General features: G+C 72.4%; 810 protein-coding genes, 3 tRNA genes, 11 pseudogenes and 4 riboswitches (1 of these 828 only partly in view). Of the genes and pseudogenes, 311 read left to right on the forward strand and 513 right to left on the reverse strand.

Translation table 11 applies throughout. The features are described 5' to 3' along the window. The 3 genes and pseudogenes from ASC82_RS13495 to ASC82_RS13505 all read left to right on the forward strand — a co-directional run. A pseudogene (locus ASC82_RS13495) lies at positions 1-1,507 on the forward strand (AfsR family transcriptional regulator); the annotation flags it as partial. Between the two features lie 111 nt (positions 1,508-1,618). Beyond that, a complete protein-coding gene (locus ASC82_RS13500) occupies positions 1,619-1,819 on the forward strand; it encodes a hypothetical protein (protein ID WP_056646622.1) in 201 nt (66 codons plus the stop codon). 153 nt (positions 1,820-1,972) lie between these two features. Further along, positions 1,973-3,163, forward strand: a complete 1,191-nt coding sequence (locus ASC82_RS13505; RefSeq protein ID WP_056646624.1) for an acyl-CoA dehydrogenase family protein — start codon at positions 1,973-1,975, stop codon at positions 3,161-3,163. Positions 3,164-3,249: 86 nt separating this feature from the next. Here ASC82_RS13505 and ASC82_RS13510 read toward each other — a convergent pair whose 3' ends face one another. Next, positions 3,250-3,792, reverse strand: a complete 543-nt coding sequence (locus ASC82_RS13510; RefSeq protein WP_056646627.1) for a universal stress protein — start codon at positions 3,790-3,792, stop codon at positions 3,250-3,252. Positions 3,793-4,011: 219 nt separating this feature from the next. On the opposite strand from ASC82_RS13510, the gene ASC82_RS13515 reads away from it, so the two are divergent. The 3 genes from ASC82_RS13515 (at position 4,012) to ASC82_RS13525 (ending at position 6,807) form a co-directional block, all read left to right on the forward strand. After that, positions 4,012-4,917 (forward strand): universal stress protein, encoded by a 906-nt coding sequence (locus ASC82_RS13515; RefSeq protein WP_056646629.1) that lies wholly within the window; start codon positions 4,012-4,014, stop codon positions 4,915-4,917. Then, positions 4,914-5,924 (forward strand): universal stress protein, encoded by a 1,011-nt coding sequence (locus ASC82_RS13520; protein ID WP_079039243.1) that lies wholly within the window; start codon positions 4,914-4,916, stop codon positions 5,922-5,924. The genes ASC82_RS13515 and ASC82_RS13520 overlap by 4 nt, the downstream gene beginning before the upstream one ends. A gap of 292 nt (positions 5,925-6,216) precedes the next feature. Continuing rightward, complete coding sequence (locus tag ASC82_RS13525) at positions 6,217-6,807, forward strand: hypothetical protein (RefSeq protein ID WP_157863464.1); 591 nt, start codon at positions 6,217-6,219, stop codon at positions 6,805-6,807. Between the two features lie 81 nt (positions 6,808-6,888). Here ASC82_RS13525 and ASC82_RS13530 read toward each other — a convergent pair whose 3' ends face one another. The 3 genes from ASC82_RS13530 to ASC82_RS13540 form a co-directional block, all read right to left on the reverse strand. Continuing rightward, on the reverse strand, positions 6,889-7,821 hold the full coding sequence (locus ASC82_RS13530) for a potassium channel family protein (RefSeq protein ID WP_056646635.1): 933 nt from the start codon (positions 7,819-7,821) through the stop codon (positions 6,889-6,891). A gap of 114 nt (positions 7,822-7,935) precedes the next feature. Then, complete coding sequence (locus tag ASC82_RS13535; RefSeq protein ID WP_056646636.1) at positions 7,936-9,264, reverse strand: nicotinate phosphoribosyltransferase; 1,329 nt, start codon at positions 9,262-9,264, stop codon at positions 7,936-7,938. Positions 9,265-9,317: 53 nt separating this feature from the next. Beyond that, positions 9,318-9,971: a CBS domain-containing protein gene (locus ASC82_RS13540; protein ID WP_056646637.1), complete on the reverse strand. Its 654-nt coding sequence runs from the start codon at positions 9,969-9,971 to the stop codon at positions 9,318-9,320. A 191-nt stretch (positions 9,972-10,162) separates the two neighbouring features. Here ASC82_RS13540 and ASC82_RS13545 point away from each other — a divergent pair, with 191 nt between their 5' ends. Beyond that, complete coding sequence (locus ASC82_RS13545; RefSeq protein ID WP_056646638.1) at positions 10,163-11,203, forward strand: zinc-dependent alcohol dehydrogenase family protein; 1,041 nt, start codon at positions 10,163-10,165, stop codon at positions 11,201-11,203. 28 nt (positions 11,204-11,231) lie between these two features. On the opposite strand, the pseudogene ASC82_RS13550 reads toward ASC82_RS13545, so the two are convergent. Then, positions 11,232-11,621 (reverse strand): annotated as a pseudogene (locus ASC82_RS13550) (TetR family transcriptional regulator C-terminal domain-containing protein); the annotation flags it as partial. 269 nt (positions 11,622-11,890) lie between these two features. Between ASC82_RS13550 and ASC82_RS13555 the strand changes: the two are divergent. From ASC82_RS13555 to ASC82_RS13575, 5 genes are all read left to right on the forward strand, one after another. Then, the gene (locus ASC82_RS13555; RefSeq protein ID WP_056646641.1) at positions 11,891-13,234 is read left to right on the forward strand and encodes an ABC transporter substrate-binding protein; all 1,344 of its coding nucleotides are present in this window, start codon (positions 11,891-11,893) and stop codon (positions 13,232-13,234) included. A gap of 90 nt (positions 13,235-13,324) precedes the next feature. Then, the gene (locus tag ASC82_RS13560) at positions 13,325-14,329 is read left to right on the forward strand and encodes a sugar ABC transporter permease (protein ID WP_056646644.1); all 1,005 of its coding nucleotides are present in this window, start codon (positions 13,325-13,327) and stop codon (positions 14,327-14,329) included. Between the two features lie 4 nt (positions 14,330-14,333). Further along, positions 14,334-15,218, forward strand: a complete 885-nt coding sequence (locus ASC82_RS13565; RefSeq protein WP_056646647.1) for a carbohydrate ABC transporter permease — start codon at positions 14,334-14,336, stop codon at positions 15,216-15,218. Between the two features lie 124 nt (positions 15,219-15,342). After that, positions 15,343-16,785, forward strand: a complete 1,443-nt coding sequence (locus ASC82_RS13570; RefSeq protein ID WP_056646651.1) for a GH1 family beta-glucosidase — start codon at positions 15,343-15,345, stop codon at positions 16,783-16,785. A 200-nt stretch (positions 16,786-16,985) separates the two neighbouring features. Continuing rightward, the gene (locus ASC82_RS13575) at positions 16,986-17,879 is read left to right on the forward strand and encodes a glycerophosphodiester phosphodiesterase family protein (protein WP_079039246.1); all 894 of its coding nucleotides are present in this window, start codon (positions 16,986-16,988) and stop codon (positions 17,877-17,879) included. On the opposite strand, the gene ASC82_RS13580 is transcribed toward ASC82_RS13575, so the two are convergent. From ASC82_RS13580 to ASC82_RS13595, 4 genes are read right to left on the reverse strand one after another with little or no spacing between them, the layout of a single operon-like run. Next, on the reverse strand, positions 17,869-18,951 hold the full coding sequence (locus ASC82_RS13580; RefSeq protein WP_056646655.1) for a CU044_5270 family protein: 1,083 nt from the start codon (positions 18,949-18,951) through the stop codon (positions 17,869-17,871). The genes ASC82_RS13575 and ASC82_RS13580 overlap by 11 nt on opposite strands. Further along, on the reverse strand, positions 18,948-19,610 hold the full coding sequence (locus ASC82_RS13585; protein ID WP_056646659.1) for an RNA polymerase sigma factor: 663 nt from the start codon (positions 19,608-19,610) through the stop codon (positions 18,948-18,950). The genes ASC82_RS13580 and ASC82_RS13585 overlap by 4 nt, the downstream gene beginning before the upstream one ends. Positions 19,611-19,655: 45 nt before the next feature. After that, the gene (locus tag ASC82_RS13590; protein ID WP_056646662.1) at positions 19,656-20,174 is read right to left on the reverse strand and encodes an HD domain-containing protein; all 519 of its coding nucleotides are present in this window, start codon (positions 20,172-20,174) and stop codon (positions 19,656-19,658) included. Between the two features lie 7 nt (positions 20,175-20,181). Next, complete coding sequence (locus tag ASC82_RS13595) at positions 20,182-21,123, reverse strand: hypothetical protein (protein WP_056646666.1); 942 nt, start codon at positions 21,121-21,123, stop codon at positions 20,182-20,184. A gap of 127 nt (positions 21,124-21,250) precedes the next feature. On the opposite strand from ASC82_RS13595, the gene ASC82_RS13600 reads away from it, so the two are divergent. Next, positions 21,251-21,916, forward strand: coding sequence for a class I SAM-dependent methyltransferase (locus ASC82_RS13600; protein WP_107105890.1), 666 nt, complete (start codon positions 21,251-21,253; stop codon positions 21,914-21,916). A gap of 38 nt (positions 21,917-21,954) precedes the next feature. Here ASC82_RS13600 and recQ read toward each other — a convergent pair whose 3' ends face one another. The 3 genes from recQ to ASC82_RS13615 form a co-directional block, all read right to left on the reverse strand. After that, a complete protein-coding gene (gene recQ / locus ASC82_RS13605) occupies positions 21,955-23,988 on the reverse strand; it encodes a DNA helicase RecQ (protein WP_056646669.1) in 2,034 nt (677 codons plus the stop codon). A 93-nt stretch (positions 23,989-24,081) separates the two neighbouring features. Then, positions 24,082-24,885 carry a phosphatidate cytidylyltransferase gene (locus tag ASC82_RS13610; protein WP_199862552.1) on the reverse strand — a complete coding sequence of 268 codons (804 nt, stop codon included), beginning with the start codon at positions 24,883-24,885 and terminating at the stop codon, positions 24,082-24,084. Between the two features lie 8 nt (positions 24,886-24,893). Then, on the reverse strand, positions 24,894-26,663 hold the full coding sequence (locus ASC82_RS13615) for a histidinol-phosphate aminotransferase family protein (RefSeq protein WP_056646670.1): 1,770 nt from the start codon (positions 26,661-26,663) through the stop codon (positions 24,894-24,896). Between the two features lie 207 nt (positions 26,664-26,870). On the opposite strand from ASC82_RS13615, the gene ASC82_RS13620 reads away from it, so the two are divergent. Further along, the gene (locus ASC82_RS13620; RefSeq protein ID WP_242427645.1) at positions 26,871-27,965 is read left to right on the forward strand and encodes a TauD/TfdA family dioxygenase; all 1,095 of its coding nucleotides are present in this window, start codon (positions 26,871-26,873) and stop codon (positions 27,963-27,965) included. After that, complete coding sequence (locus ASC82_RS31055; protein WP_056646673.1) at positions 27,962-28,510, forward strand: phosphonate degradation HD-domain oxygenase; 549 nt, start codon at positions 27,962-27,964, stop codon at positions 28,508-28,510. Before ASC82_RS13620 ends, ASC82_RS31055 begins: the two co-directional genes overlap by 4 nt. A gap of 18 nt (positions 28,511-28,528) precedes the next feature. Here the strand turns inward: ASC82_RS31055 and ASC82_RS13630 are convergent, their stop codons facing one another. From ASC82_RS13630 to ASC82_RS13655, 6 genes are all read right to left on the reverse strand, one after another. Continuing rightward, positions 28,529-29,290, reverse strand: coding sequence for a GntR family transcriptional regulator (locus tag ASC82_RS13630; RefSeq protein WP_056646676.1), 762 nt, complete (start codon positions 29,288-29,290; stop codon positions 28,529-28,531). A gap of 25 nt (positions 29,291-29,315) precedes the next feature. After that, the gene (locus ASC82_RS13635) at positions 29,316-29,969 is read right to left on the reverse strand and encodes an HAD family phosphatase (protein ID WP_056646679.1); all 654 of its coding nucleotides are present in this window, start codon (positions 29,967-29,969) and stop codon (positions 29,316-29,318) included. After that, positions 29,966-31,039: an ABC transporter ATP-binding protein gene (locus tag ASC82_RS13640; RefSeq protein WP_056646681.1), complete on the reverse strand. Its 1,074-nt coding sequence runs from the start codon at positions 31,037-31,039 to the stop codon at positions 29,966-29,968. Before ASC82_RS13640 ends, ASC82_RS13635 begins: the two co-directional genes overlap by 4 nt. Next, on the reverse strand, positions 31,036-31,887 hold the full coding sequence (locus tag ASC82_RS13645) for an ABC transporter permease subunit (RefSeq protein ID WP_056646683.1): 852 nt from the start codon (positions 31,885-31,887) through the stop codon (positions 31,036-31,038). Before ASC82_RS13645 ends, ASC82_RS13640 begins: the two co-directional genes overlap by 4 nt. Next, on the reverse strand, positions 31,875-32,762 hold the full coding sequence (locus ASC82_RS13650; RefSeq protein ID WP_056648498.1) for an ABC transporter permease subunit: 888 nt from the start codon (positions 32,760-32,762) through the stop codon (positions 31,875-31,877). The genes ASC82_RS13645 and ASC82_RS13650 overlap by 13 nt, the downstream gene beginning before the upstream one ends. A gap of 124 nt (positions 32,763-32,886) precedes the next feature. Beyond that, on the reverse strand, positions 32,887-34,038 hold the full coding sequence (locus ASC82_RS13655; RefSeq protein ID WP_056646685.1) for an extracellular solute-binding protein: 1,152 nt from the start codon (positions 34,036-34,038) through the stop codon (positions 32,887-32,889). A gap of 228 nt (positions 34,039-34,266) precedes the next feature. On the opposite strand from ASC82_RS13655, the gene ASC82_RS13660 reads away from it, so the two are divergent. Beyond that, on the forward strand, positions 34,267-35,187 hold the full coding sequence (locus ASC82_RS13660; RefSeq protein ID WP_056646687.1) for a zinc-binding dehydrogenase: 921 nt from the start codon (positions 34,267-34,269) through the stop codon (positions 35,185-35,187). Beyond that, positions 35,184-36,176: an alpha/beta hydrolase gene (locus tag ASC82_RS13665; RefSeq protein WP_056646689.1), complete on the forward strand. Its 993-nt coding sequence runs from the start codon at positions 35,184-35,186 to the stop codon at positions 36,174-36,176. The genes ASC82_RS13660 and ASC82_RS13665 overlap by 4 nt, the downstream gene beginning before the upstream one ends. Before the next feature lie 107 nt (positions 36,177-36,283). Here ASC82_RS13665 and ASC82_RS13670 read toward each other — a convergent pair whose 3' ends face one another. The 7 genes from ASC82_RS13670 to ASC82_RS13700 all read right to left on the reverse strand — a co-directional run bounded on the left by ASC82_RS13670 (position 36,284) and on the right by ASC82_RS13700 (position 45,580). Beyond that, on the reverse strand, positions 36,284-36,982 hold the full coding sequence (locus ASC82_RS13670; protein ID WP_056646694.1) for a DsbA family protein: 699 nt from the start codon (positions 36,980-36,982) through the stop codon (positions 36,284-36,286). Beyond that, on the reverse strand, positions 36,979-40,767 hold the full coding sequence (locus ASC82_RS13675; RefSeq protein ID WP_056646696.1) for a multicopper oxidase domain-containing protein: 3,789 nt from the start codon (positions 40,765-40,767) through the stop codon (positions 36,979-36,981). The genes ASC82_RS13670 and ASC82_RS13675 overlap by 4 nt, the downstream gene beginning before the upstream one ends. 103 nt (positions 40,768-40,870) lie before the next feature. Next, positions 40,871-42,175, reverse strand: a complete 1,305-nt coding sequence (locus ASC82_RS13680; RefSeq protein WP_242427646.1) for a methyltransferase domain-containing protein — start codon at positions 42,173-42,175, stop codon at positions 40,871-40,873. After that, on the reverse strand, positions 42,172-43,050 hold the full coding sequence (locus tag ASC82_RS13685) for an iron-containing redox enzyme family protein (RefSeq protein WP_056646699.1): 879 nt from the start codon (positions 43,048-43,050) through the stop codon (positions 42,172-42,174). The genes ASC82_RS13680 and ASC82_RS13685 overlap by 4 nt, the downstream gene beginning before the upstream one ends. Then, positions 43,047-43,844 (reverse strand): dihydrodipicolinate synthase family protein, encoded by a 798-nt coding sequence (locus ASC82_RS13690; protein ID WP_056646702.1) that lies wholly within the window; start codon positions 43,842-43,844, stop codon positions 43,047-43,049. Before ASC82_RS13690 ends, ASC82_RS13685 begins: the two co-directional genes overlap by 4 nt. A gap of 1 nt (position 43,845) precedes the next feature. Beyond that, positions 43,846-44,406 (reverse strand): DUF6190 family protein, encoded by a 561-nt coding sequence (locus tag ASC82_RS13695; RefSeq protein WP_056646705.1) that lies wholly within the window; start codon positions 44,404-44,406, stop codon positions 43,846-43,848. Then, entirely contained in the window at positions 44,396-45,580 is a 1,185-nt protein-coding gene (locus ASC82_RS13700) for a pyridoxal phosphate-dependent aminotransferase (protein WP_056646708.1), read from the reverse strand. The genes ASC82_RS13695 and ASC82_RS13700 overlap by 11 nt, the downstream gene beginning before the upstream one ends. Before the next feature lie 429 nt (positions 45,581-46,009). Between ASC82_RS13700 and ASC82_RS13705 the strand changes: the two genes are divergently transcribed. After that, positions 46,010-46,612: a TetR/AcrR family transcriptional regulator gene (locus ASC82_RS13705; RefSeq protein ID WP_056648502.1), complete on the forward strand. Its 603-nt coding sequence runs from the start codon at positions 46,010-46,012 to the stop codon at positions 46,610-46,612. Between the two features lie 137 nt (positions 46,613-46,749). Here ASC82_RS13705 and ASC82_RS13710 read toward each other — a convergent pair whose 3' ends face one another. Continuing rightward, positions 46,750-47,319, reverse strand: coding sequence for a YceI family protein (locus tag ASC82_RS13710; protein ID WP_056646711.1), 570 nt, complete (start codon positions 47,317-47,319; stop codon positions 46,750-46,752). A 19-nt stretch (positions 47,320-47,338) separates the two neighbouring features. After that, the gene (locus ASC82_RS13715) at positions 47,339-47,668 is read right to left on the reverse strand and encodes a rhodanese-like domain-containing protein (protein ID WP_056646713.1); all 330 of its coding nucleotides are present in this window, start codon (positions 47,666-47,668) and stop codon (positions 47,339-47,341) included. A gap of 87 nt (positions 47,669-47,755) precedes the next feature. Here ASC82_RS13715 and ASC82_RS13720 point away from each other — a divergent pair, with 87 nt between their 5' ends. Beyond that, positions 47,756-48,217 carry a MarR family transcriptional regulator gene (locus ASC82_RS13720; protein ID WP_056646715.1) on the forward strand — a complete coding sequence of 154 codons (462 nt, stop codon included), beginning with the start codon at positions 47,756-47,758 and terminating at the stop codon, positions 48,215-48,217. Positions 48,218-48,525: 308 nt separating this feature from the next. Next, positions 48,526-49,149, forward strand: a complete 624-nt coding sequence (locus ASC82_RS13725; RefSeq protein WP_056646722.1) for a helix-turn-helix transcriptional regulator — start codon at positions 48,526-48,528, stop codon at positions 49,147-49,149. Between the two features lie 91 nt (positions 49,150-49,240). Here ASC82_RS13725 and ASC82_RS30620 read toward each other — a convergent pair. The 10 genes and pseudogenes from ASC82_RS30620 to ASC82_RS13775 form a co-directional block, all read right to left on the reverse strand. Then, a pseudogene (locus tag ASC82_RS30620) lies at positions 49,241-49,771 on the reverse strand (IS630 family transposase); the annotation flags it as partial. Positions 49,772-49,854: 83 nt separating this feature from the next. Next, the gene (locus ASC82_RS13735) at positions 49,855-51,288 is read right to left on the reverse strand and encodes a M48 family metalloprotease (RefSeq protein ID WP_056646725.1); all 1,434 of its coding nucleotides are present in this window, start codon (positions 51,286-51,288) and stop codon (positions 49,855-49,857) included. 583 nt (positions 51,289-51,871) lie between these two features. Further along, positions 51,872-52,429: a Pycsar system effector family protein gene (locus ASC82_RS13740; protein ID WP_242427647.1), complete on the reverse strand. Its 558-nt coding sequence runs from the start codon at positions 52,427-52,429 to the stop codon at positions 51,872-51,874. Beyond that, positions 52,426-53,682 carry a hypothetical protein gene (locus tag ASC82_RS13745; RefSeq protein ID WP_056646727.1) on the reverse strand — a complete coding sequence of 419 codons (1,257 nt, stop codon included), beginning with the start codon at positions 53,680-53,682 and terminating at the stop codon, positions 52,426-52,428. The genes ASC82_RS13740 and ASC82_RS13745 overlap by 4 nt, the downstream gene beginning before the upstream one ends. A 146-nt stretch (positions 53,683-53,828) precedes the next feature. Then, complete coding sequence (locus ASC82_RS13750) at positions 53,829-56,117, reverse strand: hypothetical protein (protein WP_107105892.1); 2,289 nt, start codon at positions 56,115-56,117, stop codon at positions 53,829-53,831. Continuing rightward, a complete protein-coding gene (locus tag ASC82_RS13755) occupies positions 56,114-57,088 on the reverse strand; it encodes a hypothetical protein (protein ID WP_056646731.1) in 975 nt (324 codons plus the stop codon). The genes ASC82_RS13750 and ASC82_RS13755 overlap by 4 nt, the downstream gene beginning before the upstream one ends. 163 nt (positions 57,089-57,251) lie before the next feature. After that, entirely contained in the window at positions 57,252-57,938 is a 687-nt protein-coding gene (locus ASC82_RS13760; RefSeq protein WP_056646734.1) for a Crp/Fnr family transcriptional regulator, read from the reverse strand. 87 nt (positions 57,939-58,025) lie between these two features. Further along, the gene (locus ASC82_RS13765) at positions 58,026-58,802 is read right to left on the reverse strand and encodes a LuxR C-terminal-related transcriptional regulator (RefSeq protein ID WP_056646737.1); all 777 of its coding nucleotides are present in this window, start codon (positions 58,800-58,802) and stop codon (positions 58,026-58,028) included. A 31-nt stretch (positions 58,803-58,833) separates the two neighbouring features. Further along, positions 58,834-60,546 (reverse strand): amidohydrolase, encoded by a 1,713-nt coding sequence (locus ASC82_RS13770; protein ID WP_199862531.1) that lies wholly within the window; start codon positions 60,544-60,546, stop codon positions 58,834-58,836. 257 nt (positions 60,547-60,803) lie between these two features. Beyond that, positions 60,804-61,250 carry an SSI family serine proteinase inhibitor gene (locus tag ASC82_RS13775; protein WP_056646743.1) on the reverse strand — a complete coding sequence of 149 codons (447 nt, stop codon included), beginning with the start codon at positions 61,248-61,250 and terminating at the stop codon, positions 60,804-60,806. 486 nt (positions 61,251-61,736) lie between these two features. Between ASC82_RS13775 and ASC82_RS13780 the strand changes: the two genes are divergently transcribed. The 3 genes from ASC82_RS13780 to ASC82_RS31060 all read left to right on the forward strand — a co-directional run bounded on the left by ASC82_RS13780 (position 61,737) and on the right by ASC82_RS31060 (position 64,562). Then, on the forward strand, positions 61,737-63,539 hold the full coding sequence (locus ASC82_RS13780; protein ID WP_056646747.1) for a hypothetical protein: 1,803 nt from the start codon (positions 61,737-61,739) through the stop codon (positions 63,537-63,539). After that, complete coding sequence (locus ASC82_RS13785; protein ID WP_056646750.1) at positions 63,536-64,366, forward strand: dienelactone hydrolase family protein; 831 nt, start codon at positions 63,536-63,538, stop codon at positions 64,364-64,366. The genes ASC82_RS13780 and ASC82_RS13785 overlap by 4 nt, the downstream gene beginning before the upstream one ends. Positions 64,367-64,451: 85 nt before the next feature. Next, positions 64,452-64,562 (forward strand): fumarylacetoacetate hydrolase family protein, encoded by a 111-nt coding sequence (locus ASC82_RS31060; RefSeq protein WP_242427648.1) that lies wholly within the window; start codon positions 64,452-64,454, stop codon positions 64,560-64,562. 116 nt (positions 64,563-64,678) lie between these two features. Here ASC82_RS31060 and ASC82_RS13790 read toward each other — a convergent pair whose 3' ends face one another. Together ASC82_RS13790 and ASC82_RS13795 are read right to left on the reverse strand one after the other, a co-directional pair. Beyond that, on the reverse strand, positions 64,679-65,086 hold the full coding sequence (locus ASC82_RS13790) for an FKBP-type peptidyl-prolyl cis-trans isomerase (RefSeq protein ID WP_056646754.1): 408 nt from the start codon (positions 65,084-65,086) through the stop codon (positions 64,679-64,681). A gap of 201 nt (positions 65,087-65,287) precedes the next feature. Beyond that, positions 65,288-65,947 (reverse strand): hypothetical protein, encoded by a 660-nt coding sequence (locus tag ASC82_RS13795; protein ID WP_056646757.1) that lies wholly within the window; start codon positions 65,945-65,947, stop codon positions 65,288-65,290. 125 nt (positions 65,948-66,072) lie between these two features. On the opposite strand from ASC82_RS13795, the pseudogene ASC82_RS13800 reads away from it, so the two are divergent. Next, positions 66,073-66,538, forward strand: a pseudogene (locus ASC82_RS13800) (IS5 family transposase); the annotation flags it as partial. On the opposite strand, the gene ASC82_RS13805 reads toward ASC82_RS13800, so the two are convergent. The 4 genes from ASC82_RS13805 to ASC82_RS13820 form a co-directional block, all read right to left on the reverse strand. After that, complete coding sequence (locus ASC82_RS13805; protein ID WP_056646763.1) at positions 66,539-67,264, reverse strand: hypothetical protein; 726 nt, start codon at positions 67,262-67,264, stop codon at positions 66,539-66,541. A 183-nt stretch (positions 67,265-67,447) separates the two neighbouring features. Then, on the reverse strand, positions 67,448-68,707 hold the full coding sequence (locus ASC82_RS13810; protein ID WP_079039251.1) for an acyltransferase: 1,260 nt from the start codon (positions 68,705-68,707) through the stop codon (positions 67,448-67,450). Positions 68,708-68,709: 2 nt separating this feature from the next. Then, positions 68,710-70,785: a glycosyltransferase gene (locus ASC82_RS13815; protein ID WP_079039252.1), complete on the reverse strand. Its 2,076-nt coding sequence runs from the start codon at positions 70,783-70,785 to the stop codon at positions 68,710-68,712. Positions 70,786-71,031: 246 nt separating this feature from the next. Further along, positions 71,032-71,268 carry a hypothetical protein gene (locus ASC82_RS13820; RefSeq protein ID WP_157863465.1) on the reverse strand — a complete coding sequence of 79 codons (237 nt, stop codon included), beginning with the start codon at positions 71,266-71,268 and terminating at the stop codon, positions 71,032-71,034. Between the two features lie 351 nt (positions 71,269-71,619). On the opposite strand from ASC82_RS13820, the gene ASC82_RS13825 reads away from it, so the two are divergent. Next, the gene (locus ASC82_RS13825) at positions 71,620-72,570 is read left to right on the forward strand and encodes a glycoside hydrolase family 16 protein (RefSeq protein ID WP_056646769.1); all 951 of its coding nucleotides are present in this window, start codon (positions 71,620-71,622) and stop codon (positions 72,568-72,570) included. A gap of 236 nt (positions 72,571-72,806) precedes the next feature. Here the strand turns inward: ASC82_RS13825 and ASC82_RS13830 are convergent. Both ASC82_RS13830 and ASC82_RS30370 read right to left on the reverse strand, forming a co-directional pair. After that, positions 72,807-72,883 (reverse strand) — tRNA-Pro (locus ASC82_RS13830). A gap of 53 nt (positions 72,884-72,936) precedes the next feature. Continuing rightward, a complete protein-coding gene (locus ASC82_RS30370) occupies positions 72,937-75,864 on the reverse strand; it encodes an AAA family ATPase (RefSeq protein WP_079039253.1) in 2,928 nt (975 codons plus the stop codon). A 133-nt stretch (positions 75,865-75,997) separates the two neighbouring features. On the opposite strand from ASC82_RS30370, the gene ASC82_RS13840 reads away from it, so the two are divergent. Continuing rightward, positions 75,998-76,501, forward strand: a complete 504-nt coding sequence (locus ASC82_RS13840) for a DUF309 domain-containing protein (protein WP_056646771.1) — start codon at positions 75,998-76,000, stop codon at positions 76,499-76,501. A 6-nt stretch (positions 76,502-76,507) separates the two neighbouring features. Here ASC82_RS13840 and ASC82_RS13845 read toward each other — a convergent pair whose 3' ends face one another. Together ASC82_RS13845 and ASC82_RS13850 are read right to left on the reverse strand one after the other, a co-directional pair. Further along, the gene (locus ASC82_RS13845; RefSeq protein ID WP_056646776.1) at positions 76,508-76,885 is read right to left on the reverse strand and encodes a DUF488 family protein; all 378 of its coding nucleotides are present in this window, start codon (positions 76,883-76,885) and stop codon (positions 76,508-76,510) included. Between the two features lie 29 nt (positions 76,886-76,914). Continuing rightward, positions 76,915-77,517 (reverse strand): TetR/AcrR family transcriptional regulator, encoded by a 603-nt coding sequence (locus ASC82_RS13850; protein WP_056646779.1) that lies wholly within the window; start codon positions 77,515-77,517, stop codon positions 76,915-76,917. A 151-nt stretch (positions 77,518-77,668) separates the two neighbouring features. Here ASC82_RS13850 and ASC82_RS13855 point away from each other — a divergent pair, with 151 nt between their 5' ends. The 7 genes from ASC82_RS13855 (at position 77,669) to ASC82_RS13885 (ending at position 88,507) form a co-directional block, all read left to right on the forward strand. Further along, positions 77,669-78,616 (forward strand): phosphatase PAP2 family protein, encoded by a 948-nt coding sequence (locus ASC82_RS13855; RefSeq protein ID WP_056646783.1) that lies wholly within the window; start codon positions 77,669-77,671, stop codon positions 78,614-78,616. Next, positions 78,613-79,677, forward strand: coding sequence for a DMT family transporter (locus tag ASC82_RS13860; protein WP_056646786.1), 1,065 nt, complete (start codon positions 78,613-78,615; stop codon positions 79,675-79,677). The genes ASC82_RS13855 and ASC82_RS13860 overlap by 4 nt, the downstream gene beginning before the upstream one ends. Before the next feature lie 67 nt (positions 79,678-79,744). Continuing rightward, positions 79,745-80,755 (forward strand): SPFH domain-containing protein, encoded by a 1,011-nt coding sequence (locus ASC82_RS13865; protein WP_024761185.1) that lies wholly within the window; start codon positions 79,745-79,747, stop codon positions 80,753-80,755. Beyond that, positions 80,752-81,657, forward strand: coding sequence for a hypothetical protein (locus ASC82_RS13870; protein WP_056646789.1), 906 nt, complete (start codon positions 80,752-80,754; stop codon positions 81,655-81,657). Before ASC82_RS13865 ends, ASC82_RS13870 begins: the two co-directional genes overlap by 4 nt. Positions 81,658-81,879: 222 nt before the next feature. After that, positions 81,880-82,746, forward strand: coding sequence for a GNAT family N-acetyltransferase (locus ASC82_RS13875; RefSeq protein WP_056646790.1), 867 nt, complete (start codon positions 81,880-81,882; stop codon positions 82,744-82,746). 681 nt (positions 82,747-83,427) lie between these two features. Then, a complete protein-coding gene (locus tag ASC82_RS13880; RefSeq protein WP_056648516.1) occupies positions 83,428-85,122 on the forward strand; it encodes a S8 family serine peptidase in 1,695 nt (564 codons plus the stop codon). A 265-nt stretch (positions 85,123-85,387) separates the two neighbouring features. Continuing rightward, complete coding sequence (locus ASC82_RS13885) at positions 85,388-88,507, forward strand: LuxR family transcriptional regulator (RefSeq protein ID WP_079039254.1); 3,120 nt, start codon at positions 85,388-85,390, stop codon at positions 88,505-88,507. 3 nt (positions 88,508-88,510) lie between these two features. On the opposite strand, the gene ASC82_RS13890 is transcribed toward ASC82_RS13885, so the two are convergent. Further along, entirely contained in the window at positions 88,511-89,317 is an 807-nt protein-coding gene (locus tag ASC82_RS13890; protein ID WP_056646794.1) for a caspase family protein, read from the reverse strand. 115 nt (positions 89,318-89,432) lie between these two features. On the opposite strand from ASC82_RS13890, the gene ASC82_RS13895 reads away from it, so the two are divergent. The 3 genes from ASC82_RS13895 to ASC82_RS13905 all read left to right on the forward strand — a co-directional run bounded on the left by ASC82_RS13895 (position 89,433) and on the right by ASC82_RS13905 (position 96,990). Continuing rightward, positions 89,433-90,332 (forward strand): DNA/RNA non-specific endonuclease, encoded by a 900-nt coding sequence (locus ASC82_RS13895; RefSeq protein WP_056646796.1) that lies wholly within the window; start codon positions 89,433-89,435, stop codon positions 90,330-90,332. Between the two features lie 107 nt (positions 90,333-90,439). Then, positions 90,440-95,902, forward strand: a complete 5,463-nt coding sequence (locus tag ASC82_RS13900; protein WP_056646798.1) for a trypsin-like peptidase domain-containing protein — start codon at positions 90,440-90,442, stop codon at positions 95,900-95,902. A 2-nt stretch (positions 95,903-95,904) separates the two neighbouring features. After that, positions 95,905-96,990, forward strand: a complete 1,086-nt coding sequence (locus tag ASC82_RS13905; RefSeq protein WP_056646801.1) for a serine protease — start codon at positions 95,905-95,907, stop codon at positions 96,988-96,990. Here ASC82_RS13905 and ASC82_RS13910 read toward each other — a convergent pair. Continuing rightward, positions 96,987-97,643: a hypothetical protein gene (locus ASC82_RS13910; RefSeq protein ID WP_056646805.1), complete on the reverse strand. Its 657-nt coding sequence runs from the start codon at positions 97,641-97,643 to the stop codon at positions 96,987-96,989. The genes ASC82_RS13905 and ASC82_RS13910 overlap by 4 nt on opposite strands. 143 nt (positions 97,644-97,786) lie before the next feature. Here ASC82_RS13910 and ASC82_RS13915 point away from each other — a divergent pair, with 143 nt between their 5' ends. Next, positions 97,787-99,046: a serine hydrolase domain-containing protein gene (locus ASC82_RS13915; RefSeq protein ID WP_056646807.1), complete on the forward strand. Its 1,260-nt coding sequence runs from the start codon at positions 97,787-97,789 to the stop codon at positions 99,044-99,046. 72 nt (positions 99,047-99,118) lie between these two features. Here ASC82_RS13915 and ASC82_RS13920 read toward each other — a convergent pair whose 3' ends face one another. Together ASC82_RS13920 and ASC82_RS13925 are read right to left on the reverse strand one after the other, a co-directional pair. Then, on the reverse strand, positions 99,119-99,547 hold the full coding sequence (locus tag ASC82_RS13920; protein WP_056646810.1) for a nucleoside deaminase: 429 nt from the start codon (positions 99,545-99,547) through the stop codon (positions 99,119-99,121). 13 nt (positions 99,548-99,560) lie between these two features. Continuing rightward, entirely contained in the window at positions 99,561-100,409 is an 849-nt protein-coding gene (locus tag ASC82_RS13925) for an LLM class flavin-dependent oxidoreductase (protein WP_056646813.1), read from the reverse strand. Between the two features lie 94 nt (positions 100,410-100,503). On the opposite strand from ASC82_RS13925, the gene ASC82_RS13930 reads away from it, so the two are divergent. From ASC82_RS13930 to metE, 3 genes are all read left to right on the forward strand, one after another. Continuing rightward, positions 100,504-100,974, forward strand: a complete 471-nt coding sequence (locus tag ASC82_RS13930) for an Lrp/AsnC family transcriptional regulator (RefSeq protein ID WP_056646816.1) — start codon at positions 100,504-100,506, stop codon at positions 100,972-100,974. Between the two features lie 242 nt (positions 100,975-101,216). Beyond that, on the forward strand, positions 101,217-102,122 hold the full coding sequence (locus ASC82_RS13935; protein WP_242427649.1) for an esterase-like activity of phytase family protein: 906 nt from the start codon (positions 101,217-101,219) through the stop codon (positions 102,120-102,122). 79 nt (positions 102,123-102,201) lie between these two features. After that, positions 102,202-102,422: riboswitch (cobalamin riboswitch) on the forward strand. Between the two features lie 165 nt (positions 102,423-102,587). Next, the gene (metE, locus tag ASC82_RS13940; protein WP_056646822.1) at positions 102,588-104,906 is read left to right on the forward strand and encodes a 5-methyltetrahydropteroyltriglutamate--homocysteine S-methyltransferase; all 2,319 of its coding nucleotides are present in this window, start codon (positions 102,588-102,590) and stop codon (positions 104,904-104,906) included. A 111-nt stretch (positions 104,907-105,017) separates the two neighbouring features. Here the strand turns inward: metE and ASC82_RS13945 are convergent, their stop codons facing one another. From ASC82_RS13945 to ASC82_RS13985, 9 genes are all read right to left on the reverse strand, one after another. Continuing rightward, positions 105,018-106,181 carry an oxygenase MpaB family protein gene (locus ASC82_RS13945; RefSeq protein ID WP_056646825.1) on the reverse strand — a complete coding sequence of 388 codons (1,164 nt, stop codon included), beginning with the start codon at positions 106,179-106,181 and terminating at the stop codon, positions 105,018-105,020. Positions 106,182-106,211: 30 nt separating this feature from the next. Beyond that, positions 106,212-107,267 (reverse strand): polyprenyl synthetase family protein, encoded by a 1,056-nt coding sequence (locus tag ASC82_RS13950; protein WP_056646828.1) that lies wholly within the window; start codon positions 107,265-107,267, stop codon positions 106,212-106,214. Then, on the reverse strand, positions 107,257-107,535 hold the full coding sequence (locus tag ASC82_RS13955) for a hypothetical protein (protein WP_056646831.1): 279 nt from the start codon (positions 107,533-107,535) through the stop codon (positions 107,257-107,259). Before ASC82_RS13955 ends, ASC82_RS13950 begins: the two co-directional genes overlap by 11 nt. Before the next feature lie 133 nt (positions 107,536-107,668). After that, positions 107,669-108,712: a pyridoxal-phosphate dependent enzyme gene (locus ASC82_RS13960; RefSeq protein ID WP_056646834.1), complete on the reverse strand. Its 1,044-nt coding sequence runs from the start codon at positions 108,710-108,712 to the stop codon at positions 107,669-107,671. After that, the gene (locus ASC82_RS13965; protein ID WP_056646837.1) at positions 108,633-109,676 is read right to left on the reverse strand and encodes a GHMP kinase; all 1,044 of its coding nucleotides are present in this window, start codon (positions 109,674-109,676) and stop codon (positions 108,633-108,635) included. The genes ASC82_RS13960 and ASC82_RS13965 overlap by 80 nt, the downstream gene beginning before the upstream one ends. Then, on the reverse strand, positions 109,673-110,521 hold the full coding sequence (locus ASC82_RS13970; RefSeq protein WP_056646840.1) for a DUF364 domain-containing protein: 849 nt from the start codon (positions 110,519-110,521) through the stop codon (positions 109,673-109,675). Before ASC82_RS13970 ends, ASC82_RS13965 begins: the two co-directional genes overlap by 4 nt. 11 nt (positions 110,522-110,532) lie before the next feature. Beyond that, entirely contained in the window at positions 110,533-111,345 is an 813-nt protein-coding gene (locus tag ASC82_RS13975) for an ABC transporter ATP-binding protein (protein WP_056646843.1), read from the reverse strand. Further along, positions 111,342-112,394 carry an iron chelate uptake ABC transporter family permease subunit gene (locus ASC82_RS13980; protein ID WP_242427650.1) on the reverse strand — a complete coding sequence of 351 codons (1,053 nt, stop codon included), beginning with the start codon at positions 112,392-112,394 and terminating at the stop codon, positions 111,342-111,344. Before ASC82_RS13980 ends, ASC82_RS13975 begins: the two co-directional genes overlap by 4 nt. A 184-nt stretch (positions 112,395-112,578) precedes the next feature. Continuing rightward, positions 112,579-113,613 carry an ABC transporter substrate-binding protein gene (locus tag ASC82_RS13985; protein ID WP_056646847.1) on the reverse strand — a complete coding sequence of 345 codons (1,035 nt, stop codon included), beginning with the start codon at positions 113,611-113,613 and terminating at the stop codon, positions 112,579-112,581. 175 nt (positions 113,614-113,788) lie between these two features. Between ASC82_RS13985 and ASC82_RS13990 the strand changes: the two genes are divergently transcribed. After that, entirely contained in the window at positions 113,789-115,054 is a 1,266-nt protein-coding gene (locus tag ASC82_RS13990; RefSeq protein WP_056646850.1) for an MFS transporter, read from the forward strand. 565 nt (positions 115,055-115,619) lie between these two features. After that, positions 115,620-115,991 carry a hypothetical protein gene (locus ASC82_RS30625; RefSeq protein ID WP_199862533.1) on the forward strand — a complete coding sequence of 124 codons (372 nt, stop codon included), beginning with the start codon at positions 115,620-115,622 and terminating at the stop codon, positions 115,989-115,991. A 90-nt stretch (positions 115,992-116,081) separates the two neighbouring features. Here the strand turns inward: ASC82_RS30625 and ASC82_RS14005 are convergent, their stop codons facing one another. The 6 genes and pseudogenes from ASC82_RS14005 to ASC82_RS14030 all read right to left on the reverse strand — a co-directional run bounded on the left by ASC82_RS14005 (position 116,082) and on the right by ASC82_RS14030 (position 119,427). After that, a complete protein-coding gene (locus tag ASC82_RS14005) occupies positions 116,082-116,873 on the reverse strand; it encodes an ABC transporter permease (RefSeq protein ID WP_056646859.1) in 792 nt (263 codons plus the stop codon). Beyond that, positions 116,870-117,795, reverse strand: a pseudogene (locus ASC82_RS31370) (ATP-binding cassette domain-containing protein). Before ASC82_RS31370 ends, ASC82_RS14005 begins: the two are co-directional and overlap by 4 nt. Positions 117,796-117,915: 120 nt before the next feature. Next, positions 117,916-118,242, reverse strand: coding sequence for a DUF1048 domain-containing protein (locus ASC82_RS14015; RefSeq protein WP_056646862.1), 327 nt, complete (start codon positions 118,240-118,242; stop codon positions 117,916-117,918). 1 nt (position 118,243) lies between these two features. Beyond that, positions 118,244-118,600 carry a DUF1048 domain-containing protein gene (locus tag ASC82_RS14020; RefSeq protein WP_056646865.1) on the reverse strand — a complete coding sequence of 119 codons (357 nt, stop codon included), beginning with the start codon at positions 118,598-118,600 and terminating at the stop codon, positions 118,244-118,246. Further along, positions 118,597-118,923, reverse strand: coding sequence for a PadR family transcriptional regulator (locus ASC82_RS14025; protein ID WP_056646867.1), 327 nt, complete (start codon positions 118,921-118,923; stop codon positions 118,597-118,599). Before ASC82_RS14025 ends, ASC82_RS14020 begins: the two co-directional genes overlap by 4 nt. Before the next feature lie 430 nt (positions 118,924-119,353). After that, a tRNA-Pro gene (locus ASC82_RS14030) sits at positions 119,354-119,427 on the reverse strand. Between the two features lie 578 nt (positions 119,428-120,005). Between ASC82_RS14030 and ASC82_RS14035 the strand changes: the two genes are divergently transcribed. Further along, positions 120,006-121,214, forward strand: a complete 1,209-nt coding sequence (locus ASC82_RS14035; RefSeq protein ID WP_056646870.1) for an acyl-CoA dehydrogenase family protein — start codon at positions 120,006-120,008, stop codon at positions 121,212-121,214. An 80-nt stretch (positions 121,215-121,294) separates the two neighbouring features. On the opposite strand, the gene ASC82_RS14040 is transcribed toward ASC82_RS14035, so the two are convergent. From ASC82_RS14040 to ASC82_RS14060, 5 genes are read right to left on the reverse strand one after another with little or no spacing between them, the layout of a single operon-like run. Beyond that, complete coding sequence (locus tag ASC82_RS14040) at positions 121,295-121,867, reverse strand: GAF domain-containing protein (RefSeq protein WP_056646873.1); 573 nt, start codon at positions 121,865-121,867, stop codon at positions 121,295-121,297. After that, the gene (locus tag ASC82_RS14045) at positions 121,864-122,487 is read right to left on the reverse strand and encodes an ATP/GTP-binding protein (protein ID WP_024757970.1); all 624 of its coding nucleotides are present in this window, start codon (positions 122,485-122,487) and stop codon (positions 121,864-121,866) included. Before ASC82_RS14045 ends, ASC82_RS14040 begins: the two co-directional genes overlap by 4 nt. Beyond that, a complete protein-coding gene (locus tag ASC82_RS14050; protein WP_024757971.1) occupies positions 122,465-122,836 on the reverse strand; it encodes a DUF742 domain-containing protein in 372 nt (123 codons plus the stop codon). Before ASC82_RS14050 ends, ASC82_RS14045 begins: the two co-directional genes overlap by 23 nt. Before the next feature lie 2 nt (positions 122,837-122,838). Further along, positions 122,839-123,273, reverse strand: a complete 435-nt coding sequence (locus ASC82_RS14055) for a roadblock/LC7 domain-containing protein (protein ID WP_024757972.1) — start codon at positions 123,271-123,273, stop codon at positions 122,839-122,841. 7 nt (positions 123,274-123,280) lie between these two features. After that, on the reverse strand, positions 123,281-125,239 hold the full coding sequence (locus ASC82_RS14060) for an ATP-binding protein (protein ID WP_056646877.1): 1,959 nt from the start codon (positions 125,237-125,239) through the stop codon (positions 123,281-123,283). Positions 125,240-126,002: 763 nt separating this feature from the next. On the opposite strand from ASC82_RS14060, the gene ASC82_RS14065 reads away from it, so the two are divergent. Beyond that, the gene (locus ASC82_RS14065; RefSeq protein ID WP_056646881.1) at positions 126,003-126,737 is read left to right on the forward strand and encodes a hypothetical protein; all 735 of its coding nucleotides are present in this window, start codon (positions 126,003-126,005) and stop codon (positions 126,735-126,737) included. A gap of 313 nt (positions 126,738-127,050) precedes the next feature. Here the strand turns inward: ASC82_RS14065 and ASC82_RS14070 are convergent, their stop codons facing one another. From ASC82_RS14070 to ASC82_RS14100, 7 genes are all read right to left on the reverse strand, one after another. Then, positions 127,051-127,323: a GlsB/YeaQ/YmgE family stress response membrane protein gene (locus ASC82_RS14070; protein ID WP_056646883.1), complete on the reverse strand. Its 273-nt coding sequence runs from the start codon at positions 127,321-127,323 to the stop codon at positions 127,051-127,053. 324 nt (positions 127,324-127,647) lie between these two features. After that, complete coding sequence (locus ASC82_RS14075) at positions 127,648-128,499, reverse strand: RNA polymerase sigma factor SigF (protein WP_107105894.1); 852 nt, start codon at positions 128,497-128,499, stop codon at positions 127,648-127,650. A gap of 324 nt (positions 128,500-128,823) precedes the next feature. Further along, complete coding sequence (locus ASC82_RS14080; RefSeq protein WP_056646886.1) at positions 128,824-129,249, reverse strand: SsgA family sporulation/cell division regulator; 426 nt, start codon at positions 129,247-129,249, stop codon at positions 128,824-128,826. Between the two features lie 382 nt (positions 129,250-129,631). Next, complete coding sequence (locus ASC82_RS14085) at positions 129,632-130,117, reverse strand: ATP-binding protein (RefSeq protein WP_056646888.1); 486 nt, start codon at positions 130,115-130,117, stop codon at positions 129,632-129,634. A gap of 94 nt (positions 130,118-130,211) precedes the next feature. Beyond that, a complete protein-coding gene (locus ASC82_RS14090; RefSeq protein ID WP_056646891.1) occupies positions 130,212-130,529 on the reverse strand; it encodes a SpoIIE family protein phosphatase in 318 nt (105 codons plus the stop codon). A gap of 99 nt (positions 130,530-130,628) precedes the next feature. Beyond that, positions 130,629-131,030, reverse strand: a complete 402-nt coding sequence (locus tag ASC82_RS14095) for a hypothetical protein (protein ID WP_056646894.1) — start codon at positions 131,028-131,030, stop codon at positions 130,629-130,631. Positions 131,031-131,242: 212 nt separating this feature from the next. Beyond that, positions 131,243-131,467 (reverse strand): DUF6458 family protein, encoded by a 225-nt coding sequence (locus ASC82_RS14100; protein ID WP_056646897.1) that lies wholly within the window; start codon positions 131,465-131,467, stop codon positions 131,243-131,245. 267 nt (positions 131,468-131,734) lie between these two features. Between ASC82_RS14100 and ASC82_RS14105 the strand changes: the two genes are divergently transcribed. After that, on the forward strand, positions 131,735-132,094 hold the full coding sequence (locus ASC82_RS14105; protein ID WP_056646900.1) for a hypothetical protein: 360 nt from the start codon (positions 131,735-131,737) through the stop codon (positions 132,092-132,094). Between the two features lie 49 nt (positions 132,095-132,143). Further along, positions 132,144-132,290 (forward strand): hypothetical protein, encoded by a 147-nt coding sequence (locus tag ASC82_RS30630; protein WP_199862534.1) that lies wholly within the window; start codon positions 132,144-132,146, stop codon positions 132,288-132,290. Positions 132,291-132,508: 218 nt separating this feature from the next. Here the strand turns inward: ASC82_RS30630 and ASC82_RS31075 are convergent, their stop codons facing one another. The 4 genes from ASC82_RS31075 to ASC82_RS14120 form a co-directional block, all read right to left on the reverse strand. Further along, positions 132,509-132,703: a hypothetical protein gene (locus ASC82_RS31075; protein WP_056646904.1), complete on the reverse strand. Its 195-nt coding sequence runs from the start codon at positions 132,701-132,703 to the stop codon at positions 132,509-132,511. 221 nt (positions 132,704-132,924) lie between these two features. After that, positions 132,925-133,050 (reverse strand): hypothetical protein, encoded by a 126-nt coding sequence (locus tag ASC82_RS31375; RefSeq protein ID WP_277914786.1) that lies wholly within the window; start codon positions 133,048-133,050, stop codon positions 132,925-132,927. Positions 133,051-133,316: 266 nt separating this feature from the next. Continuing rightward, a complete protein-coding gene (locus tag ASC82_RS14115) occupies positions 133,317-134,147 on the reverse strand; it encodes a DUF1206 domain-containing protein (protein ID WP_079039256.1) in 831 nt (276 codons plus the stop codon). Between the two features lie 609 nt (positions 134,148-134,756). Continuing rightward, positions 134,757-135,959, reverse strand: coding sequence for an MBL fold metallo-hydrolase (locus ASC82_RS14120; RefSeq protein WP_056646907.1), 1,203 nt, complete (start codon positions 135,957-135,959; stop codon positions 134,757-134,759). A 140-nt stretch (positions 135,960-136,099) separates the two neighbouring features. On the opposite strand from ASC82_RS14120, the gene ASC82_RS14125 reads away from it, so the two are divergent. Then, a complete protein-coding gene (locus ASC82_RS14125; protein ID WP_199862535.1) occupies positions 136,100-137,293 on the forward strand; it encodes a glutamate dehydrogenase in 1,194 nt (397 codons plus the stop codon). 71 nt (positions 137,294-137,364) lie between these two features. Further along, the gene (locus ASC82_RS14130) at positions 137,365-138,129 is read left to right on the forward strand and encodes a TetR/AcrR family transcriptional regulator (protein WP_079039257.1); all 765 of its coding nucleotides are present in this window, start codon (positions 137,365-137,367) and stop codon (positions 138,127-138,129) included. 24 nt (positions 138,130-138,153) lie between these two features. Here ASC82_RS14130 and ASC82_RS14135 read toward each other — a convergent pair whose 3' ends face one another. The 3 genes from ASC82_RS14135 to ASC82_RS14145 form a co-directional block, all read right to left on the reverse strand. After that, complete coding sequence (locus ASC82_RS14135) at positions 138,154-138,996, reverse strand: SIMPL domain-containing protein (protein WP_242427651.1); 843 nt, start codon at positions 138,994-138,996, stop codon at positions 138,154-138,156. Between the two features lie 141 nt (positions 138,997-139,137). Beyond that, on the reverse strand, positions 139,138-140,196 hold the full coding sequence (locus tag ASC82_RS14140) for a DUF6745 domain-containing protein (RefSeq protein WP_242427652.1): 1,059 nt from the start codon (positions 140,194-140,196) through the stop codon (positions 139,138-139,140). Positions 140,197-140,223: 27 nt separating this feature from the next. Then, a complete protein-coding gene (locus ASC82_RS14145; RefSeq protein WP_056646910.1) occupies positions 140,224-140,550 on the reverse strand; it encodes a hypothetical protein in 327 nt (108 codons plus the stop codon). 187 nt (positions 140,551-140,737) lie between these two features. On the opposite strand from ASC82_RS14145, the gene ASC82_RS14150 reads away from it, so the two are divergent. Genes ASC82_RS14150 through ASC82_RS14170 form a run of 5 tightly spaced genes read left to right on the forward strand, consistent with a single transcriptional unit; the run spans position 140,738 to position 145,956 of the window. Continuing rightward, positions 140,738-141,706 carry an STM4015 family protein gene (locus ASC82_RS14150; RefSeq protein ID WP_056646913.1) on the forward strand — a complete coding sequence of 323 codons (969 nt, stop codon included), beginning with the start codon at positions 140,738-140,740 and terminating at the stop codon, positions 141,704-141,706. Then, on the forward strand, positions 141,703-142,911 hold the full coding sequence (locus tag ASC82_RS14155) for an STM4014 family protein (protein ID WP_056646916.1): 1,209 nt from the start codon (positions 141,703-141,705) through the stop codon (positions 142,909-142,911). The genes ASC82_RS14150 and ASC82_RS14155 overlap by 4 nt, the downstream gene beginning before the upstream one ends. Positions 142,912-142,922: 11 nt before the next feature. Beyond that, positions 142,923-143,744 (forward strand): STM4013/SEN3800 family hydrolase, encoded by an 822-nt coding sequence (locus ASC82_RS14160; protein ID WP_056648531.1) that lies wholly within the window; start codon positions 142,923-142,925, stop codon positions 143,742-143,744. Further along, the gene (locus ASC82_RS14165; RefSeq protein WP_056646919.1) at positions 143,741-145,075 is read left to right on the forward strand and encodes an STM4012 family radical SAM protein; all 1,335 of its coding nucleotides are present in this window, start codon (positions 143,741-143,743) and stop codon (positions 145,073-145,075) included. The genes ASC82_RS14160 and ASC82_RS14165 overlap by 4 nt, the downstream gene beginning before the upstream one ends. 8 nt (positions 145,076-145,083) lie before the next feature. After that, entirely contained in the window at positions 145,084-145,956 is an 873-nt protein-coding gene (locus ASC82_RS14170) for an STM4011 family radical SAM protein (protein ID WP_056646922.1), read from the forward strand. Here the strand turns inward: ASC82_RS14170 and ASC82_RS14175 are convergent. Both ASC82_RS14175 and ASC82_RS14180 read right to left on the reverse strand, forming a co-directional pair. Next, positions 145,943-146,737 (reverse strand): SGNH/GDSL hydrolase family protein, encoded by a 795-nt coding sequence (locus ASC82_RS14175; RefSeq protein WP_056646925.1) that lies wholly within the window; start codon positions 146,735-146,737, stop codon positions 145,943-145,945. The genes ASC82_RS14170 and ASC82_RS14175 overlap by 14 nt on opposite strands. Positions 146,738-146,887: 150 nt before the next feature. Beyond that, the gene (locus tag ASC82_RS14180; RefSeq protein WP_056646929.1) at positions 146,888-147,916 is read right to left on the reverse strand and encodes a peptidoglycan DD-metalloendopeptidase family protein; all 1,029 of its coding nucleotides are present in this window, start codon (positions 147,914-147,916) and stop codon (positions 146,888-146,890) included. Between the two features lie 4 nt (positions 147,917-147,920). Beyond that, positions 147,921-148,076, reverse strand: a riboswitch (cyclic di-AMP (ydaO/yuaA leader). A 393-nt stretch (positions 148,077-148,469) separates the two neighbouring features. Between ASC82_RS14180 and ASC82_RS14185 the strand changes: the two genes are divergently transcribed. Beyond that, positions 148,470-149,291 (forward strand): tyrosine-protein phosphatase, encoded by an 822-nt coding sequence (locus ASC82_RS14185; RefSeq protein WP_056646932.1) that lies wholly within the window; start codon positions 148,470-148,472, stop codon positions 149,289-149,291. Between the two features lie 6 nt (positions 149,292-149,297). On the opposite strand, the gene ASC82_RS30635 is transcribed toward ASC82_RS14185, so the two are convergent. From ASC82_RS30635 to ASC82_RS14270, 18 genes are all read right to left on the reverse strand, one after another. Then, entirely contained in the window at positions 149,298-149,453 is a 156-nt protein-coding gene (locus tag ASC82_RS30635) for a DUF6126 family protein (RefSeq protein WP_015037637.1), read from the reverse strand. Positions 149,454-149,485: 32 nt separating this feature from the next. Next, positions 149,486-150,115: a helix-turn-helix domain-containing protein gene (locus tag ASC82_RS14190; RefSeq protein WP_056646935.1), complete on the reverse strand. Its 630-nt coding sequence runs from the start codon at positions 150,113-150,115 to the stop codon at positions 149,486-149,488. Between the two features lie 97 nt (positions 150,116-150,212). Continuing rightward, entirely contained in the window at positions 150,213-151,598 is a 1,386-nt protein-coding gene (locus ASC82_RS14195; protein ID WP_056646938.1) for an aspartate aminotransferase family protein, read from the reverse strand. A 22-nt stretch (positions 151,599-151,620) separates the two neighbouring features. Further along, positions 151,621-152,643, reverse strand: coding sequence for an adenosyl-hopene transferase HpnH (gene hpnH, locus ASC82_RS14200; protein ID WP_056646942.1), 1,023 nt, complete (start codon positions 152,641-152,643; stop codon positions 151,621-151,623). A gap of 7 nt (positions 152,644-152,650) precedes the next feature. After that, entirely contained in the window at positions 152,651-153,328 is a 678-nt protein-coding gene (locus ASC82_RS14205; protein ID WP_056646946.1) for a 1-hydroxy-2-methyl-2-butenyl 4-diphosphate reductase, read from the reverse strand. Then, the gene (gene shc / locus ASC82_RS14210; RefSeq protein WP_056646949.1) at positions 153,328-155,367 is read right to left on the reverse strand and encodes a squalene--hopene cyclase; all 2,040 of its coding nucleotides are present in this window, start codon (positions 155,365-155,367) and stop codon (positions 153,328-153,330) included. Before shc ends, ASC82_RS14205 begins: the two co-directional genes overlap by 1 nt. A gap of 107 nt (positions 155,368-155,474) precedes the next feature. Then, entirely contained in the window at positions 155,475-156,575 is a 1,101-nt protein-coding gene (locus ASC82_RS14215; RefSeq protein WP_079039259.1) for a polyprenyl synthetase family protein, read from the reverse strand. Then, positions 156,572-157,972, reverse strand: coding sequence for a hydroxysqualene dehydroxylase HpnE (hpnE, locus tag ASC82_RS14220; RefSeq protein WP_056646955.1), 1,401 nt, complete (start codon positions 157,970-157,972; stop codon positions 156,572-156,574). Before hpnE ends, ASC82_RS14215 begins: the two co-directional genes overlap by 4 nt. 100 nt (positions 157,973-158,072) lie before the next feature. After that, positions 158,073-159,011, reverse strand: a complete 939-nt coding sequence (gene hpnD, locus ASC82_RS14225) for a presqualene diphosphate synthase HpnD (protein ID WP_056648533.1) — start codon at positions 159,009-159,011, stop codon at positions 158,073-158,075. A gap of 8 nt (positions 159,012-159,019) precedes the next feature. Then, positions 159,020-159,931, reverse strand: a complete 912-nt coding sequence (gene hpnC, locus ASC82_RS14230) for a squalene synthase HpnC (RefSeq protein WP_056646959.1) — start codon at positions 159,929-159,931, stop codon at positions 159,020-159,022. Between the two features lie 313 nt (positions 159,932-160,244). Then, the gene (locus ASC82_RS14235) at positions 160,245-160,892 is read right to left on the reverse strand and encodes a TetR/AcrR family transcriptional regulator (protein WP_056646962.1); all 648 of its coding nucleotides are present in this window, start codon (positions 160,890-160,892) and stop codon (positions 160,245-160,247) included. Between the two features lie 175 nt (positions 160,893-161,067). Next, a complete protein-coding gene (locus ASC82_RS14240; protein ID WP_056646964.1) occupies positions 161,068-161,853 on the reverse strand; it encodes an ABC transporter ATP-binding protein in 786 nt (261 codons plus the stop codon). Beyond that, positions 161,846-162,775: an ABC transporter permease gene (locus tag ASC82_RS14245; RefSeq protein WP_056646966.1), complete on the reverse strand. Its 930-nt coding sequence runs from the start codon at positions 162,773-162,775 to the stop codon at positions 161,846-161,848. The genes ASC82_RS14240 and ASC82_RS14245 overlap by 8 nt, the downstream gene beginning before the upstream one ends. A gap of 49 nt (positions 162,776-162,824) precedes the next feature. Next, positions 162,825-163,670: a glycosyltransferase gene (locus ASC82_RS14250; RefSeq protein WP_056648535.1), complete on the reverse strand. Its 846-nt coding sequence runs from the start codon at positions 163,668-163,670 to the stop codon at positions 162,825-162,827. A 47-nt stretch (positions 163,671-163,717) separates the two neighbouring features. Continuing rightward, complete coding sequence (locus ASC82_RS14255) at positions 163,718-164,497, reverse strand: CDP-alcohol phosphatidyltransferase family protein (protein WP_079039260.1); 780 nt, start codon at positions 164,495-164,497, stop codon at positions 163,718-163,720. After that, complete coding sequence (locus ASC82_RS14260; RefSeq protein ID WP_056646972.1) at positions 164,475-165,536, reverse strand: iron-containing alcohol dehydrogenase family protein; 1,062 nt, start codon at positions 165,534-165,536, stop codon at positions 164,475-164,477. The genes ASC82_RS14255 and ASC82_RS14260 overlap by 23 nt, the downstream gene beginning before the upstream one ends. Next, positions 165,524-166,261 (reverse strand): phosphocholine cytidylyltransferase family protein, encoded by a 738-nt coding sequence (locus tag ASC82_RS14265; RefSeq protein ID WP_056646974.1) that lies wholly within the window; start codon positions 166,259-166,261, stop codon positions 165,524-165,526. The genes ASC82_RS14260 and ASC82_RS14265 overlap by 13 nt, the downstream gene beginning before the upstream one ends. After that, positions 166,258-168,081 (reverse strand): DUF5941 domain-containing protein, encoded by a 1,824-nt coding sequence (locus tag ASC82_RS14270; protein ID WP_056646976.1) that lies wholly within the window; start codon positions 168,079-168,081, stop codon positions 166,258-166,260. Before ASC82_RS14270 ends, ASC82_RS14265 begins: the two co-directional genes overlap by 4 nt. A gap of 413 nt (positions 168,082-168,494) precedes the next feature. Between ASC82_RS14270 and ASC82_RS14275 the strand changes: the two genes are divergently transcribed. The 3 genes from ASC82_RS14275 to idi all read left to right on the forward strand — a co-directional run bounded on the left by ASC82_RS14275 (position 168,495) and on the right by idi (position 171,670). Then, entirely contained in the window at positions 168,495-169,436 is a 942-nt protein-coding gene (locus ASC82_RS14275) for a cation diffusion facilitator family transporter (protein WP_056646979.1), read from the forward strand. A 199-nt stretch (positions 169,437-169,635) separates the two neighbouring features. Further along, positions 169,636-170,898 carry a bifunctional class I SAM-dependent methyltransferase/N-acetyltransferase gene (locus tag ASC82_RS14280; RefSeq protein WP_056646981.1) on the forward strand — a complete coding sequence of 421 codons (1,263 nt, stop codon included), beginning with the start codon at positions 169,636-169,638 and terminating at the stop codon, positions 170,896-170,898. 238 nt (positions 170,899-171,136) lie between these two features. Further along, positions 171,137-171,670, forward strand: coding sequence for an isopentenyl-diphosphate Delta-isomerase (gene idi, locus ASC82_RS14285; RefSeq protein ID WP_242427684.1), 534 nt, complete (start codon positions 171,137-171,139; stop codon positions 171,668-171,670). Here idi and ASC82_RS14290 read toward each other — a convergent pair. Beyond that, a complete protein-coding gene (locus tag ASC82_RS14290) occupies positions 171,636-172,157 on the reverse strand; it encodes an ATP-binding protein (protein WP_056646987.1) in 522 nt (173 codons plus the stop codon). The genes idi and ASC82_RS14290 overlap by 35 nt on opposite strands. Before the next feature lie 130 nt (positions 172,158-172,287). Then, entirely contained in the window at positions 172,288-172,983 is a 696-nt protein-coding gene (locus ASC82_RS14295) for a DUF308 domain-containing protein (protein ID WP_242427653.1), read from the reverse strand. Positions 172,984-173,049: 66 nt separating this feature from the next. On the opposite strand from ASC82_RS14295, the gene ASC82_RS14300 reads away from it, so the two are divergent. Further along, the gene (locus tag ASC82_RS14300; protein WP_056646990.1) at positions 173,050-173,793 is read left to right on the forward strand and encodes an enoyl-CoA hydratase/isomerase family protein; all 744 of its coding nucleotides are present in this window, start codon (positions 173,050-173,052) and stop codon (positions 173,791-173,793) included. Positions 173,794-173,796: 3 nt separating this feature from the next. Here ASC82_RS14300 and ASC82_RS14305 read toward each other — a convergent pair whose 3' ends face one another. Together ASC82_RS14305 and ASC82_RS14310 are read right to left on the reverse strand one after the other, a co-directional pair. Continuing rightward, entirely contained in the window at positions 173,797-174,441 is a 645-nt protein-coding gene (locus ASC82_RS14305) for a DJ-1/PfpI family protein (protein WP_056646993.1), read from the reverse strand. Between the two features lie 62 nt (positions 174,442-174,503). Then, positions 174,504-175,475 (reverse strand): GlxA family transcriptional regulator, encoded by a 972-nt coding sequence (locus tag ASC82_RS14310; RefSeq protein ID WP_056646994.1) that lies wholly within the window; start codon positions 175,473-175,475, stop codon positions 174,504-174,506. A gap of 128 nt (positions 175,476-175,603) precedes the next feature. Here ASC82_RS14310 and ASC82_RS14315 point away from each other — a divergent pair, with 128 nt between their 5' ends. Then, a complete protein-coding gene (locus tag ASC82_RS14315) occupies positions 175,604-176,470 on the forward strand; it encodes a hypothetical protein (protein WP_056646998.1) in 867 nt (288 codons plus the stop codon). 280 nt (positions 176,471-176,750) lie between these two features. Continuing rightward, positions 176,751-179,195, forward strand: a complete 2,445-nt coding sequence (locus ASC82_RS14320) for a Tex family protein (protein WP_056647000.1) — start codon at positions 176,751-176,753, stop codon at positions 179,193-179,195. A 51-nt stretch (positions 179,196-179,246) separates the two neighbouring features. On the opposite strand, the gene ASC82_RS14325 is transcribed toward ASC82_RS14320, so the two are convergent. The 4 genes from ASC82_RS14325 to ASC82_RS14340 form a co-directional block, all read right to left on the reverse strand. Next, positions 179,247-179,648, reverse strand: a complete 402-nt coding sequence (locus ASC82_RS14325; RefSeq protein WP_056647003.1) for a hypothetical protein — start codon at positions 179,646-179,648, stop codon at positions 179,247-179,249. Next, complete coding sequence (locus tag ASC82_RS14330) at positions 179,645-180,379, reverse strand: 2-phosphosulfolactate phosphatase (protein WP_056647006.1); 735 nt, start codon at positions 180,377-180,379, stop codon at positions 179,645-179,647. Before ASC82_RS14330 ends, ASC82_RS14325 begins: the two co-directional genes overlap by 4 nt. Continuing rightward, positions 180,379-182,016 (reverse strand): ABC-F family ATP-binding cassette domain-containing protein, encoded by a 1,638-nt coding sequence (locus ASC82_RS14335; RefSeq protein ID WP_056647009.1) that lies wholly within the window; start codon positions 182,014-182,016, stop codon positions 180,379-180,381. Before ASC82_RS14335 ends, ASC82_RS14330 begins: the two co-directional genes overlap by 1 nt. A gap of 104 nt (positions 182,017-182,120) precedes the next feature. Continuing rightward, positions 182,121-182,597 carry a hypothetical protein gene (locus ASC82_RS14340; RefSeq protein ID WP_056647012.1) on the reverse strand — a complete coding sequence of 159 codons (477 nt, stop codon included), beginning with the start codon at positions 182,595-182,597 and terminating at the stop codon, positions 182,121-182,123. An 82-nt stretch (positions 182,598-182,679) separates the two neighbouring features. On the opposite strand from ASC82_RS14340, the gene ASC82_RS14345 reads away from it, so the two are divergent. Continuing rightward, a complete protein-coding gene (locus ASC82_RS14345; RefSeq protein ID WP_056647017.1) occupies positions 182,680-183,636 on the forward strand; it encodes an FAD-dependent oxidoreductase in 957 nt (318 codons plus the stop codon). Between the two features lie 102 nt (positions 183,637-183,738). Here the strand turns inward: ASC82_RS14345 and ASC82_RS14350 are convergent, their stop codons facing one another. The 3 genes from ASC82_RS14350 to ASC82_RS14360 form a co-directional block, all read right to left on the reverse strand. Further along, entirely contained in the window at positions 183,739-184,041 is a 303-nt protein-coding gene (locus ASC82_RS14350; protein WP_056647020.1) for a hypothetical protein, read from the reverse strand. Between the two features lie 118 nt (positions 184,042-184,159). Beyond that, the gene (locus tag ASC82_RS14355; protein WP_079039261.1) at positions 184,160-185,467 is read right to left on the reverse strand and encodes a M14 family metallocarboxypeptidase; all 1,308 of its coding nucleotides are present in this window, start codon (positions 185,465-185,467) and stop codon (positions 184,160-184,162) included. Beyond that, on the reverse strand, positions 185,464-187,497 hold the full coding sequence (locus ASC82_RS14360) for a Xaa-Pro dipeptidyl-peptidase (RefSeq protein ID WP_056648541.1): 2,034 nt from the start codon (positions 187,495-187,497) through the stop codon (positions 185,464-185,466). The genes ASC82_RS14355 and ASC82_RS14360 overlap by 4 nt, the downstream gene beginning before the upstream one ends. A gap of 396 nt (positions 187,498-187,893) precedes the next feature. Between ASC82_RS14360 and ASC82_RS14365 the strand changes: the two genes are divergently transcribed. Next, positions 187,894-189,444, forward strand: coding sequence for a M1 family metallopeptidase (locus ASC82_RS14365; protein WP_056647023.1), 1,551 nt, complete (start codon positions 187,894-187,896; stop codon positions 189,442-189,444). A gap of 44 nt (positions 189,445-189,488) precedes the next feature. Here the strand turns inward: ASC82_RS14365 and ASC82_RS14370 are convergent, their stop codons facing one another. Together ASC82_RS14370 and ASC82_RS14375 are read right to left on the reverse strand one after the other, a co-directional pair. Next, a complete protein-coding gene (locus ASC82_RS14370; protein ID WP_056647027.1) occupies positions 189,489-190,352 on the reverse strand; it encodes an oxygenase MpaB family protein in 864 nt (287 codons plus the stop codon). 111 nt (positions 190,353-190,463) lie between these two features. Then, complete coding sequence (locus ASC82_RS14375) at positions 190,464-190,952, reverse strand: ATP synthase F0 subunit B (RefSeq protein WP_024761503.1); 489 nt, start codon at positions 190,950-190,952, stop codon at positions 190,464-190,466. Positions 190,953-191,110: 158 nt separating this feature from the next. On the opposite strand from ASC82_RS14375, the gene sph reads away from it, so the two are divergent. Beyond that, complete coding sequence (gene sph / locus ASC82_RS14380; protein ID WP_056647030.1) at positions 191,111-192,115, forward strand: sphingomyelin phosphodiesterase; 1,005 nt, start codon at positions 191,111-191,113, stop codon at positions 192,113-192,115. Between the two features lie 24 nt (positions 192,116-192,139). On the opposite strand, the gene ASC82_RS14385 is transcribed toward sph, so the two are convergent. Beyond that, positions 192,140-192,643, reverse strand: a complete 504-nt coding sequence (locus ASC82_RS14385) for a hypothetical protein (RefSeq protein ID WP_056647033.1) — start codon at positions 192,641-192,643, stop codon at positions 192,140-192,142. Between the two features lie 290 nt (positions 192,644-192,933). Between ASC82_RS14385 and ASC82_RS14390 the strand changes: the two genes are divergently transcribed. Then, a complete protein-coding gene (locus ASC82_RS14390) occupies positions 192,934-193,662 on the forward strand; it encodes a MerR family transcriptional regulator (protein ID WP_056647036.1) in 729 nt (242 codons plus the stop codon). Here ASC82_RS14390 and ASC82_RS14395 read toward each other — a convergent pair. Genes ASC82_RS14395 through ASC82_RS14410 form a run of 4 tightly spaced genes read right to left on the reverse strand, consistent with a single transcriptional unit; the run spans position 193,649 to position 199,413 of the window. Further along, on the reverse strand, positions 193,649-195,823 hold the full coding sequence (locus tag ASC82_RS14395; protein ID WP_056647039.1) for a 3-hydroxyacyl-CoA dehydrogenase NAD-binding domain-containing protein: 2,175 nt from the start codon (positions 195,821-195,823) through the stop codon (positions 193,649-193,651). The two genes, ASC82_RS14390 and ASC82_RS14395, sit on opposite strands and share 14 nt — an antisense overlap. 44 nt (positions 195,824-195,867) lie before the next feature. Then, positions 195,868-197,082, reverse strand: a complete 1,215-nt coding sequence (locus tag ASC82_RS14400; protein ID WP_056647042.1) for an acetyl-CoA C-acetyltransferase — start codon at positions 197,080-197,082, stop codon at positions 195,868-195,870. 46 nt (positions 197,083-197,128) lie between these two features. Then, positions 197,129-198,271, reverse strand: coding sequence for an acyl-CoA dehydrogenase family protein (locus ASC82_RS14405; RefSeq protein WP_056647044.1), 1,143 nt, complete (start codon positions 198,269-198,271; stop codon positions 197,129-197,131). Further along, positions 198,268-199,413, reverse strand: coding sequence for a CaiB/BaiF CoA-transferase family protein (locus ASC82_RS14410; protein WP_056647047.1), 1,146 nt, complete (start codon positions 199,411-199,413; stop codon positions 198,268-198,270). Before ASC82_RS14410 ends, ASC82_RS14405 begins: the two co-directional genes overlap by 4 nt. Before the next feature lie 181 nt (positions 199,414-199,594). On the opposite strand from ASC82_RS14410, the gene ASC82_RS14415 reads away from it, so the two are divergent. Beyond that, positions 199,595-200,875, forward strand: a complete 1,281-nt coding sequence (locus ASC82_RS14415) for a saccharopine dehydrogenase NADP-binding domain-containing protein (RefSeq protein ID WP_079039263.1) — start codon at positions 199,595-199,597, stop codon at positions 200,873-200,875. Positions 200,876-200,956: 81 nt separating this feature from the next. Here ASC82_RS14415 and ASC82_RS14420 read toward each other — a convergent pair whose 3' ends face one another. The 3 genes from ASC82_RS14420 to ASC82_RS14425 are packed head-to-tail and all read right to left on the reverse strand — an operon-like array spanning position 200,957 to position 202,204. After that, a complete protein-coding gene (locus ASC82_RS14420; RefSeq protein WP_056647053.1) occupies positions 200,957-201,328 on the reverse strand; it encodes a VOC family protein in 372 nt (123 codons plus the stop codon). Continuing rightward, positions 201,325-201,459 carry a hypothetical protein gene (locus ASC82_RS31380; protein WP_277815744.1) on the reverse strand — a complete coding sequence of 45 codons (135 nt, stop codon included), beginning with the start codon at positions 201,457-201,459 and terminating at the stop codon, positions 201,325-201,327. Before ASC82_RS31380 ends, ASC82_RS14420 begins: the two co-directional genes overlap by 4 nt. 49 nt (positions 201,460-201,508) lie before the next feature. Continuing rightward, on the reverse strand, positions 201,509-202,204 hold the full coding sequence (locus tag ASC82_RS14425) for an endonuclease V (protein WP_056647056.1): 696 nt from the start codon (positions 202,202-202,204) through the stop codon (positions 201,509-201,511). 82 nt (positions 202,205-202,286) lie between these two features. Here ASC82_RS14425 and ASC82_RS14430 point away from each other — a divergent pair, with 82 nt between their 5' ends. Further along, on the forward strand, positions 202,287-202,586 hold the full coding sequence (locus tag ASC82_RS14430) for a YciI family protein (protein ID WP_056648543.1): 300 nt from the start codon (positions 202,287-202,289) through the stop codon (positions 202,584-202,586). A gap of 18 nt (positions 202,587-202,604) precedes the next feature. Here ASC82_RS14430 and ASC82_RS14435 read toward each other — a convergent pair whose 3' ends face one another. Further along, a complete protein-coding gene (locus ASC82_RS14435) occupies positions 202,605-203,732 on the reverse strand; it encodes an oxidoreductase (protein ID WP_079039264.1) in 1,128 nt (375 codons plus the stop codon). A gap of 76 nt (positions 203,733-203,808) precedes the next feature. On the opposite strand from ASC82_RS14435, the gene ASC82_RS14440 reads away from it, so the two are divergent. From ASC82_RS14440 to ASC82_RS14450, 3 genes are all read left to right on the forward strand, one after another. After that, complete coding sequence (locus tag ASC82_RS14440) at positions 203,809-204,285, forward strand: (4Fe-4S)-binding protein (protein WP_056647059.1); 477 nt, start codon at positions 203,809-203,811, stop codon at positions 204,283-204,285. Between the two features lie 142 nt (positions 204,286-204,427). Next, entirely contained in the window at positions 204,428-204,844 is a 417-nt protein-coding gene (locus ASC82_RS14445; RefSeq protein ID WP_056647061.1) for an SsgA family sporulation/cell division regulator, read from the forward strand. Positions 204,845-205,150: 306 nt separating this feature from the next. Continuing rightward, positions 205,151-206,791: an ABC-F family ATP-binding cassette domain-containing protein gene (locus tag ASC82_RS14450; RefSeq protein WP_056647062.1), complete on the forward strand. Its 1,641-nt coding sequence runs from the start codon at positions 205,151-205,153 to the stop codon at positions 206,789-206,791. 48 nt (positions 206,792-206,839) lie between these two features. On the opposite strand, the gene ASC82_RS14455 is transcribed toward ASC82_RS14450, so the two are convergent. Beyond that, positions 206,840-207,313, reverse strand: a complete 474-nt coding sequence (locus ASC82_RS14455; protein WP_242427654.1) for an ATP-binding protein — start codon at positions 207,311-207,313, stop codon at positions 206,840-206,842. Between the two features lie 181 nt (positions 207,314-207,494). Here ASC82_RS14455 and ASC82_RS14460 point away from each other — a divergent pair, with 181 nt between their 5' ends. The 3 genes from ASC82_RS14460 (at position 207,495) to ASC82_RS14470 (ending at position 209,805) form a co-directional block, all read left to right on the forward strand. Next, a complete protein-coding gene (locus ASC82_RS14460) occupies positions 207,495-208,346 on the forward strand; it encodes a helix-turn-helix transcriptional regulator (protein ID WP_056647068.1) in 852 nt (283 codons plus the stop codon). 14 nt (positions 208,347-208,360) lie between these two features. Continuing rightward, a complete protein-coding gene (locus ASC82_RS14465; protein WP_242427655.1) occupies positions 208,361-208,624 on the forward strand; it encodes a hypothetical protein in 264 nt (87 codons plus the stop codon). Positions 208,625-208,830: 206 nt separating this feature from the next. Further along, positions 208,831-209,805 carry an acyl-ACP desaturase gene (locus ASC82_RS14470; RefSeq protein WP_056647071.1) on the forward strand — a complete coding sequence of 325 codons (975 nt, stop codon included), beginning with the start codon at positions 208,831-208,833 and terminating at the stop codon, positions 209,803-209,805. A gap of 36 nt (positions 209,806-209,841) precedes the next feature. On the opposite strand, the gene ASC82_RS14475 is transcribed toward ASC82_RS14470, so the two are convergent. The 8 genes from ASC82_RS14475 to ASC82_RS31455 form a co-directional block, all read right to left on the reverse strand. Next, the gene (locus ASC82_RS14475) at positions 209,842-210,099 is read right to left on the reverse strand and encodes a WhiB family transcriptional regulator (protein ID WP_024761524.1); all 258 of its coding nucleotides are present in this window, start codon (positions 210,097-210,099) and stop codon (positions 209,842-209,844) included. Positions 210,100-210,145: 46 nt separating this feature from the next. After that, a complete protein-coding gene (locus tag ASC82_RS14480) occupies positions 210,146-211,228 on the reverse strand; it encodes an LLM class flavin-dependent oxidoreductase (RefSeq protein ID WP_024761525.1) in 1,083 nt (360 codons plus the stop codon). Positions 211,229-211,233: 5 nt separating this feature from the next. Then, positions 211,234-212,097, reverse strand: a complete 864-nt coding sequence (locus ASC82_RS14485) for an ABC transporter substrate-binding protein (RefSeq protein WP_056647074.1) — start codon at positions 212,095-212,097, stop codon at positions 211,234-211,236. After that, positions 212,094-212,840, reverse strand: coding sequence for an ABC transporter ATP-binding protein (locus tag ASC82_RS14490; protein ID WP_056647076.1), 747 nt, complete (start codon positions 212,838-212,840; stop codon positions 212,094-212,096). Before ASC82_RS14490 ends, ASC82_RS14485 begins: the two co-directional genes overlap by 4 nt. Next, positions 212,837-213,766: an ABC transporter permease gene (locus ASC82_RS14495; protein WP_079039265.1), complete on the reverse strand. Its 930-nt coding sequence runs from the start codon at positions 213,764-213,766 to the stop codon at positions 212,837-212,839. The genes ASC82_RS14490 and ASC82_RS14495 overlap by 4 nt, the downstream gene beginning before the upstream one ends. Next, positions 213,763-214,767, reverse strand: coding sequence for an ABC transporter substrate-binding protein (locus tag ASC82_RS14500; RefSeq protein ID WP_056647079.1), 1,005 nt, complete (start codon positions 214,765-214,767; stop codon positions 213,763-213,765). Before ASC82_RS14500 ends, ASC82_RS14495 begins: the two co-directional genes overlap by 4 nt. 72 nt (positions 214,768-214,839) lie before the next feature. Next, on the reverse strand, positions 214,840-215,859 hold the full coding sequence (locus tag ASC82_RS14505; protein WP_056647082.1) for an ABC transporter substrate-binding protein: 1,020 nt from the start codon (positions 215,857-215,859) through the stop codon (positions 214,840-214,842). A 296-nt stretch (positions 215,860-216,155) separates the two neighbouring features. Beyond that, positions 216,156-216,272, reverse strand: a complete 117-nt coding sequence (locus ASC82_RS31455) for a putative leader peptide (RefSeq protein ID WP_312846727.1) — start codon at positions 216,270-216,272, stop codon at positions 216,156-216,158. Positions 216,273-216,471: 199 nt separating this feature from the next. Between ASC82_RS31455 and ASC82_RS14510 the strand changes: the two genes are divergently transcribed. After that, positions 216,472-217,263 (forward strand): IclR family transcriptional regulator, encoded by a 792-nt coding sequence (locus ASC82_RS14510; protein WP_056647085.1) that lies wholly within the window; start codon positions 216,472-216,474, stop codon positions 217,261-217,263. 64 nt (positions 217,264-217,327) lie between these two features. Next, the gene (locus tag ASC82_RS14515; RefSeq protein WP_056647087.1) at positions 217,328-218,023 is read left to right on the forward strand and encodes a TetR/AcrR family transcriptional regulator; all 696 of its coding nucleotides are present in this window, start codon (positions 217,328-217,330) and stop codon (positions 218,021-218,023) included. Between the two features lie 146 nt (positions 218,024-218,169). Here the strand turns inward: ASC82_RS14515 and ASC82_RS14520 are convergent, their stop codons facing one another. After that, a complete protein-coding gene (locus ASC82_RS14520) occupies positions 218,170-219,087 on the reverse strand; it encodes an alpha/beta hydrolase (RefSeq protein WP_056647090.1) in 918 nt (305 codons plus the stop codon). A gap of 115 nt (positions 219,088-219,202) precedes the next feature. Further along, the gene (gene ligD, locus ASC82_RS14525) at positions 219,203-220,234 is read right to left on the reverse strand and encodes a non-homologous end-joining DNA ligase (RefSeq protein ID WP_056647093.1); all 1,032 of its coding nucleotides are present in this window, start codon (positions 220,232-220,234) and stop codon (positions 219,203-219,205) included. A 53-nt stretch (positions 220,235-220,287) separates the two neighbouring features. On the opposite strand from ligD, the gene ASC82_RS14530 reads away from it, so the two are divergent. The 3 genes from ASC82_RS14530 to ASC82_RS14540 all read left to right on the forward strand — a co-directional run bounded on the left by ASC82_RS14530 (position 220,288) and on the right by ASC82_RS14540 (position 224,172). Then, a complete protein-coding gene (locus tag ASC82_RS14530) occupies positions 220,288-221,346 on the forward strand; it encodes an ATP-dependent DNA ligase (RefSeq protein WP_056647096.1) in 1,059 nt (352 codons plus the stop codon). Positions 221,347-221,737: 391 nt separating this feature from the next. Beyond that, a complete protein-coding gene (locus ASC82_RS14535) occupies positions 221,738-221,989 on the forward strand; it encodes a hypothetical protein (protein ID WP_024761539.1) in 252 nt (83 codons plus the stop codon). 80 nt (positions 221,990-222,069) lie between these two features. Then, a complete protein-coding gene (locus ASC82_RS14540; protein ID WP_056647099.1) occupies positions 222,070-224,172 on the forward strand; it encodes an MDR family MFS transporter in 2,103 nt (700 codons plus the stop codon). 123 nt (positions 224,173-224,295) lie between these two features. Here ASC82_RS14540 and ASC82_RS14545 read toward each other — a convergent pair whose 3' ends face one another. Beyond that, positions 224,296-224,742 (reverse strand): YchJ family metal-binding protein, encoded by a 447-nt coding sequence (locus ASC82_RS14545; RefSeq protein ID WP_199862536.1) that lies wholly within the window; start codon positions 224,740-224,742, stop codon positions 224,296-224,298. A gap of 113 nt (positions 224,743-224,855) precedes the next feature. On the opposite strand from ASC82_RS14545, the gene ASC82_RS14550 reads away from it, so the two are divergent. Both ASC82_RS14550 and ASC82_RS14555 read left to right on the forward strand, forming a co-directional pair. Next, complete coding sequence (locus tag ASC82_RS14550; protein WP_056647104.1) at positions 224,856-226,199, forward strand: 6-phospho-beta-glucosidase; 1,344 nt, start codon at positions 224,856-224,858, stop codon at positions 226,197-226,199. 91 nt (positions 226,200-226,290) lie between these two features. Continuing rightward, positions 226,291-228,198 (forward strand): M64 family metallopeptidase, encoded by a 1,908-nt coding sequence (locus ASC82_RS14555; protein ID WP_056647107.1) that lies wholly within the window; start codon positions 226,291-226,293, stop codon positions 228,196-228,198. A 79-nt stretch (positions 228,199-228,277) separates the two neighbouring features. Here ASC82_RS14555 and ASC82_RS14560 read toward each other — a convergent pair whose 3' ends face one another. The 3 genes from ASC82_RS14560 to ASC82_RS14570 all read right to left on the reverse strand — a co-directional run bounded on the left by ASC82_RS14560 (position 228,278) and on the right by ASC82_RS14570 (position 230,267). After that, positions 228,278-229,084: an SAM-dependent methyltransferase gene (locus ASC82_RS14560; protein WP_056647108.1), complete on the reverse strand. Its 807-nt coding sequence runs from the start codon at positions 229,082-229,084 to the stop codon at positions 228,278-228,280. A gap of 73 nt (positions 229,085-229,157) precedes the next feature. Continuing rightward, a complete protein-coding gene (locus tag ASC82_RS14565; protein ID WP_024761545.1) occupies positions 229,158-229,394 on the reverse strand; it encodes a DUF397 domain-containing protein in 237 nt (78 codons plus the stop codon). Beyond that, on the reverse strand, positions 229,395-230,267 hold the full coding sequence (locus tag ASC82_RS14570; protein WP_056647111.1) for a helix-turn-helix transcriptional regulator: 873 nt from the start codon (positions 230,265-230,267) through the stop codon (positions 229,395-229,397). 260 nt (positions 230,268-230,527) lie between these two features. Here ASC82_RS14570 and ASC82_RS14575 point away from each other — a divergent pair, with 260 nt between their 5' ends. Genes ASC82_RS14575 through ASC82_RS14585 form a run of 3 tightly spaced genes read left to right on the forward strand, consistent with a single transcriptional unit; the run spans position 230,528 to position 232,249 of the window. Next, positions 230,528-230,977, forward strand: coding sequence for an ATP-binding protein (locus ASC82_RS14575; RefSeq protein WP_056647113.1), 450 nt, complete (start codon positions 230,528-230,530; stop codon positions 230,975-230,977). A gap of 5 nt (positions 230,978-230,982) precedes the next feature. Beyond that, entirely contained in the window at positions 230,983-231,504 is a 522-nt protein-coding gene (locus ASC82_RS14580) for a hypothetical protein (RefSeq protein ID WP_185909225.1), read from the forward strand. 34 nt (positions 231,505-231,538) lie between these two features. Next, positions 231,539-232,249, forward strand: coding sequence for a class I SAM-dependent methyltransferase (locus tag ASC82_RS14585; RefSeq protein ID WP_056647116.1), 711 nt, complete (start codon positions 231,539-231,541; stop codon positions 232,247-232,249). Here ASC82_RS14585 and ASC82_RS14590 read toward each other — a convergent pair. The 6 genes from ASC82_RS14590 to ASC82_RS14615 all read right to left on the reverse strand — a co-directional run bounded on the left by ASC82_RS14590 (position 232,246) and on the right by ASC82_RS14615 (position 236,355). Beyond that, positions 232,246-232,860, reverse strand: coding sequence for a DUF4352 domain-containing protein (locus ASC82_RS14590; RefSeq protein WP_056647119.1), 615 nt, complete (start codon positions 232,858-232,860; stop codon positions 232,246-232,248). The genes ASC82_RS14585 and ASC82_RS14590 overlap by 4 nt on opposite strands. 212 nt (positions 232,861-233,072) lie before the next feature. After that, the gene (locus tag ASC82_RS14595; protein WP_056647123.1) at positions 233,073-233,429 is read right to left on the reverse strand and encodes a zinc ribbon domain-containing protein YjdM; all 357 of its coding nucleotides are present in this window, start codon (positions 233,427-233,429) and stop codon (positions 233,073-233,075) included. A 103-nt stretch (positions 233,430-233,532) separates the two neighbouring features. Next, a tRNA-Leu gene (locus ASC82_RS14600) sits at positions 233,533-233,617 on the reverse strand. 261 nt (positions 233,618-233,878) lie between these two features. Continuing rightward, complete coding sequence (locus ASC82_RS14605) at positions 233,879-234,562, reverse strand: class F sortase (protein ID WP_056647126.1); 684 nt, start codon at positions 234,560-234,562, stop codon at positions 233,879-233,881. Between the two features lie 97 nt (positions 234,563-234,659). Continuing rightward, positions 234,660-235,220 (reverse strand): hypothetical protein, encoded by a 561-nt coding sequence (locus ASC82_RS14610; protein ID WP_056647130.1) that lies wholly within the window; start codon positions 235,218-235,220, stop codon positions 234,660-234,662. Between the two features lie 178 nt (positions 235,221-235,398). Continuing rightward, entirely contained in the window at positions 235,399-236,355 is a 957-nt protein-coding gene (locus tag ASC82_RS14615; RefSeq protein WP_056647133.1) for a beta-ketoacyl-ACP synthase III, read from the reverse strand. A gap of 236 nt (positions 236,356-236,591) precedes the next feature. Here ASC82_RS14615 and fdhD point away from each other — a divergent pair, with 236 nt between their 5' ends. After that, complete coding sequence (gene fdhD, locus ASC82_RS14620) at positions 236,592-237,419, forward strand: formate dehydrogenase accessory sulfurtransferase FdhD (RefSeq protein WP_056647136.1); 828 nt, start codon at positions 236,592-236,594, stop codon at positions 237,417-237,419. 4 nt (positions 237,420-237,423) lie between these two features. Here the strand turns inward: fdhD and ASC82_RS31080 are convergent. The 4 genes and pseudogenes from ASC82_RS31080 to ASC82_RS14635 all read right to left on the reverse strand — a co-directional run. Next, positions 237,424-237,489, reverse strand: a pseudogene (locus tag ASC82_RS31080) (MerR family transcriptional regulator); the annotation flags it as partial. Positions 237,490-237,634: 145 nt separating this feature from the next. Then, complete coding sequence (locus ASC82_RS14625) at positions 237,635-238,018, reverse strand: hypothetical protein (RefSeq protein ID WP_056647137.1); 384 nt, start codon at positions 238,016-238,018, stop codon at positions 237,635-237,637. Beyond that, the gene (locus ASC82_RS14630) at positions 238,015-238,536 is read right to left on the reverse strand and encodes an isochorismatase family protein (RefSeq protein ID WP_056647139.1); all 522 of its coding nucleotides are present in this window, start codon (positions 238,534-238,536) and stop codon (positions 238,015-238,017) included. The genes ASC82_RS14625 and ASC82_RS14630 overlap by 4 nt, the downstream gene beginning before the upstream one ends. A 25-nt stretch (positions 238,537-238,561) precedes the next feature. Then, positions 238,562-239,623: a bile acid:sodium symporter family protein gene (locus tag ASC82_RS14635; protein WP_056647142.1), complete on the reverse strand. Its 1,062-nt coding sequence runs from the start codon at positions 239,621-239,623 to the stop codon at positions 238,562-238,564. Between the two features lie 123 nt (positions 239,624-239,746). Here ASC82_RS14635 and ASC82_RS14640 point away from each other — a divergent pair, with 123 nt between their 5' ends. The 7 genes from ASC82_RS14640 (at position 239,747) to ASC82_RS14670 (ending at position 249,216) form a co-directional block, all read left to right on the forward strand. Further along, on the forward strand, positions 239,747-240,622 hold the full coding sequence (locus ASC82_RS14640; protein ID WP_056647145.1) for a LysR substrate-binding domain-containing protein: 876 nt from the start codon (positions 239,747-239,749) through the stop codon (positions 240,620-240,622). A 431-nt stretch (positions 240,623-241,053) separates the two neighbouring features. Then, positions 241,054-242,883, forward strand: a complete 1,830-nt coding sequence (locus ASC82_RS14645; RefSeq protein ID WP_056647149.1) for an AMP-dependent synthetase/ligase — start codon at positions 241,054-241,056, stop codon at positions 242,881-242,883. 132 nt (positions 242,884-243,015) lie between these two features. Then, entirely contained in the window at positions 243,016-244,284 is a 1,269-nt protein-coding gene (locus tag ASC82_RS14650; protein WP_056647152.1) for an ABC transporter substrate-binding protein, read from the forward strand. Positions 244,285-244,296: 12 nt separating this feature from the next. Continuing rightward, complete coding sequence (locus tag ASC82_RS14655) at positions 244,297-247,023, forward strand: ATP-binding cassette domain-containing protein (RefSeq protein WP_056647155.1); 2,727 nt, start codon at positions 244,297-244,299, stop codon at positions 247,021-247,023. Beyond that, complete coding sequence (locus tag ASC82_RS14660) at positions 247,020-247,778, forward strand: ABC transporter ATP-binding protein (RefSeq protein WP_056647159.1); 759 nt, start codon at positions 247,020-247,022, stop codon at positions 247,776-247,778. The genes ASC82_RS14655 and ASC82_RS14660 overlap by 4 nt, the downstream gene beginning before the upstream one ends. Positions 247,779-247,878: 100 nt before the next feature. Beyond that, entirely contained in the window at positions 247,879-248,673 is a 795-nt protein-coding gene (locus tag ASC82_RS14665; RefSeq protein WP_056648552.1) for an aldo/keto reductase, read from the forward strand. Positions 248,674-248,748: 75 nt separating this feature from the next. Further along, on the forward strand, positions 248,749-249,216 hold the full coding sequence (locus ASC82_RS14670) for an RICIN domain-containing protein (protein ID WP_079039267.1): 468 nt from the start codon (positions 248,749-248,751) through the stop codon (positions 249,214-249,216). An 18-nt stretch (positions 249,217-249,234) separates the two neighbouring features. Here the strand turns inward: ASC82_RS14670 and ASC82_RS14675 are convergent, their stop codons facing one another. Together ASC82_RS14675 and ASC82_RS14680 are read right to left on the reverse strand one after the other, a co-directional pair. Then, positions 249,235-250,161, reverse strand: coding sequence for a class I SAM-dependent methyltransferase (locus tag ASC82_RS14675; protein WP_056647162.1), 927 nt, complete (start codon positions 250,159-250,161; stop codon positions 249,235-249,237). A gap of 179 nt (positions 250,162-250,340) precedes the next feature. Then, positions 250,341-251,273 (reverse strand): AraC family transcriptional regulator, encoded by a 933-nt coding sequence (locus ASC82_RS14680; RefSeq protein ID WP_056647165.1) that lies wholly within the window; start codon positions 251,271-251,273, stop codon positions 250,341-250,343. Between the two features lie 106 nt (positions 251,274-251,379). Between ASC82_RS14680 and ASC82_RS14685 the strand changes: the two genes are divergently transcribed. Next, positions 251,380-252,243 carry an NmrA family transcriptional regulator gene (locus ASC82_RS14685; RefSeq protein WP_056647168.1) on the forward strand — a complete coding sequence of 288 codons (864 nt, stop codon included), beginning with the start codon at positions 251,380-251,382 and terminating at the stop codon, positions 252,241-252,243. Positions 252,244-252,345: 102 nt separating this feature from the next. On the opposite strand, the gene ASC82_RS14690 is transcribed toward ASC82_RS14685, so the two are convergent. Further along, positions 252,346-253,296, reverse strand: a complete 951-nt coding sequence (locus ASC82_RS14690; RefSeq protein ID WP_056647171.1) for a YafY family protein — start codon at positions 253,294-253,296, stop codon at positions 252,346-252,348. Between the two features lie 50 nt (positions 253,297-253,346). Here ASC82_RS14690 and ASC82_RS14695 point away from each other — a divergent pair, with 50 nt between their 5' ends. Beyond that, a complete protein-coding gene (locus ASC82_RS14695; RefSeq protein WP_242427656.1) occupies positions 253,347-253,907 on the forward strand; it encodes a hypothetical protein in 561 nt (186 codons plus the stop codon). Here the strand turns inward: ASC82_RS14695 and ASC82_RS14700 are convergent. Beyond that, the gene (locus tag ASC82_RS14700; RefSeq protein ID WP_056648555.1) at positions 253,894-254,628 is read right to left on the reverse strand and encodes a class I SAM-dependent methyltransferase; all 735 of its coding nucleotides are present in this window, start codon (positions 254,626-254,628) and stop codon (positions 253,894-253,896) included. The genes ASC82_RS14695 and ASC82_RS14700 overlap by 14 nt on opposite strands. A gap of 51 nt (positions 254,629-254,679) precedes the next feature. Next, on the reverse strand, positions 254,680-254,985 hold the full coding sequence (locus tag ASC82_RS14705; protein WP_056647174.1) for a 4a-hydroxytetrahydrobiopterin dehydratase: 306 nt from the start codon (positions 254,983-254,985) through the stop codon (positions 254,680-254,682). 90 nt (positions 254,986-255,075) lie between these two features. Between ASC82_RS14705 and ASC82_RS14710 the strand changes: the two genes are divergently transcribed. Beyond that, positions 255,076-255,894: a helix-turn-helix transcriptional regulator gene (locus ASC82_RS14710; protein ID WP_024761575.1), complete on the forward strand. Its 819-nt coding sequence runs from the start codon at positions 255,076-255,078 to the stop codon at positions 255,892-255,894. On the opposite strand, the gene ASC82_RS14715 is transcribed toward ASC82_RS14710, so the two are convergent. After that, on the reverse strand, positions 255,884-256,306 hold the full coding sequence (locus ASC82_RS14715; RefSeq protein WP_056647176.1) for a hypothetical protein: 423 nt from the start codon (positions 256,304-256,306) through the stop codon (positions 255,884-255,886). The genes ASC82_RS14710 and ASC82_RS14715 overlap by 11 nt on opposite strands. A 261-nt stretch (positions 256,307-256,567) precedes the next feature. On the opposite strand from ASC82_RS14715, the gene ASC82_RS14720 reads away from it, so the two are divergent. Beyond that, entirely contained in the window at positions 256,568-257,773 is a 1,206-nt protein-coding gene (locus ASC82_RS14720) for a low temperature requirement protein A (protein WP_056647178.1), read from the forward strand. Between the two features lie 128 nt (positions 257,774-257,901). On the opposite strand, the gene ASC82_RS14725 is transcribed toward ASC82_RS14720, so the two are convergent. From ASC82_RS14725 to ASC82_RS14745, 6 genes are all read right to left on the reverse strand, one after another. Beyond that, positions 257,902-259,716, reverse strand: a complete 1,815-nt coding sequence (locus ASC82_RS14725; RefSeq protein ID WP_056647180.1) for an alpha/beta-hydrolase family protein — start codon at positions 259,714-259,716, stop codon at positions 257,902-257,904. A gap of 156 nt (positions 259,717-259,872) precedes the next feature. Continuing rightward, the gene (locus tag ASC82_RS30375) at positions 259,873-260,025 is read right to left on the reverse strand and encodes a hypothetical protein (protein WP_157863466.1); all 153 of its coding nucleotides are present in this window, start codon (positions 260,023-260,025) and stop codon (positions 259,873-259,875) included. A 59-nt stretch (positions 260,026-260,084) separates the two neighbouring features. Continuing rightward, on the reverse strand, positions 260,085-260,459 hold the full coding sequence (locus tag ASC82_RS14730; protein ID WP_242427657.1) for a hypothetical protein: 375 nt from the start codon (positions 260,457-260,459) through the stop codon (positions 260,085-260,087). A 75-nt stretch (positions 260,460-260,534) separates the two neighbouring features. Next, positions 260,535-261,983 carry an amino acid permease gene (locus ASC82_RS14735; protein WP_056647185.1) on the reverse strand — a complete coding sequence of 483 codons (1,449 nt, stop codon included), beginning with the start codon at positions 261,981-261,983 and terminating at the stop codon, positions 260,535-260,537. A 65-nt stretch (positions 261,984-262,048) separates the two neighbouring features. Continuing rightward, on the reverse strand, positions 262,049-264,145 hold the full coding sequence (locus tag ASC82_RS14740) for a phage holin family protein (RefSeq protein WP_056647187.1): 2,097 nt from the start codon (positions 264,143-264,145) through the stop codon (positions 262,049-262,051). 222 nt (positions 264,146-264,367) lie between these two features. After that, positions 264,368-264,772, reverse strand: a complete 405-nt coding sequence (locus tag ASC82_RS14745; RefSeq protein ID WP_056647192.1) for a recombinase family protein — start codon at positions 264,770-264,772, stop codon at positions 264,368-264,370. 150 nt (positions 264,773-264,922) lie between these two features. Here ASC82_RS14745 and ASC82_RS14750 point away from each other — a divergent pair, with 150 nt between their 5' ends. Further along, complete coding sequence (locus ASC82_RS14750; RefSeq protein WP_056647196.1) at positions 264,923-265,702, forward strand: MBL fold metallo-hydrolase; 780 nt, start codon at positions 264,923-264,925, stop codon at positions 265,700-265,702. After that, positions 265,699-266,484 carry a VTT domain-containing protein gene (locus ASC82_RS14755; RefSeq protein WP_056647198.1) on the forward strand — a complete coding sequence of 262 codons (786 nt, stop codon included), beginning with the start codon at positions 265,699-265,701 and terminating at the stop codon, positions 266,482-266,484. Before ASC82_RS14750 ends, ASC82_RS14755 begins: the two co-directional genes overlap by 4 nt. Here the strand turns inward: ASC82_RS14755 and ASC82_RS14760 are convergent. The 3 genes from ASC82_RS14760 to ASC82_RS14770 form a co-directional block, all read right to left on the reverse strand. Then, on the reverse strand, positions 266,464-267,537 hold the full coding sequence (locus ASC82_RS14760; protein WP_056647200.1) for an MBL fold metallo-hydrolase: 1,074 nt from the start codon (positions 267,535-267,537) through the stop codon (positions 266,464-266,466). The two genes, ASC82_RS14755 and ASC82_RS14760, sit on opposite strands and share 21 nt — an antisense overlap. Positions 267,538-267,601: 64 nt before the next feature. Then, entirely contained in the window at positions 267,602-268,837 is a 1,236-nt protein-coding gene (locus ASC82_RS14765) for an aminotransferase class I/II-fold pyridoxal phosphate-dependent enzyme (RefSeq protein ID WP_056647203.1), read from the reverse strand. Between the two features lie 103 nt (positions 268,838-268,940). Next, positions 268,941-270,158, reverse strand: a complete 1,218-nt coding sequence (locus ASC82_RS14770; protein WP_056647206.1) for a sulfite oxidase — start codon at positions 270,156-270,158, stop codon at positions 268,941-268,943. Between the two features lie 192 nt (positions 270,159-270,350). On the opposite strand from ASC82_RS14770, the gene ASC82_RS14775 reads away from it, so the two are divergent. Beyond that, positions 270,351-270,911: a GNAT family N-acetyltransferase gene (locus ASC82_RS14775; protein ID WP_056647210.1), complete on the forward strand. Its 561-nt coding sequence runs from the start codon at positions 270,351-270,353 to the stop codon at positions 270,909-270,911. Between the two features lie 90 nt (positions 270,912-271,001). Next, on the forward strand, positions 271,002-271,838 hold the full coding sequence (locus ASC82_RS14780; protein WP_056648557.1) for a methyltransferase domain-containing protein: 837 nt from the start codon (positions 271,002-271,004) through the stop codon (positions 271,836-271,838). 31 nt (positions 271,839-271,869) lie between these two features. On the opposite strand, the gene ASC82_RS14785 is transcribed toward ASC82_RS14780, so the two are convergent. Then, positions 271,870-273,822 (reverse strand): DUF5107 domain-containing protein, encoded by a 1,953-nt coding sequence (locus ASC82_RS14785; protein ID WP_056647213.1) that lies wholly within the window; start codon positions 273,820-273,822, stop codon positions 271,870-271,872. Between the two features lie 111 nt (positions 273,823-273,933). Between ASC82_RS14785 and ASC82_RS14790 the strand changes: the two genes are divergently transcribed. Beyond that, the gene (locus ASC82_RS14790) at positions 273,934-274,266 is read left to right on the forward strand and encodes a DUF6204 family protein (RefSeq protein WP_056647215.1); all 333 of its coding nucleotides are present in this window, start codon (positions 273,934-273,936) and stop codon (positions 274,264-274,266) included. A gap of 111 nt (positions 274,267-274,377) precedes the next feature. Here the strand turns inward: ASC82_RS14790 and ASC82_RS14795 are convergent, their stop codons facing one another. The 4 genes from ASC82_RS14795 to ASC82_RS14810 form a co-directional block, all read right to left on the reverse strand. After that, complete coding sequence (locus tag ASC82_RS14795) at positions 274,378-275,025, reverse strand: DUF6518 family protein (protein ID WP_107105897.1); 648 nt, start codon at positions 275,023-275,025, stop codon at positions 274,378-274,380. Between the two features lie 160 nt (positions 275,026-275,185). Beyond that, the gene (locus ASC82_RS14800) at positions 275,186-275,767 is read right to left on the reverse strand and encodes a GNAT family protein (RefSeq protein ID WP_056647218.1); all 582 of its coding nucleotides are present in this window, start codon (positions 275,765-275,767) and stop codon (positions 275,186-275,188) included. Between the two features lie 90 nt (positions 275,768-275,857). Then, positions 275,858-276,211 carry a hypothetical protein gene (locus tag ASC82_RS14805; protein ID WP_056647221.1) on the reverse strand — a complete coding sequence of 118 codons (354 nt, stop codon included), beginning with the start codon at positions 276,209-276,211 and terminating at the stop codon, positions 275,858-275,860. Then, a complete protein-coding gene (locus ASC82_RS14810) occupies positions 276,208-276,462 on the reverse strand; it encodes a lipopolysaccharide assembly protein LapA domain-containing protein (protein WP_056647224.1) in 255 nt (84 codons plus the stop codon). The genes ASC82_RS14805 and ASC82_RS14810 overlap by 4 nt, the downstream gene beginning before the upstream one ends. 202 nt (positions 276,463-276,664) lie before the next feature. Here ASC82_RS14810 and ASC82_RS14815 point away from each other — a divergent pair, with 202 nt between their 5' ends. Both ASC82_RS14815 and ASC82_RS14820 read left to right on the forward strand, forming a co-directional pair. Further along, positions 276,665-277,459, forward strand: coding sequence for a GntR family transcriptional regulator (locus ASC82_RS14815; RefSeq protein WP_056647227.1), 795 nt, complete (start codon positions 276,665-276,667; stop codon positions 277,457-277,459). Between the two features lie 226 nt (positions 277,460-277,685). Continuing rightward, complete coding sequence (locus ASC82_RS14820; protein ID WP_056647230.1) at positions 277,686-278,774, forward strand: adenosine deaminase; 1,089 nt, start codon at positions 277,686-277,688, stop codon at positions 278,772-278,774. A gap of 9 nt (positions 278,775-278,783) precedes the next feature. Here the strand turns inward: ASC82_RS14820 and ASC82_RS14825 are convergent, their stop codons facing one another. The 6 genes from ASC82_RS14825 to ASC82_RS14850 form a co-directional block, all read right to left on the reverse strand. Next, a complete protein-coding gene (locus ASC82_RS14825) occupies positions 278,784-280,580 on the reverse strand; it encodes a CocE/NonD family hydrolase (RefSeq protein WP_056647233.1) in 1,797 nt (598 codons plus the stop codon). 161 nt (positions 280,581-280,741) lie between these two features. Continuing rightward, complete coding sequence (locus ASC82_RS14830; RefSeq protein ID WP_056647237.1) at positions 280,742-281,695, reverse strand: LD-carboxypeptidase; 954 nt, start codon at positions 281,693-281,695, stop codon at positions 280,742-280,744. Then, on the reverse strand, positions 281,692-283,707 hold the full coding sequence (locus tag ASC82_RS14835) for a prolyl oligopeptidase family serine peptidase (RefSeq protein WP_056647239.1): 2,016 nt from the start codon (positions 283,705-283,707) through the stop codon (positions 281,692-281,694). The genes ASC82_RS14830 and ASC82_RS14835 overlap by 4 nt, the downstream gene beginning before the upstream one ends. A gap of 22 nt (positions 283,708-283,729) precedes the next feature. After that, a complete protein-coding gene (locus tag ASC82_RS14840) occupies positions 283,730-285,064 on the reverse strand; it encodes a M20/M25/M40 family metallo-hydrolase (protein WP_056647243.1) in 1,335 nt (444 codons plus the stop codon). After that, positions 285,057-285,890 (reverse strand): M55 family metallopeptidase, encoded by an 834-nt coding sequence (locus ASC82_RS14845; RefSeq protein ID WP_056647246.1) that lies wholly within the window; start codon positions 285,888-285,890, stop codon positions 285,057-285,059. Before ASC82_RS14845 ends, ASC82_RS14840 begins: the two co-directional genes overlap by 8 nt. A gap of 107 nt (positions 285,891-285,997) precedes the next feature. Continuing rightward, positions 285,998-287,809, reverse strand: coding sequence for a hypothetical protein (locus tag ASC82_RS14850; protein ID WP_199862537.1), 1,812 nt, complete (start codon positions 287,807-287,809; stop codon positions 285,998-286,000). Between the two features lie 177 nt (positions 287,810-287,986). On the opposite strand from ASC82_RS14850, the gene ASC82_RS14855 reads away from it, so the two are divergent. Then, positions 287,987-289,180, forward strand: a complete 1,194-nt coding sequence (locus tag ASC82_RS14855; RefSeq protein WP_056647249.1) for a hypothetical protein — start codon at positions 287,987-287,989, stop codon at positions 289,178-289,180. Positions 289,181-289,372: 192 nt separating this feature from the next. Here the strand turns inward: ASC82_RS14855 and ASC82_RS30380 are convergent, their stop codons facing one another. Both ASC82_RS30380 and ASC82_RS14860 read right to left on the reverse strand, forming a co-directional pair. Beyond that, the gene (locus ASC82_RS30380; RefSeq protein ID WP_157863467.1) at positions 289,373-289,753 is read right to left on the reverse strand and encodes a hypothetical protein; all 381 of its coding nucleotides are present in this window, start codon (positions 289,751-289,753) and stop codon (positions 289,373-289,375) included. Position 289,754: 1 nt separating this feature from the next. Continuing rightward, the gene (locus ASC82_RS14860; RefSeq protein ID WP_242427685.1) at positions 289,755-297,698 is read right to left on the reverse strand and encodes a polymorphic toxin-type HINT domain-containing protein; all 7,944 of its coding nucleotides are present in this window, start codon (positions 297,696-297,698) and stop codon (positions 289,755-289,757) included. A gap of 647 nt (positions 297,699-298,345) precedes the next feature. Between ASC82_RS14860 and ASC82_RS14865 the strand changes: the two genes are divergently transcribed. After that, the gene (locus tag ASC82_RS14865; RefSeq protein WP_242427658.1) at positions 298,346-301,525 is read left to right on the forward strand and encodes a hypothetical protein; all 3,180 of its coding nucleotides are present in this window, start codon (positions 298,346-298,348) and stop codon (positions 301,523-301,525) included. An 81-nt stretch (positions 301,526-301,606) separates the two neighbouring features. Here the strand turns inward: ASC82_RS14865 and ASC82_RS14870 are convergent, their stop codons facing one another. Both ASC82_RS14870 and ASC82_RS14875 read right to left on the reverse strand, forming a co-directional pair. Beyond that, a complete protein-coding gene (locus ASC82_RS14870; protein ID WP_056647254.1) occupies positions 301,607-304,084 on the reverse strand; it encodes an MFS transporter in 2,478 nt (825 codons plus the stop codon). A 249-nt stretch (positions 304,085-304,333) separates the two neighbouring features. Then, entirely contained in the window at positions 304,334-304,777 is a 444-nt protein-coding gene (locus ASC82_RS14875) for an SRPBCC family protein (RefSeq protein WP_056647257.1), read from the reverse strand. Between the two features lie 159 nt (positions 304,778-304,936). Here ASC82_RS14875 and ASC82_RS14880 point away from each other — a divergent pair, with 159 nt between their 5' ends. The 3 genes from ASC82_RS14880 to ASC82_RS14890 all read left to right on the forward strand — a co-directional run bounded on the left by ASC82_RS14880 (position 304,937) and on the right by ASC82_RS14890 (position 308,262). Beyond that, complete coding sequence (locus ASC82_RS14880; protein WP_056647260.1) at positions 304,937-305,968, forward strand: Rv2578c family radical SAM protein; 1,032 nt, start codon at positions 304,937-304,939, stop codon at positions 305,966-305,968. A gap of 103 nt (positions 305,969-306,071) precedes the next feature. Beyond that, positions 306,072-307,739, forward strand: a complete 1,668-nt coding sequence (locus ASC82_RS14885; protein ID WP_056647263.1) for an alpha/beta hydrolase — start codon at positions 306,072-306,074, stop codon at positions 307,737-307,739. Between the two features lie 79 nt (positions 307,740-307,818). Beyond that, a complete protein-coding gene (locus tag ASC82_RS14890; protein ID WP_056647266.1) occupies positions 307,819-308,262 on the forward strand; it encodes a RidA family protein in 444 nt (147 codons plus the stop codon). A gap of 17 nt (positions 308,263-308,279) precedes the next feature. Here ASC82_RS14890 and ASC82_RS14895 read toward each other — a convergent pair whose 3' ends face one another. Continuing rightward, on the reverse strand, positions 308,280-308,882 hold the full coding sequence (locus ASC82_RS14895) for a HEAT repeat domain-containing protein (protein WP_056647269.1): 603 nt from the start codon (positions 308,880-308,882) through the stop codon (positions 308,280-308,282). A 308-nt stretch (positions 308,883-309,190) separates the two neighbouring features. On the opposite strand from ASC82_RS14895, the gene ASC82_RS14900 reads away from it, so the two are divergent. The 9 genes from ASC82_RS14900 to pssA all read left to right on the forward strand — a co-directional run bounded on the left by ASC82_RS14900 (position 309,191) and on the right by pssA (position 320,107). Next, on the forward strand, positions 309,191-310,972 hold the full coding sequence (locus tag ASC82_RS14900; protein ID WP_056647272.1) for a 3-hydroxyacyl-CoA dehydrogenase: 1,782 nt from the start codon (positions 309,191-309,193) through the stop codon (positions 310,970-310,972). A gap of 115 nt (positions 310,973-311,087) precedes the next feature. Continuing rightward, a complete protein-coding gene (locus ASC82_RS14905) occupies positions 311,088-311,906 on the forward strand; it encodes a TetR family transcriptional regulator (RefSeq protein ID WP_024759164.1) in 819 nt (272 codons plus the stop codon). A gap of 421 nt (positions 311,907-312,327) precedes the next feature. After that, positions 312,328-313,665 (forward strand): crotonyl-CoA carboxylase/reductase, encoded by a 1,338-nt coding sequence (gene ccrA, locus ASC82_RS14910; RefSeq protein ID WP_056647276.1) that lies wholly within the window; start codon positions 312,328-312,330, stop codon positions 313,663-313,665. Between the two features lie 14 nt (positions 313,666-313,679). Continuing rightward, the gene (locus ASC82_RS14915) at positions 313,680-315,716 is read left to right on the forward strand and encodes a protein meaA (RefSeq protein ID WP_079039269.1); all 2,037 of its coding nucleotides are present in this window, start codon (positions 313,680-313,682) and stop codon (positions 315,714-315,716) included. Beyond that, positions 315,713-316,678, forward strand: a complete 966-nt coding sequence (locus tag ASC82_RS14920) for a CoA ester lyase (protein WP_024759161.1) — start codon at positions 315,713-315,715, stop codon at positions 316,676-316,678. The genes ASC82_RS14915 and ASC82_RS14920 overlap by 4 nt, the downstream gene beginning before the upstream one ends. Positions 316,679-316,683: 5 nt before the next feature. Next, positions 316,684-317,208 carry a MaoC family dehydratase gene (locus ASC82_RS14925; RefSeq protein ID WP_024759160.1) on the forward strand — a complete coding sequence of 175 codons (525 nt, stop codon included), beginning with the start codon at positions 316,684-316,686 and terminating at the stop codon, positions 317,206-317,208. A gap of 2 nt (positions 317,209-317,210) precedes the next feature. Continuing rightward, positions 317,211-318,416 carry an acyl-CoA dehydrogenase family protein gene (locus tag ASC82_RS14930; protein ID WP_055640580.1) on the forward strand — a complete coding sequence of 402 codons (1,206 nt, stop codon included), beginning with the start codon at positions 317,211-317,213 and terminating at the stop codon, positions 318,414-318,416. A gap of 169 nt (positions 318,417-318,585) precedes the next feature. Continuing rightward, positions 318,586-319,242 (forward strand): phosphatidylserine decarboxylase, encoded by a 657-nt coding sequence (locus tag ASC82_RS14935; protein WP_056647282.1) that lies wholly within the window; start codon positions 318,586-318,588, stop codon positions 319,240-319,242. Beyond that, on the forward strand, positions 319,235-320,107 hold the full coding sequence (gene pssA / locus ASC82_RS14940; protein WP_079039270.1) for a CDP-diacylglycerol--serine O-phosphatidyltransferase: 873 nt from the start codon (positions 319,235-319,237) through the stop codon (positions 320,105-320,107). Before ASC82_RS14935 ends, pssA begins: the two co-directional genes overlap by 8 nt. Positions 320,108-320,207: 100 nt before the next feature. On the opposite strand, the gene ASC82_RS31460 is transcribed toward pssA, so the two are convergent. After that, on the reverse strand, positions 320,208-321,209 hold the full coding sequence (locus ASC82_RS31460) for a GNAT family N-acetyltransferase (protein WP_079039322.1): 1,002 nt from the start codon (positions 321,207-321,209) through the stop codon (positions 320,208-320,210). 59 nt (positions 321,210-321,268) lie between these two features. Here ASC82_RS31460 and ASC82_RS14950 point away from each other — a divergent pair, with 59 nt between their 5' ends. Next, positions 321,269-322,120, forward strand: coding sequence for an NAD(P)-dependent oxidoreductase (locus tag ASC82_RS14950; protein WP_056647288.1), 852 nt, complete (start codon positions 321,269-321,271; stop codon positions 322,118-322,120). Here ASC82_RS14950 and ASC82_RS14955 read toward each other — a convergent pair. From ASC82_RS14955 to ASC82_RS14975, 5 genes are read right to left on the reverse strand one after another with little or no spacing between them, the layout of a single operon-like run. After that, positions 322,108-323,373, reverse strand: coding sequence for an ABC transporter substrate-binding protein (locus tag ASC82_RS14955; RefSeq protein WP_056647291.1), 1,266 nt, complete (start codon positions 323,371-323,373; stop codon positions 322,108-322,110). The two genes, ASC82_RS14950 and ASC82_RS14955, sit on opposite strands and share 13 nt — an antisense overlap. Further along, positions 323,370-324,452, reverse strand: a complete 1,083-nt coding sequence (locus ASC82_RS14960; RefSeq protein ID WP_242427686.1) for a branched-chain amino acid ABC transporter permease — start codon at positions 324,450-324,452, stop codon at positions 323,370-323,372. The genes ASC82_RS14955 and ASC82_RS14960 overlap by 4 nt, the downstream gene beginning before the upstream one ends. 25 nt (positions 324,453-324,477) lie before the next feature. After that, the gene (locus ASC82_RS14965; RefSeq protein WP_056647298.1) at positions 324,478-325,368 is read right to left on the reverse strand and encodes a branched-chain amino acid ABC transporter permease; all 891 of its coding nucleotides are present in this window, start codon (positions 325,366-325,368) and stop codon (positions 324,478-324,480) included. After that, on the reverse strand, positions 325,365-326,159 hold the full coding sequence (locus tag ASC82_RS14970; protein ID WP_056647301.1) for an ABC transporter ATP-binding protein: 795 nt from the start codon (positions 326,157-326,159) through the stop codon (positions 325,365-325,367). The genes ASC82_RS14965 and ASC82_RS14970 overlap by 4 nt, the downstream gene beginning before the upstream one ends. After that, on the reverse strand, positions 326,156-326,974 hold the full coding sequence (locus ASC82_RS14975; RefSeq protein ID WP_056647304.1) for an ABC transporter ATP-binding protein: 819 nt from the start codon (positions 326,972-326,974) through the stop codon (positions 326,156-326,158). Before ASC82_RS14975 ends, ASC82_RS14970 begins: the two co-directional genes overlap by 4 nt. Positions 326,975-327,169: 195 nt before the next feature. Here ASC82_RS14975 and ASC82_RS14980 point away from each other — a divergent pair, with 195 nt between their 5' ends. Continuing rightward, a complete protein-coding gene (locus ASC82_RS14980) occupies positions 327,170-328,378 on the forward strand; it encodes a helix-turn-helix domain-containing protein (RefSeq protein ID WP_056647306.1) in 1,209 nt (402 codons plus the stop codon). Positions 328,379-328,557: 179 nt separating this feature from the next. Here ASC82_RS14980 and ASC82_RS14985 read toward each other — a convergent pair whose 3' ends face one another. Further along, positions 328,558-329,709: a glycerate kinase gene (locus ASC82_RS14985; protein WP_056647309.1), complete on the reverse strand. Its 1,152-nt coding sequence runs from the start codon at positions 329,707-329,709 to the stop codon at positions 328,558-328,560. Positions 329,710-329,821: 112 nt separating this feature from the next. Between ASC82_RS14985 and ASC82_RS14990 the strand changes: the two genes are divergently transcribed. Genes ASC82_RS14990 through ASC82_RS15000 form a run of 3 tightly spaced genes read left to right on the forward strand, consistent with a single transcriptional unit; the run spans position 329,822 to position 333,081 of the window. Next, on the forward strand, positions 329,822-331,501 hold the full coding sequence (locus tag ASC82_RS14990) for a BCCT family transporter (protein ID WP_056647311.1): 1,680 nt from the start codon (positions 329,822-329,824) through the stop codon (positions 331,499-331,501). A gap of 6 nt (positions 331,502-331,507) precedes the next feature. After that, positions 331,508-332,590, forward strand: a complete 1,083-nt coding sequence (locus ASC82_RS14995) for an ADP-ribosylglycohydrolase family protein (RefSeq protein WP_056647314.1) — start codon at positions 331,508-331,510, stop codon at positions 332,588-332,590. Next, positions 332,587-333,081 (forward strand): NUDIX hydrolase, encoded by a 495-nt coding sequence (locus tag ASC82_RS15000; RefSeq protein WP_056647316.1) that lies wholly within the window; start codon positions 332,587-332,589, stop codon positions 333,079-333,081. The genes ASC82_RS14995 and ASC82_RS15000 overlap by 4 nt, the downstream gene beginning before the upstream one ends. A 16-nt stretch (positions 333,082-333,097) precedes the next feature. On the opposite strand, the gene ASC82_RS15005 is transcribed toward ASC82_RS15000, so the two are convergent. Continuing rightward, positions 333,098-333,301: a type II toxin-antitoxin system VapB family antitoxin gene (locus ASC82_RS15005; RefSeq protein WP_056647319.1), complete on the reverse strand. Its 204-nt coding sequence runs from the start codon at positions 333,299-333,301 to the stop codon at positions 333,098-333,100. Between the two features lie 65 nt (positions 333,302-333,366). Here ASC82_RS15005 and ASC82_RS15010 point away from each other — a divergent pair, with 65 nt between their 5' ends. After that, positions 333,367-334,086, forward strand: coding sequence for a Sir2 family NAD-dependent protein deacetylase (locus tag ASC82_RS15010; protein WP_056647323.1), 720 nt, complete (start codon positions 333,367-333,369; stop codon positions 334,084-334,086). 6 nt (positions 334,087-334,092) lie between these two features. On the opposite strand, the gene ASC82_RS15015 is transcribed toward ASC82_RS15010, so the two are convergent. The 6 genes from ASC82_RS15015 to ASC82_RS15040 form a co-directional block, all read right to left on the reverse strand. Continuing rightward, on the reverse strand, positions 334,093-334,593 hold the full coding sequence (locus ASC82_RS15015; protein WP_056647326.1) for a methylated-DNA--[protein]-cysteine S-methyltransferase: 501 nt from the start codon (positions 334,591-334,593) through the stop codon (positions 334,093-334,095). A 10-nt stretch (positions 334,594-334,603) separates the two neighbouring features. Further along, complete coding sequence (locus tag ASC82_RS15020) at positions 334,604-336,079, reverse strand: DNA-3-methyladenine glycosylase 2 (RefSeq protein ID WP_056647329.1); 1,476 nt, start codon at positions 336,077-336,079, stop codon at positions 334,604-334,606. A 99-nt stretch (positions 336,080-336,178) separates the two neighbouring features. Continuing rightward, positions 336,179-336,949, reverse strand: coding sequence for a metallophosphoesterase (locus tag ASC82_RS15025; RefSeq protein ID WP_056647332.1), 771 nt, complete (start codon positions 336,947-336,949; stop codon positions 336,179-336,181). 112 nt (positions 336,950-337,061) lie between these two features. Beyond that, on the reverse strand, positions 337,062-337,682 hold the full coding sequence (locus ASC82_RS15030) for an L-threonylcarbamoyladenylate synthase (RefSeq protein WP_056647335.1): 621 nt from the start codon (positions 337,680-337,682) through the stop codon (positions 337,062-337,064). A 9-nt stretch (positions 337,683-337,691) separates the two neighbouring features. Beyond that, complete coding sequence (locus ASC82_RS15035) at positions 337,692-339,095, reverse strand: NAD(P)/FAD-dependent oxidoreductase (RefSeq protein ID WP_056648564.1); 1,404 nt, start codon at positions 339,093-339,095, stop codon at positions 337,692-337,694. 81 nt (positions 339,096-339,176) lie between these two features. Next, the gene (locus ASC82_RS15040; RefSeq protein WP_056647339.1) at positions 339,177-340,013 is read right to left on the reverse strand and encodes an inositol monophosphatase family protein; all 837 of its coding nucleotides are present in this window, start codon (positions 340,011-340,013) and stop codon (positions 339,177-339,179) included. A 112-nt stretch (positions 340,014-340,125) separates the two neighbouring features. Here ASC82_RS15040 and ASC82_RS15045 point away from each other — a divergent pair, with 112 nt between their 5' ends. The 3 genes from ASC82_RS15045 (at position 340,126) to ASC82_RS15055 (ending at position 343,121) form a co-directional block, all read left to right on the forward strand. Next, the gene (locus tag ASC82_RS15045) at positions 340,126-341,244 is read left to right on the forward strand and encodes a biotin/lipoate A/B protein ligase family protein (protein WP_056647342.1); all 1,119 of its coding nucleotides are present in this window, start codon (positions 340,126-340,128) and stop codon (positions 341,242-341,244) included. 32 nt (positions 341,245-341,276) lie between these two features. After that, positions 341,277-342,167: a hypothetical protein gene (locus tag ASC82_RS15050; RefSeq protein WP_056647346.1), complete on the forward strand. Its 891-nt coding sequence runs from the start codon at positions 341,277-341,279 to the stop codon at positions 342,165-342,167. A gap of 162 nt (positions 342,168-342,329) precedes the next feature. Continuing rightward, the gene (locus ASC82_RS15055) at positions 342,330-343,121 is read left to right on the forward strand and encodes a serine protease (RefSeq protein WP_079039271.1); all 792 of its coding nucleotides are present in this window, start codon (positions 342,330-342,332) and stop codon (positions 343,119-343,121) included. Here ASC82_RS15055 and ASC82_RS15060 read toward each other — a convergent pair. Then, the gene (locus ASC82_RS15060) at positions 343,075-344,607 is read right to left on the reverse strand and encodes an NCS1 family nucleobase:cation symporter-1 (RefSeq protein ID WP_056647349.1); all 1,533 of its coding nucleotides are present in this window, start codon (positions 344,605-344,607) and stop codon (positions 343,075-343,077) included. The two genes, ASC82_RS15055 and ASC82_RS15060, sit on opposite strands and share 47 nt — an antisense overlap. 291 nt (positions 344,608-344,898) lie before the next feature. On the opposite strand from ASC82_RS15060, the gene ASC82_RS15065 reads away from it, so the two are divergent. Next, a complete protein-coding gene (locus ASC82_RS15065) occupies positions 344,899-345,252 on the forward strand; it encodes a PRC-barrel domain-containing protein (RefSeq protein WP_056647352.1) in 354 nt (117 codons plus the stop codon). Positions 345,253-345,291: 39 nt separating this feature from the next. Here ASC82_RS15065 and ASC82_RS15070 read toward each other — a convergent pair whose 3' ends face one another. Further along, complete coding sequence (locus ASC82_RS15070; protein ID WP_056647355.1) at positions 345,292-345,447, reverse strand: hypothetical protein; 156 nt, start codon at positions 345,445-345,447, stop codon at positions 345,292-345,294. A gap of 127 nt (positions 345,448-345,574) precedes the next feature. Here ASC82_RS15070 and ASC82_RS15075 point away from each other — a divergent pair, with 127 nt between their 5' ends. The 5 genes from ASC82_RS15075 to ASC82_RS15095 all read left to right on the forward strand — a co-directional run bounded on the left by ASC82_RS15075 (position 345,575) and on the right by ASC82_RS15095 (position 348,687). Beyond that, positions 345,575-346,063 carry a DUF1877 family protein gene (locus ASC82_RS15075; RefSeq protein ID WP_056647358.1) on the forward strand — a complete coding sequence of 163 codons (489 nt, stop codon included), beginning with the start codon at positions 345,575-345,577 and terminating at the stop codon, positions 346,061-346,063. A gap of 144 nt (positions 346,064-346,207) precedes the next feature. Further along, on the forward strand, positions 346,208-346,894 hold the full coding sequence (locus ASC82_RS15080; protein WP_242427659.1) for a HemK2/MTQ2 family protein methyltransferase: 687 nt from the start codon (positions 346,208-346,210) through the stop codon (positions 346,892-346,894). 58 nt (positions 346,895-346,952) lie between these two features. Beyond that, complete coding sequence (locus ASC82_RS15085; RefSeq protein ID WP_056647361.1) at positions 346,953-347,153, forward strand: CDGSH iron-sulfur domain-containing protein; 201 nt, start codon at positions 346,953-346,955, stop codon at positions 347,151-347,153. After that, positions 347,150-348,199 (forward strand): iron-containing redox enzyme family protein, encoded by a 1,050-nt coding sequence (locus ASC82_RS15090; protein WP_056647364.1) that lies wholly within the window; start codon positions 347,150-347,152, stop codon positions 348,197-348,199. The genes ASC82_RS15085 and ASC82_RS15090 overlap by 4 nt, the downstream gene beginning before the upstream one ends. 2 nt (positions 348,200-348,201) lie before the next feature. After that, positions 348,202-348,687 (forward strand): flavin reductase family protein, encoded by a 486-nt coding sequence (locus tag ASC82_RS15095; protein ID WP_056647367.1) that lies wholly within the window; start codon positions 348,202-348,204, stop codon positions 348,685-348,687. Between the two features lie 108 nt (positions 348,688-348,795). Here ASC82_RS15095 and ASC82_RS15100 read toward each other — a convergent pair whose 3' ends face one another. The 8 genes from ASC82_RS15100 to ASC82_RS15135 form a co-directional block, all read right to left on the reverse strand. After that, positions 348,796-349,809: a TIGR03842 family LLM class F420-dependent oxidoreductase gene (locus ASC82_RS15100; RefSeq protein ID WP_056647372.1), complete on the reverse strand. Its 1,014-nt coding sequence runs from the start codon at positions 349,807-349,809 to the stop codon at positions 348,796-348,798. Between the two features lie 23 nt (positions 349,810-349,832). Continuing rightward, complete coding sequence (gene hydA / locus ASC82_RS15105) at positions 349,833-351,236, reverse strand: dihydropyrimidinase (RefSeq protein ID WP_056647375.1); 1,404 nt, start codon at positions 351,234-351,236, stop codon at positions 349,833-349,835. 28 nt (positions 351,237-351,264) lie between these two features. After that, positions 351,265-352,545, reverse strand: coding sequence for an aspartate aminotransferase family protein (locus ASC82_RS15110; RefSeq protein WP_056647376.1), 1,281 nt, complete (start codon positions 352,543-352,545; stop codon positions 351,265-351,267). Next, positions 352,542-353,384, reverse strand: coding sequence for a nitrilase-related carbon-nitrogen hydrolase (locus ASC82_RS15115; RefSeq protein ID WP_056647379.1), 843 nt, complete (start codon positions 353,382-353,384; stop codon positions 352,542-352,544). Before ASC82_RS15115 ends, ASC82_RS15110 begins: the two co-directional genes overlap by 4 nt. Before the next feature lie 215 nt (positions 353,385-353,599). Continuing rightward, complete coding sequence (locus ASC82_RS15120) at positions 353,600-354,928, reverse strand: hypothetical protein (protein ID WP_056647381.1); 1,329 nt, start codon at positions 354,926-354,928, stop codon at positions 353,600-353,602. Between the two features lie 106 nt (positions 354,929-355,034). Continuing rightward, positions 355,035-355,430, reverse strand: coding sequence for a PPOX class F420-dependent oxidoreductase (locus ASC82_RS15125; protein ID WP_056647382.1), 396 nt, complete (start codon positions 355,428-355,430; stop codon positions 355,035-355,037). Between the two features lie 20 nt (positions 355,431-355,450). Beyond that, entirely contained in the window at positions 355,451-356,620 is a 1,170-nt protein-coding gene (locus ASC82_RS15130; protein WP_056648570.1) for an alginate lyase family protein, read from the reverse strand. A 92-nt stretch (positions 356,621-356,712) separates the two neighbouring features. Beyond that, on the reverse strand, positions 356,713-357,114 hold the full coding sequence (locus ASC82_RS15135; RefSeq protein ID WP_079039276.1) for a helix-turn-helix domain-containing protein: 402 nt from the start codon (positions 357,112-357,114) through the stop codon (positions 356,713-356,715). 61 nt (positions 357,115-357,175) lie between these two features. On the opposite strand from ASC82_RS15135, the gene ASC82_RS15140 reads away from it, so the two are divergent. Further along, complete coding sequence (locus ASC82_RS15140; RefSeq protein WP_079039277.1) at positions 357,176-357,892, forward strand: NAD(P)H-binding protein; 717 nt, start codon at positions 357,176-357,178, stop codon at positions 357,890-357,892. Positions 357,893-357,904: 12 nt separating this feature from the next. Here ASC82_RS15140 and ASC82_RS15145 read toward each other — a convergent pair whose 3' ends face one another. Then, a complete protein-coding gene (locus ASC82_RS15145; RefSeq protein ID WP_017236823.1) occupies positions 357,905-358,156 on the reverse strand; it encodes a helix-turn-helix transcriptional regulator in 252 nt (83 codons plus the stop codon). 32 nt (positions 358,157-358,188) lie between these two features. Here ASC82_RS15145 and map point away from each other — a divergent pair, with 32 nt between their 5' ends. Next, entirely contained in the window at positions 358,189-358,956 is a 768-nt protein-coding gene (map, locus tag ASC82_RS15150; RefSeq protein ID WP_056647384.1) for a type I methionyl aminopeptidase, read from the forward strand. A 72-nt stretch (positions 358,957-359,028) separates the two neighbouring features. Here the strand turns inward: map and ggt are convergent, their stop codons facing one another. Continuing rightward, on the reverse strand, positions 359,029-360,840 hold the full coding sequence (ggt, locus tag ASC82_RS15155; RefSeq protein ID WP_056647387.1) for a gamma-glutamyltransferase: 1,812 nt from the start codon (positions 360,838-360,840) through the stop codon (positions 359,029-359,031). Between the two features lie 104 nt (positions 360,841-360,944). Between ggt and ASC82_RS15160 the strand changes: the two genes are divergently transcribed. Further along, entirely contained in the window at positions 360,945-361,676 is a 732-nt protein-coding gene (locus ASC82_RS15160) for a hypothetical protein (protein ID WP_056647389.1), read from the forward strand. On the opposite strand, the gene ASC82_RS15165 is transcribed toward ASC82_RS15160, so the two are convergent. Both ASC82_RS15165 and ASC82_RS15170 read right to left on the reverse strand, forming a co-directional pair. Continuing rightward, a complete protein-coding gene (locus ASC82_RS15165) occupies positions 361,627-362,889 on the reverse strand; it encodes a cytochrome P450 (protein ID WP_056647391.1) in 1,263 nt (420 codons plus the stop codon). The two genes, ASC82_RS15160 and ASC82_RS15165, sit on opposite strands and share 50 nt — an antisense overlap. Before the next feature lie 186 nt (positions 362,890-363,075). After that, positions 363,076-364,290: an RNA-guided endonuclease TnpB family protein gene (locus ASC82_RS15170; protein WP_056648576.1), complete on the reverse strand. Its 1,215-nt coding sequence runs from the start codon at positions 364,288-364,290 to the stop codon at positions 363,076-363,078. Between the two features lie 279 nt (positions 364,291-364,569). Between ASC82_RS15170 and ASC82_RS15175 the strand changes: the two genes are divergently transcribed. After that, entirely contained in the window at positions 364,570-366,126 is a 1,557-nt protein-coding gene (locus tag ASC82_RS15175) for a CocE/NonD family hydrolase (protein WP_056647394.1), read from the forward strand. A gap of 38 nt (positions 366,127-366,164) precedes the next feature. Here the strand turns inward: ASC82_RS15175 and ASC82_RS15180 are convergent, their stop codons facing one another. The 8 genes from ASC82_RS15180 to ASC82_RS15215 all read right to left on the reverse strand — a co-directional run bounded on the left by ASC82_RS15180 (position 366,165) and on the right by ASC82_RS15215 (position 372,799). Continuing rightward, positions 366,165-367,022: an amino acid ABC transporter permease gene (locus tag ASC82_RS15180; protein WP_056647396.1), complete on the reverse strand. Its 858-nt coding sequence runs from the start codon at positions 367,020-367,022 to the stop codon at positions 366,165-366,167. After that, entirely contained in the window at positions 367,019-367,663 is a 645-nt protein-coding gene (locus ASC82_RS15185; protein ID WP_056647399.1) for an amino acid ABC transporter permease, read from the reverse strand. Before ASC82_RS15185 ends, ASC82_RS15180 begins: the two co-directional genes overlap by 4 nt. A gap of 18 nt (positions 367,664-367,681) precedes the next feature. Beyond that, the gene (locus tag ASC82_RS15190) at positions 367,682-368,602 is read right to left on the reverse strand and encodes a glutamate ABC transporter substrate-binding protein (RefSeq protein WP_056648577.1); all 921 of its coding nucleotides are present in this window, start codon (positions 368,600-368,602) and stop codon (positions 367,682-367,684) included. A 13-nt stretch (positions 368,603-368,615) separates the two neighbouring features. Then, complete coding sequence (locus ASC82_RS15195; protein ID WP_056647401.1) at positions 368,616-369,362, reverse strand: amino acid ABC transporter ATP-binding protein; 747 nt, start codon at positions 369,360-369,362, stop codon at positions 368,616-368,618. A gap of 161 nt (positions 369,363-369,523) precedes the next feature. Next, on the reverse strand, positions 369,524-369,973 hold the full coding sequence (locus tag ASC82_RS15200; RefSeq protein ID WP_056647404.1) for a DUF6278 family protein: 450 nt from the start codon (positions 369,971-369,973) through the stop codon (positions 369,524-369,526). Positions 369,974-370,078: 105 nt separating this feature from the next. Continuing rightward, positions 370,079-370,858 carry an exodeoxyribonuclease III gene (locus ASC82_RS15205; protein WP_056647406.1) on the reverse strand — a complete coding sequence of 260 codons (780 nt, stop codon included), beginning with the start codon at positions 370,856-370,858 and terminating at the stop codon, positions 370,079-370,081. Between the two features lie 39 nt (positions 370,859-370,897). Beyond that, positions 370,898-371,530 (reverse strand): MBL fold metallo-hydrolase, encoded by a 633-nt coding sequence (locus ASC82_RS15210; protein ID WP_024757766.1) that lies wholly within the window; start codon positions 371,528-371,530, stop codon positions 370,898-370,900. 9 nt (positions 371,531-371,539) lie between these two features. Beyond that, on the reverse strand, positions 371,540-372,799 hold the full coding sequence (locus ASC82_RS15215; RefSeq protein ID WP_056647408.1) for an alpha/beta fold hydrolase: 1,260 nt from the start codon (positions 372,797-372,799) through the stop codon (positions 371,540-371,542). 292 nt (positions 372,800-373,091) lie between these two features. Between ASC82_RS15215 and ASC82_RS15220 the strand changes: the two genes are divergently transcribed. Then, a complete protein-coding gene (locus ASC82_RS15220; RefSeq protein WP_056647410.1) occupies positions 373,092-375,428 on the forward strand; it encodes a M9 family metallopeptidase in 2,337 nt (778 codons plus the stop codon). Positions 375,429-375,513: 85 nt separating this feature from the next. Here the strand turns inward: ASC82_RS15220 and ASC82_RS15225 are convergent, their stop codons facing one another. From ASC82_RS15225 to ASC82_RS15255, 7 genes are all read right to left on the reverse strand, one after another. Further along, a complete protein-coding gene (locus ASC82_RS15225) occupies positions 375,514-376,032 on the reverse strand; it encodes a hypothetical protein (protein WP_056647412.1) in 519 nt (172 codons plus the stop codon). Positions 376,033-376,118: 86 nt separating this feature from the next. Then, positions 376,119-376,706, reverse strand: a complete 588-nt coding sequence (locus ASC82_RS15230; RefSeq protein WP_079039278.1) for a hypothetical protein — start codon at positions 376,704-376,706, stop codon at positions 376,119-376,121. After that, positions 376,703-377,878, reverse strand: coding sequence for an ROK family glucokinase (locus tag ASC82_RS15235; protein ID WP_056647416.1), 1,176 nt, complete (start codon positions 377,876-377,878; stop codon positions 376,703-376,705). The genes ASC82_RS15230 and ASC82_RS15235 overlap by 4 nt, the downstream gene beginning before the upstream one ends. 37 nt (positions 377,879-377,915) lie before the next feature. Beyond that, positions 377,916-378,710, reverse strand: a complete 795-nt coding sequence (locus tag ASC82_RS15240) for an ATP-binding cassette domain-containing protein (protein WP_199862539.1) — start codon at positions 378,708-378,710, stop codon at positions 377,916-377,918. Next, positions 378,707-379,762, reverse strand: coding sequence for an ABC transporter permease (locus tag ASC82_RS15245; RefSeq protein ID WP_056647419.1), 1,056 nt, complete (start codon positions 379,760-379,762; stop codon positions 378,707-378,709). Before ASC82_RS15245 ends, ASC82_RS15240 begins: the two co-directional genes overlap by 4 nt. Next, entirely contained in the window at positions 379,759-380,742 is a 984-nt protein-coding gene (locus ASC82_RS15250) for a sugar ABC transporter substrate-binding protein (RefSeq protein WP_056648581.1), read from the reverse strand. The genes ASC82_RS15245 and ASC82_RS15250 overlap by 4 nt, the downstream gene beginning before the upstream one ends. 122 nt (positions 380,743-380,864) lie before the next feature. Further along, entirely contained in the window at positions 380,865-381,593 is a 729-nt protein-coding gene (locus tag ASC82_RS15255; RefSeq protein WP_056648584.1) for a GntR family transcriptional regulator, read from the reverse strand. A 166-nt stretch (positions 381,594-381,759) separates the two neighbouring features. Between ASC82_RS15255 and ASC82_RS15260 the strand changes: the two genes are divergently transcribed. Then, a complete protein-coding gene (locus tag ASC82_RS15260; RefSeq protein WP_056647422.1) occupies positions 381,760-382,755 on the forward strand; it encodes a Gfo/Idh/MocA family oxidoreductase in 996 nt (331 codons plus the stop codon). Positions 382,756-382,765: 10 nt separating this feature from the next. Here ASC82_RS15260 and ASC82_RS15265 read toward each other — a convergent pair whose 3' ends face one another. From ASC82_RS15265 to ASC82_RS15275, 3 genes are read right to left on the reverse strand one after another with little or no spacing between them, the layout of a single operon-like run. Beyond that, positions 382,766-383,944 (reverse strand): cytochrome P450, encoded by a 1,179-nt coding sequence (locus ASC82_RS15265; RefSeq protein WP_056647425.1) that lies wholly within the window; start codon positions 383,942-383,944, stop codon positions 382,766-382,768. 17 nt (positions 383,945-383,961) lie between these two features. Further along, positions 383,962-384,645, reverse strand: a complete 684-nt coding sequence (locus ASC82_RS15270; RefSeq protein ID WP_056648586.1) for a response regulator transcription factor — start codon at positions 384,643-384,645, stop codon at positions 383,962-383,964. Then, a complete protein-coding gene (locus ASC82_RS15275; RefSeq protein ID WP_056647427.1) occupies positions 384,642-385,868 on the reverse strand; it encodes a histidine kinase in 1,227 nt (408 codons plus the stop codon). The genes ASC82_RS15270 and ASC82_RS15275 overlap by 4 nt, the downstream gene beginning before the upstream one ends. A 146-nt stretch (positions 385,869-386,014) precedes the next feature. Here ASC82_RS15275 and ASC82_RS15280 point away from each other — a divergent pair, with 146 nt between their 5' ends. Beyond that, positions 386,015-386,236: a hypothetical protein gene (locus tag ASC82_RS15280; protein ID WP_056647430.1), complete on the forward strand. Its 222-nt coding sequence runs from the start codon at positions 386,015-386,017 to the stop codon at positions 386,234-386,236. Positions 386,237-386,305: 69 nt separating this feature from the next. Here ASC82_RS15280 and ASC82_RS15285 read toward each other — a convergent pair whose 3' ends face one another. The 3 genes from ASC82_RS15285 to ASC82_RS15295 form a co-directional block, all read right to left on the reverse strand. After that, the gene (locus ASC82_RS15285; RefSeq protein ID WP_056647435.1) at positions 386,306-387,232 is read right to left on the reverse strand and encodes a DMT family transporter; all 927 of its coding nucleotides are present in this window, start codon (positions 387,230-387,232) and stop codon (positions 386,306-386,308) included. 149 nt (positions 387,233-387,381) lie between these two features. Further along, a complete protein-coding gene (locus ASC82_RS15290) occupies positions 387,382-387,774 on the reverse strand; it encodes a hypothetical protein (RefSeq protein WP_056647438.1) in 393 nt (130 codons plus the stop codon). 28 nt (positions 387,775-387,802) lie between these two features. Next, on the reverse strand, positions 387,803-388,411 hold the full coding sequence (locus tag ASC82_RS15295; RefSeq protein ID WP_056647442.1) for a dihydrofolate reductase family protein: 609 nt from the start codon (positions 388,409-388,411) through the stop codon (positions 387,803-387,805). A gap of 168 nt (positions 388,412-388,579) precedes the next feature. Here ASC82_RS15295 and ASC82_RS15300 point away from each other — a divergent pair, with 168 nt between their 5' ends. Then, positions 388,580-389,320, forward strand: a complete 741-nt coding sequence (locus ASC82_RS15300) for an SDR family oxidoreductase (protein ID WP_056647446.1) — start codon at positions 388,580-388,582, stop codon at positions 389,318-389,320. A 185-nt stretch (positions 389,321-389,505) separates the two neighbouring features. Here ASC82_RS15300 and alc read toward each other — a convergent pair whose 3' ends face one another. Next, entirely contained in the window at positions 389,506-390,621 is a 1,116-nt protein-coding gene (alc, locus tag ASC82_RS15305) for an allantoicase (RefSeq protein WP_056647449.1), read from the reverse strand. A 1-nt stretch (position 390,622) separates the two neighbouring features. After that, positions 390,623-391,957: an allantoinase AllB gene (allB, locus tag ASC82_RS15310; RefSeq protein WP_056647452.1), complete on the reverse strand. Its 1,335-nt coding sequence runs from the start codon at positions 391,955-391,957 to the stop codon at positions 390,623-390,625. 334 nt (positions 391,958-392,291) lie between these two features. Between allB and ASC82_RS15315 the strand changes: the two genes are divergently transcribed. After that, a complete protein-coding gene (locus tag ASC82_RS15315) occupies positions 392,292-393,101 on the forward strand; it encodes an IclR family transcriptional regulator (RefSeq protein WP_024758417.1) in 810 nt (269 codons plus the stop codon). A gap of 69 nt (positions 393,102-393,170) precedes the next feature. On the opposite strand, the gene ASC82_RS15320 is transcribed toward ASC82_RS15315, so the two are convergent. Continuing rightward, a complete protein-coding gene (locus ASC82_RS15320) occupies positions 393,171-393,851 on the reverse strand; it encodes an ABC transporter ATP-binding protein (RefSeq protein WP_056647455.1) in 681 nt (226 codons plus the stop codon). Beyond that, on the reverse strand, positions 393,848-394,939 hold the full coding sequence (locus ASC82_RS15325; protein ID WP_056647458.1) for an ABC transporter permease: 1,092 nt from the start codon (positions 394,937-394,939) through the stop codon (positions 393,848-393,850). The genes ASC82_RS15320 and ASC82_RS15325 overlap by 4 nt, the downstream gene beginning before the upstream one ends. Positions 394,940-395,051: 112 nt before the next feature. Between ASC82_RS15325 and ASC82_RS15330 the strand changes: the two genes are divergently transcribed. Both ASC82_RS15330 and ASC82_RS15335 read left to right on the forward strand, forming a co-directional pair. Beyond that, positions 395,052-396,239 (forward strand): sensor histidine kinase, encoded by a 1,188-nt coding sequence (locus ASC82_RS15330; protein WP_056647461.1) that lies wholly within the window; start codon positions 395,052-395,054, stop codon positions 396,237-396,239. Then, a complete protein-coding gene (locus tag ASC82_RS15335) occupies positions 396,236-396,865 on the forward strand; it encodes a response regulator transcription factor (RefSeq protein WP_056647466.1) in 630 nt (209 codons plus the stop codon). The genes ASC82_RS15330 and ASC82_RS15335 overlap by 4 nt, the downstream gene beginning before the upstream one ends. 33 nt (positions 396,866-396,898) lie before the next feature. Here the strand turns inward: ASC82_RS15335 and ASC82_RS15340 are convergent, their stop codons facing one another. Then, positions 396,899-397,231, reverse strand: a complete 333-nt coding sequence (locus ASC82_RS15340) for a DUF5955 family protein (RefSeq protein WP_079039280.1) — start codon at positions 397,229-397,231, stop codon at positions 396,899-396,901. Between the two features lie 226 nt (positions 397,232-397,457). Between ASC82_RS15340 and ASC82_RS15345 the strand changes: the two genes are divergently transcribed. From ASC82_RS15345 to ASC82_RS15355, 3 genes are all read left to right on the forward strand, one after another. Beyond that, entirely contained in the window at positions 397,458-398,072 is a 615-nt protein-coding gene (locus ASC82_RS15345; RefSeq protein ID WP_056647471.1) for a nucleotidyltransferase family protein, read from the forward strand. A 265-nt stretch (positions 398,073-398,337) separates the two neighbouring features. Further along, positions 398,338-399,960 carry a malate synthase A gene (gene aceB / locus ASC82_RS15350; protein WP_056647473.1) on the forward strand — a complete coding sequence of 541 codons (1,623 nt, stop codon included), beginning with the start codon at positions 398,338-398,340 and terminating at the stop codon, positions 399,958-399,960. Positions 399,961-400,284: 324 nt separating this feature from the next. Then, a complete protein-coding gene (locus tag ASC82_RS15355; protein ID WP_056647476.1) occupies positions 400,285-401,430 on the forward strand; it encodes a GDSL-type esterase/lipase family protein in 1,146 nt (381 codons plus the stop codon). 9 nt (positions 401,431-401,439) lie between these two features. Here the strand turns inward: ASC82_RS15355 and ASC82_RS31385 are convergent, their stop codons facing one another. Together ASC82_RS31385 and ASC82_RS15365 are read right to left on the reverse strand one after the other, a co-directional pair. Continuing rightward, positions 401,440-403,248, reverse strand: coding sequence for a hypothetical protein (locus ASC82_RS31385; protein ID WP_056647479.1), 1,809 nt, complete (start codon positions 403,246-403,248; stop codon positions 401,440-401,442). 80 nt (positions 403,249-403,328) lie between these two features. Beyond that, positions 403,329-404,300 carry a fibronectin type III domain-containing protein gene (locus ASC82_RS15365; RefSeq protein WP_056647483.1) on the reverse strand — a complete coding sequence of 324 codons (972 nt, stop codon included), beginning with the start codon at positions 404,298-404,300 and terminating at the stop codon, positions 403,329-403,331. 131 nt (positions 404,301-404,431) lie between these two features. Here ASC82_RS15365 and ASC82_RS15370 point away from each other — a divergent pair, with 131 nt between their 5' ends. Continuing rightward, the gene (locus tag ASC82_RS15370) at positions 404,432-405,034 is read left to right on the forward strand and encodes a hypothetical protein (RefSeq protein WP_056647486.1); all 603 of its coding nucleotides are present in this window, start codon (positions 404,432-404,434) and stop codon (positions 405,032-405,034) included. A 31-nt stretch (positions 405,035-405,065) separates the two neighbouring features. Here ASC82_RS15370 and ASC82_RS15375 read toward each other — a convergent pair whose 3' ends face one another. From ASC82_RS15375 to ASC82_RS15415, 9 genes are all read right to left on the reverse strand, one after another. Next, positions 405,066-405,716, reverse strand: a complete 651-nt coding sequence (locus ASC82_RS15375) for an aspartate/glutamate racemase family protein (RefSeq protein ID WP_242427660.1) — start codon at positions 405,714-405,716, stop codon at positions 405,066-405,068. A gap of 62 nt (positions 405,717-405,778) precedes the next feature. Beyond that, positions 405,779-407,128 (reverse strand): nucleobase:cation symporter-2 family protein, encoded by a 1,350-nt coding sequence (locus ASC82_RS15380; RefSeq protein WP_242427687.1) that lies wholly within the window; start codon positions 407,126-407,128, stop codon positions 405,779-405,781. Positions 407,129-407,528: 400 nt separating this feature from the next. After that, complete coding sequence (locus tag ASC82_RS15385; RefSeq protein WP_056647492.1) at positions 407,529-408,917, reverse strand: 8-oxoguanine deaminase; 1,389 nt, start codon at positions 408,915-408,917, stop codon at positions 407,529-407,531. 48 nt (positions 408,918-408,965) lie between these two features. Then, a complete protein-coding gene (locus tag ASC82_RS15390) occupies positions 408,966-410,372 on the reverse strand; it encodes a nucleobase:cation symporter-2 family protein (protein WP_056647494.1) in 1,407 nt (468 codons plus the stop codon). A gap of 69 nt (positions 410,373-410,441) precedes the next feature. Next, entirely contained in the window at positions 410,442-411,365 is a 924-nt protein-coding gene (pucL, locus tag ASC82_RS15395) for a factor-independent urate hydroxylase (RefSeq protein WP_056647497.1), read from the reverse strand. A gap of 5 nt (positions 411,366-411,370) precedes the next feature. After that, entirely contained in the window at positions 411,371-411,760 is a 390-nt protein-coding gene (uraH, locus tag ASC82_RS15400) for a hydroxyisourate hydrolase (RefSeq protein WP_056647500.1), read from the reverse strand. After that, on the reverse strand, positions 411,757-412,281 hold the full coding sequence (uraD, locus tag ASC82_RS15405) for a 2-oxo-4-hydroxy-4-carboxy-5-ureidoimidazoline decarboxylase (protein ID WP_056647503.1): 525 nt from the start codon (positions 412,279-412,281) through the stop codon (positions 411,757-411,759). Before uraD ends, uraH begins: the two co-directional genes overlap by 4 nt. Positions 412,282-412,436: 155 nt before the next feature. Continuing rightward, positions 412,437-412,775 (reverse strand): helix-turn-helix domain-containing protein, encoded by a 339-nt coding sequence (locus ASC82_RS15410; RefSeq protein ID WP_056648590.1) that lies wholly within the window; start codon positions 412,773-412,775, stop codon positions 412,437-412,439. A 44-nt stretch (positions 412,776-412,819) separates the two neighbouring features. Then, entirely contained in the window at positions 412,820-413,071 is a 252-nt protein-coding gene (locus tag ASC82_RS15415; protein WP_078627122.1) for a hypothetical protein, read from the reverse strand. A 140-nt stretch (positions 413,072-413,211) separates the two neighbouring features. Between ASC82_RS15415 and ASC82_RS15420 the strand changes: the two genes are divergently transcribed. The 4 genes from ASC82_RS15420 (at position 413,212) to ASC82_RS15435 (ending at position 417,820) form a co-directional block, all read left to right on the forward strand. Next, positions 413,212-414,063: a TIM barrel protein gene (locus tag ASC82_RS15420; RefSeq protein ID WP_056647507.1), complete on the forward strand. Its 852-nt coding sequence runs from the start codon at positions 413,212-413,214 to the stop codon at positions 414,061-414,063. Positions 414,064-414,108: 45 nt separating this feature from the next. Beyond that, a complete protein-coding gene (locus ASC82_RS15425; protein ID WP_056647510.1) occupies positions 414,109-414,999 on the forward strand; it encodes a 2-hydroxy-3-oxopropionate reductase in 891 nt (296 codons plus the stop codon). A 193-nt stretch (positions 415,000-415,192) separates the two neighbouring features. Continuing rightward, positions 415,193-416,650: a catalase gene (locus ASC82_RS15430; RefSeq protein ID WP_056647513.1), complete on the forward strand. Its 1,458-nt coding sequence runs from the start codon at positions 415,193-415,195 to the stop codon at positions 416,648-416,650. A 504-nt stretch (positions 416,651-417,154) separates the two neighbouring features. Continuing rightward, positions 417,155-417,820 carry a hypothetical protein gene (locus tag ASC82_RS15435; RefSeq protein WP_056648592.1) on the forward strand — a complete coding sequence of 222 codons (666 nt, stop codon included), beginning with the start codon at positions 417,155-417,157 and terminating at the stop codon, positions 417,818-417,820. On the opposite strand, the gene ASC82_RS15440 is transcribed toward ASC82_RS15435, so the two are convergent. Next, entirely contained in the window at positions 417,756-418,994 is a 1,239-nt protein-coding gene (locus ASC82_RS15440) for an MFS transporter (RefSeq protein WP_056647518.1), read from the reverse strand. The genes ASC82_RS15435 and ASC82_RS15440 overlap by 65 nt on opposite strands. A 73-nt stretch (positions 418,995-419,067) precedes the next feature. On the opposite strand from ASC82_RS15440, the gene ASC82_RS15445 reads away from it, so the two are divergent. Further along, complete coding sequence (locus ASC82_RS15445) at positions 419,068-420,054, forward strand: ArsR family transcriptional regulator (protein ID WP_056647521.1); 987 nt, start codon at positions 419,068-419,070, stop codon at positions 420,052-420,054. An 84-nt stretch (positions 420,055-420,138) separates the two neighbouring features. Here ASC82_RS15445 and gcl read toward each other — a convergent pair whose 3' ends face one another. After that, entirely contained in the window at positions 420,139-421,917 is a 1,779-nt protein-coding gene (gcl, locus tag ASC82_RS15450; RefSeq protein ID WP_056647524.1) for a glyoxylate carboligase, read from the reverse strand. A 204-nt stretch (positions 421,918-422,121) separates the two neighbouring features. Between gcl and ASC82_RS31100 the strand changes: the two are divergent. The 5 genes and pseudogenes from ASC82_RS31100 to ASC82_RS15470 all read left to right on the forward strand — a co-directional run. Further along, positions 422,122-422,427 (forward strand): annotated as a pseudogene (locus ASC82_RS31100) (hypothetical protein); the annotation flags it as partial. Positions 422,428-423,081: 654 nt separating this feature from the next. Further along, positions 423,082-423,573 carry a hypothetical protein gene (locus ASC82_RS15455; protein WP_242427688.1) on the forward strand — a complete coding sequence of 164 codons (492 nt, stop codon included), beginning with the start codon at positions 423,082-423,084 and terminating at the stop codon, positions 423,571-423,573. 144 nt (positions 423,574-423,717) lie between these two features. Continuing rightward, positions 423,718-424,542, forward strand: a complete 825-nt coding sequence (locus ASC82_RS15460) for a TIGR04222 domain-containing membrane protein (RefSeq protein ID WP_056647527.1) — start codon at positions 423,718-423,720, stop codon at positions 424,540-424,542. Between the two features lie 19 nt (positions 424,543-424,561). Next, positions 424,562-425,194: a GNAT family N-acetyltransferase gene (locus ASC82_RS15465; protein WP_242427661.1), complete on the forward strand. Its 633-nt coding sequence runs from the start codon at positions 424,562-424,564 to the stop codon at positions 425,192-425,194. Positions 425,195-425,301: 107 nt separating this feature from the next. After that, positions 425,302-425,592 (forward strand): annotated as a pseudogene (locus ASC82_RS15470) (transposase); the annotation flags it as partial. Between the two features lie 9 nt (positions 425,593-425,601). Here ASC82_RS15470 and ASC82_RS15475 read toward each other — a convergent pair. The 3 genes from ASC82_RS15475 to ASC82_RS15485 form a co-directional block, all read right to left on the reverse strand. Continuing rightward, positions 425,602-426,105: a hypothetical protein gene (locus ASC82_RS15475; protein ID WP_056647531.1), complete on the reverse strand. Its 504-nt coding sequence runs from the start codon at positions 426,103-426,105 to the stop codon at positions 425,602-425,604. A 149-nt stretch (positions 426,106-426,254) separates the two neighbouring features. Continuing rightward, the gene (locus ASC82_RS15480; protein ID WP_056647534.1) at positions 426,255-427,865 is read right to left on the reverse strand and encodes an AMP-binding protein; all 1,611 of its coding nucleotides are present in this window, start codon (positions 427,863-427,865) and stop codon (positions 426,255-426,257) included. Then, positions 427,862-429,547, reverse strand: coding sequence for an AMP-binding protein (locus ASC82_RS15485; RefSeq protein WP_056647538.1), 1,686 nt, complete (start codon positions 429,545-429,547; stop codon positions 427,862-427,864). The genes ASC82_RS15480 and ASC82_RS15485 overlap by 4 nt, the downstream gene beginning before the upstream one ends. Before the next feature lie 117 nt (positions 429,548-429,664). Here ASC82_RS15485 and ASC82_RS15490 point away from each other — a divergent pair, with 117 nt between their 5' ends. Continuing rightward, positions 429,665-430,498 carry a helix-turn-helix transcriptional regulator gene (locus ASC82_RS15490; RefSeq protein ID WP_056647541.1) on the forward strand — a complete coding sequence of 278 codons (834 nt, stop codon included), beginning with the start codon at positions 429,665-429,667 and terminating at the stop codon, positions 430,496-430,498. Between the two features lie 117 nt (positions 430,499-430,615). Here the strand turns inward: ASC82_RS15490 and ASC82_RS15495 are convergent, their stop codons facing one another. Together ASC82_RS15495 and ASC82_RS15500 are read right to left on the reverse strand one after the other, a co-directional pair. Continuing rightward, positions 430,616-431,077 carry an SUKH-3 domain-containing protein gene (locus ASC82_RS15495; protein ID WP_056647543.1) on the reverse strand — a complete coding sequence of 154 codons (462 nt, stop codon included), beginning with the start codon at positions 431,075-431,077 and terminating at the stop codon, positions 430,616-430,618. A gap of 46 nt (positions 431,078-431,123) precedes the next feature. After that, positions 431,124-432,239 carry a winged helix DNA-binding domain-containing protein gene (locus ASC82_RS15500; RefSeq protein WP_056647546.1) on the reverse strand — a complete coding sequence of 372 codons (1,116 nt, stop codon included), beginning with the start codon at positions 432,237-432,239 and terminating at the stop codon, positions 431,124-431,126. A gap of 154 nt (positions 432,240-432,393) precedes the next feature. Here ASC82_RS15500 and ASC82_RS15505 point away from each other — a divergent pair, with 154 nt between their 5' ends. After that, positions 432,394-433,500: a magnesium and cobalt transport protein CorA gene (locus ASC82_RS15505; RefSeq protein WP_056647549.1), complete on the forward strand. Its 1,107-nt coding sequence runs from the start codon at positions 432,394-432,396 to the stop codon at positions 433,498-433,500. A gap of 982 nt (positions 433,501-434,482) precedes the next feature. Here ASC82_RS15505 and ASC82_RS15510 read toward each other — a convergent pair. Further along, positions 434,483-435,358, reverse strand: coding sequence for a sigma-70 family RNA polymerase sigma factor (locus tag ASC82_RS15510; RefSeq protein ID WP_056647552.1), 876 nt, complete (start codon positions 435,356-435,358; stop codon positions 434,483-434,485). 86 nt (positions 435,359-435,444) lie between these two features. Here ASC82_RS15510 and ASC82_RS15515 point away from each other — a divergent pair, with 86 nt between their 5' ends. Together ASC82_RS15515 and ASC82_RS15520 are read left to right on the forward strand one after the other, a co-directional pair. Then, positions 435,445-435,903, forward strand: a complete 459-nt coding sequence (locus ASC82_RS15515; protein WP_056647554.1) for a carboxymuconolactone decarboxylase family protein — start codon at positions 435,445-435,447, stop codon at positions 435,901-435,903. 392 nt (positions 435,904-436,295) lie between these two features. After that, positions 436,296-437,684, forward strand: coding sequence for a hypothetical protein (locus ASC82_RS15520; protein ID WP_056647558.1), 1,389 nt, complete (start codon positions 436,296-436,298; stop codon positions 437,682-437,684). Between the two features lie 69 nt (positions 437,685-437,753). On the opposite strand, the gene ASC82_RS29515 is transcribed toward ASC82_RS15520, so the two are convergent. From ASC82_RS29515 to ASC82_RS15600, 17 genes and pseudogenes are all read right to left on the reverse strand, one after another. Continuing rightward, positions 437,754-437,963 (reverse strand): hypothetical protein, encoded by a 210-nt coding sequence (locus ASC82_RS29515; protein ID WP_242427662.1) that lies wholly within the window; start codon positions 437,961-437,963, stop codon positions 437,754-437,756. 298 nt (positions 437,964-438,261) lie between these two features. Further along, entirely contained in the window at positions 438,262-438,921 is a 660-nt protein-coding gene (locus ASC82_RS15530) for an MSMEG_1061 family FMN-dependent PPOX-type flavoprotein (RefSeq protein ID WP_056647563.1), read from the reverse strand. A gap of 421 nt (positions 438,922-439,342) precedes the next feature. Then, on the reverse strand, positions 439,343-440,515 hold the full coding sequence (locus ASC82_RS15535; RefSeq protein WP_056647566.1) for an agmatine deiminase family protein: 1,173 nt from the start codon (positions 440,513-440,515) through the stop codon (positions 439,343-439,345). 55 nt (positions 440,516-440,570) lie between these two features. Beyond that, a complete protein-coding gene (locus ASC82_RS15540; protein ID WP_056647570.1) occupies positions 440,571-442,022 on the reverse strand; it encodes a cytosine permease in 1,452 nt (483 codons plus the stop codon). Between the two features lie 156 nt (positions 442,023-442,178). Further along, positions 442,179-443,324, reverse strand: a complete 1,146-nt coding sequence (locus ASC82_RS15545; protein WP_056647573.1) for an agmatine deiminase family protein — start codon at positions 443,322-443,324, stop codon at positions 442,179-442,181. 27 nt (positions 443,325-443,351) lie between these two features. Continuing rightward, the gene (locus ASC82_RS15550) at positions 443,352-444,149 is read right to left on the reverse strand and encodes an ATP-binding cassette domain-containing protein (protein ID WP_056647575.1); all 798 of its coding nucleotides are present in this window, start codon (positions 444,147-444,149) and stop codon (positions 443,352-443,354) included. Continuing rightward, a complete protein-coding gene (locus ASC82_RS15555) occupies positions 444,142-445,137 on the reverse strand; it encodes an ABC transporter ATP-binding protein (RefSeq protein ID WP_056647578.1) in 996 nt (331 codons plus the stop codon). The genes ASC82_RS15550 and ASC82_RS15555 overlap by 8 nt, the downstream gene beginning before the upstream one ends. Beyond that, complete coding sequence (locus tag ASC82_RS15560) at positions 445,134-445,988, reverse strand: ABC transporter permease (RefSeq protein ID WP_056647580.1); 855 nt, start codon at positions 445,986-445,988, stop codon at positions 445,134-445,136. The genes ASC82_RS15555 and ASC82_RS15560 overlap by 4 nt, the downstream gene beginning before the upstream one ends. Continuing rightward, complete coding sequence (locus ASC82_RS15565) at positions 445,985-446,944, reverse strand: ABC transporter permease (protein WP_079039325.1); 960 nt, start codon at positions 446,942-446,944, stop codon at positions 445,985-445,987. The genes ASC82_RS15560 and ASC82_RS15565 overlap by 4 nt, the downstream gene beginning before the upstream one ends. Next, a complete protein-coding gene (locus tag ASC82_RS15570; RefSeq protein WP_056647584.1) occupies positions 446,941-448,617 on the reverse strand; it encodes an ABC transporter substrate-binding protein in 1,677 nt (558 codons plus the stop codon). Before ASC82_RS15570 ends, ASC82_RS15565 begins: the two co-directional genes overlap by 4 nt. A gap of 79 nt (positions 448,618-448,696) precedes the next feature. Further along, positions 448,697-449,710 carry an agmatine deiminase family protein gene (locus ASC82_RS15575; RefSeq protein WP_056647586.1) on the reverse strand — a complete coding sequence of 338 codons (1,014 nt, stop codon included), beginning with the start codon at positions 449,708-449,710 and terminating at the stop codon, positions 448,697-448,699. A 253-nt stretch (positions 449,711-449,963) separates the two neighbouring features. Next, positions 449,964-450,876 (reverse strand): urease subunit alpha (locus ASC82_RS31105; RefSeq protein ID WP_242427663.1); only part of this gene is annotated, 913 nt, incomplete at its 5' end. 1 nt (position 450,877) lies between these two features. After that, positions 450,878-451,815, reverse strand: a pseudogene (locus tag ASC82_RS31110) (urease subunit alpha); the annotation flags it as partial. After that, entirely contained in the window at positions 451,812-452,507 is a 696-nt protein-coding gene (gene ureA, locus ASC82_RS15585; RefSeq protein ID WP_056647590.1) for an urease subunit gamma, read from the reverse strand. The gene ureA and the pseudogene ASC82_RS31110, both read right to left, overlap by 4 nt. 169 nt (positions 452,508-452,676) lie before the next feature. Continuing rightward, on the reverse strand, positions 452,677-453,255 hold the full coding sequence (locus ASC82_RS15590) for a TetR/AcrR family transcriptional regulator (RefSeq protein ID WP_056647593.1): 579 nt from the start codon (positions 453,253-453,255) through the stop codon (positions 452,677-452,679). Positions 453,256-453,265: 10 nt separating this feature from the next. Beyond that, positions 453,266-453,895 (reverse strand): hypothetical protein, encoded by a 630-nt coding sequence (locus tag ASC82_RS15595; RefSeq protein WP_056647595.1) that lies wholly within the window; start codon positions 453,893-453,895, stop codon positions 453,266-453,268. Between the two features lie 93 nt (positions 453,896-453,988). Beyond that, on the reverse strand, positions 453,989-455,149 hold the full coding sequence (locus ASC82_RS15600; RefSeq protein WP_056647598.1) for an agmatine deiminase family protein: 1,161 nt from the start codon (positions 455,147-455,149) through the stop codon (positions 453,989-453,991). 111 nt (positions 455,150-455,260) lie between these two features. Between ASC82_RS15600 and ASC82_RS15605 the strand changes: the two genes are divergently transcribed. From ASC82_RS15605 to ASC82_RS15620, 4 genes are all read left to right on the forward strand, one after another. Next, positions 455,261-455,890 carry a TetR/AcrR family transcriptional regulator gene (locus tag ASC82_RS15605; protein WP_277914787.1) on the forward strand — a complete coding sequence of 210 codons (630 nt, stop codon included), beginning with the start codon at positions 455,261-455,263 and terminating at the stop codon, positions 455,888-455,890. Between the two features lie 221 nt (positions 455,891-456,111). Beyond that, positions 456,112-456,852 (forward strand): agmatine deiminase family protein, encoded by a 741-nt coding sequence (locus tag ASC82_RS15610; RefSeq protein ID WP_056647603.1) that lies wholly within the window; start codon positions 456,112-456,114, stop codon positions 456,850-456,852. Between the two features lie 20 nt (positions 456,853-456,872). Beyond that, the gene (locus ASC82_RS15615; RefSeq protein ID WP_056647606.1) at positions 456,873-457,748 is read left to right on the forward strand and encodes a DUF4436 domain-containing protein; all 876 of its coding nucleotides are present in this window, start codon (positions 456,873-456,875) and stop codon (positions 457,746-457,748) included. 41 nt (positions 457,749-457,789) lie between these two features. Next, positions 457,790-458,467 (forward strand): 2-phosphosulfolactate phosphatase, encoded by a 678-nt coding sequence (locus ASC82_RS15620; RefSeq protein ID WP_056647610.1) that lies wholly within the window; start codon positions 457,790-457,792, stop codon positions 458,465-458,467. A 52-nt stretch (positions 458,468-458,519) separates the two neighbouring features. Here the strand turns inward: ASC82_RS15620 and ASC82_RS15625 are convergent, their stop codons facing one another. The 4 genes from ASC82_RS15625 to ASC82_RS31120 all read right to left on the reverse strand — a co-directional run bounded on the left by ASC82_RS15625 (position 458,520) and on the right by ASC82_RS31120 (position 464,870). Beyond that, positions 458,520-459,827 (reverse strand): NAD(P)/FAD-dependent oxidoreductase, encoded by a 1,308-nt coding sequence (locus ASC82_RS15625; protein ID WP_079039281.1) that lies wholly within the window; start codon positions 459,825-459,827, stop codon positions 458,520-458,522. Positions 459,828-459,929: 102 nt separating this feature from the next. Next, positions 459,930-461,363, reverse strand: a complete 1,434-nt coding sequence (locus ASC82_RS31115) for an RICIN domain-containing protein (protein WP_347336082.1) — start codon at positions 461,361-461,363, stop codon at positions 459,930-459,932. Positions 461,364-462,598: 1,235 nt separating this feature from the next. Next, positions 462,599-463,180, reverse strand: coding sequence for a TetR/AcrR family transcriptional regulator (locus ASC82_RS15635; RefSeq protein ID WP_056647612.1), 582 nt, complete (start codon positions 463,178-463,180; stop codon positions 462,599-462,601). Between the two features lie 55 nt (positions 463,181-463,235). Further along, the gene (locus ASC82_RS31120) at positions 463,236-464,870 is read right to left on the reverse strand and encodes a serine/threonine-protein kinase (protein WP_056647614.1); all 1,635 of its coding nucleotides are present in this window, start codon (positions 464,868-464,870) and stop codon (positions 463,236-463,238) included. Between the two features lie 398 nt (positions 464,871-465,268). Between ASC82_RS31120 and ASC82_RS15645 the strand changes: the two genes are divergently transcribed. Then, complete coding sequence (locus ASC82_RS15645; RefSeq protein WP_056647617.1) at positions 465,269-466,432, forward strand: agmatine deiminase family protein; 1,164 nt, start codon at positions 465,269-465,271, stop codon at positions 466,430-466,432. A gap of 31 nt (positions 466,433-466,463) precedes the next feature. Here the strand turns inward: ASC82_RS15645 and ASC82_RS15650 are convergent, their stop codons facing one another. Together ASC82_RS15650 and ASC82_RS15655 are read right to left on the reverse strand one after the other, a co-directional pair. Then, the gene (locus ASC82_RS15650) at positions 466,464-467,699 is read right to left on the reverse strand and encodes a GNAT family N-acetyltransferase (protein ID WP_056647621.1); all 1,236 of its coding nucleotides are present in this window, start codon (positions 467,697-467,699) and stop codon (positions 466,464-466,466) included. 158 nt (positions 467,700-467,857) lie between these two features. Further along, positions 467,858-468,649, reverse strand: a complete 792-nt coding sequence (locus ASC82_RS15655) for a DUF4239 domain-containing protein (protein ID WP_056647626.1) — start codon at positions 468,647-468,649, stop codon at positions 467,858-467,860. Between the two features lie 303 nt (positions 468,650-468,952). On the opposite strand from ASC82_RS15655, the gene ASC82_RS15660 reads away from it, so the two are divergent. Together ASC82_RS15660 and ASC82_RS15665 are read left to right on the forward strand one after the other, a co-directional pair. Beyond that, the gene (locus ASC82_RS15660; protein WP_056647629.1) at positions 468,953-469,372 is read left to right on the forward strand and encodes a TOBE domain-containing protein; all 420 of its coding nucleotides are present in this window, start codon (positions 468,953-468,955) and stop codon (positions 469,370-469,372) included. Between the two features lie 83 nt (positions 469,373-469,455). Beyond that, on the forward strand, positions 469,456-469,851 hold the full coding sequence (locus ASC82_RS15665) for a helix-turn-helix transcriptional regulator (protein ID WP_056647633.1): 396 nt from the start codon (positions 469,456-469,458) through the stop codon (positions 469,849-469,851). A 12-nt stretch (positions 469,852-469,863) separates the two neighbouring features. Here ASC82_RS15665 and ASC82_RS15670 read toward each other — a convergent pair whose 3' ends face one another. Further along, positions 469,864-471,438, reverse strand: coding sequence for a PucR family transcriptional regulator (locus ASC82_RS15670; protein ID WP_056647636.1), 1,575 nt, complete (start codon positions 471,436-471,438; stop codon positions 469,864-469,866). A 228-nt stretch (positions 471,439-471,666) separates the two neighbouring features. Between ASC82_RS15670 and ASC82_RS15675 the strand changes: the two genes are divergently transcribed. The 3 genes from ASC82_RS15675 (at position 471,667) to modA (ending at position 476,628) form a co-directional block, all read left to right on the forward strand. Beyond that, positions 471,667-472,500: an FAD binding domain-containing protein gene (locus ASC82_RS15675; protein ID WP_056647639.1), complete on the forward strand. Its 834-nt coding sequence runs from the start codon at positions 471,667-471,669 to the stop codon at positions 472,498-472,500. Next, positions 472,497-475,295, forward strand: coding sequence for a molybdopterin-dependent oxidoreductase (locus tag ASC82_RS15680; RefSeq protein ID WP_056647643.1), 2,799 nt, complete (start codon positions 472,497-472,499; stop codon positions 475,293-475,295). Before ASC82_RS15675 ends, ASC82_RS15680 begins: the two co-directional genes overlap by 4 nt. 511 nt (positions 475,296-475,806) lie before the next feature. Then, positions 475,807-476,628, forward strand: a complete 822-nt coding sequence (modA, locus tag ASC82_RS15685) for a molybdate ABC transporter substrate-binding protein (protein ID WP_056647645.1) — start codon at positions 475,807-475,809, stop codon at positions 476,626-476,628. 34 nt (positions 476,629-476,662) lie between these two features. Here modA and ASC82_RS15690 read toward each other — a convergent pair whose 3' ends face one another. Beyond that, complete coding sequence (locus ASC82_RS15690) at positions 476,663-478,804, reverse strand: RNA polymerase sigma factor (protein ID WP_056648601.1); 2,142 nt, start codon at positions 478,802-478,804, stop codon at positions 476,663-476,665. Positions 478,805-478,970: 166 nt separating this feature from the next. Further along, positions 478,971-479,294, reverse strand: a complete 324-nt coding sequence (locus ASC82_RS15695) for a YciI family protein (RefSeq protein WP_024760204.1) — start codon at positions 479,292-479,294, stop codon at positions 478,971-478,973. 158 nt (positions 479,295-479,452) lie between these two features. Between ASC82_RS15695 and ASC82_RS15700 the strand changes: the two genes are divergently transcribed. Further along, on the forward strand, positions 479,453-480,118 hold the full coding sequence (locus tag ASC82_RS15700) for a DUF998 domain-containing protein (RefSeq protein WP_056647648.1): 666 nt from the start codon (positions 479,453-479,455) through the stop codon (positions 480,116-480,118). A 147-nt stretch (positions 480,119-480,265) separates the two neighbouring features. Here ASC82_RS15700 and ASC82_RS15705 read toward each other — a convergent pair whose 3' ends face one another. The 7 genes from ASC82_RS15705 to ASC82_RS15730 form a co-directional block, all read right to left on the reverse strand. After that, the gene (locus ASC82_RS15705; RefSeq protein ID WP_056647651.1) at positions 480,266-480,931 is read right to left on the reverse strand and encodes a potassium-transporting ATPase subunit C; all 666 of its coding nucleotides are present in this window, start codon (positions 480,929-480,931) and stop codon (positions 480,266-480,268) included. A gap of 6 nt (positions 480,932-480,937) precedes the next feature. Further along, positions 480,938-483,058, reverse strand: a complete 2,121-nt coding sequence (kdpB, locus tag ASC82_RS15710; RefSeq protein WP_056647654.1) for a potassium-transporting ATPase subunit KdpB — start codon at positions 483,056-483,058, stop codon at positions 480,938-480,940. Then, positions 483,055-484,719 (reverse strand): potassium-transporting ATPase subunit KdpA, encoded by a 1,665-nt coding sequence (gene kdpA / locus ASC82_RS15715; protein WP_056647657.1) that lies wholly within the window; start codon positions 484,717-484,719, stop codon positions 483,055-483,057. Before kdpA ends, kdpB begins: the two co-directional genes overlap by 4 nt. Positions 484,720-484,727: 8 nt before the next feature. Beyond that, complete coding sequence (kdpF, locus tag ASC82_RS15720) at positions 484,728-484,817, reverse strand: K(+)-transporting ATPase subunit F (protein ID WP_056647661.1); 90 nt, start codon at positions 484,815-484,817, stop codon at positions 484,728-484,730. Beyond that, positions 484,814-484,942 carry a hypothetical protein gene (locus ASC82_RS31390; RefSeq protein ID WP_260605295.1) on the reverse strand — a complete coding sequence of 43 codons (129 nt, stop codon included), beginning with the start codon at positions 484,940-484,942 and terminating at the stop codon, positions 484,814-484,816. Before ASC82_RS31390 ends, kdpF begins: the two co-directional genes overlap by 4 nt. Positions 484,943-485,107: 165 nt before the next feature. Further along, positions 485,108-486,550, reverse strand: coding sequence for a diaminopimelate decarboxylase (gene lysA / locus ASC82_RS15725; protein WP_056647664.1), 1,443 nt, complete (start codon positions 486,548-486,550; stop codon positions 485,108-485,110). Positions 486,551-486,564: 14 nt separating this feature from the next. After that, positions 486,565-486,978, reverse strand: coding sequence for an SAV_915 family protein (locus ASC82_RS15730; protein ID WP_242427664.1), 414 nt, complete (start codon positions 486,976-486,978; stop codon positions 486,565-486,567). A 311-nt stretch (positions 486,979-487,289) separates the two neighbouring features. On the opposite strand from ASC82_RS15730, the gene ASC82_RS15735 reads away from it, so the two are divergent. Beyond that, positions 487,290-487,745 carry a TerB family tellurite resistance protein gene (locus ASC82_RS15735; protein ID WP_056647666.1) on the forward strand — a complete coding sequence of 152 codons (456 nt, stop codon included), beginning with the start codon at positions 487,290-487,292 and terminating at the stop codon, positions 487,743-487,745. 20 nt (positions 487,746-487,765) lie between these two features. On the opposite strand, the gene ASC82_RS15740 is transcribed toward ASC82_RS15735, so the two are convergent. The 5 genes from ASC82_RS15740 to ASC82_RS15760 all read right to left on the reverse strand — a co-directional run bounded on the left by ASC82_RS15740 (position 487,766) and on the right by ASC82_RS15760 (position 493,024). Beyond that, positions 487,766-488,722, reverse strand: coding sequence for a M56 family metallopeptidase (locus tag ASC82_RS15740; RefSeq protein ID WP_056647668.1), 957 nt, complete (start codon positions 488,720-488,722; stop codon positions 487,766-487,768). Between the two features lie 4 nt (positions 488,723-488,726). Further along, positions 488,727-489,167: a BlaI/MecI/CopY family transcriptional regulator gene (locus ASC82_RS15745; RefSeq protein ID WP_056647670.1), complete on the reverse strand. Its 441-nt coding sequence runs from the start codon at positions 489,165-489,167 to the stop codon at positions 488,727-488,729. A gap of 104 nt (positions 489,168-489,271) precedes the next feature. Beyond that, a complete protein-coding gene (locus ASC82_RS15750; protein WP_056647673.1) occupies positions 489,272-490,189 on the reverse strand; it encodes a glutaminase in 918 nt (305 codons plus the stop codon). Between the two features lie 43 nt (positions 490,190-490,232). Further along, positions 490,233-491,375, reverse strand: a complete 1,143-nt coding sequence (locus tag ASC82_RS30390; RefSeq protein WP_056647676.1) for a hypothetical protein — start codon at positions 491,373-491,375, stop codon at positions 490,233-490,235. A 125-nt stretch (positions 491,376-491,500) separates the two neighbouring features. Then, complete coding sequence (locus ASC82_RS15760) at positions 491,501-493,024, reverse strand: MFS transporter (protein WP_056647678.1); 1,524 nt, start codon at positions 493,022-493,024, stop codon at positions 491,501-491,503. 137 nt (positions 493,025-493,161) lie between these two features. On the opposite strand from ASC82_RS15760, the gene ASC82_RS15765 reads away from it, so the two are divergent. After that, positions 493,162-493,902: a TetR/AcrR family transcriptional regulator C-terminal domain-containing protein gene (locus ASC82_RS15765; RefSeq protein ID WP_056647681.1), complete on the forward strand. Its 741-nt coding sequence runs from the start codon at positions 493,162-493,164 to the stop codon at positions 493,900-493,902. A gap of 216 nt (positions 493,903-494,118) precedes the next feature. Here the strand turns inward: ASC82_RS15765 and ASC82_RS15770 are convergent, their stop codons facing one another. Then, complete coding sequence (locus ASC82_RS15770) at positions 494,119-494,565, reverse strand: DUF1772 domain-containing protein (protein ID WP_056647684.1); 447 nt, start codon at positions 494,563-494,565, stop codon at positions 494,119-494,121. 91 nt (positions 494,566-494,656) lie between these two features. Between ASC82_RS15770 and ASC82_RS15775 the strand changes: the two genes are divergently transcribed. After that, a complete protein-coding gene (locus ASC82_RS15775; RefSeq protein ID WP_056647687.1) occupies positions 494,657-495,238 on the forward strand; it encodes a TetR/AcrR family transcriptional regulator in 582 nt (193 codons plus the stop codon). Here ASC82_RS15775 and ASC82_RS15780 read toward each other — a convergent pair. From ASC82_RS15780 to ASC82_RS15830, 11 genes are all read right to left on the reverse strand, one after another. Then, on the reverse strand, positions 495,235-496,638 hold the full coding sequence (locus tag ASC82_RS15780) for an MFS transporter (protein ID WP_056647692.1): 1,404 nt from the start codon (positions 496,636-496,638) through the stop codon (positions 495,235-495,237). The two genes, ASC82_RS15775 and ASC82_RS15780, sit on opposite strands and share 4 nt — an antisense overlap. A 100-nt stretch (positions 496,639-496,738) precedes the next feature. After that, the gene (locus tag ASC82_RS15785) at positions 496,739-497,167 is read right to left on the reverse strand and encodes a metalloregulator ArsR/SmtB family transcription factor (RefSeq protein WP_242427665.1); all 429 of its coding nucleotides are present in this window, start codon (positions 497,165-497,167) and stop codon (positions 496,739-496,741) included. Positions 497,168-497,197: 30 nt separating this feature from the next. Next, positions 497,198-498,037 carry an ABC transporter ATP-binding protein gene (locus ASC82_RS15790; RefSeq protein ID WP_056647695.1) on the reverse strand — a complete coding sequence of 280 codons (840 nt, stop codon included), beginning with the start codon at positions 498,035-498,037 and terminating at the stop codon, positions 497,198-497,200. Next, positions 498,034-499,050 (reverse strand): iron chelate uptake ABC transporter family permease subunit, encoded by a 1,017-nt coding sequence (locus ASC82_RS15795; protein WP_242427691.1) that lies wholly within the window; start codon positions 499,048-499,050, stop codon positions 498,034-498,036. The genes ASC82_RS15790 and ASC82_RS15795 overlap by 4 nt, the downstream gene beginning before the upstream one ends. 53 nt (positions 499,051-499,103) lie before the next feature. Beyond that, positions 499,104-500,165 (reverse strand): ABC transporter substrate-binding protein, encoded by a 1,062-nt coding sequence (locus tag ASC82_RS15800; RefSeq protein WP_056647701.1) that lies wholly within the window; start codon positions 500,163-500,165, stop codon positions 499,104-499,106. Positions 500,166-500,252: 87 nt separating this feature from the next. Then, positions 500,253-500,378: riboswitch (cobalamin riboswitch) on the reverse strand. Between the two features lie 96 nt (positions 500,379-500,474). Beyond that, the gene (locus ASC82_RS15805) at positions 500,475-500,681 is read right to left on the reverse strand and encodes a cold shock domain-containing protein (RefSeq protein ID WP_056647704.1); all 207 of its coding nucleotides are present in this window, start codon (positions 500,679-500,681) and stop codon (positions 500,475-500,477) included. Between the two features lie 98 nt (positions 500,682-500,779). Next, the gene (locus ASC82_RS15810; RefSeq protein ID WP_056647707.1) at positions 500,780-502,609 is read right to left on the reverse strand and encodes an APC family permease; all 1,830 of its coding nucleotides are present in this window, start codon (positions 502,607-502,609) and stop codon (positions 500,780-500,782) included. 267 nt (positions 502,610-502,876) lie between these two features. Beyond that, the gene (locus ASC82_RS15815; protein WP_056647710.1) at positions 502,877-503,470 is read right to left on the reverse strand and encodes a TetR family transcriptional regulator; all 594 of its coding nucleotides are present in this window, start codon (positions 503,468-503,470) and stop codon (positions 502,877-502,879) included. Positions 503,471-503,537: 67 nt separating this feature from the next. After that, on the reverse strand, positions 503,538-505,253 hold the full coding sequence (locus tag ASC82_RS15820; RefSeq protein WP_056647713.1) for an amidohydrolase: 1,716 nt from the start codon (positions 505,251-505,253) through the stop codon (positions 503,538-503,540). After that, complete coding sequence (locus ASC82_RS15825; RefSeq protein ID WP_079039282.1) at positions 505,246-506,613, reverse strand: amidohydrolase; 1,368 nt, start codon at positions 506,611-506,613, stop codon at positions 505,246-505,248. The genes ASC82_RS15820 and ASC82_RS15825 overlap by 8 nt, the downstream gene beginning before the upstream one ends. Further along, positions 506,610-507,902, reverse strand: a complete 1,293-nt coding sequence (locus ASC82_RS15830; protein WP_242427666.1) for an MFS transporter — start codon at positions 507,900-507,902, stop codon at positions 506,610-506,612. Before ASC82_RS15830 ends, ASC82_RS15825 begins: the two co-directional genes overlap by 4 nt. Before the next feature lie 116 nt (positions 507,903-508,018). Here ASC82_RS15830 and ASC82_RS15835 point away from each other — a divergent pair, with 116 nt between their 5' ends. Beyond that, positions 508,019-509,059 (forward strand): Lrp/AsnC family transcriptional regulator, encoded by a 1,041-nt coding sequence (locus ASC82_RS15835; protein ID WP_242427667.1) that lies wholly within the window; start codon positions 508,019-508,021, stop codon positions 509,057-509,059. A 209-nt stretch (positions 509,060-509,268) separates the two neighbouring features. Here ASC82_RS15835 and ASC82_RS15840 read toward each other — a convergent pair whose 3' ends face one another. Together ASC82_RS15840 and ASC82_RS15845 are read right to left on the reverse strand one after the other, a co-directional pair. Continuing rightward, a complete protein-coding gene (locus ASC82_RS15840) occupies positions 509,269-510,297 on the reverse strand; it encodes a LysR family transcriptional regulator (RefSeq protein WP_056647720.1) in 1,029 nt (342 codons plus the stop codon). Between the two features lie 150 nt (positions 510,298-510,447). Next, positions 510,448-510,996 (reverse strand): carboxymuconolactone decarboxylase family protein, encoded by a 549-nt coding sequence (locus tag ASC82_RS15845; protein WP_242427668.1) that lies wholly within the window; start codon positions 510,994-510,996, stop codon positions 510,448-510,450. A 176-nt stretch (positions 510,997-511,172) separates the two neighbouring features. Between ASC82_RS15845 and ASC82_RS15850 the strand changes: the two genes are divergently transcribed. Continuing rightward, positions 511,173-511,751 (forward strand): TetR/AcrR family transcriptional regulator, encoded by a 579-nt coding sequence (locus tag ASC82_RS15850; protein WP_056647726.1) that lies wholly within the window; start codon positions 511,173-511,175, stop codon positions 511,749-511,751. A 71-nt stretch (positions 511,752-511,822) separates the two neighbouring features. On the opposite strand, the gene ASC82_RS15855 is transcribed toward ASC82_RS15850, so the two are convergent. The 7 genes from ASC82_RS15855 to ASC82_RS31395 form a co-directional block, all read right to left on the reverse strand. Next, entirely contained in the window at positions 511,823-513,523 is a 1,701-nt protein-coding gene (locus tag ASC82_RS15855; protein WP_056647729.1) for an AMP-binding protein, read from the reverse strand. Positions 513,524-513,564: 41 nt separating this feature from the next. Beyond that, a complete protein-coding gene (locus tag ASC82_RS15860; protein ID WP_056648611.1) occupies positions 513,565-516,837 on the reverse strand; it encodes an FAD/NAD(P)-binding protein in 3,273 nt (1,090 codons plus the stop codon). Further along, positions 516,834-517,307: a cobalamin-dependent protein gene (locus ASC82_RS15865; protein ID WP_024760233.1), complete on the reverse strand. Its 474-nt coding sequence runs from the start codon at positions 517,305-517,307 to the stop codon at positions 516,834-516,836. Before ASC82_RS15865 ends, ASC82_RS15860 begins: the two co-directional genes overlap by 4 nt. 180 nt (positions 517,308-517,487) lie before the next feature. Then, positions 517,488-517,913: a cupin domain-containing protein gene (locus ASC82_RS15870; protein ID WP_024760234.1), complete on the reverse strand. Its 426-nt coding sequence runs from the start codon at positions 517,911-517,913 to the stop codon at positions 517,488-517,490. Continuing rightward, positions 517,906-518,817, reverse strand: a complete 912-nt coding sequence (locus ASC82_RS15875) for a sulfurtransferase (protein WP_056647732.1) — start codon at positions 518,815-518,817, stop codon at positions 517,906-517,908. Before ASC82_RS15875 ends, ASC82_RS15870 begins: the two co-directional genes overlap by 8 nt. A gap of 72 nt (positions 518,818-518,889) precedes the next feature. Continuing rightward, complete coding sequence (locus tag ASC82_RS15880; RefSeq protein ID WP_056647735.1) at positions 518,890-519,429, reverse strand: HPP family protein; 540 nt, start codon at positions 519,427-519,429, stop codon at positions 518,890-518,892. A 70-nt stretch (positions 519,430-519,499) separates the two neighbouring features. Beyond that, the gene (locus ASC82_RS31395) at positions 519,500-521,056 is read right to left on the reverse strand and encodes a vanadium-dependent haloperoxidase (RefSeq protein WP_056647738.1); all 1,557 of its coding nucleotides are present in this window, start codon (positions 521,054-521,056) and stop codon (positions 519,500-519,502) included. A gap of 366 nt (positions 521,057-521,422) precedes the next feature. Between ASC82_RS31395 and ASC82_RS30640 the strand changes: the two genes are divergently transcribed. Both ASC82_RS30640 and ASC82_RS15895 read left to right on the forward strand, forming a co-directional pair. Then, positions 521,423-521,977, forward strand: a complete 555-nt coding sequence (locus ASC82_RS30640; protein ID WP_199862542.1) for a DoxX family protein — start codon at positions 521,423-521,425, stop codon at positions 521,975-521,977. Positions 521,978-522,205: 228 nt separating this feature from the next. Continuing rightward, positions 522,206-522,856, forward strand: a complete 651-nt coding sequence (locus ASC82_RS15895) for a ScbR family autoregulator-binding transcription factor (RefSeq protein ID WP_056647740.1) — start codon at positions 522,206-522,208, stop codon at positions 522,854-522,856. A 42-nt stretch (positions 522,857-522,898) separates the two neighbouring features. Here the strand turns inward: ASC82_RS15895 and ASC82_RS15900 are convergent, their stop codons facing one another. After that, complete coding sequence (locus ASC82_RS15900; protein WP_056647743.1) at positions 522,899-523,867, reverse strand: NAD-dependent epimerase/dehydratase family protein; 969 nt, start codon at positions 523,865-523,867, stop codon at positions 522,899-522,901. A 25-nt stretch (positions 523,868-523,892) separates the two neighbouring features. Continuing rightward, positions 523,893-524,879, reverse strand: a complete 987-nt coding sequence (locus ASC82_RS15905; protein ID WP_056647745.1) for a ScbA/BarX family gamma-butyrolactone biosynthesis protein — start codon at positions 524,877-524,879, stop codon at positions 523,893-523,895. A gap of 131 nt (positions 524,880-525,010) precedes the next feature. On the opposite strand from ASC82_RS15905, the gene ASC82_RS15910 reads away from it, so the two are divergent. From ASC82_RS15910 to ASC82_RS15925, 4 genes are all read left to right on the forward strand, one after another. Continuing rightward, positions 525,011-525,694 carry a ScbR family autoregulator-binding transcription factor gene (locus ASC82_RS15910; RefSeq protein ID WP_056647747.1) on the forward strand — a complete coding sequence of 228 codons (684 nt, stop codon included), beginning with the start codon at positions 525,011-525,013 and terminating at the stop codon, positions 525,692-525,694. Between the two features lie 152 nt (positions 525,695-525,846). Then, a complete protein-coding gene (locus tag ASC82_RS15915; RefSeq protein ID WP_106962390.1) occupies positions 525,847-526,998 on the forward strand; it encodes an acyl-CoA dehydrogenase family protein in 1,152 nt (383 codons plus the stop codon). Positions 526,999-527,027: 29 nt separating this feature from the next. Beyond that, positions 527,028-527,813 (forward strand): electron transfer flavoprotein subunit beta/FixA family protein, encoded by a 786-nt coding sequence (locus tag ASC82_RS15920; protein ID WP_056647750.1) that lies wholly within the window; start codon positions 527,028-527,030, stop codon positions 527,811-527,813. A 39-nt stretch (positions 527,814-527,852) separates the two neighbouring features. Then, positions 527,853-528,809, forward strand: a complete 957-nt coding sequence (locus ASC82_RS15925) for an electron transfer flavoprotein subunit alpha/FixB family protein (protein WP_056647754.1) — start codon at positions 527,853-527,855, stop codon at positions 528,807-528,809. On the opposite strand, the gene ASC82_RS29530 is transcribed toward ASC82_RS15925, so the two are convergent. From ASC82_RS29530 to ASC82_RS15935, 3 genes are all read right to left on the reverse strand, one after another. Beyond that, positions 528,703-529,302, reverse strand: coding sequence for a zinc ribbon domain-containing protein (locus tag ASC82_RS29530; RefSeq protein WP_347336077.1), 600 nt, complete (start codon positions 529,300-529,302; stop codon positions 528,703-528,705). The two genes, ASC82_RS15925 and ASC82_RS29530, sit on opposite strands and share 107 nt — an antisense overlap. A 76-nt stretch (positions 529,303-529,378) precedes the next feature. Continuing rightward, positions 529,379-530,086, reverse strand: a complete 708-nt coding sequence (locus ASC82_RS15930; RefSeq protein WP_037645538.1) for a TetR family transcriptional regulator — start codon at positions 530,084-530,086, stop codon at positions 529,379-529,381. Positions 530,087-530,173: 87 nt separating this feature from the next. Continuing rightward, positions 530,174-530,935: an SDR family NAD(P)-dependent oxidoreductase gene (locus tag ASC82_RS15935; protein ID WP_056647756.1), complete on the reverse strand. Its 762-nt coding sequence runs from the start codon at positions 530,933-530,935 to the stop codon at positions 530,174-530,176. 190 nt (positions 530,936-531,125) lie between these two features. Here ASC82_RS15935 and ASC82_RS15940 point away from each other — a divergent pair, with 190 nt between their 5' ends. Further along, positions 531,126-531,737: a TetR/AcrR family transcriptional regulator gene (locus ASC82_RS15940; RefSeq protein WP_056647759.1), complete on the forward strand. Its 612-nt coding sequence runs from the start codon at positions 531,126-531,128 to the stop codon at positions 531,735-531,737. A gap of 7 nt (positions 531,738-531,744) precedes the next feature. Here the strand turns inward: ASC82_RS15940 and cynS are convergent, their stop codons facing one another. Together cynS and ASC82_RS15950 are read right to left on the reverse strand one after the other, a co-directional pair. Then, entirely contained in the window at positions 531,745-532,215 is a 471-nt protein-coding gene (gene cynS, locus ASC82_RS15945; protein ID WP_056647762.1) for a cyanase, read from the reverse strand. Between the two features lie 83 nt (positions 532,216-532,298). Further along, positions 532,299-532,901, reverse strand: a complete 603-nt coding sequence (locus ASC82_RS15950) for a carbonic anhydrase (RefSeq protein ID WP_056647764.1) — start codon at positions 532,899-532,901, stop codon at positions 532,299-532,301. Positions 532,902-532,994: 93 nt separating this feature from the next. Between ASC82_RS15950 and cynR the strand changes: the two genes are divergently transcribed. The 4 genes and pseudogenes from cynR (at position 532,995) to ASC82_RS31135 (ending at position 536,299) form a co-directional block, all read left to right on the forward strand. Next, positions 532,995-533,903, forward strand: coding sequence for a transcriptional regulator CynR (cynR, locus tag ASC82_RS15955; protein WP_056647768.1), 909 nt, complete (start codon positions 532,995-532,997; stop codon positions 533,901-533,903). 152 nt (positions 533,904-534,055) lie between these two features. Beyond that, positions 534,056-534,586 (forward strand): heme-binding protein, encoded by a 531-nt coding sequence (locus tag ASC82_RS15960; protein WP_056648615.1) that lies wholly within the window; start codon positions 534,056-534,058, stop codon positions 534,584-534,586. Between the two features lie 107 nt (positions 534,587-534,693). After that, positions 534,694-535,360: pseudogene (locus ASC82_RS31130) on the forward strand (stomatin-like protein); the annotation flags it as partial. A 150-nt stretch (positions 535,361-535,510) separates the two neighbouring features. Then, a complete protein-coding gene (locus ASC82_RS31135; RefSeq protein WP_242427693.1) occupies positions 535,511-536,299 on the forward strand; it encodes a serine/threonine-protein kinase in 789 nt (262 codons plus the stop codon). Between the two features lie 27 nt (positions 536,300-536,326). On the opposite strand, the gene ASC82_RS15970 is transcribed toward ASC82_RS31135, so the two are convergent. After that, positions 536,327-537,478: an acyl-CoA dehydrogenase family protein gene (locus ASC82_RS15970; RefSeq protein ID WP_056647771.1), complete on the reverse strand. Its 1,152-nt coding sequence runs from the start codon at positions 537,476-537,478 to the stop codon at positions 536,327-536,329. A 162-nt stretch (positions 537,479-537,640) separates the two neighbouring features. Between ASC82_RS15970 and ASC82_RS15975 the strand changes: the two genes are divergently transcribed. The 4 genes from ASC82_RS15975 to ASC82_RS15990 all read left to right on the forward strand — a co-directional run bounded on the left by ASC82_RS15975 (position 537,641) and on the right by ASC82_RS15990 (position 540,784). Then, on the forward strand, positions 537,641-538,246 hold the full coding sequence (locus tag ASC82_RS15975; protein ID WP_056647773.1) for a TetR family transcriptional regulator: 606 nt from the start codon (positions 537,641-537,643) through the stop codon (positions 538,244-538,246). A gap of 202 nt (positions 538,247-538,448) precedes the next feature. Next, entirely contained in the window at positions 538,449-539,111 is a 663-nt protein-coding gene (locus tag ASC82_RS15980; RefSeq protein ID WP_056648616.1) for a TNT domain-containing protein, read from the forward strand. Further along, positions 539,108-539,368: a hypothetical protein gene (locus tag ASC82_RS15985; RefSeq protein WP_056647776.1), complete on the forward strand. Its 261-nt coding sequence runs from the start codon at positions 539,108-539,110 to the stop codon at positions 539,366-539,368. Before ASC82_RS15980 ends, ASC82_RS15985 begins: the two co-directional genes overlap by 4 nt. A gap of 105 nt (positions 539,369-539,473) precedes the next feature. Continuing rightward, on the forward strand, positions 539,474-540,784 hold the full coding sequence (locus tag ASC82_RS15990; protein WP_056647780.1) for an ROK family transcriptional regulator: 1,311 nt from the start codon (positions 539,474-539,476) through the stop codon (positions 540,782-540,784). 16 nt (positions 540,785-540,800) lie between these two features. Here the strand turns inward: ASC82_RS15990 and ASC82_RS15995 are convergent, their stop codons facing one another. The 5 genes from ASC82_RS15995 to ASC82_RS16015 all read right to left on the reverse strand — a co-directional run bounded on the left by ASC82_RS15995 (position 540,801) and on the right by ASC82_RS16015 (position 547,598). Continuing rightward, complete coding sequence (locus tag ASC82_RS15995; RefSeq protein ID WP_056647784.1) at positions 540,801-541,937, reverse strand: XdhC/CoxI family protein; 1,137 nt, start codon at positions 541,935-541,937, stop codon at positions 540,801-540,803. 41 nt (positions 541,938-541,978) lie between these two features. Next, entirely contained in the window at positions 541,979-543,451 is a 1,473-nt protein-coding gene (locus ASC82_RS16000) for an NCS2 family permease (RefSeq protein WP_056647786.1), read from the reverse strand. 267 nt (positions 543,452-543,718) lie between these two features. Next, the gene (pucD, locus tag ASC82_RS16005) at positions 543,719-546,106 is read right to left on the reverse strand and encodes a xanthine dehydrogenase subunit D (RefSeq protein ID WP_056647789.1); all 2,388 of its coding nucleotides are present in this window, start codon (positions 546,104-546,106) and stop codon (positions 543,719-543,721) included. 2 nt (positions 546,107-546,108) lie between these two features. After that, positions 546,109-546,705: a (2Fe-2S)-binding protein gene (locus ASC82_RS16010; protein WP_056647792.1), complete on the reverse strand. Its 597-nt coding sequence runs from the start codon at positions 546,703-546,705 to the stop codon at positions 546,109-546,111. A gap of 2 nt (positions 546,706-546,707) precedes the next feature. After that, positions 546,708-547,598, reverse strand: a complete 891-nt coding sequence (locus ASC82_RS16015) for a xanthine dehydrogenase family protein subunit M (RefSeq protein ID WP_024760265.1) — start codon at positions 547,596-547,598, stop codon at positions 546,708-546,710. A gap of 307 nt (positions 547,599-547,905) precedes the next feature. On the opposite strand from ASC82_RS16015, the gene ASC82_RS16020 reads away from it, so the two are divergent. Continuing rightward, the gene (locus ASC82_RS16020) at positions 547,906-549,603 is read left to right on the forward strand and encodes a PucR family transcriptional regulator ligand-binding domain-containing protein (protein WP_024760266.1); all 1,698 of its coding nucleotides are present in this window, start codon (positions 547,906-547,908) and stop codon (positions 549,601-549,603) included. A 314-nt stretch (positions 549,604-549,917) separates the two neighbouring features. After that, positions 549,918-550,706, forward strand: coding sequence for a hypothetical protein (locus ASC82_RS16025; RefSeq protein ID WP_056647796.1), 789 nt, complete (start codon positions 549,918-549,920; stop codon positions 550,704-550,706). 91 nt (positions 550,707-550,797) lie between these two features. Here the strand turns inward: ASC82_RS16025 and ASC82_RS16030 are convergent, their stop codons facing one another. After that, complete coding sequence (locus tag ASC82_RS16030) at positions 550,798-552,456, reverse strand: hypothetical protein (RefSeq protein WP_056647799.1); 1,659 nt, start codon at positions 552,454-552,456, stop codon at positions 550,798-550,800. A gap of 65 nt (positions 552,457-552,521) precedes the next feature. Next, entirely contained in the window at positions 552,522-553,394 is an 873-nt protein-coding gene (locus ASC82_RS16035; RefSeq protein ID WP_056647802.1) for a GntR family transcriptional regulator, read from the reverse strand. A gap of 194 nt (positions 553,395-553,588) precedes the next feature. On the opposite strand from ASC82_RS16035, the gene ASC82_RS16040 reads away from it, so the two are divergent. After that, the gene (locus tag ASC82_RS16040) at positions 553,589-554,464 is read left to right on the forward strand and encodes a (2Fe-2S)-binding protein (RefSeq protein WP_056648618.1); all 876 of its coding nucleotides are present in this window, start codon (positions 553,589-553,591) and stop codon (positions 554,462-554,464) included. Between the two features lie 204 nt (positions 554,465-554,668). After that, complete coding sequence (locus ASC82_RS16045) at positions 554,669-555,841, forward strand: DUF2637 domain-containing protein (protein WP_056647805.1); 1,173 nt, start codon at positions 554,669-554,671, stop codon at positions 555,839-555,841. 34 nt (positions 555,842-555,875) lie between these two features. Here the strand turns inward: ASC82_RS16045 and ASC82_RS16050 are convergent, their stop codons facing one another. The 4 genes from ASC82_RS16050 to ASC82_RS16065 form a co-directional block, all read right to left on the reverse strand. Continuing rightward, positions 555,876-556,280 carry an ATP-binding protein gene (locus ASC82_RS16050; RefSeq protein WP_056648620.1) on the reverse strand — a complete coding sequence of 135 codons (405 nt, stop codon included), beginning with the start codon at positions 556,278-556,280 and terminating at the stop codon, positions 555,876-555,878. 97 nt (positions 556,281-556,377) lie between these two features. Further along, positions 556,378-558,120: a pyruvate dehydrogenase gene (locus ASC82_RS16055; RefSeq protein WP_056647808.1), complete on the reverse strand. Its 1,743-nt coding sequence runs from the start codon at positions 558,118-558,120 to the stop codon at positions 556,378-556,380. Positions 558,121-558,161: 41 nt separating this feature from the next. After that, positions 558,162-559,628: a protein phosphatase 2C domain-containing protein gene (locus tag ASC82_RS16060; RefSeq protein ID WP_056647811.1), complete on the reverse strand. Its 1,467-nt coding sequence runs from the start codon at positions 559,626-559,628 to the stop codon at positions 558,162-558,164. A 149-nt stretch (positions 559,629-559,777) separates the two neighbouring features. Beyond that, a complete protein-coding gene (locus ASC82_RS16065) occupies positions 559,778-563,539 on the reverse strand; it encodes a S8 family serine peptidase (protein ID WP_056647814.1) in 3,762 nt (1,253 codons plus the stop codon). A 231-nt stretch (positions 563,540-563,770) separates the two neighbouring features. Between ASC82_RS16065 and ASC82_RS16070 the strand changes: the two genes are divergently transcribed. After that, positions 563,771-564,754 carry a LuxR family transcriptional regulator gene (locus ASC82_RS16070; protein ID WP_056647817.1) on the forward strand — a complete coding sequence of 328 codons (984 nt, stop codon included), beginning with the start codon at positions 563,771-563,773 and terminating at the stop codon, positions 564,752-564,754. Positions 564,755-565,031: 277 nt separating this feature from the next. Beyond that, positions 565,032-565,514, forward strand: coding sequence for a DUF456 domain-containing protein (locus ASC82_RS16075; protein ID WP_056647819.1), 483 nt, complete (start codon positions 565,032-565,034; stop codon positions 565,512-565,514). Between the two features lie 30 nt (positions 565,515-565,544). Here the strand turns inward: ASC82_RS16075 and ASC82_RS16080 are convergent, their stop codons facing one another. From ASC82_RS16080 to ASC82_RS16090, 3 genes are all read right to left on the reverse strand, one after another. After that, positions 565,545-566,888, reverse strand: a complete 1,344-nt coding sequence (locus tag ASC82_RS16080; protein WP_056647822.1) for a DNA-3-methyladenine glycosylase 2 family protein — start codon at positions 566,886-566,888, stop codon at positions 565,545-565,547. 103 nt (positions 566,889-566,991) lie between these two features. Further along, positions 566,992-568,110 carry a ribosome small subunit-dependent GTPase A gene (gene rsgA, locus ASC82_RS16085; RefSeq protein WP_056647825.1) on the reverse strand — a complete coding sequence of 373 codons (1,119 nt, stop codon included), beginning with the start codon at positions 568,108-568,110 and terminating at the stop codon, positions 566,992-566,994. 214 nt (positions 568,111-568,324) lie between these two features. Next, positions 568,325-569,341 carry a hypothetical protein gene (locus tag ASC82_RS16090; RefSeq protein ID WP_056647828.1) on the reverse strand — a complete coding sequence of 339 codons (1,017 nt, stop codon included), beginning with the start codon at positions 569,339-569,341 and terminating at the stop codon, positions 568,325-568,327. A gap of 142 nt (positions 569,342-569,483) precedes the next feature. On the opposite strand from ASC82_RS16090, the gene ASC82_RS16095 reads away from it, so the two are divergent. Then, entirely contained in the window at positions 569,484-569,900 is a 417-nt protein-coding gene (locus tag ASC82_RS16095; protein ID WP_056648622.1) for a VOC family protein, read from the forward strand. On the opposite strand, the gene ASC82_RS16100 is transcribed toward ASC82_RS16095, so the two are convergent. Then, entirely contained in the window at positions 569,816-570,574 is a 759-nt protein-coding gene (locus ASC82_RS16100) for a helix-turn-helix transcriptional regulator (protein ID WP_056647831.1), read from the reverse strand. The genes ASC82_RS16095 and ASC82_RS16100 overlap by 85 nt on opposite strands. A 32-nt stretch (positions 570,575-570,606) precedes the next feature. Beyond that, positions 570,607-571,731, reverse strand: a complete 1,125-nt coding sequence (locus tag ASC82_RS16105) for a YihY/virulence factor BrkB family protein (protein WP_079039285.1) — start codon at positions 571,729-571,731, stop codon at positions 570,607-570,609. Between the two features lie 17 nt (positions 571,732-571,748). On the opposite strand from ASC82_RS16105, the gene ASC82_RS16110 reads away from it, so the two are divergent. The 17 genes from ASC82_RS16110 (at position 571,749) to ASC82_RS16185 (ending at position 588,435) form a co-directional block, all read left to right on the forward strand. Further along, complete coding sequence (locus ASC82_RS16110; RefSeq protein ID WP_056647837.1) at positions 571,749-573,437, forward strand: acyl-CoA dehydrogenase family protein; 1,689 nt, start codon at positions 571,749-571,751, stop codon at positions 573,435-573,437. Between the two features lie 353 nt (positions 573,438-573,790). Continuing rightward, positions 573,791-575,092 carry a helix-turn-helix domain-containing protein gene (locus ASC82_RS16115; RefSeq protein ID WP_056647840.1) on the forward strand — a complete coding sequence of 434 codons (1,302 nt, stop codon included), beginning with the start codon at positions 573,791-573,793 and terminating at the stop codon, positions 575,090-575,092. An 86-nt stretch (positions 575,093-575,178) separates the two neighbouring features. Continuing rightward, the gene (locus tag ASC82_RS16120; RefSeq protein WP_056647843.1) at positions 575,179-576,285 is read left to right on the forward strand and encodes a hypothetical protein; all 1,107 of its coding nucleotides are present in this window, start codon (positions 575,179-575,181) and stop codon (positions 576,283-576,285) included. A 108-nt stretch (positions 576,286-576,393) separates the two neighbouring features. Further along, positions 576,394-576,963: a GNAT family N-acetyltransferase gene (locus tag ASC82_RS16125; RefSeq protein ID WP_056647846.1), complete on the forward strand. Its 570-nt coding sequence runs from the start codon at positions 576,394-576,396 to the stop codon at positions 576,961-576,963. Between the two features lie 144 nt (positions 576,964-577,107). Further along, entirely contained in the window at positions 577,108-577,191 is an 84-nt protein-coding gene (locus ASC82_RS31465; protein WP_312846743.1) for a putative leader peptide, read from the forward strand. Positions 577,192-577,317: 126 nt separating this feature from the next. Continuing rightward, positions 577,318-579,015, forward strand: a complete 1,698-nt coding sequence (locus ASC82_RS16130; protein WP_056647848.1) for a nitrite/sulfite reductase — start codon at positions 577,318-577,320, stop codon at positions 579,013-579,015. Further along, entirely contained in the window at positions 579,012-579,191 is a 180-nt protein-coding gene (locus ASC82_RS16135) for a hypothetical protein (protein WP_024757672.1), read from the forward strand. Before ASC82_RS16130 ends, ASC82_RS16135 begins: the two co-directional genes overlap by 4 nt. Then, entirely contained in the window at positions 579,188-579,904 is a 717-nt protein-coding gene (locus tag ASC82_RS16140) for a phosphoadenylyl-sulfate reductase (RefSeq protein ID WP_056647851.1), read from the forward strand. Before ASC82_RS16135 ends, ASC82_RS16140 begins: the two co-directional genes overlap by 4 nt. Then, positions 579,904-580,482, forward strand: a complete 579-nt coding sequence (gene cysC / locus ASC82_RS16145; protein ID WP_056647853.1) for an adenylyl-sulfate kinase — start codon at positions 579,904-579,906, stop codon at positions 580,480-580,482. The genes ASC82_RS16140 and cysC overlap by 1 nt, the downstream gene beginning before the upstream one ends. Beyond that, on the forward strand, positions 580,479-581,414 hold the full coding sequence (gene cysD, locus ASC82_RS16150; protein WP_056647856.1) for a sulfate adenylyltransferase subunit CysD: 936 nt from the start codon (positions 580,479-580,481) through the stop codon (positions 581,412-581,414). The genes cysC and cysD overlap by 4 nt, the downstream gene beginning before the upstream one ends. A gap of 2 nt (positions 581,415-581,416) precedes the next feature. Continuing rightward, positions 581,417-582,766 (forward strand): GTP-binding protein, encoded by a 1,350-nt coding sequence (locus ASC82_RS16155; RefSeq protein ID WP_056647859.1) that lies wholly within the window; start codon positions 581,417-581,419, stop codon positions 582,764-582,766. Positions 582,767-582,971: 205 nt separating this feature from the next. Next, entirely contained in the window at positions 582,972-584,081 is a 1,110-nt protein-coding gene (locus ASC82_RS16160) for an aliphatic sulfonate ABC transporter substrate-binding protein (protein WP_056647862.1), read from the forward strand. 58 nt (positions 584,082-584,139) lie between these two features. Then, complete coding sequence (locus ASC82_RS16165) at positions 584,140-584,934, forward strand: ABC transporter ATP-binding protein (RefSeq protein WP_056647864.1); 795 nt, start codon at positions 584,140-584,142, stop codon at positions 584,932-584,934. Continuing rightward, positions 584,921-585,814 carry an ABC transporter permease gene (locus ASC82_RS16170; RefSeq protein WP_056647865.1) on the forward strand — a complete coding sequence of 298 codons (894 nt, stop codon included), beginning with the start codon at positions 584,921-584,923 and terminating at the stop codon, positions 585,812-585,814. The genes ASC82_RS16165 and ASC82_RS16170 overlap by 14 nt, the downstream gene beginning before the upstream one ends. A 7-nt stretch (positions 585,815-585,821) precedes the next feature. Continuing rightward, the gene (locus ASC82_RS16175) at positions 585,822-586,565 is read left to right on the forward strand and encodes a sirohydrochlorin chelatase (protein ID WP_056647867.1); all 744 of its coding nucleotides are present in this window, start codon (positions 585,822-585,824) and stop codon (positions 586,563-586,565) included. Between the two features lie 199 nt (positions 586,566-586,764). After that, the gene (locus ASC82_RS16180) at positions 586,765-587,247 is read left to right on the forward strand and encodes a hypothetical protein (protein ID WP_056647869.1); all 483 of its coding nucleotides are present in this window, start codon (positions 586,765-586,767) and stop codon (positions 587,245-587,247) included. Between the two features lie 537 nt (positions 587,248-587,784). Continuing rightward, entirely contained in the window at positions 587,785-588,435 is a 651-nt protein-coding gene (locus tag ASC82_RS16185) for a hypothetical protein (protein WP_157863468.1), read from the forward strand. Between the two features lie 12 nt (positions 588,436-588,447). Here ASC82_RS16185 and ASC82_RS16190 read toward each other — a convergent pair whose 3' ends face one another. The 5 genes from ASC82_RS16190 to ASC82_RS16210 all read right to left on the reverse strand — a co-directional run bounded on the left by ASC82_RS16190 (position 588,448) and on the right by ASC82_RS16210 (position 592,919). Then, a complete protein-coding gene (locus ASC82_RS16190; protein ID WP_056647874.1) occupies positions 588,448-589,074 on the reverse strand; it encodes a DsbA family protein in 627 nt (208 codons plus the stop codon). A gap of 74 nt (positions 589,075-589,148) precedes the next feature. Then, the gene (locus ASC82_RS16195) at positions 589,149-589,703 is read right to left on the reverse strand and encodes a DUF1697 domain-containing protein (RefSeq protein WP_056647877.1); all 555 of its coding nucleotides are present in this window, start codon (positions 589,701-589,703) and stop codon (positions 589,149-589,151) included. Between the two features lie 140 nt (positions 589,704-589,843). After that, entirely contained in the window at positions 589,844-591,139 is a 1,296-nt protein-coding gene (locus tag ASC82_RS16200; RefSeq protein ID WP_056647884.1) for an extracellular solute-binding protein, read from the reverse strand. Continuing rightward, complete coding sequence (locus tag ASC82_RS16205) at positions 591,136-591,978, reverse strand: carbohydrate ABC transporter permease (RefSeq protein ID WP_056647887.1); 843 nt, start codon at positions 591,976-591,978, stop codon at positions 591,136-591,138. Before ASC82_RS16205 ends, ASC82_RS16200 begins: the two co-directional genes overlap by 4 nt. Then, positions 591,975-592,919 (reverse strand): sugar ABC transporter permease, encoded by a 945-nt coding sequence (locus tag ASC82_RS16210; protein ID WP_056647890.1) that lies wholly within the window; start codon positions 592,917-592,919, stop codon positions 591,975-591,977. The genes ASC82_RS16205 and ASC82_RS16210 overlap by 4 nt, the downstream gene beginning before the upstream one ends. Positions 592,920-593,063: 144 nt before the next feature. On the opposite strand from ASC82_RS16210, the gene ASC82_RS16215 reads away from it, so the two are divergent. Together ASC82_RS16215 and ASC82_RS16220 are read left to right on the forward strand one after the other, a co-directional pair. Continuing rightward, positions 593,064-593,921, forward strand: coding sequence for an aminoglycoside phosphotransferase family protein (locus tag ASC82_RS16215; RefSeq protein WP_056647893.1), 858 nt, complete (start codon positions 593,064-593,066; stop codon positions 593,919-593,921). Positions 593,922-593,968: 47 nt separating this feature from the next. After that, the gene (locus ASC82_RS16220) at positions 593,969-594,799 is read left to right on the forward strand and encodes an alpha/beta hydrolase (RefSeq protein WP_056648624.1); all 831 of its coding nucleotides are present in this window, start codon (positions 593,969-593,971) and stop codon (positions 594,797-594,799) included. 59 nt (positions 594,800-594,858) lie between these two features. On the opposite strand, the gene ASC82_RS16225 is transcribed toward ASC82_RS16220, so the two are convergent. The 4 genes from ASC82_RS16225 to ASC82_RS16240 all read right to left on the reverse strand — a co-directional run bounded on the left by ASC82_RS16225 (position 594,859) and on the right by ASC82_RS16240 (position 599,294). After that, complete coding sequence (locus ASC82_RS16225; protein ID WP_056647896.1) at positions 594,859-595,584, reverse strand: 3'-5' exonuclease; 726 nt, start codon at positions 595,582-595,584, stop codon at positions 594,859-594,861. 87 nt (positions 595,585-595,671) lie between these two features. Further along, entirely contained in the window at positions 595,672-596,976 is a 1,305-nt protein-coding gene (locus ASC82_RS16230) for an SAV2148 family HEPN domain-containing protein (RefSeq protein ID WP_056647899.1), read from the reverse strand. Positions 596,977-597,080: 104 nt separating this feature from the next. Further along, positions 597,081-598,403 (reverse strand): copper amine oxidase, encoded by a 1,323-nt coding sequence (locus ASC82_RS16235; protein ID WP_056647902.1) that lies wholly within the window; start codon positions 598,401-598,403, stop codon positions 597,081-597,083. Between the two features lie 57 nt (positions 598,404-598,460). After that, positions 598,461-599,294, reverse strand: a complete 834-nt coding sequence (locus tag ASC82_RS16240) for a hypothetical protein (RefSeq protein ID WP_056647905.1) — start codon at positions 599,292-599,294, stop codon at positions 598,461-598,463. A 189-nt stretch (positions 599,295-599,483) separates the two neighbouring features. Between ASC82_RS16240 and glgX the strand changes: the two genes are divergently transcribed. Further along, positions 599,484-601,604, forward strand: a complete 2,121-nt coding sequence (glgX, locus tag ASC82_RS16245) for a glycogen debranching protein GlgX (RefSeq protein ID WP_056647908.1) — start codon at positions 599,484-599,486, stop codon at positions 601,602-601,604. On the opposite strand, the gene ASC82_RS16250 is transcribed toward glgX, so the two are convergent. Beyond that, a complete protein-coding gene (locus tag ASC82_RS16250; RefSeq protein ID WP_056648626.1) occupies positions 601,573-602,793 on the reverse strand; it encodes an MFS transporter in 1,221 nt (406 codons plus the stop codon). The genes glgX and ASC82_RS16250 overlap by 32 nt on opposite strands. Before the next feature lie 90 nt (positions 602,794-602,883). Between ASC82_RS16250 and treY the strand changes: the two genes are divergently transcribed. After that, positions 602,884-605,223 carry a malto-oligosyltrehalose synthase gene (gene treY / locus ASC82_RS16255; protein WP_056647911.1) on the forward strand — a complete coding sequence of 780 codons (2,340 nt, stop codon included), beginning with the start codon at positions 602,884-602,886 and terminating at the stop codon, positions 605,221-605,223. Here treY and ASC82_RS16260 read toward each other — a convergent pair whose 3' ends face one another. From ASC82_RS16260 to ASC82_RS16270, 3 genes are all read right to left on the reverse strand, one after another. Next, on the reverse strand, positions 605,224-605,709 hold the full coding sequence (locus ASC82_RS16260; protein ID WP_056647914.1) for a hypothetical protein: 486 nt from the start codon (positions 605,707-605,709) through the stop codon (positions 605,224-605,226). A 206-nt stretch (positions 605,710-605,915) separates the two neighbouring features. Continuing rightward, positions 605,916-606,896, reverse strand: a complete 981-nt coding sequence (locus tag ASC82_RS16265; protein WP_242427669.1) for a cytochrome P450 — start codon at positions 606,894-606,896, stop codon at positions 605,916-605,918. Between the two features lie 442 nt (positions 606,897-607,338). Then, positions 607,339-607,887, reverse strand: a complete 549-nt coding sequence (locus ASC82_RS16270; protein ID WP_024755047.1) for a DUF1707 and FHA domain-containing protein — start codon at positions 607,885-607,887, stop codon at positions 607,339-607,341. 133 nt (positions 607,888-608,020) lie between these two features. Between ASC82_RS16270 and ASC82_RS16275 the strand changes: the two genes are divergently transcribed. Further along, entirely contained in the window at positions 608,021-609,019 is a 999-nt protein-coding gene (locus ASC82_RS16275; protein WP_056647918.1) for a GNAT family N-acetyltransferase, read from the forward strand. Positions 609,020-609,080: 61 nt separating this feature from the next. Further along, positions 609,081-610,832: a malto-oligosyltrehalose trehalohydrolase gene (gene treZ / locus ASC82_RS16280; protein WP_056648628.1), complete on the forward strand. Its 1,752-nt coding sequence runs from the start codon at positions 609,081-609,083 to the stop codon at positions 610,830-610,832. A 146-nt stretch (positions 610,833-610,978) separates the two neighbouring features. Here the strand turns inward: treZ and ASC82_RS16285 are convergent, their stop codons facing one another. The 4 genes from ASC82_RS16285 to ASC82_RS16300 form a co-directional block, all read right to left on the reverse strand. Then, the gene (locus ASC82_RS16285; RefSeq protein WP_056648631.1) at positions 610,979-612,127 is read right to left on the reverse strand and encodes an aminopeptidase P family protein; all 1,149 of its coding nucleotides are present in this window, start codon (positions 612,125-612,127) and stop codon (positions 610,979-610,981) included. A 76-nt stretch (positions 612,128-612,203) separates the two neighbouring features. After that, positions 612,204-613,163, reverse strand: a complete 960-nt coding sequence (locus ASC82_RS16290; RefSeq protein ID WP_056647920.1) for a hypothetical protein — start codon at positions 613,161-613,163, stop codon at positions 612,204-612,206. A 49-nt stretch (positions 613,164-613,212) separates the two neighbouring features. Next, a complete protein-coding gene (locus tag ASC82_RS16295) occupies positions 613,213-614,178 on the reverse strand; it encodes a LysR family transcriptional regulator (RefSeq protein ID WP_079039286.1) in 966 nt (321 codons plus the stop codon). 7 nt (positions 614,179-614,185) lie between these two features. Beyond that, the gene (locus ASC82_RS16300; protein ID WP_056647924.1) at positions 614,186-614,710 is read right to left on the reverse strand and encodes a tetratricopeptide repeat protein; all 525 of its coding nucleotides are present in this window, start codon (positions 614,708-614,710) and stop codon (positions 614,186-614,188) included. Positions 614,711-614,806: 96 nt separating this feature from the next. On the opposite strand from ASC82_RS16300, the gene ASC82_RS16305 reads away from it, so the two are divergent. Next, on the forward strand, positions 614,807-615,553 hold the full coding sequence (locus ASC82_RS16305) for a CTP synthase (RefSeq protein WP_056648633.1): 747 nt from the start codon (positions 614,807-614,809) through the stop codon (positions 615,551-615,553). A gap of 70 nt (positions 615,554-615,623) precedes the next feature. On the opposite strand, the gene ASC82_RS16310 is transcribed toward ASC82_RS16305, so the two are convergent. Beyond that, a complete protein-coding gene (locus ASC82_RS16310) occupies positions 615,624-616,172 on the reverse strand; it encodes a YcxB family protein (RefSeq protein WP_056647927.1) in 549 nt (182 codons plus the stop codon). Between the two features lie 22 nt (positions 616,173-616,194). Next, on the reverse strand, positions 616,195-616,833 hold the full coding sequence (locus ASC82_RS16315; RefSeq protein WP_056648634.1) for a nucleoside/nucleotide kinase family protein: 639 nt from the start codon (positions 616,831-616,833) through the stop codon (positions 616,195-616,197). A gap of 158 nt (positions 616,834-616,991) precedes the next feature. Between ASC82_RS16315 and ASC82_RS16320 the strand changes: the two genes are divergently transcribed. Beyond that, positions 616,992-617,414 carry a VOC family protein gene (locus ASC82_RS16320; RefSeq protein WP_056647930.1) on the forward strand — a complete coding sequence of 141 codons (423 nt, stop codon included), beginning with the start codon at positions 616,992-616,994 and terminating at the stop codon, positions 617,412-617,414. 99 nt (positions 617,415-617,513) lie between these two features. Here the strand turns inward: ASC82_RS16320 and ASC82_RS16325 are convergent, their stop codons facing one another. After that, positions 617,514-618,356, reverse strand: coding sequence for an aldo/keto reductase (locus tag ASC82_RS16325; RefSeq protein WP_056647933.1), 843 nt, complete (start codon positions 618,354-618,356; stop codon positions 617,514-617,516). Between the two features lie 348 nt (positions 618,357-618,704). Here ASC82_RS16325 and fusA point away from each other — a divergent pair, with 348 nt between their 5' ends. The 4 genes from fusA to ASC82_RS16345 all read left to right on the forward strand — a co-directional run bounded on the left by fusA (position 618,705) and on the right by ASC82_RS16345 (position 622,714). Continuing rightward, on the forward strand, positions 618,705-620,714 hold the full coding sequence (gene fusA, locus ASC82_RS16330) for an elongation factor G (protein ID WP_056647936.1): 2,010 nt from the start codon (positions 618,705-618,707) through the stop codon (positions 620,712-620,714). 137 nt (positions 620,715-620,851) lie between these two features. Then, positions 620,852-621,325, forward strand: coding sequence for a nuclear transport factor 2 family protein (locus ASC82_RS16335; RefSeq protein ID WP_056647939.1), 474 nt, complete (start codon positions 620,852-620,854; stop codon positions 621,323-621,325). Between the two features lie 76 nt (positions 621,326-621,401). After that, positions 621,402-622,064 (forward strand): hypothetical protein, encoded by a 663-nt coding sequence (locus ASC82_RS16340; RefSeq protein ID WP_347336078.1) that lies wholly within the window; start codon positions 621,402-621,404, stop codon positions 622,062-622,064. Continuing rightward, positions 622,061-622,714 (forward strand): hypothetical protein, encoded by a 654-nt coding sequence (locus ASC82_RS16345; RefSeq protein ID WP_056647946.1) that lies wholly within the window; start codon positions 622,061-622,063, stop codon positions 622,712-622,714. The genes ASC82_RS16340 and ASC82_RS16345 overlap by 4 nt, the downstream gene beginning before the upstream one ends. A 92-nt stretch (positions 622,715-622,806) precedes the next feature. Here the strand turns inward: ASC82_RS16345 and ASC82_RS16350 are convergent, their stop codons facing one another. Continuing rightward, entirely contained in the window at positions 622,807-623,151 is a 345-nt protein-coding gene (locus ASC82_RS16350; protein ID WP_056647949.1) for a helix-turn-helix domain-containing protein, read from the reverse strand. Positions 623,152-623,238: 87 nt separating this feature from the next. Here ASC82_RS16350 and ASC82_RS16355 point away from each other — a divergent pair, with 87 nt between their 5' ends. The 4 genes from ASC82_RS16355 to ASC82_RS16370 all read left to right on the forward strand — a co-directional run bounded on the left by ASC82_RS16355 (position 623,239) and on the right by ASC82_RS16370 (position 626,206). Further along, the gene (locus ASC82_RS16355) at positions 623,239-623,889 is read left to right on the forward strand and encodes an NAD(P)-binding domain-containing protein (protein WP_056647954.1); all 651 of its coding nucleotides are present in this window, start codon (positions 623,239-623,241) and stop codon (positions 623,887-623,889) included. A gap of 51 nt (positions 623,890-623,940) precedes the next feature. Then, entirely contained in the window at positions 623,941-624,585 is a 645-nt protein-coding gene (locus ASC82_RS16360) for a dihydrofolate reductase family protein (protein WP_056647958.1), read from the forward strand. A gap of 138 nt (positions 624,586-624,723) precedes the next feature. Next, positions 624,724-625,266 (forward strand): NUDIX domain-containing protein, encoded by a 543-nt coding sequence (locus ASC82_RS16365; RefSeq protein WP_056647961.1) that lies wholly within the window; start codon positions 624,724-624,726, stop codon positions 625,264-625,266. 154 nt (positions 625,267-625,420) lie between these two features. After that, a complete protein-coding gene (locus ASC82_RS16370) occupies positions 625,421-626,206 on the forward strand; it encodes an SDR family oxidoreductase (protein ID WP_056647963.1) in 786 nt (261 codons plus the stop codon). 77 nt (positions 626,207-626,283) lie between these two features. Here ASC82_RS16370 and ASC82_RS16375 read toward each other — a convergent pair whose 3' ends face one another. The 9 genes and pseudogenes from ASC82_RS16375 to ASC82_RS16410 all read right to left on the reverse strand — a co-directional run bounded on the left by ASC82_RS16375 (position 626,284) and on the right by ASC82_RS16410 (position 633,305). Next, on the reverse strand, positions 626,284-627,192 hold the full coding sequence (locus ASC82_RS16375) for an SUKH-3 domain-containing protein (RefSeq protein WP_056647966.1): 909 nt from the start codon (positions 627,190-627,192) through the stop codon (positions 626,284-626,286). 7 nt (positions 627,193-627,199) lie between these two features. Beyond that, complete coding sequence (locus ASC82_RS30395) at positions 627,200-627,595, reverse strand: YwqJ-related putative deaminase (protein WP_056647968.1); 396 nt, start codon at positions 627,593-627,595, stop codon at positions 627,200-627,202. After that, entirely contained in the window at positions 627,588-628,052 is a 465-nt protein-coding gene (locus ASC82_RS16385; RefSeq protein WP_056647970.1) for an SUKH-3 domain-containing protein, read from the reverse strand. Before ASC82_RS16385 ends, ASC82_RS30395 begins: the two co-directional genes overlap by 8 nt. 18 nt (positions 628,053-628,070) lie before the next feature. Further along, complete coding sequence (locus ASC82_RS31400) at positions 628,071-628,667, reverse strand: YwqJ-related putative deaminase (protein ID WP_277914788.1); 597 nt, start codon at positions 628,665-628,667, stop codon at positions 628,071-628,073. A gap of 147 nt (positions 628,668-628,814) precedes the next feature. Then, positions 628,815-629,855, reverse strand: a pseudogene (locus tag ASC82_RS31405) (type IV secretion protein Rhs); the annotation flags it as partial. 101 nt (positions 629,856-629,956) lie between these two features. After that, positions 629,957-630,364, reverse strand: a complete 408-nt coding sequence (gene msrB, locus ASC82_RS16395; RefSeq protein WP_024755072.1) for a peptide-methionine (R)-S-oxide reductase MsrB — start codon at positions 630,362-630,364, stop codon at positions 629,957-629,959. A gap of 16 nt (positions 630,365-630,380) precedes the next feature. Beyond that, positions 630,381-631,772, reverse strand: a complete 1,392-nt coding sequence (gene murC, locus ASC82_RS16400; RefSeq protein ID WP_056647975.1) for a UDP-N-acetylmuramate--L-alanine ligase — start codon at positions 631,770-631,772, stop codon at positions 630,381-630,383. A 141-nt stretch (positions 631,773-631,913) separates the two neighbouring features. Further along, a complete protein-coding gene (locus tag ASC82_RS16405) occupies positions 631,914-632,387 on the reverse strand; it encodes a hypothetical protein (RefSeq protein WP_056647977.1) in 474 nt (157 codons plus the stop codon). A 105-nt stretch (positions 632,388-632,492) separates the two neighbouring features. Further along, complete coding sequence (locus ASC82_RS16410; RefSeq protein WP_079039289.1) at positions 632,493-633,305, reverse strand: pyrimidine reductase family protein; 813 nt, start codon at positions 633,303-633,305, stop codon at positions 632,493-632,495. A gap of 36 nt (positions 633,306-633,341) precedes the next feature. Between ASC82_RS16410 and zapE the strand changes: the two genes are divergently transcribed. The 5 genes from zapE (at position 633,342) to ASC82_RS16435 (ending at position 638,796) form a co-directional block, all read left to right on the forward strand. Continuing rightward, a complete protein-coding gene (gene zapE, locus ASC82_RS16415) occupies positions 633,342-634,427 on the forward strand; it encodes a cell division protein ZapE (protein ID WP_056647983.1) in 1,086 nt (361 codons plus the stop codon). Between the two features lie 34 nt (positions 634,428-634,461). After that, on the forward strand, positions 634,462-634,887 hold the full coding sequence (locus ASC82_RS16420) for an OsmC family protein (RefSeq protein ID WP_056647986.1): 426 nt from the start codon (positions 634,462-634,464) through the stop codon (positions 634,885-634,887). Between the two features lie 144 nt (positions 634,888-635,031). Continuing rightward, complete coding sequence (locus ASC82_RS16425) at positions 635,032-636,399, forward strand: alkaline phosphatase PhoX (protein WP_107105900.1); 1,368 nt, start codon at positions 635,032-635,034, stop codon at positions 636,397-636,399. A gap of 122 nt (positions 636,400-636,521) precedes the next feature. Then, positions 636,522-637,973, forward strand: coding sequence for a nucleobase:cation symporter-2 family protein (locus ASC82_RS16430; RefSeq protein WP_242427670.1), 1,452 nt, complete (start codon positions 636,522-636,524; stop codon positions 637,971-637,973). Next, positions 637,966-638,796, forward strand: a complete 831-nt coding sequence (locus ASC82_RS16435; protein WP_242427694.1) for a polyphosphate kinase 2 family protein — start codon at positions 637,966-637,968, stop codon at positions 638,794-638,796. The genes ASC82_RS16430 and ASC82_RS16435 overlap by 8 nt, the downstream gene beginning before the upstream one ends. Here the strand turns inward: ASC82_RS16435 and ASC82_RS16440 are convergent. Beyond that, positions 638,782-640,266: a hypothetical protein gene (locus ASC82_RS16440; protein ID WP_056647994.1), complete on the reverse strand. Its 1,485-nt coding sequence runs from the start codon at positions 640,264-640,266 to the stop codon at positions 638,782-638,784. The genes ASC82_RS16435 and ASC82_RS16440 overlap by 15 nt on opposite strands. 114 nt (positions 640,267-640,380) lie before the next feature. On the opposite strand from ASC82_RS16440, the gene ASC82_RS16445 reads away from it, so the two are divergent. Both ASC82_RS16445 and ASC82_RS16450 read left to right on the forward strand, forming a co-directional pair. Beyond that, on the forward strand, positions 640,381-640,578 hold the full coding sequence (locus ASC82_RS16445) for a hypothetical protein (RefSeq protein ID WP_056647998.1): 198 nt from the start codon (positions 640,381-640,383) through the stop codon (positions 640,576-640,578). A 47-nt stretch (positions 640,579-640,625) separates the two neighbouring features. Beyond that, positions 640,626-641,498 (forward strand): polysaccharide deacetylase family protein, encoded by an 873-nt coding sequence (locus tag ASC82_RS16450; RefSeq protein WP_056648003.1) that lies wholly within the window; start codon positions 640,626-640,628, stop codon positions 641,496-641,498. Between the two features lie 58 nt (positions 641,499-641,556). Here the strand turns inward: ASC82_RS16450 and ASC82_RS16455 are convergent, their stop codons facing one another. Genes ASC82_RS16455 through ASC82_RS16470 form a run of 4 tightly spaced genes read right to left on the reverse strand, consistent with a single transcriptional unit; the run spans position 641,557 to position 643,952 of the window. Next, positions 641,557-641,745 carry a hypothetical protein gene (locus ASC82_RS16455; RefSeq protein ID WP_056648641.1) on the reverse strand — a complete coding sequence of 63 codons (189 nt, stop codon included), beginning with the start codon at positions 641,743-641,745 and terminating at the stop codon, positions 641,557-641,559. 29 nt (positions 641,746-641,774) lie between these two features. Then, entirely contained in the window at positions 641,775-642,425 is a 651-nt protein-coding gene (locus tag ASC82_RS30040; RefSeq protein WP_056648006.1) for a hypothetical protein, read from the reverse strand. Next, positions 642,422-643,267 (reverse strand): ATP-binding cassette domain-containing protein, encoded by an 846-nt coding sequence (locus ASC82_RS30045; RefSeq protein WP_056648009.1) that lies wholly within the window; start codon positions 643,265-643,267, stop codon positions 642,422-642,424. Before ASC82_RS30045 ends, ASC82_RS30040 begins: the two co-directional genes overlap by 4 nt. A gap of 7 nt (positions 643,268-643,274) precedes the next feature. Continuing rightward, a complete protein-coding gene (locus ASC82_RS16470; RefSeq protein ID WP_056648012.1) occupies positions 643,275-643,952 on the reverse strand; it encodes an AIM24 family protein in 678 nt (225 codons plus the stop codon). A gap of 171 nt (positions 643,953-644,123) precedes the next feature. On the opposite strand from ASC82_RS16470, the gene ASC82_RS16475 reads away from it, so the two are divergent. Continuing rightward, positions 644,124-644,837: a peptidyl-tRNA hydrolase gene (locus ASC82_RS16475; RefSeq protein ID WP_056648014.1), complete on the forward strand. Its 714-nt coding sequence runs from the start codon at positions 644,124-644,126 to the stop codon at positions 644,835-644,837. 12 nt (positions 644,838-644,849) lie between these two features. Continuing rightward, a complete protein-coding gene (locus ASC82_RS16480) occupies positions 644,850-645,437 on the forward strand; it encodes a hypothetical protein (RefSeq protein WP_056648018.1) in 588 nt (195 codons plus the stop codon). Positions 645,438-645,441: 4 nt separating this feature from the next. Here the strand turns inward: ASC82_RS16480 and ASC82_RS16485 are convergent, their stop codons facing one another. Then, positions 645,442-646,095, reverse strand: coding sequence for an ABATE domain-containing protein (locus tag ASC82_RS16485; RefSeq protein ID WP_056648021.1), 654 nt, complete (start codon positions 646,093-646,095; stop codon positions 645,442-645,444). 85 nt (positions 646,096-646,180) lie between these two features. Between ASC82_RS16485 and ASC82_RS16490 the strand changes: the two genes are divergently transcribed. The 5 genes from ASC82_RS16490 to ASC82_RS16510 all read left to right on the forward strand — a co-directional run bounded on the left by ASC82_RS16490 (position 646,181) and on the right by ASC82_RS16510 (position 652,121). Beyond that, on the forward strand, positions 646,181-646,999 hold the full coding sequence (locus tag ASC82_RS16490) for an MBL fold metallo-hydrolase (RefSeq protein WP_056648024.1): 819 nt from the start codon (positions 646,181-646,183) through the stop codon (positions 646,997-646,999). Between the two features lie 95 nt (positions 647,000-647,094). Further along, complete coding sequence (locus ASC82_RS16495; RefSeq protein ID WP_056648643.1) at positions 647,095-648,534, forward strand: DUF692 domain-containing protein; 1,440 nt, start codon at positions 647,095-647,097, stop codon at positions 648,532-648,534. Beyond that, positions 648,531-649,595, forward strand: coding sequence for a TIGR04222 domain-containing membrane protein (locus tag ASC82_RS16500; protein ID WP_347336079.1), 1,065 nt, complete (start codon positions 648,531-648,533; stop codon positions 649,593-649,595). Before ASC82_RS16495 ends, ASC82_RS16500 begins: the two co-directional genes overlap by 4 nt. A gap of 48 nt (positions 649,596-649,643) precedes the next feature. Then, entirely contained in the window at positions 649,644-650,399 is a 756-nt protein-coding gene (locus tag ASC82_RS16505) for a TIGR04222 domain-containing membrane protein (RefSeq protein ID WP_056648029.1), read from the forward strand. An 87-nt stretch (positions 650,400-650,486) separates the two neighbouring features. After that, on the forward strand, positions 650,487-652,121 hold the full coding sequence (locus tag ASC82_RS16510; protein ID WP_056648032.1) for an alpha/beta hydrolase: 1,635 nt from the start codon (positions 650,487-650,489) through the stop codon (positions 652,119-652,121). Between the two features lie 66 nt (positions 652,122-652,187). On the opposite strand, the gene hemQ is transcribed toward ASC82_RS16510, so the two are convergent. After that, the gene (gene hemQ, locus ASC82_RS16515) at positions 652,188-652,901 is read right to left on the reverse strand and encodes a hydrogen peroxide-dependent heme synthase (protein ID WP_024755095.1); all 714 of its coding nucleotides are present in this window, start codon (positions 652,899-652,901) and stop codon (positions 652,188-652,190) included. A 17-nt stretch (positions 652,902-652,918) separates the two neighbouring features. Further along, positions 652,919-654,394: a protoporphyrinogen oxidase gene (gene hemG / locus ASC82_RS16520; RefSeq protein ID WP_056648035.1), complete on the reverse strand. Its 1,476-nt coding sequence runs from the start codon at positions 654,392-654,394 to the stop codon at positions 652,919-652,921. A gap of 140 nt (positions 654,395-654,534) precedes the next feature. Between hemG and ASC82_RS16525 the strand changes: the two genes are divergently transcribed. Both ASC82_RS16525 and ASC82_RS16530 read left to right on the forward strand, forming a co-directional pair. Continuing rightward, complete coding sequence (locus ASC82_RS16525) at positions 654,535-655,533, forward strand: DUF4349 domain-containing protein (protein WP_056648038.1); 999 nt, start codon at positions 654,535-654,537, stop codon at positions 655,531-655,533. Between the two features lie 161 nt (positions 655,534-655,694). After that, on the forward strand, positions 655,695-657,068 hold the full coding sequence (locus ASC82_RS16530) for an FAD-dependent oxidoreductase (RefSeq protein ID WP_056648041.1): 1,374 nt from the start codon (positions 655,695-655,697) through the stop codon (positions 657,066-657,068). A gap of 55 nt (positions 657,069-657,123) precedes the next feature. Here the strand turns inward: ASC82_RS16530 and hemE are convergent, their stop codons facing one another. Beyond that, positions 657,124-658,191 carry a uroporphyrinogen decarboxylase gene (gene hemE / locus ASC82_RS16535; RefSeq protein WP_242427695.1) on the reverse strand — a complete coding sequence of 356 codons (1,068 nt, stop codon included), beginning with the start codon at positions 658,189-658,191 and terminating at the stop codon, positions 657,124-657,126. Between the two features lie 99 nt (positions 658,192-658,290). Here hemE and ASC82_RS16540 point away from each other — a divergent pair, with 99 nt between their 5' ends. From ASC82_RS16540 to ASC82_RS16550, 3 genes are all read left to right on the forward strand, one after another. Further along, complete coding sequence (locus ASC82_RS16540) at positions 658,291-658,992, forward strand: DUF3000 domain-containing protein (protein ID WP_056648046.1); 702 nt, start codon at positions 658,291-658,293, stop codon at positions 658,990-658,992. Positions 658,993-659,234: 242 nt separating this feature from the next. After that, positions 659,235-659,900, forward strand: a complete 666-nt coding sequence (locus ASC82_RS16545; protein WP_017242457.1) for a response regulator transcription factor — start codon at positions 659,235-659,237, stop codon at positions 659,898-659,900. Positions 659,901-659,981: 81 nt separating this feature from the next. After that, a complete protein-coding gene (locus ASC82_RS16550) occupies positions 659,982-661,265 on the forward strand; it encodes a ribonuclease D (protein WP_056648049.1) in 1,284 nt (427 codons plus the stop codon). Positions 661,266-661,316: 51 nt separating this feature from the next. Here the strand turns inward: ASC82_RS16550 and ASC82_RS16555 are convergent, their stop codons facing one another. Next, positions 661,317-662,444, reverse strand: a complete 1,128-nt coding sequence (locus ASC82_RS16555; RefSeq protein WP_199862544.1) for an alpha/beta fold hydrolase — start codon at positions 662,442-662,444, stop codon at positions 661,317-661,319. A gap of 307 nt (positions 662,445-662,751) precedes the next feature. On the opposite strand from ASC82_RS16555, the gene ASC82_RS16560 reads away from it, so the two are divergent. Continuing rightward, positions 662,752-663,966, forward strand: coding sequence for an acetyl-CoA C-acyltransferase (locus ASC82_RS16560; protein WP_030146836.1), 1,215 nt, complete (start codon positions 662,752-662,754; stop codon positions 663,964-663,966). Then, positions 663,963-666,101: a 3-hydroxyacyl-CoA dehydrogenase NAD-binding domain-containing protein gene (locus ASC82_RS16565; RefSeq protein WP_056648051.1), complete on the forward strand. Its 2,139-nt coding sequence runs from the start codon at positions 663,963-663,965 to the stop codon at positions 666,099-666,101. The genes ASC82_RS16560 and ASC82_RS16565 overlap by 4 nt, the downstream gene beginning before the upstream one ends. A gap of 97 nt (positions 666,102-666,198) precedes the next feature. Here the strand turns inward: ASC82_RS16565 and ASC82_RS16570 are convergent, their stop codons facing one another. The 10 genes from ASC82_RS16570 to ngcE form a co-directional block, all read right to left on the reverse strand. Then, positions 666,199-667,176 (reverse strand): hypothetical protein, encoded by a 978-nt coding sequence (locus ASC82_RS16570; RefSeq protein ID WP_242427671.1) that lies wholly within the window; start codon positions 667,174-667,176, stop codon positions 666,199-666,201. A gap of 201 nt (positions 667,177-667,377) precedes the next feature. After that, positions 667,378-668,892 carry an amino acid permease gene (locus ASC82_RS16575; protein WP_056648057.1) on the reverse strand — a complete coding sequence of 505 codons (1,515 nt, stop codon included), beginning with the start codon at positions 668,890-668,892 and terminating at the stop codon, positions 667,378-667,380. A gap of 120 nt (positions 668,893-669,012) precedes the next feature. Next, positions 669,013-670,932: a 1-deoxy-D-xylulose-5-phosphate synthase gene (gene dxs, locus ASC82_RS16580; protein ID WP_056648061.1), complete on the reverse strand. Its 1,920-nt coding sequence runs from the start codon at positions 670,930-670,932 to the stop codon at positions 669,013-669,015. A gap of 210 nt (positions 670,933-671,142) precedes the next feature. After that, the gene (locus ASC82_RS16585) at positions 671,143-672,405 is read right to left on the reverse strand and encodes a sugar ABC transporter permease (protein ID WP_185909232.1); all 1,263 of its coding nucleotides are present in this window, start codon (positions 672,403-672,405) and stop codon (positions 671,143-671,145) included. A gap of 44 nt (positions 672,406-672,449) precedes the next feature. Continuing rightward, entirely contained in the window at positions 672,450-673,238 is a 789-nt protein-coding gene (locus tag ASC82_RS16590) for an ATP-binding cassette domain-containing protein (RefSeq protein WP_078626871.1), read from the reverse strand. A gap of 320 nt (positions 673,239-673,558) precedes the next feature. Next, positions 673,559-674,623, reverse strand: coding sequence for a substrate-binding domain-containing protein (locus tag ASC82_RS16595; protein ID WP_056648066.1), 1,065 nt, complete (start codon positions 674,621-674,623; stop codon positions 673,559-673,561). 121 nt (positions 674,624-674,744) lie between these two features. Then, complete coding sequence (locus tag ASC82_RS16600) at positions 674,745-675,956, reverse strand: ROK family transcriptional regulator (RefSeq protein WP_024755110.1); 1,212 nt, start codon at positions 675,954-675,956, stop codon at positions 674,745-674,747. A gap of 181 nt (positions 675,957-676,137) precedes the next feature. After that, entirely contained in the window at positions 676,138-677,079 is a 942-nt protein-coding gene (locus ASC82_RS16605; RefSeq protein ID WP_056648070.1) for a carbohydrate ABC transporter permease, read from the reverse strand. Further along, entirely contained in the window at positions 677,079-678,008 is a 930-nt protein-coding gene (locus ASC82_RS16610; protein ID WP_056648072.1) for a sugar ABC transporter permease, read from the reverse strand. Before ASC82_RS16610 ends, ASC82_RS16605 begins: the two co-directional genes overlap by 1 nt. Before the next feature lie 100 nt (positions 678,009-678,108). After that, the gene (gene ngcE / locus ASC82_RS16615) at positions 678,109-679,560 is read right to left on the reverse strand and encodes an N-acetylglucosamine/diacetylchitobiose ABC transporter substrate-binding protein (protein ID WP_056648076.1); all 1,452 of its coding nucleotides are present in this window, start codon (positions 679,558-679,560) and stop codon (positions 678,109-678,111) included. A gap of 537 nt (positions 679,561-680,097) precedes the next feature. On the opposite strand from ngcE, the gene ASC82_RS16620 reads away from it, so the two are divergent. After that, entirely contained in the window at positions 680,098-681,039 is a 942-nt protein-coding gene (locus ASC82_RS16620; RefSeq protein ID WP_242427672.1) for a VCBS repeat-containing protein, read from the forward strand. A 125-nt stretch (positions 681,040-681,164) separates the two neighbouring features. Here the strand turns inward: ASC82_RS16620 and acnA are convergent, their stop codons facing one another. After that, positions 681,165-683,882 (reverse strand): aconitate hydratase AcnA, encoded by a 2,718-nt coding sequence (gene acnA / locus ASC82_RS16625; protein WP_056648079.1) that lies wholly within the window; start codon positions 683,880-683,882, stop codon positions 681,165-681,167. 245 nt (positions 683,883-684,127) lie between these two features. Further along, a complete protein-coding gene (locus ASC82_RS16630; RefSeq protein ID WP_056648083.1) occupies positions 684,128-684,988 on the reverse strand; it encodes a maleylpyruvate isomerase N-terminal domain-containing protein in 861 nt (286 codons plus the stop codon). Positions 684,989-685,171: 183 nt separating this feature from the next. Here ASC82_RS16630 and ASC82_RS16635 point away from each other — a divergent pair, with 183 nt between their 5' ends. Then, a complete protein-coding gene (locus tag ASC82_RS16635) occupies positions 685,172-685,528 on the forward strand; it encodes a VOC family protein (protein ID WP_056648085.1) in 357 nt (118 codons plus the stop codon). A 51-nt stretch (positions 685,529-685,579) separates the two neighbouring features. Further along, the gene (locus tag ASC82_RS16640; protein WP_056648089.1) at positions 685,580-687,109 is read left to right on the forward strand and encodes a UDP-N-acetylglucosamine 1-carboxyvinyltransferase; all 1,530 of its coding nucleotides are present in this window, start codon (positions 685,580-685,582) and stop codon (positions 687,107-687,109) included. An 8-nt stretch (positions 687,110-687,117) separates the two neighbouring features. Here ASC82_RS16640 and ASC82_RS16645 read toward each other — a convergent pair whose 3' ends face one another. From ASC82_RS16645 to ASC82_RS16660, 4 genes are all read right to left on the reverse strand, one after another. Beyond that, positions 687,118-688,476, reverse strand: coding sequence for a hypothetical protein (locus tag ASC82_RS16645; protein ID WP_056648093.1), 1,359 nt, complete (start codon positions 688,474-688,476; stop codon positions 687,118-687,120). A 26-nt stretch (positions 688,477-688,502) separates the two neighbouring features. Beyond that, the gene (locus ASC82_RS16650) at positions 688,503-690,056 is read right to left on the reverse strand and encodes an MFS transporter (RefSeq protein WP_056648096.1); all 1,554 of its coding nucleotides are present in this window, start codon (positions 690,054-690,056) and stop codon (positions 688,503-688,505) included. Between the two features lie 129 nt (positions 690,057-690,185). After that, positions 690,186-690,599 (reverse strand): RidA family protein, encoded by a 414-nt coding sequence (locus ASC82_RS16655; protein WP_056648099.1) that lies wholly within the window; start codon positions 690,597-690,599, stop codon positions 690,186-690,188. Next, positions 690,596-691,759 (reverse strand): acyl-CoA dehydrogenase family protein, encoded by a 1,164-nt coding sequence (locus ASC82_RS16660; protein WP_056648101.1) that lies wholly within the window; start codon positions 691,757-691,759, stop codon positions 690,596-690,598. The genes ASC82_RS16655 and ASC82_RS16660 overlap by 4 nt, the downstream gene beginning before the upstream one ends. Before the next feature lie 354 nt (positions 691,760-692,113). On the opposite strand from ASC82_RS16660, the gene ASC82_RS16665 reads away from it, so the two are divergent. Together ASC82_RS16665 and ASC82_RS16670 are read left to right on the forward strand one after the other, a co-directional pair. Then, positions 692,114-693,736: an AMP-binding protein gene (locus tag ASC82_RS16665; protein ID WP_056648104.1), complete on the forward strand. Its 1,623-nt coding sequence runs from the start codon at positions 692,114-692,116 to the stop codon at positions 693,734-693,736. 42 nt (positions 693,737-693,778) lie between these two features. After that, positions 693,779-694,609, forward strand: a complete 831-nt coding sequence (locus ASC82_RS16670; RefSeq protein ID WP_056648107.1) for a PaaX family transcriptional regulator C-terminal domain-containing protein — start codon at positions 693,779-693,781, stop codon at positions 694,607-694,609. 16 nt (positions 694,610-694,625) lie between these two features. Here ASC82_RS16670 and ASC82_RS16675 read toward each other — a convergent pair whose 3' ends face one another. The 4 genes from ASC82_RS16675 to ASC82_RS16690 all read right to left on the reverse strand — a co-directional run bounded on the left by ASC82_RS16675 (position 694,626) and on the right by ASC82_RS16690 (position 699,480). Then, positions 694,626-695,684 carry a phosphotransferase gene (locus ASC82_RS16675; RefSeq protein ID WP_056648109.1) on the reverse strand — a complete coding sequence of 353 codons (1,059 nt, stop codon included), beginning with the start codon at positions 695,682-695,684 and terminating at the stop codon, positions 694,626-694,628. A 50-nt stretch (positions 695,685-695,734) separates the two neighbouring features. After that, on the reverse strand, positions 695,735-696,223 hold the full coding sequence (locus tag ASC82_RS16680) for an anthrone oxygenase family protein (protein WP_056648112.1): 489 nt from the start codon (positions 696,221-696,223) through the stop codon (positions 695,735-695,737). A gap of 96 nt (positions 696,224-696,319) precedes the next feature. Next, complete coding sequence (locus ASC82_RS16685; RefSeq protein ID WP_056648115.1) at positions 696,320-698,650, reverse strand: bifunctional salicylyl-CoA 5-hydroxylase/oxidoreductase; 2,331 nt, start codon at positions 698,648-698,650, stop codon at positions 696,320-696,322. A gap of 2 nt (positions 698,651-698,652) precedes the next feature. Beyond that, entirely contained in the window at positions 698,653-699,480 is an 828-nt protein-coding gene (locus ASC82_RS16690) for an enoyl-CoA hydratase family protein (protein WP_056648118.1), read from the reverse strand. A 276-nt stretch (positions 699,481-699,756) separates the two neighbouring features. On the opposite strand from ASC82_RS16690, the gene ASC82_RS16695 reads away from it, so the two are divergent. After that, complete coding sequence (locus tag ASC82_RS16695; protein WP_079039294.1) at positions 699,757-700,296, forward strand: ATP-binding protein; 540 nt, start codon at positions 699,757-699,759, stop codon at positions 700,294-700,296. Here ASC82_RS16695 and ASC82_RS16700 read toward each other — a convergent pair. The 17 genes from ASC82_RS16700 to ASC82_RS16780 form a co-directional block, all read right to left on the reverse strand. Continuing rightward, positions 700,250-701,686: an amino acid permease gene (locus tag ASC82_RS16700; RefSeq protein ID WP_199862545.1), complete on the reverse strand. Its 1,437-nt coding sequence runs from the start codon at positions 701,684-701,686 to the stop codon at positions 700,250-700,252. The genes ASC82_RS16695 and ASC82_RS16700 overlap by 47 nt on opposite strands. Positions 701,687-701,848: 162 nt before the next feature. Then, complete coding sequence (gene argF, locus ASC82_RS16705) at positions 701,849-702,871, reverse strand: ornithine carbamoyltransferase (protein WP_056648124.1); 1,023 nt, start codon at positions 702,869-702,871, stop codon at positions 701,849-701,851. 125 nt (positions 702,872-702,996) lie between these two features. Next, on the reverse strand, positions 702,997-704,229 hold the full coding sequence (locus ASC82_RS16710; protein ID WP_056648125.1) for an arginine deiminase: 1,233 nt from the start codon (positions 704,227-704,229) through the stop codon (positions 702,997-702,999). An 85-nt stretch (positions 704,230-704,314) separates the two neighbouring features. Next, the gene (locus ASC82_RS16715) at positions 704,315-706,951 is read right to left on the reverse strand and encodes a hypothetical protein (protein ID WP_056648129.1); all 2,637 of its coding nucleotides are present in this window, start codon (positions 706,949-706,951) and stop codon (positions 704,315-704,317) included. Next, entirely contained in the window at positions 706,948-709,311 is a 2,364-nt protein-coding gene (locus tag ASC82_RS16720; RefSeq protein WP_056648133.1) for a hypothetical protein, read from the reverse strand. Before ASC82_RS16720 ends, ASC82_RS16715 begins: the two co-directional genes overlap by 4 nt. Then, a complete protein-coding gene (locus ASC82_RS16725) occupies positions 709,308-712,046 on the reverse strand; it encodes a hypothetical protein (protein ID WP_056648137.1) in 2,739 nt (912 codons plus the stop codon). The genes ASC82_RS16720 and ASC82_RS16725 overlap by 4 nt, the downstream gene beginning before the upstream one ends. Next, on the reverse strand, positions 712,043-715,546 hold the full coding sequence (locus ASC82_RS16730; RefSeq protein ID WP_079039295.1) for a tubulin-like doman-containing protein: 3,504 nt from the start codon (positions 715,544-715,546) through the stop codon (positions 712,043-712,045). The genes ASC82_RS16725 and ASC82_RS16730 overlap by 4 nt, the downstream gene beginning before the upstream one ends. 22 nt (positions 715,547-715,568) lie before the next feature. Continuing rightward, on the reverse strand, positions 715,569-718,361 hold the full coding sequence (locus ASC82_RS16735) for a vWA domain-containing protein (protein ID WP_242427696.1): 2,793 nt from the start codon (positions 718,359-718,361) through the stop codon (positions 715,569-715,571). A gap of 8 nt (positions 718,362-718,369) precedes the next feature. Continuing rightward, the gene (locus tag ASC82_RS16740; protein WP_242427673.1) at positions 718,370-718,894 is read right to left on the reverse strand and encodes a Pycsar system effector family protein; all 525 of its coding nucleotides are present in this window, start codon (positions 718,892-718,894) and stop codon (positions 718,370-718,372) included. After that, positions 718,891-720,876 (reverse strand): hypothetical protein, encoded by a 1,986-nt coding sequence (locus ASC82_RS16745; RefSeq protein ID WP_056648139.1) that lies wholly within the window; start codon positions 720,874-720,876, stop codon positions 718,891-718,893. The genes ASC82_RS16740 and ASC82_RS16745 overlap by 4 nt, the downstream gene beginning before the upstream one ends. Then, entirely contained in the window at positions 720,873-723,281 is a 2,409-nt protein-coding gene (locus ASC82_RS16750) for a hypothetical protein (RefSeq protein ID WP_242427674.1), read from the reverse strand. The genes ASC82_RS16745 and ASC82_RS16750 overlap by 4 nt, the downstream gene beginning before the upstream one ends. Further along, positions 723,278-724,153, reverse strand: a complete 876-nt coding sequence (locus ASC82_RS16755; RefSeq protein ID WP_242427675.1) for a hypothetical protein — start codon at positions 724,151-724,153, stop codon at positions 723,278-723,280. Before ASC82_RS16755 ends, ASC82_RS16750 begins: the two co-directional genes overlap by 4 nt. 90 nt (positions 724,154-724,243) lie before the next feature. Beyond that, positions 724,244-724,969: a Crp/Fnr family transcriptional regulator gene (locus tag ASC82_RS16760; RefSeq protein ID WP_056648145.1), complete on the reverse strand. Its 726-nt coding sequence runs from the start codon at positions 724,967-724,969 to the stop codon at positions 724,244-724,246. Between the two features lie 500 nt (positions 724,970-725,469). Continuing rightward, positions 725,470-728,022: a polynucleotide kinase-phosphatase gene (locus tag ASC82_RS16765; RefSeq protein WP_056648148.1), complete on the reverse strand. Its 2,553-nt coding sequence runs from the start codon at positions 728,020-728,022 to the stop codon at positions 725,470-725,472. Then, entirely contained in the window at positions 728,019-729,509 is a 1,491-nt protein-coding gene (locus ASC82_RS16770) for a 3' terminal RNA ribose 2'-O-methyltransferase Hen1 (protein WP_056648150.1), read from the reverse strand. Before ASC82_RS16770 ends, ASC82_RS16765 begins: the two co-directional genes overlap by 4 nt. A 72-nt stretch (positions 729,510-729,581) precedes the next feature. Further along, positions 729,582-730,622: a homocysteine S-methyltransferase gene (gene mmuM / locus ASC82_RS16775; RefSeq protein WP_056648153.1), complete on the reverse strand. Its 1,041-nt coding sequence runs from the start codon at positions 730,620-730,622 to the stop codon at positions 729,582-729,584. A 13-nt stretch (positions 730,623-730,635) separates the two neighbouring features. Further along, on the reverse strand, positions 730,636-731,559 hold the full coding sequence (locus ASC82_RS16780) for an LLM class F420-dependent oxidoreductase (RefSeq protein ID WP_056648156.1): 924 nt from the start codon (positions 731,557-731,559) through the stop codon (positions 730,636-730,638). A 248-nt stretch (positions 731,560-731,807) separates the two neighbouring features. Between ASC82_RS16780 and ASC82_RS29550 the strand changes: the two genes are divergently transcribed. Continuing rightward, positions 731,808-732,242, forward strand: coding sequence for a hypothetical protein (locus tag ASC82_RS29550; RefSeq protein ID WP_079039297.1), 435 nt, complete (start codon positions 731,808-731,810; stop codon positions 732,240-732,242). A 47-nt stretch (positions 732,243-732,289) separates the two neighbouring features. On the opposite strand, the gene ASC82_RS16790 is transcribed toward ASC82_RS29550, so the two are convergent. From ASC82_RS16790 to ASC82_RS16845, 12 genes are all read right to left on the reverse strand, one after another. Continuing rightward, positions 732,290-732,775, reverse strand: a complete 486-nt coding sequence (locus ASC82_RS16790) for a DUF6099 family protein (RefSeq protein WP_056648159.1) — start codon at positions 732,773-732,775, stop codon at positions 732,290-732,292. A 126-nt stretch (positions 732,776-732,901) separates the two neighbouring features. Next, positions 732,902-733,312 carry a nucleotide pyrophosphohydrolase gene (locus ASC82_RS16795; RefSeq protein ID WP_056648658.1) on the reverse strand — a complete coding sequence of 137 codons (411 nt, stop codon included), beginning with the start codon at positions 733,310-733,312 and terminating at the stop codon, positions 732,902-732,904. Positions 733,313-733,338: 26 nt separating this feature from the next. Next, complete coding sequence (locus ASC82_RS16800) at positions 733,339-734,535, reverse strand: ATP-binding protein (RefSeq protein ID WP_347336080.1); 1,197 nt, start codon at positions 734,533-734,535, stop codon at positions 733,339-733,341. Positions 734,536-734,806: 271 nt separating this feature from the next. After that, positions 734,807-735,238, reverse strand: a complete 432-nt coding sequence (locus tag ASC82_RS16805) for a cell division protein SepF (protein ID WP_056648162.1) — start codon at positions 735,236-735,238, stop codon at positions 734,807-734,809. An 85-nt stretch (positions 735,239-735,323) separates the two neighbouring features. Continuing rightward, complete coding sequence (locus ASC82_RS16810; RefSeq protein WP_199862546.1) at positions 735,324-736,565, reverse strand: PLP-dependent aminotransferase family protein; 1,242 nt, start codon at positions 736,563-736,565, stop codon at positions 735,324-735,326. 96 nt (positions 736,566-736,661) lie between these two features. Continuing rightward, the gene (locus ASC82_RS16815) at positions 736,662-737,360 is read right to left on the reverse strand and encodes a GntR family transcriptional regulator (RefSeq protein WP_056648164.1); all 699 of its coding nucleotides are present in this window, start codon (positions 737,358-737,360) and stop codon (positions 736,662-736,664) included. Between the two features lie 112 nt (positions 737,361-737,472). Next, a complete protein-coding gene (locus tag ASC82_RS16820; protein WP_056648167.1) occupies positions 737,473-738,477 on the reverse strand; it encodes a proline racemase family protein in 1,005 nt (334 codons plus the stop codon). Between the two features lie 204 nt (positions 738,478-738,681). Next, a complete protein-coding gene (locus ASC82_RS16825; RefSeq protein ID WP_056648170.1) occupies positions 738,682-739,596 on the reverse strand; it encodes a dihydrodipicolinate synthase family protein in 915 nt (304 codons plus the stop codon). 102 nt (positions 739,597-739,698) lie between these two features. Continuing rightward, on the reverse strand, positions 739,699-740,565 hold the full coding sequence (locus ASC82_RS16830) for a metallophosphoesterase (protein WP_056648174.1): 867 nt from the start codon (positions 740,563-740,565) through the stop codon (positions 739,699-739,701). A gap of 45 nt (positions 740,566-740,610) precedes the next feature. Further along, entirely contained in the window at positions 740,611-741,414 is an 804-nt protein-coding gene (locus ASC82_RS16835) for a putative protein N(5)-glutamine methyltransferase (protein ID WP_056648664.1), read from the reverse strand. 302 nt (positions 741,415-741,716) lie between these two features. Further along, positions 741,717-744,473: a P-loop NTPase fold protein gene (locus ASC82_RS16840; protein ID WP_056648178.1), complete on the reverse strand. Its 2,757-nt coding sequence runs from the start codon at positions 744,471-744,473 to the stop codon at positions 741,717-741,719. A gap of 87 nt (positions 744,474-744,560) precedes the next feature. Further along, entirely contained in the window at positions 744,561-746,039 is a 1,479-nt protein-coding gene (locus ASC82_RS16845; RefSeq protein WP_056648181.1) for a hypothetical protein, read from the reverse strand. Between the two features lie 342 nt (positions 746,040-746,381). Between ASC82_RS16845 and ASC82_RS31140 the strand changes: the two genes are divergently transcribed. Together ASC82_RS31140 and ASC82_RS31145 are read left to right on the forward strand one after the other, a co-directional pair. After that, positions 746,382-747,113, forward strand: coding sequence for an FAD-dependent oxidoreductase (locus ASC82_RS31140; RefSeq protein WP_242427676.1), 732 nt, complete (start codon positions 746,382-746,384; stop codon positions 747,111-747,113). Between the two features lie 41 nt (positions 747,114-747,154). Further along, positions 747,155-747,607 carry an FAD-binding oxidoreductase gene (locus ASC82_RS31145; protein ID WP_056648185.1) on the forward strand — a complete coding sequence of 151 codons (453 nt, stop codon included), beginning with the start codon at positions 747,155-747,157 and terminating at the stop codon, positions 747,605-747,607. 17 nt (positions 747,608-747,624) lie between these two features. Here the strand turns inward: ASC82_RS31145 and ASC82_RS16860 are convergent, their stop codons facing one another. Then, positions 747,625-748,953, reverse strand: coding sequence for a TRAM domain-containing protein (locus ASC82_RS16860; RefSeq protein WP_056648189.1), 1,329 nt, complete (start codon positions 748,951-748,953; stop codon positions 747,625-747,627). 117 nt (positions 748,954-749,070) lie between these two features. Then, the gene (locus tag ASC82_RS16865; protein ID WP_056648193.1) at positions 749,071-751,122 is read right to left on the reverse strand and encodes an APC family permease; all 2,052 of its coding nucleotides are present in this window, start codon (positions 751,120-751,122) and stop codon (positions 749,071-749,073) included. A 234-nt stretch (positions 751,123-751,356) separates the two neighbouring features. Here ASC82_RS16865 and ASC82_RS16870 point away from each other — a divergent pair, with 234 nt between their 5' ends. Both ASC82_RS16870 and ASC82_RS16875 read left to right on the forward strand, forming a co-directional pair. Next, entirely contained in the window at positions 751,357-752,025 is a 669-nt protein-coding gene (locus ASC82_RS16870; protein ID WP_024758514.1) for a TrkA family potassium uptake protein, read from the forward strand. Then, a complete protein-coding gene (locus ASC82_RS16875) occupies positions 752,025-752,702 on the forward strand; it encodes a TrkA family potassium uptake protein (RefSeq protein ID WP_056648195.1) in 678 nt (225 codons plus the stop codon). The genes ASC82_RS16870 and ASC82_RS16875 overlap by 1 nt, the downstream gene beginning before the upstream one ends. Before the next feature lie 111 nt (positions 752,703-752,813). On the opposite strand, the gene ASC82_RS16880 is transcribed toward ASC82_RS16875, so the two are convergent. From ASC82_RS16880 to ASC82_RS16915, 8 genes are all read right to left on the reverse strand, one after another. After that, complete coding sequence (locus ASC82_RS16880; RefSeq protein ID WP_056648200.1) at positions 752,814-753,560, reverse strand: DUF3159 domain-containing protein; 747 nt, start codon at positions 753,558-753,560, stop codon at positions 752,814-752,816. 3 nt (positions 753,561-753,563) lie between these two features. After that, positions 753,564-753,962, reverse strand: a complete 399-nt coding sequence (locus ASC82_RS16885) for an OB-fold nucleic acid binding domain-containing protein (RefSeq protein WP_079039299.1) — start codon at positions 753,960-753,962, stop codon at positions 753,564-753,566. Between the two features lie 58 nt (positions 753,963-754,020). Then, positions 754,021-754,707 (reverse strand): response regulator, encoded by a 687-nt coding sequence (locus tag ASC82_RS16890; protein ID WP_024758518.1) that lies wholly within the window; start codon positions 754,705-754,707, stop codon positions 754,021-754,023. A gap of 234 nt (positions 754,708-754,941) precedes the next feature. Then, positions 754,942-757,488, reverse strand: a complete 2,547-nt coding sequence (locus ASC82_RS16895) for a sensor histidine kinase KdpD (RefSeq protein WP_056648205.1) — start codon at positions 757,486-757,488, stop codon at positions 754,942-754,944. 187 nt (positions 757,489-757,675) lie between these two features. Continuing rightward, the gene (locus ASC82_RS16900; protein WP_056648209.1) at positions 757,676-758,428 is read right to left on the reverse strand and encodes an ABC transporter ATP-binding protein; all 753 of its coding nucleotides are present in this window, start codon (positions 758,426-758,428) and stop codon (positions 757,676-757,678) included. Positions 758,429-758,572: 144 nt separating this feature from the next. Then, positions 758,573-759,334, reverse strand: a complete 762-nt coding sequence (locus ASC82_RS16905; RefSeq protein ID WP_056648211.1) for a DUF3710 domain-containing protein — start codon at positions 759,332-759,334, stop codon at positions 758,573-758,575. Between the two features lies 1 nt (position 759,335). Further along, on the reverse strand, positions 759,336-759,848 hold the full coding sequence (gene dut / locus ASC82_RS16910; protein WP_056648215.1) for a dUTP diphosphatase: 513 nt from the start codon (positions 759,846-759,848) through the stop codon (positions 759,336-759,338). Next, a complete protein-coding gene (locus ASC82_RS16915) occupies positions 759,848-760,432 on the reverse strand; it encodes a PaaI family thioesterase (RefSeq protein WP_024758523.1) in 585 nt (194 codons plus the stop codon). Before ASC82_RS16915 ends, dut begins: the two co-directional genes overlap by 1 nt. Positions 760,433-760,490: 58 nt before the next feature. On the opposite strand from ASC82_RS16915, the gene ASC82_RS16920 reads away from it, so the two are divergent. Then, complete coding sequence (locus ASC82_RS16920; protein WP_242427677.1) at positions 760,491-761,060, forward strand: DUF3093 domain-containing protein; 570 nt, start codon at positions 760,491-760,493, stop codon at positions 761,058-761,060. A 70-nt stretch (positions 761,061-761,130) separates the two neighbouring features. Here ASC82_RS16920 and ASC82_RS16925 read toward each other — a convergent pair whose 3' ends face one another. The 4 genes from ASC82_RS16925 to ASC82_RS16940 form a co-directional block, all read right to left on the reverse strand. Continuing rightward, positions 761,131-762,219 carry a hypothetical protein gene (locus ASC82_RS16925; protein WP_056648218.1) on the reverse strand — a complete coding sequence of 363 codons (1,089 nt, stop codon included), beginning with the start codon at positions 762,217-762,219 and terminating at the stop codon, positions 761,131-761,133. A 12-nt stretch (positions 762,220-762,231) separates the two neighbouring features. After that, entirely contained in the window at positions 762,232-762,528 is a 297-nt protein-coding gene (locus ASC82_RS16930; protein WP_003955561.1) for a DUF4193 domain-containing protein, read from the reverse strand. 395 nt (positions 762,529-762,923) lie between these two features. Continuing rightward, positions 762,924-764,162: a HAMP domain-containing sensor histidine kinase gene (locus ASC82_RS16935; protein WP_056648220.1), complete on the reverse strand. Its 1,239-nt coding sequence runs from the start codon at positions 764,160-764,162 to the stop codon at positions 762,924-762,926. Between the two features lie 5 nt (positions 764,163-764,167). Then, the gene (locus tag ASC82_RS16940; protein WP_024758527.1) at positions 764,168-764,821 is read right to left on the reverse strand and encodes a response regulator transcription factor; all 654 of its coding nucleotides are present in this window, start codon (positions 764,819-764,821) and stop codon (positions 764,168-764,170) included. Between the two features lie 384 nt (positions 764,822-765,205). Here ASC82_RS16940 and ASC82_RS30645 point away from each other — a divergent pair, with 384 nt between their 5' ends. Then, positions 765,206-765,382 (forward strand): hypothetical protein, encoded by a 177-nt coding sequence (locus tag ASC82_RS30645; RefSeq protein ID WP_199862547.1) that lies wholly within the window; start codon positions 765,206-765,208, stop codon positions 765,380-765,382. 87 nt (positions 765,383-765,469) lie between these two features. Here the strand turns inward: ASC82_RS30645 and ASC82_RS16945 are convergent, their stop codons facing one another. Together ASC82_RS16945 and ASC82_RS16950 are read right to left on the reverse strand one after the other, a co-directional pair. Continuing rightward, positions 765,470-766,270, reverse strand: coding sequence for an inositol monophosphatase family protein (locus ASC82_RS16945; RefSeq protein WP_056648223.1), 801 nt, complete (start codon positions 766,268-766,270; stop codon positions 765,470-765,472). A 9-nt stretch (positions 766,271-766,279) separates the two neighbouring features. Beyond that, a complete protein-coding gene (locus tag ASC82_RS16950; RefSeq protein WP_056648225.1) occupies positions 766,280-767,407 on the reverse strand; it encodes a ferrochelatase in 1,128 nt (375 codons plus the stop codon). A 207-nt stretch (positions 767,408-767,614) separates the two neighbouring features. On the opposite strand from ASC82_RS16950, the gene ASC82_RS16955 reads away from it, so the two are divergent. Together ASC82_RS16955 and ASC82_RS16960 are read left to right on the forward strand one after the other, a co-directional pair. After that, on the forward strand, positions 767,615-768,880 hold the full coding sequence (locus ASC82_RS16955) for an MFS transporter (RefSeq protein WP_056648227.1): 1,266 nt from the start codon (positions 767,615-767,617) through the stop codon (positions 768,878-768,880). Then, positions 768,819-770,159, forward strand: a complete 1,341-nt coding sequence (locus ASC82_RS16960; protein ID WP_056648232.1) for a D-arabinono-1,4-lactone oxidase — start codon at positions 768,819-768,821, stop codon at positions 770,157-770,159. The genes ASC82_RS16955 and ASC82_RS16960 overlap by 62 nt, the downstream gene beginning before the upstream one ends. A 20-nt stretch (positions 770,160-770,179) precedes the next feature. Here ASC82_RS16960 and ASC82_RS16965 read toward each other — a convergent pair whose 3' ends face one another. Beyond that, positions 770,180-771,199, reverse strand: coding sequence for a hypothetical protein (locus tag ASC82_RS16965; RefSeq protein ID WP_056648236.1), 1,020 nt, complete (start codon positions 771,197-771,199; stop codon positions 770,180-770,182). Between the two features lie 444 nt (positions 771,200-771,643). Here ASC82_RS16965 and sepH point away from each other — a divergent pair, with 444 nt between their 5' ends. Beyond that, entirely contained in the window at positions 771,644-772,705 is a 1,062-nt protein-coding gene (gene sepH / locus ASC82_RS16970; RefSeq protein ID WP_079039301.1) for a septation protein SepH, read from the forward strand. Between the two features lie 86 nt (positions 772,706-772,791). Here sepH and ASC82_RS16975 read toward each other — a convergent pair whose 3' ends face one another. Beyond that, positions 772,792-773,619 (reverse strand): sulfurtransferase, encoded by an 828-nt coding sequence (locus tag ASC82_RS16975; protein WP_056648242.1) that lies wholly within the window; start codon positions 773,617-773,619, stop codon positions 772,792-772,794. Positions 773,620-773,793: 174 nt separating this feature from the next. Here ASC82_RS16975 and ASC82_RS16980 point away from each other — a divergent pair, with 174 nt between their 5' ends. Further along, positions 773,794-774,567, forward strand: a complete 774-nt coding sequence (locus ASC82_RS16980; protein ID WP_079039302.1) for a VOC family protein — start codon at positions 773,794-773,796, stop codon at positions 774,565-774,567. Between the two features lie 14 nt (positions 774,568-774,581). Here ASC82_RS16980 and ASC82_RS16985 read toward each other — a convergent pair whose 3' ends face one another. The 5 genes from ASC82_RS16985 to ASC82_RS17005 all read right to left on the reverse strand — a co-directional run bounded on the left by ASC82_RS16985 (position 774,582) and on the right by ASC82_RS17005 (position 781,596). Next, positions 774,582-776,033, reverse strand: coding sequence for a polysialyltransferase family glycosyltransferase (locus ASC82_RS16985; RefSeq protein ID WP_056648244.1), 1,452 nt, complete (start codon positions 776,031-776,033; stop codon positions 774,582-774,584). Between the two features lie 3 nt (positions 776,034-776,036). Further along, positions 776,037-777,002, reverse strand: coding sequence for a glycosyltransferase family 2 protein (locus tag ASC82_RS16990; RefSeq protein WP_056648249.1), 966 nt, complete (start codon positions 777,000-777,002; stop codon positions 776,037-776,039). A 130-nt stretch (positions 777,003-777,132) separates the two neighbouring features. Further along, complete coding sequence (locus ASC82_RS16995) at positions 777,133-779,793, reverse strand: YfhO family protein (RefSeq protein ID WP_056648252.1); 2,661 nt, start codon at positions 779,791-779,793, stop codon at positions 777,133-777,135. A 156-nt stretch (positions 779,794-779,949) separates the two neighbouring features. Continuing rightward, a complete protein-coding gene (locus ASC82_RS17000; RefSeq protein WP_056648256.1) occupies positions 779,950-780,567 on the reverse strand; it encodes an isochorismatase family protein in 618 nt (205 codons plus the stop codon). 69 nt (positions 780,568-780,636) lie between these two features. Beyond that, the gene (locus ASC82_RS17005) at positions 780,637-781,596 is read right to left on the reverse strand and encodes an MBL fold metallo-hydrolase (protein ID WP_056648261.1); all 960 of its coding nucleotides are present in this window, start codon (positions 781,594-781,596) and stop codon (positions 780,637-780,639) included. A gap of 180 nt (positions 781,597-781,776) precedes the next feature. On the opposite strand from ASC82_RS17005, the gene ASC82_RS17010 reads away from it, so the two are divergent. After that, on the forward strand, positions 781,777-782,466 hold the full coding sequence (locus ASC82_RS17010; RefSeq protein ID WP_056648264.1) for a TetR/AcrR family transcriptional regulator: 690 nt from the start codon (positions 781,777-781,779) through the stop codon (positions 782,464-782,466). Here the strand turns inward: ASC82_RS17010 and ASC82_RS17015 are convergent. Then, on the reverse strand, positions 782,444-783,481 hold the full coding sequence (locus ASC82_RS17015) for a helix-turn-helix domain-containing protein (protein WP_079039303.1): 1,038 nt from the start codon (positions 783,479-783,481) through the stop codon (positions 782,444-782,446). The two genes, ASC82_RS17010 and ASC82_RS17015, sit on opposite strands and share 23 nt — an antisense overlap. A gap of 103 nt (positions 783,482-783,584) precedes the next feature. Between ASC82_RS17015 and ASC82_RS17020 the strand changes: the two genes are divergently transcribed. Then, positions 783,585-784,622 carry a saccharopine dehydrogenase NADP-binding domain-containing protein gene (locus ASC82_RS17020; protein ID WP_056648266.1) on the forward strand — a complete coding sequence of 346 codons (1,038 nt, stop codon included), beginning with the start codon at positions 783,585-783,587 and terminating at the stop codon, positions 784,620-784,622. An 8-nt stretch (positions 784,623-784,630) separates the two neighbouring features. Here ASC82_RS17020 and ASC82_RS17025 read toward each other — a convergent pair whose 3' ends face one another. The 4 genes from ASC82_RS17025 to ASC82_RS17040 are packed head-to-tail and all read right to left on the reverse strand — an operon-like array spanning position 784,631 to position 790,237. Continuing rightward, positions 784,631-785,281 carry a thymidine kinase gene (locus tag ASC82_RS17025; protein ID WP_056648268.1) on the reverse strand — a complete coding sequence of 217 codons (651 nt, stop codon included), beginning with the start codon at positions 785,279-785,281 and terminating at the stop codon, positions 784,631-784,633. 56 nt (positions 785,282-785,337) lie between these two features. After that, positions 785,338-786,543 (reverse strand): nucleotide pyrophosphatase/phosphodiesterase family protein, encoded by a 1,206-nt coding sequence (locus tag ASC82_RS17030; RefSeq protein WP_056648270.1) that lies wholly within the window; start codon positions 786,541-786,543, stop codon positions 785,338-785,340. Further along, the gene (locus tag ASC82_RS17035) at positions 786,543-787,139 is read right to left on the reverse strand and encodes a DUF5998 family protein (protein ID WP_024758334.1); all 597 of its coding nucleotides are present in this window, start codon (positions 787,137-787,139) and stop codon (positions 786,543-786,545) included. Before ASC82_RS17035 ends, ASC82_RS17030 begins: the two co-directional genes overlap by 1 nt. Before the next feature lie 38 nt (positions 787,140-787,177). Then, positions 787,178-790,237: a GNAT family N-acetyltransferase gene (locus ASC82_RS17040; RefSeq protein ID WP_079039304.1), complete on the reverse strand. Its 3,060-nt coding sequence runs from the start codon at positions 790,235-790,237 to the stop codon at positions 787,178-787,180. Between the two features lie 174 nt (positions 790,238-790,411). On the opposite strand from ASC82_RS17040, the gene ASC82_RS17045 reads away from it, so the two are divergent. Further along, positions 790,412-790,693, forward strand: coding sequence for an HPr family phosphocarrier protein (locus tag ASC82_RS17045; protein ID WP_024754966.1), 282 nt, complete (start codon positions 790,412-790,414; stop codon positions 790,691-790,693). Between the two features lie 154 nt (positions 790,694-790,847). On the opposite strand, the gene ASC82_RS17050 is transcribed toward ASC82_RS17045, so the two are convergent. The 4 genes from ASC82_RS17050 to ASC82_RS17065 form a co-directional block, all read right to left on the reverse strand. Beyond that, on the reverse strand, positions 790,848-791,531 hold the full coding sequence (locus ASC82_RS17050) for a GntR family transcriptional regulator (protein WP_056648277.1): 684 nt from the start codon (positions 791,529-791,531) through the stop codon (positions 790,848-790,850). Between the two features lie 194 nt (positions 791,532-791,725). Then, complete coding sequence (locus tag ASC82_RS17055; RefSeq protein WP_056648279.1) at positions 791,726-792,508, reverse strand: M23 family metallopeptidase; 783 nt, start codon at positions 792,506-792,508, stop codon at positions 791,726-791,728. Positions 792,509-792,520: 12 nt separating this feature from the next. Beyond that, positions 792,521-792,684, reverse strand: a riboswitch (cyclic di-AMP (ydaO/yuaA leader). A gap of 201 nt (positions 792,685-792,885) precedes the next feature. Beyond that, the gene (locus ASC82_RS17060; protein ID WP_056648282.1) at positions 792,886-794,253 is read right to left on the reverse strand and encodes a pitrilysin family protein; all 1,368 of its coding nucleotides are present in this window, start codon (positions 794,251-794,253) and stop codon (positions 792,886-792,888) included. 26 nt (positions 794,254-794,279) lie between these two features. Then, positions 794,280-795,632, reverse strand: a complete 1,353-nt coding sequence (locus tag ASC82_RS17065; protein WP_079039306.1) for a pitrilysin family protein — start codon at positions 795,630-795,632, stop codon at positions 794,280-794,282. A 181-nt stretch (positions 795,633-795,813) separates the two neighbouring features. On the opposite strand from ASC82_RS17065, the gene ASC82_RS17070 reads away from it, so the two are divergent. Continuing rightward, positions 795,814-798,273 carry a DNA topoisomerase IV subunit A gene (locus tag ASC82_RS17070; protein WP_056648289.1) on the forward strand — a complete coding sequence of 820 codons (2,460 nt, stop codon included), beginning with the start codon at positions 795,814-795,816 and terminating at the stop codon, positions 798,271-798,273. Positions 798,274-798,384: 111 nt separating this feature from the next. Here ASC82_RS17070 and ASC82_RS17075 read toward each other — a convergent pair whose 3' ends face one another. After that, positions 798,385-799,437 carry a GTP-binding protein gene (locus ASC82_RS17075; RefSeq protein WP_056648292.1) on the reverse strand — a complete coding sequence of 351 codons (1,053 nt, stop codon included), beginning with the start codon at positions 799,435-799,437 and terminating at the stop codon, positions 798,385-798,387. A gap of 234 nt (positions 799,438-799,671) precedes the next feature. Here ASC82_RS17075 and ASC82_RS17080 point away from each other — a divergent pair, with 234 nt between their 5' ends. Continuing rightward, complete coding sequence (locus ASC82_RS17080; RefSeq protein WP_242427678.1) at positions 799,672-801,390, forward strand: sensor histidine kinase; 1,719 nt, start codon at positions 799,672-799,674, stop codon at positions 801,388-801,390. Further along, the gene (locus ASC82_RS17085; protein ID WP_056648295.1) at positions 801,387-802,076 is read left to right on the forward strand and encodes a response regulator; all 690 of its coding nucleotides are present in this window, start codon (positions 801,387-801,389) and stop codon (positions 802,074-802,076) included. Before ASC82_RS17080 ends, ASC82_RS17085 begins: the two co-directional genes overlap by 4 nt. Before the next feature lie 37 nt (positions 802,077-802,113). Here the strand turns inward: ASC82_RS17085 and ASC82_RS17090 are convergent, their stop codons facing one another. From ASC82_RS17090 to ASC82_RS17100, 3 genes are all read right to left on the reverse strand, one after another. Then, on the reverse strand, positions 802,114-803,709 hold the full coding sequence (locus ASC82_RS17090) for a cation acetate symporter (protein WP_056648298.1): 1,596 nt from the start codon (positions 803,707-803,709) through the stop codon (positions 802,114-802,116). After that, positions 803,706-804,062, reverse strand: coding sequence for a DUF485 domain-containing protein (locus tag ASC82_RS17095; RefSeq protein WP_078626857.1), 357 nt, complete (start codon positions 804,060-804,062; stop codon positions 803,706-803,708). The genes ASC82_RS17090 and ASC82_RS17095 overlap by 4 nt, the downstream gene beginning before the upstream one ends. 216 nt (positions 804,063-804,278) lie before the next feature. Next, positions 804,279-806,396: a DNA topoisomerase IV subunit B gene (locus ASC82_RS17100; RefSeq protein ID WP_056648304.1), complete on the reverse strand. Its 2,118-nt coding sequence runs from the start codon at positions 806,394-806,396 to the stop codon at positions 804,279-804,281. A 433-nt stretch (positions 806,397-806,829) separates the two neighbouring features. Between ASC82_RS17100 and ASC82_RS17105 the strand changes: the two genes are divergently transcribed. Next, a complete protein-coding gene (locus ASC82_RS17105; protein ID WP_024754955.1) occupies positions 806,830-807,060 on the forward strand; it encodes a hypothetical protein in 231 nt (76 codons plus the stop codon). A 189-nt stretch (positions 807,061-807,249) separates the two neighbouring features. Here ASC82_RS17105 and ASC82_RS17110 read toward each other — a convergent pair whose 3' ends face one another. From ASC82_RS17110 to ASC82_RS17145, 8 genes are all read right to left on the reverse strand, one after another. Continuing rightward, positions 807,250-808,068: a serine protease gene (locus ASC82_RS17110; RefSeq protein ID WP_056648308.1), complete on the reverse strand. Its 819-nt coding sequence runs from the start codon at positions 808,066-808,068 to the stop codon at positions 807,250-807,252. A 143-nt stretch (positions 808,069-808,211) separates the two neighbouring features. Next, positions 808,212-809,759 (reverse strand): RNA polymerase sigma factor, encoded by a 1,548-nt coding sequence (locus tag ASC82_RS17115; RefSeq protein ID WP_056648669.1) that lies wholly within the window; start codon positions 809,757-809,759, stop codon positions 808,212-808,214. Between the two features lie 377 nt (positions 809,760-810,136). After that, on the reverse strand, positions 810,137-811,024 hold the full coding sequence (locus ASC82_RS17120; RefSeq protein WP_079039308.1) for an FCD domain-containing protein: 888 nt from the start codon (positions 811,022-811,024) through the stop codon (positions 810,137-810,139). A gap of 160 nt (positions 811,025-811,184) precedes the next feature. After that, the gene (locus ASC82_RS17125; protein ID WP_056648314.1) at positions 811,185-812,990 is read right to left on the reverse strand and encodes an ABC transporter ATP-binding protein; all 1,806 of its coding nucleotides are present in this window, start codon (positions 812,988-812,990) and stop codon (positions 811,185-811,187) included. Positions 812,991-813,111: 121 nt separating this feature from the next. Then, complete coding sequence (locus ASC82_RS17130) at positions 813,112-813,852, reverse strand: NUDIX domain-containing protein (RefSeq protein ID WP_056648317.1); 741 nt, start codon at positions 813,850-813,852, stop codon at positions 813,112-813,114. Positions 813,853-813,971: 119 nt separating this feature from the next. Further along, on the reverse strand, positions 813,972-816,047 hold the full coding sequence (locus ASC82_RS17135) for a glycogen debranching N-terminal domain-containing protein (RefSeq protein ID WP_079039309.1): 2,076 nt from the start codon (positions 816,045-816,047) through the stop codon (positions 813,972-813,974). Positions 816,048-816,162: 115 nt separating this feature from the next. Then, the gene (locus ASC82_RS17140) at positions 816,163-817,536 is read right to left on the reverse strand and encodes a DUF4192 domain-containing protein (protein ID WP_056648671.1); all 1,374 of its coding nucleotides are present in this window, start codon (positions 817,534-817,536) and stop codon (positions 816,163-816,165) included. A gap of 165 nt (positions 817,537-817,701) precedes the next feature. Continuing rightward, the gene (locus tag ASC82_RS17145; protein ID WP_056648325.1) at positions 817,702-819,861 is read right to left on the reverse strand and encodes a RecQ family ATP-dependent DNA helicase; all 2,160 of its coding nucleotides are present in this window, start codon (positions 819,859-819,861) and stop codon (positions 817,702-817,704) included. 376 nt (positions 819,862-820,237) lie between these two features. On the opposite strand from ASC82_RS17145, the gene ASC82_RS17150 reads away from it, so the two are divergent. Then, positions 820,238-820,867 carry a hypothetical protein gene (locus ASC82_RS17150; protein WP_056648327.1) on the forward strand — a complete coding sequence of 210 codons (630 nt, stop codon included), beginning with the start codon at positions 820,238-820,240 and terminating at the stop codon, positions 820,865-820,867. Positions 820,868-821,024: 157 nt separating this feature from the next. Here the strand turns inward: ASC82_RS17150 and ASC82_RS17155 are convergent, their stop codons facing one another. From ASC82_RS17155 to ASC82_RS17165, 3 genes are all read right to left on the reverse strand, one after another. Then, on the reverse strand, positions 821,025-821,657 hold the full coding sequence (locus ASC82_RS17155; protein ID WP_056648331.1) for a hypothetical protein: 633 nt from the start codon (positions 821,655-821,657) through the stop codon (positions 821,025-821,027). A 106-nt stretch (positions 821,658-821,763) separates the two neighbouring features. Then, entirely contained in the window at positions 821,764-822,474 is a 711-nt protein-coding gene (locus ASC82_RS17160) for a ribonuclease HII (protein ID WP_056648333.1), read from the reverse strand. A gap of 52 nt (positions 822,475-822,526) precedes the next feature. After that, on the reverse strand, positions 822,527-823,153 hold the full coding sequence (locus ASC82_RS17165) for a TetR/AcrR family transcriptional regulator (RefSeq protein WP_056648336.1): 627 nt from the start codon (positions 823,151-823,153) through the stop codon (positions 822,527-822,529). 192 nt (positions 823,154-823,345) lie between these two features. Here ASC82_RS17165 and ASC82_RS17170 point away from each other — a divergent pair, with 192 nt between their 5' ends. After that, on the forward strand, positions 823,346-824,899 hold the full coding sequence (locus tag ASC82_RS17170) for an MFS transporter (protein WP_056648339.1): 1,554 nt from the start codon (positions 823,346-823,348) through the stop codon (positions 824,897-824,899). A gap of 171 nt (positions 824,900-825,070) precedes the next feature. On the opposite strand, the gene ASC82_RS17175 is transcribed toward ASC82_RS17170, so the two are convergent. The 4 genes from ASC82_RS17175 to ASC82_RS17190 form a co-directional block, all read right to left on the reverse strand. Then, positions 825,071-825,985, reverse strand: coding sequence for an ADP-ribosylglycohydrolase family protein (locus ASC82_RS17175; protein ID WP_056648343.1), 915 nt, complete (start codon positions 825,983-825,985; stop codon positions 825,071-825,073). Between the two features lie 12 nt (positions 825,986-825,997). Then, positions 825,998-826,657, reverse strand: coding sequence for a histidine phosphatase family protein (locus tag ASC82_RS17180; protein ID WP_056648346.1), 660 nt, complete (start codon positions 826,655-826,657; stop codon positions 825,998-826,000). Positions 826,658-826,775: 118 nt separating this feature from the next. Continuing rightward, positions 826,776-827,381 carry a YdbC family protein gene (locus tag ASC82_RS17185; protein WP_024754939.1) on the reverse strand — a complete coding sequence of 202 codons (606 nt, stop codon included), beginning with the start codon at positions 827,379-827,381 and terminating at the stop codon, positions 826,776-826,778. Between the two features lie 42 nt (positions 827,382-827,423). Further along, positions 827,424-828,158 carry an arylamine N-acetyltransferase gene (locus ASC82_RS17190; protein ID WP_347336081.1) on the reverse strand — a complete coding sequence of 245 codons (735 nt, stop codon included), beginning with the start codon at positions 828,156-828,158 and terminating at the stop codon, positions 827,424-827,426. 242 nt (positions 828,159-828,400) lie between these two features. Between ASC82_RS17190 and ASC82_RS17195 the strand changes: the two genes are divergently transcribed. After that, positions 828,401-828,931 (forward strand): TerD family protein, encoded by a 531-nt coding sequence (locus ASC82_RS17195; RefSeq protein WP_056648353.1) that lies wholly within the window; start codon positions 828,401-828,403, stop codon positions 828,929-828,931. A 111-nt stretch (positions 828,932-829,042) separates the two neighbouring features. Here the strand turns inward: ASC82_RS17195 and ASC82_RS17200 are convergent, their stop codons facing one another. After that, the gene (locus ASC82_RS17200) at positions 829,043-831,943 is read right to left on the reverse strand and encodes a vitamin B12-dependent ribonucleotide reductase (RefSeq protein ID WP_056648355.1); all 2,901 of its coding nucleotides are present in this window, start codon (positions 831,941-831,943) and stop codon (positions 829,043-829,045) included. A gap of 172 nt (positions 831,944-832,115) precedes the next feature. Beyond that, positions 832,116-832,625 (reverse strand): transcriptional regulator NrdR, encoded by a 510-nt coding sequence (nrdR, locus tag ASC82_RS17205; RefSeq protein ID WP_024754935.1) that lies wholly within the window; start codon positions 832,623-832,625, stop codon positions 832,116-832,118. Between the two features lie 450 nt (positions 832,626-833,075). On the opposite strand from nrdR, the gene lexA reads away from it, so the two are divergent. Continuing rightward, entirely contained in the window at positions 833,076-833,864 is a 789-nt protein-coding gene (gene lexA, locus ASC82_RS17210; protein WP_024754934.1) for a transcriptional repressor LexA, read from the forward strand. Positions 833,865-833,943: 79 nt separating this feature from the next. On the opposite strand, the gene ASC82_RS17215 is transcribed toward lexA, so the two are convergent. The 5 genes from ASC82_RS17215 to ASC82_RS17235 all read right to left on the reverse strand — a co-directional run bounded on the left by ASC82_RS17215 (position 833,944) and on the right by ASC82_RS17235 (position 841,944). Further along, positions 833,944-835,920, reverse strand: coding sequence for an ATP-dependent DNA helicase (locus ASC82_RS17215; RefSeq protein ID WP_056648358.1), 1,977 nt, complete (start codon positions 835,918-835,920; stop codon positions 833,944-833,946). Between the two features lie 50 nt (positions 835,921-835,970). Further along, positions 835,971-837,728 (reverse strand): IucA/IucC family siderophore biosynthesis protein, encoded by a 1,758-nt coding sequence (locus ASC82_RS17220; protein WP_107105912.1) that lies wholly within the window; start codon positions 837,726-837,728, stop codon positions 835,971-835,973. 133 nt (positions 837,729-837,861) lie between these two features. Beyond that, positions 837,862-838,560, reverse strand: a complete 699-nt coding sequence (locus ASC82_RS17225) for a GNAT family N-acetyltransferase (protein WP_056648363.1) — start codon at positions 838,558-838,560, stop codon at positions 837,862-837,864. A 55-nt stretch (positions 838,561-838,615) separates the two neighbouring features. Beyond that, positions 838,616-840,469: an IucA/IucC family protein gene (locus ASC82_RS17230; RefSeq protein ID WP_056648364.1), complete on the reverse strand. Its 1,854-nt coding sequence runs from the start codon at positions 840,467-840,469 to the stop codon at positions 838,616-838,618. 38 nt (positions 840,470-840,507) lie between these two features. Continuing rightward, positions 840,508-841,944 carry a diaminobutyrate--2-oxoglutarate transaminase family protein gene (locus ASC82_RS17235; protein WP_079039310.1) on the reverse strand — a complete coding sequence of 479 codons (1,437 nt, stop codon included), beginning with the start codon at positions 841,942-841,944 and terminating at the stop codon, positions 840,508-840,510. A 316-nt stretch (positions 841,945-842,260) separates the two neighbouring features. Here ASC82_RS17235 and ASC82_RS17240 point away from each other — a divergent pair, with 316 nt between their 5' ends. Both ASC82_RS17240 and ASC82_RS17245 read left to right on the forward strand, forming a co-directional pair. Then, the gene (locus tag ASC82_RS17240; protein WP_056648370.1) at positions 842,261-843,436 is read left to right on the forward strand and encodes a hypothetical protein; all 1,176 of its coding nucleotides are present in this window, start codon (positions 842,261-842,263) and stop codon (positions 843,434-843,436) included. A 159-nt stretch (positions 843,437-843,595) separates the two neighbouring features. Next, on the forward strand, positions 843,596-844,765 hold the full coding sequence (locus ASC82_RS17245) for a hypothetical protein (RefSeq protein WP_056648372.1): 1,170 nt from the start codon (positions 843,596-843,598) through the stop codon (positions 844,763-844,765). A gap of 102 nt (positions 844,766-844,867) precedes the next feature. Here the strand turns inward: ASC82_RS17245 and hflX are convergent, their stop codons facing one another. From hflX to miaA, 6 genes are all read right to left on the reverse strand, one after another. Further along, positions 844,868-846,361 carry a GTPase HflX gene (gene hflX / locus ASC82_RS17250; protein ID WP_024754926.1) on the reverse strand — a complete coding sequence of 498 codons (1,494 nt, stop codon included), beginning with the start codon at positions 846,359-846,361 and terminating at the stop codon, positions 844,868-844,870. A 140-nt stretch (positions 846,362-846,501) separates the two neighbouring features. Next, positions 846,502-847,992, reverse strand: a complete 1,491-nt coding sequence (locus ASC82_RS17255) for a M1 family metallopeptidase (protein ID WP_056648375.1) — start codon at positions 847,990-847,992, stop codon at positions 846,502-846,504. Between the two features lie 198 nt (positions 847,993-848,190). Continuing rightward, on the reverse strand, positions 848,191-850,407 hold the full coding sequence (locus ASC82_RS17260; protein WP_056648378.1) for an HD domain-containing protein: 2,217 nt from the start codon (positions 850,405-850,407) through the stop codon (positions 848,191-848,193). Positions 850,408-850,598: 191 nt separating this feature from the next. Then, entirely contained in the window at positions 850,599-851,501 is a 903-nt protein-coding gene (gene dapF, locus ASC82_RS17265; RefSeq protein WP_056648381.1) for a diaminopimelate epimerase, read from the reverse strand. Between the two features lie 91 nt (positions 851,502-851,592). Beyond that, positions 851,593-852,069: a hypothetical protein gene (locus ASC82_RS17270; RefSeq protein ID WP_056648384.1), complete on the reverse strand. Its 477-nt coding sequence runs from the start codon at positions 852,067-852,069 to the stop codon at positions 851,593-851,595. A 108-nt stretch (positions 852,070-852,177) separates the two neighbouring features. Beyond that, positions 852,178-853,116 carry a tRNA (adenosine(37)-N6)-dimethylallyltransferase MiaA gene (gene miaA / locus ASC82_RS17275; protein ID WP_024754921.1) on the reverse strand — a complete coding sequence of 313 codons (939 nt, stop codon included), beginning with the start codon at positions 853,114-853,116 and terminating at the stop codon, positions 852,178-852,180. A gap of 178 nt (positions 853,117-853,294) precedes the next feature. On the opposite strand from miaA, the gene ASC82_RS29555 reads away from it, so the two are divergent. Next, on the forward strand, positions 853,295-853,651 hold the full coding sequence (locus tag ASC82_RS29555) for a hypothetical protein (RefSeq protein ID WP_242427679.1): 357 nt from the start codon (positions 853,295-853,297) through the stop codon (positions 853,649-853,651). 69 nt (positions 853,652-853,720) lie between these two features. Then, entirely contained in the window at positions 853,721-853,978 is a 258-nt protein-coding gene (locus tag ASC82_RS17285) for an antitoxin (protein WP_056648388.1), read from the forward strand. A gap of 148 nt (positions 853,979-854,126) precedes the next feature. Here the strand turns inward: ASC82_RS17285 and ASC82_RS17290 are convergent, their stop codons facing one another. Continuing rightward, entirely contained in the window at positions 854,127-854,834 is a 708-nt protein-coding gene (locus ASC82_RS17290; protein WP_056648672.1) for a class III extradiol dioxygenase subunit B-like domain-containing protein, read from the reverse strand. 150 nt (positions 854,835-854,984) lie between these two features. Beyond that, positions 854,985-856,514 carry a tRNA (N6-isopentenyl adenosine(37)-C2)-methylthiotransferase MiaB gene (gene miaB / locus ASC82_RS17295; RefSeq protein ID WP_056648391.1) on the reverse strand — a complete coding sequence of 510 codons (1,530 nt, stop codon included), beginning with the start codon at positions 856,512-856,514 and terminating at the stop codon, positions 854,985-854,987. A gap of 114 nt (positions 856,515-856,628) precedes the next feature. Between miaB and ASC82_RS17300 the strand changes: the two genes are divergently transcribed. The 6 genes from ASC82_RS17300 (at position 856,629) to ASC82_RS17325 (ending at position 861,290) form a co-directional block, all read left to right on the forward strand. After that, positions 856,629-857,414 (forward strand): DeoR/GlpR family DNA-binding transcription regulator, encoded by a 786-nt coding sequence (locus ASC82_RS17300; protein ID WP_056648394.1) that lies wholly within the window; start codon positions 856,629-856,631, stop codon positions 857,412-857,414. 156 nt (positions 857,415-857,570) lie between these two features. Then, positions 857,571-857,939 carry a hypothetical protein gene (locus ASC82_RS17305; RefSeq protein WP_056648675.1) on the forward strand — a complete coding sequence of 123 codons (369 nt, stop codon included), beginning with the start codon at positions 857,571-857,573 and terminating at the stop codon, positions 857,937-857,939. Continuing rightward, positions 857,936-858,595, forward strand: a complete 660-nt coding sequence (locus ASC82_RS17310) for an NUDIX domain-containing protein (RefSeq protein WP_056648397.1) — start codon at positions 857,936-857,938, stop codon at positions 858,593-858,595. Before ASC82_RS17305 ends, ASC82_RS17310 begins: the two co-directional genes overlap by 4 nt. Positions 858,596-858,721: 126 nt before the next feature. Next, positions 858,722-859,399 carry a DedA family protein gene (locus ASC82_RS17315; RefSeq protein ID WP_056648400.1) on the forward strand — a complete coding sequence of 226 codons (678 nt, stop codon included), beginning with the start codon at positions 858,722-858,724 and terminating at the stop codon, positions 859,397-859,399. Positions 859,400-859,503: 104 nt separating this feature from the next. After that, positions 859,504-860,655 (forward strand): histidine kinase, encoded by a 1,152-nt coding sequence (locus tag ASC82_RS17320; protein ID WP_056648402.1) that lies wholly within the window; start codon positions 859,504-859,506, stop codon positions 860,653-860,655. After that, positions 860,655-861,290, forward strand: a complete 636-nt coding sequence (locus tag ASC82_RS17325; protein WP_107105913.1) for a response regulator transcription factor — start codon at positions 860,655-860,657, stop codon at positions 861,288-861,290. Before ASC82_RS17320 ends, ASC82_RS17325 begins: the two co-directional genes overlap by 1 nt. A gap of 12 nt (positions 861,291-861,302) precedes the next feature. On the opposite strand, the gene ASC82_RS17330 is transcribed toward ASC82_RS17325, so the two are convergent. From ASC82_RS17330 to ASC82_RS17360, 7 genes are all read right to left on the reverse strand, one after another. Then, complete coding sequence (locus ASC82_RS17330) at positions 861,303-861,896, reverse strand: LuxR C-terminal-related transcriptional regulator (RefSeq protein WP_079039312.1); 594 nt, start codon at positions 861,894-861,896, stop codon at positions 861,303-861,305. A gap of 3 nt (positions 861,897-861,899) precedes the next feature. Next, positions 861,900-862,829 carry a DMT family transporter gene (locus tag ASC82_RS17335; protein ID WP_056648407.1) on the reverse strand — a complete coding sequence of 310 codons (930 nt, stop codon included), beginning with the start codon at positions 862,827-862,829 and terminating at the stop codon, positions 861,900-861,902. 217 nt (positions 862,830-863,046) lie between these two features. Continuing rightward, positions 863,047-863,979 carry a LysR family transcriptional regulator gene (locus ASC82_RS17340; protein WP_056648409.1) on the reverse strand — a complete coding sequence of 311 codons (933 nt, stop codon included), beginning with the start codon at positions 863,977-863,979 and terminating at the stop codon, positions 863,047-863,049. A 25-nt stretch (positions 863,980-864,004) separates the two neighbouring features. Then, positions 864,005-864,922 carry a TIGR03619 family F420-dependent LLM class oxidoreductase gene (locus ASC82_RS17345; protein ID WP_056648412.1) on the reverse strand — a complete coding sequence of 306 codons (918 nt, stop codon included), beginning with the start codon at positions 864,920-864,922 and terminating at the stop codon, positions 864,005-864,007. Positions 864,923-865,080: 158 nt separating this feature from the next. Continuing rightward, a complete protein-coding gene (locus ASC82_RS17350; protein WP_056648413.1) occupies positions 865,081-866,478 on the reverse strand; it encodes a hypothetical protein in 1,398 nt (465 codons plus the stop codon). A 20-nt stretch (positions 866,479-866,498) separates the two neighbouring features. Then, entirely contained in the window at positions 866,499-867,527 is a 1,029-nt protein-coding gene (locus ASC82_RS17355) for a hypothetical protein (protein ID WP_056648416.1), read from the reverse strand. A 62-nt stretch (positions 867,528-867,589) separates the two neighbouring features. After that, on the reverse strand, positions 867,590-868,084 hold the full coding sequence (locus ASC82_RS17360; RefSeq protein WP_056648418.1) for a hypothetical protein: 495 nt from the start codon (positions 868,082-868,084) through the stop codon (positions 867,590-867,592). 669 nt (positions 868,085-868,753) lie between these two features. Here ASC82_RS17360 and ASC82_RS17365 point away from each other — a divergent pair. From ASC82_RS17365 to ASC82_RS17380, 4 genes are all read left to right on the forward strand, one after another. Then, positions 868,754-870,043, forward strand: coding sequence for an RCC1 domain-containing protein (locus ASC82_RS17365; protein WP_199862549.1), 1,290 nt, complete (start codon positions 868,754-868,756; stop codon positions 870,041-870,043). A gap of 13 nt (positions 870,044-870,056) precedes the next feature. Beyond that, a complete protein-coding gene (locus tag ASC82_RS17370; protein ID WP_056648420.1) occupies positions 870,057-871,223 on the forward strand; it encodes a chromosome condensation regulator RCC1 in 1,167 nt (388 codons plus the stop codon). 19 nt (positions 871,224-871,242) lie between these two features. Next, positions 871,243-872,454 carry a chromosome condensation regulator RCC1 gene (locus ASC82_RS17375; protein WP_056648422.1) on the forward strand — a complete coding sequence of 404 codons (1,212 nt, stop codon included), beginning with the start codon at positions 871,243-871,245 and terminating at the stop codon, positions 872,452-872,454. Between the two features lie 114 nt (positions 872,455-872,568). Further along, positions 872,569-873,567 (forward strand): TAXI family TRAP transporter solute-binding subunit, encoded by a 999-nt coding sequence (locus ASC82_RS17380; protein WP_056648423.1) that lies wholly within the window; start codon positions 872,569-872,571, stop codon positions 873,565-873,567. Between the two features lie 197 nt (positions 873,568-873,764). Here the strand turns inward: ASC82_RS17380 and ASC82_RS17385 are convergent, their stop codons facing one another. Further along, on the reverse strand, positions 873,765-875,198 hold the full coding sequence (locus ASC82_RS17385) for a HAMP domain-containing sensor histidine kinase (protein ID WP_056648426.1): 1,434 nt from the start codon (positions 875,196-875,198) through the stop codon (positions 873,765-873,767). Positions 875,199-875,216: 18 nt separating this feature from the next. Beyond that, complete coding sequence (locus tag ASC82_RS17390; RefSeq protein ID WP_056648680.1) at positions 875,217-875,933, reverse strand: response regulator transcription factor; 717 nt, start codon at positions 875,931-875,933, stop codon at positions 875,217-875,219. Positions 875,934-876,237: 304 nt separating this feature from the next. Between ASC82_RS17390 and ASC82_RS17395 the strand changes: the two genes are divergently transcribed. From ASC82_RS17395 to ASC82_RS17425, 8 genes are all read left to right on the forward strand, one after another. Further along, positions 876,238-877,023: an amino acid ABC transporter ATP-binding protein gene (locus tag ASC82_RS17395; protein WP_056648427.1), complete on the forward strand. Its 786-nt coding sequence runs from the start codon at positions 876,238-876,240 to the stop codon at positions 877,021-877,023. Positions 877,024-877,076: 53 nt separating this feature from the next. Beyond that, positions 877,077-877,898 (forward strand): glutamate ABC transporter substrate-binding protein, encoded by an 822-nt coding sequence (locus ASC82_RS17400; protein ID WP_056648428.1) that lies wholly within the window; start codon positions 877,077-877,079, stop codon positions 877,896-877,898. Between the two features lie 119 nt (positions 877,899-878,017). Next, a complete protein-coding gene (locus tag ASC82_RS17405) occupies positions 878,018-878,692 on the forward strand; it encodes an amino acid ABC transporter permease (RefSeq protein WP_056648430.1) in 675 nt (224 codons plus the stop codon). After that, a complete protein-coding gene (locus tag ASC82_RS17410; RefSeq protein ID WP_056648432.1) occupies positions 878,689-879,579 on the forward strand; it encodes an amino acid ABC transporter permease in 891 nt (296 codons plus the stop codon). The genes ASC82_RS17405 and ASC82_RS17410 overlap by 4 nt, the downstream gene beginning before the upstream one ends. Before the next feature lie 191 nt (positions 879,580-879,770). Next, positions 879,771-881,483 carry an FAD-dependent monooxygenase gene (locus ASC82_RS17415; protein ID WP_056648434.1) on the forward strand — a complete coding sequence of 571 codons (1,713 nt, stop codon included), beginning with the start codon at positions 879,771-879,773 and terminating at the stop codon, positions 881,481-881,483. Positions 881,484-881,531: 48 nt separating this feature from the next. After that, complete coding sequence (locus ASC82_RS31470) at positions 881,532-881,603, forward strand: putative leader peptide (protein ID WP_312846745.1); 72 nt, start codon at positions 881,532-881,534, stop codon at positions 881,601-881,603. Between the two features lie 94 nt (positions 881,604-881,697). Continuing rightward, positions 881,698-882,243: a cysteine dioxygenase gene (locus ASC82_RS17420; protein WP_056648435.1), complete on the forward strand. Its 546-nt coding sequence runs from the start codon at positions 881,698-881,700 to the stop codon at positions 882,241-882,243. Next, a complete protein-coding gene (locus ASC82_RS17425; RefSeq protein ID WP_242427680.1) occupies positions 882,240-882,737 on the forward strand; it encodes a rhodanese-like domain-containing protein in 498 nt (165 codons plus the stop codon). Before ASC82_RS17420 ends, ASC82_RS17425 begins: the two co-directional genes overlap by 4 nt. 42 nt (positions 882,738-882,779) lie before the next feature. On the opposite strand, the gene recX is transcribed toward ASC82_RS17425, so the two are convergent. The 3 genes from recX to ASC82_RS17440 all read right to left on the reverse strand — a co-directional run bounded on the left by recX (position 882,780) and on the right by ASC82_RS17440 (position 885,167). Beyond that, the gene (gene recX, locus ASC82_RS17430) at positions 882,780-883,346 is read right to left on the reverse strand and encodes a recombination regulator RecX (RefSeq protein ID WP_056648438.1); all 567 of its coding nucleotides are present in this window, start codon (positions 883,344-883,346) and stop codon (positions 882,780-882,782) included. A 4-nt stretch (positions 883,347-883,350) separates the two neighbouring features. Continuing rightward, on the reverse strand, positions 883,351-884,487 hold the full coding sequence (recA, locus tag ASC82_RS17435; protein WP_056648440.1) for a recombinase RecA: 1,137 nt from the start codon (positions 884,485-884,487) through the stop codon (positions 883,351-883,353). 227 nt (positions 884,488-884,714) lie between these two features. Next, a complete protein-coding gene (locus ASC82_RS17440) occupies positions 884,715-885,167 on the reverse strand; it encodes a cupin domain-containing protein (protein WP_056648441.1) in 453 nt (150 codons plus the stop codon). Positions 885,168-885,303: 136 nt separating this feature from the next. Between ASC82_RS17440 and ASC82_RS17445 the strand changes: the two genes are divergently transcribed. Both ASC82_RS17445 and ASC82_RS17450 read left to right on the forward strand, forming a co-directional pair. After that, positions 885,304-886,053: a hypothetical protein gene (locus ASC82_RS17445; RefSeq protein ID WP_056648444.1), complete on the forward strand. Its 750-nt coding sequence runs from the start codon at positions 885,304-885,306 to the stop codon at positions 886,051-886,053. Positions 886,054-886,111: 58 nt separating this feature from the next. Then, the gene (locus ASC82_RS17450) at positions 886,112-886,777 is read left to right on the forward strand and encodes a class I SAM-dependent methyltransferase (RefSeq protein WP_056648446.1); all 666 of its coding nucleotides are present in this window, start codon (positions 886,112-886,114) and stop codon (positions 886,775-886,777) included. Here the strand turns inward: ASC82_RS17450 and ASC82_RS17455 are convergent. Beyond that, positions 886,755-887,588: an SGNH/GDSL hydrolase family protein gene (locus tag ASC82_RS17455; RefSeq protein ID WP_056648449.1), complete on the reverse strand. Its 834-nt coding sequence runs from the start codon at positions 887,586-887,588 to the stop codon at positions 886,755-886,757. The two genes, ASC82_RS17450 and ASC82_RS17455, sit on opposite strands and share 23 nt — an antisense overlap. A 138-nt stretch (positions 887,589-887,726) precedes the next feature. Between ASC82_RS17455 and ASC82_RS17460 the strand changes: the two genes are divergently transcribed. From ASC82_RS17460 to ASC82_RS17475, 4 genes are all read left to right on the forward strand, one after another. Then, the gene (locus tag ASC82_RS17460) at positions 887,727-889,094 is read left to right on the forward strand and encodes a sensor histidine kinase (protein WP_056648451.1); all 1,368 of its coding nucleotides are present in this window, start codon (positions 887,727-887,729) and stop codon (positions 889,092-889,094) included. Continuing rightward, complete coding sequence (locus ASC82_RS17465; protein WP_056648453.1) at positions 889,091-889,768, forward strand: response regulator transcription factor; 678 nt, start codon at positions 889,091-889,093, stop codon at positions 889,766-889,768. The genes ASC82_RS17460 and ASC82_RS17465 overlap by 4 nt, the downstream gene beginning before the upstream one ends. Before the next feature lie 166 nt (positions 889,769-889,934). After that, positions 889,935-891,317 (forward strand): cytochrome ubiquinol oxidase subunit I, encoded by a 1,383-nt coding sequence (locus ASC82_RS17470; protein ID WP_079039314.1) that lies wholly within the window; start codon positions 889,935-889,937, stop codon positions 891,315-891,317. A 69-nt stretch (positions 891,318-891,386) separates the two neighbouring features. After that, the gene (locus ASC82_RS17475) at positions 891,387-892,166 is read left to right on the forward strand and encodes a cytochrome d ubiquinol oxidase subunit II (protein WP_056648455.1); all 780 of its coding nucleotides are present in this window, start codon (positions 891,387-891,389) and stop codon (positions 892,164-892,166) included. A gap of 24 nt (positions 892,167-892,190) precedes the next feature. On the opposite strand, the gene ASC82_RS17480 is transcribed toward ASC82_RS17475, so the two are convergent. Together ASC82_RS17480 and ASC82_RS17485 are read right to left on the reverse strand one after the other, a co-directional pair. Continuing rightward, positions 892,191-893,321, reverse strand: coding sequence for an AI-2E family transporter (locus tag ASC82_RS17480; RefSeq protein WP_056648683.1), 1,131 nt, complete (start codon positions 893,319-893,321; stop codon positions 892,191-892,193). Positions 893,322-893,634: 313 nt separating this feature from the next. Then, positions 893,635-893,829 (reverse strand): DUF3046 domain-containing protein, encoded by a 195-nt coding sequence (locus tag ASC82_RS17485; protein ID WP_024759355.1) that lies wholly within the window; start codon positions 893,827-893,829, stop codon positions 893,635-893,637. Positions 893,830-893,908: 79 nt separating this feature from the next. On the opposite strand from ASC82_RS17485, the gene ASC82_RS17490 reads away from it, so the two are divergent. Beyond that, complete coding sequence (locus tag ASC82_RS17490; protein ID WP_056648457.1) at positions 893,909-894,838, forward strand: hypothetical protein; 930 nt, start codon at positions 893,909-893,911, stop codon at positions 894,836-894,838. A 79-nt stretch (positions 894,839-894,917) separates the two neighbouring features. Here the strand turns inward: ASC82_RS17490 and ASC82_RS17495 are convergent, their stop codons facing one another. After that, the gene (locus ASC82_RS17495; RefSeq protein WP_056648459.1) at positions 894,918-896,141 is read right to left on the reverse strand and encodes a helix-turn-helix domain-containing protein; all 1,224 of its coding nucleotides are present in this window, start codon (positions 896,139-896,141) and stop codon (positions 894,918-894,920) included. Positions 896,142-896,293: 152 nt separating this feature from the next. Between ASC82_RS17495 and ASC82_RS17500 the strand changes: the two genes are divergently transcribed. Both ASC82_RS17500 and ASC82_RS17505 read left to right on the forward strand, forming a co-directional pair. Further along, the gene (locus ASC82_RS17500; RefSeq protein ID WP_056648461.1) at positions 896,294-897,658 is read left to right on the forward strand and encodes an alkyl sulfatase dimerization domain-containing protein; all 1,365 of its coding nucleotides are present in this window, start codon (positions 896,294-896,296) and stop codon (positions 897,656-897,658) included. Then, on the forward strand, positions 897,655-899,058 hold the full coding sequence (locus tag ASC82_RS17505) for an MFS transporter (protein WP_157863470.1): 1,404 nt from the start codon (positions 897,655-897,657) through the stop codon (positions 899,056-899,058). Before ASC82_RS17500 ends, ASC82_RS17505 begins: the two co-directional genes overlap by 4 nt. A gap of 24 nt (positions 899,059-899,082) precedes the next feature. Here ASC82_RS17505 and ASC82_RS17510 read toward each other — a convergent pair whose 3' ends face one another. From ASC82_RS17510 to ASC82_RS17520, 3 genes are read right to left on the reverse strand one after another with little or no spacing between them, the layout of a single operon-like run. After that, positions 899,083-899,391 (reverse strand): AzlD domain-containing protein, encoded by a 309-nt coding sequence (locus tag ASC82_RS17510; RefSeq protein WP_056648685.1) that lies wholly within the window; start codon positions 899,389-899,391, stop codon positions 899,083-899,085. A 14-nt stretch (positions 899,392-899,405) separates the two neighbouring features. Further along, entirely contained in the window at positions 899,406-900,149 is a 744-nt protein-coding gene (locus ASC82_RS17515) for an AzlC family ABC transporter permease (protein ID WP_024759509.1), read from the reverse strand. Positions 900,150-900,159: 10 nt separating this feature from the next. Continuing rightward, complete coding sequence (locus ASC82_RS17520) at positions 900,160-901,095, reverse strand: AraC family transcriptional regulator (protein WP_056648465.1); 936 nt, start codon at positions 901,093-901,095, stop codon at positions 900,160-900,162. Between the two features lie 202 nt (positions 901,096-901,297). Between ASC82_RS17520 and ASC82_RS17525 the strand changes: the two genes are divergently transcribed. Further along, on the forward strand, positions 901,298-901,500 hold the start of the coding sequence (locus ASC82_RS17525; protein WP_056648466.1) for a DEAD/DEAH box helicase. 4,447 nt of this gene lie beyond the right edge of the window; 203 of the gene's 4,650 nt are visible here — the first part of the coding sequence; the start codon lies at positions 901,298-901,300; the stop codon falls past the right edge of the window.

The following is a 901,500-nucleotide window of genomic DNA, read 5'->3' on the forward strand; positions in this document are numbered from 1 at the left end:
GGCGGCGACGGAGCGGCGGCATCTCGCGTACTACCGCGAGCTGGCCCGTCGTACCGACCCCGAGCTCCGCGGCTCCGGACAGGTCGCCGCCATCGCCCTCCTGGAGCGCGAACACGGCAACCTCAGGACCGCGCTCCGGACCGCCGTGGCGCTCGGTGACGAGCAGGAGGCGCTCTGCCTCGTCCACTCCCTGAGCTGGTTCTGGCAGCTGCGGAACCACCAGACGGACGCCCGTACGTGGGCGGCGACGGCCGCGCGACTCGGACCCGACCCGTTCCGGGAGCCCGTCCGCCCCGCCGAACCCTTCGAGGGCCGCTGCGTCGACGTCCCGCCGCCGTGGACCGGCGAGCGGCTCCGGGAGGCCCGCCGCGGAGGCCGGCTCTACGCGCTCGCGACCGAGGGCGGCGAGGGCGCCACCGCCCTCGAACGGCCCGAGACCCGCGCCCGGCTCGCCGCCCTCGTCGCCGCGTACCGCCCGGGCCTCCCGCAGACCTGCCGCCAGCCGGGGACGATGTGGTTCTTCGCCCGCCTGATGACGGGCGAGCTCACCGGCCTCGACGAGACCCTGACGCTGACCGTCGAGGCCGGCCGCGAGCACGGGACCGGCTGGGAGCTCGGCTTCGCCCTCCTCATGCGGGCGAAGCTCCTCGGCCACGGCCCGGCGGACGCCGACGAGGCACTCGCCCTCTTCGAGGCCGCCGAGGACGCCTGGGGCATCGCGGAGTCCCTCTCGGCGCGGGGCGAGGCGTACGAGCGCGCCGGCCGGCTCGCCGAGGCCGCCGCCGACTTCGAGCGGGCCACCCACGCCGCCGCCCTCGTGGGCGCCCGCTCCCAGGTGCCGCTCTTCACGGCGCGCCTGGCCGCCGTACGCCTCCGGATCGGCCCGCAGGGGGACGAGGCGGCCGAACGGCTCCTGGCCGAAGCCGCCGACGAGGCCGGCGAGTGGGGGGCCGAGGCCGCAGGCACCGGCCGGCTGCTGCTCGCCCAGCACTACGGCCACACCGGACGCACGGCCCTGGCCCGCGCGCAGCTCACCCGGCTGGAGAGCGAGTTCGGCGAGAACACCCCGACGCTCTTCTGGGGCCTCGTCGGCGGGATGTGGGCCTGGCTCGACTGCCTGGACGGCGCCCACGACCGGGCCCTGGACCGCCTGGCCCGTGCCGTCGCCGACCTGGAGACCCTCGCCCACCTGGTCGCCCCCTACCTCGTCGTCGCCCAGTTCGCGACGGCCGCCTGGGCCCGGGGCGGCCGGGGCGGCCCGGGCGACGCCGAGACCGGCGCCGGGCTCCTCGGCGCGTACGACCATCACATCGGCCCCGTGACCGGCGGCGGCTTCCGTCCCTTCGCCCCGCAGACGGAGGCCGAGATCAGGGCCCGCGCGGAGGAGACGCTCCGCGGGCGCCTCTCCCCGGAGACGTACACCCGCCACTACGAGGAGGGCGCGAAGTTCTCCCTCGCGGCTGCGACGGCCCTCGTCAGGCGGCCGGGGAAAACCAGGGACGCCTGACCGGCTACCCCGCGTGTCGTCACCGGGCCGTCGGGTGGCCGGCGCCCCGGATGCGCTCCGGTCGGCAGGACACGAGAATGGCGAGTGCCGGAAGAACACGTAGGAGGCGGCATGAACGCTGAGCCCGACAAGATGTCCGCGGGGGATTTCCCGACGCCCGACCGGCTGCTCCACGCCGGATCGGAGGGCGAGTTCACGGCGGAGGACCTGGTCCTGGCCTCCGGCCGTGACGTGAATCCGAAGAGCCTCGCCTGGGCCGAACGCCGTATGGCGGAGAAGGGGCGCGCCTCCATGGACGAGCTCCTGCCCTAGGCCCTGTCCGGCGGGCAGGCCTCAGGCTTCCTTCCCGTCCTGTCCTCCCGGCCCCGGATCGGTTCGCCCGAACCGGGGCTTCGGCCTTCCGCATTTGTGAAACACGTTCTACCGTGGCCGCCGTCGCACGAGCGCGCCGTCACGGGAGGACCCATGCACCTCGAGTACACGCCCGCCCAGAACAGCCTGCGCGCCGAGCTGCGTGCGTACTTCTCCGGGCTCGTCCCGGACGACTTCCACACCCGATACGCGGACCCCGCCGCGCAGAAGCGCTTCTACCGGGAGACCGTGCGCAAGCTCGGCGAGGACGGCTGGCTCGGAGTCGGCTGGCCCGTCGAGTACGGCGGCCGGGGACTCTCCCCGATGGAACAGTTCATCTTCTTCGACGAGGCCGCCCAGGCCGGCGTGCCCCTGCCGCTGATGGCCCTGAACACCGTCGGACCGACGATCATGCGCTACGGCACCGACGAGCAGAAGGCGTACTTCCTGCCCCGGATCCTCTCCGGCGAGATCGACTTCGCCATCGGCTACAGCGAGCCCGACGCGGGCACCGACCTCGCCGCCCTGAAGACCCGCGCGGTCCGGGAGGGCGACGAGACGAACGGCCATTACACCGTCAACGGGCAGAAGATCTGGACCACCAACGGCGACACCGCCGACTGGGTCTGGCTCGCCGTCCGCACCGACGTCGACGCCCCGCCCCACAAGGGCATCACCATGCTCCTCGTCCCGACGAGCGACCCCGGCTACTCCTGCACGATCATCAACACCCTCGCCTCGCACGACACGACCGCCAGCTACTACGACGACGTCCGCGTCCCGGCCTCGCGCCGCGTCGGCGAGGAGAACAAGGGCTGGCGCCTCATCACCAACCAGCTCAACCACGAGCGCGTGACGCTCGCGGCGCACGGGACCATGGCGATCCGCGCCCTCCACGACGTCCAGCGCTGGGCCGCCGACACGAAACTCACCGACGGCCGCCGCGTCCTCGACCTCCCGTGGGTCCGCCGCACCCTCGCCCGCACCCACGCCCGGCTCGACGCGATGAAGCTCCTCAACTGGCAGATGGTGAACGCCGTCCAGAACGGCACCCTCACCCCCCAGGACGCCTCCGCCGTCAAGGTCTACGGCTCCGAGGCCCGCCGCGACGCCTACGCGGCCCTCATGGAGGTCGTCGGCTCCGCGGGCGCCCTCAAGGAGGGCTCGGCGGGCGCGGTCCTCCACGGCGAACTGGAACGCGGCTACCGCTCCGCCGTCATCTTCACCTTCGGCGGCGGCAACAACGAGATCCAGCGCGAGATCATCTCCTGGATCGGCCTGGGCATGCCCCGCGTCCGCCGCTGACCCGTTGTGACCTCGGCCGGCGTGTCGCGGCCAGGCGCACACAACTCGGCCTGTCCTGGGAGGATGTGGCTCAATTCGCCGTCCACTCACATCAAAGGGACCATCAAGGGGACGACGGCGACCGGCGCGGGGCTGTGGTGGATGACCGCGTGGGCGACATGGCCCAGATGCGGGCCGAGAGGGACGTTGCGACTCCGGCGTCCCACGATGACAAGCCGCGCGGTCTGTGACGCCTCGACCAGCTGGTACGCGGATGAGCCCACCACCGTTTCGGCCTCCACCTCCACGCCCGCGTACCGCTTCCGCCACGGTTCCAGCAGGCCGTCCAGCCCTCCATGGAGGTCGTCGCCCAGCTCCTTGCCGATCCCCGGGTCCATGACGGCCGCGTAGCCGTACGAGGCGGGAAGCGTCCAACTGTGCAGGAACCGCAGGGGCAGGCCCCTGCGGGCCGCTTCGGCGAAGGAGAACCCGAGCAGGGCTTCGCACGGGGGGCCGATGTGGTCCTTCCGCGCGCGGTCCGCCGCGTCCCGCAACAGGCTCTCGGCCCGCTCGGTCACGTCGCGGACGTACGGCAGGGGCACCTCCGGGGTGTTCGGCCACTCCTCCACGTGCACCAGTCGGAGGGGCACGTGCCCCCTCAGTCGCGTCCGCTCCGTCCGGCCGTGGTCCGGATCGAACCGCGCATTCCGACTTCAGGCTGGTGCCCCGTTGCTCCCGGCAGCAGGGCCGGGCAGGTCTCGATCGGGGCCGAACGGCCCATCCCGAGGAGGCCGCCACGATGCCAGCGTGGGAGGTGTCGCCCTTCGGGACATGCTCCCGAGGCCGGGACGCACGCCGGAGGAGGAGCCATGACCAGCGCGATCCCCGCCCGACCGGAGTTCGGCAACGTCGTCGTGGGAGTGGACGGGTCCCCCTCCGCACGCGAGGCCGTGCTGTGGGCCGCTGACGAGGCGGACCGACGGGGGCGGTCCCTGCATCTCGTGCACGCCGCCGACACCGACCGTCGGGCCATCTTCTCCAATGCGGAGACGATCCAGTCGGTACGCGAAGCGGGGCGCGACCTGCTGACCGAATCCGCGAGCGTGGTCCGTGACCTCTTTCCGGACCTCGCCGTCACGAAGGAGCTGAGCCGTCAGGAGGCGGTCGCCGGTCTCCGGGCGGCCGCCGGGAACCGAGGCACGATCGTGGTGGGCAACCGGGGGCTGGGAGGCTTCTCCGCGCTCATGCTCGGATCCGTCGGCCTGGGCGTGGCGGCCCGCGCCGAAGTGCCCGTGATCGTGGTCCGTGGTGACCGTGACCGGCCGGCGTCGGGCTCGGTGACAGCAGCCGTGCATGGTGCTTCGGATCTGGGCTGGCTGCTCGTCGCGGCCGCCGAGGCGGAGGCCCGCAAGGCGGCGTTGCGGCTGGTGAGTGTCTGGAACGTGCTCACCCATGTCGGCAGCGTCGCGACCATGCTGGACGACCTCGACGAGATCGCGCGGCAGCGCGTGCACGAGATCAAGTCGCTCGCCGACCTCGTGCGGGAGTTCTACCCCACCCTGACCGTCGGCCATCACGTCGAGACGGGCACGAGCACGCCCGGGATCCTGGTGGAGGCGAGTGCCCACACCGATCTGCTGGTGATGGGGAGACAACACCGCGCCCTGGGCGCGGGCCCGTCCCTGGGCCGAGTCGCCCACGTCCTGCTGCACCACGCCCACTGTCCGGTGGAGATCGTCCCCCCTGCCTTCGCCACCAGGGTCGAGGAGACATGAACGAGATACTCCTCGGAGTCGACCCCCGGGAGCAGTCGATCCCCGCTCTCGTCTGGGCCGCTGCCGAGGCCGTGCGAAGAGGACTGGTACTCCGGCTGGTCGTCGCCGTACCGCCTGCCCACGACGCCGTACGGTACGACGCGATCGCCCACCAGAGCGCCCTGCGAACCCGCGCGGAGTCGGCGATCGCCAACGCGGAGGACCTCGTCCGGGAACTGCACCACGGTCTGCGGACCGCGACGGAACGTGTGAACGGTGTGCCGGCGACCGTGCTGTGCGACATGGCGGAGCACGTCGCACTCGTCGTCGTGGGCTCGCGTCGTCTCGGCAGAGTGGCCGAGGTGTTCAGCGAGAGCTCCGTGGTCGCCCCGCTCACGGCACGGGCGGACTGTCCCGTCGTCGTGGTCCGCGCACCCGAGCACACCACGACGCACCCACCGACCGTCGTCGTCGGCGTGGACGGAAGCGAGTCCTCACGGGCCGCGGTCGCCTTCGCCCTCGCGGAGGCGAGCCTCCGCGAGGCACGGCTGCGGGCCGTCTGGGTCTGGCCCCGGTCCGTGCTCGCCCACGACGACGGTGAGGAAGGCCTGGCCGAGCGGCGTCGGCTGCTCGCCGAATCGCTGGCGGGCTGGGCGGAGAGGTATCCGGATGTCGCCGTCTCCCAAGAGGTCCTGCGGGGGCACCCGGTCGAACAACTCGCCCTGACGTCCCAGGAATCCCTCTCTCTGGTGGTCGGTCGCAGAGGCCGTGGCGGCTACTCCGGCATGCGGTTGGGTTCGACGGTCCACGGCCTGCTGCACCGTGCCCTGTGTCCCGTGATCACCGTCCCCCTCCCGCAGGGCGAGCGGCAGACCGGCCACGCGTCATGGGCCGACCGGTCCCGTTCCGGTACGACCGACCGGCCCGGGCCCACTGCCCCGCTCGGCACTGGGGCGCACCCACCTCCACGCGGGACGGTGGGGCGAGAGGACGCCCCCGGTCCGTCGGCCGGTTCCGCGGAGAGGTGAGCATCATGCGGCACCGACGCGGGTCCACGGCGACCGCCCTGGGCCCCGTACAGGAGGAGCAGCACCATGGCCGAAGGCAGGGCGGAACGCAGGCGCAGCCCGTTCTTTCGGTGGCGCCGTGACCGCCGAGACGTCGGACCCGGTCGCCCGGGCCATGGTGAAAAGGGGCAAGGGCGGAGACTTCCGCAATCCGGAACGGATCCGGGCATGGGCCCACCACATCGGAACGGAACTCGGCGCCACCCCCTGAACCGGGCCGGTTGGCGAGGCCACCCTCAACGGGAGGTGCGGCATGCTCCACTACGAGCCGTCGGGGAGCGGGACCACCCCGCCCAGCAGGCCCGGGATGCGCGCCGCCCTGGCCTTCGTGCTGTTGATCGCTGTGATCTGCGGTGCTGTGGCCGCCGGGAGCCTCTGGTCGGCGGGAGCCAAGGCCGACCGTGAACTCGCCGCGCACCGGCATCAGGTGACCGCGACCACCACCGGGCCGGCGAAGGACCCGCCCGTCGCCACCCGGTACGGCACGAAGGCGCAGGCCGTCGCGCCGGCGGTGTGGGAGCAGCCCGAGCACGTCCGCCGGTCCGGGAACATCCACGTCCCGCCCGCGACGCCCCAGGGGCGCACCGTGACGATCTGGGTGGACGACGCAGGGACCCCCGCCCGGCCCCCGGGCAGTGCCGCGGACCGCGCTTTGACCGCCCTGTCGGGCGGTGTGGCGGCGGCAGGCGTCATCGGGGTCACCGGCGCCGGTGTGGTCCTCCTCGTACGACGGCGGACCGAGGGTCACCGGCTCGCGGCCTGGGAACGCGAGTGGGAGCAGGTGGAACCCGTATGGTCCGGCCGGCTCCACCGGGGCAGCGGTGCGGGGAACGACGACGAATGACCGAGCCGGCGGCAGGCGCGCCACCCCGGAGCGGACCGCTTCCCCCCACCGATGCGCTGAGCAGTACACGCAGCTGGCGAGTCAGGATCGCCCGCTGTCCCCGTCCTCTCGCCCGCTGTCCCCGTCCTGGGGAGGGCCGTCCGGTCCCTGGGGTTGGCCGTGGGCGTCGGCGTAGGCCGCGAAGACCCGCTCGGGTCCCTCGCCTGTACGCAGGAAGCGCTCGTCGAGCACGACGGCCAGGTCCTCCAGTGCCCTGCGCAGTACCGAAGCGGAGAGCCGGACGTCCGGATGATGCGCCCCGTCGGCCCGGTCCGCGAGGCCGACCGCGTAGGGGAGCTGCCGGGGCAGGGACGTGTTCTCGTCCCCGTCGTGGAAGTAGTACGACTCGGCGTACTGCAGGAAGTCGACCGTGATGGTGGAGAGGGCCGAGGCGAGCCCGTCGAGGAGCGCCGCGCCCCCGTCGGAGTCGAGTGCCCGGCCGGTGGCCCGGCTGCGGCGCACGTGTGACAGCCGCAGGGCCAGTGCTCTGCGGCGGGCCAGCGCCGGGTAGATGCCGAGGATCCAGGCGACGGTCGCCGACAGCAGGACGAACCCCACGAGGGCCTCCATGGGGGCGAGTACGCGCAGCCATCCGGAGGTCGGCGCGATGTCGCCGAGGCCGAGCGTGGCCAGGGTGACCAGCGAGATGTAGAGGGCGTCGAGCGGGCCCGCGTGTTCGGACGGGACGAGCCCTGCCGCGTACGAGAAATCTTCCGGCATGTGGGGCCAGTAGATGAGCCCCCATCCCACGGCCACGGTCAGCGCCCACATGGCGACGACCGTCACCATGCCGAGCGGGCCCGCGAGACCCGCCGGCCGGCGGCGCTTGCCGAGGCGCGGGGACAGCCACCACAGCGACACCATCACGAGCTTGCTCAGACCTCCGTGACGGGTCGGGTGCCAGAGGGTGTGGAACACGTCCCGGAGGACGAACAGCACCAGGACAGCGCCCGCGGGCGTCGCAAGCCAGGTCATCCCGGCAGCCTTCCCGCGAACGGCGACGGAGTCCCGCCCTCCACCTTCGATCTCAGCCCCCTGGCGGCGCCGGCTCGCCCCTTCGGACGCAGCCTCCGCCGCGCGGCCCCGGTGCTACCGTCGCGACCGCGCCTCGATCCGGTGTCGTACGACGGTCGTCAGAGCCGACAGCCGGGTCGACACGACCGGTACCGGTGGCACAGGGTCCTCGATGCGGCCCGCGGCCTCCGGCAGCGCGGCGACGTCCGCCTCGAAGCGGGCGCGGGCGGCGGCCAGGGTGTCGGGCGGTTCCGTGCGGAGCCCGCCGCGCATCACGGTCCGCAGCAGCGGCTCCGTGCCCTCGGGCGGCTCCTCGTTCGCCAGGCCGATGACGTCGCGGAGGCCGGGGCCGCGGAACACCTGCTTCGGGGCCGGAGCCGTCACCTTCGCCGACGAGAGCTTCATGACGGGCCGGCCGTCGTACTCGACGAGTTTGTAGGCCGCGTCCAGATACGGGGCGTCGGCCGCCGTGCCGACCTTCGTCCCCACGGCGAAGACGTCGATGGGCGCCCCGCCCCGTACGAGCGTGTCGACGGCGTACTCGTCGAGGCCGCCGCTCGCGATGATCTGTACGTCTCCGAGTCCCGCCGCGTCGAGTGCGGTACGGGCGCGCCGGGCGAGCGCTCCGAGGTCGCCGCTGTCGAGGCGGATCCCGCACCCCGGACCGCGCCCCAGGTCGGCGAGGACGCGAGCGGCCGTCGCGACCCCGCCGTCGGTGTCGTACGTGTCGACCAGGAAGGTGAGCGGGCCGGGGTGGGTGCGGGCGAAGGCCCGGAACGCCTCCTCCTCGGAAGGGAAGGCCTCGACGTACGAGTGGGCCATGGTGCCGGAGGCGGGAATGCCGTATCTGGTCGCGGCGGCGACGTTGCTGGTGCCGGCGAAGCCGACCAGCGCGCAGAGCCGCGCCGCCCGCATGCCGGCCTCGGGGCCGTGGGTTCGGCGCAGCGAGAAGTCCACGAGCGGCCGCCCGGCGGCGGCGAGCACGCATCGGGCCGCCTTGGAGGCGACCGCCGTCTGGTGGCAGAGGAGGGACAACAGGTACGTCTCCACGAGCTGGGCCTGCGGGAGGGGCGCGGTGACCTCCAGGAGCGGCTCTCCGGCGAAGACGAGCCGGCCCTCGGGCACGGCACGGACCTGGCCGTCGAAGGTCAGACCGTGCAGCGGTTCGAGGTCCTCGACGGGGCGACGCAGCGCCTCGGCGAACTCCTCGACGTCGGAGCGGCCCACCCGGAAGCGGGAAAGGTGGTCGAGGGCCGGTTCGAGCCCGGCGGCGACCAGGAATCCGCGGCCCGGGGGGAGGTCCCGGACGAAGAGGCTGAAGGTCGCGGGGGCCCGCATGTCCTCCCGCAGGTACGAGAGGGCCATCGTGACCTCGTACAGGTCGGTACTGGTGACCTGGGACATGCTTCGAGCATGCACGGCGGACGCGTGGCCTGCACCGGAAGGGCCGGACATGGCTACGTCCGGCCCTGGGTGGTGAGCTCGCACCGTACGTCCACCACGCCTTCGACGGCGCGGGTCAGGCGGGCTGCGAGCGGGACGAGCGTGCTGTCGTGGACCTCGCCGGACAGCGTCACGACTCCGGCGTCGACTCGCACGTCGACCTGGTGCCGGGAGAGTGGGAAAAGGTGCTCGACGACGTCGTGGCGCACGTCGGCGGCGAGATCCTCGTCCGGGCGGAGGAAGACCTTGAGGAGGTCGGACCGGCTCACGATCCCCTGGATGGTCCCGTTCGTGTCGACGACCGGCAGCCGTTTCACGCGATGTGCGGCCATGAGGCGGGCGGCCTGGGGCAGGGACGCCCCGGGAGCGACGGTGACGGGGGGCGAGGTCATCAGGTCCTGGGCCCGGCGGGAACCGGCCTTGGCCGTGGCGTCGAGTCGTCGCATCTGCTCGACGAGTCCGAGGCGGTGGTCGTGGAACTCCTCCTTGAGGAGCAGGTCCGCCTCGGAGACCACCCCGACGACGCGGCCCTCGCCTTCGACGACGGGGACGGCCGTCACCTTCCACCGCTCCATGGCGGCGACGATCTCCTTGAACTCCGCGCCGGGCAGGACGGCGACGACCTTCTTGGTCATCACGTCGGCGACGGTGAACGGCTGAGGTGTCATCGCTCTCTCCTCACCGGGCCGAACATCTTCAGGACCCGAGCCCCTTCCCACCCTCGCAGCAGGAACGTCCCGGTCATGAGGGCCCGAGCGGGCACTTTCGGGGCCCGACCGGCTCATGTGCCGCCGGACAACCCTGCGGAGCCTGGTGGACGAGGACCAAAGCGACGCACGACAGGAAGTGGGTGGGCGCCATGAAGGCACTCGTCTTCCAGGGGCCGGGTCGGATCGCCTGGCAAGACGTACCCGACCCGGTCATCGAGGACCCCGCCGACGCGATCGTCCGGGTCGACGTCGTCACCATCTGCGGCACGGACCTGCACATCCTGAAGGGGGACGTGCCGGAGGTGACGCCCGGCCGGGTCCTCGGACACGAGGCGGTGGGCACGGTGGTCGAGGCAGGCGGTGACGTGCGCTCGGTCCGGCCGGGTGACCGCGTCCTGGTCTCCTGCATCTCCGCCTGCGGAAGGTGCCGCTTCTGCCGCGAGAGCCGCTACGGGCAGTGCCGTGGCGGAGGTGGCTGGATCCTCGGCCACACCGTCGACGGCACGCAGGCGGAGTACGTCCGGGTGCCCTTCGCCGATCTGTCCGTCCACGCGCTGCCGGATTCGGTCGACAGCGTCGACGCCGTCCTGCTCGCCGACATCTTCCCCACCTCCTACGAGGTCGGGGTGCTGAACGGTGCCGTGCGCCCCGCCGACACGGTCGTCGTCGTGGGCGCGGGCCCCATCGGCCTGGCCGCGATCATCACCGCCGGGTTCTACAGCCCCGGCCGTGTCATCGCCGTCGACCGGGCCGAGTCACGGCTGGTCGCGGCCCGGGCCCTCGGCGCGGACGCCACCGCGAACGCGGCGGAGGAGCCGGAACAGCTCGTCGCGGACCTGACCGACGGCCTCGGGGCCGACGTCGTCATGGAGGCCGTCGGCGTCCCGGAGACGTTCGAGATGTGCACGCGGATGGTCCGGCCGGGCGGACGGGTGGCCAACATCGGTGTCCACGGGAAGCCCGCGGTGCTCCACCTGGAAGACCTGTGGATCAAGGACGTCACGATCACCACCGGACTCGTGGACACCTCTTCCACACCCCTCCTGCTGCGCATGATGTCCGCCGGACGGCTGCCGTCCTCGTCTCTGATCACCCACCGTTACGCCCTGGGGCAGATGGAAGAGGCGTACGACGTCTTCGGGCGGGCGGCGGACACGGGCGCCCTCAAAGTCGCGCTCGGCGGGGCGTAGGACGTGCCGATGACCGGCGGCTCCCCCATTACGGACAGGTTCTGGCGTCCTTCCGTTGTCCGGCGTCCGGGGTGGTGAGGCCGCCGGTAGTGAAGATGCGGTCGAGGTGGTGGTGGAGTACGGCGATGGCCGACTCCGGTGTCCGTTGGGCGACGAGGATGCTGGTGCCCATGGTCGCGGTCATGGCGAGCAGGCTGATGGCCTCGGTGCGTGCGTCGGCGCCGGGATCGGCCAGGCCTGCCGCCTGGGCTCCTTCGATCAGGCCGGTGAGAGCGTTCTCGGCCGCGTCGGGGTTGTCGATGAAGGGCTGGGCGGCGAGTGCTCCGTCGGTCACGGACAGGATCGAGTAGGAGCTGTACAGGAGGTGGAAGGTCCGGCTCTCCTGGTCGGTCGGCAGGGATGCCAGCAGCAGCGCCTCCCTCCCCGCCACGAGCCTGCGTTCAGGAGATGACGGCCACGTACCGCAAGGCCCCGACGAAACCCCCGGAAAACCTTCCGGTAACGAATCCGCGTTCATGTCTTGACACCCGCACCCGCCAGGCAGCAACCTTCCGGCAACGACGTGGGAGCGCTCCCATCGGGGCGCACAGAGCCTGCATCAGGTCCTGGCGGGCAGCCGCCGAGCCGCGATCAGCCGGCCGGACCTCTTGGCGCACAACGAGCACCACCTTGGACGAGGAGAGTGGAATGCGCACTTCCAGCAGCAGACGCGGACGCCGGGCGGCGATCGCGGCGGTCGCCGTCGTCGTGACCGGTACGACCCTGCTCACCGGTTGCGGCAGCGACAGCGACGACAACGGCGGCGACGCCCAGGGCGGCGGCAAGATCACCCTGCGGGTCGGGACCTTCGGTTCCTTCGGCTACGACAACAAGACCGGCGCCAAGCTCTACGCCGAGTACGAGAAGTCCCACCCGAACATCAAGATCGAGGAGACGAACGTCTCCGACGGCCAGAAGTACTGGGACACGCTGAAGCTGCGCCTCGCCCAGAACAACGGTCTCGCCGACATCCAGGCCGTCGAGGTCGGCTACATCGCCGAGGCGACCGGCGAGACCATGGCGGACAAGTGGGTCGACCTCAGCAAGGAGGGGGGCGCGGACATCGGCGCCTTCCTCGACTGGAAGGTCAAGCAGGCGACGACGGCGAGCGGCAGCGTCATCGGCCTCGGCACCGACATCGGCCCCATGGCCATCTGCTACAACAAGGAACTCTTCGCCAAGGCCAAGCTGCCGACCGAGCGCGAGGCCGTCTCCAAGCTGTGGGCCGGCGACTGGGCCAAGTTCATCGAGACCGGCAACACGTACAAGAAGAGCGCGCCCGCCGGCACGTCCTTCCACGACTCGGCGAGCGGCCTCTTCAACGCCGTGGTCTCCAGCGACCCCGTCCAGTACGCCGACACGAGCGGCAAGCTCGACTGGGAGAACAGCCCCGGCGTGAAGAAGGCCTGGAACACCGCCGTGGCGGCGAGCAAGGGCGGACTCACGGCCAAGCTGCGGCAGTTCGACGAGAAGGGCACCTGGAACGCCGCCTTCAAGAACTCCAAGTTCGCCACCGTCGCCTGCCCGAGCTGGATGACCGGCATCATCAAGGACCAGGCTGGACCCGCCAACCAGGGCAAGTGGGACATCGCCGCGCCGCCGGTCGCCGGCAACTGGGGCGGCGCCTTCCTCGCCGTGCCGAAGTCCGGAAAGCACACCAAGGAGGCGGCCGAGCTCGCCGCCTGGCTGACGGCTCCCGCGCAGCACGCCAAGGTCTTCGCGGTGAACGGCAACATCCCCTCGTCCAAGGACACGCTCACCTCCGCGGCCGTCCAGGACGCCAAGCTTCCGTACTTCGGCGACACCCCCGTCGGCAAGATCTTCTCGTCCGCCGCCTCCGGGATCACGCCCGCCGTCATCAGCCGCTGGGACGGCCAGGTGAAGACCTTCCTCACCGACAACGGCATCCTCGACATCGAGCAGCGCGGCACCGACCCGGCCAAGGCCTGGGAGAACGTCAAGAAGCTGGTCGACGACAAGATCGACCAGTAGCGGGGGCGCCTGCCGGTCCGCCGCCGCCTGCGGGCGGCGGACCGGCACCGTCCGCACCACCGCACGCATCGACCCTGGAAGGACGCCCCCGTGGCCACCTCCGTTCGGGCGAAGCCGGACGGCTCCCCGCCGCCCGTCGCACCGCCCTCCTCCCCCGGCCCGCGCCGCCGCCGCTCCGCCCCCGGCGGCTGGCGCAGCACGCTCTACCGCTGGGACATCAAGGCGATCCCGTACGTCTTCATCGCCCCCTTCTTCCTCACCTTCGCCGCCTTCGGCCTCTTCCCGCTGATCTACACGGGCTGGCTCTCGCTCAACCGGGTCGAGCTCGGCGGTGAACCGCAGTGGAAGGGCCTGGAGAACTACACCGACCTCGCCACCAGCGAGTTCTTCTGGAACGCGCTCGTCAACACCTTCACCATCGGGGTCATCTCGACCGTCCCCCAGCTGCTCATGGCCCTGGGCCTGGCGCACCTGCTGAACTACAAGCTCCGCGGCCGCGGCTTCTTCCGGATCGCGATCCTCGCGCCGTACGCCACCTCGATCGCGGCGGCGACGCTGGTCTTCGCCCAGCTGTTCAACACCGACTACGGGATGATCAACACCGTCCTCGACTGGGTCGGCATCGGCCCCGTCCAGTGGGAGTCGTCCAAGTGGCCGGCGCAGATCGCGATCTCCGTGATCGTGACCTGGCGCTGGACCGGCTACAACGCCCTGATCTACCTGGCCGCCATGCAGGCCGTGCCCCAGGACCTGTACGAGGCCGCCTCGCTCGACGGGGCGTCGCGGTGGCGCCAGTTCATCAGCGTCACCATCCCGTCGATCCGGCCGACGATCCTCTTCACCGTCGTCGTCTCCACCATCGGCGCCACCCAGCTCTTCGGCGAGCCGATGCTCTACGGCGGCAGCGTCGGCATCAGCGGCGGCAGCGGCAACCAGTTCCAGACGCTGAGCCTGCTGATGTACGAGAAGGGGTGGGTGAACAACGCCCTGGGCCAGGCCTCCGCCATCGCCTGGATCATGCTGCTGCTCCTCCTGCTCATCGGCGGCGTCCAGGCGCTCGTCTCCCGTCACAACCGCAAGAAGCTGGGAGGCTGACCCCATGGCCCGCACTCTCGACAGGACGCCCCGGTCCGGGCGGCGCTTCCGCCAGTCGGCCGGCCGCCAGCACCACGCGGGGCCCCTGACCTACGTCCTGCTGGCCGTGGCCGCCGTGGTCTCGCTCTTCCCGCTGTACTGGAACCTGGTCGCCGCGTCCCACAGCGGCGAGCGCGTGGTCCAGGCCCCGGCGCCGCTGCTGCCCGGCCCGCGCCTCCTGGACAACCTCAGCTTCGCCTGGAACCAGGTCCACATGGGTGAGGCGCTGATCAACACCACGATCGTCGCCGGCCTGGTGGCCGCGTCCACCGTCGTCTTCTCCACGCTCGCCGGCTTCGCCTTCGCCAAGCTGCCCTTCCGGGGCCGCGGCATGCTGCTCTCGCTCGTGGTCGCCACGATGACGATCCCGCCGCAGCTCAGCGTCATCCCGCTGTACCAGATCATCACCGACCTCGGCTGGTTCGACCAGCTCCAGTCGGTCGTCCTGCCCTCACTGGTCGCCGCCTTCGGCGTGTTCTTCATGCGCCAGTTCCTCGTCGAGGCCCTGCCCATCGAGCTCGTCGAGGCGGCCCGCATGGACGGGGCGCACAGCCTCCGGGTGATCTGGCACGTGGTCTTCCCGGTGGCCCGGCCCGCGATGGCCGTGCTCGGCATGCTCGTCTTCGTCCAGGCGTGGAACGACTTCTTCTGGCCGTTCATCGCGCTCACCCAGGACGGCAACCCCACCCTCCAGGTGGCCCTCGCCGGCCTGGGAGCGGGAAACCACACGGTGGACCACGCCGTCGTCCTGACGGGCGCCCTCATATCCACCGTGCCGCTGCTGCTCGTCTTCGCCTTCCTCGGCAAGCACATCGTGGGCGGCATCACGGCCGGCGCCGTCAAGAGCTGACCGGCCGCGCCGACGCCGTGCCGTACGCCTCCGCGTACCGCACGCGTCACCGCACCCGTACGCCCCGCCCGTACCGCACGCATCGAACGTACCTACCCCGTACCCGCGTTGGGAGCTCTCTCCTATGACCGCGTCCGAAACCCGGCCGCTCACCGCCACCCGCTCGTTCCCGCCCGGCTTCCTCTGGGGCGCCGCCACCGCCGCGTACCAGATCGAGGGCGCGGCGGCGGAGGACGGCCGTACGCCGTCCATCTGGGACACCTTCTCGCACACCCCCGGCAAGGTCTTCGAGGGCCACACCGGTGACGTGGCCGTCGACCACTACCACCGGTTCCGCGAGGACGTCGGCATCATGTCCGAACTGGGCCTGAACGCCTACCGGTTCTCCGTCTCCTGGTCCCGCGTCCAGCCCACCGGCCGGGGCCCGGCCGTCCAGAAGGGTCTGGACTTCTACCGGGCGCTCGTCGACGAGCTGCTCGCCGCCGGGATCGCACCGGCCTTGACGCTCTACCACTGGGACCTGCCCCAGGAGTTGGAGGACGCCGGCGGCTGGCCGGAGCGGTCGACCGCCGAGCGGTTCGCCGAGTACGCCGGGATCCTCGCCGACGCCCTCGGCGACCGCGTCACCCGGTGGACCACGCTCAACGAGCCCTGGTGCAGCGCCTTCCTGGGGTACGGCTCCGGGGTCCACGCCCCGGGCCGCACCGACCCCGTCGACTCCCTGCGCGCCGCCCACCACCTCAACCTCGGGCACGGTCTCGCCGTCCAGGCCCTGCGGTCGGCGCTCCCGGCGGACCGGCAGATCGCGGTCTCCCTCAACCTCCACGAGGTGCGGCCCCTGACCGAGTCGGCCGAGGACCGGGACGCGGCCCGCCGCATCGACGCCGTCGGCAACCGGATCTGGCTGGGTCCGATGCTGGAGGGCGCCTATCCCGAGGACCTGCTCGCCGACACCGCGCACCTCACCGACTGGTCCTTCGTCCGGGACGGCGACGCGGCGGCGGCGCGGCAGCAGTTGGACCTCCTGGCGATCAACTACTACACGCCGACGGTGGTTTCGCACGTCCCGGAGGGTTCGGAGAAGCCGCAGGACGACGGCCACGGCAACAGCGAGCACTCGCCGTGGCCCGGCGCGGACTCCGTCGCCTTCCACCGCGCGCCCGGGGAGCGGACCGCGATGGGCTGGCCGGTCGACGCGAGCGCGCTGTACGACCTGCTGCGCCGGGTCTCCGCCGCGTACCCGGACCTGCCGCTGGTGATCAGCGAGAACGGCGCCGCGTACGAGGACGAGGTCGCCGAGGACGGCTCGGTGCACGACCCGGAGCGCGCCGCCTACGTGCACGCGCACCTGGAGGCCGTGCACCGCGCGCTCGCGGACGGGGTGGACGTGCGCGGCTACTTCCTCTGGTCACTCCTCGACAACTTCGAGTGGGCGTACGGCTACGCGAAGCGGTTCGGGGCGGTGCGGGTGGACTACGACACCCTGGAGCGCACCCCGAAGTCCAGCGCCCGCTGGTACGCGCGGGTCGCGCGGTCGGGCGAGCTGCACGTCCCGTACAGCGACTGAGACGGACCCCTGAACAGGCCGTGCCGGATCACCGGCACGGCCTGTTCCCTGCCCCCGCGTCCCGCTCGTCCCTCACCGTCGGTCGTTCGTCCGGTTTCGCCCGCCCGGTCCCGTGAGTCGCGGGGGCGTCGCCGATTCGTCGGATGCGGTCCGGTGTGTGGTTCACGCAGCGTCACTGTCCGTACCTAAGCTGTACGTTCATGAATGACGGACGAACGACCACTCCTCGGCTCCGGCGCCCCGGACGCGTCACCTACGGCTCGACGGCGGTCGCCGCCGTTCTGGTGCTGGCCGCTCCCTCCACCCTCTTCGCCGAGCCGGCCGGCCACCTCGCGGGGAGGATGGCGGTCCGGGCGGCGCCGACCGTGATCGCCCACCGGGGCGCGTCCTCCGCCGCTCCCGAGAACACCCTGGTCTCCGACGAGGTGGCCCGGCGGGGCGGGGCCAAGTGGATCGAGAACGACGTCCAGCCCAGCAAGGACGGCGTGCCGTACATCCTGCACGACGCGACCGTCGACCGGACGACCGACGGCACGGGCCCGATCCGCTCCCTCACCTCCGACCGGCTCGACGCGCTGGACGCCGGCTCGTGGTTCGCGCCCGCCTACGCCGGGGCCCGCGTCCCGACCCTCGCGGCCCAGCTCGAGGACCTGCGGGAGCGCGGCGGGAACCTGCTCCTGGAGATCAAGGGCCGCCACAGCCACGCCGAGGTGGCCCGGATCCTCCAGGACGTCCGGGAGCAGTCCATGAGCGGCCGGGTCTTCGTCCAGAGCTTCGACATCCCGACGCTCCAGTACACCCGCGAGCTCGCGCCCGAGCTGCCGATCGGGCTGCTGCGCAGCACCCTCGACGCGGACCCGGTCGCCCTCTCCGAGGAGCTGGGCCTCACGGCGTACAACGTCTCGGACACCGCGCTCGCCCGCCGCCCCCAGATCGTCCGCGAACTGCACGCCGCGGGCGTGGCCGTGAACGTCTGGACGGTCGACAGTCCCGTCCGCTGGAAGGCGCTGGACGCCCTCGGAGTGGACGGGATCATCACCAACCGGCCGGCCGAGCTCGCCGGCTGGATCGCGGGAAGGACCCCTACGGGGTGACCTTCATATCGTCGACGAAGGACCTGACCAGGATCGCGTGGGTGTAGATGACGGTCCCCGGCTTGATCAGTCCGCCCTCGCCGGCGTCGCCCTCGACCTGGATGGTGCGCTCCCCCAGGAAGGTGAGGGTCTTGCTGTCGAAGATCCACTCGGTGCGCGAGCCGCTGGACTCGTCGAGCCGCGCGACCGCGACGCCCTTGCGGCCGACGGCGTCGGTGGCGCTGTCCACCATGACGACACCGGGGATCTTCGCGGCGGCCCGGTAGAGGGCGGCGGTGAGGCGGGGGGACGGCCAGCTCTCGCCGAGGAGGTCGCCGATGGTGGTGAAGGCCTGCTGGTCCGGGCCGCTGCCCTGGCCCTCGGTCTCCTTGTAGATCTTCCGCAGCAGTGCGTCGGGGTCGGTGGGGAGCGCGGCGAGGTAGTCGTGCGTGGGCGCGCCGAGGTGCGGCTTCGCGGTGTTGCCGGTCTCGTCGGGTCCGGCCAGCGAGATGCCCTCGGGTCCGGTGTTGCCCGGCTCGATCATCCAGCCCTCACGGCCGTCCGGGGACCGCCAGGACTTCCGGGTGTGCAGGGGCTCGCTGACGAGGCGGCTCTCGTCGCCCTCGGTCCTCACGTGCGTGTTCGCGGACCGGGACTCGATGTAGACGAACTGGTCGGCCCGGGCCTTCGGGGCGTCGACCTCGGCGGCGGCCAGCGAGATGCGGTCCAGGAGCCGGGGGGCTCCCTTCGCGTCGACGGCGCCGATCCGGGTGGTGAGGGCGGGGCCGAAGGCGCGGTCGTCGCCGTTCCCGCCGGTGCCGCCGGGGGTGAGGACGAGGACGCCGACCACGAGCGCGCCGGCGAGCGCGGTCACGGCGGGCAGGAGGACCGCCTTGCGCAGGAAGGGGTTGCGGCTGCCCGGGGCTCGCTGGGCGCGGGCAGCGGCGGCGGTGCGGTCGTCGTGGATCTGGCTCATCAGGCGCTCCTTGTGGAACTGGTGACGGCCCGGAGGAAGCTCGCGCTCCTCGATCGCCGGGAGGTCACCGGCCTCGTGCCGGGGTGCCGTGCGGGGGTCGGTCGGTTCGGGGTTCATCGGATTCCCTCCTGTGCGGGCCGGACCGCGTTCGTGCGATCACCTGTTGTCTGTCGGGGGCGGGGGGCGGGTTCCCGGATTTCGCGAGATTCCCTGATTTCTCGGGCGAGTTCTTCCTCGGCTCCGGTACGGAGCTTGGCGCGGGCGCGCGAGAGCCGGGAGCGGACCGTGCCGACCGGGACGTTCAGGGCGGCGGCCACCTCGGTGTAGGCGAGGCCCTCCCAGAGGCAGAGCACGAGGACCTCGCGTTCGGGGCGGCGGAGCGTGCCGAGGGCCCTGAGCGTGGCCGCGATGCGGCGCCGGTCGTCGAGCCGGCCCGCGACCTCGGAGGCGTGGTCGGGCACGGCGGCCCCGGCGGCGCCCGCCGCGGCGTACGCGGAGGCGGCCGCTCGGTACCGCCGGTTGCCGCGGCAGTGGTTGCGGGCGACGTTGGTGGCGACGCCCAGGAGCCAGGGCCGCAGCGATCCCCCGTCGGGGTCGACCTTCTGCCGCAGCCGCCAGGCCTCCAGGTAGGTCGCGGCCATCACGTCCTCGGCGACCGACCAGTCACCGGTCAGCCGGAAGGCGTGGTTGTAGACGCTCCGGGCGTGGGAGTCGAAGAGTTCGGCGAAGGCCGAGGGGTCCCCGGCCCGGATCCGTGCGCGTGTGTCGGTGTTCACGACTGTCGTCTGTCCGGCTCACGGGGCGGGTTCCCGTGAGCCGGGTCACATCTGAGGGGTGGTCCGGGCGCGCAGTTCCGCCAGGAGGTCGGGGTTGACCACCGTCAGGATCGCGGCGATCCGCTCGGCGTCGGCGCGCGCCCACAGGATGTCCCGCGCGCCGCGGTACTTGGCGGCGAGCCGCTCGCGCCGGGCGGGCGGCAGCTCCGCGGCCCGGTCCGGGCGGCTGTTGTGCGCGTTGTCGGCGATCTTGACGAGGGTGGCGTCGGGGTCCTCGGCGATGAGGCGGAGCTTCGCCTCGTAGGACAGGTCCGGCCGGTTGGTGACGGCTTCGACGACGGCGACGACCCGGTCCGGGACGCCCGCGGCCCTGAGCCGCTCGGCCGTCCACGCGGTGTCCTCGATGACGTCGTGCAGGAGACCGGCCATCACCAGCTCCTCGCCGAAGGGTTCGAGCCCCGCGGCGACGGCCCGGACGTGCTCGACGTACGGGACGCCGATCAGGTCGACCTGCCCGGCGTGCGCCTGCTCGACGAGTGCGTCGACCTCCGCGAGCGTCGTCACCGCCGCCTCACCGCCCGCTCATGAGCAGCTGCGGGAGCTGCATGGTGCGGTTCTGGTTGCCGGGGAGCGCCTGGGGGTTGTTGGCCCACTCCATGGTGACCATGGGGGTTCCGCCGCTGCCCGCGTCGACGGTGGCGCCCTCGAACCGCTTTCCGGAGTCGGAGGCGGTGACGGCGCGCAGCTTGTCGGCCGTGCGCTTGGCGCCCTCGGGAGAGACGGTCAGCGCGCACAGCCGCTCGCGTGACGTGCCGTCGGGCTCGGCGGTGGCCCCGATCGCGTACAGCGTGACGTCCGGCGTCTGGCTCTTGCCGCCCTTGCCGTAGAAGGTCGCGTAGAAGGTGCCGTCGCCGATGCAGCGGGCCACGGCCTGGTAGGCCGGGTCGTCCGCGACCGATCCCTTCGGCGCGGCGAGCGCCGGCGGGGGCGCGTCCGGCGACATGGACAGGGAGCGTACGGACGCCGAGACGGCGACCTTTCCGCCGTTCGGGTTCTTCAGGAGCACTCCGCCGTCGGTCGTGTCCTCGGTGTACCCGAGCTTCTTCATGCCGTCGGTGACGGCGTTCACGTCGAAGCGACCGGTGAGCCGCCAGCGGTCGGAGCCCATCTGGAGCGAGGTGTTCACGTCGTTCTCGTCGAACCCGTGGGTCGCCTTGAGGGGGAGCTTCTCGTACTGCGCCTGCTGGACCTCGGGGATGCCGTACGAGGCGAGGCCGCCGTACAGCTTCTTGTCCTGCTTCACCAGCCGTCGGGTGGCCGCCACGTCGGTGTAGGTGAGGACCGCGCCGGCGTCCGCCTCGGGTGCTGTGCCGAGCGCGGCGGTGAGTCCCGTCCGCGAACCGCCGGCCGAGTCCGCGGAGTCGTCGCCGCACGCGGCGGCTCCGGCGCCGATGACGCCGACGAGCGCCGTCGCGACGCAGCCTCGCAGGACCCTTCGCCCGTTCCCCGTCATTCCCAGCCTCCGATGTCGCCACGAGCGATCCGGGTGGTAGGGATCGCCCGAGAAGGGTAGTGGGTCAGCCGGACGGCCCGTACGGCGGCCGTCCGGCGGGCCCGACGGTGCGAGGAAGGGAAGCGGCGTGCGGGAACAGGGGTCGGAGCGGAAGGCCTTGTCGGCGGCGGAGCTGTTCGACGGCATGGGGATCGAGTACGAGCGGGCCTTCGGGCACCTTCCGGCGCAGCTGGAGGCGATCGAGTGGCTCACCGGCCGGCTGGCCGCGGGGGCCCGGGTCCTCGACGTCGGCAGCGGCACCGGCCGGCCCGTGGCCGACCTGTTGGTGCGGTCGGGGTGCGACGTGACGGGGATCGACGTGTCCCGGACGATGGTCGAGCTGGCCCGCGCCCAGGTGCCGGAGGCGCGGTTCGAGCAGTGCGGCGTCCATGACTTCGAGGCGCCGGAGGGCGGTTTCGACGCGGTGTGCGCGTTCTTCCCGCTCCTCGTCATGAGCCGGGCCGAGGTGTCCGCCGCGCTGCTGCGGATGGCCGGCTGGCTGGCGCCCGGCGGCTACCTCGTGACGGCCACCGTCCCGGCGGACGTCGACGACGTGGAGATCGAGTGGATGGGACGCCGGGTCAGGGTCTCCAGCTTCTCGGCCGAGGAGTACGTGCGTCAGATCCGCGAGGAGTGCGGGCTCGACGTCCTCCACCACGCCGTCTCCGTCTTCCAGCCGGACGACGCTCAGGCGGGCCCTGAGGACCACGTCTTCTGTTACGCCCGCCGGGCGGAGGAACTTCCCGGCGGGTGACCCCGGGCCGTGAGGGGTTCCTCCGGCCCGGGGGTCCGTCACTCGTCCCAGGGCGGCTCGAACTCGTCCATGTCGGCCGGCGGCTCGTCGAATTCGAAGGGCGGCTCGTCCTCGTACCGCGCCCCGCGTCCGGCAGCCGCCCCGCGAGGCGCGGGGGCGGGAGCGGAGGCAGGCGCGGGGGCGGAGGCGGGAGCGGGCGCGGCCGACCCTGCGGCCGGGGCCTCGCACTCCGCCAGCGTCGCGAGGACGCCCTCGGCGTACTTCGTCAGCTTGGCCTCGCCGACGCCGCCGACGGTGCCCAACTCCGCGACCGTGCCGGGGAAGAGCGTCGCGATCTCGCGCAGCGTCGCGTCGTGGAAGACGACGTACGCGGGAACGCCCTGCTCGCGTGCCGTCGCCGCCCGCCAGGCGCGGAGGGCCTCGAAGACCGGCACGGCGGCGGCGGGCAGGTCGACCGGTACGCGGGCGCCCTTCCCCGAGCGCGCCCCGGACTCCTTGCGGGACGCGGCGGCGGGCGCCTTCTCCTTCCGCATCGGGACGCTGCGACGGCCTCCGAGCACCTCGCCGCTGTTCTCCGTCAGGACGAGCGTGCCGTAGTCGCCCTCCACCGTGAGCAGGCCCTGGGCGAGGAGCTGACGGACGACGCCGCGCCACTCCGCCGTCCCGAGGTCCGAGCCGACGCCGAACACGGAGAGGCCGTCGTGGTCGAACTGGATGACCTTGGCCGTCTTCTTGCCCTGGAGGATGTCGATGATCTGGCCGGCCCCGAACTTCTGGCGCCGCTCCTTGGCCAGCCGCCAGACCGTGGACAGCAGCTTCTGCGCCGCGACCGTCCCGTCCCAGGACTCGGCCGGGGTCAGGCAGGTGTCGCAGTTGCCGCACGGCTCGCCCGACTGCCCGAAGTACGCGAGGAGCCGTACGCGGCGGCAGTCGACCGTCTCGCAGAGCGCGAGCATGGCGTCCAGGTGCATGCCCAGGGCGCGGCGGTGCGCCTCGTCGCCCTCGGAGCCGTCGATGAGCTTGCGCTGCTGGACCACGTCCTGGAGGCCGTATGCCAGCCAGGCCGTGGCCGGCTCGCCGTCACGGCCGGCGCGGCCGGTCTCCTGGTAGTAGCCCTCGACCGACTTCGGCAGGTCGAGGTGGGCCACGAAGCGCACGTCCGGCTTGTCGATGCCCATGCCGAAGGCGATCGTCGCCACCACGACGACCCCGTCCTCGCGGAGGAAGCGCGACTGGTTCGCGGCACGCGCGCGGGCGTCCATGCCCGCGTGGTACGGCACGGCGTCGATGCCCTGCTCGACCAGGGCCGCCGCGGTCTTCTCCACCGAGGCGCGCGAAAGGCAGTAGACGACGCCCGCGTCCCCGTCGTGCTCGGTCCTGATCAGGTCGAGGAGCTGCTTGAGCGGGTTGTTCTTCGGGACGATGCGGTACTGGATGTTCGGCCGGTCGAAGCCCGCGACGAAGTGGCGGGCCTCCTCCAGGCCGAGTCGCGCCGCGATCTCGGCGTGGGTGGCCTCGGTGGCCGTCGCGGTCAGCGCGATCCGCGGCACCTTGGGCCAGCGCTCGTGCAGCATCGACAGGGCCAGGTAGTCGGGCCGGAAGTCGTGGCCCCACTGGGCGACGCAGTGCGCCTCGTCGATCGCGAAGAGCGACACCTTGCCCCGGTCGAGCAGCCGCTGCGTGCCCTCGGTCCGCAGCCGCTCGGGGGCCAGGTAGAGCAGGTCCAGCTCGTCCGCGAGGAAGGCCTGCTCGACGGCCTGCCGCTCGTACGGATCCTGCGTCGAGTTCAGGAATCCGGCCCGCACACCGAGGGCTCTGAGCGCGTCCACCTGGTCCTGCATGAGGGCGATGAGCGGTGAGATCACGACGCCCGTACCGTCTCTGACCAGCGCCGGGATCTGGTAGCAGAGCGACTTGCCGCCGCCGGTCGGCATCAGGACGAGCGCGTCGCCGCCGCCGACGACCTGCTCGATGATCTCCTGCTGCTCCCCGCGGAAGGAGCTGTAGCCGAAGACGCGGTGGAGCACCTGCGAGGCGTCGGAGACCTGGGCGGATGCGTCGGAAAGGACCATTCGTGAAGCCTAGCGGCCCCGACCGACACCCCGGTCGCGTCCGCGGCAACCTGTGGACAACCCCCGGCCCGCGCGAGGCGGCGGATCCCTGGCTCAGCCCAGTACCAGCACCACCGCGAGGGCGACGAGCAGGGAGTCGATCCGGTCGAGGAGACCGCCGGAGCCGGGAAGCCACCGGCCGGCGTCCTTCGCCCGGGCGCCCCGCTTGACCATCGACTCCAGCAGGTCGCCGAGCGGGCCGCCGACGGCCACGGCCACCGCCGTCTGCCAGGTCAGGGACGAGAGCACGACGAGCGTGCCGAGCCCGGCCGCCGCCCCGGCCAGCGTGCCGCTCCACCGCTTGGCGGGCGACAGCGGGGAGAGCCGGGGGCCGCCGAACCGGCGGCCCGCCGCGTACGCGACGATGTCGGCGATCGACACGGCCACGAACAGGACGAGGCCGAGGGCGCCCAACGGCACGAGGCCGGCCAGGGCGCCCAGCCACACGAGCCCGAGCAGGCCCGCGCCGAGGCGGCGGAGCCCGTGCTCCGCGTCGCCCGACAGCAGGGGCACGCCGGCGATCACGAGCGCTCCGGCCGCCGCGACCCGGAGCATCTCCCCCGGGGCCAGCCAGGCGGTCAGGACGAGCCCGACGACCGCCGCACCGAGCACCGCCCGGTCCACCGGGCCCAGCCGTAGCAGCCCCCCGAACTCGGCCACCGCGATCACCCCGACCACGGCCGCGAGGACCGCGATCCCCGGCGGACCGAACCAGAACGCGGCCGTGACCAGGGGCACGCCGAGCGCCCAGACGCACCAGCGGACCATCAGCTCACGCCGCCGGGTCGCCGCCACCGCGATCCCTCCGGCCGCCAGGGCCCCGCCGAGGTACGGCACGAGGTCGGGGACGGTCGTCACCGGGAGACTCACAGGGAGATCCGCCCACCCGGAACGCCCGACGCCACCGCCGCCGACTCCGCGTCCAGCGCTTCCAAGGCGCTCCGGCACGCCGCCACGATCCGCGCGTTCTCCGCCGTGTCGCGGACGGCGACGCGGAAGGTCCGCCCCTCGTACGCCGGGGACATCGGCGACAGGTCCCGCAGGTACACGTCGTGGCGGCGGCACTCGCGCACCACCCGGGCCGCGCTCGGCCCGTCCGGCCGCAGGGTCACCGTGAGGAAGTTCGCCACTCCCTCGTCGACCGAGGCGAACCCGTCGAGCTCCGCGAGCCCGGCGGCGAGCTCCCGGCGCAGCATGGCGGTGCGCGCCCAGCGCTCCTCGTAGTACGCGGGGTCGCGCAGTGCCGTCACGGCGGCCAGCTGGGCCGGCAGGCTCACGGGCCACGGCGGCGTCCAGCGGCGGAGCTCTCCGGCCGTCGCCGGGTCGGCGACCAGGTAGGCGGCCCGCATGCCCGACAGCGCGTACATCTTCGACAGCGAGGTGCAGACCACGACCCGGGGGTCGGCCGCGGCGAGCCCGGCCAGGGAGTCCGCGGCGTCGACGTAGCCCAGGTACGCCTCGTCGATCCACCACCGGGTCCGCGCGGGCGAGGCCTCGATCACCGCACGCAGGGCGTCGGCGGGAGCGTGGCGGCCGGTGGGGTTGTTCGGGTTGACCACCACGACGAGGTCGTACTTCCCGCTCCGGGTCGCGGCGGCGAGCCGGGCCGGATCGAGGAGCCAGCCGTCCTCGCGGCTCAGCCGGAGCCGGTCGACCCGGCAGCCGATCACCCGCTCGGTGACGTGGGCGTACTCGCCGTAGCTCGGGTCGAGGAGGAGCACCCGGCTGCCCGGTGTCAGCCACCGGCCGAACGCCCGGAAGATCAGGTCGGACGAGCCCGCCCCGACGACCAGCGACTCCTCCGGCAGCCCGCGGACCGCGGCGATCTCCGCGAGCAGCCCTTCCGCGCCGGTCGGCGGCGAGGTCCGTGCCGCCCACCCCGGGTCCTCCGTCAGGACGGCGCGGACCGCCGGGGACGGCGGGTACCAGGCGTCCAGCACGTCGGCGGCGACCACCTCGTGACGGCGGGTCAGCGTCCGGAAGTCCGTTCCGATCGCCGAGAAGAAGGCGCCGCCGTGCTCGCAGCCGTCAGCGCGCGGTGCGAAGGGCACGTCCAGGCGCCAGTCGAGGGTCGCCCGCAGCCGCTCCAGGGTTCGGCCGTGCCGCTCCCCGACCGTCCTCGTCAGTTCGGCCACGGAGCCGTTCAGCACCTCGAAGGAGACGGCGCCCGAGCGGACCGTGCGCCCCACGGGCCGCAGCCCGGCGGCGAGGTACATGTCGAGCAGTTCCGTGCGGCCCATCGCCACCACCCGGCGGCCGCCGCGCGCCGCGACCCAGCGCAGCGCCGCGTACATGAGGAGGGGCGCGGCGGCGGTGGACCGCCAGCGCGGCTCGACGGTCAGGACGCGGATCTCGAAGGGCGCCTCCTCCGTCAGTTCCGGCAGTTCCTCGCGCGTCAGGTACTTGTCCAGCGAGTAGCGGCCCACCCACGGCGGGGTGAGGCTGACGAAGCCGATCCGCGTCTCTCCGCGCGCGGCCACGAGATACACGTTGTCGCCGTCGAGCCCGTCGCTCAGCCGCCCCGACGGGTCCACCGGGTGCTGGCCCAGCTCCTCCGCGTACACGCGGTGGCGCAGTTCGTGGATCCAGTCGAGATCCCGAGGCGTGGCGGTGCGCAGCTGTACGGCGTGGTCCATGTGTGTTCCCCCTGCGGATGGTTCGGCGTTCGCGCCTCAGCATGGAGGAGCGCTGTCGGCGGCACCTGAGTACGCGTACTCACCCGGGGATGAGGAGAACGCGCGCGCCGGGGCGGCGCCGTCCATCCGGCCGTAACCCCTCGGCCACCCGCGGCTGCGAGGCTCACGCCCGAACGAAAGTTGTCTGTACAACTTGGAGATCCTCTCATGTCACTCGCCTCCGCCTCCCCCCTCTGGCTGCGCGACAACTGCCCCTGCGCGGACTGCCGGGACCCCAGGAACGGCCAGAAACTGTTCCAGATCACCGAACTCCCCGGCGCGCTCGCCGTCGACGCCGTCCGCGACGCCCGCACCCCTGACGGCTCGCCCGCGCGCGAGGTCGTCTGGTCCCCCGACGGGCACCGCTCCGTCTATCCCGAGAGCTGGCTGGGCGACCACCTCCCCGGTGCCTCCGCCGCCCCCGGCGACGGCCGCACGGAGGACGACAAGGAGCTGTGGGCAGCGAGCCGCTTCGACGGCGGGCTGCCCGAGGCCGACTGGAACGCCTACCTCGGCGACCCGGCCGTCCGCGCCGCCGCCCTCGACTCCGTCCTGCGCCTCGGCTTCGTCCTGCTGCGCGGGGTCCCGGTCCGCGACCGTCACGTCCTCGACGTGGCAGGGACGTTCGGATACGTCCGCGAGACCAACTACGGCGAGCTCTTCGACGTGCGGGTCGAGGCCGACCCCAACAACCTCGCCTTCACGGGCGCCCGCATCACCCCGCACACCGACAACCCGTACCGCGACCCCGTCCCCACGCTCCAGTTGCTGCACTGCCTCGTCAACGCCGCCCAGGGCGGCGACTCGGGCCTCGTCGACGGCTTCCACGCCGCGGCCCTGCTGCGCGCCGAGGCACCGGAGGCGTACGAGATCCTCACGCGCGTCCCCGTCCCCTTCGCGTTCGCCGACGAGCGCACCGAACTCCGCGCCCACCGGCCGCTGATCGGCACCGATCCGGACGGACGCATCCGCGAGATCCGCTTCAACAACCGTTCCATCGGCACGCTGCGGCTGCCCGCCGACCGCCTCGACGCCTTCTACGCCGCCTACCGGCGCTTCGGCGAGCTGCTGCTGCGGCCGGAGCTCCAGCTGGACTTCCGGCTCGTGCCCGGCGACTGCCTGATCTTCGACAACACCCGTCTGCTGCACGCCCGGACGGCGTTCGCCGAGTCCGGCGACCGTCACCTCCAGGGTGCCTACGCCGACATCGACGGCCTCGCCTCCACCCTCGCCGTCCTGCGCCGGGAAGGGAGCACCCGGTGAACCCGCTCGACATCCTCGCCGGTCTCTTCGAGGGCGAGGGCAGCGCCGAGTACCTCGGCGAGGCCGTCACGCAGGCGGAGCACATGCTCCAGGCAGGCGCGCTCGCCGAGGCCGCGGGCGCCCCGCCGCACCTGGTCGCCGCCGCGCTCCTCCACGACGTCGGCCACTTCCAGGGCGCGGCCACCGGCCGCGACCTGATGGAGAACGGCACCGACAACCGGCACAGCCACACCGGAGCCGACTGGCTGGGCCGGTGGTTCGGGCCCGACGTCACCGAGCCCGTACGGCTGCACGTCGCCGCCAAGCGCTATCTGTGCGCCGTCGAGCCCGGCTACTTCGCCCTGCTCTCCGAGGCGTCCGTCCACACCCTGGCCGTGCAGGGCGGGCCGATGACCGAGGAGCAGGTGCGCGCCTTCGAGGCGCACCCGGGGGCCGCCGACGCCGTCGCCGTACGCCGCTGGGACGAGCAGGCGAAGGACCCCGACATGGACACCCCCGGCTTCGCCCACTTCCGGCCCCTGCTGGCCGGGCTGCTCACCAAGTGACGGACGGCGGGCGCCGGTTCAGGACCCGAGCCGGCGCCCCAGCGCGCTCGTCGCCGTCGAGCTCTGCATCGTGAAGGCCACCGTCCCGGGCAGGTAGCGGTCCTGGGACCACTCCACCGGGTTCCCGGCGGGGTCGGTGGAGTGGCGCCGCTCCCGCAGCAGCGAATCGCCGATCCGGCAGCCGAGCAGTTCCGCGTCGTCGGCGTCGGCGGGCACGAGGTCGATGGTGTGCCGCGCGTCGGAGAACAGCACGCCGTGCAGCTCCAGTTGCTCCGAGTGCGAGACCATGTCCGGCGGCATCCCGGCGACCAGTTCCCCGATCCGCTCCGGATACGTCGTGCGCTCCACCATCACCGGCGTGCCCGCGAGCGTCCGCAGCCGCCGCACCCGGTAGACGGGCGTGCCTTCCGTGACGCGCAGCTTCTCGGCCTCCTCCGCGTCCGCCGGGACGCGGTCGACGGCCACGATCCGGCCTCCGGGCTCCTCGCCGAGCGAGCGCGCCCAGCGGGTGAAGGAGCGGAGCTCGCCGAAGCTGTGCAGCCGGGGCCCGCCGAGCACCACCCGGCGCGAACCGCGGCGTGAGGTGATGAGTCCGTCGGTCCGCAGCGCGGCGAGCGCCTGGCGGACCGTCCCTCTGGACACGCCGTACCGGCGGGCCAGTTCGTCCTCGGCGGGCAGCTTGGCCCCCGAGCCGTACTCGCCCGCGGAGATGGCGGTCCGCAGATCGGCGGCGACCTTCAGATACAGCGGCGTCCTGGCCCGTCCCTCACTCACACTCACACGCCCACCCTGTCACGGCCCTGGCTCAACGGACCAGGGAGATCAACATCTCGGGGTCCACGTCGGCCAACGAGTCCGCGAGCGTGACGCCTTCGGTCCCGGCGAAGTCCGCGAGCGGTTCCGTCGACGGCACGGCGAGCACCCGGCAGCCGGCGGCGAGCGCGGAGGCGACTCCGGTCGGGCTGTCCTCGACGGCCACGCAGCGGGCCGGTTCGACGCCGAGCGCCACCGCGGCCGCCAGGTACGGGTCGGGCTCCGGCTTCGTGCGTACGGTGTCCTCGGCGCCGAACAGCGCGTCGAAGCGGTGCCCGTCCAGGGTGCCGGCGACCTGCGCGACGACCGCCCGGGGCGAGGCCGACACCAGGGCCGTCGGGACGCGGCGGGCGCGCAGCGCGGCGAGGAGCCGCAGGGCGCCCGGCCGGGGCACGGCGGCCACGTCGAGGCGTGCGGCGAAGTCGGCGCCCAGCTCGGCGGCGAGCTCCGCCGCCGGCGCGTCCAGGTGGGCCCGGAGCAGGGCGGCCGTGTCCTCCACGGAGCGCCCGGTGACCGCGGTGCGGTGTTCGGCGTCCAGGGTGCGGCCCCGGCGCGCGGCGGCGGCCTCGACCACGTCGAGCCAGACGCCCTCGGTGTCGACGAGTGTGCCGTCCATGTCGAAGAGGACGGCCTGGAGCCGGGTCATCGGGCACCGCCCGCTGCGGCGAGGACGACGGGCCGCTGCCGGGGCCGTACGGTGACGGCCGTGCCGGGTGTCAGCGCGGCGGCGGCGTGCGTCGGCACGTCGGCCTTGACGTCCGTGCCGTCCGCGAGGGCGACGCGCACGCGGGTGGTGGGGCCGTGGAACGCGGTGGCGACGATCCGGCCCGTACCGCCGTCCGCCGCCTCGATCTCCAGGGCCTCGGGGCGGACGAGCGCGGTGACCGGGCCGGAGCCCGCGGGGCCCTCGACCGGCAGCCGTACCCCGAGGACGTCGACCGTGCCGTCGCCGTCGGCACGGCCCGGGATCCGGTTCATCGTGCCGATGAACTCGGCGACGAAGTCCGTCGCGGGACGCTCGTACAGCTCGGTCGGCGAGGCGCACTGCTCCAGCCTGCCGCCGTTCATCACGGCGACCCGGTCGGCCATCGACAGCGCCTCTTCCTGGTCGTGGGTGACGAACACGGTGGTGATGCCGAGCTCCAGCTGGAGCCGGCGGATCTCCTCGCGCAGGGTCAGCCGCACGCGCGCGTCGAGCGCCGACAGCGGTTCGTCGAGGAGCAGGAGCCGGGGGCGGAGCGCGAGGGCGCGGGCGAGGGCGACGCGCTGCTGCTGGCCGCCGGAGAGCTGGTGCGGGAAGCGGTCGCCGTGGCCGGCGAGCCCGACGAGTTCGAGGAGTTCGGCGGCGCGCGCCCGTCGTTCGGCGGTGCGGACCTTGCGCATCCGCAGCCCGAAGGCGACGTTGTCGGCGGCGGTCAGGTGCGGGAAGAGGCTGTACGACTGGAACACCATGGCCGTGTCACGGCGTTCGGCGGCGACGGGCACGATGTCCTCGCCGTCGAGCAGGACTTGGCCCTCGTCGGGCTTCTCGAATCCGCCGAGGACGCGTAGCGCGGTCGTCTTGCCGCAGCCGGACGGGCCGAGCAGGGCGAGGAGTTCGCCGGGGGCGACGTCGAGGTCGAGGCCGTCGAGCGCGACGGCGGAGCCGAAGGACCGGCGCAGGCCACGGATGCTGAGGGCGGCGCCGGTGCGTACCGGCTGGTCGAGCACGGTCATCGGGAGGTCTTTCCTTGGGAAGCCGCGGGGACTTCGAACGTACGGGAGGAGCGCGGTGTCCGGCGGCGGTTTCCCACCGTCGTGAGGGCGAGGAGCAGCACCCAGGTCAGCAGCAGGCTGAGCAGCGAGACGGCCACGGAGAGGCGGGCGTCCGAGCCGGAGGCCTGCACCATCCAGACCGCGAAGGGCCGGAATCCGAGGAGCGAGGCGACCGTGAACTCGCCGAGCACCAGCGCGAGCGTCAGGAACGAGGCGTTCAGGAGGGTGCCCCGCAGATTGGGCAGCACGGCCGAGACGAGCGCCCGCGGCCAGGACGCCCCGCAGTCCCGCGCGGCCTCGACCAGGGTGCGCACGTCGACGGAGCGCAGCCCCGCGTCGAGCGCCCGGTAGACGAAGGGCAGCGCCATCACGGCGTAGGCGAGGACGAGGACGAGGGGGAAGTCCGGGTTCTGCACGGCCACGAACGTCTGGTAGAGCGGGGTCGTCGACAGCTTCTCGGGGCCCCAGCGCAGGACGGTGCCGAGCCCGGCGGTCAGCGCGACCGGCGGCACCACCAGCGGCAGGGTGCAGACGACCTCCAGGACCGGGCGCAGCCGGGGCGCGGAGAGCCGGGCCGCGACCGCCGCGGGGACGGTTATCAGAAGGACGAGTGCGACGGTCGCGGCGGCGAGCCCGAGCGAGAGCAGCAGGCTGCCGGTGAAGCCGGGCGCCGTGAAGATCCGGGTGTACGAGGAGAGGGTGACCCCCTGTCCGGGGATGTTCACGGTGAAGACGGTGGAGGCGAGCAGCGGCACCAGGAAGTAGATCCCGGCGAGCAGGAGGACGAGGGGGCGGCCTAGGCGAGCCATCTTGTGCTCCTTCGCTGGAGGGGGAGGTGGACGGCCATCACGAGGGCCGCGACGACGACCATGTCGAGGCTGAGCGCGAGGGCGACGTTCTCCTGGCCGACGAGGACGTTGCCGGAGAGCGCGTCGGCGATCTGGAGCGTCACGAGGGGTACGGAGCTGCCGACCATGGCGGCGGCCGTCGCGTAGGCGGCGAAGGCGCTGCCGAAGAGGAGCACGAACCCGCCGAGGAGGGACGGCAGGAGGACCGGGAGGCCGACGTGGCGCCAGTACTGCCGGGCGGAGGCGCCACAGTCGCGGGCGGCCTCCCGCCACTGGACGCGCAGCCCGTCGAGGGCGGGTGCCACGGTCAGGACCATGAGCGGCACCAGGAAGTACAGGTAGGTGAGGGCGAGGCCCCAGAAGCTGTAGAGCGACCAGCCGTGGTCGCCGAGGCCGAGACTGGTGGTGAGGACGCCGGCGTTGCCGAGGGTCGCGACGAACGCGAAGGCGAGCGGGACGCCGCCGAAGTTGGCGAGCACGCCGGAGGCGGTGAGCACGGCCTCGCGCAGGGCGCGGCCGCGCGAGGAGACGACGGCCTGGGCGAGGAGCAGCCCGAAGAGGGTGCCGCCGGCGGCGGTGAGCGCGGAGAGTTCGATGCTGCCGAGGAGGGCGGTGCGGTAGGCGCCGTCGACCGAGCGGCTGAGGTTGTCGAGGCCGTACGAGCCGTCGGCGAGGGTGAAGGCGCCGTCGGTCATGGCGAGCGCGGGCAGTCCGAAGGCGAGTCCGATGACGAGGAAGAGGGGCAGGGCGGCGAACAGGCCGCCGGGGAGCGGCAGGCGGCGGGCCCGGCGTGCGGGAGCGGTCTTCGCCGGGCGGCCCGTGGTGCCGTCGATCATGGGGGAACCGGCGGTACCGGCGGGCGGGGTGGCCTCGTGGGCGGCACCCGCCGGGGCCGGCCGCGCGTCGTGCGCGCGGACGGCCCCGGACGGGGCTGCGGAGGAGTGCGGAGTCATCGACGGGTCACCCGGAGACGGCCGCGGCCCAGCCCTGCGACAGGGTCTCCTTGGCCTTCGACGTCTGCTGCTCGGTGGGGAACTTCGGCGTGCCGGTGACCTTCGGGAGCGCCGCGGCGGCCGTCTTGTCGAGGGTGCCGTCGGCCTCCATGGCGGGCATGAGGACGGGCCGGGCGTAGCCCTTGAGCCACAGGTTCTGGCCCTCGGCGCTGTAGAGGTACTCCTGCCACAGGCGGGCGGCGGCCGGGTGCGGGGCGTCCTTGTTGACGGCCTGCGAGTAGTACTGGGCGTAGACGCCGTCGGTGGGGACGGCGACCTTCCAGTCGACGCCCTTCGAGGCGAACTGCTCGGCGTAGCCGGCGTTCAGGTAGTCCCAGTCGATGGAGATGGGCGTCTCGCCCTTCTCGACGGTGGCGGGGGTCGACTCGACCGGGTTGTAGTTGCCGTTCTTCTTCAGCTTGCCGAAGAAGTCGATGCCCGGCTTGATGTCGTCGAAGGAGCCGCCGTTGGCGAGGGCCGCCGCGTAGACGCCGCCGAAGGCGGAGCCCGACTTGGTGGGGTTGCCGTTGAGGGCGACCTGGCCCTTGTACGCGGGCTTGAGCAGGTCGGCGAAGGTCTGCGGGCAGACCTTGACGCGCTTGGCGTCGCAGCCGATGGAGACGTAGCCGCCGTAGTCGTTGAACCAGCGGCCCTCCGGGTCGCGCTGCGCCTCGGGGATGCCGGCGAAGGCGGCGACCTTGTACGGGGCGGTGAGGCCCTGTTCGCCGGCCGCCTGGGCGAAGGAGGCGCCGAGGTCGAGGACGTCGGGCGCGCGGTCCTGGCCCTTGCGGGACTTCACCGCGTTGATCTCGTCCTGGCTGGAGCCGTCGGGGTTCTCGACGTTCACCTTGATGCCGTACTTCGCGGTGAAGCCGTCGATGATCGCGCCGTAGTTCGCCCAGTCACGGGGGATGGCGATCGCGTTGAGCGTGCCCTCCTTCTTGGCGGCGGCGACCAGGGCGTCCATGCCGCCGGCGTCGGCGGCGGAGGCCGCGGTGGCGAGGTTCTTCCCGTCGGCGCCGGCGGCGTCCTTCGTGGGGGCGGCGCCACAGGCGGTGAGGGACAGGGCGGTCAGGCCGAGGGCGCCGGCGAGGATCGCGGCGCGGGCAGCGGAGGTCACGCGTACTCCATGGGGGAAGGGGCGAGGCCAAGCTGTATGAACAACTGTTGTCCATACAACTCCTGCATTACGGGGGGCCGCGATGTCCCGCCGGTGAACGCGGGGCGACGCCCGCCCTGCCATTCCCCGGCGGATCGGCGTGCCCGAGCACAGCCGACAACCAAGGGTTGTCGGTCGTGCTCGTTCGTTGTTGGATCACGGGGTGTCCGCCGGGGTTGCATCCTCCCCATGCAGAGACTGATGCCCACGGGAGAGGCGGCGCGCCCGGTCGCCTTCGCCGAGGTCCCCCAGGCCGAGCCCGAACCCCATGAAGCACTGATCAAGGTCGAGGCCTTCGCGCCGAACCGCGGCGAGACGTTTCTCCTCGAAGCGCCCCGGCCGGGGCTGCTGCCCGGCAAGGACGTCGCCGGTCTCGTCGTCCAGGAGGCGGCAGACGGCTCCGGCCCCGGCATCGGCACCCGTGTGGTCGGCCACCCGGCGCAGGGCGGCTGGGCCGAGTACGCCGCCGTGCCCACGCACTCGCTCGCGGTGCTCCCCGACGGCATCGATCTCGTACGGGCCGCTGCCCTGCCGCTGGCCGGGATCACCGCCCTGCGGCTGCTGCGTACGGCCGGCTCCCTGACCGGCCGGCGCGTGCTGCTCACGGGCGCCTCGGGCGGCGTCGGCCACTACGTCACCGAGCTGGCCGTCGGCGCGGGAGCCGACCTGACCGCGGTGACGGCCACGCCGGAGCGCGGCGCGCGGCTCGCGGAGCTGGGCGCGCGGGTGGTCCACGACGTCGCGGCGGCCCAGGGGCCGTTCGACGTCGTCCTGGAGTCCACGGGCGGGCCGGACCTGCCCCTCGCCCTGTCGAAGGTGCGCCCGGGCGGCACGCTCGTCTGGTTCGGCCAGGCGAGCCGCACCCCGGTGACGCTCGACTTCTTCCACCTCCTCGGCGGGCCCGAGCGCGTCACGATCCGGCACTTCCACTACGCCGGCGCCCCGTACGACTCCGACCTGTCGGCGCTGGTGCGCCTCGTGGAACAGGGCCGGCTGCACCCGGAGATCGGCCGCGTCGCCGACTGGGCCGAGACCGCCGACACCCTGGTCGACCTGCGAGAGCGCCGGATCCGCGGCAAGGCCGTCCTGCTCACCGGAGGAACACGATGAACCCCGCCGACTTCGCCGCCGCCCAGTGGACACGCGCCACCGGGGTGGGCATCGACCCGCACGAGTACCAGCGCGTCACCGCCGGCCTCGCCTCCGTCGCCGACTGGGGACCGTCCTTCCTGAGCACCGGACACGGCTACCTCCGGCGCGCGGAGCACGCCGACTCACCCGTCTCGGCGGGTGAACACCTCCTGATGGCGGCCCGCTGGTTCCACCTGGCCACCTTGGCGCCGTGCGCGGAATCGCCCCGGGCCGCCGCCGAGGCGGATGCCGCGCTGGGCCGGGCGCTCACCGTGCTGGAGCCCGGTGCGCGGCGGGTGAGCGGCGAGGGCTTCACCGGCTGGCTGCGCGGCCCCGCGGACGCGCCGGGGACGGTGGTCGTGGTCCCCGGCCTGGACTCGGCCAAGGAGGAGTTCCTCGATCTGGTGTCCGCGCTGCTGGCCAGAGGTCTCGCGGTCTTCGCGATGGACGGCCCGGGACAGGGCGTGCTCGCCGCCACCACCACCTTCGTGCCGGACTACGAGCGGGTCGTGGGCCGGGTCGTCGACGCGCTCGGCGTCGCCCGCGTCGGGCTCGTCGGCCTGAGCCTGGGCGGCTACTTCGCGGCCCGGGCCGCGGCGTTGGAGCCGCGCGTGGCGGCCGCCGCCACCGTCAGCGGCCCCTTCCGCCTCGACTGGGACGAACTCCCCCCGCCCGTACGGGACATCATGGCCGCGCGCGCCGGAGGAGCCGACGCCGCGCACGAGTTCGTACGGCACGTGGACCTGTCCGCCCTGGCGCCCCGCATCGCGGCCCCGCTCCTGGTCGTGGACGGCGGCGGGGACGTCATTCCCGGCGTGACGAACGGCGAACCCCTGGCCCGCCTGGCACCGCACGGCAGCTACCTGTCCGTCCCCCACGGCGACCACCTCCTCGGCAACGCCCGGCCCGACTGGCTGCCCCACCTCGCCGACCACCTCGCGCACACCCTGACGGGAGCACAGGCATGAACCGCTTCACCGCACCCTCCTGATCATCGACGGGACGGGCGGTGCCGGCCGGACACGACAGGGGCGCCGGTGGTCCCCTGGCAGGGGACCACCGGCGCCCACCGGTGCTACAGCAGGCCCGCGGCCTGGGTCAGGAGCTTCTCGTAGACCTCGGGGCGGTCCTCGTCGATGACGGGGAAGCCGACGCCGAAGTCGCCGTTGACCCAGCGCGCCCGGATGCCCGGGTTGGCGCTGTCCGTGCCGTCGTGCAGGAACACGTGCGGGCTGCAGTTGACCCGGCCGTCGCGCGCCGACTCGTACTGCGCCATGACCGCCGGGCGGGCGGTGCCGCCGTCGAAGGCCTCGGCGAGCGCCGCCACGTCCACCGCGCCCGTCTCCCCCGCCACGTCGAGGATCACGTGGCGCTGGGAGATGCACCGGCCCTCGGCCCAGAAGGCGCGGCGCAGCGCCCGGTCGAGCTGTTCACTGGCGTGCCAGCTCTGGGCCTTGGCGGCGTGGACCGCTTCCAGGGCCGGCAGGGTGGTCACCGGGTACGTCCAGTCCGGGCCCTGCCAGAGCCGCCAGCCGGCCTCGGGCTCCAGCGCGCCGAGGACGGAGATCTCCGAGTCCACCCCGGGGCGGGCGTTGACCTCGCGGTTGAACAGCTCCAGCGGGAACGCCCGCAGGTCGAACCAGACGCGCCCTTCGAGACCGAGCCGCCGCCGGGTCTCGTGCAGCCGGTGCACGGCGACGTGTGCGAAGGAGCAGTTCAGGTCGGTGTAGACGGCGATCGTGTCGGGTGCGGCGGGCAGCCTGGGGTCGTTCATGGTGTCTCCTCGACTCGGATCAGTCCCCACCAGCCCTCACTGACACCCCAGTGGAGGTTTCCGGTGCGGTACACATGGTCGCCCGGGTGCTGGGCGCGGAAGCGCACCGTCCGGGTGCTCCCGGAGGCCAGCGCGCCGATCGTCGACACGTACCAGCCGAGACCGGTTTCCGAGGCGTCCCACACCTGGCCGTGCACGGTGAAGCCCTGGTTGCGCATCCGGTGCGAGGCGACGGCCAGGTGGACGGCCACCTGGTCGCCGGCGCGCGCGGTGAGCAGCGGGGTCGGCGGCTCCGGGTCGGACAGCACCGGGTCCAGCGGGTGCAGGGCGGCGCTGCGGTAGTTGTACGCCTTCTGGCCCGCATCGTCGGGGCTGTCCGAGAACAGGTCGGTGACCGGCTGCGTCAGGTCCCCGTCGTGGTAGAGCCGCAGGCCGTCCTGGCTGACCAGGACGAGTTCCCGTACGGGCTCCGCGTCCGGCCTGCGGACCACGGCCCGCTCGCCGGTCCACCGCTCCAGGCCGGTGTCGGGGTCGTACGGGGTGGCGTCGGCCTCCTCCACGACCAGCACGCCGACCAGGCCGCGGCGCGGGTGGGAGATCACGTCCGCGTGGGAGCGCAGCAGCACCACGCCGGGCTCGGCCGCGTACCAGCGGTACGTGCGGGAGGCCCCCGGCTTGACCGTGGTGTCGGCGTTGCGGCCGACGTGGGCGCCGTCGTCGGTGCGCACGTCGAAGTCGAGCAGGGTGGGGTGCAGGGAGACGCGGCCGGATATCGTCCTGGCCCCGGCGTCGGCCTCGTTCATCAGCCGCGGGTCCAGCGGGCTGGCGGGCGGCGGCCCGTACAGCTCGTTGATCAGGGTGACGTCCACCCATTCGCCGGCCCGGCAGCGCAGGACCAGCGGCCCTTCCTCGGGGCCGCCGTCGCCGTCGGCCGTGAAGACGAGGCCGTACGGGTCGGTGCGCAGCGGGCTGTACTCGATGACCTCGGCGCGGGCCCGGACGGTGTGCCGGCGCACCCGGCGGCGTGCCGGGAGCGGCGGGGCGTCGGGGGTCCGGCCGGGCAGCGGCGGCAGGTCGGCCTGCGGACGGCCGTACAGCCGCAGCAGTCCCCAGCAGCCCAGCCACAGGTCGTTGGCGGCGCCGAACGACCACAGGTGGTCGCCGGGACCGAGGGTCGGGGCGAGGGCGAGTTCGGCGACGTTGGAGATGCCCAGGGTCTGCTGGTTGCGCCAGGCCGTGTCCTCGCGGCCGGCCCACTCGCGCCAGCGTGCGCCGGAGAGGGTGAAGCTGTGCTGGAGGTCGTGGGAGCCCTGGAGGACGTGGATCCGCAGGTCCTCGCCGGGGTAGCCGCGGAGCAGCGGGGTCCCGGGGTCGCCGTGGACGGCGCTGGAGAACCAGTGGGCCGGGTCGCCGCCCCGCTCGGACAGCGGCGCGCTGCGGTAGTTGACGCCCATCGAGCCCTGGTCGTCGGGGGCCCCGGGGAACGGCGGCGGGTTGATGGGTCCGCCGTGGTCGCCGTGTCCGTGCTTGACCATGGGGACGAAGTCCCCGATGGCCAGGACGATTTCGCGGTGGGCCTTGCCGTCGGCGGTCTTGATGACGGCCTGGGTGCCGCGCCGCAGTTCCCGCTCGTGGTCGTCGGGCGAGACCCAGACCGCACCCTCGGGCTGTGTCTGGAGCGCGCCGAACAGGCCGTGCCGCTGGCGGTAGTTGGCGAGCAGGTGGTCGTGGAAGAGGACGGTGCCGAAGTCCTCGTCCACGTACCAGCGGTACGTCCAGGAGTTGTACTGCCCGTTCGTCTCGGCGCCCTGGTCGGCGGTGGTGGTCGCCGACAGGTAGTTCCAGCCCACGGCGGAGCCGTCGGAGACGAGCGGGTCGTACTTGACGAGGTGGGTGTGGAGTCCGCACTCGGGCTGGAAGGGCAGCTTCGGGTCGAAGGCGGAGTCCTTCTGGGGGCCGGTCGGCAGGGAGTTGGTCAGGGTGAGTTCGAGCACCTCGCCCTTGTTGGCCCGGATGACCAGCGGCTCAAGGGTCCTTTCACCCTTGGCCAGTTGCCGCTTGAACTCTTCGAGGCCGCCCGCCTCCTCGATCTCCTCGGCGAGGACGTAGAAGTGGGCGTTGTGATCGTGCCAGGTCGCGGCGTGCTCGTCGGTCGGGTCGCCGTAGTAGTGCACGGTGCCGTTGGTGACGACCAGGTCGTAGCGCCGGACCGGCGCCCCGGGCGGGCCCACCTTGGTGAAGGCCTCGCCGGGCTGCGGGTCCTCGACGAACGCGGCGGCCTCCAGCGGGGTGGGCTCGCGGCCCATGCCCGGCGGCTGGAGCGGGGTCCGCGGCGGCCGGGGGTTCTTCTGCGGGAAGCGGGCCGCCTCGGCCAGGAACCCGGGGAAGCCGGGGCGTTCGGGCGTCGGGACCGGCGGGGCCTCGCGGTGCGGCAGGGGGACGAGCCGCTGGATCGGCCGGCCGTCGGGGTAGCCTCCGGTGCCGTTCTGGAGGGTGTCGAAGATCCGGAACATGCCCCACATGCCCATGTGGAAGTGGACGTACATGTGGCAGTGCCAGATGGAGTCGCCGACCGCGCCCTGCGTCGAGCCGAGGCCGCCGATCAGTTCGAGGGTCATGGCCTCCTGCGGGCCGATGCTGACGGAGTCGACGATCGGGGCGTTCTCGTCGTCGGCCCGCAGCCGCCACTGGTGCAGGTGGGTGTGGAAGACATGGGTGTCGCGCATGCCGCCGTGGACGAGCCGGATGACCGTCGGGTCGCCGGAGTAGCCGCGCAGGACGGGCGTGGACGGGTCGCCGAAGAGCCAGGAGCTGTGGTGCACCTCCTCGCCGAGCACCGCGTCCCGCACCGGGTCGATCCGGCCCTCCTCAAGGAGCTGCTGGTAGCGGTGCATCCGCCATTCCATCGGCTCGATGCGGTGGTTGACCGGGAGCATCGCCATGTTGAGCGGTGTCAGGTCGTCGATGGTGTCGGAGGTGCCGGGTCCGGCCGCCGGCGAGCCGGCGGCGGAAGCGGTGGGCCGGTAGATCCCGGCCGCCGCGGCGGTTGCCGCCTGCCCGGCGTCATGGCCTCCGCCGTGCCCGTGGCCGGGCATCGGCGGCGGGACCGCCGGGTTGTCGTTGCTCGGGTACTCCATCATGAAGATCACGAACTCGCGGAAGCTGCGGTCCGCCAGATGGATGTCCGCGTACAGGCCCGTGGCCAGCGGCCCTCCCGTCTCCGGGTCGGTCCAGGTGGCCTCGGGAGCCTCGACGACGACCGCGCCGACCATGCCGTGGCTCTGCGTCCCCTCGCCGCGGGCGTCGGACATGTCCCCGAAGTGGAAGACGCCCTCGTGCTCGCACACCCACTCGTAGACGCGGGTCTCGCCCGGCTGCACGCTGCTGTCCGGGTTGAGGCCCGCCGCGAGCCCGTCCATCGTGCGGACGTCGTACCGGACTCCCTGGAGGGTGATGCCGGCGGGCCGCGCGAGCTCGTTGGTCAGCCGGACCCGCAGCCGCTCGCCGCGCCGGACCCGCAGGACCAGCGGGCGGGCGAGCGGGTTGGGTCCCGGCACCAGCTCCGGGTGCTCCAGATAGCTGGGGAAGGGCACCGGCCAGGTGGCCTCGACCTCCCTGAGCTCCGGCGCGTCCGAAGCCAGTACGTACAGGGCGCCGTTGCGGTCGTGGTCGCCGAACTCGTTGTACGCGATGGGCACATGGAGCGCGACGACGTCGTACGTCCGCACCGGCCTGCCGTCTCCGTGGTGACGCTCGGCGGTTAATGCAGTGCTGCTGCTGTTCATGTTCTGCGGTACTCCCCCGTACTCGAATGCTTCTTCGCGGTGATCGGTCGTGCGGTGAACAGTCTTGCGCTGATCGGTCCCGTGGCGAACGGATTTCCGGCGATCAGCCGGCGGCGGGACCGGTGCTCTGGGCGAACCGGTCCACCACCCGGGAGCCGGAGAGGACCTGCCCCTCCCAGCTGTAGGTCTGGCCGAAGGGATTGCCGTCTCTGCCGCCCCGGCGGCTGAACGTCAGCGCGATCCGGTCGCCGCGCCGCACCCGCACCGGCCGCTCGACCGGCAGGTAGCAGTGCTTCCAGCTGTCGGACGTGGTGCGCCCCTCGATGTCGTCCCCGGAGATGTCGAGGGCGACGGAGTCCGAGAGCTCGGCGACGAAGTAGCCCTTGAACCCGGTGAACACCCCGTCACGCTGCACGGTGTACGCCAGCGGCACGCGGTACGAGGTCTCGGTGCCCGGCTCCGGGGCCGCCCCCGGCGCGTACCGCCGGATCAGCCGGGGCGAGGCGAGGTGACCCGCGAGCGGCAGGACGGTGTCGTAGTACAGCGAGAAGGGGTCCTGCGCGCCCCGGGCGGCGAGCAGGGCCGCGAAGGCCTCGGGGCCGCCCGCGTCCCGCGGCCCCTCGCCGGTCAGCTGCGCGTGGGCGGACTCGGCGGTCACCGGGACCAGGAAGCTGTCGACCAGGCTGGGCAGCATCGCACCGCCGGGCTTCAGGAAGCGCTCCCGGGCGTCGTCGAGGATCGCGGAGAAGTTCTCGTTGTCGGCGAGGTTCCCCATGATCTCGGAGATCACGATGTCCACCCGCTCCGGCAGTTCCAGGTCGAAGGAGAGCCCGGACAGCGGGATGAAGCGGTCGGCGAAGCCCGCCTCGGCGAGCCGCTCGGCCGCCGTGGCGAGCACCGTCTCGTTGAGGTCGATCCCGTAGACCCGGGCCGCCCCGGCCTCCAGGGCCCAGCGGGCCAGGATGCCGGTGCCGGTGCCGAGGTCGAGGACGACGTCCCCGGGGCGTACGGCCTCGGTGATCGCCGTCCGGAAGGCCGTCATCCGGAGGTCGTCCCCGAGCATCAGCTCGTGGAACTCCTCGCCCCATTCGAGCAGTTGCTCGGATGCGGGGAGCCAGACCTGCTCGGCGGCGTAGTAGCCGGGCCAGATGCCCGCCCGGTACACGGTCAGCGGGTCGTCGCCGGGGCCGCGGACGCGGCAGCCGGTCCTCAGGTCGAAGCTGCTGTGGTGGAGCGGACAACTGATGCGCAGGGTGGCGGCGTTCACGAAGCCGTGGGCGAGCCGCCCCTTGCGGTGCGGGCAGGAGGCGTCGACGACGAACTCCTGGCCGGCGGCGCGGACGCGCAGCCGGTCACCGGGAAGCTCCGTGAGGGACGGCAGCTCGGTGGCGGGATCGGGGCCTGTCATGCCGCCGCCCGGGCGCCGAGCTCCCTGGCCCGCGCGACGGCGACGTCGAAGGCGCCGCCGATCAGCCCGGAGAGCAGTCGGGCGCCGGTCCACAGCCGGGCCGGGTCGAGGCCGTGCGCCGCCTCGTACTCCTTGATCGCCAACTGCATCTCCTGCATGTGGAAGGTGTCGATGTGCAGGTGCTCGGTGTAGTAGCGGCCCTGCCGGATGCCGAGCCGCTCGCAGGCGCGGGCCTGGTGGGTGAAGGCGTCCGGGATGGACGCCTCCAGGTACGCGAGGGCGCCGAGGAAGTACTCGACGTGCGGGGCGCGCTGCGTCAGCCAGTAGAAGACGTTGAGGAACTGGAAGGTCTCGTCCCCGGTGGTGTCGAGGAAGCCCTCGGGTTCCTGCGGCAGGCCCAGCTCGGCCAGGAGCAGCCGGTAGAGCTGGGAGTGCGCCTGCTGGAGGTTGCCGCAGCCGAACTCGTCGATCAGGACCCGCATCACGGCCATCTGTGCCTTGATCGGTAGCCGGGGGACGGCCGGGAAGAAGTTCTGCGCCTCGGTGAGCCCGTCGAGCGCGAACTCCCTTACGACGAAGGTGAATTCCTCCCGGGTGGCGTGATCGGCGAGGTACTCGCCGGACGGGCTGCCCGCCCGCTCCTCCGCGAGGAGGCCGTCGAGGAGGCGCTGCCAGGCGGCCCGGTCGGGGACCGGTTCACCACTGGAGTCGAGGGAGTCCACGAGCGGGAGGAGCCAGCCCCGCTCGATCTCCTCGACCCGGGCGAGCAGGCGGGAGTCCAGGAGCGCGCGGTTGTGCCGGAACAGCTCGCGGTGCGGCGACTCGCCGCCGGCGTCCGGGCGCGCGGCCTGGGCGGTGTCCGTTGCCGTGCTCACGAAGACACCTCCCCGGTGTCCACGGTCCTGTCGGTCTCCAGTACGCCGCTGCGGTGCAGCGCCGCCTTGACCCAGCGGTACCAGTCGTCCTTCTCCAGGCCGTAGCGCGCACAGGCGGCGGTGAGGGCGGCTTCCGGATCCGCGAGTCGGCCGGCGAACAGATCGGCGCACAGGGCCGGTTCGACGTTGGCGAGCGCCACGACGTATCCGTCGACGGCTCCGGAGTCGAGCAGCAGGTGTTCGAGGCCGGCGAGGACGCGCGCGCCGGGCCGGGCCTCGACGAGGCGCCGGGTGAAGGCGGCGTCGCCGGAGGAGTCCTTGACGCCCACCACCGAGGGGAGCTCGCAGATCCGCAGCAGCGTGTCGAAGTCGGCGGAGTTTCCGGAGACTTCGGTGCCGTGGTAGACGACCACGGGCAGTCCGCTGTGCTCGGCGAGGTCCGCGAAGTGGCGGTAGATCTCGCCCTGGGTGACCCCCGCGCCGTACGGGCTGGTGGCGACGAGTCCGTGGGCGCCGAGGTCGGCCGCGACCCGGGCCCGTTCGAGTACCTGTTCCGTGGTGGGCCGCAGGACGCCGGCGAGGACGGGCAGTTCGCCCGCGTGCTTCACCGTGGCCCCGAGCATGGCCTCCCACTGGTGGTCCGTGAGCCACCGGCCCTCGCCGGTGCTGAGGTTCGGCAGCAGGGCGTCGACGTGCGGACGGAGGGTGTCGAGCAGTCGGGCGACTCCACTCTCGGAGACCTCGCCGGTCTCGGAGAGGGGCGTCACCAGGGCCGCTATCACTCCCTGGTTCATCTCAGACTCCCTCGATTGAGGCGCCGTGCCCTAAGGGCAGGCGCAGGGCGAGCGATGTGAGGTAGAGCCGCTCCAGCGGCTCGGGGAAGGACGGCTCCGGCTCGCCGGCGGGCCAGGCGGGCACGGCGCGGACGGGAAGCCCCTCGAAGGCGGCCGAGCGGGGGCCGGCGGTGTGCAGCAGCCCCTTGCGGTTGATCACCTGGCCAATCAACATCCGGTCGATGAAGGGAAGTTGCTGCGGTGTGTCCGAGTCGGAGAGGGCCAGCCGGACGTCCGCCCGGTCGTATCCCTCCCGGCTGATGTCCATGACCGTGTGGAGGTGGTCCATGAACGGGTAGTAGAGGTCCTGGAGTTCGCGCGAATAGCCCCAGATCACGTCGTCGCAGCGGCCGACCTGCTCCAGGCTCATCACGACGCGCCCTTCGAGGCGGCGCACGAAGAAGGCCTTGGCGGCGATGCGCAGACCTTCGTCGGCGCTGTGCATGCCGAGGAAGAGCGACGCGTCGATGAAGTCGTCGCGGGCGGCCTCCGCGCCTTCGACTCCGATGTGGTCAGCGGGCATGGCGGTCCAGCACCTCCCGCAGCCGCTTCATGGCGCCGGCGAACATCTGCGGCTCGCGCGCGAGGGCCATCCGGACGAAGGGCTCGCCGCGGCCCGGCTGGCTCCAGTAGAAGAACCGTCCGGGCAGGACGTACACGCCCACCTCCCGCAGTTCCCGCTGGAGTTCCGTCGCGGTCAGGTCCGGGTGCTGGATCCTGGCCCAGGCCACGCTGGTCTTCGCGATCGGCTCCTGGTATTCGAGGATCGTGCCCTGGAGGGCCTCCTTGACGGCCGCCCGGTTCACGTCGAGGACGTCACGGATCGAGGCGAGGCCGTCCGCCTCGGAGTTCTCCACGTACTGGGTCAGCATGTTGAGCACGAACGGCGAGACGTTCAGGAGCACGCTGGTGTGGAGGTTGTACACCTCCTCCTTGATGTCGTCGCTCGCCGTGAGCATGGCCGCCTTCGCGTCCTGCACGGGCCACGTCTTGCCGGTGTCCTCGATGGCCAGATAGCGCACCCCGGACTCCTCCAGCAGTTCGTATACGTCGAACCGCGCGAGCTCGGGGTCGTAGAGGGTGAAGGAGGCGAAGCAGAAGTCGATGATGAGCAGCTTGTTGTGGTCCTTGCAGAACCTCACGACCTCCTCGAAACCCTTGCGCCCGTGCTGCATCAGGCTGAACCCCGTGGGGTTGTTGGGGTCGACGAGGAACAGCGCGTCGGTGCGGACCCGGCGCTTGAGCTCCGCGTAGATCCGGTCGGGGTCGTGCAGCGCCGACTCCTCGACGGGGTACAGCGGTACGCCCATGTTCGACAGGACGTCGTGCAGGTTGTCGAAGCAGGGCTCGACGAGGGTCACGGCCATGCGCTGCTGCTTGAGGTACATCGCCACGACCATCGTGGAGATGGAGGCGGCGTACGACAGCAGGGTCTTCTTCTTCTCCAGCGCGGTGGGCTGGCGGTGGAGGCGGAAGAACGCCTCCATGAACCGCTGCTCGTAGGTGGCCTGGAGCCCCTCCTCCGCCTCGTACCACAGCTCGGGCAGCCGGGCGACGATCTTGTGCTGGGCCGCGGACTGGCGCTGGTGGGTGTGGGCGTCGGCGAGGTTGAACTCGGTGAGCAGGGCCTGGATCTCGTGCTGCGTGAGGTCGAGGAGTTCCTGGCTGCTCAGGGTCGTGCCGGCGTGCGCGGTCATGGTTCCTCCATGCGTACGGCATACGGGTGAGCGCGTGCGGGATTGCCGGCGTGGCGCGGGGCGCCACGGTTGTGCTCGTGCGCCGGGGGGCTGCTGCCGCAAGCCGCGGCCCCAGGGCACACGGAAGACCGTCACGGATGGACGGTGGGGGGACTACCTCTACGGGCAGGGGCCGAGGCGCTCATCGTCGGCTGCGATGCAATATCGGAAACCAGTTCCAGACATGTATCTCCCCCGTAAACGGACTGCGGTCCGATTGGGGGCGACTCTGCCACATGCTGCGGCGGCGGGACAAGCGATCCGGGGCAGGGCGGGTCGCGGCGACTCAGCGGCCATATGGGGGTTCCTGGCCGTAAACTGCGCAGACGCCGCCCGGCCCCCACCGGGACCCCCACGGAGCGTGAACCGAGAGGCCCCCAGGTGCAGCACGTGCCGCCGGACAGCTGTCCCCTCGCCGCCCCCGAGACGGCACCGGAGCGGTCGGACGCCGCGCGCAACCGGCTGCGCATCCTGGCCGCGGCCCAGGCGCTCTTCGACCGCCACGGGGTCGAGAGCGTGTCCATGGACCGCATCGCGGCCGAGGCCGGCGTGGGCAAAGGCACGCTGTTCCGGAGGTTCGGCAGCAAGGCGGGGCTCGCCGCCGCGCTGCTGGACACCCAGGACAGCCGGCTCCAGGAGCGCATCCTCTTCGGCCCGCCGCCGCTGGGCCCGGACGCCCCCGCCGCCGATCGCGTCGTGGCGTTCTTCGACGCGTACCTGGACCTCCTGGACGACAACCTGGAGCTCCTGAGGCTCTCCGAGACGGCCGCGCCCGGCGCCCGCTACCGGATAGGTTCGTACGGCTTCTGGCGCGTTCACCTCACCCTGATGCTGCGCGAGGCTTGTCCGGATCTCGACGCCGACTGCACGGCCCACCTGCTGCTCGCGCCCCTGGACTCCGACCTCCAGCACGCCCTGCGCCAGGGCCAGTTCCGCCCCGAGCGGATCCGGAGCACGCTGCTCACACTGGTGAATCGAGTCATCGGCCACTGACACGGCCGCACTACCGGGCAGGTCAGGGCAAGTCAGGGCAGGCCAGGGGCACTCCGGGGGGAGGCCCGGGTACGTCAGGACATGACGAAGGCACCTCGGTGCGGGGTACCACCGCACCGAGGCCCCTCGTCGAGCGGTCAGCTCTCCCGGATCGCCTCGAAGTCGAGGGACAGCTCGATCTCCTTGGAGACGAGGATGCCGCCGGTCTCCAGGACCATGTTCCAGGTCAGGCCCCAGTCCTCGCGGTTGACCTTGCCGTGGGCGGAGAAGACCGTACGGTCGTTGCCCCACGGGTCGCGCGCGTAGCCGAGGTAGTCCACCGCGAGCGTCACCGGGCGGGTGACGTCCTTGATGGTCAGGTCGCCGACGAGCGTGCCGGCCTTGCCGTCCCACGTCACCGAGGTGGAGACGAAGGTGGCCTTCGGGTACTTCTCCACGTCGAAGAGGTCCGCGGAGCGCAGGTGCTCGTCGCGCGTGGCGTCACCGCTGTCGACGCTGGCGACGTCGATGATCGCGGTGACCTTGCTGTCCTCGGGCCGCTCACCGATGACGAGAGTCGCGTCGACTCCGGTGAAACGCCCGCGGACCTTGGTCAGCATGAAGTGTCGCCCGACGAAGCCGACCTCGGTGTGACCCGGGTCGATCTTCCACGAGCCGGCGGCGGGCAGCTCCACGCCGTCGACGGTACGAGTGGGTGCGGTGGTCATGGGCCGTGCGCTCCTTCGGTCAGGCGACGGACTCGGTCGGCAGGCCGGCCTCGACCCAGTCGTCCTTGCCCTCGTAGTACTCGAACACGTTGGTGTAGCCCAGCTCGACGAGGCGGTCGGCCGCGATGCCCGAGTTGGGGCAGGGGCTGTTGGCGCAGTAGACGGCGATCTCCGCGTCCTTGTTCGGAAGCAGGCTCGGCGCCAGCGCGTCCACCTGGTCGTGCGGCAGGTTGAGCGCTCCCGGCAGGTGCTTGTCGTTGTAGTACTGCGCCGGCAGGGCCTCGAGCACCGTCACCAGGTTCTCGTCGATCTTCTTCTTCAGCTCGTCACGCGAGATCCGCTGAGCCATGGGTGGCCTCCCTCAATCATGAATAGTCCGTGCGTCTGCACACACTCTAATAGTCCGTGCGTGCGCACACAAGCTATACTTCTCGTCATGGTCATGAGAGAAGGTGAGTTCCGGGTCGAGGCATGGCGGGCCCTGCTGCTGGCCCACAACGCCGCGGTGCGCGCCATCGAGAGCGATGTGCAGCGCGACGGGCGCATCCCGCTCACCTGGTACGACGTGCTCCTGGAGCTCCGCGGGGCCGGCGAGCAGGGCCTGCGCATGCAGGAGGTCGCCGAGCGCGTGGTGCTCAGCAGGACCCGGGTGAGCCGGCTCGTCGACGAGATGGCCCGCTCCGGCCTGGTGACCAAGCAGCCCGACTCCACGGACAAGCGCGTGACCTGGGCGGTGATCACCGACGAGGGCCGCTCCGCCCTGCGCGCGACCGCGCCCGCCTACATGCGCGGCATCCGGGAGCACTTCGGCCGGTACCTCACGGACGAGGAGGCCACCGTGATCACGACGGCGCTCCTGCGCGTGGCGCACTCGGGCGACGACATCCAGTTGGGCTGAGGACGGTCGGGCGGACACCCCCGAGGTTTCGTCGGGGAGGCCCAGGAGACCCCTGCGGCCGATCGCGGCCCGGAACCTCATCGCCCTCACCCACCCGAACCGGCCCACCTGGCTGGCGACCGCCTCCTCGCGGCCGACGCCCGCGTCCACCGGTCCTACGCCATCGGCCTCACCTCGGCCGGGCCCAGGCTCCGGCTCCTCGTCCCGGACACGCGCACCCTCCGCAAAGGGGCGTGACCTGGTGCCGCATCAGGCGACGTTCGCCTCGCCATGGGAGACTGCTCCGTCGACTGGGGGAGAGTGTGGCCGTGGAGCCTGCCAACCGCGCGCTGACTGCGGACGTGATCGCGGCACTGCGGTACTGGCCCGGTGTCATATGGGCAGGTCAGAAGAATCCTCCGGACCCGGTGGACATGACCGTCATGCCGCCCTTCCTCAACGACGTGCTGCAGGACCTTCCGTGGTGGAACCGCGACTGGACGGTCGACCGCGTCCAGCCGGGATTCCCCACAGAGACCGGGGAGCACCTCTGTGATCCCGCCGTGAGGTTCACCGAGGTGTCGATCCCGGGAACGGTCGCTTCCGGCAACGGGGAGAGCCTGCCGTTCGTCGCGAAGGTCGGATTCACGGGCGACCGGCTCATCCGCTTCCAAGCCAAGATCGGTGACGTTGTCATCGGCCCGGCCGTTGCCTCTGCCGGGCAGCCGGAGCCGCATCCGTTCGGACGGATGCTCACCGGGTTGATGGACCTGCGCGGGATTCCGGTCAGAGACATGGCCAGGGCCGCCGGGCTGTCGTTGTCCACCATCCACATGCTCCGCCGCGGACTCAATCCGAACTTGTTGCATGCACGCCTGATCGCCGGGATCCTGGACATGTCCGAAGCGGACGTCAGAGTCATCGCCGGACTCGACGACGGCAGTACGCAGTAGGTGACAGGTGGCGGCGCACAATGCGGAGTTGGCGCTGCGCCAAGCGACGTCCGCCCTGGTGGCGACTTCGCGTAGGCGCTCGTCGGCGGCGTGTTCCGACCCGCTGGCAACGCTTCGTCGTCGGGTGCGGCGAGTAGTTGTCACACGGTGATCGCGATGCGGACGTTCCCCGGGTGCAGCGAGCGTAGGCAGCGGCAGAACTCCGGGAACTTCGACCGGTTCTTGCTCTTCTTGATGTGGCCGTAGACCTGGTCCTTGGCGAGGTCGTAGGCGGCGAACAGGTGCCGCACCCCGAGCGATCGTGTGTAGGTGGCCCGCCGCCGGGCTCTGGGTCCGCGGTCGGGGTCCCTACCTCTGCCACCGCGTTCGGCCCACTGCCGGCCGGGCTTCGGGTGACGCGAGTCGAAGCTGTCGGCGTTGAAGTTGTGGATCACGTCGCGGACCCGGTCCGCGCTGGTGAACGTGACCTCGGCGATCTTCGCCGCGGGCATCCGCTGGGCGGACAGCAGCACCATCTGGGATCGCCGCCAGGTCACTAACGACCCGGTGCCCGGCGGACGATCCGTAGCAGTCGCCTGCCCTCGTCGTCATCGATCTCACGGACCTGCACGCGTTGAGCCACTTGATCATTCTGATGGTCCGATGCCGCCCGGCACAGCACCCGGGCGGCACGTCACGACGGGGCGAACCTGGCCTGATGCGGCACTAGGAAGGCGATCGTTGAATCTGCTGGGACATGACGAGCCGCACGTTCTTCAGGCGCGCCTCGGCGTTCGTGTGCGCGGCCCTGGCGACGAGCCGCCCGCTGCCCGCCGCCTTCAAGGACTCGGGGCCCGGCGGTACGGGGTAGGGCCGGCCAGGGTAGGGCTGCTGCACGGGATAGGGCTGACCCACGTACGAATGCCCGGGGTACGGCTGGGGCGGGTGGATCTGCCCTGGGTACGGCTGCCCGGGGTACTGCTGGCCCTGGTACTGCTGGCCCGGGTACTGCTGGGGGAACGGCGGCATGCCGGGCGGCAAATGCGCCGGCCCGTGCTGCGGAGCGCCCGGTACCGCCGCCATCTGCGCCTCTGCCACGAGGACCGTCTCCAGCGCCTCGCCGAACCCGAGCCCCACCGCGTACGCGTCGGCACGGAACTCGGCCCGGCGGTGCAGCCACGCGATGAGCAGGGGACCGGCCGCCACCGGCAGGACGATCCACCACATCCCTTGCACGAAGGTGAACATGACGACGGCCTGGACGATCATCAGCGAGAGACAGCTCCCGCAGGCGATGCCCGCCCAGTGCTTCGTCCGGAAGAGCAGAAAGAGGAGGGCGAGAAGGGCCCGCCCGGCTGCCCGTGCGGGCAGGGCGTACCAGTCGGCCAGCATCGCCGCCCAGGTGTGACCGCCCACGTGGTGGCCGAGCTCGTGCGCGAGCACCGCGGCCAGACGGGAGTTGGGCAGTCGCTCCATCGCGTGCCGGGTGACGGCGACGATGTGGCCGGCGGCGGCCGTCGCGTTCAGCTCGGCGCGCTCCTGGATCCAGAGCTCGTACGTCTCCCGGTCCACGCCCGCGCGCCGCGTCACCTGCTCCCACACCACGTCCAGCCGCTGGGCCTCCTCCGGCGTGGGCCTGCGCATGCCGAACAGGCGCCGGGCGATGGCCGCTTCAACCTTGCGCTGGAAGACCAACGGCCCGGAGAACAGCCAGAGCACCGGGACGATCATCGCGAGGAAGGGGTTGATCATCGCGGAGAGGAAGGTGACGACTCCCAGGCTGATCAGCCCGATGGGCACGGTCACCAAGAGGTGCGACAGCGCGGCGCCGTCGATCCCTCGCTGTACGGACTTCCGCATCCTGCGGCCCTGCTCCAGGGCCAGGTCGTCATGCGCGGCGGCGGCTCCGGCCAGCGGCGCAGGTGGCGCTGCGGGCTGCGACGGCAAGGGCGCGGGCTGCGGTGGCGGGGCCACGGGCTGCGCGGCGACGGGCGCCTGCACCGTTCCGTCCCCGACCCTCGGCGCGGGCACCGCCTCGCCGGGGTGGACGGGCGGGGAGCCGTCATCGCTGTACGCCGGCTGCTTCTCGTCGCGTAAGGCGGTCTGTACGTCACCGGGGTACGAGGGGGCCGCAGCGCCCGGAAGGGCGGACGGGGGCAACGCCGCCTCGCCCGGGTACGCGGGAGGCGCGACGGCGTCACCCGGGTACGCGGGAGGGGGCGTCTCCCCCGGATAGGCGGGCGGACCGGCCTCCAGAGAGGGAGAACCCGTCTCACCCGGGCATGCGGGAGGCGCGAGTTCCCCCGGGTACGCGGGCGGCGCGGCCTCACCCGGATACGAAGGCGCAGGCATCTCCCCCGGATACGCGGGAGGGGTGACCTCACCCGGATACTCCGGGAGCCGCGATTCCTCCGGATACGCGGGCGGCGCCGACACCTCACTCGGGTACGGAGGAGGCGCGCCCTGCTCACCCGGGTACGGAGGGGGCGCATCCTGCTCTCCCGGATAGAGAGGCGACGTTCCCTGCCCTCCCGGATACGGAGGCGGCGCACCCTGCTCTCCCGGATACGGAGGCGGCGCACTCCGCTCCCCCGGATACGGCGGAGGCGGGACGTCCTCGTGGTCGGACATGGCGATGTGTCTCCTGACGGTTATGCGTGACGAATCGTCGACGGCGCGGTCCGCCCGCGCGGCGGCCGGGGCCGTCCCGGCGGAGCCTGCGGACGCCGCGGGCTCCGCCGTATCAGCCGATGAGCAGCGCGCCGGGCAGCAGCACCAGCGCGACCGTGAAGCCGGCGATGCCCACCCGTAGCCACTCGTACTTGATCGAGACGATCCGGCTGTTCTCCACGAGCGAGGCGACGACGGCGGCCCTGGGGGCGCGATCGGTCTCCCGGAGCGCCTCCTCCAGGACCGCCTGGCCGCGGCGGGCCGCGCCGCGGATGTCCGCGAAGTGGGTGAGGGGCTCGCCGGGCTGCCAGCCGGCCGTCCGGTAGCGGGGTACGACGGCCATGAGGAGGGCCGCGAGCGAGACGACGAAGCAGGCGGCCCCGGCCCACCACAGGACCTGGCCCAGCGCCGAGAGGTCGGTGGGGTGCCAGCCGCGCGTGGCGAGCACGCCGACGAGCGCGGCGGCGGCCATGCCCTGGGCGGCCACGAGGATCGAGCCCTTGGTGTCCGCCCGTACCGCCTCCTGGCGCAGTTCGCCCAGGAGCCGCTCGGCCGCGCCCTGCGGCAGGGGCGGTGTCTGCGGCTCCGCCCGTGCCGGTTCCGAACCCGTTGCGGGAGCGGTCGTGCTCATCGCGGCGGCTGCGGAGGCGTCGGGTAGCCGAAGACCGGTCCGTCCTCCGGCATGGGCGGCACCGGGGGCCGAGTCGGCGCGGTCCCGGCTCCGGGCACCCGGTCCTCCACCGGGGCCGGGAACACGGTTCCCTCGACCGCGGTCCCCTCGACCACACCCGAGTCGACGACGCCCGCGTCAACAGGGCCCGCGTCGACGGCGGGCTGCCGCTCCACCGGTCCCTGGGACAGCTTCGCGCCCAACACTTCCTTGATGACGTTGGCCGCGAGCCGCCGCGGCTCGTCCATCTGGTGCTCCTCCAGGCCGCCGGGGCCGCCGCCGAGCGCCTGGATGGCGACCGTCAGCTGGTTCTTCATCGCCAACAGCTGGTCCTGGCGCAGGTTCTCCATCACGAGGCGGGCGTCCTCGGGATGCCGGGCGAGCTGGAAGGCCATGGCCGTCGGGCCGCCGCGCTCCAGGTAGTAGGCGTAGTACTCGATCTTCTTGGCCTCGATCTCCTGGAGCTCCAGCTCCTGTTGGCCCCGCGCGAGCGCGCGCTCGTGGTCGAGCTCCTGCTGCTGGAAGTCGATGCGGTGCTGCTGCCGGCCCTGAACGAGCGCGCGTTCCGCGGCCAGTTCGTCCTCGCGCATGAGCAGGGCGTGCTGCGGTTCGAGCTTCTCGCGCTCGAACGCGATCTCGCGCAGCTCGCGTTCCTGTGCGAGGGCCGCCTCGTCCCGTCGGATCTGCAGTCCGCAGCGGACGTCCAGGCCGGCCCGGGCACCCAGCGGCCCGGCGGCCTCGATGGCCTTGCGCGCGTGGGATTCGGCCGCCGCGCTGTCCTCCATGGCGAAGCCGCGGAGGACGGGCCGGACGGCCTCCTCGACGAGGCGCTGCACCATGGCCGGGACGTTGCGCTCGCCGCTCGCCACGAAGGCGGCCGGGTCGAGGACCTGCCAGGTGCAGCTCAGGGACACCTCGAACAGGAAGGCGTCGCGCCGACTGGGGAGCGCGAGGAGGGTGCCGGCCTCGTGCCACCCCATGTCCACCTCGTACACGCTGGTCCAGCGCCGGGTGGCGAGGTCCGTACGGCTCGGGCGGCGCGGCGGCAGATAGGTGTCGAGGCTCCCCTGGGCCGTGGTGAACACCAAGGCGTGGTCGATGCGCGTGGCGCGCAGCGGCTTGAAGCGGGACAGCTCCTGGATCGTGACCACCGGGTCGACGAGTGCGGTGTGGCGGTTCGCGTCCTGCTGCCACTGGGGCGGCTGGCTCATCATGGTGACTTGGCTCCTTGGGACCGTACTGGCGGCGCGCGTCCGGAGTGCGCGCCGGGAATGAACGTCGGGACTGCGCCCGGGAATTGCGTCGGTGATTGTGTCGGGGATTGCGCCGGTGACGTACGCCGGGGATCGCTCCGGCCGGGCTACGCGAGGACGAGGGCCCGTAGCCGGAGGGCCACGGCGGGCGGGGCGGATTCACCCTCTCCGCGCAGGTTCTCCAGGAGGTAGGCGAGGCGCTTGTGATCCTCGGTGGAGACCGCGAGCAGGGGCAGCAGTTCGGCGAGCGCGCGCTCGGCCCCCCGGTCACTCTCGGCGGAACGGACCCATTGGCGCAGGGTGTTGAGTCCGGACGCCGAGCAGACGGGGTCGTTGAGGACGCCTCGCCACAGCGCGGCGAGGGCGTGCCGCAGCACCGCTCCGTCCGTACCGGGGGTCGAGTCGCCCCGTGCGAACAGGTCGAGCAGCAGGGGGCGGCCGGTGCCTCCGGGACCGTCCGTGGGTCCGCAGGCGTGGACCGTCGCGCGCAGCGCGAAATCCCTGGTGGTGCCGCGCAGCAGGGGCGGAAGAGCGCCCCACAGACCGGCGACGGCGTCCCAGTCGTTACGGGCTGCCGCCTCCTGTCCCGCGGCGAGCAGCAGGGCCGCGGCGGACTGGGCGAGGTCGTCGCGCTCGTCCGTCCAGCCGCGGGCGGGCCCGCCCCGGGACTCCAGACCGCGTACGGCCTCGGTGAGCGCGGCGAGCGCCTCTTGGGGGAAGCGGTCCCCGACGAGGGCGTAGCCGCGGACGGCGGTCCAGCGGAGCCTGTGGTCGGGGGCGACGCACCACTCCGCGAGGATGCGGGAGACGTGGGGGGCGCCCAAGTGGTGTGCGAGGGCGAGGGCATTGGCAGCGGCGAGCCGGGCGCGCAACCGGCGGTCGGCCGCCCAGGAGCGGATGAGGAGCGCCATCGCCGACGGCAGGTCGGCCTCGGCCATGACGGCGGCGGTGGCGGCGGCGCGGGTACGGACGACGGGCCGGGGGTCGTCGGCGAGGCGGCGCAGCCACGCCACGAGCGCGGGCCGCGCGGACGGATGGCCCGTCCAGACCTCGCGCAGCAGGGTGATGGCGGTGAGCTTGTCCCTGAACTGCACCTTCGTCTGGAGGACCGGGCCCCACTCGGTCTCCTCCGGCTCCTGGTAGCGGTCCGCGAGCGCCTGCTCGACGCGTTGGGCGCTGGAGGTGCCGAAGACGGGGATGCGGGCCGGCTCCCCCGGGTTCTCGATGCGCTGGAGGAGGCCGAAGAGGACGTCGCTCAGTTCGGCGGTGAGGGGGTACGGAGCCTCGTCGAAGGTGGCGAGGGCGATGAGGAAGGCCTTGTCGTGCAGGCTGTGGTCCGCGCTGTCGAACCACTCCCTGACCTGGCGTTCGGCGGCATAGTGGCCGAACGCGCCGAGTTCGGCCAGGGACACCGTGCCGCGCGCGTGTGCGGCGACGCGTTCGGCGAAGCGGGCGGTGTCGGCGACCGGCCGGTGATGGGCGAGGACGGCCCGTACCTCTGCGAGGGCGAGGAGTTCGTCGACGGTCCGCCCTGCCAGGTCCTGGTGCCTGAGGTGTCCGGCGAGCAGGGCGGCGGGCTCGGGCGGCTCCCAGGAGACCGGGCCCACGCTGCCGTGGACGACGGGGTGGGGTCCGACGACGAGGACGAGGTGGCTGTCGGCGGCGTGGAGCCGCTCGCTGAGGGCGCGGATGTGGTGTTCGCGCAGGGGGCGTTCGGCGGTGGTGGCGAAGTCGGCGACGAGGTGGCCGCAGCCTTCGCGGAGCTCGCCGGCGAGCCGGCCTGGCGGGAGCGCGGGGTCGAGGGCCCGGTAGGAACGGGAGCCGACGGCACGGAGGAGCATGAGGGCGGCCGCCCTGCGGCCGGTCGTGGCGGGTCCGGAGAGGATGGCCACGCGGTGTTCCCTGAGCCCGGCGAGGGCGAGGGCGAACGGGCTTTCGGATTCCCACTGTTCGTCGGGTAAGCCCGCGTCGCCGCCTTCGGTCCCACCGTCCTTCTCCCCGCGAGGGTGGATGAAGTTCCGGGCGAGCGCCTCGACTTCGGAGCGGGGGATCTCGCCGGAGCGTTCCTCCGTGTCGCCGCCGAGGTGGTACTCCACCTTGCTGCCGCCGAGGATGACGTCTCCGGTGACGTGGCCGCCGCTGACGCCGTGCTGGTCGCCGCCGACGAGCGAGCCGCCGATCCGGGCGGAGTGGCCGAGCATGATGCCGGGGCTGTGCCGGTAGAGGTCGCGGCGGGAGTCCCAGGCGTGCTCCGTCTCGCCGTCGGCGCCCGCCGACTCCTCGGCGCCGGTGGCAGCGTCGCCGGTCGCGTCCTGCGTGTGCGGGTCCGGCAGGGGCCGCTCCTGGTGCGGGCCCTGCCCGTCCGGGCCGGCCAGCGTGTCCTGGGGTGCGTTCACGACGGGCTCCCGTCCGCGGTGCCGTCCTCGGCACGCGTACCGCCGAGCACGACGTCCCCGGTGACCTGGCCGCCGCTCACTCCGTGCTGGTCGCCGCCGACGAGGGAGCCGTGGATCACGGGCCCGCCGTGGAAGTGGAAGACGGCCCCGGCGGGCCGCTCCTGCGGAGCCGCGGCGGGAGCGGGGGCCGCTGCCGGAGCGGGGGCCGCTGCCGGAGCGGAGCCCCCGGCCGGACCGGGGGCTTCAGCCGGAGCGGGGCCACCACCCGGAGCCGGAGCCTCAGCCGGACCGGAAGCCTTCTCCGCGGAGGCCCCGTCGGTCGCATCGGTCGCCGTGGCCACGGCGTCCCGCGCCGCCTCCCCCTCGCCCCCGGAAGCCCCGCCCGGCGCGGCCCCCCGGTGGATCCAAGCGGGCAGCACCCCGTCCTTCACGGTGACGTCCGCCCGCCGGAAGAGTTCCGGCCGTACGCCTCGGTGGCCGTGCCGGACCACGCCCTCGTACACCGGCGCGCTCACCGCGAGGACGCAGTGCTCGGCGCGGCGCTCGGCGAGGGCGGACCGCAGGACGTCGGCGTCGAGCAGCCGGCAGGCCTGATTGAGGTCGTGCCCGACGAGCCCCCCGGTCGTCCCGGCGTGCGGGTCGTGGGCCACCTCGCCGGCGGCGAGGACGATCCGCAGCCGCATCTGGGCGCTGTCCGAGGCGAGCAGGTTGTGCTCGTGGAGGAGTTCGGGGGTGGTGGTGAGCAGCGACCGCAGGAGGACGGTCTTCGCCACGTCCCCGCTGAGCAGCACGATCAGACCGTCGCCGCGGTCCTCGCGGTACTGCTGGGTGGCCTCGACGCCCGCGGCTTCGAGGGTCTGGTCGACGATCTTGTGGAACGTGCGCCGCAGGACGGCCTGCACCACGTCGTCGCGACGACTGAACCGCTCGATGTCGAAGAGCAGGATGGTCCGGTTGACAGGCTCGCGCATGGCCGCCTTCCGCTGGAGACGCTGGTGAAACGGCCCGCTGGGGGCCTTCTGGACATCAAGAAGATGCCAGGGGCGGGGAGTTCGAGGCGACGGAACCTAGCACACTCCGAATGTGACCGTGTGCACAGAACGGGTCCCGCGCCGGCCGGTCCGGCGGTCGCGGTCAAGCGTTTCCGGAGCGGGCCATCTGGCGGAGTACGTCAGGTCGTACGACGACGATCCCGCGCCGTCCCGTCCGTACGATGCCCCGCTCCCGCAGCTGCTTGAGCAGGCGCGCGACCGCCTCGCGCGAGGCGCCGACCGAGCCCGCGAGTTCGCTCTGGCTGAGCCCGGCGGTGAGCTGGACGCCGTCCTCCGACTCCTCGCCGTGGGTCCGGATCAGTTCGAGCAGGAGAAGGGCGAGCCGCTCCTGGACGGCGAGCGAGGCGAACTGCACGCGCCGCCGGTCGCTGTCGCGCGTGCGGTCGGCGGTCAGGGCCAGCAACTTCCGGGCGATGGCCGGGCGTTCGTCGAGGAGGGTGCCGAACCGTTCGGCGTCGACGGCGAGCGCCTCGACGGGTTCGAGCGCGATGACGGTGGCGCCGCGCGGCCGCCCGCTGAGCAGGGCCTGCTCACCGACGATGTCGCCGGGGCCCCGGAGTGCGAGGAGCGCCTCGTACCCGTTGGGCGCGGCCGAGGTCACCTTGGCCCAGCCGGAGAGGATGATCAGGACGTGGGTCGAGGGCTCGTGCTCCCTGAGCAGCACCTGCCGCGCGGGGAAGGCGAGGTGGCCGCCGCTGCTGAAGAGCGCCTGCCGGTCCTCGGTGTCCAAGCGGACCACGAAGGGGACTTGGTCCTCGAACTGCGTCAACTGTTTCTCCCCGACTACCTCTTCGGGCCGCTCACGACCGGGCGATCAGCCGGGAGGTTAGCGCATCCCCCGCTCGCGGGGCTCGCCTCAGGACGAGGGTTCGATTCCCCAGGCGGCGGCCCGGGCGGCGGCCGCCGCGCGGTTGGGGAGATCGAGCTTGGCGAGAATGTGCTCGATGTGCGTACCCACGGTCCGCGGGGTGATGTACAGCCGTTCGGCGATCTCGCGGTTGGTGCGGCCGGCGGTGAGCTCGGCGAGCACCTGGAGCTCCCGCGGCGAGAGCCCGCCCGGCCGCCGCGCGCCCCGCGCGGGGTCGGGAGCGGTGGCCGCTTCCTCGGACGGCGGGCACGCGCGGGGGTCGACGGCCGCGGCCAGGGCCTCGGTGAGCAGGGTGACCACGGCGCGCGCCGGGTCGGCGGTGCGCAGCGGCGCTCGGGTGCTGACGTTCAGCATGCCGACGTACCGGCCGTCGGTGGCGAAGAGGCACTGAGCCACGCCGTCCTCGATGCCGAGGGGGCTCAGCACCTCCTGGAACCCCGGCGACGCCGCGAGGAGCCGCCGGGGGACGTCCGTGAGCCAGAGCCCGCCCCGGTCCGGGCCGCGGAGAACGGGGAACACCGGGTCCTGGTGGAGGCGGGTCTCTATGTAGGCCGTGGCGTCGTCGGGGTAGGTCCCGGCCAGGGTGGTGTGGCAGTGGCGCAGCGGATCCCACCGGGCCAGGGAGGCGTGGTCGTACGCCATCACCTCGGACAGCGCCGCCAGGACCGTGTCGACGCCGGTCGCGCCGGTCGTGGCGCTCCTGGCGGCCTCACGGACGTGCACGGCCGCGTCCAGGATGTCCGCCGTACTCCGCTCCGCTGCCATCCCTCCAGGATGATCACATGCCCGGAATACGTCAATCGCGCAGCGTGTCGTGCACGACACGCCCGTCCATGACGGTGAGGAGGACGGGCATCTCCGGGATGTCGTGGGGGTCGGCGGTGAGCAGGTCGCCGTCGAGCACGCACAGGTCGGCGACCTTGCCCGGCTCCAGGGAGCCCTTCCAGTCGTCGGCGAAGTCCTGCCAGGCCGCGTCGATCGTGTACGTACGGATCGCCTCGGCCAGGCCGATGCGCTGCTCGGGACCGCTGACGCGGCCGGTGGCCTTCGACTCGCGCAGCATCATGGTGGCGACGCCCTGACGCCAGTCCGGGTACGTGACGGGGGCGTCGGACCCGCTCGCGACCCGTACGCCGGCGTCGAGGGCGTCGCGGTAGGGCCAGGCGTAGGCGGCGCGTCCGGTGCCGACGAACTCCTCCTCCATGTCGGCGACGGTCCACTTGATGGTGGGGTTCATGTTGACGCCGAAGTCGTGCGCGGCGAGGAGCTTCATGCTGTGCGCGGTGAGGAAGTCGCCGTGGATGACGTAGTGGCGGGCGTCGGCCCGCGGGTGTTCGGTCACGGCCGCGGCGAAGGCCTCCGCGACGGTGTCGCCGGCCCGGTCGCCGGTGACGTGGACGCCCAGCTGGTAGCCGGCGGCGTGGGCGTGCCGGATCATGGCGCCGATCTCGGCGATCCGGTCGTCGTCCGTCTCGCCGCCGACACAGAGGGAGCCGCAGCCGCCGCCGACGTACGGCTCGTGCATCCAGGCCGTCTTGTTGGGGACGATGCCGTCGCCGAAGATCTTGACGCCGTGGATCGCGAGGAGCCGCGGATCGGCGTCACCGGAGGCACCGGCGTCGGCGAGGTCGGTGAGGGTGCGGGCGAACTCCTCGGCGGTGCTCGCCATTCCGGTGGGCAGGAGGAGGACGCCGACGCGGGCGGTCAGGTCGCCGTCGGCGTGCAGGCGCCGGTAGACGTCGAGGGTCTCCCCGCCGAGCGCGCCCCGCATGATGCCGTCGCCGCCGGGGCCGAGCCCGGGCTCGGTGTAGCTGGTCACGCCGAGCCGGGCGAGTGTGGCGAGGGTCGACCTGATCGCGTCGGTCCGCTCCTGGCGGGCGAGTGCGGGCAGCGCGTTCTGGACGAGGGCCTGGGCGCCCTCGTGGAGCAGCCCGGTCGGCTCCCCGGCCTCGTCCACGACGATGGCCCCGCCGGGCGGAGCGACGGTGTGCCGGTCGATCCCGATGAGCTCCAGCGCCTTGGAGTTGACCCACGTGGCGTGGCCGGAGAAGGAGTAGAGGACGACGGGGTGGTCCGGGCTCACGGCGTCGAGGTCGTGCAGCGAGGGCTGCCGCGACGGATCGGCGACGCACTCGTCGAGGTAGCCGGTGTCCCAGCCGTGCCCCGTGATCCACTGCCCGCCCGGCACCCGCCCGACGGCCTCGCGGACCACGTCGGCCACGTCGGCGAGGGAGGAGACGGCGGGGTGGGCGACATCGAGGGAGAGCGGCGGCGTCGCCATGCCGAAGGCGCATCCGTGCAGATGGGAATCGTTGATCCCGGGAAGCAGCGTCGCCCCCCGCAGGTCGACGACGCGGGTGTCGGGTCCGACGAGCGGCGCCACGTCGTCCCGCCCGCCGACGGCGCTGATGATCCCGCCGGTCACCGCCAGGGCCGAGGCGACGGAGAACTCCGCGTCGACCGTGACCACCCGGCCGCCGAGAAACACCAGGTCCGCATACGTGTCCACAGAAGGTCCTTTCACACACCGGGCGCGCGACGGCACCCGCATTCGATCTCCCGAGGACTATGGCCGCGCCCGCGCACCCGGCACATCGGTCATCCCACCGATACGCGGTCGGTCCGGGGCGGATCCGCGACCGACATAGGCCTGCGCGTCCACGTCGACCCCGATGCCGAACGGCGTGGAGGCACCGGCCCGACCTGAACGCACCAGGAGGGCCGGTGAGTTGGGCCCCGGGGAGTCCCGGGGTTCCGTCAGAAGTATCAGAACGCGAAGACCGCGGCGTCCGCCGTGCGGGCCCGCAGCTCGCACGGGTTGCCGTAGGTCTCCGACCAGGAGACGCGCCGCCCCTGCCAGACGCCGTCACCGGTGATCGTCACCGGGTTCCACTCGCGCGTACAGGGACGGCCGTCCCCTAAGCCCGTCAGGCTCGTGAAGTCACCGTCCGCAGCTGCCAGTTCGGCGCAGGCCTCTTCCGGAGCGGGGTGGCTGCCGGACGGGGCGGGGGCGCAGTTCAGGGTGACCGCGCGGAGGACGGTGCCGGTCGCCGGGTGCGCGCCCTCGCCGACGGTGAGCACGAGCGCCGACGGAGCGTAGAGGCTCGCGGGCGCCGCCTCTGCGGTGCCGGCGCCGGTGAAGGCGGTGCCGACGAGCGCGAGACCGGTCGCGGTGGCGAACGCGGAGGCGCCGAGGGTACGGAAGTAACGCACGGGGGTGTCCCTTCGTGGGGTGACGGGGGTGATGCGAGCCGATCGGCTGCGCACCGGAGTCTCGTCGACGCGGAGCGTGATCGCACACGTGGTCGGCCCTTTCCGGCCGCGACCCCGGACCGGCCCCTACCGACTGGTCGTTCGGCCAGTTGAGAGGCGGTACTCCGGCACTCCACCCCACCTCCCGTGGCATGGTCGCCCGGGAAGGTCCAAGCTCGAACGACCCGCTGACCTGCGCCGCCACGGAAAAGGTTCGCTATTGGACCGCCCGAACGCCCCCGTGATCGTCCGGAACCCAAGGCCCGCGGCGCTCCGTGCGAAGTCCCCCGAAACCGAGACTCCTGATGCTGACGCTGTCCGGGGGACTCGTGCGGGTCAGAAACGGGTTCCCCCTTCCCTGCGTGGTGAACTGGGCCGGACGACGCACAGGTGGATGCTCGCCGATCGTGCGTGCCATGCAGCACCTTTTATCGGAAAGGTCGCAGGATGGAGCCGGTCGAGATTCGCGTGCACGGCGTCGGCGGTCACGAGCCGCTGACCGCCCTGGGGAGCGGAACGCTCGAACACGCCGACCCCATGGAGCGCTGTGGCGGGGTCGATTCCTACATCCCGCCTCCGAGCCCGGATCACCGGCTCCAGTTCGTCAACTGGTGGCGTACATCACGCGGTATCGCCGGCTTCGCCTGGTACCTCGCGACGCCGTTCACCCTCATGAACGTCGTCGGCCACATGACCCCCCGGAAAGTCAGCCGACGGAGGCGTCACTCCGTCATCACACATCTCATGAGCGCGGTCCTCACCATCGTGCTGACGGCCTGGCTCATCACCATTGTCGAAACGGTGCTGGAGTACACGCCTGGGCTGCAGACACGACAAGAGCGCGCGGAAGTCCTCGCCACCTTCGGCCCGGCGGTGGCCCTTGCCGCCGTGATCGTCACCCGGGCACACGTCATGAAGGATCGCCACATCAGCCGACGGCTCGCCTGGAGCCACGCGATCTGCTGCCTCGGTCTGGCGGCCGCCGTGCTGTTCTGGAAGCCCAGCCGCCGGGTCCACTGGAGTCACTGGCCCAACAGCGCCAGCCCCGGCGGCGTCTCGGCACCGGCACCGGAGCCCCGGCTGGACGCGATGATCGCCTTTGTCGTCGTCTCCGTGGTCGTCTTCCTGGTGCTCGCCGCAGTTCAGCGAAATGCCGGGGCCACGGTGGTGGCGCTCTTGACCCTGCTCACGATGCACGCGGTCGGCGCGCTGATCCGGCTGGGCGTCGAGTGGTTGATGAAGTATCTGGACGCTCTCGGCGCCTTCGCCGATCACTCGTCCGGAATCCTTCACGAGAGTCACCTCCTCCGGACCGTCACTCCCCCGGGGAGACAGGTTCTCCTCCTCGACCTGGTTCCGGTGGCAGTGCTGCTCGCCTTCCTGGGATTCGCGCTCGCCTTCACCCTTTCCGCCGTCCGCACGGAGGGGCGCCGTCCCGGTCCCGCTCCGGTGGTGTCCTCCGTCATCCGTCGGTGGATTCTCGTGCACAACACCGTGACATCCCTGCCACAGCGCATCCGAAGCGCTCTCTGGCCGACGGCCGCCGTATACGTCCTGATGCTGGCCGTCCTCCTGACGGTGGCCTTCGGGGGGAACTGGGGCGGGTGGCCTCTCACCGTCACGCTCCTGATCACGCACATCGCCACTGTCGTGGTGCTGGCCTTCATGCTGATGCTGGGCAGAGCGCATCCGGCCCGCAAAGTCTTCGACATGGTCGCCGACGTCGCCGGATTCTGGCCGATCCGCTATCACCCACTGGCGGGTCAGTCCTATCGAGAGGACGTCCTCAAGGGGCTTCGCTGCGAACTCGCCCGCCACTCCTCGGACAGAGTCGTCCTGTTCTCCCACAGCCAGGGATCGGTTCTCGCCGCATGGCTCCTCGCCCACGACCAGTCCGCAGAGGCGCCACAGAACAGTCCGAAGCTGCCCCCGAAGGGGAACTTCCATCTCATCACCTGTGGTTCCCCCCTCAAATCCCTGTACCAGGGATTCTTCCCTCTGTACTTCGACGATGCGTTCTTCCAGGCCGTCCGGGGCCGGGTCGACACGTGGTGCAATGCCTGGCGGCTCACGGACCCCATCGCGACGGACATGCCGTCCTCCGCGGCCCCCGTGGCGGATTACTCCCTCCCGGAACCGGATCAAGCCGACCCACGGGTCCACAGCGACTACTGGATCGAGCCCGACCTCACCGACTGGGTGAATGCTCGGCTCGGCGGACAACCACCCACACCGGAGCACGTGCCATGACCTCGACGGCCCCCACGTCCGACCTCGACGGCTGGATCCCCTCACCCTTCACCGCTGCGGGACTCACCCACACGTGCTACGAGAAGAGCGGTGGGGGGCCCGGCGTGGTACTCCTGCCGGAACTTCCCGGCATCAGTCCGGAAGTGCTGGGACTGGCACAACACCTGGTGGACCGCGGCTTCACCGTGGTGATTCCGTCGCTGTTCGGCGTGCCGGGGAAGGCCGGCACCGTCCTGCGCACGGCTCTCGTCGGCCTCCGGGTGTGCATTTCGAAGGAGTTCCGGGCATTCGCGTGCAACGCCCGCCGACCGGTCGCCGATTACCTCCGGGCCCTGGCGCACGACCTCAACACCCGCACTTCCGGCCCGGGCGTCGGTGTCATCGGTCTCTGTTTCACGGGTGGCTTCGCCCTGGCGGCCGCCGTCGACGACTCGGTCCTCGCCGCGGTGATGAGCCAGCCGTCGGTCCCCGTGGCGCTGGGGGCCTCCCGCCGCGCGGACCCCGGAGTGTCCGAAGAGGAGCTGCAAGCCGTCGCCGACCGGCACCAAGGAACGGAGCACTGTGTTCTGGGCCTGCGCTTCAGCGAGGACCGGATGGCCCCCGAGGAGCGCTTCGCCACCTTGCACGAACGCCTCGGCGATGCATTTCGGCACATCCCGCTCGACTCCGGTCCGAACAACACGGTCGGGTTCGGCGAACACGCCCACGCCGTCCTGACCCATGAACTCCGCGAATCCCCCGGTCACCCCGCCCTCGAAGCCCGCGAGCAGGTCGTGGCCTTCCTGAACTCCCGCCTGGCCGCCGGAACACCGCAGGCCGGGCTGTGACCAGCCCCCGGTGTCAGCACGTACCCGACGGCCTCGGTGAGGGCGGTCGAGCCGGGGACGCTCTCGCCCTCCGCGCGGCGTCGGCGTGTTCTCCGGTCGCCATCTGCGCCACGGCGATGTCGTCGAGGCCGAGGTCGAGCACATCGGCACGCTCCGCAACCGCGTGAGGGCCGCGCCCGAGAGCGCAGACGCGTGACAGCCGGAAGGCGTCCGCCGCCGCCGGGGTTCAGGCCGCCGGGGTTCAGGCCGCCGGGGTTCAGGCCTCCGGGCTGAGGTACCGGGGCGGGCCGTCGAGGAAGCCGGTCCCCCGCATCACTGGGTGTTCTTCCACCCGGCCGTGCTGGAGTACGAGTCGATCAGGTCCACCACGAAGACCAGGGTCGAGCCCGCCGGGATCAACGGCGAGGGCGACTGCTTGCCGTAGCCGAGTCGCGGGGGAACGATGATCTCGCGCCGGCCGCCGACCTTCATCCCCCTCACCCCTCGGTCCCAGCCCTTGATGACCCGGCCGCCGCCCAGGGCGAACTTGAACGGCTCGCCCCGGTCCCAGGAGGCGTCGAACTCCTTCCCGGTCTCGAAGGTCACCCCGACGTAGTGAACCCTGACGACCGTGCCCGGCTTCGCCTCGGGCCCGTCCCCGACCACCAGGTCCCGGACGGTCAGCTCGGTGGGAGCGTCACCCTCCGGAACCTCGACCTCGGGCTTCGTCAGTTCGCTCATGGCAGCCTCATCACTCTCCACCGGAAGCCGCCCACTGCCGCGGTCACAGCGGGTTGCTCCCCCAGTGGTCCTCAAAACCGATCAAGGGGCCGTTTCAGATTACTCCGAAACGGCCCCTGATCTGCGACTTCGAATGTCGGGCGGTCCCCGGGACGCCCGAGCAGCCCTGCGTACGGATCGATGGGGATGGCGGCTTCCTGATCAGTGCTGTTCGGCGAAGTGGGCATGGACGGCGTCGAGCAGCAGCCGCAGTCGCTCGGTCGTCACCGACGGCATGACGGGCGCGAAGGCCGCGTCGAGCTCGGCGGACGAGCGGAACATGTAGAGGACTCGTTGGAGCTGTCCCGCGAGATCGGCGATTCTGCCGTGACAGTCCGGGTGATCCATGGCGACCAGGTCGCGTGCCTCCGCCTCAGGGTCGCTGCCGTACTCACCGGTGGGCAGCTGTGACGCGAACTCGTTGACGACGTCGAAGCGGGCGAGTGCCTCCCACTGCGAGAGCGGGAGTTCGTCATAGCCCGGGCAGTGGCCGAACCAGGGGTCGCGGAGGAGTGCCGCCAGGGTACGCAGGAAGGCGTCGGCGTGTTCGTCGCCGGCCGCCCGGGCAAGCCGATCAAGGAACACGGTCGGCCTCGCCACGAACCGCTCCGTGCCGTATTCGTCCGCCAGAGCCTCCAGGAGTGAGGCCACCGCGTCGAAGGGCATGACCCAGGCGATCGTGTGAGAGTCCTGCATCAGGCGGGCGAAACGTTGGAGTTCGTCCTCCAAGGGGGCAGCCCCCGGGTTCCGCGAGGCCGCGGCGAGGTCGACGAGGCGGGCGAGCACCCCGCCGGTGAGGACGGCGTCGGTCGGTTCGGTCACGTGACGCAGGCTAGGTTCTGTCCGGCGGATCATGTGATCGCCCCATGGACCATTGTGTTGGTCGTGGGGCGGGGTGATCTTGCGAACGACGAGTGGGCGCAACTGGCACCACATCTGCCGAAGACCGTGGCGGCCTCACTTCCAAGATCCACCTTGCCGGGGAAGGCGGCCGCCGTCCCCTGACATGCTGATCACGCCCGGTCAGTGGGGCGACAGCCACAGCTGATCCCGGTCCTTGAACGCATCAGGGTGAAGCGCCCGAGCGGCGGGCATCCGCGCACCCGCCCCGACCACCTCGGCGGCGACAAGGCGTACAGCTCCCGCCGCAATCGCCGCTACCTGCGTAGACGCCAGATCAAGCACACCATCCCGGAGCCGAAGGACCAGCGGGCCAACCGCCGGCGCCGCGGCAGCCGAGGAGGCCGGCCTGCGGGCTTCGATACGGAGATGTACAGGCGCCGGAACGAGGTCGAGCGGACGATCACCCGACTCAAGCACTCCAGGGCCGTCGCGACTGGGTATGACAAGCGTGCCTACGTCTTCCACGGCACCGTCACCGTCGCGTCGATACGCCTCTGGCTCAGACCGTGATCAGCCCGCGTCCGGAGTATCGGCCTGCTTCGCCGGCTCGGCAGTGACCTGCCTCAGCAGCACCGTTGGCGATGGCATGACGGCGTACCAGGTGTTCGCACTCTCCTCGGTGACCGGGGCCCAGGCTGCAACTACGGGGAGTTCACAGTGGTCGCCGGCCTCCAGCGGGGGCAGCGTCCAGGACATGCCGTGGTAGTGCCCATAGTCCACGCCCCACGTGCTGAACGAGTGGTTGTGTACCTCGTCGATCAGCGCAGCCCACCGCCGGGGTACCTCTCCTGCGTCGGCGGCCCCGCAGATCGCCTCCTCGTCACTGCCTCCGACAGTGAGCCGGATCGTCTCGTCCTCCACCGTGATAGCTGCAAGCGCCTGCCCCCCGTCGTACCCTCCGTCTGCACCCTCCGGAAGCCCTGCCGAGAACTGCACTCGCCCGAGCGGCGTGAATGCGTCGATTCGCCAGACTGCCGCACGGCAGTCGATCAGTGGCCCCCAGTTCTCGGGGTCGAGCTCGGGATCGTACGGGGTCAGCAGCAGCTCGACGCGGGCCCCGGGAGTTACCCAGCGGGCGAGCGTGCAGTCGCCCGGAAGTTGGAACAGCTCATCCGGCTGCAGCGGAAGGCTGGTGTTCCCAATCGTCGTAGTGAAGGTCAGCGGGCCGAATGGCGTGTCGATAGCCGGCTGATCGGAGGAACGCAGGCGGGTGCGCGGGAGGGTGGGGAGCAGCACCGCGCCAGCCTACTGCGGTGTGACCCGTCAAGATCCGCCGGACAGAACCTAGGGGGCCTTCGGACAGACGGTGAGGCTTTGACGGATCCCGGTCTGCGCGTACTGCTGGGCGACCCGCGGCACCGGAATCGGTGGCGCGGGTCACTGCCGTCCCTGCACGTCCGCCGTTCCGGGCGGCCCGCGTCAGGCGCCGGCCCGGCGCCTGCCCCGCACGCGGCGCGGGTACGGGAAGAGCCGCGGAGAGCGCTTCGCTGCCAGGTCCTCGACCCAGCCGAAGGTCAGTACCAGCAGTCCGGTCAGGGGGATCGCCACGAGCAGCGGAAACCACTGGCTCATCAGAAGCCACTGAAGGTGCTCGTAGAAGAAGCCGACGGACCAGAGGGGGTCGATCAGCGGGATGGCGGCCACCAACGCGACCTGGTGCCAGAGGTAGACGCTGACCGCTCGTGAGTTGAGCAGGCTGATCAGGCCGTTCCAGCGTTCCAGCCGGCGGGGCCACTGTTCCCAAGAGGGACTGACGTGGAGCAGGATGGCGACGAAGCCGAAGGACCACAGGGCCTGGGCGATCGGCCAGCTCTCGATGTCGGTGGGCACGGTCGGATCGACCGGGCGGGTATGGAGGTACCACCAGCCGGCCACCATGATCAGCGGCGCGACGGACGGCACGACGAACTGCGGGATCTTCTTGAGCAGGCCCTCCTGATGAGCCATGCCGAGGATCCAGCAGGAGCCGAACATGGCGAAGTCGCTGAGGTTCTCCCAGACCCGGCCGTAGAGGAACTCCTGGTCGATGAAGAACGTGTTCATCACGATCGTCACCGCGAGCGGTACGGACAGCGTCACGACCGGCATCCGCCGCAGCGCCCACAGCATCAACGGGGAGAGCAGGACGTACCAGAGGTACGCGCGGAGGTACCAGAGCGGGACGACAATCTGCACCGCCCAGCCCTGCCCCACGAGATGGTCGAAACCGTTCAGCGATTCCGCGTACGGCGGAGTGCTCAGCGGCACGAGCCAGAACAGCAGCTTGCCCCACCACCAGTTGGGATGCCCCTCGGCGTCGGGCCCCCAGCCGTCGATGATCTCGAGGGTGAGGATGACCGCGCCGAACAGCCACATCGGCGGCAGCAGCCGGCGCAGACGGCCCCGGATGACGCCCAGGGCGGGACGGCTGAGCGAGCGTGCCATCAGTACCCCGGCCAGCGCGAACATCACGCCCATCGACGGGAAGACGACGGGCAGCCAGAACCAGCCGAAGTTGTGGTAAATCACCACACGGACCAGTGCCAGCGCGCGCAGCAGATCGAAGTAGCGGTCTCGGCCGCCCTTGCGCGGGGACGGTGCCGACGGCTCCGGCACCGTCTGGGACTCCCGTCGCAGAGTGGCGGGGATCCTCAGCCGGACGGTGTCCTGGGTTCCCCCGAAGTCGAAGGATGCGGTCATGGTCAGGCCTCCACCGGTGCGGCGACCTCGCCGGTGCGCCGGAGCTTCTGCCAGCGCAGTCGGCCACCGGTCAGCGCCGTGATCGTGGACTGCAACAGGACGATGTACATCAGCTGCCGGTAGACCAGTTGCTGGATCGGCAGGCTGATCAGATGCAGGGGCTTCTCGCCGTCGAGCCGGAAGGCGTACCAGGACAGCACGGCCTGGAGCAGGATGAAGCCGCCCCAGCTGGCGAGGGTGATCGGGGCGTCCGCGAACAGCACGCCGTACAGCAGGAACATGTCGACCAGCGGCGCGAGCAGCGGGGCGACAACGCCGAACATCACGACGAGCGGCAGCCCGAGTCGGCCGAAGCGCCCGGCCGGGCCCCGGGAGGTCACGGAGCGGCGGTGCTTCCACATCGCCTGCATGGAGCCGTAGCTCCAGCGGTACCGCTGGGACCAGAGCTGCTGGAGGCTGGCGGGGGCCTCGGTCCAGGCGCGGGCGCGCTCGGCGTAGACGATCCGCCAGCCGTCGCAGAGCACCGCCATGGTGATGTCGGTGTCCTCGGCGAGGGTGTCGTCGCTCATTCCGCCGACCCGCCGCAGGGCCTCCTTGCGGAAGGCGCCGACCGCGCCGGGGATGGTCGGGATGACGTTGAGCATGTCGTACATCCGGCGGTCCAGGTTGTGGCCGAGGACGTACTCGATGTGCTGCCAAGCGCCGATCAGGCTGTCGCGGTTGCCGACCTTGGCGTTGCCCGCGACCGCGCCGATCCCTCTGTCGCCGAAGGGCTGGACGAGCTCGCGCACGGTGGACGGCTCGAAGACGGTGTCGCCGTCCATCATCACGACGATGTCGTGCGACGCGGCGGCTATGCCGGCGTTGAGCGCGCTGGACTTGCCGCCGTTGACCTTGCGGATCAGCCGGACGAACGGCAGGTTCATCTCCTCGACGATGTCCGCGGTGCCGTCCGTGGAGCCGTCGTCGATGACGATCACTTCGATCGGGTGGTCACTGGCGATCAGGGAGTTGAGGGTGTTCGCGATGCACTCGCGCTCGTTGTACGCCGGTACGAGGACGGTGACCGGCTCGGTGACGGGTGGTCCCCACGCGTCCCGCCGCCGGGAGCGCCGGGCGTGGAGCGGCGCGAGGACCAGCATCAGCGCGAACCGGCCGAAGTTGAGGAAGCCGACGACGGCCAGCAGCGCGACCAGCACCGGCAGGGTGAGCACGGCGGCCTCGCTGGCCCAGATGAAGCACTTGCCCGCCCACAGCTGGTAGCCGTGCACCGGCACGGTGGCGTCGGTGGCGCCGAGCGCCTCGGAGACGGTGGCGAATCGATATCCCTCGCCCTTCAGCTTCACGATGATCTGCTCGAGCGCGGCAAGGGTCTCGGAGCGGTCGCCACCCGCGTCGTGCAGCAGGATCAGCTCGCCCGCGCCGGGCTTGCGCGGCATCGCCGCCTTGACGATCGCGTCGACGCCGGGACGCTTCCAGTCGTGGGTGTCGCGGTCGATGAACGCGGTGAGGTAGCCGTGGGAACCCACGTACTTGATCACCGGGTAGTTCCAGTCGTCGAGCGCCGAGGCGTCGGAGGAGTACGGCGGGCGGAACAGCGCGCTGTGGACACCCGCGACGCCGGCCAGCGCCAGCTGTGTCTGCGCCAGCTCCCAGCTGATCCGGGCTTCGGACTGGTACACCAGATCGGGGTGGGTGAAGCTGTGCACACCGATCTCGTGGCCGCCCGCCACGATCTGCCGGATCAGCTCCGGGTGGCGCGTGGTCATCGCGCCGGTCACGAAGAAGTCCGCGCGGACGTCGTGGGCCGCGAGCACGTCCAGGATCTTCGGGGTCCACTCCGGCGAGGGGCCGTCGTCGAAGCTCAGGACGACGGTGCGGTCGGGGATCCGATAACTCACGGGGCGCTCGTTCTTGGACCCGCGCGCGTCGATGACCGGGCCGCCCTTGAGCAGGTTCTCCGGCACGGTCGTCTTGTCGACCGAGGTCGCGACCCGGGTGTCGTGGAACGCCTCGTTGGTGGCGAGGCCGCGCAGGACGAGGAGCGCGAGCAAGCAGGCCAGCAGGGACAGCGGCATGAAGAAGCGCAGCGGCGGCGCAGCCAGTCGGCGCGGCCTCAGCAGGGACTGCCGACGACGCTGATGGCGGGACAAGGGCGCTCCTGGAGATGGGTGGTGCGGACGATCAGGCGCGCTCGGCCCGGCCCGCAGGCGGTGCTCCGGGCGGCACGACGGTCGCGGTATGCCATGGAATGTCGCGATGTTCGACGGATGGCCGAACTTCTTCTGGTGGGGTGTCGCAGACCGCGCCCTCTAGGGCACGCCCTAGGGCCAGAAGGGCGACAAGGGCCCCTTGGCGGGCAGGTAGGAGGGCTTCGGCGGTATCCCCATCGCCGGGGCGTCCGACTGCACGCCGATGAGGCTGCTGCCCATGGCGGCCGCCAGGATCGCGCCGACCACGGAAACCGGCCAGCCGAAGCGCCGCAGCAGACGGCTGCGCAGACCCGACTCGTCGACGAACACCGGTGCCGGAGCGGGCTCCTCCTGACGTGATTCAGCCACGCCGAGCTGCACGGAGTGGATCGGTCCACGCCCGGAGGATGTAGCGACTTGGCGCATGAGTTGTGGCCTTTTTGTGCAGGGTGTGAAAACCGCTGAAGCGTAGAGCGGACCGTAGCGCATGGCCTGAATCGATTGGTGCGTGATGTGCGTATTTGACGTGATCCGATCGAGTGTCGTAACCGGATCGGTATGTCAACGAGCGCCTCCCGACCCTTGGATGACCGGGTCGCGAACACAGGATGGGGTGGCTTGATTCCTTCGCTAGGATGACCGCTCGATTCACGCGATCAGCGATCGATCCGCATGCAACGGGCGTGTCCAGTCACCGCCTCTACGCCCCAAGGAGCCTGTGTGAGCCAGCCCCGCCGCACCTCTCGTCGCCGAGCGTGGACCGCGCTCACGCTGCCCGCCCTCCTGTGCGTACTCGCCGCGTGTTCCACCGACCCCGCGACCGGCGGGGGCGCCGACGCCGCCGGACCCGCGCAGGAGGCCTCGCCCACGCCCACCGGACCGCCGGGAACGCTGTTCGACGACTTCGACTACACCGGCGCCGACGACGCTTCGCTCGCCGCGCACGGCTGGGAGATCCGCACCGGCGGGGGCGGCCCGGGAATCAAGGACACCTGGAGCGCCGACGGCGCCGCCTTCCCCTCCGACCCGGCAGCCAAGGGGGGCAAGGTCCTACGACTGCGCTCCTCCACCGACGGCACCGAGCAGGGCACCACTCAGGTCGAGGTGCAGACCACGAGCCGGAACTTCTTCACGGGAACCTACGCCGCCCGGGTCCACCTCAGCGACAAGCCCACGAGCGGACGCGACGGCGACCACGTCGTCCAGACCTTCTTCCCGATCTCCCCCTCGGACTCCTCGGACAAGTACAGCGAACTCGACTTCGAGTACCTGCCGAACGGCGGCTGGGGTTCGGTGGGTCCGCAGCTCGACAACGTCAGCTGGTACAAGGCCGACCCGCCGGACCGGGTCCACAACACCGTCGAGCGGCGCCTCGGGGGCTGGCACACCATGATGATCACCGCCATGGACGGAAAGGTCACCTACTCCCTGGACGGCAAGGAGCTGTTCACCAGCTCCGGCAAGTACGTCCCGCGCGAGCAGATGGACATCCACTTCAGCAACTGGCTCATCGACCTCCCCTTCACCGGCGGCCCGCGCGTCTGGGACATGAAGGTCGACTGGGTCTACTACAAGGCCGACGAGGCCGTCTCCCAGGCGGACGTCCAGAAGACGGTGGACGGCTTCCACAGCACCGGCACGGGCTACGTCAACACCGTCCCGAAGTCCTGACCCCACCTGCTGCCGCGCACCGAGCCGTCGACGACGTACTCGGCGGAGGCGAGCAGACGGCCGGCCCGTACGGGCCGGCCGGTCGTACGGGCCGGCCGGTCGTACGGGCCGGCCGGTCGTACKGGCCGGCCGGTCGTACTGGCCGGCCGGCGTGGCTGCGGCCATCATGGCCCCGGAACGCACGAAAGGCCGTCCTCTCACGGATGAGAGAACGACCTCCGACCTGCGTTTCCGCATGGTCGGGACGACAGGATTTGAACCTGCGACCCCTTGACCCCCAGTCAAGTGCGCTACCAAGCTGCGCCACGTCCCGATGCTCGTCTTCCGCGGGTTTTCCCCGCGTCGGCGTGCAGGAGAAACACTACCTCACTCCCGGGGGTGGGCTGACGCACGGGCAGTCACCGCTGCTGTGGCGAGTGCGTCTGCGCCGCAGGTGGCGGCCAGGGTGGCCGCTCGGGCGAGGTCGGCGGGGGAGCCGGTGGCGTGGGCGAGGTCGAGGCGGGCGCGGGCCTCCTCGTAGCGGGACGGGGAGGCGGCGAGGTGGCCGACGGCCCGGGTGAGGAGGTCGCGGGCCTCCGCCGGGTCCGCGAAGAGGGCGGCGCAGCGCAGGGCCTCGCCCAGGGCGGTGGGGGTGCCCAGGCGTTCGGCGTGGGCCGCGGCCTCGGCGGCGATCCCGGCCGCGCGGTCCGGGTCCACGGGGGCGAGGGCCCGGGCGAGGTCGAAGGACCAGGGGGCCCAGACGACGTGGTGGCGGGCGCGGCCGGTCAGCGCCTCTGCCGCCCCTTCGAGGGTGCGTACGGCGTCCTCGGCACGGCCTTCGGCGAGCAGCAGCCGGCCGAGGACGCTGGGGCCGTCGGGCAGCACGATCGCGCCGGGCCAGGGCGGGCCGAAGGCGTACCGGTCGGCGACGCTCCGCGCCTCGGCGGTACGGCCCCGGGCGAGGAGGGTGTCGACGAGGAGGCAGGCGGTGTCCCAGTGGACGGGAAGCCCGTCGCCGACCCGGTCGGCGAGGCGCAGCCCCTCCTCCAGGTGGTGCTGGGCGCGCGGCAGGTCACCGCGGCGCCGGTGGACGAGGCCGAGGAGGGCATGGGCGAAGGCGAGGTGGGCGCCGCTCCAGCCGGAGATCTCGAAGGCCCGGACGGCCTCGGTGAAGAGGGCCTCGGCCCGGTCGGGCCGGTCGGCGAAGACGTACGCGATGCCGGTGAGGGCCGGGATCTCGAAGCCCCAGGCCGGGTTCGTCCAGCCGAGGCCGCGGGCCGGTGCGCCGTCGACGAGGGAGCGGTCGCAGAGGCGTACGACCTCGTCGGCGGGTTCGCCGCGGAGCATCGCGTCGAAGGCCCGGACGGCGAGGAGGGCCCGCTCGGAGTTGTCGGCTCCGGTGAAGGCGGCGGTGAGCTCGGCCAGGCGGCGGGAGCGGCCGGGCCCGTCGTCCTCGGTCGCCTGGAAGCCCTCGTACATGAAGTGGGCCGCCTGGAGGCGGCGTCGGCCGGTGCCGGGCGGGGTGCGGGCCGCCTCGGCTGCGACGGCCCGCGCGGCCTCCTGGAGCTGGTTGTTGTGGGCGAGGGCCTGCGCGAGCCGGTAGGTCGCGTCGGTGCGCAGGGTGTCGTCGAGGCCGGGCAGGGCGAGCGCGGACCGCAGGTGCAGGACGGTGGCGGCGGGTGCGGTGAGCAGGGACGCGCAGCCGAGTTCGTACAGGACCCTGGCGTACGTGTCGGGCCCCGGCGGTTCGGCGAGGGCCCGTTCCAGGCAGCGGCGGGCCGCGTCGGGGGCGCCGACGGCCAGGTGCTCGACGGCGGCGGCCCGGAGGCGGCGTACGACGTCCTCGTCGTCGTCCGGGTGCACTTCGAGGAGGTGGCGGGAGGCGGCCGCCGGTCCGTGGCCGGCCTCGGCGAGCGCCCAGGCGGCGCGCCCGTGCAGGGCGGTACGGACGGCCGCCGGCACCGAGCCGTACACGGCGGTCGCGATGAGCGGGTGCGCGAACTCCAGGTGAGGGCTCGCGCCGCCGGTCCGTGGCGGCGGCGTGACGATCCTGGCCCGGCGGAGCTGCTCCGTGTTGTCGGCGAGCTCCGTCGCGTCCATGCCCGTGAGCTTCGCGAGGAGGTCCGGCGTGCTGTCCGCGCCGAGGACCGCGACGGCCCAGGCGAGCCGGGTCGGGCCGCTGCCGAGCGCTTCGAGGCGCATGACGAGGCCGCCGCCGCGGGCGCCCGCGGCGAGGTTCCGGAGGAGGCCGGCCGTGCCCGCGACGGGTTCGAGCGTGCGGTCCCGGACCTTGGCGAGCAGTTCGACCGTCTCGTACGGATTGCCTGCGGTCACCGTCCACAGCTCGCGGCAGAACGGCTCGTCCGCATGGGCTCCGAGCGCTTCGCGGGCGAGCTCGGCGGTTGCCTCGGAGGTGAGGGCGTGCAGCCCGAGCGTCAGGAGGGCTCGGTCGGCCAGTCCGGTGAGGAGGGCCGCGCCGTCGGAGTTGCCGTCACCGTCGGCGTGGCCGGAGCCGTAGCCGTCGGCATGGCCGTCACCATCGGCATGGCCGTCACCGTCGGCGTGGCTGTCGCCGTCGGCGTGGCTGTCGCCGTCGGCGTGGCTGTCGCCGTCGGCATGGCCGACGCCGTCGGCATGGCCGACGCCGTCGTTCTGGCCCGCGGTCCGGTGCCGGGATCCTCCGCCACCCGGCAGCGGGCGGTGGGCCACGACGACGAGGACCGGCAGCCGGCCGTCCTCGCGCGTCCGCGTGAAGGCGTCGAGCCAGGTCAGGGTCTCGGTGTCGGCCCAGTGCGCGTCGTCCACGAGCAGGACCGGAGGCCGGTCGCGCAGGCCGTCCGCGAGGCGGTCGAGGAGCCGGACCAGGCCGTCCCGTACGCCTTGCGGGTCGGCGGGCGCGGCCGACGGCGGGGCGAGCCCGAGCGCGGGGGCGACCAGGTCGAAGTGGTCGCCGAAGAGGTGCCGGACGCCCTCGGGGCCGTAGCCGTCCAGGGCGGGCTGGAGGAGCTGGCGGGTGAGGTGGAAGGGGACGGCGGTGAGGGTCTCGCCGCCGCGCGCGGTCAGGACGGTGCACCGGTCCCGGGCCGCGCGGTGGATCTCGGCCAGGAGCGACGTCTTGCCGACGCCCGGATCGCCCCGGAGGACGAGGACGCCGCCCCGGGCGGGACCGCCGGCCGCGGCCCCTGCGACGAGTGCGTCGACCGCGTGGAAGGCCGCGGCGAGCTCCGGGCCGCGTTCGAGCAGGACGCTCCGCTCCGGGCGGGCAGCGGCCGTGAACGCCCTTTCGGGCAGGGGTTGTTCGGCTTCCGACGGCACCGGCTACTCACTCCCCCACAAGAGCTACGGGCACGACGCGGCCCGCCTGGGCCGCGCGACCCACACGGCCCCCGCGAAACGTCGGGCCGACGAGCCTACCGCCCCTGATCCTCCCGGGGGCGACAATGGACGGGTGAACCGGACGACGAGGGATCGCGACGAGGAGGGCCGGGCGCGGAACGCGCGCCCCCGCGACGGGCTCGGCCGGCCGCTGCCGCACGGGGCGGAGGGAGTGGCCCGGCAGCCCGAGGGCGTCGTGCGCACGCCCGACGAGACCCTGCGCGAGGCGCAGCGGCTCCTGGACGCCGGGATGCCCTTCCACGCCCACGAGGTCTTCGAGGACGCCTGGAAGTCGGGGCCGGAGGCGGAACGCGACCTGTGGCAGGGGCTCGCGCAGCTCGCGGTCGGCCTGACGCACGCCGCACGCGGCAACCGGGAGGGCGGGGCGCGACTGCTGCGCCGGGGCGCCGACCGGCTCACGAGCGCGCGCGAGGGAACGCCGGACCGGAGTGCTTACGGGATCGATGTCGGCGGACTCGTCGCGTGGGCGCGGGAGTTGTCCGACCGGATCGAAGGGACCGGCACGGAGGTCGACGCGGCGGCGGAGGCGCCTCGCCTGCGCAGAACCGGCGCGTGATCCTCTCTACTCCCCTGCCCGTCGGGCGAGTTCGCGTTCGAGCACTGATGTGTGGCTGACCGAGGGGTCCTTGGCCGCCGTGAGGAGGGTGACGGTCTCCCGGGCGGCGAGGTCCCTGAGCCGTTCGAGGGCCGCCGCGGCCTCGGGGGCGGCGAGTTCGGCCTCGTACCGCCGACAGAACTCCGCGTACTCGCCCTCGGGGCCGTGGTACCAGCGGCGCAGCTCGGTGGAGGGCGTCAGGGCCTTCGGCCACTCGTCGATGCGGGCGTCCGTCTTGGCGAGTCCGCGCGGCCAGAGCCGGTCGACGAGGACACGGACGCCGTCGTCGGGCGACGGGGTCTCGTAGATCCGGCGGACACGGACGTCGGGGGTGCTCGCGCGCATGCCTCCAGGGTGCCGGACGGACCGGGTGCTCACCTCTCGGCGCGCAGCGCCGGAAGGAGGACGGCGTCCACGAAGCCGCGCATGGTCGAGGTCTCGGCGAAGCGCTCCTCGAAGATCCGCTCGATGCGGAGCATGCCCATGAAGCAGGGGGCGACGAAGGCGATCGCGGGGTTGTCGGCGGCGACCTCGCCCCGCTCGACGGCGCGCGCCACGACCGCGTCGATGGCCGCGACCTCGGGGGCGATGACGGTCTCGCGGAGGGCGGCGCGCAGGTCGGGGTGCTGGACGTAGGCCTGGGCGACGGCCTCCATGAGCTCGGCGTCGCGCTCGCGGTGGGATGCGGCGACGCGGGCGGCCTCGCGCAGGTCGCCGGCGAGGGTGCCGGTGTCGATGCCGGTGAAGACGGTGCAGCGGCGCTGGGCCAGGGCGGCGGTGACGAGCTGCGGCTTCGTGCCCCACTGGCGGTAGAGGGTGGCCTTGCCGCACTTGGTGCGGGCCGCGACGCCCTCCATGGTCACCGAGTCGTAGCCGCCCTCTCTGAGGAGGCAGATCACCGCGTCGTACAGCTCCGTCTCACGCTCCGGCGTGATCTTGCTGCGACGGGCGGCGGCGGTCGCGGCCTGTGTGGACATCGAATCCTCCCGGACACCTCTGTCTCTGCACATACGAGAGTAGGGGGTGCACAATCGAGACGCAAACGTATCGAGACGCTTGCGTCTCGATCGAATCGGATCTAGGCTCACTCCGTTTGCTGCCGGTTTGACGGATTAGAGGGGCCGCGCGATGGCTGCCGGGATACGCGGGACACGAGGACGACGTCCTCCAGGACCGGGGACGACGGCTACCCCCGGCCCCGGTGAGCCCGAAGGCCGCGAGGAAGCCGAAGACCCGGCCGGAGGTCGGGACGACAGCCGGGCCGGAGGTCGGAACGACGGCCGGGACGACGGCCGGGCCGGGGGTCGCGAGAAGGTCGCGAGACCGCCGCTCCTGCGCGAGTTCGTGCTCGTCACCGCGCTCTTCCTCGTCTACAAGTTCGGTCGGCTCGTCGCCAACGGCCACGAGGCCCGCGCCTTCCGCAACGCCGACCTCGTCTGGGACGCCGAGCGCGCACTCCACCTCCCGGGCGAGGGAACGATCCAGCAGCTGCTGATGCACGGCGAACCCCTCATCCGGGCCGCCAACACCTACTACGCGGCCGTGCACTTCCCGGCCACCATCGCCTTCCTCTGCTGGCTGTACTGGCGCCGCCCCGCCCACTACGTGTGGTCGCGCCGCGTCCTCGCGCTCGTCACCGGCGCCGCGCTCGCGCTGCACCTCCTGATGCCGCTCGCTCCGCCGCGGATGCTCGCCGCCACCGGCCTCGTCGACACGGCACGGGTCTACGGCCCGTCCGTGTACGGCGCCACTCCCGAAGCGGACTCGATGGCGAACCAGTTCGCCGCGATGCCGTCCCTGCACTTCGGCTGGGCCCTGATGGTCGCGATCGGCCTGATCGCCGCGACCCGCTCCCGCTGGCGCGTGCTGTGGCTGCTGCACCCGCTGCTCACCCTGCTCGTGATCGTCGGCACCGCCAACCACTACTGGTTCGACGCGCTGGCCGCCGCCGCGCTCCTCGGCCTCGCGCTGCTCGCCGTCCGGGCCCCGGACCGCAGCGGTACGGCGCCGCCGACCCCGCCGACCGTGCCCCACCAGCGCCGGACGAGCACCCTCCCGGCCGGAGCCCTGCGATGAGCCCCGTCGCCGGCACCGTCCTCGCGGTGCTCCTCTCCCTCGTCTCCGCCGCCGGGTACGCGCTCGCCGCCGTGGCCCAGGCGCGGCTTGCCGCCTCCTCGGCCCCGGCCGGACGCGGAGCGCTCCGCGCGCTCCTGGCCCGCGGGCAGTGGTGGTGGGCGGTCGGTCTGAACGCCGCCGGAGCCCTCGCGCATGTGGCGGCCCTGCACTACGGGCCGCTGACCCTGGTCCAGCCGCTCGGCGCCCTGACGCTCGTGGCGGCGCTGCCGCTCGGCGCGTACTGCGCGCGCCGGCGCGTGACCCGGACCGAGTGGCGCGGAGCGCTGCTGACCCTGGGCGGGCTCGTCGGCCTGGTCGCGATGACCGGTCCCGCCGCGCCCGGCGAGGCCCTCAGCCTGCGCGAGGCCCTGATCGTCGCCGCGGCGACGGCGCTCCTGATCGCCGCACTGGCCTCGGGCCGACTGTCGCACGGACGCGGCACCGAGGGCGGCGGCAAGAGCGGCAAGGGCGGTCGCGGGCTCGGGCACGCGACGGCATCGGGCATCGCGTCCGGCGTCGGCTCCGCCCTGACGCAGACCCTGACGGCCGCGCTCGCGCTCGAACTTCCGGGCAAGGAACCCGTCTGGTGGCAGACCGCGGTGCTCGCGATCCTCATCTCGGGCTTCGCCGTGGGCGGGCTCCTGCTCTCGCAGGCCGCCTACCGGGGCGGGCTCGCGGCGCCGCTGGCCGTCGTCAACCTGTCCAACCCGGCGGCCGCCGCGATCATCGGCGTGGCCCTGCTCGGTGAGACGTTCCGGGCGGGCGCGTGGGGCTGGCCGATCGCGGCCGCCGCGTCGCTGGTCGCGGCGCGGGGCGTGGTGCTCCTGACGAAGGGCGGCGCGCCGGCTCCCGAGGCGGCCCCGGTCCCGTCGACCGTCGTGGCGGAGTCCCGGCCGGTGTCGCCGCCCCGGCCGGCCACCGACCTCACCGCGTTCCCCGTCCCGGCGCCCCTCTCTGCACCCCTTCCCCTCCCGCTCTCCGTCCCGGAGGTGGAGCCGGCTCGCGCGTCGGTCCGCGGCTGACCCTTTCGTCACATTGACGTAAACGCCGGAAACCCCCTATCGTCAGCATGACGACAAGGGGGTTTCCATGGCTGACATCACCCGGCGGTCCGGCTGGCGCCATCTGCGCTCCGCGCCCACCGCCCACATCCGCCACCAGCGCCGCGGACAGCTCGTCCACGACGGCGAAGGGCTGAGCTTCTGGTTCCGGCCGCGTACCGCCGCCCTCTCCGAGGTTCCCGTGAACGACCGGGAGCTGGCGATGGCGTTCCACGCCCGCACGGCCGACTTCCAGGACGTGAGCGTGCAGTCCACCGTCACGTACCGGATCGGCGACCCGGCGGCCGCGGCCACCCGGCTCGACTTCTCGATCGACCCCGACACCGGCGCCTGGCGCGGTACGCCGCTGGAGCAGATCGCCACCCTCCTCACCGAGACCGCCCAGCAGCACGCCCTCGACGTCCTCGCCCGCACCACCCTCGCGGCGGCGCTCGTCGACGGGGTGGCGGCGGTGCGCGACCGGATCTCGGACGGCCTCGCGGCCGAACCGCGCCTGCCGGACACCGGTATCGAACTGGTCGCGGTCCGGGTGGTGGCGATCCGGCCCGAACCGGAGGTCGAGCGCGCCCTGCGCACCCCCGCCCGCGAGCAGATCCAGCAGGAGGCGGACCGCGCCACCTACGAACGCCGGGCCGTGGCGGTCGAACGCGAACGCGCCATCGCCGAGAACGAGCTCGCCAGCAAGATCGAGCTGGCCCGCCAGGAGGAGCGGCTCGTCGAGCAGCGCGGCACCAACGCGCGCCGCGAGGCCGAGGAGAGCGCCGCCGCCGACGCCGTACGCGCCGAGGCCGAGGCCGTACGGAAGGTCAGGCTCGCCCGGGCCGAGGCCGAGGCGGCGCGCGTGGTCGGCGAGGCGCGCGCGGGCGCGCAGTCGGCGTGGCTGCGGGCGCACGGGGAGGCCGAGCCGGCGACGCTGCACGCCCTGGCCGTGACCCGGGCCGCCGAGAACCTGCCCCGCATCGAGCACCTCACGCTCTCCCCCGACGTGCTGACCGGGCTCCTCGCGAAGCTGGGCGGCGAGGGCGGGGCCCGGTCGTGAGCCTCGCGCCGCGCGCGGTCCTCGTGCACCGGACCACGGAGTACGAGGAGCTGCTCGCCCGGCACGGGACCCACGGCCAGGCCGCCTTCTTCCTCTCCGCGCGCGGCCGTTCGATCGAGGCCGTGCGGGAGCGGCACGAGCGCGTCCGGCAGGCGCTCGCCGAGGTGGCGGGCGCGGTCCCGCTGTCCTGGCGGCAGACCCGGGTGGAGCGCGCCGACCTGGACCGGTTCCTCTTCGGACCCGAGGACGTGGTCGTCGTGGTCGGCCAGGACGGGCTCGTCGCCAACGCGGCGAAGTACCTGACGGGGCAGCCGGTGGTCGGGATCGACGCCGACCCCGGGCGCAACGCGGGCGTCCTGGTCAGGCACCGCGCGGCGCAGGCGCGGCGGCTGCTGCCGTACGCGGCGGGGGACGGGGCGGCGGTCGACGAGCTGACGATGGTGGAGGCGGTCACCGACGACGCGCAGCGGCTCCTCGCGCTGAACGAGATCTACGTCGGCCCGCCCGGCCACCAGACCGCGCGATACACGCTGGGGCTCGACGGCGGGGACGTCCCGCCGGAGTCCGAGCCGCAGGCCTCGTCGGGTGTCCTCGTCGGCACCGGCACGGGGGCCACGGGGTGGCTGCGGTCCCTCTGGGAGCAGCGTTCCAGCGCGCTCGTCCTGCCCGCGCCGGCGGACGCCCGGCTCGCCTGGTTCGTCCGCGAGGCCTGGCCGTCGCCGACGACCGGCACCACCCGCGTCGAGGGCCTCCTCGGCGCGGGCCACGGCCTGCGGCTCACCGTCGAGTCGGACCGGCTGGTGGCCTTCGGCGACGGTGTCGAATCGGACGCCCTGCACCTGACGTGGGGCCAGACGATCCGCCTCGCGGCGGCGGAGGCCCGCCTCCGGCTGGTGGGGTGACGGGGCCGGTCGGGTGCTGGTGGCCGCGCCGCCGAGCGGGGGCGCGGGATGCCCCTCCCCGGGCCTCATGACACAGCGGGGATGGGTGGGGACACGCGGCCGGAATCGATCGGCGCGGGATGGAGGAGTCGGACGACGGCACTATGCTCGGCGCGCTCCGCCCGACGCCCGACCGCTCCACCGCTCCACCGCCCGCCCGGCTCCGGCTGTTGAAGGAACCCCATGGCACCCGCCTCCTCCGGTTCGCTGTCCGTCGCCCCCGCCACGCCCGGGGACTGGGCGCTCGTGTCCTCCTGGGCCGCCGAGGAGGGGTGGAATCCCGGACTCTCCGACGTCCCCGCCTTCTTCGCGCAGGATCCGGGCGGCTTCTTCCTCGGGCGCGTCGACGGGGAGCCCGTCTCCGCCATCTCGGTCGTCAACTACAGCGAGACGTACGCCTTCCTCGGCTTCTACCTCGTCCGCCCCGAGTTCCGCGGGCTCGGCCACGGCCTGGCCACCTGGCGGGCGGCGCTCGCCCACGCCGGTGACCGGTCCGTCGGGCTCGACGGGGTGCCGGCGCAGCAGGACAACTACCGGCGCTCCGGCTTCACCACGGCGTACCGCACGGCGCGCTTCGTGGGCGAGGTCCCGGCGCCCGACCGCCCGGTGGCCGGAGTGGTGCCCGGCGCGGTGCTCGACCCGGCCGCCATCGGCGCGTACGACAACGCCTGTCACCATGCTGACCGGCCGCGTTTCCTCGTCAGGTGGATCACCACGCCCGGCCACCGTGTGCTGGTCCGGGTCGTCGACGGTCGTCCGGCCGGGTACGGGGTCGTCCGCCCCGCACAGGACGCGGCGCGCGTCGGGCCGCTGTTCGCCGACACCCCGGCGGACGCGGGTGTCCTGCTCGACGCGCTCGCCGCCGAGGCGCGGGACTTCGGCGCGACCCGGATCGCCGTCGACATGCCGGAGTCGAATCCGGCGGCGGCACGACTGGCGCTCGAGCGGGGACTTGAGCCGACGTTCGAGACGGCCCGGATGTACACGGGGCCGGTCCGGCCGGTGGCGCGGGAGCGGGTCTTCGGCGTCACGACGCTCGAACTCGGCTGACGCCTCCGGGACTCGCGGACAACCGGACTCGCGGACTCCCAACCCGGACCCACGCCCCCAGGAATCCCGGACTCGCGGCCCGGATTCCCGGACTCCCGTCCCTGGACCGGGTGTGGAGGCGGAGTGGAGAAGGCGTGGAGGCGCCGGGATCCGCCGGTGGCTCCGTACCGCCCCGGCACCCACCCCCGCACCCATCCCCACCAGCCGAAACGGCTCCCCACCCGGCACCCTCCCAGGTCGATCCCCCGCTCCCCTCGCGGGACCCCCGCCGCCCGGTGAGGGGTGACAAGGGTTTTCCCCGTATCGGGTTCACTCTCCCGTTCCCTACTGTCCTCCGCACCGGCAGATATCATCCCCCGAGCTGCATCTGACAGGTGCATGCGGAGGGTGGTGACCGCCGGGGACGGCCTTGACCCGGGCCGTCGCGCCGGTGGCGGCGCACGGGCTCCCCAAGCCCAGGGACCGACGGACAGCGACCCCACTTCGCGCCGTGTGTCCCGCGCCGCCGCCACTGCTCCGCAGTTACGTCGTACTCGAAAGGGCCACACCTTGAACGGTTCCAGGCGGAGAGTCATATCCGTGGTCGCGAGCGCCGCGATCCTCGGCGCCGCTGCCACCACCGGGGCGTTCGCCGCCGCCCCGGGCGCTGCCACCCCGAAGCCGGCTCCGGCTTCGCAGACGATGCGGGCGCTCCCCAGCGCCCCCGTCGAGAAGGTCATCGTCACCTACAAGAGCCAGGCCGCCGAGGCCGGTTCCAACACCGCCGCGAAGAGCGACACGGCCGAGAAGGCCGCGAAGACGGGCGAGACGCTCTCCTTCGAGCGCCGCCTCGCCGGCGGTGGCGCCCTGGTCGACCTGGGCGACAGCGCCACCAAGCAGGACCTGACGGAGGTCATGGACGCGTTCCGCGCCGACCCGTCCGTCGCCTCGGTCGAGCCCGACATCCGCGCCTACGCGATGGCGGCCGCGCCGAACGACACCGACTACGCCAAGCAGTGGGACCTCTTCGAGCCCACCGGTGGCATGAACGTTCCTGCGGCCTGGGACAAGACCACGGGCTCCGGCGTCACCGTCGCCGTCATCGACACCGGCTACGCCGCCCACTCGGACCTGGCGACCAACGTCGTCTCGGGTTACGACTTCATCTCCACGTCCGCCGACGCCCGCGACGGCAACGGCCGTGACGCGGACCCGAAGGACGAGGGCGACTGGAACGCCACCGACGGCGAGTGCGGCACCGGCTCCAAGGCGTCCAACTCCTCCTGGCACGGCACCCACGTGGCCGGCACCATCGGCGCCGTCACGAACAACACCAAGGGCATCGCGGGCATCGCGTACAACGCGAAGATCCAGCCCGTGCGCGTGCTCGGCAAGTGCGGCGGCTCGTCCTCGGACATCGCCGACGCCATCACCTGGGCCTCCGGCGGCACCGTGCCGGGCATCCCGGTCAACGCCAACCCGGCCAAGGTCATCAACATGAGCCTGGGCGGCGCCAGCGCCTCCTGCCCGAGCGTCTACCAGACCGCCATCAACGGCGCCGTCTCGCGCGGCACCACCGTCGTCGTCGCCGCGGGCAACAGCAACGCCAACGCCTCCGGATTCACTCCCGCGAACTGCGCCAACGTCATCAACGTGGCGTCGACCAGCCGCGAGGGCAACCGGTCGTACTACTCCAACTTCGGCACCATCGTCGACGTGTCCGCGCCCGGTGGCGAGACCCGCCGCGCCACCGACACGCCCGGCACCGTCACCACCCCCGAGAACGGCATCTACTCCACGCTGAACTCGGGCACGACGACCCAGTCGGCCGAGAACTACAAGCCCTACCAGGGCACCTCGATGGCCGCGCCGCACATCGCCGGCCTCGCCGCGCTGCTCAAGTCGGCCAAGAGCACCCTCACCCCGGCCGAGATCGAGTCCGCGATCAAGGCCAACGCCCGCCCGCTGCCCGGCACCTGCACCGGCGGCTGCGGCACCGGCATCGCGGACTCCGCGAAGACGGTCGACGCGGTCACCACCACCCCGCCGGTCGGCACCGTCTTCACCAACGCGACCGACGTCACGATCTCCGACAACGCCACCGTGTCGTCCTCGATCGCCGTCACCGGCCGCACCGGCAACGCCCCCGCCGCCCTCAAGGTCGGCGTGGACATCAAGCACACCTGGCGCGGGGACCTGGTCGTCGACCTGGTCGCCCCGGACGGCACCGTGCGCAACCTGAAGGCGTCCTCCTCCTCGGACAGCGCCGACAACGTCGTGGCGACCTACACGGTCGACGCGTCGAGCGAGGTCGCGAACGGCACCTGGAAGCTTCAGGTCCGCGATGTGGCCTCGGGTGACACCGGCTACATCGACTCGTGGAACCTCACCTTCTGATGTACCGCTGAACCCCTTCTGAACCACCCCCCACATCAGCATCATTGCTGGTCAGCGACGCGCTCGTGGTCTACACCACGGGCGCGTTCTGGCGTGTTCGGACCGGAGCCGCCGGGGCGGTCCCGTCCGTATGCCGGACAAGGGGCCTGGACTCCACGTGTGGGCTCCGTATTCTCTGCCCACGGGGCTCATGGGCCGAGGGCCCGAGCGCCGGAGGTGGTGGACAGTGACGACAGCACCGCAGCGCCCCCTGCGCCCCGCCGGCATGGGGGGACCGCCGGCACCGGTCGGCCGGGAGGAACTCCTCGCCCGGCTCGAACGCGTCCTGCACGCGCGGGGCCGCGCCCTGCTCACCGGACCCGCGGGCGTCGGTAAGACCGAGCTCGCACTCGCCGAGGCCGCCCGCGCCGAGGCGCGCGGCGAGACGGTCCTATGGCTCGCGACCCTGCCGTCCGACCGCGAGATACCCGGAGCCTCGGCCGCCGCGCTCGTCGCCTCCGTGGCGGCGACCGTGACCTGGCCGGGACTCGGGACGCCCGTGCCCGAGCCGTCCGCCGTGGACCCGCACACCGGCGGACCGTCGTCCACGGGGCCGTCGTCCACGGCCGGAGCGTCGTCCACGGGGATGCTGCCCGCCGCCCGGGCGTCGTCCGAGGGGCCGTCGTCCACGGCCGGGACGGCACCCTCCTGGCTCGCGTCCACCGCACCCGGGCCGTCATCCGCCTCGGGGCCGTCCTCCGGCCTCAGCGGCGCCTCCGGCCCTTCGCCCGCCGCACAGTTCGCCCCCGGTGTACTCGCCTCCGGGGTCTTCGACGAACTGCCCGGCCCCCAGCGCATCGCCGTCGCCATGCTCTGCCGCGAGGCGCCGATCGCGGCCGGCGGCTGGGACCCCATCGCGCTGCGCCTCGGCATCGCCCGGATCCTGCGCGCCCTCGCCTCCCGCGGCCCCGTCCTGCTCGTCGTCGACGGGGTGCAGCACATCGACGCGGACAGCGCGGACCTGCTGCGCTTCGCGCTCCACCTCGCGCCGCCCGCGCTGCGGGTCGTGGCCGTCGAGACACCGGAACCGTACGCCGAGGCCAAGGAGCCGTACGGCGAGAGCCACCGGGCGGCCTTCCGCCCCGAGGACCCGCACGCCACGCACCTCTGGGTGCCGTCGGAGGCGGACGTCCTGCTCGTCCCCCCGCTGCACGCCGACGAGATCGCCGAACTCCTCATCCACCACCGGCTGCCCTCCCGGATGGCCGGCCGCATCCACCGGGCCAGCGGCGGCAACCCCCGGCTGGCGCTCGCCGTGGGGCGTTCGCTCGCCGACGCCCGCACCCCGGTGCACCACGCGGAGGCGCTGACGCTCTCCGGGCGCGCCCGCGACCTCGCCCGCCAGCTCCTGGGTGCCGCACCCCTCCCCGTGCGCGAGACGCTGCTGCTCGCCGCGCTGGCGCTGCGCCCCTCGGCGACCCTGGTGCGCCGGGCCGGGCGGCCCACGGCGGAGGCGGACCTGGCGGCGGCGGAGCGGGCCGACCTGGTGTCGCTCGCCGAGGACGGCTCGGTGACGTTCACCGCCGGACTGCTGCCCTCGACGCTGGTGCACGACGCCTGCTGGGCGGAGCGGAGCGCCGGGCACGCTGCGCTCGCCGAGGTCGTCGACGACCCGGTGGAGGCGGTACGCCACCGGGCGCTCGCCACCGAGCGGCCCGACGAGGAGCTCGCCGCCGAGGTCGCGGCCGCCGCCGACCTGGCCCGGGGACGCGGGAACAACGCGCTCGCCGCCGAACTGGCTCTGCTCGCCGCCGAGTCGACACCCGGCACGCACGGGTCACGGCGGATCGCCCGGCTCGTCGACGCCGCCGAGGAGGCCGCCCGCGCGGCCCGCGCCGACCTCGCCATCCGGGCCGCCACCGACCTCCTCGCCCGGGACGCGGCGCCGGCCGACCGGGTCAGGGCTCGGCTCGCCGTCCTCGACACGGCCGGCCAGGGCCTTACCGGGCTCGACGAGATGTACGTGCACGCCATGGAGGACTCCGAGGGGGACACCGCGCTGCGGGCCGCCGTCCAGCTCCGACTGGCCATCAAGTACGTGCTCGCGGACGGCGATCCGGAGCGCTCGCGGACGGCGGCGGTCGAATCGGCCGCGCTGGCCTCCTCGATGGGCGATCCGCGTACGGCGGCGCAGGCACTGACCGTACGGGCGCGGATGGAGCGGGCGCTCGGGTCGCCCGACGCCGAAGCCGTACTCGCCCAGGCGCGCGGCCTGGAGATGGCCGAGCGTCCGCTCGGAATCCGTAACGCCGCACAGATCCTGACGATCCGTCATGCGCTGTTCGACGACCGTCTGACCGACGCCAGGGACGGGCTGAACGCGCTCCTGCCCCTGGTCCAGCGGCGCGGCTCGGTGGAGGACACAATCGAGCTGTTCTCCACACTCGCCGCGATCGAGTCCCGCATGGGTGCCTGCGCCGCCGCGCTCACCCACGCGGGGCAGTCCCTCGCCCTCACCCTGGAGGCGGGCCTCTCCCCCGGCCCCGCCTGGTACACGCTCGCGCTCGCGGAGACCGCGGGCGGCAGCTTCGCGCGGGCCGCGAGCTACGCCCGCCGCAGCGTCCAGGCCTCGGAGGAGGAGGGCGACCGGGTCTTCCTGTCCCGCAGCCGGTACGCGCTCGGCCGGGTCCAGCTCGTCAACGGGGACGTGGCCGCCGCCCTGGAGACGCTGCGGCGCGTCCAGGCCGACGAGCGGGCCCAGTCGACCGTGGATCCGTCGATGCTGCGCTGGCACGAGGAGCTGGCCGAGGCGCTGCTCGCCAACGACGCCGGCGACGAGGCGCTCGCGCTCCTCGCGGAGGTGCGGCCGGTCGCGGAGCGGCTCGGACGCGACACCGTTCTCCTCGGCTGCGACCGGGTGCACGCCCTCTGCCTGGCGGCGGAGGGGCAAACGGACGCGGCGGCCGAGCTGCTCACGGGCACGGCCGACCGTTTCGGTCGCGCCGGGCTGCCGCTGGAGCGGGGCCGGGCGCTGATCGCGCTTGCCCGGGTGGAGCGGCGCAGGCGGCGCAGGTCGGCGGCGCAGAGCGCCCTGCACGAGGCGGCCTCGGTGTTCGAGCGGGCCGGAGCGGCGCCCTGGCTCGCCCTGGCCGGGGAGACCCCGGCGGGCGCGGTGGGCGAGAGTCCCGGTGGCGGCTCGGGCGGTGAGGAGTCGCTGCCCGCGCTCTCCTCGCTCACGGAGGCGGAGCTGCGGCTCGCCCGGCTGGTGGGCCAGGGGGCCAGCAACCAGGAGGCGGCGGCGAAGCTGTATCTGAGCGTGAAGACGGTCGAGGCGCGGCTGACCAGGATCTACCAGAAGCTCGACGTCCGCTCGCGCGCCCAGCTGGCGACGGCTCTCCGGCCGTGAGGCTCAGACGGTGAAGGGCCGCTGGTTCACGAAGTCCGGTCCCGGCGAGCCGGTCAGGTAGAGGTTCGGGCTCTGGGTCGGCGGCAGCCGGTGCTGGATGGCGCGGTGGAAGTCCCGGTAGCCGCCCTGGAAGGCGCCCGCGTCCCACACCTGGAGCAGGGCCTCGGTGAAGGCTCCGTTGACGTCTCCGTCGGCGGCGGTCTGGTTGTCCTGGCAGGCGGAGACGAGCAGGGCGTCGGGGTCCGTCCCGTCGGCGGTCGCGTCCTCGGCGAGCGAGCGCCGCAGCTCGGTCAGGAAGCTCCGGTCTCGTTCGTACAGCTGCCGCTGCTGCGGTTCGGGCAGGTAGCGGCCCCGGTCGTCGTCCGCACCGCCGGGGATCTCGATGCTGCTGCCGCTGTGGCAGCAGTCGAGGAGGGAGACGATCCGTACGTCGTCGGCGAAGGCGCGGAAGGCCTGCTGCACCTCGTCGTCGAGGAACTGGCGGTCGTAGAGGACCAGGGTCTCGTCGAGGCGGTCCGGTTCGTCGTCCGGTCCGGTCTCGTCGGGGATCTGTCCGCCGTGGCCCGAGTAGGTGAAGAGGAGGATGTCGCCGGGGCCGAGCCGGGTGGCGGCCTTGCCGAGGACGTCCGTGACGTTGGCGACGGTGCCGTCCGGGGTGAGCAGGACGGTGGTCTCGAAGCCCGCGGTGCGGGCGATCAGCTCCATGTCGCGGGCGTCGTTCTCGCAGGCGATCAGGGTGCCGGCCCAGCCCTCGTACCGGGCGGGGTCGACCTCGTTGAGTCCGACGTGCAGGGAGAGTCCGGTGGCCATGGGGTGCCTCCTCGTACGGAGGGGAGGGGATGCCGGGGCGGTGCCGGGGGCGGCTGATCGAGTGGCCTGCGGTCCGGCGCCGAGCGCGACCCTCTCCACGCGGTACTTACATCGTATGAACCCTTCCGATCCCTCGCCCGCCTCCGCGGCGCCCGGCCCCTCCTCCGGGCGCGGCCGCGACGCGCTCGCCGACCGCCAGGGCTACGACGAGGCCTTCCTCGGCCCCGTCGTACCGCTTCCGCTCCCGGCCCGCGAGGCGGTGGCGACCGTGATCCTGCCGTACACGCACTTCACGGTCGTCTTCCGGCCGGACCGGCGGCTCGCCGCCTCGACCGCGGTGTGCATCGCGGGGCGGGAGCTCCTGGAGGACGTACCCCGGGACGACGTCTGGGAGTTCGACCCGCGGCTGCCCGAGGAGCAGCAGGCCGGTGAGGAGATCTACCGGAACAACAGTCTCGACCGGGGTCATCTCGTCCGCCGGCTCGACCCGGTCTGGGGGTCGGCGGCCGTGGCGGCCCAGGCCAATACCGACACCTTCCACTTCACCAACGCGGCGCCGCAGGCGGACGTCTTCAACCAGGGCAAGCAGCTCTGGCAGGGGCTGGAGAACCACCTTCTCGACCACGCCGCCGAGTTCGACCGGAAGCTGACCGTCCTCACGGGCCCCGTGCTCCACGACTCCGACCCGCCGTACCGGGGGATCCAGATGCCGATGCGCTTCTGGAAGGTGGCGGCGTTCCTCCAGGACGGGGCGCTCGCCGCCGCCGCGTACGTCCTCGACCAGAGCCCCGACCTGAGCCGGGACGCCGAGCGGGCGCTCGCGGGGGCGACGACGGGCGCGCCGCCGCCGCTCGGCCCTTTCCGTACGTATCAGGTGCCCGTCTCGGACGTCGCGGAGATCACCGAGCTGGAGTTCGGACCGCTGCCGGACGTGGATGTGCTACCGCCGGCGCGCGGACCGGAGGAGCGCTGGCGGCGCCTCGAGTCGTACGGGGACATCGTGCTGCACCCCTGACGTCGGCTCCTCGTCGCCGCGACGCCGCCGCCGCGACCAGCGATTGCGACCGGTACGGGCCGGTGAAACGATGAGGAGGACCAGCCAGTTCGCCGGACAGGTGTCGCATGCCGCTCACCGAGACGGAGTGGGGGCTCGTCGCCAGTTGGGTACGGGCCCATCTCCTGGACACACCCGAACCACGCGAGAGCCTGCTGCGCGCGGGGCTGCCCGCCGATCTCGTCCAGGACCTGCCGCTCACCCCGGACCCCGACCGCAACGCCCTGCTGGTCGTCGAGGCCGCCCGCCGGGACATCGCCCACCAGCGCCGGCTGCTCGCGGTCCTCGCCGGGCTCGACGCGCTGGCCGCGATCGACGATCCGCACGCCTTCGAGCAGGGCGCGGAGGCCCGGAACCTCCTCACCCGGCTCCGGGACGACGAGCGGCTCGACCGCTCCCCGCAGGACCCCTTCCGCAGCCGGCTCCTCAAGCACGGCACGGAGGCGTTCCTCGACCGGTCCGAGCTGCGGGAGAAGCTCCGGGGCTTCCTGGCCGACCCGGAGCAGACCGTGCTCGTCGTCGACGGCCCGCCGGACAGCGGCCGCTCCTACACGTACGAGCTCATCCGCCACCTCGGCCAGCACTGCGGCTTCCGGCCGGTACGGGTCACCCTGTCCCGCACGTCGACCGCGGCGCGGCTCATGGAGCGGCTCGCCGCCTTCGTCGCGGGACCCGGCGACGCCGACGACGTGGCGTTGAACCCGACACGGTTGAACGATCCACTGCCCTGCTTCGAGGACGCCGCCCACCGGATCGTGGGGCGGGCGACCGCCGCCGAGGACAGCTTCTGGATCGTCCTCGACGACTGCGACCGGCTCGACCCCAACTCGGACGTGTGGGACTGCATCGGCGTCCTCGCCCGTGCGGTGTACGAGCACACCCCGGTACGGAAGGAGACCGTGCCCCGTCTGGTCCTTCTCGGCTACTCGACGGCGATGCGCCAACTCCCGTACGAGATCCGCAAGAACGAATGCCGCGACACCACGCGACTGCTGGACGAGGACGATCTCCGTTCCTTCTTCCGGGAGTTCTTCGGCGAGGTCACCGCCGGGACGCGGGACTCCCACGGGCCCATCGACACCGACGACGAGGCCGTGCGCGACCTCACCGAGACGGCCGTATCCGAGGTCATGCGCGCCGCCGACCGTCCCGGCGCGGAGGACAGTTACATGCGCCGGCTGTGCACGGCGGTGGAGGACGTCGTACGGCTCCACCGCGCGTTCCCGCCGCTGCCTCCCCCGCCGGGGGACGCCGGCCACCTGCTGCGCGACGCCCTGCGCACGAGCCTCGCCGCACCCGCCCCCGCCCTGCCCGACCTGCGCAGGTCCTACCGCGAAGCGGCCTGTCTCCTCCAGGAGTTCGACCCCGCGCTGCTGCGGCTTCCCGGCGAGGAACAGTCCACCGGGCGGGCGGTCCTCGAACTCGTCGACGACTGCACAGCCCTGCCCTCCCCCGAGGCCACGGTCTGGACCCTGAAGCCGGAGATCCGCGAGGCGGCCCTCGCCGGCCTCACGGGCCCCGACGCCGCGCTGCGCGTCCTGCGGGCCAACATCGGCCTGCGCCCCGAGGGCCCCGGCCCCGAACGCACCGCCCTCGCGCTGCTCTTCGGCGCGGACCCCCTCGACCCCACGCTACCCCGTGACGGCATCGACCCCCGGCACGGCGGGGCGGACGCCGACGAGCTCTGCGACACCCTCCAGGCCGTGCTCTGGCTCGGCCGGGTCCCCGGCGTCACCGGACTGCCCGCCGTCGACGACGTCCAGCAACGACTGGAGGAGGCCCGGCTGCTCCAGCCGATGCACCGCCTGCTCCAGGGGACCTTCCACGGCCGCACCGCCGAACTCGACTCCCTGCATGCCTATCTCGCGCTTCCCGAGGAGCCGGCGGAGCCCCCCGTCCTCATCCACGGCGTGGGCGGCATCGGCAAGAGCATGCTGCTGGCCCGCTTCCTCGTCGACGCGCTGACCACGGCCCCCACCCGCATCCCCTTCGCCTACCTCGACTTCGAGCGCCCGACGCTCTCCATCCACGAACCGGCCACCGTCATCGCGGAGATGGCGCGCCAGCTCGGCATCCAGCTTCCCGGATACCGCGCCGCCTTCGACGCCCTCGCCGACGAGTGCGAGCGGACGGCCGCGGTCCAGCGCGGCGAACGCAACGAACTCGAGGAGATCTACCAGCTCTCCACGACACGGGCCACGATCGGCCGCGACTACTCGGCGGACTTCCACGCCCGGGCCAGCGCCCGCGAGCAGGAGCTCGCCCGCCGGATCGCGGCCCTCGTCGCCGAGGCCGTCCGGCCCCCGCCGGGCGAGCAGGCCCCGCCCCTCCTGATCGTCATGGACTCCTTCGAGGAGGCCCAGTACCGGGGTTCGCCGGTGATCGCCCGCATGTGGGCGATCTGGACGGCGCTGCGCGCCGCGTACTCGCGCCTGCGCTTCGTCGTCGCCGGGCGCGCGCCGGTCGACCATCCCGGGCGCGTCCTCACCCCCCGGACGATGGAGCTCACCGAACTGGACCAGCAGGCCTCCGTCGCCCTCCTGATGTCGTCGGGGGTGGGCGACGAGACGGTCGCCGAGAGCCTCGTGGACCGGATCGGCGGCCACCCGCTGAGCCTCAAGCTGGCCGCCCGCACGGCGGTCGCGCTGGGCGGCGACTCCGCCTCTCTCGGCGAGCTGCTGCGCGGACTTCCTTACCGGCGGCGCTACTTCGACCGCCAGATCGACCAGATGCTCATCCAGGGCACGCTGTACGACCGGATCCTCAAGCACATCGTGGAGGACGACGTCCGGGCCCTGGTCCAGGCGGGCCTCGCGCTCCGCTTCATCACCCCCGACCTCGTGATGCACGTGCTGGCCGGTCCTGCGGGGCTCCGGGTCGACACCCCGGCGGAGGCCCGCCGGCTCTACGGGCTGCTCACCTCCCGGGTCGACCTGATGGAGTCGGCGGGACCGGAGGCCATCCGGCACCGGACCGACCTGCGGGCCATCATGCTCCGCCTGTCGGACAGCGCGCGCACCGACCTGATGCGGGCCGTCGACCGGAGCGCCGTCGCGTACTACGCGGCCCGCGAAGGGACGAGGAACCGCGCCGAGGAGATCTACCACCGGCTCCGGCTCGGCGAGAACCCCCGTACGGTGGAGGCGCGTTGGGAGCGTGGCGTCACCGCCTACCTGGGAGGCACGACCCACCGCGAGATGCCGGACCGGTCGGCCGCCTTCCTCCTCGGCCTCATCGGCGGCCACGTCCCCGACCAGATCATGACCGGGGCCGACCAGGAGGACTGGGAGCGGATCGCCGCGCGCGAGGTCGAGGACCTGCTCACCCAGGGCTACGTGGAGGCCGCGGCGCAGCGGCTGTCCGAGCGGCGGCCGTGGACGCCGTGCAGCAGGCTCCACGCGCTGCTCGCGGAGGCCCTCGCCCGCTCGGGGCGGATCGAGGAGGCCCGCGAGGGCGCCGAGCGGGCCGTCGACAGGGCGGCGGGCGCGGGCTGCGGGGAGATCCAGCTCGAACTGCTCCAGCTGTCCGCGCGGCTCGCGCAGGACGCGGGCGACTTCGCCGACGCGGACCGCGACCTCCAGGAGGCCGAGGAGATCGCCGCCGGTCTCGGCCTGCGGTACGAGTCCCTGGGCGTCCTGGTCGCCCGGTCCCGGCTCGCGGCCCTGGCCGACGGAGACGCCGCTCCGGCGGAGGCGCGGCTCGCCCGGACGCTGCGGGGGATGCCCGACGCGGAGCTGGCCCGACAGCCGTCCCTGGCCCGTACGGCGGCCGCGACGGCCTGCCGGGCGGATCCCCAGCTCCTGGAGCACACGCTGCGGCTCGTGGGGCTCCCGGCGGACGAGGACGCGGTCGTGGGCGAGCTCGCCCACTGGATCGACACGACGATGACCGACGAGCCCCGGCTGCACGAGCCGCTGGCCCGCATCCTGGACACGGCGGCCGGCGACGCCCCGAGTACGGATACGAGTACGGGTACGGGTTCGGGCGCGCTCCGCATGGGCCGCGAGCGGATCGAGCTGGCCCTGCGGGAGGCGCGGCGGCGCGGCACGCTGGACAGCGTCGCCCGGCAGGCGCTCACGCTCCGCGACGGCAGCGGGGACCTGCTCCTCGGGGTCGCCTCGGCCATGGACGCGGGCCCCAACCCGTACGACCCGGTCCCGTACGGCCCGGCCCACCCGCCCCCACCCGACCCCGCGGTCCCCGCGGTCCCCGGCCCACCCCCTGACCCCCTCCCTCCCGGCCACTCCCTCCCCGACTCCGCGACGGGCTCGTGGGCGACTCCCCGCATGGCCGCGCGCCTCCGGCGCGGGAGCGTCGGCCTGTGGACGCAGCCGCCGCCCGACGCCGCCGGGGCCGCGCTCCGCAAGGAGCCCTTCCTGCCCCAGGAGGAGCTCGTCCGGGTCCGCAACGCCGCGATGGAGGCGGGCCTCGCCGACCGCGTGCTGCGCCCCGCCCTCCTCAAGGGCATCCCGGCGCACTTCACCGCCACCCTCCAGCCGCTGAGCGACCCCCTGCACCAGGCCCACGCCGACCTGAACGCGATGAACCAGGTCGAGCGCCTCATCGACGGTCTGGTCCCGCTGGAGATCTGGCTGCACAACGCGATCGAGCAGACCCACGAGCAGGGCCCGCGCGCCGTCCTGCAGGGCGCGCTCGACACCGTGGCCCGCGAGATCACCGGGGAGGCGGTCCTCCCGGCCGACATGATGCCCGGGGAGTTCAAGGAGGAGATCGTCCTCCAGGACGACACCGTGCCGTACGAGTTCCTCCAGGGCGGCATCCGGGCCGGCGCGTCCGTCGCCCTGCTGAGGATCCCGCCGTACGAGTCGGGGACGCCGCTCCTCCCGTCGTACCCGCACGGCGGCACGGGCTGGATGGTCGCACCCGGGCTGCTGATCACCAACCACCATGTGGTGATGGCCCGTTCGTGGGAGTCGGGCATCCGGCCGTTCGTGAGCGACGAGGACCTGCGGCTCCAGGCGCTGATGTCCCGCTCCCGCTTCGATTTCGTCGAGAACGCGACGGCCTCGCCCGAGGTGACCGCCGGTGAACTCGCCGCCTGGGACGAGGCGCTCGACTACGCCATCGTGCGGCTCGCCGCCGAGCAGGCGCCGCGGCCGACGCTCAGGGTCGCCACCCGGCCGCTGCTCGTCCGGGAGCGCCAGCGCGTACCGGTCAACATCATCCAGCACCCGGGCGGTCTGCCGAAGCGGGTCGCCCTGCGCAACAACCTGGTCTACCGGGCGGACGAGCGGGACATCCTGTACTTCACCGACACGCGCGGCGGCTCCTCCGGCTCCCCCGTCTGCCTCGACGACTGGACGGTGGTGGGACTGCACCGGGGCACGCAGAAGGTGGACGAGGTCGAATTCCAGGGCGGGAAGACGAAGTTCGTGAACGTCGGCACCCAGATGAGCAGCATCATGGCCCATCTGCGGGAGTCCCGGCCGGAGTTGTACGACGAGATCGTGGCCGGCCAGTCGGGGCGGCCCGCCCCGGTGGCCGGTCGCACGGGCAGCCGAGGTGAGTGACCATGCCGAACGGAGCACGCGGCGGGTCGCCGGTCGCGACCGGCGCCGAGCAGATCTTCGGGGACCTGCGGGCGATCGCCGCCCGGGTCCGGGCCGATCTGGAGGCGGAGATCGCCGAGTCGTCGCTCGAACTGCCCGCCGACGTGGCGCCCGCGGCCGAGATCTCGCGCTTCGCCCGCGACGAGCGGGCGCGTGTCCTGGAGGCCGGGGTCAGCGGCCTGGAGAAGCTGGCGGCCCACCGCGAGGACGAGATCGACGAGGCCGAGTCCTTCGGCGTGGAGGCGATCGTCCTCCTCCAGGGCCGTCCGGCGATCCTGGTCCAGCGCCAGGACTTCGCGCCGCAGCGGGACGAGTGGGCGGTGCTCGACGGGCAACGTGCCGCGATCCGGGAGTCCTTGTCCCGGGTAGGACGGGTCGAGGTCACCGGCCATCCCAGTCTCGACTGGATCGGCACGGCCTTCCTCGTCGGCCCGCGCACGGTGATGACGAACCGTCATGTGGCGGCGGAGTTCAGCCGTTTCGAGGCGGACCGCGACCGCTGGACGTTCGAGTTCGGCATGTCGGCGAGGGTGGATCCGGCGGAGGAGCTGCCCGTGGAAGGCGACCCCGTCGCGGCCGCATCCTCCACCCCGTACGAGATCACGGAGATCATCGGCATCCACCCGGACGTCGACATGGCCCTGTTGCGGATCGAACCCTCGGCGTCCGACGGTCTCCCCACCCCGCTCGCGGTCGCCGCGGACGCCCCGGCGAGCGTGCCGGGCCGCCCGGTGTACGTGGTCGGCTACCCGGCCTGGGACGGACGGCGCAACGAACCGGAGTCGATGCGCCGGATCTTCATGGACGTGTACAACGTGAAGCGCCTCCAGCCGGGCGCGGCCACCGAGTTCACCCCGGGCAGTCTGGTGATGAAGCACGACTGCTCGACGCTGGGCGGCAACAGCGGCTCCCCCGTCCTCGACCTGGCCGACCACCGCGTCCTGGGCCTGCACTTCGGCGGCCGCTACCGCAGCGGGAACCTCGCGGTCCCGCTGTGGGAGCTGGTCGACGACCCCCTGCTCGCCCGGGCGGAGGTCAACTGGGTCTAGAGGTCCAGCGAGATGAACGGGCCACGGGTGGTGCTCCCGTCCGGCAGCAGCCATTCGGCCGTGACCTGGGCGCGCCCGGGGTCGCCGTCGCCTTCCGCGGCCCGCAGCACGCGCCGTACGCGAAGGGTCAGTTCCTCGGGCGCACCGGCCGCCCGCACGACCACGGCGGTGTGGTCGGACCGCTCGGTGACCCGTACGAGCTCGGCGTCGGCCGCACCGGACGCGCTCTCGCCCTCGACGGGGGAGACGGAGACCGTCGGATCGGGCGTGTCGTTCACGGACTGGTCCTGAGCCACCGCGCGCCCGTGCAGCAGGGCGTACAACTGCCCGACGAGAACCGGGTCGTGGGCGCCGTCGTAGATCCAGCGCGTGCCGAGGACGCCGTGCTCGGAGGTGCCGATGAGGGCGTGCTCGGCGCCCTCCAGCGGTGCCCCGCGGTAGGTCATGGGCACCAGGTAGGCCGTCTCCGGACCGTCGGTCACGACCATGAACTCGATCCCCACCTCGCCGGCCGGGTCGTCGAGGCGGAACCCTCCGGCCTTGGCCGGGCTCGGCCCCTCCTCCCGGGCGGTGTACCAGTCACGGGTGGGCAACCACGTGGCGAGGAGCTCCAGTTTGGTGGGCTGCATCGTGGTGCGGTGGATGACGGCCATCGTGCGTCTCTTCCTCTCGACCGGGCGGGTGAAACTCACAGGTCACGGAACCTAACAGACGGTTCCCGGGTCGCCGTGCGGGCCCGTCCCGCCGGATCTAGCCTGGAAGGTGGAGTGTCGTCCCCGGCCGGCAGGAGGCCGCCGTGAGGTACTCATTCAGCCGTCGGCGGCGCGTCCGTGCCGGTATCGCGGCGCTCGGAATCTTCGCGGCCCCGCTGGGCGCCGGCACCGCCGTCGCCACCGAGCCTCCCGGCCCCGCCCTGTTCGCGACGTCCTCCGCGAGCGCGCCCACCCCTGCGCCCTCGGCGGAGACGGACTTCCCTGAGCTCACCCCGGCGGTGGCCGCCGAGCTGGACAGGGCGATCCAGGACGTCATGAAGGAAGCGGGCGTGCCGGGAGTCACCGTCGGTCTGTCGGCACCGGGCAAGGGCCAGTACCTCCGCTCCTTCGGGGAGGCGGACACCGCGATCGGCGCGCCCATGAGCCCCGGCCTGTACATGCGGATCGGCAGCGAGACCAAGACGTTCACGGTCACCGCCTTGCTCGAACTGGTCGACGAGGGCAAGGTCGGCCTGGACGATCCGATCTCCGACTACGTCGCCGGGGTGCCGAACGGCGACAAGATCACCCTCCGCCATCTCGCGGGGATGCGCAGCGGGCTCTTCAACTACACGGGGGACGAGGACTTCTCCAAGGCCCTCACCTCGGACCCCGATCGCTTCTTCACGCCGCAGCAGCTGCTGGACTACTCGTTCAAGCACCCCGTGGCGTTCCAGCCGGGCGCGGAGGTCCAGTACTCCAACACGAACACGGTCCTGCTCGGTCTGGTCGTGGAGAAGGCCGGGGGCATGCCGCTGCACGAGTACATCCAGAAGAACGTCGTGGAGCCCGCGGGCCTGCGGCACACCAGCTTCCCGACGGATGCCGCCTTCCCCAGGCCGCACGCCCACGGCTACACGGAGCAGACCGCGTCGGGCGAGATCGAGGACGCCACCGACTGGAACCCGTCATGGGGCTGGGCGGCCGGCGCGATGATCTCGAACCTCCAGGACATGCGTTCCTGGGCCAAGACCGTCGCCACGGGCACGCTGCTCACCCCCGAGACCCAGGCCGAACGCCTGAAGGTCGACCCGGCCGGCACCACCGGCGACGGATACGGGCTCGGCATCTTCAACGTCCAGGGCTGGATCGGCCACAACGGCTCCCTGCCCGGCTACCAGTCGCTGACGATCTACCTGCCCGAGGCGGAGGCGACCCTCGTCGTCCTGATGAACACCGACGTCGCCAAGGACGGCGTCGCGCCCAGCACCCGCTTCGGGAAGGCCATCACCGGCATCGTGACCCCGGACCACGTCTACGACTTCCCGGCCGAGCCGGCGCAGCCGAGCCCGGACGACAGCTGAGCGGCCGGAGGGTGGTCGGCGGCAGTGCCCACGGTCAGCGGTAGCACCCGCGGTCAGCCGTAGCACTTACGGTCAGCGGTAGTACCCCTCAACGACGGCCCGGACCTCGTCGAGCAGCGCGGGGCCGTCCTGCGGTACGGGCGGCTTCCCGGCGGCGGGCCTGATGTCCAGGAGCTGCTCGCCGGAGAGGGCGAACACCACCCGCCGCAGGCCCGCGAGCCGGATGACGGGCTCGCACATCCCGCACGGTTCGCAGCTGGTGTACATCGTGGTCCCGGCCGCCGTGGCCGCGTCCAGTTCCCGCGCGGCCCACCGGGCCAGCTTCAGTTCCGGGTGGGCGGTGATGTCCCGGTCCGTGAGGGTGGTGTTGTACTCCTCCGCCAGCACCGTCCCGTCCGCCGCCGCGAGCAGCGATCCGAAGGGCGGGTCGCCGCCCTCCTTCGCCTTGGCGGCGAGCGCGATGGCCCGGCGGAGGAGTGCGTGGTCGTCGTGCGTGATCACAGGGAGGCTCCGTTCAGTCGTGCGACAGGGAAAGGTGCGCGGCCACGGCGGCGAGAGCCCGCCAGGCCTTCTCCGGGTGGAGCGTCTCGCTCGGATCCCCGGCGTACGGGTCGAGGACGACGGACTCGGCGCCCAGCAGCCGCAGTTGGTCGAGGTCGTCCAGGATCTGGTCGATCGTGCCCTCCCCCGCGAGCCGGTCCGCTCCGGTGACCGGCGCGGCGGTGATCCGGAGAGCGATCCGGGGAGCGAGGGCCGGTACGGGGAGCCGTTGCTCGTCGGCGGCGGCCTTCAGCCGCTCGGCGCCCTCGCGCAGCCACGGCACCGTGCAGCGGAGCGGATGCCACGCGTCCCCGTGCCGTACGGCACGGCGTACCCCCGCGTCGCTGTTGCCGCCGACCCACACCGGGATCCGCCGGTCCCCGTAGTCCGCGGTGTTCGCCCAGGCCTCCCGGACGCCCCGCAGGTGTTCGTCGGTCAGCCGGCCACGGCGCTCGAAGGGGATGCCGAGGGCGGCGAACTCCTGGCGTGCCCAGCCCACACCCACCCCGAGAACCAGCCGTCCGCCGCTGAGCCGGTCGAGGTTGGCCGCCATGCGGGCGGTGAGCAGCGGGTGTCGGTAGGGCGCGATGAGTACCGTCGTGCCGAGCCGGACCCGGGTGGTGAGGCCGGCCAGCCAGGAGAGGGTGGTGAACGGCTCGTAGAAGGGCGCCGGATAGCGCTCGGCGACGTCGGGGGTGACGGCGATGTGGTCCGAGACCATCAGGAGGTCGTAGCCCAGGCCCTCCACGGTCCGGGCCCAGTCGCGCAGGACTCCGGGGTCGGTGCCGGGCCCGAAATTGAGGATGTTGACTCCGATCTTCACGGGACCGAGGCTAGTCCGGCGTCCGGGGCCCGCTGAAGGGATTCCCGCCCGTTCCGGGGCCCTTCGGCCGTGGATCCGCCGGTAATCTGGCCGGATGACCGAGACTCTCGACGCGACGGACTGGGCGATCCTGACGGAGGTCCAGAAGGACGGCCGGATCGCGTACACGGAGTTGGCGCGGCGGGTGAACCTGAGCGCGTCGGCGACGAAGGAGCGGGTGCGGCGCCTGGAGGCCGCCGAGGTGATCACGGGGTTCCGGGCGGAGGTCGACCTGGAGCGGACCGGCTATCCGGTGCTCGCGGTGGTCCGGCTGAAGTACCCGGGGACGCGGCACGAGCCGCTGCGGCGGCTGCTCGGCGAGCGCCCGGAGTACCTGGAGTGTCTGCGGACGACCGGGGACGACTGCTACGTGCTGAAGGTGGCGGCCACGTCGATGTCCCATCTGGAGGAGCTCGTCGACGCGCTGGCCCAGTTCGGGAGTACGACCACGAACCTCGTCCTGAGCCGGACGCTGCCGTTCCGCGGCCCGCGCGCGCCGCGTACGGACGCCCGCCCGGGTCGTTGAGGGATCGCCCCGGATCGGCGAGGGAGCGCCCCGGGTCCGGTGAGGATCGCCCCAGCTCAGACAGGGGGCGCGCGCACGCCACTCGCGCGCCCTCCATGTCCGACTGCGCGCTCCGGCGAACGGGGCAACGAGCGCTGGGGGCGCCCTGACCAAGATCAATAGCCTGACGTCCGGCGCGTGACCTCGCGTCTGTCGGACAGAGAAGGCAAGCGACTCCCGTGAAACTTCCGATGTTGCAGCGCATGGCCTGGCTCACGGCGGCGACCGCGCTGCTGGCGACCCTCGGCTCCGCCCCCGCCGGGGCCGCCGGAGAGTGGCAGAAGGTCGGCGATGACGCCCGCTCCGGTGTCAGCGGCCTCGCGTTCGAGGGCCGTACCGGCGACGGAACCGGTGTGCACGTCCTCGCCGTGCACGACAACAAGCGGTCCGGACAGCAGCGGCTGTCCCGGGTCACCCACCAGGACGGCGCCGACGACATCGCCCCGATCACCTGGGACGGTCCGGAACCCGTCGACCTGGAGGCCATCGAGAGCATCCCCGGGATGCCCGGCGAGTACCTGGCGGTGACCGGCCGCGGCATCCTCTTCCGTCTGAAGGTCGCCGGCTCGACGGCGACCGTCGTCGACTACACCCCGCTGCCGGCGATCGGCGAGGGCGACGACTTCGAGAGCTTCGCGGTCGTCGCCCAGAACGGGAAGCTCGCCGCCCTGTGGGCCGACCGGGGCGCGGGCCCCGGCCGTCCCGCCACCCTGTACGCCGCGCCCCTGACGTTCGCCGCGTGGGGTCAACCGCTGTTCGGTGCAGTCACGAACCGGACCTACCGGACGACGCAGCCGAACGACGACGGCACCCGGCACATCTCCGACATCACGGTGACCCCCGCAGGACGGCTCGTCGTCGGCTCGGCCGCGGACGCCGGCGACGACGGCCCGTTCGACTCCGCGGTGAGCGACATCGGCCGGGTGACGATCTCGTCGGCGGGCCGGGTACGGGTCACGCTCGCGACCTCCCCGACCGTGCTCGGAACGTACCCGCAGTACAAGGTCGAGGCGGTGGAGTGCCTGCCCGACTCCCCCGACACCCTGCTGGGCACCGACGACGAGAACCTCGGCGGCTCCGTCCGTACCGAGTCCTTCTGCGGCGCCTGAGCACGACACGACATGACGGACTCCGGGGCCCGGTCCGGCCCCGGAGTCCGATTGCGTGCGGAGATCGCGAAGGCCGGGCTACGCTGCGGGTGCAGCTGGTTCGCCCCGTCAGCCGGACGGGATGCGTCGTAAGAGGGAACCCGGTGGGAATCCGGGACTGCCCCGCAGCGGTGAGCGGGAACGACCGCCGTCATCAGCACTGGACCCGGGACGGGTCTGGGAAGCGACGGCCACTAGGTGTCCTCCCCCGTGAGGACGTGCCCGCGAGTCCGAAGACCTGCCCGTTGCCCGCACGCGGACGATTCCGCGCGCGGACATTCCGGTGACCTCGTGGGCGGGTCGGCGTACAGAACGAGACGGACGACCGCGTCGCACAGCGCCGGTCCAGCCGCCCGTTCCGTCACCCCTTCGCGTCCGCGTCCCGTCTCCGGGATCTCAGGGATTCATCTCGCGAAGGAGATCTCCGTGACCACCAAGTCCGCAGCCGCGGCAACGCAGTCCACCCTGTACGGCTACCCCCGCCAGGGCGCCGACCGGGAACTGAAGAAGGCCGTCGAGGGCTACTGGAAGGGCCGCGTCACCGCCGAAGCCCTCCGGACCACCGCCGTCGGCCTGCGCCGCACCACCTGGCGGCAGCAGGCCGCCGCCGGCATCACCGAGGTCCCCACCGGCGACTTCTCGTACTACGACCACGTCCTCGACACCACCGTCATGGTGGGCGCGATCCCCGAGCGCCACCGGGCGGCCGTCGCCGCGGACCCGCTCGACGGGTACTTCGCCATGGCGCGCGGCACCCAGGACGTCGCGCCGCTGGAGATGACCAAGTGGTTCGACACCAACTACCACTATCTCGTACCGGAGTTGGGACCTGACACGGTCTTCGCGGCCGACTCCTCCCAGCAGGTCGCCGCCCTCCGGGAGGCCCTCGCCCTGGGCCTCGACGCCCGGTCCGTCCTGGTCGGACCCGTCACCTACCTGCTGCTCGCCAAGCCGGCGCCGGGCGTGGCCGCCGACTTCGATCCGCTCACCCTCCTCGACCGGCTGCTCCCGGTGTACGCCGAGGTCCTCGCCGACCTGCGGGCTGCGGGCGCCGACTGGGCGCAGCTCGACGAGCCCGCACTCGTCCAGGACCGCACCCCGGCGGAGCTCAACGCCGCCACCCGCGCCTACCGGGACCTCGGCGGACTCACGGACCGGCCGAAACTCCTGGTCGCCTCCTACTTCGACCGGCTCGGCGACGCCCTGCCCGTACTGGCCAAGGCGCCCGTCGAGGGCCTTGCGCTCGACTTCACGGACCGGGCGGCCGCCAACCTCGACGCGCTCGCCGCCGCCGGCGGGCTGCCGGGCAAGCGGCTCGTCGCCGGAGTGGTCAACGGCCGCAACATCTGGGTCAACGACCTCGCGGCGTCGCTCACCACGCTCGGCACCCTCCTCGGCCTCGCCGACCGCGTCGACGTGTCCGCCTCCTGCTCCCTGCTGCACGTCCCGCTCGACGCAGCGGCGGAACGCGAGATCGATCCGCAGATCCTGCGCTGGCTCGCCTTCGCCCGGCAGAAGACCGCCGAGGTCGTCACCCTGGCGAAGGGCCTCTCACAGGGCACAGGTGCCATCACCGCCGAACTCGCCGCCAACCGCGCCGACCTCGCCTCGCGCGCCCGCTCCCCGATCACCCACGACCCGGCCGTCCGGGCCCGCGCCGCCGCCGTCACCGCGTCAGACACCCGCCGCCCCCAGCCGTACGACGAGCGGTCCGCTGCCCAACACGCCGCCCTCCGACTGCCGTTGCTGCCCAGCACGACCATCGGCTCGTTCCCGCAGACCGCGGAGCTGCGGACCGCGCGGGCCGACCTGCGGGCCGGCCGGATCGACACCGCCGGATACGAGGAGCGCATCAGGTCCGAGATCCAGGAAGTCATCGCCTTCCAGGAGAAGACCGGCCTCGACGTCCTCGTCCACGGCGAGCCCGAACGCAACGACATGGTCCAGTACTTCGCCGAACAGCTGACGGGCTACCTCGCCACCCGGCACGGCTGGGTCCAGTCCTACGGAACCCGCTACGTCCGGCCGCCGGTCCTCGCCGGCGACATCTCCCGGCCCGCGCCGATGACGGTCCGCTGGACGGCCTACGCCCGGTCCCTCACCACCAAGCCCGTCAAGGGCATGCTCACCGGACCGGTCACCATGCTCGCCTGGTCCTTCGTCCGCGACGACCAGCCCCTCGCCGACACGGCCCGCCAGGTCGCCCTCGCCCTGCGCGACGAGGTGAACGACCTGGAGGCCGCCGGTACTTCCGTCATCCAGGTCGACGAGCCGGCGCTCCGCGAGACCCTGCCGCTCCGCGCCGCCGACCACGGGGCCTACCTGGACTGGGCGACGGAGGCGTTCCGCCTCACGACCGCGGGGGTGCGCCCGGAGACCCAGATCCACACGCACATGTGCTACGCCGAATTCGGCGACGTCGTCCAGGCCATCGACGACCTCGACGCCGACGTCATCAGCCTGGAGGCCGCCCGGTCCCACATGCAGGTCGCCCGCGAACTCGCCGCCCACGGCTACCCGCGCGAGGCGGGACCCGGGGTCTACGACATCCACTCCCCGCGCGTCCCGAGCGCCCACGAGGCCGCCGAGCTCCTCCGTACGGGCCTCAGGGCCATCCCCGCGGAGCGGCTCTGGGTCAATCCCGACTGCGGTCTGAAGACCCGCGGTTGGCCCGAGACCCGGGCCGCGCTGGAGAACCTGGTCGCGGCGGCCCGTACCGTCCGGGCCGAGCTCACCACCCCGTGACCGCGCCGTAGCGAGGGGGATCCTCGCGCCGCCTCCGCCGCCGTCGCCGTCATCACCGGCGGAGGCGGAGGCGGAGGCGGAAGCGGAGGCGGAGGCGGAAGCGGCCGGAGATCAGGGGGAGACCGTGGCCGCCGGGGGCGTCCAGCGGCGGGTGCGGGACGGTCCGGACGAGACGCCGTAGTCCTTCCTGAGGTGTTCGGGGATGGCGTAGTGCATGACGCGTCCGCGCGTGAGGGAGGACAGTTCGAGGACGGTGGTGAGGTGGCCGAGGCGGTCCAGGGCCCAGGCGCCGAGCGGCGAGTGGTCCTCGATGGTCTCCAGGACGCCGAGGAGGTGGGGGACGGACTTGACGAGGGTGTCCCATCGGGTGCGGGGCACGTCCAGCCAGTCCGCGCAGGTGTCGCCGACGAGGTAGCGGATCAGCGCGGAGACGACCGGGTCGAAGAGGGTGCCGGGCACGACCTCCTCGTAGAGGTCGATCAGCTGCCGGGTCAGATGGACCCCCTCCGGGGACGGACCCATGTGGCGGATCATGTACCGGTCGAGGAAGTCGCGGGCCTCGTCGAGGGACTTGGGGACGGCGTCCTGGTCGACGCCGAGCATCGCGCCGACCACGCGCCAGGCGTAGTAGTACGCCTCCGCCCCCTCCGTGGACATGTGGATGCCGAGGCGGTGCAGGCTGTCGAGGACGAGCATCGAGAAGAACATCTGCCCGCCGATCATGTCCTCCTGACAGATCGGCACCCCCGAGGCCGCGACGTCCCACCGGTCCTCGCGCGTCAGGTGGTGGCGGATGGAGGCGTGCAGCAGACGGACCTTCTGCGCGGCCGGGATGAAGCGGCTCCCGGCCTCGAAGGCGTCGGGCTGCATCAGGTAGACGGTGAACTGGCCCGTCTCCGCCATACGTTTGGACGGGTAGCTCAGACCGTGGGTCGCCGAGAGCAGCCTCGCCACGTTCGGGACGAGGTAGCAGGCAGGCATGGAGGCGAAGGACAAGGCCGTGGAGATGTGCACGTTGTTGTCGATGAAGAACAGCCGGGCCTTCTCCATCTCCCCCCAGTCCACCCAGGCAGGCGGTGCGCTCGTGGCATGCAGGTACTCGCGGGCGACATCCGGCAGCCCGTCCGGCAGAGGGGCGCCGGCGGTGGACACGTACCGCATGAGGGTGTTGAACGTCCCCACCTCGCCGCGCTCGAAGAGGGCGGCGACCGTGGCGTCGGCGAGTTCGTCACCGGTCTTCCGCAGGGCGTCCATCGACGCCTCCGTCCGGGTCATGGCAGGGCTCCTTGTTCTCCTGGCGGTCCGTCAGGAACGGCGGACCGCCGCCGAGTGCGCCAGGGTGGTGAGCGCGGCGGCGGGCCGCGCGGGCAGGTTCAGCTCGTCGAGGGTGCGGAGGGCCTCCCCGACCCGCGCGGTGATCATGGCCTCGACGCGGTCGGGCGCCTTCAGCCGCCGCATCACCGCGCGCACGGCCTCCAGGGCGTCGCCGTCGGGGTCGTCCCGGCCGAGCAGGTCGCGCAGCCGCCCGCGCTCCTCGTCCCCGGCGAGCCGCCAGGTCTCCGCGAGGAGGGCGGTGGGCCGCCGGCCGCGCACGTCGTCGGCGCCGGCCTTGCCGGTGCTCTCCGGGTCCCCGAACAGGCCGAGCAGGTCGTCCCGCAGCTGGAACGCCTCCCCCAGCGGCAGCCCGTACGCGGAGTAGCCCGCGCGCAGCCGGTCACCGGCCCCGGCGAGGACTCCGCCGATCAACAGGGGCTGTTCGACGGTGTACTTGGCGGTCTTGTAGCGGATCACCTTCAGCGAGGCCGTCGTGTCCGGGGCGGCGCCGGTGTGCAGGATCTCCAGGCACTCGCCCGCGATGAGGTCCCGGGCGAGCGCCGCCCAGAGCGGGCGGGCCCGGCCGAGGTAGGCGGCCGGCAGGCCGCTGGTGACGAACAGCTGCCCGGCGAGCGACATGAGCAGGTCCCCGACGAGCATGGCCAGGGAGCGGGCGCCCGCGGCCGGCCGCGGGTGGTGCTCCACCGCGTCGCGCAGGGCGAGGTGCGCGGTGGGCCGGCCGTGCCGCAGCGGGCTGTCGTCGATCAGGTCGTCGTGCACGACAGCGGCCGCGTGCACCAGCTCCATGGAGGCCGCCGCCCGCAGCAGTGCCTCGCTGTCCGGCTGTCCCACCGCGCGCCAGCCCCAGTAACAGAACGCCGCGCGCAGCCGTTTGCCGTCCGCGACCGCCGCCTCCAGCTGCCCGGCCACGGGGTCCAGCGCCGGGTCGACCGCCGACAGCCGGTCGGCCTCCTCGGCGACGTACCGCCGGAGGACGTCGTCGACGCGCGTCTTGAACGCGGCCGGATCCCACCGCTCAGACGTCATCGGAGGCCCGCCGGGCGAGCACGTGCCGGGCGAGCACCTCCAGGTGGGCCGGTGGCGGGGACGCGTACCGGTCGAGGACCAGGCGCCCGCGCGCCTCCAGGTCCCGTTCGGCCTCCGCCGCCACCTCGGCGGCGTCCGATCGCCTCAACAGGCCCCGTACGGCGCCGAATCCCGCGCTCAGCGTGCTCACCGCCAGGTCCGCGAGCCCCGCCGCCAGCAGCACCGCCCGCTCGTCCAGGCCCTCGGCGGATCCCGACTCCCGCGTCATACCGTTCCCCCGCCCGCGGCACGTCCCGGCCGCGCTCTCGCCGTCACTCCTTCCCCCAGCGTCGGGCCGGAGCGGGGACCCGTGACGGGTGAACTCACCAACGAGTGATCAACTCGCTGGTGCGTACGAGTCCTCACACCCGGGCGCGGTTCCAGCGCATCCGGGACCACGGCAGGGTCAGCTGGGTCCGGTCGGTCACGTCGCGCGGGGCGAGGTCCGCGATCGGTGCCGCCTCGCGGTGCCGGGCGTAGACGGTGTCGACGTAGCGGTGGCCGGTGTCGGCGGCGACGAAGAGGACAGTGCGCCCGGGGCTGCGCTCGTGCTCGTGGCGGGCGGCGAGGTAGCCGGCACCGGTCGAGAGTCCCGCGAAGACCGCGTGCCGGCGGAGCAGGTCGACGCTGCCGGCCAGGGCCGCGTCGAAGGAGATCCAGTGCAGGGTGTCGTACAGATCGTGGGAGACGTTCCCGAAGGGGATCGAGCTGCCGATGCCGGCGATGATGATCTCGGGGTCGGAGACGTGCTCGGCGCCGAAGGTGACACTGCCGTAGGGCTGGACGCCGACGAGCTCGACGTCGGCCGACCGGCCGCCGTCGGCCGAGCGGCCGTCGGGGTGGTCGCCCGTACCGCCGTCCGCCGCGCGCAGGTAGCGGGCCAGGGCGCCCGTCGACGCCCCCGAGCCGACCCCGCCGACGACGGTCAGCCCGTCCGCCCCGGTCGCCTCCCGGATCCGGTCGGCGATCGCGCGGTAGCCGAGGTAGTGGATGTCGTCGTGGTACTGCCGCATCCAGTGGTACTCGGGGCGCTCGGCGAGGATCTCGTGGATCCGCTCGACGCGCCGCTTCTGGTCGAGCTTGAGGTCGCTGCACGGCTCCATCTGCTCCAACCTGGCTCCCAGCACGGCGAGTTGCGTGCGGAGCGTGTGGTCCACCGTGGTCGAGCCGACGATGTGACAGCGCATGCCGTATCGGTGACAGGCCAGGGCGAGGGCGTACGCGTAGATGCCGCTGGAGCTGTCGAGGAGGGTGTCCCCGCGCCGTACGACTCCGGTGTCCAGGAGGTGGCGCACCGCCGCGAGGGCCGAGACCACCTTCATCGTCTCAAAGCGCAGGCAGACGAGCCGGTCGTCGAGACGTATCAGGTCCGGCCGGCCGATCGACTCCGCGATGTGCTGGTCCATTCCAGAGCTCCTTGGTGCTGGTGTCGGTCGTGAAGGTGCGGGTGGCGGGGATGCCGTGGGCGTCCAGGGCGCGCAGGCAGCGCCGGACGCGGTGCCGCACCCCGGGCGCGGCCGGGTCGAAGAGCACGCCCGCCACCGCGCCGCTGTGCGCGATCTGCACGCCCGCCGCCCCTTCCCGGTGGGCGATGTCGACGAGGGTCTCGAACTCCGGCTGCCGGAGGACCCGTTGGCCGCGTCGCGCGCTGGCGGTGGCGACCTCGCCGAGGAGTGCGACGTCGCCGGTGGCCACGGCCCGGCGCAGCAGCGTGCGCAGCCGCTCGTAGGCCCGTACGTCGCTGTCGCCGGGTTCGTACGCGGGCAAGGCCAGCGTGTCCACGGGCGCTCCGCCGCCGAGGAGGCAGCCCACCACGACCAGCGGCGGCAGGGCGGGGCCGAGGGCCTCCAGGACGCGGCCCTCCCGCTGGGCGAACAGCACGGGGCCGCCGTCCAGCATCAGCGGATCGCAGGCCAGCTCCGCGCGGACCGCCAGCCGGGCGGCCGTCCCGGGCGTCAGGCGCAGGCCGTACGAGTCGGCGACCGCTCGGACGGTGGCGATCACGTCGCTGGTGGAGCTGCCCATGCCAAGGCCCACCGGTATGTCCCCTGTGAGTCGCAACTCCCCGCCACAGGGCGGCTGATGGGACAGTTCCGCGCACGCGGCCACGGCGAGGCGCGCGGCCCGCGCGGCCTTCGCCCGGCCGGTGGGGACGACGGTGAGGTCCCCGGGTGGCGTGCCGGGGTCGCGGACGAATTCGGCTCCGCTGCCCGGTCCCGCCATGGGGAGGGTGACCAGTCCGGCGCACCGGCGCCCGTCGTCGTCGAGGAAGACGCCCTGGAGGAGCTCGCCGTGGTGACACGGGGCGTACCCGGTGCCGGTGGGGAGGCCACCGGCACCGGGTACGGCCGGGCGGGCGACGGGGATCACGCGTCCCCCACCGTCCGGTAGCGGTACAGGACCGTCGCCTCGGCGCTGAACTGGGAGAAGGGGAAGGGTTCCGCGGAGAGCGCGGTGACGCCGGAGCCGAGGAAGGCGCGGGCCACGGCGCTGCCGGTCTGCGCGTACACGACGAGCGGGATGCCGCGCGAGCGGCAGCGGTCGAGGATGGTGTCGAACGAGCCGTTGCTCAGGGTCATTCCGGTGGCGACGACGGCCTCGGCCCGGTCCAGCACCTCGTGCATGTCGGCGGTGACGGGGTCGCCCCACTGGGTGGTCCGGAGATTGAGGTCGCAGGGCAGCGGTCGGCCGCCGCGCTCGCGGATCGCGGCGACGAGCGGGTTGACGACACCGATGAGGCCCACCTCGGCGCCGTCCTCGATGTCCAGCAGGCCGGCGATGGCCGCGTCGCGGGCCCTCGCACGGACCTCCGGGGTTCCGGCGGGGAGGGTGACCGGCTCGGCGTCGCCCGCCTCGCCCGCCGTCCGGTGCGGGCGGACCTCGGAGAGGTAGGCGTCGAGGGCGGCGATCCGCAGCGGTCGCGGGGCCTCGCGCAGGAGCACGTCGAGCGGGGTGCCGGAGGAGTCCCGGCAGATCGCCGGGTCGATCTCGCCGGCCTCGAAGGCGCAGCCGCCGAACGAGCCGCCGAGGCGGACCAGGACGTACTGGTTGAGGTAGGTGGTGTCGCCGCCGGCCAGGCGGGTGCCGTGGTGGATCCAGAAGACGCTGGTCGCGACGAGTTCGGAGGGCAGCGGTCCGTGTTCACCGGCCAGGACGGCCTCGACGAGTCCGTCGACGGACGTCGGAGTGGTGCGGGTGGGGATCGTCTGGGGCATGGCTTTCCTCTTCAGGGAGCGGGTCGGGCGAGTCGGGGTGCCGGTGGCCGCGGTGCGCCGCCGAGCGGTCCGCGGTACGTCACGTGGGGGTGCCCCAGGGCGTCGGCGGTGAGTTCGGCGTCCACTTCGAAGACCTCGGCGAGCCGTTCGGCGGTCAGTACGTGGGCGGGCGGGCCGGCGGCGATCAGCCGGCCGTGGTGCAGGAGCAGCAGCCGGTCGCAGTACCGGGCGGCGAGCGTCAGGTCGTGCAGGGCGACGAGGACCGTCCGGCCGGTGCCGGACAGCAGCTCCATCAGTTCCAACTGGTGTTTGACGTCGAGGTGGTTGGTGGGTTCGTCGAGCAGGAGCGCGTGCGGCTCCTGGGCGAGCGCGCGGGCGATGTGGGCGCGCTGCCGCTCGCCGCCCGACAGGGCCTTCCAGGAGCGGTCGGCGAGCGCGGTGAGCCCGAGGCGTTCGAGGGCGGCGGCGACCACGGCCCGGTCGGCGGCGTCCGGCCCGCGCCAGCGGTCCCGGAACGGCGTCCGCCCGAGGCCCACGACGTCGCCGACCCGCAGGTCGCTGTCCGCGCCCGAGTCCTGTGCGACGAAGGCGACATGGCGGGCGATCCGGCGCGCGCTCCAGTCGCGTACGGACTCGCCGTCGTACCGGACCGTGCCCGTGTCGGGAGCGCGCAGTCCGGCCAGGCAGCGCAGCAGCGACGACTTGCCCGAGCCGTTGGGGCCCAGCAGTCCCACGGTCTCGCCGGGGGCGATGTCGGCGCTGACCTCGCGGACGACCGTCGTGCCGGCCACCGACCAGCCGAGCGCTTCGGCGGTGATCCTCACAGCTCCCCCCTCCTGCGCAGGACGAGGAGGAAGAGCGGTACGCCGAGGAGGGCGGTGATGACGCCCACGGGGACCTCGCGGGGCGCGAAGGCGATCCGGGCCAGCGCGTCCGTCCAGACGAGGAACACCGCTCCGGCGAGCGCCGCGCTGGGCAGCAGCACCCGGTGCAGGGGGCCGACGAGGAACCGTACGCCGTGCGGGACGATCAGGCCGACGAAGCCGATGGCTCCGACGGTGGCCACCGCCACGGCCGTCAGGACGGCCGTGACCACGAGGAGCAGCAGGCGGGTGTGCCGTACGCCGATGCCCAGGGAGGCGGCGGTGTCGGTGCCGAAGGAGAGCCCGTCGAGGGCGGTGGAGCAGAGCCAGGCCACCGCGAGCCCCAGCGGGGTGACGATCGCGCAGACCACGACGGTGTCCCAGCGGGCCGGCGCCATCGAGCCCAGGAGCCAGTGGGTGACGGCCCGCGTGGTGTCCGCGTCCGCGGAGGCCATCAGGACGAGGGAGGTCAGGGCGGTGAACAGCTGGCCGACGACCACTCCGGTGAGGACGATCCGGACCGAGTCGAGACCGCTGCGCCGCAGCAGCAGGAGGAGCAGGGCGAAGGACGCGAGGGCGCCGAGGAGCGCGCCGCCGGTGACCCCGAGCGCGTTCGCGCCCACCCCGAGGACGACGACGGCGACGGCTCCGGTCGAGGCGCCCGAGGAGACGCCGAGCAGGTAGGGGTCGGCGAGGGCGTTGCGGGTGACGGCCTGGAGCACGGCGCCGCACACGGCGAGCGAGGCACCGACGAGGGCGGCCATCAGTACGCGCGGGAGACGCAGGTCCCAGACGAGGGAGTCCACGAGCGGGGGCAACGGCTCGACGTCCAGGCCGAGATGGGTGCCGAGGACGCGGGCGAGGTCGGTCCAGCCCACGTCGGCTGTGCCGATGCGGACGGCGGCGGCCACCGAGCCCACGAGGAGGCCGACGGCGAGGAGGAAGAGGACGGCCCCGCCGGCGAACGACCGAGCCGCGGCGGGCCGGGGCGGCACGGACTCGACCGCCACGGACCCGGATGCCACGGACCCGGGTGCGACAGACCCGGCCGCCACAGACCCGGGAGCCGCGGGCCCGGCCGCCACAGACCCTGGTGCGACAGACCCGGGAGCCGCGGGCCCGGCCGCCACGGGCCCGGCCGCCGCGCCTCGGCCGGGCGGCAGGAGATCCACCTCCCCCGGCCGGACGACCGGATCAGCGGACATACCCGAGGTCCTTCATCCCGTCCGCAAGCAGCCCGAGGGCGTGCACCGACCGCACCGAGGGGTCCAGCTCGATGCCCGGCACTTCGATGATCCTGCCGTCGCGGACCGCCGCCAGCCGGGAGATCACGGGGTGCGCGGTCATCGAGGCGCGCTTCTCGGCGGCGCTGTCGCCCGGCCGGCCGCGCTCGGAGAGGTCGCCGATCACGATGAAGTCCGGGTCGCGCTTGGCGACTTCCTCCCAGGAGACCTCCGGCCAGTCCTCGTCGACGTCGTCGAAGGCGTTCTTCGCGCCGACGATCCGGCTCATCTCGCTGGGCAGGCCGGTCCCACCTGCCACGTACGGCATGCCGTTGAAGACGGAGTAGAGGTAGACGACGGTCGGCCGGTCAGCTCCCTGCGGGGCCTTGGAGGCGTTCGCCCCGGCCTTGGCGACGGCGGCGCGCTGGCCGGCGGCGAGCTTGCGGGCCCGCTCCTCGGCCCCGAAGACCTTGCCGAGGTTCTCGTAGTCGGAGAAGAGCAGCTCGAAGGGGGTCTTCCCGGCGGGATTCCGCTGCGGGCAGTCCACGGCGCTGACGAAGGTGGGGACCTGGAGGGCGGCCAGCTCCTCGCGGGTGCCGGCCCGGTCCTTGGTGAAGAGGTCCGTGGAGCCGGCGACGACGAAGTCGGGTGTTGCGGCGCGCAGTTGCTCGCCGGTGGCGATCTTCGGGGCGATGACGGGGACCTTGGCGTACGCGGCGGCGTACGGGGCCGGGATCTTCGTCTTGAGGTTGGCCGTTCCGGCCATGCGGTCCTGGAGGCCGAGTTCGAGCAGGGTCTCGGTCGACGTCTGGTCCAGGGCGACGGCCCTCTTCGGAGCCCCGGCGAAGGACAGCTGGCGGCCGCAGCTGCTGACGGAACGCGCCTCGCCGGACGCCCGGTCGGCGGGCTTGGCGGCCGTCGTGGAACCGTCGCCGTTCGCCGTGGAGCAGGCCGCGGTGGCGAGGAGGACGGTCAGGGCGATGCCGAGGCGGGCGGGGTGGCGCATGGGATCTCCGGTCTGCGAAGGAGGGCGGGGAACGGCGTGGGTGTTGTCGTGCACCCGGCAGGAGTGCCGCGTTCGAAGGGTACTGTAATGGTATTCATTTTCATTAACCACACGGGGGGCCTGTCCGCCGGACCGCCCCGCCCCTCCCCCGCCGTCCCCAAGGAGCAACCACACCGTGGCGACCACACCACCCCCCACGACGACCAACTCCAAGACTTCGCCCGCGCGTTCGGTCCTCCGCGACACCACGTTCCTGCGCCTGTGGGCGGGCACCACCGCCTCCGGGCTCGCGACCTGGGCCCTGCCCTTCGTCCTCGGACTCGCCGTCCTGCACCGCGACCTCGGCGCCGCAGGACTCGGCCTGGTCCTCGCCGCGCGCACCGCGGGCTTCCTCGTCGCCGTCGCCGTCGGCGGCGTCCTGGCCGACCGGCACTCCCGCCGGGCGGTCGTCCTCTGGTCGGCCCTCGCGGCGGCGGTCGCCGCACCCCTCCTCGCCGCCGGGCTCGGCCGCTCGCTCGTCCTGATGACGGCCGCCGCCGCCCTCGCCGGCGCCGGACAGGGCGCCTGCCGACCGGCGTTCCAGGCACTCACCGCCGAGACCGTCGCCCCCGACCGCCGCCAACAGGCCAACGCCGCCATGACCATGGCCGTACGCGGTTCCACACTCGCGGGCCCCGCCCTGACCGCCCTGCTCGCGGCCTTCCTCGACATCGGGACGCTGTTGCTCGGCATCGGCCTGCTCTGGCTGATCGCCGCACTGGTCCCGGCCAAGGCCGCCACCACCCCAACAGACCCGGCCACGGCTCCCGCGCCGCGCGCCGGATTCCGCGCCGAGTTCCTGGAGGGCATACGCGAGGCGCGCCGCCATCCCTGGTTCCTCGCCGGTCTCGCCGCCCTCGTCACGGTCATCGCCCTCGGCTACTCCGCCACCAGCGTCGCCCTGCCCCTGATCAGCAGGGACCGCTACGACACCCAGTGGGTACTGGCCGCGGCCATGACCGCGTACACCGTGGGCGCACTCGCCGGAGCCCTGGTCATCGCCCGCTGGCGCCCGCGCTCCCAGGGCTGGGCCGCCTTCGCAGGCCTGGCCGTGTACGGCGTCGCCCCCCTCAGCCTGATGCTCCCCGTCCACCCGCTCGTCGTCGTCGCCGCGTACGCCGTCGCCGGAATCGGAATCGAACTGTTCAACGTGCCCTGGTTCACCGCCACCCAACGCGAGGTCGCCCCCGACAAACTGGCCCGCGTCTCCTCGCTCGACTTCCTCGTCTCCTACGGCCTCGCCCCCCTCGGCCTGGCCCTGATGGCCCCCGCCATCGACACCTTCGGAGTCACCACCGTCCTCGGCGCCTGCGCCGCAGCCTGCTTCCTCGTCCCGGCCGCCGCAGCCCTGACCCCCACCGCCCGCCACTTCGCCCGCCCGGCCCCGACGACCACGGACTGACGCGACACGAACGCGCGTGTCTCGCCTCCGGCCCCCGGCGCTACTCCCGATGGGTCCGACCGCTGCCGGACGACGTCCTCGTCACCCTCCTGACCGCTCAGGACGGGGGCGAGGACGGCAAGCTCACCGCGAAGGAGATCATCGCGGAGATCGATTCGTCCCGGCAGATTCCGCTGTCCTTCTTCCGCTCCCTGGCCGGCCGCGAGGACCCCGAACTCCGGATACGGGCCACGTGGAGGTGGCAGTCCCTCACCTCGGCGCAGCGGGCGGCGCTGCTCGATGATCCGGACCCCGCGGTCCGTGAAGCGGCGTATGACAGGAACTGGGCGCTGGACCCGGAACGGGTGGAGGCCGTCTTGCCGTCCTTCGGCGCGCGCAACGGATTCGTGTTCGCCACGTGTGCTCTGTCCCCAGCGCTCATCGAGCAGTGTTTCACGGAGGGCACGATGCTCCCCTTGGCCCGGAACCGGCACACCCGGCCTATGCGCTCGCCCGGCTCGCGCGCCACCCCGACGCGGAGGTCCGTGCGTCGGTCGCCGCCCGGCCCGACGTGGGACCGGAGCTGATGGCGGAGTTGAGGGAGGACCCGGTCGAGTACGTGCGGATGTGCGCGCGCGTCCACCCCTTCCCCCGTACCTGGGCGGAGTACGACGTGATCGACAGGATCATCGGGCACGGTCCTGACTGCACCTGCCCGATCACCGAACCCTTCACCACGTCGCATACCGAGCCGGCCGTCGGGCCGTCGCCCGACTGGTTCGCCGCCTGCGCGGTGTCCGGGGAGCCGGTGCTCCGCCGGGTCGCGGCGAGTTGGCCGGGCCTGTCGGCGCAACTCGTCCCCGCCGAGGGCGCTGCGGCCAATCCGGCCCTCTCCGTTCCGCGCCTGCACGCACTTCTCGACCACTGCCTGAACGGGACCGCCACCCTGCCGACCTAGGGACATTCACGGCTCTTCCCACGTCGGCCACCCCGCCTGAGAGACACAGGGGCAGGACGAGTTACGGGGAGGCGGCCGGCGCAGTGGGGTCTACTTCGGGTCGCGGTTGAACTGTGCCGTCGACCAGCGGTAGCCCAGGGCGATCAGGGCGACGCACCAGGCGAGGGCGAGCCAGCCGTTGTGGCCGATCTCGGTGCCGAGCAGGAGGCCGCGGAGGGTCTCGATGGCCGGGGTGAAGGGCTGGTACTCGGCGATCGGCCGGAACCAGCCCGGCATCGTGTCGGCCGGGATGAAGGCGCTGGAGATGAGCGGCAGGAGAATCAGCGGCATGGCCATGTTGCCGGCCGCCTCCGGGTTCGGGCTGGCCATGCCCATGCCGACGGCGATCCAGGTGAGGGCCAGGGCGAACAGCGCGATCAGACCGAACGCCGCCAGCCACTCCAGGGCCGTGGCGTCCGTGGACCGGAAGCCGATGGCGACTCCGACGGCGCCGACGAGGACCACGCTGGCGACCGACTGGAGCACGCTCCCGAGGACGTGCCCGACGATCACCGAGCCGCGGTAGACCGCCATCGTGCGGAAGCGGGCGACGAGGCCCTCGGTCATGTCCATGGAGACGTACACCGCGGCCCCGATCACGGTGCTGCCGACGGTCATCAGCAGGATGCCCGGGACGATGTAGGCGATGTAGTCGGAGCGGTCGGCGCCACTGCCCGCGATGCCCGCGCTCATCACGTCGCCGAAGATGTAGACGAAGAGCAGCAGCATCATGATCGGCGTGAGCAGCAGGTTCAGGGTCGCGGACGGGTAGCGCCAGGCGTGCAGCAGATTGCGGCGCAGCATCGTGTGCGAGTCGCGGACGGCGAGGGAGAGGGAGCTCATCGGGCGTCCTTCCTGGGCTGGTCGGGGATGTTGCCTCCGCCGGTCAGGGCGAAGAACACGTCGTCGAGGTCGGGGGTGTGGACGGTCAGTTCGTCCGCCTCGATGCCGGCGGCGTCCAACCAGTCGAGAATGGAGCGCAGTTCGCGCTGACTGCCGTCGCTGGGGATGGAGAGCGACAGCGCGTGGTCGTCCCGGGTGACCTCGCGCAGAGCGTCGGCTGCGGACTGGTACGCGGTCGGGTCGGTGAAGCGGAGCCGTACGTGGCCTCCGGGGACGAGCCGCTTCAGTTCCTCCGCGGTGCCCTCGGCGACGATCTTCCCGTCGTTCAACACAGCGATGCGGTCCGCGAGTTCGTCGGCCTCTTCCAGGTACTGGGTGGTGAGGAAGACGGTGACGCCGCCGGAGACGAGGCCGCGGATGATGCCCCACATGTTGTGGCGGGAGCGCGGGTCGAGCCCTGTCGTCGGCTCGTCGAGGAAGATGATCCGCGGGCTGCCGACCAGCGTCATCGCGAGGTCGAGGCGGCGCTTCATGCCGCCGGAGTAGGTGGAGGCGGGCTTCTTCGCGGCGTCCACCAGGTCGAAGCGCTCCAGGAGTTCGGCGGCGACCCGCCGCCCCTCGCGCTTGGAGAGGTGAACTGGCCGGTGACGCCGATCGCCGCGCGGACCGCCTGCGGTTCGGCGGCCAGGTCGTGCCCGCCGACGTGCAGCTCACCCGCGTCGGCGCCGATGAGCGTGGACAGGACCTTGACGGCGGTGGTCTTGCCGGCGCCGTTCGGGCCGAGCAGCGCGAACACGGACCCGGCCGGGATGTGCAGATCGATGCCGTCGAGGACGAGCTTTTCGCCGTACGACTTGCGCAGCCCGACGGCGGAGATCGCGGTCGGCGACGGCCGACCCTCGCCGCGCCTTGTTGTGGGCATGACAGACGAAGCCATGGAGGCATCCTTTCGGAGGCTGAAGGCACAAAGGGGACGAGAGAGGGAAGCCGCTGGGGAACGAACCGCACGCGGGCTACGCCCACGCACATCCGGCGACGCGTGCTACCCCTCCACCGCTCGGGATTCCCCGCTGATGGACTCCTGGTAGACGTCCGCGTACGTGGGCGAGTCCTTGACCAGCTCGTCGCAGAACGCGGCGACGTCGGTGCCGATGAGCTCCAGGACCCCCTTGCCCGCGGCGACGCCCTCCTCGAAGAAGTCGACGATCCCGGGAAGCAGGGGACCGTCGGGCAGGTCGACCGGTCCGACCTTGAAGAAGTACTTCTGCATCTCCTTGTAGACGATCCGGTAGTCCGGCGGGAGCGCCTTGACCCGAGCCTTGTGCGCCCGCCACTGCTTCTTGCCCTCGATGATGTCCTGGATACCCATGTCAGCCTCCCAGCCGGCTCAGTTTCCTCGCGACGTTCCTGTTCAACTGCTCGCGCCACCGGTCGCGGTAGGTCCGGGCCCCTTCTCCACCGGCCAGCGCCGCGCAGAAGCCTCGGATGTCGTCACCGAGGACCTCGTGGGCGCCCTGCCCGTCCGCCGCCGTCTCCTCGAGCAGCCCCAGGGCGGCGTCGAGGATGGGCATCAGGTTGCGGCCGGTGAAGTCCCCATGGGGAAAGAGGTGGACCTTGATCTGTTCCCACGCCGCCCGGTGGTCGTCGGGCAGGGCCTCGGCCCGGGCCTCGAACGCCTTCCACTCCCTGGTGAGATCGCTGCCTGTGATGGTCTCCCAGAAGTTCATCTCCCGCCCTCCTTGAGCCTTTCGATGCGTGATGAGACGTACTGCCACTTCGCCCAGAACTTCGCGAGTTCCTCGCGTCCGGCATCGTTGAGCGCGTAGAACTTGCGCGGCGGACCGACGCCGGACGGCCGCTTCGTCACCTGGACGAGCTTGTTCCTCTCCAGCCGCAGCAGGATGGTGTACACCGTCCCCTCGACGACGTCGGTGAAGCCGAGCTCGTTCAGCTGACGGGTGATGGCGTAGCCGTACGTCTCCTCGCTGCCGATGATCTCGAGCACGCACCCTTCGAGCGTGCCCTTCAGCATCTCCGTCAGGTCTTCCAACGCGCACCCTCCTCGACCCAGCGGTACTCCGTAGTACCGAGTACCACTATACGGTATCACCGAGTAGTGGAGTCGGTCTTCACCTCACGCGTTGAGCTGCTGCCGAACGAGCGTGTCGATTCGCCGCCACGCAGGGGGCGAGGCGTTGACCGCGCCCTGGATCAGTGACGGGATGTCGGAGTCCTCGTCCAGGTGGGGCCGCTCCCCGGAGCCGTAGCGCACCTTGAATCAGGTCGATGACGTCGAAGAGCTGAGCGAGCTGCTGGACGAGGGATGCATGCACGCCGGGTACGACGAGGCCGGACGCGAACTGGACCGGCTCCTGAAGGGCTGACCGTGCCGTGCGCAGTCCCGCACGAGGTCCCAAAAACGATCGAGGGGCCGTTTCAGATCTCTCTGAAACGGCCCCTCGACCTACGACTCTTTCGAGTCGGGACGACAGGATTTGAACCTGCGACCCCTTGACCCCCAGTCAAGTGCGCTACCAAGCTGCGCCACGTCCCGATACCCGTCTGACCTGGGGTTTCCCCTGGCCGAACGCGCATGAGAACAATACCGCACTTTCCTGGGTGGTCACGAACCCTTTCCGGCGCCCGGGCGAGGGGTGCGCGCCGGGGCACGGCGGTCACTCTCCGTGATGCTTCCGCACGCCCCCGAATGCGCCCGCACGCCTGTGGTGAGGGCTCCCGGAGTGGGGAGGGCGGGTGCGAGGCCCGTGTTCTCGGGGTGGGGGCGGGGTCGGACAGGTTCCGGAATGCCGCTCCTATGGTGAAGAAGGGGCTCATGTGACGACCTCGGCGACCTCATGGCCATATGCCGTCGGATCCGTTGCCGTTGGCATGTGGCAGAAAGATGCCCACGGGGAATGGACTCCGGATCGGTGCAAGGGGGCCAACACCACACGAAACACAGTCAGATTCAATCGTCAACAGCTCCTGTTTCAGACAAAAGTCGTGGCGATATTGCTCCGTCCCGGAAAGATCAACACCATGAAGAGGTCGGCCTGTTCGGGACGGGACCACTGCCGATGCACCACCTGCTCGACCGACAGGCCGGCAGGCGTTTCGCAGGGGAGGACTCGAATGGACGGCTACTTCAGCAGTCGACTGCATCATCAGCTCAGGGAGACGGTCCGAGACTTCGCGGAGCGTGAGGTTCGGCCACGGATAGCCGAGATGGAAGCATCCCGGACGGTCCATCACGAGCTCTCCCGGCTCATCGCCGAGCAGGGCTGGCTGGGCGCGACAATCAGCCAGGAGTACGGCGGTATGGGCGCCGGCCACCTGGCCAAAACCATCATCATCGAGGAGCTCTCCCGGGTCAGCGGCGCCATGGGCGCCATGGTCCAGGCCTCGCAGCTGGGCACCGCCAAGATCGTCCACTTCGGCAGCGACGAGCAGCGCAAGACGTGGCTTCCGGCCGTCGCGGCCGGTGAGTGCCTGCCGACCATCGCGGTCACCGAGCCCGAGTCCGGCGGTCACGTCCTCGGGATGAGCGCCAGCGCGGTCCGGGACGGCGACGACTACATCCTCAACGGCAGCAAGGTCTACGTCGGCAACAGCCACGTGGGCGATCTGCACGGCGTCGTGGTCAGGACCGGTCCCGGCTCGAAGGGACTCACGGCCTTCCTGGTCGAATCCGATCGCCCGGGGTTCAGGACCGGTCCGCAGCAGCCCGCCATGGGACTCCACGGCTTCAGCTTCGGCGAGCTCATCTTCGAGAACTGCCGAGTGCCGGCGTCCAACCGTCTCGGCGACGAGGGCGACGGCCTCTCCGTCGCGTACTCCTCCAGCGTCCTGTACGGGCGGGCCAACCTCACCGCCGTCTCGCTCGGCATCCACCAGGCGATCCTGGAGGAGACCACCCGGTTCGCCTCCGAGCGCATCCGCTACGGCAAGCCGCTCCACGACCTGCCCACGGTCAAGCTGAAGCTCGGCCAGATGCAGTCCCGGCTGATGACGGCCCGGCTCTCCGCTTACCACGCCGTGCACCTGCTCGACCAGGGCCTGTCCTGCGACGCCGAGCTCATGAACGCGAAGCTCGTCAACGTCGAGTCGGCGATCGACTCCGGCCGCAACGCCATGGAGATCCACGCCGCCGCCGGGCTCTTCACGGACCGGGCCATCGAGCGCTACCTCCGGGACGCGCACCACATCTTCGCCCCGGCCGGCACGTCCGACATCCAGCTCCTGCGGCTGGCCGAGGTCGCCCTCGGCCAGGACAAGGGCAGTTGGTCGGAGCGGCTCTCCGATCTGGTCCGCACCCAGGAGCTCGAACCGGCGCACGCCTGAGCGCGCACGGATACGGCCGGGGCCCCGGTACGGCGACATCCGCCGTACCGGGGCCCCGGCCGTGTTCCCGGTGGTGCCGGTCAGAACATGCCGTCCTCGCGGCGGTGGATCTGCTCCACCAGCTCGGCCGCCATCGCCTTGATCGTCTCCAGACCGGCGCGCCCCCACGGCCGGACGTCGGTGTCGACCACGCAGATCGTGCCCAGTGCGACACCGGTACGGTCGATCAGCGGCGCGCCCATGTAGGAGCGGATCCCGATCTCGTCCACGACCGGGTTCCCCGCGAAGCGGGGGTAGTCGCAGACGTCCTCCAGGACGAGGGCCTTGCGCCGCACGACCACGTGCGGGCAGTAGCCGTGGTCGCGGGCCATGTAGCGGCCGACGCCGCCGGTGTTCGCCGCGGCCGCGCCGAGGTCGCTGCCCGAGTGCGTGCCCTCGGGGGTGTGCAGTCCGGCGAAGAACTGCCGGTTCTCGTCGATGAAGTTGACCATCGAGAACGGGGCTCCGGTCACGTCCGCGAGGCGGTGCGCGAACTCGTCGAACGCCGGGTCCGGCCGCTCCCCGAGCCCGAGTTCGCGGAGCCGCTGCACCCGTGCGGGCGCGTCCTTGTCGATGGGGGTCAGCAGGAGATGACCGGTCGGGTCGTAGGTCATGGCGTGGCTCCGAAGCTCGGCACGGCGGCCGGGATGGTGGTGAGCAGATGCTGGACGAGGGTCAGCAGGGTACGGATGCCGGAGCTGGAGATCCGGGCGTCGCACACGACGACCGGCACCTCCGGCTTGAGGTCGAGCGCGGCCCGCACCTCGTCCGGCTCGTAGCGGTAGGCGCCGTCGAACTCGTTGACCGCCACGACGAACTGGATGCCGCGCCGCTCGAAGAAGTCCACGGCGGAGAAGCACTCCTGGAGCCTGCGGGTGTCGGCGAGGACGACCGCGCCGAGCGCGCCCTCGGAGAGCTCGTCCCACATGAACCAGAAGCGCTCCTGCCCGGGGGTGCCGAACAGGTAGAGCACATGGCGGTCGTCGAGCGTCATGCGCCCGAAGTCCATGGCCACGGTGGTCGTGGTCTTGGACTCCACGCCCTCCAGGCTGTCGGTGGCCGCGCTGACCGAGGTCAGCAGCTCCTCGGTGCTGAGCGGTTCGATCTCGCTGACCGCGCCCACGAAGGTCGTCTTGCCCACGCCGAAGCCGCCCGCCACCAGGATCTTGAGTGCGGTGGGGAAGGGGTCGGTCGCGAAACTCTCGTGGCGCTCAGAGCCGTTGTCGTAGGCCATCGAGCACTGCCTCCAGCAAGGAACGGTCGGTTTGGTTGGCGTGGAAGCGGGGGGCTCGGGCGGTGAGCGCCCCACAGTCCACGAGGTCGGAGATCAGGACCTTGGTGACGACGGCCGGCAACCGTAAGTGCGCCGCGATCTCGGCCACCGAGGTGGGCCCGTCGCACAGCCCGAGGGCCAGGCTGTGCTCGGGGCCCATGTGGGGCTGCGGGATCGAGCCGGTCGCCATCACCATCGAGAGCAGGTCCAGCGTGGTGCTGGGCTTGGTCCGGCCGCCGCTCACGGTGTACGGCCGGATCAGCCGGCCGGCCGCGTCGTCGAGCCAGGGCCCTTCCTGATGAGACGTCACGTTCACTGCCCGAGGCCACCTGCCGCGCCGGCCGCCTGCCGGGCCGGCGTGACCAGATACGGCCGGACGCTCTTGACGAGCATCGCCATCTCGTAGCCGAGTACGGCGGCGTCCGCCTCGCGCCCGGCGAGGACGGCCAGGCAGGTGCCCGAGCCCGCGGTGGACACGAACAGCAGCGTGGAGTCGAGCTCCACGACCACCTGTCGGACCTCACCGCCGTCGCCGAACCGGGCGCCCGCGCTGCGGCCGAGCGAGTACAGCCCGGAGGCCAGGGCCGCCATGTGGTCGGCGGCGTCGGGGTCGAGGCCGTGGACGGATTTCACGAGGCCGTCGGAGGAGAGCAGAACGGCGTTGCGGGTGTACGGGACCCGCTGGACCAATCCGCTCAGCAGCCAGTCGAGATCCGAGGAATGGCCGTTCGGCACATTGCTCGCCATGGTGCATCTACTCCTTGTGCGCGTCGCCTGGACGCAGCGGTTCGTGGGGGGCGGGCTGGGATTCGGCGAGGCCGATCCCGCGCTGGAATGCGGCCATCAGACCGGGGTCGTGCAGGGCGTGTTCCTCGGGCTTGCGGGCCATCGGCTCGTCGCGCAGCTGCGGGACGAGGTGCTCCTGGGCACGCCGCTTCGGGAGGAGGGGCCGGCCGGAGGGCTCGGCTCGGGGCGCCGAGGGCGCCGGGGGCAGCAGCGGTGACTGGTGCTCGGTGCCGAGCGACTGCGCGGGTATCGACGGGGTGGAGCCGGTGTCCGCGTGGCCGTTGACGTGGCCGTTCATCTGCGCGCTCGTACGGGGGTACGCGAGCGGGTCCGTGGCCGGCACCTCCTCGTGGCGGACGGCGGCCCGCTCCGGGGAGGGCGCGGACGCGGCCAGTGGCGCGGAGGCCTGGGCGTGGACCGGCGTCCGGCCCGCGACCGGGACCGCGTGGGGGCTCTCGTACTGCCCTTCGTGCCGCTCCGAGTGCCGGACGTCGGCGTGCGCCGGCGCCTCGGTGTGGACCGGGACCGGCGCCGGCACGTGGGCCGGTGCCGGAGCATGGACCGGCTCGGGGGCCTGGACCGGCTCCTGCGCCTGGGGCTGCATCTGCACCTGGCCCGGCGGGATCGCCGGGGAACCGACGGCCGCGGCGGCCTGGCGCTCGTGCTGCGCGAGGCCTTCGGGGTCGGCGCCGAGGAGGCCCTGCGGCAGCACGAGGACGGCCTGGACGCCGCCGTAGATGTTCGACTGGAGTCGTACGGCGATGCCGTGCCGGCGGGCGAGCGCCGAGACGACGAAGAGGCCGATGCGGCCGTCCTGGAGCAGATGCGCGACGTTGACCTGATCGGGATCGGAGAGCAGGGCGTTCATCTTGTTCTGCTCGGTGACGGGCATGCCCAGGCCGCGGTCCTCGACCTCGATCGCGAGGCCTGCCGTGACGTACTGGGCGCGCAGCAGCACCGTGGTGTGCGGGGCGGAGAACAGCGTCGCGTTCTCGACGAGTTCGGCGAGGAGGTGGATGACGTCGGCCACGGCATGGCCCCGGAGCGTACCGTCGATCGGCGGTACGAGCTTCACGCGCGGGTACTGCTCGACCTCGGCGATCGAGGAGCGGAGCACCTCGGTCATGGTGACCGGGTTCGACCACTGGCGGCGGGAGATCGCGCCGCCGAGCACGGCGAGGTTCTCGGCGTGCCGGCGGATGCGGGTGGCCAGGTGGTCGACGTGGAACAGGCCCTTGAGCAGCTCCGGGTCCTCGACCTCGTTCTCCAGCTCGTCGAGGAGCTGGATCTCGCGGTGGACGAGGGACTGCAGGCGCCGGGCGAGGTTGACGAAGACCTCGACCTTCTGTTCGTTGCCGACGCTGCTGGAGAGTCGGGACGCCTGGACGACGGCCGCCACGGCGGCCTCGTGCGAGCGTCCCAACTCCTGGGACAGCAGGTCGAATTCGTCGCCTGTCACATTGCCGGACGGCACCGCGGGGCGGGGCGGGAGCCCCTCTCCCCTGCGCAACTGTTCGACGATCGTACGCAGTTCGCTCTGGCCGCGAGCGCTGGAGCGGCGCAGGGCGTTACAGCGGTCGAGGACCGCCTTCGCCGCCCGGTCGGCGCCGAGCGCGGCGGCGGTCACGGAGGCGACGGTGAGGGCGGCCGCGCCGGTCAGCGCGGCCCAGAGGCCGGGCGTCGGGCTGGCTCCCGTGGAGCGGATGGTGAAGAGGACGGCCGCCGCGCCGCCCAGTGCCACCGCGACGGCGGGGAGCACGGAGGTGCGCAGGAGTTGGGGGCGTATGCGGGCTTCCGTCGGGAGCGGCGCGGGCGTCTGCGCCGGGGGGGTGCTGGGGGTGCCGGAGGCGGAGCGGGCGCCCGACCGGCCGTGCCGCCCGCCCTCGCGTCGATCGGACCGCGAGGCGGGTGCGCGAAGTTGAGACATGAGTGTCCTTGGTACGTGCCCAGGAATCGGCGTACTGCGGGGTACAGGGGGTGGACTACGGGGGAGCTTCAGACGGTCGTTCTGGGGTGTCGTGCGGGGGTGTCGTGCCGGGGGTACTGCGTGGATGCGATGAGCCTACCGATGATCACCAACCACACACTGTAGTCGTCAACCGTTCATGTGCGGTGCGCAGTTGGCAAACTTACCCGTAGAGCGGCCCGGTCTGGTATCACCCTTCGCCCGACGGGCCGAGAACCACATGGCCGAAACTCGACGGCGCGACCTCGGCACGCCGGAGAGCGGCAGGAACGGAAGAGGGCGGAGGCACTCGTACACCTCCACCCTCTGCGGAAATCGCCCCCGACCGGAATCCCCCGGAGGAGACGAAATCCAGCCAGCACACCACCGGGATCACGTCGTACGCACGGCTTCCATCACGCCTCGACCCGCATCCGCACCGGGCTCCCCGGGAGTCTGTCCGCTACCCGGATACGCATTCGCGCCGATTGCGACGACGCGCCGCCCGTGACCGTCGGTGAGAGCGGAATCCTCCCGGCCACCCACATGGTGGGATCGGGGCACGGGCCCTCGGCGGGCTCGACGCCCCCCCCATGGACGGATACGCCGCCCTCGCCGCCCCGTTGCCCGCAGCGCCGCTCCTCGCCCTCGCCGTCCGCCGCCGCGCCGGCTGAGTACGATCGCCCAGACCGGTCCGAGTACGCGAGCCGTTGCCCGCCGCGGGCGGCGTCGGAAGGGTGGACGCATGCGCCGACTGCTGCTGCTCGCCCCGCTGTTGCTGCTCACCGCCGGCTGCGGGCTGTTCCGGGACTCCAACGACGAGGCGACGGACGCCGCACGGGCGGTGGCCAGGACGGCGGGTGAGCGGCTCCACGGCCAGCGACCGCGTACGGCGGAGGAGGTCGGGCGCTCCGCTTCCCGAATCGACGGGGTGGAGGTGCTGCGGGTGACGGGTGCGTCGACACACGACGGGGACGGCATCGAGGTGGTCGTCCGCACGTCCGGGTCGGCGTACGACGAGCGGTTCGACCTCGACGAGATCACCGTGCTGCGCTGTTTCGCGGTGCGGGTGTCGCCGAAGTCGGAGTGGCGCGAGGAACCCCGTGACGTGGACTGCCCGGACGGTCCTCCGCTGGCCTTCGCCCCGCCGCCCGAACCGCCCCGGCTGCCGGACGAGCAGCTCCGCGCGAAGCTCCCCCGGGTACCGGAGGGCGGTCGCGTGGACGAGGCCGAGGTGCGCCGTACGCTCGCCGCCCTGGACCTGCCCCGCGAGATCCGTACCGAGGTGAAGGCGGAGAACGGCCGGGTCGGCGTCCTCCTGCTGGTGCAGGGCAACCGCTTCGACCCGCAGGACTGCCTTCTCGCCCGCGTGGCCCCCGGCGCCACCGAGGTGTGGACGCCGCCCCGGATCCAGCGGATGCCCGGAGAGGGCGGCTGCAGCGTCGGCAACGCCCTGCACCCCGCACCACCACCGCACTGACCGTCGCGCCGGGATTCCCTCAGCGCCGGGCGCCCCGCCCGAGCCACTCGGCACACGGCACACGGCACACGGCCGCGCCTCGGGCGGGAGGCGCTCCGGCAGTCGCGCGAGCGCGACAGGATCGTCCCCGATCGACGTCACGTGTCGCCCGCGAGGTCGAGCGTCGGATAGCGCCGCGAGTCCCTCGCCGTCTGCAAGGCGGTGCTGGAGGAGGACGTCATGCCCGATTCCTCGACTCCCCCGCACACGCAGAAGGCCCCTGACCCGCGAGGGGAAAGAGGAGCCTTCTCCCATGCACCGGCCTGGGCCGGGGTCAGGCGTGGCGGTGGCGGTTGCCCGTGATGAGGCGGTAGAGGGCGAGGAGGATCACCGAGCCGACGATGGCAGCGATCCAGGTGGAAAGGTCGAAGAATCCGTCGATGGCGTCGACGCCGAGGACCACCTTGCCGAGCCAGCCGCCGAGCAGGCCGCCGGCAACACCGATGAGCATGGTGATGATGATGCCGCCCGGGTCCCTGCCCGGCATGAGAGCCTTCGCGATCGCGCCGGCCAGCAGGCCGATGAGGATCCACGCGATGATGCCCATGATGTGTCTCCAGTTCGTCGCCCAAGAAGTTCGTAAGCTTCGCCTGCACCGATCCGGCGCGGCCAAACAGGTTTTGCCGAGATGACCAGGACGTGCCCTCCGAGAGCGCGCGGGAACAGGGCGGCCACGGTGTCGGTCCGACGGGGAGCGCTCGGCCGCCGAGGCGGTGAGACCGGCACTCCGATACTCCGGCACTCCGGTAGTTCGGTACTCCGGTACTCCTCCGGAAGAGGTTCGCTCGTCACGGAGGCATGGAGCAGGGCGTCGGCCGATCCCACGCGCCGCACCGCTCCCACGGATGCCACGCGCAGGCGGTCGGCCGCATCACTCGGTTTCGAGCAGACCTTGGCGCAAGCGCTCCACGGTGCGCGAGAGCAGGCGGGAGACGTGCATCTGGGAGCAGCCCAGGCGTTCCCCGATCTGGGACTGGGTGAGTTCTTCGACGAACCTCAGGTGGATGATCTGCCGGTCGCGCTCGTCGAGTTCGGCGATGAGCGGGGCCAGGGCGTGGAAGTCCTCCACCAGTTCCATGGCGGGGTCCTCGCTGCCGATGAAGTCGGCAAGGGAGGCCTCGCCGTCCTCGTTCTCGCCGCTCAGCGCGGCGTCGAGCGACGAGGAGTTGTAGCCGTTGGAGGCCAGCCGCGCCTCGGTGACCTCCTCCTCCGTGAGGCTCATCAGCTCGGCGAGTTCCTTGACCGTCGGTGTCCGGCCCAGGCGCGTGCTCAGTTCCTCGGTCGCCTTGGCCAGCTCCACCCGCGCCTCCTGCAGGCGGCGGGGTACGTGCACCGCCCAGGATGTGTCCCGGAAGAACCTCTTGATCTCGCCGACGATGTAGGGCACGGCGAACGTGGTGAACTCGACCTCTCGCGACAGCTCGAACCGGTCGATCGCCTTGATCAGGCCGATCATGCCGACCTGGACGATGTCCTCCATCTCGTCGCCGCGATGACGGAACCGCCCGGCCGCGTAGCGAACCAGGCTCATGTTCATCTCGATGAGGGTGTTGCGCGCGTACTGGTACTCGTGCGTCCCCTCCTCCAGCACCGTGAGCTCCCGGAAGAAGAGCTTCGACAGGGCCCGTGCGTCCTTGGGCGCGACCGCCAACGCGTCCGGGATCACCGGCAGCGTTCCCGTTCCGGCCTCGGTCCCCTTGGCCGACATCGTGGTGAGCGTCACGCCATTCCCCTTTCACGTGTGTCCTGAGCCGAGAGTCGTGGCCCCGTGCCCGGCTCGCCTACCCGGTGCGCCGAAGTCCACACGGGCGAGTTGTCGAGGGATTTCCCGATGAGCGGAACCCGGGCGCGCTCGTCGGGTCGCGGGAACCAGGCATGAGGGGCAGTCAGCACCCTTCCGCGCACCGTCTGTCTAGGCCGTCGGGCACCAGGCCCCGCTTCTCCCCTTACGTGGGACAAGGAGTGCCTGCACATGGCCGCGCACGACGCGTCGTCCCGTGCTCCCGAGCAACGCCACCCCGCGCGGAGGCGGCTTGCAGACCTCACCTCAGGTCCTGAGAGCGGCGAGCAGGGGCTGCCAGTCGATGTGGTTCTCCTCCGTGCCCTGCGGCACCAGGACGAAGGTGTCGCGTACGAGGCGGGCGAGCCCGTCCTGGTCGCACCTCACCTCGGCGCAATGCCCGGCCGGGCCGAGCCGCAGGAGAAGCCGGCCGTCGGGAGCGGGCCGCAGGTGGACTTCCCCCGCACCGGTGGCCGTCAGCGATCCGGTGAGGACCATCTCACGGTCGACGCGCCACACGACGGGAGCTTCGTCCAGGAGGTGGAAGACGATGCTCAGCGCGTGGGGGTCGCGGGAGGTGTAAGTGACGGTGGTCTCGATCGGGACCACCGCGTCCGGAGTCAGCAGTTCCATGGCCATGGGCTGCGTGAGGACGCGCGGCGGGGGAAGGGGCGCGACGGGGGGCTTGGGCATGAGGTCCTCCGGCTGAGGAGACGTGGCAATCGGGTGCGGGGTCCGCATGACCCGTCCCCTCCCTGTTACACCTCATGCACACGAGACGGATGCGCCGACGGCGTAGCGGCTTCATGAAGGCCGTGGGAGAGGGCCGTCGGAGGCCGTGGGAGAGGGCCGTCGGAGGCCGTGGGAACAGGGCGGCCGGTCAGAAGCCTGGGAACCGGGGTCCGTCCGCTGCGCCGCTCGGGGTGTCCCACAGTCGTGCGCTGCCGTCCCGGGTCGCCCCGTCAGGTGCTCGTACGTGCCGGTGGGTTGGAGCAACCCGTCGGGGAAGGGCGGTCTGCGGTCGGGGCCGGCAGCACTCCCACCGCCTCGGCCTGCCGGTGGCCAGCAGGGTGAATCAGCGCGGGGGCCGTTCCGCCGGGGTCGCCGTGCCGGCGTACTCCGGCAGGAGGGAGAGGCGCGCCCGGACCCGTTTCCCCTCCGGTTCCGGCTCCACGCTCAGGCTCTCGCAGACAGCGACGACGATCTCGACGCCGTGCTGTCCGATCCGGTGGGGATCATGTCCGCGGGGTACGGGAGCAGCGGCCGCGCCGTCGAACACCGATATCTCCAGGGTGTCCTGACGCAGCTCCAGCAGCAGTCGGCAGGGGCCGACCGTGTGCCGGACCGCGTTGGTCACCAGCTCGCTGACCACCAACTGCGCCAGCTCGACGCGCTCGTCGGCCACCGGTTCACGCCGCACGGACGGGGCAGCCGCGAGGAAGTCGGCTGTGAAGGCACGCGCGGAGGCGATCACGCCGCCGTCGGAGGCGTTGTCGTAGACGACACTCGCGGCCAGCACGTGCTTCCGTGGCGCCGGCTCCGCGGTCATCGCGTCCGTCATGACGCTGGTACTCCCCTCGTCCCGATGGGTGCGCAGGGCACCCCGTTCTCCGCCTTTCCCCTCTTCATGGTTCCCACACCGCCCTCGACGGGGATCACATACGTCGGCGAAGCGTCAGGGAGGAGCGGAGCAGGTTCCCCGTCCCGCCTCGCGTCCGGTGCCTCGTCCTCCCCCGCGGTCCGGGGCTCGCCCGTGCCGCAGGCGACGACACCGGCCGGTCGCCGTGCGGGAGGCGCAGGCGCTGGGGCGCGTAGACGGTGTCCTCGACCATGCCGAGAGGGAGTTGGCGGTCCAGTTCGACGCGCTCGGTCACCGCGCCGCGGATCCGCCAGAGCGTCGGCGACCCGGCGTCGACCACCTCGATCTCGCCGGTGGTCAGGTCGAAGCGGAGCAGTACTGACCGCCTGAACACGCGGACGAGCCCGGCACGCTCCGAACGGCGAGTGCCGGGCTCATTCATGCCGGGGTATGGGGTGTACGCGCCGCCGGGAAGCCCGGGGGCCTCGCCCCCTCAGAAGCGGCGTTCGAAGAGCAGGGCCACCGGTCCGGGGCCGCGTCGCCGCGCTCTCCGTCCCAGCGCGTACGCGAGGGTGAGCGCGGCCGCCGTGCCTGCGGCGGCACCAGCCGTCGCCGCCTTGTGCGCGCGCAGGGCGGTCCACAGCGTGTTCCCGGCACCGCGGGCCGCCTGCGCGGCCGTGCGGGCCCTTTCGGGGAACGGCATCGGGAGGATATGCAGCTCCCCCATGTCCACGTAGACCTCCGCCGTGTCGGGGTCGTACGTCTCGGCCGTGTCGGAGTCGTACCTCTCCGCCGTGTCGGAGTCGTACGTCTCGGCCGTGTCCGGGTAGTCCGGCACGGCGTACGGCCCGGTCCAGGGGAACTGGCTCTGTCCACTCTTCTCCGAAGCACTCATGAGGGCCGTCTCACCCGATGCGCCTGGGGTAAACCCGGTTCGTCGTATCGGACCGGCTCCTCATATTCCCCGCAGTGGTGTGCGGCCGGCCCCGCGCGACCACGGACGTACGACGGCGTGGGCCGGACGGAAGCTCGTCCGGCCCACGCCGTCGTGTGACCTGAGGGGAAATCCGGGCCACGGCTTGTCAGAACCGAACGCCGGGGCCCGCCTCAGTGCAGGTCACGCCGGTCGTCGTCGGTGACCGTGGGCGCCACGGGCGGGACCACCATCCGGCGGCGGCGAAGGATGCTCGTGTAGACGGCGGTTCCGAGGAGGCCGACCGCCATGAGGATCAGGCCGACCAGATCGAGGTCGACCGCTTCGAGCTCCCAGTCGGACGCGAAGGTGAGGATGGCACCGGCGGCGATCATGATGACGAACAGTCCCAGACCCATGGTTGCTCCCTCCCAAACGAGTTGGACAGCGTCCGCGTACCCGGCGCTGCAGGGATCATGCCGCCGCTTTCCCCAGGTCGCGGTCGGGCCTGCCCTCGCCGGACCGCGCAGACGGGCGCTCTCGCTCCTTGCCCCTCCGTGGCGGCGACGACCCTGCTCCCACTCGGTCTCACTTATCCGGATGGTGTGGGACGGCGGCGACGGGCAACACGGAGTGAGAGACCACGTAGCCCGGTGGCACTCGCCCTCAACAGAAGGAAGGCAGCCATGGCGTACGACATCTGGACCTACAGCGAAACCGCGGCCCATACAGCGCATCTCGATCTGACGGGGTACAGGGTCGAGGCCACGGACGGGTTCGCGGGCACGGTCGACACGCACGAGCCCACGGCCGGCCGCGCCCATGTCGTGGTGGACACGGCTCCCTGGATCCCCGGCAGACGCGTCATCGTTCCGGCGGGGGTGGTGACCGCGGCCGACCCAGGTACGAAGACGCTCCGCCTCGGCTGTTCCAAGCAGCTGATCGAGGAGGCCCCGCCGTTCGAACCCGGCCCCGACCACGAACGGGACGACGAGCAGCCGCACCGCATGGGGCTCGTCGACTACTACCTGGCTTTCTTCCGATAGGCGATCTCCCCGCAGGAACGTCCCGCCGTCGCGATCCAAGGAGAACCCCATGAGCGCACTGCTGACCCGTATCAAGCGATTCGCCCAGAGCCCTCAGGGCCGTAGCGCCGCGGCGTCCGTCCGCCGGGCCGCCGCCGACCCCCGCAGGCGCTCCCAGGTGCAGCGCCTCCTCGCCAAGGTGCGCGGCCACCGCTGACGGCTGCTCACCCGGCCCGGCGGGCCGGTGGAACGACGCCCCTCACCCCGTGCAGCGGGCCGTCGAGTCCGTCAGCGAAGGGATCCGGGTTCGTCACCGCTCCTCCTGTGGTCCCGCATGGTTCGGTGGGCCCGGTCGGGCGGCTGTCCGGGGTGTCGGCGGGCAACCGGCGCTGCCCGCCGCTCGGCCGGACGGGAACCTCTCGGTTACGGCGGGCCTCACAGACCGAGGTCGAGGAGGGCGTTCTCCACGACCTCGGTGAGCGCGGGATGGATCCAGTACGGGGACTCGGCGAGCGTGGTGGCGTCGATTCCGAGTGTCGCCGCCAGGACGAGGGGCTGGATGAGTGTCGAAGCCTCGGCGCCCATCAGGTGGGCGCCGAGGAGACGCCCTGTGCCGGGGTCGGCGAGCACCTTGCTAATCCGGTGGTGTCCTCCATCGCCCAGCCGTAGGCGATGTCGCCGTAGCCGGCCAGGCCCACGACGTAGTCCAGGCCTCTGTCGCGGCAGTCCTGCTCGGTGGCGCCGACCGAGGCGATCTGGACTCCCGGCCGAGCCTGAGGTCGTAGCGGGAGCGGACCAGGTCCGTGAACCGCTCCCGGACGGTCTCGTCCTGCGGGCCGAGCAGGCGCCCCTCAGTTGAGGCAGGTGCCGCCGAACCAGCGCTCCTCGACGATGGCCACGTCCAGATTGGCGAACGAATCGTCGACGACGGCATTGCCGGATCCCGCACCGATGACGACAGGATCGTGGTGACGCATCCGTCCAGCCTCTCAGGTCCATGCGCTCAAGGGCGTGCGGAACGCGCTGTGTTCCTCGGCCCAGGCCGCGCCGATGTGTTCCGCGAGGCGGTCCTCCAGGTGGACGGTGGCCGCGCAGCCGAAGGCGTCCACTCGGCCTCGCTCGACACCGGGCGGCTGCCCGGTCCCGGCTGGAACGCGCCGAGGCAACGCGGTTCCGTCCGGCGCAGAAGAGCGTGTACGGACCGCCCTCAGTCGGGAATGCCCGTGCAAGGAGGGACGGTGGATCAGACCTCACGCCACTTGGACTGGCCGAAGGAGAACGCCCCGAAGAGCACGAGACCGACGGCCACGGCGACCAGGAGCCACGGGCCCGCCGGGGCCTCTGCGAATGAGCGGATCGCGTCGTCCACCCCCTTGGCCTCGCCCGGGTCGGACTCACTCGATGCCTTCAGGCCGAAAAAGCCGACGGCAGCGCACACGAGCCCGCGCGCGACGCCGCCCGCCGTGCCCGTCACGTCCATGAAGCGGCGCTGCAGCGTGGACATCCGCTGCCATTCCAGATGCTCGCGGTACTTCCGCAGTCCGGCCCGGCCGGCGAGCCACAGCCCCGCGCCCAGGACGCCCGTGGCCACCGCCCCCACCCACCACGGGCCGCCGGGCAGTGACAGCAGGCGGCTCGTGAGGTCCTGGCTCTGCCTGTCGGTCGAGCCCTCACCACTGCCCCGGTCCCCCACCGCGAAGGACAGGACGAGGAAGGAGGAGACCGCGTAGAACCCGAACCGGCCACCGGACAGAACGCGCTTGCCCGGGCGGTCGCCCTTCGGCCCGGCGGCCCCGGAGAGCGTCTCCGAAAGCCGCCACAACGCCATGCCGGCGAGGCCGACGCCCAGAGCCCAGAGCAGGACGAACCCGAACGGCGTCGCGACGACCTCCGCGAGGGCCCCGCCCCGGTCGGCCTGCTCGCTCGTGCCCGTCAGGCCGATGCGTACGGCCAGGGCGCCGACGAGAAGGTACAGCACCCCGCGCGCCGCGAAGCCCGCCCGAGCACCTCCCCGTACGACCCTTCCTCGGTCCGCTCCACTCGCCACGGTCGCGGACGACTCTCCTGTGGTCATGACCGGTCACTCCCCTCGGGTCGGAACCTTCGGGTGCCCCGTCTCCCTCGGCTGAACCACCGAGCGTCTCTCGACAGCTTTCTCGACGCGTCGTCGAGAGGTCGCTCTCCGGACTGCACGCGAGCGCGATGTCGTGCGCCGGGTGGGTGTGATCGGGGAACACGGAGGGGCCACGACCATCGAGGGCCCGCACCCGAGCAGCGCCTGGCGCACCGCCGGTATCGAGATCGGCTTCTTCGCTCGCCCGAAGCCTCGCCATGGCGCCCGGCGCGGCAGGAGACCGCCTCGCCGTCCTGCGAGGCGCGGGGCTGCTCGTCCGCGCCGCCCGGTGCGAACGGTCGGCGCTCTACCGGCGCGCCCGCTCGGCGAGGCACTGGTCGGCGGTTCCGGCCGAGGGCTCAGATGGTGTCGGGGTCGCCCCGATACATCCAGTATCGGGGCGACCCAACGCCTTGCGATCTCACGTACCAGCCGCCGCCAGGCCTGCCCTGCGTACAGACATCGCCACTTTCGAAACAGGCCCTGTCGCCCTCGGCACACGATGACGCCCGTCAGCCGGGAGACGCTCCGGCAGCCGCGCCACCTCGGCACGCTCGTCCCCGAGCGACGTCACCTGTCGCCCGCGAGGTCGAGATCGTCGCTGCGCGTCTCCCCCGCCGCGACCTCGACGCCCCGGGGGCGGCGCCACGGGCGGGTGATCGGACGGGACACCGGCTGCCACCAGGACTCCCCGGGCAGCTTGCCGCCGGGCTCGAAGGGCTCGCCGGGCCGGGGGAAGGCCACCGCCTGGCCGGCCTCCTCGGCCGCGTCCCTCGTCCACTCCCCCGGCTCCGCCCACGGGTGCGGGGCGAGGTTGAACGTGCCCCAGTGGATCGGCAGCAGCACACCGGACGCCGCACCGCCCTGGAGGTCCAGGTGGGCCCGCACGCCCTCCTCGGGAGTCATGTGGATGTCGGTCCAGAACTCCGAGTAGGCGCCGATCTGGATCATCGTGGCGTCGAAGGGGCCGTGCGCGGCGCCGATGTCCTTGAAGCCGGAGAAGTAGCCGGTGTCCCCGCTGTGGAAGATCCGGTGCTCGGGGCCCTGGACGACCCAGGAGGCCCAGAGGGTCTGCTGCCGGTTGCGGATGCCGCGGCCGCAGAAGTGGCGGGCCGGGGTGGCCGTGAGCCGCAGCTCGCCGATCTCGGTGGACTCGTTCCAGTCCAGCTCGCGCAGGCGGGAGGGGGCCACGCCCCAGCGCTCCAGGTGCGCGCCGACGCCGAGCGGCACCGCGAAGACGGTGTCGGTGGTGGCGAGCGCCTTGATCGTCGGCAGGTCGAGGTGGTCGTAGTGATCGTGCGAGATCACGACGACGTCGACCGGGCCCAGGGCCGCGAGGGGCGCGGGCACCGGGTGGAGCCGCTTGGGGCCGGCGAAGGGGAAGGGGGAGCAGCGGTCTCCCCAGACCGGGTCGAAGAGGACCCGGTGCCCGTCGATCTCGGCGAGGACGCCGGAGTGCCCCATCCAGGTGATGCGCAGCCCGGTGACCGGAGCCTTCGCCAGGTCGGCGACGGTCGTGGGGTGGACGGGGATCGTGCCGGTGGGGGCTCGGCGCGCGCGTCCTTCCTTCTCGAAGTAGATCTTGGCGAACTCCAGGGTGGAGCCCGAGGGCCCGCGGCGGGCCGGTTCGGGGTTCTGGAAGATCCCGTCCGCGAAGTTCGGCGAACGGCGGATGCGGGCGAGGCGCTCGCCCGCGGGGTCCGCGCCGAAGGACTCGGGGCGCAGCGCGCGCAGCCGGGCCCGTGGCGAACGGTCGGAGCCGGTACCGGTCACAGGACCTCCTGATCTCTGGGGGTCGTTCCATTATGGGCGGCCCGCGCCGCGGACGGCCGGGGAGACCCGTCATACTGAATCGTTGTTCAGTAAGAATCCCGGTTCCCCGTTCGGATACGGCCCTCCTGAGGAGACGCGCGATGAGTCCCACCCCCCTGCTGTCCGTCCCCCTGCTGTCCGTCGACTGGACCGATCACGTGACCGGCCGCCGGGGGCATCTGGTCGTCGACCGGCTGGTGCGCGGGGTCGCCAGCGGCGGCCTGCGGATGCGCGAGGGGTGCACGGCGGCCGAGGTCGCCGGGCTCGCCCGCGGCATGACCATGAAGGAAGCCCTGCACTACGACCCCGAGGCCCGCTACGTCCCGCTGGGCGGCGCCAAGGGCGGCATCGACTTCGATCCCCGATCCCCCGAGGCGTACGGCGTCCTCGTGCGCTACCTGCGGGCCATGCGGCCGTACATCGAGCGGTTCTGGACCACCGGGGAGGACCTCGGGCTCACCCAGGACCTGGTGGACCGGGCCGCGGCCGAGGCCGGGCTCGTCTCGTCCGTGCAGGCCGTGTACCCGCTCCTGGACGACGAGGCGACGGCCCGCAAGCGGCTCGCCGACGCGTTCGCGATCGAGGTGGACGGCATCGGGCTCGACGAGCTGGTCGGCGGCCTCGGCGTCGCCGAGTCCGTGCTCGTCGCCCTCGACCGGGCCGGGCGGGCGCACGAGGGGACCCGGGTGTCGGTGCAGGGGCTCGGCACGATGGGCGGCGCGACCGCGCGCTTCCTGGCCCGGGCCGGGCTGCGGGTCGTGGCCGTCGCCGACGTCAGGGGCACGATCGTGAACCCCGACGGCCTCGACGTCGAGGCGCTCCTCGCCGCCCGCGACGCCCACGGCACGGTCGACCGCACGGCCCTGCGGCCCGGCGACCGGGAGGAGCCCCGGGACGCCTGGCTCGCGGTCGACGCCGAGGTCCTGGTCCCGGCGGCCGTCTCGTACGCGATCGACGCCGGGAACCAGGGACTGATCACGGCCCGCTGGATCGCGGAGGCGGCCAACATGCCGGTCCTGCCGGAGGCCGAGGAGGCCCTCGCGGCGCGCGGGGTGACCGTGCTGCCCGACGTGGTCGTGAACTCGTGCACCAACGCCTGGTGGTGGTGGACGCTCTTCGGTGACATCGAGGCAGACGCCGGGCAGGCCTTCGAGCGGGTACGGCGGTCCATGCGGGAGCTGGTGGGCGGGCTGCTCGACCGGGCGGCGGCGGACGGCACGAGCCCCCGCGCCGCGGCGCACGCGCTGGTCGCGGAGCGGCTCCCGCTGATCGCCGAGCGCTACGGCTGGTACTGATCCGCTCAGGGCCCGGGCGGCGATCTCGTTGACGATCATGCCCTTGTCACGTGCTGTGTAGGCTGCTCGGCGTGGCGAGAGTGCGGTTGAGCGTGGCGGAGCGGCGGGAGGATCTGCTGCGGGCCGCCGTCGAACAGATCGAGGCCCGGGGCGTCACCGCCGTCCGGATCTCCGACGTGGCCTCGGCACTCGGGGTGAGCAACGCCCTGGTGCTCTACCACTTCTCGACCAAGGAACAGCTGGTCGCCGCCGCCTTCTCGCACGCCGCCGAGGGCGATCTCGCCCGCCTGCGACAGCTTCTCGGACGGCGCTCGACGGCGGTGCGCCGGCTGCGCGCTGCCGTGCGCTGGTACGCGCCGACCGGCCAGGCCAAGGGCTGGCGGCTGTGGATCGAGGGGTGGGCCGCCTCACTGCGCGACCCCGAGCTGCGTGCGGTCGCCGCCTCGCTCGACCGGGAGTGGAAGGCGGCCCTCGCCCGGGTGATCGCGGAGGGGGTCGCGGCCGGCGAGTTCCGCTGTCCGGATCCGACCGCGGCGGCCTGGCGGCTCACCGCCTTCCTCGACGGGCTCGCGGTCCAGACGACGGCGTACGCCGGCTCCCTCTCGCGCGCCACGCTGCTGCGCTGGGCGGACGCCGCCCTCGCCCGCGAGCTGGGACTGCCCGAGGAGTCACCGGGCGAGACGACGCCGAGCGGCGTACGGGAAGTAGTCGGCGTACGGGAAGAATCCGGAGTCGGCGTACGGGAAGAAGCCGAGGCGCCGCGGGAAGCGGTCGGGGCGCGGGAGGAAGACCCGGCCCTCGATCACGCCGGGGCGGACGAACCGCCCGGCCCGTAGCCGCCGGAGCGGACCTCGTAGGCGTCAGATCAGCTCGAAGACCGCCGAGACGGTCACCTGCTCCTCGATCTCGCCCGGCGCCAGCGGGACGCCCGGCTCGTCCGCGGGCATCGAGGGGAGCGCGCCGTGGCCGGGGCGCACGGAGTCGCCCTCGCTGAGCGAGACCAGCCGGCCGAGGCGGTGTCCGCTGAGCCGCGCGTGCTGCGCCGCCTTGTCGTACGCGTCCTGGAAGGCGGCCTCGCGCGCCTTCACCCGCAGCGCCGACGGGTCGGCGACGTCGAAGACGACGCCGTTGATCCGGCCCGCGTCCCCGGTGGCCTCGTTGACGGCGCCGATGACCTGCCCGGTCCTGTCGAGGTCGCGGACCTTCACGGAGAAGGACTGTCCGGCCTGGTAGCCGGTCACCTTGCTCTCCCCTTCGGCGTTCTGCGTGTACACCGGCGAGAGCGAGAGGCTGTCGGTCCGGATGTCCCGGTCGGCGATCCCCTGTTTGCGCAGCACCTCCAGGAGGGCCTCGGCCGCGGTGCTCTGGGCCGCCATGGCCTCCTTCGCCGTCTTACGGGTCGCCTCGACCCCGACGGACAGGATCGCCAGGTCCGGTGCAGCGGACGCCCGGCCCGTCCCGGTGACGGAGACCGTGGCGGGCGCGGGCGCCCGGGCCGCGGTGCGGAGGGCGGGCCGCTCGGGCGCGGCGGCCAGGGCGGGGGCCGCCGTACCGACGAGCAGCCCGCCGAGCACGGCGGTGGCGGCGAGCAGACGGGCGGCGCGGACGGTCGTGGCGGCACGGACGGTCGTGGCGGTACGAGCGGTGGTCCGGGTGCGGGCGGTCCTGGTCGGGCGTGCTGTCCGGGGCTGGCGGGTCGTCACAGGGGGTCCCTTCAGGGGTGGGTGCCGGGGCTCCGGCGGGCACATCCCAGCACCCGGCGCCGTCGCCTCCCGCACGCCACTCCTGACCGGCGGCGCCCTTCACCTCTCCGTACCAGCCGGGACCGCGCCTCCCGGCCGCGCTCAGGTCTGGACGAGCGGCTCGTACGCGGCGGAGTCGAGCCCGAAGGTCCAGGCCACGCCCTCTCTCGCGGTCCTGGTCGAGGGCGGCACCCGCAGCCAGTACGTGCGGTGGCTGCCGTCCGGTTCGGGGGTGGAGTTGACGACCTCGACCATCACCACGTCCTCGTCGTCGGCCAGTTCGACGCGCCACAGCACGCCCGTCTCGTCGCGGTGCTCGTGCCGGGCGCCCGACGCGGCGAGGTAGCGGTCGTAGCCGTAGTACTCCAGCATCACGCGCCGCAGTTCGGCGTTCTCCTCCGCACGGATCCGCTCGGGGGTGAGGTCGACGAGACCGGCCAGGAAATCGGCGTCCACCTGCATGCCCCGCCAGGCATGCAGGGCGAATCCGTCGGGGTACGCGAGGGCCGGGCCGTCGCCACGGTCGAGGCGCCCGGCCTCGTCCCGGTGGAGCTCGACCGGGCGCTCGCAGACCACCGCGACGTTCTCGTAAGGCCACCACCAGCCGGCGTGGGCGGCGACGGCGGCGAGCCCCGCGAGCCGCTCGCCCCGCCCGTCGAACGCGGCGAGCCAGGCGGCGTCGTGCTGGCCGAGCACCGCGTCGAGCAGCACGAGCCGGACGGCGGTCGCCTCCCGCGCGGTCCCGTCGGTCACCCTTTCCGCGGCGGCCTCCGTCACCCCGGCCCGGATCCGGTCGGCGAGCTCCCGTGTGAGGTCCCAGAGGCCCGCGCCGGTCGCCTGCCAGTGCGCCGCCCAGCCGGCGGGACCGAGCGCGTCGTGGACGCGGCGCCGCTCCTCGGCCCAGGGCCGGGTGCGCACCTCCTCCCGTACCGAACGGCCCGGGTGGGCGAGCCCCCGGACGAGCGCGACGGCCGCGAGCGGAGAGTCCGCCCAGAGCACCCGTGCGGGCTCGGCGAGCCCCGCCGTGCGGTAGGCGAGCCGGATCCCGGCCTCGGCCGCGGCGCGGTCGGCCGGTCCGGTGGCCGCGGCGACGGCCCGCCACGTGTCCTGTGCGGTGGTGCGGTTCATGCCGGTGTCCCCCAAGTCCTCGTGCTTGTCCATGTCGAGCCCCTCACGCCTTCCGGGCCGTCAGTCCGCGACGATCCGGTACGCGCCGGGCACGTACTCCCGCTGCCGCACGACCCGGTACCAGCCCTTGGGCAGGGCGATCGGGGCGTGCTCCTCATGCACCACCCGGCCGCCCTCGGGCAGTTCGAGCAGGAGCGGGCCGAAGGGGCCCGGCTCCCGTACGAGCCGGCCGGGTCCGGGAATCGCGTGGGCGTGCCCGGTCACCTCGCCGAGGGCGAGGACCAGGCGGCCCCTGGCGTCCCTCGGCTCCCCCGCCGCGGCCTTCGCGCGGGCCGGTACGGCCGTCTCCTCGACGGGCGCGATCAGCACGTCTCCCTGCCGGTACATGGCTCTCCCCTCCCGTTCGGCGCGCTTCGCCCGAACACGAGAACGACGCTAGAGGCCGGGTCTGACAATCCGTCCGGCCGGCGCCCCGGGCCCGCCGGAGCGGCCCCGGCGAACGGCGTTGTCGGTGCCGCTTGGTAGAACTCTTGGCATCAGCCGATCAACGTCGTCCGTTGTCTGGAGCACCGTCATGACCATCGGGAAATACCAGCAGGATTTCCACGGCCTTCCCGTGTTCGACTTCCCGGGTGCCGGCGCGGACGGGACCGCGTCCGCCACGCTGCCCGACGCGGAAGCGGTCGCCTGGCGGATCTCCGCCCCGACGTACAGCGATCCCGAGGACGAGCTCTGGGAGCCTCTCTTCGAGCGGTTCCTCAAGACGGTCGCGCCGGAGCGGGTGCGCGCGCTGGTCGTCGGCGGCTGGGACGAGGCGTACGAGGAATCGTCCGCCCCCATCGTCGCGGCCCTGGTCGCCGCCGCCGACCGGCTCACCGGCCTGCGGGCGGTGTTCCTCGGCGACATGACGGGCGAGGACTGCGAGATCTCGTGGATCGTCCAGTCCGATGTGACGCCGCTGTTCGCCGCCTACCCGGCCCTGCGGGAGTTCGGGGTGCGCGGGGGCACGGGGCTGGCCTTCCCCGCGATCCGGCACGACGCCCTGGAGACCCTGGTGGTCGAGACGGGCGGTCTGCCCGCCGAGGTCGTGCGCGGGATCGCCGGCAGCGAGCTGCCCGCCCTGGAGAGCCTGGAGCTCTGGCTCGGCACCGACGAGTACGGCGGCGACAGCACCGCCGAGGACCTGGCTCCGCTGCTCGCGGGGACGGCCTTCCCCGCACTGCGCCGCCTGGGCCTGTGCAACAGCGTCATCCAGGACGAGGTCGCCGCGGCCGTGGCCGGTGCCCCGGTCGTCGCCCGGATCGAGCGGCTCGACCTCTCCATGGGCGTCCTCACCGACGAGGGCGCGGCGGCCCTCCTCGACGGGCAGCCGCTGACGCACCTCGCCCACCTCGACCTCTCCCACCACTACCTGTCGGAGGCGATGAGCGAGCGGGTCCGGTCCGCGCTCGTCCCGCACGGCGTCACGGTCGTCCTCGACGACCCGCAGGAGGCGGAGGACTACGACGACAGGGTCCACCGGTACATCGCGGTAGCCGAATGACCCCCGCCCCGCGCCTCGTCGTCGTCGGTGACCCGGCGGGCCGCCGCGTCGCGTTCTTCCAGGACGCGCTGCGGTCCGCCGGGCTGCCCCGGGCGCGGGTGGTGTCCTGGCCCGACGTGCTGGGCGGCCGGGCGCGGTTCGCCGCCGGCGAGACCGTACGGCTGGACTCGCCCGGCGAGGACCCGGAGACCGACCGGCTGCTGCGCGGCGTCGACGACCCGGCCCGGGTCGAGGGTTCGGGCCGCTGGTACGCCCGGTTCACCGCCGCCGTCTCCGGACTCTCACGGGCCGTCACGGAGGCGGGTGCGTCCCTGGTCGACGACCCGGGCGAGCTCGCGGTCCTGTTCGACAAGCGGCTGAGCCACGGCCGGCTGCGGGCGGCCGGTGTGCCGGTGCCCGATTCGCCGACCTCCGGCCCCGGCGCCCCGGCCGTGGGCGGCTGGGCGGACCTCCGGTCGCTGCTCGGCGCGGCCGGGCTGCGCCGGTCGTTCGTGAAGCTCGCGCACGGCTCCTCCGCGTCGGGGGTGCTCGCGGTGGAGACGAACGGCGCGGGCCGGATCCAGGCGACCACCTCGGTGGAGCGCGGCCCGGACGGCCGCCTCTTCAACTCCCTGCGGGTCCGGCGCTACACGAGCGAGCGGGAGGTCGCCGCGATCGTGGACGCCCTCGCCCCCGACGGGCTGCACGTCGAGCGCTGGCTGCCGAAGGCCACGCAGGACGGCCGGGCCGCCGACCTGCGGGTGGTGGTGATCGACGGCCGCGCCACCCACGCCGTCGTCCGCACGAGCCGCTCCCCCATGACCAATCTGCATCTGGGCGGCGCCCGGGGCGACCTGGCCGCGGCCCGGGCCGCGATCACCGCGGCCGGCGGACGGTGGGAGGACGCGCTCGGCGTGTGCGAGCGGGCCGCCGCCGCCTTCCCCGGCACCCGGTGCGTGGGCGTCGACCTGCTGCCCGCCACCGGCTGGCGCCGCTTCGCGGTGGGCGAGGTCAACGCCTTCGGCGATCTGCTGCCCAGGCTGACGGGGCTGCCGGGCAGCGGCGCCGAGGGCCTCGACACGTACGCGGCGCAGGTCGCCGCACAGTTCCCCGACGCGTACCCCGGCCGCCCCGACGCCGACCCCCTCGGCACCGACCCCACCGACCCCACCGACCCCCGCCCCACCCACGCGATCCCCCGCACCACAGGAACGAGCACCACGTGAACCAGCCCGACATGAACGCGATCGTCGGCAGCCACGACCTGCTCCTGGTCACCCTCGACACGCTGCGGTACGACGTGGCGGCCGAGCTGGCGGCCGAGGGGCGCATCCCGCACCTGGCCCGGCACCTGCCCGGCGGGGTGTGGGAGCGGCGGCACGCGCCCGGCAGCTTCACGTACGCCTCCCACCAGGCGATCTTCGCCGGCTTCCTGCCGACCCCGGCCTCTCCCGGGCCGCACCCCCGGCTCTTCGCGGCCCGGTTCGCGGGCAGCGAGTCGACCGCCGGCGGCACCTACGTCCACGACACCCCGGACCTCGTCTCGGCGCTCGCGGGCGAGGGCTACCGGACGGTCTGCGTCGGCGGGGTCGGCTTCTTCAACAAGCAGCCGCCGCTCGGCTCCGTGCTCCCCGGCATGTTCCAGGAGAGTCACTGGGAACCGTCCTTCGGCGTCGCGTCCCCGACCTCCTTCGAGTCCCAGGTGGCCCGCGCCGAGGAGGTCGTCGCCGCGCTCCCCCGCGAGCGGCGGCTCTTCCTCTTCGTCAACGTGTCCGCGCTGCACCAGCCCAACTGGTTCCATCTGCCCGGGGCGACCCGCGAGACCGGGGACTCCCGGGCCACGCACGCGGCGGCCCTCGAATACGTCGACCGGCACATCGGACGGCTCTTCGCCGCGATGAGCAGCCGGCGTCCCTGCTTCGCGATCGTCTGCTCGGACCACGGCACCGCGTACGGGGAGGACGGGCACACCGGGCACCGGCTCGGCCACGAGGTCGTGTGGACCGTGCCGTACGCGCAGTTCGTCCTGGACGGCCCCGCGCGGGAGGCGGCGGCATGAGCGAGACCACCTCCCCGCGCCCGTACCGCAGCTACGTCTACGCGTATCCGCACAAGACGGCGTACCGCGCGCTCCCCGACCGGCCCTCCCTCGGCGCCCTCTGGGAGGCGGAGCCGAAGGACGCGCTCTCCCTCTACGCGCACATACCGTTCTGCGAGGTCCGCTGCGGTTTCTGCAACCTCTTCACCCGCATCGGCGCCCCCGACGAGCTGAGCACCCGCTATCTCGACGCCCTCGACCGCCAGGCCACGGCGGTCCGCGAGGCGCTCGGCGACCGTGCACCGGTGCGGTTCGCGACGGCCGCGTTCGGCGGTGGCACGCCCACCTTCCTCACCGCCGCCGAGCTGGAGCGGCTCTGCGACATCGCCGAGAAGCGGATGGGCGTCGACCTGCGGGCCGTGCCGCTCTCCGTCGAGACCTCCCCCGCGACGGCGACGACCGACCGGCTCGCGCTCCTCGCCGAGCGGGGCGCGACCCGCCTCAGCATCGGGGTGCAGAGCTTCGTGGAGGCGGAGGCCCGGGCGGCCGTCCGACCGCAGCGGCGTGCGGACGTCGAGGCCGCGCTCGGCAGGATCCGGGACACCGGCGTGCCCGTCCTCAACATCGACCTCATCTACGGGATCGACGGCCAGACCGAGGAGTCCTGGCGCTCCTCGCTCGACGCGGCGCTCGCCTGGCGCCCCGAGGAGCTGTACCTCTACCCGCTGTACGTCCGGCCGCTCACCGGCCTCGGCCGGATCTCCCCCGCCGCCGACCGCGCGTGGGACGAGCAGCGGCTGCGCCTCTACCGGTACGGCCGGGACCACCTCCGCGCGCACGGCTACGAGCAGGTGTCGATGCGGATGTTCCGGCGGACGGACGCCGCTCCCCTCGGCCCGGACGACTACGCGTGCCAGACGGACGGGATGATCGGCCTGGGCTGCGGGGCCCGCTCGTACACCTCGGCGCTGCACTACTCCTTCGACTACGCCGTCGACATGCGGGAGATCCGCTCGATCATCGACGCCTACACGGAGACCGAGGACTTCTCGCGCGTCGAGGTGGGCCGGTGGGTCGACGCGGAGGAGGCCCGCCGCCGCCATCTGCTCCAGTCGCTGCTCCAGGCGGAGGGCATGCCGGTCGCCGGCTACGAGGAGCGGTTCGGCTCCTCGCCGTTCGCGGACTTCCCCGTGGAGCTGGGCCGGTTCGAGGCCCTCGGCTGGCTCGACGCGGACGCCCCGGCGGGGCTGCTCCGGCTCTCGCCGGAGGGGCTCGCGTACTCGGACGGGCTCGGCCCGGAGCTGTTCTCGCCCGGAGTGCGGGCCGCCATGGCCGCGTATGAGCCGAAGTAGGGGCGGGCATGGATCTGACGCTGCTCTACCGCGGCCCGCTCTCCTCCTGCGACTTCGACTGCCCCTACTGTCCCTTCGCCAAGCGGCGGGACAGCCGCGAGCAGCTGCGCGCGGACCGGGCCGCGCTCGACCGGTTCACGGGGTGGGCCGCCGCACAGACCGGCGACCGGCTGCGGATCCTGTTCACCCCGTGGGGCGAGGGGCTGGTGCGCTCCTGGTACCGGCGGGCGCTCGTCGACCTGTCGCGGCTGCCGCACGTCGAGCGGGTGGCGATCCAGACGAATCTGAGCTGCCGGACGGACTGGCTGGCGGAGGCGGACCCGGAGACCGTCGCCCTCTGGTGCACGTACCACCCGGGCCAGACGCCGTACGAGCGGTTCCTCGGCAAGTGCCGCGAGCTGGCGGACCGGGGCATCCGGTTCAGTGTCGGCGTGGTCGGCCTGCCCGAGCACCGGGACGACGCCCGGCGGCTGCGCGCCGCCCTGCCGCCGCACGTCTACCTCTGGGTGAACGCGGCCGAGGGGCACACGTACACGGACGCGGAGGCCGGGGAGTGGACGGAGATCGATCCGCTCTTCCCGTACAGCCGACGGCCGCACCCCTCGGCGGGGCTGCCGTGCCGTACGGGCGAGTCGGTGATCTCGGTGGACGGCGAGGGGACCGTACGGCGCTGCCACTTCGTCAAGGCGGAGCTGGGCAACCTGTACGACGGTTCGTACCGCGCCGCCCTGCGGCCCCGGGCCTGCCCCCTCGGCGTCTGCGACTGTCACATCGGCTACGTCCACCTGGAGACGCTGCCGCTGTACGACGTGTTCGCCGGCGGGGTCCTGGAGCGGATCCCGGCCGGCGTCGTCGCCCCCGGCGGTCCTACAGGGGCATGAGGTCGGGGCGCTTGGCCTCGACGTGGTCGCCCGAGCTCTCGCCCCGCAGCCTGCGCCCGATCCAGGGCACGAGGTACTCCTTGGCCCAGTGGATGTCGTCGCGGCGCACCTCGAGCGTGCCGCGCGGCGGGCGCGGCGGCCACGGCTGGTCCGGGTCGGCGGGCACCGGCAGGCCGAGGACCTGGGCGGCGCGCAGGGCGACGCGGGTGTGGCCGTCGGGCGAGAGGTGCAGCCGGTCGTCGTCCCAGGCCCGCAGGTCCTGCACGGACTTGAGGGACCACAGGTCGAGGACCGGGCAGTCGTAGCGGTCCGCGATGGACCGGACGTGGGCCGTGTAGGTGGCGATCTTCCCGCGCAGGTGCCGGAGCACGGGGATGTCACGGGTGTCGAAGCCGGTGGTCACCATGACGGTGCCGACGGCGGAGGTCAGGTCCGCGACGGCGCGCTCGAAGCGCTCGGCCACGTCGTCGGGGTCCGTGCCGGGCCGGATGATGTCGTTGCCGCCCGCACAGAAGGTCACCAGGTCGGGGGCGAGTTCCTTCGCCCGGGGGACCTGTTCCGCCACGATCTGGTCGAGCAGTCGCCCGCGTACGGCCAGGTTGGCGTAGCGGAAGTCGTCGTGCTCCGGCAGCTGGTCGGCGAGCAGGACCGCGAAGCGGTCCGCCCAGCCGACGTACGTCCCGTCGGGCCCGGGGTCTCCGACGCCCTCGGTGAAGCTGTCACCGATCGCCGCGTACGACCCGAATGCGTTCTTGTCTCTTGATCTCGAATCGTCTGCCACGGGAGCACATCCTTCCCTTTGGGATGTGACCTACGCGACCGTAAGGAGGGGTTGACGGCGGGTGACATATGCCACCGATAAAGATTCTCCCAAGACGGAATACGGCGACGGCCCGGCACATACGTGCCGGGCCGTCGAAATGCGTCCGTGTCAGACGGAGACGCCGTGCTGGCGGAGGTAGGCCAGCGGGTCGACGTCGGAGCCGTAGCTCGGGGAGGTGCGGATCTCGAAGTGCAGGTGCGGGCCGGTGGAGTTGCCGGTCGAGCCGGAGAGGCCGATCTGCTGGCCGCCGCTGACGGTCTGGCCGGACGAGACGGAGAGGGAGGAGAGGTGCGCGTACTGCGAGTAGTTGCCGTCGGCGTGCTGGATGACGACCTCGTTGCCGTAGGCGCCGCTCCAGCCGGCGGAGACGACCGTGCCGGCGCCGACGGCGCGGACGGTGGTGCCGGAGGAGGCGATGAAGTCGACACCGGTGTGGTAGCCGGAGGACCACATGGAGCCGGAGGCGCGGTACGGGGTGGAGAAGCCGCCGGTGACGGGCGCGACCCAGCCGGACGCGGAGGCCGAGGAGCCCGACGACTGCGAGGCCTGCGACTGCGAGGCGGAGGTCTCCGAGGTGGCGGCGGCCGGGGCGGAGGAGCGCTCGCTGCTGCGCGAGGCGCGCTGGGTGTCGCCGTTCTTCCCGGAGCTCTTCGTGCTCTCGGGGGCGGCGGCCTTCGGCGCGGTGCGCTGGGGAGCGGCGGCCTTGGGCGCGCTCTTCGGGGCGGCGGCGGTCGCGGTGCTCTTGGCGCCGAGGGTGAGCTTCATGCCGGGCAGGATCAGCGAGGGGTTCTCGCCGACGACCTGGCGGTTGTCCGCGTACAGCTTCTGCCAGCCGCCCGCGAGGTGGTGCTCGGTGGCGATCTTCGACAGGTAGTCGCCGCTGACGACGGAGTACGTCTTCGGCGCGGCCTTCGCGGCGGCGGTCGGCGCGGCCTGGAGGGCGGCGGGCGCCTTCACCTGGGCGGCGGCGACGACGGCCTGGGCGGGGACGGCGGCCGGGGCGGCCTGCTCGGCGGCGTGGGCCCCGGTGGCGCCGAGGAGCGGAAGCGCGACGACGGCGCCTCCGGTACCGGCGGCGACGAGTCCACGGGTGAGGGGGTTGTTCCTGGGACGGCGGTGCTTACCCTTCGCGGGCATGGCGAATTCCTCTCCGGCGCCTACGAGGTGAGCTGTCGGGTTCGGACTGGAGATGCCCGGCCGCGTTCTCACGCGGCTTCACCCCGAGCCGTCCTGTGTCGCGGGACCGGCGTACTTCCTGGGTCCCCCGCTCCTGCCACGCATGGGATGAGTGCGGATTCCGGACGGTGGCAGGATTCGGCGGTCCGACCGGATTGACGGTGACGCTAGACGAGCGGGGTCGGAGCGAACAAGCCGCAGATTTCCCCCGGCATTACGCGGGCCGCATTCCGGGCGGAATTCCGGTCACCCTCCGTCGATGACGGTCCTTCGATTTCCTTTTTCCGTACGGCAATTGCCCGGGGCCCTCGGCCACGATCCGTCACTTCTATGACCCTGCTCACGCGGCCCCGCCCATCTCGCCTGCAAACAGGGCGCGTTCTACCTAACGCCCTATATCGGACAGATCGCCCATTCCCGTCCGAGGGGGTGCGCGGAACCCCTCCCACCTGGATGATTGTCCTAGGAACCGATCGCGCATCGGGCCCCCGAACGACGACCCCCAGGAGCATCCGTGACGCAGCAGCTGCCGCAGGTCCCGCCCACCGAAGCGAACGAACCCGAGCTGGCCGAGGTCCGCAACTTCCGGGACGTGGGCGGCCTGCCGACGACGGACGGGCGCGCCGTGCGACCCGGCCGCCTCTTCCGCAGCGGCCACCTCGCCCACGCCACCGAGGCGGACGCCGCCTTCCTCGCCTCGCTCGGCCTGCACACCGTCTTCGACTTCCGCAACGAGGCCGACCGCAGGGTCGAGGGGGCGGACGTGGAGCTCCCCGGCGTACGGAACGTGAACATCCCCCTCAACGACCCGGCCGACGGCAAGGAGTTCTGGAAGCTGGTACGCGAGGGCGAGATCGAGCAGCTGCGCGAGATCCTGGGCAACGGCAAGGCGGCGGCCCGAATGTCCGACTCGTACCGGAAGATGGTGGTCGAGCGGACCTCGGAGCACAGCCGGATCCTGCACTCCATGGCGGAGGAGAGCGTCCCGGCCCTGATGCACTGCGCGGCGGGCAAGGACCGCGCCGGCCTCTCCATCGCGATCACCCTGCTCGCCCTCGGCGTCGAGCGCGAGGCGATCGAGGCCGACTACGTGAAGTCGAACGACCCGCACCGCCGCTACAAGGTGCGCCGCAGCTCCACCTCCGCGGACGCGATGTCGCCCGAGGTGATGGAGCTGCTGAGCCCGCTCTTCGACGCGCGGGTGGAGTATCTGCGGGCCGCGTTCGAGACGATCGACGCGACCTGGGGCTCGGTGGAGACCTACCTCACGGAGGGGCTCAAGCTGGCCCCGGAGACCCGCGAGCGGCTGCGGGAGCACTTCCTCGTCGAGGCGTAGTCCCGCCTACTGGTTCTGCCCGCCGAGCATGAAGAGCAGGTAGAGGAAGCCGGCGAAGAGGTGTCCGGCGATCAGGTACGCGAAGAGGCGGAGGACCAGGCCCTTGGGGAACTTGCCTTCCCCGCGCTCTTCGCCGGTGACAGGTCGTGACTTCTCGGACATCTCGGTCCTTTTCTGACGGAGGGGTACGGCGGTCAACGCCGGTGCGGGGTTCCGTCGCCGAGGCACAGCTCGGCGACGGGACTCTGCATCAGGGTGTGGACGAAGAGCAGCTCGGCCCCGCCGGGGGTGGCGGCGCCGATGCGGTGCGGGGTGAACGAGTCGAAGTGCGCGCTGTCCCCCGGATCGAGGACGTGGACGGCCTCGCCGAGCGCGAGCCGCACCCGCCCCTCCAGGACGTGGATCCACTCCTCGCCGGGGTGGACCCGCACGATGTCGGCCCGGGTGGCGTACGGCACGTGGACGCGCAGGCACTGGAGCGCCCGCCCGGCGCCGCCGGCCTGCCGGTAGATCCAGCCGTCGGCCTCGACGGGCTCGGAGCGGCCGGCGCGGACGACGGGGTCGCGCTCGGGCGGTGTCTCGCCGAGGAGCTCGGAGACCGTCGTACCGTAGATACGGGCGAGGGCGAGCAGCATGGGGAGCGACGGCTGCCGGTTCCCCGTCTCCAGTCGGGAGAGGTGGGCCGGCGAGAGGCCGGCCCGCTGGGCGGCGGCCTCCAGGGTGAGTCCCCGGCGGCGGCGCAGGGCCCGCAGCTGCGGGGCGACGTCGGGCAGGACGTCGGGGGTGGCGGGGTCCGGGGAGATCTCCCCGGGGACGTGGTCCATGCGTCCATTGCGCCAGGATCGTGCCTCTGAGGCAAGTTTCTTGCCTCAGAGGCAAACCCCGTCGAAGCCCGGCGCGAAGACCTCGGACCCGTCCGGCTCAGCGCTGTGCCACGGCCTGCTTCACCAGTGTCTTCCCGAAGTCCCACATCAGCCCGCCGCCGCCGTGGGCCTCGTCCATGACCGCCGTGAAGGCGGTGACGAACCGGTCCACGTCCGCCTCGTCGATGATCAGCGGCGGGATCAGCTTGATCACCTCCAGATGGTCACCGGAGACCTGGGTGAGGATCCGGTGCCGCTGGAGCAGGGGCACGACGACCATCTGGGCGAAGAGACCCTTGCGGGCCGCCTGGAGCATGGTCCAGCGTCCGCGCAGCCCCAGCGAGGACGGGCGGCCGAACTCGATCCCGATCATCAGCCCGCGCCCCCGGATCTCGTGCAGCAGCTCGTACCGGGGCACGAGCTCCTTCAGGCGCCCGGAGAGCAGGTCGCCGATCCGGCGCGCGTGCGCGACCGTCCCCTCGTCCTCCATGACGGCGAGGACGGCGAGCCCGGCCGCCATGGCCTGCGCGTTCGATCCGAAGCTCGCCGAGTGGACCAGGACCCGGTCCATCGACGAGTAGACCTTCTTGAAGATCCAGTCCTTGCCGAGGGTGGCACCGACCGGCACGTAGCCGCCGGAGAGCGCCTTGGCGACGCAGACCAGGTCCGGCTCGACCCCCGGCTCGTGCTGGTACGCGTAGAAGTCGCCGGTCCTGCCGAGGCCGGTCTGCACCTCGTCCGCGATCAGCAGCACTCCGTGCCGGTGCAGCAGCTCCTGCGCGGCGCGCAGGAAGCCGGGCGGCGCCTCGTGGACGCCCTTGCCCTGGATCGGCTCCACGACGAAGGCGGCCACGTCGCCCCGGCGCAGCTCCCGCTCCAGGGCTTCGAGGTCGCCGAGGGCGATCGCGGTGTCCGGCAGGAGCGGGTCGAAGCCCTGCCGGAAGCCCTCCTCGCCGTTGACGGAGAGCGAGCCGGTGGTGAGCCCGTGGAAGGCGTGGGCGCAGTAGAGGACCCTGGGCCGCCCGGTGGCGTACCGGGCGAATTTGAGGGCGGTCTCCACGGCCTCGGTGCCGCTGTTGCCGAAGAAGACCCGGTCGAGGTGCGGGCTGTGGGCGAGCAGCCGCTCGGCGAGCAGCCCCGGCAGGGGCTGGCAGTCGAAGCGGGTGAGGTCGGCGAGCTGGGAGTCCAGGACGTCGTGGAGGGCCTTGCGGACGACGGGGTGGTGCCGTCCGAGGCCCATCACGCCGAAGCCGGCGAGCATGTCGAGGTGGTCGACGCCGTCGGCGTCCCAGAAGTGGGCGCCCTCTGCCCGCTCGTACACCTTGTCGAAGCCGATGGTGTGGAGCATGCGCGGCAGCTGGTGGTTGAGGTACTTGGCGTGCAGCTCGTACCGCTCGCCGCCGCGCTCGGCGAGCAGTGCCCGCAGATCGAACTCCCCGCTCATCGCCCGCCCTCCTTCCCCGCTCTCACGCGCTGTTCCCGGAGACGGTCTCCCTGATCGCGCGCAGGGACTCCTTGAGGGACCCCATGGTGGCGAGGACGGCGGTGGGTTCGTAGCCGCAGTGCGCCATGCAATTGGCGCAGCGCGGGTCCTTTCCGCGGCCGTACTTGTCCCAGTCGGTTTCCTCGACGAGTTCGCGGTACGTGGGGACGTATCCGTCGCTCATCAGATAGCAGGGGCGCTGCCAGCCGAAGAGCGAGTAGTTCGGAATGGCCCAGGCCGTGCAGGGGAAATCGGCCTTTCCTTCGAGGAAGTCCAGGAAGAGCGGCGAGTGGTTGAGGCGCCAGCGGCGCCGGTTTCCGCCCGCGAAGGCCTTCTTGAAGAGTTCGCGGGTCTGCTCGACGCCGAGGAAGTGCTCCTGGTCGGGGGCCTTCTCGTAGGCGTAGGCGGGCGAGATCATCATTTCGTCGACCTGGAGGTCGTCGTTGAGGAAATTGAGCACCTCGATGATGGTCTGCGGGGTGTCGGTGTTGAAGAAGGTCGAATTGGTGGTGACGCGGAAGCCGCGCCGCTTGGCCTCCTTGATGGCCGCCACCGCCTCGTCGAACACGCCCTCCTTGGCGACGGATTCGTCGTGCCGCTCGCGCAGGCCGTCGATGTGCACGGCGAAGGCGAAGTACGGCGAGGGCGTGAACTTGTCCAGCTTCTTGCGGAGCAGCATCGCGTTGGTGCACAGGAAGACGTACTTCCTCCTGGCCACCAACTGGCGCACGATCTCGTCGATCTGAGGGTGCATCAGGGGCTCGCCGCCCGCGATCGACACCATGGGCGCGCCGGACTCCAGGACCGCGCCGACGGCCTGCGCCACCGGCATGCGCTGCTTGAGGACACCCGCCGGGTGCTGGATCTTTCCGCAGCCCTCGCACGCGAGGTTGCAGGCGTAGAGCGGCTCCAGCTCGACGATCAGCGGGAACTTGTCCCGCTTGCGGAGCTTCTGTTCGAAGAGGTAGGTCCCGACCCTGATGGACTGACGGAGCGGCATGGCCATAACTCGCTCACCTCCTGGGGAGCAGCAAAGAACGGTGCCATTCGAAGAATGCGGGAAGGACGGCACGGAGAACACGGAAGGCCGATATTCCCCCGCGTACCGTGCCGATCCGGACCAGTTCATGTTCTGGAGCGTCCACGACCACCCGGACGGCCGCAACCGGGCGGGCGTCCGGCCCCGTCCCGAGCCGGCCGGTCTCTCGCGCGGTGCCCAGGGTCGCCGCGGACTCCATGTCGACGGCGATCGCGCCGGTGGCCCGCAGCGCGGCCCGCTCGGGGCCGCGCACGACGTGGTCGGAGCCGGTCAGCGGGCCGGTGTGGACGGTCCGCCCGGGCACCGCCCTGGCCAGCGCCTTCACCAGGAGCTCGGTGCCGACGCACTGGGTCGTGCCGTCGGAGCCCCGGGTCTCCTCGGCGACGATCAGGTCCCCCGGGTGCATGCCCGGGGCGAGCCCCGCGCAGAAGCCGGAGGCGATGACGGCGGCGTCCGCCCACCGCTCCTCGCCGAGCACCCGGGACACGGTCCGGCGGGCGTGGGCGGGTCCCATGCCCGTACGCACCACGGTCACGGGGCCCGGAGCGCCGCCCCGGTCCCCGCTGCGCAGGGCGAACCGCTCGATGCCGAGCGCACAGGCGATCAGCAGGGGCGGTGCGTCGCCGGGTCGCGGGCCCGGCTCGCGGCCCATCAGCCCTCCCCGGCCGTCGACCGGGAGGAGCGGACCGCGTGGGCGGAGCGGGCGGCACGGGCCGCCTGGGGGGAGGGATCCCCGTACACGTACCGCCCGAGGGCCGTGAGCGGGAACACCTGCCGGTAGAGGTGGTAGTTGATGGAGAAGTCCCAGGGGAAGCCGGTGCCCGTGAAGTACGGCTCGTCCCAGGAGCCGTCCTCACGCTGCGTCTCCGTGAGCCAGGCGACGCCCCGCCGGACGGGCTCGGATTCGCGGTCGCCGGCCGCGAGGAGGGCGATGAGCGCCCACGCGGTCTGGGAGGCGGTGGAGGCGCCGCGTCCGATCCACTGCTCGTCCTCGTACGAGCGGAGGTCCTCGCCCCAGCCCCCGTCCTCGTTCTGCGTGGAGCCCAGCCAGGCGACGGCCCGGCGGATCGCCGGGTGGGAGCCGGGCAGCCCCGCGGCGGTGAGGGCCGGGACCACCGACCCCGTCCCGTAGACGTGGTTGACGCCCCAGCGGCCGAACCAGGCGCCGTTCGGCTCCTGTTCGGCGAGGAGCCACTCGATTCCCCGCCGCGTACGGGGATTCCGGGCCTGCCCCTCGTAGGCGAGCATCTCCACCACATGGGCGGTGACGTCGGCGGACGGCGGGTCGATCACCTCGCCGAAGTCGCAGAACGGCAGCTTGTTGGGCAAGGCGCTGGTGTTGTCGGCGTCGAAGGCTCCCCAGGCGCCGTTGCGCGACTGCATGCCGAGAGTCCAGCGCGCGCCCCGGGCGATGGCCGCCTCCACCCGGGCGGGGTCGGGGTGGTCGACCCGGCGCAGGGCGAGGAGGACCTCGGCGGTGTCGTCGATGTCGGGGTAGTTGTCGTTGTGGAACTCGAACGCCCAGCCGCCCGGCGGGAGTCCGGGACGGCGCACCGCCCAGTCGCCCTCCTTGGTGATCTCCTCGTCCAGCATCCAGTCGACGGCCTTCACCAGGGCCGGGTGGTCGGGGCGGAGCCCGGCGTCGGCGAGCGCGATGGTGGCGAGGCAGGTATCCCAGACCGGGGACTGGCAGGCCTCGATCATCCGGGAGCCGTCCTCGCGCCAGACCGCGAAGCGGTCGAGGGAGTCGAGGCCCGCGCGCATGACCGGGTGCCGGAGGTCGTAACCGAGGAGGTGCAGGGCGATGACCGAGTAGACGGCGGGGGGCTGGATGCCGCCCCAGCAGCCGTCGTTCTCCTGGCGCTCGACGATCCACCGCGCGGCCACGTTCATGGCGGTCCCGCGCAGCGCGCGGGGGGCGACCCGGTGGTAGACGTGCAGCGCCTTGTCGAGCCGCTGGAAGATCCCGTCCCAGCCGGTGGCCGGGGCGAGGGGCCGGGGCGGGTTCGGGCGCGCCGGATCGGTGTGGAGCTCGTCGAGCGGGAAGGGCGCGGGGCGGACCGGGCGCTTCGCGGAGACGACGGTCAGCGGCACGATCGTCTGCCGGGCCCAGCAGCCGAAGTCGTAGATGTTGAGCGGGAACCACTTCGGCAGGAAGAGCAGCTCGGGGGGCAGCTGTGGCAGGTCCTCCCAGCGCCACCAGCCGAAGAGGGCCAGCCAGATCCGGGTGAAGACCCGGGCGGCGGCGATCCCGCCCCGGGCGCGGACCCAGGCGGAGGCGCGGGCCATGTGCGGGGCCTCGGGCGCGTCCCCGGCGAGCCGCAGCGCCACATAGGCCTCGACGGTGGCGGAGACCTCGCCCGGTCCGCCGTAGAAGGTGGCCCAGGCGCCGTCCTCCCGTTGTTCGCGGCGGATGTGGAGGGCCGCGGCCCGGAGGGTGTCGGCGTCGAGGATGCCCAGGAACTGGCGGAGGAGCAGGTCCTCGGCGTCCATGGTGACGTTGGTCTCCAGGTCGCCCTTCCACCAGCCCGCCGGGTCCTGGCGGGCGAGCAGGTGCTCGACGGCGCGTTCCGCGGCCCGGGCGGCGCTCCCGTCGAGGTCCGGCGCCGAGGCGTCGGTGTCGTGCGTCGTGCTGGCCGCGGCCGCCCGGGGGCCCACGGCCCCGGCGCTTCCGTCGGTCGTCGCTGTCATGGCTTCCCCTTTGCGCAGTCGGTTTCTTCTGCTTCTACGGGTCTGCCGTCGGCCGGCGCCGGAAGGCACCGGCCGGCGACCGCGAACTCATATCAGGGTGATGGTGATCATCTCTTCCGTACGACCACGAAATCGGCCAGCGCGGTGAGCTGCTCCCGCACGCGGGCGGGCATGTCCACCTCGTGCAGGGCCGCGATCGCGACGGCGTGCTGGCGGCGGGCCTCCTGGGAGGTCCACTCACGGCCTCCGGCCTCCTCGATGAGGGCGGCCCGGAAGGCGAACTCCTCCTCGGAGAAGCTGTCGAAGTCGTTCGACTTGGCGTCCTCGGCGAGGAGTTCGCCGAGCCGCTCCGAGGCGGTTCCGCCCGCGGCGAGGGCCGCGACGACCGGCAGCGACTTCTTGCGCTGGCGCAGGTCGCTCCAAGTCTGCTTGCCGGTGGCCTCCGGGTCGCCCCAGATGCCGAGGAGGTCGTCGACGGCCTGGAAGGCGAGGCCGAGGTGGTAGCCGTACTCCTCCAGCTTGTCGGCGGTGCGGTCGTCGGCGCCGCCGAGGACGGCGCCGATGGAGACGGCGCAGGCGAGCAGGGCGCCCGTCTTGTTGCCCTCCATCTCCAGGCACTCCTCGACGGTGACCCGCTCGCGGTGCTCGTACGAGATGTCCTGGGCCTGCCCGTCGATGAGCTTCCGGGTGGCCGTGGTCAGCCGGCGGGTGGCCCGGCCTGCCTCGACGGTGCCGAGTTCGAGCAGCAGCTCGTTGGCGAGGGCGAAGAGGGCATCGCCGACGAGGATGGCCTGGGCGGGGCCGTGCACCTTCCACACGGTGTCGCGGTGGCGGCGCTGCTCGTCGCCGTCCATCAGGTCGTCGTGGAGCAGCGAGAAGTTGTGGACGAGCTCCACGGCGACGGCGCCGGGGACGCCGACCTCGGGCGCGGCGCCCGCGGCCTCGGCCGACAGCAGCGCGAGCGCGGGGCGGATCGCCTTGCCCCCGTCGCCGTCGGCGGGGTTGCCGTGGGCGTCGATCCAGCCGAAGTGGTAGGCGGCCACGGTGTCCATGGGCGCTGCGAGGCGGTCGACGGCCGCCCGCAGTACGGGGGTGGACAGGGTCCGCCCCCGTTCCAGCAGTGCGGACACGTCCGCGGTGTCGACGGCCGGATTACCCGGCGGCACAGTCGGCACGGTCTCTCCTCTAGTTCCGGTACTCACAGTCATGCCGCCTCCTGCAGCGGATGGTCATGACGGCGGCCGAGGGTGGAGAGCGCGGCGCCCGCTGCGCTGAAACCGCTGCGGACGGCGCCCTCCATGGTCGCGGGCCAGCCGGTGGCGGTCCAGGATCCGGCCAGGTAGAGGCCGGGGACCCGGGTGCGGGCGCCGGGGCGGAGCCGGCCGACGCCCGGGGAAGGGGCGAACGTCGCCGTCCGCTCCCTGGTGACGAAGAAGTCGCGGATCCCGGCGCCTCGGGCGGCGGGCAGCAGCCGCTCCAGCTCCGGGAGGTAGCGCTCGCGCAGGGCGGCCACGGGCTCGTCGATCTCGTCCCCGGCGGCGGACTGGGAGACGGCGAGGTACTGGCCGCCGCCCTGGAGCCCCGAGGAGTCGGTGCGGTCGAAGACCCACTGCACCGGGGAGCCGAGCGCGGTGAAGAACGGCCGCTTCAGCACCTTGCGGTCGTAGACGACGTGCAGGTTGAGGATGGGCGCGGTGTCGATGTCGAGGAGCCGGTCGGGGTCGTCGAGGGCGCCTTCGGGCAGCAGGCCGTGCGTCTCGTGCTGCGGTACGGCGAGGACGACGGTGTCGGCGTCGATGGTCTCCCCCGGCACCTCGACGGACCAACGCCCGTCGCCGGTACGGGAGATCCGCTCGGCCTTGGTGCGCAGCAGGGTGCGGACGCCGAGGCCGTCGAGCTCCTTCGCGGGCCTGGTGTCGTGGAGTTCGCCGAGCGGGACGTGGGCCCAGCCGATGTCGGCGGCGCCGGGCTCGGAGAGGAGACCGGTCTTGAAGACCATCGCCGCGAGCCCCATGGAGGCCTGCGGGGCGGGGGCGTTGAGGGTGGGGATGCCGACCAGGTCCCAGAGGGCCTCGACGGTCCGCGGGGACTGTCCGTGGCGGCCGAGCCAGGTGGCGAAGTCGATGCCGTCGAGCGCCGGGTCGGCGGGGTCGAGCTTCTTGAGGGCGAGCGCGGCCCGGCCGACGGAGGCCCGCTCGGCGAGGGAGAGGTGGGGGTACGTGGCGAGGCTGCGCGCGAGGTGCAGCGGCACGGGGAGGTTGTCGCGGCGGATCCGGCCGAGCCGGGGGCCGCGGGGGTGCGCGACGTCGAGGACGGGGACGTCGAGGCGGTCCTGGAGCGGGGCGAGCCGGGCGCCGTCGATCCGGTCGAGGAACCAGCGGTATGCGGTGCAGCAGCGCAGGTACACGTGCTGGCCGTTGTCGACGGTGAGGTCGCCGCGGCGGAAGGAGAACGCGAGGCCGCCGAGGCGCGGCCGGCCTTCGAGCAGGGTGACGCGGACGCCGGCGTCGGCGAGCTGGAGCGCGGCCGTGATCCCGGCGAGCCCGCCGCCGACGACGACGGCGTGGGGCTGCAGGGGGTTCCGCTCGGTTCCGTCGGTCGTCACACGGCCTCCGTTCGGTTCGGGCCGGTCGGCAGGGGTGCCGCAGGCAGGGACGCCGGGGCGGCGCTCCGGGTTGCCCGGCGGAGGGGGGCGTACGGGTGCATCAGGCACGCCTCCTGACGGTGCGTCGGGCGATGTGACGGGTGTCGAGCCCGGAGAGGCCGCGCACGGCGACGTACGCCTTCTCCCGGCCGGGCAGCGAGACCCGGCCGCGGAGCACGGCCTCGGGGTCGCGCTCGATGCGGTCGAGCAGCCGCCGGTAGATGCCCGCCATGGCGGCGACGCACGCCCCGCTGCGCCGGTCGAGCATCGGCAGCAGCCGGTAGCCCTCGGCGAACAGGGCGCGGGCGCGCCGGACTTCGAAGTGGACGAGCCCGGCGAAGTCGGCGCCGGGGGGCGGGGTCTCGCTGCCGAAGCCTTCCCCGCAGCCGAACTTGGCGAGGTCGTCGGCGGGCAGGTAGGTGCGCCCGTTCAAGGCGTCCTCGCGGACGTCCCTGAGGATGTTGGTGAGTTGGAGCGCGAGCCCCAGGGTGTCGGCGTACTCGCCGGCCCGGTCGGCCCCCTGGGCGCCGGGCTGGGTGCCGAAGACGCCGAGCGAGAGCCGGCCGATCGCGCCGGCGACGCAGCGGCAGTAGATCTTGAGGTCGTCCCAGCTCTCGTAGGTCGCGCCGCGGACGTCCATGAGGACGCCGTCGATGAGCTCGTCGAGACCGCCGAGCGGGATCGGGAAGCGGCGGGCCGAGTCGGCGAGGGCGACCGCGACGGGGTCGGTGTCGTCGTCGTCGACCTCGCCCTTGCGGACCCGGTCGAGCAGCGCGCGGGTGGCTTCGAGCCGCTCCCGCTTGGCCTCGGGCGCGAGCGTGCCGTCGCCGATGTCGTCGACGCGCCGCGAGAAGGCGTACAGCGCGGACATCGCCTGGCGCTTCTCGGCCGGCAGCAGCCTGATCCCGTACGCGAAGTTACGGGCCTGCTGACCGGTGACGGCCTCGCAGTAGCTGTAGGCGGCCTGGACCGGTGCGGACGGCTGGAACTGTCCCTCCACGGTGGCGCTCACCCCTCTCTCCGCGCCCGGAGCAGAACCGCTCCGGCCTGGCGCATCAGGTTCGGCTTGGTGGGCCCCGGCGGGCCGGGCAGGACGTCGAATCCGGCGGCGGTGATCGCGTCGAGCGCCGCGAGGCCGCCGGCGGTGAATCCGGCGAGGAGGAGGCGGAGCCGGCCGTGGACGCTGCCGACGAGCGGGGTGCCCGCGTGCAGCAGTTCGCGAGCCCGCTCGGCCTCGAAGGCGATCAGGGCGCGCACGGAGGCGCCCGCGGTGGGCCGGGCGAGGTCGTCCTCGGTGACGTGGAAGCGCTTGAGGTCCTCGGCGGGCAGGTAGATCCGGTCGCGGCCGAGGTCCTCGGCGACGTCCTGGAGGTGCTCGACGATCTGCAGGGCGGTGCAGATCTCGTCGGAGCGCCGGATCCGCTCGGGGGTGTCGGTGCCGGTGATGGCGAGGACGAGGCGGCCGACGGGGTTCGCGGAGAGCTCGCAGTACGCGAGGAGGTCGTCGTACGTCTCGTAACGGCGCACCAGCTGGTCCTGGCGGTTGGCCGCGATCAGTCCGAGGAAGGGCTCGGGGGCGAGGCCGCACCGCCGGACGGTCGGCTGGAGCGCGAGCAGCAGCGGGTGGCGGGGGGTGCCGTCGAAGACGCGCCGGAGGTCGGCCTCGAAGGCGTCGAGGAGGGCGATCCGGTCCTCTCCCTCCTCGGGGGTGAGGCCGAGGTGCCGGGCGTCGGCGCCGCCGGGCGCGAGGTCGCCGTCGCCGATGTCGTCGACGAGGCGGGCGAAGCCGTAGACGGCCATGAGGTCGTCGCGCCAGGCCCGGGGCAGGAAGAAGGGGGCCACGGGGAAGTTCTCGTCCGCGGCCTTGCCGAGTGTGGTGCGCGAGGAGGCGTCGGGGCGCACCTGCCGGGTTCCCGTCACCGGGCGCTGCCCGACGGGGGGACGGCGACACCCTCGTGGAGCTGGAGATTCTGCGTCATGGCCGTCACGACTCCCGTTCTACACTGCCGATCCAATCCATCCTATTTCGGACACGCCGCCTACTCCTGCCCGCCGGGCCGTCACCCGGCGACCCGATGGCCGTGGGGTATCGCCCTACTTGCCTCGAAACAGACCGGTCCAGCTTACGTTGTACGAGGGCAGTCGACGTTCCGGGGTGGCGGGGATCCGGGACTTCATCCGTACGGGTCGCCAACCCTCGCGCGCAGCAAGGGAGTTCGAAACGGACCCGAGGTCAGAGGACACGCGTGCCGGAGACCACCATGGCCAGGGTGGATTCGACGACGTCGTCCCTGCGCTGTGCGGGAAGGCGCCGCAGCGGGCCGTCGAGCAGCAGCAGTGACAGTCCGTGGACGGCCGACCACGCTGCGGCACCGGCTGCGGGCCGGAAGCCGGGCCGGGGGCCACCGGCCTTGGCGAGGCCCTCAAGGGCCTCCCTGAGCAGGGTGAACGCGCGGATCTCGGGCTCGGCCTGCGGCGGCCCGGAGGACGGCTCCTCGGCCCCGGCGGGGCGGGCGACGCAGAACGCGGCCCGGTAGAGGCCGGGCTGGTCCACGGCGAAGCCGACGTACCCCCGGCAGAGGGCGACGAGCCTGCGCTCGGCGGCCAGCGAGGGGTCGTCGGCGCCGGGCTCGCGGGCGGCGGCCCGCTCCATGGAGTCGGCGAGCAGGCGCTGGGCGTGCACCTTGACGGTGCGGAGCAGTTCGCCGCGTCCGTCGAAGTGCCGGTAGGCGGCGGTGGGCGAGACGCCGACCCGGCGGGCGGCCTCGCGCAGCACGACCCGCTCGGGACCGCCGTCGGCGGCCAGGTGGACGGCGGCGCAGATCAGCGCGTTGCGCAGATCGCCGTGGTGGTACGTCTTTCCCCCCGAGATCGCTGCCATGGGATCATCCTGCCCGATGTTGACCGCATGAACATTCCGGGTGGCAGCGCGACGCGCGGAGAGAAGGGGCTGGTGCGCAGCACCTTCCGGCACGGGTGGTGGCGGGCGACGGGAGCGCGGAGGAGCCCCTACCGGGTGACTCCGGCAGGGGCTCCGTACGGCTTCGGAATGCTCGTCAGCGCGCGGTCTCCCGCTCGTACGCCTTGAGGACCTCGTCCGTGGGGCCGTCCATCAGGAGCTGCCCCTTCTCCAGCCAGAGCACCCGGTCGCAGGTGTCCCGGATGGACTTGTTGCTGTGGCTGACCAGGAAGACCGTGCCGGCCTCCTTGCGCAGCTCGCGGATGCGCTCCTCGGAGCGGATCTGGAACTTGCGGTCACCCGTCGCGAGCGCCTCGTCGATGAGGAGGACGTCGTGGTTCTTGGCCGCCGCGATGGCGAAGCGGAGGCGGGCGCCCATGCCGGAGGAGTACGTGCGCATGGGCAGGCTGATGAAGTCGCCCTTCTCGTTGATGCCGGAGAAGTCGACGATGCCTTCGTACCGCTCGCGCACCTCCTCGCGGCTCATGCCCATGGCGAGGCCGCCGAGGATCACGTTGCGCTCGCCCGTCAGGTCGTTCATGAGGGCCGCGTTGACGCCGAGGAGCGAGGGCTGGCCGTCGGTGAAGACCTTGCCGCTCTCGGTGGGGAGCAGACCGGCGACGGCGCGCAGCAGCGTGGACTTGCCGGAGCCGTTGGAGCCGATGAGGCCGATGGCCTCGCCCCGGTAGGCGGTGAAGGTGACGCCGCGGACGGCGTGGACCTTGCGGACGCCGCGGTTGACCTCGGCCTTGCCGCGGCCGACGATCCGGCTGAGCGCCGCGGTGGCGCTGCCCTTGCCTCCGCCGCCGGTGTTGACCCGGTAGACGATGTGGACGTCGTCGCAGATGACGGTGGGGACGTTGCTCGGGTTCGGGTCAGCCACGGCCGTACCTCTCCTCGGCCTTCCAGAAGTAGACGAAACCGCCGGCGCCGACGGCCAGGGCCCAGGCGAGGGCGGTCATCCAGACGTGGTCCGGCAGGTTCTGCGCGCCGTAGCCGTCGATGAGGGCGTAGCGGATCAGGTCCATGTAGACCGCCGCCGGGTTGTACATGAGGATGTCGGCGATCCAGGCCGGCTTGTCGGCGAGCATCACCGGAATCGAGAACATGACGCCGGACGCGTACATCCAGGTCCGCATGATGAACGGCATCAGCTGGGCGAGGTCGGGCGTCTTGGAGCCCAGCCTGGCCACGATCATGGCGAGTCCCACGTTGAACACGAAGTGCAGGAACAGTGCCGGGATCACCAGCAGCCACCGGAGGGAGGGGTAGCTGCCGAAGGAGAGGATGATCGCCACGAGCACGATCATCGAGAACAGCAGCTGCTGGAGCTGCTGGAGCGAGAAGGAGATCGGGAGGCTGGCCCGCGGGAAGTGCAGGGCCCGGACGAGTCCGAGGTTGCCCGAGATCGCCCGGACGCCGGCCATGACCGAGCTCTGGGTGAAGGTGAACACGAAGATGCCGGTGACCAGGAAGGGAATGTAGACCTCCTTGGTCATCCCCTGTCCCGCGTCCAGGATCAGCCCGAAGATCAGGTAGTAGACCAGGGCGTTGAGCAGCGGGGTCGCCACCTGCCACACCTGGCCCAGCTTGGCCTGGCTGTACTGGGCGGTCAGCTTGGCCGAGGAGAAGGCCAGGATGAAGTGGCGGCGGCTCCACAGCTCGCGTACGTACTCGAACAGCCCGGGCCGGGCGCCGCTGACCGCGAGGCCGTACTTCGCGGCCAGTTCGGCCGGGGCCAGGCCCTCGTCGACGGACGGGGGCGCGCTCGTCGCGACCGCCCCGCCCTGGTGTGTGTCACTCACAGTCGAAACTTTCGTGTTCAAGATGCGCGGCACGTCGGGTACCACGATGTCAGACGACCGGGGGGCGACCCAGCCGGGTCAGGCGCCACACCGTACGCCACCTCATCGGGCGGCGCGGCCCGCAGGGAGTCGTCCACCCCTCGCGGAAACCGCCGAACCACGCCTTGAGCGCGGAGAGCGAGGGCCGACGTGCCAGGGTGAGCAGCAGCCAGACGCCGAGATACACCGGCACCAGGGGTGCGGGCAGATTGCGACGTGCCAGCCACACTCGGTTACGGGCCACGTTGAAGTGGTACGAGGCGTGGCGGGAAGGCGCTGTGGTGGGGTGCAACAGCACCATGTCGGAACGGTAGTCGATCATCCAGTCGGCGTCGAGCGCGCGCCAGGCGAGATCGGTCTCCTCGTGCGCGTAGAAGAACTCCCCCGGGAGCGCGCCCACTTCGGCGAAGACCTTGGTGCGGACGGCGTTGGCGCCGCCGAGGAAGGTCGTCACCCGCGATGAGCGCATCGGGTCGGCGGAGCGCAGCCGCGGCACGTGCCGGCGCTGGGTGACCGCGGTTTCGGGGTCGGCGATGCGGAAGCTGATGATGCCGAGCCGCGGGTCCGCCGTGAAGGCCTGGCGGACCAGTTCGGCGGTGTCCGTGTGGGCGAGCAGCCCGTCGTCGTCGAGGAAGAGCAGGACGTCGACGTCGGTGCCGCCGGGCCCGAAGGCCTCGATGCCGACGTTGCGGCCGGCGGGGATGCCGAGGTTCTCCGGCAGGTCGACGGTGCGGACCCAGCCGGGCACCCCGGTGACCGGGGTGCCCTGCCCGACGACGACGACCTCGATGCGGTCGCCCTCCTGCTTGGCGACCGAGTCGATGAGCGCGCGCAGGTCGTCGGGGCGGTTGCCCATCGTGATGACGACGGCCCCCACCTTGAGCGGAGAACTCACGGCGGGCCTCACTTCAGCCTGCTGGAGACCAGGATCGACACCAGGTGCAGCACGGTCTGGAGCAGGGCGATGCCGCAGAGGACGGCGACACCGAGCCGGGAGAAGAAGAGGTCGCCCCGGATCTGGTCCGCGATCGCGAGGACCAGGATCAGGAAGGAGGCCTCGATCCCCAGGATCAGGCGGTGGAACTTGAGCGCGGCGGCGGCCCTGCGGGCCAGCGCCATGCCGGAGGAACGCGGCTCGGAGGCCGCCTCCTTGACCGGCGGGAGTCCGCCCTGGTGCCGGGCGACACCGACGAGGTCGGTCTCGGCCTTGATCAGGATGGCGCCGAGCGCGGCGAGCGTGCCGAGGAAGGCCCACAGCCAGTCGATCCGGCCCTGGCCCCACAGGTCGGAGGCGCGCAGGCCGAAGCCGACGAGGACCGCCGCGTCGCACAGGTACGCGCCGACCCGGTCCAGCCACACGCCCTGAAGCGAGAACTGCTGCTTCCAGCGGGCCACCTCGCCGTCGACGCAGTCGAGCAGCAGGTACATCTGGACCATCACGACGCCGAGGACGGCGCCCGTGATGCCCGGCACCAGGAGGGCCGGAGCGGCGAGCACGCCGAAGACGGTCATCAGGTAGGTCAGCTGGTTGGGCGTGACCTTCGTGGCCACCAGCCGCCGGGTGATCCGCAGCGAGATCTCCCGCATGTACAGGCGGCCGCCCCAGTGCTCACCGCTCCGCCGGTCCTTCACACCCGGGGGGTGGACGACCGGTCGGAGCTCAGCTACCGATGGCTTTTGCATAGTCGGCGTACGCGTCCCTGATCTCGTCGTCGGACAGGTCGAGGTGTTCCAGGATGGTGAACCGGCCCGGCCGGGTCTGCGGGGCGAAGGACACCGCCTGGACGAACTCGTCCACGCTGAAGCCCATCTCCTCCGGCAGCACGGGCAGCCCGTGCCGGCGCAGCGTCTCGACCATGAGCGCGGAGCCGTCGTGGGCGCCGCGCAGGTGCATGGCGAAGGCCGCACCGAGACCGCACTGCTCGCCGTGGCTCGCGGCCCGGGTCGGGAAGAGCAGGTCGAAGGCGTGGCTGATCTCGTGGCAGGCGCCCGAGGAGGGGCGCGTGTCACCGCTGATGGACATGGCGATGCCGGACATCACCAGGCCCTCGGAGAGCGTGACGAGGAAGTCGTCGTCGCCCACCCCGCCGGGGTGGCGGAGCACGGCCTCGCCGGCGCTGCGGGCCATGGCGGCCGCGAGACCGTCGACGGGCTCGCCCGTCTCCTGGTGCGAGAGCTCCCAGTCCGCGATGGCGGAGAGGTTCGAGATCGCGTCGCCGATGCCTGAGCGGACGAAGCGCACCGGGGCGTCCCGGATCACGTCGAGGTCGATGACCAGCGCGATCGGGGTCGGCACACCGTACGAGCCGCGTCCGTTGTCGTTGTCCAGGGTGGACACCGGCGAGCAGATGCCGTCGTGCGAGAGGTTGGTGGCGATGGCCACCAGCGGCAGGCCGACACGGGCCGCCGCGTACTTCGTCACGTCGATGATCTTGCCGCCGCCGAGGGCGACGACGGCGTCGTACCGCTTGCCGCGCATCGCGTCGGCGAGCTTCACGGCCTCGTCGATGGTGCCGCCGGAGACCGGGTACCAGTCGGCACCCGGAAGCTCAGGAGCGAACTGGGCACGCAGTTTCAGGCCCGAGCCGCCGCTGATCGCGACGGCGATCTTGCCGTTGCTGGAGATCCGCTGGTCCGCCAGGAGCGCGGAGAGGTCCTCGAGCGCTCCTCGGCGGATGTCGACGACGACCGGCGACGGGATCAGCCGGGTCAGTACTGGCACGCGATCTCACGGCCCTTCGCGAGGTCGTCGTGGTTGTCGATCTCGACCCACTTGACGTCGCCGATGGGGGCCACGTCGACGGTGAAGCCGCGGTTGACGAGCTCCTGGTAGCCGTCCTCGTAGTAGAGGTCGGGGTCGCGCTCGAAGGTGGCCTTGAGGGCGTCGGCAAGCTCCTCGGCGGCCTCGGCCTCGATCAGCGTGACGCCGATGTACTCGCCGGTGGCGGTGGCCGGGTCCATCAGCTTGGTGATGCGCTGGACGCCCTTGCCCTCGGCGGTGATGACCTTCATCTCCTCGTCGGCGAGGCTCTTCACCGTGTCGAGGGCGAGGATGATCTTCTGGCCGTTGCCGCGGGCGGCGAGGAGGGTCTCCTCGACGGAGACCGGGTGGACGGTGTCGCCGTTGGCGAGGATCACACCGCGCTTGAGGACCTCACGGGCGCACCACAGGGAGTAGGCGTTGTTCCACTCCTCGGCCTTGTCGTTGTCGACGAGGGTGATGGTGAGGCCGTACTTCGCCTCCAGGGCCTCCTTGCGGGCGTAGACGGCCTCCTTGCGGTAGCCGACGACGATCGCGACCTCGGTGAGGCCGATCTCGGCGAAGTTCTTCAGCGTCCCGTCCAGGATGGTGGTCTCGCCGTCGACAGGCACGAGAGCCTTCGGAAGGGTGTCGGTGTAGGGGCGCAGACGGCGTCCGGCACCGGCTGCCAGTACGAGGCCGATCATGCTGTTTCTCCTTCGTCGTGAACGGCGGGTGCTCCGGAGGAGACCCAGAAACGGATGGACTCCACGAGCCACACGAGCGCGACGGCGACCGCGAGGGCGGTCAGTGCCAGGGTGAAGTCGTCACCGCGGTCCGCCAGGAGGGCGGCGAGAGCGACCACGAGGAGCGTGCGCCCCTCGTGTCCGCCGGTGACGCGCACCAGCCACGTGGGCGGCGCGCCGGTGCCACCGCGTATGCGGTAGACCGTGTCGTAGTGATGGTAGGCGACCGCCGCGACCAGCCCGAACGCCGCCGGGAGGGCGTGCGCGGAGTCGGAGCGGGCGGCGAGCACGAGGACGGTGGTGTACTCGGCGACGCGGAAGAGCGGGGGGACGAGCCAGTCGAGGGCGCCCTTGAGGGGGCGCTGGACGGCGACGCCGGCGAACACCACGTAGAGGGCGGCGGCGACGACGGTCTGCGTGTCCCCGAAGGGGCGGCCGATGACGGCGGCGAGCAGCGTGCCCGTGGCGATGAACGCGAGGACGAAGCCGGGGAGCAGCCCGAGTCCGAATCCGCCGAAGAGACGGCCGGCGATCCGGGCCGCCAGGCCCGAGTCGGCGAGGTCGGCGAGGGCCTGGGCGGCCCTGTCGGTCCTCTTCGCCTTGCGGGTCACGGAGCGCAGGACCCGGCCCGCGGTGGTGTAGCAGGCGGCGAAGGCGCAGCCGACGATCAGCGCCCAGAAGACGATCCGGGGGCTGGTGGCGGCGGTGAGGACGGCGATCATCGCCCAGCGCTCGCCGATCGGCAGGATGATTATCCGGCGGGCCCAGAGGGTCCAGCCGACACTGTCGAGGCGGCCGGAGAGGGCGGCGGAGGGGCTCTTGCTCGCCGTGGCGTCGTAGGTGGCCTCGTAGAACGAGAAGTCCACGACGTGCCGGCAGGTCATGAGGATCATGGCGCCGAGCGCGAGGGCCCACACGTCGTCGCCCGTGCGGGCGGCGCCGAGGGCGAGGCCCGCGTAGAAGGCGTACTCCTTGGCGCGGTCGAAGGTCGCGTCGAGCCAGGCGCCCAGCGTCGAGTACTGCAGCGAGTAGCGGGCGATCTGCCCGTCGGTGCAGTCGAGGACGAAGGAGACGAGGAGGAGGACGCCGGCGGCGATGTAGCCGCCGCGCTCGCCGGTGGCCGCGCAGCCGGCCGCGATCAGCGCGGTGAGCAGCGAGGCGGTGGTGACCTGGTTGGGGGTCAGGCCGCGGCGCGCGCACCAGCGGGCGAGGTAGCGCGAGTACGGGCTGATGCAGAAGGTGGTGAAGAAGCCGTCCTGGGCCTTGACGGCCGAGCGGAGGCGTACGGCCTCCTCGTCGACGGCCTCGACGGCGGCGCGGGCCTCGTGGCGGGCCTCGGCGTCGGTGGGCACGGTGGCGACGAGGGTGCCGAGCTGGGGCCGGTGCACGGCGACGCCGTCGGCGTCGAGGGCGTCGGCGAGCGTGCCGGTGAGGTCGTCGGCGGGGCCGTCGGTGCCGGCGGCCCCGACGGTCACGGACACGGCGGTCGCGGCGGTCAGGGCGCGGGCCAGCGCGGGGCGGGCCTCGCTCTGCGCGGTGAGCGCGCCGGGCGCGGCCGCGGCCGGGAACCGGGGGTCGGTGAGGGCGAGGCGCAGGGCGTGCAGGTGGCCGACGAACCGGGGGTCGACGAGCGCGACGCGCTCGCCCGCCGGGACGGACTCCAGCAGGGAGCCGGTCTCCTCGGCGCCGGTGGCGACCCGGACGTCGAAGCCGAGCGACCGCAGATCAGCGTCGAGCGAGGATCCGGGTGCCGGCGGGCCGGTGAGGATGGCGGTCGACAGACGAACTCACTCCTTGGAGCTGACGAGGGGCCTGCGGGCCGTGGCGGCCCGGGGCGCGGCGGTGCGGCCCGGCGCCGGGCGGCGGCACGTCGGCTGAGGCTATCGGATGAACGGAGCGTGAGTTCACCGAGGCTTCGCGGGCCGGACTCCCCCGGGCCCACCGGTGGCCTCACGGGTGCGAGGGGCCCTGGGGAGATCGGCCCGGACGGGTGGTGGTCCGGCCCGGGGGGTCCCTGGCGGCGCCCGCCGCGCGGGGCCCTGCCGACGGGTTCCCGCCATGGCCGGTCCTGATGGCATCATCGCAGGTCAGAGCATATGACAACGGTGTTCAGTACCGTGTTGCACATACCCCCCACCCGTAGTTCACTTGCCACTTGGGGCAGACGGAACGACTCGATTCGGGAGGCCATCTCATGGGGGCTGGACACGACCACGGGCACAGTCACGGCGGAGCGCCCCCCACGGGCACCGCGGGGGCCGCGTACAAGAACCGACTGCGGATCGCGCTCGGCATCACGCTCTCCGTGATGGTGATCGAGATCATCGGCGGTGTGGTCGCCGACTCGCTCGCGCTGATCGCCGACGCCGCCCACATGGCGACGGACGCCGTCGGGCTCGCGATGGCGCTGCTCGCGATCCACTTCGCCAACCGGCCCCCCTCCGGGAACCGCACCTTCGGATTCGCCCGGGCCGAGATCCTGGCGGCGCTCGCCAACTGTCTGCTGCTGCTCGTCGTCGGCGGTTACGTGCTGTACGAGGCGATCCAGCGGTTCATCGAGCCGGCCGAGACCAAGGGCGGCCTCACGATCGCCTTCGCCGTGGTCGGCCTGGTGGCCAACATGATCTCGCTCTCCCTCCTCGCCCGGGGCCAGAAGGACAGCCTCAACGTGCGCGGGGCGTATCTGGAGGTCCTCGCGGACGCGCTCGGCTCGGTGACCGTGATCGTCGCGGCCGGCATCATCCTGGCCACGGGCTGGCAGTACGCCGACCCGATCGCCTCGATCGTCATCGGCCTGATGATCGTGCCCCGCACGCTCAAGCTGCTGCGCGAGACCCTGGACGTGCTCCTGGAGGCGGCCCCCAAGGGCGTCGACATGGCGGAGGTACGGGCCCACATACTGGCCCTGCCGGGCGTCGAGGACGTCCACGACCTGCACGCCTGGACGATCACCTCCGGGATGCCGGTCCTCTCCGCCCACGTGGTCGTGGACCAGGGCGCGCTGGACTCCGTCGGGCACGAGAAGATGCTGCACGACCTCCAGGGGTGCCTGGGCTCCCACTTCGACGTGGAGCACTGCACCTTCCAGCTGGAGCCGGCCGGCCACGCACAGCACGAGGCCAAGCTCTGCCTCTGAGGGCCCCGGCCCTGTTAGCCTTTTCGGACGCACCCGTGTGGAGAGGAGCTGAGGTTGATGACCGTCGCGATGGAGGCTGCCCAGTGCGGCAGCGCCCGGTCCAGCTTCAGCTTCCGGGTCACCGGCTGACCTGATCCCGGTCTTCCCACCGGTACGTCACGTCGTCGGCCGGGGCCCTCTCACACAAGGGTTTCCCACGTTGTCCGACAACGCTCTGTACGACTCCTTCTTCGCCCTGCACCACGGTCTTCCGCGGCAGGGCCCCGGCTCCGACACCACCACCCGTCGGCTCCTCGCGCTCGTGGGGCGGCTTCCGGAGCGTCCGCGCGTGCTCGACCTGGGCTGCGGCCCCGGCCGCTCCGCGCTGCTCCTGGCCGCCGAGGCCGGCGCCGAGGTGACGGCCGTCGACACCCACGAGCCGTTCCTCGCCGAGCTGCGGGAGTCCGCCGCCGCGCGCGGGCTCGACGGCTCGGTCCACACCCTCGACGCCGACATGGGCGCACTGCCCTTCCCCGACGGCTCCTTCGACCTGGTCTGGGCCGAGAGCTCGGTCTTCGTGCTCGGCTTCGACCGAGCGCTTGCCGAGTGGCGCAGGCTGCTCGCGCCCGGCGGCACCCTCGTCCTCACCGAGTGCGTGTGGACCACCGGGGAGCCGGGCCCCGAGGCCCGCGCCTTCTGGGAGGAGCACTACACCCTCCGTACGGTCGCCGGGAACGCGGCGGCGGCGGTCGGGGCCGGCTACCACGTCCTCGGCACCGTCCCGCAGCCGGAGAGCGACTGGGACGAGTACTACGTCCCGCTCGCCGCGCACGCCGATGCGGCGGACACCACCGTGCCGGGCATGGCCGAGGCCGTGGCCGGAGCACGTACCGAGATCGCGCTGCGGCGCGAGCACGGCACCGACTACGGCTACGCCGGTTTCGTCCTGCGGCCGGCCGATGCGCGCTGGCGCGTCCGCGAGGAGGCGCCCGAGGACGCCCCGGCGGTGCGCCGGGTCGTGTCGACGGCCTTCGGTTCGGTGGAGGAACCGTCGGAGACGGAGGCCGATCTGGTCGACAACCTCCGGCTGGACGCCGCCGCCTGGCTGCCCGGTCTGTCGTACGTGGCGGAGGCCCCGGACGGCACGATCGCGGCGCACGCCCTGATCACGCGCTGCCGGGTGGGCGGCGCTCCCGCGGCGGCGCTCGCGCCGGTCTCGGTGGCTCCGGAGCACCAGCGGACGGGGGCCGGGCAGGCCGTCGTCCGGGCGGTGCTCGACGCGGCGCGGCTCCGGGGCGAGCCGCTCGTCCTGGTCCTCGGGCACGCGGAGTACTACCCACGGTTCGGGTTCGTACGGGCGTCCGAGTATGCAATCAAGCCAGGTTTCGAGGTTCCGGACGAGGTCATGATGGCGCTCGTCCTGGACGGTTCCGCTCCCGTCCCCTCGGGCACGCTCGTCTATCCGGCGGCTTTCGGGGTCTGATGGCCCTCTGACCTCCCTCCGCTCCCGCCGCGCCGGTGTACTCCGGTGTGGTGGGAGCGGCGACGTCCGGCCGCCGAAGTGGGGACAAGCCGCTTTTGTACGGCAGACTGAGGTGGCCCCACCGGGCCGAGGACCGAAGCGAAGGACGGGTATGCCGACCACACCAGCCACAGTGGCTCAGATCTCGCCGGAGATCACGTCGAACGGCGTCCAGCCGTCCGGAGCCCCGGCGCCGATCATGCTCGAACTGGTCGACGAGGACGGGAAGACCATCGGCACGGCGGAGAAGCTCGCCGCACACCAGGCGCCGGGTCAGCTGCACCGCGCCTTCTCCGTCTTCCTCTTCGACGAGTCCGGCCGGCTGCTGCTCCAGCGCCGGGCGCTGGGCAAGTACCACTCCCCCGGCGTGTGGTCGAACACCTGCTGCGGCCACCCCTACCCGGGCGAGGCGCCGTTCGCGGCGGCCGCGCGGCGGACCTTCGAGGAGCTCGGCGTCTCGCCGACGCTGCTCGCCGAGGCGGGCACCGTCCGCTACAACCACCCGGACCCGGCCTCGGGCCTGGTGGAGCAGGAGTTCAACCACCTCTTCGTCGGCCTCGTGCAGGCCGAGCCGCGGCCCGACCCGGAGGAGATCGAGGACACCGCCTTCGTGACCGCCGCCGAACTGGCCGAGCGGCACGCCGCCGCGCCGTTCTCCGCCTGGTTCATGACGGTGCTCGACGCGGCGCGTCCGGCCGTCAGAGAGCTGACGGGTCCGTCCGGGGGCTGGTGACCGCCGCCTCCTGGGGTGCGCCCCCCGGCCCCGGTGCCATCGGGGCCAGGGGCAGCGCCGCCCAGATGATCTTTCCGCCGCTCGCCGTGTGCTCGACGTCGCAGGCGCCGCCGGCCTCCTGGGCGATCTCCCGGACCAGGAGCAGTCCGCGCCCCCCGGTCTGCCCGTAGTCCGCCTCCAGCGCTTTGGGGCGGTACGGGTGGTTGTCCTCGACGGACACCCGGATCCACTCGGGGCCGATCGCGACCTCCACCGCTATCTCCGGCGACAGCAGCGCCGCGTGCCGCACGGCGTTGGTGACCAGCTCGGAGACGATCAGCAGCAGGCCGTCCATGATCTCCTCATGGACTGGGACTCCCTGGCGGACCAACAGGTCGCGTACGGCGTGCCGGGCCTGCGGGACGGAGACGTCGACCGCGGGTGCGGTGAAGCGCCAGACTCCTTCGAAGGACGGTGACCGGGCGGGCACACCTCCGTGGGCATCCACGGTCCTGTTCCCACCCTCGTGCTCGATTCTCGCCACGGATCGAGTCTTGGCAATCCGCGCGGGCGGACCGGCCTACTGACCAGAAGTCGACACTTATCGGCCATCTTCTGATCGGGTGGGTATGCCAACGTCAGTTGTTCGACTGATCGTGCGCGCTTTCTGAGGGTCCCGGTTCCGGCGGCTCCGAAGGCTCCTGCGCCGGCGGCTCCGAAGGCTCCGGCATCGCCGGCGTCACCATACTGACGATCCGCCGGCCGCCCACGCCGATCGCGATCAGGCCGAGGCCGTCGAAGAGCAGCGCCAGGGAGAAGAAGACCCCGAGCACGTACCGGCTGCTCTCCGGCCAGTCGAAGAGGACGAGCAGGCCGAGGAGCAGGCCGAACGCGCCCTGGAGCAGGGTCCAGCCGAACTGCGGGCCGCGCACCACCACGCTGCCGACCAGCCGGAAGAGGCCGCCGGTGAGGAAGAGCAGCGCGGCGAACATCGTCAGTGCCTCCGCCGAGCCCTCCGGGTGACGGATCACCACGACACCGGCCGCGATGTTCAGGGCGGCCACCACGACGGCGAGCCAGAAGTAGCTCGTGCCGCGCGACTGGATGGCCTGGAGCAGGCCCACGACGCCGCCGATCAGCAGCAGCCAGCCGAAGAGCAGCATCGAGGTGAGGGTGGCGAGGCCCGTGTAGACCAGCCCCACGACACCGCCGATCACGAGCACGACGCCGAGCACGGCGAGCCAGCTGAAGCTGCGGTTGAGCCGCTTCCCCTCGCGTGCCATGTCCCCGACAGGGTCCGAGCCGGGGTACGTCTCCTGGGCGTCCTTCGCCATGCGGTGCCTCCTCGGGGCGCCCCCTTCCTGATCGTACGTTCGAGCAGGGCGGATAGCATCCGGCCCATGGAGCCGCAGCTGAAGGACAGCGTCACGGACGGCGTCGCCACCGTCGTCATCGCCAACCCCGCCAAGCGCAACGCGATGAGCGCCGCCATGTGGCGCGCGCTGCCCGGCGTGCTAGACCGGCTGGCCGCCGACCGTGAAGTGCGGGCCCTGGTCCTGACCGGCGAGGGCGACACCTTCTGCGCCGGCGCGGACATCTCCGCGCTGCGGGAGCCCGGCGACGAGCAGCAGAGCCTCGCCGTACGGGCCGAGGAGGCGCTCGCGGCCTTCCCGAAGCCGACGCTCGCGGCCGTCCGGGGCTTCTGCGTCGGCGGCGGCAGCCAGCTCGCCGGCGCCTGCGACCTGCGCTTCGCCGAGGAGGGCACCCGCTTCGGGATCACCCCCTCGAAGCTCGGCATCGTCTACCCGTCCTCGTCGACCCGCAGGCTGACCGCCCTCGTGGGCCCTTCGACCGCCAAGTACCTGCTGTTCTCCGGCGAGCTGATGGACACGGAGCGGGCCCTGCGGACCGGTTTCGTGGACGAGGTCCACCCGGCGGGCGAACTGGACAAGCGGGTGGCCGAGTTCGGGCAGGTGCTCGTCTCGCGCTCGCTGCTGACCCAGGCCGCGGCCAAGGAGTTCGCCGACGGGCGGACGGACCGGGACGCCCACTGGGCGGAGCAGGCGCGCGGCAGCGGCGACACCGCGGAGGGGGTCGCCGCCTTCCTGGAGCGCCGCGCGCCCCGCTTCACGTACGGGGTCTGAGGGTCAGCCCCGCGCGTCGGCGCGGCCCTTGTCGCCGCCGCGCCAGTACGCGACGATCTCGGCCGGGGCCTTCTCCGGGGAGCCCGCGTCGTACGGCGGCTGCGGGTCGTACTCCGTGAGGAGCTGGATCGTCTGGGCGGTCTCGTCGCCGGCGATCCGGCCCAGCAGGTGCAGCGCCATGTCGATGCCGGAGGAGACCCCGGCGGCGGTGACGTACTTGCCGTCGAAGACGACCCGCTCGCCGGTGGGCTCGACTCCCAGGGCCCGCAGCTCGTCGAAGGCGAGCCAGTGCGTCGTCGCTCGGCGGTCCTTGAGCAGGCCGGCCGAGGCGAGGATCAGCGAGCCGGTGCAGACCGAGGTGGTCCAGGTGCTGGTGGCGTCGGCGGTACGGAGCCAGTCGAGGATCTCCGGGTCGTCCATGGCCACCCGCGCGTCCGGGCCGCCGGGGACGAGGACGATGTCCGGGTGCGGGACCTCGGCGAGGGTCCGGTCGGCGACGAGGGCGAGGCTGCCCTGGTCGTTGCGGACGGGGCCGGTCTCCTTGGCCACGAAGACGGTCTCGGCCCCGGGGAGGCGGGCCAGGAGCTCGTACGGTCCGACGGCGTCGAGCGTGGTGAAGCGGTCGTAGAGCAGGACGGCGATCTGCATGGTGAACCCTTTCGTGGCCGGCGGCCGGAATCGGTGGACGGGTGCGCCGCGTGGGCGCGGGGTCAGCTGGCGGGCGAGTGGAAGCGGCGGCGGTACTCCGCAGGGGCGGTGCCGAGCGCCTTGACGAAGGCGCGGCGCATCGCCTCCGGGGTCCCGTAGCCGGAAGTGCGGGAGACCTCCTCGACGCCGCGCGAGGTCTCCTCCAGGAGGCGGCGGGCGTGTTCGAGCCGGACCCGGTCGACGTAGCGGCCGGGGGTGGTGCCGGTCTCGGCGTGGAAGGCGCGGGCGAAGTGGCGGGGCGAGAGCCGGGCGCGGGCGGCGAGCGCCTCGACGGAGAGGTCGTCGCCGGGATGCTCGGTGATCCACTGCTGGAGGTCGCGCAGCGGCTCCCGCTGTGCGGTCTGGGCGGACAACTGGACGCTGAACTGGGCCTGGTTGCCGGGGCGGCGCAGGAAGACGACCAGGTGGCGGGCGACGGTGAGGGCGATGTCCCGGCCGAGGTCCTCCTCGACGAGGGCGAGCGCCAGGTCGATGCCCGCGGTGACGCCGGCGGAGGTGGAGATGCGGCCGTCCCTGACGAAGATGGGGTTCGGGTCGACGTCGACCTCGGGATAGCAGCGGGCGAGGTGGTCGCAGGCGATCCAGTGGGTCGTCGCCCGGTGTCCGTCGAGGAGTCCGGCCTCGGCGAGGAGCAGCGCCCCGGTGCAGACGGAGACCAGCCGCCCGGCGCGCGGGGCGTGGGTGCGGAGCCAGTCGATCAGCGCGGGGTCGGGGCAGCGGGTGCCCTCGCCGCCGGGGACGACGAGGGTGTGCGGGGCGCCGTCGGCGACCGCCGCGGCGAGGGTGGTGTCGGGGAGCAGTCGCAGCCCGCTGTGCGTACGGACCGGTCCGCCGTCCAGGGAGGCGGTGCGGATCGGGTAAGCGGCGGGGTCGCCGGCGGCGCGACCCGCACCGGCGAAGACCTCGTAGGGGCCGGTGACGTCGAGGCTCTGCACGCCGTCGAAGAGGACGACGAGTACGGGTCGCTGCGTCATGCCCCCATCCTTGGCGCGTCCGGTGTCGTCCGCAACGACGCACAACCCACCTTTTCTGCCATCGGGGCGCGGAGCCGGGAGGCCGCCGCCTGTTCCCGTCGTACCGACCAGTCGGTAACCTTCGGCTCATGACGACTGCCCTGCCGCCGCGCGCCGGACGCCGCTGCCACAACGCCCTCAACCCGCTGCACTCCACGCTCTACTTCTCGCCCGACCTGGACCGCGAGTTCGGCGCCCTCGGCTTCACGGACCAGAGTGCGATGCGGCTCGCCGCGCGGAGCGCCGCCCTCGGCGCGGTGGGCGCGGGCACGGTCGCGGCGACCTTCTACAACTACAACCACGAGCTGCTCGCCCGGCACCTCCCCGCCGTCTGGGAGACCGCCTCCCCCGCCGACGTCCTGGCCGCCCGGCTGCGCACCGTCGACGCGACCCTGCGCCGGCTCCTGGGCGAGGAGACCGTCTCCTCCCCGGAGATGGCCGAGGCCGCGATGCTCGCCCTGCGCGCCACGGAGGCCTGCACCCGGCACGCCCGGCCGCTCTACTCGGCCCACGCGGACCTGCCGGTGCCGGAGGCCCCGCACCTCGCCTACTGGTACGCCGCCACGCTGCTGCGCGAGCACCGGGGCGACGGCCACCTCGCCGCCCTGCTCACGGTCGGACTCGACCCCGTCGAGGCCCTCGCCTCGCACACCGCCACCGGCAAGGGCATGTCCCCGCGCTGGGTCCTCGGCTCGCGCGGCTGGAAGCGCGCCGACTGGGACGCGGCCACGGAGCGGCTGCGCGAGCGCGGGATCCTCGACGCCGACGGCGAGCTCACCGAGGCCGGTACGGCGCTCCGCGACGAGCTGGAGCTCCTGACCGACCGGCTGGACACCGCCCCGTACGAGCACCTCGGCGCGGCCGGGGTCGAGCGGCTCACCGAGCTGGGGCGCGGCTTCCTGATGACGGCGGCGGTCGCGGGCGCCTTCCCCGCGGACCTCGTCGGCAAGGGCTGACCGGGGGCGGCACGGGCGCGGGGACGCGCGCAGGACGGGTCGGTTGCCGCATCCGGGTGACGGACCCGGCACAATGCACGGGGGTGTCTCGCCGATCAGGCCGGATCAGGGAGCGGCGTCCGGTGCGGTGCATCGCATGGCGCCGGAGGGCCCCCATAGCGGAGCTATGGGGGCGCTTCGGCAACGCAGCGAGGTGCCGCACCAGGCGTCGCGAGCCCGGCATGATCGGCGAGACACCCCCCTAGCAAGCTTGAGGCACGAGAAGGCGAGTCGGGACACCGTGACGACGTCCATCGAAGCAAGGATCGCCGAGGAACTCGGCGTACGCGAGCGACAGGTGAAGGCGGCCGTCGAGCTGCTCGACGGCGGTTCGACCGTGCCGTTCATCGCGCGCTACCGCAAGGAAGCGACCGAGATGCTCGACGACGCGCAGCTCCGCACCCTGGAGGAGCGGCTGCGCTATCTGCGCGAGCTGGAGGACCGCCGGTCGGCGATCCTCGACTCGGTAAGCGAGCAGGGCAAGCTGACGGAGGAGCTGGAGGGCCGGATCCGGGCCGCCGACACCAAGGCGCGGCTCGAGGACATCTACCTGCCCTTCAAGCCGAAGCGCAGGACGAAGGCCCAGATCGCCCGCGAGGCCGGTCTGACGCCGCTGGCGGAGGGGCTGCTCGCGGACCCCTCGACGGAGCCGACGGCCGCCGCGGCCGCCTTCGTGGACGCGGACAAGGGCGTCGCGGACGCCGCCGCGGCCCTGGAGGGCGCGCGGGCGATCCTCACCGAGAAGTTCTCCGAGGACGCCGACCTCATCGGCGAGCTGCGCGAGCGCATGTGGAGCCGGGGCCGGCTGGCCGCGAAGGTGCGCGACGGGCAGGAGGAGGCCGGGTCGAAGTTCGCCGACTACTTCGACTTCGCCGAGCCGTTCACGGCGCTGCCCTCGCACCGCGTGCTCGCCATGCTGCGCGGCGAGAAGGAGGACGTCCTCAGCCTGGACCTGGAGCCCGAGGAGCCGTCCGAGACGCCCGGCCCGTCCTCGTACGAGGGGATCGTCGCGCACCGCTTCGGCGTGGCCGACCGGGGGCGCCCCGGCGACAAGTGGCTCCAGGACACGGTCCGCTGGGCCTGGCGGACCCGCATCCTGGTGCACCTCGGGATCGACCTGCGGCTGCGGCTGCGGACGGCCGCCGAGGACGAGGCGGTCCGGGTCTTCGCGGCCAACCTGCGCGACCTGCTGCTCGCCGCGCCGGCCGGCACCCGGGCGACGCTCGGCCTCGACCCCGGCTTCCGTACCGGCGTGAAGGTGGCCGTCGTCGACGCGACCGGCAAGGTCGTGGCCACCGACACGATCTACCCGCACGTCCCCGCCAACAAGTGGGACCAGGCGCTCGACAGGATCGCGCGGCTCGCGAAGCAGCACGCGGTCGAGCTGATCGCGATCGGCAACGGCACGGCCTCCCGCGAGACCGACAAGCTGGCGGCCGAACTCCTCGCCAAGCACCCCGAGTTGAACCTGACCAAGGTGATGGTCTCGGAGGCCGGCGCCTCGGTCTACTCCGCCTCCGCCTTCGGCTCGCAGGAACTCCCCGACCTCGACGTGTCGTTGCGCGGCGCCGTCTCGATCGCGCGGCGGCTCCAGGACCCGCTGGCCGAGCTCGTGAAGATCGACCCGAAGTCGATCGGCGTCGGCCAGTACCAGCACGACCTGGCCGAGGTGAAGCTCTCGCGCTCGCTGGACGCCGTGGTCGAGGACTGTGTGAACGGCGTCGGCGTCGACGTCAACACCGCGTCCACGCCGCTGCTTTCGCGGGTCTCCGGGATCAGCGCCGGCCTCGCGGAGAACATCGTCGCGCACCGCGACGCCAACGGCCCGTTCCGCTCCCGCAAGGCGCTGAAGGACGTGGCCCGGCTCGGCCCGAAGGCGTACGAGCAGTGCGCGGGCTTCCTGCGCATCCGGGGCGGCGACGACCCGCTGGACGCCTCCTCGGTGCACCCGGAGGCGTACCCGGTGGTGCGCCGGATGGCGAAGACGACGGGCGGCCAGGTCGCCGCGCTGATCGGCGACACGGGCACGCTGCGCTCGCTGCGGGCCGACGACTTCGTCGACGAGACCTTCGGTCTGCCGACGGTGACGGACATCCTGCGCGAGCTGGAGAAGCCGGGCCGCGACCCGCGACCGGCGTTCAAGACGGCCACCTTCAAGGAGGGCGTCGAGAAGATCGGCGACCTGGAATCGGGGATGGTCCTGGAGGGGGTCGTCACGAACGTGGCCGCCTTCGGGGCGTTCGTCGACATCGGTGTGCACCAGGACGGTCTCGTGCACGTGTCGGCGATGTCGAAGACCTTCGTCAAGGACCCGCGCGACGTCGTGAAGCCCGGTGACGTGGTCAAGGTCAAGGTCATGGACGTGGACATCCCGCGCAAGCGGATCTCCCTGACCCTGCGCCTGGACGACGAGGCGGGCGCGGACGCCGGGGGCGGCGCGCCCAAGCGGGAGCGGGGCGGGGAGCGAGGCGGCGAGCGGGGTGGCGACCGGAGTGGTCGTCCGCCGCAGCAGCGTCGCGGTGCCGGCGGTGGCGGTGGTACCGGTGGCGGTGGCGGGAACAGGTCCCGTGACCGTGACCGCGGGCAGTCCCAGGCCCCGGCCGCCGCGAACAGCGCGATGGCCGACGCCCTCCGCAAGGCCGGGCTCCTGAACGAGGGCGGCGACGGGCGGCGCGGCCGCCGCTGACCGTACGACCGGTGCGAAGGCGAGGGGCCCTGCTCCTCGCCTTCGCCGGGGTTACGGCACGAAGCGCAGGGCCCACTCGGCGCGGTTGGCGACGGAGAGGTCGTCGTCCTCCGTCAGCGGCCGCAGCACACGGCCGGCCGTGTTCGGGTCCGCCTGGACCAGGTCGACGATCTCGGCGGCCAGGCCGTCCTGGTCGTCGCCGAGGTCGACGGCCGAGGCACGGATCAGGATCGGGAGGGCGTCCGGGCCGCCGATGGCGGCGAGGACCCCGCCGAGGAGTTCACGGGCGTAGGCGTTCCGCTCGCTGAGGGCGCGGTCCAGCTCCGCCTGGAGGCGGGGCAGGAGACCGGCGTCACCCGAGGCGGCGACCTCGTCGGCGAGGTCGATCGTCTCGTCGACGTCCGCGTCGAGATCGTCCAGCATCGCGGTCAGCCGGGTCAGTAGGTCGGTCATGGTGCCTCCTGGAAAGCGCCGTCCACGAGGACGGGGACGGCCGTCGAGCTGTCGATCTCTGCGGCCACGGCCACGTCCTGCGGAAAGCCGTACTCGTACAGTTCACGGCCCGAGTCACAGCCGTGCAAGGCGGCGACCGGGTCCTCCGTCGCGGCCCACAGCGTGGCCGCCGCGGTCGCCTCGGGGGTCGGTGTGCCCGTACCCGCACGCGCGAGGGCGGCGAGCACCGCTCCCGCGCCCAGCAGGTCTTCGAGGGCGGGGCGCAGCGAGCCGTCGGGCCACCGCTCGCCGGAGGCGACGACGGCGACCGGGCGGTCCTCGGAGCCGTACCCCCGGTCCGTGAGCAGGCGGGCGACGGCCGTGGCGTTGCGCAGGGAGGCGGCGATCACGGTCGCGCCGCGCTCCGCGGCCTCCGCCGCGATGGTGGAGCCGTTCGGGGAGGGCAGGACCAGGCGCGGCGGCATCGGGGCCGCGCGCAGGGCCGCCGGGGAGAGCGTCCACGGGTGCGCCTCGGTGGCCTCGCTCCGGCCGACGGCGAGGACCGCGTCCTTCTCCCGCGCGTACGCGACCGCGGTGGCGTCCCGCCAGCGGTACGGGTGGACGGCGGCGCCGGCCTCGACCGCGACGCCGACGGCCGTGGTGAAGGAGAGCACGTCGACCACGACGACGCAGGCGGCCGCCGGGGCGAGGGCCCGTGCCTCGACGGGCCCCCACCCGAAGGTGACCGTCATCAGAGCTCGGTCACCTTGCCGTCGGCGACCTCGATGCGGCGGGTCGTGCGGACGGCGTCGAGCATGCGCCGGTCGTGGGTGACCAGGAGCAGGGTGCCGGTGTACGAGTCGAGGGCGGACTCCAGCTGCTCGATGGCCGGCAGGTCGAGGTGGTTGGTCGGCTCGTCGAGGACGAGCAGGTTCACGCCCCGGCCCTGGAGCAGCGCGAGCGCGGCGCGCGTCCGCTCGCCCGGGGAGAGCGTGGTGGCGGGCCGCATCACATGGACGGCCTTGAGACCGAACTTGGCCAGCAGGGTACGGACCTCGGCGGGCTCCGTCTCGGGCACGGCCGCGCAGAACGCCTCCAGGAGCGTCTCCGTCCCGTGGAAGAGCTTGCGGGCCTGGTCGACCTCGCCGACGACGACGCCCGAGCCGAGGACCGCGTCCCCGGAGTCCAGCGGGAGGCGGCCGAGGAGGGCGGCGAGCAGCGTCGACTTCCCGGCGCCGTTGGCGCCCGTGACGGCGACCCGGTCGGCCCAGTCGATCTGGAGCGTGACGGGGCCGAAGGCGAAGTCGCCGCGGCGCACCTCGGCCTCGCGCAGCGTCGCCACGACCGAGCCGGAGCGCGGGGCGGAGGCGATCTCCATCCGCAGCTCCCACTCCTTGCGGGGCTCGTCGACGACGTCGAGGCGCTCGATCATGCGCTGGGTCTGCCGGGCCTTCGCGGCCTGCTTCTCGCTGGCCTCGCTGCGGGCGTTCCGGCCGAGCTTGTCGCTGTCGGTGGCCTTGCGGCGGGCGTTCTTGACGCCCTTGTCCATCCAGGACCGCTGCATGTGGCCGCGCGCTTCGAGGGCGGCCTTCTTGCCCGCGTACTCCTCGAAGTCCTCGCGCGCGTGGCGCCGGGCGGTGTCCCGCTCCTCGAGGTACGCGTCGTAACCGCCGCCGTACAGGGTGATCTGCTGCTGGGCGAGGTCGAGTTCCAGGACCTTGGTGACCGTGCGGGTGAGGAACTCGCGGTCGTGGCTGATGACGACCGTCCCGGCGCGCAGCCCCTTCACGAAGGTCTCCAGGCGCTCCAGACCGTCGAGGTCCAGGTCGTTGGTGGGCTCGTCGAGGAGGAAGACGTCGTAGCGGGAGAGGAGCAGCGAGGCGAGACCGGCGCGGGCGGCCTGGCCGCCGGAGAGCGAGGTCATCGGCTGGTCGAGGCCGACGGTGAGGCCGAGGGAGTCGGCGACCTCCTCGGCGCGCTCGTCGAGGTCGGCGCCGCCGAGGTTCAGCCAGCGGTCCAGCGTCGTGGCGTAGGCGTCGTCGGCGCCGGGCGTGCCGTCGACGAGGCCCTGGGTGGCCTCGTCCATGGCGGTCTGGGCGGCGGTGACGCCGGTGCGTCGGGCGAGGAACTCGCGCACGGTCTCCCCTGCGCGCCGCTCGGGCTCCTGCGGGAGGTGGCCGACGCTCGCGGTGGGCGGGGAGAGCCGCAGCTCGCCCTCCTCCGGGGTGTCGAGCCCGGCGAGCAGCCGGAGCAGGGTGGACTTCCCGGCGCCGTTGACGCCGACGAGGCCGATGACGTCCCCGGGGGCGACGACGAGGTCGAGCCCGGCGAAGAGGGTGCGTTCGCCGTGGCCGGCGGCGAGGTCCTTGGCGACGAGGGTTGCAGTCATGAGGGTACGAATCCTAGGCGACCGCGCGAGCACGGGTCCGCCGGGCCGGGCGTGCTCCGGCCCGGCGTGCTCACGTCGGGCGCGCTCCGGCCGGCGCGCGCTGCTCAGGCTGCGGCGAGCCGTGCGCCGTGGGGCTCGGGCTCGGCGGTCGCGTCGCCGAGGAGGCGGAGGAGGACCGCCCGGTGGGTGTCGCCGCGGAAGCGGTACGGGCCGACGCCCGGGTAGCCGTCGCGGGCCGGGTCGACGGGATCATCGGGGCCGCCGGTCTGCCAGGCGAAGTCGCGCCAGACGACGTCCTCGCCCTCGCGCTCGACGACGGCCGTGACGGCGCCGCAGCCCGGGTCCTCGCAGTCGGGGCAGGAGTAGAGGATCCGGCGTCCGGCGGCGCACGCGGAGTCGAGGAGCAGCCCGCGGACGGACCCGGCGCGGAACACGGGCGGGAGGTCCGAGGCGAGGGGCGAGACGGCGTCGACGCCCTCGACCTCGTCGAGCCGGTGGAGCAGGGGCCTGCCGTCGACCACGAGATCGGGGGTGTCGCGGTGAGGGCCGGTGAGGTCGAGGAGCGTGTACGCGGGCGGCATGCAGGAAGTATTTCCCCGGAGCGGGCCCCGTTCCATGGCTGGGGAGTCCCGGAAATGTCCCGGTCCCGGTACGGTCCCCGCCATGGACAGCGACGTGATCGTGGTGGGTGGCGGGGTCGTCGGGCTGACGACGGCGGTGACCCTGGCGGAGCGCGGACTGCGCGTACGGATCTGGTCACGGGACGATGTGGCGGCGACGACCTCGGCGGTGGCGGGTGCCCTGTGGTGGCCGTACCGGATCGAGCCGGCGGCGGAGGCCGGGGCCTGGGCGCTCACCTCGCTCCGGGTGTACGGGGAGCTGGCCGCCGATCCCGAGCGGACGGGGGTGCGGTGGGTGGCCGGGGTCCACGCGGACGTCGTGCTGGACGGCCTGGGTGCGTGGGCGAAGGAGGTCCCGGGGCTGCGGCAGCTGGCACCCGAGGAGGTGCCGGGGCCCTACGGCGTGGGCCTCGCGGCGCGGCTGCCGCTCATCGACATGCCGGTCCATCTCTCGTGGCTGCGAGGCCGGTTCGAGGCCGCGGGCGGGGTCTTCGAGCGGCGTGCGGTGACCGGCTTCGAGGAGGCGGCGGCGCGGGCGCGTGTGGTCGTCGACTGCGCGGGACTCGGCGCGCGGGAGCTCGTACCGGACGCCGGACTGCTGCCGGTGCGGGGGCAGTTGGTGCTGGTGGAGAATCCGGGCGTCGAGGAGTGGTTCACGGCGGCGGACGAGGGAGCGGGCGAGACGACGTACTTCTTCCCGCAGCCGGGACGTCTCGTGCTCGGCGGGACGGCCGAGGAGGGGGCGGAGCGGCTCGACGCCGACCCGGCGACGGCCGCGGCGATCGTCGCGCGGTGCGCGCGGGTGCGGCCGGAGATCGCGGGGGCGCGGATTCTCGGGCACCGGGTGGGCCTGCGGCCCGCTCGGGCGGGTGGTGTCCGCATCGAGGCGGTGCCGCTGCCGGGCGGCGGGCGGCTGGTGCACCACTACGGGCACGGCGGGGCGGGGGTGACGGTGGCCTGGGGCTGCGCGGAGCGGGCGGCGGAGCTGGCGAGCGGCTGACGCGCGGCTGACGTGCGGCCGAGCCGGTGGCCCGGGCCGGCCCCGCGAACGGCCGCGGGGCGGGTACGGCCCCTTCGGACCGTACCCGCCCCGCGCGAGCCGCTACTTCCAGAGCGGCGGGCGGTTGTTGTTCTCCGCGTCGTGGCACTGCTGGGCGCGCCGCTCCAGGGCGTCGGCGCGGGCGGCGGCCTTGCGGGCCTCCGCCGTGGCGCCGAGGCCGCGGAGCTGGGCAGCGCGGGCGCGCTCCTTGTGGGCGTCCGACCGCAGCTTGTCGATGTTGCAGGTGATCTTGGCGGCGGCCGCGGGCTCGGCGGTAACCGTCTGCCCGAGCAGCACGCCCCCGGCGAGCAGCGTCGTGGTGAGCACGGCCGTCAGGGTGCGACGGAGGGACATCGTGTGGCGCATGGTGGTTCTCCAACTTCCCGGCGTGTGACGCCGGTTTGAGGCATGGTCAGTACCGACCGGTAACTTTACCTCCGCCGACGTCGGTTTCACGCCATCGAGCGCCCCTGACGGCCAACCGTCAACATTCCTTCACAGGACTCCCACTGACGAGGTGATAGGTCGCGCGCTCGTCGAGGAGGAGCGGGACGAGCGCGCGCTGCGACTGGCGCAGCGGTACGAACACCCCGGCACCGTCCCGCCGGAAGCCGACGCCGTGCAGGGCGAGTTCGTCGCCCGCCTCGGCGAACTGCGCGGCGTCCAGGCGGTAGCCGCAGGGCGGGTCGGCGAGGATCTCGTCGGGCTCCGGCGGGTCGTTGTCGGCGCCGCCGAGGTAGACCGGGCCCCGGTCGGCGAATCCGGAGTGGCGGGCGGCGGTGGTCGCCGCGGTGAGCGGCCCGCGCCGCTCGTCGACGTAGGCGAACGCGCCTTCCAGGGCTGCCCGTTGGGTGGCGACGCGGCGCCGGTGGTTGCGCGCCGGGTCGCTCTGCTCGACCTCGTCGAGCGGGTCCACGCGGGTCTCGACGAGCAGTCCGGCGGAGTGCTTGATGCCCGCGGTGTTGCGCAGGATCCGCTCCTGGCCGTCGCCCGCGACCTGCTTGACCGGCTTGCCGGTGAGGGGATCGGTCCAGATGCCGTAGATGCCGGTGGTGTAGCCGGCGAGCCCGGCGGCGGGCCGGACGTAGGACTCCGAGAGCGTCCGGGACTCGTCGTGGACGTGCGGGTCGGCGTCGAGGCTGCGCGGCCAGAGGGCGAGCAGGTCCTTGTCGTAGTAGCGGGGGGTGGCCCCGTACTCGTGGAGGTCGTAGACGAGTTCCGGACGCCGGTCGCGGATGACGGCGGCCACGGCCCGGGCCTCGGCGGTGCGCAGGGCGATGTGGTCGCGGTTGACGTCGATGCCGTCGCCGTTGCCCCGGGTGTCGGCCTCCCGGCCGTCGGGGTTGGCGGTGGGCACGACGAGGAGGGTGGTCCGGGCGAGGAAGCGCCGGGTCTCCGGGTCCCGGGCGGTGGAGAGGTCGCGCAGCGTGCTCAGGCAGGCCTCGCGGCCCGCCGGCTCGTCGCCGTGCTGGCTGCAGACGAGGAGCACGGTGGTGCGGCCCGTGCCGAGGGTCGCGAGCCGCAGCGGTCGGCCCTGGGACGTCGTGCCGATCGTGCGCAGCGACACCCGGTCGCTGCCCCGGTCGACGGCCGCGAGGAACTCCGACTCCTCGGCCTCCGTGGTCCACCGGGCACCGAGGCTCGTCTCGAACCCGGTGCGCGGGAGGGGCTGCGGCGGCGCGCTGTCCGCCGCCTTGGCGGGGACGGTGACGAGCGGCAGGGCGAGGACCGCGGCGCCCGCCGCGAGGGCGAGCACCCGGCGCGAACTCCGGTGCGCGGCAGGGAGTCTCATCGGGCGGCTCCCGGCGCGGGGAGGCGCGGTCCGGTGACGGCGGCCGGCGGTACGGGGCCGCTGCCGGTCAGGGACGGCCGGGCGGCGGGCGAGGGCAGGGCCGGGGACGGCCCGGTGGTGGCCCGGGTGAAGGCGGCCGCGCCGCCGACCAGGGGCAGCTTCGCCCGGGTGCGGCTGAGGTCGAGGGTCAGGGTCGGCGTGGTCGACGGCGGGTCGATCAGGTCCTTGTCGGTGCCGCCGACGATCAGGGCGAGGCGGTGGCCCGCCGGGACGACGTGGTCGGTGGCGGCGAGGTCCAGGGTCAGGGTGTACGCCCTGCCGGGGGTCAGCGGCCGCTCCTTGCGGGGGTCCGCCCAGGTGCCGAGGTCGGCCCAGCCGCGGCTGACGACCGTGTACCCGACGTCCGTCGTGCGGGCCCGGGTCTCCTTGAAGCAGGCGCTGTCGCCGGGGGTGCTCGCACCCCAGCAGGTGCGGTCGGCGAGCGTGGTGATGCCCTCCCCCGCCGCCGCGTAGTCGCGGATCGTGTCGGGGCCGAGGTCGACGAGGACGGCGGAGAGGTGCGCGGTGGCGGTGGTCGGGGTCGCCGTGACCGTCACCTTCGAGGAGCCGGAGATCCGCAGGTCGCGGGAGAGCGGCCGGGTGACGAAGCCGGCCTTCTCGGGGGTCGCGGAGTCGACGCGGGCGGCCCAGTCCAGTTCGCCGAGGCCCGGGTCGTCGGTGAAGGTCGCGGTGGAGCCGGGGGCGGCGGGCGTCCGGCCGAGGGTGCCGGCGCCGGGCGCGGCGCCCGGGGCGGGGCGCAGGGTGGTGTCCTCGGTGCCGCGCGGCGGCCACTGCCGGTCGGTGGTCCAGCGGTCCGGGGCGCGCTCGATGTCGGCGACCGGCTCGCGGTCGATGCCGTTCTCGTATCCGAGGAGGTGGTGGTCGAACCAGCGGTGCAGGGTGCGGACCCAGTCGGCGCGCCGGAAGTCGAAGGGGTCGACGTGGCCGGTCTGGGAGAGCCAGATCTTCCGCTCGACGCCGTTCGCGGCGAGCGCGTCCCACCACTTGCCGAACTGGTTGGCGCGGACGTTCAGGTCCTGCTGACCGTGGACGACGAAGACGCTGGCCTTCACCTTCGCGGCGTCCCGGACGTGGTCGCGCTCGCTCCAGGCGGAGGTCCAGTCGCCGCTGTACGGGGTGGCCGCGGTGATCCGGTCCTGGACGGCCCCGCAGCGGGCGCGCGCGGCGGGGCTGCTGACGTAGTCGGAGAGCCAGCTCGGGTTGGCGTTGTAGAGCGGGGCGCCCTGGGCGTGGAAGTAGTCGTACCAGGACGAGATGGCACCGATCGGAACGATCGTTTTCAGCCCTTCCACCCCGGTGGCGGCCACGCCGTTGGCGATGGTGCCGTCCCAGCTCTTGCCGATCATGCCGACGTTGCCGGTGCTCCAGCCGGTGGCCCCGGCCCGCTCCGTACCGGTGGGGGTGGTGTAGCCGCGGGCGCGGCCGTTCAGCCAGTCGACGACGGCCTTGGCGGACCGGACGTCGGAGCGTCCGCCGACGTCGTCGCAGCCGTCGGAGCGGTTGGTGCCGGCGAGGTCGACGGCGACGAAGGCGTAGCCGCGCGGGACGAAGTAGTTGTCGTAGAAGAGCGGGAACTGGACGGGGTTCCCGTCGGCGTCGTACGTCTTCTTCTGGCTCTCGTTGCCGCGCCCGCAGCAGGCGTAGTACGGGCTGGCGTCCATGATGACCGGGATCTTCCGGCCCGCCGCGGCGGGCTCCCGGGGGCGGACGATGTCGACGGCGACCCGGTCGGCGCGGCCGTCCCCGTCGCCGTCGAGTCCGGTGTCGACCCAGACGGACTCGCGGATGGCGTCGGCGTAGGAGTGGACGGGCCGCGACTCGCTTACGGAGGCCGTGGACGGCTCGGCGGACGCCGGCGGCGCCGGCTGGGCGCCCGCCGGGGTGACCAGGGTCGCGAGCAGGGCGGCCGTGGCCGCGGCCACGAGGGTTCCGTACGGCAGTCGGGCTCCGCGGGTTCTCCGCTTTCGCATCGGCATGGGCGGGAACGTACCCCGGTCAACTCCCGTGCAAAAGAGTGCCGGAGGCAATCAGGGGTGATTCGGGGGCATTCCGGGGACGGTGGGGGTTCATGTCGGCCGAATGGCGATCGTGTGACAAGGGGTCCTCTGGACGTGACGGTGCGTCGGGGCGCTGAATAGGGTCCGAACCAGGCCGTGTCCGGCGGATCAGGGGCGGATAGGCCGCGGCGTCTGGTGCGGTGCATCGCAAGGCGCCGGAGCGCCTTAATAGCGGAGCTATTCAGGCGTTTCGGCAACGCGGCGAGGTGCCGTGCCAGACGCCGCGGACCCGCCTCTGATCCGCCGGACACGGCCAGGGACCGACGACCACCCGCGCGTCTTACGTTTCTTATGACTTGGGGAGCACCTGTGCACCGCAGAATCATCGTTCCGAGCGCCCTCGCGGCCTCCCTGCTGCTGGCGATCCCGGCATCGGCGGCCGACTTCACTCCTGGGGCCCCGGGCATCGGCGACTCCTACTACCCCGCCAGCGGCAACGGCGGCTACGACGTCTCCCACTACGACCTGCGGCTGACGTACCAGCCGGCGACCGACCTGCTCGAAGGCACGGCGACGATCGTCGCCAAGACGAAGCAGAACCTGTCGCGGTTCAACCTGGACCTCGGTCTGAAGGTCAGTGAGGTCCGGGTCAACGGGCGCCTCGCGAAGTTCACCACCTCGGGCGACCACGAGCTGGAGGTGACCCCGGCCGTCCCGCTGGAGAAGAACAAGGCGATCTCGGTCGTCGTCCGCTACGCGGGCAAGCCCTCGGAGTTCAAGGTCGACGGCTGGTCGGCGTGGGCGCGCACCCCGGACGGCGGCGTCGCCGCGCAGGAGCCGGACTCGGCCGCCTGGTGGTTCCCGTCCAACGACCACCCGCTGGACAAGGCCACCTTCGACGTCTCCGTCGCCGTGCCGGACGGCACGCAGGCCATCAGCAACGGCGTGCTCCAGTCGCAGTCCTCGCGGCTCGGCTGGACCCGTTTCAACTGGCGCTCGAACAAGCCGCAGGCGACCTATCTGGCCACGCTCGCCGTCGGCAAGTTCGACATCACGACGGACAAGACGGCGAACGGGCTGCCGGTCCTCAACGCGTACAGCAAGGACCTCGGCGACAACGACGGGGCCGCGCGCGCCTCGATCGAGCGGACGACCGAGGTCGCGGAGTGGCTGGAGGGGGTCTTCGGGCCGTACCCCTTCAACGCCCTCGGCGGATACGTGCCGAACGTGACGACCGGTTTCGCCCTGGAGACGCAGACCCGTCCGTTCTACAGCCCGCGGCAGTTCGCCAACGGCGCGAACGTGTCGGTCGTCGTCCACGAGCTGGCGCACCAGTGGTACGGCGACAGCGTGTCCGTCCGCGACTGGAAGGACATCTGGGTCAACGAGGGCTTCGCCCGCTACAGCCAGTGGCTGTGGTCGGAGAAGGAGGGCGAGGGCACGGCGCAGGAGCTGGCGGACTACGTGTACGCCACGCGGACGGCCGAGGACCCGTTCTGGACGGTCAAGCCGGGTGACCCGGGCGCGGAGAACCAGTTCCACATCGCCGTCTACGACCGGGGCGCGCTGGCGCTCCAGGCCCTGCGCAACGAGATCGGCGACGACGACTTCTTCGCGATCCTGAAGGGCTGGCCGCAGGAGTTCGCCTACGGCAACGCCCGGGTCGGCGACTTCGTGCGGTACGCGGAGCGGGTCTCCGGCAAGCCGCTCGCCGGGCTCTTCGACACCTGGCTGTACCAGCCGTCGAAGCCGGCCGCCTCGACGGCGGCCGCGGCCGGTCTGTCCGCCCCCGCGGCGGCGCCGGCGGCCGGTCCGACCGCCCGGTCGGCGGCACGGTCGGCTGCTCCCCGGCCCGCGCAGCCGAAGTCGTGGAAGAAGATCGCGGCGACGAACACGGTCCACGACCACGACGCGCACTGACCCACGATGACCGCGTGACGCTCGGGTGCCGAGCGGGCCGTCCGTCAGCGCTTCGCGCGGCGGGCGGCCTCGCGCGCCTTCCGGGCCAGGGGCAGATAGCGCAGCCGCTCGGGCAGGACGGGGACCACGGCCCGGACGACCCGGGCGAACCGGCGCAGCGCACGCTCCTGCGCGTCCGTCCACTCCAGGCCGATGGCCTCGCGGGCGTCCGGCGGCATCATGCCCACGGTGAGGAAGGCCCGCAGCCGCAGGAACGGGCGGCGCAGGACGGGCCAGAGCAGCCGGAGGGCGAGTCGGAGGAGCGGCGGGCCCCGGTCCGGGGCGGGCACGGGCAGGTCCGGGTCGAGCAGCTCCCGGACGACGACGGTGGCCTCCAGCTCGTCGGCGAGGACCTTCCGGTAGTACGGCCAGAACTCCTCGACCGTCTGCGGCATGTCCCGGTCGTGGATGCCGAGGACGCGGCCGACCCGGAGCCACTCGGCGTACAGCTGCCGCTCCTGGGCGTCGGTGAGGGGGCGGGCGAGGAGGCCGAGGCCGTACCGGTAGACGGGGAAGCCGGTCGCGTGCACCCACGAGTAGTAGGCCGGGGTGAGGGCGTGGTACGTGCGGCCGTGGGCGTCGGTGCCCTGGATGTCGCGGTGCAGCCGCCGGAGGCGGCGGCCCTCCTCGGCGGCCTCCTCGCCTCCGTACACCCAGAGCTGGACCGAGCGCAGGGAGCGCTCGCCGCGGCCCCAGGGGTCGGTGCGGAAGACGGAGTGCTCGTCGACCCCGGCGCCGATCGCGGGGTGCGCGACCTGCATGGTGAGGGCGGCGGGCAGCATCAGGAGAGCCCGGATGTCACCGGCGACGCTCCACAGCACCCCGCCGACGGGCGGCGGTGCGGGGGACTCCTCCTGCGGGCGGCTCATGTGATGGCTCCTTCCGTACACGTCCAGTAGATGCCCGGACCGCGCTCATGGCGAAGGGGCCGTCCCCGGGCTTACTGCCCGGTGAACGGCCCCTTCGCGGAAAGCGTGGGTTCAGGAGCGGTCGGCGCCGACCGGCTCGCCGACGATGCGGGCGGCGAGGGCGTGGGCCCAGGCGTCGACGTCCGCGGTGAGCTCGCGCTCGGCGGCGGCGCGCTCGGCGGCGATCTTCTCGGCACCGGCGGCGAGGATGGCGTCGCGCTCGGCGTTGCCCTCGGCACGGGCGGCGGCGATGGCGGCCGAGCCCTCCTCGGTGGCCTGCGAGCGGATGCGCGCGGCCTCGTGGCGGGCCTCGGCGAGCTCCGCCTCGTACTGCTCACGGATCTGCGTGGCCTCGGAGCGCAGGTCGTCGGCGCGCTCGGTGCCGCCGTCGATGGCGTCCTCACGCTCGTCGAGCGTGCGACGGATCTTCGGGAGGATCCCCTTCGCCAGGATGAGGAAGGTGAGTGCGAACAACACCACGCCGAGGATGAGCTCGGCCCAGACGGGGTTGAGCGGACCAAGGTCCATCTCGAAGACAGTGGGGTTACTAGCGAGGGTCATGCGCGCATTCTACCTGGTTCAAATAAGGACAATTCAGACACTGGGAGGAGAGTTGGCGCGGTTGTGCGAGTTCGGCAAGATTCCCGGCATCCAAAGGCTACCGGAAGGTAACCACGGCTGATTGTATGTGCGGCGCCAGGCCAACCCCCCACGCCTCCATGGGAGTTCTCGTGTCCTTCGCCGCGCTCCGCCGCGCCCCCGGCACCGCTCTTTCCCTCGCGCTCGCCGCTGCCACCCTGGCGGCCACCGCTCCGGTCGCCGGCGCCGCCTCCGCCGCCACGACCGCCGAGGCGCCGCGCCTGAAGGTGCTCACCTACAACACCTTCCTCTTCTCCAAGACGCTCTACCCGAACTGGGGCCAGGACCACCGGGCCAAGGCGATACCCGCCGCCCCCTTCTTCCAGGGGCAGGACGTCGTCGTGATCCAGGAGGCCTTCGACAACTCCTCCTCCGACGCGCTCAAGGCGAACGCCGCCGCGCAGTACCCGCACCAGACCCCGGTCATGGGGCGCAGCAAGACCGGCTGGGACGCCACCGGCGGGGCCTACTCCGCGACCACGCCCGAGGACGGCGGGGTGACGATCCTCAGCAAGTGGCCGATCGTCCGCAAGGAGCAGTACGTCTACAAGGACGCCTGCGGCGCCGACTGGTACTCGAACAAGGGCTTCGTCTACACCGTCCTGGACGTGAACGGGAGCCGGGTCCACGTCGTCGGCACCCACGCCCAGTCCACCGACCCGGGCTGCTCGGCGGGCGAGGCGGCGCAGATGCGCAGCCGCCAGTTCAAGGCCATGGACGCCTTCCTCGACGCCAAGAACATCCCGGCGAACGAGCAGGTCATCGTCGCCGGCGACATGAACGTCGACTCGCGGACGTCCGAGTACGGCACGATGCTCGCCGACGCGGGCCTGGCGGGGGCCGACGCCCGCACCGGCCACCCGTACTCCTTCGACACCGAGCTGAACTCGATCGCCTCCGAGCGCTACCCGGACGACCCGCGCGAGGACCTCGACTACGTCCTGTACCGGGCCGGGAACGCCCGCCCCGCCGGCTGGACCAACCACGTGGTCCTGGAGCAGAGCGCGCCGTGGTCGGTCTCCAGCTGGGGCACGCGGTACACGTACACCAACCTCTCCGACCACTACCCCGTCACCGGCTTCTGACCGGACCCCGCTGACGTACGGGGCTCAGTACCCGTATCCGCCGAATTGGCTGTAGAGCCAGGCGCCGAGCACAGCGGCGACACACAGCAGGACGAACCACGAGCCCGCGCTGGTGTGCCGCTCCCGGCGGGGGCGGCGGCCGGGGCGGGCGGCACGCGCCGCCCGCCCCGGCTTCTCGCGCTTCCCCGCCTTCTCCTTCGGCCGTCCCGCGCGGGACGGCCCCGGGGCCGTGTCCGCGCCGGCCGCGACATCGGCGAGCAGCCGCCGGCAGATCGTCGCCAGCTCCGCCGTCCCGGCGCTCAGGTCGACGACCACCTCGCTCCGGGCCGGCGCCGTGGTCCCCCCGTCGAGTATGCGACCGGCACGCAGCAGCGCCCGGTCCTTGCCCCCGGTCGGGGCGAGGCTGATCCACCGGCGGACGTGCTCACCCCGGATCACGACACCGCCGCCCCGCTCCCGGTAGACGGTGTGCTCCCGCCACAGGATTCCGGCCAACTCCTGCGCCGTGTCCCTGAGTTGCACGTACATCCCACTCCCCTGTTTCTGTTCCCCCGATACGAACAGCCGCCGACTCTAGCCCCCGCCTCCGACAGCGCCCGCGATACCCCGCCCCCGCGCCCCTTACGCGCCGAAGTCGTACACGGTGACCGGAATTCCCCGGTCCACGAGCTGGCCCACGACCAGTGGCTCGACCTCCGCCCGGGGCGGTCGCGTCGCCTTCGACGTACGTGATCCCGTTCATGCCGATGACGCTACGGGCAACCACTGACAGTGGTCACGGTCTTTTACACGGCTGGTGAGACAGCAATACTGTCCAAGTGAGCGACGAGGAGCACGAGCCGAGCTATACGGTCGACGAGCTGGCTGCGCGGGCCGGGGTCACGGTGCGGACCGTGCGGTTCTACGGGACGCGGGGGCTGCTGCCGCCGCCCGTCATCGGGGCGCGGCGGGTCGGGCACTACGGGCCGGGGCATCTGGCGCGGCTGGCGCTCATCGAGGAGCTCCAGCGGCAGGGCATGACGCTGGCGGCGATCGAGCGGTATCTGGAGCAGTTGCCGGCCGACCTCAGTGAGCAGGACCTGGCCATCCACCGGGCCCTCGTGGCCTCCTGGGCGCCCGAGTCCGACGAGGAGATCACGCTGCGCGAGCTGGAGCGGCGGGCCGGGCGGCCCTTGACCGAGCAGGATGTCGAGCGGCTCGCCGCCATGGGGGTGCTGGAGCGGGTCGACGGGAGCGAGGCCTTCCGGCTCGACGGGACGCTGCTGCGGCTCGGGGTCGAGCTCCTCGACGTGCCGATCGAGCACGAGACGATCCTTGCGTCCCGGACCGTCCTCGTGGAGCACGCGCGCGCCGCCGCCCAGGAGCTCTCCCGGCTCTTCCGGGACGAGGTGTGGAACCCGTACCGGGAGAGCGCCGAGGACCCGGACCACCTGAACGCCATGCGGTCGCTCTCGGCCCATATGCAGCCGATGGTGGTCCAGGCCCTCGTCACGGCCTTCCAGCGCTCGCTCCGCGAGGAGCTGCGCGCCGCGTTCAGGAGTCGGTGAAGACCTCGCCGCGCTCGGCCTTCGCCACCAGGAGGGCCGGGGGCTCGAACCGCTCGCCGTACGTCGCCGCCAGCTCGCGCGCGCGGGCCGCGAAGCCGGCGACGCCGCCCTCGTAGCCGTTGATGTACTGGAGCACGCCGCCGGTCCAGGCCGGGAAGCCGATGCCCATGATGGAGCCGATGTTGGCGTCGGCGATCGAGGTCAGGACGCCTTCCTCCAGGAGCCGGACGGTGTCCAGCGCCTCGGAGAACAGCATCCGCTCCTGCATGTCGCGGAAGGGGATCTCGTATCCGGGCTTCGCGAAGTGCTCGCGCAGGCCGGGCCAGAGCGCGCCGCGCTTGCCGTCCTCCGCGTAGTCGTAGAAGCCCGCGCCGCCGCTGCGTCCGGTGCGGCCGAACTCGTCGACCATGCGGTCGATGACCGCCTCGCCCGGGTGGGTGGCCCAGACGCCGCCGGCCTCCTCGATCGCGCGCCGGGTCTCGTTGCGGATCTTGCGGGGCAGGGTCAGGGTCAGCTCGTCCATGAGGGAGAGGACCTTCGCCGGGTAGCCGGCCTGCGCCGCGGCCTGCTCGATCGAGGCGGGCTCGATGCCCTCGCCGACCATCGCGACGCCCTCGTTGATGAAGTGGCCGATCACCCGGGAGGTGAAGAAGCCCCGGGAGTCGTTGACGACGATCGGCGTCTTGTTGATCTGCCGGACGAGGTCGAAGGCGCGGGCGAGGGCCTCGTCGCCGGTCCGCTCGCCCTTGATGATCTCGACGAGCGGCATCTTGTCGACGGGCGAGAAGAAGTGCAGGCCGATGAAGTCGGACTGCCGCTCGACGCCCTCGGCGAGGACGGAGATCGGCAGGGTCGAGGTGTTGGAGCAGAGCAGCGCGTCGGGGGCGACGACGCCCTGGATCTCCTGGAAGACCTTGTGCTTGAGGGACGTGTCCTCGAAGACGGCCTCGATGACCGCGTCGCAGCCGGCCAGGGCCTGGACGTCGGAGGTCGCGGTGATGCGGGCGAGGAGCGCGTCGGCCTTCTCCTGCGTCGTACGGCCCCTGGCGACGGCCTTGGCGCAGAGCTTCTCGCTGTACGCCTTGCCCTTGGCGGCGGACTCTGCGGAGACGTCCTTGAGGACGACCTCGATGCCCGCGCGGGCGCAGGAGTACGCGATGCCGGCGCCCATCATGCCCGCGCCGAGGACGGCGACCTTGCGGACGGGGCGGGGCGCGATGCCCTTCGGCCGGCTCGCGCCGGAGTTCACGGCCTGGAGGTCGAAGAAGAACGCCTGGATCATGTTCTTCGCGGTCTGCCCGATGACCAGCTCGGTGAAGTACCGGCTCTCGATGGTGAGCGCGGTCTCGAAGTCGACCTGGGAGCCCTCGACGGCGGCGGCCATGATGGCGCGCGGCGCCGGGTAGGGCGCGCCGTTCAGCTGCTTGCGCAGATTGGCCGGGAAGGCCGGGAGGTTCGCGGCGAACTTCGGGTTCGACGGGGTGCCGCCGGGGATCCGGTGGCCGGGGACGTCCCAGGGCTGGTGGGACTCGGGGTGCGCGTCGATGAAGGCGATGGCCTTGGCCATCATCTCCTCGGGGGTGGCGGCCACCTCGTGGACGAGGCCGCTCTCGAGGGCGCGCTTCGGGGCGTACTGGGTGCCCTGGAGCAGCACCTTGAGCAGGGCGTCGGTGATGCCCATGAGGCGGACGGTACGGGCGACGCCGCCGCCGCCCGGCAGCAGGCCGAGGGTGACCTCGGGCAGGCCGATCTTGGAGCCGGGGGCGTCGAGGGCGACGCGGTGGTGGGAGGCGAGGGCGATCTCGTAGCCGCCGCCGAGGGCCGCGCCGTTGATCGCGGCGACGACGGGCTTGCCGAGGGTCTCGATGCGGCGCAGGGCGTTCTTGATCCCGATGGCGGAGTCGAAGATGTCCTGGGCGTGCTCGGGGCCCGCCTTGACCATGTCCTTGAGGTCGCCGCCGGCGAAGAAGGTCTTCTTCGCGGAGGTGTAGATGATGCCGCGGATGGAGTCCTTCTCGGCCTCCACGCGGTCGGCGATCGCGATGATCGAGGCCCGGAAGGCCTGGTTCATGGTGTTGGCGGACTGGTTGGGGTCGTCGAGGACGAGGGTGACGATCCCGGTCGCGTCCTGCTCCCAGCGGATGGTGGTGCTCTCGCTCATGTCTCTGCTTCTCCGTGGACGTGAAGAGGGGTTCGGACGGACGGTCAGACGCGCTCGACGATGGTGGCGATGCCCATGCCGCCGCCGACGCAGAGGGTGGCCAGGCCGTAGCGCTTGTCCTGCCGCTCCAGCTCGTCGACGAGGGTGCCGAGGATCATCGCGCCGGTGGCGCCGAGCGGGTGGCCGAGCGCGATGGCGCCGCCGTTGACGTTGACCTTGTCCAGGGAGACGCCCATGTCCTTGACGAAGCGGAGGACGACGGCCGCGAAGGCCTCGTTGATCTCGATCAGGTCGATGTCGTCGATGGTGAGTCCGGCCTTGGCGAGGGCCTTGCGGGTGGCCGGGGCGGGGCCGGTGAGCATGATGGTCGGCTCGGAGCCGGAGACGGCGGCCGCGACGATCCGGGCGCGCGGGGTCAGTCCGTACCGCTCGCCGACCTCCTTCGAGCCGATGGCGACGAGGGAGGCGCCGTCGACGATGCCGGAGGAGTTGCCCGCGTGGTGGACGTGGTCGATCTCCTCGACCCAGTGGTACTTCTGCAGGGCCACGGCGTCGAAGCCGCCGAGCTCGCCGATGTCGGCGAAGGAGGGCTTGAGGCGGGCCAGCGAGTCGGCGGTGGTGCCGGGGCGCAGGAACTCGTCGTGATCGAGGACGGTCAGTCCGGCGCGGTCCTTGACGGGGACGATCGACCGGGCGAAGCGGCCGTCCTTGACGGCGGCGGCGGCGCGCTCCTGGGAGAGGGCGGCGTACTCGTCGACGTCACGGCGGCTGAAGCCCTCGATGGTGGCGATGAGGTCGGCGCCGATGCCCTGCGGGACGAAGTTGGTCTCCAGGTTGGTCATCGGGTCGGCGAACCAGGCGCCGCCGTCGGAGGCCATCGGCACCCGCGACATGGACTCGACGCCGCCGGCGAGGACGAGGTCCTCCCAGCCGGAGCGGACCTTCATCGCGGCCATGTTGACCGCTTCGAGGCCGGAGGCACAGAAGCGGTTCTCCTGGACGCCGGCGACGGTGTCGGGGAGTCCGGCGGCGATGGCGGCGATCCGGGCGATGTCGGAGCCCTGGTCGCCGACCGGGCCGACGACGCCGAGGACGATGTCGTCGATGGCGGCCGGGTCGAGTCCGGGGTGCCGGGCCTGGATCTCCCGGATGAGGCCGACGACGAGGTCGATCGGCTTGGTGCCGTGGAGGGAGCCGTTGGCCTTGCCGCGTCCGCGCGGGGTGCGGATCGCGTCGTACACGTACGCTTCGGTGCTCACGTAAAGCCTTTCGCGATGAGGGTGGGAGAAGACGGGCGGCGGGAGGTCAGCCGAGGAGGGAGCGGCCGATGATCTCCTTCATGATCTCGGTGGTGCCGCCGTAGATGGTCTGGATCCGGCCGTCGGTGTAGGCACGGGCGACCGGGAATTCGCTCATGTAGCCGTATCCGCCGTGCAGTTGCAGGCAGCGGTCGGCGACCCGCTTCTGGAGTTCGGTCGCCCACCACTTGGCCATGGAGGCGTGGACGGCGTCCAGAGCGCCGCTCGCGTGCTCCTCGATGCAGCGGTCGACGAAGGTCCGCGTCACGGCGCACTCGGTGGCCATCTCGGCGATCTCGAAGCGGACGTGCTGGAGCCTGGCGAGCGGACGGCCGAAGGCCTCGCGCTCCTTGACGTACCGGGTGGTGAGCTCCAGGAGGTGTTCGGCCCCGGCGATGCCGGCGACGGCGATGGCGAGGCGCTCCTGGGCGAGGTTGGTCATCAGGTGCAGGAAGGCGCCGTTGAGCTCGCCGAGCAGGTTCTCCTTGGGGACGCGGACGTCGTGGAAGAAGAGCTCGGCGGTGTCCTGGGACTTCTGGCCGATCTTGTCGAGGTTCCGGCCGCGCTCGAAGCCTTCCGCGCCGCGCTCGACGACGAGGAGGGAGAGGCCGTGCGCGCCGCCCTCCGGGGTGGTGCGGGCGACGACGATCACGAGGTCGGCGAGGATGCCGTTGGAGATGAACGTCTTGGAGCCGTTGAGGATCCAGTGGTCGCCGTGGTCCTCGGCGGTGGTGCGGATGCCCTGGAGGTCGGAGCCCGCGCCCGGTTCGGTCATGGCGATGGCGGTGACGGTCTCGCCGGAGCAGAAGCCGGGCAGCCAGCGCCGCTTCTGCTCGTCCGTGGCGAGCGAGGTGAGGTACGGGCCGATGATGTCGTTGTGCAGGCCGATGGCGAGCCCGGGGGCTCCGGCCCTGGTGAACTCCTCGGCGAGGACGGCTCCGTAGCGGAAGTCGGGGTTGCCCCCGCCGCCGTACTCCTCGTCGACCGCGATCCCGAGCAGCCCCTGCCGGCCGGCGGCCCGCCAGGCCTCGCGGGCGACGATGCCGTCCAGCTCCCACTGCTCGTAGTAGGGCAGCACCTCCTTGGCCAGGAAGGTGCGCACGGTCGCGCGGAAGGCCTCGTGGTCGGCGGTGTAGAGCTGGCGCTTCATGCTTCGGTCTCCTGTGGGTGCAGGGCGGGGACGGCCCAGTCGTGGGCTACTTCCGCGGTGTCGGCGCCGGGGAGGACGGGGCCCGAGCGGAGGGTGCCGGGGGTGACGGAGAAGCGGGGTGCCGGGGCGGGCTGGGTGAGGCCGGCGTGCTCGGTGAAGGTGCCCCGGGCGGCCAGGTGGGGGTGGCTCGGGGCCTCGCGCAGGGAGAGGACGGGGGCGACGCAGGCGTCGGTGCCCTCGAAGACGGAGGTCCACTCCTCGCGCGTACGGCTCCGGAAGCGGTCGGTGACGGCCGCGCGCAGTTCGGGCCAGCGGGCGAGGTCGCCGCGCAGGGCGGTGGCGTCCTCGATGCCGAGGAGGCGGACGAACTCCGCGTAGAACTGTCCTTCCAGGGCGCCGACCGCCATGTGTCCGCCGTCGGAGGTCTCGTAGACGCCGTAGAAGGGGCAGCCGCCGTCGAGGAGGTTGACACCCCTGCGGTCCTGCCAGCCTCCGGCCGCGAGCATGCCGTGGATCATGGTGGTGAGGTGGGCGGTGCCGTCGACGATGGCGGCGTCGACGACCTGGCCCTCGCCGTGCGCCCGCGCGTGCTGGAGGGCGGCGAGGACGCCGATGACGAGGTAGAGGGAGCCGCCCGCGTAGTCGCCGACGAGGTTGGCGGGGACGGTGGGCGGGCCGTCCGGGTCGGGGCCGATCATGCCGAGGGCGCCGGTGATCGCGATGTAGCCGATGTCGTGGCCGGCGGTGGTGGCGAGCGGGCCGTCCTGGCCCCAGCCGGTCATCCGGCCGTAGACGAGCCGGGGATTGCGGGCGAGGCAGGGCTCGGGGCCGACGCCGAGGCGTTCGGCGACGCCGGGGCGGTAGCCCTCGATGAGGACGTCGGCGCGGGCGACGAGGTCGAGCACGGTGGCGGGGCCGTCCTCGGCCTTGAGGTCGACGAGGACGGAGCGCTTGTTGCGGTTGGTGAGGTCCCGGGCCGGGTCGATGCCGAGGCCGGCGCCGCCGGGGCGGTCGACGCGGACGACGTCGGCGCCGAGGTCGGCCAGGAGCATGGCGGCGAAGGGGCCGGGGCCGATGCCGGCCAGTTCGACCACGCGCACCCCGGAGAGGGGACCGTTCCGGGCGGTGTGCGTCGTGCTCATCGAGCCCCCAGGAGTGTGTGACACCAATGATGTAACACCGGAGATGCTAGGAACGTGTTCCACTCGGCACAAGCCCCCCGGCCGAGCAAGCGCTTGGAAATCGCCACGGCGCGGAGTTCCGCTATTCTCCGCCGACGACAACCGCGCCCGGCGGCGCGGTACGGCCGAAATGAGGGGCTGGATGGAGACAGGGGCGGGCTCGGGGCGCGGAGCGGCCGGAGCGGGACCGGCGGACGGGGGCGACGCGCGCGACGCCGCTCGGCCGGGTGAGGGTGCCAGGTCGGAGGGCCGTACGCGGCCGTACGACGTGGTGCTCTTCGGGGCGACCGGCTTCGTGGGCGGGCTCACCGCCGAGTACCTGGCCGAGCACGCCCCCGCGGAGTGCCGCTGGGCGCTCGCGGGGCGCAACCGCGCCGGGCTCGCGGCCCTGCGCGAGCGGCTCGCCGCCCGGTGGCCGCACTGCGCGGAGCTGCCGCTGCTCGTCGCCGACGCCGACGACCCGGACTCGCTGCGCGCGCTCGCCGAGTCCGCCCGGGTGGTGGCGACGACCGTCGGCCCCTACGTCTGGTACGGGGAGGGCCTGGTCGCCGCCTGCGCGGAGGCCGGTACGGACTGCGTGGACCTCACCGGCGAGCCCGAGTTCGTGGACCTGATGTACGTACGGCACGACGCCCGCGCCCGCGAGACCGGGGCCCGGATCGTGCACGCCTGCGGCTTCGACTCCGTCCCGCACGACCTGGGCGCGTACTTCACCGTCCAGCAGCTCCCGGAGGACGTACCGCTCCGCGTCGACGGCTTCGTCCGGGTCGGGGCCACCTTCTCCGGCGGCACGTTCGCCTCGGCGCTGACCGCGCTCGGCCGGGGCCGGCAGGTCCTGGAGGCGGCCCGCGAACGGCGCCTGTACGCGCCGAGGTTGGTGGGACGCCGGGCCCGCGCGCCGCTGGGCGGCCCCCGGTTCAGCCGCGAGACGGGCACCTGGGCCCTGCCCCTTCCGACGCTCGACCCGCAGGTCGTGGCCCGCTCGGCCGCCGCGCTCGACCGGTACGGCCCGGACTTCCGCTACCGCCACTACGCCTCCGTGAAGACGCTCCCGATGGCCCTGGGCGGCTCGGCGGCCGTCGGCGCGGGTGCGGTCGCGGCCCAACTTTCCCCGGTCCGGCGCTGGCTGATGGAGCGTTACCAGCCCGGGCAGGGCCCGTCGGCCGAGCGGCGCGCCCGCAGCTGGTTCTCTGTGCGGTTCGTCGGCGAGGGCGGCGGACGGCGGGTGTTCACCGAGGTGTCGGGCGGCGACCCCGGGTACGACGAGACGGCCAAGATGCTCGCCGAGTCGGCGCTCTGCCTGGCCTTCGACCCGCTGCCGAAGACCGCGGGCCAGGTGACGACGGCGGTCGCGATGGGCGACGCGCTGATCGACCGGCTCCGCGCGGCGGGCATCCGCTTCCGGGTGGCGCACCGGGGCTGACCCACCGGGCGGACCGGAAGCGGGGCCGCGGAACCGTACGAGGCGGGAGGGACCTCAGAGCCGTACGAGACGGGCGCGGCCTCAGAACCGTACGAGGCGGAAGGGGTGGCCGGCCGGGTCGGCGTAGACGCGCCAGGCCGGGTCGCCGCCCACTCCGTCGAGCGGGGTCGCCCCGAGCGCGAGGACGGCCTCGTCCGCGGCGGCCAGGTCCTCGACCCGTACGTCGAGGTGGAACTGCTGCTCGGGCGCACCCCAGACGGGCGGCCGGTGGTCGGCCACGTCCTGGAAGGCGAGGACCGGGCCGGCCGGCCCGCGCAGGACGGCGGATCCCTCGCCGACGGCCCACCGGGGGTCGGGGCTCTCGACCTCGCCGCCGATCAACCGCTGGTAGAACAGGGCCAGTTCCCGCGCGTCGGGGCAGTCGAGCACGACGCACCGCAGGCGCCCGATCACGCGAGCACCCAGTCGGCGACGACGTACAGCATGGCGCAGACCCAGGCCAGGGCGAGGAGCCCGGCGGTGGCGAGGGTCAGGGTCAGGCCGCGGCCCGCCGAACGCGACGGAGCGGGAAGGGGAGTTGTCATGAACCCCACCCTGCCCTTCGGAAGCGCGGCGCGGTATCCGTACGCGTACTCAGGTATCCGCGAGTGCCTCCGTAAGTGCCCTGCGACAGAGGGAGTCGGCGTGCCGGGTGGTCTCGGGGATGCGGTAGCGCGGGGCGAGGTGGAGGGTGTGGGCGCAGGCGCGGTCGAGGGAGACCCGGTGCCCGACGGAGACGTAGACGGGCTTCACCCCGGCCTGGGTCCGCAGGGCCCGTCCCACCTCCTCGCCTTCGGCGAGCAGCGCGCTGAACTCGCCCCGCTCCGGGCCTGGTTGCTCGTAGGTGAAGGTGAAGGGGTTCTTGGCGACGCCGAGGGACGGGCGGCCGGTCAGCACCCCGAGGTGGCTCGCGAGCCCGAAGCGGCGGGGGTGGGCGATGCCGTATCCGTCGCAGACGAGCAGACCGGGGTCGACGGTCAGGGCGGCGAGCGCGGCGAGCACGGTCGGGATCTCGCGGAAGGCGAGGAGCCCGGGGACGTAGGGGAAGGAGACGCGGCCGACCGCCGTGGCCTCCTCGACCACGGCGAGGGTCCGGGCGTCGAGCACGACGGCCGCGGCGGCGACGAGATCGCGCTCGTCGTCGTAGGCCACGTCGAGCCCGGTGACGTGGCCTTCTCCGACGGCAGGCCCCGGCTCGTCGAGCACGATCCGCCCGCGCAGCTCCCGCTGGACGTCCCGTGCGGCGTCCTCGTCGGCGGGCCAGCCCGCCGGAATACCGATGATCGTCATAGTGCGAGCCACCCTACGACCCCGGTTCCGAGGGCCGGAACGGCTCGGCGGCGCAGGTGGGGTGCCCGGTAACCTGGCGATCATGTTCGTACTGGAATTGACCTACACCGCGCCCGTCGAGCGGGCGGACGCGCTGCTCGACGCGCACGTCGAGTGGCTGGACGCGCAGTACGCCGCCGGGGTGTTCATCGCCTCGGGGCGGAAGAACCCGCGTGACGGCGGGGTGATCCTGGCCGCCGGGGTCGGCCGCGCGGAGATCGAGGCGATCGCGGCGGCCGACCCGTTCACGGTCGAGGGCGTGTGCGCGTACCGGATCACGGAGTTCTACGCGACCAAGACGGCCGAAGACCTCGCGGCGTACCGGGAGCAGCTGCCCTCGTAGGCACCCTCTGGACCCTGCTCAGTGGCGGCCCGCGCGGGCGATCCGGCCCTTCTCGCCGGAGGCCCAGCACGAGCCGTCGTCCGTGCAGTCCACCGTGTCGTACGAGCCGGTGTCGATCGTGCGCCAGGTGCGGCCCGCGTCGGTCGTGAGGTCGGTGCCGGTCGGTCCGACGGCGAGGGCGGCCGTCCTGCTGTGCGGGAGCCAGGCGACGCCGGAGCGGTAGGCCGGCGGGGGCGTGTCCGAGGTGCGCCAGGTGCGGCCGCCGTCCGTGGTGACCGCGCCGGCCTGCGGGGACGGCTGGTCCTTGCGGTAGTCGCCGCCGACGGCGATGCCGTGCGTACGGTCGCGGAAGGCGAGGCCGAAGACGCCCCTGGCCGGGTCGCCGGCCGGGATCGGCGTGGCGGTGGCGGTCCAGGTCAGCCCCCGGTCCCCGGAGTGGAGCACGCGGGCCGTGGCGCCGCCGCCCGTCGCGAGCCACACGTCCCGGGGCCCGGACGACACCAGGCACTGGCCGCTAGCCGCGAAGCCGGCCTCGCCGGGGAGCGCGTCCGGCATCCCGGCGCTCGGCAGCACCCGCCAGGAGCGGCCGCCGTCGCTGGTGGAGAGGATGCGGTACTTCCCGTCGACGGGGTCGCTCATGGCGAGTCCGTGCCGCCGGTCGAAGAAGGTGACGCAGTCGTAGAAGGCGCGCGCATCGGTGTTCCGGAAGGATTCGGTCCAGGTGGCGCCGCCGTCCTCGGTGCGCAGCAGGCGCGAGGCCTCGCCCTCCCCGATGGCGAGGACGACGGCCCGGCGGGCGTCGAAGGCCTCGACGTCACGGAACTCGAGCTCCCCCGCGCCGGGCGGCGAGACGTTTCGCCAGCTCCGGCCGCCGTCGGTGGTGCGCAGGACCGTGCCCTTGGATCCGGCGGCCCAGGCGGTCCTCCGGTCGACCGCCGCGAGGCCGCGGAAGCGCGCGTCGGTGCCGGTCGGCGTCAGCTGCCAGCCGGCGGAGGCCGCGAGGGTCTCCCCGGCCTCCCCGGTGAGCCCGGCCTCCCCCGCCCGCTCGGTCTCCCGGGCGTTCGCCGGGCCCGCCAGGCTCAGAGCGAGCGCCGCCCCGATCAGCCCCACCGACATCATTCGTCTCGTCTTCCCCATGGACGTCATGGCGCCGGAAGCTAGTACCCCGGGGCGGTCGCCGTCCAGGGTGCGTCCCGCGCCGGGCGTTCCTAGGCTGAGTCGCATGAGCGACCGTACGGGCGAGCGCGCGCCGAGCGAAGAGAAGCCGAAGCTCAAGGAGTACGAGGGTGAGGGCATCACCGTCACTTTCGAGCCACGGCGCTGTCTCCACGCGGCCGAGTGCGTCCACGGTCTGCCCGAGGTCTTCGACCTGTCGCGGCGCCCGTGGGTGCTGCCCGACGCCGCCGGGACCGGCCTGGTCGCCGAGGTGATCCGCCGCTGCCCCTCGGGGGCGCTCCAGTACCACCACCACCCGCCGGAGGCCGCCGCGCCCGAGCCCCCGGACTCCCCCACCACCGTGCGCCGCACCCCCTCCGGCCAGCTCGTCCTGCGCGGGGACCTGCTCGTGACCGGCCCGCACGGGGACCGGCACGAGACCCGGGTGATGCTGTGCGGCTGCGGAGCCTCCGCGAACCAGCCGTACTGCGATCACTCGGGCCCCTGCGCCGAACCGGACGACGACGTCCCGGAGCAGCGCTGACGCCGGGGAGCACCCGTCGGTGACGCAGGTCACGTGGTCCCGGAGTGCACGTTCCGGCCGCGCCGCTCGTCTTGTCTGGTGTGAGGTGCCCTGGTGTCGGGGAGACGCACAGGATGCGAAGCCCGCGCGAGAGGAGCCGGTCTTGTCCGCCGTCATCGAGCAGTCCGTCCAGGCACGTCTGGTCGCATCCGTACCCCGGATGGAGACGGTCCCCGCCACCCTGCGGTACGACCGCGAGGACCCGTACGCCGTGAGCATGGCCTTCCCGCCCCCGGCGACCCTGGAGGGCGTCGAGGTCTCCTGGGCCTTCGCCCGTGAGCTGCTGGTCCAGGGCGTCGAGCGCCCGGCGGGGGTCGGTGACGTCCGCCTGCGCCCGTACGGGTACGACCGCACGGTCGTCGAGTTCCATGCCCCGGAAGGGGTGGCGATGGTGCACGTCAGGACCTCGGAGCTGCGCCGCTTCCTGGAGCGCTCGGAGCACCTGGTGCCGGCGGGGCGTGAGCACCAGTACCTGAACTGGGACCAGGACCTGATGGAGCTGCTGCGCGAGCGCCCGTAGACCGAGCGCCCATGAATCGCGCGCCCTCGGTTCGAGCGCCCGTAAATCGAGCGCCCGCGGATCGAGCGCCGTAAATCGTTTGCCGCTGCCCGACGCAGGTCGTACGGTCGTACCTGACCTAGTCGTCACTTGATCGGAGAAGGACGTTGCTCTTCTGAGGTTGCGAGACACCGTGCCGCGCGTGCCCCCTGTGCCGTGTGTGCCGTTTCTCGACCTCGGTGTACGAGCCGTCTTTTCCGCAGCCCGCGCCCCGGTGTTTCTCGCGTCGCCCCTTCATGCTCGCGCTCGCGCAACCGGGAGGCCTCCATGGCGCATCACCCCACGTTCATCACCTGCTCTTCCCTCTCCTTCTCGTGGCCCGACGGCACCGAGGTCCTCGACGACTTCCGCCTCGCGGTCGGCCCCGGCCGCACCGGCCTCGTCGGGCTCAACGGCTCCGGCAAGTCGACGCTCCTGAAGCTCGTCGCGGGAGAGCTGACCCCGGTCTCCGGCACGGTCCGGGTCACGGGCGAGCTCGGCTACCTGCCGCAGAACCTCGTCCTCGACACCTCGCGGCGGGTCGACGAGATCCTCGGCATCGCGGCGAAGCGCGCCGCGCTGCACGCCATCGAGGCCGGTGACCCCGCGGAGGAGCACTTCACCGCCCTCGCCGACGACTGGGACGTCGAGGAGCGGGCCCGGGCCACCCTCGACCAGCTGGGGCTCTCCGGCGTCGGTCTCGACCGGACCGTCGGCGAGGTCTCGGGCGGCGAGTCCGTCCTGCTGCGCCTCGCGGCGCTGCTGCTCGCCCGGCCGGACGTCCTGCTGCTCGACGAGCCGACGAACAACCTGGACCTGCACGCCCGCGCCCGCCTGTACGAGGCGGTGGAGAACTGGTCCGGGGTCCTGGTCGTGGTCAGCCACGACCGTGAACTCCTGGAGCGTGTCGACCAGATCGCCGATCTGCGGGACGGCGAGGTCACCTGGTACGGCGGCCCCTGGTCCGCGTACGAGACGGCGCTCGCGGCCGAACAGGAGGCCGCGGAAAGGATGGTGCGGGTCGCCGAGGCCGACGTACAGCGCCAGAAGCGCGAACTCAGCGATGCCCAGGTGAAGTTGGCGCGGCGGAAACGGTTCGCGCAGAAGAGTTACGAGAACAAGGTCGTTCCGAAGATCGTGGCGAACGGCCGCAAGAGCGACGCCCAGGTCGCGGCAGGCAAGCACCGCGCCCTGCACACGGAGCGGCTCTCCGAGGCCAAGGAGCGGCTCGACGCGGCGGTGGAGGCGGTGCGGGACGACGACGAGATCCGCGTCGAACTGCCCCGCACCTCGGTGCCGCCGGGCCGCGAAGTGCTGTTCCTTCGCGACCTGGAGCTGCGGTACGGGGCCCGGGTCGGCGGCGAGTTCGCGCTGCGCGGACCGGAGCGGATCGCGCTGGTCGGCCGGAACGGCGCCGGCAAGACGACGCTGCTCCGGACGATCGCCGGGGAGGTGGAGCCGCTGTCGGGCGAGGCGGACGCGCGGGTACCGCTCCGCTTCCTGCCGCAGCGGCTCGACGTCCTCGACGACGGGCTGAGCGTGGTGGAGAACGTGGCCCGCTTCGCGCCCACGGCGACGGGGAACGCGATCAGGGCGCGGCTGGCGAGGTTTCTCTTCCGGGGGGCGCGGGCGGATCAGCCCGTGGGCACCCTCTCGGGCGGGGAGCGGTTCCGGGCGACGCTCGCGGCGCTGCTCCTGGCGGAGCCGGCTCCGCAGTTGCTGATGCTGGACGAGCCGACGAACAACCTGGACATGGGGTCGGTCCGGAAGCTGACGGCAGCCCTCGACGCGTACGAGGGGGCGCTGATCGTGGCGAGCCACGACGTGACGTTCCTGGAGTCGCTCGGCATCACGCGCTGGCTGCTGCTCGACGGTGAGCTGCGGCCGACGACGGCGGAAGAGGTCAGGGGGGTGGCCTCGACGCGCTAGGAGCGGGCCGGGCACGGAACTACGGGCGGAGGAGGAAGGAGCAGGGCGCTAACGATGAAGTAAGGCCCAGGACTTGGTGCCGCCGCCGGGTGTCAGTACGGGGGCGAGGCCCCAGTCCCCTCCGTGCGCGTCGACCGCCGCGGCCAGCAGCCACATGCTGCGGCTGCGGCGGTCGCGGCATTCCTCGGCTGCGGTGGGCGAGGAGTGGGCGGCGTGCTGGTCGTACAGCACGATCCGCAGCGCTTCGTACTGCCATCGGACGCGGAGGATCATCTCGCGGTCGGGAGTGAAGCGGTAGGCGGCTGCGACGAGTTCGGAGGCGGCGAGTGCGGCGGTATCGCAGAGCTCGGAGAGGCCGTGCCGGGTGAGGAGCGTACGGATCGACTCACGGGCGAGCCCGGCGCAGTAAGCGCCTCCGGGGAGGAGCATCGAGTAGCTGAGGTTCTCCGTGGCGGGAGGTATGGGCCCGGCCGCGACGGCGGACGGGAGGCAACGCAGTGCGCCCTTCATCGGGTTGCTCACATTTCTTGCGCATTGGGGGGGTACGCACACACGGTCATGGTCGCCCCGTGTGAGACTTGCACTACCGACCGTAGCGCACAAGCGGAGCACAGTGCTACTACTTGCGGGTAGTCGTGTCATTCCGGCCGAAACGGCGATCCGACCGGCTCGCCGCCGTCACGCAACGAAGGGGAGATCGCGCGTGCCACCCAGGAGCAGCCCGACCGCACGACAGCAGCGCCTCGGGAGCGAACTGCGCAAACTGCGCGAACAGTCGGGCATGTCGGCGCAGCAGGCCGCCGCCCTCCTGGGCGTCGACCGCACCCGCATCCCCAACATCGAGTCGGGCCGCTTCGGCATCAGCGCCGAGCGCGTCCGCACCCTCGCCTTCAACTACGGCTGCCCCGACACGGCGCTCGTCGACCAGCTCGCCGACATCGCCCAGGAGCGCGACCGCGGCTGGTGGGAGGAGCACCGCGGACTGCTGCCGCCCGCGCTCATCGACATCGCCGAACTGGAGTTCCACGCCGCGGAGTTGCAGAGCGCGGTGACCACCCACATCCCGGGCCTCCTGCAGACCGAGGAGCATGCGCGGGCCGTCTTCGACACCGCCGTCCCGCTCCTGCCGGGACCCGATCTGGAAGCCCGTCTCGCCCTGCGGCTGCGCCGCCAGGAGGTCCTGGACCGGGACCGGCCCGTGCTCTACGAGGCCGTGATCCACGAGGCGGCGCTGCGCATGCAGTTCGGCGGACCGAAGGTCGCGCGGGCCCAGCTGGAGCACATCCTGGAGTACTCCGAGCGGGACACCGTGACCGTCCGCGTGATCCCCTTCGCGGCGGGGGGTTTCCCCGGGGCGGGCCAGTCGTTCACCTATGTGTCCGCGCCCGTGCCGCAGCTCGACACCGTGCAGCTCGACTCCTCCCACGGATCGATCCTCCTCGACGCCGACATGAAGCTCCGCCGTTACCGGGGGCTCCTGGAGCGGCTGCGCGGGCTGACCCTCTCCACGAACGAATCACGCGCGTTCATACGCACCATCGCCCAGGATCTGTGAAGGACCGCCCCACCATGAACGTCACGACCGACACCCCCCTCGCAGCCGACACCACCGACGCCGGCCTCGCCGCCTCCGTCGCCGCCGCCGTCGACATCGACTGGAACGAGGCCTTCTGCAGCGAGGGCGCGAACTGTTTCCGGTTCGGCCTCGACGACTCCGGCCGGGCCTACATCGGCTCGACCCTGGCCCCCGGCGAGTACGTCAGCGACTCGGTGGAGGCGCTCCGCGCCCTGATCTCCGCGGTGAAGGCCGGCGCGGCGGACCACCTGCTCTGAGTAGCCGACCGGTCGACCTGCGGCGCGCGGCGAGGACGTGACCTGCATCTCCAGTACCCCGCCGGAGCAGCGCACATAACGGAACGTAACCGGACATCGTCCAGACGGGCTTGGCCGACGCCTTACGGAGCCTTAACCTACGGTCTCGTAACCTACGAATCCGTAGGTAATCCCGTATGCCCTTCTCTCCGTCCCCAGGAGTCCCCGTGACGCTCACCTCTCCCCACCTCGGCAGCTCGGCGGAGTGGACCGACGCGCGCCTGCTCTACGCGCTGGAAGAGGTCGTGGAGAAGGAGCTCAACCGGCACCTGAAGGTCACCAAGGACTGGATGCCGCACGAGTACGTGCCGTGGTCCGACGGCCGGAACTTCCCCGGTCTCTTCGAGGACGGCGAGGCCTGGGACCCGAAGCAGTCCAAGGTCACCGAGATCGGCAAGATCGCCCTCGTGGTCAACCTGCTCACCGAGGACAACCTCCCGAGCTACCACCACGAGATCGCCAGCCTCTTCGGCCGCGACGGCGCCTGGGGCACCTGGGTGCACCGCTGGACCGCCGAGGAGGGCCGCCACGGCATCGTGATGCGCGACTACCTGCTCGCCTCCCGCGCCGTCGACCCGGACAAGCTGGAGCAGTTCCGGATGTCCCACATGAGCGAGGGCTTCGAGTCCGACAACCGGCACTCGATGCTGCACTCCGTGGCGTACGTCGCCTTCCAGGAGCTCGCGACCCGCATCTCGCACCGGAACACCGGCCACCAGTCGGGCGACCCGGTCTGCGACCGGATGCTCGCCCGCATCGCCACCGACGAGAACCTGCACATGGTCTTCTACCGGAACCTGCTGGGCGCGGCCTTCGAGCTCGCCCCGGACCTGACCATGATGGCCGTGCGGGACGTGGTCGTGAACTTCCGGATGCCCGGACACGGCATGCCGGGCTTCGAGCGGGCGGCGGCGCAGATGGCGATCGGCGAGATCTACAACATGCGCATCCACCACGACGACGTCCTCCAGCCGGTCCTGCGCTTCCTCAAGGTCCTCCAGATCGAGGGGCTCGGGCCGGAGGGCCTCCAGGCCCAGGACGAGCTGGGTCTGTACATGAACGGCCTGGACAGCGAGGCCAGCAAGTTCGACGAGAAGCTCGCGGCCCGCAAGGCCCGCATGGCGGCCCGAGCGGCCGGCTGAGCCACCCCTCGCGCCTCCGGCGGGAACGCGTGCGGTTCAGCGGCTGCCCTGCTGCCGCTTGAGCCGCACGCGCTCCTTCTCGGAGAGCCCGCCCCACACGCCGAAGCGCTCGTCGTGGGCCAGTGCGTACTCCAGGCAGGCCACGCGCCCCTCGCACGCCCCGCACAGCTGCTTGGCCTCGCGCGTGGACGAGCCGGGGGCCGGGAAGAAGAACTCCGGGCCCGCCTGGGCGCACAGGGCGTTCTCACGCCAGGAGAAGTCGGGAGCGGTCAGCACGTCGGTCATCGTCTGCATGACCCCTACGTTGCCTGCCTGCCCTAAACAGGCCATCAACGTTCGATCAATGGCGTATACCCAGCGCCGGCAGGACCGTCTCCGCCACCCGGTACGCCTCCTCCAGGAGCGGGTTCCCAGACAGGATGAACGTGTCCACGCCCAGCTCCCGGTACTCCTGGAGGCGCTCCACGACCTGGGCCGTGGAGCCGACGACCGCCGTGCCCGGGCCCGGCCGGAACAGGCTCATGCCCGGCCAGAGGTTCGGGTGCGTCTCCAGTTCGCGCGCCCGCGCGGGGACCCGGCCGCCGTGCTGCCGGTACTGGCGCTGCCAGCCGACGCCGTCCTCGCCCGCCCGCTCGCCGAGCTGCCGGGCGTACGTCGCCTCGCTGGTGACGTCGAGCAGCCGGTCGGCCGCCGCCCACGCCTCGTCCTCGGTGTCGCGGACGATGAGGTGGAGCCGCAGACCGATCCGGAGGGTACGGCCGTGGGCCGCGGCCCGGGCCCGTACGTGGTCGAGCTTCTCCTTCAGCAGGTGCGGTGGCTCGCCCCAGGTGAGGTAGACGTCGACGTGCTCGGCGGCCATCTCGATGCCGGGCGCCGATGAGCCGCCGAACCACAGCGGGACGTGCGGTTCCTGGACGGGCCGCAGGTCCCGGAAGGAGGCGCCCGCGTCCTTGAGGTCGTAGAAGCGGCCCTTGTGGTCGAAGACCTCCCCCGCCGTGAGCCGCTTCACGATCGACCAGTACTCGGCGCTGAGCGCGTAGCGCTCGTCGTGCTCGACGTGGAGCCCGTACTCGCGCAGGGAGCTCGTCGATCCGTTGACGACGTTGAACCGGAGCCTGCCGCCGAAGAGGTTGTCGAAGCTGAGCGCCATCTTGGCCAGCAGGGTCGGCGAGATCAGACCCGGGTGGACGGCGAGCAGCGGCTTGAAACGGGTGCTGGTGGAGGCCGCGAGCGCGGAGCCGAGCGGCCAGACGTCGTAGAGGTCGGTGGCGAGCAGCGCGCCGGTGTAGCCGAGGCGCTCGACCGTGCCGGCGAGCTGCTGGAGGTAGCCCAGGTCGACGGGGCGGCGGCCGGCCGGCTCCCAGGGGTACGCGCCCTCGCGCGGGATGATGTACCAGAGGACTTCGGGTGGCTGGGTGGTCACGGCGGTCAGGCCTTCCGGGGCAGGGCGTCGGCGACGGTGATCGCGCGGTCGATGAATCCGGTGCGGTGGAAGATGTCCGCCGCCTGCTGCTGCTCGGCGACGAACTCCTCCGTGACCTCCTCGATCGTCCAGGGAAGCGCGCGCAGCGCCGTCTCCCAGTCGTCGACCGTGCCGCCCTGGTCGGCGGCGGCGATCTCGGCGGCCTCGCGGGGATGCGCGGCGGCCCAGTCGTCGGCCCGCCGCAGCGCGCGGGTCAGCGCCTCGACGAGCTCGGGCCGCTCCTCGGCCAGGTCGCGGCGGGCGAAGAAGACGGACCGGTCGGTGATGACCTCGCCGGTGCGGATCAGGGTGCGCAGCCCGCCGGTGCGGTGGGCGGCGGCGAGCTCGGCGCCCTGCGCGACCCAGGCGGTGATCTCCCCGGAGCGGAGCTTCTCCTCGCTGGTGGAGTCGCCCCGTACGGGCGTGATGTCGGTGGCGTACGAGAGCCCGGCGTCGTCCAGGGCCTTGGCGACGAGGTGCGTCTGCCAGGAGCCGACCGCGAGGTGGACGGTGCCGCCCTTGAGGTCGGCGACGGTGCGGACCGGGCTGTCCTCGGGGACGAGGAGGGCGCCGTGGCCGGGCCGGGGCGCGGAGACGGCGGTGTAGACGATGTCGTGGCCGGCGGCCTGCGCGGTCACGGGCGGGGTGGAGCCGGTGCCGCCGAAGTCGATGGTGCCGTCGGCGAGGAAGGCCCCGGTGCGGACGCCGTCGGTGTACGGGTGCCAGGTCACCGTCTCGCCGAGCGCGGCGAGCTCCTGCTCCGCGAAGCCGAGGCGGGAGAGGTGGTAGAGGGAGGGGTTGCTGCGGTGGACACCGATGGTGACGGTCATGCGGGGGCTCCTTCGATGAGGACGGGGGCGGACGGGAGTACGTCTTCCGGTGCGTGGACGCCGAGGTCGGCGAGGAGCCGGCGACGCAGGGCGACGAAGGCCGGGTCGCCGGGGTCGCGGGGGCGGGGGACGGTCACGGGTTCGTCGGTGACGAGCCGGCCGTCGCGCAGGACGGCGACCCGGTCGGCGAGGCGGACGGCCTCGTCGACGTCGTGGGTGACGAGGAGGACGGCGGGGCGGTGGATGCGGCGCAACTCGCCGACCAGGTCCTGCATGCGCAGCCGGGTCAGCGCGTCGAGGGCGGCGAACGGCTCGTCGAGGAGCAGGAGTTCGGGCTCCCGGACGAGCGCCCTGGCCAGGGCGACGCGCTGGGCCTCACCACCGGAGAGGGTGGCGGGCCAGGCGTCGGCATGACGGTCGAGGCCGACCTCGGCGAGGGCCCGCAGACCGGTCTCCCGGCTCGCCGCCCCACGCGGCAGCCCGACGGTCACATTGCCGAGGACCTTCTTGGACGGGATGAGCCGGGGCTCCTGGAAGACGATCGTGCGGACGGCCGGGACGAGCACCTCCCCTCCGTCGGCGCCGTCGAGGGCGCCGAGGATGCGGAGCAGCGTGGTCTTGCCGCTGCCGCTCGCCCCGAGCAGGGCGACGAACTCGCCGCGCCCGATGGTGAGATCGAGGCCGTCGATGACGGCGCGCCTGCCGAAGACCCGGCGCAGTCCCCGCACACGTACGGCGGTCATTTCGTCCCTCCCGGTCCGGCGGTGCGCCAGGGCATGAGGATCCGCTCCAGGCCTCGGACGAGGACGTCGGCGGTGAGGCCGAGCAGTCCGTACACGAGGATGCAGACGGCGAGGATGTCGGTGCGGGCGTAGCTCTGGGCCTGGGACATCAAGTAGCCGATGCCTTCGGTGGCGTTGATCTCCTCGGCGGCGATGAGCGCGATCACGCTCAGCGTCATCGAGAGCCGCAGCCCGGCGAGGAGCGAGGGCAGCGCGCCGGGCAGCACGACCTGGCGGACGATCGCGAGGCGGCCGAGGCCGAAGCTGCGCATGGCCTCGACGAGCTTGCGGTCGGTGTTGCGGACGCCGCCGGAGGTGGAGACGTACATGGGGAAGGTGGTGGCGACGGCGATCAGCAGGATCTTCGCGGTCTCGTTGATGCCGAACCACACCATGAAGAGGGGGACGAGGGAGAGGAAGGGGATGGTCCGCAGGGTCTGGAGGGAGGAGTCGAGGAGTTCGTCGCCGAGCCGGGTGAAACCGGTGGTGATGCCGAGGGTGAGCCCGGCGGCGAGGCCGATGACGAGCCCGATGCCCGAGCGGGTGAGGGAGGTGGCGAGCGCGTCCGGAAGCTGGCCGTTCCCCCACAACTCCCTTACCGCGTCAATGACTTGCGGGGGCGAGGCGAGGACGTCGGGAGTGAGGAGTCCGGTGGCGGAGGAGATCCACCACAGGGCGAGGAGGGCGAACGGGCCGAGGGCCCGGACGGTCACGGAGCGGGCGCGGGAGCGGGGGCGCAGGACGGGCGGGCGGGGCGGGACGAGTCCGGCGGTCTCGGCGGTCTCGGTGGTCCCAGTGGTCTCGGTGGTCCCGGTGGTCTCGGTGGTCTCGGTGGTCCCGGCGGTTCCGGTCGTCGCGGCGGCCGCTTTGATCCCCACGCTCGTCATGACAGCTTCTCGATGTCGAGGAGATGGGCGGCGATGTCGACCTTGTTCGGCGTGACCTTCTGATCGGCGTAGAACCGTGCGACGGTCTCGAAGCGCTTGATGTCCTCGGCGCCGATGGGGTCGACGGTGCCTCCCTCGCGGGTGAAGCCGATCTGGACCTCCTTGGCCTTGCCGTTGACGGCGGTGGGGCCGGCGTCGGTGAAGACGTTGAGGTACGCGGCCGGATCCCGCTTCTCCTTGGCACTGTTCTCGTGGAGGTAGCGGTAGAGCGCCTTCACGACCTCGGGGTGCCGCTCGGCGAACTCCGAACGGACCGCGTTGAGGCTGTAGTTGTCGGATCGGATCGCGGTGCCGTCGGCGACGAAGTGCGCCTTGCCCGAGCCGATCTCGGCGACGGCGTAGGTGGACCAGACGGCCCAGGCGTCGACCTGACCGGCGTTGAAGACGGCGGCGGTCTGGTCGGGGCGCAGATAGACCCGCTCGACCTTGTCGGCGGGGACGCCCGCCCCGGCGAGGGCCTTGAGCAGCAGGTACTCGCCGGTGCCGCCCTTGTTGACGGCGACCTTGCGGCCGACGAGGTCCTTGATCGAGGCGATGTCCGAGCCCTCGCGGACGAGGATGCCCTCGCCGACGGGGTCGGGGTCGGTGGCCGTGAAGAAGGCGAAGCCGGGGCTCTGGGAGAGGGAGGTGATGCCGGAGGTGATGGAGCCGGTCGCGATGTCGAGCTGGTCGGCGTTCATGGCCTGGGCGGCGGGGGCGAAGGGGCCGGCGCTGCCGGTCCACGCCACCTTGGCGCCGACGGCGGCGAGCGCCTTGTCGAGGCTGCCGTCCTTCTTGCCCCGGGCGAGGACGCCGGCGTTGCCGGGGTCGGGGATGCGGACGGTGACAGTGTCCTTCGCTCCCTTCGACGCCTCCGTTCCCGTGGGGTCGCCGCCGCAGGCGGTGACCGTGGCGAGGGCGGCAAGGGCGGCCAGAGCGGCGAGCGGGGTGAGTGGGCGCATGGCGGTCGTCCTTCTCGGAGGCGGGTCGGGGGGTGGGAGGGGGCGTGCGGGCGGGGTGGCTGCGCTCGGCGGTTACGGGACCGGGTGCGGGGAGCGCTGCCCGGCGGGGGCGAGGAGGCGGGCGCGGCGCAGCGGCTCCGGGTCGGCCCAGGTGCGTACGTCCACGGCCTCGGGCAGGAAGCCGTGCGCGCGCAGCGCCTCCTCCTGGCGGGCGAGCAGGTCGAGCCGGGTGGCCGACAGGTCGGGGTGGAGGGTGCGGTGGGTGCCGGGCCGGTAGGCGCCGGCGACGCCCTCGGCGCCCGCGCCGGTCTCGGCGCCGAGGATGCGGGCGACCTCGGCGGGTTCGTCGGCGGCCCAGTCGGCGGCGCGGAGCAGGACGGCGAGGAAGCGGGCGACCAGCTCGGGGTGCTCGTCCAGGAGGTCCTGGTGCACGGTGAGCGGGCGCGGGGTGCCGTTGTTGACGCGGTGCCCGGGGTCGGGGAGCTCGTCGAGTTCCACGGCGACCTCGGCTCCGGCGCGGCGGGCCGCCTCGACGGCGAGGGCACCCTTCACGTAGACGGCGTCGACGTCGCCCCGGCGCAGTGCGGCCAGCTCGGCGGCCCACTGCCCGGCGTGCCCGTCGGCCGGTACGTCGACGAGGACGGCGTCGGCGAGTCCGTACCCCGCGGACGCGAGGACGCCCTCGAAGCCGCGCAGGGCCATGGCCCGCCAGAAGTCGATCGGCACGGAGTGCCGGGGCACGGCCAGCCTGAGGCCGCGCAGGGCGGCGGCGCCCCGGACCGGGGAGCCGGGGGCGACGAGCACCACCTGACGCTCCTCGATCCAGGTGAGGCCGACGAGCCGGGTGCGTTCTCCGCGTGAACGGGCCCACAGCGCGGGCACGTTGCCGCCCTCGCGGAAGAGGCCGGGAAGGGCGTGGGTGAAGTGGGTGGCGCGGTCGGCGCCGGGTTCGGCATCCTGGAGCGAGCGGACGGCGATCCCGTCCGGGGCGAACTCCCCGGCCAGCCAGCCCCGGTCGGCGGCGACGCCGGTGGCGGTGGGGACCGGGCAGCGGGTGAACCAGAGCGTGTCGGGGACGCGGGCAGAGGTCATGGAGGGATTCCCGGGGTGTGGGGGGTCGGGTGGGGCCCGACCGGAGAGGGCGGCGGCCGCGAGGGCAGGAGGGCGGGCCGCTCGGTGACGTGGCAGAGGGGAAGGCGGTGGGACACGCCGAAACAAGACAGGTGGGAGAGGCGTGAGGAGGGTGGGATCAGCGCGGTGAGTCCGCCGGGCGGCATGCCCCGGCCCGTACCGCGCACCGGTTCACGCGGGACGACGGCCTACGGGACGACGGCACGCGCGACGATTCGTGCGAGGCGACACCGACGACGTGACAGCGGTGGAGCGGCTCAGCGACAGGTGGCGGCGGCGACGCGCGCCAGGTCGATGTGGCGCCGCCGGGTGAGGGCGGGAGCCGCCACGGGAGAGGCGGCGGGCAGGGAGCGTGCGGGACGCCGTCCGTTCATCGCTGGCCTGCTCCCTCCGGCTCGGTGCCGCTGTGTGGTGTTGGCCGGAACCCTGCCATGGAAGCTCCGCCGCTCACAACTCGGCTCCCACGATGTGGGATTGCGTATGAACAGAGTGTTTCCGACCACGCTCGCCACCCGATTCGGCTCCCGCCATGTGGGAGCGTGGGGGCCCGATCACCCACGGGGAGCGAACCCTATGACGACCGAGGCCGGCATCGCCCGACCCCCGGCGGGCGCCCAGGCGGTCCGCCGCGCACTGGACGTGCTGCACTGTTTCCACGACAACGGGCCCGATCTGAGCGCCTCCGACCTCGCACGCCGGCTCGGGCTCTCCACTTCCACGGCGCACCGGCTGGCGCGGACCCTCCTCGGCGCGGGCTTCCTGGAGCAGGACGCCCGGACCGCCCGCTACCGGCTCGGCCCGGCGATGACGGAGCTGGGCCGGCTCTCGTACCACCAGCGGGGGCTGCACCTGGCCACGCCCGAGCTCGCCGATCTGGCCGAACGGACCGGCGCGACGGCCGACTTGGCCCTGCGCAGCGGTCCGCACGTGGTGATCGTGGCGGGCGGTTCGGTGACGCCGAAGGTCGGTCTGCGCCGGCCGCTGCACTCGACGGCGCTCGGGAAGGTGCTGCTCGCCTGGCCCCGCGCGGGCGAGGGCGGCCCCCGGTCCCTGCCGCCGCTGCCCGCGTTCACCGAGCGGACCATCGTCGAACCACCCGCCCTGGCGGCCGAGTTGGGGCGCGTGCGGGAGGCGGGGTACGCCCTCAACGACGGCGAGTCGGCGCACGGGGTGCGGACCGTGGCCGTACCGGTGCTGGAGCGGGCGGGGCACGCGCGGTTCGCGCTTGCGGTCCGCGCGACTCCGGAGCTGATCACCGACGCGCGGCTCGACTGGTACGTGGCACAGGCCCGGGCGTGCGCCAGGGCGCTGGAGGTCCTGCTCCTCACCCCGACGGAACGGCGGGACCCCGGGGACCGGGCCTGACGGCGCCCCGGCACGCGGGCGCGCGGAGATGTCCGCACGGTCGTGCGTTCAGTACGATGGGGGCATGAGCGGCAGCACGGGAAGCACCACGGGGACGGGCACGCGCACCGGCTCCGGCGCCAAGACGGACGGGCGCGTCGAGCGCGGTAACCAGACACGGCGTCTCGTGCTCGGCCGGACCATGGACATCGCCTCCATCGAGGGGCTCGAAGGCCTGTCCCTCGGCCGGATCGCGACCGAGCTGGAGCTCAGCAAGAGCGGCGTCTTCGCACTCTTCGGCTCCAAGGAGGAGCTCCAGCTCGCCACCATCAGAGCCGCCGCCGCCGTCTTCGCCGAACAGGTCGTGACCCCCCTGAAGGACGTGCCACCGGGGGCGTCCCGCGTGCGCGCGCTGTGCCGGAACTGGCTCACGTACTCCTCGGACCGGGTCTTCTCGGGCGGCTGCTTCTTCTACGCGGTCTCGGCCGAGTTCGACGCCCGTACGGGTCCGGTCCACGACGCCGTGGCCCGCGCCCGCCTCGACTGGACCGCGTACATGGAGCGGAGCCTGTCGGAGGCGCGCGCGGTGGGGGACTTCGCCGAGGACCTGGACGTGGAGCAGATCGCCTTCGAGGTGATCGCCCTCATGGAGGCGGCCAACGCCCAGTCCGTGCTGCTCGGCGACACGCGCGCGTACGGCCGCGCCGAACAGGGCGTCACGGCCCGGCTGCGGTCGGCGGCCACGGCCCGGGGCCGCGCGGCCCTCACCGACCCGGCCTGAGCCCCCTGGCCCCTCCCCTTTCCTCGCCGCGAGCCCGTCCACGGGTCACTGCGCCACCCCGCCGACCGGCACTACGGACACCATTGACACGCCCGACCCCCGGCTGAACAACAACTCGGCCGTGATCACCACGCCGGTGAGTCGACTCAGCCTGTCGCGATCCTGCCCTCGGGCACGATCCGGCCCTCGGGCGCCGTGACCGCCGGCTCCGGCACGGATCCGGCGGTCACGAACTCCACTGCCTCGGCCACGACTTCGGGGTCCGTCAGGATGCGCCGGTGGCCGAGGCCCCGGGTGACGACGAGCCGGGCCCGGTCGCCGTGGGCGCGGGCCAGGCGGCGCGCCTGGACGACGGGGACCATGTCGTCGCCCTCGTCGTGGAACAGCAGGACGGGGAGGTCGAGTTCGGCGGGTGACCCGTCGGCGTCGAACCGGTCCCAGATCCCGGGCTCGTCGGGCGCGACCCGTCGCTCGACGTGCGCGCGCATGCGCCGGACCACCAGCTCGCTCACGCCGAAACCGGCCCGGAAGCCCGCGAGCAGCATGGTGAAGGACGAGACGCCGCCCAGCCCCACCAGGCGGCCGGCACGAACGCCGTCCCTGAGGGCCAGGTGGGTGGCGAGGACGCCGAAGGAGTGGGCGACGACGGCGTCGAAGTCCCCGTGCTCGGCGTGCAACTCCCGGATGATCGCGCGGTATTCGACGATGTTGCTCGCCCTGCCCGAGGACTCGCCGTGGCCCGGCGCGTCGAAGGCGACCGGGCTGTAGCCGCGTTCGACGAGCGCCTCGGCGAAGGCGGTGAGCCGTGAGGCGCGCGAGGACCAGCCGTGGACGAGCAGGACCGGCCGGCGCCCGTCGCCCCAGGCGTACGTGACGACGTCCTTGCTCCGGACGCGGAGGTGACCCGTACGGGCGGCGGCGAAGAGCGCCTGCTCCTCGGGCCGTGGCCGGGCCCGGCCGAGCGGCCGGACGAAGAGGTGGAAGGCCAGGCGTCCGGCGGGCCCTGGGGCGACGCGGGCGGCGGTGTTCAGGACGGTGCGTACGAGCGGAGCCATCGGGTACATGCCGGATCTCCTCGGTCGGCCAGCGTAGGAAAAATACTAGCACGATCGTTCGTGTTGTTTTAAGCTCGAAGCGGCAGGGCGGGCCGGCCCCCACCCGGAACGGCCGCCCGCCCTGTCACTCCTCTCCGGAGGGCTCCTTCTTCGCGCGGCTCGGCTGGACCCGCTTCGGCTCGCCCGGCATCTTCGGATACTCCGGCGGATACGGCAGGTCGCCGAGCCCGTGCTCCGCCTCGTCCCGCCGGGCCAGTTCCAGCAGGGACTCCAGGCTGAACCGCTCGTCGTCCATGTCCGCGTGGACGTCGCCGAGTTCGGCGTATCGGACCGGCATCGTCCTGATGTCGAAGTCCCTCGGCACCGCGTCGTCGATCTCGTCCCAGCGCAGCGGCGCCGAGACGGGGGCGTGCGGACGCGGGCGTACGGAGTAGGCGGAGGCGATGGTCCGGTCCCGGGCGGTCTGGTTGTAGTCGACGAAGATCCGCTCCCCTCGCTCCTCCTTCCACCACTTCGTGGTCACCTGCTCCGGCATCCGCCGCTCCAGCTCCCGGCCGCAGGCGATGGCCGCCCGTCTGACCTGCGTGAAGGTCCAGTCGGGCGTGATCGGCACGAAGACGTGGAGCCCCCGGCCGCCCGAGGTCTTCGGCCAGCCGCGCAGCCCGTGCTCGTCGAGGACGGAGCGCAGCTCGTGGGCGGCGCGGACGGCGTCGGCGTACTCCGTGCCGGGCTGCGGGTCGAGGTCGATGCGGAGCTCGTCGGGGTGGTCGGTGTCCTCCCGCCGTACCGGCCAGGGATGGAAGGTGACGGCGCCGAGGTTGGCGGCCCAGAGCACGGCGGCCGGCTCGGTGGGGCACATCTCGTCGGCCGACCGGCCGCTGGGGAAGGTGATGTGGGCGGTCGGGATCCAGTCGGGCAGGTACTTGGGCGCCCGCTTCTGGAAGAAGGACTCGCCCGTCACCCCGTCGGGGTAGCGCTCCAGCGTGGTCGGCCGGTTCCGCAGGGCGCGGGTGATGCCGTCACCGACGGTCAGGTAGTAGGTGACCATGTCGAGCTTGGTGTAGCCGGGCTCGGGGAAGTACACCTTGTCCGGGTGGGAGACCCGCACGGTCCGGTCGCCGACTTCCAGTTCCACCGCTGCTGCCTTGCCTGCCATGCCGGTCAGCCTAGGGTTCGCCGACAAGTCCCGCATACCGGACAATCGGCTCCATGGATCTGCCGGTGATGCCGCCCGTGAAACCGATGCTCGCCAAGTCCGTGAAGCGGATTCCGCCGGGGATGCAGTACGAGGCGAAGTGGGACGGCTTCCGGGCGATCGTCCACCGCGACGGTCCGGAGCTCGTCATCGGCAGCCGTACGGGCAAGCCCCTCACCCGATACTTCCCCGAGCTGGTCGAGGCGCTCGCGGCCCGGCTGCCGGAGCGCTGCGTCGTCGACGGCGAGATCGTGATCGAGCACGACGGCCATCTCGACTTCGACCGGCTCAGCGAGCGGATCCATCCGGCCGACTCCCGGGTCCGCATGCTCGCGGAGACCACTCCGGCGCGGTTCGTCGCCTTCGACCTGCTCGCCCTCGGGGACGAATCGCTCCTCGACGTGGAGCTGAGCGAGCGGCGGGCGGCCCTGGAGCGGGTACTCGACGGGGTCGACGCCCCGGTCCATCTGGCGCCCGCCACCCGGGACGCCGAGGTCGCCGCGCGCTGGTTCGAGCAGTACGAGGGCGCGGGGCTCGACGGGGTGATCGCCAAGCCGCTCGACCTGCCGTACCGGCCGGACGCCCGCCTCATGTACAAGATCAAGCACGAGCGGACGGCCGATGTGGTCGTGGCCGGCTACCGCTTCCACAAGAGCGGACCGATCGTCGGCTCGCTGCTCCTCGGCCTGTACGACGACGGGGGCGTCCTCCAGCACGTCGGCGTGTGCGCGGCCTTCACCGCCGCCCGGCGCGCCGAGCTCGTCGAGGAGCTGGAGCCGCTGCGCATGGACCCGCCGGACGGGCACCCGTGGGCGGCGTGGACGGACGAGTCCGCGCACGAGGGGGCGCGGCTGCCGGGCGCGCCGAGCCGCTGGTCGGGCAAGAAGGACCTGTCGTGGGTGGCGCTGCGGCCGGAGCGGGTGTGCGAGGTCGGGTACGACCACATGGAGGGCGACCGCTTCCGCCACACGGCCCAGTTCAAGCGCTGGCGCCCGGACCGGACGCCGGAGTCCTGCGGCTACGGGCAGCTGGACGAGCCCGTCTCGTACGACCTGGCCGAGATCCTCTCGTAGGGCGCGGAGAGCCCCGGGAGTACGGCCGGCAGGCACGGAATCGCCGCTTGCGGAAGCCGCCGGACCCGCGAGTGAGATGCTTCACATTTCACGGACGGTCAGCCCATCCAACATCCCTTATTCGACAGGACGTTCGACGAACGTCCTGTCGATGACCCGGGACCGTCACACCGGGCCGGAGCCGCCGCCCGGCCTCGTACCTGCGGGAACGCGCCCGCGGATGCCGGCCACGGCCACGCCTCCCTCCCCCTCGCCGGGCACCGCCCCAGTCCGCGAGGCCTCCCGCCGTCGCTCCTTCGCGACAGCCCCGTGCCGGAACCCGTACCGCGATCCGGTACGTATTGGAGGAGGAGACACTCCGCACCCTCCCCGGACACACAAGGACTGGCCCGTGATCGCCTCGCCCTCGCCCCTCGTACCCGTACCGATCCCCGACAGCGTGGCCGCCCTGATCGGCGCCTGTCTTCCGCTGCACGTCCTCCAGGCCGAGGTCGACGCGGACTGCGCGGCGCGCGAGGTGTACCGGTTCCGGGGGCCGCTCTGCGCGGAGGACCGGGCGGACCGAGAGCACGCGCTCGCGGCGCTGGCGCGGGCCAACAAGATCCTCGCCAAGCACCACCCCCAACTGCCCGTCACTCCCTGAGCCTCCGGGGCCCCGACGGGGTACACCTGTTCGGCCGTCCCCCGCATGCATGAGGCCGGAGGCGGTGTGACGCTGCGAAGGTGACCACGACCAGCGACGCAGTGCCCGCGCCCCCGGCCGCCACCGAGCCACCCCTGCTCGACAAGCGCCGCCGCAACATCGTCTTCGGCACGATCATGCTGGGCGTCCTCCTCGCCGCCCTCGACCAGACGATCGTCGGCACCGCCCTGCCCACGATCGTCTCGGACCTCGGCGGCGCGGCCCACATGTCGTGGGTGGTCACCGCCTATCTGCTCGCCGAGACGGTCGCGACCGTCCTCGTCGGCAAGTTCGGCGACCTCTTCGGCCGCAAGGTGATCTTCCAGATCTCGGCGGTCGTCTTCATCACCGGCTCGTTCCTCTGCGGACTCGCCACGAACATGACGCTGCTGATCGTCTGGCGCGGTCTCCAGGGCATCGGCGCCGGCGGCCTGATGGTCACCTCGATGGCGCTCATCGCCGATGTGATCCCGCTGCGCGAACGCGGCAAGTACCAGGGCGCGATCGGGGCCGTGTTCGGTGTCTCCACCGTCATCGGCCCGCTCCTCGGCGGTCTTTTCACCGACCATCTGAGCTGGCGCTGGGCGTTCTACGTCAACGTCCCCATCGCGATCCTCGTCGTGATCGCCGCCGCCCGCACGATCCCCTCCGTACGTGCCGCGAGCCGCCCGGTCATCGACTACGCCGGCATCGCGTTCGTCGCCGTGGGATCCAGCGCCCTGATCCTGGCCACCAGTTGGGGCGGCAACGAGTACGCGTGGACCTCCGGCGTCATCATCGCGCTCTTCGTCGGCGGCTTCGCCGCCCTCGCCCTCTTCTGCTTCGTGGAGACCCGGGCGGCCGAACCCATGCTGCCCATGCGGCTGTTCGCCAACCCGGTCTTCACCGTCTGCTCCGTGCTGAGCTTCGTCGTCGGCTTCGCCATGCTCGGCGCGATGACCTTCCTGCCGACCTATCTCCAGTACGTCGACGGGGACTCGGCGACCGTCTCCGGCATCCGCACCCTGCCCATGGTCGTCGGACTGCTCATCGCCTCGATCTTCAGCGGCAACGTCGTCAGCAAGACGGGCCAGTACCGGATCTTCCCGATCGTCGGCTGTCTGGTGATGGGCATCGGCCTCTTCCTGCTCTCGCTCATGGGGCCGGAGACCAGCACCTGGCTGGAGTCGCTCTACATGTTCGTACTCGGCGTCGGCATCGGCCTGTGCATGCAGGTCCTGACCATCGCCGTGCAGAACACCGTCGAGTACGCCGACCTCGGCACCGCGACCTCGGGCGTCACCTTCTTCCGTACCCTCGGCAGCGCCTTCGGCACGGCCGTCTTCGGGACGATCTACGTCAACTCCCTCAAGCCCAACCTCGCGGCGGGGGTCGGCGAGGCGGCGGCGGTCGCCGGGAGCCTCGGCATCGACCCGGCCGGCCTGGCACAGGCCGCGCAGAGCCCGGCCGGGGTGCACGGCCTGCCGGACGAGGTCGCCGAGCCGATCGTGCAGGCCTACGCGGACACCCTCCACACCGTCTTCCTCTGGACGGTGCCGGTCGCCGCGATCGGCTTCGTCGTGGCCCTCTTCCTCAAGCAGGTGACGCTGCGCGACTCGGCGCGCGCCGCCGCCCCCGACATGGGCGAGGGCTTCGGGTCCCCGACGACGTCCGGCGACTCGGCGAAGCTCCTCGAACTGTCCATCGGCCGGATCCTGCGCCGCACGGACCTCGACACGGCACGCCGGATCGTCCACGCGTCCGACACACGGCTCGACACGGCGGGGGCGTGGGCGGTGATGCAGGTCGAGCTCTTCACCCGGACGGTCGGGCACGCCAGCCTCGGCCTGATCGCGGCCGGACGCCGGGTGCCGCCGGAGGTGCTGCTGCCGGTCTTCGACCGGATGGTCGACGAGGGCTTCCTCACCCGGGACGGCAACCTGCTCTCCCACACCTCGGCGGGCGAGCGCGAGGCGGGGGTGATCACCCGGGCCTGGGGCGACTGGCTCTCCGACCGCGTCGAGCAGGAGCGCGGCCGGCCGAGCGGCGCCGAGCTGCGGGCGGCGACGGACGCCATCGCCAAGAAGTTCGTCGCCGAGGACCTGGCGAGCGGCCTCCCGGCCGGACGGGCCGGGAACGACCGGGCCGCATCCGTGGCGCGCTGACGTCGCCGAACGCCCCCCGGCCAGGGCGGCGCCCCTACTCGGTGACGTCGCCAGCCACCCCTCGGCCAGGGCGGCGCACTACTCGCTGACGTCGCCCGCCACCCCTCGGCCAGGGCGGCGCCCCTACTCCGTGACGTCGCCGTCCACGTACACCCAGGCGCCCTCGTGGCGGGCGAAGCGGCTCCGCTCGCGCATCGCACCGGCCTCGCCGCCGTGGACGTAGCTCGCCGCGAAGGTCACGGTGCCGTGCTGGTGGAAGGCGGTGCCGTCCGTGGCGCCCTGGATCTCCAGGCCGGTCCAGCGGAGCGCCGGGTCGAAGTCGACCTCGGCGGGGCGGGTCTCCGGGGCCCACGTACGCAGCAGGTACGCCTCGTCGCGGACGACGAAGGCGCTGTAGCGCGAGCGCATGAGCAGCTCCGCCGTCGGCGCCGTACCCGCCGTACCGCTGTGGAAGCGGCCGCAGCACGCGCCGTACGCGGCGTCGAGGCCGCAGGGGCAGGGGGAGTCCGCGGTGACGGCCGGGGCGGCGGGGGCCGGGGACGTACGGGGGCGGGGCTTGCGTCGGGACATGCCGCCATTGTCCCCCAGGGAGGCGATGGCCCTGCGCCCGGCATGTGGACACCGCCGTGGACGCCCGCCCGTCGTCCCGCTGCCCGGCGGGTGCGCCCGAGTAGCGTACGGGCATGAAACTGACGATTCTCGGAGGCGGCGGATTCCGGGTGCCGCTGGTGTACGGCGCTCTTCTCGGCGACCACGCGGAGGGGCGGGTCACCCACGTCACGCTGTACGACCTCGACGAGGGCCGCCTCTCGGCCATCGCCAGGGTGCTCGTGGACCAGGCCGAAGGGGTGCCGGACGCGCCCGTCGTGACGGCGACGACGGACCTCGACGAAGCCCTGCGCGGGGCCGACTTCGTGTTCTCGGCGATCCGGGTCGGCGGCCTGGAAGGCAGGGCGGCCGACGAGCGGATCGCGCTCGCCGAGGGAGTGCTCGGGCAGGAGACCGTGGGGGCGGGCGGGATCGCGTACGGCCTGCGGACCGTGCCCGTCGCGGAGCACATCGCCCGTAAGGTCGCCCAACTCGCCCCCGATGCCTGGGTCATCAACTTCACCAACCCCGCCGGACTCGTGACGGAGGCCATGTCCCGGATCCTCGGCGACCGGGTCGTCGGCATCTGCGACTCCCCCGTGGGCCTGGGACGCCGCGTCGCGCGCATCCTCGGCGCGAACCCGGACGAGGCGTGGATCGACTACGTCGGCCTCAACCACCTGGGCTGGCTGCGCGGTCTGCGGATCGACGGACGGGACGAACTTCCCCGGCTCCTCGCCGACGAGGAGGCGCTCGGCTCCTTCGAGGAGGGCAGGCTCTTCGGCCCGGAGTGGCTGCGCTCGCTCGGCGCCGTCCCCAACGAGTACCTGCACTACTACTACTTCAACCGCGAGGCGGTGCACGCCTACCGCACCGCCGAACGCACCCGCGGCGCCTACCTGCGCGACCAGCAGGCCGGTTTCTACGAGGAGATGGGCAAGCCCGACACGCCCGCCCTGGACACCTGGCACCGGACGCTCGCCGACCGCGAGGCCACCTACATGGCCGCCAACCGCGAGGCCGCCGGCATCGGCGAACGCGACGAGGAGGACCTGGAGTCGGGCGGCTACGAGAAGGTGGCGCTCGCCCTCATGCGGGCGGTCGCCCGCAACGAGCGGGCCACGCTGATCCTCAACGTGCGCAACGGCTCCACGCTGGCCGCGCTCGACGCGGACGCCGTGATCGAGGTGCCCTGCTTCGTGGACGCGAACGGCGCCCATCCCGTGTCGGTGGCCCCGCTGCCGTACCACGCCGTCGGTCTCGTGACCGCCGTGAAGGCGGTGGAGCGGGAGGTCCTCGCCGCGGTGGAGAGCGGCTCGCGGGCGACGGCGGTCAAGGCGTTCGCCCTGCATCCGCTGGTCGACTCGGTGTCGGTGGCCCGCCGGCTCGTGGAGAACTACACGGCGGAGCACGCCGGTCTGGCCTATCTGCGGCGCTGAACCGACGCGGAGCGTTCACGGAGCCGTCGCGGAACAGTACGGCCGACGAACATCTTTACGGGATCGGGGGTGCGGCCTAGGCTCGCGCCCCATGACCTCACAGCGTCGCAAGGGAGCACGGAGAGGCCTGGCCCGCCTCGTCGCGGTCGGCCTGCTGGCCGCCGGACTCGTGGGCACGGCACCGGCGGCCGCCGAGACCCCGACGGCCACCGCGGGCCCGGTCGTCGTCCCCGTCCAGACGACCGGGCCCGCGGACCGGCGGTTCAACCTGGTCTTCATGGGCGACGGCTACACGGCCGCGGAGATGCCGGCCTTCCGGGCCGACCTGGAACGGCACCTGAACACGCTGTGGAGCATCGAGCCCTTCGCCTCCTACCGCTCCTACGTGAACGTGTGGGCGGTGGAGGCCCCTTCGGCCGAGTCCGGCGTGGACTGCGACCCGGGCCTCACGGCCCCCGCCCGCGACACCGTGCTCGACATGGGCTTCTGGGGCGGCTGCAATCCGAGCAGCGTCCAGCGGCTGCTCACCGTCAACAGCGCGAAGGCCGGCGCGCTCGCCGATCTCGTCCCGGGCACGAGCCGCGCCAACCGGCAGATCGTCGCCCTCGCCCACAGCTCCACCTACGGCGGTGCCGGCGGGAGTTACGCCACGGCATCCGGGGGCAACGCGCTCTCCTCCCTCATCACCCCGCACGAGATAGGCCACTCGCTCGGCGGCCTCCAGGACGAGTACGACTACTACGGACGAGGCGTCCCCGGCGGGGCGTACTCCGGCTCCGAGCCGGACTCCACCCACCACACCCTCCTGACGGAAGATCAGATGAGGGACCAGAAGGCCAAGTGGTGGCGCTGGCTCGGCGAGAAGAGCGAGTCCGGCGGGATCATCGGGCGCCACGAGGGCGGCCTGTACAGCACGAAGGGCGTCTGGCGGCCGAGCCGCCACTCCCTGATGAAGACCCTCGGCTACGCCTTCGACCAGGTCGAGCGCGAGGTGATGGTGCGGGCCATCTCCGCGAAGGTCAACCTGATCCAGGAGTACACGCCGAACACCGCGCCGATCGGCGCGGACCGGACCGTGTGGGTGGACACCCTGCACCCGGTGGGCGGTCAACTCGCCGTGACCTGGCGGCTGGACGGCCGCGAGCTCACCACCCGCGGCGCGCGCACGATCGACCTGCGGAGGCTCGGCCTCTCCCCCGGCAGGCACACGCTGACGGCGACGGTCACCGACCCGACGCCCTTCGTCCGCGACCCGGCGGTCCGCGCCTCGACGGCGCTCACCCGCACGGTCGACTGGACGGTGGACACCTCCCTCACCACCGGAGAGGCGCCCGTGGCGGCCGAGTTCACCGGGCACACCCCCACCGGGGACCCGGTCGGCGCCCGGACGGTCGTCCACGCGGACACCACACACCCGACGGACCGGACCCTCGCCGTGCAGTGGCGCCTGGACGGCCGACCGGTCCACCCGGCCGGCGGCACGAGCCGCAACGACCGCGACCTGGACCTGGGTTCACTGGACCTCACGCCCGGTACGCACCGACTGACGGCCCGCATCCCGGGCACGGACGAGGAGTTGAGCTGGACGGTCGACGCCCGTCCCGCCACGTCCTCGTACGAACTGTCCGCGCCGCTGCGCACCGTGCGGCGCCTCGGGCTCCCCGTCGAGTACGTCTACGACGGGCCGTTCACGATGCGGCTGACCGCACGGGACGATCAGGCCGGCGCAGTGGTGAGCCAGTTCCGGGTGGACGGCGACGGCTGGTACACGTACTACGGCTGGCCGACGGACGCCGACGCGCCGTTCCGCTTCACGCCCGGCGGCACGGTGATCGACGACCTCGTGTACGGGAAACTGGGCCGCAGCCGGGCGGTGCCGTGGGACGACGCCACCCCGGACTACGGCACGCACACGATCGAGCACCGCACGATCGACGCGGCCGGAAACGTGAGCGGGGCGCGGAGCTTCCGCGTGACGCTGGTCGAACCGGGACGGTAGGCAGGACACGACATCGCATGACGAAGGCCCGCGGACCCTCCGGTCCGCGGGCCTTCTCGCGCCTTTCGTTCCTACGAGATCAGAGCTTGCGGGCCACGGCGGCCCACCCCGGGATCGGGTCGTCGCCCTGGACCGGGACGGGCTCGCCCAGCTCCGGGTGCCACTCGGCGGTGAGCGAGACGCCCGGCTCGACGAACTCCATGCCCTCCAAGAACGCGGCCAGTTCGTCGCGCGAACGGGGCCGCAGGGTCAGCCCGCGCGCCTTGTACATGGCGCTCGCCTTCGCCGCGCCCTCGGGGTCGAAGTCCCCGGTGACATGGGAGAGGACGAGATAGCTGCCCGGCGCGAGCTTCTCGACGATCTTGGCGACCAGCTCGTAGGCGCCGTCCTCGTCCCCGACGAAGTGCAGCAGGGCGAGCATCGACAGCGCGATGGGCTGGTCGAAATCAAGGACCTTTCCGGCCCTTTCGAGGATGGTCTCGGGGTCGCGGGCGTCCGCCTGGATGTACTCGGTGGCCCCCTGCGGGGTCGAGCGCAGCAGCGCGGCCGCGTGCGCGAGCACGATCGGGTCGTTGTCGCAGTAGACGATGCGGGACTCCGGCGCGGCCTCCTGCGCGATCTGGTGCAGGTTCGGCTCGGTCGGGATGCCCGTACCGACGTCCAGGTACTGGCGGACGCCGTGGGCGCTGAGCCAGCGGATGGCGCGGTGCATGAAGGCCCGGTTGACGCGGGCCATGTCCCGGCCCCGGGCGTCGACGGTGAGCAGCTGCCGCGCCATCGCCTCGTCGACCGGGTAGTTGTCCTTGCCGCCCAGGAACCAGTCGTACATGCGTGCCGGATGCGGCTTGCTGGTGTCGATCCGTACGGATGCGGGGTCCTGGGTCATCGGCTCTCCTGGTCGGAACGAACGGGTGGCACTTCAGCAAGAGTTACGCGACGGAACGGGCGGGGCGGAAGGGTCAGGTGAGCAGAAAATCAGCCTGACCGGATTTGGCCCCCTGGATGAAAGCGGCGATCTCCCCGTGGGTGTAGATGAGCGCGGGTCCTTCAGGGTCTGCGGACTGTCGCACGGCGACTCTGCCGTCGGCCAGTTTCATGGCCTCCACGCAGTTGCCCCCGTTCCCGCCGCTCCAGGGCTTGTGCCAACCATCGACACCGAGCTCAGCGGCGGGCATGCCGTTGTATATGCGATCCATTCACAGCTCCTTGCGGAGACCCCGGAGGATCTCCTTCGTGCGTTGTGCAGTCGCGGCCTGAGCCGCCATGCGGTCCATGACCTCCAGGTGGGATGCCACCTCGGGGCGCGCGTCGAGATAGACGGCGCCGGTCAGGTACTCGCTGTAGACCATGTCCGGGAGTTCGGGCATGGCGAAGCGGAAGAGGACGAACGGTCCGTAGGTGCCGGGGTGGTGGCCGGACGCGAACTCCGCGATCTGCAGGGTGACGTTCGGCAACTCGGACGCTTCGAGCAGCCGGTCGAGCTGGTCGCGCATCACTTCGGGCCCGTCACCGACCGGTCGGCGGAACACCGTCTCGTCCATGATCACCCAAAACTTCGGGGCGTCCTCCCGCGTCAGCAGGGACTGGCGCTCCATCCGTAGGGCTACATGGCGCTCGGCGTCCTCGTCCTTGCCGGCATCGCTGCCGCCGACCGCCCCGCTGCGCAGAATGGCTCGGGCGTAGGCCTCGGTCTGCAGGAGACCGGGGATGAACTGCGGTTCGTACGCGCGGATGAGGCTGGCCGCCCCTTCCAGGCTCACGTACATGGAGAACCAGCCGGGCAGCACGTCGTGGAAGCGCTGCCACCAACCCGGGAGGTTGGCCTCCTCCGTGAGGGCGACGAAGCCCTCGGCCTCGGCGTCCGTGATCCCGTACTCCTTGAGCAGGAGTTGTACGTACGGAACCTTCAGCGCGACCTCGGCCGTCTCCATGCGCCGGACGGTGGCCGGGGCCACCCGGAGGATCTTGGCCGCCTCTTCCCTCTTCAGGCCGGCCCGCTCGCGCAGATCCTGCAGCCGCCTGCCGAGAACGACCTGTCCCACCGTGGGGGCGGACCGCGGCTCGCTCACTCTGACCTCCCCGACGCACTGTTTCGACGAGTGTGCCACGAAGGCGAGCCAGAGAGAACACAGCACTCTGCAATTTTCAGAGTGCCACTTGCCAAGTGTCCGAGTCAGGAGGACAGTGTTCCGGTGAACCAGTACAACGCTGCCGTCGTGCGCCACCGCGCCCCGGGGCAGCGCCGTACGGCACTCCTGCCCACTGTTGTGAGGAACCGGTCGTGGCTTCTGGTAACGCGCAGCCTTCAGGTCTCATGAGCCCTCGAGTCATGGCCCAGCGCCCAGAACCCCGGACCGATACCGGCATCCGTACCGATGGCGTACGCCGCTTCGCGTTCGAACTCCCGGCCCTGACCGGGTCGGTGGCGCGCGCCCGCCGGCTCGCCGAGGAGCGGCTCATTCTCTGGGGCTGCGGCCCCGACATACGTGACACCGTCGCCCTGGTCGTCTCCGAGCTCGTCACCAACGCCGTGGTCCACACCGCGAGCGGCCGGGTGGTCTGCGAGCTCCGTGAGGACGAGGACACCCTGCGTATAGCGGTACGTGACGAGGGCGGCGCGGCGGGGCCGCGGATGCGGGACTGCGGCGAGGAGGAACGCGGCCGCGGACTCCTCATAGTCGACGCGCTGTGCACCGCCTGGGGCGCCGACCGCACCGGGCACGGCACGGCGCAGATCGTCTGGGCGGAGCTCGCCCACGGCATGGGGGAACCGTGCTGAGGTCGATGGCCACCCTGCTGATCCCCCGGTCGGCCCGCAAGCCGCCGGAGATGCCCACCGTCCCGCGCCAGCGCGGCACCCCGGCCCCCCGAGGGCCGCACGCCAGGACGCTCGGCTCCACGGCCCCCGGCTCCCGGACGCTCGACGCCGCGGAACTCGGCGCGACCCGTCTGGCCGTCCCCGTCGGCCTGCACACCGGCCTCGGCTGCGACGCCGTCGGTGTCCCCGCCCGCTTCGGCTTCAAGATCCTCTCCCGCCTCCCCGCCAAGGGCTGCGTCTACGCCGACACCGACTGGTGGTGGTGGCTCGTCCCGGCCGGCTCCGATCTGGACCTGACCTGGCCGCTGCCCGCCTGTTACGCGCCGGGCGCCGAGGTCCCGGACCGCGGCCCGCGCCTCGTCCACCACCCCGACGGCACCTCGCCCTACACGCCGCCGATCCCCCTGTACCTGCTGGTCTGCCAGCTGACGGGCATCGCCCCCGCCTGGTCCACGCCCCCGGCGCCCCCCGTACGCAGTGCGCTCTGACGCTCGGGGCCGGTGACCGCATAGGCTCGGGGACATGTTCACCCCGCAGGGCCCCAGCCTCCGCGAGCTGACCGTCCAGGCCCTCTCCTCGGTCGAGCACGGTTACGACCTGCTCGCGAACAAGTTCGACGCGACCCCGTTCCGCACCTCCGACCGCCTCCTGACCGCGGTGGCCGACGCCCTGGAGGAACTCGGCCCCTTCGACTCGGGGCTCGACGTCTGCTGCGGCACCGGCGCCGGACTCGGCGTCCTCCGCTCCGTCTGTGCGGGCCGGATCACGGGCGTCGACTTCAGTACCGGCATGCTGACCCGGGCCCGTCGCGCCCATCCCGGCGCCACCCTGGTCCGCGCGGACGCCCTGGCCCTGCCCTTCGTCCCGGTCTTCGACCTCGCGGTCAGCTTCGGCGCCTTCGGCCACTTCGTCCCGGACGCCCAGCGCACGCTCTTCGCCCAGGTCCACGCCTCGCTCCGCCCCGGCGGCACCTTCGCCTTCCCCCTCCCGGCCCCGCCCCGAGTCGGCTCGCGCCTCTACTGGACGCTGTGGGGCTTCGACGCCGCGATGCGCGTCCGGAACGCGCTGTGGCACCCGCGTTTCGTCATGTACTACCGCACCTTCCGCCTCGCGGACGTCCGCAGCCGCCTGGAGGACGCGGGCTTCGAGGTCTCCCTGACCCCGCTCGATTCCCTGGGCCGCCGCGAGGACGGCAGCCCGCACTGCCGCCTGGTGGTGGCACGCAAGAGCTAGAGGGCCCCGCCCCAGAAGGCGGAGGGGCGCTGAAAGCCGATCCGGACCTCGACGTCGAGGGCGGCGCCCTTCCCCGGCGGCACATCGAATCCGTACACCGCCACGGCCTTCCGCCCGGGCAGCAGGGCGCCCGTGAGCCCGGAGCCCAGATCGGGCTCGACATCGAAGATCCGCTTCGCCTCCCGCCCGTCGCCGTCCCGGGCGGAGACCTGCACGAGAGCGAGTTCGAGCCGCTCGTCGGACCCGTTGCGCACGGTGACCTCCACGGTCACGGCCGTGTTCCCCGCCTTGTGCCCGGCCGCGGCTTCGGACGGTGTGAACCGGTCGGGAGCGGAGACGGTGACCTCGACACCGTCCTCGTACCGCTGCGTCGCCCCGAAGGCGAGGACGTCGGCGGCGGAGGGCGTGCCGGGGCTCCGGCCTGCCGAGGTCGGAGGGGTGGGTGGGATGGGCGCAGTGGATGGGGTGGAGGCCGAGGCCCGGGGCACGGACGGTGTGGGCGAGTCCGTGGCGCCGCCGCGCCCGTCCTTCTCGAAGGCACCCGCCGCGGCGAGGATGCCGACGACACCGAAAACGAGGACGATCCCGCCGACGAGGGCTAAGAGAAGCATCCGCTTCCGTGGCGGCGGGGGGTCCGGAGTCAGGCCGTTCAGAGGCCCGGAGGGCGGACCGGCCGGCGGCTCGCCCCGGCCATGGGAGTTCCGTCCGGGGGTGCTTCCGTCCGCCATGGGATACCTCCGCCGCTCGACCCGCGACGTGCGATCACATCAGCCTAGGTCGGGTGACGGCCCCCCGCCCGCCGAAGCGTCTCGGCGGTCTGGCGTCAGGCCTTCTTGACCACGCTGGACTTGAGCTGCATGGCGCCGAAGCCGTCGATGCGGCAGTCGATGTCATGGCCGTCGACGCCGTCGACCAGGCGGATGTTGCGCACCTTGGTGCCCGCCTTGATGCCGGACGGGTTGCCCTTGACCTTGAGGGCCTTCACGACGGTCACGGTGTCGCCGTCGTTGAGCACGTTGCCGACGGCGTCCTTGATGACGCGTTCGCCGGTCGTGTCCGCACTGTCGCCGTCGGCGGCCGGGACCCACTCGTGGCCGCACTCCGGGCACACCACCAGATTGTTCATCTCGTACGTGTACTCGCTGGAGCACTGGGGACAGGGGGGAAGGTTCTCGATCACGTTCCCAGGATAGGTGCTGCCCGCCGGCCGACCCGGCCGCCCGTTTGGTCGTGGAAAACGAGAAGTGCCGGTCGATACGAGATCGACCGGCACTTCTCTTCGGTGTCCGAGGGGGGACTTGAACCCCCACGCCCGATAAAGGGCACTAGCACCTCAAGCTAGCGCGTCTGCCATTCCGCCACCCGGACAAGGTGTCTGTCGCTTTGTGGTTTCCCTCGCGGCGACAGAGATAACTCTACCAGGGGTTTGAGGTGCCCTTCACCAGCGTTTTCCGTGGTCAGTGGCGTGGAGCGACCCGATTCCCTTGATCCAGTCCGGATTGTCCGACCTGTTCGCGTACGGGCGGCCCAGAGAGGTGAGTGGGAGCTCGACGCCCCCCGACGCCGGCTCCGTGGAGGCCACACTGACGACCGCCACGCGGTCCAGGCCAATGCCTTCTCGGAAGTCCGTCAGGTTCGGCGGACCTCGACGAGGCGGGCCGAGACCACGACGTTGCCCGCGTAACCGGTCTCCTGGGTGAAGGCGCCGCCGCAGGTGATCAGACGCAGCTCGGGGAGGCCGGAGTCGCCGTAGACCCGTTCGGCGGGGAAGCCCTCCTTGGGGACGACCTCGACGCCGTACACGGAGAAGACGGCGGTCCGGCCGTCGCGGCGGGCGATCTCCACCCGGTGGCCCTTGCCGACGGCGCCGAGGTCGTAGAAGACGGCCCGGCCGCCCGGGGTGTCGACGTGGCCGACGACGACGGCGGTGCCGCGCTCACCGGGGGTGACGGCGCCGGTGAACCAGCCCGTGAGGTGGTCGTCCTCGGGCGGCGGGGCCTCGATCCAGCCGTCCGCGTCGAGGCCGACCTCGGTGACGGGCGCGTCGACGCGGACCGCCGGGACGCGTACCCGTACGGGCGGCGAGGCGGGCAGCGGCTCCGGTACGGAGGCGGGGGCGGGGCCCGCGTCGGCCGCCCGGGTCCCGTCGGGGGCGGCCACGGCGAGGGGCTGCGGAGGGCCTTCGGCGCGGAGTTCGTCGGCTCCCCCGCGTACGAGGTGGATGCCTATGAGAAGGACGACGGCTACGACGCCCCAGGCACCGTGCTTCCCGGTCCCCGCGTCGCGCGTCCCCGTTCCGTTCGACCCCTGCACGCCCCGCGCTCCTCCTCCGTGGGTGGAAGCCCCTCCGCCCCGGTCCTCGTCACACCGGGGTGGAGGGGCGGTCTTGGTCCCCCTGCTCCGGCCGCCGTCAGGCGTTGCCGTCGGCGCCTCGGCGGCGGGTCAGGACCACGGCCGCGCCGAGTGCTCCGGCGATCAGCAGGACGCCGGTGACGAGTTCGGTGGCGCCGAGTCCTTCGTCGGCGGAACCGGCCTCGGAGCCGAACCCGGCCTTCACGCCCTTGTGTGCGCCGGGGGACGTGTCGGGTCCTGTGACATCGCCCTTGTCGTGGTCCGGGCCGGTGTGCGGGGCGATGGTGAGGTTCGCGGTGCCGCGCTCGCCCTTGCAGTCGAAGGTGATCTCGTAGCGGGCGCCCGCCTTGGCCTCGACGTCGACGGTGGCGCTTCCCGGGCGGCCCTCGTTCAGGGTCACCGTGTCGAACACCCCGGAGGTGACGGTCACGGACGGCACTTCGCAGCCGTCGGAGGTGAGGGTGACGGTGCCGCCGGGGGCGACCGTCTCGGGGGTGACGGAGAAGCCGAACGACGTGATGTTCGGTTCGTTCTCCTCCGCCAGGGCCGTCGGTGCCGTGGCGAGTCCCAGGGCCGCGGCGGAGAGCAGGGCGGCGGAAGCGATACGTATCGCGCGCATGGCGGTCCTCCCGATCACGCGAGGGTGCGGAGCGGAGCGATTCCGCGCCCGGTAACGGAAGACCCTCACCGCGATCGAAGCTAGGTGCGACCCCGGCGCGCCGCCACCGGGCTCCGCCGAACGGGGCACGGCATGCCCTGGACGCCCCGCCCCGCCCCCGCTCCCCCGTCCGTCCCGGCTATGGGACCCGGATGACCTGCCCCGCGTACGAGAGGTTGCCGCCGAAGCCGAAGAGGAGGACCGGGGCACCGGAGGGGAGTTCGCCGCGCTCGACGAGCTTGGCGAGGGCCAGCGGGATCGAGGCGGCGGAGGTGTTGCCGGAGTCGATGACGTCGCGGGCGACGATCGCGTTGACGGCGCCGATCTTCGCCGCGAGCGGCTCGATGATCCGCAGGTTGGCCTGGTGCAGGACCACGCCCGCGAGCTCCTCGGGGGCGATGCCGGACCGCTCGCAGGTCTTGCGGGCGAGCGCGGGCAGCTGCTGGGTGGCCCAGCGGTAGACCGACTGGCCCTCCTGGGCGAAGCGCGGCGGGGTGCCCTCGATCCGGACGGCGTTGCCCATCTCGGGGACCGATCCCCACAGGACCGGGCCGATGCCGGGCGCGGCACCCGTCTCCCCGCCCTCCACGGCCTCGACGATCGCGGCGCCCGCGCCGTCGCCGACGAGGACGCAGGTGGTGCGGTCCGTCCAGTCGCAGACCTCGGTCATCTTGTCGGCGCCGATCACCAGGACCCGGTGGGCTCCCCCGGCCCGCACGGCGTGGTCGGCGGTCGCCAGGGCGTGGGTGAAGCCCGCGCAGACGACGTTCAGGTCCATGGTCGCGGGCGAGGCCATGCCGAGGCGGGCGGCGACGCGGGCGGCCGTGTTGGGCGAGCGGTCGATCGCCGTGGAGGTGGCGACGAGGACGAGGTCGATGTCGTCCGGGGTGAGCCCGGCGGCCGCCAGGGCCTTGCCCGCCGCGTGGGCGGCGAGCTCGTCGACGGGCTCGTCCGGTCCGGCGACGTGCCGGGTGCGGATGCCGACCCGGCTGGTGATCCACGCGTCGTCGGTGTCGACGATTTCCGCGAGGTCGTGGTTGGTGAGCACCTTGGCAGGCTGGTAGTGCCCGAGCGCGGCAATGCGAGTGCCCGTCATACCGGGACCCCCTCGGTGGTTCGTTCGTCCAACAGGACCCCCCAGTCTTGCCAGCGACTGAGCGGTAACAGGTGACGTAAACCACCAACATTCACCCGTACCGCTTGGCCGACCATGACAAGGGCCGGGGTGGGGTAAGGGCCCCCGGTGACGGAGAATGGCCCCCGTCAGGGCCGCTTCCGTCGCGTTTTCGCGTCCTCACGGCCTTCCACGCGAGAGAATCGAGTGCGATCACGATGGGACGGGTCACCGAGCGGCGGCGTGTCATGCGGATCCGCGACGGGGCGGTGAACACGCGGCCCGACACCCTGGTCGCCGAGGAGCCGCTGGAGATCCGGCTGAACGGCCGGCCGATCGCCATCACCATGCGCACTCCGGGGGACGACTTCGCGCTCGCGGCGGGCTTCCTCGTCAGCGAGGGCGTCCTCGCGGCGGCCTCGGACGTGCGGAACATCGTGTACTGCGCCGGGGCCACGGACGACGGCCGCAACACGTACAACGTGGTGGACGTGCAGCTTGCGCCGGACGTGGTCGTCCCGGACATCTCCCTGGAGCGGAACGTCTACACGACGTCGTCGTGCGGGCTGTGCGGGAAGGCCAGCCTGGACGCGGTGCGCACCACGGCGCGCTTCCCGATCGCCGACACTCCCCCCGTACGGATCGCGCCCTCCCTCCTGTCCGTCCTGCCGGAGCGGCTGCGGGCGGCGCAGCGGGTCTTCGACTCGACCGGCGGGCTGCACGCGGCGGCGCTGTTCACGGAGGACGGCGAGCTGCTCGACGTACGGGAGGACGTGGGCCGTCACAACGCCGTGGACAAGCTGGTGGGGCGGGCGCTGCGGGAGGGGCTGCTGCCGCTGGAGCGGGCGGTGCTCCTGGTGTCGGGGCGGGCCTCGTTCGAGCTGGCGCAGAAGGCCGTGATGGCGGGGATCCCGGTGCTCGCGGCGGTGTCCGCGCCGTCCTCGCTCGCGGTGGACCTGGCCGCCGAGACGGGTCTGACGCTGGTCGGCTTCCTGCGCGGGGCGAACATGAACGTGTACGCGGGCGAGCACCGGATCGCCGTCTAGGGGGCGTCGGGGCCCAGAGTCCGTCGGCCTCGCCGCGGGCGAGGTGTTCGGCGTAGACGCCGACCTTCCAGGTGGTGAGTGGGCCGCGCGTACGCCATCGACCCGGATGCGGCCGCACAGCTGTGGGACCTGTCCGTCGCCGCGACCGGTGCCACCCCGATCGGCCGATGACCCCGCACCGCATCCCGCGTGCGGCACCGGTGCGGGCGAGGTGGTCAGTTCTTCGGCGGGTCGATCATCTGGAGCGTGAGGGTCGCCGGGGGCTTCGCTATGCCGGGGCCGCCGGCCGCCGTCCAGGCGAGGATGTCGTCGAGGCAGTCCTCGTCGAGGGTGAAGCCGATCCAGGCGGCCCGGCCGCCGCGCCTGCGGCCCTCGGTGGAGGGCTGGACGACGACGATGTTGGCCTGGGCGCAGGGGCCGAGGCAGTCGCTCGTACGGACGGCCAGTCGGCCGCCGGAGGCCGCGGCGGCCTCGCGGAGGCGGGCGAGCTGGGCATCGTGGTCGGTGCCGGGGTTCTTGCGGGCGTCGCCGCAGCAGCAGCCCCGGCAGACGACGAGGGAGCAGGGGCGGGCCCCGTACCGTATCGGGACGGGTGTCACTCGGGGCCGTCCAGGGTGATCGCCGAGACGGGTGCGACGGTGCCGAGCCGGGGGAAGTCGAGCTCGACGGAGGCGCGGTGCTCGTCGGTGGTGAGGGCGGTCATGGCGTCCTCGGCAAAGACGAGGTCGTAGCCCAGGTCGCAGGCGGCGCGGGCGGTGGACTCGACGCCGAGGTTGGTCGCGATGCCGCCGAGGACGAGGGTCGTGGCGCCGGACGCGGTGAGCAGCTCGTGGAGTCCGGTGTCGTGGAACCCGCCGATGGTGCGCTTGACGACGACGGGGTCGCCGTCCTCGACGAGGTCGGGGACGAGCTCGCTGCCGGGCGGCTGACTGGCGACGTGGGGCCGTTCGACCCGGATGTGGACGACCGGCGCTCCGGCGGCCCGGAAGGTGTCGGCGAGCCGGGCCGCGGCGGCGAGGACGTCGGTGCCGGGGCGCGGGGCGAGGGGCAGGGCGACGATGCGCTCCATCAGGTCCACGAGGACGAGCGCGGTGCGGCCGGGATCGAGTGAGGGCATGGGAGCACCGTAGCGGCCCGGATGATCACCGTGGGGCGGGTGGGGGTGTGATCCGGCCGACGGGTGCGGGGTGCCGGGCGGAGGCGGCCGAAACCGGCTCCTCGGGGTCGCGGGCCCGGCGCTTGGCGATGACCGCGCAGACCATCAGCTGCATCTGGTGGAAGAGCATCAGCGGGAGGACGGCGAGCGAGGCGTGCGCTCCGAAGAGGACGCTGGCCATCGGCAGTCCGGCCGCCAGGCTCTTCTTCGAGCCGGCGAACTGGATGGCGACGCGGTCGGCCCGGTCGAAGCCGAGCCGCTTGGCCCCGTACCAGGTCAGCGCCAGCATCACGGCGAGCAGGACGGCCTCGACGGCGAGGAGCAGCCCGAAGCGCGCCGGGGTCACCAGCTGCCAGACGCCGGCGGTCATGCCCAGGCTGAAGGCGGTGTAGACGACGAGGAGGATCGAGCCCCGGTCGACGTATCCGAGGACCTTCTTGTGGCGGACGAGGAAGCCCCCGACCCAGCGGCGCAGGAGCTGTCCGGCCAGGAAGGGCACGAGGAGCTGGAGCACGATCTTCAGGAGGGAGTCTGCGGAGAGGCCGCCTGTGCTGCCGCCGAGGAGGAGGGCGGCGAGGAGCGGGGTCAGGACGATGCCGGCGAGGGACGAGAAGGAGCCGGCGCAGATCGCGGCGGGAACGTTTCCGCGGGCGATCGAGGTGAAGGCGATGGAGGACTGGATCGTGGAGGGCACGAGACAGAGGAAGAGCAGTCCGGCGTAGAGCTGCGGGGTGACGACCGTGGGCACGAGGCCGCGGGCGGCGAGGCCGAGGAGCGGGAAGAGGAGGAAGGTGCAGCCGAGGACGGTGAGGTGGAGCCGCCAGTGCCGGATGCCGTCGAGGGCCTCGCGGGTGGAGAGCCGGGCCCCGTAGAGGAAGAAGAGCAGCGCCACGGCCCCGGTCGACGCGCCCTCCGCGACGGTGGCGGCGGCCCCGGAGGCGGGCAGCAGCGCGGCGAGGCCGACGGTCCCGAGCAGCCCCAGGACGAACGCGTCGAAGGGGAACCAGGACGGCAGGCGGGGGATGCGGCGGGCGGTGCGGGGGGTCATGGGCTTCAGCTCTGTGGGGTGCGGGGTGTGCTTCCATCCTGGTCCAGCGGCCGGTGATCGGGAATCCCGTACAGCGCTCTGACTGTCATCGCGATCCGTGATGACAGGGCTTACGGTCGTCCTGTGTACGAACCCACACAGCTGCGCACCTTCCTCGCCGTGGCCCAGACGCTGAGCTTCACGCAGGCGGCTCGCCGTCTCGGCGTGCGCCAGTCGACGGTCAGCCAGCACGTCCGGCGCCTTGAGGAGGCGACGGGGCGGCCGCTGTTCTCGCGGGACACGCACAGCGTGGAGCTGACGGAGGACGGCGAGGCGATGCTCGGCTTCGCGCGTGCGATCCTCCAGGCGCACGAGCGGGCGGCGGCCTGGTTCGGCGGGACGCGGCTGCGGGGGCGGCTGCGCTTCGGGGCGTCGGAGGACTTCGTGACGACCCGGCTGCCGGAGATCCTGGAGTCCTTCCGGCGCGAGCATCCCGAGGTCGACCTGGAGCTGACGGTCGAGCTCTCGGGGACGCTCCAGGCGCGGCTGGCGGCCGGGCGGCTGGATCTGATCCTCGCGAAGCGGCGCGGCGAGGAGGGCGAGGACAGCGAGGGGCGGCTCGTCTGGCAGGACTCCCTGATCTGGATCGGGGCGCCGGGGCTGCGGGTCGAGCCGGACCGGCCGGTGCCGCTCATCCTCTTCCCGCCGCCGGGCATCACGCGGGCGCGGGCGCTGGAGGCGCTCCAGGCGCAGGGCCGGGCGTGGCGGATCGCGTGTACGAGTTCCAGCCTGAGCGCGAACGTCGCGGCGGCCCGGGCCGGTCTCGGCGTGATGGCGCACACCCGGGGCCTGGTGCCGGAGGGACTCGTCCCGGTGCCGGCCCGCGCGGGGCTTCCGGAGCTCGGCGAGGTCGGCTTCGTCCTGCTCCGGGGGCGGCGGGGCGGGGCGACGCAGGAGGCGGCGGACGCGCTGGCGGAGGCGATCCTGGCGGGCGGCGACCGCCTGCACCGGCCGCGCTGAGGCGCGCTCGCGGGGCGCGGATCCGCCCTCCCGCCGCCTGCACCGGCCGCGCTGAACTGCCGCCCGCTGCCCTCGGATCCGCCCTCCCGCCGTCCGCGGATCCGACCGTGCCGGCCGCGCCGAACCGCGCTCGCGGGGCGCCCGCGCGGACCGGCCACGTCGTCCTCGTACCGCCCTCCCGTGCGCAGCGGGTACAGATTCCGTGGAGATTCGCGACGGGCGGACGTACCGAGCGGTCTGCAACGCACCCACGGCACCCGTGACTTGGCCCTCCTACCCGCCCTGACCTGTGAGAACGCGGAATGTCCCGGCTTGGTGAAGGCCCTCCCACCGGGCAGGCGGGTGGGGTACCGTCACCCGCGCCGTACGGAGCGCGACAGCGGTCCCTTTCAGCCATCGAGCCGACGAGCCGACGAGGGAGGAGCAGGCCAGTGCGCGAGTTCACCGTGCCGCCCGTCGCGGCGGCGCCTCAGGTCGGCGGTCTGGCGGACGCCGTGTTCGAGCACGCCCTCGCCGATCCGGAGCGGGTCGCGTTCGGCCGCAAGGGCCGGGACGGGGTGTGGCGGGACGTGACGGCCGCGCGCTTCCGGGACGAGGTCCTCGCGCTCGCCAAGGGGCTGATCGCGCAGGGCGTGCGGTTCGGCGACCGGGTCGCGATCATGTCCCGTACGCGCTACGAGTGGACGCTCTTCGACTTCGCCCTGTGGACGCTGGGCGCGCAGCCCGTGCCGATCTATCCGACGTCCTCGGCCGAGCAGGTCTTCTGGATGTTGCACGACGCCGAGGTCACGGCGTGCGTGGTGGAGCACGAGGACCACGCGATGACGATCGGTTCGGTCATCGACCGGCTCCCCCGGCTCCAGCGCCTGTGGCAGCTGGACTCCGGCGCGGGGGCCGTGGCCGAGCTGACGGCGGCGGGTGCGGAGATCGACGAGGACGTGGTGCAGCGGCACCGGCGGGCGGTGACGCCCGAGTCGGTGGCCACGGTCATCTACACCTCGGGGACGACCGGCCGCCCCAAGGGCTGCGTGATCACCCACTCCAACTTCATGTTCGAGTCGGACATGCTGACGGGCCGCTGGGACCCGGTCTTCCGGTCCCGGCCCGGGGAGCAGGCGTCGACCCTGCTGTTCCTGCCGCTGGCGCACGTCTTCGGGCGGATGGTGGAGGTCGCGGCGGTCCGGGCCGGGGTGAAGCTCGGCCACCAGCCCGTGATGGCGGCCGGGGAGCTGCTGCCGGACCTGGCGGCGTTCCGGCCGAGCTTCGTGCTCGCCGTGCCGTACGTCTTCGAGAAGGTCTTCCACGCGGCCCGGCGCAAGGCGGAGAGCGAGGGGCGGGCGGGGCCCTTCGACAAGGCCGTGGAGGTGGCGGTCGCGTACGCGGAGGCGCTGGAGCAGAAGGCGTTCGGCACGGGCCCGGGACCGTCGGCCGCGCTGCGGGTGCAGCACCAGTTCTTCGAGAAGACGGTGTACGGGAAGATCCGCGCCGCCCTGGGCGGGCGGATGCGGCACGCGATGTCGGGCGGTTCGGCGATGGACCGCCGGCAGGGCCTGTTCTTCGCGGGCGCCGGGATCACGGTCTTCGAGGGGTACGGGCTCACGGAGTCCTCCGCCGCCGCCACCGCGAATCCGCCGGAGCGGACCCGGTACGGCACGGTGGGACAGCCGGTCCCCGGGACGACGGTGCACATCGCGGAGGACGGCGAGGTGTGGCTGCACGGGGGGCAGGTCTTCTCGGGTTACCTCAACGATCCGCAGTCGACCTCCGCCGTCCTCAACGACGGCTGGCTCGCCACCGGCGACCTGGGCTCGCTCGACGAGGACGGCTATCTGACGATCACCGGGCGGAAGAAGGAGATCCTGGTGACCTCGGGCGGCAAGAGCGTCGCTCCTTCGGGGCTGGAGGAGCGGGTGCGGGCGCATCCGCTGATCGCCCAGTGCATCGTCGTCGGCAACGACCGGCCGTACATCGCCGCCCTGGTGACGATCGATCAGGAGGCGGTGGAGCACTGGCTCGCGATGCAGGGACGGGCGCCCCTCTCGCCGGCCGAGCTGGTGCGCGATCCGTCCCTGGAGACGGAGATCCGGCGGGGCGTGGTGGCGGCCAACACACTGGTCTCGCAGGCGGAGTCGATCCGTACGTTCCGGATCCTGGCGCATCCGTTCAGCGAGGAGCACGGGCTGCTGACCCCTTCGCTGAAGCTGAAGCGGAAGGCGATCGAGCGGGCGTACTCGGCGGAGGTCGAGGCGCTGTACGGGTGACCGGCAGGCCGTCGCCCGTGAAGCGGGCGACAGGCAGGGTTTCTGACGGACCATCAATTGACGTTGCGTCAGTTATTGACGGTTCATCAGCACGGTCACAGAATGCGGTCACCCGACGGAGGGACGACCGACGTGCCGCGACCGATCCGCACCCTCGCCGCCGCAGCGGCGGCCCTGCTCCTCGCCACGGCCTGCAACTCGGCCTCGACCGGTGGGACGTCGGACGAGCCCGGCTCCCCCGGCGGCTCCGCACGCGGAGTCACCGCCGACACGATCAAGGTCGGCGGCATCGTCTCCATGACCACCGCGAGCGGCTACTCCAAGAAGGACACCGATCTCGGCGCCAAGGCGCGCTACGACCGGGCCAACGCCGAGGGCGGGGTGAACGGGCGCAGGATCGACTACCTGGGCGCCGAGGACGACGGTCAGGACCCCGCGAGGAACCTGGCGGCGGCCCGCAAGCTCGTCCAGCAGGACAAGGTCTTCGCCGTCTCGCCCATGAGCTCGGTCACCTTCGCCGGAGCCGACTTCCTCGACCGCCAGAAGGTGCCCACCGTCGGCTGGGGCACGCTCCCCTCCTTCTGCGGCCCCAAGCACCTCTACGGCTTCAACGGCTGCCTCGTCCCGACCCCCGGCGGCACCCTCAACCAGACCTGGCCCGAGGGGCTCGCCACCGTCCTCGGCGGCGCACGGGGCAAGTCGGTCGCGCTGATCGCCGGCGACAACGACGCGGGCAAGTTCGGCATCCGCACCTTCACGCAGGGCTTCAAGGCGGCCGGATTCCAGCTCGCGTACGCCAAGGCCGCGGTGCCCGCGACCTCCCTGCCCAGCGACTGGTCGGCGTACACCAAGGAGATCCTCCGCTCGGGCCCGGGCGGCAGGGCGCCCGACGCCGTCGTCTCCGTGATGCAGACCCCGTACAACATCGGCCTGTTCACCGCGCTCAAGCGGTCCGGCTACAAGGGCGTCATCTCCGACCCGACCGACTACGACCCCGGGCTGCTCGCGAAGGACGCGACGCGGCAGGCGCTCGACGGGGTGCACGTGCTGCTGCAGTTCCAGCCGTTCGAGTCGGAGAGTCCCGCGATGGCCCGGTTCAAGGCGGACATCAAGAAGGCGGCCGGCGGGAAGGACGTGCCGCTCAACATGCACATGATGACGGGGTACATGTCGGCCGACCTCTTCCTGTCCATCGCCGCGAAGGCGGGCAAGGACCTGACCGTCGAGTCCTTCCAGCAGGCGGCGGCCGGCTTCTCCGACACCGGCACCCTCGTCGGCGACCGCGCCGAGCCCAAGGGGCAGAAGGAGAGCTTCGGCTGCGGGGCGCTCGTCCGGCTGAAGAACGGGCGCTACGAGGTGGCCGTGCCGTTCAAGTGCTACCCGCCGATCCCCTTCGGGTGAGGACACCTCGCCGTGGGTGACCTGCTGGGTTTCGTGCTGAGCGGTCTTGTCTCCGGTGCGCTGTACGCGCTGCTCGCGACCGGACTCGTGCTGTCGTACTCCGCCTCCGGACTCTTCAACTTCGCGCACGGCGCCACCGCCTACCTCTGCGCGCTCGCCTTCTACGAACTCCACTCCGGCTTCGGCTGGCCCGCCGTGCCGACGGCGCTCCTGCTCGTGTGCGTCGTCGCGCCCGGGCTCGGCTGGGGCCTGGACCGGCTGATGTTCCGCAAGCTGGCCCGGGTCGGCGAGACGGCCCAGATCGTGGCCACGATCGGGCTCCTTGTCGCCCTGCCCGCGGCGGGGTTGTGGGTGGTCGAGCTCCTGGAGCGGGCCGGCGCCCCGGTCCAGCCCGCCGAGAACCAGTTCGGGCTCCCCGGCGTCGGCCCGAGCCCCGCCGTGTCCTGGCAGCCCCTCGACGGCGTCGGCATCGACTCCGACCAGCTGATCACCTGGCTCGCGACGGCGCTCGTCGCCGCCGGGCTCTGGGTCCTGATGCGGCACACCCGGCTCGGGCTGCGGCTGCGGGCGGCCGTCGACAACCGCTCGCTGACGGAGCTGCGGGGCATCAGCGCGGACCGGCTGTCCTCGATCGCCTGGATGCTGTCGTCGGGGCTCGCGGGCCTCGCCGGGGTCCTCGCGACCCCGCTCCTCGGCCTCTCCGCGCACGACTACACGCTCTTCCTGTTCGTCTCCGCGACCGCGGCGGTGCTCGGGCGCTTCCTCTCGGTGCCGCTCGCGTTCGCGGGCGGGCTCGGACTCGGGGTGCTGCAGAACCTGGTGGCGGGGTACGCGTCGTTCGCCGAGGACATCACCGGCTTCCGTACGGCGGTCCCGTTCCTGATCCTCTTCGGCGGCCTCGTCGTCCTCGCGCAGCGCCGCCGTGCGGCGGGTACGGCGGCCGCGGATCCACCGCCGGTCGACTACCTCGCGGGGAAGGGGCCGGGCCGCAGGTGGGGCGCGTGGGCCGCCGCGGGCGCGCTCCTCGCCACCGCCTTCTACACGGTCACCACGCCCTTCTGGTCCGGGATCCTCGCGCAGGGCCTCGCGCTCGGGCTCGTCCTCATGTCGTTCACGGTGGTCACGGGCCTCGGTGCGATGGTGTCGCTCGCCCAGGCGACGTTCGTGACGGGAGCGGCGCTGGTGGCGGGGCTGCTGATGAGCCACGGCTGGCCGTTCGTGGCCGCGGCGGCGGTCGGCACGGCCGCGGCGGCGCTCCTCGGGGCGGTGGTCGCACTGCCCGCGCTGCGGCTCGGCGGCCGGTCGCTGGCGCTCGCCACCCTGGCCCTCGCGTTCCTCGCGGACCAGGTGCTGTTCCAGGTGGGGTGGCTGCGCAACGGGGACACGGGGTGGGAGATCCCGCGCCCGATCCTAGGCCCGCTGGACCTCGGCGACGACCGGGCGCTCGGGGTCGCGCTGGTGGTGCTGTCCGCGGTGGTCGTGTGGCTGCTGACCTGGCTGCGCGGCTCCCGGTGGGGCCGGGCCGTGCTCGCGGTCCGCTCGGCGCCGGAGGCCGCCGCCGCCTCGGGGGTGTCGGTCGTCCGCACGAAGCTCCTGGTCTTCACGGTGTCGGCGGGCCTCGCGGGCTTCGGGGGCGTGCTGTACGCCTCCTACAACACGCGGATCACGGCGACGGACTTCACGGCGATGACGGGTCTGGTGTGGCTGGCCGTCGTGGTCGCGGCGGGGGTGCGGCGCCCGCAGTTCGCGGTCGTGGCGGGGCTGGTCTTCGCGGTCGTCCCTCATCTGATGGCGACCTACGTGACAGAGTCCGCGCACCTGCCGGTGATCCTGTTCGGCCTGGCGGGTCTGGCCCTCGCGAACGACCCGGACGGCTACTGCGCGGCGCTGCCGTCGCGGCGAGCGGCACGGGCTGCGCGGACGACAGGGACGGCAGGGACGGCAACAGCACCGACGACGCAGGTCGTACGCGAGGACGCGCCGGTGCCCGTACCCGCGCAGGGGCGGGCGCAGGCGGCCGGCTCCGAGGCGCACGCGCCCCCGCCCGCGCTCGCCCTGCACGGCGTGCGCGCCGGGTACGGCGGCGCGGCCGTGGTGCACGGGGTCGACCTGGAGGTCCGTGGCGGGGAGGTGCTCGTGCTCCTCGGGCCCAACGGGGCCGGGAAGTCGACCCTGTGCCGGGTGGCCGCCGGGCTGCTCCGCCCGTCCGCCGGGACCGTACGCGTATTGGGCCGGGACGCCGGGCGGGACGACACCGTCCGGCGGGCCCGGCGCGGGGTACGGCTCGCGCCCGAGGGGCGGGGGATCTTCGCCGGGCTCTCGATCGAGGAGAACCTGGCCCTCCAGTTGCCCGCGTCCGAGGACCGCGACGCCGTGTACGCGCGTTTCCCCGCGCTCGCCGCCCGCCGCACCGTCGCCGCCGGCTCCCTGTCCGGCGGCGAACAGCAGCTCCTGGCGCTCGCCCCGCTCCTCCAGCGCCCACCCGCCGTCCTCGTCGCCGACGAACCCTCCCTGGGGCTCGCGCCCCGCGTCGTGGACGAGGTCTTCCGCCTCCTCGCCGAGCTGCGGGACAGCGGCACGGCGCTGCTCCTCGTCGAGGAGAAGGCGGCCGAGGTCCTCGGGATCGCCGACACCGTCGCGTACCTCTCGCAGGGCGGGATCGCCTGGTCCGGGCCGCGGTCCGAGGTGGACAGGGACCGGCTCGCCGAGGCCTACCTGGGGACGGGAGTCCGCCGATGACGAGCGCCCTGCTCCACGCCGCCGGCGTCGGCGTCCGCTTCGGCGGCGTCCACGCCCTGCGGGACGTGACCGTCTCCGTACGCCCCGGCGAGGTCTGCGGCCTCATCGGGCCGAACGGCGCCGGCAAGACCACCCTGTTCGACGTCCTGTCCGGGATCCGGCGGCCCGACGGCGGGAGCGTCGCGTTCGCGGGCGAGGACATCACCCGCCGCTCCCCCGCGTGGCGGGCCCGCCACGGCATCCGCCGGACCTTCCAGCGCCAGCAGCTCTTCGGGCAACTGACGGTGGCCGACAACCTGATGGTGGCCCAGGACTGGAGGGGCGGGCTCGGGCCCGGTGCGCGCCGCCACCATGAGCGGGCCGCCGCCGTGCTCCGCGAGTGCGGGCTCGACGCGCTCACGGACGCGTACGCCGGCGCGCTGCCGGTCGGGCAGGCCCGCATGGTCGAGCTCGCCCGGGCCCTCGCCGACCCGCCGCGCGTGCTCCTCCTCGACGAACCCGCCTCCGGGACGACCGCCGAGGAGCGCCGCCGACTCGCCGCCGTCGTCCGCCACATGGCGGAGGAGAAGCAGTGCGCGGTGCTGCTCGTCGAGCACAACGTGCCCTTCGTGATGGAGCTGTGCTCGCGCGTCGTGGTCCTGGACCTCGGGCGCGTCCTCGCCGAGGGGACGGCGGACGAGGTCCGGGCCGATCCGGCCGTGCGGGAGGCGTATCTCGGCACGTCTCCGGGCGCGGCGGAATTCGGGGGCGGCTGAGATCGTTGTACGGGGGAATATCCCCCGACGACGTTAGGACCGAGCGCACGTGAGCACGGACAACAAGGTCCCCTCCCTCACCCTGAACAACGGCGTGCCGATGCCGCAGCTGGGCTTCGGCGTGTGGCAGGTGCCGGACGACGAGGCCGCGACGGCCGTGTCCACCGCCCTGGAGGCCGGCTACCGGTCCATCGACACCGCCGCGATCTACCAGAACGAGCGGGGCACCGGGCAGGCCGTCGCCGCCTCGGGGATCCCGCGCGAGGAGCTGTTCGTCACCACCAAGCTGTGGAACAGCGAGCAGGGTTACGACGCGACGATGCGCGCCTTCGACGCCTCCCTCGAGAAGCTGGGCCTCGACCACGTCGACCTGTACCTGATCCACTGGCCGCTGCCGGAGAAGGACGCGTACGTCGACACGTACCGGGCGTTCGAGAAGATCCACGCGGACGGACGGGCGCGGGCCATCGGCGTCTCGAACTTCCTGCCCGAGCACCTGGAGCGGCTGATCGGCGAGACGTCGGTCGTCCCGGCCGTCAACCAGATCGAGCTTCACCCGCAGCTCCAGCAGACCGCCTCGCGCGAGGCGCACGCACGGCACGGCATCGCGACGGAGGCGTGGTCGCCGCTCGGTCAGGGCAAGGGGCTCCTGGAGGTCCCGGCGATCGTGGCGATCGCGCGGAAGCACGAGCGGACTCCGGCCCAGGTGGTGCTGCGCTGGCACCTCCAGCTGGGGAACGTGGTGATCCCGAAGTCGGTGACCCCCTCGCGCATCCGCGAGAACATCGACGTCTTCGACTTCACGCTCGACCCGGAGGACCTGGCGGCGATCGCCGCCCTCGACGAGAACCGCCGCATCGGGCCGGACCCGGCGGAGTTCCACGTCGGCGCCTGAGGCGTCGCAGGGTGAGGGATCACGGGGTGAGGGTCGCAGGGTGAGGGGTCACAAGGTGAGCGAGGGGAAGACGGCGTGAGCGGTGGTGCTCCGGGGCCGGTCGAGGAGGGCCTCTACCGGGTACGGAACAGGGCGAGCGGGCTGCTGATGGAGATCTTCGAGGGATCGGCCCGCAGCGGTGCCAAGGTGCAGCAGGGCGCCGAGACCGGGACCCCCGGGCAGCACTGGCACATCGCACCCGTGCCGAACGGCGGTGGGCTCTACCACCTGGTCAACGCGGCCAGCGGGAAGCGGCTCGACGTCATGAACGCGTCGACGGAGAACGGCGCGCTGATCCAGCAGTGGAAGCCGAACAACTTCGGCGCCCAGGAGTGGATCATCGAGCAGGACCTCCAGGCGCCGGGCACGGTGGCGCTCGTGAGCTTCGTCAGCGGTCTCTTCCTGGAGGTCGCGGACGGCTCGCGGGAGGCCGGCGCGTCCGTCCGGCAGTGGGAGGACACCGACTCCCCGTCCCAGTGGTGGCGGTTGGAGCCGGTGTCCTGACCTGTGCGGCCCGGGCCGTCAGCCCTTGCGGGCGGTGTGGACGGTGCGGGCCGTGAGGTGGAAGAGGTCCGTGCGGTGGTGCAGGGACCTCTCGTCGGCCGGGTCGAGGAGCCGGTCGAGCGTCTTGCGGTCGTCCGGGTCGATGCGGTCGCCGAAGCCCTCGCGCAGCCGCTGGAAGTGCGAGACGGCCAGCTCGCGGGCGGCCGGGGAGACGGGCGCGGGAAGGTCCGTGAGGAAGGTGCGGGTGCCGGCGGGGGTGAGGCCGGCGGCGGTGAGGAGCGCCCGCCAGTCGTCCGGCTCGTCGACGGAGCCGGGCGTCGCGGCGCGCATCTCGCCGAACCAGTCGGCGTTGGCGGCGTCGAGGCGGGCTTCGAGGCCCGGTCGGCCGATGCCGATGTGCCAGGGCAGGTGACGGGTGGGCAGGCCGCCCTCGGCGATCGCGATCAGGCCGCCGGGGCGCAGGATTCCGGCGAACTCGGCGAGCGCGGCCCGCTGGTCGCCGATGTGGTGCAGGGAGTTGCCCGCCCAGACGAGGTCGGCCTCGCCGAGCGTCCCGATGGCCTCGGGGAGTTCGGCGTGCAGCGTGGAGACCCGGGCGCCGAGGCCGCGGGACTCGGCGCGGTCGCGGGCCCGTACGAGGAGTTCGGGGCTGCCGTCGACGGCGACGGTCTCGGCGGCCGGGAAGGCCTCCGCGAGCAGGCTCGTGACGACGCCGGGGCCGCTGCCGATGTCGAGGACGCGCCGGACGCCGTAGACCGGGGCGAGGGTGCCGAGCCAGGCGGCGGCCTCGGCGTAGGCGGAGCTCGCGATCTCGGCCTGCCGCTCCAGGAGCGGACCGAGCTGGTTCCAGTCCAGGTGGGTGCTGTCGTGGTGGTGGCCGTGGCCGTGACCGTGACCGTGGTCCTGGTGGTCGTGGCCGTGGTGGGATGCGGGGTGCTGACTCATGGTCCCAGGGTGCGGCGGGGCGACGGGAAGCGCCAGAAATGTTGCCGGTACGGCAAAGATCTTGGGCTTGTTTGCAGGACCGGCAAAGGAGGCCGAAGCCACTTCGCCGTACGGGCGGCTCAGCTCGGTCCGGGCGGCTCAGCTGCGGGCGCGGGAGGCTCAGCTCGGTCCGGGCGGGCTCAGCTCCGGGCCCGGTGTTCCTGCGGGCTGACGCCGCGTACCCGCTTGAAGGCGGCGCTCAGGGCGAACGCGCCGCTGTAGCCGACCTGCCGGGCGACCGCCTCGACGGTGGCGTCCGTCTCGCGCAGCAGATCGGCGGCGAGCGCGATCCGCCAGCCCGTGAGGTACGCCATCGGCGTCTCCCCCACCAGCTCGGCGAAGCGGCGGGCGAGCGCGGCCCGGGAGACGCCCGACTTGGCGGCCAGCGAGGCGACGGTCCACGGGTGGGCGGGATCGTTCTGGAGCAGCCGGAGCGCCCGGCCGACCACCGGGTCGCCCATGGCCCTGTACCAGGCGGGCGCCTCGGCTCCGGGCCGCGAGAACCAGGCGCGGACGACGGCGATGAGCAGCAGGTCGAGGACCCGGTCGAGCACGACGGTCTGGCCGGGTTCGTCGCGGGCGATCTCCTCGTCGAGGAAGGGCATCAGGGGGCAGTTCCACACGTCGGCGGGCATGTGGATCAGGGCCGGCAGGGCGTCGAGCAGCCGTCGGCCGACCTCGCCGTCCATCCGGTAGGTGCCGACGAGGACCGTGCTGCTGCCGTCCGGGGCGTTGCCCCAGGTCCGGACACCCAGGCGCATGGTCTGCGCGAGCGGCTCCCCGCTGAGGGTGGTGCAGCGGCCGTCGGGGCCGATGCGGGCGCGGGGCGGTGCGTCGGGGGCGTCCGCGACGGTGTACGGCTCCGGGCCGCGGGCGATGGCGATGTCCCCGGGCCGCAGGAGGACGGGTTCACCGGTGTCGGGGACGAGCCAGGCCTCGCCCTCGGTGACGCACATGAGGCAGAGGGGCGCGCCGTCCTCGATCCGTACGGACCACGGCGGCTCCATGATCATGCGGAGCAGGAAGGCGCCCTTGGCGCGGGGCCCGTCGAGGAGTCCGGCGAGTGCGTCCATGGTCGGCAAGCGTACGTGGCGGGTGTCCGGGCTCGTGAGACGGAGGCGTAGGTGGGTGAGACTGCGGAGCATGGGCGGGCGGGGCTCTGGGCGGGAGTCTTGAGCCATGACGACGAACACGCAGAACACGCAGAACGACCAGGCCCGCAGCACCGGGACGATCCTCGTGACGAGCGCCTCCGGCAAGACCGGGCGGCGCGTGGCCGAGCGGCTCGCGGCGCACGGGGTGACGGTCCGCGCCGGGTCCCGTACCGGCACGACCCCCTTCGACTGGGAGGCGCCGGAGACCTGGGCCCCGGCGCTCCGGGGCGCGGACGCTGCGTACGTGGCCTACTACCCGGACCTCGCGGCCCCCGGCGCGGCCGAGGCGATGAGCACCTTCGGCCGGCTCGCCGCCGAGAGCGGGGTGCGGCACCTGACGCTGCTGTCGGGGCGCGGGGAGCCCGAGGCGGTCGTGGCGGAGGAGGCGCTGCGGGCGGCGGCCGACGGGGTCGGACTGACCGTCGTACGGGCTTCGTTCTTCGCGCAGAACTTCTCCGAGGGGCTGCTCGCGGAGGGCGTCGCGGAGGGGACACTGGTCTTCCCCGCGGGTGAGACGGTCGAGCCGTTCATCGACGCGGACGACCTGGCGGACGTCGTAGTGGAGACGCTGACGGCGGAGGGGCACGCGGGGCGGGTGCACGAGGTGACGGGACCTGCGCCGGTGTCGTTCGCGGAGGTGGCGGCCGAGATCTCCCGCGCCTCGGGCCGCCCGGTGGTCTACGAGGCGATGCCGGAGGCGGAGTACGCCGGGCTCCTCACGGGGTTCGGGCTCCCGGCGCCGGAGGCCGAGTGGCTCGCGGCCCTGTTCGCGACGCTCCTCGACGGCCACAACGGCTGGGCGACGGACGGGGTGAAGCGGCTCCTGGGCCGCGAGCCGCGCTCGTTCGCCGCGTTCGCCGCCGCGACGTGGGGCGACGCGGGCGCGTGAACCGGAGTACGCGTGAGGCCACGCGGGCGCGTGAACCGGAGTACGTGTGAGGCCACGCGGGCGCCTGAACCGGCGCCTCTCCGTGGAATCGGTTCCTCCCCCTCAGCCGTACCGCTCCGCCAGCGTCCGTACGGTCGCGGCGACGCGCTCCCGGAGGTCTTCGGGGGCGAGGACCTCGACCTCCGTGCCCAGGGCGAGGAGCATGTCGTGGGCGTGCTCGGGCGATTCGACGGGGAGGGTCGCGCGGGTCCAGCCGTCGGGCTCCGGGACTCCCGTCGCGGCGAGGGCCCCGGCGGCGGCCCCCGTCAGCCGGGCGGCGCCGCGCGGGGAGATCCGGACGAGCGCCTCGCCCTGGTGGAGCCGGGCGTGGAAGTCGGCCTGGCTCGCCCGCCAGTGGGCGGCGAGGTCGAACCCTTCCGGGACGACGGCCTCCTCGTCGGTGACGGTGAGGTCGAGGATCTGGTCGACGCGGTAGGTGCGCGGCCCGGGCCCGGCGACCAGGTACCAGCGGCCGGCCTTGAGCACGAGGCCGTACGGCTCCAGGCGCCGGTCGACGTCGGTCGGTTCCTTCCAGCGCCGGTAGCGGACGGCGAGCACCCGCCCGGTGCGGACGGCGTCGGCGACCGGGGGGAGGAACGGCGCCTCGGTGTCCTCCGCGTACCAACCGGGCGCGTCGATGTGGAAGCGGCCCCGCAGCCGGTCGACGTGCTCACGCAGCGGGGCGGGGAGGGAGGCGCGCAGCTTCAGCTGGGCGTCGGCGAAGTGCCCGCCGAGGCCGAGTTCGTCGGCGGCGACCGGAAGCCCGGCGAGGACGAGGGCCTCGGCCTCGCGGGCGTACAGGTCGGTGAGCCGGGAGCGGTACCCGGAGAGCAGCTGGTAGCCGCCGCGGTGTCCGGCGTCCCCGTAGAGGGGGATGCCGGCGGAGTGCAGGGACTCGACGTCCCGGTAGACCGTGCGGACGGAGACCTCCAGCTCCTCGGCGAGGGCGGCGGCGGTCATCCGGCCCCGGGTCTGGAGGAGCAGGAGGATCGAGAGGAGCCTGCCCGCTTTCATTCCGACTTCACTGACACAAGATGTCAGTGAAGCGTTCGTACAGTCCAGCCATGGCTTTCGCGGAGAAGAATCTGTTCGTCCTGGAGCCGGTCGAGATCGGCGGCCGGCACCTCAAGCGCTACCACGTCACCGCCGATCCCGCCGGTGTCGAACCGGAGGTGGCCGAGGCGGCGTACGCCCTGCTGCCCGAGCTCCTTCCGGAGCCGGACGGCACGCCTGCGGCGGGTTTCGTGGTGCTGCACCGGGGCGGTGACACCGGGGCGTACCTCAACGTCTACAGCTGGGTGTGGGACAACGTGCTCCACTTCGGCGGTGCGGCGGCGGGCCAGCCGGCCCTGGACTGCCCCGACACCGACCCGACCCGCTTCGTCCCCGTGACCGGCACGGAGCGCGAGCGCTCGTGGATCGGCTGCGTGTGGGAGCTGGCGCCGCTCGTCCACGAACGCGACGCGTGGGTCCGGCACATGCTGGTCCCGGAGGTGCCCGATCTGGCGGGGTACCTGGGGGATCCTCTCCGCTCCGGTACGACGGGGGCGACGGAGGCGACGGAGGCGACTCCCCGTCGAAGGGGTTCAGCGGCCGACGCTGCGGCTGTACTCAGCCGCGCCTGACGAAGCGGGCCAGCCGGTATCGGGGGTCGTCACGGGGGCGATCCTGGTCCGGGAGGGCCGTGAGGGCGGCGGCGAGCGCGTCGACGGACGCCTCGTCGCCGTCGAACCAGGAGGCGAAGTAGCCGCTGCGCAGCTTCCGCACGGTGTCGCGTGGGGTGTTGCCCTGGCCGTGGCCCGTGAAGTGGGCGCCGGGGGCGGGGTCGAGACCGTGGTCGGCGGCGTGACGGGTGATCAGGTCCGCGCGGTCGGCGGCGGATGCGGCCTTGCGGTGGGGGCGGAGGATCTCGTCGATGTCGCTGCCGACGTCGTGGGCCGCGTCCTTGTCGACGGTGACGATCAGGACGCCGCCGGGGCGCAGGACGCGGGCCGCCTCGGCGACGATCTCCGGCGCGAAGGGGACGAGGTGCAGCAGCCAGACGGCGGATACGGCGTCCAGGGAGGCGTCGGGCAGCGGCAGCCGCCGGGCGTCGGCGCGGACGGTCCGTCCGGGCAGGCGCCCGGCGGCCGTCCGCAGCATCGCGTGGGCGGCGTCGGCCCCGTACACGCGCAGCCCCGGCCTGGCGAGCCGTTCGGTGACGAGGCCGGTGCCGCAGGCCAGGTCGAGCAGGGTGCGGGCGGTGGGCGGCACGAGCCGGAGCACCGCGCCGGCCGCCGCCTCGGCGCGGGGCACGCCGCCACGGGTCCGGTCGTAGTGCGCCGCCTCGGCCTCGTAGTCCAGCACGGTGTCCGCCATGCCGATGATCATACGGAGGGAAAACGCGGGAACAGCGGGTCAGTTGGCGCCGTGACCGGGGGCGATCGTCTCGACGCGCTCCGCGAGCTCGAAGTCCTTCTCGGTGACGGTCCCGCCGGCGGAGTGGGTGTTCACGGACAGGGCCACGGTGTTGTAGCCGAGGGTCAGGTCGGAGTGGTGGTCGAGCTCCTGCTGGATCTGGGCCACGTGCACGACGAGGGCGGTCGCGGCGAAGTGGTCGCCGAGCCGGTAGGTGCGGGAGAGACGGTCGCCTTCGACGGACCACCCGGGGAGCTCCCGCAGACGGTCCTCGATCTCCTTCTGCGACAGCGGCTGTGTGGGCACGATGATGCTCCCTCCGGTCGGTGGTGCGCGGTGACGGACAGGGTCCCCCGGGGAAGCTACCCGGGTCCCCCTCTGGGATACCGTCTGGCCATGACAACTGTCGTGAGCGACACGGGGGTAGGGCCGCTGCTGCGCGGTTGGCGTGAGCGGCGGCGGCTGAGTCAGCTGGAGCTCGCGCTGCGCGCCGACTCCTCGGCGCGGCACATCTCGTTCGTGGAGACGGGCCGTTCCCGGCCGAGCGAGGAGATGATCCTCCGGCTCGCCGAGCACCTGGACGTGCCCGTCCGCGAGCGGAACGCGCTGCTGCTCGCCGCCGGGTACGCCCCCCGGTACACGGAGTCGCCGCTCGGCGCCCCGCACCTGGAGGTGCTGCGGGAGGGCATCGAGCGGCTGCTGCGGGGATACGAGCCGTATCCGGCGTTCGTGGTGGACGGCTCGTACACGGTGGTGGCGGCCAACCAGGGCATCGGGCTGCTCCTCGACGGGCTGCCGGAGCATCTGCTGGCCCCGCCGCTGAACGCGATGCGGCTCACGCTCCACCCGGAGGGCCTCGCGCCGCGGATCCGGAACCTGCGGGAGTGGCGGGGGCATCTGCTGGCCCAGATGGAGCGGCAGATCGCCCTGGCCCGGTCGGAGGCGCTGCGCGAGCTGTACGAGGAGGTGGCGGCGTATCCGCTGCCGCCGGGCGCGGAGGAGGAGAGCGCGCCGGACGCGGAGCCGTATCCGTACATCGCGCTGCCGATGCGGATCGAGCACGACGGGCGGATCCTGTCGTTCGTGTCGTCGATCTCGACGTTCAACACGCCGATGGACGTGACCGTCGCCGAGCTGGCCATCGAGACGCTGCTCCCGGCCGACGCGGAGACGGTCGCGTACCTCCAGTCCCTGGCTGCGGCGGTCAGCGAGTAGCCGCGACGGCGCGCAGGGCGGTCCACTGGAGCAGGGCGAAGCCCGCGACGGTGGCCGCCTGCATCGGCGTCCACAGGAGACCGGCGGTGGTCGGCTCCAGCCAGGCGAAGAGGGCGACGACGCTCAGGACGGCCCAGAGGGCGTTGAGGTCGATGACGAGCTTCACGCCGAGGGCCGGGGGCTGCGGGCGGCTCGCGAGCCAGGCGACGCCCGCGGCGTACGCGGTGAGGAAGACGCCGAGTTCGAGCAGGAGGGCCGCGTCGATGCCGAGGAGCTCGCCGAGGGGGCCGGAGGCGGTGAGGTAGGCGAGTCCGTTGGCCCCGGTGACGACGGCGTCGAGGGCGAGGAACCGACGGATCGCGGACTGCGGTCGGCTGGTGCGGGCGAGGCCGGTGAGCAGGGCCTGGGACATGGCGGATCACCCTCCATTGGGGGACGTTCGGGCTGGTGGTGGGTCCGGAGCCCGAGCGGAGTGCGCCGCCCGGGTTCCGGTGTTCATGAGCATGCCGCGCCGCCCGGTAGGGGTCGATTACCTGCGAAGTAATGCCGGGGTGGTGCCCTGGCGGTTCCCGGGGTCGGGCCGGACTCCGGACGGCCGTGTCGCCCCGCCCCCGGCGTGAGTAGTCTTCGCGCCGGGGTGGCCGGGACCGGTCCCCCGGAGGGGGAGACACACATGGCATGGAACAGGGAACGGGCCCGCATGGTGGCCACCGCGGACGACCACAAGGTGACGCCCGCGGAGCTCTTCTTCGACCTGGTGTTCGTGTACGCGATCACGCAGGTCACCGCGCTGATGGCGGCGCATCCCGCACCGGTGCGGGTGGTCGGCGGGATGGTCGTGCTCGCGCTGCTCTGGTGGTGCTGGTGCTGCTTCGCGTGGCTGGGGAACGTCGTACGGGCCGACTCCGGTGGCGTGTTCGCCGTCCTCGTCACCGTCATGGCCGTCGTCCTGATCGTGTCGCTCGCCGTGCCGGACGTCTTCGCGAACGCGCGCGGCGGGCTGTCGGCGCCGCTGGTGTTCGTCCTCTGTTACGGCGCCGTGCGCGTCCTACACCTGGCCTCGTACTGGGTCTCCAGCCCCGGGGATCCCGGGCTGCGCGCCACCCTGCGCCGCACGGCGCTGGTGTCCGTGCTGCCGCCGCTCGTCCTGCTGCTGATCGGCAGCGCGTACAGCGGCAGGGTCCAACTCCTGCTGTGGCTCGGCGCGGTGGCCGTCGACTACGGCGGCATCTACGTCACCGGCTCCTCCGGCTGGCGGGTCAACTCCCCCGGGCACTTCGCCGAGCGCCACGGCCTGATCGTGATCATCGCGCTCGGCGAGTCCATCGTGGCGATGGGCGTCGGGGTGGCCGACTTCCCGCTCACCTTCGCCGTCCTCGGCGCCTCGGCGGCCGGGCTGCTGCTCGCGGCCGGGCTGTGGCGGCTGTACTTCCGGCAGTTGGGCGAGGCCGCCGAGCACGGGCTCGCCGGGCTCGACGGCGACGACCGCACCCGCTTCGCCCGGGACGTGTACACCTTTCTCCACCTGCCGCTGGTCGCGGGCGTCGTGCTCTGCGCGCTCGGCATGAAGAAGGTCCTCCAACAGGTCGCCGACACCGGCCACTACGGCCTCGCCGAGCCGCTGCACGGGGTCGTCGCCTGGTCCCTGACCGGGGGCGTCGGCGTCTACCTGCTCGGCGCCGCCGCGATCGTGCTGCGCACGACGGGCCGGCGCCCGACCGCCCTCGCCGTCGGCGGGGTGTGCTGCCTCGGCGCGGGCCCGCTCGTCGGCCTCGTCCCGGCCCTGCCGGCGCTCGCGGTCCTCGCCACCACGACGACGGTGCTCGTCACGCTGCACGGCCGGCGGAGTCCGGAGGCGCTCACGGCGGCGGAGGCGTAGGAGGGGGTCTGCCGGTCAGGACCCGCCCGGTCATGTCGTTCAAGGTCCGGCTCGAACGGAAGCTGACGACACACGCGTTCACGGTGCCGGCCTGACAGCGGGTGACCCCGCTCGCGGGGCCGTTCCGCTCAGTAGGCCGCCTTGCGGTGGCGGATGAAGACGCGCAGGCGGTTCGTGTCGGCGGCGGTCCAGTGGGGCGGCGGCAGGACGGCCGCCCAGCCGTCGACGGCGCCGGCTCCGTACCGGTGGCCGTGCGGGGCGTCGACGCCGTAGGAAACGGTCATGTCCACGGAGGTCTGCCAGAAGGCGACGAAGGGGAACCAGCTGATTTCGGGGGTGACGTCGGGGCCGAGCGGTTCGTCGAGCCACTCGGGGCGGTCGAGGAGCAGTTCGGGCGACCACCAGACGACGGGGTCGGAGGCGTTCTGGAGGTAGACGGCGCGCGGCCGTTCCCAGGTGGCGGCGGGGCGTTCGAGGTCGGTACCGGGGAACTGGGCGAAGCGGATGTGGGCGCCGCCGCGGTACTCGGGGCGCCAGACGGGGCTGCCGGGGTCGCGGTCGCGGCGGATCTCCCGGGAGATCGGGGAGAAGTGCGGGGCGCCCATCAGGAGGGCTCCGTCGGTGCCGGCGAGGAGCGCGTCGGCGGTGCCGAAGGAGGCTTCGACGGCGTAGGCGCCGAGGCTCTCGCCGGTGACGACGAGCTTCGGCCGCCGGTCGGCGGGGAGGGTGTAGAGGCGGGCGCGGACGGCGTCGAGGAGGGCCCGGGTGGCCTGTCCGGCCTTCTCCTTGTCGACGAGGAAGGAGACCCAGCTCGGGAGGTACGAGTACTGGACGGCGACGATCGCGGTGTCGCCGCCGTACATGTACTCCAGGGCCTCGGCGACGTTCGGGTCGATCCAGCCGGTGCCGGTGGTCCCGGCGACGGCGAGGACGGCCCGGTCGAAGGCACCGGTCCGTTCGAGTTCGCGGACGGCGAGGCCGGCCTGGGCTGCCAGGGGAAGCTCGTCCGCGAAGGCGGCGGGCAGCGCGGAGGGTATGTAGACGCGGACCGGGTCGCGGGCGGCCCGGCCGGTCCAGGCGGTGAGGGCGGAGCGGGTGGGCGTGGAACCGGTGAAGTTGCGGCCCTGGTAGCCGAGGTCCTGCCAGGGGATGAGGGAGCCGGGGCCGCCGGAGACATGGCGGGACGCGGGGCGCCGGATGCCGTCCTTGGTGCCCCCGTTGGTGGCCTCGGCGATGCGGTCGGCGATGTCGACGACGCCCCGGTCGAAGACGACGTCGCGGACTCCGACGAGGACGACCAGGGCGGAGAGGGCCGCGCCGACGGCGAAGGCCACGGGCCGCGGCAGGAGCCTGCCGAGGAAGCGGATCAGGGTGACGGCCCCGAGGCGTACGGAGCGGGCCACGAGGAGCGCGGCGAGGAGAAGGCCGAGGGCGATCAGCGCGATCATCGGCGTGTGCCAGGTGAGGGTGGGCGGGAGGCCCTGGAGGACCCGGAGCTGACGCTGCATCCGGGCGCTCTCGGAGATGAGCCAGACGGCGAGGACCGGGCTGAGCAGCCAGTACGCCTGCCAGCAGCGGGTGCGGACCCGCTCGCCGGGGCGCCGGCGCACGAGGACGCGGAAGAGCCAGGCGAGTGTGGAGCCGAGGGCGTAGCCGATGGCGGCGGTGATGCCGCCGACGATCCCCTGGAGGAACCAGGGGCGGGGCACGAGCGAGGGCGTGAGGCTCGACCAGAAGAAGACGGTGGCTAAGCAGAGCGCGGTGAGGTCGGGCCAGCGGCGGATGCGGTACGCGGGGTCCGGGCGGTCCCAGTAGGGGCGCCGCGCGAAGTCGAGGAGCCGGGCGGCGGCTCCGGCGCCGGTGGTCGCGCCGGTGCCGGGGCCCGGGCCGGACGCGGGTCCGGCGGACCGATCGGGGCTGGTTTTCCGGTCGGTCGAGGTCATCGGATCAGCCTCGTACGTCCGTACACCGGTCCGCAAATCTTTTCTCCGCCGGGTCCGCGTCAGGCCCGTGGTCGGGTCCGTGCCGGGGCCCGTGGCCGGGTCCGCGTCGCACCCGTGGTCGGGCCCGTGGTCGGGTCCGTGGTCGGGTCCGTGCCGTCAGCGGGCGGTGTCCTCCCGGGGGACGGGCGGCTCGGTCACCGGGGCGGGTGTCGGTTCGGCGGGCTCGGCGGAGCGGCGGTCGGTGCGCTGGGCACGGGAGGCCTCGGCGCGCAGGAGGGCCTGGAGGACGGCGTACGGGTCGACGGGCATGGCTGAACTCCTCGTGGGGGGGGTGATGTGGGGGCGTGCTGCCGGGAGGTGCGGACCTCTCAGCAGCGCATCACCTCGCGCCGGGGCGCGCCGCCGCGCGGGGCGGGTACGGGAGCGGGGCCGGTGGTACGGGAGCGCCGTCGGGCGGTACGGCGGCGGCGCGCCGGGGCGGGCCGGACGCGCGTGCGGTGCCGCCTGGCGCGGCCGGGGAGTCCCGCCTCGGCGGCGGCCGGGTCGACCGTCTCGCCGCCCGTGTCGGAGGCCGGGGCGGCGGCAGCGGCGCGGAGCTCGGCGCCGCCGGGGAGGGCGTTGGCCGTGCCCGCGCCGAAGAGGGCGGTGAGGATCAGGAGGAGCGCGACCCACCGGTGTGCGCGCGGCGCGGGGCGCGTCCGGCGGCCCGCCGGGATGGCGGGTTCCGCGGTCGGCTCGGGCACGGGGCTCACGGAGATGCGTACTGCCCCGCCGGGGCGGGTGCGGGACGCTCCGGAGCCGAGATCCGCCCGGGCGGCCTACGCCTCGGGCCCCGGATTCACCGCACCGGCCGCGCGCTGCTTGCGGGCCGACATCCACGCGTAGACGAGCACGCCGGCGAAGAGGAAGAGGACGCCCTGGTAGACGGCGGCGTAGCCGGAGCCGGCGACGAGCCAGAGGGAGAAGCCGAAGGCGGCGAGGGCGAGGACGGCGTCGCGGACGAGGCGGGAGCGGTGGACGCGGTCGGCCTGCCCGGAGATCAGGAAGTAGAGCTGCGCGGCGGTGGACAGGAGGTACGGGACGGTGGCGGTGAAGGTGGTGACGAGGACGAGGATCTCGAAGACGCCCTGTGTGCCGGCCGTGTAGTTGTAGACGGTGAGCAGGGAGGCGAGGACGACGGTCACGCCGACGCCGACCGTCGGGACGCCGCGCCGCTTGTGGGCGAAGACCTTCGGGAAGAGTCCGTCGCGGGCGGCCGCGTACGGGGTCTGGGCGCTGAGCAGCGTCCAGCCGTTGAGCGCGCCGACCATGGAGACGAGCGCCATGCAGGCGATGGCGGTTCCGCCCCAGGAGCCGCCGAACATGACGTTCACCGCGTCCGAGAAGGGGGCGGAGGAGTCGACGAGCCGGTCGTGGGGGACGGTGCCGAAGACGGAGAGCGTGCCGAGGAGGTAGATCGCGGCGGCGCCGAGCGTGCCGAGGATGGTGGCGCGGCCGACGTTGCGCCGGGGGTCGCGGACCTCGCCCGCGCTGACGGCGGCGGACTCGACGCCGAGGTAGCTGAAGAGCAGGATCGCGGCGGAGGCGGAGACCGCGCCGAGGGCGCTGCCCTCGCTCGCCTGGAAGGGCCCGAGGTTGGCGCTGTCGAAGAAGAACAGGCCGCCGACGGCGACGAGCAGCAGCGGCACGAACTTGAGGACGGTCGCCACGAGCTGCACGGCGCCGACGTACCGGGTGCCGGCGAGGTTGGCGAGGGCCGGGAGCCACTGGAGGACGAGCGCGGCGGCGATGGTGGCGGCCTTCGACTCGTGGACGGGGATCAGGACGTCGAGGTAGCCGACGGCGGCGACGGCGAGGGCCGCGTTGGAGACCCAGGTGGTGATCCAGTACGACCAGGCCGCCAGGAATCCGGCGAAGTCGCCGAAGGCCTCGCGGGCGTACACGTAGGGTCCGCCGGTCATCGGGAGGCGGCGGGCGAGGCGGCCGAAGACGAGGGCGAGGGCGATCGCGCCGAGGGTGAGGACGCCGAAGGCGACGAGGCTGATCGTGCCGTAGGGGGCGACGGAGGCGGGCAGCAGGAAGATGCCGCCGCCGATGATGTTGCCCATGACGAGGGCGGTCGCGACGGGGAGTCCGAAGCGCCGGGCGTGCCGGCTCGCGGGAGCGGAGCCGGGTCCGGCGGGAGCCGTGTCGGGTCCGATGGGAGCGGTATCGCGTCCGGCGGGAGCGGTGTCGCGTCCGGTCTGTGGAGTTGTGGCCGTGCTCATGGGGTGGTGCGCCTTCCGTCGTACAAGCGCGGACATCGTCCGGTAACGACGAACAAGCGTCCAAATCAGCGGTTTTTGTCCCGTGCGACCCCGTCACCAACCGGAAGATCTGATTCCGATCGGCGGGTGGGCGGGGAAATCTCCAGCGCCGGTCCCAGCGGCACCTGCGGGCCCGCGGACTCGCGCAGCCAGCGCCGCAGCACCCGGTGGACCCGCTCCGCGCCGACCAGCTCCTCCCCCGCGCCGACCGGCGCCGACAGCTCCGGCGGAGACAGCAGGAAGGGGTGCGACTGCTCGCCGCCGAGCCCGCCGTGCGAGCCGATCTGCTCCTCGAAGGCGTGCACGGTGCCGGTCGCCGGGTCGTACATCGAGTTGACCATGACGTCCGCGACGTGCGGGAAGCCGTCCGTACGGCGCACGGCGTCCGCCGCGCCCCGCCCGAAGACGGCCAGCGGCCCCTCGTCCGCGAGCTCCGCGACCGGCACCTCCACGCCGTCGCGGCCGAGGACGAGCGAGCCGTGCTCGGCACTCGCCACGAGCACGAAGCCGACGCCCGGGTGGTGGGCGAGGGTGCGCAGGAGCGCCGGGTGGCGGCGGTCGATCTCCTCGCGGGTCATCCGGTGCGGCACGTCGGGGAAGGAGATCAGACCGAGGTTGCCCGAGGCGAGGACCACCGGCTCGGACGGCTTGGCCGGCAGCTCGCGCGCCGTCTCGCCGTTCTCGTCCAGCGGCCGGTGCAGGGCGCTGCGCAGCGCGTCCCTGGCCGCGTCGCGCGCCTCGGAACCGCTGCGGGTGCGCCGGACGCGGCGCGGCACCGGCAGCCCGCACCCGGCCCGTACGAGCTCCTTGAGCGAGAGCCCGTACGCCGACTCGAAGGTCTCCCCCGGGCTCTGCCCGTGGTCGGAGAGGAGCACGATCCGGTAGGGCCGCGGGGCGTGCTCGGCGACGGTCGCGATCAGCGCGATCGCGCGGTCGAGGCGGCGCAGTACCTGGTCGGTGTCCCGGCCGTGCGGGCCGGAGTGGTGCGCCACCTCGTCGTACGCGACGAGGTCGGCGTAGACCGCGGTCCGCCCGGCCAGCATGTCCCCCATCACGGCGGCGACCACCACGTCCCGCTCGACGACCGTCGCGAAGGCGCGGACGAAGGGGTACGTGCCGCCGCGCGAGACCCGCGGGGTGTCGCGGCGCAGCAGCGCCCGCGTCGACTGGCACATCTCGCGGACGCACTCGGTGACGAGCGAGCCGGCGGTGCGGACCGCGTTGGCCGGGTCGGAGAAGTAGGCGAAGTAGCCGGCCCGGGAGCGGTTGCGCCGGCCGCGCCGGGCGGCCATCGACAGGACCAGGGCGAGCTGGTCCGCGCCGCCGCTGAAGAGGTTGCCGCGGGATGCGCCGTCGACGGTCAGCAGCCCGCCGTCCCCGGTGCGGCGCACGGCCCGCCGCTGGAGCTCCAGGGCGCTCGCGGGGCGGTTGGACACCATGAGCCGGCCGGTGTCCTTCTCGTACCAGCGGAAGGCGGGCACATCCTCGTTGGAGCCGTGCAGGATGCCGAGCTGGCTGGCGCCGGTCTGGCTGGACCAGTCGGTGCGCCAGGGGGTGAGCCGGTGGCCCGCGTCGAGCCAGCCGGCGACGGTCGGCATGAGCCCGTCGGCGACGGCGGCGCGCAGCACGTGGTGGCCGACGCCGTCGAGCTGGAGGAAGACGGTGCCGGGGTCGGCCTCCGGCGGGTCGCCGGGGTCGCGGGGCCGGGTGCGGCCGGTGAGCCGGTAGAGGCGGCGGCGGTAGGCGTCGTCGTCGCGGACGGCGAGCGCCGTGGAGGTCGCGGAGGCGACGGCGGACATGACGGCGGCGACCACGACGGCCGTCTCGGGGTTGGCGGCGCCGCGCCCGTCGGGGATCAGCCAGAGCGCGACGAGCAGCAGCGAGCCGTTGAGGAAGAAGACCAGCACGCCGAGGACGAGCGCCGGGACGAGGAGGAGGGCACGGACGATCAGCGGCCACACGAGTGCGCCGAGCAGACCGAAGACGCCCGCTGCGGTGGCGGCGGTGACGGCCGTCCTCGTCATGCTGTCGCCGTCGGCGGACTGGAGTTCGAAGTCGGGCAGCAGTCCGGCGAGCGCGAGCATGGTGAGGGTGGACACGGCCCAGACCACGGTCATCCGCATCACCGCGTTCCCCGCGGTCCGCCAGCCGCCGGCGCCACCCCATCGCCCGTCTCCCACGCCCGATTCACCTTTCGCCCGTTTCCTTCCCCAAGCGTGGCACAACGCCCACGGTCAAGGCGGAAAACGGGTGACGGCGGAAGGCCCGGGTGTGTCAGGTCGCGTGCCTGTGCGCCGCACGGTGCGGAAGGGGCGGGAGGAGTCGTACCCCGCGATGGCGAAGGGTCAGGAGCCGTCGTACCCGGCGGTGGGCATCGAGAGCCGGCGGTGGACGCCGGCCTTCGCCGCCGTGTCGTACGCCGGTTCGTCGAGGCCGACGGTCTCGACCCGCACCCCGCGGCGCTCGCACTCGGCGCGGAAGCCCGGCACCGAGGTCAGCGCCCGCGCGAGGACCCGCTCGTTGGCGGCGACGAAGAGGTCGACCTCGCCCGCCTCCACGTCCTCCCACAGGGCCGCGTGGTCGGGACGGATGCCGTAGAAGAGCAGCCGGCGGGCGAGTACGTACCCCTTGTCGACGGCCCAGCGGGCGCACAGCTCGTGCTGGCCGCGCGTGTCCACCAGGAAAGGGTCGCTGTCCAGCTCTTCGAGCGGGGTGAGGCTGGCGATCGCCGCCACCCGAACGTCGTCCATGGACCGACCCTACTGGGGAACGGGACGGCCGAACATCCTCCGGAGCACGCTCCGGACATTTACCCTCGTTACGGAGTTACGGAACGGTCGCGGACATCGGGACGCGGCGGCCGGAGCCCGGGGGCGGTAGGCGGAGAAACGGAAGGCGGCATGCCGGTGGAGGTCACCTGGTGGGGTCACGCGACCTGCACGGTCGAGGACTCCGGGGTCCGCTTCCTCACCGACCCGCTGTTCGCGCGGCGCCTCGCGCACCTGCGGCGGCGGCGCGGCGAACTGCCGTCGCCCGAGGCCGCCCGCGCCGAGGCCGTCCTCGTCTCGCACCTGCACGCCGACCACCTGCACCTGCCCTCGCTGGCCCGGCTCGCGCCGGGGACCCGGATCGTCGTGCCGCGCGGCGCGCCCGCCGCCGTACCGGGGCTGCGCAGGCTCGACGGGAACGGGCTTCGGCTCACCGAGGTGGAGCCGGGCGACACGGTGACGGTCGAGGGCGTGACGGTACGGGTCGTGCCGGCGCTCCACGACGGGCGGCGGCTGCCGCTCGGACCGCACCGCTCCCCCGCCCTCGGGTACGTCGTCGAGGGCGAGGCGCGGACGTACTTCGCCGGGGACACGGGTCTCTTCGACGGGATGGCCGAGGCGGTGGGCCCGGTGGACGTGGCGCTGCTGCCGGTGGGCGGCTGGGGGCCGTACCTGGGCCACGGCCACCTCGACGCCGGCCGGGCGGCCGAGGCGCTCGCCGCACTGTCACCCGCGGCGGCGGTGCCCGTGCACTACGGCACGTACTGGCCGATCGGGCTCGACGGGGTCCGGCCGCACGAGTTCCACGCGCCGGGGGACGAGTTCGTCCGGCACGCGGCACGGCTCGCGCCGAAGGTGGCGGTGCACCTGCTGGCCCACGGCGAGCGGGTGCGGCCGGAGGTCGCCCGGTGATCGACGGACTCGTCCGGATCGCCGGGGCGGTGCGCGAGCTGCCGCCCGAGTCGACGCAGCAGGCCGTCGGCTACCCCTCGCTGTTCCTGCTCGTGGCGCTCGGCGCGCTGGTGCCGGTCGTGCCGACGGGCGCCATCGTCAGCTCGGCGGCGGTGGTCGCCTTCCACCAGACCTCGCCGCTGTCACTGCTCTTCGTCTTCCTCGTGGCGGCCTTCGCCGCCTTCCTGGGGGACATCGCGCTGTACTGGCTCGGACAGCGCGGCGTCCGCTCCCGGAACGGCTCGCGGTGGCTGGCCGCGCTGCGGGGCCGGGTGACGCCGGAGCGGCTCGCGCAGGCGCAGGAGCGGCTCGACAGCCATCAGGTGTCGGTGCTCGTGCTGTCCCGGCTGGTGCCGGCCGGGCGGATCCCGGTGATGCTCGCGTGCCTGCTCGCGGAGATGCCGCTGCGGCGCTTCGCACGCGGGGACGCGGTGGCGTGCCTGGCGTGGGCGGCGACGTACCAGCTGATCGGGATCCTGGGCGGTTCGCTCTTCCCGGAGCCGTGGCAGGGGGTCGTGGCGGCGGTGGGCCTCACGGTGCTGTTCAGCGCGGCCCCGGCGCTGTGGCGGCGGATACGGGGGTCTTCGGGGAGCGGCGCGGGGTCCTCGGGAGCTTCGGTTGACTCGGACGCCTCAGGCGGCTCGGGTGCCTCAGGCAGCTCGGGCAGCTCGGGTGCTTCAGGCAGCTCGGGCGGCTCGGGTGCCTCGGGCCCTTCAGGGGCTTCAGGGAGCGAGCACTCGTGAGGCGCCGACCGGGAGGTCCCACAGGTCCTCGCGGGGCAGTCCGGCCTTGTCCCAGGCGGCCCTGACCCGGGTGAGGGGTTCCAGGACGGGTTCGGAGGACAGGACGAAGGTGGCCCAGTGCATGGGGGCCATCCGCCGCGCGCCCAGGTCCTGATGGGCGCGGACCGCCTCCTCCGGGTCCGTGTGGACGTCGCTGAGCCACCACCGCGGGTCGTACGCCCCGATCGGCAGCAGCGACAGGTCGATGCCGGGGAAGCGGCGGCCGATCTCGGCGAACCAGTGGCCGTAGCCCGTATCCCCCGCGAAGTGGACGCGCCGCCCCGACGGGTCGGTGAGCACCCAGCCGCCCCACAGGGAGCGGCAGGTGTCCAGGAGGGTGCGCTTGGACCAGTGGTGGGCCGGCACGAAGTCGAAGCGCACGCCGTCGAGTTCGGCCGCCTCCCACCAGTCGAGCTCGGTCACGCGGCCGAACCCGCGCCGGGAGAACCAGCGTCCGAGCCCGGCCGGGACGAACACCGGGGTGTGCCGGGGCAGTCGCCTCAGGGTGGGGGCGTCGAGGTGGTCGAAGTGGTTGTGGCTGATGACGACGGCGTCGACGGGCGGCAGGTCCTCCCAGCGGACCCCGACCGGGGTGAGCCGGGCGGGGGTGCCGAAGATGCGGCGGGACCAGACGGGGTCGGTGAGGACGGTGAGCCCGCCGAGCCGCAGGATCCAACTGGCGTGCCCGGCCCAGGTGACGGCGAAGGTGTCGGGTCCGGCGGGCGGCAGCGGCCCCGGCTCGAAGGGCAGCAGGGGGATGTCGCGGAGGCCCTCGGGGCGGGGGCGCACGGCGCCCTCGCGGGCCAGCCTGGCCATCGCGCGGACGCCGGGGAGGGGGGCGGTGAGCCGGTCGACGAAGGTCCGGGGCCAGTCCTCGCGCAGCCGGCCGATCGGCTGGAGCAGGGAGGTGGGGGGCGGAGCGGGGGTCTGAGCCGGATTCGGGGCGGGGGCGGGGGCCGCGGGGGGATCGGAGGGGTACGGGGCCTGGGCGGGGTGTGCCGTCCGTTCGGTCATCTGCGGGCTCCGTTCTGCGCGGCTCGGGCGGGAGGGGTGGGGCGGACGGGAGGGGACGTACGGCTCATCGGAGTTCCTCCAGGGCTCCTCCGAAGTCCGCCAACGCGCGTGCCACATGTGGGAGTTCTTGGGGATTTCGGGCGCCGAGGGTCTCGGCGCGCTCCTCGTCGGTGGCGCCCAGGAACATCTCGGTGCCGAACCGGACGCGCAGGGCGCCCAGTTCGTCGCCGAAGCGGTGGCCGCCGGGGACGGGGGCGCCGAGCCGGGCGGTCAGGTGGCTCTCCAGCTCCAGGGAGTCGGTGACGCCACGGGCGGCGAGTCCCGACCTCAACCTGCCGAGATCCACGTACAGATGACGTCCCGCCTGCGGCGGCCGGGACAGCGCCCCGGCGGCGAGGGCGGTGCGGTGCGCGGCGGCGGCGAGCCGGCCGTGGACGGTGGCGGCGCGCCGGACCCGTACGGTCACGTCCTCGGGTTCGTCGAGGGCGTGGGCGGCGGCGGGGGCGACGGGTCCCGGGACGACGGCGCCGAGGGCGGTGAGCACGTCGAGGACGCGGGCCCTGCGGTCGGTCCAGCGGTCGGCGCGGGACGGGTCGGTGGGCGGGAAGCGGGCGACGGCACAGGGCCAGGCGGCCGGGGTGAGGGGGGCGCCGCCGAGGTCGGCGAGGACGGTGACGTCGTCCGGGCACATCTCGGCGGGGCTCAGGAGCACGGTGTCGTGCGGGTGGTGGAGGGTGTCGCGCCAGGTCTCGTCGCTGATGATGTGGAGCCCCTCGGCGACGGCGGCCTCGCAGGCCTCGCGGACGATCTCGGGCGGGGCGACGGTGGCGGTGGGGTCGTCGGCGACGGAGAGCATGACGACCCGGGGATCCCCGCCCTCGGCGCGGACCCGCCTGACCGTCTCCAGGAGGGCGTACGGGTCGGGAATGCCGCCGCATTCGGCGGGGGTGGGCACGTGGTAGGCGGGGCGGCCGAGGAGGCGGGCCTGCGGGGTCCACCAGGCGGGGCAGGGACGCGGCAGCAGGAGGTCGCCGCCGTGCGCGGCGAGCAGGGCGAGGAGGAGGGCGGGGGCGCCGGGGGCCGCGACGACGTCCTCGGCGTGCGTCCGCAGGCCGCGGCGCCACCAGTAGCCGGCCGCCGCCTCCCGCAGGACGGGGCCGCCCCCGGGCGGCTCGGGGGCGGCACGTCCGGCCGCGGCGGCGAGGAGGGCGGCGAGCCCGGGGAGGACGGGCAGTCCCGCGTCGGGCGCGGGAGGGCCGTAGCGCACCGGGCCGCGGGCTTCCGGAGCCGTGTGGCGCATGTCCCGTACCTCCTGAGCGCACGGGGGCACCGGAACGGCACCCCGAGCCCTTTATACGAAGATCCGGGCGATCTCGCCGCTCAAGCAGGCTTGGTACGGCGCTTCAGGCGACGGTCACCGCGTGGCGTACGACCGCGTTGAAGAGGTAGCCCTGGGTGTTGTGGACGGCCCGCTCGGGCTGGGTGTTGCCGGCGGCGTCGGTCGTACGGGACAGCAGGGTGGCCGGGCCGGTGCGGTGGGGGCGCCACGGCACGGTCCAGCGGACCCAGCCGTTGCGCCTCGGGGTGTCGAGGAGCCGGGCCCGCCGCCAGTGGGTCCCGCCGTCGGTGGAGACCTCCACCGAGCGGACGGGCGCGTGGGCGGACCAGGCGCGGCCGGTGAGCCGGTGGACGCGGTCGGACTCCAGGGTGGCGCCGAAGGGGAGTTCGTACGCGGACTTGATCGTCTGGACGCCGATCGGCTCGCTGCCGCCGGACGGGTGGGCGGGGCCGAAGAGGCGGTACCAGTCCGTGGACCAGGGCGAGGTCAGCGGCCGTGTGGAGACCTCGATGTCGCCGAGCCATTTGATGGAGGCGATGCCGACCCAGGAGGGCACGACGAGCCTGACGGGGTAGCCGTGGTCGTACGGGAGCGGCTCGCCGTTCATCTCGTACGCGAGGAGGACGTCGTCGAAGGCCTTGGCGACCGGCAGCGGGCGGCGGACCCGGCCGAAGTCGACGCCGCCGGAGACGTACGGGTCGTCGAGGCCGCGCGGCTGGAGGGCGACGGCGTCGCGGGCGATCCCGGCGCGTCGCAGCACGTCGGAGAGGCGGACGCCGCGCCAGCGGGCGGCGCCGACGGCGCCGAGGGTCCAGGAGGTGCCCGTGACGGGCTCGCCCTGCTGGCTCGTGTAGAGACTGCGGCCGTTTCCGGCGCACTCGATCAGGGCCGTTCGGGTGACGGAGGGCAGGTCGCGGAGCTGTCCGTAGGTGAAGTGGACGGGGGCGCGGCCGTGGAGCCCGTCGCCCCAGAGCGTGAGGCGCCAGTCGGCGGCGTCGAGGACGGGGGTGGTGGTGTGGTTGCGGACGAAGAAGCGGTCGTTGGGGGTGAGGAGGCCGGTGTCCGCGAAGGAGTCGAACCGCGCCTCGGCGTTGGTGCCACGGACGGTGAACCACTCGGGCGGGAGCGCCTTGACGATCCCGGGCGCGGCGGCCCCGCTCGCGGGTGCCGCGAGTGCGCGGGCGGGTGCGGCGGCGGCGAGCCCGCCGAGGGCGGAGACCGCGGGGGCCGCCGCGAGCAGCTTCAGGAGGGAGCGGCGGTCGGGCGCGGGCGAGTACGGCACGGGACTCCTCGGCACGTGGGGCGGGTGGGCCACCGGGCGGCGGCGCGGCCGATCCTAGGGGCGGGGAGGGGGCCTGGACGGTGCGTTCATCGTGCTGTCACACACGGATACGTCAGGTCGGGGCGTGACCGGGAAACGCGGGGGCAGGAAAATGCGGGGGCGGTTCTCGGCCTTTCCGGCCGAGAATGCGGCATGACGACCGCGATACGTGAAGCGACCCCAGACGACGCGGCGGCCCTCGCCGCCGTACACGTCCTGTCCTGGCGGGCCGCCTACAGCGACCTGCTCCAGGGTCCGTACCTGGACGCCCTGGACCCGGAGGAGCGGGCGGCCGTGTGGCGCGCCCGCCTGGCGGCCCCGGACCGGCCCACGGTCCTCCTGGCAACGGGAGACGGCGGGCGGGTGGTGGCCTTCTCCTGCTTCCGGGCGTGGCCGGAGGAGACCTCCGACGAGCCCGGCGGGTCTGGCGCCACCGGTGTGCCCGACCCCGCCACCACGGCCGAGCTGGCCGCGCTGTACGCCCTGCCGGAGGTGTGGGGCACGGGCGTCGGGCGGGAGCTGCTGGCCGCGTCCACCGAGGCCCTCGCGGTGGCCGGGTTCCGTACCGCCGCCCTGTGGGTCTTCGCCGGGAACGCGCGGGGCCGGCGGTTCTACGAGGCGGCGGGCTGGCGGCCCGACGGCGCGAGCGTCCGTGACGTCACCGGCGGGCGGGAGCTGGAGGAACTCCGTTACCGGCGGGAGCTGTTCACCTGACACCCTGTCCACATTCCAAGACGTGGGTCTCACTATTCGGCGGGAGTGCGTACGGTGAAGGAACGCACCCACACCGAGGGAGTCGCTTCCATGACGCATGCCCCCGCCCCGAACGCGGCCCACGAGACCGCCGTCTACACCCACGGCCACCACGAGTCCGTCCTGCGCTCGCACAGCTGGCGGACGGCCGCCAACTCCGCGGCCTACCTGCTGCCCCAGCTGCGCGCGGGCCTGGACGTCCTGGACGTGGGCTGCGGACCCGGAACGATCACCGCCGATCTCGCCGCGCTGGTGGCGCCCGGCCGGGTCACCGCGGTCGACGCCGCCGAGGACGTCCTGGACAAGGCTCGGGCGGTCGCGGCCGAACGGGGCCTGGAGAACGTCGCGTTCGCCGTGGCGGACGTCCACGCCCTGGACTTCCCCGACGACTCCTTCGACATCGTCCACGCCCACCAGGTGCTGCAGCACGTCGGCGACCCGGTCCAGGCGCTGCGCGAGATGCGGCGGGTGTGCCGCCCCGGCGGAGTCGTCGCGGCCCGCGACAGCGACTACGGCGCCTTCGCGTGGTTCCCCGAACGCCCCACGCTGGAGAGGTGGTTGGACCTGTACCACCGGGTCGCGCGGGCCAACGGCGGCGAACCGGACGCCGGGCGGCGGCTGTTCTCCTGGGCCCGCCAGGCCGGCTTCACCGACGTCACGACGACGGCGGGCACCTGGTGCTTCGCCACGCCCGAGGAGCGGGCCTGGTGGAGCGGCCTGTGGGCGGACCGGACGACCGCCTCGGTCTACGCGGAGCTGGCCGTCTCCGGCGGCCACGCGACCGCCGCCGAGCTGACGGCGATCGCGGAGGCCTGGCGGGAGTGGGGCGAGCGGGAGGACGCCTGGTTCATGGTCCCGCACGGCGAGATCGTGTGCCGGGTGTCCTGACGGCCCTACCCTTGCCCCTCCCCACCTCACATCAGCTCGGGCGCATCCTGAACTCGTAGGCGAACGGCAGCGGTTCGTCGGTGCACTCCGACCAGACCTCGCCGAGGATCTCGGCGCCCTCGCGCAGGTCCGCGACCTCGAAGCCCGCGTCGAAGACGGCGCGGGCCTCGCCCGTCCTGCCCTCGGCGAGGAGCAGCCGGGCCTCCAGGAGCCGGAAGGCGCCCCTCTCCCGGACCTCTTCCGGCAGCCGTGCCCACAACTCCCTCGCGCGGCCGGTCCGTCCGGCGGCGAGGAGCGCGACGACGGCCTCCCGGCCGAGGGCGGCGGCCACCACCTCGTCCTCGGCCGCCCGGTCGGCATGGTCGGCGAAGGCCTCGGCGAACCGCTCGGCGGCCCGCGCCGGGTGCCCGTCCTCCCGGTCGGCGACGGCGAGGCAGTACAGCAGCGGCCAACGCACCGCGGCCTCGCGCAGTCCGCGCTCCCAGCTCCGTACCGCCTGGGCGCGGTCTCCGGCGTGCCACTGGGCGATGCCGAGGTGGTACTCGGTGGACGGGTCCGCCGGGGCGGTCTCCAGCATGTCCCGCCAGGGCGCCGAGACCAGCGGCGCACCGGGCGCGGCACCCTTCTCGGGGACCGGCAGAACTCCGGTGTCCAGGAGCGCGCGCCAGGGTTCCTGCTCCGGTCCGAGCGTCGACTCGGGAAAGGGCGTACCGGGCAACACGTGCTGTCCGCGCAGGACTTCGAGAGCACCCCAACCGGAGCCGACGGCGAGGACGGTCTCCGGCTCGGCGTCGGCGGCCTGCTCCCGCCAGGCCGTGTACGCCGCGTCGACCGCGGAGCGGGGCAGCGCCGCCGCGAGGCCGCTCTCGACCGCGGCGCGGGCCGCGTCCCAGTCGCCGCCGAGCGCCGCGGCGGGCTCGGCGGCGAGCGGTCCGTACGCCTCCAGCCAGCTGAACTCCGCGCCGCCCGGCAGCTCCAGGTGCTCCAGCTGGGTGCGGGCGAGGCCGGCCTGGATCTCGGCGTAGCCGGGGGTGCCGGGCTCGGTGAGCCACTCCTGCCAGCGCCGGCCGCCGCGCTCGCGGCCCCACACGAAGAGCTTGCGACCGCGCAGCGGGTCGGTGGAGGTCTGGACGAGGCCGGTGCCGTCGGCGTCGAGGGCGGCGATCCAGCGGCGCTGCCCGTCGGGCAGGTCGTAGAACCAGTCGGCGGCGTGGTCGGCACCGCGCGGGTACGAGCGGTCGGCGCCATCCTCGGCGACGGGGAAGTCGACGCGCCGCAGCCCCCGTTCGTAGCCGTGGTGCCAGGCCGAGTCGGCGGGGGCGATGACGCGACGGTCCTCCGGGACGGCGATGTTGGACCACCAGTAGACGGGGGCGGGCCGCTCGTGGGGGTTGCGGACGCGGACGGCCGCGTGGAGGAAGTCGGAGCCCTCCGGGAGCCAGAGGTCGACCTGGAAGGGCAGGTCCCGCAGGCGCTCCCACTCCCAGAGCCGGAGCATCGGGCCGCCGTCGGGCGCGCGGACGACCGCCGCGTGCAGGGGTGAGCAGGAGAGGGTGGTGTGGCCGGTCGCGCCGATGTTCCACTCGATGCCGCCGGAGAACCAGGCGCCGTTGAGGGCGAAGGCGGCCGGCTGGAACACCGGGTTGCGGTAGAGGAGTTCGCGCCCGGTGGGCTTGTGGTGGAGGGAGTGGACGCGGCCGCCGAGGCCGGGGAGCACGGTCGCCCGGAGCCGGTCGTTCTCGATCACGATCGCGTCGAGGTCGGTGGGCGTGCGGGCGCGCCCGTAGCCGTCCCGTACGGGGGCGGGCAGCAGGCTGCGCAGGGGCGCGCGTCCGATGCCCCGGGCCATGTCGCGCGGGAGTTCCGCGAGGGTCTGTTCGTCGACCGCGTGGGTCCCGTCGTGGGTCCGCAGGGCGGGCAGGGGGTTGTCCGGGCCCAACGGGGCCGCGGGCAGCGTCAGTACGGCACGTCGTACGGTCGTCATCCACCCATGGAACACGCCGGGGCCCGTCCTGACCAGGGGCTCTCACGCCGTACTGTGGAAGACCGGTGCCGCCGCGGGCGGCGGGGAACAGCGGAGCGGGGAGTACGGGGAATGGGTACGCAGCACACTTACCGGGTCATCGTGCGCGGCACGTTCGACGGGCTGTCGGAGGAGAGCCGGACCCGGCTGCTCGCCGAGGTGGACGCGCACGGGCTGACCGCGATGCAGTTCACGGAGGAGGGCTCGCTCTCCTACGACCGGACGCTGAAGCACTTCTCGTACCGGCTGGTCGTCGTCTCCGACGCGGCGGACGGCGACGAGATGGCGGGCGCCCTGGCGGAGGACCGGGTGGAGACGGCGCTCAAGGAGCTCGGCCACGGCTACAAGGCGCTGCGCTCGACGGTGACCGACCTCGACACGATGAAGATCAACTACAAGCGCTGACGCACGGCGGCCCGGTCGGCCGCGGCCGACCAGGCGGCGCGATCCGCTGTGGAGAACGTACGGACCTGCGCCTGTACGGCGCTGCCGCCCCTCCCCGTCGCCCGTGCACTCTCAGCCGAGGAGTGTGGTCAGGATCAGTTTGTAGAAGACGAGGTAGGCCAGTAGCGAAAAGGGAATGGCGGTCAGGAGGGTCAGCGCGCGTTCTCTGTGGGTGCGGCCCATGAGCAGCGGCACGAGAACCAGAACGGCGAGGCAGGCCCATGCCTCGGAGACGTAGTGCAGAACCCAGGCGTAGTGGATGGCTTCCGTGCCGAAGACGCCCGCCAAGGCGGCAAGGCCGATGACGCGCCGGCGCGGGCTGTTGCCTCGCCATCCAAAGCCCGCCACCCCGAAGAGGGGGCCGGCGATGAACGCCATGCCGAGCCAGACGAGGGGAGCGAACAGAGAGCCCATGCCGTCGCGCGCGACCTCCGCGTAGGCGTAGTAGCCGACGACGAGACCGGACTCGGCGAACAGGCCTGCAACGGCGGCCGCGGGCAAGCCGACCTGCCGGGCCGGCAGCGCGCCTGCGACGAACGCGGCGACGGACCAGACCGCACCGGAGTTGGCGATCTGATTCCACGTACCCGGAAGCCAGCCCTGGAACAGATTGGTCAGGACGCCGAGAAGGAGTCCTCCGGCGAATGCCGACGCCGTCGCGTGGCCCCAGGCTCTTCCGCTCCTATCGGGCGCCGAGGCGATGACCGGGGACGCGCTCATGGTGGTGCTCACTTCTCTGTCGCGGACTGCGTGGCTCACACCCCGTGGTGCAGTGGTAAGGATGCGTGGTGCCGACGGCGCGTTCCCGTGACCGCTCGCCACCCCGGCCCTGTGGGGATGTGGTGGCGAGCGGCGAGCCGAGTGACACGTTGCTCTGTAGTCAACGTGACGCGCAGCGGACAGCGGCCTGCCGCGTGCCTTGGTCACACCCCGTGATCGCCCAGCGCTCGTGGTCCCGCCAGGCTCCGTCGATGAACAGCATCGCGGGCGAGAAGCCCTCCAGGCGGAAGCCCGCGCGGCGGACGAGCGCGCGGGAGGCGGTGTTGCCGGGCTGGATGTTCGCCTCCAGGCGGTGCAGTTCCAGGGGCCCGAAGGCATAGGCCAGGACGAGGCCGAGGGCCTCGGTGAGCAGTCCGCGTCCGGCGGCGTGCGCGAAGGCCCCGTAGCCGAGGGCGCCGCTGCGGAAGGCTCCCCGGACGATGTTGTTGATGTTGACGAAGCCGGCGATCCGGTCGCCCTCGGTGTGCTCGCACACCAGGAAGCCGGCGCGCGCCGGGTCCCCGACGAGCGCGCCCGCGTAGCCGGCGTACGCCTCGGGCGTGCACGGCGGGAACAGCCAGGGCCGGTGGAGCTCGCGGCTCTCGCGGGCGCGGGCGGTGAACTCCTCGGCGTCGTCCGGGGAGAAGGGGCGCAGGCCCACACGGGGCCCGGCGGCGAGAAAACGTCCAAGATCGTCGGGCATGGACCCAGGCTAGAGCCAGTCCGGCGGGTCGGGCCCGCTCCCCCGCACCACGCCCGCCGGACCGCACCCGGCGGATCAGCGGCGGGCGGATCAGCGGCGGGCGGTGCGGACGCGGTGCGGGCAGGTCTCGCCCTTGCGTACGACTCCGATCGTGACGGCCGTCCGCCGGTCGAGCTCCGTGCCCGCCGCCGGGTACTGCGTGCACACCCTCCAGTTCGGCGGCCACAGCACCCGCCGGTCCCGTCCGCTCGCGTCGTGGACGTCGAGGCGGGTCCGGCGGTCGAGCCGGGTGAAGACCTTCCAGAGCGGCACGCTCAGGAGGTCCGGCATGGGCGGCCGCGCCCCGGCGTCCTCGCCCGGCACGGCGGGTTCCTCGGCCGAGGAGACGGCGACGGCCGCGAGCGCGAGGACGGCGGTCGCGACCACCGCGGCGGCCCGTCTCACTTCTGCCTCCGGGCCGCGGCGTAGTAGCCGCAGGCGGCGCCGAGGACGGCGGTCGCGAGGAGCGCCAGGTAGAGCGGCATGGACACCTCGGGGATGAGGATCCGGATCCTGACCTCGCGGGTGTTCTCGAAGATGAAGACCAGAGTGAGGACCGCGACCACCGTCATCGCGATCCGGCCCGGGGTGAAGGCTCCGCTGAACCGGGACGTGCCGCCCGCGGGGGGCGCCCCTGACGTCTGCTTCGGACTCATGCCCGGCCCTCTCCTCCGTCGTGCCGTCGGTGGTGCCCGTCGGTCGTACCCGGCCCGCGCCGCGGGACCAGCCGTGGGACCAGAATGGGGTGAGTCCAGCCTCACCGTGACGGTGGGAAGAGCCGTACGGGTGACTTGTCAGACAACGTGGGCCGACTACGGTGGTCCCGGACACCGGCGGGAACCACACGAGGAGGCGGCCGTGGCGGTCAGCGGACAGCGGCGGCGGCCGGTCGTGGCGCTGTACGAGCGGATCGCGGACGCCGTCCACGACGGCACCTACCCGCCCGGCTCGACGCTCCCCTCCGAGCCGAAGCTCGCGGCCGAACTGGGCGTGAGCCGGCCCGCCCTGCGCGAGGCGCTGCTGCTGCTCCAGGAGGACGGGGTGCTGACCGTGCGCCGCGGGGTCGGCCGGACCGTCAACGACCGTCCGCCGCGGCGGGGGTTCGAGCAGATCCAGCCGCTGGAGGAGCTCATCGGCGCGGGGGAGCCGCTGCGCGTGCGGGCGCTGCTGCGGACGGTGGAGGAGCCCACCGACTTCACTACGCAGCACCTGCTCGCCCCGGCCCGCGCCGAGCTGCGGTTCTGGGAGTCTGTGCTGGCCGGGGAGGGTACGGCGGCGGCGCTGAGCCACGAGTGGGCGGCGGCGGACGACGTGCTGGACCGGGTCCACCCCGAGTTCGCGCGCGCCCTGCGGGCCACGGATCCCGCCGCCTCAGGGAAGGGTGCGGGCACCGCGCGGAGCGGCGGGACCGCCCCCGCGGCCTCGATGCTCGCGGTCCTGGTCGCGGCCTCGCGGGAGACGGCCCTGAGCGCGCACAGCGGCATCACGGCGACGCTGCTCGGGCGGCGGCGCGGGGACCAGCTGGGCCGCCCCGCGGACACCCCGGCCGTCCTGGTCACCCAGGTCGTCCGGGTCGGGGAGACCCCGATCCTGGCCGCCAAGCACATGCTGCCGACGGGTGCGCCCGCGCTGCCGGTGCTCCAGTCGCACTGAGCGGTACGGAGACGGGGCGCCGTGCCGCGTAGAGACGGGCCTCGCCCCACGTAGAGACGGGCCTCGCCCCACGTAGAGACGGGCCTCGCCCCAGGTAGAGACGGCCCCCGACCCACGCCGTCGCCCCGCGTCGCGGCGGGCCCCACCCCGCCTCGAACAGCGTCGAACGTCGCCCTTTCCCGGCCGTAGCCGCACTCCCGTCGGCCGTGGCGTACACTTCCCCGCCATGCACTTGTCTGACAACCCTGCCACGCCTGCCGCCGCCACCGTCTCCGAGTGGATCCGCCGGGCCCCCAAGGCCGTTCTCCACGACCACCTCGACGGCGGGCTGCGCCCCGCGACGATCATCGAGCTGGCGCGGGAGCACGGCTACACCGCGCTGCCGACCGAGGACCCGGCCGAGCTCGCGGTCTGGTTCCGGGACGCCGCCGACTCCGGCTCGCTGGAGCGGTACCTGGAGACCTTCGCCCACACCTGCGCGGTGATGCAGACCCGCGAGGCGCTGACCCGCATCGCGGCCGAGTGCGCCGAGGACCTGGCGGCGGACGGCGTCGTCTACGCCGAGATCCGTTACGCCCCCGAGCAGCACCTGGAGGGCGGGCTGACCCTCGACGAGGTCGTCGAGGCGGTGAACGACGGCTTCCGCGAGGGCGAGCGCCGCTCCGGCGGCCGGATCACCGTCCGTACGCTCCTCACCGGCATGCGGCACACGGACCGCTCCCTGGAGATCGCGCGGCTCACGGTCGCCCACCGGGAGAACGGCGTGGCGGGCTTCGACATAGCCGGCGGCGAGATCGGCAACCCGCCGGCCCGCCACCTCCCCGCCTTCCAGCACCTGAAGCGGGAGAACTGCCACTTCACGATCCACGCGGGCGAGGCCGTCGGCGCGGAGTCGATCCACGAGGCCGTGCAGGTCTGCGGCACGGAGCGGATCGGCCACGGCGTGCGGATCACCGACGACATCGCCGAGGACGGCACCCTCGGCGCGCTCGCCGCGTACGTCCGGGACAACCGCATCGCCCTGGAGGTCTGCCCGACCTCGAACCTCCAGACCGGCGCCGCCAAGGACTACGCCTCGCACCCGATCGACGAGCTGCGCCGCCTCGGCTTCCGGATCACGCTCAACACCGACAACCGTCTGGTCTCCGGCACCACCATGAGCGAGGAGTTCCAGCACATGGTGGACGCCTTCGGCTACGGCCCCGAGGTGTTCGAGGAGTTCACGGTCGCCGCCCTGGACGCCGCCTTCCTGCCGCTGCCGGAGCGGCAGCGGCTGATCGACGAGTTCGTCCGTCCCGGGTACGCCGCGCTCTGACCCGCCCGGCTACCCCACCCTTCCCGCGACGAGGGGAAGCTCCAGCGTCCCCGTGTCCTCGGGGGCGCTGGTGACGATCACGGGCTTGACGCCCCGGTTGCCGAAGTAGGCCGAGTCGCTGGCCGCGATCACGAACTCCAACCGGTGGCCGGCCTCGTAGCGGTGCACGATGCCCGGCAGCTCGACCGTGAACGGGCGGGTCACGTCGGGCACCCGGACGGGTGCGACGAGCCGGTTGACGAGGGTCTTCGTGCCGTCGGGCGCGACGTCGTAGAGCTTCGCGAAGAGGACGAGCTTGTCGGCCGCGTCGCGTGAGCCCTGGACGCGTTCGGTCCTCGGCGAGACGACCTTGAGGGTGGCCTTCGGGGCGCCGACGAGGTCGACGGGCGCGGCGAGCGGGGCGCTGCTCCAGCCGAGGTAGGTGCCGGCCGTGTCGTACGGCCGGGGGTCGGGCAGGCCGATCATCCCGGCGAGCGAGGACTCCGAATGGCTCGTCGGGAACAGCCAGTTGGTGTACTGGCGTGAGCCCCGGGCGACCTTCGTCCGGTTGTCGACAAGCTTGCCGTCGCCGGAGAGGTACAGCTTCTGGCTGAGCGCCGGAACCCGGGCGGCGGTGCCGTAGCCGCTCTGCCCCTCGCGATACCACGCGAACGCGGGCCCGGTGTCGGCGGTCGGGTCCTTGCGGAGATGGCGGTCGAACCAGGCGAGGACGCGCTGCCCGACGTAACTGGTCTCCAGGTTGCCCTGACCGAGGTCGAGTTCGCCGGGCTTCTGACCTCCGCTGTGTCCCCAGGACTGCCAGATCATCCGGGTGTCGACGCCGCGCTGCCGCAGCCGGTCGTAGGTCGCCCGGGCCTCGTTGAGGTTGAAGAGGCTGTCGGACTGGCCCTGGACGATCAGGGTGGGTGCCTTGACCCGGTCCAGGTACGAGACCGGGGAGACGCTGCGGGCGAAGGCGAGCATCTTCTCGGTCTCGGCGGCCGGGTACCGGCCGGAGTTGAGGAGCCGCACGGTGTCACAGGCGTCGGTGACGAAGTGCAGGCAGCCGAGCGAGTTGATCCGGCTGGGGTCGAGAGAGGGCGAGAGCAGCGGCTGCCCCTCCCCCATCAGGTAGAAGCCGTTGGCCCACTGCCACTTGAAGACGCCGGGGGTCGACCGGTCGGCGGCGTTGGGGGCGAGGGAGTACGCGAGGTCGTTCCAGGTGATGAGGGGGACGAGGGCGTCGATGCGGGGGTCGACGGAGGCGGCGGCGAGCTGGACGGCGCCGCCGTAGGAGCCGCCGATCATGCCGACCCGGGGGTCGCCCGCGCCGTCGCGGACGACGAAGTCGGCGCGGGTGCCGTCGTCGGCGGTCCGTACGCCTGCGAGGAAGTCGACGAGCCGGGCCGCGGCCCGGCCGTCGATCTCCGGGTCGTCGAGGGAGATCAGGCAGCCGGATGTGCCGAAGCCGAGGCCCGAGTAGACGAGGCCGACGTAGCCGCGCTCGGCGAAGGCCTTGCCGATGGCGTCGGTGGAGCCGTCGCTCTTGCTCCCGCCGAAGCCGTTGGTGGCGAGGACGGCGGGTGCGGGGTGCCCGGCGTCCACGCCCGCCGGACGGTAGAGGTCGGCGTCGACGGCGCAGGTGCGGCCGCCCGCCTCGACGGTGAACCGGAGCGGGGTCACGGTGTACGCGCCGGCGGCGGTCTCTGCCTCGGCGCCGTTCGCCGGTGCGGCGAGGGCGAGTGGCGCGGCCAGGGCGGCCGCACCGGCCACGAGCGCGAGGATCCTGCGGGACCGGGGCACGGCACGGGACACGAAGACCTCCACGCTGAGGGCGACACCGAGAGCCCCACGGGGTACCTACCGACTGGTAGGTACCGGGGCAGCGCCCATGCTGTGACACGTGTCATACGCCCGTCAACGCGCGCGACGAAGGTTGTTGACGGAGATTCAGTGAAGACCGTCCGTCGCGGGCGCGGGCTCCCGCCTCATCGCAGAGCCGGTACGTCGAGGGTGAGCGTGCCCTCGTCCGCGTCGAGCACGCCGGGCACGCCCAGGGGCACGGTCAGCGCCGTCGCGCTGTGGCCGAAGCCCAGCTCCTCCACCACGGGTATGCCGAGGCCGCCGAGCCGGTCCACGAGGACCGCCCGCACGTCCTCGTACGGGCCGCACTCCTCCCACGAGCCGAGGCCGACGCCCGCGACACCGTCCAGCCAGCCGGAACGCAGCAGTTGGGTGAGGATCCGGTCGAGCCGGTACGGCTCCTCCCCCACGTCCTCCAGGAGCAGCAGCCCGCCGCGCGCCGAGGGCCTGCCGTGCGGGGTGCCGAGGTCGGCGGCGAGCAGGCTGACGCAGCCGCCGAGCGTGACCCCGCGGGCGCGGCCGGGGACCAGCGCCCGCGCCGTCTCCAGGCCGAGCGTCCGTACCGATTCCGGCTCGAACAGCGTGGCCCGCAGCGACTCCTGGGTGTGCGGGTCCGCCAGGAAGGTGGCGGCGGCGACCATCGGTCCGTGGAGCGTGGCGCGTCCCGTCCGGACGGCGAAGGCCTCGTGCAGGGCGGTCACGTCGCTGTAGCCGACGAACGCCTTGGGCCCGGCCGCCCGGATCGCCGCCCAGTCGACGAGGTCCACCATGCGCTGCACCCCGTAGCCGCCGCGCGCGCAGATCACTGCGGAGACCGAGGGGTCGCAGTAGGCCTCCGTCAGGTCGCGGGCCCTCGCCCGGTCCGCGCCCGCGAGGTAGCCGAGGGTGGGGTGGGCGTCGAGGACGTGCGGGGCGACCACCGGGTCCAGGTCCCAGCCGCGCAGGATGTCGAGCCCGGCCCGGAGCCGCTCCTCGGGTATGGGCCCGCTGGGGGCGACGACGGCGACCCGCGCCCCGGGGCGGAGGCGCTCGGCCCGGGTGAGGGGTTCGGCGGTGGTGTGCGGGGCGTTCCGGGTCACGTGCGGAGCTCCAGGTCGGGGACGTCGGTGCGGTCGAGGCCGAAGGTCCGCGCGTACAGGGCGAGTTCGGCTTCCAGGGCTCTGATCATCGTGTCGGCCCTGCGGAAGCCGTGCCCTTCTCCCTCGAAGGCGAGGTAGGCGTGGGGAACGCCCCGGCCGGCCATCCTGCCGAGGAAGCGCTCGGCCTGCGCGGGCGGGCAGATGACGTCGTCGAGCCCCTGGAGCAGCAGGAAGGGGGTCGTGACCCGGTCGACGTGCTCGATCGGCGAGCGTTCCTCGTAGCGGGCGGGGACCTCGTCGAGCGGTCCGATGAGACTTTCGAGGTACCGGGACTCGAAGTCGTGGGTCTCGTCGGTGGCCCAGCCGCGCAGGTCGAGGATGGGGTAGATGATCGTGCCGCAGGCGTACACGTCGGTGGTGACGAGGGAGGCCGCGGCCGTCCAGCCGCCCGCGCTGCCGCCGCGCACCGCGAGCCGGGCCGGGTCGGCGGTGCCCTCGGCGGCGAGCGCCGCCGCGACGGCGGCGCAGTCCTCGACGTCGACGACGCCCCACTGCTCGCGCAGCCGCTCCCGGTACTCCCGGCCGTAGCCCGTCGATCCGCCGTAGTTGACCTCGGCGACGCCGATCCCGCGCGAGGTGAAGTAGGCGATCTCCAGGTCGAGGACGAGCGGGGCGTGCCCGGTGGGCCCGCCGTGGGCCCAGATCACGTAGGGCGGCAGTTCGCCGTCGGGGCCGGTGTACCCGGGGTGGTGCGGCGGGTACACCTGCGCGTGGATCTCGCGGCCGCCGGGGCCGGTGAAGGTGCGGACGAGCGGCTCGGGGTAGTACGCGGGGTCGACGGCGTCCGTGTGCGCGGCGCCGACGACGCGGGTGCGGCCGGTGCGGGTGTCGAGCTCGACGAGTTCGTAGGCGCTGCGCGGTCCCGCGGCGACACCGACGACGCGGGTGCCGTGTGCGGCGAGGGTGGCGGCCCATTCGGTCCAGGGGCCGGCGGCGTCGACGAGGACACCGCTGTCGGGGTCCAGTATCCCGAGGGCGGTGGTTCCCTTGCCGTGGACGACGGCGATCAGGCCGTTCTCCAGGGGGGTGAACCAGGTGAGCCCGATCTTCCAGAGCGGTCCGGCGAACTCCTCGTCGCGGGGGTGGAGAGCGACCGGTTCGCGGAGGCCGCCGTCCGCGGCGATCTCCGCCCGGTAGAGGTTCCACCAGCCGGTGCGGTCGCTCGCGAAGAGCAGGCGCCCCGCAGCGTCCCAGGCGACCTGGGGGATCGACTCGGCGGGCCCGCCGGTGACGGTCCGCGCGCCGTGGAAGGTGCCGTCGGGGGCGACCTCGGCGAGCTGGACCTCGGTGCCGTCCCAGGGCATGCGGGGGTGGTCCCAGGCGATCCAGGCCACCCGGCGCCCGTCCGGGGAGACGCGGGGGCCCGTCACGAACCGGTGCCGCCCGTCGGAGAGTTCGCGCACGGCGCTCCGGTCCCCGGCGGCCGATCCGTCCAGCGGCACGGCGGCGAGGACCCGGCGCACATCGGTGGGCGCGGGCCCGGTGGACTCCTCCAGGACGCACCACACCTCGCCGCGCTCCGGGTGGAGCACCGGATCCACCCAGCGCGGTCCTTCGCCGGATTCGGCGACGGGGGTGAGCGGCCGGGGCTCGGCGCCGGGTCCGGCCTCCGGCTCGTACGCGTACAGCCGCTGGTCGGGGAAGTGGCTGAAGACCACGAGCGGTCCGCCGGTAGGACGCGCGAGTGCGGCCCAGGGCTGCCCGCCGTACTCGATGACCCGGCTGCGGACGTTCCACGGGGCGGGGAGCACGCTCTCCTCGGTGCCGTCGGCGCGCCGCCGGACGAGGGCGCGCCGGCCTCCCTCGGCGGGGCGCGGCGCGGTCCACCACAGCTCGTCGCCGACGGTGCCCGCGTACTCGGGCCGCCCGTCGTGGGCGGCGGCGAGCGCGGCGCCGACGGGCGACGGCCAGGTGCCGTGGGCGGCCGTGGTCGTGGTCGCGGTGGTGGCCATCTCGACTCCCCCTGTCACGTTCCTACGCGGACTTCAGATAGTGGTCGAGCACCCGGACACCGAAGTGCAGGGCGTCGACCGGGACGCGCTCGTCGACGCCGTGGAAGAGCGCCCCGTAGTCGAGCTCCGGAGGCAGCCGGAGCGGCGAGAATCCGTAGCCGGTGATGCCGAGCCGGGAGAACTGCTTGGCGTCGGTGCCGCCGGACATGGTGAACGGCACGACGTGCCCGGCCGGGTCGAAGCGCTCGACGGCGGCCCGCAGCTTCGCGAAGGTCGGCGAGTCGACCGGGGCCTCCAGGGACACCTCCCGGTGGTGGAACTCCCACTCCACGTCGGGCCCGGTGAGCGCGTCCATGGTCGTGGCGAACTCCTCCTCGCCGCCGGGCAGCGTCCGCCCGTCGATATACGCGACGGCCTGGCCCGGGATGACGTTGACCTTGTAACCGGCCTTCAGCATCGTCGGGTTGGCGCTGTTGCGGACGACCGGTGCGAGGAGTGCGGCGGCGGGTCCGAGCTTGTCGAGGAGGAGGTCGACGTCGAGGTCGGGTGCGCTCGTGTCGACGTCGATGCCGTACAGCGCGGCGAGTTCGGTGAGGGCGGCGCGGACGGTGGTGGTGAGGCGGACGGGCCAGGTGTGCGCGCCGATCCTGGCCACGGCGGAGGCGAGGCGGGTGACGGCGTTGGCCGTGTTCACCTTGGAGCCGTGGCCGGCCCGGCCGTGGGCGGTCAGCTTGAGCCAGGCGGTGCCCCGCTCCCCCGCCGCGATCGGGTAGAGGGTCGTGCCGGGCTGCGGGTGGAAGCTGAACGCCCCGGACTCGCTGATGCCTTCCGTGCAGCCCTCGAAGAGCGCGGCGTGACGGTCGGCCAGGAAGCCGGAGCCGTCGTCGGCGCTTGCCTCCTCGTCGGCGGTGTACGCGAGGACGATGTCGCGGCGCGGCCGGACGCCCTGCCGGGCCCAGGAGCGGACGACGGCCAGGACCATCGCGTCCATGTTCTTCATGTCGACGGCGCCGCGCCCCCACACGACCCCGTCGCGGACCTCCCCGGAGAAGGGGTGCACGCGCCATTCGGCCGGGTCGGCGGGGACCACGTCGAGGTGGCCGTGGACGAGGAGTGCGTCGGCCGTGGGGTCGGTGCCGGGGATGCGCGCCACGACGTTGGTGCGGCCGGGGGTCCGCTCCAGGAGGGCGGGTTCGAGTCCGGCGGCGGCGAGCCGCTCGGCGACGTACTCGGCGGCGGGACGCTCACGGCAGTCGCCGTCGCCGTGGTTGGTGGTGTCGATGCGGATGAGCTCGGAGGTGAAGGTGACCACCTCGTCGAGCGCCGTCGTGTCCGGGCCCCGGACCTCCTCAGCCATACTGCTCCTCCACCGCGGCCGAGACGATGGTCGTGACCGCCTTGAACGTGCGAATTGCCTCGTACATCGTCTCTCCCGTGTAGGAGACGCGCCGCTCACCGCTCCGCGCCACGCCGGGAACCACCGTGGCGGCCGCGCCCAGGTGGTCGGCGTCGAACTCCAGCTCCACCGTGAACGGCCCGCCGCGGACCGGTTCGTGCCGTACGGCGAGCGCGGTCGCGTCCTTCGCCGCCGCTCTGATGTCGGCGGCGGTCCTGGCCGGGGTGCGGCACACCGCCGCGTACCGCGAGACGTGGTCCTTGACGGCGACCTTGCGGGCCTCCGGCGCGTACCCGAGGGCGTCCTCGCAGGTCAGGTCGTCGCCGGTGACGAGCACGACCGGGACGCCGTACTCCGCGACCACATGGGCGTTGAGCAGGCCCTCGCTCGCCCGCTCGCCGTTCAGCCAGACGCCCGTGATCGAGTTGGCCAGGTACGTGTGCGCGAGGACGCCCTCGCTGCCCGCGCCCGTGTGGTAGCCGACGAACGCGATGCCGTCGACGTCCCCGTGCTGCACGCCCTCGACCATCGACAGCGACTTGTGCCGTCCGGTGAGCATCTCGGCGCGCTCGTCGAGCCGCTCCAGGAGCAGGTTCCGCATGCTCGAGTGCGCCTCGTTGATCAGCACCTCGTCGGCGCCGCCGTCGAAGAAGCCGAGCACGGCCGCGTTCACGTCGGACGTGAACATCGCGCGGCAGCGCTCCCACTGGGGCGTACCGGGCAGCACGTCGGCGGGCCAGGTCACACCGGTCGCGCCTTCCATGTCGGCGCTGATGAGGATCTTCATGTCTGGCACCGTACGCGCCGCCCGGCGGCCCTACCACCCCTGTGGATAACCGCCGTTGGAGTGGACCATTGACGGCCCGCCGAAGGTCACCGGGACGGCGGTACGGATCATCCGCGGAGTTCCGGATACCCCCGGGGATCGTCCTCGGCCATACGGCGCAGGGCGGCGGCGGCCTGTTCCTCGGGCGGTGTCCCGTCGTCCGGGATGTGCCACAGGAACTGCCGCTTCTCCCCCTCCGCCTCGGGCGTTCCGTCGGCGGCCAGGGGCGGGCCTGTGAAGGTGACCACGGTCGTGTCCGGTGCGCCGAAGTCCGTGGAGATCCATCCCTGCCGCAGCCCCCACCGGGTGAGCGTCTCCGGCCGCTCGCGCAGGCCCGCGGTGATCAGCCGGGCGGTGCGGCGGGCCGGCCACGTCCAGCTCTGGTCGTGTTCCGCGTACGCGATCTCGGCGTCGTACGCGACGGCGTCGAAGCGGTACGCGGGGAGTTCCGGCGCTCCACCCGGCGCCTCCGGCCGCCGCCAGCCGTCCCAGACGACGTGGTCGCCGTCGCGCCGCACGGTGACGTAGAGCGCGCCGCAGCAGCCCTCGGTGCAGTAGGCCTCGGCGAGCCGCACCTCGCGGGGCTCGGACGTGGCCCGCAGGGCGCCCTCGTCGAGCAGCCGCTCGGGCGAATCGCCGGGCCCCTGGTCGAAGGCCTCGGGGACGAGGGGTCGTCCGTCGATCAGGAAGCGGGTCTCGACGACGTCCGGTTCGGCGGGATCGGCGACGGCGACCTCGATCCGCAGCCGGGGAGCGCCGGACGGCTCCAAGGCGTCGTCGGTACGGAGCCGGCGGGCGGAACGGAGCCGCCGGACCGTCCGGCGGAGCCAGTCGGCGCGCCGCCGGTCCGCCGGGTCGGCGGGCGCGTCGCCCTGCCACCTCGCCACCGCCAGGAGGCTGTCGACGAGTTTCTCGCGCCGCCCCTCCGGCCAGGCGAGAAGGTGCCCGGCGCCGCTGTGCAGGTCGAGGGCGAGGGAGACCAGATCGGCCCGGTGGTCGAGCTCGCGGGGCAGCCGGTGGGCGAGGCCGGCCACCGTCTCGTACAGCTCGACGGCCTCTCCGTACCGAAGGATCTCGGCCACATAGTTCCTGCGGCTGGTCATCCGGACCAGCACACGGACCGCCTGGGCGAGCAGCCCGTGACGGTCCGGTTCCCGCCGGAGGAGGCCCGCGAGCCCGATGGCCTCGGCGACGTGCCAGGCGCCCCCGGGCCCGAGGGCCCGGGGCCCGGTCGGGATCTCCAGGAACCGAGCGCGTACGGCCTCGGTGTCCCGCGAGTCGAGTGCGTCGACGAGTGCGCGCAGCTCGGCCCCTCGGACGCGGTGGATCAACCACACGAACGCGGCGGTCCGCCGGTCCAGGGGTGTGAGTGCGGTGACGACCTCCTGGTCGAGTCCTTGGAGAACGCCGAGGGTGCGGAGATACGGCACGTCCTCGGCCTCGCCGAGCCGGGCGAGGATGCCGAGACCGGCGGCCACGGTGACCGTGGTGGTCCCGTCGCGGGTCAGGTGCCGGCCGAGTGCCCTGGCGAGGGCCCGGTCGGTCGAGTCCTCGGGTGGTGGGAGTGCGGCTGCCGCGGAGAAGACGGTCCGGTCGCGCACCCCGGTCGCGGCGATGACCCGGTGGGCCTCTGCGGCCGCCCGCTCCGCGTCCGGGTCGGCGAGCAGGGAGAGGAGCACGTCGGTGACGGCGATCCGGGCCTCGGTATGCGTGCGGCCGACGCGTGGGGGTCTTGGTGGGCGCCCGGTGTCGGGCAGGGGATGGCCGCCCCTGGGCAGGGGCGCGCCGGGTTCCGCGCGCCGGAGGTCCCGGGCGTAGGCGAAGAGGGAGGGGGCGGGGAGCGAAGGGGCGAGCGTCGGGCGCTCGTGCCGGGCGCTCATCGCGCGGGGTGGAGCTCGATTCCGTAGATCATGGGAGCATGCTGCCCTCCGGGCCTCCCGACCCGCCATCGAATTAACAGGCGTTTCAACGATGGCTCGAATGGGGCGAAATATCGTCAACGTGTGCGTATAGGCTGTCGGCCGCAGTTGTCGTACCGACCTTCCGGAGAGCACTCGGTGACCATCGCCATCACCCCGTCCGACACGTCCGCCGAAGAGCGCGAGGCCGCCGCTCACGAGGCCGCCCCGGCGCCGATCTCGGAGCCGGAGTTCTGGGAGCCGTCGGCCCCCGAGCCGGAGTCCCCCGAGGCCGAGGTCCAGGCCGAGGCCCAGGACGATGCAGAGGATGAGGAGCCGGAGCCGGTGTCGCCCGACGCGCACGACCCCGTCGTCGTCCGTGACGCGCAGGACTTCGGGATCTACGCGCGGACCGGCGGCTGGGCCTTCGCGCTGAAGGTCGCGCGGAGCGTGCGCCCCGGCGGTCAGCCCGCCGAGGGCACGGCCGCCACGAAGGTCTCGGCGAAGGCCTTCGCCGCGCTCGCGGGGTGCTCGCCCGACCGGGTCATGCGCTACTACAAGGCCTGGGACATGGCGGCCGACGACGGCCTGGTCCCGCAGTTCGAGGTCCTGGTCCCCGGCGAGGACGTCGAGCTGCCCGACGCGGACGTCTGGCTCTCGTACTACACCTCCCGCAACAGCGCGTCCTCCGTGCGCGGCCAGGCGATCAGCGCGGCGGCCGAGGCGGAGGGCATCCGGCCGACGAAGGCCCTGGAGGTCGCCGAGAACCCGACGGCGCTGCGGGCCGCGATCCTCGCCGACCCCGGCACGGCCGAGGCGGCGCGCGGGGCGCTGCTCGACCGGATGAAGGAGGACCCGGCCCTCCAGACGGAGATGGCCCGCGCCATCGCCCGCACCGACGACCTGAAGAAGGCCGTGGCGAGCGAGGCGAAGGCGGCCGACCGCATCGGGTACGTGCGGCAGATCGTCGAGAACGGCCAGATCAAGACCCCCGCCGGGCAGACCGTGGAGGCGCCGGCCGAGCTGCGCGCCGAGGCGGAGCGCCACCTGTCGCTCATCGACGAGCTCGACGACTCCGAGGAGGCGGGCGAGTGGGCCGGTGAGGCGTACGACGCGGTGAAGGGCCTGGTCGCCCGGGCCGTCGAGGAGGACCCGACGCTACGGGTCCAGGAGCGGCGCACCAAGTTCTACAACAGCCTGCAGAAGGCGACGAAGGTCTTCGAGGAACTGACCCTGGACGAGGTGATGGAGGAGGACATCTACGAGGCCGACATGCTCCAGCGCCTCGAAGCCCTCCAGGAGGCGATCGGCACCTGCATCAGCGCGCTGCGCAAGGCGTCGACCGCCTCCTGAGGACCACCTCCGAAACGGAAAAAGTGGGAGCCCCGACCGATGTCTCAGTCGGGGCTCTCGAACTGCCTCGAGTGTGGCCGGGCCGGGATGACCGGCCCGGCCACACTGCTGGTGAGCGTCGAGCCAGCGGCGTGCCGCCGGGCTCAGTGGGAGCTCGTCCGGATGGCCCGGAAACCCGGCCGCCGGCGGTGTTTACTCGGGACCGGTGTTGGGGTCACCTTCGGGGGAGGAGCCAAACCCCATACATCCGACCACTTTGAGCGGTTGCGGATCAAGGTAGAGACGAAAGAGGTATCCGCCTCGTTCGCGATCGTCCACGTTGGCCACAAGAACGCCCTGCTCGCCCTTTTCGGCAAGACCCGCAAGGCATTCCGTGATCCCGACAACCGGCTTACCGCGCCGCTGCAGACTTCCCACCCTCCCGCGAAGGATGCCCCGAAGCATCGACGCTGGAAGAGGTTTGAGCCAGATCTCGAAAGGTGCTCCGGAAAGCAATGCATTCTTGGCCTGAATGCTGGCATCGGAGTCGGACTCGAATGCAGCGAGCAGTTCACTCGCGGATACCTCGTTCACCTCACCGCCGCCTGACTGGTGTCCAGGTTTGCCCGAAGTCGAAGCTGATGTCGTCGGCCAGGATTTCACCAACGATGAGATGCTCGTCTTCGAAGAACCTTTCATATGGACCGCCGTGGATCTGAATGTTTCTCGACGGCCCTATGGCGGGATCGATGCTTGCCACCCTGATGCGCAGCATCACACCTCTCCCAATCCAATCGTCTCCCCGATTCTGGGCAAAGAACTCGGCAGTTTCGAAGTCGTCCGACCACGACGTGAAGATGGTATCCGTGCCATCTCCACCCGAGTGGTCGTTCATGTCCGCCCTGGTTCCGCGGGGCACCGCACGGCCTTGCGCAGCGGTGTCATAGCTATGGTGCCCCTCGACGACACCGCGGTAGTAATACCCATCGACGTTCGCTCCACAGTTGTGGACCAAGACCGGGGCGCTACCCGCCGCAACATAGTACGTGTGGAGGTCCGAGACCGTCAGGTTGTGAACCGTCGCGTTCTGGGCCGTCCAGCGCCTGATCGACGTGATCTGGACGTACGTGCCCGCGCTCGTCTGGAGCCACTGGCGTGCCTTCAGATCCGTGGCGTCGATCCACTTGCCCAGCTCGGGGACCCAGAAGGGGTGGCCGTCGGTCGCGGTGAGCTCGGCCGTCTTCGCGCCCTTCGGGCCGTCCGTGTCGATGGTGACCTTGACCAGGCGCTTGAGGCCCTTGCCCTTGATCTCCGCCGTGACCGTCTCGATCCGGGTCTCCCCGGTCTTCGGGTCGGTGGCGACGATCTTGTCACCCGTCCTGACGTCCTCGATGGACTTGGTGGAGCCGTCCGCCATCAACACCTTCGCGCCCGGCACGAAGCTGTTGTCCGCCGTCTTGCAGGAACCGCCGCTGGACCCGCCGTTGCTACGGGAGGAGCCACCGGAGCTTCCGCCCGGCTTCGACGTGCTGACCTTGCCGCCACCGCCGCCCTTGCCGCCACCCTTGCCGCCACCGGCCACGGACGAGGACTTCGGGGCCGCCTTGGCCTGGGCCCGCTTCTGGACTGGGTTACCGGTCTTCTTCTTGGCGGCCGCAGCAGCGTCGGCCTTCCGTTTGGCGGCCTCGGCTGCCTTCTTCTTGGCCCGTTGCGCGGCCTCCTTCTTCGCCTTCTCGATGGCGGCCTTCTTGGCTCTCAGAGCCGCCGCCTCGGCCGCCTTGGCGGCCTTGAGCACGGCTTCCGCCGCAGCCTTCGCCTTCTTGAACGCCTGGATGGCGTTGATCGTGCGGTCGACCGCCCTCAGAACGGACGGGATCTTGCCCAGCTTGGTCCACGGGATCGCCCCGATGATCATGCTGCCGCAGGACCACATGTCACCGCCGAAGCAGGCCATGGCGTCACTGAGCCCGATGAAGTCGCTCAGGACGCTCCACGCCGCGGCGAGGATCACCGAGGTGAGGGACTTACCCATGGTGGCCTGCGCCTGCGCGACCTGAGCCGCGGACAGGCCCGCGCCCACGAGGGCCGCCGCCTTCTCCGAGGCGGTCAGGGTGATCGCCAGACCCGTCGGGTCCGCGTGGGTGACCGGGTTGTTGTGCGCGTAGACGTATCCGTTGGCCTGCTGTGGGTCGTTCAGGTCCATCAGCGGGTCGGCGGAGAGGAAACGTCCGACCACAGGGTCGTACAGGCGGGCGCCGAGCAGCGTGTAGCCGGAGGAGTCGTCCCTGGTCTTGCCGAGGAACCCGGTGTGCGCCTGCAGGTTGACGCCGGTCGTGCCGGCACCCCGCTGGTTGCCGAACGCGTCCTGCTTGCGGATCCGGACGTCCATCGCGCCACCGAGCAACACCTCGGCGTAGGTGGAACCCTGGTGGTCCGTGGTCAGGGCGACCAGTTGGTCCCCAGCCGTGCCGTTGGCGTAGCGCATGACCGCGCCGGCAGGGGTGCTGTAGGTGCGCTGCGACTGAACCAGGACGCCGCCCTGCTGGACGGTGACCTCCGTGTCACCCAGGTTCAGGGTGGCCGTCTTGCCCTTGATGGTGAGCAGGCGCTCGCCGCCGGGGCCGTAGATGTGACGGGTGTCGTTCTGCGGCGCCCAGAGCTGCGCGGCGGAGGCTCCGTCGCACGTGGCCAGGACGATCGCTGTGGCGTTGGCCGAGTTGGCACCCTGTACCGCCAGGCACAGGTTGGACGCGACGTGCGTCAGCTGACCGGCGGCGTTGCGCTTCAGCTCCTGCGCCGTCGCCGCAGCGGCGGTGCCGGCGCACTTCTGGATCTGCAGCGCGGACCCGGCCGTGTTGGCGGCCGGCTGGAGGCACCAGTCGTCGTACACCGACAGCGTGCCCCGGTTGGGGTCGGTCTGCGGAGTCGCCGGGGTGCTCGGGGTGGGCGTGAACTTCCAGCTCTGCGCCAGAGTGGTGTTACAGCTGTAGAGCTGGACCGGCTGCCCAGCGACCGCGAGACCGCTCTTGAGGTCGATGCACTTGTCGGCCAGGCCCACGTAGGGAGTCTTGCCTCCGGTGCCCGCGCCGGTGATCCGGTCGACCATGCCGTCGGGAGTCCACGTCAACGTCTGCTTGTCACCGTTGTCGAGCGCGGTGACGGACTTCGTCTCACCCGTCAGCTCGTACAGCCGCTCGGCCTCGGCCTTGACCTGCGCACCCGCGGGGGTGGTGTAGGTCTTCGAGACCTTGGTGAGCGTGTGCGGCTGGCTCTTCGCCGCGCCCACACCGTACTGGTACGTGGTGGTCGCGTCCTTGGCGGTGGCACCGGTCAGGTCCTTCTCGACCAGCTTGGTGCGGTTGCCGAGGAGGTCGTACTCGTACTCCTGCCAGTAGCCGGAGCTGTCCTTGCCCGGGGCGACGTTGAGCGTGCCGTCCGTGTTCTTCGGGGCGGTGCAGTTCTCCTGGTCCTTGGAGGTCCAGGCGTTCTTCAGCTGACCCAGCGGGTCGTACGTGAAGCACTGCCGCTCCTCGATCCCGGTGGCGTGCTCACGGATGCCCGTGACGTTGCCGGCCGGGTCGTAGGCGTACTCGCGCTTCGAGACCAGGTTGCCCGCGACCGGACCGGCGCCGCCGGTCTGCTCCCGGTAGACCATCTGGTTCTGGAGCTCACCGGTCGACTCGTCGAAGGAGTTCTGTGCCCACACCCGGTACGGCACCGCGCCCAGTGTCGAGCGCATGACCTGGCCGTAGGGCGAGTAGACCGTCTCCGAGCCGTACCAGTCCTTGCCGGAGACCGAGAGCGGGTTGCCCTCCTTGTTGTAACGGATGACCAGCTTCTCCGGGTCGAACTTGCCGGCCTTGGGAAGGGTCGCCTCCTCCAGCATGCCGTTGTCGGAGAACTTGTAGTCGTACTGGTAGTCCGCGGGGATGCCCCACGTGGCGGCCAGCGACGTGGGAAGCGACAGGGTCGTCGAGGTCGGCTGGTAGTCCTTCGTGTAGCCGTTGACCTTCTGCGTGTACGCCAGGCCGTCGGTGTACCGGGTGGCCGAGGCAGGCATGCCCTTGCCGCCGGCGACGGTGTCGTACGTGAACCCGGCGATCAGCGTGCCCGTGGGGCCGCCGAGGCGCTGTTCCTTGGGGCGGGACAGCTCGTCGTACGCGTTCCAGGTCGTGACGCCCCGCGCGTTGGTCGTCGTCAGCGGCCGGTCACGGTGGTCGTACGTCACCCGCGTGGTGCCCGTGTCCGGGTCGGTCGCGGTCTCCAGCCGGCCACGCATGTCGAACGTCCACGACCACGGGTGGGTCGGGTCGGCCGAGGGCGTCGCCTTCGTCAGCTGACCACGGTTGTCGTACGTGTAGCGCGTCGACGTGTAGCCGCCGGGCGCCGCCGGGTTGGTGGTGTCCGTGCGGACGGTGCGGCCGAGGGCGTCGGTGTAGACCTTGTAGGACGAGGCACCCTGCGGGTGGATCACCTTCGACCAGTCGGGTCCGTACTCGTAGCGGGTCGCCTTCTCTGGCACCTCCTGGGAGATGGCCTCGGTGGTCCCGGGGGCCTTCACCTTGAGGACCGGCATCTCCTCGAGCACGCGGCCGAGGCCGTCGTACTTGTACCGGGTGATGTTCGGGACCGTGGTGTCGGCGCGCGGGGTGAACAGCTCGCCGTTCGGAGCGTCCTCGTTGAGGTAGGCGTTGTTGGTCTGGTAGACCTCACCGGCGCTGTTGTACAGCGTGTCGGTGATCAGACGGCCACCGCCGTCCGCCTCCTCCTGCGACTGGCGCTCACGGCCGAGACCGTCGTAGATCGTGACGGACTTTTCGATCCGGTTCTCGTAGCCACGGCTGTAGGTCGTGATGTACGGGGGCTTGCGGAGCTTTCCGCCGTCCGGGTCGTTCGGGTCGGGCTGGTCGCCCGGGGTCACGTACTCGGCCCTGAAGTCCGGGACCGCGTTCGGCGACGGGGTCCGGCCGGGGGACCATGCCTCAGCAAGACGGCCCAGCGGGTCGAACGTCGCTTCGCTGACGTGGCCGTTGACGTCGGTGGTCTTCAGCGAGACGCCGCGGCCCGGCTCGACCTCCTGGACCTGGGTGTGGCCCAGCGGGTTCGTCTGGGTGATCTTGAAAACCTGACCCGTCGGCGGGTCGAAGGTGGTCGTGTACTCCTTCTTGTCGACGTCGATCTGCTTGGTGACCCGGCCGAGGGCGTCGAAGGCGACGGTGCCGCCGGTCCGCCAGCCGGTGCCGCTCTCGTTGATGGACCACGTCTCGGTGGCCAGACCGCGGGTGGTGTCGGCGAGCGCCGTGCCGTACGCGGTGTTGTCGTAGGACGTCCGGCCACCGGCGCTCAGCTTCGTGAGGTCGGACCAGTCCGCGGCGGCACACGACGTGGACGAGACGAGAGCCTGCTTGGTCAGACCGATGATGTTCTTGGTCGTGTTGTGCAGGTACTCGAGCTTGGTGCAGGACTCGTCGCCGGTCTTGGCCGGGTCGGCGTCGCCGAACGACTCCACCATGGTGGGCAGACCGTGGACGCTGTCGAACGTCGTCTTGGTGCGGACGCTCCGCAGGGTGCGGGTGTCGTCACCCGTGCCCGACGACTTCGTGTACGCGACCTCGTCCGGCTCGGTGACGCGCCACGCCTTCAGCGGGTCGAGGCCGTCGCCGCGGGGGCGGCTGGCGAGCTCGGTGGCCTCGGGGACGGTGAGGCTGCGGGTGAGCCAGTCGGCGTCCGCGTCGGCCGCGTTGGAGTAGCTGAACTCCTCGGCTATTCGGCCGGCGAAGGCCTCACGGTCGTAGACCGTCGCACCGTTGTCGGTGAGCGTGGTGCCCGTGATGGTCTTCATGGGGACGGTGTCGCCCATGCCCCGGTAGAAACGGGTGACCGCCTTGGTCTTCGGCCCCTCGGTGCCGGGCGTGTCCTCGCCCGGGGCGGAACCCTCGCCGTTGTCGGCGGCGACGTTGCGCTCGCCCGTGATGACGGCCGTCTGCTCGAAGCCCGCGAACTGCGAGTACGTACGCGTGGACTTCTTGCTGAACTCCGCCTCGGCGAGCTTCCAGCCGGCGTTCTTGTAGTCGTACGACGTCCGCGTGGAGTGCGAGCCGTCGACGTTCGGCAGTTCCTCGATCGAGTCGACCACGTACTTGTGGAACCAGTCGATGTCCTCGACCTCGGCGTCCGGGTGCCAGAACATCGGGTAGCACAGACGCGTGTTGGCCTTCAGAGCGGCCGTGTCCGTCTTGCCGGGCAGGCCCGTCCTGCTGGCGCAGCCGTCCGCCGCGTCACCCCAGGTCGGCATCTTGTACGTGACGACGGTCTCGCCGCCGTACTCGTTGATGACGCGACCGATGCGCAGCCTGGCGAAGCCGGGGCGCGGGTCGATCGGGTCGCCCTTCTTGTCGCCCGACGTCTCCCGCAGGAGGACGCGGTTGGGCATCTCCTCCTCGTTGGACTCGAACCGGATCGGGTTGAGCGTGACCGAGGCGTCCGTCGAGCCGTTGCGTGCGTAGCCGGTGCGCTGGATGGACTCCAGCCACAGGGCCGTGTTCGGGCCGGTCTTGAGGACGGGGAAGTTCTGCTTGAGCTGGTACTGGTCGACGTCCTGGCGCGCGGTGGTGCCGGTGAGGCGCTGGGCCTCGGTGGTGATCTTGTCCAGGCGCTTGGTGGACCAGAAGGTCGGACCGGCGTTCCAGCACTTCTTCTTGTCCGTCGAGGTGACCGCCTGGCACCGCAGGTCGGCGGGGGTGTCGTACCAGATGCGGTACTTGCCCGGGTCGCTCGACGTGAAGTTCGCGTCGCTGCAGGTCAGCGTGCCCTCGGTGAAGCAGCGCTCGGCGACGTCGAAGCGCACGCGGGCCGGGGCCTCGGCGCTGAAGACGGTGTCGTTGCGCTGGCCGTAGTCGATGCGCTTCAGGTAGCCACCGCGGTGGTACTCGACGGGGCCCTTGAAGTAGAAGTTCTTCGCGTAGTAGTTCTTCTCGCGCTCCCACCACAGCGACATGGCGTTGCCGTGGACGTCCTCGACGTAGTCGAGGTTCCACTGCCAGGCCTGGTTGCAGGCGGAGTTCTTCCAGTCAGCGGTCGTCGAGCCCTTGTAGCAGGGCTCGCCCGCGTGGTTGCCGTAGACCGGCACCGCGAGCACGGAGTCGGTGTACGGGTCGTCCGCGGCGGCGCCGTTGTCCGACCAGCCCGGGAGCTTGTTCAGGCCGAAGTGGTACTTCGTGCCGTCCTTGGTGGTGACGACCCAGTACTCGCCGTCGGCGTCCTTCATGCCCGAACGCGGGTCCTTGGACGTGTCCTTGAACCGCTCGATCTTCGAGCCGTCACCGTTGGCACTGAACCACTTGCCCTTGGACTCGTCCCACACCAGCTCGGTGGTCATGCCGCCCAGGGAGAGGGTGGCGTTCTCCGAGCCCCAGCACAGGTCGGCCGTCTTGTGGGTCGAGTTGTTCGCCCCGGCCTTCTTGGAGTCCTGGCGGCAGTTGACGTACGTCCGGCTGATGGAGCCCGGGTTGTAGTCCCAGCCGTCACCGATCCAGGAGGCCTGGTTGTTCGACGCCGAGGTGCGGCCGTCGACCGTCTGCGACGAGTAGCCCAGGCTGACCTTGGGGGTCAGACCGCCGGCGGCCTCCGGGACCTGCACCTGGTAGCCGTAGGTGAAGGCACCGTTCGACGAGCCCGCGGCCCAGGAGCCGGCGGACAGCAGCGGCGAGGCGGTGAAGTCGCCGTTCGCCGAGGCTCCGGTGTCCATCGCACCGACGACCTGGCGGCCGGAGGTGTCGACGGCCGGGAGGGCGACCTGCCGGGCCGAGACGCCGGAGACGGACGAGCGGGTGGCGCCGCCCTCGAGCAGGTTCGCGACCGGCACCGATCCGGAGAGGATCGTGCGGGTGGGCTCGTTCTTCTTGAGCTTGACCTTGGTGGGGGCCTTGGCGGCCGGCACCTCCTTGACCGTGGACCGCAGCCGCTCGATCTCGTCGGCTACCTCGGTCGTGCCGGACATGGTCTCCGTGCCGGCGTCCGGGGCACAGTCACCGGAGTCCGGGGAGTCGATGACGCAGTTCGGCAGCAGGACCAGGCCGAAGCGCTCGGCGGCCTGGGGGCCGTAGCGGTCGGCGAAGCCGGTGGTGTCGACCTCGAGCGTGACCTGCGCGGTCGGATCGGCGTCCGCCGGCGGAATGACCTCAAGGATCATGCCCGGGACGCCGGTGTCCTCCGACGTGGTGGTCGACTTGACCGCGACCTGCCAGTCGCCGTCGACCTTCGTCGGGTCCTGGCCGACCGGCACGCCGACCGCGACCGGCAGACCGACCGACGTGGTCTCGTTCACCACGGGGACGGTGGTGCCCGGCTGGGTCTCCGCCGTCAGCGGCGCCTTACCGGTGTCCTCCGCCCACGCGGCGACGTTCTTCGGCGCGTAGGGGACGACCTGCTGCTCGTCGCCGAGGCTCAGCGTCTTGTCGGCGCTGGCGTCGTCGGCGAGCGCGGTGCTGTCGGGGATGTCCGGCAGATCGACCTGGGAGGTCGTCTGCTCTCGGCTCATCCCGTCGCCGGGAACGGCCAGGGCCTGCCCGCCCAGGCTCGTCACCGTCAATACCGATGACAAAAGAAGGACGGTCGCTGTGCGGCTTCGCCGACGGCGCCGTCGTTGTGGCTCTGTCAGGGCTAGGCGATTCCGCCCCACCCATGACAGTGGTTCTGAAGCACGCATCACGCGTCGACTCCCACCCAAACGAACAAGACAACGGAGGAGGTGCGGAAACACCAAAGAGCACGCGCCTGGATCAGGCGCGTGCGTGCGCACTCTGTGTCATGTGCGCTCCATATTCAAGATCGGCCGAGCGGTCGAAGCGATTCGACAGTGAGATTCGCCACGGTGCAGTCGCAAACAGAACCTCACACTGCCGATGTTCGCGATAGATGAGACACCGAGCGCAATTGCGACCTAAAACACCATCAAAACGACGCTAACCAGCATCAAATGACTGACCGTCACGTCTGCTCCATGAAACTCATAACATCTTCATAAAGCCCTCAGGAATGGACGTCCCGTGCCGCACGTGTGATCGTGTGCGCGCCTTGTGCCCCGCGGACGGTCCGTCGGGGCGCTCTCTGCGCTGTCCGAAAATCCCTCTGGTCCCACGGGAGTAGACCGCCGTGCCCGCGCCGCCTCGTTTTCTCAGCCCGTTCGTGCGCACGCGCACACGGCTGACACTCACCCTCGGCCTCGTCCTGGCCGCACTCACCGCCGCGCTCCTGCCCTGGTGGCAGCCGAGCACGCCTTCGACCGCCAGCTCCCCCAGCTCGCCCAACGCCCCCCGCACGGACGCCAAGCAGGCGTCGACCGGGCCGAAGGACGAGGCCGCCGCGTCGGCCGAGGCCAAGCGCACCGGCAAGAAGGTGCTCGTCGACACGGCGACCACCGCCACCGAGTTGGTCTGGGCACTGCCGAACGGGCAGATGCGCACCCAGATCCACGCGCTGCCCCAGCGGGCGAAGAACGCCCGGGGCAAGTGGGCGCCCATCGACAACACCCTGCGCAAGACGGCGGACGCCGGCGACCTGACCGTCCGTCCGGCCAACCCGGCCGTGCCGGTCCGCTTCTCCGGGGGCACCTCCGACGAGGCCCGCGCCGACCGCTCGTACGCCCGCGTGCCGCTCGCCGAGGGCGCGGGCGACACGTCCGTCCTCGCCGAGGTCGACCTCAACGGCCACACCATCGCGTACACCTGGCCCGGCGCCCTGCCGAAGCCGGTGCTCGACGGCCCGCGTGCCCTCTACCCCGAGGTGCTGCCCGGCGTCGACCTGCTTCTCGTGGTGCGTGAGGAGGGCGGCTTCGGCCAGCTCCTGATCGTCAAGAACCGCGAGGCCGCGCAGAACAAGGACCTCGCGACCGTCTCGTACGGCCTGCGGTCGACGACCGCGGTCTTCCGCCAGGACGCGAAGGCCAACCGGATCCAGGTCCTGGACAAGTCCGGCGCCGAGGTCGGCACCATCCCGACCCCCTTCGCCTGGGACTCCAGCGGCCGGGACCCCGAGCTCAAGCCGGGCACCCCCCAGCGCACCTCGGTCGCCGGCCCCGCCGACGTACTGAAGCTGTCGGGTCTGACGGGCATCGAGCCGGGCGCGCGCTCCGCGCAGCTCCCGGTCGCGCTCGACGGCGACGACACCGGTACGGCCACCCTGAACCTGGGCCTGGGCCGGACCGGTCTCCTCGCCCACCAGGACACGAAGTACCCGGTCTTCATCGACCCGCCGCTCAACAGCGGCTGGGCGGCCTGGACGACCGCGTACAAGAAGTACCCGACCTCCAGCTTCTGGAACGGCACGAACTTCTCCTCCGGTACCTCCGACGCCCGCGTGGGGTACGAGAGCGACACCGGCGGTCTCGGCCGCTCCTTCTGGCGGATGAAGTTCTCCAAGAGCTACGAGGGCGCGAAGTTCACCCGGGCCACCTTCAAGGTCAAGAACAACCACTCCTGGTCCTGCACCGCGCGGGAGTTCCAGTTCTGGCAGACCGGGTCGATCTCCTCCGGCACGACCTGGAACGCGCAGCCGAGCTGGTCGACGAAGCTGGACTGGCAGTCCTTCGCCCACGGCTGGTCCTCGACCGGCTGCCCGGACGCGTACGAGGCGTTCAACGTGCTGGCGGGAGTCCAGAAGAGCGCGGACGCCGGCGCCGAGACCCTCACCTTCGGCATGCGTGCCACCAGCGAGGGCGACACCCAGACCTGGCGCAAGTTCCTCGCGACCTCCGCCGTCGTCGAGGGCGACTACAACCGCGCCCCGTCCCAGCCGACCAACGGCACGTCCTCCCCGGGCGGCGCGTGTGTGCCCGGACCGACGAACAGCGTCACCATCGGCCGGACCACCGTCACCCTGAAGGCCAAGGGCTACGACGCGGACGGCACCATTCCCAAGCTGCGGTTCCGCATCTGGAAGGCCGGCGCGACCACCAAGACCGAGTACCTCGCCACCGCGGACTCCACCGGATACGGCCAGATGGTCATCCAGGCCGACAACCCGCTGTGGAAGGACATCACGGCCAACACCCTCTACTCGTGGGACGTGCGGTCCGAGGACGCGGCCGGTGCGGTCTCCACGTTCTACCCGGACGGCACCGAGTCGTGCCGGATCACCATGGACCCGACCGCGCCGCCGCAGCCGGACATCAGCAGCACCGTGTTCACCGAGGCCACGCCCGACGGCAAGACCTGGGCCAAGGTCAAGTACGGCACTCCCGGTGACTTCACCTTCAGTGCCGCCGGCGCGACGAAGTTCAAGTACGCCTTCGAGGGCGAGGCGCTCATCGAGACGCCGCCGCCCGTGAACGGCAAGATCACCCTCCCCAGCGTCTCGCCCCGGCACGCGGGTCCGACCGCCCTGTACGTCTACGCCTACGACGTCAACGGCAACCAGAGCCTCAAGGGCGACTACTCCTTCTACCTGCCGCCGCGCGACCGGGCCGACGGTCCGATGGACACCGGTGGCGACGACATCGCCGACCTGCTGGTGCTCTACCCGGACGGCAAGCTGAAGAACTGCGTGGGCGCCCCCGCCGACCCGGCGGTCCCCGGCACCGGCGGTGAGCTGTACAGCTGCCTCGCCGCGTCGTACGTGACCAAGGACAAGCAGGTCGACCCGCCGAACCACTGGATCGACGCGGCGGGCACCGCCTCGCTGATCGCGCACTACAACGACACGTACCCGGGCGACGGTTCGACCGACATGTTCGCGGTCACCCCGGACAAGAAGTTCTGGATCTACCCGGGTGACGGCTACGGCACCTTCAACGTCGACGAGCGGATCGAGATCCGGCTGCCGGCCAACGCCCCGGCGCCGTCCACCTGGACGCAGCTGAAGGCGATCGGCGACATCAACGGCGACAAGCTGCCCGACCTGACCCTGCGGGCCGGGACGCAGTTCTGGGTGCTGTCCGGCTACACGGGCGCCACCTTCCAGACCGCGACGCTGATGGAGGGCACCGCCTGGGCCCGCCGCGAGATCGTCAACATCGCGGACATGAACAAGGACGGCACGCCCGACCTGCTGTGGCGCAACCTGGACAACGGCAACATGTACGCCCGCCACGGCAAGCCCGGTACGGGCGGCGGCGTCGACCTGGAGTCGATCAAGGTCGCGGTCAACTCGCTCAACGGTGACGTCGCTTTCGGTACGAGCTGGACCGAGGTCAACGTCACGACCGCGATCGGCATCCCCGACGTCAACAAGGACGGCGTGCCCGACATCTGGGCCCGCTTCGGTGACACGGGCAACATGAAGCTGTACTACCCGTCCACCACCAACACCAACGCGCCGGTCAGGACGGTCCTGTCCGTCGACTGGCGGGGCATCCGCGCCCTGGGCTGATCCCGCCCCCGTCCGCTGATCCCGAGCCCCGGCCGCCTGCCTCGCAGCAGGCGGCCGGGGCTTCGTGTTCCCTTCGGCCGGTCAGTCCTGGTGGCCGAGCTGGAGGTCGCGCTCGGTGCGCCCCCCGCCGGCCATCTGCAGGACGGTGGCGACGGGCGGGTAGCCGGCCGCGATGACCGTGTACTCACCGGAGGACAGGTCCACGAAGCGGAAGGTGCCGTCGGCCCCGGTGGTGAGGGTGTCCATGACGTTGCCCGCGGCGTCGAGGAGGGTGACGCGGGCGTCCTCGACGGGGCGCCCGCCGCCGGCCCGCACCGTGCCTCGCAGCACCGCCCCGCCGGCCAGTTCGATGTCCTGGCGGGTCTCGCGGGAGGACTGGACGCTCACCGGGAGCGCGGCGGGCCGGAAGGCGGGGGCGCTGGCGGCGAGGGTGTACTCGCCGGCGACGAGTTCGGTGATGACGTACCCGCCCTCGCGTCCGCTGCGGGTGGAGGCGACGACCTCGCCGCGGACGTCGGTGAGGGTGACGGCGGCGTCCCGTACGGGCGTCCCGTCGGCGGTGACGACGCTGCCCGCGAGCCGCCCGGCGCCGCCGAGGACGACGTCGAGCTCCACGGGCCGGTCGCCGACGGTGACGGAGACGGCCTGGGGCTGGTGTCCGCCGGCCGCCGCGATGAGGACGTAGGCGCCCCGGTCGGGCACGCTCAGCGCGTACCGCCCGTCCTCGCCGCTCGCGCCGCGCCCGACCTGCCGGCCCTGTACGTCGATGAGGGTGAGGGCGGCCCGGGGCACGCGGCTGCCGTCGTGGTGCTGGACGGTGCCGCAGACGGGGACTCCGGAGTGGGCGGGTGCCTCGTAGGAGGGGGCCGGGGCGGCGTGCCGGGCGTGCGGGACCGCCTGCGTGCCGCCGAAGTCGGTGGCCTCGGTGGCCTCGGTGAGCGGGGTGTGGTGGGACACCAGCGGTTTCTCCTTGAGGAAGAAGGCGAGGACGAGGCCGAGCACGAGGACCGGCACGAGGTAGAGGAAGATCCGCGGCATCGCGTCCGCGTACGCCTGGATGTAAACGTCGCGCAGGGCGGGCGGCAGGGTGTGCACCGACTGCGGCGTGATCGACTCGGCCGGCGGCGGGGACACCGTGGCGGCTCCCTGGCTCACGGCCGCGAGCCGGTCGCCGAGGGCGTCGTCGAGCCGGGAGGCGAAGAGGGTGCCGAAGATCGCCGCGCCGACGCTGCCGCCGATCTGGCGGAAGTAGTTGTGGGCGCTGGTGGCGGTGCCGAGGTCGGCGGGGCGTACGGAGTTCTGCACGGCGAGCACGAGGACCGGCATGACGAGGCCGATGCCGGTGCCGAGGACGGCCTGCCAGAGGCTGTGCTGGAGGCGCGGGGTGTCGGCGTCCATGCGGGAGAGCAGCCACATGCCGAGGACGGAGACGGCGCCACCGAGCACCGGGTAGATCTTGTAGTGGCCGGTGCGGCTGATGAGTTGGCCGGAGACGACGGACGCGATGACGATCCCGCCCATGAGCGGCAGCATCAGGAGGCCGGACTCGGTGGCGGTGGCGCCCTCGACCATCTGCAGGAAGCTGGGGAGGTAGCTGGCGGCGCCGAAGAGGGCGATGCCGACGACGGCCCCGACAAGGGCGGTGACGGTGAAGACGGAGTCGCGGAAGAGCCGGAGCGGGATGAGGGGTTCGGGCGCGAAGTGCTCGACGACCAGGAAGAGCACGGTCGTTCCGGCGGCGCCGCAGCCGAGGGCGAGGACGACGCGGGAGTCCCAGGCGTATTCGGTCCCGCCCCAACTGGTCAGCAGGACCAGGCAGGTGGAGGCGGCGGCGAGGAGCAGTGCGCCGAGGACGTCGAAGCGGGCGCGTGCCGTGGGCTTGGGGAGTTTGAGGACGACGGCGACGACGGCGAGGGTGACGAGCCCGAAGGGCACGTTGAAGTAGAAGCACCAGCGCCAGGAGACGTGGTCGGTGAAGAAGCCGCCGAGCAGGGGTCCGGCGACGGAGGCGAGGCCGAAGGCGGCGCCGATCAGGCCCATGTACCGGCCACGTTCCCGGGCGGGGACGATGTCGGCGATGATCGCCTGGACGCCGATCATCAGGCCTCCGGCGCCGGCGCCCTGGATCGCGCGGAAGGCGATCAGCTCGTCCATGCTGCGGGACCAGCCGGCCAGGCCGGAGCCGATGACGAAGACGACGATGGCGAAGAGGAAGACGCTCTTGCGGCCGAGGAGGTCGCCGAGCTTCCCGTAGATCGGCAGGCCGATGGTGGAGGTCAGCAGGTAGGCGGTGATGGCCCAGGACATCCGGTCCAGGCCCTGGAGTTCGCCGACGATCTTCGGCAGGGCGGTGGCCACGATCATCTGCTCCAGCGCGGCGAGAAGCAGCGCGAGCATGAGGCCGCAGAAGACGAGACGGACGCGGCGGGGGTCGAGGGGGGCCGGTCCGGGGTCGGGCGGTGGGGCGAGTCCGGGGGGCGGGCCGCCCGCGTCGAGCGGCTCCGTGCCCGCCGAGCCCTCGGCCCCCTCGGCGTCTTTCACGAGCGTGATCGCACCCACGTACCTGCTCCCCTCGACACGGCGTCTGCGCCGCGCCATTCTTCGCATTGGGCGCGAAGCGGGAGCAAGTCGGGCGGTACGGAAGTCCGGTGGCGATCAGGGGCGTCCCGGGCGGTGAACGTCCCTGCGGTACGGCGCACTTGGGGCGCTCATCAGCGCGTTTACGAGAAGGCCCGCGCCCCCTCGGTGCGCGGGGGCTCCGGCACGGGGGCGCGGGCGAACCACTCGAATCGGTGAACGCCCAGGGCGTTACTTCTCGACCTCGTCCGCCAGCTTGGCGAGCAGGGCGTCGTAGATCCGGGCGAGACCCTTGGGCGCGAAGGTGCGCTCGAAGAAGCCTCCGATGCCGCCGGCGCCGTTCCAGACGGAGGTGACGACGGCGCGCGACTTGCCCTCGCCCGCGGGGGTCACGGTCCAGGTGGTGACCATGGACGAGTTGCGGTCCTTCTCGACGAGCTGACCGTCGGTGGGCTCGGTGACCTCCAGGAGGCAGTCGCGGACGCGCTTGCTGGTGGCCTGGAGCTTCCAGTGGACGAGGGTGCCCTCGCCGTCACCGCCCTCGCGCACCTCGTACTCGCTGAAGTGCTCGGGGAGCACCTTCGCGCGCGTGCCGCTGTAGTCCGCCAGCGCGTCGAACACCGTCTCCGCGTCCGCGGCGATGATCCGTTCCGTCGTGGCCTCGACCTGCGCCATTGACTTCCTCCAGCTCGGTGGTTCCTCGGGGGTGTGGGCCAAGCGAACCACGCGGGCTCCGGGGCGCGAAATCCGGGTTGCGGTGATCAAGGGAACAGGTGTTCTATTCTGGGCGCAGGGTGGAGTCAGAGGCGAGGCAGAGCTACCGAGGAGGCGTCCGTGCGCTGGGACAATCTGGGCGACAGGCCGACCGCGCCCGCCGACATCGGCCTGTTCGGTACGGACGCGGTGACCACGCGGACGTTCGACACCCCGGAGTTCCGGGGCATCACCTTCCACGAGGTGCGGGCCCGCTCGGTCCTCAACCGGGTCCCCGGCGCCTCCCGGATGCCGTTCGAATGGACGGTCAATCCGTACCGGGGTTGCACACACGCGTGCGTCTACTGTTTCGCCCGCAAGACCCACAGCTATCTGGACCTCGACACCGGGCTCGGCTTCGACTCCCAGATCGTCGTCAAGATCAACGCCCCGGAGGTGCTGGCCCGCCAGCTCGCCTCCGCCCGCTGGCAGGGCGCGCACGTCGCCATGGGCACCAACGTCGACTGCTACCAGCGGGCGGAGGGCCGCTACCGGCTGATGCCGGGCATCCTCACCGCCCTGCGCGACCGGGCCAACCCCTTCTCGATCCTCACCAAGGGGACCTTGATCCTGCGCGACCTGGAGCTCCTCACCCAGGCCGCCCGGGTCACCGAGGTCGGCATCTCCGTCTCCGTCGGCTTCACCGACGGGGAGCTGTGGCGGACGATCGAGCCGGGCACCCCGTCCCCGGAGCGCCGCCTCGACGTGGTCCGCACCCTCGGCGAGCACGGCATCGACTGCGGGGTCCTGATGGCCCCCGTCGTGCCCTTCCTCGGCGATCGGCCCGAGCAGCTGCGCGCGACGGTCCGCGCGATCGCCGAGGCCGGGGCGAGTTCGGTCACCCCGCTCGTGCTGCACCTGCGGCCGGGCGCCCGCGAGTGGTTCATGCAGTGGCTGCGGCACCACCACCCGGGCCTGGTGCGGCGGTACGAGCAGATGTACGCGGACGGGGCCTACGCGCCGACGTGGTACCAGCGCCGGATCACCCGTCAGGTCCACGAACTGGCCGCCGAGTTCGGTATCGGCCCCGCCCACCGCGGAGCGACGCGCCGGATACCCGTACCGGAGGAGCCCGCTCTCGCGGCCGCGCCCGAGCAGCTCACGCTCCTCTGATCATCGGACCGGTTCACCTGACACGCCGTCGGATCCTCCTCTGTTCGGGTCAACTCTCGGCGAAACAGGTCCTTCCACGGTCCGTTCGGGGCACGGACGCCCTATGACCCCACGCGCAGGAATGCTGATCGCCGCAGGAGCGCTGGTCGCCGGGACGGTCACCGTCCTGCCCGCCACGCCCGCAGGCGCCGACGAACCGGCCCCGCGGCCGTTCCCCCGGCTCGCCTGGACCGGATGCGCCACCCAGGCGTACCCGAAGCTCCAGTGCGCCACCCTGAAGGTGCCGCTCAACCACGACGACCCGGCCGGGCAGAGCATCACGCTCGCCCTCACCCGCGTCCCGCACACCGCCAAGACCTTCCAGGGGCCGCTCCTGGTGAACCCGGGCGGGCCCGGCGGCAGCGGGCGCACGATGGCCGGGTACGTGGCGGCCTCGCTGCCCCCGAAGGTGGCCGCCGAGTACGACGTGATCGGCTTCGACCCGCGCGGGGTCGGGCGCAGCGAACCCGCGCTCGACTGCCGGCCGGGCCACTTCGCGCCGGTGCGGCACGACTCGGTGCCGCGCGGCGCCGACGAAGAGAAGGCGGCGGTCGAGCGGGCCCAGGCCTTCGCCGAGGCCTGCGGCGAGAAGTACGCCGACGTCCTGCCGTACATCGACACGGTGAGCACCGCCCGGGACCTCGACGTGATCCGTGACGCGCTCGGCGCGCCGAAGCTGAACTACCTCGGCTACTCGTACGGCACCTACCTGGGCGCGGTCTACGGCCGGCTGTACCCGGACCGGGTGCGGCGCATGGCGCTCGACTCCGTCGTCAACCCGCACGGGGTCTGGTACGAGGACAACATCGCGCAGGACTACGCCTTCGACACCCGCCACAAGGACTTCATGGCCTGGGTGGCCCGGCAGAACGCGGTGTACAAGCTGGGCACCGACCCGGCGGCGGTCGAGGCCGCCTGGTACCGGATGCGCGACGCGCTGCGCGACGCGCCGGCCGGCGGGAAGGTCGGTCCGGGCGAGCTGGAGGACACCTACCTGCCCGGCGGGTACTACAACGGCTACTGGCCCCGCCTCGCGAGCGCGTTCTCGTCCTACGTCAACGACGGCGACGCGGCGCCCCTGACCGAGGCGTACGAGAAGTACGGGGAGGCCGACGCCTCCGCCGACAACGGCTACTCGGTCTACACGAGCGTGCAGTGCCGGGACGCGGCCTGGCCCCGGGACTGGAACGTCTGGCGCAAGGACAGCTGGGACGTCCACGCCAAGGCGCCCTTCTCGACCTGGAACAACGCCTGGTACAACGCGCCCTGCGCCTTCTGGCCCGTCCCTGCCCTGACCCCGCCGGACGTCACCAACGACCAGCTGCCGCCGGTGCTCATCCTCCAGGCGACGGAGGACGCGGCGACCCCGTTCGAGGGCGGTGCGGCGCTGCACCGGCTGGTGCGCGGCTCCAGCCTCGTCGTCGAGGAGGGCGGCGGGAACCACGGGGTGACCCTCGGCGGCAACGACTGCCTGGACGACCACCTGGCCACCTACCTCGCCACCGGCAAGGTGCCGCGCGGCGAGGAGGGGGCCGAGGTCGACGCGGTCTGTGAGGCCCTCCCGGAGCCGGAGCCCGAGCCGATGGCCCCGGCGGGGAAGAAGAAGGCGGCGGAGAAGTCGAAGGAGAAGGGGTCCGGGACGGCGACCGACCCTTCGGTCGAGCGGGTCGGCCCCCTGCGGGCGGAGGCGACCGGCATCACCCTGCACGGGCTCCTCGGCCACGTCCGCTGACGACCGCACCGACCGGCTGACAGTGCCCGCGCCCCTTGGGGGGCGGGCACTGTCAGTGGCGTGCGCGAGGATGTGGGACATGACGAGCCACCTGCATCACGTCCCCGCTCCCGACGGCCTCGCGCCCAGTCCCCAGTACAGCCATGTCGTCTGGGGGACGGGCCGGTTCGTCGCGATATCCGGGCAGTGCGCGCTGGATGCCTCCGGCGCGGTGGTCGGGGAGGGTGACGCGGTCGTCCAAGCCCACCAGGTCTTCGCCAATCTGGAGCGCTGCCTGGCCGCCGCCGGCGCGGGTTTCGGGGACGTCGTGAAGCTGACGTACTTCGTCACGGACGTCGCCCACCTCCCTGCGGTGCGGGACGCCCGGGACGCGTACTTCGCGGGGGCGCCGCTCCCGGCGAGCTCGGCGGTGCAGGTGTCGGCGCTGGTCCGGCCGGAACTCCTCGTGGAGATCGAGGCCTTCGCCCTCGTGCCCGAGCAGGAGACCGGCGACGCCGAGCCGGAGCTCCGGCTGGTGCGCTGACGCCCGCGCCCGACCCTTCAGCCCTGCGCTCGGAGTCGTGTCAGCGAGTCCTCGGCGGCGCGGCCGAGCCGGGGGTGCGGAAGCGCGGCCTCCAGGGCGGGGCGGGCCCGGGGGTCGCCGAGGGTGCCGAGGCCCTCGACGCAGGCGAGTCCCACCCGCCAGTGGGGGTCGTCCGCCGGAAGTCGCCGTCCGAGGACGGTGATCAGGGCCGGTACGGACTCGGGGGCGCGGAGTTCGGCGAGCAGCCGGACCGGCAGGAGGGCGTAGGCGACCCGGAGTTCGTTGGTGGCGAGGGCGGCGGCCGCGCGGGCGGTCCGGGGGTCGCCGAGCCGGACCAGGGCGTGGGCGGCGGTGACGCAGCGTTCGGGGTCGCGGTGGTTGAGGAGGAGGACGAGCGCCTCGAAGGAGCGAGGGTCGCCCGCGAGTCCGAGCTTGAAGGCGGCGATCTCACGGGCCCAGAGCGGCTGCCCGGGTGCGGTGAGGACCCGGTGGAGTTCCTCCGGATCTTCGGTTCCGGCGAGTTCTCCGAATGCCTCCGGGACTTCTCCGGCGTCATTCTCGATCTCGTCCCGCAATCGATCGATCATCGAGCAGAATTCCGGATCCTCGGCGCTTTCCATGAATCCGAGCCTATCCGCGATCCAGATCACACTTTCTCAACTTGCCGGGACTGGCGCGCTCGTTACCGGCCGGTTAGTCTCAGGTGAGCGGGTCACCCCCCGCGCTCCTCACGACAACCTGGTGACGCAGTCGTCGTGAGCGTTTCGTCGGTTCGGCAGTTTCGATGTGACTCCGGGACAGAGTCCATCGCCCCTTTCTTCAGGGCATCGCCCTTCCTTTCAGGGCTTCGCCCTCGTTCTTTCCCGCGCCCTTCCCTCTCGCGCGCGAACTGCCCTCAGTCGTCACTCTTCCTCCCTGGAGTCCCCTGATGGACACCCCTCTCTCCACCATCGCCGTCGTCGGTCTCGGCACCATGGGCACCGGCATCGCCGACGTCCTCGCCCGGGCCGGCCGCGAGGTCATCGGCATCGACATCGACGACACCGCCGCCGCCCGGGCCGTCGCCGCCCTGGAGGCCTCCACCGCCCGTGCGGTGGCCCGCGAGCGGATCACCGAGGAGGAGCGGCAGGACGTCCTGGCCCGCTTCCGTACCTTCTCCGACCTCCAGGCGGCCGCCGAGGCCGACCTCGTGATCGAGGTCGTGCCCGAGTCGTACGAGGCGAAGCAGGAGGTCTTCCGGGCGCTCGACGGGATCGTCCGGGCCGACGCGATCCTGGCGACCGGCACGAACGCGCTCTCCGTCACCCGGCTCGCCGCCGACTCGGCCCACCCCGAGCGCGTGCTCGGCCTGCACTTCTTCGCCCCCGTGCAGGCGATGAAGCTGGTCGAGATCGTCTCGTCGGTGCTCACCGACCCGCGGGCCGTCGACGCCGTGACGCAGCTCGCGCAGGACCTCGGCAAGGAGCCCGTGGCGGTCGGCGACCGGGCCGGCTTCATCGCGGACGGACTGCTCTTCGGCTACCTGAACCAGGCCGCCGCCATGTACGAGGCCAAGTACGCCTCCCGCGAGGACATCGACGCGGCGATGAAGCTGGGCTGCGGCCTGCCGATGGGCCCGCTGGCGCTGCTCGACCTGATCGGCGTCGACACGGCCCGTACGGTCCTGGAGGCGATGTACGCCTCCTCGCACGACCGGCTGCACGCCCCCGCCCCGATCCTCAAGCAGCTCAGCGAGGCCGGTCTGACCGGCCGCAAGTCGGGCCGTGGCTTCTACACGTACGAGGCGCCGGGCTCCGCCGAGGTCGTGCGGGACGCGCTCACCCCGCTGACCTCCGCCGACGCCGGCGCCGGCCGTGAGGTCCGCTCGGTCGGCGTCGCCGGCTCGGGCACCATGGCCTCCGGCATCGCCGAGGTCTTCGCCAAGGCCGGGTACTCGGTCGTCCTCGCCGCCCGTTCCCAGGAGAAGGCGGACACGGCCAAGGCCCGGATCGCCAAGTCCCTGGCCCGCTCCGTCGACAAGGGCCGGATGACGGGCGAGGCGCGCGACACGACGCTGGCCCTGATCACCGCGGCGGGCACGCTGGACGCCTTCGCCGAGGTCGACCTTGCCGTCGAGGCGGTCGCCGAGGACCTGGAGATCAAGCAGGAGCTGTTCGCGCGGCTCGACAAGATCTGCAAGCCGGGCGCGGTGCTCGCCACCACGACCTCCTCGCTGCCGGTCGTGGCCTGTGCCCGCGCCACCTCGCGCCCGCAGGACGTCATCGGGATGCACTTCTTCAACCCGGCGCCGGCGATGAAGCTGGTCGAGATCGTCCGTACGGTCCTGACGGCCGACGACGTCCACGCCACCGTCCGCGAGGTCACGGCGAAGATCCGCAAGCACCCGGTGGACTGCGGCGACCGCGCGGGCTTCATCGTGAACGCGCTGCTCTTCCCGTACCTGAACAACGCGATCAAGATGGTCCAGGAGCACTACGCGACCCTCGACGACATCGACGCCGCGATGAAGCTGGGCGGCGGCTACCCGATGGGCCCGTTCGAGCTGCTCGACGTGGTCGGTCTGGACGTCTCGCTCGCGATCGAGCAGGTGCTGCACCGCGAGTTCCGCGACCCGGGCCTCGCCCCGGCCCCGCTCCTGGAGCACCTGGTGGCGGCCGGCTGCCTCGGCCGCAAGACGGGACGCGGCTTCCGCGAATATGCCCGCCGCTGAGCCGCCCACCGCGGGCTGGGGCGGCCTGCTGAGCTCCCCGGGCACCTCCGGTGCCCCGGGGGGCTCCCCGCCCCCACCTGGGCACACTCCCACTCCGATGCAGTACGTTCGGACCATGCCCAAGGCCGCGAAGACACCCCGTGCCACGTCCACGTCCGACGCTCCCGAGAGCGCGGCGGGCACCCGTGCCGCCGCCCAGCGCCTCAAGATGCGCCGGGAGCTGGCGACGGCGGCGATGGAGCTCTTCGCCACCAAGGGGTACGAGGCGACGACCGTGGACGAGATCGCGGCCACGGCCGGGGTCGCCCGGCGGACCTTCTTCCGCCACTTCCGCTCCAAGGAAGAGGCGATCTTCCCGGACCACGACGACACGCTGGTGCGGGCGGAGGCGGTGCTGAACGCCGCTCCGCCGCACGAGCACCCGCTCGACACGGTGTGCCGGGGCATCAAGGAAGTCATGAAGATGTACGCGGGCTCCCCCGCGGTCTCCGTGGAGCGCTACCGGCTGACCCGTGAGGTGCCGACGCTGCGGGAGCGCGAGATCGCCTCGGTGGCCCGCTACGAGCGGCTGTTCACCCGCTATCTCCTCGGGCACTTCGACGAGCGCGACCACCACGACGGCAACGACGACCCGCTGCTCGCGGAGGTGGCCGCCTCCGCGGTCGTCACCGCGCACAACCACGTCCTGCGCCGCTGGCTGCGGGCGGGCGGCCAGGGCGACGTGGAGGCCCAGCTCGACCACGCCTTCGCGATCGTCCGGGACACCTTCGGCAGCGGCATAGGCGCGGGCCGTCCGGCCCAGTCCCCGCAGGCCGAGCAGGCGCCCGCCGTCCGGGCCTCCACCACCGGCGACGTGGTGGTCGCGGTGGCCCGTACGGACGCCCCTCTCGACGAGGTCATGCGCACCATCCAGCAGGCACTCAAGAACCCCTGAGGCGCCCTTGAGGACCCCTCAAGACCCCTCCACGACGATGGCCGCCCCCGGTTTCCGGGGGCGGCCATCGTCGTATCGTCCCAGTTCAGAGCGGATTTCGATCGATCATCGCTCATCCGTGACGGGCAGATTGCATCTGAGTGAAATTGTTGGCACGCAGTGCCTTGTGCGGTGGCACGGCGTGTCATACGTTGATGTTGTCCGGGCGGCCGGCGAGCAGAGAACACCTCGTTCGCCGGCTGTCCCCACAAGCCGACGGCTCGTGCGCCCGGACGCCTGCGTCACAGGCACCCTCGCGCCACCAGCGCCGCGCCACCGCACCACCCGAGCCGAACCGACGGCACACCTCCACAGCAGCAGCACTTCCCGCCGTAACCCCCAGGCGTCCCTCCCTCAGGACGCTCACCGCCGGAGGCAACCCGTGAAGGAAATCCTGGCCGCGATCCAGTCGAAGGACGCCACGTCCGCCGACTTCGCGAACATCCCGCTCCCCGAGTCGTACCGGGGCATCACCGTCCACAAGGACGAGGCCGAGATGTTCGCCGGGCTCGCCAGCCGCGACAAGGACCCGCGCAAATCGCTGCACCTCGACGACGTGCCCCTGCCCGAGCTCGGCCCGGGCGAGGCCCTGGTCGCCGTGATGGCCTCCTCGGTCAACTACAACTCGGTCTGGACCTCGATCTTCGAGCCGGTGTCGACCTTCGGCTTCCTGGAGCGCTACGGCCGCCTCAGCGACCTCAGCAAGCGCCACGACCTGCCGTACCACGTCATCGGCTCCGACCTCGCGGGCGTCGTGCTGCGCACCGGCCCCGGCGTCAACAGCTGGAAGCCCGGCGACGAGGTCGTCGCGCACTGCCTCTCGGTCGAGCTGGAGTCCTCCGACGGCCACAACGACACGATGCTCGACCCGGAGCAGCGCATCTGGGGCTTCGAGACCAACTTCGGCGGCTTGGCCGAGATCGCCCTCGTCAAGTCGAACCAGCTGATGCCGAAGCCCGGCCACCTCAGCTGGGAGGAGGCGGCCTCCCCGGGTCTCGTCAACTCCACCGCGTACCGCCAGCTGGTCTCCCGCAACGGCGCCGGCATGAAGCAGGGCGACAACGTCCTCATCTGGGGCGCGAGCGGCGGCCTCGGCTCGTACGCCACGCAGTTCGCCCTCGCCGGCGGCGCCAACCCGATCTGTGTCGTCTCCTCCCCGGAGAAGGCCGACATCTGCCGCGCGATGGGCGCCGACGCGGTCATCGACCGCAACGCCGAGGGCTACAAGTTCTGGAAGGACGAGAACACCCAGGACCCGCGCGAGTGGAAGCGCTTCGGCTCCAAGATCCGTGAGCTGACCGGCGGCGAGGACATCGACATCGTCTTCGAGCACCCGGGCCGCGAGACCTTCGGCGCCTCCGTGTACGTCACCCGCAAGGGCGGCACCATCACCACCTGCGCCTCCACCTCGGGCTACATGCACGAGTACGACAACCGCTACCTGTGGATGTCGCTCAAGCGGATCATCGGCTCGCACTTCGCCAACTACCGCGAGGCCTGGGAAGCGAACCGCCTGATCGCCAAGGGCAAGATCCACCCCACCCTGTCGAAGGTCTACTCCCTGGAGGAGACCGGCCAGGCCGCCTACGACGTCCACCGCAACCTGCACCAGGGCAAGGTCGGCGTCCTCGCGCTCGCGCCGCAGGAGGGCCTGGGCGTCAGCAACCCCGAGCTGCGCGAGAAGCACATCGACGCCATCAACCGCTTCCGCAACATCTGACACCGGGACCATAGATGACTGAGCGCCAGAAGGACCGGCCGTGGCTCATGCGGACCTACGCCGGTCACTCGACCGCCGAGGCGTCCAACGAGCTGTACCGGCGCAACCTCGCCAAGGGTCAGACCGGCCTCTCGGTCGCGTTCGACCTGCCGACGCAGACGGGCTACGACCCCGACCACATCCTCGCCCGCGGCGAGGTCGGCCGGGTCGGCGTCCCCGTCTCGCACCTCGGCGACATGCGACGGCTGTTCCAGGACATCCCGCTGGAGCAGATGAACACCTCGATGACCATCAACGCCACGGCGATGTGGCTCCTGGCGCTCTACCAGGTGGCCGCCGAGGAGCAGGGTGCGGACATCACCCAGCTCCAGGGCACCACCCAGAACGACATCGTGAAGGAGTACCTGTCGCGCGGGACGCACGTCTTCCCGCCCGGCCCCTCCCTCCGCCTCACGACGGACATGATCGCGTACACGGTCAACAACATCCCGAAGTGGAACCCGATCAACATCTGCAGCTACCACCTGCAGGAGGCGGGGGCCACTCCGGTCCAGGAGATCTCGTACGCGATGGCCACCGCGATCGCGGTGCTCGACTCGGTGCGCGACTCCGGGCAGGTCCCGGAGGACCGCTTCGGCGAGGTCGTCGCCCGCATCTCCTTCTTCGTGAACGCGGGCGTCCGCTTCATCGAGGAGATGTGCAAGATGCGCGCGTTCGGCCGCATCTGGGACAAGATCACCCGTGAGCGGTACGGCATCGAGAACGAGAAGCAGCGCCGGTTCCGCTACGGCGTGCAGGTCAACTCGCTCGGCCTGACCGAGGCCCAGCCGGAGAACAACGTCCAGCGGATCGTCCTGGAGATGCTGGCCGTCACGCTCTCCAAGGACGCCCGCGCCCGGGCCGTGCAGCTCCCCGCCTGGAACGAGGCGCTCGGTCTGCCCCGGCCCTGGGACCAGCAGTGGTCGCTCCGCATCCAGCAGGTGCTCGCCCACGAGTCCGACCTGCTGGAGTACGAGGACATCTTCGCCGGCTCGCACGTCATCGAGGCCAAGGTCGCCTCGCTCGTCGAGGAGTGCCTGGCCGAGATCGACCGGATCCAGGAGATGGGCGGCGCGATGGCCGCCGTCGAGTCCGGCTACCTCAAGTCGCAGCTCGTCTCCTCGCACGCCGAGCGGCGCGCCCGGATCGAGGCCGGCGACGAGAAGATCATCGGCGTCAACATCTTCCAGTCGACGGAGGAGAACCCCCTCACCGCCGACCTCGACACCGCGATCATGACCGTCGACCCGGCGGTCGAGGCGCGGGTGGTCGGTTCGCTGAAGACCTGGCGGGACAACCGCTACCAGCCGCCGTTCAACCACCCGCGCCCCTGCAAGGCCCTCGAACGCCTCAAGGAGGCCGCCAAGGGCACCGGGAACCTCATGGAGGCCACCCTCGAGTGCGCCCGCGCCGGGGTCACGACCGGTGAGTGGACCGGGGCCCTGCGCGAGGTCTTCGGCGAGTTCCGGGCGCCCACGGGCGTCTCCTCCGCCCCGGTCGCCGTGACGGCCGAGGAGGGCACGCCGCTGGCCGTCGTACGGGACAAGGTGGCGCGCACCGCCGAGGAGCTGGGCGCCGGGCGGCTGCGGCTGCTCGTCGGCAAGCCGGGCCTCGACGGGCACTCCAACGGGGCCGAGCAGATCGCCGTCCGCGCGCGTGACGCCGGTTTCGAGGTGGTCTACCAGGGCATCCGGCTGACCCCGGAGCAGATCGTCAACGCGGCCCTCGCCGAGGACGTGCACTGCGTGGGCCTGTCGATCCTCTCCGGCTCCCACGCCGAGCTGGTCCCGGACGTCCTCGACCGCCTCCGCGAGGCGGGCGCGACCGATGTGCCGGTCATCGTCGGCGGGATCATCCCGAACGCCGACGCCGCAGACCTGAAGCGCGCGGGTGTGGCCGCCGTCTTCACACCGAAGGACTTCGGTATCACGGAGATCATCGGCCGTATCGTCGACGAGATCCGGAAAGCTCACAAGCTCAGCCCCCTGGAAAGTTCGGAGGTCCCCGCATGACCAGCCCCGTGAACCGTCTGCGTCCGCGCCGCTCCTGCCTCGCCGTCCCCGGTTCCAACCCGCGCTTCCTGGAGAAGGCCCAGGGCCTCGCCGCGGACCAGGTCTTCCTCGACCTGGAGGACGCGTGCGCGCCGCTGGCCAAGCCCGAGGCGCGGCACACCATCGTGAAGTTCCTCAACGAGGGCGACTGGACCGGCAAGACCCGGGTCGTGCGCGTCAACGACTGGACGACCCACTGGACGTACCGCGACGTCGTCACGGTCGTCGAGGGCGCCGGCCAGAACCTCGACTGCATCATGCTGCCGAAGGTCCAGGACGCCCAGCAGATCGTGGCGCTCGACCTGCTGCTCACGCAGATCGAGAAGACGATGGGCTTCGAGGTCGGCAAGATCGGCATCGAGGCGCAGATCGAGAACGCCCAGGGCCTCGTCAACGTCAACGCGATCGCGCAGGCCTCCCAGCGCGTCGAGACGATCATCTTCGGCCCGGCCGACTTCATGGCCTCGATCAACATGAAGTCGCTGGTCGTGGGCGAGCAGCCGCCGGGCTACCCGGCCGACGCCTACCACCACATCCTGATGAGCATCCTGATGGCCGCCCGCGCCAACAACCTCCAGGCGATCGACGGCCCCTACCTCCAGATCCGCAACCCGGAGGGCTACAAGGCCGTCGCGCAGCGCGCCGCCGCCCTGGGCTTCGACGGCAAGTGGGTGCTGCACCCGGACCAGGTCGCCGCCGCGAACGAGATCTTCTCGCCCGCGCAGGAGGACTTCGACCACGCCGAGCTCATCCTCGACGCGTACGACTACTACACGTCCGAGGCCGGCGGGAAGAAGGGCTCCGCGATGCTCGGCGACGAGATGATCGACGAGGCCTCCCGCAAGATGGCCCTGGTCATCTCCGGCAAGGGCCGCGCCGCCGGCATGCAGCGCACCAGCAAGTTCGAGATCCCGGAGGCCTGAGAGCGATGCAGTTCGGCCGTACCTATGAAGAGTTCGAAGTCGGTGCCGTCTACAAGCACTGGCCCGGAAAGACGGTCACCGAGTACGACGACCATCTCTTCTGTCTGCTCACGATGAACCACCATCCGCTGCACATGGATGTGAATTACGCCGAGAACACGACGGACTTCGGCAAGAACGTCGTCGTCGGCAATTACATCTACTCGCTGCTGCTCGGCATGTCCGTGCCGGACGTCTCCGGCAAGGCCATCGCCAACCTGGAGATCGAGTCGCTGCGGCACGTGGCGCCGACCTTCCACGGCGACACGATCTACGGCGAGACGACGGTCCTCGACAAGACCCCGTCGAGGTCGAAGAACGACCGCGGCATCGTCTACGTCGAGACCAAGGGCTACAAGCAGGACGGCACCCTCGTGTGCGTCTTCCGCCGCAAGGTCATGGTGCCCACCGAGACCTACATCAAGGAGCGCGGCGGCGAGCAGCCCGGCCGCCCCGAGCTGATCGAGCCCGCCAAGAAGACGGAGAAGTAGCCATGGCCCGACTCGCCCAGACCGCCGGGCTCACGGACGTCCAGCAGGAGATCCTCAAGACCGTCCGGGAGTTCGTCGACAAGGAGATCATCCCGGTCGCCACCGAGCTGGAGCACCGCGACGAGTACCCCCAGCAGATCGTCGACGGGCTCAAGGAGCTCGGCCTGTTCGGTCTGATGATCCCCGAGGAGTACGGGGGCCTGGGCGAGTCGCTGCTCACGTACGCGCTGTGCGTGGAGGAGATCGCCCGCGGCTGGATGTCGGTCTCCGGCATCATCAACACGCACTTCATCGTCGCGTACATGCTGAAGCAGCACGGCACGCAGGAGCAGAAGGACTACTTCCTTCCGCGGATGGCGGCCGGCGAGACGCGTGGCGCGTTCTCGATGTCGGAGCCGGGCCTCGGCTCGGACGTGTCGGCCATCACCTCGAAGGCGGTGAAGGACGGCGACGAGTACGTCCTCAACGGCCAGAAGATGTGGCTGACGAACGGCGGAACGTCAACGCTGGTCGCCGTTCTCGTCCGAAGTGACGAAGGACACCCGGAGGGCACCGCCCCCCACAAGTCGATGACGACCTTCCTCGTCGAGAAGGAGCCGGGCTTCGGAGAGGTCCGTCCGGGCCTCACCATTCCGGGCAAGATCGACAAGATGGGTTACAAGGGCGTCGACACGACCGAACTCATCATGGACGGACTGCGCATTCCGGCCAATCGGGTGCTCGGCGGCACCACGGGCCGAGGGTTTTACCAAATGATGGACGGCGTCGAGGTCGGCCGCGTCAACGTGGCGGCCCGTGGTTGCGGCGTCGCGCAGCGTGCTTTCGAACTGGGTGTCTCTTATGCCCAGCAACGTCACACTTTCGGCAAGGCGATCGCGGAACACCAGGCGATTCAGTTCAAGCTTGCCGAGATGGCTACCAAGGTCGAGGCTGCTCATGCCATGATGGTGAACGCAGCACGCAAAAAGGACTCCGGGGAACGAAACGACCTCGAAGCAGGGATGGCGAAGTACCTCGCCTCCGAATACTGCAAGGAGGTCGTGGAGGATGCCTTCCGCATTCACGGCGGCTACGGGTTCTCGAAGGAGTACGAGATCGAGCGTCTCTACCGCGAGGCGCCGATGCTGCTCATCGGTGAAGGTACCGCCGAGATCCAGAAAATGATCATTGGTCGTCGGCTGCTCGAGGAGTACCGATTCCAGGGTTGATTGTCGCGTTTGAGTCGGTTCGGCCGCGAAGAAGATCACACCCTGTGTTCGTCTTCCGGCCGTCGACTCGGTTCCTGGCTTGCCCAGTTGCGCCCCGCAACCGATAGCATCGCCGGAAAGCCGCCGTCCCCCGTTGCCAGTGCGGCATCATCCGCTACGAAGGTCATCCATGCCCCACAGCCAAACCTCTGCACACCGCGACAGCCTCTCCGGCGTACGCCTCGCGCGCGGAGCATCGCCGTGGCTTCTGCCGACCGTCGCCACCGCGGCGCTCAGCCTCTTGCGCGCGCGCAAGTCGAAGCGTGCCGCGGCCATCGCCGTGCCGACCACCGCTCTCGCGGCCGGCATGCTGTGGTTCTTCCGCGATCCCGAGCGAGAGATCGCTCAGGGCCGGGTCATCTCCCCCGCCGACGGTGTGGTGCAGAGCATCATGCCGTGGAAGGACGGGCGCACCCGGGTCGCCATCTTCATGAGCCCGCTGAACGTCCACGTCAACCGCGCGCCGCTGGCCGGCACGGTGACGTCCGTGGAGCACATCCCCGGCGGGTTCGTCCCGGCGTTCAACAAGGAGAGCGAGAACAACGAGCGCGTTGTCTGGCACTTCGACACCGAGCTCGGCGACATCGAGATGGTGCAGATCGCGGGTGCCGTCGCACGACGCATCGTGCCGTACATCCCGCAGGGGACGAAGGTCGAGCAGGGTGACCGGATCGGCCTGATCCGCTTCGGCTCGCGGGTCGACATCTACCTCCCGGAGGGTGTCGAGGTCGCCGTCGAGGTCGGCCAGGCCACGACCGCGGGGGTGACTCGCATTGACCGTGATTGATCCCGACACACGGGCTGCCGAATGGGCTGCCGACGCCGAGGCGGAGGCGGCCGAAGAGGCCGAGGAGATGCCGCTGTCGTTGAGGCTGTCCATAGCGGACGCCCTCACGCTCGGTAACGCCACGTGCGGCTTCATGGCGGTCTACTTCACGACGACCGGCATCCTGATCCCGCACCTCACCGGCAGCACCGAGACCGGCATGGCGCGCAACAGCGCCGCCACCGCGGTGATCCTGATGCTGTGCGCGGCGATCTTCGACCTCTTCGACGGCATCGTGGCGCGCAAGCTCCGCAGCTCGCCGATGGGCGCCGAGCTCGACAACCTCTCGGACCTGATCAGCTTCGGTCTGGCCCCGGCCTACTTCGTGCTCGTGTACGGCATGGTCGCGGTCCCGGACGGCGCTCAGCAGAAGGTCTCGGCGGTGGCCGCGGTCGCGGTGCTCCTCGCGGTCGTGCTGCGCCTGGCGAGATTCTCGTGCGTGACGATGAAGGACGGCATGTTCCAGGGCATGCCGAGCCCCTTCGGCGCGCTCACGGTCGTCTCGATCGTGCTGCTCGAGCTGCCGTTCGTCCCGACGCTCCTCGCGATCATCGGGGTGGCCTGGCTGATGGTGAGCCGGGTCGAGTACCCCAAGCCGCGGGGTGTCCTCGCGGTGGCGATGCTCGCCTGGATCGTGGGCGCGATGGGCATGCTGGCGGCCTGGGCGTTCGACGCCCCGGGCGGCGCCTTCCTGCTCCAGACCGGCTGCGCGCTCCAGGTGGTGATGGGCGCCGTGATCCCCCTCTTCGCGACGGCCCGCCGCGTGAACACGTTCCGCGGCAACCGCCGGGAGAACCGCGAGGCTCGCGCCGCGCAGCTGCGGTAGCGGATCGAGAAGTGGTACGTGAAGGGCCCCGGGAGGCGATGAGCCTCCCGGGGCCCTTTCGTGTGCCCGGAGCGCTTGTCAGTTGCCTTTGCGCCCGCGCTCAGCCGAGGCGCTTGTAGTACAGGGTCGTGGCGAGGAGCTTGCCGGCCGGGTCGGCGGCGAAGTCCGGAATCGTGCCCGCGGCCGTCCAGCCCGCTCCCCGGTAGAGGCGCTCGGCCGGGCTGCCGGTCTGGGTGTCCAGGACCAGCAGGCGGAGGCCGGTGGCGGCGGCGTGGGCCTCGGCGGTGGCGAGCAGCCGGCGGCCGAGGCCGCGGCCCCGGGCGGTGCCGCGCACGAGCAGCCGGGCGATCTCGCCGCGGTGGCGGCCGTTGTCCGTGCCCGTACGGACGAGGGTGACGACGCCGCTGAGGCTCCCGTCCGGGGCGTGGGCGGCCCAGACGTCCCGTACGCCCGCGGCGGCCTCCTCCGCGACGCCGGACCACCAGGCGGCCGCCCTGGCCGTCTCCAGGGGCGCCAGGAAGCCCACAGAGGCCCCGCCGCCGACGGCGTCCACGAGGAGCTCGGCGAGGCCGGCGGGGGCGTGGGTCCGTACGGCCTCGGGGGACAGCTTCTCGATGACGTCGAGCGGCTTCTCCAGGCAGAGGAGGTCCGGTCGCTTGTCCCAGGGGTCGACGGTCGCGAAGCCGAGGCTCCGGTAGAGGGCGAGCGGCTCCGCGCGCCAGGCCCAGACCGTGAGGCGTACGGCCGGTGCTCCCGCGGCGGCGGCCCGGTGCAGGGCCTCGGTCATGAGGGCCTTCGCGAGGCCCTTGCGCCGGGCCTCGGGCGCGACCCAGAGCCGCTTGATCTCGGGCGCGCGGCCCTCGCGGGGCGCCTTGAGGACGACGCAGCCCGACGGGGCGTCGTCCCCGGGCGCGGTGACGAGCAGAACGGTGTCGGCGGCGAAGGCGGCGGCCGGGTCCTCGGCCTCTCCCCGGTATACGGCCGGGAGCTCGGCGACCGTCTCGACGGCGGTGCCCTTCTCGGCCTGGTTGACCAGGTGGTAGGCGGCCAGCAGGTCACGGAGGCGTGGGTGGGAGCGGTTCTCCTCGATGCGTGCAGTCATGGGCCAGAGCTTCACACCGGCATGTTTCGGGCAGGTGAAGATCGTTTACGCTGGGGCCCATGCGCGTACTGGTCGCGGGTGCCACGGGCGCCGTGGGTCGTCATCTCGTTCCCCGCCTCGAAGCGGCGGGCCACGAGGTCGTGGGCATCTCCCGGCGCGGCCCGCGCCCCGTGGACGTCCTGGACGCCGGGGCGGTGCTCAGGGCGGTGGCCGAGGCCGCGCCGGACGCCGTGGTGCACCAGCTGACGGACCTGGGCTCGGCGGACGGCGCCGCGAACAACCGGGTGCGGATCGAGGGCACCCGGAACCTCGTGGACGCGGCGCGGGCGGCGGGCGTCGGCCGGATCGTCGCGCAGTCGATCTCCTGGGCGTACGCCCCCGGGGACGCGCCCGCCGACGAGTCCGTACCGCTCGACACGACGGAGGACCTGCCCCGCGCGCGGATCGTCGCGGGTGTCCGCGCCCTGGAGTCCACGGTGGCGGAGCTCCCGGAGGCCGTCGTCCTGCGGTACGGGATCCTCTACGGTCCCGGCACCTGGTACGCGCCCGGGGGCCCGGTGGCCGCCGCGCTCGCCGGGGCGCCGGGGGCCCGTTTCCTCGGGAGCACGGCGGCGGACGCCTCGGTGAGCTCCTTCGTGCACGTCGCCGATGCCGCGGAGGCGGCCGTACGGGCCCTGGCGTGGCCGGCGGGCGCGTACAACGTGGTGGACGACGAGCCCGCGGCCGGCCACGACTGGCTGCCGGTGCTGGCGGGGGCGCTGGGCGTCCCGGCCCCGGAGCGGAGTGCGGGCCGGACGCCCTGGGCCCGGGGCGCCGTGAACGCCCGGGCCCGCGCGCTGGGCTGGGCCCCGGCCCGCCCGTCCTGGCGGACGGGCTTCGCGGACCGGTGCGAGAGCGGCTACGGCGTGTAGGACTTCGCCGCGTCCGCGACGAACGGCTGCCGGACCGTGCGCATGCCGCCGGGGACCGACTTGTCCGGCTGGATGATGACGGACTCGCGGGAGGACGGCGCCTTCGGGTCGCCCAGGTCGTGGGTCATGCCGAAGCCGGCGTCGTGGGCCTTCATGGTCAGGAGCGCCTTGTCGACGCCCTCGCGGGTGAGGTCCTTGTCCGCGCAGGCCTTCTTCAGGGCCTCGCCGAAGACGCCGGCCGCGGTCCAGCCGGCGACGATGCCGTTGTCGAGGCTGTCGCCGGGGTAGGCGGCCTGGTAGTCGGCGACGAGCTTCTTCGCGGTCGGGGTGTCCGCGCCGATCGGCAGGCTCGGCGAGGCGAACCAGTACATCTTCTCCAGGGCGGGCCCGGCCTGGGTGCCGAGGAGCTGCGGCGCGAAGGCGGAGTTGTTGCCGACGACCGGGACCCTGAGTCCGGTGGCGGCGGCGACGCCGACGAGGGAGGCCGCCTGGCGGGGGCCGGCGCTGATGACGATGGCCTTGACCCCGGCCTGCTTGAGCGCCGAGACCTGCGCCGACATGTCGTTGTCGGTGGGCTTGATCTTCTGCTCGACGACGGTGAGACCGGCCTTCTCCGCGGCGTACTTCGAGCCCTTCAGCGCGTTCTCGCCGTAGTCGCCCTCGAAGTAGACGTGGCCGAGCTTGTCGCCGGACTTGAGGCCCTTCTCCTTGAGCAGGAAGTCGACGGCGTTGATCGTCTCGACGTCGTACGTGGCGCCGAGGACGCGGATGTACGGGGAGCCGAGCAGCGAGGCCGACCAGGCCTGGGGCAGGACGAGCCCCTTGTCCTTGCCGTCGACCTTGGGCTTGACGGCGGCGACGAACGGGGAGCCGATGAACTGGGTGTAGCCGACGACCTTCGGCTCCAGCTCGGTGTAGGCGGCGAGCGCCTTCTGCGGGTCGTAGCCGTGGTCGCGGACCGTGAGCTCCAGCTGCCGGCCACAGATCCCGCCGGCGGCGTTGACCTGCTTCACGTACAGCTGCTGGGCCTGGGTGACGCTCTTGCCGAGGGTCGCGTACACGCCGGTCATGTCGGTGAGGGCGCCCAGCGCGATCGTCTTGTCGGTGACTCCCGCGCCGGTCTTCACCCCGCCCGCGCCGGTCTGCTTGCCGTCGCCGGTCTTGGCCTTGGAGCTGCATCCGGCGGCGGTGAGGGCGACCAGTGCGGCGAGCGCGGCGGCCAGGCCCCGCACGGCCTGTCTGCGGTGGGTCATCGTGTCTCCCCAGAGGGTTCGGTGATGGTGGGTGTGGGGCTTTGGGGTGTGGGGCTCTTGGGTTTCCGGACGGCGAGGCGGGCCAGGCCGCCGGGCAGGAACAGCACCACCGCGACGACGGCGGCGCCGTAGAGGTAGCGCGAGGCCTCCCCCGGTGCGATGCCGCCCGTCCCGGGGGCGGAGACCAGGGGCAGTGCGTCGCTGTACCGGGTGAGGAGCTGCGGCAGGAGGGAGACGAAGACGCCTCCGGCCACCGCGCCGGCGACCGAGCCGAGACCGCCGATGACGATCATGGCCAGGTATTCGAGGGAGAGCGCCATGCCGAAGTACTCGGGCACGGTGCGCTGGAAGACCAGGGCCAGCAGGACGCCCGCCAGGCCCGCGTACATGGAGGAGAGGACGAAGACGGCGGCGCGGTAGCGGGCCACGGGGATGCCCATGACGCCGGCGGCGATCCGGTGGTCCCGGATGGCGTTCATCGCGCGTCCCGGACGGCCCCTGAGGACTCCCCTGGCGAAGAGCACGCCGCCGAGGAGGAGGACGAGACCGAGGTACCAGAGCTTCTCGACGGCGCCGAACGGCACCTGGGCGACGAGGAGTTCGGTGTCGTCGAAGGTGAGGCCGAAGAGGCTGAGCGGCGGGACGGCCCGGCCGTTGTAACCGCCGGTGAGGTCATGGGCGTTGAAGAGCACGTGCTGCCCGATGAAGATCAGCGCGAGGGTGGCGATGCCGAGGTACGCGCCGCGCAGCCGGCCCGCGATGGGGCTGAACACCCCGCCGGCCAGGCCCGCGAGGGCCACCGCGAGGACGGCGGSGAGCCAGCCGGGCAGGCCGAGACCGGCGAGTCCGTCCGTGCCGTCCCCGGCGAAGAGGCAGTAGCCGTACGCGCCGACGGCGAGGAAGAAGGCGTGTCCCATGGAGAGTTGGCCGGTGGCGCCGGTCAACAGGTTGATGCCGAGGGCGCCGAGGGCGGCGGCCATGGCGAACAGGCCGGCCTGGAGCCAGAAGCGGTCCAGATAGAACGGGAGGGCGACGAGGAGGAGTCCGGCGGCGGCCCACCCGTACACCCCGGTACGGATGCGGACGCCGCTCCGGGCGAGGGTCTCAGACACGGGCGAGCTCCTTCGTACCGAAGAGTCCGGCCGGGCGGATCAGGAGCACCGCGACCATGACGAGGTAGGGGGCGAGGTCGCCGATGCCCCGGCCGAGGAAGGCCAGGTCGCTCTGGTAGCCGGTGGCGAGGGACTCGGTGATGCCGACGAGGAGTCCGCCGACGAGGGCGCCCGTGGTGGAGTCGAGGCCCCCGAGGATGGCGGCGGGGAAGGCTTTGAGGGCGGCGAGCGAGGTGGCCCGTTCCAGTCCCGGGGTCGGGAAGACGGTGAGGAAGAGCGCGGCGACGGCGGCGAGGGCGCCGGCGACCGCCCAGGCCCCCAGCGAGACCCGGCCGAGCCGGATGCCCATGAGGGCGGCGGTCTCCTGGCTCTCGGCTGCGGCCCGCATGGCGACGCCCCAGGACGTGTACCGGAAGGCCAGCAGGAACGCGGTGATGAGGAGGGCCGCGACGAGCAGGGCCGCGATCCGGGTCTGGGCGATGGTCACCTGGCCGACGGTGAGGACCGCGTCTCCCCAGGGGTCGCCGAGGGACAGGATGTCGGTGCCGATCCGGCGGGTCAGCTCGGTGGCGAGCAGGATGTCGACGCCGATGGTGACGATCGCGAGGACGCTGTGGTCGGCGCCCCGGTGACGGCGCATCACGAAGAACTCGACGGCGGCACCGACCACGGCGGCGCCCGCGATCCCGGCGAGCAGCGCGGGCCAGAAGCCGATCTCGTCGTGGAGGACGGCGGTGACGTAGCCGCCGGCCAGGAGGAGGGAGGCGTGGGCGAAGTTGACGACCTCGGTGGCGCGGAAGATGACCACGAAGCCGAGGGCGATGAGGGCGTAGATCGAGCCCAGCGAGACGCCGTTGATCAGGAACTCGGCGAAGGTGCTCACGCGGCGGTCTCCTCTCCGAGGTAGGCGCGGACGACCGCCGGGTCGTTCTGGACGTCGCCGGGGGTTCCGTCGGCGATGCGGCGGCCGAAGTCGAGGACGGTGACGGAGTCGGCGAGCCGCATCACCAGGCCCATGTCGTGCTCGACGAGGAGGACCGAGATGCCGAGGCCGTCGCGGACGCCCGCGATGACCGAGGCCGTACGGCGCCGCTCGTCGGCGGTCATGCCGGCGACGGGCTCGTCGAGGAGCAGGAGCTTCGGCTCCATGCAGAGCGCGCGGGCCAGTTCGGCGAGCTTCTGCTGCCCGTACGGGAGGGCGCCGGCGGGCTGCGCGAGCTGCCGCTCCAAGCCGACGAAGGCGGCGATCTCCCGGACCCTGGCCCGGTGGCGGGCCTCCTCGCGGGCGGCGGAGGGGAGCCGGAGCCCGGCGGCGAGGAAGCCGGTGCGGGTGAGCCGGTGCCGGCCGAGCATGAGGCTGTCCTCGACGGTGGCGCGGGGCGGCAGGGCCAGGTTCTGGAAGATCCGGCCGACGCCGAGGTCCGCGATCCGGTGCGGGGGCAGGGCGGTCAGCTCGTGCGGGCCGAGGCGGACGGAGCCGGCCGTGGCCCGGTAGACGCCGGAGAGCACGTTGAAGCAGGTGGACTTGCCGGCGCCGTTGGGGCCGATGAGGGCGTGGACGGTGCCGGGCCGGACGGTGAAGCCGATGCCGTCGAGGGCGGTGAGTCCGGCGAACCGTACGGTCAGGTCCTCGACGACGAGGGCCTCCGGGGCACCCGTTGACGTGTCGGTCATCGGCTCTCCTCCCAGCGGGACAGGACCGGGTGCGCGGTCCGGGCGCGGTCCGCGTCGGCGGCGGCGTCCTCGTCGACCACGCCCAGGTAGCGGCGGCGCACCTCGTCGGAGGCGGCGAGTTCGGCGGCAGGACCGGAGAGGGTGACCTCGCCGACCTCCAGGACGTACGCGCGGGAGGCGAGCCGCAGCGCCAGCGCCGCGTTCTGCTCGACGAGGAGCACCGCCGTGCCCTGGGCGTTGATCTCGCGGACGGCGTCCGCGATCCGGGCGGCCATCAGCGGGGCGAGCCCGAGGGACGGCTCGTCGAGGAGGAGCAGGCCCGGCGCGGCCATCAGGGCGCGGCCGACGGCGAGCATCTGCTGTTCGCCGCCGGAGAGCAGCCCTGCCTGCTGACGGGCCCGGTCGGCGAGGACCGGGAAGAGCTCGTGGACCCGGCGCAGCGCGGCGGCCTTCGCGGCGCGGCCGCCGCGGCGGCCGAGGGCGCCCGCGCGCAGGTTGTCCTCGACCGTCATCCGGGCGAAGACCTGGCGGCCCTCGGGCACCTGGGAGACGCCGGCGGCGACGACCCGGTCGGGCGGGAGCCCGTCGAGCGGCCGGCCGTCGCGGCTCACCGTGCCGGAGACCACGGACCCGCCGTGGAACCGCAGGGTGCGCGAGACGGCCCGCAGCAGGGTCGACTTGCCGGCGCCGTTGCCGCCCAGGACGGTGACGACGGCGCCCGCCGGTACGGTCAGCGACACCTGGCGCAGCGCGCGCACCGGTCCGTATCCCGCCGTGAGGTCCTTGACCTCCAGGGCGGGTGCGGTTCCTCCCATGGTTCCCCTTCCCCGGCCGCCGTTGTTACTCGGCCGTTCAGTGGCGCTCACCCCAGCACCGCGCCGGACCGCGCGTCCACGTCCCGCCGCCGAATCGCTGCCGGTGACCAGCGGGGACGGCGATGGGCTGTGCATGCGCACAACGCTGCGCGTCAGGGGTGTGCCGGGAGGCCCGCGGCGGTGGATCCTCCGGGCATGGGACGGCGCAGACGGCGGACCGGCGACGACTGGAAGGTGCTCGCTCAGGCGTGCACGGCGCTTCTGGAGCGGGTGCCGGAGCTGGTGGACGAGCATCTGAGGGAGCTCCACGCGTACGAGCCCGCCTACGGGCGGATCCTGCCGTACGACCAGCATTGGCAGGAGGCACACGAGGCGATGCGGATCGGGATCGAGATGATCTCGGCGCCCCGGAACTCGCCCCGGCGGGATCTGGAGCAGGCGGAGTCGATGGGCCGCCGCCGGGCGGGTCAGGGGATGCCCCTGGAGCTGGTCGTGCACGCGTACCGGCATGCCGGGCACCTCGTGTGGGACGCGCTGATCGAGGGCGCCGGGGACGACACGGCGCAGCTGGCGGCGCTGATGCAGTCGGCGACGACGGTGTGGTCGGCGGTGGACGCGCAGGCGGACACGGCCTCGGAGGCGTACCGGTCGACGGAGGCGGAGCTGCGCCGCCGCACCGACGAGCAGCTCCAGGCGCTCCTGGACGCGCTGCTCCAGGGGCAGCGGTCGCCCGAGCTGGTGACGCGGGCGGCGGCGGGCCTGGACCTGCCCGAGCAGGGGCGGTACGCGGTGGTGGTGCTCCGCTACGACCGGCGGGAGGAGCGGGAGCCGTTCCACCGGCAGGTGCAGGGCGAGGGCGTGCGGTTCCTGTGGCGGATGGGCGCGGACTGCGAGATCGGGGTGGTGGCGCTGGCCGGGGAGACCGGTCTCGACGCGCTCTCGGAGCTCCTCGACGGACGCTGCCCGGGGCCAGGCGGGATCAGCCCGGTCGTGGTCGGTCTGACCGAGCTGGGCCGGGCGCGCCGCCTCGCGGAACTGGCCCTGCGGACGTGCCCGCCGGGCAGCCGGCAGATCGTGCGGCTCGACCGGCGGATGGCGGGCGCTCTGGTGGTGGGCCAGCCGGAGATGGCGAGCCTGCTGGTCTCGGACGTCCTGGGCGGTCTCCTCGAACTGGACCCGGCGGACCGGGCGGTCCTCCTGGAGACCCTGGACGTGTGGCTCGACTGCGAGGGCTCGGCGGGGCGGGCGGCAGGCCGCCTGTACTGCCACCGGAACACCGTCTTCAACCGCTTGCGGCGCCTGGAGCAGCTGACGTCCCGGTCGCTGTCACGGCCCCGGGACCTCACGGAGATGACGCTGGCTCTGGACGCGTTCCGGCTTACGGCGTCGGGCGGGACGGGCTGACGGGCTCGGGCGGTACCGGCCGACCCACCAGGGCGGGGGCATAGAGACCCGGACCATAAAGCCCGGCCCCGTGAAGCCCGGCGCCGCAAAGCCCGGCCCCGCATAGCCCGGCCCATGAAGGCGCAGGCAAAGAAGCGGCAGGCCCGCCGTACCCGACGGTCGGCGGGCCTCCGGAGGCCTTACGTCAGGAAGTCCCGGGCGATGCTCGCCGCCACGTCCTCCAGGAGCGGGCCCGCGTTCGCGATGCACTTCGCCGTGTCGGGCTCGATGGCCGTGAGCGGGTAGGCGCGGCGGATGCCGGCCGTGCCGAGGGCCTCCGGCGGGAGGGCCAGGCGGCCGCAGACCGCGACGACCTCCTTGCCGGCCGCGCGGGCCGCCGCGGCGACGCCCGCCGGGGCCTTGCCGTGGAGGGTCTGCTCGTCGAGGGAGCCCTCGCCGGTGATGACGAGGGTGGCCCGCTCCAGGGCGGGTGCGAAGCCGAGGACCTCCAGCATCAGTTCGATGCCGGGGCGGAAGCTCGCGCCCAGGATGAGGGCGCCGTAGCCGATGCCGCCCGCGCCGCCCGCGCCGGGCGCCACGGCCGCTTCGGCCGCCTTGGGGCCGATGGCCTTCTCCAGGACGGTCGCGAAGTGGGCGAGGGCCGCGTCCAGCGTGCGGACGTCGTCCGGGGTGGCGCCCTTCTGCGGGCCGTAGACGGCCGGGGCGCCCTTGGGGCCGGTGAGCGGGTTGTCGACGTCGCTGGCGAGGATCAGGTCGACCGTCGCGAAGCGGGCGTCCAGGCCGGTGAGGTCCGCCGTGGCCAGGTCGGCGAGGGCCGCGCCGCCGGGGCCGACGGGCTCGCCGGCCTCGTCGAGGAAGCGGGCGCCGAGCGCGGCGAGCATGCCGGCGCCGCCGTCGGTGGTGGCGCTGCCGCCGACACCGAAGACGATGGTCGTCGCCCCCGCGTCCAGGGCCGCGCGGAGCAGTTCCCCGGAGCCGTACGTGGTCGACGTCAGCGGGGCGAAGACCCCGGCCGGGAGGAGCTGGAGGCCGGAGGCCTCCGCCATCTCGACGACCGCGGTGGTGCCGCGCAGCGCGTAGGCCGCGGTGACCTGGTCGCCGAGCGGGCCCGTCACCCGGACCTCACGGCGTTCGAATCCGGCCGCGACGGCCGCCGCGACGGTTCCGTCGCCGCCGTCCGCGACGGGCAGTGTCTCCACCGCGAGCTCCGGGACGACCCGTCGCAGTCCTGCTGTGACCCGCTCCGCGACCTGTACGGCCGTGAGCGAACCCTTGAACTTGTCAGCCGCCACGAGCACGTGAGCGACCTGAGTTGCTGCCCCGTCCGTCACCTTGCATCCCTTGCTTTCGAACGTGCAGTCGCGCCAGGGCCGACCCTATCCGTACGGCCAGACGGCGTGCCACCCCCTGATAAGGCGATATTCCGCACCATAGTGGGGTCACATGAGTACGGAACCGATCGAACCGACCCCGCGTGAGCGGCACGCGCCCGATGGCATGGTCATCGGGATCGGGGTCGTGGCCGTCGTGGCGGTCGTCGCCTGGGCGGCCCTGGGCGAGGACTCCTTCGAAAGCGCCTCGTCCACGGCCCTCCGGTGGGTGCTGTCCAATTTCGCCTGGCTCTTCGTGATCGCCGCGGACACCTTCCTCGTGCTGTGCGTGGTGATCGCGCTGAGCCGCTTCGGCCGGATCAGGCTGGGCGCGGACGACTCGGAGCCGGAGTTCACGAACCTGGCGTGGATCGCGATGATGTTCAGCGCGGGCATGGGCATCGGTCTGATGTTCTACGGGGTCGGGGAGCCGCTCCAGCACTTCCTGAGCCCTCCCCCGGCGAGCGGGATCCCCGCGGGGACCGGCGCGGCGGCCCGTACGGCCATGGAGTACTCGTTCTTCCACTGGACGCTCACCCCCTGGGCGATCTACGGCATCGCCGGTCTCGCCCTCGCTTACGCCGGCTTCCGCAAGGGCCGCGGCAACCGGCTCAGCTCGGCCTTCGTGCCGCTGATGGGCGCGCGCCGGGCGAATTCCTGGCCCGGCAAGGCAATCGACCTGCTCGCGGTGTTCGCGACGGTCTTCGGCACGGCGACGAGCCTGGGGCTCGGCGCCCTCCAGGTGGCCGAGGGGCTGAACCTGACGATGGGCGTGGAGAACACCACCTCCACCCAGCTGATCATCATCGTGTCGCTGTCGGCGGCCTTCGTCCTGTCGGCCTTCTCGGGGCTCCACAAGGGCGTGAAATGGCTCTCCACGCTGAACATCGTCCTCGCCGCCTGTCTGATGCTCTTCGTCTTCCTGATCGGCCCGACGGTCTACATCCTGGACACCATCCCGGCCTCCGTCGGCGGCTATCTGCACCAGCTGCTGCCGATGGCGAGCCGCACGGGCGCCTTCACCGACCGCGCGTGGCTGGGCGCGTGGACGATCTTCTACTGGGCGTGGTGGCTGTCCTGGGCGCCGTTCGTCGGCACCTTCATCGCCCGGATCTCGCGCGGCCGGACGATCCGCGAGTTCCTGATGGGCGTGCTGCTCGTGCCCTCCGGCGCGACCGTGGTGTGGTTCTGCGTCATGGGCGGCACGGCGATCAGGCTGGAGTCGACGGGCGAGGCGGACCTGGCGGCGACGGTCAAGGACGGGCCGGAGGCCTCGCTGTTCGCGATGCTGGACGCGCTGCCGATCGGCACGGTCACCTCGGTCCTCGCGATGATCCTGGTGATGACGTACTTCATCACGAGCGCGGACTCGGCCTCGCTGGTCATGGGCTCGCTGACGAGCCGGGGATCCCTCAACCCGCCGACCTGGCTCGTGGTGATGTGGGGGGTCCTGATGGCGGCCGTGGCGGCGGTGCTGCTCGTGGCGGGCGGGCTCAGCTCGCTCCAGACGGCGACGATCCTCGTGGCGCTGCCGTTCGTGGTGGTCATGCTCACGCTGTGCTTCGCGCTCCTGAAGGAGCTGCGGGAGGACCCGGGCGCGGGCCCGGTCCGGCACAACGCCCTGCACGGGCTGGGGGACGCGGTGCGGACGCTGGTCGGCGAGGCGATGACCGAGCAGGGGGGCGACAGCCGCCACCACCGGCTGCGCCGGGCGGCGAAGGCCCGTACCGACGCGGAGGAAGAGGAGGGCTGACCCGCCATGCCCGGACTCCCCACGGAACTCGCCCACGCGGAACTCGCCGACCGGATCCTGGGCGGCTGGACCGGCCGCATCGCGGGGAACATGCTCGGCAAGCCCGTGGAGCGCGGCGACCACTGGACGCGGGAACACATCGACGCGTACCTGCGGCTCACGGACGCGCTCCCGCTGACCGACTACCTGCCGCCCCCGCCGCCCGGGGCGACCGGCTTCGAGCTGCGGCCCGAGTGGCCCCGGTGCGTGCGCGGCGGGGTCGACGGGAGCTGCCGGGACGACGACGTCGACTGGTCGGTCCTCGGACTGCACCTCCTGGAGACGCGCGGCTTCGGGTTCACGACCGAGCAGGTCGGCGAGGAGTGGCTGCTGCGGCTGCCGTACCTCCAGACGTTCACGGCCGAGCGGGTCGCCTACCGCAACCTCGCGAACGGTCTGAAGCCGCCGCTGACGGCGACGTACGACAACCCCTACCAGGAGTGGATCGGCGCGCTGATCAGAGCCGACGTCTACGGCTGGACCTGCCCGGGGGATCCGCGCCGGGCCGCCGCGCTCGCCCGCAGGGACGCGGTCCTCTCGCACGGCGGGAACGGCGTGTACGGGGCGATGTGGGCGGCGGCGCTGATCGCCGCCGCCTTCACCGCGCCCGACGTCCGGTCCGCCCTGGAGGCCGGCCTGGAGCGGATCCCGGAGAGCAGCCGGCTCGCCCGGACCGTACGGGGCGCGATGACCCTCCACGAGTCGGGGCTCGGCTGGTCCGAGGCGCTCGCCGAGCTGGCGGAGCGGACGGCGGGGCTCGGCTGGATCCACACCGTCCCGAACGCGGCGGTCCTCACCACCGGACTCCTGTACGGCGAGGGGGACTTCACCCGCACGATCGCGCTGACCGTGCGCGGCGGCCTCGACACGGACTCCAACGGCGCGACGGCCGGCTCGGTGGCGGGGGTGATGTGCGGGGCGGCCACGATCCCGCCGCAGTGGTCGGAGCCGCTGCGGGACCGGGTGAGCAGCGCGGTCTTCGGCTACGACGGGGTGCGGATCACCGAACTCGCCGAGCGGACGCTGCGGCTGGCTACGCTGACGGAATGACGACCACCGACTACGCCACGTACATCGCCGGCCTCCCCCGCGTCCTGGCCGGCGCCGCCGCTCTCTTCCGCGACTCCGAGGGCCGGGTCCTCGTCGTGGAGCCCAACTACCGCGACAGCTGGACACTGCCCGGCGGCACGGTCGAGTCCGACGGCGGCGAGACGCCCCGGCAGGCCGCCCGCCGGGAGACGGCGGAGGAGATCGGCCTGGACGTGGGGCTCGGTGCACTGCTCGCCGTCGACTGGGTGCACGGCACGGAGCGGCCGCCGATCGTGGCGTACGTGTACGACGGCGGGGTGCTGGCCGAGGAACGGTTCGCGGAGATCCGGCTCCAGGAGGAGGAGTTGCTCTCCTGGAAGCTGATCGAGCGCGGGGAGGTCACCGCCCACCTTCCGGGCAGCCTGGGCCGGCGTGTCCTCGCCGCGCTGGACGTGCTGGAGGCGGGCGCGGGGCCGGTGGAGCTGGAGAACGGTCACCCCGCTCGGGGGTGAACCGGAGCCCCGCTTCTCAGCCCTGCGGGGGCTCGGGCGGCAGGAGTTCGCCGGTGCGGTGCGGTTCGTCTCGGGTGGCGACCCGGGCCTCGGTGCGGTGTCCGCGCGCGATGTAGTCGCGGACGACCGCCTCCACGGCGTCCTGCGGGTTCCCGACGCCCGCCAGGACCATGACTTCCACGACGAGTTCGGCGTCGAGCGCGATGTTCACCTTGGCCATGCGGGGAAACGTAACACCGGGAAACCCGCTCGCGGGAGCGGTTTCGCGTTGCCTAGGGTCGCCGCATGACGATGGTCGCGATCCTCAGCGGAGCCGGTATCTCGACGGACTCGGGCATTCCCGACTACCGGGGCCCGAACGGCGTGTGGCGGCAGGATCCCGAGGCGGAGCGGCTCGTGACGTACGGGCCGTACATGGCCGACCCGGAGATCCGCCGCCGCTCGTGGCGCATGCGGCTCGACAGTCCCGCCCTGAACGCCGAGCCGAACGCGGCGCACCACGCCATCGCCGCGTACGAGCGGACGAGCGGCCACGCGCTGCGGGTGATCACGCAGAACGTGGACGGACTGCACCAGGCCGCCGGGGTGCCGGAGCGGAAGATCCTCGAACTCCACGGCTCGGCGCGGTCGGTGGTGTGCACGGCCTGCCACGCCCGTTCCTCGATGGCGGAGGCGCTGGACCGGGTGCGGGCCGGTGAGGACGACCCGGACTGCCGGGTCTGCGGCGGGATCCTGAAGGCGGCGACGGTCATGTTCGGACAGCGGCTCGATCCGGTGCTGCTCGGTCAGGCGATGTCGATCGCCAAGGCCACCGAGGTGTTCGTCGCGGTCGGCAGCAGCCTCCAGGTCCAGCCGGCGGCCTCCCTCGCGGGGATCGCGGCCGAGCACGGCGCCCGGCTGATCATCGTGAACGCCGAGCCCACCCCGTACGACCCCGTCGCCGACGAGGTCGTCCGCGAGCCGATCGGTACGGCGCTGCCCGCGCTGCTCGACCGGCTCCGGTAGCCGCTCCTAGAAGAGGCCGGCTGGCTCCCCCGCACCCGACTCCAGGGCGAGCAGGCGCTGCTTGCGGTCGAGGCCGCCGCCGTAGCCGGTGAGGCTGCCGCCCGCGCCGACCACGCGGTGGCAGGGGACGACGATGCCGACCGGGTTCTTGCCGTTGGCGAGGCCGACCGCCCGGGAGGCGGTGGGGTTGCCGAGGGCCTCGGCCAGTTCGCCGTACGTCCGGGTCTCCCCGTACGGGATGCGGCGCAGCTCCTCCCACACCCTCAGCTGGAACGGGGTGCCGACCAGGTGGAGCGGGAGGTCGAACTCGGTGAGCTCGCCCGCGAAGTAGGCGTCGAGCTGGCGGATCGCCTCCCCGAAGGGGCGCGGGTCGGGCTCGCCGAAGGTCTCCTCGGGCGGGCGGTGGCGCTGGCCCGTCATGTGGATGCGGCTGAGGACGCCGTCGACGGCGACGAGGGTCAGCGGCTCGTAGGGGCTGTCCACGACGGTGTGCTGGACGGTGGGCACGAGGGACTCCTCAGGCGGGCAGGTGGTTGATCGGGTGGTCGTCGGTGGCCCAGAGGTACTGGACGGCGTAGGCGCGCCAGGGCCGCCAGTCGGCGGCGCGGGCCGTGAGCGCGGCCGGGGTGCCGGGCAGGCCGAGGCCCTCGGCGGCGCGGCGGACGCCGAGGTCCCCGGGGAGGAAGGCGTCGGGGTCGCCGAGCGCCCGCATCGCGATGATCTCGGTGGTCCACGGGCCGAAGCCGGGGAGGGCGAGGAGCCTGGCGCGGGCCTCCTCGCGGTCGTCGGCGGGGCCGAGGGTGAGCGAGCCGTCCGCGAGGGCACGGACGAGGGTGAGGAGCGTGCTGCGGCGGCTGCGGGGCAGGGCGAGGCTCTCGGGGTCGAGGGCGGCGAGGGCCTCGGGACCGGGGAAGAGGTGCGTGAGACCGCCCTCGGGGTCGTCGACGGGGGTGCCGTACGCGGTGACGAGGCGGGCCGCGTGGGTGCGGGCCGCGGCGGTGGAGACCTGCTGGCCGAGCACGGCCCGTACGGCGAACTCGGCGGGGTCGACGGTCCCGGGCACCCGGCGGCCGGGCGCCTTGTCGACGAGCGGGGCGAGCAGCGGGTCGGTGCGCAGCCGGTCGTCGACGGCGACGGGATCGGCGTCGAGGTCGAGGAGCCTGCGGCAGCGGCTGATCGCGTGGGTGAGGTCGCGCGGGTCGGTGAGGGAGAGCCGGCAGGCGATGTGGTCGGCGCGGGGTGCGAGGGCGACGATGCCGTGGCCGTACGGGAGGCTCAGCGTCCGCCGGTAGGCGCCGTCGCGCCACTCCTCCACGCCGGGGACGGCGGTCGCGGCGAGGTGGCCGAAGAGGTTGGACGGTTCGAGGGGTGCGCGGAACGGCAGCCGGAGGCTGATCACCCCGGGGGTGGCGGCGGCCCCGGGGTGGGGGCGGGCGGCACGGGCACGGAGTTCGCCGGGGGTGAGGGAGAAGACCTCGCGGACGGTGTCGTTGAAGGTCCGGATGGACGAGAAACCGGCCGCGAAGGCGATCTCGCCCATCGGCAGCGGGGTGGTCTCGATGAGCACCCGGGCGGTCTGGGCGCGCTGGGCGCGGGCCAGGGCGAGGGGGCCGGCGCCGAGCTCGGCGAGGAGCTGGCGCTCGATCTGGCGGGTGGACCAGCCGAGCCGCCGGGCGAGCCCGGGGACGCCCTCGCGGTCGACGACGCCGTCCTGGATGAGCCGCATGGCGCGGGCGACGGCGTCGGCCCGGACGTGCCACTCGGGCGAGCCGGGGCTGGTGTCGGGCCGGCACCGCTTGCAGGCCCGGAATCCGGCGCGCTGGCAGGAGGCGGCGCTGGGGTGGAACTCCATGTTCTCGGGCTTGGGCGGCACGACCGGGCAGCTCGGGCGGCAGTAGATCCGGGTGGTGCGGACGGCGGTGAAGAACACGCCGTCGAAGCGGGCGTCCTTCGACTGGACGGCCCGCACGCAGCGCTCGGTTTCGGTGTGCATGGTTCCAGGATCGGGGACGGGCGGCCCGCGGGCTGGCGAGAAAACGACATGGACGTCCGCCGCGCGGGCCGCCGGTCGCCCGTCGCCCGTCCACGGCGTTCAGACGGTGACGGTCCGGTAGTGGGTGGTGAGCCTGCCGTCCTCGGCGAGGACGTGGAAGGCGAGCGCGGGCGGCAGGTCCAGGTGGACGTGCGGGGAGTCCGGGCCCGGGTTCTCCCAGGGGAGGCGGAGGGCGGAGACGACACCCGGTGCCACGAGCAGCGGGCGCCCGGCGAAGGTGGTGGCGGCCGCCGTGTGGGCGTGGCCCGCGAGGAAGGCCGTGAGGTGGGGGTGGCGTGCGGCGAGGGCGGCGAGCCGCTCCTCGCCGAACTGCCGGATCTCGTCCACGTACGGGGTGTGCAGCGGGACCGGCGGGTGGTGGAAGGCGACGAGGACGGGCACCTCGTGCGGGGTGGAGCCGAGGACCGCGTCCAGCCACTCCAGCGTCTCGTCCTCCAGGAAGCCCTCGTCCTTGCCGGGCACGGAGGAGTCGCAGAGGGCCACGACGAAGCCCTCGCCCCGGAGGACCTGGTTGACGGGAGCGTACGGGCGGGCCGTGGCCTCCTCCGTCCCGCCGAGGAGGCCCGCCCTGAAGGCGGCGCGGTCGTCGTGGTTGCCGGGGCAGACGAGCAGCGGGTGACGGGAGGTCAGCGCCTCCCGGACGACCGCGTACTCGTCCGCCGTCCCGTGGTCGGCGATGTCCCCGGTGACGAGGACGGCCGCCAGGTCGAACGGCAGCTCGTCCAGGTACCGCATGACCGCGCGGGTGCGGTCGGCGCTGCGCGGTTCCCCGTCGACGTGGATGTCGCTGACCTGGGCGATGACGATCATGTTCCGCGGTCCTCCGTGGGCTGTGTCGAGCTGCTGCTCGCCCGACCGTAGGGCGGCCACGGTCCCTGCCGTAAGGGCCGGTTCGCGAGCGGTGGCCTGCTCGCGGCGCGCCCTACTCGAAGCGCGTGGTGTCCCCCGCCCCGCGCCGGACGATCTCGGGCTCGCCGCTGGAGAAGTCGACGACGGTGGTCGGTTCGGTCCCGCACTCGCCGGAGTCGAGGACCAGGTCCACCTGGTGGTCGAGGCGCTCCTTGATCTCCCAGCCCTGGGTGAGCGGTTCGGCCTCGTCGGGCAGGAGCAGGGTGCTGGAGAGCAGCGGTTCGCCGAGCTCGGCGAGGAGGGCCTGCGTGACGACGTGGTCGGGGATGCGGACGCCGACCGTCTTCTTCTTGGGGTGCAGCAGCTGGCGCGGCACCTCCTTGGTGGCGGGCAGGATGAAGGTGTACGGCCCGGGGGTCGCGGCCTTGACCGCGCGGAAGACGTCGTTGTCGATGTGCACGAGCTGGCCCAGCTGGGCGAAGTTCTGGCACATGAGCGTGAAGTGGTGCCGGTCGTCGAGGTCGCGGATCGCGCGGATGCGGCTGATGCCGTCGCGGCTGCCCAGTCGGCTGCCGAGGGCGTAGCAGGAGTCGGTCGGGTACGCGACGAGCGCCCCGTTCCGGATGCTGTCGGCCACCGAGCCGATGGTGCGCGGCTGGGGGTTGTCGGGGTGCACGTCGAAGTACTTGGCCATGGGGGCAGTCTATTTTCGCAGCCGGCGCCAGACCGCCTTCGCCGCGTTGTGGCCGGACATGCCGTGGACGCCGGGGCCGGGCGGGGTGGCGGAGGAGCAGAGGAAGACCGCCGGGTGCGGGGTCGCGTAGGGGCGGAGCGAGAGCGTGGGGCGCAGCAGGAGCTGGAGGCCGCGGGCGGCTCCGCAGGCGATGTCGCCGCCGACGTAGTTGGCGTTGCGTTCGGCCAGTTCGGGCGGTCCGGCGGTGGCGCGGGCGAGGACGCGGTCGCGGAAGCCAGGTGCGAAGCGCTCGATCTGGCGCTCGACGGCGTCGGTGAGGTCGCCTCGCCAGCCGTTCGGCACGTGTCCGTACGCCCAGAAGACGTGCTTGCCCTCGGGGGCGCGGGAGGGGTCGACGAGGCTCGGCTGGGCGGTGATGAGGAAGGGCGCGTCGGGGGCGGTGCCGGAGGAGGCCTGGTGCAGGGCCGTGTCGATCTCGCCTGCGGTGGGGCCGATCTGGACGGTGCCGGCGCGGCGGGGTTCCTCGGCGGTCCAGGGCACGGGGCCGTCGAGGGCGTAGTCGATCTTGAAGACGCTCGCGCCGTACTTGTAGTGGTCGTAGTGCCCGCCGAAGCCGGCGATCCGGGCGAGGGCGGTGGGCGAGGTGTCGAAGACGTAGGCGCGGGCGGGCGGCAGGTCGTCGAGCCGTTTGACCTCGTAGTCGGTGTGGACGGCGCCGCCGAGGTCCTTGAGGTACGCGGCGAGGGCGTCGGAGATCGACTGCGAGCCGCCCCGGGGCATCGGCCAGCCGCCCGCGTGCGCGGCGAGCGCGAACACGAGGCCGACGGCTCCGGTCGCGAAGCCGCCGAGCGGCGCGATGACGTGGCCGACGAGCCCGGCGAAGAGCGCGCGGGCCTTCTCGTCCCGGAACCTTCGCATCAGCCAGGTGGCGGGCGGGAGTCCGTCGATACCGAAGCGGGCGAGGGTGACCGGGTCGCGGGGCAGCCCGGTCAGCGGCAGCTGCATGAAGTCCCGTGCGAGGGTGTCCCACTTGCCCACGTAGGGGGCGACGAGCCGGCGGTACGCCCCGGCGTCGCGCGGCCCGAAGGAGGCGGCGGTCTCGGCGACGGAGCGGGCGAGGACGGCGGCGGTGCCGTCGTCCCAGGGGTGGGCCATGGGCAGTTCGGGGTGGAGCCACTCCAGGCCGTACCGGTCCAGCGGCATCGTCTTGAAGACCGGCGAGCCGACGCCGAGCGGGTGCACGGCGGAGCAGGGGTCGTGGCGGAAGCCGGGGAGGGTGAGCTCCTCGGTCCTGGCGCCGCCGCCGACCGTCGACTTGGCCTCGAAGACGGCGACCGAGAAGCCGCGCCGGGCCAACTCCACCGCCGCGGTCAGTCCGTTGGGCCCGGCCCCCACGACGACGGCATCGAGCATCGACGTCTCGTTCGTCACCTTCGGACTCCTTCGTCAGCCGATGGCCAAGGCTCCCAGGATAGGCCGGTGGCCGCCCGGACCTCACGCACCCCCGAGCAGGGTCCGGATCCGCTCGGCGGTCGCCGCGTCCCTGGCTGCCGTGAACGGCAGGGCGTTCCCTCCGGTGATGCGGAAGGGCACCCCGGCCACCGTCGTCTGCGCGCCGCCCGCCTCGGTGACGAGCAGCAGCCCGGCCGCGTGGTCCCAGGCGTACTCCCATGAGAACGCGGTTCCCGAGACGTCGCCGCGGGCCACCGACAGGTACTCGAGGCCCGCCGATCCGCACGGGCGCGGGGCGACCCCCTCCACGCGCAGGCCGTCCAGGGCGCGCTTCTGGTCCGGGGTGGTGTAGTCGGGATGGGAGGTGGCGATCTCCAGGACCTCGCCGGGCGCCGGCGAACCGGACCGTATCGGCTGCCCGTTGAGCGTGGCGCCGCGGCCGCGCACGGCGATCGCCATCTCGTCCAGGGCCGGGGCGAAGGTCCAGGACGCGAGGAGCTCGCCGCGGACGGCGAGGGCGACGAGGGTGCAGAAGGCGGGGTCGCCGTGGACGAACTGACGCGTGCCGTCGACGGGGTCGACGATCCAGACGGGGGCGTCGCCGCGCAGCGCCTCGTACACGGCGGGGTCGGCGTGGACGGCCTCCTCGCCGACGACCACCGAGCCGGGCAGCAGCTTGGTCAGCGAGGCGGTGAGGTGGGCCTCGGCGGCCCGATCGGCGACGGTGACCAGGTCGTGCGGCCCGTTCTTCTCCACGATCTCGTGCGCGGCCAGCTGACGGAAGCGCGGCATGATCTCGGCGGCGGCCGCCTTGCGGACCGCCTCCTCCACCTCGGTCGTACGGCCGCCGAGGACGTGCTCCAGGAACTCTTCGATCATGCCTCCAGCTAAGCACGGGGCGCTGACAACCGGAATGCCGCACTTGTCACCCGCTGTTCTCCCCAGGAGTACCCTTTGGCCGAGTTCACCCCTTACACACAGGGAGGGTTCCGTGCACGGCGCGTACCACGGCGAGTACAAGGTCCCCGGCGGCAAGCTGGTGGTCGTCGACCTCGACACCGAGGACGGCGTCCTGCGGGGCGTCCGGGTCGCGGGCGACTTCTTCCTGGAGCCCGACGAGGCGATCCTGGAGATCGACCGGGCGCTGGAGGGCGCGCCGGTCGACACGGACGCGGCGGGGCTCGCGGCGCGGATCGACGCGGCTCTCCCGCCGGGCACGCAGATGTTCGGGCTGACCTCCGAGGGCGTCGGGATCGCCGTTCGCCGGGCCCTCGCGCACGCCACGGACTGGACCGACTACGACTGGCAGCTGATCCACGAGCCGCCGCAGTCGCCCGCCCTGCACATGGCCCTCGACGAGGTCCTGACGGCCGAAGTCGCGGCCGGGCGCCGCCCGCCGACGCTGCGCGTCTGGGAGTGGGGCGCGCCCGCGGTGGTGATCGGCAGCTTCCAGTCCCTGCGCAACGAGGTCGACCCGGCGGCCGCGGAGCGGCACGGCATCCAGGTGGTGCGCCGGATCAGCGGCGGCGGGGCGATGTTCATCGAGCCGGGCAACACGATCACGTACTCGCTCTCCGTCCCCGACGCCCTCGTGCAGGGGCTCTCCTTCGCCGACAGTTACGCCTACCTCGACGACTGGGTGCTCGGCGCGCTCGGCGACATGGGGATCAAGGCCTGGTACCAGCCGCTGAACGACATCGCGACGGACGCGGGGAAGATCGCGGGCGCGGCGCAGAAGCGGATGGTCGGAAGCGGAAGCGGGAGCGGGAGCGGGAGCGGAAGCGGCGGCGCCGGTGGCGGTGGCGGTGGCGCGGTCCTGCACCACGTGACGATGGCGTACGACATCGACGCGGACCGGATGACGGAGGTGCTGCGGATCGGCCGCGAGAAGCTCTCCGACAAGGGCACGAAGAGCGCGAAGAAGCGGGTGGACCCGCTGCGGCGCCAGACGGGGCTGCCGCGCGAGGCTGTGATCGAGCGGATGATCGCCTCCTTCCGCGGCCGGTACGGGCTGGCGGAGGGGAGCCTCACGGAGGACGAGCTGACGCGCGCGAAGGAGCTGGCGGAGACGAAGTTCGGCACGGCGGAGTGGACGGCCCGGGTGCCGTAGGAGGGCCCTCCCCCGCTGCCTAGGCTGTCGGCATGCTGATGCGTGTCGAGGGCCCCGTGAAGCCCGGTCTGCGGATGGAGAGCGCCGACGGGCGGCGGCTGGTGCTGACCCAGAGCGGGGTTCCGGTGCTGTTCGCCCGGCAGCGGGTCACCTGGTACGGGCTGCACTACGCGCGGACAGCCCGGTACGTCTCGCCACTGGAGCCCTTGCGGGCGGAACTGGCCCGCGCTGTCGCCGAGTTCGCGGATCCCGGCTCGGAGGAGTGGACGGAGCGCTGGGCCGCGCACGGCGGTGCGGCGCTCCGATCGGCGGACGACGGGCCGCTCCACGAGGGCGAGTGGCATCTCGCCCCGGACGCGCAGCGCTGGTTCGTGGACGGCAATTGGCCGAAACTGCTCGCCCATGACCCGGACCGGGGCCACCTCACCTGGTTCGGCTACGGCGACCCGGACGAGGACGCGCGGGACCTGCTGCCGCTGCGGGCCCTGTCGCACCCGGAGGCGCCCCGGGTGAAGGCGTACCGCCGCCAGTACCGGGAGGGGGTCCTGCCGCCGGTGTTCGCGTGGTGGATCAGCGGGCTCAACTCCCCCGTGGTCCTCGACGGTCACGACCGGCTGACGGCGGCGCTCGCGGAGGGCGGCCGTCCGCGGGTCCTGCTCCTCTCCCTGGCCGTGGACGCCCGGTGGATCGCGCTCTGCGCGGAGGGGCCCGCGAAGGAGTACGAGCAGCGGATCGCCGGCCTGGACGGACCGCTCGGCCCCTCCCGCGTCGCGCACGCGAGCCGTGAGTTCGCGAACAGGCTCCGGTCGATCACCCACACCCCGGACCTGACCCGCGCCTGGCCCTTCCCCGGCGGGCCCGCGGCGTGGGACGCGGCGGCGGCCGCGCACGTCCCGGGATGGGCCCCCGACGCGGACCGGTGACCGCGTCCCGCCTTGATCGTTGAAGTCCGGACGGGCCGGAACGGGCCGTGGTGACGGTCAGAGGAAACGTCTCCGCATGCCACCGCCGGCCCCGGGAGACGCCGCCGACAGTTCGGAGATGCCGTGGGACGCATGGGAAGCATGGGACGGACGAGAAGGCTCATGGCCGCGGTCACGGGGGCGGTGCTGGCCGTGATCCCGATCGGCCCCGCCCCGGCCGCGCACGCCATCGTCGGAGGTCAGGAGGCCAAGCCGCACCAGTACCCCTTCATGGCGGGGCTCGTGGACCTCGCCGAGCAGCGGGTGATGTGCGGCGGGGCGCTCGTCTCCGACCGGTACGTGCTCACCGCCGCCCACTGTCTGACCGGCTCCTACAGCAGCCCCACCCGGGTGGGCGTCCTCCTCGGCGACCACGACCTGACGACCGGGGCCGACAGCCCGTACACCGTCCTGGCGACGCCGGAACGGTTCGTCGTGCACCCCGACTACGACCCGGAGACCCAGCGCAACGACATCGCGCTCGTCCGGCTGGCCGAACCGGTCGCGTTCAACCGCGGCGTGGGCCCGGTCGGGCTGCCCGCCCCGTACGCGCACGGCACCTTCGACCACACGCAGGTCGAGGTCCCCGGCTGGGGCGCCACCTCCTTCGGCGGCGGGACCTCCGACGTCCTGCGCACCGTGGTCCTCGGCACGATGAGCAACCCGACCTGCGTGGACCGGGGCATGTCCCAGGTCGCCTCCCCGCAGATCTGCACCTACTCCCCCGGGCGGGACACCTGCCTGTACGACTCCGGCGGCCCCCTGGTCCACCGGATCGGGCGGAAGCCGTACCTGGTCGGCCTGGTCTCCTACGGCAAGGGGTGCGCCACCGACACCCCCGCCGTGAACACCCGCGTCTGGTCCTACCTCAGCTGGATCGGGAAGACGACGGGGAAGCGCCCCGCCGCCTCATGAGGGCGGTGTAGAGGAGCAGGGAGGCGGCGAGTCCCACGGCCCAGCCGTAGTCGGCGAGGGGCTTGAGGAAGGGGACCAGGCCGTCCTCGGGGAAGGGGCCGGTGCCCGGCGCAGAGTGGGAGCCGCCGACGGCGAGGACGCCGCCGACCGCGAACGCGAGGACGGCCGCCGGGTTCCAGCCGCCCCGGTACCAGTACGGCCCGTCCGCCCGGTACAGCCCTTCGAGGTCGAGGGCGGTGCGGCGGACGATCCAGTAGTCGGCGATGAGGATGCCGGCCACGGTGCCGAGGAGACCGCCCACGAGGCCGAGCCAGGTGAAGATGTACAGCTCGGGGGTGGCGGTGAGCTTCCACGGCATGATCAGGACACCGACGACACCCGTGATCAGCGCGCCGGTACGGAAGTTCACGAGCTTCGGCGCCAGGTTGGCGAGGTCGTACGCCGGGGAGACGACGTTCGCCGCGATGTTGACCGAGAGCGTCGCGACGAGGACGGTCACCAGGGCGAAGAGCAGGCCGAAGACGCTGTCGGCCTTGGCGGCGAGCGCCACCGGGTCCCAGACGGGCGCCCCGTACACGGCCTGCGAGCCGGAGGTGACGAGCACCGAGAGCAGCGCGAACAAGGTCATGGTGGTGGGCAGACCGAGGGTTTGACCGAGGACCTGGGAGCGCTGGCCTGCGCCGAAGCGGGTGAAGTCGGGGATGTTGAGGCTGAGCGTCGCCCAGAAGGCGATCATGCCCATGAGCGCGGGGAAGAAGACGGGCCAGAAGTCGGCGCCCCAGCCGAGCCGGGAGGGCTGGTCGAGGAGGGGCCCGAGGCCACCGGCCTTGACGGCGATCCAGCCGAGCAGGACGAGCGCGCCGACGATGACGAAGGGCGCGGCCCAGTTCTCGAAGCGGCGCAGGGCGTCCATGCCCCGGTAGATGATGGCGAGTTCGAGGGCCCAGAACAGGACGAAGCAGAGCCAGAGGGTCCACGGCTGGCCGCCGACCCTCGACGCCTCCGCCCAACTGCCGCCGAAGACCTTGTCCAGGAGGATGAAGACGCCCTGTCCGCCGATCCAGGTCTGGATGCCGAACCATGCGCAGGCGACGCCCGCGCGGATGAGGGCGGGCAGGTTGGCGCCGCGCAGTCCGAAGGAGGCGCGGGCGAGGACCGGGAAGGGGATGCCGTACTTGGGGCCGGCGTGCCCGGTCAGGAGCATCGGCACCAGGACCACGACGTTGGCGAGGGCGATGGTGAGGACGGCCTGCTTCCAGTCCATGCCGAGCGCGATGAGACCGGAGGCCAGCATCCAGGACGGGATGTTGTGGGCCATGCCGACCCAGAGGGCCGTGAAGTTGTACGTGGTCCAGCGGCGCTCCGCGACGGGGACGGGAAGCAGGTCGTCGTTGACGAAGCGGGGGTCGGCGGGGGCCGTGCCGGGCGCGAGCTCGGCGCGGTCGTCGGATATGCCGGGTCTTCCGGAGGGGACGGTGTCGGTCATGGGCGGCGGAACCCTTCGTTCGTTCGACGGGGACGGAACGATGCCGTGCGGGGCGTGGGGGTTCGTTGGTAGCTACCCGGACGTAGCCCCCGGCATACACGGCACGGGCTCCCCGGCACGCGCCCGACGGCCGGCCGACCCTCCGCCGGCCCTCGGCCGCGACCCTTGCCGGGCACGAGATGCAGGGCCGGATCGTCCACGAGAGCATGGAAAGAAAGGGCAACCACCTCGCGATGACCACGCCCGGGGACGGACCGCGGTCGTGATCGCACACCGGAGGGGTGTATCGCCGTGAGCGACGTCAACATCTGGGACTACCACCCGAGCGCCGGATACCAGCAGGGGATCGACCTCATCGGCTACAAGGTCGAGGCGACCGACGGCCCCATCGGGAAGATCGACAAGCACTCAGAGGAGGTGGGCTCCTCCCATCTGGTCGTCGACACCGGGGTGTGGATCTTCGGCAAGCACGTGCTGCTTCCGGCCGGGACCATCAAGCTGATCGACACCGCCGAGAAGAAGGTCCACGTCGACCGGACGAAGGACCAGATCAAGGACGCCCCCGAATTCGACGCGGCCAAGTACGGCGACGAGCCCACGTACCTGGAGCAGTTCGCCACGTACTACGGCCGGCCGCACATGTAGGACGGGCGCTCCCTCGGTCACCGAGAGCGCCCGCTCCGCTCACCACCGGTACCAACGACCGCCACCACTCCGCATCAGGAAGCCGAGCAGCCACAGCACGAGTACGGCGATCGCGACGTACCAGAGCACCTCGAGCGCGAACCCCGCACCGAACAGCACCAGAATGACGAGAAGGACGAGAAGGACGGGAACCATGGCGGCACCTCCGTTGCCTCCGGGCCCGCCGGCAGTCCGCCACACGGGGCCCGACACCACGGCGGCTGCCCCCTATCCTCCGGATCATGCGAGTCGTACGGCCGGCAGGTCCGAGAGTGAGAGTTCCATGAGCCTCGTCATCAGGCTTTTTCGATTCCGGCCCAGGGAACTGGAGGCCATGAATGCCGAGAGCGTTCTAGCGGAAATTCCTCTGAAGTCCGACGAAGGGCGGTTCGCGGCGGCGCATGGCACCGGGCTTCTTCTCGACCTCTCCAAGGAGTGGGATGTCGTGCATGCGGCATTCACGGGAGGGGCGGAGGACACCCGCGATGCCGGATATCAGCCCGTCCTCGGAGGCGCACTGCTGGGGCGCACCGAAACAGAGGTCCTGGTCGTTCTGGCGCCTGAGGACGTACGCGGGGTGGCGGAGCACCTCGGAGCAGTCGATCCGTGGCGTCAGGTGAACGAGAGTCTGGCCGCGATGGAATCGGTGTACGGAAGCGACATCGAGGAGAGGTTCGCGCGCTACCTGGCGACCGTACTCCGTGACGTCGCCTCCTTCTACGCGGCAGCCGCCTCGAACGGTGATGCCGTGGTGAAGGTCGCGTATTCCTGACGCCTCCGGGCACCGACAACCCCTTCCTCTGCCGCCTCTCGCCACAGCCTGCCGTCCCGCGGCCCGGTCGCCCGGATGCGTCGAGCGGCGGACGAGGCGGCCTCGCGCCACAATGGAGCCGTGTTCCGGCTGGAAGGAGCCCCGGTGCCAAGTACGGGTCTGGCCTTCGGCACGCTTCCCAGGCGGCTCATCGCCCTGCCCGGCGTGTACCGCCCGCAGGCCGACACGTGGCTCCTCGCGGAGGCCCTCTCCCGCGAACGGGTGGACGCGGACACCGACGTGCTGGACATCGGCACCGGAACGGGTGCTCTCGCGCTGGCCGCGGCGCGTACCGGGGCCCGGGTCGAAGCCGTCGACGTCTCGTGGCCCGCGGTCATCGCGACCTGCCTGAACGCCTTCCGGCAGCGACTGCCACTGAGAGTGACGCACGGCGACTTCGCTGCCCGGACCCGGGGCCGACGCTTCGACGTCGTCCTCACCAACCCTCCCTACGTGCCCTCGGCACAGCCCCGGCCGTCGGCGCGCGGCGCCGCCCGTGCCTGGGACGCGGGCCCCGACGGGCGGGCGGTCATCGACCGCGTCTGCGCGTGCGCGCCGGCCTTGCTGCGACCCGGTGGCGTCCTGCTGATGGTGCACTCCGGGATGTGCGGTCCACCGGCCACCGTGGCCCGTCTGGAAGCGGGCGGCCTCTCCGCCGAGGTGACGGCACGGGCCTCCGTCCCCTGGGGTCCGGTACTGCGTGCGCGGCGGACCTGGCTGCGGAAGCAGGGCCTCGCGGACGACGGCGACGAGCGCGAAGAGCTGGTGATCATCCGTGCCGAGCACCCCTGACGGCGTGACCCCGCCGGCCACCCCTACCCCCTCGCCCCCATCGTGCCCCGCACGCCGGGTGGCCATCGACCCGCAGGGCCCGATCCTGATCGAGGGCCCGGTGGAGGTGGTGCTGGACGACGGGACCCTCGCCCGATCCGATCGGTTCGTGGTCGCGCTGTGCACGTGTCGCCGCAGCCATGCGTATCCCTGGTGCGACACGAGCCACCGCCGCCGGGAACGAGCCGTAGCGCCGTCCCAGGACAGGAGCCTCACATGACCCCGCCCAGCACGAGCGTCACGGAATCCGGCCCCCGCCTCGTCGCAGCGCGGGGTGACCTGTCGGGCGCCGTGGAGAGGGCTCTTCGCGCCGGCCGGCCGCCCGCGTACACCGAGGCCAGCATCCGAAGAGCGGATCCCTGGGGGGAGGACCTCCAGCTCGCGCTGTACCTGCTGTACGAACTCCACTACCGAGGCTTCGAAGGCGTCGACGACGCACGCGAATGGGACCCGGACCTGCTGCGTCTGCGACGGGAGGCGGAAACCCTGTTCCTCCACGCGCTGCGTACCGCGCTCGCCGGTGCGCCCCGAACCGTCGAGGAGGCCTTCGCCCCGCTCCTCGTCGAGCAGGTGGATCCGGCCGACAGCGTCAGCCACCATCTGGAAAGCGAAGGCGAGCTGTGGCAGTTGCGCGAGTACGCGGCTCTGCGCTCCCTGTACCACCTCAAAGAGGCGGACCCGCATGCCTGGGTCATCCCGCGGCTGACCGGCCGGGCCAAGGCCGCGATGGTGGCTGTCGAGTACGACGAATTCGGCGCTGGTCACCCCGAACGCATTCACGCCCGGCTCTTCGCCGCCCTCATGACCGACCTCGGCCTCGACCCGGCCTACGGCCACTACCTGGACCACGCGCCCGCCGAGCTGCTCGCCACCGTCAACCTCATGTCCCTCTTCGGACTGCACCGGGCTCTGCGCGGCGCGCTGGTCGGCCACTTCGCCTGCGTCGAGGTCACCTCCCCGCCCGGCGCCCGAAGGCTCGCCAACGCCATGCGGCGCTGTGGTGCGGGGCCCGCCGCCGAACGCTTCTACGACGAGCACGTCGAAGCGGACGCCGTCCACGAACAGGTCGTACGGCGTGAGGTCATCGGCGGTCTCCTCGCCGACGAGCCCGAACTGGAGGCGGACATCGCCTTCGGGTGTGCGGCGACGGTCCTGCTGGAGAACCGGCTCGGAGCCCACATTCGCGCAGCGTGGTCGGCAGGGCACTCCGCTCTCCGCAGCCCCCTGCCCCCATCCCCGACCCCGCCCGCGACCCCGAGGAGCTGACCGTGGCCGGCCTCGACGGCTTCACCGACGTACTGGACTTCCCGATGTACGCCGTCACGGCGGCGGCCGACGGCGAGCAGGGCGGCTGTCTGGTGGGCTTCGCGTCACAGTGCTCGATCGACCCGCCCCGGTTCATGGTGTGGCTCTCCACCGCCAACCGCACCTATCGCATCGCAAGCCGCGCGTCCCACCTCGCCGTCCATGCCCTGCGCCGCGACCAGACGCAGGTCGCCGAGCTGTTCGGAGGGCGGACCGGCGACGACATCGACAAGTTCGGCCGGGTGGCCTGGCGACCGGGAGAGGGCGGAGCGCCGGTATTGGAGGACTCCTGCGCCTGGCTCGTGGGCCGGGTACGGGGAACCGTCGACGGAGGAGACCACGTGGGCTTCCTGCTGGCCCCCGTCGCGCAGAGCCCGCCCGGCCCCGTAAGGCCGCCCCTGCTCCGATTCAGCGACGTCGCGGACCTCTCACCGGGACACCCGGCCTGAGATCACGATGCCTTGCCGAAGCCCGCTCCCGAAGGCCACGATCGAGGCCCGGGCCGACACTACGACCGGCCCTGGCCACGCCCGTCCCAACAACTCTCCGGGCACCGCTCAGCGGAACAACGGGATGATGTCGGAGCCGTAGGCGTCGATCGTGCCCTCCCTGTTGTCGTGCATGTCGTAGACGGCGAACTGGTCGACGCCCAGGCTCTTGAGGTGGCGGAGCTTCTCGATGTGGGCCTCGGCGGGGCCCAGGAGGCAGAAGCGGTCGACGATCTCGTCGGGGACGAAGGCGGTGTCGGGGTTGTCGGCGCGGCCGTGGTGGGAGTAGTCGTAGCCCTGCCGGTCCTTGATGTACGCGGTGAGCTCCTCGGGGACCATGGAGGAGTGCTCGCCGTACTTGGACACCAGGTCGGCGACGTGGTTGCCGACCATGCCGCCGAACCAGCGGCACTGGTCGCGGGCGTGCGCCAGGGCCTCGGGCGAGTCGTCCGCCGTGACGTACGCGGGGGCGGCGACGCAGATGGTGAGGGCGTCGGGGTCACGGCCCGCGTCCTGGGCGGCCTGCCGCACCGCCTTGACCATCCACTCCGTCAGGAACGGGTCGGCGAGCTGGAGGATGAAGCCGTCGGCCTTCTCTCCGGCCAGGGCGAGGGCCCTGGGGCCGTAGGCGGCCATCCAGACGGGCAGCTTGCCGTTCTTGATCCACGGGATGTGGATCGGGTTGCCGTCGACCTGCGCCTCGCGGCCCTCGGCGAGGTCGCGGATGACGTCGATGGCCTCGCCGAGGCGGGCGAGGGTGTTGGGTTTGCGGCCGGCCACGCGCATCGCGGAGTCGCCGCGACCGATGCCGCAGACGGTCCGGTTGCCGTACATGTCGTTGAGGGTCGCGAAGGTGGAGGCAGTGACCTCCCAGGTGCGGGTGCCGGGGTTGGTCACCATCGTGCCGACGTGCAGCTTGGTGGTGTTGGCGAGGATCTGGCTGTAGATGACGAAGGGTTCCTGCCACAGCACGGCGGAGTCGAAGGTCCAGCCGTAGCGGAAGCCGTTCCGCTCCGCCCGGCGCATCAGTCCGACGACCTGCGAGGCGGGCGGGTCGGTCTGCAGGACGAGTCCGAAGTCCACGCGGGGACCTCCTGGTTCGGGGTTCAGTTCAGGTACTGACAGGTGGAGCGGGGAGTGAAGGCGCCGTGTCCGGCGCGGCCGGTGAACTTCCGCTGGTCGATGACGAGTTCGCCGCGCGAGAGGACGGTCTCCACCTGGCCGGTGATCGCCTTCCCCTCGTACGCGGAGTAGTCGACGTTCATGTGGTGGGTGGCCGCGGAGAGCGTCTGGCGGGCGTTCGGGTCGTAGATGACGACGTCGGCGTCCGCCCCGGGCGCGATCGTGCCCTTCTGCGGGTAGAGGCCGAACATCCGGGCCGGGGTCGCGCAGGCGATCTCGATCCAGCGGCGCCGGGAGATGTGCCCCTCGACGACCGCCTGGTGGAGGAGGTCCATGCGGTTCTCCACCCCGGGCAGGCCGTTGGGGATCTTGGAGAAGTCGCCGCGGCCCAGGTCCTTCTGTCCCGTGAAGCAGAAGGGGCAGTGGTCGGTGGAGACCACCTGGAGGTCGTTGGTCCGCAGCCCGCGCCAGAGCGCCGCCTGGTGCTCCTTGGGGCGGAGCGGCGTGGAGCAGACGTACTTGGCGCCCTCGAAGTCGGGCTCCGCGAGGTTGTCGGTGGAGAGGAAGAGGTACTGGGGGCAGGTCTCGCCGAAGACGGGCAGCCCCTTGTCGCGGGCGGCGGCGATCTCGGCGACCGCCTCCTCGGCGGAGACGTGGACGACGTAGAGGGGCGCCCCGGCGACCCGGGCGAGCTGGATCGCGCGGTGGGTGGCCTCGGCCTCCAGGAGGACCTTGCGGACCTCCCCGTGGTAGCGCGGGTCGGTCTCCCCGCGGGCCAGGGCCTGCTCGACGAGGACGTCGATGGCGATGCCGTTCTCGGCGTGCATCATGATCAGCCCGCCGTTGTCGGCGGAGCGCTGCATCGCCCGCAGGATCCGGCCGTCGTCCGAGTAGAAGACCCCCGGGTACGCCATGAAGAGCTTGAACGAGCTCACGCCCTCCTGGACGAGCCGGTCCATCTCCTTGAGCGTGTGCTCGTTGACGTCGGAGAGGATCATGTGGAAGCCGTAGTCGATCGCGCAGTTGCCGTCGGCCTTGGCGTACCAGGTGTCGAGTCCCTCGCGCAGGCTCTGCCCGACGGTCTGGACGGCGAAGTCGACGATCGTGGTGGTGCCGCCCCAGGCGGCGGCGCGGGTGCCGGTCTCGAAGGTGTCGGAGGCTGCGGTGCCACCGAAGGGCAGCTCCATATGGGTGTGGGCGTCGACGCCGCCGGGCAGCACGTAGCGGTCGGTGGCGTCGATGGTCCGGTCGGCGGTCCAGCCGGCGGCCACGTCCGAGCCGTGGGCGGCGAGGGCGGCGATCCGGCCGTCCTCGATCAGCACGTCGGCGTGGATCTCGTCTGCGGCGGTGACGACGAGACCGCCCCGGATGAGGGTACGGGTGCTCACGGGACTCTCCTGCGTGAGTAAGGGTGAACTACAGGGCTCTGAGGGCCTCTTCGAGGATCGCGGCGCCTTCCTCGGCCTCGGCGACGGTGAGCGAGAGCGGCGGGGCGATCCGTAGGGCGCTGGTGTTGTGTCCGCCGCCCTTGCCGATGAGCAGGCCGTTCTCCCGGGCCGCCTCCAGGACGGCGGAGGCCGCGTCCGGGTTGGCGCGGTCGGTGCCGGGCTCGGTGAGTTCGATGCCGATCATCAGGCCGCGGCCGCGCACCTCCCGTACGGCTTCCACTCCGGCGGCGGCGGCCCGCACGCGTTCGATGAGGAGGCCGCCGACGCGGCGGGCGTTGCCCTGGAGGTCGTGCTCCAGGAGGTAGGAGAGGTTGGCGAGGCCCGCGGCCATGGTGACCGGTGAACCGCCGAAGGTGGAGATGGAGTTGGCGTCGAGGCAGTTCATGATCTCGGCGCGGGCGACGACCCCGCCGACGGACATGCCGTTCCCGATGCCCTTCGCGAAGGTGAGGATGTCGGGCGGTCCGGCCTGGCCGTGGGCCTGCCAGCCCCAGAAGTGGTCGCCGGTGCGGCCCCAGCCGGTCTGCACCTCGTCGGCGATCCAGAGGATGCCGTGCCGGTCGAGGACGCGCCGGAAGGCGGCGTACAGGCCGTCCGGCGGGGAGGTGAAGCCGCCGACGCCCTGGACGGGCTCGGCGATGAGGGCGGCGACGTCCCGGGTGTGGCCGAGGAGGTCTTCGAGGTCGGCGACGCAGGCCTCGAAGAACCGCTCGTCGGTGTACTGGGCGTAGGGGCCGCGGTTGCGGACGCCGCCGTGCACGTACAGCGTCTGGAGCGGGGAGAGGCCGGTGGGCGACCAGGAGCGGTTGCCGGTGATGCCGACGGTCGTGAAGGAGCGGCCGTGGTAGCTGTTGCGCATCGCCAGGATCTGGTTCGAGCGGCGGTACGCGGTGGCCAGGAGCAGGGCCGTGTCGTTGGCCTCGGTGCCGGAGGTGGTGAAGAAGACGCGGGCGTCGGGGATGCCGGAGAGGCCGGCGATCCGCTCGGCGAGCTCCACCATGGGCCGGTTGAGGTAGAGCGTCGAGGAGTGGATGATCCGCCCGGCCTGCTCGGCGACGGCCTTGGTGACCTCGGGCAGGGCGTGGGCGGTCATCGTGGTGAGGATGCCGCCGAAGAAGTCGAGGTACTTGCGCCCGTCGGCGTCCCAGACGTGGCGGCCCTCGCCGTGGGTGATCTCGATGGGGTCGCGGTAGTAGAGGGCGACCCAGTCGGGGATGACGGCCTTGTGCCGGTCGTACAGACTGCTCACGGCTGCACCAGCCCGTCGTACGCGTCGGGGCGGCGGTCCCGGTAGAAGGCCCACTGCTGCCGCACCTGCTCGATGAGGCCGAAGTCGAGGTCGCGGACGACGAGTTCCTCGCTCTTGTCGGAGGCGACCTCGCCGACGAACTGTCCGCGCGGGTCGACGAAGTAGCTGGTGCCGTAGAAGTCGTTGTCGCCGTACTCCTCCTGGCCGACGCGGTTGATCGCGGCGACGAAGTACTCGTTGGCGACGGCGGCCGCGGGCTGCTCCAGCTGCCAGAGGTAGGAGGACAGGCCGCGCGAGGTGGCCGAGGGGTTGTAGACCAACTGTGCGCCGTTGAGGCCCAGTTGGCGCCAGCCCTCGGGGAAGTGGCGGTCGTAGCAGATGTAGACGCCGACCCTGCCGACCGCCGTGTCGAAGACCGGCCAGCCGGCGTTGCCCGGGCGGAAGTAGTACTTCTCCCAGAAGCCCTTGACCTGCGGGATGTGGTGCTTGCGGTACTTGCCGAGGTAGGTGCCGTCGGCGTCGATGACGGCGGCGGTGTTGTAGTAGAAGCCCTCGCCCTCGACCTCGAAGACGGGGACGACGATCACCATCCCGGTCTCCCGGGCGAGGTCGCACATCCGCCGGACGGTGGGGCCGTCGGGGACGGGTTCGGCCCAGCGGTAGTGCTCGGGCTCCTGGACCTGACAGAAGTAGGGGGCGTTGAACACCTCCTGGAACCCGATCACCTTGGCACCCTGCCGGGCGGCCTCCCGGGCGTGCTCCTCGTGTTTGGCGATCATGGATTCGGTGTCGCCGGTCCAGGTCGCCTGGACGAGCGCGGCGCGTACGACGTCGGTCATGAGCTGCTCCTTCGGCACGGCGTCAGAGAGCCTCTACGCCCGTAGACACGGGGCGTAGGAGGAGAACGTAAGCCCCGTCACACCCCGGAGCAAGACCACCGTCGCGAAGCGGCGGCGTCGATCATGTTTCATACCCGAGTGGTCCACGTCGGACACGTACCGACACGTACCCGCAAGTAGCGACACGTGCCCGGGACAGGGCTGCCGGAGGGGCCTCAGGCCCCCGCGAGGCCCGCCACGCGGAGGGCGTGGAGGAGGTCGCGCTCGCGCGCGTCGGAGACCGCGCGGGCCGCATCGAGGAGCTGGGGGACGAGACCGCGCGGGTCCGCGCCCGCGAGGCGGGCGGCGTCCTCGGGGGCCCGGACCCGGACGAAGGCGGTGAGCAGCGCGTGCGCCTCGCGGTGGTGGTCCTCGGCGTGCAGGGCGGCGCACGCCCCGGCGAGCTCCTCCACGGGGCGGGCCACGCCCTGGCGGAGGAGCTGGTCGCAGTCGGCGGCCCGGCCCCCGTCGGCGAGGACCCCGGCGACGGCGGCGAGCCGGCCGGGCGGCAGCGAGGCCGCCTCCCAGAGCAGGGTGGACCAGTCGGCGCCGAGGCCGGCCCGGTGCAGCTCCGCCGCGAGGGCGGGCAGCCGGTCCGGCGGGCCGTTGAGCGCTTCGCAGAGCAGGACGTGCGCCTCGCCGCTGCGGCCCTGGGCGCGCAGCCGCTGGAGGGCGTAGACCGCGTTGGCCGCTGCGCGGGCGGCCTCCGCGGGGTCCGCCGCCTCGGCGACCCGGGCCGGGCCGGCCGCCTCGGCGCTGTCGCCACCGCCGCCGAACCTGGCGCCCCGGGGCGCCGCTCCCCCGGTCGGCAGTACGGGAACGGCCACCGGCGCCCGCTCCTCGGCGCTCTCCTCCAGCCAGGCATACCGGGCGCCACGGGGGCGGGTCTTCGCGGGCCGGGCGGCGGCGGCCGGGGCCGGGGACCGTACGGGAGCCGGTGTCCGGGCGGGAGCCTCAGCGTGATCCTGGGCCCATGCCGGGGCGGCGACCGGCACCTGCTCCGCCCTCGCGTGCCCTTCGACGCGGCCCAGGCGCGTGGTGAGTTCGGTGACGCGGGCCGCGGCCCTGGCGTGGTCGTCCCGGATCCAGGCGAGGTCGCTCTCCAGGCCGGCCGCCTCCGCCTCCCCCGTGGCGGCGCGGAGCCGCTCCCCCAGCTCGCGGGCGCGCGACTCGGCGTACCGGCGTTCCCGCTCCATCAGGTCCCGGCGTTCGGCGAGCGCGCCGGCGCCTCCGGGGCGGCGGTCGTGGGCGGCGGCCGCCGCCGCGTACAGCGCGCGGGCCCGGTCGGCGAGCGGGCCGTCGGCGGGCTCCCCGGCGTCCTGGAGCAGTGACTCGACGACGTCCCAGGGCAGGATCTCCGCGCCGTCGAAGCAGGCGCGCAGCCCTTCCGGGTCGCGTGCGGCGAAGACCCCGTACCAGCCGGCGTCCGGCCGGAGACGGCCCGCGAGCTCCGTCAGCCAGCGCGCGAAGGCCGTGACTTCCACCGGGAGTTGATACACCGTCATGCGATCCGCACCTGCCCCGCCGTCGACTGGAACCTTTCGGTCCGCGGGTATTGGACCGCAGTCGTGTTACGGGACGACTACGGTCCGTTTTCGGGCGGGCGTCGCCTCACTCCTCGGACGCACCGAAGCGGACGACGATTCCGGTGTGCGGGCGCTTGCCGAGCCGGACGATCATGGCCGGGACGTCGGTGAGCCAGTACTGCCAGGTGTACTTGCGCGAGAGCAGGCTCCGGATGCGGCGCAGCTCCTCTCCCTCGACCAGCCGGCCCTGTCCGGGGTGGCGCGTGGCGCCCTCGGGGACGTTGCCGCGCAGGTCGCAGACGGCGACCTCGACCCGCGGGTCGTTCCGCAGCCGCTTGACCTTCCAGGAGTCGGTGCGGGTCCAGGCGTACAGCTCGGAGCCCTCCACCGCGTACCAGACGGGCGTCGCGACCCCCGTGCCGTTCTTGCGGAAGGTGGTCAGGCTGACGTAGCGGCCGCGCCGCAGTTCCTCGGGAATCATGCTCCGGAGCCTAGGGGGTGTCAGGCGGGGGTCGGGTTGGCGGCGTGGGTGAGGGTCTCCCAGGCGACGAAGAGGTCGTCGGTGCCGCTCGGCCGCTGGCTCCGGGCGAGCTTCTCGGTCTGCGGGAGCTTCATGCCCATCCGGCCTTCGAGGTGGTTGAGCGCGACCTCGACGTCCGGGCCCATGGTCCGCTCGACCTTCCCGCCGCAGAGCCACTTCGGCGGGGTCTCGCCGAGCTGGTAGCGGGCGTGGAACTCCAGTGCGGCGCCCAGCCGTTCGGCCTCCTCGCCGTAGAGGTCGAGGCCCTGGTGCCAGGCGGTCTCGGCGATGTGGGCGGTGGCGGCCAGCGAGTACCCGATGTGCATGAAGTTCCGGCAGGTCTCCTGTCCGAGCCCGTCGGCGTAGGTGCGCTGCCCGAACCAGTACGTGGCCAGCTCGTCGGCGGTGTCGATGGTGCCGCCGGGCGGGGCCTTCGGCAGGGCGCCGTCGGAGGAGAGGTAGAAGTACGCGGGGACGCGGGCCCGGTAGCGCCGTACCGCTTCCTCGAAGACCGCGCGGTCCTCCAGGAAGACCGCCATGCCGATGGCGGCGTCGGTCATCGCCAGCTCCCAATTGCCGTTGAAGTCGGGCACTTGGGAGGTGACGTCGGGCAGGTAGGCCTTGCGCAGCATCCACTTGAACCGCTGGACGGCGGGCGCACCCCAGGCCGGGTATCCGGCGTGCACGATCTCGGCGGCGCGCGCCCAGGAGGAGCCGGACCAGGCGGTCTGCAGGTCGGCGTCGTCGCGGGTGTGCTCCTTCACCGTCTTCGACCAGGCGTCCATGATCTCGACGGCCTTGTCGGCGTGCGCGGCCTCGCCGGACACCGACCACATGAGGGCGTGCGTGTAGGCGGCGATGGCGTCCTCGCGTTCGGCGACGCAGGCGTCGGTCCCGGCGTTGGACGCGCAGGCGACGACCTTCGCGGGGTGGGGGGTGTAGTCGAGGGCCGCGTACGCGCTCTCGCCCATCGCCTTGTACGCGGATGCCCAGGGCTCCTCCCCCGCGGCGACGCGGCTGCGTACCGCCGCCAGCTGGGCGCCGCCGACGAGGACCCCGGGGTGCCGGAACTTCTCCGGCGCCACGGACCGGGGCGGGTCGACGGCCCCGGCGGCCGGGTCGTCGGCGCCGCAGGCCGCCGCGCCGAGCAGCAGCAGCGGGCCCAGGAGGGCGGCGAGGAAGCGCGTCTGACGAAGGTGCACGGGTCCACGGTCGCCCAGGCCGTCCGGACCCGCATCCGGTACTACGCCACGGGGCCGGCCTGCTCGTACGAGGCGCGGGCCTCGGTGATGGCGGGAGCGTGGGCGCGGGCCCAGTCGCAGGCCGTGTCGAGCGGCTCGATGAGGGACCGGCCGAGGGCGGTGAGGGCGTACTCGACGCGGGGCGGGTTCTCGTCGTGGACGGTGCGGGTGAGGAAGCCGTCGCGCTCCATGGCGCGGAGGGTCTCGGTGAGGACCTTGGGGGTGATCCAGTGCAGCGGGATGCGCAGTTCGGTGAAGCGCCGGGGTGTCCCGTCCTCCAGGCAACGCAGCACCATCGCCGTCCACTTGCCGCCGACGCGGATGGGTCGGGCGGCGCTTCCGCCGCAGTCGGGGTCGTCGAAGAGGGACTGGTTCAGCGGCTGCGGGGACGACTGCTCGATCATGCCGTCGACGCTAGCCCAGTACCGTTGAAGTAACCAGGGACCCCCGTTCTACGGTCCGGTCATGGACATCGACACCAGCGACATCGACATCGACATCGACCTCGACAGCAAGAACGACAGCAACGACCACGCCGGCCTGCGCATCGTGGTCTTCGGTGCCGGCGGGCGGGTCGGCCGGGCGGCCGTGGCGGAGGCGGTGGCCCGGGGCCACCGGGTGACGGCCGTGGTCCGCGACCCGGCCGCGTACCGCGACCTGGAGGGCGCGGGCGTCGAGCTCGTACGGGGAGACGCGACGGACGCGGCCTCGGTGGCCGCCCTCGCGGCCGGGCACGACGCGGCGGTGAACGCGACCGTCCGCCTGGACCTGCCCTCGGAGGAGTACTTCACGGCGGCGGCCAAGGCCCTGGTCGCGGGCCTCGCGGAGGCCGGGGTGCGGCGGCTGCTCACCCTCGGGATCGCCACGACCCTGGAGACCGCGCCGGGGGTACGGATCATGGACGCGCCCGAGTTCCCGGCGGAGTGGCGCGCCTTCGCCCAGGGACACGTCGCCGAGTTCGAGCTGCTCACGGCCGAGGCGGGGCCGGGGCTCGACTGGCTGATGGTCGTCCCGCCGCTGGACCTGAACGCGGAGGCGGAGCGGACCGGCGCGTACCGGACGGCCGTGGGCACGGTGATCGAGGGACCCGGCCGCATCGGGCACGCCGATCTGGCGCTCGCGCTCCTGGACGAGATCGAGCGCCCGCGTCACAGCCGGGTGCAGCTGGCCGTGTCGGTGTGAGCGGCTGGGCCGTCAGACCGGGGCCGGTGCGCAGAGCACCACGAGTTCGTCCATGGAGAGGTCGAGGACACCGGCGAGGGCCGCGACGGTGAAGAAGGCCGGGGTCGGGGCCCGGCCCGTCTCGATCTTGCGGAGGGTCTCGGCGGACAGGCCGGCCGCGGCCGCGATCTCGACCATGGACCGCTCGCCGCGCGCCGAGCGCAGGAGGAGGCCCAGGCGCTCGCCACGCTCGCGCTCTTCGGGGGTCAGGGGTGTGCGCACCATGCCGCCATTCTAATACCGGTATAGTAATTGGCATGGTGGAGATCAAGACGAACGAATCCCTGGCGGCGATGCGCGAGGCGGGACGCGTGGTGGCCCGGGCCCTCGCGGCCGCGCGGGAGAAGGCCGCGCCGGGCGTCGCCCTGACCGAACTGGACCGGGCCGCCCGTGAGGTCCTGGCGGAGGCGGGCGCCGGTTCGCCCTTCCTCGACTACCACCCGGAGTGGGCGCCGGTGCCCTTCCCGGCGGTCGTGTGCCTCTCCGTGAACGACGCGATCGTGCACGGCATCCCCGACGGGACCCGGCTCGCCGACGGCGACCTGGTCTCCGTCGACTGCGGAGCGCTCCTGAACGGCTGGGCGGGCGACGCGGCCGTCAGCTTCACGGTCGGCCGGGCCCGGCCGGAGGACACGCGGCTGATCGCCGCGGCGGAGGAGGCCCTGGAGGCGGGGATCGCGGCGGCCGTCGTCGGCAACCGCATCGGCGACATCGCGCACGCGATCGGCCGGGTCTGCCGCGCCGCGGGCTACGGCATCCCGGACGGCTTCGGCGGCCACGGCATCGGCCGCACCATGCACGAGGACCCGGGCGTCCCCAACGAGGGACGCCCGGGCCGGGGCATGAAGCTGCGGCACGGGATGGTGCTCGCGATCGAGCCGATGCTGATCGGCGGCGGCACGGACGACCACTACACGGCGCGGGACGGCTGGACGATCCGTACGCTCGACGGCTCGCGCGCGTCCCACGCCGAGCACACGGTCGCGATCACGGACGACGGCCCGCGCGTGCTCACGGCCCTGTAGGCCTGTAGGCCCCGGAGGCCCTGTGGACCCCGGAGGCCCGCTACCGGTCCGCCGGGATCGACATGGCGCCCGCTACCGTCCCGCCGGTCGGACGACCATCGCCGAGCCGCCGCCCCTGCGGACCGTCTCCGCGGCGGCCACCCAGCGGCCGTCGGGCAGGCGCTGCACGCCCGTGGCCGCGCCGATCTCCGGGTTCTGCCGGAAGCCGTGCCCGATCCCCTCCAGCTCCGCCCTCAGCGGGCTGTTCCACAGGCCGGGTTCGAGCTCGGTGGTGGCCTGGTTGCGCTGGCTGGCGCGGGGCGCGGCGATCGCGTCGACGAGCGGCAGGCCCCGGTCGACGACCCCGGTGAGGGTCTGGAGGACCGTCGTGATGATGGTCGCACCGCCCGGCGAGCCGAGGGCGAGGACGGGCCGGTCGTGCCGGTCGAGGACGATCGTCGGGGAGATCGAGGAGCGCGGGCGCTTGCCGGGGCCGGGCAGGTTCGGGTCGTGCACGGCCGGGTTCGCGGGGGCGAAGGAGAAGTCGGTCAGCTCGTTGTTGAGCAGGAAGCCCCGGCCGGGCACGGTGATGCCGCTGCCGCCGGTGGACTCGATGGTCAGGGTGTAGGCGACGACGTTGCCCCACTTGTCGGCGGCCGTCAGGTGGGTGGTGTTCTCGCCCTCGTACGTGGTCGGGGCCGCGGTCCCGCCGCTCGCGCAGGGCGCCGGGTCGCGGGGGTCGCCGGGCGCGAGCGGGCTGGTCAGGACGGCGTCGTCGCGGATCAGGCAGGCGCGGGAGTCGGCGTACCGCTGGGAGAGCAGCCCGCGGGTGGGGACGGACTCGAAGGCGGGGTCGCCGACCCAGCGGCCCCGGTCGGCGAAGGCGATCCGGCTGGCCTCGATGAAGCGGTGCAGATAGCCGGCCCGGGTGGCGGCGGAGAGGTCGGTGCCCTCCAGGATGTTGAGCGCCTCGCCGACGCTCGTGCCGCCGGAGGAGGACGGGGCCATGCCGTAGACGTCGAGCCCGCGGTACGCGACCTTCGTGGGCTTGCGGAACTCGGTGCGGTACGCGGCGAGGTCACGCTCCGTCAGGTCGCCGGAGCGGACCTTCCGGGTGGCGCCCTCGCGGACCGGGGGCGTGCGGACGGTGTCGACGATGTCCCGGGCGAGCGGCCCCCGGTAGAGGGCGCCGACGCCCTCGCGGCCGAGCGTCTCGTACGTACGGGCCAGGTCGGGGTTCTTGAACACCGTCCCGACGACCGGCAGTTGGCCGCCGGGCAGGAAGAGCGAGGAGGTGTCCGGGAAGTCGCGGAACCGGGCCTCGTTGGCGGCGGTCTGCGCGCGGAAGGTGGGGTCGACGGTGAATCCGTCGCGGGCGAGCCGCTCGGCAGGTTCGAGGAGGGTGGCGAGGCGCTTGCTGCCCCAGGCGTCGAGGGCGGTCTTCCAGGTCGCCGGGGTGCCGGGGGTGCCGACGCCGAGGCCGCTGGTCATGCCCTCCTCGAAGGGGATCGGCTTGCCGTTCTCCACGAAGAGGTTCGTGTCGGCGGAGCGGGGCGCGGTCTCGCGCCCGTCGACGGTGTGGACCGTACGGCTCTTGGCGTCGTAGTAGACGAAGTAGCCGCCGCCCCCGATCCCCGCGGAGTAGGGCTCGGTGACGCCGAGGGCCGCCGCGACGGCGACGGCCGCGTCCACGGCGTTGCCGCCCTTGCGGAGCACCTCGATGCCGGCGGCCGAGGCGTCGGCGTCGACGCTGGCGACCGCTCCGCCGTAGCCGACGGCGACGGGCTCCTTGACCGGCCCCGGCGGGGCGCCGGGAGGGGCCGCGGGTGGCGCGGCGGCGCCCACCGAGAGGACCGTCGCCGCGACAGCGAGAGCGGAGACCTTCCGAGCGGCGGATCGACGCATGCGCAACCTCCAGTCAACAACCGTCCGCGCAGCGTAACTTCCGTTCGCACCTCCCGTCAGGACCGCCTCGAACGAAGTCCGGATCGCCGATAACATGCGCGCCCATGAACGAAGACGTGCGCAACATCGTGCTCGGGGTCCTGGCCACCGGGGTGAGCGCCTCCTTCGGCTGGCTGGGCCGCACGTATCTGTGGCGGCGCAGGCTCCGCCGCAAGCAGGCGTTCTTCGGGCTGCCGGGGAACTCGGAGTGCCTGCTCGTGGTGAACAGGGAGTCGGGCGGGGAGCGTGCGGTGCACCGCTTCGACGTGTTCGCGCTGCTCGAACTCTCCGCGCTCATCAAGGACTGCGGGGCGCAGGCCCGGATACTCAGCCACGACCAGACGCACCAGGGGTTCGGGGACCGGACCGAGTTCTGCGTCGGCGGCCCCTATTCGAACCGGCGGATGGACGCCCATCTGGCCACTCTCCTGCCGGGCGTGGTGGTCAACGTCGAGGTGGAGCCGAGCCCGGTCCGGGGCATGTTCCAGATCGGCTCGGAGCGCTACGTCTCGGAGGTGGGCATATCCGAGTACGTGATCCTGGCCCGGCTCACGGCGGGCGAGGGCGGCCGGCCGGTCTTCCTCTTCTGCGGCCAGCGGGCCATCACCAACCAGGCGGCGACCCGCTATCTCGCGCGCCACTACGAGTCGCTCGCGCGCTCCCACCGTTCGGGGTCGTTCGTGCTGCTCCTCAAGGTGGTCAACTCTCAGGCGTACGGCCCCGATGTGGTGGAGCTGGTGGCCGATGTCACGCGGGAGGCGCGGACGGCTCCCGCAGCCGCACCGGCAGCGTCTTGACGCCGTTGATGAAGTTGGAGACGAGGCGCCGGGGCGGGCCGGCGGGCGCGAGGCCGCCGCAGGCCTCGCGCACCTCCTCGTACAGCACCCGGAGCTGAAGCCGGGCGAAGTGGGCGCCGAGGCAGACGTGGGGGCCGTCGCCGAAGGAGACGTGCGGGTTCGGGGTGCGGCCGAGGTCGAGGCGGTGGGGGGCAGGGAAGACGCGCTCGTCGTGGTTGGCGGAGGCGTGGAAGACGACGACCTTGTCGCCCGCCCGGATCGTCTGCCCGGCCAGCTCGGTGTCCCGGGCCGCCGTGCGGCGGAACGACAGCACGGGCGGGTGCACGCGCAGCAGTTCGTCGACGGCCGTGTCCGCCGCGACGCTGCCGCTCCACCACCTCCGCTGCTCCCCGGGGTGTTCGGCGAGGGCGAGGAGACCGCCGGGGGCGGCGCTGCGGACGGTGTCGTTGCCGGCGACGGTCAGCAGGAAGAAGAACATCTCCAGCTCGGCGTCGGCGAGTTCGGAGGTGGCGAGCGAGGTCATCACGTCGTCGGCGGGGTGTGCGCGCTTGTATACGGCGAGTTCCTGCGCGTAGCCGAACATCTCGGCGAGCATCGCGGGCGACCGGGGATTGACGGGTCGCCCGTCGGCGTCGAGGACGGGCGGCTCGTCGGGGTCCTGGTAGGCGATGACGCGCTCGGTCCAGGCGTGCAGCAGCCCCCGGTCGCCCGCGGGCACGCCGAGCAGGTCGGTGAGGTTGAGCAGGGCGTAGTCGTCGGTGACGGTACGGACGAGGTCCACCTCGCCGCCGGCCGCGGCCGCGACCGCTTCGGCGAGGAGCTTCCGGGCCCGCTCGCGCGCGGTGGCGGCGAACCGCTCGATGCGCGCGGGGGTGAAGGCCCGGCTGACGAGTCGCCGCAACCTGACGTGCTCCGGCGGGTCCTGATTGAGCATCATGCGCCGGATGAACGGCAGGTCGGCGGGGTCGGGGTCCCGGATCTGGGTGGCGCCGAGGGCGGAGGAGTACGTGCCGGAGTCCTTGAGGACCCGGACGACGTCGGCGTGCCGCGTGACGGCCCAGAAGCCGGGCCCGGCGGGCCAGCCGAGGATCTCCGGCTCCTCCTGCCGGGCGACGGGCGCGCGGTCGCGCAGGGCGCGGAAGCGGTCGTGCGGGATCCCTACGGCGTAGATCCGCGGGTCGAAGACGTCCGGTACGCCGCTCGACTGCTGCACCGCGCCTCCAAGTCAGGGGTGAAGACGTTTCCATCATGACAGGTCAGAGACGGTTTTCGTAGGACGGAACGCACAGTTCGCGAGCCTTGTCCGGCCGGTCCTCCGACTCCCAGAATCTCCGTCGTGCATCACACGGAGAACAGGGGGCACGTGACTCCTCCCCCGGCTGAATCCGGGGGCTTCTCGCTAACCCTGGCGGGCGTTGCGATGGACCAGCCCGGCCCGTAGAACGTTCAGAGCGCCCACCGTGTCTGCGTGCGCGGTGTGGCCGCACGAGACGCAGTGGAACTTCTCCTGGGTGGGCCGGTTCTCCTTGGCGACATGCCCGCATGCGGGGCAGGTCCGGGAGGTGTTGCGGGGGTCCACGGCAATCACTTCCCGTCCGGCGCTTTCAGCCTTGACGTGCAGGATCGTCAGGAACACCCCCCATCCGGCATCCGAGATCGAGTGATTGAGTCCGGCCTTCGCTGCGGCCCCGTTGGACAGGAAGCTGCCCGACCGTCCGGGATCCGGCTTGGGCGCCGGGGCCTTGACCATATTGCGGATCTTGAGGTTCTCGTGCGCGATGACGTCATGCTGGCGCACGAGGTCAAGCGCCGTCTTGTGTGCATGGTCGAGGCGCTGGCGGCGGACCTTGCGGTGGAGGTCGGCAACCTTCTGCACGGCCCGCCGGTGGTTCCTGGTGCGCTTGTCCCGGCGGACGCGGGGGAATCGGGCGAGGGCCTGCTGCGCGGCGCCGAGCTTCGCGGCGGCCCTCCGCCCGTGACGAGGGTTGGGCACGAACCCGCCGCCGGAGTCGGCGAGGAAGTTAGCTATGCCCAGGTCGATGCCGACCACACCGCCGGTCGCCGGAAGCGGCTCGGGCTGCGCCTGCTGGGCGGTCAGGATGACGTACCAGCGTCGACCTTCGCGCTTAACCGACACGGTCCTGACCTTGCCGACCACCGGCCGATGCTGGTGCACCTTGACATGTCCGACGCCCTGGAGGCGGACACGGGTGACGGGGTCGTGCGGGGTGGAGTCCCACCGGCAGCCGTCCCCATCCCTCGGGAAGTCCACGGTGTCGAACCACATCACGCCCCGGAACCTGGGGTATCCCGGCGCCTCACCGGCCTTAACGCGCCGGAAGAACGCCTGAAATGCCTTGTCCAGGCGGCGCAGGGTGGCCTGCTGCGACGAGAACGACCAGCGGCCCTGCCGCTCCGGATCGAAGGACCGGATCTCCTTGAGCTGCGCGGACTGTATCCCGTACGTGATCGAGGTCTTGGAGGCGTGCCGGTAGGCGTCCCGGCGCTCCCGCAAGGCGCCGTTGTAGAGGGAGCAATGATCACGCAGCATCTCGCCGAGCGCTGCCGCCTGACCCACCGTGGGCCGCATCAGGAACTTGTACGCACGAATCACCCCGATCCACCCCCTCACGCGCCACCATAATGCGGGCCATCGACAGCAACGGCCCTCCTGGCGACAAGTCGCCACACCGAAGACCGCCCTGCCCAACTTCGCAGGCTCCTGCAGCGGTGCGCCACGTCCCCCGACACGCGGGAGGGCCAGCGCCCTCCAGGGCGACCAGCCAATCGTTACCCGCACGTAACTTACCCACCAGTTACCACGGGTAAAGCGCTCCGGTTACCGTCGGGTCACTTTCACTGCCCCCAACAGTGCCCCTGTGAGGAGTGCCCCGTGCGTACATCCCTGACCCTCGCCGTCTCGGCCGCTCTGGTGGCCGGGACGGCGCTCGGGCTCGCGCCCGCCGCCCAGGCCTCCGACACCGCGTCCACCGGCATCCGCTTCGTCGACATCGCCGGGGAGGGCGGCACCGTCCTCAAGGCGAACGTCGTCACCCCCGCGGGCGCCGACGCCTCGGCCGGGCTCCCCCTGATCGTGCTGCCCACCAGCTGGGCCATGCCGCAGATCGAGTACCTCGCCCAGGCGAAGAAGCTCGCCGACTCCGGTTACATCGTGGTGAGTTACAACTCCCGCGGCTTCTGGCAGTCCGGCGGCGAGATCGAGACCGCTGGACCGAAGGACATCGCCGACGCCTCGAAGGTCATCGACTGGGCCCTCGCGAACACCCCGGCCGACGCCGGCCACGTGGGCATGGCGGGCGTCTCCTACGGTGCGGGGATCAGCCTGCTCACCGCCGCGCACGACCCCCGGGTCAAGGCCGTCGCCGCGCTCAGCGGCTGGGCCGACCTCATCGAATCCATCTACAGCGGCCGCACCCAGCACCTCCAGGCCGCCGCCCTGCTCGGCGGCGCCGGCTACCTCACCGGGCGGCCGGGACCCGAACTCAAGGAGATCCTGGGCGACTTCCTCTCGTCGAACCTCGACAAGGAGGACGAGATGATCGCCTGGGGCCGCGAGCGGTCCCCGGTCACCTACCTCGACCGGATCAACGCCAACGGCGCCGCGATCATGCTCGGCAACGCCTGGGGCGACACGATCTTCCCGCCCAACCAGTACGCGAGCTTCTACGAGAAGCTCACCGGCCCCAAGCGGCTGGAGTTCCGCCCCGGCGACCACGCCACCGCCGAGGCCACCGGCCTCTTCGGGCTCCCCAACGACACCTGGACCAACGCCCACCGCTGGTTCGACCACCACCTCAAGGGCGTCGACAACGGCATCGACCGCGAGCAGCCCGTCCAGCTCAAGTCCCGCTCCACCGAAGGCTACGAGGGCTACCCCGACTGGAAGTCCGTCCACGCGAACCAGCGGAAGTTCGACCTCGACGGTACGCAGCGGGTCTGGGCGAACGTCGACTCCGGCGCCAACGGCGGCATCACCCTGCTCACCAACCTCCTGGACCAGTTCCTCCGCACCCCGCCCACCGTCTCCGTCCCGCTGCTCCCCCGCGCCTTCGCCGGCGTCTGGCAGTCCGAGCGGTACGACACCCCGCAGCGCGTGCGCGGCACGGCGAAGGTCCACACCACGGTCACCTCGACGAAGGAGAGCGGCACCCTCGTCGCGTACCTCTACGACGTGGGCCCGCTCGGCGTGGGCAAGCTGGTCGGCAACGCCCCGTACACCTTCCACGGCAGGACGCCCGGAAAGCCGTTCGCCGTCGACTTGGAGCTGTTCTCCACGGCGTACGACGTACCGGCCGGACACCGCCTCGCCCTGGTGGTCGACACCGTCGACCCGCTCTACATCGAGCACAACCCGACCGGCGCGCAGCTGACCTTCTCCTCCCCTTCGGCCGACCCGTCGTACGTGTCGGTACCGCTGCGGGAGAAGTGATCACCGGCTGCTGCCGGACGGGCAGGGCTTCACAGCAGCTACTGCGCTCCCGGCAGCAGCGTCCCGGGGTCGGCCGGCGCGACGTCCACGGCCTTCGTCTTCGGGCTGCGGCGCTCTCGGCGCGCCACCCAGGTGGCGAACCAGGAGAGCAGCATGCACATCCCGATGTAGATCGGTGCGATGACCAGCACGACGGGGATGAACGGCAGGTCGTAGTCGAGGTTCGACGCGATCAGCTTGCCCGCGTGGAGGAACTCCTCGTAGGTGATGAGGAAGCCGAGCGAGGTGTCCTTGAGGGCCACCACGAGCTGGCTGATGATGGCCGGCAGCATCGCCCGAACGGCCTGCGGCACGAGGACGTACGTCATGACCTGTGTCTTGCGCATGCCGAGCGCGTACGCGGCCTCGCCCTGGCCGCGCGCGACGGCGTGGACGCCGGTGCGGAAGACCTCGGCGAGCACCGAGCCGTTGTAGAGGGTCAGTCCGGCGACGAGCGCGGGCAGCGGCTGCACCTTCAGCGCCACGAAGATGAAGAAGATCATCACGAGGACGGGCATCGCGCGGAAGAACTCGACGAACAGCGTCGAGGTCCACCGCAGCACGCGGTGCTCGGAGAGCCGCCCGGCGGCGAGGACCGCGCCGAGCGCGAGCGAGAGCACCGAGGCGTAGGCGAAGGCCTTGAGGGTGTTGCCGAGGCCCTTGAGCAGCAGCTCCTGGATGCCCTCGTAGAGGAAGGGCGACCACTTGGTGGAGGTGAACTGCTCGGTGTCGAAGAGGAGATAGAGGAACCAGCCGGCCAGCGCGAGGATCACGACGGTGGACGCGATGCCGTAGAGGAGGTGACGCCGCCGGGCGTGCGGCCCGGGGATGTCGTAGAGGGCGGTGGACTCGGTCATCGGGCGACTCCCCAGCGCTTCTCCAGGAAGTGGAAGATCGCGCTGATGGTGAGGGTGATGATCAGGTATCCGACGGCGATCCAGACGAAGGTCCAGACGATGTTGTAGCCGAGCTCGCTCAACGTCTTGTAGGTGCCGAGGAGTTCGGTGACGCTGAACGCCCCGGCGATCGCCGAGTTCTTGGCGAGGGCGATCAGGGTGGAGCCGATGGGCGGGATGACCGTACGGAAGGCCTGCGGCAGGACGACCGCGCCGAGGGTCTGGGAGAAGGACATGCCCAGGCTGCGGGCCGCCTCGCCCTGGCCGCGCGGCACGGTGTTGATGCCGGAGCGCAGCACCTCGCAGATGAAGGCCGAGGTGTAGCAGCCGAGCGCGAGGACCGCGAACACCTCGAAGGGCAGGACGAGTCCGAAGCGGGGCAGGCCCAGCATGACCGCGAAGAAGAGCAGGGTCAGCGGGGTGTTGCGCAGGACGGCGACCCAGACCGCGCCGAAGACCCGGAAGGAGCCCACCGGCGCGACCCGGAAGGAGGCCATGACGAAGCCGAGCACGAGGGCCAATGCCGATGAATAGACGGTGAGTTCGACGGTTCCGAAGAAGCCCTCGGCGTAGAGCGAGAAGTTGTCGGTCAGGACGTCCATGTCGGGGGGCTCCTCCGGTCAGCTCGCCGGGTAGCGGTCGATGGCGGGCGGCGTCGGGGCGGGGACCCCGGAGAGGCCGAGGGTGGCGTCGTAGGCCTTCTTCCAGTCACCGTTCTTCTCGTGGGCGGCGATGGCGTCGTCGAGGGCGAACCGCAGCGCGTTGTCCCCGCGCGGGACGCCGATGCCGTACGGCTCCTCGGAGAACGGCTTGCCGACGACCTTGAGTTCGTCGGGGACCTTGGCGGCGTACCCCATGAGGATGGTGTCGTCGGTGGTGACCGCGTCGACCTGGTATGTCAGCAGGTTGTCCACGCAGACGGAGTACGTGTCGTAGGCGACGAGTTCGGCCTTCGGATAGTCCTTCTCGATCCGCTGGTACGGGGTGGATCCGGCGGCCGAGCAGACCCGCTTGCCGGCCAGGTCCTGCGGTCCGGCGATGTCGTTCTCGTCGGTGCGGACGAGGAGGGACTGGCCCGCCTGGTAGTAGGGGCCGGCGAAGCCGACGAGCTTCTTGCGGTTGTCGTTGATGGTGTAGGTGCCGACGTAGTAGTCGATCTGCCCGTTCTGCAGGGCTGTTTCGCGGTTGGCCGAGGCGATCGTGCGGAACTCGACGTCGGACGGTTCGAAGCCGAGGGAGGCCGCCATCATCTTGGCGACCTCGATGTCGAAGCCGGAGTAGCGCCCGGTGGCGGGGTCCTTCTCGCCCATGTAGGGCTGGTCCTCCTTGGCGCCGACGACGAGCTTGCCGCGCTTCTTCGCCCGGTTCCAGGTGCCGGAGTCGGGCAGGGTGAAGCCCGACTGGACCTGGTAGACGGGGAGTTGGTCTGGCTGGGGGCCCTTGACGGGCGGGCTGCCCTCCCGGCCGCAGCCGCCGAGTACCGACGACACGGCGAGCAGCAGGGCGAGCGGGAGCAGGGGGGTCCGGTGCGTACGCTGCATGGTCACCGCCCGCTCAGTGCTTGAGGATCTTGGAGAGGAAGTCCTTGGCGCGCTCGCTGCGCGGAGTCGTGAAGAACTCCTCGGGCGTGCGGTCCTCGACGATCCGCCCGTCGGCCATGAAGACGACCCGGTTGGCGGCGGAGCGGGCGAAGCCCATCTCGTGGGTGACGACGACCATCGTCATTCCCTCGCGGGCCAGTTGCTGCATGACCTCCAGGACCTCGTTGATCATCTCCGGGTCGAGCGCGGAGGTCGGCTCGTCGAAGAGGAGGGCCTTGGGGTCCATGGCGAGGGCGCGGGCGATGGCCACGCGCTGCTGCTGGCCGCCGGAGAGCTGGGCGGGGTACTTCTCGGCGTGCGCGGCGAGGCCGACCCGGTCGAGGAGTTCGCGCGAACGCCGGTCGGCCTCCTCCTTCTTGCGCTTGCGGACCTTGATCTGCGCGAGCGAGACGTTGGCGAGGACGGTCTTGTGCGCGAAGAGGTTGAAGGACTGGAAGACCATGCCGACCTCGGCGCGCAGCCGGGCGAGCGCCTTGCCCTCGTCGGGGAGGGGCTGTCCGTCGATGACGATCTCGCCCGACTCGACGCGCTCCAGCCGGTTCATGGCCCGGCAGAGGGTGGACTTTCCCGAGCCGGAGGGGCCGATGACGACGACCACCTCGCCGCGGCCGACGGTGAGGTCCACATCCTGGAGGACGTGCAGCGCGCCGTAGTGCTTGTTGACGCCACGCAGTTCGATCAGCGGATCGACGACGGCCATACGCTGCCCTGCCCCGTTTCTCAGCGGTGTCGCGGTCAGCGCAAACTATCCACCAGAAAAAGGGACTTCACGGCCGACACGCATGAAACCGGAATAAGCCGTATTTACTGCAAAAGGGTGGCGGGCGGTGAGGTCGAGGCGGGGTCAGGACGGACGCCGAATCACTGCTCGGCGGCCTCCGCGTACACCTGGTAGAGCTCCGGCGCCCCGGTCATCGCCCAGTCGAGACCGGCCTCGACGACCTGGATCTCCCGGCCGGAGGCGAGCCGCACGACGGGGCCGCCGCCGGGCCACACCTGCCAGCGGGCCCCGGGGACGTTCCGCACGATCACGGTGCCGAGGTAGAGACCGGCGTCGTTGCCGATCCAGGGCAGCTCCTCCGGGTCGTCCCGCCAGCGGGGCGGCAGCTGGTCCAGCTCCTGGAGGGAGCGCGGGGAGTCGTCGAGCGCCACCCCGGACTCCTCGACGCGGGCGCGAAGCAGCTCGCACTCGGCGAGCAGCTCCCCCACTCCCTCGGGGTCACGGTCGAAGGCCGCGGTCAGCGGAGACGCAGCGGCATCGCCGTCGGGCCCGTGGCGCCTGCGCCAGCTGTCCAGAAACGGAATGTTCATCCGAACAGCGTCGCACCGTCACCGTCGGGTCGACCATCCGGCGCGCGGAGATCATCTCGGCGTGCCGGGCGTCACATCCGGGGCGGACGCGGGCCGGACGTCGAGCTAGACGTCGAGGTCGACGACGACCGGCGCGTGGTCCGACGCCCCCTTGCCCTTGCGCTCCTCGCGGTCCACGTAGCTGTCCGAGACCGCCTCGGCGAAGGGCTTGTTGCCGTAGACGAGGTCGATGCGCATGCCCTTGTTCTTCGGGAAGCGGAGCTGGCGGTAGTCCCAGTACGTGTACGGGTGGTCGTACTTGAGGGGGCGCGGGACGACGTCCGTCAGGCCGGTCTCGCGCAGGCCGGCGAGGGCGGCCCGCTCCGGCTCGGTGACGTGCGTGAGGCCCTCGAACTCGGCGATGTCCCAGACGTCCTCGTCGGCCGGGGCGATGTTGTAGTCGCCGAGGACGGCGAAGGGCCGGTCCCCCGCCGCGTCGTCCGCGACGGCCAGCTTGAGCGCCTCCAGCCAGCGCAGCTTGTACGCGTAGTGGTCGTGGGCCACCTCGCGGCCGTTCGGCACGTAGACCGACCAGACGCGGACCGGGCCGCAGGTCGCGGAGATGGCCCGGGGCTCCTGGGCGGCCTCGTACTCGGGGCCGCCGGGCAGGCCGGTGACCACGTCGGCGAGGCCGACGCGGGAGACCAGGGCCACGCCGTTCCACCGTCCCGTGGCGTTGACCACCGACTCGTACCCCAGCGCGCGCAGCTCCTCGGTGGGGAACTGCTCGGCGGTGCACTTGGTCTCCTGGATGCACAGCACGTCGGTGCCGGTGCTCTCCAGCCAGGCCAGGAGGCGGGGCAGCCGGGCGGTGACGGAATTGACGTTCCAGGTGGCGATGCGCATGGGCGCAAGCCTACTGGCGGGGTGTGACAGTCGGCGGATTCAGAGCTCGGCGGAGGCGCCGGGGGCGAGGCGGGAGTGGTCGGTGCCGCCGAGGGCGCCGATCTGCCGGTCGTAGATCGGTCGGGCGAGGTCGGTGAGGAGGGCGTCGTGGATGTCGTACGCGCGGCGCGGCTTCACCTCGCGGACGTAGTCGATGACCTCGGAGATCTTGTTCCAGGGGGCCATGACCGGCAGCAGCAGGGTGTCGACGGGCCGGTCGGGGACGGTGAGCGCGTCGCCCGGGTGGAAGACGGCGCCGTCGACGAGGTAGCCGACGTTGGTGATGCGCGGGATGTCGGGGTGGATCACCGCGTGCAGTTCGCCGTGGACGTGGACGTCGAACCCGGCGGCGGTGAAGGTGTCGCCGTGGCCGACGGTGTGCACCCGGCCGGGGAAGGCCGCCGAGAGCTGGTCGGCGACGCTCCGCAGCGTCCAGATCTCGGCGGCCGGGTTGGCCTCCAGGGCGTGGCGCAGCCGGCCCTCGTCGAAGTGGTCCGGGTGCTCGTGGGTGACGAGCAGGGCGTCCGCCCCGAGGACCGCGTCCTCCTCGGTGAACATCCCCGGATCGAGGACGAGCGTCCGCCCGTCCTTCTCCAGCCGGACACAGGCGTGGGACTTCTTCGTCAGCTTCACGCCGCCAGATTACGCGGGCGGCGTCGTCTCCTCCCGGATGGCGCGGGTGACCACGCGCTGCGCGGTCTCGGCGGCCGGGAGGCCGCAGTACACGGCGGCGTGGAGCACGATCTCGCGGAGCTCGTCGGGCGACAGGCCGTTGCGGAGGGCGGCCCGGGTGTGGTCGGCGAGCGCCTCGTGGTGGCCTCCGGCGATGAGCGCCGTGAGGGTGACGACGCTGCGGGTGCGCCGGTCGAGGCCCTCGCGGCCCCAGACCTCGCCCCAGGCGTACCGGGTGACGAGCCCCTGGAGGGCGCTGTCGGGATCGTCGGCGAGGGCCTGGTCGACGTGCGCGTCGCCGAGGACCTCGCGGCGCAGGCCGAGACCCGTCTCGTACGGGTCGGGCCGCGCGGCCGCGTCGGGCTCGGCTGCCGGGGGTGCGGGGACGGGCTCCGCGGCGGGGGCCGGGACCGCGGGGACCGGCGGCACGGTCAGGGTGCCGCCGGCCTCCTGGGCGGTGCCCGCGAAGTGCTCGATGAGCAGGTCGGTGACGGCGGCGGGCTGCTCGACGGGGGCGAGGTGCGAGGCGCCGGGGACGACGGCGAGCCGGGCGTCGGCGATGCCGGCGACCAGGGTGCGGGCCTCGGCGGGGCCGGTGACCTGGTCCTCCGAGCCGACGAGGACGAGGGCGGGGATGCCGATGCGGCCGAGCGCCTCGCGGACGTCGAAGGCCGCGAGGGCCTCGCAGGCGGCGACGTAACAAGCCGGGTCGGTCGTGCGGACCATCTGCACGGCCCACTCGACGATGGCCGGCTGCGCGCCCGCGAAGAGCGGGGTGAACCACTGCTCGGGGGCGGCGCGGGCCATCGGCTCCAGGCCGTTGGTCCGCACGATGACCCCGCGCTGGCGGAACTCGTCGGCGCTGCCGAACCGCGGCGAGGTGGCGACCAGGGCGAGCGAGGCGACCCGCTGGGGTGCGCGCAGCGCGAGGTCGAGGCCGACGGCGCCGCCGAGGGAGCAGCCCGCGTAGCCGAAGCGCTGGACGCCGAGGGCGTCGAGGGTGGCGAGGAGCCGGTCGCCGAGCTCGGCGACGGAGGTGAAGGGTTCGGCCGGGGCGCCGCCGTGCCCGGGAAGGTCGAAACGGACGACCCGCCACTCGCGGGTGAGCTCGGGTATCTGGCGGTCCCACATGTGCCATGTGGTGCCCAGAGAGGGCCCGATGACCAGGACCGGGGCGTCTTCTTGCCCGTCGACGCGGTATTGCAGGGTGTTCGTCGGTGTCTCACTCACCCGCCCGACCCTCTCATCTCTTCCCCGCGCCCCTGTGACCGGGGGCACGACCGGCCGGTCCTGACGGCCCGAATGCCTGGTCGTGGCGGCTCTCGCCGTCGGTCGCCGCGGTCCGGTCGAAGCCGCGGGCGCCGGATTCCCGGGGCGGTGGTCGACGACGGATCCGCCGCCAGGGCAAGCCAATCTGGCCGAAAGACTTCCGGTGCGATGCGACATGTGAAATTTTACACGTCACACATCAGTCGCCCCGTGTCCCAGCACGCGGCCACAACGGCCCCGGAGGCCCCCACAGATGCATCCCTTCCGGATATCGAAGGCCAACGCGCGAAGACTTCCCGCACTCGGCGCGGCCGTCTTCCTCGCGCTCGGCCTCTTCACGCCACCGAGCCAGGCCGCCTCCGCCGGCGCCACGCCCCCGGCCGGCGCGAACGCCCGGGGCACCGCCGCCCCGGCCCCGCGGTCGATCCCGGTCCCCAAGTCGCCCGACGCGATGAGCAACAGCTCCCGCTTCCGGATCTCCTCGCAGGACGGCACCGAGGAACTCGCCCCGGCGCCCGCCCCGGCCCTCAAGCCCGTCAAGGTCGGCAAGCAGTCCCCGTCCGCCGCCGCCACCGCGGACGCGTGCAGTGACCTCTCCGGCGTCATCAACGCCACGGGCAGCGCGCTGGTTCAGCAGCTCAAGGCGCTCCCCCAGATCACCTGTACGTACCCGCTGTTCAACCTCACCGGGGAAGACGCGCGCAAGGCCTTCCGCGAGCCCCAGATGGTGACCGTCGCCAACGCCCTGCGCGACGCCTCCGCCACGTACTCGGGCAGCAACAGCGCCGCCATCGGCCAGCTGGTGCTGTTCCTGCGCGCCGGCTACTACGTGCAGGACAACCACTCCGACGTCGTCGGCGACTACGGCACCGCGCTCGACGGCGCGGCGCGCGGCGCCCTGGACGCGTTCTTCGCCTCCCCGCGCAGCAAGGACGTCACCGACGCCAACGGCGAGATCCTCAACGAGGTCGTCACGCTGATCGACAGCACCCACGCGGCCGGCCGCTACGCGGGCGTCGTCAAGTGGATGCTCGGCAGCTACGACGCCACCTGGCCCGGCCAGATGAACCTCGCCATGCAGCACGTCGAGTGGGTCGTCGAGAACGGCTTCAAGGCCAAGAACGACGACCGCGGCTGGCGGGCCGCCCTCAAGGCCGACCCCGCCATCCTCGACACCTGGGCCGGCTTCATCACCCGCAACGGCGCGCAGCTGAACCGCCTCGACGTCGTCAGCAACGTCGGCCGCTTCCTCGGCTACGCCCTCGACGTCCCCGAGCTCAAGGACCGGGTCCGGCCGCTGCTGAAGGACCTGATCAACCGCTACCCGAACGTCGGCCCCACCGCGCCGCTCACCATGAACCTGGGCTGGTACACGCGCCAGTACGACAGGAACAACTGCGCCGCCTACGCCATCTGCGACCTCGGCGACCGCGTGCTCCCGGTGATCCTGCCGATCCAGCACACCTGCACCCCGGGCCTGAAGATCCGCGCCCAGGACATGTCCCCCGGCCAGCTGGCCGCCACCTGCACCAGCCTGGTCAACCAGGACGCCTACTTCCACCGGGTCATCGGCGACAAGGGCGCGATCCCCGGTGACGTGAACACCAACCTCGAGGTCGTCGTCTTCGACGACTACACCAACTACTCGCTGTACGCCTGGGCCATCTACAACATCGACGTCGACAACGGCGGCATGTACGAGGAGGGCAACCCGGCCGCCGCGGGCAACCAGGCCCGCTTCATCGCCCACGAGGCCCACTGGCTGCGCCCGGACTTCCAGATCTGGAACCTCAACCACGAGTACACCCACTACCTCGACGGCCGCTACAACATGTACGGCGACTTCGAGGCGGGCATGACCACGCCGACCATCTGGTGGGTCGAGGGCATCGCCGAGAACATCTCCTTCGGCTACCGGGGCGAGCGCAACGCCGACGCGATCGCGGAGGCCGGCAAGAAGACGTACAAGCTCAGCGAGCTCTTCGACACCGTCTACGGCCAGGAGGAGGACCCCGAGGTCAACTCCAACCGGGTCTACCGCTGGGGCTTCCTCGCCGTCCGCTACATGCTCCAGGCGCACCCCGCCGACGTCGAGACCGTGCTGAACAAGTACCGCGCCGGCGACTGGAACGGTGCCCGCACCTTCCTGAAGCAGACCATCGGCACGAACTACGACGCCGGCTTCGCCACCTGGCTGACGACGACCTGCGCGACGAACGACTGCGGGCCCCTGCCGGAGGCCTCGGCCGCCCTCGCCCCGCTCTGCACCATCGGCGACGCCCGCCAGTTCGACCAGAACTGCCGCCGCGACAACCTCGCGGCCGCCACCGGCAACTACAGCTACCACTTCGTCTACCTGCCGGCCGGCGTCAAGCAGCTGACCATCACCAGCAGCGGCGGCACCGGCAACGCCGACCTGTACTACGGCGGCAGCAGCTGGGCCACCACGAGCAGCTACCAGGCCAAGTCCACCAACGCCGGGAACGGCGAGACGCTGACGATCGACAACCCGCCGTCCGGCTGGGTCTACTTCAGCCTCGCCGCCGCGCAGGACTTCAGCGGCGTGAGCCTCTCCACGCAGTCCAAGTAAGCCCGTTCGACGGGACCGGGCGGCCGCTGCCGACCGGTCCCGTCGACGCGCCCGCAGGAGAGCGGCTGCCGCACCGCGGCGGCGATCACGGGAAGTAGAGGGCAGCCTTCTCCAGGACGTGGCCCGTGAACATGCCGCCCCACATGACCCGGCCCCGGTACATCGTGGTCCGTACGGCCTCCGGGGCGGTCTCGACCGTGAGGGGGCGGCTGATCAGCGTGGTGTCGAGGATCCGGGCGTCCTGCGCGGCCCACTGGGCGGCCTCGGGGCGCACGCGCGGGCTCACCAGGGCGGGGAGCACCAGGGCCGCGTTGCGGGCGCCGGGTATGCCACCGCGCAGGCTCTTGGCGTAGCGCATGGCCCAGGTGGTGAACTCCCCGAGGGTATCGGCGTCGATCTCGGGGACGGCGGTCGCGAAGACGAACAGCTCGGCCTTCGTGCCGAACCAGCGGACCTTGCGGTCGGCGCGGCAACCGGTCACCACCCGGCGGTCGTTCCAGTGCGGCAGGGTCACCGTGCAGCCGTCGGCCGTCAGTCGTGCCTGGAGCGCCGCGAGGTACGTGGCCGCCGCGTCGGCGGTGGGTTCGGTCGCATTCGGGTTCATGCGTGGATCCTCCAACACCCTTGGCGGGCAAGGGAAGAGAATGCGGAAACCGTGACGCCGCCCGCGCCCGGGCGGTGCGGCCGCAGTCAGGGGCTGGTGGTGGAGACCGCGTAGACGCGGGGGAACGCCGGGTCCGTGAGGTCGACCGTGATGTCGGTGGTCGGGCGCGGCTCCTCGCGCCTGACCGTCGTCCCCGCCCAGGTCATGCCCTCGGCGAAGGACCAGCCGGCGATCTCGGCGTCGCGGTCGCCGACGGTGATCCGCCCGGGGGTGAGCTGCGCCCGGGCGGTGCCGGAGTCGGCGAGGAAGGCGTCGAGGCCGTAGGCGTCCGTCGTGAACTGGACGTAGAGGCGGCTGGTCTTCCAGTTGCTGGTCTCGTAGTACGCGACGTCCCAGGCCCCGCCGGGGATCGGGACCTCGAAGACCCGGCGCTTCATCTTGGAGGGCGGGTTCGTCTGGAGGCCCGCGGCGGAGGACTCGCGCTCCTTGTCGCGGCCGCTGTCGCGGCTCTGGCCCGCGGAGACGAGGAGGTAGCCGGCGGGGATGCCGACGAGCAGCACGATGATGACGGCCGTTATCCAGCGGCGGCGGATCATGTGCCGCCGCTCCTCCGGCAGCTTTCCGTGCGGCGAGTTCGGCGAATGCGGTGGGCGGGACGGGTGGGGCACGGTCATGAAGAGGAATCCTCGGGGGGACGGACGGTCCGGCCCGTGGTCCCGCTGCGCAGGGCCTGGGCGTAGCGCTCGTACCGTTCGTACCGCTCGACGCGGCGCCGGTTGGCGCGGCGGAAGCGGCGGGCGACGAGTCGGGCGAGGTCGGCGGCGCCGACCATCCCGGCCTCGGGGCCGAGCTGGGCGCGGACGATGCGGGCCTCGGGGCGGTAGCCGCGGCCGGTGAGGTGGCGGCGGAAGGCGTCGCGGGCGGGGCCGATCAGGAGGTCGTCGGCGGCGGAGACGCCCCCGCCGATGACGAAGCAGGAGGGGTCGAGCGCGGCGGCCAGGTTCGCGATGCCGACGCCGAGCCACTGGCCGATGTCCTGGAGCAGCTCGATGCTCATGGCGTCGCCCTCGCGGGCGAGCTCGGTGATCAGCGGTCCGGTGATGTCGGGGATGTTCCCCTTGACCCGCTCGATGATCTCGTACGCCACCGGGGAGTCGGCGGCGGCCAGCTCGCGGGCCTCGCGGACGAGGGCGTTGCCCGAGCTGTACTGCTCCCAGCAGCCGCGGTTGCCGCAGGGGCAGCGGTGCCCGCCGGGGACGACCTGCATGTGCCCGAACTCGCCGGCGACGCCGTACTTGCCGCGCTTGACCTGGCCGTCCTCCAGGATCGCGCCGCCGATGCCCGTACCGAGGGTGATCATGACGAGGTGGTCCTCGCCGCGTCCGGCGCCGAAGCGCCACTCGGCCCAGGCAGCGGTGTTGGCGTCGTTGTCGACCATGACGGGGACGGCGAGGCGGCCCTGGAGCGCGTCCCGGAGGGGTTCGTTGCGCCAGGCGAGGTGCGGGGCGAAGAGGACCCGGGCCCGGTCGGCGTCGACCCAGCCGGCCGCGCCGATGCCGACGGCGTGCACGTCGTGCCGGTCGGCGAGGTCGAGGACGAGCTCGACGATGGTGTCCTCGACGACCTTGGGGCTCTTCGACTTGTCCGGGGTCTCGGTGCGGAGCTTCTCCAGGATGTTGCCGTCCGCGTCGACGACCCCGGCCATCACCTTCGTACCGCCGATGTCGATGCCGACGGTCGGCACCCGGGGCGCCGTCAGGTGGGAGCGCCGCTCCCGGGTCCCGACGGTCCGCAGCACGGTGCCCCGGGCCGATCCCCGGTGGGTGAGGTCGCGGTAGGTACTCATCGGCTCCGATTCTGCCAGGTGGGGTGTGAAGCGGCCGTTACGTCGCGGACGGGCGTTCCAGTTCGTGGCGGAGGTCCTCCAGCTCGGTGCCGCCGGCCATCTGGCGGGTCAACTCGTCGAGCGTGACGGAGGTCTTGGTGTGGCTGCCGGCCATCACGCCCCGCTTGAGCAGGACGAAACGGTCGCCGACGAGGTAGGCGTGGTGGGGGTTGTGGGTGATGAGGACCACGCCGAGGCCCTGGTCACGTGCGGCCGCCACGTACTTCAGGACGACCCCGGACTGCTTGACGCCGAGCGCGGCCGTCGGCTCGTCGAGGACGAGGACCTTCGCGCCGAAGTGGACGGCGCGGGCGATGGCCACGCACTGGCGCTCGCCGCCGGAGAGGGTGCCGATGGGCTGGTCGACGTCGCGCAGGTCGATGCCCATGCGCAGCAGCGCCTCGCGGGTGGTACTCCGCATGAGGTCGACGTCGAGCCGCTTGAAGGGGCCGGAGCCCTTGGTGGGCTCGGAGCCGAGGAAGAAGTTCCGCCAGACCGGCATGAGCGGGACGACGGCGAGGTCCTGGTAGACGGTGGCGATGCCCCGGTCGAGGGCGTCGCGCGGGTTGGCGAGGGTGACCTCCTCGCCCTCGATGCGGAAGGTGCCGGCGTCGTGCCGGTGAAGGCCGGCGACGATCTTGATGAGGGTGGACTTGCCGGCGCCGTTGTCGCCGAGGACGCAGGTGATCTCGCCCGCGTCCACCCTCAGGGAGACCCCTTCGAGGGCGCGGATGTTCCCGTAGTACTTGCTGACCTCGTCGAGCTCGACGAGGGGGGTCCGGTCCGTGGTCACTTGGTGGCCTCCACGCGCTTGCGGATCCAGGCGTTCAGGAGGGTCGCCAGGAGGAGCATCGCTCCCAGGAAGAACTTGAACCAGTCCGGGTTCCACTCGGCGTAGACGATGCCCTTGCTGGTCATGCCGAAGATGAGGGCGCCGACGGCCGAGCCGATGGCGGAGCCGTATCCGCCGGTGATCAGACAGCCGCCGATGACGGCCGCGATGATGTAGATCAGTTCGTTGCCGACGCCTTCGCCCGACTGGACGACGTCGAAGGAGAAGAGCAGGTGCTGGCCGGAGATCCAGGCGCAGAAGGCCACGCCCATGTAGAGGCCGATCTTCGTCCGGTAGACCGGGACGCCGACCGCGCGGGCGGCGTCGGCGCCGCCGCCGACCGCGAAGATCCAGTTGCCGAAGCGGGTGCGCAGCAGGATCCAGGTGGCGAGGGCGACGAGGCCGAGCCACCACAGGATGGTGACCTTGAGTTCGACGCCGCCGATGGTCACCTGGGAGGCGAAGAGCTTCCGGGCGGAGGGGAAGCCCTCCATGTCGGCGATGGACTTGGTGGAGACGGTGCCGCTGATCAGCTTGGTGAGGCCGAGGTTCAGGCCGGTCAGCATGAGGAAGGTGCCGAGCGTGATGATGAAGCTGGGCAGCTTGGTGCGGGTCAGCATGACGCCGTTGAAGACGCCGATCGCGAGGGTGACGAGCAGCGAGACGCCGACGCCGACCCAGACGTTCGCCGTCATCTGGTAGCTGAACATCGAGGAGACGAGCGCGGAGCTCGTGACCATGACACCGGCGGAGAGGTCGAACTCGCCGCCGATCATCAGCATCGCGACGGGGACCGCCATGATGCCGATGGTGGAGGCCGCGTACAGCACGGTGCCGAGGCTGGCGGGGCGCAGGAAGCTGTCGGCGGCGACGGAGAAGAAGACGAAGACGGCGATCGCGCCGACGACCGAGCCGAGCTCGGGGCGGGCGAGGAGCTTCTTCAGCGGGGTGGTGCGCAGGAGACGTTCGTCGACGTGGTCGACGCCGTCGGACGGTGGGGCGGTGGAGCTCATCGGGTACCCCGCTCCGTGTACTCCTTGAGCGCGCCCGCCTGGTCCTTGGTGACGATCTGCGGGCCGGTGAGGACCGGCTTGCCGCCGCCGAGGACATCGGCGTTGTAGCGGTACAGCCAGAGCAGGTCGACGGCCTCGTAGCCCTGGAGGTAGGGCTGCTGGTCGACGGCGAAGCCGAGCGTGCCGGCCTGGAGTGCGGTCGCGACCTTGGCGTTGAGGTCGAAGGTGTCGATCTCGGCCTTGCTCCCGGCGCTCTTCGCGGCCTGGACGGCGGCGTCGGCGAAGGGGGCGCCGAGGGTGACGACGGCGTCGATGGCCTTGTCGGACTGGAGCTTGGCCTCGATGGAGGCCTTGACGTCGGGCATGTTGGTGCCGTCGACGTAGAGGTTCACGAGCTCGCCGCCGAAGGTCTTCTTCGCTCCGGCGCAGCGCTCCTCGTGGCCGATGTTGCCCTGCTCGTGCAGGATGCAGAGGGCCTTCTTCCGGCCCCTCTTGTCCAGCTCGTCGCCGACGGCCTCGCCGGCGACGGCCTCGTCCTGGCCGATGTGGGTGAGGGCGCCGAAGGACTTGGACTGCGCGGCGCCGGAGTTCACGGTGATCACCGGGATGCCGGCCTTGACGGCCTTCTCCACTGCGGCCTTCATCGCGTCGGGCTTGGCGAGGGTGACGATGAGGCCGTCGACGCCCTTGGCGACGTACGAGTCGATGAGCTGGGCCTGCTGCTGGGCCTCGTCGCTGTGGGCGTAGAGGAAGTTGATGTTGTCCTTGACGGCGGCCTGCTTGGCGCCGTTCTGGACGATGTCCCAGAAGGTGTCGCCGTCACCGGAGTGGGTCACCATGGCGAAGGTCCAGCGGGGGGTGTCGACGGCCGCCCTGCCCTGTGCCGCCGCGGCCTTGCGGGCGTCCTCCGCCCGCTTGCCGCCGGTGCTGCTGCACCCCGCGAGCGCTCCTGTGAGCGCGAGCGCGAGCACGGCGCCGATGACGGCCCGTACCCCTCCTGTCCGAAGCCTGGTCACGAGGCCGTGCCCTCCTTTGTGTCCTTCTGCGTGCATTGCAGTATCGGTCATGCGGGTCGCGGCGCATGTCAGCGGGGCCTGTGTGATCAGGGGCGCACCATCAGCTGGAGCTCGAAGGAGTAGCGCGCGGCCCGGTAGAGGTGGGATCCGTACTCGACGGCCCGGCCCGTGTCGTCGTAGGTGGTGCGCTCCATCGTGAGCAGCGGGGCGCCCGCCCGCTCGTCCAGGAGCGCGGCCTCCTCCGGGGCCGCGGCGCGGGCGCCGATGGACTGGCGGGCGCTGTGCAGGGTGAGCGCGGCGGCGCGGAGCATGCGGTAGAGGCCGGTGGTCTCCAGGCGCTCCGTGTCCGGCTCGCCCGGGTCGAGGAGACCGGCGGGCAGGTGGTTGCGCAGGTACGCCATGGGCTCGCCGTACGCGGTCCGCAGCCGCTCCAGGTAGTGGACGTCGCTGCCCTCCGGTACGCCGAGGGCGGCGGCGACCGGCGCGGTGGCGGGTTCGAGGCGGTTGGTGAGGACCCGGGTGGCGGGGCGGCGGCCAGCGGCCTCCAGGTCGTCGTAGAGGCTGCTGAGCTCCAGCGGGCGCCGGACCCTGCTGTGCACGACCTGGGTGCCGACGCCGCGGCGGCGGACCAGGAGGCCCTTGTCGACGAGGGACTGGATGGCCTGGCGGACGGTGGGCCGGGAGAGGCCGAGGCGGGTGGCGAGCTCGATCTCGTTGCCGAGGAGGGTGCCGGGCGGCAGCGTCCCGTCCTCCACCGCGCTCTCCAGCTGTCGGGCCAGCTGGAAGTAGAGCGGGACCGGGCTGGTGCGGTCCACGGAGAGCGGGGGCAGGGGGGAGCCGGACTGCTTGGACACGGAGGGGAGCGTAGCCGGGCCCGCCGATGTCCGGAAGGCGCCGACCGGAACGGTGACGGGACGTCGTGACGTCCGGTTGTCCTGACACATTCTTGACACCGGGGTCGTACGGATCCACGGTGGGGCCATGCGCATCGGACTCATCGGTACGGGACGGATCGGGAGCTTCCACGCGGGGGTGCTGGCCCGCCACCCGGAGGTCGAGTCGCTGGTCGTGGCGGACGCGGACGCGACGCGGGCGGCCGGGGTCGCGGGTGCGCTCGGCGCGGAGGCGGCGCCCGACGTGGCGGCCCTGCTGGGGCACGCCCTGGACGCGGTGGTGATCGCCTCGGCGACGGCCGCGCACGCGGAGCTGATCGCCCGCTCCGCCGGGGCGGGTCTGCCGGTCTTCTGCGAGAAGCCGATCGCCCTGGACGTGCCCGGCACCCGAACGGCGCTGCGGGCCGTGGCGGAGGCGGGCACCGAGCTCCAGCTGGGATTCATGCGCCGCTTCGACACGGGGTACCGGGCGGCGCGCGAGGCGGTGCGGTCGGGGCGGCTCGGCCGGCTGCACACCGTACGGGCGGCGACGTCCGACCCGGAGCCGCCGCCCGCCGCGTACCTGCCGCTCTCCGGCGGGCTCTTCCGGGACTGTCTGGTGCACGACTTCGACATCGTGCGGTGGGTGACCGGGCGGGAGGTCGTGGAGGTGTACGCGACGGGCTCGGACGCGGGGCCCGCGATGTTCCGGGAGGCGGGGGACGTGGACACGGCCGCCGCGCTCCTCACCCTGGACGACGGCACGCTGGTGACGGCGACGGGGACCCGGTGCAACGGCGCCGGGTACGACGTCCGGATGGAGCTGGCGGGCGAGCGGGACCAGATCGCGGTGGGCCTGGACGACCGGACCCCGCTCGCCTCGGTCGAGGCGCACGGCCCGCCGGCACCGGGCAAGCCCTGGCAGGGCTTCCTGGAGCGGTTCGGCCCCGCGTACGAGGCGGAGCTGGACGCCTTCGTCCGGCTGGTGCGCGGCGAGGCGGCCAATCCGTGCGACGGCCTTGAGGCGCTCGCGGCGCTCCGGATCGCCGAGGCGTGCGAGCTGTCGCGCCGCGAGCGGCGCCCGGTGCGGGTGGATGCTTCCTGACGGGGTCCCTTCACCACCGGACCGGGAGGTGGCGGACCCCGCGGATGAGGAGGCCGGGCACCCACTCCCAGGGGTCGCCGTCGGGGTCCAGTTCGAGCCGGGGGAAGCGGTCCAGGAGGGTGCGGAGGGCGATCCTGCCCTCCAGGCGGGCGAGCGGGGCGCCCAGGCAGTAGTGCAGGCCGTGGCCGAAGGCGAGGTGGCCCCGGGTGTCGCGGCGGATGTCGAAGCGGTCGGGCTCGGGGAAGCGGGCCGGGTCGCGGTCGAGCGCGCCGATCCCCACGAGGACGCTCGCGCGCGCCGGGATCTCGGCGCCGCCGAGGGTGATGGGCTCCCGGGTGAAGCGGAAGGTGCTGGTCTCGACGGGCCCGTCGTACCGCAGGGACTCCTCGATCGCCCCGTCGAGGAGGCCGGGATCGGCGCGCAGGGCGGCGAGCTGCTCGGGGTGGGTGAGCAGGTTGCGGACGGTGTTGGCGATGAGGTTGACGGTGGTCTCATGGCCGGCGATCAGCAACAGATAGGCCATGGCGCGGAGCTCGGGACCGGAGAGCCGGTCGCCGTCCTCGTCGCGGGCGGCGAGGAGACCGGAGAGCAGGTCGTCGGCGGGGCCCGCGGCCCGCTTGTCCTCGATCAGGGCGTCGAGGTAGCCGCCGAAGCCTTCCAGGGCACTGAGGAGGCCCTGCTCGTCCCCGGGGGCGACGAGCTCGTTCGACCAGTGGCGGAAGGTGTCGCGGTCCTCCGCGGGGACCCCGAGGAGTTCGCAGATGACGGTGATCGGCACCGGGAAGGCGTAGGACTCGACGAGGTCGGCGCGGCCGGCCGGTTCCATCGCGTCGGCGAGGTCCTGGGTGAGCCGCTCGATGCGGGGGCGCAGGGCCTCGACGCGGCGGCCGGTGAACACGCCCGCGACCAGCCGGCGGAGCCGGGTGTGGTCGGGGGCGTCCGCCCCGAGGAGATGGACGCCGATGACGTCCTCCTCCGGCGGCCGAACGCCGATGACGGACGGCGACTTGGCGAGGCGCGGGTCGGCGAGCGCGGCACGCCCCTCCTCGTGGCCGACGACCAGCCAGAACTGGAAGCCGTCGGGCATGCGGACCTCGTGGACGGGCCCGGAGTCGCGGAGCTTGGCGTAGTAGGGATACGGGTTCGCGGTGAAGTCCGCGCCGTACTCCCCCAGTTCGATGACGGACATCTCAGCAGACTAACCCACTACTTCTCCTCGTCCAGGAGGCCCGCGTCGTGGACGAGGAGCGCGATCTGGACACGGTTGTTGAGGCCGAGCTTGGCGAGGACGCGCGAGACGTGGGTCTTGACCGTGGGGACGCTCATGTACAACTCGGCGGCGATCTCCGCGTTGGAGCGGCCCCGGCCGACGGCGACGGCCACTTCCCTTTCCCGTACGGCCAGTTCGGCGAGGCGCGCGGCGACGGCGGCGCGCCGCGACTCCTCCCGCCGGTCCGGCCGGTCCTGCTCGCCCGCGACGTGGGTCATCAACTGGCGGGTGACGGCCGGGGAGAGGACCGGGTCACCGGCCGCGACCCGGCGGACGGCGGCGACGATCTCGGCGGGCGGGGTGTCCTTGAGAACGAAGCCGGCGGCGCCCGCCCGCAGGGCGCGCAGCACCTGCTCGTCGGCGTGGAAGGTGGTGAGGACGACGACCTCGGGGGCACCGGGGAGCGCGCGGAGGCGTTCGGTGGCGGTGAGTCCGTCGACGTGGGGCATGCGGATGTCCATGAGGACGACGTCGGGGGCGAGTCGGTCGACGAGCTCGGGCACCTCGCGGCCGTCGGCGCCCTCGCCGACGATCTCCAGGTCCTCGGCGCCGCCCAGCATGAAGGTGAGGCCCGCGCGGACCAGCGGGTCGTCGTCGATGATCAGCATCCGGATGGTCATGCGGGCCACGGTAGCCAGGCGTGCAGGGCGAATCCGCCGTCGGGGTCCCGGCCGTGCTCGAGCCGGCCTCCGGCGAGGGCGGCGCGCTCGGTGAGCCCGATCAGGCCCTGGCCGGAGCCGGGGACGTGCGGGACGGGGCCGGCGGGGGCCGGGTTGTGGACGGTGACATGGAGGCCCTCGCCGGGGCGACCGTCGACGGCGACGGTGACCTTGGTGCCGGGGGCGTGCTTGCGGGCGTTGGTCAGGCCCTCCTGGGCGATGCGGTAGGCCGTGCGGCCGGTGGAGGCGGGGACGGCGGGCGCGCCCTCGGCCGTGTCGACGTCGAGCTCCAGGACGACGTCCGCGCCGGCCTCGCGGGACTCGGCGACGAGCGCGTCGAGGGTGGCGAGGGTCGGCTGGGGCCGGTCGCCGCCGCCGTCGCCGTTCTCCCCGGGCGCCCGCAGGACCCCGATGATCTCGCGCAGGTCCTGGAGGGCCTCGTGGGCGCTGTCGCGGATGACGCCGGCGGCGCGGGCGACCTGCTCGGGCGGGGCGTCGGGGCGGAACTCCAGGGCTCCCGCGTGCACGCTGAGCAGGGTCAGCCGGTGGGCGAGGACGTCGTGCATCTCGCGGGCGATGGCCTCGCGGGCGAGCCGCTGGGCCTGGGCGGCGCGCAGTTCGGCCTCGGCCTCGGCGCGGCGGGCCCGCTCGCGGAGGGCCTCGACGAGCTGGCGCCGGGAGCGGACGAGCATGCCCCAGGCGGTGACGAGGAGGATGAGGACGAAGCCGAGGACGATCGCGATCCCGGCGTTGAGGGTGGGGTCGGGGCGGACGAAGACCTGCACGGTGGAGGCGGCGACGGCGAGCGCCCCGATCCAGGCGACCTCGCGGAAGGGCCGGCGCACGGCGACGCTGAACAGGCTCACGAGGACGGCGCCGCCGGCGACCGGGGCGACGATGCTGACCAGGGCGAGGGCGACGGCGAGCCCGACGGGCCACCGGCGGCGCAGCCAGAGCGCACAGCAGGCGGCGGCGCCGGCGAGCTGGTCGAAGAGGACGACGGGCTCGCTGCTGTACTCCGCGGCGGCGTCGGCGGCGACGAGGCCGACGAGGGCCGCGAGGAGGAAGAGCGAGGTGTCGACGATCCAGTCGCGGACGGTACGGCGGGGCCTGGCCGCGCCGCTCTCGCCCGGTTCGACCAGGTGGGAGGGGAGCAGCCAGCGCTGCCGGTCCGTGCGGGTCATACCGGCAATGTACGCAGCCGGGGGCCCCGAGCGGGTGAGGGTCGGGCCGGGACGCTACCTAAGTCGCACGGGTCGATACTTCGGTCGCGGTGGCCGTGGACCGGAGGCGGACGCGACCGGAGCGGCCTCCCGCCCATGATCGATTCATGAAGAGATTCCTTGAGGTCGCCGGTTTCCTGCTCGTCGTGTTCGGTGTCTGCGGGGTGATCCGCGAGCTGACCGACGGCTGGTTCAAGCTCATGGGCCTGACCCGGTTCCTGACCGAGAACGTGTGGTTCATGGAGGGCCGGGAGGTGTTCGTGAACATCGTGATCGCGGCTCTCGGCCTGGTCCTGATGATCGTGTCGGACCGGGTGCGGAAGTCCTGAGGAGCGGCCCGCCACGGCGGCATCGCTCACTCCGCAACGCTAGCGGGCGGCATCGCTCACTCCGTAACGCTAACGGGCGTCCTCGCCCGCGGCGCGGCGGCCCCAGCCGGTGCCCGCGAGCACGAGGACGGCTCCCGCGAGGCCGAGGACCCCGGGGCGGTCACCGGCGAGGGCGATGCCCGCGGCGGCGGCCCAGAGCGGCTCGGTACCGAGGAGGAGGCTGACCCGGGACGGGGAGCTGCGGCGGACCGCCCACATCTGCACGAAGAAGGCGAAGAGCGTGCAGAAGACGGAGAGGAAGAGCAGCCCGGCCCACTCGCGGGGGCCGAAGTCGAGGGCCGTGGCCCAGGGCGAGGCGCCCGTGCCGGGGAAGGCCGCGATGACGGCGAAGACGGCGACGGCGGAGCCGAGCTGGACGGTGGTGAGGGAGAGCGAGTCGGCGTCGCGCACCGCCTTGATCCGGGACATGGCCAGGACGTGGACGGTACGGGCGAGGGCGGCGAGCAGCATGAGGAGGTCGCCGAGGGAGGGTGCGGTGAAGCCGCCGCCCTGGGTGAGCAGGACGACGCCGGCCACGGAGAGCGCGGCGGCGGCGAGGAAGGCCCTGGGCGGTCGGACGCGGGTGACGGCGGCCTCTGCGAGCGGGGTGAAGATCATGGTGAGGCTGATGATCAGGCCCGCGTTGGTGGCGGAGGTGTGGACGACGCCGTAGGTCTCCAGGAGGAAGATGCCGCTGAGGATCAGCCCGAGGGTGGCGGCGCCGCGCCACTGGGGCGCGGTGAGCGCGCGCAGCTTGCGCCACCCGGCGACGACGAGGACGGGGAGCACCACCGCGAACCGCAGCACGAGGACCGCGATGACGGTGTGGGTGGTGGTGATGCCCTTGGCCGCGAGATAGCTGGCGCCCCAGACGACGGCGACGAGCAGGACGGGCAGGTCGGTGAGCCAGGCCCGGCGCGGGGCGCCGAGGGCCACGGGGGCGGCGAGAGAGGACATTGCGGCCGTTTCTCCAAGTCTCGGGATGAGGTGGAGACTTCGACGGCTCGCACACGGAGCGCTCACGGTACCGGGAGAGGCCTGTGGTGGCTACACCTTTCCGCGGCCGGGCCGATCGGGACCCCGCCCCGGTGGACGGGGATCCACGGCTACGCGCTCTCCAGGGCCTTGATCACATGGTCCAGGTCCTCCGGCATGACCGCGATCAGGACCGCTTCGCCGGACGACACGCATTCCACGATCCGGGATCCCGGATTGATGGACATCCCTTCCCGCACGGAGGGCGAGCGCGTCCCCGTCCGACGCAGATCGGCCGGCAGAGCGACCTCCTGCTTGCCCCGGGAGGGCTTCCAGGCCGGGGGGCCCGCGCCGATGAGCAGGCGACCGGCCCTCCAGCGAGAGCCCTGGGCCGCCCACTTGAGCATGCAGGGCACCCCGGCCACCTCTCCGGCGGCGATCGCGGTCGACCTCTGCTGACGCTTCCGGTTCACCAGCCACCCGACGAGGGCCGCGAGAGCGGCGAGAAACGCTAGTTCGATCACGCTCGTATTCAAGCAGGCGGGCGGTGCCTCAGTAGCTTCCGTACTCCGGGCGGCCCTTGAGCTCGTACGTGAGGAGGGCGATGCCCGAGCCGGTGGTGCGCGCGTCGGTCTGCTGGAAGGCGGTGGGGCGCACCCCGTCGGAGAAGAGGCGGCGGCCGGAGCCGAGGATCACGGGGAAGACGAGCAGGCGGAGGGTGTCGATCAGGTCGTGGTCGAGCAGGGTCCTGGCGAGGCCGCCGCTGCCGTGCATCTGGATCTCGCCGTCGAGGCTCTCCTTGAGGTCGGCGACCTCCTTGACCACGTCACCGCGGAGCAGGGTCGTCCCGGCCCAGTCGGCGGATTCGAGGGTGGTGGTGGCGACGTACTTGGGGAGGGCGTTGAGCTTGGAGGCGATCGGGTCGTCGGGGTCGGTCTGCTTCGGCCAGTAGCCCGAGAAGATGTCGTACGTGCGGCGGCCGAGGAGGAAGGCGGCGGGCCGGGTGAAGACCTCGTTCATGAACTGCCCGAAGTCCTCGTCGCCGAACGGCACGGACCAGCCTCCGTGCTCGAAACCGCCGCTGGGGTCCTCCTGGGGGCCGCCGGGCGCCTGGTGGACGCCGTCGAGGGTGAGGAACTGGGTGAGGCTGAGCGTGGCCATGGCGGGCGCCTTTCGTGTCCTGTCCATCGTGTCTCACCTCTTTCGACTCCACCGCTCGAAGGAACTCATCGGCGTCCGGGTGGGCGTCCGATTCCTGCCGGCCTCCTGCCGCCCCGCCGACTTTCATTGAACCCGCAACAACTGAGTGCTTCTCACGGAGGTTTCGGGATGTCCACGATGAACAGCACGGCGGCTCTGGTGACGGGCGGCAGCCGCGGGATCGGCGCGGCGACGGCCGTCCGCCTGGCCCGGGAGGGCGCCGACGTGGCCTTCACCTACGTACGGGACGAGGCGGCGGCAAAGGAGGTCGCCGCGCGGATCGAGGCGACCGGACGCAGGGCGTTCCCCCTGCGCGCCGACGCGGCCGACGCGGGGGACGCGGCGGGGGCGGTGGAGTGGGCGGCGGACGCCCTGGGCCGGCTCGACGTCCTCGTGAACAGCGTGGGCGCGGGGGTCCTCGGCCCGCTGGAGTCGCTGACCCTGGCGGACGTGGACCGGGTCCTCGCGGTGAACGTCCGCGCGGCCTTCCTCGCCTCGCAGGCGGCGGCCGGGCGACTGCCGGAGGGCGGGCGGATCGTCACGATCGGCACCTGCATGACGCAGCGGGTCCCCGGCCCCGGCGGCACGCTGTACGCGACGAGCAAGGCGGCGCTGATCGGCCTGACGAAGGCGCTCGCGCGGGAGCTGGGCGGGCGCGGCATCACGGCCAACATCGTCCACCCGGGCCCGATCGACACGGACATGAACCCGGCGAACGGCCCGTACGCGGAGGGCCAGGCGACCATGACGGCCCTGGGCCGCTTCGGCACCCCGGACGAGGTCGCGTCGATGGTCGCCTTCCTCGCGGGCCCGGAGGGGCGGTACGTGACGGGCGCGGAGTTCGCGGTGGACGGCGGACACGCGGCGTGACGAGCCGACCTTCCCGTGGACCGGGCGCCCGGAGGCGAACCGAGTCGAAGACGGGGAGTTTCGCGAGGGCGCATCGGTGCTGTCGTGCCGGTGCGCCCTCGCGGGCCGGGCGGGGTGTCGTACCCGCCCAGTTCGTGGGGCGGGCCGGGGCGTACCCCGGCCCGCCTGTTCGTTCGGGTCCGGGGTCAGCCGCCCAGTTCCTGGTGCCGTGCCGTCAGGCGTGCCGCGCCCGCCTCGGTGAGGGAGCCGAAGAGGCGGAGGCGGGAGATGCCGCCGTCCGGGTAGATGTCGATCCGGATCCGGGAGCCGACCGCCGGGGTGTCGAGGACGAACCGGTGGTTGGTGTCGGGCTGGAGGCGGGTCCGGGGCAGGATCTCGGCCCAGTCCTCGGAGCCTTCGGCCGCGACCGAGAGCGCGGCCCAGCCGGCGCTGTTGCCCTTGAGGTAGGCGGTGTCGATCTCGACGGCGCGGATCTCGGACTCGGCGACGAGCTGGTAGCGGATCCAGTCGTTGCCCTTGTCGCGGCGGCGGCGGGTCTCCCAGCCGTCGTCCATCTTGCGGGAGCGGCCGGGCTGGATGGTGTTGGTGGCCGGGGAGTAGAAGCGGTCGGAGGCGTCCTCGACCTGGCCGCCGTTCTCGAGGGCCGCGAGGTCGAAGGTGCCGAGGACGGCGAGCCAGCGCGGGTCGGGGGCGACTTCTCCGTATACGCGGAGGCGGGCGATGCCGCCGTCGGGGTGCTGGTTGACGCGCAGGTGCGTGAAGCGCTGCTCGACGTCGACGGCGAAGCCGTTCGCGGCGTGGCCGCCGACGGCGGTGCGCGGGACGAGCGTCGTCCACTTGACGTCGTCGGCGAGGAGCTCCTCGGGCGAGGGCGAGCCGGCGACGGAGGCGGCCTCGACGGAGACGGCCTGCGGGTAGTTGCCTCGGAAGTGGGCGGTGTCGATGACGATGCCGCGGACGACGCCGGGGGCGCCGAGGCGTACGAGCGCCCAGTCGTGGTCGTCTTCGGTGGGGTGGGGCTGCTGGGCGGAGACGCCGCGGCGGCGGCGGGTCTCCCAGCCGTCCATGATCTTGCCCTTGTGGCCGAAGTGCTCGGGGTCGAATTCGGCGGCCTCGGGCTTGAGGAGGTTCTCGCGCTCGGCGAAGAACTCGTCGTTGGCGGCGATCACGCCCGCGCCGAGCCGCCGGTCGGCGAGGTCCGCGTACTGGGTGAAGGGGAAGTCGGCGGTGCGGTAGTCGGCGTACGGGTCGCCGCCGCCGTAGGGGCTGGCGTCACCGGTGAAACCAGGTATGGCGGACACGTCAGTTGTTCCTTTCGAGGAGGCGGCCGGAGGGGTCGGCGAGGGTGCCGTGGTCGGCGATCCGCTCTCCGCGCAGCCAGGTGGAGGCGACGACGCCATGGAGGGTCTTGCCCGCGTAGGCGGTGATGCGGTTGCGGTGCTGGAGCTCGGCCGGGTCGACGGTGAAGGTCGCGTCGGGGTCGATCACGGCGAAGTCGGCGTCGCGGCCGGCCTCGATGGCGCCCTTGCGGGAGAGGCCCGCGAGGCGGGCCGGTCCCTCGGACATCCAGCGGACGACGTCCTCCAGCGAGTGGCCGCGGCGCCGGGCCTCGGTCCAGATCGCGGGCAGGCCGAGCTGGAGGGAGGAGATGCCGCCCCAGGCGGAGGCGAAGTCGGGGGTCTTCAGGTCGGCGGTCGACGGGGAGTGGTCGGAGACGATGCAGTCGATCGTGCCGTCGGCGAGTCCCTGCCACAGCGCGTCCTGGTTGGGCGCCTCGCGGATCGGCGGGCAGCACTTGAACTCGGTCGCCCCGTCGGGGATCTCCTCGGCGGTGAGGGTGAGGAAGTGCGGACAGGACTCGACCGTGATCTTCACGCCTTCCGCCTTGGCGGCGGCGATCAGCGGCAGCGCGTCGGAGGAGGACAGGTGCAGGACGTGGACGCGGGCGTTGAGCCGGCGGGCCTGGTTGATGAGGTTCTCGATCGCCGTGTTCTCGGCGTCGCGGGGCCGGGAGGCGAGGAAGTCGACGTATTCGGCGGAGGACTTCTGCGGCGCGGCCGCGAGGTGGTGCGGGTCCTCGGCGTGCACGATCATCAGGCCGTCGAAGCCGGAGATCTCGGCGAGCGAGTTCGCCAGTTGCTCCTGGTCGAGGGAGGGGAACTCGTCCACGCCGGACGGCGACAGGAAGCACTTGAAGCCGTAGACGCCTGCGTCGTGGAGGGGGCGAAGGTCCTTGACGTTGTCGGGCAGCGCGCCGCCCCAGAAGCCGACGTCGATGTGCGCCTTCGTGCGGGCGACCTCCTGCTTGATCCGGAGGTGTTCGACGGTGGTCGTCGGCGGGAGGGAGTTGAGCGGCATGTCGAGCAGGGTCGTGATGCCGCCGGCGGCGGCCGCGCGGGTGGCGGTCCAGAAGCCTTCCCACTCGGTGCGGCCGGGGTCGTTCACGTGCACGTGGGTGTCGACCAGGCCGGGCAGGACGACGTCGTCGCCGACGTCCTCCAGTCGGGCACCGGCCGGGACCTCGGCGTCGTACGACAGCACGGCCGCGATCGTCCCTCCGGAGACGGCGATCGACGCCGGGCGCGTCCCCTCGGGGGTGATGACGCGAGTCGAGCGCAGGACCAGGTTGACGTCCACCCGTACCCCTTCTTCGAGCGATTCACTGAGGAACCGGCAAATTCAACGAACTGTTGAAGGAGTCTTCACTTCCGGACGACATGTCGTCAAGGGCACACTTCCAGCATTGGGCGTCGGCGAACCCGACTTAGAGGTTTCCACAAAGTGGAATGAGAATTCCGTACAGTAGAACGTAGCTCCACACATGTGGGGCGGAGCCGGATCCCGCCGAGCCCTCCCCGACACCGGACAAACACCCCCTGACCGGCCCGTACGCCGGAACCGGGACCAGGTGGCCCGGCCGGTGGCCCGGTAGGCTGCTGACTTGCCCGCCTGCCTCGAAAGGACCGTTGACGTGCCGACGTCCAGCGCCAGCACCACCGACGCCGCCAAGCCCGCCGCCGCGAGCGGTGGCGTCCAGTCCCTTGAGCGTGCCTTCGACCTCCTGGAGCGGATGGCCGACGCCGGGGGCGAGGTCGGGCTGAGCGAGCTCTCCGCCAGCAGCGGACTGCCGCTCCCCACCATCCACCGGCTGATGCGCACCCTCGTCGCCTGCGGCTACGTGCGCCAGCAGCCCAACCGGCGGTACGCGCTCGGCCCCCGCCTCATCCGGCTCGGCGAGTCCTCCTCCCGCCTCCTCGGCACCTGGGCCCGCCCCTTCCTGGCGCGGCTCGTCGAGGAGACCGGCGAGACCGCCAACATGGCGCTGCTCGACGGGGACGAGATCGTGTACGTCGCCCAGGTGCCGTCCAAGCACTCGATGCGCATGTTCACCGAGGTCGGCCGGCGGGTCCTGCCGCACTCGACCGGAGTCGGCAAGGCGCTCCTCGCGCACACCCCGGCGGAGGAGGTGCGCGCGCTGCTCGCCCGTACGGGCATGCCGGCCGCCACCGAGAAGACGATCACCACGCCCGACGGTTTCCTCGACGCCCTCGAAGCGGTCCGTGCGACGGGGTACGCGGTCGACGACAACGAGCAGGAGATAGGAGTCCGCTGCCTCGCGGTGCCGGTCCCCGACTCCCCCACCGCCGCGGCGATCTCGATCTCGGGCCCGGCCGGCCGGGTCACCGAGGCGGCCACGGAGAAGATCGTCCCGATCCTCCAGCAGGTCGCCCGCGAGCTCTCGGCGGCCCTCGCCAACACGACGGGCAACGGCCAGGGCTGAGCCCGGAGCCGTGACGCGCACGGAAGGGCGCCCGGAACCATCGAGGTTCCGGGCGCCCTTCCGTGCCTCTCACGCCCCGACGGCCTCCGTCACCCGGCCGTCCTGGACCGTCACCGTGCGGTCCGTGCGCGCCAGGTGGGTCATGTCGTGGGTCACGAGCACCGTCGCCGTGCCCCGCTCCGCCGTCAGGCCGGCGAGCAGGTCCATGACCGCCGCGCCCCGCTCGTGGTCCAGGGCGCTCGTCGGCTCGTCGACCAGGAGCACGGACGGCTCGTTCATCAGGGCCCGCGCGATGTTCACCCGCTGCCGCTGACCGCCCGACAGCTGGTGCGGCCGGCGGTGCGCCTGGTCCGCGAGGCCCACCGCGTCGAGCAGGTCCATCGCCCGGCCCCGTACCGACTTCGGCGCGCGCCCCGACAGGTGAGCCATCACCTGGAGCTGTTCCGCCGCGCTCAGCGAGGGCAGCAGGTTGGGCTGCTGGAAGACGATCCCGATGTGCTCGCGCCGCAGCTCGGCGCGGGCGGCCGGGGTGAGCGGCCCCGTGTCCGTACCGGCGACGACGACCTGCCCGCGGTCCGGGGTGACCAGCGTCGCGGCCACGGCGAGCAGACTCGACTTGCCGGAGCCGGACGGGCCGACCACCGCCGTGAGCGTGCCCGCGGGGACGGTCAGGGAGACGGAGTCGAGGGCGGTGAGCCGGCCGTCTCCGTCGGGATAGGTCAGGGTGACGGCGTCGAGGACGAGGCTCATCGGGCGCTCCCGAGGGCGGTGAGGGGGTCGACGGCGGTGATCCGCCGGATGGACAGGGCGGCGCCGAGCACCCCGAGCACGATGATCACGGCGGCGGGCCCGAGGACGGTGAGCGGCTCCAGGACGAAGGGCACGTTCCCACCGCTGACCAGGGCACCGATGCCGACCGCGAGGGCCGTGCCGAGCAGGGTGCCTGCGGTGAGCATGAGGACGGCCTGCCCGAGGGCGTCCTTGAGGAGGTACGGCGTGGAGGCGCCGAGCGCCTTGAGGACGGCGACGTCGCCGCTGCGCTGGATCGTCCAGACGGTGAAGAACGCTCCTATGACGAGCGCGGAGATCGCGAAGAGGAAGCCGCGCATGAGCTGGAGCGAGCCGTTCTCGGCCTGGTAGGACCCTATGGCGGTGAGCGCGTCGTCGATGGTCCGGGCCTCGGTCCCGGCCGCCTCGTCGCCGGCCGCCCAGTCGACGCCGCCGCCGTCGCTCCCTGTGAGCGCGATGACGGTGGCCTGCTCCTGCGGGGTGGTGCCGCTGTGGCCGAGCTTCTGCCAGTCGTCGAGGGAGGTCCACACCACCGGGGTGTGGCTGTACGAGGCGTCACCGGAGACGGCCGCGACGGTGGCCTCCAGGGGGCCGAGGCGCAGCGCGTCGCCGACGCCCACGCCCAGTTCCTCCGCCGCCGACTCGGAGAGGACGGCCTTGCCTGCGCCGAGCCGGCCGCTCTCCGGCGCGAGACCCGTCCCCGGCTCCGTACCGAAGGCGGAGACGGCGGCGGTGCGGTCACCGGCGGCGGCGTTGAGCGTACGGATGCCGAGCGGCTCGGCCTCCGTCACCCCTGGCCGCTCCGCCCACCGCTTCCACTCGTCCTCCGTCACCGTCGAGTTGGTGAAGGAGACCGACTGCCCGGACGGCGGCGCCGCGAAGGCCAGCCGGTCGGCGGGCAGGCCGGTGATCGCGGAGACGTTCTCTCGCGCGAGCCCGGCGGTCAGCCCGGACAGCAACCCCACGAGCAGGGTGATCAGCACGATCACGGTGCCCATGAGGGTGAATCGCCCCTTGGCGAATCTCAGGTCTCTCCATGCCACGAACATGCTGACCAGAGTGGTCCGAGGGGGCCCGTCGGGGCATCGCGCCACGGATGGCTCCGCAATCAAACTTTCGGTTGAGTCCGGATTGTCTCCCGCTGTCTACTGTGGAGGGGACATGGATCCCCTCCCTTCCCTCCACCCCACCCGGCTTCCCCTCACCCCCGCCCTCCGCGCCCTGCGCCTCTGCCTGCATCTCCTCATGGCGGGCCTGCTCGTCCTCGCGGCGGTACGGGCCGACTCGGCCGCCGGGACGGTGATGGCGGCGGTCGTGGGCGCGGTCTACGCGGCCGGATCGTTCCTGCCGTCCGTGGGGCGCTCGCAGCGCGCCTCCGCCCTCTGGCTGGGCGTCCTGGGCGCGTCCTGGCTGGCGCTGCTCTGGCTGACCCCGGACGCGCTGTGGGTGGCCTTCCCGCTCTACTTCCTCCAGCTGCACCTGCTGCCCGCGCGCTGGTCGCTGCCGGCCGTCGCCCTGACGGCGGGCGCGGCGATCCTCTCGTACGTGGGACACGGCGCCGCGCTCAACCCGGGCGTCTTCATCGGGCCGCTGCTCGGCGGGGCGGTCGCGGTGGCGACGGTCCTCGGCTACCAGGCCCTGTACCGGGAGAGCGAGCGGCGGCGCCGGCTCATCGAGGAGCTGATCGAGACCCGGGCGGAGCTGGCGGCGGCGGAGCGGCACGCGGGAACGCTCGCGGAGCGCGAGCGGCTCGCGCGGGAGATCCACGACACCCTCGCGCAGGGCCTGTCGTCGATCCAGCTCCTGCTGCGCGCCGCCGAGCGGGCGCTGCCGCCGGGCTCGCCGGCCGCCGGTCACATCGACCGGGCGCGGCAGGCGGCGCAGGACAACCTGGCGGAGGCGCGGCGCTTCGTCCGCGCGCTGTCGCCGCCGGACCTGGAGCACGGCTCGCTCGCGGCGGCCCTGGAGCGGCTGTGCGAGCCGGGGGCCGGCGGGCCGCGGGTCCGCTTCTCGGTGAGCGGGACGCCGGCCGAGCTGCCCACCCCGTACGAGGTGGCGCTGCTGCGGATCGCGCAGTCCGCGCTCGCGAACACCGTGCGGCACGCCTCGGCCTCACGGGCCGAGATCACGCTGTCGTTCATGGACGCCTCGGTGACCCTGGACGTGGTCGACGACGGCAAGGGCTTTGAACCGGGCTCGGTACGGCAGTCCCGGGAAGGCGGCTTCGGGCTTCCGGCGATGCGCTCGCGGGCCGAGTCGCTGGGCGGCACGTTCACCGTCGAATCGGCCCCCGGCCAGGGCACGGCGGTGGCCGTGTCCCTCCCCCTCCCCGCTGGAGTCTCCGCATGACGACCATCAGACTTCTCCTCGCCGACGACCATCCGGTGGTACGGGCCGGCCTGCGCGCGGTCCTGGACACGGAGCCGGACTTCACCGTGGTCGGCGAGGCCGCGACGGCCGAGCGGGCCGTGGAGCTGGCCGCCGCCGGGGGCGTGGACGTGGTCCTGATGGACCTGCAGTTCGGCTCCGGGATGCACGGTTCGGAGGCGACGGCGGCGATCACGGCGGCGCCCGGCGGGCCGAAGGTGCTGGTCCTGACGACGTACGACACGGACGCGGACATCCTGGCGGCGGTGGAGGCGGGCGCCTCCGGCTACCTCCTGAAGGACGCACCGCCGGAGGAGCTGGCGGCGGCCGTACGGACGGCGGCGGCCGGGCAGTCGGCGCTCGCCCCGGCGGTGGCCCACCGGCTGATGGACCGGATGCGGACACCGGCGGAGGCGCTGACGAAGCGGGAGCTGGAGGTGCTCCAGCTGGTGGGCGAGGGCCTGTCGAACCAGCAGATCAGCAAGGCGCTGTTCCTGAGCCAGGCGACGGTGAAGTCGCACCTCGTGCACATCTTCGCGAAGCTCGGCGTGGACTCGCGTACGGCCGCGGTGGCGGCGGCGACGGCCCGCCGGCTGATCAGGCGGTAGGGCCGGGTCCCGTGGTGGGCGGCGGGCGGCTGATCAGGCGGTAGGGCCAGGTCCCGTCGTGGGCGGCGCCCCGAAGAGCTCGACGGCGCGGCGGACCTCGGCGAGGCCCTCGGCGAGCGCGCTCACGGAGCCGAGCGAGCCCGCGACGATCAGCAGGGAGCGGCGCAGCCGCCGTACCTCGGGCATGCCGCTCAGCGCCATGGCGTCGAGGGCGGCGAGCTCGCCCTCGGCGATGCCGCGATCGGCGAACTCCACGCGATGACCGGCCAGTTCACGCCGGAGCCGGGACACCGCGGCCCGCAGTTCGGCCACCCTGGGGTCCACACCCTCGCCGGTCACTCGCCTCTGCCCCACGCTTCGCAACATGGTTCTCCCCCTCGCACGACACTGTGCGCAGAACACTCCGACCACACGGAACACGCCACACCGGGCACGCCACACGGGACACGCCACATGCCTCGCAGACCCGCCGGGCGGCGGTCGGGCGCCGGGAGCCGCGGCCAGTTAACTCCTTCGCCACCCCGGCGCGCCACCCTGCACGGCCGGAATTCAGGCGAGCGTGTGATTCCGCGTCATGAGGTATGCAGTCCCTATGACTGCCACGGAAGATCGAACCCCGCTCGTCGCCGGACTGCTGCTCGCCGCGGGAGGCGGGCGGCGGCTCGGGGGGCGCCCCAAGGCCCTCCTTCCCCACCGGGGACGCCCCCTCGTCGAGAACGCGGTGCGCGTGCTGCGCGAGGGCGGCTGCGAGGTGGTGCACGTCGTGCTCGGCGCGGCGGCCGGGACCGTACGGGAGCGGGCCGAGCTGCCCGGGTGCGTGCTGGTGGAGAACCCGGAGTGGGCCGAGGGCATGGGTTCCTCGCTGCGCGCCGGGCTCGCCTCGCTCGCCGCGGATCCGCGCGGGGTGGACGCGGCTCTGGTGTTCCTCGTGGACCAGCCGGGGATCGGGGCCGCGGCGGTGGCCCGGGTCCGTGCGGCGTACCGCTCGCGGGATTCGCTGGCGGCGGCCTCGTACGGCGGGGAGCGGGGCCATCCGGTGCTGTTCGGCGCCGGGCACTGGGCGGGGATCACCGAGGGCGCGGTCGGCGACCGGGGGGCCCGCGACTATCTGGCGGCGCACCGGGATGCGATCACGCCCGTGGACTGTTCGGATGTGGCCGAGCCCTACGACATCGACACGGAGGCGGATCTGGCCCACCTGGAGTGAGCGGCGGGAGGGAGCGACCGGGAGTGAGCGGCACGGCACCGGGTGTGGCACCCCGCGCCATGTTGTGTCGATCCGGAGAATCTCGACATCAACAAACCATTGAACTTCCACCATGAGGAAACTAGTATCCACTGTTCAGAAGCGCCTGCCAGATCAGAAGGCGCTTGCGGTCGTATCTCGGCGCCTGCGGCACTCCGTGCCGTCCCGCGACGCCCGGCGGCCGCCTGGCACCGCCCGTGAAGTTCGCTGAAGGAAGTGACAGTTCATGTCCGCACCAGCGCCGTCCCCCCTGGCCGTCGTCGATGCCGAGCCCCTGCCGCGTCAGGAGGAAGTGCTCACCGAGGCCGCCCTGGCCTTCGTCGCCGAACTGCACCGGCGGTTCACTCCGCGCCGGGACGAGCTCCTCGCCCGCCGGGCGGAGCGTCGCGCCGAGATCGCCCGCACGTCCACCCTGGACTTCCTCCCGGAGACCGCCGCGATCCGCGCCGACGACTCCTGGAGGGTCGCGCCGGCCCCGGCGGCCCTGAACGACCGCCGCGTCGAGATCACCGGTCCGACCGACCGCAAGATGACGATCAACGCGCTCAACTCCGGCGCCCGCGTGTGGCTCGCCGACTTCGAGGACGCCTCGGCCCCGACCTGGGAGAACGTGATCCTGGGCCAGGTCAACCTGATCGACGCGTACCAGCGGAACATCGACTTCACGGACCCCCGTTCCGGCAAGTCGTACGCCCTCAAGCCCGCCGGCGAGCTCGCCACGGTCGTCATGCGCCCCCGCGGCTGGCACCTGGAGGAGCGTCACCTGACGTTCGACGGCCGCCCGGTCCCCGGCGCGCTCGTCGACTTCGGCCTGTACTTCTTCCACAACGCCCAGCGGCTGATCGACCTCGGCAAGGGCCCGTACTTCTACCTCCCGAAGACGGAGTCGCACCTGGAGGCCCGCCTCTGGAACGACATCTTCGTCTTCGCCCAGGACTACGTCGGCATCCCGCAGGGCACCGTCCGCGCCACGGTCCTCATCGAGACCATCACGGCCGCGTACGAGATGGAGGAGATCCTCTACGAGCTCCGCGACCACGCCGCCGGCCTGAACGCGGGCCGCTGGGACTACCTCTTCTCCATCGTCAAGAACTTCCGTGACGGCGGCGCCAAGTTCGTCCTCCCGGACCGCAACGCGGTCACGATGACGGCCCCCTTCATGCGCGCGTACACCGAACTCCTCGTCCGCACCTGCCACAAGCGCGGCGCGCACGCGATCGGCGGCATGGCGGCCTTCATCCCGTCCCGCAAGGACGCCGAGGTCAACAAGGTCGCCTTCGAGAAGGTCAAGGCCGACAAGGACCGCGAGGCCGGCGACGGCTTCGACGGCTCCTGGGTCGCGCACCCGGACCTCGTCCCGATCGCGATGGCCTCCTTCGACGCCGTCCTCGGCGACAAGCCGAACCAGAAGGACCGCCTCCGCGAGGACGTCTCCGTGGCGCCCGGCGACCTGATCGCGATCGACTCGCTCGACGCGAAGCCCACCTACGACGGCCTGGTCAGCGCCGTCCAGGTCGGCGTCCGCTACATCGAGGCGTGGCTGCGCGGCCTCGGCGCCGTCGCCATCTTCAACCTGATGGAGGACGCGGCCACCGCCGAGATCTCGCGCTCGCAGATCTGGCAGTGGATCAACGCGGGCGTCGTCTTCGAGAACGGCGAGACCGCCACCCCGGAGCTGGCCCGCAAGGTCGCCGCCGAGGAGCTCGCCGCGATCCGCGCGGAGATCGGCGAGGAGGCCTTCGCGGCCGGCAAGTGGCAGCAGGCGCACGACCTGCTCCTGCACGTCTCCCTCGACGCGGACTACGCGGACTTCCTCACGCTCCCCGCCTACGAACAGCTGGTCGGCTGACCGCACAGCGGCCGAACAGCGCTCGGAAGAACGCTCACAGCTCAGGGCTCTGCCCCCGGTGTCCGCACAGGCACCGGGGGCAGAGCCCTGCTGCCGTTCCCGGCTCCTTCCCTGGCACCCTCCCCGGCTCCTTCCCTGGCCGCCTCCCCACCCCTTCCCCAGCCGCCTCCCCGGCCCCTTCCCTGGCTCCTCACAGGTGACGTGACGGAACCGAGATATGCAGCTACCTAGCGGTAACAAGCCACGCCGTGCGAGATTCCGCCTGCCACCGGCCGGCGGCTGTCCCCCACGTCACTGCGCACCGCATACCGCAGGAGCACAGCCATGCCTTCCACCCCCCACCGCGCGCTGCGCGGATTCCTGGCTCTGTGTACCGCCGCCGGGCTCGCCTCCGTCGCCGCTCCGACCGCCCACGCCGCCCCCGGCACCGGCCCCACCGCCGTCGTCACCATGGGCGACAGCTACATCTCCGGCGAGGCCGGACGCTGGCTGGGCAACAGCCTGACCAACTCCGGCAGCCGCAACGGCACCGACCGGGCCTGGACGGGCAGTGCCTACGACCCGTCCCGGGTGTACGGCGCCACCGCCGGCGGCTGCCACCGCTCGGACACCGCCGAGGTGAAGAGCGCGGGAGCGATCGCCTCCTCCCTGATCAACCTCGCCTGCTCCGGGGCGACCACGGAGAACGTCATTCGGGCCTCCCAGGGCGGCCAGGCCTACAAGGGCGAGGCCCCGCAGGCCGACCAGCTGGCGGCCGTGGCCGCCTCGCACGACGTGGAGCTGATCGCGCTCTCCATCGGCGGCAACGACCTCGGCTTCGCCGACATCATCGCCACCTGCGCGAAGGACTACATCGTCTGGTACTCGTACTGCCACGACGACCAGCAGGCCGAGGTCGACGCGCGGATCGACGGCGTGATGACGGACGTCGGCCGGTCGGTGGACGAGATCCGGGCCGTCATGACGGCTGCGGGTTACGCGCCCTCGGACTACCGGATCGTGCTCCAGTCGTACCCCTCCCCCATCCCGCGCGCCGCCGAGAACCGGTACGCGGAGAGCGGCTGGACCCGCACCAACACCGGCGGCTGCCCCTTCTGGAACGCCGACTCCACCTGGGCGCGGGACTCCCTGGTCCCGCAGCTCGCGAACCGGCTGAAGGGGGTCGCGGCGGCCAAGGGCGTGCAGTTCATGGACCTGCGGGACGCCCTCCAGGGGCGCGAGGTCTGTGCGAAGACGAGCAAGCAGGTCACGTCGACCGTGCCGGCGTCGGCGACGACGAGCGAGTGGGCGCGCTGGATCGACAGCCAGAGCACGCAGGGCCTGGTGCAGGAGTCGATGCACCCGAACGCGTACGGCCAGCAGGCCTTGGGCCGGTGCCTGGCCCTCGTCCACGCCCAGCCGACGGGGAACCACAGCTGCAAGAACACGGCGGGTGCGGGGGCGTCGGGGATGTACCTGGCGGCGGGGTGAGGGCCCGCTTCACGGCAGGGTGATTCCCAGGGGGCCGAGGACCCGGGCGGTCTCGTGCCGGTCCCCCTCGGCCATCGCCCGGACCAGGGCGGCGGAACCGCCGGGCCAGGCGGCCGCCGCCGCGTCGAAGGCGGCGCGGCGGGACTCCAGGGGCCCCTTCTTGCCGGGCAGTCCGTCGAGGACGTACAGCGCCCGGGCCGAGGTGGGGACCTGGAGGTGGTCGACCCGCTCGCCCCTGGCGCGCAGGACCTCGTGGGCGTACTCGCCGATCACGGGGTCGCGCAGGGCGCCGCGGAGGGCCTCGGCCGGCGCGGCGCCCGTGTCGAGGAGGGCGAGGAGGCCCCGGGCGTCCGCCGCGTCGGCGGTGCCCGCGTGGGCGGTGCCGAGGGCGGCGAGCAGCTGGGACCAGGCCTCGGCGGTGTCCACGCGCGCGTGGAGCCAGTCGCCGAGCACGCGGGCGGCGGAGGACGCGGACCAGCCGGTGGCGGCGCCGACCAGGGCCGGCGCGCCCCAGTCGGCTGTCTCGGCCGCGTCGGGCGCGGCGATGCCGCGCACGCGGAGCAGATAGCGCAGGACGCCGGCGCCGCGCGGGGTCAGTCCGAAGGCGTCGCCGGTGCGGAAGAGGAGGCCGGTGGCGGCGAGCCGGTCGACGACCGCGGCGAGGTCGCGGGCGGGCCCGGTGAGCCGCTCCCGGTCCGCCTCGGTCAGCTCCGGCGCCCCGAGGAGCCGTACGAACTCCTCCAGGGGCGGTGTCGTGTACGCCTCCGGGGCGTCGGCCGGGACGGGTACGGGCAGGTCCTCCACGGCCGGATCGACGTTCCAGTCCTCGTACTCGGCGGCCTTGCGGGCGACGGACTCGGCGGAGCAGCCGCGCTGGTAGACGACGTACAGCAGGTGCGCCGCCTCGCCTCCGTACGGGCCGAACTCCCCGTCCTCTCCTTCCGCGAGGCTCTCGACGGCGGCGGCGAGCGCGTCGGCGGCGGCCTCGACGACCCCGGGCCCGGACGGTGTCTCGGCGGCGGTCGGCGGGGGCACGGGGGCGGCGGCGTCGCCGTAGTAGTCGAGGTGCTCGCCGAGGAGGGCGTCGGCGAGGACGAGGTGGGGGAAGGAGTCGGGGCCGGGGGCGAACCGGGCGTACGGACCGGCGAGCTGTTCGGCCAGCCCGGCGGCGGTCCACCGGTCGAGGAGCGCGGCGGCCACCTGCCCGATGCCGGTGGCGACGGCGTGGTCCGTGAGCAGCGGTCCGGCGGCCGGGGCGGTCTCGGCGTCCCGTACGTACGCCCGGGTGAGCGCCTCGGAGAGCAGGACGTCGGCGAGGGCCGTACGGCCCATGAGGTCGGCCCGGCGCACCCCGTCGGGGAGCGGCGCGCCGTCGAGGGCGGCGAGCCGGCGGCGTACGTCCTCGGGGTCGTCGAGATCGGTGCCGCAGGCTCGCAGGAGGGAGGCGTACCAGCGGTGCCAGGTGAGGTTGCCGGGGTCCTTCATGGCCCGCTCGAAGTCGGGCGCGGCCTCCGCGACGACGGCGACGACCCGCTCGCCCCGCCCTCCGTCGAACCGCGCTGCGAGCGCCCCGAGCACGGCGGGATAGGCGCCGAGCTCCCCTGGCGCCGCGTACACGAACGTCGGCAGGTCCTCCACGAGAAGGTGCCGCACGAGCCCGGGCGTCGGCTCGGGCAGCCCACTCCCCCGGTCCGCCCCCCGCAGCGCGAGCAGTCCCAGTACCGCTTCGGCGGCACGCGTGAAGACGGGGTCGCGGCGCTCGGGCGTTCCGTCGAGGAAGCTGTCGAGCCCGGTGTTGGTGAGAACGGTCTCGGCCACGCTTCCCAGGGTAATTCCGGGGAGGGGATTCCGGGCATCCGAGACATTCCACCCGAGGTACTCGACTCGGCGCGTCCGGATCAGCGGACCACCACCACGCGGGGTGCCGAGAAGTCGCCCCAGGTGCCGTCGGGGAGGCGGGCGCGGAGGGTGAGGGTGTAGCGGGTGCCCGGGGGGTCCTGGACCGGGAAGGTGTAGGTGGCGCGGCCGGGGGGTGGGGTGGTGCCCCAGACGATGGTGGTGGTGAAGCGGCCGTTGAGGTGGAGTTCATGGTGGGTGACGGGGCCTCCGGTGTCCGGCGGGGTCCAGGTGAGGGTGATCTCGCCCTTGGTGGCCGTGGCGGTGAGGTTCTCGGGTGCGGTGTTCGGGGGCGCTCCGGGGGCGGAGGCGGTGGTGAGTTCCACGCGGGGGCTGTCCGGGGAGGAGTTCTCGGCGGCGTCGCGGGCGCGGACCGTGAACGCGTAGGCGGTGCCGGGGCGCAGGCCGGTGACGCGGGCGGTGGTGGCGGTGCCGGCGGCGGTGTGGACGCGCGTGTCGGCCTGGTAGACGTCGTACGCGGTGACGCGGGTGTCGTCGCGGGACGGGGTCCATTCGAGGGTGGCGGCGCGGCTGCCGTCGGCGGTGGCGCGCAGGGTCCGCGGGGCGGTGGGGGGTGTGCGGTCCTCGGCGTTCGCGGGGAGGGTGGTCGCGGCGACGGTGGCGCTCGGGGGCGAGGCGTTGCCGGCGGCATCGCGGGCGCGGACGGTGAAGGCGTGCCGGGTGGCGGGCCTGAGTCCGACGACGTCGGTCATCAGGGTGGTGGCGGGGAGTTCCCTGACCTGGCGGCCCTCCCGGTAGACGACGTAGCCGGTGACGGCCCGGTCGTCGGTGGCCGCGCTCCACATGACATGGACGGTGGTCGCGCTGCCCGCGGTGGCGGTGACGCCGGTCGGGGCGGTCGGGGCGCGGGTGTCCTTCGGGGGCGGTTCGGAGGCGCCCGAGCAGGCGGTGAGGACGAGCAGGAGGAGCGCCGCGGCTGCGGTCAACAGGCGTGCGGGGAGCGGGCGTTGCACGGGAAGCCCTCCGTCCGTCGAAAAGGTCCAGACCTATATCGCACAGTCGGGCCGACCCCGGCAAGAGGGCGTTGTCAGTGGCGTGCGCTTCACTGGAATCGTCACGCTCCGTAGTCGACTCAGGGGGAATCATGACGGACCGTACGACCTATGTGACGCTCACCGGTGTGCGCCGCCGCGGCTGGACCGACTCGATGGTCCGGGACCTGCTCGGCTCGCCCGACGTGCAGGGCCGCGACCCGCGCCGCTGGTCCCTCACACCCGTGCGGCTCTATCTCCTGGTCCGGGTGGAGACGGTGGAGCGGACGGCCGAGTTCGCCGCCGCCTCCCTGCTGTCGAAGGCCCGGTCCGTGGCCGCCGGGGTGTACGCGGAGCGGCGGCGGGCCGCCGTGCTCAGCGCGATCCGCGCCGAACCGATCGAGGTGCCGCTGCTCCCCGGGCCCGAGCTGGAGCGGCGGGCCGTCCGCCATCGGCACCTCCTGGGCGGCGCGCGGGGCCCCGGCGGCGGGGAGGCCGGGGACGCCCCGCCGGAGACGGAGGGGCTGGTGCGGTGGCAGGTGAGCTATCTGCGGCACGCCCTCTCGCGGTACGAGTCGCTGCTCGACGGACTGTACGGGGAGACCGGCCGCGCGGATGCCGGGCGTTTGCTGCGGCGGCGGCTGTACGAGGCGATCGCCGCCGCCTACCCGGCGCTGGCCCGGGAGTGCCGGCGCCGGATCGCCGTGGAGCGGTGATGAGGGCGGCGGCGCGCAGGATGACGGGCTGTCAGGAGGTCAGGAGGCGGGCGAGTGCGCGGCAGGCCGCCGGGATCGGGGCGACGACCTCGACCGCGCACCGGGCGCGCAGCTCGTCGGCGGCCTCGCCGAGCGGTCCGCCGCCGATGACGACGGCCCGTGCACCGTCCCGTTCGGCGCAGGCCCTGACCGCCCGTTCCAGCCGGTCGAGGAGCAATTCCGGGTCGGCGGAGAGGCGTTCGGGGCTGCCGGCGGTGAGGCGGACGCCGGTGCACCGGTCGGCGAGGCCGAGGGACGCCACCCGCTCGGCGATGGCATCGGCGAGCAAGGGCGTGGTGGTGGCGATGCCGAACGGCCTGCCGCCGGCGGCGGCTTCCAGAAGGGCGGCCTCGCCGAGGCCCGCCGCGGGCAGGCCGGTCGCGGCGCGCAGCTCCGCCAGGCCGGGGTCGCCGAAGGCGCCGACGAGGAGCGCCGCGCAGTCGCCCTCGGCCGCGGCCCGGAGGCCGGCGGCGAGCACCTCGGGGGCGGCGGCGCGCAGGGCGGCGGGGTCGGTGAGCATGCCGGGGCCGCGGGACACGGTCACCCCGCGGACGGAGGTGGTGCCCAGCTCGCGCAGGGTCCGGCGGGCGATGGCGGTCATCATCGCGGTCGTCGCCGTGGAGGTGTTGGGGTTGATGAGCACGACGGCCCCGGGCCCCGCGGCGTGCGCGGGGACCGGGGCGGCCGGTGGGACGAGGAGCGGGTTCAGTGGACGTGCGCCGCCTTCGCGGTGGCGCTGCCGGAGATGTCCTCGCCCGGCTCCATCGGCGCGGTGACCTGGTCGTCGTCCCGGCCCTTGCCCAGGTGGTTGAAGACCACGTTGAGCAGGACGGCCGCGACACAGCCGGTGGAGATACCGGAGTCCAGGATGATCTTCGCGGTCTCCGGGAAGGCGTGGTAGAACTCCGGCGCCGTGATCGGGATGATGCCGACGGCCAGGGAGACGGCCACGATCAGGACGTTGTTGTCCTTCTCCAGGCCGGCCTTGACCAGGGTCTGGATGCCGCTGGCGGCGACCGAGCCGAAGAGGACGACGCCCGCGCCGCCGAGGACCGGCCGGGGGACGACCGAGATCAGCGAGGCGGCTACCGGAGAGAGGCCCATCAGGACCAGGAAGCCACCGCCGCAGGCGACGACGAAGCGGCTGCGGATCCTGGTCATGGCGACCAGACCGATGTTCTGGGCGAAGGCGCTGCACATGAAGCCGTTGAAGAGCGGGCTGATCGCCGAGCCGAGGGTGTCGGCGCGGAGGCCGGCCGCGATGGTCTTCTCGTCGGCGGGACGTTCCACGATCTCGCCGAGCGCCAGCATGTCGGCGGTCGACTCGGTCATGGAGACCAGCATGACCACGCACATGGAGATGATCGCGGCGAGCGCGAACTGCGGGGCGCCGAAGTGGAACGGGGAGGGGAAGCCGACGATGTCCGCCTCGGTCACCGGGGAGAAGTCGGTGACGCCGAACGGTATGGCGATGAGCGTGCCGATGACCAGGCCGACCAGGACCGCGACCTGCTTGAGGAAGCCGCGGGTGAAGCGGCGCAGCAGCAGGACCACGACGAGCGTGATGGCGGCGAGGGAGAGGAAGGTCGTCGAACCGTAGTCGTCGGCCCTGGGGTTGGGCCCCTGGGCCCAGCCGAAGGCGACGGGGAGGAGGGAGACACCTATGAGGGTGATCACGGTGCCGGTGACGACCGGCGGGAAGAACCGCACGAGCCGGGAGAAGAAGGGGGCGGCGAGGAAGCCGAGGAGTCCGGCGACGATGATCGCGCCGAAGATGACGGGCAGCGCGTCGGACTTGTCGTCGGTGGTGTCGACGATCGCGAGCATCGGGGCGACACCGGCGAAGGTGACGCCGTTGACGAACGGGAGCCGGGCGCCGATCTTCCAGACGCCGAGGGTCTGGAGGAAGGTCGCGAGACCGGCGGTGAAGAGGCTCGCGCCGGTCAGGAAGGTGAGTTCGGTACCGGAGAGGCCGACGGCCGCTCCGACGATCAGGGGCGGGGCGACGACGCCCGCGTACATGGCGGCCACGTGCTGGAGGCCGCTGGTGAGCATCTTCAGTGGGGGCAGCGTCTCGTCGACCGGATGCTTCTCCCGGTCTTCGGGGGCGGAGCCTGCGTCTTGTGCATTGCGAACCTGGGGCTTGGCGGCCACGGCGGTTCCTCCGGTCGGTTACACGTCGGCGGTGACGCGGGGTTCAGGGAGGTGGTGCGATGCGGTGCGAAGTGCAGGAGGTGCGGCTCGTGCGCGGTACGGGGGTGGTGCGGTGCGCGCGGGGAGGAGGCGCTGCGCGGTGACGGGTGCCCGGTGGGGGTGGGGGCGGGGTTTCACCTTCCCGGGAGGTGCCGTAGGTCTTCTGCGTACGGCACCTCCCGGTCGGGCTGCCGCGGACCCCGCTCGGGTCCGCGGCGACCGACCGAGGGCCGTCCCCCTCGGTCGGACTCCATGGGGAGGGTCAGCTCTGGGCCGTGACACGGGCCAGGCGCTGCGCCTCCGCGCGCGCGTCGCGCGCGATCTGCTCCTCGTCGGCGAACAGCAGTCGGTTGTTCTCGACGATCTGCTTGCCGTTGACGAAGGAGGCGGTGACCGGGGCCGCGGCGCCGAAGACGATCGCGGTGACCGGGTCGGCGATCGAGGAGTGGCCGAGGCCGTCGATCTTCCAGAGGACGAAGTCGGCGAGCTTGCCGGCTTCGAGGGAGCCGATGTTGTCGGCGCGGCCGAGGACCTGCGCGCCGCCGTAGGTGCCGAGGCGCAGGGCCTGGCGGGCGTTGAGCGCGGCCTCGCGGTGGGCGCCGAGCCGGTTGATGAGGAGCGCGTTGCGCAGCTCGGTGTGGAGCTCGCCGGACTCGTTGGACGCGGTGCCGTCGACGCCGAGGCCGACCGGGACGCCCGCCTTGAGCATGTCCGGTACGCGGGCGATGCCGGCGGCGAGGCGCGCGTTCGAGGACGGGCAGTGCGCCACACCGGTGCCGGTGCGGGCGAAGGCGGCGATGTCGGAGTCGTTCATGTGGACGCAGTGCGCCATCCACACGTCCTCGCCGAGGAAGCCGGTGGACTCGAAGTAGTCCGTCGGGCCCATGCCGAAGAGCTCGTGGCAGAACTTCTCCTCCTCCACGGTCTCCGAGCCGTGGGTGTGCATGCGCACCCCGAGCCGGCGGGCCAGCTCGGCACCCTGCTTGAGCAGCTGGGTGGAGATGGAGAAGGGGGAGCAGGGGGCGACGGCGACCTGGGTCATCGCGTCGAAGGAGGCGTCGTGGAACTTCCTGACGGTCTCTTCGGTCGCGGCGAGCGCGCCCTCGGTGGTCTCGACGGCGAAGTCGGGCGGCAGGAAGCCGTCCTTCTCGCTCATGTCCATCGAGCCGCGGGCGAGGGTGAAGCGGACGCCCATGTCGGAGGCGGCGCCGATGATGGCGCCGGACAGGTCACCCGAGTTCTTCGGGTAGACGTAGTGGTGGTCCATGGCGGTGGTGACACCGCCACGGGCCATCATCGCCAGGGAGCCCTGCGCGGCGACGCGGACCATCGACTCGTCGATCCGCGACCAGGTCGGGTAGAGCGCGACCAGCCAGTTGAAGAGGTTGTGGTCGGTGGCCAGACCCCGGGTGATCCACTGGTAGAAGTGGTGGTGGGTGTTGACCAGACCGGGCGTCACCAGATGACCGGTGGCGTCGATCCGGCGGACCACGTTCTCCAGGCCCTCGGGCGCCTTGCCGGCGCCGATGGACTCGATCTTGTTGCCGGCGACGACGAGGTAGCCGGAGGCGTACTCGGTGTCGTTGGCGTCCACGGTGGCGATCGCACAGTTCTCGATGACGATGCGCTGGGCTGCCGAAGGTGCTGCCATGGCGGTGGTTCCTTCATTCCTCTTGGGTGGTGTGGGCACGGCAGGACCCTAGGAGGATTTGAGTGCCGGAGCCGCGTGACGGCTCCGGGTGCCGAGGTGGTGGAAGAACAGATTGAGCAGGACCGCGACGAGCGCGCCCGCGCTGATGCCGGAGCCGAGCACGGTCTGCGCCCAGGCCGGGAAACCGGCGTAGAAGGTGGGGGCGGCGAGCGGGATGATGCCCGCTCCGAGCGCGACGGCCACCAGGATGATGTTGGAGCTGTCGTCGAGTCCGGCTTCCGACAGGGTACGGATGCCGCTGACCGCGATCGAGCCGAAGAGGACGATGCCGGCGCCGCCGAGGACGGGCATCGGGACCATGGAGACGACCGCGCCGAGGACCGGGAAGGCGCCCAGGACCAGCAGGGCGCCGCCGGCGACGGCGACGACGTACCGGGAGCGGACCCGGGTCAGCGAGACGACGCCGACGTTCTGGGCGAAGGCCGAGGTCGGGAAGCCGCCGAAGACGGGACCGAGCAGGGTCGCGATGCCGTCGGTGCGCAGGCCCCGGGTGATGGTCTTCCCGTCGCTGGGCCGCTCGCAGATCTCGCCGAGGGCGAGCATGCCGGCGCTGGACTCGGTCATCAGCACGAGCATCACGATGCACAGGGAGAGGATCGCGGCGGGCTGGAACTCGGGGGCGCCGAAGGCAAAGGGAGTGGGCAGCGCCGCGACGGGCGCCTCGCGCAGGGCGCTGAAGTCGGCCATCCCGAAGGGGATCGCGGCGAGGGTGCCGATGAGGAGGCCGAGCAGCAGGGCGATCTGCCGGACGAAGCCCCTGCCGAAGCGCTGGAAGAGCAGGATGACGACGAGGGTGAAGCCGGCGAGCGCCAGGTACTTCATGGCGCCGAAGTCGGCGGCGTTCTTGTCGCCGCCCTGGGCCCAGCCGACGGGCACGGGCATCAGGGTGACCCCGATGAGGGTGATGACGACGCCGGTGACGAGCGGCGGGAAGAAGCGCAGGAGCTTCCCGAAGAAGGGTCCGACGGCGAGGCAGAACACTCCGGCGACCATCACCGCGCCGTAGATGGCGGGGAGTTGGTGTCCGGGGGCGCTGGTCTCGGCGATGGCGAGCATCGGGGCGATGCCTGCTGAGGAGGCGGCGTTGACGAACGGGAGCCGGTTTCCGGCGAAGGTCCGGACGCCGAGGGTCTGCAGGATCGTGGCACAGCCGGCGATGAGCAGGCTCGCGGCGATGAGCCGGGTCATCCCGGCCGCGTCCAAGCCGACGGCCTGGCCGATGATGAGCGGAGGGGTGACGACGCCGGCGTACATGGCGGCGATGTGCTGGAGTGCCGCGGGGACGAGCCGCGAGGCAGGAAGCTTTTCGTCCACCGGGTGGACCTGGTGTGTGGTGTCCGGTGGGGTGGAACACGGGCCTTCGGCGGATGCCGGCCCCATTGCAGGCTGTGCCATGGGATTCCCTCCGGTCCGGTGCGGGCCCCGCCCGACTGCGGGCGGGCGGGACCGTCACTCGGATGCCGCTTAGAGGTTGGTCATGTCGACCGGGATCTGCGCCGTCGCTCCGTCCCGGAGGACGGTGGCCTCGATGAGGCCGTACATGCGGTCGGCGGCGTAGTAGACCTCGTTGTCGTTCTTCAGACCGAAGGGCTCGAGGTCGACCAGGAAGTGGTGCTTGTTCGGGAGCGAGAAGCGGACTTCGTCGATCTCCGAGCGGTGGTTGATGATGCGCGTGGCCATCTGGTACAGCGTCTGCTGGAGGGAGTACGAGTACGTCTCCGAGAAGGCCTCGAGCATGTGCTTGCGCGTCTGCTCGTAGGACCGCTCCCAGTTGGGCATGCGCTGGTCGTCGTCGGTCCAGTTGAACCGCCACCGGCTGGACACCTGGGTGGCCAGGATGCGGTCGTACGCCTCCTGGAGCGTCGTGTACTTGTCCTTGATGTAGCCCCAGAACTCCGAGTTGGTGGAGTTCATGACGACGAGGTCCTTGAGGCCGGAGATGACCTCCCACTTCTCGCCGTCGTAGGTGACCTGCGTGACGCGGGTCTCCTGGCCCTTGCGGGCGAAGGAGTGGTTGACCTCTTCGGCGCCGATGAACTTGGAGTTGGCGTCCGAGGAGGCGATGCGCTCCCAGGAGTACTCCTCTATCCGGATGCGCGCCTGCTTGATCGGCTCCTGGCTCGTCACGAAGTGACGGGCGAGGTGGATGCCGAACTGCTCGGCGGACTCGATGCCGTACTCCTTGGCGAACGCGAAGATGGTGTTCTTCGTCGTGTCGGTGGGGAGGCAGTGGGCGTTGGAGCCGGTGAGGTGGACGTCGTCGAGGTCGCCGGAGAGGGCGACGGAGACGTTCAGGTCCTTGATGTGGTGGGTGTCGCCGTCCCGCGTGATCTTGACGACGCGGTTCTCTGCTTTGCCGTACTGGTTCTGGCCGAGAATCGTGGGCATGTCTGCTAGCTCCCTCGGTAAACGGAGTAGCCGAACGGGTTGAGCAGCAGCGGTACGTGATAGTGCTCGCCCGGCTTGACGGCGAACGTGATCGCCACCTCCGGGAAGAACGCACCGCTGTCCCTTACGCGGGGGGCGTCCTGCTGCGCCTCGGCTTGCTTCTTGGAGAAGTACTCCTCGACCTCGAAGTCGAGTCGTACGTGGGTGGTTTCTTCCGGCAGGGCCGGCAGGTCCTTGCAGCGCCCATCCGCGTCGGTGGCGGAGCCGCCGAGCGCGATCCACTCGCCGTCGAGGCCCTTGCGGGCCGCGAGCGTGATGGCCACGCCCTCGGCGGGGCGGCCGATGCTGGTGTCCAGGATGTGGGTGGACACCGAGGCCGTGGTGTCGGTGCTCATGCGGAGCTCTCTTCCTCGGAGGTCTCTACGAGACGGGTCAGCCGGATGCGGTTGATCTTGCCCAGTTCGGTGCGGACGATCTCCCGCTCCTCCTCGGGCGAGTTGCCGATCCGCTCTCGGACCGCGTCGCGCATCTGCTCGCCGGTCCTGCCGGTGGCGCAGATGAGGAAGACATGACCGAACCGGTCCTGGTAGGCCAGGTTGAGTTCGAGCATCTCGGCCTTGAGCTCCGCGGAGGCGCCGGCCATCCCGCTCTGTTCGCGGGAGGAGGTCGGGTCCCCGGCCTTCGGACGACCGATCGGCGGGTGGCCCGCCATCGCGTCGGCCAGGTCCTCGGCGGTCAGCTCGGCCATGGCGGCGTCGCTGGCGAGGAAGAGGGCTTCGGCGGTGGCGTACGGGCGCTGGGCGAGCAGTTTGCTCCCCCACGCCGAGCTGGAGCACACCTCGTGGAGCGCGGCGAGGGCCTCGCTGTCCGCCGAGGTGTTGAACCGGGTGAGACCCGGTGTCGTACCTGAAGTCACGGGAAGCCTCCGTGGCTGTTTTTCGCTGTGCGTCGGACGGGCTGCGGATAGCTAACGCCCTCCGCAACACAACGTCAACACTTTGTTGAAAACTCGGCCACACAAAAGCCGTCGTCCCGACATCTGGACGACGGCTGATGGCCAAACATGATCAACTAGCTGCTCTCGGCAGCCTTTTCCCTGTTCAGGGCGGTTTCTCTGTTCAGGTAGTTGTACACGGTGAAGCGGCTGACGCCCAGCGCCCCCGCCACCGTCTCCACCCCATGGCGGACCGAGAAGGCACCGCGTGCCTCCAGAACGCGCACCGCTTCCTGCTTCGCCTTGCGGTCGAGTTCGGCCAAAGGCATCCCGTGCCGCCGTTCCATCGCCGCGAGGATGTGATCCAGCGAATCCGACAGCTGCGGCAGCCGCACGGCGAGCACGTCCTCCCCCTCCCAGGAGAGGACGACGTCGTCGCCCTCCGCCTGTGCGGGGGCCAGCAGCTCCGCGCCCATGGCGTCGACCAGCGGCTTCACCGCCGCGACCAGCGGATGTTCGATCACTTCTCGCCCTCCCCGATCACATTCACCTGGAGCGAGACCCGCGTGGCGCCGGCCGCGAGCGATCTGCGCAGCAGCGCGTCGACCGCGGTGAGCACCTCGTCGGCGCCGCCTTCCGCCGTATTGCCGAACGGGCCGACGTCGACCGCGTCCAGTTCGGCCGACTGGATGACCTCACGGGCCACGACCGCGTGCGCCGGCGCCTCGTCGAGGTCGAACGGCTCGGTCGTGAACTCCACTCTCAAACGCACCATGCACCCAAAGTACGGCCCCGCCCCGGCCCGCGGGAGCCCCGGACCTGCGGGGACCTCTTGACAACGAGGACGCCCTGCTTGCAACATTCCGTCAGACAGAAACTTACTTCCGCGATACGGAAGGAGCGCCGCCCCTCATGGCCCGCTTCTCAGCAGGCGCAGGCACGGACCAGCGCTTCGATGTGAACCTGTCGATCCTCTTCACGGAACTCCCGCTCCTGGAGCGCCCCGCGGCCGCCGCCGCGGCGGGCTTCACCGCGGTCGAGCTGTGGTGGCCCTGGATCGACACCGCCACCCCCGAGCAGAGTGAGCTCGACGCCCTCAAGAAAGCCCTCGAGGACGCCGGCACCCAGCTGGTGGGTCTGAACTTCTACGCCGGACAGCTCCCCGGCCCGGACCGCGGCGCCCTCTCCGTACCCGGAGAGGAGTCGGACCGCTTCCGCGCCAACATCGAGGTGGCCGCCGACTTCGCCGCCTCGGTCGGCTGCAAGGCGCTCAACGCGCTCTACGGCAACCGCGTCGAGGGCGTGGACCCGCAGATCCAGGACACCCTCGCCCTGGAGAACCTGGTCCTGGCCGCCCGCGCGGCCGACCGGATCGGCGCGATCCTCCTCGTCGAGACCCTGAACAAGCCGGAGTCGCCGCTCTACCCGCTGGTGAGCGCCCCCTCCGCGATCGAGGTCATCGACAAGGTGAACGCGGCCACCGGCCTCGGCAACGCCAAGTTCCTCCTCGACATCTACCACCTGTCGATGAACGGCGAGGACGTCAGCCGGGTCATCGCGGAGTACGCCGACAAGACCGGCCACGTCCAGATCGCGGACAACCCGGGCCGCGGCGCGCCGGGCACCGGCGAGCTCCCCCTGGAGCAGCTCCTCGGCGAGCTCAAGAAGGCCGGTTACGACGGCTGGGTCGGCCTGGAGTACAAGGCCGCCGACGCCGCCGCTTCCTTCGAGTGGCTCCCGGCCGAGGCCCGCCCGGCCCGCTGACCAGCGACTCCTCCCCCGTACCACCAGTTTTTGAGAGGCACCCTCATGAGCAACCTTCCCAAGATCGCCTGGATCGGCCTCGGAATCATGGGCTCCCCCATGTCCGAGAACCTGCTGAAGGCGGGCTACGCGGTCACCGGCTTCACGCTGGAGCAGGACAAGCTGGAGCGCCTGGCCAAGGCCGGCGGCACCTCCGCCTCCTCGATCGCCGAGGCCGTGAAGGACGCCGACGTCATCATCACGATGGTGCCCGCCTCCCCGCAGGTCGAGGCCATCTCCTACGGCCCCGAGGGCATCCTGGAGAACGCCAAGGAGGGTGCGCTGATCGTCGACATGTCGTCGATCACCCCGCAGACCTCGGTCGACCTCGCCAAGAACGCCGCGGCCAAGGGCATCCGTGTCATCGACGCCCCGGTCTCCGGCGGCGAGGCCGGCGCGATCGAGGCCGTGCTCTCGATCATGGTCGGCGGCGAGCAGGCCGACTTCGACGAGGCCCTCCCGATCCTGGAGGCCCTCGGCAAGACCATCGTGCTCTGCGGCCCGCACGGCTCCGGCCAGACGGTGAAGGCCGCCAACCAGCTGATCGTCGCGGTCAACATCCAGGCCTGCGCCGAGGCCGTCGTCTTCCTCGAGAAGTCCGGCGTGAACCTCCAGGCCGCCCTGGACGTCCTCAACGGCGGTCTGGCCGGCTCCACGGTCCTGACCCGCAAGAAGGACAACTTCCTGAACCGGGACTTCAAGCCCGGCTTCCGGATCGACCTGCACCACAAGGACATGGGCATCGTCACCGACGCCGCCCGCAACGTCGGCGCGGCCCTCCCGGTCGGCGCCGTCGTCGCCCAGCTCGTCGCCTCCCTGCGCGCTCAGGGTGACGGCGGCCTGGACCACTCGGCCCTGCTGCGCGCCGTCGAGCGCCTCTCCGGCCAGCAGGTCTGATCCCACGCCCCTTCACCGGGGCCCCTGATTTCCGGTCGGCGGCGGCGCTGACACCTGTCCTGTCGCGCCCAGGCGTCGCCGCCGATCGGAACACCACACTTCATTTTCAACAAACTGTTGACGTCGCGTTCGGAGCGAATTTACGCTCCAGAGCACCCCAGCCAGCAGTGCAGCTCCCGTACGGAAGGTCACGATGTCGAAGCGCGTGCTTACGACCGAGTCCGGCGCCCCCGTCGCCGACAACCAGAACTCCGCCACCGCCGGCGTCGGTGGCCCCATCCTGCTCCAGGACCAGCACCTGCTGGAGAAGCTCGCGCGCTTCAACCGTGAGCGGATCCCGGAGCGCGTGGTGCACGCCCGCGGTTCCGGTGCGTACGGCTACTTCGAGGTGACCGACGACGTCACCGCGTACACCAAGGCGGACTTCCTCGGCGAGGTCGGCAAGAAGACCGAGACCTTCATCCGGTTCTCCACCGTGGCCGACTCGCTCGGCGGCGCGGACGCGGTCCGCGACCCCCGCGGCTTCGCCCTGAAGTTCTACACCGAAGAGGGCAACTACGACCTCGTCGGCAACAACACCCCGGTGTTCTTCATCAAAGACCCGATCAAGTTCCCCGACTTCATCCACTCCCAGAAGCGCGACCCCTTCACGGGCAAGCAGGAGGCGGACAACGTCTGGGACTTCTGGGCGCACGCCCCCGAGGCGACGCACCAGATCACCTGGCTCATGGGCGACCGCGGCATCCCTGCCTCGTACCGCCACATGAACGGCTACGGCTCGCACACCTACCAGTGGACCAACGAGGCGGGCGAGGCCTTCTTCGTCAAGTACCACTTCAAGACGAACCAGGGCATCCGCAGCCTCTCCGCCGACCAGGCCGCCGAGCTCGTCGGCAAGGACGCGGACTCGCACCAGACCGACCTGCTCCAGGCCATCGAGCGCGGTGTGAACCCCTCGTGGACCCTGTACGTCCAGGTCATGCCGGCCGCCGAGGCCGCGGAGTACCGCTTCAACCCGTTCGACCTCACCAAGGTGTGGCCGCACAGCGACTACCCGCTCCAGCGCGTGGGCCGCCTGGTCCTCGACCGCAACCCGGAGAACGTCTTCGCCGAGGTCGAGCAGGCCGCCTTCTCCCCGAACAACTTCGTCCCGGGCATCGGCCCCTCGCCGGACAAGATGCTCCAGGGCCGCCTCTTCGCCTACGCGGACGCCCACCGCTACCGCCTCGGTGTGAACCACACCCTGCTGCCGGTGAACGCGCCCAAGGCGACCACGGCCGAGAACTACGGCCGCGACGGCTTCATGGCCACGCGCAACGGCTCGCGCCACGACAAGAACTACGAGCCCAACTCGTACCAGGGCCCGGCCCAGACCGACGCCGCGCTCTCCGCGCCGCTCGCGATCCACGGCTGGACCGGCACCCACGAGGCGCCCGCGCACACCAAGGACGACGACTTCTTCCAGGCCGGCGAGCTCTACCGCCTGATGTCCGAGGACGAGAAGAAGCGCCTGATCGCCAACATCGCCGGCGGTCTCTCCCAGGTGTCCCGCGAGGACGTCATCGAGAAGAACCTCGCGCACTTCGCCGCCGCCGACGCGGAGTACGGCAAGCGCGTGGCCGAGGCGGTCCGCGCCCTGCGCGAGGACTGACCGCACAGCAGCACCCAGACTGCGTACGGCGCCTGACGGGAGGTCAGTGCCGTACGCGGTCCGGATCGCCGACCCGGATGAGGGGTGGTCGGCGGACCGGACAAGCGTGAGGACCGCGGCGGCGTCGAGCCAGTGCGGTGGTAAGGGCGTCGGGCCCTCTTCTTGACCTGAAAGAAGGGGACAACCGGCACGCCCGTCGACACCGCCGCGGTCCTATCGCCCTTCCCCTTCCCCTTCCCCTTCCCCTCAGGGCCCACAGACTCCGTCCGGCGGCGCGAACGTCCTGTCGCGCCAGCCTCGTGCCGTCGGACGGGCACAACGGGAGAGCGTGGAACCAGGTTTACGGTCCTTGGTTCCGCGCTCTTCTTCGTATGTACGGGTACGGGTACGGCGACCTCGGCCGGGTCAGCGCATCGTTTCTGCGGTGAAGATCCGCACCCGCTCGGAGGAGCGCACCGCGATTCGGGCCCTGTGCGCCCCGCGACCGCCGCTATCCACTGGTACATGATCAAGAACCTGCTGCGCGGTCTCGCGCCACTCGCCCTGATCCTGTCCCCGCTCGCCGTCCCCTCCCCCGCACTCTCCGCCAACGTCATCCTCTTCCCCGACGCGCTGGCCGAGCTCACCGAGGCCGCCGAGGACCCGGACGGCTACAAGGCGTCGGCGTTCCGCCACTGGAACCAGGGGCTCGACCCGGCGGACGGCTGCGACACCCGCGCCGAGGTCCTCATCGCCGAGGCCGACGACGCCCCGAAGACCGGCGCCGGCTGCGCGCTGACCGGAGGCAAGTGGACCTCGGCCTACGACGGCCAGGGCGTCACCGACCCGGCCGCGCTCCGCGTCGACCACCTCGTCGCCCTGGAAGAGGCCTGGCAGTCGGGGGCCTCCGGCTGGACGGCGGCCCGGCGCGAGCAGTACGCCAACGACCAGGGCGCCGCCGCGACCCTCGTCGCCGTCACGGCCCGCAGCCAGAAGGAGAAGGCCGGGCGCGACCCCGCCGAGTGGGTGCCCTCGGACGCGACCCGCTACTGCCGCTACGTCGGCGAGTGGGTGAGCACCAAGCTGCGCTGGGGCCTGTCCGCCGACAAGGACGAGGTGGAGGCGCTCAAGCTGTTCGCCGACGGGCCGTGCGAGGAGACGGTCGTGCTCCGCTCGAAGGCTCCTCAGTAGCGGCACGGGGCGGCTCGTCGGCCCTCCGGTCGGCCCGGGCGAGCGCCAGGGTGACGGTGAGCGAGGCGAGGGCGAGCAGCACCATGCCCGTACGCGGTGACGTGTACTGGGCGAGGGTGCCCGCCAGCGCCGCGCTCACCCCCTGGAGGGCGAGCATCCCGGAGGTGTGGAGCCCGAGCGCGTGGCCGCTCAGCTCCGCCGGCACCAGGGCCATCAGCCGTTCCTGGTGCAGCAGGCTCGCCGCGTACCCGCTCGCCGAGACCGTCACCGCGAGGAGCGCGAGCGGCAGGGCCGGGTCGAGGGCGAACACCAGGAACGGGACCGCGAGCAGCGCCTGGAGCGGGAACCGGATCCGCCCTCGCAGCCGTGCCGGCAGGAATCGGCCGACGGCGGTGTCCCCGGCCAGCATCCCGAGCGCGGCGCAGGCGAAGAGGAGCCCGGCGCGCTCGGGGTCGTACGGCACGAAGAGCGACTCGCAGCCCACGATCAGCCCGTTGGGGATCCAGAGGGCCAGATAGGCGCGACGGCGCGCGGGCGAGGACAGCAGCCGCCGGTTGGTGCGCCAGGTCTCACCGACCGTGGCCCGGCCGGCGGCGCGGGGCGGGCGCGCCCCGAGGCCGAGGCGGGCGAGGAGCGCGGCGGCGAGGTAGAGGCCGGCGCCCACGAGGACCGTGCCCCGCGGCGAGAGCAGGGCGATCAGAAGGCCGCCGGTCGCGAAGCCGCCGATCTGGCAGACGCCGACGGCCATGTTCGTCACCGAGCGGCCGAGGAGGAAGTCCTCGCGGGCGAGGATCTCGTTCAGGAGGCCGTAGCGCACGCCGCCGCCGAGCGAGGCGGCGAGCCCCTCGGCCAGCAGGATGACGAAGATCGCCCAAGTCGGCAGCCCGGGAACCGCGAGGACTGCTGTGCCCAGGGCGAAGAAGAGCGCGATCCCGGAGATCGCGGCGCGCGGCGGCAGCCGGTCGGCGGCCGAGAGCAGGGTGGTCGCGCCGATCAGCTGGGCGAGCGAGGGTCCGAAGAGGGCGAGCGCGGAGAGGAGCGGGGAGCCGGTTGCGCGGTACACGAGCGTGGCGAGCCCGAGCCCGACGACCGTCTGCGCGGCAGTGGCGACGGCGCCGGTGAGGAAGAGCGGGGTGAACTCGGCAGTACGGAAGAGGTCGCGGTAGCGGGGCATGCGGGGAGTCTCGGGCGCGGGCGACGGCCTCGGTAATGTTTCGCGCAGCAGCGAAAAGACGGAGGCGCACGGCATGGGCTGGTGGCAGATCGGTACGGACTCCCTCGCCGGGAGCAGATTCGTCGTCTCCCCGCTCGCCGAGACGATCGCGGCCCTCAAGACCCTGCATACGGCGGCCGGCGGGCACGGGTCCGGCGCCCATCCGGGAGAGCGCGCCTGGCTGGCCGCCCACCTGTCCGCGTACCGGGCGCGTCTCGCCTCCGAGCCGCTCGACGCGCTGCTCGTACGGGCGGCCATCGGCGACACCTGGAACGCCGACTTCCTGACGCCGACGCCGACGGGCGACCGCGAACGGTCCTTCGAGGAGGAGGTCGTTGCGGTCCGCGAGGCCGAACCCGCCGACGCGGTAACTCAGTTGGAGGTCGCCGTCGGCGGGCCCGTACCGGAGCCGCTGCGGTCGGCGGCGGACCTGCCGCAGCGCATGGCGGAGGTCCTGGAGTGGGTGTGGCGGGAGACGGTGCTGCCCGACTGGCCTCGCCGCCGCAGGATCCTGGAGGCCGATGTGGTGGCGCGGACGGCCCGGTTGGCCCGGGACGGCTGGGCGGCGGCGCTCGACGAGCTGTCCCCGGGGCGGATGCGCTGGCTGGGCGACGGGCGGCTTCAGGTCAACCCCCGTGCGTATCCACCGCGTTCGGTCGACGGCGGCCGACTGCTGTTCGTCCCGGTGACCCCCGGCACGGGCTGGGTCTCCTGGGAGGGTACGGAACGGTTCGCGGTGGTCTACCCGTGCGCCGGCGTCCTGGCGGACCAGTCGGGCCACGTCGCACCCCGGGCACTGGGGGCGCTGCTCGGCACGGCGCGGGCCGGCGTGCTTGTTCGGCTCCAAACCCCCAAGTCCACCAGCCAGTTGGTGGCGCTGACCGGGCAGGGACTCGGCTCGGTGGGCCGGCACCTGAAGGTGCTGCTCGACGCCGGGCTCGTGCGGCGGGGACGGGCGGGCCGGTCGGTCCTGTACGAGTGGACGGAGGCGGGCGCGGTGCTGGTGGCGGCACAGCGCTGACCGCACGGGAGAGCCGAGAACGCGGGAGACCCCCGCCCCGGTGCTCCTCGGGGCGGGGGTCGGTCCCTCTGGCGAGGGGGTCGATCAGACCTTGAGGGCCTTGATCGCGGTCGGCGCGTGGCCGGGCTCGGTCGCGAGCTCCTCGAACTCGGTGACGTCGCTCATGTCGACCGTCTTGCTCATCGCGATGTTGGTGATGCGCTCCAGGATGGCCTCGACGACGACCGGGACCTGGTGCTCGACGGCCAGCTTCTTGGCCTCCTCCAGCGCCTCGCCCAGCTTGTCCGGGTCGGTGACGCGGATGGCCTTGACGCCCAGGCCCTCGGCGACCTTGACGTGGTCGACGCCGTAGACGCCGATCTCCGGGGTGTTGATGTTCTCGAACTCGAGGTTGACCTCGAAGTTGATGCCCAGACCGCCCTGCGCCTGACGGATGAGACCCAGGTAGGCGTTGTTCACGAGGACGTGGACGTAGGGGACCTTGTGCTGGGCGGCGACCGCCAGCTCCTCGATCATGAACTGGAAGTCGTAGTCGCCGGAGAGGGCGACGACCGGGGTCTCCGGGTCGGCCGTGGCGGCACCGATGGCGGCCGGGATGGTCCAGCCGAGCGGGCCGGCCTGGCCGCAGTTGATCCAGTGGCGCGGCTTGTAGACGTGCAGGAACTGCGCCGCGGCGATCTGGGAGAGACCGATGGTGGTGACGTAGCGGGTCTCCGGGCCGAAGGCCTTGTTCATCTCCTCGTAGACGCGCTGCGGCTTGATCGGGATGTTGTCGAAGTTCGTGCGGCGCTGGAGGGTGGCCTTGCGCTCCTGCGCGGAGGCGGCCCAGGCGGAGAAGTCGGGCAGCGTGCCGGCGGCCTTCAGCTCCTTGGCGATCTCGATGAAGAGTTCGAGGGCGACCTTGGCGTCGGAGGCGATGCCGTAGTCCGGGGCGAAGATCTTGCCGAGCTGGGTGGGCTCGATGTCGACGTGGACGAACTTCCGGCCCTTGGTGTACGCGTCCAGGTTGTAGCCCGTGTGGCGGTTGGCCCAGCGGTTGCCGATGCCGAGGACGAAGTCCGACTCCAGGAAGGTCGCGTTGCCGTAGCGGTGCGCGGTCTGGACGCCGACCATGCCGGCCGCGAGCTCGTGGTCGTCCGGGATGGTGCCCCAGCCCATGAGGGTGGAGATGACGGGGATGTTGGTGAGCTCGGCGAACTCGACGAGGAGGTCGGTGGCGTCGGCGTTGATGATGCCGCCGCCGGCGACGATCAGCGGGCGCTCGGACTCCAGGAGGAAGCTCAGCGCCTTCGCGGCCTGGGCACGGCTGGCCTGCGGCTTGTAGACCGGCAGCGGCTCGTACGTCTCCGGGTCGAACTCGATCTCGGTCAGCTGGACGTCGATCGGGAGGTCGATGAGGACCGGGCCGGGACGGCCGGAGCGCATCAGGTGGAAGGCCTGCTGGAAGACGCCCGGGACCTGCGCGGCCTCCAGGACGGTCGTCGCGGCCTTGGTGACCGGCTTGGCGATGGACGCGATGTCGACGGCCTGGAAGTCCTCCTTGTGGAGCTTCGAGACCGGGGCCTGGCCCGTGATGCAGAGGATCGGGATGGAGTCCGCGATCGCCGAGTAGAGGCCGGTGATCATGTCGGTGCCGGCGGGGCCGGAGGTGCCGATGCAGACGCCGATGTTGCCGGCCTTGGCCCGGGTGTACCCCTCGGCCATGTGCGACGCGCCCTCGACGTGACGAGCGAGCGTGTGGCTGACGCCGCCCACGTTCTTGAGCTCGCGGTAGAAGGGGTTGATCGCCGCGCCGGGCACGCCGAACGCGTTGGTGACGCCTTCGCGCTTGAGGATCTCAACGGCCGCTGCGGCGGCGGTCATACGAGGCATGGGAGTGCTCCTGCTTCGGCCGGTCGGAGGCAAGCGTGCCCGGCGGCTCGGGGAGCCCGGGAGGCTTGTTTCCGTAATGCGGAAATACTGTTCTGCTATACGGAAGCAATGTAGGTCGGGTCCCGGAGAACCGTCAAGAGAAGTCCGCCCCGCGGGATCACCGAAGTGGCCGAACTCCCTCCCCCGAGGTGGCCGATGGGTGGACGATGGGGCGGAACGACAGGGGGTCGGGTTGTGGGTGATTCGGTACCGGTGCGCTGCCCGGAGTGCCAGCGGACGCAGGCGTACGCGGCGCCCGTCTTCCCCTGTGCGTGCGGAAGCCCCGTGGCCCCGCCGGTGACGGCGGGCGCGACGGCGGAACCGATCACGCACCGGAACTGGACGGACGAGTGGGTCACCGTCCGCTGCGGCGCGTGCGGCCGCGAGGACGACTGGCCCCACCCGGAGCTCGGCTGCGCCTGCGGCACGGTCCTCCGGGTCCCCGTCCAGCCGGTGGGCACGGAGCCCGACGGGAACGGCGGGGCGGAGGGGCGACGACCGGCCGAGGAAGGTGGGCGGGCGCCGGCGGGGACTCCGCCGACTCAGCCGACTCCGTACGCGCCGCGTGGTCCGCACTCCCCGCAGGGCTCACGGGGCCCGCGGACATCGGAGGCCCCGCAGGCCCCTCAGGCCCCGTCGGCCCCGTCGGCCTCGGAGGCCACGTCGACCTCGGAGGCGCCGCAGTCGTGGCGGGCCCCGGAGTCCCGGCAGGCTCAGGAGTCCCAGCAGCCTCCTCAAGCTGCACCGACCCCACAGACCCCGCCTTCCCCGGCGACCCCGTCCCCGTCACCCTCTCCCTCTCCCTCCGCTCCCCCTCTCCCCTCCTCGGATCCCGACCGGGGCGGCGACCCGCTCGGGCGCGGCACGGCGCCCCGCGACCCCGACGATCCGGGGCTCACGCCGCCGACGGCCGCCGGTGGGACCTTCGGCCCGCGGGCGGAAGCGGCGCCCGGCCGCCCCGGAACGAGCGGACCCGATACGACCGGACCCGATACCAGCGCCCCGGATGCGTCCCTACCGCCCGGGCCGGAGGCCCCCGGCGGTCCGGCCAGGCCCCGGGCGTTCGAGCACGGCTCGGAGTGGTTCGGCTCGGGCCCCACCGGCCGGGACGAGGGTGTGCCCGGCGGCCGGGAGATGCCGCCCCGCGCGCACCGCACGTTCGCCGAGCGCTACCCCTCGCACATCCCGCTGCCGCCCACGGCCCCGCGCCCGGCGCCGATGCGGGACGCCTTCCGCCCGGTGACCATCCGGACCGCGCGGGACGCCGTCGCCGCGGCCGCCGGGTACCTCCGCTGGCTCGGCTTCCGGGACGTGGTCCAGCCCGAGGACCGGCCCGCCTCCGGCGTGGACCTCCGGGCGCCGGGCCTCGTCGCCCAGGTGGATCCGAGCACGCGGCCCGCCGGACTGCGGGCCGTCGAATGCCTCTGGCTCAACGGCCTCAGCACCCCCACCACGAGCGTGAGCGTCTTCTTCTCCCTGGCCGGCTACACCCCGGAGGCACGCAAGCGCGCCGCCGAGATAGGCCTCCCGCTCTTCGTCCTCGACCTGACGGGCACCCCGCAGCCCGTCAACCACGCCGCCGACGAACTGGCCGCCGACGGCGCCTGACCCTCCCGTATCCGCCCGTACCCCTCCGTACCCTCCCGTACGGCTCCCTCCACACCCCGCCCACGACACCTCGCCATCCGAAACCGGCCATTCACGCGTGACGATCACGCTCCCCCGGGCACAACACCCTCGGGGGGTGGCGTCATGTCGACGGCGATGTGGTGGTTCATCGGGGTGGCCTGCGCGGAACTGGCGCTCGCCGCCGGGTTGTTGCGAACCCGCAGCCAGGAAAGCGGAGCGTGGACCGCGGGCGCCGAACCGCCACCGCAGGCCCTCGCGCTGCTGCGGGGAGGGCGCCGGGCGGCCGTCACGGTCGCGCTCGTGGCGCTCCACCAGCGCGGGGCGGTCGCCGCAGGCCGCAAACGTACGATTCGGGCCAACGGAGGGCCTGGCCGGACCCGTGACCCCGTACAGCTCGGTGTCCACGGGGCGCTGCACCGGGCCCTGGCGTTGCGGGCGCTCGCCCTGCGCCCCGAGGCGCGCCGGGCCGTGGACGCCCTGCACGGCGAGCTCGGCCGGGCCGGTCTGCTCCGGCCGCCCGCCCGGCTGCGGGCCGCGCGCGTCCTGCTCGCCTGCGTCCCGCTGACGGTCGCCGCCGGGCTGCTCGTCTCCTGGGCACCCCACGGGCGCGGAGGCGGGTACGACGGCGTGGGCCCCGTCGTCACGCTCGTGGTCGCCCTGCTCCCCGTCCTCCTCGCGGCGGCGCTGCTGCGCCTGCCGCCGGCGACGCGGGCCGCGCGGCAGCTGCTCGCCGGCCTGCGGGAGCGGCATCCGCTGCCGGCCCACCGGCGCGAGGTGACGGACGGACGCCTCGTCCAGTTGTACGTGGCGCTGTACGGGGATCCGGCGCTGGCCATGTTCCTGCCCCGCTTCTCCCGGGACGGCGGGCTGCTCGACCGCCCACGGGAGGCGGACGAGAACAGGCCGCCCCCGGAGCCGGGTGGGAGGACGGGCCACGCCGCTCCCTGACCCCGCGCCATACTGTCGTATGCGCATCAGAGCGGCCGCTCCGGCCGAACTCCCGCTGCTCCAGGACATCGAACGGGCGGCGGGCGAGCCGTTCCGTTCTCTCGGCATGGCGGCGATCGCCGACGACGACCCCCTGCCCCTGGACGTCCTGGAGGCATACCGCTGCGAGGGCCGGGCGTGGGTGGCGGTGGACGCGGCCGACCGCCCGGTCGCGTATCTGCTGGCCGACACGGTCGACGGCTCCGCCCACATCGAGCAGGTGTCGGTGCACCCGGACGCGGCCCGCCGCGGCGTCGGCCGGCAGCTGATCGAGCACCTGGCGGCGGCCGCCAGGGAGCAGGGCCTGACGGCACTGACCCTGACGACCTTCGCCGAGGTCCCGTGGAACGCCCCGTACTACACGCGGCTCGGCTTCCGCCCCCTCGCCGACTCCGACCCGGCGCTCACGGCCGGCCTGCGGGCCATCAGCCGGGCGGAGGCGGCCCACGGCCTCTCGGTCTGGCCCCGGGTGTGCATGCGCCGGGAGGTAGAGGACTTCGGGGAGGTCGACGACTCCCAGGAGGCCGAGGACTTCCAGGACGTCGGGGAGGCCCGGGAATTCGGGGAGGTTCAAGAGCTCCCGGGGGTCGGCGAGGTCCAAGCGGCGCCTTAGACATCGCTTCTTTTGGCGGTTTGGGTCGTTGTGCTGAGCATGGCGAGTCTCGCTGAGCGGTTGGTGCCGGATGAGTTGTGGGAGTTGTTCCGCAGCCGATCCGCAGCCGCCGCGGACCCCGTCGCCGCCGGCCCGACAAACTCCACGGAGACAACGGCTACGACTACCCCCACCTGCGGCAATGGCTCCGTTCCCGCAGCATCACGCCACGGATCGCTTGCCGCGGCATCGAGACCTCCGGGCGGCTCGGGTGCCACCGATGGGTCGTCGAACGGACCATGTCCTGGCTGGCTGGCTGTCGCCGGCTCCACCGACGCTACGAGCGCAAGCCCGAGCACTTCCTCGCCTTCACGGCGATCGCCACCAGCCTCATCAACTACCGACGACTCACCGGTTAGGGCGGTGCTTCAAAGACCCCTGGGCTCGTACGTCGCCGACATCACTGCCGCAGTCGATGCGAGGACCGCAATGCCAAGGATGCTGTAGAGCCAGGTGGCCGAAAGGCGGTCCAAGGTGATTTTGCTCCCGGGGGTCTGCAGCTGGGCAAAGTAGTGCCGATACATCCGACGCCGGATCGGGAGCAGGGCAACTGGCATGGATCCGGCCGCAACGCTGTACAGGAACAGGACGACTGGCGCCGGTTCCGGCCTGACCAGCGCTGTCAGACCGGCCATGGCACAGAGGACGGGGACCCCGAGATAGGCACCCCACTTGCCAGCCCTCCTGTTCCGCTCGACTGCGGCTCGGACCGCTTCTGGCACCTCGTCGGGCTCAGGCGGCAGCACCACGAACGTGATCACGGCCGCCACGGTCGCCGCAGCGGCGATCCACCACCAGGCCTGATCCGGAACCGAGAACAGCATCGTCCGTGCCTCTTCCTTCCCCCGCCTCACGCTGAACGACAACAGCATCCACGTTTGTCGAACACCGCACACTTCCCGTCCCCGGCAACCTTCAGCCCGGCCCCCTGCACGGCTCAGCTCACCACGAAGCTCTTCCCGATGCCCACCAAAGGCATCGATGGCCCAGCAAGGCCGTACGGACCATGGGAAACGACGTCTTAGAGGCCCTCGCCGTACCGCTGCCGCAGCTCCACCTTCCGTACCTTCCCGCTGACCGTCATGGGGAACTCGCTGAGGATCTCCACCCTGCGCGGGATCTTGTAGTGGGCGAGGCGGTCGCGGCAGAAGGCGGTGATCTCCTCCAGGCCCGGCGGGTCGGCCGGGTCGCGGGGGATCACGCAGGCCAGGATCTCCTCGCCGTAGCGCTCGTCGGGCACGCCGACGACCTGGACGTCGGCGATCTTGGCGTGCCCGTAGAGGAACTCCTCGATCTCGCGCGGGTACACGTTCTCCCCGCCCCGGATGATCATGTCCTTGATGCGGCCGACGATCCGGACGTAGCCGTCCTCCCGCATCTCCGCCAGGTCACCGGTGTGCATCCAGCGGCCCGCGTCGATCACGTCGGCGGTCTTCTCCGGCTCGTCCCAGTAGCCGAGCATCACGCTGTAGCCGCGGGTGCACAGCTCCCCCGCCGTGCCGCGCTTCACGGTCAGTCCGGTCGCCGGGTCGACGACCTTGACCTCGACGTGCGGCAGGACCCGTCCGACGGTCCCGGTGCGGCGCTCCAGGTCGTCGTCGCGCCGGGTCTGGGTGGAGACGGGTGAGGTCTCGGTCATGCCGTAACAGATCGACACCTCCGCCATGTTCATCTCGGCGACGACCCGCTTCATCACCTCGACCGGGCACGGCGACCCGGCCATGATGCCGGTACGGAGGGTGGAGAGGTCGTACGTGCCGAAGTCGGGGAGCCCGAGCTCGGCGATGAACATCGTCGGCACCCCGTACAGCGAGGTGCAGCGCTCCTCCTGCACGGCCCGGAGGGTGGCGGCGGGGTCGAAGGACGGCGCCGGGAGCACCATGCACGCGCCGTGCGAGGTGGCGGCCAGGGCGCCCATCACCATGCCGAAGCAGTGATAGAGCGGGACGGGGATGCAGATCCGGTCCTGCTCGCTGTAGGCGATCATCTCCCCGACGAAATAACCGTTGTTGAGGATGTTGTGGTGGGAGAGGGTGGCACCCTTCGGGAAGCCCGTGGTCCCGGAGGTGTACTGGATGTTGACCGGCTCGTCGCAGGCGAGCGGCTCGGGGCGCAGCCCGCCGGCCGTACGGTCGAGGAGCGCGTCCCAGCTCGGATCGCCGAAGTACACGGCCTCCCGCAACTGCGGGCACTCGCCCCGCACTTCCTCGACCATGGCCCGGTAGTCGCTCGTCTTGTGGGTGAGCGTGGCGAAGAGCAGGGAGATGCCCGCCTGGTTGAGCACGTACGCCAACTCGTGGGCGCGGTAGGCGGGGTTGATGGTGACCATGACCGCGCCGATGCGGGCGGTGGCGTACTGGACGAGGATCCACTCGGCGCAGTTCACCGCCCAGATCCCGACCCGGTCGCCCTTCCGGACGCCGCTGCCGAGCAGCGCGTCGGCCAACCGGTCGACGTCGGCTCCGAATTGGGCGTAGGTCCAACGCCGGCCGGCGGCGACGTCGACGAGCGCCTCCCGGTCGGGCCAGGCGGCGACAGCCCGGTCCAGGTTGGCGCCGACAGTGTCGCCGAGGAGGGCGGTGCCGGACACCCCATGCGCGTAGGAGAGTTCCGTGGTCGGCACCCGCGTCATGCCCGCTCTCCTTCGGTGTACTCCGTGCCGCCGCCCTCGGCGGTGAGCCGGCGCAGTTCGACGCGCCGGATCTTCCCGGAGACGGTCTTGGGCAGCTCGGCGAACTCGATGCGCCGGATGCACTTGTACGGGGCGAGGACCGCGCGCGAGTGCTCGAAGAGGGCCTTCGCGGTCTCCGCGTCCGGCTCCCAGCCGGCCGCGAGGACGACGTACGCCTTGGGAACGGCGAGCCGCAGCGGGTCCGGGGCGGGGACGACGGCCGCCTCGGCGACGGCCTCGTGCTCCAGGAGGGCGCTCTCCAGCTCGAAGGGGCTGATCTTGTAGTCGGAGGCCTTGAAGACGTCGTCGGCACGCCCGATGTACGTGATGTACCCGTCCTCGTCCCGCGATCCGATGTCACCGGTCCGGTAGTAGCCGCCCGCCATCGCCTCGGCCGTACGCTCCGGATCGCCGTGGTAACCGGTCATCAGGCCCACCGGGTTGGCCGAAAGGTCGAGACAGATCTCGCCCTCCTCCACGTCCGCACGCCCGCTCACCGGATCGACGAGCGTGACGCGGAAGCCGGGGCTCGGGCGGCCCATGGAGCCCTCCTTGAGCCGCTGGCCAGGGCTGTTGGAGACCTGCACGGCGGTCTCCGTCTGGCCGAAGCCGTCCCGGATGGTGACGCCCCAGGCACGCCGCACCGACTCGATGACCTCGGGGTTGAGGGGCTCGCCTGCGGCCACGACCTCGCGCGGCGGGGTCTTCAACTGCCCGAGGTCGGCCTGGATCAGCATCCGCCACACGGTCGGCGGGGCGCAGAAGCTGGTGACGCCGTGCCGGTCCATCTCGCTCATCAGACGGGCCGGGTCGAAGCGCGTGTAGTTGTGGATGAAGACGGTCGCCTCCGCGTTCCACGGCGCGAAGAGGTTGGACCAGGCGTGCTTGGCCCAGCCGGGCGAGGAGATGTTGAGGTGCACGTCCCCGGGCTTGAGACCGATCCAGTACATCGTCGAGAGGTGGCCGACCGGGTACGAGGTGTGGGTCTGCTCGACGAGCTTCGGGCGGGCGGTCGTCCCGGAGGTGAAGTACAGCATCAGCGTGTCCTCGGCGAAGGTCACGCCGTCGGGCTCGAAGTCGGCGGACGCCTGGGCGGCGTGCTCGTAACCGAGCCAGCTCACCCCGTCGCCGCCGATCGCGATGCGGGTGTAGTCGCCGGGGACGTCGTCGAACTTGGCGGTGTCCTCGGCGCGCACGATGACGTGGCGGGCGCGGCCCCGCTCGACGCGGTCGCGGAGGTCGGCGGGGCCGAGGAGGGGGGTGGCGGGGATGACGACGGCGCGCAGCTTCATCGCGGCGAGCATGGTCTCCCACAGCTCGACCTGGTTTCCGAGCATGACGATGATCCGGTCGCCGGCGCGGACGCCCTGGGCGCGCAGCCAGTTCGCGACGCGGTTCGAGCGGGCGGACATCTCCGCGAAGGCGACCCTCGTCTCGGAGCCGTCCTCCTCGACGATGTGCAGGGCGGTTCTGTCGTTGCCCTCGGCGATGACGTCGAACCATTCGAGCGCCCAGTTGAATCGGTCGGGCCGGGGCCAGGCGAAGCCCTCGTACGCCGTCTCGTAGTCCTCGCGATGGTGGAGCAGGAAGTCCCGGGCCGCCCGGAACGTCTCCGTCGCGCCGGTGGCGCTCGCTGCCGTCATGTGTCCTCCTCGTTGCGGGACCGGTCCCGGACATCGTGTAATCGGTGACCCAGGTCTCACTACCCCCGTTCGGGGGTGAACCGGCCGTACAGCCCAACGGACAGCGGGGAGAGAACGGTGCGCGAGCACGTCGAATCGGTGGAGCTGCGCGGCGCGCTGCTGCGGCTGCGCCGTGCGACCGGTCTCCCGGTGGTCTTCGGGGGGCTGCTCCAGGACGGCCGCGTCCTGCGGATCGCCGAGCTGACCGGGGCGGTGACCCCGGCGCTGCACGGGCTCGCGATCTCGGCCGGCTCGGGGCTCGGGGGCAAGTGCCTGGCCCTCTCGCGGCCGTGCGCGGTGACGGACTACCCCTCGGCGCGGCACATCACGCACGAGTACGACGTGCCCGTCTCCGCGGAGGGGCTGCGGTCGGTGATCGCGGTGCCGGTCGTGGTCCGCCGCAAGGTGCGCGGCGTGATGTACGGGGCGCTGCGCGACGCGCTGCCGATCGGCGAGCGGGTCTTCGACGCGGCGGTCGCGGCGGCGCGGGACGTGGAGCAGGCGCTCGCGGTACGGGACGAGGTCCGGCAGCTGCTGACCCCGCCGCCCTCGGAACCGTCCTGGGAGGAGGTGCGGCAGGCGCACGGGGAGCTGCGCGCGCTGGCGCCCCGGGTGGCGGATCCGGAGCTGCGGGAGCGGCTGCTCGCGGTGTGCGGCCGCCTGGAGACGGCCTCCGGAACGGCGGAGTCGCCGGTCCCGGGACCGCCCGTACCGGCGGTGTCGCTGACCCCGCGCGAGAAGGACGTCCTGGCGGCGGTGGCCTCGGGGGCGACGAACGCGTCGGCGGCGTCGCGCCTCGGGCTGCGGCCGGAGACGGTGAAGGGCTATCTGCGCTCGGCGATGCGGAAACTGGGCGCGCACACGCGGTTGGAGGCGGTGGTGGCGGCGCGGAGGGCGGGGATGCTGCCGTAAGGAGTGGTCGCGGTGGCGGCACACGCATCGCCGGGACTCGGGTCGATGGGACTCGGGTCCACGGCGCCCGGGTCCACGGGACTCGGGTCCACGGGACTCGGATCAGCGCGACCCTGGTCAGGAAAAGTAATCCCGCGCTTCCTGCTGGGGCCCGCGCAGCAGACAGCTGACGGCCTCGTAGGTGTTCGCTCCGAGGAAGTAGGGGCCGGTGTGGTGCAGGAGGAAGAAGCGCCCGGTCTCATCGATGAGGAGCATGGCGCCGTCGAACGTCTCGTACCCGACGGGAAAGAGCCGCTTCCCGAGGTTTCGGGCGAGCTCGGCGACGTCCTCGCCGCTCTCCTCGTAGATCCAGTGCGGTGTGAAGCCGACGGCGTCGGGCGGCGTACCGGGAATCTCCAGGCGCAGCCCGCCGAATTCGCGCACGAAGTCCTGAGCGGCCGGGAACGGTTCGACCGGATGGCCCTCCTCGGCGAATCGGTCGGTCACGAAGGACAGGAGCGCGGGCAGTCGCGCGCCGATGTCCCGCCCGGGGGCCCAGCCGGCCGGGCGCAGGACGGCCTCGACCTCCCCCGCGGTCATCCGAGGCACCGCATCCACCCTCACTGTCTCCTCCTCTGTCTCCGCCTCAGTGATGAACGATGTCGTACGGGGTACCCGGCGGGGTCATGATCCGGAGGGTCAGCTCGGCCTCGGCGGCGAGCTCGGCCCGCTGGGCGCGCGTCACGGGCGCGAAGGGCTCGATGGTGAGGGTGGTGCGGTCCTTGGCCTCGTCCAGGTGCCAGATCCCGGCGAGCATGCCGTCGAGGAGGAAGACGGAGAAGGCGCGGTTGCCCTGCCAGGTACGGGAGCGGAGCTCGGGGGTGACGACCCGGGTGCGGTCGGCGTGCGACAGGAGCAGGTTGTCGAACTCGGGCAGGAAGCGGGGCGGGGCGGGGGTGTCCTCGTCGGGGCGAGGCGCGTCGGGGAGGTCGAAGAGCTCGGTGCCGCGCTCGTTCCGGAAGACGAGCAGCCGGGGCCGGAGCCGCTCGAAGGCCTCGCGGAGGTGGGTCAGGCCGCACCAGGTCTGCATGTCCTTGACGGAGGCGGGCCCGAAGGCGGCGAGGTAGCGCAGCACGGTCTCGTCGGTGTCGGCGGCCTCGGCCGGGACGGCGTCCCCGAACCAGGCGTCGGTGGTGGTGAGGGCGACCTGCCCGCCGCGGCCCCACAGGCCGCGCGGGGTGACCTGGACGAGGGGGAGGAGGCAGCGGGCGGCGAGGGAGAGGGACGGCGGGTCGGCGTGGGGCCACTCCTTCAGGAGCTCGTCACGGAGCTGCTTGGGCGTACGGGGGCTGTCCTCGACGAGCGAGCGGGAGAGGCGGGCGAGCCGCTCGAGGTCGACCCCGTCGAGCCCCTTGCGGCCGACGAAGATGGCGAGCTCGCGGTCGATGGCCCCGCTCTGCACGAGCCCGCGCAGGGCGACGGCGTCCCGGGCGGTGTGGGTGTGCACGGTGGAGCGCATGGTCACGATCCGGGCGACGGCGCGGGACTCCATGAGCGCGGACAGCTGCTCGGGCCGGAAGCCGTCGAGGCGGGCGGCGAGGGCGTAGTACGGGGGCTTGGTGTTCTGCGCCTGGAGACCGAGCAGATGGGCCACGGCGTCCTCGACGCCGAGCGGGGCGCGGCGGAGGAGCAGCTGACGGTCGAGGGTGGCGCGGTTCAGGGCGCGCGGGGTGAGGACCGGGTGCTTCGTCGTGGAGGCCATACGAGAAAACTACCGACCCTTGCGGACAGATCCGGTCCGCAATGCGGAATCCACTGAGCGCGGACCGCACCAAGCCGCGCCGGTAACTGCCATATATCATGCCGAAAGCCCCAGAGATCCCGTCGACGACACCCACCAGAGGAGGCGAAGGCCGGTGTCCGACCGTCGTCCCCGCGCGGCCTGGCGCCGCCATCCGGAACCGCAGTCCGAGCCCGCGTCGGAGCCCCGCGCCACCGACCGGCCGAGCGTGGTGCAGGCGAGCCTCTACCGCGACGGCCGACGGGTCTCCTCCCCCGCCACACTCGCGGACACGTTCCGCCAGCTGCGCGAGCACCCCGACGGCATGGCGTGGATCGGCCTGCAACGCCCGACGGAGGCGGAACTCCACTCCCTGGCAGCCGAGTTCGACCTGCACGAACTGGCGGTGGAAGACGCCCTTGAGGCCCACCAGCGCCCCAAGCTGGAGCGGTACGGCGACACCCTCTTCGTCGTCCTGCGCGCCGCCCGCTACCTGGACGCCCAGGAGGAGGTCGAGTTCGGCGAACTCCACATCTTCGTGGGCCCCGACTTCCTCATCACCGTCCGCCACGGCGCGGCCCCCGACCTCTCCACGGTCCGCCGCCGCATGGAGGAGGACCCGGACCTCCTCGCCCTGGGCCCGGAAGCCGTCCTGTACGCGATCCTCGACGCGGTGGTCGACGGCTACGCCCCGGTGGTGGCCGGCGTCCAGAACGACATCGACGAGATCGAGACGGAGGTCTTCGGCGGCGACCCGGCGGTCTCCCGCCGCATCTACGAACTCTCCCGCGAAATGGTCGAGTTCCAACGAGCCACCCGCCCCCTGGTGGGCATGCTCCACGGCCTGATGGCCGGCTTCGCCAAATACGGCACGGACGAGGAACTCCAGCGCTACCTCCGCGACGTCGCCGACCACGTCACCCACACCAGCGAACGCGTCGACGGCTTCCGCCAGGCCCTCACGGACATCCTCACGGTCAACGCGACCCTGGTCACCCAACAACAGAACGCGGAAATGCGCGCACTGGCGGAAGCCGGCTTCGAACAGAACGAGGAGATCAAGAAGATCTCCTCGTGGGCGGCGATCTTGTTTGCACCCACACTCGTCGGAACCATCTATGGCATGAACTTCGACAACATGCCGGAGCTGCACTGGGCGGGCGGGTATCCGTTCGCGGTGCTGCTGATGGCGGTGGTGTGCGTGAGCCTGTACGTGGTCTTCAAGAAGAAGGACTGGCTGTAGCAGAGCCCCCGGATCGCCTGATCAACTTCGCGGACGCGAATGCCCGAGAGGGACTGTCCCATGTCCCTCGGGAGAATGCGCGGCGCTGGGGAGCGGGCGCCTATCGCCCTCGCCTGAAGCCCTGTGGCCACCACGAGAGCGGCCCCACTACCAAGGTTGAAGTTCGGCGGCCACCGAGGGTGTCGGGCGAAACCCTACGGACCGCTCCCTGGCTGCTGTTGGCTTCCACGCCGGGCATCGCACACAGGGAGGGCGGGTTGGAACCGAGGAGCGCAGCGGCTGTGGGAAGGGACTTCCCGTACGCCGCACGTACGACGTGCGAGATGTTCGCCCGGAGGGCGTTCCCGTACGTCGTGGTCAGGAGCACCCTGCATGCCCCAGCGCGTAGCGCACCCCGAGATCGTCGCCCTACTCTGCAACTCGACCTTCAAGCACTTCCTCGGCACCTGGTCTCACCGAGACGGCGGCTCCTTCACCCCGGAGGAACGAAACCTGATCTTCCAGGCAACCGGGCCGACCTCGAAGAACTGCAGGCCCAACACTCACGCTTCCTGGAGTACGACCAGACTTACGAGGAAGCACCCGAAACCATCCAGCGTTTCCTCGCCCCGTTCATGGAGCAGCTCGAAGTGAAGACCTCGGCAACGCGCACGAGATCGTGAAGCAGGACGAGCGGACCGAATTCGACCGTCTGCTCGGGCTCGTGATCAACCCAGCTCGACCTTTCACCGCGTACGCCTTCGGAGCAGGAGGTAGGGCTATCCACCGCTCCCGCTTGCCGCGCCCCAGCGACCCCCTCCGCGAATCCCCTTAAGGAGGATCCTCATTCCCACCCCCGCCCCTCGCCCTCAAGTCATGGCCCGACTGTGCGGCACGGATTTCAACCGGCCGCCAGTGAGGTCTTCTCAGAGGCTAAGTTCAAGGTCTCGGCGGGATCAGGCGTGGACCACTTCGAGTAGGCGCGGCCTTCACCGGTAGTGAGTCACACCGGCTCTGGCAGGTCTATGAGCGCGAGTTTGGCCGGGTCGACCAGGGCGGTGATCTCGGTGATGTGGCCGTCGGCGACGGTGAAGGTGAGGAGGGAGAGCGGGGTGCCGTCCTTGCTCCAGGAGACGACGCCGGGGTGGCCGTTGACGGTGGCCGCATGTGCTCGTGCTGCGCTGCCAGCCACTCGCGCGCGGGTGGCGACTTCGGTGGCTCCGAGCGTGACGAACGTGCCGTTCGGGGTGTGGACGGTGAACTTCACTTCGGGGTGGAGGACCTGCAGTAGCTGCTCGAACTGACCGTCGCGGGCCGCGGCCAGGAAGGCTTGGACCACCTCGCGTTGTTGTCGCTCGGCGCTTGCCGGCTGCTGGGCGGCTTGTATTCTCCTGCGCGCGCGGCTGGCGAGCATTTTGGTCGCGTCGGCGGATTTGCCGAGAATGATGCCGATCTCCGCAAAGGGCACCGCGAACACGTCATGCAGCACGAACGCCAGCCGTTCGTCAGGGCGCAGCGAGTCGAGGACCGTGAGCAGCGCGAGGCCGACGGAGTCCCCGAGTGCCACTAGGTCTTCCGGAGCAGGAGCGTCGTCGAGCGTCACGGTGAATTCGGGCAGCTGGTCGTCGAAGGAGACTTCTGGGCGCGTCCGGCCCGACCGCAGGACATCGAGGCTGATGCGGCCGACCACGGTGGTCAGCCAGCCGCCGAGGTTGTCGATGGTGTCGCTGTCCTGGCGGGACAGACGCAGCCACGCCTCTTGGACCACGTCTTCCGCGTCGGCGTGTGATCCGAGCATGCGGAAGGCGACGGCTCGGAGCCGGTCACGGTGGGACTCGAAGGCATGGGCGATCAGGTCCGCGGGATGGGGGCCGGCCATGTTGTTACCTCCCTGGAAGCTGCTCCGTCATAGGCATGACGCGCACAGGCGCCGCAACGTAACCCGATGAAGGAGACCACTCCCACATGGAAAACCGGCTCAAGAGCAAGAACACGAACAAACCCGATGTGTGGACCGCTATCCAGCACCTTCAGAAGGCGATCGCCGCCGGGGGTGTCGACCCGAAGCTGCTCGCGCTGGTCCACCTGCGGGCCAGCCAGATCAACAGCTGCTCGGCGTGCGTCTACGCCAGTGTCGCCGGGGGGAAGAAGGCCGGTGACACCGACGAGCGGCTGCACAATGTGGCGGCGTGGCGTGAGGCGCCGTTCTACACCGATGCGGAGCGTGCGGCACTCGCGCTGGCTGAGGCCGCCACCCGGTTGCAGGATGGTGCGCCGGGCGTCACCGACGAGATCTGGGAAGAGGTCAACGCCCATTTCACTGAGGAGCAGATCGGCGCGATCAACCTGGAGATCGCGCTGACCAACTTCTTCAACCGGATCAACCGCACCATCAAGGAACCGGCCGGCCAGACCTGGGGCTGAGCCCAGCTGACTCCTACCCGCTGAGGCTTCCCCAGCGAAATGATCGGGTGGGGCACGAAGTCGGGCAGGCGTGAAGCCCCTGGTAGGACTGGTCTGCCAAGATCATGTCCGCTCGAACCGGAGGCTTCACGTTGGTCACCTATGCTGCCGCGCTCGTCCTCAACGGGCACTGGAAATGATCTTCGCTGAGAAACCTCAGCAACTGAGGGCAAGGGCCACAGCTCCATACAGAACAGCGGAGCCGGTGGTGGAATGCCACCACCGGCCGCGCGCTGTCCGTCCCCCGGCCCGAGCTCCAGGTCACGCGCCCCTGCGCACTTGCGTGCGCCGCTCCTCCCTTCCGTACGGTCCGGCCGATGGTGAACCACCCGCGCACGCCGTGAGGAGAGCTGTTGAAGCCGACTGAGGAAGTGCTCCAGGAACTGACCCAGCCGTCGAACATCTCCATCCACTCCGACGACGCACTCGTCGGCAAGGTGAAGGCCGCCGTCGCGGCGGACGACAAGAAACGGAAGGAGAACGAGGACGAGCCGCTCCGCAGGAAGCCCGACCTCGCCTCGATCCCGCAGACGGAGCTGCCCCGGCAGTTCGAAGTGATCCTCTGGGACGTCCTCCACACGCTCGCCCGAGCCACCGCTCTGTCGTGGCGGGGTGCAGGGCGAGGGCTGGCGGAACACTGGGGCGCGCTCAAGTACACCCAGGCCCTGGCGGGCGGTCGCGATTCCTTCCTCGGCCTCACCGACGAGGGCCACCGCATCGCGGACCACTACAAGTCGCTGCAGTCCGGCGAACTCGGCATCGGCATCGCGCTCACACTCACCGAGCACATGCTGTGCAGCCGCTTCCCCGACCACTCGGTGACGATCATCCCCGCCGACACGGCGTTACGCGCGGGCTGGGCGCTCACCACCAGGGACAAGGGCGAGAAGGTGAAATACCGCTACCGCCCCCAGTACTTCGCCGAGGTTTGGCGGCCGGAAGAGCCGTCCCTCGTCATCCCCCTCGCATGCAAGGGCAACCACAGCGACGCCGCCACCTCCGCCGAGCAGCTGGCCTCCGCCTCGGCCCACGCCGAAGCAGTCCACATCGGAGCGTGGAACGAGACCCCCGGCCTCCTGTTCAGCACGCAGCTCCCGACGGACGGCGGCACGATGACCGTCCACGCCCTCCAGGCACTCGGCAGCGGAGGTCGGCTGTCCCCGGCGGAAGTCCGTGAGCCGAACCTGAACGCCCCACCGTTCCAGGCGAACGTGATGCCTGACATCCACCCGCCGACCGAGGGCCTCGTGGCACCGGAACCCGTACGGGGCTGCCACGTGCAGGCGAAGGACTACGCCTGGTTCCAGGAGTCACTGGCCCACACCACGGCGGCCGGGCTCATGGCTTTCACGGGATCCGGCCACGCCACCGCCCGGCACCTGACCGATCGGCAGGGCCGCAAACGGTTCACCGGCCTCCAGCACGCGGCCAGCATGAGCATCCAGGACGCCGCCCACACTCTCTTCGGCAACGAGTACGTCGGCACTGACCACGTGTTCCGCCTGAACGGGCCTCGCGTCGAGGCGTTCTCCGGCGTGGACGAGGAGGTCTTCCGACTTCTCGCCAGGGGCGACATCGAGGAATATCGCGCCCTCGTCCACGCGAGCCGCCACGTCCGCCCCCGCCTCACCTTCGACAAGGACTGGGGTGGCCCCGTGTCCGTCCACGCCGACGGATCGCTCCTCGCCCTGCGGCTGCTGCCGGGGCAGGACGAGGAGTCGCGTCCGAGCTCCCCGCGCTGAACTCGGAAGGCAGCAGGGACCGGCTCAACTCAGAGCCGGTCCCTGCGGCAGGACGACGTACACGCTGATTCAGAGCGACGCCTCGACTCCGAGGCTTCCGGCGCCGACGGCTCCCCTCAGCACGTGGGCGATCTCCTCGGGCTTGAGGTCGATGCCGTCGAGCCCCTCCAGGGTCAGCGGGACCTCCTCCAGCGCGTACTCGCCGCGGCCTTCGGCACTGAACTGAGGAACGCCATCAGGGCCGCGACGTCCTCGAGCCGGCCACGGCGCGGGACGCACTGGCGCTTGATCTGGTCCTCCGGCCTCGCATGGTGCCGGGCGGGACCATCGTCTTTCCACTCGGCCATATCCGCCCTCGCCAGCACGCCGACTCCGAGGACATCGTCGTCATCGTCACCGCGCCAGCACCGTCCAAGATTCCGGGGACCTGGTCGGCGACGTGCAGCAACCACGACACCGTGATCACTGGTTCGCTCGAAATCACGGTGGGAGAGCCGTCCATCTCCTTGCCCATCTCGTGGCACCGAACACCCGTAACCGGGGCCATCGTCGCTTTGCCCCTTCTCCGCTCAGCCCGTCACTCGTACCGGTACTTCAGCGAATCCGCCTCCGCCTGCTCGATGTCGGCGATCGTCAGCTCCGGCATCCGCATCTGAGCCAGCGTCACTTCGGCCGACGTCGGCTGGGCGTCCTGCGGCAGCCACTGCTCCGGCTTCCAGGCCCCGCTACGCAGGAGCGACTTGGGGCAGTGCGGGTACACCTCCTCGATCCCCACCACCAGCGCACTGGCCGGCGGCTTGCCCACGGCGGTCAACTGTGAGAGCAGATCCGGACGGGTGGAGACACAGGCCCGGCCGTTGACCCGGAGCGTCGTGGTGCGCCCCGGGATGACGAACAGCAGCCCGGCTCGTCCCGTGGCGATGACGTTCTGCAGGGTGTCCAGACGCTTGTTGCCCGTCGCGTCCGGTATCGCCACCGTCCGCGCGTCCAGCACGGCGGCGAACCCGGCGGGGCCCCCGCGCGGGGACACGTCACAGTTGCCCTCGGCGTCCGCGCTGGCGACCAGGACCAACGAGGAGCAGCCGATCAGCCGGCGGGTCTGCTCGGTGAGTTCGGTCATCTGCTTCCGCAGAGCCGTGTCCTTGGGGAGCTCGTAGGCCTGGCGCAACGCCTGCGGGTCGGTCACGGCGTCAAGGAGGAGCGAGTCGAAGGCACTGCCGGTAAGGGATGTCGTCATGCCCCGAACCTAATACGCCGACCTGCGGTCGTTCCTGGGAGGGGGAACGAGGACACCCCCCATGCGTCACGGCCACCGCGCGATTCGCGGACGGGGCGTGCGCGCGGTGGCACGCTGTTCGTTCAGGAGGTCGGGAGTGGGGTCGGAACTCCCGGCAATTCGCGTACCGGTCGGGGAGGGATCCGATCAGTGGACGAGCCGGACCGCTCGGCGTCGAGTGCTGTTGCGTCGCCACTTCTACGCGCTGATGGACCTTCCCGAGCCGACCGGCCCCGCGTCACTGGAATCGTCAACTCCCATGTCTTCAGGACCTGTTGAGGTGTGTGCGGCCATGCCGGCAACCCGGGTCTCGAAGGCGAGACCCGGGCCGGTTCTGCTCAGTGATCGGTCGGTTGCGCCGCGGTCAGCGGTTGCGCCGTGGTCAGCGGTTGGGCTCCTGCATCGTGACGCAGTGCGCGCCACCGCCGCCGTTGCCGTAGAGGTTGTCGAGGTTGAGCTGGACGACCGGGCGGCCGTAGGCGGCGGCGATGGCCGTCTTGGCCGCCGCGTCCTTGGCGGTGTCGCCGAACTGGGTGGTGATGACCGCGCTGTTGGTGACGGTCCAGTTCATGTAGGAGCTGAGGAAGTCCTGTCGCTGGCCCGCCGGGATGCGGGGCAGCGTGTCGGGGCCCTGGATGGTGAGGACCTGGAGCCGGCGGCCCCTGGCGTCGGTCGCGTTCACCAGCACGTTGTGGATGGCCTGGGCGTTGGCGGTCCAGACGTCCGGGCGTACGGCGCCGGCCAGTTGCACCATCACCACGCCGGGCTTGATGTACCGGGCGGTGCCGTCGATGTGGCCGTCGGTGACGTCCTGCCCCTTGACGCCGGGCAGCCAGATCATCTTGGTGGCGCCGAACCGGGACAGCAGCTCCGCCTCGATCTGGCTGCGGGACTTGCCCGGGTTGCGGTTGCTGTTCAGCCAGCAGCTCTCGGTGGCCATCAGGGTACCGTCGCCGTCGTACTCCACGCCGCCGCCCTCGCCGACCACGGACGCCTTCGCGAACGTGACGCCGTTGTAGGCGGCGAGCCGCTGCGCGACCACGCGGTCCTTGTCGTAGGCCGAGGCGGGGATGCCGTAGAAGCGCGTGGCGTTCTCGCCCCAGGCGTTGAAGTTGAGGCCGAAGGCGTCCATGCCGCCGGCACCGTCGACGCGGAACAGCGGGCCGGTGTCGCGCATCCAGCAGTCCGAGACCGGGACCGAGCTGATCACCGTGACGGTGGACCCGCACATGCTCCGGGCCTGCGAGGCGGCCGACGAGCCGTCCGCGCACATCACGACGGGCTCGTACTTGGCGACCTCCTTCGCGAGCTTGGCGATGTCGGCCTGGATCTTGGACAGCAGGCTGCCCCAGATCGTGTTGCTGGAGGGCCAGGCCATCCAGGTCCGCTTGTGCGACGTCTCCTCGCCGGGCACGCGCCAGGACGCGGCCTGGGCGGGCTGGATGCCGCCGAGGACGGGTCCCACGGCAAGTCCGGCCGCGACCGCGCCGGTTCGGGCCAGGAGGGTTCTGCGGTCGATGCCCGGTCGTCGTTCGCCGTCGTGCTCTGTCTTCACGTGATGCTCCTTCTCGGAAAAGCTCGGGAGGTTCCTTACGTGCAGCGCGCGTCGTTCAGTGGAGTGGTTCCAGCAGTCCCTCCTCCCGGACCATCCGGCGCTCGGTCGCCAGATCGAGGCTTCGGGCGAACGCCCAGTACGCGCCGCCGGCCACGGGGAGGCCGACGAAGATCGAGCAGTCCACGCCGCCGAGGAGCTCCGCGACGGGACCGACGTAGAGGCCGGTGATGACCATGAAGGGAGCCATGCAGGCGAGGCCGATTCCGTAGGCGAGGTTGCCGCGCCGGCCCCATCTGCCGTAGATGCCGTCCGGGTTGAAGATCTCCTTGACGACGTACTGGCCCCGTCGGGCGAAGAAGAAGTCGACCAGGTTGATGGCCGTCCACGGGATAAAGAGGTACGTCAGCACCACCACCACGTTGGCGAAGAACCAGTTGAACTGGTCGATGCCGACGAGCGTGGAGACGGTCCCGACGGCCACCAGCATGATCCCGATGGTCGCGACCCGGATGGTCCGCGTCGGCTTGACCGGCCGGAACGAGTCCATGATCGAGATCATGGTGAGGCTTCCGCCGTACTGGTTGATCGCCATGATGGAGAGCAGCCCGACCAGCAGGACGACGACGGCGACCGTGCCGAACCCTTGGAAGAGCCGGTCGGCCGCCAGTTTCAGGGCGGTCACGGGGTCGGTGCCCTCGGGGGCTCCGGCGGAGACCACGGCGCCGAGGATGAACACCCAGATCCCGGAGATCGCACTGGGCAGGAACGTCCACCAGAAGGTGCTGCGGACGGAGACGTCGGGTCTGAGGTAGCGCGAGTAGTCCGAGACGTACGGCGCCCAGCCGAGCTGGAAGCCGGCGACGAAGACGAACACGAGCATGAAGGGCGCGAGGTCGAACGGGCCGGCGTCCCAGACCCCGTCCGGCAGTCCCCCGCCGAAGAGGGCGGACAGGGTGACGGCCGCGGTGATCACGACGAAGGGCCAGGTGAGCCACTTGTTGATCCGGTGGATCCACTCGTACCCGAAGAGGGCGATCACGGTCGCCACCGCGGCGGCGAGCACATAGCCGACCCCGTTCGGGACCCCGGTGAGCAGGTTCATGGCCTGGCCGGACAGCAGGGCGTCGGACGTGTTGAAGGCTATGTAGTTGACCAGGGCGAAGACCCACACGGTGAGCGCGGCTCCCAGGTAGCCGAACTGCGGCCGGGACTGGACGAGTTGGGGAAGGCCGAGCTGGGGGCCCTGTGCCGAGTGGAACGCCATGAAGAACGTGCCGAAGAGGGAGCCGAGGACGGTGGCGATGATCGTCCAGACGAGCGAGGCACCCATGGAGAGCGTCACGACGCCGGTCGCGAGGCCGGTGAGGTTGAGGCTGCCGACGAACCAGATGGCCCCGACGTTCGAGGGCTTGCCGTGCCGTTCCGCCAGCGGCACCCAGTCGATCGAGTGTTGTTCGATGCCCGCGAGAGGTGCGGAGTCATGCGTCTGCGAGGCAACTGGCCCCATGTGGGCTCCTGTCCAGGGTGCGTCCATGAATCCGTTCAGCGCCCATGACCTCGGGGCGCTGAACGGTGGGCTCACCCTAGGGACTGACTCAAATTTCAGTCAATGCTCCGGACAGAGTCATTGACGGAATTTTCAGGAGTGCCGGGCCGACCGCCCTCAGGCGGCGGGCTGCTGCTGCGTGACGCAGTGGATGCCGCCGCCGCCCGTGCCGAGACGGTCGATGTCGAGCTGCTCGATGCGACGGTCGGGGTAGAGGCGGGCCAGGGTCGCCTTCGCGGCCTCGTCCGCCCTCTTGTCGCCGAACTGGGCCGAGATGACGGCGTCGTTGCAGAGGTAGAAGTTGGCGTAGGAGGCGAGGAAGTCCCGGTTCGCGGAGCGGATCCTGTTGTAGTCCGGGCCCTGGAGGCGCATGACGTCCATCGCCCGGCCGGCGGCGGTCGTCGAGGCGGACAGGACGCTGTACTGCTTGCGCGCGTCGCGGGCGTAGTCGTCGGTGTCGGCGGCGATCGGCATCTGGACGAGGGCCTCGCCGGGGGCGAGGAACCGGGACGTGGCGTCGACGTGGTCGTCGGTGATGTCCTGGCCGTAGACGCCGTCGAACCAGATGACCTTGGACGCGCCGTACGCGTCGCACATCGCCCGCTCCAACTGGCGTTCCGATATCCCGGGGTTCCGGTTGCGGTTCACGATGCTGCTGCGGGTGGCCATCAGGGTGCCGGCGCCGTCCTGTTCGATGGCCCCGCCCTCTCCGACCAGGTCGGCGTAGGTGAAGGGGACGCCGACATAGGCGGCGATCCGCTCGGCGACGAGGGCGTCCTTCGCGTGGGTCTGCTTGTCGCCCCAGCCGTTGAAGTTGAGGCCCACGGTGTCGAGTCCGCCGTAGCCGTCGGTACGGAAGACGGGCCCGGTGTCGCGCATCCAGCAGTCGTCGACGGGGATGGAGCTGATGACGGTGACCGTGGGGCCGCACATCTGGCGGGCCTTGGCGGCGCTGCCGGGGTTGGCGCACAGGACGACGGGCTCGTACTTCGCGATCGTGCGGGCGATCAGGGCGATGTCCGCCTGGACGCCGCTCAGTTTGCCGCGCCAGATGGACGTGGTGTCCGGCCAGGCCATCCACGTACGGGTGTGGCGGACGTCCTCGACCGGTACGCGGAAGACGCCGGCGGCCGGCGCGGCCCCTGCCCTGTCCTGGAGGGTCGTCGCGAGGGCGGCGCCGGCCGCGGTCAGGCCCGCCGCCGCGAGGAATCGGCGCCGGTTCAGCCCGGGCCCTGCGTGTCGGCCGACGGTGTGGTCGTTCATGGCTTGCCTCCAGTGTGTCAACTGCGGTCAGAGGGCCCGGCGGGCCGCGGCGATCGCCTCGGGATCCCAGCCGGGACGGGGCACCGACTCCAACAGGAGCCGGGTGTACGGGTGTTGGGGCGTGGCGAGCACCTCGGCCGTGGGGCCGGCCTCGACGACGCGGCCCTGCCGCATGACGATGACGTCGTCGGTGACGCAGCGGACGACGCCGAGGTCGTGGGTGATGAACAGGTAGCCGATCCGGGTCTCCGCCCGGATGTCGGCGAGCAGGTTGAGGATCTGCGCCTGTACGGAGACGTCGAGGGCGGCGACCGCCTCGTCCAGGACGAGCACGGCCGGTTTCACGGCGAGTGCGCGGGCGATGGCGACGCGCTGGCGCTGGCCGCCGGAGAGCTGGCGCGGCCGTGCGTCGGCGGCGCGGCTGCCCAGGCCGACCTGGTCGAGGAGTTCCCGTACGCGCCGGTCGTGGTCGGCGCCGGGGAAGTGCAGCCGCAGGGTCTCGCGCAGCACCTGCTCGACGCTGGTCCTCGGGTCGAGGGAGAGGTACGGGTCCTGGAAGACCATCTGCACCTGGCGCGCCCGTGCCAGGCGCCGGGCCCGGCCGCGGCCCCGCACGTCGCGGGCTCGGCCCCGTACGAGGACGTCTCCGTCGTCGGCCTGCTCCAGACCGACGACGATCCGGGCGGTGGTGGTCTTTCCGGACCCGGATTCGCCGACGATGCCCAGGGATCCGCCTTCGGGGAGCGCGAAGGACACGTCGTCGACGGCGCGGACGCTTCCGAAGGTGCGTTGGAGGCCGACGGCCTCCAGTGCGTACTCAGGCATCGACGGGGCTCCCTTCGAGACGGTCGCTGTGGTGGCAGGCGGCCTGATGGCGCGGCAGGCCGGGCGCGGGCTGCGGCTCGGGGGCCTGCCGGGCGCAGATCTCGGTGGCCAGGTGGCACCGGGCGGCGAACGGGCAGCCGGGCAGCTCCTGCCGGAGGTCGGGCGGCTGGCCGTCGATGGCGGCGAGCCTCCCCTGCGGGGCCTCCAGGCGGGGCGTCGAGGCGAGCAGCGCCGCGGTGTAGGGGTGCCGGGGCCGAGCGAAGAGGGCTTCGGCGGGGCCGCTCTCGGCGATCCGTCCGGCGTACATGACGTAGACGCGGTCGCTGATGGCGGCGGCGAGGTCGAGGTCGTGGGTGACGAAGAGCAGGCCGGTGCCGAAGCGTTCACGGAGTTCGGCCAGGAGGGCGACGACCTCGGCCTGGGTGGTGACGTCGAGCGCGGTGGTGGGCTCGTCGGCGAGCAGGAGGGCGGGGTCCCCCATGAGGGCCGCCGCGATCATGACGCGTTGGAGCATGCCGCCGGAGACCTGACCGGGGTACTTGCGCAGGACCGAGTCGTTCAGTCCGACCGCGCGGAGGAGTTCGGCCGCCCGGGCGGTGGCGTCCGCGCGGCCCATGGTGCCGGTCAGGGTGACGCTCTCGGTGAGGAAGTCGCCGATGCGGCGCAGGGGGTTGAGGGCCGCGCGCGGGTCCTGGAAGATCATCGCCACCGCGCTGGTGCGCAGGGCGCGCAGCTGGTCGGTGTCCATGGTGAGGACGTCCTCGCCGCGTACGCGTACGGCGCCCTCGACGACGGCGCCGGGCGGCAGCAGGTTCAGGGCGCTGCGCGAGGTGAGGGTCTTGCCGGACCCGGACTCTCCGACGAGGGCGATGGTCTCGCCGGCGGCGACGTGGAGGTCGACGCCGTCGAGGACGGGGCGGGCCGTGCCGGGCAGGGTGATGCGCAGGCCTTGGACGTCGAGCGTGTGGGGAGTCTGCGTGGGTCTCATGGGGTCCTCCTGGCGACGCGGTCGGCCCAGCGTTCTCCGACCACGTTGAAGGCGACGACGGTGAGCACGATGAACACGGAGGGCAGGATCGCGGACAGCGGGTAGCCGTGCTGGATGGCGGTCTGGCCGTCGAAGACCATGCGGCCCCAGTCGGGGGTGAGGGCGGGGATGCCCAGGCCGAGGAAGGACAGGCCGGCGAGGTCCATCAGTGCGTAGCCGAAGTTGATCGTGGACTGGGCGAGGACGACGGGCGCGATGTTGGGGAGGACGTGGCGCAGGCAGATCTGGAGGCCGGAGTGGCCTTGGACCTGGTAGGCGCTGACGTACGGACGGGCGCGTTCGGCCAGGACGAGGGAGCGGGTCAGCCGGCTGACGTACGGCAGGTAGGCGATGGAGAGGGCGATGACGGGGGCGATCAGGCCTTCGCCGTAGATCGAGATGATCAGGATCGCCAGCAGCATGCCGGGGAACGCGAAGACCAGTTCGGTGCTGCGCGACAGGACGGAGTCGAGCCAGCCGCCGCGCCAGGCCGCCGCCATGCCGACCGCGACACCGGCGAGGGTGGAGAAGACCACGACCCCGAGCGGTCCGAGGAGCGAGGTGCGGGCGCCGAGGAGCAGCCGGGACAGGGTGTCGCGTCCGGCGGCGTCGACGCCGAGCAGGTGGTCCGGGGAGGGACCGGCCAGCGCGTTGCCGAGGTCGATGGCGTTGGGGTCGTACGGCACGAGCCACGGCGCGAGGAGCGCCACGGCGGTGACGAGGGCGACGAAGCCGAGACAGAGCAGGTACAGCGGGGACCGGGCGGTGCGGATCTTCGCGAGGCCGGGCCGGCGGGTCAGGACGGCGGTCATGCGGAGGAACTCCTCGATCCGAGCGTGATCCGCGGGTCGACCAACGGCAGCAGCAGGTCGACGATCAGGTTCACGGTCATGAAGAGGGCGACGATGATCAAGGAGATGGCCTGGACCGTCGGGAAGTCCTTGGTCGTGGTGGAGAGCTCCAGGAGCTGGCCGACGCCGCCGATGCTGAAGGCGGTCTCCACGAGGATCGTGCAGACGAGCAGGGTGGAGACGATCAGTCCGCCGGTGGTGAGGACGGTGCCGAGCGAATTGCGGAAGACATGGCGGCGGATCACCTGGTGCTCGGGGACGCCCCTGCTGCGGGCGACGGTGACGTGCTCGCTGTCGAGCGCTTCGGCCATGGCGGAGCGGGTGACCCGGGCGAGCATGCCGATCAGGTAGAGCGCGAGGGCGATCGCGGGCAGGGTCAGGTGCCAGATCCGGTCGAGGAAGCCCTCGCCGGACCCGCTGCTGGGGAACCAGCCGAGGTTGACGGCGAAGAGCCCCTGGAGCAGCACGGCCGCGACGAACGACGGGGTGCCGACGGCGAAGGTGGTGCCGACGAGGATGGCCGAGTCGGTGCCACCGCCGCGTACGGCGGCGATCCAGCCCAGGGCCAGGCCGATCACCGCGACCACGACCAGCGCCATCGCGACGAGCAGCAGCGTGGTGGGGAGACGGTCGGACAGGAGCCGGGAGACGTCGGTGCGGTAGGTGATGGACCGGCCGAAGTCCCCTTGCACGATGTCGCCGAGCCAGCGGAGGTACCGGACGTGGAACGGGTCGTCCAGGTGGTACTGGGCGTTGATCGCGGCGAGGGCCTCCGGCGAGGCGGAGCGTCCGGAGAGCAGGAAACTGGCCGGGTTGCCCGGCGCCAGGTACATGGCGCCGAAGACCACGAACGACGCGGCGAGCAGGGTGGCGGCCATCTCCGCCACCCGTCGTGCGGCGAATCTCAGGAAGTTCACCGCACGGCCCCCGCGTCCGCTGCCCCGACGTCCGCGGCCCACGGGTAGTACATGTACGCGATGGTGGTGGGGGCGCCGGTGATCCTCTTGTTGAGGAAGACCGCGGTGGGCCACTCGGCGACCGGGATCCACAGCAACTGCTCGACGGCGTGCTTCTGCAGCTCGGTCTCGATCTTCATCCGCTGGTCGGGCTGGTAGACGGCGGTGGCCCGGTCGACGAGGGAGTCGTAGCGCTTGTCGCTGTAGCCGGCGAAGTTCATGTAGGCACCGGTCTTGAAGTTCGTCAGCAGGTCCAGCGGGTCGGTGATCGAGTCGTAGTAGGTGAGCGGGAACATGTCGATGCCCTCGCGCGCCTCGGGGTCGGTGAAGAGCGCCGTGAAGGCGTTGGGCGCGATCGTCTTGAGGTTGATCTTCAGCCCGATCTGGCTGCCGGCGGCCTGGACGGCGGTGGCGAGCAGCGAGACGTCCTGGCCGATGGAGCTGGTGGCGACGGTCAGGGTCTTGCCGGTGGCTCCGGCCTCCTTGATCAGCGCCTTGGCCTTCTCGATGTCCTGCGCCGCGGGCGGCAGCGCGGCGAAGGCGGCCTTCCGGGTCTGCTCCGATGCGCCGGCCCAGGCGGCCCGGGTGGTGAGCGAGTTGGTGACGGTGCCGGCGCCGCCGAGCCCGGCCTTGACGAACCCGGACCGGTCGAGGGCCAGAGAGAGCGCCTTGCGTACGCGGAGGTCGCCGAGCGGGCCCTTCATGTTGGTGACGTTGACGTTGACCGTGCTGAGGCCCTCGCCGAAGTACAGGGTGCCGAGGCCGCTGTCGCGCAGACGGCCGTAGCTCTCGGTGGGGATCAGGTAGCCGCCGTCGACGTCCCCGCTGAGCATGGCGTTGGTACGGGCGGAGGGGTCGGTCAGGACCCGGAAGACGGCCTTCTTCGCCTTGGCCTTGGTGCCCCAGTAGCCGTCGAACCGTTCCAGTTCGATCGACTGGCCCTTGCTCCAGGTGCCGAGCTTGAACGGGCCGGTACAGGCGAGGTCACCGGTGGTGCCGTAGTCCTTGCCGGCCGCCTCGACGCCGGACTTGGAGGCGACGACTCCGGCGGCGGTCGCCATGTACTGGGGGAACTGGGAGTCGGGCTTCTTGAGCTTGACGGTGACTTGGAGCGGGCCGGTCTTCCGTATCGAGGCGACGTTCTGGAAGTTCTGCGCCCAGGCGGCGGCGTTGTCCGGGTCCCGCTGGCGGCCGAGGCTGTAGACGACGTCGTCGGCGGTCAGCACCTTGCCGTCGTGGAAGCGCACTCCGGCCCGCAGGTCGTAGATCCAGGTGGCGGGGTCCGGGTTCGACGCCTTCCGCGCAAGGCCGGGCTGGAGGGTGAGCCCCGGGGTCCAGCGCATCAGGCTCTCGCACACGTTGGACAGGATCGTGTTCTGCGGGTAGTCGAACGCGAGCGTGTAGTCGAGGGTGGGCGGCTCGGCGTAGACGGCCCAGGTGAAGGAGTCGATCTCGCCGCGGGCCGGCGGCGTCGAGGCGGACAGCTTGACCTCGGCGCCGGTGACGCCCGCGTCCTTCGGCGGGCCCGAGCAGGCCGCGAGGGCGGCGAGGGAGGTGAGGACGGCCGTCGTCACGGCGATCCGGCCGTGCCTGCCGCGGGGCCGTCTGCCGCCCGGCGAGGGGGGTGTGGTCATCGTCGCGCTCTCTTTCCGTGAGGGGTGCGGGGGCCGGAGGGCCGCTGGAGCGGCCCTCCGGGAGCGGTCCGTGCTCGGTTCAGGCGGTGGCCGGTACGGCCGGGACCTGCTGCGTGATGCAGTGGACGCCGCCGCCGCCGTAGGCGATCGCGGGCGCCCGCACCCCGACGACCTTGCGGCCGGGGTACGCCGCGGCGATGACGGCGAGCGCTTCGTCGTCCTGCGGCACACCGGCCACGGGGACGACGACGCCGCCGTTGGCCACGTAGTAGTTCAGGTAGGACACCTCGACCCGGCCGCCGGCGATGTCGGCGTAGGCGGTCTGCGGGACGTCGACGATCTCGAACGGGCGGCCCTGGGCGTCGGTGGTGGCCTCGAGTACGGCGCGGTTGGCCCGCGTCCGGGCGTAGTCGGGATGCGCGGGGTCGTCGGGCAGGGAGACGACGACCCTGCCGGGTGCGGCGAAGGCGCAGACGCCGTCGACGTGCCCGTCGGTCTCCGTGTCCAGCAGGCCTCCGTACGGAAGCCAGACAACCTTGTCGACGCCGAGCCGGGATTTGAGTTCCGTCTCGATCTCGTCCCGGTTCATCCCCGGGTTCCTGTTGGGGTGGAGCAGGCACTGCTCGGTCGTGATCAGCGTGCCTTCGCCGTCGACGGTGATCGCCCCGCCTTCGAGGATCATGTCGGAGGCGATGCGCTCGACGCCGAGGTGCTCCAGGAGGAGGGCGCTGACCCGGTCGTCGGAGTCGTACGGGTGGTGCTTGCGTCCCCAGGCGTTGAAGCGGAAGTCCACGCCGGCGCGGTTGCCGTCGCCGTCGAGGACGAAGATCGGGGCGGAGTCGCGAAACCACGAGTCGTCCTGCTCCAGCTCCACCACGGTGATCGCGTCGCCGCACGTCTCCCGGGCCTCGTCGCCGTGGCCGGGCGGCGCGACCATGGTCACCGGCTCGAACGCGGCGATGGCGCGGGCGACGTTCGCGTACTCCTCCTTGACCTCGTCCAGCACGCCGCCCCACAGGTCCTCCCGGACGGGCCAGGCCATCAGGCACCCCTCGTGCGCGGACCACTCGGCGGGCATACGGAATGCAGTCATCACGGGTCTCTCTTCGTGTCGCCAGAAGTACCCGTCGGCGGTGGCCGGCTCAGCCTGGCGGATGTGCGGGACGGGTACGCGGTGTGAACAGCATCCTCCTCTCGACTGAAAATTCAGTCAAGAGGATGGATACAGCTTTCAGGTGGAGGGATACGGCTTTGGAGAATCGGCCAGCCGGGCCGGATTACAGGCAGTACCCGGCCGGGCTGCAGGAGGCACCCGGCCCGGGCTACAGGGCAGCACCCGGCCCGGGCTACAGGAAGTACAGGCGGCTCAGCGACACCTGCTGCGCCGGCTCGGAGCGCATCGGATCGCCGTCGAGGGTCACCAGGCCGCTGCGCGGATCGACGTCCACCTGCCCGAGGCGGGAGTTGCGCAGCATGTCGGCCGGGCCGATCCCCCGGGTACCCCGTACCGCCACACGCCTGCGCCGGGTGCCCAGCGTGTCGTACGGCGAACCGAAGGAGCCGGATTCGGCGGCGGCGCGGCTGACGAACGCGACGGAGAGATCCGCGGGCGCGGCGCCGTGGGCGCCGAACAAGGGCCCGAGGACCAGGGGCTCACAGGTGTCCGTGGCCGCGTTCGGGTCGCCCGTGACGCCGTAGGCCGGGAAGCCGGACTTGAGGACCATCTGCGGTTTCGCGCCGAAGAACGGCGGGCGCCACAGCACGATGTCGGCGAGCTTGCCGATCTCGATCGAACCGACCTCGTGGGCGAGGCCGTGGGCGATCGCCGGGTTGACGGTGAGCTTGGCGATGTACCGCAGGACCCGGGCGTTGTCGTCGTGCGGGCCGTCGCCCTCCAATGGGCCGAGCTCGGCCTTCATCTTCCCGGCCATCGCGAACGTACGCCGGATGGTCTCCCCCGCCCGGCCCATGCCCTGCGCGTCCGACGACGTGATGCCGATCGCGCCGAGGTCGTGCAGGACGTCCTCCGCGCCCATCGTCCCGGCCCGGATCCGGTCGCGCGCCATGGCGGCGTCGCCGGGCAGGTCCGTCTTGAGCGCGTGGACGGAGACGATCATCCCGTAGTGCTCGGCGATGGCGTCCCGCCCGAAGGGCAGGGTGGGGTTGGTGGAGGAGCCGATGACGTTCGGCACGCCCGCCATCTTCAGGACGTTGGGTACGTGCCCGCCGCCACAGCCCTCGATGTGGAAGGCGTGGATCNGGGTTGGTGGAGGAGCCGATGACGTTCGGCACGCCCGCCATCTTCAGGACGTTGGGTACGTGCCCGCCGCCACAGCCCTCGATGTGGAAGGCGTGGATCGTCCGGCCGTCCAGGACACGGAGGGTGTCCTCCACCGACAGGCACTCGTTGAGGCCGTCGCTGTGCAGGGCGACCTGCACGTCGTGCTCCTCGGCGACGCGCAGCGCCGTGTCGAGGGCCCGGGTGTGGGCGCCCATGTCCTCGTGCACCTTGAAGCCGGACGCCCCGCCCTCCGCCAGGGCCTCGACCAGGGGCGCCTCGTCGGAGGCGGACCCCCGGGCCAGGAAGCCGATGTTCACCGGCCAGGCGTCGAAGGCGTTGAACCCGAGCTTCAGCGCCCAGGGCGAGTTCACGCCGACGCCCCAGCTCGGCCCGATCTCCTGGCCGATGATCGTGGTGACGCCGGAGGCCAGGGACGCCTCCATGATCCGCGGGGAGAGCAGGTGGACGTGGGTGTCGATCGCGCCGGCGGTGGCGATCAGGCCCTCGCCCGGGATCATGGTGGTGCCGGTGCCGACGACGACGTTCACGCCGTCGAGGGTGTCGGGGTTGCCGGCCCGCCCTATGGCGTGGATCCGGCCCTCGCGGATGCCGATCGACACCTTGCGGATGCCCTGCACGGCGTCGATGACGAGGACGTTGGTGATCACGACGTCACAGGTGTCACGGACGGCCGCGGCCTTCAGGTGCATGCCGTCACGGGCGGTCTTGCCGAAGCCGGCGAGGAACTCGTCCCCGTGCGCCTGCGAGTCCGACTCCACCCGCACGACGAGCCCGGAGTCGCCGAGCCGCACCCGGTCCCCCGCGCGGGGGCCGTGCACGGTGGCGTACTCGTACGGGTCGATGTGCCGGCTGCTGCCCGGCGCGCAGTGGTCGCTGTGTCTGGTGGGCTTGCTCATCGTTCTGCCTCTTCCGCTCCCAGGTAGCCGCAGGCGGCGGCGCGCTTCAGGGCCTCGGTCTTCGCGCCGGGCGCGTCCAGCGGCCCGTCGACGAGACCCGCGAAACCGATCGCGATCCGGTCCCCGCCCATCGGTACGAGTCCGACCTCGGCGGCGGCGCCGGGATCGAACCGGGTGGACGACCCGGCCGGGGCCGCGAGACGCATGCCGTACGCGGCGGCCCGGTCGAAGTCCAGCCGGGGATTCGCCTCGAAGAAGTGGAAGTGCGAGGTCACGCTGACCGGGACCGCGGCCGTGTTGCGGACGGCCAGGACGGTCACCGGTTCCGGCTCCGGCAGGGTGTCCGTGTGGGGCAGGACGGCGCCGGGGGCTCCGTCGTCGTGTTCCACGTCGCCGAAGGGGGCGCTGATGACGGCCAGCCGGGTGCCGTCTTCGAACACCGCCTCGACCTGGATCTCCGTCACGACGTCGGTGACGCCGGGGAGCACGTCGTCCGGGCCGAGCACGCTACGACCGCGGTCGAGGGCCTCGGCCAGCCGGAGGCCGTCGCGTGCGGCCTCGCACACGGTGTCCGCGATCAGCGCGGTCGCCTCCGGTACGTTGAGCCGCAGCCCGCGCTCCAGGCGCGTCCGCGCGAGCTGGGCGGCGGTGAAGAGCAGCAGCCGGTCCCGCTCCGTGGGTGTCAGAGGCATGGGGTCCCTTCCTTCTCGCCGGAATGCCTGCGCGGCTCACTGTGGCATTGACTGAAATATCAGTCAATGGCGAGGGGAAGGCGGGGCTGGGCGGGGCGGGTGGGACGGGGTGAGGCAGAGCTGGACGGGACCGGGGACGAGGGACCGCGGGTCCGGGGGACCTACGCGGTCAGTTGCCCAGCCGTTCGACCTCGGCGTCGATGGCCTCGCTCAGCAGGGTCCTGGCGTGCGTGATCTGGAGCGTGCCGCTGAGCCAGCGCATGCTGAGCCCCTCCAGGAGGGCGGTGAGACGCTCGGCGGCCCCGGCGAGGGCGACCGCCGGAGCCATCGGACGCACCTGGCCCAGCAGGGCCGCCACCTCCTGGATCCAGGCGAGCGTGGCCCTCGCGAGGTCCTCGCGCAGGAGGTCGTCGAAGACGGCGCTCGCGCGCAGCTCGCCCCAGGCGGTGCTGTTCTCCCTGACCTCGGTCGTGTCCTGGAGTTCGAGCAGGAGCGTCTGGTCCAGCTCCTCGCGCGGGCTGAGCGGTTCGGCGTCCGGATCGCGGTCGGTGGTGTAGCGCTCGGCGCGGTCGCTGATGAACTCCAGCGTCTTGCTCAGGATCCCGGCGCGGTCCTTGAAGTGGTAGTAGATCAGCGCGGTGGACACGCCCGCCTCCGCGGCGAGCTCCTCCACCCGCAGGCCGCGGACCCCGCGCCGGGCGATCACCCGGGCGGCGGCTTCGAGGATCTGAGTGCTGCGAGACGCCATGGCCCGAACCTTACCGGCCCCCTCCGGACACGGGATCACGGCCCTGACCCGCGGGAGAGGGGCGGGACCGGACGAGGTCGACCTCGGCCCCGTCGCACGCGTCGGCCCGTACCTCCAGGAAGGCGTCGCGCTCCTCCAGCGCCCGCACGAGCCGCCCGCGCTGAGCGGCCAGCGCTCCGGCGAGACCGGGCAGCACCCCGCACACGATGCCCGCGGCGAGGACGACCGTCACGTCGTACGCACGCGTCAGGTCGTACGCGAGCGTCCGCGCCGGCTGCACGGCCGACCGGGCCGCGGCGACCGCCAGGGGCACCGTCACGGACACGGCGAGGACGAGGAGGCGGTGGCGGAGACCGGCCCAGGCCAGACCCGCCGTGTAGGCCACGACCGTCAGTGCTCCACCGGTCAGCGGCTCGAACGCGAGGAGCGTGGCCGCGGCGACCAGCGCCGTCGCGGGCCGTCGCCGGCGGACGAGTACCGCCGCCACCGCCGCTCCTGCCACGGCGAGCCGGCCCGCCGAACCGAACGGCGCGCCCTGCCCGGAGCTCCGGCCGTCCCAGACCGGCAGGGCCACGACCGTGGCCGCCACCACGGCGATCAGCACGAGGTCGGCGGCCAGGGGAGGCATCCTGTTCCGCATCCGGTTCCTCATACGGCTCCCCATACGGCTCCCCCTGGACGCGCCGGTCGCCTTCGGCCGACGGCGACCGGCGCGTCATCCGGTGTTCGCCGGTCAGAGGACCGGGGGAACGGCCGGCTGCGACTGGGTGGCGCAGTGGATGCCACCGCCGCCGCTCGCGATGTTGTCGATGTTCAGCTGCACGACGTTCCGGCCGGGGTACGCGGCCTGGAGGATCGCGTAGGCCACGCCGTCGGCATAGCCGTCGCCGAACTGGGGCACGATGACGGCGCCGTTCGCCGTGTAGTAGTTGGTGTAGCTGGACAGGAAGCCGGTGCCCCTGCCGCGGATGGCGCGGCGGTCCGGGCCGGGGAGTTCGGTGACCGTCAGGCGGCGGCCCTGCGCGTCGGTCGCGCTCAGCAGGGCCTGCTTGGTCTCCTCGTAGACGGCGACCCACTTGCTGTCGGTGCCCGGGCCGGGCTGGTCGAGGATGACCTGTCCCGGTGCGACGAAGCGGGCCAGGCAGTCGATGTGGCAGTCGGTGATGTCCTGGCCGGCGAGTCCCGGCACCCAGATCACCTTGTCGATGCCGAGCGCCGACTTCATCGCCTGCTCGACCTGGTCCTGCGTCATGCCCGGGTTGCGGTTGGAGTTGACGAGCGAGCTGACGGTGGCCAGCAGGGTGCCCTGGCCGTCGGTCTCCAGCGAGCCGCCCTCCCCGACGAAACCGGCCCGCACGCGCGGGACTCCGTACTGATCGAGCAGGGTCGCGGCCGCGGCCGCGTCGTTGGCGTAGGGCTGCGCGTACGGCGTGCCGGTCTTGCCCCAGCCGTTGAAGTTGGTGTCCACGCCCGCGACGGCGCCGGGAGCGACGACGAAGGTGGGCCCGAAGTCCCGGATCCACAGGTCGTCGTTGGCTATCTCGAGGACGTCGATGCCGTAATAGGCCCCCGCGCCGCAGGCGTAACGGGCGTCGGCCGCCTGCCCGGGCCGGGCGAGCACCACGACGGGCTCGTAGCGGGAGATCGCGTCGGCCACGCGCGCGATGTCGGCGCGGACGCCGCCGAGCTGGGTGGACCAGACGGACGACAGCGCGGGCCAGGCCATGAAGGTCCGGACGTGGGGGTCGGTCTCCGCGGGCATCCGCAGCGTGGCGCCCGAAGGGCCGGTGGCGGCGCGGGCCACCGCGGGCAGCGCCGACCCGAGTGCCGCGAGCGGGAGAGCCGCCGCGCCGAGCTGGAGCAGGCGGCGCCGGGAGGTCGTGGGCGTGTCCATGGAACTCCTACCTGAGGGAGGGGGAGGCGGGTGTTTCCCGCATGCTGCCGCAGACTGAAAATTCAGTCAATGTGTCACACTGTTGGTTCAGACCACCCGGAGGGGGAACACGTGGCGACGGACCGCCGAACGGCCATCTTGGAAGGCGCCGCCCGCGTCATCGCCCGGCGAGGCGTGCGCGGGCTGCGCATGGAGGAGCTGGCGGCCGAGGCCGGGGTGTCCACCGCGCTGATCTACTACCACTTCAAGGACCGGGCCGGCGTCCTCCGCAACACCCTGGAGTTCATCAGCGACCGGGCCGACCGGTACACGTCCGACGGGGACGACTCCGCCGGGCCGCGCGACGCCCGGCAAGACCTGGAGCAGACCCTGCTGCTGGAGTTCCAGGACCTCCCCGAGGTCCGCGAGAACAGCACGGCGTGGGGCGAACTGCGCGCCAGCGCGATCTTCGAACCCGAGCTGCGCGGGGACGTGGCCAGGGCGACCCTGGCCTGGATTCACGACGTCGCGGAGCTCCTGGGCCGCGTACGGCCGGCGACTCCCGCGCCGGCCCTGACGGTGTCGGCGGAGCGCCTGACCGCCCTTCTGGAAGGGCTCAGCACGCGCTGGCTCAGCGGCGCACTCCCCCTGACCCACGCCCGCGAGCTGACGAGGGACGCGGTCGCCGTGGAGGTCGAACGGCTGGGCGAGCGCGAGCCGGCGCATGCCGGGGCGGCCGTACCCCAGGGCGCCATGAGGTGAAATTGACTGAACCTTCAGTCGCTGTCCGTGTGGCCAGGGTGTAGGGGCGACACGAGGCCGGGTCCGCCCCCGCGGTATCGCCGATTCACGGCGCGGCACGTGCACCCTGTTCACGAGCACGAGCACGGGCACGGGAACGGATCGCCATCCATGCCCCTCGCCTCGGCGCCTCCCCCCACCTCCGGATCCCTGATCCCGGCTGCTCACGATCGGAAACCCCTGTGTCCGACCTCCCGCCCTCCCGCCGTTCGGCACTGCGCGTGCTCGCCGGGTTCGGCGCGCTCGCCCTCGGCGCCTCCGCGTGCGGCACCGGCGACTCCGAGCGGGCAGCCGGCCCGTCCACCACCGGGCAGTCCGCCCCGAAGGACGAGGACCGGCGGATGCCCGCCGAGTGGGAGAGCCACGCCCGCACCTTCATGTCGTGGCCCGCGCTCGCGTCCGTCTGGGAGGACGACCTCCCCTTCGTACGGAAGGACATCGCACGGATCGCACGGGCCATCTCCGAGTACGAGCCCGTCGTGATGATGGCCCGGCCCGACCAGCGGGCCGCCGCCCAGAAGGCCTGCGGCTCCGAAGTCGTGGTCCTCCTGGACCGGGCGTTCCCCGGCACGCCCCCCGACTCGTGGTCGCGCTCCTCGGATCAGGCCCTGTCCGTCCTGAGCGAGGCGACCGACGCCCGGGGCCGGCCCTTCGAGATCATCGACCTCCCGCAGCCCGACCCCGACCTGATCACCGGCTACAGCGACGCCTTCCTGTCGACGTACGCGAACTTCTCCATCGGCAACGACGCTGTGTACATGCCCAAGTTCGGCGACCAGAAGGCCGACGCCAGGGCGCGGGGAATTCTGCAGGAGCAGTTCCCCGAGCGGGACATCGTGCAGCTGGGCATCGACACCATCGCCACCGGCGGCGGCGGGATCCACTGCGCGACCCACGAACAGCCCGGCAAGCCGGTCGCGTAACCCCCATCCAAGGAGCCTCCGTGTCCGAAACCCGACGTCACAAGCCGAGGCGGGGCCGGATCCTCCCGACCGCGCTGGCCTGCCTCACGATCCTGGCCGCCATCGGCGTGGGCGCCTGGGTCCAGTTCGGCGAACGCCAAGCGCTGGACACCGCGTACAGCGCGGGCAGTTCGGCTCCCGACCGCGTCGACATCGAGGCCTCGGTCCAGCGTGTCGACGCCGCCGGGCGGGAGCTGATCCTGCGCGTCCTGGTCACACCGCGGGGAGAACTGGCCGAGTCCGGCGGCATCTCGCCCACCGAGGACCTGACGCTCCAGACGTCGGCCTCCACCCGCGGCGACCTCTCCTTCCCGGCACACAGCCGCATCTCGACGAAGGACCTGGCCGTCGCGCTGACGGGCGGTTCGATCACGGACTACCCCTTCGACGCCTACGACGCCGCGATCGAGTTCAGCGCCACGCAAGGCGGCGAGCGGGTCCCCGTCCGGATGACCCTGACCAACAGCGACGCGCTCTACTCCGCCGCGGTGGACGCCTCGGAGATCAACGGCGCCGCCGTGTTCGACGTCGGCCTGGGGCGCTCCAACAGCGTGCTCGTCTTCGCGGTCTTCATGATGGCCGCGATGTGGGCGCTCGCGGTCTCCGTCCTCATCGGAGCGTGGTACCTGGTGACCCGCCGCAAGGGACTCACCTGGCCCGCCCTCGGCTGGATGGCCGCCACCCTCTTCGCCCTGGCGGCCTTCCGCAACGCCGCGCCCGGAACACCGCCCATCGGCTCTCTGCTCGACTACCTGGCCTTCCTCTGGGCCGAGGCCGTCATCGCCTGCTGTCTCATCACGGTGGTCATCACCGGCTTCAGGGCCGAGCGCGACCCAACGGCCGCAACGACGCAGTAAATTCACGGACTTCGGCGCGGGCATGCGCGATCATGATCCGAATGGACGCCCGATTCCTCGCCATCCCCGAACTGGTCGACACCCCGCCCGTGGCGGTCGTCATCGACGTCATGCGCGCCTACACCGTGGCCGCCTGGGCCTTCGCCCAGGGCGCGGAGAAGATCGTGCTCGCCGAGTCACTGGACGACGCCCTGGCACTCAAGGCCCGCCACCCGGACTGGGTCGCACTCAAGGACGGTCCACCCGCGCCCGGATTCGACGCCGTCAACTCGCCGTCCATGCTGCGCTCGGTCGACCTCGGCGGACGGACCGTCGTCCAGAAGACCACGGCGGGGACCGTCGGCGCCCTCGCGGTCAAGGACGCGCCGCTGGTGCTGTGCGCCGGCTTCGTGGTGGCGGAGGCGACGGCCCGGCTCCTGCGTGAGCGCGGAAGCGACCAGGTCACGTTCGTGGTCACCGGCGAGGACGGCCGGGCCGATGAGGACCTGGCGTGTGCCCAGTACATCGCGCGGAGGGTCACCGAGGCCGACACGGACGCCGCGGAGTTCCTCCGCCGCGGCGCCGAGTCACGCGCCGCCGCCGAGCTGTTGGAGGGCGTACGGCAAGGATCGCACCCCGACGACGTCGCGCTCTGCCTGGAACTCGACCGGTTCCCCTTCGCCATGGTGGCGACCTGGGAGGGCTCGCTCATGGTCCTGCGTCCCCACCCCGTGCCTTAGGGCGTGTCCTGCCGATCATGCCGGGCTCGCGGCGGCGCGGCGGCGCGGTTCATCACGCGGATCGCGCGGCTGCCGTCCTGCGGTGCTTGATGTTGACGGCCGCGGCCTTGGCCACGACGGCGGGGCTCAGGAACTGCAGCGGGCTGATCAGGCGGGACTGGAACAGGTGCATGTGGCGCGCCAGCGACTCGTCGCGCGCCGCCGCCGAGAAGATCAGCCGTTCCATGGGGTTGAACGGACGGGCCTTGGCGAAGTCGACGGCCAGGCGCTGGTGGCCTTGCAGCCGCCCGTGTCTGCGGGCGTACGCCGCGAGCGACTTGTCGAGGTCGCCGCCGCCGGCCGCGGCCGGTGCGACCGCCTCCGTCAGCCACGTCGCGGACTCCAGGGCCCACCCGCATCCGACGCCCCACAGGGGGTCGCCGGTCAGGGCGGCGTCTCCGATGAGCGCGACGCCCGGGGCGGTCGGCTTGCGGCTGCGCAGCGGGTAGTTGACCGCACCGATGATCTTCGAGACGCGCTCGGCGGAGTCGATGGGCGGTGCCTCGGGCAGGGCGCGGACGAAGTCGAGGAAGCTGCCCTCCAGGTCTTCCCGGAAGGCCGGCAGCCGCTTCTTGTCGGGGAGGACCGCGAGGACCGTCACCCCGTCGTCGTTCGGGAACGCGTACGCCATGTCGGGTTCGAGGAACCAGGTCTGACCGATCCCGCCGTGCAGCGGCAGGTCGCGGAAGTGCGCGAGGTAGCCGAACCGGGTGTTCTCGAACTGCCGGGACGGTATCCCGGCGTGCTCCGCCACGGCCGAGTCCTTGCCGTCGGCGCCGACCACGAGCCGCGCCCGCACCTCGCGCTCGCCCTGAGGAGTCGACGCGCGCACCCCCACGGTGCGGCCGGCTTCCCGGATCAGGCCGGTCACCTGATGGCCGAGGAGCAGGTCGACACCGGGGGTCTCCGCCGCACGGGCCCTGATCAGGGGGTCGAGGACGCTGCGCCGGATGTTGTACCCGTACGGCAGCTCGGGTCCGCCCGCCGCGGCCCTCGGCTCGATCCATCCCCAACGGGTGTACCAGCGGGCGTCGTTGCGGAGGGCGCCCGCCTTCGCGAGCGCGGGGACCAGGCCGAGCTCGTCCAGCACCGGGTAGGCGTTGGCCGTGATGGAGTGCGTGCACAGCACCTTGTACGCGGCGGGGTCCGAGCGGCGTTCCAGAAGGGCGACACGGACGCCGCGGCGTGCGAGCAGGATCGCCGCGGCGCTGCCGGCGAGGCTCGCTCCGCTGATGACGACGTCGTAGTCGGGCGCCGCTTCCTCGCGTACCGCTTCTTCACGTACCGCGTCGTCCTGTGCCGCGCTCTCAGGCTTGGTCATGCGCTGATCGCTCCTTCGGGGCGGGGTGCCGTACCGGCGGGTAATACGGCACCCATACTGTCAGGCGCATGACCAAGCTGTTACCCCTGGAAGCAGTCCACGTCAGCTGACCGTCCACTGCTGCAAGGCCGAGCCGGTGTCCGGCTGCTGGGTGACCGCGGCGCCGTTGGTGGTGGACGCGGTGGTGAGCAGGAGGCCGCTCTTCACGGACGTGATGGCGTACGACCCACTGGCCAGCCGCGTCACCGTCCAGCGCTGGTTGGTGCCTCCCGTGCAGGTCCACTGGATCACCTTGGCGCCGGCTGCCGTCGACCCGCCCTCGATGTCGGCGCAGAGCCCCGACTCGGCGTTGGCGATTTCGTACGAGCCGTCGGTGCGGCGGGTGAACCGCCACGTCTGGTTGGCGCCGCCGTTCGGCGTCCAGGTGACGAGCTGCGTACCGGCGGTGGTGCTGTGGCCGGGGTTGTCCAGGGCCTTTCCGCTCGCGGTGAGGCCGTGGTTGCCGTCGGAGATCCCGTCAGGGGCCTGGCCGACCGCCGTCAGGGTCAGGGTCTGCTCGCTCGCCGTGCGCGTCCCGCCCACCGCGTTGCCCGTGGTGTTCGTCCAGCTGCGGGTGGGGGTCGTCTCGGCCAGGCGGTTCGCGGTGCCCGACATGCCGATCACGAGGCCGCTGTAGCGGTTGACCAGGCGGTACGTGCCGTTCGGCGAGCCGTCCGCGGAGGAGGCGCCGGGGATGACGAACCACTGCTGCCCCACGCCGGGACCGCCCGCGGGCGCCGCGGTGACCGTCGGCTTGGCGCCCCAGGCGCGGTTGGCGGTGGTGGCGGAGTCGACACCGAGGAGCTGACCGGTGCCGGAGTTGGCGATGCGGTACGAACCGTCTCCGTTGGCGTGGAAGATCCACGATTCCAGCGCGTCGCCGGTGGCCGACGGCACGGACGTCGTGGCCGAACCGCCCGAGACCTGGGCGAGGACACGACCGCCCGCGCTCGCGATGCGGTACGCCTTGCTCGTGTCGACGGGCGCGGCGGGCGCGGAGGAGTCGATCGCGAGGTTGACGTACTCGCTCGACGTACCGCCCGAGCATCCGAAGGAGCAGTAGGAGCGGAAGTTCTTGCCGACGATCCCCGAGCCGGTCTTGTTCACACCGTCGAGGAACCAGCGGTACCAGGAGGCGTTCTTGTAGCTGCCGGTGTCACCGAGGCGGAACCACTTCTGGGTCGCCAGATTGTCGGTGGCGTAGATCTCCTGGGGAGCGTTGCCGCTCTGGTCGACGGCCTGCGGCTCGCCGATGTACAGCCCCAGGTACGCGTTGTAGGTGATGTCCATGACGAACAGCGGGGACGTCGGGGGCGTCAGGCCGGCGGCGACCTGCTGGCTCACCGAGCCGCTGCTGGCCGGGTTGTACTCCTTCGACGTCGGCGTGTAACCCGTCGTGCTGCCGGAGCCCACCGGGACCATGTTGCTCTCGCGGCCGCCGACGCCGGGCTGGGACCAGGCGCCGTCGTACCACTTCTGCCACGTACCGGGCGCCATCTTGCCCGAGATCGGGGCGCGGGCGACGTGTCCGTAGAACGCGGCCCAGCCACCGCCCTTGTTCACGATGCGGGAGCCGTAGAAGGCGTAGAAGTAGCCCGAGGCGGTGTCCACGAAGAGCCGCTGGTCACCGGTGCCGTAGTGGTACGTCTGCTGCGGGAAGGCGGCGGTGTCACCGCGCTTGGTGCTGTACGGCGAGGTGATGACGTGGTCCTTGATGGACCAGGTCCGGCCCTGGTCCTTGGACACGGCGTAGNGGTGTCACCGCGCTTGGTGCTGTACGGCGAGGTGATGACGTGGTCCTTGATGGACCAGGTCCGGCCCTGGTCCTTGGACACGGCGTAGTCGATGCCGTCGTAGTGGACGCCGTCGCCGAAGGGCTGCGGCGTGAACTCGTTGTGGACGAGGCCGTACCAGTCGCCGGTGTCCGGGTCGACCCACACCCCGGCCAGGTCGCAGAAGTTCTTCTGGGAGTAGGACGATCCGGCGGGCGGGGAGGTGGACTCCAGACCGGTCGGGCTGTTGTTGCACCGCCACGTCGTGTCGTTGTTCTTGTCGTCGGCGTTCGCCGGGTTCACCGCGTCGCTGAGCGCGCTCGACCGGACGGCGGTGTCGAAGTTCGTCCCGGTGAAGAAGGTCCATCTGCGCTGCTGCGTCGATCCGTAGAGCGCGTGGGCCTGCTGGAAGTAGAAGGTGCCGTCCTTGTCGATGTAGGTGGCGGCGGGGGTGTCGTCGGGCTGGGTCCACGAACCCTTCGCTCCGACAGTGACGTTGTAGGTGGCGGCGCTCGCGTTCGCGGTCCCGCTCGCGGTCGCCGACGCCGGCGCCGTCGCCGCGGCGCCGCCTCCGGCCACCGCGAGGGCCACGGCGACGACCGTACCGATCAGGCTTCTTCGAGGAGCTGACAAGGGTGACTCCCTGGGGGGTGGACTACGACTCCGTGCGCCGCCTCCGTGGCGGCGATGTCCACAGAAGCGCGCCCGGCGAGCTGTGCACATGGACGCTCGCCCGGCGGGGCTTGGACTTTCGGGCCGGCGGGGAGTCGGCGCGGTGACGACTACAGCGCCACGACGGAGGGAGTCGGCGCGGCTACGGCCGCCATGCGACGGAGGGAGTCGGTGCGGATACGACTACCGCGCGACGACGGAGGGAGTCAGCGTGGCTACGACTACCGCGCGACGACGGACGGAGTCGGCGTGGCTACGGCCGCCATGCGACGGACGGAGTCGGTGCGGCTACGACTTCCGCAGCCAGGACAGCTCCACCTCGACGGCCTCCGACAGGAGGGTGCGCGCGTGGTCGATCGCGAGGCAGCCGCTCAGCCAGCGCATGCTCAGGCCCTCCAGCAGGGCCGTGAGCCGCTCGGCGGACGCCGCGAGCCTGACCGCCGGCGCCATGGGCTGCACCTGGCCGAGGAGCCCGGCCACCTCCTGCACCCACACCAGGGTCGCCCGGGCGAGGTCCTCGCGCAGGACGGGATCGAAGACGGCGCTCGCCCTCAACTCGCCCCAGGCCGTGCTGTTCTCCCGGACCTCGGGGATGTCCTGGAGCTCCAGGAGCAGCACCTGGTCGAGCTCCTCGCGGGGGTCGAGCGGCTCCGCCGCCTCGGCCTGGGCCGCGGTGTACCGCTCGGCGCGGTCGTTGATGAACTCCAGCGTGTGGCGCAGGATTCCGTTGCGGTCCTTGAAGTGGTAGTAGATCAGACCGGTCGAGACCCCGGCCTCTTCGGCCAGTTCCTCCACACGGAGCCCGCGGACCCCGCGCCGGGCGATCACCCGGGCGGCCGCTTCCAGGATCTGAGTACTACGAGATGCCATGTCACGAACCCTATCCGGACCGCCGGACGGCGCCCGCGCTCGGCCCGGGCCCCCTTCAGCCGTTGCGCCGGTACTGGCTCAGCACGACCGTGACAGGGCCGTCGCCTGCGCCCCCGTCGACCAGTCGCGCCACGACGAGCCGCCGGCCATCGGCGCTGCGGACGCAGAACGGCCGCTCGTCGGCGAGCTCGTCGTACGCGAGGCTCGTCACCGGTTCCGCGTCGATCCCCCGCTCGCAGTCGGCGGGGCCGAGCACGTACCCCGAGGCGACGAAGGCGTCGGCGTCCTCGGGGAGCACGAACCCGTTCTTGTCGCGGGCGAGGTACCAGTCGGCGGTCTCGGCGGGCGACACCTTCCCGGTGTCCAGGTCGAACTCGTAGCCGTCGTCCGGCGCGGTCAGCTCCACGTCCGCGTAGCCCGCCGCGTAACCGGCGGCGGGCCCCGCGCCGCCCCCTTCCGGATCGGTCGGCCAGTACGCGACCCCGGCCGCCGCGGCCAGCGCGACGAGGACGGCGGCGCCGCCCGCCATCAGAGCCGTACGCCCCCGACGGTTACCGCGCCGGCCCCGGCGCACGGCCGGTTCGTCGTGCCGTACGGCCGATCCGCCTCTCCGCCCCGTCGATCCGTCCGGCGCACCGGCGTCCGGCGCGACCCGCTCCGTGGGGGTGGGGACCACGGGCGCGGCAGCCCGCGTGGGACGGTCGTGCGGCGAGAGCCCACCGGGGAGCGGGAGCTCGTGGGGCGACCGGAGCTCATGGGGCGACCTTAGGTCGTCGTACGACCGCAGCTCGTCGGACGCCCACGGCTCGCCCGGCAGCCCGAGCTCGCCCGGATCCGGCGACGGGCCGACCGCCGGGTGCGCGCGGACGGCGGCGATCAGCTCGGCCGGGGTGGGACGCCGCTCCGGGGCCTTGGCCAGGCAGTGGCCGACGAGCTCGCGCAGCTCGACCGGTACGCGCGAGAGGTCGGCGGGCTCGTGGACCACGCGGTAGAGGGCCGCCGACTCGGGCCCCGCCCCGAAGGGCAGGGCGCCCCCGGCGACGTACGCGGCCAGCGCGCCGAGCGCGAAGACGTCGGTCGCGGGCGTCACGGCGTGCCCGAGGGCCTGCTCCGGGGCCATGTACGCGGCGGTGCCGATCCGCAGACCGGTGCCGGTGAGGCCGGTGGCGTCGGCGGCGCGCGCGATGCCGAAGTCGATGACGCGCGGGCCGTCCTCGGCGACGAGGACGTTCGCGGGCTTGAGGTCGCGGTGGATCACGCCCGCCCCGTGGATCACCTGGAGGGCCTCGGCGATCCCGGCGACGAGGCGCAGCACGGTGGGCGCGGGGAGCGGACCGTGGCGCTCGACCACCTGCTGGAGCGAGGGGCCGGGGACGTACGTGGTGGCGAGCCAGGGGACGGTGTCGTCGGCGCCGGCGTCCACCACCTGTGCGGTGAAGAGGCCGTGGATGCGGCGGGCGCTCTCGACCTCCTGCGCGAACCGCCGGCGGAACTCCGGGTCGGCGGCGAAGTCCTCGCGCACCACCTTCAGGGCGATGGGCCGGCCGCCCGGGGTGTGGGCGAGGTAGACGACGCCCATGCCTCCGGAGCCGAGCCGGGCGTGGACCCGGTAGCCGCCGATCTCGTGGGGGTCGCCGGGCGTCAGCGGCTGGTGGGCCGGCTGCACCAGGGGCGGCTGGGTGGAGGACATGAGCGGCTCTTTCGGCGGTACGGAACGGCGGGGCCGCTCGGGCACACGGCGCACCCTGCGCCCGAGAGTGCCCGTTGGCTAAAGTTTCAGTCAATATAGCCCCCGGCCCGGATGGGTAGTCGTCGAGCCGCCGCCGAACCGGCGCCGAACCGCTCCCGAGGTGCCCACCGGCCCGCATACCAGGGCCTGCACGCCGACCGCGACCTCCGCGTTTGACTGAAAATCCAGTCAGTGTCAGAGTGGGGACCACGGCCACCCCCACTCATGCCCTCGCGCAGCCGTCCCCACGGCCGCCGTCCGCGTGAAGCCCCAGGCCCGCGATTCCGCCGCCGCGCCGCGTCACCGCGATCCGCACACCGCCGCCGGATAGTCTCGCCAGCCCACGAACGGAGCACGTTGTGTCCCACCTCATCCCCTCCCGCCGCACCGCCCTGCGGGCCTTCGCCGGAATCGGCGCCGCCCTCGGCCTCGGCGCCACCGCGTGCGGCCCGGAGGAGTCCGTCGCCGGCAGCACGGCGGGCGCCCCCTCCCGCACGCGGGCCGCCGAAGAGGAGCGTCGCTTCGGCGCCGAGTGGGAGAGCCACACCCGTACGTTCATGTCCTGGCCCGCCCTCGCGTCCGTCTGGGAGGACGACCTGCCCTACGTACGGGAGGACATCGCCCGCATCGCCCGGGCCGTCGGCGAGTACGAGGCGGTCGTGATGATGGCCCGCCCGGACCAGGTGGCGGCGGCGCAGCGGGCCTGCGGCCGGCAGGTCGAGGTGATCCCGCTCGCCGTCGACGACCTGTGGGCCCGCGACACCGTGCCCGTCTTCGTCGAGGACGGCGGGAAGGTCGTCGGGGTCGACTTCAACTTCAACGGCTGGGGCGACAAGCAGGAGCACACCAACGACGCGCAGGTGGGCCGGAAGCTGCTCGCCAAGTACGGCATTCCCCGCGAGCAGGCGCCTCTCGTCGCCGAGGGCGGCTCCTTCGAGACCGACGGCGAGGGCACCCTCCTCATCACCGAGAGCTCGATCGTCAACGACAACCGCAACCGCGGGAAGAGCCGGGACCAGATCGAGGACGAGCTGATCGACACCCTCGGCGTGGAGAAGGTGATCTGGCTGAAGGGCGTCCGCGGCGAGGACATCACCGACGCCCACGTCGACAGCCTCGTACGGTTCACGGCCCCCGGCGTGGTCCTGCTCGACCAGGCGTTCCCCGGCACTCCCCCGGACTCCTGGTCCCGCTCGGCCGACCAGGCCCGCTCGGTGCTGTCCCAGGCGACCGACGCCCGGGGCCGGCGCTTCGAGATCATCGACCTGCCGCAGCCCGACCTCGACAGGATCACCGGCGAGGGCGACGACTTTGTCTCCACCTACGCCAACTTCTACGTCGCCAACGACTCGGTCTTCATGCCCAAGTTCGGCGACCGGAAGGCGGACGCGCGGGCGAAGGCCATCCTGCGGGAGCACTTCCCCGACCGGGACGTCGTCCAGGTGCAGATCGACACCATCGCCTCCGGCGGCGGCGGGATCCACTGCTCCACCCACGACCAGCCCGGGAAGCCCGCCGCCTGACGGCGACGGGCCCCCGGCTGCCGAGCGCGCCTCAGAACCAGTGCAGGCAGTGCGGGGCGCGCTCGGCGCCGAAGAGGGCGTCCGCGAGGGCGGCGGCGCCCGGGCGGTGGGCCCGGATGTGTCCGGCGCGCACGAGGGCGCTCGGGGCGGTGCCGCCCAGATAGACCGAGCCCAGGTCGCGGACGTCCAGCGACAGGTCGGGCTCCCGGTCCGTCGGGACGCACTCGGCCTTGCCGTCCCGGACGGTCAGCAGGTGGCGGCCGTGCTCGCCGAGGAAGGGATCGTCGACGTCGAGGACCAGTTCGCCGTCGACGAACCAGCCGCGCGCGGTCAGTGCCCGCGGGACGTCGAGGAGACGGACCCACAGCCAGTCGGTGTCGTTGTCCACCTGTCCGGCGCGGAAGTCCGTGAGCTGCCAACGCAGCGGGTGCTCGGGCGGGAAGTGCCTGAACACGACCTGGGAGACCAGGTCGTGTCCGAGCAGGAACCGGGCAAGCGCCGTGAAGACGGCGTCGTCCGCGGCGATCGTCTCGTCGACCTTCAGGGTGTCGGACTCGCCGAGCGTGTAGCTGGCGTAGCCGTCAGGGACGCCGTCGGCGTCGCGGTGGACGGCGACGTAGCGCGGCGCCGGCGAGATCGGGGGCTGTCCCGCGCGCCGCTCCCACCAGCGGTGCGGCCGGGACAGCGCGCCGGGCTGCGCGCGCCGGTACCGGTCGTAGACCTCCTCCAGGATGTCGCCGCACTCGGCACTCCGCAGGACCTCGACCGAACCGGAGCCCGAGCCGGAACCGGCATCGGCCGCCGCTCCCCGCGCCCGGGGTGCGGCGAAGGCCGCCTGGCTGCGGGTCACCGTCAGCCGCCGCGTATAGGTCGCCGGTCCGTAGCCGAACCTGCCGTAGATGGGGGCCTCGGAGGCCAGCAGGACGGAGAGGTACTCCCCTCGCGTCCTCACGTCGGCGAGCTGACGCCGCATCATCGCGCTGAGCACGCCCTGGCGTCGGTGCGAGGGCAGGACGCCGACGCCGCTCACCCCGGCGACCGGGGTCACGGCCCCGCCGGGCAGGGTGAGTTCGAAGGAGTACGCGCCGGCGGTGCCGACGGGCCGGCCGTCGGCCGTCACGGCGAGCAGGTTGCGGTCGTTCTCGAGCGCCGCCCACCAGACGCCGCCGCCGTCCTCGGCCGCGGTCTCCGGGAAGCGTCCGAACGCGGTGTGGAGCGTGTCGACGAAGACGTCGAGTTCCTGGTCGGTCGTGGGACGGATGTCCATGGCTGCCGCTGCCTCCCCGGGATGCGGGCACCGCGGCGCGCGATGCCCCGGCACAGTGCAGCCCCACCCCGCGGCCGGGTCAACCCAATTACGGCGTCGCGGCCTATTGCGTCACGGCCCATTGCGTCACGGCGTACGGCGTCGCGGCCCATGGGGCGTCACGGCGTCCAGTACTGCGCGAGCGCTCCCTCCCGGTACGGCGCCGGGCTCACGCTGAGTTCGCCGGCGAAGGGGCGGTCGAGGACGAAGACGAGGAGCAGGCTGAAGCCGATGAGGGCGGCGACGGAGGCGACGAAGAGGATCTGGATGCGCAGCTTGCGCATGCCGTAGAGGAAGGTGAGCGGGATCAGGACGATCGCGCCGCCGAAGGCCAGGACCTGGAGCAGCGGGGGCAGTTGCTGTTCGGCCATCGTCAGGCGCGCCCGGCGCTGGGAGGCGACGTCGTTCAGCTGGCTGACGGCCTCTTCGTAGAAGACCTCCTCGCGGGCGGTCTTCGGTTCGTACGACTGGAGGACGTCGTAGACGGCCTGGAACGAGCCGGCGGTGGTCCCGTAACTGGGCCGTCCCGCGCGCATCCGGGGCCACTGGTCCTCCACGACCGCGTGGACGTACGCGCTGAGGGCGCCGTCGAGGCGGGCGCGGACCGGGGGCGGGAAGGCGGCGGCGTCCCGGGCGATGAGGGCCATGTCGGTGGCCTCGGTCGCGACGATCGTCTGCGTGCTCTCCAGCTGCGTCCAGAGGGTGACGATGACGAAGGCGAGGATGATCCCGTAGATCGCGCCGAACATGCCGAGCGTGACCCCGACCATGTCGTTGTGCTCGCCCTCGGCGAGCGACGGGTACCTGCGGCGGAGCAGCACGCTGCCGGTGACGGCCAGGACGACGGTCCCGCCGACGGTGACCACGGTCAGGGTGAAGGTGCTGAAGTGATTGAGCAGCCAGAGCGACATGTGCGGGGAGTGTAGGGACACGGCGTGGGGGCGCCGCCCGGCCGCCGGCGGGCGCGCGGGACCGTTCCTCACTCCTGCGTCCCCCGTACGGGCGGCGGTACACGGCCCGACCGTCCACGTCACGTGCGCCGCCGCCCGTGAGAGTCCACACCTTCGAGTGAGACGTTTCCGCATCGCAGATGCGAGGCGGTCCGAGCGGGGTCGGGTCCGCGCGCCTAGCGTGAGGAGTACGAGGAGTGCGAGGGACGTTCCGCCCGCTCGTACCCGCACCGACTTCTCTGTCTTCTCTGTGAGGCGTTCTCCATGAGCCTGTCCATCCGCAACCAGATCGCCGGCACCGTCGTGGCCGTCACACCCGGTGAGGTCATGGCGACCGTCAAGGTCCGCCTCGTCGGCGGTCAGGGCGTGACCGCTGCGATCACGCTGGAGGCCGTCCGGGACCTCGGGCTCGGCGAGGGCTCCGCGGTGAGGGTCCTCGTGAAGTCGACCGAGGTCTCGCTCGCCACCGGTCCCGTCGAGGGGCTGTCGATCCGCAACCGGATCCCCGGCACCGTCGCCGACGTCGCCACCGGGGGCGCCATGGCCTCGGTCAAGGTGACCGTCGAGGGCGGCGAGCTGACCGCCGCGATCACCAAGGACGCCGTCGCCGACCTGGGCCTCGCGGCCGGGTCCTCCGTCGTCGCGCTGATCAAGTCGACGGAGATCGCGCTGTCCGCGGCCTGATCCCGTTCGGATCGGCGTCCGTCCCGTGGCGTCTCCGCGGCCTGGCCCGCCGTCGCCCGGTGCGCGTGGCCTAGAGTGCGGTTGTGCCGTCGTACAGCATTGGGCAGGCAGCGAGACTGCTCGGAGTGAGCTCGGAGACCGTCCGCCGGTGGGCCGACGGCGGACGCCTGCGCATGGACCGGGACGGTGCGGGCAACCGCGTGATCGACGGGGCCGGCCTGGCGCTCTTCGCCAAGGAGCGGGGCGCCGGTCTCCATGCCGTGCCGGAGGACGTGCCGACGTCCGTGCGCAACGCGTTCGTGGGGATCGTGACGGCGGTACGCGTCGACGACGTGGCCGCGCAGGTGGAGGTCCAGTCGGGGCCGCACCGGCTGGTCTCGCTCGTGACGCGGGAGGCCGTGGAGGAGCTGGGCCTCGATGTCGGGGTCACCGTCACGGCGCGGGTCAAGTCGACGAGTGTCCACATCGATCTGCCCTGACCGAGGGCTTCCTCAGCGGCACAGCAGCGCGGCGCGCAGGTCCAGTCGGTGGTCGAGGCGGGACAGGTCGCGGCCGGTGAGCGTCTCGACCCGCTGGACCCGGTAGTGGACCGTGTTGACGTGCAGGTGGAGGGTCTCGGCGGTCCTGGCCCAGGAGCAGTTGTGGGCCAGGAAGACCTCCAGGGTTTCGAGGAGGAGGGCGTTCGAGGAGCGGCCGCCGCGCAGGAGCGGTCCGAGGACCGTGGTGCGGTACACCTCCCGGACGTCGTCGGGGACGCCCGCGAGCAGCGCCTCCAGGCTGGTGAGATCGCCGACGGAGGCGACGTGCGCCGCGCCCGGGGCCCGCGTGCCCGTACCCGCCGTGCGGGCGGCCGCTGCGAGGGCGTACCGCGCCTGGCCGACGGCCGCCGCCAGCTCGGCCGCGGTGGCGACGGGCTCGCTCACCCCGGCGTACAGGGCGCCGGTCGGCCGGCAGGCGTGGACCAGCGGCCACACCTTCCCCAGGGCGGCCCGGACGGCGCGGTCGTCCTGTCCGTCGGCATCGTCCGCGCCGCCGTGTGCGACGACCGCGAGCGCTTCGCCGCCCGGGCGCTCGCCGACGGCGAACGCAACCCCGGGGAGGTGGCCGAGGGCCTCCGCGAGGGCGGCGCGGCTCCCCGTGTCCTCCTCCGCCGGCGTCGCTGACGCGACGACCACGGTGTAGGGCCCCCGGCCGGCAAGCCCGCACGAACTAAGCGCGCTCTCCACGGCGTTGGCGTCGCCGTACGGAACGTCGAGGAGGGCGACGAGCTCCTGACGTGCCTGCCGCTGCGCCGCCCGGCGGCGGTCGTGGCGGCGGCGGTGCCGGCCGAGGACCTCGGCGATCTCGTGCAGGACGCGGGGCGGGACCTGCCCTTCGTCCGCCAAGTGGAGGTACCAGGCGTCGAAGTCGGTGTCGTCGGCCTCGACGCGCAGCGTCGTCCCCCGCTCGCCGCGCGCCCCGTGGATCCTCTCCGAGGCGCGCGCGGCGGGGAGTTCGGCGGCGGTGGCGGTGCGGGCGATCGTTCGGCCGCTGCCGGTCAGGAGGTGGCACGGGGGCGTGCCGAGGTGGGCGAAGGCGCTGTCGAGGAGGTCGCCGACGGAGGCCCCGCCCTCCACCTCGCGCTCCAGGTCGCCGCGGACGTTCTCCGGCAGGGCGTAGAGGTCCGACGGGCGGCGGCTGAGCTCGCCCCACTGCCGGAGGTAGACCGCCTCGGTGATCGCCCGGAAGCTCGTGTGCGCCGGTACGGCGAGCAGGGCGATCCGGTGCTTACGGCAGGAGGCGGCCAGTTCGCGGGGGACCTCGCCGTGGGTCTCCTCGCCCGCGAGGAGCGCGACGGCACCGGCCTCGCGCAGCGCCGAGACGAAGCGCTCCGTCCGCGCCGGTCCGTCGCCGGGGTTCCACCACACGAGCCCGCTGAGGACGATCTCGCTCGGCTGCAGGAACCTCGCCGGGTCCTCCAGGTCGGTGGCCGTCACTCCGCCTATCTCCTGGCCGAGCAGCGCCTCGTCGCCCCAGACCAGGGTGAGGTCGAGGCTGTCCAGCCGGAGGAGATGTTCGACGTGCATGCGGGGCTCCTTGCGCGGTCGCGGGATGAGCCCGCATCTCACATTCAAGAGGTGAATGCGAGAAGACACATCGTAGATGCACGGCCACAGCCTGAAAATGCTCCTTGGTTGATCATCCAGGACGCGGCTCCGCGGGGTGGGGTGTTTCCAGCGTCCGCACCAGTCGTCCCCGCCGCCCCTTTCGGGCTTGACTGGCGTGAAAGCAGTGGCCGGGAGGCGTGGGGACACATGGATCTGAACACGGTGACGGACGTACGCGACGGGCGTCGGCACGAGCCCTGGCGGCCGGGGGACGCATGGCTGGGCGGGGGGACGTACCTCTTCTCCGAGCCCCAGCCGCGGCTGCGCCGGCTGGTCGACCTCAGCCGGATGGGCTGGGAGCCGCTCACCCGCGCCGAGGACGGCTCGCTGGAGATCGCCGCGACCTGCACCATCACCCAACTCTCGCGGTACGGAAGGACGATGGGCGTCGAGGCGGCGCCGCTCTTCGAGCAGTGCTGCCGGGCCTTCCTCGCCTCCTTCAAGATCTGGAACATGGCGACCGTCGGCGGGAACCTCTGCAACGGCCTTCCGGCCGGGCCGATGATCTCGCTGACCGCCGCGCTCGACGGCGTGTGCCTGCTCCGGGCGCAGGACGGATCCGTGCGGCGGGCGAAGGTCGTGGACTTCGTCACCGGCGCCGGCCGCAAGGACCTCGCGGAGGGCGAGCTGCTGCGCTCGGTCACCCTGCCGGCGCGCGCCCTGGGCTCGCGCACGGCCTTCCGGCAGGCGTCGCTGTACGGGCTCGGCCGCTCGGGGGCGCTGGTCATCGGGACGCTCGATCCGGTGGACGGTTCGCTGGCGGTGACGATCAGCGCGGCGACCGTACGGCCGTTCCGCCTCTGGTTCCCGCTGCCGCCGGACCGGGACGAGCTGCGGCGTGCGGTCGAGGCCGCCGTCCGCGAGGAGGACTGGTTCGACGACATCCACGGACTGCCCGAGTGGCGGCGGCACATGGGGCTCCGCCTCGCCGAAGAGGTCCGCCGCGAGTTGACCCACAGCCTGGAGAAGAGTGCCCGATGAGCTTCCACGTCCGCGTCAACGACCGTTCCCACGACGACGAACCGCGCGCAGGCCAGTGCCTGCGCACCTACCTCCGCGAGCGCGGCTGGTTCGGGGTGAAGAAGGGCTGCGACGCCGGGGACTGCGGCGCCTGCACCGTCCATGTCGACGGCGAACCGGTCCACAGCTGTCTGTATCCGGCCGTACGGGCGGAGGGCCGCGCCGTCACCACCGTCGAGGGCCTCGCCTCCCCGGACGGCGAACTCCACCCCGTACAGCGGAAGTTCCTCGACGCGCAGGGGTACCAGTGCGGATTCTGCACGGCCGGGTTCCTCATGACGACGGTGGCCCTCGAAGCCGAGCGGGGCTCCGCGCACGACGACGGCAAACTCGACGACCTGCCCCGGGCGTTCAAGGGCAACATCTGCCGATGCACCGGCTACCGGGCGATCGAGGACGCCGTGCAGGGCGTGCGGCACACCGAACGGCCGTGCGCGGGAAAGGCCGTGGGGAAGAACGTCGCCGCCCCCGCCGGACCCCAGGTCGTCACCGGTACCGCCCGCTACACCTTCGACGTCGAGGTCCCCGGCCTCCTCCACATGAAGCTGCTGCGCTCCCCGCACCCGCACGCCCGGATCGTCGCCGTCGACACGGCCGCCGCCCTGCGGGTCCCCGGGGTGCACGCCGTCCTCACCCACGAGGACGCGCCGCCGACGCTGTACTCCAGCGCCCGCCACGAGCATCCCACGGAGGACCCCGACGACACCCGCGTCCTCGACAGCGTCGTCCGGTACGTCGGCCAGCGCGTCGCCGCCGTCGTCGCGGACAGCGAGCAGGCGGCCGAGGAGGGCTGCCGCCGGATCGAGGTGACGTACGAGCAACTCCCTTACGTCACCGACCCGGAGGCCGCGATGCTCCCCGGCGCACCGCAACTGCACGGCGACAAGGGCCCCGAGGCGCGGATCGCCCGCGCGGAGAACAACGTGGCGGGCGAGGTGCACGGCGAGATCGGCGATGTGGAGACCGGCTTCGCCGAGGCCGACGTCGTCTACGAGGAGACCTTCCGCACGCAGCGCGTGCAGCACGCGAGTCTCGAAACCCACGGCTGCGTCGCGTACTTCGAGCCGAAGGAGGACGGCACGGGCGAGCGGCTGACCGTCCGCTCCTCCACGCAGACGCCCTTCCTGACCCGGCGGGCCCTCTGCGCGCTGTACGGCCTGCCCGAGGACGAGGTCCGAGTCGTCGCGGGCCGGGTCGGAGGCGGGTTCGGCGGCAAGCAGGAGATGCTCACGGAGGACATCGTGACGCTCGCCGCGCTGAAGCTGCGGCGGCCCGTGAAGCTGGAGTACACCCGGGCCGAGCAGTTCCACGGGGCGACCACCCGGCACCCGTTCACCATCGGCATCACGGTGGGCGCCCGCGCCGACGGCACCCTGACCGCCGTACGGATGCGGGTCGTGTCCAACACCGGCGCCTACGGCAACCACGGCCCCGCCGTCATGTTCCACAGCGTCGGCGAGTCCTTCGCCGTCTACCGCGCCCCGAACAAGAAGGTCGACGCGTACTCCGTCTACACGAACGCGGTCCCGGCCGGCGCCTTCCGCGGATACGGCCTGGGCCAGGTCACCTTCGCCGTCGAGTCCGCGATGGACGAGGTCGCCCGCCGCCTCGGCATGGATCCGCTCGTCTTCCGCGAGAAGAACGTGATCGGCCCCGGTGAGCCCATGCACAGCCCGATCGGCGAGGAGGAGGACCTGTTCATCGCCTCCTACGGGCTCGACCAGTGCCTGTCGGTCGCACGTCGGGCCATCGCCGAGGCCGCGAGCGGCGAGGACACGAGCGCCGATGAGGTGCCCGAGGGGTGGCTCGTCGGGCAGGGCACGGGCATGGCGATGATCGCCACCGGCCCGCCCGGCGGCCACTACGCCGACGCCCGCGTCTCCCTGCTCCCCGACGGGACGTACGACGTCGCCGTCGGCACCGCCGAGTTCGGCAACGGCACCACCACCGTCCACCAGCAGATCACCGCCGGCGCCCTCGGCACCACCGAGGACCGCGTCGCCGTCCGGCAGTCCGACACCGACGTCGTCCGCCACGACACCGGCGCCTTCGGCTCGGCCGGCACCGTCGTCGCGGGCAAGGCCGTCCTCCTCGCCGCCGGATCGCTCGCGGAGCGGCTGCGCACCCTCGCCGCCCGCCACACCGGCGTCGCCCGGCACCTGTGCGTGCTCGGCGCCGAGGCCTTCGACTGCGCCGGCCGTACGGTCACCCTCAAGGAGCTGTACGAGGCGGGGCACGCGCGCGGCGCGGCGGAGGAGCTGGCGGCGGACGGGCACTGGGGCGGCTCACCGCGCTCGGTCGCCTTCAACGCGCAGTGGTTCCGGGTCGCGGTCGACCCGGCCACCGGGGAGATCCGCATCCTGCGCAGCGTCCACGCCGCCGACGCGGGCAAGGTCATGAACCCGATGCAGTGCAGGGGCCAGGTCGAGGGCGGGGTCGCCCAGGCGCTCGGCGCCACGCTCTTCGAGAACGTCCGGATCGACGAGCGCGGCAAGGTCACCACGGCGGCCTTCCGCCGCTACCGCCTCCCCCAGTACGCGGACGTCCCGCGCACCGAGGTCCATTTCACGGAGACCAGCGACGCGATCGGCCCGCTCGGCGCCAAGTCGATGAGCGAGAGTCCCTTCAACCCCGTCGCCCCCGCCCTGGCCAACGCCCTGCGCGACGCGACGGGCGTCCGCTTCACGGAACTGCCGCTGACCCGGGACCGCGTCTGGCTGGCCCTGGAGCGGCAGGCGCGGGTGCTTGGCGCATGAAACCGGTGGATGCGAGTGTCCGGCTCGTAGCAAGCTCACAAATACGGGGCAGCGAGGCCGATCTGAGGCGCAACCACGATTCCGTGGCGGGCCGGGCGGGTATCACTGGGCGCAGCCGCCGCATCGACCGCCCGAAGGGGATTGACGATGACCCGCCACAGCGCCGCACCCCGCAGCCCCGCCGCAGGTCCGCGACGGTGAGAGTGGCCGGCGCCCGGTACGTCAGCGCCGTCACCGGCATCTGGATCGGCTCGTGCCGTACGCCCTGAGGAACCCGCCGGTTCGGCCGTTCCTCCAGGCCACCTCGCATTCGCCATGGAGAGTCCCACAGGGTTGTTGCAGATGTGAGCCCGACCGCCCTACGGTGTCGCACATGCAGCAGAACGTCGGCATGCGTGCCACCCCCCGCGCCGACCCGCCCGCACCATCCCGTGGGCCGCTGCCCGTGCGCTCTCCCTCCTCGCCTTCCTCTTCTTCCTCTTCCTGTCGTCCCCAAGGAGCCCCGACCCTCATGTCCCTCCCCCGTACCCTCGCCAGACGCCGCACCGCCGCCGCGGCCCTCACCGCCGCCCTCCTCGTCCCGCTCGCCGCCTGCGGCAGCGACGAGGCCGACGGCAAGAAGGACGCCGCGGGCCCCGCGGCCTCCGGTTCCGCGAGCGCGGCCCCCGCCGCGAAGCTGACGGTGCTCGCCGCGGCCTCGCTCACCAACGTCTTCGAGACGGCCGGCGCCGCGTACGAGAAGACCCACCCGGGCACGAAGATCACCTTCTCGTTCGCCGGCTCGCAGGAGCTCATCGCGCAGGTCGCCCAGGGCTCCCCCGCCGACGTCCTGGTCACCGCCGACACGAAGAGCATGGACAAGGCCAAGGCGGACACCGGGACTCCGACGGTCATCGCGAAGAACCGGCTCGTCATCGCCACCACCGAGGGCAACCCCTTCAAGGTCGACGAGCTGAAGGACCTCGCGGACACCAAGCTCAAGGTCGTCCTGGCCGCGCCCGAGGTGCCGGCGGGCAAGTACAGCAAGAAGGTCCTCGACGCCCAGAAGATCGCCGTGAAGCCGGTGTCGCAGGAGCCCAACGTCCGCGCCGTCCTCAGCAAGGTCGAGCTCGGCGAGGCCGACGCCGGTCTCGTCTACAAGACCGACGCCGAGAGCGCCAAGGACAAGGTCGACGCCGTCGAGATCCCCGACGCGCAGAACGCCGTCGCCGAGTACCCGGCCGCCACCCTCAAGGACTCCAAGAACGCCGAGGCGGCCACCGCCTTCGTCACCTGGCTGTCCTCCCCCGAGGCCCAGAAGATCCTCCAGGACGCCGGCTTCCAGAAGCCGTGACCCGCGCGGGGCGGCTGCCCCTTGAGGATCCGGGTCAGCGGTCCCGGGGACCCGGCTTGAGCCGGCGCAGGGTGTAGCCGTCGCGGGCCGGGTCGAGGGGCCGGGTGGCCTGCTTGAAGAGGTACTCGGCCCGCTCGTACGAGAGCCGCCGGCGGCCCGTGTCCGGGCACAGGTCGGACGCCTCGGGCGTACGGGCCGGGCCGGGGCGGCGGTCGGAGAGGAACACCGGCCCGCGCGTCCGGCCGGCGAGCAGCCGGGGCAGGAGCCGGGCCGTTCCGGAGCGCCAGCTCACCCACGTATCCCGGGAACGGGAGCGGGAGCCGACGCCCAAGCCTGCGCCCGTGCCGGAGCCAAGGCCCGATCCGGAGCCGACGCCCGAGCCGGAGCCAAGGCCCGATCCGGAGCCGACACCCGAGCCGGAGCCCGATCCCGATCCGGTGCGGGCGCGGCGGTCGTCGAGGTCCAGGTCCTCGACGTTCAGGGCGAGGACCGCCGTCACCGAGGCCGCCGACTCGTGCAGCAGCCGCCACAGCGTCTCCTCGCGCAGAGGCAGGTCCAGGAGGCTCCAGACCGCGTCGAGCTGCGCCGGGTCGAGGGGCCGCGCGGTGGAGCCTGTTCCCGTACGGCGGTCGAGCCCCGTGGTGAGGTCGTCGAGGGACGCCCAGGCGCCGAAGGACCGGACGGCCGACCGGTGCCGGTTCCAGGTCGCGGCCGCCGCCCCGCCCCAGGCCGTCGTGAAGACCCGCGTCACCTGGTCCGCCGTCAGGGACGACAGCGGCTGCTGGTCGCCGAGCGTGCGGCGGAGGCGGCGGAGGGTCTGCCCGTACGAGCGGCTGGTCGCGGCGTCCAGGTCGTCCCGGCCCAGGAATTCGTCGGCGGCCCGCCCCAGGAGGGGTCCCGCCGGGGCGGCGGCGCCGAGCTCGTCCGCGCGCCGCTCCAGGAAGGCGCGCTCGGCGGCGTTCCGCGCGAGGGACGCCGCCCGCCGGAACTCGACGCGCGCCTCGTCGTCGCGGCCGAGCCGGGCGAGGAGGTCTCCCCGGACGCTGGGGAGAAGGTGGTAGTCGCGCAGCACCGGGTCGGTGAGCAGGGTGTCGATGAGTTCGAGCCCCGCCTCCGGCCCGTGGGCCATTCCGACCGCCACGGCGCGGTTCAGCCGGACGATCGGTGTCGGCAGGACCCGCGCGAGCGCCTCGTACAGGGAGGCGATCTGGACCCAGTCGGTGTCTTGCGCGCTCCTGGCCTGCGCGTGGCACACGGCGATCGCCGCCTGGAGCATGTACGGGCCGGGGGCACCGCCGCCCTCCCCGTCGACGAGGCATCCCCTGGCCCGCAGCATCGCGGTGAAGCCGCGACGGATGAGCAGCTGGTCCCAGCGGCCCCGGTTCTGCTCGTGCAGCGGGACGGGCTCGCCGGACGGGCCGGTGCGCGCGGCGGCGCGGGACGCCTGGATCTCCATCAGCGCGACGAGGCCGTGCACCTCGGGCTCGCGCGGCGCCAGTTCGGCGAGGAGCCGGCCGAGCCGCAGGGCCTCCAGACAGAGCCCGGGCCGCATCAGATCGTCGCCCGAGGTCGCGGAGTACCCCTCGTTGAAGATCAGGTAGATGACTTCGAGGACCGAGGAGAGCCGCTCGGCCAGGTGGTCGCCGTCCGGGAGCTCGAAGGGGACGCGCTCCTCGGCCAGCGTCCGCTTGGCTCCCGCGACGCGCTGGGTGATCACCGTCTCGGTGACGAGGAAGGCCCGCGCGATCTCCTCGGCCGTCAGGCCTCCGAGCAGCCGGAGCGTCAGGGCGGCGCGGGCCTCGGTCGGCAGCACGGGGTGGCAGGAGAGGAAGACGAGCCGGAGGACGTCGTCCGGCTCGTCGTCCGGCCGTGCGTCGGGGCCCTGTCGGCGGTCCTGTCGCTGTCCCAACTCGTGGGCGAGCTGCTCCTGCTTGCGTTCGAGGCGCTGGCTGCGGCGGAGGTGGTCGAGGGCGCGCCGCTTGGCAGTGGTCGTCAGCCAGGCGCCGGGGTTGTCGGGGACGCCCGAGACCGGCCACTGTTCGAGGGCGGCGACGAGCGCGTCCTGGGCCAGCTCCTCGGCGAGGCCGACGTCCCGCACCATGCGGGTGAGCGAGGCGACGATCTTCGCCGACTCGAGTTTCCAGGCCGCATCGACCGTGCGGTGTACGTCGGGCAGCACAGGAACGATCACAGCACCCGCCGCGGCTCGGTCGCAAGCCGCGGGGGTGCTGTGATCGTGGTCGGCGGGACGCCTCCGGGGTGCTGCGATCGTGATCGGCCGGACGCCTCCGGGGTGCTGCGATCGTGATCGGCGGGACGTCGTCGGCGGGACGTCTCGGGGATCAGCCGCCGAAGACCTCCTGGACCACGCTCTCGCCGTCTCCGACGATCCGGCGGAAGCGGCGGGCGAGCTCGATCGCCTCCTCCTTGGAGCGGACCTCGATCAGTGCGAAGCCGGCCACGGCCTCCTTGGCCTCGGCGAAGGGCCCGTCCGTCACGGTGATCTCGTCCCCGGCGGAGGTGACCCGGACGCCGCCCGGCTCCAGGCCGCCGGTGGCCAGGAGGACACCGGCCGCCGTCAGCTCCTCGATGAACCGGCCCATCTCGGCGAACAGCTTCTCGTCGGGGGCGGTGTCGGACGGCTTGGTCGTCATCAGGTAGCGCATGGGATCTCTGTACCTCTCGTCGTGATCCTGTCGGGTGCTTCTGTCCACACGTCGAACAAGGTGATGTGACAGGGAATGGGGCCGTTCCCTGTCACATCGTCGGTTCGACGTGTGAGCGAGCAGCAGCTCGCCCCGCCGACCGGAAGAGAGTCCCCGCCATGGCCACCGTGCAGACCGCCGCCCCCAGCGCCGCCCCCGCCACGAACACCACCCGCTCCCTCCTCGCCGTCGCGGTCGTGGCGCAGCCCCTGTGGGCGGTCGTGGCCCTGACCCAGGCCGCCACCCGCGACGGCTACGACATCACCCGCCACCCGCTGAGCGCCCTCAGCAACGGCTCCCTCGGCTGGATCCAGATCGCGAACTTCGTCCTCGCCGGTGTCCTGACGATCATCGGGGCGGGCGGTCTGCGCCGGGCCCTGCGGGGCACCCCCGGCGGCACGTGGGCGCCGCGGCTCGTACGGATCAGCGGCGTCGGGATGATCGCGGCGGGCGTCTTCGTGATGGACCCGGCCGACGGATTCCCGGTCGGTACGCCGGACGGGATGCCCGCCGCCATGTCCTGGCAGAGCTACGCGCACTTCGCCGCCGGTTCGGTCACCTTCACCGCGCTGATCGCCGCCTGCTACGTCCTGGGCCGCCACTTCGGCCGCGCCGGGATGCGGAAGCACGCCGTCGGCTCCCGGGTCGCGGGTACGGCGCTGCTGCTCGGCAACGGGTGGGCGATGAGCGGCGGTACGGCCGGCACGCTCACCCTCGCCATCGGGGTGATCACGGCGATGGTGTGGATCGCCTCGGTCGCCGCCCGGTACCGCCGAGGCGTCTGAGCCCCCGTGCCCGCACGGCGCAGCCTCGCCCTCGGCCCGCGCCTCTCTCCGCCGGAAGCTCCGGCTGGGAGAGGTGCGGGCCGAGGGCGGGGCACAGTGCGATCGCCCGACCGCCGGGAGACGTCGAGCGCGGAGACGTCGAGGCCGTCAGCCCTTGGTCAGTTCCTTGAGCGCGATGTTGAGTTGGAGGACGTTGACTCGGGGTTCGCCGATGAAGCCGAGGATGCGGTCGTCGGTGTGGTCGGCGACGAGCTTGTCGACCTGCGGGACGGTGAGGTTGTTCTGCTCGGCGATGCGGTGGACCTGGAGCTTCGCGTACTGCGGGGAGATGTGCGGGTCCAGGCCGGAGCCGGAGGAGGTGACGGCGTCGGCGGGCACGTCCGACGGCTTCACCTTGTAGTCGGCCGTCGAGTTGTCCTTGATCACGGCCGCCTTGGCGTCCTTGACCCACTGGATCAGGTCCTCGTTGTCACCGGAGCGGTTGGTGGCGCCGGAGAGGATGATCGAGTACTGGGTGTTGACGCTGTTGGCGCCCAGGCCGTTCGACGGGCGGGGCTGGAACCAGCGCAGGTCCGGGGCGGCGGTCTCCTCGCCGTCCTTGAGGGGCAGGTTGTAGGTCTGGCCGATGAGTTCGGAGCCGACGACCTTGCCGTCCGCCTTCACCTCGGAGCCGTTCGCGTTGCCGGGGAAGGCCAGTTGGGCGATGCCGGTGACGGCGAGCGGGTAGAGGACGCCGCACACGACGGTCAGGACGAGCAGGGCGCGCAGGCCCGCCCAGAGCACCCGGCCGGTGTTCGCTGCTGAGTTGTTCATCGTGGGTCAGCCGATTCCGGGGATGAGGGAGAGGAGCAGGTCGATGATCTTGATGCCGATGAACGGGGCGACCAGGCCGCCGAGTCCGTAGATCCCGAGGTTGCGCCGGAGCATCGAGTCGGCGCTGGAGGGCCGGTAGCGGACGCCCTTCAGGGCGAGCGGCACGAGGGCGATGATGATCAGGGCGTTGAAGATGACCGCCGAGAGGATCGCGGACTCGGGCGAGGCCAGGCCCATGATGTTGAGCTTGTCCAGGGACGGGTAGGCGACGGCGAACATCGCGGGGATGATCGCGAAGTACTTCGCGACGTCGTTGGCGATGGAGAACGTCGTCAACGCGCCTCGGGTGATGAGGAGTTGCTTGCCGATCTCGACGATCTCGATGAGCTTGGTCGGGTTGGAGTCGAGGTCGACCATGTTGCCGGCCTCCTTCGCGGCCGACGTGCCCGTGTTCATCGCGACGCCGACGTCCGCCTGGGCCAGCGCGGGCGCGTCGTTCGTGCCGTCGCCGGTCATCGCGACGAGCTTGCCGCCGGCCTGCTCGCGCTTGATGAGGGCCATCTTGTCCTCGGGAGTGGCCTCGGCGAGGAAGTCGTCGACACCCGCCTCCTCGGCGATGGCCTTCGCGGTCAGCGGGTTGTCACCCGTGATCATGACCGTCTTGATGCCCATGCGGCGCAGCTCGTCGAACCGCTCCCGCATGCCCTCCTTGACGACGTCCTTCAGGTGGATGACGCCCAGGACCCGCGCGCCCTTGTCGTCCTCCAGAGCCACGAGCAGCGGCGTACCACCAGCCTGGGAAATCCGGTCCGTGAGCGCCTGCGCGTCCTCGGAGACACTGCCGCCCCGCTCCTTCACCCATGCCACGACCGAACCGGTCGCACCCTTGCGTACCTTGCGCTCGACCCCGTCCTCGACGAGGTCGACGCCCGACATACGGGTCTGGGCCGTGAACTCGACCCACTCCGCGTGGGCCAGTTCGCCCTGGTGGCGCTCGCGCAGGCCGTACTTCTCCTTGGCGAGGACCACGATGGAGCGGCCCTCGGGCGTCTCGTCCGCGAGGGAGGAGAGCTGGGCGGCGTCGGCCAGTTCGGCCTCCGTCGTCCCGGCCACCGGAGCGAACTCGGAGGCCTGGCGGTTGCCGAGCGTGATCGTGCCGGTCTTGTCGAGGAGCAGCGTCGACACGTCACCGGCGGCCTCGACCGCACGGCCGGACATGGCCAGGACGTTGCGCTGCACGAGCCGGTCCATGCCCGCGATGCCGATCGCGGAGAGCAGCGCGCCGATCGTCGTCGGGATCAGGCAGACGAGCAGGGCCGTCAGGACGATCATCGAGGTCTGCTTGTCGGCGCCCGCGTAGATCGCGAACGGCTTCAGCGTGACGACGGCGAGCAGGAAGACGATCGTGAGGGACGCCAACAGGATGTTGAGGGCGATCTCGTTCGGGGTCTTCTGCCGGGCCGCGCCCTCGACCAGGTTGATCATCCGGTCGATGAACGTCTCGCCCGGCTTCGTCGTGATCTTGACGACGATGCGGTCGGACAGGACCTTCGTGCCGCCCGTCACCGCGCAGCGGTCACCGCCGGACTCACGGATGACCGGGGCCGACTCACCGGTGATCGCGGACTCGTCGACGGACGCCACACCCTCCACGACGTCACCGTCGCCGGGGATGATGTCACCGGCCTCGCACACGACCAGGTCGCCGATCCGCAGCTCGGTGCCCGGGACCCGCTCCTCGTTCTTGCCGATGAGGCGACGGGCGACGGTGTCCGTCTTGGCCTTGCGCAGGGTGTCGGCCTGGGCCTTGCCCCGGCCCTCCGCGACCGCCTCCGCCAGATTGGCGAAGATCGTGGTCAGCCACAGCCAGACGGTGATCGCCCAGCCGAACCAGTCCCCCGGGTTCTTGACCGCGAGCACCGTGGTCACGAGCGAGCCGATCAACACCACGAACATGACAGGCGACTTGACCATCACACGCGGGTCGAGCTTCTTCATCGCGTCGGGGAAGGACTTGACCAGCTGCTTCGGGTCGAACAGTCCCCCGCCGACGCGACCGGCCGCCTCGGCCGGCCGGGCGCTGGGCGCCCCGGACTGCGGGGGCCGGGTGGGAGTGATGGTGCTCATGCTGCGAGCCCTTCGGCGAGCGGTCCCAGCGCGAGCGCCGGGAAGTAGGTGAGACCGGTGATGATCATGATCGTGCCGACCAGCAGGCCCGTGAACAGCGGCTTCTCCGTCCGCAGGGTGCCCGCTGTCTCGGGAACGGGCTTCTGCTCTGCGAGCGAGCCGGCCAGCGCGAGGACGAACACCATCGGCAGAAACCGACCGAGCAGCATCGCGATGCCGATCGTCGAGTTGAACCACTGCGTATCGGCGTTGAGACCCGCGAAGGCGGAGCCGTTGTTGTTCGCGCCCGAGGTGTAGGCGTAGAGGATCTCGGAGAAGCCGTGCGCGCCGGAGTTCGTCATCGAGTTCGACGGGGTGTCCAGGGCCATCGCGACGGCGGTGAAGCAGAGCACCAGGGCCGGGGTGATCAGGATGTAGCAGGCCGCGAACTTGATCTCGCGCGTCCCGATCTTCTTGCCCAGGTACTCAGGGGTGCGGCCGACCATCAGGCCGGCGATGAACACCGCGATGATCGCCATGATCAGCATGCCGTAGAGGCCGGAGCCGACACCGCCGGGCGCGATCTCGCCCAGCTGCATGCCCAGCATCGTGATGCCGCCGCCGAAGCCCGTGTACGAGGAGTGGAAGGAGTTCACCGCGCCGGTGGAGGTGAGCGTGGTGGCGACCGCGAAGATCGACGAGCCGCCGATCCCGAACCGGGTCTCCTTGCCCTCCATCGCCCCGCCGGCCAGGTCGAACGCCGGGCCGTTGTGCGCGAATTCGGTCCACATCATCAGGCCGGTGAAGACGACCCAGATGGTGGCCATCGTGCCGAGGATCGCGTACCCCTGCTTGAGCGAGCCGACCATGCGGCCGAACGTCCGCGTCAGTGCGAAGGGGATCACGAGGATCAGGTAGACCTCGAAGAGGTTCGAGAGGGGGTTGGGGTTCTCGAAGGGATGGGCCGAGTTGGCGTTGAAGTAACCGCCGCCGTTCGTGCCCAGCTCCTTGATGACCTCCTGCGAGGCCACCGCCCCGCCGTTCCACTGCTGCGAGCCGCCCATGAACTGACCGACCTCGTGGATGCCCGCGAAGTTCTGGATCGCGCCACAGGCCACCAGAACCAGCGCACCGATCACGGCGATCGGCAGCAGGATCCGGACCGTGCCACGCACCAAGTCGGCCCAGAAGTTGCCCAGTTCACCGGTGCGCGAGCGGGCGAAGCCCCGTACGAGGGCGACCGCCACGGCGATCCCCACCGCCGCCGAGACGAAGTTCTGCACGGCGAGGCCGCCAGTCTGCACGACGTGGCCCATGGCCTGCTCGCCGTAGTACGACTGCCAGTTGGTGTTCGCCACGAACGAGGCGGCCGTGTTGAACGCCTGGTCCGGGTCGATCGACACGAAGCCCAGCGAGCCCGGCAGCGAACCCTGAAGCCGCTGGAGCAGGTAGAGGAAGAGCACGCTCGCGGCGGAGAAGGCGAGGACACCGCGCAGGTAGGCGGGCCAGCGCATCTCGACGCCCGGGTTGGCGCCGATGCCCTTGTAGATCCACTTCTCGACCCGCAGGTGCTTGTCCGAGGAGTAGACGCGGGCCATGTAGTCGCCCAGCGGGCGGTACGACAGGGCCAGCGCGGCGATCAGGGCGAGGAGCTGGAGAACCCCAGCAAGAACGGGACTCATATCCGTACTCAGAACCTCTCCGGCTTGACGAGGGCGAGGACGAGATAGCCGAGGAGGCCGGCGGCCACCAGCAGACCGATGATGTTTTCGGCACTCACAGCTTGGCCACCCCCTTGGCGATGAAGGCCACCAGCGCGAAGACCGCGATCGTGGTGACGACGAAGGCCACGTCGGCCATCGTGAGCTCCTGAGTGAAGAACGGATTCTCGGACGAACTGAGCAAAGCGCCTTTCGGCCAGGACGCCGCTCTCGTTAACGCGCCCCATACGTCCCGCGGCGTCCTCTTGACGCGTCCTCTACGCGACCCGCCGATACGGGGCACGCAGACCGGCGAGCTCCGTCGGCTCCCGGCCCTGACCTGCGGATCCGGGCGGGGAGCCGACGCCCCTCAGAGGCCGACGTCGCGGGCCCGGAGGTCGGCCAGGGTCTCGCGGCGGACGAGGAGCCGGGCGCGGCCGTCGCGGACGGCGACCACCGGCGGGCGGCCCACGAGGTTGTACGAGGACGCCATCGACAGGTGGTACGCGCCCGCCACCGGCAGCGCCAGGAGGTCCCCGGGGCGGGTGTCGGCGGGCAGCGGGACGTCCTCGGCCAGGACGTCGCCGGCCTCGCAGTGGCGGCCGACGACCGTCACGCGCTCGGGCCCGGCCGCCGATTGGCGGCCGACGAGACGGGGCGCGTACCGCACGCCGTACAGGGCCGGGCGCGGGTTGTCGCTCATCCCGCCGTCCACGGCCACGAAGGTCCGGGCGGGGGTGCGCTTCACCCCGAGGACCCGGTAGACCGCGACTCCCGCGGGGCCGACGACGGCCCGCCCCGGTTCGATGATCAGGCGCGGGACGGGGAGCCCGGCCGCCGCGCAGCTCTCGGCGAGTTCGGCGCGCACCTTGCGGGCGAGGGTGGTGAGGTCGAGGGCGGGTTCGCCGGGGCGGTAGGCGATGCCGTGGCCGCCGCCGAGGTCGAGCTCGGGCAGCGTCACCCCGTGGGCGTCGCGGACCCTGGCCATGAGGCCGACGAGCCGCCGGACGGCCACCAGGTACGGCTTGACGTCCGCTATCTGCGATCCCAAGTGGCAATGGAGACCGCTGAGTTCGAGATGCGACTGGTCGAGGATGCGGGCGATGGCGTGCTGGGCGTGGCCGTCCCGGATGGAAAGGCCGAACTTCTGGTCCTCCGAACCCGTACGGATCTTCCGGTGGCCGCCCGCGCTGATGCCCGGCGTCACCCGGACCATGACCTTCTGCCGGCCCTCGGCGCCGACCGCGGCGGCGATGCGGGCGATCTCGGCGGGGGTGTCGATGACGATCCGGCCCACGCCGAGGCGGAGCGCGGTCTCCAGGTCGTGCGGCGACTTGACGTTGCCGTGGAGCAGGATCCGCTCGGGCGGGAAGCCGGTGGTGACGGCGAGCTCCAGCTCCCCGGCGGAGCACACGTCGAGGCCGAGTCCCTCCTCCTCGACCCAGTGGGCGAGGGCGCGGCAGAGGAAGGCCTTGGCCGCGTAGTGGATCTCGGCGTCGGGGAAGGCCGTGCGGTAGGTGCGGCAGCGCTCGCGAACCTCCGCCTCGTCGAGGACGTAGACGGGAGTGCCGTGCCCCTCGGCGATCTCGGTGAGCGGTACGCCTCCGACGAGGAGCTGTCCGTGGGGCCGCTCGGTGGTGGTGGCGGGCCAGACGGAGAGCGCGTCGGCGGGGGCCGGGCGGTCGGGGGCGCCGGGCGGGGCCGCGGAAGGGGCGGGCGACGGGGTCGCGGGCGGGGTGGTGGACGGGGTCGTGGAGGGGGTCGTGGGCGGGGCCGTGGAGGGGGCGGGCAAGGGCAGGGGCAGGGTGGTCATCTCTGCGGATCCCTTCAGCTCGCGAGCGCGGTGAGCGGCCGCGGCTCGGTCACGGCGGTGAGGCGCGCCGTCGGCATCGGAGTCGGCGTGGCGACCGGGGCCGGGAGCAGGACCGGAGCCGGGGCGTGTCCGTGCCCCTCCGCCGCGAAGGCGGGGTCGATCCTCAACTCGTGGACGCCCAGTGGCTCCACGAGCGCGCGCAGCGCCGGTTCCGCGAGGGGAATCCACGGCTGGGCGGCCCCGAGGACCGCCCTCAGCCGTGCGGGATCGGTGAACGCGACGGCGGTCCTGCCGCCGCCGGCCGGCGTACGGAAGAGCCGGGTCGCCCATCCGCCGGCGCTCGGCCGGACCGGCACGCAGAGGCGTCCGGCGGCCGGGGACTGTTTGACGGGTTCGGCGTCGTCTCCGAAGAGAGCGTCTGCCACCATCGGTTCCTCCCGAGGAACGAATCGCGGTCCCGGCGCGGTCGCACCGGGGTGCTCTTCGACGCTATGCCCGTCGATCACCGGTCCCGGGCGCCCCCGAATCCCCCCTGACGCGGCCCTGACGGATCGGGGCGGGACGCATACGCCCCCCATACGCCGCCATACGACCGCGCGGACGCCGTCGGTGCGCCGACCCTGATCCGGCCCTCAACCGACCACCCGTCACATCGGGCGCACCGCCCGGGAACCTTCCCCCACACCGCCACGTTCTACAGAAGCGTAGAAACAATCGACGACGTCTGGAGTGACGGAACATGGCCCTGTGGGACCGCATCAAGGAATCCGCATCGACGATGCAGACCCAGCTGGTGGCGAGGAAGAACGACCTGAAGAGCGGCGCCTTCCGGGACGCCAGCATGGCGATGTGCGCGCTCGTGGCCGCCGCCGACGGGACGATCGATCCGGCCGAGCGCCGCCGGGTCGCGCAGCTCATCTCGACCAACGAGGTGCTGCAGAACTTCGACGCGACCGACCTCCAGCGCCGCTTCGACGAGAACCTGAACAAGCTGACGGCCGACTTCGACTTCGGCAGGGTCAGCGTCCTCCAGGAGATCGCCAAGGCGAAGAAGAAGCCCGCCGAAGCCCGCGCCGTCGTCCAGATAGGCATCGTCATCGGCGGCGCCGACGGCGACTTCGACAAGACCGAGCAGGCCGTCGTCCGCGAGGCGTGCTTCACCCTCGGGCTGCCGCCGCACGAGTTCGACCTCTAGGACCGGTCCGGCGCCGGTCGTTACATCGGGGTGGCCGCCCGCAGGACGAGGAAGAGGGTGACGGCCGAGTTCGCCGAGGACAGCGCCGACACGGTCGCGCCGACGGCCGCGCCCCAGGCCGCGAACCCGACGGTGGTGAAGAGCGACGGCCAGGTGCGGCCCGTCGGGGCCGGTCGCAGCAGGGCCGCGACCCGGCGGGGCACCGGGCCCGCGCCGGTGACGGCGGGGAGCGCCGCGGTGGTCGCGGGCGGGGCCAGCAGGGCGGCCGTGCCGATCGCGCGGGCCACGCTGCGGCGGCTGCCGACCGCTGCCGCGGCATCCTCGTCGGCCCAGCGTTCGGCGGTGTACGCGACGGCGGTACGGAGCGGCCGCAGGAACGGGTTGGCGCGGGCCGCGAGATGGACCGCCAGGAGGTGCCGGTGGTGACGGCCCGCCAGGTGGGCCCGCTCGTGGGCGAAGAGGGCCCTGCGTTCGCGGGAGGTCAGCGCGGCGAGCATGCCGGTGCTGACGACGACCCGGCCGCGCCGGTGACCGGGCCGACGGCCGCGGCGACGGCCGGGCAGGGCGTACGCGTACGGGGCGCCGTCCGGCAGCACGGCCACCGACGTCTCGGGCAGCCCCACGAGCGCGCCCTCGGCCCGTCGGCGTACCCGCACGTGGCGCCGGGCCGCCGCACCGCACGAGACGAGGACGGCGAGCAGCGCCGGTATCGCCGCCCGGCCGGCCACCTCGTCGTACGGCAGGGCCGCCCGCACCTCGGGGTCCGACCAGGCGTCGGGCAGCGGGTTGCCGGGCAGTTGGGCCGTGCCGACGATCATGAGCAGGCCGAGACAGAGGGTGCTGCACACGGCGAGGACACCGGCGACGGCGGAGAGCAGGCGCGTCGCGGTGCGGGGATGGAGCCGGCTCTCGGCGAGCCGGGCGATGGGCCAGGCGGTGAGCGGAAGGACGAGCGGAAGGAAGACGAAGACCCCCATGGCGCTACCGATCTCCCTCCCGGGACTCCCCGGGCTCCCCGGGCTCCCCGGGCTCCCCGGGCTCCCCGGCGAGGAGTTCGCGCAGGAGCAGCTCGTCGTGCGGAGAGAGCGCGGTGACGAAGCTGGCGAGGACCGCCTGCCGGTCCGTCTCGGCGTCCAGCACCTTGCGCATCCGCAGCGCGGCGAGCCCCGCCTCGTCGGCGACGGCCGTCCAGACGAAGGAGCGCCCCGCCCGCTCGCGCTCGACCGCGCCCTTGCCGTGCAGCCGGGTCAGGATCGTGATCACGGTCGTGTACGCGAGGTCGCCGCCGAGGCGCTCCTGCACCCACGCCACGGGCACCGGTTCGACGGCACCCTTCAGGACGGAGAGGACGTGCGCCTCCAGCTTTCCCTGGCCGCGCCTGCGCGGCGAGGACTCCGCCTCGTTCTCCCTGCGGTCCGTCATCGCCGCCGCCCTCCCGTCGGTGCCGTATCCAGTGTCGCTCGCCGCTCGTCCCCGAGGCCGGGAGGCCGGGACGGCGGTCCATCGTACGGCCGTGACGCCGCAGGTCAGAAGACGGAGAGGCCCGTGATGGTGGTGAAGCGGTCCAGGGCGGCGACGCCGGCGACCGAGTTGCCGCGGGCGTCGAGGCCCGGGCTCCAGACGCAGAGGGTGCAGCGGCCCGGGACGACGGCGATGATCGCGCCGCCCACGCCGCTCTTGCCGGGGAGACCGACCCGGTAGGCGAAGTCGCCCGCCGCGTCGTAGGTGCCGCAGGTCATCATCACGGCGTTGACCTGCTTGGCCTGGCTGCGGGGGAGCAGCCGGGAGCCGTCGGAGCGGATGCCGTGCCGGGCGAGGAAGCCGGTGGCGACGGCGAGGTCGGCGCAGGAGGCCTCGATCGAGCACTGCCGGAAGTACTCGCGGAGGAGGGTCGGCACGGGGGTGGTGATGTTGCCGTAGGAGGCCATGAAGTGGGCGAGGGCGGCGTTGCGGTCGCCGTGGGCGGTCTCGGACGCGACGACGTCCCGATTGAAGTCGAGGTCCGGGTTGGCGGACTCCGCGCGCAGGAATTCGAGGAGGCTGCCGGAGGCGTCTCCGGTCATGCGGTGCAGGCGGTCGGTGACGACGAGGGCGCCGGCGTTGATGAACGGATTGCGGGGGATGCCGTGCTCGTACTCCAGCTGGACGAGCGAGTTGAAGGGGTTGCCGGAGGGTTCGCGGCCGACGTGCTCCCAGAGGCTGTCGCCTTCCCGGGCGAGGTCGAGGGCGAGCGTGAAGACCTTGGTGACGGACTGGGTGGAGAAGGGCTGCTGCCACTCCCCCACCCCGTACACCGTGCCGTCGAGCTCCGCCACGGCCATCCCGAAGCGGTTCGGGTCGACGGCGGCGAGGGCCGGGATGTAGTCGGCCGGGCGGCCCCGGCCGGCGAGGCCCTCGATCTCCTCGCCGATGCGTTCGAGTACGGGTAGGAAGGACTGCACCATGAGCGCATTGTGCCCGGCCGGGCCCGCCCGGCCCGAAACCGGCTCAGTTCTCCGCCGTGTCAGGGACGCCGGTCTCCGGCACCTCGTCGAGGGCGTACGGGTGGACGTACCGCGCGTCGTCGAAGGGCGTGAACCAGGTGCCGAAGCCGAGCGTCGCCACGCCCTCGCCGCCGGCACCCTCGCCCCCGTCGTCCTGGAGCCACGCGAAGTCCATGTCCTCGTAGACCTCGCCGGCGAAGCGCCCGAGGGCGGCCGCGACCTCGTCGTCCAGGAGTCCGTGCAGGTCGAGGGTGACGTGGGCCTGCTCGATGAGGAGCTTCAGGACGAGCTCCTCGGCGAGACAGCCGAGCCGCCGGAAGCTGCCGTCGGTGAACCGGGTGGTGAGGGCGATCGCCGTCACCAGGAAGCGGCGCGCGAAGAGCTCGTTGTACTGCGCCGCGTGACGCGAGGGCAGTTGGTCGAGGTGCCACAGGTGGCCCTGGCACTCGGCGACGGTGGTGTCCTCCTCGGCGAGGGCCTGCACGTCGTCGTACAGCTCGTCGATGAGGACCTCGGCGCCGTACACCAGGGAACCGGCGGCGAGTTCGGCGCTCTCGGGAGTGATGCCGGGGCTCCCGCCGCCCGCTTCGGCCGACTCCCCCTCCGGAGGGGCCGACGTCTCTTCGGCGACGCCGAAGACGGCCGGGGTGAAGGAGCGCAGCCGGGTCGCGAGCACGCGGAACGCGGCTTCGTGGTCCTGTGCCTCCCCGTCCGGCTCGTCGGCGGTGTCGGGCTTCGCCGTGTGGTGGGCTCTGCGCGCCTGCGGGTCGCTGGGCGGGGCGCCGGGCCCGTCGGCCGCTTCGAGGCTCTCGCGCGCCGCGTCGGTGTGCAGCTGCACCTCGCTGCTCTCGACCGTCCACTCGGCGAGCAGCTCCGAACGCTCCAGGACCTCCTCGCTCACGGAGCCGACCGCTTCCTCCGCGAACTCCAGCGAGGGCGCCGCGACCATCACCTTCAGGATCGCCCCGCCCGGATGGACGGCCACGGCGACGTCGAACAGGTCCATCTCCATGCCGTCGGCGCCTTCGATACCGGCCACCGACGCGAAGCCCTGCTCCAGCAGGGCGGAGGCTCCCACGCGGTGGAGCCCGTCCAGCTCCGGAGCGCCCTCCGGAATGCGTATTTCCACGGTTACGACATAGGTCACGGACGAAAGCGTGCCAGGCCGGGGCGGCTGGACGCGGGTGTTCGCGGAAGCTTTTCGCATGCGGGAGCTCGTACGGCAGGAGCCGGCGCCCCTCGGGGGCACCGGCTCCTGTCACCGTCGGAGGGTCAGGCGACGAGCTCGGGCTTCTCCGTCTCGGCCTCGTCCGTCTCGGCCTCGTTCGCCTCGGCGGGGGTCTTCTTGCCGTCCCGCATGACCAGGGTGGCGAGGACGGCCGCGGCGAGGACGCCGATCGCGCTGATCGTGAAGGTGGTGGACATCGAGGTGGTGAAGGCCTCACGGGCCGACTCGATCATCGCGGGGTCGCCCTTGGCGACGGCCAGCGCCCCGCCGATCGACTGCTTGGCCTGCTCGGGGGCGTCGGCCGGCATCTCGGCGGAGTAGGTGCTGGTGAGGAGCGAGCCGAGGATGGCGATGCCGAGCGCGGTGCCGGCCTGCTGGATGGTGTCGTTCAGGGCGGAGCCGACGCCCGCCTTCTCCGCGGGGATGGTGCTCATCAGGGCGCCGACGGCGGCCGGCATCGCGAGGCCGGCGCCGAGGCCGAGGAGGCCCAGGGCGATGGCCGGGACGGTGAAGCCGGAGTGGGCGTCGACCGTGGTGAGCAGGGCGAAGGAGCCCGCCATGACGAGCATGCCCACGAGGATCAGGACGCGGTTGCCGACCTTGGCGGCGAGTCCGGCGCCGGCGCCGTTGCCGAGGAGGGCGGCGACGGCGAGCGGGACGAAGGCGAGGCCCGCCTTGACCGGCGAGTAGCCGAGGACGAACTGCAGGTACTGGGTGAGGACGAGGAGCAGGCCGCCGTTGCCGATCTGCACGAGGGTCAGCGAGAGCGAACCGCCGCTGAAGTTGCGGTGCTTGAAGAGGACCAGCGGCACCATCGGCTCGGGGGTGACGTTCTCCCAGATCACGAAGCCGGCGAGGGAGACGACCGCGACCGCCAGGGTGATGAGCCCGCGGCCCTCGAAGGCGCCGTGCTGCGGGATCTCGATGATCCACCAGATGAGCGCGGTCATGCCGACGACGGAGAGGATCGCGCCGAGCGGGTCGGGCTTCTGCCAGGGGCCCTTCGACTCCGGCATGAGGGTGAGGGCGGCGAGGACGGCGAGGACGACGACCGGGACGTTGATGAAGAAGATCGACTGCCAGGAGTAGTGGTCGATCAGGAAGCCGCCGAGGACGGGGCTGCCGACCAGGCCGAGCATCGACACCGAACCCCAGGCCGCCATCGCCTTGGGCCGCTCGTCCTCGTCGAAGACGGTGATGAGGATGGAGAGCGTCGAGGGCATGATCAGCGCGCCGCCGACACCCATCGTGATCCGCGCGGCGATGACCTCGCCGGGGCTGGTGCAGACCGTCGCGGCCAGTGACGCCGCGCCGAAGAGCAGCAGGCCGATGATCATGATCTTCCGCCGGCCGAAGCGGTCACCGAGGCTTCCCGAGGTGAGGAGGAGTCCCGCGAAGACCAGGATGTAGGAGTCCAGGATCCACTGGATGTCCTGGGCGCTCGCGCCGATGTCCTCGGTCATCGAGGGAACCGCGACGGTCAGCGCCATGCTGTCGACCACCAGGACCAGGGTGCTGAGGCACAGCACGACCAGGATCCACCAGCGGCGTGGGTTGCGGCTTTCCATGGGACTTCCCCCTCGACTTTCGTCTGTCGTTCCTGCGTTCCTTGCGATGCGAACACTGTACGCAGCTGCGTACGGCGTTCGCAACCCCCGACACCTGTACGCTGGATGCGAACGCCGTACGCAGTGAAGGAGGGCTCATGGCAGCCAAGGCGAACCCCGTCCCGTCCGTGTGGGCGCGACAGCAGTCCGCACCCGATCAGCCCGCGCTCAGCCGGACCGCGATCGTCCGTGAGGCGATCGTCATGCTCGACGCCGACGGCATCGAGGCGCTCAGCATGCGCAAGCTCGGCGCCCGCCTCAACGCCGGCGCCACCTCGCTCTACCGTCACGTCGCGACCAAGGACGAGCTCATGGAGCTCGCCGTGGACGAGGTCGCCGCCGAGATCACCGTCCCACCGGCCGAGGCCGCCCGCGGCGGAGCCGGCTGGCGCGCCGCCGCGACCGAGGCCGCGGAGTCCTTCCGCGCGACCGCCCTGCGTCACCCCTGGCTCTCGGCCGTCCTCGGCCAGGCGGGGCTCGCCTACCTGGGCCCGAACCTGATGGCGTACTCGGAGCGGCTCGCCGCGCTGTTCACGGCGGCCGGCTTCCCGGAGCCGAGCAGGGCGATCGACACCCTCCTGTCGTACGCCATCGGGATGAGCACGACGGAGGCCGCCTGGCTCACCACGGTCGCCCGCTCCGGCGAGACCGAGGCCGACTTCATCGCGAGCCTGATGCCCGCCGCCCAGCAGGCCGCGGCCGGCCACGACCACCTCACCGATGCGTACGCCGACGCCGCCGTCCACGCGGTCCTCGACCCCGTCGCCATCCGCGACGCGAAGTTCACCTACGGCCTGGACGTCGTCCTGGACGGCCTGGCGATGCGCCTGCCCGACTAGGGCGTGTTTCGAAAGTCCCGCCTGCCTGGCGACGCCTGGCACGCACGCTCGCCGCGTTGTCGGGATCACCCCGATACATCCAGTATCGGGGCGACCCTCCGCCTTGCGGCAGACGACGCTACTTTCGAAACACGCCCTAGGGCGCGACACGCCAGAGCCCGCGGGATCACCCGCGGGCTCGGAAGTGGACTCTCGGAAGTTGACTCGGGCGCGGGCTCAGACGAGGGCGGCGACCAGCAGGGCGAAGGCGCCGATGATGACGGCGACGCGGACGTAGTGGTAGCGGTCCCAGCGGTCGCCCTGCTCCTTCCAGTCGGCGGGCCGGTCCTCGGGGGTCCAGGTCTTGCTGCGGTTGTTGATCGGGACGAGCAGCAGGACCGACATGAGCACGCTGACGATCAGCAGGGCACCGGCGGTGACGACGAGACCGGCACCCTGATCGCTCCAGCCGGCGATGGCCCAGACGGCGACGAGGACGAGCGAGGAGATGTACCAGACCGGCATCACGGCGCCGAGCATCCGGCCCCCGTGGGCGCGGCCGAGCTGGCCGCTGTCCTCGGGGAGGGCGTCGAGGATCCGGTTGATGACGAAGGCTACGGCGAACTCCACCCCCACCATCACGCCGACGACCACGGTGGTGAAGACCTGAAGTGCGTTGAGCATGATGACCCCTCCTGGGATCTAGCGCCGCTAGGTGATGAGGCAACGCTAGTACTACTGCCGCTCGATTGTCTAGCGATGCTAGGATCGAATCATGTCGGTACAGGAACGCAAGGAACGCGAACGGGCGGACCGCGAACGTCTCATCGTCGCCACGGCCCGCGAACTCGCCGAGCAGCAGGGCTGGGACGCGGTCACCACCCGCCGGCTCGCCGAGCGCATCGAATACAGCCAGCCCGTCCTCTACAGCCACTTCCGGGGGAAGCGCGAGATCATCGGCGCCGTCGCCCTCGAAGGCGCCGCCGAGATGGCCGCGTCGCTGCGGGCCGCGACCGCCGCCGCCGAGGGCCCACGCGGCCGGGTCGCCGCCCTCGCCCGCACCTACCTCGACTTCGCCGCACGCAACCCGGCGGTCTACGAGGCCATGTTCCAGCTCGACGGCGGCCTGGCGTTCGCCCGGGAGGACACCCCGGAACCTCTGAAGGACGCCTTCGCCGCCCTCCTGGAAAGCCTCGGCGAGGTCGCCGGGGACGGCGTCCACCCGGGCCTCTTCACCGAGACGTTCTGGGCGGCCCTGCACGGGCTCGCGACCCTGACCAAGGCGGGACGGCTGCCCCCGGAGTACACCGAACAGAGGACGGAGCTCCTGGTGGACCGGCTCGCCGTGGCCCCCTAGGGGCGGGCGGCCTTCTCGCGTGGCCAGCGGTGGTGGAGTGCGTCGATGTGGAAGTCGTGCGCGTGCCGGGCGCCGCGGCCGTCGGCCGTTTCCGCGAGGTGAGGGTGGTCGGCGGGGAGTTCGGGGTGGGCGTGTTCCAGTGCGGGCGGGTCCGTGCGGGGCCACAGGCGCGTGGCGGCCAGGGCGCCGAGCAGGGCGATGCCGGTGAGGACGGCCGCCGAGGCCGGGAGGCCGGTGCGGGCGGCGAGCCAGCCGGCGAGGGGGTAGGTGAGCAGCCAGCAGGCGTGCGAGAGGGAGAAGCGGGCGGCGAAGGCGGCGGGCAGGTCGGCGCTGCGTGCGGAGCGGCGCAGCAGCCTGCCGCCGGGGGTCAGGATCGCCGAGGTCGCCGCGCCGAGGACCAGCCAGAGGGCGAGCAGCCCGGGCCAGGACCAGCTTCCCGGCGTGAGCGCCAGCCCGAGCGCGAGCAGCCCGAGGGCCCCGGCCAGGGCGAAGGCGGCGGTCAGCATGAGCGCCCGCTCGCGGGCGGGGCCGCGGAGGTCCCCCGGCCGGCGTCCGGAGCCGGCGAGGCTCGGCCGGTCCAGTACGCGAGGCAGCAGGAGCGCCGTCGCCATGGAGCCCGCTCCGTACGCGCCGAGGGCGAGGGGGACGTCCCCGGGGGTGCGGCCGAGGGTGTCGCGGACCAGGACCACCGTGTTGACGAGGACCGTCGCGCCCGCCGCCGCCACGGCGACGTCGAGAGCGAGCAGGGCCCGGAGGCGGGGAGTGCCGAGGAGGAGCCGCGTACCGAAGGCCGCTCTGGAGCGGAGGCCGCCCGTGCGTGCGGCGGGTGCGGGCGCGGGCAGGGCGGTCGCGCGGACGAGGAGGCCCGAGGCGAGGAAGCCGGCGGCGGTGCCGGTGAAGAGCCGGTCGTACGGGACGACGGTGAGCAGTGCGGCGGCGAGCGCAGGGCTGAGGAGGCTCTCCAGGTCGTAGGCGAGCCGGGAGAGGGAGAGCGCCTTCGTGTAGTCCCGCTCCTCGGGCAGCACCTCGGGAATCGTCGCCTGGAAGGTGGGCGTGAAGGCGGCGGAGGCGGTCTGGAGCAGGAGGATCAGGACGTAGATCTGCCAGATCTGGGTGACGAAGGGCAGGGAGAGGGCGACCGCGGCCCGTACGAGGTCCATGGCGACGAGCAGGGTGCGGCGGGGCAGTCGGTCGGCGAGGGCGCCGACGACCGGGCCCATGCCGACGTACGCGGCCATCTTGATCGCGAGGGCGGTGCCGAGGACGGCGGAGGCGTTCGTGCCGGCGAGGTCGTAGGCGAGGAGGCTCAGCGCGACGGTCGCGAGGCCGGTGCCGGCCAGGGCGACGACCTGGGCGGTGAACAGGCGCCGGTAGGTGCGGTTGCGCAGCACGGACAGCATGGGGATGCCCCCGGTCGGCCAGGGCGGTCGGCGGACGTCTTCACCGTAGCCGACATGTGCATACGTGCGCACGTGTCGACGTCAGACCGAGGCCGCGGGCTCAATCGTGCCAGGGTTCGCCGCTCACCACGTGGTCGGCCCGGCTGATCGCCTCGACGACCAGCCGCTTCAGGTGCCCGTCCGGCATCGCGTACACGACCCGCCGCCCGTCCTTGCGCGACCGCACCAGTCCGCCGAGGCGCAGTTTGGCCAGGTGCTGGCTCACCGCCGGGCGCGCGGCCCCGCACGCCTCGGTCAGGGCGCTGACGTCGGCCTCTCCGCGCGTGAGCAGCCACAGCAGGTGGAGCCTGGTGGGGTCGGCGAGGAGCGCGAACACCTCGGCCGCCGCGGCGAGTTCCCGCGCCCCCGGCGTCCGCTCGTGCGGACGCGAGACGGCGGGCGTCCCGGCGGGCGCCCCGGCACCCGCCGCCTGCTCCGTCGTGGGGCCGTCGGGGCCTGCGGCGTCTGCCGGATCTGCGCGCTCGGACATGGGGTCATCGTAGGCAGACCCGCGAAGCGCTCAGGCCTCGCGCCCCGCCTCGGCGGGAGCAGGGAGCGTGCCCAGGAAGCGGATGTGGGGGCGGTCCCCGGGCGCCGGGCGGGTCACCGTGGCGCGTACCCGGTACACCTCGGCGATGAGCTCCTCCGTCAGGACCTCGTCCGGGGTGCCCCGGGCCACCACGCGGCCCTCGGCGAGGACGACGAGCCGGTCGCAGTACGTCGCCGCGAGGTTCAGGTCGTGCAGGGCGACGACGGCGGTGAGGCGGAGGCTCGCGACCAGGGTCAGGAGGTCGAGCTGATGCTGGATGTCGAGGTGGTTCGTCGGCTCGTCGAGCAGGAGTTCGCGCGGTTCCTGGGCGAGGGCGCGGGCGATCTGGACGCGTTGGCGCTCCCCGCCCGAGAGGGTCCGCCAGGAGCGGCCCGCCTTGTCGGCGAGGCCGGTGCGGGCGAGGGCGGAGCGGACGGCGGCCTCGTCCGCCGCCGACGCCGGGGTCCAGGCCCGCCGGTGCGGGACGCGGCCCAGCCGGACGACGTCGAGGACGGTCAGGTCGACCTGGGTGTCGGCCTGCTGCTCGACCGCGGCGAGGCGCCGGGCGACCGTCCGGCGGCCGAGGGCGCCGAGGGGGTCGCCGTCGAGGGTGACGACTCCGCTGTCGGGGGTGAGGACGCCGGCGAGGAGGCGGAGGAGCGTCGACTTCCCCGAGCCGTTGGGGCCGAGCAGGCCGGTGACCGTGCCGGGGCGCGGGGCGAGGCTGACGCCGTCGAGGACGGGGCTGCCGCCGACGGTGCGCGAGACCCGGTCGGCACGGAGCCCCGCGCCGGCGCCCGCTTCGGTGGCCGCGTCGGTGGCCGTGGTCATCGCGTGCCCCTCGTGCGGTAGAGGACGAGGACGAACGCCGGTACGCCGATCAGCGAGGTCACGACACCCACCGGAACCTCCTGGGGATCGAGGACCGTACGGGCGAGGGTGTCCGCCCAGACGAGGAAGACCGCTCCCGTGAGCGCCGTGACCGGCAGCAGCCGGGCGTGCCCGGGGCCGACCAGCGCGCGGGCCGAGTGCGGCAGGACGAGACCGACGAAGCCGATCGCGCCGGCCGCGGAGACCAGAGCGGCCGTCAGGAGGGCGGTGACGCACAGCAGGACCGTCCGGGCCCGGCCGACGGCGACGCCGAGCGACGCGGCGGCGTCCTCGCCGAAGGCGAAGGCGTCCAGCGTTCGCGCGTACCCGCCGCAGATCAGCAGGGCCGCCGCGAGCACCGCAAGGCACACCCGCACCTCGGACCAGCCGACCCCGCCGAGCGAGCCGAGCAGCCAGAACAGCACGCCGCGGGTGGTCTCCGCGTCGGCGGCCGTCATGACGACGAAGGAGGTGAGCGCGGAGAACAGCTGCATCGCCGCGACCCCGGCGAGGACCACGCGGTCCGGTGAACCGCCGAGGGTGTGGCTGAGCAGCAGCACGAGCGCGAAGGAGCAGACCGCCCCGAGGAACGCGCCGCCGGTGATCGAGAGGACTCCCCCGCCGACGCCGAGGACGACGACCAGGACGGCGCCGGTCGAGGCGCCGGAGGAGACGCCGAGGACGAAGGGATCGGCGAGCGGGTTGCGCAGGAGGGACTGCATCACCGCTCCGCAGACGGCGAGTCCGGCGCCGCACACGGCCGCGAGGAGGGTGCGGGGCAGGCGCAGGTTCCAGACGATGCCGTCCCGGATCGGGGACAGCTCCGATGCTCCCCCGGTCAGGTGGGCGGTGACGACGGACCGGACCTCGCCGACGCGGATGTCCGCGGGACCGATGGTGATCGCCACGGCGATCGACGCGCAGAGGACGGCAACCCCGGCCAGGACCCACAGCGCCGCCGGGCCGCCGGGCAGTGCGCGCCCGCTGGGGAGCGCGCCCCGCGGCGCCTTGGCCGGCCGGGTGAGGGTCACTTGGCGAGTCCGTACGAGCGGAGCGCGGCGGCCACCTTCTCGACGCCCTCGACGGTACGGATCGTGGGGTTCATCGCCTGGCCGCTGAGGAGCACGTACCGCTTCTTCCTCACCGCCGTCATGTTCCTGGTGACCGGGTCGGACTCCAGGAACGCGATCTTCTTCGCGGCGCTCTCGGCCGACTGCGAACGGCGGGTCAGATCGCCGATCACGAGCACGTCGGGGTCGCGGTCCGCGACCGTCTCCCAGTTGATCTGGGGCCACTCCTCGCGCGTGTCGTCGAAGACGTTCTTCACGCCGAGCGCGCGGGTGACGACGCCGGGGGCGCCGCAACAGCCCGCCATATACGGGGACTCGGCGTTGGCGAACCAGTAGAGGACGGTGACGTCCTTGAAGTCACCCTTCGAAGTGGCTCTCGCCACCCGGCCCTTGAGCTCGGCGACGAGCTTCTCGCCGCGCTCCGGCACCCCGAACACCCGGGCCAGGTCGCGGATCTCGCCGTGGACGGTCTCCATCGTGAGCGGCCGGGTGCGGACGCCGTCGCCGTCGCCGCTGTTGTCCTTGTCGGCGCAGTCGGTCGGCGAGAGGTAGGTGGGGACGCCGAGCTTCGCGAACTGCTCGCGGGGCGCCACACCGCCCTTGCCGAGGGTGTAGCCGAACGAGGCGGCGGCGAAGTCGGGTTCGGTGTCGAGCACCTTCTCGAAGGAGGGGTAGCGGTCGGCGAGGCGCGGAACCTTCGCGTTCTGCTTCTCAAGTCCCTTGAGGACGGGGTCCGTCCAGGTGCCGGTGCCGACCATCCGGTCGGCCAGGCCGAGGGAGAGCATGATCTCGGCGGCTCCCTGGTCGAGGGCGACGGCCCGCCGCGGCGGGCGGTCGATCCGTACGCGCTCACCGCAGTTGTCGAGCGTCACGGGAAAGCCGGACGCGGACTCCGCGCCCTCGCCCTTCCCCGACGGGTTCCCGGCGGATCCGCCGCCGCACCCCGTCGCGGCCAGGAGCAGGGTCAGGGTGCCGGCGAGAAACAGCGCGGCGGAACGGGCGGGGGGTGCGAGCGGCACGGGGGCAGTCCTCTGCGTCCACGGCTCATGCGCGGAGCCTGTCGTACGGTGCTCCCCGGTCGACGGCGTGACGCCGGGGCCGCCAGCAGGTCTTCGGACTCGGGGTCAGCCGGACGGAGCGCCTTCCCGGGCCGGTTCCGCCGCCCAGTGGCCGATGCTCCGCCCGTCGCCCTCACCGCTGCGCGTCAGCTCCGGATTCCCACCGGATTCCCTGACCCGTCCGCTCGCCCGTTCGGGTGAGCGCAAAGGTGCGACTGGCCTCGGCACAGTACCACCGGCGGCTTGTCGCCCCTCCGGCCGCGGCCCGGGTCAGAGGCGCAGTTCCTTCGCCTCGAAGCGGCCGTCGCCGAGCACGAGCACGAAGGTGATTTGCTGGCCCTCGGAGAGCGACTGGGCCTCTCCCTCGATGTCCGCCGCGCTGAAGTACACCTGCTCCTCGGAGCCCACGGGGACGACGAAGCCGTACCCGCCGAGACGGTTGAAGGACTGGACGAACCCTTTGCTTCTGCCTTCCACGGCGGCCTCCCTGTCGTCACCGGCGACGTGCCTCTCAGGGGAGATCTACCCCGTCAGCCCGCGCTTCGCCCGTCATGGGACACCGCCGCGGGGGTTCCCTACACGGTGAAGCGGAGGCGGCAGACGACGGCGTCGGTGTCGCGGCGGACGGCCCGGGCGACGAGCGCGCCCCGCCGGTTCTGGAGGGGCCGCTGCCACAGCCGTTCCGGTTCGGCCTCCGGGATGAGGACGGTGATCCGGGTGTCGGGCTCGGCCTTCCGCAGTCCGTGGACGTACGCGGTGATCGGGCGCCCGAGGGTACGGCGCTCGGAGGGGAGGCGGACGAGGGGGACGCCCGGGTTCCACAGGGCCCAGTCGCGCTCCAGGGCCTCGGTGGCCTCCCGGTCCTCCGCGTCCGAGTGGCAGACGGTGACCGCCCGGACCTCGTCGCCGAGGGAGACCGCGGCGGTCAGGGCCTCGCTGGTGAGCCGGGTCAGGGACGAGACCGGGACCAGGACGAGGGAGCGCGCGCGGTGCGGCGGCTCGGGGACGCGGCCGACGCCGAGCCGCTCGCCGATCCTGCCGTACGCCCGGTGGACGGCTTCGAAGGCGAGGACGAGGGCCGGGAGGGCGATCACGATCAGCCAGGCGCCGTCGTGGAACTTGGTGGCGGTGACGACGATCGCGGAGACGCCGGTGAGGACGGCGCCGAGGCCGTTGAGGACGGCCCTGCCCCACTGCCGGGTCGCCCGCCAGTGCAGGACCATGCCGGTCTGGGCGATCGTGAAGCCGATGAAGACGCCGATCGCGAAGAGCGGGACGAGGGTGTTGGTGTCGCCGCCGGAGAAGACGAGCAGGGTCGCGGAGACCACGGCGAGCCAGACGACGCCGTGGCGGTGCACCTGGCGGTCGGCCTTGAGGCCGAAGACATGCGGCAGGTAGTCGTCCCGGGCCAGCAGCTTCAGGAGGACGGGCAGGCCGCCGAAGGAGGTGTTCGCGGAGAGCGCGAGCAGCACCATGGTGGCGAACTGGACGACGTAGAAAGCCCAGTTGTGACCGAGGGAGGCGTCGGCGAGCTGGGCGAGGACGGTGACGCACTCGACCGGCCGGAGCCCGAAGCGGGAGATCAGGACGGACAGGCCGATCAGCATCACGCCGAGCAGCGCGCCGAGCGCGACCTCCGCGCGCATCGCCCGCTTGGCGGCGGGCGCGCGGAACGACGGGACGGCGTTGGCGATGGCCTCGACGCCGGTGAGGGCGGAGCAGCCGGAGGCGAAGGCCTTCAGGAGGAGCAGGGCGCCGACCGTGGTGGCGTCGTCGGCGAGCGCGGAGGCGTGGCCGGCGGACGCGGCCGTGGAGACGGGGGCGTCGCGGAAGAGGCCGACGACAATCAGGATCATGATCGCGCCGATGAACACCGCGGTGGGGGCGATGAACGCCCGGGCGGAGTCGACGATCCCGCGGAGGTTGACGCCCGTGATCAGGACGAGGACGACGAGGCACATCGCGAGCCGGTCGTCGTGGAGGCCCGGGAAGGCGGAGGTCAGGGCGGCGACGCCGGCCGTGACGGCGACGGCGACGTTCAGGACGTAGTCCAGGACGAGCGAACCCGCCGCGACCAGGCTGGTGCGGCGGCCGAGGTGCGTCTTGGCCACCGCGTACGAGCCGCCGCCGTCCGGGAACGCGGCGATGACCTGCCGGTACGAGGCCACGAGGACGGCCAGCAGGCCCGCGATGGCCAGGGTGACCGGGAGCGTGAAGCCGAGCCCGTATCCGCCGGCCGCCGCGAGGACCAGGACGATCGCCTCGGGTCCGTAGGCGACGGAGGCCATCGCGTCGAGCGAGAGCGCGGCGAGCCCCGTCAGGGCGGTCAGCTTGTGGCGGTCACCCGGGTCCGGGGGTTCCTCGGCGGCGGGCGCGACACCGTTCTCGGTGGTCAGGACGGCCATGTGTCTGATTCCTCTGCGTGGCGGACGTCGTGCTGGTCCGCTCAGCGTGTGGCCGCTCCGGGGCGGCCGGGAACCTCTCTTCCCGCCGTCTTGACGCCGCGGACCCGGGTCCGTACGCGATCTTGACGCGGGTGCGGAGGGCGGCGCGCGACCCTGGTGTGCGCGTCACCCCCGACGATCTCGTAGAATATTCAACAGAGGCCTGGTGTCGGAGATCCCCCGTGTCCGACACCGGGCCTCGCCGACTTCTCTCGCGGCCCCGCGCCCTCAGCGACCGCCGGGGTACGCGGTCCTCGCCGTGATCCGGGCGATGCGCCGCGCCGACTCCTCCGGGGCGGCCACGGGCTGGACGATGTGGCTGACCGTGAGCCGCACGATCGTCTCGACCGCGAGGCCGCGCGACTCCTCGTCGACATCGGGCCAGGCCTCCGTCGCGTACGCGTCGAGCATCACCATCGCCGTCCCGAAGACCGGCTCGGGGCGCGTGGTCAGATAGGCGAGGAGATCGTCCTCGCCGCCCCGCGCGGCCACGAGCACCCCCTTGATCAGGGGGTTGTCCAGGGCCTGCTGGAGCGTGTAGCCGACGCCGGCGGCGGCCGCGGCCTCCAGTTCGCCCCGGTGGGCGTCGAGTTCGCGCTGGATGCCGACCAGGAAGCCCTCCAGCTCGCGCTGGACCAGGGCCTTGCCGATGGCCTCCTTCGAGCCGAACTCGTTGTAGAGCGTCTGGCGGCTGATCCCGGCGGCCCGCGCGATGGCGGTCATGCGCAGCCCGCCCCAGCCCTCGGCGGCGACGAGGCGGTAGGCGGCGTCGAGGACCTGCTCGCGCAGCAGGGACCGGACGCTCTCGCGGAAACGTGTCATCGTGGCCCCACTGTATCCATGGGAGCGCGCCCGCCCGTCCCGGGCGGGAGCCCCCTCTCCCCGTCGCTCACCCGCCCCAGGTGAGCCGCCCGCCCAGGTACGTCGCGGTGACCGCGGCCTCCTCCGGGAGGCGTTCCGGCGCGACCGTGTACGGGTCGCGGGCGAGGACCGTGAGGTCGGCGCGGAGCCCGGGGCGCAGGGAGCCGATCTCGTCGTCGAGGTGGAGCTGCCAGGCGGGATGGGCGGTGACGGCGAGCAGGGCCTCGTCGAGGGTGAGCCGTTCCGTCGTGCCGTGGACGCGACCGCTCGCCGGGGTGCGGCGGGTGAGGGCGGTCGCGACCGAGGCCAGCGGGTCGGTCGGGGAGCACACGCCGTCGTTGTGGAGCGAGACGCGGTGTCCCGCGTCCCAGGCGGAGCGGACGGCCATCCAGCGGTCGGCGACCTCCTGGCCGAAGAGGTCGTCCGCGAGGACGTCGCCCCACCAGCGGACGTGGTCCATGAACAGGCTGACGGTGGCGCCGAGTTCGGCGGCCCGGCGGTACTGCGCCGCGGTGACCGCGCCGCAGTGCTCCATGCGGGGGCGCAGTGCGCGGAAGGCCTCGGGGTCGGCCGCGGCGGCGCGGGCGTAGGCGTCGAGGACGGCCTCGAAGGTGACGTCGCCGTGGACGTGGCAGGCCATCGGGTAGCCCTGGGCGGTGAACGCCCCGGCGAGTTCGGCGAGTTGGTCGGGGGTGTAGTTCATGGGGGCGTGGTTGCAGCGGCCCGGTCCCATCGCCCGGGTGGCGGCGCTGTCCAGGTAGAGGAAGCTGGTCGCGACCGTGCCCTCCCAGGCCGTGCCCTCCGCCCACAGTTTCATGCCGGAGATGCCGAACAGGTCCTCGGCGGGGGCGTGTCCGGGGAAGCGGCGGCCCGGCTCCGCGGCGAGTTCGGGGGTGCCGATGAGGTACGAGCGGACACGGACGGCCGCGCCGGGGCGCTCCGCCGCGGCCCGCAGCGCGGGGAGGAGGCGCGGTTCGGTGGCCAGGTCGGCGACGGTGGTGATGCCGACGCGGGCGTGTTCGGTGTAGGCCCAGTCGAGTGCGGCGGCGAGGCGCTCCGGCTTCAGCCGGTCCCCGGCCACCACCCACAACAGGGCTTCGACGGCGCCCCCTTCGTGGGCCTCGCCGGTGGGTTCGCCGTGTGCGTCGCGCAGGAAGCGGGCGCCTACCGGGTCGGGGGTGTCTCGGGTGATGCCTGCGGCGCGCAGCGCGGCCGAGTTGGCCCAGGCGGCGTGGCCGCTGTTCGCGACGACGACGAGCGGGGCGTCGGGGCGGAGCGCGTCGAGCTCCGCGCGGGTCGGGGGTGTCAGGTCGCGCTGGAGCAGCGGGTCGACGCCGTAGGCGCAGACCGGTTCGCCGGGCCCGGCGGCGGCCACGGCGGCACGGATGCGGTCGAGGACCTCGGCGCCGGTGGGCACGGTGAACGGCCGGACGTCCACGGCGGGCGGGGCGACGGCGAGGGCGACCATGACCGGGTGGCCGTGGGCCTCGACGAAGCCGGGCAGCAGGGCCCGGCCGGCGAGGTCGACGACCTCGGTCGCCCGGCCGCGCAGGCGCAGGACCTCGTCCTCCGTGCCGACGGCGGTGATGCGCCCGTCGCGGACGGCGAGGGCCTCGGCGCGGGGGCGGGCGGGGTCCATGGTGAGGACGGGGCCGCCGGTGAAGACGAGGTCGGGGGTGGTGCCGGGAGTGGTGTCGAGGGTGGTGTCGGGGGTGGTGTCGGGGGTGGTGTCGGGCTCAGGCATCGGAGGTCTCCTTCACCAGCCAGGAGGCGGCCGCCGCGAGGAGCGCTGTCACGCCGAGGGGGATCGTCGGCCCGGGTACGGGGGCGAAGTGGGGCGAGTGGTTGGCGGGGACGGTGTCGGGGAGGCCGTTCTCCAGGAGGGAGTCGGGGTCGACACCCGCGTACAGGGCGGGGTCGGCGCCGCCGAAGTGCCAGAAGACGGAGGGGACTCCGAGCGCGGTGCCGAAGACGCCGAAGTCCTCGCTGCCGGTGATGACCTGGGGCAGGGTGAAGACCCTGCCCTCCCCCAGGGCCCCGGTCAGGGCGGACTGGACGCGGGCGGTCGCGGGCCCGTCGTTGACGGTGACCGGGAAGGAGTTGAGGGGAACGATCTCCGGTTCCTTGGGGGCGCCCGAGGCGGCGGCCTCCGCACGGACGATGCGGGTGACGGCGGCCAGGATCCGGTCCCGTACGGCCGGGGTGGTCGAGCGGATGTTGATCCGCAGCTCGGCGGTGTCCGGGATGATGTTCTCCTTCGTCCCGGCGTGCAGCGAGCCGACGGTGACGACCGCGGTCTGCGAGGCGCCGATCTCCCGGGAGACCACGGTCTGCAGCCGCATGACCACGGCGGCGGCCATCACGACCGGGTCGACGGCCGTCTCGGGGCTCGAACCGTGGCCGCCGCGGCCGAAGAGGGTCACGCGGAGGCTGTCGGACGCGGCCATCACCGGTCCCGGCCGGGTGCCGAGGAAGCCGACCGGCGCCGGGGCGACGTGCTGGCCGAGGCAGATCTCGGCGCGGGGGAACCGGTCGAGGAAGCCGTCCTCGATCATGGCGGGCGCGCCGCCGACCTCCTCGGCCGGCTGGAAGACGGCGACGACGGTGCCGCTCCAGGTGTCGCGGTGGGCGGCGAGCTGCGCGGTGGCCCCGAGGAGGCAGGTGACGTGCATGTCGTGCCCGCAGGCGTGCATCACGGGCACCTCATTGCCGTCCGGGTCGGTGCCGGTGGCCGTGGAGGCGTACGGCAGGCCCGTCTCCTCCTTCACGGGCAGGGCGTCCATGTCGGCGCGGAGCAGGACGACGGGCCCGGGGCCGTTGGTGAGGACGCCGACGACTCCGGTGCGCCCGACGCCCTCGGTGACCTCCCAGCCCTGGGCGCGCAGCAGCCCGGCGGCGACTCCGGCCGTGCGGAACTCCTGGAAGGAGAGCTCGGGATGGGCGTGCAGGTCCTCGTAGAGGGCGAGGAGCCCGGGGAGCCGCTCGTCGAGACCTGACAGGAGCGGGGTGACCGCGGCCGGGCCGGAGAGGGTGACCGTGGCCGGGTCGGCGAGCGTGCCGGGGGTGACGGTGGCCGGGGCGGCGAGGTTGCCGTCGGTGGTCATGCGGATTCCTTTGCGGGGCTCGGGGTGCGGGGCGCGCGGTCGGCTGCGGCGCGGAAGGCGGTGGCGTCCTGCGGGGTCAGACACGCCATGACGGCGGCGACGACCGCGCCGAGGACGAGGAAGCCGAAGGCGATCTGGAAGGAGAAGGCGTCGGCGAGCGCGCCCATGACGGGCGGGGCGACGATGCCGGCGACCTGCCCGCCGACGATGATCACGGCGCCGCCCACCCCGACGTACTCGGGGGTGAGACCGGCCATGGGGACGGCGAAGATCGGCATGTAGGCGAGGGAGGCGGCGAAGATCGCGAGGGTGCCGAAGACGACGAAGCCGGTGAGGGACGGGGTGTTCGCCATGAGGAGCAGGGCTGCGGCGGAGACCGCCATGCCGGGGACGATGACCTTGCGGTGGTGGCCGCCGAGCCGGTCGGAGAGCCGTCCGCCGATGACGGTGGCGGCCGCGGCCCCGAGCGCCGGGATGGCGACGAGGGCTCCGGCCGCCGTGAGGGAGACCCCGTGCTCCTCGCTGAGGTACGAGGGGACCCAGGTGTTGAGGCCCCAGATGATGGTGCTGTAGCCGAACATCATGAGGGAGAACCGCCACAGGACGCCCTTGCGCAGGACCTCGCGGAGCGGGGGACGGGGCGTGGCCTCCACGGGCGGGGCACCGTCCGCGGACGCCAGCGGGGCGGGCATCCAGAGGCGTACGGCGACGAAGGCGAGGAGCCCGAGGGCGGCGGTGGACCAGAAGGCCGAACGCCAGCCGAAGACGGCGACGAGCGGGGCCACGGCGAGCGGCGTGATGACGGCGGCGAGGGCGTTGGAGCTCATCACCGCGCCGTTGGCGCCCATGCGTTCCTCCGGCCGGGTGCGCTCGACCAGGACCTTCATGGCGGCCGGCGGGAAGATGCCCTCGGCCACGCCGAAGGCGAAGCGCAGGGCTAGCAGCACGGCGAAGGACCAGGCGAAGCCGGTGAGGGCGGTGAAGACCGACCAGGACAGCAGGGCCCAGAGGGTCACCCGTCGGCCGCCGAACCGGTCGGCGAGCATGCCGCCGGGGATCTGGCAGAGGGCGTAGGCGAGGAAGAAGGCGGAGACGACGAGCCCTTGCCGGGTGCGGTCGATGTCGAACTCCGCGCCGATGGACGGCAGCACGAGGTTGATCACGAGCCGGTCGGCGTAGTCGACCAGCCAGGCGGCGAAGAGCAGGGCGACCGTGATCCGGACGGTTCTGCGGTGCGTGGGCGGCGCCGCCACGGGGGCGGGCGGGTCGGGAAGGAGCGGAGCAGGCACGGTACTCCTCTGTCACCGGTGGCCGAAACTGGTCGTCGGCCCGAAGTGCCCCTACGATCCGGTCCATGAGCCCGAACCTCGGAGAAGTGCCGGAAAGCATCTCTGCGGATGCCCTTGTGCCGGATTCCCGCGGCGAGGGTTCGGCGGTGGGGTTCTCCGAGCTGGATCTCGCGCTGATCGACGCCCTCCAGGCCGCCCCGCGCGCGCCCTGGACCCGGATCGGGCAGGCGCTCGGCGTGGACGCGACGACGGCGGCCCGCCGCTTCGAACGGCTCCGGGCCGGCGGGCTCGCCTGGGTCACCGCGTACGACGCGGCGAAGACGGCGACGGTCGCCTATGTCGAGGTGCGGTGCCGGCCCCGCGCCTTCGACCGGGTGAGCGCCGCGGTGACGGCGCTGCCGTGGGTGTTCAGCGTGGACGAGACGGCCGGGGACTTCGACCTCTTCCTCTCCGTCGCCGCCCCCGACCTGCCGGCCCTCGGCCGCGCGGTGCACCGGGGCATCGGCGGCCTGCGCGGGGTGCGCTCGACCCGGACGAGGCTGGGCATCACGCTGTACGGCGAGGGGCGCGACTGGCGGATGCGGGCGATGAACCCGGCGGAGCGGGCCGGTCTCGGCGGGCCGCACGGCCCGCGCCCCCGCTCGTACAGCACGCACCTCCACGAGCGGCCGGCGCCGCAGGACCAGGCGCTCCTCGGCGCGCTCGGCGCCGACGGGCGGCTGGGGTACGCGGAACTCGGCGCGCGGACGGGGATGAGCGAGCACACGGCGCGGCGCAGGCTCCAGCGGATGATCCGCGACGGGGACATCTCGCTGCGCTGCGATCTGGCGCACCCGCTGGCGGGCCTGTCCACGATGGTGGTCTACCGGACGTCCGTGCCGCACGCCCTCCTCGAACAGACGGGGAACGCGCTGGCCCGCCTCGAACACGTGCGGATGTGCGTGTCGGTGAGCGGGCCGTACAACCTCCTCGTCCTGGTCTGGCTGCACGGCCTCGGCGCCGTGGACCCCTTCGAGGCGCTGCTCGCGGAGCGGTTCCCCGTACTGGAGGTGCAGGACCGGACGGTGGCCCTGCACTCCCCCAAGCGCATGGGCTGGCTGCTCGACGAGCAGGGTCGGGCGGCCGGGCGGGTGCCGCTGGGGCTGCCCGAGCACTGACCGACCGGGAGCGGTGCGGCGCTGCGGCACGTCGGTCGGGGATCGGTGCCGCACGTCGGGCATGGAGGTGCCACGGCGCTCCGTCGCTCCCTGTGGACCCGGTCGGGGGTGGGGCCGGGGGGAGACGGCGGTGCGCCGTGGCACCCGTCGGTGGGCGGTGCGCGGATGGCACCGGGGGAAGGATCGTCAGGGCCGGTCAGGCCACGGGATCAGGAGGCGATGCTCGGATCCGGACCCAGGCCCAGGTCCAGGGCGTCGGCCTGCTCGCCGAGGACGGTGACGCCGGAGGACGGAGAGCCGGGCTCCTCGGGGTCGTTGGCGCAGCCGAGGGCGGTGGCCTGGCGGAGGGTCTCCGTCAGGTTCCGCCAGTCGAGCGCGGGCCGGGTGTCGGCGCGGCCGAGGACGAGCGAGGCGTTCCACCGCATGCGGGGCACACCGGGGAGCGGCCGCAGGCCGCCGGCCTCCTGCGGGGAGGCGGCGAGGGCCATGGGGAGCATGGCGCAGCCGAGGCCCGACTGGGTGGCGGCGCGGACGCCCGCCATGGAGCCGAGTTCGTGGATCTCGGGCGGGCTGTCGCAGCGCAGTCGGAGGAACTCGGGCAGCCAGCGCTGGGACGGACAGTCGGGGTCGGCGATGACGACCTGGCGGCCGAGGCCGCCGCGCCGGTGGCGGACGCCCGCGACGGCCACGAACTCCACTTCCTGGAGCCGTACTTCGATGAGGTCGTCGGTGCGCTCGATGTGCGGCTGGTCGGTTAAGAATCCGGCCGGGTCGTCCGCGTCGACGACGGTGAGGACCAGGGCACCGTCGATCGCGCCGGACCGGAAGGCGTCGTGGACCTCGGCCGTTCCCATGACGCGCAGGGCGAGTTGGACGCCGGAGAGGAGCCGTCGCCCGATGTGGGTGACCCGGGCGAGCTGCTGTCCGTACGCCAGCGCCGGGACGATCCCGACGGTCATGCGTGGCGGGTTGGCCGCAGGCCGGCGCAGGGCGGTCTCCATCTCGCCGACGAGGGTGAGGATCTGGCGCGCGTATTCGCACAGGACGGTGCCGGCCCGGGTGAGCCGTACGCCGCTGGGGAGCCGTTCGAAGACGGGCTCGCCGACCTGCCTCTCCAGGGCACGCATCTGTGCCGTGACGCTGGACTGCGAGTACCCGAGGCGGCGCGCCGCCTGGGTGAAGGACCCGGTCAGGGTCACCTCGCGGAAGGTCCGAAGGGTTCTTGCGTCGATGTCCACGTGAATTCCCCCCTGCCGCGCAGGCGGCAGTTCCTCGCACCGGGTGGTTGGTCGTCCACCCGCTTCGATCGCCCCAGTCGGTTGTCACACAAGCCGCAGGGGTGCGCGGACGCGCCATGCGCCCGGCACCCCTGCTCGGCCGCGAAGACTCTACTCGGCGAGGTGGGCCGGGACCAACGGAAAGTCCAAGTCCGGCTGCGCTACGTGATTGAAGAAGTTCGACAGCACGTTGAGCGCGACGTGGCCGACGATCTCGGAGATCTCCGCGTCGGTCACCCCGGCGGCGCGCGCGTCGGCGAGGGCCTCGTCGGTGACGCGGCCGCCGGTGGCCATGACGGCGCCGGTGAACCGGAGCACCTGGTCCATGTGCGGGTCGCCGGCGTCGCCGCCGTGGCGGGTGTCGAGCAACTCCTGCTCGCTCAGGCCGACCTTGCCGCCGCGCAGGGTGTGCGCGGAGACGCAGTACGTGCAGTCGTTGCGCTGCGCGATGTAGAGCGCGAGCTGCTCCCGCTGCCGGGCGCTGAAGCTCCCGCCGACGAGGGCCTCGCGCATGGCGAGGTAACCGCGGAGCGCGGCGGGCCCGTTGGCGAGCGAGGCGTAGAGGTTGGGCAGCTTGCCGAGCTGCTTGAGGGTGCCTTCGAGCAGCTCGCGCTGCTCCTCATTGGCGGTCTCGACGGTCAGTTGGGGCAGGCGGGGCATGGAGCTCTCCTTGAGCCGAACCAAGAGGGAACTGATCGGTACCATCAGGACGGTACCGATCGGTTCCGTCTGGCGCAACGGGAGGGCGCCACTCCGCCCTGAAGGTGCCGGTGATTCTCTGGGGGACCTCGACTGTTGATCCCTCACCCATACGGCACCGGGTGGTACCGTCTGGTATGGCCACGAACGCTAAAGAACGGCTCCTCGGTGCGGCGGAGCGCCTGTTCTACGAAGAGGGGATCCGGGCCGTCGGCATCGAGCGGATCCTGTCCGAATCCGGAGTCGGCCGCGCCTCCTTCTACCGCCACTTCCCCAGCAAGGACGATGTCGTCGTCGAGGTGCTGCGGCGCCGCGACGGCATGTGGCGCGCCTGGCTCGACGGCCGGATCGCGGTCAGCGAGCGCTCACCCGAGGAGCTGCCGCTGGCGCTCTTCGACGGGCTTGCGGAGCGCTTCGCCGCGGCCGAGTTCCGCGGCTGCGCCTTCATCAACACGATGGTCGAGACGGCCGATCCCGACAGCCCGGCGCACCACGTGGCCGCCGAGCACAAGGAGAAGGTCATCGCTGTCCTCGACCGCCTCCTCGCCGAGGGCGGCTACCTCGACCACGAGTCCCTGGCCCGCCAGCTCGCCCTCCTGGGCGACGGGGCGATCGTGACCGCAGTACGCGAGGGCACACCGGAGGCGGCGGTACGGGCCAGGGCGGTGGCCGAGGTCCTGCTGCGGACGGCGGAGCGGGAGTCGGTGCGGGCGTAGGGGGGGGCGGGGGTGGGGGCGGGGGTGGGGGCGGGGTCGAGTGCAGGCCCCAAACCCCAAGCCCCCAGCCCTCAGCCCCCTGGGGTGAGTTCGCCGCGCCGCACCTTGCCCGAGCGGGTGCGCGGCAGGCGGGTGACGACGTCCACCCCGCGCGGTACGAAGACGGGCGCGAGGCGCTCGGCGGCGAGGGTCAGGAGCTCGGCCCCCACCCTGTCGTGCCGGGTACCGGCCGGCTCCCGGGCCGTCGGGGCCGACTCCCCCGGCGCCGCGCGGAGTTCGACCACGGCGTACGGCGCCAGGCCGCCGGCCGGGTCGGGGCAGGGGATCACCGCCGCGTCGGCCACCTCCGGGTGGGTGCGGAGCACCGCCTCGATCTCCATCGGCGAGACCCGGTGGCCGTGCGACTTGAAGACCTCGTCCATCCGGCCGAGGAGCCGGACGGAGCCGTCGGCGCACCGCTCGCCCCGGTCGCCGGTGCGGTAGAGGCCGTCGGCGAAGGCCTCGGCCGTACGCTCGGGAAGGTCGGCGTAGCCGCGCATCAGTCCGGGCGGACGCTCCGTCAGATCCACGCACACCTCGCCCGCTTCGCCGGTCGCCCCCGTCTCCGGGTCCCGGAGCACGATCCGGTAGCCGGGGAGCGGGTGCCCGAGCGGGGCGAGCGGCTCCGGGGTGTCGGGGGCCCGGCCGATGAGGGCGGTCGCCTCGGTCTGGCCATAGCCGTCGCGGACCCGTACGCCCCAGGCCGCCTCGATCGCCTCGGCCGTCTCGGCCGTCAGGGGCTCGCCCGCCGCCGTCGCCTCCCGCAGCCGGGGCGCGCCCGGGCCCCCGGCCGCGTACGGCAGCATGGCCCGCCAGGCGCTGGGCGGCGCGCAGAGGCTGGTGGCGCCGTGGTCGGCGAGGGTGCGGGGCAGGAGGGCCGGGGGGAGGCCGCCGTCCGGGGGCGCGAGGACGGTGGCCTCGGCGGCCCACGGCACGAAGAAGCTGGACCAGGAGTGCTTGGCCCAGCCGGGCGCGGAGAGGTTGAGGTGCCGGTCGCCGGGGCGGAGCCCGCTCCAGTACAGGCTGGAGAGGTGCCCGATGCCGTATCCGGCGTGGCTGTGCTCCACGAGCTTCGGCAGCGAGGTCGTGCCGGAGGTGAAGTAGCAGAAGGACGGATCGGCGGCCCTGGTGGGTCCGTCGGGCACGAAGGCCCGTCGGCCGGTCCCCCGTGTGTCGGGGTAGGGGAGCCACCCGGTCCGGTCGGCGGCCGGCGTCATCCGTACGCCGGGGACGGGCAACTCGTCGAGCAGTGGTACGAGTTCGGGTGCGCAGACGAGGTGCCGGATGCCGCCGCGGGTGATCCGGTCGGCGGCCTCCCCCCGGGTCAGGTCCTGGTAGCCGGGGACGGCGACGGCGCCCAGCTTGATGCAGCCGAGGAGCGTCTCCCACAGCTCGGCCCTGGTGCCGAGCAGGATGAGGACACGGTCGCCGCGCGCTACCCCGGACTCCCGCAGGGATACTGCCAACTCGTCCGATCGGGAGGCGAGTTCGGCGAAGGAGACGCGGTCGGCGAGCGGGACCCTGCCGTCGGGTCCCGGTCGGCCGAGGATTTCCAGGGCCGGCCGGTCGTTCCCTTCGGCGATGACGTCGAACCAGTCCAGGGCCCAGTTGAAGTGCTCGGCGCGCGGCCACCGGAAGGCGGCGCAGGCCTCCTCCCGGTCACCGCGCAGCCTCAGGAGGAGGTCACGGGCCGCCCGGTACTCCTCGTGAGCGGCCGTACGAGCCCCGCTCACCGCGCGCCCCCTCGCCTCGTGCCCCGTCACCGCACCTCCGTTCACCGCGCACCGCCGGGCCGCGCGGCGGCGAGCAGCGCGGCCGCGATCGCGTCGGCGTCCTTGGTGAAGGAGCCCCAGGGTCCGGGGCGGCCGCTGCCCACCTGGGTGAACCAGCGGGTGTGCTCGCTGGGGATGCCGAGCACGTGCGTGCTGGTGTCCACCGAGCCGTCCGCCCGCACGGGGTGGAAGGGCGACTCTGTGCAGTCGAGCCCGCCGGTCGCGAACACCTCTGCTCCTTCGGACCGCTCGCCGCCCTCCGCCGCGGCGGGCGCGTTGGTGAACGTCCGGATCCGCCCGTCCACCATCAGTCCCCGGATCAGCGGGTCCCGGTCCGCCGCCAGGTCCGTGCTCGGCTGGCGGGCGTCCACGACGACGTCCAGAGGCACCCAGGAGTTCTCGACCTGTTCGGATTCCACCGCGAAGCGCCCTTCGACCGGATCGGCCTCGAACCGCGCGCCGGGGCCGACCGGTTCGAGGATCCCGGCCGCGAGGAGCGCGAGGAACTGCTCCGAGCGCACGGGCGGCGGCCCCGTCGACACCATCGCCGCGAGCGGGCCGAACTCGGCGAGGAACCAGCGGTGCGACGCGGGGGTCAGCCCGCCGAAGTCGACCACGGAGCGGACCGTCTGCCGGACGTCGCGCAGCACGTCGGCCGCCGCTTTCAGCGGCCCCTCGGCGTTCCCCTGCCGGGCCTCGGCCAGATCGGCGCGCAGCCACTCGGTCAGGACCTTGTGGAACTCGGCAGGGGAGCCGAAGCGCCGGCCCTGGAACGGCCGGGCGAGCGCGGCGAGGCCGGTGAGCGGCCGCGGGTCGATCCGGTATCCGGCGGCGAGCCCCTCCAGGAGCCGGGGGTCGTCGGCGGCGGACTCGACGGCGCGCTCGGTGAACTCGGCCGCCGCGTCCGGCCCGTGGACGCGGCGGATCCGGGTGGCGAGGAGGACGAGGTTGACCTCGGCGAGCAGCCAGGGCAGGACGGACCGCTCGAAGTCGAGCGGCGCGCCCTCCGCGCGCAGGGCGGCCATGCGTTCGGCGGTGAACAGTCGTGCCTGATAGCGGTGCTCGGGAGACTTCTGGTTGGCGCCCCGGGTGAGCAGGGGCACTCCCCCGCGCGAACCCGCCATGATCCGGGGCTCCTTGCCGCTGGGCAGGTAGAGCAGCCCGTCGCCGCCCTCGGTGAAGGTGCCGCCGCGCCCCAGGGTGAGCTCGGCGAGGATGTCGTAGAAGGTGAGGCCCATGCCGAGGATGCCGACGCTCGCGCCCGCCGGGATGTCGGCGAGCGGCATCTCGTTCGCCGTGCCGCCCGCGACGTACCGGACGGGGCGGGCCGGGGTGGAGTTCTCCCGCGCGAACTCCGCCCAGGTGCCCTGCTGTTCGTCGGGTTCGTTGTCGGGGTGCCCGGTGGCGATCAGCACCCGGTCGACGGTGAGGACCTCGCCCCGGTCGAGCCGCAGGCGGTGCACGCCGCCGTCGGGCCCGTCCTCCTCGCGCGAGCGGTCCGCGCAGATCACCCGGGCGGGGATGCGGTGGACGGTGAGCGAGGACGGCAGGGACTCCTCGACGCACCGCATGACGTACGTGAGGTAGCGGCCGTAGACGGCGCGGGGCGCGTAGCCGTCCGGCTCGGCGGCCGCCGGGTCGTCGTCGGCCCACCATTCGCCGAGCGAGGGTCCGGCGCCGGGCCGGTGCGGTCCCGCGTCGGCGGGCCCGGAGAACATGGTGACCTCCTGGGCCGGGGTGTTCATCAGGAACCGCGGCGACTGGTCCGTCCGCCAGATCCGACCGGCCCCCGCCTCGTACGGATCGACCGCGAAGACCTCCACCGGCCGGGCCGGCGGCTCCTCGGCGCAGCGCGCGGCGAGCCGCTCCAGTACGGAGAGGCCGCGCGGGCCCATCCCGACGAACGCGATCCGCAGGGGCTCGGCGGGCTGCGGCTCCGGGGCGGGGCGCGGTGCGGACGCGGGCTCCGGCGGCGGGTTCGTACCGGCCGCCAGGTCGTGCTCCCGGGCGACCCGGCCGAGCATGCCGGCGAGCTGACGCGAGGTCATCGGTATGGTCCTCCGGCTGGTGGTGAGCAGGGGCAGCGCGCCCAGGTCGGTCCACTGGAGGCGGCCGTCCGGCGCGACGGTGGACCGGGCGGCGCCGCGGTTGTCGGGGTGCAGGCAGTACGGCACGTCGAGGAGGCCCCGGTCGAAGGCCTTGAGCAGGGCGGTGCCGAGGTCGTCGGAGAGCCCGAGGACGGCGGTGATCAGGGTGCGGGCCTCGGCGAGGACCTCCTCGGCGTCGGCGGTGGGAGCGCCGGACGCGGCGCGGGCGCCGTGTGCGGCACCGGCCGCGTCGGCGGCGATCCTCAGGGCGGTGAGGTTCTCCGCGACGGTGGGAATGCGGTGCGCCTCGGTCTCGGTCTTCACGATGAGCCGCCGTGCCCCGCCGCGGACGGCGAGCTCGGCGCTGCGGCGCAGCAGCAGCCGGGCGCCGGGCACGGTCTTCGGGTAGACCCCCATGTACGTGTAGAGCACGATGTGCCGGTCGACGGCCGGCGGCAGGAACTCGTCGGCGAGCATCCGCAGCGCGGTGAGCGCGCCCGTGTCCTGGGCGGGGTGGGTCTGCTGGGCGTAGCTGAGGGAGACGCTGGTCGCTCCGTTGGCCACGAAGAACAGGCACTCCAGGACCGAGACGGCGACGAGCAGCGAGGGCGGGCAGAGCTGGCCGAGGAGGCAGCCGCCGAAGGATTCGAGATGCGCCCGGCGGCCGTGCGCGCGGCTCTCCTCCGTCAGGAACTGGACGGAGTCGCGCCAGGCGGCGACGGATTCGGCGAGCGGGGTACGGCCGTAGGGCAGACAGTACGAGACGGGGCCGCCCTCGGAGGCGGCGAGCCCGGCGGCGGTCATGGTGCGGAAGATGGCCATCGGGTCCGCGGAGCCGTGCCGGACCTGGACGGGGGTGCCGCGTCCGGCAGCGGCCGCGACCCGTGCGGTGGTCTTCGGACCGTGGCTGACCAGCGGGAAGCCGTTCAGCGGCAGGCCGGCGCGCAGGGCGGCGGTGGCGGCGGCGTGATCGCCGACGCGGGTGTAGCTGTCGATGGTGAGGGTGGCGACGGTCCGCAGGGGCAGCCCGGCGACGGCGGCGACTCCGGCGGCCATGTCCTCGGCCCCGACCATGCCCATCCGGGGCTGGACGACGAGGGCGCCGGCCTCGGCCGACTCCCGGACGAAGGTGCCGAGATCACCGGGGGGAAGCGGGGGCTGGGCCGCGGGCGGGACGGTGGTCGTCAAGCCGCTGCCCGCCCGGTACACGCGCCGCCGAGCTCCCCGAGGCGGCGCAGCAGGGCGGTGGGCGGGGTCCCGTCCGCGTACACCTCGTCGAATCCGGCGTCGAGGAGTTCGGCGGTACGGGTGGCGGCGCCCTCCGGGGAGATGCCGAGGAGCCCGCCGATGACCATCGGGACGGACCGGGTGGCCCGGTCGCCGCGCAGGGCGCGGGCTGCGCGCAGCCCGTCCTGGTGGCCGTGGCCGTTGACGGAGGAGAGGACGACGAGGTCGGGCCGGGTCATGCGGGCGGTGTCGACGAGGAGTTCCTCGGGGACGCAGGGGCCGAGGTTGAGCACCGAGTGGCCGTGCTCCTCCAGGAAGAGCTGGAGGTGGACGAGGTTCCAGGTGTGGGCGTCGGACGAGCCGGTGGTGAGCAGGACCCGGCGGGAGGGCTCGGGACTGCGCAAGGACTGGGGCCGTGCGGACGGGGTCATGGCGTCTCTCCGGGAGGTCTGGGCAGGACGGAGCAGGACGGAACGTGGCGAAACGGGGCCGCACAGGGCAGCGCGAGGCACGCCGCGGCGCGGCGGGGGTTTCTCACGGGGCGGGCCGGACAGGGCGAGGCCGCCGGACTCCCCTGGGGAGCCCGGTGGCCTCGCGGACGGCCCGGCGGGTCAGGCGGAGGGAACTCCGGCGCCGACTCCGGTGGTGATCTCGCCGGCCTCGGGCGTACGGGAGGCGGCGGGGCGGGCACGGACGGCGAGGACGGTGCAGCCCTCGGCGCTGGACATCTGGTGCCGGGTGCCCGGCTCCTCGACGACGAGGTCGCCGCGGTGGAACCGGCGCCCGTCACTGTGGTCGAGGGTGCCGTCGAGGACGAGCATCAGCTCGTGGCCCAGGTGCTCGTGGAAGTCGCCGTGGGCACCGGGCGGGAAGCGCAGCAGCAGGGAGGCGGAGTCCTCGTCCTCGGCGGCGTCCGGGCCCCAGAGCACGACGTACTCGACGCCGACGCGGCCGGGTTCGGCCCACGGCACCCAGGCCAGGTCGGTCTGGTCGAAGCCGTTGCGGAGCACGTTGCGGAAGACCGTCACGTCAGGCATGGGCGCGGACCTCCGAGGCGGCGCCGCGCTGAGCGACGATCGACGGGATGCCGTCGGCGCCCCAGGGCTGGGGGCCGTTGACGATCGGGGCGCCGATGAGGGAGCCGAACTCCCGCCAGGCGCCGTCGTAGTTGCGGATGTCGGGGAGTCCGAGAAGCTCCCGCAGGACGAACCAGCTGTGGGCGGAGCGCCAGCCGACGCGACAGTAGACGACGGTCGGGGCGTCGGTGCGGACGGCCGCGTAGGCGCGGGCGAGCTCCTCCTGGCCGCGGAAGGTGCCGTCGGGGTGGACGGCCGTGTGCCAGGGGATGTGCTCGGCGGAGAGCGCGTGGCCGCAGCGCACGCCGAGGTCCTCGGGGACGCCGGGCGGGGTGTTGCTCTGCCCGAGGTACTCCTCCAGGGAGCGGACGTCGAGGAGTTGGTGGCGGCCGATGTGGTCGAGCATGTCCTCGCGGCGGGCGCGGATCGTCTCGTCGACGGACGGTACGGGGTAGGCGACCGCGGACCGCTCGGGCGCCTCGTCGGTGAGGGGGGCGCCGAGCGCCTCCCAGCGGAGCCGTCCGCCGTCGAGGAGGCGCAGCTCCCGGTGGCCGTAGAGCGTGAACTGCCAGTATCCGGCGGCGGCCCACCAGTTGTTGTTGCCGCTGAGGAAGACGACGGTGTGGTCGGCGGATATGCCGTGCCGGCCGAGGAGTTCGGCGAAGGCCTCGGGGCCGATGACGTCCCGGCGTACGGGGTCCTGGAGGTCACCGGTCCAGTCGAGGCGGACGGAGCCGGGGATCCGGCCCGCCCGGCTGCCGCCGTCGGTGATCTCGACGAGGACGGTGCCCTCGTCCCGGGCAGCGGGGTTCCGCAGCCCTTCGATGATCTGCTCGCAGCTGACGAGCAGTCTGTCTCGGTTCACGTGCGCTCCGTTGAGGGTCGGTAGGCGGAGGTGCGTGGGGGTCGGACGGGGTTCACGGGCGGCGGGCGGCCGTCACCACCAGTACGCCGGGTACTTGCCGATGACGCCGAGCCGCGAGGCGATCAGGCCCACCAGCACGAGGAGGACGCTGCCGACGGCGAGCAGGACGAGGAAGCGGACGGGCGCCGGGTCCTGGAGGACGGCGAGGACGGCGGTGGCGGCGGCCGGGGCGTGGACGGCGCGCAGGAGGAGCATGACGGCGACGCTGAGGCCGGCGGCCACGGCGGCGACCCACAGGGAGCGGCCGAACAGGGCGACGGCGACGAGGCCGAGGATGCCGGAGCCGAGCTGGCCGAGGATCACTCCGCGGGGCTGCGCCGGGGGCAGGACGGGCGTGCTGCAGATGATCATCGCGGTGGCCGCGAGCGGGGCGATCATCAGCAGGTGTCCGGTGGCCTCGCCCAGGGCCACCAGGATCACCAGCGACACGACGGTGGCGAGGGTGCCGAGGGCCGCCGGCCGGGCGCCGGGGAAGGGCGGGGCGCCGCCCGCCCAGCGGCTGCGGGCGGGCGGGGCCGCCGCACCCGCGGGGGTCTGGGTCTGGTTGCTCACGGTGTTCTCTCCTTGGCGGGGCTGGGCGGGGCGGGCGCGGGGGCGCCGGGGTGAGGCGGGGGCAGGGCTGTCAGCGGTGGGCGCCGGTGAAGTACCGCATGGCCTGCCGGTGCACGACCTTGCCGATGCTGTGGCCCATCTCGATGCCGGGCTCGTTGTCGAAGCTCCAGTGCATGCCGCCGTACACGCGGGAGATGCCGGCCTGCCGGGCCGCCTCACTGAAGGTGGGCCAGTGCAGGACGACGTCGGTGCGCGGGGTGAGGCCGGGCTCGACCGTGGAGGCACCGGCCTTGAAGCGGTACGAGTCGCCGAAGGAGTCCGAGCCGGTGAAGCGGCGCAGGAACTCGGCGGCCGCGCCGGAGAAGGTGCTGTGCCCGGAGACGGTCGCCGGGAACGGCGGAACGGCCACGTACGCCTGCCAGTCGACGCCGTCCATGGCGACGGTGCCCTGGCCGGGGCCGCCCCAGGAGTGGATCTGCTGCCCGCGCCGGTCGTACGGGATGAGGGTCGAGGGGCGGGCGAAGTCGTAGTCGAGCTTGACCGCCCAGGAGCCGATGGCGGCGTCGCACTCGGCCATGTTGAGGCCGAAGAACAGCTGGGCGTCCTCGTCGACGCCGTAGCCGTCGCGGGCGGAGACGTACCGTCCCCACATCTGCTGGGCGCCGGGCGGGGTGACGTCGTCGTTGAGCCAGAACTCGGCGATCGCCTTCTGTTCGTCCGTCAGATTGGCGCTGATGTCGAGGAGTTCCTCGATCGCCGCGGTCATCCGGACCGAGGGGTACGCGGGCGGGGCGGGCACCGTGAACTGGTCGGGGCGGCTCAGCGCGAAGGGCTTCATCACCGCGAACTGCGGGGTGAGGTAGCGCTGCGTCTTGCCGTTCACGATCAGCGGGGTCCAGTGGGCCGGGTCCGTCACCGTCGACGGGTCGAACGCGCCGGCGGTCTGCGGGGCGTTGCGGGCCTGGTAGCCGGTCGTGTCGGAGTACGCGGGGGTGCCGAGCTGGTTGGCGCCGTCGCCGTGCCGGTAGTCGAGGACGGCCCGCGCGGTGCGGCGGCCGATCCACGCGGGGCTGTTCCGGCGGGGGTCGGTGAGCTCGGGGTCGTGGCCGAGGCTGCGCAGCATCGAGTCGATGGCGACCTTGTACTCGGGGTACAGGTCGAGCAGCGCGAGGTGGGCCGCGTAGCTGATCGCCTCGTTCTTGTTGTCGAGGGTCCGCTCGGCGCGGGGCCTGCGCAGGGAGCCACCGAAGCGGCTGCCGACGGCGCAGCGGTCGTAGCACGCCCAGGCGTCGTAGATCGCGTTGTGGATGATCGCGAGGGCGCGGGCGTTGACGGTGGCGGGGCCGAAGCGGTTGCCGGCGGCCTGGTAGCGGCCGAGTATCGCGTCCATCGCGGCCTGGTTCCAGCGGATGACGACACTGAGGTCGGTGACGGCGCCGGGGGCGCGGCGGCCCGTGCGGGTCTCCGCCTCGAAGCTCGTGGGGACGGCCCATGCCGCCGAGCCGGGCAGGGCGAGCACCCCGGCCGCGGCGGCGGACGTGGTGAGCACCCGGCGCCGGGTGAGCGGCGCGCGGGCCGCGGCGGTCTCGGTGGGTGCGGGAGCGGGGGCGGCGGATCTGTGGGACATCCCTGGATTCCTTCGCATGATGCCGGGAACGGACGGACGCGGTCCGAAGCTGCGGATCAAACACAAACTCGAACAGTTCTCAGGCTGGCGAGATTTGATCGCGTCCGGCAACGGTCGATCGACTTCTTGCATCGCAGGTATGCAAGGAAGCGATGGGCGATGCGGGGGTGTGCGGGACGTGGTTAGCGTGAGGCGACGGCGTCCGCCCCTCCTGCCGTGATTTCGGCGCGATCCGAGCGGTCCACCGCCCGATCGCACCCGACTCGGCACCGCACGGCACCCACGGCCCAGGCCCGCACGGTGGCCCCGGCCTCCTCCGCCCGGCACCGCCGGCCCCGCATCGACTCGTGTTGGAGATGCCCGCGCATGACCGTTTCCCCCCAGGTGACACCGCCCGCCACCCCCGTCCCGACGTCACCCGCCACGCAGCCTTCGCCCCCGCCCGCCGCCTCGCCGGCCTCCGCCACCGCCACCGCCTCCCCTCCCTCCGTACCGACGTCCCTCGGCGATCGCTTCGAGCGGATCGCGCCACGGCTGCACGCGCACGGCCTGACCATGCTCCGGGCCGGTCTCGGCGGCGTGTTCGTCTGGTTCGGCGTCCTCAAGGTCATCGGCTACAGCCCGGCGGCCGCGCTCGTCGTCGCCGTCCTGCCGTTCCCCGCGGGCGAGTGGTTCGTGCCCGCGCTCGGCTGGGGCGAGGTGGCGCTCGGCCTGTGGCTGGTGTCCGGGCGCCTCCGGGCCGTGGCCCTGCCGGTGCTCGTCGCCCATCTGTGCGGCACTTTCGCGGTCCTCGTCCTCACGCCGGGCGTGGCCTTCGCCCACGCCAACCCGCTGCTGCTCACCCTGGTGGGCGAGTTCGTCGTGAAGAACGTGGTACTGCTCGCGGGCGCGGTGGTGGTGACGACCCGTCCGCGCCGCTGAATCCGCGAACAAACCTTCCCAACGGTTTGTTAGCAACCGCGCTCGCGGGCCCGGAACAGCGCATGTCCACGGCCTTCTTGGGTAGATACACCCGGCAACACCGAAGCGCCCTGGATCCCAACGAAAGCTCGTAGAATACCAATCAGTCGGTTTAAGGACGTCGGGTGGTACGGCGCGACGGGGCGCAAACCCGTGCCGCTGCGACGCATGGTGCTACGGGAGCCGTTGGTGACCAAACAAGAGCGGGGCACACGGACCCGCGACGCGCTGATCAGGTCAGCGGCCGCAGAGTTCGACCTGCACGGCTACGCCATGGCCACGCTGTCCGCGATCAGCCTGGGAGCCGGCGTCAGTCCCGGGGCGCTCCACTTCCACTTCGAGAACAAGGCGGCGATCGCCGAGGCCGTCGAGGACGCGGCCTGCACGACCCTGCGGCGGACCGCCCGGATCGCCTACCGCCACCGGTCGAACGCCCTGCAGAACCTCACGGACACCACGCACGCGATCGCCCGCCTGTTCCGCGAGGACATCGTCGTACGGGCGGGCTTCCGGCTCAGCTGCGCGAACGACTGCCGTACGGAGCTCAATCTGCGCCAGGAATGGCAGAGCTGCGTCCAGCAACGGCTCGCGGAGGCGGCCGACGAGGGCCTCCTCGCCGCCGGCACAGGCCGTCAGCAGGACCTCGCCCGCACGATCGTCGCCGCCACCGTCGGCCTGGTGACCCTGTGTCAGGACAACGGCGAGTGGCTCTCCCCCCACACCGTCACCGGCCTGTGGCGGACTCTGCTGCCGACCCTCACGGCTCCCGAGGCCCTCGCGGACCTGGAACCGGCGGGGACGGCGGCCGTGATCACCCGCTCGCTCGCCCCGGTGGGGTGAGGACCCGACGCCACCCCTCGGGGAGGGCGTCGGCCCGACGGTTCACCCGCCGGCGAGGAGATCCCGGTACCACGACGCGCGGGCCGGGAATCCCGCGGTGAATCCCGGACCCGGCGCACAGCCGAGGTCCCGCCACGGGCGGTCGTCGGCGAACCAGTGGTCGGTGGCGAGCATGGCGAGGTGGTGGCGGCCGAAGGGGTGGCCCGCGAGCAGGTCGTACGCCTCGGCCAGATCCACCGCCCCGGCCCGGGGCCGGTCCGTCCCCGCAAGCAGGAGCTCCTCACAGGGCGCGAGGAGCTCCGCCACCGGCACCGGTTCGGGATGGTTGACGTAGTACGGGCCCGCCTCCGTACGCGGCGAGAGCGCCGCGCCCAGCAGCACGCCCGCCAAGCTGTCCACGTCGATCACGGAGTGCAGCGAGGCGCCGGCGTCGAGCGGGCCGGGCAGGGCCGCGAGCAGCCGGACCAGGCCGGGGATCAGCTGCCGGTCACCCGCCCCGTACACGAGGTGGGGTCGCAGGACGGCCCCGCCCGCGTCGCTCACGTACCGCTCGCCCGCCGCCCGGGTGCGGCTGGTCGCCGAGCCGGGCGCGAGCGGCAGGGTGCCGGGGGCGGCGGCGCGGAAGGGGCCGCGACCGTGGACGGAGGCGGTGCTCAGGGCGACGATCCGGGTCACCCCGGCGCGTACGGCCGCGTCGACCAGCGCCCGCGTCCCGTCGTCGTTGACCGCGTGGAGCAGCTCCTCGTCCCCGCCGATCGCCGACGCGCAGTGGATCAGTACGTCGACCCCTTCGCAGGCCCGGCGCAGGGAGTCGGGGTCGCGGAGGTCGCCGGTGACGGTCTCGGTCGGGGGACCGCCGTACGCCTTGGGCTCCTCCCCCGCCGTGACGCCGGCCACGGCGGATCGGACGAGCAGCCGGAGGTGTCCGAGGTCCGCCCGTGCCGCCGCCGTCGCCGCCACGCGCCGGCCGATGAATCCGGTCGCCCCGGTGATCAGAACGCGAGGGGCCATGGTTCGCGGGCCTTCCTTGTCCGGTTCAGCCCGCCAGGCGGCTGTCGAGGCTGCCTCCGGCCACCGCCAGGTCCCGGGACGGGGAGGCGGACGGGGATGCGGAGGGGGATACGGACGGGGACGTCAGCGTGCAGGAGAAGACGGACCGGTCGTCCTGACGGCCCTCGACCCGGACGGTGGTCACCGAAGGGTCGGAGGTGGGCGCGATCTCGGCCTCGATCCAGCAGGGGCTGTCGAGTTCCGCGTAGCGCGCGAAGGCGACGTCCATGACCTTGGGGAGGTACGCGCCGCTCCCGAGCACCATCGTCGCCGCCTGCCGGGCGGCCTCCAGGAGGAGCATTCCCGGTACGTGGTCGTTCGGGCGGCGGAAGAGGGTGGCGTGGTCCGTGTTGATCCGCAGCTGCCACTGGCCCGGTCCGGTGCCCGGGGCGAGGACGACATCCTTGGAGTCCTCTCGGCCGACCAGGTGCGGGGCGACTCCCGGTATCAGCGGGACCGGTCGGCCGAGCGCGGCCATCCGCTCGCCCCGGATGCGGCGGTACGCCGGGGCGGAGGTGCAGCTGGTCACGGCGCCGCCGGTACCGAGCAGGCGGCCTTCGCAGGTGAGCACCATGGTGGTCCGCAGGCTCCGGAGCCGGTTGCCACTGCTCTTCACGTCGGAGACGACGACGTCGATGCTGACGTCCGAGGCGCGGCCGTCGACCGCCAGCGCGTCGGCGTCGACACTGTAGGAGAGGTTCCACATGACGAACTGATCGTCCGCGGGTACCCCCAATTCGGCATGAGCGACGAGCATGGTGACCTGACGTATCGTCTCGGCCACCAGTACGGGGTCGTGCCGGTCCCCTGCCACCGGGGAGAAGAAGGGATGCGCGGCAGGCCAGCTGGCGGAGACGGAGAACCGGTTCTCCCGCAGCTGCGTCCAGCCCGTGGGGATGATGTCCGCGGGATCGGCTCGGTGCACGAACTCTCCGGGGACGTGTGCCACCGCTCCCCCATCGCTCTGACTCATGGTTCCCCCTCGCGTCCCCACGCTCCTGGGCGGATTTTCCACCCAGCCTAGAATACGTACAGCCCGGTTTTCTTTTCAATGCGTCACGTCACACGGTGAGCACAGACAGCGAGACAGCAGGAGGCGCCGCCTTGGCACAACAAGCGCGTGCAATCAGAACCCGACGGGCGATCCTGAATTCGGCCGCGACCGTTTTCGCGGAGCGTGGATACGAGCGCACGACCATCGGGGAGATCCTGGTGCGCGCCGGGGTGACCAAGGGAGCGCTGTACTTCCATTTCGCTTCCAAGGAAGACCTCGCCCTCGGCGTGCTCGACGCCCAGATGCTCGACGTACCGCTGACCCCGCCGGCGATCAAGATCCAGGAGCTGGCGGACCAGGCCTTCCTGCTCACCCACCGGCTGCAGCGTGACCCCGTGGTGCGCGCGAGCGTCGCCCTGGCCCTGGACAGCGGCGCCACCAGCATCGACCGGGTCGCCCCGTTCCAGGCATGGATCGATCACCTGTCGGACATTCTGACGGTCGCGAAGGCGCGGGGGGAGCTCCTGGTCCATGTGAACGTGACGGACTCGGCCACACTGTTCTCGGGCGCCTTCTCGGGAGTCCAGGCGATGTCCCAGGTCATGTGCGATCGCCAGGACCTGGCTCACCGGGTGTCGGTCCTGCTCCAGCACTACATGCCGAGCGTCTGTACGCCGGCGCTTCTGACCAGTCTCGAGCTGACCGCGGAGCGCGCCGTGACACTCGGTGCCGAGTACGACGCGATCCTGCTCCGCCGGGAACAGGACCAGCTCGCCGACACGCCCCGCCAATAAAACCGACCGACCGGTCCTCTGAGCGCCCCGACGCGGAACAGCGTCGGGGCGCTCTGGCATCGTGGCACTGAGTGTGTTTTGCTGAGGGTACTCAGTGCCACAAGCGTTCATCACGGCCACACGCGGCCAAGCGTCTAGGGGAGCTCCACATCATGGGCAAGGACTTCGACCTGTATCGGCCCTCCGAGGAGCACGACATGCTCCGGGAGTCGGTGCGTGCGCTGGCGGAGGCGAAGATCGCGCCGTTCGCCGCGGCGGTGGACGAGGAGGGCCGGTTCCCGCAGGAGGCGCTGGACGCGCTGGTCGCCAACGACCTGCACGCCGTGCACGTCCCCGAGGCGTACGGCGGCGCGGGCGCCGACGCGCTGGCGACCGTGATCGTGATCGAGGAGGTCGCGCGCGTGTGCGGCAGCTCCTCCCTGATCCCGGCCGTGAACAAGCTGGGCTCCCTGCCCGTGATCCTGTCCGGCTCCGAGGAGCTGAAGGCGAAGTACCTGGGCCCGCTGGCCAAGGGCGACGCGATGTTCTCGTACGCCCTGTCCGAGCCCGACGCGGGCTCCGACGCGGCCGGCATGAAGACCCGTGCGGTCCGTGACGGCGACTTCTGGATCCTCAACGGCGTCAAGCGGTGGATCACCAACGCCGGCGAGTCCGAGTACTACACGGTGATGGCCGTCACCGACCCCGAGAAGCGCTCCAAGGGCATCAGCGCCTTCGTCGTGGAGAAGTCCGACGAGGGCGTCTCCTTCGGCGCGCCGGAGAAGAAGCTCGGCATCAAGGGCTCCCCGACCCGCGAGGTCTACTTCGACAACGTCCGCATCCCCGCGGACCGCATGATCGGCGCCGAGGGCACCGGCTTCGCCACCGCGATGAAGACCCTCGACCACACCCGCGTCACCATCGCGGCGCAGGCCATCGGCATCGCCCAGGGCGCCCTCGACTACGCCAAGGGCTACGTCAAGGAGCGCAAGCAGTTCGGCAAGCCGATCGCCGACTTCCAGGGCGTGCAGTTCATGCTCGCCGACATGGCCATGAAGCTCGAGGCCGCCCGCCAGCTCACCTACGCCGCCGCGGCGAAGAGCGAGCGCGTCGACGGCGACCTGACCTTCTTCGGCGCCGCGGCCAAGTGCTTCGCCTCCGACGTCGCCATGGAGGTCACCATCGACGCCGTCCAGCTCCTCGGCGGCTACGGCTACACCCGTGACTACCCCGTCGAGCGCATGATGCGCGACGCCAAGATCACGCAGATCTACGAAGGCACCAACCAGGTCCAGCGCATCGTCATGGCCCGCAACCTCCCGTAACCACCAGCCTTTTCGAAAGGAGACAGGCCGTGACCCTGAAGATCGCTGTCTGTGTGAAGTACGTCCCCGACGCGACCGGCGACCGCGGTTTCGCCGACGACCTGACGACCGACCGCGAGGCCGTCGACGGCCTGCTCTCGGAGCTGGACGAGTACGCGGTCGAGCAGGCTCTGCGCATCTCCGAGGAGTCCGACGACGCCGAGGTCACCGTCGTGACCGTGGGCCCGGACGACGCCAAGGACGCGCTGCGCAAGGCGCTGTCGATGGGTGCCGACAAGGCCGTCCACGTCAACGACGAGGACATCCACGGCTCCGACGTCATCGCCACCTCCGCGATCCTGGCCAAGGCCCTGGAGAAGACCGGCTTCGACCTGGTCGTCTGCGGCATGGCCTCGACCGACGGCACCATGGGCGTCCTGCCGGCCCTGCTGGCCGAGCGGCTGAACGTCCCGCAGGTCACCCTCCTGTCGGAGCTCTCCGTCGAGGGCGAGCTGGTGAAGGGCCGCCGCGACGGCGACTCCGCCACCGAGCTCCTGGAGGCCCCGCTGCCGGCCGTCGTCTCGGTCACCGACCAGTCCGGCGAGGCCCGTTACCCCTCCTTCAAGGGGATCATGGCCGCCAAGAAGAAGCCGGTCGAGGAGCTGGACCTGGACGACCTGGACATCGACGCCGACGAGGTGGGCCTCGCCGGCTCCTGGACCCTCGTCGACGCGGTGGCCGCGCGTCCGGCCCGTACGCAGGGCACGATCGTCACGGACGAGGGCGACGGCGGCAAGCAGCTCGCCGCCTTCCTCGCCACCCAGAAGTTCATCTGACCCACCGTCAGCCAGACACCCACTCAGGAGCAATGAATCATGGCTGAGATCCTGGTTCTCGTGGACCACGCCGACGGTGCGGTCCGCAAGCCGGCCCTCGAACTCCTCACCCTGGCCCGCCGCATCGGCGAGCCCTCGGCGGTCGTCCTCGGCGCCGGCGAGGCCACGGCCTCCATCGCCGCCACGGCCGGCGAGTACGGCGCCGCCACCGTGTACGTCGCGGACGGCGCCGAGTTCACCGACCAGCTGGTCGTCCCGAAGGTCGACGCGCTGACCCAGCTCGCGAAGGAGAAGGGGGCCGCCGCCGTCCTGGTGACCTCCTCCGGCGAGGGCAAGGAGATCGCCGCCCGCGTCGCGCTGCGCCTCGGCTCCGGTCTGATCACCGACGCCGTGGAGCTGGAGGCCGGCGAGAACGGCCCGGTCGCCACGCAGTCCGTCTTCGCCGCCTCGTACCAGGTGCGCTCGACGGTCTCGCACGGCGTCCCGGTCATCACCGTCAAGCCGAACTCCGCCGCCCCGGAGGCCGCCCCGGCCGCCGGCACGGTCGAGAACGTCGCCGTCACCTTCACCGGCAACGCCGCGAAGGTCGTCGCGCGCACCCCGCGCGTCTCCACCGGCCGCCCCGAGCTCACCGAGTCCGCGATCGTGGTCTCCGGTGGCCGCGGCGTCGGCGCGGCCGAGGGCTTCGCGGTCGTCGAGAAGCTGGCCGACTCGCTCGGCGCGGCCGTCGGCGCCTCGCGCGCCGCCGTGGACGCGGGCTGGTACCCGCACTCCAACCAGGTCGGCCAGACCGGCAAGCAGGTCTCGCCGCAGCTGTACGTCGCGGCGGGCATCTCCGGCGCGATCCAGCACCGGGCCGGCATGCAGACGTCGAAGACGATCGTCGCCGTCAACAAGGACCCCGAGGCCCCGATCTTCGACCTCGTGGACTACGGCGTGGTCGGCGACCTCTTCGAGGTACTGCCGCAGCTGACGGACGAGATCGGCGCCCGCTGACCGTCCTCGTCACCCAACGGTAAGGGGCGGGTGAGTGGCACTCTGTGCCACTCACCCGCCAGCCGTCGAGCGGGACCTCCTCGCAGAGCCGCACGACCGGCCTGCGACCGGTCACGCCGACGCCCGAGGAGAGCTTGACCCGGACTCCCGGGCGCACCGCGTGCAGCGGCCCGTCGACGCGGCAGCGGACCACGAAGCCCTCCGCCATGTAGACCGGCCAGAGGTCGGCGTCGGCCGCGGCGACCCCGCGCCGTACGGAGATCACGCCCTCGCCCCCGCTCAGTTCGGGCGAGAGGTCCGTCGACCCGCAGGTCGGACAGAGCAGGCGCTGGAACGTCGTGGTGTGGCACCAGCGGCAGCGCTGGAAGTAGAGCTCGGAGTCGGGGGCCGACTCCTCCACCTGGACGGCGGTCCCGCTCCTCAGTCCCGTGTGGAACACGATGCCTTCTCCTTGCACTCGGCGGCTCGACCGTGCAGGGCAAAGATATGGCACTGAGTGCCATCAAATAAAGACCTGAGTTCCCTCAATTCGAGATACCGAGAACCCCGAGGGTTCTCGGCACCACCCCTCAGCTCTCACCGAGGCTCGACTCCACCTCGCGCACCACGCGCCACATGGGAGTGGACCGCTTGGTGATGACCACGACGACGTCCTCCGTCTCCTCCGCCGGCGCGTCCGCGACCGCGTCCGGGCTCCAGGTGGCGCGGACGAACTCCAGGGCGCGGTCGACCTCCGCCAGCGGGTCGCCCTCGCCTCCGGAGCGCAGCCAGTGGCGCAGGGCGTGGTTGTGGGCGGCGACGACGGCCGCCGCGACCACGTTGGCGCGCAGGGTGCCGTCCCTGCGGTCGGCCCAGCGGGTGCGCAGATAGTCGCCGAGGGTCTTCTCGTACCGCCAGACGACCGAGAGCTCGTACGTCCGCAGCCCGGTCACCTCGCGGGTGAGCCGGTAGCGCTGGACGGAGAAGGTGGGGTTCTCGGCGTACATCCGCATGACGAGCCGGGCGGCGTCGCAGACGCGCACGATCGGGTCGTCGGCGTCGGCGCTCGCGGCGAGGAAGCGGGTCATGTCGGCGAGGCACTGCTCGTGGTCGGGGAAGACCACGTCCTCCTTCGACGGGAAGTACCGGAAGAAGGAGCGGCGGCCGACGCCCGCGAGCGTGACGATGTCGTCGACGGTGGTCTGTTCGTAGCCGCGCTCGAGGAAGAGCTGGAAGGCCGCGGCGATGAGGGAGTCCCGCATCGCGGGCTTCGGGGTGTTCGTCGAGGCTGTTCCCATGGCCCGAACCTAACACTCGGACCGGCCGATGCGGCACTTGGTGCCGGGAAAATCCGGCACCGAGTGCTGCATCGAGGGTACGCAGGCTCAGCGCGGGGCCATGCGCAGGGCGCCGTCCATCCGGATGGTCTCCCCGTTGAGGTAGTCGTGCTCGACGATCATCGTGACGAGCCGGGCGTACTCCTCCGGGCGCGCGAGGCGCTGCGGGAAGGTGACGCTCGCCGCGAGACCCGCCCTGACCTCCTCGCCGAAGCCGGCCATCATCGGGGTGTCGACGATGCCGGGGGCGACGGTGACGACCCGGATGCCGTACTGCGCCAGGTCGCGGGCGGCGGTGACGGTCATGCCCGCGACGCCCGCCTTGGAGGCGGCATAGGCGATCTGGCCGACCTGGCCCTCGAAGGCGGCGATCGAGGCGGTGTTCACGACGAGGCCGCGCTGCCCGTGCTCGTCGGGCTCGTGCCGGGCGATGGCCTCGGSGGSGAGCCGCATCACGTTGAACGTGCCGAGCAGGTTGACGTTGAGGACCGTACGGAACAGGTCGAGGTCGTGCGGGCCCTTGCGGCCCAGGATGCGGGCGGAGGGGGCGATGCCCGCGCAGTTCACGGCGAGCCGGAGCTCTGTGCCGTCGGCGTCGATCGCGGCCAGGGCCTCGCGCACCTGGTCCTCGTCGGTGACGTCGGCGGCGAGCAGGCGGACGCCGTCGGGCAGCGGCCCGGCGGCCGCGACGGCCTTGTCCAGGTCGAGGCCGTAGACGGTGGCGCCACGGGCGGCGAGCGCGGCGGCCGTGGCGGCGCCGAGGCCGGAGGCGGCGCCGGTGACGAGAGCGGCGGAGCCGGCGATGTCCATGGAACTCCTCGTTCGTGTCGTGCGGGTGGGACCCTGCCGCCGGGTTGGCCGCCGGATCGGGCGCGTGCCCGCGAAGAGATCGCGCGGTCCGCGCGATCTTGCGCCGCCCACCATAGAACCGCAGGCAGCGCCCCCGGAAGCGGAAGCGGGACATCCCCGGGCGGTAGTCGACCGGTCGTACACTTCCGCCATGGGGCGAACGAGTGACGCGCGGGAGCGCATCCTGACCGCCGCGAAGACGCTGATGCTGCCGCGCGGCTACTCCGCCCTGGGTGTGGCGGAGATCTGCAAGGCGGCCGGGGTCCCGAAGGGCAGCTTCTACTACTTCTTCGCCTCCAAGGAGGAGCTGGCCCTCGCGGTCATCGACGAGCACTGGACCGCGCAGCGCGCCGAGTGGACCCGCGCCCTGGACCGGGACGTCCCGCCGCTCCAGGGGCTGCGGAGGCTCTACGACTCCACCGCGGACGAGCTGCGTGCCGGGCAGCGGAGATGCGGCACCGTCACGGGCTGCCTCCTCGGGAACCTGGCCCTGGAGATGAGCACCGGCACGGCGACCGTGCGCGAGCGCCTGCGGGAGATCTTCGACGAGCAGGTCGCCCTGGTGGCGGAGACCGTCGCCGAGGCCCGCGGGCGCGGCGAGGTCACCGTCGCCGACGCCCACGGGGCCGCGCGCGCCCTCGTGGCCCAGCTGGAGGGCCAGGTCCTCTTCGCCAAGCTGTACGACGACGTGGGGCGCTTCGACGTCCTGTGGGCGAACTCCCTGGCCCTGCTGGGTGCGAGGGCTCCTTCCCCCTCGCCCTGAGCATCCGTCAGAAGGGCTTGGTCGGGAGGTACTTGCCGTCGAGCGTGATGACGGCGCGCTCACCGCCCTCGGGGTCGGCGACCTTCTTGACGTCGAGCTTGAAGTTGATCGCGGAGATGATGCCGTCGCCGAACTCCTCGTGGACGAGGGCCTTGAGGGTGGTTCCGTACACCTGGAGCATCTCGTAGAAGCGGTAGATCGTCGGGTCGGTCGGGATGCCGCCGTCGATCGATCCCCGGGTGGGGATCGTGCGCAGCAGCCGGACCGCGTCCTCGTCGAGGCCGAGGAGATCGGCGACCGCCCGCGCGGCGGGCTCCGGCAGGGCGTGCTGGCCGAGCACGGCGGCGGTGGTGAAGGCGACGGAGAAGCCGGCGGCGTCCGCGATCTGCTGCCAGGTCAGGTCCTTGACGGTCTTGGCCTCGACGGCGGCGATGGCGAGCTCGCGGCGGGCGGTGGGGTCGAACTGGGCGTGCACCATGAGAGGCACTCCTTCTTTCCTGTGGGGGGTTGCGGATAGGTCTGTGATGGATTGCGGATCGGGCTGTGGGGGGTTTTCGGGGGTCAGGCTGCGACGACGGCGGGGCGGGCGACGGTGTCGAGCTCCTCGACGGAGCCCGCCGCGATGTCGAAGACCCAGCCGTGCAGCCGTACGTCTCCCTCGGCCAGCGCGCGGGCGACCGAGGGGTGGGTGGCGAGGTTCGCCAGCTGGGCGGCGACGTTCTCGCGCACCAGGGCGGCCACGTCCCCCTCGCGTCCGGTCGCGGCGGTGCGGGCCAGGGAGGCGTCCGCGTGCCGCAGCCAGCCGGCGACGGCGGGCGCGGAGCCGAGGTCGTGGCCCTCGGCGAGCGCGGTCATCGCGCCGCAGGCGGAGTGCCCGCAGACGATGACGTCCCGCACGCCGAGGACCGCGACGGCGTACTCGACGCCGGCGGAGACCGCGTCGCCGCCCGGGGTGTGGGCGGGGACGAGATTGCCCGCGGTGCGGATGACGAAGAGCTCACCCGGGTCGGTCTGGGTGATCAGCTCGGGGACGACGCGGGCGTCGGAGCAGCCGATGAAGAGGGTTCGGGGGCGGTGGACGGTGGCCAGGCGGGCGAAGAGCCCGGCCTTGGCAGGGAAGACCTCCCGCTGGAAGCGGTCGATTCCCTCGGCGAGATGAGGCATGCCTTCACCCTGCACGACCAGGAGCTATAGCGTCCAAGACCGGTCATCGATCTCTGCCATAGATGAGATCTATACCTGGTCTAGAGTCGTCTCATGCAGCCGGAACTCCGCCACCTCCGCTATCTCCTCGCCGTCGCCGAGCACGCCAATTTCACCCGTGCCGCCGAGGAGCTCCGCATCGCCCAGCCCACGCTGTCGCAGCAGATCAAGCAGCTGGAGAAGGCCCTCGGGGCCCAGCTCCTGGACCGCACCGGCCGGACCGTGCGCCTCACGGACGCCGGGGAGGCCTACGCGCGGTACGCCCGGGGTGCGCTCCGGGACCTGGCGGCGGGTGAGCGGGCGGTGCTCGACGTACGGGACCTCTCGCGCGGCCAGCTGCGGCTCGCGGTCACCCCCACCTTCACGGCCTACCTCACGGGCCCGCTCGTCGCCGCGTTCCACACGCGCAACCCCGGCATCACGGTGGAGGTGCGGGAGCTGCCGCAGGACCGCGTCGAGGCCGAACTCCTCGCCGACCGCCTGGATCTCGGCATCGCCTTCGACGGCGTCCACCTGCCGGGCATCGAGGCCGCTGAGCTGTTCACGGAGACCCTCGGACTCGTCGTCGGCCCCGCCCACCCGTACGCCGGCCGCACCGAGCCGCTGCCCATCGCCGACCTGATGCCCCATCATTTGGCCCTGCTGAGCGGCGACTTCGCGACCCGGCGACACGTCGACGCGTACGTGGCAGAGCACCGGGTCCGGCCCCGGATCGCGGTGGAGGCCAACTCCGTCAGCGCGCTCACCGAGATCGTCCGGCGTACGGACCTGGCCACGGTCCTCCCCGACGCCGTCACGCGGGACCACCCGTATCTGACGCCCGTTCCGCTCTCCCCCGCGCTCCCGTCCCGCGGCGTCGCCCTCCTGCGCCGCTCCGGCGGCTACCGGAGCGCGGCGGCCGAGGCCTTCGCCGAACTGGCCATGGAGGACGACGAGACGGTGCGGGGTCATCCGATCGGCTGACCCCGGGGTCCACCGTTGCGCCCCGCGGGTGCAGCCGGGCCGCCGACGGGTCGGCGTGCGGAACGACCCCAGGATGGAAGGGAGAGCGGGGGCCGTCCACCCGACGGCCCGCGCAATACCCCGAGTTCACTGGAGCAGACCCCATGAAGCACGTGAAGAAGGCCTCCTCGCGCACCCGTGTCGTGACCGGCGGCGCGCTCGCCGCGGCCATCGCGCTCGGCGGCTTCGGTGCCTACTCCGCCAGCGCCACCGACGAGGACACGACGGCGGCGCCGGCCGCGGCCGCCGCCAAGGCCGACGCGAAGAACAAGAACACGACACGCTCGACGCACCTGACGATCGMGGCCGCGACGAAGGCCGCCCAGGCGACCCTCGACGCCGCCGAGAAGGAGAACCAGCGCGTCTCCGTCGCCGTCGTCGACCGCAACGGCAACACCATCGACGAGGCCGCCCAGAAGAAGGCGTACACGGCCGTCTCCTGGAACGCCCCCACCTCCGAGCTCGCCAAGCGCCTCACCAACGCGCCCACCCTCAAGGACATCCCCGGCACCCTCTTCCTCGGCGGCGGCGCCCCCGTCACCGCCAAGGGCGCCCCCATCGCCGGCATCGGCGTCGCCGGCGCCCCCTCCGGCGACCTCGACGAGAAGTTCGCCCAGGCCGGCGTCGCCAGCCTCGGCAAGTAGACCGGAGCCCTGCCCGCCGACCCGTTCCTCCCCTAACTCCTGTGTCCTACAGGCCAGTTCTGTGAGACTGTGCCGGCTGACGCGCAAGGCCGAGGGGGAGTGGACCGTTGAACGTCATAACGCTGTTGGGGCTGGTGGCGGGAGTGCTCGTCCTGGCGGAACTCGCCTGGGCCGTACGGATCGTCCCGGAGGCGACGGTGGCCGTCGTCGAGCGCCACGGACGTCACCGTCGCCTGCTGCGTCCCGGACTCAACATCGTGTTCCCGCCGTTCGACCGGATCCGGGCTCGGGTCGATCTGCGCGAGCAGGTCGTCCCGTTCCCGCCGCAGCCGGTGACCACCCTGGACAACCTCGTCGTCAACATCGACTCGGTCATCTACTACCGGGTGACCGACGCCCGGGCCGCGACCTACGAGGTCGCCAGCTACATCCAGGCGATCGAGCAGCTCACGGTCACGACCCTGCGGGCCGTCGTCGGCGGCATGGACTTGGAGCGGACCCTCGCCTCCCGCGTGGACATCAACGCGACGCTGCTCGGCGTCCTCGAATCGGCGACCGGCAAGTGGGGCATCCTCGTCAACCGCGTCGAGCTCAAGGCGATCGAGCCGCCGACCTCCATCCAGGACTCGATGGAGAAGCAGATGCGCGCCGAGCGCGACAAGCGCGCCGCGACGGCACTCCAAGATCCTCGCCGCCGAGACCGAGAAGCAGTCTGCGATCCTGAGGGCGGAGGCCGAGGTCGAGGTGGCGAGGATCCACCGGCAGGCCGAGGCCGACGACGCGCCGCCGCTCCCGGCGCAGGCGCGTTCCGCGCTGCGTCCGCACGCGCCCCTCGCGGTCCCGTTCACCCACGAGCCGTTGCGCGGGGACGACCCCCGGCAGGTCGGCCGGTACCGGTTGACGGCCCGGCTGGGCGAGGGCGGCATGGGCACGGTCTACCTCGGCCTGTCTCCCGGTGCCCGGCAGGTCGCCGTGAAGGTGGTGCGCGAGGAGCTCGTCAACGATCCGTCCTTCCGGCGCCGGTTCGCCCGAGAGGTCGACGCCGCCCGCAGGGTCAGCGGCTTCCACACCGCGCCGGTCGTCGACGCGGGGCCCGAGGACACCAGGCCGTGGCTCGTCACGGAGTACATTCCCGGCCCGTCCCTCCACGAGGTACTGGAGATACACGGACCGCTGTCCGCGCTCACCCTGCGCGCCCTGGCCCTCGGCGTCGCCGAGGCCCTCGAAGCCATCCACGCGTGCGGCATCGTCCACCGGGACCTCAAGCCCGGCAACATCCTCGTCTCGTCCGCCGGCCCCCGCGTGATCGACTTCGGCATCGCGCGCGGCGCGGAGGCGACCGCGCTGACGAGTGCCGACGTGGTCGTCGGCACACGCGGGTTCCTCGCCCCCGAGCAGCTGACCGGCGCCCCGCTGACCGCCGCCGTGGACATGTACGCCTTCGGCATGGTGCTGTGCCACGCCGGTGGCGCGGCGCGATACGCCGAGGGCACGCCCCTGGCCGGCGCGCTGCGGTTCCTGCCCTCGGATCTCGCCTCCGTCGCGACCGCCTGCCTCGACCACGATCCCGCGGGCCGCCCGTCGCCCACGGAGGTCCTCCGGAGCATCGGCGCCGGCGACACCGAGACCCCGTCGAACTGGCTGCCGCCCGCTCTGCGAACGCTGATCGACCTGCACCAGGCCGCGACGGTGACGGCCACGACGGTGGAGTGACAACCGGCAGCGCGCGTCGTTTGTCCCCTACTCGGGCCGCGCCAGGCCCCGGCTGATGACCAGCCGCTGGATCTGGTTCGTCCCCTCGAAGATCTGCATGATCTTCGCCTCGCGCATGAAGCGCTCCACCGGGAAGTCGCGGGTGTAGCCGTAGCCGCCGAGGACCTGGACGGCGTCCGTGGTGACCTTCATGGCCGTGTCGGTGGCGATGAGCTTGGCCGCGCTGGCCTGGCGGCTGAAGGGGCGGCCGAGGTCGCGGCGGCGGGCCGCGTCCAGGTAGGTCGCGCGGGCCGCGTCGACCGAGGCGGCCATGTCGGCGAGGAGGAAGCCGAGGCCCTGGTGGTCGACGATCCGCCGGCCGAAGGTGCTGCGCTCGTTGGCGTAGTCGACGGCGGCGTCCAGCGCGGCCTGGGCGAGGCCCGTCGCGCAGGCGGCGATGCCGAGGCGGCCGCTGTCGAGGGCACTGAAGGCGATCTGGAGGCCCTGGCCCTCGTCCCCGATGCGCCGGTCGACGTCGAGGACGGCGCCGTCCCAGTAGGCGGAGGTGGTCGGGATCGCCTGGAGGCCCATCTTCCGCTCGGGCAGGCCGAAGCTCAGGCCTTCGGTGGCGCCCGGGGCGAGGAAGCAGGAGATGCCGCGGCCGCCGGGGGCGGTCCGGGCGAAGAGGGCGTAGAAGTCGGCCTTGCCGCCGTGGGTGATCCAGGCCTTGGTGCCGGTCACGCGATAGGCGCTGCCGTCGTCCTCGAGCTCGGCCTTGCAGGACAGGGCGGCCGCGTCCGAGCCGGCCTGCGGTTCGGAGAGGCTGTAGCCGCCGATGGCCCGGCCTTCCAGCATCGCGGGCAGCCAGCTCTCCTTCTGCTCCGCCGTGCCGAAGGTGTGGACGGGGTGGCAGGCCAGCGTGTGGACGCTGGTGGCGACGGCGACGGCCGCCCAGCGCGCGGCGAGCTCCTCCAGGACCTGGAGGTAGACCTCGTACGGCTGGCCTCCGCCGCCGTACTCCTCGGGGTAGGCGAGGCCGAGGAGCCCGGCCTCGCCGAGGGTGGTGAAGAGACCTTCGGGATAGGTCTCGGCGGCCTCGTGCTCGTTCACCCGCGGAGAGAGCTCCTTGTCGGCGATCTCCCGGGTGAGGGCGATGAGGTCCGCCGCTTCGGGGGTGGGAAGCAGGCGGTCGACATCCATGGCGACTCCAGCGGCGCGCAAAGTGGTACTGGGGCAGGTACTGCAGTACCGCTTAGCGTAGCGGCAGGACGGCACCGGTGTAACCCCTGACCGGCGGGGCGGGCCCTCACCCCTCACCGGGGCTCAAGGCCCGCCCGAAGAGTGGCCTGGAATACTGGCCGGGTGATCGAGACCTCCTCCCCCGACGCCCCGAAACTGACGGGCCGCGGGGCGGCGCGCCGCTCCGCCCTCTTCGAGGAGCTCGTCGCCCTGCTCGTCGGCGAGGGCTTCGCCCGCCTGACGCTCGACGACCTCGCCGCCCGCCTGCACTGCTCGAAGCGCACCCTGTACGGCCTCTCCGGCAGCAAGGAGCAGCTCGTCCGGGCGGCCGTCGTGCACTTCTTCCGCCGTGCCACGGCCCGGGTCGAGGCGGTCCTCGCCGCCGCGACCGACCCCGCCGAGCGGCTGGCCGCCTATCTGCGCGCCGTCTCGGCCGAGCTGGCGCCGGTCTCGCCGCAGTTCTTCGACGACGTCGCCGCCTTCGAGCCGGCGGCCGAGGTGTACGAGCGCAACACGCGCGCGGCGGCCGGCCGGGTCCAGCAGCTCATCGAGGAGGGCGTGCGCGCGGGCGTCTTCCGCGAGGTGCACGTGACCTTCGCGGCGGACGTCATCTCCTCGGTGATGGTCCGCATCCAGCGGCGCCAGGTGGCCGCGGCGACCGGCCTTGCCGATGCCGAGGCGTACGAGCAGCTGGCCGAGCTGCTCCTCAGCGGCCTCCGCAAGGTCTGAAAGGTCTCCGCACGGCCCGACCGGCCTCCGCAAGGTCCACCCCCCACCGGCGCACGGACATGGCCGGTTCACGCCCACGTTCGATCACTCTGCGCAGGTGATCCATTACTGTGTGCGGCGCAACCGACCACTCCGTCCCCAGGGAGACCTCCGCGTGGAGCGCAGCCGTACCGCCTTCAGGATCCGAGCCGTCCTCGCCGCCATGGGCGTGACCGCCGCCCTCGCCGCGGCCCCCGCGGCGCAGGCCGCACCGACCGGGACGCCCGCGGCGCAGCAGCCCGGGGCGACCTCCCTCGCCGCTCCCCCGGAGCCCTGCACCGGGGAGTTCCAGGGCGACAAGCGGCTGGGCCCGAAGTTCCTGCCGAAGAAGTGGCAGGAGCCGGTGGGCCCGCTGCTCAACCGCTACCACCGGACCGGGAAGCTCTCCTCCGCCGACTTCCTCAAGAAGTACTGGGAGGGCCCGGCCGACACCGGCAGCTGGAAGTACCCGCCGAACGACGGCTTCGGCGAGGTCAACGGCACCGTCGACAAGGCGCCCGAGCTGCTGGTGGAGGGCGAGCGCCTCGACCGCTTCGGCTCGGAGTTCGGCTCCTACCTGGCCCCGGCCGGCGACGACTACGCCAAGCGCGCGCTGCCCCCGCAGAACCTCAACACCCGGGACGCCGCCTTCCCCTGCGACTACCACCTGTACGAGGTGACGCGGTCGTTCGTGGTCTGGGAGGGCTCCATCGCGCCCTGGTTCGAGCAGCCCGGCGGCGGCCGTCAGATCAAGCTGGACCCGGCCTTCCTGAACCCGGGCGAGGGGCAGCGCCTCAGCGTCAAGTGGCTGCTCGACAACGGCTATCTGGTGCGCGTCCCCGCGTGACCGACCGCCGCGCGCTGGAACGGGCACTCCGGGAGGCCGGGGTGCCCGCGGCGTACTACTGGATCGAGGGCGTCCACGAACCGGCGCCCACCCCGCCCGACTTCGTCTATCTGCGGACGCGGCCGGGCGGGGCCGGTGGCGGCACGGCGGCGTGGGAGACCGGGGTGTACGAGCGCGGGGTCCACGAGCCCGTCGCCACGCACGAGACGGAGGCGGAGGCCTGCGCCCACCTCCGGACGCTGCTGGGCGCCCCATAGCCCCGCGCCACTTAATTCAGCCCATGCGTTAAACCTCAAGAGAAATCGCCCCCGGAGTCCCGACAGCGGTATGTTTCGGTCAGGACTACTTCACCTGGGGGCCCAGTGACCACGCGGAACGGCCGCACGGTACGTGACCTGCGACGCGAGAACCGCACCGCCGTCCTCCACCGCCTGTACTTCGACGGGCCGATGAGCCGTTTCTCGCTGGGGCCCGCGACCGGACTGAGCTCGGGCTCGGTCAGCAACGTGGTCGGCGAACTCGTCGCGGAGGGCCTCGTCGAGGAGGCCGGCAGCGTCGACTCGGCCGGCGGACGGCCCCGCACCCTGCTGCGGGTCACCCCCGGCAGCGGCTGCATGATCGGCGTCGACGTCGGCGAGACCCGGGTCCGGGTCGAGCTGTTCGACCTCACGCTCACCGAACTCGCCCGCGCGGAGCGCCCGTTGGCGGTCGACACCGCCGACCCGCACGACCGGTACGAGGTCGGGCTCGTCGTCGGCCTCGTCCGCGACGGCATCGCGGAGGTGCTGCGGACGGCGGACGTCCCCGCCGAGCGGCTCCTCGGCGTCGGCGTCGGCGTGCCCGGCATCGTGGCCCGTACCGCCGAGGACGGCGCCGTCGTGCACGGCCAGACCATCGGCTGGGACGCCGTCCCGCTGGAGCGGCTCCTGCGCGAGGCCGTGGAGCTGCCGGCCTCCGTCCCGTACCGGATCGACAACGGCGCCAAGACGCTCGGCCAGGCCGAGATGTGGTTCGGGGCCGGCCGGGGCGCGCGCAGTGCCGTGGTCGTGCTCTTCGGCTCCGGCGTCGGCGCCTGTGTCGTCACGGACCCGATGGGTCCCGGCCGGGCGCTCGAATGGGGTCATCTGACGGTGCGCGTCCGGGGGCGCCGCTGCCGCTGCGGCTCCCGGGGCTGCCTGGAGGCGTACGCGGGCGCGGAGGCGCTCCTGGAGCGGTGGCGCGAGGCGGGCGGGGCGGCACCGGCCGGCGCGGACGAGGAGACCGCGCTGACGGCGATGCTGGCCGCCGCGTACCCCGCGGACGCGGGGCGGACGCCCGACGCGACGGCGCTCGCCGTCCTGGAGGAGACCGCCGAGTACCTGGGCGCCGGCTTCGGCGATCTGATCAACCTCTTCCAGCCCGAGCGCATCCTCGTCGGCGGCTGGGCGGGCCTCCAGCTCGGCGCCCGCTTCCTGGAGACGGTGAAGGGCTACGCGCGGGAGTACGCGCTCGCGTATCCGGCGGCCCGGGTCGACATCGCGATGGGCACGCTCGGCCCCGACGCGGTGACGGTCGGCGCGGCGATCCTGCCGCTCGCCGACTTCTTCGCCCGGGGCGGGCGGCGGGCCGAGGCGGAGGCGCCCGAGGAGGAGCCCGCCTGGGCGTCGACCGTACGGGGGCGCGAGGCGCACTGAGCGCGCCACTCGCTCCCTAGGCGACGGACCCTATGCGGCCGTCGGGCTCCCGGGGGCCGTCGTGGTGGATCGGGGTGTGCGCGCCGGTGAGCGAGGCGCCAGTGCCGCCGCGCCGGTTGGCGACGATCTCGGCGCCGATGGACAGGGCGGTCTCCTCCGGCGTACGCGCGCCGAGGTCGAGGCCTATCGGGGAGCGCAGCCTGGCGAGTTCGAGCTCGGTGACGCCGACCTCACGCAGGCGCTTGTTGCGGTCCTCGTGGGTGCGGCGGGAGCCCATCGCGCCGATGTACGCGACGGGAAGCTTCAGGGCGGCCTTGATCAGGGGCACGTCGAACTTGGCGTCGTGGGTGAGGACGCACAGCACGGTGCGGCCGTCGACCTCCGTGGACTCCAGGTAGCGGTGGGGCCACTCGACGACGATCTCGTCGGCCTCGGGGAAGCGGGCCGGCGTCGCGAAGACGGGCCGCGCGTCGCAGACGGTGACGTGGTAGCCGAGGAACTTGCCGACCCGTACGAGGGCGGCGGCGAAGTCGATGGCACCGAAGACGATCATGCGGGGGGCGGGGACGGAGGACTCGACCAGGAGGGTCAGCGGCTGTCCGCAGCGGCTGCCGTCCTCGCCGATCTCCACGGTGCCGGTGCGGCCCGCGTCGAGCATCGCGCGGGCCTCGCCCGCCGCGGTGCGGTCCAGCTCGGGGTGGCCCCCGAGCCTTCCCTCGTACGAGCCGTCGGGGCGGACGAGGAGTGCGGTGCCCCGCAGCTCGTCCGGCCCGCCGACGATCCGGGCGAGGGCCGCCGCCTCCCCCGTGGCGGCGGCCGCGAGCGCGTCGGGGAAGACCCCGCCGCGGACCGGGGTGACGAGGATGTCGATGATGCCGCCGCAGGTCAGGCCGACCGCGAAGGCGTCCTCGTCGCTGTAGCCGAACTGCTCGACGACGGTCCGGCCGTCCTCGATGGCCTGCTGACACAGCTCGTAGACCGCGCCCTCCACACACCCGCCGGAGACCGAGCCGATCGCCGTGCCCTCGCTGTCGACGGCGAGGGCGGCTCCGGGCTGCCGGGGCGCGCTGCCGCCGACCGCCACGACGGTGGCGACGGCGAACGTGCGTCCCTGCTCGACCCACCGGTGCAGCTCTTCGGCGATGTCCAGCATTTCGGTCTCCTTGGGTGTGTGCGGAGGGCGACGGTACGACGTCAGCTGACGCCCAGCCAGCTCTCGATCGGGTGAAGGGCGAAGAACACGATGAAGATCGCGGTCAGGCACCACATGAACGCGCCGACCTCGCGGGCCTTGCCCTGCGCCACCTTGATGACGGTGTAGGCGATGACGCCGGCGGCGACACCGGGGGTGATGCTGTAGGTGAACGGCATCAGCACGACGGTCAGGAAGACCGGGATGGCGACGGAGCTGTCGCCCCAGTTCACGTGCTTGGCGTTCATCATCATCATCGCGCCGATGACGACCAGGGCGGCGGAGCCGACCTCGCGGGGCACGATCTGGGTGAGCGGCGTGAAGAAGAGACAGGCCGCGAAGAACAGGCCGGTGATGACGGAGGAGAAGCCGGTACGGGCGCCTTCGCCGACGCCGGTGGCGGACTCCACGAACACGGTCTGGCCGGAGGCGCCGGAGACGCCGCCGATCGCGCCGCCCGCGCCGTCGATGAACAGCGCCTTGGAGAGGCCGGGCATGCGGCCCTTGTCGTCGGCCAGGTTGGCCTCGGTGCCGACGCCGATGATGGTGGCCATCGCGTCGAAGAAGCCGGCGAGCACCAGGGTGAAGACGATCACGCCGACGGTGATGTAGCCGACGTCGCCCCAGCCGCCGAAGTCGACGTCGCCGAAGAGCGAGAAGTCCGGGGTGGAGACCGCGCTGCCCTTGAGCTCGGGAGCGCCGTTGGCCCAGGCGCCCGGGCCCTTGGCCGGGATGTCGGCGACCGCGTTGACGATCAGCGAGATGATCGTGCCGGCGACGATGCCGATGAGGATCGCGCCCGGGATCTTCCGGGCCTGGAGCGCGAAGATCGCGAGCAGGGTGACGGCGAAGATCAGCACGGGCCAGCCGACGAGTTCACCGCCGGATCCCATGGTGATCGGGGGGCCGAACTGCGGGCCCGCGCCGACGAAGCCGGCCTTGTTGAAGCCGATCAGCGCGATGAAGAGGCCGATGCCGATGGTGATGCCGTGCTTGAGCGCGAGGGGGATCGCGTTCATGATCATCTCGCGGAGACCGGTGACCACCAGGAGGCAGATCACCAGACCGTAGACGACGCACATGGCCATGGCCTGCGGCCAGGTCATCTGGGGCACGACCTGGGTGGCGAGCACACCGGAGACGCTGAGACCGGCCGCGAGGACGAGCGGCACCTTGCCGATGAAGCCCATCAGCAGGGTGGTCACCGCCGCCGCGAGCGCGGTCGCCGTGATGACGGCGGAGGAGCCGAGGACGTTCTTCTCGACGTCCGGGCCTCCGAGGAGGATCGGGTTGAGCAGGAGAATGTACGCCATCGCCATGAAGGTGGTGACGCCGCCGCGGATCTCCGTCGCGACGGTGGATCCTCTCTCCGAGATGTGAAAGTACCGGTCGAGCCAAGAGCGGCCGGCGGGGACGTTGGAGCCGGAGCCCGCGTCCTCCGATGCGGTCTTGGGCTCCACAGACGACTGGGTCATGGGGCCTACTCCCAAGGTTCAAAGGGGCACCCGCATCAGACTTCGAAGGATTCTGATCTGGTTGAAGCTGCGGGATTTGGGATGCTGCGTGGGCTGCACGACCCGGGGGACGGCCCGAGACGAACGAAGTGAATCGGTACTGCGGGGTACTACGGGGGTACTGCGGCGGTGCTGGTACTGCGGGTACTGCGGGGGGGGGAAGTACTCCGGGCGGTGCGGGCGGGGAAGGTGTGACGTTCCTGGGAGGCACGCACCGCCCGGAGAGTCCTACAGGGTGCCAGTGAGCGCCTCGGGGCGGACCGGCGTCTTGTTGAGCTCCAGGCCCGTCGCCGCCCGGATCGCCGCGAGGACGGCCGGGGTGGACGACAGGGTCGGGGCCTCTCCGATGCCCCGGACGCCGTACGGCGCGTTGGGGTCGGCCAGCTCGAGGTAGTCGACCGGGATGGTCGGCGTGTCGAGGATGGTCGGGATCAGGTAGTCCGTGAAGGAGGGGTTCCTGACCTTCGCGGTCTTCGGGTCGACGATGATCTCCTCCATCACCGCGACGCCCAGGCCCTGGGTGGTGCCACCCTGGATCTGGCCGATCACGGAGAGCGGGTTGAGCGCCTTGCCGACGTCCTGGGCGCAGGCCAGTTCGATGACCTTGACCAGGCCGAGCTCGGTGTCGACCTCCACCACCGCGCGGTGCGCGGCGAAGGCGTACTGGACGTGGCCGTCGCCCTGGCCGGTGACGAGGTCGAAGGCCTGCGTGGGGCGGTGCCGCCACTCCTCCTCGACCTCCACGGCCTGGCCCTCCAGGACGTCCGCGATGGTGGCGAGGACGTCGCCGCCGTCGGTGACGACCTTGCCGGCCTCCAGGAGGAGTTCGGCGTTGGCCCACGCCGGGTGGTACGAGCCGAACTTGCGCCGGCCGATCTCCAGGACCTTCTCGCGGACGATCCCGCAGGAGTTCTTGATGGCGCCGCCGGTCATGTACGTCTGGCGGCCCGCGGAGGTCGAACCGGCCGAGCCCACCTGCGTGTCCGCGGGGTGGATGGTGACCTGCTGGACACCGAGCTCGGTACGGGCGATCTGCGCGTGGATGGTGACGCCACCCTGGCCGACCTCCGCCATGGCGGTGTGGACCGTGGCGACGGCCTCGCCGTTGATGACCTCCATGCGGATCTTGGCGGTCGAGTAGTCGTCGAAGCCCTCGGAGAAGCCGACGTTCTTGATGCCGACCGCGTAGCCGACGCCCCGCACGACGCCCTCGCCGTGCGAGGTGTTGGACAGGCCGCCCGGCAGCGCGCGGACGTCCGCGCCCTCGCCGGCCGTCTCCCACTGGCGCTCCGGCGGCAGCGGGCGGGCCTTGACCAGGCGGAGGAGCTCGGCGACCGGGGCCGGCGAGTCCACGACCTGGCCGGTCGGCATGATCGTGCCCTGCTCCATGGCGTTGAGCTGGCGCAGCTCCACCGGGTCCATGCCCAGCTTCGCCGCGAGCTTGTCCATCTGGGCCTCGTAGGCGAAGCAGGCCTGGACCGCGCCGAAGCCGCGCATCGCGCCGCAGGGCGGGTTGTTCGTGTAGAGGCCGATCGCCTCGATCTCGACGTCCTCGATGACGTACGGGCCGACCGAGAGGGACGAGGCGTTGCCGACGACCGATGCCGTGGACGACGCGTAGGCGCCGCCGTCGAGCACGATCTTGCACTTCATGTGCGTGAGCTTGCCGTCCTTGGTGGCGCCGTGCTCGTACCAGAGCTTCGCCGGGTGCCGGTGGACGTGCCCGAAGAAGGACTCGTACCGGTTGTAGACCATCTTGACCGGCTTGCCGGTGCGGAGCGCGAGGATCGAGGCGAGGATCTGCATCGAGATGTCCTCGCGACCGCCGAACGCGCCGCCGACGCCCGCCATCGTCATGCGGACCTTCTCCTCGGGCAGGCCGAGGCAGGGCGCGATCTGCTTGAGGTCCGAGTGCAGCCACTGGGTGGCGACGTACAGGTCGACGCCGCCGTCCTCGGCCGGTACGGCGAGGCCGGACTCCGGGCCGAGGAAGGCCTGGTCCTGCATGCCGAAGGTGTACTCGCCCGTGACGATGACGTCGGCCCGCTTGGCGGCCTCGGTCGCGTTGCCGCGGATGATCGGCTGGCGGTGCACGATGTTGGGGTGCGGGACGTGACCGGAGTGGTGGTCGTCGCGGTTCTCGTGGACCAGGATCGCGTCCGGAGCGGTGGCCGAGGCCTCGTCCGTGATGACCGGGAGTTCCCGGTACTCGATCTTGATCTTCGCGGCGGCGCGGCGGGCGGTCTCCGGGTGGTCGGCGGCCACGAGGGCGACCGGCTCACCGTGGTGACGGACCTTGCCGTAGGCGAGGACCGGGGTGTCCTGGAACTCCATGCCGTAGTTCTTCGCGGCCGGCAGGTCCTCGTGCGTCAGGACGGCGTAGACGCCGTCCATCAGGAGGGCCTCGGTGGTGTCGATGGACACGATCTCGGCGTGCGCGACGGTGGAGCGCAGGATCTGGCCCCACAGCATGTCCTCGTGCCACATGTCCGAGGAGTAGGCGAACTCGCCGGTGACCTTGAGGGTTCCGTCCGGGCGGAGGGTGGACTCGCCGATGCCGCCCTTGACGTGGTTCTGGGTGACGTCGCGGGGGATACCCGTGGTGGTGCCAGCCATGATCAGACCGCCTCTCCCTGACGCTCCTGGCGAGCGGCCGCGAGGCGGACCGCGTCGAGGATCTTCTCGTAACCGGTGCAGCGGCAGAGGTTGCCGGAGAGCGCCTCGCGGATGTCCGCGTCCGTCGGGGACGGGTTGCGCTCCAGCATCTCGTCGGCAGCGACCAGCAGGCCCGGGGTGCAGAAGCCGCACTGGACGGCGCCCGCGTCGATGAACGCCTGCTGGATCGGGGAGAGTTCGACACCCTCGCCGGTCTGCGAGTCCTGACCGGGCTTCGCCTCCCACCGCTTGGCGGCGTCGAGCGAGGTGCCACAGGTGCCCGCGGCGCAACCGGCGTGCTCCGCACGGTCCTTGGCGAATTCGGCGAGGCCCTCGACGGTGACGACCTCGCGGCCCTCGACCTGACCGGCGGCGACGAGGCAGGAACAGACCGGCACGCCGTCGAGGCGGACCGTGCAGGAACCGCACTCGCCCTGCTCGCAGGCGTTCTTGGAGCCGGGCAGGCCCATCCGCTCACGCAGGACGTAGAGGAGGGACTCGCCCTCCCAGACGTCGTCGGCTTCCTGGGGACGGCCGTTGACCGTGAAATTGACGCGCATGGTTATGCAGCTCCCTCAAGCGTGCGGCCGCTTCCGCGGTACTGCTCCCAGGTCCAGCCGAGCTGGCGGCGGGCCATGATGCCGACGGCGTGACGGCGGTACTTGGCGGTGCCTCGGACATCGTCGATCGGGTTGGCGGCACCCGAGCAGAGGTCGGCGAACTGCTTCGCGATCGACGGGGTGATGATCTTGCCGTTGTCCCAGAAACCGCCCTCCTCCAGAGCCGCGTTCAGGAAGGCCTCGGCCTCCTTGGCGCGGATCGGGGTCGGCGCGGCCGAACCGATGCCGGTGCGCACCGTCCGGGTCTCCGGGTGCAGGGCCAGGCCGAACGCGCAGACCGCGATGACCATCGCGTTGCGGGTGCCGACCTTGGAGTACTGCTGGGGGCCGTCCGCCTTCTTGACGTGGACGGTCTTGATGAGCTCGTCGGGCTGGAGCGCGTTGCGCTTCACGCCCGTGTAGAACTCGTCGATCGGGATGAACCGGCTGCCGCGGACCGACTCCACCTCGACCTCGGCACCCGCTGCGAGCAGGGCCGGGTGGGCGTCACCGGCGGGCGACGCGGTGCCGAGGTTGCCCCCGACGCCGCCGCGGTTGCGGATCTGCGGGGAGGCGACCGTGTGCGAGGCGAGCGCCAGGCCGGGAAGCTCGGTGCGCAGGTTCTCCATGATCTGGGTGTACGGAACGGACGCGCCGAGGCGGACGTTCTCCTCGCCGACCTCCCACTCGCGCAGCAGCTCGATACGGTTCAGGTCCAGGAGGTACTCGGGGCGCCGGTGGTCGAAATTGATCTCGACCATGATGTCGGTGCCACCCGCAATGGGCACGGCCGTGGGGTGCTCGGCCTTGGCGGCGAGCGCCTCCTCCCAGCTGGCGGGGCGAAGGAAGTCCATGGTGGCTCTCTTCTAGTGCTTCTAGTGATCGGGGGTCGAACGGATGGGCCCGGGGGGACGGCCGGCCCTCGACTTCTTATTCATGTGCTGTTAACGCGGTGTGTGGCCTAGTACACAAGCCCACCTTCGCCCGGGTGCAGTCACCGAAAACATGAAGGAGTTGGCTGGTGCCCGTCGTCGTCTTGTAGATTCGAACGAAAGGCGGGGAACAGCAACCTCTCCGTTTTCCCCTGGAAACGGTGGCACCACGCCACCGTCGACAACGCGACACCCACGACCACCCACACGAAGGAACGGCGGCGACACGATGCGGCTGCGCGCACTGCTGGAGAACGACGCGCTGGGGCTGCGCCTGCTCGGCGGCGAGGACGAGCTGGACCGCACCGTCCGCGGCGTGATGACGACGGACCTCAAGGATCCCAGCCGGTACCTGTCCGGGGGCGAGCTGGTGCTCACGGGCCTCGCCTGGCTGCGGGACGCGGCCGACGCCGAGCCCTTCGTCCGGATCCTGGCCTCGGCCGGGGTGGCCGCGCTCGCGGCGGGCGAGGCCGAGCTCGGGGACATCCCCGACGATCTCGTACAGGCGTGTTTGCGCCATCGGCTGCCGCTCTTCGCGGTGAACGAGACCGTTGCGTTCGCGACGATCACCGAACACGTTGTTCGACAGGTCTCCGGCGAGCGGGCGGGCGACCTGGCCGCCGTCGTCGACCGGCACCGGCGGCTCATGACCTCCGGCCCGGCGGGCGGCGGCCCCGAGGTCGTCCTCGACCTGCTCGGCTCCGACCTGGACCTCCGGGCCTGGGTCCTCTCCCCCACCGGCCGCCAGATCGCGGGCGCCGGCGAGCCCCTCGACAGCGGGCTCGCGGCGACCCTGGCGGGCGAGCACCTGGCCGCGACCCGGACCGGGCGGCGCGGCCCGCACCGGCTGAACGCGGCCGGAGCCACGTACTCGCTGTTCCCGATCCGCAACACCGGCCGGGGCCCCGCCCCCGCCTCCAGGGACGTCCGCGAGACGGTCCTGTCGGACTGGCTGCTGGCCGTCGAGGCGGACGCCGGGGACTGGCCCGCCGCCCGGCTGGACCTGCTCCAGGGCGTCACCCAGCTGATCGCCGTCGAGCGGGACCGGCGCGACGCGGCCCGTACGGTACGGCGCCGGCTCGCCCAGGAGGTCCTGGAGCTGGTGCAGACGGGCGCCGCGCCCGCCGAGATCGCGGCCCGCCTGCGGGTCGCGGCCCCCGTGCTGCTGCCCGGGCTCGGCACGGCCCCGCACTGGCAGGTCGTCGTCGCCCGCGTCGACTGGGAGCAGGAGGCCGGCCAGGGCACCCCCGTGGACGGCGGCCCGGTCGCCCAGGCGCTCCTGGAGGAGATCCTCGTCGACCCGGCGACCGTCGGCGCCGAGTCCGCGGACCGGATCGCCGTCGCGCACAGCGGCGACGAGGCGATCGCCCTGGTCCCGCTGGCCACCGCGCCGCTGCCGGACAGCGAGGACGAGGGCCAGCCGACCGCGCTGGGCCTGCACGCGGACGCGCTGCTCGCCGCCGTACGCGCCCCGCTCTCCGCCGGCCTCGCCGACGACGGGCGGCTCACGCTCGGCGTCAGCGCGGCCGTGCACTCGGCGGAGGGCCTGCGCGGGGCCCTGGAGGAGGCCAGGCACGCCCGCCGGGTCGCGGCGGCCCGTCCGGGCCGGGTCTGCGCCGCGGGCCACCACGAGCTGGCCTCGCACGTCCTGCTGCTGCCGTTCGTCCCGGACGACGTCCGCCGCGCCTTCACGGCCCGGCTGCTCGACCCGCTGCGCGACTACGACCGCCGCCACCGCGCGGAGCTCATCCCGACCCTGGAGGCCTTCCTCGACTGCGACGGCTCCTGGACGCGCTGCGCCACCCGGCTGCACCTGCACGTGAACACGCTGCGCTACCGGGTGGGCCGGATCGAGCAGCTCACGGGCCGCGACCTCTCCCGTCTGGAGGACAAGCTCGACTTCTTCCTCGCCCTCCGGATGAGCTGATCCACAGGAGCCGATCCACCGGCGCCCCTTCCGGCGAATTCACTCTTTCGGAGGAGTCCACGGGAGTGACATCCGGGCTGGTGGCGACCCGTCGGCCGGCGTGGCCGACGGGCCTCGCCGGGGCCTGATCCCGGGCCCGAAGGCGATCTGACGGACTGTCGGCCCCTCCCCGGACGGTGGCGTCCGCACGCACCGGACTCTTGTGAATTCTTTCACCTGACCCCTTGGCCAGGTGCTCCCCTTCGTGCTGAGATGCGGGTCTCACTCAACAGCTCAATGGCGCGCTCGGGGAGGGCAATGTGGCGGATACCGCCATGTCTGGTTCCGAATCAAGGGGTGGCGAAGATCCGTCCCTCGCCTACGGCAAGGAGACTCCCGTGGAGACCGCCATATGGCGGCTCCGCTCCCGAGGTTGTTGGACGGACGCGGCAGCGCTGCTCGCCCCGTACGCGACCGAACCGGCCGCCGCGCTCGAACGGGCGGCCCTGCTGATCGAGCGCTGTCTCTACACCGAACAGGGCTGGGCCGACGCCGAGGAGGCCCTCCGGGCCGCCGAGGCGGTCGCCCGCACCGACGAGGAGCGCGGGGCCGCCGCCTGCGAACGCGGCTATCTCGCCTACGCGTCCACGCTCCTCGGGGTGCGCGACCGGGCCGACGAGGCCCGGATGGCCCTGGGGCGTGCGGCCGCCCTGATCGGCCCCTCGGCCGGCGGCCGGCCCCTGCTGGACTTCCGGCGCGGGCTCGTCGCACAGAACCTCGGCGACTCCCCGCAGGCGGCCCGTGCCGCGTACCGCAGGGCGCACGCGGGGGCGGAGGATCAGGGGGATTCCCTCCTGCTCTCCTCCACTTGGCGTCATCTCGCCGGACTCGCGCTGCGGGAAGGGGAGTTGGCGGAGGCGCGGCACGGTTTCGCCGAATCACTTCGGATCCGCGAGGAGTTGGGGTACCTGGTCGGCACGGCCCCGGCCCTCACGGCGCTCGCCGACACCGAGACGGAACCGGAGGCAGGCCGGCTGCGGGCCGAGGCGAGGCGCCTCTTCCGGCTCCTCGGCGGCGTGCCGACCTGGCTCTCGGCCCAGCTGACCCCGCGCACCGCGACCTGAAATCACCGACGGGAACGTCGAGATGACGCTCCCTCGGCTCTTGTGCGATGTGCCCCTCGCGCGGCGACGCGCGGGGCACATCGCCGCGTCGCTACAGCGAGCCGTCGGGCCGCGGGACGTACGGGGATGCCGGTACGAGGCAGATCAGGCTCTCGTCGGTGCCGACGAGCAGCGCGCCCGCGCCGGTGACCGCGACCGCGCGGACCGGGGGGCCGGGGCGGAAGGAGAGCGTCGGGCCGCCTTCCGGGCGGTGGAGCTCGACGAGGCCGTCGGCCCAGGCCGCGGCGACCACGGGGCCGTGCGGGGTCTCCGCCGCGTGCAGGGAGACGACCGGGGAGCGGCGTTCCGCGAGGGGTTCGGGGCGCGGGTCGCGGCCCGGGGTCCAGAGCCGTACCGTCCCGTCGGCGCCGCCGGAGCACACGAAGGGGGTCTCCGACTCCACGGCGGCGACCGCCGTGACCCGGCCGCTGTGCGGGGCCGCCTGGTGGAGGCCGGTGAGGCCGAAGGCGTGCACGGAGCCGAGCCGGTCCCCCACCACGACCGAGCCCGCGATGGCCGCGAGGGCGGTGCCGGGGTGGCGGGCCAGGGTCTTCGAGACGGCCTCGGTGAGGCGCTCCAGGTACGGGGCCCTGGGCACCGTTCCCCGGACGGAGTGCAGCCTGCCCCGGTCGTCCAGGAGCAGGACCGTGCCGTCCGGGGCGGGCGCGAGCGCCGTGACCCGGCCGGAGACGGTGTGCGGGAGGCGCCCGGCGGAGCTCGCGTCGGCCTCGTGGAGCAGGCGGACGGTGCCGGTGCGGTCGCCGACGAGCAGCGTGCCCTCCAACGGGCCGCCCGCGGCGCCGAGTACGGCGACGGGGCCCGGCCAGGGCGGTGTCAGGTCGCCGCGGTGGCGGGCCCAGCGGAGCCGCCAGGAAGCACCTTCCGCGAGCTCGGCCAGCGCGGGCCGCAGCCGGGGATCGGCGCCGTCCCCGAGCGCGGCGAGGAGCACCAGCGCCCGCTCCGCCGGGTCCTGGGCTCGGCAGAGCGACTGCCCGGCCCGCAGCCAGGCGGTCCTGAGTCCGCCGCGGTCGTCAACGGCGGCCGCGCTGGAGCCTTCACCGGTTCCGGTGACGTACGCCGTGGTGACGAGCAGCGGGTCGGCGGCGCACACGGCGAGCGGGTCGGAGAGGTCGGGCAGCGGGCGTACGGGCTCCGCGGCGGCGCCGTCGTCCTCGGCGTGCTCGCCTTCGAGCTCCACGACCGTCGCCCGGCGTGCGGCGCGCAGGGTGTCGGGGGCCGGGCTGTCGCTGCGGGCCTCGACGACGAGCCGCACCCGGCCCACCCCGGCCAGTTCGCCGATGAGCTCGGTCAGCGCGGCCGGTTCGGCGGCGGCGTGGAGGTCCGTGAGCAGGAGGACGGCCCGGCCCGAGGGGCGCTCCTCGCTGGTGGCGAGGGCGCGGACGAGTTCGTCGGGCGACCTGGCCACCACACCGAGCAGGTCGGCGATCGTCCAGGTCGCGCCGAGCGCGCTCTGCCCGGCCAGCGTGACGAGGACCCGGGGCGTGCGGCGCCGCCGACGGCCGGCGCGCGGCTCGTACGCGGCGAGCCAGTCGAGGAGAGCCGTCTTGCCGCTGCCGGGGGCGCCGGTGACGAGACAGAGCCGGGGAGCCTCGGGGTCGGTGAGCCAGCCGAGCAGGGCCGCGGCCTCTGCTTCCGTACCGGTGACGGCTCGGCGTCCCTCCCGTGCCGGGGGCGGGGTCGCGGACGGCATGGGACACCTCACGGGCGACGCGGTGCGGGCGGGCTGACGTCAACGACCTTAATGCTCTTGAGCGCTCAGTACTCCGATCCGGCGAAGTGCTCCCGTACGAGCGACTGGACGACCGGCAGGTCCTGGGCGATCAGGGCGTCGAGCAGGGCCGTGTGCTCGGCGGCGTCCGCGACGAGTTCGCCGTGGCGGAGGGCGGGGGCGCTGATCAGGGGCCACTGGGATCGCCGGTGGAGGTCGTCGGCGATGGCGAGCAGCTGCTCGTTCCCGGCGAGGGCGAGGACCGCCCGGTGGAAGGCGCGGTCGGTCTCGGCGTAGTGGGCGCGGTCGCCCCGGGCGGCGGCGGCCCCGGTCGCCTCGGCGAGCGGGCGGAGCTCGGCCCAGCGGGCGGCCGGGACGGTGCGGGCGAGCCGGAGCATCACGGGGACCTCGATGAGCGCGCGGACCTCGGCGAGCTCGGCGAGCTCGCGGGGGGTGCGCTCGGTGACGCGGAAGCCACGGTTCGGGACGACCTCGACGGCCCCCTCGACGGCGAGGCGCTGCATGGCCTCGCGGACGGGGGTGGCCGAGACGCCGAAGCGCTCGGCGAGGGCGGGTCCCGAGTACACCTCGCCGGGGACGAGCTCGCCGCCGACGAGGGCGGTGCGGAGGGCTTCGAGGATCTGGTCGCGGACGGAGTGCCGCTGGACGGGCCGCGGGGCGGGGACGGGGACGGAGGTGGGGACGGAGGCGGGCCGGGGCGCCGCCGAATCGCCGTGCGCGTGCTCGCCATGCGTGCGCTCGCCGTGCGTGTGCTCGCCGCGGGCCTGCTCGGCGCTGCGGCCGGGCTCGGCGCCGCGGGCCTGCTCGACGCCGCGGGCCTGCTCCGGTACGCGTGCGGAGTCGCCGGACGGCGGGTACGGCCTCTCCGTCGCCCGCTCGCGCGCTGCGCCCTGCTCCACCCGGGTCCTCCTGCGGCATCGTGCCGGGCCCGGCTCGCGATACCCGGGTCCCCTGTGCACCATAGGCGAACGGACCGACATATGGGGCGCGGGGGCTGCCCCGCGGGCGGGTGCGGGCCGCGCGGTGGTGAGAGCCGATCGAGATTCGGGTAAGGTAAGGCTAACCTGCTAACGATCGCGATTCGGTGGTCCGCATGACCGTCCCCGCTCTGCTGCCCGCACCCCTCGCCTCGCCCGTCGCGGCCTCCTACGCCCGGCTCGCCGAGGTCTTCTCCGGCCTGCGGATAGAGGAAGCGGTCCGGGACGAACGGCTGCCGCGCGGCGCGGGCTGGGTCGGCGCCGAAGAGCTCGCGGCCGGCGGATCCGCCCTCGACGCCTTCCTCGCCTGGGACAACGCCCAGGTCCTGCGCGACTACGGCACCCAGGCCCGCCCCGACGTCGTCGCGAGCTTCGGACTCCACCGCTACGCCTGGCCCGCCTGCCTCCTCGTCACCGTCCCCTGGTTCCTGCACCGGCGGGTGCCCCGGCTGCCCGCCGCGAACGTCTCGTTCCAGCGCGCGCTCGGCCGCATGTCCGTCCGCGTCGAGGAGTTCGCCTGCCTGCCCGGCGACCCCGCCGCCGACCTGCCCGGCGCCCGGGTCGTCGCCGACGAGGAGGCGCTGCGGACCGAGGTGCGCGCCTCGCTCGCCGAGCACTTCGAGGCGATCCTGGGCGGCTTCGGCCCCCGGATGAAGCGCGGCCGCCGGGCCCTGTGGGGCATGGCCACGGACGAGATCGTCGAGGGCCTCTGGTACATCGGCGCCCTGCTCGGCGAGGAGGGGCGGGCGATGGCCGAGCTCGAACTCCTCCTGCCGGGCACCACCGCCACCCGCAAGCAGCACAAGCCGTACGCCGGATCGGCCGGCTTCCGCGAGCTCACCGGCGCCGAGGGCCCTGACGGCGCCCCCCGCGCCACCCGCGACCGGGCGACCTGCTGCTTCTTCTACACGCTGCGCCCCGAGGACACCTGCCTCACCTGCCCGCGCACGTGCGACACGGAGCGCGTCCGTCGCCTGGCCGCGACCGCCTGAGGCTCCCGGGTGATTACGCCACCCGGACGGGTGGCGTAAATCGAACCCAACCCCCCTTCCCTGCACGGGTGTTCGACCAGATGGCACCTATTCGTATGCCCTGGGACCCCGATGGCGTGCTCTTGCCCCGAAACCGCTTGAGCGCCGCGCGGGGTCGGCCAGTATGGGCCGCCAAACGCCCTACTGCGATGCAAGGGACACCGCATGAGACTGACCGACATATCGCTGGACTGGCTGCTTCCGGGCGGCGTGATGGTGGCCGGGGTCCTGACGGCGGTGGCGGTGCTCGCGCGCGGGAAGCGCGCCGGTGACCAGGCCGCGGCCGAGGACTCCTGGGAGCGCAACGAGGAACGCCGCAGACGCAAGGAGGCGGTGTACGGGACGGCTTCCTACGTCCTGCTCTTCTGCTGCGCCGCGGTCGCCGCGGCGCTCTCCTTCCACGGACTCGTCGGCTTCGGCCGGCAGAACCTCAACCTCTCCGGGGGCTGGGAGTACCTCGTACCCTTCGGCCTCGACGGCGCCGCCATGTTCTGCTCGGTCCTCGCCGTCCGCGAGGCCAGCCACGGCGACGCGGCGCTCGGATCGCGGCTCCTGGTCTGGCTGTTCGCCGGCGCGGCCGCCTGGTTCAACTGGGTGCACGCCCCGCGCGGCCTAGGCCACGACGGGGCACCGCAGTTCTTCGCGGGCATGTCCCTCTCGGCGGCGGTCCTCTTCGACCGGGCGCTGAAGCAGACCCGCCGGGCCGCGCTCCGCGAGCAGGGCCTGGTGCCCCGCCCGCTGCCGCAGATCCGGATCGTCCGGTGGCTGAGGGCGCCCCGGGAGACCTTCGCGGCCTGGTCGCTGATGCTCCTGGAGAACGTGCGGACGCTCGACGAGGCTGTCGACGAGGTGCGCGAGGACCGGCGGGAGAAGGAGCAGAACCGGCTCCGCCGGCGCGACCAAGTCAAGCTCGACCGGGCGCGGCTCAAGGCCATCAACCGCCAGCACCGCGCCTTCGGGCTCGGCCGCGGCGGCGGCACCGACCGGCAGGTCGAGATGGCGGCACTGGGCACCGCGGGGGGCGCCGGTACGGGCTCCGGCGGCGGTTCCGGATCGGGTGCGGGCTCCGGCTCCGCGACGGCTGCCGTGCAGGCCGCCGTCGCGGAGCCCGCCATAGCGGACCCGGGACAACTGCCGCTTCGACCCCGGCCATCCCTGCAAGCCGTCAGGGGCGCTGACGCCCGCTCGGGCGACTCCCGTACCGCGGATTCCCGCGGCGCGGACTCCCGCGCGGACTCCCGGATGGTGGACCTCACCGCCGAGGACGACACCCAGACGCTGCCACGGCTCGACTCCCTGGAGCGCAAGCTCAAGGACTTGGAGCAGCAGTTCGGCTGAACGGGAATCGCACGGAATCCGGCGGGGCCGCCTCTCAGGCGGCCCCGCCGTTCAGTTCGAACCAGACCACCTTGCCCACTCCGTGTTCCTCGACTCCCCAGGAGTCGGCCAGGGCCTGGACGAGGACGAGCCCCCGGCCGTGCGTACCGTCGTCGGCGGGCGGTGCGTGCGGCGTTTCGAGCCCGGGGACGAAGTCACGGACCTCGACCCTGAGCTGCTCGGGGACGACCGTCGCGGTCACGACGGCCCCGTGGTCGGTGTGGACCAGGGCATTGGTCACCAGTTCGCTGGTGAGCAGTTCGGCCACGTCGGAGGCGCCCGGCCCGCCCCATTTCCGCAGCAGTTCGCGCAAGGCATGTCGCACCTCCGGCACCGCGGTGAGATCCGCGCATCCCACCTTCCTGAGCAATTGAGTCGGCTGTCGTGCCTCCCCGGCCATATCCCCCACCCACACGTCGTCGAACAGGCTCACGGGGATGCATGCCCCACGGGGGCGCCCGCATTCCCTCGGAGCCGGGGGACTCAGGCCTGGGGACTCAGGGCCTGGGGACGTTGCGCAGGTTGGAACGCGCCATCTGGAGCATGCGGCCCACTCCCCCGTCGAGGACGATCTTGCTGGCGGAGAGGGCGAAGCCGGTGACCATCTCGCTGCTGATCCTGGGCGGGATGGAGAGGGCGTTGGGGTCGGTGACGACGTCGACGAGGGCCGGGCCCTTGTGCTTGAAGGCGTCCTTCAGGGCGCTCGTGAGCTGCTTGGGCTTCTCGACGCGGACGCCGTAGGCCCCGGCGGCGCGCGCGATGGCCGCGAAGTCGGGGTTCTTGTTCGTCGTCCCGTAAGAGGGGAGTCCGGCCACCAGCATCTCCAACTCGACCATGCCGAGCGAGGAGTTGTTGAAGACGACGACCTTCACCGGGAGGTCGTACTGGACGAGGGTGAGGAAGTCGCCCATGAGCATGGAGAATCCGCCGTCGCCGGAGAGCGACACGACCTGCCGGCCCCGGTCGGTGAACTGCGCGCCGATGGCCTGCGGCAGCGCGTTCGCCATCGAGCCGTGACTGAACGAGCCGATGATCCTGCGGCGTCCGTTGGGCGAGAGGTAGCGGGCGGCCCAGACGTTACACATGCCCGTGTCCACGGTGAACACGGCGTCACCGTCGGCGAGTTCGTCGATGACGGAGGCGACGTACTCGGGGTGGATCGGGATGTGCTTCTCCACCTTGCGCGTGTAGGCCTTGACGACGCCTTCCAGGGCGTCGGCGTGCTTCTTCAGCATCTTGTCGAGGAAGCGGCGGTCGGTCTTGGCTCGGACGCGCGGGACGACGCAGCGCAGCGTCTCGCGGACGTCGCCCCAGACGGCGAGGTCGAGGCGGGAGCGCCGGCCGAGGTGCTCGGGGCGGACGTCGACCTGGACGATCTTCACGTCGTCGGGCAGGAAGGCGTTGTACGGGAAGTCCGTGCCGAGCAGGATCAGCAGGTCGCACTCGTGGGTGGCCTCGTAGGCGGCGCCGTAGCCGAGCAGTCCGCTCATGCCGACGTCGTACGGATTGTCGTACTGGATCCACTCCTTGCCGCGCAGGGCGTGGCCGACCGGGGACTTGATCCGCTCGGCGAACTGCATCACCTCGGCGTGCGCGCCCGCCGTGCCGCTGCCGCAGAAGAGCGTCACCCGGTCGGCCGCGTCGATCATCCGGACGAGCGCGTCGATCTCGTCGTCGCCCGGCCGGACGGTGGGGCGGGAGGTGACGAGCGCGGTCTCCACCGCCTTGTCCGGGGCGGGCAGGGAGGCGATGTCGCCGGGCAGCGAGACCACGCTGACGCCGCTGCGGCCGACGGCGTGCTGGATCGCCGTCTGGAGCAGCCGGGGCATCTGCTTCGGGTTGGAGATGAGTTCGCTGTAGTGGCTGCACTCGCGGAACAGCTGGTCGGGGTGGGTCTCCTGGAAGTAGCCGAGGCCGATCTCGCTGGACGGGATGTGCGAGGCGAGGGCCAGGACCGGGGCCATCGAGCGGTGGGCGTCGTACAGGCCGTTGATGAGGTGGAGGTTGCCGGGGCCGCAGGAGCCGGCGCAGGCGGCGAGGCGGCCGGTGATCTGCGCCTCGGCGCCGGCGGCGAAGGCGGCCACCTCCTCGTGTCGCACCTGGATCCAGTCGAGCGCGGGGGTGCGGCGGATGGCGTCGACGACCGGGTTCAGACTGTCGCCGACGACGCCGTACATGCGCTTCACGCCCGCGCGCACGAGGATGTCGACGAACTGTTCTGCGACGTTCTGTTTGGCCATGGCTCCATCAACACATGACCCGGCGCGTCACGCCTGCCGGGTTACGCCTCCCAGACGGCCACCCCCGTGCGGTCGTCGGCGTAGCCCGTCACCCTCAGCTGGGTGTCGGCGAGGAAGGCGGCGAGGCCGGGCGGCTCCTGATCGGCCCAGCGGGCGGCGAGTTCGCGGGCGAGGGCGGGTTCGCCGCGCATCGGCTCGGCGAGGCCGGGCGAGGCGAGGAGCAGGGTGTCCCCGGGGCGGGCGACGGAGGCCCGGAAGCGGAAGGGTTCGGCGGGCGGCGGGACCGGCTCCTCGACGAGCGGGCCGGGCGCGGTCGTGACGCCGAGGTTCATGGTGAGCCGGTCGCCCTCCGCGGTCTCGCCCTCGACGTCGGTCTCGGGTTCGGTCGCCCGACGCGCGGGCGGTGAGCCGAAGCCGACGACCGGGGCTCCGGTGACGGCGGTGGGTTCGGGCAGGAGCGGTTCGATGTCCTGCCAGGAGCCGTCGCGGAGCCGGAAGAGGCCGCCGCCGCCGATCCCGAAGAAGACCCGTGTGCGGCACTCGGGGTCGGCGGGGACGAGGAGGCAGCGGAGGGTCGCCGTGTACTCGTCGGGGGCGAGGCCCCGGTCGGCGGCGCGGGCGCGCAGCTTGCCGTACGTACGGTCGGTGAGCCGGTGCAGTCCGGACTTGAGGTCGCCGCGGCGGCCGGTCCTGATGTCCTCGGAGAGCCGGGCGTGGCTGCGGCCGACGGCCTCGGCGATCCACTGGCAGGCGTCGGCGGCGGCGAGGTGGGCGTCCTCGGCGGCGCGGGAGCCGGCGGCGACGGCGACGAGGACGAGCGCGGCCTCGTCGTGGCCGAAGCGGGCGGTGAGCAGGGCGTCGCGGCGGGGTTCGCCGCGGTAGCGGGCGGAGTCGCCGCGTACGGAGGCGGCCCGCAGGGTGCAGGTGCCGTAGCGGGCGCCGTCGAGGACGGTGTCGGAGACCAGTTCGGCGAGCTCGCCGGGGCGGGCGACGGGGAGGGCCGTGGGTTCGGGCTCGTAGGTCGGCGGTCTGCTGCCGACGAACCCGGCCGCCCGGGGGCGGGGCAGGGGCACCTGGACGGTGAGGTCGGCGTCGGGTGCGGTCTCGGGGCCGGTGTCGGGGTCGGTCCACGGGCCGTCGGGGTCCGTCCCCGCTTCCGCCTCCAGGTCCGTCCCCGGTACTGCCTCCTGGTCCGTCTCCGGTTCCGTCTCCAGGACCGGATCGGCCTGGGGTACGGGGGTCGGCGGGGCGGCCGGGGGCGGCGGTCCGGGGAAGGAGCGCGGCCCCGACTCGGGGGCCTCCCAGGGCGCCCGGTCGGACAGGACGGGCGGCGCCGCCGTCCGGGGGTCCTCCGCCTTCGGGTCCGGGCCGGGGCCCGGCGGGCCCGTGGTGGCACGGGGCGCCGAGGCGAAGTGGTCGTCGAGCGTGTCACCCGAGACCGTCGGGGCCGTGTCCGGCGCCGACTCGTCGTAGAGCTTGTCCCACCAGTTGTCCCCCTGCTGAGTCATGCCCTTATTGTCCACCGCGCACGGCGCCCGAAAACGGACATCAGGAAAACCGTTGCTGCGAATGAGTGACGCGAACGCGCGAAGCGAAATGAGTGGTCCGCCGGGCGGCCCCACCCCCCACGGGAAGGACGCCCGGCGGACCGTCGTGATCAGCGCACGTCGTAAGCGCGGACCACGGTCTGGGTGACGGAGTTGCCGTTGGCGTCCGTCAGTTCGGTCTTCAGGGTGACGGGCTTGCCGGTCGCGCCCGTGTGGTTCACGGTCGCGGTCCAGTCGCCGCCCTGCTGAGAGACCCGCGCTTCGGTCCAGGTCGTACCCCCGTCGTAGGAGTACGAGAGCTTGGCCGAGGTGAGCGCTGCGGGGGTGTAGCCCGCGTGACCCGTCGCGGTGAGGCCGATCTGCTGGCCGTCGGTCGCGGCGAGGGTCTTGAGTCCGTCCTCCGGAAGGTCGTACCGGGGGAAGAGAATCGGGATGCCCTGAGAATAGACGCTCTCGTCAAGCTTGGAGGTGAATTTCCACACCGAGTTGACGGACGTGGAGCGGGCCCACACCTTGCTGCCGATCTTCATGGTGTTCTGTTCGAGCGTGTACGTCCCGGCTTCGGCCGGTACCTCGAACACCCCGAACGGCCAGCCGGTCTCGCCGATGAGCTCTCCGTCGCGGCTGAGGCGGAGGTTGCCGATGTCACCGAAGGAGCCGGGCACGGCGTGGTGGGTGCCGTCGCCCCACATGGCGTTCGCGAAGCCGATGAGGTTGCCCTGCCGCTCGGAGACGAGGACCGGCTTGCCGGTGGTGTCGCGGGGCGCGGTGGGGGCGATGACACCGTCGTACCAGTTCTCGGTGCGCTTCTCGCCGGCCTTGAACGCGTGGCGGGCGCCGATCATGATCTCCCCGAACGGGAAGCTGCTGTTGACCATCTGCTGCCAGACGGTGTCACCGGCCGAGTAGTACTCGGTGCGGGTGCCGGGCGCCGGGACGGTCTCCAGCGAGCCGAAGGTGACGCCGAGGCCGTTCGGGCGGTAGGCGTCCGTGAAGTCCGTGAAGTCGGTCGCGACGCCGGCCGAGCCGTAGGTCGACTCCGTGCGGCCCAGCTGGGCGTCGCGGACCCTGTAGTCCTTGTCGCCGCGGATCGCGCCGGCCTCGGGGAAGGCGAGGCTGTAGACGTACGGGGTCTTCGCGGTGGCCTTCCAGTCGAGGGTGACCTCGCCGGCGGCCAGCTTGCCGAGGAGCGCGGTCCCCTCCGCGGAGGGGACGGAGAGGATGGGGAGGCCGAGGCCGGTGAAGCCGCCCGTCGGGTACCAGCGGCCGGGGGCCGAGTGGTACGTGACGACGGCGACGGCGCCGGCGGCCTTGGCGTCCCGGGCGAGGGTGCCCGCGCTGGTGGAGCCGTCCGGGAGCCGGACGAGGGCGACGCGGCCCTGGACGGCGGCGGCCTTCAGCTCCTCGGGGGTGCCCGTTCCGGCGTCGACGAGGCGGGCGGAGCCCGTACCGTCGAGGTTGTCGGAGCCCAGGGAGCCGGTCAGCGGGTGCAGGGCCAGGCCGTCACCGGTGCGCAGCGAGGTGATCTGCGGGGCGGCGGCGCGCCAGTAGCTGCCGAACTCGAAGTCGCCGTCGCTGACGGATCCTTCGACCGAGGCGTAGTAGCCGCGGATGGTGCGCGGGCCGGCGGCGGTGCCGGCGTGGAGCCAGGCGTCGTCCCAGGAGCGGGCGAACGCGAGGGTGGCGCCGCGGAGTTCGGAGGCCTTGTCGGTCTTCACCGACAGCTTGTGGGCCTTGCGGGCATCGAGGACGACCGTGGTGTCCTTCCTCAACTCCAGCTGCGGGCGGCCGAGGTAGCTGATCGAGTCGTTCAGCGTGGCGCCCTCTCCGGCGTCGGGGGTGGTGACGAAGGAGGAGAGGAAGTAGCTGCCGGGGCGCAGGCGGTAGACCTGGTCGGCGGCTCCGTCGTTGAAGCGGCGCTCGCCGCTGGCGTCGTCGGTGCCGATGACGTCGAGGGAGGAGGCGCCGGAGGCCGCCTTGCCCTGACGGTCGGTCAGCTTGACGCGCAGGGTGACGGTTTCGGGCTCCACGTAGAGGGAGAACGGGGTGGAGACGTGGAGGCCGCCCTCGCCGGTGGCGATCACGCGGCCGGTGACGTCGCCGTACTGGGCGCGGTCGAGGGCGGCGTCGGGAGCGAGCTCCAGCGGGACCTGGACGGTGGCGCCGGCCGGGACGGTGACGGTGCGCTTGCCGAGGCGGGCGACCGAACTCCGCACGCGGGAGCCGTCGTTGCCGGTGACCTTCTCGACGGCCAGGTTCAGGGTGACCGGGGCGTCGGAGGTGTTGGTGTACGGGACGGACACCGTGGTGCGGTCGGTCCTGTCCTGCGGCCAGTTGAAAGTGCCGCCCTGGACGGCGGAGGCGCCGAGGACCGTCTGGTCGATGGCCGACTTGACGTCGAGGCGGCCGCCGCCGACCTCGCGGACGTCGCCGGGGAGGTCGCTCTCGGCGGAGGAGACGAGGGCGGCCTTGATCTGCTGGGCGGTCCAGTCGGGGTGGCGCTGCTTGACGATGGCGGCGGCGCCCGCGACGTGCGGGGTGGCCATCGACGTACCGGACATGGACTGGTAGGCGTACACGCCGCGGCCGCCGGCGGCCGCGGCGGAGATGCCCACGCCGGGCGCGGCAATCTCGGGCTTGAGGGTGTGGTTGACGATCGTCGGGCCGCGGCTGGAGAAGTACGCGGTGGAGTCGTCGCGGTCGGTGGCGCCGACGGTGAGGACGCTGGGCGCGCAGCCGGGCGAGGAGACCGTGTTGAGGGTCGGGCCCGAGTTTCCGGCGGCGATGACGAACAACGTGCCCTCGTTCTGGGCAAGTTCCTCGGCGGCGACGCTCATCGGGTCGGTGCAGTCGGTGGGGGTGGGGTTACCGAGGCTCATGGAGACGACGTCGGCGCCCTGCGCGACGGCCCACTCCATGCCGGCGATGATCCACGAGGTGGCGCCGGAGCCGTAGTCGTTGAGGACCTTGCCGTTGAGGAGCTCCGCGCCGGGCGCGACGCCCTTCTTGGCGCCGCCGCTCGCGGCGCCGGAGCCGCCGACGGTGGAGATGGTGTGGGTGCCGTGGCCCTGGCGGTCGTCGGCGGTGTCGGAGTCGGTGAAGTTCTCCGCGGCGACGATGCGGCCCTTGAGGTCGGGGTGCTCGGCGTCGGCGCCGGTGTCGAGGACGGCGACCTTGGTGCCGGTGCCGTCGTAGCCGGCGGCCCAGGCCTCGGGGGCGTGGACCTGCTTCGTCGACTGCTCCAGGGTGGCCTGAACCTTTCGGTCGAGCCAGAGCTTCTCGATGCCGGCGGCGGAGCGGGCCTCCGGGGTGTTCACGTCGGCCCAGAAGGTGGCGGCCTGCTTCTTGTCGGCCTTGAGCGCCACGCCGTCGACGGTCTTCAGGACCTGGCCGCGACGGGCACCGCGCGGCGCGAGGGGGACGGAGCGGGCGAGGTCGGAGCCGTAGACCGCGATGAGCGGCAGCGTCGTGCTGGCGGCGTCGTCGTAGCCCTGGCGGACGAGCCCGGTGACGTTGAAGAGCTCCTCGTCGACGCGGCCCGCGGCGAGCGCGTCGGTGGCGGCCTCGGGGTAGGCGTACAGGTCCTGGCCCGAGCGGCGGGTCTGGACGAGCGGGACCGAGCCGTCCTCGCGGGGCAGCGCCGTGGCCGCCGGGTTCCCGTCGGCGTCACGGGTGACCAGGACGCGGTCGCCGGTGACCAGGGTCACCGTCGCGGTCCGGTCCCCGGCGCGGGCCGAGGCCTCGCTGCCTACCAGCGGTCGCTTGTCGGCCGTGCCGTCCTGAGGCTCATTCGCCATGGACGGCGCGACCGCGGTGACGGCCAGGACGACGGCGGTCGCCGCCCCCAGGGCCGTACGCGAAATCGGGCGCATCGCTCTCCCCATCTGATTCCGGAAAAAGGGCACAAGACACCCGTCTCCGGAGGCTGTTGGTGCTGCGGTGGCGCCACATTGGCAGAGGTGAGGGCGGTACAGGGATGATGGGCAAGGCGGGAATACGCCGTGGCCGTTTCCCGCCAGGTCACCAACGGAACGAATGCCTCCGGTGAATGCCCAGGGAAGATCCGGGGCGCCGTCGGACGTGGGGCGAGGGGTGGGGCAACCATGCTGGGAGCGATAGGGCTCGACGAACGCCAGGAGTCCGCCTACCGCGCGCTGGTCGCGCTCGGCGCGGCCGAGGTCACCGACCTCGCGCACCGGCTCGCCCTGCCCGAGCGGGACACCGAGCGGGCGCTGCGCCGGCTGGAGTCCCAGGGGCTGGCCGCCCAGTCATCGGCCAGGACCGGGCGGTGGGTGGCGGCGCCGCCGGGGGTCGCCCTGGGCGCGCTCCTCACCCAGCAGCGTCACGAACTGGAGCAGGCCGAGCTGGCGGCGAAGCTGCTCGCCGAGGAGTACCGGGCGGAGGCGGCGGAGTCCGCCGTCCACGACCTGGTGGAGGTGGTGACCGGCGCGAGCGCGGTCACCCACCGCTTCCTCCAGCTCCAGCTGGGCGCGCAGGAGGAGGTCTGCGCCCTGGTCACGGGCAAGCCGATCGCGGTCTCCGGGATGGAGAACGACGCGGAGGAGCAGGCCGCCGGACGCGGGGTGCGCTACCGGGTGGTGCTGGAGCGCGAGGTGCTCTCCCTCCCGACCGGGCTGCTCGAACTGTCGGCGGCGCTCGGCCGCGAGGAACTGATCCGGGTCGCCGACCGGGTCCCCACCAAGCTGGTGGTCGCCGACCGCTCGCTCGCCATGGTGCCGCTGACCGGGCGGGGCGCGGAGCCGGCGGCGATCGTCGTGCACGCGAGCGGGCTCCTCGAATCACTGATGGGCCTCTTCGAGTCGGTGTGGCGTGACGCGCTGCCGCTGCGGCTCGGGGCGGGCGCGCAGATCACCGAGGACGAGGCGCCGGGCCCGGACGTGATGGACCTGGAGATCCTGTCCCTGCTGCTCGCCGGCATGACGGACGCGAGCGTGGCCAAGCAGCTGGACCTGGGACTGCGGACCGTGCAGCGCCGGGTCAAGGGCCTGATGGAGCTGACCGGGGTCACGACCCGCCTCCAGCTGGGCTGGCACGCGTACGAGAAGGGGTGGGTGGCCCGCGGCTGAGGGGCGGGAGGCGCGACTGAGGGGCCCGCACGGCCCTTGGCAGAGGGCCCGCACGGGCACCGGCCGAGAGGCCCGAGCGGCCCGAGCGGCCCGCCTGCGGCACTCGGCCCGCGCAGGCACCGACTGAGAGGCCCGCGCGGCCCGCGACAGAGGGCCCGCACAGGTCCCGGCTGGGCGGCCCGCACAGGTTCCGGCTGGGCGGCCCGCGCGGGCCACCACCCCCCCGTATGCGCCGTGCGACCTGCGCGGACTCCCGTTCTGGGGGACGCTGGGCTGCGTGGGTGTGTGGCAGCTCCTGATGGTCGCGACGGTGATGCTGCTCGGCCTGTTCGGGGTGCTGACCCCCGGCGTGCCGGGAACGTGGCTGGTGTGGGCCGCGATGCTCTGGTGGTCGCTGCACGAGCGGTCGGACCTCGCCTGGATCCTGCTGGCCTCCTCGACCGGTCTGCTGCTCCTCACGCAGGTGGTCGTCTGGCAGCTCCCGCCACGCCGGTTCCGGGGCGCCGGCATCACGCGGCGGATGATCGTGTACGCGGGAGTGGGCGCCCTCCTGGGCTTCGTCCTGGTCCCGGTCCTCGGCGCGATCCCCGGCTTCGTCGGCGGGATCTACCTCGCGGAGCGGCTCCGCCTCGGCGGCCACGGCCAGGCCAGGGCCGCGACCCGGACGGTCATGCGGGCGGCCGGTACGAGCATCCTCGTCGAACTCTTCGCGTGCCTGCTGATCGTGGGGGCGTGGGCGGGCGCGGTGCTCTGGGGCTGAGCGGGCGGTGCTCCGGGGGCTCAGCGGACTCTACGGCGCGGCCCTGAGGTAGCGGGCCGCGTACGAGCGCCAGGGGCTCCACTCCTCCGTGTCCGGGACGCCCACCGGGAGCACGTCCGGGTCGCCGAGGGCCCGCATCCGGATGAGGGCGGCGGCCTCGGGGGTCACGCCGGGGACGGTGAGCAGCGCGCGCTCGGCCTCGTCGCGGTCGGCGCCCGGGTCGAGGCGTACGGCCCCGTCGGCGAGCGCGCTGGCCAGCGGCCCCGCGACAGGGTGGTCGGTGAGGTCGGCGGCGGCCGGGAAGACATGGGTGAGGCCGCCGCAGGCGGTGGCCAGGGGCGTGCCGTGCGCCTCGACGAGCCGGGCGGACTCCTCGCGTCCGAGGAGGGTCCGCAGGGCGAACTCCTCCGGGTCGGCCGTCCCCGGGGACCGTACGCCGGGCCGTGCGGTGACCTCGGCGGCGAGCCCGGGGGCCGCGCCGAGGCGCTCGGCGACCGCGTACGGGTCGGCGTCGAGGTCGAAGAGGCGGCGCAGCCGGTGCACGGCGGTGGTCAGGTCGCGGAGCTCGGTGAGGTGGATGCGGGCGTCGAGCCAGCGTCCGGCGGACCGCTCGTCGACGGAGACGACCCCGGTGCCGTACGGGAGGCGGAGCGAGCGCCGGTAGGTGCGGGCGCCGGGGGCGCCGGCGACCTCCTCGACGCGGGGCACGGCCTCGGCGGCGAGCAGGTCGAAGACCTCGCCCGCGGCGTACGGCCCCCGGTGGGCGAGCCGCAGCGGGACCCCGGCGGCGAGCGCGGTGCGGCCGCCCGCGCCGCTGCCCGCCTCGGCGCGCAGGGCGGTGGGGGTGCGGGCGTAGACGGCGCGGATGGTCTCGTTGAACTGGCGGACGCTCGCGAAGCCGGCCGCGAAGGCGATCTCGGTGACGGGCAGGCCGGTCGTCTGGAGCAGGAGGCGTGCGGTGTGCGCCCGCTGGGCGCGGGCGAGGGCGACGGGCCCGGCGCCGAGCTCGGCGGTGAGCTGGCGCTGCACCTGCCGGGTGCTGTAGCCGAGGCGTCCGGCGAGGCCGGGGACGCCCTCGCGGTCGACGACCCCGTCGCCGATCATGCGCATGGCGCGGCCGACGACGTCGGCCCGTACGTCCCACGCGGCGGAGCCGGGCACGGCGTCCGGCCGGCAGCGGCGGCAGGCGCGGAAGCCGTGGCCCTGGGCGGCGGCGGCCGTGGGGAAGAACGAGACGTTCTGCCGCTTCGGGGTGACGGCGGGGCAGCTCGGGCGGCAGTAGATCCCGGTGGTGCGGACGGCGAAGAAGAACTCGCCGTCGAACCGGGCGTCCCTGCTGCTGACCGCTTCGTAGCGGGTGTCGTCGTCCCTCACGCTTCCCAGTGTGCGGGACCCGAAGACCCCCGACTGGCGGATTTCGGACGCGGCGCTCGCGGTCCGGGAGGGGCCCCGGGACCGCGACACGCCACCCGGGGGCCTACCGGACGCGCCCGCGCTTGGCCTCCATGGCCGCGCGCCCCTCCGCGCCCTTGCGCTTCCAGTCCTTGAGGATCTCGGAGCGCATCCGGGCGTCGGTCTTGGCCACGATCCGCTGGTTCTCGCGGAGCAGCTTGCGGTAGCTCTCCAGGCGGCGCACGGGCAGCGAGCCGTCCTCGATCGCCGCCGCGACCGCGCAGCCGGGCTCCGACTCGTGGGCGCAGTCGTGGAACCGGCAGTTCCCCGCCAGCTCCTCGATCTCGGAGAACACCTGGCCGACGCCGGTCTCGGCGTCCCAGAGCCCGACCCCGCGCAGCCCGGGGGTGTCGATGAGGACGCCCCCACCCGGCAGCACGAAGAGGTTGCGGGTGGTCGTGGTGTGGCGGCCCTTGCCGTCGACGTCACGGGCGGCCTGGACGGTCATCACGTCCGTGCCGATGAGCGCGTTGGCGAGGGTGGACTTCCCGGCGCCGGAGACGCCGAGCAGGACGGTCGTCCCGCCCGCGACGGCGGCGGCCAGCACGTCGAGGCCCTCCCCCGTGGCGGAGCTCAGGGGCACGACCGGGACGCCGGGGGCGACGGTCTCGACGTCCTCGACGAGGTAGGACAGCCCGACGGGGTCGGGCACGAGGTCCGCCTTGCTGAGGACGACGATCGGCTGCGCGCCGGACTCCCAGGCCAGGGCGAGGAAGCGTTCGATCCGGCCGAGGTCCAGCTCGACGGCGAGCGAGACGGTGATGACCGCGTGGTCGACGTTGGCCGCGAGGATCTGCCCCTCGGACCGCTGGGAGGAGGTGGAGCGCGCGAAGGCCGTACGGCGCCGCAGCAGCGCCCGTACGTAGCGGGGGTCGCTGACGCCCTCGGGGTCGACGGCGGCCCAGTCGCCGGTGCAGACGACCCGGAGCGGGTCGTGCGGGGTCACGAACGCCGTGTCGGCGCGCACGACGCCCTCGGCGGTGGCGATGTCGCACTGCCCGCGGTCGACGCGGATGACCCGGCCGGGGAGCAGTCCCTGGGCGGCGTACGGCGCGAAGGCCTCGGCCCAGCCGGCGTCCCAGCCGTGGGCGTCGAGCAGCGAGGAGGAAGAGGAGGAAGAAGTGACGGAAAGCGAGAAAGACAAGGGGGACCCTTCAAGGGGCGGCCCCGGCGGCGTGGGTGGAGAAGAAGGTCAGCCGGTGGCCACGGAGGTGACGTGAACGAATTTCTGCGTGTGGGCGAAGCCCTGCGTGACGGCAGCCATCGGTCACACCTCCTGTGTCTTTTCGCGATCTTGTACGCGGAACACCGTAGCGGGAGCGCCTCGGTGCGCGCCACGGGTTTTTTCGGCGCCTTCGTCAGACCACGAAGAGCAGGGTCAGGAAGACGGCGGTGAGGGCGGCTCCGGCCACGAGGCCCGGGGTGCCGGGGGCCGGGGTTCTGAGGCGGGGGGCCGCCGGGAGGTCGTTCGTGCGGGCGGCGGCGCGGGCGCGGGCCAGTTCGGCGGCCGGCGGGCGCGCGGGGAGGTCGACGCGCCAGGGGCGGCGCGGGTCGAGGCGGACGAGCGCCGCGCGGTGGATCCGTACGTCCTGGAGGTCGATGGGCTGCTGGACCTCGATCCGGTACGGGTCGCCCCCTTCGGGGAGGACGGTCAGGTCGAAGACGAAGTCGGTGCCGCGGGCGGTGAGGGAGTGGAGCCGGGCGGGCGCGTGGACGGCCCCTTGCCCGGAAGGGAGGCTCCGGGCCACACCGGGGCGGTGCCGCAGCCTCGCCGTTCCGAGCGCGAAGAGCACGGCGATCGTGCCGTTGAGGCCGAGCATCATGACCCAGCGCGGCCCGTCGAGCGCCGCGTGGACGAAGGCGGTGACCATGACGGCGGCGGGCGCGGCCACGAGGAGCGTCCCGGGGGCGAGGACGCGGCCCAGCAGGGCGCGGACGGGGACGCGACCGCCGTCCCGAGCCGGGCCGTTCTCCTCCGAGTCGTCCCGGGGTCGGCCCCGGCGGCTCAGCGCCCGGGCCGCTCCGGCGACGAGGAGGACGGCGCCGAGCCCGGCCAGGCCGTACCCCGCGACGACCATGTGGTCGTCCTCCCGGCCCACGAGGAGCCCGAAGGCGGCGAGCAGCACCGCGAGACCGGCCCCGGCGGGTCCCAGGAAGGGGGCCGCGAGCACGGCGGCGCCCAGGGCCGTGGGCGCCGCGAGGAAGAGCGCCCCGCCCGCGAGCTGGTTCGTGCCGCAGCCCTCGCTGTCGCAGGTCCAGCGGACACCCGAGCGCTCGGTGGCGTACACGTGACAGAGGAACCAGGTCTGCCAGAACAGCAGGACGGCGACGGCGGCCCAGGGCCAGGACGTCCTTCCGTACGCGCGCGTGGTCATGGACCGACGGTAGCCCGCGGGCCCGACGGTCCGAGGGGCCGGGGCGGGGGTCGGTTCGACCGGCCGGCGCGCGCGTCCGATTCGTACAAGACCGCGCGGTCCGGCAGCGCCTAGCGTGCGAAGCATGGACACAGCACCCCGCATCACGCCCCGTCTGGACCTCGTCGGCATCGTGGTCTCGGACATGGCCGCCTCGCTGGCCTTCTATCGCCGTCTCGGCCTGGACATTCCCGCCGGGACGGAGAACGCCCCGCACGTGGAGGCCGCGCTGCCCGGCGGGCTGCGCATCGCCTGGGACACGGAGGAGACCGTGCGCTCCTTCGATCCCTCCTGGAAGCGCCCCGAGGGCGGGAACCGGATCGAGCTCGCCTTCCGGTGCGACACGCCGAAGGACGTGGACGCGGTGTACGAGGAGCTCGTGGGCGCGGGCCACGGCGGGCATCTGAAGCCCTGGGACGCCGTCTGGGGCCAGCGTTACGCGGTGGTCCTGGACCCGGACGGCAACGGGGTGTCCCTGTTCGCGGACGCGCCGACGGACACGCCGGCCGCCGCCTCGTAAGCGCTCGGCGTCGTGCCGGCCAGGGCCCTCGTCTCGCGCGCGAGATGGGCTTGGTCGGCGCAGCCGGCGCGGAGGGCGGCATCGGCGTAGGGCACCCCGGCCCTGATCAGGGTCAGGGCGCGCTGGAGGCGGAGGATCCGGGCGAGCGTCTTGGGTCCGTAGCCGAAGGCGTCCAGGGACCGCCGGTGCAGCTGCCGGGCGCCGAGTCCGACCGCGTCGGCGGTCTCGGCGACCGGGCGGCCCGCGTCGAGGCGGGCGACGACGGCCCGCAGCAGCGGGTCGGGGGCCGGGGCGTCGGCCGCCCTGCGCAGGGCCAGGGCCTCCAGGGCCGCGGCCGGGTCGGGGGCCGCCGCGATCCGCTCGCCGAGGCGTCGCGCCACGGCCTCGCCCCAGAACGCGTCGAGAGGGACCCGCCGGTCGCACAGTTCTCGGGCCGGTACGCCGAGGATCGCGGGTGCTTCTCCGGGGGCGAAGCGGATCCCCGCGTACCGCGTGACGGTCTCGCCCGGGACGTACGGCCGCGTGTCGGGCCCGGCGACGAGGAGCCGGCCGTCGGCCCAGATCAGGTCCATGCAGCCGTCGGGCAGGACGGGACGAGCCGGACGCGAGACCCCCGCCAGGGTCCTGGTCCACAGGACGGCTCCGGTCAGCAGAGCCGGGCGTTCCTCGTACATCCTTCGAGCCTACGTCGGGGCGACGCGGCGGCTCATTCCTTCTCCCACCCCGAATGGATGCGCGACTTCACGTCGTCCGGGGGCAGGAACTTGGACCAGCGCTCGGGGAACTCGGAGGGCATGTCCGGGTCGTCCTCGTCGACGTCGTCGGCCTCGGCGCGGACGCGGGCGACGAGTTCGGCGGCCTGGACGGCGCGGGCCCGCTCGTTGGCCTCGCGGGCGGCGGCGGTGGCGACGGAGGGCCAGACGCGGTCGATGGCGGCGTTCACCGCGGCGCCGACGAGGACCGCGAAAGCGGAGATGCCGATCCAGAGGAGGACGGCGATGGGCGCGGCCAGGGAGCCGTAGATGGTCGGGCCCTCGACCTGGCTCGTGAGGTAGATGCGGAGCAGGAAGCTGCCGAGGACCCACATGCCGAGGGCGACGAGCGCGCCGGGGATGTCCTCGATCCACGGCGATCTGACGGGTACGGACACGTGGTAGAGCGTCGTGAGGAAGGCGATGGAGAGCAGGATGACGGCCGGCCAGTACAGGACGGCGACGACCTCCGTCCCCCAGGGCACCAGTTCGACGACCCGGTCGGGGCCGACGACGGCGAGGGGCAGCACGACGGCGCCGATGATCAGGGCCACGATGTAGAGCAGGAAGGCCAGAAGCCGGGTCTTGACGATGCCGCGGTGGCCGTCGAGTCCGTACATGACGGTGATGGTGTCGATGAAGACGTTCACCGCGCGCGAGCCGGACCAGAGGGCGATGGCGAAGCCGAGGGAGATCAGTTCGGGGCGTTTGCCCTTGGTGACGTCGTCGAGGATCGGTTTGGCGATGTCCTCGACCCCCCTGTCGGAGAGGACCGTTCCGGCAGCGCGGAGGATGTTCTCCTGAATGCTCGCCACGGTGTCCGTGTTCGTCCAGTCGTCGGCGTAGCCGAGGAGGGCGATCAGGCCGAGGAGCAGCGGCGGCAGCGACAGCAGCGTGAAGAACGCGGCCTCGGCGGCGAGGCCGAGGATCCGGTACTCGATGCACGAGTTGACGGTGTCCTTGACGAGGAGCCACACCATCTTCCGCTTGGAGACGTTGCGGTAGAGGACGCGCGCCCGGTGGAGCCTGCTCCAGGGCCGCCGCTCGGGCCGATCGGGTGTTTCGCTTGCTGCCTGCACCTGCTTACCGTATCGGCATGGCAGCGAGCACCCACACCGTGACCAACCAGGCTCCGCCCCTGGTGGGATACGACGTCTTCGCAGGCGATCGGACGCTGGCGGAGGCGGTCGATCGGCACCTCGCGCCCGAGGTCCTGGCGGAGGCCCGCGAGGAGCTGAGCCTGCTGGGCAGGGCGGCGGGGTCCGAGCAGGTCAGGGAGTGGGGCGAGCTCGCGAACACGAACCCGCCGCGGCTGCGGACCCACGACCGGTACGGGAACCGGATCGACGAGGTCGACTTCCACCCGGCCTGGCACCGGCTGCTCGGCAAGTCCGTGGGGGCCGGGCTGACCGACGCGTGGGGCCGTCCGGGTGGTCATGTCCGGCGGGCCGCCGGGCTCCTGGTGGTGTCGCAGGCGGAGGCGGGGCACGTCTGTCCGCTGTCGATGACGCACGCGTCGGTGCCCGCGCTGCGCGCCGAGCCGGAGCTCGCGGAGGTGTGGGAGCCGGCGGCGACCTCGCACGTGTACGAGCGGGGGCTGCGTCCCGTGTCCGAGAAGCCGGGCGCCCTGCTGGGGATGGCGCTGACGGAGAAGCAGGGCGGCAGCGACGTCCGGGCGAACACGACGGAGGCGCGTCCGCTGGCGGCCGACGGGGAGTACGTCCTGACGGGGCACAAGTGGTTCTGTTCGGCGCCGATGTCGGACGCCTTCCTGGTCCTGGCACAGGCCCCGGCGGGGCTGACCTGCTTCCTGCTCCCCCGGGTCCTGCCCGACGGCTCGCGCAACGCGTTCGCGATCCAGCGGCTGAAGGACAAGCTGGGCAACCGCTCGAACGCCTCCGCCGAGGTGGAGTTCGACGGGACGACGTGGGCGCGCCGGGTCGGCGAGGAGGGGCGCGGGGTCCGGGCGGTCATCGGCATGGTCGCGGCGACGCGGCTCGACTGCGTGCTCGGCTCGGCGGCGCTGATGCGGCAGGCGGTGGCGCAGGCCGTGCACCACTGCGCGTACCGCGAGGCCTTCGGCGGGGTGCTGATCGAGAAGCCGCTCATGCGGAACGTCCTCGCCGATCTGGCCTTGGAGTCGGAGGCGGCGACGGTCCTGGCCATGCGGCTCGCGGCAGCCTACGACGCCGTCGAAGGCGCCACCGCAACCGACGCCGCCGGCGAGACCGGCGACAGCAACCACGCCGAGCGTGAGCGCGCCTTCCTCCGTATCGCCGTGCCGGCGGCGAAGTACTGGGTGACGAAGCGGTGTACGCCGGTGGTGGCGGAGGCACTGGAGTGCCTGGGCGGCAACGGGTACGTGGAGGAGTCGGGGCTGCCGCGGCTGTTGCGGGAGTCGCCGCTCAACTCGGTCTGGGAGGGCTCGGGGAACGTCCAGGCGCTCGACGTGCTGCGGGCGCTGCGGACCGAGCCCGCCTCCTTCGACGCCTTCCTGCGGGAGGTGGGGGCGGCGCGGGGCGCGGACCACCGGCTCGACCGGGCGATCCGGGACCTGCTGGTCGAACTGGCCGATCTGGACGGGATCGAGGCGCGGGCGCGACGGCTCGTCGAGCGGATGGCGCTGGTGCTGCAGGGCGCGCTGCTGGTGCGGTGGGCGCCGCCGGAGGTGGCGGACGCGTTCTGCGCGTCGCGGCTCGGCGGGGACGGGGGGTCGACGTTCGGGACGCTGGCGCACACGCTGGACCTGCGGGCGGTGGTGGAGCGGGCGCGGGTGACGGTCTGAAGGCCGTTTCGAGGGCCGTTCCGAGTGTCGTTCCGAGGGACCGTACGTACCTCTGCGCGTCCGTACGTCTACATGTCCGTACGTCGGGAAGTTGAGCCGCGCGCACCAGGGGTGGACCCGTCAAGGTCGGTACGCGCGGAAAAGCGGGGGTGGTGCTGCGCCGACACGGCACCACCCGCCGCTCACACCACCCTCACGCACGTTGCCGGTAGGTCGCCAGAGTTGCAAAGGGTTGCAGGATTACCCGAACCGGGCCGCGCCGGGCGGCCCCGAACGGCACGATGGGCAGCGACACTCCGGACATCTGCCCAGTGCAGAACCGATACAGCACCACGGGTGGCTGGGAGAGACCGATGAAGAACACGCAGCTCGACATGAAGCGGCTGGCCGCCATGGACGCCGCCCAGGCCGCCCGGCTGCTCCACCGCGTCCGCGACGAGACCCTCGCGGGCCGTACGCCGCCGATCGCGCCCCGCGCGGTCATCGACGCGTCCTGGCAGCGGATGGCCCGGCTGGGGCTCGACCCCGACCAGGGCACGAGCAGCGTGCTGCTCCAGCGGGACGAGCTGGAACAGCGGCGCAGGAGCACGCTCCTGTCCGAGGTGATGCAGACCCTCAGCGGCGGACTCGCCGGCATCGCCGACACCTCCCTCCAGATCATGGTGGTCACCGACGAGAGCGGCCGGGTGCTGTGGCGTCAGGGGAACCTCGCGGTGCTGCGCCAGGCGAACGGCATCTGCCTGGAGGAGGGCGCGGCCTGGACCGAGCACACGACCGGGACGAACGCCGTCGGCACGGCGCTCGCGATGGGCCGGGCCGTGCAGGTGCACTCCGCCGAGCACTACGTACAGGCGCTGCACAACTGGACCTGCGCCGCCGCGCCCGTGCACGATCCGCGCGACCAGCGGCTCCTGGGCATCCTCGACGTGAGCGGACCGGCGTCCAGCTTCCATCCGGCGATGCTGGCCCTCGTCGCCTCGGTCGCCCAGCTCGCCGAGGCCGAGATGCGGGAGCGGCACCGGCGGTCGGTCGAGCGGCTGCGGGCCGTGGCCGCGCCGATCCTGTGCCGGGTGGGCGGGCGGGCCGTGGCGGTCGACGTCCACGGCTGGACGGCGGCGGTGACCGGTCTCGCGCCGGTGGACCGGATCCCGCTGCCCAAGTCCTTCCGCGCGGGCCGGGTGTGGCTGCCCTCGCTCGGCGTGTGCGCGGTGGAGCCGCTGCCCGGCGGCTGGCTGCTGCGGGTCGAGGAGGAGGCCCGGCCGGTGGACCCCGGCGCGGCCGCGGCGAGCCGCGTGGTCCTCGACCTGAGCCGGCCGCGCCGCTGGACGGTGGACGTCTCGGGGGAGGCGGGCAGCTGGCAGCAGGAGCTCAGCCCCCGGCATGCGGAGCTCCTCTATGTCCTGGCACTCCACCGCGACGGCCGGACGGCGGCGGAGCTGGCGGACGACGTGTTCGGGGACCGTACGAGAACGGTGACCGTCCGGGCCGAGATGTCCCGGGTACGCCGCAACCTGGCGGGCGTCCTGGCACACCGCCCGTACCGCTTCCGCGAGGAGGTCGCCGTGGAGATCCTCCGCCCGGAACGCCCGGCGGACCTGCTGCCCCACTCCACGGCCCCGGCCGTCAGTGCGGCACGGACGGCCGGGGACGCGTAAGGCGTAGGGGGTGGCCCCATGAGAAAACGTGTTGGCCGACCTTCGGCGACCTGCGAAAATCCGCCTGTTGCCCAGGCGGAGGACATTTGTTCGTTTTCGTGTGTGCGGGGTGCGGCTCCGAGCTGACCGCCCCGCTGTCTCAGGTCTCGCTGCCGATCCACGCCCGTCAGAAGTACGGGAACGCGGCCCAGCTTCCGGTGCTCATGGAGTCGGGGACGTTCGCCGTGGACCCGGATCCCTGGGGTGGGCCGTGGCGGATGTGGGACGAGATCGATCCGGGTGAGGCGGAGGCACGGGGCATCCACGCGCCGGTCCGCTGCCTGTCCGACGGCACGCCCGGGGCGAGTGTCATCGCGCCCGGTGACATCCGTGGAACCCGGCTGATCCCCGAGACGCGCAGCATCGCCTGCTGTGGCCTCGACGGGGCCGACGGGCCCAACATGGCCTGCGGGACGTGCGATCTGCCCGTGGCGGCCAGGATCGACGACTGCTCGCTCTGGCAGGCGGTGCGGCTCAGCCCGGACGCGGTGCGCCGCGTGCCCGTCGACGGTGTCCCCGCCGCACCCCTCTCCTGGGCGGAACTGGCGGAGGAAGGGGAGAAGACGCCTCCCTTCGAGCCGATCGCCACGTGGGCGGGGCCGTCCGTGGGGTCGGAACACTCCTGGTCGTGGAGTCCGCAGTGGGAGGCGGCAGCCGGCCACGCGCTCGCCCACCTGCTGGTCGCCTCCCAGGGACAGCCGGTGGAGGTCCCGGGCGGTCTGACCGCGGACGTGTTCCAGCAAGCGCTCGACGCCCTGCTGCCCGCGGGTCCCCCGAAGCGCGCCGTCCTGGCCGGACCGGGGCGGCCCTCCCCCGACGCGGGCGCCGACATCCTCCTCGTACCGGTCCATCCCCGGACAGGCGAGACCTGGAGCCCCGTCGGCCCGTCCGCGTCGGCGTACCGGGTGCCCCTGCCGCTGGGGGTGTGGCTGTGGCTGGACTCTCCCCAGCCGCCCCTTCCTCTTCCCTCGACGGGCCGCCTCCCCCTGGACGTCCTCCGTGACGACCCCCTCCCGCTGCTCCCCCTCCACCGGTTCCGGGCCGACTCGGGAACGTTCCAGCACACCCTGGTCCGGCTGCCGGCCGCTCGCAGCCCCTGGCTGCGCGCGATCCTCGCGGACCTCGCGCAGGGCGCCTTGAACGACCCCTTCTAGACGTCCCGCCATCGCACCGTCCCACTCCTTGGACATCCTGCCCACCGAGCGGCGGGGAAGCGGCGCCCCCGGTCGACTCCCCGCGCGGGCTCGTGATGCCATGAGCCCATGCACATCACGCTCACCACCTGGTCCCTCGAACAGACCTCGCCGTCCGATCTCCGCCCCGCCCGCACCCCGGAGGGCGACGACATCACGATCGCCCGGGCCGCGGTGCCCTCGGCGGAGTACAGCCGCTTCCTCTATACGGCGGTCGGCGGCGACATCCGCTGGAACGACCGCCTGCCGCTCACGTACAAGCAGTGGCAGGAGATCGTCGAGAAGCCGGGTGCCGAGATATGGGTGGCGTACGACCGGGGGACGCCGGCCGGGTACGTGGAGCTCGACCCGCAGCCCGACGGTGTCGTGGAGATCGTCTACTTCGGCCTGATCCCGGCCTTCCGGGGACGCGGGATCGGCGGTCACCTCCTCTCCGAGGGCGTGCGGCGCGCCTGGGACCTGGCCGAGCGGTGGCCCGAGCGCGAGGCCACGAAGCGCGTGTGGCTGCACACCTGCTCGCTCGACGGCCCGCACGCGATGGCGAACTACGAGCGGCGCGGCTTCCGGCTCTTCGACACGAAGGTGGAGGAGGTCGAGGAGTCGGAGACCCCCGGCCCCTGGCCCGGCGCCCACGCCTGAGGCACGTACTCACCTCGGGAAAGGGGCCCCCTCGGGGGCCCCTTTCGCGTGACCCACGACACAGCGTCTCGCAGAACGAGACACCAATGTCCATATAGCGGACGATGCTGGACTGAGTCCAAAGTCCCGTGACACGCTTCCGTCATGTCTGGAACTGGAACTGCCTTGGTGAGTCGGCGGCACGTCGACCTCGGCCGCATGTCCAGCGCCATCTGTCCGGCGCGCTGAGACCACCAGCACCGCCGCGATATCTCTTCTGCCCGACCCTGCTGCGCACTGACGCGCCACCCTCTGACCTCAGCGCGAGTGTGCAGGTCAGAGCCGCCCTCTCGCAGTCCCGAAGGACAAAACGCCATGGCCGCCACCCCGGAAAACCCCACACCCGCCGCCGCACGCCGCAAGACCGGGCGCCACCGTGGCGAGGGTCAGTGGGCCGTGGGGCACTTCACCCCGCTGAACGGCAATGAGCAGTTCAAGAAGGACGACGACGGTCTCAATGTGCGGACACGCATTGAGACGGTCTACTCGAAGCGCGGTTTCGACTCCATCGACCCCAACGACCTGCGCGGCCGCATGCGCTGGTGGGGCCTCTACACCCAGCGCAAGCAGGGTCTGGACGGCACCAAGACGGGCGTCCTGGAGCCGGAGGAGCTGGACGACGAGTACTTCATGCTCCGGGTCCGCATCGACGGCGGCCGGCTGACCACGCAGCAGCTCCGGGTGATCGGTGAGATCTCCGAGGAGTTCGCGCGCGGCACGGCCGACATCACCGACCGGCAGAACGTCCAGTACCACTGGATCCGCATCGAGGACGTCCCCGAGATCTGGAACCGCCTGGAGGCGGTCGGCCTGTCGACCACCGAGGCCTGCGGCGACACCCCGCGCGTCGTCCTCGGCTCGCCCGTGGCCGGGATCGCCGAGGACGAGATCATCGACGGCACGCCCGCCATCGACGAGATCTACCGGCGGATCGTGGGCAACAAGGACTTCTCCAACCTGCCCCGCAAGTTCAAGTCCGCGATCTCCGGCTCGCCGCTGCTCGACGTGGCGCACGAGATCAACGACATCGCGTTCGTCGGCGTGCGCCACCCGGAGCACGGCCCCGGCTTCGACGTGTGGGTCGGCGGCGGTCTGTCCACCAACCCCAAGCTCGGCGTCCGGCTCGGCACCTGGGTCTCGCTCGACGAGGTCCCGGACGTGTACGAGGGCGTCATCTCGATCTTCCGCGACTACGGCTACCGCCGGCTGCGCAACCGCGCCCGGCTGAAGTTCCTCGTCGCCGACTGGGGCCCGGAGAAGTTCCGCCAGGTCCTCGAGGACGAGTACCTCAAGCGCAAGCTCTCGGACGGCCCCGCCCCCGAGCAGCCGGCCGGCCAGTGGCGTGACCACGTCGGTGTGCACCGGCAGAACGACGGCCGGTTCTACGTCGGTTTCGCGCCGCGCGTCGGCCGGGTCGACGGCGCCACCCTGACGAAAATCGCCGAGATCGCCGAGGCCCACGGCTCGGGCCGCGTCCGCACCACCGCCGAGCAGAAGATGCTCGTCCTCGACGTCGAGGAGGCGCAGGTCGAGGGGATCGTCTCCGCCCTGGAGTCGCTGGACCTGCGGGTCACCCCCTCGCCGTTCCGGCGCGGCACGATGGCCTGCACCGGCATCGAGTTCTGCAAGCTCGCGATCGTCGAGACGAAGGGCCGCGGCGCCTCGCTCATCGACGAACTGGAGCGCCGGGTCCCGGACTTCGACGAGCCGCTGACGATCAACATCAACGGCTGCCCGAACGCCTGCGCCCGCATCCAGGTCGCGGACATCGGCCTCAAGGGCCAGCTGGTCCTGGACGACGACGGCAACCGCGTCGAGGGCTACCAGGTCCACCTGGGCGGCGCGCTCGGCCTGGAGGCCGGCTTCGGCCGCAAGGTCCGCGGCCTCAAGGTCACCGCGGCCGAGCTCCCCGACTACGTGGAGCGGGTCCTCAAGCGCTTCCAGGCGGAGCGCGAGGACGGCGAGCGCTTCGCGACCTGGACGGCCCGCGCCTCCGAGGAGTCGCTGTCATGAGCGAGCGAGCCGCGCCGTTCCACTGCCCCTACTGCGGGGACGAGGACCTGCGCCCCAACGAGCAGGGTCACGGCGCCTGGGAATGCGCCGCGTGCAGCCGAGCCTTCCAGTTGAAGTTCCTGGGGCTGCTCGCCCCGGGCACTTCGGGCAACACCCCTGGGAGGGAACAGATATGACGGTCACCCAGATCGATCAGGACGCCACCGCGGCCGACCTCAAGGCACTCGCCGAGCAGGCCGGCCGTGACCTGGAGGACGCCTCGCCGCTGGAGATCCTCCGGTGGGCGGTCGACACCTTCGGTGCGCGGTTCTGCGTCACCTCCTCCATGGAGGACGCGGTCGTCGCCCACCTGGCCTCGCGGGTCCGGCCCGGTGTGGACGTCGTCTTCCTCGATACGGGCTACCACTTCGAGGAGACCATCGGCACCCGGGACGCCGTCGACGCCGTCATGGACGTCAACGTCATCACCCTGACGCCTCGTCAGACCGTGGCCGAGCAGGACGCCGAGTACGGCGCGAAGCTGCACGACCGCGACCCCGACCTGTGCTGCGCGCTGCGCAAGGTCAAGCCGCTGGAGGAGGGCCTGACCGCGTACAGCGCGTGGGCCACCGGCCTGCGCCGCGACGAGTCCCCGACCCGGGCGAACACCCCGGTCGTCGGCTGGGACGAGAAGCGGCGGAAGGTCAAGGTCTCCCCCATCGCCCGCTGGACGCAGGACGACGTCGACGCGTACGTCATGGAGCACGGTGTCCTCACCAACCCGCTCCTGACGGACGGTTACGCCTCCGTCGGCTGCGCCCCCTGCACCCGCCGGGTCCTGGAGGGCGAGGACGCCCGCGCCGGACGCTGGGCGGGCCGCGGCAAGACCGAGTGCGGGCTGCACGGCTGATGACCCCCACCCCTCAGACCTCCCACACCTCCCAGGAGATCCACGTGACCGGTGCCACCACCTGGCTCACCGGCCTGCCGAGCGCCGGAAAGACCACCATCGCGTACGAGCTGGCCGGCCGCCTCCGCGAGGAAGGCCACCGCGTCGAGATCCTCGACGGCGACGAGATCCGCGAGTTCCTCTCCGCGGGCCTCGGCTTCACCCGCGAGGACCGGCACACCAACGTGCAGCGCATCGGCTTCGTCGCCGAACTGCTCGCCTCGCACGGCGTGCAGGTCCTGGTGCCCGTCATCGCCCCGTACGCCGACAGCCGCGAGGCGGTCCGCAAGCGCCACGCCGCCGAGGGCACCGCCTTCGTCGAGGTGCACGTGGCCACCCCCGTCGAGGTCTGCTCGGTCCGCGACGTGAAGGGTCTCTACGCCAAGCAGGCCGCCGGCGAGATCAGCGGCCTGACCGGCGTCGACGACCCGTACGAGGCCCCCGAGACGCCCGATCTCCGGATCGAGTCCCAGAACCAGACCGTGCAGGAGTCCGCGGCACAGCTCCACGCGCTGCTCACCGAGAGGGGTCTGCTGTGACCACCGTCGTCAACGTCCACGAGGCGACCGACAGCCCGTTCGCGCTGTCGCACCTCGACTCCCTGGAGTCGGAGGCCGTCCACATCTTCCGCGAGGTGGCGGGCGAGTTCGAGCGGCCGGTGATCCTCTTCTCCGGCGGCAAGGACTCCATCGTCATGCTGCACCTGGCGCTGAAGGCCTTCGCTCCGGCGCCGGTCCCCTTCACGCTGCTGCACGTCGACACCGGGCACAACTTCCCCGAGGTCCTGGAGTACCGCGACCGCGTCGTCGCCGAGCACGGCCTGCGGCTGCACGTCGCCTCCGTGCAGGAGTACATCGACGCGGGCAAGCTCCGCGAGCGCCCGGACGGCACCCGCAACCCGCTGCAGACCGTCCCGCTCACCGAGGCGATCCAGCAGCACCGCTTCGACGCCGTCTTCGGCGGCGGCCGCCGCGACGAGGAGAAGGCCCGCGCCAAGGAGCGCGTCTTCTCCCTGCGCGACGAGTTCTCCCAGTGGGACCCGCGCCGCCAGCGCCCCGAGCTGTGGCAGCTCTACAACGGCCGCCACGCCCCCGGCGAGCACGTCCGCGTCTTCCCGCTCTCCAACTGGACCGAGCTGGACGTCTGGCAGTACATCGCCCGCGAGGGCATCGAACTGCCGGAGATCTACTTCGCGCACGAGCGCGAGGTCTTCGCACGGAGCGGCATGTGGCTGACCGCCGGCGAGTGGGGCGGCCCCAAGGACACCGAGACGGTCGAGAAGCGGCTCATCCGCTACCGCACCGTCGGTGACATGTCCTGCACCGGTGCCGTCGACTCCGACGCCACCACGCTCGACGCCGTCATCGCCGAGATCGCCGCCTCCCGCCTCACCGAGCGGGGCGCGACCCGCGCCGACGACAAGATGTCCGAGGCCGCGATGGAAGACCGCAAGCGCGAAGGGTACTTCTAGCCATGACGAGCACGACCGAGCAGTTCGCCGAGTTCGCCGACGTCTCGGCGACCACCCTGCTGCGCTTCGCCACCGCCGGCTCCGTCGACGACGGCAAGTCCACGCTGGTGGGCCGCCTCCTGCACGACTCCAAGTCGGTCCTCACCGACCAGCTGGAGGCCGTCGAGGCCGCGTCCATCAAGCGCGGCCAGGAGGCCCCCGACCTGGCGCTCCTCACCGACGGCCTGCGGGCCGAGCGTGAGCAGGGCATCACGATCGACGTGGCCTACCGCTACTTCGCCACCGCCCGCCGCCGGTTCATCCTCGCCGACACCCCCGGGCACGTGCAGTACACCCGGAACATGGTGACCGGCGCGTCGACGGCCGAGCTGGCCGTCGTCCTCGTCGACGCCCGCAACGGCGTCGTCGAGCAGACCCGCCGGCACGCGGCCGTCGCCGCCCTGCTCCGCGTCCCGCACGTGGTCCTGGCCGTGAACAAGATGGACCTGGTCGACTACCAGGAGCCCGTCTTCGCCGCGATCGCCGAGGAGTTCACGACGTACGCCTCCGAGCTCGGCGTCCCGGAGATCACCGCGATCCCGATCTCGGCGCTCGCCGGCGACAACGTCGTGGAGCCGTCCGCGAACATGGACTGGTACGGCGGCCCGACGGTCCTGGAGCACCTGGAGACGGTCCCGGTCAGCCACGACCTGACGGCCTGCCACGCGCGCTTCCCGGTCCAGTACGTGATCCGTCCGCAGACCGCCGAGCACCCCGACTACCGGGGCTACGCCGGTCAGATCGCGGCCGGTGCCTTCCGGGTCGGCGAGCGGATCACCGTCCTGCCGTCGGGGAAGACCTCCACGATCAGCGGGATCGACGCGCTCGGCGAGTCCGTGGACATCGCCTGGGCCCCGCAGTCGGTCACGATCCGGCTCGCCGACGACATCGACATCTCGCGCGGCGACCTGCTCGCCCCGGTCGGTGACGCCCCGGCGACCAGCCAGGACATCGAGGCGACGGTCTGCCACGTGGCGGACCAGCCGCTCGCCGTCGGCCAGCGGGTGCTGCTCAAGCACACGACCCGCACGGTCAAGGCGATCGTCAAGGAGATCCCCTCGCGGCTGACCCTGGACGATCTCTCCCAGCACCCGAACCCCGGGCAGCTGGTGGCCAACGACATCGGCCGGGTCGTCGTGCGCACGGCCGAGCCGCTCGCGCTCGACGCGTACGCGGACTCGCGCCGTACCGGTTCCTTCCTGCTGATCGACCCCGCGGACGGCACCACGCTCGCGGCGGGCATGGCGGGCGAGTCCTTCGCCACCACCAAGGCCGTCGCGGTCGTCGAGGACGAGGAAGGGTGGGACTTCTGATGTTCCGGGACATCTACGCCACCTTCGCCAAGGAGGGTGGACGCGTGGGCGGCGGCACCCTCGGCACGGGCCAGGGAGGTGTGGCGCGATGTTGCGCGTCGTCCTCCACGCACCGCGCGAGCGGTGCGACGCGGCTCCACCCGCTCCACCCCGAACGACATAGACGCAGACTTCGCAGAAGTTGACATCGAGGGGAACACTTCCCGTGCCTGCCACCACCCGTACCACCCTGCGCCGCGGCCTGGCCGCCGCCGCCGCCCTGCCGCTGCTGATCGGCGCACTCGCCTCCTGCGGCTACGGCTCCGAGGCCAAGAACGACGAGAAGAAGGTGGCCGCCGAGGGCAAGAAGCTCTCCGCCGACACCGTACGGCTCGGGTACTTCCCCAACCTCACGCACGCCACCGCGCTGGTGGGTGACCAGGAGGGCCTCCTCCAGAAGGAGCTGGGCGGCACCCTGCTGAAGCCCACCACCTTCAACGCCGGCCCGTCCGAGATCGAGGCCCTCAACGCGGGCTCGATCGACATCGGCTTCATCGGCCCCTCGCCGTCCATCAACGGCTACGTCAAGACCAAGGGCACCAACCTCCGCATCATCGGCGGCTCCGCCTCCGGTGGCGTGAAGCTCGTCGTGAACCCGGCGAAGATCAAGACCCTGGACGACCTCAAGGGCAAGAAGATCGCCACGCCGCAGCTCGGCAACACCCAGGACGTGGCCTTCCTCAACTGGATCTCCGAGAAGGGCTGGAAGGTCGACGCCCAGAGCGGCAAGGGCGACGTCTCCGTGGTCCGCACGGACAACAAGGTGACCCCGAACGCCTACGCCTCCGGCGCCATCGACGGTGCCTGGGTGCCGGAGCCGACCGCGTCGAAGCTGGTCAGCGACGGGGCGAAGGTGCTGATCAACGAGTCCGACATCTGGCCGGACAAGAAGTTCGTCATCACCAACATCATCGTGTCGCAGAAGTTCCTCTCGGCCCACCCGGACGTCGTCGAGGCCTTCCTGCGCGGTGCGGTGAAGACCAACGAGTGGATCAACGCCAACCCGGACAAGGCGAAGGCCTCGGCCAACGCCAAGCTCAAGAAGCTCTCCGGCAAGGCGCTCGGTGACAAGGTGATCGACGCCGCGTGGCCGTCCATCCAGTTCACCAACGACCCGCTGGCGGCCACGCTCCAGGCACAGGCGGACCACGCGGTGAAGGCCGGTCTCCTGGAGAAGCCCGAGCTGTCCGGCATCTACGACCTGAAGCCGCTCAACAAGGTCCTGAAGGCCGCGGGGCAGCCCGAGGTCTCCGACGCCGGTCTCGGCGTCAAGTAACCAGGCGTCAGACACCAGTGCAGCAGCCCGAGTTCAGCTTCACCAGGAGGTGACGACCATGGCCACGACCGCGACGCTCGCCAAGGCCGAGGACCGTGCGGCGGTGACCCATGCCGCCCGTATCGAGCATGTCTCCAAGTCCTTCGGCGGACCCGCCGGCGGGCAGCTCGTCCTCGACGACATCACGCTCGATGTCGCCCCGGGCGAGTTCGTCACCCTCCTGGGCGCCTCGGGCTGCGGCAAGTCCACGCTGCTCAACCTGGTCGCCGGGCTCGACCGGCCGTCCGCGGGGTCCATCGAGACCCCCGGCGGCCGGCCGGCCCTGATGTTCCAGGAGCACGCCCTCTTCCCGTGGCTCACCGCGGGCAAGAACATCGAACTGGCCCTGCGGCTGCGCGGGGTGCCCAAGGCCGAGCGGCGCGAGGAGGCCGAGCGGCTGCTCGACCTCGTCCGGCTCGGCGGCTCGTACGGCAAGCGGGTGCACGAGCTGTCCGGCGGCATGCGCCAGCGGGTCGCCCTGGCCCGCGCGCTCGCCCAGGACAGCGACCTGCTCCTGATGGACGAGCCGTTCGCCGCGCTCGACGCCATCACCAGGGACGTGCTGCACGACGAGCTGACCCGGATCTGGCGCGAGACGAAGCTGTCGGTGCTCTTCGTCACCCACAACGTCCGCGAGGCCGTGCGGCTGGCCGAGCGCGTCGTCCTCCTCTCGTCCCGGCCGGGCCGGATCGCCCACGAGTGGACCATCGACATCCCTCAGCCGCGCCGCATCGAGGACTCCGACGTCGCGGAGCTGTCCCTCGAGATCACCGAGCACCTGCGTGGGGAGATCCGCCGTCATGGCCAGCACTGAAACCAGCCCGAAGGCACCGAAGGCCGACGACCTCGCCGGCCTGGAAGCCGGTCTGGACGCCCTGGACAGCGTGCAGATCCGGCGGACCCCGGTCCGCGAGGTCCTCGTCAAGAAGGTGCTCCCGCCGGTCATCGCGGTCGCGCTGATCCTGGTCGTGTGGCAGCTGCTGGTCTGGGGCAAGGTCACCGACGAGTACAAGCTCCCCGCCCCGTCCGCGGTCTGGGACAGCCTGACCACGATGTGGCTGGAGGGCACGCTCCTCGACGTCCTGTGGACCAGCGTGTCCCGGGCCCTGCTCGGCTTCCTCATGGCGCTCGCCATCGGCACCCCGCTGGGACTGCTGGTCTCCCGGGTGAAGTTCGTGCGCGCGGCGATCGGCCCGATCCTCTCCGGTCTGCAGTCCCTGCCCTCGGTCGCCTGGGTGGCACCCGCCGTCCTGTGGCTCGGCCTCAACGACAGCATGATGTACGCGGTGATCCTGCTGGGCGCCGTCCCCTCGATCGCCAACGGCCTCGTCGCGGGCGTCGACCAGGTCCCGCCGCTCTACCTGCGGGCCGGCCAGACGCTCGGCGCGACCGGTCTCAAGGGCGCCTGGCACATCGTGATGCCGGCCGCGCTCCCCGGCTACCTGGCCGGTCTCAAGCAGGGCTGGGCGTTCTCGTGGCGCTCGCTGATGGCCGCGGAGATCATCGCGTCCTCCCCCGACCTGGGGCTCGGTCTCGGCCAGTTGCTCGAGTACGGCCGCAACAACATCGACATGGCCGGGATCTTCCTCGCGATCATCCTGATCCTGGTCGTCGGCATCGCCATCGACCTGCTGATCTTCAGCCCGCTGGAGCGCACGGTGCTCCGCCGCCGCGGTCTGCTGACGAAGAGCTGAGCCCTCCATGAACCGCACCGTCCTCCTCGTCATCGCCCACGGCAGCCGCGACCCGCGGCACGCGGCGACCGTCCAGGCGCTCGTGCGCCGGGCCGGCGCGCTGCGGCCGGGGCTGCGCGTGGAGACGGCGTTCCTGGACTTCAACCTGCCGTCGGTCACGGGGGTCCTCGACCGGCTCGCCGCCGACGGCGTACGGGACGTGGTGGCGCTGCCGCTGCTGCTCACCCGGGCCTTCCACGCGAAGGCCGACATCCCCGCCGTCCTGCGGCAGGCCCCGCCGTCCCTGCGGATCCGGCAGGCGGAGGTCCTCGGACCCTCCCCCCTGCTCATCGAAGCGGTGGAACGGCGGCTGTACGAGGCCGGGCTCACGCCCGGCGACAAGAGCACGACCGGGGTCGTCCTGGCCTCGGCGGGCTCCAGCGACCCGGAGGCGATCGCGGTGATCGCAGAAACGGCGCGGGAGCTGCGGCGCACCGGTTGGTGCTCCGTGCGGCCCGCGTTCGCCTCCGCATCTCTTCCGCGTACGGAGGAGGCCGTCCGGTCCCTCCGTACCGACCCGGGCGTCCGGCGGGTGGCCGTCGCCCCGTACGTGATCGCCCCGGGCAGGCTCCCGGACCGCATCGCCGCCGGCGCGGCCGAAGCGGACGTCCTGGCGGACGTGCTCGGCCCCTCCCCCGAACTGGCCGCGCTCCTCCTGGAGCGGTACGACGGCGCCCACGCGGCACGCCGGCCGGTCGCCCACAGCGCCTGAGCTCCACCGTCCGGCATGCGGTGACGGAGAACGAATACCGGACGACTGCGCCCCGGAAGCGGAATTCGTAAATCCATAATCCCACCACGCGGAATAGCGGGAAAAGCGCGCCACAAGAACCTCAGATGTTCCTCAACTCCCTTGTTCGGCAACCCGGGAAACCCGGAAGATATTACCGACCGAACAAGAGGGGAAAGAAATGAACATCACGCTTCGCCGGGTCAGTATTTTATCGGCCCCCGCCGTCGTCGCCGCACTGGCGATCGGCACGCTCACCGCTCCGCAGGCCATGGCGGCCGACCGGACCGTCACCGTGAACTGCTCGGCCGCCCTGGGGCCCTCCGCCGACGGCAACGTCCGCACGGTCAGCTACTACGTGGCCAAGACGTCGACCACCTGGAAGCACAAGCAGCGCCTCAACTTCCCGACCAGCCACGGCATCAACAGGACGCGCCGCGACCTGAGCCACGTCACCTACCTCCTGGACGGCACGACGCGCCGGGGGCACGTCGAGGTGAAGAAGAACGAGGTGGCCTGGGACAACAACAGCTGGGGCATCGCGTCCTGGGGCGTGGGCCGTGAGCCGATCACCAAGAAGGGGCGCACCCGCCTCATCAGCCACGGCTGGTACAACATGAACAGCTGGCCGGTCGAGTGCCAGGGCAAGTCCTTCGCCTTCTGACCCACTCCCGCACCAGGTAGCGAGTGAGCGCGGACGGGCCGGCAGGGCCCGTCCGCGCCCGCGGAGGGAACCATGAGATCGCGCACATGCCTGGCGGCCGCCGCCCTGCTGATCGTCCCGGTCCTGGCCGGATGCTCGACAGGCGACGGATCCCCCACCCCGGCGGCCACCGAGGAATCGGCGGAGAACCGGTTCCTCCTCGTCGAGGGCGACACCGCCGGGTACATCACGTTCGACACCGAAAAGGAAATACTCACCGGATTCCGCTCCGACGGCACACGGTCGTGGACCCATTCCGGAAATTTCCCTTCCGATATCCAATGCCTCGACCGATGCCCTGACGCCGTGATCTCCGCACCCGTCTCCGAAAATCCCGGGCAGAAGAAATCACTGGCGATATGGAAGCACCGCGGAGAAACCACCGTGAAGGAATTCGCGAACGGTCGCCTCGATGTGCACTGGAGCTCCGGTCCCGACGACTGGATCGCCACCGTCGGCTCGTCGGTCACCTGGTCGGACGGGGCCAGGAGGCAGTCCTTGAGCCTGCAGGGAGAGCTCAAGGACTCGATGGGCACGCAGTCCGCCGACGGCCGCACTCTGGCGGTGTCGGTGGCCACGGGCGACGAGTCCGCCCCACGCTGGTCCGCCTACCTCTTCGACGTCCCCGGCGGGACGGCCGGCCGGCCCCGGCTCACCGCCGACCGGCTTCCCGGATCCGTCGGCTGCCTCGACCCCGCCGCCGACCGGGCCGCCACCGTGGGCGAGAAGCCGGCCCTCTTCACCCTCGGTTCGGGCCGCAGGGTCCGGGACCTCGGGGACTTCTCCAGCGAGTGCGCCATGTCGCGGAGCGCCACCGTGTTCGGCACCTATTCGGCGGGCCGCGGTCGTGAGGACACCCAGTCCGTCCAGGTGACGGAGAACGCCGGGAGCCGGACGGCCAAGGCGGGCACGTCGAGCGGCGGCGGGCTCGGCGCCACCGGCGGCTGCGGGGTGTTCCTCTCCGAGGGCAGGCTCGCGGCCATGGCGCCGACGGGCACGGTCGAGCGCTCGGAGGTCCCCGCCGTCGGCCTGCGCACGCTGTCCGACGGCGACGTCTACGCCCTCGCCGGGGACGGCACGGTGACCCGGCACCGGGTCGTCGCGACCGGAAGCGACTGCTCGGTCGAACCCTCGGGTTCCGGCCGCTGAGGAGACGGGACGTCAGCCGAAGTCCAGGCCGCCCGTGCGGGTCCTCTTCAGTTCGAAGAAGTCGGGGTGGGCGGCCAGGACGCGGAAGCTGTCGAAGAGTTCGGCGGCCTTCTCGCCGCGCGGGACGGCGCGGAGGACCGGGCCGAACCAGACGGTGCCGTCGACGTGGATCGTCGGGGTGCCGACGTATGCCTCCGCTTCGGGGTCCTTGCCCGTGTCGTGGCTGCGGCGGAGAGGCTCGTCGTACGCCGGGTCGTGGGCGGCGGCGGCGAGTTCGGGCGGGAGGCCGAGTTCGGTGAGGGACTCGGCGATCACGGCGTCGAAGTCCTTCTGCTTCTTCTCGTGGATGCGGGTTCCGTAGGCGGTGTAGAGCGGGCGGAGGATGTCCTCGCCGTGCTGCTCGGCGGCGGCCGCCGCCACGCGTACGGGGCCGATCGAGGCGTCGACGAGCTCGCGGTACCAGTCGGGCAGGGTGTTGCCCTCGTTGTGGAAGTACAGGCTCATGACCTTGAAGCGGAGGTCGATCGGCCGGTGGCGTTCGACTTCCAGCATCCAGCGGGAGGTGATCCAGGCGAAGGGGCAGACGGGGTCGAAGTAGAAGTCGACGGTGGTGCGGGGCGGTGTCGTGGTGCTCGTCATGCAGGTGAATCTAGCCAGGGGGTGGCCCGTCGCCCTGGGCCAATCCGAGGCCCTCGGGGTGGGCCACTTGGGCTTCAGTCCTCGTGGGTCATCTCGATCAGCTTGACCACGGTGTTCCAGTTCCTGGCCGTGGCGACGAGGCCCTTGGTGAGGGACGGGCGGGTCACGACGTCGCCCAGCTTGGACCGCCCGAGGCCGTCGGGGACGTAGAGGTAGAGCACGCGGTCGCCGAGGGCGAACTCCTCCGGCCGGTAGGCCTCCCGGTCGATCGCGGCGAAGCGTTCGGGCTCGGCGGGTCCGGAGTAGTAGATCGCGTGAAGCTGCTTGCCCTCCAGTTCGGCGGCCGGGAAGGGGCAGGCCTCGGCGACGGCCGTGAGGTAGTCGCCGTCGCGGACGAGGCAGTCGACGCGGAAGCCGAAGTGGCGCTCGATCGCGTCTTCGAGCGCGGTCGTGAGCTCGTCCTCGGTGGCGTCCGTGTCCGTGGTGAAGACGGCGTTCCCGCTCTGGAGGTACGTGCGGACGTTCCGGTGGCCGAGGCCTTCCAGGACGGAACGGAGCTCCGCCATGGGCACCTTGCGGTGTCCGCTCACGTTGATGCCGCGGAGGAGGGCCGCGTATGTCGTCGCCATGGGTTCACCTTAGGGCGGCCACCGCGCCTCGTGGGGGGCGGCACGGTGGCCGGTTCGAACACTCGCCGATGGGAGCGATCCGGAGAAGACCCTTCACCCATCTGTGACTTATTCAACAAGGTTTCGTAATCACGAATCCATCATTTGCGCTGATAGCGGGCGAGGACCCGGTTGCCGTCCTCCACCAGCCTCCGGCGCAGTTCGGCGCCGTCGATGGCCCCGCTGTAGTACTCCTGGAAGGCCGGGGTCGCCACCTTGTCCTTCCATTCCGGATAGCCGCGCACGCCCTGCGCGGGAGCCGGCCTCAGCCGCTCGGCGATCTCGGCGCCGGTCGCCCAGCCGTCCCGCGCGGTGTGGAGGGAGGGGTCGGCGAGCGCGGCCGTGCCGGTGGGCAGCATCCAGTCGCCGCGGGCGAGCCGCACCATGTTCTCCGGGCGCAGGAAGAAGTCGAGGAAGGCGGCCGCCTCCTTCTTGTACGGGCTGTCCTCGGCGATCGACAGGGTCTGCGGGGAGACGCCCTGGGCGAGCCCCTCGCTCCCGGCGGGGGCGGGCAGCACCGTCCACTCGAAGCCCTTGGGAGCCTGCTGGGCGATCTGCTGCCGGTAGGCGAAGCCCAGCGGGACCATGGCGTACTTGCCGGCGAAGAAGCCGGGGAGGGTGTCGGAGCCGCCGCTGCCGAGCGTGGTGCGCGGGGCGGTGCGGTCGACGACGACCTGGTCGTGGACGGTGCCGGTGACGACGGCGTCGGCCTCGGTGAAGTCGACGGTGATCCGGCCGTCCGTACCCCGGTGGAAGAGGCTGCCGCCGGCCGAGACGCCGAGGTTGAGGCTGACGGATACGGGCTCCTTGAGCGGCCAGGCGACGGCGTACCGGCCGGGGCCCATGGCGGTGGTGAGGTCGCGGGCGACCTGCCGGAACTCGCTCCAGGTCCAGGGCTTCTCGGGGGTGGGGACGCGGACGCCGGAGGACTCCAGGATCTTCCGGTTGGCGATGATCACGCGGGGTTCCTGGAGGAAGGGGATGCCGTAGATCCCCTCGCCGAAGGTGGTGGTCTCCCAGCTGCGGGCGGGGATGTCGGCGCGCAGCCGCTCGGGCAGCAGCGGGCGCAGATCGGCGAGGTCGCCGCCGTAGGCGAAGTCGCCGAGGTCGTCGGAGGCATCGTGGATGATGTCGGGCGCCTCGCCGCCCTCGAAGGAGGTGAGGAGCTGGTCGTGGACGGAGTCCCAGCTGCCCTGGACGTAGTCGACCTGGACGTCGGGGTGGGTGGCGTTCCACTCCGCCACGAGCTGCTTGTTGGCGTCGACGGACTCCTTCTGCCAGGCGAGGGACTGGAAGCGGAGGCGTACGACGCCGTCGTCGGGCCGCTCGTCGCCGCCTGCGCAGCCGGTGAGGAGCAGGGCGAGCGCGGCGGTCAGGGTGAGGAGGCGTCCTCTCATGACTTCACCGCCCCGGTCAGCATGCCGCCGGTGATCCGGCGTTGGAGGACGGCGAAGACGACGAGGGAGGGCAGGGTGGCGAGGAAGGCCGCGGCGGCCAGCGGGCCGAGGTCGGCGACGCCCTCGGCGCCGAGGAAGTGGGTGAGGACGACCGGCAGGGTCTGCTTCTCGGGGGTCTTGAGCAGGACGAGGGCGAAGAAGAACTCGTTCCAGGCGGTGACGAAGGCGAAGAGGGCGGTGGCGACGACGCCGGGGACGAGCAGCGGGGCGGTGACGGAGACGAGGGTACGGATCCTCCCGGCGCCGTCGACGGCCGCGGCCTCCTCCAGTTCGGCCGGCACGGCCCTGACGTACCCCATGAGCATCCAGAGCGCGAAGGGCAGCGACCACACCACGTAGACCATGACGAGGCCGGGGACGCTGTTGACGAGGTGCAGGTTCTTCAGGATCAGGAAGAGCGGGATGATCACCAGGACGAAGGGGAAGGCCTGGCTGATCACGACCCAGCCGGTGGCCGCGCCGGCGAGCCGGCCCCGGTGGCGGGCGGTCACGTAGGCGAGCGGGGTCGCGACGAGCACGGCGATCAGGGCCGCGGCGAGGGCGGCGACGAGGCTGTTCCCGGCGGCGCTGAGCAGCGGCTGCTCGTCGAAGGCCTGCCGGAAGTTGGCGAGGGTCGGCTCCCGGGGGATCCAGGTGGGGTGGAGCGAGGCCAGCTCGGGGGCGGGCTTGAAGGCGGTGGAGACCAGCCAGAGGAAGGGGAAGGCGAGGAAGACCAGGTAGGCGAGGAGGGCGAGGTACTGGCCGATCCGCGCGGGTCTGCTCGTCCGGAGGGCGCTCACCGGTCCTGGTCCCCTTTCAGCCGTCGTACGAGGGAGAAGGCGATGAGCACCGAGACGGCGGCGACCATGACGCAGCCCATCGCGGCGGCGTAGCCGAACTGGCCGTAGCGGAAGGCCTCCTCGTAGGCGAAGAGCATGGGGAGCCGGGTCCGGCCGCCCGGTCCGCCGTTGGTCAGGACGTAGACCAGGGCGAAGGAGTTGAGGTTCCAGATGAGGTTGAGCGCGGTGATGGCGAGGGCCACGGGTCGCAGCGCGGGCCAGGTCACGGCGCGGAAGCGGCGCCATGCTCCGGCGCCGTCGAGGGCGGCGGCCTCGTGGAGTTCGCGCGGGGTGTTCTGGAGTCCGGCGAGCAGGGCGACGGTGGTCTGCGGCATGCCGGCCCAGACGCCGACGACGATCACGGCGGGCAGGGCGGTGGCGAGCCCGGAGAGCCAGTCGTGGCCCTGGCCGAGGCCGAGGTCGCGGAGGGTCTCGTTGAGGATGCCCGCGTCGGGGTTGTAGACGAGCCGCCACATGATGCCGACGACGACCTCGGGCATCGCCCAGGGGACGATCGCGAGCGCCCGCGCCAGCCAGCGGAAGCGGAGCTTCTGGTTGAGGAGGAGGGCGAGGCCGAGGGCGAGCAGGAACTGGGGGACGGTGACTCCGACGGCCCAGAGCAGGCCGATGCGGAAGGAGTCCCAGAAGAGGGTGTCGTGGAGGAGGTCCTGGAAGTTGAGGGCGCCGATCCAGCGGGTCTCCTGGGTGCGGCCGGACTGCGCGTCGGTGAAGGCGAGCGCGATGCCGTAGAGGAGCGGGCCGACGCTGAGGACGAGGATCGGCAGGAGCGCCGGGAGCACCAGGAACCAGGCGCCGAAGTCGGGTCCCCTGGGGCGTGCCGTGCGGACGGTCCGCGGTGTCCGCGTCCCGCCGGGCCGCTTCGTCGCGGTCACCGAGCTCATCGATCCGACCCCCGTCTGCCCGCTGCCGCCGCCGGTGGGAACCCCGTCATGGTCCTGACGGGTCGTGGGGCCGTCAAGGCGACCAGCGCGGGCACCTGGCCTGATGCGAGACTTTGGCTCAAACGCACAGGTAGGGAGAGGTCGATGGACGAGGCGCGGGCGCGGGAGATCCTGGCCGGGGCGGGGCTGCCGGTCGCGGAGGCGCGGCTGCTGGCCCTCGGGGAGAACGCGGTCTTCGCCGTGGGCGACCTGGTGGTGAAGGTCGGCAGGGACGCCGAGCTGTTCGAGCGGGCCGAGCGGGAGGTGGCGCTCGCCGCCTGGCTCGCCGGGGAGGGGGTCCCGGCTCCCCGGGCGGCCGAGGAGAAGCCGCGGCTCGTCGACGGGCACCCGGTCACCTTCTGGCACCGGTTGCCCGATGCGGTCCGGCCCGCGGAGCCCCGCGATCTGGCCCCGCTGCTGCGGGCCGTGCACGCGCTGCCCGAGCCTGCGGGGTTCGCGCTGCCCCGGCGTGAGCTGCTCGGCGGAGTCGAGCGGTGGCTGCGGCTCGCGGGCGAGGCGATCGATCCGGCGGACGCGGACTTCCTCCGGGAGCGGCGCGACGCCTTCGCCCCCGCGGCGGCCGCGCTCACCCCGCATCTGACGCCGGGCCCGATCCATGGCGACGCCCTCCCGCGGAACGTGCTCGTCGGCCCGGACGGCCCGGTCCTCATGGACCTGGAGACCTTCTCCTCCGACCTGCGCGAGCACGACCTCGTGGTGCTCGCCCTCTCCCGGGACCGGTACGGGCTCGATCCGGCCGCCTACGACGCCTTCACGGAGGCGTACGGCTGGGACGTCCGCGCGTGGGAGGGGTGCGCCGTGCTGCGGGGCGCGCGGGAGACCGCGAGCTGCGCGTGGGTGGCGCAGCACGCGCCGGCGAACCCGAAGGCGCTGGCCGAATTCGAGCGGCGGGTCGCCTCGCTGCGGGACGGCGACCCGGAGGTCCGCTGGTACCCGTTCTGACATCATGTTGCCCGTCGAACCGGCCGGTAACGAACGGGGTGTTGAAGATGCGGGTGGATCTTTCGGACGTCACGCTGGACGTCGGGGTGAGCGGTGACGGCCCCGCGGTGCTGCTGGTGCACGGCTTCCCGGACTCGGGCGATCTCTGGCGCCACCAGGTCGCCGCGCTCACGGCGGCGGGCTTCCAGTGCGTCGTTCCCACCCTGCGGGGCTTCGGCGCCTCCGACCGTCCCGAGGGCGGCCCGGAGGCCTACCACCCCGCGAAGCACGTCGGCGACCTGGTCGAGCTCCTGGCCCGGCTCGACCTGGACCGGGTCCATCTGGTGGGCCACGACTGGGGTTCGGGCATCGCCCAGGGCCTGGCCCAGTTCTTCCCGGACCGGGTGCGGAGCCTGAGCATCCTGTCGGTGGGGCATCTGGCGTCGATCCGGTCCGCGGGCTGGGAGCAGAGGCAGCGCTCCTGGTACATGCTGCTGTTCCAGCTGGGCGGGCTCGCCGAGGACTGGCTGGCGCGGGACGACTTCGCGAACCTGCGGGAGATGCTGGGCGAGCACCCGGACGCGGAGGCCGTGATCGAGCCGCTGCGCGCGCCGGGCGCGCTGACGGCGGCGCTGGACATCTACCGCTCGGGCATCCCGGCGGAGGTCCAGTTCGGCGCCGACGTACCGGCGGTCCCTCTGCCGGAGTCCGTGCCGGTGATGGGCGTGTGGTCGACGGGCGACCGTTTCCTCACCGAGCGGTCGATGGAGGGGTCGGCCGAGTACGTCGCCGGCAGCTGGCGCTACGAGCGGGTCGAGGAAGCGGGCCACTGGCTCCAGCTGGACCAGCCGGAGAAGGTGAACGAGCTGCTGCTCTCCTTCCTCAAGGAGAACTCCTAGGGGCCCTCCCGGGATACCTCCTGGGATACCTCTTGGCCGGAGACGCCCTGCCCGGTGTCTCAGCCCGCCGCCACGACCGCCGGGCGCAGGGGCCAGGTGGACTCGACGACCGCTTCCGGGTCTCCCTTGCGGCGCAGGAAGGCCTGGAAGTCCTCGGCCCAGACGCGGTACCAGGAGATCTGCCGCTCGTGGAGTTCGGCCGGGTCGAGCTCGGCCACCTGCCGGTGCCGCTCGGCTATCGCGACGGCGACCCGGACGGCGGCGAGTGCGTCGGCCGCGGCCTGGTGGGCGGCTTCGAGGACGACGCCGTACTCCCCGCAGACCGCCTCCAGGGTCCGCTTGCCGCGCCGGTAGCGGTCGACGGCGCGGTCGATGGTGTACGGGTCGACGACCGGTCCGATGTCGACGCCGCCGAGCCGCTCGCTCAGCGAGGGCAGTCCGTGGCGGCGCAGCTCGGCGGAGAGGAGCGTGAGGTCGAACGAGGCGTTGTACGCCACGATCGGGACGCCGTCCTCCCAGTACGCGGCGAGGGTCCTCGCGATCTCGTCGGCGACCTCGCGCACGGGCCGGCCCTCGGCCGCCGCGCGCTCGGTGCTGATGCCGTGGATCGCGGAGGCCTGCTCCGGGATGCGGATGCCCGGGTCGGCGAGCCAGTCCCGTCGTCGTACGACGTCTCCCCCACCGTCGACCTCGATGATCGAGGCCGTGACGATACGGGCCTCCAGCGGATCGGTGCCGGTCGTCTCCAGGTCGAAGCCGACCAGCGTGTCGCCGTGCCAGGCCATCGGGTCCTCCTTACGTGATCTCCCCCGTGGTGGTGACCACCCTCGCACGCACCACTGACAACGCCTCCGGCGGCGGTCGGTGACCGGTCAGGAGACCGGTCGGGAGTCGAGCCAGACCGACTCGAATTCCTCCCGGTATGTCTCGAAAAGTCCGTGTTCGCCGTCGCCGCCCTGCTGGCCGTGGCGCACGACACTCCGGCCGCCGCCGCGCAGGACGAGCACCGGGGCCTCCATGCCGCGGGCCTTGCGCAGATAGGACTGCACGACGCCCACCCCGTCCGGGCCGTCGCCGTCCACCAGGTACGCGGTGAAGCGGGGGGTCTCGTCGAAGACGTGGATCTGGAAGGCGCCCGGGTCGCGCAGCTTGGAGCGGACCCGGCGCATGTGCAGGATGTTCATCTCGACCGAGCGGCTGAGCTCGCCCTTCTTGAGGCCCAGTTCACGCTCGCGCCGCTTGACGGCGCTGCTCGCCGGATTGAGGAAGAGCAGCCGCGTCCGGCAGCCGGACTCCGCGAGCCGGACCATGCGGCGCCCGGAGAAGTTCTGCACGAGCAGGTTCAGGCCTATGCCGGTCGCGTCGAGGCGGCGGGCCCCGCCGAAGAGGTCCTCGGCGGGCAGCTGCCTCTGGAGCCGCACCCGGTCGGGATGGACGGAGACCACGTCCGCGTACCGGTCGCCGACGAGGTCCTCGACCGCGTCCACGGGCAGCCGGTCGGCGGAGGGCACGCCGGCCCCGCTGCCGAGGATCTCCAGGAGCCGCGCCGACGCCCGCTCGGACTGGGCGAGGACGGTCAGCGACAGCGCCCGGTTGCGGGAGACGACGTTGCGCGTCACCTCCAGCTCGTCCAGGGCGAGTTCGACCTCGCGCCGGTCGTCGAAGTAGGGCTCGAAGCAGGGCCAGTGCTGCACCATGAGCTCGCGCAGCTGCGGCAGGGTGAGGAAGCTCAGCACGTTGTCGTCGGCCGGGTCGAGGAGATAGCCCTTGCGCCGCGAGACCTCGCGCACGGCGACGGCCCGCTGGACCCACTCCTGGCCGGCGGGACCGGCCGCGGCCACGACCCACTCCTCGCCGTGCACGGGTTCGTACACGGGCCGGAGGACGGCCGCGACCACGGCCCGCAGCCGCTGCTCGACCAGGTTCAGCCAGATGTAGGCGCGCCCGGCGCGCTGGGCGCGGGTGCGCACCTCGCCCCAGGCCTCGGCGCCCCAGTCGAGCTCGGCGCCGATCTCCACGGGCTGGGCGACGGTGACCGTCCCGGGCGGGACGACGATCCCCGGCGGGACCGTCGCACCGGGCGGGACGCCACCGCCGGGCGGCACCTCGGCGGCGTCGGCCGGGCCCCCCTCGCGACCCGCGTCACCTGGGGGCAGCTCCAGACCTCCCGAGCTCACCCGCGCACCGCCTTCTGCTCCTGGAAGCCCGTCACTCCGACAACGATCAAGGAAGGGTACTCCGCGAGCGGGAGGCGGTGCAGCAGGATCGTCAGGCTCCTTGCTCAACTGCCCAGATCGGGCTGCCCGTTCTCGGAGGCGAGATCGGACGGAGTGAGCGGATTCATAGCGGTTACGTCCCTCGGCGCGAGCTGGAAGCCCTGCCAGTGGACCGGCATCGGCTGCTGGTCCTCGTCCCGGGCGATGTGGTGGAACCCGATGTTGACCCACACGGACGGTTTGGTCAGAGTCTCACCGTTGACCCATTTGTCCACGCTGTCACCGGCGTTGGTCCCGCAGTTGCCGATGTTGTTGCTCGCGAACTGCTCGCAGGCGCGCGACTGGGTGAAGTACACGTCGTGCTTGGTGAAGCCGCGGCCGGCGTGGGTGTTGGTGTGGCCGGGCACGATCTCGTACGAGCGGGCGTGGCCGTCGGCGTTCTTGCCGGTGCCGCTGACCACGCGCCACCAGCGCATGTTCCTGGCGTCGCCGGCGAGCTCCTTGGTGACGGCGGTGCGCTTGGTCTTCACGGTCGGTCCGCCGCCGTTGACGGGCGCGGTGACGGTGGAGTCGAACTGCTCGATCCGGTCCTTGGTGCCGTCGAGACCGAAGTCGAGCTTCCAGAAGACGTTGTGGGCGTGGCTGGTGGCGTAGGCGCGGGCGCCCTTGCCGATGGGCCAGCCGCGGCCGTCGGTGGCGTTGTAGTCGACGGGCGAAAGGCTGCCGGTGGCACCGACGTTGGCGCCGATGGTGCCGTCGGCGGAGAAGCGCCACTCCGAGATGTACTCGTACCAGCCGACCTTGTTCACGGTGTAGACGAGCAGGTCCTTGCCCTGCACCTGGTACACCTGGCCGCCGGCGTCGGCGGCCATGCGGTACGCGTGGCCGCGCGCCCTGGTCGTGGTGCAGAGACCCTTGACCTGGCCGACCTCGGGCACCTTGACGGTGGAGATGGTGCCGCCCGGGCACTCGGCGGGCTTGAGGTTCTGCAGGCCCCAGCCGAAGCCGGCGCCGGTGAGGTCGTCGTACTCGGCGGCGCCGTCGTCGTACGGGACGTGGATCTGGGCGAGCCGGGCGCTGGTGAGGACCCGGATGGGTGCGGCGGCGCCGGGCGGCTGGTAGGTGACGTTGTCGAGCGTGAGCCCGGCGTCGGTGTTGTAGCGCCAGCACATGTTCCAGACGGCGCCGCCCTCGAGCTTCTGCGTGATCTTGTACGCGGAGGAGCAGGTGGGCTGGACGGGCGGGCGCGTCGGGGCGGTCGGCAGGGGCGTCGGCGGGCGGGGCACGGCCGTCGCGGGTGCCGTGGCGGCCGTGGCGGTGCCGAGCAGGACGGCCGCGGTCAGGACGGCGCCCCTTCTGCGGGTGCGCGGGGTTCGCTGCGTGGACATGGGAACGTACTCCCTCGTACGGAGATCGTGGAAGGCGGGAACCGGGTGCGGCGGTGGTCAGCCGACGCGCGTGACGGTCCTCGCGGAGAGGTCGACGATGAGGTTCCGGGTGTTGATCCAGGCCCCGTTGAGGACCTTGGTGACGAGCCGGACGCAGCGGTGCTTGCCGCAGTCGGCGAGCTGCGCGGGCACGTTCGCCTCGCGGTAGGGGCGGTAGACGTCGCCGTTGAACCACAGCTGCTCGGTGGAGGTCAGCTGCTTGCCCGTGGCGTCCTTGTAGTCCTCCTTGACGCCCTTGCCGAGGGGGCTCGCGAGGATCAGTTCCAGGGCCTCCCGCAGCTCCTCGGGGTGGGCGGAGGGCTGGACCCCGCGCTGCGCCGCGGACCGCTCGACCTTGCCCGTGCCGAGGTTGACGGTCCGGGTGACGAGCTCGTCCTTCGCGTAGTCGTAGAAGCGGACCTCGGCGCGGCGCGCGCCGTCCCCCGGCACCGGGTCGGCGAGCAGGGTGCCCAGGTGCTGCGGGCCCCGTCCGCCCTCGACGTTCTCCTGGGCGGCGGCGGCCGGCGGGGTCAGCGCCAGCTGCTCGGCCCGGGCGAGCTCGTCGTCCGTGAGCGGGTCGGAGCCCAGGCCCTTCTCCCCCTCGGCCGCGGCCGGTGCCACGGTCGCCGGCGGCGGCGCGGAGCCTGCCGCCTGGTTCCCCGTACCGGCTTCCCCCGCGCCGGCCTGGGCCCCGGCGTCCCCCTGGCCGGTCGCTCCGGCCGCTCCGGTCCCTGCCGACGCACCGGCGGACCCCGCGGTCCCGGCGGTTCCGGCAGGCCCCGCCACCCCGTTCGCTCCCGCCGAGCCCGGGAGGCTGATCGCGACCGCGACGGCGGTTCCCGTCACCGCCATGGCCGCTCCGGCCACCACCTTCCCCAGGTGGCGGCGCGCTATTTCGTACACACTTCCCCCTCATTCCCCCTCTTGATGTGCGGTCACCCGGTAGGACGGGGCGAAGTCCTAGGAGGTTGCGCCTCTTTCGGGCAGGATCTGGCCGGAGAACATCCCCTAAACCCGGACAGAAGAGGAAGAGTCGTATCCATGCAAGTCTGGCCGGGACAGGCGTATCCCCTGGGCGCCACCTATGACGGAGCGGGAACCAACTTCGCGGTCTTCTCGGAGGCCGCCCACAGGATCGAGCTGTGTCTGCTCCACGACGACGGCTCGGAGACGGCGGTGGAGCTGCGCGAGACGGACGCCTTCGTCCGGCACGCCTATCTGCCGGGCGTGATGCCCGGTCAGCGGTACGGGTTCCGGGTCCACGGCCCGTACGCCCCCGAGCGCGGGCTCCGCTGCAACGCCGCCAAGCTGCTGCTCGATCCCTACGCGCGGGCGGTGTCGGGGCAGGTCCGCTGGGGCGAGGCGGTGTACGGCTACCCCTTCGGGCGGCCGGACGCGCGCAACGACCTCGACTCCGCCCCGGACACGATGACCTCGGTCGTCGTCAATCCGTACTTCGACTGGGGCGACGACCGGCGCCCGCGCACCGAGTACCACCACACCGTGATCTACGAGGCCCATGTGAAGGGCCTGACGATGCTCCACCCGGACCTTCCGGAGGAGCTGCGCGGTACGTACGCGGGGCTCGCGCACCCGTCGGTGATCGGACACCTGAAGGAACTGGGCGTCACCGCGTTGGAGCTGATGCCCGTTCACCAGTTCGTGAACGACCACCGCCTGGTGGACGCGGGGCTCTCGAACTACTGGGGCTACAACACGATCGGCTTCTTCGCCCCGCACAACGCCTACGCGTCCTGGGGCGACCGGGGCCAGCAGGTCCTGGAATTCAAGTCGGCGGTCCGGGCCCTGCACCAGGCGGGCATCGAGGTCATCCTCGACGTCGTCTACAACCACACCGCCGAGGGCAACCACCTGGGCCCGACGCTCTCCATGCGCGGCCTGGACAACCCCTCGTACTACCGGCTCGCGGACGATCCCCGGTACTACATGGACACCACGGGCACGGGGAACTCGCTGCTCATGCGTTCCCCGCACGTGCTCCAGCTGATCATGGACAGCCTGCGGTACTGGGTGACCGAGATGCACGTGGACGGCTTCCGCTTCGACCTGGCGGCCACCCTGGCCCGGCAGTTCCACGAGGTGGACCGGCTCTCCTCGTTCTTCGACCTCGTGCAGCAGGACCCGGTGGTGAGCCAGGTGAAGCTGATCGCCGAGCCCTGGGACGTGGGCGAGGGCGGCTACCAGGTGGGCAACTTCCCGCCGCTGTGGACCGAGTGGAACGGCAAGTACCGGGACTGCGTACGGGACTTGTGGCGTGGCGAGCCCCGGACGCTCGCCGAGTTCGCCTCCCGGCTCACCGGCTCGTCGGACCTCTACCAGGACGACGGGCGGCGCCCGCTCGCCTCGGTCAACTTCGTGACCTGCCACGACGGCTTCACCCTCCGCGACCTCGTCTCGTACAACGAGAAGCGCAACGAGGCCAACGGCGAGGGCAATCGGGACGGCGAGAGCTACAACCGCTCGTGGAACTGCGGCGAGGAGGGCGACACGGAGGACGTCGGCATCACCGAGCTGCGCGCCCGCCAGATGCGCAACTTCCTTGCCACGCTGATGCTTTCGCAGGGCGTGCCGATGCTGAGTCACGGTGACGAGTTCGGGCGGACGCAGGGAGGCAACAACAACGCGTACTGCCAGGACAACGAGGTGTCCTGGGTGCGGTGGCCGAAGGAGAACAGCGAGGCGGAGGCCACGCTGCTGCGTTTCACCCGGTCGATGGTGCGGCTGCGGCGGGAGCATCCGGTCTTCCGGCGGCGCCGCTTCTTCCACGGGCGGCCGGTGGAGGGCACGCACGACGAGCTCACCGACATCGCCTGGTTCACGCCCGAGGGCGAGGAGATGACCTCCCGGGACTGGCAGGCCGCGCACGCCCAGGCGTTGACGGTCTTCCTCAACGGGAACGCCATCTCGGAGCCGGGGACGCAGGGCGAGCGGATCGCCGACGACTCCTTCCTGATGATGTTCAACGCCTCCGCGAAGGAGCTGGAGTTCGTCGTCCCGGACAGCCACGGCCGCTACTGGCGGATGGTGGTGGACACCTCCGACCCGGAGGGCATGCCGCCGCAGGAGGGGCCGGAGCTCGCCGGGGGCGAGCGGGTGACGCTCGCGCCGCTCAGTCTGACCGTGCTGCGACGGCCGGCCTGACCTCCCGTACGGGAGCGTCCGCCCGCACCGTCCAGGAGAGCAGCGCACAGGCCACGGCCGCGCCCACCGCCACCGCGAAGGCGGCGGGCGCGCCGTGGCCCTCGGCGAGCCGCCCGGAGAGGGCGAGGGCGAGGGCCTGGCCGCCGACGATCCCGCTGGTGAGGAAGGCCATGGACTCGGCGAGCCGAGCGGCAGGCACGGTCCGCTCGGTGAGCCCGAAGACCGTGATCAGGTGCGGGGCGTAGGCGGCGCCGAGGACGACCACGACCGCGTACAGCGCGCCGAGGGAGCCGACGAAGAGCAGCGGTACGGAGAGGACGACGAGCCCGGCGGTGGCCGCGCGCCAGCGGGTGGTGAGCCCGATGCGGGCGGGCACGGCGGCGAGCGAGAGGCCGACGGCGGCGCTCATCACGCCCATCGCCGCGTAGACGAGTCCTGCCTGGGCGGGCGCGCCGAGCTTCTCGGTGAGCGCGGTGATCCCGGCCTGGGACGCGCCGAACATGGCGCCCTGGAGGACCATCGTGCCGCGCAGCGCGTACGCGGACCGGGGCAGCCGCGCCCGCTCGGCCGCGTCCGTACGAGTGGCCGTGCCGGCGCTCGTGCGGGCCGTGGGGTGCAGGGCGAAGGCGGAGCCGCAGACGACGAGGAGCAGCGCGGCCGTGAGGAGCGCGGCGGCGGGGTGGGCGAGGGCGGCGGCGAGGCCGACGAAGGCCGGGCCGAGGACGAAGGAGACCTCGTCGAGGGTGCCCTCGAAGGAGAGCACCGCTCCGACGAGCCGTTCGTCGCAGCCGTCGGAGCGGCGGGCGAGGGCCACGGAGCGGGTCCTCGCGAGCGGCCCGATCTGGGGGACGGTGGCCCCGGCGAGCGCGCCGAGGAGCATCAGCCAGCCGGTGGCCGCGTGGGCGAGGGCGGCGAGGACCAGGGCGGTGACGGCGACGGCGTTGGCGAGGGAGGCGGCGAGGACGACTCCGCGCTGGCCGTGTCGGTCGGCGAGGCGGCCGATGACCGGTCCGGCGACGGTCTGCCCGGCCGCGAGCGCGCCGCCGGCGAGCCCCGCCGTGGCGAGCGAACCGCTGGTCTCGGCGACCAGGAGCAGGCTGCCGAGCTGACACATGGCGGTGGGGAGCCGGCCGAGGAAGGAGACGACGGGGAGGACCGGTCCGAGCAGGGCCAGCGTGTCGCGATACATCCGGAGCATCACGCGACCGTAACGCGATGCACACGAACGAGTGCATGAGGCGATGACACAGAAGCCCTCGTGCGGGGTACGTACGTTCGCATGACCTCCCTCCCGGCCCTTTCCGCGCTCCCCACCGCCACCTACCGGCTCCAGCTCCAGCCGGATTTCCCGTTCGCCGCGGCCGAGCGGGCCGTGCCGCACCTCGCCGGGCTCGGTGTCTCGCACCTCCACCTCTCCCCCGTCCTGGAGGCGGTGCCGGGCTCGACGCACGGCTACGACGTCACCGACCACCGGTCCGTACGGGCCGAGCTGGGCGGCGAGGAGGGGCTGCGGGCCCTGGCGGCGACCGCGCGGGCGCACGGTCTCGGCCTGGTCGTGGACCTGGTCCCGAACCACATGGCGGCCTCCCCCCGGCACAACCACGCGCTGCGTTCGGTGCTCCGCGAGGGACCGGACTCGCCGTACGCGCGCTGGTTCGACGTCGACTGGCCGGCCAGGGACGGCCGACTGCTGCTGCCGGTGCTGCCCGCGCGGCTTCCGGAGGTACGGGACCGGCTGCGGATCTCGGGCGGGGCGCTCCACCTCGACGGGCAGGAGTTCCCGCTGCGGGCGGGCACGGAGGGGCTGCCGCTCGACGAGCTGCTCGACGCCCAGTGGTACCGGCTCGGCTGGTGGAGGCTGGCCCGCACCGAGCTCAACTACCGCCGCTTCTTCACCATTTCGGATCTCATCGGGGTGCGGGTGGAGGACCCCGAGGTGTTCGCGGCGACCCACGCGAAGATCGTGGAGCTGGTCGCGGACGGGGTGATCGAGGGGCTGCGCATCGACCACCCGGACGGACTCGCCGATCCGCAGGGGTACTTGGAGGACCTGGCGGCGGCGACCGGCGGCGGCTGCTGGACGGTGGTGGAGAAGATCCTCACGGGAGCGGAGTCCCTGCCCGCCGCCTGGCCGGTCGCCGGGACCACCGGGTACGACGCCCTCCGGCACGTCGACGGGGTGTTCACCGATCCGGTGGGGGCCGACGAACTGGCCGATCTGTACCGGGATTTCGTGGGCAAGGCCGGGGACAGGGGCGGCCGCTGGGAGGAGACCGAGCGGCGCGCGGCGTACGAGGTGGTGAGCCACGACCTGGCCGCCGAGACCGCGGCGCTGACCCGGATCGCGGAGCGGATCTGCGCCGCCGATCCCGCGCTGCGGGACCACGCGCCCTGGGCGCTGCGCACCGCGATCCGCGAGCTGCTCGTCCGGGTGCCGGTCTACCGCGCCTACCGGACCGGCGGCGAGGAGGTCCTGACCCCGGAGGCGGCGCGGGGCGCGAAGGCGGCGTTCGCGGTGCCGGAGGAGGCCTCGGCCGTCGATCTCGTGCGCCAGTTGGCGCTCGGCACGCTGGGAGACGGCCCCGAACACCGGTCGTTCCGGGCCCGGTTCGCCCAGACCTCCTCGGCGCTGCGGGCCAAGTCGGTCGAGGACACGGCCTTCTACCGGTACACGCCGCTTCTCTCGGCGAACGAGGTCGGCGGGGACGCGGGGCGCCCGGCGGTGTCGGTGGAGGAGTTCCACGCGTACGCCCGGCGGATCGCCCGGGACTGGCCCGGCACCGGCACCGTCCTGTCCACGCACGACACGAAACGCAGCGCCGACGTGCGGGCGGCGATCGCGGTGCTCGCCCAGTGCCCGCAGGTGTGGGCGGAACTCCTCACGGAGGTCGCGGGGGTGCCGGCGCCCGATCCGCACGTGGCGTGGACGGCCTGGCAGACCGCCTTCGGATTCGGTACCCCGGACCCGGAGCGGCTGGGCCCGGCGATCCTCAAGTCCGTGCGGGAGGCGGGACTCCGGACGAGCTGGACCGAACCCGACGCGGAGTACGAGCGGGCGGTGACGGAGTTCACGGCGGCCGGGCCCGGCCGGATCCCGCTCCGGGCGGCCTCGGAGGCGGCCTTCGCCCTGGAACCGCACATCCGGGCGCACGCGCTCGGCGCGATGCTCGTCCAGCTGACGATGCCGGGGGTGCCGGAGCTGTACCAGAACACGGAGCGGGAGTACCGGGCGCTGGTCGACCCGGACAACCGGGCCCCGTTCGCGGTCGGGCCGGACGACGACCGTACGGCCCTGGTCCGGGCGGCGCTGCGGCTGCGCCGCGAGCGCCCGGAGGCCTTCGGCGCCAGGGGGGCGTACGCCCCGCTCACGGCCGAGGGCCCGGCCGCCGCCCACTGCCTGGCCTTCAGCCGCTCCGACCAGGTGGTGACGGCCGTCACGCGACTCCCCCTCCGTCTCGGGGAGGCCGGCGGCTGGCAGGACACGGAACTGGTCCTGCCGGCCGGGCGCTGGGCCGATGTCCTCGACGGAGTACGGGAGTTCACCGGCGGCCCGGCGACGGAGCTCAAACTCGCGGAGCTCTTCGCGGACCGGCCGGTGGCACTGCTGGCCCGTGCGTGATCAGGAGCGGGAGGCTCGCGAGACCTCGCACTTGCGGTACTCGGAGCCGTCGCCGGTGCCCGGGTACGGGGCGGTCAGTTCGACGTTCTCGGAGGCGCCCGAGGCGACCGCGATCGCGGTCTTGGTGGCGGTCACCGCGGTGACGCCGGCGCCCGTGAACTTCATCGTGACGTTGTAGTCGTAGTCCATCACGCCGTCGTTCTTGATGGTGATCCGGGCGGCGAGGTTCTTGGTGGCCGAGTCGTACTTGCACTCGCCGATGGTGATGTCGCGCGAGGCCTTGTCGGCGCTGGAGCCGCCGGGCACGGAGCCGCCGGTACCACCGGAGGTGCTGTCGTTGTCGCTGTGGCCGCTGCCGCCGGAGCTGCTGGAGCTGGAGCCGGAGCTGCTGCTGCCGCAGCCGCCGCCGTGCGAGCCGCGAGCACCGGTCAGAGCGACGACCGCGATGCCGAAGATCGCGATCGCGCGGACATGACGCATCTTCATGTTTCAATCCCCGTTGAAAGTGGTAAGAAAAAGGGCTCGTTGACGAGCGCACGTCACCCTAGCAGCGGCCAGGGAGCCCTTCGTCCCCACGGGAGGCCCGCCCGGAGACCCTCACAAATCCCACCCGAGACCCGCCCGGGCGCCCTCCGGAAGCCACGCCGATGCCCTCCGGAAGCCGCCCGGAAGCCGCGCCGATGCCCTCCGGCTCAGCCTCCGGGGCGGACGATCAGGCTCCGCGGGGCGCGGGTGATGAGTCCGGTGGCGTCGGGGCGGAAGCCGTCGGCGAGGCGCAGCCGGGGCATCGCCGTGAAGAGCGCGCGCAGGGCGTACTCGGCCTCCAGGCCGGCGAGCAGGACGGCGGGGCAGAAGCCGCTGCCGTACGTGAGCTGGCCCGGGTCGTCGCGGAACGGGTCGAAGCGGTCGGGCTCGCGGAACCGCTCCGGGTCCCGGCCCGCGGAGCCGACGAGCAGCGCGACGGACGCGCCCGCCGGGATGACGCCGCCGCTGACCCGCACTTCGGAGCGGGTGCGGCGCACGGCGATCTGCACGGGCGGGTCGCGCCGCAGCGACTCTGCCCATGCCTTGGCGACGAGCCCGGTCGGGGCGTCACGGAGGGCGGCCACCTGGTCGGGGTCGGCGAGGACGTTGCCGAGGAAGGAGGCGAGCGCTTTCTCCCGTACGGCGATCTGGCCGCCGCACTCCCCGGCGAGGGCTCCCGCCGCCCGGCCGCGCACGAGCCGCATCATGTCGCGGTAGGGCACGCCGACGGCGGCGGCGACGGTCCCCGCGGGCAGCCAGTGGCAGAAGTCGGCGACGAGGTCGGCCTGCGGGCGTTCGGCGATGCGGAGGGCGAGGACGTACGCCGTGCGTTCGGTGACGGATCTCAACTCGGCCATGTCGACGTCGACATGGGCCCGCGCGCAAGGCGGGTCGCCGGGCCGGTGGCCGTGGGTGAAGCGGGTGTCGGTGAGGGCGGTGGCGACGTCCGCGTACCGGCTGAGGACCCAGGCGCGCAGCAGCGGGTCGTACGTGAGCGGGAACTCCTCGCGCAGCGTCCGGTGGATGGCGTGCGGGTCGCGGGAGGCGCCGGGGTCGAGGGGGCTGGGCGCGACGGTCCGCCCGGTGGGCGCGAAGGGTTCGGCGGACCCATCGGGTCCCGCCGCCGTCCGGTCCACAGCGGTCCGCACCCGGCCGGCGGAACCGGCTCGCACGGGGGGCGCGCCGGTTGTCACGGTCGGGATGGCGGCGGACGCCGCGCCGGGCGTCATCGAGGGCAGCCTCGTCCAGGGGTCCCCGCCGGACTCCTCCGGCCGGTCGTTGCGTACGCCTCGGTCCGGAGCGCCACGGTCCGGAGCACCGCGCTCGGATACGCCCCGCTCCGGAGCGCCACGCTCGGGTATGCCTCGGTCCGGAGCGCCGTTCTCCCGTATGCCTCGGTCCGGAGCACCACGCTCGGGTATGCCTCGGTCCAGTGCGCCGCGGTTCGGCTCGTCGCTCATCGCGCCCCCTGTCGATCGGCGGTGGGTGCCGCGGCCGGAGATCGTGGCGCGCGTCCCCCCACCCCATCACCGGGCGGGCCGCGCGGCGCGTCACATACCGCCGAACGGGTGAGTCCGGGCGGCGGGCGGTTCAGCCGTGGGAGAGGCGGAACGACATCTGGCCGAAGCCGACCACGTCCCCGGGTCGTACGACCACCGCGCCGGTGACCCGTCGGCCGTTGACGGTCGTCCCGTTCGTCGAGCCGAGGTCGCGCAGCACCCACATCCCGCTCTGGAGCGAGAGCTCGGCGTGCAGCCGGGACGCGGTCTCGTGGCTGAGCCGCAGGCCGTTGACCGGGTCGCGGCCGATCCGCAGCGGGTGCGGGCCGGGCAGCGGCAGCAGCAGCTTCGGCAGCCGCTCGGCGCGCCAGGCGCGCCCGAGCCGTACGGTGAACGCCGACATCCGCTCCACCGCGCCGACGACCCGCCGCGTCCAGGTGCCCTCGGTCCGCAGGTCGGCGACGAGCAGGTCGAGCTCGTCCGACCGGCGGGCCTGGAGCGCGCGCTCCATCCGGTAGACGAAGGTGTCGTGGGAGAGGCGTCCTTGGGCGGCGCCCTCGCGGAGCAGCCCCAGCGCGCGGTCCCGCTCAGCGTCGGTCAGCCGAGGGGTGTTCGCCGGAAGCTCGAAGGGGGTCGTCACACTCGTGATTGTCGGCCCGGTGGGCCCGAAGTGTCCAGAAGGGCCTCCCACCTGGGAACTCGATACCGGCCGGACGAGATCGTTGCTACGGTCTGCGGTCGCCGCACCAGAACTTCCCAGGGGGAACCACGACGTGACCACGTCCTCTTCGACCGCTTCGACCAGCGCCACCGATCTCGTCATACGTCCGCTCGCCGGACCCGGGGAACTGGACCTGTTCCTCCGCCTCACGTACTCGCTCGACCACGAGCTCGCCGACGACCTCGCCACCGGCCGCCGCCTCCCCGGCTGGATGTGGGTGGCCCTCGACGGCGACCGCCTCCTCGGCCGGATCGCCTGGTGGACGAACAAGGAGGGCGCCGAGCCGCTCGCACTCGACTTCTTCGACCTCTCCCCCGAACTGACGGCGGAGCAGCGCGCGGACGTCGGCCTGCGCCTCCTGGAGACGGCGACGGCCGCGGTCGTCCCGGCGGGCACCCAGCGCCCCGAGTTCGGCCGGTTCATGCCGGCGGACTGGCGCGAGGTCCCGGAGACCCGGTCCGTCCTGGAGTCCCTCTTCGCGGTACTGGAGCGCACGGGCGCCCGTCCGCTGGTCGAGCGGCTCCGGCTGGAGTGGCGGCCCGGCACGCCCGTACCGGAGCCGAAGGGCCGTCTGGAGTTCCGGCCGGTGCGGGAGCGCGAGGACCTGGTCGCGCTGATGACGCCCGTCATGGAGGGCACGCTCGACGCCCACGGTCAGGCCGACCTGGCGTCCGGGCTCTCGGCGCGGGAGGCGGCGGAGCTGCACTACGACGAGGAGTTCGCGCACTACGCCTCGCCCTCCGAGTGGTGGCGGGTCGCGCAGCTACCGGAGAGCGGCGAGCCGGTCGGCTTCGTCGTCCCCGCGCGGAACAACTACCACCACACGATCGCGTACATCGGCGTGCTGCCCGCCCACCGCGGTCACGGCTACATCGACGACATCCTGGCGGAGGGCACCCGGATCCTGGCCGCCGCGGACGTGCCGCGGATCAGGGCGGCGACGGACCTGGGGAACGTGCCGATGGCGGCGTCCTTCGCCCGCGCGGGCTACGTCACCTTCGAGCGCGCGATCAACTACGTGTGGGACGCGCCGGGCGCGTCGGAGTCCTGACTGCCAGGATGGACCGCGTAGTCAGTCGTTGAGTGGTGGAACCGTCGACGAGGGGATGCGCGTGCTCTTCGAGGTGTGGGCGCCGAGCGCCCGTGACCAGGTGGCGCTGGAGCTGAACGGCACCGGCCACGCCCTGGAAAGGGACGCCGAGCGGGACGGCTGGTGGACCGGGGTCGTACCCGCCGAGGACGGCGACCGCTACGGCTTCGCCCTCGACGGCGGGCCCGTCCTGCCGGACCCGCGCTCGCGCCGGCTGCCCGACGGGCCCGACGGCCTGAGCGCGGTCGTCGACCACTCCGCGTACGCCTGGCGGCACGAGTCCCCCCGGCTGCGGCTGCGCAGCGCCGTCCTGTACGAGCTGCACGTCGGCACCTTCACCCCCGAGGGGACGCTCGACGCGGCGGCCGGCCGCCTCGGGGAGCTCGCGGGCCTCGGCGTCACCCATGTGGAGCTGATGCCGCTGTGCCCGTTCCCCGGGGTCCGGGGCTGGGGGTACGACGGGGTGGCACCGTGGGCGGTCCACGAGCCGTACGGGGGCCCGGAGGCGCTCAAGCGGTTCGTGGACGCGGCGCACGGTCTGGGCATGGGCGTGGTCCTGGACGTGGTGCACAACCACCTGGGCCCGTCCGGCAACCATCTCCCGTCCTTCGGGCCGTACTTCACGGACACGCACCACACTCCGTGGGGCGCGGCGGTGAACCTGGACGCGCCGGGTTCGGACGAGGTCCGGGCGTACTTCCTGGGCAGCGCGCTCGCGTGGCTGCGTGACTACCGGATCGACGGGCTGCGGCTCGACGCGGTCCACGCCCTCGCCGACACCCGGGCGCTGACCTTCCTCGAAGAACTCTGCTCCTCCGTCGACGAGTTGGCGAAGGAGCAGTCCCGCCAGCACTTCCTGGTCGCCGAGTCCGACCTCGCGGACCCGCGCACGACGACCCCGCGCACGCTCGGCGGCATCGGCGTCCACGCCCAGTGGAACGACGACTTCCACCACGCGCTGCACACGGCCCTCACCGGTGAATCCCAGGGCTACTACGGCGACTTCGCGCGGGCCCCCATGGCGGCGCTCGCCAAGACGCTCACGCACGTCTTCTTCCACGACGGCACGTACTCGACCTTCCGGAGCCGCCGCCACGGCCGCCCGGTGGACCGGGAGCGCACCCCCGCCCACCGCTTCCTGGGGTACGCGCAGACCCACGACCAGATCGGCAACCGGGCCCTGGGCGACCGCCTTTCGGCCTCCCTCTCCCCCGGCCTGCTCGCCTGCGCGGCGACGCTCGTCCTGACCGGCCCGTCCGTGCCGATGCTCTTCATGGGCGAGGAGTGGGGGGCGACCACGCCCTGGCAGTACTTCACCGACCACACCGACCCGGAGCTCGCCGAGGCCGTACGGCGGGGCAGGCGGCGGGAGTTCGCGGAGCACGGCTGGTCCGAGAACGAGGTCCCCGACCCGCAGGACCCGGCCACCCGCGACCGCTCGGTCCTCGACCGCGCCGAACGCGAACAGGACCCCCACAAGCGCCTCCTCGCCTGGCACCGCCAGCTCATCGCGCTGCGCCGCACCCTGCCGGACCTGACGGACCCGGACCTGGCGGGCGTGAAGGTCGCCTTCGACGAGGAGTCCCGCTGGCTGGTCTTCCGCCGGGGCGACCTGCGGGTCGCGGTCAACCTGGGCAAGGAGCCGGCGGTCATCCCCCTCGGCTCGAACGGCCGCGACCGGGTCCTCGCGTCCTGGGACGCGACCGAGGCCCCGGGCGCGGACGGCGTGCTGCGTCTCCCGGGCGAGTCGGCGATCGTCCTGACGGACGGCTGACGGCTGACGGCTGACGGCTGACGGCAGACGGCAGACGGCAGACGGCAGACGGCAGACGGCAGACGGCAGACGTCCCTCGACGAAAGGGGCCCGGCGACCACCGGGCCCCGGTCGAGCCGGAACCCGGTCGAGCCGGAAGCGGTGGGCTACTCGACGATCGCCATCTCGTGCGGCGTGTTGTTGAAGCGGCGGCCCGCGCCGTCCTCCGTCGCCGTCACGATGTCCTCGATGCGGACGCCGAAGCGGCCCGGGAGGTAGACGCCCGGCTCGATCGAGAAGCACATGCCGGGGACGATCGGGAGCTCCTCGCCCTCGATCATGTACGGGGGTTCGTGCGTCGTGACGCCGATGCCGTGGCCCGTGCGGTGGATGAAGTACTCGCCGTAGCCGGCGTCCGTGATGACCTTGCGGGCCGCGCGGTCGACCTCCTGGCAGGCCGCGCCCGGGCGGACCGCCTCGAAGCCGGCCTGCTGGGCCTCGCGGACGAGGTCGTGGACGCGCTGCTCCTCGTCGGTCGGTTCGCCGACGTGGACGGTACGGGTGGTGTCGGAGCCGTAGCCGTGCTTGAGGCCGCCGAAGTCGAGGACGACCATGTCGCCGCGCTCGATGGTCCGGTCGCCTGCCTCGTGGTGCGGGTTGGCGCCGTTGGGTCCGGAGCCGACGACCGTGAAGTCGACCTGGGAGTGGCCGAAGCGCATGAGGAGCGCGGCGAGGTCGGCGGCGACGTCGGTCTCCTTGCGGCCGGCGAAGCGGACCTTGAGGATCTCGCCGTACGCCTGGTCGGCGGCGGCCCCCGCCGCCGCGATCCGCGCGAGCTCGTGCGCGTCCTTGACGCCGCGGAGCATCGGCAGGGCCTCGGTGAGGGAGACGTACGAAGTACCGGGCAGGGCCTGCTGGAGGCCGAGCAGGTGCATGGCCCAGGCGTTGTCGCTGACACCGAAGCGCCCGCCGACGTCGAGCAGCGGCGCGGTCACCGCGTACGGGTCCTTGCCGTCCGTCCAGTCGCGCAGCATGAGCGCCGCCGCCCCCGTCGCCTTCTCGGCGTCGGGCGCCTCCAGGGTCGGGACGACGAGGACCGGTTCCTGGCCGGCGGCGAGGACGAGGACCGTGAGCCGCTCGGTGATCGCGGTCGGCTGGTAGCCGGTGAGGTAGACGAGGTCGGGGCCGGGCGCGACGAGTACGCCCGCGAGCCCGGCGTCCGCCGCGGACTCGGCCGCGCGGGTCATCCGGGCCCGGTAGTCGTCCGCGGTGAAGGGCGTGACCTCTTCGGCGGATGCGGTGGGAGTGCTCGGCATGGGGGGCTCCTTCTCGGCGGCAGCGGCGGCGTCGACGTACAGCATCCTGCCCTCGGCGGGGCCCCGACGCGACCGCTCAGCGGCGGTCCGGGCCCTGCGCGATGAGCCGCTCCAGGAGCTCCTGGAAGTCGTCGCCGACGACGATCCGCAGGTCGCCGCGCTCCTCGTCGTGCTCGCTGAGCTGGGTGAGGGTGCCGCCGCGCCACCAGAAGACGTACGGGCTGATGGCGCCCGGCGTGTCCTCGTACCCGGAGGCGGCGAAGGCGGCCATCGCGCCGAGCGCCGGGATGATCGAGGTGTCCCGGATGGGGTGGAAGGCGAGCTGGTGGCGGAAGGGCATGGCGACGAGCGCGCCGTGCTCGCCCAGCGGGAGGCCGGTGACGCGGCGGGCCACTCCGTCCAGGTCGAGGACGCGGCTCGCGGTGTAGAAGGAGTCGCCGAGGATGATCTCGAAGCACATGCCGTCGGCGTCCCTGACGGTCTCGTGCTCCTCCACCGGCAGCCCGCGCAGATTGCGCAGCGCCCGGTCGCGGAGCTGCGCGTGGTCGCCGAGCCGTTCGAGCGCCTCGTCGGTGAGCATCATGACGCTCTCCGGCAGGTCGAGGGCGAGGACCTCGTACAGCCCGGGGGCGACGGTCCTGGCGTAGCCGAAGGCGCCGGCGTCGATGCCGTCGCCGCTGACGACCCGGGGATAGAGCTGGGCGCGGATCTGCTCGGGCGGGAGGGTCTCCAGAGCGGACGGTCCGTCCATCGCCCGGACGACCAGGTCGACATGACGGTGGATCAGCTCGGGCCAGACGCGCGTGCCCCGGCGGTCCTGGTGGCAGACGGCGGCGAGGTTGCCGAGGCCGAACCTGCGTCCCTTGTCGTCGACGACGTGGTTCGCGTAGAGGGAGACCTCCAGGCCCAGCTCGGCGAAGGTGGTGCGGACCCGGCCGCGGAAGAGCGCGGCCTCCCGCTCCGAGAAGTACGCGAACTCGGGGTCCCTCGGTGCGTCCTCGCCGTCCCGCCTGGGTCCTCGTCGCAGCCAGCCCACGCCTGCCCGCCTTCCGTCGCCGTTGCGCCCAGGGTAGCGAGTGCGGGTGTCAGCTCTGGAGCCGTCTCGCGAACTCGGCAGCCGGACCGGCCGGTTCGCCGGATCCGGCGGGTTCGGTCCGGACCGCACCCGCGTTTCCGGCGGGTTCGGTCCGGCCGGGACCCGCGTTTCCGGCGGGTTCGGTCCGGCCGGGACCCGGGAGGAGGAGTTCGGTGCGGTGGACGAGCCGGGGTGCGACCAGGGGGACGGCGGTGGCGCCGTGGACGCCGGCCGCGACGGGGAGCGGCAGGAGTGCGAGGCCGTGCCCGGCGGCGGAGAGGGCGGCGAGGGTACGGGTGTCGGTGCCCTCGTAGCGCAGGGCCGTCCGGAAGCCCCGCCCGGCGGGTCCCGCGTGCACGGCCCGCAGCTGTTCGAGGGGGACGCCGGCGGCGGGCGCGTCGAGCCAGCGGGCGTCCACGAGGTCGTCGAGCCGGAGCCCGGTGCGCCCGGCGAGCGGGTGGCTCGCGGGCAGGACGACGGCGAGCGGCTCCTCGGCGACGCCGGTCGAGGCGAGCGGGGCGACGTCGGGCAGCCGCAGCGGGTCGCTGGGGGCGGCGATCCCGTCGACGAGCCCGGCGTCGGCCTCGCCGGTGGCGACGGCCTCCGGCACCTGCTCGCGGGGCAGGCCGCGCAGGGTGACGCCGGTGGCGGGCAGGGCGGCGAGAGTACGGGGGTGGAGGGCGAGCGGGGAGGCGGCGACGGTCAGCGTCGTGCGGGGCGCGGCGGCGAAGCGGCCGAGGTCGGCGCGGGCCGCGTCGAGGCGGAGGAGCAGCGCTCCGGCGTGTTCGAGGAGCCGGTGTCCGGCGGGCGTGGGGGCGACGGGCCGCCGGGTGAGGAGGGGCAGTCCGAGGTCGGTCTCCAGGGCGGCGATGTGCTGGGAGACGGCGGACTGGGTGTAGCCCAGCTCGCGCGCGGCCTCGGAGAAGGAGGCGAGCCGGGCGACGGTGACGTACGTACGGAGGAGGTGCGGGTCCACGAGCGGCTCAGGAGCCGTCGGGGGCGGTGAGGAGGGCGCGGGCGTAGTGGCTGAGCGAGCGGTTGTAGCGGGGCAGGAGGGGCGCGAGGGCGCCGAGGGCGAGGGAGGCGGCCTCGCGGTCGCGGCCGGTGTCGGCGAGGGCGAGGGCGAGGAAGGCGTCGACGGCGCCGGAGAGGGCCGTCTCGTCGGCGTCGAGCCGGTCGGCGGGGATGTCCCGCTCGGCGGTGAGGAGTTCGACGCTGCGGTCGGGCCGGCCGAGGTTGCGGAGGCTGCTGGCCAGCTGGATGACGGCGCGGCGGCGGCGCAGGCCGGTGAGGCCGGCGTCGAGGGCACGCCGGTAGAACTCGACGGCCTCCTCGGGCAGGCCGGTGGAGTCGTGGGCGGCGCCCTGCTCGAAGAGGGCCGCGGCGTCCCCTGCGGGCCGCTCGGCGGCGAGGGCCGCGACGAGGGCGCGGAAGTCGGCGGGCTCGTGGTCGTCGAGGCGCTCCCAGAGGGCGCTGACGCGCTGCTCCCAGGACTGATCCGTGGTCATGGAACCACCCTATCCACGACCGCATAAGCATTCGTGATGGAGAGTGCAGGAATCATCGTTGGACGTGAACGAAGGTCGCCGACCAGCATGGTCGCCATGAACGCGAACACCTCTCACCCCACCCCCCGCACGCCCCGCATCGCCCTCGTCGGCGATCGTTCCCCGCACGTCAGGTCCCACGTCCGCGTCCCCGTCCTCCTCGACGCGCTCGCCGAGCGGGACGGGCTCGCGCTCGACGCGTACTGGATCCCGACGGGGGACGCGGAGGCGCCGGGCGCCGTCAAGGGCTTCGACGCGGTGTGGGTGCTGCCGGGCAGCCCGTACGCGAGCGAGGCGGGGGCGCTGGCGGCGATCCGTACGGCCCGCGAGGACGGCATCCCCTTCCTCGGCACCTGCGGCGGCTTCCAGCACGCCCTGCTCGAGTACGCGCGGAACGTCTGCGGCCTGACCCGCGCCGCGCACGCCGAGAACGACCCGGCGGCGGACTCGGGCGACCTGCTGATCGCACCGCTCGCCTGCTCGCTCGTCGGCCACGAGGGCGTCGTCCGGGTCACCCCCGGCTCGCTCGCCGAGCGGGCCCTCGGCGCGGAGCGGACCACCGAGCGCTACCACTGCAACTACGGCCCGGACAGCCGCCACCTCGACGCCCTGGGCGCGCACGGCCTGGGCTTCACGGGCGCGGACGAGGAGGGCGGGGTCCGCATCGCGGAGCTCCCCTCGCACCCCTTCTTCCTGGCGACGCTCTTCCAGCCGGAACTCGCGGGCGACGGCACCCGCCCGCACCCCCTGATCCGCGCGCTGGCGACGGCGGCGGTCAAGCACGCGGAAGTCGCGGCCTCCTAGGGCGCGAGCGTGCGTGCCAGGCGTCGCCAGGCAGGCGGGGCTTTCGAAACACGCCCTGGGGCCGGAGCCCTCAGACGCCGGGCAGGTGACGGCTCACCACGTCGAGGAGCCGTTCCGCTTCCTCCGGGGAGCCCAGCCCGCGCTTGGGCAGCACCGCGACGAGCAGGATGTTCGGGTCGCGGCCGAGCAGCACCATGTGGTCGCGGGTCTCGCGGTAGCCGCGGAAGACCGACCAGCGGTGCTGGAGCGTCATGTGCGGGGTCTCGGTGGTGATCCCCGCCCCGTCGACGGAGGCCCGGCACTCGCCCTGCCACTCGACCGTGCGCAGCACCTGCCTGGCCTGGATGTGGGGTGTGGCCCAGATCAGGACGGCGCAGAGGGCGACGAGCGCGGTCAGGACCGTGACGGTCCCCTGGGCGGCGATCGCCAGCAGGGCCGCGCCCCCGAACACCACCGTGAAGCCCCACCGCAGCACGTGGAGGCGCCGCAGGCGCTCGCGCACGAGGACGCCCGTGAGGATGTCGGCCCGTGTCGGCCGGTACGCGAGCTCGACCGCGGCCTGCGTACCGGCCGCGCGTATTCCGTCCTGCGTGCTGCCCTGCCCTGAGTCCATGACCATGGCAGGGGATCGTACTGTCCCGCTAACTCATCCTCACGACCAGGTGGGCGCGGTCCCGACTGCGGGCCACCAGGCGGGCGTTGGCCTCGTCCGAGTCGTGGACCCAGCGCTCGGCCCCGGCCCGGTCCTTGCCGAAGCGGACGTGCCGCTCGACGAGCCGGGGGACGCGGCGGCGGTCGTCGAGGTCCAGGTACCAGACCTCGTCGAGGAGGGGCAGGGCGGCGGCCCAGGGGCCCTCGTCGTGGAGGAGGTAGTTGCCCTCGGTGACGACGAGCGGGACCTCGGGCGGGACGGGTATCGCCCCGGCTATCGGCTCCTCGAGGGAGCGGTCGAAGGCGGGGGCGTAGACGGTGGTGCCGGGTTCGGGGGCGCGGAGCCGGGCGAGGAGCGCCGTGTACCCGGCGGCGTCGAAGGTGTCCGGCGCGCCCTTCCTGCCGGCCCGGCCGAGGCGCTCCAGCTCGGCCTGCGCGAGGTGGAAGCCGTCCATAGGGACGAGGACGGCGAGTCCGTCGAGGCGGGCGACGAGCCGTGCGGCCAGCGTGGACTTGCCCGCTCCGGGCGCGCCCGCGAGGCCGAGGATCCGCCGGTGACGCGTGTCGGACCCCGGCTCGGCGAGGGCACGCGCACGTGCGGCGAGGCGCTCGAATTGTTGCGCGTCCATGCCGGGCATTCTCGCACCCCGCGCCGACCCTTCCCCGGACCCTCGTCCGACCCTCCCCGGACCCTCGTTCGCACCCTCGATCCGTCGAGGGTCGTACCTGCGACGACGCGGGTTGACGCGAGTAGATTCCTACCGCTTCCGCGTATTACGTTGGGGTAATGCCGTCCATCGCACTCGTCACCCTCGTCGTCCGTGACTACGACGAGGCCATCGCCTTCTACACCGACGCCCTCGGCTTCGACCTCGTCGAGGACACCGACCGGGGCGACGGCAGTCGCTGGGTCGTCGTCCGCCCGCGCGGCGCCGCCGGGGTCGGCGGCCTCGGGAACTCCGGCCTCCTCCTGGCCCGCGCCAAGAACGAGGCCGAGGCGGCCTCGGTCGGCAACCAGACGGGCGGCCGCGTCGGCTTCTTCCTCCACACCGAGGACTTCGCCCGCGACCACGCCCGGATGATCACGGCGGGCGTCACGTTCACGGAGGAGCCCCGCCACGAGCCGTACGGCTCGGTCGCCGTCTTCGAGGACCTCTACGGCAACCGCTGGGACCTCCTCCAGCCGGCGGAGACCGCGCCGCCCGCGTAACGCCGTGTCCGGTCCGGCCTACGCCGTGCCCGGTCCGACCTACGCCTGCTGGGTCCGCCCTACGCCTGCTGGGTCCCGCCTACGCCTGCTGGGTCCGACCTACGCCTGCCCGGGCAGGCGGTCGAGCGCGTCGAGCCGTTCGCGCTGGGCCGGTGTCAGTTCGAGGCCCGCAGCGGCCACGTTCTCCTCCAGGTGCCCGATCCGGCCCGTGCCCGGGATCGGGAGGACGACCGGTGAGCGGTCGAGGAGCCACGCGAGGGAGACCTGCGCGGGGGTGGCGCCGAGTTCGGCCGCGACGGCGTCGAGTTCGGCCGTGGGCGCCCCTCCGGCGACGGGCCGCCACGGCAGGAACGCGATTCCCGCCGCCTCGCAGGCCGCGAGGACGGGCTCGTGCTCGCGGTCGAACAGGCTGTAGCGGTTCTGCACGCTGGCGACGTCGACGATCTCCCGGGCCCGCGCGAGTTCGTCGACGGTGACCTCGGACAGCCCGATCCGGCCGACCTTGCCCTCCGCCTGGAGCTCCCCCAGAGCCCCGAGCTGCTCGGCGAGGGGCGTCCGCGGGTCGATGCGGTGCAGCTGGAGGAGCTCGATCCGCTCGACGCGAAGCCGGCAGAGGGCGTCCTCGACCTGACCGCGCAGGGCGTCCGGCCGTGCGTCGTGCTGCCACCCCTCCGGGCCGTCGGATCGCACGATGCCGACCTTGGTCGCGATGAGCAGCCCGTCGGCGTAGGGGTGCAGGGCCTCGGCGAGCAGCTCTTCGTTGGCCCCCCAGCCGTACATGTGGGCGGTGTCGATCAGCGTGACGCCGAGTTCGACGGCTCGCCGGGCCACCCGGAGGGAGGTCGCGCGCGCGGGGCCCGGCCCGGTCGGCAGGCGCATGGCGCCGAATCCGAGCCGCCGCACGCGCAGGTCCCCGCCGATGCGAAACGTGGTCGCTGTCATCCCTGGTCTCCGCCCCTCGATCAAACGGCCAGGCTAACAAGGCGGTTGGCCGTGCCCGGAGCCGAAATTCGCTGTCGCGCGGGCCGTTGTCCTCCCTACACTCGCGTCTCGGCGCACCGATCGGTGTGCCGGCCGGCACCTGACCGAGGGGGGAACGACCATGCGCACGAGCCGTAGCGCCGTCGTCGTGTCGCCCTCCCGTGCCCGGTACGACGTGATCCTCGCCTCCTCGGCCGAGCGGTGGCGGCTGCGCGCCCGCCATCGCCGCCCGTGACGGCCTGACCTTCTCAGGATCCGTCCGGGAATCGCGCTGCCCTGTTTCCACGCAGCAGCGAAAGGCACGAGACCGTGCGTACTTCCCTCACCACCATCCACGCCGTCCGCAACCTCGGCATCCTCGCCCACGTCGACGCGGGCAAGACCACCGTCACCGAGCGGATCCTGTTCCTCACCGGCGCCACCCACAAGCGCGGCGAGGTCCACGACGGCACGACCGTCACGGACTTCGACCCGCAGGAGCGGGACCGGGGCATCACGATCTTCGCCGCGGCCGTCAGCTGCGACTGGGCAGGCCACCGGATCAACCTGATCGACACACCGGGCCACGTCGACTTCTCCGACGAGGTCGAGCGTTCGCTGCGCGTCCTCGACGGCGCCGTCGCCGTCTTCGACGCCGTCGCGGGCGTCGAGCCGCAGAGCGAGACGGTGTGGCGGCAGGCGGACCGGCACGGCGTGCCGCGCATCGCGTTCGTCAACAAGCTGGACCGGGCGGGCGCGGAGCTCGACGGCGCCGTGGAGTCGATCCGTACGCGCCTGGGCACCGTCCCGCTCCCCGTGCAGCTTCCCATCGGGCGCGAGGACGGCTTCACCGGCGTCGTGGACCTGGTCCGGATGCGGGCGTACGTGTGGGCCGACGGCGCCGACACGTACACCGAGCAGCCGGTCCCGGACGGGCTCCGCGACGAGGCCCGGCACCGCAGGCGACGCCTGGAGGAGACGGTGGCGGAGCTGCATCCCGCCGCGCTTGAGGAGTTCTGCGCGGACTCCGCGCTCTCCGAGGAGACGCTGACGGGCGCGCTCCGCGACCTCACCCTCACCGGCGAGGCCGTCGTCGTGCTCTGCGGCTCGGCCTACCGCAACCGGGGCGTCGAACCGCTCCTCGACGCCGTCGTCGCGTACCTGCCGGCACCGTCCGACATGCCTCCGGTACGCGGCGAGACGCCGGCGGACCCGGCGGCGCCGTTCACCGCGCTCGCGTTCAAGGTGAGCGCGACGGCCACCGGCCGCATGACCTACGTCCGCGTCTACGCGGGCACGCTCACGAAGGGGGACACCGTGCTCGACACAACCACCGGCCGCACCGAGCGGATCTCCCGCATCCTGCGCGTCCAGGCCGACCGGGCGACGGAGCTGGACGCGGCGCGCGCCGGGGACATCGTCGCCGTCGTCGGCCCGAAAACCGCCCGGGCGGGCGCGACGCTGTGCGCGCCGGACGCGCCGGTCGTCCTCGAACCGCCGACGACCGCCGACCCGGTGGTCTCGGTCGCCGTGGAGGCCCGCCGGAGCACGGACACCGGTCGGCTCGCGACGGCCCTCGCCCGGCTCTCCGAGGAGGACCCGTCCCTCGTCGTGCGGTCCGACCCGGAGACGGGCCAGACGGTCCTGTCGGGCCTCGGCGAACTGCACCTGGAGGTCGCGGTGGAGAAGCTCAGGCGCGACCGCGGCCTGGAGGTGACGGTCGGACGTCCGCAGGTCGCGTACCGCGAGACGGTGACGAAGGGCGTCACCGGCCTGCTGTACCGCCATGTCAAACAGGACGGCGGCGCGGGCCAGTTCGCCCATGTCGTCATCGACGTGGAGCCGACGGACGGGGACGACGACTTCGCCTTCGTCTCCGCCGTCACGGGCGGCCGAGTGCCGCAGGAGTACATCCGCGCGGTCGAGGCCGGCTGCCGGGACGCCCTCGTCGAGGGCCCCCTCGGCGGCCACCCGGTGACGGGTGTCCGGGTCACGCTCACGGACGGCGCCACGCACCCGAAGGACTCCTCGGAGATGGCTTTCCGCACGGCGGGCCGCTTCGCGCTGCGCGAGGCGCTCCGCGCGAGCGCGATGGCGGTCCTGGAACCGGTGGCGGAGGTCACGGTCACCGTCCCTGCTGAGTCCGTCGGCACGGTCCTCGGCGACCTCGCGGCCCGCCGGGGCCGGGTCACGGACTCGACGACCCGCTCGGGTACGGCGGTGGTCTCGGCGACGGTGCCACTGGCCGAACTCTTCGGCTACGCCTCCCGCCTCCGCGGCCGCACCCAGGGCCGGGGCACGTTCACCACCCGCCCGGCGGGATACGTCCCGGCTCCGTAGGGCCACCTGAGGCCGTGTGTTCGGCCCGCACGAACAGTGCGACCGGACACACGGCCGCCGGCCCCGCACTCCTCTCCTGCGGGGCCCCAGCTCGGGTGAGACTGCCTCAACCAGAGTCGACCTGATATGAGTTGATCATGACTGCAGCAACTCTTGATCCGATGGAGCGCCTGCTCGCAGAGCGGGCTTGTGAGCGGCTGGTCGTCGAGTTCGTCCACCGGCTCGACCTCGGGGACCCGAGCTCGGTGGCGGACCTCTTCACGCCGGACGGCGCCTGGGAATGGCCCGCCGGCGACCGCCGCATCGCGGGTCACGACGCCCTGCGCAGCTACTTCGGCAACCGGCCCGCAGACCGACTGTCCCGCCGTATATGCACCAACATCCTGGTCACCGTGGCCTCTGCGGACACCGCCACCGCCACCACCTACTTCACCACGTACCGCGTCGACGGCTACAGCGAGGGCCTCGTACCGCCGCGGCCCCCGGTTCAAGTGGGGCACTACGAAGACACGTTCCGCAAGGTGGACGGCGTCTGGCTGCTCACCACGCGGACGCTCTTCCTCTCCTTCGCCGGTCCCACCGAACGCCTCGACGGGCCCGGCCGGTCATGAGAACGGCTCCCGGCCGACCGGCCGTCGAGGGTCCCACGCGGGGAGGCGAGCTGCCGCCGTCGGCGGCCGAAAGCTCGTGGCGGTGCAGCAGTGGGTTCGGCATCATCCCCATGTGATCGTGATGCAACCCGTTCTGGAGATCTCCGCTGTCGACGACTTCGCGCACTGGCCGGTGGGCGAGCACGAGTCATTCGGCTACCTCGTGCTGAACGGGGAGCTGACTCCGGCGGAGGTCGGCACGGCAGTCATGCGGATCGCCGACTGCAACGACTTCGAGTCGGAGGAGGAGCACGGGCCGTGCCCGACCGACCCGCTCGGTTCGTTCCTGCACGGCCTGCTCACCATGCCCGATCTGTTCGCCGCCGGTGGGTTCCGCGTGACCGACGACGCCACCGACACCGTCTTCGTCGAGCCGGGCTGCTGCAACGGCCTGGAGACCTGGCGGGACTGGCTGGAGGTGCTCGACGGCACCGGCTGCTCCTCCTTCGGCCACGATCCGTCCTCGATGGCCGAACGCGTCGGCGACATCGTCCGGCTGACGCACGATGTCGAGGGGACGGATGGCCCGGTGATCGAGCTGCCGGTGGACGAGGTACGCAGGCTCGTGGCGGGCGCCCAGCAGGATGTGCAGGACTTCCTCAGCCTTGCCGGAAACTGGGCTGAACAGCACCTGCCGGCCCACGCTGCCGCCGTCACTGCCGCCCTGGCACGGGCGCTGGACCTGGCGCCCACACCATGACCAGTTTCCTGACCCACCGAGCGCTCGTGCACGACGCTCGCCTTCCCCTCCGCCGCCGGCACAGCGCGCTGCGGACCTGCATCACCCTCTTCGCTCCGTACGGCTTCCGGGCGACGTACCACCACCTCACGCTCAGCGCCGCGATCCCCCGGCGGCTGGAGGCGGACCCGGACGCGCTGGTGCGGGCGGTGGAGGAACTGCATGAGGCGCGGGTGCTGTGGCTCGCCCGGGCCGAGGAGTACGCCGCGCAACGCCGGGCGGAGAAGCGGTCGGGGCGGCGGGCCGTATCGAACCCGCGACCGTGGTGGCTGCGGAGCAGGTGGGACGGCCCGGACCACGCCTGGCACCAAGACCCGTTTCGCCACCCGTCGCTGCGACTGTCCGCGTACGTACGGCGGCAGAACGCGATTCTGGACGGCGCCGAGCCGCCCGGCTGCCCGGCTTGCGGGAATGAAGGACCGCGGGTGCCGAGCCCGACCGGGCACGGCTGTATCGAGCTGTGCCGCGAGTGCTCGTGGGTGCTGGCGCCGTGTTCGTGCGGGAAGCGTCACCGGTTCGTGCCGGGGACCTCGTTCAGCTGGAACGGGATCTGGCAGCGGTCGCACATGAGCGATGACGGCATGCCGAACCCGCATTGGCCTGCGGGCTAGCCGGCAGCAGACCGACCGCCCCGCCGCCTACGCCCAGCGCTGATCGCCCACACGAACAGCGCGGGCCGAACGCGCGGCCGCCGGCCCCGGCCTCACCCTCCGTGCCTCTCCTGGGCGGCCATGACCTCGTCGCCGTGCTCGAAGGCCCACGCGCCGAAGGCGTCGATCGGACCGAGCAAGGTCCGGCCCAGGGGGGTGAGCTCGTACGCGACGCGGGGCGCCGTGCCCGTACGGCGCTCCACGAGGCCGTTGAACTCCAGCCGCCGCAGCGTCTCCGTGAGGACCTTGGAGCTGATCCCGCCGATCCGTTCCTGGAGTTCGCCGTGGCGGCAGGGCCCGCCCTTCAAGGCCCAAAGCACCACCGAGTTCCAGGTGTTGCCGAGCAGGTCGAAGGCGAGGCGCGCGCGGCAGTCGGCGAGATATCCGTCGGAAGTCACGTACCAAATGGTGCCCGAAGGGCTCCCTAATGTCGTTTCCGCAGGCGTCCGAAACGGACGTGGGAAAGCCAGAAAGGGAACGGAACCATGAGGATCGGCGTCCTGGGGACGGGAAACATGGCTCAGGCGCTCGCCACCCACTGGGTGCGGGCGGGGCACGAGGTGCTCGTCGGTGGCCGCGACGCGCGGAAGGCGCAGTTGCTCGCGGCCCGGATGGGCGGCGGCACGCGGTACGGCGACCCGGACGAGGCGGCCGGCTTCGGCGAGGTCGTCCTCGCCGCGCTCCCGTACGGCGCCGGGGCGGAGGTCGTCGGAGCCGTACGGGAGCGGCTTGAGGGGCGGGTCCTGATCGACTGCTCCAACCCGGTCGGCCCCGGCTTCCGGCTGTTGACGGACGGCGGGCCCTCGGCGGCCCTGCGGCTGGCCCGGGCGGCCCCCGGTGCGCGGGTGGTGAAGGCCTTCAACCTCTGCCACGAGGACGTCTGGCGGATGACCCCGCCGGTCTTCGACGGGCGGCCCCTCGCCGTCCCGCTGTGCGGCGACGACGCGTCGGCGCTGGCTCACGTGGAGGGGCTGGTCCGCGACATAGGCTGCGAACCGGTGGCCGGCGGCGGCCTCGACCGGGCCGGCCTGCTGGAGGCGACGGCCGCGCTCTTCATCGGCCTGTGGGTGGGCGAGGGGGCGGACGTCCAGGCCATCGCCCCGCCACTGGCGTTCGCGACGGGACCGCAGCGATGAGTATCCGCGGCTCGGCCGGTCTCACCTCTGTCGACACCACAGGAGGAACACGTGCCTCAGCTACTGAGAGTCCAGAACTTCAACGTCTCGAGTGACGGGATCGGCGCGGGCGAGGACCAGACCCTGGAGAGGCCGTTCGGTCACGTCGACCCCGGGAGGCTGTTCGCCTGGGCCGGTGCCACGGCGAGCTGGCCCATGCGCACCGATCCCGGGGGCAGCCGGGGCCTGGACGACTACCTCACGCGGGACTACGCCCGGAACATCGGCGCCGAGATCATGGGCCGCAACAAGTTCGGGCCCCAGCGCGGGCCCTGGCAGGACCACGAGTGGCAGGGCTGGTGGGGTGACGAGCCCCCGTTCCGTACGCCGGTGTTCGTCATGACCCACCACAAGCGTCCTTCGTTCACGCTCTCCGACACCACGTTCCACTTCGTCGACGGCGACCCCGCCACGGTCCTCGCGCAGGCCAAGGAGGCGGCGCAGGGCAAGGACGTCCGACTCGGCGGCGGGGCCACCACCATCCGCGAGTTCCTCGACGCCGACCTCGTCGACACCCTGCACGTGGCGGTCTCACCGGTGAAGCTCGGGTCCGGCGTACGGCTCTGGGAGTCCCCCGAGGAGCTGCTCGACCGCTTCCACCTGGACGTCGTTCCCAGCCCGAGCGGGGTGACCCACCACCTGTTCTGGCGGAAGTGACCGCTGCTCGGGCCCCGACTCGCACTCTCCACCGCGACTTGGAGTCGCCCGCGGTCGGGCCGCCGTGCTCGGCCGCGGTGCCCGGCCTGCCGGCCGCCCGACCGCCCGACCGGCCGCCCGACGGCGATACTGGCCGCCATGACCAGCACACCCGACACCGCGGCGGACCCGTTCTCCCGGATCAAGATCCGGACCGGGGCCCTGGTGTTCTGCGGCGACGACGTCGCGCTCATCCGCCGCGACCGCCCCGACTCCACCCACTACACCCCGCCCGGCGGCAACGTCGAGCACGGCGAGGACCTCGACCAGGCCCTCGCCCGCGAACTCTCCGAAGAGCTCGACCTCGACACCGCCCTGGCCGAAGGCGGCGACCTGATGTGGGTCATCGACCAGCGCGTCACCCGCCCCGGCCCCACCCCGCCCCCGCGCAAACTCCACCTGATCTACCGCCTCCACATCACCCCCGAAATCCGTGCCGCCCTCGCCGAGGTCGAGCAGGACGAACTGCCCGACGGCAGCCACGAGACCGGCGTCGTCGAATGGATCGACTACCGCAGGACCGCCGAACTGCCCCTCTTCCCGCCCATCGGCCCCGCCCTCGCCGCCCTGCCCGACCCCCGCGCCACCGTCACTGATGCCGCCCTCCCCGCCGTCACCGACGAGAACTACCTCTGGGTGTGACCGCCTGCCCGCCCGGCGCAGGGTGCCGCGCGGCGGCCGGCCGTCGACCGTGATGCGGGTCCGTTGCCCGCGAATGCCCTGTGCCAGGATGCGGGGACCGGCCAATCCCCCGCACGAGGACGGGCCGGCGCCGTACGACACGAGGAGCGACACGATGAGTACGACCCCCGGCGCCTATCTCTCCGAGCTGTTCTCGCTCGACGGGCGCACCGCCCTCGTCACCGGCGGCAGTTCGGGCATCGGCCGGGCCATCGCCGGGGCCCTGGCACGCGCGGGGGCGAGCGTGGTGGTCCTGGCGCGCAAGGAGGAGGAGCTCGTCGAGACCGTGGACGAGCTGACCGCCGAGGGCTGCCGGGCCGCCTGGGTGAGCGCCGACCTGAGCACCCGCGAGGGGATCAAGGCCGGGGCGGAGGCGGCTGCGGCCGTGTTCGGCGAGCCGGACATCCTGGTGAACTCGGCCGGGATCAACCTCCGGCCCCCGCTGGGCGAGTTGGACGACGAGGTCTGGGACACCACGATGACCGTGAACCTGGAGGCGCCGTTCCTCCTCGGCCGGCGCTTCGGCCCCGGCATGGCCGAGCGCGGCTTCGGCCGGATCATCCACATCACGTCCCAGCAGGCCCACCGCGCGTTCGTGCAGAGCGGGGCGTACGGGGTGTCCAAGGGCGCGCTGGAGTCGCTGGCCCGCTCGCAGGCGGAGGCCTGGTCCCCGTACGGCGTCACGGCCAACACCCTGGTCCCCGGCTTCGTCATGACCCCGCTCAACCGGCGGCTCTCCTCCGACCCGGAGAAGGTGGAGGCGCTCGCCGCCCGGACCATGGTCGGCCGCAACGGCCTGGCCGGGGACTTCGCGGGCGCGGCCGTCTTCCTGGCGAGCGCTTCCTCGGCGTACGTGACGGGGCAGTCCCTCTTCGTGGACGGCGGGTTCTCCGTCCACTAGGACGCCTGGACGTGCGGGCATCCGGACGTGCGGACGGGCTGCCTGAACGGGCAGCCGACCGCAGCCCGGATCTGCGGTCAGGGGCCGAGCGGAGTCCCCGACCAGGCGGCGAAGGCCTCGGCGCAGGCGTCGAGCACGGTCGCCGTGGGGCCGAGGGACGCGGACAGGCCGGCCGACAGGGTCAGTGCGGGCCCTTCCGCCGGGTTGCCCACCGTCACGGCGCACTCCACGGTGGCCGGCGGCCCTTCCGTACCGCGCGGCACGGGAATCGTCAGGGTCAGTTCGCAGCCGCCCGCGCGTACGCCTGCGGCGTCGAGGCGCCCGGTCATCGCGGCGATCAGCGGTTCGGTGCTGCTCTCCAGGGAGCCGGGGCCCAGCGGGAAGACCTCGTCCACGGCCACGACGCCGATCCCGCGCAGGGTCGTCGCCCGCAGGCGTACCGCCCGGGCGCCGTACACGCCGTTGCTGTGCAGGACGTAGACGGCGACGAGGGCGGCGCGTACGGCGGCGGCGAGGTCGGCCGGGGCCCCGGGCAGCGGGAAGCGCCGGCGGGGCGCGCGGAGACGGGTCGGTGCGATTCCCTCCGCGAGCGCGGCCAGGCCCTCACCCGCCGTCCGCCCGAGCAGCCAGGGCCCTCCGGTGCCGAGCATCAGGAGCCGGCCCTCCTCGTCGACGGCGAGGGGCGCGTCCGTGTCCGTACGGCCGAAGGGGAAGAGCCGGACTCCGAGCTCGGCCCCGAGGCGGTCGAGCTGAGGGCTAGCGAAGCGGGCCTCGCGGGGGTCGACGACGCAGCCGGTGGCGGCGACCTCGCGCCCGCCGTCCTGGGCGGGCGGCACGCGCAGGCCGTGGAACTCGCGCACGGCGCGCTCGGCGGCGGGGAAGACGCTCCCCCCGCCGACCGTCACCGTCGTGAGGATCGCCAGCATGGCGGCGTCCCCCGCGTCACGCCCCTGCCGCCAGCCGGCCTTCGTCAGTACGTCGTGCACGGGCAGGTCACGCCTCGCCGTGGAGGACGTCGATGCCGAGCCGGTCGAGGAGCGCCGTGCACGAGCGGCAGACCTCGGCCTCCGTACCGTGCTCGGGGTCGCCGTGCGGACGGATCTTACGGGCGACGAGCGCGGCGCCCTCGAAGTGCGGGGCCGCCTCGTCCAGGGTGATCGTCCGGCCGTCGGCCCGCTTCCGGTCGAGGCCGAAGAGCTCGTCGGAGACGAGCGCGGACTCGGCGCAGTAGCCGATGAACGGCTCGCGCAGGGAGGGCGGAAGCGCGTCGAAGAACTCCTGGACGGCGGGGTGGAGGTGAGGCTCGCCGTCACCTGTGAGGTTGGTGTGGCTGGTGATCGTGCCGTGCATGAGCAGCGACGCGGCCGTGCCGGGAATCAGGTCAGACAAAGTAGTCCTCCGCGTCCTGCATCGGGGCGTGGGCGAGGCTGATCATCGCCTCGTGCTTGTCGGCGCCCATGTAGTAGGCGCCGGTGTGGTGAAGGTAGAAGAACCTGCCCTGCTCGTCGACGAGCACCGGGGACGAGTCCGAGCTGTCGAGGCCGACCGGGAAGAGTCGTACGCCGAGGTCGCGGCTCAGTTCGGCGACGTCGGCCGGAGCCGAACGGTAGCCCAGGTACGGGGTGAAGTAGAGGTACTCCTCGCGGGGGGCGTCGATCGTCAGGCGCAGCCCGCCGTGTTCGGCGAGGAAGGCGGTCGCGGCCGCGAAGGGCTCCACCGGGAAGCCTGCTTCCCGGTACTGCTCGGCGACCTCCTTGATCATCGCCGTCGCCTGGTCGGTCACGTCACGGCCGGGGAACCATCCGTGTTCCCCGAACCAGGCGTCGACGTCCTCCCGGGTTTCCATTCGCGGCACGGGAACTCCTTATCCGGTGTAGGCGGAGACGCCCGCCATGTCCATTGCGATCTCGCACGAGCGGCACGGGGGTTTGTACTCGCCGTGGCCGAGGGGGTGCGGTTTGACCTGCTCGCCGATCTGCACGCTGTACACCTGCGATCCCTTCATGGCCTGGCGTACGTCGTCGGCCGACTTGATCGAGGTGCCGTCGGGGTCGAGGCTCCGCAGCCGGTCCGAGACCAGGTTGGCCTCCGCGCATTTGCCGTGTCCCGCCCCTGGGTTCCTGCCTTCGCCTTCGATCTGCGCCTTGACGTCGTCGTAGATCGACTGCATGGCGGGGTGCAGATCGGGCACCTTCTGGCCGGCTCCCTTGGTGGCGCTGGAGTGGCTCGTGACGGTTCCGTCGTGCAGGAGGCTGCCGGAGCAGGATCCGTCGAGGAGGTTGGTACCGGGCGGGAAGTGGGTCTTGGCAAGGTCGATCTGGTGCTTCGGGTCGTTCGGGTTTTCGGGGTCGGCCTTGCGCGCCTGATTCGCGAGGTCGCGGGCCTCCTGGACGAGCGCCGCCCGCTGCTGTTCGGGCGTCAGGTGGCTGACGTCGAGCGGGTCCGTCCGGTGGTGCCTCATGTTACCGGCGGAGCTACCGTGCCAGGGCGGGGCCGGGGTGATGCGGTTTCCGCCGGGGTTGTTGCCGGAGCCGCCGTTGCCGCTTCCGCCGGGCGGATTGCCGTTCCCGCCGCCACCACCGCCGCCTCCGCCGCCGCTCCCCTTGCTGTCGTGGTCGCCCTTGCGCTGGCGGGCGAAGCGGTCGCGGAGGTTGTCGTCGGTGTTCTTGTGGTCGACGGAGATCTGCTTGACGGCCTTGGGGAGCGTCTGGCCGACGTGGTCGCCCATGTTCTTCGCGGCCTTGGTGAGCGCTTCGAGCGCCTTGTCGGCGATCGGGTCGATCGCGTCGGCGATCGAGTCACGGCCCCTCGTCCGGCCGTGCGCGGTCTTCGCCTTCGTGAGTTTGCCCGCGGTCTTGCCGTGGATGCCCGCGCTGACGGTGTTGAGCTGGGTGGAGGCGTGGGTGTGCTCGGCGTGCTCGATGTGCAGGTTCTTCAGCCCACTGCCCTGGGAGCCGCCGCCACCGCCGCCGGCCGAGGCCAGGTTCATGGCCTCCTTGCCCGACTGGACGCCTTCCTTGAAGCCGTCCTGTCCGGCGTTCTTCGTCTGGTCGAGGTCGACGCCCTCCTGGAGGCCGATCGCGACCGCGCCGAGCTGGACGACGAGGTCGGCGGCCATGCCTTCGAGGGCGGCCACCGCGGGCTCGGTCATCGCGGCCACGACGTAGCCGACGGCCTCCTCCACGCACTCCTTGATCAGGCGCTTGATGACCTCTTGCGTGGCCCGCATCGACGCCGCGCCGATCAGCGCCGACAGGCCGCCGGTCACCGGGATCAGCGAGATCGCGATGCCGGCCTCGGCCGCGAGATAGCCGAGCTGGACGAGTGCGGCGAGCTTCATGCCCTCGATCGCGCCGGCCGCCGTGTCCAGGCCGCCCGCGACCGTCCGGGCCGCGCCGGAGATGTCCTTGAGGTGTTTGCTCTTGACCTTTGCCCAGTGCTCGTTGAGCGCGTCGATCGACTCGCCCTGACTCGACGACAGCAGCCGCTCGAAGTGGTTGTTCGCGAGCTGACCGTCGTCCTCCAGGTCCTCCGCGAACTCCCTGAGCGCGTCCGCCATCTCGCGATACGCGTCCTCGTCGACGTTCGGCCACGCCACCCCGATCAGATCGAGAAGTGTGTCCGCCCAGTCCGGAACCGTGACTGCCACGTTTCCCCCGTCCCCCGTGGTCGGCTGTTTGCAATGCCGAATAGTCCTACCACAGGGGACGTCTGACGGGCCGTCCGGGTTCCCGGTCGACCGGGAACCCGTCAGCCCTCTTCCGGCTCCAGGCGCAGCGAGATCGAGTTGATGCAGTACCGCTGGTCCGTCGGGGTGGGGTAGCCCTCGCCCTCGAAGACGTGGCCCAGGTGCGAGCCGCAGCGCGAGCAGCGGACCTCGGTGCGGACCATGCCGTGGGAGCGGTCGTCGATCAGCTCGACCGCCGCCGAGTCCTTGGGGTCGAAGAAGGAGGGCCAGCCGCAGTGCGACTCGAACTTCTCGTTCGACGTGAACAGCTCCGCGCCGCAGGCCCGGCAGGAGTACACGCCCTTCGTCTTCGTGTCCGTGTACTCACCGCGGAAGGCGGGCTCGGTGCCCGCCTGGCGCAGTACCTGGTACTCCGCCGGGGTCAGCTCCGCACGCCACTGCTCGTCCGGCTTCTCGACGTCGTACGCCATGAGCTCGCTCCCTCTGCTACTTCGACAGGTGGTCCAGGATCAGCGGGCCGAGGTCCGTGACGTCGCCCGCGCCCATGGTGAGAACGAGATCGCCGGGCTTGGCCATTCCCGCGATGACGTCCGGGACGGCCGCCTTGTCGTGGACGGCCGTGACGTCGGCGCCGGCCCGCTGCGCGGCGGCGATGATCAGCTCGCTGGTGATGCCGGGGATCGGGTCCTCGCGGGCCGGGTAGATGTCGAGGACGACCGAGGCGTCGGCGAGGGCCAGCGCGTCGCCCATCTCCTTGCCGAGCTCCTGGGTGCGGGAGAAGAGGTGGGGCTGGAAGACGACGAGCAGGCGCGCGGCTCCGGCGGCGCCTCGCATGGCCTCCAGGTCGGCGGTCATCTCGGTGGGGTGGTGCGCGTACGAGTCGATGACCTGGACGCCCGCGGCCTCGCCCTTGAGCTGGAGGCGGCGGCCGACGCCGGTGTAGGCGGTGAGGGCCTGGGCGAGCTCGGCCGGGTCGATGCCGACGCGGGCGCCGGCGGCGAGGGCCGCGGCGGCGTTGTGGGCGTAGTGGCGGCCGGGGACGGAGACCGTGAAGGTGTGCTCGACGCCGTCGAGGAGGACGACGACCTCGCTCTTCATGCCGTTCGGGACGATCTTCAGGATCCGGGCGTCGGAGTCCTCGGACTCGCCGACCGTGACGATGTTCAGGCCGTCGCGGTCCGCGACCCGGCGGGCCAGCTCGCGGGCGCCGGCGTGCTCGCCGACGACCAGGGTGCCGCCGGGGCGGATCTTGGCGGTGAAGGCCTCGAAGGACTCGTAGATCTCGTCCATGGAGGCGTAGTTCGCGTGGTGGTCCAGCTCGACGTTGAGGACGATCGCGACCTCGGGGTCGTACTTCTGGAAGCTGCGGTCGCTCTCGTCGGCCTCGGCGACGAAGACGTCCCCGGTGCCGTGGCGGGCGTTGGTGCCGGGGCCCGCGAGGTCTCCGCCGATGGCGTACGAGGGGTCGAGGTCCAGCTCGGTGAGGGCGACGGCCAGCATCGAGGTGGTCGTCGTCTTGCCGTGCGTACCGGCGACGGCGATGGCGCGCAGGTCGTCCATGAGGGAGGCGAGCGCGTCGGAGCGGTGCACGACGGGGATGCCGAGCTCGGCGGCGCGGGCCAGCTCGGGGTTGTCGGCGCGGATGGCGCTGGAGACGACGACGGCGGAGGCGTCGTCGGCGAGGTGCTCGGCGGCGTGGCCGATGTGGACCGTGGCGCCGAGGGCGCGGAGGGCCTCGGCGGTCGGGGATTCCTTGGCGTCGCTGCCGGCGACCTTGGCGCCCCGCTGGGCGAGGATCTTCGCGATGCCCGACATGCCGGCACCGCCGATGCCGATGAAGTGCGGCCGTTCCATGGCGGCAGGGATGGCGGGTGCCATGTGGATCTCTCCCCGGGGGTGCGTCTGGCTGTGTCGTACTGGAAGCACCAGCCTAGTGGCTCGCGGCGGACGGCCCGGGGCACGGCGGGTCCGCCGTGTCCGCGCCCCCTGCACGGGGCGCGGACAGGGCCTCCGGACGTGTTACTCCTGGCTGTGGGCGAAGAGCTTGAGTACGGGTACGCCGACCTTGTGGCGGGCCCGGGAGGCCCAGTCCCGGTGGAAGAACTCCTCCACGTAGTGCGGAGCGGTGAGAACGATCACCTCGTCCGCCTCCGCCTCCTCGACCACCGCCTTCATCTTGGTGAGCGGGTGGTCCTCGACGACCTGGCCGACCGCTTCGCAGCCGGCCTTCCTCAGGGCCTGGAGCGAGTACTCCAGGGCCTGCTCGGCGGGGACCCGGGCGGCCTTGCCCTCCGGTTCCCCGCCCTCGTGGGCGGCTTCCTTCAGTTCGCCCATGGCGACGTCGTCGATGGCCCGCAACAGCACATCGGCCTGGTCACCACGCGGCTGCATAAGGACGATGAAGGACACGCCCTCGTCGCCGTGCAGCGTGGTGACGAACTCCACGTCGACGGACGTCAGGGGCTTCTCGATCATCAGAACGCTTGTGAACACCTCAGGAGCCCTTCTGCGGAAACCATCCTTCCCCGTGCCCGCACGGGGTCTGCGACATAAGTGTGCCCAGCGGACGGAAAGCGGAACGACAAATTCCGCCGATTGTCAGATCCGACGGTAGCGGGTGAAGAGGAAGCCGTCCTGCTCCAGCACCGACACCACCGAGAAGCGTGTCGGCACGGCCACCGACGGGCCTCCCGCGATCCGCTGCGCACCGCCCGCCGTCATCGTCGGCGAGATCGTCAGACACAGTTCGTCGAGGACGTCCGCCGCCACGAACTGACCAAGGAGACGGGGCCCGCCCTCGGTCAGCTGGCGCCGCAGCCCGCGCTCCGCGAGGGCCGCCACCGCGCGGGCGGGCTCCACCCCGGCCCCGTCCCCCGCGACCAGCACCTCGGCGCCCGCCTCCCGGGCGGCCCGTACGCGCTCGGCGGGCGCGGCGGCCCCCGTGAGGATCAGGGTCGGGACGAGCGGATCCGTGAAGAGCGGCAGGGAGAAGTCAAGGTCCAGCGAGGCGGTGACCACGGCGATCACGGGTGCGGGGCCCTGCCCGGCGGCGGCCCGGCGCTCCGCGAAGGCCTCCCGCGCCCTGGCCGGTCGGTACCCCTCCAGGCGTACCGTTTCCGCGCCCACGACGATCACGTCGGCGAGCCCGCGGAGGGTGCCGAAGATCCGCATGTCCGTCTCGGACGAGAGCGGCTGGGAGCGGCCGTCGTGCTGGCCGGCCCCGTCGAGGGACGAGACCATGTTGGCCCGCAGCCACACAGCGTCACCATCCGGGTACGCGTAGGCGTCGGCGAGCTCGTCGAGGGACCACTCCCGGCCGCCGGTCGGACTCCCGTTCGCAGGGGTCCCGGCCTGGGCCCCCGCTTCGTTTGCGGGGTCTGTCATGTAGGTCACAGGGAGCAAACGTCGCATCCTCGCAGTCTGACATGGCGCTTACAGTGGGGAACTGTGTCGACCCACGCCCTCACCGAAGCGGCTTCCACCGAAGCGGCCCCGCTCTCGCTCTGCTCCCGAGAGCCCCACGTCCCCGCCGACCGACTCGTCGCGGAGATGGTGCCGCCACCGCGCTTCGACTCCGTACGTTTCGATACGTACCTCCCGGACCCGAACCAGCCCAGCCAGACGGACGCCGTCAAGGCGCTGAGCGGCTTCGCCGAGGGCCTCGGCGGGGCGCACGCCTCCGGCGCCGGCAAGCGCCGCTGGTTCGCCAAGAAGCCGGCCGCCCCGAGCGGGCCGCGCGGGGTCTACCTGGACGGCGGATACGGCGTCGGCAAGACCCACCTGCTGGCCTCCCTGTGGCACGCGACCCCCGCCGAGCCCGCGCTGAAAGCTTTCGGCACCTTCGTCGAGCTGACGAACCTGGTCGGCGCGCTCGGCTTCCAGCAGACGGTGAAGACCCTCAGCGGGCACCGTCTCCTGTGCATCGACGAATTCGAGCTCGACGACCCGGGCGACACCGTCCTCGTCTCCAGCCTCCTCGGCAAGCTCGTCGAGGCGGGCGTGGCGCTCGCCGCCACCTCCAACACGCTCCCGGGCAAGCTCGGCGAGGGCCGCTTCGCCGCCGCCGACTTCCTCCGCGAGATCCAGGGCCTCTCCGCGCACTTCATGCCGCTGCGGATCGACGGCGAGGACTACCGCCACCGCGGCCTGCCCGAGGCCCCCGCGCCCTACACCGACCAGGTCGTGACGGAGACCGCGTACGCGACGCCGGGCGCCTCCCTCGACGACTTCCCGCACCTCCTCGACCACCTGGCCAAGGTGCACCCGAGCCGGTACGGCGCGCTCACCGACGACCTCTCGGCGGTCTGCCTCACCGACGTCCAGCCCGTCCCCGACCAGTCGACGGCGCTCCGGCTCGTCGTCCTCGCCGACCGGCTCTACGACCGCGAGATACCGGTCCTCGCCTCCGGAATGCCCTTCGACCGCCTCTTCAGCGACGAGATGCTGAACGGCGGCTACCGCAAGAAGTACTTCCGGGCGATCTCCCGGCTCACCGCGCTCGCCCGCGACGCGAAGGGACTGGTCGCGCAGTAGCTTGGGGGCCGTACCCGATCGAAAGGGATCCACCATGGCCACCGTGCGTCACGCCCACACCGTCTGGCAGGGCGACCTCCTCAAGGGTTCCGGCGTCGTCACCCTCGACTCGTCGGGCCTCGGCTCGTACGACGTCTCCTGGCCCGCCAGGACCGAGGAGCCGAACGGCAAGACGAGCCCCGAGGAGCTCATCGCCGCCGCGCACTCCTCCTGCTTCTCGATGGCCTTCTCCAACATCCTGGCCAAGGCCGACGCACCGCCGGCCCGCCTGGAGACCAAGGCGGACGTCACCTTCCAGCCCGGCCAGGGCATCACGGGCATCCACCTGACCGTGCGCGGCGAGGTCCCCGGCCTGGACGCCGCCAAGTTCCAGGCGCTCGCCGAGGACGCGAAGAAGAACTGCCCGGTCAGCCAGGCGCTCACGGGCACGACGATCACCCTCACCGCCGAACTGGTCTGATCCCTTTCTGACCTCACGTCAGAACGGGCGCCACACGAGGCAGTTGTGGCCCGCATGGTTCACGTGTCACCACAGTGCGTGATACACACATGCGGGTCACACGTCACACACCTGTCCTGTCCGCCAACAGGAAGTTGTTGCCTCATGTCCGCGACACGACGTCAGATCCTCTCCCGCACCGGCGCGTCCGTCGCCGGGATCGCCTTCACCGGCGCCTTCTCCGAACTCTTCGCCGGCGGCGCGGCCGCCGCCGGGATCGGGAACCGGGGCGGCTACGGCCCCCTCCTCCCCGACCCCGCCGGACTCCTCGACCTCCCGGCCGGCTTCCACTACAAGGTCCTCTCCCGGCAGGGCGATCCGCTCCGCTCCGGCGAGGGACCCGTCCCCAGCAACCACGACGGCATGGGCGCCTTCGCCGGCCGCCGCGGGCGCGTGCACCTCGTCCGCAACCACGAGAACCGGGTCACCGGAAAGATCGGCGTCCCGACCGTCCCCGGACTGACGTACGACCCGGCCGCGAAGGGCGGGTGCACGGCCCTCGAACTCGACGGCCGGAACAACGTCCTCGGCGAGCGCGTCGCCATCGCCGGGACCGCCGTCAACTGCGCGGGCGGGCCCACCCCTTGGAACACCTGGCTGACCTGCGAGGAGACCGAGGACCGGGCCGGGACGAACGGCTACACCAAGGACCATGGCTTCATCTTCGAGGTCGACGGCGCCGACCCGCACCGCACCGGGGCCGTCCCGCTCACCGCGATGGGCCGCTTCCAGCACGAGGCGATCGCCGTCGACCCGTCGAGCGGCATCGTGTACGAGACGGAGGACGCCTTCCAGCAGCCCTTCGGCCTCTTCTACCGCTTCCTCCCGCACAAGCCGCTCGGCGGCACCGGTTCGCTGCGCGCGGGCGGCGCCCTGGAGGCCATGCGGGTGCCCGGCGTACCCGACCTCTCCGTGATCCAGGAGACCGGCGCGCGCTTCGAGGGCGTCGAGTGGGTCCCCGTACCCGATCCGCAGGCCGCCGAGACGCCGATCAGGCTCCAGGACTTCGGGCCGAAGGGCATCACGCACGCCCAGAAGCTGGAGGGCTGTTACTGGGGCGGGCGGGCCGTGTACTTCGTGTCCTCCTTCGCTCGCCTCAAGGACGGCTCGGGCGCGACGCACTTCGGTCAGGTGTGGAAGTACGAGCCGCACCGGCGCCGCCTCACGCTCGTCGTCGTCTTCGGCCCGAGCACGGACATCCAGCTCCCCGGCGAGTCGCCGGACAACATCTGCCTGACGCCGAGCGGCGGCCTGATGGTCAGCGAGGACGGCGAAGGGGCGCAGCACGTCTACGGGGTGAGCAGGAAGGGCGAGGTGTACGCGGTCGCGCGCGGAGCCCAGAACATCGGCACCCCGGAGGCCCCGGAGTGGGGCGAGTTCGCGGGCGTCACCTTCTCCCCGGACGGCTCCACGATGTACGTGAACTGCTACACGCCGGGGACGACGTTCGCGGTGACGGGCCCGTGGTGCTGAGCTGAACCGGTGAGGTGACGGGTGGTCGCGCTACGCGCGTAACGCGCTCGTAGCGCGACCGCCCCACGCCGACAACGAACACTTGCGTGAATGCGCTCGTGACCCTTCCTCCTGCTCATCCCGTGGACCGGCGACCGCCGTTCGGGCGGCTCGCCGCGCTCGGCACGCAGCACGTGCTCATCATGTACACCGGGTGCGTCACCGTCCCGCTCGTCTTCGGCGCCGCCGCCGGCCTCGATCCGGCGGCCATCGCCCTCCTCATCAACGCCGACCTGCTGATCGCCGGACTCGTCACGCTCGTCCAGAGCCTCGGCGTCGGGAAGGTCCTCGGCATCCGGCTGCCGATCGTCACGGGGGCGACCTTCGCGGGCGTGACCCCGATGATCCTGATCGAGCAGGAGTACGGCATGCCGGCCGTGTACGGCTCGATGCTGGCGGCCGGACTCTTCGGGCTGCTCGTGGCGGTGCCGTTCGCCCGGCTGGTCCGCTTCTTCCCGCCGCTCGTGAGCGGCACGGTCATCACGGTCGTCGGGCTGTCCCTGATCGGCGTCGGGGCCGGGCTCATCACCGGCAACGACCCGGAGGCCGCCGACTACGCCTCCGGCGAGCGGCTGGCCCTGGCGGCGGGCGTCCTCCTCTTCGTCGTGCTCTTCACCCGGTTCGCCCGGGGCTTCCTCGGCCAGATCGGCATCCTGATCGCCCTGGTGCTCGGCACGCTCGCCGCCGTCCCCCTGGGGCTCACGGACTTCTCCCGGGTCTCCGGCACCGACTGGGTGGGCCTGGCCGCTCCCTTCCACTTCGGGGCGCCGCAGTTCCCGCCGACCGCCGTCATCGCGATGTGCGTGGTGATGCTGGTGATCTTCACCGAGTCGACGGCCGCGATGCTCGCCGTCGGCGAGGCCACCGGCCGCCCGGTCACCGACAAGGACCTGGCGCGCGGCCTGGCGGCGGACGGGCTCTCCGGCGTCCTCGGCGGCGCCATGAACTCCTTCATGGACACGGTCTTCTCCCAGAACGTCGGCCTGATCGGCATCACCAAGGTCGCCAGCCGGTACGTCACCGCCGTCGCGGGCGGCATCCTCGTCGCCCTCGGCCTCGTCCCCCGCCTCGGCGCGGTCGTCGCCGCGCTCCCCGGCCCGGTCGTCGGCGCCGCGGGGCTCGTGCTCTTCGCGACGGTCACCATGGTCGGCGTGAACACCCTGCGCCGGGTCGACCTCGACCAGGGGCACAACCTGACGATCGCGGCGGTCGCGCTCGGCGTCGGGCTGCTGCCGGAGGTCGCGGACGGGATCTACGACGGCTTCCCGGCCTGGTCCCGCATCATCCTCGGCAGCGGCATCACGAGCGCGGCCCTCGCCGCCTTCCTGCTCAACCTCCTCTTCCACCACACGCGGTCCGCGGTCGCGGGCGGCCCGGTTCCGGCGCAGGATCGGGGAAGGACGGGGAGAGCGGCGGAAGGGTCACGCGGTGGCGAAGAAGAGGGACGAGCGGAAGAAGACGAAGGACGACCCGGCGAAGACGAAGGACGACCCGGCGAAGAAGCAGCGTCGGCAGCGGGACACGCCCCTGCGTGACCTGCTGCGCGTCCCCGGGGGCGAGCCCCTCGACCTCACCGCGTACGACGCCTCGGCGATCCCGGCCGGGCCCGCCGACAAGGCGTCGGGCCTGGCCGCCACCGCCGCCCTCGCGCCGCGCCTCGCCGACCTCCAGGAACGGCTGTACGCGTCGAGCGCGGCGGGCGACCGGCGACGGCTGCTCCTGATCCTCCAGGGCATGGACACCAGCGGCAAGGGCGGCACGGTCAAGCACGTCATCGGCCTCTTCAATCCGTCCGGCTGCCGCATCCGCGCCTTCAAGGCCCCGACCCCGGAGGAGCGGAACCACCCCTTCCTCTGGCGGATCATGATGGCGCTCCCGCAGCCGGGCGAGATCGGCATCTTCGACCGCTCGCACTACGAGGACGTCCTCATCGCGCGCGTCCGCGACCTGGTCCCGCGCTCCCGGCTCGACCGCCGCTACGGCCAGATCAACCACTTCGAGAAGTCCCTCGCCGAGGACGGGGTGACGGTCGTCAAGGTCTTCCTGCACCTGTCCTACGAGGAGCAGCGCAACCGGCTCCTGGAGCGCCTGGACAATCCGGAGAAGCACTGGAAGTTCAACCCGGGCGACATCGAGGAGCGGTCGGTGTGGCCGGCGTACCGGGAGGCGTACGAGGTCGCCCTGGAGCGCTGCTCGACGGACGAGGCGCCCTGGTACCTGGTCCCGGCGGACCGCAAGTGGTACCGGAACTGGGCGATCAGCAAGCTGCTGCTGGAACACCTGGAGGCGCTGGATCCGGCGTACCCGCCGGGGGACTTCGACGTGGCCGAGTGCCGGCGGCTGCTACTGATGACGTGAGCGGCGCCAGTCCCTGACGGCGCTCGCCAGCACCTCGGAGGACTCCAGGTCGAGGAGTTCCAGCCGGCCGTGACCCACCATGACGGTGAGCAGCCGGCCGAGGAGGGCCGTCTCGTCCGCGCGGGCCAGCCGCATGGTGAAGGTGGTCATGACCTCCGTGTCGTCCAGCCACGTCACCACGTCGAACAGGGTGTCGATCCCGGCGTCGTCCAGCTCCCTGATGGCCCGGCCGAGTCGCAGGTCGGGCCCGGAGCCGATCGCCGCGGTGAGGACGAGGGCCGCCATGTCGTGGCGCCCCGCCTTCGCGATCCCCACCAGGGCCCGCAGGCCGAACCGGTCGAGCCGGCTCCCGTTGGCGAGCTTCTCCGCCACCCGCGCCAGGCGGACCGGAGCCGCCGTGCCGCCCAGCGCGGCCGTCACGAGGGCGACCGCCTCCGCGTCGCTCCGCGTGCGGCCCACCGCCACGGAGAGAACGCGGTCGGCCTCGGAGTCCGAGCGGATCTCGACGTCCCGCAGGCCCTGGAGGACGAGGGCCGCGTTCCGCTCGGTGATCCGGGCGGCGACCGCCGCCGTCCACGACTCCCGGGTCCGGGTCCGTCCCAGCCGTACGACCTCCGGGGCGAACGCCAGCACGTCGCCCAGCGGCCGCAGCCGCGCCACGTCCGCGGCGAAGGTCTCCGGGGCAGCTCTGTGCTCCGTCAGCCAGCGCAGCAGCTCCGCCACCTCGTCCAGGGGGCGGGACCAGGCGGCCTCGGTCAGATCCCGCGCCGCCTCGGGGAGGTCGTCCTCGTCCCACATCCACATCAACTGGCTCTTGAACAGCTCCAGCGGTACGTCGTCGGGGGCCTGCGCAGGCCCCCGCCTCGACAGTTCCTCCTCCAGCCTCAGCACCTGGTCCCGCAGCTCCCGGCTCTGGCGCTCGGCCTCCTCCCGGAGGCGCTCGGCGTCCCGGAGGTCCTGGCGGAGCCGGTCGAGGGCCGTCCGCTCGGCGCCCCAGTCCAGGCGGAGGCGGGTGAGGTCTTCGGAGACGTGACGGACTTCCGACTCCTTCTTCTCCAGGAGGGCGTGGAGGGCCTCGATGTTGCGGTGGGCCCGTTCCGTGTCGCGCCGGGAGCGGGCCAGTTCGTCCCGCAGGCTCTCCAGCCGGAACTCGTCCGGGTTGCAGACGCGCAGCGCCTCCAGCCGCTGGCTGCGGAGGGCCTCCTTCGCCTCCGGTTGGAGCGGGGCGCCGACGTGCTCCTCCACCTCCCTCACCAGGCGGTCGATGAAGTCCTGGGGAGCGAGCCGGCGGCCGGCGAGGTAGCGGGAGACGGCGGACTTGTCGAGGTGGACGCGGTGCGCGTACTGGGCCTGGGGGATGTCCAGTCTGTTGAACAGCCCCTTCAACACGGTGCCGAGCGCCGCAACTTCGGCGACACTGCCCCGCTCGATCTCCGACGAGTCGCCCTGCGTACGGGCTACTTCGGTCATGCGGCCCCCTCCCCCGTGCCGTTGACACCGCACCGGCAACGGTTGCGGCTTTCGCAACGTACCGGACGCGTCCGACGGTGGGGGCTCACCCGGCCAACCACCCGAAGGAACCCCATGCGTACTCTCCGCTGGGCGCAGCGCGCCCTCATCGTCCTCGTCGCGACGGTGCCCCTGCTGCTCGTCACCCTCGCCTTCGTCCCCGCGCTTCTCGTCCTTCCCTTCCGCCGCGAGCGGGCCGCGCACGCCCAGGCGATGGTGCGTCAGCTCAGCGCGTGGACTCGGGCGCTCCTGCTGTCGAGTCGCGAGCGTTAGCCACTTTGATCGGTTAACTTCCGAGCGTGAACATTCCTGTACGAAATATGGCGGCGTTCGTCCTCCTGGGCGCCGCTCTCGTCGGCTGCGGCGGGGGCGGCGCCCCGGCCCCCGTGGCGAAGGAGCCGACGGGGCCGGCCGTCACCCGCAGCCCGTCGCCGAAGGCCGACGCGGCGGCCGGGCCCAAGCCGGCGGCCGGACGAGGCGCAGGCCGCACCGCGCCGCCCACCCTGGCCCCGGGGCCCGGCGGGCTCACCCCCGTCTACAGCCGCCGTACCCGGGACGCCGAGAAGGTCGTCGCGCTCACCTTCGACGCCGACATGACGGCCGACCAGGGACCGCGCGCCGCGGGCGGCGAGCGCTTCGACAACCCGCAGCTGATCGCGACCCTGCGCCGGCTCAAGGTGGACGCCACCGTCTTCATGACGGGCCGCTGGGCGGAGGAGTACCCGGACCAGGCGAAATCCATCGGCGGGGACCCGCGCTTCGAGATCGCCAACCACTCGTACAGCCACTACGCCTTCGCGTCCCCCTGCTACGGCCTCCCGACCGTCGCGGGACCCGACATGACGGCCGACGTGCAGCGGGCCTTCGACGCCTTCCGCGATGCCGGGGCCGTCAACGTCGTCCCGTACTTCCGCTTCCCCGGTGGCTGCTACGACGACGCCGCCCTGCGCGCGCTCGGCCCCGCCGGGGTGACGGCGGTCCAGTGGGACGTGGTCAGCGGCGATGCCTTCGCCAAGGACGCGGACGCGGTCGCCGAGCAGGTGCTCGACGGGGTCAAGCCCGGCTCGCTCGTCGTCATGCACTGCACGCGGAGCGCCGCCCCCGTCACCGAGCGGGCGATCCGCCGGATCGTCCCGGAGCTGCGGGCGCGCGGCTACCGCTTCGTGAAGGTCTCGGAGCTCATGAGCCGCTGAGGCGCATCAGCTGCTCACGTCAGCCGGTCAGGTCAGCTGGTCACGTCAGCTGCTCACGTCAGCCCGAGCAGGCATTGCGCTGGGCCTCCTGCCACTCGCAGACCGGGCAGAGCGTGATCCCCTTGGTCGACTCCGGGTACTCGGTCGGCTCCTGGCACAGGACGCAGGAGGCGAAAGGCCCCTCGGCCGCAGGTTCGGGCGTCGGGCCGGGCTCGGGGGTGCAGTACGACGACGTCGACTCGGTCATGCCTTCGAGCGTACTCACTCCGGGCCCGCTCATTCCAGGTGCGCCGTGGCCCGGCAGGCGAGGGCCGCCGTCGCCGCCGCGAGGAGCACGGCGCCGGCGCACGCGAGCCACGGCAGCTGCGCGGTCGTCGTGCGGGCACCCGTGACCAGGGCGGTCAGGGCGTGCTTCGCCGGAGAGCCCGTGGTGACGAGCGCGAGGAGCGAGCCGGTGACGAGGGCCGCGACCGACCAGCCGGCCGCCTTGAGGAACGGGCGTGCGGTCAGGGCGCCCACGGCGGCGCCCGTCAGGACACAGGCCGCCGTCGCGAGGAGCCCGGCGGCCGCGGCGGCGGGCGCGCCGACCCCGCGCCGGTCGCCGATCGCGGTGAGACCGAGGACGGCGAGCACGCCGAGGAGCCCCGGCAGGGCGGTCCCGGTGAGGAGCGCCGCGAGGTGGGCGCGGCTCCGGCCGGCGGCCGCGGCGACGACGTTCCGGGCGGCGGCCGGTTCCTGGGTGAGGCAGATCCGTACGCACCAGGCCGTCACCGGCACCAGGCCCGCCGTCGAGAAGCCGAGCGCGCCGAGCACGGGTTCGCCCGCGCGGACGCCGACGGCGAGGAAGGCCGCGTAGAGGAGGAGCGGTGCGAGCCAGCGCTGCGAGCGGAGCAGCAGACCCGCCTGGTAGCGCAGGAGCGCCGTCATGCGCGTACGCCTTCGGAGTCGAGTCGGTGAATGTGCCAGGAGGCGGCGAGGAGCGCCGCGAGGAGCGCGTCGGAGTGGGCCGCGTCGACGGTCAGGACGAGGGGGCGGGTGGCGTCGTCCGGGTCCTGCGGCTCGGCGGCGGGGGCGCCCGGCAGGCCCTCGGGGAGCGGCTTGCCGCCGGAGGCGGTGATCCGGACCCGGGGCTCCCGCGGCGCTTCCCGCACCGCTGCCGGCACGGCCCGTACCGCACCCGAATGCACCTCGTACACCGCGTCCGCCTCCCCCGCGAGGCGCCGCGGGTCGTGGTCGACGAAGACGGCCGTGCCACCCGCCGCGACCCGCTCCCGGACGGCTCGGTCCAGTTCGGCGCGGGCGGTGGTGTCGAGACCCGTCCAGGCCTCGTCGAGGACGAGGAGGTCCGGGTCCGCGAGGAGGGCCTGGGCGACGGCGACCTTCTGGCCGGTGCCCTTGGAGAGCTCCGCCAGTTCCGTACGGGCGTGCTCGGCGGCCCCGAAGCGCTCCAGCCACTCCCCCGCGCGGGCCCTGGCCGTCGCCCGGCCCAGGCCCTGGACGCGGCCCAGGTGGACCAGGTAGTCGGTGGCCGTGAAGGGCAGGGCCACGGGGAAGCGTTCGGGGACGTACGCCGTGCGGGGCGGGCGGCCGGTCACCCGGCCCTCGCTCGGGGCGTCGATCCCGGCGACCAGCCGGAGCAGGGTCGACTTGCCGGTGCCGTTGGTGCCGACGACCCGGACGAGGGCGGAGGCGGGCAGGTCGAGGACGGCCTCGCGCAGGACCCACGGTCCGCGCGGGCCGTACCGGCGCCCGACCCGCTCCAGCCTCACTCGTCCCTCAATTCGACGAGTTCTTCTGCGGGGTGAGCTCGCTGGGCCGGACGACCACGAAGCCCTGCCCCTCCAGCTTGAGCTGCACCGCCTCGCCCGAGCCGCCGCGGATCATCGAGCCGAGGGACTGCGAGCGGTGCAGCGAGGTGCGGAGCTGCTCGCTCCAGCCGACGACGGCGTCGGTGTCGACGTAGACGGGGGCCTGCGGGGAGACGGGGATGACGATGGGGCTGCCCTCGCAGATCAGCGCCACCTTCCCGTAGCCGGAGAAGACGGAGTTGAAGATGCCGCCGCCGGTCATTCCGGCGCCCTTCACCGTCTTGATCTCGTAGTGGAGGGTGGAGTCGAAGCAGAGGACGTTGCGGCCGTTGACCGAGAAGGCGTCGCCCTGCTCGATCTCGATGATGAAGCAGTTCTGCGCCTCGTGCGCGAACCACGCCTCGCCCTGGCCACGCACGGCCATCAGCGCCAGGCCCTCGCCGGTGACGGCGCGCTTGAGGAGGCCGCCGATGCCCTGGCCCTTGCGCTCGAACTGGAGGTCGCCGCGGAAGGCGACCATCGAGCCCTGACGGGCGTGCATCTCTCCGTTGACGGTGTACTTGACCGACTTGGCGTTCTGCAGGGTCATGCCCGGGAAGCCGGCCGCCTCGGCGAGGTGCTCACCCGCGAAAAGATCACTCTTCATGCGGGGCATCCTGTCCCGGAAGCCCTGATTCCCACAAGAATCCCCTGCCGACCACCTCGTGGTCCCCCGTCGACCACCTCGTGATCCCCGTCGACGACCCCGTGGCCTCCCCCGCCGTTCCCCCGCCGACCACCCTCCGGTCGTGCGTCACCGCAGTGGCAGACTTGCCGGGTGAGCAGCCACGAGACCGACGTCCGCGATGAGAAGCCCCAGTTCGTCCTCCCCCTGGTCGTACGAATTGAGCGCGACGCGCCCCCGTCCCGTACCGACGCCCTGGAGACCTCCGCGCGGGCCGTCATGGAGATCCTCACCGACGACCGTTCCCTCGGCGAGGGCGAGTGGGCGCAGGCCATGACGGACTGGCAGGACGCCCGGATCCGCAAGGTCGTGCGCCGGGCGCGCGGCGCGGAGTGGCGGAAGGCCGGAGCGCTCCCGGGGATCACGGTGACCGGCGAGGAGGCGGAGGTACGGGTCTTCCCGCCGGTGCCGCTCGACGGCTGGCCCAAGGAGCTGGCCAAGCTCCAGGTGTCGGGCACCGACCTCGACGACCCGGCCGAGCCCGGTCCCGTACCGGACGGGGCCGTGATGCTCTGGATCAACCCCGGGCTCGACATGTCGGCGGGCAAGACGATGGCGCAGACCGGACACGGCGCGCAGCTCCTGTGGTGGGCGATGCGGGACGCGGACCGGAAGGCGTGGCAGGAGGCGGGCTTCCCGCTCGCGGTGCGCACCGCGACACCCGGGCACTGGGCCGCGCTCACGGCGGGCGACAGCGGACTGCCGGTCGTACGGGACGCCGGTTTCACGGAGATCGCGCCCGGGAAGACGGTCGTCTCCGAGGGAAGCCGGCTCTTCGCTCCCCACCTGCGGCTGCGACAGCCGTAGGAGACCGGGGCCATGACCTCTGCCTTAGGTCGGCGGGCCGACCGGGCCGCGTCCCTGCTGCTCCTGTTCCTCCTGGCGGGGGCCGACGCCCTCGCCCGGCGCCCCGGCAGGTGGAAGCTCAGGAGGATCGCCGGGTCGGACGAGGTCCGGCGGAAGCGGCAGCGCGCCGAGCGCGAACTGCGGGCGCGGGCCGAGGAGATCGGCAGGACCGGACCGTGGGGCCCGCCCCTGCGCACCACGCTCGTGGACACGTGCTCCCGGGGCGGGGGCAGGAACTTCTTCGACCGGAACACCCCGGAGCAGCCCGCCCTGTCCTGCATGCTGCGGCTGCACCTGTACTTCGTCGTGGACGGTCCCGCGCCGCCCGACATCCCCGCGAGCGTCGCCCGCGGGGAGCTCTTGTCGTGGGACGCACCCGGCGACCACGCGAGGGCGGAGATCCCGGAACCGCGCCGCCGGCGCAAGGCGGTCCTCGGCACCTGCACGTCCGACCCCGCCGACCTCACCCTCACAGCGCTGAGGCAGCGGCCGGGCACGCTCGTCGCGTGGGCGCTGACCGAGCAGTACCACACGGTCCCGGCACGGAGACGAGCCCGGTGAAACGTCAGTCCTTCTCCTGCGAATCCGCCTGCGCCGACGAATCCCTCTGCGCCGACGAATCCTCCTGCCCCCGCGTCCGGCGCGCGTAGGCGCGGGCCGCGCGGGCGCGGTCGCCGCAGCGGGTGGAGCACCAGTGGCGGCGGCCGTGGCGCAGGAGGTAGCGGTTGCAGGGGGCGGAGCCGCATCGGGTGAGGCGGTCGGCGTCGGGGCCGGTGAGGAGGTCGGCCGCGTTGGCCGCGAGGGTCGCGAGGGCGCGGCCGAGGATCTGGTCGGTGGGGCAGGGCGCCGCGCGGTAGGGCCCGTTCTTCTCGTCCCAGTACAGCAGCGCGGCCGTGGGGGCCTTGCTCAGGGCGTCGTTGACGGCGGCGAGCGCCGAGGGCAGGGCGGGCAGCCCCTCGACCCGGGCGGCCAGCAGCGACCTGAGGTGTTCGCGCAGGGAGCGCAGTTGCGCCGCGCACATCTCCCGCACCCCGGCGTCGGCCGGCGCGAGGCCGTGCTCGGTGAGCCACCGGTTCGCGGCCTCGGGGGTGCCGAGGAAGTCCATGAAGTGCCCGCCGGGCAGCGCGACGGCGCTGTTCGCGAAGGCGAGGGCGAGGTACTCCTCGGCCCCCGGTGCGGGCGGCGGCGGCGCGGATACGGCGGTCGGGGTCTCACTCATGGTTCTCATGGTACGGCTTGCCTTCATCCGTGAGACATGGGCTATGGTTCTCACGGATAGATCGCCCACCATTCGTGAGGTTCTGATGTCTGACACCGGCATGCCCGCTGAGCACGAGCAGATCCCCGTCCGCGTCCTCGGAGGCCCGACCGCGTTCTTCGCGTACGGCGGCCTGCGCTTCCTGACCGACCCCACGTTCGACGCGCCCCGCGACTACCGGGCGCCCCGCGGCGTACTGACCAAGACCGCGCCCTCCGCCGCCACGCCGGCCGAACTCGGCCCGATAGACGTGGTCCTGCTCTCCCACGACGAGCACCCCGACAACCTCGACGCGTCCGGTCGCGCCCTCCTCGCGGACGTCCCGCTGACCCTGACCACGCCCGGGGGCGCGCAGCGCCTGGGGGCGGGGGCCAAGGGGCTGGCCGACTGGGAGTCGGTCGTCCTGGACCGGCCCGGCGGCGGCACCGTCACCGTCACGGGCGTGCCCGCCCTCCACGGTCCCGGCACCCGCGAGGAGGTCGAACCGTTCACCGGCCAGGTCGTCGGCTTCGTCCTCACCGGGCAGGACCTGCCCACGTTCTACGTCAGCGGCGACAACGCCTCGCTCGGCCTGGTCGAGGAGATCGCCGAGCGCTTCGGCCCGGTGGACACGGCCATCCTGTTCGCCGGGGCGCCGCGCTTCCCCCAGCTCTTCGACGGCGGCCTGATCGTCCTCGACAGCGCGCAGGCCGCCGAGGCCGCCACGATCCTCGGCGCCCGCCGCGTCGTGCCCGTCCACTGCGACAGCTGGGCGCACTTCACCGAGAGCCGCGACGACGTGGTCGCCGCCTTCACCGACGCCGGGCTGCTCGACCGCCTCGACCTGGGCGGAGCCCTCCACCGGACGCCGGAACCTCAAATGTAGCTCTGAACGTCCCCCTCCTTGGGTTCGAACGTCGCCGCCGGGGCCATCACGTGGATGACTGAGGACCGAAAGAGGGGGACGGGGACATGGGGGACATGGCGGAACTCGGCATCGGCATCGGATGGCGCCCCGAGATCGCGGAGGCGGTGGAGGCGCTGCCCGGCCTCGACTGGGTCGAGGTGGTCGCGGAGAACATCTGCGCCGACCACCTGCCCGACTCGCTGACCCGGCTGCGGGAGCGCGGCGTGACCGTCGTCCCGCACGGAGTGTCGCTGGGACTCGGCGGCGCGGACCGGCCGGACCCGGCGCGCCTCGCGGCGCTCGGGGAGAAGGCGGTGGCGCTGGGGGCGCCGCTGGTCACGGAGCACATCGCGTTCGTACGGGCCGGGGGCCCGCTCACCGCGTCGCCGCTCCTCGAAGCGGGCCACCTGCTGCCCGTGCCCCGCACCCGGGACGCCCTCGACGTGCTCTGCGAGAACGTGCGCATCGCGCAGGACGCGCTGCCCGTACCGCTCGCCCTGGAGAACATCGCGGCCCTCATCGCCTGGCCCGGGGAGGAGCTGACCGAGGGACAGTTCCTGGCGGAGCTCGTGGAGCGTACGGGGGTACGGCTCCTCATCGACGTCGCCAACCTGCACACCAACCACGTCAACCGCGGCGAGGACCCGGCGAAGGCCCTGTCCGAACTGCCGGTCGAGGCCATCGCGTACGTCCACGTGGCGGGCGGCGTCGAGCGCGACGGCGTCTGGCACGACACCCACGCCCACCCGGTCCCGCGCCCCGTCCTCGACGTCCTCGCGGACCTCGCCTCGCGGGTCTCGCCGCCCGGCGTGCTCCTGGAGCGGGACGACGACTTCCCGCCGGCGGAGGAGCTGGAGGCGGAGCTGGAGGTGATCCGGGAGACGGTCATCCGGGAGGCGGTGGCCCGGGAGGCGATGGGGGCTTCGGCGGCGGTACCGGTGGGCACGGCCCACCAGCACGGCGCCCTCTCGTCGGCACCCGCGCCCCGGCGGGCGCCGCTGCTCATCGGTGCCGGTGCCCGCGTCTCGGGCGGCCCGATGCCGAGCCCCGTCGCCACGACGCCCGCACCCACGCCCGCACCCGCACCCGCATCCGCACCCGACGAAGGCGCACGCCAGCGCGTCGGCCTCGCGCAGGCCGCGCTGCTGTCGGCGCTCGTCGCCGGGACGCCCGCGCCCGAGGGGTTCGACAGCCGGCGCCTCGGGGTGCAGAGCCGGGCGCTCGCGGCCAAGCGGGCCGGGGTCGTCGCGAAGGTCGCCCCCGAGCTGCCGGAGATCCTCGGCAAGGGCTTCCGGCCCGCGTTCCTCGCGTACGCCAGGACCCGCCCCATGACCGGCGGCTACCGCCGTGACGCCCTCGACTTCGCCGAGCACCTGCTGCTCGCCGACCGTCCCGAGGACCCGGCCGCCCGACGGCGGCTCACCGAGTGGTGGCAGGACCGTTCCGGCAGCCGCCCGCCCGGCCGCGCCGCCCGGCTCGCCCGCGCCGCCCGCCACGCCCTCGTCCGGAGGTGACCGTGAACGCCCTCGTCGTCGCCCTCTACGCGGCCGGCATCGCCGGCATCGCCCTGCTGATCACCCGGGTCGTCCGGTCGCACGGCGGCTCCGCCGGGCCGGTCCACGACCGGTACGAGGCGGCCTTCCTGAACGGCGGCCCGGCCCGGGTCGCCGACACCGCCATCGCCGCCCTCCAGTACGACGGCCGGATCGCGATCGGCGGCCCCGGCATCGTCGCGGTCGTCCGGCCCGTCGCGCACGACCCGGTGGAGCGCGCCGTGCTGGAGACGCACGCGGCGGCCCCGCACGGGGCCCTGCACCACCTCCGGCTCGGCGTGATGCGCCACCCGGCGGTCCAGGAGATCGGTGACGGGCTCGCGGCCCGCCGTCTCATCGAGGAACCGGCGCGGCGGAGCACCACCCTCGCCTGGTGCCTCGCGCTCGGTCTCACGGCCTTCTTCCTCTTCCCCGTCTCGGTCGTCCTCACGATCCTCGACCTGTCCACCTCACCGGAGATGTCGGTGCCCTTCGTCGTGAAGGTGCTGCCCGTCCTCGCCGCCGCCGGGGTCACGGCCATCGCCTGCGGGGCGATCTCCGCGAAGCGGATCACCTCGGCAGGACAGGCCTCCCTCGCGGCGTACGGCCGCGCCCACGGGCACCTCGCGGACGCCGGCCACCTCGTGGCCCTGTACGGACTCCGAGGTCTGCCCGACCCGGTGCTGCGGGAGCAACTCCTCGCCGCCGCCCGGGTGTACGCGCCGCCGCGGGGACGGGGACGCGGGCGCGGACGGCGTCCCGGCGCCGCACATCACCTCCCCACGGACTACGCGTCCGCCGGTGTGGCCGCGGTGTGGTGCGCGGGCAACACCTTCTGCGGCGGGGGCGGCTCGTCGTCCGGCGGAGGATCCGGCTCGTGCTCGTCCGCTTCCTGTTCCTCCGGTTCGTGCTCCTCCGGTTCGTGCTCGGGCGGCGGGTCCGGCTGCGGTGGCGGAGGCGGCAGTTCCTGTTCGAGCTCCAGCGGAAGTTCATGCTCCAGTTCCAGCGGGAGTTCATGCTCCAGCTCCAGCTCCAGCGGCTGATCACCCGTTCGAGTGGCGGGCCCGTCCTTCCTGTCATAGAACTCGGACATGGTCTGGGTTCCGCTTCTCCTCGTGGCATGCGTCGTGGCCGGTCTCGGCTGCGCGCGCCTGTTCCGGGCCTCCCTCATGGCGGCCCTGCCCGCGTCCCCCTCCTCCGGAGGGGACGACGCCGAGCTCACCGTCCTCGAAGCCGCCTACCTGGCCGGCGGACCGCTCCGGGTCACCGATCTGACGCTCGTCGCGATGCACCGGGAGCGGCGGCTGCTGCTCGCCCACACCGGCTGGGCGACGGTCGTGGACGCCGACGGCGGCAGCCGGGACGAGTGGGAGAGCGCGGTGCTCGGCGCCATCGGTCCCGGCGGCCAGTCCCCCATTCCCGCCGTCCGTCCGGCGGTGGCCGCCGCCGACGCGGTGCGCTCGCTCGCGCAGCGGCTCGTCGACCGGGGGCTCGCCGTGTCCGACGCGGGCCGCCGCGAGGTCGCGGCCGGGGTGCGGGCGGTGCGGGCCGCCTTCCTGCTCACCCTCGTGCTCGGGACGGCGGCGGCGCTCCTCGTGCCCGGCGCCGAACGGACCGTGGTCGTCGCCGGGTTCGCACTGCCGCTGCTCGCCTCCGGGCTCTGCCTGCTGATCGGCCGGATCGAGGTGTACCCGCACACCCGCTGGGCCTCCCCCGCCGGGCAGCGGCTGCTCTCCGGCCTCTCCTCCGCCGACCCGCTCACGGCCCTCGCGACGCGCGGCCCCGCCGTCCTGGAGCCCGAGCTCCGCGCGGCACTCCGGGGACACGCTCCCGTACGCCTCCCGTAGATCCTTTACTTCGCCCCCGCCCCGCGCCAACGATCTCTTCGTCCCCGCCCGCGCCCCACGCGCACGCGGTCACGAAGGGAAGCACCGATGCCCTCTCCCGCGCTGTACGGAGCCCTCAGCGCCCTCCTGTTCACCGCCCTCCCCGCCCTCTCCCCGGCCCCCGCGCAGGACGCCCCGCCGTCCGAGGCGCGCGGCACCCTGCTCGCCGCCCGCCGGGCAGCCGCCGAGGGGATCGCCTTCGGCTCCTGCCCCGCGGCCGAGAGGCTGCCGCCGTCCGTCGCGTGCGGCACCGTCCGCGTACCGCTCGACTACGCGGACCCGGACGGGCCCCTCATCCCGCTGACCGTCAGCCGCGTCCGGGCCTCGGGGGCCGCCGCCGACCGGCAGGGCGCGCTCCTCTTCAACCCCGGGGGCCCGGGAGCCTCCTCGACGTACTTCCCGCTGGCCGCCGAGCTCCCCGCGTGGCGGCGGATCTCCGCCGCGTACGACCTCGTGGGCTACGCCCCGCGCGGGGTGGGCCGCTCCGCGCCGGTCTCCTGCCAGGACCCGGCGGACCGGGTGACGGGCCCGACCCCGTCGCCGAGCCGGCCGTCCGAGGTGTACAAGCGGGAGCGGATCGCGCGGGCGAAGACGTACGCGGAGGGCTGCGCGCGCCGGACGGGCCCGGCCCTGCGCCACTACCACTCGCTCAACAACGCCCGGGACCTGGAGGTCGTTCGGGCCGCGCTCGGCGAGCCGCGCCTCACGTACCTGGGCGGCTCGTACGGCACGTACATCGGCGGCCTGTACGCGACCCTCTTCCCGCACCGGGTCCGGCGGATGGTCCTGGACGCGCCGGTGGACCCGCGGCCGGACCGGATCTGGTACCACAACAACCTCGCCCAGTCCGAGGCGTTCGAGCGGCGCTGGGCGGACTTCCGCACGTGGGTGGCGAAGCACGACGTGGTGTACGGGCTCGGTGGCACCGCACGGGAGGTGGGCGCGCGGTACGAGCGGGTGCGCGCCGAGCTCGCGGCGCGCCCGGCGGGCGGCCGGGTCGGTCCCGGCCAGTTGCACGCGTCGATGCTGGACACCGGTTACGACGACCGGTTCTGGCCCCTGCGGGCGGGCGCCCTCGCCGCGTATCTGAAGGGCGATCCGCAACCGCTGATCGCGCAGGCCGCTCCCCCGGAGACGAAGGAGACAACGGAGACACCGGGGCCCGACGCCGGCAACGGGCGTGCGGTCTACACGGCGGTGGAGTGCAACGACGCGCCCTGGCCGGAGGAGTTCGCCGTCTGGGACCGGGACAACACCCTGCTGGCGGAGCGGGCCCCGTTCGAGACCTGGGACAACGCCTGGATGAACCTGCCCTGCGCCTACTGGAAGGCGCCCCGGCAGCGGCCGCTGGACGTGCGGACGGGCCCGGGGGTGCTGCCACCCGTGCTGATCATGGCGGCGGAGCGGGACGCGGCGACCCCGTACGCGGGAGCCCTCGAACTCCAGCGGCGGCTGTCGGGCTCGGCCCTGGTGACCGAGCGGGACGCGGGCACGCACGGAATCGCGGGCGGGCCGAACGCCTGCGTGAACGGTTATCTGGAGCGCTATCTGCTCACGGGAGCGGTACCGGCCGCCGAAAAAGGCCCGGAAATGACGCCGGTGCGGCGCGCATCATGCGCGCCGCACCCGGAGCCGGACCCGGTGTCGCTGGACGGGAGGGCAGTGAAGACGCCCGCCGTCTGATCTTCCGGGTCAAGGGGTGGCGCGCCCGGCCGGGAGCAGGGCCGCCACCAGGTTCGTACGGCCGTGTCAGGCCAGGCCCGCCACCAGGTCGGCGACGCTCTTGCGGCGACCGGTGTAGAACGGGACCTCCTCGCGGACGTGCATCCGGGCCTCGGAGGCGCGCAGGTGGCGCATGAGGTCGACGATGCGGTGCAGCTCGTCGGCCTCGAAGGCGAGGATCCACTCGTAGTCGCCCAGCGAGAAGGAGGCGACCGTGTTGGCGCGGACGTCGGGGTAGCCGCGGGCCATCTTGCCGTGGTCGGCGAGCATGCGGCGACGGTCCTCGTCCGGCAGCAGGTACCAGTCGTAGGAGCGCACGAAGGGGTACACCGAGATGTAGTCGCGCGGGTTCTCGTCGGCCAGGAAGGCCGGGATGTGCGACTTGTTGAACTCGGCGGGGCGGTGCAGCGCCATGTTGGACCAGACCGGCTCCAGAGCGCGGCCCAGCTTGGTGCGGCGGAAGAGGCTGTACGCCTCCTGGAGCTCGTCGCTCGTCTCGGCGTGCCACCAGATCATCACGTCGGCGTCGGCGCGCAGACCGGACAGGTCGTACGTGCCACGGACGGTGATGTCCTTGGCGGCGAGCTGGTCGAAGAGCTCCTGGACCTCGTCGGCGTAGCCGGCGCGGTCCTCGGGCAGAACGTCGCGCAGCTTGAACACAGACCACAGGGTGTAGCGGATGACCTCGTTGAGGTCCTTCGCCTTCTTACCGGCGTTCGGGATCTTTTCGGGCGCACTCATACGCCTATTCTCGCCCGTCACGAGGAGTGCCCCGCACCGGGGTCGGTCCTTTTCGACGTGGCGATGATCTCGTCCCCGAACTCGGCCGTGATCTCGTCGGCCGCGCGGTGGGCCGAGGCGATGCACGCGGGGACGCCGACGCCGTCGTAAGCGGCGCCCGCTACCCGCAGTCCGGGCAGGGCGGCGACGGCCTCGCGGACGCGGGCGACCCGGGCGAGATGGCCGACGGGGTACTGGGGCAGGCCGCCGGTCCAGCGGGTGACCGTGGTGGCGACGGGGCGCGCGGTGAGCCCGGTGGCGGCGGCGAGATCCTTGAGGGAGGCGGCGACGAGGTCGGTGTCCTCGCGGTGGACCTGCTCCTCTTCTCCGTGCCGGCCGACGGAGGTGCGCAGCACGAAGAGGTCGGGGGCGCCGTCGGCGACCCAGCCCCACTTCTGGCTGGAGAAGGTGGAGGCCTTGATCGTGTGGCCGTCGACCGGCGGCACGAGGAAGCCGGAGCCGGCCAGGGCGGGCATGTCCGCGCGGCGGAAGGCCAGCGTGATCAGGGCCATGGAGGCGTACGCGATCTCCGCCAGCTCGGCGGAGGCGGCGGGCGCGTGCTCGGCGAGGAGCGCGGCGGCGGGCCCGGCGGGGGTGGCGAGGACCACGGCGTCGGCGGCCAGGACCCGGTCGCCCGCGACGACCTCCCAGCCGGCCGGTCCGGTGCGGCGCAGGGCGGTGACGGACGTACCGGTGAGGATCTCGCCGCCGGCGGCGCGGATCGCGTCTGCGACGGCGCCGGGCAGGGTGCCGACGCCGCCCTCGACGCCGAGGAAGACGGAGCCGCCGAGGCCGGTGGCGGCGCCCGCCGCGTCGGCCGGGGCGGCCGCTCCGGCCTGCTGGACGGCCCGGACGGCGGCGGTGAGCGTGGGATGGCGGCGGGCGGCCTCGAAGAGGGCGGGGACGGCGGCCTTCATCGAGATGCGGTAGGCGTCACCGGCGTAGACCCCGCCGAGGAGGGGCTCGACGAGCCGGTCGACGACCTCGTGGCCCATGCGCTCGGCGACGTACGCGCCGATGGCGATGTCGTCGCCGATCTCGGTCGGGGGCAGCTCGCGGTCGACGCCGATGCGGCGGACGCCCTCCTCGGAGAGGAGGCCCTCGACCGCGCGGCCGTCGCCCGGGACGCCCATCACGTGCCCCTTGGGCATCGGGGTGAGCTCGCCACGGGACCAGACGGACGCCGTGGTCGTGGCCGGGGGCCGCAGCCGGTCACCGAGGCCGACGGCCCGCGCGAGGGCGACGGCCTCGGGGCGGCGGGCGAGCAGCGACTCGGCGCCGAGGTCCACGGGCGCGCCCGCGATCTCCCCGGCGAGGAGCTTGCCGCCGAGACGGCTCCCCGCTTCGAGGAGGGTCACCCGGTGGCCGGCGGTGGCGAGCCGGTGGGCGGCCGCGAGTCCGGCGATTCCGCCTCCGGCGACGACGACGTGGGGTCCCGTGGTGTCCGCGTTCATGGGACCACTCTCTCAAATCGCCCGCGCGCTCCCTTTCCGAGGCCGGAACGTGACCGCATCGCTACCGCCGGAGGGCAACCCGCCCGGCCGCCTCGCACGTCCAACGGGCACGACTCACCACCACTCCCTGGGGGGAACGCATGAGCAGAACACGCACGGTGTCGCGGGCCCGGACGACGACGGCCGCCGCGCTCCTGACGGCCTCGCTCGTCCTGACCGGCTGCGGCGCGGGCGCCGACGACTCGGCCGGCAAGGGGGGCGGGAGCGCGGCGCAGGCCGCCAACGGCGTCAAGGCGGCCCCGGAAGGTGCCGCCGACGCCGCGTCGGGCAGCGAGAAGGCCCCCACGGCGCCGGGCAAGGCCGCGCAGCCGCAGCACGTGATCCGTACCGCCTCGCTCTCCGTGGAGGTCGAGGACGCGGCGAAGGCCCTGCTCACGGCCCGGAGGGTCGCGGCGGGCGCCGGCGGACGGGTGGAGAACGAGTCGACGGAGCGGCTCGACGACACGTACGTCGTCTCGCGCGTCGTGCTGCGGGTGCCGCAGGAGCAGTACGACGCGGTCCTCACCGAGCTGGCGGGCACCGGCAAGCTGCTCGCCCGCAAGGCCGACGCCAAGGACGTCACCGAGCAGGTGGTGGACGTGGAGAGCCGGATCGCCACGCAGCGGGCGAGCGTGGCGCGGGTGCGGGCGCTGATGCAGCGGGCGGAGAAGCTGGCCGACGTGGTGACCCTGGAGGGCGAGCTGAGCCGCCGTCAGGCGGACCTGGAGTCGCTGCTCGCCCAGCAGTCCTCGCTGAAGGACCGGACGACGCTCGCGACGATCACCCTGGAACTCACCGAGAAGGAGAAGCCGGGCGCCGACAAGGAGGAGGACGAGGGCCGTCCCGGCTTCGGGGACGCGCTGAGCGGCGGCTGGAACGCGCTGGTGGGCGCGCTCGCCTGGATCGGCATCGTCCTGACCGCCCTGGCCCCGTGGCTGGCCCTCGCCCTGATCGTCTTCCTCCTCTGGCGCCACCTGATCCGCCCGCGCCGCGCGGCACGCACGGTCCCGGCCCCGGAGACCCGGCCCCTGCCGGAGGCGAACGCCGCCGGTGTGGCCACGCCGGCCGAGCACCCTCACACCCCCGGGGCCGGCGAGTGAGCCGAAGGGGCGCGGCCGGGGAAACAGCCCCGAGCGCGCGGAGGCCCCCGAGGAACGAGGGGGTCGAGCACGGTCGGGGCTGTGAGCCCGGCTGAAGCGCCCCGGAGGCGAACCGAGCCCTGAAAACAAGGGGGCGGCGAACCGAGCCCCAAAATGGGGGAATGAGCGAACGACTGATCGTGATCGGTGGCGACGCGGCGGGCATGTCCGCCGCGTCACAGGCGCGCAGGCTCAAGGCCGTCGGGGAGTTGGAGATCGTCGCCTTCGAGCGGGGTCACTTCTCCTCGTACTCGGCCTGCGGCATCCCGTACTGGGTCGGCGGGGACGTCGCCGAGCGGGGCGAGCTGATCGCCCGCTCCCCGGAGGAGCACCGGGCCCGGGACATCGACCTGCGGATGCGGACCGAGGTGACGGCGATCGACGTGCCGGGGCGGCGGGTGCTCTCCCGGGACCTCGACGGGGGTACGGAGGCGTGGACGGGCTTCGACAAGCTGGTGATCGCGACCGGGGCCCGGCCGCTGCGACCGCCGCTGCCGGGGATCGACGCGCCCGGTGTGCACGGGGTGCAGACCCTCGACGACGGCCAGGCGCTGCTCGACTCGCTGGAGCGGACGCCGGGACGGCGGGCGGTCGTCGTCGGCGCCGGCTACATCGGCGTGGAGATGGCGGAGGCGCTCCTCGCCCGGGGGTACGAGGTGACGGTCCTGACGCGGGGCGCGCAGCCGATGGCGACGCTCGATCCGGACATGGGCCGGCTGGTCCACCGGGCGATGGACGGGCTGGGGATCACGACCGTCGTCGACGCCGAGGTGACAAAGATCCTGACCGGTTCGGACGGCCGGGTACGGGCGGTGGCGACGGCCGCCGACGAGTATCCGGCGGACGTGGTGGTCCTGGGGACGGGCGTGGTGCCCGAGACCTCGCTCGCCCGGGCGGCGGGGCTGCCGCTGGGCGCGCACGGCGGGCTGCTCACCGACCTCGCGATGCGGGTGCGCGGCCACGAGGACATCTGGGCGGGCGGCGACTGCGTGGAGGTCCTGGACCTGGTCTCGGGCCGGGAGCGGTACGTGCCGCTGGGGACGCACGCGAACAAGCACGGCCAGGTCATCGGGGCAAACGTCGGCGGCGACTACGCCACCTTCCCCGGCGTGGTGGGCACGGCCGTGTCGAAGGTGTGCGACCTGGAGATCGCGCGGACGGGCCTGCGGGAGAAGGACGCCCGGGAGGTGGGGCTGCGGTTCGTGACGGTGACGGTGGAGTCGACGAGCCGCGCGGGCTACTACCCCGGGGCCGCGCCGATGACGGTGAAGATGCTGGCGGAGCGGCGTACGGGCCGGCTGCTCGGCGTGCAGATCGTGGGCCGCGAGGGCGCGGCCAAGCGCGTGGACATCGCGGCGGTGGCGCTGACGGCGGGGATGACCGTGGAGGCGATGACGGCCCTGGACCTGGGGTACGCGCCGCCGTTCTCGCCGGTGTGGGACCCGGTCCTGATCGCGGCGCGGAAGGCGACGGCGGCGGTCCGAGCGGCGGGCTGAGACGGCGACGCCTCCGCCCGGTGAGGCGGAGGCGTCGGCGGGGCGTGAGCGATCGTCAGACGGCCGTGCGCGTGTGCACGTAGTCGACGAGGCGCGTCAGGGCGTCCGGGTCCATCGACGGCATGACGCCGTGGCCCAGGTTGAAGACGTGGCCTTCCAGGTCCTTCGCGGCGGCGAGGACCTCGTCGGCCTTCTCCTCGACGACCTCGGGCGAGGCGAACAGCACGGCGGGGTCGAGGTTGCCCTGCAGCGCCTTGCCGGGGCCGACGCGGCGGGCGGCCTCGTCGAGCGGGACGCGCCAGTCGACGCCGACGACGTCCGCGCCGGCCTCGCCCATGAGGCCGAGCAGCTCGCCCGTGCCCACGCCGAAGTGGATGCGCGGGACGCCGTAGCCGGCGACGGCGTCGAAGACCTTCACGGAGGCCGGCATCACCGAGCGGCGGTAGTCGGCCGGGGCCAGGGCGCCCACCCAGGAGTCGAAGAGCTGCACGGCGGAGGCGCCGGCCTCGATCTGGACCTTGAGGAAGGCCGAGGTGATCTCGGCGAGGCGGTCGAGCAGGTCGGCCCAGAGCTGCGGGTCGCCGTACATCATCGCCTTGGTGCGCTCGTGGCTGCGGGACGGGCCGCCCTCGACGAGGTAGCTCGCGAGGGTGAAAGGCGCGCCGGCGAAGCCGATGAGCGGCGTCTCGCCGAGCTCGGCGGTGAGCATCCCGATGGCCTCGGTGACGTAGTGGACGTCCTCGGGGGTCAGGTCGCGCAGCCGGGCCAGGTCGGCGCGGGTGCGGATGGGGTCGGCGACGACCGGGCCGACGCCGGGCTTGATGTCGAGGTCGAGGCCGATGGCCTTGAGCGGGACGACGATGTCGCTGAAGTAGATGGCCGCGTCGACCTTGTGGCGCCGGACCGGCTGGAGCGTGATCTCGGTGACCAGCTCGGGCCGCATGCACGACTCGAGCATGGGGATGCCCTCGCGGACCTTCAGGTACTCGGGGAGGGAGCGCCCGGCCTGCCGCATGAACCAGACGGGGGTGTGCGGCACGGGCTCGCGCCGGCATGCCCTGAGGAACGCGGAGTCGTGCGTCCGCGACTGCTGCTTCGTCTGCTGGCCCTGCGGGCTGTCCATGGCACTCACGCCCAAATCTTCGCATGTGGCGGGAAGCCGCTCGTGCGGGGCGGGTGTCCCTCCCCGCACAGAGGCCCCGTTCCGCCTACTCTTCCCCGCATGGCTGCGGCTCAGGGACATTTTTCCGATCATTCCGACGGCAAAAGAGGGACGGACGAAACAGCGGACAGTGCGGAGAAGAATCCGGTACCACCCGCCTTCCGGCGGGCGGTGGAGGCGCTGCGGTCGGCGCGGCTGCGACCCGAGATCGAGATCGACCCGACCAGGCCCCCGCAGCGCCTGGCCCCGTACGCGTACGCGGTGGAGGCGGCCGTCGTCGACGGCGAGGACGACCTGGCGGACGGACGGCTCGTGCTGCTGCACGACCCGGACGGCCACGAGGCATGGAAGGGGACGTTCCGGCTGGTGACGCTCGTCCGGGCGGAGCTGGAGCCGGAGATGGCGGCCGACCCGCTGCTTCCCGAGGTGTGCTGGTCCTGGCTGACCGGGGCGATGGAGGCGCGCGGGCTGGCGTACGGGGAGGCGAGCGGGACCGTCACGATGGCGGGCTCGCACTATTTCGGCGGGCTCGCGGACCGGAGGCCGGCGACCCAGATCGAGATCCGGGCCTCGTGGACGCCGCGCGAGGGGCTCGGCGGGGTGCCGGACACGGGGGCGCACCTGGCGGCCTGGTGCGATCTGCTCTGCCAGATCGCGGGCCTGCCGCCCGCACCGGTCGAACCGGGGGCGGGTCCGACGGGCACGGTGACGGGCGCGGGGGTCGTCTCGCTGCCCCAGCGCCGGGGCCCGCAGCAGGCGTAGAAAAGACCCCCGAGTGGCCCCTCTCCGGCACGGCAGGAGGGCGTCCACTTGGGGGTCCGCTCGTAGGATGATCGATCACGCGTCCGAATTGCCCTAATTGTTACTCACCAAATCGTGATCTTTCCCTAAAGGAGGGCGGCACAGCTGCCGAAGGAGTCAGTGACCCCTTCAGCAGCACGGGTTCGCCCCCGGCTTCATCCCCGAGCCGGCTCCGTCCCGCATCCTTCCCCCCAGGAGGCCTGGTGTCCGTTCTCCTCGAGCAGCCCGCAAGCCTGGTCGCCTACCGCCCGAACAAGCCGACGGCCATGGTCGTCGTGGCCGACCCGCGCGTCCGCTCCACCGTGACCCGCCACCTGTGGGCCCTCGGAGTACGCGACGTGATCGAGGCTTCTTCCATCGCGGAGGCACGTCCCCGCGTCGGCAACCCGCGCGACATCTGCGTTGCCGACGTCCACCTGCCCGACGGCAGCGGCCTGACCCTGCTGTCCGAGACCCGCGCCGCGGGCTGGCCCAACGGCCTCGCCCTCTCGGCCGCCGATGACATCGGCGCCGTACGCAACGCCCTGGCGGGCGGCGTGAAGGGCTATGTCGTCACCGGTACCCGGACCAACATCGGTCACCCGACCCGGCCCGGAGCCGCACCCATCGGCTCCGCCGCCGCACGACTGGGCCACCGCCGCCCCCCGGGTGCCCCGAGCCACCCGGGCGGCTACCGCGAGCTCTCCGGCCGTGAGGTCGAGGTGCTCCGGCTCGTCGCGGAGGGCCAGTCCAACAAGGCGATCGGCGTCTCCATGGGCCTCTCCGCCCTCACCGTCAAGAGCCACCTCGCCCGCATCGCCCGCAAGCTGGGCACCGGCGACCGCGCCGGCATGGTCGCGGTGGCCCTGCGGACGGGCATCATCCACTGACGAAAGGCCCACGAGCAGCCCGCGCCTGTCGACGGAACGTTCCGTCGACAGGCGCTTGCCGTTCACCGATACCCTTGACAGGTGACCGACGCCCAAGAGACCGCAGCAGACACAGCACTGCGCACCACCGGGGGCGGCCCCCCGGACGACGATGTCCCTGCGAATGGGCTTCCGATCCCGTTGCTGGAGCCCCGCGAGGGGGTTCCGCCCGTCGTCGAGACCGACGAGGCCCTCGCCGAGGTGATCGCCGCCTTCGCCGCCGGGACGGGCCCCGTGGCCGTCGACGCCGAGCGCGCCTCCGGCTACCGCTACGGGCAGCGCGCCTACCTCGTCCAGCTCCGCCGCGAGGGCGCGGGTACCGCGCTCATCGACCCCGTGGGCTGCCCCGACCTGTCGGGGCTCGGCGAGGCGCTCGCCGGGACCGAGTGGATCCTGCACGCCGCGACGCAGGACCTTCCGTGCCTGCGCGACATAGGCATGCTCCCCACCTCGCTCTTCGACACCGAGCTCGCGGGACGGCTCGCGGGCTTCCCGCGGGTCGGCCTCGGCGCGATGGTCGAGTCCGTCCTCGGCTACGCCCTGGAGAAGGGCCACTCGGCCGTCGACTGGTCCACCCGCCCGCTGCCGGAGCCCTGGCTGCGGTACGCGGCCCTGGACGTCGAGCTCCTCGTCGACCTGCGCGACGCGCTGGAGAAGGAGCTGGACCGGCAGGGGAAGCTGGACTGGGCGCACCAGGAGTTCGACGCGATCGCCTCCGCCCCGCCCGCCCCGCCGCGCAAGGACCCGTGGCGTCGTACGTCCGGCATGCACAAGGTGCGCCGCCGTCGTCAGATGGCGGTCGTACGGGAGCTGTGGACGGCCCGTGACAAGGTCGCCCAGCGGCGGGACGTCTCCCCCGGCAAGGTGCTGAGCGACGCGGCGATCGTCGAGGCGGCGCTCGCGGTGCCGGTGAACGTGGCCGCGCTGACGGCGCTGCCCGGCTTCGGCAACCGGATGGGCCGCCGTCAGCTGGAGCAGTGGCAGGCCGCGGTGGACCGGGCCAGGGCCCTGCCCGAGAGCGAGCTGCCCCAGCCGGGCCAGCAGGTGGCGGGTCCGCCCCCGCCGCGCGCCTGGGCGGACAAGGACCCGGTCGCGGCGGCCCGCCTCTCGGCGGCCCGCACGGCGGTCACGGCCCTCGCGGAGGAGCTGAACCTCCCCCAGGAGAACCTGATCACGCCGGACACGGTCCGCCGGGTCTGCTGGGAGCCGCCGTCCCCCGCCGACGCCGCGGGTGTGGCCGCGGCCCTCGCGGGCCACGGCGCCCGCCGGTGGCAGGTCGAACTGGTGACCCCGCTGTTGGTGGAGGCGCTGACGGTGACGGCCTGACCCGTTTCGAGAGAGCCCCCGACCGTGCGAGCGGCCGGGGGCTCCGCCGTCCTACGGGATCGGGCTGAGGTTCCCGTCGGTGTCCATGTCGAAGACGCCCTGGGTCTTGCCGTCGACCTTGAGGTGCTTGAGCCAGTGCTTCGAGAGGTTGTGCACGTTCTTGTGCTGCATCTCCCAGACCACCGAATGCCCCGCACAGGCCAGCTTGACCATCAGCTTGTGCGCGCCCGCGACGGCGTCGTAGAGCGCGGGGACCGAGAAGTTGAGCTCGGGGTCGGGGTTGGGCGGTGACGTGTTCACCTGGGTGTCGTGGTCCCCGTACACCATCAGCACGGGAACGCTTCCGCCGAGGACAGCGCCCTGGGACGCGGTCGCCTCGTTCCAGCCCCACCGGAAGAAGTTCCGGATCCGGTTGAGGCCCTCCGGCGGCCCCCACGTACTTCCCTTCGCGTCGTTCTCCATCATCGCGGCCCACGCCTTCTCGACCATGCCGGGTTCACGCTGGTCCTCGCAGGCCAGCTCCGTGTTCCAGCCCGACTCGAGACCCCACCTCGTGGCCAGGAACATCGGGAAGCCCGGCCTCGGCAGCGTGCTCGGCGGGGTCGACGTGCCCTTGGGCGGGAAGATCGGCGCCAGCAGGAACAGGCTCTCCACCTTGCCGGGGTTGTTCACCGCGTACGGCCCCATGGTGAACGCCGCCGCGGACCAGCCGATGAACGCGATCTTGTCCACGTGGCGCTCCTTGCGGATGTACTCCACGACGGTGTGCAGCTCGTCCCGGTCGCTGTTCGAGTTGTTCAGCTGGAACTGGTAGTCCACGGGGCCCGGAGTGAAGCCCGCAGGCCTCGGCTTCAGGAGGTTCTGGTTGGCGGGGCTGGCATTGCGCGGGTCGTCCATCTTGGGACGCGGTGACCGTCCGGAGCCCTGGAGGTCCATCATGAAGACGTCGTAGCCGGCCTTGGCCAGGTGCTCCGCCCAGCCGTAGGAGGTGTGCTGGAGGTCGAAGCCGGCAAGCACCGGAACGCTCCGGCCGTGCAGCATCAGAACGGCCTTGCGCTCCGGGAGGAGCCCCAGGGGCGTGCCGTCCCGCTCGCGCACGAAGAGCTTGACGGGGTCGTTCTTGTTCGCGGGGATGGTGGACGTGTGGGGGACCTGATGGTCCTTCATGATGATCGGCATGGGATCCCTTCCGTGCGCTCGGTCCGGGGGCCTCGCGCCCCGGCCGTGCCAGCCTCGGGCCTGCCGGGGACCGGGCGCCGCGACACGGCCGCCGCCCTGGGCCCATCGGGTTGCAGGACCGTTCGAACGGACGGGCGTACGCGGGGGGCGCGCGGCCGGCCCGGCGAGATCCTCGTCGTGTGACCTTCACCGCTTACCCTCCAAGGACTGGGCAGCATGGTTACTCACAAGTAGCATGGGGGAAGCAAGCGCACGCTTAGGCGTGTCGCCGCAGCAGTGCCATCCCGCACCCTGGAGGAGAGCCATCGTGCCTCGTAGCGTCAGGGACGTCGTCTTCGTCGACGGCGTCCGCACCCCGTTCGGCAAGGCGGGCCCGAAGGGCATCTACCACGAGACCCGCGCCGACGACCTCGTCGTCAAGGCCATCCGGGAGCTGCTGCGCCGCAACCCCGGCCTCGACCCCGCGAAGATCGACGAGGTCGCCATCGCCGCGACCACGCAGATCGGTGACCAGGGTCTGACCCTCGGCCGTACGGCGGGCATCCTCGCCGGGCTGCCGCAGTCGGTGCCGGGCTACTCGATCGACCGCATGTGCGCCGGCGCGCTGACCGCCGTCACCTCGGTCGCCGGTTCGATCGCCTTCGGCGCGTACGACGCCGTCATCGCCGGTGGCGTCGAGCACATGGGCCGCCACCCCATGGGCGAGGGCGTCGACCCGAACCCGCGGTTCGTGAGCGAGAAGCTCGTCGACGAGTCCGCCCTCTTCATGGGCATGACCGCCGAGAACCTGCACGACCGGTACCCGAGCATCACCAAGCAGCGCGCCGACGAGTACGCCGTGCGCTCGCAGGAGAAGGCCGCCAAGGCGTACGCCGACGGCAAGATCCAGCAGGACCTGGTGCCGATCTCGGTCCGCCGCACCGACGCCTCCACCGGTGAGACCGGCTGGGGCCTGGTCACCGCCGACGAGCCGATGCGCCCGGGCACCACCCTGGAGTCGCTGGCCAACCTGAAGACGCCGTTCCGCGTCCACGGCAACGTCACCGCGGGCAACGCGGCCGGTCTCAACGACGGCGCCACCGCCTCGATCATCGCCTCCGAGGACTTCGCCCGCGAGCACGACCTCCCGGTCAAGATGCGCCTCGTCTCGTACGCCTTCGCCGGCGTCGAGCCCGAGGTCATGGGCTACGGCCCGATCCCGGCGACCGAGAAGGCCCTCGCCAAGGCCGGTCTGTCGATCGAGGACATCGACCTCTTCGAGATCAACGAGGCCTTCGCGGTCCAGGTCCTCGCGTTCCTGGAGCACTACGGCATCGCCGACGACGACGCCCGCGTCAACCAGTACGGCGGCGCCATCGCGTACGGCCACCCGCTCGCCTCCTCCGGCGTCCGTCTGATGACGCAGCTGGCCCGCCAGTTCGAGGAGAACCCGCAGGTCCGCTACGGCCTCAACACGATGTGCGTCGGCTTCGGCATGGGCGCGACGGTCATCTGGGAAAACCCCCACTGGGAGGGCAAGTGAGCACCACCGCCGAGCTTCTGAAGGGCGCCGCCGCGCTCTTCCCCGACGAGGTCGTCACGAGCGCCCACGTACGGCACTTCGAACTGCCCGCCGGTGCGGGTCGGTTCGCGCTGATCACGCTGGACAACGGCTTCGACCACACCAAGCCGACCACCTTCGGCCCGCAGTCGCTCGCCAACCTGAACACGGCGATCGACCAGGTCGAGGCGGAGGCCGCGAACGGTGAGATCACCGGCGTCGGCATCACCGGCAAGCCGTTCATCTTCGCCGTCGGCGCCGACCTCAAGGGCGTCGAGCTGCTGAAGAAGCACGACGAGGCCCTCGCCATCGGCAAGGGCGGCCACGACGTCTTCAAGCGTCTGTCCGCGCTCGCCGTGCCGACCTTCGCGTACTACAACGGCGCGGCCATGGGCGGCGGCGTCGAGGTCGGTCTGCACTGCACCTACCGCACCGTGTCGAAGGCCCTGCCGGCCTTCTCGCTGCCCGAGGTCTTCCTCGGCCTGGTGCCCGGCTGGGGCGGCTGCGCGATCCTGCCGAACCTGATCGGTGCCGAGAAGGCCGTCTCGGTCATCATCGAGAACTCGCTGAACCAGAACCGTCAGCTCAAGGGCAAGCAGGTCTTCGAGCTCGGCATCGCCGACGCGCTGTTCGAGGGCGCCGACTTCCTGGAGCAGTCGCTGATCTGGACGGCCTCCGTCCTCAACGGCTCCGTCACCGTCGAGCGCCCCGAGATCGACCGCGGCGAGGGCTGGGACCAGGCCGTCGCCAAGGGCCGTCTCGTCGCCGACTCCAAGGTGCACGGCGCCGCCCCGGCCGCCTACCGCGCCCTCGACATCATCGAGGCCGCCAAGGACGGGGACCTGCAGAAGGGCTTCGACGCCGAGGACCAGGCCCTCGCGGACCTGATCATGGGCGGCGAGCTGCGCTCCGGCATCTACGCCTTCAACCTGGTGCAGAAGCGCGGCAAGCGCCCCGCCGGTGCCCCGGACAAGTCGCTGGCCCGCCCGGTCACCAAGGTCGGTGTCGTCGGCGCCGGTCTGATGGCCTCCCAGCTGGCCCTGCTCTTCCTGCGCCGCCTTGAGGTGCCGGTCGTCCTGACCGACATCGACCAGGAGCGCGTCGACAAGGGCGTGGGCTACGTCCACGCCGAGATCGAGAAGCTGCTCGGCAAGGGCCGGATCAACCAGGACAAGGCCAACCGCCTCAAGGGCCTGGTCTCCGGTGTCCTCGACAAGGCCGCGGGCTTCGCGGACGCGGACTTCATCATCGAGGCCGTGTTCGAGGAGATGTCCGTCAAGCAGAAGGTGTTCGCGGAGGTCGAGGCGGTCGCCCCGGCGCACGCGATCCTCGCCACCAACACCTCCTCGCTCTCGGTCTCCGAGATGGCGTCGAAGCTCCAGCACCCGGAGCGCGTGGTCGGCTTCCACTTCTTCAACCCGGTCGCGATCCTCCCGCTCCTGGAGATCGTCCGCGGCGAGCAGACGGACGAGGCCTCCCTGGCCACCGCGTTCGGCGTCGCGAAGAAGCTGAAGAAGACCGCGGTCCTGACGAAGGACGCCCCGGCGTTCGTCGTGAACCGCATCCTCACCCGCTTCATGGGCGAGATCCAGAACGTCATCGACGAGGGCACGTCGGTCGAGACGGCCGAGAAGGCCATCGAGCCGCTCGGCCTGCCGATGTCGCCGCTGGTCCTCCTGGAGCTCGTCGGCCCGGCCATCGGTCTGCACGTCTCCGAGACCCTGAACCGCGCCTTCCCGGAGCGCTTCACGGTCTCCCCCAACCTGAAGGCCGTCGTCGAGGCCGGCAAGCGCGGCTTCTACGTCTACAAGCCCGAGAACGGCTTCAAGCCGGAGCTCGACCCCGAGGTCGCCGCCCTCCTCGTCCAGGGCGACTCCGTCCTGACGGAGGAGCAGGTCCGCGACCGCGTCCTGGACGCGGTGGCGCAGGAGATCGGCCTGATGCTGGAGGAGGGTGTCGTCGCCGAGGCGCAGGACATCGACCTCTGCCTGATCACGGGCGCGGGCTGGCCCTTCCACCTGGGCGGCATCACGCCGTACCTGGACCGTGAGGGCGTCTCCGAGCGCGTCAACGGCAAGCGTTTCCTGGCGCAGGGCGTGGCGAGCGTCCCGGCGTAACACCGGAGCTCATCCCCTCAGGGAGTACGCGAACGGCCCCGGCACCTGGAGAAGGTGCCGGGGCCGTTCCCGTATGCGAGGGGGTACGGGGGCGGGCTCAGCCCACGGGGCGCCAGCCCTCCAGCAGGAGGCCGTCCGCCGCCGCCTTCTGGCGCGTGGTCACCGGCGTGCCGCCGCCGGCCAGGGCCATCGCGACCAGGCGGCCGTCGAGCCCACGCGTGAGGACCGTCGCCAGCTCCCCGTGCCGCTCACCGGTCTCCGACCAGCGGGCGCCCGCCTCCTCCTGCTCGCTCGGGTAGGCGGCGAGGGCGAGCCGGCCGTCGGCCGACTGCTGGGCGAGGACCGTGCAGTCGAAGCCGTCGACCAGACAGCGGGTCGCGGCCAGTCGTCCCGTACCGACCGCGTCGGCGAGGCGCGTCGGCGCCAGTCCGCGGCCCGGGGACCAGGCGTGGACGCCGCCGTCCTTGTCGCAGAAGAAGACGGTCACGTGCCCGGAGGGGCCGGTGACGGCCGCGAGCGTGCCCATGGTGACCTCGGCGGGCACCACGTCCTGGCGGACGGGCTTGGCCCCGGGCTCCTCCTGGACGTACCGCAGGAGGCCCTTCGCGGTCGCCGTGAGGAGCTCGACGCGCCCCTCGCCGTTGACCGCCGCGACCGGGGACGGGTCGGTGCCCGAGCCGTGCAGGTCCCACCAGGGGTGCCAGCCGCCCGCGTCCTTCTGCGCCCGGACGCTCAACCCGCCGCCGCCGTTGCGTACGAAGGCGTACGCGCGGCCCTGGGCGTCGACCGCGACGGCGGGGTTGCCCGTCCACGGTCCCTTGCCGTTCGAGTGCCCGAGGGAGCGCCAGGCCACGGCCGGACGGCCCGTCTGGAACTGGATGCTGTGCACCAGCTCGACGTGTCCCTCGTCCCCGGCCGTGGGCCGCAGTCCGACGAGGTGGACGTAGCGGTCGGCGCCTTGGCCGACCGCGAGGAAGGGCGTCAGTCCGTCGCCGCCGAGCGAGACGGGCCCGCTCCAGCCGCCGCCGGGCTCCTCGGTCCAGCGCACCACCTCACCCGCGCGGGGCAGGTACACGCTGAACCGTCCCTCCTCCCCTCTCGTCAGCCAGTTGCCCTGGAGGAGAGGGGTGGAAGTGGAACCGTGGGCAGAGGCTGTGGGGGCCTGGGATCGATTCGCCATGGGGGGATCCAGCGCTCCGGTCGTCGGGGGAGTTCGCGTACGAACCGACTGTAGTCGCCCGTCCGAACGCCTCCACCCGCCCGGTGCCCTGCCCGCTCAGTAGCGCGCTTCCCGGCCCTCCCGGCCCAACCGGCTGTGCCCGCGCCCGTACAGGAAGTACACGACGATGCCGATCACCATCCACACGGCGAAGCGGAACCAGGTCTCGCCCGGCAGGTTGAGCATCAGCCAGAGCGAGGCGGCGATGGAGAGGATCGGCAGCACCGGCACCCACGGGGTGCGGAAGGCGCGGTGCAGGTCGGGGCGGGTCCGGCGGAGCACCATGACGCCCACGGCCACCATGACGAAGGCGAAGAGCGTGCCGATGTTCACCAGGGTCGCGAGCTCGTTGATGCTGGTGAAGCCGGCGACGATGGCGATGATCACACCGAGCAGGATCGTCGGGCGGTACGGGGTCTTGAACCGCGGGTGAGTGACGGAGAAGAAGCGCGGCAGCAGGCCGTCGCGGCTCATCGCGAAGAACACGCGGGTCTGGCCGAGGAGCAGGATCAGACAGACCGTGGTGAGGCCGACGGCGGCGCCGAAGCTGATCACGCCGGCGTAGAAGGGATGTCCGGCGGCCTTGAAGGCGTCGGCGAGCGGGGCGCTCACGGAGAGCTCCGTGTAGTGCTGCATGCCGGTGACGACGAGGGCCACGGCCACGTACAGCACGGTGCAGATGAGGAGCGAGCCGAGGATGCCCCGGGGCATGTCCCGCTGCGGCACCTTGGTCTCCTCGGCGGCGGTGGCGACCACGTCGAAGCCGATGAAGGCGAAGAAGACGACCGAGGCGGCGGTGAAGATGCCCATCACGCCGAAGTTGGTCGGCTCGTAGCCGAAGAGGAGCTGGACGAGCGGGGAGTCCCAGTTGGAGCCGCCGCCCTCCGGGGTGACGGCCGGCGGGATGAACGGGTCGTAGTTGTCGCCGACGATGAAGAACAGACCGGCGATGATCACGATCATCACGACGGTCACCTTGATCGCCACGACGACGGCGGTGATCCGGGCGGAGAGCTTCATGCCCAGGACGAGGACGGCGGTCAGCACCAGGACGAGGAGGAAGGCCAGGATGTCGAAGGAGCCGCCGGGCACATCGGGGCCTTGGAGCGACGCCGGTAGATGCCAGTCGATGTTGTCCATGAGCGAGCGGACGTACCCCGACCAGCCGACGGCCACCACCGCCGTGCCGAGCGCGAACTCCAGGACGAGGTCCCAGCCGATGATCCAGGCCGGCAGCTCGCCGATCGAGGCGTACGCGAAGGTGTACGCCGATCCCGCCACCGGCACCGTCGAGGCGAACTCGGCGTAGCAGAGGGCGGCGAGGGCGCAGACGATACCGGCCGCGACGAAGGCGAGGGCCGTCGCCGGGCCCGCGTTCTCCTTGGCCACCTTGCCGGTGAGGACGAAGATGCCGGTGCCGATGATGACACCGACGCCGAAGACGGTCAGATCCCAGGCGGACAGGGATTTCTTGAGCGCGTGCTCAGGCTCCTCCGTGTCGCGGATCGACTGCTCGACCGACTTGGTCCGGAAGACTCCGGAATTGGCGCGTGGCTGCTGGTCCGTACTCACCGTCGTACCTCCATGCCATGGGGCTGCCCGCCTTTTGGTCAGAATGCACGCGAAAGGGCCGGTCGGCACTCCGAAGAGTGATCCGACCGGCCCAATGGTGACGCCGGGTGACACGGTCCGTCAGTCGCGCGCGGGCTCCACGGCCTTGGCGCTGCTCTCGAATCGACCGTCCAGACGCGAGACCAGGCCGGTGACCTGGCGGGCGATGTCCGGGGCGGTCAGCCCGATCTCGGCCATGACCTCGCCGCGCGAGGCGTGGTCGAGGAAGCGCGGCGGGATGCCGAAGTCACGCAGCGGCACGTCCACTCCGGCGTCGCGCAGCGCCTGGGCGACGGCCGAGCCGACGCCGCCGACACGACTGTTGTCCTCGACGGTGACGACGACCCGGTGCTGCTCGGCGAGCGGGGCGAGGGCCTCGTCGACGGGCTTGACCCAACGGGGGTCGACCACGGTGGTGGAGATGCCGTGGTTGTCGAGCAGGTCGGCGATCTCCAGGCACATGGGCGCCAGGGCGCCCACGGAGACCAGGAGGACGTCCGGCCTGTCACTGCCGGGCTCACGGAGCACGTCCATGCCGCCGACGCGGCGCAGGGCCGGTACGGCGGGGCCGACGGCGCCCTTGGAGAAGCGGACGACGGTCGGGGCGTCGGTGACCTCGACGGCCTCGCGCAGCTGGGCGCGGACCTGGTCGGCGTCGCGCGGGGCGGCGAGCCGCAGGCCGGGGACGACCTGAAGGATCGACATGTCCCACATGCCGTTGTGGGAGGCGCCGTCGGTGCCGGTGACGCCGGCCCGGTCCAGGACGAAGGTGACGCCGCACTTGTGCAGGGCGACGTCCATCAGGACCTGGTCGAAGGCACGGTTGAGGAAGGTCGCGTAGACGGCGAAGACCGGGTGGAGTCCGCCGGTGGCGAGGCCGGCCGCGGAGACGGCGGCGTGCTGCTCGGCGATGCCGACGTCGAAGACGCGCTCCGGGAAGGCCTTGGCGAACTTGTCGAGGCCGACGGGCTGGAGCATGGCCGCGGTGATCGCGACGATGTCCGCGCGCTCCTTGCCGAGCTCGACCATCTCCTGGGCGAAGACGCCCGTCCAGTCGGCGCCCGAGGAGGCGATGGGCAGACCGGTGTCGGGGTGGATCTTGCCGACGGCGTGGAAGCGGTCGGCCTCGTCCTGGAGGGCCGGCTGGTAGCCGCGGCCCTTCTCGGTGAGGCAGTGGACGATGACCGGGCCGCCGAAGCGCTTGGCGCGGGTCAGCGCGGACTCCAGGGCCTCGATGTCGTGGCCGTCGATGGGGCCGACGTACTTGAGGCCGAGGTCCTCGAACATGCCCTGCGGGGCGATGAAGTCCTTGAGGCCCTTCTTGGCACCGTGCAGGGTCTCGTAGAGCGGCTTCCCGACGACCGGGGTCCGCTCCAGGATGTCCTTGCCGCGGGCGAGGAAGCGCTCGTACCCGTCGGTGGTGCGCAGGGTCGCCAGGTGGTTGGCGAGGCCGCCGATGGTCGGGGCGTAGGAGCGCTCGTTGTCGTTCACGACGATGACGAGCGGTCGGTCCTTGGCGGCGGCGATGTTGTTCAGCGCCTCCCAGGCCATGCCGCCCGTGAGGGCTCCGTCGCCGATGACGGCGACGACGTGGTCGTCCTTCTTCAGCACCTCGTTGGCCTTGGCGAGGCCGTCGGCCCAGCCGAGGACCGTCGAGGCGTGCGAGTTCTCGATCACGTCGTGCTCGGACTCCGCCTGAGAGGGGTAGCCGGAGAGGCCGCCCTTCATCTTGAGCTTGGAGAAGTCCTGGCGGCCCGTGAGCAGCTTGTGGACGTAGCTCTGGTGTCCGGTGTCCCAGAGGACCTTGTCCTTCGGGGAGTCGAACACCCGGTGCAGGGCGATGGTCAGCTCGACCACACCGAGGTTGGGGCCGAGGTGCCCGCCGGTCTTGGAGACGGCGTCCACGAGGAACGTCCTGATCTCGTCGGCCAGCTGGTCCAGCTGTTCCGGGGAAAGCCGGTCCAGATCTCGCGGTCCCCTGATACGGGTCAGCAGAGCCACCCGTGCCTCCTTGCGTTTGAGCTGGTCGAGCTTGCCGATTTGTCGAGTCTAATGTTCCGTCTTGGATCGTGGGCATCGGGCCAGGGGGTCAGGCGTCACCCTCATGGCGGACGGACCGCTGATCTGTACGGCTCTGTACGGGCATCCGTACTGCTCCGGACGTGCCGGAGCCCGGCACCGGTTTCCGGTGCCGGGCTGGTGTGACGGGTGTTACGCGCGGCCCGCCGTCTTCTGCGTACGGCGGGAGACCGAGTCGATGATCACGGCGATGAGCAGGACCGCTCCGGTGATCATGTACTGGATCGCGTTCGAGGACAGGTTCATCTGGTTGAGGCCCTGGACGATCGACTGGATGACCAGGATGCCCAGGAGCGCCGACCAGACCTTGCCGCGTCCGCCGAACAGGGACGTGCCGCCGATGACCGCCGCCGCGATGCACATCATCAGCTGGTTGCCGCCGCCGAGGGAGCGGTCGGCGCCGCCGGTCGCGGAGGCGAGGAAGAGGCCGCCGATCGCGCCCATGGTGCCGGAGATCATGAAGACCGAGATCCGGATCCAGGAGACGTTGATGCCGGCGCGCCGGGCCGCCTCGATGCCGCCGCCGACCGCGAAGACCTGCCGGCCGTACGTGGTGCGGCGCAGGACGAAGTCGGTGACCAGCAGGATCACCAGGAAGATCACCAGCGAGAGCGGGAGGCCCTGCTCCTGGTTGAAGCCGTACGCGGCGACGAGGACCAGGACCGCCAGGACGGCGGTGCGCAGGATGATCTCGCTCTGCGGGCGGTGCGGGAGCCCGGCGGCCTTGCGGCGGCGGGAGTCGCGCAGCTGGGCGAGGTAGAAGGCGGCGACGACGAACACGGCGAGGCCGTAGGCGGCGGCGACGTCGGAGAAGTAGTACTTCGTGAGGTCGCCGACGAAGCTGCCGATCGGGGTGGGGATGGTGGAGCGGTCGCCCATGACCCAGGTCTGCAGGCCGGCCCAGCCGAGGAAGCCGGCGAGGGTGACGACGAAGGCGGGCACGCCGATCTTGGCGAAGACCAGGCCGTGGAAGGCGCCGATCAGGGTGCCGGACAGGATGCCGAGGATGATCGCGAGACCGTCCGGCATGTCCGTGCCGAGGACGCCCCAGACCGCGCCGGCGAGGCCCGCCACGGAGCCGACGGCGAGGTCGATCTCGCCGAGCAGCAGGACGAAGACGATGCCGACGGCCATGATGCCGGGGCCGACCGCGTACAGCGTGATCTGGTCGAGGTTGTACGAGGTGATGAAGTTGCCGGTGAGGGCCTGGAAGACGATGCCGATGACGATGAGGCCGACGACGACCGGCAGCGAGCCGATCTCACCGGAGCGAATCTTGCGCTTGAACTCGTCGACGTAGCCCTTGAGGCCCTGCTCGCGGACGAGGAGGCGGGGGTCGACGGCGGGGATCGCGCCGGCAGCCGGGGCCTCCTCGCCCGTACGGGGCTCGGGCACGGCCGCCTCGTCGCTCACGGGCTGCGGGGTCTGCGGGGTCTTGCTCACTTCGCTACCTCCGCGTTGCGCGCCTGGCGGCGGGTCACGGCGTTGTCCGTGGCTCCCGTGATCGCGGCGATGATCTCTTCGTGCGTGGTGGTGGCCACCGGGAAGGTGCCGTTGTTCCGGCCCAGGCGCAGCACCGCGACGGTGTCGGCGACGGCCTTCACATCGGCCATGTTGTGGCTGATGAGGATGACGCCGAGGCCCTGCTCGCGCAGGCGCTCGACCAGGTCGAGGACCTGGGCGGTCTGCTCGACGCCGAGGGCGGCGGTCGGCTCGTCCAGGATCACGATCTTGGGGTTGCCGACGAGGGCGCGCGCGATGGCGACGACCTGCCGCTGACCGCCGGAGAGGGCGGCGACGGGGATGCGGACGCTGGGGATGCGGATGGAGAGGGTCGAGAGGAGGTCCTTCGCCCGCTTCTCCATGGCGACCTCGTCGAGGACGCCGCCCTTCTTGATCTCCCGTCCGAGGAACAGGTTGGCGACGACGTCGAGGTTGTCGCAGAGGGCGAGGTCCTGGTAGACGGTCGCGACACCGAGGTTCTGGGAGTCGTGCGGTCGGTTGATCTCGACCGGCTCGCCCTCCCACTCGATGACGCCCTCGTCGATGGGGTGCACGCCGGCGATCGTCTTGACGAGCGTCGACTTGCCCGCTCCGTTGTCGCCGACGAGCGCGACGACCTCTCCTGCGTGGACTTCGAGATCGACGCCGGAGAGGACCTGAACCGCTCCGAAGCGCTTGAAGATCCCGCGCAACGCCAACACGGGCGTCTGGGACACGTGAACCAACTCCTTCGCCACCGGTGCGGCGGCGGGCTTGGCGCGCCGCCCGGGCGGCGCCGAAAATCTGGGGGGCTTGCACGTCCGGCTCCCGGACCGACAGCGGGGTCTGGGTCGGCCGGGAACCGGACGGCGTGGGTGGGGACGGGCCCGTGCGTGGCGCGTCTCCGCCGCACGGTCCTTCACCTCTTGCACGTGGCGGCCGGCCGGGGGGCCGGTCGCACGGGCGGGGAGGCGGGGACGGGGCGGTCGTACGCGGGGCACGGGGTCCGTCGCCGGGGGGTCGGGCCCTCACCCGGCCCGGCGGGGCCGGGAACGGGGCCCGGAGATTACTTGATGCCCAGCTCGGTGCACTTGGCGGCGAGGTCCGCGGTGCAGATGTCGGCGGCCTTGTAGATGCCGTCGGCGATCACCGTGGTCTGGATGTTGGCCTTGTCGACCACGACCGGGGCGAACAGCGAGGACGGCACGCCCTCGGTCTCGCCCTGCGCGCCGAGCTCCTTGCCCTGGAGCAGGTTCACCGCGAACTTGGCGGCCTCGGGGGCCAGCTGGAGCGGCGACTTGTAGATCGTGAAGGTCTGCGAGCCGGCGACGATGCGCTGGATGCCCGCGACCTCGGCGTCCTGACCGCCGACCGGGACGTTCTTGACGCCGGCGTTCTCGAGGGAGGTGATGATGCCGCCCGCCATGCCGTCGTTGGCGGAGTAGACGGCGCCGATCTTGTCCTTGCCGACCGAGGAGATCGCGGCGGACATCTTCTCGCCGGCGACCTTCGGGTCCCACTCGCCGGACGCCTCGTAGGCGATCTTGCCGACCTTGCCGTCGAGCGCGGTGTGGGCGCCCTTCTTGAACAGAGCGGCGTTCGGGTCCTTCTCGTCGCCGTTGATCATCACGACGTTGGCGGTGGCGGCCTTGGAGCCGAGAGCGGCGAGGAGCGCCTGGCCCTGGAGCTCGCCGACCTTGTTGTTGTCGTGGCTGACGTAGGCGTCGGCGCCCTGGACGGGACGGTCGTACGCCACGACCTTGACGCCCTTGGCCTTGGCGTCCTTGACCCAGCCCGCGGCCTTGGCCGAGTCCACCGGGTCGAGCGCGATGACCTTGACGCCGTCGGCGATCAGCTGGTCGAACTGCTGCTTCTGCTTGACGACGTCGGAGACGGCGTTGTTGTAGACGATCTCGCAGTCGGAGCAGGCGGCCTTCACGGCCTTCTCGAACTGGGGCTTGTCCAGGGCCTCGTAGCGCGAGGTCTTGTTCTCGGGCAGGAGCAGACCGATCTTGGTCGAGCTGCCCTTGTCTTCACTGTCGCCGCCGCCGGCCTGACCACAGGCGGCGAGCGAGAGGGCCATCGAAACCGCGGCCGTGGCTATGACGGCGCGACGCGTCACTGCGTTCATTGGGGTTGCCTCCCTGACGAGGCCGCGACGTTGCGGCCGAGGATGCACGAAGTCAACTCGGCCGCAACACCGCCGTCAAGAAGTAAATTCTTAACGAGATGACAACGGTGCCGTTCGTTATCTAAGTGAAGGCAGGACGCGAGGCCGGAGCAGCCGCCGGCAGAGGGCTCTCCAACAGGGTCGAATCGCCCATCTCGCTCAGAACGAGGGCGAGGGCGCCGAGCACCTCGGCACGCCCGCCGAGCGCCCCCTGGGCCAGCGAGAGCTGCCGGGCGGCGCTGGGGATCGCGTACCGCGAGACGGAGTCCCTGATGGGCGCCAGGACCAGCTCGCCGGCCTCGGCGAGGTCGCCGCCGAGGACCACCCGGCTGGGGTTCAGGAGGTTGCAGAGGTTGGCGATGCCGCTGCCGATGTGCCGGCCGACGTCGGCGATCACCCGGCGGCAGCCGGGGTCGCCCGCGCGGGCCAGCTGGACGACCCGCTCCATCGTCAGGTCCGGGCCGTGGCTGGGCTGGAGGAGCGGCAGGACGTAGCGGGCGGCGGTGAAGGTCTCCAGGCAGCCGCGGTTGCCGCAGCGGCAGACCGGCCCCGACTCGTCGAGGGTGATGTGCCCGATCTCGCCCGCGGTGCCGCCGGGGCCGCGGTAGACCCGCCCGTCGATGACGAGGCCGGCGCCGACGCCGCTGGCCACCTTGATGTACGCGAGGTCCTTGACGCCCCGCCCGCTCCCCCAGACGAGCTCGCCGAGCGCGCCGAGGTTGGCGTCGTTGTCGACGTGCACGGGGACGCCAAGGCGGCCGGAGAGCTCCTCGGCGGGGTTGATCCCGCTCCAGCCCGGCAGGATCGAGGTCGAGCCGAGGGTCCCGGAGGAGACGTCGATGGGGCCCGGTACGCCGAGTCCGACGCCGATCACCTTGTCCCGGCCGATCCCGGTGGCCTCGATCAGCCGGTTGACCAGCTGTTCCGCCCGGTCGAAGCCCTCGGCGGCGGAGGCGTCCACGTCGAGCGGCTCGGCCTCCTCCGCCAGGACCTGGTGGGCGAGGTTGCCGACGGCGACCCGCAGGTGGGTGTGGCCGAAGTCGACGCCGATGACGATGCCGGCGTCCCCGGAGAGCGAGACGCTGCGGGCCCTGCGACCGCCCGCGGAGGTCGGCGTGACCTCGACCGTCCCGCCGTCCTTCAGCTCCCGCACGATGTTGGAGACCGTGGCGGCGGACAGGCCCGTCGCCCGGGCGATCTCCGCCTGGGTGAGCGAGCCGGCCATGCGCACCGCCCGGACGACCCGTTCGAGATTGGCCCTGTGCAGAGACGTCTGCGACCCCGGAGTCTCCATCGACTCACTCACTCCCACCGATTTCTCCAACATGTGAACCCTAAGGGGACGCTTTCGCCTTGCTCCCCGTCAAGACCTTGAGCGGGGGGCGTCGGGTGTCAGGACACACGAAAGGCCCCCTGCGCGGTGGCGCGGGGGGCCTTTCGGGGCGGGAGAGCGGGCCTTAGGGACCCTGTCGCGGCTACTTCACGGCACCGGCCGTGAGACCGGCCACGACCTGGCGCTGGAAGATGATGTAGGCGGCGAGGACCGGCAGCATGGCCATCACGAGACCGGCGAAGAGACCGGACCAGTCGCCCTTGTAACCCTGGCTGACCGCCAGCTGCACGAGGCCCTGCGAGAGCACCTTCTGCTCCTGCTCCGTGTTGAGCACGGTGGGCAGCAGGTACTGGTTCCACTGCCCGAGGAAGTTGAAGATGCCCACGCTGATCAGGCCCGGCTTGGCCATGGGCAGCATGACCTGGAAGAAGGTCCGGGTGTGCGAGGCGCCGTCGATGCAGGCCGCCTCCGCGACCGAGCTCGGCAGGGTGCGGAAGAAGGCCGCGAGGAAGAAGACCGTGAACGGCAGCGAGTACGCGATGTAGACGAGGATCAGGCCGTGCAGCGAGTTGAGCAGGGCCATGTTCTGCATCACGTAGAACAGCGGCACGAGCGCCAGGATGATCGGGAAGCTCATCCCTCCGATGAAGAGGAAGTAGATGAAGCGGTTGCCCGGGAAGTCGAAGCGGGCGAGCACGTAGGCCGCCATCGAGCCGAAGAGCAGGGTGCCGACGAGCGAGCCGCCGACCACCAGGACGGTGTTCAGGAAGTAGTCGCTCATGTGCGCGTCGGTCCAGGCGCGCGACCAGTTCTCGAAGTGCAGCTTGTCGGGCAGCGACCACGGCGCGGTGAAGATCGCCTTGTCGGTCTTGAAGGAGGTCATGACCGCCCAGAGCAGCGGCATGACGACCATAATCGCCCAGATGATCAGGACCCCGTGCGAGAAGACGTTGAGGACCCCGCCCTCGCGCTTGGACGCCTTGCGCGTGGCGGGGGCCGTCGTCTTGATCGGCGTGGTGTCCACGCCGCCCGGGGAGCCGGGCGTCTTGTCGAGGCCGGTGGAGGCAGTGTCGGTCGTCTTCATCAGAACTCCAGCCGCTCGCGCCGGCCCACCTTCATCACGAGGGCCGCGAAGGCCAGCGTGACGAGGAGGAGCGCGACACCGATGGTCGTTGCGTAGGCGGCCTGACCGTCCCGGAATGCCTTCTGGTACACGTACAGCGGAAGGACGATGGTGGAGTAGTCGGGCCCGCCGCCGTTGGGGCCGACGGTCATGATCTGGACGACGGCGAAGGACTCCGCGCCGAGCGCGAGGATGCCCATGTAGATCCACCCGGACTGCACGGTGTCCCAGAGCAGCGGCAGGGTGATCTTGAAGAAGGTGGTGAAGCGGTTGGCGCCGTCGAGCAGGGCGGCCTCGTAGAAGTCCCTCGGAATGGAGGCCATGCCGGCCGAGAAGAGGACGACGAAGAAACCGACCGTGGACCAGACGAGAACCACCATCACGCACATGAGGGCCAGGTCCGGGTCACCCAGCCAGTCCGGCTGGATGCTGTCCAGACCGACGAGCTTCAGCGCGGAGTTGATGGCTCCGCTGTTCGGGTTGTACGCGAACTGGAAGAGCAGCGCGACGATCACGATCGACAGCACCTGCGGGAAGAAGTACACAATCTTGTAGAACGATGATCCGCGCACTCCCGCGATGGCCGCTCCCCGACGGCGCCGACCGCCGACATTGAGCATGAAGGCGAAGAACAGCGCGAGCCCGACGGTCACCAGCGGCAGCACCACGGCGAAGGTCAGACTGTGCTGGAGCGATTTCCAGAAGATCTCGTCGTCCAGCATTCTGCTGTAGTTGTCGAATCCGACCATTCCGAATTCGGGACTCAGTCCGGTCCAGTCCGTGAACGAGTAGTAGATGGACTGGATGAACGGCCAGATGACGAAGAGCGCGTAGAGCGCGAGGGGTGCCGCCAGGAACCCCACGATGAAACGGTTCTTGCCGTGCTGCATTCCTACCGACCCCGATCTTCCCGCGGAGGCGCGCCGCCGGTGCCGCGCGCGAAGGAACCGGGGCCCGCTCCCGGTCGGCGGGAAGGGGCCCCGGCACTGCTCACTGGTGCTTGTAGTGCTTGATGTTCTGGTCCTTGGCCGCCTCGTCGGCGAACTTCTGGATCTTCTTGATCGTCTCGGCCGGGGTCGCGCGACCGGCCATCATCTCGCCGATGCCGGCGACACCGATCTTCTCCTTCTGCAGGGCGACGTACCAGTCCTGCAGCCGCGGGTTGACGACGTTCTTGCCGGCCTTCTCCAGGGCGGCGACACCGGACTTGAGGCCCGGGGTCAGCTCGATGCCGTCGGTGCCGCCGTTGAAGGCGGACAGGGACTTCACGGACTGCGTGAAGTTCTTGGACGAGGCCTCGCTGAGCATGACGCGCAGCTGCTCCATGCCGCCCTCGACGTTCGCCGCCTTGGCCGGGACGATGAAGGGCTCGCCGCCGGAGGCCCACATGGTGCCGAAGGGCAACTTGTCGGAGGCGTCGAGGCCGCTCGGTGCGGAGACGGCCAGGTCGAAGTCGGCCGGCATGGTCTTCGCCGCCTCGTTCTCGACCCAGGAGCCGTTCGGAATGAACAGCGCCTTGTTCTCGGTCCAGGCGGTCTGCGACTGGATGTGGTCGAGGCCGGGGGTGCCCTTGAGGATGTAGCCCTTGCGCTGGAGCTCGTAGTACGCCTCGAAACACGCCTTGACCGCGGGGTGCTCCCAGGCCTTCGGCTCCAGGTTGTCGATGGCGTCCAGAACCTCGCGGCCGCCGACCTTGCCGATCATCGGGTAGAGCGAGAAGGGGAGGTAGTACGGGTGCTTGCCCGCGTACGTCCAGCCGGCGATGCCCTTCTTCTTGGCCTTCTCGCAGACGGCCAGCATCTCGTCCCAGGTCTCGGGGTACTTCGCGTCGAGGGAGTCGAGGAGCTTCTGCGAGTACCAGACGCCGTAGACGGTGTAGGCGTAGTAGAGGACCCAGACCGGGGCGCCGTCGAACTGGCCCATCTCGACGATGCCGGGCCGCAGGGTGTCGCGGACCGTCTTCTTCGGGTCGTCGATGGAGGGCGCGTCGAGGAGGGCGGTGAGGTCGGCAAGCTGCTTCTGGCCGACGAGGACGCCCATGTCCATCTGCTCGGCGCCGGAGTTGTCGATCAGGTCCGGCGGGTTGCCGCCGTTGAAGCGCGGCTGGAGGACGGTCGTGATCTTCTGGGTGGGAGTGAACTTGACCTTGGCCTTGGGGTAGTTCTGCTCGTAGATCTTGATCGCGTCTTTGGCGTACTGCTGTCCGAATCCGCCGTCGAAGAGGACGAAGTCGAGCGCCGCCCCCTCATTCACCCCGAGCGGGTTCTTTTCGGACTTCGTACCCTTCTCGACCTTTTCATTGCCGTCGCCGCTGCTGCTGCTCGCGCAGGCGGAGAGGAAGCCCATCGTCGGTACCGAGATCAGACCGATCGCCGCGGAACGCTTGATCAGATCGCGACGGCCGAGGCCGCCCTCATTGGTGTGTGCGGAGGTGGATCCCATGCTCAAGTCCTCGCCTTCATTCAGGACTCAGGCGGTGTACCGGTCGCCCGTACTCACTCGCCTCAGGCGAAGGGCCCCGCCACCGCGGTCATTTGCAGCCGGGTCGTGCACGCGTCGGGCCTCGTCGGAGCGTTCCGACGGGCTGGACGCCGACAGGTATAGTCCACTTCCCTTCACCTGAGCAAGATCGAAAGCAGGTTTCAGCAACCATCTTTCCCGAGTTGAGACCTCCGGGATAAGCGCGCCGAATCTGCAGCGTTTCGTCCAACCGTTGGCCCTGTAACACCCTTGACAGCACATCAGACCTCCACATATTGGAGGCCTCGTGACGCGATTGGTGAGACCGAATCATGCCGAGACGGGTGCGGCCAGGGCAAAGAGGGACATACGTCCGTGACCGAAACAGTTGTGTCACAGACCCCCCGTCAGGTGAAGATTCCATAAGGAGGATCCGGGATCATAGAGGTCTCGCCGACGCCCGTCCTCGCGACGGAGGCGCGGCGAACCTGCCTGTTTCCTACGCATCTGGAGTCATACGTGGCCAACTCTTCTGGCCTGAATCGCATGGGCGTCCTGTCCCGTGTCACGGTCGCGGCGATCACCGCCGGCCTGCTCGCCACCACCACGGCCGCCGTCGCGGCGGAGCCGGGCGCGACCGCCGGCGCTCCCGCCGCGCCGCAGTCGGACCGCGTGTCCGCCGCCGCGGTCTCCGCGACCGCCGCTTCCGGCGCCGCGCTGAACAACCTCTACGGTTGGCACACCAACGGCGACATCATCGGCTACACCCCCGTCGGCGGCGGCTCCATCCAGCGCATAGCCGGGCGACAGGGCTGGGGCTGGGTCGGGTACAAGAACTTCACCCAGGCGGACACCGACGGTCAGCCCGAGTCGGAGGGCTGGTACCACGCCGACGGCTGGTACGCCGTCAACAGCGCGGGCCGGCTGCACTACGCCAGCAGCGGCCCGGTCCGGGACCTCGGGGGCGGCTGGAACGCCTACAACAAGGTCATCTCCGCCGGCAACACCGGCGGCGGCGCCCCGGACGACGTCCTGGCCCGTGACGGCTCCGGTGTGCTCTGGCACTACCTGGGCAACGGCAACGCGTCCCTGACGCAGCGCTACCGCATCGGCTCCGGGTGGAACTCCTACACCCAGATCGCGGGCAAGGGTGACGTGACCGGCGACGGTCGCGCCGACCTGGTCGCCCGTGACCGCAGCGGCGTCCTGTGGCTCTACAAGGGCACCGGCAACTACCGGGCGCCCTTCTCCGGCCGGTCCCGTATCGGCAGCGGCTGGAACATGTACAACACCCTGGTCTCCCCCGGTGACCTGACCGGCGACCGCCGTGCGGACCTGGTGGCCCGTGACAGCGCCGGCGCGCTGTGGCTGTACAAGGGCAACGGCAGCTCGTCCACGCCGTACACCACCCGCATGAAGATCGGCACGTCGGGCTGGAACGGCTTCCGCGGCCTGTTCTGATCGACCCGGATCCGATCGGAACCGGTTCGATCGAACCGGTTCTGATCGACCCGGTGATACGCAAGGGCCCCGCTCCTCGTCACGAGGAGCGGGGCCCTTGTCGTACTAGCCGATCACCTGTCGCGTCAGCCGCGGATCAGGTTGCGGAGCACGTACTGCATGATGCCGCCGTTGCGGTAGTAGTCCGCCTCACCGGGGGTGTCGATGCGGACGACCGCGTCGAACTCGACACCGGTGTCGGTGGTGACCTTGACCGTGCGCGGCGTGGTGCCGTTGTTGAGCTCCTCGACGCCGGTGAAGGAGAAGGTCTCCTCGCCGGTCAGACCGAGGGACTCGGCGTTCGCGCCCTCCGGGAACTGGAGCGGCAGGACACCCATGCCGATGAGGTTCGAGCGGTGGATGCGCTCGTACGACTCGGCGATGACGGCCTTGACGCCGAGCAGCGCGGTGCCCTTGGCGGCCCAGTCGCGGGACGAGCCGGAGCCGTACTCCTTGCCCGCCAGGATCGCGAGCGGGGTGCCCTGCTCGATGTAGTTGCGCGAGGCGTCGTAGATGAACGCCACCGGCGCGTCGGCCTGGGTGAAGTCGCGGGTGAAGCCGCCCTCGGTGCCCGGCGCGATCTGGTTGCGCAGGCGGATGTTGGCGAACGTACCGCGGATCATGACCTCGTGGTTGCCTCGGCGCGAGCCGTAGGAGTTGAAGTCACGACGCTCCACACCGTGCTCGGTGAGGTACTTGCCGGCCGGGGTGTCGGCCTTGATGGCGCCGGCCGGGGAGATGTGGTCGGTGGTGACCGAGTCGCCCAGCTTGGCCAGGACGCGGGCGCCGACGATGTCGGTGACCGGGGTGGTCTCCATCGTCATGCCCTCGAAGTACGGGGGCTTCCGGACGTAGGTGGACTCGGTGTCCCACTCGAAGGTGTTGCCGGTCGGGATCGGCAGCGCCTGCCACTGGGCGTCGCCCGCGAAGACGTCCTGGTAGGACTTGTTGAACATGTCCTCGCCGATGGCGTTGGCGACGACGTCGTTGACCTCGGCCTCCGTCGGCCAGATGTCGGCCAGGTAGACGGGCTTGCCGTCCTGGTCGATGCCGAGGGCGTCCTTGGTGATGTCCACCTTCATGGACCCGGCGAGGGCGTACGCGACGACCAGCGGCGGGGAGGCCAGGTAGTTCATCTTGACGTCGGGGTTGATGCGGCCCTCGAAGTTGCGGTTGCCCGAGAGCACCGAGGTCACGGCCAGGTCGTGCTCGTTGACGGCCTTGGAGACCTCCTCCGGCAGCGGGCCGGAGTTGCCGATGCAGGTGGTGCAGCCGTAGCCGACGAGGTTGAAGCCGACCTTGTCGAGGTACGGGGTCAGGCCCGCCTTGTCGAAGTAGTCGGTGACGACCTTCGAGCCCGGGGCGAGGGTGGTCTTGACCCACGGCTTGCGGGTCAGGCCCTTCTCCACGGCCTTCTTCGCGACGAGCGCGGCGGCGACCATCACGTACGGGTTCGACGTGTTGGTGCAGGAGGTGATCGCGGCGACGGTGACGGCGCCGTGGTCGATCTCGTACGTCGAGCCGTCGGGGGCGGTCACGAGGACCGGCTTCGACGGGGCGCCGTTGGGGTGGTTCGCCGGGGCGTCGGAGGCCGGGAAGGACTCCTTGCCCGCCTCGTCGGCCTCGTCGACGTAGTTGCGGACGTCCAGGGCGAACTGCTGGGCGGCGTTCGCGAGGACGATGCGGTCCTGCGGGCGCTTCGGGCCGGCGATGGAGGGGACGACCGTGGAGAGGTCGAGCTCCAGCTTCTCGGAGAAGTCGGGCTCGGCGGCCGGGTCGAGCCAGAGGCCCTGCTCCTTGGCGTACGCCTCGACGAGCGCGACCTGCTGGGCGTCGCGGCCGGTCAGGCGCAGGTACTTCAGCGTCTCGTCGTCGATCGGGAAGATCGCGGCGGTGGAGCCGAACTCCGGCGACATGTTGCCGATGGTGGCGCGGTTCGCGAGGGAGGTCGCGGCGACGCCCTCACCGTAGAACTCGACGAACTTGCCGACGACGCCGTGCTTGCGCAGCATCTCGGTGATCGTGAGGACCAGGTCGGTGGCGGTGGTGCCGGCCGGGAGCTCGCCGGTCAGCTTGAAGCCGACGACGCGCGGGATGAGCATGGAGACCGGCTGGCCGAGCATCGCGGCCTCGGCCTCGATGCCGCCGACGCCCCAGCCGAGCACACCGAGGCCGTTGACCATGGTGGTGTGGGAGTCGGTGCCGACGAGGGTGTCGGGGTACGCCTGGCCGTTGCGGACCATGACCGTACGGGCCAGGTGCTCGATGTTCACCTGGTGGACGATGCCGGTGCCCGGGGGGACGACCTTGAAGTCGTCGAAGGCGGTCTGGCCCCAGCGCAGGAACTGGTAGCGCTCCTTGTTGCGGCCGTACTCCAGCTCGACGTTCTGGCCGAAGGCGTCCGCGGTGCCGAACTTGTCGGCGATGACGGAGTGGTCGATGACCAGCTCGGCCGGGGAGAGCGGGTTGACCTTCGCCGGGTCGCCGCCGAGCTCCTTGACGGCCTCGCGCATGGTGGCGAGGTCGACGACACAGGGCACGCCGGTGAAGTCCTGCATGATCACGCGGGCGGGCGTGAACTGGATCTCCTGGCTCGGCTGAGCCTGCGAGTCCCAACCGCCGAGGGCCCGGATGTGGTCGGCGGTGATGTTCGCGCCGTCCTCGGTGCGGAGCAGGTTCTCCAGGAGGACCTTCAGGCTGTAAGGGAGGCGCGCGGAGCCCTCGACCTTGTCCAGCTTGAAGATCTCGTACGACTCGTCGCCCACGCGCAGCGTGCTGCGGGCGTCGAAGCTGTTCGCCGACACGACAGTCTCCTTCATCAATGTGCGCGTACTACCGTCATGCTGCCGCCACGACCCCTCGCCGATCCGCTAAGGTAAGGCTAAGTTAGGCAACCCTTACCGGGCAGGCGGCCACGGTGCGCCGTAAGCAGTTATCTCGATGTCGAGATAACTCTAGTGCATCCCCGCCGCTCGGTCATGCCCGGGCGGCCGGTAGATCCGTGGTGGCGTGCGCCACCACGACCGGGGAGCCGAGTCGATCGGCCCGCTCAGGGAGTGGCGACGAGTTCGCCGAGCCGCGTGGCGAGCCACGGCCTGCGGCCGCCTGCCCGCATCCGGCACTGGGCGATCGCCTTCCAGATCGGCGTACGCCGGAAGGAGACCAGCAGGAACGCGGTCGGCGCGACGGTGATCCGGCAGTCGTACGTACGGGGCGGGGCGTCGCGGGTCACCGTCATCGTCCCGTCGTCGACGACGATCGCGAGCCGCGGGCCGCCCCTGACGACCAGGTCGAAGGCGATGCGGACACCCCGGGCCTTCGCCTCGTCCAGAGCCAGGCCCATCATCGCGGGCATCGACTGCCCGATCACGAGGCTCGCCTCGTCCGGCCCGATCGGCCATGGGAGCCGGGCGCCGCGTGCGATGTCCAGGCCGTGCACGAGGGTCTCGCTGAGCATCAGGCCGGTGACGACGGCCACCGTGAGCGTCGGCTCCGGCCCGTACCAGGGGGCGGTGACGGGGGTGTCGGGGGCGAGGCCCTCGGTGATCCGCAGGAACGTCTCGCCCCGTTCGGCGAGGAGGTCGCCGAGGCGGGCGCGGTCGGGGCCGCCGAGGAGGCCGACGGAGGTGGCGTTCATGGCGGTGATCCGCTCGACGAAGGGCAGGTCACCGGAGGGCAGCAGATCGGCCCAATCCATGGACCCGTCGGCGGAGACGACGGATCCGTACGCGAGATACACGGACGTGAGGTGCGCGCCGACGTCGCCCACGGTCCACACGGGGACGCCGGAGGGGGCGTCCAGGTCGGGGACGGCACGCAACAGCCCCACGAGCCGGGGGATCGCGGCGGCCAGCGCGGCGCGGGTCTTGTGGTGCTCGGCGACGGGATCGAACGTCGTGACGGTGGCCATGCCACTCCCCCAAGCTGCGGACGGGCCCGCAGATTACCGCCGAGTAGTACGGCGGGGATAGACGCCGGGCCCGTCGGCCGGCGACACCCGGACGGCCGCGCACGAATGGCCGCGCACGGACGGCCGCGCACGAATGGCCGCGCACGAATGGCCGGGGACATCCGACGGGCCGAGGATCGAGCCATGTTCAACGGCGCGCACGTGATTCTCTACACGCGGGACGCTGAGGCCGACCGCGCGTTCCTCAAGGACGTCCTCGGCTTCGACCACGTGGACGCGGGCCGGGGCTGGCTCATCTTCAAACTGCCGCCGGCCGAGATCGCGGTGCACCCCACGGAGGGCGAGCCGAAGAACGAGGTCTACCTCATGTGCGAAGACATCACCGCCACCCTGAAGGCCCTGGACGACCGGGGCGCCGAGATCTCACGCCCCATCACCGACCAGGGCTGGGGCCTGCTCGCGGCCGTCCGGCTGCCGAGCGGCACCGAACTCCCCCTGTACGAACCGCGTCACCCGACTGCGCACAGCCTGTCACCCTGACGGCCCACCCCCCTGACGAGCCCCATCTCATATCTGAGATAACGTGACGCCATGGCAGACGACTACCTCGTACGCATCGGCAAGCTCATCCGTGACGCCCGGCAGCACCGTGGCTGGACGCAGACGCAGCTTGCCGAGGCGCTGGCCACGAGCCAGAGCGCCGTCAACCGGATCGAGCGCGGCAACCAGAACATCAGCCTTGAGATGATCGCCCGGATCGGCGAGGCCCTCGACAGCGAGATCGTGTCCCTGGGTTACGCGGGACCCATGCACCTCCGCGTCGTCGGGCGCCGCCGGCTCTCGGGAGCCATCGACGTCAAGACGAGCAAGAACGCCTGTGTCGCGCTGCTGTGCGCCTCGCTCCTCAACAAGGGCCGCACGGTCCTGCGCCGGGTCGCCCGCATCGAGGAGGTCTTCCGGCTCCTGGAGGTCCTCAACTCCATCGGGGTGCGCACCCGCTGGATCAACGAGGGCGTCGACCTGGAGATCGTGCCGCCGGCCGAGCTGGACATGGACTCGATCGACTCCGAGGCCGCGATCCGCACCCGCTCGATCATCATGTTCCTCGGCCCCCTGCTGCACCGCATGGACCGCTTCAAGCTGCCGTACGCCGGCGGTTGCGACCTCGGTACGCGCACGATCGAGCCCCACATGATCGCGCTGCGCCGCTTCGGCCTGGACATCACGGCCACCGAGGGGATCTACCACGCCCAGGTCGAGCGCTCGGTCTCCCCCGACCGTCCGATCGTCCTGACCGAGCGCGGCGACACGGTGACCGAGAACGCGCTGCTCGCCGCGGCCCGCCACGACGGCGCGACGGTCATCCGCAACGCCTCCTCCAACTACATGGTCCAGGACCTGTGCTTCTTCCTGGAGGCGCTGGGCGTCCGCGTCGACGGCATCGGCACGACGACGCTGACCGTCCACGGCGTACCGCAGATCGACGTCGACGTCGACTACTCCCCCTCCGAGGACCCGGTCGAGGCGATGAGCCTCCTCGCCGCCGCCGTGGTCACCGAGTCGGAGCTGACGATCCGCCGGGTCCCGATCGAGTTCATGGAGATCGAGCTCGCGGTCCTGGAGGAGATGGGCCTCGACCACGACCGCTCGGCCGAGTACGCCGCCGACAACGGCCGCACCCGCCTGGTCGACCTGACGGTCCGCCCCTCCAAGCTCGAGGCGCCGATCGACAAGATCCACCCGATGCCCTTCCCGGGCCTCAACATCGACAACGTCCCCTTCTTCGCTGCCATCGCGGCCACGGCGCAGGGCAAGACCCTCATCCACGACTGGGTCTACGACAACCGCGCCATCTACCTCACCGACCTCAACCGCCTCGGCGGCCGACTCCAGCTCCTCGACCCCCACCGCGTCCTGGTCGAGGGCCCCACCCGCTGGCGCGCCGCCGAAATGATGTGCCCCCCGGCCCTCCGCCCCGCCGTGGTCGTCCTCCTCGCGATGATGGCCGCCGAGGGCACCTCGGTCCTCCGGAACGTGTACGTCATCAACCGCGGTTACGAGGAACTGGCGGAGCGCCTCAACTCGGTCGGCGCGCAGATCGAGATCTTCCGCGACATCTAGGGCGCGTTTCAGCGGTCCGAATCCGCCCTGGTCGCCGCTGCGGCCAGGGCGGATTCGATGGAGGCCAGGGCGGTGTCGTCGAGGGGTGTGCCGTTGTGGCGGACGTCGGCGATGAGGGCGCGGGCCTCTTCGAGGGGGGAGGGGGTGGGCTCGGGGGAGACACGGGTGAGGCTGTTCGCGAGGTCGGCCACCGCGGTGCGGGCGCGTTCCGTGAGGGCGGGGAGTTCGGCTTCGGTCGCGAGGAGTTGGGCCTGGTGCAGGGTGTGGACCGCGGCGACGCGCTCGACGATGCCGACCAGGGGTGAGTGCGGCGGGATGGGCTTGATGCCGACTCCCGGGATGAAGACGAAGACGCCGTCGCTCGTGCCGACTCCGACCTTGTCGGGCGGTCGGGCGGGGCGGCGGGAGAACGCGAGTCTGACCGTGCCGGCTTCCTTGTTCACGGCCATGACGAGGATCTGCAGCGGTCCGGCGTCGAAGATGTCGAAGACGTTGTCCTCGCCCAGCACCTTCCATGTCCCCACCTCGGCCGGGAAGGCGTCCGCCAGCTCGGGCAGCGGGTCCCCCTCCGGGCAGCGGTGGGCGACGACCCAGCGCCCCGGGTTCGGCAGCCCCCGGTCCGCTCCCCCGTCCCTGCGTACGCGGTACTCGACGATGACGTCGGCCACCTTGACGGCGAGCGTTCCGCTCGCGGTCAGGGCTCCCGGCGCTCCGGTCTGCGCGGTCAGTTCGACGACGACGCCTCCGGGGTGGAAGACGCCGGCGGCGTCGGTCAGGTCGTGGACCGCGCCCCCGGCTTCCGGGTCGAGCCAGCCCGTCCGCAGCAGATTGGGCACGCACATCCCCGGGCCCGACTGGTCGAGGCCGGCCGTCCCCGCGCCGGCGAGGCCGGGCACGGTGTACATGTGGCCGAAGGTGCCCATGACACACCAGGGGTCCTCGTAGCGCGTCATGACGCCGTTCACCTCCGCCCAGGCGTCCGCGGCCTTGAAGCGGTGGCCGAGCTCGTGGCAGAGGAGCGACGGGCTGAAGCGCTTGGCGGCGATGAAGGTGGTGGTACCGGGGGTGGTGCCCCAGTCGGAGGCCGGTTCGTCGATCACGGCGACGACGTGGTCGTACGAGGCGAGGCTGAAGCCGAGGGCATCGGCGACGGCCTGGGCGGCGCCCGTGCCGAGGGCGTGCCACTCGGCGGCGGTGAAGGGGGCCTCCTGCCAGTCCTTCACCTCGAAGGTCGGGGAGACGCGTCCGCCGGACTGGGCGTGAAAGAAGGCGGCGACCTCGGCGACGGCCTTCCTGGCCCATGCGACGGTGAAGGTGGTCTGGCGAGGCTTGTCCTCGACGGAGAGGAGCAGGACACCGATGCGCACGGTTCTCTCCCTTGTGCTCGTTCCGCTCAGGCGCCCGGCACCACTCCGCCGCCCTTGAGGCGTTCGATGTCCGAGGGGCGGACCTGGATGGCGACGAGAGCGATCACGAGGGCGAGGACCGCGAAGACGGCCGCCACGATGAAGCCGGCCGAGACTCCGGCGGTGAGGACCTCGTCGCTCCAGGGCGGGGGCAGTTGGCCGGTTTCGGCGAACTGGGCCTTCTGCAGCGGGGTCGCCTGGGCGAGGAAGGCCGGGACCTGGTCGTCCGCCTCGTTGCGGCTGACCGTGCCGAAGACCGTGACCAGGATGGAGAGGCCCAGCGAACCGCCCACCTGCTGGGTCGCGTTGAGCAGGCCGGAGGCGGCTCCGGTGTCCTGGGCGCGGACGTTGGAGAGGGCCATCAGGGTCAGCGAGACGAACATGAAGCCCATGCCGAAGCTGAAGACCAGCATCGGACCGAGGATCGAACCCAGGTACGTCGAGTCGATGTTGGTGAGGGTGAGCCAGGAGAGGCCGGCCGCCAGGCAGAGCGAACCCACCACCATGAAGGGCTTCGGGCCGAACTTGGGCAGGAGTTGGGACGTGATGCCGGCGGCGACCGCGATGACGGCGCTCACCGGGAGGAAGGCGAGGCCGGCTTGGAGCGGGCTGAAGTCCAGGACGGTCTGCACGAAGAGCGTGAGGAAGAAGAACATGCCGAAGATCGCGGCCGCGAGGCAGAGCATGATGCCGTAGGTGCCGGCGCGGTTGCGGTCGGCGAACATGTGCAGCGGGGTGATCGGCTGCCGGGAGCGCCGCTCCACCAGGACGAAGGTGACGAGCAGGACGACCGCGGCGACGAAGGAGGCGATCGTGTACGGATCGCGCCAGCCTTCCTGTGCGGCGCGGATGAATCCGTAGACCAGCGCCACCATGCCGAGCGTCGAGGTGAGCGCGCCGGTCACGTCGAAGTGGCCGGGCTGGCGCGCGGATTCCTTGACGTGCCGGGGTGTCAGGAAGGCGATCATCAGGGCGATCGGCACGTTCACGAAGAAGATCCAGCGCCAGTCGAGCCATTCGACGAGGATGCCGCCGGCGAGCAGGCCGATGGCGCCGCCGCCCGCCGACACGCCCGCGAACACGCCGAAGGCACGGTTGCGTTCGGGGCCTTCTTCGAAGGTCGTGGAGATCAGCGAGAGGGAGGTCGGTGAGGCGATCGCGCCGCCGACGCCCTGGAGCGCACGGGCGGCGAGGAGTTGCCAGTCGCTCTGGGCGAACCCCGCGAGCAGGGAGGCGAATCCGAAGAGCAGGACGCCGAAGATGAAGGTCCTGCGTCGTCCGAGGATGTCGCCCGCGCGTCCGCCGAGGAGCAGCAGTCCGCCGAAGGTCAGCGTGTAGGCGTTCACGACCCAGGAGAGGCTGGTGGTCGAGAAGTCCAGGGACTGCTGGATGTCGGGCAGGGCGATGTTCACGATGGTGATGTCGAGGACCACCATCAGCTGACAGGAGGCGATCACGAAGAGGGCGATGCCCTTGCCGTCCCCGTCGCGCTTGCGCGGGGAGGTCGCGGTCGAGGTCGTCGGCTTCGGGTCACTGGTCATGGCTACTCATGGCTTCTCATGGCGCATCGCGCCCTCCACGGAGGGGCCGTGGGCCGGTCAGTCCACCTTTCGACACTAAGCCCGGTCCGCATGGGTGACCAGTTGATCAACGGCGCTGCCGTCGGTCGGTCAGAGGGGGGCGGGCTCGTCCAGGACGGCGAAGCCGTCCAGCTCCACCCGCGCCTGTTCGTCCCAGAGGCGTACGACTCCGATGACGGCCATCGCCGGGTAGTCCCGGCCCGCCAACCGGCGCCAAGTCCTGCCGAGTTCGACGGCGTGGGCGCGGTAGTCGTCGACGTCGGTGGTGTAGACGGTGACGCGCGCGAGGTCGGCGGGGGTGCCGCCGGCGTGCCGGAGGGCGGTGAGCAGATTGCCGAGGGCGGTGGCGAACTGCTCGGGGAGGGTGTCCCCTACGACCTTCCCCTCGGTGTCGAGCGCGGTCTGGCCCGCGAGGAAGACCAGGCGGGTTCCGGTGGCGGTGACGGCGTGGGAGAAGCCTGCGGGCGGGGCGAGTTCGGCCGGGTTGTGGCGGTGGAGGCTCATGCGGAAACCGCCTTCCCGGGAAGCGCGGCCTCGGGGCGCCGCGCGTGGGCAGCGTACAACTCCTTGGCGATGATCGCGCGCTGGACCTCCGTGGCCCCCTCGTAGATCCGGGGTGCGCGCACCTCTCGGTAGAGGTGTTCCAGCAGGTGGCCGCGTTGCAGGGCGGCGGCGCCGTGTACCTGTACGGCGGCGTCGACGACGTACTGCGCGGTCTCGGTGGCGAGGAGCTTCGCCATGGCCGAGCGCCGGGGCACGTCCGGGTCGCCGCTGTCGTACGCGGTGGCCGCCGCGTAGACGAGGAGGCGGGCGGCCTCCGTGCGGGTGGCCATCTCGGCGATCCGGTGGGAGACGGCCTGGAGGTCGGCGAGGACGCCGCCGAAGGCGGGGCGGGCGGCGGTGTGGGCGACGGCGGCGTCGAGGGCGGCCTGGGCCATGCCGACGGCGAAGGCCCCGACGCTGGGCCGGAAGAGGTTGAGGGTGTGCATGGCGACCCGGAAGCCCCCGTCCGGTTCGCCGAGGAGGTCCTCGGGGCCGACGGGGACACCGTCGAAGGTGAGGGTGCCGAGGGCGTGCGGAGAGAGCATGTCGAGGGACTCGCCGCCGAGTCCGGGGCGGTCGGCGGGGACGAGGAAGGCGGTGACGCCGCGGGCGCCCGCGCCGCGGGTGGTGCGGGCGAAGACGGTGGCGAAGTCGGCCTCGGGGGCGTTGGAGATCCAGCGTTTCTCGCCGTGCAGGCGCCAGCCGCCGTTCCCGTCGGGGACGGCGTCGAGGGCGAGCGCGGCGGCGTCGGAGCCCGCGCCGGGCTCGGAGAGCGCGAAGGCCGCGACGGCCCGTCCCGCGGTGGCCTCGGGGAGCCAGCGGGCGCGCTGCGCGGGGGTGCCGAAGGCGGCGACCGGGTGGGTGCCGAGGCCCTGGAGGGCAAGGGCGGTCTCGGCCTCGGTGCAGGTCTGGGCGAGGGATTCGCGCAGGAGGCAGAGGTCGAGGGCGCCGGCGTCGAAGAGGCGGGCGAGGAGGCCGAGTTCGCCGAGGGCGGCGACCAGGGGGCGGTTGACGCGGCCGGGCTCGCCCTTCGCGGCGAGCGGCGCGAGACGGTCGGCGGCGAGCTCGCGGAGCTCCGCACACCAGGTGATCTGTGCCGGATCGAGCGAGAATGCGGGCATGTGGGCCCTCTCCGACGCCCTCCGGCGCCCTTGTCCCGGCGCCGTCCGGCGCCTTCGTCCGTGCGCCCTCCGGCGCCTTCGTCCGTACGCCGCCCGGCACGACTGTCCGTGCACCACTCGGCGCCTTCGTCCGTACGCCGCCCGGCACGCCTGTCCGTGCACCGCCCGGCGCCTTCGTCCGTACGCCGCTCGGCACGACCGTCCGTGCACCACCCGGCGCCTTCGTTCCTGCGCCGCCCGGTACGCCTTTCCCTACGCCGATCGGCACCCTTGTCGCGAACCGTTGACTGTCGTCACCAACACGATACGCTCGTGGGGCGTTGAGCGACCCCACCACGACAGGGGGACGGACTCATGGAGCTGACACCCTCGGCCCACCTCGACACCTTCGCCCGCGACGGCCTGCCCCCGCCGGAGCGGTGGCCGCGACTCGTCTTCGAGCTGCCGGAGCTCACCTACCCCGACCGGCTCAACTGCGGGGCGGAGCTCCTCGACCGCACGGTGGAACGATTCGGCACGGACCGGCCCGCCTTCCACGACGGCGAGGGCCTGGTCTGGAGCTACGGAGAGCTCCAGGACCGCGTCGACCGCATCGCCCACGTCCTCACCACCGACCTCCGGGTCCGCCCCGGCAACCGGGTGCTCCTGCGCGGCCCCACCACCCCCTGGCTCGCCGCCTGCTGGCTCGCCGTGATGAAGGCCGGTGCCGTCGCCGTCACCGTCCTGGCGCAGCAGCGCGCCCCCGAGCTGGCCGTGATGGCGGACGCGGCCCGCTGCACCCACGCCCTCTGCGACGCCCACTCCCTCGACGAGCTCCTCGCCGCCCGGATCCCGGGCCTCCGCGTCACCCCCTTCGGCGGGGACGGCCCCGAGGACCTGCTGGCCCTCGCCGCCCGCCGCCCCGGCCCGTACGAGGCGGTGGCGACCGCCGCCGACGACGTGGCGCTCATCGCCTTCACCTCCGGCACCACCGGGCAGCCCAAGGGCTGCGTCCACTTCCACCGGGACGTCCTCGCCGTCGCCGACACCTTCTCCGCGCACGTCCTGCGCCCGCTGCCCGACGACGTCTTCGCCGGTTCGCCGCCGCTCGCCTTCACGTTCGGCCTCGGCGGGCTCGTCGTCTTCCCCCTGCGGGCCGGGGCGAGCGCGGTCCTGCTCGAACAGGCCGGGCCCAAGCAGCTGCTCGCGGCGATCGAGCGGCACCGGGTCTCGGTGCTCTTCACCGCCCCGACCGCCTACCGCGTCATGCTCGACGAGCTGGGGGCCGGCGCCGCCCCCGACATCACCTCGCTGCGGCGCTGCGTCTCCGCCGGCGAGAACCTGCCGGAGGCGACCTGGACCGCCTGGTACGGCCGCACGGGGCTGCGCCTGATCAACGGCATCGGCGCGACCGAGCTCCTGCACATCTTCATCTCCGCCGCCGACGGCGACATCCGCCCCGGCACCACGGGCCGCCCGGTGCCGGGCTGGCAGGCCAGGATCGTGGACCGGGACGGGAAGGAGGTCCCGGACGGCGAGGAGGGGCTGCTCGCCGTGCGCGGCCCGGTGGGCTGCCGCTATCTGGCCGATCCGCGCCAGGCCGAGTACGTACGGGACGGCTGGAACGTCACGGGCGACACGTACGTCCGCCGGCCCGACGGCTGGTTCCGCTACGTCTCCCGGGCCGACGACATGATCATCTCGGCCGGGTACAACATCGCGGGGCCCCAGGTCGAGGAGGTGCTCCTCGACCACCCCGACGTGGTCGAGACGGCGGTCGTCGGCCGCCCCGACGAGCTGCGCGGCCAGGTCGTCGTGGCGTACACGGTCGTACGGGACGGGGTGCCGCGCGATTCCGTCACGGCCGCCGCGCTGCGGGCCTTCGTCCGCGCCCGACTCGCCCCGTACAAGTCGCCCCGCGAGATCGTCTTCCTCGACGCGCTGCCGCGCACGGCGACGGGCAAGCTCCAGCGCTTCCGGCTCCGCGACCCGGTCTGATCCGGCACCGGGCACGTCCGGACCACCCCCTAAAGTGATCACGTGGCCGAGCAGCACACTCCCCGATCCCTGATCGTCTCCCTCTACGGCGCGTACGGCCGTGGGCCCGACGACTCCCCCATGCCCGTGGCCGCGCTGATCCGGCTCCTCGGCGGGCTCGGCGTGGACGCGCCCTCGGTGCGCTCCTCGGTGTCGCGGCTGAAGCGGCGCGGGCTGCTACTGCCGCGCCGGACGGCGGACGGGGCCGCCGGGTACGCCCTGTCGGAGGACGCCCGGCGGCTCCTCGACGACGGCGACCGCCGGATCTACGCCCGTACGGAGCCGAAGCTGTCCGACGGCTGGGTCCTGGCCGTCTTCTCGGTCCCCGAGGCCGAGCGGCACAAGCGGCACCTCCTGCGCTCCCGGCTCGCCCGGCTGGGTTTCGGCTCGGCGGCGCCGGGTGTCTGGATCGCGCCGGCCCGGCTGTACGAGGAGACGCGGAACGCCCTGGAGCGGCTGGAGCTCTCGACGTACGTGGACCTCTTCCGGGGCGAGCACCTGGGGTACGCGGCGACGGCCGAGGCGGTGGCCCGCTGGTGGGACCTGCCGGCGATCGCGGGGCTGCACGAGGAGTTCCTCGCGGCCCACGAGCCGGTCCTGCGGGCCTGGCGGTCGGCACCGGGCGGCCCGGAGGACGCCTACCGGGCGTATCTGCTGGTCCTGGACTCCTGGCGGCGCCTGCCGTACGCGGACCCGGTGCTGCCGGCGGAGCTGCTGCCCGACGACTGGCCGGGCCGCCGCTCGGCGGAGGTCTTCACGGCCCTCCACGAGCTGCTGTGGGACCGGGGCGCGGAGTTCGTGCGGCCGTTCGTCGCCGGGGACGCCCCCTCCTAGTACCGACCGGTCCCGACTAGAACCAAGGGCGGGTGTCGTGCGAGGGCAGGGGCCGCGGTTTCGGCCGGCTCTCCAGCAGGCGCAGGGCCAGGGTGGAGCTGAGGCGGCCCAACGCGTGCAGGTGGTCGTGGTCGCGGGTCATGTCGGCGACCACGCCGAGGCGGTGGACGAGCCGCTCGCGGGCGGAGGCGTTGCCCCACTCGAAGTCCTCGGTGGGTACCCGGGCGAGCTGGTCGACCGTCCCCCGGTGGGCCCGCTCGACGAGCGCGTCGCCCTGGATCAGCCAGCCGGCGCACACGTCGGCGAGGTCGCCGGGCACGTCCCTGCCGGTGAGGCCGCGCCAGGTGGTCCGGTAGACGTCCTCGACCTCCGCGAGCGGGGCCGTGGCGACGGACAGCGCGCACCAGCAGGTGGGGAAGGCGATGCGGAAGTAGGCGAGTTCGACCAGTCCGTTGCCGAGCGCGGCCCGTTCGAAGTCGACGAACCGGACGCCGTCGGCTCCGCGCAGGTCGTTGCCGGGGCAGGGGTCGCCGTGCAGCAGCGCGTGGTGCGGGGCGGGGTCCAACCGGTCGAGGAGGGCGGCGAGTTCGCCGGGCACCTCGGCCGGGACGGGCACGTCGAGCGCCCGGGCCAGCGCGAGGAAGGACTCCGCGTCGGCGGCCGTGGGCCCCGACCAGGCCGGGAGCGCGCCGGCGTCGGCGGGGCCGGTCAGGGCGTGCAGCCGGGCGAGCGCCTCGGCGTACCCCGGCATCCAGTCGTCCGTCCTGCCGAGGTCGTCCAGGTGCTCCAGGACCATCACCCGCGAGGACGGGTCGGTGGCGAGCACCGCGGGGGCCACGGCGGGCCCGCTCGCCCGCCCTGCCAGGCGCAGGCCGGCGACCTCCCGCGCGAAGCGCGTGTCCGCGTCGGCGCCCTCGTCCCCCTCGTCGGTGACCTGCTTGACGATCACCCGGCTCCCGTCGGCCAGCCGGACCCGCCACACCCGTGACCGCGGACTGCTGTCCAGGAGCTCGCTCCGCTGGGGGATGCCCACGGTGGAGCGCAGAAGGTCGTCGAACGGAAGGGTGTTCAGCATGCGGACGAGCCTAGTCGCAGCTCCGTACGCGTGAGCGAGCCGGACACCCTCTAGCCCCGGGCCGTGGTCCTCACCATCAGCGCCCGTACCAGGCAGGCGAGTCCGGCCGTGGCCAGGAGGGTGCGGACCACGTTCCACGTCACCCAGGGGTCCTCGAAGGCCGCACGGGCGGCGACCGGGTCCTGGGCGGTGGCCAGGGCGGCGTTGAGGGGAACGTTCCCCGCCGTGGTGACGAGGAAGACCCCGAGGGAGAGGACGAAAGCGGCGAGCGTCCAGCCCCGCGCGCCGGTGGCACGGTGCTGCCAGGCGGCCACCGCCGCGAGGATCGGCGCCCCGAGGAACACGGCGAAGAAGAGCGGGTTCTGGATCACTTCGTTGATGTTCCGCATCACCTCGACGAAGACCCGGTCGTCGCTGCGCGCCAGCGCCGGCATCACCGAGCAGACGTACGCGAACAACAACCCCGCGACCAGTCCGCTCGCCACCGCCGCCGCACCGAGGACCGCCCCGGCACCTTTCCCGCCCCTGTTTTGTGTCATGTCCCCATTCAACTGGGTGGAGGGTGCCGTGGACCATGATTTCGCGTCGCAGCCGCATACGCGAGCGTCTACGGGCGAGGGGGTTTGAGTTTGGTCCTACTCGCGGCGGCCCGTCGGGGGCGGGCGGCTGCCCGCGCGGTACGGGGCCGGCCAGGGTGCGGCCGGGCCCTCGTAGCCCTGCTCGGCCGCCGCGTGGAGCGTCCAGTGCGGGTCGTAGAGGTGCGGGCGGGCGAGGGCGCAGAGGTCGGCCCGGCCCGCGAGGAGAAGGGAGTTGACGTCGTCCCAGGAGGAGATCGCGCCGACGGCGACGACGGGGACTCCGATCGCGTTGCGTATCCGGTCGGCGTACGGGGTCTGGTAGGAGCGGCCGTACTCGGGGCGCTCGTCGGGGACGACCTGGCCGGTGGAGACGTCGATGGCGTCGGCTCCGTGGGCGGCGAAGGCGCGGGCGACGGCGAGGGCGTCCTCGGTGCTCGTGCCGCCCTCGGCCCAGTCGGTCGCCGAGACGCGCACGGTCATGGGGCGGTCCTCGGGCCACACCTCCCGTACGGCGTCGAAGACTTCGAGCGGGAAGCGCAGCCGGCCTTCGAGGGTGCCGCCGTAGGCGTCGGTGCGGTGGTTGGTGAGAGGGGAGAGGAAGCCGGAGAGCAAGTAGCCGTGGGCGCAGTGGAGTTCGAGGAGGTCGAAGTCGCAGCGGGCGGCGCGCCGGGCGGCTGCGGTGAACTCCTCGCGTACGGCGGCGAGTCCGGCGCGGTCGAGGGAGCGCGGGGCCTGGTTGACGCCCACCCTGTACGGGAGGGGTGAGGCGGCGACGAGCGGCCAGTTGCCCTCCGGCAGCGGCTGGTCGATGCCCTCCCACATGCGCCGCGTGGAGCCCTTGCGGCCGGAGTGGCCGAGCTGGACGCCGATCGCGGTGCCGGGTGCCTGCGCGTGGACGAAGGCGGTGATCCGGGCCCAGGCGTCGGCCTGTTCGTCGGTCCACAGGCCGGCGCAGCCGGGGGTGATGCGGCCTTCGGGGCTCACGCACACCATCTCGGTCATCACGAGTCCGGCGCCGCCGAGCGCCCTGGCGCCCAGGTGGACGAGGTGGAAGTCGCCGGGGACACCGCCCTCGGCGACGTACATGTCCATGGGCGAGACGACGACGCGGTTGCGGAGGGTCAGGCCGCGCAGCCGGAAGGGGGTGAACATGGGCGGGGTCCCGGGCGGGCAGCCGAAGTCGTCCTCGACGGCCGTGGTGAAGGCCGGGTCGCGCAGTCGCAGGTTGGCGTGGGTGACGCGGCGGCTGCGGGTGAGGAGGTCGAAGGCGAAGCGGCGGGGCGGCCGGTCGACGTGGCCGGCGAGCTCCTCGAACCAGCGGAGGCTGGCGGCTGCGGCGCGCTGGGTGGACGCGACGACGGGACGGCGCTCGGCCTCGTAGGCGGCCAACGCCTCGGTCAGGGGGTCGTGTTCGGACCCCGCATCGGTGGCGTGTTCGGCGAGGGCGCCGTGCTCGGTGAGGTGCGTGGCGAGGGCGAGGGCGTCCTCGACGGCGAGTTTGGTGCCGGAGCCGATGGAGAAGTGCGCGGTGTGGGCGGCGTCGCCGATGAGGACGGTGTTGCCGTACGACCAGCGCTCGTTGACGACCGTACGGAACGCGGTCCAGGCGGAGCGGTGGGAGCGCAGCTCCCGGCCGCCGAGTGCCTCGGCGAAGATCTTGGCGCAGCGGGCGGTGGACTCGGCCTCGTCGAGTTCGTGGAAGCCCGCGGCCCGCCAGACCTCCTCGCGCATCTCGACGATGACGGTGGAGGAGTCCGCGGAGAAGGGGTAGGCGTGGAGCTGCATCACGCCGTGTTCGGTCTCGGCGGTCTCGAAGCGGAAGGCCTCGAAGGGGAAGTCCGCGGCGAGCCAGATGTAGCGGCAGCGGTGGGTGGTGATGGTGGGGCGGAAGTGATCGGCGTGGGCCTCGCGGGTGCGGCTGTGGACTCCGTCGGCGGCGACGACGAGGTCGTGGGAGGCCGCGAGCACGGCGGCGGGCGGGGCCTCGGTACGGAAGCGGAGCCGTACGCCGAGCTCGGCGCAGCGGGCGTGCAGGAGCTCCAGGAGACGGCGGCGGCCGAGGGCGGCGAAGCCGTGGCCGGTGGAGGTCGTGCGGTGGCCCCGGTGGACGACGTCGATGTCGTCCCAGCGGACGAGCTCGCGGCGGAGCGCCTCGTACACGGCGGGGTCGGCGTCCCGGATGCCGCCGAGGGTCTCGTCGGAGAGGACGACGCCGAAGCCGAAGGTGTCGGAGGGCGCGTTCCGCTCCCAGACGGTGACCTCGCGGGCGGGGTCGAGCCGTTTGAGGAGGGCGGCGGCGTAGAGGCCGCCGGGGCCGCCGCCGATGACGGCGATCCGCCCGGGCCACCCGGCGGTCCGCGCGGGCCGAGCGGCCCGGGGGGCGGCCATGGCTAGCGGCCCTGCCATTTCGGGGGGCGCTTCTCCGTGAAGGCGGCGTGGAACTCGGCGTAGTCCTCGCCGTGCATCAGGAGGGCCTGCGTCGCCGCGTCCAGCTCGATCGAGGCCGCGAGCGGCATGTCCAGCTCGGCGGTGAGCAGGGCCTTGGTCTGGGCGAGGGCGAGCGCGGGGCCGTCGGCGAGGCGGCGGGCGAGGGCGGCGGCGCGGGTGTCGGCGGCGCCCTCCTCGGCCAGCTCGCTCAGCAGGCCGATGCGCTCGGCCTCGGCGGCGTGGACCGGCTCGCCGAGCATGAGGAGGCGGGTGGCGTGGCCGAGCCCGACGACCCGGGGCAGCAGGTAGGCCGCACCCATGTCGCCCCCGGAGAGGCCGACCCGGGTGAAGAGGAAGGCGAAGCGGGTGGTGGGGTCGGCGATCCGGAAGTCGGCGGCGAGGGCGAGGACGGCCCCGGCGCCGGCCGCGACGCCGTGGAGCGCGGCGACGACCGGGAAGGGGCACTCGCGGAGCGCCCGGACGACCTGACCGGTCATCCGGTTGAAGTCGAGGATCCGCGCGGTGTCGAGGGAGAGGGTGGCGCCGATGATCTCGTCGACGTCACCGCCCGAGCAGAAGCCGCGCCCCTCGCCGCCGAGGACGAGGGCGCGGACGGTCCGCTCGCGGGAGAGCTCGGCGAGCAGGTCGCGCAGGTCGGCGTAGGCACCGAAGGTGAGGGCGTTGAGCTTCGCGGGGCGCGCGAGGGTCACGGTGGCGACGCCCTCGTCGAGGTCCAGGCGCAGGTGCCGCCAGCGTTCGGTGCGGGTCGCGGATCCGGTAAAGGGGCTCATCCGGAACGGCCTCCTTTCTCCGCTCGGAGGGTATCACCGTACTGTGACTGTCGTCACGAGGACGCGATAAAGGCGTGCGCGGAACGGGATAAAGGAGGTGTGCGATCGGACCCCGGAAGGTCCCTGGAGAGACGTGACCGAAGTCCCTACCGAGCGGGGAGGGGTGCTCTGGGAACCGGATTTTGCACCTCGTAAGGTTGAAACCAGGACGTCTAGGGATACCCCCGCCCCACTCGCCCACTCTGTCGCCCCTCGGTGAAGGGAGCCCTGCCACCCATGCCCGAAGCCACCGACCCTGCTGACCCTGCCGGACCCACCACCGGCCCCGCAAGTCCCACCGGCCCCACCAGTCCCACCGGACCCACCGGGCTCGCCACCTCCTGGCGCATCCGGCTGCCCCACACGACCGCCGCCGTACCGATCGCCCGCGCCCTGATCCGTACCGCGCTCCACGACATCGACCCCGGCGCCGCCGACCTCCCCGACGGGGACACGGCCGAGCTGCTCACCGCCGAGCTCGTCGCCAACGCCGTCGAGCACACCGCGGGAGAGGGCCCGATCGAGCTGGTCGTCGAGCTGCTCGCCGCGCCGGGCGGCTGTCAGATCGAGGTCCACGACTCCGAGCCGGCGCGCCCCGGCGCACTCGACCGCCCCGACCCCGACGTCGAGGTCGACCCCTGGCAGGAGCACGGCCGGGGCCTCCTCCTGATCCGCGCGCTCAGCAGCGACTGCGGCCACCGCGAGACCGCGCACGGCAAGGCGGTGTGGTTCACGCTCCCCGGGATACCGGCCCAGCGCCGTCCTCCGACGCGGTGACGAGCCGCGAGTGGCGGCGCCCGTAGAGCGCGTACACGAGCGCTCCGCCCGCCAGGAAGACCGCGAACTGCACCCACGTCGTCCAGCCGGTGCCCCAGATCAGATAGAGGCAGAATCCCATTCCCAGCACCGGGCTCAACGGGTAGAGCGGCACCCGGAAGGACCGCCGCAGCGCCGGATCGCGGCGGCGCAGCACGATCACCGCGAGATTGACGACCGCCATGACGGCGAGCGTGCCGATCGTGGTCAGGTTGACGACCACGTCGAGCGAGGCGAAGGCCGCCGGGACGGCGAAGACGCCGGCGACGATCCAGGTGTTGGCCACCGGCGTCGAGGTCCGCGGCGAGACCCGCTCGAAGACCCGGGGCATCAGACCGTCGCGGGACATCGACATCAGGATGCGGGTCTGCCCGTACATCACCGCGAGGACGACGGACGCGATGGCGACGACCGCGCCGAAGGCGATGACTCCGCCGCCGACCGAGGAGCCGGTGACCTGGTCGACGACGAGCGAGAGCGCGGCGGGCCGGTCGGCGACGGCGTCGGCGCCGAGGGCCCCGATCGCGGCGAGCGCGACGGAGCAGTAGAGCAGGGTGACGAGCCCGATGCAGATGAGGATCGCGATCGGGATGTTCCGGCGCGGGTTCTTCACCTCCTCGCCGGCCGTGGTGATCGCGTCGAAGCCGATGTACGAGAAGAAGGCCACCGAGGCGCCCGCGGTGATGCCGCCGGCGCCGTTCGTGAACGGCGAGAGGTTGCCGTCCTCGAAGGCGGAGAAGCCGATCACGCAGAAGACGACGAGGATGCCGATCTTGAGGACGGCCATGGCGGCGGTGGCCCGGGCGCTCTCCCTGACCCCCCGCACGAGCAGGGTGGCGGCGAGCATGACGACGACCACGGCGGGCAGGTTGACCACTCCGCCGTCCGCGGGTCCCGCGGAGAGCGCGGCGGGCAGCTGCCAGCCGAACAGGCTGTCGAGGAGCTCGTTGAGGTACTGGCTCCAGCCGACCGCGACCGCCGAGACGGAGACGCCGTACTCCAGGAGCAGGCACCAGCCGACGAGGAAGGCGGTCCGCTCGCCGAGGCTCGCGTAGGCGAAGGAGTACGAGGAGCCCGAGACCGGGATCGCGCTGCCCAGCTCCGCGAAGGAGAAGGCGGTGAAGATGCAGGTGATCGCGGCGAGCACGAAGGAGATCACGACCGCGGGGCCCGCCTCCGCGACGCTGTCGGAGAGACCGACGAAGATGCCGGTGCCGACGATCGCGCCGACGCCGAAGCACACGAGCTGGAAGAGGCCCATGGTGCGCTTGAGGCCGTGGCCTTCGAGGTCGGCGCCGGATTCGGCGATGAGCTGCTGCGGGGACTTGATCCGCGAGGCGGACGGGGTCATGCGGGGGGTCTCACATCTCTGATGGTGCATGCATGCGTGAGGGCTTGCCCGGCGGATCAGAGCCGGACAAGCCCTAGGGGGGTTCGGGCATGCACGCCCGAACCCCCCTGAAGGATGCGATCGTAAGCCGCACCACGCATATTCACCCAATCGGGCGTAAAGCTATGCCTGAGTCGTCTCGGCGGGACCCGCCATCGTCGCCACCAGGACCGCCTTGATCGTGTGCATCCGGTTCTCGGCCTCGTCGAAGACGACCGAGTGCGCCGACTCGAAGACCTCGTCGGAGACCTCCAGCTCGGTCAGTCCGTGCCGGGCGTGGATGTCGCGGCCGACGGCCGTGCCGAGGTCGTGGAAGGCCGGCAGGCAGTGCAGGAACTTCACGTCCGGGTTCCCGGTGGCCCGCAGCACGTCCATGGTCACGGAGTACGGGGAGAGGGCGGCGATCCGCTCGTCCCAGACCTCCTTGGGCTCGCCCATCGAGACCCAGACGTCGGTGGCCACGAAGTCGGCGCCGCGGACCCCGTCCGCGACGGACTCGGTGAGGGTGATCGTGGCGCCGCTCGCCTCGGCGAGCTTGCGGGCCGCGGCGACGATCCCCTCGGCCGGCCAGTAGGCCTCCGGGGCGACGATCCGCACGTCCATGCCGAGCAGGGCGCCGGTGACCAGGTAGGAGTTGCCCATGTTGAAGCGGGCGTCGCCGAGGTAGGCGAAGGCGATCCCGTCGAGCGGCTTGTCGGTGTGCTCGGTCATGGTGAGCACGTCGGCGAGCATCTGGGTGGGGTGCCAGTCGTCGGTGAGGCCGTTGAAGACGGGGACTCCCGCGAAGGCGGCGAGCTCCTCGACGGCGGTCTGGCTGTCGCCCCGGTACTCGATGCCGTCGAACATCCGGCCGAGGACGCGGGCGGTGTCCTTGACCGACTCCTTGTGGCCCATCTGGGAGCCCGAGGGGTCCAGGTAGGTGGTGGAGGCGCCCTGGTCCGCGGCGGCGACCTCGAAGGCGCAGCGGGTGCGCGTGGAGGTCTTCTCGAAGATGAGCGCGATGTTCGTGCCGCGCAGCCGCTGGACCTCGGTGCCCGCCTTCTTGGCGGCCTTGAGCTCGGCGGAGAGCGCGATCAGACCGCGGAACTCCTCGGCGGTGAAGTCCAGCTCCTTGAGGAAGTGGCGGCCGATGAGGTCTGTGGCCATGGGACGCTCTCCTGGGGGTACGGGTCGAGGGGACGGCGGCGGTGTGGCGGTCGCGGACTCTGGAAGTCTATACGAACATCAACATTTATATACAGCCCCTCCCTCGGCGGAGACCCGCGGACCGCTCAGGTCGCGTCCCGCTCCACCGGGCAGCTCATACAGCGCGGGCCGCCCCTCCCCCGGCCCAGCTCGCTCCCCGGGATCTCGATCACCTCGATGCCCTGCTTGCGCAGATGCGTGTTCGTGGTGACGTTCCGCTCGTACGCCACGACCACCCCCGGCTCCACGGCGAGCACGTTGCACCCGTCGTCCCACTGCTCGCGCTCCGCCGCGTGCACGTCCTGTGTCGCCGTCAGGACCCGGATGTCCTGGAGCCCCAGGGCCGCGGCGATGGCGCTGTGCATGTGCTCCGGCGGATGGTCGGTCACCCGCAGGGACTGGCCCGCGTCGCCCGGTTCGATCGTGTACGAGCGCAGCATGCCGAGCCCCGCGTACTGCGTGAACGTGTCCTGGTCGACCATCGTCATCACCGTGTCCAGGTGCATGAACGCGCGCCGCTTCGGCATGTCGAGCGCGACGATCGTGCGCGCCGAACCGGCCGCGAACAGGCCCCGGGCCAGCATCTCCACCGCCTGCGGGGTGGTGCGCTCGCTCATCCCGATGAGCACGGCGCCGTTGCCGATGACGAGGACGTCCCCGCCCTCGATCGTCGACGGGTAGTCCCGCTGCCCCTCCGACCAGTGGTGGAAGGAGCCCGCCTCGGGACCGGTGAAGAGCGGGTGGTGCCCGTAGATCGCCTCGAAGTGCACCGTCTCGCGCTGCCGGGCCGGCCAGCGCATCGCGTTGATCGAGACGCCGTCGTAGATCCAGGCCGAGGTGTCCCGGGTGAAGAGGTGGTTCGGCAGCGGCCCGAGGACGAAGTCGTCCAGGTCGAGGGCGTGGAAGCGGACCGACGTCGGCTCCCGGTGCGCCGCCAGGAACTCCCGCTTCGTCATGCCGCCGACGAGCGCCTCGCCGAGCGCCCCGGCGTCCAGCGAGTCGAACGCGGCGCGCAGGTGGTCGGCGGCCAGCGGCCCGTACTCCTTCTCGTCGAAGACCCGGTCCAGGACCAGCGCGCGGGCCGCCGGCACCTCCAGGGCCTCCCGCAGCAGGTCGCCGAAGAGATGCACCTCGACCCCGCGGTCGCGCAGCACGTCGGCGAAGCCGTCGTGCTCCTGGCGGGCCCTGCGCACCCAGAGCACGTCGTCGAAGAGGAGGGCGTCCTTGTTGGACGGCGTGAGCCTCTTCAGCTCCAGATCGGGGCGGTGGAGGATGACGCGGCGCAGCCGCCCGGTCTCGGAATCGACATGGAATCCCATGGGCCCATCCTGACGGAGCCGGGCGGCCTGGGCCCGTCTTTCGGACCCTCGGACCCGCGGTTCTGCGTGCGTCACCTCCGCCGCGTCATTTCAGTGCGGAGGCGATGAGGATCAGGGCGACGAGCACCCCGAGGAAGGCGGCGGTGCGGAGCAGGAATCGGCGGGTGTAGCCGTTGGCGTGGTCGCCGTCCGGCGGTGGGTCGGGGGCTGGGCGGGGCGGGGTACCGGGCCGGTGGGACTGGTGGGGCGGCGGGGACTCGTAGGGCGGCGGGGCTTGGTGGGGTGATGACGACGCCCGGTAGGACGAGGGGGGTTGGTGGGGCGAGGACGGCGGGCGGGGCGAGGACTGTTGGTAGGGCGACGACGGTTGGTGGGGCGGCGGGGTGCGCCGCACTCCGTGCGCCTCCTTGAGGAGCGTGAGCCAGACCGCGTCGGGCAGGCCGGGGCGGTCGCCGTCGACGATCTGCCAGAAGGCCTCGCGGGCCGACGGCGCGGGGCTCGTACGGAGCCGGGACAACAGGGCCGCGACCGTGCCGACCGGGGCGTCGCCGCCGCCGAGGAGCGGCCGGACGGCCCAGCGGTGCAGCGCGGCCGCGTTGGACGCGCGCTGCTCCTCGGGCGGCTCGGTGGCGTCGTGCTCTTCGCCGGGCGACGCGGTCGCCCAGAGCTCCCGGCCGAGGACCACCTCGCACAGCTCGCGGCACGCCGGATGCTCCCAGGACGGCAGGCGCCGGGCGATCTCCCCGAGGAGGAGCGTGACGACGACGTACTTCTGGGGGCGGCGCAGTGCTTCGAGCAGCTCGCGGCTGCCCGCCCGTTCGACGAAGCCGCGGGCCTCGTCCACGTCGTACGCGGTCGGCAGCCGGTGCACGAGCCCGGTCTCCGCCTCCCGCTCCCGGCCCCGCAGCTTCCCGACCCACCCGCGCCGGCCGCCGTTGTCCGGACCGGTCCACTGGGCGCCGACGGACGGGAGGACGGGGCGGGGGTACGGATCGGGCGCCCGGTCCGGAGTGGGGTGGGATCGGAGGGGTACGGGATCCGGCTCGAGGTCAGGGTCGGGCGTGGAAACGGGGGTCGGGGTGGGGATCGGCGTAGAGATGCGGGCTGGGATGGGGGCAGGGGTGAGGTCCGGGTCTGGCTCGGGCTTGGGGTCAGGGGTGCGGTCGCGGTCGGGCCGGCGCGGTGGGGCCTCCGTGGCCCAGGGATCGGCTCCGCCGGGGGTCTCCCCGTGGGATCTGTCCGTGTACGGATCCGGCGCGCGCCGGGGCGGGTCCTGGGGAGGACGGCCGGGCGCGGGCGGGTCCTGACGGCCGCCGCTCCAGGGCTCCGTAGAGGACGGGGGACGCCCCGCGTCTGCGGGTACGGGCGACCGCTCGGCGTCCGGGGAGACCGGAGGCTTGCGTGCGGGAGGGACGTCCGGCGTACGGCCGGCGTCCCGAGAGACCGGGGAGCGCCGGGGCTCCGGGGAAACGGTCGGATACCCCGCCTCCGGGTCCCGCTCGGGCCCGTACCCCGGCCCCGAGTCCCGCTCAGGCCCATACCCCGGCCTAGGGTCCCGCTCGGGCTTGTGCCCCGGCCTCGGGTCTCGCTCGGAGCCGTACCCCGACCCCGAGTCCCGCTCGGGCTTGTACCCCGAACCCGAGTCCCGCTCCGGCCCGTACCCCGGCTCGGCCCCGTACCCCGGATAGGTCCTGCCCCGCGGCTCCGGCGCAGGCGGGTAGTCCGTCTCCGGTGCGGCCCGGTGTCGCGGATCCGGCGGCGTGGTCCCGAACCGCGTCTCCCCCGTGGGCGGGAAGCGCGGGTCACGGGACGGGCCGCTGCGGCGGGTGCCGGCGTCGAGGGTGTCCACGGCGCGGGCCGCCGTGTCGAGGAGGAGGGCCCGGCGGGCGGACGCGGCCTCGTGGAGGGCGCTGCCGACGGCGAACTCGCGTCCGTCGCCCTCCGCCACGCCCCGCAGGTGGTGGCGGACGAGCCGGGTCGCGACCTCCTCCGCGCGGTCGCCGGTCCGCTCGCGCGGGTCGACGCGGCGGCGGCCGGTGTTGGGGCTCGCCGCTCCCGACCAGCGGCCGACGAACACGAAACGCAGCGCGGGCAGTTCGACCGTGTCGTGGCTGGCGAAGGTCCACCGGCGGTCGACGAGTTCGCCGAACATGCTGTGCAGCCCCCACAGCACGGGGCAGGCGGTGTCGCCCCGTTCGTCGAGGAGGGTGAAGCGGTCGTCGGGGTGCCGCAGCAACTCCGCGACGGCTCCGGTGAGTTCCTCCGCGACGTACGGAAGGGTCTCGTCGAGCTCTCCCTGCCCCCGGCCCGTCGACGGTACGAGGACCTCCTCCCGCACCACCGGGAGCCGGCCGCGCGCCTCGGCGAGGTGCGGGGCGGACGCGCCCTCCCAGTTCCAGGCGTGGAGGCCGAGGCAGACGGCGGGGTCGAGGAGGGCGAGCGAGCCGACGAGCGCGTGGCAGAGCACGGACGAACCGCCGTCGGCGTCCGTGAAGGGGGTGCGCCGGACCAGCATCACGCCCGCGCGCTGCTGGATCCGGATCAGGGCGGGCCTCGTCTCGTCACCGCTCGCCCGGAGCGCGGGACCGAAGACCCGGAAGAGGGTCTCCACCTCCTCCCGGGTCCCTGACCAGGCCACCGGGCCGAAGCCCGTGCTGCCCGAGGAGTTCTCGCTGTCCCAGCGGAAGACGATCTGGTCGACCTCGTTCTCCGACCGTGTCATCGGACGATTCCCTCCGTAGGCTCCGCCCCGGGCAGCAGCCCGCACATGGCGAACAGGGACAGCAGGGGCGCCAGGACCCGGCGCGGCCGGACCCCGTGCGGGAAGCGGTCGCCGCGTGCCTGCCCGCCGGTCGCGGCGACGAAGTGCAGGGAGCAGTTCGCGCAGTCGTCGAAGGGCTTGAGCCAGGCGGCGCTGGCGTGTTGGGCGAGGAAGGCGTACGCGTCCCGGCTCTCGTCCCGCGCCTCGGCGGGGTCGAAGCGGCCGGGCAGGGCCCTGCCGAGCCACCGGTCGACGGACGGTTCGAAGCGCACGAGGTCGCTCTTGTTGACGGCGAGCGCGGCCGGCGCCGCGACGAGACCACCGCGCTGCCTCGGGATGCGGTCGAGGACGGTGGCGAAGGCCTCGTCGCCGAGGTCGCGGCGGCGCAGCCCGCTCTGCTCCCGTACGGGATCGAGGGAGCCGAGGCGGAGGGCGCGCAGCGGGTCCAGGACGAAGACGAAGGCGTCGACGCCCATGAGGAAGCGGGCCACCTCGCCGTCCTGTGCGAGGTCCTCGCCCGCGAGGTCGAAGAAGACGACGGGCCGGGGCGTCCCGCCACCCGCGGAGACGAGCAGCCCGTCGGCGAAACGGGCGAAGGTCTGCTGTCCGGTACGGCCCAACTGCCGCCCCTGCTGAAGGTTCTGCACGCGCTCGCGCAGATAGGTCCGGTGCGCCTCGGGGTTGAGCGGACGGCTCCGCAGCCCGTACGGCGCGAGGCCGCCGAGCTCGATCTCGCCGAGCATCGCGGCGAGGAGGTGGGTCTTGCCGACGGAGGAGCTGCCGACGAGGGCGACGGAGAGCGGCTCGCCGTTGGTGAGGTAGGGGACCGGGAGTTCGTGCTCCTCGTCGCCCTCCACCGTGTGCGGGCAGAGGTGGTAGGCCTTGCGGAGGGCGTCGGCGACGTGGGCGGGGCGCCGCTCCGCGCTGAGGTCGAGCGGTATCCGGTTGCCCTTGGCGTCGATGGTGACGAGCAGGCGTTCGTCGTACTCGACGGGGAGCAGGCAGTGCGGGCACATCCGGCTCCGCGAGGGCGCGACCGGCGGGGTTTCGAGCGGCGAGGACGCGTCGGCGGGGCGGCCGGATCCGTCCCCGCCCCCGAGGATCCGGTCGAAGAGGGTGCGCGCGGAGCGGGGGTCCTCTGCGGCGTCCGACGCGGGTGACGCGTACGGCTCCGCGCCCGCCAGCCGGTCGTTCTCGAACGCCGCTCGCTTCCGGGCGAGTTGGGTGTCGTACGCGGAACGCCACCGGGCGAGCGGGTCGGCGGCGCCGAGGGCGGCGGCGAGCGGATCGCGGACGTTCAGGAGCCTCATGAGATCGGCGGGGCGGGGTCGTTCGGCCGCCCTCGGGGAGAAGAGGCCGCTCTGGGCGAGGGCGGCGAGACGGCGGTAGTCGGCGAGGTCCCCGGGAGGGCCGTCGCCCCGGGAGGGACGGCCGGAGAGAAGGTAGTAGCCGAGCTGGGCGACGGACCACAGGTCGTCGCGCGGGTCGGCCGCGCCGATCCCCTCGCGCTGCTCGGACGAGGCCCAGGGCGCGCCGCCGAACGGCTCGCGCGTCTCCCCCGCGCGCACCGCGGCGAAGGGCTCGCAGAGGCGCACATGGGCGCCGTCCCACCGCACGGTGTCGGGTGCGACGGCCCGGTGCACGAGCCCCGCCTCACCCATGAGCCGTACGGAAAGGGCGAGTTGGCCGATGATCCGCTCCTGCTCCTCGGGGCCGAGGCGGCCCGCCCACTCGGTGAGCGGGCGGCCGCGGGGCAGCCGGTACAGCACGAAGGGCTCGGGCGCGGTCAGGTCGAAACCGACGATCCTGGCGAACACGGCCGCGAACTTCTCGGCCCCGTACCGCCGTTCGAGGGCGACGGCGGCCTCCACCTCGCGTTCGAGCAGGCCGTACGCGCCGGGGTCGACCTGCGCGGACGCGGCCAGCCGGAACTGCACGACCGGCCATCCCGTGCCCAGGGAGGCGCGGCGCGCGAGGACGCCGGGCCTGCCGGGCGGCCGGCGGTCGTCGCCGTACCGGACGGTGAAGCGGACCTGCTCCTCGTGGGGGGTGAGGAACTCCAGCTCCTCGTAATACGGATGCGGGGGGCTCATGGGCTCCCTCAGGTGATCCGGATGATGCGGATCGATCGGGTGGTTGAGCGGGTTCCGCGCGGCGTCCGGGCCGGGTTCGTCCGGATGGTTCACGTCGTTCACGTCGTTCGGGTCGATCGGATGGTGCACGTCGTTCGGATCGATCGGGTCGTTCGGTTGGTGCACGTCGTTCGGGTGGTTCGGGTGGTTCGGGTGGTTCGGGTGGTTCGGGTGGTTCGGGTCTGTCACGGTTCTCCCGCCTCCTCGGCGCGGACGGTGTGCACGACGTCCGCGCGCAGCGGTACGAGACGGAGGATGCCGGCGTACCGTCCCGCACCGGTCCACACCACGTCCTCGGCGGTGCCCCGCCAGATGTCGTCCCCCGCCGCGCCGCGCCGCATCGCCTCGGGCACGAAGCGGACCTGACGGGCGGCGAGCGGGTCGTGGGAGAGCAGCCTCAGGTGCTCGGGGCCGCAGAGCTCGACCGTGCCGCCGGGGTCGTCCTCGGCGAGCAGCAGCCGGGCGACCGCGTCCGGGGCGACACCGGTGAGCCGGGCCGCGTCGGGCCGTTCGGAACGGTCGGTGAACGCGGCGAGCGAGGTGAGCGCGCCGAGGTCCCGGAGGCCTTCGTACGGAGGAGGCGGCGAGGCCGCGGCGTCGCGCTCCAGCCGGATCCGGGTCTCGTCGAGGAGCTCCGCCAGCCGCTGCCCCTGCGCCGCGTGCTCCGCGCCGCCGGGGTCGCGTTCGATGCCCGCCCAGCACCCGTCGAGGAGGAGGACGGTGCCGGCGACCAGATCGCCGAGGAGCGTGTCGACGAGTGCGGGTCCCCCGTCCCCGTACCGCCGCTCCAGCCACGCCGGGGCGGGACCGGCGGAGAAGGCCGCGCCCGGCACGTCGGCGGAGACCGTCCGGGCCGGGGCAGGGCGTGGCGACGACGACGGGGCTCGGGGTGGGGACGGCGGCGGTGTGGCGGCGGGCGCGCCCGGCCTCCGTACCGGCGGCTCGTCGCCCGTGTCCGACCAGCCGTCGTCCTCCTCGTCGTCCCTCCAGTCGTCCCAACTCCAGGCGCCCGTGACGGAGTCGGTGCCGCCGGACGGACCGGGGCCCGGCGCGGGCCGCGACGGTTCGTCCGCCCAGGAAGCCCGGTTCGGACCCCACCCCGGCACCGGGCCCGCGTCCCATTCCGGCTCCGGGTCGGGTCCCCACTCCGACACCGGGTCCGTCCCCCACTCCGGCACCGGGTCCGTCCCCCATTCCGACGTCCGGTCCTGCGTCCGCGCTCCGCCGCCGTACGCGTCGGCGGTCTCCGCGAGACCGCGGAGCAGCCGGGCAACGGCACCGGCTCCGGCCGCGCAGTGGTGCCGCACCTCGGCGAAGAGCCAGTCGTGGACGGCGGTCGTCACGACCAGGGCGTGGATCTCCCGCATGATCCGGCCGGCCTCCTCCGGGTCCGCCCGCGCCCACCAGTCGTCCACGGCCCGGTTCCAGTCGCGCAGCGCGAGCAGGAGGACGGCCACGACGGACACGGCCAGGGCCGCCGACGCCGCCCAGACCGGCGGGCCGAGGAACTGGCCGAGGCCCGCACCGGCGAGGCCGCCGAGGACTCCGCCGACGAGCCGGGGGGCCGCGCCCGTGGCACCACCGCCGTCGATCCGCCCGTCGGGCGAGCGGTTCGGCCTGCGCCGCAGCATCAGGTGGGCGAGACCGGCGGCGAGCGCGCCGACGGCCGGGCCGAGGAACCAGCCGAGCACCGGCCACACCCCGGCCAGCAGCGCGAGGAGGCCGGTGAGCGCGAAGGCCACGGGCCGCGACCCGCCGGCCGTGAAGGGATACCGGCCCCCGAGCCGCCGCAGCCGCTCCGGACCGCAGATCGCGTCGAGCCGCGCGAGCCGGGAGGCGCTGCCCGCCGGGGCGGTGCGCGCGGAGAGCGCGGAGAGCCGGGCCGCGACGGAACGCAGCGGCAGGCCCTGGCCGATCAGCTCGTACGTGTGGTCCCGCAGGGCCGGGACGATCCCCGCCCGCGTGATCTCCCGCGGCATCTCCGGGAGTTCGACCCCGCGGTCGCGGAGCAGCCCGCGGTGCTCGGCGGTGAGCCGGGTGCCGCCCGCCGCGCCGAACGCGTCCGCGACCGCGGTACGGAACCGGGCCAGCTCCTCCGTGAGCCGCTCGATGTCCCCCGGCAGGTCGACATCGCGGCCCGCCCCGGCGAGGAGCCCCGCCGCGCCCCGCACCCGCTCGTAGCCGTCGACGGCGTCGTCGAGTGCCTCCCGGCAGGCGATGAGCCGGGACCCCGCGCGGCCGCCCGCCGGGAGCCAGTCGTGACCGGAGAGGGAGCGCGGTACGCCCTCGCCGAGGAGCAGCGCGAGCGTGCCCGGCACCCCCTCGGGTGAGGCGGAACCGGCCGGGACCTCGGGGCCGGTCAGCCCCTCGACGGCCTGCCGCCAGGCCCGCGCGCGGGCCTCGTCGGTGAGGTCGTGTTCCAGGACCCGCACGGCGGGTACGGCCACGCCGTGCACGACCTCCCCGAGCGAGCCGAGGACGGCGTCGAAGACCTCCGGGGTGGCCAGGACCTCGACGAGCGGGCGCAGGAAGGCGGCGTCCCCCGTCGCGTCGCCCTTCGCGTCGCCCGTGGTGGCGCCCGTGGTGTCGCCCGTGGTGTCGCCCGTGGTGTCGAACAGCCACAGGACTCCGGCGGCGGGCGGGCGGAGCGTCAGGGTGCGGCGCAGCGTCCGGTCACCTCGGGCGCCGACGGCGAGACAGACGATCTGGGCGGGTCCGTAGGAGGAGAGCCGCTCGTAGAGGAGCTGGTGGCCGACGAGCCCGGCGGCCTCGTCGACGACGAGGAACCGGCGCTCGCCACCGGGCTGCGGGACGTCCAGCGCCGCGCGGACGGCGGCGCCGGGGTCGTCCGGCCCGCCCGCCCGCAGGTCGAGGCAGACGGCGTGGCCCGGGAGGGGGCGTTCCGGGAGGACGCGTTGGCTCACTGCTCCTCCTCTTCCACGTCCCAGGGGTACCCGTCGAACTCGGGGTCGAACTCGGGCTCGGGCTCGTGCTCCCAGTCCCCTTCGTAGACGGACTGGCGGGGCCGAGGGACCTCGTGGCTCTGACCGGAGCCCCCGGAATACCTGCTTCCGTAGTTCTCCCGAGGATCGGCACCGGCCGGCCGCGCCTGGCCCTGACCGTGGCTGTGGCCTTGGCCTTGGCCTTGGCCTTGGCTCTGACCCTGGCCGTGTCCCTGGATCGGACCGTGGCCCTGGCCCTGGCCCTGGCCCTGACCGGCAGCGCTCTGCCCCACAGTCACCTGCCCCTGCCCCTGCCCGTGACCTTGCCCCCGTCCCCGCCCCGCCCGTCCCGGACCGTGGCGGTCGAAGAGGGCGCGCAGGTTGGCGCGGGTCGGGCGGGCGGAGGGCGGGAAGCGCATGTCGAGGGCGCCCCGGTAGGTGACCTCCCAGAACTGCCGCAGCGGGGTGAGCCATTCGACGTCCGTGTCGCCGTACTCGCGGTACTCGGCCTCCAGCCGGTCGAGCAGGACGAGCTGGCGCGGGGCGACCTCCTCCACGAAGTGGGTGAAGAGCCGGGACGGCGGCTGCGGCACCTGCGTGAGGCCCTTGGGCAGGGTCTTCATGAGGCGTTCGCAGAAGACCTCGATGATCTGGCCCTCGTCGAGCAGCGCCCAGCGCTCGTACGCGCGCAGCATCCCCGCCCAGCTGGAGAGCGCGCCGTCGAAGCCCTCCAGGCGCAGCGTCATGGTCGCGGACTCGCCTTCCTGCAGGCGGATCCGGACGAGGTCGGGCGAGTCGGGTCCGCCTTCGACGGCGATGTCGCCGTTCCACATCGCGCAGAGAAGCCGGTGCATGATCCTCTGGCGGTCCTGTTCGGTGGCGACGAGCCAGTCGTCCTGGAAGCCGAGCCGCTGCCGCCAGTGCAGGAAGTCGTCCTCCCCGGCCGAGTCACGGGCGTCGGACCAGAGGCTGAGGACGCTGCGGACCTCGGAGATGTCGGTGAGGTTCATACCGCTGCGGAAGAGGACGACGGTGAGGGACTCGGTGTCGACGGCCCGGTACTCCTGGTCGGCCTTGGCGGGCAGGTTGAGCGCCTGCCGGAGGAAGCCTGCGGCGCGGCCGTCGGACTCACTGGCCGGGTGCACGATGAGGATCTTCATCGGCCCACTGCCGTCCGGGACGAAGCCGACGGGAAGCAGTCCGGCGAGCCGGGCGCGGAACTGGTCGAGCCAGCGCGGGTCGATCTTCGACTCGGCACTCTCGTCGCCGGCTGCGGCCCGCAGCAGCAGGGCCATGGAGGGCAGCAGGGGGCGGGCGAACTGGGCCTCATTGGCCTCGCCGAAGAGCTTCTTGACCCGGCGTTCGAGGACCTGCTTGATCTCCTTGACCGGCGCCCCCGGCGAGCGGCGGACCGCGTCGAGGGCGTTGCGCCAGTCGTCGGGCCTGATCAGCCGGTCGAGGAGCGTCACGGCGTCGGTGGCCTCGGGGAGGCCCTCGCTCTGGGCGAGCCGGTCGACGACGTCGTCGTAGAAGGCGCGCAGGGTGTTCTGCGGGGGCAGGAGGTAGGCGATGCCGGCGCGGTCGTCACGGTAGAGCTCGCGGCGGCGTTCGGCGAAGGCCCGTGCCTCGTCCTGCTCGTGGGCGCGGAGCGCCCTGGTGAGCTCGGCCAGCTCGTGGACGATCCGGTTCAGGGGCTGCTTCCACTGGGCCTCGCCCGCCTGCCAGCCGCGGTGCCAGAGGCCCCTGGCGCGCCACTGGTACCAGGCCTGCTGCGCGGCGAGCGCCTCCTGGACCTCGGGGTCGTTCCACCGGGCCGGTACGACGCCGCCCATGCTCCCCTTGATGCGGGGGATCGGCGGGGCGGCGCTCTGGACGTGGGGCGGCCGTTCGGGCTCGTTGCGCCGGTTGTCGATCATCCCGGTGAAACCCACCCTGGCGACCCTCTCGGGGTGGCCGGGCAGCCCGGTCAGGACCGTTTCGAGCTGGAACGGGCCTATGATGCCGAGGAGTTCGCGGGCGCCGTAGCCCGGCCTGAAGTCCTCGGTGAGGCGCGGTATCTCGCGGGTGAGGTGGGCGTCGAGACGGCGTAGGGAGTCCTCCATGTCCCCGAGTCGGTGCTGGAGTTCCTGCGCGATGTCCTTGCGCCCTCTGGGGAGTTGCTCGGGTCCGGGGACGTCCGGTGCCTCGCGGTTCCAGAGCCGGCCGATGCCGGAGCGGACGAAGAGGTCGCGGACCTGTTCCGATCCTTCCTTGGCGGGGCGCCGGGCCCGCTCCTCCATGCCGCGTACGGCCTGGGCGAGGAGCCGGGCGGCGACGATCTCGGCGAGGTCGTCGACGGGGATGGTGAGGGAGGCGGCGAGGCTGGTGGACATGCCCCGGTAGCCGATGCCGGAGCGGGCCGGTGTCGAGCGCTCGACGGCCTTGTTGACGAAGCGCTCCGCGAATGACTGGTAGTCGTCGTCGGCCTGGGCCACCGTGCCGTTGGAGTCGCTGAGTTCGGTGCCGATGAGCGACATCACCATGGCGGTGATGGAGCGGCGCAGGTCCTCGGAGCCGATGACGGACGGCTTGGAGAAGAGGAAGGCGGTCTGCATGGTCGCGGGGCGCAGGGCGACGACCCCGTCCCGCGGGTACGTGACGCTGAGCCGGCCGCGCTGCTCGACGTCGCCGACGGTGTCGGCGGAGTCGGGCATGTTCTGGTCGTCGACGAGCCGCGAGAGGTCCACGAGGGCGCGGGCGGCGTTGAGTTCGGCCTCGCGTCCGCCGCCCGCCTCGGGCGGGAAGGCGGACGGCATGACGACGAGCGGATAGATCTTCACCCCGGGCACCCGCGCGTTGCGGAACTCGTGCCCGATGAGGTGGATGAAGTCGTAGAAGATGCCGGCGCCGGTGCCGCCGGCGACGGAGAAGGCGACGAAGACGTCGCAGCCGCGGATCTTGCCGCCGCCGACCCGCTGGAGGTCGCCGGCCGCCTGACCGATGGCCCCGATCGCCTCGCGGAGCTGGCGCAGGACGGGTTCGAGACCGGTGCGCAGCGTCGCGAAGAGCGCGGCGCGCCCGACGGTCGGCAGCTGCCCGGCGCCGCTGTTGAGGGGGGCGACGCGCGGCTGCCGGAGCCGGGGCGGCAGCCAGAGCCGGGTCTCGGCCGGGACGGAGACGCGCAGCATCTCCGTGACCTCGGGCGAGGAGTCGAAGTCGGTGGGCAGCAGGTCCCGGACCATCCGGGAGGTGCGTGCGAAGGCGGCGCCCTCGGCGCCCTTGGCCTTGAACTGCGGCGCCTTCATCAGCTCTGCCTCGCTGAAGTCGGCGTAGACGAACTGGAGGCAGTCCGGCAGCTGGAAGGGCATCCGGCGGCCGCCGTCGACGAGGTCGGTGCCGTCGGGGCCGCAGAGTTCGCGGCGGAGGCTGCGCTCGAGCTCGGTGCCGATACGTCCGCCGGTGCCGCCGAGCCCGACGAAGAGCATGGGCTGGTAGATCTTCATGTCGTCTCCTTTGGGGGCCCGTTCAGAAGAGGTCCGGGTCCCCGGCGGTCGTGCCGCCCGTGCCCGTACTGAGTCCGGATCCGTCGCCGGATCCATTGCCGGTTCCCCGCCCGGTTCCGCTTCCGGTGCCGGTGGTCGTGGGGTTGTCCGTGGTGCCGCCGGACCGGCCGGAGCGCCAGGGCCGTCCGAACCGGCGCGGCGGGGGGATCCGGCCTCCCCGGTCCGTACGCGTGCGGGAGCCGGAGCCGTCGCCCGTACGGGAATCGGTTCCGCCGCTGTCCGTACCGAATCCGGAGCCCCCGCCCGTACCGAATCCGGAGCCCCCGCCTGTACCGAAGTCGGAGCCTCCGCCCGTACCGAATCCGGACCCTCCGCCCGTACCGAATCCGGAGCCGGAGCCCCCGCCCGTACCGAAGCCGAAGCCGCCGCCCGTGCCGAAGTCGTCGTCCGTCTCGAACCCGGAGCCGTCGTCCATGCCGAATCCGGAACCGGTGCCGGAGCCGTAGCCGCTGCCGGAGCCGGTGCGGGAGCGGCCGGACCTGCCGTTGCGGCCCGTCGCCCCGCCCCGTACGACGATCTCGTACGTGTCGAGGCCGGCCGGCTCGCCCGGTCGCAGGGAGATCTGCGTGCCGCCGCGGGGGCGCAGCAGCATCTGGCCGGTGCCCGTGCGGCGCAGCACGTGGCCGCCGCCGTTGCGGGCCCGGTGGAGGGTGGGCGGCGCGCCGCCCATGTCGTCGATCGCGAAGGGGAAGGACCCGCGGGTGCTCTGGCCCCGGCCGATGGTGAGCCTGTCGAGGGTGCGGCCGTCCGCGCGGAGTTCGATCGTGACGCCGGTGAGGTCGCGGCGGCGGCGCCGGACCATGATTTGGACGGCGAGGAAGACGCCGATGAGGACGAGGACCGCGGCCCCGCCGACGACGGCCTTCCACCAGCGGTCCCACCAGGTCGGCGGGGCCACGACGAGGACTTCCAGGAAGGCGTCGTCGAGGACGCGTTCGCCGTCGCCGGGGTCCATGACCGCGATCCGGCCGCCCAGTTCGCCGAGGGGCGTGCCTCCGCCGACGGTCACGGTGAAGGGGATGCGTGTGCTCCCGCCCGGCGGCGCGGTGACCGTCGCCGGGGAGACGGAGAGTTCGGCGCCGGGCGTCCGGTTCTCCACGGCGAGCCGCAGGGCGCGCGGTCCGGCGTCGTTGTTGGTGACGTCGAGGGTGCCGCGGACGGTGCTCCCGGGGTGCACGGTCGCCCGGTCGAGGACGACCCCGGCGGTGACGAGCGGGTTGCCCTGGGTGATGCGGGCGTGCAGCGGCCGGCGGTCGGAGGTGACGCCGGGCGCCGACATGCGGGTGGTGAGCTCCAGGTCGCCGGTGGCGCCGACGGGCACGGTGAGCGTGCCGGTGAACCGGACGTCGCCCGCCTTGCGGTCGGGGGCCCGCCCGTCGTCGGCGAGCCGGAACGTCACGGGGGCGAAGCCCGCGCCGCGCAGTTCGGCCGCGACCGCGAGGTCCGCGAGCTGACGGGGATCGGTGACCGTGACGCCGCGCCTGGTCTGCATCCGCACCGACACGGTGACCTCCTCGCCGGCGCGCGGGGAGGCCGGGTCGAGGGTGACGTCGGAGCGGAGCATGCCCTGCCAGATGGCCCGGACGGCGACCTCGCGGTCGCGGTGCCCCTCCGGCGCCTCGACGTGCACGCGCCAGCGGCCCGGCAGCGGGTTCTTCACGCGCAGCGCCTCGACCGGCCCGTCCTGTCCGCCGACCTCGAAGGTGGAGCCGTCGAACTCGCCCCGGGTGGGGACCTTGCGGCCCGCCGGGTCGTAGTAGGTCACCCGGACCTTCGGGTCGTGCTTGGAGACCGTGAGGGAGCCGTCGGTGGCGATGGGCGGGATGACGACCGTCAGGTCGGCGGGCGGCTTCCCGGCGGTGCCGTGCGAGATCCGCGCGCAGCGGGCGGCGGCGAAGGTCTCCTGGAGCGCCTTGTCGAGCTCGGCGGAGCTGCCGACGACCCGCATGTGCGGGACGGATCCCGGTACGTCGGAGCAGGCGCCCCGGTAGCCGCGCTCGGCCATGGCCGTGAGGGCGGCGCGGTCGATCTCGGTGCCGAAGCCGAGCGGCCAGATCTGGACGCCGGCCGCCCGGGCGCGGGCGAGTTCCTCGGTGAGCCGCCGTTCGCCGTTGGACTGGCGGTTGGCGGGGTCCGTGCCGTATTCGGGGCTGTCGGAGACGTCCAGCTTGCCGTCGGTCAGGAGGAAGACGACCTTGGGGGTGGCGGGGGCCTTGGCGGCCGCGCCGCCGCCGGCGCGCTTCTGGCCGAGGCGGGTGACGGCCTGGCGGATGGCCGCCGGGAAGTCGGTGCCGGGTCCCATCCGCGCCGCGTCGCGCTTGTTGAGGAGCTGGACGCAGGCGCTGAGCCGCTCACGGCCCGCCGCGTCGGCGACGGTGAGCCCGCAGACCTCGCGCACGGGCGACTGGCCTGCCTTCTCCGAGCTGCTGAAGCCGATGACGGTCGCCCGGGAGCGCTCGGATATCTCGCCCTGGCTGAGCAGCCCCGCCGCCTCCGTCTCGCGCGCCAGGTCCTTGTCGGCCAGGCTGGCCGACTGGTCGACGACGACGGCGAAGTCGATCGGGTCGGGTCCCTCGGCGGGATCGGCGGCCTCGGCGGCGGTACCTGCCGCGGGCTGCGCCGCTGATGGGGCGGCTGCCGCCGGGGCCCGGGGTGCGCGGGGGTGGCCGGGGGTGCCGGCCGCCGCGAGAGGGCCGGTGAGCGCGACCAGCGCACCGGCGAGGAGCAGGGCGCTCCCCTTGTTCGTCCACTGCATCGTCACTCTCACCACAGTTCGCTGAGGAGGGCCAGAAGGGCGCCGAGCGCGAGCGCGCACACGCCCAGGCGCAGCCACCGGTACTTCGCCGCGAGCACGAGTCCGTGCACGCTGGCCTGTTCGAGGAGCCAGCCGGTCGCGTCCGCGCCGGGCGGGGCGAGCCGCGCGCGCAGCTCGCCCTCGGACGGCCCGGCCGCCAGGTCGCGCAGGAGCGTGCGGTCCGCTCCTATGCGCGTACGGGGCAGGACCACCGACACGAGCATCAGGACGCCCGCGGTCCACAGCGCGCCCGCCACCAGCAGCAGCGCGAGCCCGACACCGGCCGTGGGCACGAGGGCGCGGTCGCCGGAGAACACGACCGCGAGGAAGGCGAGGGCACCGGAGAGCAGGATCGCGGCCTTGGTGTCGGCCCGCCCGATGTCCTCGCGGACGGTGGAGAGCAGCCGCTCGGCCATGAACCGCAGCTCTTCGGGCGCCACGGGAGCCGCGGCGGGGACGGTCGCGGGGTCGGCCTCGGGGTTCGGATCCGTCACCGCTCCTCATCCCAGTCGTCGAACTCCGAGCTGTGCCGGCCGGGGCGCGCGGTCCCGGAGGACCGCCGCGACGGGTCGGTGCCCGTGCGGTCGTACGGATCGTCGCGGTCGAACCGGTCGTACGCGTCGTCCCCCTCGTACCGGTCCCGGTCGCCGTCCCGTGGGCCCCGCCCCGGCCCGCGCTCGCGGTCCGTGTCACCGTCGCCGTATCCGTACGCGTACCTGTCCCCGTCCCTGTGCCCGTCCCTGTGCCCGTCCCTGTGCCCGTCCCTGTGCCTGCTCCGGTCCCGGTCCCGGTATTCCTCCCGCTCCCTTTCGCGCTCGCGCTCGCGTTCACGCTCCCGGTCGGATCCCGACTCGACGTGGGTCGGTTCGTAGACCCGCCGGTCGTGCGGGGCGTCGGCGCGCTCCTCGCGCTCGCCCCGCTCCGCGCGCTCCTCGCGCCCCCAACTGTCCCTGTTCGCCCGACTGTCCCGGCCGTCCCTGCTTCCCCGACTGTCCCGGCCGTCCCCGCTTCCCCGACTGTCCCGGCCGTCCCGGCCGTCCCCGTGCTCGTCGCCCCAGTCCGGCCGGACCGGCTCCGGAGTCCGCTCCTCCAGGGCGCGCCGCGGACGTGAACCCCCGGACCCACCCGCCGGGTTGAGTACGTGGTCGGTGATGCCGCCGACGACGTTGCTGGTCTGGGTCCGCAGGTACATCAGGACCTGGTACATCTGCTCGCCGATGTCGTGCCGTTCCAGGACCCCGGTGTCCAGGAGCCTGTTGAAGACGGCCAGGTAGTCCTCCTGGCCCTCGCGCCGCTCCCGCTGGAGCTGCATGCGCATGTCCCACTGCTTGTCCGGGTGCATCGCCATGTGGTGGGCGATCTGGGCCAGGTCGCCGCGCAGGAAGAGGGCCTCCATCTCGGCGGCCCGTTCGGCGATCAGTGTCCGGTCGGCCGCGTCCTTGAGGCGCTCCGCCTCGGCCTCGCGCGCGTCGGCCTCCATGGTCACGCCGACCCGGTCCCGCCGGTAGACCTCGGCCTTCACCGAGTCGTCGAGGTCGATGAAGACGTGGACCCGGGTCTTCAGTCCGATGTCCCTGCCGAGGATGAGGCGTCCGGAGCTCAGCTCCTCGTGCACCGCCTCGTCGACGCGCTGCGCCTCGGTGATGCGGAATCTCCGGGACAGCCGGCGCAGCCTGTCGAGCAGCTCGTCGTGCAGCAACTCGGCGACGTCCTCGACCTGTTCCTGGACGACGAGGTACGGATCGGTGACCATCCAATGGACCTTGGCGACGGCCTCGAAGAAGACGCCGTCCCCGGCTGCGGGCAACTGGAGCCGGAACTCCGTGAGGTTGCGGCCGAGCAGGATCTCGAAGACGGTGTAAGGGGAGCCGAGCATCGGCTTGTTGACGTCCTCGACGCGATCGGGCCAGACCACGCGGTGGCCGCCGTTGCGGTAGAGGAGCACCGCGGCGACCCGGCCGCTCCGGTGCCGGTACGGGGGCGCGTACTCGCCGAGGAGCGGGCCGCGCGGCCGCCCGGAAGCCTCCGGGCTCCCCCGGTCCCGCGCCCGCCCGTCACCGCGCGCGTCCCGCGCCGCCCCCCGCGCCTCACCCCGTCGTCCGTCCCGCTCCCGGTCCTCCGGCACCCGCGCACCCTCCTGCCCCTGTTCCTGTTCGGGCCCGCGCTCCCGGTCGCGGTCCCCCTCGCGATCCCGGTCCCGGTCCTGCCCCTGATCCCTCTCCCGATCCCGGTCCCGCCCCTCGCCCGGCCCGCCGTACCGCTGCCGTTCCTCCCCCTCGTACCGCTGCCGCCGTTCCCTGTCCTCGCGCAGCTGCCGTTCCCTGTCGTCCCGCACGCGCCCGGGCATGTCCTCGTACCGCTGCCGCGCCCGGCCGCCCGGCCCCGGCCCGTCCGAGCCCCGGCCGTCCGGCGCCCTCTCGTCCCACCGCGCCCGTCCGTCCGGCCGCGCGCCCCCGTTCTGCTCGGGCCCGGTCATCGGTTCGCTCCTTCCGTCACGGCGTCCCACATGCGGCGCGCCGCGCCTCTGTCCAGGGGCCTGTCGCGGTCCCGGACCAGTTCGTTCAGCAGGCCCCGGAGACGGTCGCGGTCACGGCGTTCCACCGCGAGCAGCGGCAGGAAGCCGCAGACATGGCCGAGCGCCTCATCGTCCTTCGCGGCCCGCCGGAGCATGCTGCCGAGGGCCTCCAGGGCCACCTCGCCGGAGCGGGCCGTGGCAAGTGTGTGCCGCAGCAGCCGGGCGAGGTCGGGGGTGATGGCGGGCCGGGTGGCGAGCAGGGCGACGAGCAGCGGGCGGGCCGCGTGCGGTTCGAGCTCGGGCACGTCCCGCAGGCCCCACAGGTGGGTGGTCCGGGTGTTCAGCGCGCGGATGACGGCGAGATGGACCAGGTTGGCGAGGTTGAGCCGGCCGTCGTCGAGCCACTGGTCGAAGCGCCGCAGCACGGGCTCGGGCTCGCCGGAGGCGAGCAGCCGGGCCGCGCTGAAGGCCGCGGGTCCGAGCACGTCGCCGTCGGACGCCTCGTGGACCCTGACGACCCGGGCGAGCGCGTCGAGCGAGCCGGGCACGTCCCCGGCGGCGAGCACGTAACCATGGGCGAGCAGGGCGGTCCCGACGAGCCCCGAGTCCTCGGAGACCGCCCAGTCCTTGAGTACGGCGGCGACCGCCGGCCGGATGCGGGGGTCGCGGGCGGACTCGGCGAGCGCGGTCGCGGCGGCCAGGCGGGCCACTGGCGCGTCCGTCACGGCGAGGGGCGCGATCAGCTCGCGGAATCCGTGGATCCAGTCCCAGGAGCAGAGCACGCCCGCGGCGATGGAGGCCCGCACCCACACCTCGGCCCGCGGGTCGTCGCAGAGGGCGCGCAGCCAACGCGCCACCGGTCCGCGGACGTTGTGATAGCCGTGCCAGATCTCCCCGAGGACAGCTCCGGCCAGCGCCTCCCCCTGGAAGCGGACGGCCCGCATCGGCACCTTCGCGGGACCGAGGTCGAGTTCGCCCTCCTCCAGGACGGCGCGGGCCCGCATCGGCCGGTGCTCTGCGTGCGTACCGAACAGCCTTCGCCCCGGCGCGTGTTCGGGGTCGAGGGTGACGGCGAGCTCCCAGGCGAGGAGCTCGGCGGCCTCGGCGGCGAGGCTGTAGGCGGAGCCGTCGAAGACGGCGACGGCGATACGGAACGCCCCGGCGTTCAGGACGGGGAGCGCCTCGGGCAGCGCGCCCGGGCGGTCGCCGCCCGCGAACCACTCGCGGGCCTGGGACGTCACGAAAGACGCGCAGTCCGCGAGCAGTTGATCGTCTGTCACTTCGCCGCGCCAGTGACGGGCGAGATGGTCGGCGAGCCGCGCGGCCTCGCGCGGCCGCAGCTCCTCCAGGCCAAGGGCGGCGACGACGTCGGGGCGCGCGGCGAGCGATCGCGCGGCGTCGAGGGCCTCGGCGGGCTCGGTACGCAGCAGGACGAAGAGATGGCGCCGGAGTACCTCTCCGGACGGCGGTGGCGGGCAGTACATCCCGTAGCGCCCGCGCAGCATCCGGTCGGCGAGCTCGCCGTTCTCGACGAGGACGATCCCGTACGCGTTCCGGCCGCGCAGCAGCTCACCGAAGCGGTCCAGGTGCAGTTCGGAGAGGCGGGTGGCGGGGCGACGCGCGGGGGCGGAGCCGTCACCGCGCGAGCCGGAGAGGGAGTGCCGTGACTCGCTCTCCGTCCGGAAGTCCTCGGTGAGCAGCTCCATGAGGTGGCCGCCGCCCTCCTGGAGGGCCTCTTCCGTGATCTCGTCGACGCCGTGGCGCGGGTCGAGCCGGAAGACCTTGCCGCCGGTGAGTTCGTCGAGGAGGGCGAGCGCGGTGGCCTTGCGGCCGCTGCCGGGCTCGCCGCAGAGGACGAGGACACGGTGCTCGCGGAGCCGTCGCCGCATCACCGAGTAGCCGGCGGTCTCGCAGTACACCCGGCCGAGGTGTTCGAGGGTCTCGGGCGGGACGGGTCCCCGGACGAAGCGGGCGGACTGCTCGGTGCTGTACGAGAAGAACTGGTTGCCCTCGAAGACCGTGCCGTCGCCCTGGATGTTGGTGTGGCGGTCGCTGGCGGCGCTCGCCCAGGTCCGGACGGCGCGGCGCGCCGTGGCGGCGCCGCCGGCCCCACCCTCGCCGCCCAGGGGGCCCCGGTCCACGGACTCGAAGACGCTCGGCTCGCGCGGCTGCTCCCCCGCGCCGTCCCCCCGGTCGGACCCGCCCGCCCGGTCGCCTTCCCGGTCCCCCCGTCCCGCACCGCGGTCCGACCCCCGGTCTCCGCCCCTCTCCCCGCCCCTGTCCGCGCCGCGGTCCCCGCCCCGGTCGTCACCGCCGCGGCCCGAGTCCTGGGCATCGCCCGGGGACGCGCCGTCGTCGTCACTCACTCCCGCTCACCCGCCCCCGCGTCCTTGCGGATTCCGGTGAAGTCGCCGTGGATCGTGTTGCCGTGGACGTCGAGCAGGTCTCCCCCGACGTGGTACGTGCGGTTCCCACCGCCGGTTCGGGGCGTTGGGCCGTCCCCCCGCGACGGCCCAACGCCGGTCCCTGAACCCACCCCCGACACCCGCTGCCCCTCGGATGCGCCCCCGTACCCGGTCCCGTCCTCCCCCTCGGGCCCGATCAGCGGCGGCGCGGTCCGGCGCGGGACGTGGAACCAGGCGGCCTCGTCGGTCTCCTTCGACCGGATCCGGGCCCGCCGGTAGTGGTCCGGCTCCACGTACCGCCCGCCCTCGGCGACCACGTTCCCGTACAGCCAGTCGGAGACCACGACGAGCAGGTCGACCTCGGGGGCCTCCGCCATGATCCGCTTGGCCGTGGGGCTGTCGCAGAGCCGTGCGGCGAGATCCACCGCCCGCCCGACGAGCCCGTGCCGGTCCTGGACCACGAGCCCCGCGTTCATGCCGATCCGCAGGCGCAGCCGCCGGCTCCGGCCCGTGTTGTGGTCGCGGAGGCTCTCGTACAGGGTGTCGATCCACCGTCCGACCATGAGCCTCGGCGGCATGTCGGGGCGCAGGGCGGCGAGCACGCCGTCCCCCCGGTCCTCCTGGTGGAAGGTGCCGGGCTCGACTCCGACGGAGGCGTACGCCTCGTCGAAGGCCGCGTACATCGCCGAGCGGTACAGCTCCTTCTCGGCCATGTTCAGGGTGCCGGACCCGCAGATGTCGCCGAAGACGACGAAGCGGTGGATCCCGCCCGAGGCGGCTTCCCGGCGCGAAGCCGCCTCCTCGTGCGCCCCGTTCACTCCCCGACTGCTCACTCGGACTCCCTGTTGGATGCCGTGGTGCCGTTGGTGCCGTGGTGGTGCGTGTCCAGACTGGCCGCGTTCCGCGACCGGCGATGTAGCCGTTTACACATCCGGCGGAGATTCGTCCGCCTGTTCCGCGCGGGGGCGTGCGCGCCCCTCGGCGAGCAGCACGAGGACCCGCATGTCGATGACGATGACGGTGCGGTTCGCGGTGCGGACGACGTCCTGTTCCCGCAGCAGGCGCAGCGCCTTGGCCACCGCCTCCCGGGTGGCTCCGATGGCCGCCGCCAGGTCGTGCTGGGGCAGCGGGAGCTCCAGTACGGTCCCGGTGTCGGCCGGCCGGCCCGCGCGCTCCGCCAGCTCGACGAGGCGGGCCGCGAGGCGCTGGAGCACGGTCTCGGAGGCGAGCGCGCGGCGTTCGACGTCGGCGCTGCGCAGCCGGGTGGCGAGCTGGCGCATGATCAGCGAGGTGGCGTGCGGCCGGGCGGCGAGGAAGCGCCGGAAGCGGTCGCCGGAGACGGCCACCGCCTCGACCGCGCCGAGCGCGGTGACGGTGGCGCTGCGCGGGCGCAGGTCGACGGCGGCCAGGTCGCCGACGACCTCGCCGGCGCCGCGCAGGGCGAGGATGAGCCGGGAGCCGCGCTCGGTGCCGACGGAGACGACGGACCAGCCGGAGAGCAGTGCGAGGACGTAGGCGCTGGTGTCGTGTTCGCGGATCATCACCTCACCGGGCTCATAGGCGCGGCGGGCCCCCTCGGCTATGAGGGAACGGCGGTCGGCCGCCGGGAGGGCGTGCAGGAAGGAGCGGTCCTGCCCGAAGAGACTCATCACCCGCTCACCCCCGTACCGTCCGCCCACCCCTCGGGCAAGGCCCCCACCGGTGGTCGACCGGCGCCTTTCGCGTGTGTGTTCGCACCTCATGTGGCGTGCCCCGCCACATTGTTGACACTGCGTCACCTCGTGGGGTGAAGAACGCTAGAGGCGCGGAACGGCGACGTCAACGAGCACGGGGGGCGCAGGGGAGCGCCGTCCCCGGCACCCCTGCGCCCCCCGTCGGAGCAGCACGAAAGAATCACGGAACCACCACGAAAGCCGTGCTGAAGCCCCGCTGAACACCCGTGGAAACCCCTACGGCCGGGGCCCGGCGCCACCCCGGAACCAAGGCCCGCCGCCACGCCCGGAACCAAGGCCTGGCGCCACCGGGCACCCGAGGCCCGGCGACACCCGGCAGCAAACCTCCGGGCGCCCGGTATCCGAGGCCCGGGAGTCACGACGGTTCGGAGCCTCGGGCCGACCGGCTCAAGCCCCGAGACCCACGACCGTGCGGATCAGAGCCTCGGGTCGACCGGTTCCGACTCCAGGGCGAGGACCGCGAAGACGGCCTCGTGGACCCGCCAGAGCGGTTCGCCGTCCGCGAGTCGGTCGAGGGCCTCCAGGCCGAGCGCGTACTCGCGCAGCGCGAGCGACCGCTTGTGGCCGAGGAAGCGCTGCCGCAGGCGCTCCAGGTTCTCCGGACGGGTGTACTCGGGACCGTAGATGATCCGCAGGTACTCCCGGCCGCGCACCTTCACGCCCGGCTGCCCGAGCCGCCCCTTGGCGTCACGGACGAGCGCGGCCAGCGGCTTGACGACCATGCCCTCACCGCCGGCTCCGGTCAGCTCCAGCCACCAGTCGGTGCCCGCGCGGACCGAGGCCTCGTCGCCGGTGTCGACGACGAGCCTGCGGGTCACCTGGAGCAGCCCGGTCGGGTCGTGCTCCACCAGCCGGTCGAGCCAGGCCAGCTGCTCGTCGTGCGGCACGGCCGCGAGCGAACGGCCACGCGCCGCGAGGAGCTGGAAGGGCGCGAACCGCACGCCCTCCAGGCCCTCGGTCGGCCAGCAGTACCTGCGGTACGCCTCGGTGAACGCGGCCGCGTCCACCTGCCGCTCCCGCTGCTTGGCGAGGAGCCCGTCGAGCCCCTCGACCCCGCGCGCGGAGGCCCGCTCCAGGGCTTCGACCGCCCCGGGCAGGACGGCGCCGGAGGCGGCGCCGACCGCCGCGTACTGCGAGCGCAGCAACCCGGCCGACTTGAGCGACCACGGCATCAGCTCGCCGTCGAGCAACAGCCAGTCCGTGCCCAGCTCGTCCCAGAGCCCGGCGGCGCCGATCGCGGTCCGCAGCCGGTCGAGGACCTGCTCGGTGACGTCGGGGCCCGTCACGGAGCCGCTGATGGACTCCGTGAAGAAGGGCCGTCCCGTACGGGTGTACAGGGCGCCGGTCACCCCGGTGACGCCGAAGCGCTCACGGGCGGCCTCCTCGTCGCGGCAGACCAGGGCCACGGCCCGGGAGCCCATGTGCTTCTCCTCGCACACGACCCGCTCGACGCCGTCCGCCCGGTACTGGGCGAAGGCCTCGGCCGGGTGCTCCAGATACCCCTCGGCACGCGAGGTGGCGGTCGGGGCCATGGTCGGCGGCAGGTAGGTCAGCAGCCGCGGGTCGACGGCGAAGCGGCTCATGACCTCCAGGGCCGCCGCCGCGTTCTCCTCCCGTACGGCGACGTTCCCGAGCTGCCGGGTCTCCACGATCCGGCGTCCGTGCACGTCGGCGAGGTCGAGAGGCCGCCCCTCGTGCCCGCCGGGCGCCTCGGTGACGAGCGGCCGGGCCGGCTCGTACCAGACCCGCTCGGCGGGTACGTCGACGAGTTCGCGCTCCGGCCAGCGCAGCGCGGTCATCTTCCCGCCGAAGACGGCCCCGGTGTCGAGGCAGATGGTGTTGTTGATCCAGGAGGTGTTCGGTACGGGCGTGTGGCCGTACACGACGGCGGCCCGGCCCCGGTAGTCCTCCGCCCACGGGTAGCGCACCGGCAGCCCGAACTCGTCGGTCTCCCCGGTCGTGTCCCCGTACAGCGCGTGCGAGCGCACCCGGCCGGAGGTGCGGCCGTGGTACTTCTCCGGCAGCCCGGCGTGGCAGACGACGAGGGCGCCGCCGTCGAGGACGTAGTGGCTGACGAGCCCGTCGATGAACCGCGCGACCTCCGCCCGGAACTCCTCGCTCTCGCCCTCCAGCTGCTCGATCGTCTCGGCGAGCCCGTGGGTCTGCTGGACCTTCCTTCCCTTCAGCCAGCGGCCGAGCTTGTTCTCGTGGTTGCCGGGGACGCAGAGGGCGTCGCCCGAGGCCACCATGGCCATGACGCGCCGCAGGACGCCCGGCGAGTCGGGGCCGCGGTCGACGAGGTCGCCGACGAAGACGGCCGTGCGCCCCTCGGGGTGGTGGCCGTCCACGTAACCCAGCCTGGCGAGCAGGGTGTCCAGCTCGGACCGGCAGCCGTGGATGTCACCGATGATGTCGAAGGGGCCGGTGAGGTGGCGCAGGTCGTTGAAGCGGCGCTCCCGGACGATCCCGGCGGCCTCCACCTCCTCGACGGAGCGCAGGACGTGGACCTTGCGGAAGCCCTCGCGCTCCAGTCCGCGCAGCGAGCGGCGCAGCTCGCGGCGGTGCCGCTGGATGACGTGCGCGGGCATGTCCGCCCGGTCGGGCCGGCCGGCGTTCCGGCTGCGGCAGACGTCCTCCGGCAGGTCGAGGACGATCGCGATCGGCAGTACGTCGTGGGACCTGGCCAGCTGGACGAGCTGACGCCGGGCCTCCTGCTGCACGTTGGTCGCGTCGACGACGGTCAGCCGCCCGGCGGCCAGCCGCTTGCCGACGATGTAGTGGAGGACGTCGAAGGCGTCCTTGCTCGCGGACTGGTCGTTCTCGTCGTCGGCGACGAGGCCCCGGCAGAAGTCGGAGGAGACGATCTCGGTCGGCTTGAAGTGGCGCCGGGCGAAGGTCGACTTGCCGGAGCCGGTGGCGCCGACGAGCACCACGAGGGACAGGTCGGTGACGGGCAGGGCCTGGGTCATGCCGTGACCTCCTTCAAGGTCTCGTCGGTGGTGGCTTCGGTGGTGGCTTCGGTACGGGTGAAGACGGCCATCTGCGTGGGCGGCCCGACCTCCGGGTCGTCCGGTCCGACAGGAGCGAACTCGACGCCGTACCCGTACTGTCCGGCGACTCCGGCCGCCCAGCCCCGGAACTCCTCCCGGGTCCATTCGAAGCGGTGGTCGCCGTGCCGGACGTGTCCGGCCGGCAGCGACTCCCACCGCACGTTGTACTCGACGTTCGGCGTGGTCACGAGCACCGTACGGGGCCGCGCCGCGCCGAACACCGCGTACGCCAGCGCCGGCAGCCTCGGCAGGTCCAGGTGCTCGATCACCTCGCTGAGCACGGCCGCGTCGTAGCCGGCGAGCCTCTTGTCGGTGTACGCGAGCGAGCCCTGGAGCAGCGTGACCCGGGCGGCCTGCCGCTCCCCCATCCGGTCGAGCCGCAGCCGGCGCGCGGCGACGGTCAGCGCCCGTACGGACACGTCGACGCCCACGATCTCCGTGAAGCGCACGTCCTTCAACAGCGCCTGCACCAACTGGCCCTGCCCACAGCCCAGGTCGAGCACGCGGCCCGCTCCAGCTGTGTGCAGCGCGGCGAGGATGGCCTCCCTGCGCTGCTCGGCGAGCGGCACGGGCCGCTCCTCCGTGTCGCTGGACTCGTCGACGGCGTTGTCGACGTCCTCGACATCGAGCCCCTCGGCCTCGGCGAGCCGCACCAGTTCGAGCCGCTCCGTCGCCTCACGGGCCAGGCCCCAGCGGCGCGAGAGATAGCGCGCGGTGATCAGCTTCCGCTCCGGGTGCCCGGCGAGCCAGCCGTCTCCGGCGCGCAGCAGCTTGTCGACCTCGTCGGGCGCGACCCAGTAGTGCTTGGCGTCGTCGAGGACGGGCAGCAGCACGTACAGCTGGTTGAGCGCGTCGGCGAGCCGCAGCTCGCCTTCGAGCACCAGCCGCACGTACCGGGAGTCGCCCCACTCGGGGAACTCCCCGTCCAGCGCGACCGGTTCGGCCTCCACCGTCTTCCAGCCCAGAGGCCCGAAGAGGGCGCGGACGAGGCCGGCGCCGCCCCGGGCGGGGAGCGCGGGGACCTCGATCCGCAGCGGCAGCGGAGCGGCGGCCCGCTCGGGCATCGCCTGGCAGACACCGTGCAGCGCGGTCTTGAAGACCTTGGCGAGCGCCACGGCCAGCAGCGAGGACGCCGCGTAGGGCCGGTCGTTCACGTACTGCGCGAGCGCGGCGTCGGGGGCGCCGCCCCTGCCCTTGCCCTTGCCGCGGCGCACCAGCGCCACGGGATCCACCTCCAGGAGGAGTGCCGCGGTGCACCGCTCGGCGCTCGCCTCGGGGTAGAGGACGTGCGCGGTGCCGTGCGAGGTCGAGAACGCCTGCGCCCGCTCGGGATGCTTGTGCAGCAGAAATCCGAGATCGGTCGCGGGTCGCTCCGGGTTGCCGGTCGTGCTGATAGTCAGGAACACACGCCCGAGTATGAGCGGGCCCCTGCCCACCCGACCAGGCATTTTCCGCGCCCCCGCATCGGAGCCCGGGCGTCAGCGCCCGTGCGGGAGCGCCCGGGCGACAGCGGCGATCGCGGACGGACCGACGCGGCAGCAGCCACCGATCAGACGGGCCCCGGCCCCCGCCCAGACGGCGGCCCCGGACGGGTCGAAGGTGAGGCCGCCGCGCCAGCCCCTGCCCCCGGCGTCCCAACGCTCCCCGCTGTTCGGATAGACCACTGCCGGCTTCTCGGTCACGGCGACGGCGAGCTCCACGGCGGCCCCCGCCTCCGCCGGATCACAGCAGTTGATCCCGACCGCCACGACCTGGTCGTTCCCGGCGGCCACCGCGAAGGCCTCCGCGAGCTCCTGCCCCGCCCTGGTCCGCCCGCCCTCGACCGTGTACGAGAGCCACACCGGCACCCCGCACCCGTCCACGGCCCGCAGCAGCGCCTCCGCCTCGTCCACGTCAGGCACCGTCTCCAGGGCCAGGACATCGGGCCCGGCCGCGGCGAGCACCTCGACCCGAGGCCGATGGAACCGCTCCAACTCCCGCACGGACAGCCCGTACCGCCCCCGGTACTCACTCCCGTCCGCAAGCATCGCGCCGTAAGGCCCAACCGAAGCAGCAACCCACACCTCCTCCCCAGCCTCGCGTCCGCCCTCGCGCCCGACCGCTTGCCCAGCCCCCTCCCCAACCTCGTGCCCGACCCCCTCCCCAGCCTCCTGCCTGGCCTCCTGCCCGGCCTCCTGCCTGGCCTCCTGGGCGGCCTCCTCTCCGGCCCGTTCCGCCGCCGCCCGGGCGAGCTCCACGCTCCGGGCGAGGAGCCCTGCCGTCTCCGCCCGGCTCAGGCCCCGCCGGGCGAAGCCCTCGAAGGTGGCCTGGTAGCTCGCGGTGGTGACCACCCGGGCCCCGGCCCGTACGTACGCCGCGTGCGCCGCCTCGATCTGCTCGGGCCCGTCGGCGAGGAGCCGCGCGGACCAGAGCGCGTCCGAGAGGTCGCAGCCCTGCGCCTCCAGCTGGTTGGACAGCCCGCCGTCGAGGACGAGCGCGCCCTCGCGGAGGGCCTCGGTGAGCGTACGGACCGGTTTCATCGCCTTGCCCCGCTCAGCCCAGCTGCGACTGGACCCGGGCGGAGATCAGCTCCAGGTGGTCCAGGTCGTCGAGGTCGAGGACTTGGAGGTAGACCCGGGAGGAGCCGATGGCCGCGTACCGTCCGAGCTTGTCGACGACCTCGGCGGGCGAGCCCGCCAGACCGTTCGCCTTGAGCTCGTCCACGTCCCGCCCGATGGCGGCGGCCCGACGGGCCACCTCCGCGTCGTCCTTGCCGACACAGACGACCAGCGCGTTGGAGTACACGAGATCACCGGCCGGCCGCCCCACCGCCTCCGCCGCGGCCCGGACCCGGCCGAACTGCCGCTCGCTGTCCTCCAGCGAGGCGAACGGGATGTTGAACTCGTCCGCGTACCGCGCGGCCAGCCTCGGGGTCCGGCTCGCGCCGTGCCCGCCGACCAGCACCGGAATCCTGTCCTGAGCGGGCTTCGGCAGCGCCGGCGAGTCCGTGAGCCGGTAGTACTCCCCCTCGTAGGAGAAGGTCTTGCCGAGCTCGGTCTCCCACAGTCCGGTGACGATCGCCAGCTGCTCCTCCAGCCGGCCAAACTTCTCCTTCGGGAACGGAATGCCGTAGGCCTTGTGCTCCTCCTCGAACCAGCCCGCACCGAGCCCGAGTTCGACCCGTCCACCGGACATCCGGTCGACCTGGGCGACCTGGATGGCGAGCACTCCGGGAAGCCGGAACGTACCGGCGGTCATCAGGGTCCCGAGGCGGATCCGCTTGGTCTCCCGGGCCAGCCCGGCCAGCGTGATCCAGGCGTCCGTAGGCCCGGGAAGCCCGTCGGAGGAGCCCATGCGGAGATAGTGGTCCGAGCGGAAAAAGGCGTCGAATCCGAGCTCCTCGGTGGCCCGGGCCACCGTGAGGAGGGTGTCGTAGTCGGCCCCCTGCTGGGGTTCGGTGAAGATGCGAAGATCCATGCCTCCATCCTGCACCGTGGGGTGCGTGTCAACCTCTCCGTCAGCTCGCGGGCGGCTCCGGCACGGTCGGGTGAATATCCGGCCCTGTGGCGGGGCGCGTCCGCCCTGGCCAGTGACCGTCGCCTGGGACCCGTCGTTGGCTCGGGCGGAGCCGGACCGCCCGGCCCGCGTGCCGGCGGCCGCTGCCGGTGCGTCGCTCTCTCTCGTGTCCCCGCCACGCCGGCGGGGGCCGGGCCGAGGAGGCCGCCATGTCCCAGGAAGCCGCGCCGGAGCGGGCCGTGCCCGAGCAATCCGCCTCGCATTCCGTGCCCGCACAGAAGGACGCCGGCGCCCCCAAGGGGCTGCTCCAGCAGATGGAGGAGCTGATGGCCGCGCTCTCCGCCGACCTCTCCCAGCTCGACGCCGACATTCAGTCCTCGGCCGACCGCCTGGAATCGGAACCCGCCCAGCCCGGCCCCGATGCCGACTGCCCCGCCGCCGAGCGACCCGCCGCGGGCCACCCTGCCGCCGAACGCGACGGCTCCGCCGCCCCCCACCGAAGCGACCTGCCGGAACCGGAACACCGCGACGTGCATCAAGACCGCAGCGACCAGCGCGGACATGGAGCCGAGCACCGCGAGGACGCCGGCCACGAGCCCGACACCCGTCCTGCCTCCGGCGACGCGACGCGGCACCTGTTCTAGAACCACCGCAGCCGCCGCACCGCCCCCGGCCGATCGCCGTCCGCCGTTCACACCGGACCCGGCCCGGGGCCCGCCCGGCCTCGGGCCGGGTCGGGGGGACGGGTCCGCTCCCGGTCCCGCACCGCCAGCCGCCGCAGCATCCCGCCCACCCGGTCGTTCGACTCGTCGACCGCGTCGATGGCCTCGATGCACTGCCAGTAGAGCCCCTCCTCGTCGGTGGCACAGGCCACCCCGACGAGCGCGATCCCCACTTCCCCGAGCAGCGCCCCGAGCGCGGTCAACGCCGCCACCGGATCGCCGACCTCCGTCAACTGCGCCGCACGCGGCCCACCGGCCCCCCACGCCGGGTACTCCCCGATCTCACTCAGCCCCCGCGCCTCGCCGCGCAGTTCCATCGGCCCGCAGAGCGCGAGATGACTCCCTATCGCCTGGGCGAGTGCCTGAGCCTGCCAGGCCTCCGCCACGATGTCCTGTGCTGTCCCACTCCCCGCCAACGCGTGCCGCCCGGCCGCGATGAGCCGCTCTGCTTCCATCAACGCCGCCCCCGTTCGTACGACTTACTGCCCACTCATTCCACTACCCAGAGTGAGGCCGACTGAGCCCCAACACCAGGGGAATTCGGAAATCTGTGGACAGTAGGCTCGATGGGGAAAATTCGATCACTCCGAAGAGTGACGATCTCCTGTCGCGGGCGCGTCACCACCCCCTCCGCCCCGCCGCCGGACGGGAAAACGGACCTCGTTCCTGTCGATCTTCGCCGCGAGCGCAACCAGGGGGTCGACCCCGAGCACCTCGCAGAACTGGAGGAGGTAGGCGAGCACGTCGGCCACCTCGTCCGCGACGCGGTGCGCCGACTCGGGGTCCTCCATCACCCGTTCCGCCTGCTCAGGGGTCAACCACTGGAAGATCTCCAGGAGTTCGGACGCCTCCACGCTGAGCGCCGCCGCCAGGTTCTTGGGCGTGTGGAACGGCTGCCAGTCGCGAGCGGCCGCGAACGCGGCCAGCCTGCGCTGGAGCGCCGCCACGTCATGAACCACCGCGCCCCCGCTCCCCACGTCCCCGTCCACCATCTCCCCGCCCACCATCTCGTTCTCCGTCATTCCCCCAGGTCTACCACCGTCACCCCGGGCACCCGACGCGCCTCCCCCTCCCCTCCTTCGCCGACCGCCCCCACGACCCTGATGTGCCCGTCGGCGGCGATGCCCACGGCGAGGCCGAGCAGTTCGCGCACCTGGCGCCTGTCGAGCCCCCGGTCCAGGCCGTCGGCGAGCAGGGTCAGGCTCTGCATCGCGTCGGGCACCTCGGCGATCCGGTCCATCGCGAGCACGCCGGGGCCCGTGAGCAGGGTGAGCGCCAGGGCCAGGTACCGCAGTTCACCGTCGCCGAGGCGGCCGAGCGGCGTCGCGGGCCGACCGCCCCTTTCGAGGACTGCCCGGACGAAGCCTTCCGGGAGTTCCTGCACGCCGATCCCGGTGACGGGTCCCGCACAACCGGCGCCCGCCACGGTCGCCAGGCGGTGGTGTCTGCGCGGGCAGGCCGTGTGGGTGCGGTGCAGGACCTCGGCGAGGTTGGCGCAGTCGCGCCGCAGCCGCCCTTCGCCGGGGAGGACGGCAGCCCGCATCCCTTCGGGCCGGGGGTCGCAGGGAAAGACGGATCGCAGCCCGATGACCACCTGTTCGGCGGCGGCCAGGACCTCCAGCTGCCCGGGCGTCTTGCCCGCGACCCGCAGCGGCAGCAGGGCCGTACCGAGCAGGTCGTCGGGGAGCGGTGCCCGTGTGACGGGAGTGGCGCCGGCGGTGTGCCACTCGGCCTGGACGGTGCTGCGGCCCGGGTCGCGCAAGGCGGTGGCGAGCAGCGTGCGGCCCCGTCCGGTGAGCCGCTCGCCGACGATCCGGAGCCGGGGCTCGGCCTGGACGGCGAGGTCGAGGTGGACCGGGCCGACCGGCCCGTCGACCGTGCACCCGATCCGGAAGCCGCGACGGCCCTGGGCGTCGGGCCGAGCGCGCTCGGGAACGCATTCGGCGGCGTCCGTGAACACCTCGTCGAGCGAGTCGCCCGCACCGAGCCGGGCCAGCGCCTCGTACGCCCGGAGCGTCGTGGACTTGCCGCTTCCGCTCGGCCCGGCGAAGAGGGTGACCGGCCCGAGCGCGTGGACGGCGCCCCGGTGGCCGGCGAACGCGGACAGGCGCAGCTCGGTGACGACCGGCCGGGCGACTCCCCGCCCGCCCCCGCCCCTGACCCCGGCCGCCGATCGGCCGGCGGTCACGGCAGGCACGGCGGTCACGGCGGTCACGGCGGTCACGGCGGAGGGAACAGCCGCAGAGAAAGCAGCCCTAGAGGAAGCAGCCCCGGCGGGAGCAGCCCCGGCGGGAACAATCCCGGAGGGAACAATCCCGGAAGGAACAGCCCCCGAGGGAACTGCCCTGGACGGGGCAATCCCGGATGAAGACACGTCGGAGGAAGGGGCGTGTGGCGTGCGGGCGAGCGTGCTGCCGCCGGTGAGGTCCATGTCCGGACCGTATGCAGCCCGCTCTCTGACGAACCGTTACGTCCAGATGACCTTCCTACGAACGGGGGACGCCGGCGGTCCTGCCGCCCATGACCTCCTCCCCATCCTCGCCCTCCGCACCCTCGACCTCCGTACCGGCCGGGGCGAGAAGGAAGACGTTCCGGTCGACGCGGTGCATCCCGCTCCCGAGGCCGAAGACGACCCCGCTGCTGAAGTCGAGGATGCGCTTGGCGACATCGGTGTCGGCGCTCGTCAGATCGAGGAGGACCGGGATCTGGGCGATGAGGTACTCGGCGACCTCACGGGCGTCGGCGAACACCTGGACCCGCAGCACGATCATGCGGCGCTGCTCGGCGGACTCGTACTGCTCGGGGATCGTGCGGTGGTCGACCCTGGACGGCCATTCGTCACGGCCGCGCAGGGGCACGACCTGGGCGAGGCCCTCCCACTGCTCGTCGGTGACGTCGTACCTCTCGTACCTACTCATGCGCACATCCTCCCGCTCCTCACCCGTTCGGCCCAACAACGACACGAGGTCATGCCGGGACGGCGCGGCAGAACGGACTTCGACGTCAGGCGAATGTCTTGGCCAGCCTGCGCAGGCCTTCCCTGATCTCCTCGGCCGAGTGCGTGGTGAACGACAGCCGCATCGCGGCCGGGTCCGGCTCCCCGCAGAAGAACGGCGCCCCCGGCACGTACGCCACCTCGTGGCCGACGGCGGTCTTGAGGAGTGCCGTCGCGTCGTGGCCCTCGGGGAGGGTGACCCAGATGAACATGCCGCCGTCCGGCCGGTTCCATCGGCTGCCCTCGGGCAGCGCGGCGGGCAGGCCTTCGAGCATGGCATCCCTGCGCTCCTGGTACGCGGCCCGCACCCCCGCGACGTGCGCGTCGAGGTCGCTGTCGCGCAGATAGCGCGCGGCCGCGGCCTGGTCGATGGAGGAGGTGTGCAGGTCGGCGGCCTGCTTCGTGATCACGCAGGCGCGGCGCAGCCCGGCCGGGGCGCGCAGGAAGCCGAGCCGGAGGCCGGGGGCCATCACCTTGGAGAAGGAGCCGAGGAGGACGGTCCGGTCGGCGGCCACGGGGTCGGCCGCGATCCAGGGCACGCGCTCGCCGTCGTAACGGAGTTCGCCGTACGGGTCGTCCTCGACGATCCAGAACCCGTGCCGCGCGGCGGCTCCGGCGACGGCGGCGCGGCGCTCGGCGGGGAGCGTGCGGCCCGTGGGGTTCTGGAAGGTGGGGACGAGGTAGAGGAGGGTGGGCTTCTCGCGCGCCGCGATCTCCTCCAGCGCGGCGGGGATGACCCCTTGGTCGTCGGTGGGTACGGGGACGACCCGGGCGCCTGCGAAGGCGAAGGTCTGGAGGGCGGCGAGGTAGCAGGGGTCCTCGACGAGCACCACGCCGCCCGGTTCGACGAGGGCCGTGGTGAGGAGGGTGAGGGCCTGCTGCGAGCCGGTGGTGATCAGCAGGTCGTCGGCGTCCGTGGGCAGACCGCGGACGGCGAGCCGGCCGGCGATCGCGGTGCGCAGCTCCGGGTCGCCCTCGGTGGTCGAGTACTGGAGCGCCTGCCGCGGGTTTTCGGCCAGCACGCGGTCGTACGCCGCTCGGATCCCCGCGACGTCGAACAGCTCGGGGGCGGGCAGTCCCCCGGCGAAGGAGATCACCTCGGGGCGCGCGGTGAGCGCCAGGATCTCCCGTACCGGCGACGACGCGACGCCGGCCAGCCGCGAGGCGGTGCCGGGGACGGGAGCGGCGGCAGGAACGGACGCGGAGGGGGACGAGGAGGCGTTCGCGGGCTTCGAGGCGGCGGAAAGCATGGCGTCAGCATATAGACGGCATGCACCCTGTCCAGATGCCGGAATCCGGGGACTCCCTTGAGAGACAACCGAGTTGAGGAGCCCCGGAACCGATGCCTACGAGACCGCCGCGCGGCCGACCGGTTGTTCGTCGTGGGCATCGGCCCAGAGGGAGCGCACATGGCCGAGGTGGCGGCGCATGCAGGCCTCGGCACCACTGGAGTCACCGGCCAGCATCAGGTCGAGGAGTTCGAGGTGCTCCTCGGCGGAGGAGACGAGCTTGCCCGCCTCGTCCAGGCCGGTCAGGCCGTAGAGGCGGGAGCGCTTGCGCAGCTCCCCGACGGTCTCGACCAGGCGCTCGTTGCCGGAGAGGGCGAGCAGGGCGAGATGGAAGCGGCGGTCGGCCTCCAGGTAGCCGATGAGGTCGTGTTCCCTGGCGCGGGAGACGATCTCGTCGGCGACCGGCCGGAGTTCCTCCAGCTGTTCCCGGGTGGCCATCCGCGTGACGCGCCCGATGGTGGGGACCTCGATGAGGGTCCGCAGTTCGGTGAACTGGTCGAGGTCCCGCTCGCTGACCTCGGTGATGCGGAAGCCCTTGTTGCGTACGGGCTCGACCAGGCCTTCGCGGGCCAGGTCGAGCATCGCCTCGCGGACCGGGGTCGCGGAGACGCCGAGGTCGGCGGCGAGTCCGGGGGCCGAGTAGACCTGCCCGGGGCGGAGTTCGCCGGCGATCAGGGCGGCCCGGAGGGCGTGCCCGACCTGGTCGCGGAGCCGCTCCTGCGCTCTCACGAGGCCGTACTGTTTCAGGTCACCCATCGTGCGCCCTCCGAGATGTCACGGAGGAGCATCGTACAATGTCACGTTTCTCTGCCCACCCGCGCGGGAAGCAGGGATTCTCGCTGCCCGCGCGGGACCTCCCGCACGGAGATCAGAGGAGGAACCCGGCGGGGAAGGGATCGTCGGGGTCGAGGAAGTACTGCGCCGTCCCGGTGATCCATGCGCGCCCGGTGACGGTCGGGACGACCGCGGGCACACCGCCCACCTCGGTCTCGCCGACGAGCCGGCCGGTGAACTCCGTACCGATGAAGGATTCGTTGACGAAGTCGGTGTCGAGCGGAAGCTCGCCGCGGGCGTGGAGCTGGGCCATGCGGGCGCTGGTCCCGGTGCCGCAGGGCGAGCGGTCGAACCAGCCCGGGTGGATGGCCATGGCGTGCCGCGAGCGGGTCGCGTCCGAGCCGGGCGCGGCCAGGTAGACGTGCTTCACGCCGGCGAAGGCCGGGTCGAGGGGGTGGACGGGCCGGTCGGGACCCGCGTTGATCGAGTCCATGACGGCGAGCCCGGCCGCGAGCAGCTCGTCCTTGTGGTCGCGGTCGAACGGCAGGCCCAGGGAGTCGAGTTCCACGAAGGCGTAGAAGTTGCCGCCGTAGGCGAGGTCGTACGTGACGGTGCCGAGCCCGGGCACCTCCGTCTTGAGGTCGAGCCCGACGGAGAACGCGGGCACGTTGGTGAAGGTGACGGAGCACGCCCGGCCGTCCTCGACACGGACGTCGACGCTGACGAGCCCGGCCGGGGTGTCGAGGCGGACGGTGGTGACGGGCTCGACGACCGGCACCATGCCCGTCTCGACGAGGACGGTGGCGACCCCGATGGTGCCGTGACCGCACATCGGAAGCAGCCCGGACACCTCGATGTAGAGCACGCCGTAATCGGCGTCGGGGCGGGTGGGCGGCTGCAGGATCGCACCGCTCATCGCCGCGTGACCGCGCGGCTCGAACATGAGCAGCGTACGGAGATGATCCAGGTGCTCGATGAAGTGCAGCCGGCGCTCGGCCATCGTGGCACCGGGAATCACCCCGACACCACCGGTGATCACACGCGTGGGCATGCCCTCGGTGTGCGAGTCGACGGCATGGAAGACATGACGCGTACGCATGGGTCCCCTTCAGACGTACGGACGGATGAAATTTCCCAGGGAAAGCCCCAGGCGGCAACCCTCAGGACCCCCAGGCGGCAACCCTCAGAGGGTCCCTGGGAGGAATCCCCCAGGGACCCTCGGGAGGCATCCCCCAGAGATCCCCAGGTGGCAACCCCAGAGATCCTCAGGTGGCATCCCCCAGGGCGATCCCTGCGGCAGAGCTCACGCATGCCCCTCGGCGAGGGCCTTCCCGGTCGCGGCGCGCACGACGGCGTCCTGCTCGGGTGTCAGCGGCGGGCGGGGCGGACGGGTGGCTCCCCCGTGGCGCCCGGCGAGATCCATGGAGAGCTTGATCGCCTGCACGAACTCGACCTTGGAGTCCCAGCGCAGGAGCGGATGGAGGGACTTGTAGAGGGGGAGCGCGACGCCGAGATCGCCGGCGACGGCGGCCCGGTAGAGCGTGACGCAACTGCGGGGCAGGGCGTTCGGGTAGCCGGCGATCCAGCCGACCGCGCCGGCGAGGGCCAGCTCCAGGAGGACGTCGTCGGCACCGATCAGGAGGTCGAGCTCCGGGGCGAGTTCGGCGATCTCGTACGCCCGGCGGACGTCACCGCTGAACTCCTTGACGGCGACGATGCTGCCGTCGCCGTGCAGGCGCGCCAGCACGTCGGGCGTGAGGTCGACCTTGGTGTCGAGCGGGTTGTTGTACGCGACGACGGGCAGGCCGGCGGCGGCGACCTCGGCGTAGTGGGCGCGTACGGCCCGCTCGTCGGCCCGGTAGGCGTTCGGCGGCAGGAGCAGCACCGAACCGGCCCCCGCCTCCGCGGCCTGCTCGGCCCAGCGCCGCGCCTCGTCGCTCCCGTACGCCGAGACGCCGGGCATGACCCGCGCCCCGTCGCCCGCGGCGTCGACGGCGGTACGGACGACCCGGGCGCGCTCCTCGTCGGTCAGGGTCTGGTACTCACCGAGGGAACCGTTCGGGACGACCCCGTCGCACCCGTTGGCGATCAGCCAGGCCACGTGCTCGGCGTACGCGTCGTAATCGACGGAACGGTCGTCGCGCAGGGGAAGAGCGGTGGCGACCATGACGCCGTGCCAGGGATGGGCACGGTGCGCCGGGGCATGCTCGTGGGCCATGAAGGACTCCCTTATATGGTGTGTGACATTTTATCGATCTCCGGTAGGGCCACAAGAGGGGTGCTCAGGCGACTCGGACGACAGACGGAAAGGAAGGTGTGCTCAGGAGGCACCGTGCGGCGGCGCCGCGAGAACCGCGCGCGGCACGTTCCTGGGGTGACCGGGCCGCTTCCACTCCCTCGGATAGCCGACCGACACCTCCTCGAAGCGCACGCCGTCGTGCCGGGTGGTGCGGGGGATGTGGAGGTGACCGTAGACGGCCACGGCGGTGTTGAACCGGAGGTGCCAGTCCGCCGTACGCTCCGTCCCGCACCACTGGGCGAACTCGGGGTAGCGCAGGATCCTGGTGGGTTCGCGGAGCAGGGGCCAGTGGTTGACCAGGACGAGCGGGACGTCGGGGTCGCACTCCGCGAGGCGCCGCTCGGTGAGGGCCACCCGCGCCGCGCACCAGTCCTCGCGGCCCGCGTACGGGTCGGGGTGCAGGAAGAACTCGTCGGTGCACACCACCCCCGCCTCGTAGGCCTGCTCCAGCGACTGCTCCTTGTTCGCGGCCGTCGGCGTGCGGAAGGAGTAGTCGTACAGCAGGAAGAGGGGCGCGATACGGACCGGGCCGCCGTCGCCTTCCCACAGCGCGTACGGATCCTCGGGAGTGAGCACGCCCAGGCCACGGCAGACGTCCACGAGGTACTCGTACCGCTCGACGCCCCGCAGCTGGACCGGGTCCTCCTTCGGCGTCCACAGCTCGTGGTTGCCCGGGCTCCAGATCACCCGGGCGAACCTCTCGCTGAGCGTCCGCAGCGCCCAGGTGATGTCCTCGCTCAGCTCCCCGACGTCACCGGCGACGATCAGCCAGTCGCCGTCCGACGACGGCCGGAGCTCTTCGACGATCCGCCGGTTCTCCGCGTGGGCGACGTGCAGGTCGCTGATGGCGAGAAGCTGCGGCCGGCGAGGAGAATCGATGCTCTCCATGGATGACCCCTTTCCCTGTGCGCTCGGGTTTCGCTCGGGTGCCCCTCAGACGGTGTCGGGGCGGCTCGCGATGATCACGGTGGCGTCCAGGTCGTCATCGGTGGCCACCTGCGCGAGCAGACCGGCCCCGCCGACCGCGGCCACGGCCTCGTCGGCCTGCCGCTCACTGGTCTCGAACAGCAGGACGCCCCCGGGGGCCAGCCACTCGGCCGCCTCGGCGACGACGCGGCGCAGGACCGCCAGACCGTCCACACCCCCGTCGAGCGCCACACGCGCCTCGTAGTCACGGGCCTCGGCCGGCAGCAGCTCGATCTCCACGGTGGGCACGTACGGAACGTTGGACAACAAGACATCCACGCGCCCCTTCAGCCCGACGGGCAGCGGCGCGAAGAGGTCACCCTCGTAGACCTCTCCCCCGGCCGGAGCGACATTGCGCCGGGCACACCGCACGGCCGCCGGGTCGACGTCCGCTGCATACAGCTCGACCTCGTCCAGCGCCGTGGCGAGCGCGACCCCCAACGCACCGGAACCACAGCACAGATCAACGACGATCGCCCGCGCCGGAGCAAGCTCCGCCGCCATGCGAACGAGCGCCTCCGTACGCCGCCGGGGCACGAACACCTCGGCGTCGACCTCGATCCGCAGACCACAGAACTCCGCGTAGCCGACGACATGCTCCAACGGCAGCCCGACGACGCGTCGCTCGACCATCTCCTCGAGCTCCGCGGCGTCAGCGGCGGCAGACATGATCATCCGCGCCTCGTCCTCGGCGAAGACACACCCCGCGGCACGGAGCCGGGAGACGACGACGGATTCGGATGCGGACTGGTCCAGCGAAGGAACGGACATGCGGGCCTTTCGAACGACTGAGATCACGACAGTGATCAAGCAAAGGACTCAACACTATCCGACGGACTCATCTCACCCTCAGCCCAACCCAGTTGCACCGAGGCGAGACACACACCGGACCCACGCGCTCCGCCCGCCCCCTGCCCGTACGGCCGGCACGCACGCCCGGCCGCCCGCCCGCCCGCCCGCTGGGGAGCGACCCCACTCGGCCGGCGGCGGGCAACCCGACGGACCCCAGGGGCCGGTTTCTGCACAGGCGCGGGCGCTTTGGTCACCCCTCCCCGGGACGATGTCGACGCACATCAGGCCGGCACCCTCGGATGACGCGGGCAGTCGGTGCCTCGGGGCAGCGGGACAGCAGCCGCCGGTCCAGCGGTCAGGCCCTCTGGTAGCTGCCAGGCGGTACGGATCGACCCGATCAGGTGCCGTGCGCTGTACGGCGACACCTCCAGCTCCTGGCGAGCGCGGCCGAGGAGCTCCAAGGCCCCGTCGGGGCCGCGTGCCGCTGCCTCATCCCGACGGCGGGCGAAGTCCCCCCTGCCGAAGACGTCCAGCAGGGTCAGAGAGAACAAGGCGTAGGCAGAGGCCTCGTCGAGGAGTTCCCGGGCCTCGTCCGAGACCTCTGCCGCCGCCTCCTCGCCCAGGCGCCCGCGGAGGTCGTGGAAGGCCACGTGCTCGAGGGCCCGCCGGAGCTCGGTCGAACCACAGGGGCAGGCCGGCCGCAGATGGTCCATCGCGTTCCGGAAGGCGACGAGGATCGTGCCCGTCCGCGCCGTCCACCGCTGCTTGCCCAGGAGTGTGCGGAAACCGGCGAGCGTGTCACTGAGCTCCTCGAGAATCAGTTGCCCCGCGATGTCGGTGAGCTCGACGAACTGTGTCCGGGCCTCGATCTCGTCCAGACGCAGCCCGTAGCGGATGAGGTCCCTGGGCACGCCGCCCGAGAGGGCGTGCGTCAGTGCCTTGAAGGGCTCGGAGAGCCCGGACGCCCGACGCTCCAGGATCTCGTTGGACTCTTCCAGCGTGCACGGCGGAACGTGCACGATGTCGTCCAGCGAGCTGTCGGTGACCCCGCGGTGGGGCAGCCCACGGCGCACGAAGGACGCACCGACGTCCTCGGCAACCGAGATCAGGTAGTGGACATGGGGCACGCCGAGGATGGCCTTGATCTCGCCGAGAAAGGCGAGCGCCGCGGTATCGGAGCCCAGCCGGTCCACCTCGTCAATCGCGATCACGACCCGCTGCTCTTGTAGGTGCTGTTCGGCGGCGATCTCCGTCAGCAGCGCACGGAAGTCGGAGACCAGCTCTGGGAAGTTCGGCGGCATGGTCGACAGCGAGGTCGTCTGCGCAGTGAGCAGTTGCGGCGGTCCGGCCGTCACGGCGGAGGAGGCCGTCTGCACGGTCTGCAGCCGGTACAGCTCGTCGCGGCAGGCGGTGACGAGGCGCGGGACCGGGTTCGCCGGGCTCCACGTGGCCATTTTGATCAGCATCAGGCCCGTGAGAACGATGGCGAGACGAAGCGGATTCTCGGGATCTGCCGCCAGAGCCAGCGTCAGGGGCATGGTGAAGAGCAGCGCGAGCCCTGCGGTGAAGAGGATCCATGCGGTCCGACGCCGCCGACGGAGGGTGAGGAGGACGCGCCCGCGAATCTCCCAAGGCCGTTCGGTAAAGAGGTTGACGATGCCGACGAGCAGGACAGTCAGCAGGATGAAGTCCTTCCCGCTCCCCTTGCCGGCTGCCTCCCTCAGGAGGGCGCGCACGTCGTCATCGACCAACAGCGAGACGAAGGCTGCGACGGCCAGCACCACCCCCGCTACAACGAGGGTGACCCGGGCACCCATGCGAATGGCACGCCACTGCTTCCACCGCCGCAGGCTCCACAACAGGATGCCGGCGACGACGACGAGCACCGCCGCGCCGACCCGCTCGCCGTTCCAGATGTCGAGCACGACCCCCGCCGCCTGGCGCCAGAGGTCCACCGCCCCGGCACGCACGGTCGGCCACTGCTGGGCCGTGAGGGAACGTACGCCTGCGGCCAAGCCGAGGACGACAAGTGCGCCCGCCGACAGCCCGAAAGCCAGCACGGTGAGCCTCTTCCGCAAGGCCGGCAACAGTCGGCGCGCCACTCTGCGGAAAGGTGAGATCCGGAGGAACGCGGGAGGCACGTGGCCCTGGTGAACGAGATAGTTCTCGCAGGTTCGGACGTAGAGGGACAGCAGGAAGTCGTACGGCGAATAGGTGGCCGGAGCCTGCACGACGACCGCGAACCCGGCTTCGCCTGCACAGGCTTCCAGGAGGGTCGACTTCCCCGCGCCCCGGGAGCCACTGACCGCGATCGTCCCACCACTCTCAAGTTGGGCAATCTTGCGGGTCAGGCTCCGGGCGGCCAGGCTCTCGACCACGTACCGCGGATTGCGCGGCGAGCGCAGGCCGTGGAAGTTGTCCGCAAGGAGCAGTGAGTCGCGGTCCTCACCGAGCAGCGCCTCGACCACCCGGTCGGTCAGCGGGCGGACGCCGTTCCCTTGGAGGTCCCGGCTCCAAGCGGCTGCCGCCCACGCGGTCCTTCTGTCCAGCAGGGCGACGCGCGGACGCAGAGCCCACTCCCGCAGGTTGAGCAGGACGTGCATGCGCCACACCGGGTGCCGCCAGATCACCGCCCCGGTCAGCGGCAGAGCCAACGCGGCGCCGAGTACTGCCGGCCAGGAGAGGAAGACCGCTACCAGCAGGGTGAGTACGGTCATTCCGCAGAGGGCCACAGTCAGCGGATGAGTGCGGTCGCGGAGGTAGTCGAGCCGTCGGCGCTGACGCTCGCTTCGCTCCAGCAACGCACGGAAGCGCTCCTGGGTGTCCCGGCAAGGCGCGACGGCACGTTCGACGTTGGCCTCGGCAAGCATGGCCGCTCGGGCGTTCTCGGCTGTGGCCTGGGGTCGCACGCCGAGACGCCGTGCGACGGCCGGCACGGCCAGGCAGGCATCGACCGCCGCAAGGTACACCTCCGCCTCCCGCTCCAGGGCGAAGAAGTCGGCGACCTGCCAGGCGGGGCGCGGGCGGCGTCGGGACATGGACGAAGGGCCTTTCGGAAGGGGCGGGGTGCGGGAGCCGGAACACGATCACGGGCCGCAGATTCGGGAAGCGGTGCGGCGTCGGAGTCATGCGCCCCCGCGGGCTCGGACGAGGTCACGCCGCGACAGACGCGTCCCTCGCTTGTGCTTGATCCTGAAGCAGTCCCCGAGCCCTGGCTCGTCCTTCCCGCCGTTGACATAGGTAACCGCGTGGGCGCCTCCGTCATCGAGCAGCCGCCCTACGCACTGGGCGAGCGTGTGGGGACCCGAACCGTCGTACCCCCAGGACAGCCCTGGGGCGTCCATGACGGGAGCCGGATAGAGCACGCCGTCGTCGGTGCGCACCCAGACCGGGTCGTCGAGGATGACCTCCTTGAGGACCGCTCCCTCGGGCAGGCGCTTGGGCGCCCGGCCTATGTAGGTGATCTCGTTGAGACGGCGGGAGGCGAATTTCCCCTTCACCGCGACCACCGGGCTGCCGGTCACCGGATCGACGAAGGTCTCCACGGTGTCGTAGCTCTCGTCCCACACCCGGTGCAGAGCGGTCGGCGGCACGACACGCAGCCGGTTGATCCACTCGGCCGCGGCCCGGGTGACGTCCGTTCGGGTCACGTGGAACGTGCCACCGTAAGGAAGGTCCTCGCTGCTCCAGGCACTGACATGCTCAAGACACTCCACGGCCAGGTCGTCCGTACGCCCGCAGAGTTCGGCGAGTCCGGCGCCGACGACAGCGTCCGTCGCGAGCTCTCCGGGGCCGGGGTCGGACACGCTCGGAACGGCCGGATGCACCATCGAGTCGCCCGGCCCTGCCGACCAGGAGCGGAGGTTCTCCATCTCCCACGACGTGTGCTCCGCCGCACTGGTCCGGATGCGGTGGCCGATCGTGAAGCAGGCGCGTCGCAGCGGGGAACCCTCCGGTTCCTGTCGCGCCAGCTCGTAGAGCGGCTCCCAGGAGGGATAGGTGGCCATGTCGACCGGGACGGGAGCGTCTCCGGGGGTCCATGCGGTGAGGTGGGCACGGCGACGCAACTCACGGGGCCACCATGGGACGGGGCCGCCCAGGTGCGCGGCAAGCTCGCTCCACCTCGGGTGGTAGACGAGCTCGGGCCGTTCCCGGTCAACCGCCTGCAGTTCAGGCCCGTCGAAGCCGTAGAAGTGCTCTACGACGACGAGGCCGGCGGTGTCCGTATGCACGTCGAGAAGGCTCCTCGCATCGGGCATGCCGTCACACGGGAAGACGATGGCGATAACGCCCTCCCGGGTCTCCCAACGCCCGGTGAAGTACTCGGCACGGATGTCCGTTCCGTCGTCCGCGTCGCGGTACTCGCCCCCGAGGTATCGGGACTCGACCAAGGGTGCCGGGCGCAGCAGAAGAGGCCCCGCGCCCGCCAGTTCAGGATGGGCAGAGGCGAGCCACCGCGCAAACGCGTATCCGGACCATCTCTTCGGGCCATCAGCGAAGGCCTCGCCGTCGAGAGGCTCGATGATGCCGTCCTTGAGACGCAGCCACGCCTCCTCCGACAGACCGAACACGTCCTTGAGCTGTGTGGCGGTCAGCTTCTCCAACTCGGCCTCCTCTTGATGCCACTTGCGTCGCCCATCATGGTGGGCGGGTCTGACAGAGCACACTCGATTCTGTGGACGTATGACCGGGCGCGCCGGGAGAAGCCTGTGAGTCGATGCGGGCGAGAGGGGCGCTGTGGCGGACGTCGACGTGGCGGTCGTGAGGGCGGGAGTGCTGGGCAGGTCGATCGCGTACGCGCTGGCGTGTGCCGAGCCGAGGCTGCGGATCGTTGTGTCGGGGCGGCGCGGCTCCGGCGCCTCGCAGGCGGCCGGCGCGCTGCTCGGGGTGTTGGGCGAGGTGACGTCGGCCGGTGTGCGGACCCGGCATGGCGAACTGCGCCTGGGATGGCAGTGGAGGCCGCCGCGCGCTGGCCGGCCTGGCGCGAGGGCTTACGGGAACGGGCCGGGAAAGCGGCGCCCGCGGACGGGTACGGGGCGGGGACGTACGTCCTGCTCAACGGAGCCTCCGGGCCGATCGACGACGCGTCGTTCGAGGCCATGCGTGCGGCCGGCGCGCGCTACGGACTGCCTGTCGAGGACAGCGCCGTCTCCGACATACCGGCGTACCGACCGCTGGACAACGACCGGGCGCTGCGGGCCGTCTTCCTGCCGCAGGAGCGCTTCCTGGACGCACGCCGCTGGATACAGACCCTGGACGCGGCGCTCCGGGCGCTGCCGAACGTGGATCGCGTCGGGGCCGACCGACTGCGATCCCACGGATCGTCGCACGAACTCACCACCGGCCAGGGCACGTTGACGGCCGGTCGGGTCGTCGTGGCGGCAGGCGCATGGTCCAGCGCCCTTCTGGAGCGCGTCGAACCGGAACTACCCGTCCTGCCGGTGGTCTCGGCCGAAGGTACCGCCGTCACCCTCCGCCCCAACGCCCCTGTGCCTCCGCTGGTGTTACGCACCCATACCGGGCGTACGCCTGCGGACTCCACGCCGTCCCGCAGGCCGACGGCACCCGGTACCTCGGCGCCTCCGCCGCCCCGGCACTCCATCCCGGCGACGCTCCCGCCGCCGGCGCGCTCCGCTTCCTCCTCGATGCGGGCCTCGGTCAACTGCACCACGGCCTGACGGGCGCCAGGATCGACCGCGTCCACCACGGCAACCGCCCGGTGGGACTCGACGGACACCCCGTCCTCGGGAACACCGGACGCCCCGGCCTGTGGGTGGCCACCGGTACGCACCGCGACGGCCTGCACGCCTCACCGCTGATCGCCCAGGAACTCGCCGCCGAGATCCTGCACGGCACCCCGAGCCCCTGGCTGCCCCCGTGGCGACCGGGCCGGAAGCCGATCGCCGACTCGACGGCCGCCGATGCCATCGAGGAAGCGGCGACCCATCACGCGGCCCTCGCCGCCGAGTCCCGGATGCGCCCACCACTGACCGGCGACTGGCCCGGCCTGCTCGCCGACGCCTACCGGCAGCTCATGCAGCAGACGTACGCACGAATGCCCGACGGCTACGTCCCGCCCCCGGAGCTCGCACCGCTCGGCTACGAACACGGACCCGCGCTCGCGAAACTCGCCCAGGGCCACCTCGACCGGCTGGCGGGCCGGCCTTCCTAGAACGAGAACAGCCCGGCTCAGGCGTCCTTCTTCACCGGCTCCAGAATCGCCACGCACTCCACGTGGTGCGTCATCGGGAACAGGTCGAAAGCGCGCAGGGTACGGACCTTGTAGCCGCGTTCCGCGAAGTAGGAGATGTCTCGGGCCAGGGCCGCCGGGTCGCAGGCGACGTAGGCGATGCGGCGGGCGCCGAGGCCGGCCAGGTGGTGGACGGTCTGCTTGCCGGCGCCGGCGCGGGGCGGGTCGAGGACGATGAGGTCGACGTCGGTGATGCCCGTGCGCGGGAGGACCGACTCGACCTTGCCCTGCTCGATGCGGACGCGGGGGAAGCCCTCCAGGTTGTGGCGGGCGTCCTCGACCGCGCGCTTGCCCGACTCGATGCCGAGGACGGCGCCCTGGTCGCCGACGCGGTCGGCGATGGCGCCGGCGAAGAGGCCGACGCCGCAGTAGAGGTCGAGGGCGGTTTCGCCCTTGCGGGGGGTCAGGCCCTGCATGACGGCGAGCATGAGGGTCTGGGCGGCCTTCGGGTGGACCTGCCAGAAGCCGCCGCTGCCGACGCGGTGGGTGCGCTCGTCGGCGCGCTCGCGGACGAAGGCGCGGCCGTGGACGCGGTGGACGCCGCCGTCCTTCTCGTCGACGCGGAGGACGGAGACCGGCTTGTCGAGTTCGACGAGCGGGAGGCGGCCGCCGGGGCGGGGGGTGAGGATGACCTGGCGGTCGTTCGAGCCCGAGGCGGCGATGGCCTCGACGGTGGCCATGCCCTCCCAGGTGCGCTTCTCGATGCCGAGTTCCGAGACGCCCTGGGCGGCGATCATGCAGTGGTCGATCACCTCGACCTCGTGCGAGCGGTGCTTGCGCAGGCCCGCGTGGCCTTCCTCGTCGATCGCGTACTGGACGCGGGTGCGCCACTGCGGGACCTCGCCCTGCGGCAGCTTGTCGCCCTCGGCCGGCATGACGGTGCCGTCCCAGCCGGCTTCCTCGGGGGTGAGCCCGGCGAGGCGCAGGAGCTGTTCGGCGATGACCTCGCCCTTGAGGCGGCGCTGGGCGCCGGGCTTGGCGTGCTGCCAGTCGCAGCCGCCGCACTTGCCGGGGCCCGCGAAGGGGCAGGGGGCCTCGACGCGGTCCTTGGAGGGTTCGAGGATCGTGATCGCGTCGGCGCGCAGGAAACGGGACGTCTCCTCGCCCTCGGTCACGCGGGCGACGATCTTCTCGCCGGGCAGCGCGTGGCGGACGAAGAGGACGCGGCCCTCCTCGGTGCGGGCGATGCAGTGGCCGCCGTGGGCCACCGGTCCGACCTCGACCTCGTACTCTTCCCCGACCAACGACGAAACAGGGGTGTTCTGCATGGCGGGGGGACTCCAAGAGGAAGTGGCGGTGGGCTGTCGTCCGGATACTTCGGACGGCAGCCCACCAGTCTAGTTGTTCTTTTCCGGATGTTCTTTTCCGGATCCGGATGTCCTGTTCTAGCTGTTCTTCGCCGTCGGTTCCTTCTGGCGCTTCTCCACCGGGCCCCGGCGGACCGAGCCCGGCGCGTTCCACTCCTGGCGCTTCCTGGCCCGCTTCTTCGCGACCTCGGAGGACTGGAGCTGGTACGGGACGGAGGTCACCATGACGCCGGGCGTGAAGAGCAGCCGGCCCTTGAGGCGCAGGGCGCTCTGGTTGTGCAGCAGGTGCTCGTACCAGTGGCCGACGACGTACTCCGGGATGTAGACGGAGACGGCGTCGCGCGGGCTCTCGCGGCGGATGTTCTTGACGTACTCGATCACCGGGCGGGTGATCTCGCGGTACGGCGAGTCGAGGATCTTGAGCGGGACGTTGATGCCGCGCCGCTCCCATTCCTCCCTGAGCGCCTTCGTCTCGACCGGGTCGACGTTGACGGTCAGCGCCTCCAGCTCGTTCGCGTGCATGAGCTTGGCGTAGGCCAGGGCGCGGAGCGTGGGCTTGTGGAGCTTGGAGACGAGGACGATGGAGCGGACCCGGGAGGGGCGTACGTACTCGTCGGGCCGTTCCTCGGCGGCGGCGATCTCCGCGGCGACCGAGTCGTAGTGCCTGCGGATCGCGGTCATCGTCCCGTAGAAGATCACCATGCCGAGCAGGGCGACCCACGCGCCGTGGGTGAACTTGGTGGCGAGGACGACGACGAGGACGAGGCCGGTGAAGAAGGCGCCGAAGGCGTTGATGGCGCGGGAGCGGATCATGTGGCGGCGCTTGGCCGGGTCGCGCTCGGTCTTCAGGTGCCGGTTCCAGTGCCGGACCATGCCGATCTGGCTCAGCGTGAAGGAGACGAAGACGCCGACGATGTACAGCTGGATCAGCTTGGTCGAGTCGGCCCCGTAGACCCAGACCAGGAGCGCGGCGGCGCCCGCGAGGAGCACGATGCCGTTGGAGAAGGTGAGGCGGTCGCCGCGGGTGTGCAGCTGGCGCGGCAGGTAGCGGTCCTGGGCGAGGATCGAGCCGAGGAGCGGGAAGCCGTTGTACGCCGTGTTGGCGGCCAGGAAGAGGACGAGCGCGGTGGCGGCGGCGAGGAGCACGAAGAAGAACGTTCCGTCGCCGAAGACGGCGGCCGCGACCTGGGAGATCACCGGGTCCTGGACATAGCCCGCGCCGACCGGCACGCCGTTGACCAGCAGGTCCTCGGCGGGCTTCTCGGCCATCCGGACGTCGGTGGCCATGGCCAGGAAGATGATGCCGCAGAACATGGTGACCGCCAGGCCACCCATGAGGGCGAGCGTCGTGGCGGCGTTCTTCGACTTCGGCTTGCGGAAGGCGGGGACGCCGTTGGAGATCGCCTCGACGCCGGTGAGCGCGGCACAGCCGGAGGAGAAGGCGCGGAGCAGCAGGAAGACGAGCGCGAAGCCGGCCAGTCCCTGGTGCTCGGGCTTGATCTCGAAGTCGGCGGTGGGGGCCTTCATGGTCTCGTCGAGGACGATCCCCTTGTACGCGCCCCAGGCGATCATGATGAAGACGCCGGCGACGAAGACGTACGTCGGGATGGCGAAGAGGCTGCCCGACTCCTTCACGCCGCGCAGGTTCATCACGGTGAGCAGGATGATCACGCCGACCGCGCAGGCCACCTTGTGCTCGACGACGAAGGGGATCGCGGAGCCGAGGTTCTCGATGCCCGAGGAGATCGAGACGGCCACGGTCAGGACGTAGTCGACGAGCAGGGCGCTCGCGACGGTGAGTCCGGCCTTCGGCCCGAGGTTGGTGTTGGCGACCTCGTAGTCGCCGCCGCCGCTCGGGTACGCGTGCACGTTCTGGCGGTACGAGGCGACGACCGTGAACATCAGGACGACGACCGCGAGCGCGATCCACGGGCTGAAGTGGTAGGCCGACAGCCCCGCGACGGAGAGGACGAGCAGCACCTCACCTGGCGCGTACGCCACCGAGGACAGCGGGTCGGAGGCGAAGACGGGGAGCGCGATCCGCTTGGAGAGCAGGGTCTCCCCGAGCTTGTCGCTGCGCAGGGCCCGCCCGATCAGGATCCGTTTGGGCACGTCGGTCAGTTTGGACACGGAGAGGATCGTAAGCGTTCGAAATCCGCCATGCTCACCGGCACCCCCGATCCGCACCGAATCTCCCTGAGTACCACCTCGGATGCGGTCCCCGCCAGCGTTGCCGCATAAGCTCGGACCGGGCAACCCGGCAGGGCGTTGCCCGCCGCGGCCCGGGCGGTTCGGGCGAGGAAAGTTGTGGGCAGGGTGTTTTCGCAGGTCAGCAGGGCGATCAGGAGTGCGGGGTAAGGGGACGTGCACATCGTCATCATGGGCTGCGGGCGAGTGGGAGCCGCTCTCGCGCAGACCCTCGAACAGCAGGGGCACACCGTCGCGGTCGTCGACCAGGACCCGACGGCTTTCCGTCGTCTGGGGTCCGGTTTCGGCGGACGGCGCGTCACGGGCGTGGGCTTCGACCAGGACACGCTGCGCGAGGCCGGGATCGAGGACGCCGGTGCCTTCGCCGCGGTGAGCAGCGGCGACAACTCCAACATCATCGCGGCGCGGGTCGCGCGCGAGATGTTCGGCATCGAGAACGTGGCGGCGCGGATCTACGACCCGCGGCGCGCCGAGGTCTACCAGCGCCTCGGGATCCCGACGGTCGCGACGGTCCGCTGGACCGCCGACCAGATGCTGCGGCGGCTGCTGCCCTCCGGCGCGGAGCCGCTGTGGCGGGACCCGAGCGGCGGCGTGCAGCTCGCGGAGGTGCACACCTCCCCCGCCTGGATCGGCCACAAGGTCAGCCGTCTCCAGGAGGAGACCGGCGTCCGTGTCGCCTTCCTCACCCGACTGGGCGAAGCGATTCTGCCGACCTCTCAGACGGTGCTCCAGGAGGGTGACCTGGTGCACGTGATGATGCGTACGGACGACATCGCGAAGGTCGAGGAGGCCTTCGCCGAGGGTCCTGAGGAGGGCGGTCACTGATGCGTGTCGCTATTGCGGGCGCGGGTGCGGTGGGCCGTTCCATCGCGGGCGAGCTCCTGGAGAACGGTCACGAGGTCCTGCTGATCGACAAGGCGCCCACCGCCATCTCGGTGGAGCGGGTGCCGCAGGCGGAGTGGCTGCTCGCCGACGCCTGTGAGATCACGTCCCTCGACGAGGCGGCGCTCCAGCGCTGCAACGTGGTGATCGCGGCGACCGGTGACGACAAGGTGAACCTGGTCGTCTCGCTGCTCGCCAAGACCGAGTACGGCGTGCCGCGGGTCGTCGCCCGCGTGAACAACCCGAAGAACGAGTGGCTGTTCAACGAGGCCTGGGGCGTGGACGTCGCCGTCTCGACGCCGCGTCTCATGTCGGCCCTGGTCGAGGAGGCGGTGAGCGTCGGCGACCTCGTCCGGCTGCTCCGCTTCAGCCACGGCGACGCGAACCTGGTCGAGCTGACGCTCCCGCCGGAGTCGGCGCTCGCCGGTACCTCCGTCGGGGACGTGGACTGGCCCCAGGACACCTCGCTGGTGACGATCATCCGCGGTTCGCGGGTGCTGACGCCGAGCGCGGAGGAGACCCTGGAGGCCGGTGACGAGCTGCTGTTCGTGGCGGCGCAGGCCCGCGAGGAGCAGCTGGAGGACCTGTTGCAGGTCCGCCGCGAGACCACCGAGTCCTGACGGACCGGAGGACCTCTCGTACGGGGAAGGGCCCGGAACCTGGTGACAGGTTCCGGGCCCTTCCCCGTACGCGTACGAACGCGGTGCCGCTCAGACCTCCGAGCGTGCCGCTCAGGCCTCCGGCGTGCTCCGCGCGGCCTCCTTGCGGGCCTTCTCGGCCTGCTCCTCGGCCTCCATCTCGGCGAAGACGTCGATCGGCGGCGGCGCCTTCGCGAGGAACATCCAGGTGAGGTAGACCGCGAGCAGGAACGGCGGGATCTTCAGGGCGACCAGGACCCAGCCGAACTTGGTCGTGTCGGCCCACCAGTACATCGGGAAGAGGATCGCGCACTTGGCGAGCAGGATCAGGCCCCAGGCCAGGCTGGCCTTCGCGTACGCCTTCTTGCGGCCGGGGTTGCGGGTGCGCCAGGAGAGGTTCTCCTTGAAGACCGGGCCGAGGATCAGGCCGATCAGCGGGACGCCCGCGAGCGTGGTGATGATGTACGCGAGGGCGAGGCCCAGGGTGTACAGCATGCCGGGCAGGTAGAAGTCCTTGGCGTTGCCCGTCATCATCGCGAAGACGACACCGAAGGCGACACCGAAGACGCCGCTGAAGGCGTGCTTGACGGTGTCGCGCCGGATCAGCCGGACGGCGACCAGGACCAGCGAGACCGCGAGCGCGGCGATCGCCGAGATGTGCAGGTCCTTGTTGATCGTGAAGATCGTGACGAAGAGCAGGCCGGGCACGACCGTCTCGATCATGCCCCGCAGGCCGCCGAAGGCCTCGAACAGCGCGGCCTCGGTGACCTCCTTCGAGGCCTGGGCGTCCTGCGGGGCCTGGGCGTCCTGATCCGTGGTCGGCTTGTCGAGGGACGTCACCGGCTACTCCTGTCCGAGCGGTCGGAGCTCGTATTTGGGGTTGAAGAGGACCCGCCGGCCGTGGCTCATGGAGATCCGGCCGGAGGCGATCAGCTTGCGGCCCGGTTCGATGCCCACGATGGAGCGGCGGCCCAGCCAGACGACGTCCAGCGGTGCCGTGCCGTCGAAGAGCTCGGCCTCCAGCGCGGGCACACCGGCCCGGGGACGCAGCGTGACCGTGCGCAAGGTACCAGTCACCTTGACTATCTGGCGGTCGGAGCAGTCGCAGATGCGGGTGCACCCCGTGGCTTCGGCGTCCTCCTGGAGCTCCACCGACTCCAGGTCCTCCGGGGTGGAGGAGAGCCGGTCGAGCATCCGGCGGAACCTACCGGCCGGCTTCTCTGTACGCGGTGCAGCACTCATACAGAAAGCGTACCGGCCCCCACCGCCACCAGGACCGGCCGCATACACGACTCTCGCATCAGCGTTCGAAGCGGTAACCCATGCCCGGTTCGGTGACGAAATGGCGGGGGTGCGAGGGGTCGGCCTCCAGCTTGCGCCGCAGCTGCGCCATGTACACGCGGAGGTAGTTGGTCTCCGTGCCGTACGAGGGACCCCAGACCTCCTGGAGCAGCTGCTTCTGGCTGACGAGCCGCCCGCCGTTGCGGACGAGGACCTCCAGGAGGTGCCACTCGGTGGGGGTGAGCCGGACGTCCCGGCCGTCGCGGTGGACCTTCTTCGCCGCGAGGTCGACGGTGAAGCCCTCGGTCTCGACGACCACGACGCCGTCCTCGGCACCGCCGACCGGCTCGGCGCGGCGGACGGCCGCGCGCAGCCGCGCGAGCAGCTCGTCCATGCCGAAGGGCTTGGTGACGTAGTCGTCGGCGCCGGCGTCGAGCGCCTCGACCTTCTCGTCGGAGGTCTGGCGGGCGGAGAGGACCAGGATCGGGACCCTCGTCCAGCCGCGCAGGCCCTTGATGACCTCGACGCCGTCCATGTCGGGCAGACCGAGGTCGAGGACGACGACGTCGGGGTGGCGCTCGGCGGCCAGCCGGAGGGCGGTGGCGCCGTCGGGTGCGGCGTCGACCTCGTACTTCCGCGCCTTGAGGTTGATCACCAGGGCGCGGACGATCTGTGGCTCGTCGTCGACCACGAGGACCCGGGTCATGGAGGGGGACCTACCTTCTTCGGCGCCCGTCGCGGGCGGCTTGGCTGATGGCGGTGCGGTGGGCTGATGGGCTGAGCGGTAAGGAGCGGAGTCGGTACGGGAGCGGAATCGGTACGAGAGCGGAATCGGTACGAGAGCGGGGTCGGTACGAGAGCGGAGTCGGTACGAGAGCAGAAGCTGTACGAGAGCGGGCCCGGCACCGCGGCGGACGCGGGACGAGAGCCGGCGCGGGGTTCAGCTCACGGCATGCGCCGGAAGCTCCACGACCTGCCCCGGGGGCCCGCCCCGCACGGCCCTGAGGGTGAGGACCATGGTCAGGCCGCCGCCCGGGGTGTCCTCGGCGGAGAGGGTGCCGCCCATGGCCTCGACGAAGCCGCGGGCGACCGCGAGGCCGAGGCCCACGCCGGCGCCGCGGGGCGCGTCGCCGAAGCGCTGGAACGGCTCGAAGATGCCGTCCTTGCCTTCGTCGGGGACTCCGGGGCCGCGATCCACGACGCGCAGTTCGACGCGCTCCCCCAGGGTGCTGGCCGCGACCGAGACGGGCGCGCCGCCGGGGCTGTACTTCACGGCGTTCTCGACGATGTTGGCGACGGCCCGCTCCAGCAGGCCCTTGTCGACCTCGACCATCGGCAGCGTCTCGGGGATGTCGAGCTCGGCGCTGCCGTCGGGCACTCCCCCGAGGGCCATCGGGACGACCTCGTCGAGGTCCACGGCGCGGATCAGCGGCCTGACGGTGCCGGTCTGGAGGCGGGACATGTCGAGGAGGTTGCCGATGAGGTGGTCGAGGCGGTCGGCGCCCGCCTCGATGCCTTCGAGGAGCTCGGCGCGGTCCTCCTCGGACCAGTCGACGTCGTCGGAGCGGAGCGAGGTGACGGAGGCCTTGATGCTCGCGAGCGGGGTCCGCAGGTCGTGGCTGACGGCGGCGAGCAGGGACGTACGGATCTTGTTGCCCTCGGCGAGCTTCCTGGCCTCCTCCGCCTCTCCGACGAGCCGCTGCCGGTCGAGGACGACCGCGGCCTGGGCGGCGAAGGCGCCGAGGACGCGCCGGTCCTCGGCGGGCAGGACGCGGCCGGTCAGCGCGAGGGCCAGGTGGTCGCCGACCGGCATGTCCACGTCGGCGTCCTCGGGCCGAGCGACCGGGTGGGGGCCCACGCTCGCCGCCCGGGTCCACGGCTCGGCCCCGTCCGTCCGCTCGAGAAGGGTCACCGACTCCATCGAGAAGGTCTCGCGGACCCGTTCGAGGAGAGCGTCCAGGCTGGTCTCGCCGCGCAGCACGCTGCCCGCGAGGTACGAGAGCACCTCGGACTCGGCGCGGAGCCTGGCCGCCTGGTGGGTGCGCCGGGCGGCCAGGTCCACCACGGAGGCGACCGCCATCGCGACGCCGAGGAAGACGGCGAGGGCGACGATGTTCTTGGGGTCGGCGATGGTGATGCGGTGGACGGGCGGGGTGAAGAACCAGTTCAGGAGGAGGGATCCGACGGCCGCCGAGGCGAGCGCGGGCAGGAACCCGCCGAGCATCGCGGCGGCGACGGTCAGCGCGAGGAAGAGCAGCATGTCGTTGGCGAGGCCGAGGTCGGCGTCGACGTTCGTGAGGAGCAGGGCCAGGGCGATGGGCCCCGCGACGCCGACCAGCCAGCCGCCGAGGATCCGGGACCGTCCGAGCCGCGCCCCGCGTGCGACGGGCAGCCCGCGCCCCTTGGCGACCTCGCCGTGGGTGACGATGTGGACGTCGAGGTCGGTGCCGGAGTCACGGGCGACGGTCTGGCCGACGCCGGGGCCGAACACGTACTGCCAGGTGCGGCGCCGACTGGAGCCGAGGACGATCTGCGTGGCGTTGACCCCGCGGGCGAATTCCAGGAGCGCGGAGGGGATGTCGTCGCCGATGACGTGGTGGAACGTTCCGCCGAGGTCTTCGACGAGGGTCCGCTGGACGGCGAGTTCCTTCGGCGACGCGGCGGTCAAGCCGTCGCTGCGGGCGATGTAGACGGCGAGGACCTCGCCGCCCGCGCCCTTCTCGGCCAGCCGGGTGGCCCGGCGTATCAGCGTGCGGCCCTCGGGGCCGCCGGTGAGGCCGACGACGATGCGCTCCCGGGCCTGCCAGGTGGAGCGGATGTTGTGCTCGCCCCGGTACTCCTGGAGGTACTCGTCGACCCGGTCGGCCGTCCACAGCAGCGCGAGCTCGCGCAGGGCGGTGAGGTTGCCGGGGCGGAAGTAGTTGGAGAGGGCCGCGTCGACCTTGTCTGACGTGTAGATGTTGCCGTGGGCCATGCGGCGGCGCAGGGCCTGGGGCGACATGTCGACCAGCTCGATCTGGTCGGCGCGGCGGACGATCTCGTCGGGGACGGTCTCCTTCTGCCGTACGCCGGTGATCGACTCGACGACGTCGCCCAGCGACTCCAGGTGCTGGATGTTGACCGTCGACACGACGTCGATGCCGGCCGCGAGGAGCTCGGCGACGTCCTGCCAGCGCTTGGGGTTCCGGGAGCCGGGGACGTTCGTGTGGGCGAGCTCGTCGACGAGCGCGACGGCCGGCTTCCTGGCCAGGACCGCGTCGACGTCCATCTCGGTGAAGGTGGTGCCCCGGTAGTCCAGGGTCCGGCGCGGCACCTGCTCCAGGCCGTGCAGCATCACCTCCGTGCGCGGCCGTCCGTGGTGCTCCACGAAGGCCACGACGCAGTCCGTACCGCGCTCGACCCGTCGGTGTCCCTCGGAGAGCATCGCGTACGTCTTGCCGACGCCCGGCGCAGCGCCGAGGTAGATCCGAAGCTTGCCGCGTCCCATGGCACGACCATACGTCCAGCCAATCGGACATTCCGCACGCGGACGGAGGCCCCCGTGCGGTCTTGACGTGATTCTGATGTCCGGACGGGCTCGAACCGGGCGGCCGGACGCCCGGACGCTCGGGCGGCCGGTCAAGCCGCCCGGGCGCTCAGGCCGTCGCGAGTGGTCCGTGCTCGGTGCTCGGCTCTCAGTGCTCGACGATCTCGCCGTCGCTGAGTTCCAGGACCCGGTCCGCCAGGCCCAGGAGCTGGGGGTCGTGCGTGGCGACCAGGGCCGTGCAGCCCTCGCTGCGCACCACGGCGCGCAGCAGCTCCATGACGGCGAGCCCGGTCTCCGCGTCCAGCTGGCCGGTCGGCTCGTCGGCGATCAGCAGGGCCGGCTTGTTGGCGAGGGCGCGGGCGATCGCGACCCGCTGCTGCTGGCCGCCGGAGAGCTCGCCGGGCCGCTGGGCCGCGTGGTCGGCGAGGCCCACGAGCGAGAGCATCAGCGCGACCCGATCCTCGCGCTCCTTGGGGTCGGCCTTCCGCAGCCGGAGGGGTACGCCCACGTTCTCGGCCGCGGAGAGGATCGGGAGGAGTCCGAAGGACTGGAAGATGAAGCCGATCCGGTCGCGGCGCAGCTCCAGGAGCCCGTTCTCACCGAGCGTGGAGAGGTCGGTGCCGTCGATGACGATCCGGCCCCCGTCGGCGCTGTCCAGTCCGCCCACGAGGTTCAGCAGGGTGGTCTTGCCGGAGCCCGAGCGCCCCTTGAGGGCGACGAGCTCGCCGCGCGGGATGTCGAAGGAGACCCCGCGCAGGGCGTGGACGGCGGCCTCGCCCGTGCCGTACGAGCGCCGGAGGTCCTCGACCCGGACCATCGGCAGTCCGGCCGGGTCCTCGATGACGGCCGTTCCGGATCGCGTGCTGCTCTCACTCACCGTGTGCTCCCCCTCCTCGAACATGTGCGCCCGCCAGTATGGTCCGCCGCCGTGCCCAAGGGCCAGAGCCCGCACGCGTACGGAGGGGAAAACGGCCGGTGGGCCGCTCCCCGTACGTTTCGTACGGGGAGCGGCCCACCGCTCGTGTCTCGATTCCTCGATCGCGGCTCAGCGGATCTCGGAGACCTCCGGGCCGCGCTGGAGCTGGCCCATGCCGCCGGAGAAGCGCGAGTTCGCCTGCTCCTCCTGCTGGACACCGTCCGGCACCATCTGCGCGTCGTTCGGCAGCTTCAGGACGATCGGGTCGCGCGGGGCCATCGGGCCGTCGCCGCGGACGACCACGGTGTCCCGCACGATCTGCTCCAGGAGCCCGGCAGCCTCCGGCTGCACCGCGCCCTGCCCGGAGATCACTCCGCGCAGGAACCAGCGGGGCCCGTCGACGCCCACGAAGCGCACGAGCTGCACGCCGCGGTTGCCGTCCGGCAGCTGTACGGGCACCTGGGCCCGCAGCTCCCAGCCGAGGGGACCCTCGACCTCGTCGATGACTCCACCCTGCTGGACGATGCCCGTGGCGATCTCGTCACGGACCTCGCCCCAGATGCCCTCGTTCTTCGGGGCGGCGAAGGCCTGCAGCTGGACGGCACTGTCGCGCAGGACGACGGTGGCCGCGACGATCGCGTCGCCCGCCACCTCGACCCGCAGCTCCATGCCCTCGACTCCGGGCACGAAGACGCCCCCGAGGTCGACACGGCCGTCCTCCGGCGTGGTGACCTCGGAGATGTCCCACGGTCCGTCGGGCCGGGGCGCCGGCGGAAGGTTCACCCGACGCGGCGCGTCGGCCGCGCCGTCGGTGCCGACCTCGTCGACGACCTGCTCGGCCTCGCCCGCTGCGTCCTCAGCGGCACCGCTCTTCTTGCGACGTCCGAACACGTCACTGTCCTTCCCGGTCGGATACGACCGAAGCGTATCGATTCCCACCCGTTGAGCCGTCCACGGCGGCATGGCCGCCGGTGGACCCGAAGCCCCCCTCGGCCCGCGCCGAGCCGGGAAGCTCCGCCACCTCGTGGAAGCGAACCTTCTCGACCTGCTGGACGACCAGTTGGGCAATCCGGTCGAACCGCTCGAACCGCACGCTCTCGCGCGGGTCGAGATTGACCACGATCACTTTGATCTCTCCACGGTACCCGGCATCCACCGTCCCCGGGGCATTCACGAGCGCGACTCCGCAGCGAGCGGCCAGGCCGGAGCGCGGGTGCACGAAGGCCGCGTACCCGTCGGGCAGGGCGATGGAGACGCCGGTGGGCAGCACGGCGCGGTCCCCGGGGGCGAGAACGGCGGCCTCGGTGGTCACGAGGTCGGCGCCGGCGTCGCCGGGGTGCCCGTAGGCGGGGATCGGCACCTCCGGGTCCACTCGCCGGATCAGTACGTCGACAGGGTTGCGCATCAGGGGTTCACCTCGAAGGCGCGGGCGCGCCTCACCTGGTCGGGGTCGGACATGGCGGCCTGGATCTCCTCCGGCCGGCCGTTGTCGATGAAGTGGTCGACCTTGACCTCGACGAAGAGGGCGTCGGCGCGGACGGCGACGGGGCCCTCGGGCCCGCCGATCCGGCCGACGGCGGTCGAGAAGATCTTGCGGCCGTGGACGGCGGTGACGGCGGCCTCCAGGTGGAGCACCGTGCCGACCGGGACGGGCCGGGCGAAGTCGGTCTCCAGCCTGCCGGTCACGGCGATGACCCGCAGCAGCCAGTTCAGGGAGCCGAGGGTCTCGTCGAGCGCGGTGGCGAGGACGCCGCCGTGCGCGAGGCCGGGGGCGCCCTGGTGGTCGGGGGTCACGGTGAACTCGGCGGTGACGGTCACGCCCTCGCCCGCGCGCGCCTCCAGGTGGAGGCCGTGGGGCTGCCCGCCGCCGCACCCGAAGCAGTACTCGTAGTGCGAACCGAGCAGCTCGCCGGGGGCCGGGGCGTCGGGGTGGCGTACCGGCGGTATGGCGTCGGCCGGCGGGGTGAGGGCGGCAGATGTTGCAGTCACAGGCGCAGACCTTACCCGCGCGGCCGGGCGCGGGTCGCGCCGTGCCAAGCTTGGACGCATGCAGCCTTCCGTGCCGTCCCCCGCCCCCTCCTCCGAGCCTTCGCCCGCGCCGTCCGCCGAGTCGCCCGTCGAGACGGCCGCCGCGTCGTCCCCGGTCGCGGCCTCGGCGCCGGCCGCGCCGCGCTTCGACGAGCGGCTGACGGCGCCCGGCTCGTGGTGGGTGATCGCGGGCCTGATCGGTCTGTCCGGCGGCCTGATCATGTTCCCGCTGGGCAACGTCCCGATGCTGGGCGGTCTGATCGTGGCGGCGGTGCTCGCCGGCGCCGCGGTCTCCTCGTACGGCTCGGCCCGGATCCGGGTGGTGGCCGGTTCGCTGGTGGCGGGCGACGCGCGGATCCCGGTCTCGGCGCTCGGCGCGGCGGAGGTGCTGGACGCGGAGGAGGCGCGCGCCTGGCGCACCCACAAGGCCGACCCGCGCGCCTTCATGCTGATGCGCAGCTATGTGCAGCGGGCCGTAAGGGTCGAGATCACGGACCCGGCGGACCCGACGCCGTACGTGTACCTGTCCAGCCGCGAGCCGGAGGCCCTGGTGGCGGCCCTGGAGTCCGTACGCGCCGAGGCGGCCTGATCCGGCGCCGCCCCGGGCCGGGTTCTCGTCCGGCCCGGAGGTGGGCTGTTCCGGCCCAGGGGACGGGCGGCTAGAAGCCGAGCTCCTTGGGATTCTCGGGCTGCTCCAGGGGAGGCAGCTCCGGGAGGGCGTTCCACGGGATCTGCCGGGCGCGGAGGTCCTTGCGGATGTGCGCGGCGAGCTTCTTGGTGTCGCGCCGGTTCATGACCGCGCCGACGGCGGCGCCGACCATGAAGGGCATGAGGTTCGGCAGGTTGCGCACCATGCGCTTCATGATCTGCTGGCGCAGTTCGCGCTTGAGCTGCCCGCCGAGCGCCGCGTTCACGGTGGTGGGCTTGGTGGGGTCGATGCCCCGCTCCTCGGCCCAGGAGGTCAGATAGGCCGTCGAGCGCTGGGCGAGCCCGCCCGGCGGGCGCAGTCCGTACACCTCGTGCAGTTCGGCGATGAGTTTGAGTTCCACGGCGGCGACGCCGGTGATCTCGGCCGCCAGTTCGGCGGGCATGGCCGGGGGTACGGGAAGCATGGCGGCGGCGCCGACGCCCGCTCCGACGGTCGAGCTCGCGTTCGCCGCGCCCGTGACGAGCTTGTCGGCGATCTGCTCGGGACCGAGCCCGGGGAAGTGTCTGCGCAGGGTCGCCAGGTCGCGGACCGGGATCCGCGGGGCGAGGTCGATGAGCCGGTCGGCCAGATAGCCGATGCCGGCCTTGGCGCTGTCACCTCCGCGCTTCACGCCGTCCTTGACGCTGCGCGTGACACCGCGCCGGACGGCGTCGATCCGTTCGGTGTCGATCTTTATCCTGTCGAGCTGGGCCCGCGCGGGGTCGGCCAGCCGCCTGACGGCGTCCAGCCGTCCGTGGCGTGCTTCGCCCCGGCCCTCGCGCAGCTCCGCGGGGAGCCGCGCCGCGTCCGGCCCGGCGCCCTCGCCGGCGCCCGGCTCGACGCGCGAACCGGTTGCCGCCTCGATGTCCGCGACGACTGCTTCGAGCGAGGCCGAACGGCCCCGCCCGTCGTCACGTGCGCCGAGGGAGGGCAGGGGGGCGGCGGGCTCGGCGTCAGGGGCCTCCTGGGCACCCTCTACCGGGCTTGTGCCGCCCTTGTACGTCTCCGAGCTCCCAGGGAGCCGGAGACGCCGCTTCCGGGACGGTGTCTCGCCTGCCACGGCCGAGCGGCCTCAGTCGCAGTCGCGGCAGATCGGCTGGCCGTTCTTCTCCCGTGCCAGCTGGCTGCGGTGGTGCACGAGGAAGCAGCTCATGCACGTGAACTCGTCGGCCTGCTTGGGCAGGACCCGGACGGCCAGCTCCTCGTTCGAGAGGTCGGCCCCGGGCAGTTCCAGGCCTTCGGCGGCCTCGAACTCGTCGACGTCGACCGTCGAGGTCGACTTGTCGTTCCGGCGGGCCTTCAGTTCTTCAAGGCTGTCCGAGTCGACGTCGTCGTCGGTCTTGCGTGGGGTGTCGTAATCCGTTGCCATGTCGCTCTCCCCCTCTGGGTAGTTGCGGTGTCTCCAGCGCACGTAACGCGTGAGAGGTCGGACTTGTGCCCGACCTGAGGCGGAGATTTTGCCTCACATCAAGGTCTGTTACTCAATCGACACCCGTCGCGCCCTCTCACGAGTGATCGGCTTCGGGTGGCGAACCGGACCGTACACGGTCCTCCGGGCGCCCTTCACAGGCGCCACCCCGTGTACTTCCCGTCATTCCGGGCCCCGGAAACCCGGACTTTTCCTGGTTTTCCGAGGGATTTCTCGGTCACGGAGAGTGGAGGTCCGGACACCCTCTCCTGTGATCGATCACACATGAGCGTCTCAGAATCGGGGCCAGAGAATTCCGCGCAAAGCGAACGGAACCGGTCGGCTTGTGCAGTGTGTCAGATCGGCAGAGTGACACGCATCACGAGACCACCGCCCTCGCGGGGCTCCGCGATGATACGGCCGCCGTGTGCGCGGGCCACGGACCGCGCGATCGACAGGCCGAGACCGACCCCCTTGTCGCTGCCGGTGCGCTCCTGCCGGAGCCGCCGGAACGGCTCGAAAAGGTTGTCGATCTCGTACGCGGGGACCACCGGTCCCGTGTTCGAGACGGCCAGGACCGCCTGACCGTGCTGGATGTCCGTGGTGACCTCCACCCAGCCTCCTTCCGGCACGTTGTACCGCACGGCGTTCTGGAGCAGGTTCAGGGCGATCCGCTCCAGCAGGACGCCGTTGCCCTGGACGACGGCCGGGGCGCGCTCGCCCCGGACCTCCACGCCCTTGGCCGTGGCCTCGGCGTGCGTCTGGTCGATCGCCCGGGAGGCGACCTCGGCGAGGTCGACCGCCTTGCGCTCGATGATCTGGTTGTCGCTCCGGGCGAGCAGCAGCAGGCCCTCCACGAGCTGCTCGCTGCGCTCGTTGGTGGCGAGCAGGGTCTTGCCGAGCTGTTGGAGCTCCACCGGTGCCCCGGGGTCCGAGAGGTGGACCTCCAGGAGCGTGCGGTTGATCGCGAGCGGGGTCCGCAGCTCGTGCGAGGCGTTCGCGACGAACCTCTGCTGGGCGGTGAAGGCCCGTTCCAGGCGCTCCAACATCTCGTCGAAGGTGTCGGCGAGCTCCTTGAGCTCGTCGTCGGGGCCGTCCAGCTCGATCCGGCGGGCCAGGTCGGAACCGGCCACCTGGCGCGCGGTGCGGGTGATCCGGCCCAGCGGCGAGAGCACGCGTCCCGCCATGGCGTAGCCGAAGGCGAAGGCGATGATGCTCAGGCCCAGAAGGGCGAAGAGCGAGCGGCGCAGGAGGTCTTCCAGGGCCCGGTCGCTCTGGTACCGCAGACAGACCGAGACGGCGTCGTTGAACTGCTCGCCGGTACCTGTGCTGGGCAGCCGGCACCAGGAGGTGGTGGGCAGCACCTCGCCCTTGACGATCTTGAACGGCAGCTGGGCCGCGCTCTCGCTCAGCGTCTGCGCCGTGAAGAGGTAGATGATCGACAGCAGCAGGATGCCGGCGATCAGGAACATCCCGCCGTACAGCAGCGTGAGCCGTATCCGGATGGTCGGACGCAGCAGCGGCCGGACGGGGTCCCGTGGGTCCCAGGTCGGTTTCGGCGGCGCCTGGGGGTGGGGCGCGGAGGTCGTCGGCATCGGGGTCAGATCCGGTACCCGGAGCCGGGCACGGTGACGATGACCGGGGGCTCGCCGAGCTTGCGGCGCAGGGTCATGACGGTGACGCGCACGACGTTGGTGAACGGGTCGGTGTTCTCGTCCCAGGCCTTCTCCAGGAGCTGCTCGGCCGAGACGACGGCGCCCTCGCTGCGCATGAGGACCTCCAGGACGGCGAACTCCTTCGGCGCGAGCTGGACCTCCTTGCCCTCGCGGAAGACCTCGCGGCGGTTCGGGTCGAGCTTGATGCCGGCGCGCTCCAGGACGGGCGGGAGCGGCACCGTGGTGCGCCGGCCGAGCGCGCGCACGCGGGCGGTGAGCTCGGTGAAGGCGAAGGGCTTGGGGAGGTAGTCGTCCGCGCCGAGCTCCAGGCCCTCGACGCGGTCGCTGACGTCGCCGGACGCGGTGAGCATCAGCACCCGCGTGGGCATGCCGAGCTCGACGATCTTGCGGCAGACGTCGTCGCCGTGGACGAGCGGGAGGTCGCGGTCGAGGACGACGACGTCGTAGTCGTTCACCCCGATGCGCTCCAGAGCCGCCGCTCCGTCGTACACGACGTCGACGGCCATGGCCTCCCGGCGCAGTCCGGTGGCCACCGCATCGGCGAGCAGTTGCTCGTCCTCGACGACGAGTACACGCACGTCGTAGTCCTTCCCTTGAGCCGCGGTCCGAAGGGGGACCCGCTGAAACCTGAGCACTGACTGTGCGTGTCCATCCTGCCCCTAACGCGCGTAAACCGGCTGTAAGACGGTGGTGCGGGGACCCGGGCGCGAGGGTGGTGCGGAGGGGGCGTGCGGTGGGGCGCGTGACTCCGGTCGGGGTGGCCCGCGAAGAATTCACCTGATTCGCGGGCCAGTTGAGGTTTCTGTGAGGAAGGGGGTGGGGAGGACGACTGCACACCCCGTGATCACGCCCTGTATGTGGCGCGCCACCTGCCACCCTCTGCTCCCCAGAGGCAGCAGTGTGTGATCCACCCACCCTCGGCACACCCCCGTGCCACCGGACCCACGACGAGGGGGCGCACGATGGACGCTTTCACCGCAGGCCTGCTGCACCGGATCAGGGCCGCACAGACCGACCTCACGCGTGCTCGTGAGACGGGCGACGACTTCCTCGCGGACGTCGAGCAGGCAGAGCTGGACGACCTGCACCGCCTGGCCGCCGAGCACGGCGTGGAGGTCGCCGCCGCGCCGGGCGTCTGACCCGGCCCGTACACGCGTCGAGGGCCCCGGAGCCGACCTGGCTCCGGGGCCCTCACGCACGTCCGGACGCACGTCCGGACGCACGTCCTAGTCGTGCCAGGCGCCGAGCTCCTCCAGGAGCTCCTGGAGGGGCGCGAAGACGCCTGGGGAGGCCGCCAGGGTCAGCTCGCCGGACTCCGGCTCCCCCGGTCGGCCGCCCGTCAGGGCGCCCGCCTCGCGGGCGATGAGCGCCCCCGCGGCGAGGTCCCAGGGGTTGAGGCCGCGCTCGTAGTACGCGTCGAGGCGGCCGGCCGCGACGTCGCAGAGGTCGATCGCGGCCGATCCGCCGCGGCGGATGTCGCGGACGCGCGGGATCACGCGCTGGGCGACGTCGGCCTGGTGGGCGCGGCGGGACTGCACGTATCCGAAGCCCGTGCCCACGAGGGCCTGGTCGAGCTCGGGCGAGGGGCGGGCGGCGAGCCGCCGCTCCCCGACGAACGCGCCGCCGCCGAGGACCGCCCGGTAGGTCTCGCCGCGCATCGGCGCCTCGACCACGCCGACCACGGTCTCGCCGTCCCGCTCGGCGGCGATGGAGACCGCCCAGGTGGGCAGGCCGTAGAGGTAGTTCACCGTGCCGTCGAGCGGGTCGATCACCCAGCGGACCCCGCTCGTCCCGGGGCTCGACGCGCCCTCCTCGCCGAGGAAGCCGTCCTGCGGGCGGTGCTCGGCGAGGAAGCCGGTGATCAGCTTCTCGGCGGCGATGTCCATCTCGGTGACCACGTCGATGGGGCTCGACTTGGTCTTCGCCACGGCCAGGTCGTCCGGCCGGCCGTCGCGCAGCAGCGCTCCGGCCCGCCGGGCGGCCTCCAGGCCGAGGTCGAGCAGTTCGGTGAGCAGGGGCTCGGTCATGCTGACTCCTTACGCGTACGGGCTGTCGGCTCCGGCCGCCGCGGGCCGCTCCGCCCTGGCCGGGCAGCAACCGATCGGACACAGGTCGTGGGAGGCCCCGAGCGCGCCCAGGGCGCACCGCTCCACCCGGGATCCGCGCTCGCTCGCCGCGCGCTCCAGGACGAGGTCGCGGACGGCCGCGGCGAAGCGCGGGTCGGATCCGACGGTCGCCGAGCGCCGGACGGGCAGGCCGAGCTCGGCCGCCTTGGCCGTGGCCTCCGTGTCGAGGTCGTAGAGGACCTCCATGTGGTCGGAGACGAAGCCGATCGGGACCATGACGGCCGCGGGCGCTCCGGCGCCGTGCAGCTCCTCCAGGTGGTCGCAGATGTCGGGCTCCAGCCACGGGATGTGCGGGGCGCCGCTGCGGGACTGGTAGACGAGCTTCCAGGGGCGGTCGACGCCGGTCGCCTCGCGGACGGCCTCGACGATCACCCGTGCCACGTCGAGGTGCTGCTTCACGTAGGCACCGCCCTCGCCGTGGTCGGCGACCGGGCCGGAGCTGTCGGCGGCGGAGTCGGGGATGGAGTGGGTGGTGAAGGCGAGATGGGCGCCGTCGCGCACGGAGGGGTCGAGTGCGGCGAGGGAGGCGAGGACGCCCTCGACCATGGGCTCGACGAAGCCGGGGTGGTTGAAGTAGTGCCGGAGCTTGTCGACGCGGGGCAGCGGGAGCCCCTCCGCCTCCAGGGTGGCGAGCGCGTCGGCGAGGTTCTCACGGTACTGGCGGCAGCCGGAGTAGGAGGCGTACGCGCTGGTGGTGAGGACGGCGATGTGGCGCCGGCCGTCGGTGATCATCTCGCGGAGGGTGTCGGTGAGGTACGGCGCCCAGTTCCGGTTTCCCCAGTAGACCGGGAGGCCGAGGCCGGCCTCCGCGAAGTCCGTCCGCAGCGCGTCGAGCAGCGCGCGGTTCTGGTCGTTGATCGGGCTGACGCCGCCGAAGAGGAAGTAGTGCTGCCCCACTTCCTTGAGCCGTTCCTTCGGAATGCCGCGGCCGCGCGTCACGTTCTCCAGGAACGGGACCACGTCGTCCGGGCCCTCGGGGCCGCCGAACGAGAGCAGCAGCAGGGCGTCGTACGGGGCGGGATCGTGCTGATCGGACATGGCACCGATCCTCCCACCCGCCTCCGGCGGTGGAGGGCGCGGCCCGACCGACGGCGTGCGCCGGGCGGCACTCGTCCTGAATCACGGTGCTCGTCCGAAAAAGGGGGATGACCGATCGACTTCAACACCGTAGGCTTTAGCTATTAATTACACGTGTTGAGTCGTCGTGCGGAGCCCGCTCCGAAGCACGGAGATCCGGAGAGCCTCTTGCCCAGCCCCTACCGTGCGATCTTCGCAGCGCCCGGCACCACCTCGTTCTCCGTCGCCGGCCTCCTCGGCCGCATGCCGCTGTCCATGATGGGCATCGGCGTCGTCACGATGATTTCCCAGGTCACCGGCAGGTACGGCCTCGCCGGCGCGCTCTCGGCGACGCTCGCAATGTCCGCCGCCGTCCTCGGCCCGCTGGTCTCGCGTCTGGTCGACCGCCACGGGCAGCGCAAGGTGCTCCGCCCGGTCACGCTGATCTCGCTCGTCGCCGCCGCCGGGCTCCTCGTCTGCGTCCAGCAGAAGAGCCCGGACTGGACGCTCTTCGTCTTCACGGCCGTGATCGGTTGTGTCCCGAGCATCGGGGCGATGACCCGGTCCCGTTGGGCCGAGATCTACCGGGGCGACGAGCGGCGCCTGCACACCGCGTACTCGTGGGAGTCGATCGTCGATGAGGTCTGCTTCATCTTCGGCCCGATCATCTCGATCGGTCTGTCGACGACCTGGTTCCCCGAGGCCGGCCCGCTCTTCGCCGGGGTGTTCCTGGCCATCGGCGTCTTCTGGCTGACCTCGCAGCGCGCCACGGAGCCCGTGCCGCACCCCCGTGAGAGCGGCGAGAAGAGCGTGTCCGCGCTCCGCTCCCCCGGTCTCCAGGTCCTCGCCCTCGCCTTCGTCGCCACCGGCGCCATCTTCGGCTCGGTGGACGTGGTGACCGTGGCCTTCGCCGAGGAGCAGGGCCACAAGGCGGCCGCGAGCCTCGTCCTGGCCGTGTACGCGCTGGGCTCCTGTCTCGCCGGCGCCGTCTTCGGGCTCCTGCACCTCAAGGGCGAACCTTCCCGCCGCTGGCTCCTGGGCGTCTGCGCGATGGCCGTGAGTATGATCCCCCTCCTACTGGCCGGGAACTTGCCGTTGCTGGCCGTGGCGCTCTTTGTCGCGGGTCTGTCCATCGCACCGACGATGGTGACCACGATGGCCCTCGTCGAAGCGCACGTACCGCGCACCAAGCTGACCGAGGGCATGACCTGGACGGGTACCGGGCTCGCGATCGGCGTGGCGCTCGGCTCCTCGGCCGCCGGCTGGGTGGTCGACGCGTCCGGGGCGGAAGCGGGGTACGTGGTGCCCGTTGTCTCGGGTGCGCTCGCGGTCGCGGTGGGTCTCCTCGGACACCGCCGGCTGCGCAGGCCGGCGCCGGACCGGGAGGGGAAGCGTGAGCGGGACGACAACAGCGGGGTCGGGGAGCACCAGGACGGCGAGCAGCCCGTGGCGTAACTGGGCGGGGAACGTCACCTCCCGTCCGGTACGGGAGGTGAGCCCGGCCTCGGCCGAGGAGCTCGCCGAGGCGGTGCGCCGGGCGGCCGAGGACGGGCTGCGGGTGAAGACCGTCGGCACCGGCCACTCCTTCACCTCGATCGCGGCCACCGACGGCGTGCTGATCCGGCCGGGGCTCCTCACCGGGATCCGGCGGATCGACCGCGACGCGATGACCGTCACGGTCGAGTCGGGGACTCCGCTCAAGCGGCTCAACGTGGCGCTGGCCCGGGAGGGTCTGTCGCTCACGAACATGGGCGACATCATGGAGCAGACCGTCGCCGGCGCCACCTCCACGGGCACGCACGGCACGGGCCGCGACTCCGCCTCGATAGCGGCGCAGATCCGTGAGCTGGAGCTGGTCACGGCGGACGGGCAGCTGCTGACCTGCTCGGAGAAGGAGAATCCGGAGGTCTTCGCGGCCGCCCGGATCGGGCTCGGCGCCCTCGGCGTGGTCACGGCGATCACCTTCGCGGTGGAGCCGGTCTTCCTGCTCACCGCGCGCGAGGAGCCGATGACCTTCGACCGGGTCGCCTCGGAGTTCGACGCGCTGCACGCGGAGAACGAGCACTTCGAGTTCTACTGGTTCCCCCACACGGACAACTGCAACACCAAGCGCAACAACCGCAGCGCGGGCCCCGCCGCCCCTCCCGGGAAGGTGAGCGGCTGGATCGAGGACGAGCTCCTCTCCAACGGGCTGTTCCAGGTGGCCTGCTCGCTGGGCCGCGCGGTCCCGCCGGTCATCCCCTCGATCGCCAAGGTCTCCAGCCGGGCCCTGTCGGCCCGTACGTACACCGACATCCCGTACAAGGTCTTCACCTCGCCGCGCCGGGTGCGCTTCCTGGAGATGGAGTACGCGCTGCCCCGCGAGGCGGCGGTGGCCGCGCTGCGCGAGGTCAAGGCGATGGTCGAGCGCTCGCCGCTCAAGGTGAGCTTCCCGGTGGAGGTGCGCACCGCCCCGGCGGACGACATCGCGCTGTCCACGGCCTCGGGGCGGGAGACCGCCTACATCGCCGTCCACCTCTACAAGGGAACGCCCCACCGCGCGTACTTCACCGCGGTGGAGCGCATCATGACGGCGCACGGGGGACGCCCCCACTGGGGCAAGGTCCACACCCGTGACGCCGCCTACTTCTCGGAGGTCTACCCGCGTTTCGCCGAGTTCACGGCGCTGCGCGACCGGCTGGACCCGGACCGGCTCTTCGCCAACGACTACCTGCGCCGCGTCCTGGGCGACTGACGGTCACCGGGGGCCGGCGGTCAGCCGCCGGTGCCCGCGGCCGGCGCCGCCGGGGTCGCCGGATCGGCGGCCCCGGTCGTCGGGGCATCGGTCGGCTCGGGCGGCGCCGCCGGGTCCGTGGGGTCCGTGGGCTCCGTCGGGGTCGTCGGCTCCGTCGGGTCGGTCGGCTGCGTCGGGTCGGTCGTGGGACCGGTCGGCGTCGGGTCGGGCGTCGAACCGCCGTCGGTGGAGCCCGAGGGCGTCGTGCCGGGGTCGGGGGTCGCGGTGCCGGTCCCGCCGGTGGCCGGGTCGCCCGGGTCCGGCGTGGCGCCGGTCTCTGGGGTGCCGTCGCCGCTCTCCCGCTGTCCGGTGTCGCCTGCGGATCCGGAGGGCGTCGGCGCGGGGTTCTCGTCCCGGTCCGGCGCGTCCTGACCGGAGCTCCCGCCGCCGCGGACGACGGAGCCGAAGGTGGTGGTCCCCTGCTTGCCGCTGAAGTCCTGACCGGAGACCAGCTCGTACGCGGTGATGCCACCCATGGTGACGCCGAAGACCAGGGCCGCGGCGATCGCCGGGCGCTTCCAGCCGCGGACGCGCGTGCCGTGCGTGGTCGCCGCGCCGAACTCCTCGTCGGCCTCCGCGCCGGCCTGCCCCTCGTACAAGAGGGCGTGCGCGCCGGGGCGCGCGACCGTGCCGAGCATCATCGTGTGCCGGTCCCCATCCTCCGCCGGGCGGGCGGCCGGGAGCGGCACCTGACGGGCCTTGGGCTTGGCGGCGGCGGTCGCGTCGCGCACCTGCTCGCCCGTGCGCTTGAACACGTGCTGGAAGAGCGGGCCGCCGCAGGTGGCGATGACGCTGATCACTCCGGCGCCGAGGATCGTGCCGTACACGCCGAGGGTGGAGGCGAGCTTGGCGGCGATGACCGCGGCCAGGGCGCTGCCCGAGACCTGGGCCACGCTCAGGTCGATCCTTCTCCTCGGGGCCTTCTCCCCCGGCCCCACCTCCGTCTTCTCCGGATTCTCCGGCTCGTCCGTGTCGGTCTCCGGCCTGTGACGCATCTCCAACCCCTGATGGCTCATCCGTTCGCCTTGCACCCAGAAGGGACAAATGGGCGAAGTGAATAGTTCCGCTTCTGCCGGTTCTGTGAAGAGGGACACGTAAGGGGGAAGATCACGGAGACTCAACTCCCGTACCGCCCGAGAAGTTGGGCGGCGCGCCGGTCCACCCAAGTGGCCCGAATGGAGTACATTGGCGAACCCTGGGTCCGGACGCCTTCACGGGTGCCCGGGATCGGGGAGGGGGCCGAACGCGGCACTCGAACCGGCGGCGCCACGCACCGCACGGAGACCCGCTGCACAGCGTGACCGTCAGTCACTCTGAGTGGCGAACAGGTAACCGTGCCATAACGGCGCCCCAGGGTCCATGCCCGACACGCCGGGCAACTCGGCAAGGTAGTGGCAGGCTGCACCCGGGCAGGCCACACTCGACTAGCGGAAGCAGCGACGCACGTGACGTCGGCAGGCACCACCCGGGAGGTCCCCATGCCCGAACTGCGTGTCGTGGCCGTCTCAAACGACGGCACACGACTGGTGCTGAAGGCTGCTGACAGCACGGAGTACACACTTCCGATCGACGAGCGGCTCCGCGCCGCCGTGCGCAACGACCGCGCGCGCCTCGGCCAGATCGAGATCGAGGTGGAGAGCCACCTCCGCCCCCGCGACATCCAGGCACGGATACGAGCCGGTGCCTCCGCCGAGGAGGTCGCCCAGCTCGCCGGCATCCCCGTCGACCGCGTGCGCCGCTTCGAGGGCCCCGTGCTCGCCGAGCGCGCCTTCATGGCGGAGCGGGCCCGCAAGACCCCGGTCCGCAGGCCCGGGGAGAACAGCGGCCCGCAGCTCGGCGAGGCGGTGCAGGAGCGGCTGCTGCTCCGCGGCGCCGACAAGGACACCGTGCAGTGGGACTCGTGGCGGCGCGACGACGGCACCTGGGAGGTGCTGCTCGTCTACCGCGTCGCGGGCGAGGTCCACACGGCCAGCTGGACGTACGACCCGCCCAGGCGGCTCGTCCAGGCCGTGGACGACGAGGCGCGGGCGCTGATCGGCGAGACGGACGACACGATCGCCGCCGCGCCGGAGCCGAGCTTCCCCTTCGTGCCGCGCATCGCCCGGCTGCCCCGGGACAGGCCCCTGGACCGGGCGCTCGACCGCCAGCTGGACCGGCTGGAGCGGCCCGCACCGGCGCCCGAGCCGGAGGAGGAGCGGGACTCTCTGACGAGCCTCCTGGAGGCCGTCCCGAGCTTCCGCGGCGACATGGTCGTGCCCGAGCCCCCGGACACGGAGTCCTCGGAGGAGCCGGAGGCGGAGGAGCCGCCGGCCCCGGCCGCCTCGGCGGGCGCGGGTTCCGCGTACGCCGACGTGCTGATGCCGCGCGCCGTCTCGGGCCACCGCGACCGCCTCACCGGTACCACCGACCGGCAGGCCGAGGCCGACGGCGTCCGCCCCGGCCGCCGCGCCGCCGTGCCCAGCTGGGACGAGATCGTCTTCGGCACGCGACGCAAGAAGCAGGAGTGACCGGCGTACACGCCGGTACCTGAGAGGCCCGCGCCGGGCAGATCGCCGGCGCGGGCCTTTCCTGTCCTTACGGCCGTACGGACGCGCTACTGCGGGTCCGGTCCGGTGGCCACCGGGCGGGCGGGGTCACCGGACCACTCCGACCACGAGCCGGCGTACAGCGCCGCGGGGATGCCCGCGATCTCCAGGGCCAGGACCTCGTGGGCGCCGGAGACGCCGGAGCCGCAGTAGACCGCGACCGGGGTGTCCCCGGCCGCGCCGAGCGCGGCGAAGCGGTCCCGCAGGGCGTCGGCGCCCAGGAACCGGCCGTCCGCGTCCACGTTCTCCGTCGTCGGGGCCGAGACCGCGCCCGGGATGTGCCCGCCGACCCGGTCGATCGGCTCCACGTCACCCCGGTAGCGCTCCGCCGCCCGGGCGTCCAGGAGCAGCCCGGCCCGGGCCAGCTCCGCCGCCCCGTCGGCGTCGAGCAGCCCGAGCGCGCCCGGCTCCGGCCGGAAGTCGCCCGGCTCCGGCTCGGGGGTCTTCTCGGACAGCTCCCCCGTCCAGGCCGCCAGACCGCCGTCCAGGACCCGCACGTCCGGGTGACCCGCCCAGCGGAGCAGCCACCAGGCTCGGGCGGCCCCCCAGCCGAGACCGCCGTCGTACACGACGACGGGCCGCCCCGCCGAGACACCCGCCCGGCGCATCGCGGCCCCGAAGGCCGCCACGTCGGGCAACGGGTGCCGCCCGCCGCTCCCGGGGGGTCCCGCGAGGTCCGCGTCCAGGTCGACGTAGACGGCTCCGGGCAGGTGACCGGCCTCGTACGCGGGCCGTCCGGGAGGTCCTGCGAGCGTCCAGCGGACGTCCAGGAGGACCGGCGGCCGCGCCCCGGCCGACTCGCTCTGAAGTTCGCTTGCGGAGATGATGGGCTTCATGGGTGCCATCCTCGCGCAGCCGGCAGGGCCGCGGAGGAGCATCCGGGCGTCATCGCGCGCCAACGCGCCCCCCGAAAGGCGGTGCGGTCGGGACGCGCCGCCCGCCCGCCGGTGCGACCATCGGCCATGAGGCACGCGGCACGGCCACGACGATGGTCCGAGGAGAGAGTGACGATGACCGAGGCGACTCGGCGCACACCGGGCACACCCTGCTGGGTGAGCCTGATGGTGCACGGGCTTGACGGGACACAGGAGTTCTACAACGCGCTCTTCGGCTGGGAGTTCATCCCCGGCCCGCAGCACCTGGGCCCGTACGTCCGGGCACTGCTCGACGGCGAGGAGGTGGCGGGCATCGGCCAGCTGCCGCCCGACCGGCACCTGCCCATCGCCTGGACCACCTATCTGGCCACCGACGACGCCGACGAGACGTCCGAGACGATCCGCTGCTGCGGCGGCACGGTCGCGGTCGGCCCGCTGGACGCGGGCGAGGCCGGCCGCCTGGCGATCTGCTCCGACCCGGTCGGCGCGGTCTTCGGCATCTGGCAGGCGGAGGCGCACCACGGCACGGCGACCGCCGGACCGCCGGGAACCCCGGTGTGGAACGAGCTCCTCACCTACGAGACGTCCTCGGTCGGCAAGTTCTACCGGTCGATCTTCGGCTACGAGGTGGAGCCGGTCGTCTCCGCCGACTTCGACTTCGCCACGCTCCACCTGGACGGCCGCCCGGTGGCCTCCCTGCACGGCGTCGGAAACGCGCTGCCCAGGGACCGGGGCGCGCACTGGATGACGTACTTCGAGGTCGAGGACACCGACGTGGCCGCCCGGCTCGTCACGGAGCTCGGCGGGCACGTACTGCGGCCTCCGAGGAACGGCACGGCGGGGCGGCAGGCCCTGGTGACGGACCCGGAGGGCGCGGTGTTCACGCTCGTCAGGTCCGTCGACCACTAGGGGGCGTCTCCGGCTCAGGCCCTGCGGGCCCGGGCGAGACCCCGGCGGAATCGCGACGTCCCGGCGGCGGCAGCCGGCTCCGGGGCCGTCGCGTCCTCCGCGCCCGGCAGGCCGAGCTGGGTGAGCCGCTGGGCGCAGAAGTGGTGCGCGATGCCGGGCTCCGTGTGGTGCTCGGCCAGGAAGCGGGCGGCCTCCTCCCGGAGCCCCGGGTGGCTCTTGTGCCGCATGCAGTAGCCGACGGCCCGGACCAGGGGCGCGAGCGAGTCCGGGGCCGTGCCGGGCACCGCGGGCTCCTCGCCCCCCTCCAGGTCCGCGACCAGGTGGTCGACGACGGTGAGCGGGATCCGGTTGCTGTTCTCGAAGGGGGTGAGCCGTTCGAGGACCTCGACCGTGCCCACGCGGGCGATCGGGATGCCGTAGTAGACGGCGGCGGTGAGCATCGCCGTGGAGAAGCAGCCGATGACGAGCCGCGGCCGGCACCGCTCGTAGAAGGTCTCGGCGAGCAGCGGCCCGTCGAGGACCGTCAGCCGGACGCCGAGCTCCGCCGCCTCCTCGTGGAGGGCCTGGGAGTAGCGGACGGGCGCGGTCGGGTGCGGCTTGAAGACCACCGATCCGTGTCCGGCCGCCGCCGCTCCGCGCAGCATCCGGACGTGCAGCTCCTCTTCCTCCTCGGCGGTGAGGAGGTTGAGGGCGGCGAGGTACTGGCCGAGCAGGAGGGCCGTCGGCTCGGCGGCGATGGCCCGGGCGATCGGCAAGTCCGCGTCCGCACCCCTGCCAGCGTCCGTGTCCGTGTCCGTGTCCGCTTGCTCGTCGGCGCGGGAGGCCTCGGCGATCTCGGCGAGCACCGCGCGGAAGGCGTTGTCCGGGACGAGCTCGGGCTCGACGCCGTACTCGCTCAGGAGCAGGGGCCGCAGCCCCGGCACCAGATCGAGGTGGAGGACCCGGCGGATGCGGATGGCGATCGACTGGGCGAGGTCGGAGCGGGTCGGGCCGTAGCTCATGAGGCCGTCCGCGTAGACGTCGACCGAGCTCTCGGGGAAGGCCGCGGCGAGTGCCTTGGCAGGGTTGACCTGGATGGATTCGACGATCAGCTCGACCCGGGCGCTGCCGAGGTCCCAGGCGGTCCGCAGCACGCGCTGCCAGAGCGGGCTCTCCTCGGGCCGGGGCGCCCAGGCGGCGGGGTGGTACGGGTGGATCGTCTCGTTCCAGTCGAGCGTGCCGTCGAAGCGGGCGGCGATCCGCTCGTACCCGGTCATCGTCTCCAGGCGCAGCGCGGTCTCCGGGATCTCGGCGTTGTGCGAGATCAGGAGGAGGCGGCGGGCGTCCTCGCGGGGGCCGAACTGTCCGGCGTCCAGCGCGGCCGCCAGCGTGGCCGCTCCGTAGAGGGTGGACACCTGGAAGATCTGCACCGGGCGGGGGTCGTCAGCCGTGCCGGAGGCCATGGCGGGGGTCGTGTCGGGAGCCATGGGTCAGGCGGTCCTTCCGGGTTCGCGCAGGCTCCGGAGGAGGGTGCTGCGCGGGATGTCCATGGTGGTCAGGGTCTCGTCGAGCACCTGCTGCGGCATGCGGCGCAGGGCGTCGCCGACGTCGGTGCGCAGCCGTGCGGCGACGTCGGGCTCGTACTTCCCGACCTTGCCCATGTGGAAGGCGATCATCGCGCAGTAGGTGCGGACGGCCTTCGGAAGGAATCGGTCCGCCTCGGGGTCCCGGGAGACGTCGTCGAGCAGGAGGTCGTACGAGGGAATGAAGTCCAGCTGCCGGTTGTCGGTGATCTGGGTGAGCGAGGTGGTGACGCCCCGCCGGTAGAAGACTCCGTGCAGGGAAAGCGCCGCGAACGTGGTGGCCTTGAGGTGGAGACGCCAGATCCAGAGGCGGTCCTCGGCTGTTCTCAGGGACGTCTCGAAACGCGATGCGCCGTTCTCGAAGAGCCGTCCGCTGTAAATTCCGAAGGGGACGAAGGGATAGTCGACCATCGTCACCATGCTGGCGGGCGAAATGCCGTCCCTGGGGTCCATCACCGCGTCGCGGACCTTGGCGGGGGCGTAGCGGATCTGCCGTTTCCGGCCTTCCGACAGGACGTGGTCGGTACGGGCGAAATCGCAGCCCAGGCGGGAGATGCCGGCCACGGCGGCGCTCAGGTGCCCGGGCGCGTACCAGTCGTCGCCGTCCAGGAAGGTGAGGTAGTCGCCCCGCGCCGCATCGATTCCGGTGTTGCGCGCCTGGGCGACGCCGCGATTCGTCTCGTGGCGGATGACGGTGGCGTTCGGGAGTCGGTCGCGCCAGCGGTCGAGGATTTCCGGGGTGTCGTCCGTCGAGCAGTCGTCGATCAGCAGGAACTCGAATTCCGGGTTCGCGTTGTTCGCAAGACTGCGCAGGGTGTCGGGAGCATAGGGCCCGACATTGTGGAACGGGACGACGACGGACAGTTTTGGCACTCGGAATCCCCACACTGAATCGAACAATTAAACGCCGGTACGGCGGGCACAGTAGCCGTCCACATTTCCGGCTGAACGAGCCACGGGTGCACTCCGGGTGAACTCTTGTCGTCCCTGATGGAAACCCCCGTCAGGGCCGTGCGCGGAGTGACCGGCGGCGCAGGACCACCGTCGCGGCCAGGGCCAGGAGCGCGGCCGCTCCGACGGCGCCGCCGAGGCGGAGCCCCGGTGGCCGGAAGGTGCAGCCGACCTTCGTCGCCCGCCCGTCGAGGGGGACGGCGACGAGGCCTTGGTAAGCACGGGCGGGCACGGCTTCCGCGTCGCCCGCGGCGCAGCGCCAGCCGGAGATGCGGGGCGCGGCGAGCACGGCGACGCCCGTGCTGCCCGGGGGCAGTTCGGCCGTGACGCCGTGGCCGCCGGCGCTCACGCGGGTGGCGCCGGTGGCGGTGAGCTGTCGTACGGCGGAGTCGAGCCGTTCCCGGACGAGGCAGCCGACGGGTTGACTCGGCAGCCGGATCCCGGCCTCGGGCAGCAGGTCGATCCGCACCTCGCCGGAGGCGGGCACGGTCCCGAGGGCCCGCATGGGGGCGCGTACGGACGGCGGCTTGCCCTCGAAGTCGACGGCGGCTCCCCCGGCCTCCGCTCCCGCCAGAGTCGCCGAGCCCTTGTACTCGGGGGCCCAGAACCAGACGGCGGAGCCCGCAGGGCAGCGGGTGGCGAGGGTGCGTCCGGTGCGGCGCGTGTCCCGCGGCAGCTCGTACACCGAGGCACCGAGGAGGAGTTCCTGCCGGACGAAGGCGGAGTCCCCCGGGCGGGGGGCGCGCGCCTCGCGCGGGCGGACGGTCACCAGGGGCGGTACGGGGGTCGTCGTGGCGGTGACCTCGGCGCGGGGCCGCGCGTCCTGGCGTACGGGCTCCGTCGGCTCCGAACGCAGCCGGGTGCCGATGGAGAAGAGGGCGTCGGTCACGGGGTTGTCGAGGGTGACCGGGTGCCGGCCCTTGGCGTAGTAGCCGAAGCCGAGGGAGGCGAGGGTGGAGGAGGTCACGTCGGCGGTGAGGCTGCTGTAGTAGTCGGCGCCCTGGCCTCCGACGAGGAGGACGTCGTTGCCGCCGGGCACCTCTCCGGGGTCCGTGCGGTAGCGGGGCCAGGCGTCCGCGCGCGCCGCCTCGCGGGCCGCGGACGCGTGCCAGGGGCCGGTCCGGGGCGACCAGGAGACCTCGCTCCGCTGCTGTTCCTCGATCCGCTTGCCGGTCACGACGGTCTCGCCGGCCTGGGCGACGACGAAGAGGATCACGGCCAGGGCGGGCAGGAGGCGGCCTGCCGTGCTGACCGCGTTCCGCCGGACGCCCTCGCGGGCGAGGAGGGCGGCGACGAGCGCCAGGGCCGCGGCGGCGAGGAAGGCGGGGAAGGTCCAGTCGTCGATGTCGACGCTCCCCCGGGCCGCCAGCGCGAGGGCCCCGAGCAGGGCGCCGCCCGCGAGGAGCGCGGCAGGCCGGGGCACTCCCTGGGCGACCGAGAGCCAGGCGGCGATCAGCAGGAGACCGCTCAGGACGAAGGTCTGACGGTACGGAATGCCGTTGGGCGAGGCGCCCGCGTGCCAGAGCAGATGGGTGGGCTCCCACTGGAGGGAGAGCGTCACCAGGACGACCGCCGCCGTCCAGCCGGCCCGGACGCGCGGGGCGACGGCCCGGTTGAAGGGCAGGGTCAGGGCGAGGGCGAGGGCGGGCGTACCGATGAAGAGGGCGGGGCTGGCCACGCTCGCGGTGGCGGGCAGGAACCGGGCGAGGAGGTCCGTCCAGGCGGCGGGCGCGAAGGTGGTCACGGGCGTCGGGTCGGCGACCTTGGTGCCGAGGAAGACGACCACGACGAGCGGCGCGGCGAGCCCGATGCCGATGAGCACGCTCCGGGCGGCGCGGAGCGCGCCGGCGATCCGCTGCCGGGCGACGGACTGCCCGGCGGTCTGCTGCCCGGCCGTCGTGCTCTCCTCGGCGGTGAGGAGCCGGACGGCGAGGAAGACGGCCGCGCCCAGGGTGGCCATGTAGGCGGTGTAGAAGTTGGCGATCCAGGCCAGGGCGACGACGAGGGGGCCGAGGACGGGACGGCGGGCGGTGCGGGCCCACTCGCCGACCAGGCAGAGCAGTGGGAAGGCGACGAGCCCGTCGAGCCACATGGGCACGGTGGCGCCGTAGTTGAGGGTCCAGCCGGAGAGGGCGTACGCGGTGCCGAGCACGGCGGCGACGGGCCAGGGGCCGGGGCGCAGCCGCAGGAGCAGCAGCGCCGCGGCGGCGCCCGCGGCACTGATCTTGGCGGCGGTGACGACGTACAGGGCGAGTTCGATCCGGTCCGCCGGGAAGAGGACGACGAGCAGATCGAAGGGGCTGCTCAGGTAGGTGCCGATGTCGCCGAGGAAGTTCGAGCCGAAGCCGGAGTTCCAGTTGAGGAAGGCGTCGCCGTGCGTCTCGCCGAGGAGGAGCGCGCGCCAGTAGGCGTGGAACGGCAGGTACTGCTGGCCGAGATCGACGATGTTCCTGGTCACGGGCCCGAAGGGGTACGTGCGGGACAGCGCGGTCGCGAGACAGAGCAGCGCGGCGGTGAGGAGGGAGGCGGCGAGCGGGGCGGCGGCGGCCGGGGCGAGCGGGCCCCGTGGCGAGGGACCCGACCGGCGGCCCGACCTGAGAAACGACGGGAGAACCGACGGGAGAACCGACCGGAGGCCCGGCCCGCGCCGGGCCCCGCCGTCCCCCTCCTCGCCGTCGACCTCGTCGCGCACGGTCTCGGCGGCGGGGGGCACACGTCCTCCAGGGGGCACACGGAGCGGGGAACGCCCGGAGGTGGAATCGTCACGGGCCGACCGCCATTACCGCCGAGGCGGGCGACCCGTAACCGATCATCAGGCGGTGTTCCGGTACACCCCGGGTGAACACCCGGTGCCGCGAGGAGGAGTGGGTCAGCCGTTCGAGCCCACGAGCTCGTCGACCGTACGGGCGACCGTGCCGAACAGGTCGGAGACCGTCGTCAGGCTCGCGATCTGGAGCACGTCCGCCGCGACGACGGTGCCGTCCGGCGCCGGCAGGGGGCGGGTGGCGGTGGCCTCGGCGACCACGGTCGGGCGGTAGCCGAGGTTGAAGGCGCCCTGCGCGGTGAAGAGGACGCACATGTGCGTCATGAATCCGGCGATGACGAGGTCGCCGCCGGTACCGGCGCCGAGGTCCTTGAGGGTCTGCTCCAGGTCCGTGGCGTGGAAGGCGTTCGGGGCCTGCTTGACGACCACCTTCTCGCCCTCGATCGGGGCGACTTCGGCGCTGATCGAGCCGATCTCGGCACGGATGTCGTACGGAGTGCCCTCGCCGCCGTCGTTCACGACGTGGACGACGGGCGCGCCGGCGGCGCGGGCGGCGGCGAGCAGCCGGGCTCCGGCGGCCACGGCCTCCTCGGCCCCGTCGAGCAGCATGACGCCGGTGCGGTAGGTGTTCTGGAAGTCGATCATGATCAGGGTGGACTCGGCCAGGCGCGGGAGCTCCTGGGGCAGGCCGATCACATCGCGCAGGGTGGTGGAGGCGGTCATGGTGGTTCCTTTCGATGCGTCTTTCGGTGCGTCTTTCGATGCGTGACGGGAAGAGGGGGCGCCGAGCGCCTACGAGAGGTCCTTCTCGGCGCCGTCGGGCGCGAGGTCGACGAGCTTCCCGTCGATCCCCTGCGCCCGGAAGGCCTTCACCAGGGACGCCAGGTCCTCGGAGTAGATGTTCCAGCTGTCGGTGTGGACCGGGACGACCTTGCGGGGGTCGAGGTCCTTCGCCACCAGGGCGGCGTTCTTCGAAGTGAGGGTCAGCGGCGCGTTGTCGAGGATCGCGGGGGTGCGGGCGGCACCGGCGAAGAGGACGGCCGTGTCGATGGGGCCGATCTCCTTCCTGACGCGGTCCCCGACCTCCTTGGCGACCTTGACCGAGGCGTTGTCACCGGAGATGTAGGTGGTGGGGACGCCCTTGCCGCTGAGGACGAAGCCGGTGACCTCGCCGTCCGCGCCGCGGTCCACTCCGTCCGGCCCGTGCAGGGCGGGCACCGCGGTGACCGTGAGGGAGCCTGTGGAGGTCGTGAGCTCGTGGGTCGCCCAGGCCTTCATGCCCGTGACGTGGTCGCCGAGGCGCTTGTGCGCGCCGGGCGTGGAGAGCACGACGGGCACCTTCGCGAGCAGCTCGCGTCCCTTGTCGTCGAGGTTGTCGTCGTGCTGGTCGTGCGAGAGCAGTACGGCGTCGATCGCGCCGATCCCGTCGGCGCCGACCGCCGGGGCCTGGATCTTCTCCAGGCCGCTCTTGTACTTCTTCGGCGCGTCGAAGGTCGGGTCGAGCAGGATGCGCAGGCCGGCGACCTCCAGGACCGTGGTCGGCCCGCCGACGTGCGTGACGGTGAAGGCGGCCTTCGCCTTGTCGGGCGTCGCGCTGTCGGGCGTCGCACCGTCGGCCTTCGCACCGTCGGCCGTCGCGGAGGGCTTCGCGCCGTCGGCGGCTTCCTCGCCACCACAGGCGGCGAGGAGGGCCACGCCCACGGTGGCGGCGACGGCGCCGGTGGCGACGCGGAGGAACGTCGAACGGTTCATCGGGGATTACCAGCTCTCTCATGGCGAACGGGCAGCGTCGGCGTCGCGGAGGCGGCCACCCCCCGGGACGTTCATCACGCTAACACAATTCGTAATCATCGATAACAGCGCTCCGCGCCCAAGCCCCCGGGCGGCACAAACCCCCAGGTCCCCCCTGTTAGCGCTGTTATCGTGGGAGCCATGTCGACGGCACGAGAGCGCATCCTGGAAGCCACCGAGGAACTGCTCGCCACCAAGGACGCGCTGGCGATCTCGACCCGGGCCATCTGCGACCGGGCAAAGGTCGGCATGCCCGAGATCTATCGCCAGTTCGGCGACAAGCAGGGGCTGCTCACCGCGGTCGCCGACATCGGCTTCGAGCGCTTCCTCGCCGCCAAGCGGCGCAACCCCCTGACCGACGATCCCGTGGCGGACCTGCGGACGGCCTGGGACAGCCACGTGGCGTTCGCCCTCCGCAACCCGTACCTGTACCGCCTGATGTTCACGCCGGCGGGCGACGCCAAGCCGCAGGCGATCAAGGAGGCGCAGGCCATCCTCCTGACGGCGGTGGAGCGCTGCCGGGACGCCGGACGGCTGCGCATGACCCCCGAGCTGGCCGGGCAGTCGATCCTCTCCGCCAACGTGGGCGTGTGCATGATGGCGCTGTCGTTCCCCGAACTCTTCGCGGACGACGACATCTCACGGGCGGTACGCGACGCCGTGATCGGCAAGGCCACCGGCGACGAGCGCGAGGACACCCGGATCGGTACGGCGACGGTCCTCGCCCAGGCCCTGGTCGGCACCCTCACCGGCGCGGCGCCCGTCAGCGACGCCGCCCTCGACCACCTGACGCGCTCACTCCGTCCGCCTACCGCGGCCCCGGAGGCGTAACCAAGGCAAGGCCGAGGTCGCGGCCGGAGCTGAGGTCGCGGCCGGGGCCGAGATCCGGGCCGGAGCCTTCGACGCGCGACCGCGAGCGGAAGGTGCGGCGGTACGTGTCCGGCGGTACGCCGACCGTCCGGTTGAAATGCCGGCGCAGCGTGGTGGCGGTGCCCATGCCGGTCGCCGTCGCGATGGCGTCGACGCTGTCGTCGGTGGCCTCCAGCAACTCCTGCGCGCGGCGGATGCGTTGGACCAGCAGCCACTGCAGCGGCGTGGTGCCGGTCGCCGCCCTGAAGTGGCGGCCCAGGTTGCGCGAGCTCATCCGTGCCTGACGGGCCAGGTCCTCCACGGTCAGCGGCCGGTCGAGGCGCTCGACGACCCAGGGAAGCAGCCCGGTGAGCGGGTGGTCCTCCTGGGCGGGGACCGGGCGGTTGACGAACTGGGCCTGGCCACCGGCCCGGTGCGGGGGCACGACCAGGCGGCGGGCGACCGTGTTGGCGATCGCCGAGCCGTGGTCGAGGCGGACCAGGTGCAGACACAGGTCCATCGCCGCGGCCTTGCCGGCGGAGGTCAGCACGCTGCCGTTGTCCACGTAGAGCACGTCCGGATCGACCTCGACGCGGGGGTAGCGGTCGGCCAGCACCTGGGTGTGCCCCCAGTGCGTGGTCGCCCGCCGGCCGTCGAGAAGCCCGGCGGCGGCCAGGACGAACGCGCCGGTGCAGAGGGAGGCCACCCGCGCGCCCGCCTCGTGGGCCGCGCGCACGGCGTCGACGAGCTCGGCGGGCGGGTCCACGTCGACATCGGCCCAGCCGGGGACGATCACCGTGTCGGCGTAAGCGAGCCGGTCGAGTCCGTGGTCCGGCTCCAGGTGGAACCTGCCGACCCGCACGGCGCCCGGCCCGTGGACGGAGAAGTCGTACCAGGGGTCGACCAGGTGGGTCAGGTCGGAGCCGAAGACCTCGTAGGCCACGGAGAGTTCGAAGTGCAGCATTCCGTCGGTGACGGCCAACGCGACTGTCTTCATGTCCGAAATTGTACGCACCATGTCGTTCCAGACACTCACATCGGCGAATCTTCTCCCTGCAAGATGTTCACAGTTGAACAAACGAGAGCGGCAGGAGAAGTCGATGACAGCGGGTCAGACGGTAGCGGTGTTCGGTGCCTACGGGCACACCGGTCGGTTCGTCGTGGCGGAGTTGCTGAACCGGGGGTTCGCGCCGGTCCTCACCGGACGCGACGCGGACAAGCTGGAGGCGCTCGCCGCGATCCACCCGGGCCTCGCCGTCCGGCCGGCCACGGTCGACGACCCGAGCTCGCTGGACCGGGCCCTGGCCGGCGCGGCGGCCGTGATCAACGTCGCGGGGCCCTTCGCCTCGACCGCGGCCCCGGTGATCGAGGCGGCGCTGCGCGCCGGGATCCCGTACGTGGACGTGGCCGCCGAACTGGAGGCCAACGCCGACACGTTCGCCCAGTTCGCGGATCGCGCCGCCGAGGCCGGCACGGTGGTGATCCCGGCGATGGCCTTCTTCGGCGGCCTCGGCGACCTGCTGGTCACCGCGGCGATGGGCGACTGGACCTCGGCCGACGAGGCCCACGTCGCGTACGCGCTGAGCAGCTGGCACCCCACCGCCGGAACCCGCAGCGCGGGCACCGTCTCCCGGGAGCGCAGGGAGGGCCGGCGCGTCGTGTTCAGCGAGGGCCGCATGCAGTACCGCGACGACGCCCCGCCGACGCTGAAGTGGTCCTTCCCCGGCCCGACGGGCGTCCGGTCCGTCATCGGCGAGTTCACCATGGCCGACGTCGTCACCGTCCCGAGCCACCTGGCCATCCCCGAGGTGCGCACCTACATGACGGTGGAGGCGGCCAAGGACGTGGTGGCTCCGGAGACCCCGGCACCGACCGCGGTCGACGGGAGCGGGCGCTCGGACCAGACCTTCGTCGTCGACGTCGTCGTGCGCTCCGGCGACGAGGAACGGCGCGCCACGGCGAGCGGCCAGGACATCTACGCCTTCAGCGCGCCGCTGGCGGTGGAAGCGGTCCACCGCGTCCTCACCGGACAGGTCAGGACGGTCGGAGTCGCCTCCGCCGGCGCGATCTTCGACGCGCCGGACTTCCTCCGCGCGCTGACCGAGCAGACGTCCCTGTCCCTCGAAGCGAGCGAATAAGGCGCTGGTCAGGCGTTGTTGACCGGAAGGACGTCGGGCGAGAGCGCGCCCGCGTGGGCCGTGGCCGAGGTCATGAGGCGGCGGTGATGGCGCCGGCAGAGGACCTCGTAACCGACCTCCCCCGCCGGCCGGTTCACGTCCCCGACCACCACCTGGGCACCCTCGACGACCATCTGTCCGCCGACCGTACGGGCGTTGTGCGTCGCCCTGGCCCCGCACCAGCAGAGCGCCTCGACCTGGAGCTGCTCGATCCGGTCCGCCAGCTCGATCAGCCGCTGCGAGCCGGGGAAGAGCTTGGTCCGGAAGTCGGTGGTGATGCCGAAGGCGAAGACGTCCAGACCGAGGTCGTCGACGATACGGGCGAGCTGGTCGATCTGCTCCGGCGCGAGGAACTGCGCCTCGTCCACGATCACGTAGTCGGCCTTGCCGCCCTGGGACAGCTGGGCGACGAGGTACGCGTACAGGTCCATGCCCTGCGGAGCCTCGACCGCCTCCGTCACCAGGCCGAGCCGGGAGGACAGCTTGCCCTCGCCCGCCCGGTCGTCACGGGTGAAGATCACGCCCTGGAGCCCGCGCGCGTCCCGGTTGTGGGCGATCTGGAGGGCCAGGGTGCTCTTCCCGCAATCCATGGTTCCGGAGAAGAAGACCAGCTCGGGCATGACAGGTCGGGGACCTTTCGGGTCGTGGGGGGGGGAGAGAGAAAGGGCGTAGGGGGTCAGGAACGGACTTCGAGCAGCGGGACGAGCTGCTCCGCGGGGGTCATGGACCCGTGCATGCCGACCATCGCCGACTCGTGGGGCTCGTTGACGGACGCGGTGATCGCGACGTCGTCGTGGGCCGCGGCGACCACGTCGCCGATCCGGCCGTACACCCGCTCGTCGATCTCGTCGCCGAACCAGCCGAGGGCGATGGCCTCGTCCCGGCTCGCCACCCAGAACTGCTCGCCGATCACCTCGCGCCAGCAGGTGAGGACGTCCGCCTCGGCGCCGGGGACGGCGTACACATGACGGGCACGGCCCTCGCCGCCGAGCAGGGCCACGCCCGCGCGCAGCTCCCAGTCCTCGTCGAAGTCGATGCGGTGCTGCTCGTCGAAGGGGATGTCGACCATGCCGTGGTCGGCCGTGACGTACAGCGCGGAGCGGGGCGGGAGCTGCTCGGCGAGGCGCTGCACGAGTCGGTCGACGAACATGAGCTGTCCGCGCCAGGCGTCGGAGTCGATGCCGAAGCGGTGTCCCGCGCCGTCGAGCTCGCTGTAGTACGTGTAGACGAGCGAGCGGTCGCCCGCGGCGAGCTGCTCGGCCGCGAAGTCCATGCGCTCCTCGCCGGAGAGCCGCCCGTGAAACGTTCCGCCGCTGAGCGCGACCTTCGTGAGTGGGGTCTGCTCGAAGATCGGGGAGGACACCTGGGCGGTGTGGATCCCCGCCTCGTGCGCCGACCGGAAGACGGTGGGGTACGGCTGCCAGACGCGCGGCTCGGTCCACGGCCTCCAGCGCAGCTGGTTCATCAGCTCGCCGGTGTCGGGGTTGCGCACGGTGTAGCCGGGCAGCCCGTGCGTGCCGGGGTAGCGGCCGGTGCCGACCGAGGCGAGCGAGGTCGCGGTGGTGGCGGGGAAGCCGGCGGTGACCGGGCGGCCCGTGCCGCCGCGCGAGGTGCCGAGGAGCGAGGTCAGATACGGGGCCTCGTCCGGATGGGCCTTGATCTGCTCCCAGCCGAGTCCGTCGATCAGGAAGACGCAGTTCCGGTCGGCCGGGGACAGCTCGGCGATCCGCGGGGCGAAGCCGGGCACGCCCTGAGCCGCGACGAGCGTCGGGAGCAGGTCGCCGAGGGAGCCGAAGGTGTACTCGGGCACCGGCGCCGTGTCCAGGGACAGCGGAACCGGGTCGTCGGGCCAGCCGTGGGACACGGCGGTGGGCTGGACCATCAGCGAGTGGTCGCGGCGGTGGCCGCGATGGCTTCGGAGAGCGCCTGGGCGAAGGCGAGGGTCTGCCGGACGGTGTCCGGGCCGTCGCCGGCGTCGCTCACCCGAAGGCTGAGGTCGTCGGCGGTGGCGTTGCCCGTGTAGCCGTGGTCGGCGTCGCAGTTGGGGTCGCCGCAGGCGGCGGGCTCCAGGTCGATGCGGGAGACGGCACCCCAGCCGATGGTGAGCACGACCTCGCGGGGCAGCGTGCCCGGGGTGTACGACTCGGGGTTGGCGACGACCCGGCTGACGACGACCGAGGAGATCCGGTCGAGCTTCACGGACTCGGTGGACGTCGTGGCGTACGGCGTCGGGGAGCTGGTGTCGGCGGCCTGCTCGTCGGTGTGGCTCACGATGAAGCGGTGCGGCGTCAGGACGAGGACGGTGACGTGGCGCCGGACCTCGTTCGCGTCGAAGGTGGTCTCCTGGTGCACCACGTACGACGCCACGGCCTCGCCGCCGACGGCGGCCTCCACCGCCTCGGCCACGAGGGCCGGGTAGTAGCCGCTGCGCTCGATCGCCGCGCGCAGCCCCTGGGTCGTCGTACCGCTCTTCGCCATGGACTCCATCCTACGGGGCCTTGGGCCCCCTCAGATCCTCAGTAACTCGGCAGGCGGCGTGGGCCGAGGTCGGTGCGGGGCGGCGGCGGGGCCAGCCGGACGGTGGCTCCGAGGACGGAGAGTCCGCCCGGGGCCACGACGACCGGCTCCAGGGAGACCGCCACCACCTCCGGGTGGTCGTCGACGAGCCGCGAGACCCTGAGGAGGAGTTCCTCCAGGGCCGGGGTGTCGACCGGGGCCGATCCGCGCCAGCCGAAGAGCAGCGGGGCGGTGCGGACGGAGCGTACGAGCTCGGCGGCGTCCCGGTCCGTGGCCGGGACCAGCCGGTGGGCCGTGTCGCCGAGGAGCTCGGAGGCCGCGCCGGACAGCCCGAAGGAGAGGACGGCTCCGACGGCGGGATCGATGGCGGAGCGGACGAGGGTGTCGACGCCCCGGGGCACCATCGCCTGGACGACGGGCTGGAGCTCCTCGGGCTTGCCGAGGACCTCGGTCACCTCGGCGTAGGCGGTACGGAGCTGCTCCTCGGTGGCCAGGTCCAATCGGACGCCGCCGAGGTCGGGGCGGTGGCGCAGGTGGGGCGCGGTCGTCTTGAGCGCGACGGGGTAGCCGAGGCGGCGGGCGGCGGCGACGGCCTCGTCGGGGGTGGGCGCGGGGAGGGTGGGCAGGACGGTGATGCCGTACCGCGAGAGCAGCTCCCCCACGTCCGCGGTGCCGAGCGTCACACCCCGCGCGTCCGGGTCGCCGCCGGCGCCGAGCGCCCGCTCGATGAGTGCGGCGGCCCCGCCCTCGTCGATGTCCTCGTACTCGGGCACCCGCCCCGGCTCGGCGGCCTGCCGCCGCCACTGCGCGTACCGCACGGCCTCGGCCAACGCCCGCACGGCCCGCTCGGCGGCGGGATAGGCGGGGATGGTGGCCTGCCGGTCGGAGGGTGGGACGGCGGCGGGTCCGGTGGTCTCGGGGGCGGTTGGGTCGGTTGTCCCCGGCGCGGCCGGAGCGGCGGACCCGGGGGCGGCGGGGTCGGTCGTCCCGGAGGCAGCCGGGTCGGCGGTCCGCAGGACGGGTGCGGAGGGCACTTGGGTCGGGGCGCCCCGGTCCGTCCCGGCGTCGGTGCCGGTACCGGCACCGGCACCGGCCGTCGTCGGGCGGGCCGGAGTCGATGCCGTACGAGCCCCCGCCGGCACCGGCCTGGTGCTCGTCGCGACCGCGAGGGCCTCCGCGAGGCCGCCCATCTCGACATGGACCACGACGACGGGCTTCGCCGGGGCGGGGACGGACGCGACGGCCTCGCGGAGGGAGGCCGCGAGGACCTCCCCGTCGCCGGACTCGGTCGCGCCGTTCTCCCCGACCCACGGGATCGCGGTCACCACGACCGCGTCGGACGTCTCGTCCGCGAGCGCCGCCGCCAGCGCGTCCCGGAAGTCCGCCGGGCCGGCCGCGGTCGTCAGGTCGAGCGGGCGCAGCGGCCGCAGCCCCTCGGTCAGGCACGCGTCGTACGTGAGGAGGCCGAGCGACTCGGAGTTGCCGAGGATCGCGACCCTGGGCCCGGCGGGCAGCGGCTGGGCGGCGAGGAGCAGTCCGGCGTCCACGAGCTCGGTGACGGTGTCGACGCGGATCACGCCGGCCTGGCGCAGCAGCGCGGAGACCGTGGCGTGCGGGATGCGGGTGACGGGCACGCGGTGGCCGGGCGGCGCGCTGCCGCTGTGCCGGGCGCCCTTGACGACGACGACCGGCTTGACGGCGGCGGTGCGGCGGGCCAGCCGGGTGAATTTCCGGGGGTTGCCGATCGACTCCAGGTAGAGGAGGACGACGTCCGTGTCCGGGTCGTCGTACCAGTGCTGGAGGAAGTCGTTGCCGGAGACGTCGGCGCGGTTGCCGGCCGAGATGAAGGAGGAGAGTCCCGCGCCGTGCCGGTGGAGCCCGGCGAGGAGCGCGATCCCGATCGCGCCGGACTGCGTGAAGAGCCCGATCCGTCCGGCGGCCGGCATGTGGGGGGCGAGCGAGGCGTTGAGCCGGACGTCCGCGGAGGTGTTGATGATCCCGAAGGCGTTGGGCCCGATGATCCGCATCCCGTACGAGCGGGCCTGCCGTACGAGCTGGCGCTGCCGCTCCCGGCCGGCCGGGCCGCTCTCCGCGTATCCGGCGGAGAGGACGACGAGGCCCCGCACTCCGTGCTCGCCGCAGTCGGCGACGACCTCCGGCACCCGTTCGGCGGGGACGGCGACGATCGCCAGGTCCACCGGTTCGCCGATGGCACCGACGGAGGGGTGGGCGGGGATTCCGTCGAGCTCGGCGGGCCCGTCGGTGAGCGCCGCGTTCACCGCGTGGACGCGGCCGGTGAAGCCGGCGCCGAGGATGTTGCGCAGGACGGTCCGGCCGACGCCGCCGGGTGCGCGCCCGGCGCCGACGACGACGACGGACCGGGGGGTGAGGAGCCGCTGGACGGACCGGGCCTCCGCGCGCTGCTCCCGCGCGCGCTGGACGGCGAGGGAGCGGTCGGTCGGTTCGAGGTCGAGGTGGAGCCGGACGGAGCCGTCCTCGAAGCTCCGCTTCTGGGTGTAGCCCGCGTCGGTGAAGACCTTGATCATCTTGTTGTTGGCGGGGAGCACCTCTGCGGCGAAGCGCCGGATGTCCCGCTCGCGCGCGACCGCCGCGATGTGCTCGAGGAGGGCGGAGGCGACTCCGCGTCCCTGGTGCGCGTCCTGGACGAGGAAGGCGACCTCGGCCTCGTCGGCCGGTCCCGAGGCGGGCATGCCGCGCTCGTCGATGCGGTCGTAGCGGACGGTGGCGATGAACTCCCCGCCCACGGTCGCGGCGAGGCCCACCCGGTCGACGAAGTCGTGGTGGGTGAAGCGGTGGACGTCCTTGGCGGAGAGGCGCGGGTAGGGCGCGAAGAAGCGGTAGTACTTCGACTCGTCCGACACCTGCTCGTAGAAGCTGACCAGCCGGTCGGCGTCATCGGCGGTGATGGGCCTGATGCGCGCGGTGCCGCCGTCCCGGAGCACCACGTCGGCCTCCCAGTGATCGGGATAGGCGTGCTCCGGTGATGCCGGTGGTGCCGGTCGATCCGCCGCTTCCGACTGCTCCGACGCGCTCTGCATGGAGCCAGCCTACGGCCGGTGTACGACACCGGCACCGGTCGCGCGGCAGGTGTGCGCCGTGCAAGGTGGGGAGGACCGAAAGGCGGTCCGATCCGGGCCGAAGGTCGGCACGAGCACCGCGCATCCCGTGAGAGACTGGTCTAGACAACCGCTTAAGACTTGAAGGGCAACACCATGGCTGAGCGCCGCGTCAACGTCGGCTGGGCCGAGGGCCTCCACGCCCGCCCCGCGTCCATCTTCGTCCGTGCCGCCACGGCTTCCGGCGTTCCGGTGACGATCGCCAAGTCCGACGGCACCCCCGTGAACGCCGCCTCGATGCTCGCGGTGCTCGGTCTGGGCGCGCAGGGCGGCGAGGAGATCGTCCTCGCCTCCGAGGCCGACGGCGCCGAGGTCGCGCTGGACCGTCTCGCGAAGCTGGTGGCCGAGGGTCTCGACGAGCTCCCCGAGACCGTCTGACCCCGCATTGCCCGCTTGACCCGCATTCCCCGTTTGACGAGACCGCGGCCGCCGGAATTCCGGTGGCCGCGGTTTTCGCTTTTCCGTAGCCGTTGTTTCCGGGCAGCACAATCCGGCTCCAGCGAATTCCTATTCTTTGTATACGGTGCGCGCGTTAATTCCGGCCGCTCGCCGTGTTGACGACATGTTGCGAAACCCTCACACGGCCGCGCTCCGGCCTTTTGAGCCGGTGCAGTCCCAGCGAGCGCTCGGCGTGCAGCGCCGTCAGCGCCCTGGCCCGCTCGGCGTCGCCGCGCGCGACGGCGTCCACGATGGCCCCGTGCTCGGACCAGGCCTCCACGGGATGGGCGGGCTGGTCGACCGTGTACATCCAGGCGATCTTGTGACGCAGCTGGGTGAGCAGCGCCGTCAGGGCCGGGCTGCCGGAAGCCTGCGCGAGCGTCTCGTGGAACCAGCCGCCGAGCGAGCGCAGGTCCTCGCCCTGGCCGCGCCTGGCCCGCTCCTGCCCCAGTCTGACCAGGCCCCGCAACACCTTGAGGTGCGCCTCGGTGCGCCGCTGTGCCGCGCGGGCGGCGCCCAGGGGTTCGAGCAGGGCCCGCATGTCGAGCAGGTCGGCCGCCTCCTGCTCGGTGGGCTCGGCGACATGGGCGCCGGCGTGGCGGCGGGTGACGACGAAGCCCTCGGACTCCAGGGTGCGCAGGGCCTCGCGGACCGGGACACGGGAGACCCCGTAGCGGCGCGCGAGCTGCTCCTCGGTCAGCCGCGCGCCCCGCTCGAAGACACCGGAGACGATGTCGTCCCGGATCGCCGTGCATACCGATTGCGCGGGTACGCGCATGTCCGACCTCCGCCTTGGTCCGCGAGAGCAATTCGAGCGACGCCTGTTCCGCGCCTGTTCCGCAGCTGTTCTGCGACTCTATTGCAGCAGGCCGGAATTTCCGATGCCCCCATGGAATCCAGCGATATGTTTTGGGCAGCGAAAAGCCCCGGCTCAGTACGAGCCGGGGCTTTTGCGACGCGATCCGCGGGGTGTCAGAGGCTGACGCCGCGGGCGCGGAGGTACGAGATGGGGTTCAGGTCGGAGCCGTACTCGGCACCCGTCCGCGCCTCGAAGTGGAGGTGCGGGCCGGTCGAGTTGCCGGACGAGCCCGAGATGCCTATCTGCTGGCCCGGCTCGACGGTCTGGCCGGCGTAGACACCGATGGACGAGAGGTGACCGTACTGGGTGTACGTGCCGTCGTTCATCCGGATGACGATGTTGTTGCCGTACGCGCCGCCCCAGCCGGCCTCGACGACGGTGCCGGAGCCGACGGAGACGACCGAGCTGCCGTAGGAGGCGTGGAAGTCGATGCCGGAGTGGCTGCCGGAGGACCAGAGCGAGCCGCCGGTCTTGTAGCCGGTGGTCACGTACGAGCCGGCCACGGGGAGCTGGAAGGAGTTGAGGCGGCGGCGCTCGGCCTCGCGGGCGGCGCGCTCGCGCTCCTCGCGGACCTCCTTGGCGCGGGCCTCGGCCTTGCGCTTCGCCTCCGCACGGGCCTCGGCCTGGGCCTTCGCCTTGGCGATGGCCTCGAAGGCCTCCTGCTCCTGGGCGGCGGCCTGGGCGTTGAGCCGGTCCGCGAGCGAGTCCTCGGTGATCACCTGCGTGAGGCCGGTGTCCTCGGCGGAGCGGTTGTCCGTGTCGGCGGCGAGCGCCGGGGAGGCGAGGGTTCCGATGACGCCGGTGGTGGCGAGCGTCGCGACGCCGGCGATGCCCACGCTGCGGCGCACCATCCGGCTCGGCCCACGATGCTTCCCGGTGGCACGGGTGAACGCCATGTAGGGGCTGGTCCTTTCCTTCCTTCTCGCCTACCGGGTTAGCTGACGGGTTCGGAGCAGGAAGGTCTCCTACGAGCCCCTCCGTCGGTGACGAAGGCGCCCGATTCACCCCAGGGACTGTGTGGGTCCCCGGCTCCCCAGGCTCGCGCCTGACGGGGACTCGGCGATGACTGTCCGCTGCCGCGACTGCGGCACGTGCACTGACGAACAGCCGCACCGACGCTATGCGGATCGTCTTTCAATCACCAAACAGACGCGCCAGTTTGTAAGACATGCCACAGGGCAGACAGTCACCCTTGCCCTCAATCCGGACATAGCGGAAGGCCCCGACGAAATCATGACGTTGGGGCCTTCCGTCGCCTGGTCGGCGCGTGCGATCAGCCGGTCACGACGGTGACTTCGCCGATGCCGAGCGCGCGCACGGGCTCCGCGATCTCCGCCGCGTCGCCCACGAGGACGGTGACGAGGCGGTCCACCGGGAAGGCGTTGACCACGGCCGCGGTCGACTCGACCGTGCCGGTCTCGACGAGACGCGCGTACAACTGGGCCTGGTAGTCGTCCGGAAGGTGCTGCTCGACCTGGTCGGCGAGCGTCCCGGCGACCGAGGCGGCCGTCTCGTACTTGAGCGGCGCCACACCCACCAGGTTCTGCACGGCCGTCTCGCGCTCGGCGTCCGTGAGGCCCTCCGCGGCGAGCGTCCGCAGCACCTTCCACAGGTCGTCAAGTGCCGGGCCGGTGTTGGGGGTGTCGATGGAGCCGCTGATGGCCAGCATCGAGGCGCCGTTCCCCTCGGCGTCGGAGCGGAGCACCTGCCCGAAGGCCCGCACGCCGTACGTGTAGCCCTTCTCCTCGCGCAGGACCCGGTCGAGCCGCGAGGTGAGCGTGCCGCCGAGGCAGTACGTGCCGAGGACCTGGGCCGCCCAGACGCTGTCGTGGCGGTCCGGACCGATCCGGCCGATCAGCAACTGCGTCTGGACCGCGCCGGGACGGTCGACGATGACGACCCGTCCGGTGTCGTCGGCGGTGATCGGCGGCATCGGCAGCGGCTCGGACGGCTCGCCCGTCCAGGCGCCCAGCGTCTCGGCGAGGACCTTGTCCAGGTCGACGCCCGTCAGGTCGCCGACGACCACGGCGGTGGCCGTGCCCGGGCGGACGTACGCGTCGTAGAAGGCGCGGACCGCGGCGGCGTCGATCGCGGCGACCGTCTCCTCCGTGCCCTGACGCGGCCGGGACATCCGCGACTCGGCCGGGAAGAGCTCCTTGGAGAGCTGCTTCGCGGCGCGCCGCGCCGGGTTGGCCGTCTCGTGCGGGATCTCGTCGAGGCGGTTGCGCACGAGACGCTCGACCTCGGTCTCCAGGAAGGCCGGGGCGATCAGGGCCTCGGAGACGAGCCCGAGGGCCTTGGGCAGCCGGGAGACGGGAACCTCCAGGGAGACCCGTACGCCCGGGTGGTCCGCGTGCGCGTCGAGCGTGGCGCCGCAGCGCTCCAGCTCGGCAGCGAACTCCTCGGCGCTGTGCTGGTCCGTGCCCTCGGAGAGCGCGCGGGCCATGATCGTCGCGACGCCGTCGAGACCGGCCGGCTCGGCGTCCAGCGGGGCCGGCAGGAAGATCTCCACGGCCACGACCTGCTGGCCCGGACGGTGGCTGGTCAGCACCGTCAGACCGTTGGCCAGGGAGCCGCGGTCCGGGGCCGGGAAGGCCCAGGGCCGGGCGACGCCCGGCTCGGGCTGCGGGTGGAAGTCCATGCTCGTCAAAGACACGGCAGCGTCGGTCACTGGTCCGCTCCCTCTTCCTCGTCGCTGTCGCTCTCGCTCTGTTCGGTGGCCACCGGCTCGTAGACGAGCACCGCGCGGTTGTCGGGGCGCAGCCGGGCCTTGGCGGCCGCCTGCACCTCCTCCGCGGTGATGTCGAGGACCCGGTCGACGGCGGTCAGGGCGAGCTGCGGGTCGCCGAACAGCACGGCGAACCGGCACAGTTCGTCGGCGCGGCCCGCGACGGTGCCGAGCCGGTCGAGCCACTCGCGCTCCAACTGGGCCTGCGCGCGCTCCATCTCCTCGGGCGTGGGGCCCTCGGCGGCGAAGCGGGCGAGCTCCTCGTCGACGGCCGCCTCGATCTGCGGGACCTCGACGCCGCCGGAGGTCTTGACGTCCAGCCAGCCCAGCGAGGGGGCGCCGGCGAGCCGCAGCAGGCCGAAGCCGGCGGCGACGGCCGTCCGGTCCCGGCGGACCAAGCGGTTGTGCAGGCGGGAGGACTCCCCGCCGCCGAGGACCGTCAGGGCCAGGTCGGCGGCGTCGCACTCGCGCGTGCCGTCGTGCGGCAGCCGGTAGGCGGCCATGAGCGCGCGGGCCGGGACGTCCTCGACGAGGACCACGCGCTGCTCCGTGCCCATGACGTCGGGCAGCGAGCCGTCGCGCGGGGGCCGCTTGCCGTCGTGGGAGGGGATCGAGCCGAAGTACTTCTCGACCCAGGCGAGGGTCTGCTCCGGGTCGATGTCGCCGACGACCGACAGCACCGCGTTGTTCGGCGCGTAGTACGTGCGGAAGAAGTTCCGCGCGTCCTCCAGCGTCGCCGCGTCCAGGTCCGCCATGGAGCCGATCGGCGTGTGGTGGTACGGGTGGCCCTCCGGGTAGGCCAGCGCGGTCAGCTTCTCGAAGGCCGTGCCGTACGGCACGTTGTCGTACCGCTGGCGGCGCTCGTTCTTGACGACGTCGCGCTGGTTCTCCATGGACTCGTCGTCCAGGGCCGCGAGCAGCGAGCCCATGCGGTCGGCCTCCAGCCAGAGCGCGAGCTCCAGCTGGTGGGTGGGCATGGTCTCGAAGTAGTTGGTGCGCTCGAAGCTCGTCGTGCCGTTGAGCGAGCCGCCCGCGCCCTGCACCAGCTCGAAGTGCCCGTTCCCGTGGACCTGCTTCGAGCCCTGGAACATCAGGTGCTCGAAGAGGTGCGCGAGGCCCGTGCGGCCCTCGACCTCGTGGCGCGAGCCGACGTCGTACCAGAGGCAGACCGCGGCGACCGGGGTCAGGTGGTCCTCCGAGAGCACCACGCGCAGGCCGTTCGCCAACCGGTGCTCGGTCGCTGTCAGGCCGCCGGAGCCGGCCTCGGCCGTGGCCGTGTGACCCATGGGCATGTACGTCCCTTCGATCGCGATGTGAAAAAGTCCTGCCACTGTATGCAAGCGCGCCGACACCTGGCGAAGTTCCCGCCCCTTCCAGATGTCCCTCTTCCGGGTCGCGGTCGGCGTTGTCGGTGGCACGGTCCACAATGGTCCGCGTCAGATCAACCTTGTTGGTGAAGGAGCCGCAGCCGCGATGGCCCGCCGCAGCACGAAGACACCGCCGCCGGACGACGCGTACGAGGAGAGGATCCTCGACATCGACGTCGTCGACGAGATGCAGGGCTCCTTCCTCGAGTACGCGTACTCGGTGATCTACTCGCGCGCTCTCCCCGACGCCCGCGACGGCATGAAGCCCGTCCAGCGGCGCATCGTCTACCAGATGGGCGAGATGGGGCTCCGGCCCGACCGCGGGTTCGTCAAGTGCGCCCGCGTCGTCGGCGAGGTGATGGGCAAGCTCCACCCCCACGGCGACGCGTCCATCTACGACGCCATGGTCCGCATGGCGCAGCCGTTCTCCATGCGGCTGCCCCTCGTCGACGGCCACGGCAACTTCGGCTCCCTCGGCAACGACGACCCGCCCGCAGCCATGCGGTACACGGAGTCGCGGATGGCCCCGGCCGCGCTGATGATGACCGAGTCCATCGACGAGGACACGGTCGACTTCTCGCCGAACTACGACGGCCAGGAGCAGGAGCCGGTGGCCCTGCCCGCCGCCTACCCGAACCTGCTGGTCAACGGCGCGTCCGGGATCGCGGTCGGCATGGCGACGAACATGCCGCCGCACAACCTCGGCGAGGTGATCGCGGCGGCCCGCCACCTGATCCGCCACCCGAGCGCCGACCTCGAGACGCTGATGCGCTTCGTGCCCGGCCCCGACCTGCCGACCGGCGGCCGGATCGTCGGCCTGTCCGGCATCAAGGACGCGTACGAGAACGGCCGCGGCACGTTCAAGATCCGCGCCACGGCGACCGTGGACAACGTGACGGCGCGCCGCAAGGGCATCGTCGTCACCGAGCTGCCCTTCACGGTCGGCCCCGAGAAGGTCATCTCCAAGATCAAGGACCTCGTCGGCTCCAAGAAGCTCCAGGGCATCGCGGACGTCAAGGACCTCACCGACCGCAACCACGGCCTGCGTCTCGTCATCGAGATCAAGAACGGCTTCGTGCCCGAGGCGGTCCTGGAGCAGCTCTACAAGCTGACGCCGATGGAGGAGTCCTTCGGCATCAACAACGTGGCGCTGGTGGACGGTCAGCCGCTCACCCTCGGCCTCAAGGAGCTCCTCGAGGTCTACCTGGACCACCGCTTCGAGGTCGTCCGGCGCCGCTCCGAGTTCCGCCGGACCAAGAAGCGCGACCGGCTGCACCTCGTGGAGGGCCTGCTCGTCGCGCTCGTCGACATCGACGAGGTCATCCGGATCATCCGGGAGAGCGACAACTCCGCTCAGGCCAAGGAGCGCCTGATGGAGCGCTTCTCGCTGAGCGAGATCCAGACGCAGTACATCCTGGACACCCCGCTGCGCCGCCTCACCAAGTTCGACCGCATCGAGCTGGAGACCGAGAGCGACCGGCTCAACGGCGAGATCGACGAGCTGACCGGGATCCTGGACTCCGACGCGGAGCTGCGGAAGCTGGTCTCGGCGGAACTGGCCGCGGTCGCCAAGAAGTTCGCGACCGACCGGCGGACGGTCCTGCTCGAATCGGCGGGCGCGCCCGTCGCGGCCGTCCCCCTGGAGGTCGCGGACGACCCGTGCCGGGTGCTGCTCTCCTCGACGGGTCTGCTGGCCCGTACGGCGACGGCGGAGCTGCCGCCGGTCGACCCGGACGCGCCGCGCACCAAGCACGACCTGATCGTGTCGGCGGTGGCCGCCACCCAGCGCGGCGACGTCGGCGCGGTGACCTCGGACGGCCGGCTGCTGCGGATCGCGGTGATCGACCTGCCGCAGCTCCCGGACACCGCGGCCACGCCCAACCTCGCGGGCGGCGCGCCGCTCTCGGAGTTCCTGTCCCTGGAGCCGGACGAGTCGGTGGTCTGCCTGACCACGCTCGACGAGTCCTCGCCTGGGCTCGCGCTCGGCACGCTGCAGGGCGTGGTGAAGCGCGTGGTGCCGGACTACCCGGCGAACAAGGACGAACTGGAGGTCATCACCCTCAAGGACGGTGACCGGATCGTCGGCGCGACCGAGCTGCGGACGGGCGAGGAGGACCTGGTCTTCATCACCTCCGACGCCCAGCTGCTGCGCTACCCGGCCGCTCAGGTACGGCCCCAGGGCCGGCCGGCCGGCGGCATGGCGGGCGTCAAGCTGACCGAGGGCGCCGAGGTGCTCTCGTTCACGGCCGTGGACCCGGCGGCGGACGCCGTGGTCTTCACCGTCGCGGGCTCCACCGGCACGCTGGACGCCTCGGCGGGTACGTCGGCGAAGCTGACCCCCTTCGACCAGTACCCGCGCAAGGGCCGGGCGACGGGCGGTGTCCGCTGCCAGCGGTTCCTGAAGGGCGAGGACGTCCTGATCCTGGCCTGGGCGGGCGCCACCCCGGCGCGCGCCGCGCAGAAGAACGGGACCCCGGTCCCGCTGCCGGCCGTGGACCCGCGCCGCGACGGCTCGGGCGTCCCGCTGCCCCAGCCGGTCGAGGTGGTGGCGGGCCCGGCGAGCTAGGGCCTCCGCCCCTGATCCGCCGGACGGGCCCTAGGGCTCGTCCGGCCGGGCGGGGGCGGCCGGGCGTGCGTGCCAGGCGTCGCCAGGCAGGCGGGGCTTTCGAAGCACGCCCTAGCTCTCGTCCGGTTCCTCGTCCGTCTGTCGTACGTACCGCAGGACGCCCCACATGCTGTGCTCGTCGGGGGCGTCCTGCGGGCCGTTCTGCTCGCATCCGGCGAGCTCCTTGCGCAGCCCGGCGGCGTCGATGCCGGAGCCGATCAGGACGAGCTGGGTGAGCCGCTCCTCCCCCGCGGGCCACGGCTCGGGGTAGAAGCGCAGGAACCGGCCGACGGCGTGCACCGCGTAGCGGTTGGCCGGGTCGGCGGCGCCGAGGTCGATGAAGCCCTTGATCCGGTACAGGCCTTCGGGACGCCCGTCCAGGAAGGCCATGAGCCGGCGCGGGTGGAGCGGGGTCGTGGAGCTCAGGGAGACGGTCTCGTACGCCGCGTGCGGATGGGCGTGGGCGTCGTCCTCGGAGCCGTACAGGATGTCCTCGATGGACATCTGGCCCTCGATCTCGTCCTCGGGCACGACCCGGTCGAAGAGCAGCTCCGGATCGACCCGCCCGTGCGAGGCGTCGACCACGACGGCCTTCCCGGCGAGCGCGCCCACCGCCTCCCGGACGGCGCGCAGCTCGTCGGCGGAGACCTGGTCCGCCTTGTTCACGACGACGAGGTCGGCGATCGTGAGGTGCCGGTCGGTCTCGGGGTGCCGCTGCCGGGTCGCCCCGAACTCGGCCGCGTCGACGACCTGGACGAGCCCTCCGTAGACGATCCGCTCGTTCTCGCTGGCGAGGACCATGCGGACCAGCTCCTGCGGCTCGGCGAGCCCGCTGGCCTCGATCACGATCACGTCGAGCCGGGACTCGGGCCTGGTCAGGACCTCCAGGTACTCGTCGAGCTCGCTCGCGTCGACCGCGCAGCAGAGGCAGCCGTTGCCGAGGGAGACGGTGGAGCCCACCTGTCCCGCGACGGTCATCGCGTCGATGCCGATGTCGCCGAAGTCGTTGACCATGACCCCGATCCGGGTGCCCCGGGCGCTGCGCAGCAGGTGGTTGAGGAGCGTGGTCTTCCCGGCCCCGAGAAACCCGGCGAGGACGACGACGGGGATCTGCTGCGTGCTCAAGGGTCGTGCCTCCGGTCGCGGATTCCTTCCCACGGCCGTGGGAAGGCCCCAGGATAGGCGGGATCGTCCGGAGACGGCCGGGACCGCCGCCGCGTCCGGGGTACGGGAATCCGGAAGGCCCGGCCGCCTCATCCGGGGCCCGGGGTTGCGGAAGGCCCGGCCTCATCCGGGGCCCGGGATTCCGCGAGCCCCGGCATTTCCGGTCCCCCGCCCCGGCCCCGTACCTTTTCTGGCATGAGCCCCGCACAGACCAGCCCCGCGCGGCCCCTCGCGCGCCGTCGGCGGTTCGGGTGGCCCCGGCGGGTGTTCGCGCAGGTCCTGCTGATGCAGCTGGCCATCGCGACCGGTGTGACCGTCCTCGCCACCGGTCTCTTCCTCGCCCCGCTCAGCGCCCAGCTCGACGACCAGGCCATGCGGCGGGCCCTGGCCATCGCCGAGACCACCGCCTCCCCCGGGCTCGCCACCGATCTCGTCGGAACCCCTCCCTCCGCGCGGGGCCCGGTGCAGACGGAGGCCGAGCGGATCCGGGTGTCCACGGGCGCCGAGTACGTCGTCGTCATGGACACCCGCGGGGTGCGCTGGTCGCACACCGACCCCGCCCAGATCGGCCGGCGCGTCTCCACCGACCCGAGCGCCGTCCTCGCGGGGCGGGAGGTGATGGAGATCGACAGCGGCACGCTCGGCCGCTCGGCGCGCGGCAAGGCGCCGCTGCGCGACGCGGACGGCCGGATCATCGGCGCGGTCTCCGTCGGCATCGAGTACGACAGCGTCCGCGACCGGCTCCTCGCCGCGATCCCCGGACTCCTCGCGTACGCGGGCGGGGCGCTCGCGGTGGGGGCCCTCGCCGCGTATCTGATCTCCCGGCGGCTCCAGCGGCAGACCCACGACCTGGCCTTCTCCGACATCTCCGCGCTGCTCGCCGAGCGCGAGGCCATGCTGCACGGCATCCGGGAGGGTGTCGTGGCCATCGACCGCACCGGCTCCGTGCGGCTCGTGAACGACGAGGCGCAGCGGCTCCTCGGCCTGGGCCCCGAGGCCGCGGGCCGGCCCGTGGACGAGGTCCTGGGACCGGGCCGTACCGCCGACGTGCTCGCGGGCCGGGTCACGGGTGAGGACCTCGTCACCGTCCAGGGCCACCGGGTGCTGATCGCCAACCGGATGCCCACGGACGACGGAGGCGCCGTCGCGACCCTGCGCGACCGCACCGAGTTGGAGCGCCTCGGGCGCGAGCTGGACTCGACGCGGGGCCTGATCGACGCCCTCCGCGCCCAGGACCACGAGCACGCGAACCGGCTGCACACGCTGCTGGGCCTGCTGGAGCTGGACATGCACGAGGAGGCCGTCGAGTTCGTCACCGAGGTCGTCGGGGTGCACCGGGCCACCGCCGAGCAGGTCACGGAGAAGGTCCACGACCCGCTGCTCGCCGCGCTCCTGGTCGGCAAGGCGACCGTCGCCGCCGAGCGCGGGGTGTCCCTGCGGATCTCCCCGGAGTCCCTCCTGCCGGACCGGCTCGTCGACCCCCGCGAGCTGGTCACGGTCGTCGGCAATCTGGTCGACAACGCCTTGGACGCCGTCGCGGGCACGCCCGGCGCCCGGATCGAGGTCGCGTTCCGCACGGAGGGCCGTACGGTCGTGCTGCGGGTCACGGACAGCGGCCCCGGCGTCCCCGAGGAGCGCCGCGAGCTGATCTTCACCGAGGGCTGGTCGACGAAGGAGCCGCCGCCGCACGGCAGGCGCGGGCTCGGTCTCGCCTTCGTCCGCCGGCTGGCCGAGCGCCGGGGCGGCACGGCCCGGGTGGGCGGGGGCCCGGACGGGGGCGCGGAGTTCACCGTCGTCCTCCCGGACGCCCTGACCGAACCGGACCCCACCGGCACCACCCGTCCCACAGGCACCACCCATGCCACCAGCACCACCCGTCCCACCGCCTCCGAGGTCGCCGGGGAGGCGCGATGATCGACGTGCTCGTGGTGGACGACGACGTGCTCGTCGCGCGGATCAACGCCGCGTACGTCGCCAAGGTCCCCGGCTTCCGGGTGTCCGCCACCGCCCACTCCACCGCCGAGGCGCTGGCCGCCCTGGCCGAGCATCCGGTGGACCTGATCCTCCTGGACCACTACCTGCCGGACGAGAACGGCCTGGCCGCCGTACGGGAGCTCCGCGCGCGCGGCCACCAGTGCGACGTGATCATGGTCACCGCCGCCCGGGACGTGGCCACCGTGCAGGCGGCGATGCGCCACGGCGCCCTCCAGTACCTGGTCAAGCCGTTCAACTTCGCCGGATTGCGCACCAAACTGGAGGCGTACGCGGCGCTCCGGGACGCCCTGGGAGGCGGGGGCGAGGCCGAACAGGCCGAGGTGGACCGGATCTTCGGCGTCCTGGCGGCGGGCACCGTCGCCCCCGACCTGCCGAAGGGGCACTCCCCCACCACGGCCGAGCTGGTCCGCCAGGTCCTGCTCGGCGCCGGCGGCCCGCTCTCCGCGCAGGAGATCGCCGAGCGGGCCGGCGTGAGCCGCCAGACCGCGCAGCGCTACCTCAAGCTGCTCGAACGCACCGGCCGGGTGAGGCTCTCCCTCCGGTACGGCGAGACGGGCCGCCCCGAGCACCGGTACGCCTGGACGTCCTCACCGCCCGCCGCCTGAGCGGCCACGGGGCCCCTGTGCGGGGCCCCTGGCCGTCTCAGACCGCCCCGGCCCCGGTCAGCGCCCGGACCTCGGTCTCGGCGTGCCGCGCCGCGTCGGACGGCTCGGTCGAGGTGACCGTACCGATCCAGCCCGCGAGGAAGCCGAGCGGGATGGAGACGATGCCCGGGTTCTGCAGCGGGAAGACGTGGAAGTCGACACCGGGGAACAGCGCCTCCGGGCTGCCCGAGACGACCGGCGACAGCAGGACGAGCAGCACGGCGGGAACGAGTCCGCCGTACACCGACCAGACCGCGCCCCGGGTGGTGAACTTCCGCCAGAACAGCGAGTAGAGCAGCACGGGCAGGTTGGCGGAGGCGGCGACCGCGAAGGCGAGGCCGACGAGGAAGGCCACGTTGAGGTCGCGGGCGAGCAACCCGAGGCCGATCGCCGCGGCGCCGATCCCGGCGGCCGCGAACCGCGCCACGGTCACCTCGCTGTACTGCTTCTTCGCGTGCCGGCGGCGCAGCGAGCTGTACAGGTCGTGGGCGACGGAGGCCGAGGAGGCGAGCGTGATCCCGGCGACGACGGCGAGGATCGTCGCGAAGGCGACGGCTGCGACGACGGCGAAGAGCACGGTGCCGCCGGTGGAGCCCGCGCCGCCGCCGAGGTCGAGGGCGAGCAGCGGGATGGCCGTGTTCCCCGAGGCATTGGAGGCCCGGACCTCGGCGGGCCCGATCAGGGCGGCCGCGCCGAAGCCGAGCACGATGGTCATCAGGTAGAAGCTGCCGATGAGGCCGATGGACCAGACGACGGAGCGGCGGGCGGCCCGGGCGGTGGGCACGGTGTAGAACCGCGACAGGATGTGCGGCAGGCCCGCGGTGCCCAGGACCAGGGCGATGCCGAGGCTGATGAAGTCGAGGCGCGAGGTCCAGTCGCCGCCGTAGCGCAGGCCGGGGGCGAGGAAGTCCCGCCCGTGGCCGCTGCGGTCGGCCGCGGTGGAGAGCAGGCTGTTCACGTCGCCGTGGAAGCGGAGCAGGACGAGGACGGTGAGCGCGATCGTGCCCGCCATGAGCAGGACGGCCTTCACGATCTGGATCCAGGTGGTGGCCCGCATGCCGCCGAGCGACACGTAGATCACCATCAGCGCCCCGACGCCGATGACCGTCCAGGAGCGGGCCGCCTCGCTGGTGCCGCCGAGCAGGAGCGCGACCAGGCTTCCGGCGCCGACCATCTGGGCCACGAGGTAGAGCACGGAGACGGCCACGGAGGAGGTTCCGGCGGCGATCCGCACCGGCCGCTCGGACATCCGCGCGGCGACGACGTCCGCGAGCGTGAACCGCCCGCAGTTGCGGACCAGTTCCGCGACCAGCAGGAGGACGACGAGCCAGGCGACGAGAAAGCCGACGGAGTACAGCATGCCGTCGTAGCCGTAGAGCGCGATCAGCCCGGAGATGCCGAGGAAGGAGGCCGCGGACATGTAGTCGCCGGCGATGGCGAAACCGTTCTCCAGGGGCGAGAACAGCCTGCCGCCCGCGTAGAACTCCTCCGCCGAGCCGTGCCGGTTGCGGCTCACCCAGGTGGTGATCCCCAGGGTGACGGCGATGAAGACGCTGAAGAGCACGAGCGCCAGGGTCTGGTGGTCTCCGGTCACCGGTGCACCGCCCCTCGGGTCATCTCCTGCGTGTCCCACCGCAGTTCCAGGGCGGCCCGGTCCCGGCGCAGCCGCGCGTGGCGCGCGTAGGCCCAGGTCAGCAGGAAGGTGGTGAGGAACTGCCCGAGCCCCGCGACCATCGCCACGTTCACCGCGCCGGCGACCGGCCGTGCCATGAGCCCGGGGGCGGCGGTCGCCGCGACGACGTACGCGAGGTACCAGAGCAGGAAGGCGAGGGCCGCCGGGAAGACGAACCGGCGGTAGCGGCGGCGCACTTCCTGGAACGCGGGACTCCGCTGGACCTCCAGGTAGATGTCCGCCGCACTGGGTTCGCGTTGCCGCGGCACTGCCATGTCGTACTGCTCCACCGGCCAACTCTCCTTGTCAGCGAACCGTTTCGGCCGCGTGCCCAAGGATGGACAGAGCAGGAAGATCCCGGACTCTTCTCCTCCCTCACTTCACCCCATCAGGTGACAGTTCTCCCCTGTGGCCTGACCGGGCCGTGCTGATATGCGTACCGCACGACCCGGTCCTGCCCATGGCTCCGGTGAGGCGTCGATCGGCGTCCGTCAGGCGTCGATGCGCGAGCGGTCGAGGGTCGCCGCCGAGCTGGTGATGAACTCCTTGCGGGGCGCCACGTCATTGCCCATGAGGAGGTCGAAGACCTGCTCCGCCGAGTCCAGGTCGCCGATGTTGATCCGGCGCAGGGTGCGGTGGCGCGGGTCCATCGTGGTCTCCGCGAGCTGGTCGGCGTCCATCTCGCCCAGACCCTTGTAGCGCTGGATGGAGTCCTTGTAGCGGACCCCCTTCCGCTGGAACTCCAGCAGGGTCTGCCGCAGCTCGTTGTCCGAGTACGTGTAGACGTACTTGTCCTGGCCCTTCTTGGGCTGGACGAGCTCGATCCGGTGCAGCGGGGGCACGGCGGCGAAGACGCGTCCGGCCTCGACCATCGGCCGCATGTAGCGCTGGAAGAGCGTCAGCAGCAGGCAGCGGATGTGCGCGCCGTCGACATCGGCGTCGACCAGGAGGACGATCTTGCCGTAGCGGGCGGCGTCGATGTCGAAGGTGCGGCCCGAGCCCGCTCCTATCACCTGGATGATCGCCCCGCACTCGGCGTTCTTGAGCATGTCCGAGACCGAGGACTTCTGGACGTTGAGGATCTTGCCCCGGATCGGCAGCAGCGCCTGGAACTCGCTGTTGCGGGCGAGCTTGGCCGTACCGAGGGCCGAGTCCCCCTCGACGATGAAGAGCTCGCTGCGCTCCACGTCGTCGCTGCGGCAGTCGGCGAGCTTGGCCGGCAGCGAGGAGGACTCGAGCGCGGTCTTCCTGCGCTGCGCGTCCTTGTGCTGACGGGCCGCGATCCGGGTCCTGGCGGCGGCGACGGCCTTGTCCAGGACGGCGCGGGCCTGCGCCTTGGCGTCCCTCTTGGTGGAGGTCAGGAAGGCCTTGAGTTCCTTGGCGACGACGCTCGCCACGATCCGGCGGGCGGCGGAGGTCCCGAGGACCTCCTTCGTCTGTCCCTCGAACTGCGGCTCGGCGAGGCGGACCGTCACGACGGCCGTGAGCCCCTCCAGGGCGTCGTCCTTGACGATGTCGTCCTCGGCGACGCGCAGCATCTTGGCCGAGCGGAGGACCTCGTTCACCGTCTTGGTGATGGCCTGCTCGAAGCCGGAGACGTGGGTGCCGCCCTTGGGGGTGGCGATGATGTTGACGAAGGACTTGACCGTGGTGTCGTAGCCGGTGCCCCAGCGCAGGGCGACGTCGACGGCGAGCTCGCGGGTGACCTCGGTGGGGGTCATGTGCCCGCGCTCGTCGAGGACCGGGACGGTCTCCTTGAAGGTGCCCACGCCGGTGAGGCGCTGGATGTCGCAGACGGCCTTGTCCTGCGCGAGGTACTCGCAGAACTCGCTGATGCCTCCGTCGAAGCGGAAGGTCTCCTCGCTCTTGCCGATCCCGGCGAGGTCCCGCTCGTCGCGGACGACGATCGTGAGGCCCGGCACGAGGAAGGCGGTCTGCCGGGCGCGCTGGTGGAGCGTCTCCAGCGAGAGCTTGGCGTCCTTGAGGAAGATCTGCCGGTCCGCCCAGTAGCGGACGCGGGTGCCGGTGCGGGTCTTGGGGACGCGCTTGCTCTTCCGCAGGCCGTTGCCCGGGTCGAAGGGGCTGTCGGGGCCCTGCTCCGTGAAGATGCCGGGGACGCCTCGGCGGAAGCTGATCGTGTGCGTGGAGCTGTTCCGGTCGACCTCGACGTCGAGGCGGGCCGACAGGGCGTTGACCACGGACGCGCCGACGCCGTGCAGACCGCCGGAGGCGGCGTACGAGCCGCCGCCGAACTTTCCGCCGGCGTGCAGCTTGGTCATGACGACCTCGACGCCGGAGAGCCCGGTCTTCGGCTCGACGTCGACCGGGATGCCGCGGCCGTTGTCGCGGACCTCGACGGAGCCGTCGTCGTGGAGGATGACGTCGATGTGGTCGCAGTAGCCGCCGAGGGCCTCGTCGACCGAGTTGTCGATGATCTCCCAGATGCAGTGCATCAGGCCGCGGCTGTCGGTGGACCCGATGTACATGCCGGGGCGCTTGCGGACCGCTTCGAGCCCTTCGAGTACGAGCAGGTGCCGCGCGGTGTAGTTGGAACCGTCACGGTCTGCGGTCAGCAGCGCACTGGACGGCACGGACGTTTCGGCGGTCACGCGGTTCGCTCCTCGCTGAATTTGAAAACTGGCCCGGTGGGGTAAGGCCCGGCGTCGTTCACCGGTCAGAGGGTACCGATGCCTGGTAGAGCCGTTGTCACGCCACCCTCCCCGTTTCCTCATGCTAGTCCAGAGTCGTATGGATGTTCGATCCCTCGAAGGGGTGACGCGAACATCACGTTCCCTTCCAGGCATGAACCATTTAGGCTCCGGGCACGTCCTCATCAACAACCGGCAACCACGCCGGGAGGACGCACCGAGACAAGCAACGCGAAATCCGTAGAGCGACGCAATACGGCTCATTCGCCGCCAACCGGCAGCAGACAGCCACCTTGGGAAAAAGTTTCGAGGAAAAGCCACGAGCGGGAACGTTTCCGGCCTGGTTGGATGTTGACCCTGGTACGACAGCTCGTCGAGCTAGAGAAGAGGCGACGTGACTACTGTTCTGACCCCCGCGAGCCCCCTGACGGCCGCTGACCGCTGCGACCGCTGCGGCGCCCAGGCATACCTGCGTGTCGTCCTGACCAGCGGAGGTGACTTGCTCTTCTGCGCCCACCACGGCCGCAAGTTCGAGCCGGAACTCAAGAAGATCGCCGCTGAGATACAGGATGAGACGGACCGGCTCACGGACGTGCCGGCCCGCACGACGGGCGACGAGCACTGACGCCTCGCACACCCGACGAGCCCAGAGCCGGTCGCTGACCGGACGACGGGCGGCCACCCCCGCAGTCAAGGGGGGTGGCCGCCCGTTCTCGTACCCTGTCGCACCCGCAGTGCCCATCGCGCCCGCATACCGGCTCACGCCGGCCGTGCGGGCGACTGCGGGCGGTTACGGGGCGAATGCGGGCGCTCGTCAGATCCGCTCCGGCAGCACCGCCCCGACCCGCGTGTAGACACCCGGGTTCTCGGCCTGCCCGCAGCCGCTCCCCCAGGACACCAGGCCGACGAGAAGCCCCTTGGCCACCAGCGGTCCCCCGCTGTCGCCCTGGCACGCGTCCCTGCCGCCCTGCGGGTCGCCCGCGCACAGCATCGTGTCGTTGCGGTACTGGACGCCGAAACCGCCCGGGTACGCCCGACCGCACGCCGTGTCCGGCAGCACCTGCACACGGGCCGTCCGCAGCGTGGAGGCATAGGTCCCGTTGCCGGTCGTGTCACCCCAGCCGTAGACGTCCGCCTCCGTACCGGGCGTGTACGCCGCGTCGCCCGCGCGAGCGACGCCGATCACGTACGACTGCGGCAGCGCGCTCGCCAGCGTCAGCACCGCGAGATCGCCCGAGTTCGTCGTCGGGTCGTAGTCGGGATTGATCCAGGTGTCCGAGATCCCGACCTCCTGCCCGCCCTGTCCTCGCAGCGCGGCACGGCCGGCGATGACCACGAAGTCGCGCACCTCCCACGGCTCGCCGCCGAGGACCTCTCTGCCCAGGCAGTGGGCCGCCGTGAGCACCTTGGTCGGCGCGACGACCACACCGCCGCAGAACTGCCCCGCCCGGGTACCCCCGAACCGGTCACGACTGGACAGCGCCACGACCCAGGGCGCGTCCGTGATCAGGGCCTGGCGGCCGCCCACGACGACGCTGTCGGCCGCCACGGGGACGGCGGTGGCAACCTGCCCCACCGCTGCCGTGATCAGACCCAGGGCACCCGTCAAGGCACGGGTGAAGGGACCACGCATGGAGCCTCCTGACTCTCCGGTGATGTCGGTTCACCCAGCGTCCTGCACGCGCCCGCCCCCTGCACCCGCGCACACGCGAAGGGCCCGGTTCCTCCCTTTCGGGGAACCGGGCCCTTCGCGTGTCGCTCTGTGCCTCGGAAGGATCAGTCGAGGTAGTCGCGCAGGACCTGCGAACGCGACGGGTGACGCAGCTTCGACATTGTCTTCGACTCGATCTGACGGATCCGCTCTCGCGTCACGCCGTAGACCTTGCCGATCTCGTCCAGCGTCTTCGGCTGGCCGTCGGTGAGGCCGAAGCGCATCGAGACGACGCCCGCCTCACGCTCGGAGAGCGTGTCGAGCACGGAGTGCAGCTGCTCCTGGAGGAGCGTGAAGCTCACCGCGTCGGCCGGCACGACCGCCTCGGAGTCCTCGATGAGGTCACCGAACTCGCTGTCGCCGTCCTCACCCAGAGGGGTGTGGAGGGAGATCGGCTCACGGCCGTACTTCTGGACCTCGATGACCTTCTCAGGGGTCATGTCGAGCTCCTTGGCCAGCTCCTCCGGGGTGGGCTCACGGCCCAGGTCCTGGAGCATCTGACGCTGCACACGCGCGAGCTTGTTGATGACCTCGACCATGTGCACCGGGATACGAATGGTGCGGGCCTGGTCGGCCATGGCACGGGTGATCGCCTGACGGATCCACCAGGTGGCGTACGTGGAGAACTTGTAGCCCTTGGTGTAGTCGAACTTCTCGACCGCACGGATCAGACCCAGGTTGCCCTCCTGGATCAGGTCCAGGAAGAGCATGCCGCGGCCGGTGTAGCGCTTGGCCAGGGAGACCACCAGACGGAGGTTGGCCTCCAGGAGGTGGTTCTTGGCCCGGCGGCCGTCCTCGGCGATGATCTCCAGCTCGCGCTTGAGCTTCGGGGCGAGCTTGTCGGAGTTCGCCAGCTTGTCCTCGGCGAACAGACCGGCCTCGATGCGCTTGGCGAGCTCGACCTCCTGCTCGGCGTTGAGCAGCGGGACCTTGCCGATCTGCTTGAGGTAGTCCTTGACCGGGTCGGCGGTGGCACCGGCGACGGCGACCTGCTGCGCCGGAGCGTCGTCCTCGTCCTCGTCGGACAGGACGAAGCCCTTGCTCTCGCCCTCGGTCTCTTCCTCTTCGCCCTTGCCGGCGGCGACGTCCTCGAGGAGCTCCTCGCCCTCGACGAGCTCGTCGCCATCCTTCTTGGACGCGGTCTTCTTGGCCGCCGTCTTCTTGGCGACGGTCTTCTTGGCCACCGCCTTCTTGGCGACGGTCTTCTTCGCGGCCGCCTTCTTGGCAGGCGATCCGGCCTCGTCGGCCAGGTCGTCACTGTCCGCCGCGGGAGCCGTCGCGGCCGTGACGGTGGTCTTCGTCACGGTCGTCCTGGCAGTGACGGTCTTGGTGGCGGTGCGCTTGGCCGGGCTCTTCGCAGCGACGCTCTTGCGGGCGCGCTTCGGCGACTCCGCTGCACTGACCATCAGCGTCACACCCTCTTCCTCGAGGATCTGATTGAGGCTGCGCAGAACATTCTTCCACTGGGTTGGCGGAATCTGGTCGGCTTCGAAGGCCCGACGCACGTCATCGCCGGCGATCTGCCCATCAGCCTTTCCCCGCTCGATGAGCGCCATCACAGACTCGGACTCGGCGATCTCCGGCGGGAGCGTACGGGATGTGCTGGCCGACACGAACAACCTCTCGGAACGATGGAAACGGCTTCCGGCCCCGCCCTGGAGAGGGCCGGAGCCGACGACCGTCGGCGGGAGATGTGCCGACGGCGCGGGTTGGGCCGGGGAACTGCACAGCGCCTCCATCGGCTGCTGTATTCCTTCCTCGGCTGTCACCTCTTAGGTCATCGCACGGCTCGGAGGAGTGTTACGCCCAATCTTCGTGGCCCGAGTCACACCTCATTTGCGGCGAAACGGCCGAAGCGGTAGATCATGGCACATTCGCGCCGCCGGAACCCTGGCGCCATCCGGGGAAACCCTGCCGGGCTCCCCGGACCGCGCTCGGACCCGGCGGCACGCGATGTGTGCGCGTCCGCGCTCCCGGCCACGGCCCGCGGTCAGTGTTCGCGGGGGGCGGGAACGACGCGCTCCACCTCGGGGTGGACGGTCAGCAGCTGGCGCATGGCGGCCTCGGCGGCCTGCGCGTCGCCCGCAGCCAGCGCGTCGACGATCCGGGCGTGGTGCCCGAGGCACGCCTCGCTCGGGCGGTCACAGCCCGTGACGGGGCCCCCGGAGACGTGGAGCGCGGCGCCGACGATGCCGGAGAGGTGCTCCAGCATGCGGTTCCCGGCGAGCTGGATGAGCAGGGAGTGGAACTCGGTGTCCGCGCGGGAGAAGGTGATCGCGTCACCCTGCGCGTACGCGTGCCCCATGATCTCGACCATGTCGGCGAGGCGCTGCTGGACGTCCTCGCGGCCGTGCCCGGCGGCGAGGCGCGCGGCCAGGGGCTCGATGGTCCAGCGCAGCTCGTTCAGCTCGCGGCGCTGGTCGTCGCGCTGCGGGCCGAAGGCGCGCCACTCGATGATGTCGGGGTCGAGGAGGTTCCAGTCGCTGACGGGCCTGACGCGGGTGCCGACGTTGGGGCGGGCACTGACGAGGCCCTTGGCCTCGAGCACGCGCAGCGACTCGCGGACGACGGTGCGCGAGACCTCGAACCGCTGGCCGATCTCCTCGGGGACGAGGGGGCGGTCGGCTCCGAGGTCGCCGGAGACGATCATCTGGCCCAGCTGCTGGACGAGCTGGCCGTGGAGCCCCCGGCCCCGGCTGCCGGCGCTGCGGCGGCCGACGCGGCCCAGGTCGGTGTCCACGCCCTCCCAGGAGGGCGGACCCACGCGGCCGGCGCCGGGCGCCTCCGCGTAGGGGTAGCGGTCGAGATCGCCCGGGGCGCCGAGGCCTGACTCGACGGGACGGGCGGCGGTCATCATGGTGTGCGCAAGGGTACTCACGCATCCTTTGTCGGCGTTGCTTCCGTGACCCTTGAGGTCTTTGGTGAAAAGCACACGAAAGGGTGATCGGCACCCCCTACACAATTGACGATTATTCGGACATAGAGGGCGATTTTTAAGGGAGTTGTCCGAAAAGCGGAAGCTTTCGATCCGCAAGTGATCACCAACGGGCCTTCCGGCGAAGGCCGGTGAACACATAGGCGCAGAGCAACCCGGTCAACACCAGCGAGAGAGCCACCCCCGCGGGCTGTCCGACCACTCGCAGCGCCCCCGCCAACCACCGGTCCACGGCCGGGGACCACTGCGGGCCGGCAATCTCGCGCAAGCGTGCGGGCAGCCCGGCGACCGACCGCACCGCCGGACCGGCGAGCACCTTCTGCAGGAGCGGAGCGAACGCGACGGGTACGGCGAGGACCGCGGCCACCCCCGCGGCGGCGGCCCGGAACACCCCGGCGCCCAGCACCCCCGCCCAGGCGCATCCGACGAGCAGCCCCAGCCAACTCGCGCACAGCGACGGCCAGTTCGCCGGTACGGGGATCAACTCGCCGCCGTAGACGAATCTCAGGGCCCCCAGATCCGCCGCCACGACGAGCGCCCCGAGGCCGAGGGCCACGGCCGCCGCCACGACGAGCTTGGCGAGCAGCAGGCGGAGCCGCCGGGGCACGGCGCCGCGGCCTGCGGTGAGCGCGGGGTAGCGGTACTCCTCGCCGAAGGAGAAGGCGCCGATCAGCCCGGCTCCGAGGGCGGCGGGCGGCAGCGGGGAGATCGCGGGCCACCCGGCGAGGACGACGGGCAGCGCCGCCGAGCCCCCGCGGCCGAGGAGCAGGGCGAGAACCACGGAGACGAGCAGGACCACCGCCACGACGAGCGGGGTGCTCGGCACGCCGACGAGCCGGTGGAGCTCGTACCGCAGTGGGCGCGAGGGCGAGCGGGCCGGCTTCCGTGGGGAGGTCCGCTCCTCGGCCGAGTCGCCGCGCTCGGAGGCGCCGGACGCATGCTCGGCATCCCGTGAGGGCGGGACGCGACGCCGGGCGGAGTCCTGCCCGGACGCCTCCTTCCCGGAATCGCCTCCCTCGGGCGCGCGGGGCGCGGGCGCCGTGCCGCCGGTCTCGTCGGCGAGCCGGTGGATCACCACGCCGTGCCGGAACGCGGTGTCGCCTACGGCGGCGCAGTCGCTGCCGTAGACCGACAGCAGGTTGCCGTCCTCCGCGACCACCTCGACCGGCCGGCGGGCGGCCCTGGCCTCCTGGGTCACCGCGGCGGCCAGTCGTGCGACGTGGGGGGTCCGGACGGCGACGCGGGGACGCAGGCGGGTGCGCGCGAACTCGGTGGCGTCCTGGTCGGCGACGACGCGGCCGCCGTCGAGGGTGACGACCCGGTCGGCGTTGCGGGCCGCGTCCTTGGGGTCCGCCGTGGTGTAGAGCACCGTCCCTCCGCCGGCCGCGTGCGCGCGCAGCAGCTCGTATACCCAGGCACCATCCGGGCCGGAGAGGCCGGCCGCCGGCTCGTCGAGCAGCAGGGCGTGCGGGGTGCCCAACAGGGCGCACGCCAGGCCGAGTCGGCGCTCGGCACCGAGCGGCAGGGTGCCGATCCGCCGCCCTTCGAGGCCCGCGAGTCCGACGGACCGCAGCACGTCCCCGGCCCGGGCGACGGGAGTTCCGGAAGCGGCGCAGAGCATCCGCAGCTGCCCGCGGAGGGTGCGGGCGGGGTGTCCGGGGACGTCACCGAGGAACACGCCGACCTCGCGCGACGGGTGGGCGACGCCATGCAGCGTTCGGCCGCGGAAGTACGTGATCCCTCGGCCCGGATCGAGGTCGAGCATGAGGCGGAGCGTGGTGGTCTTGCCGGAGCCCGGGGGACCGAGGAGCGCGGTCACGGCACCGGGCCGCGCCTCGAAGGTCAGATCGTCCACGGCGGGCGGGCGATCGTGGCGGGGAGTGCTGGTCAGTCCGATTGCCTGGAGCATCGCTTCTCTCGCGGTAGGTGACACCGCTCCGCGGCAGGGCGGCGCTACCGCAGCAAGATAACGCTACATTTCGGACTTTCGGCGCAGGGTTGGCGCCCTGGACGCCTGACGGCCGGGTCGGTCAGACCTCGGGACGCAGCATCGGCGGGTTGAGGAGGGTGGCTCCACCTGCCCTGAAGAGCTGGGCGGGGCGGCCTCCCTGACGGGTCGTGGTGCCACCGGCCGGGACCAGGAAGCCGGGCGTGCCGGTCACCTTGCGGTGGAAGTTGCGCGGGTCGAGGGCGACGCCCCAGACGGCCTCGTAGACGCGCCGCAGCTCTCCGACGGTGAACTCCGGCGGACAGAAGGCCGTGGCCAACGAGGAGTACTCGATCTTGGAGCGGGCTCGCTCCACCCCGTCGGCGAGGATCTGGCCGTGGTCGAAGGCGAGCGGCTCGGCCTCGCCGAGCAGTTCCTCGACCGGGGCCCAGCGGGCGCTGTTCGCGTCTCCGCCCGCCCGTGGCGCGGGCAGGTCCGGGGCAAGCGCCAGGTGCGCGACGCTGACCACCCGCATCCGCGGGTCACGTGCGGGAGCCCCGTACGTGGCGAGCTGCTCCAGGTGCGCGCCGTTGCCCGGTAGGGGCGGCGGGTCGCCCGGGTCGTGGGCGCGGAGTCCGGTCTCCTCGACCAGCTCACGGGCGGCCGCGGCGCCGAGGTCCTCGCCCTCGCGGACGAAGCCGCCGGGGAGCGCCCAGCGCCCCTGGTACGGCTGTTCCCCTCTCCTCACGATCAAGGTGCAGAGGGCATGGCTCCGCACGGTGAGCACGACCAGATCGACGGTGACAGCGAAAGGCGGAAAGGCCGACGGGTCGTAGGGAGACATGCCGCGATCATAGTCGTCTCCCTGACGATAAACACGCCCCGCGGAAGGATCGGCGACGACTTCTTCGCGTTCCTCGCCGCGCCGCGAAGCTTCCGTCGTGTCTGCGCCCGGCATCCCCGTCACACCCCCAGTTGAAGGCCCTCTGCGGCCTCCTCGACCATACCGAGGCCGAGCCTGCCGACCCGCACGGCGAAGGGCTCGCCCGCCACCACGAGCCCCGAGAGACGGATCGCTCCCAGCGGGGCCGAGGGCATGGGGTGCACCGACACGGAGCGTCCCGGCGCGTCGGGGCGGATCCCGGCGAGGGCCACGAGCGCCTGGACCGCTCCGGCGGCCGCGACCGCCGCCGGCCTGCACGCGGCCGGGTGCGGCACCGGGCGCCCTCCCGCCGTCCGCTGCTCCCCCGCGTACATCTCGGGCAGCCGATGGGCGAAGGCCTCGGCGGCGTCGAGCAGCCCACGGAGCAGGGAGGCGGCCTCCTTCTCGTGTCCCGCGGCCGCGAGGCCGGCCACGGCGACCGCCGTCTCGTGCACCCGGACCGCGCCGGACCGGTGGCCGAAGGGGTTGTGGCCGGGCTCCTTGGCTCCCAGACCGCGCAGACCCCAACCGGAGTCGAGAGCCGGGGTCGCGAGCAGTCGGGCCACCTGCTCGGTCTCCGCCCTGTCGAGGAGTCCCTGCGCGTACCGGCCGCCGCCGAGCAGTCCGGTGTCGAGCAGGTGCGCGGCCCAGCCGCCCAGCTGGGACCAGGTCCGGCCGTCCGGGGCGCGGGCGACGGCCGGCCGGCCCCCTGCCCGGTCGTCGAGCCAGAAGTCGCGCCGGAACCGCTCGCGCACGGTCCGCGCCCTGTCGCGCAGGGCGTCTCCCCCGGGCCTTCCGCAGGCGTCGAGCAGGTCGGCGCCGAGCAGGGCGGCCCGGTGCGCGTGGGCCTGGGTCTCCGCCCGCCAGGGCCCGGCGGGCCCCGGGTCGGGTACGAGGCCGGTGTCGCCGATCGTGCGGCGCAGCCAGCCGAGGCAGCGCTCCGCCACGGGGAGCAGCTCCTCCAGGTCCGCGGCGGGCAGCCCCCAGCGACGGGCTTCCGCGAGCACGACGGGAAAGGCGAGGGTGGCCTCGATGCCCGTGCAGCGGGGCGGGAGGTGCGGGCCGGCGTCTCTGAGGGGGCCGTGAAGCCGGCCGGAATCGGGCCCGGTGCCCTGGAGTTGGGCGCGTCCCAGCGCGCGGAGCGTGGTCGCGGCCAGCCGGGTCCCGAGGGGCAGGACCATGCGGGCCGCCCAGAGGGCCTCGGCAGTGACCGGTCCGCAGCGCCAGGGGACCCCGGCCGCGAGATGGACGTCGGCTGGGTGGGCGGGGTCCCGCTGGAGCAGGGCGCGCAGGTCCTCGACGGAGGCGCGCAGCAGCTCCCCCGGGCGCGGGTCGTCGCCCTCGGCCCGCGCCTCGGCGATGAGGTGCCCGCCGGGCCGCCCTCCTCCGCCTCCCGGGGAAGCGGCCGGCCCGGCGCCCCGGTCACCGCGCACGTGCAGCCGGATCGTGAACAGTGCTCCGGGCGCCAGCTCGGCCTCCCAGCGCAGGACGCCGGCCGCCGCCAGGGAGTCCATGGGCGGCGGGTCCGTGGTGACGGCGACGGATCGTCCGTCGCCGGCGGTCCAGCGCAGTCCGGTGCCGTGGACGCTCGGGGCGAGCTCGGGTCCCGTCCTGCCGGACGCCACCGCGCCCAGGTCCGCGAGATCCGTGCCCAGAGCGATTTCCACGGGGAGGCGGAGGGGGCGGGCGGTCGCGTTGCGCAAGGTGATGCGCTCGGTTCCGTCGGCGCCTCGCGAGCGCTCGACAGCGAGCCCGGGATCGGGTCCCACGTCCCCGGGGGCGCGCAGGACACCGAGGAAGACGGCCCGGTCGGCGGCGGCCATCCGGCCCTGGAGCGCGACGGGTTCGCGCCCAGCCACCCGCAGGACGCAGCGGGAGAGGAGCCGTAGTCCCGCCGCGTACACGCCCTCGGGCCCCTCTCCCCTGAGCTGTCCGTGCTCGGCGCAGACGGCGAAGGCGGGCAGGGCCACGCAGAGGAGTGCGCCGTGCACCGAGGGCAGTTCGCCCGGCCGCGCCCCGCGTGGGGGCGCGGCACCCACGCCGGACGGGTGTCCGTGCGCGGGTCCGTTCGGGTGTCCTGCGGGTCGTCCGGGGGCCGGGACGGGGCTGAGGGCCATGGCGGGTGTGGGGTGCTCTCTGTGCGGTCCGGGCGGCCGGCGGGGCGGCGGCGGAGCGGTGCGGCCGACTCCGCCAGAGAGCTGAACGCGCGCGCGGGCGGCCGGGTCACGGTCGTCATCGGCCGCTCCTGCTGCCGCGCTGCCCGCCGTGGCGCGGGGCTCCGCTCCTCGGCCTGCCCGTGGCCGGGCCGCTCGGCCGGACTCCGGCGGGTGCCCCGCGGTCTCCGCCGGTCTGCCGTCCGGGCTTCCTGAGGCTCTGCCGGGCGCTCTGGGGGCGGGCGGCGGTCCGGGTCCTGACCCGCCGGGAGGAGGCGGGAGCGCCCTGCTCCGTCGCGTCCCTGGAGTCCCGCTCGCTCCTCAGGCAGGAGCGCAGCGACTCGGGGTCGAGTCCCTCGTTGCAGGCCTGGTGCAGCAGTCGGGCGAAGACGTACTCGGGGTCGGCTTCGAGGGCGAGTCCGAGGGCGACCCGGGCGGTCGGTTCGTCGCCGGTGGACCAGGCCGCCCAGCCCGCGAGGGTCAGCGGCGCGGCGGCGTGCTCCTGGTAGGGGGTGACGCAGCGGCGGGCCAGGACGCGCCAGAGCCGCAGGGCCGCGGCGCCCTCCCAGCTCTCCATCCATTCGGCGACGCGGTCCCGGGTGTCCCGGTCCTGGAGGCCCAGGATGAGCGCGGCCGCCTCCTCCGTCCCGATCAGGGCGTCGTCGGCCGCGTCGGCCGCCGCGACCCCGCCGGAAGGCTCTGCGCGGGCCGCCGGGTCGGCGAACCGCCAGAGGATCTCGCGGGCGATGCGCAGCGTCGCCTCGCGGACCTCCGCCCGGCCTTGTCCGGGAGAGCCTTCGAGGATCCTGGGCACGATCGAGGCGGCGGCCGCGTCGAGGGCGACGCGCTGTGTCTCGTCCGCGGCGGTGCCGTGCGGCTTGAGCCGGGCCTGCATGTCCCGCAGCGAGCCCCGTACCTGCACTCCGGCGTAGGCGGCGGTCGCCGCCGTGACCGAGGTGCCGGTGAGCCCCATGGGCGTGCCGCCGGGCGGGCAGCAGCGGTCGTCGGGGCAACAGTAGGAGAAGTAGAGCCCGTCGGAGATGCAGAGGGCTTCGTAGACGGGGATGTCGAGGGCGCCGCAGGCGGTGCGCAGTCGCTGCGCGAAGGGGCGCAGCCGCTCCATGACCCTGTTGCCCGTCTCGCCGGGCTCCGGGTCCTGGCACAGGAAGACGACGATCCCGTCCGGTCGGTCGCCGCGCCGGTCCTCGCTCTCGACGAGGCATTCGGCGAGGTGGTCCGCAGTGGACGCCCATTCGCGGGGTGAGCGCGGAATGCCGAGCCTGACCCGGCCGCCGAAGCGGCCGCGCTCGCCGTGGAGAGCGACCAGGACGACGGAGTCGGTCGGGTGGAAGCCCAGCATGAAGGGCAGCGCGTCGGCCAGCTCCGCCGGGCCGCGCAGGGTGATCCGCTGGGTACGGGTGGGTCCGCTGGATTCGTGGTGATTCGCGTTCATGGTCACGACGGTCTCGTGATCTCCCGAATCGCGAAACCCCTGTGGATAACTCCCGGAACACGACACGCGCGGCCCCGTGGAGTTGTCCACAGGGCCGGCTTCGCGTCGGCTCCGAAACGCCTATGCTCGTGACCGCTTGACGGTGTGTGAGGGGTGCGGAGGGGGTCAGCCCGCGGCGGCGAGGACCAGCGGGAGCACCTGCTCGGCACCGGCCTGGCGGAGCAGGCGGGCGGCGACCGCGAGGGTCCAGCCGGAGTCGGTGCAGTCGTCCACGAGCAGGACGGGGCCGGGAGTTCCGGCCAGCGCGCCCGCCAGGCCCTCCGGCACCGCCAGGGCGCCGGAGAGCGCCCTGAGGCGTTGGGCGGAGTTGCTGCGTCGCGCCGCGTGCGCACCGTCCGGCCCGGTGTAGGCCAGGGTGCCCAGGAGGGGGAGGCGGCCGATGGTCGCGATCCCCTGGGCAAGGGAGCCGACCAGCTGCGGACGGGTCAGGGACGGTACGGCGACGACGCCCACCGGCCGCGAGGAGGCGTCCGGGACGTTCGGTGCCCAGCCGCCCGGGGAGCGCGCCCAGTCGGCGAGGACGGCGATCGCGGCCTTCAGGACGTCGTCGGGGACCGGCCCGTCGGGTGCGCTGTCGGCCAGCAGCGGGCGCAGCCGGTTGCCCCAGCCGATGTCCGAGAGCCGCCCCAGGGCGCGGCCGGTGGAGCACTGCTCTCCGGCGGGGATGCGTCCCTTGAGGTTGACGCCCAGCGCGGGCATCCCCGTCGGCCACATCCGGCGCGGCTCGACCTCCACGCCCGGGCGGTCCAGTTCCTTCGCCGCTCCGGTCAGCGTCTCCGCGGAGACGGAGGAATCCGCCCAGGCCCCCGCGCAGTTGTCGCAGCGGCCGCATGGGACGGCCCCTTCGTCGTCCAACTGCCGCCGCAGGAACTCCATCCGGCACCCGGTGGTGCTCACGTAGTCGCGCATGGCCTGCTGCTCGGCCGCCCGCTGCCGGGCCACCCACGCGTACCGCTCGGAGTCGTAGGTCCACTGCCGACCGGTGGACGTCCACCCGCCCTTCACCCGCTTGACGGCCCCGTCCACGTCGAGGACCTTCAGCATGGTCTCCAGCCGGGTGCGGCGAAGATCCACCGCCGCCTCCAGAGCCGGCACGGACAGCGGCCGTCCCGCGTCGGCGAGGGCCGAGAGGGTCTGCCGGACCAGGGCCTCGGGCGGGAAGGCGGTATCGGCGAAGTAGCGCCAGATGGCCTCGTCCTCCTTGCCCGGCAGCAGGAGCACGTCGGCGTGCTCGACGCCGCGCCCCGCACGGCCTACCTGCTGGTAGTAGGCGATGGGGGACGACGGCGACCCCAGGTGCACCACGAAGCCGAGGTCGGGCTTGTCGAAGCCCATACCCAGAGCCGAGGTGGCGACGAGCGCCTTGACCCGATTCTCCTGAAGATCGATCTCGGCCTGCAGCCGGTCGGCGTTCTCCGTCCGCCCCGTGTAGGAGGCCACCGTGAAGCCGCGCTGGCGCAGGAACGCGGTCGCCTCCTCGGCGGCGGCCACGGTGAGGGCGTAGATGATCCCCGAGCCCTGCAGTTCGTCCAGGTGCTCGGCGAGCCAGGCCAGGCGGTGCGCCGCGTCCGGCAGCCGGACGACGCCCAGGCGCAGGCTTTCCCGCTCCAGCGTGCCGCGCAGCACGAGGGCCTCGCCGGCCCCGGTGCCCAGCTGCTCGGCCACGTCCGCGGTCACGCGCGCGTTGGCCGTCGCGGTGGTGGCCAGTACCGGCACTCCGGGGGCGAGCTCGGCGAGCATCGCCCGCAGCCGGCGGTAGTCGGGCCGGAAGTCGTGTCCCCAGTCCGAGATGCAGTGCGCCTCGTCGACCACGAGGAGACCGGTCGTGGCCGCCAGCTTGGGCAGCACCTGCTCCCGGAAGTCCACGGAGTTGAGGCGTTCCGGGCTGACGAGGAGGACGTCGGTCTCGCCGCGCTCGACCTCCTCGTAGATGGTGTCCCACTCCTCCGGGTTGGCGGAGTTGATCGTGCGCGCCTGGATGCCGGCCCGCGCAGCGGACTCGACCTGGTTGCGCATCAGGGCCAGCAGCGGCGAGATGATCACCGTCGGGCCCGAGCCGCGCCTTCTCAGCAGGGCGGTGGCGACGAAGTACACCGCCGACTTGCCCCAGCCGGTCCGCTGCACGACCAGCGCCCGCCGGCGCTCCTCCACCAGGGCCGCCACGGCCTGCCACTGGTCTTCCCGCAGCCGCGCCGAACCCCCCGGGGCACCGACGAGCTCAGCGAGGATGGCATCGGCTTCGGCGCGGAGCTCCTGGTTGTCCATGCCCCCATGCAACCCGATGGCACGGACAATCGCCCAACTCACTCAGCGTGACACCTCTCTCACACGCTGCTCGTTCGCCGCCTGAGTGGCCGAGGGCCGCCGTAGGCGGAATGAGTGTTTCCGCTGAGGCTCCCGCCCCGGAGGTGAAACAGGAGGGGAAACGGGGAGTGAACAATGGGCAACTGGGCAGGGATATGAAAGGCATACCGTCGCAATCCCGTCAGTGGCCTCAATTGCTCATTGCCGCTCACGCACGGGCCAAGCAAGAATTGGGAAACCGCCCCGCACGGCCCGTCAGCGGCCTTGAAGGACCGTGCCGTGGTGCGCCCTCACCCGACCTTGCCCGCCGCGCGGGCGCGTATCCGAAGGGAGGACCGTGACCCTCGGATTCGCTCCGTCCACAGCCACCTCGACCATGTCGTCGCCCGAGTCCGCCAGCCGCCTCTCACGGGTACTCGAACCGGCCGAGTGGGCCGCGGCGGGCATCCCCCTGCTCGGCAATCCGCGTGAGATCGTCAGCGGACTGCACTCGCGCCACACTCCCACGCCCTCGACGGCGGTCGTGGCGGTCCTGGACCACGAGGAACGGCTCACCGCCAGCGCCTCGTTCGTCCGCCGCTCCCTGCCGGCGGACGGCTGGGAGTTCCGCAACGCCCTCCTCGCGCACCTGCGGCGCGTCCTCCCCCACGACCTCCGGCGCCGCGCCCCGGTGCGGACCGCGATCCTGCTGTATTGCCGTGAGGGCGACGAGCGCTGGACGGAGGAGGACGGAGCCTGGATGTGGGGGCTCCGGGATGCCTGCACGCTGCACGGACTCCGCTGCGGCGCGTACATCACGCTGACCCGAGGGGGCTGGCAGGTGCTCGGCGAGGGCCGGGGAGGCCGTCGGCCGAGCTCCGACTCGCGCCCGGTCCCGCTCGGCAGCGAGACGGCCGAACTGGGCCACCTCACACCGAGAACGGCGAGCGGCGCGGCCGAACCCTTGCGCCGGGCCGCCGCCCGCTGACGTCCACCCGCACGACGCTCGCCCGGCAGGCAGAGCGGTCGACGGACGGATCGGCCAACGGGCGGATCGGTCAACGGGCGGAACCGTCAACGGGCCAAACGGCCGGCGGGTGAAACGGTCATCAGGCGGGCGGACGGTCAGCAGACCGAGCCGTCGCTCAGACGCCGGCGCCGACGAGCGCCGCGACGCGCTCCGGATCGCCGCAGACGATCAGCAGCGCACCCGCGCGGGCCATCGCCAGAGGCAGGGCCCGGGCAGCGGTCTCATCGCTGCCGCCGTTGACGGCGACGATCACCACGGGCCGGACCTTGGCCTGCTCGACGGCGGACGCGTCCGCGAAGAACACGTCGTCGCCGGTGTCCTGCTGGGCCCAGTAGGCGGCCTCGCCGAAGGACAGCTCGTGCGCCGCCCACGGGTGCTGGTCACCGGTGGTCAGCACCAGGACGTCACCGGGCGCCCGGCCGCTCTCCAGGAGCAGGTCCAGGGCCTCCTCGGCAGCGTCCAGCGCGCCGTCGGCCGGGGCCGGGATCACCTGGAGCTGCGGAGTGGACCGCTGGTCGGAACGATTCTCCTGGCCGGTGGCCGGGGACTGGCCGGCACCGGGGCGCGGGCGCGGGGCCGGCGGCGCGGGCCTGGCCGGGCCGGGGACCGGGCTGCCGGGACGCGGGGAGGCCGCAGAACGCGGGCCGGGTACGGGACGAGGGGTCGACGCGGGACGGCCGGCGGCCGCGGTGGCGCGGGGACCCTGGGCGCTCTCGTGAATCTGAGGCTCCTCGGGGGTGAGAGGCATGGGTGGATGTCTATCAAATGCCGCTGCACGGGGCATCGGCGGGTGGGCACACAGGTGCACCCCGGCTGCTCGGGCGGCCCTGGAAAAGGGCTCGGCAGCCGGAAGTTCAGAAGTCGAAGCCGAGTTGGCCCCCGCTTTCCAGCGCGGCCGCCTCCGCGGAGAGGCGGACCTTTTTGAGGTGGCGCCACTGGGGCAACGCGTCCAGGTACGACCAGGAGAGACGGTGGTACGGGGTGGGCCCCAGCTCCTCCAGCGCGGCCTTGTGGACCGGCGAAGGGTAGCCCGCGTTCGCCGCGAAACCGAACGCAGCACAGCCCTCGGACTCCGCCTCCAGCTCCGCCATGACGGTGTCCCGTCGGACCTTGGCGATGACGGAGGCGGCGGCCACGGCGACGCAGGACTGGTCGCCCTTGATCACCGTGCGGACCTGCCAGGGGCTGCCGAGGTAGTCGTGCTTGCCGTCGAGGATGACGGCGTCCGGCCGGACGGGGAGCCCTTCGAGTGCCCGGATCGCCGCGAGGCGGAGCGCCGCGGTCATCCCGAGCTCGTCGATCTCCTGCGGGGAGGCGTCGCCGAGCGCGTACGCCGTGACCCACTGCTCCAGCTCCGCGGCCAGCGCGGTACGGCGCTTGGGGGTGATCAGCTTGGAATCGGTGAGTCCGGTGGGTGGCCGACGCAGTCCGGTGACGGCCGCGCACACGGTGACGGGACCGGCCCACGCCCCGCGCCCGACCTCGTCGACTCCGGCGACGATCCTGGCGCCGGTGGTCGCTCGGAGCGATCGCTCGACAGTGTGGGTGGGAGGTTCGTACGGCATGGCGCCAGCCAGGTTACGCCGCTCGGTGCCGCCCGCGATACCCGGATTCCCCTCAGACCGCCCCGACCCTGAGCAGCGGCACCATGACCCGGTCGATCATTTCGGCGATCTCACGGTCGGGCCATTCGCTCCCGCACACCTTTGAGCGGTACATCATCATCGCGGGGATCACGTCGAGCACCAGGTCGTCGATCGCGTCGGCCCGCACGTCCCCACGGGCGATTCCCTGCCGCAGCACGTCCTTGAAGAGCCGATTCGAGGGTTCCGTGACCCCCGCGACGATCAGGTCGTGGAACCTCCCCGCGGATTCGGCGTCGCATTCGTGAAGGACCGCGCGCAGGGCCTGGCCGGGCTTGGAGAACATCACGTCGCGCACCCGGAGGCACAGCGCGTACAGGTCCTCGCGGACGCTCCCGCGGTCCGGCGCCTCGCCGAGCGCCGGCAGCCCGGCCTGAAGGGCGTCCGCGACGAGGTCTTCCTTCGACGGCCAGCGCCTGTACACCGCGGCTTTGCCCGTCTGCGCGCCGACCGCGACACCCTCCATCGTCAGGCCGTTCCAGCCGACGCTGCCCAGCTGTTCAAGCGTGGCCTCCAGAATGGCCCGTTCCAGCACGGGGCCACGGCGTCGCAGGGACACTCCCTCCGGCCGGGCGGCGGCCGTGGAGCGCGAAGTAACCATCAGGAAATCTCCGTTGAGCAAGTCGATCGGGGCGGGGCAGGGGGACGGATCTCCCGCGAGGTCGGGGGCCCGGCGGGGACATATCGGGGCGGTGGCAGCGCACAGTGAACGGTTGCGTTCACTGAAGGGGACTCACTACCTTGGGGAACAGTGAACGGATGCGTTCACTAATTCTTCCGTGGGGGATCCCTAGTGACAACTTCTCCGGTGGACACACAGACCAAGAACGGACCTGCTCGCGCCGGAAACCGGCCGGGCATCGCCCTGGCCGTCATCGCCGCCTGCCAGCTCATGGTCGTCCTCGACGCCACCATCGTGAACATCGCGCTGCCGCACATCCAGGACGCGCTCTCCTTCTCGACCACCGACCTCTCGTGGGTGCTCAGCGCCTATACGCTCACCTTCGGCGGACTGCTGCTCCTCGGCGGACGCGCGGGAGACATCCTGGGGCGCCGCCGGGTGTTCATGGCCGGCATCCTCGTCTTCACCCTCGCCTCCCTGCTCGGCGGCTTCGCCCAGGAGCCCTGGCAGCTGCTCGCGGCGCGCGCCCTCCAGGGCGTCGGCGGCGCCATCGCCTCGCCGACCTCGCTCGCACTGATCACCACGACGTTCCCCGAAGGGCCCGAGCGCAACCGCGCGTTCGGCGTGTTCGCCGCCGTCTCCGCAGGCGGTGGCGCGATCGGACTGCTCGCGGGCGGCATGCTCACCGAGTGGCTCGACTGGCGCTGGGTCCTCTTCGTCAACGTGCCGATCGGCCTCCTGATCGCTTTCCTCGCCCCGCGCTACATCGAGGAGTCCGAGCGTCACCCGGGCCGATTCGACATCGCGGGCGCCATGACCTCGACGCTCGGCATGGCGGCGCTGGTCTACGGCTTCATCCGCGCGTCCGAGAAGGGCTGGAAGGACTCGCTGACCGTCGGCTCCTTCGTCGCGGCGGTGATCCTGCTCGTGGCCTTCGGTCTCGTGGAGTCGCGGGCCAAGGAGCCGATCACCCCGCTCAGGATGTTCGCCGAGCGCAACCGCTCGGGCACGTACATCATCATGCTCAGCCTGTCGGCCGCGATGTTCGGCATGTTCTTCTTCATCGTCCTGTGGGTCCAGGACGTCCTCGGGTACAGCCCGATCCAGTCCGGTCTCGCCTTCCTGCCGGTGACGGTCGCGATCGTCACCGGCGCGGGGCTCGCGCAGCGGCTGCTGCCGGTCCTCGGCCCCAAGCCGTTCATGGTGAGCGGCTCGGCGATCACCGGCATCGGACTCTTCTGGCTGACGTTCATCACCTCGGACAGCAGCTACGCCGGCGCCGTCCTCGGCCCGATGGCCCTGTTCGGATTCGGCATGGGGCTCAACTTCGTGACGCTCACGCTCACGGCCGTCTCCGGGGTGGCCCAGCACGAGGCGGGCGCCGCGTCGGGCCTGCTCAACGCCACCCAGCAGGTCGGCGGTTCACTCGGCCTGTCCATCCTGGTCACCGTCTTCGGCACGGCGAGCCGCGAGGAGGGCGAGAAGCAGGCACCTGACTTCCTCGCGAACGCGACGCCCGAACAACAGGCGGAGTTCGCGAAGACGCAGGAACTGCCCGCCCCCTGGGGCCATGAGGTGCTGACCTCGGGCATCGCGTCGGCGTTCACCGCCGCCGTCGGGATGGTGCTGATCGCCCTGGTCACGGCGGTGCTGGTGATCCGGGTCCGCAAGAGCGACCTGGAAGCACTCAGCGGCCGGGCGGAGGCGGCCGGCCCGGTGGCCTGAGGCCTGATCCTGATCCTGATCCTGATCCTGAGGCCTGAGGCCTGAGGCCTGAGGCCTGAGGCCTGAACAGGGCCGTACGCCCACTGAGTACGCCTGCACGCCCTCCGCGTACGCCCCTAGAGACGCACAACATCCCCCGGGCCCACACGGACCCGGGGGACATCACACACGTCAGACAGCCGTCGTCCCGTCCGGGACCCACTCCGGCAGGTCCTCGGTCTGCCGCAGCCACTCGGCCGGCGGAGCCCCGTGCACCGCGGAGGCCACGACGCCGCCGGCGATGGCGCAGGTCGTGTCGACGTCGCCGCCGACCTGCGCGGTCGTCCAGAACACGCGCTCGAAGTCGCCAAGCGCCCGCGCGGCCGACCAGAGGGCGAAGGGCACCGTGTCGTGCGCGCTGGTCCGCCGACCGCTGCCGAGGACCGCGGCGACCGTGCCCGCGTCCCCGTAGTCCAGCATGTCGCGCGCCCGGCGCAGGCCCGCCCCGACCGCGCTGCGGGGCACCAGGGCGACGACCCCGTCGAGCAGCGCCTCGGGCGTGGGAGGTCCGGCCGGGTCGGCGGCGAGGGCGGCGGCGGCCGCCACGGCCATCGCGCCCACCACGGCCTCGCGGTGCTGGTGTGTCGTGTACGCGGAGATCTCGGCCTGGTGCGTCGCCTGCTCCGGGTCGTCCGCGTACCAGGCGCCGAGCGGGGCGATCCGCATGGCGGCGCCGTTGCCCCAGGACCCCTGCCCGTTGAAGAGCGCGGCGGACAGTTCCCGCCAGTCCGCGCCCTCCCTGACGAGCCGGAGCATCCGGTTGACCGCCGGGCCGTAGCCCCGGTCGAAGTCGTGGTGGTTCGCGAAGGACAGCGCGAGGGCGTCCTGGTCGATGCGGTCGTGGCCGACGAGGACGGCGAGGACGGAGCAGGCCATCTCGGTGTCGTCGGTCCACTGCCAGGGGCCGGGCGGCAGCTCGCGCCGCTTCAGCAGGGGGTAGTGGGCGGGTACGAAGAACTGGGAGCCCAGGGCGTCTCCCACGGACAGCCCGCGCAGGCTGGCCAGGGCGCGGTCGAAGCGCCGGTCGAGTGAGGAGTCAGCGGTCATCGCTCAGCCACTCTATCCGGTGTGCCCGTACGGTTCCGGGGTACGCCAGCGTGCGAACGGCCTGTCCAGCCGGTACCTCCCGTCCTCGCCCAGCAGGAGCGTGCGGGTCTCGGCGTTGCCGGGGTTCGACAGCGACTCGAAGTCCGCGACCGTCCAGTGGAACCAGCGCATGCAGAACAGCCGCATGGTCAGACCGTGGGTGACGAGGAGGACGTTCGGCGGGTGGTCCGGGGCCTCGAAGCTGCGGTAGAGGCTCTCCAGGAAGGCCCCGACCCGGTCGTAGACGTCCGCGCCGGACTCGCCCTGGGCGAAGCGGTAGAAGAAGTGCCCGTACGCGTCCCGGTACGCCTTCTGCAGGCGTACGTCCTCCCGCTCCTGCCAGTTGCCCCAGTCCTGCTCCCGCAGCCGCGGCTCCTCCCGCACCCTCATCTGCTCGCGGGGCAGCCTGAAGGCCCGGAGGGTCTCATGGGTGCGGCGGTACGGCGACACGTATACGCTGACCTGCTCGTCGCCGAAGAGCTCCCGCAGCCGCTCCCCCGTCTCCTCCGCCTGCCGCCACCCGGTCTCGGTGAGCCGGAGGGCGTGATCGGGCTCGCGTTCGTACACCGTGTCATCGGCATTGCCCTCGGACTCTCCGTGCCGTACGAGAACGATGCGCCGCGGTCGTGCCATACCCCGACCCTAGATCGACTCCTCCGGAGAGGCTCGGCCGAGGGGGTACCCGGAGCCCATCCGGCGTAGGGGGCCGGGCTCGCGTCCGACGGAGCCCCGGTCCCCGGGCCTTCGGCCCTCAGACCGTCCAGGCCGCTTCGAGCTGCACCACGTCACCGGTCAGCGCCGCCACGTCGGCGTCGGTCTTCGCGCGCAGACCGAGCCGCTCGACGCGCTCCACCCGGTACTTGCCGTGCTCCGCGGCGGACCGCCACATCGACAGCACCAGGAACTCGCTGCCCGGCGCCTCGCCGAACAGCCCCCGCAGCATGCCGGGGGAACCGGCCATCGCCGGGTTCCACACCTTCTCCTGCATGAGCGCGAAGTGCTCGGCGCGCTCCTCGTGGACGCGGCAGTGCGCCACCCTCGCCACGTCGGCGTCGCCGAACTTCGGCTCGAACCCCGTCTTCACATCGAAGCGGTGGTCGAAGAGCTTGACCTGGATGTCCTTGTACGTGCCCACCTGCGAGGCCGCCAGACGGTCGTGCGACCGCGCCATGAAGGAGTCGTAGAAGGCCCGGCTCTCCCAGAACGCGAAGATGTGGGCGACGTCCGGCCGAGCCCGGCTCCACCCGCCGCCCTGGCCCCGGAATCCCGGCTCACCGAGCAGCCCCGCCCATTTCCGCTGTCCCCGCTCGAACCCACGACGGTCCACCACGGTGCAGCGAATCCACTTGACCAGCACCGCGCCATCGTACGGGCCCGGGGAGCACCCCGGCAGTACGCGTCAGACTCCCACCGGGTGCAGTCGCTCGAGACCCGCGCGCTCCTCCTCGTCGATCTCGATGCCGAAGTCGCCCTCCAGCGTCGCCGCCAACTCGCCGGCGGTCAGCACCCGTTCCTCGGTGACGCCGTCCGTCCGCACGGTCGTCAGCGTCTCGCGCACCAGCGCCCTGCGCACCTCGGCCCCGGGCCGCTGCGCCACGACCTGGCCGAGAAAGCGCGACTCCGGATGGCTGGAGCTGAAGTGGTTCATGACCGTGAAGTCGCCCGGGTACAGGGTCTGCGGAGCGAACGCGTACAGATCGGTCCAGCCGTCCGGCCGCAGGGAACGCAGTACGTGGATACCCTCCTCCTCGGTCTCGATCCCGAACGTCCAGCCGCCCTGCACCACGCGCGCGCCGTCCCGGAGGGGCACCGGCTCCAGAGGCCCCTGCCACCCGAACCCCGCGTCGGCGAGCCACTGTTCGCCCTCGGCCTCGACGACCAGCAGCGCGTGCGTGACGGGCAGCAGCGCCGCACCCCGTGTGCGGTTTCGGGCTCCGCGCCCGGCCACCGGGAAGCCGATCCGCTCCAGTGCCGCCGCGAGGAGCGAGTTCTGTTCGTAGCAGTAGCCGCCCCGGCGGCGCCGGACGAGCTTGGCCTGAAGGCTCGCCAGATCCAGGGGGACGGGCCGGCCGAGGGCCACGTCGAGGTTCTCGAACGGAATGGACCGGACGTGCGCCCGGTGTACCGCGGTCAACGTCCGGAGATCGGTGGAGAGTTCCCCGTCCCGACCGATGTCGTAGCCGATTCGAGCCAGATATGCGTCGAGATCCAGCTCGTCACCACTCCACAAACCGCTCTCCCCCTCAACCGTCGGGTCCACTGTCGTAGCCCCATGACACCATGAGCAATCTCCCCGCAACCACGGGCTTTTGAGCGGGACGGGGCGACGGTCGAGGCGAGGCGTACGCGGGGGCGTGCGTGGAGAGGGGAAGCACCGTGAGCGGACTCAACAAGGGCGTGGCGAGGGTCGAGGTGACTCTCAAGTGGGACCCTGCCCCGAGCGGTGCGCCGGCCCACGACCTGGATCTCGTCGCCGGCGTCTTCACGGCAGACGACCCGCACGGCACCCCGGCCTACCTCGTGCACTTCGGCAGCCGCTCCCCCGACGGCACGATCACGCTCCACCGTGACAGCCGTACGGGCCAGGGCTTCGGCTACGACGAGGCGATGACGCTGGAGCTGGACCGGCTGGCACCCCACTACGCGCGCGTGGTGGTGGGCGTGACCGTCCAGCAGGGCGGCGGCCGGATCACCTTCGGCGACATAGCGGGCACCGGCATACGGGTCCGCGAGGGGTACACCGACCTCCTGACGCACGACTTCGCGGACGTGCCGGGCGCCCTGTCGGCGACGGTCGTGGAGTTCACCCGGGACGGCGCGGACGGCTGGTCGTACCGCTCGATAAGCCGCGGCTTCGACGCCGACCCCCGGGCCTTCGCGACGGTCCTCGGTTCCACGCCGGCCTGACGAGCACGCGAAAGAGGGCGCCGACCGATGGTCGACACCCTCTCTCACGTGTGGCTCAGCGCCCCGGGCGGCGGTTCCTCACCGCCGCACCGGACGCGCTTGCGCTCGCTGTCAGCTGCAGCCGCTGGTGGAGCCGCAGCCCTCGCAGATGTAGCAGGAGCCGGCGCGCTGCATCTTCGTACCGCAGGAGAAGCAGAGCGGGGCGTCGGCGCTGATGCCGAGCTGCATCTCGACGAGCTCCGCCGAGGTGTGCGCCTGCTTCGGGGCCGGGACCTCGGCCTGCGGGGCCGGGACGGCGGCCACGACGGCCTTCGGCTCCTGGGCGCGGGGCGCGGACTGGGCCAGGGCCTCGACGTCGACCTCGTCGTCCTCGGCCTGCTCGTACGAGCCGGTGTCGAGGTGACGCTGGCGCTCCTCGGCGGAGTGGATGCCGAGGGCGGAGCGGGTCTCGAAGGGCAGGAAGTCGAGCGCCAGGCGGCGGAAGATGTAGTCGACGATCGACTGCGCCATCCGCACGTCCGGGTCGTCCGTCATGCCGGCCGGCTCGAAGCGCATGTTGGTGAACTTCGAGACGTAGGTCTCCAGCGGAACGCCGTACTGCAGACCGACGGAGACGGCGATGGAGAAGGCGTCCATCATGCCGGCGAGGGTCGAACCCTGCTTCGACATCTTCAGGAAGACCTCGCCGAGACCGTCGTCCGGGTAGGAGTTGGCGGTCATGTAACCCTCGGCGCCACCCACGGTGAAGGAGGTGGTGATCCCCGGGCGGCCCTTGGGCAGACGCTTGCGGACCGGACGGTACTCGACGACCTTCTCGACGGCCTCGCGGATCGTCGCCTCGGACTTCGCGGTGACCTCGACCTTCTCCTCCTCCTTCTTCTTGGCGGAGAGGGGCTGGCCGACCTTGCAGTTGTCGCGGTAGATCGCGAGCGCCTTGACGCCCATCTTCCAGGCCTCGAAGTAGACCTCCTCGACGTCCTCGACCGTGGCCGTCTCCGGCAGGTTCACGGTCTTGGAGAGGGCGCCCGAGATCCACGGCTGGATGGCGGCCATCATGCGGACGTGGCCCATCGCGGAGATGGAGCGCTCGCCCATGGCGCAGTCGAAGACCTCGTAGTGCTCGGTCTTCAGACCGGGGGCGTCGATCACATTGCCGTGCTCGGCGATGTGGGCGACGATCGCCTCGATCTGCTCCTCCTGGTAGCCCAGGCGGCGCAGGGCCTGCGGGACGGTGCCGTTGACGATCTGCATCGAGCCGCCGCCGACCAGCTTCTTGAACTTGACCAGGGCGAGGTCGGGCTCGAGGCCGGTGGTGTCGCAGGACATCGCGAGACCGATGGTGCCGGTCGGGGCGATGACCGACGCCTGGGCGTTGCGGAAGCCGTTCTTGGCGCCGAGGCGGACGACGTCCTGCCAGGCCTCCGTGGCGGCGGCCCAGATCGGCGAGTCGAGGTCGTCGAAGCGGACGGCCTTGGTGTTCTCGTCGGCGTGCTGCTGCATGACGCGCTGGTGCGGCTCGGCGTTGCGGGCGTAGCCGTCGTAGGCGCCGACGACGGCGGCGAGCTCGGCGGAGCGCTTGTACGACGTGCCGGTCATCAGGGAGGAGATGGCACCGGCGAGGGCGCGGCCGCCGTCGGAGTCGTACGCGTGGCCGGTCGCCATCAGCAGGGCGCCGAGGTTGGCGTAGCCGATGCCGAGCTGGCGGTAGGCGCGGGTGTTCTCGCCGATCTTCTCCGTGGGGAAGTCGGCGAAGCAGATGGAGATGTCCATCGCGGTGATGACGAGCTCGACGACCTTGGCGAAGCGCTCGACGTCGAAGGACTGGTTGCCCTTGCCGTCGTCCTTGAGGAACTTCATGAGGTTCAGCGAGGCGAGGTTGCAGGACGTGTTGTCCAGGTGCATGTACTCGCTGCACGGGTTCGAGCCGTTGATACGGCCGGACTCGGGGCAGGTGTGCCAGTGGTTGATCGTGTCGTCGTACTGGATGCCCGGGTCGGCGCAGGCCCAGGCGGCCTCGGCCATCTTGCGGAAGAGCGACTTGGCGTCGACCTCCTCGATGACCTCGCCCGTCATGCGGGAGGTGAGACCGAACTTGCCACCGGACTCGACGGCCTTCATGAACGTGTCGTTCACGCGGACGGAGTTGTTGGCGTTCTGGTACTGGACGGACGTGATGTCGTCGCCGCCCAGGTCCATGTCGAAGCCCGCGTCACGGAGGGCGCGGATCTTCTCCTCCTCCTTCACCTTGGTCTCGATGAAGTTCTCGATGTCGGGGTGGTCGACGTCGAGGATGACCATCTTGGCCGCGCGACGGGTCGCACCGCCCGACTTGATCGTTCCCGCGGAGGCGTCGGCGCCGCGCATGAAGGAGACCGGGCCGGAGGCGTTGCCGCCGGAGGAGAGCAGCTCCTTGGAGGAGCGGATGCGGGAGAGGTTCAGGCCGGCGCCGGAGCCGCCCTTGAAGATCATGCCCTCTTCCTTGTACCAGTCGAGGATGGACTCCATGGAGTCGTCGACGGACAGGATGAAGCAGGCGGAGACCTGCTGGGGCTGCGGGGTGCCGACGTTGAACCAGACCGGCGAGTTGAAGCTGAAGATCTGGTGCAGGAGGGCGTAGGCCAGCTCGTGCTCGAAGATCTCGGCATCGGCCGGCGACGCGAAGTAGCCGTAGTCCTCGCCGGCCTTCGTGTACGTCTTCACGATCCGGTCGATGAGCTGCTTCAGACCGGTCTCGCGCTGCGGGGTGCCGACCGCTCCGCGGAAGTACTTGCTGGTGACGATGTTGACCGCGTTCACCGACCAGAAGTCGGGGAACTCGACGCCACGCTGCTCGAAGTTGATCGAGCCGTCGCGCCAGTTGGTCATGACGACGTCACGACGCTCCCAGGCCACCTCGTCGTACGGATGCACGCCAGGGGTGGTGTGGATGCGCTCGATACGCAGGCCCTTGCTCGCCGACTTGGTTCCCTTGTTGCGGGAACCACGTGCCGGGCCGCTCGCCGTCTCTGTCATGCCGCCTCCCATATACGGGCAAAACACACTTTGGCACCCAGAAAATCCCAGGGCACCGTCTTCTGTACGTCTTTCGGTACTGCTGCCACGAGGACCTCTCGGGTCACCCGGGGCACGTCTGTCGGGCCGCTTCGCGGCCGATCGCCGGGCCGTGGTCGGCCCGGACCGCCGATCAGTCGGCGGCGGTGGCGGGAACGGGGACCTCAGGGGTCGCACCGGTCCCGCGGTTCTCAGCGGGAGACCGCTCGCGGAGTTCCACGATGGCGGTCTCGAAGTCTTCGAGGCTGTCGAAGGCCTTGTACACGGACGCGAAGCGCAGGTACGCGACGAGGTCGAGCTCCTGCAAGGGGCCGAGGATGGCCAGACCCACGTCGTGGGTGGTCAGCTCGGCGCTACCGGTGGCGCGCACCGCCTCCTCGACCCGCTGGCCGAGCTTGGCGAGGGCGTCCTCGGTGACCGGTCGCCCCTGACACGCCTTGCGCACGCCGGAGATGACCTTGGTGCGGCTGAAGGGTTCGGTGACACCGGACCGCTTCACGACCATGAGCGAGCACGTCTCCACCGTGGTGAAGCGGCGAGAGCAGTCGGGGCACTGGCGACGGCGCCGGATCGACGTCCCGTCGTCGGTGGTGCGACTGTCGACGACACGGCTGTCGGGGTGCCTGCAGAAGGGGCAGTGCATAGCTTCCGACCCTCCCTCACGGCACGACTGATGAGCCTCACGCGGCCCGTCAAGGCCCTGCGAAGCGACCTCCAGCATAGGTGATGCGAGCGCCCCCGGCAGACCGGGGACCACTACCCCTGGGTGGTCGATGCCATACAACCACTAGATCTTGGGTTAGGGGCGAATCCACCCCTTGCGCGTGTCGCGGACCGCGGGCTCCCGCGGTTCCGCGTTCCCGGGTGCGACACTGGGAAGGCACACCGGATGTCCGCGGCCCAGCGGCGAAGGCTACCGTAATGACCGAATTGGGTTCGCGGGGTGCTGCGGAGTGACGGTACTCATACACCCCCACGCATACACGCGTAAGGCAATCTGCGAATTTTCACTCGAACGTGTGTTTGGCGCAACCTTTCGAAAGCCACTACCGTTGTGCCAGCCAGGGAGACAAATTCGAGAGGGGCCGACGACGTGACCACCACCGCAGACAGTGCCACCATCACCGCCCAGGACCGCTCCCAGGGCCGACTCGAGCCGGTGCATGCCATGAATGACGCAGCCATGAACGGCGAGGAGCCCGGGCGACCCGCCCGCGCCCTTCCCGGGCGACCTCCAGGCATCAGGGCCGACAGCTCCGGCCTCACCGACCGGCAGCGCCGGGTCATCGAGGTCATCCGGGACTCGGTCCAGCGGCGCGGCTACCCGCCGTCGATGCGCGAGATCGGCCAGGCCGTCGGACTGTCCAGCACGTCGTCGGTGGCTCACCAGCTCATGGCGCTGGAGCGCAAGGGCTTCCTCCGCCGTGACCCGCACCGCCCCCGGGCGTACGAGGTGCGCGGCTCGGACCAGCCGAGCACGCAGCCGACGGACACCACGGGCAAGCCCGCCGCGTCGTACGTCCCCTTGGTCGGCCGGATCGCGGCCGGCGGCCCCATCCTGGCCGAGGAGTCCGTCGAGGACGTCTTCCCGCTCCCCCGGCAGCTGGTCGGTGACGGCGAGCTGTTCGTCCTGAAGGTCGTCGGCGACTCGATGATCGAAGCCGCCATCTGTGATGGCGACTGGGTCACCGTCCGCCGCCAGCCCGTCGCGGAGAACGGCGACATCGTCGCCGCCATGCTCGACGGCGAGGCCACGGTCAAGCGCTTCAAGCGCGAGGACGGCCACGTCTGGCTCCTCCCGCACAACGCGGCGTACCAGCCCATCCCCGGCGACGAGGCCACCATCCTCGGCAAGGTCGTGGCGGTGCTCCGGCGGGTCTGACACTCCTCGCCGGCTCTGACCGGGCCCCGGGACCCACTGCGCCGGTCCCGGGGCCCTGCCGTGCACGCACGGCAGGGGATCAGTCGCTCGTCGCCGCCTTCGACGCCGCGTCGATCGCCGCCAGCGACTTCCGCACCTGATTGCGGTCCGTCGTGTACCAGAAGTCGGGCAGCGAGGCCTTGAGATAGCTGCCGTACCGCGCCGTGGCCAGCCGGGGGTCGAGCACCGCGACGACACCCCGGTCGCCCGTCGCCCGCACCAGTCGGCCGGCGCCCTGGGCCATCAGCAGGGCCGCGTGCGTGGCCGCGACCGCCATGAAGCCGTTGCCACCGGCCTCCTCGACCGCCTTCTGGCGCGCGCTCATCAGCGGGTCGTCGGGGCGCGGGAACGGGATCTTGTCCATGACCACCAGCTGGCAGCTGGCGCCCGGGACGTCCACGCCCTGCCACAGCGAGAGCGTCCCGAAGAGACAGGTCTTCGGATCGGCCGCGAAGTTCTTGATCAGCTCACCGAGGGTGTCCTCGCCCTGAAGCAGGATCGGCAGCTCCGGATTCCGGCTCCGCAGTTCCTCAGCCGCGAGCTGCGCGGCCCGCATCGAGGAGAACAGGCCGAGCGTGCGACCGCCTGCCGCCTCCATCAGCTCCGCCAGCTCGTCGAGCATGTCGCCGCGGTCGCCGTCCCGCTTGGGCGGCGACAGGTGCTTGGCGACGTACAGGATGCCCTGCTTCGGATAGTCGAACGGGGAGCCGACGTCGAGGCCCTTCCAGACCGGCAGGTCGTCCCCCGCGGTGCCCTCGGGCGCGAGGCCGAGCGAGGCCCCGACCCCGTTGAAGTCGCCGCCGAGCTTCAGGGTGGCCGAGGCCAGCACCACGGACCGCTCCGTGAAGAGCTTCTCCCGCAGCAGACCCGAGACGCTCAGCGGCGCGACCCGCAGCGAGGCGCCGAAGCGGTCGTGCCGCTCGTACCAGACGACGTCCCACTCCGAGCCCTGCGTGATCCGCTCCGCGACACCGTGGACGGTCTCGACGGAGGCCATGGCCTGCTTGCGGACGGCGTCCTCGTCCTGCACGGACCGGTCCCGGGTGGAGCCCAGAGCCGTGATCACGGCGCGGGCCGCGTCGCGCAGCGCCATCAGCGCGTACGCGAGGTCCTCGGGGATCGTCTCCAGGCGGCCCGGAAGGGCGAGCTCCATGACCCGCTCGAAGCCCTCGGCGGCGGTCTGCAGCTGGTCGGCGACCTTCTCGTCGACGAGCTTCGCGGACCGGCGCACGGCGCGGTTGACCTGCCCGGGGGTGAGCTCGCCGGTGGCGACGCCGGTGACCCGGGAGACCAGCTCGTGGGCCTCGTCGACGATCAGCACCTCGTGCTGCGGGAGCACCGGGGCGCCCTCGATGGCGTCGATGGCGAGCAGCGCGTGGTTGGTGACGACGACATCGGCGAGCTTGGCGCGCTCGCGGGCCGCCTCGGCAAAGCACTCCGCCCCGTACGCGCACTTGCTCGCGCCCAGGCACTCCCGGGAGGAGACCGAGACCTGGGCCCAGGCCTTGTCGGAGACGCCCGGGGTCAGGTCGTCCCGGTCGCCGGTCTCCGTCTCGTCGGACCAGTCGCGCAGCCGCAGCAGGTCCTGGCCCAGCTTGCTGGTGGGCGCGGCCGCCTCGAAGGGGTCGAAGAGGCCGTCCTCCTCGTCCTGCGGGACGCCTTCGTGGAGCCGGTGCAGGCAGAGGTAGTTCGACCGGCCCTTGAGCATGGCGAACTGCGGGCGGCGGCGCAGCTGCGGATGCAGCGCGTCGACCGTCCGGGGAAGGTCGCGCTCGACGAGCTGGCGCTGGAGCGCCAGGGTGGCGGTGGCGACCACGACCCGCTCCCCCTGGGCCAGCGCCGGCACGAGATAGCCGAGCGACTTGCCCGTGCCGGTTCCGGCCTGGACCAGGAGGTGGGAGTTGTCGTCGATGGCCTCGGCCACGGCCTCGGCCATGGCGACCTGGCCGGGGCGCTCCGTGCCGCCGACGGCGGAGACGGCGGCGTGGAGGAGATCGGGGAGGGATGGCTTCGTCATAGCGCTTCCAGCCTACGGGGCGGCACTGACAGCCCGGGCACGCTCGCGCCTCACGCGAGCGGGTTGGGAACGGTCCCGTGGACGGCCGCGTGCGGGCGCTCGGGCCGGTCGCGGTAGCCGTCCAGGTGCAGACGGTTCCGGTTGAGGCAGAGCCGCTCGATCCGGGGCGTGAGGAGGTCGAAGAGTTCGAACCGTTCCTTCAGCTCGGGGAAGCGTGCCTGGTGGCGCAGGATCTCCGCGCGGACGAGGGACCAGAATTCCGTCTCGGACACTCCGAGTTGCTCCTCGCAGAGCGGCGCCAGATAGCGGAAGACGCCGACGAAGAGCCCCGAATGGATGAACTGGGTGAGGAAGCCGGGTTCCTCGGTGAGCAGCACCTCGCGGACGTCGTCCGGCATGGTGTCGTGCTCGGGGAGCGACTGGGCGCTGATGTTCACGTCGTCGACGAAGTCCTTGATCGCCAGACGTACGGGGACGTCCTCGCCGTCGTAGACCACGATCGCGTTCTCGCCGTGCGGCGAGAAGACCGTGCCGTACCGGTAGAGGAAGTGCAGCAGCGGGGGCAGGAGGGCACCGAAGAGGTGTCGGAGCCAGACGTCGGGGGCGAGTCCGGACCGTTCGACGAGCTCGGCGACGAACGCCCGCCCGTTCGGGTCGGTGTGGAGCAGGGAGGCGAGGGTCCGGGCGCGCTCGCCGGGCGGCAGCCGGAGAGGCTCCCGCCAGATCGCGCCGAGGAGTTCCTTGTACTGGTACGGGACTTCGGGCAGCCGGTCGTAGAGCGGGTGCTCGACGGTGACGGAGGCGACCTCGCCGAGGAGGATCACTCCGCACTCGTCCCGGAGGAACGGATCGGCGTCGCGCAGTCCGTGGACCCAGGCCGTCACGGCGGGGGCGGCGAGGGTCCGTTCGGTGGGCAGTCCGCGCCAGACGAGCGTGTTGAGCACCGACAGCGGGAGCTTGACGGTGTGCCGGTCGGGGCGGCTGGTGTTGAGGAAGGTACGGACGGACTGCTGCGGCAGGCGGAGGTCCCCGTCGGCGGAGAGCGGGACGACGGTGCCGGCGGCGACGGCGGGCGCGTAGAGCGGGAGCAGGACCTCGTCCCACTGCCAGGGGTGGACGGGCAGCAGAAGGTAGCCATCGGGCTCGTGGCCGCGGGCGATGAGTTCGGCGCGGAAGGCGGTGCGGACCTCGGGGTCCAGTTCCTGGGTGTAGAGGCGATCGGGGGTTTCGAGGCCGGCGATGCCGCGGTAGGCGGCGATGCGGTTGCTGACGGCGATCCACGGCAGCCGTGTGGGGCGGCGGGCCTCGGGGGCCCAGCGGGCGGCGTCGGATGCGGAGAAGCCGATGCGCCCCTTGTTGAGGACGAGCCAGGGGTGGCCGGTCTGGTGGCCTTCGAGCTCGGCGTAGGAGAGCTCGGCGAGCCGGTCGGCGGTGAGGGCCGTGCGGTCGAGGCGGGCGTCGGCGGCGAGCGTGGCGGAGAGCTCGCGGATGAGGTGGCCGAGGGTGGCGCCGTCGAGCCGGAGGAGGTTCCGGGCACGGACCAGGAAGTCGAGGGGGTCGGTCATGGGCCGGCCCTCGTGGGTGATCGAGTCGGCGGCGACCCGCCAGCCGCCGTAGGCGCCTCGGCGGGCGCGGAAGGTGAGCGTGGTGCCGTCGTCGAGCCGGAGCGCGTGGCGGTCGGGCTCGCCGCCTTCGGCCGGGACGGGTTCGACGATCTCCTCGTAGGCGAACTCGGCGAGGGCCTTGGCGAGGAGGCGGGCGGAAGCTCGGGTCCAGGCGGCGGGCGTCAGCTCGGAGGGCGCGAGCAGCTCGGGTGCCGGTGAGGTGGCGAGGGGCGTCGCGGGCTGTGCGGAGTCGTGGGGTGCAGGGGACGTCGACACGAGGACTCCTCGGGGTGGGAACCGCTGTGGGTCGAGCGGTGTATGTAAGTCAGAGGGGTGTTCACAGAGCGTGACGCAGGGAGCGGTCACGGATCATGAGCGCGGCTCGTTTGTCGGGGAGGTCGACTTCCGCCGCGTAGCGGAAGCCGGCGCCGAGGAAGGCCGAGACGGAGGGGGTGTTGCGGATGTCGGGTTCGGCGATGACCCGGGTGCATCGGGGACGGTGGTCGAGGACGAGCTCGGCGACGGCGCGCAGGAGGGCGGTGCCGACGCCCCGGCCGCGGTCGCTGACGCCCCCGACGAGGAGATGGATACCGGTGTCGTGGGGGCGGGCCGGGTAGTGCCGGGCTAGCGGGTCGAGGTCGGCCCGGTAGATCTCGAAGTAGCTCATGGGCACGTCGTCGAGCACGCCGAGGCAGGGGACGCTCCGGCCGTCGCCCTGGAGCTGGGCGCGGAGGTGCTCGGCGGTCACGGTCTCGGGGCCGGCGAGCTCCCAGAAGGCGGCAACCGTGGGGTCGTTCATCCATCGGGTGAGGAGCGGCAGGTCACGGTCGAGGCGTACGGGGACGAGCTGGAAGGCGCCGAAGCGGGTGGGGGTCGGGTCCCAGTCGGCGACGGAGTCGAGCAGGTCTCCCCCGGGGAGGCCGTCGTCCGGGACGGGTGACGGCCTTCCGGCGGCGAGGAGGGCGACGAGGTCGTCGACCCTGAGGTCGAGGGTGTCGTCCCCGAGCGGCTCTACGGGGGGTCTGGTGGGTGGCACGGGTGTCGCTCTCCTCTCGGTGGTGCGCTCGGGCGTGGGTGCTCCGGGCGGCGGGTCAGGTGCGGAGGGGGTTGGTGACGGTGACGTAGACCGACTGGGTGTCGACCGGCCCGACGAGCTCGTCGAGGCCGTGCAGGCGGGTGAGGAGGTTGGCCTTGCTGCGCAGGGTCGCGGCTTCGAGGAGCCGGTGGGGAAGGGGTGAGCCGAGGCTCGTGGCGGAGGTGAGGAAGCTGCGGAAGGCGGCGAGGAGGACGCGCTCGTCGGCGAGGTGCTGGGCGCCGAAGGCGCCGATCAGGCCGAGGACGTTGTTGATGCCGAGGTAGTAGGCGAAGCGCTCGTCCGTGACCTGGTCGGAGACGAAGGTGTCGCTGTGGGCGCCGATGCCCGGGAGTCGGCTCTCCAGTTCGGCGCGGTGGGACTCGCGGAAGTAGTAGCCCTGGTTGTCGCGGTAGCGGCCGCCGACGGGCCAGCCGTCCGGGTCGAGGAGGACCAGGGTGTTCTGCTGGTGGGCCTCCAGCGCGATGCCGGCATGTCCGTCGAGCCACAGGACGGGGCGGACGACCTGGTCGAGGTAGCGGAGGAACCACTCGGCGGAGACGGCCGTGGTGGGGCGGCCGGTGCGGGTGGCGAGCCGGCCGATGACGTCGGCGAGCCGGGAGCGCATGGTGGTGGCCCCGGGCCAGGGGCGGGGGGTGGTGAGGGAGGCGATGCAGACGGCGTCGTCGCCGGGGCCGAAGGGGTTGTGGCGGATCATGACGTCGAGTCCGGGGACGGGGGTGCCGTCCAGGGTGTCCACGGCGAGCCAGGCGGGGTCGCGGACGATGTCGAAGCCGGGGTGGGCCGCCTGCCACTCGTCGACGAGGCCGGTGCGCAGGAGCCGGTGGACCTCGACGCCGCGGTGGAGTTCCTTGCGGAGGTTCTCGCGCCGGGAGTTGGTGATGCGCAGGCCGAGGGAGAGCTTGAGCATCGCCCGGGCGCCGGGGCGGTGGACGGTGCGGACGGAGGAGGTGGGGTGCCAGGGGCTGCCGTGCCGGCCGAGGTCGTGGAGGAGGCCGGCGTCGAGGAGCTCGCGGACCTCGGGGCGGTGCAGGAGCTCGCGGGCCTGCCAGGGGTGCAGGGGCAGGGGGGCGGTGCCTGCGGGGAGGCTGAGGCCTTCGGCGAGACCGGCGGCGAGCTGCTCCGCGGTGACGTGCCGGCCCTGTTCGGTCCAGGCGGAGTCGGAGGCCAGGACGGTGGGGTCGACGGCGATCCAGTGGAGGGGGAAGAGGCCGTGGAGTTCGGGTGAGTAGAGCCGCGCCTCGGCCTCGGAGAGTCCTTCGCGGCTCTTCGGGGTCGGGTGGAGGGGGTGGCCGAGCAGCAGGGCCTGTTCGGCGGCGAGGAAGAGGTCGGCGTCCGGGTGGGGGTGGGGGTCGAGGCGCCGCTCGGTGAGGAAGTCGGCGGTGCGCCGGGCCGAGTCGGCGACCCGGCCGACGAGTTCGGTGCCCTCGGGGCGGCCGGTCTCGCGGCTGAGCAGGGCGGCGACGGTGACGGCGTCCACGGTCGGGGCGGAGGCCGGGAGCCCTTCGAGGGAGGGGGCTCCGAAGCGGTGCCAGCCGGTGGCCGACCAGTAGCGGACGGGGACGAGGAGGGCGGTGCCGCTGGCGTCGAGGGGGACGCGCAGGGTGGTGGAGTCGGGAGCGGGCAGGTTCTTCTCCCGGATCCAGCAGCGCAGCAGGTTCTCGATGGTCGCCACGTCGGCGGCGCGCTGCGGGTCGGGGTCGTCCAGGGGGTCGGGCGCGGTGGCTCCGGCGGCGGCTGGGCGGGTCGGCCGCGGGTCGTACGGTCCGGCGTGCTGGCGCGGGACGGTGGGTTCCTCGACGGCGAGGGTCGTTGCGGTCTCGGTCGCCGGGGAGGTGGGGGTGGCGTTCACGGAGGCTTCCTTGGGGTGGGGCCGGGGGCGATCCGGGGTCAGTGGGACGGTCCGGGGGTGGTCCGGGAGACGCCCGTCGTGGGGGTGTGGGCCCGTTCGGCCGCGGCCAGGGCGTCGGCGAAGCGGTCGAGGACCGCGGTGGCCTGCTCGTCGGTGAGGGTGAGCGGGGGCAGGAGCCGGACCACCGCGGAGTGGCGGCCGCCGAGTTCGACGATGAGTCCGCGGGCGAGGCACTCCTGCTGGACGGCGAGGGCCAGGCCGGGGGCGGCGGGCGGGACGAGGTCGTCCGGGCCGGCCGCGTCGGGGTCGACGAGTTCGACGCCGATCATCAGGCCCCGGCCGCGGACGTCGCCGACGCAGGGGTGGGCGGCGGCGAGGCCCTGGAGTCGGCCGAGGATACGGGCGCCGAGGATGCCGGCCCGTTCGGCGAGCTTGTTCTCGCGGACGTACGCGAGAGTGGCCGTTCCGGCGGCCATGGCGAGCTGGTTGCCGCGGAACGTGCCCGCGTGGGCGCCGGGTTCCCAGGCGTCGAGCTCGGACTTGTAGACGACGACGGCGAGCGGGAGGGAGCCGCCGATGGCCTTGGAGAGGACCATCACGTCGGGCACGACACCGCTGTGCTCGACGGCCCAGAAGGCGCCGGTGCGTCCGACGCCGGTCTGGACCTCGTCGACGACGAGCGGGACGGAGCGCTCGGCGGTGATGCGGCGCATCCGGCGCATCCAGTCGTCGGGGGCGGGGATGACCCCGCCTTCGCCCTGGACGGCTTCGACGATCATCCCGGCGGGGGTGGTGACCCCGCTCTTGGGGTCGTCGAGGAGGTTCTCGGTCCAGCGGGCGGCGAGTTCGGCGCCGCGGTCGCCGCCGACGCCGAAGGGGCAGCGGTAGTGCTGCGGGTAGGGCAGCCGGGTCACGCGGACGTCGGTCGCTCCGCCCGAGGCGGAGAGGGCTCCGGCGGTCATGCCGTGGTAGGCGCCGGTGAAGGCGAGGAGGCCTTCGCGGCCGGTGGCGGTGCGGACGAGTTTGAGGGCCGCTTCGACGGCGTCCGTGCCGGCGGGTCCGCAGAACTGGATGCGGGCGTTGTCGGCGAGTTCGCCCGGCAGCGTGGCGAACAGCTCGGAGGTGAAGGCGTCCTTGAGGGGGGTGGCGAGGTCGAGGACGTGGAGCGGTGCGCCCGAGTCGAGGACCTTCCTGATCGCTTCCAGGACCACGGGGTGGTTGTGGCCGAGGGCGAGGGTCCCGGCGCCGGAGAGGCAGTCCAGATACCGGCGGCCGTCGGCGCCCTCGATGGTCAGGCCGCGGGCCCGCACGGGGACGATCGGCAGGGAGCGGGCGTACGTGCGGGCGGCGGACTCGCGCTGCGACTGGCGGCGCAGGATCCCCTCGTACCCACCCCCTGGGTCCGCCGCGTCGTCCGTCGGGTTGCGCACCTGCGCGGCCGGTGCGACGGCAGGAGCTGATTCGGTCACGGCCACGGCTCGGTGTCCTCCCGCTGTAACGGTTGCGTTGCACATCGGGACGGCGCGGAGCCGCCGCAAGGGCCGTCCTGAACGCCGCCGTTGTGTCCCCCGTACGTACCAACGACGGGAACTGCCGGGGATCACGGGCCGGATGACAAGAACTTGGCGTGTCCCGGATCACGGCACGGCAACGGATGAACGGCATCCGGAACCGGCGGCGGGGCGGGTACCGTCCCCTCCGGCACCGGCATAGTTGGGGGCCGCCGTCCGCGAGGGCGCCGGCCGCCGTTCACCCATGCACACGTTGATGTAGTCCCAGGGGGATCACGAGATGCGATCGATTCGTCCGCTGCTGATGGCGGCTTCCGCCGTCGCGGCGCTGACGCTCACCGCGACGGCCTGCGGGCCGAGCGAGGAGAACGCGGGAGACAAGCCCAGCGCACCCGCGAGCCAGAACCCGGCCGACAAGATCAAGATTCCGGAGGACCTGAAGGACCGTCTGAAGGAACACGGGATCGACCTCGACAAGTGGCGTGACGGCGAGTGGAAGAACTGGGACCGCGAGAAGTGGCTCCGTGAGGCCAAGGACTTCGTCAACCCGATCATCGAGGACCTCTGGGACCCGGACCGGATGCGGGAGGCCGAGCGCCCCGACAAGCCGGTCGAGGAGGAGGACATCTCGGGTGACGAGGGTGTCACCGACCCGACCCCGGCCGCGGTGAAGGCGAAGGCCGTCCCCGCGAAGTACCACGCCAACGCCCCCGAGGCGGGGAAGGTCTTCTTCGACGGCCCCGAGGGCTCGATGGTCTGCTCGGCCACCGTCGTGAAGGACCCGGCCCACCCGGGCAAGTCCAACATGGTCTGGACTGCCGGGCACTGCGTGCACAAGGGCAAGAAGGGCGGCTGGTACCGCAACATCGCCTTCGTGCCCTCGTACAACGACGCCGCGCTGCCGACCTCCGACCTGGAGAAGGCGACGCGCGAGCAGATCGCCCCGTACGGCGTGTGGTGGGCGGACTGGGTCAAGACCTCCGACCAGTGGATCGCCGAGGGCGCGTCCACGGGCGGCGCCGGTGCCCCCTACGACTTCGCGGTCATCCAGGTGACCCCGGAGAAGGGCGCCTCCGGCAAGTCGCTCGAGGAGACGGTCGGTTCGGCGCTTCCGGTGGAGTTCAACGCGCCGGCCGTACCGAAGATCGCGGGCATGACGGCGACCGGTTACCCGGCGGCGCCGCCCTTCGACGGCCAGAAGATGTTCCAGTGCGAGGACAAGCCGGGCCGGCTGTCGCTGAAGGCGGAGCAGCCGACGATGTACCGCATCGGCTGCACCATGACCGGTGGTTCGTCCGGCGGTGGCTGGGTGGCCCAGGGCGGTGACGGCAAGCCGGCGCTGGTGTCGAACACCTCGATCGGCCCGTCGACGGCCGGCTGGCTCGCGGGTCCGCGTCTCGGACCCGAGGCCAAGGCCATCTTCGACGAGGTCAGCAAGAAGTACGCCGGGCAGTAGGCACGGCACGGAGGCGGGGCCCCGGGGTCCCGCCTCCTCCCATGTCCGGCCGACGGCCCATTGCCGATAGACGGCACACGGCTGCCAGACGGCGCATGACCGACAGACGGCCCATGTCCCGTCCCGGACGCGGAACACACCACAGGGGGAAGACACCTCATGCGTTCTGTACGACTCATACCCGCCGTCCTCGGCCTGGTCACGGCGCTCGCGCTGACGGCCACGGCCTGTGGACCCACCGAGACCCCGGCCGCCGACAAGCCGGCCGCGGGGGCGAGCAGCTCCGCGCCCGCCACCGACGACGCCGGTGGCGGCGACCTCGCCAAGGACCTGGCCGACAAGCTGAAGAAGCACGGCGTCGACCTGGACAAGTGGAAGGACGGCGAGTGGAAGAACTGGGACGAGGCGACCTGGCTCCGTGAGGCCGAGGACTTCATGAACCCGGTGATCGACGGCCTCTGGGACCCGACGCGCATGCAGTCGGCGAAGAGCCCGGAGCAGACGATCACCGCGCAGGCCGGCACGGGCGGCACGGATCCGACGCCCCGGCCCGTCAAGGCGCAGCGCGAGAAGACGCCGTACCACCGCAACGCGGCCCCGGTCGGGAAGATCTTCTTCGACGCGCCCGAGGGTCACATGGTCTGCTCCGGCACCATCGTGAAGGACCCGCGCCGGCCCGGGAAGTCCAACATGGTCTGGACGGCCGGGCACTGCGTCCACGCGGGCAAGAGCGGCGGCTGGTACCGCAACATCACCTTCGTGCCGGCCTACAACGACCTCGGCAAGTCGGCCGCGGCCCTGGACAACGCGCAGCCGCACGAGATCGCGCCCTACGGCCAGTACTGGGCCGACTGGGCCGTGACCTCGGGCGATTGGATCCAGCGGGGCGGCACGAACCAGGCCTGGCCGTACGACTACGCCGTGCTGCACGTGCAGCCCGAGCGGGGCGGCAAGTCGCTGGAGGAGACCGTCGGCGCCGCACTGCCGGTCGACTTCTCCGCTCCGTCGGCCGCGCAGGCCGGGACGATGGGCGCCTGGGGCTACCCGCAGGCTCCGCCGTACAACGGTCTGATCATGCACAAGTGCCTCGACCGCGCGACGCGGCTCACCACGGCTCCGGCCACGCCGACGATGTACCGGATCGGCTGCACGATGACCGCCGGTTCCTCGGGCGGCGGCTGGTTCCGTGTGCTGCCGAACGGGAAGACGGCGCTCGTGTCGAACACCTCGATCGGCCCGGCCGGCAGCAACGGCTGGCTCGCCGGACCGCAGCTGGGCAAGGGCGCCAAGGCTGCCCACGAGATGGTCAGCAAGAAGTTCGCCCGCTGACCCGAGCGATCGCACCGCAGGACGTCCATGACCGAGGGCGCTGTCCTCCTCCCCCGAACAGGAGGAGGACAGCGCCCTCAGTGCGTGCCGTGGATCAGTGCGTCAGTGCGCGGCGGGAACGTACGGCGCGAGCATCGCCGCCAGCTCCTCGTGCACCCGCGCCTTGAGCAGGGTGCCCTCCGGGGTGTGCTCCTCGGACTGCACCTCGCCTTCGGCGTGCACCCGCGAGACGAGACCGCCCTGCGTGTACGGCACGAGGGCCTCCAGCTCGACCTCGGGGCGCGGCAGTTCGGCGTCGATGAGCGCGAGCAGCTGCTCGATGCCCTGGCCCGAGCGGGCCGAGACGGCGATGGAGTGCTTCTCCATCCGCAGCAGGCGCTGGAGGACCAACGGGTCCGCCGCGTCCGCCTTGTTGACGACGACGATCTCCTTGACGTTCACCGCGCCGACGTCCCGGAAGACCTCGCGCACGGCGGCCAGCTGCTCCTCCGGGGCGGGGTGGGAGCCGTCCACCACGTGCAGGATGAGGTCGGAGTCGCCGACCTCCTCCATGGTGGAGCGGAACGCCTCGACCAGGTGGTGCGGCAGGTGCCGGACGAAGCCGACGGTGTCGGCCAGGGTGTAGACCCGGCCGGTGGGCGTCTCGGCCCGGCGCACGGTCGGGTCGAGGGTGGCGAACAGGGCGTTCTCCACGAGGACGCCCGCGCCGGTGAGGCGGTTGAGCAGGGAGGACTTGCCGGCGTTGGTGTATCCGGCGATGGCGACCGACGGCACCTTGTTGCGACGGCGCTCCTGGCGCTTGATGTCGCGGCCGGTCTTCATCTCCGCGATCTCCCGGCGCATCTTCGCCATCTTCTCGCGGATGCGGCGCCGGTCGGTCTCGATCTTGGTCTCACCGGGACCGCGGGTGGCCATGCCGCCACCGCCGCCGCCGCCCATCTGACGGGACAGCGACTGGCCCCAGCCTCGCAGTCGCGGCAGCATGTACTGCATCTGCGCGAGCGCGACCTGCGCCTTGCCCTCTCGGGACTTGGCGTGCTGGGCGAAGATGTCGAGGATGAGGGCGGTCCGGTCGACCACCTTCACCTTGACGACGTCTTCGAGGGCGATGAGCTGGCCGGGGCTGAGCTCGCCGTCGCAGACGACGGTATCGGCGCCGGTCTCGACCACGATGTCGCGCAGCTCGCGTGCCTTGCCGGAGCCGATGAAGGTCGCCGGGTCCGGCTTGTCACGGCGCTGGATCACGCCGTCGAGCACGAGGGCGCCCGCCGTCTCGGCGAGGGCCGCGAGCTCCGCCAGGGAGTTCTCCGCGTCCTGCACGGTCCCCGAGGTCCAGACGCCGACCAGCACGACGCGCTCCAGGCGCAGCTGGCGGTACTCGACCTCGGTGACGTCCTCGAGCTCGGTGGAGAGGCCCGCGACGCGGCGCAGGGCCGCGCGCTCGGAGCGGTCGAACTGCTCGCCGTCCCGCTCTCCGTCGATCTCGTGGCTCCAGGCGACGTCCTCTTCCATCAGGGCATCGGCCCGAAGGCTCTCGGTACGGCTCGTCTCCGCGAAGCTCTGCTCGTCCTGGGAAGGGGAAGAAGAGGAGGTCATTGGGTCCTAACGTCGAATGACGTCGCCTGACAGCGACGAAGATGAATCTGTATTCGTCGCAACGCGTGACGGCACCGGAAGATTCCCGGTTCCGGCCGCGTCGCCGACCTGACGATGGTGGCACGGCCCTGGCGGGCCCGTCACCCGGGTTTCGGCGTGTTCCTCGCGGCTTCGACCGGGAGCGAGCGCCAGTCGGGGTGCCCGGGCATGGGCGGGGTCTTCGCCGCGTACAGCCAGTCACGGAAGAAGGCGGTGAGGTCCCGGCCGGCGATCGCGGAGGCCAGGGCGGTGAAGTCGGCGGTGGTGGCGGTGGAGTCCCGGTGGTCGGCGACCCAGCGGCGCTCCAGGCGCCGGAAGGCCTCGGTGCCGATCTCCTGGCGGAGCGCGTAGAGGACGAGGGCGCTGCCGTCGTAGACGACGGGCCGGAAGAGGCTGATCTTGTGACCGGGCGAGGGCGGCTCGGGCGCGGCGGGCGGGCCGCCGTCGGCGCGCCACTCGTCGGAGGCCGCGTAGGCCGCCTTCATGCGCCGCTCCATGGACTTTCCGGCCTTCTCCTCCGCGTACAGCGCCTCGTACCAGCTCGCGTGTCCTTCGTTGAGCCAGAGGTCGGACCAGGTGCGGGGCGAGACGCTGTCGCCGAACCACTGGTGGGCCAGCTCGTGCACCATGATCGATTCGATGTACCACTCGGGGTAGCCGGGCTCCGTGAAGATGCCGCGCTCGAAGAGGGAGAGGGTCTGCGTCTCCAGCTCGAAGCCCGTGTCGGCGTCGGCGACGAGCACGCCGTACGTCTCGAAGGGGTACGGGCCGACCTGCCGCTCCATCCACTCCAGGTGGCCGGGGGTCTTGCGCAGCCAGGGCTCCATCAGCTTCCGGTCGGCGGTCCGCACGACGTCCCGTACGGGCAGGCCGCGGGGGCCGGTCCGGTGCACGACGGTGGAGCTGCCGATGGAGATCTGGGCGAGCTCGGTGGCCATGGGGTGGTGGGAGCGGTACGTCCAGGTGGTGGTGGCGCCGTGCTCGACGCGGCCTGCGGGCAGACCGTTGGCGACGGCGGTGAGCGCGCTGGGGGCGGTGATCCGGAAGGTGAAGTACGCCTTGTCGGCGGGGTGGTCGTTGGACGGGAAGACGCGGTGGGCGGCGTCCGCCTGGTTGGCCATGGCGAGGCCGTCGCCGGTCCGGACCCAGCCGCCGGTGTCGGCGGGGCCGGTGGGGTCGCTGGTGTGCGTGATGGTGATCTCGATCGGCTCGCCGGCGTCGATCGGCACGGCGGGGGTGACGACCAGGTCCTCGCCGCTGCTCGCGAAGGAGGCCGGCAGGTCGTCGACGGTGACGGCGGAGACGGTCCCGTGGGTGAAGTCGAGGTTGAGCCGTTCCAGGTCCTCGGTGGCGAGGGCGTCGATCCGGGTCACGGCGGCGAGCGGCTTCGTGTTGACGCCCGGATAGGTGAGGTCGAGGTCGTACGCGAGGACGTCGTAGCCGGGGTTGCCGAGGTGCGGGAAGAGCGGGTCGCCGATGCCGAGGGGTGCCGGGGCGGGCAGCGCGGCGGCGATGAGCCCGGTCGAGGCGGCGACGAGGACGGCTGCGCGCAGCCACCGGGCGCGGCGCAGGGGGTTTCGGACGAGCGGCATGGGCCAGGCCTTTCCGGAGGACTGGCCCTACGGCTACCAGGGGTTTCCCCGCTCCTCCGGGCGGCGCGCTCGCCCACCACCCGAAGGAGGTCACGTCACGGGGTCGGGTCAGGCGGTCGCGTCATGCAGTCGAATCATGCGGTCGCGTCATGCGGTCCGGTCGTTCGTTCCGGTCGTTCGTTCCGGTTCTGGGGCACGTCACGTCTCGCGCGGCTCGGTCGTCCTCCGGCGGCGGGCTCGGTTCACGTCGTACACCCCCGGTACGTCCCGCATGGCCCGCATCAGGGCGGGGAGCCCGGCCGCGTCGGGGAGGTGGAGGGTGTACGTGTGGCGGACCCGCTGTTCGCTGGGCGGCTCGACGGTCGCGGAGACGACGGCGGCCCCGGCGGTGGCGATGGCCTCGGTGAGGTCGGCGAGGAGACGCGGCCGGCCGAAGGACTCGGCGACGAGGGTGACCCGGCACTGGGCGGTGTCGCCCCAGCGGACGGCGACGGGCTCGCGGCCCACCGCGCGCATGGTCTCGACGGCCGCGCAGCCGGCCCGGTGCACGGTGACCGAGCCGCCGCGGACGCGGAATCCGGTGATCTCGTCGGGCGGTACGGGCGTGCAACAGCCGGCGGGGCGTACGGCGGCGGGCGGCTCGCCCTCCAGGTCGGCGTGGAGCTCGGCGCCGGAGCGCCGGTCGGCGGTGACGTTGACCTGGGGCCGGGGGCCCGCGTCCGCGGGGGCCGCGGCGGCCTCGGGGTGGGCCTGGAGCCAGCCGGTGATCGCGATCCGGGCGGCGGCGGTACGGGCGTGGTCGAGCCACTCGGGAGAGGGCCCTGAGACGGACCCGGACGCGGAGGGCGTGTCCTGGGAGAGCAGCAGCTGGACGGTGTCCCCGTCGCCGAGGACGGTGCTCAGGGGGGCGAGGCGGCCGTTGACCCGCGCTCCGAGGCAGCCGTGGGCGGCCTCGCCGTGCTGCGCGTAGGCGGCGTCCACGCAGCTGGCTCCGGCGGGCAGGCTGATCGTGCCCGGGGTGCCGCCGTCGGCGCGGAAGACGGTGATCTCGTCGTCCTCGGCGAGGTGGGCGCGGAGCGAGCTCCAGAAGGTGTCGGGGTCGGGGGCGGACTGCTGCCAGTCGAGGAGCCGGGAGAGCCAGCCGGGGCGGGTGGGGTCGACGCGCTCGCCGTCCTCGGGCTGCGGGTCGGGGGCGAGGGCGCGCTGCCCGGTGGGGGGCGTCGGGCCGGCGTACGGTTCCTGGCCCGCGTACGGATTGCCGAGGGCGACGACTCCGGCCTCGGCGACCGTGTGCATCCGATGGGTCCGGATGAGGATCTCGGCCACGGCCCCGTCGGGGGCGGCGATCGCGGTGTGCAGGGACTGGTAGAGGTTGAACTTGGGGACCGCGATGAAGTCCTTGAACTCGGAGATCACCGGGGTGAAGCAGGTGTGGAGCTCGCCCAGGACCCCGTAGCAGTCGGCGTCCTCGGCGACGAGGACGAGAAGCCGTCCGAAGTCGCAGCCGCGCAGGTCGCCGCGCTTGAGGCGGACGCGGTGCACGGAGACGAAGTGCCGTGGCCGGACGAGGACCTCGGCGCCGATGCCGGCTTCGCGGAGGACGGCGCCGACCTGCTCGGCCACAGCGTCCAGCGCGTCCACCGCGTGGGAGTTGTCGGCGATGAGCCTGCGGGTGTTCTCGTACTCCTCGGGGTGGAGGATCGCGAAGACGAGGTCCTCGAGCTCGGTCTTGAGGGCCTGGACGCCGAGCCGTTCGGCGAGCGGGATGAGGAAGTCCCGGGTGACCTTCGCGATCCTGGCCTGTTTCTCGGGCCGCATCACGCCGAGGGTGCGCATGTTGTGGAGCCGGTCGGCGAGTTTGATCGACATGACCCGGACGTCGTCGCCGGTGGCGACGAGCATCTTGCGGAAGGTCTCGGGCTCGGCGGCGGCGCCGTAGTCGATCTTCTCCACCTTGGTGACGCCGTCGACGAGGTAGGCGACTTCGTCGCCGAACTCCCTCCGCACCTGGTCGAGCGTCACCTCGGTGTCCTCGACGGTGTCGTGGAGGAGCGAGGCGGTGAGGGTCGTGGTCTCCGCGCCGAGTTCGGCGAGGATGAGCGTGACCGCGAGCGGGTGGGTGATGTACGGCTCGCCGCTCTTGCGGAACTGGCCGCGGTGCGAGGACTCGGCGAGGACGTAGGCCCGGCGGAGGACCGCGAGGTCGGCGTCGGGGTGGTGGGCCCGGTGCGCCTCGGCGACGTGGCTGATGGCGTCGGGCAGGCGGTCACGGGGAGCCGGTCCCGCGGTGGCGCCGAGCAGGGCGGCGCGGCCGAGGCGGCGCAGGTCGATCCGGGCGCGTCCGCGTCTGCGGGCGGTCGTGTCGGTGACGGCGGCGTCGGCCGCGCTCACAGGGTTGGTGGCCTCTGCGCTCATGGGGCACCTCCGGCAACGTCGACCGGCGGTGGGCGGGCCAGGCGTGCCCTGGGGGCCGGTGCTTGATGCTACCGACCCCACCACGTGGCGCAGTCACGCTCTCGCTCAGCGTGAATCGGATCACCCATTCGAGCGACAAATCAGTCGTTGACTGTTTCGATTCCCTGCGTTCTTACGGGAACGGACCCGACCTAAACGGACTCGGCGGCAACGGACCCGGTGGGGTCCGACAGCCACGCCGGGTCGACCGTGCCCTCGGCGACGATGACGGCGGGGCCGGTCATCTCGATCTCGCCGTCGGGGTGCTCGGTGATGACGAGGGTCCCGCCGAGGACGTCGACGGTGTACGTGACGGGGGCGCCGCTCGTGGCGGGGTCGGCACCGTCCCGGCGGGCGGTGGCGACGGCGACGGCGCACGCGCCCGTGCCGCAGGAGCGGGTCTCGGCGGCGCCGCGCTCGTGGACGCGCATGGCGACGTGCCGGGGGCCCCGGTCGGCGACGAACTCGATGTTCACCCCGTCCGGGTAGACCGCGGCGGGCTCGTAGGGCGGCTCGGTGAAGAGGTTGCCCGCGTGTCCGAGGTCCTCGACGAACGCGACCGCGTGCGGATTGCCCATGTTCACGTTCCGCGCGGGCCAGCTACGGCCGTCGACGGTGACGGTGACCCCGGCGTCGGACAGGACCGCGCGGCCCATGGAGACGGTGACGGAGCCGTCCTTGTCGAGGTGGACGCGCTTGACCCCGCCGCGGGTGGCGACGGCGACCTCGCCGGCGGTGACGTGCCCGGCGTGCTCCAGGTAGCGGGCGAACACCCGCACTCCGTTGCCACACATCTCGGCGACCGAGCCGTCGGCGTTCCGGTAGTCCATGAACCACTCGGCCTCGTCGGCCAGGTGCCGCACCTCGGGGTGGGCGGCGCTGCGCACGACGTGCAGCAGCCCGTCCCCGCCGATGCCGGCGCGCCGGTCGCAGAGCCGGGCCACGACGGCCGGGCTCAGCTCGACGGCGTTGTCCGCGTCGGGGACGATCACGAAGTCGTTCTCGGTGCCGTGGCCCTTGAGGAAGGGGAGCGGCGAGGTCTGCGTGCTGGTCACGAGATCAACTGTACGGGGCGGGTCCGACAGGCGGCGCGGCCGTCCACAGGGCGGGCCGGGCCCGGGCCTCGGAGGCCCACCCCTCAGCGGCTCAGCGGAGGCGGGCGACGCGCCAGACGGCCAGGGCGACCAGGACGCCGATCGTGGCCACGTACAGGCCGAGGACGCGCCAGTCGGGGCGCTCGCCCGAGCCGCGCTGCGGAAGACCGGGCCAGGTGTAGCCGACCTTGCGGGCGGCCATCATGCCCCAGCCCGCCGCGCAGGAGCTGATCAGCAGTCCGAGCATGGCGAGGACGGCGCCGCCGTCGCCTGAGCCGAAGGCGAGCGGGAAGGCGAACATCAGGGAGCCGACGGCGGCGAGGGCGACGATCGGGGCGATCTGCCAGATCCGCAGGCGTCGCTGCGGCCTGAGCTCGACCTCGACCTCGTCGGCGTCCACCTCGACGGCGGTGCCTTCCGCGTCGTCAGGACCGTCCGGTGTCAGGCCCGGGGCCCCGACCTGGGCTTCGCCCGTCGAGTCGCCCAGGACCGCTTCCTGCTGTTCTCTGTCGCGAGGGCCGGCCTCCATCGCCACGCGCCCTCCCCACTCGGACTCCACTTGGTCGATCGATGCTCGATGATGGCACGCTCGCGACCGCCTCCATGACGAGCAGGGCGTCCCGATGCCATCACGTGATCAGGCTGTAACCGCTCGTTCGACCAACGACAGCGCCTCCCGCGGGAGTTCCCCGCGGTGATCGGCGGCTCCGCTGAGCCAGTGGACGCGCGGGTCGCGGCGGAACCAGGAGTCCTGGCGGCGGGCGAAGCGCTTGGTGGCGCGCACGGTCTCCGCGCGCGCCTCGTCCTCGGTGCACTCCCCCGCGAGCGCGGCGAGCACCTGCTGGTAGCCGAGGGCGCGGGCGGCGGTGCGGCCCTCGCGCAGGCCCTGGGCCTCCAGGGTGCGCACCTCGTCGACGAGGCCGGCCTCCCACATGCGGTCCACGCGCGCGGCGATCCGCTCGTCCAGCTCGGGGCGGGCGACGTCGACGCCGATCTGGACGGTGTCGTAGACGGAGTCGGGGCCGGGCAGGTTGGCGGTGAAGGGCTTGCCCGTGATCTCGATGACCTCGAGCGCGCGGACGATGCGGCGTCCGTTGCTGGGCAGGATCGCGCGGGCCGCCTCGGGGTCGGCCTCGGCGAGCCGGGCGTGCAGGACGCCGGAGCCGCGCTCTTCCAGTTCGGCCTCCAGCCGGGCCCGGACGGCGGGGTCGGTGCCGGGGAACTCCAGGGCGTCGACGGCCCCCCGTACGTACAGGCCTGAGCCGCCGACGAGGACCGGGGTGCGGCCCGCGGCGAGCAGCCGGTCGATCTCGGCGCGGGCCAGGCGCTGGTACTCGGCGACGCTGGCGGCCTCCGTCACGTCCCAGATGTCGAGGAGGTGGTGCGGGACGCCGTCCCGTTCCTCCATCGTCAGTTTGGCGGTCCCGATGTCCATCCCCCGGTAGAGCTGCATCGAGTCGGCGTTGACGACCTCGCCGCCGAGCTGTTGGGCCAGAAATACGCCCAGATCGGACTTTCCGGCCGCAGTGGGACCGACGACGGCGATGACCCGCGGGGCGGGAGCTGCGCTTCTCACCGCACCAGTCTCGCAAACCTCCCGACCCGTCCCCGAATGAGCTACGTGACGACCCCCATCCGGCTTCGTTGCCTGTTGCGAGGTTCCGGCCGTCGATCGCCGCCGAGCCCCTCCCATCCGAGTACGCTATGGAGTGAATATGGGCGTTTTTGCAGTGTTTCGCCGTAAGAAGAAGGATGTGGTCGAGGCCTCGTCGGAGGAGACCGGGGTCGCCGGGACGCCGGTTGACGACGTGACGGAGGCCGGGGCGGAGAGCCGCACCGAGACCGAGATCACGGTGGAGTCCGAGGCCGGAGCCGAGGTCCGGGTCGAGGTCGGGGCCGGTACCGATACCGATACCGGTGCCGCTGACGTCGTCGAGGCCACGGCCAAGGCCGACGCCGACGACGCCGCGGACGATGCGGACGCCGCGGAAGGGCTCGGCACGGACGAGGAGGCGGCCGGAGCGGTCGCCTCCGAGGTCGTGGAGATCCCGAAGCAGCAGTCGGCCGAGGCCGCCGCGGACAACGAGGCAGGCGAAGGCGCCCGCAAGTAGGCCCCCGGGGTCCTGGGGGCAGGACACGGAGTACGGACCCCGAGGGGGTCCGCGGAGGGAAGGTGCCCCATGGGTCTCCTGGATTCGCTGAAGGCCAAGCTCACCCCGGCCAAGGACAAGGTGGCCGACCTCGCGCAGCAGCACGGGGAGAAGATCGACCACGGCCTCGACAAGGCGGCGAAGCTGGTCGACGAGAAGACCAAGGGCAAGTACAGCGACAAGATCCAGTCCGGTACGGGCAAGGCCAAGGACGCGCTGGACCGGATCGGCCACAAGGACGACGACACGCCCGGGAGCGGCGGCACGACCCCGCCGCCGACCGCCTGACGGCCGGCGTCACCCGCACATCACAGTCCCTCCGCACGGCGGACGGCCGCGGAGCATCGCGCTCCGCGGCCGTCCGCCGTTCTTCTGCCGCTCTTCCACGGCACTGCTGCTCTCCTGCGGCTCTTCCGCCGTCCGTGCTGCCGCTGCGTCAGGACCAGGCGGCGACGACGTACTCCACGCCGTACGGGGCGTCCTCGTGGAGGAGCCGGCCTTCGAGCCCCGCGCCCTCGGCGGCGCCCGCCAGGACCTGCCAGGGCGCGCGGCCGGCCGCCTTCAGCTCGTACGCGAGCTCCTCGTCCAGCGCGAGCAGCGCGGCCACGTCGGCCGTGCCCAGCGCGCGGGCGGCCTCCGCGTCGAAGCCGGCCGCCCGCTCGTCCAGGTAGCCGGGCGCCTTCACGGTCCGGCAGGCGCTGCCGTCGCCCATCACGAGCAGGGCGACCCGCTCGGCGGAGGCGGCGAGTTCACGGCCGGTCGCGGCGCAGGCCCCGGCCGCCTCCCGCTCGTCCACGCCCCGGCCCTCGACGGGCGCGTCGGCCCAGTCGGCGCGGCCGAGCAGCCAGGCGCCGACGGCGAGGCTCGCGGGCAGCGGGCGGGCGGCGGCGGGCCCGTCGCCGAGCCGTACGGAGAGGTCGACCCCGAAGCCGGCGAAGGAGCCCGTCGAACCGGCCGGGAAGACGCCGGCGGCGCCCTCGGCGACGGGCCCGACGACGTACAGCCGGTCGGGGCGCGAGGCGGCGAGCAGTCCGACGGCGTCGGCGCAGGCGGTGCGCGCGGCGTCCAGCTCGGGGGCGGCGCCGGTCGCGACCTCGGGCAGGAGGAGCGGCGGGCAGGGGCAGACGGCTGCGGCGACAAGCATGATCCGCACCCTACTGCGCGACCGTAGCCGCGCCTTCGTCACCGCACTGCGCGACCGTGCCCGCGCCCGCGTCACGGCACTGCGCAGCCGTAGCCGCGCCCCCGTCACCGCGCTTCGCGCGGCTACGCCCGCGTCACCGCCCCCGGGGTGTCAGTGGCTCCCGCAGGCCGGTGCGTCGGCGACCGGGAGGGGCTCCGGGACGCCGATCTTCGGGAGGCCGAGCAGGACGCCCGCCGGCTTCGCCGCGGCCGCCGTGGTGCGCTTCTCCCAGGCGTCGCCCGCGCGGGTACGGCGTACCGACGTCGTCGGGCCCTCGGCGAGCAGGTGGTGCGGGGCGGCGTAGGTGATCTCGACGATCACGACGTCGCCGGGCCGGACGTCCTGCTCCGGCTTGGTGAAGTGGACGAGGCGGTTGTCGGGGGCGCGGCCGGAGAGGCGGAGCGTGGCGCCGTCCTTGCGGCCCTCGCCCTCGGCAACCATGACCTCCAGGGTGCGGCCGACCTGCTTCTTGTTCTCCTCCCAGGAGATCTCCTCCTGGAGCGCGACGAGGCGCATGTAGCGCTCCTGCACGACGTCCTTGGGGATCTGGCCGTCCATGTCGGCGGCCGGGGTGCCGGGGCGCTTGGAGTACTGGAAGGTGAAGGCGTTCGCGAAGCGGGCCTCGCGGACGGTGTGCATCGTCTGCTCGAAGTCCTCCTCGGTCTCGCCGGGGAAGCCCACGATGATGTCGGTGGAGATGGCGGCGTGCGGGATGGCCGCGCGGACCTTCTCGATGATCCCGAGGAAACGCTCCTGCCGGTACGAGCGGCGCATCGCGCGGAGGATCGAGTCCGAACCGGACTGGAGCGGCATGTGCAGCTGCGGCATGACGTTCGGGGTCTCGGCCATGGCCGCGATCACGTCGTCGGTGAAGTCGCGGGGGTGCGGGGAGGTGAAGCGGACCCGCTCCAGGCCCTCGATCTGCCCGCAGGCCCGCAGCAGCTTCGAGAAGGCCTCGCGGTCCCCCAGGTCCGATCCGTACGCGTTGACGTTCTGGCCGAGCAGGGTGATCTCGGAGACGCCCTCGGCGACCAGGGCCTCGATCTCGGCGAGGATGTCGCCGGGACGGCGGTCCTCCTCCTTGCCGCGCAGCGCCGGGACGATGCAGAAGGTGCAGGTGTTGTTGCAGCCGACGGAGATCGACACCCAGGCGGCGTAGGCGGACTCTCGGCGCGTCGGCAGCGTCGAGGGGAAGGCCTCGAGGGACTCGGCGATCTCGATCTGCGCCTCCTCCTGGATGCGGGCGCGCTCCAGGAGCACCGGCAGCTTGCCGATGTTGTGCGTACCGAAGACCACGTCGACCCAGGGGGCCCTCTTGACGATGGTGTCGCGGTCCTTCTGCGCGAGACAGCCGCCGACGGCGATCTGCATGCCGGGGCGCGTGGTCTTCATCGGGGCGAGCCGGCCGAGGTTGCCGTACAGCTTGTTGTCGGCGTTCTCGCGGACCGCGCAGGTGTTGAAGACCACGACGTCGGCGTCGCCGTCGGAGCCGCTGGGGGCCTTGACGTAACCCGCCTCTTCCAGCAGACCGGAGAGCCGCTCGGAGTCGTGCACGTTCATCTGGCACCCGTAGGTGCGGACCTCGTAGGTCTTGGATCCTTCAACACTCACTGCGGGACTCCGGTCGCTGCTGCTGGTCATGGTGACCAGGGTAGGCGCTCCCGGGAGTGCCCCCGCTGGTTCTCATCAAGCCACCCTTCGAACCGTTCACACATGACGATGTTCGTTCTCACATCCTCGTGGTAGAAATGAGTCATGGGTGTCGCCAATCGTCTGGACCTGACCCTGCGATTGGTGCAGGGCTCCGACCGGGTTTCCGTGTCGGAGCTCTCCCATCGACTGGGCGTATCGGAAATGACCGTGCGCAGGGATCTCGACGCGCTGGAGCGTCAGGGACTCGTGCGCCGGGTGCACGGCGGTGCCGTCGCCACGCGCGTACGGGACGAGCAGGCCGGCTTCTCGGCGCGGGAGCCGTGGCAGGCCGCGACCAAGGACCGGCTGGGCGCGGCCGCGGCGGCGCTGGTGGAGCCGGGTTCGCGCGTCCTCTTGGACGCGGGGACCACGACCGTGCACGTCGCCGAGCACCTCGCCGCCCGCGGCCCGCTGACGGTCGCCGTGCTCAGCATCCAGGCGGCGGTGGTCCTGGCCGACAGGCCCGGGATCGACCTCCTGGTCGTCGGCGGCCGTTCCCGGCCCGGCGAGCGCTCGCTCGTCGGCCCGCTCGCCCTGCGCACGCTGGAGTCGCTGGCCTTCGACTGTTTCGTGATGTCCATCGGCGGGGTGCACGCCGAGCACGGCTGGTCGGAGTTCTCCCTGGACGACGCGGCCGTGAAGCAGGCCGGGCTCGCCCGGGCCGCGCGCACGGTCTCGGTGGCGGACGCCACCAAGCTCGGGGTACGGGCCTTCAGCCGGGTCGCCCCGCTCGACGCCGCGCACCACTTCGTCACCGACCGGGCCGCCGAGGACGCCGCCACGCACCCCGGTGGCCCCCAGACCCTGGAGGCGCTGCGGGACGCGGGCGTCGACGTCCGGCTGGCCTGAAACCGCGCACCACATCTGTATGCGTATCCGCCCACGTCCACGTACCCGTACCCGTACCCGTACCCGTACGCATCCACGTACCCGTACACCGCCACGTACCCGTGCCCGTACACGTACCGAGGAGTGCCGTTCGTGACCACCGTTCCCCGCCCGCTGATGATCCTCGTCGCCGGCCCCTACCGCTCGGGCACCGGCGACGACCCCTGCAAGCTCGAAGCCAACGTCCGGGCCATGAACGAGGCCGCGCTCGTCCTCTTCCGCGCCGGGCACCTGCCCGTCACCGGCGAGGCCCTCGCCCTCCCGCTCCTGGAGACCGCCGGCAGCGCCCGCCCCGGCGACGCGCTCTTCCAGGAGATCTTCCACCCGGTCGCCGAGCGGCTGCTCTCCCGCTGCGACGCGGTCCTGCGGATCGGCGGCCCGTCGGAGGGAGCGGACATGATGGTCGCCCAGGCCCGTGAGCAGGGCAAGGACGTCTACGGTTCCCTCGCCGCCGTCCCGGCCGTCGTCCCAGCCGCCGCCCGATGACCGCCGGCATCGACACCCCGGACCGCCGGGGCCGCACCGGTCTCGACCGGCAGGGCCGCGACCTGACCGGCAACCCGCGCGTGCGGATCCTCGACGTGGAGGTGCTGTCCTGCGACTGGTACGTCCTGCGCAAGACCACCTTCGACTACCGGCACAGCGACGGGCACTGGAGCCGGGAGCAGCGCGAGACCCACGACCGCGGGGACGGCGCGACCGTCCTGCTCCACAACACCGCACGCCGTACGGTCCTGCTGACCCGTCAGTTCCGGCTCCCCGCCTACGTCAACGGGCACCCCGACGGCATGCTCATCGAAACCGCCGCCGGGCTCCTGGACGGCGACAGGCCGGAGGAGGCGATCCGCCGGGAGGCCGCCGAGGAGACCGGGCACACCATCGGGGCCGCGGAGCACGTCTTCGACGTCTACATGAGCCCCGGCTCGGTCACCGAGCGGCTGCACTTCTTCGCCGCCCCGTACGAGACGGCGGACTTCTCCGGCGGTGGCGGCGGAATCGCCGCCGAGGGCGAGGACATCACGACCGTGGAGCTCCCCTTCGCCGAGGCGCTTGCCATGGTCCGCGACGGCCGGATCGCCGACGCCAAGACGATCATGCTGCTCCAGTGGGCGGCGCTCGACGGACCGTTCCGGCCGGAGTGACGACCCTGCGGTTTTCCGCAGGAAGCCGGGTGGGAAGCCCCATACCGGTTCTGAGCTGGGATTTCTAGGTTGGGGATGTGCCGGGGAGACCGCCCCGGCGCCTCCCTCGCCGCTTGGAGACCCGCCATGCCGCTCACCCACCAGCTGCTGCTGGCCCAGGCCGCCCAGGAACCCGCCGACGGTGTCGCCGGGTGGGCCGCCGGGCTCGTCGACACGATGGGCGGGCCCGGCGCGGGGCTCGCCATCGCGCTGGAGAACCTGTTCCCGCCGCTGCCCAGCGAGGTGATCCTGCCGCTGACCGGCTTCGCCGCCGGGCAGGGGGTGATCAGCCTGGCCTCCGCGCTGTTCTGGACGACCCTGGGCTCGGTGGTCGGGGCCGTGGCCCTCTACTGGATCGGCGCGCTGTTCGGGCGGCGGCGCATGCACGCGCTCTGGGCGCGGCTGCCCTTGGTGAAGGTCTCCGACCTGGAGCGCACCGAGGCGTGGTTCGCACGGCACGGCACCAAGGCGGTGCTCCTGGGACGGATGGTGCCGATCTTCCGGAGTCTGATCTCCGTGCCGGCGGGCGTCGAGCGGATGCCGCTGCCCGTCTTCCTCCTCCTCACGACGGTCGGCAGCCTCGTCTGGAACAGCGTGCTCGTGCTGGCCGGTTACTGGCTCGGGGACCGCTGGGACCTGGTCGAGGGGTACGTAGGCGTGCTGTCCAAGGCCGTCCTGGTGCTCGCGGTCGTGGCCCTGGCCGCGTACCTGGCCGTACGTCTCCGGGGGCGCGGACGCGCCACCCAGCACCGCCGCACCTCGTGACCGGCGAGCACCTCCCGTCCGGACGATCTTGTACGGGCCCGGGGCCGCGACTAGCCTCGGGAACCGTGCCGGGTGACGAACGATCAGACGAGCGGGGAGACCCGGTGGGGCCCGGATCGGCCCGCCGGCTCGCCGGTTCCCTCCTCGGCGTTCCGACCGCCCTGCTCGGCGTCCTGTTCTTCCTCGTCTCCGGGATCGCCCTCGGGCCCTTCCTCCTGTGGCCCCGCACCCGGCCGCGCGCCCGTGAGCTCCTGACGGCCGGCGCGCGGCGCCTCGCGGAGCTGGAGCGGGGCCGCCGCTCCGCCTTCTTCGGGGACCGGTTCCCCGCCCCGTACACGGTCTCCGACCGGCGGCTCCTGCGCTATCTCGCGGTCCGCTCCTGGACGGGCGTGGTGTTCGGGATCGTCGTCGGGCTCCTCGGCTTCGGCGCCGTCCTGGCCGGGCTGCTCGTCGGGGGCGTCGTGCGCGGCACGCTCGGCTGGGGGGAGCTGTTCGCCCAGCTGCTCCTCGGCGGTGTCCTGCTCTTCCTCGACCTCCAGGGCCTGTACGCGCTGACCGCCCTGGACGCCCGGCTCGCCCGCGAGTGCTTCGGGCCCTCCGAGAGCGAGCTGCTGCGGCGCCGGATCGACGAACTCGCCGTCAGCCGGGCCGCCGTCGTGCAGGCCGTGGACGCCGAACGCCGCCGCATCGAGCGCGATCTCCACGACGGCGTGCAGCAGCGGCTCGTGGCGCTCGCCATGCTGCTCGGTCGGGCGCGCCGGAGCCGGGACCGCGACCCGGAGCAGGCGGACGCGCTGCTCCTCCAGGCGCACGGGGAGGCCGGGGACGTGCTGGCCGAACTGCGGGACGTGGCCTGGCGGGTGTACCCGTCCGCGCTGGACAGCCTGGGCCTCGAAGAGGCGTTGGGCGGGGTGGCTCAGCGGTGTTCCGTCCCGCTGCGCATCCGGTTCGAGGTCGCCGGGCCGCTGCCCCGGCCCGTGGAGACGGCCGCCTACTTCGTCGTCTCCGAGGCCGTCACGAACGCCGCCAAGCACGCGTCCGCCTCCGCCGTCTCCGTCCACGTCTCGCTGGGCGGCCCGCCCGAAGGACCGCTGCTCACGCTGCGGATCGAGGACGACGGGCGGGGCGGCGCCGATCCGGCCGGCAGCGGGCTGACCGGTCTGCGGAGCCGGGTCGCCGCACTCGACGGCGTCCTGCGTGTCGACAGCCCCCTCGGGGGACCCACCACTCTTGTCGCGGAGCTGCCGTGCGCGTGATCCTTGCCGAGGACTCGACCCTGCTGAGGGAGGGGCTCGTCCGTCTGCTCACCGAGGAGGGTCACGAGGTCGTGGCCGCGCTCGGCGACGCCGTGACCCTGGTCGCGGAGGTCGGGGCGCTGCGCCCGGACGTCGCGGTCGTCGACATCCGGATGCCCCCGACGCACACCGACGAGGGGCTGCGGGCGGCCGTGGAGATCCGCGAACGGTGGCCGGAGACGGGTGTCCTCGTTCTCTCGCAGCACGTCGAGCGGAGCTACGCGGCCCGGCTGCTGGCCGCCGGGGCGGAGCGGGTCGGCTATCTGCTCAAGGACCGGGTGGGGCAGGTTGAGGAGTTCCTCGACGCGCTGGAGCGGGTCCACGAGGGCGGGGCGGCGATCGACCCGGAGGTCGTGCGGCAGCTGGTCGTCCGCAGCACGCACGGCGACCCGCTGGCCCGGCTGACCCCGCGCGAGCGCGAGGTCCTGGAGGTCCTGGCCCAGGGGTACACGAACGCCGCCATCGCGCGGCAGCTGCACCTGTCCCTCAGCGCGGTGGAGAAGTACCTCAACGCCGTCTTCGACAAGCTGGAGCTGCACAGGGCCGACGGCTACAGCCGCCGGATCCTGGCCGTGCTGCGCTATCTGGAGTCCTGAGCCCCGCGGCGCTCAGCAGGCGCGGGGCGACGCGAACCGGTCGATGGCGGAGGCCAGTTGGGGTCGCCGCCGGATGTCGAGCTTGCGGTAGATACGGGTGATGTGGAGCTCCACGGCCCGGGTCGACACCGTGAAGTACGCGGCGATCTGCTTGTTGGTGAGGCCGTCGAGGATCATCGTGACGATGCGCCGCTCATGGGCGGTCAGGGCCGCGACGGGCGTCCGCCGGGAGCACTCACGAGGGGCGAGCGCAGCGCGCCCCGGCTGACCCGGCCTCCCGAGCTGCGCCGGTTGCCCCGGCTGTCCCGGTCGCCCCGGCGCCGCGTGCCCCAGCACGGCGTTCCACTCCCGGATCCGCGGCTCGCCGACGAGCTGGGCGCGCGCGTACGGATCGGCGTGGAGGATCCGTAAGAGCGTCCGGCGGTCGCGGGCCTCGCAGACGAGGAGCTCTCCCGCGCCGTCCCGCCACGGGCCGCCCACGAGGAGGATTCCGCGCGCGGCCATGCTCTTCCAGTACGTCCGGTGCGCCTCGCCGAAACTCGACCGGTCCGTCTCACTTCCACGGAAAACGAGTTCGACCACGAAAGGCACGCGCAACTCCCCCATACATCACGACGTTTCCGTTTTCGACGCTACCACCGGCCCACCGGCCGGTGAATGAACGGCATGTTGCGGGCGGCGGCGGAGCAGACCGGTGGCGGCGAGCACCGCGACCGCCCCGAGCCACACCGTCCAGCCGAGCGGCTCGTGCAGCACCACGGCGCCCAGGACGACGGCCACGGCGGTCATCAGGTACGTGACGGTGGAGGCCACCGCGGGCCCGTCCTCGATGATCAGCTCGAAGTTGAGGAGGGCGGCGAATCCGGTGCAGACCACGCCCAGGACGAGCACGGAGATCACCGAGTCGGCGCGCCAGGTAACGGCCTGAAGGCCCAGGAACGGGAAGGCCGCGAGCAGCAGGACGGTGGCCGCGCCCAGCTGTCCGCCGGCCAGCATGAGCGGGGGAACGCCCCTGCCCACGAGGAACTTGCCCATGTACGCGAAACTGGCGCCGAAGCTGACCGAGCCGAGGACGAAGCAGAGGATGCTCCAACCCGTCCCGGTTGAGGCCGAGTTCCACGGCGACGCGATGAGCGCCGTGCCCCCGAGGCCGAGGAGCACGCCGCCCGCCCGGACGCCGGAGACCCGCTTCTCCTGACCGAGCAGCAGGGCCGCCGCCAGGGTCCAGATCGGCGCGCTGCCGTTGACCACGGCGGCCACGCTGCTGGAGCCGGCGATCTCCCCTTCGGCGTACAGGGTCCACGGCACGGCGTTGCCGAGCAGCGCGGCGACGGTCAAATGCCCCCATATCGCTGGCTCCTTGGGGAGCCTGAGCCCCTTGGCGTATCCCAGGGAGAGGATCACGACGGCCCCGAGCGCGAGCCGGATCAGGACCATCTGCACGGGGGAGAATCCGTACCCCGCGATCTTGATCCAGAGGAAGACGGAGCCCCAGACGAGGCTCAGCGCGGCCAGCCGCGCGGCGGCGGCTCTGGACATGGTTGTTCCCGCTCTGGACATGGCTGTTCCCGCTCTGGGCATGGCTGTTCCCGCTCTGGATGGGCGTGTTCCCGCTCTGAATGAGGGGCTCGCGGAGCTCTCTTGAAAGGGTGAGGAGCTCTCCGCCGTACGGGAACGAGCCTCGCTCCCGCGTCCGGGCGGGGTCCAGCAACGTCCGGTGGACGGTACCGTCCACGAACCATGGCGGGTCGGCGGCTCAGCCCGCGACGGCCGCCCTGGCCACCGTGCGCAGCGCGTCCAAGACGGCGGCGATCTCGGGCGAGGTCTGGCTGCCCTCCCGTACGGCCGCGAAGACCGTGCGCGACGGCGCCCCCTCGCTGAACGCGCGCACCGTCACCTCGGGCCGGGGCGCCGGCCTGGCCGTCCGGGGCACCAACGCGACGCCGAGTCCGAGCCGGACCGCCGCGAGCGTGGCGTCCCAGTCGCCGATGGCGTGCGAGGCCCGCGGGGTGAACCCGGCCGCCGCGCAGGCGGCGACGCCGATGTCGTGGCACATCCCGGTCGTGGCGAAGATCCACGTCTCCTGGGCGAGGTCGGCGAGGACGAGGCGGGGGCTGTCGAGGAGCGGGTGCCCGTCGGGCAGGGCGATGTCGAAGGGGTCCTCGCAGAGCGCGACCCGGTGGAAGCGTGCGTCGAGACGGCCGTCCTCGCCTGCCGGGCCCGGGTGCAGCGCGGTGTCGGCGGAGATGACGACGTCGGTCTGCCCGCGGTGCAGGAGGGCGAAGCTCTCCGGCGGGTCGACCTCGGCGAGGGAGGTGCGCAGCAGCGGCCGGGTCTCCCGCAGCCGGGCCACGGCGGGCAGGATCAGCGCCGAGAGGGTGGTGGAGAAGCCGGCCACCGCCACGTCGCCGCGCTCGCCGCTCCGGTGCGCGGCGAGCTCCGCGCGCATCCGCTCGACCTGGGTGAAGACGGCGTCGGCGTGCCGGAGGACGATCCGCGCTTCGCCGGTGAGCCGGAGTCTGCGCCCGGACGGTTCGGTGAGGGGGACTCCCAAATCCCGGGCCAGGGCGCTGATCTGCTGCGAGACGGCCTGCGGGGTGAGGTGGAGGGCCTGGGCGGCCGCGCTGACCGTGCCGCGTTCGCTGAGCTCCCTCAGCACCCGCAGCTTGCGCAGATCCGGATCGGCCACGTCCCGCTCCCCTCCCCCTTCGCGGTCATCGTACGCAGCCGGCCTCCACGTCGATGACCTCCTTCACCAGCGCCTCCAGCACGTCGAGGTCCCGCGCGGTGCGCCCGTCCTCCCGCCGCTCGCCCGGGTAGGTGGGGTCGAGGACGACGGCCCGCGCGCCCAGGTCCTGGAGCAGCCCGAGGTCGTCCGCGATCTGCTCCCGCGTGCCCTCTCCGAGGAGGCGGCCGGGGCCCAACGGTCCTTCCGTGACCCGGAGTTTGATCCGGGGGCAGAGGTCGGGGACGGACAGCTCCTCTTCCTCGGCGACCTGGTGGAGCGCGGGCAGGCCGACGCCGAGGAGCCAGTCGCCGGAGACGGAGGTCGGGTGCCAGGCGTCGCCTAGGCGGACGGCCCGGCGGAGCGCGCGGCGGCTGTGCCCGCCGACCCAGACGGGCGGTCCGGGGCGCTGGACGGGCAGGGGCCCGGTGTGGACCTCGCGGAAGGAGACGTGGGCGCCCTCGAAGGAGGCGACCTCGTCGGCCCAGCAGGCCTTGATGGCCGCGAGGTACTCGTCGCTGATCGCTCCGCGCTCGCGGTACGGGACGTCGAGGACGGCGAACTCCCGGGCGGCCCAGCCCGCCGCCGCGCCGAAGACCAGCCGGCCGTTGCTGAACCGGTCGATGTTGGCGGCGACGCGGGCGGTGTGCACGGGGTGCCGGTACGGGAGGATCGTCACGGTCGTGCCGAGCCCCACGGTCCTGGTGATCCCGGCGAGCCAGGCGAGGGTCGCGAAGGGGTCGTAGAACGGGGCGGGGAAGAGGTTCTGCACGTCGGGCGTGAGCGCCACGTGGTCGGAGACCATGGCGTAGTGGAAGCCCAGCGCCTCGACCCGCAGCGCCCAGTCGGCGAGGGCGTCGGGGGTGGCCTCGGGCCCGTAGTTGGGCAGATTGACGCCGAATTCCACGGGGTGTTCCTCCCGGCCGTCCGGTGCTGGTCCGTGGCGTACGGAGCAGTCCTCGGGACCTTACGGCCGGGATCCCGCCCTCACGGCCCACACCGCCTTGGAGGGTTCGGGGTTCCGTAGCGCCGCGACGCCCCGGCGCTACGGAACCCGTCACGGGGTCAGTTCAGCGACATGCTCCGGTGCACGGACCGCGCGGTGGTGGCCGTCGGTGCGGAGGTCTTCAGGAGGCCCTTGTCGCTGGTGCTCGCGGGCGCGTCCGCGCCCACCGGCGTGGTGGTCATGGGCCGGGCGGCGGCACAACGCTGCTTCTCCGCCTCGGACATGGGCCCGGTGCGCTGGAGCAGCCGGTCGGGGACTGCCCGGGAGGGGGCGTCGATCACGGCGTGCATCCGGTAGTCGTCCTTCTTGCTGACGAACCAGCCCTCGACCCGCTCGCGGCTCGGCTGGAGCTCGACCCAACTGACCTCGCCGGGCTGGATCCGCTCCACGACGGTCCGCTCGTCACTGCTGAACCACTGCCAGGGCCGCTGCCAGCCCCGCTCGTAGGCGAGGGCGAACTGGGTGGCCATGGGCCGCTCCTTGATCCGCTTCTCGTCCTCCGCCCGCACCCCGGAAGTGGGCAGCTTGGCCACCTCGTTGAGCGGGAGGTTCGCGGCGGCGTACGTCTGGGCGATGCTGTCGTGGCCACGCTCGGAGTAGGAGAGCAGCCGGGAGTGCTCCAGCGTGTTGCGGGTGCAGTTGATGTACGCCTCGCCGACGACCCGTGCCCGGTCGTAGTACCGGAAGGACATGCGGGTGTCCGGCCGGAAGGTGCAGGAGTTCTCCCCGTTGCAGGCGGCCGCCGCGTTGTGGAGGGTGCTCTCCCGGTCGTTGCCCTTGTACGCCTCCGAGGTGCCGAGCGCCGTCTTGTCGACGGTCTTGTCGAGGGCCGGCGGCACCTCGACCGCCCGAATGCGGGCGATCATCGGTGAACAGGTCACGTGTGTACGGGAGTCGGTGACCCGGCTGGTGAAGGTGAGCAGCGGCTCGTTCTCCCCGGCGGTGAACTCGTAGCTGCGGCCGGTCCACTGGCCGGTCCCGGGCGTGCCCTTCGTACGGTCGGGGTCCCCGGCGGTGGTGACCTCGCGGACGGAGCCGCCGGAGCCGGTGACCGCGTACGGCTGGCCGTTGACGACCTGTTCGCCGGTGCACTCCTTGGAGACGGCGGGGCTGTCCTCGTAGGTGACGGTGACCTTGGCCCCCGCACGGACTCCGCGCAGCCGCTGCTGGAGGGTGTTGCCGTCCTTCTGGAGGGCGACGCCGTGGGATCCGTCGGTTCGGCCCGAAGCGGTGGGCGAGTAACGCTGGTTGAGGCCGGTCCAGAAGTCGATGCCGACGGTGGTGGGGCCGTCGCCCCGCATGACGGGGTCGGCGAAGTCGCCGTTGAGGACGGAGACGGCCTGCTCGGAGGGGGCGGCCTGCGCGGCGGGGACGGCCGCGGAGGACGGGGAGGCGACAGGGAGCAGCAGTCCGGCGGCACCGAGCACGGCGAACGCGGACGACAGTGAGCGGTTCATGGCGGGGAACTCCTCCGGATTCAGGAACCGTGGGACGACAAGACGACTTCGCGCTTCGGCTCGGCACCCGGCGGGACCGCCCGGGCGGCCGGCACCTCACGCACCTCACGCACCTCACGCACCTCGCGTACGGAGCCCACGGAGCCCACGGAGCCCACGGAGCCCACGGAGCGCAGCCCGCCGGGCGGCGGGGAGGTGTTGTCGCCGTCGCCCGCGGTGTCACCCGCCGGGCGCTTGCGGCCGCAGAGCTTGTCGGGGACGGCGTACGTCTGGGCGACGAACGTGCTGCTGTTGACCATGGAGGGGCTGTCCACGCTCACGTTGAGGATCTTCCGCCCGGTGTCCGTGACGAGGTCGCCGACCACGCGCCGCATGGAGGCGCTGGCGCCGAAGACGAGCATGTCGTACGGCTTGACGGTGGTCTTGTAGACCGTCGCCTCGGTGTTCTCGGTCGTCCAGGACTTGGAGTAGGTGGCCTTGAAGGCCGCCTCGAAGGCGAGCTTCGCGCTCAGCGAGCCGGCCACCTTGCCGCCGCCCGCGACGGTGGTCTTGGTGCCGTTCGTCGAGGTCGGACCGTCCTTGAGGTTGGGCGTCTTGTTCTCGCTGGTGATGTCGTTGGAGAGGTTGGTGGTGACCTCGCCGGATGCGGCGACCGTGCCCTCTGCGGTGATCTTGCCGGAGATCTCGCCGCCGATGTTGTCGGTGCTGCTGGTCCGCAGGGTGACCGTGCGGTCGACGCCCATGTCGCTCGTGGTGCAGTTGACGACCGCGTTGCCGAGCGACTTGACGGCGGTGGCGTACTCGCGGTCGCGCTTGGGGTCGATCGTGAACGAGCAGGCCGCGCGCTTCGTCCCGCAGTACTCCAGGACGTCGGCGATCCTCGCCTGCCGGCCGTCGGCGGTGACGGCTCGGGCGACGGGAGGGGTCGGGATCTCGCCGGGCGCCTCCTCGGCGACGGCGGGCGGGGCGAGGAGCGCGAGGGGCGCGGTGAGTCCGAGCCCGAGGGCGAGGGCGGACAGGCGGGCGGCGCGGGGACGGCGCGGAGACATGACGAGGAACCCCTTTCGAGGGTGCTTCGAGGGGAAAGCGCGGGAGGCGGGGAGGAGAGGAGTCAGGAGCCGAGCAGCGAGCAGAGCTGCGAAGCCGGGAAGGGGGACTGCCCCGGATCGCTCGACCCCTGCGGGAGGGAGGCGGGGAAGGCGGCGCAGGTGGACGTGACGGCCTGCGCGGCGTTGTCGGCGGGCTCCGGCTTGTTCGTGGAGATGGTGTCGCTCATGTCCTTGAACCCGTCCTCCTCACGGCCTCCCTTGCCGGCCAGCTTCTCCATGCAGGAGCTGGATTCGGGCGGGCATTCCTTCAGGTCCTTGCCAATCTTCTCGATGTCCTTGTCGGCCTGACCGGCAGCCTCCTGGGTCTTCTTCTGCTGCTCCTTGATCTTCTTCGCCTCTTCGGCGTTGTTCTCCTTGTCCAGACAGGCCTGGTCGTCCGGCTGGCACTCGGCGCCGTACGCGACGGGGGCCAGGGTGAGGGCGAGGACGGAGGCGAGAGCGGAGGCGAGGACGGCGGCGCTCAGCGCACGGCGCGGCGAAGCCTTCGACACGGGCATGGGGAAACTCCCTTGGGGACGAGGTGAGTTGGTGCGCTCGGAAGGGGACGCCAGGGGCGGACAGGGGACTGTCCTCAAGATCACCGAGCGCCTTCCGACGCTAACCGGCGGGGCCCCGGCGCCACGACAGGACACACGGTGCGGCGCGCTCGCCCGGGCGCGCTCACCGCTTCGGCGGAGCGCACTCGACACCCCTCGGAGGGGGTGGCGGCGGGGAGTTCGCGGGCCGCCGCCGGGGCCCGCCGGTCCACCCGTTCGTAGGGAATCGGGGGCGTACGCGAGCGGGCGGGCGACCGTACGCGGCCGGGCCCCTCACTCCCCCGGCCGCCGCCGTTCGGCGGCCCGCCGGAGCGACCCGCCGGAATCCCCCAGCGGCGCGCACGGCGGGCGAATGCGCCCCCCGATCGCCGCCCCGAACGGGCGTCCGTCAGACGGGTGTTTCAGCGGATCCAACTCGCTGTGGTGATCATTTTCGGTAAGTCTGCTCATGTGCCCGACGGCCTGTCCCGGCCGTCGCACCGGCCGTGGGCGTCCCATGCCCAAGGCCCGGCACTCCGTGTTCGCATGACCCGCGCCCGGCCCCCGTACGCCTCCGCCACCCCCGCGGACGCGGACGGCACCCGCCGGACGCCGCGCTCCCGTTTGTCCCCCTCGAAGGAGAGCAGAGCCATGTCCCGTTCACGACGCGATCCCGCACGCACGCCGCTGCGCGCCCCCCATCCCGTATCCACCCTGCTGCGCGCGCCCCGCTCCGTACCCGCCGCGCTGCGCGGCCGGCCGCTCGCCGCCGCCCTCCTCACGGCGGCCGCCGCCCTCACCGCCGTACCGGCCCTTGCCCCCGCCGCGACCGCCAACGAAGGGAACCCGACCGTACTGAGCTGGGGCGCGGGCCGCACCGGCCAGCTCGGCAACGGCACCCTGACCGACAGCCTCAGCCCGTCCTCCGTCACCAGCCTCTTCCGCGGCGACGTCGACCAGGTCTCGGCGGGCGGCACCTCCTCGTCCGACTCCTTCGTCCTCGCCCGGACGGACAAGACGGTCAAGTCCTGGGGCCACAACTCCTCGGGCCAGCTCGGCAACGGCGGCAACAGCAACCAGGCCGTGCCCACCACCGTCCCCCGCCTCGACAACATCGAGGACATCGCGGCCGGCGGACAGCACGCCCTCGCCCTCAACAGCTCCGGCCAGGTCTTCTCCTGGGGGGACAACTCCTACGGCCAGCTCGGCAACAACCGCACGGGCGACAGCCGGACCGTCCCCGACCGCGTCCAGGGCATGCCCAGGGTCAAGCAGATCTCGGCCGGCTGCGACTTCAGCCTCGCCCTCCTGGAGAACGGCAAGGTGTACGCCTGGGGCCGCGGCATCCACGGCCAGCTCGGCACCGGCAACCGCGCCACCAGCTCCGTACCCCGGCAGGTGGTGGGCCTGGAGAACATCGCGCAGATCGACGCCGGCTGCCACCACGCCCTCGCGCTGACCGCCGACGACACGGTCAAGGCCTGGGGCTACAACCTCTACGGCCAGCTCGGCAACTCCTCCACCAAGTCCTCGACCCTCCCCGTCGACGTCGACTGGATCGAGGGGGTCTCCGACATCGAGGCGGGCGCCCACCACAACTACGTGAAGACGAGCGACAGCCACGTCTGGGGCTGGGGCAACAACCAGTACGGCCAGCTCCTGGAGTCCGACGAGGCCTTCGACGCCAACGTCTCCCGCACCAACCGCACGGCCCCCGTCGAGATCCCGCGCCTGCAAGGAGTCCAGCACCTCGCGGCCGGCGCCCGGCACGGCGTCGCGGTCACCGCGGACGACGTCTTCACCTGGGGCCACAACGGCGAGGGCCAGCTCGGCAACGGCACGACGGTCTCGCGGTACGAGTCGGTGAAGATCCTCAACCAGGGCTCGGCGATCAAGGCGGTGGCCGTCTCCCTGGGCGGCAACACGACGTACGCGTACTGAGCGGGGTGCTCCCATGACGTACCCGTACGTACGGGCTGTCGCCGCCGCCCTCGTGCTCCTCGCCCTCGCCGGGCCCGCCCCGGCCCACGCCGAAACCCGGGACCCATGGGTGCGCGCCTGGGGCGCGAGCGGCTCCGGGCAGCTCGGCAACGGCTCCGTCCTCCCCCAGCAGACCCGGGCGGACGTCCGGAGTCTGGCCCGCGCCGACGTGCGCGAACTCGCCGCCGGGGGTGGCAACGACGGCAACGCCTTCGTGGTCGCCCTGCTGCACGACGGCACCGTCGAGTCGTGGGGCGGGAACAGCAACGGCCAGCTGGGCGACGGCAACGCCTCCGGCGGCAGCCGGCCGTTCCCTGCCGCCGTCGCCGGTCTCTCCCAGGTCTCCCAAGTCGCCGCCGGGGCCCATTTCGCCTACGCCGTGCGCGGTGGACGGGTCCTCGCCTGGGGCGCCAACGACTTCGGGCAGCACGGCAGCGGCACCGCGGACCCCAGCTCCCGCCCCGTCGCCGTCCAGAGCCTGACCAAGGTGAAGGACATCGCCGCCGGCTGCTACCACGCGGTCGCCCTGCGCGAGGACGGCACGGTCTGGACCTGGGGCCGGAACGCCTCCGGCCAGCTCGGCATCGGCTCCACGGCCGACCAGAACACGCCGAAACGGGTACCCGGTCTCACTGACGTCGTGGAGGTCGCCGCCGGCTGCCACCACTCGCTCGTCCGTACGGCCGACGGCACCGTCAAGGCCTGGGGCTACAACACCGACGGACAGTTGGGCAACGACAGCACCGAGCGCAGTCCGGCGCCCGTCGACGTCCTGCACCTGGCGGAGGCCGCCCGGATCTTCTCCGGCGCCTACGCCTCCTTCGCCGTCCTCGCCGACGGACAGGTACGCGCCTGGGGCTTCAACGGCCAGGGCCAGCTCGGCGACGGCAGCACCGTCAGCCGGACCACCCCGGTGCCCGTCCCCGGTCTCGCCGGCATCACCGACCTGGCCTGCGGCTGGCGCCACACCCTCGCCGTCCTCGCCGACGGCTCCGTCCTTGCCTGGGGCGACAACTCCTCCGGTCAGCTCGGTGACGGCACCACGACCGACTCCCTCACCCCGGTCACCGCCCTGCCCCCGGGCAGCGGCACGACCCGCGTCGCGGCCTCCACCGCCTGGAAGTCCAGCTACGCCTACTGAACCCCGAAAGGTCCCACCCATGTCCCCGTCCCGACGCATCACTCGCACCACCCTCCTCACCGCCCTCGCGGCGCTCACCACCCTCGCCGCCCCCTCCCTCTCCGCCCACGCCGCCGCAGGCACCGACCCCTGGGTCCGCGCCTGGGGCGAGAACGCCCAGGGCCAGCTCGGCAACGGCAGCGTCCTCGCCCAGCAGACGCCCGCCGCCGTCACCGGCATCACCCGCGACGACGTCCGCGAGCTCTCCGGGGGCGGTGGCGGCGCCGCCGCGGCCGCCAACCCCTTCGCCGTCGCCCTCCTCAAGGACGGCACCGTCAAGAGCTGGGGTGCCAACACCACCGGCCAGCTCGGCAACGGCACCACGACCGCCCAGAGCTTCCCGGCCACCGTCGCGGGTCTCTCGGGGGTGAGCGAGGTCTCCGCCGGCCTCAACCACGTCCTCGCCGTCAAGGGCGGCCGGGTCCTCGCCTGGGGCAGCAACGCCTCGAAGCAGCTGGGCACCGGCCAGGACACCACCAACCCGTACCGGACGCCGATCCCCGTACAGAGCCTGGACCAGGTGAAGGACGTCGGCGCGGGCTGCGACTTCAGCGTGGCACTGCGCCAGGACGGCACCGTCTGGACCTGGGGCAAGGGCGACAACGGGCGGCTCGGCACGGGCAACAACACCACGCGCGAGACCCCGCAGAAGGTCCCGGACCTGATCGACGTCGAGTCCGTATCGGTGGGCTGCGAGCACGTGATCGCCCTCACCGCCGACGGCACGGTGAAGGCCTGGGGCAAGGGCGCGGAGGGCCAGCTCGGCAACGACTCCACCACCGACAGCAACACACCGGTGGACGTCGCCTACCTCGACGCCGTGGCCCGGATCTTCGCCACCTCGGCGTCCGCCTTCGCCGTCCTCGACGACGGCAGCCTGGCCGGCTGGGGCAAGAACACCGACCGGCAGCTCGGCGACGGCACGAACGCCAACCGCACCACCCCCGTCGTCCTGGACAACCTCACGGGCGTGCAGGACATCGCGGGCGGCGCCGACTTCACCCTGGCCGCGCTCGACGACGGCTCTGTGATCGGCTGGGGCGCCAACGCGGTCGCCCAGCTGGGCGACGGCTCCACGACCGCGCCCACCGCCAGCACCGCTCCCCCCGGGACCACCGTCGCCCTCCCGCCGGGCAGCGGCATCACCCACGTCACGACGACGAAGACCGGCAAGTCGGGCTTCGCCTACTGACACCGGCCGGAGGCCGATCCGGCTTCGCGCGGGGGCCCTCGCCGGCCCCCGCGCGAATGCCTCACACCCGCCGTCCCTGGCCAGCGGCGGCGGTGAGCTGGCAGGATCGCCCCCATGCTCGCCTCGCTCTCCCGTGCCGCCCGCCGCCGCCTCCTGGCGCTCTCGGCCGCGCTGCTCGCGGTGTGCGGGGTGCTCGTGTGGTGGCTGGTTCCCTTCGGCTCACCCGTCCCGAGCGGCTCGGTCACCTTCAGTACGGGTGTGCCCACCGGCGTCTACCAGCGGTACGGAAAGCTCCTCAAGGAGGCCCTCGCCGAGGACCTCCCGGAGGTGTCGATAGAGCTCACGGACAGTGAGGGATCCCAGCAGAACCTGGCCCGCGTGGCCTCGGGCGAAGCGGACTTCACCATCGCGACGGCCGACGCCGTGGCCCAGTACCAGCGCGAGCGCAAGCCGGGCTTCGAGCGGCTGCGCGGCTGCGCCCGGCTGTACGACGACTACGTCCAGCTCGTCGTACGGAAGGGCTCGTCGCTCCGGAAGGTGCGGGACCTGCGCGGGCTCCGGGTCGGCGTCGGCCAGCCGGGGTCCGGCGTGCGGCTGATCGCCGACCGGGTCCTCGCGGCGGCCGGCCTCGCGCCCGTACGGGACGTCGAAGCGGTCTCCGCGGGTATCAACACGATGCCGGGCCGCCTGGAGAGCGGCGACCTCGACGCCTTCTTCTGGTCGGGCGGGCTGCCCACCGAGGCCGTGCAGAAGCTGTCCGATCGCTTCGAGGTCCGCCTGATCCCCCTGGACGCCACCCTCGTCGACCGGCTGCACGACGTCGGCGACTCGACCCGCCACTACCGGTCGGCGGTGATCCCGGCCGACGCGTACGCGAAGGCACAGGACGGCCAGCGGGTCGACACACTGGCCGTGGCGAACCTCCTGGTCACGACGGCCGAGGCCGATCCGGACCTGGTCGAGGGCTTCACCCGTACGGTGATCAGGAGCCGTGACGTGATCGGCAGCCAGGTCCACCCGGCCCAGCTGGTGGACCTGCGCACGGCCGTCTACACGGAACCCCTGCCCCTCCACGAGGGCGCCCGCCGGTACTACCGGTCGGTGAAGCCGTGAGGACCCTCCGGCCATAGCGCCCGGTCAGACCGCCGGTCCGGGGCCCGGTGAGACCGCCGGCCCAGCCAGGTGGGGAGACCGCCGGCCCAGCCGAGCGGTGAGAACGCCGGCCTGGCGCTGTTGCAGCCCTGAGCCCCCGCCGGCCTGCGGCCCATCAAGGCCGCCGCCCCACCGCTCCCGCCGGTAAGACCGCCGCCCTAGCGCCTGGTGAGCCCGCTGCCCTGCCCGTGACGCCCCGCCGGAGCGTGCCGGGGGACGCTGACCGTCACCCGCAGGCCGTGCGGCTCGTTCGGGGCGAACGCGATGCCGCCGCCGCCCGCCGTCAGCAGGACGCGCGTGATGGAGAGACCGAGCCCCGAGCCCTTGATGTTCTGGTGCCGGCCGGAGCGCCAGAAACGGTCGCCGACGCGGCCGAGCTCGTCCTCGGTGAGGCCGGGTCCCTGGTCGGCCACGACGACGTCGACGCTCTCGCCGCCCTGGGGCATCGAGACGGAGACCGTGACCTCCTCCCCGGCCGGGGTGAACTTCAGCGCGTTGTCGATCACCGCGTCGAGGGCGCTGGAGAGGGCCACCGGGTCGGCCCACCCCGTGACCGCCCCGCACTCCCCGGTCAGCAGGACGCCCTTGTCGTCGGCGAGCGGCCGCCAGGCCGCGACCCGCTCCGCCGCGAGCGCGCCGACGTCGGTGAGCCGCAGCTCGGCCGCCATGTGCTCGGCGAGGGCCAGGTCGAGGAGGTCGTCGAGGACCTGCGAGAGGCGCTTGCCCTCGGTCCGGACGGAGGCGATCTCCTCGTTCCCCTCGGGGAGCTCCATGGCGAGCAGCTCGATCCTCAGGAGCAGCGCGGCCAGCGGGTTGCGCAACTGGTGGGAGGCGTCGGCGACGAAGGCCCGCTGCTGTTCGAGCGCGTCCTCGACGTTGTCGGCCATCTCGTTGAACGAGAGCGCCAGGCGCCGCAGTTCGGGCGGGCCGCCGGTCGCGGCGACCCGGGAGTTCATGCGCCCGGTGGCGATGTCGTGGGTGACGGAGTCGAGGACGCGGACCGGCCGCAGGACCCAGCCGGTGAGCCGGAAGGCGGCGCCGATGGCGACCAGCATCGCCGCGGCCTCGCCCGCGAAGATCAGCAGCCAGCCGCGCAGGATGCGGGAACGGAGCTGCCCGGTGGGCGAGTCGGTGACGACGACGGCGACGACGTCCCCGTCCCGGACGACCGGGGAGGCGATGGTGAGCCGCGCGTCGCCCTGCCAGGGCCAGACCTGGGGCGGGTTGTGGCTGCGGCGCCCGAGCAGCGCCTCCCGGAAGGCGCGGCGGCCCTCCCCCTCGTACGGGACGACCCAGTCCTCGGGGGCGGCGGCCATGGCACGGTTGTTGCGGTAGAAGATGCCGGCACGGATGTCGTACACGTCGTGGTAGCTGGCGAGCTCGCCGTTGAGGGTGGTGCGCCGCTCGTCGGTGCCCGGGCTACTCTCGCTGACGAACTGGGCGAGGGCGGCGAAGCGCGCGGCGTCGTCGAGCCGGTCGACGACGACCCGCTGCTGTTCGGAGGCGGCGACGCTGGCGGCGAGCGGGAAGCCGAGGGCGAGCAGGACCCCGGCCATCAGGATGATGAGCAGCGGGAGGAGTCGGGTGCGCACGGGTGAGCCGGCCGGGGGTTACGCGGCGGGGGCGACCAGGCGGTAGCCGACGCCCCGCACGGTCTCGATCAGGGCGGGCATCCGCAGCTTGGAGCGCAGGGAGGCGACGTGCACCTCCAGGGTGCGGCCGGTCCCCTCCCAACTGGTGCGCCAGACCTCGCTGATGATCTGTTCGCGGCGGAAGACGACCCCGGGGCGCTGGGCGAGGAGCGCGAGCAGGTCGAACTCCTTGCGGGTCAGGGGCACGGCCTCGCCGTCGACGCTGACCCGGCGGGTGGGCAGCTCGATGGTGACGGTGCCGAGCCGCAGCAGGGTTCCGTCGGCGGCTCCGTCGGCGCCCGCGGCCGTCTCCTCGGTCCCGGCGTTGCGCCGGCTGACGGCGTGGATGCGGGCGAGGAGTTCGCCGGTGTCGTAGGGCTTGACGACGTAGTCGTCGGCGCCGAGGTTGAGGCCGTGGATCCGGGAGCGTACGTCCCCCCGGGCCGTCACCATGATCACCGGGGTGGCGGTGAGCTTCCGGATGCGGCCGCAGACCTGGTAGCCGTCCTGGTCGGGGAGGCCGAGGTCGAGCAGGATCACCCCGTACGAGGGCCGCTCGCCCTGTGCGGTGGGCAGGACGGCCTGGAGCGCCTCCTCGCCGTTGCGGGCGTGGGTGACGGTGAAGCCGTGCCGGGCCAGGATGGCGGAGAGGGCGGCGGCGACGTGGTCGTCGTCCTCCACGAGCAGCAGTCGCATGCGTACCTCCTCCGTGATCTTCAATCCGTGATCTTCATCCGCGATCTACGTTGTGCGCCGCGGCGGCTCTCTGTGTACCAGGTAGTACCAGGGCATGAACGCCGATCATCGGCGTCACAGTCAAGTCTCCCCCTGTTACACCGACGTTTCTGTTATCCACCCGGTACGCCCAGGGCGTCGCGTTCACGCAGTGTGTCCGTTTGCGACCGGATCGTTATCCTCAATTTCCGCTCAGATGTGATGACGGTCGTCTCATCGGGTCTCTAGTGTCCTCCCCAACCGAGCAGGACGGAGCAAGAGGCCCATGAGCGGAGTGTCAGTGTCCAAGGGTCCCGAGGACGCCCCGCGCGACGCGGACGACCTGGTCGTCCTGTCCGAGGTCAACAAGCACTTCGGCGCGTTGCACGTCCTCCAGGACATCGACCTGACGATCACCCGCGGCGAAGTCGTGGTCGTCATCGGGCCTTCCGGGTCCGGCAAGTCGACGCTGTGCCGAACGATCAACCGGCTGGAGAGCATCGACTCCGGCACCATCACCATCGACGGCAAGCCGCTGCCCGCAGAGGGCAAGGAACTCGCCCGACTGCGTTCCGATGTCGGCATGGTCTTCCAGTCGTTCAACCTCTTCGCGCACAAGACGGTGCTCGAGAACGTGATGCTGGGCCAGATCAAGGTCCGGAAGACGGAGAAGAAGGCCGCCGAGGCCAAGGCCCGCACCCTGCTCGACCGGGTCGGGGTGGGCACCCAGGCGGACAAGTACCCCGCGCAGCTCTCCGGTGGCCAGCAGCAGCGCGTGGCGATCGCCCGCGCGCTCGCCATGGGCCCGAAGGTCATGCTGTTCGACGAGCCGACCTCCGCGCTGGACCCCGAGATGATCAACGAGGTCCTTGAGGTCATGCAGCAACTGGCCCGCGAGGGAATGACGATGGTCGTCGTCACCCACGAGATGGGCTTCGCCCGCTCCGCGGCCAACCGCGTCGTCTTCATGGCCGACGGACGCATCGTCGAGCAGGCGTCGCCCGAGGAGTTCTTCAGCAACCCGCGCAGCGACCGGGCCAAGGACTTCCTCTCCAAGATCCTTCACCACTGAGCGAGTTCGGACCTATTCTTCCCAACTCACGCCTACTCAAGGGACCTTCCACCATGAAGCTTCGCAGCACCTCCGCCGCCGCCGCGGCCGCCGTCGTCCTCGCGCTGACCGCCACCGCCTGTGGGACCGGATCCGACTCCGGCAGCAACGGCGACAAGATCAACGTCGGCATCAAGTTCGACCAGCCGGGCCTCGGCCTGAAGACCCCGGACGGCAAGTACGCCGGCTTCGACGTCGACGTGGCCCGCTACGTCGCGAAGGAGCTCGGCTTCGCCGAGGACAAGATCAACTTCAAGCAGGCGCCCAGCGCCGAGCGCGAGAACCTGATCAAGAACGGTGACGTCAAGTTCGTCGTCGCCAGCTACTCGATCAACGACAAGCGCAAGAAGGAGGTCGACTTCGCCGGTCCGTACTTCCTGGCCCACCAGGACCTGCTCGTGCGCGCCGACGACAGCTCGATCACCAAGGTCGAGGACCTCAACGCCAAGAAGCTCTGCTCGGTCACCGGCTCGACCTCCGCGCAGAACGTCAAGGACAAGCTCGCCCCGAAGGCCGACCTCCAGCAGCTCGGTGGCTACTCCGAGTGCCTGACCGGCCTGGAGAACAAGGCCGTTGACGCCCTCACCACCGACGACTCCATCCTCGCGGGCTACGCCTCGCAGAAGGAGCACGCGGGCAAGTTCAAGCTCGCCGGCCTCCGGATGAGCGACGAGAAGTACGGCATCGGCGTCAAGAAGGGCGACGACGAGCTGCGCGGCAAGATCAACAAGGCGCTCGAGAAGATGGTCACCGACGGCACCTGGGAGAAGCTCGTCAAGGAGCACTTCGGCCCGTCCGGCTACAAGTACGAGCCCGCGCCCAAGGTCGAGAACTGACCTGACCCGCTCCGGCCGTGACGGCCGCCCCCACACGGGGCGGCCGTCACACCGGCACCGGCCGCTGCACACGCACCGGCCTTCACACCGACCGACCACCAGGGGAGAGCGCGGGCATCGTGTTCGACTTTCTTGATTCCGGGCAGTACGACCTGCTCGGCGCCTTCTGGGTGACGGCGAAGCTCGCCCTCTACTCGGCGATCGGCTCGCTGATCTGGGGCACCGCCCTGGTCGGCATGCGGGTCAGCCCGGTCCCCATGATGCGGGCGTTCGGCACCGCATACGTCAACCTCGTGCGCAACACCCCGCTGACCGTGGTCCTCGTGGCGTGCTCGTTCGTCCTCAACCAGACGCTCCGCATCACGCTCGGCGGCGGACGCTCCGAGGAGATCGGCTTCCGCCTCGCGGTCCTCGGGCTCGTCCTGTACACGGGCACCTTCGTCTGCGAGGCGCTGCGCTCGGGCATCAACACCGTCCCGCCGGGCCAGGCCGAGGCCGCCCGCGCCCTGGGCCTGAGCTTCACCCAGGTCCTCACCCTGGTGGTGTTCCCGCAGGCCTTCCGCGCGGTGGTGACCCCGCTCGCGAACGTCCTCATCGCCCTCACCAAGAACACCACGGTGGCCTCGGCCATCAGTGCCGCCGAGGCGGCCCTCCTGATGAAGGAGATGGTCGAGAACGAGGCCGACGCGCTCTTCGCCGTCTTCGCCGTCTTCGCGTTCGGCTTCATCCTCCTCACCCTCCCCACCGGCCTGTTCCTGGGCTGGGCGGCCAAGCGTCTGGCGGTGAAGCGATGAGTTCCGTCCTGTACGACACTCCCGGGCCCCGCGCCAAGCGGCGGAACGTCATCTACACGGTCGTCTTCCTGGCCGTCCTCGGCCTGGTGGCCTGGTGGGTCCTGTCCGCCATGGCCGAGAAGAACCAGCTGGCCGCCGACAAGTGGACGCCGTTCGTCACCGACTCCCGGGTCTGGACGACGTACCTGCTGCCCGGCCTGATGGAGACGCTCAAGGCCGCCGCGCTCTCGATCCTGATCGCGCTGCCGCTCGGCGCCCTCCTCGGCATCGGCCGGCTCTCCGACCACCGCTGGGTACGGGTGCCCGCCGGCACGGTCGTGGAGTTCTTCCGCGCCATCCCGGTCCTGCTCCTGATGATGTTCGCGGCCGCCCTGTACCGCGAGTTCACGACCATCAGCTCCGACTTCCGCCCGCTGTACGCGGTCGTCACCGGCCTGGTGCTCTACAACGCCTCGGTGATCGCCGAGGTCGTCCGGGCCGGCGTGCTCTCGCTGCCCCGGGGCCAGGGCGACGCCGCCGAGGCGCTCGGCATGCGCAAGAGCCAGACCATGCTGTACGTCCTGCTGCCGCAGGCCGTCACCGTCATGCTCCCCGCGCTCGTCAGCCAGCTCGTCGTCATCGTCAAGGACACCGCGCTCGGCGGCGCGATGCTCGGCTTCGCCGAGCTGCTCAGTCAGAACCGGCAGATCACGGCCAACTACGGCGCCAACACGATCGCCACCTTCACGGTCATCGCGCTGATCTACATCGTCATCAACGCGCTCCTCACCCACCTCGCCGGCCGCCTGGAGAGGCGCATGCGGCGGGGCAAGAAGTCCACCTCGGTGACGATCCCGGCCCAGGGCGCGGTCACCGACGTGGAGACGATGACGGTCAGAGGCTCCTGACCCGAACAGCATCCGCAGGACAACAGGGGGGGCCGGAGCGGTACTGACTTCAGGTCAGCCGCACCGCGCCCACCCCGTCGCTTGACGCAAGCACCCTCAGTGGGTTGCATACGGTCTGTGATCAACCACCGGGCTCGTGCCACACTCAGCTGTGCTGCCCTCATGACCGTCCGGCCTTCAGGAGCCGCGCCGTGGACCCGGTGATCATCGTGGGCGCTGGGCCGGTAGGCCTCGCGCTCTCCCTCGCGCTCGCCGCGCAGGGCGTGCCCAGCGTCGTCCTCGACGAGGGCGCGGGCAAGGAGGAGCCGCGCCCCGCGCGGACCGCCGTCCTGCGCGCCGACATGGCCGCGATGGTCGAGCGCCTCGGCTGCACCACCCTCCGCGACGAGGGCGTGCGCTGGGTCGGCCTGCGCAGCGTGCGCCGCCGCCAGGTGATGCGCCACACCGCGCTCGACCTGGGACTCAGCGGTACGGAGGAGTGGTCGGAGGACCCCGACGCCCCGTCCGCTCCGGCCGCCCCGCTGCACATCCCGCAGCACGCCCTGGCGCGCGGGCTTCGCGACGCGATCGCCCACCAGAAGCTCATCCGCCTCGTCACCGAGTCCCGGCTCGACACGATCGAGCAGGACAAGGACGGGGTCGTCGCCCACACCCGGGGCCCGGAGGGCACGTGGTGGCGCGGCAGCCACCTCGTCGGCTGCGACGGCGCCCGGTCCACCGTGCGCAAGCTGCTCGGCATCCGCTTCCCCGGCCGCACGGCCGTGGAGCGGCACGCGGTCGCCGCCCTGCGCACCGAACTCCCCTGGCCCGGCGAGGCCATGCTGCACCGTCAGCCCCCGTGGCGGGGCGTCGGCGAGGAGATCACCGCCCGCCCGCTGCCCGACGGCGTGTGGCGGATCGACTGGCTGCTCCCGCCGCGCGGCGAGCTGGTCACCCCGGACGCGCTGGTCACCCGTATCCGCGAGACCCTGGCCGGGTGGTGCGACGGGGTGACGCCCCCGTACGAGCTGATCGACACCGGCGTCCACACCCTGCACCACCGGCTCGCCCGGCGCTGGCGGATCGACCGGGTGCTGCTCGCCGGGGACGCGGCCCATCTGCTGGGCGCGGTCGGCACCCAGGGCCTCGACGAGGGGCTCAGGGACGTGGACAACCTCGCCTGGAAGCTCGCCCACACCTGGCACCACGGCGCCTCGGAGCGGCTGCTCGACAGCTACCAGAGCGAGCGGCGGACGGCCATCGCCTCCCGGCTGCGCGCGGCGGACCAGTCGCTGCCGGTGCTGCGCGGCGGCGGCGGCCTGCGGACGTACTTCCTCGGGGCCGCGCGCGGCCACGACGCCCTGCTGACCGACGGCCATGTGGGGCGCGGCCCGCTCGGCGCGCCCCCCGCGTACCCGCACTCCCCCCTCGCGCCTCCGAGCGCCGAGGGGCAGACGCCGGTGGGCACCCCGACGGGCGCCCCGGTCGAGGACGTCCGCGTGACCGCCCCGGACGGCACGACCGTAAGGCTCCGGGACCGGCTCGGGCAGGGCCGGCTCCTGGTCCTCCTCGTCGCCCCCGGGACAGGCGTGTGGGACCGCCGCCACTGGCGGACCGCCGGCGTGATGCCCCGGCTCGAAGAGGCCGTCCGCGCCCTCCCGGCGAAGGCCGAGGTCCTGGTGACCGAGGCGTATCCCGGGGCTCCGGCCCACGCCGTCCTGCTCGTCCGCCCCGACGGACACCTCGTCGCGTCTTTCTCCGGGGTCCGCCCCGAGGAGCTGTACGCGGCGGCCGACGCGGCCCGCGGCGGGTCCGCGACCGCCGACGTGCCGTCCGAAGCGGCGGCCGACGCACCCGCCGACGACACCGCGGACGAGCCCGCGGAAGTGTCCGCGGCGAGCGACCACACGGTGGACATGCATTGATTCCGCGCGGGCGCGCATGGTGTACTCCGGAGCGTGACCGACACCGATGTGCGCCTGTGGCGGAGGGTCCATCTGGACCTCGTCCGCTACGCGGGCTGCATGTGTCGCCCGTCCTGCTGACTTCGCCCCCTTCTCCGCGCGCGCCCCGCCACTGACGTCCGTCCGTGTGCCCGGTGCCGTCGCGCGCTCCTCGCGAACCTCAGGACGGTCATCCGTGCCCCAGCGTGTCCCCACACCCTCCCCCGTCGTCTCCGAGCCGCCCTCCGCCGCCCCGACGGCGGCCGAGCTCCTCGACTTCGTCCGCCGGACCGCCGCCGACCGGGAACTGGTCGACTCCCTCCCCCTCGACCCCGAGGGGCGTACGTGGGTACGGCTCGACGGCCCGGGCGGCAGCGAGGCCTGGCTCATCGGCTGGCCGCCCGGCACGGGAACCGGCTGGCACGACCACGCCGAGTCGCTGGGCGCCTTCGCGACCGCGCGCGGGGCGCTGACCGAGAACGCGCTCGCGGTCCGGCTCCCGGCGAGCGGCTGGAAGACCCTGGAGCTGGCCGACGGCCTCGACCGCTCCCGCCGGCTGTCGGAGGGCGACGGCCGCGCCTTCGGCCGCCATCACGTCCACGAGGTCCTGAACGAGTCCCCCGACGCCCACGCGGTGTCGGTGCACGCGTACTACCCGCCGCTCCCACTGATCCGGCGGTTCAGCCGGGCGGGCGCGGTACTCCGCCTTGAGCAGGTCGAGCGCCCGGAGGACTGGCAATGAGCGAGGAACGAGTCGGCATCGAGCACACGGCCGCGGAACGAGTGGCTGAGGAACGAGCGGGCATCGAGCACACGGCTACGGAACAAGCAGGCATCGAGCGCGTGGGCATCGACGAGCTGCTCGAACGGATCCGGGCGGGCATCGACCGAATCGCCCCCCGAGCCGCCCACGAGGCGTACGAGGCGGGTGACGCACTCCTGGTGGACACGCGCTACGCGGCCCTGCGGCAGCGGGACGGGCTGATCCCGGGTGCGCTGGTCGTGGAGCGCAACGAGCTGGAATGGCGGCTCGACCCGCTGGGCAGCCACCGCGCGCAGGAGGCGGACAGCCACGACCTGCGGGTGGTCGTCCTCTGCAACGAGGGCTACGCCTCCTCCCTCGCGGTCGAGTCCCTCCGCCGGCTGGGCCTGCACCGCGCGACGGACCTCATCGGCGGCTTCCAGGCCTGGAAGGCGGCGGGCCTCCCCGTCCTGCTCCCGGCGACCGCCGGCTGACGGAACCCGGAACGGGACGGACGAGCCCTTCTCTCCCCCCGGTCAGAAGGACTCGTCCAGCCCGTCCGTGTCCTCGCCCTCGGCCTCCAGCGCCTGGCGGACTACGCGGAGGGCCATGCCCTCGGGATACCCCTTGCGGGCGAGCATCCCGGCGAGGCGGCGCAGGCGCCGGTCTCTTTCGAGACCGCGGGTGGCGCGCAGCTTGCGGTCGACGAGCTCGCGCGCCGTGGCCTCCTCCTGCTCGGAGTCGAGCTGCTCCACCGCTTCCTGGATGAGAGTCGGCTCGACGCCCTTGGTCCGCAGCTCGCGGGCGAGGGCACGACGGGCGAGGCCCCGGCCGTGGTGGCGGGACTCCACCCAGGCCCCCGCAAAGGCGGCGTCGTCGATGAGCCCGACGTCCTCGAAGCGGGAGAGGACCTCTTCCGCCACGTCGTCGGGGATCTCCCGCTTGCGCAGGGCGTCGGCCAGCTGCTTGCGCGTGCGGGGGGTCCCGGTGAGCAGGCGCAGGCAGATCGCCCGCGCCCGCTCAGCCGGATCCTGGGGTGACGGCTCCTTCTCGGCCCTCGACGAGTCGGGGCCGTCACCCGGCCATTCGGTGCGACCGGTCACCGGTTCAGCTCTTGGCCGCGGTGGCCTTGGTCGCCTTCGCGGTCTTGGTCGCGGGTGCGGGGACGGTCTTGGCGGCGTCGTCCGCGCCGGCCGCGTCGGCGCTGCTCGCCGCGTCCGCACCGGGCTCGGCCGTCGGAGCCTGGGGCTTGACGCCGACGCCCAGCTTCTCCTTGATCTTCTTCTCGATCTCGTCGGCGAGGTCGGGGTTGTCCTTCAGGAAGTTGCGGGCGTTCTCCTTGCCCTGGCCGAGCTGGTCACCCTCGTACGTGTACCAGGCACCCGCCTTGCGCACGAAGCCGTGCTCCACGCCCATGTCGATCAGGCCGCCCTCACGGCTGATGCCCTGGCCGTAGAGGATGTCGAACTCGGCCTGCTTGAAGGGGGGCGCGACCTTGTTCTTGACGACCTTGACGCGGGTGCGGTTGCCGACCGCGTCCGTGCCGTCCTTGAGGGTCTCGATGCGACGGATGTCGAGGCGCACCGAGGCGTAGAACTTCAGGGCGCGGCCACCGGTCGTGGTCTCCGGCGAGCCGAACATCACGCCGATCTTCTCGCGGAGCTGGTTGATGAAGATCGCGGTGGTCTTGGACTGGTTGAGCGCACTGGTGATCTTCCGGAGCGCCTGGCTCATCAGTCGGGCCTGGAGGCCGACGTGCGAGTCGCCCATCTCGCCCTCGATCTCCGCACGCGGGACGAGCGCGGCGACGGAGTCGATGACGATCAGGTCGAGCGCGCCGGAGCGGACCAGCATGTCGACGATCTCGAGGGCCTGCTCACCGTTGTCCGGCTGGGACAGGATGAGGTTGTCGATGTCGACGCCCAGCTTCTTGGCGTACTCGGGGTCGAGGGCGTGCTCGGCGTCCACGAAGGCGACCTGGCCGCCGGCCTTCTGCGCGTTGGCCACGGCGTGCAGGGTGAGGGTCGTCTTACCGGAGGACTCCGGTCCGTAGACCTCCACGACACGGCCCCGAGGAAGGCCGCCGACGCCGAGCGCGATGTCGAGCGCGGTCGACCCGGTGGAGATCACCTCGATCGGCTCCTGGACGCGGTCACCCATGCGCATCACGGCGCCCTTGCCGAATTGGCGTTCAATCTGTGCGAGTGCGGCGTCGAGCGCCTTCTCGCGGTCGGTTCCTGCCATGGGTTCCACCCGGTTTGCTTGAGTCGATCGCTTCATGTGAAAGACGCTAACCCCTGCCACTGACAATGGGCCCCGACGTCCCCTCCGACCTGTGGACAACTCGCCGACAAGCCCGCGATTCCCAGGGCCGGACCTCCATCAGAATGGATGTTCGATTTTACTGTCAAGCGCACCACGCGCCCCGACACGCCCCTTCTGCGACTCCGTCCCGCGCCCTCGAAGCTTGATCACCCCGCGTCCGTCCCTCCGGACTCTTCGAGCCGGTACAGCTCGGGCACGGAGATCTTGATCGGCTCCTGGGTGGTGCGGGCGATCACGACGACCGCGGGTTCGTTCGGGTCGGGGTTCTCTTCGCGGTGCGGGACGAACGGGGGGACGAGGAAGAAGTCGCCCGGGTCGGCGGCGAGCCGTACCTCCTGCGTGCCGTCGTGGTAGACGAAGACGGGGTGGCCGCTCACCACGTAGATCCCCGCCTCCGAGTCGCCGTGGTGGTGGTTGTCCGTCGAGCTCAGCGGCGGGTTCTCCACGAGGCCCATCCAGAGCCTCTTCGAGCCGACCGTGCCTCCGCTGATGGCGGCGTAGCCGTCCAGTTCGCCGGAGCCGACGTGGTGGACGCGGTTGTTGACCGGCGCGCGATCGCCGGAGCCCGGTGCGGACGCGGAGCTGTCGTGGATAGCCATGGTTCAGCCTCTCGGTTCGGTTGCCTGACCCGAACCAGGCTGCAACTCCCCTATCGGGAAGGGCAATTGCTCTTGCCGTTCCGGCAAACCGCCTGCCCACGGAGACCGCCGGCGCCGCGCGCTCTAGCCTGGTGCGATGACGTACGAGGGGGACTTCCGGGTCGGAGACGTGCTGTCCGTCGCCTGCCCGTTCACGCCGGCCACCGTCGAACGAGGTGTGGCGTGGGGCCACGTCTCGGTGCGGTGGCCGTGGCGGCGCATCGATGCCGACAGCGACTTCTTCCGCTGGAACGGGGTCGTCGCCCTCGGTGTGGACGGTGACGGGGATGCCCCGTCGGAGGTCGGGATGGAGCTGTTCCGGACCGACCCGCCGCCCGGGCGCCTGAAGGCGGGAGACGCCTGCCGGGTCGGAGTTCCGCCGACCGTGGTCCACGTGACCGCCGTCGAGCACCACGCGCCTCCGCTGGAGACGGGCTGGCTGCCGCGCCCCGAACTGGCCGTGACCGTACTGCCCCGCGGTCTGTCCTACCGGGAGTTCCCGGACGGCAGCCACCTCAACGGCGAGGGGTACGCCCTGTACCCGGGCGACGGGATCCCGTTCGCCTTCGAGCTGCTGATGCGGCCGTACCCGTTCCTGCGGCCGGGCGACGAAGTCGCCGACGCCGCCGGGCGGGCGTGGCTCTTCGGCGGCCCGTGGGACTGGTCCGCCTTCGATGGGGAAGGGCCCGGCGCGGGCCCCGAATGGCCGCTCGTCCTCCTGACCCGATCGGGAGAGCCCTGCTCCGCCGCGGACGCGGAGGCGGCGGCCGAGGGCACGGCGACCGGTTCCCATCAGGAGACCGTCCGGCGCTGGATGTCCCTCACCGAGGCGTCGCCCACACCCTGACCCGCCCCTCCCGCCGCCTAGGATCGGCCCACTGACCGGTACGGAGAGGACACGGGCGATGGCGGGCGACGAGCGGGAGCTGGCCGAGGCCCAGCGGGCGCACTGGCAGAGCACGTACTCCGCCCATCCCGGCATGTACGGCGAGGAGCCGTCCGCGCCGGCGGTCCACGCGGCCTCCGTCTTCCGCTCCGCCGGAGCCCGGGATCTGCTCGAACTCGGCGCCGGTCACGGCCGTGACGCCCTGTACTTCGCCGACGAGGGCTTCACCGTCCGCGCCACCGACTTCTCCGCCACCGGCCTGGAGCAGCTGCGCCGCGCCGCGCTCGCCCGGGGCACGGCGGAGCGGGTCACCACGGACGTCCACGACGTCCGCGACCCCTTGCCGCTGCCGGACGCCTCGGTCGACGCCGTCTTCGCGCACATGCTGCTGTGCATGGCCCTGTCCACCGAGGAGATCCGGGCCCTCGTCGCCGAGGTCGCCCGGGTCCTGCGGCCGGGCGGCACCTTCGTCTACACCGTCCGCCACACCGGCGACGCCCACTACGGCGCCGGAATCGCCCACGGCGACGACATCCACGAGCACGGCGGCTTCGCCGTGCACTTCTTCCCCCGCGAGCTGGTCGACGCCCTCGCCGAGGGCTGGACGCTGGACGAGGTCCACGCCTTCGAGGAGGGCGACCTGCCCCGCCGTCTGTGGCGCGTCACCCAGACCCTGCCCCGCTGAGCGCCGGCCCGTCGCCCGCACCGCGCGGCGCCTGGGTCACCGGCGACAGCTCCGGGCGCTTGGGCCGGCGGCCGTCGCCCGACGAGCGGCCGCGGACGCGGCGCCCCAGCCAGGGTCCGAGGAAGGCCCCGGCCCAGCGCAGTTCGGCACCCGCCGCACGCAGCCCGGTGCGCGCGGGGAGCGGCGGCGGGGGCAGCGGGCGGGTCCAGGCGTCGTCGCTGCCGGGCAGGTCGAGGGCCTGGGCGACCGCGGCGGCGATCCGCGCGTGGCCGAGCGGACCGGCGTGCAGCCGGTCGGCGCTCCACAGCCGGGGGTCGGTGACGACCGGGTGATGAGAGGTCTCGACGACGGTGACGCCGTGCCGGCGCGCGGCCTCCCGGATGCGCTCGTTGACGTCCCGCACCCGGGATCCGAGCGGGCGGGCCACCGGGATCAGCCGGCCGACGTCGGGGAACGTGAGGGTCACGACCCGGGCGCCCTGCCCGGTGAGCTCGGCGAACATCGCCTCCAGGTGCCCGGCCGTCACGTCCGCGTCGAAGCGGGGCCGCAGCAGGTCGTTGACCCCGGCGACGACCGAGGCGAGGTCCGGCCGCAGCGCGAGCGCCGGGGCCAGCTGCTCGGCCCGCACCTGGCCGGCGAGGCGGCCGCGGACGGCGAGGTTGGCGTACCGCGCCTGCGGCTGGTCGCGGGCGATCAGCTCGGCGAGCCGGTCCGCCCAGCCGCGCAGGCCGACGGTGTCGTCACCGTCGCCGACCCCTTCGGTCTGACTGTCGCCCAGGGCGACGTACCGCAGAAACGTACCGTCCGACATGAGCCCTCCGCTTTCCCCCACACCCACCGTACTAACTTTTTTGACTATACAACTCAGCCTCTACCCTGAGATGGCTGGAGACCGTCGGGAGGGGCCGTACACGGGCCCCGCGACCACCCGCCGCCTATCCTTCGACCCATGCCCCTCCCCCTCCGCGACCGCCCCGGAGGCCGCCTGCCGCCGCGGACCGCCGACGCCCTCGTCGCCTGCGTCGTCCTGGTCGTCGTGGCGCTCTGGACACTCCTCTCCGGGCGGTACGCGAGCGAACCGGCGCTCCGCACGGTGCTCGGCTGGGCGCTCGTCCTGATCGGCTGCGGGGCCCTCTACTTCCGGCGCAGGCAACCGGTCGCCGTAGCCGTCGTCACGCTGCTCGCCTGCGCCGTCTACTACCCGCTGTCCGCCCAGGACGGCCCGCTCATGATCGCCTTCGCGCTAGCGCTCTACACCACCGCCGCCGAGGGCCGGTTCGCCGCCGCCGTCGCGCTCGCCGCCGTCACCCTGCTCGCCGTCGGTCTCGGCGAGATCCGGCAGCAGCCAGGGCACCGGCAGATCGACGACACCTCGCTCGCCATGCTGGCCGGCTGGCTCATCAGCCTCGTCGCCGTGGGCCGCGCCCAGCGCACCCGGCTCGCGTATCTCCACGAGGTCGAACAGCGCGCGCTCGCCGCCGAGCGGGAGCAGGAGGCCAGGGCCCGGCAGAGCGCCACCGAGGAGCGGCTGCGGATCGCCCGGGAACTGCACGACATCCTCGGCCACAGCGTCTCCCTGATCAACGTCCAGTCCGGCGCCGCGCTGCACCGGCTGAGCAAGAACCCGGCCCCCGAGGCCGGGCTCGCGACCGCCGCCGAGGCCCTGGAGGCGGTGAAGTCCACCAGCAAGGACGCGCTGCGCGAGCTGCGGGCCACGCTCGGCGTGCTGCGCCGGGCCGACGAGGCCACGCCGACCTCCCCGGCCTCCGGCCTCGCTCTCCTCGGCGACCTCGCGGAGCGGGCCCGGAGCGCGGGACTCGACGTCCGTACGAGCGTCACGGGCACGCCCGTACCGCTGTCGCCGCCCGTCGATCTCGCCGCGTACCGGATCGTGCAGGAGTCGCTGACGAACGTCACCCGGCACGCGGGCGCCCATACCGTAAGGATCACCCTCGACTGGGACGCGGACGCAGACACGAACGCCGACACGGACGCGAACCCCGACACGAGCGCCGGCACGGACGAGGACGCCGATACGAGCGCCGGCAGCGGCACGCGTACGCGCGCGGGCACGCGCGTGCTGCGCCTGCGGATCGCGGACGACGGCGGGGGCGCGCCCGAGGGTGGGTCCCCGGGCAGCGGCATCCGGGGCATGGCGGAACGGGCCCGCGCGCTCGGCGGCGAGCTCACCGCAGGGAACGCCGGCGGCGGCTTCCTCGTCGACGCCAGACTCCCGCTCACCGCACCACCGCCGGCCGACACCGCACCCCCCACAGCACCGGCATCAGCCCCCTCGCCCGAAGGAAACCCCCGATGATCCGTGTCGTGCTCGCCGACGACCAGACCCTTGTCCGGGCCGGTTTCCGGTCGATCCTGTCCGACGAGGACGACATCGAGGTCGTCGGCGAGGCCGGGGACGGCGAGCAGGCCATCGCCCTCGCCCGTGAACTCCGCCCGGACGTCGTCCTGATGGACATCCGCATGCCGGTGCTCGACGGCCTGGAGGCCACCCGGCGCATCACCTCCGACGAGCGGCTCGAAGGCGTCCGGGTGGTCGTCCTGACCACCTTCGACGCCGACGACCATGTGTACGGGGCGCTGCGCGGGGGCGCGTCGGGCTTCCTGGTCAAGGACACCGAGCCGATGGAACTCCTGCACGCCGTACGGGTGGTGGCGCGCGGCGACGCCCTGATCGCCCCCGCCGTGACCCGCCGTCTCATCGCCGAGTTCGCCGACCGCGCGGGCGGCGCCGGACGGCACCCGGACCCGAGCCCCCGTCTGAACGCCCTGACCGAGCGCGAGCGCGAGGTGCTCGGCCTGGTGGGCGCGGGCCTCTCCAACGACGAGATCGCCGGCCGGCTCGTCCTCTCCCCCGCCACCGCCAAGACCCACGTCAGCCGGATCATGACCAAGCTGGCCGTACGCGACCGGGCGCAGCTGGTCATCCTGGCGTACGAGTCGGGGATGATCACCCCCGGCTGGCTGGCCTGACCCTCAGCGCCGCCTGGGCTCGACCGGCCACTGATCCCCTAGGGGCCGGGGCCCGGAGTCGCAACTCCCGGGGTACGCGCGCGTGGGCCGGCGCAACCCAGGGGGTACGCCGGGTGTCCTCCCCGGGCCGACGCCAAGCCTTTGACCGTACGCCGACACTGACCGGGTGAATCAGGACGTACTCGATCTCGCGCGGCTGCAGTTCGCCCTCACCGCCGGCGGCCACTTCCTCTTCGTCGCCCTCACCCTGGGGCTCGTCACCATCGTGGCCGCGCTCCAGACCCGGGCCACGATCAGCGGCAAGCCGCAGGACGCCCGGATGGTGCGCTTCTGGGGCCAGCTGTACGTGATCAACTACGCGGTCGGGATCGTCACCGGTCTGGTGATGGAGTTCCAGTTCGGCATGGCCTGGAGCGGGCTCACCCACGAGGCGGGCAACATCCTCGGCGCCTCGCTCGCGGTGGAGACCATCGTGGCCTTCTTCGTCGAGTCGACCTTCCTCGGCCTGTGGATCTTCGGCTGGCACCGGCTCAACCGCTGGGCCCATCTGGCGGCCATCTGGATCGTCGCCCTCACCGCCTACGTGTCGGCGTACTGGATCCTCGTCTCCAACGGCTTCCTGAACCACCCCGTGGGGTACTCCTCCGAGAACGGCGAGCTCGTCCTGGACGACCCGGTCGCGGTCCTGACGAACCCGTCGGCGCTCCTCGCGTTCGGGCACGTCCTCGCCGGGGCCCTGCTCACCGCCGGGTTCTTCATGGCCGGGGTGAGCGCGTACCACCTCTTCCGGCGCAGCCCCGAGTGGGATTTCTTCGGGCGCAGTCTGCGGATCGGGGTGTTCGTGTCCGCGCCCGCGCTGATGGCGGCAGCGGTGTTCGGCGGGATCCAGTTCGCCACCCTCACCACCTTCCAGCCGATGAAGTCGGCCGTCTTCAGCGGAAAGGCGGCGGAGATCGCGCGGCTCCAGGCGGAGCTGTCGGCCGAGTTCGGGCCCGGCGACTACGTGCCCTCGGAGGCGTGGACCCGGGGCGGCGGTCTGGTGATGCTGATCGGCTTCGCCCTGATGATGTACCTGTGCTTCGCCGGGGTGATCCTGGCCTGCTTCAAGACGGTCGTCTTCCGCTTCCGGTTCTGGCACCTCGTCCTGATGGCCGCTGTGCCGCTGCCGTACCTCGCGATGATCGGCGGCTGGGTCTTCAGGGAGTCCGGCCGACAGCCCTGGGTCGTCTACGGGCTGCTCAAGACGGAGGACGCCGTCTCGGATCTCTCCCCCGGCACCATGCGGCTCTCCCTCACCGTCTTCACCACGGTCTTCGCTCTGCTCGCCCTCCTCAACGCCTGGCTCCTCGCCCGGCACGCCCGCCGCGGCCCGGTGGAGTCCGGACTCGGCCACGACGAACGACCGGGACGCGACGACCAGAAACCGGACGGCTCAGGCCGAGGGGACGGCTCAGGCGAAGGGCACGGTCCAAAACCGAACGGATCCGACCAGGGGGACGGCCCGCCCCCGTCCGACCCCGCGGACGCGCTGCCCGCGCCCCGCTACTGAGCTGGGGGCCACGCCCCCCACCCGTTCGGCCCCGCCCCCGTCAACCCCCGCCAACCCGGAGGAGCCCCCATGGAGACCCTGGCCATCGCTCTGCTCGCCTTCTTCGCCGCGGGCTGGTTCGTACTCGCCGGAGCGGACATCGGCACCGGCATGCTCACCCCCTGGCTCGGCCGCGGGGACCGGGAACGGCGTCTCGTCCTCGCCTCCTTCGCGCCCTTCTTCCTCGGCAACGAGGTCTGGCTGGTCGCCACCGCGGGCGTGCTCGTCGGCTGCTTCCCCGCCCTCGAAGGGGAGCTCCTGAGCGGCCAGGCCCCCGTACTCGTCGCCCTCCTGACCGGCTGGATCGTCCGCGACACGGGACTCTGGTCGCGCGGCCGGGGCCCGGGGCCGCGCTGGCGCGCCGGCTGCGACGCCGCCGTGACGAGCGGCAGCTGGACGGTCGCCCTCTCCTGGGGCTGGCTGCTCGCGGCCCTGCTCACCGGACGGCCCGACGCGCCGGCGACCGGTGTGACGGCCGTGCTCACCGCGCTCGCGGTGGCCGCCCTGTTCGCCGCGCACGGGCTGGGATTCGCCACGCTCCGGCTGACGGGGCTCCCGTACGAGCGGGCCCGCAAGCTCGTCGGACGCGCGGGCCGCCCCTGGCAGTCCTTCGCCCTCACCGGCGTCCTCCTCGGCGGTCTGCCGCTCGGCGCGGGAACGACGCTGCCGCTCGCCGAGAAGGCGGCCTCCCCCGCCACGCTGGCCCTGCTCGTCCCCGCCCTCCTCGTCGTCACGCCGCTCCTCGTGGCGGTCCAGGCCTGGACCTGGCACGCCTTCCGGCACCGGGTCACCCGCCCCTCGTACCTCTGAGCCGGGGCAGCGCGTCCGCGGGGGTCAGGACTCCTCCGAAGAGGCCTCCTTCTTGTGCTGCAGGGCCTTCTGCAGCCGGGCCACCACGGCCTCGCCGTATCTCCGGTGGCCGTGGACCCGCGGGTCGTCCGTCACGTCGTACCGCTTCACATAGGCGCCGAGGAAGGCCTGCAGCGTGGCCACCGCCGGGATCGCGATCAGCGCGCCGACGGCGCCGAGCAGCGCCGTGCCGGCGATCACCGAGCCGAAGGCCACCGCCGGGTGGATGTCCACCGTCTTCGAGGTCAGCTTCGGCTGGAGCACGTAGTTCTCGAACTGCTGGTAGATCACGACGAAGCCGAGCACCCACAGCGCGTACCAGGGGTTGACGGTGAAGGCGATGAGCATCGGCAGGGCGCCGGCCAGATAGGTGCCGATGGTCGGGATGAACTGCGACACCAGACCGACCCAGACCGCGAGCGCCGGCGCGTACGGCACGTCCAGGATCTCGAAGAGGACGAAGTGGGCGACGCCGGAGACGAGGGCCATGAGGCCGCGCGAGTAGAGGTAGCCGCCGGTCTTGTCGACCGCGATCTCCCAGGCCCGCAGCACCTCGGTCTGCCGGGCGGGCGGCAGGACGGAACAGAGCGCGCGCCGCAGCCGGGGCCCGTCGGCCGCGAAGTAGAACGAGAACAGGAAGATCGTCAGGAGCCGGAACAGGCCGCCGAGGACGGTGGCGGAGACGTCGAGCACGCCGGAGGCGCTGTTCTGCACGTACTTCTGCAGCCAGTCGGAGCTCAGGACGCTGTCCTGGACCTCGACTCTGGACAGGTCCGTGTGGAAGTTCTGGTTGATCCAGTTGATCAGTGAGTCGAGGTACTTGGGGAAGTTCTCGACCATGTCCACGATCTGCCCGGCGAGCATCGAGCCGAGGAGGACGACGAAGCCGACGCTGAAGACCAGGACGGCGAAGAAGACGAGGAAGGTGGCGAGGCCCCGCCGCATCCCGCGCGCCGCCATGCGCCCGACCGCCGGCTCGATGGCGAGGGCGAGGAAGAACGCGAGCAGGATGTTGACGAGGAGTCCGACGAGCTGGTGGAAGGCCCAGCTGCCCAGCAGGAAACAGGAGTAGAGCGCGAGGGCCAGGACGAGCGCGCGCGGCAGCCAGCGGGGCATGCGCGCGGCCTGCCGGGAACCCGCAGGTGGAGCGGTCGGGGCCGGCGGAGCCGTAAGCGCCGGCGACGCGACCGCGACCGTCGGCTCGGCCTGCGACTCGATCGCGGCCTGCGACTCGATCGCGGCCTGTGACTCGATCGCGGCCGTCGGCTCGGTCGAGGTCGTCGGCTCGGTCTGCGGTTTTTTCGGCTCGGTCTCGGGCGTCTTTTCGGTGTCGTCAGTCGGGGCCACCCCGCCAGTCTCGCGCACCGCACGGACATTCCACCCGGGACCCCGCACATCCCTGCTAGTCACCCCATGGTCTACCGGCCGCTCACCGCTTGTCGGCCGGTACGTCGACGGCCGCGCAGACGGCCCGCCAGACGTCCTTGGCCTCCCAGCCGGCGTCCAGGGCGTCCACCACCGTCCGCCCGCCGAGCTCCGTCATCACATGGTCTCGCGCGAAGGAGTCCGCGTAGGACGCACCGAAGTGGTCCGCCATCCGCTCCCAGAAAATCGTCAACCGCATGACGCCAGTATCCCGCTCCCAAGAGTGCAGCCCGCTCCGCAGGCCTTGTCACCGCGACTTTCCGCCCTACGGTCGGAGCATGGCCGAAAAACCCCTCTCCTCGCCGCCCTCCACTCCCCTGGCCCGTGCCGAGCGCTTCGTCTGGCTGACGGCCCGCGTCCTCGAACAGCACCGGTTCGCCTATCACTTCCTGCGCGGTGGCGCGGATCAGGTCGAGACGGCGCTCACGGCGTACCTGAACGCGGACGGCGGCTACGGACACGCGCTCGAACCCGATCTGCGCGGACCGGTCAGCCAGCCCCTCCACACCGCCCACGCGCTGCGGGTCCTCGACTCGATCGGCCGCTGCGGCGGGATGCGCGTGGAGCGGATCTGCCGCTACTTCACCGACATCTCGACGCACGACGGGGCGCTCCCGGCGATCCACCCGTCCCAGCGGGGCTACCCCGCGGCGCCCTTCGTCCCGATCGTCGACGCCCCGCCGAGCGCGCTGCTCGCGACCGGGCCGGTCGTCGGGCTGCTCCACCGCAACCAGGTGTGGCACGCGTGGCTGTTCCGGGCCACCGAGTTCTGCTGGGCCGCCGTGGAGTCGCTGGAGAAGTCCCATCCGTACGAGATCCAGGCCGCCGTCGCCTTCCTGGACGGGGCCCCGGACCGCTCGCGCGCGGAGGCGGCTGCCGACCGGCTCGGGAGGCTGGTGCGGGAGCAGCGGCTCGCCGTCCTGGACCCGGACCGCCAGGAGGAGTACCCGGTTCCGGACGGGTACGCGCCCGGCGAGCACCACTTCCCGCACGACTACGCGCGCGTGCCGCACTCGCTGGCGGCCGGGTGGTTCACGGACGAGGAGATGGCCCGTTCGCTGGACCGGCTCGCGGCCGACCAGGAGGAGGACGGCGGCTGGCCGATCCGCTGGCGGGCCTGGGCCCCGGGATCGGCCCTGGAGTGGCGCCCGATCGTGACGGTCGAGGCGTTGCGCACCCTCCGCGCGCACGGCCGCCCGGTCGACTGACCCGGCCGCGGCCTTCCCGGGCCCGCCCGTCCGTCCGCCTGTCCACCTACCCACCGGCTCGCCCGCTCGCCGCAGCGACCTACCCCAGGCGGGCCTCCGGCGCCTCGCGCAGCAACAAGGCCGCGAGGGCCGTCGCCGTGCCCCTCGGCGTCGTCAGGTCGATGCCGGTCCGCTCGGCGATCCGGGCGAGCCGGTTGTCCACGGTGTTGGGGTGCAGCCCGAGCGCACCGGCCGTGGTGCGCCGGTCCTGCCCGTGGGCGAGGTGGGCGCGAAGGGTGTCGAGGAGCTCCGGGCGGTCGGCGACGGGGTCGAGGAGGGCCGCGATCCGCCGGCCGCTCTTCCCGGGCCGGGACAGGTGGTACTCCAGGAGCACGTCGTCGAGCCGGTGCAGCCCGGGCGGTAGTCCGCACCCGGCGGCGACCCGCAGGACCTCCCCCGCCGTACGGGCCGCTTCCGGCACCTCCTCGGGGCCCTCGGCGGGCACGACGGCGACCCTGAGCGTGGTTCCCGCGGCCCGGGAGAGTCTGCTCGCCAGGTCCTCCGGCGGTTCGGGGGCGCCGGGGACGATCGCCCGCCCCGGCTCCGTACCGATGTCGAGGAGCGCGGGCACCTCCACGCCGAAGGAGTGGTCCAGGGCGGTCTGGACGCGGCGGAGCCGTCTGCGGGCCGCCACGTCCCCCTCGCCGGGATCGGCCACCGGGGCGGGGACGCCCGCTCCGTCGACGCCGACGGCGAGCACGAGGCACGGTCCGTCGATCCCGAAGGGCGCCACCGCGAGCCGGGCCGGGGACAGCGTCCCGTCGAGGAGCCCGCGGAGCAGCGAGCGGCGCTGGGCCCGCCGCTCGGTCTCCAGGGCGGAGCGCTCGTCGAGGTAGGTCTCGGCGACGGCGCCGACGATGCCCTGCTGGGCCTCCAGGAGCAGGTCGGCGAGCTCGACGAGGGCGGCCTCGTCACCGGGCCGCGCGACCTCGCGCAGCGCCTGCCAGAGCACGTACATGCCGAGGGCGTGGCTGCGGAGCAGGAGGTGGAGCGGCATGCCCTCCTCGGCGCGCTGCGCGGCCCGCTCGCGGAACAGCCGCATAGCGCCGCGCTCGCCGGCCTCCGGCGTGAGGGCGCGGCGGAGGAAGAGCCGTACTCCATGGCGGACGGTCGCCGCGATCTCGACGTCCTTCATCTCGTCGGGGAGCCGGTCGTATCCGGGCAGCCGCGCGAAGGAGTCCCTGCTCATCCTGCGGGCCAGTTCGTTGACCCGGGCCTCACAGCGCAGGGCGAGCGCGCGGGCCCCCTCGGAGATCTCCGGCACGACCGTTCCTCCTCGCTCCCGGCAGGCCGACTGTGACGGGTCACAGTACACACCGCGGAAAGCTGTGACGCCGCAGGATGTCGTGCCGCTCGTGACAGGCCGAAACTCGGTTCCCAGGCGTTCCGCCGCACCGCACCGAAGGAGCCGCTGGTATGACCGAGCACAACTCTCGTACGTATATCGACTACGCAGATCGCGTGTGGCGGGGCGAGGAGAGCCTGCTGCCCCACCTCACGGGCGCGTTCACGTCGGAGGAGCTGGTCCCGGTCCGCGACCGGATCGGCTTCTTCCCGGCCTTCGCCAACGTGGCCGCCTTCGATACGGGTGCGGGTCTCGTCCTGGTCGACTCCGGCGACCTCCGCACCGCCGGGCTGCTGCACACGGCGGTGCGCGCCTTCAGCCCGGACCCGGTCCGTGCCGTCGTCTACACGCACGGCCATGTCGACCATGTCTTCGGGGTCGCGCCCTTCGACGCCGAGCCCGTGCGTCCTGAGGTGATCGCCCACGAGGCGGTCGCCGCCCGCTTCGACCGGTACGTGGAGACCTCGGGCTACAACACGTGGATCAACCGGCGCCAGTTCGGCGTGCCGGGCCTGGACTGGCCGACGGAGTACCGCTACCCCGACACGACGTACCGGGACCGGCTGACCCTCCGTCACGGCGATTTGACGTTCGAGCTGTTCCACGCGCGCGGGGAGACGGACGATCACACCTATGTGTGGGTGCCGGAGCTCAAAACCCTCTGCACGGGTGATCTCTTCATCTGGAACTCCCCCAACGCAGGCAACCCGCAGAAGGTGCAGCGCTACCCGGAGGAGTGGGCCCGGGCGCTGCGCGCCATGGGCGAGCTGGGCGCCGAGGTGCTGCTGCCGGGCCACGGCATCCCGATCGTCGGCGCGGACCGGGTGGCGCAGGCCCTGGACGACACGGCGACCCTGCTCGAATCGCTCTGCTCGCAGACCCGCGACCTGATGAACGCGGGGCTGCGGCTCGACGCGGTCATCCACGGGGTGAAGGTCCCCGAGGAGCTGCTCGCGAAGCCGTACCTCCACCCCGCCTACGACGAGCCGGAGTTCGTCGTCCGGAACCTGTGGCGGCTGTGGGGCGGCTGGTACGACCAGAACCCGGCGAACCTGAAGCCGGCTCCGGAGGCCGCGGTCGCCGCCGAGCTGGCCGACGCGGCGGGCGGGGCGCTCGCCCTCGCCGGGCGCGCGGCCCGGCTCCTCGACGAGGGCGACCTGCGGCTGGCCTCGCACCTGGCGGAGACGGCGGCGCTCGCGGCCCCCGAGGACGTCGAGGTGGCCCGGATCCGGGCCCGCGTGTACGAGACGCGGGCCGGCCGCGAGACGTCGACGATGGCGCGCGGGGTGTTCCACTGGGCGGCCGCGGAGTCCGCGGCGGTGGCCGAGGGCACGGACGTGCCGACGGAGCTGACCCGTTCGGCCGCCGGGCGCGAGCGGGCCGCCGGGGCGATCAGCGTGGGTGTGGTCACGGACGAGGACCAGTGCTGCGGATGAGCGGGCCCGCGCGCACCGCCGGTCCGGGGAAGGACAGCAGGCCGGGGAAGGGCGGGACGGGGAAGGCCGGACAGGGGAAGGCCGGACGGGGGAAGGGCGGGACGACGCCGGGCACCCCCTGGGGGACGACCTGGCTGCTGCTCGGCTTCATGCTGGTCAACTTCGCGGACAAGGCCGTCCTCGGGCTCGCCGGGCCGGACATCATGCGCGAGTTCGGCATCTCCCGGCAGGAGTTCGGGGCGTCGCAGGCGGCGTTCTTCGCGCTCTTCTCGGTCTCGGCGCTCGCCGTGTCGGCCCTGACGAAGAAGGTGCGGACCTCGGTCCTGCTGCTCGGGATGGCGCTGCTGTGGTCGGCGGCCCAGCTGCCGATGGTGTGGGCCGCCGCCGGGTTCGGGACGCTGGTCCTCACGCGCGTGCTGCTCGGCGCGGCGGAGGGCCCGGCGGCCCCGGTCGCGGTCCACCACCTGCACGGCTGGTTCGGGCAGCGGGACCGGAACCTCCCGACGGCCGTCCTCATGGTGGGGGCGGCCGCCGGGGTCGCGGTCGCCGCGCCCGTCCTGTCCGCGGTGATCTCGGGGTGGGGCTGGCGCTGGGCCTTCGGCACGGTCGGCGTGATCGGCCTGGTCTGGGCGGTCGTGTGGCGCCGGTACGGCTCCGAGGGGCCGCTCGCGCCGCCGGTCGGCCCGGCCGCGCGGCGCGCCGCCGAAGGGGCGGAGGCCGCGGCGGAGGTGCCGCTGCGCAGGATCCTGCTGAGCGGCACGTTCCTGACGGCGAGCGTGGGGTCGTTCGCCGCGTACTGGCTGATGAGCTCGAAGCTGACCTGGCTGCCGGACTACCTGGAGACGGTCCTCGGCTGGGACGCGCACCGCGCCGGTCTGATGGTGGGCGCGGGAGCCGTCGCCAACGGGGTCGTCCTGCTGGTCCACGGCGTGGTCGCGCAGCGCGCGGCCCGGCGCGGACGGCCCGGCCGCCTGCCCGCGGGCGCGGGCGCGGGGGTGCTGCTCCTGCTCTCCGCCGCCGCGGTGACGGTCTTCGCGACGGCGGGAGCGGACTGGCTGCGGGTGCCGATGATGTTCGGCCCGATGGCCCTCGCGCTGCCGATGATGACCGTGAGCCAGACGGCGGTCGCCCGGATCACCCCGCCCGCGCAGCGCGGGGTGGTGCTCGGCGCCGTGGTGTGTGTCTTCGCCCTGGGCGGGGTCCTGGCGCCGCTGGTCCTCGGCGGGATCGTCGACGCGGGTGCGACGACGGCCCAGGGGTACGAGAACGGCTGGCTGTTCACGGCCGGTCTGCTCGCGGTGGCGGGCGCCCTGACGGCGCTGTTCCTCCGCCCGGAGCGGGACGCGGACCGGCTGGGCGTCCCGGAGACCCCGTCGCTGGGGGTCCTGGTGGCGCACTGAGCGGGTTCCGTACGGGCCCGGGGCTCACCAGCCCAGGGCCCGTGCCCCGGCCGTAACGATGACGGCCGCACCCACGACGACCAGGAAGGGCGCGCGCAGGACGAGCGCGAGGGCGGCGGCCGCGAGTCCTGCGGCCCGGGCGTCCAGGGCCAGCTCGGCGCCCGTGGCGAAGGTCTGCTGCGCGGTGAGCGCGGCCAGCAGGGCGACGGGGAGCAGTGCCGAGAGCCGCTGGACGAGCGGTCGTTCCAGCGCGCCGGCGGGGACGAGCAGGCCGAGGAGCTTGACCAGGTAGCACCCGACGGCGGTCAGGCCGATCGCGATCCACACGTGCATCGAGTTCATGGTGTTCATCGGGGGGCCTTCTCCCGTGCGGCCGGGGGGATGCGGCGGCCCTGGAACCACAGCACCAGGGGCGCGGCGAGCGCGGCCGCGAGGACCGGGACCCCGGCCGGCAGGACGGGGAGCAGGCCGAGGCCGAGCAGGACGGCGATGCCGGCGGTGGCCCGCTCGGTCGCCGACTTCAGCATGGGGGCTAGCAGGGCCAGGAAGACGGCGGGTCCCGCGGCGTCCAGGCCCCAGGCGGCGGTGTCGCCGATCGCCTCGGCGCCGAGCGCCCCGAGGAACGTGGTCAGGTTCCACAGGACGTACAGCGTGAGACCGGTGAGGGTGAAGCCGAGGCGGGCGGCCCGCCGGGACGGCTGGGCGAGCGCGACGGCGGTGGTCTCGTCGATCACCCAGTGCGCGGCGAGCGGCCTGACGGCCTTCGGCAGGGCGAGGAGCTGCGAGAGCCGGAGCCCGTAGAAGGCGTTGCGCGTGCCCAGGAAGAAGGCACCGGCGGCGGCCGTGAAGGGGTTGCCGCCCGCGGCGAGCGCGCCGACGAGCGCGAACTGCGACGCGCCCGTGAAGACGAGCAGGCTGAGCACACAGGTCTGCAGGAGGGTGAGCCCGGCGCCTGCCGAGGTCACGCCGAAGGCGAAGCCGGAGAGTCCGACGGCGATGCCGACGCCGAGGGCGTCGCGGACGACGGCCGCGTCGGGCTTCGCCCGTGGTCCGTCGTCCCGTATGACGGGAGGTGCTGTCTGTTCTGCCACGTCAGGGACGTTACGTACGCGGCGGCCGCCCGGTCTTGTACGTTCTTGCACCGGCCACCGAACCACCGGCCACCGAACCACCGGCCACGGAACCACCGGGCTCGGAACCACCGCGACCGGGCCGAGCGGCGCCGCGCGAGCGCTGGTACGCGCCCGGCGGCACCCCGACGCTCCGCGTGAAGTGCCGGTTGAGGTGCGGCTGGTCGGTGAAGCCGACGGCGACGGCCGCGTCCGCCGGGGGCGTCCCCGCGTCGAGCAGCCGCCTGGCCCGCCGCACGCGCGCGTCGGTGAGCCAGGTGTGCGGCGGCATCCCGTACGCGTCCCGGAAGGCCCGCAGGAGGGCGAAGGGGCTCGTGCCGAGGTCGGTGGCGAGCTGTTCCAGGGTCGGTGGGTCGGCCATCCGCTCCTCCAGGACGGCACGCGCGCGTGCCGCGTTCCGCGCGCCGGCTGAGCGGGGCGGGAGCGGGGTGATCAGCCCGCCGTGACTGCGCAGCATCCGTGCCGTGACGAGCCGGAGCAGGCTGTCCGCGGCGAGCGCGTTGCCCTCCTCCGCGGCCCGGTGGACGCCGACGACGAGCCGTGCGGCGTACGGGTCGTCGATGACGGGCGAGGTGAAGCCGACCGACCCGCGCAGCGCGAGGGTGTCGGCGGCGATCGACCGGACGAGCCCGGCGTCCGGGTAGATCGTGCGGTAGGTCCAGCCCTCGGGCACGCCCGCGTGCCCGGTGTGCGGGGTGTCGGGGTTGACGAGGGCGATCTGCCCGGGCCCGGCGTGGACCAGGTCGTCGCGGTAGTGGAAGGCCTCGACGCCCTCGGTGATCGCGGCGAAGACGAAGGTCTCGTGGGTGTGCCGGGCGAAGGCCTTGTGGATGTAGTGGGCGTGCAGCAGGTCGACCCCGGGCAGCTCGGAGTACTGCCAGTACCGTGCCCGCTCCCCGCTCGCCATGCCTCCATTCTGCGCCACGGGCTCCCGCCGGCGCTCACCCCGCGGCCTGCCCCTCCGCCTTCCCCTGCCTGCCCGGCCACCTCCCCACTGCCCACCCTTCCGCCCTTCCCCCTGCCTGCCCCGCCGCCCTCCCCGGCACCTGGCGCGAGCGGATTTCCCCAGGTCCGGGCGGTTGTCAGTGGGCGGGTGCACGATGGGGGACATGGTCAGGTCCGCGCTCGACTCGTTCTCCCCCGCGACCCGTGGTTGGTTCACCGGGGCCTTCACCGCGCCCACGGCGGCGCAGGAGGGCGCCTGGAAGGCCATCGGCGAGGGCTCCGACGTGCTCGTCGTCGCGCCGACGGGCTCGGGCAAGACGCTGGCCTCCTTCCTCGCCTCCCTGGACCGCCTGGCCTCCGTTCCCCC

The organism is Streptomyces sp. Root431 (genome assembly GCF_001426585.1).
Lineage (GTDB): Bacteria > Actinomycetota > Actinomycetes > Streptomycetales > Streptomycetaceae > Streptomyces > Streptomyces stackebrandtii.

Excerpts from the sequence above, each read along its gene's own strand:
- ASC82_RS30040 (WP_056648006.1), bottom strand. The coding sequence starts at position 642,425 with ATGACGGCGCTCCTGCGCTACCAGGCGGGTCTGCTGCTCCGCTCGCAG.
- ASC82_RS15220 (WP_056647410.1), top strand. The coding sequence starts at position 373,092 with ATGCATCCCTTCCGGATATCGAAGGCCAACGCGCGAAGACTTCCCGCA.
- hemE (WP_242427695.1), bottom strand. The coding sequence starts at position 658,191 with ATGGACAGCCCGCAGGGCCAGCAGACGAAGCAGCAGTCGCGGACGCAC.
- ASC82_RS31395 (WP_056647738.1), bottom strand. The coding sequence starts at position 521,056 with ATGTCCCACAGATCCGCCGCCCCCGCTCCCGCACCCACCGAGACCGCC.
- ASC82_RS16140 (WP_056647851.1), top strand. The coding sequence starts at position 579,188 with ATGACGGTCACCCAGATCGATCAGGACGCCACCGCGGCCGACCTCAAG.
- ASC82_RS17475 (WP_056648455.1), top strand. The coding sequence starts at position 891,387 with ATGGAGACCCTGGCCATCGCTCTGCTCGCCTTCTTCGCCGCGGGCTGG.
- ASC82_RS15970 (WP_056647771.1), bottom strand. The coding sequence starts at position 537,478 with ATGGATGTCGACCGCCTGCTTCCCACCCCCGAAGCGGCGGACCTCATC.
- ASC82_RS16365 (WP_056647961.1), top strand. The coding sequence starts at position 624,724 with ATGACCAGCACACCCGACACCGCGGCGGACCCGTTCTCCCGGATCAAG.
- ASC82_RS15555 (WP_056647578.1), bottom strand. The coding sequence starts at position 445,137 with ATGAGACCCACGCAGACTCCCCACACGCTCGACGTCCAAGGCCTGCGC.
- ASC82_RS16165 (WP_056647864.1), top strand. The coding sequence starts at position 584,140 with ATGGCCACGACCGCGACGCTCGCCAAGGCCGAGGACCGTGCGGCGGTG.
- ASC82_RS15050 (WP_056647346.1), top strand. The coding sequence starts at position 341,277 with ATGCTGATGCGTGTCGAGGGCCCCGTGAAGCCCGGTCTGCGGATGGAG.
- ASC82_RS16830 (WP_056648174.1), bottom strand. The coding sequence starts at position 740,565 with ATGGAGAGCATCGATTCTCCTCGCCGGCCGCAGCTTCTCGCCATCAGC.
- ASC82_RS15780 (WP_056647692.1), bottom strand. The coding sequence starts at position 496,638 with ATGCTGTCCGTGCTGCGCAACCGCACCTACCGGCGCCTGTTCACCGCC.
- ASC82_RS14970 (WP_056647301.1), bottom strand. The coding sequence starts at position 326,159 with ATGACCGACACGTCAACGGGTGCCCCGGAGGCCCTCGTCGTCGAGGAC.
- ASC82_RS14515 (WP_056647087.1), top strand. The coding sequence starts at position 217,328 with ATGAGCGGCAGCACGGGAAGCACCACGGGGACGGGCACGCGCACCGGC.
- ASC82_RS16325 (WP_056647933.1), bottom strand. The coding sequence starts at position 618,356 with ATGACAGCGACCACGTTTCGCATCGGCGGGGACCTGCGCGTGCGGCGG.
- ASC82_RS15680 (WP_056647643.1), top strand. The coding sequence starts at position 472,497 with ATGAGCTTCCACGTCCGCGTCAACGACCGTTCCCACGACGACGAACCG.
- ASC82_RS15160 (WP_056647389.1), top strand. The coding sequence starts at position 360,945 with ATGAACGAAGACGTGCGCAACATCGTGCTCGGGGTCCTGGCCACCGGG.
- ASC82_RS14565 (WP_024761545.1), bottom strand. The coding sequence starts at position 229,394 with ATGGATCGCATATACAACGGCATGCCCGCCGCTGAGCTCGGTGTCGAT.
- ASC82_RS16315 (WP_056648634.1), bottom strand. The coding sequence starts at position 616,833 with ATGGACGCGCAACAATTCGAGCGCCTCGCCGCACGTGCGCGTGCCCTC.
- ASC82_RS13890 (WP_056646794.1), bottom strand. The coding sequence starts at position 89,317 with ATGGCCACCGGACTCTCCCTGCACGTCGGACTCAACGAGGTCGACCCC.
- ASC82_RS17355 (WP_056648416.1), bottom strand. The coding sequence starts at position 867,527 with ATGTCTCCGCGCCGTCCCCGCGCCGCCCGCCTGTCCGCCCTCGCCCTC.
- ASC82_RS17080 (WP_242427678.1), top strand. The coding sequence starts at position 799,672 with ATGAGCCCCGCACAGACCAGCCCCGCGCGGCCCCTCGCGCGCCGTCGG.
- ASC82_RS15750 (WP_056647673.1), bottom strand. The coding sequence starts at position 490,189 with ATGGTGCAGTCCTTCCTACCCGTACTCGAACGCATCGGCGAGGAGATC.
- ASC82_RS16180 (WP_056647869.1), top strand. The coding sequence starts at position 586,765 with ATGAACATCACGCTTCGCCGGGTCAGTATTTTATCGGCCCCCGCCGTC.
- ASC82_RS16175 (WP_056647867.1), top strand. The coding sequence starts at position 585,822 with ATGAACCGCACCGTCCTCCTCGTCATCGCCCACGGCAGCCGCGACCCG.
- ASC82_RS17395 (WP_056648427.1), top strand. The coding sequence starts at position 876,238 with ATGAGCGGAGTGTCAGTGTCCAAGGGTCCCGAGGACGCCCCGCGCGAC.
- ASC82_RS14885 (WP_056647263.1), top strand. The coding sequence starts at position 306,072 with ATGACCCCACGCGCAGGAATGCTGATCGCCGCAGGAGCGCTGGTCGCC.
- ASC82_RS14800 (WP_056647218.1), bottom strand. The coding sequence starts at position 275,767 with ATGCCCGACGATCTTGGACGTTTTCTCGCCGCCGGGCCCCGTGTGGGC.
- ASC82_RS16810 (WP_199862546.1), bottom strand. The coding sequence starts at position 736,565 with ATGCTTTCCGCCGCCTCGAAGCCCGCGAACGCCTCCTCGTCCCCCTCC.
- ASC82_RS17500 (WP_056648461.1), top strand. The coding sequence starts at position 896,294 with ATGACCGAGCACAACTCTCGTACGTATATCGACTACGCAGATCGCGTG.
- ASC82_RS17440 (WP_056648441.1), bottom strand. The coding sequence starts at position 885,167 with ATGGCTATCCACGACAGCTCCGCGTCCGCACCGGGCTCCGGCGATCGC.
- ASC82_RS17165 (WP_056648336.1), bottom strand. The coding sequence starts at position 823,153 with ATGGTTACTTCGCGCTCCACGGCCGCCGCCCGGCCGGAGGGAGTGTCC.
- ASC82_RS13690 (WP_056646702.1), bottom strand. The coding sequence starts at position 43,844 with ATGAACCAGGGAGTGATAGCGGCCCTGGTGACGCCCCTCTCCGAGACC.
- ASC82_RS31380 (WP_277815744.1), bottom strand. The coding sequence starts at position 201,459 with ATGACAACTCCCCTTCCCGCTCCGTCGCGTTCGGCGGGCCGCGGCCTG.
- ASC82_RS14500 (WP_056647079.1), bottom strand. The coding sequence starts at position 214,767 with ATGCGCCCACTCACCCCGCTCGCCGCTCTGGCCGCCCTTGCCGCCCTC.
- ASC82_RS15390 (WP_056647494.1), bottom strand. The coding sequence starts at position 410,372 with ATGGCACAGCCTGCAATGGGGCCGGCATCCGCCGAAGGCCCGTGTTCC.
- ASC82_RS31465 (WP_312846743.1), top strand. The coding sequence starts at position 577,108 with ATGTCTGGAACTGGAACTGCCTTGGTGAGTCGGCGGCACGTCGACCTC.
- ASC82_RS14585 (WP_056647116.1), top strand. The coding sequence starts at position 231,539 with ATGTTCACCCCGCAGGGCCCCAGCCTCCGCGAGCTGACCGTCCAGGCC.
- gcl (WP_056647524.1), bottom strand. The coding sequence starts at position 421,917 with ATGACCGCCGCCGCAGCGGCCGTTGAGATCCTCAAGCGCGAAGGCGTC.
- ASC82_RS13580 (WP_056646655.1), bottom strand. The coding sequence starts at position 18,951 with ATGAACCCCGAACCGACCGACCCCCGCACGGCACCCCGGCACGAGGCC.
- idi (WP_242427684.1), top strand. The coding sequence starts at position 171,137 with ATGCTCGAACTGGTCGACGAGGACGGGAAGACCATCGGCACGGCGGAG.
- ASC82_RS15135 (WP_079039276.1), bottom strand. The coding sequence starts at position 357,114 with ATGATCGAGCAGTCGTCCCCGCAGCCGCTGAACCAGTCCCTCTTCGAC.
- ASC82_RS16715 (WP_056648129.1), bottom strand. The coding sequence starts at position 706,951 with ATGACACGGTCGGAGAACGAGGTCGACCAGATCGTCTTCCGCTGGGAC.
- ASC82_RS15760 (WP_056647678.1), bottom strand. The coding sequence starts at position 493,024 with ATGGAAAGCCGCAACCCACGCCGCTGGTGGATCCTGGTCGTGCTGTGC.
- ASC82_RS15600 (WP_056647598.1), bottom strand. The coding sequence starts at position 455,149 with ATGGACACGCCCACGACCTCCCGGCGCCGCCTGCTCCAGCTCGGCGCG.
- hemG (WP_056648035.1), bottom strand. The coding sequence starts at position 654,394 with ATGAACGCGGACACCACGGGACCCCACGTCGTCGTCGCCGGAGGCGGA.
- ASC82_RS15635 (WP_056647612.1), bottom strand. The coding sequence starts at position 463,180 with ATGGCATCTCGTAGTACTCAGATCCTGGAAGCGGCCGCCCGGGTGATC.
- ASC82_RS13710 (WP_056646711.1), bottom strand. The coding sequence starts at position 47,319 with ATGACCACCGCACCCACTCGTACCGTCGACGGCGTGGAGCTGCCCGCC.
- ASC82_RS15225 (WP_056647412.1), bottom strand. The coding sequence starts at position 376,032 with ATGAACCCGAATGCGACCGAACCCACCGCCGACGCGGCGGCCACGTAC.
- ASC82_RS15055 (WP_079039271.1), top strand. The coding sequence starts at position 342,330 with ATGGCCGCGGTCACGGGGGCGGTGCTGGCCGTGATCCCGATCGGCCCC.
- ASC82_RS17315 (WP_056648400.1), top strand. The coding sequence starts at position 858,722 with ATGCCGCTCACCCACCAGCTGCTGCTGGCCCAGGCCGCCCAGGAACCC.
- ASC82_RS16730 (WP_079039295.1), bottom strand. The coding sequence starts at position 715,546 with ATGAAGATCTACCAGCCCATGCTCTTCGTCGGGCTCGGCGGCACCGGC.
- ASC82_RS15120 (WP_056647381.1), bottom strand. The coding sequence starts at position 354,928 with ATGACGGTGTATCAACTCCCGGTGGAAGTCACGGCCTTCGCGCGCTGG.
- ggt (WP_056647387.1), bottom strand. The coding sequence starts at position 360,840 with ATGCGTCGATCCGCCGCTCGGAAGGTCTCCGCTCTCGCTGTCGCGGCG.
- ASC82_RS15810 (WP_056647707.1), bottom strand. The coding sequence starts at position 502,609 with ATGGCCGTCCTGACCACCGAGAACGGTGTCGCGCCCGCCGCCGAGGAA.
- ASC82_RS17485 (WP_024759355.1), bottom strand. The coding sequence starts at position 893,829 with ATGCGGTTGACGATTTTCTGGGAGCGGATGGCGGACCACTTCGGTGCG.
- ASC82_RS15785 (WP_242427665.1), bottom strand. The coding sequence starts at position 497,167 with ATGTCCGAGCGCGCAGATCCGGCAGACGCCGCAGGCCCCGACGGCCCC.
- ASC82_RS16525 (WP_056648038.1), top strand. The coding sequence starts at position 654,535 with ATGAGCAGAACACGCACGGTGTCGCGGGCCCGGACGACGACGGCCGCC.
- ASC82_RS16100 (WP_056647831.1), bottom strand. The coding sequence starts at position 570,574 with ATGTACGAGGAACGCCCGGCTCTGCTGACCGGAGCCGTCCTGTGGACC.
- ASC82_RS15035 (WP_056648564.1), bottom strand. The coding sequence starts at position 339,095 with ATGCTCGATGCCGTCGTCGTGGGGGCCGGGCCCAACGGACTGACCGCG.
- ASC82_RS13515 (WP_056646629.1), top strand. The coding sequence starts at position 4,012 with ATGACCAGCGCGATCCCCGCCCGACCGGAGTTCGGCAACGTCGTCGTG.
- ASC82_RS17285 (WP_056648388.1), top strand. The coding sequence starts at position 853,721 with ATGGGTCTCCTGGATTCGCTGAAGGCCAAGCTCACCCCGGCCAAGGAC.
- ASC82_RS16260 (WP_056647914.1), bottom strand. The coding sequence starts at position 605,709 with ATGAAGATGCGTCATGTCCGCGCGATCGCGATCTTCGGCATCGCGGTC.
- ASC82_RS17245 (WP_056648372.1), top strand. The coding sequence starts at position 843,596 with ATGCGTTCTGTACGACTCATACCCGCCGTCCTCGGCCTGGTCACGGCG.
- ASC82_RS15230 (WP_079039278.1), bottom strand. The coding sequence starts at position 376,706 with ATGACCGTGCCCCACCCGTCCCGCCCACCGCATTCGCCGAACTCGCCG.
- ASC82_RS15005 (WP_056647319.1), bottom strand. The coding sequence starts at position 333,301 with ATGGCCAAGGTGAACATCGCGCTCGACGCCGAACTCGTCGTGGAAGTC.
- ASC82_RS15295 (WP_056647442.1), bottom strand. The coding sequence starts at position 388,411 with ATGGCCACGCTCAGCCTCACCCAGTTCCTCACCCTCGACGGCGTCCAC.
- ASC82_RS17450 (WP_056648446.1), top strand. The coding sequence starts at position 886,112 with ATGGCGGGCGACGAGCGGGAGCTGGCCGAGGCCCAGCGGGCGCACTGG.
- ASC82_RS15355 (WP_056647476.1), top strand. The coding sequence starts at position 400,285 with ATGCCTTCCACCCCCCACCGCGCGCTGCGCGGATTCCTGGCTCTGTGT.
- ASC82_RS16820 (WP_056648167.1), bottom strand. The coding sequence starts at position 738,477 with ATGCGTACGCGTCATGTCTTCCATGCCGTCGACTCGCACACCGAGGGC.
- ASC82_RS16735 (WP_242427696.1), bottom strand. The coding sequence starts at position 718,361 with ATGCAGTGGACGAACAAGGGGAGCGCCCTGCTCCTCGCCGGTGCGCTG.
- ASC82_RS17310 (WP_056648397.1), top strand. The coding sequence starts at position 857,936 with ATGACCGCCGGCATCGACACCCCGGACCGCCGGGGCCGCACCGGTCTC.
- ASC82_RS15815 (WP_056647710.1), bottom strand. The coding sequence starts at position 503,470 with ATGACACGTTTCCGCGAGAGCGTCCGGTCCCTGCTGCGCGAGCAGGTC.
- ASC82_RS14440 (WP_056647059.1), top strand. The coding sequence starts at position 203,809 with ATGAGCGACCGTACGGGCGAGCGCGCGCCGAGCGAAGAGAAGCCGAAG.
- cynR (WP_056647768.1), top strand. The coding sequence starts at position 532,995 with ATGCAGCCGGAACTCCGCCACCTCCGCTATCTCCTCGCCGTCGCCGAG.
- ASC82_RS14325 (WP_056647003.1), bottom strand. The coding sequence starts at position 179,648 with ATGACCGACCTACTGACCCGGCTGACCGCGATGCTGGACGATCTCGAC.
- ASC82_RS16540 (WP_056648046.1), top strand. The coding sequence starts at position 658,291 with ATGGCTGCGGCTCAGGGACATTTTTCCGATCATTCCGACGGCAAAAGA.
- ASC82_RS13670 (WP_056646694.1), bottom strand. The coding sequence starts at position 36,982 with ATGAACGACCCCAGGCTGCCCGCCGCACCCGACACGATCGCCGTCTAC.
- ASC82_RS14410 (WP_056647047.1), bottom strand. The coding sequence starts at position 199,413 with ATGAGCACGACGCACACCGCCCGGAACGGTCCCCTCTCCGGGGTGCGC.
- ASC82_RS13680 (WP_242427646.1), bottom strand. The coding sequence starts at position 42,175 with ATGACAGGCCCCGATCCCGCCACCGAGCTGCCGTCCCTCACGGAGCTT.
- ASC82_RS15735 (WP_056647666.1), top strand. The coding sequence starts at position 487,290 with ATGGCCCTGTGGGACCGCATCAAGGAATCCGCATCGACGATGCAGACC.
- ASC82_RS15650 (WP_056647621.1), bottom strand. The coding sequence starts at position 467,699 with ATGGACATCCGTCCCACGACCGACCAGGAACTCGACGTCTTCGTCGAC.
- ASC82_RS16950 (WP_056648225.1), bottom strand. The coding sequence starts at position 767,407 with ATGTCCGATCAGCACGATCCCGCCCCGTACGACGCCCTGCTGCTGCTC.
- ASC82_RS13740 (WP_242427647.1), bottom strand. The coding sequence starts at position 52,429 with ATGAGCACGACCGCTCCCGCAACGGGTTCGGAACCGGCACGGGCGGAG.
- ASC82_RS14295 (WP_242427653.1), bottom strand. The coding sequence starts at position 172,983 with ATGGCGAAGGACGCCCAGGAGACGTACCCCGGCTCGGACCCTGTCGGG.
- ASC82_RS15190 (WP_056648577.1), bottom strand. The coding sequence starts at position 368,602 with ATGCAGCGTACGCACCGGACCCCCCTGCTCCCGCTCGCCCTGCTGCTC.
- ASC82_RS14895 (WP_056647269.1), bottom strand. The coding sequence starts at position 308,882 with ATGGAAAGCGCCGAGGATCCGGAATTCTGCTCGATGATCGATCGATTG.
- ASC82_RS16050 (WP_056648620.1), bottom strand. The coding sequence starts at position 556,280 with ATGGCCGGGGAGGCACGACAGCCGACTCAATTGCTCAGGAAGGTGGGA.
- ASC82_RS15495 (WP_056647543.1), bottom strand. The coding sequence starts at position 431,077 with ATGACCGCGGGGGAGGTCGAGGCCGTCCTGCGCCCGGCCGGCTGGGCC.
- ASC82_RS13675 (WP_056646696.1), bottom strand. The coding sequence starts at position 40,767 with ATGAACAGCAGCAGCACTGCATTAACCGCCGAGCGTCACCACGGAGAC.
- ASC82_RS16215 (WP_056647893.1), top strand. The coding sequence starts at position 593,064 with ATGGACGAGGCGCGGGCGCGGGAGATCCTGGCCGGGGCGGGGCTGCCG.
- ASC82_RS13905 (WP_056646801.1), top strand. The coding sequence starts at position 95,905 with ATGCCGAACGGAGCACGCGGCGGGTCGCCGGTCGCGACCGGCGCCGAG.
- ASC82_RS14385 (WP_056647033.1), bottom strand. The coding sequence starts at position 192,643 with ATGTACGTGCAACTCAGGGACACGGCGCAGGAGTTGGCCGGAATCCTG.
- ASC82_RS17030 (WP_056648270.1), bottom strand. The coding sequence starts at position 786,543 with ATGGTCCAGCCCACCGCCGTGTCCCACGGCTGGCCCGACGACCCGGTT.
- ASC82_RS16285 (WP_056648631.1), bottom strand. The coding sequence starts at position 612,127 with ATGCCGAGCACTCCCACCGCATCCGCCGAAGAGGTCACGCCCTTCACC.
- ASC82_RS15060 (WP_056647349.1), bottom strand. The coding sequence starts at position 344,607 with ATGACCGACACCGTCCCCTCCGGAAGACCCGGCATATCCGACGACCGC.
- ASC82_RS14195 (WP_056646938.1), bottom strand. The coding sequence starts at position 151,598 with ATGAGCGGGGAGTTCGATCTGCGGGCACTGCTCGCCGAGCGCGGCGGC.
- ASC82_RS15745 (WP_056647670.1), bottom strand. The coding sequence starts at position 489,167 with ATGACGGACCGCAGGGAGAACGAGGCGGAGTCCTCGCCGCGCAGGCGC.
- ASC82_RS16900 (WP_056648209.1), bottom strand. The coding sequence starts at position 758,428 with ATGTTCGAGGAGGGGGAGCACACGGTGAGTGAGAGCAGCACGCGATCC.
- ASC82_RS14750 (WP_056647196.1), top strand. The coding sequence starts at position 264,923 with ATGCCGGTGGAGGTCACCTGGTGGGGTCACGCGACCTGCACGGTCGAG.
- ASC82_RS14190 (WP_056646935.1), bottom strand. The coding sequence starts at position 150,115 with ATGGACCACGTCCCCGGGGAGATCTCCCCGGACCCCGCCACCCCCGAC.
- ASC82_RS14080 (WP_056646886.1), bottom strand. The coding sequence starts at position 129,249 with ATGCCCAAGCCCCCCGTCGCGCCCCTTCCCCCGCCGCGCGTCCTCACG.
- ASC82_RS13635 (WP_056646679.1), bottom strand. The coding sequence starts at position 29,969 with ATGACCCGGCTCCAGGCCGTCCTCTTCGACATGGACGGCACACTCGTC.
- ASC82_RS14035 (WP_056646870.1), top strand. The coding sequence starts at position 120,006 with ATGGACGGCTACTTCAGCAGTCGACTGCATCATCAGCTCAGGGAGACG.
- ASC82_RS15410 (WP_056648590.1), bottom strand. The coding sequence starts at position 412,775 with ATGGGCGCGGAGCTGCTGGCCCCCGCACAGGCGGAGGGCGACGACGTC.
- ASC82_RS15345 (WP_056647471.1), top strand. The coding sequence starts at position 397,458 with ATGACTGCCACGGAAGATCGAACCCCGCTCGTCGCCGGACTGCTGCTC.
- ASC82_RS17110 (WP_056648308.1), bottom strand. The coding sequence starts at position 808,068 with ATGCGTGGTCCCTTCACCCGTGCCTTGACGGGTGCCCTGGGTCTGATC.
- sph (WP_056647030.1), top strand. The coding sequence starts at position 191,111 with ATGGGAGTTCTCGTGTCCTTCGCCGCGCTCCGCCGCGCCCCCGGCACC.
- ASC82_RS31140 (WP_242427676.1), top strand. The coding sequence starts at position 746,382 with ATGGCAGTGGAGGCCGCCGCGCGCTGGCCGGCCTGGCGCGAGGGCTTA.
- ASC82_RS15300 (WP_056647446.1), top strand. The coding sequence starts at position 388,580 with ATGTCCACGATGAACAGCACGGCGGCTCTGGTGACGGGCGGCAGCCGC.
- ASC82_RS16685 (WP_056648115.1), bottom strand. The coding sequence starts at position 698,650 with ATGGCCGCCCCCCGGGCCGCTCGGCCCGCGCGGACCGCCGGGTGGCCC.
- ASC82_RS14450 (WP_056647062.1), top strand. The coding sequence starts at position 205,151 with ATGGCGCATCACCCCACGTTCATCACCTGCTCTTCCCTCTCCTTCTCG.
- ASC82_RS31115 (WP_347336082.1), bottom strand. The coding sequence starts at position 461,363 with ATGGCGCCCGGTACGTGGCAGAAGTGGTACGACGGCGCCTGGTCCCAG.
- ASC82_RS15140 (WP_079039277.1), top strand. The coding sequence starts at position 357,176 with ATGGACATCGACACCAGCGACATCGACATCGACATCGACCTCGACAGC.
- ASC82_RS16745 (WP_056648139.1), bottom strand. The coding sequence starts at position 720,876 with ATGACCGGGCCCGAGCAGAACGGGGGCGCGCGGCCGGACGGACGGGCG.
- ASC82_RS13500 (WP_056646622.1), top strand. The coding sequence starts at position 1,619 with ATGAACGCTGAGCCCGACAAGATGTCCGCGGGGGATTTCCCGACGCCC.
- miaB (WP_056648391.1), bottom strand. The coding sequence starts at position 856,514 with ATGACCAGCAGCAGCGACCGGAGTCCCGCAGTGAGTGTTGAAGGATCC.
- ASC82_RS15265 (WP_056647425.1), bottom strand. The coding sequence starts at position 383,944 with ATGTCCGTCATCGAACTGGGGGAGTACGGCGCGGACTTCACCGCGAAC.
- ASC82_RS13895 (WP_056646796.1), top strand. The coding sequence starts at position 89,433 with ATGAACCCTTCCGATCCCTCGCCCGCCTCCGCGGCGCCCGGCCCCTCC.
- ASC82_RS15145 (WP_017236823.1), bottom strand. The coding sequence starts at position 358,156 with ATGGTGCGCACACCCCTGACCCCCGAAGAGCGCGAGCGTGGCGAGCGC.
- ASC82_RS15515 (WP_056647554.1), top strand. The coding sequence starts at position 435,445 with ATGGAAAACCGGCTCAAGAGCAAGAACACGAACAAACCCGATGTGTGG.
- ASC82_RS15625 (WP_079039281.1), bottom strand. The coding sequence starts at position 459,827 with ATGACCAAGCCTGAGAGCGCGGCACAGGACGACGCGGTACGTGAAGAA.
- ASC82_RS16840 (WP_056648178.1), bottom strand. The coding sequence starts at position 744,473 with ATGTCCCGACGCCGCCCGCGCCCCGCCTGGCAGGTCGCCGACTTCTTC.
- ASC82_RS17140 (WP_056648671.1), bottom strand. The coding sequence starts at position 817,536 with ATGAACGCGAATCACCACGAATCCAGCGGACCCACCCGTACCCAGCGG.
- ASC82_RS17270 (WP_056648384.1), bottom strand. The coding sequence starts at position 852,069 with ATGGAGGCCGGCCCTCGCGACAGAGAACAGCAGGAAGCGGTCCTGGGC.
- ASC82_RS14305 (WP_056646993.1), bottom strand. The coding sequence starts at position 174,441 with ATGCAGATCGCCGTCCTGCTCTACGACCGCTTCACCACGCTCGACGCC.
- ASC82_RS17445 (WP_056648444.1), top strand. The coding sequence starts at position 885,304 with ATGACGTACGAGGGGGACTTCCGGGTCGGAGACGTGCTGTCCGTCGCC.
- ASC82_RS16875 (WP_056648195.1), top strand. The coding sequence starts at position 752,025 with ATGCGTGTCGCTATTGCGGGCGCGGGTGCGGTGGGCCGTTCCATCGCG.
- ASC82_RS15730 (WP_242427664.1), bottom strand. The coding sequence starts at position 486,978 with ATGGTGGCAGACGCTCTCTTCGGAGACGACGCCGAACCCGTCAAACAG.
- ASC82_RS15915 (WP_106962390.1), top strand. The coding sequence starts at position 525,847 with ATGGGCAAGGACTTCGACCTGTATCGGCCCTCCGAGGAGCACGACATG.
- ASC82_RS31455 (WP_312846727.1), bottom strand. The coding sequence starts at position 216,272 with ATGAACGGACGGCGTCCCGCACGCTCCCTGCCCGCCGCCTCTCCCGTG.
- ASC82_RS15185 (WP_056647399.1), bottom strand. The coding sequence starts at position 367,663 with ATGGACGTCCTGACCGACAACTTCTCGCTCTACGCCGAGGGCTTCTTC.
- ASC82_RS14820 (WP_056647230.1), top strand. The coding sequence starts at position 277,686 with ATGCACTTGTCTGACAACCCTGCCACGCCTGCCGCCGCCACCGTCTCC.
- ASC82_RS15700 (WP_056647648.1), top strand. The coding sequence starts at position 479,453 with ATGGCCACCGTGCAGACCGCCGCCCCCAGCGCCGCCCCCGCCACGAAC.
- cynS (WP_056647762.1), bottom strand. The coding sequence starts at position 532,215 with ATGGTGCACGCCCAGTTCGACCCCACCGCCCGCCGCGAGCTCGCCATC.
- ASC82_RS14860 (WP_242427685.1), bottom strand. The coding sequence starts at position 297,698 with ATGAGCCGAGAGCAGACGACCTCCCAGGTCGATCTGCCGGACATCCCC.
- ASC82_RS16920 (WP_242427677.1), top strand. The coding sequence starts at position 760,491 with ATGCAGCCTTCCGTGCCGTCCCCCGCCCCCTCCTCCGAGCCTTCGCCC.
- ASC82_RS13785 (WP_056646750.1), top strand. The coding sequence starts at position 63,536 with ATGACCTCGACGGCCCCCACGTCCGACCTCGACGGCTGGATCCCCTCA.
- ASC82_RS14850 (WP_199862537.1), bottom strand. The coding sequence starts at position 287,809 with ATGAGCGCCCGGCACGAGCGCCCGACGCTCGCCCCTTCGCTCCCCGCC.
- ASC82_RS16555 (WP_199862544.1), bottom strand. The coding sequence starts at position 662,444 with ATGCCGATCATCATGAAGGACCATCAGGTCCCCCACACGTCCACCATC.
- dut (WP_056648215.1), bottom strand. The coding sequence starts at position 759,848 with ATGCGCAACCCTGTCGACGTACTGATCCGGCGAGTGGACCCGGAGGTG.
- ASC82_RS13960 (WP_056646834.1), bottom strand. The coding sequence starts at position 108,712 with ATGGACCAGCACATCGCGGAGTCGATCGGCCGGCCGGACCTGATACGT.
- ASC82_RS14100 (WP_056646897.1), bottom strand. The coding sequence starts at position 131,467 with ATGGGTCTGGGACTGTTCGTCATCATGATCGCCGCCGGTGCCATCCTC.
- ASC82_RS14310 (WP_056646994.1), bottom strand. The coding sequence starts at position 175,475 with ATGACGCAGCGACCCGTACTCGTCGTCCTCTTCGACGGCGTGCAGAGC.
- ASC82_RS15660 (WP_056647629.1), top strand. The coding sequence starts at position 468,953 with ATGAGCCTGTCCATCCGCAACCAGATCGCCGGCACCGTCGTGGCCGTC.
- ASC82_RS16045 (WP_056647805.1), top strand. The coding sequence starts at position 554,669 with ATGAGACTGACCGACATATCGCTGGACTGGCTGCTTCCGGGCGGCGTG.
- ASC82_RS15200 (WP_056647404.1), bottom strand. The coding sequence starts at position 369,973 with ATGAACATTCCGTTTCTGGACAGCTGGCGCAGGCGCCACGGGCCCGAC.
- ASC82_RS17125 (WP_056648314.1), bottom strand. The coding sequence starts at position 812,990 with ATGCTCCAGGCAATCGGACTGACCAGCACTCCCCGCCACGATCGCCCG.
- ASC82_RS13985 (WP_056646847.1), bottom strand. The coding sequence starts at position 113,613 with ATGCGCCACCCCGCCCGCCTCGGCATCGCCCTGACCGTCCTCCTCGCC.
- ASC82_RS15925 (WP_056647754.1), top strand. The coding sequence starts at position 527,853 with ATGGCTGAGATCCTGGTTCTCGTGGACCACGCCGACGGTGCGGTCCGC.
- ASC82_RS14630 (WP_056647139.1), bottom strand. The coding sequence starts at position 238,536 with ATGCCCTCACTCGATCCCGGCCGCACCGCGCTCGTCCTCGTGGACCTG.
- ASC82_RS15550 (WP_056647575.1), bottom strand. The coding sequence starts at position 444,149 with ATGCCTGAGTACGCACTGGAGGCCGTCGGCCTCCAACGCACCTTCGGA.
- ASC82_RS15995 (WP_056647784.1), bottom strand. The coding sequence starts at position 541,937 with ATGCTGGACATCGCCGAAGAGCTGCACCGGTGGGTCGAGCAGGGACGC.
- ASC82_RS13715 (WP_056646713.1), bottom strand. The coding sequence starts at position 47,668 with ATGGCTCAGCGGATCTCGCGTGACGAGCTGAAGAAGAAGATCGACGAG.
- msrB (WP_024755072.1), bottom strand. The coding sequence starts at position 630,364 with ATGGCGTACGACGTCGAGAAGCCGGACGAGCAGTGGCGTGCGGAGCTG.
- ASC82_RS16860 (WP_056648189.1), bottom strand. The coding sequence starts at position 748,953 with ATGCAGAACACCCCTGTTTCGTCGTTGGTCGGGGAAGAGTACGAGGTC.
- ASC82_RS13900 (WP_056646798.1), top strand. The coding sequence starts at position 90,440 with ATGCCGCTCACCGAGACGGAGTGGGGGCTCGTCGCCAGTTGGGTACGG.
- ASC82_RS14980 (WP_056647306.1), top strand. The coding sequence starts at position 327,170 with ATGGGACGGCGCAGACGGCGGACCGGCGACGACTGGAAGGTGCTCGCT.
- kdpA (WP_056647657.1), bottom strand. The coding sequence starts at position 484,719 with ATGAGTCCCGTTCTTGCTGGGGTTCTCCAGCTCCTCGCCCTGATCGCC.
- ASC82_RS17370 (WP_056648420.1), top strand. The coding sequence starts at position 870,057 with ATGACGTACCCGTACGTACGGGCTGTCGCCGCCGCCCTCGTGCTCCTC.
- ASC82_RS15180 (WP_056647396.1), bottom strand. The coding sequence starts at position 367,022 with ATGACCGAGTCCACCGCCCTCTACGACATCCCCGGGCCGCACGCCCGG.
- ASC82_RS15380 (WP_242427687.1), bottom strand. The coding sequence starts at position 407,128 with ATGCTCACCAGCGGCCTCCAGCACGTGGCCGCCATGTACGCGGGCGTC.
- ASC82_RS13540 (WP_056646637.1), bottom strand. The coding sequence starts at position 9,971 with ATGACACCTCAGCCGTTCACCGTCGCCGACGTGATGACCAAGAAGGTC.
- ASC82_RS14610 (WP_056647130.1), bottom strand. The coding sequence starts at position 235,220 with ATGCGCGCGATACGTATCGCTTCCGCCGCCCTGCTCTCCGCCGCGGCC.
- ASC82_RS14160 (WP_056648531.1), top strand. The coding sequence starts at position 142,923 with ATGAACGCGATCGTCGGCAGCCACGACCTGCTCCTGGTCACCCTCGAC.
- ASC82_RS17175 (WP_056648343.1), bottom strand. The coding sequence starts at position 825,985 with ATGACCGCTGACTCCTCACTCGACCGGCGCTTCGACCGCGCCCTGGCC.
- ASC82_RS14495 (WP_079039265.1), bottom strand. The coding sequence starts at position 213,766 with ATGACGAGCGTGGGGATCAAAGCGGCCGCCGCGACGACCGGAACCGCC.
- ASC82_RS16055 (WP_056647808.1), bottom strand. The coding sequence starts at position 558,120 with ATGGCCAAACAGAACGTCGCAGAACAGTTCGTCGACATCCTCGTGCGC.
- ASC82_RS17350 (WP_056648413.1), bottom strand. The coding sequence starts at position 866,478 with ATGAACCGCTCACTGTCGTCCGCGTTCGCCGTGCTCGGTGCCGCCGGA.
- ASC82_RS14555 (WP_056647107.1), top strand. The coding sequence starts at position 226,291 with ATGACCTCACAGCGTCGCAAGGGAGCACGGAGAGGCCTGGCCCGCCTC.
- ASC82_RS15445 (WP_056647521.1), top strand. The coding sequence starts at position 419,068 with ATGGGCTGGTGGCAGATCGGTACGGACTCCCTCGCCGGGAGCAGATTC.
- ASC82_RS14785 (WP_056647213.1), bottom strand. The coding sequence starts at position 273,822 with ATGACGACCGTACGACGTGCCGTACTGACGCTGCCCGCGGCCCCGTTG.
- ASC82_RS17050 (WP_056648277.1), bottom strand. The coding sequence starts at position 791,531 with ATGCGCGTACCCGCGCAATCGGTATGCACGGCGATCCGGGACGACATC.
- glgX (WP_056647908.1), top strand. The coding sequence starts at position 599,484 with ATGCAAGTCTGGCCGGGACAGGCGTATCCCCTGGGCGCCACCTATGAC.
- ASC82_RS14840 (WP_056647243.1), bottom strand. The coding sequence starts at position 285,064 with ATGGCTGAGGAGGTCCGGGGCCCGGACACGACGGCGCTCGACGAGGTG.
- ASC82_RS16660 (WP_056648101.1), bottom strand. The coding sequence starts at position 691,759 with ATGCCCGCATTCTCGCTCGATCCGGCACAGATCACCTGGTGTGCGGAG.
- ASC82_RS15425 (WP_056647510.1), top strand. The coding sequence starts at position 414,109 with ATGAGCAACCTTCCCAAGATCGCCTGGATCGGCCTCGGAATCATGGGC.
- ASC82_RS14845 (WP_056647246.1), bottom strand. The coding sequence starts at position 285,890 with ATGAAGATCCTCATCAGCGCCGACATGGAAGGCGCGACCGGTGTGACC.
- ASC82_RS16030 (WP_056647799.1), bottom strand. The coding sequence starts at position 552,456 with ATGCCGTCCGCGACCCCGCCCCCGGCACGGGAGGGACGCCGAGCCGTC.
- ASC82_RS15025 (WP_056647332.1), bottom strand. The coding sequence starts at position 336,949 with ATGATCGTCATCGCCCAGGTCAGCGACATCCACGTCGACGGGGAACCG.
- ASC82_RS15030 (WP_056647335.1), bottom strand. The coding sequence starts at position 337,682 with ATGGCCAAGTACTTCGACGTGCACCCCGACAACCCCCAGCCGCGCACC.
- ASC82_RS16895 (WP_056648205.1), bottom strand. The coding sequence starts at position 757,488 with ATGGGACGCGGCAAGCTTCGGATCTACCTCGGCGCTGCGCCGGGCGTC.
- ASC82_RS16490 (WP_056648024.1), top strand. The coding sequence starts at position 646,181 with ATGTCTGACACCGGCATGCCCGCTGAGCACGAGCAGATCCCCGTCCGC.
- ASC82_RS17410 (WP_056648432.1), top strand. The coding sequence starts at position 878,689 with ATGAGTTCCGTCCTGTACGACACTCCCGGGCCCCGCGCCAAGCGGCGG.
- ASC82_RS14990 (WP_056647311.1), top strand. The coding sequence starts at position 329,822 with ATGAGTACGGAACCGATCGAACCGACCCCGCGTGAGCGGCACGCGCCC.
- ASC82_RS15900 (WP_056647743.1), bottom strand. The coding sequence starts at position 523,867 with ATGGCCCCTCGCGTTCTGATCACCGGGGCGACCGGATTCATCGGCCGG.
- ASC82_RS16975 (WP_056648242.1), bottom strand. The coding sequence starts at position 773,619 with ATGAAGCCCATCATCTCCGCAAGCGAACTTCAGAGCGAGTCGGCCGGG.
- ASC82_RS14170 (WP_056646922.1), top strand. The coding sequence starts at position 145,084 with ATGGATCTGACGCTGCTCTACCGCGGCCCGCTCTCCTCCTGCGACTTC.
- ASC82_RS14085 (WP_056646888.1), bottom strand. The coding sequence starts at position 130,117 with ATGACGGACGCGATGACCGCGGAGCCGGCGCCACGGAAGCACGTGCTG.
- ASC82_RS15440 (WP_056647518.1), bottom strand. The coding sequence starts at position 418,994 with ATGCCCCGCTACCGCGACCTCTTCCGTACTGCCGAGTTCACCCCGCTC.
- ASC82_RS14675 (WP_056647162.1), bottom strand. The coding sequence starts at position 250,161 with ATGAGTCAGCACCCCGCATCCCACCACGGCCACGACCACCAGGACCAC.
- ASC82_RS14345 (WP_056647017.1), top strand. The coding sequence starts at position 182,680 with ATGGACAGCGACGTGATCGTGGTGGGTGGCGGGGTCGTCGGGCTGACG.
- ASC82_RS17215 (WP_056648358.1), bottom strand. The coding sequence starts at position 835,920 with ATGACGAAGCCATCCCTCCCCGATCTCCTCCACGCCGCCGTCTCCGCC.
- lysA (WP_056647664.1), bottom strand. The coding sequence starts at position 486,550 with ATGACCACCCTGCCCCTGCCCTTGCCCGCCCCCTCCACGGCCCCGCCC.
- ASC82_RS14765 (WP_056647203.1), bottom strand. The coding sequence starts at position 268,837 with ATGCGCCACACGGCTCCGGAAGCCCGCGGCCCGGTGCGCTACGGCCCT.
- treY (WP_056647911.1), top strand. The coding sequence starts at position 602,884 with ATGACCTCCCTCCCGGCCCTTTCCGCGCTCCCCACCGCCACCTACCGG.
- ASC82_RS16825 (WP_056648170.1), bottom strand. The coding sequence starts at position 739,596 with ATGGCCCACGAGCATGCCCCGGCGCACCGTGCCCATCCCTGGCACGGC.
- pucL (WP_056647497.1), bottom strand. The coding sequence starts at position 411,365 with ATGCCCACGATTCTCGGCCAGAACCAGTACGGCAAAGCAGAGAACCGC.
- ASC82_RS15530 (WP_056647563.1), bottom strand. The coding sequence starts at position 438,921 with ATGACGACATCCCTTACCGGCAGTGCCTTCGACTCGCTCCTCCTTGAC.
- ASC82_RS14355 (WP_079039261.1), bottom strand. The coding sequence starts at position 185,467 with ATGAGACTCCCTGCCGCGCACCGGAGTTCGCGCCGGGTGCTCGCCCTC.
- ASC82_RS13555 (WP_056646641.1), top strand. The coding sequence starts at position 11,891 with ATGCGCACTTCCAGCAGCAGACGCGGACGCCGGGCGGCGATCGCGGCG.
- ASC82_RS14360 (WP_056648541.1), bottom strand. The coding sequence starts at position 187,497 with ATGCGAAAGCGGAGAACCCGCGGAGCCCGACTGCCGTACGGAACCCTC.
- map (WP_056647384.1), top strand. The coding sequence starts at position 358,189 with ATGGTGGAGATCAAGACGAACGAATCCCTGGCGGCGATGCGCGAGGCG.
- ligD (WP_056647093.1), bottom strand. The coding sequence starts at position 220,234 with ATGGCAGGCAAGGCAGCAGCGGTGGAACTGGAAGTCGGCGACCGGACC.
- ASC82_RS15195 (WP_056647401.1), bottom strand. The coding sequence starts at position 369,362 with ATGGCCGTCGTCGATCCGCTGATCGAACTGCGTGGCGTCAACAAGCAC.
- ASC82_RS14045 (WP_024757970.1), bottom strand. The coding sequence starts at position 122,487 with ATGGCCTACGACAACGGCTCTGAGCGCCACGAGAGTTTCGCGACCGAC.
- ASC82_RS13790 (WP_056646754.1), bottom strand. The coding sequence starts at position 65,086 with ATGAGCGAACTGACGAAGCCCGAGGTCGAGGTTCCGGAGGGTGACGCT.
- modA (WP_056647645.1), top strand. The coding sequence starts at position 475,807 with ATGTCCCTCCCCCGTACCCTCGCCAGACGCCGCACCGCCGCCGCGGCC.
- ASC82_RS17095 (WP_078626857.1), bottom strand. The coding sequence starts at position 804,062 with ATGGCAGTGCCGCGGCAACGCGAACCCAGTGCGGCGGACATCTACCTG.
- ASC82_RS14950 (WP_056647288.1), top strand. The coding sequence starts at position 321,269 with ATGCGCGTACTGGTCGCGGGTGCCACGGGCGCCGTGGGTCGTCATCTC.
- ASC82_RS15040 (WP_056647339.1), bottom strand. The coding sequence starts at position 340,013 with ATGATCGAAGAGTTCCTGGAGCACGTCCTCGGCGGCCGTACGACCGAG.
- shc (WP_056646949.1), bottom strand. The coding sequence starts at position 155,367 with ATGACAGCGACGACCGACGGAAGCGCCGGGGCCGTGGGCCCCCGGGCG.
- ASC82_RS16110 (WP_056647837.1), top strand. The coding sequence starts at position 571,749 with ATGGCAGCGAGCACCCACACCGTGACCAACCAGGCTCCGCCCCTGGTG.
- ASC82_RS14235 (WP_056646962.1), bottom strand. The coding sequence starts at position 160,892 with ATGGCAGCGATCTCGGGGGGAAAGACGTACCACCACGGCGATCTGCGC.
- ASC82_RS30630 (WP_199862534.1), top strand. The coding sequence starts at position 132,144 with ATGAGCGCACTGCTGACCCGTATCAAGCGATTCGCCCAGAGCCCTCAG.
- ASC82_RS30640 (WP_199862542.1), top strand. The coding sequence starts at position 521,423 with ATGACCGTTTCCCCCCAGGTGACACCGCCCGCCACCCCCGTCCCGACG.
- ASC82_RS16445 (WP_056647998.1), top strand. The coding sequence starts at position 640,381 with ATGCGTACTCTCCGCTGGGCGCAGCGCGCCCTCATCGTCCTCGTCGCG.
- ngcE (WP_056648076.1), bottom strand. The coding sequence starts at position 679,560 with ATGGGATCCACCTCCGCACACACCAATGAGGGCGGCCTCGGCCGTCGC.
- ASC82_RS17290 (WP_056648672.1), bottom strand. The coding sequence starts at position 854,834 with ATGCTTGTCGCCGCAGCCGTCTGCCCCTGCCCGCCGCTCCTCCTGCCC.
- ASC82_RS13865 (WP_024761185.1), top strand. The coding sequence starts at position 79,745 with ATGGCTGACATCACCCGGCGGTCCGGCTGGCGCCATCTGCGCTCCGCG.
- ASC82_RS15845 (WP_242427668.1), bottom strand. The coding sequence starts at position 510,996 with ATGCCCCGCCTGCCCCAACTGACCGTCGAGACCGCCAATGAGGAGCAG.
- ASC82_RS30375 (WP_157863466.1), bottom strand. The coding sequence starts at position 260,025 with ATGCCCGTCGACCCGTACGCCGTCCTCCAGGCCCTCCTGCGCGCCGAG.
- ASC82_RS16930 (WP_003955561.1), bottom strand. The coding sequence starts at position 762,528 with ATGGCAACGGATTACGACACCCCACGCAAGACCGACGACGACGTCGAC.
- ASC82_RS16090 (WP_056647828.1), bottom strand. The coding sequence starts at position 569,341 with ATGACCACGCGCGCGTACGGAAGGACGTCCTGGCCCTGGGCCGCCGTC.
- ASC82_RS17020 (WP_056648266.1), top strand. The coding sequence starts at position 783,585 with ATGACAGCGGGTCAGACGGTAGCGGTGTTCGGTGCCTACGGGCACACC.
- ASC82_RS15340 (WP_079039280.1), bottom strand. The coding sequence starts at position 397,231 with ATGTTGCGAAGCGTGGGGCAGAGGCGAGTGACCGGCGAGGGTGTGGAC.
- argF (WP_056648124.1), bottom strand. The coding sequence starts at position 702,871 with ATGGCCACAGACCTCATCGGCCGCCACTTCCTCAAGGAGCTGGACTTC.
- ASC82_RS17465 (WP_056648453.1), top strand. The coding sequence starts at position 889,091 with ATGATCCGTGTCGTGCTCGCCGACGACCAGACCCTTGTCCGGGCCGGT.
- ureA (WP_056647590.1), bottom strand. The coding sequence starts at position 452,507 with ATGCCTCTGACACCCACGGAGCGGGACCGGCTGCTGCTCTTCACCGCC.
- ASC82_RS15740 (WP_056647668.1), bottom strand. The coding sequence starts at position 488,722 with ATGGGGGTCTTCGTCTTCCTTCCGCTCGTCCTTCCGCTCACCGCCTGG.
- ASC82_RS14575 (WP_056647113.1), top strand. The coding sequence starts at position 230,528 with ATGGCCCAGCGCCCAGAACCCCGGACCGATACCGGCATCCGTACCGAT.
- murC (WP_056647975.1), bottom strand. The coding sequence starts at position 631,772 with ATGGCACCCGCCATCCCTGCCGCCATGGAACGGCCGCACTTCATCGGC.
- ASC82_RS15125 (WP_056647382.1), bottom strand. The coding sequence starts at position 355,430 with ATGATTCCCGAGGAACTGCGGCGCGGCCGCTACGTCAGCCTGACCACC.
- ASC82_RS15275 (WP_056647427.1), bottom strand. The coding sequence starts at position 385,868 with ATGACCCGCACGGACCGGCAGCGCTGGCTGCTCCCCTCCCACCTGGTC.
- hemQ (WP_024755095.1), bottom strand. The coding sequence starts at position 652,901 with ATGAGTGCGCCCGAAAAGATCCCGAACGCCGGTAAGAAGGCGAAGGAC.
- ASC82_RS17300 (WP_056648394.1), top strand. The coding sequence starts at position 856,629 with ATGGGTGTCGCCAATCGTCTGGACCTGACCCTGCGATTGGTGCAGGGC.
- ASC82_RS14475 (WP_024761524.1), bottom strand. The coding sequence starts at position 210,099 with ATGCAGACGATGACCGACGTGCTGACCGCTCCCGACTTCTCCTGGCGT.
- ASC82_RS30635 (WP_015037637.1), bottom strand. The coding sequence starts at position 149,453 with ATGTCCGAGAAGTCACGACCTGTCACCGGCGAAGAGCGCGGGGAAGGC.
- ASC82_RS15485 (WP_056647538.1), bottom strand. The coding sequence starts at position 429,547 with ATGACGGCAGCGAGCGCCACCGGCGCGACGGAGACGTTCCGGGCGGCC.
- ASC82_RS16530 (WP_056648041.1), top strand. The coding sequence starts at position 655,695 with ATGAGCGAACGACTGATCGTGATCGGTGGCGACGCGGCGGGCATGTCC.
- ASC82_RS16470 (WP_056648012.1), bottom strand. The coding sequence starts at position 643,952 with ATGAAGAGTGATCTTTTCGCGGGTGAGCACCTCGCCGAGGCGGCCGGC.
- ASC82_RS16455 (WP_056648641.1), bottom strand. The coding sequence starts at position 641,745 with ATGACCGAGTCGACGTCGTCGTACTGCACCCCCGAGCCCGGCCCGACG.
- ASC82_RS16130 (WP_056647848.1), top strand. The coding sequence starts at position 577,318 with ATGGCCGCCACCCCGGAAAACCCCACACCCGCCGCCGCACGCCGCAAG.
- ASC82_RS14335 (WP_056647009.1), bottom strand. The coding sequence starts at position 182,016 with ATGACTGCAACCCTCGTCGCCAAGGACCTCGCCGCCGGCCACGGCGAA.
- ASC82_RS13530 (WP_056646635.1), bottom strand. The coding sequence starts at position 7,821 with ATGACCTGGCTTGCGACGCCCGCGGGCGCTGTCCTGGTGCTGTTCGTC.
- ASC82_RS14635 (WP_056647142.1), bottom strand. The coding sequence starts at position 239,623 with ATGACCCCCCGCACCGCCCGCCGCATCCCCCGCCTGCCGTCCTGGTTC.
- ASC82_RS14430 (WP_056648543.1), top strand. The coding sequence starts at position 202,287 with ATGTTCGTACTGGAATTGACCTACACCGCGCCCGTCGAGCGGGCGGAC.
- ASC82_RS16125 (WP_056647846.1), top strand. The coding sequence starts at position 576,394 with ATGCACATCACGCTCACCACCTGGTCCCTCGAACAGACCTCGCCGTCC.
- ASC82_RS14890 (WP_056647266.1), top strand. The coding sequence starts at position 307,819 with ATGACGAGCCACCTGCATCACGTCCCCGCTCCCGACGGCCTCGCGCCC.
- ASC82_RS17330 (WP_079039312.1), bottom strand. The coding sequence starts at position 861,896 with ATGGGGGAGTTGCGCGTGCCTTTCGTGGTCGAACTCGTTTTCCGTGGA.
- ASC82_RS16020 (WP_024760266.1), top strand. The coding sequence starts at position 547,906 with ATGCGGCTGCGCGCACTGCTGGAGAACGACGCGCTGGGGCTGCGCCTG.
- ASC82_RS16220 (WP_056648624.1), top strand. The coding sequence starts at position 593,969 with ATGCGGGTGGATCTTTCGGACGTCACGCTGGACGTCGGGGTGAGCGGT.
- ASC82_RS31375 (WP_277914786.1), bottom strand. The coding sequence starts at position 133,050 with ATGCGTCACCACGATCCTGTCGTCATCGGTGCGGGATCCGGCAATGCC.
- ASC82_RS14835 (WP_056647239.1), bottom strand. The coding sequence starts at position 283,707 with ATGGCCACCACCGCGACCACGACCACGGCCGCCCACGGCACCTGGCCG.
- ASC82_RS16225 (WP_056647896.1), bottom strand. The coding sequence starts at position 595,584 with ATGGCCTGGCACGGCGACACGCTGGTCGGCTTCGACCTGGAGACGACC.
- ASC82_RS14810 (WP_056647224.1), bottom strand. The coding sequence starts at position 276,462 with ATGAGTCCGAAGCAGACGTCAGGGGCGCCCCCCGCGGGCGGCACGTCC.
- ASC82_RS15335 (WP_056647466.1), top strand. The coding sequence starts at position 396,236 with ATGACGACCATCAGACTTCTCCTCGCCGACGACCATCCGGTGGTACGG.
- ASC82_RS15370 (WP_056647486.1), top strand. The coding sequence starts at position 404,432 with ATGACGGACCGTACGACCTATGTGACGCTCACCGGTGTGCGCCGCCGC.
- ASC82_RS14695 (WP_242427656.1), top strand. The coding sequence starts at position 253,347 with ATGGCTTTCGCGGAGAAGAATCTGTTCGTCCTGGAGCCGGTCGAGATC.
- ASC82_RS17000 (WP_056648256.1), bottom strand. The coding sequence starts at position 780,567 with ATGACCGCCTCCACCACCCTGCGCGATGTGATCGGCCTGCCCCAGGAG.
- ASC82_RS16700 (WP_199862545.1), bottom strand. The coding sequence starts at position 701,686 with ATGACCCCGTCCGCCTCGCGGATCAAGTCCCCGCAGCAGCTCATCGCC.
- ASC82_RS15320 (WP_056647455.1), bottom strand. The coding sequence starts at position 393,851 with ATGAGCCTCGTCCTCGACGCCGTCACCCTGACCTATCCCGACGGAGAC.
- ASC82_RS17135 (WP_079039309.1), bottom strand. The coding sequence starts at position 816,047 with ATGGCCCTCAGCCCCGTCCCGGCCCCCGGACGACCCGCAGGACACCCG.
- ASC82_RS14665 (WP_056648552.1), top strand. The coding sequence starts at position 247,879 with ATGCCGCAGCTGGGCTTCGGCGTGTGGCAGGTGCCGGACGACGAGGCC.
- ASC82_RS14780 (WP_056648557.1), top strand. The coding sequence starts at position 271,002 with ATGACGCATGCCCCCGCCCCGAACGCGGCCCACGAGACCGCCGTCTAC.
- ASC82_RS16335 (WP_056647939.1), top strand. The coding sequence starts at position 620,852 with ATGACTGCAGCAACTCTTGATCCGATGGAGCGCCTGCTCGCAGAGCGG.
- recQ (WP_056646669.1), bottom strand. The coding sequence starts at position 23,988 with ATGGTCCTTTCCGACGCATCCGCCCAGGTCTCCGACGCCTCGCAGGTG.
- ASC82_RS17160 (WP_056648333.1), bottom strand. The coding sequence starts at position 822,474 with ATGCCGTACGAACCTCCCACCCACACTGTCGAGCGATCGCTCCGAGCG.
- cysC (WP_056647853.1), top strand. The coding sequence starts at position 579,904 with ATGACCCCCACCCCTCAGACCTCCCACACCTCCCAGGAGATCCACGTG.
- ASC82_RS16010 (WP_056647792.1), bottom strand. The coding sequence starts at position 546,705 with ATGCGCGTCAATTTCACGGTCAACGGCCGTCCCCAGGAAGCCGACGAC.
- ASC82_RS15825 (WP_079039282.1), bottom strand. The coding sequence starts at position 506,613 with ATGACCACCGACGGCAACCTCGCCGCCCCGGCCACCGTCACCCCCGGC.
- ASC82_RS15465 (WP_242427661.1), top strand. The coding sequence starts at position 424,562 with ATGCGCATCAGAGCGGCCGCTCCGGCCGAACTCCCGCTGCTCCAGGAC.
- ASC82_RS15775 (WP_056647687.1), top strand. The coding sequence starts at position 494,657 with ATGTCGGTACAGGAACGCAAGGAACGCGAACGGGCGGACCGCGAACGT.
- ASC82_RS15560 (WP_056647580.1), bottom strand. The coding sequence starts at position 445,988 with ATGACCGCCGTCCTGACCCGCCGGCCCGGCCTCGCGAAGATCCGCACC.
- ASC82_RS16420 (WP_056647986.1), top strand. The coding sequence starts at position 634,462 with ATGGCCACCGTGCGTCACGCCCACACCGTCTGGCAGGGCGACCTCCTC.
- ASC82_RS14930 (WP_055640580.1), top strand. The coding sequence starts at position 317,211 with ATGGCCCGACTCGCCCAGACCGCCGGGCTCACGGACGTCCAGCAGGAG.
- ASC82_RS14125 (WP_199862535.1), top strand. The coding sequence starts at position 136,100 with ATGAGTCCCACCCCCCTGCTGTCCGTCCCCCTGCTGTCCGTCGACTGG.
- ASC82_RS13815 (WP_079039252.1), bottom strand. The coding sequence starts at position 70,785 with ATGCCGCTGTCCCTGCTGGCCTGCTTGCTCGCGCTCCTCGTCCTGCGC.
- ASC82_RS15820 (WP_056647713.1), bottom strand. The coding sequence starts at position 505,253 with ATGCCTGAGCCCGACACCACCCCCGACACCACCCCCGACACCACCCTC.
- ASC82_RS13955 (WP_056646831.1), bottom strand. The coding sequence starts at position 107,535 with ATGACGCGGGAGTCGGGATCCGCCGAGGGCCTGGACGAGCGGGCGGTG.
- ASC82_RS15420 (WP_056647507.1), top strand. The coding sequence starts at position 413,212 with ATGGCCCGCTTCTCAGCAGGCGCAGGCACGGACCAGCGCTTCGATGTG.
- ASC82_RS16070 (WP_056647817.1), top strand. The coding sequence starts at position 563,771 with ATGCTGGGAGCGATAGGGCTCGACGAACGCCAGGAGTCCGCCTACCGC.
- ASC82_RS13660 (WP_056646687.1), top strand. The coding sequence starts at position 34,267 with ATGCAGAGACTGATGCCCACGGGAGAGGCGGCGCGCCCGGTCGCCTTC.
- ASC82_RS13755 (WP_056646731.1), bottom strand. The coding sequence starts at position 57,088 with ATGCGCGAGCCTGTCAACCGGACCATCCTGCTCTTCGACATCGAGCGG.
- ASC82_RS14615 (WP_056647133.1), bottom strand. The coding sequence starts at position 236,355 with ATGACGGGCACTCGCATTGCCGCGCTCGGGCACTACCAGCCTGCCAAG.
- ASC82_RS16060 (WP_056647811.1), bottom strand. The coding sequence starts at position 559,628 with ATGACTCAGCAGGGGGACAACTGGTGGGACAAGCTCTACGACGAGTCG.
- ASC82_RS15430 (WP_056647513.1), top strand. The coding sequence starts at position 415,193 with ATGTCGAAGCGCGTGCTTACGACCGAGTCCGGCGCCCCCGTCGCCGAC.
- ASC82_RS13700 (WP_056646708.1), bottom strand. The coding sequence starts at position 45,580 with ATGACCGCGCACGCCGGCACGACCCTGAGCAGCCAGGAACTCCTCGAC.
- ASC82_RS14690 (WP_056647171.1), bottom strand. The coding sequence starts at position 253,296 with ATGAAAGCGGGCAGGCTCCTCTCGATCCTCCTGCTCCTCCAGACCCGG.
- hpnH (WP_056646942.1), bottom strand. The coding sequence starts at position 152,643 with ATGGCCATGCCGCTCCGTCAGTCCATCAGGGTCGGGACCTACCTCTTC.
- ASC82_RS16485 (WP_056648021.1), bottom strand. The coding sequence starts at position 646,095 with ATGAGTGAGACCCCGACCGCCGTATCCGCGCCGCCGCCGCCCGCACCG.
- ASC82_RS13650 (WP_056648498.1), bottom strand. The coding sequence starts at position 32,762 with ATGATCGACGGCACCACGGGCCGCCCGGCGAAGACCGCTCCCGCACGC.
- ASC82_RS14685 (WP_056647168.1), top strand. The coding sequence starts at position 251,380 with ATGACGACGAACACGCAGAACACGCAGAACGACCAGGCCCGCAGCACC.
- ASC82_RS15500 (WP_056647546.1), bottom strand. The coding sequence starts at position 432,239 with ATGGCCTCCACGACGAAGCACCCGGTCCTCACCCCGCGCGCCCTGAAC.
- ASC82_RS17070 (WP_056648289.1), top strand. The coding sequence starts at position 795,814 with ATGGCCCGCCGCAGCACGAAGACACCGCCGCCGGACGACGCGTACGAG.
- ASC82_RS16370 (WP_056647963.1), top strand. The coding sequence starts at position 625,421 with ATGAGTACGACCCCCGGCGCCTATCTCTCCGAGCTGTTCTCGCTCGAC.
- ASC82_RS14005 (WP_056646859.1), bottom strand. The coding sequence starts at position 116,873 with ATGAGCTCCCTCTCCCTCGCCGTCCGCGACTCGCACACGATGCTGCGC.
- ASC82_RS13950 (WP_056646828.1), bottom strand. The coding sequence starts at position 107,267 with ATGACGTCTGAGCGGTGGGATCCGGCCGCGTTCAAGACGCGCGTCGAC.
- ASC82_RS16610 (WP_056648072.1), bottom strand. The coding sequence starts at position 678,008 with ATGCAGCACGGCAAGAACCGTTTCATCGTGGGGTTCCTGGCGGCACCC.
- ASC82_RS15475 (WP_056647531.1), bottom strand. The coding sequence starts at position 426,105 with ATGCTGTTGTCGTTCAGCGTGAGGCGGGGGAAGGAAGAGGCACGGACG.
- ASC82_RS15270 (WP_056648586.1), bottom strand. The coding sequence starts at position 384,645 with ATGACCATCCGGATGCTGATCATCGACGACGACCCGCTGGTCCGCGCG.
- ASC82_RS13595 (WP_056646666.1), bottom strand. The coding sequence starts at position 21,123 with ATGACGGGGAACGGGCGAAGGGTCCTGCGAGGCTGCGTCGCGACGGCG.
- ASC82_RS16440 (WP_056647994.1), bottom strand. The coding sequence starts at position 640,266 with ATGACCGAAGTAGCCCGTACGCAGGGCGACTCGTCGGAGATCGAGCGG.
- ASC82_RS16640 (WP_056648089.1), top strand. The coding sequence starts at position 685,580 with ATGGCAGACGACTACCTCGTACGCATCGGCAAGCTCATCCGTGACGCC.
- ASC82_RS14875 (WP_056647257.1), bottom strand. The coding sequence starts at position 304,777 with ATGGCGCAGGTCGAGGCCACGACGGAACGGATCATCGCCGCGGACGCG.
- ASC82_RS15695 (WP_024760204.1), bottom strand. The coding sequence starts at position 479,294 with ATGCGCTACCTGATGACGACCAAGCCGTCCGACACCGCCCCCGACGAG.
- ASC82_RS16790 (WP_056648159.1), bottom strand. The coding sequence starts at position 732,775 with ATGGAAGCAGAGCGGCTCATCGCGGCCGGGCGGCACGCGTTGGCGGGG.
- ASC82_RS17400 (WP_056648428.1), top strand. The coding sequence starts at position 877,077 with ATGAAGCTTCGCAGCACCTCCGCCGCCGCCGCGGCCGCCGTCGTCCTC.
- ASC82_RS17035 (WP_024758334.1), bottom strand. The coding sequence starts at position 787,139 with ATGGCGAAGAGCGGTACGACGACCCAGGGGCTGCGCGCGGCGATCGAG.
- ASC82_RS16170 (WP_056647865.1), top strand. The coding sequence starts at position 584,921 with ATGGCCAGCACTGAAACCAGCCCGAAGGCACCGAAGGCCGACGACCTC.
- ASC82_RS16710 (WP_056648125.1), bottom strand. The coding sequence starts at position 704,229 with ATGGGATTCCATGTCGATTCCGAGACCGGGCGGCTGCGCCGCGTCATC.
- ASC82_RS16505 (WP_056648029.1), top strand. The coding sequence starts at position 649,644 with ATGGTCTGGGTTCCGCTTCTCCTCGTGGCATGCGTCGTGGCCGGTCTC.
- ASC82_RS16355 (WP_056647954.1), top strand. The coding sequence starts at position 623,239 with ATGAGGATCGGCGTCCTGGGGACGGGAAACATGGCTCAGGCGCTCGCC.
- ASC82_RS15010 (WP_056647323.1), top strand. The coding sequence starts at position 333,367 with ATGACGATGGTCGCGATCCTCAGCGGAGCCGGTATCTCGACGGACTCG.
- ASC82_RS15115 (WP_056647379.1), bottom strand. The coding sequence starts at position 353,384 with ATGACCGACGTCGTACGCGCCGCGCTCGTCCAGGCGACCTGGACCGGC.
- ASC82_RS16155 (WP_056647859.1), top strand. The coding sequence starts at position 581,417 with ATGACGAGCACGACCGAGCAGTTCGCCGAGTTCGCCGACGTCTCGGCG.
- ASC82_RS16065 (WP_056647814.1), bottom strand. The coding sequence starts at position 563,539 with ATGCGCCCGATTTCGCGTACGGCCCTGGGGGCGGCGACCGCCGTCGTC.
- ASC82_RS13945 (WP_056646825.1), bottom strand. The coding sequence starts at position 106,181 with ATGACCCGGACGGAGGCGTCGATGGACGCCCTGCGGAAGACCGGTGAC.
- ASC82_RS17130 (WP_056648317.1), bottom strand. The coding sequence starts at position 813,852 with ATGTCTCCCTACGACCCGTCGGCCTTTCCGCCTTTCGCTGTCACCGTC.
- ASC82_RS16630 (WP_056648083.1), bottom strand. The coding sequence starts at position 684,988 with ATGGCCACCGTCACGACGTTCGATCCCGTCGCCGAGCACCACAAGACC.
- ASC82_RS16690 (WP_056648118.1), bottom strand. The coding sequence starts at position 699,480 with ATGAGCCCCTTTACCGGATCCGCGACCCGCACCGAACGCTGGCGGCAC.
- ASC82_RS16000 (WP_056647786.1), bottom strand. The coding sequence starts at position 543,451 with ATGACCCAGTCGTCTGTGGAGCCCAAGACCGCATCGGAGGACGCGGGC.
- ASC82_RS14150 (WP_056646913.1), top strand. The coding sequence starts at position 140,738 with ATGACCATCGGGAAATACCAGCAGGATTTCCACGGCCTTCCCGTGTTC.
- ASC82_RS14020 (WP_056646865.1), bottom strand. The coding sequence starts at position 118,600 with ATGAACTTCTGGGAGACCATCACAGGCAGCGATCTCACCAGGGAGTGG.
- ASC82_RS13565 (WP_056646647.1), top strand. The coding sequence starts at position 14,334 with ATGGCCCGCACTCTCGACAGGACGCCCCGGTCCGGGCGGCGCTTCCGC.
- ASC82_RS17200 (WP_056648355.1), bottom strand. The coding sequence starts at position 831,943 with ATGACAGAGACGGCGAGCGGCCCGGCACGTGGTTCCCGCAACAAGGGA.
- ASC82_RS17375 (WP_056648422.1), top strand. The coding sequence starts at position 871,243 with ATGTCCCCGTCCCGACGCATCACTCGCACCACCCTCCTCACCGCCCTC.
- ASC82_RS14915 (WP_079039269.1), top strand. The coding sequence starts at position 313,680 with ATGACTGAGCGCCAGAAGGACCGGCCGTGGCTCATGCGGACCTACGCC.
- ASC82_RS15670 (WP_056647636.1), bottom strand. The coding sequence starts at position 471,438 with ATGCACGTCGAACATCTCCTCCGGCTGGACAGCCTCGACCTCACCCTG.
- ASC82_RS15435 (WP_056648592.1), top strand. The coding sequence starts at position 417,155 with ATGATCAAGAACCTGCTGCGCGGTCTCGCGCCACTCGCCCTGATCCTG.
- ASC82_RS16675 (WP_056648109.1), bottom strand. The coding sequence starts at position 695,684 with ATGCTGAACACCCTTCCGTTCGACGACCTTCTGCGCTCCACCGTGGGC.
- ASC82_RS16345 (WP_056647946.1), top strand. The coding sequence starts at position 622,061 with ATGACCAGTTTCCTGACCCACCGAGCGCTCGTGCACGACGCTCGCCTT.
- ASC82_RS16760 (WP_056648145.1), bottom strand. The coding sequence starts at position 724,969 with ATGAGTCTCTTCGGGCAGGACCGCTCCTTCCTGCACGCCCTCCCGGCG.
- ASC82_RS14935 (WP_056647282.1), top strand. The coding sequence starts at position 318,586 with ATGCCCCACAGCCAAACCTCTGCACACCGCGACAGCCTCTCCGGCGTA.
- ASC82_RS14550 (WP_056647104.1), top strand. The coding sequence starts at position 224,856 with ATGAAACTGACGATTCTCGGAGGCGGCGGATTCCGGGTGCCGCTGGTG.
- ASC82_RS16025 (WP_056647796.1), top strand. The coding sequence starts at position 549,918 with ATGTCTGGTTCCGAATCAAGGGGTGGCGAAGATCCGTCCCTCGCCTAC.
- ASC82_RS14995 (WP_056647314.1), top strand. The coding sequence starts at position 331,508 with ATGCCCGGACTCCCCACGGAACTCGCCCACGCGGAACTCGCCGACCGG.
- ASC82_RS14375 (WP_024761503.1), bottom strand. The coding sequence starts at position 190,952 with ATGACCCTCGCTAGTAACCCCACTGTCTTCGAGATGGACCTTGGTCCG.
- ASC82_RS16310 (WP_056647927.1), bottom strand. The coding sequence starts at position 616,172 with ATGGTCATGGACTCAGGGCAGGGCAGCACGCAGGACGGAATACGCGCG.
- ASC82_RS13780 (WP_056646747.1), top strand. The coding sequence starts at position 61,737 with ATGGAGCCGGTCGAGATTCGCGTGCACGGCGTCGGCGGTCACGAGCCG.
- ASC82_RS17505 (WP_157863470.1), top strand. The coding sequence starts at position 897,655 with ATGAGCGGGCCCGCGCGCACCGCCGGTCCGGGGAAGGACAGCAGGCCG.
- ASC82_RS14060 (WP_056646877.1), bottom strand. The coding sequence starts at position 125,239 with ATGTCTCAACTTCGCGCACCCGCCTCGCGGTCCGATCGACGCGAGGGC.
- ASC82_RS15575 (WP_056647586.1), bottom strand. The coding sequence starts at position 449,710 with ATGACTGCATTCCGTATGCCCGCCGAGTGGTCCGCGCACGAGGGGTGC.
- ASC82_RS16510 (WP_056648032.1), top strand. The coding sequence starts at position 650,487 with ATGCCCTCTCCCGCGCTGTACGGAGCCCTCAGCGCCCTCCTGTTCACC.
- ASC82_RS16200 (WP_056647884.1), bottom strand. The coding sequence starts at position 591,139 with ATGAGAGGACGCCTCCTCACCCTGACCGCCGCGCTCGCCCTGCTCCTC.
- uraH (WP_056647500.1), bottom strand. The coding sequence starts at position 411,760 with ATGAGCACCGACACCACGGCCTCGGTGTCCACCCACATCCTGGACACC.
- ASC82_RS15850 (WP_056647726.1), top strand. The coding sequence starts at position 511,173 with ATGGCCACGAACGCTAAAGAACGGCTCCTCGGTGCGGCGGAGCGCCTG.
- ASC82_RS16635 (WP_056648085.1), top strand. The coding sequence starts at position 685,172 with ATGTTCAACGGCGCGCACGTGATTCTCTACACGCGGGACGCTGAGGCC.
- ASC82_RS15260 (WP_056647422.1), top strand. The coding sequence starts at position 381,760 with ATGCGCATCGGACTCATCGGTACGGGACGGATCGGGAGCTTCCACGCG.
- ASC82_RS14505 (WP_056647082.1), bottom strand. The coding sequence starts at position 215,859 with ATGACCTCTGCCCGCGTCCCCGACACGCTCTGGTTCACCCGCTGCCCG.
- ASC82_RS16240 (WP_056647905.1), bottom strand. The coding sequence starts at position 599,294 with ATGGCGGTGACGGGAACCGCCGTCGCGGTCGCGATCAGCCTCCCGGGC.
- ASC82_RS14465 (WP_242427655.1), top strand. The coding sequence starts at position 208,361 with ATGAACGTCACGACCGACACCCCCCTCGCAGCCGACACCACCGACGCC.
- ASC82_RS14720 (WP_056647178.1), top strand. The coding sequence starts at position 256,568 with ATGGCATGGAACAGGGAACGGGCCCGCATGGTGGCCACCGCGGACGAC.
- ASC82_RS15280 (WP_056647430.1), top strand. The coding sequence starts at position 386,015 with ATGAAGAGATTCCTTGAGGTCGCCGGTTTCCTGCTCGTCGTGTTCGGT.
- ASC82_RS17260 (WP_056648378.1), bottom strand. The coding sequence starts at position 850,407 with ATGAGCGCAGAGGCCACCAACCCTGTGAGCGCGGCCGACGCCGCCGTC.
- ASC82_RS16795 (WP_056648658.1), bottom strand. The coding sequence starts at position 733,312 with ATGGTGGACGGGGACGTGGGGAGCGGGGGCGCGGTGGTTCATGACGTG.
- ASC82_RS15090 (WP_056647364.1), top strand. The coding sequence starts at position 347,150 with ATGACCCCGCCCAGCACGAGCGTCACGGAATCCGGCCCCCGCCTCGTC.
- ASC82_RS14660 (WP_056647159.1), top strand. The coding sequence starts at position 247,020 with ATGACGAGCGCCCTGCTCCACGCCGCCGGCGTCGGCGTCCGCTTCGGC.
- ASC82_RS17255 (WP_056648375.1), bottom strand. The coding sequence starts at position 847,992 with ATGCCGCTCGTCCGAAACCCCCTGCGCCGCGCCCGGTGGCTGCGCGCA.
- ASC82_RS13860 (WP_056646786.1), top strand. The coding sequence starts at position 78,613 with ATGAGCCCCGTCGCCGGCACCGTCCTCGCGGTGCTCCTCTCCCTCGTC.
- ASC82_RS13810 (WP_079039251.1), bottom strand. The coding sequence starts at position 68,707 with ATGACCGCATCCTTCGACTTCGGGGGAACCCAGGACACCGTCCGGCTG.
- ASC82_RS13930 (WP_056646816.1), top strand. The coding sequence starts at position 100,504 with ATGACCGAGACTCTCGACGCGACGGACTGGGCGATCCTGACGGAGGTC.
- ASC82_RS14115 (WP_079039256.1), bottom strand. The coding sequence starts at position 134,147 with ATGACCACAGGAGAGTCGTCCGCGACCGTGGCGAGTGGAGCGGACCGA.
- ASC82_RS14145 (WP_056646910.1), bottom strand. The coding sequence starts at position 140,550 with ATGTACCGGCAGGGAGACGTGCTGATCGCGCCCGTCGAGGAGACGGCC.
- ASC82_RS14155 (WP_056646916.1), top strand. The coding sequence starts at position 141,703 with ATGACCCCCGCCCCGCGCCTCGTCGTCGTCGGTGACCCGGCGGGCCGC.
- ASC82_RS15620 (WP_056647610.1), top strand. The coding sequence starts at position 457,790 with ATGGACGCCCGATTCCTCGCCATCCCCGAACTGGTCGACACCCCGCCC.
- ASC82_RS17240 (WP_056648370.1), top strand. The coding sequence starts at position 842,261 with ATGCGATCGATTCGTCCGCTGCTGATGGCGGCTTCCGCCGTCGCGGCG.
- ASC82_RS16890 (WP_024758518.1), bottom strand. The coding sequence starts at position 754,707 with ATGACCCGGGTCCTCGTGGTCGACGACGAGCCACAGATCGTCCGCGCC.
- ASC82_RS17380 (WP_056648423.1), top strand. The coding sequence starts at position 872,569 with ATGCTCGCCTCGCTCTCCCGTGCCGCCCGCCGCCGCCTCCTGGCGCTC.
- ASC82_RS13535 (WP_056646636.1), bottom strand. The coding sequence starts at position 9,264 with ATGTCCCAGGTCACCAGTACCGACCTGTACGAGGTCACGATGGCCCTC.
- ASC82_RS14485 (WP_056647074.1), bottom strand. The coding sequence starts at position 212,097 with ATGACCGTCACCATCGGTGTCCACCGCAGCAACCCCTCCCTCTACCAC.
- nrdR (WP_024754935.1), bottom strand. The coding sequence starts at position 832,625 with ATGCACTGCCCCTTCTGCAGGCACCCCGACAGCCGTGTCGTCGACAGT.
- ASC82_RS14425 (WP_056647056.1), bottom strand. The coding sequence starts at position 202,204 with ATGACGATCATCGGTATTCCGGCGGGCTGGCCCGCCGACGAGGACGCC.
- ASC82_RS30645 (WP_199862547.1), top strand. The coding sequence starts at position 765,206 with ATGGACGCTTTCACCGCAGGCCTGCTGCACCGGATCAGGGCCGCACAG.
- ASC82_RS17145 (WP_056648325.1), bottom strand. The coding sequence starts at position 819,861 with ATGGACAACCAGGAGCTCCGCGCCGAAGCCGATGCCATCCTCGCTGAG.
- ASC82_RS16935 (WP_056648220.1), bottom strand. The coding sequence starts at position 764,162 with ATGCCGACGACCTCCGCGCCCCACCCCCAGGCGCCGCCGAAACCGACC.
- ASC82_RS14955 (WP_056647291.1), bottom strand. The coding sequence starts at position 323,373 with ATGACCCACCGCAGACAGGCCGTGCGGGGCCTGGCCGCCGCGCTCGCC.
- ASC82_RS17490 (WP_056648457.1), top strand. The coding sequence starts at position 893,909 with ATGGCCGAAAAACCCCTCTCCTCGCCGCCCTCCACTCCCCTGGCCCGT.
- ASC82_RS14340 (WP_056647012.1), bottom strand. The coding sequence starts at position 182,597 with ATGCCGCCCGCGTACACGCTCCTCGACCTCACCGGCCCTCACCGCGAC.
- ASC82_RS14415 (WP_079039263.1), top strand. The coding sequence starts at position 199,595 with ATGGAGACAGGGGCGGGCTCGGGGCGCGGAGCGGCCGGAGCGGGACCG.
- ASC82_RS14435 (WP_079039264.1), bottom strand. The coding sequence starts at position 203,732 with ATGACGTCCATGGGGAAGACGAGACGAATGATGTCGGTGGGGCTGATC.
- ASC82_RS14205 (WP_056646946.1), bottom strand. The coding sequence starts at position 153,328 with ATGGGCCGCGAGCCGGGCCCGCGACCCGGCGACGCACCGCCCCTGCTG.
- ASC82_RS14560 (WP_056647108.1), bottom strand. The coding sequence starts at position 229,084 with ATGACCCAGGACCCCGCATCCGTACGGATCGACACCAGCAAGCCGCAT.
- ASC82_RS16600 (WP_024755110.1), bottom strand. The coding sequence starts at position 675,956 with ATGGAGACTCCGGGGTCGCAGACGTCTCTGCACAGGGCCAATCTCGAA.
- ASC82_RS16480 (WP_056648018.1), top strand. The coding sequence starts at position 644,850 with ATGACCTCTGCCTTAGGTCGGCGGGCCGACCGGGCCGCGTCCCTGCTG.
- ASC82_RS14530 (WP_056647096.1), top strand. The coding sequence starts at position 220,288 with ATGGATCTGCCGGTGATGCCGCCCGTGAAACCGATGCTCGCCAAGTCC.
- ASC82_RS16780 (WP_056648156.1), bottom strand. The coding sequence starts at position 731,559 with ATGGATCTTCGCATCTTCACCGAACCCCAGCAGGGGGCCGACTACGAC.
- ASC82_RS13570 (WP_056646651.1), top strand. The coding sequence starts at position 15,343 with ATGACCGCGTCCGAAACCCGGCCGCTCACCGCCACCCGCTCGTTCCCG.
- ASC82_RS14580 (WP_185909225.1), top strand. The coding sequence starts at position 230,983 with ATGGCCACCCTGCTGATCCCCCGGTCGGCCCGCAAGCCGCCGGAGATG.
- ASC82_RS16135 (WP_024757672.1), top strand. The coding sequence starts at position 579,012 with ATGAGCGAGCGAGCCGCGCCGTTCCACTGCCCCTACTGCGGGGACGAG.
- ASC82_RS16450 (WP_056648003.1), top strand. The coding sequence starts at position 640,626 with ATGGCGGCGTTCGTCCTCCTGGGCGCCGCTCTCGTCGGCTGCGGCGGG.
- ASC82_RS15070 (WP_056647355.1), bottom strand. The coding sequence starts at position 345,447 with ATGGTTCCCGTCCTTCTCGTCCTTCTCGTCATTCTGGTGCTGTTCGGT.
- ASC82_RS17060 (WP_056648282.1), bottom strand. The coding sequence starts at position 794,253 with ATGGACTTCCACCCGCAGCCCGAGCCGGGCGTCGCCCGGCCCTGGGCC.
- ASC82_RS13620 (WP_242427645.1), top strand. The coding sequence starts at position 26,871 with ATGTCACTCGCCTCCGCCTCCCCCCTCTGGCTGCGCGACAACTGCCCC.
- ASC82_RS29550 (WP_079039297.1), top strand. The coding sequence starts at position 731,808 with ATGTCCCAGGAAGCCGCGCCGGAGCGGGCCGTGCCCGAGCAATCCGCC.
- ASC82_RS14905 (WP_024759164.1), top strand. The coding sequence starts at position 311,088 with ATGCCCAAGGCCGCGAAGACACCCCGTGCCACGTCCACGTCCGACGCT.
- ASC82_RS15235 (WP_056647416.1), bottom strand. The coding sequence starts at position 377,878 with ATGAGTACCTACCGCGACCTCACCCACCGGGGATCGGCCCGGGGCACC.
- ASC82_RS17305 (WP_056648675.1), top strand. The coding sequence starts at position 857,571 with ATGATCCTCGTCGCCGGCCCCTACCGCTCGGGCACCGGCGACGACCCC.
- ASC82_RS16305 (WP_056648633.1), top strand. The coding sequence starts at position 614,807 with ATGAACGCGAACACCTCTCACCCCACCCCCCGCACGCCCCGCATCGCC.
- ASC82_RS16250 (WP_056648626.1), bottom strand. The coding sequence starts at position 602,793 with ATGTATCGCGACACGCTGGCCCTGCTCGGACCGGTCCTCCCCGTCGTC.
- kdpB (WP_056647654.1), bottom strand. The coding sequence starts at position 483,058 with ATGAGCACCATCACTCCCACCCGGCCCCCGCAGTCCGGGGCGCCCAGC.
- ASC82_RS16695 (WP_079039294.1), top strand. The coding sequence starts at position 699,757 with ATGCCCGAAGCCACCGACCCTGCTGACCCTGCCGGACCCACCACCGGC.
- ASC82_RS14490 (WP_056647076.1), bottom strand. The coding sequence starts at position 212,840 with ATGACCGCCGTACGTGTGCGGGGACTGCGCCGGGTCTTCGGCAGGCGC.
- ASC82_RS15385 (WP_056647492.1), bottom strand. The coding sequence starts at position 408,917 with ATGGCAGCACCTTCGGCAGCCCAGCGCATCGTCATCGAGAACTGTGCG.
- fdhD (WP_056647136.1), top strand. The coding sequence starts at position 236,592 with ATGGGACGGGTCACCGAGCGGCGGCGTGTCATGCGGATCCGCGACGGG.
- ASC82_RS17360 (WP_056648418.1), bottom strand. The coding sequence starts at position 868,084 with ATGCCCGTGTCGAAGGCTTCGCCGCGCCGTGCGCTGAGCGCCGCCGTC.
- ASC82_RS14070 (WP_056646883.1), bottom strand. The coding sequence starts at position 127,323 with ATGGGCATCATCGCGTGGATCCTCATCGGCCTGCTGGCCGGCGCGATC.
- ASC82_RS17025 (WP_056648268.1), bottom strand. The coding sequence starts at position 785,281 with ATGCCCGAGCTGGTCTTCTTCTCCGGAACCATGGATTGCGGGAAGAGC.
- ASC82_RS15590 (WP_056647593.1), bottom strand. The coding sequence starts at position 453,255 with ATGGCGTCTCGCAGCACTCAGATCCTCGAAGCCGCCGCCCGGGTGATC.
- ASC82_RS14165 (WP_056646919.1), top strand. The coding sequence starts at position 143,741 with ATGAGCGAGACCACCTCCCCGCGCCCGTACCGCAGCTACGTCTACGCG.
- ASC82_RS16835 (WP_056648664.1), bottom strand. The coding sequence starts at position 741,414 with ATGTCCGTTCCTTCGCTGGACCAGTCCGCATCCGAATCCGTCGTCGTC.
- ASC82_RS16765 (WP_056648148.1), bottom strand. The coding sequence starts at position 728,022 with ATGACCCAGGCCCTGCCCGTCACCGACCTGTCCCTCGTGGTGCTCGTC.
- ASC82_RS14040 (WP_056646873.1), bottom strand. The coding sequence starts at position 121,867 with ATGACCTACGACCCGACCGGTCATCTCCTGCTGACCCCCATCGACAAG.
- ASC82_RS14140 (WP_242427652.1), bottom strand. The coding sequence starts at position 140,196 with ATGGACAAGCACGAGGACTTGGGGGACACCGGCATGAACCGCACCACC.
- ASC82_RS17045 (WP_024754966.1), top strand. The coding sequence starts at position 790,412 with ATGGCTGAGCGCCGCGTCAACGTCGGCTGGGCCGAGGGCCTCCACGCC.
- ASC82_RS17480 (WP_056648683.1), bottom strand. The coding sequence starts at position 893,321 with ATGCCCCGCTGGCTGCCGCGCGCGCTCGTCCTGGCCCTCGCGCTCTAC.
- ASC82_RS16815 (WP_056648164.1), bottom strand. The coding sequence starts at position 737,360 with ATGGGTGACCTGAAACAGTACGGCCTCGTGAGAGCGCAGGAGCGGCTC.
- ASC82_RS14215 (WP_079039259.1), bottom strand. The coding sequence starts at position 156,575 with ATGACTGTGAGTACCGGAACTAGAGGAGAGACCGTGCCGACTGTGCCG.
- ASC82_RS16650 (WP_056648096.1), bottom strand. The coding sequence starts at position 690,056 with ATGACCAGTGACCCGAAGCCGACGACCTCGACCGCGACCTCCCCGCGC.
- ASC82_RS14590 (WP_056647119.1), bottom strand. The coding sequence starts at position 232,860 with ATGCTTCTCTTAGCCCTCGTCGGCGGGATCGTCCTCGTTTTCGGTGTC.
- ASC82_RS17005 (WP_056648261.1), bottom strand. The coding sequence starts at position 781,596 with ATGAACCGTTCGACGTTCCTCCGCGTCGCCACCGGCGCCGTCGCCGCC.
- ASC82_RS16945 (WP_056648223.1), bottom strand. The coding sequence starts at position 766,270 with ATGACCGAGCCCCTGCTCACCGAACTGCTCGACCTCGGCCTGGAGGCC.
- ASC82_RS17510 (WP_056648685.1), bottom strand. The coding sequence starts at position 899,391 with ATGCACGTGTGGATCGCGATCGGCCTGACCGCCGTCGGGTGCTACCTG.
- ASC82_RS15595 (WP_056647595.1), bottom strand. The coding sequence starts at position 453,895 with ATGCGGAACAGGATGCCTCCCCTGGCCGCCGACCTCGTGCTGATCGCC.
- ASC82_RS16115 (WP_056647840.1), top strand. The coding sequence starts at position 573,791 with ATGAAGAACACGCAGCTCGACATGAAGCGGCTGGCCGCCATGGACGCC.
- ASC82_RS14405 (WP_056647044.1), bottom strand. The coding sequence starts at position 198,271 with ATGAAGCGCCAGCTCTACACCGCCGACCACGAGGCCTTCCGCGCGACC.
- ASC82_RS14265 (WP_056646974.1), bottom strand. The coding sequence starts at position 166,261 with ATGATCGGCCTCGTACTGGCAGCCGGTGCCGGACGCCGTCTGCGCCCC.
- ASC82_RS14520 (WP_056647090.1), bottom strand. The coding sequence starts at position 219,087 with ATGTACCCGATGGCTCCGCTCGTACGCACCGTCCTGAACACCGCCGCC.
- ASC82_RS15905 (WP_056647745.1), bottom strand. The coding sequence starts at position 524,879 with ATGAGTCAGAGCGATGGGGGAGCGGTGGCACACGTCCCCGGAGAGTTC.
- ASC82_RS15460 (WP_056647527.1), top strand. The coding sequence starts at position 423,718 with ATGTCGACGGCGATGTGGTGGTTCATCGGGGTGGCCTGCGCGGAACTG.
- ASC82_RS15705 (WP_056647651.1), bottom strand. The coding sequence starts at position 480,931 with ATGAACAACTCAGCAGCGAACACCGGCCGGGTGCTCTGGGCGGGCCTG.
- ASC82_RS13505 (WP_056646624.1), top strand. The coding sequence starts at position 1,973 with ATGCACCTCGAGTACACGCCCGCCCAGAACAGCCTGCGCGCCGAGCTG.
- ASC82_RS16655 (WP_056648099.1), bottom strand. The coding sequence starts at position 690,599 with ATGAGCCTCCACCGCCACAACCCGGCCGAACTCGCCCCGCCCGCAGGC.
- mmuM (WP_056648153.1), bottom strand. The coding sequence starts at position 730,622 with ATGAAACCGGTCCGTACGCTCACCGAGGCCCTCCGCGAGGGCGCGCTC.
- ASC82_RS14095 (WP_056646894.1), bottom strand. The coding sequence starts at position 131,030 with ATGAGTGCTTCGGAGAAGAGTGGACAGAGCCAGTTCCCCTGGACCGGG.
- ASC82_RS17040 (WP_079039304.1), bottom strand. The coding sequence starts at position 790,237 with ATGCAGAGCGCGTCGGAGCAGTCGGAAGCGGCGGATCGACCGGCACCA.
- ASC82_RS14350 (WP_056647020.1), bottom strand. The coding sequence starts at position 184,041 with ATGCGCCACACGATGTCCCTCCGTCGCACCCTGACGGCCGTGCTCACC.
- aceB (WP_056647473.1), top strand. The coding sequence starts at position 398,338 with ATGTCCGCACCAGCGCCGTCCCCCCTGGCCGTCGTCGATGCCGAGCCC.
- ASC82_RS14745 (WP_056647192.1), bottom strand. The coding sequence starts at position 264,772 with ATGGACGACGTTCGGGTGGCGGCGATCGCCAGCCTCACCCCGCTCGAA.
- ASC82_RS14250 (WP_056648535.1), bottom strand. The coding sequence starts at position 163,670 with ATGGGCAACCGCCCCGACGACCTGCGCGCGCTCATCGACTCGGTCGCC.
- ASC82_RS15540 (WP_056647570.1), bottom strand. The coding sequence starts at position 442,022 with ATGGGGCCAGTTGCCTCGCAGACGCATGACTCCGCACCTCTCGCGGGC.
- ASC82_RS16320 (WP_056647930.1), top strand. The coding sequence starts at position 616,992 with ATGCCGTCCATCGCACTCGTCACCCTCGTCGTCCGTGACTACGACGAG.
- ASC82_RS14975 (WP_056647304.1), bottom strand. The coding sequence starts at position 326,974 with ATGGGAGGAACCGCACCCGCCCTGGAGGTCAAGGACCTCACGGCGGGA.
- ASC82_RS16605 (WP_056648070.1), bottom strand. The coding sequence starts at position 677,079 with ATGAAGACGACCGACACTGCCTCCACCGGCCTCGACAAGACGCCCGGC.
- ASC82_RS17455 (WP_056648449.1), bottom strand. The coding sequence starts at position 887,588 with ATGTCGGACGGTACGTTTCTGCGGTACGTCGCCCTGGGCGACAGTCAG.
- ASC82_RS14725 (WP_056647180.1), bottom strand. The coding sequence starts at position 259,716 with ATGACCTCGACCGACCGGAAAACCAGCCCCGATCGGTCCGCCGGACCC.
- ASC82_RS14510 (WP_056647085.1), top strand. The coding sequence starts at position 216,472 with ATGACGACCGAGGCCGGCATCGCCCGACCCCCGGCGGGCGCCCAGGCG.
- ASC82_RS17055 (WP_056648279.1), bottom strand. The coding sequence starts at position 792,508 with ATGGCGTTCACCCGTGCCACCGGGAAGCATCGTGGGCCGAGCCGGATG.
- ASC82_RS15765 (WP_056647681.1), top strand. The coding sequence starts at position 493,162 with ATGGCAGCCAAGGCGAACCCCGTCCCGTCCGTGTGGGCGCGACAGCAG.
- ASC82_RS16300 (WP_056647924.1), bottom strand. The coding sequence starts at position 614,710 with ATGACCACGGATCAGTCCTGGGAGCAGCGCGTCAGCGCCCTCTGGGAG.
- ASC82_RS13745 (WP_056646727.1), bottom strand. The coding sequence starts at position 53,682 with ATGATGAGCCAGCCGCCCCAGTGGCAGCAGGACGCGAACCGCCACACC.
- ASC82_RS13575 (WP_079039246.1), top strand. The coding sequence starts at position 16,986 with ATGAATGACGGACGAACGACCACTCCTCGGCTCCGGCGCCCCGGACGC.
- ASC82_RS14740 (WP_056647187.1), bottom strand. The coding sequence starts at position 264,145 with ATGCGGATGACCGTGGTCTGGGCCGTGTCCACCCTCACCATGCTCGCG.
- ASC82_RS31400 (WP_277914788.1), bottom strand. The coding sequence starts at position 628,667 with ATGAGGCACCACCGGACGGACCCGCTCGACGTCAGCCACCTGACGCCC.
- ASC82_RS15950 (WP_056647764.1), bottom strand. The coding sequence starts at position 532,901 with ATGCCTCATCTCGCCGAGGGAATCGACCGCTTCCAGCGGGAGGTCTTC.
- ASC82_RS15940 (WP_056647759.1), top strand. The coding sequence starts at position 531,126 with ATGGGGCGAACGAGTGACGCGCGGGAGCGCATCCTGACCGCCGCGAAG.
- ASC82_RS14300 (WP_056646990.1), top strand. The coding sequence starts at position 173,050 with ATGGAGCCGCAGCTGAAGGACAGCGTCACGGACGGCGTCGCCACCGTC.
- ASC82_RS15245 (WP_056647419.1), bottom strand. The coding sequence starts at position 379,762 with ATGAGCTCCACCGCCCCACCGTCCGACGGCGTCGACCACGTCGACGAA.
- ASC82_RS17010 (WP_056648264.1), top strand. The coding sequence starts at position 781,777 with ATGTCGACGGCACGAGAGCGCATCCTGGAAGCCACCGAGGAACTGCTC.
- hflX (WP_024754926.1), bottom strand. The coding sequence starts at position 846,361 with ATGACCTCCTCTTCTTCCCCTTCCCAGGACGAGCAGAGCTTCGCGGAG.
- ASC82_RS16885 (WP_079039299.1), bottom strand. The coding sequence starts at position 753,962 with ATGAGTGCTGCACCGCGTACAGAGAAGCCGGCCGGTAGGTTCCGCCGG.
- ASC82_RS16425 (WP_107105900.1), top strand. The coding sequence starts at position 635,032 with ATGTCCGCGACACGACGTCAGATCCTCTCCCGCACCGGCGCGTCCGTC.
- ASC82_RS14255 (WP_079039260.1), bottom strand. The coding sequence starts at position 164,497 with ATGCAAAAGCCATCGGTAGCTGAGCTCCGACCGGTCGTCCACCCCCCG.
- ASC82_RS13910 (WP_056646805.1), bottom strand. The coding sequence starts at position 97,643 with ATGGCCGTCATCCACCGCACCACGATGCAGCCCACCAAACTGGAGCTC.
- ASC82_RS14760 (WP_056647200.1), bottom strand. The coding sequence starts at position 267,537 with ATGACCGAACGGACGGCACACCCCGCCCAGGCCCCGTACCCCTCCGAT.
- ASC82_RS16980 (WP_079039302.1), top strand. The coding sequence starts at position 773,794 with ATGACCGAGGCGACTCGGCGCACACCGGGCACACCCTGCTGGGTGAGC.
- ASC82_RS14710 (WP_024761575.1), top strand. The coding sequence starts at position 255,076 with ATGACAACTGTCGTGAGCGACACGGGGGTAGGGCCGCTGCTGCGCGGT.
- ASC82_RS13855 (WP_056646783.1), top strand. The coding sequence starts at position 77,669 with ATGGCTGCCGGGATACGCGGGACACGAGGACGACGTCCTCCAGGACCG.
- ASC82_RS13695 (WP_056646705.1), bottom strand. The coding sequence starts at position 44,406 with ATGCCCGCTGACCACATCGGAGTCGAAGGCGCGGAGGCCGCCCGCGAC.
- ASC82_RS14545 (WP_199862536.1), bottom strand. The coding sequence starts at position 224,742 with ATGTCCCGACGCAAGCCCCGCCCCCGTACGTCCCCGGCCCCCGCCGCC.
- ASC82_RS16495 (WP_056648643.1), top strand. The coding sequence starts at position 647,095 with ATGGCGGAACTCGGCATCGGCATCGGATGGCGCCCCGAGATCGCGGAG.
- ASC82_RS17520 (WP_056648465.1), bottom strand. The coding sequence starts at position 901,095 with ATGGCGAGCGGGGAGCGGGCACGGTACTGGCAGTACTCCGAGCTGCCC.
- ASC82_RS13720 (WP_056646715.1), top strand. The coding sequence starts at position 47,756 with ATGGTCATGAGAGAAGGTGAGTTCCGGGTCGAGGCATGGCGGGCCCTG.
- ASC82_RS14055 (WP_024757972.1), bottom strand. The coding sequence starts at position 123,273 with ATGGCGAGCAATGTGCCGAACGGCCATTCCTCGGATCTCGACTGGCTG.
- ASC82_RS17015 (WP_079039303.1), bottom strand. The coding sequence starts at position 783,481 with ATGAAGACAGTCGCGTTGGCCGTCACCGACGGAATGCTGCACTTCGAA.
- ASC82_RS17180 (WP_056648346.1), bottom strand. The coding sequence starts at position 826,657 with ATGGCACGACCGCGGCGCATCGTTCTCGTACGGCACGGAGAGTCCGAG.
- ASC82_RS16015 (WP_024760265.1), bottom strand. The coding sequence starts at position 547,598 with ATGGACTTCCTTCGCCCCGCCAGCTGGGAGGAGGCGCTCGCCGCCAAG.
- pucD (WP_056647789.1), bottom strand. The coding sequence starts at position 546,106 with ATGGCTGGCACCACCACGGGTATCCCCCGCGACGTCACCCAGAACCAC.
- ASC82_RS15205 (WP_056647406.1), bottom strand. The coding sequence starts at position 370,858 with ATGCGCATCGCCACCTGGAACGTCAATTCCGTCACCGCCCGGCTGCCC.
- ASC82_RS13885 (WP_079039254.1), top strand. The coding sequence starts at position 85,388 with ATGGGGGGACCGCCGGCACCGGTCGGCCGGGAGGAACTCCTCGCCCGG.
- ASC82_RS31120 (WP_056647614.1), bottom strand. The coding sequence starts at position 464,870 with ATGTCCTCCACCCAGCCGCCCCTGGTGCAGCCGGCCCACCAGCCGCTG.
- ASC82_RS15675 (WP_056647639.1), top strand. The coding sequence starts at position 471,667 with ATGGATCTGAACACGGTGACGGACGTACGCGACGGGCGTCGGCACGAG.
- ASC82_RS16805 (WP_056648162.1), bottom strand. The coding sequence starts at position 735,238 with ATGAGTAGGTACGAGAGGTACGACGTCACCGACGAGCAGTGGGAGGGC.
- ASC82_RS13970 (WP_056646840.1), bottom strand. The coding sequence starts at position 110,521 with ATGCCCCAGACGATCCCCACCCGCACCACTCCGACGTCCGTCGACGGA.
- ASC82_RS16235 (WP_056647902.1), bottom strand. The coding sequence starts at position 598,403 with ATGTCCACGCAGCGAACCCCGCGCACCCGCAGAAGGGGCGCCGTCCTG.
- ASC82_RS14775 (WP_056647210.1), top strand. The coding sequence starts at position 270,351 with ATGACGACCGCGATACGTGAAGCGACCCCAGACGACGCGGCGGCCCTC.
- ASC82_RS15325 (WP_056647458.1), bottom strand. The coding sequence starts at position 394,939 with ATGTTCGTGGCATGGAGAGACCTGAGATTCGCCAAGGGGCGATTCACC.
- ASC82_RS15570 (WP_056647584.1), bottom strand. The coding sequence starts at position 448,617 with ATGACCACACCCCCCTCGCCGGGCGGCAGACGGCCCCGCGGCAGGCAC.
- ASC82_RS15480 (WP_056647534.1), bottom strand. The coding sequence starts at position 427,865 with ATGACGCGGGTGCCGACCACGGAACTCTCCTACGCGCATGGGGTGTCC.
- ASC82_RS17390 (WP_056648680.1), bottom strand. The coding sequence starts at position 875,933 with ATGCGACTGCTGCTCGTGGAGGACGACGACCACGTCGCCGCCGCCCTC.
- ASC82_RS13845 (WP_056646776.1), bottom strand. The coding sequence starts at position 76,885 with ATGCGCGCGAGCACCCCCGACGTCCGTGTCCGCCGGATCTACGAGACC.
- ASC82_RS13645 (WP_056646683.1), bottom strand. The coding sequence starts at position 31,887 with ATGGCTCGCCTAGGCCGCCCCCTCGTCCTCCTGCTCGCCGGGATCTAC.
- ASC82_RS17085 (WP_056648295.1), top strand. The coding sequence starts at position 801,387 with ATGATCGACGTGCTCGTGGTGGACGACGACGTGCTCGTCGCGCGGATC.
- ASC82_RS13935 (WP_242427649.1), top strand. The coding sequence starts at position 101,217 with ATGGCCTGGCTCACGGCGGCGACCGCGCTGCTGGCGACCCTCGGCTCC.
- ASC82_RS15870 (WP_024760234.1), bottom strand. The coding sequence starts at position 517,913 with ATGCCTGACGTGACGGTCTTCCGCAACGTGCTCCGCAACGGCTTCGAC.
- ASC82_RS16680 (WP_056648112.1), bottom strand. The coding sequence starts at position 696,223 with ATGACACAAAACAGGGGCGGGAAAGGTGCCGGGGCGGTCCTCGGTGCG.
- ASC82_RS14105 (WP_056646900.1), top strand. The coding sequence starts at position 131,735 with ATGGCGTACGACATCTGGACCTACAGCGAAACCGCGGCCCATACAGCG.
- ASC82_RS16410 (WP_079039289.1), bottom strand. The coding sequence starts at position 633,305 with ATGCGACGTTTGCTCCCTGTGACCTACATGACAGACCCCGCAAACGAA.
- ASC82_RS15865 (WP_024760233.1), bottom strand. The coding sequence starts at position 517,307 with ATGACCCCGTCCGCACGGCCCCAGTCCTTGCGCAGTCCCGAGCCCTCC.
- ASC82_RS14315 (WP_056646998.1), top strand. The coding sequence starts at position 175,604 with ATGACGACTGCCCTGCCGCCGCGCGCCGGACGCCGCTGCCACAACGCC.
- ASC82_RS16210 (WP_056647890.1), bottom strand. The coding sequence starts at position 592,919 with ATGAGCTCGGTGACCGCGACGAAGCGGCCCGGCGGGACGCGGACACCG.
- ASC82_RS15790 (WP_056647695.1), bottom strand. The coding sequence starts at position 498,037 with ATGACCACGGCCACCGACGCGGCCACCGAAGCGGGCGCCGGCGCGGGG.
- ASC82_RS14330 (WP_056647006.1), bottom strand. The coding sequence starts at position 180,379 with ATGACGGTCACCTTCGGGTGGGGGCCCGTCGAGGCACGGGCCCTCGCC.
- ASC82_RS17155 (WP_056648331.1), bottom strand. The coding sequence starts at position 821,657 with ATGCCTCTCACCCCCGAGGAGCCTCAGATTCACGAGAGCGCCCAGGGT.
- ASC82_RS16195 (WP_056647877.1), bottom strand. The coding sequence starts at position 589,703 with ATGGCGACGACATACGCGGCCCTCCTCCGCGGCATCAACGTGAGCGGA.
- ASC82_RS15330 (WP_056647461.1), top strand. The coding sequence starts at position 395,052 with ATGGATCCCCTCCCTTCCCTCCACCCCACCCGGCTTCCCCTCACCCCC.
- ASC82_RS17460 (WP_056648451.1), top strand. The coding sequence starts at position 887,727 with ATGCCCCTCCCCCTCCGCGACCGCCCCGGAGGCCGCCTGCCGCCGCGG.
- ASC82_RS17365 (WP_199862549.1), top strand. The coding sequence starts at position 868,754 with ATGTCCCGTTCACGACGCGATCCCGCACGCACGCCGCTGCGCGCCCCC.
- ASC82_RS15510 (WP_056647552.1), bottom strand. The coding sequence starts at position 435,358 with ATGGCCGGCCCCCATCCCGCGGACCTGATCGCCCATGCCTTCGAGTCC.
- ASC82_RS17065 (WP_079039306.1), bottom strand. The coding sequence starts at position 795,632 with ATGCCCATGGGTCACACGGCCACGGCCGAGGCCGGCTCCGGCGGCCTG.
- ASC82_RS14275 (WP_056646979.1), top strand. The coding sequence starts at position 168,495 with ATGGGGGCTGGACACGACCACGGGCACAGTCACGGCGGAGCGCCCCCC.
- ASC82_RS13615 (WP_056646670.1), bottom strand. The coding sequence starts at position 26,663 with ATGGACCACGCCGTACAGCTGCGCACCGCCACGCCTCGGGATCTCGAC.
- ASC82_RS14900 (WP_056647272.1), top strand. The coding sequence starts at position 309,191 with ATGGACACCCCTCTCTCCACCATCGCCGTCGTCGGTCTCGGCACCATG.
- ASC82_RS13880 (WP_056648516.1), top strand. The coding sequence starts at position 83,428 with ATGCGGGCGCTCCCCAGCGCCCCCGTCGAGAAGGTCATCGTCACCTAC.
- ASC82_RS15980 (WP_056648616.1), top strand. The coding sequence starts at position 538,449 with ATGGGCGTGACCGCCGCCCTCGCCGCGGCCCCCGCGGCGCAGGCCGCA.
- ASC82_RS13520 (WP_079039243.1), top strand. The coding sequence starts at position 4,914 with ATGAACGAGATACTCCTCGGAGTCGACCCCCGGGAGCAGTCGATCCCC.
- recA (WP_056648440.1), bottom strand. The coding sequence starts at position 884,487 with ATGGCAGGAACCGACCGCGAGAAGGCGCTCGACGCCGCACTCGCACAG.
- ASC82_RS17425 (WP_242427680.1), top strand. The coding sequence starts at position 882,240 with ATGAGCGAGGAACGAGTCGGCATCGAGCACACGGCCGCGGAACGAGTG.
- ASC82_RS15000 (WP_056647316.1), top strand. The coding sequence starts at position 332,587 with ATGACGACCACCGACTACGCCACGTACATCGCCGGCCTCCCCCGCGTC.
- ASC82_RS14680 (WP_056647165.1), bottom strand. The coding sequence starts at position 251,273 with ATGGACGCACTCGCCGGACTCCTCGACGGGCCCCGCGCCAAGGGCGCC.
- ASC82_RS17335 (WP_056648407.1), bottom strand. The coding sequence starts at position 862,829 with ATGTCCAGAGCCGCCGCCGCGCGGCTGGCCGCGCTGAGCCTCGTCTGG.
- ASC82_RS14015 (WP_056646862.1), bottom strand. The coding sequence starts at position 118,242 with ATGGGTATCCAGGACATCATCGAGGGCAAGAAGCAGTGGCGGGCGCAC.
- ASC82_RS13875 (WP_056646790.1), top strand. The coding sequence starts at position 81,880 with ATGGCACCCGCCTCCTCCGGTTCGCTGTCCGTCGCCCCCGCCACGCCC.
- ASC82_RS14920 (WP_024759161.1), top strand. The coding sequence starts at position 315,713 with ATGACCAGCCCCGTGAACCGTCTGCGTCCGCGCCGCTCCTGCCTCGCC.
- ASC82_RS13850 (WP_056646779.1), bottom strand. The coding sequence starts at position 77,517 with ATGTCCACACAGGCCGCGACCGCCGCCGCCCGTCGCAGCAAGATCACG.
- ASC82_RS14715 (WP_056647176.1), bottom strand. The coding sequence starts at position 256,306 with ATGTCCCAGGCCCTGCTCACCGGCCTCGCCCGCACCAGCCGACCGCAG.
- ASC82_RS14180 (WP_056646929.1), bottom strand. The coding sequence starts at position 147,916 with ATGCCCGCGAAGGGTAAGCACCGCCGTCCCAGGAACAACCCCCTCACC.
- ASC82_RS16190 (WP_056647874.1), bottom strand. The coding sequence starts at position 589,074 with ATGACGAGCACCACGACACCGCCCCGCACCACCGTCGACTTCTACTTC.
- ASC82_RS15075 (WP_056647358.1), top strand. The coding sequence starts at position 345,575 with ATGAGCCTCGTCATCAGGCTTTTTCGATTCCGGCCCAGGGAACTGGAG.
- ASC82_RS14925 (WP_024759160.1), top strand. The coding sequence starts at position 316,684 with ATGCAGTTCGGCCGTACCTATGAAGAGTTCGAAGTCGGTGCCGTCTAC.
- ASC82_RS15930 (WP_037645538.1), bottom strand. The coding sequence starts at position 530,086 with ATGGGAACAGCCTCGACGAACACCCCGAAGCCCGCGATGCGGGACTCC.
- ASC82_RS15285 (WP_056647435.1), bottom strand. The coding sequence starts at position 387,232 with ATGTCCTCTCTCGCCGCCCCCGTGGCCCTCGGCGCCCCGCGCCGGGCC.
- ASC82_RS13665 (WP_056646689.1), top strand. The coding sequence starts at position 35,184 with ATGAACCCCGCCGACTTCGCCGCCGCCCAGTGGACACGCGCCACCGGG.
- ASC82_RS13525 (WP_157863464.1), top strand. The coding sequence starts at position 6,217 with ATGCTCCACTACGAGCCGTCGGGGAGCGGGACCACCCCGCCCAGCAGG.
- ASC82_RS14395 (WP_056647039.1), bottom strand. The coding sequence starts at position 195,823 with ATGAGCGAGAGCACCACCATCCGCTGGGAGCAGGACGCGACCGGGATC.
- ASC82_RS15770 (WP_056647684.1), bottom strand. The coding sequence starts at position 494,565 with ATGCTCAACGCACTTCAGGTCTTCACCACCGTGGTCGTCGGCGTGATG.
- ASC82_RS13765 (WP_056646737.1), bottom strand. The coding sequence starts at position 58,802 with ATGGCAGCGGAGCGGAGTACGGCGGACATCCTGGACGCGGCCGTGCAC.
- ASC82_RS14065 (WP_056646881.1), top strand. The coding sequence starts at position 126,003 with ATGCGCCGACTGCTGCTGCTCGCCCCGCTGTTGCTGCTCACCGCCGGC.
- ASC82_RS15020 (WP_056647329.1), bottom strand. The coding sequence starts at position 336,079 with ATGCACACCGAAACCGAGCGCTGCGTGCGGGCCGTCCAGTCGAAGGAC.
- ASC82_RS14795 (WP_107105897.1), bottom strand. The coding sequence starts at position 275,025 with ATGAGCGCGTCCCCGGTCATCGCCTCGGCGCCCGATAGGAGCGGAAGA.
- ASC82_RS31460 (WP_079039322.1), bottom strand. The coding sequence starts at position 321,209 with ATGACTGCACGCATCGAGGAGAACCGCTCCCACCCACGCCTCCGTGAC.
- ASC82_RS15545 (WP_056647573.1), bottom strand. The coding sequence starts at position 443,324 with ATGAACGACCACACCGTCGGCCGACACGCAGGGCCCGGGCTGAACCGG.
- ASC82_RS15655 (WP_056647626.1), bottom strand. The coding sequence starts at position 468,649 with ATGTCGCTCTGGCTGCTCAATCACTTCAGCACCTTCACCCTGACCGTG.
- ASC82_RS16040 (WP_056648618.1), top strand. The coding sequence starts at position 553,589 with ATGACCGTCCCCGCTCTGCTGCCCGCACCCCTCGCCTCGCCCGTCGCG.
- ASC82_RS14790 (WP_056647215.1), top strand. The coding sequence starts at position 273,934 with ATGGGTACGCAGCACACTTACCGGGTCATCGTGCGCGGCACGTTCGAC.
- ASC82_RS16985 (WP_056648244.1), bottom strand. The coding sequence starts at position 776,033 with ATGGCTCCCGACACGACCCCCGCCATGGCCTCCGGCACGGCTGACGAC.
- ASC82_RS16595 (WP_056648066.1), bottom strand. The coding sequence starts at position 674,623 with ATGAACGCAGTGACGCGTCGCGCCGTCATAGCCACGGCCGCGGTTTCG.
- ASC82_RS13640 (WP_056646681.1), bottom strand. The coding sequence starts at position 31,039 with ATGACCGTGCTCGACCAGCCGGTACGCACCGGCGCCGCCCTCAGCATC.
- ASC82_RS16665 (WP_056648104.1), top strand. The coding sequence starts at position 692,114 with ATGGAGCTGACACCCTCGGCCCACCTCGACACCTTCGCCCGCGACGGC.
- ASC82_RS14735 (WP_056647185.1), bottom strand. The coding sequence starts at position 261,983 with ATGAGCACGGCCACAACTCCACAGACCGGACGCGACACCGCTCCCGCC.
- ASC82_RS14370 (WP_056647027.1), bottom strand. The coding sequence starts at position 190,352 with ATGAGCCGCCCGCAGGAGGAGTCCCCCGCACCGCCGCCCGTCGGCGGG.
- ASC82_RS13545 (WP_056646638.1), top strand. The coding sequence starts at position 10,163 with ATGAAGGCACTCGTCTTCCAGGGGCCGGGTCGGATCGCCTGGCAAGAC.
- ASC82_RS16385 (WP_056647970.1), bottom strand. The coding sequence starts at position 628,052 with ATGGAAACCCGGGAGGACGTCGACGCCTGGTTCGGGGAACACGGATGG.
- ASC82_RS31135 (WP_242427693.1), top strand. The coding sequence starts at position 535,511 with ATGGGCACGGTCTACCTCGGCCTGTCTCCCGGTGCCCGGCAGGTCGCC.
- ASC82_RS30625 (WP_199862533.1), top strand. The coding sequence starts at position 115,620 with ATGGCGGAGTTGAGGGAGGACCCGGTCGAGTACGTGCGGATGTGCGCG.